The organism is Streptomyces coeruleofuscus (genome assembly GCF_039532725.1).
GTDB lineage: Bacteria > Actinomycetota > Actinomycetes > Streptomycetales > Streptomycetaceae > Streptomyces > Streptomyces coeruleofuscus.
In genome coordinates, this window is record NZ_BAAASE010000004.1 from 167,565 (window position 1) to 900,443 (window position 732,879).

Here is a 732,879-nt window from a genome sequence, read left to right on the forward strand (position 1 = left end):
GGGCGGCCGTCGCCACGGTGTCCAGGAGGCCCGGCAGGGCCGCGTACGCCCGCCGTCTCGTGCCGGCGAGCAGCAGCCGCAGGGTGAAGTCCGCGGCGAGCATCAGCCAGGCCGCGCAGGCCAGGCCGAGGACGATGCGGGAGAGGACGCCGTACCCCGCCAGATCCAGACCGACCGCAAGGGTGCCGGTCGCCAGCACGGCGGCACTCGCGGACGGCGCTCGCTGCGCCCACCAGGCGGTGGAGGGGGAGGGGCCGGGCATGGAGCCGATGCTAGGAGGCGCCGCGTCCGTTCCAGGCGGGGCACGCGCGCGTGCGCTGCCAAAAGCGTGAGTGCCCTCACGCGCGCGTGCCCGCGGTGACGTGCGGGCCCTCAGGCCGGCCGCACCACGCTGTGGATCGACGACTCGCCGTCGTAGTAGATCGATTCCTCGCGCACATAGGTGCCGGGCTTCGGGGCGTGGATCATCATGCCGTTGCCGATGTAGATGCCGACGTGTGAGAGGTCGTCGTAGAAGAAGACCAGGTCACCGGGCTGCGCATTGGTCAGGGAAACGGTCGTGCCGGCGTTGACCTGGTCCCACGTCGTGCGCGGCAGGGTGACACCGGCGGCCTTCCACGCGGCCTGGGTGAGGCCGGAGCAGTCGTAGGAGCCGGGGCCGACGGCGCCCCAGACGTACGGCTTGCCGATCTGGGCGCGGGCGAAGGCGAGGGCCTTCTCGGCCTTGGTGGCGTACGAGGAGTCGGCCGGGGCCGTCGAGGAGGACGAGCCCGTCGAGGAGGACGCTCCCGACGACGAGGACGCTTCGCTCTCCTGCTGCTGGGCGGCCTCCTCCTGCGCCTGCTGCTGTGCGGCCTGCTGCCGGGCCAGCTCGGCGGCCTTGCGGGCGGCCTCCTGCTGCTTCTCCCTCTCGATCGCCGCGAGCCGCGCCTTCTCCTCGGCGGTCAGCTTCGACAGCAGTTCGCGCGCCTCGGCGAGCTTCCGCTGGACGGTCGCCTTGGCCGTCTTCAGGTCGCCCTGCGTCTCGTTGAGCGTCTCGAGGCTCTCGGTGGCCTCCTGACGCTTCTTCATCGTCTCGGACTGCTGGGTGACGTAGTCGTCGACCGCGATCTTCTGACGGCCGGTCATCCGGTCCATCAGCTGGGTCTGGTCGAAGTAGTCCTGCGGGGTGTCCGCGAGCAGGAACGTCGCCGTGTCCGGGGCGGAGGCACCGGTGCGGTACTGGGCGGCGGCGAACGAACCCAGTTTCTCCCGCGCCTCGTTGAGCTTCTGGGTGCGCTGCGCGACGCCGTCGAGGAGGGTGTCGACGCGCTTGCGCTGCTTCGCGGTCTTCTCCTTGGCCGCGTTGTACTTGTCGGTGGCCGACTCGGCCTGGCGGTAGAGGTCGTCGACCTTCTTCTCGACTTCCTCCAGGCTCGGCTTGTCGTCGGCCTCGGGGGCGGCGTTGGCCGACTGGGACAGCAGGGCCACGGACGTGAGGGCCGCCGTTGCGAGGGCGGGGGTCCGTATGCCTGCGACGCGCGTACCCGCGGGACGCGACTTGCGGTGCGACGCCAAGGGAGGCGACTCCTTCCATGCTCCGCCTACCGGGTTAGCTGTCGGGTTCGGGCGGGTACATCGGAAGGGTTGCCCTACGGCCGTCTCCGCGAAGGGCGGAGTGGGGCCGATTCACCCCAGAGTTCTCGGTTGGGTCCCCGGCTCCGGCTGCCGCTGCGGCACACCGGACTCGGCGGAGGCCGCGCGGCCCGGCGACGTTCGCCGGTGGGGGTCGTGCGGCCTGCCCGCACGGTAGCCAACTGGTGTGGCCCTTGTGAAGGTTGATGGGCGATATGCCCGATACATTTTCGTGACCTTAGCCGAGAGTGTCGCCGAGCGTCACCGGTGGAGGGGGGTTGGTCATGAGTTCGTCATAATTGTGACGGCGTAGCGGGCTGTGATCGTGCGTGGATGCAGGGTGACGAGGGGATCCTTTCGGCGATGTTCTCAGGGCGGCGGCGGGCTGTCAGTGGGGCGCCCTAGACTCGGAGAGCGATGAGCAGCCTCTTTGACGACAGCTTCCTGGCGGACCTCCAGGCCCAGCGGGGCCCCGCGGACGAGCCCCCGCCGCCACCCGAGGACGATCACGTACCGGAGCCGGTTCCGGACGATCTGTTCGGCGGGAAGTTCGACGTGCCCCCGGACCGTGACGCCTATTACCGCGACGGCGCCCCGCGCCCGGTGGTGGACACCGCCACCCTCCTGGAGGGGCTGAACGACAACCAGCGCGCCGCCGTCGTCCACTCCGGCTCCCCGCTGCTCATCGTGGCCGGCGCCGGCTCCGGCAAGACCCGCGTGCTGACGCACCGCATCGCCCACCTGCTCGCCGAGCGGGGTGTGCACCCGGGCCAGATCCTCGCGATCACCTTCACCAACAAGGCCGCGGGCGAGATGAAGGAACGCGTCGAGCAGCTCGTCGGCCCGCGGGCGAACGCGATGTGGGTGATGACCTTCCACAGCGCGTGCGTGCGCATCCTGCGGCGCGAGAGCAAGAAGCTCGGCTTCACGTCCTCCTTCTCGATCTACGACGCCGCCGACTCCAAGCGCCTGATGGCCCTGGTCTGCCGCGACCTGGACCTCGACCCCAAGCGCTTCCCGCCGAAGTCCTTCAGCGCCAAGGTCAGCAACCTGAAGAACGAGCTGATCGACGAGGAGGACTTCGCCGCCCAGGCCTCCGACGGCTTCGAGAAGACCCTCGCCCAGGCCTACGCGATGTACCAGTCGCGGCTGCGCGAGGCGAACGCCCTCGACTTCGACGACCTGATCATGACGACGGTCAACCTGCTCCGCGCCTTCCCGGACGTCGCCGAGCACTACCGCCGCCGCTTCCGCCATGTCCTGGTGGACGAGTACCAGGACACCAACCACGCCCAGTACGCCCTCGTCCGGGAGCTCGTCGGCACCTCCGAGCACCCCGTCGACGTACCGCCGGGCCCGGACGACGTCCCGCCCGCCGAGCTGTGCGTGGTGGGTGACGCCGACCAGTCGATCTACGCCTTCCGCGGTGCGACGATCCGCAACATCCTCCAGTTCGAGGAGGACTACCCGGACGCGACGACGATCCTGCTGGAGCAGAACTACCGCTCCACCCAGACGATCCTCAGCGCGGCCAACGCGGTCATCGAGCGCAACGAGTCCCGCCGCCCCAAGAACCTGTGGACCAACGCGGGCACGGGCGCGCAGATCACCGGCTACGTCGCCGACACCGAACACGACGAGGCGCAGTTCGTCGCCGACGAGATAGACCGCCTCACGGACGCCGGCGACGCCAAGGCAGGCGACGTCGCCGTCTTCTACCGCACCAACGCCCAGTCCCGGGTCTTCGAAGAGATCTTCATCCGCGTCGGCCTGCCCTACAAGGTCGTCGGCGGTGTCCGCTTCTACGAGCGCAAGGAAGTCCGGGACGTCCTGGCCTACCTGCGGGTGCTCGCCAACCCGGAGGACTCGGTGCCACTGCGCCGGATCCTCAACGTCCCCAAGCGGGGCATCGGCGACCGCGCCGAGGCGATGATCGACGCCCTGGCCCAGCGCGAGAAGATCAGCTTCCCGCAGGCGCTGAAGCGCGTCGACGAGGCGTACGGCATGGCCGCGCGCTCCACCAACGCCGTCAAGCGGTTCAACACGCTGATGGAGGACCTCCGTACGATCGTCGAGTCCGGCGCCGGACCGGCCACGGTGCTGGAGGCCGTCCTGGAACGCACCGGGTACCTCGCCGAGTTGCAGGCCTCCACCGACCCGCAGGACGAGACCCGGATCGAGAACCTCCAGGAACTCGCCGCCGTCGCCATGGAGTTCGAGCAGGAGCGCGGCGAGGGCGCGGAGACCTCAGGGGCTGCCGCCCCGGGTGGCACACTGTCCGACTTCCTCGAACAGGTCGCGCTGGTCGCCGACTCCGACCAGATCCCCGACGAGGAGGACGGCGACGGCGTCATCACGCTGATGACCCTGCACACCGCCAAGGGCCTGGAGTTCCCGGTCGTCTTCCTGACCGGCATGGAGGACGGCGTCTTCCCGCACATGCGCGCCCTCGGCCAGACCAAGGAGCTGGAGGAGGAGCGGCGCCTGGCGTACGTCGGCATCACGCGCGCGCGGGAACGGCTGTATCTGACGCGGTCCACCCTGCGCAGCGCCTGGGGCCAGCCGTCGTACAACCCGCCCTCCCGGTTCCTGGAGGAGATCCCGCCGGCCCATGTGCAGTGGAAGCGGACGGGAGCGACCGCGCCCGCGTCCTCCGGACCGGTCTCCGGGGTGGCGGCCTCGCTGTCGTCGTCCCGTTCCCGTTCGTCGGCGTCGGGCGCGTCCGGTTTCGCCACGCGCCGCACCTCGGAGAAGCCGGTCGTGGGACTGGCGGTCGGGGACCGGGTCACGCACGACCAGTTCGGGCTCGGGACCGTCGTCGCGGTCAAGGGCACGGGCGCGAACGCCGAGGCCACCATCGACTTCGGGGACACCAAGCCGAAGCGGCTGCTGCTGCGGTACGCGCCGGTGGAGAAGCTGTAGGCCGGAGAGATCGGCCCCTGCCGGGCGACCGGCGGGGGCTGCCGGGACGTTACGTCGGGTCGATGCCGTGGCTGCGCAGCCACGGGAGCGGGTCGATCGCCGAGCCGCCGGCCGGGCGCACCTCGAAGTGCAGATGGGGGCCGGTCGAGTTGCCGGAGTTGCCGGAGCGCGCGATCGGATCGCCGGCCTTCACGGTCGTACCGGAGGGGACCGTGTAGGTGGAGAGGTGGCAGTACCACGTCTCCGTGCCGTCCTTCGCGGTCACGATCATCATGTTGCCGTACGCGCTGTTCCACTGCGTGCGCACGGTGCCGTCGGTCGCGGCCATCACGGTCGTGCCGTACGAGACGGGGAAGTCGATGCCGGAGTGCAGGGACATCCAGTTGATGCCGGACTGGCCGTAGTAGGCGCTGAGTCCGTGCCGGGCGACCGGCAGGGCGAACTTCGGGCGCAGCCGCTCCTTGCGGGCCGCCTCCTCCGCCGCCCGCTTCCGCTCGGCCGCCTGCTGGGCCTTGAGGTCGATGCGCTCCTGCGTGCGGCTGGCCCGGTCGGCGAAGTCGTCGGCGCCGGCGGCGAGGCTCTGAAGCTGCGTGTCCAGCTTGTTGTTGGCGGTGGCCGGTTGCACCGGCTGCGCGTCCGCCGCGGTCGTCTGCGCCTCCACGGCGCCGTCGTCGGTGAGGCTGCCGACGGAGGCGGCGGCGATCCCCGCGACGCCCATCACACACGCCGAGGGCACCGCGAGGGTCATCAGCGCCGAGCGCTTGGGGGGCGTGCGGCGGCGGGAACGGGATCCGGCGCGGGAGGCCGCCCGCGAGGCGGCGCGCGGGCCGGCCTCTTCCTGGTCGTCCAGGAGCGGGGTGACGGTGGGCAGTTCGCCGGTGGCGGCCGACTCGCCGCCGTCCGTAGCGGGGTCGTGGCCGGCGGCCCCGGCGGCTTCGTCGTAGGCGACCTGCTCGAACGTCGCCGTCTCGTGCTGCTCGAAGGTTTCGCCGTGCTGCTCGTACGCGTCGGGCGCCGGTGCGGCGGCGCCGTCGGTGTTCCACTGCGTGGCGTCGTAGGCACCGGTGTCGAAGGCCTGCGTGCCCCATTCCCACTGCTGGGTCTGGTCGGCCGCATTGCCGGACTGGTCGGGCTGGAGCCAGGCGTCGGCGTCCCACTGCCCGGTGGCGTCCGGGGAGGTGGCCTGCTGCGGGATGACCGAGAGCGGCTGCTGCTCGGCCGTCCAAGAAGTCGTGTCGTAGACGCCGGTGTCGTAGGAGGCGTGGTGCTGGGCCGCGTACGCGTCGTAATGCGGGTTCTCGTGCGTGCCGGTGGGCCAGTGGCCGGTGTCGTACGTGCCCGTGCCGTGGCCGCTGCCCGGCATGTCACCGAAGAGGGGATCGGTGGCGAACGTCGCGGTGGTGTGGCCGGTGGCGGCGAAACCGCTGCCGTCGGTACCCGTGGTGTCGAATCCAGTGGCGGCGTGGTCGCCGTACGTGGTGAAGTCGCCGTACTGGGCTTCCTGGGTGCCGTACGACGCGTAGTGCGCCGAGTCGGCGTCGGAAGCCGGAGCCGGGGTCATGGTCCCCGACGGGTGACGGTCGTTCACCAACTTCTCTTTCGCCTCGACAACAGGGGCTGCCAGAGCAGTGCGGCGACTGTACCCGGCGGTACGCGGGCACGACAATCTTCGGCAGGTTTCGCGCGCGCAGGAAACGGGCATTCGGCCGTGTTTTGGCGGACTGCGGGCACGAGCTTGGCCCTGTGTTCGAAGTTTGTTCGAGGCTGATCGGTGCTTCGACGCTGTGTGCCGGCTGTATGACGAGTCTCAGGCCACCGTCAGACCGCCGGTCCGGCCGGCGGACGGTTCACCCGGGCGGGCCGTGTCGAGGACCTGCCGTATTCCGTTGGCGACAGCGGGGTGCACGGGCAGGGCGAGATGGCCGATGCCGGTCACCCGCACGTTCTCGGCCGTCAGATCGGGATGGTCGATACAGGCCGTCTCCAGCGGATCCATCACGTGGTCCAGGTCGCTCCAGAAGCTGACGAAGTGTGTACGGCAGCCCGGGGCAGGCCGAGTGAGCTCCTCGAGCACCGGTGAGCCGGGGCGCATCTGGCGCACGATGGGGTGCGCGTCGGCCAGGGGCACCACTCGGGTGCCCGAGTGCGGCGTGCCGAGTGTCACGAGGGTCCGCACGCGCGTGTCGCCGCCGAGCCGCTGCACGTAGTAACGCGCTATCAGGCCGCCGAGGCTGTGCCCGACGACGTCGACCTGGGGCGCGCCGGTGCGTTCGCAGACCTCCTCTATGTGCCGGCCGAGCAGCTCGGCCGCGACGCGTATGTCGCAGGTCAGCGGCGAGTAGTTGAGGGACTCGATCTGCTGCCTGCCGTGCTGGGCGAGGCTGCGGCGCAGCAGGACGAAGACCGAGCGGTTGTCGATGAAGCCGTGCAGCAGGACGACCGGGGGCTTGGCCTCCGTGGGCAGTTGGGCGGCGCCGGTCGTGGGCAGGGCCGGAGCCGGGGCCCGTCGCTCCTGTGGGATGCCGGAGGGATAGAGGAGGAGATGCCCGGCCAGAATCGCGATCTCCAGGGCCGTGGCCTTCAGGAGTGCCAGGGAGAGTCCCGCCAGCCGGCTCGGCAGCAGACGCTGGCAGAACGGAAGAAAGGGCAGAGCAGCCCTGGTGACCTTCATGGCCGACCTCCTGTCGGCGCGCGGGAGGACAGCCGCCCCCCGTGCGCCCTCGTGGAAAGCAGCGGCGAAGACGGCCGATGACTGCGTGAGCGGCGTGAGCCGCGGGGAAGGAGCGCGGCTTGTGGCGCGTGTGACGCCAGTGGTGCGACGAGGTCCCCTGCCGGTGCGGCGACGAGGCTCCCCGCTGTTGCGCCGTGTCTGCCCTGCGTGCTGTGCGTGCCCTGCGTGTCCCGCGTGCCTTCGCCGAAGTGCCGTACCGCCGCTGTGCGTGGTGGGTGGGGCGGCGGTACGGCGACTCCGTCGCGGCTCCCCTTGCGCTTGTCCCATCGTGTGATTTCCCCCTCGGTCCGCACCGCGAAACTGCCGGTCGCGGGATCGTGGAGATAACGTTCGTTCACTTGCCCGGACATATCGGGGCGGGGTGTCCGTGCTGTACGACGTGCGCGATGTGTGCGGTACTTGTCGGTACGGATGGATGTAGTCGCTTCATGGAGGCAGTGATGGGTGTGGCAGCCGGTCCGATCCGCGTGGTGGTGGCGAAGCCGGGGCTCGACGGCCACGATCGCGGGGCCAAGGTGATCGCACGGGCCCTGCGCGACGCCGGTATGGAGGTCATCTACACCGGGCTCCACCAGACTCCCGAGCAGATCGTCGACACGGCGCTCCAGGAGGACGCCGACGCGATCGGGCTGTCCATCCTGTCCGGCGCGCACAACACGCTCTTCGCTGCGGTGATCGACCTGCTCAAGGAGCGGGACGCGGAGGACATCCTGGTCTTCGGCGGCGGGATCATCCCCGAAGCGGACATTCCCCTGCTGAAGGAGAAGGGCGTCGCGGAGATCTTCACGCCCGGCGCGACGACGGCGTCGATCGTGGACTGGGTCCGGGCGAACGCGCGCCAGCCGGCTGGCGCGTAGGCCTCCGGCGGTGGCGCCGGGGTCCGGGTCGGTGGCGCCGGAGTCCGGGCCGGTGGCGTCGGGGTTCGGGCCGGTGGCCCGGGGTGTCGTCGGTGCGTGATGGCCCTCTGCCGTGACGGCAACGCGCTCGGCCGCTGCGGCTCCTGTCGGCCCCGTGAAGCGGGCCGTGGTCAGGGAGTGTTCAGCTCCTCGGTCATCGCCGCCCGCAGGCGCAACGTCGTGACCAGGCGCTGGAAGGCCTCCGCCCAGTAGCCCCCGGCGCCGGGTGAGGCGTTCTCCGGCTCGTCCGGTACGGCCAGCAGGGCGTCGAGGCGGCCGGCCTCGGACGGATCGAGGCAACGCTCGGCCAAGCCCATGACTCCGCTGAAACTCCATGGATAACTCCCCGCGTCCCGCGCGATGTTGAGCGCGTCCACCACCGCCCGGCCGAGCGGCGGCGCCCACGGCACCGCGCACACCCCGAGCAGCTGAAACGCTTCGGACAGGCCGTGCGTCGCGATGAAGCCGGCCACCCACTCGGCCCGCTCGGCGGCGTCCAGCGTGCCGAGCAGCTTGGCGCGTTCGGCCAGGGACACCGCGCCCGGGCCGCCCGCCTCCGGTGCCGAGGGCTCCCCGAGCAGCGCGCGCGACCACTCGGCGTCCCGCTGACGCACGGCGGCCCGGCACCACGCCGCGTGCAGTTCGCCCTGCCAGTCGTCCGTGACCGGCAGCGCCACGATCTCCCGGGGCGTCCGCCCGCCCAGCCGCCGGGACCAGGTCCCGAGCGGGGCCGCCTCCACCAACTGGCCGAACCACCAGGACCGTTCACCCCGCCCCGCGGGCGCCTTCGCCACGACGCCGTCGCGCTCCATGTCCGCATCGCACTCGTGCGGCGCTTCGACGGCGATCGTCGGCGTGGCCACAGTGGCTCCCGAAGGCTCGGTGCCCCCTGCTGCCTGGGTGGCTTGGGTGGCCTGGGTGTGGTCGATGGCCACGCACGCTTCCGCCCTGACCGCCATCCGCGCGGCGAGCGCCGAACCGGGCAGCGCCGACAGCAGTTCCGCCGCCGTCGCCCGGACGTTGCGGCTGCGGTCGGCCAGGGCCTGCTCCAGGAACGGCTCGTCGTCCGGGCCCAGTCCCGTGCGCAGGGAGTCGAGGAACATCAGCCGGTCCTCGGCCCGTTCCGTCGACCAGGTCGTCGCGAGCAGATCGCGCGCGGCGGCAGGGTCGCGGGAGCGCAGGGCGGACAGCAGGGCGACCCGTTCGGCGAACAGACCCTCCTGCCACAGCTGCCGGACGCCGTCGTCGTCCTCGAGATGCGGCAGGGCCGCACCGCCGCCCGGTGTCGAGCGCAGGGCGAACCGCCAGTCCGGGTTCAGCCGCGCCAGCCACAGGGCCCGCGGCCCCGCGAACTCCAGCGCCGACGGACGCAGGTCGGTACGCCCCCGGGCCGCGTCGAGCAACGCGGGAAGCACCTGCGGAGGCGGTGCAAAACCACGGGCGTTGGCCGCCGTGAGCCACTGGGGCAGCAGCTCCGTCAGGTCGGGCGCGGTGCCCCGGCGGCCGCCGCCGGACGCGCCGGGGCGGTCGGCCAGCAGCAGCGCGAGTCTGCGGCCGGCCGCCGGCGGCAATTGCGGACGCGGGTCCTCCGGGGCGGGCTGCGGACGCTCCGCCGCCCGCGCCGGACGCAGACCGGCCCGTCGGCGTACGGTCTCCACGGCCGCCGCGTCCAGCAGGGCCACCGGTGCCTCCGGGCCCGGCCCGGCGCCCGGCGGGGTGCGCCGGTCCGTGCCCAGCAGAGCCGTGGTGACGAGCCCCTCCCAGGCGCCCGTCGCGGGCGCGTCCACAGGAGCGGAGGTCCTGTTCATGAGCTTCCTTTCCGTGGGGCGCCCGGGGTGGTTGAAGGCTCACCCTTACCGGTTGTCCCGGGATGCCTGAAAAATTCGCGGATTCGAGAGAAGGGTGGGTCGGGTCGGAAAGCCGGGTCGGCGGCGGCGTTGGCGTCGGGGCGTCGGTGACGGGATTGCCGCCGGTGTCGGGATCGGCGTCGGTGTCGGGATTGCCGTCGGTGTCGGGATTGCCGTCGGTGTCGGGATCGGCGTCGGTGTCGGGATTGCCGTCGGTGTCGGGATCGGCGTCGGTGTCGGGATTGCCGCCGGTGTCGGGATCGGCGTCGGTGTCGGGCTCGGCGTCGGCTCAGCACAGGGCTATCGCGTCGCCCGGGCCCTCGGGCCAGGCCGTCAGAGGCGTGAAGCCCTGGTGGCCGCATTCGCCGAAGACCCTGACCGGCGCGCCGCCCGACAGCGCGACGAGCCGCCAAAGACCCGGCCGGGAGCGCGCGGAGGGAGTGAGCGGCAACGCCGCGTCCTCGTCCGCGTCCGCCAACTGCCAGGAGCCGCCGTCCGGGGTGGGGACGACCCGGCCCAGCGTCACCGGGACGGACTCCAGCCAGGGGTCGTCGCGCAGGGCGTCGCCGTAACGGGCGGCCGCCTGGGACGTCGTCACCCCCCGTGGGCGTATCGCCGTCGGCGCGGGTGGTGCGAACTGTTCGCCCAGGGCCACCCGCAGCTGGCCGGCGCCCGGATAGGCGGACACCTCGGCCTCCAGCGCCAGCCCCACCGGCAGCGCCAGCTCCGGGGCGCGGCCGGCGGCGCCGTAGGAGAGGAGCAGAACGGTCCGGTCCGAGTCGGCGCCGTACAGCCAGATCCGGCGGGTCGTCAGGCGCGTGTCCGCCGTGTCGTACTGGGCGAGCACCAGCCAGCGGTCCCGCACCGGCGGGCCGTCCGCCGAGGCCGGCAGGCCGATGCGGGAGCGGACCGTGGCGGCGAGGGCCTCGGGCAGCCGCTCGCGGCGCAGCCAGCCCTGACCGAGAAGATGCAGCAGCGCGCACTCCTCCAGCAGACGCACCGGCCAGCCCGGCCCGGTGGACGGGATCGTCCCCAACTCCCGGACCCGGCCGGCCAGGCCCTGCGCCTGGGCGTCGACCATGCGGGCCGCCGTCTCCTCCCACAGGCCGTAACCCGACTGCTCCGCCGTCGCCAGGCCGGCGCGCAACAGGTCCGCCAGGCGCTGCTCCAGCTCCACCGCACCCGCCGTGACCCGCTCCGCCCGCCGCTCCGCCCGGCGGCGCGCCGCCTCCGGATCAGCGGACCCGGACGGCGAACCGGAGCTGTCCGCGGCCTTCTTCTCCTCCGCGCGGCCACGCCTCCCCGCTATCCACTGCCCGGCCCACTCCGGCGCCTCTCCCGTCGGCACAGCGGCGTCGCCGCCCGCCCAGAGCAGCATCAGCCCGAGCGCGTGCTTGCACGGGAACTTGCGGCTCGGACAACTGCACTTGTACGCGGGCCCGGAGGCGCCCGCGATGTCGACGACCGTCTGATACGGCTTGCTTCCGCTGCCCTTGCACAGGCCCCACACCGTCCCCTCGTCGGAACTGCCCGCCTCGGACCACGGCCCCGCCGCGCCGAGTTTGCTCCCCGCTTTGCGTGATGCCGCGTCAGGCGCCAGTGCCAGCACCTGGTCCGCGGTCCAGCGCACCCCCTGCTGAGTCATGCCATCGAAGGTAGATCCCACCACTGACAATCGGGTCGGTGAGCGCCTCAGGCTGGGCGTTTGCGCAGGTCGGAACGCATTGTCAGTGGTGTGGTGCAACGTGGATGCCAGATCCGAACCGGCCGAGCTGGAGGGGGACTCAGCCATGCCTGTGTCCGTAGAACCGACGTCCGTCGACCCGAGCCAGAACGGGTCCGCGCCCGCGAACGCGAGGGCGGGCGCACCCGCGGACGTAACCGAGGCGGAAGAGCTGCGGCCGCACGCCGAGGACGCCTTCGCCGGTGAACTCGCCGCGCTGGCCGCGCAGGACGACCGTCCGCGTCCGGCCCGCTGGAAGCTGTCGCCCTGGGCGGTGGCGACGTACCTGCTCGGCGGCACGCTGCCGGACGGCACGGTGATCACACCCAAGTACGTCGGCCCGCGCCGCATCGTCGAGGTCGCCGTCACCACACTCGCCACCGACCGCGCCCTGCTCCTGCTCGGTGTGCCCGGGACGGCGAAGACCTGGGTCTCCGAGCATCTGGCCGCAGCGGTCAGCGGCGACTCCACCCTGCTGGTGCAGGGCACGGCCGGCACACCGGAGGAGGCCATCCGGTACGGCTGGAACTACGCGCAGTTGCTCGCCCACGGCCCGAGCCGCGACGCCCTCGTGCCCAGCCCGGTCATGCGGGCCATGGCCGACGGCATGACCGCCCGCGTCGAGGAGCTGACGCGTATCCCGGCCGACGTGCAGGACACGCTCATCACGATCCTGTCGGAGAAGACACTGCCGATACCGGAGCTGGGCCAGGAGGTGCAGGCGGTCCGCGGCTTCAACCTGATCGCCACGGCCAACGACCGCGACCGCGGGGTCAACGACCTGTCCAGCGCCCTGCGCCGCCGGTTCAACACGGTGGTGCTGCCGTTGCCGGAGAGCCCCGAGGCCGAGGTCGACATCGTCTCGCGCCGCGTGGATCAGATCGGCCGCTCCCTCGACCTGCCGGCCGCGCCCGACGGCCTCGACGAGATCCGCCGGGTCGTCACGGTCTTCCGCGAGCTGCGCGACGGTGTCACGACCGACGGCCGGACGAAGCTGAAGTCGCCGAGCGGCACGCTGTCCACGGCCGAGGCGATCTCCGTCGTCACCAACGGACTCGCCCTGGCGGCCCACTTCGGCGACGGCGTGCTGCGGCCGGGCGACGTGGCCGCGGGCATCCTCGGCGCGGTGGTCCGCGACCCGGCGGCCGACCGCGTCATCTGGCAGGAGTACCTGGAGACGGTGGTCCGCGAGCGGGACGGCTGGAAGGACTTCTATCGCGCCTGCCGGGAGGTGAGCGTGTGAGCGACGCGGGGCGGGGGTTGGTTGCGGGGCCGGGACAGGGATGGGAGGGGAACAAGTGACGGGCGTGGAAGAAGCCGTGGGCCGGGCGGCCGGAGCGGGGCCGTTGCTGCTCGGGGTGCGGCATCACGGGCCGGGGTCGGCGCGCGCGGTGCGGGCGGCGCTGGAGGAGGCCCGGCCGCGGGTCGTCCTGATCGAGGGGCCGCCCGAGGCCGATGCCCTGATTCCGCTAGCCGCCGACGAGGAGATGCGGCCGCCGGTCGCCCTGCTCGCCCATGCCGTCGACGAGCCCGGCCGTTCGGCGTTCTGGCCGCTGGCCGAGTTCTCCCCGGAGTGGGTCGCCATCCGCTGGGCCCTGGAACACGACGTCCCGGCTCGCTTCATCGACCTGCCGGCCACGCACACGCTGGCCTGGGGGAGGCAGGAGGACGAGGCCGGAGCGGAGGGGGAATCCCCTCTGGACGCCGAGACGGCGGACAGCGAGGGCGATTCCGGCTCCGACCCCTGCCCCGGCCCCGCCGACCTGCGGATCGATCCGCTCGGGATGCTCGCCGAGACCGCCGGCTACGACGACCCGGAGCGGTGGTGGGAGGACGTCGTGGAGCACCGGGGCGTGGGGAAGGGGGACGCGCTCGCGCCGTTCACCGTGCTCGAGGAGGCGATGGGGGCGCTGCGGGAGACCTACGGCAGCGGGGGACACGACCGGGACCTGGTGCGCGAGGCGTACATGCGGATCCAGGTGCGGGCCGCGCAGCGGGAGTTCGAGGACGGGGTGGCCGTGGTGTGCGGGGCGTGGCATGTGCCCGCCCTGCGGCGGAAGGCCACCGTCGCCGCCGACAAGGCGCTGCTGAAGGGGCTGCCCAAGGTCAAGACGGACATGACGTGGGTGCCGTGGACCCACCGCCGGCTGTCCCGGATCAGCGGGTACGGCGCCGGTATCGACTCGCCGGGCTGGTACGGGCACTTGTTCAGCGCCCCGGACCGGCCGGTCGAGCGGTGGATGACCAAGGTGGCGGGGCTGCTGCGGGCCGAGGACCGGCTCGTCTCCTCCGCGCACGTCATCGAGGCCGTGCGGCTGGCCGAGACGCTCGCCGCGATGCGCGGCCGTCCGCTGCCCGGCCTGAGCGAGACGACCGACGCGGTGCGGGCGGTGATGTGCGAGGGCTCGGACGTGCCGCTGGCGCTGGTGCAGGACCGGCTGATCGTGGGGGACGTGCTGGGGGAGGTGCCTGCGTCGGCGCCGGCTGTTCCGTTGCAGCGGGACCTCGCCCGGCTCCAGCGCCGGCTGCGGCTGAAGCCGGAGGCGCTGGAGCGGGAGTTGGAGCTCGACCTGCGCAAGGAGACCGATGCCGCCCGCAGCAGACTGCTGCACCGGCTGCGGTTGCTCGGCGTCGCGTGGGGCGAGCCGGCCGCCTCGCGCGGCAGCACGGGCACGTTCCGGGAGACGTGGCGGCTGCACTGGGAGCCCGAGCTGTCCGTACGGGTCGCCGAGGCCGGGGTGTGGGGGACGACCGTCCTGTCCGCCGCGACCGCCAAGGCCGAGGCGGACGCCGTGGCCGCGCGGGGGCTCGCCGACGTCACCGCACTCGCCGAGCGCTGCCTGCTGGCCGAACTGCCCGACGCGCTGCCGACGGTGATGCGGATCCTCGCTGACCGGGCGGCCCTCGACAGTGACGTCGGCCAGCTGGCCCAGGCGCTGCCGGCGCTGGTCCGCTCCCTGCGCTACGGCGATGTGCGCGGCACGGACACCGGGGCGCTGGGAGAGGTCGCGGCGGGTCTGGCCGAGCGGATTTTCGTCGGCCTGCCCCCGGCCTGCGCCGCGCTCGACGCGGACGGTGCCGAGGAGATGCGGCGTCATGTCGACGCGGTGCACGGGGCGGTGGGGCTCCTGGGGGACGCGCCCGCAGCAGGACAGGGTCACTTGCGAGCCCGATGGCAGTCGGTGCTGCGTGTGCTGTGCGGGCGGGACACCGTACCCGGGGTGATCAGGGGGCGCGCCGTGCGGCTCCTGCTCGACGACGGGGAGCTGGCGCAGGACGAGGCGGCGCGCCTGATGGGGCTCGTCCTGTCCCCGGGCACGCCACCGGCGGACGCGGCCGCGTGGATCGAGGGCTTCGTCGGAGGCGGCTCCGGGGGCGGAATGCTCCTGGTGCACGACGAGCGGCTGCTCGGGCTGGTCGACGCGTGGCTGACCGGGGTTCCGGCGGAGGCGTTCACGGACGTGCTGCCCCTGCTGCGGCGGACGTTCTCGGCGTACGAGCCCGGGGTGCGGCGGACCCTCGGCGAACTGGTCCGGCGTGGACCGGGGGCCGGGAGCGGTGTGGCAGGAACAGGCTCCGGCATACCCGGCTTCGCGGCGGAGCTCGACATGGTGCGCGCGGACGCCGTGCTGCCGGTCGTGCGGCTGCTGCTCGGGCTGGACGAAGGGGAAGAGCACATCGGCAACGACCTGGTGGGGGTGACGGGATGACGACCGACGGACTGAGGCGATCGACTCCGAGCGCGGACACGGGAGACACCGTGGGGGACGGGTCGTCGGCGGAAGGCCGGCCGACGACGGCCGTGCCGGTGATCCCGCTGTGGGAACGGCCTCGCGAGGGAGGACGGGGATGACGGCCGAGGTGACGGACCCGGCGCGGGAGCGGTTGCGGCGGTGGCGGCTCGTGCTCGGGGGCGACGCGGCGGACGGCACCGGGTGCGAACTGTCCGGGCGGGACGCCGCGATGGACGGAGCGCTCACCGCGCTCTACGGCAAGGGCGAGAAGCCGCAGGGAGGCCGGGACCGTTCGGCGGGGCTCGGGGCGTCGGCGCCGTCCGTGGCGCGCTGGCTCGGCGACATCCGGACGTACTTCCCCTCCTCCGTCGTACAGGTCATGCAGCGCGACGCCATCGACCGGCTCGGTCTCGCCACGCTCCTGCTGGAGCCGGAGATGCTGGAGGCGGTGGAGGCCGACGTGCACCTCGTCGGCACGCTGCTGTCGCTCAACAAGGCCATGCCCGAGACGACGAAGGAGACGGCACGGGCCGTCGTGCGCAAGGTCGTCGAGGACCTGGAGAAGCGGCTCGCCACCCGCACCCGGGCCACCCTCACCGGCGCCCTCGACCGCAGCGCCAGGATCAGCCGGCCCCGCCATCACGACATCGACTGGAACCGCACGATCGCGGCCAACCTCAAGCACTACCTGCCCGAGTACCGAACGATCGTGCCGGAGCGGCTCATCGGGTACGGGCGGGCGTCCCAGTCCACGAAGAAGGAGGTCATCCTCTGTATCGACCAGTCGGGATCCATGGCGGCATCCGTCGTGTACGCATCGGTGTTCGGAGCGGTGCTCGCCTCGATGCGGACGATCTCCACGCGACTCGTCGTCTTCGACACGGCGGTCGTCGACCTCACGGACCAGCTCGACGACCCTGTCGACGTCCTGTTCGGGACGCAGTTGGGCGGTGGCACGGACATCAACCGGGCACTCGCCTACTGCCAGTCGCAGATCACCCGGCCCGCGGAGACGGTGGTCGTGCTGATCAGCGACCTCTACGAGGGAGGCATACGGGACGAGATGCTCAAGCGCGTCGCGGCGATGAAGGCCTCGGGGGTGCAGTTCGTGACGCTGCTGGCGCTCTCGGACGAGGGAGCGCCAGCGTATGACCGGGAGCATGCGGCCGCGCTCGGCGCGCTGGGGGCACCGGCGTTCGCCTGCACGCCCGATCTGTTCCCGGAGGTGATGGCGGCGGCGATCGAGAAGCGTCCGCTGCCGATACCGGATGCGGCGTGACGTGCCGGGGACCGCGGTGGTGAGGGGCGACCGGATGTCGGATGGCGATGTGCCGATGTGTCGTCGTCCGACTCCGGTCGGCCGAACGGATATGACTGGCCATCAGCGGGAAAGGGCTTGCGTAACCTCCGCACTCCCGTGCGAGGATCGGCGCCTGCTCGGCGGTGCGTCGTGCCGCGCCGGGCAGCACCGCGTCGTGCCGACTCGTCGCTCGTGACGCGTGATGCGTTCCGCGCTTGTTCCGTAGCACGGGAGGAAACTCTCCCCCTTGACCTGGTCACCAGTCCTGCCCGGTGCCGCTGCGCGCATGCCGCGCACAGCGGCCGGGTGGTGTGCGCTCCGAGTGGTGCTGCTGGTGGGCGGCATGCTCGTCATCGGGCTGCTGTGCGGGGAACGGGCGTATGCGGCGGACGGCGTGCGGGCGCTGACGGACGGCGCGGCGGGGTGGGTCGCCGGCGAGCAGAGGCCTTTGGCCCGATCTGACGCTCATGTCCTGGCAGGCAGGGGCCGGCCGGACGCCCACGCCCGGGAGCCCCGGCAGCGGCCCACCGCGCACGCCTCGGCCGGGTGGATCGACTCGCGGGACCCTCGCTCCGTGTCCGGAGCGGACGGGGTTCCGCTGGCGGGGGTCGACGCGAGAACCGCGGGAGAGCGGGTCGTACGGGTGGCCGGTGACACCGGCGAGGCGGTGTCCGAGGGGCTGGGAGAGGCGCGGGCGAAGGCGTCGTCCTCGTCGTTGCCGTCGCCCAAGCTGCCGGTGTTGTCCGAGCTGCCCGCACCGCCCGATCCACCAGCGGCCCCGAAGCCGCAGACGCCGCCGAAGCTGCCGGACCTGCCCGTGCTCCCCGAACTGCCAGTGCTCCCGGAACTGCCGGACTTGTCAGACCTGCCAGACCTCCCGAACCTCCCGGGGCCGTCGGAGCTCCTCCCACCCCCGCCCGCACCCCCCACCGGCGAAGTCACGCTCCCGGAAGCGCCCGGGCTTCCCGGCCGCCCCAGCTACCCCGCGCTCCCGGGCCACCCCCTCCTCGCACCAGTCACCGCCGACCCACAGCCGGGCAGAAAGGCGCCGTCCCCGGCCGACAGGCCCGCCTCCGTCGGACGGGCCGCTGGGGCGGAGTTCGCCGCCGCCGGGTCGGACACCGTCGTGCGCGGCGCCGGACACCATGCCGCCGTCTGGACAGGGCACGCCGGCCACACCGGACCCGCGGACCGCACCAGACCCGCACACCACGTCGGACCGTCCGACCACGCCGGACACGGCCCGGGCGGGCACGCACCCGCAGGTCGGCCCGACCACACGCTCGGCAACCGGACCACGGCCGACAACGGCCCGTCGCGCCACGGCGACCCGCACGCCGTCACGGTGAGCCACCGCGCCCCGCTGAGGCTCCTGCCCGGTGTCGCGGCCCGCTCCCGCGCGGCCGACACCCGGGACGGTCACCAGGACATCCCCGTCTTCCCCGGCTAGCACGGGGAGACCGCCGCTCTTCGGTCCCGCTCATCAGGCAGCCCTCGGCATCGTCCCGGGCACGCGAGCGCCAAGGCCGTGCACCAACCCCTGACTCACCGACGAGCACACCCCGCGCCCTCACCTCACCCCACCGACTTCACGAGGCATCGCCTCCAGACGGTCGAAAACCATCGGTCGTCCGAGGCCGAAACCTCGTGGATGGGGTCGGGTGGTCCCCATCGGGGTGGGGACCAACCGCCCCGCGCCCCGGAGCGCCGGGCCCTAGAACAGGGGCTTTGTGGTCCTCCGGGGGTGTCAGTCGGGCCTCACCGGGTCAACCCCAGCCCGGTGAGGCCCCTCACCCCAGGCACGCCGTGCCAGAGAGTGCGGCATCATGTGACAGGTATCACCGCTCAGGTGTGACCCTCGATTTAGAGGCCCCCCGCAAGCAGCGATAACCTGCGAGACGGACATGCCGCGCGCTCGGACACCGTGTGCGCCTCCCTTGTGACAGACGGCGGACGTCACGTTGCCCTCGCGGCACGCCCACGCAGACAACGAACCGCGAGATCACTGATAGGGACGGAAGCGCGTGGACCTGTTCGAGTACCAGGCGAGGGACCTCTTCGCCAAGCACGATGTACCGGTGCTGGCCGGTGAAGTCATCGACACGCCTGAGGCGGCCCGCGCAGCCACCGAGCGCCTCGGTGGCAAGTCCGTCGTCAAGGCCCAGGTGAAGGTCGGCGGCCGTGGCAAGGCCGGCGGCGTGAAGCTCGCCGGCACCCCCGACGAGGCGGTCGAGCACGCGACCAACATCCTCGGCATGGACATCAAGGGCCACACGGTCCACAAGGTGATGATCGCCGAGACGGCCCCGGAGATCGTGGAGGAGTACTACGTCTCCTTCCTCCTGGACCGTGCCAACCGCACCTTCCTCTCCATCGCGTCCGTCGAGGGCGGCATGGAGATCGAGGAGGTGGCGGCCACCCGCCCCGACGCCGTCGCCAAGACGCCGATCGACGCCAACGAGGGTGTCACCGAGGCCAAGGCCCGCGAGATCGTCGCGGCCGCCAAGTTCCCGGCCGAGGTCGCCGACAAGGTCGTGAACGTCCTCGTCAAGCTGTGGGACACCTTCATCAAGGAGGACGCCCTCCTGGTCGAGGTCAACCCGCTGGCCAAGGTCGCCTCCGGTGAGGTCATCGCCCTCGACGGCAAGGTCTCCCTGGACGAGAACGCCGAGTTCCGTCAGCCGGAGCACGAGGCCCTCCAGGACAAGGAGGCGGCCAACCCGCTCGAGGCCGCCGCCAAGGAGAAGAACCTCAACTACGTCAAGCTCGACGGCGAGGTCGGCATCATCGGCAACGGCGCGGGTCTCGTCATGAGCACCCTGGACGTCGTCGCGTACGCCGGTGAGGCGCACGGTGGCGTCAAGCCCGCCAACTTCCTCGACATCGGCGGTGGCGCCTCCGCCGCCGTCATGGCGAACGGCCTGGAGATCATCCTCGGCGACCCGGACGTCAAGTCCGTGTTCGTCAACGTCTTCGGCGGCATCACCGCCTGCGACGAGGTCGCCAACGGCATCGTGCAGGCGCTTCAGCTGCTCAAGGACAAGGGCGAGGAAGTCACCAAGCCCCTCGTCGTCCGCCTCGACGGCAACAACGCCGAGCTGGGTCGCAAGATCCTCTCCGACGCCAACCACCCGCTGGTCCAGCGCGTGGACACCATGGACGGCGCGGCCGACAAGGCCGCCGAGCTCGCGGCTGCGAAGTAAGGGACGAGGGACTAAACAGCCATGGCTATCTTCCTCAACAAGGACTCCAAGGTCATCGTCCAGGGCATGACCGGTGCCACGGGCATGAAGCACACCAAGCTCATGCTGGCCGACGGCACGAACATCGTCGGTGGCGTGAACCCCCGCAAGGCGGGCACCTCGGTCGACATCGACGGCAACGAGATCCCGGTCTTCGGCACGGTCGCCGAGGCGATCGAGAAGACGGGCGCGAACGTATCCGTCCTCTTCGTCCCGCCGGCCTTCGCCAAGGCCGCCGTCGTCGAGGCCATCGACGCCGAGATCCCGCTCGCGGTCGTCATCACCGAGGGCATCGCGGTCCACGACTCAGCCGCGTTCTACGCGTACGCCGTGTCCAAGGGCAACAAGACCCGGATCATCGGCCCGAACTGCCCCGGCCTCATCACGCCGGGCCAGTCGAACGCCGGCATCATCCCGGGCGACATCACCAAGCCGGGCCGCATCGGCCTGGTGTCGAAGTCCGGCACGCTGACGTACCAGATGATGTACGAGCTGCGGGACATCGGCTTCTCCTCCGCCGTCGGCATCGGTGGCGACCCGGTCATCGGGACGACCCACATCGACGCCCTCGCCGCGTTCGAGGCCGACCCCGACACCGACCTGATCGTCATGATCGGTGAGATCGGCGGCGACGCCGAGGAGCGGGCCGCGGCCTTCATCAAGGAGAACGTGAAGAAGCCGGTCGTCGGCTACGTCGCGGGCTTCACCGCGCCCGAGGGCAAGACCATGGGCCACGCCGGCGCCATCGTCTCCGGCTCCTCCGGCACGGCCGCCGCGAAGAAGGAGGCCCTCGAGGCCGCCGGCGTCAAGGTCGGCAAGACGCCGACCGAGACGGCGAAGCTGGCGCGCGCGATCCTCGCCGGCTGAGCAGCCGCGCGGGCTGAGCAAGGGTTCAGCGCCCTGCGGCTCAGTCGTACAGCTCACAGGTGGGCCCGCTCCCTGCACGGGGGCGGGCCCACCGCCGTTGCGCGGAGCGGAAGCGGAAGCTGAAGCTGAAGCGGAAACAAGCGCCCAGGCAGGCGTCGTCACCGTGGCTGCGGCATCAGCCGGACCGGCCCCCGCAGCTCCTCCTCGCGCAGCTTCGCGCGCAGCTCCTGCTCCGACTCCGACAGCGGCCCGGGCGCGATCGGGGGCGGCACGTCCTCGACGGTCTCGCCCTGCGGCACCGGTGGCTCGTAGTGCGTGGGGGCCGTGCGGGCGGTGAGGGCCGTGGCTCCGATCAGGGCGATCGTGAAGGCGATGGCGGCCCGGGTCCAGAAACGGGCGCGGCGTTCCCCGGCGCGGCGCACGACGAGCGGTTTGGCGGCCCGCAGCCGCTCGATGGAGGCCAGTTCGACCAGCCGCCAGTGGAGCACCTCCGGGTCCGCCAGCTCCGGCAGCCGTTCGGCGACCGCCTCCCGCGCGTGCCTCAGCCGGTTCGCGGCCGCCCGGCTGCTCGCCTCCGTCTCCGCGGCCGTCTCCGGCAGGCCGAGACCGACACCGTCGTACAGCAGCAGCGTGCGGCGGTACGAGGGCGGCAGCTTCAGCAGGGTGTCCAGCAGCGCGCGGTCGAACGCGTCGGAGGGCGGTGGCTCGGGGCGCCGGTGGCGGAGGCGGAACCGGTGCCACGGGGAGAGGGCGCAGTCGTACGCCACCGCCCGCACCCAGCCCGCCGGGTCACGGTCGCGGGCCACCTCGGGCCAGCGGTGCCAGGCGATGTGAAAGGCCCGCTCGACCGCCTCCCGCGCCAGCTCGCGGCGGCCGGTCAGCAGATAGGTCTGCCGGACGAGCGCGGGCGCGCAGAACGTGTAGAGCGCGTCGAAGGCCTGAGCGGGGGTCAGGGCGGCGGCCGCGTCATCCGGCCGCCGCGGGGCCGCCGCACGGGCCGGGACGGGACCACGGCCGGTGACGGTGGTGCGGCCGCGACCGGTGACGGTGGTGCGGCCGCGGTCGGCGACGGCGGTGTAGTCGCGGTCGGTGACGGTGGTGTGGCGATGGTCGGTCACGGAGGTGTGGCCGTGATGGGTGGCGATGGCGTGGTTCCGGTCGGTGACACGGCTGTGTTCGGAGGCCGAGGCGCCGCTGCGGTCGGTGACGCGGCTGTGTTCGGAGGCCGAGGCGCCGCTGCGGTCGGTGACGCGGCCGTGCTCGGTGGCCGAGGCGCGGCTGCGGTGGCCGACGGCGGTGTGGTCCTGGTCCGTGACAGCGGTGCGGCCGCCCCGGTTCCTGCCGGAGTCCCGGCTCCGGTCCCCGGCCGAGGTGCGGCTCCGATCGCCCGCGGTGGCGGTCTCGCCCTCCGTATGAGGCGGTGTCACTTCCGCCTCCGCACCCAGTGAGTTCAGCAGCTTCGCGTACTTCTCCCCTTTCCGGCCGCGCGGCGTCGAGCGGCCGGTCTCCCACCCGCGCACCGTCTCGCTGGTGACGCCCACCCGGGAGGCCAGCTGAGCCCGCGTCAGAGAGGCGGCCTCGCGCAGGCGTCGGCGTTCCTTGGGCGGGGGGAGCGGGATGGCAGGGCTCTGTGTCACAGGGCGCCCCTCCGTACGGAAAAGTACATAAACGTATATTGAGCGACACAGCGAGGCTTCGCCTGTTACGACGGGAAAGCGCGTGTCGTTGGCAGCATGGCGGGCGTGATCGAGATGACCGCTCGCCGACGTCAGCCGTCGCCCCTGCTCACCCGGATGCGCGACCGCTCGCCCGGACTGGCCGACGCCCTCGTGGGCGGCGCGGTCGCGGCAGGACTTGGACTCGCGGCGTTCGCCGTGCTGGTGATGATGCTGTGGATCACCTCTCCGTATCCCGACAGCGGGCCCGGCGGCGCGCTGCATGTGGCGGCGGCGCTGTGGCTGCTGGCCCACGGAGCCGAACTGGTCCGCACCGACACGCTCGCCGGCGTCCCGGCTCCCGTGGGTGTCCCGCCGCTGCTGCTGCTCGCGCTGCCGGTGTGGCTGCTGCACCGGGCGGCGCGGGACGCCACGGACGGCGGGACGGTGGACGGGGGCGACGGCTTCGACGACGGAATCGAGAAGGTCGTGGCCATCGCGATGGGGGCCGGGCCACCGCTGGTCTCCGCCCGAACCGCGTGGACGGGTGTCGTCCTCGGCTACCTCGCTGTCGCCGCGCCCGCCGCCCTGTACGCCGCGGGCGGTGTGCTGCGGCCGTCATGGGTGTGGGCCGGGGTGTGCGTGCCGCTGGTCGCCGTCATGGCGGCGGGGGCGGGAGTGTGGTCGGCCTACGGCCGTCCGGGCGGGCCGCTGCGGCGGCTGCTGGGCGTGCTGCCGGTGGGCGTACGGCCCCTGGCCCTCGGGCCGGAGGGGCGCCCGGGTGTCGCCGCACGGGCCGCGGCGGCCGGTGCGGCGGTGCTCCTCGGGGGCGGTGCGCTGCTGGTGGCGGTGTCACTGCTGGGGCACGGCGCTGCGGCCCAGGCGGCGTTGCTGCGGCTGACGGAGGGGTGGTCGGGACGCTTCGCGGTGCTGCTGCTGTGTGCGGCCCTGCTGCCGAACGCGGCGGTGTGGGGTGCCGCCTATGCCCTCGGCCCCGGTTTCGCCCTCGGCGCCGGCCATGTCGTCAGCCCGCTGTCCTCCGCGCCGGCTCCGTTCCTGCCGCCGTTCCCGCTGCTGGCGGCGGTGCCCGAGGCGGGGGAGGGGCGGCTGGTGCACTGGACGGCCGGTGCCGTGCCGGTGGCCGCCGGGGTGGTCGTCGGCTGGGTCGTGGCGCGGGGGGCGGCCTCCGGAGAGCACGGCGGGACGCGGCCGGGCGGCGGGTGCGGTGCCGTCTGGCCACCGGGGCGCACCGCTCGTGCCGCCGCCTTCGCGGCCGTGCTGTGCGCGGCCGCACTCGCGGGTCTCGCCGCGCTGGCGGGCGGGCCGCTCGGAGTCACCGTCCTGGCCCGGTTCGGTCCGGTGTGGTGGCAGGTGGGTGCGGCGGCACTGGCGTGGCTGGTGCTGGTGGCCGTCCCGACGGCGGTGACGGTACGGGCCTGGAGATGCCGTGCGCCCGAGGCGGACGGTCCGAGGATCGGCAAGCGAAGGGAGGAACCGGCGGCGGGCGCCCGAAAGGCCAGGCGACCGTGGAAGAGCACGCGCTCCGCCCGGGCTTGGTTCACACGCACAGGAATCGCCGGGATCGCCCGAGTCGCCGGGGGCGGCGCCTCCCCGCCCGACGGGGACGCGAAGCCGAACCCCTCACCCGCCACAGCGGAGGCCCCCTACGCCCCTTTCGGCCACGACCCCCTGTACGGCCTCCGGGAGCAGCGGGACGACACCGCGTTCGATCCGTACGACTTCCTGCCGACCGACCCGGCCTCCGAGCCCTACGGCGCCTTGCCTCCGCCTGACTCCGCGCCCGAGCCGGAAACCCCGTGAGGCGGCGGGCCGCCCGTCAGTCGTTCGCCCCCAGCAACCCCCGCAGCTCCTTCGGCAGAAGCTCCGTGCAGGACTGCCTGGCCTCGTTCGTGAGGGCGTCGTTCGTGCAGGTGTAGTAGTCGCGGTAGACCAGCTGGGCCGTGAAGGACGCGGCGACCAGGGCGATGGCCAGGGATGCCGTGACCAGGCCGCTCACCGCCGCCGTCGTCTGGGGGCGGCCCGTCTGCTCGGGGGCCGGGCTGTCCGGGTCGGCCCTGCGGGGCTTGGCGCGCAGGGCGCTGATGCCCCAGTAGAGGGAGAGCGCGCCCAGCAGCAGTGCCACGTAGGGCCAGCTGAAGAGGGCGAAGAAGAAGGCCCACATGCCCGAGAGCAGGGCGTAGCGCGCATGGCGCTGGGCGGGGTCAGTCGGGTCCCAGCGCGGGTTCTGGCCGCCCTTGGGGTCGCCCGGTCCCTCGGGGCCGCCGCGGGGGCGGTCGCCGAAGCCGCCGGACGAGCGGCCGGGCTGCCGGTCGCTCCACTTCCTGGCCCACGGCCCGCGCTCCCCCTCCCCGCCGTCCTGGGAGTCGTCGCCCGACGGGCGCCGCGGCTGCCAGGGCCGGTCCGGGGTGCCCTCGGGCGGCGGGGCGAACGGGTTGTCCTCCTGGGACCCGCGCCCCCGCTCGTCGCCGCGGTCGCCGTCCGAAGGCGCGTCGGGTGGTGAGCTGGGGCGCTCCCGCAGCAGCACGCTGCCGCGCTCCCCTCCCTGCGCCGAGAGCTGGGGGAACGTGAGGAGTCGCATGCTGCGGTCCGGCATCAAGTGAGCGTCTTCCCGTGGATGAGTAGGAATGAATCGAAGAGTAGGGACGAGTGGACAGAACTGAACGGTGTCGGACCCGGGCCCGCCACCTCTTGAACGCATCACGTCCGGACGGCGTTCCCGAACCGGCTCCGCCCAGACGCTACCTTCCGGCCGTCCCCCCGTCCCGTGGGGGCCGCCCGGTGTGCCGGTATCGTTGCTGACGGTCGGCCGGTTCGTAGGCTTCCCCGTATCCGGGGGCGCGAAGCATTCGTATGAATGCACAAAATGCCGGGGCCGGCCGCCTGGACAGACGCTCCCCCGAGAAAGGCCCCCACCGTGGCCGCCAAGCCCGTGGCCCAGCGCGCCAAGCGCCTGGTCGTGCTGGTCTCCGGATCCGGCACCAACCTTCAGGCGCTCCTCGACGAGATCGACGCCGCCGGTGCGCGGGCGTACGGGGCCGAGGTCGTGGCCGTCGGCGCCGACCGCGAGGGCATCGAGGGGCTGGCCCGCGCCGAGCGCGCCGGGCTGCCGACCTTCGTGCGCAAGGTCAGGGACTACGGCAGCCGCGAGGAGTGGGACGCCGCTCTCGCCGAGGCCGTCGCCGCCTTCGAGCCCGACCTCGTCGTCTCCGCCGGGTTCATGAAGATCGTCGGCAAGGAGTTCCTGGCGCGGTTCGGCGGGCGGTTCGTCAACACGCACCCCGCCCTGCTGCCGAGTTTCCCGGGGGCCCACGGCGTACGGGACGCGCTCGCGTACGGCGCCAAGGTCACCGGCTGCACCGTCCACTTCGTCGACGACGGCGTCGACACCGGACCGATCATCGCCCAGGGCGTGGTGGAGGTCCGGGACGAGGACGACGAGAGCGCTCTGCACGAGCGCATCAAGGAAGTCGAGCGAAGGCTGCTCGTCGAGGTCGTGGGGCGGCTCGCCCGCAACGGCTATCGCATTGAGGGACGAAAGGTAGTTATCCAGTGACCGCCGAGAGCAACAAGCGGCCCCTTCGCCGGGCGCTCGTCAGCGTCTACGACAAGACCGGGCTGGAGGAGCTCGCCCGCGGCCTGCACGAGGCCGGTGTGGAGCTCGTCTCCACCGGGTCCACGGCCGCCCGCATCTCCGCTGCCGGCGTCCCGGTCACCAAGGTCGAGGAGCTCACCGGCTTCCCCGAGTGCCTGGACGGCCGCGTCAAGACGCTGCACCCCAGGGTCCACGCCGGCATCCTCGCCGACCTGCGCCTGGAGGACCACCAGCGGCAGCTCGCCGAGCTGGGTGTCGAGCCGTTCGACCTCGTCGTCGTCAACCTCTACCCGTTCCGCGAGACCGTCGCCTCCGGGGCCACCCCCGACGAGTGCGTCGAGCAGATCGACATCGGCGGTCCGTCGATGGTCCGGGCGGCCGCCAAGAACCACCCCTCGGTCGCGGTCGTCACCAGCCCGGCCCGCTACGCCGATGTGCTCAAGGCCGTCCAGGGCGGCGGCTTCGACCTCGCCACCCGCAAGCGGCTCGCCGCCGAGGCCTTCCAGCACACGGCCGCGTACGACGTCGCCGTCGCCTCCTGGTTCGCCTCCTCCTACGCGCCCGTCGACGAGTCGCAGTTCCCCGACTTCCTCGGCGCCACCTGGGAGCGCGAGCACACCCTGCGCTACGGCGAGAACCCGCACCAGCCCGCCGCCCTGTACGTCTCCGGCAGCGGCGGCCTCGCCGAGGCCGAGCAGCTGCACGGCAAGGAGATGTCGTACAACAACTACACGGACACGGACGCCGCCCGCCGTGCCGCGTACGACCACGCCGAGCCCTGTGTCGCGATCATCAAGCACGCCAACCCCTGCGGCATCGCGGTGGGCGCGGACGTCGCCGAGGCGCACCGCAAGGCGCACGCCTGTGACCCGCTGTCCGCGTTCGGCGGCGTGATCGCGGTCAACCGGCCGGTCAGCAAGGAGATGGCCGAGCAGGTCGCGGAGATCTTCACCGAGGTCATCGTCGCGCCCGACTACGAGGACGGCGCCCTGGAGGCCCTCACCAAGAAGAAGAACATCCGCGTGCTGCGCTGCCCCGACGGGCCCTCCGCCCCGGTCGAGGTCAAGCCCATCGACGGCGGCGCGCTGCTCCAGGTGACCGACCGGCTCCAGGCCGACGGCGACGACCCGGCCAACTGGACGCTGGCGACCGGCGAGGCACTGGACGCCGACGAGCTCCAGCAGCTCGCCTTCGCCTGGAAGGCCTGCCGCGCGGTGAAGTCCAACGCGATCCTGCTCGCCAAGGACGGTGCCTCGGTCGGCGTCGGCATGGGGCAGGTCAACCGGGTCGACTCCTGCAAGCTGGCGGTGGAGCGGGCCGGGGCCGAGCGGGCCCGGGGCTCGTACGTCGCGTCGGACGCGTTCTTCCCGTTCCCCGACAACATCGACGTCCTGGGCGCCGCCGGCGTCAAGGCCATCGTGCAGCCCGGCGGTTCCGTCCGTGACGAACTGGTCGTCGAGGCCGCGCAGAAGGCCGGCATCACGATGTACTTCACGGGGACGCGGCACTTCTTCCACTGACGGCGGCGGAGCGGGCCGGCGGCACCGCCGGCCCGCTCTCCCGACGGCTCAGCCGTCCACCTCGTACTGCCCGACCTCCAGGAAGTACCGCAGCTCCTCCGGCGTGCCGTCGATGACCTCCTCGGCGGCGGCCCGGAGCGCGTCGCTGATGGTCGGGTCGGCCAGGATGCGCGCGACGGCGACGCGGTCGTCCTCGGCCTGTGCGAGGCGGTAGCCGGTCTCCAGGAACGCGCGCAGGGCTTCCGGGGTGTTCACGTCGAGGGCCTTGCCGGCCTCTCTCTTGACGCCGCGGCCGGAGTCGGGGTCGCTCAGGATGCGGACGATGGCGACGCGGTCGTCCTCGGCCTGTGCGAGGCGGTAGCCGGTCTCCAGGAACGCGCGCAGGGCTTCCGGGGTGTTCACGTCGAGGGCCTTGCCGGCCTCTCTCTTGACGCCGCGGCCGGAGTCGGGGTCGCTCAGGATGCGGACGATGGCGACGCGGTCGTCCTCGGCCTGTGCGAGGCGGTAGCCCGTCTTCAGGAACTCCCGCATGTCCTCCACGGTGCCGTCGAGCGCCTCGTTGGCCTCGCGTACGACTCCGCGGCCGCTGTCCTCGTCCGCCAGGATGCGCAGGATCGCGATCCGGAGGTCCTCCTCCGACATCTCGTCCACCGGCGTGCCGTCCGCCGGGGACGCCGTCGCCACGGCGGCCGACGCGGGAGCCGTCCCGGTGGCGAAGGCCGGGGCGGTGAGCAGCAGGGCGGGGGCCAGGGCGCCGGCGGCGACGATCAGGGCACCACGGGTGAGTCTCATGCGCGAACCATCCTCCAGGTCAAGGGAATCGAGAGCATGTTCGCATATCCGGGGCAGGGGGACGGATGGTTTTCGGAGCCGTCCGGCACCTCGAACTGCCTGCGGCCCGCCGGGTGTTGACCGGCGGGCCGCAGGACGTGGCGCGGGCGGGTGCCTGGTGGGCGGGACGTCAGTCCATGAACTTTGAGCAGGTGTTCGAGGCCAGCTTCTTGTGGGAGGAGATGCGGTTGTCCGCTGTCTCGCCGTTGCTGAACACGTCGTCCGACTTGAGCGAGGAGACGTACTTCTTGTCGGAGGCGATGCAGATGTGCCCGCCCTTGTAGTCCTTCAGCCGGTAGAACGCGACGTACTTGCCGGTCTTGTTCAGGAGTGAGGTCGCCCTGTTGTCGTCGTCGCCCTGGAAGGAGCGGGAGCTGTTCCCCCAGTTCTCGTCCCACTCCTTGGACGAGCCGAGGTAGCTCTCGCAGTAGGACAGGCGGTACGCGTACATGTAGCCCGACTTCGCCTCCTCGTAGTTGTCGTCACAGTTGGCGGTGGGCGCCGCCTGGACGGAGGCGGCGGGGACGAGGGCTCCCAGACCGGCGAGGGTGAGGGTGGCCAGCGTGGCGGTCAGTTTGCGCATGACGGATCACTCCTTGTGGATTGCGGTTGGTGTGCTTGCGTGGTGGCTTGTGGAGGTGCGCCGACGGCACGGGCCTCAGGAAGCGGAGCCCGTGAGGTCCTCGGCGCGGGCGAGGGCGGCGAGGCTCAGCCGCTGATGGGTGGCGATGGTGTCGGCGTAAGGCGCGAGCTTCTTCGCGCGGTACTCGCGTTCCAGGTCACGGGCGGTGGCGGCGAGCCCGGAGGCGTCCTCGCCGGCGCAGACGGCCTCGGCTGTGGCGAGCTCCACCTCGACGGCATGCGCCTTCCCGTCGCCCATTCCCTCCGTCGACCGCGCGAGTTCCAGGCGCAGGTGCTCGGGAGAGCGGTAGTCGTGCCCCTCCTCGCGCATACAGGACGACCATGACGCCAGGGCGTGAACGAAGCGCTTGTCCTTCATGAGGTCCGGAAGGAACAGCGGGGCGAGGTTCTCGGTGATCGTCGAGACGCGGAACCAGGTCTCGTGGTCACCGTAGAGCTCGCCCTGAGCCTCCGCCCGGCACCCGCCGGAGGGGCCCTCCACCGTGCCGCCGCTGGGCAGTTCGACGCTGACGGTGTCGGAGGGCATGCCCTCCAGGGCCCTCGTGTAGCGGACGCGGTCCTCGCGCGGGAACGCGTTGGAGTACGCGAAGTTGGGATTCCCGGCCCTTTCGGCGGCCCTGAGGAGCCGACCGCCGTAGCCGTGCTTCCTCACCCAGGCGAGGTCGTCGAGGACGTAGACGGCGGTCCTGCGCTCGTCGACGCTCGCGATCGGCCCCACCCAGTACGAGAAGCCGCGCGCCGCCATGCACTTCTTCGTCAGCAGCCCCTCGGCCCGCTCGACGACCACCTGCTCGGCGTCGGTCAGGTCGCGGACCTGCCCCGGGCTCCGGCTCCCGGGGTTCCCGGACGGCCCCGTGGTGGCGGAGGCCGTGCAGCCCGCAGCCGTGGCGGTGACGATCACCGCCGCCGCGAACCGCGTGGCGAAGGCTCGCCTCATGGTCGTACTCCCCCGTGTCCCCCCCGCACCTCCCCTGTGGCGGTGCGTGGTCTCCACTGTGCAGGGGGTGGCCGGCGAGCAGTACCTGCAATGTTCCAGGGTCGTGCCGGGAGCCCTCCGGGCGGCTGCGTCAGCAGTTCTTGCTGACGACGTCCCTCCACGTACTCCCCGTCCCGGTGTACTGCTTGCCGTTGAAGTGCACGGGCTTGCGGTCGGCCTCCGTCGGGATGCCGTTCGTCTTGTAGCGCTGCTCGTAGTGCAGGTGGGCCCAGCCGCCGCTGTTGGCGCCGGTGGCGCCGATGTGGCCGATCCTGGTTCCCGCGGTGACGCTGTCGCCCTTCTGGACGTACTTGTCGTGCTTGTCCCTGAGGTGGTAGTACGCCGTGTACCAGCCGCTGCCGTGGTCGATGACGATGACGTTGCCGGCGCCGCGGTCCCAGAAGGTACGGGCCACCTTGCCCTTGTAGCCGGTGAGCACGTTCTTGCCGGACGACCCCGTGTTGCCCTTCACCACGATGTCGAGGGCGGGGTTGTGGCCGCCGTCGTAGGTGTCGAGCCGCCAGTGGGTGTCGCAGGCGAACGGCATCTGGAACCTGGGCTTGGCCGCCGCGACCACGTCACCCTGGGCCGAGGCCGGTGCCGCCGTGGCCCTGCCGCCGGACTCGATGCCGAGCGAGAGCGCGAGCGCGCCGGCCGCGAGCACCACGGCCGCCTTGCGGTGCCGGGCCGCGTGTGTTGTGTGCATCCGTATCTCCCCGTCGTCGTTCTTCTGCCGCTCTTGGCTGCGGACGCGTCAAGCATTCGGTGGCAGCCGGGAAAGCGGTACCTCGAAAGTTGTAGGGCGGTCGGCGCGGCGGCCGTCGGTTCAGCAGGCCGGGACCCACTCGTGAGAGCGGATCACCAGGCCACCGGGGTCGGGAAAGTTGACCTTCTGGAGAGAGCCGACGCAGCCGAACGGCGCCTTTCTGCCGGGCTCGCGGAAGAGCCGGACGTCGTCGTGCGGATCCCCTGTGAAGCCGTTGTTGAAGGCCGACCTCGGTTTCGTGGTCTTCGCCCAGTCGCAGGTGATGATGCCGCCGGTCCAGTCGTCGTCGTACTCGTACCAGGCGCACATCTCGCCCTGTCCGTCCGGCTTGGTGAAGAAGCAGACGTCACCCTGGTCGCAGCGCGCGTACCCCTGCGGTGCGGGTTCGCGCAGGGCGAGGAGGCCGGCGGTGGCCAGCGACACGGCCGTGACCGCGGCGAGCGACCCGAGGACGGCTGGATGCGGGCCGCGCCTCGGCTTCAGCCGGGGCAGCCGCGGGGAACGGGCCGCTCCGGCCGCGGTCTCGACCCGGCGGAGCAGGGACTGAGCCGAGTGCGGGGCCCGGGCGGCGTGCGTGGGGGCGAGGCAGTCGGTGACGATCTGCCTCCAGGCATCCGGCAGTTCGGGCGACAGGCGAAGCTCTTCGCGGCCCTTGGCATAACGCTGGACCGCTTCCCGGCGGGCGGCCGGGTTCGCCCCGGGGAACGGCAGGCCGCCGGTCAGGACCAGGTGGGCGAGGACGCCGAAGGCCCAGATGTCGGCGGTGGGACGGGTCTGGTGGCCGCGTTCGCCGACCTCGGCCCACAGGAGTTCGGGCGGGGTGTAGTCGGAGGTGGTGAACGCGGGGGAGTAGGCGTGGGTGCCGTCGAGTTCGGCGGCCAGGTTGAAGTCGGCGAGCCGGACCGAACCGTCCGCCATGAGCAGCACGTTGGCGGGTTTGAGGTCGCCGTGCACCCAGCCCGCGTGGTGGAGATGGGCCACCCCCTCGCAGATCTGGGCGACCAGGGACGGTCCTCCGGGGACGGCTACGGCACGCTCCGCCGCGGTGTCCCCCCGGCCCCGGCACCGGTACCGGGCCGCGAGCTGGTCGAGCAGCTGATCGAGGGAGCCCTCGGCGCGTTCCAGGACGAGGACGGTGGCGCCGTCCAGTCCGGGGCGGGCGGGATCGTCCACGGTCAGGGTCTCGTACATCCGGATCAGGCGCGGGCGTTGCAGCCTGCGCAGTAACTCCGTCTCCCGCTCGGCGAGTTCGCGCAGGTGACGGAGCCGGCGCGGAGTCTCGGTGCCCGTCGGCAGGAACTTCAGCGCGGCCTCGGCCGGCAGGCCCTCGACGGGCTCGGCGAGGCGGGCGGCGTACACGCTGCCGAAGGCCCCGGAAGCGATGGGCTCGCGTACGTCCCAGGCGCCGACGCGGTAACCCCGCGGGACCTGAACGGCGTGCGGCCATGACTCCCCGCTCACCGGACGGGCTGCGCTTTCCCGCTCAGCAGGGCCAGGTCGGCCTCCCGCACCAGGTCGAAGCGCAGGGCCAGGGACACCAGGCGTTCCTTCTTGCCGTTGAGGCGCGGGCCGCCGCCCGCTGCCGAGTCCGGAGCCGGTTTCAGGCGCAGCTTGACCGCCAGGTAGTCGATGTTCCACGCGACCGACGCACGCGAGACCGACGGCCACAGCGGGCGGAGCCGCTCGACGAGTTCCTCGGCGGTGGGCAGGGGGGCGTGCGGCTCACCCCTCAGGCGGGCGGCGCACAGGGCGACCAGGACCTGGAAGTACCGCTTGCCGCGGTCGAGCGGGAAGGCCGAAGCGGTGGGCGCCCCGCCCCTCGGGCCGGCGCGGTCGAGATAGTCGTGGCGCGGCGCCCACACGTCGAAGCTCAGCAGCTCGCTCCCGGCCGGCAGGACCACGCGCGAGAACTCGAAGGGCACCGGGGCGTCGAGCCGGCCCGGCGGGACCTTGATGTGCTCGCCCGCGCCCTCCGGGTTCTCGACCACGTACGTCTGTGCGCCGCTCAGATTGCTGAGCCTCCAGTAGGCGCCGGCGGCCGTGATCTCGCCGGCCTCCCTGGAGACGCCCTCGTGCGGGATGGACAGGTACGGGCCCCGGGGCCGTACGGCACGGCCGAAGGCCAGGGACTCGCAGGGATCGAGGTGGATGTGATCGTCCGGGCATGTGCTGTGCATGGGCACGACAACAATGCTGTGCATGGCGGCTTCCTCCCCCGAAAGAAACTCCGCCCAGAGTAGGAGGGAGGGGACTGGAAAGCTCAAGGCAAGGCAAAAATCGGCGTGTCGTGAACGATGGGTGCGGTGTCGTGCGGTAATGGCCGCCCGGTCACCTTTTCCCGGGCGGCGCGTACTCCTCCAGGTAGTGGGCGACGCGGTCGGCGTAGCCGCGTACGTCCGGCGGCACCCCGCCCGCCTTGTTCACCGTCCGGTACGACCTGCGGTAGGCGGTGGCGATCAGGACGCGGCGGTCGCCAGGGAGGTCGCCGTGCAGGCGCGGGGCGATCCAGCACAGGTAGCGGCCCATCGCCGGGATGGACTCGGCGGGTGGGAAGGGGGGTTGCGGGACGGTCTCGCCGGGCGTGCCGTCCTCGTTCATCCACCAGCGCAGGACGCGCGGGGTCCAGCGGGCGATCCCGTACTCGTCGTTGGCGGGGTCGGAGAGGTCCGGGTCGAAGCCGCTCTCCACCTTCAGCATGGCGGCGATCAGGACCGGCGTGACGTCCTTCTGGTCGCAGTCGTGTGCCGTCTCCACGATCAGCAGGCGGTAGGCGGGAGGGATGCCCCGGTCGGTGCGGAGCTCCGAGGCGCCGTACGCGGCGGAGACGTTCGCGGTCGATCCGGAGCCGCTGCCGCCCGGGGCGCCGCCGGACCAGACGCTGATGCCGTAGGCCAGGGCGGCGAGAGCGGACGCGGCAGCGGCCAGCGCCGCCGCGAGGGACGCACGGCGGATGCGGCGGCGGGCCGGGTGCAGAAGGGGCAGGCGGAATGGGCGGTGCGCGGTGCCGGCTGCCGCGCGGACGCGGCCCAGCAGTGCCCCGGCGGTGATGCGGTCCTTGTGGGTGCGGGTCAGGCAGGCGGTGATGATCTGCCGCCAGTCGTCGGGCAGTTCGGGCGACAGGCGCAGTGCGTCCGTGCGGCGGGCGTACGCCGCCGCCGCGTCGCGGCGGGCCGCCGGGGTGGCGCCGGGCAACGGGAAGGAGTCGGTGAGGACCAGGTGCGCGAGGACGCCGAAGGCCCATACGTCGGCGGACGGGCGGATGCGGCGGCCGCGTTCGCCGATCTCGGTCCACAGCAGTTCCGGCGGGGTGTAGTCCGGGGTGGAGAAGGCGGGCGTGTAGGCGTGCGTGCCCTCCAGTTCGGCGGCCATGTTGAAGTCGGCGAGCCGGACCGAACCGTCCTCCATCAGCAGCACGTTGGCCGGCTTCAGGTCGCCGTGCACCCAGCCGGCGTCGTGCAGCTGGGCCAGGCCCTCGCAGATCTGCGCGAGCAGGGCGGGGCCGGCGGCGGGCCGGGGTGTGGCGGCGAGCAGGGCGGACAGGGAGCCCTCGGCCCGCTCCAGGACGAGGACGGTGGCGCCGTCCAGCTCCGGGCGGCCCGGGTCGTCGACGGTCAGCGTCTCGTACATCCGCACCAGCCGCGGATACCTCAGCCGCCGGTACAGCTCGACCTCCCGCTCGATCAGCTCGCGCAGATGGGTCAGCCGGCGGGGCGTGGCCGTGCCGGTGGGCAGGAACTTCAGGGCGGCCGTGGGCGGCAGCTCGGTGCTGTCGCCGATGCGCCGGGCCGCGTACACGCTGCCGAAGGCGCCCGTCGCGATGGCCTCGCGCACCTCCCAGACGCCGACCCGGTACCCCTTCGGTACGGGCACGGCGTAGGGCTCGGTCACCGGGTCACCTCACCCGGCGGGGCGGCCGGACCGTCCTCGCGTGCCGGGGCGAAGTGGTGGGCAAGGTCGTCGGGCGCCGACCGGCCGAACGTGAGGCGTTCACCGGGCGCGAGTGGGATCTGGCTGCGGTCTCGCTGGTCCTCCGTGGTCGGCGGAGGTACCACGATGATGCTGTACAAGGTGCTCTCCCCGTGCCTGACGGCTATGCACGTCAGACTAGGGCGACGCACCAGGGCCGTGCCCCCCTCGTACGGGTGAGACACGGCCCTTGGATGTGATTGGCGCGAACTGGTCCGCTCGCCGGGGTCCGTTCAGTAACGGGGGCGGTTGAACCAGGCCTTGCCGTTGGCGTTGCCGACGAACACCGCGACCAGGATGGCCAGGACGGTGTGCACCAGGCCCACGAGGATGAACGGGTAGATGCCGAGGACGGCGGTGATGATGGCGAAGACCAGGATGGTGATACGGGCGCCGTTGCCGCCGTTCTTGAACTTCGTCGCCAGGACGGCCGCGAACACCAGCCAGGCCAGGCCGAACACCACGTAGCCCCAGATCACGCCGGTCGACTGGCCGACCAGGTCCTGGAAGGCGGTGTTGTCCTTGAGGGACTCGTCGTCCTTCGCGGCGTTGAGGGCCACGGCGGCGAAGGCGAAGAACGCCACGCCGAGGACCTGGAGACCGACGATGACCCACATCATCACCTTGGCCGCGTTCACCGAGCCCGGCATCGTCGTCGGCGCGGCGGGACCGCCGTAGGGGGACACCGGAGGGGCCTGCGGGTAGCCGTAACCGGGGGCCTGCCCCTGCTGCTGCGGGTAGCCGTAGCCCGGCTGCTGCGGCTGCTGCGGCTGTCCCTGGGGAGCGCCGTAGGGGTTGTTCGGGTCGCCGTAGCTCATGGGGGCTTTCCTCCGTTGGTCCGAGTGCGGGGACGACGCGTGGCATCCGCGCGGAGGAAAGTTCTTCAGATTGCGACCGTCCCCCCGTTGAGCTGCCCGCGGCACTTGTCAGGTCATCGTTCTTCACCACTGACGGGTTGTCCAGCCGCATTCCCGATGTGTTGTGCAAGTGCAACATCACTGATCATGGGCGGATACGGGAGGACGGGCCCCGCGGTGCCCGTATTGCGGCCGGATTGGAACCGTGGGCGGGTCATCCGCGAGGATGGGGGCATGACCGCCCAGATTCTCGATGGCAAGGCCACCGCAGCCGCGATCAAGTCCGATCTGACCGCCCGCGTGGCGGCGCTGAAGGAGAAGGGCGTCACGCCCGGCCTCGGCACGATCCTGGTCGGGGACGATCCCGGCAGCCAGAAGTACGTCGCCGGCAAGCACCGTGACTGCGCGCAGGTCGGCATCGCCTCCCTCCAGCGCGAGCTGCCGGCCACGGCGACGCAGGAGGAGATCGAGGCGGCCGTCCGCGAGCTGAACGAGGACCCGGCCTGCACGGGTTACATCGTGCAACTGCCGCTGCCCAAGGGCATCGACGAGAACCGCATCCTCGAACTGATGGATCCGGACAAGGACGCGGACGGCCTGCACCCGATGAACCTCGGGCGTCTGGTCCTGAACGAGCCGGCCCCGCTGCCCTGCACCCCCAACGGCGTGCTGACCCTCCTGCGCCGCTACGGCGTGGAGATCAAGGGCGCGGAGGTCGTGGTGGTCGGCCGGGGTGTGACCATCGGCCGGCCGATGCCGCTGCTGCTGACCCGGCGCAGCGAGAACGCGACCGTGACCCAGTGCCACACCGGCACGCGTGACCTGTCGGCGCACCTCAAGCGCGCGGACATCATCGTGGCCGCGGCCGGTTCCGCCCATCTGATCCGCGCCGAGGACGTCAAGCCGGGCGCGGCCGTCCTGGACGTCGGCGTCTCCCGCAGCGCCGAGGGCAAGATCGTGGGCGACGTCCACCCCGACGTGGCCGAGGTCGCCGGCTGGATCTCCCCGAACCCCGGCGGAGTCGGCCCGATGACCCGCGCCCAGCTGCTCGTCAACGTGGTCGAGGCGGCGGAGCGCAGTGTCGGCTGAACGGGACGCGGGGAGCGCGGACAGCGCCCCGGGCGCCGGGAGCACGGAGAGCGCGTCGGCCGTCCGGAGCGCGCGGAGTGGCGCGGGCGCGGAGGGCGCTCCGGCGGGCCGGAGTGCGCAGGACGATCAGGGTGCCCCGGGCGTCGCCCCGAGCGCTGCCGGAGTGTCCGGCGGCCGGAGTGCCCGGAACGGTGCCGGCGCGGAGGGTGCCACGGCCGGCCAGGGCGTGCGGGACGCCCGGAGCGCCCCGGCCGCCGTTCCGAGCGCTGCCGGAGTGTCCGGCGGCCGGAGTGCCCGGAGCGGCGCGGGCGCGGAGGGCACACAGGCCGGCGGGAATGCGCGGGCCGGGCAGAGCGAGGCGGACGCGCCGGGTGCGGGCGACGGTGACGCCGACCCGGGTGCGCGCGACGGTGACGCCGACCCGGGTGCGCGCGACGGTGACGCCGACCCGGGGGTGCGGGTGGAGGGCGACGATCTCACCGTGCGGGATCCCGTCAGCGCGCCCGATGCCGAGGGGCGGCCGCGGCGGGTCACCCGGCGGTTCCCGTTGTTCACCAAGGACACCGCGCGGCCCGAGGGCGGTGGCCGGGCCGCGCCCGGGGACGCGTTCGCGCCGGCGCGGCAGTGGCCAGTCCTCGCCGTGCTGGGGCTGGTCGGGCTCGGGCTGCTGGTGACCGCGTTCGGTCAGTTCCGGCTCGGGACGCTGCTGATCGGCATCGCCCTGCTGGGCGGTGGCGCGATGCGGTGGCTGCTGCCGGACGTCGGTATGCTCGCCGTCCGCTCCCGGTTCACGGACATCGTCACGTACGGCGTCATGGGCTCGGCGATCGTCCTGCTGGCGATGATGGCGCAGCCGAATCCCTGGCTCCAGATCCCGTTCCTGAAGGACACGCTGCACTTCACGGTCACCAGCGAGTGACCGGACGGCGGCCCGTCCTCTCCCCCGAGGAAGGACGGACCGCCGCCACGCCCAACCCTCCTGCACGGCGAAGAGCCTGTTCAACGGCTGTCAGCGCGCTGTGGCACGGAAGTGACGGTTCCGGTACTGGTTCCGGTACTTCCTCCGGCAGATTCGGCACGAACTGGTGCAACCACGGGGTTGGCATGGACAATCGGGACGGTCCAGGGTGTATCGCGCGCGGCTCCCGTGCTTCTGTGCGCCCCCGCTCAGGGAACTGAGATCCTGAGTGGACGCATCCCTGTGGGTAGCCAGAACGGGGACTCGGCCAAGGCCGCCGACGCGCGGGGCGAACAGCGCGGGTAATAACAGCACGTACCGGGGGGAAGAGGGGGGACGCAATGCCTCGTTGGAGGGCCTTGCCGGATGAGCTCGATCCACAGATCAGGGAGTTCACGAGCCAGCTGCGCAGACTCGTGGACCGCAGTGGTCTGAGCATCGCGTCGGTGGCGGACCGCACGGGCTACAGCAAGACGTCGTGGGAGCGTTATCTGAACGGCCGGCTGCTCGCGCCCAAGGGCGCGATCGTGGCGCTGGCCGAGGTCACGGAGACCAATCCGGTGCACCTGACCACCATGTGGGAGCTCGCCGAGCGCGCCTGGAGCCGCTCGGAGATGCGGCACGACATGACGATGGAGGCCATACGGATCTCCCAGGCGCGCGCCGCGCTCGGGGAGTTCGGCGGGCAGGACTTCGGGAGCTCCTCGGCCGGTTCCACGGGCGACGGCAAGTCGGCCCCCGCGGGCGGCGGCCGGCCTTCCCGCAGAAGCGGCAGCGCCACGGTCACGCCGGGGATCGCGGGTCCGGCAGGCGTGGTTCCGACCGTGCCGCCGCAGCCGACGGCCCCCGAGGTGCAGGACTCCACCGGCAGCGGTTCGACCGGGGTCAACTCGTGGGGAGTGGCCGGGTACCAGCGCCCCGCCCAGGGCCGCGGGCGCACCGCCGGCCCGGGAACCGGCTCCACGCCCGCTTCGGGTCCCGGAACCGTCCGGACCCCGGGCGCCGGGGCGGGCTCGTACGGCACCTCGCCGCAGGACGCCGTCCCGGCGGGTGCCGGTGGGGCTGGTGGTGCCGGTGGCACTGGCGGCTCCGGTCGTTCCGGTGGTTCTGCTGGTCCTGGCGGGAAGCGCCGGACCGCGACGTTTCTCGCGGGTGTCGTGGGCGTGCTCGTGGTGATCGCCGGCGCGTTCTACCTCACCGGTGGCGGCGGCGACGACGAGGCCAAGGGCGGCACCAAGTCGCCCAAGCCGACCGCCAGCACGAACCCGGATCTGCCGCCCGGCGTGAAGTGCAGTGGCGACAGCTGCACCGGCAAGGACGCGGAGAGCATGGGATGCAGTGGTGACCTGGTCACCACGGCCCAGACCGCGACCGTCGGCACGACCGTCGTCGAGGTCCGCTACAGCGACACCTGCAAGGCGGCCTGGGGCCGTATCACCCAGGCGGCACAGGGCGACGAGGTCCAGGTCAGCGCGGGCAAGGCGAAGCAGACCGGGAACATCACCGTCGCCGGAGACACCATCGCGTACACCCCCATGGTGTCCGTCGAGAACGCCGCCGACGCCAAGGCCTGCGCCACACTCGCGTCCGGTCGGCAGGGCTGCACGGAGTAGCCGGCAGGGCTGCACGGAGTAGAGGGACGCCTGGTCCCACGGGGACGCGTGACGTCCGGCGGGCGCCCGGGTTGCGGGTGTGGGTCGGGGGCTGGGATCCGGCGGGTGCTGGGCGTGCGGCGGGTGTTTTGGGCCGGCGGGTGCTGGGCGTGCGGCGGGTGTTTTGGGCCGGCGGGTGCTGGGCGTGCGGCGGGTGTTTTGGGCCGGCGGGTGCTGGGCGTGCGGCGGGCATTTTGGACCGGCGGGTGCCGGGCGTGCGATCGGGTTGTCTGCCGTTGGCGGGGGGCGGCCTGGCCTGCGGCCGGGGAGGTCGGATCCGGCGGTGCCGGCATGCGGCGGGGCGCGCGGCTTGCGGAGGACGTCTGGCTTCGGCCGGGGAACTGGGCGCGGGCGTTCGGCGTGCCGTGGGCTGTCTTGCACCGGCCCGGTGCCTGGTGTGCGGGCGGGTCGTCTTGTCCCCGGTGGGGCACGCGGGTTTCGGCTCGGGGCTGGGATTCGGCAGGGCCGCGCATGCGGCCGGCCGCCCCGCGTCCCGGCGGGTGCCTGGGCTTCCGGCTCGGCGAGAGACTGGGATCCGGCGGTGCTGGTTTGTATTGGGACGGGTTGCCGCTGGTGGGGCGCGTGGATTCCGGTTAGGCGCCCCGCGTTCGGACGGTGGCGCGGGGGTCCCGAGGCGGCCGGCGACTTCGGGGCCGCCTCGCCCCGGGGGAATCCAGCGCGCCTCGACGCAGCGCCCGGCCCGGGCTGCCCCGGGTGTCAGGTGCTCACCGCCTGGGACCCGGCAGCGGAACCCGTCGGGGAACGAATTTCGGAAAGGGAGGATTGCCCGGCGCAATCGCGGGCACGCGAACCGTACCCCCACGGGAGTCCGGCTTGGTCGGTTCCCCCCAGGCGGCCGCCTTCGTCCTCCTCTCCCGGACGGGCGGCCGCCTTTTTGTGCGGGTGCGGGGTGAGTTGTGGGGTGGGCCACACCGACCCGGCCGTCCGGGATCCCGGATGCGCGATAGCCTGACCGCTGGATGGATCTCTTGACGCCAAGAGATCGATCAAACGTCCGGGGCAGGGACGCCCCACCGCCAGCTGTCATACGGAGAACGCCATGACCCGCACTCCCGTGAACGTCACCGTCACCGGCGCGGCCGGCCAGATCGGTTACGCCCTGCTCTTCCGCATCGCCTCCGGTCAGCTGCTCGGCGCGGACGTGCCGGTGAAGCTGCGCCTGCTGGAGATCACGCCCGCCCTGAAGGCGGCCGAGGGCACGGCCATGGAGCTGGACGACTGCGCGTTCCCGCTCCTGGCGGGCATCGACATCACGGACGACCCGAACGTCGCCTTCGACGGCACGAACGTGGGCCTGCTCGTCGGCGCCCGCCCCCGCACCAAGGGCATGGAGCGCGGCGACCTGCTGGAGGCCAACGGCGGCATCTTCAAGCCGCAGGGCAAGGCGATCAACGACCACGCCGCGGACGACGTGAGGGTCCTCGTCGTCGGCAACCCGGCCAACACGAACGCGCTCATCGCGCAGGCCGCCGCGCCCGACGTACCGGCCGAGCGGTTCACCGCGATGACCCGTCTGGACCACAACCGCGCCCTGACCCAGCTCGCGAAGAAGACCGGCTCCACGGTCGCCGACATCAAGCGGCTCACCATCTGGGGCAACCACTCCGCCACCCAGTACCCGGACATCTTCCACGCCACGGTCGCCGGCAAGAACGCCGCCGAGGTCGTGAACGACGAGAAGTGGCTGGCCGAGGACTTCATCCCGACCGTCGCCAAGCGCGGCGCCGCCATCATCGAGGCCCGTGGCGCCTCGTCGGCCGCCTCCGCCGCCAACGCCGCCATCGACCACGTCCACACCTGGGTCAACGGCACCGCCGAGGGTGACTGGGTCTCCATGGGCATCCCGTCGGACGGTTCCTACGGCGTCCCGGAGGGCCTGATCTCCTCCTTCCCGGTCACCTGCAAGGACGGCAAGTACGAGATCGTCCAGGGCCTGGAGATCAACGAGTTCTCCCGCGCCCGGATCGACGCCTCCGTCAAGGAGCTCGAGGAGGAGCGCGAGGCGGTCCGCGGCCTCGGCCTCATCTGAGTCGCCCGGCTCTTCCGACCGGAGTCTCTCCGCGTCGCCGCGCAGGCCCCGTACCGGTTCCGTCCGGTACGGGGCCTGCGGGCTTTCCGTGGTCCTCGAGCGTGCGGCGCCCGATCGGCGCCCGTTTCCGCCCTGATTGCCCGCATCTCCAGTGACACAGCGCACTTTCGGCCACCGATCGCGCATGCATCCGGGGGACCAGGGCATGCGCACTCGGTCTCTTAGTGACACATCTGTGACACAGGGGCGCTGATCAGGAACGGAAGGCGAAAGCGATCATGGCGGAAAGCAACGAACTCCAGGCGCGCAGCACCATCCACGCGGGAGGGGAATGGCGTGCGGCCGTCTCCGGCGCCACGCGCGAGATCCTCGACCCCGCGGACGCCCTGCCGTTCGCCGTGGTCGCGGAGGGTGACGAGAAGGACACCGATCTGGCGATCGCCGCCGCCCGGCGCGCCTTCGACGAGGGCGAGTGGCCGCGGACGCCCGCCGCCGAGCGGGCCGCGCTGCTGAGGCGCGTCGCCGACCTGCTCGTGCGGGACCGCGAGGAACTGGGCCGGCTGGAGGCCCGCGACGCGGGCAAGACCGTCGAGGAGGGCCGCGTCGACATCGACTGTGTCGCCGACGCCTTCCGGTACTTCGCCGACCTCGTCGCGGCCGAGAGCCCGGGCCGGGTCGTGGACGCGGGCTCGTCCGACATCCACAGCGTCGTCGTGCACGAGCCCATCGGCGTCTGCTCGATGATCACGCCCTGGAACTACCCGCTGCTCCAGGCCAGTTGGAAGATCGCCCCGGCCCTGGCCGCCGGCAACACCTTCGTCGTCAAGCCGAGCGAGATCACCCCGATGACGACCATCGCGCTGATCGAGCTGCTCGTCGAGGCCGGACTGCCCGCCGGAGTCGCCAACATCGTCACCGGGCCGGGCCATTCGGTCGGCGCGCGCCTCTCCGAGCACCCCGACGTCGACCTCGTCTCCTTCACCGGCGGCCTGATCAGCGGCACCAAGGTGGCCCAGGCCGCCGCGCCCACCGTCAAGAAGGTCGCCCTCGAACTCGGCGGCAAGAACCCCAACGTCGTCTTCGCCGACGCCTGCGCCACCGACGAGGGCTTCGACACCGCCGTCGACCAGGCCCTCAACGCCGCCTTCATCCACAGCGGCCAGGTCTGCTCGGCCGGCGCCCGCCTCATCATCGAGGAGTCCGTGCGGGACCGCTTCGTCACCGAACTCGCCCGCAGGGCCGAGAAGATCCGGCTCGGCCGCGGCACCGAGGACGGCGTCGAGTGCGGCCCGCTGGTCTCCGAGCAGCAGCGCGCCAAGGTCGAGATGTACGTCGAGTCCGCCCTCAAGGAGGGCGCCGTGCTGCGCTCCGGCGGCAAGCGCCCCGAACCCTCCCCGCAGCGCCCGGAGAGCGGCTACTTCTACGAGCCGACCGTCCTCGACCACTGCCACCGCGAGATGCGCGTCGTGCGGGAGGAGGTCTTCGGGCCGGTCCTCACCGTCGAGACCTTCCGCACCGAGGACGAGGCCGTCGCCCTCGCCAACGACACCGAGTACGGGCTCGCGGGCGGCGTCTGGACCACCGACGCGGGCCGCGCCCGGCGCGTGGCCGGCCGGTTGCGGCACGGCACGATCTGGATCAACGACTTCCACCCCTACCTGCCGCAGGCGGAATGGGGCGGTTTCGGCAAGAGCGGAGTAGGCCGCGAGCTCGGCCCGGCCGGTCTCGCCGAGTACCGCGAGACCAAGCACGTCTACCAGAACCTCGCGCCGAAGCCGGTGCGCTGGTTCGCGGGCTGACGCGCCCCCTGACGGCACCCTCCGCACCTCGCTCCCCGGATCCCCCACTTCACGCAGACCTCAGTCCCCTCCTGGAGTACCACGCCCATGCCCGATAACACCCACGAATTCGACTACGTCGTCATAGGCGGCGGGACCGCCGGTTCCGTCATCGCCTCCCGACTGACCGAGAACCCCGACGTCTCCGTCGCCGTCATCGAGGGCGGCCCGAGCGACGTCGGCCGCGACGACGTGCTGACCCTGCGCCGCTGGATGGGCCTGCTGGGCGGCGAGCTCGACTACGACTACCCCACCACCGAGCAGCCGCGCGGGAACTCGCACATCCGGCACAGCCGGGCCCGGGTCCTGGGCGGCTGTTCCTCGCACAACACGCTGATCGCCTTCAAGCCGCTGCCCGCCGACTGGGACGAGTGGGAGACGGCCGGCGCCAAGGGCTGGGGCGCGGTGCAGATGGAGGCGTACTTCGCGCGCCTGCTCAACAACGTCGTCCCGGTCGACGAGAAGGACCGGAACGCCATCGCCCGCGACTTCGTCGACGCCGCCCAGGAGGCGCTGGGCGTGCCGCGCGTCGACGGCTTCAACAAGAAGCCCTTCACCGAGGGCGTCGGCTTCTTCGACCTCGCCTACCACCCCGAGAACAACAAGCGGTCCTCGGCGTCGGTGGCGTACCTGCACCCGGTGATGGACGAGCGCCCCAACCTGACGATCCTGCTGGAGACCTGGGCGTACAAGCTGGAGCTGAACGGCAACCGTGCCGAGGGCGTGCACGTCCGCACCAAGGAGGGCGAGGAGATCCTCGTCAAGGCCCGCAACGAGGTCCTGCTGTGCGCCGGCGCCGTCGACTCGCCCCGGCTGCTGATGCACTCCGGCATCGGCCCGAAGGCGGACCTGGAGAAGCTCGGCATCCCCGTCGCGCACGACCTGCCGGGCGTCGGCGAGAACCTGCTCGACCACCCCGAGTCGGTCATCGTCTGGGAGACCAACGGCCCCATCCCGGAGAACTCCGCGATGGACTCGGACGCGGGCCTGTTCGTGCGCCGCGACCCCGAACTGCCGCACCCGGACCTGATGTTCCACTTCTACCAGATCCCCTTCACGGACAACCCGGAGCGACTGGGCTACCAGCGGCCGGAGTTCGGCGTCTCGATGACCCCGAACATCCCCAAGCCGAAGAGCCGCGGGCGGCTGTACCTGACCAGCGCCGACCCCGAGGCCAAGCCCGCCCTGGACTTCCGCTACTTCACCGACGAGGACGACTACGACGGCAAGACCCTCGTCGACGGCATCAGGATCGCCCGCGAGATAGCCAAGACCGAACCGCTGGCCGGCTGGCTCAAGCGCGAGGTGGCCCCGGGCCCGGACGTCACCGGTGACGAGGAGCTCGGCGAGTACGCCCGCAAGGTCGCGCACACCGTCTACCACCCCGCGGGCACCTGCAAGATGGGCGCCGCCGACGACGGGCTCGCGGTCGTCGACCCCGAGCTGCGCGTCCGCGGCCTGGAGGGCATCCGCATCGCCGATGCCTCCGTGTTCCCCACGATGACCACCGTCAACCCGATGATCGGCGTGCTCATGGTCGGGGAGAAGGCCGCCGAGCTGATCGGTGGTGGTTCCCAGTGACCGCGACCCTCGAACCCCCCACGGAGCAGACCATGGACACCACACCCGTCTTCTCGGTGGAGGGCCTGTGGAAGGTGTTCGGCCCCAAGGCCGAGCGCGTTCCCGCCGACACCGAGCTCACCGCCCTCGACCCCGCCGAGCTGCGCGCCCGCACCGGCTGCACGGCCGCCGTCCGCGACGTCAGCTTCGACGTGCGCAAGGGCGAGGTCTTCGTCGTCATGGGCCTGTCCGGCTCCGGCAAGTCCACGCTGGTGCGCTGTCTGACCCGGCTGATCGAGCCGACCGCCGGCACCATCGCCATCGACGGCGAGGACGTCCGCGCCATGGACCGTTCCCGGCTGCGCGAACTGCGCCGCCACCGCGCCGCCATGGTCTTCCAGCACTTCGGCCTGCTGCCGCACCGCACGGTCCTCGACAACGTCGCCTACGGCCTGGAGATCCAGGGCATGGGCAAGGCCGAGCGGCGCGAGCGGGCCGCCGAGGTCGTCGCCAAGGTCGGCCTGGAAGGCATGGAGCACCGCCGCCCCGGCCAGCTCTCCGGCGGCCAGCGGCAGCGCGTGGGCCTCGCCCGCGCGCTCGCCGTCGACCCCGAAGTCCTGCTGTTCGACGAGCCGTTCAGCGCGCTCGACCCGATGATCCGGCGCGACATGCAGGAGGAGGTCGTCCGGCTGCACCAGGAGGAGGGCCGCACGATGGTCTTCATCACCCACGACCTCCAGGAGGCCCTCAAGCTGGGCGACCGCATCGCCCTCATGCGCGACGGCCGGGTCGTGCAGCTCGGCACGCCCGAGGAGATCGTGGGCTCGCCCGCCGACGACTACGTCCGCGAGTTCGTCCGGGACGTCCCGCGCGAGCAGGTCATGACCGTCCGCACGGCCATGCGCCGCCCCTCGGCGGACCAGGACGGCAGCGGACCGGCGGTCCGGCCCGAGGCGACGGTCTCCGAGGCGATCGAGGCGGTCGCCCGCGCCGGCGCACCGGCCCGTGTCATGGACGAGGGCCGCTGCGTGGGCGTGATCGACTCCGACACCCTGCTCGGCGTCGTCGCCGGCACGGAGCAGCCCGCCCCGCCGGGGACCGAGCAGCCCAAGGAGGCGGTGTGATGGCGACCATCACCGCCTCCCCGCCCCGTATCGGCCTGCCCGCTCTGCTCAGGAGCCGTGCCTTCCAGAAGCTGCTGTTCCTGGCCGTCGCCGCGGCGATCCTCGTGCCGCTGGCGAACGCCCGCTGGGCCAGCGGCACCTGGCCGAGCGCCCTGACCGTCGACTTCTCCGAGCCGCTCGCCAAGGCCAGCGACTGGATCATCGACAACCGCGACAGCCACCCGCTGTTCCTGTACTTCTTCGGCCACGTCAGCAACGTCGTCGTGATCGCCGTACGGGCCGTCTACCTCGCCCTCCTCGCCATCGGCTGGGCGGGCGTCACGGCCCTGGGCGCGCTGGTCGCCTGGCGCGTCGCGGGCGTCCGGCTCGCGCTCGGCACGGCCGTCGCGTTCCTCGCCTGCGGCCTGCTCGGCATGTGGGTGCCGACCATGCAGACGCTCGCCCTGATGGTCGTCGCGGTCGTCGCGTCGGTCGTCGTCGGCATGCTGCTCGGGCTCGCCGCCGGTCTCTCCGACCGGATGGACCGCGTCCTGCGCCCGGTCCTGGACACCATGCAGGTGCTGCCCGCCTTCGCCTACCTGCTGCCGGTCGTGCTGGTCTTCGGCATCGGCGTCCCGGCGGCCGTCCTGGCCACCGTCATCTACGCCGCCCCGCCCATGGCCCGCCTGACCTCGCTCGGTCTGCGCGGCGCCGACAAGGAGGTGCTGGAGGCCGTCGAGTCGCTCGGCTCCACCGCACGGCAGCGGCTGCTGACCGCCCGGCTCCCGCTGGCCCGCAAGGAACTCCTGCTCGGCGTCAACCAGACGATCATGATGGCGCTGTCCATGGCCGTCATCGCGGCCGTCATCGGCGCGGGCGGTCTCGGTGACCGCGTCTACCAGGCACTGGCCTCGGTCGACGTCGGTGCCGCGCTCGCCGCCGGTATCCCGATCGTGCTGCTGGCCGTCGTCCTGGACCGCGTCACCGGCGCGGCGGGGGAGAAGCTCGGCGCCGAACCGGAGCCCCGCAGCGGACTCGGCTGGCTCGTCGCCCTCATCGGCGTGGTCGCCGTGGCGGTCGCCGGGCGTCTCGCGGGCCGGCTCGACTGGCCCGAAGCCTGGATCGTCGGCATCGCCGAGCCCGTCAACCGCGCCGTCGACTGGATGACCGCGCACCTGTACTCCGGCGTCCCCGTCATCGGCGGCACCGCCGACTGGGCCGGCCACTTCACCACCTGGGTCCTCGACCCGGTGCGCGGCGGCCTCCAGTGGCTGCCCTGGTGGTCGGTCCTGCTCATCGTCGCCGCCCTCGCCTGGGTGATCGGCACCTGGCGCACCGCGCTCACCGCCGTCCTCGCCATGGCCGCGATCGGCGTCCTCGGCGTCTGGAAGCCCTCCCTCGACACCCTCTCCCAGGTCCTCGCGGCCGTCGCCGTCACCCTCGTCGTCGGGTTCGCCGTCGGTATCGCCGCGGCCCGCAGCGACCGCCTGGAACGGGCCCTGCGGCCGGTCCTCGACGTCTTCCAGACGATGCCGCAGTTCGTGTACCTGATCCCGGTCGTCGCCCTGTTCGGCGTCGGCCGCGCCCCGGCCGTCGCGGCCGCGATCGTGTACGCGCTCCCGGCCGTCGTCCGCATCACCACCCAGGGCCTGCGCCAGGTCGACCCGGCCGCGCTGGAGGCCTCCGGCTCGCTCGGCGCGACCAGCTGGCAGCAGCTCAAGCAGATCCAGCTCCCGCTGGCCCGCCCGGCCCTGCTGCTCGCCGTCAACCAGGGCCTCGTCCTGGTCCTCGCCGTCGTCGTCATCGGCGGCCTGGTCGGCGGTGGCGCACTCGGCTACGACGTCGTCTTCGGCCTCGCCCAGGGCGACCTGGCGACCGGTCTGGTGGCCGGTGGGGCGATCGTCTGCCTCGGCCTGATGCTCGACCGGGTGACCCAGCCCACCGAACGCCGCGCGAAGAAGGGAGCGTGACATGCGAGTCCGCAAGACGGCCCTCGTCGCCGCCCTGAGCTCCCTGGCGCTGCTCACCGGCTGCGGCGCCGCAGACATGACCAAGCAGGCCTCGCCCTTCGCCAACGCGCAGGGCGCCAAGACCGTGACCCTGTCCGTGCAGTCCTGGGTGGGCGCCCAGGCCAACGTGGCCGTCGCCCAGTACATCCTGGAGCACGAGCTGGGCTACCGCGTCGACACCGTCCAGGTCGACGAAGTGCCCGCCTGGGACGCGCTCAGCCAGGGCCGCGTCGACGCGCTCCTGGAGGACTGGGGCCACCCCGAGCAGGAGCAGCGGTACGTCAAGGACAAGAAGACGATCACCGACGGCGGTGAACTCGGCGTCACCGGTCACATCGGCTGGTTCGTCCCGACGTACCTCGCCAAGCAGCACCCGGACATCACGAACTGGAAGAACCTCAACAAGTACTCCCACCTGTTCCGCACCCCGGAGAGCGGCGACAAGGGCCAGCTGATGGACGGTTCGCCGTCCTACGTCACCAACGACAAGGCGCTGGTGAAGAATCTGAAGCTGGACTACCAGGTGGTGTTCGCGGGCTCCGAGGCTGCGCAGATCACGCAGATGAGGCAGTTCGCCAAGGAGAAAAAGCCCTTCCTCACCTACTGGTACACGCCGCAGTGGCTCTTCAAGAAGGTCCCCATGACCGAGGTGAAGCTGCCGCCGTACAAGGAGGGCTGCGACGCCGACCCGGAGAAGGTCGCCTGCGCCTATCCGCACACACCGCTGAAGAAGTACCTGAACTCGGGCTTCGTGAAGAACGGCGGCAAGGCGGCGGCCTTCCTGAAGAAGTTCGAGTGGACGACCGAGGACCAGAACGAGGTCTCCCTGATGATCGCCGACAAGAAGATGACGCCGGAGGACGCGGCGAAGAAGTGGGCGGACAGCCACAAGTCCACGTGGAAGAAGTGGCTGTCCTGAGCGTCCCTACGGTCGCAGGCCTTCGGCGATCTCCCGCAGGGCCCGGGCGGCCCGCCGCTGGAGACCCGGCCCGAAGGTGATCCGGGTGGCCCCCAGCGCGCCGAGTTCGGCGGGCGTGGGGCCACCCTCGGTCGGGGCACCCACGTTGATCGGCCCCTGGATGCCGGCCCGCAGCAGCGGCAGCACCTCCGGCGGGGCCCCGATCGGGTAGACGCAGTCGGCGCCCGCGGCCACGTACAACGCGGCCCGCTCGATGGCCCGTTCCGGATCGGCGACCCCGCGGGCGAAGGTGTCCACGCGCGCGTTGAGGAAGAGCCGGTCCGCCGCGGCCGACCGTACCTCGGCCAGCCAGTCGGCGTGCGCACGCGGGTCCTTGAGCACCCCGCCCTCGGAGTCCTCCAGGTTGCAGCCCACCGCCCCCGTCTCCAGCAGCCGCTCCACCAGCTCCTTCGGGGCGAGCCCGTACCCGCCCTCCACGTCCGCCGAGACGGGCACGTCGACGGCGCGGACGATCCGGGCGACCGCCGCGAACATCTCGTCGGCCGGGACCTGCCCGTCCTCGTAGCCGAGGGAGGCGGCGACCCCGGCACTGGGCGTGGCGAGCGCCGGGAACCCGGCCTCGGCGAACACCCGGGCGCTGGCCGCGTCCCAGGGGCCGGGCAGCACCAGGGGATCGCCGGGCGCCCGGTGGCGGTGCAGGTCGCGGAACACTTCAGCCTTGCTCATGGTGTGTACCCCCCAGGCGGGATCCGGCGGCTGACCATCACCCGGTTCCAGTTGTTGATGGCGACGACCAGGCCGGTCAGATGGGCGAGTTCGGCCTCGTCGAAGTGTTTCGCGGCCTGCTCGTACACCTCGTCCGGCACAAAACCGGCGGTGAGGACCGTCACGGCCTCGGTCAGCGCCAGCGCGGCCCGCTCCCGCTCGTCGAAGACGTCCCCGGCCTCCTCCCAGGCCGCCAGCAGGTCGAGCTGCTTCTCGCTCACCCCGTACTCGCGGGCGATCGCGAGATGCATGTCGAGGCAGAACGCGCAGTGGTTGAGCTGCGAGGCGCGGATCACGACGAGTTCGGCCAGGGCCGGGTCGCCCAGGCCCTGCTTGGCGGCCTTGCTGAGGGCGGACAAGGCCCGTCCGACCGCCGGGTCGAGCAGGCGCGTCCGGGCCGTCACTTGTACTGGCCCGGCTGGTAGTGCCCCGGCGCCATACGGCACGTCACCCCGAAGCGGTTCCAGGCGTTGATCGTCGTGATCGCGGCGATCAGCTGTGCCAGCTCGGCCTCCTCGAAGTGCTCGGCTGCGTTCTCGTACACCTCGTCCGGCACGAAACCGTCCGTCAGAACCGTCACGGCCTCCGTCAGCTCCAGGGCCGCGATCTCCTTCGCGGTGTAGAAGTGCCGCGACTCGTCCCAGGCGCTGAGCTGGAGGATCCGCTCGACGCTCTCGCCCGTCGCCAGGGCGTCCTTGGTGTGCATGTCGATGCAGAAGGCGCAGTGGTTGATCTGGGAGGCGCGGATCTTCACCAGCTCGTACAGCTTGTGGTCGAGGCCCTGCCGGGCGGCGATCTCCAGCCGGACCATCGCCTTGTAGACCTCGGGCGCGTGCTTGGCCCAGTCCAGGCGGGCGGGCTGCTCGGGGGCGTACCTCACGGTCGTCGTGGTCGTCGTGTCAGGGGTAGGCGTCGTCATGTCCTCGACCCTAGGAAGGAAGCAGCCCAGGGGTATGGTCCATTTCCATGGCGGAACAGTGGGCCACTTTGGGCATCGACCTGCACCTGGAGCCGACCGGCCCGGGTCTGCGCCGGGGGCTGACCGACGCCCTGCGCGAGGCGGTGCGCTCCGGCCGGCTGGCCCCCGGCACCCGGCTGCCCTCCTCCCGCGCGCTCGCCGCCGACCTGGGCATCGCCCGCAACACGGTCGCCGACGCCTATTCCGACCTGGTCGCCGAGGGCTGGCTCACCGCTCGCCAGGGCTCGGGGACCCGGGTCGCCGCCCGGACGGTGGTCCGGCCGGCGGGCACGGCACCCCACGCCCGCGAACGCGGCCGACCCGCCTACGACCTGCGCCCCGGCAGCCCCGACCTGGCCTCCTTCCCGCGCGCGGAGTGGCTCAAGGCCGCCCGCCGCGCCCTGACCGCGGCGCCGCACGACGCCCTCGACTACGGCGACCCCCGCGGTCGCCCCGAGCTGCGCGCCGCGCTCGCCGGCTACCTCTCCCGGGCCCGGGGCGTACGCGCCGAGCCCGGACGGATCGTGGTGTGCGCCGGGTTCGCGCACGGCCTGAAGCTGCTCGGCACGGCCCTGCGGGCGCGCGGGGCACGGACGGTCGCCGTCGAGTCGTACGGGCTCGACGTGCACTGGAGGCTCCTGGCCGCGTCCGGTCTGCACACGGTCCCGCTGCCCTTCGACCGACTGGGCACCGACCCGGGCGCGTTGTCCGCCGCCGACGCGGTCCTCCTCACGCCCGCCCACCAGTTCCCCATGGGCGTCCCCCTGCACCGCGACCGTCGCGCGGCCGTCGTGGACTGGGCGCGCCGCACCGGCGGGCTGGTGCTGGAGGACGACTACGACGGCGAGTTCCGCTACGACCGTCAGCCCGTGGGCGCGCTCCAGGGGCTGGACCCCGACCGGGTGGTCTACCTGGGCACCGCGAGCAAGTCCCTGGCGCCCGGGCTGCGGCTGGCCTGGATGGTGCTGCCGCCGGGCCTCGCGGAGGAGACCGTGGCGGCCAAGGGCGGGGTCGACACCTGCGGGGTGCTGGACCAGCTGACCCTGGCCGAGTTCCTCACGTCCGGGGCCTACGACCGCCACGTCCGCGCGACCCGCCTGCACTACCGGCGCCGCCGGGACGCCCTGGTCGCCGCCGTCGCGGCCCGGACCACCGAAGCCCGGGTCACCGGCATCGCGGCCGGCCTGCACGTCCTGCTGCGGCTGCCGCCCGGCACCGAGCAGTCGGTGCTCCAGGCGGCCCACTGGCAGGGCCTGGCGGTCCACGGGCTCACCCGCTACCGGCACGCCGCCTCGGTCGTCGAGCCGGCCGACGCCCTGGTCGTCGGCTACGGGACACCGCCGGACCACGCCTGGTCGGGGGCGCTGGACGCGCTGTGCGCGGTACTGCCCGGATAATCGCGCGAATTCTCCTTCGGAATGCCGTTCAGCGGATATGGTCACCGCGGCGAGCGGCCCCTGGACCCGGAGCGCTGGCGGCGGGCCGGTAGCCCATGTCGCCCATCTCCCACCAGCCGTCGGTGAGCTGACGGTCGTAGCGCTCCGGCATGCCGAGGTAGGTGAGGATCCGTCCCCGGGTGCGGGCCTCGATCCGGCCGGGGGCGCCGGGCCGGTACCCGCCCGCCCCCGGCGTCGGTGACCCGGACCCGGGTGAAGCCGGGTATCCCGAACCCGAGGGCGGGGGCGACGTCCAGCGGCCGGTCCAGGGTGACGAAGACGGCACCGTGCCGGTCGGCCGCACGCCGGAAGACCGGTCCGGGACAGAAACCGCGGTCCGTGAACAGGGATGCTCGCATGGGGGCGTTCCTCTTTGCGGGGTTCACCAGGCGCCCCGGCGGACCAGATGGCGGCGGAGCTTCCCGGTCGCCGTGCGCGGCAGCGACGGGACGAAGCTGACGCTGCGGGGAACCTCGAACGCGGCGAGGCTCTCCCGCGCCAGGCCGACGAGCTCGTCCGCCAGGCCGTCCCGCACCGGCGACGCGGGGACCACGAAGGCCCGCAGCCGGCTCGCGCCCCGCCCGTCGGGCACGGCCGCGACCACCACCTCCCGCACCGCCGGATGGCCGCGCAGCACGGCCTCCACCTCCAGCGGGGAGACGGTGATGCCGCCGACCATCTCCATGTCGTCGGCCCGGCCCAGATGCCGGTAGGAGCCGTCCGGTTCGCGGCACGCCCGGTCGCGGGTGGCCAGCCAGCCGCCGACCAGGGCCTGGGCGGTCTCCTCGGGCCGGTTCAGATAGCCGGGCGTCACCGTCGGCCCGCGCACCCACATCTCGCCCGCCTCGCCGTCCGGCACCGGGTGGCCGTCGCGGTCCCGCAGCTCCACCTCGAAGCCGGGCACGGGACGGCCGACCGTCCCCGGGTGGTTGTGGGCGAAACCGTTGGCGCAGAACGCGTGACCGGCCTCCGTCGAGCCGATCTGTTCCAGCACGGGCGCGCCGAACAACGCGGTCACCTGCCGGGCGAGCCCCTCCGGCAGCCCCTCGCCGGCCGACACCGCGGCCCGCACCGAGGCGAAGCGGCCCTCGTGCCCGTGGCCCCGCTCGGCCACCAGCGCGGCGTACGCGGACGGCACGGAGTACAGCAGCGTCACCCGGTGCCGGGCGACGAGCTCGTCGATGGTCGCCGAGGTGGGCCGGTCGACCAGCACCGCGGACGAGCCGGAGAAGAGCGGGAAGACGAAGGCGTTGCCGAAGCCGTAGGCGAAGAACAGCTTCGACACCGACAGGGTGACGTCCTCCGGGGTGATCCGCAGCACCCGCCGGCCGACGAGGTCGTGGTACGTCCGCGGATCGCCGTGCGTGTGCACGACCCCCTTGGGGCGGCCCGTGGCGCCGGAGGTGTACTGGACGTAGAGCGGGGTGTGCGCGTCGACCTGGTGGGCGGGCGCGGGCTCGGCGGCGGGGGCGAGCGCCATCAGCTGGTCGGCACCCAGACGGGCCCGTCCGGCGAACCGCCCCTCCAGGCCCGGCCCCGTCACACAGAGCACGGGCCCGGTGTCCTCGGCCAGGAACGCGTGGTCGGCCGCCGGGAGTTCGGGGTTGACCGGAACCGCGACGGCGCCGAGACGGGCGGTGGCGAGGAAGGCCGTCACCCAGGCGGGGCAGTCGGGCAGGGCCAGCAGCACACGGTCCCCGGGGCGTACCCCCTGCCCGGCGAGCACGGTGGCGGCCCGGGCCGCGAGGTCGTGCACCTCGCCGTGGGTCCAGGCCCGGTGCCCCTGGTGGAAGGCGATCCGCCCGCCCCACCCACGCCGCTCGGCGAGCTCCGCGAGCTGGGCCGAGAGGTTCCCGGGCGCCTCGGCCTCGGCGGGGTGCAGCACGGCCTGCGGACTGGTCATCGCCGCGCCTCCCCGGCGGCCCCGGCCCGGTCTCCCGGCGGGGCCTGCCGCCGGATCCGGTCGGCCGTGTGCTGGTGCAGGGCCCGCATCGGGGCCGCGGTCTTCAGCAGCATCTCCTCGTACTCCGCGTCCGGATCGGAGCCGAGGACGATCGCTCCGCCCGCGCCCAGATGCATCTGGCCGTCGGCGAGGACGGCGGTACGGATGACGATGCTGAGATCCGCGCCGCCGCCGCACCCGAAGTAGCCGAGGGCGCCGGAGTACACGCCCCGGGCCTCGGACTCCAGCGAGTCGATGATCTCCAGCGCGCGCAGCTTCGGTGCGCCGGTCATCGAGCCGCCGGGAAAACAGGCCCGGACACAGTCCACCGCGTCCGTGTCCGCCCGCAGCCTGCCCTGAACGGTCGAGACGAGCTGGTGCACGGTGGCGTACGTCTCCGTGGCCATGAGCTTGGAGACCCGCACCGATCCAGTCCGGCAGACCTGCCCCAGGTCGTTGCGGATCAGGTCGACGATCATCAGGTTCTCGGCCCTGGTCTTGGCGTCCGACGCCAGCGCGTCCCGCAGCCGGGCGTCCTCCTCGGGCCCGTCGCCTCTCGGCGCGGTCCCCTTGATGGGCCTGGCCTCGGCGGTGCCGTCCCGCCCGATCCGCAGGAACCGCTCGGGCGAGGACCCGGCCACCTCCAGCGCGCCGAGCCTCAGGAACGCCGCGTACGGCGCCGGGTCGTCGCGGCGCAGCGTCCGGTAGAACTCGAACGCGTCGTGCGGTGCGGGCAGCCGGGCGGCGTTGGTCAGGCAGACCTCGTAACTGGTGCCCGCCCGCAACTCCCGCTTGCACGCCTCGATGTCCGCGAGGTACGTCGCCCGGTCGCGCACCAGCCACGGTTCTGCGGCGCCGGGGTCCGCCGGACCCGCCGGCACGGGCAGGGGCGGCCGCTCCGTCGCCACGCACGTGAGGTCGGCCAGTGCGCTCTCCAGCCAGTCGGCGGCCTCCCGGGCGGCCTGCGGGGTGTCCTCCGCCAGGCAGACGGCGTACGTGAAGCCCTCCTGGTGGTCCACCGCGATCACCCGGTCGGCGAACAGCCAGGCGGCGTCCGGGGCCGGGGAGCGGTGGCGGTTGGGCGACCCGCAGTCCGCCTTCACCTCGTAGCCGAAGTAGCCGACGTAGCCCCCGGTGAAGTCGAACGGCAACCCGGTCGCGTCCACCCGTCGGCTGGTCAACTGCCGCTTGAGGTAGTCGAACACACTGGCCGCGACCTTCCGCGCCGGCCGCCCCGCCCGCTCGATCTCACAGCGCCCGCTGCCGACGTCGTACCGCACGAACTCGGCCAGCGGCCCGCTGTCGTCCCCGAAGAACGAGAACCGCGACCGCCCCGGCTCCACCAGCGAACTGTCCAGCCAGAATGCCCGCGAAGACCCCGCGTACATCCGCGCGAACGCCGCCTCGGCATCCACCGCACCAGCGATCCGCCGACTGTGCAGCCGGTACCCGACGCGCTGGGGGCGACGGGGGCGGGGGATGGTGGCGGCGGGCGGGGCGGCCGGCACAGAGGGAACCAGGGCGTCGTCGGGCACGGCCCGGGACCGGGGATCGGTCGTGACGAGGGCCCCTGCCGGTACCCAGCCCGCCGAATCCGCCGCGGGCCGCCGCGACACCCCCGCCTCGCACTCCGGTACCACCACGCGGCGCCGGGCCGACGACTCGTGCGACGGCACCGCAGTGTTCTTCGTGCGCAGCTTGCCGGCCCGTTTCGCGGTCAGGTTGCGGAAGTTCACGAGCATGCGATGGCCGAACTCCGTGAGGACGGACTCCGGGTGGAACTGCACGCCCCACAGCGGCCGGGTGCGGTGCCGCAGGCCCATCAGGACGCCGTCCTCCGCCCAGGCCGTGGCCTCCAGCATCTCCGGCAGCGGCTCGCGCACGGACAGCGAGTGGTAGCGGACGGCGGTGAAGTGCTGCGGCAGGCCCTGGAACAGGTCGCGTTCGTCATGCCGGATCGTGGACAGGTGCCCGTGCCGCGGCTCCGGAGCGGGCCCCACCACCCCGTGCTCCCCGAGCGCGATGCCCTGATGGCCGAGACACACGCCGAGCACGGGAAGCGGGGAGGTCGCGACCAGCCTGGCCGCGATGCCGAAGTCACGCGCGTCCGCCGGGTGCCCTGGACCCGGGGACACCACCAGGTTGTCGAACTCCCGGAGATCCGGGACCCCGTCGACGGTGGCGTCGTTGCGGACGACCACCGGCTCCTCGCCGTTGACCTCGGCGATCAGCTGGAACAGGTTGTACGTGTACGAGTCGTAATTGTCGATGAGCAGGGTCTTCACCCGCCCACCTCCCTCTGTTCGTTCGCGGGCCTACGTGGCCCGGCGTTTGTGCCGTCCGCGGAGCGCCTGGAGCGACGGGTACAGCCATTTCCTGAAGAAACGCTGGAGTCGCGGCATGAGAATCCAGGTGACCAGGGCCGTCACGCACAGACATAACAACAGCGTGCGGAACAGTGCATTGAGGTCACCGAGATAGGGAAGCACCGTCGGATTGAACAGGAGCACCGGCGGAAAAACCGCGCTCATATTCACGAACCACAGTTTCCATTTCGACGGCGGAGCAGGCGGCGCGGGTGTCAGAGTCTGCGCCTCGAACCAGGCCCGGGCACCCGGCACCCGTCTGCTCTCCGCCTCCTGGGCGAGCCCCTCCAGCCGGGCGTCCCACTGTGCCCGGGAGGGCGATTTCTTCCAGGCCAGGGCCGCACCCTCGCTGGCGAAGCGATAGACGACATGCCACTCCGCCCCTCCGTCGACAAGTACCCCACCCCCCAGAAACCCCGGTTGCCGCGCGGTCGCGCCCAGCATGACCCACCCCCAGGAGTGGAAGTCGGCCGCCCGGCCCGGCATCACGTGATAGGCCACGGTGACCGTGACGGGATTACTGGTCACGCCGTCCCATACGGAAAGCGGTTCACCCGCGTTCAAGATTCAACAAACAATTTTCCGGTCGTCCGGAACGTGAAGCTTTTGCAGATGGGAAACACCCCACCGCCACCACGAACCCGAGGACCGCCGGCCACCCCAGCCCCGGCCGCGTACGGTCCCCGAGCCGTCGCCGTACCGAAGCAGACCGCCGCACCAAGGGCGCAGACCATTCCAAGGATCACAAAAGGACAGTAGGGGCGGGGGCGTGAGCCGGGGGGGTGATGCGCGCCCGCTCCCACCGGTCTCTAGGCTGACCGCTCAGCAGTACATGACAGGCATACGTAGTACACGACGGGGACACGGGGAGACACGCGCATGGCTGAAACACGGCGACGACTGCGTTCGAGCACGGTGGTGCTGGGCGGCATGGGGGTCCTCGCGGCGGCCCTGTCCGCGTGCGGTTCCGACCCGGACCGCCGCTGCGTGGACCGGGACAGCTACGACTACCTCAACGGCTACAAGATCGTCGCCGACAAGAACTGCAAGTCCGGCTCCTCGTCCTCCTCCTACGGCAAGGGCCGCAAGAAGACCGGCAAGACGACCACCACGGACGCCGACTGGTACTACGACGCCGACGTCAGCGGCCGCTACGCCGACAACGGCACCTTCAGCCGCAGCGAGGCCGTCGACCGGGGTGGCTTCGGCTGCTCGGGCTCCGGCAGCGGCGGCGGCTGACCGGGGTCGTACGCACATGGAACGCCACACCATCACCCCGCGCCCCGGCTGGCAGCAGACCGTCGAGGAACAGGGCCTGATCTACCCCCTGACCCGCTACCCCGACGACTCCCTGCGCCCCTACTGGGACGAAAGCGCCTACTACGTCTTCACTCTTCCGGAGGTCGAGGCCCTGGAAGAGGTCGTCGAGGAACTCCACCGCATGTGCCTGGCGGCGGCCGGCCACATCGTCGCCGAGGACCGCTTCGCGGACCTGGGCATCACCGACCCTCGCGTGGCCCGCACGGTCGCCGAGTCCTGGCATCGCCGCGCCGAACTCCCCTCCGTCTACGGCCGTTTCGACCTCCGCTACGACGGCACCGGCCCGGCCAGACTCCTGGAGTACAACGCCGACACCCCCACCTCACTGGTGGAGGCCGCGTCCCCCCAGTGGTTCTGGATGGAGGACCGGTTCCCCGGCGCCGACCAGTGGAACTCCCTCCACGAACGCCTGATCGACGCCTGGCGGAAACAGGCGGCCCTCCTCCCGCCGGGCAGCCCGCTCTACTTCGCGTACTCCTCCGCCGACGAACTCGGCGAGGACATGATGACGGTCGCCTACCTCAAGGAGACAGCCGAGCAGGCGGGCATGGAAACCGACTGGATCGCCATGGAGGAGATCGGCTGGGACCGCCTCTCCGGACGCTTCGTCGACAACCGCCTCCGCTTCATCCGCAGCATCTTCAAGCTCTACCCCTGGGAGTGGCTCACCACCGACCGCTTCGCCGACCACGTCCTGGACACCCTCGACAACGGCGGCGGCACCGGCTCCACCCTCTGGATCGAGCCGGCCTGGAAAATGCTCCTCAGCAACAAGGCGCTCCTGGCCATCCTCTGGGAGCTGTACCCCGGTCACCCCAATCTCCTCCCGGCCTACCTGGACGGCCCCCGCGACCTGTCCCCCGAGGGATGGGTGGCCAAGCCCCTCCTGGGCCGGGAGGGCGCGGGAGTCACGATCCACGAGCCCGGATCCGACCCCGTCCTCCGCGACGAGCCCTGCTGCTACCAGCAACTGGCACCGCTGCCCGACTTCGACGGCAACCGTGTGGTCCTGGGCGCGTGGGTGGTGGAGAACGAGTCAGCGGGCCTGGGCATCCGGGAGAGCTCGGGCCTGATCACGGACGAGTACGCCCGCTTCCTGCCCCACGTGATCCTTTAGCCGGGGGCCGGGGGCCGGGGGCCGGGTGCACGTCCCTCAAGGACGCGGGGCTATGACATATGCGGCTCCGCCGCGTGGGCGCGATCAACCACAAAGCACCCGCACCCGGCAACGAAGAGCAACCCGGCAGACGCCCCTCCGCCCCCTCACCCGGTACTCTGATCCACGGGCCGTGACTGGCGCGCTGGGATGGGACGAACCATCGGGGAGCGGCCCGAGCAGAGAGAGCCGTGCGCCTGGGCCGTACCGTGAACGCTGAACGCAACGTCCGGAGGTCCATTCATGCCAGCCGAGCCCCTCTCCACCGCTTCCACCGCCTACCGCGCCGCCCTCGACGTCATCCGCGCCGTAGAGCCACGCGTAGCCGACGCCATCGGCCAGGAAGTCGCCGACCAGCGCGAGATGCTCAAGCTGATCGCCTCGGAGAACTACGCCTCCCCGGCCACGCTGCTGGCGATGGGCAACTGGTTCAGCGACAAGTACGCCGAGGGCACCATCGGCCGCCGCTTCTACGCCGGCTGCCGCAACGTCGACACCGTCGAGTCCCTCGCCGCCGAGCACGCCAAGGCACTCTTCGGCGCCCGCCACGCCTACGTCCAGCCGCACTCCGGCATCGACGCCAACCTCGTCGCCTTCTGGTCGGTCCTCGCCCAGCGCGTCGAGGTCCCGGCCCTGGAGAAGGCCGGCGCCCGCCAGGTCAACGACCTCTCCGAGGCCGACTGGGCGGAGCTGCGCCGCGCCTTCGGCAACCAGCGCATGCTCGGCATGTCCCTGGACGCCGGCGGCCACCTCACCCACGGCTTCCGCCCGAACATCTCCGGCAAGATGTTCGACCAGCGTTCCTACGGCACGGACCCGGCCACCGGCCTCATCGACTACGAGGCCCTGCGCACCTCCGCCCGCGAGTTCAAGCCGCTGATCATCGTCGCGGGCTACTCGGCCTACCCCCGCCTGGTGAACTTCCGGATCATGCGCGAGATCGCCGACGAGGTCGGTGCCACGCTCATGGTGGACATGGCGCACTTCGCCGGCCTGGTCGCGGGCAAGGTCCTGACCGGCGACTTCGACCCGGTCCCGCACGCCCAGATCGTGACGACGACCACCCACAAGTCGCTGCGCGGCCCCCGCGGCGGCATGGTCCTGTGCGACGACTCGCTCAAGGACCAGGTCGACCGCGGCTGCCCGATGGTCCTCGGCGGCCCGCTCCCGCACGTCATGGCCGCCAAGGCCGTCGCCCTCGCGGAGGCCCGCCAGGAGTCCTTCCGCGACTACGCCCAGCGCATCGTCGACAACTCCCGCGCCCTCGCCGATGGCCTGATGCGACGCGGCGCGACCCTCGTGACCGGCGGCACGGACAACCACCTGAACCTGATCGACGTCGCCTCCTCCTACGGCCTCACAGGCCGCCAGGCCGAGGCCGCCCTGCTCGACTCGGGCATCGTCACCAACCGCAACGCGATCCCCGCCGACCCGAACGGCGCCTGGTACACCTCCGGCATCCGCATCGGTACCCCGGCCCTGACCACCCGCGGCCTCGGCACGGCGGAAATGGACGAGGTCGCGGCCCTGATCGACCGTGTCCTCACCACCACGGAGCCGGGCACCACCAAGTCGGGCGCCCCCTCCAAGGCGGCCCACGTCCTCGACGCGAAGATCGCCGACGAGATCAGCCACAGGGCGACGGACCTGGTGGCGGGCTTCCCGCTCTACCCCGAGATCGACCTGGGCTGAGATCCGCGGGGCTCACCGCGAGCGGGTCCTCGACGCGCTCACCGGTGTCAGGGCTCCCAGATCGATCAGCTCAGCCAGTGGCTCCTCACGTGGCGGCGGTCCGGCTTCGCGCCGGGCCGCCGCGCGGCGTATCGCATGACTGCCGCCGAGCCCCAGGATCAGGCCCCCGGCCGCCCACCAGACGCCGCCCTGCACCGGGCCGGACCCCTCCGCGGCGGACAGGCCACCGGTAGACCCGCCGGGCGCGGGGAGGACTTCGGCGACCCGATTCACCGGCTCACCGAGCAGTCCAGCTCTGTCCATCTGTGTGTAGATCGTGCGCGGCGCCCGATGCCAGCGGATGTTCTCGTCCGCCACGTCCGGCGCGAGATCGGAACGCACCCACGGCGTGCCGTCCTCGGCGAGGAACAGCTGGTCATGCCGCTGCAGGACCATCCCGCCGCCCGCCTGTCCGCCCGTCTGCGGTCGGCTGCCAGTCCCCGCAAGCCCCCACACCACGGTGATCCGCACGGACGGATACCCACCCTTGACCCAGGCGCCCGACACTCGTTCCGTCCCGGTGTACGTCGGTTGCAGCAACTGCCACAGCCGGGCGAATCGGTTCTCGCCGGAGCGCATGGCCGTCGTCCCTCCCTCCCTGTTGACGACCAAGGCGATGTCGGGCGTGTCCCGGCCCGCAGGCTGCGCGGCCGCGCCGGCCACCGGAAATCCGAGCGGGGCGACCACGGCGACCAGCACCACTGCGAGCCGCTCCCTCCAGCGCAGCCGCAGCCGTGCCGGCACACCCTCACCTCCGTGAAACACCGTCCGTCCCCCCTTCGCACCGCACCCGACCCCCTTCGCCGGGCCTCCGGCCTCACGCATCGAGCAGCTCCCGCTTCGGCTCCCCGGCCCGGTCCCGGCGGAGGAACGGTGTCCGTGCGGCGAATGACCGGAACACCAGTGCAAGCACCGCTCCGCCGGTCGCGCCGGGCAGTACCCACCACCAGTCCGTGCCGTCGTCCACCGTCGGCGCCTGCGCCCGAACCGTGGCCGCCGGCTCCGGAGCCGTGGCCCCGGCCTTCTCCGTCGCCCAGGGCGCCGACATGACGTCGGTAAACCCCGTGTCGTCGGATGCCCTGCCCAGCACGCCCAGCTCCTTCAGCAGGGCGCTCAGCTCGTCGGGGCGCTCGGCACGGTGCCAGGAGCCGTTCACCGACCGGGGCAGGTTCGCCGCTGTGTGTATCCACATCTCCCCGCCCTCGTCCGCGGAGAAGATCTGGTCCAGGCGCCACGGCGAGATGTCGTGCACCATCCATGTGACGGTGACGCGCCGGGTCAGGTCGGCCTCCGGAGGCTTGCCGCGGGTGCCCGCCACCGGGTTGCCGAGGAGCCGCTCCAACTGCTTGTACTCCCTGTCGTCGTAGTACAGGGAAGCCGTCTCCGCGCTCGCCGGCGAGACCACCAGGACGCTGGTCGGGCCCCCGGCCGAGGCGGGCGGCGCACCCCACACGAGAAGGATCATCGACGCCGCCAGCGCTCCCGCCCCTGCGATCAGTCCACGAACACTGCCCCTCCATTGACGCATCCGAGCCCCCAGCCAGCCGATCTGCGCGGCTCCGAGAGCCGCCGGTCACTTCTGGTACACCGCTCGGCCCGCCGGGGTTCCCACCCCGCGTGCTATCCCGGGGACTCGCCGCGCGGAGCCGTGGCCGACCTGGCGATCTCCACCGCCCGGGCCTTCGACGCGACGCCCTCCAGCCGCAGCGTGACGACGCCGTCAACGCCCGGGGAGGTCCACAGCAGGGTCGGCCCGGCCGTCCGCTCCTCACGCGTGTAGCGGTCACCGTCGGCCTCGACCAGCCAGAAGTTCAGCAGATGCGGCCGCGGGAACCACAGGGCCGAGTCCGTCGCATCGCCGTTCTCGGGCCCGCCCCGCAGCGTCACCCACGCCGGCTGCTCGCGCACGCTCTTGACGAAGCCGGCGTCCAGGCGCGCCCGGTACTCGTCCAGCCGTATCGTGCGCCCCTGCTCACTCCAGCACAGGCTGATCAGCGACCGTCCATGCGGCTGGCTGCTCACGGTCACCGCGTCCGGCGTCCCGAGACCCTCCGGCACCAGTGGCGCGAACCCCGCCCGCTGCTCGGCCTGCGCGAGGGAGACCGGCTGTCCGCAGCCGGGCACCTCGGCGCTGGGAGCGGGCACCGCGGACGGGTCGTACCTCACCTCGACCCCGCCGAAGTCGAACCAGTCGGCCACCGCGGCCCGCACGGGGGGCGTGAGCGCGAGTACCGTCAGCAGCCCGCACAGCGCCGCGGTCAGTGATCGCCACCGCGCTCGCGCCCAACGCCGGACCGACCGCAGACGCTCCAGGACCCTGGGCGGCTCGGCCACCGGCACCGGCGCCTGCTCGGCCAGTAGCTGCGCCAGCACCCGCTCCGCCATCGACTCCGGACCGGCGCCGCCCGGCGTGTCGAGCGACCTCCCCAGCGCCCGCAGCTCCTCCCGCAGCCGGGCGGCTTCCGCGCGTCGGCGCGGCGCGTTGTCGGCGGCGTCGTACCGCCCGGCGCCGCCGTCGTGCGCACCCCGTCCGTCACTCACGCTCCTCACCCCCCTCCCGAGGCTGGAAGTCCGGCAGCAACCTGGCCAGCTTGCGCAGGGCCCGGTTCAGACGCGACTTCACCGTCCCGCGCGGCCAGCCAAGGGCCTGAGCCGTCTCCGGCTCGTCCATCTCCAGCAGGTACCGGTAGGTGACGACCAGTCGGTGCTCCTCGCTCAGTTTCTCCAGAGCGGCCAGTAACGCCGCGCGGCGCTCCGCCTCCAGTGTCGCCACCGCGGGGTCCGCCGACTCCGGTATGAGCGGCTCGGCCTTCACAAGCGCCGCCTCCCGGTCGGCGAGCGTGCGCTGGCGCGCTGCCCTCCGCACTGTGTTCCTCGTCTCGTTGGCCACGATCGCCAGCAGCCACGGCTTGAACGCCATGCCGTCCCGGAACCTGCCCAGGGCGCAGTACGCCTTGACGAACGCCTGCTGCACCACGTCCTCGGCGTCCGCTCCCGCTCCGAGCGCGGCGGCCGCCCTGAGCGCGATTCCCGTATGGGTCCGCACCAGCACCGCGTACGCCTCCGGCTCGCCGGCGCGTACGCGTGCGATCACCGCGGCCTCATCGACGATGCGGCCCCCCTCCCGCGTTCTCACACTCTTGTTACACCGCCGAACAGGGATCGGTTCCCACCTGTTTCGGACCAGTTCCGGATCGCCCCACGAGACCTGAGAGAATGGTGGACATGGCCTCTGACCGACCTCGCGTGCTCTCCGGGATCCAGCCCACCGCCGGCTCGTTCCACCTCGGCAACTACCTCGGCGCCGTGCGCCAGTGGGTGGCCCTCCAGGAGACCCACGACGCGTTCTACATGGTCGTCGACCTGCACGCGATCACCATCCCGCAGGACCCGAAGGACCTGCGCGCCAACACCCGCCTGGCCGCCGCCCAGCTGCTGGCCGCGGGTCTGGACCCGGACCGCTGCACGCTCTTCGTCCAGAGCCACGTGCCCGAGCACGCGCAGCTCGCCTGGATCATGAACTGCCTCACCGGCTTCGGCGAGGCCGGCCGGATGACCCAGTTCAAGGACAAGGCCGCCAAGCAGGGCGCCGAGCGCGCCTCGGTCGGCCTGTTCACGTACCCGATCCTCCAGGTCGCGGACATCCTGCTCTACCAGGCGCACGAGGTCCCGGTCGGCGAGGACCAGCGCCAGCACGTCGAGCTCACCCGCGACCTCGCCGAGCGGTTCAACGGCCGTTTCGGCCAGACCTTCACCGTCCCGAAGCCGTACATCCTCAGGGAGACGGCGAAGATCTACGACCTCCAGGACCCGTCGATCAAGATGAGCAAGTCGGCGTCCACGCCGAAGGGCCTCATCAACCTCCTCGACGAGCCGAAGGCCACCGCGAAGAAGGTCAAGAGCGCGGTCACCGACACGGACACGGTGATCCGCTACGACGCCGAGGACAAGCCGGGCATCAGCAACCTCCTCACGATCTACTCGACCCTCACCGGCGAGACCATCGGCGAACTGGAGGAGAAGTACACGGGCAAGATGTACGGCGCGCTCAAGACGGACCTCGCCGAGGTCATGATCGAGTTCGTGACGCCGTTCCGCGAGCGCACGCAGCAGTACCTGGACGACCCGGAGACGCTCGACTCGATCCTGGCCAAGGGCGCCGAGAAGGCCCGCGCCGTGGCCGCGGAGACCCTGGCGCAGGCGTACGAGAAGGTCGGCTTCCTGCCCGCCAAGCACTGAACCCGCTCCCGCGCACAGCCGTACCACCGAACAGCGCTGTACATCACTTCGGTTGCGCCTGCCTGTAACCGGGTCGTGGCCGTACAGTCGATAACCGGGTGGTCGTATCAGCGACCCGTGAACTTGACGACAGGAGACGACGTGGGGACCGTAACGATCGGTGTCTCGATCGCGGTCCCGGAGCCTCACGGCAGCCGGCTTCAGCAGCTGCGCGCGGGCTTCGGCGACGCCGCGGCTCACGGCATTCCCACGCACGTCACCCTGCTGCCGCCGACGGAGATCGACGAGTCCGCCCTGCCGGCCGTCGAGGCGCATCTGGCCGAGGTCGCCGCGACCGGCCGGCCGTTCCCGATGCGGCTGTCCGGCACCGGGACGTTCCGGCCCCTGTCGCCGGTGGTGTTCGTCCGGGTCGTCTCGGGTGCGGAGGCCTGCACCCGGCTCCAGGAGCAGGTCCGCGACCCCGCCGGGCCGGTGGTACGCGAACTTCAGTTCCCGTACCACCCGCACGTCACGGTGGCGCACGGCATCGACGAGGCCGCGATGGACCGCGCCTTCGAGGAGCTCGCCGGCTACGAGGCCGAGTGGCCGTGCACCGGCTTCGCCCTCTACGAGCAGGGCGCCGACGGTGTCTGGCGCAAGCTCCGCGAGTTCCCCTTCGGCGGCTCGGTGGTCCCGCCCCAGGCCGGGCATGTGGAGCGCGGCTCGGTCCCCACCTGGTGATCCGCCCGTAGGTCAGATCGGCAGGCGCCGGAACACCCCCCGCGGCAGGTGCCGCAGCGCCGACATCACCACGCGCAGCGTGCCCGGCACCCACACCGTCTCCGAGCGGCGGCGCAGCCCCACCTCGACCGCCGTCGCCACCGCCTCTGGCGTGGTCGCGAGGGGCGCCTCGGGCAGGCCGGCGGTCATCCGCGTCCGGACGAAGCCGGGGCGTACGACCATGACGTGCACGCCCGTGCCGTGCAGCGCGTCGCCCAGGCCCTGCGCGAAGGCGTCGAGGCCCGCCTTGCTGGAGCCGTAGATGAAGTTCGCGCGGCGCGCCCGCTCGCCGGCGACGGAGGACATGACGACCAGCGAGCCGTGCCCCTGGGACTGGAGCGCGCGGGCGCACACCAGGCCCGCCGAGACCGCGCCGGTGTAGTTGGTCTGCGCGACCCGCACCGCCGCCTCCGGCTCCCGCTCGTCGCGGGCCTGGTCGCCGAGGAGGCCGAAGGCGAGCAGCACCATGTCGATGTCGCCCTCGGCGAAGACCTTGCCGAGCACGGCCTCGTGGGAGGTGGGGTCGAGCGCGTCGAAGGCGACGGTGTGCACGTCCGCCCCGAGTCCGCGCAGCTGCCCGGCGGCCTCCTCCAGGGCGGGCGACGGGCGGCCGGCCAGCCAGACCGTACGGGTGCGGCGGGCGATCAGCCGGCGGGCGGTGGCCAGCGCGATCTCGGACGTCCCGCCGAGGACGAGCAGGGACTGGGGGAGACCGAAGGCGTCCTTCATGACAGCTCCTAGAGGTTGCCTGGTGTGCCTGTGCCTGTGCCTGCGCCTAGAGGCCGAGGCGGCGGGACAGGTCGGACGTGAAGACCCCGTGCGGATCCAGTTCCGCGCGCAGGGTCCGGAACTCGTCCAGCCGCGGGTACATGGCCGCGAGCAGTTCCGGGCGCAGCCGGGCGTCCTTGGCGAGGTAGACGCGTCCGCCGGCGGTGGCGACCTCCTCGTCGAGTTCGTCGAGGAACGCGCCGAGGCCGGGCAGGCCCGCCGGGATGTCCAGCGCCAGCGTCCAGCCGGGCACCGGGAAGGACAGCCAGCCCGGGTCGGACGCCCCGAAGCGCTTGAGGACGGCCAGGAAGGACGGGCAGCGGCGTTCGGAGATGCGGCGCACGATGCGGCGCAGGGCGTCCTCCTGGCCGTGGCCGACGACGAACTGGTACTGCACGAAGCCGCCCCGGCCGTAGACGCGGTTCCAGTGGGGCACACCGTCCAGGGGGTGGAAGAAGGCGGAGATGCGCTGGAGTTGGCCGGACCGCGCGCGGGGGGCCTTGCGGTACCAGAGCTCGTTGAAGAGGCCCACGGTCGTGCGCGTGAGCAGGCCCTCGGGGAGGACCGCGGGGGCGGAGGGGAAGCGTGAGGTGCGGAAGGACAGCGGGTCCCGGCGCAGGCGGGCGGGGAGGGCGTCCAGGGGCGCGTGGTCGCCGCGGGTGAGGACCGCGCGGCCGGTGGCGGTGCCCCGGGCCAGCAGGTCGATCCAGGCGACCGAGTAGCGGTAGCGGTGGTCGGTCGCCGCCAGCCGGGCCATCAGATCGTCGAGGTCCGTCGCACGTTCGGTGTCGACCGACATCAGTGAGGTCTCGACCGGCTGGAGCCGGATCGTCGCGGTGAGGACCACACCGGTCAGTCCCATGCCGCCCGCGGTGGCGTCGAACAGGGGCGTGCCGGGGAACACCGTGCGGATCTCGCCGTCGGCGGTGAGCAGTTCGAAGGCCGGCACGTGCCGCGAGAAGGAGCCCGAGACGTGGTGGTTCTTGCCGTGGATGTCGGCGCCGATCGCCCCGCCGACGGTGACGTAGCGGGTGCCTGGGGTGACCGGCACGAACCAGCCGAGCGGCAGGAGCACCTCCATCAGCCGGTGCAGGGAGACGCCCGCGTCGCACAGCACGGTGCCGCCGGCGGCGTCGATCGCGTGCACGCGGTCCAGGCCCGTCATGTCGAGCACGGACCCGCCCGCGTTCTGCGCCGCGTCCCCGTACGCCCGTCCCAGGCCCCGGGGGATCCCGCCGCGGACCCCGCAGTCGCGGACGGCCGCCACGGCCTCCTCGTAGGTCTGCGGGCGGATCACCCGGGCGACGGTGGGAGCGGTGCGCCCCCAGCCGGTGACGGTGGTGTGGTCAAGGCCCAGGACGTCCGGGACGGAATCGGTGTCGGCAGACATGTCCGTGACCGTATCGCCCCTATGTTGGCTATTAGTTCGAGAACATGGCATCCCTCCCCGAAACGGGTGATTAATGGGATGTCGCTCAATATTGCCGGAGTTCAGGCCAGGTGGGCGTGAACAGTGAGTCCACATGGACGACCTCGACGACCTGCACGACATGGATCACCGGATCGTTTCGGCGCTCAGGGCGTGCGGCACCGACCCGCGCGTGGCCGGTGCCGCGCGTGCCCTGTCCTGGGCGGGGGAACACGCCGCGCTGTGGCTGGCGGCCGGGCTCGTCGGAGCCGCCGTCGACGGCAGGAGACGCGGCGCCTGGCTGCGCGGCACGGCGCTCACTGCGGGGGCGCACCTCGTCAGCATGGGGGTGAAGCGGGTCGTGCGCCGCCCGCGCCCCGCGCACGTCGAGCCCCTGGTGCGCACCGCCGGCCGGCACTCCTTCCCCAGCTCGCACGCCACGTCCGCCGCTGCCGCCGCCGTCGCCTTCGGCGCCCTGGGAGCGCGCGCCGTCCCGCCGCTCGCCGCCGCCGTGTGCGTCTCGCGGCTGGTGGCCGGCGTCCACTACCCCTCGGACGTCGCGGCGGGCGCTGCCCTCGGCGCGCTCACGGCCCGGCTCGGCGCCCGCTGGATGAGGGGAGAGGCCCACCATGGCTGAGACGGCCGTCCTGCCGCAGCGCACCCACGAGGACCCGTCCGCGCCACCCCGCAAGGGCGGTCTCCTGGCCGGTCTCCTGCGGACCGCGCGGCCCAGGCAGTGGATGAAGAACATCCTGGTGGCCGCCGCCCCGGCGGCCGCCGGCGAGCTCTTCTCCCGGCACGCCCTGACCCAACTGGCCCTCGTCTTCGTCCTCTTCACCGCCTGCGCCGCCGCCGTCTACCTCGTCAACGACGCCCGCGACGCCGAGGCCGACCGCGCCCACCCCACCAAGCGGCACCGCCCGGTCGCCGCCGGACAGGTCCCCGTGCCCGTCGCCTACGCCGTCGGCGGCTGCCTCGGCCTGCTCGCGCCCGCCGCCGCGGCCTGGCTCTGCTCCCCGGCCGTCGCCGCCCTGCTGACCACCTACCTCGGCATGCAACTGGCCTACTGCGTCAGCCTCAAGCACGTCCTCGTCGTCGACCTCGCCGTCGTCACGACCGGCTTCCTGATGCGGGCGATGATCGGCGGGCTCGCCCTCGGCATCCCGCTGTCGCGCTGGTTCCTGATCACCACCGGCTTCGGCGCGCTGTTCATGGTGTCGGCCAAGCGCTACTCCGAGGCCGTGCAGATGGCCGGAAAAGCGGGCGCCACACGCGCCTTGCTCACCGAGTACACCACCGGCTACCTCCGCTTCGTCTGGCAGCTCGCGGCCGGTGTCGCCGTCCTCGGCTACTGCCTGTGGGCCATGGAGGAGGGCGGCGTCCCGCACACCAGCGTGCTGCCCTGGCGGCAACTGTCCATGGTCGCCTTCGTCCTGGCGATCCTGAGGTACGCGGTCTTCGCCGACCGGGGCACGGCCGGCGAACCCGAGGACGTCGTCCTGCGCGACCGGGCGCTCGCCCTCATCGGCCTGGTGTGGGTGGCGATGTACGGCCTGGCGGTGGCCAATTGGTGACCACGCGCGCGTGGTCGAGCCGGACGATCCCCGGCCGCCGGGAGCTCCTGGGGTTCGCCACCGTCGGTCTCCTCGCCTACGCCGTCGACCTGGCCCTGTTCACCTGCCTGCGCGGCCCCGCCGGACTCGGCCCGCTCACCGCCAAGGCCCTGTCCTTCGTGGCGGCCTGCTCGGTCGCCTACGCGGGCAACGCCCTCGGCACCTACCGGACCTCGCGGGCCCGGGGCCTGCGCCCGTACGCCGCCTTCTTCCTGGTGAACCTCGCCGGGGCCGCCGTCCAACTGCTCTGTCTCGCCGTCAGCCACTACGGCCTCGGGTTCACCTCGCAGCGCGCGGACACCGTCTCCGGCGCGGTCATCGGCATGGCACTGGCAACGATTCTGCGGTTCTGGGGTACCCGTACATGGGTCTTCCGGGCGGAGGGCAGAGTCGGATCATGGACTGGCTGAAAAAGCTCCCGGTCATCGGGCCGTGGATGACACGGTTGATGATCACCCACGCGTGGCGGTCGTACGAGCGGCTGGACCGCGTGAAGTGGACGCGGCTGGCCGCCGCGATGACCTTCACGAGTTTCGTGGCGCTGTTCCCGCTGCTGACGGTGTCCGCCACGATCGCCGCCGGCACGCTCAGCACGGAGCAGCAGGACAAGCTCCAGGACAAGATCGCCGAGCAGGTGCCCGGCATCTCCGACCAGCTGGACATCGCAGGCCTGGTGGACAACGCCGGCACGATCGGCCTCATCGCGGGCGCCCTGCTGCTGTTCACCGGCATCAGCTGGGCCGGTTCCATGCGCGAGTGCCTGCGGGCGGTGTGGGAGCTGGACGACGAGGAGGAGAACCCGGTCCTGCGCTACGCCAAGGACGCGGGCGTCCTGATCGGCCTCGGCGGCGCGCTCCTCGTCACCATCGCCGCCTCCGCCGTAGCCTCGGCGATGGTCGGCTGGATCACCCGGCAGCTGGGCATCGACGAGGGCGGCTGGAGCGGTGTCCTGCTGCACATCGCCGCGTTCCTGATAGCCGTACTCGCCGACTTCCTGCTCCTGCTCTACGTCCTGACGCTGCTGCCCGGCGTCGAGCCCACGCGCCACCGCCTGGTCGTCGCGGCACTGACCGGCGCGGTCGGCTTCGAACTGCTCAAGCTGCTGCTCAGCGGCTACTTGCAGGGCGTGGCCGCGAAGAGCATGTACGGCGCGTTCGGCGTGCCCGTCGCGCTGCTGCTGTGGATCAACTTCACCTCGAAGCTGGTGCTGTTCTGCGCCTCCTGGACGGCGACGCAGAGCAAGGAGAACGAACTGCCGGACGTCACGGGCGAGTCCGGCGGCGCACCAGATCCGGCAGCGGCCACCGGCGGTTGACCAGGAAGGCACCGCCCGCGAGCAGCACCAGCACCCCGCCGGTGATGCCGAGCGCGATGCCGATGCCGCTGGAGCCGTTCGCGGCCGGGGCGCTGGCCACCGGCTTGGCACCGGTCCCGGCCGTGCCGCCCGCGCCGTTCCCGGAGCCGCCGGCCTCACCGGAGGGGTTGGTCCCGGGCTGGGCACCGGCCTGCGCGGCGCTCGTCGGCGGCACCAGCTCGCCGACGGGCTGGACCTTGCCGGCCGCCTTGAAGCCCCAGTCGAACAGCCGGGCGGTCTCCTTGTAGACCTCGTTGTGCTCGGGCTTCTCCGGGTTCATCACCGTGACCAGCAGCACCTTGCCGTTCCGCTCGGCGACGCCCGTGAAGGTGGCGCCCGCGTTGGTGGTGTTGCCGTTCTTGATACCGGCGATGCCCTGGTAGACGGGCAGGTCCGCGTCGCCGCTCAGCAGCCGGTTGGTGTTCTGGATCTCGAAGGACTTGCGGACCGTCTTGCCCTTCTTGTCCTTCTTCGTCTCGCCGGGGAACTTCGCGCTGACCGTCGAGGCGTACTCGCGGAAGTCCTTCTTCTGGAGCCCCGAGCGGGCGATCAGCGTCAGGTCGTACGCGGAGGAGACCTGTCCCTCGGCGTCGTAGCCGTCCGGGCTGACGACGTGCGTGTCGAGGGCCTGGAGCTCCTCGGCGTGCTCGTTCATCTCCTTGACGGTGTTCTCGACGCCCTTGTTCATCGCGGACAGCACGCGCACGGCGTCGTTGCCGGAGCGCAGGAAGACGCCGAGCCACAGGTCGTGGACGGTGTACGTCTCGTCCTCCTTTATCCCGACCATGCTGGAGCCCGGGCCGATGCCCGCCAGGTCGGAGGGGGCGACCTTGTGCTTGGCCGTCCTCGGGTACTTCGGCAGCAGCGTGTCCGCGAACAGCATCTTCAGCGTGCTCGCCGGGGCCAGCCGCCAGTGCGCGTTGTGCGCGGCCAGCACGTCACCGGACTCGGCGTCGGCGACGATCCAGGAGCGGGCGCTGACGTCCTTCGGCAGCACCGGCACGCCGCTCGCGAGGTTCACCTGCGTCCCGGGCTGCCCGAGCCGGGCGCCGCCCACGGTCGACATCGACGCCGGGGGAGTGGCCGACGGGCTGCCCGAGGGGCTCGCCGACGGACTGCCCGAAGGGCTCGGGGCCGCGACGGCCGCGGGTGCGGCCAGGGCGAGGGACGACAGGAGGGCGGAGGTGACCAGCAGGGATCGCCTGGCGGTCTTCTTCGGAGCGGGCACGATCGGAAACGTACATGCCGTACGGGGTGAAGTCCCGCCCGTGCCCCCACCCCGGGAACGGAACCGGACAGCCTCTGGCGATACTGGACTCATGCTGTGCTCATCCGGGGGACAACCCCCGGACCCCCGGCCGACCCCGGGAGCCCGGCGTTGTGATGAAAGGTCTGATTTTGTGAAGCTCAGCCGCCCCGTGTCCTGGTTCCTGCTCGCCTTCGGGGTGTGGAGCTGGGTCATCTGGATCACTTTCGTCAAGAACCTTGTCAAGGACAGCAGCGGGCTCGCCTTCGACGACGGTCATCCCACGGCGTACTTCTGGGTGCACCTGCTGCTCGCAGTCGTCTCCTTCGTATTGGGGACGGCCGTCGGGGCCATCGGGTTGCGTGGTCTGCGCGCACTGCGCCGGACGTCATAACGGCAATCGGGAGACACGACACCGTGGCCATCGCCTTCTTCGTCCTCGTGGCACTGCTCGTCCTGGCCGTCATCGTGACGGCCAACTGGTACGTGTGGCGCCGCCTGTTCCGCGACACGACCCGCGGCCCGGGCCTGGCCCGCCGCGCGGGCGCGGTCCTGATCGCGGGCGGCTGGGTCCTCGCGATCACCGCCCTGGTCGCCGAACGCTCGGGCGCCCCCTTCTGGCTCCAGCAGACCCTCGCCTGGCCGGGCTTCCTGTGGCTGGCCCTGTCGATATACCTGCTGCTGGCGGTGGTGGCGGGGGAGGTCGTACGACCTCTGCTGAGACGGTTCCTGGAACGGCGGGCGAGAGCGGCGGAGCCCGGCCCGGCGACGCAGGCCCCTCTGGCCGAGACGGACCCGGGGACGACGCCCGGCACTCCGGCGACAACCGGCCCGCCCTCCGACGCGGAGCACCTGCCCGGCACACCTGCCGTGCCCGGCGGGGCGGCCGCACCGCAGAAGGGCGACGCCGGCGTGCCCGGCGGGGCGCCTGCTGCGGCGGCGGTGGTGGACGGCCAGGAGGAGGCCGGAGCGTCCGCTTCCGCCACCGCCCCCGACCCGCAGGCCGATCCCGCGTCCGCCACACCCGTCACCCCCGACAGCTCACCACAGCTGCTCAGCACCCCGAGCACCACCGACACCACCGACACCACAGCTCCCGCAGCCACCGGCCCTTCCCGCCGCCTCTTCGTCTCCCGCGTCGTCGCCGGGGCCGCCGCGGCCGCCGCTGTCGGGACCGTCGGCTACGGGACGTACGGCGTGCTGCGTGGACCCGAGGTGAAGCGGGTCACCGTGCCGCTGGCCAAACTGCCGCGCGCGGCGCACGGGTTCCGGATCGCCGTGGTCAGTGATGTGCACCTCGGCCCCGTCCTGGGCCGCGGCTTCGCGCAGAAGGTCGTCGACACCATCAACGCGACCCAGCCCGACCTGATCGCGGTCGTCGGCGACCTGGTCGACGGCAGCGTGAAGGACCTGGGCCCCGCGGCGGCCCCGCTGGCGCAGCTGAGGGCCCGTCACGGGTCCTACTTCGTCACCGGGAACCACGAGTACTTCTCCGGCGCGGAGCAGTGGGTCGAGGAGGTCAGGCGCCTCGGCCTCGACCCCCTGGAGAACGCCCGCAGGGAGCTGCCGCACTTCGACCTGGCCGGAGTCAACGACGTGACCGGCGAGGACGAGGGCCAGGGCCCCGACTTCGCGAAGGCCCTCGGTGACCGCGACACGGCCCGCGCCTGCGTGCTGCTCGCCCACCAGCCCGTGCAGATCCACGACGCCGTCGAGCACGGCGTGGACCTCCAGCTCTCCGGCCACAGCCACGGCGGCCAGCTCTGGCCCGGCAACTTCATCGCCGCCGCCGCCAACCCGACCGTCGCGGGCCTGGAGCGCTACGGCGACACCCAGCTCTACGTCTCACGCGGCGCGGGCGCCTGGGGCCCGCCCACCCGGGTGGGGGCACCGTCGGACATCACGCTGATCGAGCTGGCGTCGAAGCAGGCCTGACCCTGTGAGAACGCTGTGAAAACGGACCGAAACGCCCATCGGTAAGTTCTTTCCCAACTCGGCAGATCTTCCTTCCGCCAGCTCGAACACCTGTGATTGGGTGAGGCCGCCACAAAGGGGTGTGGCACTGGCACAAGGGCCCAAGGGCCTCGGGAGGGCGAGGCCGATGCGATCGGTTCGCTTGCGGATACTCGCGGGACTGCTCGTCCTGGCGGCCGTGGCGGTGGGCGCCTGGCAGCTCGTGCCCTCGAAGCGGGACGGCACGACCGTCACGGTCGGCACGACGGACGCCGTCACGTCCCTCGACCCGGCCGGCGCCTACGACGCCGGTTCCTGGGCGCTGTTCAGCAACGTCTTCCAGTCGCTGCTCACGTTCGCCCCGGGCGGCACCACGCCCGTGCCGGACGCGGCCAGGAGCTGCGCGTTCGCCGACGGCGACCTCACCACGTACCGCTGCGAACTGCGCTCAGGGCTCACCTTCCCGAGCGGCCGGACGATGACCGGCGAGGACGTGAAGTACTCCTTCGACCGGATCATGAAGATCAAGTCCCCGGTCGGCCCGGCGTCCCTGCTCGACACCCTCCGTTCCGTGGACGCCGACGGGCGGACCGTCACCTTCCACCTGTCGTCGCCCGACGCGACGTTCCCGTTCAAGGTGGCCACCGGCGCGGGCTCGATCGTCGACCGCACCGCGTACCCGGCCACCAAGCTGCGCACGGGCGACGGAGCCGACGGCACGGGCCCGTACACCCTCACCTCCTACACGAAGGACGACAAGGCGGTCCTCACGCCCAACAGCCGCTACCGGGGCGCCGTCAAGGGCGGCGCGGACCGGCCCGTCGCGCTGCGCTACTACGCCACCCCCGGCGCCCTGGACACCGCCTGGAAGGACAAACAGGTCGAGGTCGCGACCCGTCAGCTGCCGCCCGGCGTCCTCGCCGGCCTGAACCCGAGCGACCCCACGCAGCGCGTCTTCGAGGCGGACGGCTCAGAGACCCGGAACCTGTACTTCAACACCCGCGCGGGCAAGCCCCTGCACGATGCGAAGGTCCGGCAGGCCATGGCCTGGCTGGTCGACCGCGAGCGGCTGGCCGCCACCGTCTACGACGGCACCGTCGACCCGCTGTACTCGCTGATCCCGGCGGGCATCACCGGGCACACCGCCTCGTTCTTCGACGACTATCCCGGGCCGGACCCGAAGAAGGCGCGGCAGCTGCTCACCCGGGCGGGCGTGACCCTGCCGGTCCGCTTCACCTACGGCTACGCCGAGGGCCGCGGTGCCGGTGCGCAGGAGGCGGCCGAAATCAAGCGGGAGCTGGAGGCGAGCGGCCTGTTCAAGGTCACCCTCCGGGGCTACGGGTGGACCGACTTCCAGAAACGGTGGGCGAGCGGCGAGCTCGACGCGTACGCCGTCGGCTGGGTCGCCGACTTCCCCGACCCCGACACCTTCCAGGCCGCGCTCGTCGGCACCGGCAGCGCCATGAACACCGGCTACAGCAGCAAGACCGTCGACCGGCTCATCAAGGACAGTCAGCGTTACGCCGACCGCGGCGAGGCCGACCGGGACTTCCGCTCGGTGCAGCAGACCGTCGCCCAGGACGTGCCGGTGCTGCCGCTGTGGCAGGCCAAGGAGTACGTCGTGACCACCGAGGACGTCGGCGGCGGCCAGTATCTGTCGGACGGCACGGGCGTGTTCCGCCTCTGGAGCCTCACCGGGATCTGACGCCGTGCCTCAGGAGCCGGTGCGCCGCGGGGCCGCCGGGTCCGGGACGGCCCGCGTCATCCCCGGCAGGAAGTCCGTGAACAGCTCGTGCACCTCGCGCACCAGCGGCCGCAGCACTCGGAAGCGGGCCAGGGCGACGCCCCGCGCGGTGAGCCGTGCGCCGCGCTCGGCGAGCCGGTAGCTGCGCTCCCGTCCCTCGGTCCGGTCGAAGATCCAGTACAGGACGAGCCCCATCTGGGACAGCCACATCAACTCCGGCAGGATGCCCCGCAGTTCCTCGGGCACCTTGGTCTTGGTCGCCCCGGCCAGTACCTCCCGGTGGACGCTGATGGCCTCCTCGCGCGCGTGCTCCGACTCCGGGGAGAAGGGGCTGAGCGGGCTGTCCGGGTCGGCGGCGTTCTTGAAGAACTGCACCGCGAACTCGTGGTAGGGGGCCGCGATGTCCAGCCACGCCCGCAGCACGCCCGCGAGCCGGGCCTCGAGATCGGTCTCCCGGTCCAGGATCTCGCGGACCGCCACCTGGTGCTCGGCGGCGATCCGGTCGTAGAAGCCCTGGATCAGGTGCTCCTTGCCCGCGAAGTAGTAATACGCGTTGCCGACGGAGACCCCGGCCTCCGTGGCGATGGCCCGCATCGTCGTCTTGTCGTAGCCGCGCTCCTGGAACAGCCGCATGGCCGTCTCCAGGATCAGGGCGCGGGTCTGCTCGGACTTGCTGGGGGTGGCGCCGTCGTCGGGGCCGTCGTTCTTCGCGGGCACGGGAAGAGAGCCTAACGTCAGCGCCCCGGCGCCGGGTGAGGGGCGCAGGTGCCGTCGGTGCAGCCCGGCGCGGTGTAGGTCCAGCCGAGGGCCGGATCGTAGGACCACCCGTCCGCCCGCCGGTACACCCGGCCACCCCACCGCGCCCCGCCCTGCTGCCCCCGGTTCCACTGCGCCCCGCGCCACTTGGCGGCGGCCAGCACCGCGCCCCTGGCGAGCCGGGCGCCGGAGGGAGTGCTCAGCCGGTGGGCCAGCGGCCGGTGCTCGCGCAGCGCCCACAGGGTGACGACCCAGGCGGCGGGGCCCCGGTAGACCTGCCCGGCGTCGCCGATGACGGTGATCTCGTCGAGGGTGGCGCCATGGTCGAGGCCGGGAAAGCGCCGCCGGGCCTCCTCGGAGCCGGCCGGGACCAGCTCCAGCGGCACCAGCTGAGGCTGCCGCAGGAGCCAGTCGCGCAGGAACGCGCACAGGGAGCACTCGGCGTCGTACAGGACGGCGAGCCGGTGGACCGGGGCGGGTGTGTTCGTGCCGGTCGCGTTCGTGCCGGTGGCGTTCATGCCGGTCTCCGCTCAGGCCCGCGCCGACGGGGCGACCCAGCCCTGCGGCGGCACCGGCGGCACTTGCTCCCGCTCCATGGCGCCCCGGCGCCGGATCCGGTTGAGCACGTAGACGTTGGCCAGGTGCATCACGCCGAGCACCAGCAGCACCACGCCGAGCTTGGTCGACAGGGCCTCGAAGACGCCGCGCGTGTCGGTGATGGTCTCGTCGCCGCTCAGGTACAGCGCGACGAACCCGAGGTTGACGAGGTAGAAGCCGACCACCAGGAGGTGATTCACGGCCTCGGCGAGCTTCTCGTTGCCGTGCAGCACGTCGGCGAGGAAGATCCTCCCGTTCCGGCTGAGCGTGCGGGCCACCCAGATGGTCAGACCGACGCTGACCAGCAGGTAGATGACGTAGGCGACGACCGTGCGGTCCATTGCCCCACCCTTCTTGAACATGTTCAAAACGCTGTCGGGGATGACCCTAGACCTCTTTTTGAACATGTTCAATACGTGCTCCGGGGTGATTGTCAGTGGTGCCTCGTACTGTCGTCGGCATGGCAATCGTGACGTTCGTCGACGAGACGACAGCGGGGGAGCGGCGGGCGGCCTGGGGGCTGGAGATCGCCGAGGAGCGGCTGACCGCACGGGAGTTGATCCGGCGCCGGGTGTTCCAGGAGGTCGCCGAGTTCAACGCCCGTACGCCGGAGGTGTTCCAGGGGCTCGTCCAGCCCGAGGACGCCGAGCGCGTGCTGAACGGATACGCGCTGCGCACGCCCCGCCGGATCGACCCCGAGGCACAGACGGCCCTGGCCCTGCGGGCGTTCGCGGGGAACGGCTTCCTGGTGCTGGTGGGGGACCGTCAGGTCACCGACCTAGACGAGGAGATCGAGCTGACGCTCGGCACCGAGGTCACGTTCCTGAAGCTCGTGCCCCTGGTCGGTGGCTGATGAGCGCCTTCCGCACGCCCCGGTCGCACACGGACCGGCTGCGCAACAGGATCGCCGACGGCGACATGGTCCGGGTCGCTGAAGAGGCGCTGCGCGTTGTGGACTTCAGCCGCGGCACCTGGGGTGGCCGCTGGGAGCAGGTGCTGAACCAGCTCCGCGACCTGCCGGCCGAGCGCCGCCGTGAGCTGCTGCACGCCCTGGCCGACCGCTTCGGGCAGGCCGGTGACGACACGGAGGACCGCTGCCGCCATCTCGCCCTGTGCGGCCTGGTGTCCGAAGACCTGGACGACGACCCACTGGCCGCCGAGCGGCACCGGGCCCTGGACGACCTGGCCCGGCGGCAGACCTTCTGGTATGCGGCCCGCTTCGACGTCCTGGCCCGGGCCGAACTGGCGGCGGGCCGCCCGCTCCCCCCGCCTGTAGTGGCCGTCGTCCGCCGTGCGTCCCTCGACGCCTACCGAGGGGACGACCTGACGGTGCTGGCCCGGCAGCTCACCGACCCCGTCCTCAACGTCGGCGAGGCATGGGCCGAACAGGCCATGCGCGATGCCACGACTCCCGACTGGCAGGCCCTCCTCAGACACCTGCTGACGGCCACGGCGTCCAAGCCCACGGCCAAGTGGGACAAGGGGGCGCGTGCCCTGCTGGAAACGCTGGGCACGGAGGCCGTCCGCGAGAGGCTCCTGTCCTGGCTCGCTCTCGTCGGCCGCCCCCGCACCCTCCAGCTGGAGCCCCGCGCGTGGGATCCGGACATCAACAGCGCCTACGACCCGTACAACGCGACAGCCCTGCGCGGCCTGGCCTGGCTCCTCTCCCTCCTGCCGCCCCACCCCGGCACGGCCCGGGCCCTCGGCGCGCTGGTGGAGACCTCACTGCGGAAGGTCGCGGGCATCGGCCCCCGCAACCCCAAGGTCGCCAACGCGGGCGTCGTCGCGCTCGCCCGCATCGACTCCGAGGCCGCCCTCGCCGAACTCGCCCGGCTGGCCACGCGGGTGACGTACAAGAACACCGCCAAGCTCCTCGACACGGCCTTGGAGGCCCGGGCCACCGCGCTCGGCCTCAGCCGCGAGGAGATCGAGGAACTGGCGGTCCCGGCCTACGGACTCACGGAGGTCGGCCGCGCGACGCACCGCCTGGGCGAGGCGACGGCCCTGCTGGAGATCCAGGGCACCCGGGCCGTGCTCGTCTGGCGCAACGCGGTCGGCAAACCGGTCAAGAGCGTGCCCGCAGTGGTGAAGCGCGACCACGCCGACGAGCTGAAGGAACTGAAGACCGCGGTCAAGGACATCGACAAGATGCTCTCGGCGCAGAGCGAACGCCTGGACCGCCAGTTCCTGGCCCGCCGCAGCTGGTCGTACGCCGTCTGGCGAGAGCGCTACCTCGACCACCCATTGGTGGGCACACTGGCCCGCCGCCTGCTGTGGACGATCGACGGCAGGACGGCCGGATACGCGGACGGCGAGCTGCGTACCCTGGCCGACGAACCGCTCACGCGGGGGACGCGGGTCGAACTCTGGCACCCGGTCGGCCGCGAACCCGCCGAGATCGTCGCCTGGCGCGACTGGCTGGAGCGGCACGGCATCACGCAGCCGTTCAAACAGGCCCACCGCGAGATCTACCTGCTCACCGACGCCGAGCGCGCCACCCGCACCTACTCCAACCGCTTCGCGGCCCACGTCCTGCGCCAGCATCAGTTCAACTCCCTGGCCGCGATCCGCGGCTGGCGCAACAAGCTCCGCCTGTGCGTCGACGACTCGGCCCCACCCGCCACCCGGGAGCTGCCGCAGTGGGGCCTGCGCGCCGAGTACTGGATCGAGGGCGACGGCGAGGAGTACGGCGTCGACACCACCGACTCCGGCAGCTATCTGCGCCTGCGCACCGACCAGGTCCGCTTCTACCCGATCGACGCCCCGGAGAACTGGGCCCACTGCTACGGCGGCGAGTACGCCATGTGGCTCCGCGACGGCCAGGATCCCGTCGCCCCGGTTCCCCTGGAGGACATCCCGCCCCTGGTCCTCTCCGAAGTCCTGCGCGACGTCGACCTGTTCGTCGGCGTCTCCAGCATCGGGAACGACCCGACCTGGCAGGACGGTGGCCCCGGCGGCCGCTTCCAGGAGTACTGGACGTCGTACGGCTTCGGCGAACTCAACCAGAGCGCCGAGACCCGCAGGCTCCTGCTCGAACACCTGGTCCCCCGCCTGGCGATAGCCGACCGCTGCACCCTGGAGGGCCGCTTCCTCCATGTGAAGGGCGACCGCCACACGTACAAGATCCACCTGGGCTCGGGCAACATCCTCAGAACCCCGAACGACCAGTACCTCTGCATCGTCCCGAAGTCCGACCCGTCGGCCCCGCGGACGGGCTACCTCCCCTACGAGGGCGACCGCATGCTGGCGGTGATCCTCAGCAAGGCGATGCTGCTGGCGGAGGATACGAGGATCACGGACCCTTCGATTCTCAGCCAGTTGTGATGGAGCCCGCGATGGTGCTGCGGCCTCGGCTCATTCGCTCGTTTTCGCCTGGCCGGCCCTGAGGATCTCGGCCGCGTCGAGGGTCACCTTCGCGCCGATGGAGTCGGGGAGAGTGACGAGCTCGCCGGCGGCATGAGGACGGTGGTTCTCGTATCCGCTTCCCACCGGGCCGGTCAGGACGTGGAGGCGCTGGTGCTTGCGGTCGACGACGACGTAGACCGGAACCTTGGCCTCGGCGTAGGCGGCGACCTTGGTCTTGAGGTCGTCCTTCCAGTTCCCGGACGTGACTTCCAGGACGAGACGGAAGCAGGCCGGATCGTAGGCGTTGTTCTCGACGAGGTGGTCGTCGATGTCGGCGTCCACCACCACGAGGTCGGGGATGGCGTAGTCCTCGGCGCCGGTGGGGAGCCAGAGGCCGACGTTCTGGAGGACCTCGGTCTCGCCGCCATGCAGCCCTGCGGCGATGAACGGGATCATGAGGCCCGTGAGGGCACGGGCATGAGGTGCATCCGGGGACGGGGTCACGAGGAGATGGCCTCCGATGATCTCGACGCGGTAGCCCGGATGGCGCTCCATGATCTCGTCGGCGATGGTCGTGAGGGTGACCGGCTCTTCGTCGTGGAAGGGCTGCTCGACGGAAGCTGCGGACATCAGGTGCCTCCTGGGAACTGGTGTCGAGAGCATCATGGTAGGTCGGACGACGCCTGCGCGGCCTTCACGACCCCTTTCGCCCGATGGTGTGGCATATGCCAGAAGGCCCCGTCTCCAGCGGAAACGGGGCCCTCATCAGCAAGCGATCGGCTCAGTAGCGGCGCGTGATCAGCGCCCGCTTCACCTCGGCGATCGCCTTCGTGACCTCGATGCCGCGCGGGCAGGCGTCCGTGCAGTTGAAGGTCGTGCGGCAGCGCCAGACGCCGTCGCGGTCGTTGAGGATCTCCAGGCGCTGCTCGCCCGCCTCGTCACGCGAGTCGAAGATGAAGCGGTGCGCGTTGACGATGGCCGCCGGGCCGAAGTACTGGCCGTCGTTCCAGAAGACCGGGCACGACGTCGTGCAGGCCGCGCAGAGGATGCACTTCGTCGTGTCGTCGAAGCGCTCGCGGTCCTCGGCCGTCTGGAGACGCTCGCGCGTGGGCTCGTTCGTGTCCTTCGTGATGAGGAAGGGCATGACGTCCCGGTACGCCTGGAAGAACGGCTCCATGTCCACGACCAGGTCCTTCAGGACCGTCAGGCCCTTTATGGCCTCGACCGTGATCGGCTTCTCGGGGTTGATGTCCTTGATCAGCGTCTTGCAGGCGAGGCGGTTCTTGCCGTTGATCCGCATCGCGTCCGAGCCGCAGATGCCGTGGGCGCAGGAACGGCGGAACGTGAGGGTGCCGTCGAGTTCCCACTTGATCTTGTGGAGGGCGTCGAGGACGCGCTCCTTCGGGTCGATCTCCAGCTGGAAGTCTTCCCAGCTCGCCTCCGCCGCGACCTCCGGGTTGAACCGGCGGATGCGGAAGGTGACCGTGATGTAGGGGGAGTCGGCGAAGCCGGGCTCGGGCTTTCCGGCCGCGTCCGACTTGTCCAGAACGGGGGTAGCCATCAGTACTTACGCTCCATCGGCTGGTAGCGGGTCTGGACGACCGGCTTGTAGTCGAGACGGACGGTTTCGGAGCCGTCGGCGCCGACCTCGCGGTACGCCATGGTGTGCCGCATGAAGTTGACGTCGTCGCGGTTCGGGTAGTCCTCGCGGTAGTGACCGCCGCGGGACTCCTTGCGGGCGAGCGCGGAGACCGCCATGACCTCGGCGAGGTCGAGCAGGTTGCCCAGCTCGATGGCCTCCAGCAGGTCCGTGTTGAACCGCTTGCCCTTGTCCTGGATCGAGACGTTCAGGTAGCGCTCGCGCAGCTCCGCGATCTTCTCGACCGCCGTCTTGATCGTCTGCTCGGTACGGAACACCATGACGTTGGCGTCCATGGTCTCCTGGAGCTCACGGCGCAGCGTCGTCACGCGCTCGGTGCCGGTGGAGTCGCGCAGCATCTCCACCTGCTTGATCACGAACTCGGCCGGGTTCTCCGGCAGCTCGACGAAGTCCGCCGTCTGGGAGTACTCGGCCGCGGCGATGCCGGCCCGCTTGCCGAAGACGTTGATGTCCAGCAGCGAGTTGGTGCCCAGGCGGTTCGCGCCGTGCACCGACACGCAGGCGACCTCGCCGGCCGCGTACAGGCCCGGGACGACCGTGGTGTTGTCCGCCAGGACCTCACCCTCGACGTTCGTCGGGATGCCGCCCATGGCGTAGTGCGCGGTGGGCTGGATCGGGATCGGGTCCGTGTACGGCTCGATGCCGAGGTACGTACGGGCGAACTCCGTGATGTCGGGCAGCTTGGCGTCCAGCTGCTCCGGCGGGAGGTGGGTGAGGTCCAGGTAGACGTGGTCGCCCTCGGGGCCGCAGCCACGGCCTTCGCGGATCTCCGTGTAGATGGACCTTGACACCACGTCTCGCGACGCCAGGTCCTTCATGACCGGCGCGTACTTCTCCATGAAGCGCTCGCCGTCCTTGTTGCGGAGGATGCCGCCCTCACCACGGGCGCCCTCCGTCAGCAGGATGCCCATGCGCCAGATGCCGGTCGGGTGGAACTGGAAGAACTCCATGTCCTCCAGCGGGATGCCCCGGCGGTAGACCGCCGCCTGGCCGTCACCCGTCAGCGTGTGCGCGTTCGACGTCACCTTGAAGAACTTGCCGCAGCCGCCGGACGCGTAGATCACGGCCTTCGCCTGGAAGACGTGGATCTCGCCGGTGGCGAGCTCGTACGCCACCACACCGGCCGAGCGCTTGACGCCGTCGACCTCGGTGATCAGCTGGTCCAGGACGTAGAACTCGTTGAAGAACTCCACGCCCTCCTTGACGCAGTTCTGGTACAGCGTCTGGAGGATCATGTGGCCGGTGCGGTCGGCCGCGTAGCAGGAGCGGCGGACCGGGGCCTCGCCGTGGTTCCGGCTGTGACCGCCGAAGCGGCGCTGGTCGATCGTGCCGTTCGGCGTGCGGTTGAACGGCAGGCCCATCTTCTCCAGGTCGAGGACGGAGTCGATGGCCTCCTTCGCCAGGATCTCGGCGGCGTCCTGGTCGACCAGGTAGTCACCGCCCTTGACCGTGTCGAAGGTGTGCCACTCCCAGTTGTCCTCCTCCACGTTGGCCAGCGCGGCGGCCATGCCGCCCTGCGCGGCGCCCGTGTGGGAGCGGGTGGGGTAGAGCTTGGTGAGCACGGCGGTGCGGCTGCGCTTCGTCGACTCGATGGCGGCGCGCATACCGGCGCCACCGGCGCCGACGATGACGGTGTCGTACTTGTGGATCTTCATGATTCTCGCAGCCCCGTGCCTAGCGGATGTTCGGGTCGAAGGTGAAGATCACCAGCGTGCCCAGCAGGATGGTGAACACCGTGGCGGTGTAGAGCAGGCCCTTGAGCCACAGCCGGGTGTTCGCGCGCTCCGCGTAGTCGTTGATGACCGTGCGCAGGCCGTTGGCGCCGTGCAGCATCGCGAGCCACAGCATCAGCAGGTCCCAGACCTGCCAGAAGGGGCTCGCCCAGCGGCCCGCCACGAAGGCGAAGCCGATCTTGGAGACACCGCCGTCCAGCACGAGCTGGATCAGCAGGTGGCCGAGGACCAGCACGACCAGCACCACGCCCGACAGGCGCATGAACAGCCAGGCGGCCAGCTCGAAGTTGCCCCGGGTGGTCTTCGGGGTCTTCCTGGTGCGCTTGCGCGGGGCCTCGATGAAGGGGGCGGGGTTGTCGACGGTGTAGACGGCGCCGCCCTCGACGGGGCCGACGCCCGCGGCGGTCTTGTCAGTCGTGGACATTGGCGTCAGCTCCCGAACAGTTCACGAGCGGCGTGGCCGAGGACGGGGTAGATCGCCCCGAGCATCAGCACGAGCCACAGGGCGACGACGGTCCAGAGCATCTGCTTCTGGTAGCGGGCGCCCTTGATCCAGAAGTCGACGGCGATGACGCGCAGGCCGTTGAGCGCGTGGAAGAGGATGGCGGCGACGAGGCCGTACTCCAGCAGCGCGACGATCGGCGTCTTGTACGTGGCCACGACGGTGTCGTAGGCCTCGGGCGACACACGGACGAGTGCGGTGTCCAGCACGTGAACGAACAGGAAGAAGAAGATGAGGACGCCGGTGACTCGATGAGCCACCCAGGACCACATTCCTTCCCGGCCGCGGTACAGCGTTCCAGCCGGCACGGAAGTTTCCTCCGGGAGCGGGGATTGGGGCCGCGCCGGCTTGGTGTGTCGGTCGGGCCCGGCCGGGTACGGTCCACCGGCCCCCAGCATCGTAGCGAGACGCTGCCGCTGGGCTGAGCCGGGGTCTGGCTGTGTGATCAAACTGGCATGCGTACGGGCTAGCCTGCGGCGGCTTCTGGGGTGGGGTGTCCTGTTATCTGCCGGGCGCGGGTTCGCTGTGGCTTGTCGCGCAGTTCCCCGCGCCCCTGAGGGTGCTGACCAAACGGGCCCTTGCGAGGTGCCGGAGTTCTTCCGCCACCACCACGCGTTCCTCCTCTGGATCGTTGGTCAATCGTGACCGGATGCCCTCCAGGATGTGGTCCAGGCATTCACCCTGAGGCACCCCCTCCAGGCAAATGACGAACACATGCCCGAAGCGGGCCTCGTAGGCGGCATGGGCCGCGCTGAGGGCCGTGTGGGCCGCGGTGTAGGTGTCCGGCGGGAGGGTCGGCAGGGACTCGGCCGCCAGGGCCTCGGTCAGGTCGGGCCAGGTCAGGTCGTAGGCCGCCTCATCGGCCGCGGCCAGCAGGGAGTCCAGGTCCGGATAGGGGCGGTGTTCCGCGACGCGCCGGGACCAGCGGGGGCTGCGCAGGCAGGAGAGGAGCGTCTGCTCCAGGGCCTGGGCGGAGGCTGCGTTGAAGTGCTCCACCGGTATGGCGAGTCGGCCGGGGAGGTCTGGGAGACGGTGCGCAGGCAGCGTGGGTCCTCGTGGGCGTCACGTGTGTCGGCAGGGCATGTTGTGAGAGATGTGACGTCACGCTATCGAGTGCGACCGTGACGTGTCCGACGGATGCCCGAATTTCACCCGGGAGAGAGAGATTCGGAACGCGTGGTGGACGCGCGTGGGACGGCGTCGCGTCTTAGGTTGGCGGGGTGAGTCAGCACAGGCGCCGGGTTCCGGCGAAGCAGACGAAGCAAGGGAAACAGCGGCAGGTGCTGGTCGTGGCCATGGCCGTCGCCCTGGTCGTGATCGCGGCCGGGGTGAGCCTGGGGCTCTGGGCGGCCTCGGGCGGCGACGGCGGGGCCACCGGGCCGGAGGCCAGACCCTCCCAGGGCCGGACCGCGGCCGCCCCGCACGGCACCTCGCCGGAGGACAGCCCGAGTCCGAGCCGCTCGTACGCCCTGTCCAAGGCCCCGCGGACGATCCCCGCCGTGCGCGAGCACACCGCGGCGCGTGGCCCGGGCTGGCGTCCCGCGAGCGGGAACCGCGTCGTCGTGGACGACCCGGCACTGGCCGACGAGGGCCGGCTGGTCGCCGGTGAGCTGGGGCTGGCGTACGAGGGTGAGAAGGACGACCGGCGTGCCGGGGACCTGCGGCTGACGCTGAACGAGGACAAGGGCGCGAACCCGGAGTCGTACGTCATGACCGTGCGCGGCGGGCGCGTGGAGATCAGCGGGCCCGCCGACGCGGGCGTCTTCTACGGCACCCGCACCCTCAAGCAGGAGGTGCACGACGGCGGCACGGCGCCCGAGGGCGTGGTGCGGGACGAGCCGGCCAAGGCGCAGCGCGGGTTCATGCTGGACATCGCGCGCAAGAACTTCACGGCCGACTGGATCGAGGACCGGGTCCGCGAGCTGGGCGATCTGAAGTTCAACCAGCTCGGTCTGCACTTCTCCGACGACCAGGGGTTCCGGATCGAGTCCGACTCGCACCCGGAGATCGTGTCCCAGCAGCATCTGACCAAGGCGCAGGTGCGGAAGATCGTCGACCTCGCGGAGAGCCGCCACATCACCGTCGTGCCCGAGATCGACTCCCCGGGGCACCTCGGCGCGGTCATCGACGCCCACCCCGACCTCCAGCTGCGCACCGCGCAGGGGTCGGCGGTGCAGGGGGCCATCGACATCTCCAAGAGCGAGAGCGCCGACATCGTCGACGACCTGCTGAACGAGTACGCGGATCTCTTCCCGGGCGGGCCGTGGCACCTCGGCGGTGACGAGTACCAGGCGCTGGTGCGCTCGGACCCGGAGGCGTCGTTCCCGCAGCTGGCCTCCGCAGCGCGGGAGAGGTACGGCTCCGGCGCGACGGTCGCCGACCTCACCACCGGCTGGCTCAACGACCGGGCCGACACCGTCCGCAAGCACCAGCGCACCCCGCGGGCGTGGAACGACGGTTTCTTCCGCGGCACCTCCGTCAAGGCCGACAAGGACATCCAGGTCGCCTACTGGACGGGCAAGGAGATCGGCGCCCGGCAGCCGGCCGAGTATCTGGGCGAGGGCCGGAAGGTGATCAACTACAACGACGAGTTCCTGTACTACGTGCTGGGCCAGCCCCAGACCTTCGTCTATCCGACGGGGCAGCGGATCTACGAGCAGTGGACGCCGCGGGTGCTGCGCGGCACCACGGCCGTGCCGGAGCGCTACGACGGGCAGATCCTCGGCGGGTCCTTCGCCGTCTGGTGCGACCTCGCCGACTCGCAGACGCAGGACCAGGTCGCGGCCGGGATCCGGATGCCGCTGCGGGCGACCGTCCAGAAGCTGTGGGACCCGGACAAGCCGGAGCTGTCCTGGGCGGAGTTCCGGGCGCTTGCGGACAGGCTCGGCTGACCGCACACGAATTGGCCCGTACGGCTGCGAACTGCCGTACGGGTGTGGTGGTCTTCTGGCGGGAGCCGAATCGAATATGCCGGGGGGAACCGGAGCATGGGGTACTGGGGGTACTTCGTCGTGGGCCGTGGGGAGCGGCCGCTGGCGGAGCTGGACGCGCTCGCGGGGGCGACGGACGGAATGGTGCGGCGCACCTCGGCGCCGGACGGGTGGCAGGTCTGGGAGTACCCGAGCAGCGACGGCGACGTCGGGACCATGAACGCCCTCGCCCGGGAGACCGGGGCGCCCGCGCTGTTCGGGTACGTCATGAACAGCGAGTGCGTGGTGCTGGAGGCCGCGGCGCCGGAGAGCGGGACGTGGACGACCTGCCTCGCCCGGGCCGCCATGGCCGGGTACCTGGGGGCCGGCCGGGAGGGCCTCACGCTGGAGGACTACTTCCTCGAACCCCGCGACGCCGCCGAGCGCGCCGTCCGCTGGGCCTCCGAGGCCGGGCGCGAAGTGAACGTCGACGCACTGGTGGACGTACTCACTTCAGACCCCGATCCCCTGGCCGAAAACCTCTTCTTCAGCTTCCTCGACCGACTGGGTGTCGTGCCCCTGTGACGTTCCGGGGCCGTTGCGCGCAGTAAGGGGAAGTGCGGGTTCCGTGAGGGGTGAGGGCTGGAAGCGGCCTGGTAGGGCCCTGGACAAGGCCCGCGGAGGGAGGCGTGGATGAGCCTGGTGGAGTTGATCGCACAGGCCGACGAACGCGGGCTGGCCGCGAGCGGGCTGGCTTGTTTGGATCGGTGCGTGCCCCTGCTGGGCGGCGACGACGAGATCCTGCGGCCGCTGTGGGCGAGCCTCACCGACGATGCCGGTACCGGTGACTGGGGAGAGGGGCTGGAGCAGGTGCGCGGGAAGCTGGACGCCGCCGGCACCGGGGACGAGGCGGTCGTGCTCGCCCAGCGGATGCTCGAGGCCGCCCCCGCCGAGCGGTCCCACGCCGGGGTACGGGTGTGGGCCGACGCCTGTTCCGTCGCCGCCCTCCAGATCCACCGCCTCCTCGACACCGCCCAGGACGACGCCTCCTCGGTCGACGTGCGCCGCGAGGGCCGTACGGAGGGCATGTCGCCGCTCGTCGCCGCGGAACTGCGTCGCCAGATCACCGTCCTGGAGGTCCTGGCCGGACACGGCCCGGCCGGGCTGCGGCGCGCGCTGGAGGTGTCGATCGAGGGGCGGCGGGTGCTGCGCGCGGTCGTCTCGCGCCGGAGTCGGCAGCGGAGCTGAGGGCCGGGCCGCCGAGGCTCCTGACCGGCCTAAACCCCCGTTCCTGGGAGAGTCCTGTGACCGTCCCCCGGGTGAGGTGGGGCGGTCCTGCGCCGCTTCCGGGAAGTCGCCGGATCCGGGTGACGAATCGCTTCGCCGCAGCGCTTTCCGGAGTGTGACGACTCAAGCGGAAACCAGGCCCTCGGCCGCGTCGAAGCCGCTGCGGTGGGCGGCGGACACGGTGGCGACGATGCGCGAGGGAGCACGGCTGCACCTCGACTACTCGGCACAGAGTCTGTGGAGCATCGACCGGATGATCGAGGGGATACGGCGGGAGGGAGCGCCGTTGGCCGCCGTGCAGGAGGTGCTGCGCGGGTTCGGGGCCTACGCCGGTGAGGTGATGGCGCGTCAGGCCGGGGCCGAGTGGTGGGCGACGGGCGGCGACCACTGGATCCGCACCCCCGACGGCCGCCTCTGGGACCCGATCGACGAGGCCCGCCGCTGCTACGCCGGGCACGGCTCGCTGCGGCTGATGTGCCGGGACGCGACGACTGCCGGGCCCCGGCCCTAGCGTCGGCGATCACCGCGCCCCGGCAACGGCGTCAGCGACTGCCGGGCCCCGGTGCCGGTGTCAGCGATCGCCGCGTCCTGGAGCTGGCGTCAGCGATCGCCGCGTCCCGGTGTCGGCGTCAGCGATCCCCGCGTCCTGGCGCCGGCATCACCGACCGCCCCGCCCCGGCGCTGGCCTCAGCGATCGCCGCGTCCCGGTGCCAGCGTCAGCGATCACCCCGCCCCGGCGCTGGCCTCACTGATCGCCGCGTCCCTGTGCCGGTGTCAGCGATCACCCTGCCCGGGCGCTGGCCTCACTGATCGCCGCGCCCCGGCGCTGGCCTTAGCGATCGCCGCGTCCCAGCACTGGCGTCAGCGCGGGAGCGTCACCGTGGTCTCGACCTCGGGTCCGGGAGCGGTCGGCTCCGGGGCCGGGTCTTCGAGCTTCCTCGCCTTCCCGGCGAGGGTGCGGATCTCGGGCAGGTCGTCGTAGAGGTGCTGGCCGGGGCACTCGGTCGGGTAGCCGTCGCGGTGGCCGGGGATGCGGGGCAGCGTGGCCTTCTGGCCCGCCTTGTACTTGCCGTTGTCGGCACCGGCGGTCAGCACCACCGTCCCGGTCGGGTCGATGCCGTACAGGCCGAGCTTCCAGGCCGCGACCTTGGCGACCGACTCGCGCACCGCGGTGTTCGCGGTCGTCTTGCTGTAGTCGCCGAGCACCGAGACGCTGCTGGTGCCGGTGTTGAAGCCGTAGGTGTGCGCGCCGAGGACGGGTTTGTCGATGCCGCCCGCGCGCCCCTCGAAGACCCTGCCGCACTTGTCGACGACGAAGTGGTAGCCGATGTCGTTCCAGCCGTTGCTGCGCACGTGGTAGAGGAACACGCCGCGCACGACGGACGCCGACTCGGCGCAGGTGTAGTCGTTGGTGCCCGCGGTGTGGTGGACGAACATCGCCCGGGTGCCGGTGGTGTAGGTGGGCGGGTCCTTCACCAGGGACTCGTCGGCGCCCCAGCCGGAGCGCGACGTGACGGCGGGACGTTCGGCGTTGGGCCCACCGGCGGCCGGTTCGGCCGCGGCCGGTTCGTCGATGTCCGGTACGTCGATGTCCGGTACGTCGACGTCCGGTTCGTCGATGTCCGGTTCGACGAGCGCGGCGTGCACGGCGTCCGGCCCGCCGTCCGGGTCGATCAGCTCGACGCGCAGCCCCTCGGGCAGCCGCGCGCCCGACACCCGCACCTGGACGCCGTCCGAGGGCCCGGTCCACAGTGGCTGGGTGCCGCCGCGGACCCCGGCGCGGAGGCGGTCGGGTCCGGCCTCGGGCGTACGGACGTCGGTGTCGAGCGCGCGCCACGTGCTCCATTCGCCGCTCTCGCGGGAGCGGGTGCGCACCAGCGCGGTGCCGTCCAGGGCCACGTCCGGGTCGTCCCAGGTGACACCGATCATGCTGAACGGCTCGGTGGTGCGCGGGGCGAGGGACCGCTCGTGCCCCTCGCCGTCCGGCACCCGGACGGTGTGCACGCCGTCGGAGGAGGAGGCCCGGGCGGGTGGGGTGAGGCCGAGCGCGCCGGCGGCCAGCGCGGTGGCGACGGCGGTGTGCAGCAGGAGGCGTGTCATTCGGGGCTCGATTCCGGTCCTCTTGGGGGCGGCGTGATGTCGTGAACGTCATTCCCGCCCGCCGAGCCGTCCGTTCGCGCGCCCGGAGAAATCCGGCGAACGGAGGACGGGCCGCCGACGACGACAGGGGCCCCGCGCGGTGCGCGGGGCCCCTGTTCTCACCTGGACTGACGACTTGTCACGGCGTCAGCGTCTGGCCCAGGCGGGCGTCCGTCGGGGTGCCCAGCGTGGACTTGCTGAAGATGACGGAGTCGGCGTAGCCGAGGCCGATGCTGTTGCTCGGCAGGTGCAGCAGGATGCCGTCCGTGCTGTCCTCGCCTTCCGCGCCGAACGTCAGGTCCGCTCGGCCGTAGCCGGACAGGTCCGTCAGCGACACCGCCGAGCCGAAGGTGTCCCCGCTCTCGGAGACCCCGGGGACGCCGGAGGTGTCCTGCGAGATGCCGATCGAGCCGGACCCGGTGAGTCCCGAGGACGTGCCCTTCAGCAGGACCGCGTTGCCCGCGTTGACGCGGTTCGCACCGTCGCGCGCCCAGTCTTCGTCCGGGACGCCCACGAGTGCGTCCGCGTAGCCGTCGGCGTTGTAGTCGCCGACCGAGACGGAGCTGCCGAAGGCGTCGCCGGACTCGTTGCCGCCGGGCACGTACGCCGTGTCCTGGTGGACGACCTTCATGCCGGTCGTCGTGAATCCGGTGGAGGTGCCCAGGAGCATGGTGACCTGACCGGCGCTGGATCCGCCCGACTCGGACGCGACCGGCTGGCCGATGACGAGGTCGTCGTAGCCGTTGCCGTCGATGTCACCGGCCGCGAGGGCGCGACCGCCCTTGACGGAGATGACGCCCACCTTGGTCAGGCCGGTCGCCGAGCCCGCGAAGCGGACGACCCGGCCGATGCCGCCGGTGTCGCGGTAGTTGAGGGCGATGTCCGCGTAGCCGTCCCGGTTGAAGTCGCCGGTCGCGGCGTCGAGGTAGGAGACGGCGCCCGTGGCCGTGGTGAGGGTGCCGTACTTGGTGGCACCGCCGGTCAGGCGGGCGTTCCAGTTGCCGCCCTTGCCGGTGCCGGCGGAGAAGACGTCCGCCTTGCCGTCGCCGTTGAAGTCGCCGACGGCGACCGTGGAGCCGAGCTTGGCGCCCGTGGAGGTGATCCCTGACGTGGTGTAGGAGAAGCCGGAGTCGAGGGCGGGGCCGTACAGCACCGTGACCGCGCCGCGGTCGGCGTGACCGCTGGTGTCGTCCTCACCGGGTGCGCCGATCGTGAGGTCGGCGTGGCCGTCGCCGTTGACGTCGCCCCACGCCGTGGACGTGCCGAAGCCGTCACCGGACTCGTGGGAGCCGGGGACGCCGGGGCCGCTCTGGCCGAGCGTCACCTTGGCGGCGGTGACCGGGCCGTCGATCCCGCCCGGGACGACGGTGACGGTGCCGCCGCCGCTGAGGGCCCGGGGCGTGCCCGCGACCAGGTCGGTGACGCCGTCCCGGTTGTGGTCGGAGGTGGCGAGGGCGTGCGAGATGCCCGGGGTCTTGGCGACCTGGGCGATCCGGGAGAGCTGGGAGTAGAGGTTCGCGCCGGGGCAGGCGGTGGCGTTGGTGTCCCGGTGGCCGAAGACCCGGGGCAGGGTGATCGAGGTGTCCTTGGCGACCTTGTTGCCGTCCTGGCCGGCCGGGCTGCCGGAGGTGAGCGTCACCTTGCCCGTCGGGTCGATGCCGTACATCCCGAACTTCCAGGCCACGAGCCGGGAGATGGCGTCGAGCGCGGCGCGGCTCGGCCGGGCCTTCTCGAAGTTGCCGATGTACGAGATGCCGACGGTGTCGGTGTTGAAGCCGACGTCGTGGGCGCCGGTGACCGGCAGGTCCATGCCGCCGCTGCGGCCCTCGAAGATCTGGCCGCACTTGTCGACGAGGAAGTTGTAGCCGAGGTCGTAGTAGCCGCGCGCGAAGTGCTCCTGCTGGATGGAACGCAGCCGGGCGCGGGACTGGGCGCAGGACAGGGTGTTGTCGCTGTCCATGCCGGTGTGGTGGACGACGGCGGCCTTGATCTCGGTGCCGTAGGCCGGAGTGCCGTCGTACTCCGTGGAGGCTCCCCACTCGGCCTGCGTGATGATCGGCGGCTTGACGACCGTCGAGGGGCGGGGCGCGGGGACCGTGGGGGTCGGGGACGCGGAGGCCGTCGGGGAGGGGGAGGCGGGTGCCGACGGGGACGCCGTGTCGCCGGGGGTGCCGGTCGGCGAGGCCGTCTCGGTGGGGTCGGCCGTCTCGGTCGGGGTGGCCGTATCCGTCGGAGTGGCCGTATCCGTCGGGGTTTCGGTGGGGACCGTCGGCTCCGTGGTCGGGGAGGCGGTCTCCTCGGCGTAGGCCGCGGGCCGGATGCCGCCCTCCGGGTCGGTGCCCGGGTCGAGGAGTTTCACGTCCATGCCGGCGGGCTGGCCGCCCGCTTCGGTGCCGTCCGCGTTCACGACGCGCACCTCGACACCGTCGGCGTCGCCGGTCCAGAGGGACTCGGTGCCGCCACGCAGCGCGGCCCGCTCGCCCTCCGCGCCGTCGGCCTGGCCCGGTTCGGACGACAGCTTCTGCCAGCCGGACCAGCGCCTGCTCTCCAGATCCCTGGTCCGCACCTCCGCCGTACCCCGCACCGGGGCGTCGGGGTCGTCCCAGGTCACGAGCACCGCGCTGAACCGGTCGGTGTCCTGCTTGGCCAGGCCCTTGCGTCCGGACCCCTTGTCCTTGAGCTTCACGGTGTGGACGGCCGGCTCGCGGCTCTCGGACGCCCCGCCGGAACCGCCGGGCGGATCGGCCATCGCGTAAGTGACGACCCCTGCGCCGCTCAGGACGACGGCGCCGACGGTCAGCCACACCCGTCTCTTCAGACCGAGCGGTTTGTACGCACGCGTGCTGCGAGGACTCAACTACCCCACCCCTAGAACTGGACACATAGGCACCCGCTGTCACACAGGTGCCACTCACCCAGCGCACACCTGTGGCCAAACATCACCCGGTTGTGCCGCTGTCCCGGTCCGTGGTGCGTGCGGAAATCCCGCCTGCTGTGACATTTCTCCGGAGCCCGGCGCTGATGATCGTGGAGGACGTGGCACGGACGCGTTCCCCGCGGTACGGGCGCACAGGGCAGGGCATGCCGGGCATCCGGGATGTCCGGGCCGGAGCGCACCCGCCGTGAACCCGGTACGGACGAGGACGGTTTTTGGGCCAGCGAGGGGAACCCCGGCGCGAGCAGCCGCGCGACGGGGAACTGGGCGCGGCCGTCGCGCGGGCCCAGGACGGTGACGAGGCGGCCTTCGCGGTCGCCTACCGGATCGTGCAGCCCGGACTGCTCGGCTATCTGCGCGGACTGGTCGGGGAGGACGCGGAGGACGTGGCATCCGACGCCTGGCTGGAGATCGCCCGGGACCTGGGGCGGTTCAAGGGCGACGGTGCCGGTTTCCGCGGCTGGACGGCGACCATCGCCCGGCACCGGGCGCTGGATCATCTGCGCCGCCAACGCGTACGGCCGAGGTCGTCCGCGCTGGAGCAGGACGTCCTGGACCTGCCCGGGCCGCACAGCACGCACGACCAGGCGCTGGAGGCCATGTCCACCGAGCAGGCCCTGCGGCTGGTCAGGGGCCTGCCGCAGGACCAGGCGGAGGCCGTGCTGCTCCGCGTCGTGGTGGGGCTGGACGGGCCGGCCGCCGCCCGCGTCCTCGGCAAGCGGCCGGGTGCCGTGCGGACGGCCGCGTACCGGGGCCTGAAACGCCTCGCCACCCGGCTGGGTGCCGAAGGTGTGACGGATGAGGCTCCCCGGACGCTGGGGGAGTCGAAATGAAGGATGACGGCGGGCCGGGCGGAACCTCCGGGTCCGGTGCCCTGAACAGGGCGGACGAGCGGGACGTATGGATCGGAACCGGAACGCCAGGCCGGTCGGCCGGACCGGTCGGGTCGTACGGGTCATACGGGCCGTACAGGTCATACGGGTCGAACGGACCCGGCGGGTATCGCGGGACGTGTGGATCGAGCAGGGACGGAACAGAACATGGGTGAACATCAGAGCGACGGCGGGTTCCCGGGCCGCCGGCGTGTGCACCCTGGGGGTTCCGCGTACGGCCACCGGGCGGCGCGGGACGCCGACGGCCGGCTGCCCGGCCACCGCGGGACGGCCGGCCTCGACAGCCTCGGCTCCCGTCGCGTCCTGGACGAAGCCGAGCTGGAGGCGCTGCTCGCGGCCGCCCTCATCCGGGACCGGATCGACGGCGAGGCCGAACAGCGGGCCGTGGCCGCGTTCCTGGCCGCCCGGGACGCCGGCGCCCACCGGGCCCGCAGCCGCCGCCGGGACGACTGGCGGCCCAGGGAGCGCCGGCATCCGGGACGTTCGCTGAAGACCACGCTCTCCGTGCTGCTCGCCAGTCTCACGCTGGGCGGGGTCGCGGTCGCGGCGATCGGCTCGGTCGGATCCACGGACGGCGCCGACGACCGCGGTCGCCCGCCCGCCCCCACGCGTGCCCCCGGCACCTCGGCGGGCGAGTCCAACGGCACGGCACCCGGTTCCGCGTCCGCGCGCCCGGACCGCCCCGCCCCCGCCCAGGACACCGAGGCCCGCTGCCGCGCCTACGAGCAGGTCGACGGCCGGGGCAAGGCCATGGACGCGACGGCCTGGAAGCGCCTCGTCGAGGCCGCGGGCGGTGAGAGGAACGTCACGGCGTATTGCGCCGAGCAACTGGCCCGGGCGGAGGCGAAGCCCGGCAGCACCGCGAAACCGGAGAAGAGCGCGGAAGCTCCGGGTTCCACCGGTGCCGGCAGCCGCTCGGGCAACGCGGACACCGGCGCAGGCAACGCGGACAACGGATCGGGTGGCGCCGCGCGGAGCGGCGGGGACGGCGCCGCCGACGGCGCCTCGTCCGACGGCCAGGGCAGGCCCGCCCAGCCCGCCCAGCCCGGCGACCGCCGTCCGTAGCGGAATTCGCCAACAGGAGCGGGAGCGTCACGCGTCGGAACCCGGCCCGCACCGCCCAGACGCCCGGCCGCACCGCCCAGGTGCCCTTGCCCAACCTTGTCAGGCAGCTCGCCGACGGGTGAGGTGGGCGCCATGACCTCCTCGCATCCCGCCGCCCTGCCCCTGCTCATCGGCATCATCACCGCCGCCGTCACCGCCTTCGGTCTCACCGGATACGGCTTCTCGGCGATCGGCAGGGGCGGCCGGGGGGCCGTGGCACGCGGTGGCGCCGCGCTCGCCGGAGCCCTCGCCGCAGTCGCGTACGTCTGGGGCCTGATGTCGCTCTTCCTCGACGAGAGCGGCACCGCCCAGGCCTGCCAGGACGCGAACGCTCCGCTGTACGGGCAGGTCAGCGGCTACAGCGTGTCTTATCTGCCGCCCGCCCTCGACTGCCGCATGTCGTCGGGTGGTTCGTACTCGGCAGCCGTCCCCGGCTTCCTCACGCCCGTGATGACGGCGTGTGCGGTGATCGCGGTGACGCTCGCCCTGATCGCCGTCGCCGAACGCCGCCGAATCCCACCCGTCGAAACGCCGGGCCGCTGATGCCGGTGTGAGACAGCACTCATCGGACTACGCCATGGACCAGTGCGGGAAGTGCCGCTCCGAAGGCGCTCACACGCTGACGGTGGGCGGCCTGAGCGATGCGCGCGGAGACGGCCGAGGCCGCCACCCCCCACAGGAGAGGCCCCGGCCGTCGCGCGGTACGGGCCGCGCGGCGGCCCGTACTACCTACAGCGCCCGCGGTGCGTTTTCTGTCACACCCCACCGTGTCACGGCTTAGTTGCATCCTGGGCGGACATGGACGGGGAGTGGTTTCAGGTCGTAACGTGCCTTTCGCGCCAACGCGGAGGCACGAAGACCACCGCAACCACCTGCGGTCTTGCTACCGCAACGACCTGCGGTCCTGTTACCGCAACCATCAATTGAGGAACCACGACGGCGAGAACCCGGTCCGCGGAAGCGGCGCCGGTTTAGGCGCAGAAGGGCGCGCGGTGCTGGGGGACGACGCGGAGCTGACCGCCGCGGTACGCGCGGCACAGCACGGAGACGAGACCTCGTTCCGGACTGTGTACCGGACCGTGCACCCGCGGCTGCTCGGGTATGTACGGACGCTGGTCGGCGACCCCGACGCCGAGGACGTGACGTCCGAGGCCTGGTTGCAGATCGCCCGGGACCTGGAGCGGTTCACCGGTGACGCGGACCGCTTCCGCGGCTGGGCCGCCCGTATCGCCCGCAACCGCGCGCTGGACCACATACGCATGCGCGGGCGCCGCCCCGCGATCGGCGGCGACGAGACGGAACTGACCGGCCGGGCCGCCGAGTCCGACACCGCCGACGAGGCCATCGAGGCGCTCGCCACCGACGGCACGTTCTCCCTGATATCCCGGCTGCCGCAGGACCAGGCCGAGGCGGTCGTGCTGCGCGTGGTCGTGGGGCTCGACGCGAAGACCGCCGCGGAGACCCTCGGCAAGCGTCCGGGCGCCGTCCGTACTGCGGCCCACCGGGGCCTGAAGCGGCTCGCCGAACTGCTCGGCGAGAATCCGGAGGCCGATCCGGAATCGGCCGGGGTGCTCGACGCTCTGCCGCCGCAGCGAGAACCGCGCGGCGGTGCCATGGCGTCCGCACGTGTGACGCAAAGCGTCGCGCGGACGCAGAAGGATGTGTGATGGCCGACGAGCAGTACTGGTGGCTGGACCGTGAAACGGCGGAGCGTTTGCTGAGCGGAGAGCCACTCGAAGCTGTCGACGGCGCCACGCCGGACGAGGTCGAACGGCTCGCCGCAGCCCTCCGCGCGCTCTCCGCCTCACCCCCGCTGACCAGCGAGGAACTCCCCGGTGAGGCCGCGGCGATGGCCGCCTTTCGCAAGGCCCGCGCGGAACGCGCCGACACCGGAGCTGCCCCCGCGGCCGACGGCGTGCAGGCTCGTACCGAGGTCGCCGACGCCGGGCTGGTCCGGATCGCGACCCCGCGCGGCAGCGGCTCCGGCGACGTCCGGCGGCCGCGCCGGGCCCGCCCGGCGCGCCTCGCCCTGGCCGCCGTGCTGGCCGTCGGCATGGCCGGCGGTGCCGCCGTCGCGGCCGGAACCGGAGCCCTGAAGGCACCGTTCGGCAACGACGACCCCCACCCCGGTTCCTCCGTCTCGGCCGCTGCCACTCCGCCCGAGCGCCCGCTGGTGTCACCCTCGCCGAGCGACGCCGCGCAGGGCGGGTCCACGCCCGAGGAAACCCCGAGCGGCGGCTCGACGGGCGGCGCCGGTGACACCGGACGGGACGCGGCGGGCGACGACCCGGCCCCGAAGCCCGACTCCGGCGACCGGGGAGACCGCCCCGGCGACAGCCGCGGGAAGATCGCTTCCGCCTGCCGCGACCTCCGCGACGGAAAACGGCTGGACGCCGACCGCAGGAGCGTCCTGCGGGACGCGGCGGGCGGCTCCCGGGTCTGGAAGTACTGCAAGGGCGTCCTGTCCGGGTCCGGTGGCCGCTCGGGAGAGCGGCAGGACGAGGACACGGACCGGCGCCACCGCGAGGACCGGTCCGGGAAGCAGGACCGGAAGCGGGACGAGGACGGGAAGAAGGCCGAGCGGAAGGCCGGGCAGCGCGCCGACAGGCGGGACGGCGACGCTGACGCCGCGGACCGCGGCCGGTCCACGCGCTCTCTCGCCCCTCTCCGACCTGCGGTTTCGTACTCCGTGGAAATTTCCTCGCCGAGGGTGTGACGTTTTCGGCCGCCCTGGCGCAGTAATGAGTGAGCCGACTGGTCATCGGCCGTCGCACAGAGCCGGGGTTCCCCCCGTACCTACGGCTCGTGCACCTGAGCGCGGGCGGGACACGTTCCCCCGGTCCCGCCCGCGCCCCAATCCCCCTGCCGCGTCCTCACCAGGACACGACGACCTTGTCGCCGTCGCGGACCTGCGCGTACAGCTCGGCGATCGCCCCCTCGTCCCGTACGTTGACGCAGCCGTGCGAGGCGCCCGCGTAGCCCCGGGCCGCGAAGTCGGGGGAGTAGTGCACGGCCTGGCCGCCGCTGAAGAACATCGCGTAGGGCATGGGCGAGTCGTAGAGCGTCGACACGTGGTCGCGGGACTTCCAGTAGACGGAGAACACGCCCTCCCGCGTCGGTGTGCCTTTCGAGCCGAAGCGGACCGCCATCGTCGACACGGTCCGGCCGTCGATCATCCAGCGCAGCGTCCTGCTCGTCTTGTCGATGCACAGCACCCGCCCGGTCGTACAGCGCGGGTCCGGGGGATCGGCCGGCTGGCCGCCCATCAGGTACAGGTCCCAGGTGCCCGGCTCGCGGGTCATCCCCAGCAGCCGCTGCCAGGTGACGGTGTCGGTCCGCCCGGTGCGCGGCAGCCCCCGCTTGCCCTGGAAGCCGCCGACCGCCCGCTCCGTCGACTCGTCGTACGTCCCGGTCGGGCCGTCGAAGAGCCAGGCGACCTGCCGCAGCCGGGCCTGGAGCTCGCGGACGTCCCGGCCGGTGTCGCCGCGGGACCACAGCACGCGGGACGGGGCGGGGGCGGCGCTCGGCTTGTCGTCGCCGGGCGGGGCGGGAGCGGTGCTCGGCCCGCCGCCGTCGTCGGGGGTACGGTCCGGGGACGGGGTGTCGCCCGGTAACTCGATGTGCACCGGTGAGCGGCGCTTCCCGTCGCCGTCGGGAGCCTGCACGGTACAGCCGGCCAGCACGGCCGCCCCGGCGACTGCCACTGCGATCGCTGCTCTCCCCATGCCCGTGGTACGCACGCGGCCCTCCGTCGTCTCACCGGTGTGCCCGGATGTCACCTGAGATGTTCCCCTGGGGTGACCCTTCGCGAACCAGGGGGCATGGTGGTGAGCGAGGTCCCTTCAGTCCGTCCTGCGGGAGGCATCAGACCATGGCGCGCGAGTCGGAGTCCGGACTGCCCATCGAACCGGTCTACGGGCCGGACGACCTGCGGGGCTGGGACCCGGCACAGAAGCTGGGCGAGCCCGGGGTGTATCCCTTCACCCGCGGCGTGTACCCGAGCATGTACACCGGCCGGCCCTGGACGATGCGCCAGTACGCGGGCTTCGGCACGGCCGCCGAGTCCAACGCCCGCTACCGGCAGCTGATCGCCCACGGCACGACGGGCCTGTCGGTCGCCTTCGACCTGCCCACCCAGATGGGCCACGACTCCGACGCCCCGCTCGCGCACGGCGAGGTCGGCAGGGTGGGCGTCGCCGTCGACTCGATCGACGACATGCGGGTGCTGTTCGGCGGCATCCCGCTGGACCAGGTCTCGACGTCGATGACGATCAACGCCCCCGCGGCCCTGCTGCTGCTCCTCTACCAGCTCGTCGCGGAGGAGCAGGGCGTCGGTGCCGGCCGGCTCACCGGCACGATCCAGAACGACGTCCTGAAGGAGTACATCGCGCGCGGGACGTACATCTTCCCGCCGAAGCCCTCGCTGCGCCTGATCGCCGACATCTTCAAGTACTGCCAGGCCGAGATCCCGAAGTGGAACACGATCTCGATCTCCGGTTACCACATGGCGGAGGCGGGCGCGAGCCCGGTGCAGGAGATCGCCTTCACCCTCGCCGACGCCATCGAGTACGTCCGCACGGCGGTGGCGGCCGGCATGGACGTCGACGACTTCGCGCCCCGCCTGTCCTTCTTCTTCGTCGCCCGTACGACGCTCCTGGAGGAGGTCGCCAAGTTCCGTGCCGCGCGCCGGATCTGGGCGCGGGTGATGAAGGAGGAGTTCGGTGCGGAGAACCCCAAGTCGCTGATGCTGCGCTTCCACACGCAGACGGCGGGCGTCCAGCTGACGGCCCAGCAGCCGGAGGTGAACCTGGTCCGCGTCTCGGTCCAGGCCCTGGCGGCGGTCCTGGGCGGCACCCAGTCCCTGCACACCAACTCCTTCGACGAGGCGATCGCGCTGCCCACGGACAAGTCCGCGCGCCTGGCCCTGCGTACCCAGCAGGTCCTCGCCCACGAGACGGACGTGACGGCGACCGTCGACCCCTTCGCGGGCTCCTACGTCGTCGAGAGGATGACGGACGACGTGGAGGCCGCGGCCGTCGGGCTGATGGCCAAGGTCGAGGAGCTGGGCGGCGCGGTGGAAGCCATCGAGCGCGGCTTCCAGAAGAACGAGATCGAGCGCAGCGCCTACCGCATCGCCCAGCAGACCGACTCCGGCGAACGGGTCGTCGTCGGCGTCAACCGCTTCCAGCTCGACGAGGAGGAGCCGTACGAACCCCTGCGGGTGGATCCGGCGATCGAGGCCCAGCAGGCGGAACGCCTCACCAGGCTGCGCGCCGAGCGCGACCAGCCGGCGGCCGACGCGGCCCTGGCCGCCCTGAAGAAGGCCGCCGAGGGCGAGGACAACGTCCTGTACCCGATGAAGGACGCGCTGAGGGCCCGTGCCACGGTGGGCGAGGTGTGCGACGCCCTGCGGGAGGTGTGGGGGACGTACGTCCCGAGCGACGCGTTCTGATGCTCCCGCCGCCCCCGTGCCTCAGGCCTGCTGCTGAGGCAGGGCATCGACGATGCGGGCCGGTGAGGGCAGGACGGCGGGTTGGTGTCCGGCATCCACGGCGAGCACGCCCTGACGGTAGAACCGCGCGTGTTCCCGGCACAGCCAGTACGTCGGCCCCTCGGGAGTGGTCACCTTGTTCAGCCCGGCCCAGCGCTCCTCGGGGTCGAGCCGCTTGAGCAGGGCGTGCAACTCCCGGTACTCGGCATGATCCGTTGCAACGACCATGGATTGTGACTCCCGGTCGCTCAGCTGCCTGCGGGCCTCCGGGGGAAGTCCGTCCAGGAGCGCCTTCATCAGATCGAGGTCGTCCTTCATCACCTTGCCCAGGTCCTCGGACGCCGCTCCGAGGGCCGCTCCGAGCACGGGCACGACGTACTTGAGCACCTTGAGCGACTGGTGCACGTACGGCAGCACGACCCGCGTGAAGTCTGAGTCAGCGGGCACCTCGTAGGGCTCGGCTCCTTCCAGCAGGTGCCACTCGCCGGGCGCCTCGCAGCACAGATGCAGCTGGAAGACGTCCCCGGGCCGCAACCGGCGCCCGGCCTCGCGGCGCGAAGCGCGGCGTACCCAGACCACGCTGGGGCAGATGGCCTCCTGCTGGCTCTGCCCGCGGCGCAGCAGTTCGAGGAAGCCCCGCTGCTGCTCGGCGACCATGGCGGACACCTCGGCCCGGGTCTGTTCAATCCCGCCGCGGACCTCGGCGTGCTGACGCTGTCCGATGATCTCCAGCTGGTCGAGTTTCGCGAGAACCTGCCGTGTCATCTGTTCGGACCGGTCGGCGGCCGGCCGCTCGATGCCTTGGAGCAGGAAGGACACCTCGACGCTTTCCAGGTGCTCGGGGCACTCGATGGTCTCGAGAGGAGGAATGCGGTCGAGCCGGGCCCGCAACTGCTCGTGACGGAACTCGTGCGGGCATAAAGTCCCGTCCTCGTTCCGGTGAGGGCAGGGCACAAGACGTGTGATGTCGAGGCCGGGGTAGCGCTGGAGCGTCTGCTCGAACCCGTCCTTGAGGACGGCGAAGAAGTCGTGCGGATACGAACCCCGTACACGCAACTCGGCTGTCTTGGCGTGGCGGTCCACTGTCACCAGCGCGGCGTGCACACCGTCCGGATGCTTCAGCAGAGCTCCCGAACGCCAGCGCACAGGGGTGGAGAAGCGATGCTCGCGGGCGATGAACCAGGTGGGGATGCCCGGGGGAACCGTGTGCAGCCGGTATCTGAGGCGCAGTTCACGCTGGCGAAGGCGCTCCGGGGAGTTCCACTCGTCCTGGTAGGGAGGCGGGTTCCACGGCAGCAGTTCCACCACGAGACTCGCGGTCTGGTCCTCGGTCCGGTACGAGAGGTCGAAGTTCTCCATCATGCGGATGAGGTGCCGCCGCATGGAACGCTCGACGTCCCTCCAGAGCGTCGCTCCGAAGGCGTGGTGGAACAGGCCTCCCTCGTTGAGGACCTCCTCGGAATCCAGCACTCGGCTGATGTAGGCCGTCAGCCACTGGGGGCGCAGGACGACGAGATCGCACAACTCCTCGTCCTGCGGGTAGTAGAGGAGGTCGCCGAGGCTGTGCAGCGCCGCGGTGAGCGAGGCCTGGTGCGAGGGCTCGCGCACGCCGGCCGCCGAGAGTAGATCGTTCAGTCCCTCGGGCGTGATGTGCTTCTCCTCGGCCGCCCGTACTGTGTCCGCGGCCCGGAGCCAGGTCCGGGGCCAGGTCACGCCCATCAGGGGCAGCCGGGCGACCTGCTGCCGAATGACCTCAGCGACGTCCGCGACCCCCACCCCGGTCGCGCTGTCCGCGCTGAGACATTCGACGATCAGCCCCGGATAGGTATCCTGCAACTCGTCGAGGGGCAGGTCCGGGGGCCTCGGGCCAAGATGCGTCGCGACGAGCACCACGGGGGCCTGCGGGGCCCGGGCCTTGATCATGTCCAGCCAGTAGTGCAGCTTGCTGCCCTCCCAGCCGATCTGCGCGTCCCAGAGCAACAGGAAGAGGGAACGGTCGGTCAGGAAGAACTGGTGAGTGGCGTGGTAGATCTCCTGGCCGCCGAAGTCCCACGTGCTCAGCTGCATGGTCACGTCTTCCCCGGTTGGGGGATGCGGATGCGGCATGTCCAGCGTGCTGACGGTGAGCCCGTGGGTGCTGTCCTCGTTCGGATTGTGGGTCTCGCCGCGCAGTGCACGCAACAGCGATGTCTTCCCCACTCGGCCCTCGCCGACCACGACGACCTTGGACGACCACTGGCGGACGGGGTCGGCCTTCGTCTCGGCGAGGAACGTGACGACACCCTGAGCACCGGCGGCTACCACCTCGGGGGGCGGGCTGGTCAGGGGATTGCCGTCAAGCCCGAGTTTCGCGAGCTGTCGCAGGCCGCCCATGCTTTCGGGCAGTTGCACGAGGCCGTTCATGGCCAGTTCCAGGCGACGGAGCCGCGTGAGGCGGCCGAACTCCTCGGGGAGGGTCGTCAGCCAGTTGTCGTTCAGCCACACGGTGGTGAGCCCGACGAGATCGGTGAACCCCTCGGGCAGGGCTTCGAGCAGGTTGTGGCCCAGAGCGAGGAAGTTGAGTCCGGTGAGGTTCCGGAACGTGCTGGGCAACGAGGAGAGACGATTGGCGTAAAGCCTCAGCTCGGTCAGCCGGCTCAGATTACCGAGACTGTCCGGCAGAGCGCGCAGAGTGTTGAAGTCCAGGTTGAGCCTGTTCAGTTGGGCCAGGCTGCCGATGGACCCCGGAACAGTCACGAGCCTGCTGTGCTCGGCCGACAGCTCGGTGAGCTCGGTGAGGTCGCCGATCCACTCGGGTAACTCTTCGAGCCGGTTTTCGTCGAGTTTGAGGCTTCTGAGGTGACGCAGTTCGGCCACCGCTTCCGGCACCTCCCTCAGAGCGAGGCCGGAGAGATCGAGGTCCAGCTCCCCTGACAATCGGCACCGCTGAATCAGCTCTTGCGCACGCCTGACGTTGCCGTCGTCGACCGAACTCACCTGTAGCCCCCGCCCTGTTCGTGCCACCGGGACCGCAAGCCCCCCTGCGGCACACTGTAGGGACCAGGCCATTTCAAGGCAGGGTATTCCGGGAACCTGAGGGCATGGCTCCCTCGTGCGACACTCCCTTCCATGTTCGGTGTCATCGATCTGCCCACCTACCTGGCGGGCCTCGTCCTGATCGTTCTGCTGCCCGGTCCCAACTCCCTGTACGTCCTGTCCGTCGCCGCCCGGCTCGGTGTGCGTGCCGGGTACACCGCCGCGGCCGGGGTGTGGTGCGGGGACGCCGTGCTGATGACGCTGTCGGCGGCCGGGGTCGCGTCCCTGTTGCAGGCCAACGCCGTGCTGTTCGGAATCGTGAAGTACGCGGGGGCCGGCTATCTGGCGTGGCTGGCCGTGGGCATGCTGCGGGCCGCGTGGGGCATGTGGCGGACGCGTGCGGAGCGGTCCTCCGGTGCGGAGGCTTCCGCGCCCGCCGGGGAGCGGCCCTTCCGCCGTGCCTTCGTGGTCAGTCTGCTGAACCCCAAGGCGATCCTCTTCTTCGTCGCCTTCTTCGTGCAGTTCGTCGACCCCGGGTACGCCTATCCCGCCCTGTCCTTCGTCGTCCTCGGCGCTCTCGCCCAGTTCGCCAGCGTGCTCTACCTCAGCGCGCTGATATTCGGCGGCACCAGGCTGGCTGCCGCCTTCCGCCGCCGGAGGCGTCTGTCGGCGGGGGTGACCTCGGCGGCGGGCGCGCTGTTCCTCGGGTTCGCCGTGAAGTTGTCCCTCGCGAGTGCGTGACTAGAGCCCGGCGCGCCCCAGGTACTGCCGCAGTCCGTCGCCCGTTTCGCCCGCCCAGCCCACATAGCCGTCCGGCCGCACCAGGAACAGGCCCTTTCCGTACGTCGCCTGCTCCGCCCCGCTGACCCCGTGCACCGGCTCCGGCAGCGCCGGTGCCTCCGTCCCCACCGCCACCAGCGTCCAGTGCGGTCCCCGGAAGGCGTCGAAGAGCCGTACGCCGTCCAGCTCGCCGTCCGGTGCGCGGTCGCCTGCCCGGAGGGCGCCCGGGACGGTACGCGTCTCCCGCGTGAGTGACGAGTCCCGGTATCCGAGCCCCAGTTGGCGGGTCGCCGCGCCGCGCCGCGTCTGACCGCGGTGGACGCTCGTCGACAGGCCGAGCATGTCCGCGGCGATCGGCCGCCGTTCCTCCTCGTAGGTGTCGAGGAGCGACGCCGGCGCACCGCCCGTCAGCACCGCGCCCAGCTTCCAGCCCAGGTTGTAGGCGTCCTGGACGCTGGTGTTGAGGCCCTGGCCGCCGGCCGGGGAGTGCACGTGCGCCGCGTCGCCGGCGAGGAAGACCCGCCCGGAGCGGAAGCGGTCCGCCAGGGCCGCCCGGGGGCGGAAGTCCGAGGCCCACCGCATCTGGGTCACGGCCTCCGGCGCGAGGTGCGAGCGGGCGGCGACGACCTTCCGTACGCCCTCCAGGGAGAGGTCCACGGTCGTCCCCTCCGGGAACCGCGCCACCAGCTGGAAGTCCTCCGTGCCGGCCAGCGGGCAGATCGCGAGGAAGCCGTCGCCGTCGCCGCCCGGCGGGAAGATGTGCCAGTTGTCCCGGTCCAGGCCAGTGATCCGGACGTCCGCCACCAGCGTCGGGTTCGGGTCGACGGTCTCGCCCGTCATACCGATGCCGAGCAGTCGACGCACCGTCGAGCGGCCGCCGTCCGCCGCGACGGCGTACCGGGCGATGACGGGTTCACCGGAGGCGAACTCCGCGCGGACCCCGTCCGCCTCCTGCGTCAGGCCGACGACCTCCCGGCCGAAGGCCACCTTCCCGCCCAGCTCCTCAAGCCGTGCCCGCAGGATCTGCTGCGTGCGCCACTGCGGCACCATCCAGGGCCCGATGTACGGCGAGTCCTCGCTCTCCTCCGCAGGGTCGAACATCCGGTGCTCGCCCGTCCGCCTGCCGTCCTGCCAGATCATCCCCACCGGGTAGGGGCCGCCCGCCGCGCGGATCGCGTCGAGTACGCCCAGGTCATCGAAGACCTCCATCGTGCGCGGCTGGATGCCCTTTCCGCGCGAACCGGGGAACAGTGCCCCGGCCCGCTCGACCACCAGCGCGGCCACCCCACGCCGGGCGAGATCGATGCCGAGCGCCAGACCGCTCGGGCCCGCACCCACCACCAGTACGTCCGTGTCCATGAGATCCTGAGCCACTCTTTCCTTAACGCCGTTAAGTGCTGCCAACCCCGAGGGTTGCCTTAACGGTGTTAAATTGTCAAGCGTGAGTACGGAACGACGCGCGCCCCTGGACCGCCGACGGGTCGCGGACACCGCGCTGCGGCTGCTGAACGAGGTGGGCCTCGACGGCCTGACCCTGCGCGCCATCGCCCGGGAACTGGACGTGAAGGCGCCCGCCCTCTACTGGCACTTCAAGGACAAACAGGCGCTGCTCGACGAGATGGCGACGGAGATGTACCGCCGGATGGTCGCCGGGGCCTCGCTCGACCCGGACGACACCTGGCGGGAACGGCTGCTGAAGGCCAACCGGGGGCTGCGTGCCGCCCTGCTGGACTACCGGGACGGCGCCAAGGTGTTCAGCGGCTCACGCTTCACCGGCATCGAGCACGCCGGGCAGATGGAGGACAACCTGCGCCTGCTGACGGCCGCCGGCTTCACCCTCGCCCAGGCGGTCCGGGCGCTCACCACGGCGTATCTGTACACGCTGGGCTTCGTCACCGAGGAGCAGGGCGTCCAGCCGCTGCCGGGTGAGCGGCGTGAGGGCTACGACGTGAACGAACGCGCCCGCCTGATGGCCGACTTTCCCTTGTCGGCCCAGGCGGGCGCGGAGATCTTCGAGGACTACGACGGGCACTTCGAGGAGGGACTCGCCCTCGTGATCGAGGGGATCGGGGCGCGGTACGGGGTCTCATGACACCCCCGGGTCAGGCCCGCTTCGCGCGTGCCCGCCGTACGGCCCGGGTGACCACGGGCGGCAGCAGGTCCTTGGCGAGCCGGCGGGCCCGGGAGGGGGCGGGCCGGGCCGGGCGCGCCGCGCGGGACTCGGTGACAGGGGCGGCCGGGGGACTGGCCGGCACCGGTGCCACGTAGTGCCGGGAGGGCGGGAAGGCCGGCGGCTTCATGCCCCTGGAGCGGGCGCGGACCAGCCGGTGCCCGGCCGCCTCCTGCACGCTCAGCCCGACGTCCGTGCGCTGCCGCAGCATGTCGAGCAGCTCCTCCTGGACCGGCTCCGGGTCGCCCCAGGTGCCGTACAGCTTCTGCGTGCTGAGGCAGACCGGGTTCAGGCCGCGGTTGAGGACGGCCTCCCAGGCGGCGACCGAGACGCCCGGCGTGTGCTCGGAACGGAAGTCGTCGAGGACCACGATGCCCTCGGGCAGCAGGATGTCGTGGGCGGCGCCGATGTCGCCGTACACGTGCTCGTACAGGTGCGAGGCGTCGACGTGGACGAAGCGGCAGGTGTCCGGGGCCACCTTCTCGGACACCACCGAGCTGGGGGCCGCGATCACCGTCGGCAGGGTGTCGTGGAAGGACAGGTAGTTCCGCTCGAAGGCCTGCTGGGTGAGCGAGGCGTACGACTTCGTGGACTCCGCCTTGTTGGCCTCGTCCGGGGCGTCGCCCTCGAACAGGTCGCAGACGGTGAACTGCTCGCCGTCCTGGAGGTGGTGGCCGAGGAGGATCGCGCTCTTGCCCATGTAGACGCCGAGCTCCAGCAGGTCTCCGCTCATGCCCTGCTTCTGCTGCCGCTCCAGGAACCAGGTGAACAGCATCTGGTCCAGTGGCGGGAACCAGCCCGGGACGTCGGCGAGTTCGCCGGGGTACGTGTCGGTCGCTTGTGCGTTGGTCATGAGACGAGCCTTCTCCCTGAGCGGTGCTGAAACCGACGGTTGGTTGAACGTCCCGTGAACAGCTCAGCGGGCCTTGGCCAGCAGGGCCCTCAGTCGTGGTGTCAGCGGCTTCTCCACATACTGGTTCAGCAACCACGCCAGCCCCAGCATTGAGGCCACTGTCAGGGCGAATGTCGCCGCGGACGGCAGACCCAGGCCGCGGTGCAGGGCGTGGATCACCACCCAGCCGAGGTGCTCGTGGACGAGGTAGAACGGATACGTCAGCGCCCCCGCCACCGTCAGCCAGCGCCAGTTCGCCCAGCGCAGCCAGCCCAGCGCGATCGCCGCGACCGCGACGAAGCCGAAGGTGACGACGAGCACGATGCCTATCGAGGAGCGGTACGAGAAACCGCCCGCGTCGGGGGCGTGCCACAGGCTCTGCACCGCGAAGTGCTGACCGATCAGCCAGCTCACGGCGACGATTCCCCACCCGTAGGCGTCCCGCCGGTCGAGGTGGACGAGGTAGAGGCCGACACCGCCGATGAAGAACGGGGCGTACTCGGGCATCACGACGATGTCGAGCAGCGGCATGTTCGCGTTCTGCGCGATCACCGTCGCCAGCATCCAGCCGGCGCAGAACATGATCACCCGGCGGCGGTTCGCCCCGGGGAGCACGACGCACAGGGCGAACAGCGCGTAGAAGCGGACCTCGGCCCACAGCGTCCAGCACACCCCGAGCACCCGGTCCACGCCCAGCGGCATCTGAAGCATGGTCAGGTTCACCAGCGCGTCGCTCGGCGAGACCGCCTTGTAGGCCACCATGGGCAGCGCGAACACCGCCGTCACGAGCACGACCGCCACCCAGTAGGCGGGCAGCAGCCGGGAGGCGCGGGAGGCGAAGAACGACTTCAGCGGCCGGCCCCAGCCGCTCATGCAGATCACGAACCCGCTGATCACAAAGAAGACCTGGACGCCGAGGCAGCCGTAGGCGAAGTACTCGTGCAGCGTCGGGAACTGCTCCTTGGGTGAGCTGCCCCAGGCCTCGGAGACCTCGCCGTCGCGCCCGCCGTAGTGGTAGGCCGCCACCATCAGCGCGGCCACCAGCCGCAGTCCGTCCAGGGCGCGCAGCCGGCCGCCGGAGTCCTTCCGGCGCGGTGGGACGGTCGTGGCGCCCGGTGGTTCGACCAGCACGGTGACTTCGGGCCGGGGCTTGGGGGTGCTGACGACCGTCTCGGTCACGCTGAAAACCTCTGTAGTAGCTCGTATGTCCTTCACCTGAGCCGCCAGGGGCGGGCAGGGCGCCGATGTCACCCTAGGGCGGAGGTTGACGCTAAAACGTTCGACGGAGTCAGCCTTCGCCTGCCGGTCCCCATGGGTTCATCTGGATGTCGCCGAGCCCGGCCTCAGGGCGGGACCGCCTCAGCGGCGCACCGCCTTGCGCAGCGCCCGCGCCCGCCGGACCACCCGGCGTGCCGTGGAATTGCGGGGCAGGAACGCCAGCCGCTGCGGAATACCGCCGGGCAGCCCGAGCGAGGTGAGACGGCGTTTCTTGAAGTAGCGCCGGGTGCGCGGACCGAGATGGCGGGCGAGGAACCGCTCCGCCCGCGGGCGCAGGTCCGGATAGATCTGCGGCTGCATCGTGAACCCGACGGCGGTCACCAGGTCGGACAGCAGCTCCGCCGGCAGCAGGTCGCCGTCCTTGCCGCCGTCCAGGTCGGGCAGCAGCGCGTCCGCCAGGGTGGTGGGGATCCGGTTGCTGTTCTGGTACGGCGTCAGCCGCTCCAGCAGCAGCTCGGTGCCGATGCGCGCGACCGGCAGTTCGTAGAACACCGAGGCCGTGAACAGCGCCGTGGAGAAGCAGCCGATGACGAGCGCGGGCCGGGTCCGCTCGAACAGCACCTCGGCGAGCACGGGCGTGTCCAGCACGGTGAGGTCCACGCCGAGCTTCTCGGCCTCGGTCTCCAGGGCGCGGCTGTAGCGGGCCGGTGCGGTCGGGTGCGGCTTGAAGACGACCGTGCGGTGACCGCGGGCGACCGCGCCCCGCATCATCCGCACGTGCAGGTCCTCTTCCTCCTCGGGGGAGAGGATGTTCAGCGCCGACAGGTACTGGCCGAGCAGCAGCGCCGCGTCGCCGGGCAGGTCGGGCAGCTCGGGGACGGTCTCGGTGACCTCGCCCAGCACCTTCAGGAACGCGGGCGACGGCACCAGACGCGCCGGCACCTCGAACTCGGTCAGCAGCATCGGCGTCAGCCCCGGCACCAGGTCGAGGTGCAGCAGCCGCCGCACGCGCGTGCCGACCAACGGGTCGAGCTTGTTGCGCGTGGGGCCGTAGCTCATCAGCCCGTCGGCGTAGACGTCGATGGGGGCGTCGGTGAACAACTGCGCCACCGTGAGCGCGGGCGCGACCTGGATGGACTCCAGCACCAGACTCACCCGGTCGTCGCCGAGGCCCCACAGCATCCGCAGATAGCGCTCGAACAGCGGGATGTCGTCGGAGCGCGGCGTCCACGCCCCGGGGTGGAACGGGCGGATGGCGTCGTTCCAGGACAGCACGTCGTCGAAGTGCTCGCGCAGCGGCGCGAAACCCGGCATCTCGTCGAGGGCCGGGGTGGTCTCCGGGTTGGCGGAGTTGTTGAACACCAGCAGCACCCGGCGGTCCGGCTCCTCGAAGAGGTCGGAGTCGATCGCGGCGGCCAGGGTGGCGACGCCGTACAGCGTCGAGGCGCAGAAGATCTGTGTGGTCCCGGGCATCAGGCGGCCGCTCCCGCCGGCGTGACCCTGCGCCGCAGCCGCCGCAGCTTGGACGAGCGGTCCATGTCCATGGCCTCCAGTGCGTCACCGAGCGCGTCCTGCGGCATGCGCTTGATGGCCGCCGCGCTCATCGACCGCAGCTGCCTCGCCACGGCCGGTTCGAACCTGTCTTCGTTGGAAAGGTGGTGCGCGATGATCGCGCAGTACGTCCGTACCGCCTTCGGCAGCAGCCGGTCGGCCTCACGGTCGGCGGCCGTCTCCTCGATCACCTGGTCGAAGGCGCGGATGAAGTCGAGCTGGCGGACATCGCCGATCTGGGTCAGGGACGAGGCCACCCCGCGCCGGTAGAACACGCCCAGCAGGCTCACCACGGCGAACGACTCCGCCTCGCGGTGCAGCTTCCAGATCCACGGCCGGTCCTCGGCCGTGCGCAGCCCGTCGGTGAAGTGGAGCACGCCCCGGTCGAGGAGGCGGCGGTGGTAGGCGCCGGCCCAGGCGTAGGCGTAGTCCACCGAGGTCGAGCGGTGGGAGGGGAGGATCGCCTCGCGCGGGTCGAAGGCCTCCCAGCGGCGGCCGACCGGGACCCGGGAGACGGAACGGGCGCGCGCGGTGGCCTGCACATGGTCGGTGCGGATGAAGTCGCAGCCCAACTCGTCCAGGGCGGACACCAGTTCGGCGAGATAGCCGGGGGCCAGCCAGTCGTCGCCGTCCAGGAACGTCAGGTACTCGCCCTGCGCCGCGTCCAGGCCGGTGTTGCGGGCGGTGGCGAGCCCCCCGTTCTTCTCGTGTCGGATGTAACGCACTTGCGCGACATCCGAAAGGTCCTCGGCCGCCCGTTCGAGAATGGCCGGGGTTTCATCCTTCGAATGGTCGTCGACCAGGATGAACTCGAAATCGCGGTCGGCGTTCAACCGAAGGCTTCTGAGGGTGTCCGGGGCGTATTGCTGCACGTTGTAGAACGGCACGATCACGGAAAGCTTAGGCACCCGCAAAACGTTAGGAGCCCGTCCGGCTCCGCAACTTTCCGGTGCACATACACTGGGTGAACTCAATGTGTCAGAACGGTGCACCCCGTGTACTTCCCGGTTCTCCACGGGCCAGTTCGGCTCCCGGTGGTGCGTTGTTAACTTTTCGTTGAGTCGCGGTTCCGCCATACCTAGGAATTGCTTCCTAGCGTCTTCGACGTGCCAGCAAGTACACCGAAGCGCCCGCGAATCGCCGTCCTCGCGGACTCCGACACCCGCTGGAAATGGGGTGCGCTCACCGCGCACCGCATCGCCCCGGGACAGTCCATGGAAACCGGACCGCGCGAGAGCGCGCAAGTCGGCCCCGCCCTCGACGGATTCCTGCTGCGCGGCCGGGCCACGCCCACGCCGCGCCAGCTGGAGGAAGTGGGCGTGCGCGCCGACTCACTGCGGGAGGTCACCGCCGTCGAGTTCCTGCGCACCATGGCCGAGGAGTCCTACGACGTCCTCGTCCTCGCCCTCGTCGGCGGCGGTGTGCAGGCGATGCTGCACGGCCTGGGGCGCGTCTGGGAGAACCGGACCTCGCGGCCCGTCGTCGTCACCGGCTACGTCGGTGTCGTCTACGAGAAGCTCGCCGACGGCCTGCTGCTGCGGCACGGCGCGGACCTGGTCCTCGCCAACTCCCGCCAGGACGCGGACCGTTTCCGGGCCGTCTACGAAGGGGTGGGCGCCGACGCCTCGTCGGTGACCGAGGTGGCCCTGCCGTTCCTCGGCGGTGCGCCCTACGAAGGGGAACACGACCCCTCTGCGAAGCATGGGCGCAGGCCCTACACGGTCGTCTTCGCCGCCCAGCCCTCCGTGCCGGAGAGCCGCAAGGACCGTACGTACCTGCTGAACCGGCTGGTGCAGCACGCCCGCAGGCACCCCGAGCGCGAGGTGCTGCTGAAGCTGCGGTCCCGGCCGGGCGAACACACCACCCACATCGAGGAGTTGCCGTACCAGAAGCTGGTGCAGCGCCTCGATCCGCCCGCCAACTTCCGCCTGGTCTACGGGAACATGGGCGAGGTCCTCGACCGCACCGACCTGCTCGTGACGGTCAGTTCCACGGCCGCCCTGGAGTCGCTGCACCGCCGCATCCCGACCGTCGTGCTGACCGACCTGGGCGTCCGTGAGGCCCTCGGCAACCACCACTTCGTGGGCTCCGGCTGCCTCGCCTCCTGGGACCAGCTCGACGCCGGGCACCGGCCGGCGCCCGACGAGGAGTGGGTCGCCCGGCAAGGCGTCGTGGCCGACGGCTCCTACGAGTCCGCCTTCGACGCGGCACGCGAACGCATCGCCAAGCTGCTCGACCGGCCCGGTGGCCTGCCGCCGCTGACCCCGTACTACACACCCGTCACCGCGCCCGGCTACCTGCCCGGGATCCTCGCACGCCATCACCTCGGCCCGGACGGCACCCCGCTGCCCGGCGCGCCGGCCGCCGACAGGGAGCCCGGCCCGGTCCGGCAGATCGTGCGCCGGGCGGCGCGCGGCGCCTACCGGCACGGCGTGCAGCGCGTGGCGCCCGTCATCCGGCGGATGGGGGAGCTGTGAGCCGCACCGAGCCCTCCGCCCAAGGAGCCCAAGGAGTACATCCCATGTCCCATCCGGAAGCGGGCCGAGGCGCCTCGGTGCGCCGCGTGCTCGCGGTGATCCCCGCGCGCGGCGGCTCCAAGGGCGTCCCCGCGAAGAACCTCCTCCCCGTCGGCGGTGTCCCGCTGGTGGCGCGGGCGGTGCGCGAGTGCCGCGCCGCCCGGCTCGTCACGGACGTCGTGGTCTCCACCGACGACCAGGCCATCGCGGCCGCCGCCCGCCAGGCCGGCGCCGAGGTCGTCCTGCGGCCCGCCGCCATCGCCGGCGACACGGCCACCTCCGAGGCCGCCGTCCTGCACGCCATGGACGCGCACGAGGCCCTGCACGGAGCGGTCGTGGACGTCGTGCTGCTGGTGCAGTGCACCAGCCCGTTCATCACCCGCGAGGACGTGGACGGCGTCGCCGCCGCCATCGTCGAGAACGGCGCCGACACGGCCCTGACCGTGGCCCCGTTCCACGGCTTCGTCTGGCGCGACGCCGAGGACGAGGTCGCCGCCGGCACCGTCGCGGAGGCCGACGCGGCCACGGGCGGCGGCTACGGCGTCAACCACGACAAGTCCTTCCGCCCCCGCCGTCAGGACCGCCCCCAGGACCTGCTGGAAACCGGCGCCGCCTACGCCATGGAGGCGGCCGGGTTCCGCAAGCACCAGCACCGCTTCTTCGGCCGGACCGAACTGGTCCGCACCGACGCCGCGCGCGTGCTGGAGGTCGACGACCCGCACGACCTGGCCCGCGCCCGGGCCCTCGCGCCGCTCTTCGACGCGGACCGGCCCGGCGCGCTCCCGACCGCCGACGACATCGACGCGGTCGTCCTCGACTTCGACGGCACCCAGACCGACGACCGGGTGCTGGTCGACTCCGAAGGACGGGAGTTCGTCTCCGTGCACCGCGGGGACGGACTCGGCATCGCGGCCCTCCGCAGGAGCGGCCTGAAGATGCTGATCCTGTCCACGGAACAGAACCCTGTGGTCGCCGCCCGGGCCCGGAAGCTCAAGCTCCCGGTGCTGCACGGCATCGACCGCAAGGACCTCGCGCTGAAGCAGTGGTGCGAGGAGCAGGGCATCGCGCCGGAGCGCGTGCTCTACGTCGGCAACGACGTCAATGACCTCCCGTGCTTCGCCCTCGTGGGCTGGCCCGTGGCGGTCGCGAGCGCCCACGACGTCGTGCGCGGCGCCGCACGCGCGGTCACCACCGTCCCCGGTGGCGACGGCGCGATCCGAGAGATCGCCAGCTGGATCCTCGGCCCCTCTCTCGATTCCCTCACCAAGTAAGGACATCTCTGCCATGAGCACCAACTCCCGTATCCGCCGCTTCGGTTCGCGCGAGGTCGGCCCGGGCCGTCCGGTCTACGTCTGCGGTGAGATCGGCATCAACCACAACGGCGAGCTCGAGAACGCCTTCAAGCTGATCGACGCCGCCGCCGAGGCCGGCTGCGACGCCGTCAAGTTCCAGAAGCGCACCCCCGAGATCTGCACCCCGCGCGACCAGTGGGACATCGAGCGTGACACCCCCTGGGGCCGGATGACCTACATCGACTACCGCCACCGCGTGGAGTTCGGCGAGGACGAGTACCGCGCCATCGACGACTACTGCAAGTCGAAGAACATCGACTGGTTCGCCTCCCCGTGGGACACCGAGGCCGTCGCCTTCCTGGAGAAGTTCGACGTCCCCGCCCACAAGGTCGCCTCCGCCTCCCTCACGGACGACGAGCTGCTGCGCGCCCTGCGCGGCACGGGCCGCGCCGTAATCCTCTCCACCGGCATGTCGACCCCGAAGCAGATCCGCCACGCGGTCGAGGTCCTCGGCTCCGACAACATCCTGATGTGCCACGCCACGTCGACCTACCCGGCGAAGGCCGAGGAGCTCAACCTCCGCGTGATCAACACGCTGGAGAAGGAGTTCCCGAACGTCCCGATCGGCTACTCCGGCCACGAGACGGGCCTCCAGACCACGCTGGCCGCGGTCGCCCTGGGCGCCACCTTCGTCGAGCGTCACATCACCCTCGACCGCGCCATGTGGGGCTCGGACCAGGCCGCCTCCGTGGAGCCGCAGGGCCTCACCCGCCTCGTCCGCGACATCCGCACCATCGAGGCCTCCCTCGGCGACGGCGTCAAGAAGGTCTACGAGTCCGAGCTGGCCCCGATGAAGAAGCTGCGCCGCGTCGCCGGTGTGGTCGCCGAGGCGGAGATCGCCGACGCGGCGGGCGAGCCGGTCGGCGTCTGAGCCCACACCCCCCACAACCCCCCTTACGACGGGACGGTCGTACGTCGATGAGCCCCCGCGCCGGGAACGCCGGCCCCCACACTCTCGCGTTCGTCGAGAGTCCGGTACAGCTGCTGAACGTGCTGGAGTGGGCGCACGCGCATGCGCCCGGCGTGGGGCTCACCCTCGTGGTGCTGTCACCCGTCGACCCGATGACGCGCGGCCAGCTGCGGCGGATGTCCGACCTGGCCCGCGACGAGGGCCACGAGGTCCGCTGGGAGGAGGCGCGCGGCGGCCCCTTGGCGCCCTTCCAGACCATCGGCGGCCTGGCCGGCCTGCTCCGCAGGGCGCGCCGGGTGGTGCTGGGGGACCCCTTCTCCCGCTACGTCCAGCTGCTGCTGACGATCACCAGCGTCCGCGACCTGGTCGTCGTCGACGACGGCACCGCGACCATGGAGTTCGTCGGCCAGCTGGCCCGGGGCGAACGGCTGGTGCGCTGGCACCGCAAGGGCGGCCGCCCCGGCCCGCGGGACCTGATCTTCGCGCCGGTGTCGGCCTCGGCCCGCCGCCGACTGACCCCGGGCGGCAACCGCAACGTCGAGATCTTCTCCTCCATGCCGATGGAGGAGACCCCGGCGGGCGTCACCGTCAGCGCCAACGACTTCGCCTGGACCCGGACCCGCTTCGGCCCGCCCCGCATCACCAAGGGCGCCGACATGGTCGGCACGTCCCTGGTGGAGACGGGCGTGGTCGACGACGACCGCTACCTGGAGGCCGTCCGCGCCCTGGCCAGGGCCCACGGCGCCACCCGCTACTTCGCCCACCGCCGCGAGGGCACGGACAAGCTCCGCCGGCTCTCGGCGGAGACGGGCCTGGAGATCGTCCGCCCCGAACTCCCCCTCGAGCTGATCGCCCGCCGCGGCCCCATCGGCCGGACGATCCTCAGCTTCCCCTCCACGGTCGTCCACACCCTCCCCCTCGCCCTCTCCGGTACTGGGGTCCGCGTCGCGGTCTGCGACATCGACCCGACCTGGCTGACCGACCACGCCTCCCCTCGCGCCCAGGGCTTCCTGTCGGGGGTGACGGGGGCGGCGCGGGATGTGCAGCGGTTGTCCACGACGGGGGCGGGAACGGGGGATACGGAAGGTGTGACTGGTTCGACCGGTCCGGGGGGCGCGACCGGCCCGGCGGGTCCCGTCGGTCCCGGGGGACGGACGGGTTCGGCGGCTTCCGAGGGACCGACTGGCCCGGCGGATGCGACTGGCCCGGGGAGTTTCACGGGCACGGGCATGACGGGCCCGGCCGGGACGGCGGACCCGACGGGCATGGCCGGCCCAGCCGGAACAGCGGGTGCGGCGGACATGGTCGGCCCGTCCGGTGCGGCAGGCTCGGCCGGTATGGCCGGCCCGACGGGTGCGGTGGCTGCCGGCTGAGGGCCTCGGGCGCCGGCCGAGTCAGGCGGACGGCCAGGCGGCGAGGCGATTCAAGCAGACCTGGTGGGCCCGGCGGCCGGACAGGTCGGGCGCGACGGGCCGAAGGCCCTGCGGCGGCACGGGCGCCGGCAGGCACGATCGGTGTTCCGACCGCGACGGGTTCGGGCATGCACCGGCGACCTCAGGCGCGCTCCGAGGAGGGCTCGCGTACCGGCAGGGGCGGTCATGCACCGCTGTAGGCGGGCTCACGCACACACCAGGGCGGGCTCGCGCACGGCACGGGCGCGCACTCTAGGGCGGCTCACAAAGCCCCGGCCAGCGCTCACGCTCCGGCGGACGCCGGCTTGCGGGCCAGCAGGAACGCCCGGGGGCGTTGCTCCTCGCCCTCGGCCTCCCGCAGCACACGTGAGTGGAGCTCCAGGCCGGCCCTCGTGAGGTGCGCCGCGACGGTCTCCGGGGTGCGCCAGTGGAAGTCGAGGGAGATCTCCTGCCCGAAGCGCTCGGTGAGGTGCGCCCGGCCGTCCTCCGTACCGGACTGGAACCCGAGCAGCACGGGCGCACCCGGCACCAGGACGCGGTGGAACCCGGCGAAGACCGAGGGCAGATGGTCGTCGGGCACGTGGATGATCGAGTACAGCGCGACGATGCCGCCGAGCGTCTCGTCCGGCAGGTCCAGGGCCGTCATGGAACCGACGTGGAACCGCAGTCCCGGATGCGCCCGGCGGGCCAGGGCCACCATGCGGGGTGAGACGTCCACCCCGAACACCGGCAGGCCCGACTCGTGCAGCCGGGCCGCCACATACCCGGGCCCGCTGCCGATATCGGCGACCGGGGGCTGCACCGGCGCTCCGGGGGCACGTACCAGGTCGACGAAGGCCGTCAGCAGGGCTCGCTCCAGCGGCTTTCCGGCCAGACTGTCCGGGAACCCGGCGGCGTAGTCCTCGGCGATGGCGTCGTACGAGGCCTGGGTGGACTGGACGAAGTCGGGGCTGTCGGCGCGCACGGGGCGCACACTATCGGGACCGTGCGTCCGCCAGACGAACGAGGCCGTGTTCCCCGCGCAGGGCGTGGTATCCGTGGAGGAGGATGGATGGACACCGGCGCCGTGAGTCGGGTGTGGCCGATGTCACACGCCGTGGGTTGTGGTGACCGGCTCGGCCCTGAAGACGGGCGAGTTTACCCATCGCAGTTGATAGCTATGCGTTCGGCGGTCATATTTTCTTCCCCGAACGGGTTGAAATTTTGTTGATCGAGGGTCGGATGGCCGCCCTGGCGCCCTACCCTTCAGAGGGTGAAGCAATTGATGTCATTGGAGTCCGAGGTCGATCTTCCCGCGGGAGCCGTGCTTCCCGGCGCGCTGCCCGACGCTCTGCGCGCCGAGCTCATCGCGTTCCGACGCGACCTGCACATGCACCCGGAGCTGGGCAACCAGGAGTTCCGCACGACAGCCGCGATCAAGGAGCGGCTCGAGCGGGCCGGCCTCAAGCCGCGCGTACTCGCCGTCGGGACAGGACTCGTCTGTGACATCGGCGTAGAGGGCGAACAGTGGGACGGCGGCCCCAGCATGCTCGCCATGCGGGCCGACATCGACGGCCTGCCCATCCCCGACATGAAGAGCGATTGCCCGTACCGCTCGACCGTGCCCGACCGCGCGCACGCCTGCGGTCACGACGTGCACACCACCGTCGTCCTCGGTGCCGGGCTCGTCCTCGCCGAACTGCACAAGCGGGGTCTGCTGCCCCGCCCCGTCCGGCTGATCTTCCAGCCCGCCGAGGAGGTCCTGCCCGGCGGTGCCGCCGACGTCATCAAGTGCGGGGCGCTGGAGGGGGTCGGCGCGATCATCGCCGTGCACTGCGACCCCCGGGTGGACGCGGGGCAGGTCGGGCTCCGGGAGGGGCCGATCACCTCCGCCTGCGACCGGCTGGAGATCGCCCTGAACGGCCCGGGCGGGCACACGGCACGCCCCCACCTCACGACCGACCTGGTCACCGCGGCCGCCCGCGTCGTCACGGACGTGCCGGCCCTGGTCGGCCGGCGCTTCGACAGCCGGAGCGGGCTCGCCATCACCTGGGGCCGCGTCGAGTCCGGGCACGCGCCCAACGTCATCCCGCAGCACGCCGAGCTCTCCGGCACGGTGCGGTGCCTCGACATCGAGGCGTGGCGGCAGGCTCCCGACGTCGTGGTCGCCGCGATCGACGAGATCGCCAACCTGTACCGCGCCAAGTCGGAGATCAACTACGTCCGCGGCGTCCCGCCCGTCGTCAACGAGCCCGGCGTGACCGAGCTGCTGCGCGACGCCATGATCGCCCGACGCGGCGTCGACTCGGTCGTCGGCACGGAGCAGAGCCTCGGCGGCGAGGACTTCTCCTGGTACCTGGAACACGTCCCCGGCGCCATGGCCCGCCTGGGCGTTCGCGCCCCCGGCGAACGCCAGGTGCGCGACCTCCACCAGGGCGACTTCGACGTGGACGAGTCCGCGATCAAGGTAGGCGTGGAACTCTTCACCGCCGCGGCCCTGGTCAACGGGCTCCGCTAGGCCAGGTGCCGTGACCGCCCGGCGGGCGGTCACCTGTGGTTACGGAGGAAGGCGGGGATCTCGCCGCGGGTCGGGTGGTTCGGCAGCGGTGCGGGCTCGTTTTCGAGGAATGCGGTGATGACGGCGGCGGCTCGGTCGTTGTTGTCGTCGAGGCCGTTCCACATGTGGTGTCCGACACCGGGCATGTACTGCGTGCGCTGGACGGCGGGGTTTTCGGCAAGGACGGCTGTGGCCCATTGGCGGACCTGTGAGGAGCATTCGGCGATCATCAGCATCGCGGGGGTCCGGGAGTGCCTCAGCCGCGGGGCGATGGAGGGAGAGTCCTTGATCGTCTGCTGGACGCGGAGGCTGGCGGCGGGGCTGAAGGAGAAGTTCTCCGCCGTGTCCTCGACGGGGATGCGGTGCGCGTCGCGCGCGCAGTAGCTGGATGCGGTGTCGCTGCCGAGATCGGCGGCGGTGAGCGCGTTGTCGCCCTCTGCCTGTCCTATCAGCCCGGTGTCGGGGGTCAGGAGCCCGAGTCGCATGAGGCCCAACGCGACGGCGTACCGGGGAACATGCGTCGACCGCGGTCCGGTCATGGCCGGTGCGAGGCCGCGCGCGGATTCCCGGCCCTTGTGCCCGGCGATGCGCGCGGTGGGGCCGTCCATCGGGCCGGGCTCGGCGATGATCGCCCGGTGAAAGCGCGCCGCGACGCCCGGATCGGCCAGGGCTCGCGTGAGCACGACCCCGCCTGAGGAGAATCCGAGGATGTCGACCCTGCCCTTGCCCAGGCGATCGACGAAGGCGGCGAGATCGCGGACCGACCTGGAGATCGTGTACTGGCCCATGGGGAGCAGATCGCTCCGGCCCCCGCCGGCCTGCTCGTAGGCGTAGACGTCGTAGCCCTGTCGCGCCAGGAGCTGCAGGAACCTGTGGTCAAGCACCGAGATGCCGCGAACCGGTCCGCCATTGAGGTACACGAGCGGAACGGGGCGTCGGGCGCCGGTGTTCGCGGGCGGGTAGTGATACACCGCCACCCGGCTGCCGGTGGCCAGGCTCCAGTGCTGCGTGGCGACGAAAGGCAGGTCGGGCGGGTATTGCCGTCCCGTGGGAACCGTCGGGACGCATACCGACGCCGTCAATGCCGCCGCGACGACCACCGGTAGGAACGGCACGAGCCGAGCCGACCTCGTACGGCGCCGGCCCCGCCACAGTGCGGCGGCAGTCGCGATTCCCAGGGTCGTCAGCCACGCGGGGAGCCCCGAGCCCGCCCCGTCCGTGAGGACGACGAGCGCCAGGAAGAGGGCGACCAGCCCGGCGATGGCGGCCAAGGCCAGCACCAGGCGACCGGCTAATCGGACGGGACGTGTCACGGACATCGGCATGAGGGTCTCCCACCGTTTCAGAACGTTATTTCAGAACGTCGTTTCAGAACGACGTTATCAGAGTGGGTAAGCTGTTCGTCGTGGGTAGGCCGAGAACGAACGACGAGACCGTCAAAGAGCGGCTCGTGGCATGCGCGATCGAGATGCTCGCCACCCGTCCGCGGGAGTCGGTCACGGTCCGCGCCCTGGCCACTGCCGCCGGGACGTCGACGACCGCGGTGTACTCCCTGTTCGGCGGCAAGGACGGGCTGATCGGCGAGGTGCGCAACAGAGCCGTGGCCGGCCTGTTCGAGGAAGTGGCCGCAGTGCCGACCTCCGCGGACCCGCTTGCCGACCTCTGCGCACTGGCCGCCGCGTACCGTCGATGGGGACGCGAGCACAGCCACCTCTACACGGTGCTGTTCGGCGGTGTGCAATCCTTCGACCCGTCCGGCGCGGTCGGCGCCAGTGACCCCGTCCGGCCGCTCCTCGCGGCGATCGATCGCGGCTTGACTGACTCCGTCCTCGCCGGCGAGGCGACGTCCATCGCCCTTTCGATCTGGGTGACACTGCACGGGCTGGTTACGCTCGAACTGGCTGGAGCCTTCGACGCGGCCACGGCCGAGGCCACCTTCGGATCGACGCTCCACGCGGCGCTGCGCGGCTGGACGACCCCCGCGGTGTTCAGTGGGCTCCGGCGCGCCGAGTCCGCTCAGTAGTTCGCCTTCCCGGAGCCTCCGGTTGCGGCCGGAGCGCCCCAGGGGCAGCCTGGTGCGCGTGACGAGCAGGCATGCGCCGTGTGCCCGAGTACACCTTTCGACCCCGTTCGCTCCCGTGGTTCACAAGGGCGTAACCGGCCATCGGCACGAATGGATAACGGCCCCGCAGCGAACCGTTCCCAGGAGTGTCTACGCGCGTTAATGTGCGCCGAACCGAGCACCCGCTGCGGGGCTTTGGAGAATGGGGAACTTCACGATGCGTCGGATTTCCAAACTGACCCGCGTCGCGGTGGGGGTCGCGTCGCTCGGGCTCGTCGCCACGGCGTGTGGCGGCACCAGTGGTGACAGTGGTGACAGCGACAGCAAGGACCGTGGCATCGCCATCGCCTACGACATCGGCGGCAAGGGTGACCAGTCCTTCAACGACGCCGCCTACGCGGGCCTGACGAAGGCCAAGGAAGAGTTCGGCTACCAGACGGCCGACATCGAGCCCACCGAGGGCGAGACGAGCGCCGACAAGGAGCAGCGCCTCGTCTCGCTGGCCCGGCAGGGCTACAACCCGGTCATCGGCGTCGGGTTCGTCTACGGTCCGGCGATGAAGGCCGCGGCCGCCAAGTACCCGGACACCACCTTCGGCATTGTGGACTCCGTGGTCGAGGCCAAGAACGTCGCCTCCCTCGTCTTCGCCGAGGAGCAGGCCTCGTACCTCGCCGGTGTCGCCGCCGCCAAGGCCACGAAGAGCGACATCGTCGGCTTCGTGGGCGGTGTGGACATCCCGCTGATCCACAAGTTCGAGGCCGGCTACAAGCAGGGTGTCGAAGACACCAAGCCCGGGGTGAAGGTCCTGTCTCAGTACCTCACCCAGACGGCCGAGGAGGGCGGTTTCTCCAGCCCCGACAAGGGCAAGGCAGCCGCCGAGGGACAGATCGAGAAGAAGGCCGACGTGCTCTACGCGGCCGCCGGCCTCTCCGGGCAGGGCGTCATCGAGGCCGCCGCCAAGGCGAAGGTCTGGGCGATCGGCGTCGACTCCGACCAGTACAAGCAGGCCGCCCTCGCCCCGTACAAGAACTACATCCTCACCTCCGCCCTCAAGGACGTCGGCGGAGCGGTCTACGCGCTGGCCAAGTCCGTCCAGGACGACAAGCCCCTGAACGGCACCCAGACCTTCGACCTGAAGGTCAACGGCGTGGGCCTGTCCGAGGCGAACCCCGAGTACGCCAAGGTCCCGGGCCTGAAGGCGGCCGTGGACAAGGCCAAGGAAGGCATCAACGACGGTTCCATCAAGGTCAAGACCGAGTAGTACGTCAACGGCGTCAACGGTCTGCGACAGCCGGAGCGGGCGGGCACCCTGGGTGCCCGCCCGCTCCGCCGTTCCCGCGGAAACCAGGAGTCAGGGTGCCGGGAACCGGGAACCGGATCACCCAGCGCCACCCTCCGTTCGCAGTCGGCAACGCCCCGGCCAAGGCCCGGTGATGGCTTGGCCACGGGCGCATAACAAGGTGGACAGAAGGGGTTTTCAGGCAGGTCTACGCGCGTTAATCTGCGGCGAAGCCAGCGCCGAAGCTGAACCGTCCCGGCGCTATGCGGCCCCGGTAGTACGACAGGAGCACCCACACATGCGCCGGATTTCCCGGATCACGGTCGCAGGCGCAGCGACCGCCTCCCTGGCCCTCGCCCTCTCCGCCTGCGGCAGCACCTCGACCTCCGGGTCGTCGGACTCGAAGGGGGACAAGGGTCTCGCCATCGCGTACGACGTCGGTGGCAAGGGTGACCAGTCCTTCAACGACGCCGCGTACGCGGGTCTGGAGCAGGCGCAGAAGGAGTTCGGCTACGAGACGGCCGACGTCGAGCCCACCGAGGGCGAGACGGACGCCGACAAGGAGCAGCGCCTGGTCTCGCTGGCGAAGCAGGGCCACAACCCCGTCATCGGTGTCGGCTACGCGTACGCCGCTGCCGTGAAGGGTGCCGCGGAGAAGTTCCCGAAGACCACCTTCGGCATCGTCGACGACGCCACGATCAACACCAAGAACGTCGCCGACCTCGTCTTCAGCGAGGAGCAGGCCTCGTACCTGGCCGGTGTCGCCGCCGCCAAGAGCACCAAGTCGAACGTCGTCGGCTTCGTCGGCGGTGTGGACATCCCGCTGATCCACAAGTTCCAGGCGGGCTTCGCGCAGGGCGTCAAGGACACGAACCCGAAGGTGAAGGTCCTCTCCCAGTACCTCACCCAGACGGCCGAGGAGGGTGGTTTCTCCAGCCCCGACAAGGGCAAGACGGCCGCCGAGGGCCAGATCGAGAAGAAGGCCGACGTCGTCTACGCGGCCGCCGGCCTGTCCGGTCAGGGTGTGATCGAGGCCGCCGCCGCCAAGAAGGTGTGGGCCATCGGTGTGGACTCCGACCAGTACAAGCAGGCGGCCCTCGCCAAGTACAAGGACTTCATCCTCACCTCGGCGATGAAGGATGTCGCCAAGGCGGTGTACAACCTGGCGAAGTCGGTCGAGGACGGCAAGCCCGAGACCGGTATCGTTCGTGGCGATCTGAAGACCGGCGAGGTGGGCCTGTCGGACTCCAACCCGAAGTTCGCGGACGACGCCGAGCTTCAGGAAGCCATCAAGACGGCCAAGGAGAAGATCATCAGCGGCGAGATCAAGGTCAAGAGCAGCTGACGACCGACTGCCTCGAAGCAGGCGGTAACCCCCGGGGTTACGTCCGCTCGACGGGGTACGGGGAGGCTGGCTCCTCGTACCCCGTTGTCGCGGTGCGTCGGCCCCTTTGTATGCCGTAGGGGCGCTACGCGCGTAGACGACCCCCGTCCCCAGGAGAGTGCGCCATCAACGCGTCCAGCAGCCCTCCGGCCGGAGCGGCGGTCAAGGAATCGGTGACCGCCGTCGAGCTCGCCGGGATCACGAAGCGTTTCCCGGGCGTCGTGGCCAACCACGACATCCACCTCAGCGTCCGCAAGGGCACCGTGCACGCCCTCGTCGGCGAGAACGGGGCCGGCAAGTCGACGCTGATGAAGATCCTCTACGGCATGCAGAAGCCGGACGAGGGCACCATCGCCGTCGAGGGCGAGCAGGTCAGCTTCTCGTCGCCGGCCGACGCCATCGTCCGCGGCATCGGCATGGTCCACCAGCACTTCATGCTCGCCGACAACCTCACGGTCCTCGAGAACGTCGTGCTCGGCAGCGAGAAGCTGTACGGCATCGGCGCCAAGGCCCGCCGCAAGATCAAGGAACTCTCCGAGCGCTACGGCCTCGACGTCAAGCCCGACCTCCTGGTCGAGGAGCTCGGCGTCGCCGCCCGCCAGCGCGTGGAGATCCTCAAGGTCCTCTACCGCGGCGCCCGCACCCTCATCCTGGACGAGCCGACCGCCGTGCTCGTGCCGCAGGAGGTCGACGCCCTCTTCGCCAACCTGCGCGAACTGAGGTCCGAGGGCCTGTCGGTCATCTTCATCTCGCACAAGCTCGGCGAGGTGCTCTCCGTCGCCGACGAGATCACGGTCATCCGCCGCGGCACCACCGTCGGTACGGCCGTCCCCGCCGACACCACCCCGCGCCAGCTCGCGGAGATGATGGTCGGCAGCGAGCTGCCCACGCCCGAGACGGCCGAGTCCACGGTCACCGACCGACCGGTCATCGCCGTCGACGGGCTCCGCCTGGCCGCACCGGGCGGCAAGGCCCTCCTCGACGACATCAGCTTCACCATCCACGCGGGCGAGGTCCTCGGCATCGCCGGTGTCGAGGGCAACGGCCAGACCGAGCTGGTCGACGCGCTCATCGGCCTGCGGTCCGCCGACTCCGGCACCATCCGGCTCGCCGACGAGGAGATCACCGCCTGGCCCACCCGCAGGCGCCGGGAGCAGGGCATCGGCTACATCCCCGAGGACCGCCACCGCCACGGCCTGCTCCTGGAGGCACCCCTCTGGGAGAACCGTATCCTCGGCCACGTCACCGAGAAGCCCCTCGCCAAGGGCGTCTGGCTGGACCCGAAGGCGGCCCAGGAGGACACCCGCCGGATCGTCACGGAGTACGACGTCCGTACCCCCGGCATCGACGTCACCGCCGCCTCCCTGTCCGGCGGCAACCAGCAGAAGCTGATCGTCGGCCGCGAGATGAGCCACAAGCCGCGCTTCCTGATCGCCGCCCACCCCACCCGGGGCGTGGACGTCGGTGCCCAGGCCGCCATCTGGGACCACATCCGCGAGGCCCGCCGCGAGGGCCTGGCCGTCCTGCTGATCTCCGCCGACCTGGACGAGCTCATCGGCCTGTCCGACACCCTGCGCGTGATCTACAACGGCAAGCTGGTCGCGGACGCCGACCCGGCCGCCATCACCCCTGAGGAGCTCGGCTCGGCCATGACCGGTGCCGCCACCGGGCACCTCGAGCACGAAGAGACCCCCGAGACCTCGAAGGCCGACGCCCCCGAGTCTCCGGAAGACGAGGCCCGCTGATGAAGAAGTTCGACAGGGAGCGCGTGCTCCTCGCGGTGGCCGGACCGGTCATCGCGCTCGCCGTGGCCTTCGCCCTGACCTCGATCGTGCTGGTCGCGTCGGGCCAGAACCCGGTCGAGCCGTACGCCTTGATGTTCGAGCAGCTCAGCTTCTCGGACATCCAGGTCCTGATCATCAACCAGGCCTCGATGTACTACATCGCGGCGCTCTCGGTGGCCATCGGCTTCCGGATGAACCTGTTCAACATCGGCGTCGACGGCCAGTACCAGCTCGGCGCGATGCTGGCCGCGATCGTCGGCGCCCACGTCGCGCTGCCGGCCGCCCTCCAGGTTCCGCTGCTGCTCCTGACCGCCGTCCTCACCGGCGCCTTCTGGGCCGGCATCGCCGGTGTCCTCAAGGTCACCCGCGGTGTCAGCGAGGTCGTCGCCACGATCATGCTCAACGCGATCGCCACCTCCGTGATCGCCTACCTGTGGCTGCCGAACGTCTTCGGTGTGAAGGTCGGCAACAACAACACCACCGGCGAGATGCACGAGTCCGGCTGGATCCCCGGCATCCCCATGGGCGCGGCCGGCGAGATCTACGGCCTGGTGCTGCTCGCCGTCCTGCTCGGCATCGGCTACTGGGTCGTCCTCAACCGCACCCGCTTCGGCTTCGACCTGCGCGCCTCCGGCGCTTCGCAGACCGCCGCCGCGGCCAGCGGTGTGGACCCCAAGCGCATGGTGCTCAGCGCCATGCTGATCTCCGGCGGCATCGCGGGCCTGGCCGGTCTGCCGATCCTGCTCGGCGACACCCACACCTACAGCCTGAACTTCCCCACGGGCATCGGCTTCCTCGGCATCGGCATCGCCCTGCTCGGCCGCAACAGCCCCGTGGGCATCGCCTTCGCCGCCCTGCTGTGGGCCTGGCTCGACAAGGCCTCGCCCGAGCTGGACTTCCACGGCTACGACAAGGAGATCGCGGTCATCATGCAGGGCCTGATCGTGCTCTCGGTCGTCGTCTCCTACGAGGCCGTCCGCGAGTGGGGTCTGCGCCGCCAGCAGCGCCGGGTCGGCGCCGAACTGGCCGCCGGTCACGTCCTCGGCAACACCAACACCACGAAGGAGGTGGCTGGCCGATGACCACCGCGACCGACCTCAACCAGCCCACGCTGCAGCCCGCGGCGCCGACCGGCCGCCGCCTGTCGTTGCCCGTCCTGCTGCTGATCATCGCCGGCGGACTGGCGCTCACCTCGATCGTCCGCCTCATCACGGGCGCCGACGGCATCACCAACGTCAGCCAGATGTCCACCGCGCTCCAGCTCGCCGTGCCGATCGGCCTCGCCGGTCTCGGCGGTCTGTGGGCCGAGCGCGCGGGCGTGGTCAACATCGGCCTCGAGGGCATGATGATCCTCGGCACCTGGTTCGGCGCCTGGGCCGGCTTCCAGTGGGGCCCGTGGACCGGTGTCCTGGTGGGCATCGCGGGCGGCGCGATCGGCGGTCTGCTGCACGCCTTCGTGACCGTCACCTTCAACGTCAACCACATCGTCTCCGGTGTGGCCATCAACATCCTCGCCCTCGGCGCCACCCGCTACCTCGCGCCCCTCGCCTTCGAGGGCCACACGGGCGGCTCGGCCAAGCAGTCCCCGGCGGTCGACTCCCTCGGCAGCTTCACGGTGCCGGGCCTGTCCGACGCGCTCAGGGACCTCAACAACCAGGGCTGGTTCTTCATCTCCGACATCGCCGGCCTGCTCGGCGGCCTGGTCACCAACGTCTCCTGGCTGACCCTGATCGCCGTCGCGCTGATCCCCGGCACCTGGTGGGTGCTGTGGCGCACGGCGTTCGGCCTGCGGCTGCGCTCCTGCGGCGAGAACCCGGTCGCCGCCGAGTCCCTCGGCGTCAACGTCTACAAGTACAAGTACATCGCGGTGGTCGTCTCCGGCGGTCTGGCCGGCCTCGGTGGCGTCTTCCTGTCGATCGTCGCGAACCCCTTCTACCTGGAGGGCCAGGTCAGCGGCCGCGGCTTCATCGGCCTCGCGGCGATGATCTTCGGCAACTGGATGCCGGGCGGCCTCGCCCTCGGCGCGGGCCTGTTCGGCTACACCGACAGCCTCAACCTGCGCGGCGGTTCCGCCAACGTCCACGCCCTGCTGCTGCTCGGCGCGCTGCTGCTGGTCATCGGCGCCATCTGGCTCGTGGTCCGCAAGAAGTACGTCCCGGCCGTGGTGACCCTGATCGCCGGCGCCCTGGTGTTCACCTGGTACGCGACCACCGACGAGGTCCCCAACCAGGTCGTCTCCGCCACGCCGTACGTCATCACCCTGGTGGTCCTCGCCCTGTCCGCCCAGCGCCTGCGGATGCCGAGGGCGAACGGCATGCCGTACCGGAAGGGGCAGGGCAAGTGACCGGCGGCGGCCCGGACGTCGACTGGGAGAAGCTGCGCGCGGTGGCCCGGGACGCCATGTCCCGGGCATACGCCCCCTACTCCGGTTACCCGGTCGGCGTGGCCGCCCTGGTCGACGACGGCCGGATCATCTCCGGCTGCAACGTCGAGAACGCCTCGTACGGGCTCGGCCTGTGCGCCGAGTGCGGCCTGGTCTCCGAGCTGCACAACACCGGCGGCGGCCGGCTGACGCACTTCACGTGCGTCGACCGCGACGGCGCCACGCTCGTGCCGTGCGGCCGCTGCCGACAGCTGCTGCACGAGTTCGGCGGCCCGGAGCTGCTGCTGGAGACCCCGGCGGGGATCCTGCCGCTGTCGGAGATGCTGCCCCAGGCCTTCGGCCCGGAGCACCTCACCAAGTAATGCCCGTGCGGCCCCCCTGAGTTGCTCACGCGACCGGCTCAGGGGGGCCGTACGGCTTCTGGAACCCTCGGAAGGAAGCCCAAGCCATGGCCATGGACGCCATCTCCGTCATCCGCACCAAGCGGGACCGCGGCGAACTCAGCGACGAGCAGATCGACTGGGTCATCGACGCGTACACCCGCGGGGAGGTGGCCGACGAGCAGATGTCGGCCCTCGCGATGGCCATCCTGCTCAACGGCATGAACCGCCGGGAGATCGCCCGCTGGACGGCCGCGATGATCGCCTCCGGCGAGCGCATGGACTTCTCGTCCCTGTCCCGCCCGACCGCCGACAAGCACTCCACGGGCGGCGTCGGCGACAAGATAACGCTGCCGCTGGCCCCCCTGGTCGCCGCGTGCGGCGCCGCCGTCCCCCAGCTCTCGGGCCGCGGCCTCGGCCACACCGGCGGCACCCTGGACAAGCTGGAGTCCATCCCCGGCTGGCGTGCGCTGCTGTCCAACGAGGAGATGCTGAACGTCCTCGACACCACCGGCGCGGTGATCTGCGCGGCGGGCGACGGCCTGGCCCCCGCCGACAAGAAGCTCTACGCCCTGCGGGACGTCACCGGCACGGTCGAGGCGATCCCGCTGATCGCCTCCTCGATCATGTCCAAGAAGATCGCGGAGGGCACGGGCTCGCTGGTCCTCGACGTGAAGGTGGGCACGGGCGCCTTCATGAAGACGCTGGAGGACGCCCGCGAACTGGCCTCCACCATGGTCGGCCTGGGCACGGACCACGGCGTGAAGACGGTCGCGCTCCTCACGGACATGTCGACCCCGCTCGGCCTGACGGCCGGAAACGCGCTGGAGGTCCGCGAGTCGGTGGAGGTCCTGGCCGGCGGCGGCCCGGCGGACGTGGTCGAGCTGACGATCGCCCTGGCCCGCGAGATGCTGGACGCCGCCGGAGTGAGGGACGCCGACCCGGCGAAGGCCCTGGCCGACGGCTCCGCGATGGACGTGTGGCGCCGCATGATCACGGCCCAGGGCGGCGACCCGGACGCGGAGCTGCCGGTGGCCCGCGAGCAGCACGTGATCAAGGCCCCGGCCTCGGGCGTCCTCACCCGCCTCGACGCCTACGACATAGGCGTCGCGGCCTGGCGCCTGGGCGCGGGCCGCGCCCGCAAGGAGGACCCGGTCCAGGCCGGCGCGGGCGTCGAGATGCACGCCAAGCCGGGCGACACGGTGAGCGAGGGCCAGCCCCTGCTGACCCTGCACACGGACACGCCGGAACGCTTCGAGTACGCGCTGGACGCGGTCGAGGGCTCGTACGACATCGCCGCGCCGGGGACGGACTTCACGGCGTCGCCGGTGGTGTTGGAACGTATCGCCTGAGCTGGGGTTTTCTCGTTTGGGTGAACGGGACTGGTGGACCCGCACCAGTCCCGTTCGGCATGCTGGGATCGGTGACGCACTGATTGGAGAACCGCCATGAGCGCACTCACCGTCGACCACTCGACGGCCAGCGGCCACGAGTGGGACGACCTCGTTCGGATCTGGCAGGAGACGGACGCACCCGAGGGCTGCAAGGTGGAGATCATCGAGGGGATCGTCACCGTGGCACCACCGCCGTCCAATGCCCACAACGACATCGCTGACCTGGTTCAGCGAGCCCTGTACGAGGTCATTCCCAGGCATTGGGGCATCTACCAGACACTGGGCACGGCGGTCCCGTCTCGTGACGGGCTCTACATCCCTGATCTCGCAATCGCCCCCAGGCAGGTGCTGCGTGACGAGGGCGGTAACTTCATCCCAGCGGCTGCCGCTGAACTCATCGTCGAGATCACGTCCAAGTCAAATGCGGCCCACGACCGGATCAAGAAGGCCGCAGGTTACGCCCAGGCCGGTGTTCCGCTGTATCTGCTCATCGACGGCTGGGCTCCTGGCGGTCCCACGATCACGCTTTACGGCGAACCGCAAAGGGACGTCTACCGGGTTTTGCAGGCAGGCAAGTTCGGAGAACGCATCACACTGCCGGAGCCCTTCGGCCTGGAACTCGACACCAGAGAGTTCCCGGAGAAGTGAGTCACCCGAGAAGCGCCGCCACCACCACCAGAACCGGCACCGCCAACACCGTCGACAACAAGATCGCCTCCCTCGCCAGCACCTCCCCCACCCGATAACTGCTCGCGTACGTGAACAGGTTCTGCGCCGCCGGAAGCGCCGACGTCACCACCACGTCGAGCAGCAAGGCCCCGTGCAGGCCGAAGACGCCCGCTGCGAGGGCCCAGGCGACCAGGGGCTGGATGACCGCCTTGAGGGTCACGGCGAGGAGGACAGGGGCCCGTTCCGCGCCGCGCAGCGGGAGCGTGCTGCCGCGCAGTGAGATGCCGAAGGCCAGCAGCACCGCGGGGACCGACATGTTGCCGATGAGGGTCAGGGGGTCCATCAGGGGACCCGGCACCGTGAGGCCCGACGCCGACGCCGCCACACCGGCCAGGGAGCCCAGGGCTATCGGATTGCGCAGGGGCGTGAGCAGCCGTTGCCACAGGGGCCGCTTCTCGCCGCCGCTCGCCAGGTCCAGGATCGTCAGCGCCACCGGCGTGACGCCCACCAGCTGGAACAGCAGCACCGGCGCGACCAGTGACGCGTCGCCCAGCACGTACACCGCGATCGGGATGCCGAGGTTCCCCGAGTTGACGTAGCTGGAGCACAGCGCGCCGATCGTCGTCCGGCCCACGCCCCAGCCGCGCGCGGCACCCACCGCCACGAAGACACCCGCCACCGCCGCCGTGCTCATCGCCGTGACCAGCAGCCGGTCGGAGAAGATCACCGACAGGTCGGCCCGGGCGAGCGTGGTGAAGAGCAGGGCCGGAGACGCCACGTGGAAGGCCAGCTTCGTCAGGACCTCGCGCCCGCCGCCGCCCAGATATCCCCGGCGGCCGATCAGATAGCCGACCCCGATGACGACCGCGATGACCGCGAAGCCGCTCAGCACTCCCTGCACGGGGTCCCCTCACCGGCGACACGGGCATCGGACAGCGCGGGAGGGGCAGATGCATGGGGCATGCAGCCAACCCTCCGGGGAAGGCCGTACCGAGGTCAATGTGATCCTTACGGCGCCGAGAGGACGGACAGCCGCGATGAGTTACCGCCGCCCGCCCGGTCTACCGATCGTGGACGCCATGACACCCCCCGTGCTCGTGCTCCCCGGCCCTGTCTCCCGGGACGAGGTGAGCGGACTGAGCGACGACGTGAGGGCACTGCTGCAAGCCGGCCGTGCCCGGGTCGTGGTGTGCGACGTCGGAGGCCTCGGGCCGCCGGGGCTCGCCGCCGTGGACCTGCTCGCACGCCTCCAGCTCGCCGCCCGCAGGGCCGGGGGCCGGATCAGACTGCGCGACCCCGATCCGGCCCTACGCGCCCTGCTCGACCTGGTCGGTCTCCGCTTCGAGGTGGAGGGGCAGGTCGAAGAGCGGGAACCAGCGCTGGGTGTCGAGGAAGCAGTGGAACCCGGTGATCCGGCCGTCTGAGATCTCCAGCACCTGGACCGCCCACGGCGAGAAGCCGCCCTTCTCCGGGTCGGGCTTGTACTGGGCGAACCCCGGCAGGCCGTTGACCTGGACCGGCACCAGCCGGGAACCCGCGCAGGGCGCGCCCAGGGTGGTCATGAAGCCGGTGATGTCGCCGACGCCGGTCAGCCACAGGTCGAACGGCGGCATCGTCATCACCGCGTCCTCGTGCAGCAGAGCCGTCAGCGCCGTCATGTCGTAGCCCTCGAAGGCCGCAACGTAGCGGTCCAGCAGCTTCTGCTGGTCCTCGTCCAGCGGGTCGGAGACGGTCGCGTCGGCGCCCGGCTCCTTCCGCTCGGCCAGGGTCGCGCGGGCCCGCTGGAGGGCGCTGTTGACCGACGCCACGGACGTGCCCAGCAGCTCGGCGACCTCGCTGGCCTTCCAGGCCAGCACCTCGCGCAGGATCAGCACGGCCCGCTGCTTGGCCGGCAGCTGCTGAAGAGCGGCCATGAAGGCGAGCCGCACGGACTCCTTGGCGATCGCCGCCTCCGCCGGGTCGTCGGTCGTGGGCAGCACACGGGCGTCCGGCATGGGCTCCAGCCAGGTGTTGTCCGGGCGGGGGGTGAGGGCCGCCTGGGCGAGCGGGGTGGACTCGGTCAGGTCCATGGGCCTGGCGCGCTTGTTGCCCGCGGTCAGCATGTCCAGGCACACGTTGGTCGCGATGCGGTAGAGCCAGGAGCGGAGGCTGGAGCGGCCCTCGAACTTGTCGTAGCTGCGCCAGGCACGGATCATCGTGTCCTGCACCGCGTCCTCGGCCTCGAACGAGGAGCCGAGCATCCGGTAGCAGTACCCCGTCAGCTCCGTCCGGTGTGCTTCCAGCCTGGTGTCCAGATCTGTTGGTGTCGCCGTGCCGTTCGTCATCGTCCACCCACCCCTGTGGAATTTCTGTCACGCGCCATCGCGCCCAGCACTTCGGAAGCTACCGCAGCGCACTGACAACGGCCCCCCGAGCGCACAAACGCGCAGGCAGGAGCAGTGCTTCAGACCAGCTGTTTCACCGACATGAGCAGATGCCGGTGCTCCCCGGCCGTCTCCCCGGCCCCCTCGGCGGCCCCGTCGCCCGGCACCGCGTGCAGCAGTGCGCGCTGCCCCGTCCCCAGCAGTTCCAGCCGTACGCGCGGGCTCTCGAAGGACGTCAGCGCGTCCAGCAGATAGGCCGGGTTGAAGGCCACGGGCACCTCGTCGGCACCGGTCAGCGTGGCCGGCAGCCGCTGGGCCGCCACGTCGTCGCCGTAGCCGGCGCGGAGCATGACGGACCCGTCGGACGAGAAGTCCAGCCGCACCGGACTGTTCGTCTCCGCCACCACCGCGACCCGCCGCACGGCTTCCGCGAGCTCCTCGCACGCCACCTCGGCGACCGCGGCCCCCGCCATGTCGAACAGCGACTTGTACGCCGGCAGCCGCCCGTCCAGGAGCCGCAGCGCCGTCCGCGTCCGTCCGCCCTCGAAGCCGATCAGTCCGCCGCCGGCTGCCGGGTCCCACGCGATCAGCACGTCACCGCAGCGCCCCAGCGACCGCGCGACATCCAGCAAGGGCCGCGCCGGCAGCAGCGCATCCACCACACCGTCGGCCGCCGCCCCCGGCTGCCACTCCAGCCGCCGCACGGCGTACCGGTAGCGGTCCGAAGCGGCCAGTGTCATCCGCCCGTCCTCCAGGCGCAGTTGGACGCCCGTCAACAGCGGCAGCGTGTCGTCGCGACCGGCCGCGACGGCGACCTGGGCGACGGCCGTCGCGAACGCGGCGGCGTCCACCGTGCCGTACGGCGCGGGCGGCGCCGGCAGGGCCGGGTACTCGGCCAGGGGCAGCGTCGACAGCCCGAACCGCGTACCGTCCGCCTCCACCGTGAACCGCGACGCCTCCAGCGCGCAGCTCACCGGCCCCTCCGGCAGCACCCGGCAGACGTCCAGCAGCCGCCGCCCCGGGACGAGCACCCGCCCGGGCACCGCGACCTCCGCGTCGGCCTCCACCCGTACCGCCGCCTCGAAGTCGAACCCCGTCACGGCCAGCCGTCCCGCGTCCGCCTCCAGCAGCAGCCCGCTCAGCACCGGCACCGGCGTCCGGGCGGGCAGCGCCCGTACCGCCCGGCCCACGGCCTCGGCGAACGCCGCACGGTCGATGCGGAACTCCATGGAAAATCCCCCTGGTCGAATCCGGTGGTCAGCAGACGCGGACGTTATCCGCGCCCACTGACAACCGGCTCCGACCAGGGGGAACGACCCGGACGCCGGGCTCAGGCGGCGGTGGCCAGCCGTCGCTGCATCCGTGCCGCCCGCGTCCCGAAGACCGTGATCGTGACGACGCCCAGGACCGCCAGCAGGCCGACCCCGACGGTCCCGGCCCAGCCGCCCGCGTGGAAGGCGATCGCGCCGACCGTGCTGCCCGCGCTGGAGCCGATGTAGTACGCCGACTGGTAGAGCGCCGAGGCCTGTGCGCGGCCGGTCGTGGCCGTCTTGCTCACCGCCGAGGACGCCACCGCGTGGCCCGCGAAGAAGCCCGCCGTGATGAGGACCAGGCCCAGCAGGACCAGCGGGAGGGAGCCGGCCAGGGACAGCAGCAGACCCGCCGCCGTCGTGCCGCCGCCCGCGTACAGCGCGCCCCGGCGGCCCAGCCGGCCCACCAGGCGGCCGGCCGTCGACGCCGACACGGTGCCGACGAGGTACACCAGGAAGACCGAGCCGATGATGCCCTGCGGCAGCGAGAACGGTGCCTCGGTCAGCCGGTAGCCGATGACCGTGTACACGCCGCCGAACACCGTCATGAACAGCGCGCCGATCGCGTACAGCCGGCACAGCAGCGGGTTGGACAGGTGGTCACGGACCGTCCGGGCCAGCACGCGCGGGCGCAGTGAGCCGGCCTTGAAGTTCCTCGGGGCGGGGAGCAGCAGCCGGAAGGCCACCGCACACGCCACCGCGAGCGCGCCGATCACACCGACGGCGACCCGCCAGCCCCACTCCTGGGCGACCCAGCCGGTGATGACCCGGCCGCTCATCCCGCCGACGCTGTTGCCCGCGACGAACAGTCCGATCGCGGTGACCAGCGCCCTGGGGCTGACCTCCTCCGCGAGGTACGCCGTCGCCGACGCGGGCAGCCCGGCCAGGGCCGCGCCCTGGAGCGCCCGCAGCACGACCAGGACACCCAGCGACGGGGCGAAGGGCACCAGCAGTCCGACGGTCACCGCCACGGCCAGCGAGGCCGTCATGACCGTACGCCGTCCGAAGCGCTCCGACAGGGCGCTCATCGGCAGCACGAACAGCGCCAGCCCGCCCGTCGCGGCGGCCACCGTCCAGCTCGCGTCGCTCGCCGCCACCCCGAAGTCGCCGGAGATCAGCGGGAGCAGCGCCTGCGTGGAGTACAGCAGCGCGAAGGTCGCGACACCCGCGAGGAAGAGGGCGAAACTCATCCGGCGGTAGCCGGGCCCGCCCGGGGACATGCGTGAGTCGGCGGCAGGGACAGAGGCATCGGCGCCCACGATGGTGGACGCCCCGGTACTGGCGGGAGACATGCCTCGAAACTACGTACGCGCGCACTGATCCGTCCAATGCATGGAACCGCCATAATCGTTCCCATGGTGCATCAACACAGTTCAACGGCTCGGCTGTCACCGTCCAGTGACACAGAAGACATGGCGGAGATGTCGAAGGTGCTGGCGCCCCGCCTCGCGTACTTCGCCGGCGTCGCCCGCACCGAGCACGTCACCCGCGCCGCCCAGGAGATGAACGTCCCCCAGTCGACCCTCTCCCGCGCCATGGTCCGCCTGGAGCAGGACCTCGGCGTGGACCTCTTCGCCCGCCACGGCCGTACGGTCTCCCTCACTCCGGCCGGACGCACCTTCCTCACTTCCGTCGAACGTGCCCTGGCCGAGGTCGAGCGCGCCGCCGAGGAGGTCCGGGCCGACGCCGACCCCGCCACCGGCAAGGTCGCTTTCGGCTTCCTGCACACCATGGGCGCCGAGACGGTCCCGGGCCTCCTCCAGGCCTTCCGCGCCGACCATCCGCGCGTCCGCTTCAGCCTCGTCCAGAACTACGGCGAGGCCATGCTCGAACGCCTCCGCGCCGGCGATCTGGACCTGTGCCTGACGTCCCCCGTGCCCGACGCCCCCGACCTGGTCGCCCGCCGCCTCGACGAACAGAAACTCCGCCTCGTCGTCCCCGCGGACCACTCCCTGGCGGGTCGCCGCCGCATCCGCCTCGCCGAGGCCGCGGACGAAATGTTCGTCACCCTGGAACCCGGCTACGGCCTCCGCCGCATCACCGACGACCTCTGCCAGGAGGCCGGCTTCAAGCCCCGCGTCGCCTTCGAGGGCGAGGAGGCGGAAACCCTGCGGGGCCTGGTGGCGGCGGGCCTCGGGGTCGCCCTCCTGCCCCCACCGGCCGTCCCGCGCCCGGGGGTGGTGGAGCTGACGGTCACGGCCCCCCGAGCGGCCCGCGAGATCGGCGTGGCCTGGCTGGAAGGCCACCCGGACACACCCCCGGTGGCGGCCTTCAAAAGGTTCCTGCTCTCAAGAAGAGGCAGCTTGTTGCCGACCTGAGGGGCGCGGGGCTGTGTTCAATATGCGGCTCCGCCGCTTGGGCGCGACAAGCCACGGCGGACCCGCACAGGCCAATGGACGACCACCCCCGCGGCGCTACCGCCTCGAAGGACTGAACCCCGCAGCCAACGGCATCCGCAACCCCAACGGCGGCGGCGCGGCAAAAGCGTCCCGCACAGGCCGGGACACGGCCCGCCCGAACAGGGCCCCCATCACGAAGTCCTCGGCCAGCGCGAGCACTTCGTCCCGGTACTGACTCAACCCGTGCCCGTCCGCGTGCACTTCGAACCGGCACACATCCCGATTCGCCTTCTTCGCCCGCGCCGCCAGCCGGAACGACAACTCGGGGTCCGTCCGCCCGTCGTTCGTGCCGTGCACGATCAGCACCTGCCGTCCCACCAGCTGTTTCACCGGTTCGGGTGGCGCGGCCACATCCTCCTCCGGCAGCCAGGGGGCGAGCGCCAGCACGGAGTTGACGGCCTCGTGCCCAGCCGCCCGCAACCCGGCCCGGCCGCCCATCCCGGTGCCGGCGAGGCAGACGGGAACGTCTCCGTAACGCCGTACGACCTCGTCGGCGGCCCAGGCCGCGTCGGCCGCGAGGTTGGCCTCGCTGCCGTTCCAGCCGCGGTAGCGGTAGTGCACGACGTGGGTGACGAGACCCTCGTCCCGGCCCGCGCGGGCCAGGCGGCGCCCGAGGGCGCGTACGGAGGCGGTCGCCACCATGGGGGACGGCCTGCGGCCGGAGACCTCGTCGCCGCCGGGGAGCAGCAGCACCACGCCGCTCACCGCCGACGGCCCCGGACCGAATGTCCTGCCCAGCCGGGCCCTGCGAACCGGCGTCGGTTGGTGTGCCATGACAGAACAGTGTCAGAAGCACGGGTGTACTCGACCCGTCCTCGGGGTCACCGTTACGTATCGACGGAAACGTAAAGGACCGAGGACGCGCGATCTACGCGCGTAGGAGTTAGAGTGCGGAAATGACGAGCCAGACCATCGCGAACACCCCGACACCGGAACAGATCCACCGGGCGCCCAAGGTTCTGCTGCACGACCACCTCGACGGCGGGCTGCGCCCCGCCACGATCGTCGAGCTCGCCCGCGCGACCGGCTACACCCAGCTTCCCGAGACCGACCCGGAGAAGCTCGGCGTCTGGTTCCGCGAGGCAGCCGACTCCGGTTCCCTGGAACGGTACTTGGAGACCTTCTCCCACACCGTCGGCGTCATGCAGACCCGCGACGCCCTGGTGCGGGTCGCCGCCGAGTGCGCCGAGGACCTCGCCGAGGACGGCGTCGTCTACGCCGAGGTGCGCTACGCCCCCGAACAGCACCTCGAAGGCGGTCTGAGCCTCGAAGAGGTCGTCGAGGCCGTCAACGAGGGCTTCCGGGAAGGCGAGCGCCGCGCCCGTGAGAGGGGCCTGCGCATCCGCGTCGGCGCCCTGCTCACCGCCATGCGGCACGCGGCCCGCGCCCTGGAGATCGCCGAACTCGCCAACCGCTACCGCGATCTTGGTGTCGTCGGCTTCGACATCGCCGGTGCCGAGGCCGGCTACCCGCCCACCCGGCACCTGGACGCCTTCGAGTACCTCAAGCGCGAGAACAACCACTTCACCATCCACGCCGGCGAGGCCTTCGGGCTGCCGTCCATCTGGCAGGCCCTCCAGTGGTGCGGCGCCGACCGGCTCGGGCACGGCGTGCGGATCATCGACGACATCCAGGTCCACGAGGACGGCAGTGTCGAACTCGGGCGGCTCGCCTCGTACGTCCGGGACAAGCGCATCCCCCTGGAGCTGTGCCCGAGCTCCAACCTCCAGACCGGGGCGGCGGCCTCGTACGCCGAGCACCCCATCGGACTGCTGCGCCGGCTGCACTTCCGGGCCACGGTGAACACCGACAACCGCCTCATGTCCCACACCAGCATGAGCCGGGAATTCGAGCACCTTGTCGAGGCGTTCGGTTACACGCTCGACGACATGCAGTGGTTCTCAGTCAATGCGATGAAATCAGCGTTCATTCCTTTCGATGAACGGCTGGCCATGATCAATGACGTGATCAAGCCCGGATACGCGGAGCTGAAATCCGAATGGCTGTTCCGGCAGACCGCTTCCACCAGCGGTTCTGCGGCTTCGGAGGGCTGACCAGGGGGTAATCGGCACACAGCGAATGCGGACGGTGTTCACAAGCCGTCCGCATTTCGATGTTTGCGGCGGGTGGTGCCGCCTGATTACGGTCGCCGCACCGCTCACACACCCCGTCATCCCATTGCGAGGACGCATTTTCATGAAGCAGTCTGCTGCCAAGTCCCTCGGTGTCGCCGCTCTCGGTGCCGCCTTCGCCGCCACCGGTGCGGGCGCCGCCAACGCCGCCCCGGCCGTCCCGGACACCGCCCAGGCGCTGGAGACCGTCACCCAGGCGCTCCCGGCGGAGCAGCTCTCCCAGAAGCTGCCGGCGGGCTCGGCCGAGGCGGTGGGCCAGGGGCAGACCTTGGCCGGTACCGGTCTCGCCACCGCCCAGCCGGTAGCCGGGCAGCTGCTCGCCCAGGGCCCGACCGGCCCGGCCGCCGGGCTGCTCGGCGGGCTCCCGGTGAACGGCGTTCCGGTCGCCTGACCCTCCCGCCCGGGCGGAACACACGCCGATGGGGCGCACCCCTGGAACCAGGGTGCGCCCCATCGGCGTTCTCGCGGACGGTCGTTACCAGGCTGCCTGTGCCTTGCTCTGCACCTTGTTCTCCGAGGGCAGCAGGATCCACAGCGCGATGTACAGCAGGAACTGCGGGCCGGGCAGCAGGCACGAGACCAGGAAGATCACCCGCATCGTCGTCGTGGAGGTGCCGAAGCGCCGGGCCAGTGCGGCGCACACTCCGCCGATCATGCGGCCTTGGGTGGGGCGGGCGAGGCGGGACATGTGCGTCTCCTTCAGCGTCGGGGTGTGAGGCCTCTCGTCCGAGTACCCCATCTGCACTCCACGCTACGGAGACGAAGGGGGCAAAGCGTCGCTCCACGGGGCGATCCCGACCCTGGGAATCGTCGGGGTCCGACCCTGAGCCGGCTCCTCCGCGGGGAGGGGCATGAGGGACAGGCCGACGGTGGTGCGGCGGCGCAGCCAGGAGCGGCCGGCCGGGACGAGCACGAGATGCGCGAGGGCCACGCCCGCGGTGTTCAGGAAGAGCGAGTCGACGTCGACGACCTGACCCGGAACGCCGGTCTGGAGCAGTTCGATGCCCAGCGACAGCAGGGCGCCGGCCGTGACCGTGCGCAGCAGGGACGCCAGCGGCGAGACGACCAGTCTCCCGCTCACCATCGGCAGCAGCACGCCCAGCGGGGCGAGCAGGGCCAGCCCCTCACAGATCCGCCGGGTCGCCTCGGGCCAGCCCAGGGCGAGATCGGCGCGGATGCCGTCGAACGGCCGCAGATTGGCGGGCATCACCCAGGGCACGTCCAGCGGCCGCAGCGTGAACCAGGCGACGAACGCGAGGTGTGCGACGAGGAGGACACCTCCCGTCACACGGATGCGGAACTCGGCGCTGCCGCCGATGGAGCCTTGACGCTGCACGCCCCCCTAGACGCGGCCTCCGGCAGGATCGGTTCCGGGATGCCCCCCGATACGCCTGTGAGGCATGCGCCACAGCCCGGCGGAATCCGGCCCGCTCACTCCCGGGGCACGTCCTTGGACGGGGGTTCCTTGCTGCCCGGGCGGGCCCGGACCTCGTCGGTGCACTCCCAGCGGCGCGGGGGCTCGGCGCCGGGGCCGCCCAGGACCACGGAGCCGTCACCCTCGGCGGCCGCCGAGTCGGAGAAGGTGCAGACGATCTGGGCGAGGGCGTACGAGGTGAGGCTGTCCGGCGTCAGGCTCAGCCGCAGCGTGTCCTCCGGGTCGCCGGGCCGTGGCCCGCTCACCTTGATGCCGCCGCGTACGTCCGTGCTGTAGCCGGCCTCCTTCTCGGCGGGCGACGGCGGCGCCGCGAGCTGGTCGAGGAGGCCCTGCGCCACCAGCATGCGCCGCTCGGAGTCGGCCGCGCCGTCCGGGACCCGTACGGTCCGGTCGACGGTCACCAGCGACGACCCGCACAGCAGGAACACCTGCACCGGCAGCCCCCGGGCGGCCTGCGTCGACACGTCCGGCTCGGCGAGCGAACACCGCACCCGCGACGGCGCGGGCCCGAAGTTCGTCGGCACCTCCGTGGCCCGGATCCCGCAGCCGGCGAGCAGCAGGGCGAGCACCGACACGGCACCGATCCGAGCCCTGGACACGAGACGTGTGGTCATCAGGCGTCCCCCTTCTCGCCCTGGCCCTGGCCGCTGTCGTCCCCGTGCTTCGGCTCGCCCTCGGCGGGCTGTTCCCCCGGCGCATAGGTGTGGCGCGGGAGCCGCAGGGTGAACACCGCGCCCGAGTCGGGCGAGTTGGCCGCGGTGATCTCGCCGCCGTGGATGTGGGCGTTCTCCAGGGCGATGGACAGGCCCAGGCCGCTGCCCTCGGAGCGCGGCCGGGAGGCGCTGGCCTTGTAGAAACGGTCGAAGACGTGCGGCAGGACGTCCTCGGGGATGCCGGGCCCGTGGTCCTGCACCTCGATGAGGAGCGAGTCGTCGGCCTCACGAACGGACACCCGCACCGGGGAGCCGCCGTGCTTGAGCGCGTTGCCGATGAGGTTGGCCAGGATGACGTCCAGACGGCGCGGATCCAGCCGGGCGTGGATGCCGCGCTCGGCGTCCAGCTCGACCGCGTCCAGCCAGGCGCGGGCGTCGATGCAGGCGGTGATCTGGTCGGCGATGTCGACGTCGTCCAGGACGAGCCGGGCCGTGCCCGCGTCGAAGCGGGTGACCTCCATCAGGTTCTCGACCAGGTCGTTCAGCCGCCGCGTCTCGCTGACCACCAGCCGCACGGCGGGCTCGATCATCGGGTCCATGCTCCCGGTCTCCGCCTCCAGCTCCTCCTCCAGCACCTCCGTCACGGCGGTGATGGCGGTGAGCGGCGTACGCAGCTCATGGCTCATGTCGGCCACGAACCGCCGGGACGCATCGTCCCGCGCGGCCATGTCGGCGACCCGTTTCTCCAGTGCCTCGGCCGCCTTGTTGAACGTCCGTGACAGATCGGCGAGTTCGTCGGTCCCGGACACCCGGAGCCGGGTGTCCAGCTTGCCCTCCCCGAGCCGCCGCGCGGCCGTCCCGAGCCGCTGCACCGGCTTCAGCACGGTCGTCGCGGCGGCCTGCGCGAGCAGCGCCGAGCCGATCAGCGCGAGCCCCGTGGCGATCCCCAGCGACCAGGCCAGCGAGTTGAGGTCCTTCGCCTCCGGCTCCAGCGACTTCAGCATGTAACCGGTCGGACCGCCGCCGATCACCCGCGTCCCGGCCACGAGGTAGGGCGTGTCGTGGTCGACGACCCGCTGCCAGTACAGGTGGTGCGGGTGCTTGACCTCCCCGTCGACCTTCTGCGTCTTGTTCACCGCCGTGCGCAGCGAGACGGGCACGTCCCGCAGCGAGAAGCCGCTCAGCCCGCCGGAGCTGCCGTAGACGGTCCTGCCGTCGGCGTTGCTCCCGACCAGCAGCACGCTGAAGCGCTGGTCGCTGCCCGCCATCTGGCCCGCGGTGTGCTGGAGCTCGTCCTGCGTCGGACGCTCGGGCAGCGCGCCCGCCCGGTTCTGCATCTCCTGCTCGAAGTCGCGCAGCACGGCGTCCTGGGTGCGGGTGAGCACGGCCTCGCGGTTGAGCCAGTACGCGATGCCGGACGCGGACACGGCGGCCGTCAGTGCCACCAGGCCGAAGACGACGACCAGCCTCAGTCGCAGGCTGGTGAAGCGCAGCCGCGACAGAACTCCCTTGCGCGCCGCGGTCCAGCCGCGGTCCCCCCCTTGGTGGTGCCGCTGTGTCACTGAGGCGGATCCAGCCGGTAGCCGACACCACGCACGGTCCGGATCAGCGTCGGGGACGAGGGCACGTCCTCGACCTTGGCGCGCAGCCGCTGGACACAGGCGTCCACCAGCCGCGAGTCGCCCAGGTAGTCGTGCTCCCACACCAGCCGCAGCAGCTGCTGCCGGGACAGCGCCTGCCCCGGCCGCCGGCTCAGCTCCAGCAGCAGCCGCAGCTCGGTCGGCGTGAGCTGGAGGTCCTCGCCGTTCTTCGTCACGGTCATCGCCGAGCGGTCGATGACCAGGCTGCCGAAGCTCGCCGCGTCGTTCGACTCCCGCTCGCCGCGCCGCAGCACCGCCCGGATCCGGGCGTCCAGCACCCGCCCCTGCACCGGTTTGACGACGTAGTCGTCGGCGCCGGACTCCAGCCCGACGACCACGTCGATGTCGTCGTTGCGCGCGGTCAGCAGGATGATCGGCAACTGGTCCGTGCGCCGGATGCGACGGCACACCTCGAACCCGTCGATGCCGGGCAGCATCACATCCAGCACGATCAGATCCGGCCGCTGCTCGCGCAGCAGCTTCAGACCGTCCTCACCACTGGCAGCGGTCGCCACCCGGTGACCCTGGCGCGTCAGAGAGAGCTCCAGGGCCGTCCGGATGGCGTCGTCGTCCTCGATCAGCAACAGGGAAGGCACGGGCTCATTCTGGCCTATGGAGGGGTCACGGTTCGACCTGTGGGCCGAGATGAGATCCGCGCGTAGCTCCGGCGCCTGTGTACAGGGTGTGTCCGCCATATGGCCGACCCCTGTGACAGGTCTGTGACAGTCGGCGGACACGGCCATGAAAGTGCCGCGGCAAGCTTTTCGGCACAAGGCAGGAAAGCCCGCCCGACCGGCGGGCCGCACACCGGAAGTCCACGACGGGGGGCGCGAGATGAACACGCTGCACGGCACCAGCACCAGCGCAGTGATCACGCGTCTGCACGACGTGGGCCGGGGTTCCGAGAAGTCCGGTGCCGTGAGCGGGCGGGGGTGCGCTCGCGGCACCGGGCGTCAGCACACCGCCTTCATGACGGTGGTTGACGCACACACGGGGGAGAACAAGGGGTCGGGGGCGACTCACGGGGGAGCCGCGTACAGGGAGGACTCGGGGGAGCGCCGCTCGCTGTCGGAGGCGGAGTTCACCGCCTACGTCCAGGAGCGCCGCGCCTCCCTGTACGCCACCGCCTACCACCTCACCGGCGACCGCTTCGAGGCGGAGGACCTGCTCCAGAGCGCGCTGTTCTCGACGTACAGGGCCTGGGACCGGATCAGCGACAAGGCCGCGGTCGGCGGATACCTCCGCCGCACCATGACCAACCTGCACATCAGCGCCTGGCGGCGCCGCAAGCTCAACGAGTACCCGACCGAGGAACTCCCGGAGACGCCCGGCGACACGGACGCGATGCGCGGCACCGAGCTGCGCGCGGTCCTGTGGCAGGCGCTGGCCCGGCTGCCCGAGCTCCAGCGCACCATGCTGGTCCTGCGCTACTACGAGGGCCGCACGGACCCGGAGATCGCGGAGATCCTCGACATCAGTGTCGGCACGGTGAAGTCCAGCATCTGGCGGTCGCTCCGTCGGCTGCGCGAGGACGAGGTCCTCAGCTTCGGCCGTGACGAGGAGGACGCCTTCGGCGAGCTCGTCGCCTGAAGGTTGGGGGGAAGCACCAAAAGGGGCCCCACGGGGGAGTGGAACCGGGACCCACGGGGGAACTGCGGAGGCGCTGGGGGGCGTCTCCTCAGGAGAGTGGGGGGAACACGGGGGAGGACAACGGGGGGAGCACAGGAGCGGGACTGGAGGACCGGGGGGTCCGTCCGGTCCCGCTTTCTTTTGTTTCCTCTGCTCGTCTGTTCGTCCCTCAGGCCGCTGCACGGAGGGACGCGCACCGGCCCGCCGCCGCGGCCGCCAGCCGCCCCATCGCCTCGTCGCGGTCGCAGGCGTACGCGCCCAGCGCGGTCTGGCGGGCGACGATCGAGCGTTCCTCCCGCATCAGACGCCAGCCGCGACGCAGCAGGAACGGCACCGACTTGCGGCCCTCCCTCAGATCCCGCAGGAAGCGGCGGCGGAACGTCTTCACCGGGCCGCGGCTCAGGCAGAGCGCGTCGGCGAGGACGCCGAGCTCCCGGCAGCGCGTGACGATTTCCGCGGCGAAGATGCCCTCCGCGATGAACAGCGGGGTACGCCCGATGTCCACCGTCTCCGTGCCGGTGCGGGCGCTCCGCGCGATGTCGTAGACGGGGACGTCCGTCCGGCCCGTGCGGCACAGCCGGGTGATCGCGGCGACGGCCGTGTCGGCGTCCCACGACTCCGGATGGTCCCAGTCGATGTCCGAACTCCCCGCCACCAGCGGCAGCGTCGGGTCGTCGCCCTCCTTGTAGAAGTCGTCGAGCCGCAGCACCGGGAGGCCGGAGCGGGCCGCGAGGAGGGACTTGCCGGAGCCGGATGGGCCGCAGAGCAGCACGACTCGCGTCGGTATGGGCAGAGGAGAACTCACGGGACACCAGTGTGAGGCATCCACCGGGGGCCGTACGACCCCGCGGGTCGGCTTTGATGCGCGCGTCACACCTCAACTACCCTTGGTGTTTAATCGATTACCCAGTGCATCAGAAGGTGGCAGCGATGGCCCGACACGACTCACCCAAGAAGCCGACCGTCCAGCGTGCCCTGACCCTCCTCGCGACCGCGGGAATGGCGCTGGGAGCGGGTACGGCTACGGCCGCCGCGGGCACCGGCTCGGTCTTGGACGATGCCCGCACCTCTCTCGGCAGGACCGACGCCCGGTCCGGCCTCCAGGCTGCGACCGACACCCTCGGCCACACCACCGGCCCGGTCGCGGGCCTCAAGCCCAACCCTCTCGCCGGCACGGGAGCCGACCCGCTCGACAACGGCGTCGGCACCGAGGTCGCCGACTTCAAGCCGGTGACGTCCAAGGAGCTGACGGGGCCGGTGGCGCAGGCGCAGTCGATCGAGAGCATTCCGGTGGTGGGGCAGGCGGCGGGGTCGCTGTCGAAGTAGCTCACCGGCCCCGCAGCGGGACCTCCCGGACCAGCCAGGACACCGCGAACGCCACGGCGCACAGCGCGGCCGTGCCGAGCGCGACCCCGTGCAGCCCGTCCACCACGCCCGTCCGGACGGCGTGCCGGACGGGTTCCGGAAGGTCCCGCAGCAGCTCGGGTGTGAGCTCGCCGCCGGTCAGCCGCGCGCCGTCGGCGCCGAGCCGGTCCGTGACGGTGGCCGTGAGGCGGCCCGTGTAGACGGAGCCGAGGACCGCGACACCGAGCGACCCGCCGATGGTGCGCAGCAGCGTCTGGGTGCCACTGGCCGCACCCATGTCACGCGGTTCCGCGCTGTTCATCGTGATGAGCATCGTCGGCTGCATCAGACAGCCGATGCCCACGCCGAGCAGCAACGTCAGGCCTGAGGCCACCGGCGCCGACGTCGTGGTGCCGAGGGTCAGCAGAGCCAGCGCCCCGGCCGCGGCCAGCGCGCCGCCCGCGATGGGGTAGAGGCGATAGTGGCCGCCGTCGCCGACCCGGCGGCCGATGACGAGCTGGGCGCCCATCATGCCCAGCATCAACGGGAGCAGCAGCAGCCCGCTCTCGGTGGACGACATGTCCCGGACGAACTGCATGTACTGCGGCAGATAGCTCGCCGCCGCCAGCATGGCCGCGCCGGTGACAAAGCTGAGGACCTGCGCCACGGTGAAGTTGCGGTCGCGGAACAGCCGGGGCGGGATCACCGGTTCCGGGGCGCGCCGCTCGACCCGCACGAAGGTGGCCAGCGCGATCGCGGAGACCACGGCGAGCCCCATGATCTGCGGTGACGACCAGGCGTACGTCGTCCCCGCCCAACTCCCCAGCAGCGTCAGGGCCAGGATCGCGCCGGTCAGCAGCCCGGCGCCGGCGAGGTCGATGCGCGGCTCGGCACGGGTGGCGCGCAGCCGCACCCCGAAGCCGACGAGTGCGAGCGCCACGGCGCCGACCGGAACGTTGACGTAGAACACCCAGCGCCAGTCGAGCTGGTCGGTGAGGAAGCCGCCGACCAGCGGGCCGCCGATCATCGCCGCGGGCAGCAGTACCCCGATCAGCGACTGGGCGCGCCCGGCCTCCGCCGGAGTGAGCAACGTGCCGATGAGCGCGAGCGCACCCACGAACAGTCCGCCCGCGCCGATTCCCTGAAGGGCCCGGAAGGCGATCAACTGGCCCATGTCCTGGGCGACTCCGCACAGCACGGAGCCGATGAGGAACACGGTGATGGAGGTGAGGTAGCCGTACTTGTGGCCGTACAGGTCGCCGAGTTTGCCCCAGATGGGCGTGGTGACGGCGGTGGTGAGCAGGTAGGCCGTGATCACCCAGGACAGGTGGTCCAGGCCGCCCAGGTCTCCGACGATGGTGGGCAGTGCGGTGCCGACGACGGTTCCGTCGAGCGTGGCGAGCACGATGCCGAGCAGCAGGCCGAGGATGACGAGCCGGGAGGGCGGGGGGTCCGGCCGGGCCGGGTCCGCTGTGGTGCCCGCAGGTGAGTCCATGGCCTCCTCGGGGCGGGCCCCGGCCGTCATGCGACGTAGCCGCGGACGGACTTGGCGTCCCGCAGGGCGTGGCCCCACCAGGCGAGCTGGTCGAGCAGGGCCTTCGCGGCCGTGTCGGCGGCGGGGTCGGTGCAGTTGCCGTCCGCGTCGAAGCGGCTCCACGCGTCGTGGAGGCTGACGGTGTTGCGAATGGTCATGGCGTTCAGCTCGGCCATGACGACCCGCAGCTGTTCCACGGCGCGCAGACCGCCGGACAGGCCGCCGTACGAGACGAAGCCGACGGGCTTGCCGTGCCACTCCTCGTTGTGCCAGTCGATCGCGTTCTTCAGGGACGCCGGAAAGCTGTGGTTGTACTCGGGCGTGACGAGGACGAAGGCGTCGGCCTGCGCGAGGCGCGGTGACACGAGGGCCAACCGCTCCTCGGTGCCGGGCGGCGGCTGCTGACCGAACGCCGGGAACACCGTAGGCAGCGGTGTCTCCGCGAGGTCCACGACGTCGGCGCGCAGATCGTCGCGCTGGTCGAGGTGGCCGGTCAGCCACTTCGTCACCACGGGCGCGAAACGTCCTTCCCGGGTCGAGCCGACGAGGACGGTGACGCGGAGGGGTGGGGTGGTGGCGGGCATGAGTGTCCCCTTGGTGGTGTACGACGTATCTGGATGCGTACAACGTACACAGCGATGTGTACGCCGTCTACTGGCGATACGCTGTATACGACGGTCGAGGGAGAGGAGCCGGACCATGGCGGTCGCGAAGCAGGAGGGCGAAGAGAGCGGGACCGAGGCACCTTCTCTCTGGGAGCGCATGGAGCGGCCCGCCCCGGCGCCCCGTACCTCGCTGACCCTGGAGCGGATCGCCGCCGCCGCGGTCGAGATCGCCGACGAGGAGGGTGGCGCGGCCGTCACCATGCGCCGCCTCGCGGCGAAGCTCGGCGTCGCCCCCATGGCGGCCTATCGGCACGTCGACGGCAAGGATGACCTCTGGGCGCTCATGATCGACCGGGTGTCCCGGGAGCTGACCGTGCCGGACGGGACGACGGGCTGGCGGGAGGTGCTGCGCTCCTACGCCCTCCAGACCCGGGACCTGATGCTCGCCCACCCGTGGATGGCGGTCATGCCCACCCCGGTGATCATGCTGACGCCGTCGCGGATGGCCGTGGCCGAACGGGGATTGTCCGTGCTCGCCGCCCACGGTCTGGACGCCGACTCGGGAATGGCCGTCCTGCGGGCCGTCACCTCCTTCGTGCACGGCGCGGCCCAGACCGAGATCGCCCTGCGCGACTACCAGGAACGCCACGGCTGGACCAGCGGCGACGAGACCCGCGAGGCGCTGGCCCCGCAGATGCGCTACCTGATGGGCACGGGCCGCTACCCGGCCTTCGAGCAGTACGCCCTCGGCGCGAGCCGCAAGGACGACCGGGCCTGGGAGTTCGTGTTCGGCCTCGACTGCGTGCTCGACGGCATCGCGCAGCGGCTCGGGATCTGACGGGGGCGTACGCGAAAGAAGCCCCGGCCCTCCTGGACGGAGGAGGGCCGGGGCTTCCGCTGTGGAGGGGTGCCTAGTACGAGGAACCCGACGCGCCCAGTGACCCCGTGGGGTGCCAGACCGTTTTGGTCTCCAGGAACGCCGTCATGCGGTCGATGCCGGGAGTCTCCGCGTAATCCACAGGCTGTGGACGGAGAACACGCTTGAGGTTGTCGGCCGCGGCGATCTCCAGTTCCTTCGCGAGGACCTCGTCGGCGCCCGCGAGGTCGATCGCGTTGACGTCCTGGTGGGCCGCCAGCGAGGGCGCGATCTCCGCCGTGCGGCCCGAGAGGACGTTGACCACGCCGCCGGGGACGTCCGAGGTCGCCAGCACCTCGGCGAGGGACAGCGCGGGGAGCGGGGACTTCTCGCTCGCCACCACGACAGCCGTGTTGCCGGTCGCGATCACCGGGGCGAGCACCGACACCAGGCCCAGGAAGGACGACTCCTGGGGCGCCAGGACCGCGACCACGCCCGTCGGCTCGGGGGAGGACAGGTTGAAGAACGGGCCCGCGACCGGGTTGCCGCCGCCGACCACCTGGGCGATCTTGTCGGTCCAGCCCGCGTACCAGACCCAGCGGTCGATCGTCGCGTCCACGACCGCCGCCGCCTTGGACTTCGACAGCCCCTCGGCGTCGGCCACCTCACGCGTGAACTGGTCGCGGCGGCCCTCCAGCATCTCGGCGACGCGGTAGAGGACCTGGCCGCGGTTGTACGCCGTCGCGCCGGACCAGCCGCCGAACGCCTTGCGGGCTGCCACCACCGCGTCACGGGCGTCCTTGCGGGAGGACAGGGGTGCGTTGGCCAGCCACTTGCCCTTCGAGTCGGTCACTTCGTACACCCGGCCGCTCTCGGAACGCGGGAACTTCCCGCCGACGTACAGCTTGTAGGTCTTCAGAACGGTGAGCCGATCAGACATCGAGGTACGCCTCCAGGCCGTGGCGGCCGCCCTCGCGGCCGAAGCCCGACTCCTTGTAACCGCCGAACGGCGACGTCGGGTCGAACTTGTTGAACGTGTTGGACCAGACGACGCCCGCGCGGAGCTTGTTCGCGACCGCCAGGATGCGGGAGCCCTTCTCCGTCCAGATGCCGGCCGAGAGGCCGTACGGCGTGTTGTTGGCCTTGGCGACCGCCTCGTCCGGGGTGCGGAAGGTCAGCACCGACAGCACCGGGCCGAAGATCTCGTCCCGGGCGACGGTGTGCGCCTGGGTGACGTTCGTGAAGAGCGTCGGGGCGAACCAGTAGCCGCTCTCCGGCAGTTCACAGGCCGGCGACCAGCGCTCGGCGCCCTCCGCCTCGCCCTGCTCGACGAGGGAGGTGATGCGCGTGAGCTGTTCCTCGGAGTTGATCGCGCCGATGTCCGTGTTCTTGTCGAGCGGGTCGCCGAGGCGGAGCGTCGACAGCCGGCGCTTCAGGGACTCCAGCAGCTCGTCCTGGATCGACTCCTGGACCAGCAGGCGGCTGCCCGCGCAGCAGACCTGGCCCTGGTTGAAGAAGATGCCGTTCACGATGCCCTCGACGGCCTGGTCGATCGGGGCGTCGTCGAAGACGATGTTGGCGCCCTTGCCGCCCAGCTCCAGCGTGACCTTCTTGCGGGTGCCGGCGACCGTGCGGGCGATCTCCTTGCCGACGGCCGTGGAGCCGGTGAAGGCGACCTTGTTCACGTCCGGGTGGGCCACCAGCGCCGCGCCCGCGCCGCCGTAGCCGGGGAGGATGTTGACGACGCCCTTCGGCAGGCCCGCCTGGCGGCAGATGTCCGCGAAGAACAGCGCCGAGAGCGGGGTCGTCTCGGCCGGCTTCAGGACGACCGTGTTGCCGGTCGCGAGCGCCGGGGCGATCTTCCACGCCAGCATCAGCAGCGGGAAGTTCCAGGGGATGACCTGGCCCGCCACACCCAGCGGCCGCGGGTTCGCGCCGAAGCCGGCGTGGTCGAGCTTGTCGGCCCAGCCCGCGTAGTAGAAGAAGTGCGCGGCGACGAGCGGGAGGTCGGCGTCCCTCGTCTCCTTGATGGGCTTGCCGTTGTCCAGCGTCTCCAGGACGGCCAGCTCCCGGCTGCGCTCCTGGACGATCCGCGCGATGCGGAACAGGTACTTGGCGCGCTCCGAGCCGGGCAGCGCCGACCACTTCTCGAAGGCCTTGCGAGCGGCCTGGACCGCGCGGTCGACGTCCGCCTCGCCTGCCTGGGCGACCTCCGAGAGGACCTCCTCGGAGCTCGGCGAGACCGTCTTGAAGACCTTGCCGTCGGCCGCCTCCACGAACTCGCCGTCGATGAACAGGCCGTACGAGGGCGCGATGTCGACGATCGAGCGCGACTCGGGCGCCGGGGCGTATTCGAATACCGATGCCATGGTGATCAGTCCACCGTCACGTAGTCGGGGCCGGAGTAGCGGCCGGTGGCCAGCTTCTGGCGCTGCATCAGCAGGTCGTTCAGCAGCGAGGAGGCGCCGAAGCGGAACCAGTGGTTGTCCAGCCAGTCCTCGCCGGCGGTCTCGTTGACCAGCACGAGGAACTTGATGGCGTCCTTGGAGGTGCGGATGCCGCCGGCCGGCTTCACGCCGACCTGGATGCCGGTCTGTGCACGGAAGTCACGTACCGCCTCCAGCATGAGGAGCGTGTTCGCCGGGGTCGCGTTGACGGCGACCTTTCCGGTGGACGTCTTGATGAAGTCCGCGCCCGCCAGCATCCCGAGCCAGCTCGCGCGGCGGATGTTGTCGTACGTCGACAGCTCGCCGGTCTCGAAGATGACCTTCAGGCGCGCGGACGTGCCGCAGGCCTCCTTCACGGCGATGATCTCGTCGTACACCTTCAAGTATCGGCCCGAGAGGAACGCCCCGCGGTCGATGACCATGTCGATCTCGTCGGCGCCCGCGGCGACGGCCTCGCGCACGTCGGCCAGCTTGACGGTGAGCGGGGCGCGGCCGGCCGGGAACGCCGTGGCGACGGAGGCGACCTTCACGCCGGAGCCGGCGACGGCCTCCTTGGCCACGGCCACCATGTCGGGATAGACGCAGACCGCGGCCGTGGTGGGCGTCGTACGGTCGGTCGGGTCGGGCTGGACCGCCTTCGCGCCGAGCGCCCGGACCTTGCCCGGGGTGTCCGCGCCTTCCAGCGTCGTCAGGTCGACCATCGAGATGGCGAGGTCGATGGCGTACGCCTTCGCGGTCGTCTTGATCGAACGGGTGCCGAGGGAGGCCGCACGCCCCTCCAGGCCGACCGCGTCGACGCCGGGGAGCCCGTGGAGGAAGCGGCGCAGCGCGCTGTCGGACGCGGTGACGTCCTTGAGGGGGTGAGCTGCGGTGAGTGCAGAACTGGGCATGGTCACCAGACGAGCATATCTACGCGCGTAGCGGCTGTACAGCCCCCGGGGTTCCTCGGGTGCAGTCGAGGCGGCCGGCACACGGTCCGGCAGAATCGAGGCATGACGAGCCCCGAACCCCAGTCACCAGCGCCGCAGCCTCCGGAGCCCGAGTCCAAGGACCGGGTGTACCGGTCGGTTCCCGCCATCGCCGGTGGCGTGCTGCTGCTCGCCATCGCCGCGTGGCTCGGCATCGACGCGGTGACCTCGGGCGGCGGGCGCACGCCGTGGATGGCGCTCGCCGTGCTGATCCTGGTCGTGCCGCTGGTCGTCGCCTTCACGCTCCGGCCCGCGGTGTACGCGGGCGAGGACCGGCTGCGCATCCGCAACCCGTTCCGCGTCATCGTGCTGCCCTGGGGGCGGATCGCCTCGCTGAAGTCCGCCTACTCGAACGAGGTCCTCACGGAGTCCGGCGCGAAGTACCAGCTGTGGGCCGTGCCCGTCTCGCTGCGCGCCCGCAAGAAGGCCGCCCGGCGTGAGATGCGGGCGACGGCCCAGGCACGGCGGGGGATGGGGCATGACGAGGGCCGCGGCAGTGCGCTCGGGATGGGAGCGGGGTTGGGCGGCGGCCTCGGCGCGGGGCCCGTGTCCGACGGGCCCGTGCGGGCGGAGACCGACCGGATCATGGATGACCTGCGGGAGCTGCACGAGGCACGGCACCGGGCGGAGACGGCGCAGGGTGAGGTGACCGTGCGGTGGGCCTACGAGGTGGTGGGGCCGGCGGTTGCGGGGGCGCTGCTGGTGTTGATTCTGCTGGTGGTGGGCTGACGGAGGTCGGCCCCGTGCCGGGAGGTTCCCAGTTTGTGGAGGGCGGCCCCGGGCCGGAGTGCGCGGCTTTGCCGGGGCCGGCTCGTCGGACTGTTTCAGATGCCTGCCGCCGTGGACAGGTCGCGCTTGATCGACTCCAGTAGGCCCGTCGCCCGTGCGCGGGCCTCGGGGAGGCCGGCGTGGGTCGCGACCGGGACCACGACCTCCAGGTAGCACTTCAGCTTCGGCTCCGTGCCGCTCGGGCGGACGATCACCCGGGCGCCGTCGAGGGTGTAGCGGAGGCCGTCGGTGGGCGGGAGGGTGTCCGTCCCCTGGGTGAGGTCGTCGGTGCGGGTGATCGGCAGGCCGGCAAGTTCGGTCGGGGGCTGTTCACGAAGGCGGCGCATCGCGGCCGTGATGAGGGAGAGGTCCTCCACGCGGACCGAGAGCTGGTCCGTGGCGTGCAGTCCGTGTTCCACGGCCAGGTCGTCGAGGAGGTCCAGGAGCGTGCGGCCTTCCTCCTTGAGCTGCGACGCCAGTTCCGTGATCAGGAGCGCTGCCGTGATGCCGTCCTTGTCGCGTACGCCGTCCGGGTCGACGCAGTAGCCGAGGGCCTCCTCGTAGCCGTAGCGCAGGCCCTCGGCGCGGGCGATCCACTTGAAGCCGGTGAGGGTCTCGACGTGGGGGAGACCGGCCTTCTCGGCGATACGCCCGAGGAGGGAGGACGAGACGATCGACTCCGCGAAGGTGCCGGTCGCTCCGCGGCGGACCAGGTGGGCGGCGAGCAGGGCGCCGACCTCGTCGCCGCGGAGCATGCGCCAGTCGGCGCCGTCCTGGCCGTCCCGCACGGCGACGGCGCAGCGGTCCGCGTCCGGGTCGTTGGCGATGATCAGGTCGGGTGCGGGGGTCGTCGCGCGGGCCGTCGCGAACGCCAGGTCCATCGCGCCGGGCTCCTCCGGATTGGGGAACGCGACGGTCGGGAAGTCCGGGTCGGGTTCGGCCTGCTCCGTGACGAGGGCCGGTTCCGGGAAGCCGGCGCGGACGAAGGCGGCGAGGAGGACGTCCTTGCCGACGCCGTGCATCGCCGTGTACACCGTGCGGGCGGTGCGGGGGGAGTCCTTGGCCAGGACGGCGTCCGTGCGGGCGAGGTAGGCGTCGAGGACGCTGTCGTCGAGGGTGTCCCAGCCTTCGGTGGGGCGGCGGACGGTGGTGAGGGACGGGACGGCGGCGATCTCCGCGGCGATGTCGATGTCCGCCGGCGGGACGATCTGGGAGCCGTCGCCGAGGTACACCTTGTAACCGTTGTCGCGGGGCGGGTTGTGGCTGGCGGTGACCTCTACGCCGGCGACCGCGCCGAGGTGCCTTATCGCGAAGGCGAGGACGGGGGTGGGGAGGGGGCGGGGGAGGACGGCGGCGCGGAGGCCGGCGCCGGTCATGACGGCGGCGGTGTCGCGGGCGAAGTCGTATGACTTGTGGCGGGCGTCGTAGCCGATGACGACGAGGCCGGCACCCCCTTCCCTCTGGTGGGGACCCTGCTTCTTGAGGTACGCGGCGAGACCGGCGGCCGCGCGGATGACGACCGAGCTGTTCATGCGCATGGGGCCGGCGCCGAGTTCGCCTCGGAGGCCGGCCGTGCCGAACTGGAGGGTGCCGCTGAAGCGGGCGGCGAGTTCGGTGTGGTCCTTCGCGTCGATGAGGCGGGCGAGCTCGGTGCGGGTTTCCGGGTCGGGGTCCTCGGTGAGCCACGCCTGGGCCTGTGCGATGAGTTCGTCGTGCACGGTCTGTGTCAGCCTCTCCGGTTGTCATGCGGGTGCGGATGCCTCCGGCGGTCGTGCCGGGTGCCTGCGGCGGCCTGTGCGGCTTCGGTGGGGGGCGCGCGTAGCGCCTACCGGGGTGCGGTGGGTCGGGGCCGCGACGGGGGGTGTCCGTCCTCGGAACGGCGCGATGGGGTCGGATACCGACTAACCGTCCGTTGACGCGCCAACCGCTGCGGGCGGACACCCCCCGACACGTCCCCTTCCGTGCGTACGCGGGTGCGGCTGCGCATCGGCTTGGCTGCGGGCAGTCGTGCCTCCCCCAGTGCCTTGAGGGCCTGGGAGGTGCCACCAGGGCGGCACCCGTCCCAAAGAAGCGGCACCCCGTTCCGCCGGGCTGCGGACCCACCCGGCCCCGGCCCCGGGTTGTCTACAGGCGGTCCAGGACCTGCGCGAGCAGTGAGCCCATCCTCGTGGCGGAGTCGCGGCCGGCCTGGAGGACCTCTTCGTGGTTGAGGGGCTCCCCGGTCATGCCCGCTGCCAGGTTCGTGACGAGGGAGATGCCCAGAACCTCCGCACCCGCCTCACGCGCGGCGATCGCCTCCAGGACCGTCGACATGCCCACCAGGTCCGCCCCGATGACCCGGGCCATGCGGATCTCGGCCGGAGTCTCGTAGTGCGGGCCGGGGAACTGGGCGTAGACGCCCTCCTCCAGGGTGGGGTCGACCTCCTTGCACAGGGCCCGCAGGCGCGGGGAGTAGAGGTCGGTGAGGTCGACGAAGTTGGCGCCGATGATCGGGGACGTCGCCGTGAGGTTGATGTGGTCGCTGATCAGGACCGGCTGGCCGGGGCGCATGCCCTCGCGCAGGCCGCCGCAGCCGTTGGTGAGGACGATCGTCTTGCAGCCGGCCGACACGGCGGTGCGGACGCCGTGGGCGACGGCGGCCACGCCGCGGCCCTCGTAGTAGTGCGTGCGGCCGAGGAAGACGAGGGCGCGCTTGTTGCCGATCCGGTACGAGCGGATCTTGCCTCCGTGGCCCTCGACCGCCGGCGGCGGGAAGCCGGGCAGCTCGGTGACCTGGAGCTCTGCCTCGGGGGCGCCGAGGGCGTCCACGGCCGGGGCCCAGCCGGAGCCCATCACGAGGGCGACGTCGTGGGTCTCGGCGCCCGTGAGTTCGCGCAGGCGGGCCGCGGCGGCGTCGGCGGCGGCGTGGGGGTCGCCCTGGATGTCGTCCGGAAGAAGAGATGCGTTCACGCCGACGAGGGTAGCCGGTGATTGCCTACGCGCGTAGATGGCAGAGCTCACGGGGTGGCGATCGTTGTCTTGTCGTTTCCGACGAGGCGGGGCTCAGCAGGGGCGCTTGCGGAGTTCCATCACGTAGTCGTGCGGGGCGCCGGCCGATTCGGCCGCGTCGGCGATCTCGCCCAGGTGGCGGGCGGAGGGCAGGCCGCCCTCGTAGGCGTTGAGGGCGAAGGCCCACGCCTGCTCGTCACCCTCCAGGGTGTGCACCCGTACGCGTGTGCGGCGATAGATGTCGAGCCCCACGCCCTCCCACCGGTCGAGCGACTCCTCGTCCATGGGGGCGATGTCGTACAGCGCGACGAAGACCTGGGAGAGGGGGTCCTCGACGATCGTCGGCAGGGCGCCCTCCCAGCCCATGTGCTCGCCGCCGAAGGTCAGCCGCCACCCGTTCAGCCAGCCGGTGGCGCGCAGCGGCGAGTGCGGGGCGCGGCGGGACATCAGCCGCGCGTCGAGGTTGCCGGCGTACGCGGCGTAGAGCGACATGGGGAGAGGGTACGGCAGGTGCACCGGAGTCACTCGCGTAACGGAGCCGCATCGGGCGGGTCCCCCGGGGCGGTGTCCCGTCGAGGCGTGCGGGACAATGGAGTACGTGACTCGGATCGTGATCATCGGTGGCGGACCCGGCGGATACGAAGCGGCGCTGGTCGCCGCACAACTCGGTGCGGAGGTGACCGTCGTCGATTGCGACGGTCTGGGCGGGGCGTCGGTGCTCACCGACTGCGTGCCGTCCAAGACCCTCATCGCCACGGCCGAGGTGATGACCACCTTCGACTCCTCGTACGAGGAGCTGGGGATCATCGTCGCGGACGACACCCCGCACATCGAGCAGGCCGCCCGGGTGGTGGGGGTGGACCTGGGCAAGGTCAACCGGCGTGTGAAGCGGCTCGCGCTCGCCCAGTCGCACGACATCACGGCCTCCGTGACGCGTGCCGGTGCGCGTGTCCTGCGCGGGCGCGGGCGGCTGGAGGGCATGCAGGCGCTCGACGGGTCGCGGAAGGTCGTGGTGCGCGCCGCCGACGGGAGCGAAGAGACTCTGACGGCGGATGCCGTGCTCATCGCCACCGGCGGGCATCCCCGCGAGCTGCCCGACGCCCAGCCCGACGGCGAGCGGATCCTGAACTGGACCCAGGTGTACGACCTCGACGAGCTCCCCGAGGAGCTGATCGTGGTCGGGTCGGGTGTGACCGGTGCCGAGTTCGCCGGTGCCTACCAGGCGCTGGGGTCGAAGGTGACGCTCGTGTCGTCGCGGGACCGGGTGCTGCCCGGTGAGGACCCGGACGCGGCCGCCGTGCTGGAGGAGGTCTTCCGGCGGCGCGGGATGAACGTCATGGGGCGTACCCGGGCGCAGTCCGCCAAGCGGGTCGGGGACCGGGTAGAGGTGACCCTCTCCGACGGGCGTGTCATCACCGGGTCGCACTGCCTCATGGCCGTCGGTGCCGTTCCGAACAGCTCGGGCATGGGGCTGGAGGAAGCCGGGGTCAGGCTGCGCGAGTCCGGTCACATCTGGACCGACAAGGTGTCGCGTACGACCGCTCCGGGCGTGTACGCGGCCGGTGACGTGACGGGCGTGTTCGCCCTCGCCTCCGTGGCCGCCATGCAGGGACGTATCGCCATGTACCACTTCCTGGGCGATGCCGTGGCCCCGCTGAACCTGAAGACCGTCTCGTCGAACGTCTTCACCGACCCGGAGATCGCCACCGTCGGCTACAGCCAGGCCGATGTCGACGGCGGGAAGATCGACGCCCGCGTCGTGAAGCTGCCGCTGCTGCGCAACCCGCGCGCGAAGATGCAGGGCATCCGCGACGGCTTCGTCAAGATCTTCTGCCGGCCGGGGACGGGGATCGTGGTCGGCGGCGTGGTCGTGGCGCCGCGTGCCTCGGAACTGATCCACCCCATCTCGATCGCGGTCGACAACAATCTGACAGTCGAACAGATTGCGAACGCCTTCACCGTCTATCCCTCGTTGTCGGGCTCGATCGCCGAGGTGGCACGGCAGTTGCACACCCGTAAGGAGACCGGCGAGAGCTGAGGCCGGATCCGCCTCCTCGCTGGTCACGGGCAGTGTTCGACCATGCGTGCGGCATAGGCGGCCGGACTAGGTCCTATACCACTTCCCGCTGCTCCGTGCGAACATCTTCTGCTATTCAGCGCAAACTGCTGAAAGCAGACGGTCGCTGGCGTTACTGTCAGTTTCGTGTTCGCTGCAGAACGTCGCCAATTGATCCTCGAAATGGTGCGAGCGAACGGGGCCGTGTCGCTCCGTGAGCTCGCCCGCGTCGTCCAGACCTCCGAAGTGACCGTACGGCGGGACGTGCGCGCGCTGGAGGCAGAAGGACTCCTCGACCGCCGGCACGGCGGTGCGGTACTGCCGGGCGGTTTCACGCGGGAGTCCGGCTTTCCGCAGAAGTCTCATCTCGCGACCGCCGAGAAGACCGCCATCGCCGACCTCGCCGCGAGTTTCGTGGAGGAGGGCGAGGCGATCGTGGTCGGGGCGGGTACGACGACCCAGGAGCTGGCACGCCGGCTCGCCCGGGTGCCCGGGCTGACCGTCGTCACCAACTCACTGCTCGTCGCACAGGCGTTGGCCCATGCCAACCGGGTCGAGGTCGTGATGACCGGCGGAACGCTCCGCGGCTCGAACTACGCCCTGGTCGGCAGCGGTGCCGAGCAGTCCCTGCACGGGCTGCGGGTGTCGCGGGCGTTCCTGTCCGGGAGCGGTCTGACCGCGGAGCGCGGGCTGTCCACGTCCAACATGCTGTCGGCATCCGTCGACCGGGCGTTGGTGCAGGCGGCCGCGGAGGTCGTGGTCCTCGCCGACCACACCAAGCTCGGGACGGACACGATGTTCCAGACCGTGCCGACGGATCTCATCACCCGCCTCGTGACGGACGAACCGCCAGGTCACGACGACCGTGCGGCTACGGAGCTCCAGGCGCTCGCCGATCAGGGAGTGCAGATCGCTGTCGCGGGGGCGCCGGGGGGTTCGGCCGGGGCGGGAGGCCCCGGGGGTGATGCCGTCCCGGCGCGTCAGCAGCGTCGGGATGTGCCGTTGCCCGGGCCGCGGAGGCAGGTGCCGGGGGCGGGGAGCGGGTTGCGGTCGGCCTCGATGCTCGGGGAGCAGAGTCCTGGGGCGGAGCGGGGCAGGGTTGCGGATCTGCGGCGGCGTTGAGAGCCGGGTGCCGGTCCAGGTGCTGTCGGTTGCCAGGCACCCGGCGTTTTGCCGGGTGGGTCCGCAACTCGGCGTAGAGGGTGCCGTCAGCGCCTGCTGAGGCCGGGCGTGGCGCGACCCGGCGCTGCGGGGTACCGCTGCGCCCACCTGTGCCGCCCTGGGAGTACCTCCCAGGCCCTTGAGGCACTGGGGGAGGCACGACTGCCCGCAGCTCAGCGGGACCGGCGGCCCGCGGCAGCCAAGCCACGACGCCCCCGCAGTCGCCTACGGCGAGAAGGGGACGTGCCGGGGGGTGTCCGCCCGCAGCGGTTGGCGCGTCAACGGACGGATGGTTGGTGCCGAGCCCATCGCGCCGTTCCGAGGACGGCCCCGGCACGGCCCCGGTCCAGGGCCGCGCCGAAGGCGCCGTCCGTCCCGGTCAGTCCTTGATCTCGCAGATCGCCGCGCCGGACGTGACCGAGGCGCCGATCTCCGCGCTGAGGCCCTTGATCGTGCCGGACTTGTGGGCGTTGAGGGGCTGTTCCATCTTCATGGCCTCCAGGACGACGACCAGGTCGCCCTCCTTGACCTCCTGGCCCTCCTCCACCGCGACCTTGACGATGGTGCCCTGCATCGGGGAGGCGAGGGTGTCACCGGAGGCGACGGGGCCCGACTTCTTCGCCGCGCGGCGCTTGGGCTTGGCCCCGGCCGCGAGGCCCGTGCGGGCCAGGGACATGCCCAGGGACGCCGGGAGGGAGACCTCGAGGCGCTTGCCGCCGACCTCGACGACCACCGTCTCGCGGCCCGCCTCCTCGTCCGCGTCCAAGGCGTCCGCAGCGGCCGCGAAGGGCTTGATCTCGTTGACGAACTCGGTCTCGATCCAGCGGGTGTGGACCGTGAACGGCCCGTCCTGACCGTGCACCTCGGGAGCGAACGCCGGGTCCCGCACCACCGCACGGTGGAACGGGATCGCCGTCGCCATGCCCTCGACCTGGAACTCCTCCAGGGCACGGGCGGCCCGCTCCAGTGCCTCCTTGCGCGTGCGGCCGGTGACGATCAGCTTGGCCAGCAGGGAGTCCCACGCCGGGCCGATGACCGAGCCGGATTCCACACCCGCGTCCAGGCGGACACCCGGGCCGGACGGCGGGGCGAACGTCGTGACCGTGCCGGGAGCCGGCAGGAAGTTGCGGCCCGGGTCCTCGCCGTTGATGCGGAACTCGAAGGAGTGCCCCCGCAGCGCCGGGTCGCCGTAGCCGAGCTCCTCGCCGTCGGCGATGCGGAACATCTCGCGCACGAGGTCGATGCCGGCGACCTCCTCGGTGACCGGGTGCTCCACCTGGAGACGGGTGTTGACCTCCAGGAAGGAGATCGTGCCGTCGTTGCCGACGAGGAACTCGACCGTGCCGGCGCCGACGTAGCCGGCCTCCTTCAGGATCGCCTTGGAGGCCGAGTACAGCTGCTCCACCTGCGCCTCGGACAGGAAGGGCGCGGGCGCCTCCTCGACCAGCTTCTGGTGCCGGCGCTGGAGGGAGCAGTCGCGCGTGGAGACCACGACCACGTTGCCGTGCTGGTCGGCCAGGCACTGGGTCTCCACGTGGCGGGGCTTGTCGAGGTAGCGCTCGACGAAGCACTCGCCCCGGCCGAAGGCCGCCACGGCCTCGCGGACCGCCGAGTCGTACAGCTCCGGGACCTCTTCCAGCGTGCGCGCGACCTTCAGGCCGCGGCCGCCACCACCGAACGCCGCCTTGATGGCGATCGGCAGACCGTGCTCCTCGGCGAAGGTGACGACCTCCTCGGCACCGGACACCGGGTCGGGCGTGCCCGCCACCAGCGGGGCGCCCGCGCGCTGCGCGATGTGCCGGGCGGCGACCTTGTCGCCCAGGTCGCGGATCGCCTGCGGGGGCGGGCCGATCCAGATCAGGCCCGCGTCCAGGACCGCCTGCGCGAAGTCCGCGTTCTCCGAGAGGAAGCCGTAGCCGGGGTGGATCGCGTCCGCGCCCGACTCGCGCGCGGCGTTCAGCACCTTCTCGATGTCGAGATAGCTGGTGCCCGGCGTGTCACCGCCCAGGGCGAACGCCTCATCCGCGGCGCGGACATGCAGAGCGTCCCGGTCCGGGTCGGCGTAGACGGCCACGCTCTTGATGCCGGCATCCCGGCAGGCCCGGGCCACGCGGACAGCGATTTCGCCACGGTTGGCGATGAGCACCTTGCGCACGATGAGGCTCCCTCCTTGAAACAAGCCGAGTTTAGGGACTGCCGACACGACACTTCGACCCGTCCCCAGTGGTGAGCTTGCCCACACGGAGCGTGATGCGAGGCTCGCTCGACCCGCGAAATCCCTTGTCGCACCGCGGTACGCAGTACTCCTCCGGCAAACCCTAGCCCTCCTCTGTGGCCAAGGTCTCTGTCATCACGTGCTGCGGGCCACTCGGTTTCTTTGTGGAGTCCCTACGAATGGCCCAATGATTCTTTGCCCTCCGCAGAACCCTTGTCCCAGGGTTTACCGGTTAGTAGCCTCGCGATGTCTCGAACGTACTAGGGGTAAGTGGGTGGGGCCCGGTGGTGCGCAGGCCGGTGGCGTGGGTCGTGGCAGTGGTGCTGTTCGGAGAGGCGCTCGGCATCGCCGCGCTGAACTGGATCCTCGGCGTCGCCGTCGACCGGCAGGACATGTCCCTGGCCGGACTCGACCCGCACATGATGTCCGTGTCGTCGAAGATCGGCGGGATCGTCTTCGGCCTCTACTTCGCCCTGTGCGGCCTGGTCGCCCTGCTGGTGGCGCTGCGGGACCGGCCCGCGGCGGGGTTCGGGCGGGTGCTGCTGATCAGCGCGGCGGTCGTGCACGGGCTGCTCGGCGCGTTCACCTGGGGACTCGTCGGCCCGCCCGCGTTCCTGTTCATGATGCTGGTGCTCGGCCTGATCGTGCTGCTGCTGATGACCTACGACCGTGCGGCCGAGCCCGCCGACACCGCGCCCCAGGACGGGACGGGCGGCGGCGGGACCCCGGTCACTTCTCCGGCGGCGCCCACAACTCCGTGATGCCGACGCCCAGCCCGGCGAGCAGCCGCCGCACGAGGGGCAGGCTGATGCCGATGACGTTGCCGTGGTCGCCGTCGATGCCGTCGATGAACGGGGCCGAGCGGCCGTCCAGGGTGAACGCACCGGCGACGTAGAGGGGTTCGCCGGAGGCGACGTAGGCGGCGATCTCCTCGTCCGTGGGCTCGCCGAAGTGGACGACGGTGGACGCGGTGGCGGAGGCGTAGCGGCCGGAGAGCGTGTCGTAGACGCAGTGGCCGGTCTGGAGCGTTCCGGCGCGTCCGCGCATCGCCTTCCAGCGGGCGGTGGCCTCCTCGGCGTCCTCGGGCTTGCCGAGGGCCTGGCCGTCCAGGTCGAGCACCGAGTCGCAGCCGATCACGATCGCGCCCTTGGCCTCCGGCCGGGCCGCCACGACGGAGGCCTTCGCCTCGGCCAGGGCGAGCGCCAGCTCGGCGGGGGTGGGAGCGGTGACGGCCTCCTCGTCGACGCCGCTCACGATCACCTCGGGGGCGAGACCGGCCTGGCGGAGCAGCCCGAGCCGGGCGGGGGACTGGGAGGCGAGGACGAGTCGGCGGCGCGGCTGATCTGTCATGCGTTCAGCGTATCGGCGTCACCTGGCGCGACTCACCTCACGCCGATCACGATCATCGCCAGCACCATGGCCAACGCCATGAGAACGCCCAGCCGCCGAAGCATGTCCTGCGTGTCGCGCAGCTCTTTCGGCGGTTCGTTCTCGGGGTCGGACCACAGCATGCCTTCCATGGTCGGACGGGGGGCGGGGGCGGCGCCTGAGTACGAGTACTCAAGTTGTCCGGCCCCCACCCCTGGGGCGTGTCCGCCCTGTGGGTCAGCCCGGCCAGTACGTGCGGCCCCATGCCGCCGGCCCCGGCTGGGGCAGGCGGTGGGCCGCGATGCGGGACGGGTCGGACCAGGAGTCGCGGGTGGCCGGCGCGCCGGGCGGCGTTGCTGCCGCCGCCGCGGCGCGGGCCCTGACCACCGCCAGGGCGGCGGCCAGCTCCTCGGGGGTCGGGTTGCCCCGTACGACCTTGATCGTCATGTGGGCCTCCTGGGCTCGCCGGTCTAGAGGGGGATGTTGCCGTGCTTCTTCGGAGGCAGGGATTCCCGCTTCGTCCGCAGTTGACGCAGACCCCGTACGACGTGCCGGCGGGTCTCGGACGGCATGATCACCGCGTCGATGTAGCCGCGCTCGGCCGCGACGTAGGGGTTGAGGAGGGCGTCCTCGTACTCCTGGATCAGCCGGGCGCGGACCGCCTCCAGGTCCTCGCCGTTCGCCTCTGCCTCCGCGATCGTGCGGCGGTGCAGGATGTTGACCGCGCCCTGGGCGCCCATGACGGCGATCTGGGCGGTGGGCCAGGCGAGGTTGAGGTCGGCACCCAGGTGCTTGGAGCCCATGACGTCGTAGGCGCCGCCGAAGGCCTTGCGGGTGATGATCGTGATGAGCGGGACGGTCGCCTCGGCGTAGGCGTAGATCAGCTTGGCGCCGCGCCGGATGATGCCGTCGTGCTCCTGGCCGACGCCGGGCAGGAAGCCGGGGACGTCGACGAAGGTGAGGACCGGGACGTTGAAGGCGTCGCAGGTCCGCACGAAGCGGGCGGCCTTCTCGCTGGCCTTGATGTCCAGGCACCCGGCGAGCTGCGTCGGCTGGTTGGCGATGATGCCGACCGGCCGGCCCTCGACGCGGCCGAAGCCGGTGACGATGTTCGGCGCGTACAGCGGCTGAGTCTCGAAGAACTCGGCGTCGTCCAGGACGTGCTCGATGACCGCGTGCATGTCGTACGGCTGGTTCGCGCTGTCCGGGACGATCACGTCCAGCTCGCGGTCCTCGTCGGTGACCTCGAGGTCGGCCTCCTCGGGGAAGGCCGGCGGTTCGGAGAGGTTGTTGGACGGCAGGTAGGACAGGAGCTGCTTGATGTACTCGATGGCGTCCTTCTCGTCGCCCGCCATGTGGTGGGCGACGCCGGACGTCGAGTTGTGGGTCCTGGCTCCGCCCAGCTCCTCGAAGCCGACGTCCTCGCCGGTGACGGTCTTGATGACGTCGGGCCCGGTGATGAACATGTGCGAGGTCTGGTCGACCATCACCGTGAAGTCGGTGATGGCGGGGGAGTACACGGCCCCGCCCGCACACGGGCCGACGACCAGGCTGATCTGCGGGATGACACCCGACGCGTGGGTGTTGCGGCGGAAGATCTCGCCGTAGGCACCGAGGGAGGCGACGCCCTCCTGGATCCGGGCGCCGCCGGAGTCGTTGATGCCGATGACCGGGCAGCCGGTCTTCAGGGCGAAGTCCATGACCTTGACGATCTTCTGCCCGTAGACCTCGCCGAGGGCCCCGCCGAAGACGGTGAAGTCCTGGGAGAACACGGCGACGGGGCGGCCGTCGACGGTGCCGTAACCGGTGACCACCCCGTCCCCGTACGGCCGGTTCTTGTCGAGGCCGAAGTTGGTGGAACGGTGCCGGGCGAACTCGTCGAGTTCGACGAAGGAGCCCTCGTCGAGCAGGAGATCGATTCGCTCACGGGCCGTCAGCTTGCCCTTGGCGTGCTGCTTCTCGACGGCGCGTGCGGAGCCGGCGTGCGTCGCTTCTTCGATGCGGCGCTGGAGATCCGCGAGCTTGCCCGCGGTCGTGTGAATGTCGGGCTGCTGCAACTCTTCCGGCTCGGACATCGGGATGTGGCTCCCTGCCTGCTCAAAAGGGGGGACGGTTACTCATCCGTAGACTAGTGGGGTGCCTCCGCATCGGCAGTGCGGCGTTTACCACACCTAGGGTGGCTTGCATGACGCCGCGAGATGCATCAGAGCCGAACGGTAGCCGTTGGTCCGACCTGGACCGTCCGCCCCTCAACATCACCGCCCTGCGCCGGGGCCTGGTGCATGAGGGTGCGCTGTGGTCCGAGGTGGACGTGGTGCAGCGCACCGGCTCCACGAACTCCGACCTGGTGGCCCGGGCGGCCGAGGGCAGGGCCGCCGAGGGCGCCGTGCTCGTCGCCGAGGAGCAGACGGCCGGGCGCGGGCGTCTCGACCGGCAGTGGACGGCGCCTCCCCGCTCCGGTCTGTTCTTCTCCGTGCTGCTCACCCCGAGCGAGGTGCCGGTCGAGCGGTGGGGGTGGCTGCCGCTGCTCACGGGTGTCGCGGTGGCGACGGGGTTGTCGCGGGCGGCGGGTGTCGACACGGCGCTGAAGTGGCCGAACGACCTGCTGGTCACCGTGCGGGGCGAGGAGCGCAAGGCCGGGGGGATCCTGGCGGAGCGGGCGGGCGACGGCGGGGTCGTCATCGGCGTCGGCATCAACGTCACGCTGAAGGAGGACGAGCTGCCCGTGCCCACGGCGGGGTCGCTGGGGCTGGCCGGGGCCGTGAGTACGGATCGGGATCCGTTGCTGCGGGGGGTGCTGCGGTCGCTGGAGGAGTGGTACGGGAAGTGGCGTGCGGCGGGCGGCGACGCGGGTGTCTGCGGGTTGCAGGAGGCGTACGCGGCGGGGTGCGCGACGCTCGGGAGGGAAGTGCGGGCGGAGTTGCCGGGGGATCGGGCCGTGGTGGGGGAAGCGGTTGCGGTGGACGGGGACGGGCGGCTGGTGCTGGCCACGGGGGAGGGGGTGCAGGAGCCTGTCGGCGCGGGGGACATCGTGCACCTGAGGCCTGCTTGACGGTTGCTCGGCGTGGTCGCTGGGGTCGGGGCGCTGCGCAGCAGCCCCGGCCTTCGCCGGGCGGTGGGGCAACGCCGGGTGCCTCGGACACGCCGGGTACCTCACCCCACCCCCCGGCTGAACCAAACGGAGTGAGCTGGCGCACACCTGCCGTAGAGTTGAGGCCGGTCGATACATGACCGTGACAGATCGGAAGGGCAGCACGCGTGACCGTCGACGACTCGGGTTCCGGCGAGGACGCGCAGGGCGCCGACTCCGGCGAGGATCCGCTCGCCCTGCGCCTCGAAGGGCTCATCCTGGGCGCCGAGCGCCGCTACACCCCGTTCCAGGCGGCCCGCAGCGCCGGCGTCTCCATGGAACTGGCCTCCCGCTTCTGGCGGGCGATGGGTTTCGCCGACATCGGGCAGGCCAAGGCGCTCACCGAGGCGGACGTACTGGCGCTGCGGCGCCTCGCCGGTCTCGTCGAGGCGGGGCTGCTGAGCGAGGCGATGGCCGTGCAGGTGGCCCGGTCCACCGGGCAGACCACCGCGCGGCTCGCCGAGTGGCAGATCGACTCCTTCCTGGAGGGACTGACCGAGCCGCCCGAGCCGGGCATGACGCGCACCGAGGTGACGTATCCGATCGTCGAGCTGCTCCTGCCCGAGCTGGAGGAGTTCCTGGTCTACGTCTGGCGGCGGCAGCTCGCCGCCTCGGCCGGACGGGTCGTGCAGGCCGCGGACGACGAGGAGATGGTGGACCGGCGGCTCGCGGTCGGCTTCGCCGATCTGGTCGGGTTCACGCGGCTGACGCGCCGGATGGAGGAGGAGGAGCTCGGCGAGCTGGTCGAGGCCTTCGAGACCACCGCCGCCGATCTGGTCGCCGCGAACGGCGGCCGGCTGATCAAGACCCTCGGCGACGAGGTGCTGTACGCGGCCGACGACTCGGGCACGGCCGCCGAGATCGCCCTGCGCCTGATCGAGACCATGGCGCACGACGAGACGATGCCGGAGCTGCGCGTCGGCATGGCGTTCGGCACGGTGACCACCCGTATGGGTGATGTGTTCGGTACGACCGTGAACCTGGCCTCCCGGCTCACCTCGATAGCTCCGAAGGATGCCGTGCTCGTCGACACCGCCTTCGCCGAGGAGCTTATCCGCACGCAGGACGCCCCGTCCTCGGAGGCGGAGGCGGCCGAGGAGGCCGCGGCGGCGGAGAAGGAGGGCGAGGAGCCGCCGACGTACCGGTTCGCGTTGCAGCCGATGTGGCAGCGGCCGGTGCGTGGGCTGGGCGTCGTGGAGCCGTGGCTGCTCACACGGCGCGACAACGGCTGACGGGGCGACCGGGGCTTTCCGGACGGGATCTCAGCCCGGCGAGTCCACGCACAGGCCGATGACCGGCACGCACAGGCGCGGGTCCTCCGGTTCCTTCGGCTTCTCGGGCTCGGGAGCCGGGGCGGGTGCGGTCCGGTCCGGCGGTGAGGGCGGGGTCTGGGCAGGGCGTGGGGCCTTGCCGTTGCCCGCGGCCGGCGGGGCCGGGGGGTTCGTCGTGTCGGGGACGGCCGTCGGCCGGGGCCCCGCGGCCGTGTGTGCCCCCCGGGTGTCGGTGGACGTGGCCGTGTAGGTGGACGGGGTGCGCGAGGCGGCGGCCGGGCCGCGGGTGCCCGGCGACGCGGGCAGGCCGCCCAGGGCGGTGGGCGACGAAGGGCTCGCCTCCGGGGCGGCGGGGCCGGTGGCGGCGGTGATCGTGGCCTCGTCCGTGCCGGTCGTGACCGGGTCGGGACGGGGCTCGGCCTCGACGCTGCCGACGCTGTCGGTGCCGGGGCCGGAGGTCAGGCGTACGAGGCTCAGGGCGCCGGCTGCCAGGGCGAGGCCGCCGGCGGCGAGCAGGGCCTTGCGGGGGCGGGGTTTGCGGTGCCGGCCTCGGGCGCGCGGTGAGAAGGGGTCGGTTTCCGCCGGGGTCGGTTCGTGGGGGGCGCCTGGCTGATGAGGCATGGCCGGTTCCGGCCGGCGGGGTGCCGGTGCTCCGGTGCCCCGCTGCGGATTCGCCGGCGTCTTCCTCGTCGTCATGGTTCCTCCCCGGTACGCACGCGCCCCCAGTGCGCCGCGGCGGATGCACGCTATGCGCTCCCATGGGCGATCGGGCCGGAGTTGCGGTGATGTCACTCGAACGGGTGGGCGGGGTGGTGGTGCCGGAACCGGACGCGTCCGCCCTTTCGCGGGTGGGGTGGGGCTGCGATGATCGGAGCGGCGATGTTGTTAACCCGCGTTAACCGGAGGGTGTCATGAGTGAGGAACGGTTCGGGGAGTTCGTGCTGGTGCGGCGGCACGAGCAGGGGCATGTCGCGGAGCTCGTCCTCGACCGGCCCAAGGCCATGAACGCGGTGTCGACGGAGATGGCGCGGTCCATCGCCGGGGCGTGTGCGGCGCTGGGGGAGGACCGGGACGTACGGGTGGTCGTACTGACCTCGACGCACGAGCGGGCGTTCTGTGTCGGGGCCGACCTGAAGGAGCGGAACTCGTTCAGCGATGCGGAGCTCGTCCGGCAGCGGCCGGTGGCGCGCGGAGCGTACACCGGAGTGCTGGAGCTGCCGGTGCCGACGGTGGCGGCGGTGCACGGGTTCGCGCTGGGCGGCGGGTTCGAGCTGGCGCTGGCGTGTGACGTGATCGTGGCGGACCGGACGGCGGTGGTGGGGTTGCCGGAGGTGTCGGTGGGGGTGATCCCCGGGGGCGGGGGCACGCAGTTGCTGCCGCGGCGGGTGGGGGCCGCGCGGGCGGCTGAGCTGATCTTCTCGGCGCGGCGGGTGGAGGCCGTCGAGGCGGGGGAGTTGGGGCTCGTCGATCAGGTGGTGGAGGAGGGGCGGGACCGGGAGTCGGCGTTGGCGCTGGCTGCTCGGATCGCCGGGAATTCGCCCGTGGGGTTGCGGGCGGCGAAGCGGGCGTTGCGGTTGGGGCAGGGGCTGGATCTGCGGGCCGGGCTCGAGGTGGAGGACGCGGCCTGGCGGGCTGTGGCGTTCTCGGGGGATCGGGCGGAGGGGGTGGCCGCGTTCAACGAGAAGCGGAAGCCGGAGTGGCCGGGGGAGTGATCCGAGGGTCGCTCGCCCGCTGCCGGGCGGGACCGGCTGTGGACATCCACTCCTCCCCGTTCGCGCCGTCAACAGAACCAATTGGCTGGAAACTGCCTAGCCTGGGGTGATGGGTGAGGACAGACGGCTCGTGGCTGTCGTCGCGTTGGCTCAGGGGATGGCGGCCGCGCACGGGTCGCGTGAGGCGTGGCGTGCGGCGGCCGTCGGGGCGTGCCGGGCGCTGGGCGGGAGCTTTGCCGCGCTGTCGGTGTGGGAGCGGGAGCTCGGGCGGCTGAAGGTCCTCGTGAACGTCGGTGAGCTGGCCGAGGGGGAGGAGGAGTTCCCGGAGGACGAGTCCTATCCGGTGCACCAGTTCGCGGAGATCACGGAGTTCCTGCACGAGCAGTGGGCAGGTGGCGGGGAGCCGGACGCCTGGGTGGAGACCGCCGAGGGGCCCGCCGCCGGGCGGCGTCCCGGGTACTGCCATCAGCGCGTCGCCGCCCTGCGCCGCCGTGGCCGCGGCTGCTGCGTGGTCGCGCCCATCGTGCTGCACGGCCGGGCCTGGGGGGAGCTGTACGTCGCCCGGCCGGTCGGGGAGCCCGTCTTCGAGCGGGCCGACGCCGACTTCGCCACCGTGCTGGCCGCCGTCATCGCCGCCGGCATCGCCCAGACCGAGCGGCTGGAAGAGGCCCGGCGCCTGGCGTTCACCGACGCGCTGACGGGACTGGCCAACCGCCGCGCCGTGGACGTACGCCTGGAGCGGGCGATCGAGCGGCACCGCAGGGACGGAGCCGTCGTCAGCCTCGTCGTCTGCGATCTGAACGGGCTCAAGCGGGTCAACGACACCCACGGGCACGCCGCAGGCGACCGGCTCCTGGAGCGTTTCGGCTCCGTGCTGTCGCTGTGCGGGGCCATGCTGCCCGGGGCCCTGGCGGCACGGCTCGGCGGGGACGAGTTCTGTCTGCTCGCGGTCGGGCCGCCAGCCGACCAGGTGGTGAAGGCGGCCGGTGAACTGTGCCGCCGGGCGGCGGAGTTGGAGCTCGGGGACGGTGTGGCCTGCGGGGTCGCCTCCACCGAGGACCCGATCGGGCCCGTGCCCTCGGCCCGGCGGCTGTTCCGGCTCGCCGACGCCGCCCAGTACCGGGCGAAGGCCGAGCGGGCCACGCGGCCGGTCGTCGCCGGGCGGGCCGGGCCCGACGATCCCGTGATGCGGCTCGCGGACGAGCCGTCCAAGGAGGCCGACGGTGAGCGCCGGCGGTTCCGGGGGCGGCACGCGCCGTAGAGACAGCGGGCCGCGCGTGTGACGTATCGGTAAGGGGTGAACCGGGTCCCCAGTGGTGACATCATCGAATTCACTGCGTACGCTCCTGAATATGGATATGCACACTGTGGTGGTGGGGACTTCCGGGGTGACCGCGTCCGACGTGCTCGCCGTGGCGCGCGGCGGTGCCCGCGTCCAGCTCTCCGAGGAGGCGGTGGCCGCCCTCGCCGCGGCCCGCGAGATCGTGGAGGCGCTGGCGGCCAAGCCCGACCCCGTGTACGGCGTGAGCACCGGCTTCGGCGCCCTGGCGACCCGGCACATCAGCCCGGAGCTGCGCGCACAGCTCCAGCGCAACATCGTCCGCTCGCACGCCGCCGGCATGGGGCCGCGGGTGGAGCGGGACGTCGTACGCGCCCTGATGTTCCTGCGGCTGAAGACCGTCTGCTCCGGGCACACCGGCGTACGGCCCGAGGTCGCGCAGACCATGGCCGACCTCCTCAACGCCGGTATCACCCCGGTCGTGCACGAGTACGGCTCCCTCGGCTGCTCCGGCGACCTGGCGCCGCTGTCCCACTGCGCCCTCGCGCTCATGGGGGAGGGGGACGCCGAGGGCCCCGACGGTGTCGTGCGCCCGGCCGCCGAACTCCTGGCCGCACACGGCATCCAGCCGGTCGAGCTGCGCGAGAAGGAAGGCCTCGCCCTCCTCAACGGCACCGACGGCATGCTCGGCATGCTGGTCATGGCCCTGGCCGACCTGGACAGGCTCTACCGGTCCGCCGACGTCACGGCCGCGCTGTCCCTGGAGGCCCTGCTCGGCACCGACAAGGTCCTCGCCCCCGAGCTGCACGCCATCCGGCCGCACCCGGGGCAGGCCGCCAGTGCCGCCAACATGGCGGCCGTGCTGCAGGGTTCGGGGCTGACCGGCCATCACCAGGACGACGCGCCGCGCGTCCAGGACGCCTACTCGGTGCGCTGTGCCCCGCAGGTCGCCGGGGCCGGGCGGGACACCATGGCGCACGCCCGGCTGGTCGCCGACCGCGAGCTGGCCTCCGCGGTGGACAACCCGGTCGTGCTGCCCGACGGGCGCGTGGAGTCCAACGGCAACTTCCACGGCGCGCCCGTGGCCTACGTCCTGGACTTCCTCGCCGTCGCCGTCGCCGACCTCGGCTCCATCGCCGAGCGGCGCACCGACCGGCTGCTCGACAAGAACCGCAGCCACGGCCTGCCGCCGTTCCTCGCCGACGACGCCGGTGTGGACTCGGGCCTGATGATCGCTCAGTACACCCAGGCCGCGCTGGTGAGCGAGCTGAAGCGGCTCGCCGTACCGGCGTCCGCCGACTCGATCCCGTCCTCCGCCATGCAGGAGGACCACGTCTCGATGGGCTGGTCGGCGGCGCGCAAGCTGCGCACGGCCGTCGACAACCTCACCCGGGTCCTGGCCGTCGAGCTGTACGCCGCCACGCGCGCGATCGAGCTGCGCGAGGGGCTGACCCCGGCGCCCGCGACGCGGGCGGTCATCGACGCCCTGCGGGAAGCGGGAGTTCAGGGTCCGGGACCGGACCGGTTCCTGGCACCCGACCTGGCCGCGGCGGACGCGTTCGTGCGCGACGGGCGGCTGCTGGCCGCGGTGGAGGCGGTCACCGGCCCGCTGCTGTAGACGGCGCTCGGGCAAGGGGAAGGCCGGCCGGGGCCCCGCCGCGCGGCGGGGCCCCGGCCGCATGACGTCAGAAGCCGAGCCGCTCCCGGCGGACCGAGTACGCGACGAAGCCCGCGCCCAGCGTGAGGAAGAGCGTGCCGCCGAGGACGTACGGCGTGCTGTCGAAGCTGCCCGTGTCGGCGAGGCGGGCGCCGGTGCCGGTGACGGAGTCGCCCGCGGTCGTGGCCGCGATCCGCGCCTGCTCCGCGACCTGCGGCGACGGGCTCGCCGCGACCGCGTCTCTCACCGGTGAGTCCGACGTCGCGTTGGCGGACGGGACGAACCACAGGGCGCCCAGCAGGGACGCCGCGGCAGTGGCGGTCAGCAACGGACGGCGAGCGGATGACACGGAATATCGATCCCCTTGTGGCGCTGGCGAATTGGCCGTGTGGGGCGATGTTAGTGAAAGTCGCGGGTCACGGGAAAGTCACGGGAGGACTTCGACGTACGCTCGCGCCATGAGCACTCCAGAGACATCACGTTTTGTCCGGCTTCGGGTGGAGCTCGTTCTCGAGGTCGAGGACGCGGACGGGATCACCAAGGCCGCGCTGCGCCGGATCGCCGGCGACGGCGGGATGCCGGCGGCGGAGCGGGCCCACGCCGAGGGCGCTGTGACGGAAGACACTGCCGAGGCCCTCGCCTACCTCGTGGATCCGTTCGACCTGGTCAGCCAGGTGCCGGGGGTGGAGCTCCAGCAGGCCTCCTGGAGCAGCGAGCGGATCGACTACGACCCCGATTCGCCGGAGTGGGACCTCGACGAGGATGATGTCGACGACGACAGTGACAGCTGAGGCACTTGGGAAAATAGTGACCCCGGGCGGCAACCGTCGTCCGGGGTCTCCGCGTCTCAAGCGGCACACCGGCCTCACCGCACCGTCCGCGCCCGTTCGCCGCGGACGGGCGCGGACGTGGTGATCCCCACACGTGCGCGACATGGGGAACCGGACGAACCGGCCGTAGCGTTGAAAGTTCTCGACGAGGACTCGCGAGTCCTGACGGGGGCACTTGGGACTTTGACGGGGACACTCGGGGTTTTGGGGAAATCGGCAACGATGGAGAAGCGTGTGATGACGGTCAGTAAGCGGCGCAAGGGCCTGACGGTCGCGTCCGCACTGCTCGGCGGAGTGCTGATGCTCTCGGCCTGTTCCGGCGGCGACGACAGCGCCTCCGGGAGCGACGGCGGCGACAGCTCCCAGTCGAAGGTCGACGAGGCCGCGGCCAAGAAGGCGTCCGAGGCCCAGATCAAGATCACGCCCGAGGACGGCTCCGACAACGCCTCCATCAACAACTCCGCCGCCGTCACCGTGAGCAAGGGCACGCTCACGAGCGTCAAGATGACGACGTCCGACGGCGCGGAGGTCAGCGGCCAGATATCCGCCGACAAGACCAGCTGGAAGCCCAGCACGCAGCTGGAGCGCTCCACCACCTACAAGCTGGCGGCGGAGGCGAAGGACTCCGAGGGCCGCGTCGCCCACGAGAACGCCTCGTTCACCACGGTCTCCCCGGCCAACAGCTTCATCGGCAACTTCACTCCGGACGACGGCCAGACCGTGGGCGTCGGCATGCCGGTCTCGATCAACTTCGACAAGGCGATCACCAACAAGGCCGCCGTCCAGAAGGGCGTCAAGGTCAGCACGACCAGCGGCCAGGAGGTCGCCTGTCACTGGTTCAACGCCAACCGCATGGACTGCCGCCCCGAGGACTACTGGAAGGAAGGCTCCACCGTCACGCTGAAGCTCGCGCTCGACGGTGTCCAGGGTGCCGAGGGCGTCTACGGCGTCCAGCAGAAGACGGTCACGTTCAAGGTCGGCCGCAACCAGGTCTCGTACGTCGACGCGAAGACCAAGCAGATGAAGATCACGCAGGACGGCAAGGTCGTCCGGACCATCCCGATCTCCGCCGGCTCGCCGGAGAACAAGACCTACCAGGGCATCATGGTGATGTCCGAGAAGTTCAAGGAGACGCGCATGAACGGCGCGACCGTGGGCTTCACGGACGACGACGGCAAGGGCGAGTACGACATCAAGGACGTGCCGCACGCCATCCGCCTGTCCAGCTCCGGCACCTTCATCCACGGCAACTACTGGGGCGCGAAGTCCATCTTCGGCAACGTGAACACCAGTCACGGCTGCGTCGGCCTCCAGGACGCGAAGGGCGCCGACGACCCGAACACCCCGGGCGCGTGGTTCTACAACAACTCGATGATCGGTGACGTGGTGGTCGTCGAGAACACCGGCGACAAGACCATCGCGCCGGACAACGGGCTCAACGGATGGAACATGAACTGGGCCGACTGGAAGGCCGGTTCGGCGGTCTGACGACTCCGTAGCCTCGCTCAAGAGCCGCCGCTCCGCCCCGATTTCGGGGCGAGCGGCGGCTTCCGTTTTATCCCCGGCTCTGGTGTCAAGGAGAACACGCGTGCGCAATCGCCTTGCCCTGTAACGGAGTTCCGGCAGCCGTGTAACAGCCGGCCCACGGATTTCTTACCTCTCTCTCAACTATTGAGTGCCTGATCACCCGTCGGCATACTGCGTAATCCGGGGGGTGTACGTCCATGCGTACGAGACCACCCCCGGCCGGGTGAACGGGGAATTCGCCCGGTACTTCTGCAAGGGGGAAACTTGCGCAGACAAGTGAAAAGGGCGTGCGCGGCCACGGTCGCCACAGCAGCAGCCGTGGCCCTGGCGGCGGGTATGACCAGCCCGGCGTCGGCGAACGGCGAGCAGACGACCGCAGCCGCGAAGCAGGCGTCGGTCACCGCCAAGCACCGCATCACACTGATCACCGGTGACCGGGTCGTCCTGGACGCCAAGGGCCGTGTCGTCGGCCTGGAGCGGGCCAAGGGACGCGAGGACATTCCCGTCCAGGTCCGCAAGCTCGACGGCCACACGTTCGTGATCCCGGCCGACGCGGTCCGTCTGGTCGCCGCCGGCAAGCTCGACCAGCGGCTCTTCGACGTCACCGAGCTCAACAAGTCCGCGACCCGCAAGGCCCAGAAGAAGGGCCTGAAGGTCATCGTCGGCTACCAGGGCAGCGCCGCGGCCACCAAGGCCGACGTACGCGACGCCGGCCGGCTGAGCCACTCCCTGAAGACCGTGAACGCGGACGCGGTGCAGACACCGCAGGAGGACGCGCCCGAGCTGTGGGACGCGGTCACCAACGGCGACAAGACCGCCTCCGGCATCGCGCACGTCTGGCTCGACGGCGTCCGCAAGGCCAGCCTCGACAAGTCCGTCCCGCAGATCGGCGCCCCCAAGGCCTGGGCCGCCGGCTACGACGGCAAGGGCGTGAAGATCGCCGTCCTCGACACCGGTGTGGACGCCACCCACCCCGACCTCAAGGGCCAGGTGATCGGCGCCAAGAACTTCACCACCTCGCCCGACACGACCGACAAGGTCGGCCACGGCACGCACGTCGCCTCCATCGCGGCCGGTACGGGCGCGAAGTCCGGCGGCAAGTACAAGGGCGTCGCGCCCGGCGCGAAGATCATCAACGGCAAGGTGCTCGACGACGGCGGATTCGGCAGCGACTCCGAGGTCCTCGCCGGCATCGAGTGGGCCGCCGCGGAGGGCGCCGACGTCGTCAACATGAGCCTGGGCGGCGGCGACACGCCCGCGATCGACCCGCTGGAAGCGGCGGTGAACAAGCTGTCCGAGGAGAAGGGCATCCTGTTCGCCATCGCGGCCGGCAACGAGGGCGGCTTCGGCGAGCAGACCATCGGCTCCCCGGGCAGCGCCGCCGCGGCCCTGACCGTCGGCGCCGTCGACGACAAGGACGTGCTGGCCGACTTCTCCAGCCGCGGCCCCGGCATGGACGGCGCCCTCAAGCCCGACGTGACCGCGCCCGGCGTGGACATCACCGCGGCCTCCGCCCCCGGCAACCAGATAGCCGCCGAGGTCGGCGAGAAGCCGGCCGGCTACATGACGATCTCCGGTACGTCGATGGCGACCCCGCACGTCGCGGGCGCCGCGGCGCTGCTGAAGCAGCAGCACCCGGACTGGAAGTACCCCGAGCTGAAGGGCGCCCTCACCGGCTCCACGAAGGGCGGCAAGTACACGCCGTTCCAGCAGGGTTCGGGCCGTATCCAGGTCGACAAGGCCATCAAGCAGTCCGTGATCGCCAACCCGTCCTCGGTGAGCTTCGGCGTCCAGCAGTGGCCGCACACCGACGACAAGCCGGTCACCAAGGAACTGACGTACCGCAACCTCGGTACGAAGGCCGTCACGCTGAAGCTGTCGTCGACCGCCACCAACCCGAAGGGCCAGGCCGCCCCGGCCGGCTTCTTCAAGCTCGGCGCCACCTCGGTGACCGTCCCGGCCGGCGGCAAGGCCTCCGTCCCGTTCACCGTGAACACCAAGCTGGGCGGCACGGTCGACGGCGCCTACTCGTCGTACGTGACGGCGACGGGCGGCGACCAGACCGTCCGCACGGCCGCCGCCGTGCAGCGCGAGGTCGAGTCCTACGACGTCACGCTGAAGTTCCTCGACCGTGACGGCAAGCCCGCCACGAACTACAGCGCCGACCTGGCCGCCGTCTCGGGCCTGGGCGAGGGCAAGTTCTTCTCGCCGTACGACGCGGACGGCACCGTCACCACCCGCGTGCCCAAGGGCGGTTACATCCTCAACACGAACGTCTTCGTGGGCGACGACCCGACGAAGTTCCAGGGCGCCGACTGGCTGGGCATGCCCAAGCTGAACGTCACCAAGAACACGACGGTCACGCTGGACGCCCGCAAGGCCAAGCCGGTCAACATCACCGTGCCGGACAAGGCCGCCAAGTCGGAGTTCGCCATGGCCGACTACACGGTCGAGACGGACGACTCCAGCTACGGCTTCGGCTGGCTCCTCGACTCGTACGCCGACATCCGCACCGCGCACGTCGGCCCGCAGATCACCGACGGTTCGGTGACCCAGCAGTGGGACGGCCACTGGACCAAGGGTGCCAAGGAGCAGTACGACGTCACCGGCGGCGGCAAGGTCAAGCAGCTCGCCACCGGCTACACCAAGCACTACAAGGCGAGCGAGCTCGCCACGGTGAAGACGGGCCTCGGCGCCGCGGCGAAGGGCAAGAAGGGCGCGATCAGCGCCGTGGGCTGGCTGCCGTGGAGCAACGGCGCCTCCTCGATCGGCATCGAGCAGTCCCTGCCCGGCACGCGGACGCTGCACCTGTCCACCGCGGGCGGCGTGGAGTGGCAGCTCGACTTCAACCAGTACGGCGGTGTCGACGAGGAGGGCTTCCCGGTCGACGAGGCCGCCTACTCGCTGGACTCGCAGAAGTACGCCGCCGGCAAGACCTACTCGGAGACCGTCAACACGGCCGTCTTCGGACCGCGCATCGACAGCGACTTCGGCATCTTCCGTGAGGGCAACCAGCTCTTCGGTTCCCTGCCGCTGTTCGCGGACGGCAAGCGCAACGTGGGCTACTCGACCTTCTCCGCGGTCGACACGACGCTGTACCGCAACGGCAAGAAGGTCGGCAGCAACGACGACCCGCTGTTCGGTGAGAAGCAGTTCAAGGTCCCGGCGGGCGACGCCGAGTACAAGCTGACGACGTCGGTCAAGCGCAGCGTCAAGGTCGCGGCGGCGTCCACCCGCATCGACGCGAGCTGGACGTTCCGCTCCAAGAAGACCACCGACCTCAAGCAGCTGCCCGCCTCCACGGCCCGCTTCGGCGCGGCCACGGGCCTGGACAGCAAGGTCCCGGCCGGCAAGACGGTCAGCATCCCGGTCACCGTCGAGGGCGCGGCCAAGGGCAGCAACCTGAAGTCGCTGTCGGTGTACGTGTCGTACGACTACGGCAAGACCTGGAAGAAGCTCACCGTCAAGAAGGGCAAGGTCAGCTTCAAGAACCCGGCGAAGGGGAAGGCCATCTCCTTCCACGCCAAGATCGCCGACAAGAAGGACAACAAGTCGACGGTCTCGATCTACAACGCGTACTACGGCAAGTGAGCGGTAGGACTCGGCTGTAGGACTCGTCAGCCAGCGGCCCGTCGGAAGCCTCGGCTTCCGGCGGGCCCCTCGCGTTCACTGAGCCGGTGTACCGGTCCCCGCCCGGGTCGCGTCCGCGCCCCAGCTCGCCAGCAGCCGCAGCGCCTCCGCCGACGGGGAGCCCGGTTCCGCGTGGTACGTGATCAGGGACTGCTCGGACTCGTCGACCAGGCGGAACGTCTCGAAGGACAGGGTCAGGTCGCCGACGAGCGGGTGCCGCATGCGCTTGACGCCGTAGCTCTTCTCCTTGACGTCGTGCGCGGCCCACAGCCGGCGGAACTCCTCGCTCTTCACGGACAGCTCGCCCACCAGGGCGGACAGCTTCGGGTCGTCCGGATGGCAGCCCGCGTCCATGCGCAGAAAGCCGACGATGTCGGCCGCCTTCTGGTCCCACTCGACGAACAGCTCGCGGTAGTCGGGCCTGAGGAACACCAGCCGCGCCCAGTTCCGCTCCGGCGCCGGCAGCTCCGCCCAGTCGCCGAAGAGGGCCGCGGCCATCCGGTTCCAGGCCAGGATGTCCGAGCGGCGCCCGACGACGTACGCCGGGACGGTGTCGATCGAGTCCAGCAGATGCCGCAGCGCCGGCCGCACCTGCTGGGCCCGCGCCGTCTGCTTCTTCTTGTGCTGCTTCGGCTTGGCCAGGTGCATCAGGTGGGCGTGCTCGGCTCCGGTCAGCCGCAGGGCGCGCGCGATCGCGTCCAGCACCTCCGCCGAGACGTTGCGCCCGTTGCCCTGCTCCAGCCGTGTGTAGTACGCCACGGACACCCCGGCCAGCTGTGCCAGCTCCTCACGGCGCAGCCCCGGAACCCGGCGCCGCCCGAAGTCGGGCAGCCCCACGTCCTCCGGCTTCAGCCGGGCGCGCCGGGTGCGCAGGAACTCACTGAGCTCGGCACGCCGGTCCAGGCCCCCGCCGGTCTGGGGTGCGGGCTCCTGTGCGGGTTCGGGCTGTTCGTCCATGCCCTCCAGTATTCACGGTCGTACGCACACGAGCCTGACCCCGCCAGTGGTACGCACGCTGTGCGTACGCAAAACCGTGGCCTGGGTAGACGCTCGCGGGTCTGGCACGCTCGGGATCGTGCCCGGTCAGAACATCCAGAAGGCAGCCGGGCACGGAACCCCGCTAGGAGAACCCCCGGCATGACCACTGTTGCTGCGTACGCCGCCCCCGCGCCCAAGGCCCCGCTGGAGCGCACCACCATCGAGCGCCGCGAGGTCGGCGAGTACGACGTCCTGATCGACATCGAGTTCGCCGGAATCTGCCACTCCGACATCCACCAGGCCCAGGAGGGCTGGGGTGAGGGCATCTTCCCGATGGTCCCCGGCCACGAGATCGCCGGTGTCGTCTCCGAGGTCGGCCCGGGCGTCACGAAGTTCGCCGTCGGCGACCGCGTGGGCGTCGGCTGCATGGTCGACTCCTGCCGCGAGTGCGAGAACTGCAAGGCCGGACGTGAGCAGTACTGCGTCAAGGGCAACGTCCCGACGTACAACGGCATAGGCAAGGACGGCGAGCCCACCTACGGTGGCTACTCGCAGAAGGTCGTCGTCGACGAGAACTTCGTCGTGGGCATCCCCGACGGCCTCTCCCTCGACGTCGCCGCGCCGCTGCTGTGCGCCGGCATCACCCTCTACTCCCCGCTCAAGCGCTTCGGCGCCGGTCCCGGCAAGAAGGTCGCGATCGTCGGCCTGGGTGGCCTCGGCCACATGGGCGTGAAGATCGCGCACGCGCTGGGCGCCGAGGTGACCGTGCTGTCGCAGTCCCTGCGCAAGCGGGAGGACGGCCTGAAGCTGGGCGCGGACCACTACTACGCCACCAGCGACCCGAAGACCTTCGAGGAGCTGGCCGGCACCTTCGACCTGATCGTCTCCACGGTCTCGGCGCCGCTGGACTTCAACGCCTACCTCTCGCTGCTGAAGACCGAGGGCACGCTGGCCAACGTCGGCGCCCCCGAGGAGCCCATCGCCCTCAACCTCTTCTCGGTGATCGGCGGCGGCAAGACCCTCGCCGGCTCCATGATCGGCGGCATCGCGGAGACCCAGGAGATGCTGGACTTCTGCGCCGAGCACGGCCTCGGTGCCGAGATCGAGCTGATCCGCGGTGACCAGATCAACGAGGCGTACGACCGGGTGGTCGCCAGCGACGTGCGCTACCGGTTCGTGATCGACACCGCGACCATCTGACACCGACGGCTTTCGCCGAGACCGACGGCTTCACACTCGCCCTGAGGGCCACGGCAGCGCGCCGGGGCCCTCAGGGCGTTCGTCATGCACAAGGAGGTGCCCGCGGGGTACCCGTGGGGGAGTGCACCAGGGGTTCGCCAGGTACGTCAGGGGAGGCCCGCCATGACCGTGCAGCTGAACCACACCATCGTCGCCGCGCGCGACAAGCGCGTCTCGGCCCGGTTCCTCGCCGACATCCTGGGGCTGGACGTGAGCCCGCCCTACGGCCCGTTCCTCCCTGTCGAGATCCCCAACGGCGTGACGCTCGACTACATGGACAGCCCCGGCGCCATCACGTCGCAGCACTACGCCTTCCTCGTCTCGGAGGACGAGTTCGACCAGATCTTCGCCCGGATCCGGGAGGCCGGTCTGAGGTACTGGGCGGATCCGTTCCACAGCCGTCCCGGCGAGATCAACCACAACGACGGCGGCCGCGGCACGTACTTCGACGACCCCGACGGCCACCGCTTGGAGATCATCACGCGGCCGTACGGCAGCGGCGGCTGAGCCCTCACACCCCTCCTCGTCACATCGTCGCGCCGCCCCGCGTCATACCGGTGAAGGCGACATCAGAAGGCGAAGAGCTGGGGAGCAGCCATGACATCACCGATCCTGGTCACCGGCGGCACGGGCACTCTGGGCGGCCACGTCCTGCCGCTGCTGCGCGCGTCCGGCCACGACGTGCGGGTCCTCACCCGGCAGGCCCGTCCCGCCACGGACGGCGTCGAGTACGTCACCGGCGACCTGCTGGAGGGCGAGGGCGTCGAGGCCGCCGTCGACGGCGTGGCGACCGTGCTCCACCTGGCGGGCGGCCCCAAGGGCGACGACGAGGCGACCCGCACCCTGGTGCGCGCCGCGTCCCGGGCCGGCGTACGGCATTTTCTCTACATCTCGGTCATCGGCGCGGACCGGGTCCCCCTGGCCTGGATGCGGACGAAGCTGGAGTCGGAGCGGGCCGTCTCCGATTCCGGCATCCCCTGGACGACCCTGCGCGCGGCCCAGTTCCACGACCTGACGCTGACCATGGTCGAGAAGATGGCGAAGCTGCCGGTCTTCCCGGTGCCCGGTGGCCTCCGGCTCCAGCCGGTGGACTCGCGGGAGGTCGCCGCCCGCCTCGCGGAACTGACGCTCGGCGACCCGTCCGGCCTCGTCGCGGACATGACGGGACCGGACGTCCACGACCTCGCCGCCCTGGCCCGCCCCTACCTCCGCCTGCGCGGCCGGCGCCGCCCGATGCTGCCGGTGCGGATCCCCGGGAAGGCGGGGCGGGCGTACCGGGCGGGGGCGAACCTGACGCTGGAGGGGGCGGAGGCGGGGAAGCGGACCTGGGAGGAGTTTCTGCGGGAGAGGCTCGGCTAGTGCCTGTCGGGGCACCGGTCGTCACCCGGCGCGACTCGGCCGGTCCTGGTCTCCGAAGGTCCACACGGCACGGGACCCCGGGCCGACGACGAGGGCCGAGTGACCGATCCGCTCCTCGTGCCGGTACGACACCGGCCTGTTCAGCGACATCTCGACCTGTCGCAGACCCACCTGGTCGAGCGGCACGGCGTCGAACCGCAGCGTGGTGCCGCCGCCCTGCGCGACGGCACCCCCGCCGGGCAGGGGCCGTACGGCGAACCCGCCGGCCTTCAGCAGCGGCACCGTGCCGGCGAGGTCCCGGGCGGTCACCGCGAGCCGGATGCCGGTCACGTCCCGCATCAGGTGGTCGCGGTAGCCGTCGGACAGGTAGCGCTCCCGGCCCACGTCACCGGGGTGCGCGGCGGGCTCGGTGTTGCCGCGCGGGTCGGCGAAGTACTCCGGCCGGTACTCCATGCCCCAGGCGCCGAAGAGGTCGTACTGGTCGGTGGTGAAGACGGCGTCGAACCAGGGCACCGGGACGCCGTCGCCGAAGTCCCGGGTCTGCTGGAACTCGACGGGGTCGCTGATCCCCAGCTCGCGCAGCCGCGTTGTCGCCTTCGCCAGGTCGCCCTCCCGCTCGGTCGAGACGCCCATGCCGGTGGCGCCGAGGGTGCCGTCCTTGCCGGGGAGGTCGCCGGTCCCGAACAGCTCGATGTACGTCTCGCGGCCCATCAGATAGCGGCCGGTCCAGGTCTGCCCGCCGGCACCGGTCGTGGTGCGGACCTGGAAGTTGGCGAAGTCCCTCAGAAAGGCCGAGTGCTCGATGGCGTCCGCGGTCTCCCGGTCGAGCACGCCGTAGGCGTGGTTGTAGAAAAGGAGCTGCCGCCCGCCGTCCTCGGCCCGCGCGGAGCTCACCCCGCCCTGGACCGCCCCCGCGAGGGCCAGGGCGATGACCATGATCATCTGTAAGGCTCGTCTGACCGTCATGCGGAGGAGCGTAGAGCGGGAGGAAGCGCTTCCGCTGGGGATTGAGGCCTTTGTCAGGAGCCCTGTTCGGGAGTTCTCGGCCGGGAGTCCTTGGGCGGTAGTCCTGGTCAGGGGGTCTTGGTCAGTGGCCCTTGGTCGGAGGGCTCCCGTCCGCCCATGTCGAGACGGAACGGGGGGTACCGGTCGGTCATCAGGGCGGCGTACGCGGTCACGCGGGCGCACCAGCGGGCGAGGCCGATCAGGAAGTCGAAGAGGTGCCGCGGATAGCGGGCGGTGAACAGCAGGACGACCACCGCGACCAGCGAGAGGAACGGCATCAGCCCACTGCCCCGCCAGCCGTCGCCGTCGTCCCAGCCCGACCCCCAGCCACCGCCCACGAACATCGCGACGACGATGTACTGCGGGATCGCCAGCAGCCACCACTTCACCAGCACCAGTCCGCGCGAGAGCCGCTCGGGGTAGGCGACGTCGAAGCGGGCCGGATAGTCGGGCACGTCGGCCAGGGTGAACGGCGGGTACCTGTCGGTGCCGAGCGCGGTGTGGGCGTAGTAGGTGACCCGCCAGTTCCACCGCAGTACGCCGACGTTGAAGTCGAACAGGGAGCGGGGGTAGCGGGCGGTGAACAGGATGGCGAAGAACGCGACGACGCTCACGAGCACGAACGCGATCCACAGGAAGAACAGCACGATGTAGTGCGGGACGGCGAGCAGCCACTTCACCAGCCACAGCCATCGGGACAACCGGGCGTCGAGGGACGCCTCCAGACGTACGGGCGACGCGGTGACAGGAATCATGGGGCGGAACTCCCTTCGCTTGCAGGCTCGCAAGCGGGAAGGAGCCCCGCGACCTGGGCGGGGCCGTTCGCGCGTCCGGGGGCGTTCGCGTGTCCGGGACCGTTACGAGAGAACCGGGGCGGTGCTGTCGGGCTCGTCGGCGCCGTCCGGTTCCTGCGGCGGATCGCTGAGCTGCTCCCGCACGTAGTTCCAGACCACCGCGATCAGCGCGGCGATCGGGACGGCCAGCAGACTGCCCACGATGCTGGCCAGGCTGCCGCCCAGCGTCACCGCCAGCAGCACCACGGCCGCGTGCAGGCCGAGTCCCCGGCTCTGGATCATGGGCTGGAACACATTGCCCTCGAGCTGCTGCACCACGACGATGATGGCCAGCACGATCAGCGCGTCCGTCAGGCCGTTGGAGACGAGCGCGATGAGGACGGCGACGAAACCTGCGAACAGGGCGCCGATGATCGGCACGAACGCGGACACGAACGTCAGCACCGCCAGCGGGAGCACCAGCGGTACGCCCAGGATCCACAGGCCCAGGCCGATCAGGACGGCGTCGAGCAGGCCGACGGCCGCCTGGGAGCGTACGAAGGCGCCCAGCGTGTTCCAGCCGCGCTCGAACACGGTCGGGACGTCGGTGGCGAGCCGGCCGGGCAGCTGACGGGAGAGCCACGGCAGGAACCGCGGGCCGTCCTTGAGGAAGAAGAACATCAGGAAGAGGGCGAGAACGGCGGTGACCAAGCCGTTCACCACGGTGCTCACGCCTGTGACGACAGCGCCGACCATGCTGCCGAGGCCCTCCTGGGCGCGGGCGACCGCGGTGTCGAAGGCCTTGTTGATCTGGGCGTCACCGATGTTCAGCGGTGGCCCGGCGGCCCACTCGCGCATCTTCTGGATGCCCTCGACCACGCCGTCGGTCAGCTGACCGGACTGGGACGCCACGGGCACGGCGATCAGCGCCACGACACCCGCGGAGACCAGCAGGAACAGCACGGTCACGACCGACGCGGCGAGCGCGGGCGGCCACCCGCGGCGACGCAGGACACGGGCCGCGGGCCAGGTCAGCGTGGTCAGCAGCAAGCCGACGACGAGCGGCCAGACAACCGACCACATCCGGCCCAGCAGCCACAGAGCCACTGCCAGCATCACGAGCACCAGCAGCAGCTCTGCGGAGACACGGGCCGATATCCGGAGCGCGTCACGGGTCTTCGTCGAACTCAAGGGCGCAGTCACGGAGGCACCCTATTGCCACCGCGTCCCACGGGTTCCAGGGGTGCCGCTGTTCACTCCTGTGGCGCGTGTCCGTGGCCGGCGCTCAGCCGTCGGCCTTGGCCACGCCGATCGGGCAGGACACGCCCGTACCGCCGATGCCGCAGTATCCCGCCGGGTTCTTGTCCAGGTACTGCTGGTGGTAGCCCTCCGCCGGGTAGAACGGGCGGCCCTCCGCCGGGACGATCTCCGTGGTGATGTCGCCGTAGCCGGAGGAGGCGAGGACCTTCTGGTAGGACTCGCGGGAGGACTTGGCGGCGGCCGCCTGCTCGGGGGTGTGGGTGTAGACCGCCGAGCGGTACTGCGTGCCCGCGTCGTTGCCCTGGCGGAAGCCCTGCGTGGGGTCGTGGGACTCCCAGAACGTCTTCAGGAGGCTCTCGTACGAGATCAGCTCCGGGTCGTAGACCACGCGGACGACCTCCGTGTGACCCGTCAGGCCCGAGCAGACCTCCTCGTATGTGGGGTTCTCCGTGTAACCGCCCTGGTAGCCGACCAGGGTCGTCCACACCCCTGCCGGGAGCTGCCAGAACTTGCGCTCGGCGCCCCAGAAGCAGCCCAGGCCGAAGTCGGCGGTCTCCAGACCCTCCGGGTAGGGGCCGAGCAGCGGGTTGCCGAGGACGGTGTGGCGGTCGGGGACCGTGAACGCCGGCTCCGAGCGGCCGGGCAACGCCTGCTCGGGGGTCGGCAGCTGGGGCGTACGGCTGTGCAGGAACATGCGGTCTCCAATCGGCGCGACACCCACGCGGGGCGACGCCATGTCCAACGTGTCGGGGCCGGAGGGAATTCCGGCGGGGGCCCCACGCGGTCGGAGTCGCGTTGCCGGCGCGGCCGGAGTGGGTGTCCTGGTGCGCGCCGAGCCGGGTCTCAGCGCGCCCCGGCCGCGTCTCAGTGGGGCAGGCTCGCCGGGCTGCCGCCGTTCGCCTCGTAGCCTGCCACCGCCAGGGCCCGGTACACCGCGAACTCCGCCGCCGGGTCGGCGGACAGGGTCCAGGGCAGGGCGCCGACGTGGCCGTCGATGTGCACCAGCTGGTTCATGGCCTCCGACCAGCGCTCGCTGCGGACCAGGAAGAAGACCAGCATGTGCCGCACGTGCGCCAGCATCGGGTCGTCGGGGCGGGCCGAGTGCACCGCGTGCAGCGCGCCGTGGACCGCCTTGGAGACGACCTCGGTCTGCCAGAAGCTGCTGACCAGGGTCACCTCGGGGAGGTGCTCGAACACCGCGAAGAGGGGCATCGCCGCCAGGAGGGAGCCCTTGGGCGCGCGGGCCGCCGCGGCCTCCGCGAACTCGTACGCCAGCGCACGGGAGCCGTGCCACTTCTCGCACCAGTAGTGCAGCGCGGCCAGGTGCGCGCCCATGTGGGCCGGGGCCCGGTCCAGGATCCTCAGCCAGACCTGCTCGAACTCCTTCTGGGAGTAGCCCAGCCCGCGGGCCACCGACAGCTCGACGATGTACGGGATCGGGTCCCCGGGGGCCAGCAGCGCCGCCTCGCCGCACGCCGCCTTCGCCTCCTCCATGATGATCCGGAACTCGTCCGTCCCGGGCGTCGCCGTACGCCACGCCTGCTGCACCAGGAACTCGGCGTGCACCGCGGCCCCGCCCGCGTCCTTGGGCGCCTCGGCCCGCCACACCCGCAGCCACTGCCCGCCCGGCGCCTCGCCCACCCCGCCGGGCCGCTGAGAGAGCTCCAGCGAGGCCGCACCCGCGAAGGCCTGCACACGCTGCCAGCGCTGCTCGCCCTCCGCCTCCGTGCCCGCGAGGAGCTGCTGCGCCGCGCGGTAGTCCTGCGTGCGCTGCACCACGTCCAGGACGTCCAGCAGGTCCTGGTCGGGGCCGGGCATACGGATGTCCAGCTCCTCCTCGCGGACGAAGCCGTAGTTCGCCGGGTCCGCGGCGTCCGGGTGGTCGGGCGAGACCAGCCCGATCGCGGCCCCGCGCCTGCGCCGCAGGAAGGGGAGCAGCACGAAGCCCAGCATGACCAGCGCGATCAGGACCCAGAGAATCTCCATGCAACAAGCGAACCAGACCGCGCCGACAATTGGCCAACCTGGTCCCCGAACCTGTGGAAAACCCGGCCGAGCCGCACCCGCCACCCTGTGGAAAACCCGGCTCCGGGGCCCGCCGCCTCGCCGTCCGGCGCTCAACGCGTCGGCGCATTACCCTCGGTGCCCATGAGCGACAGGCATATCAGTCAGCACTTCGAGACGCTCGCGATTCACGCGGGCAACACCGCCGACCCCCTGACCGGCGCGGTCGTCCCGCCGATCTACCAGGTGTCGACCTACAAGCAGGACGGCGTCGGCGGCCTGCGCGGCGGTTACGAGTACAGCCGCAGCGCCAACCCGACCAGGACGGCGCTGGAGGAGAACCTCGCCGCCCTGGAGGGCGGCCGCCGCGGTCTCGCGTTCGCGTCCGGGCTGGCGGCCGAGGACTGCCTGCTGCGCACGCTGCTCAGCCCCGGCGACCACGTGGTCATCCCCAACGACGCCTACGGCGGCACGTTCCGCCTGTTCGCCAAGGTCGTCGCCCGCTGGGGCGTGGAGTGGTCGGTCGCCGACACCAGCGACCCGGCCGCCGTACGGGCCGCCATCACCCCGAAGACCAAGGTCGTCTGGGTGGAGACCCCCTCCAACCCGCTCCTCGGCATCACGGACATCGCCGCCGTCGCTCAGGTCACCCGCGACGCGGGCGCCCGCCTCGTCGTCGACAACACCTTCGCCACGCCCTACCTCCAGCAGCCGCTCTCGCTCGGCGCGGACGTCGTCGTGCACTCGCTGACCAAGTACATGGGCGGCCACTCGGACGTCGTCGGCGGCGCGCTGATCACGGACGACCCGGACCTGGGCGAGGAGCTGGCCTTCCACCAGAACGCGATGGGCGCGGTCGCCGGGCCCTTCGACTCCTGGCTGGTGCTGCGCGGCACCAAGACGCTCGCGGTGCGCATGGACCGGCACAGTGAGAACGCCGCCAAGCTCGCCGACATGCTCACCCGGCACGCGCGCGTGACGAGCGTCCTGTACCCGGGCCTGCCGGAGCACCCCGGTCACGAGGTCGCCGCCAAGCAGATGAAGTCGTTCGGCGGCATGGTCTCCTTCCGCGTGACGGGCGGCGAGGAGGCGGCCGTCGAGGTCTGCAACCGCGCCAAGGTGTTCACGCTGGGCGAGTCCCTGGGCGGCGTCGAGTCGCTGATCGAGCACCCCGGCCGGATGACGCACGCCTCCGTGGCCGGTTCGCTCCTGGAGGTGCCCGGCGACCTGGTGCGGCTGTCCGTCGGCATCGAGAACGCCGACGATCTGCTGGAAGACCTCCAGCAGGCGCTCGGCTAGAGAACCGGCGGGGTCACCAGTTGGTGAGGGGTGGAGTCGTGTCCGACGGCGGCTCCACCCACGGGCGGGCCGTCAGCGCCCACACCGCGAACGCCACGGCCGCCGCGAACATCAGCAGCCACACCAGGCGCCGCGCGACCGTCCTGCGCCGCAGCATCCGGGCGCCCCGGCGCACCGCCTCCGCGTGGATCTCGGGCGGCACGGACCGCGACGGCGCCTGCTCCAGCAGCCGCCGAGCGGCCGCCTCGCGGTTCTTCCCGCTCATACCCGCCTCCGTTCGCCGGGAGGGCGCTCGCCGAGAGGTTTCCGCTCCGCTGGGCTCATGACGGCACCGCCTTGGGAGCCGTCGCCGCCGGTGCCGGTCCCCGCGCACGGTGCAGGAGGGTCGTCGTCGCCCGGTGGCAGATGGCCCGTACCCGCTCCGCGGACAGGCCGAGCAGGGCCGCCGTCTGCCCCTCGGCGACGCCTTCGTAGAGCCTGAGCACCAGGATCAGCCGCTCCTGCGGGGTGAGCGGGGCCAGGGGACTCGCCGGGTGCGGCCGGGAGCGGCCGAGACCGCCGTGGTGGTGCCACGCGCCGCGTGCGAAGCGGGTGGCCAGGTACTGCCGCGTGCGGTCGTACGGATCCTCGCCGCGCAGCCGGTCCCAGCACGCGTACGTGTGCGCCAGCGACAGGGTCAGCAGGCGTCGCGCGCGGGGGTTGTCGTCCGGGGCCTCGGCGGTGAGCAGGGTCGCGGCGTGCAGCAGCCGCCCGGCCGCGCCCGCGACGAACGCCTCGAACTCCCGGTCTCGCCGGGTCGCCTGGGACGCATGCCGTTGTCGCACCGCGCCTCCCGCCCGACGGCGACCCGAAGATGCGGGCCCGGCCGGGTACGGGCGTGACGGCCGCGTACGACGGGGACCCGGTCTCATATCAGGCCAGGGGCTGCCCCGCGGTCAAGAGCCGCGCACCGGCTCGGGTCGGCGGATGCCCCGGCGGCGCGGGCGGCGCCACGGTCAGAGGCCTCCGCCCGGGCCGGGCCGGCCACCACCACACGAGCTCAGCCCGCCCCTCCCTCGTCCACGCGCGCGTGGCGGGCACGCGTCGTACGGGCGCCTCCGGAGAGCGAACGGCGCGTCATGCGTCCCTCATGTCGTGCGCCCCTCATGCCGCACGACTCTTATGACGGCGACTGCGCCTCCGGCCCCGGCAGCCCCGACACCGCCATCCGGGCGGACAGCGCGCTGTTGAAGCGCGTGAGCAGCGAGCAGAACGCCTCGCGCTCCTCCGGCTGCCAGTCCTCGGTCAGCTCGGCCATCAACTGCCGCCGGGACGAGCGCACTTCCTCCAGCCGCGCCTGCCCGCGCGGGGACAGCTGGAGCACCACCGCACGCCCGTCCTCGGGGTGCGACGTGCGCTTGACGAGGCCGGTGTCGACGAGCGGAGCCACCTGCCGGGTGACCGTCGAGGAGTCGATCCCCATGCTCGCGGCGAGCGCCTTGACGCCCATCGGGCCTTCCTTGTCGAGACGGTTGAGCAGCAGGTACGCGGCGCGGTCCATGGAGTTGCGCACCTGCCCGACCCCGCCGAGCCGCGTCTGTTCGGCACGGCGGGCGAACACCGCCACCTCGTGCTGGAGGGTGTCGAGAAGACCGGTGTCACCGACGGTCGTCATGTCCATCGACATTTCAGGTGTTGTGGGCATGGCCGGGGGCTCACTTCGTGGAGGGCTGGCTGATTGGGGGACAGGGTACGCGGCCGGGGCGCGGGCCGTACCGGGGCTGCGCAAAGCGGGTCTCGGAGGTTGGTCACAACGGCCGTTCCCGCTCGTGAACTGCGATGCTGGAGTCATGAGCTACAGCACGGCTGACTCCTTGCTGCCCGTCACCCTCGACGACGTGCGCGGCGCCCAGAAGATGCTCTCGGGCGTGGCACGGGTGACCGCGCTGGAGGGCAGCAGGCACCTGTCCCAGATGGTCGGCGCGCCGGTGCACCTCAAGTGCGAGAACCTCCAGCGGACGGGTTCGTTCAAGCTGCGCGGCGCCTACGTCCGGATCGCGGGCCTGCTGCCCGAGGAGCGCGCCGCCGGTGTCGTCGCCGCGAGCGCCGGCAACCACGCGCAGGGCGTCGCCCTGGCGTCCGCGCTGCTCGGCGTGCGCTCCACGGTGTTCATGCCGAAGGGCGCCCCGCTGCCCAAGGTCAGCGCCACCCGGGACTACGGGGCCGAGGTGCGGCTGCACGGCCAGGTGGTCGACGAGACGCTGGCCGCAGCGCAGGAGTACGCGGCCGAGACGGGCGCGGTGTTCATCCACCCCTTCGACCACCCCGACGTCATCGCGGGCCAGGGCACGGTCGGCCTGGAGATCCTGGAGCAGTGCCCCGAGGCGCGCACGATCGTCGTCGGCATCGGCGGCGGCGGGCTGGCCGCCGGGATCGCGGTGTCGGTGAAGGCCCTGCGGCCCGACCTGAAGATCATCGGCGTCCAGGCGGAGGGTGCGGCGGCCTATCCGCCCTCGCTGGCGGCGGGCCGGCCCGTCTCGGTCGGGAATCCGGCGACGATGGCCGACGGCATCAAGGTCGGGCGGCCCGGCGACGTGCCGTTCGGGATCGTCGGCAAGCTGGTCGACGAGGTGCGGACGGTCAGCGAGGACGAGCTGTCCGCCGCGCTGCTGCTGTGCCTGGAGCGGGCCAAGCTGGTCGTGGAGCCGGCCGGGGCGAGCCCGGTCGCGGCGCTGCTGAGCCGGCCCGGCTCCTTCGAGGGGCCGGTCGTCGCGGTGCTGTCCGGCGGCAACGTCGACCCGGTGCTGATGCAGCGGGTGCTGCGGCACGGCATGGCCGCGCAGGGCCGCTACCTGGCCGTCCGGCTGCGGCTGACGGACCGGCCCGGCGCTCTTGCCACACTTCTGGGCGTGTTGTCAGTGGTCGACGCTAACGTCCTCGATGTGAGCCATGTACGAACCGACCCACGGCTCGGGCTCACGGAGGCGGAGGTCGAGCTGCACCTGGAGACGAAGGGCCCGGCGCACTGCGCCGAGGTGAGCCAGGCGCTGCGCGAGGCGGGTTACACGGTCATGGGCTGACCGCCTCCGGAGCCGGGTTCAAGATCCATTCGTCGTACGGAGCGCAACGCGGAAATCCTCGTTGTGAGACGCGATACATCGCGTTATGGTGTGTTCGTGCGAAGCGTGACTCACCTGTCCGGTGATCCCCGAAGACGTGGAGACTCATATGCCAGGCGCCATCTATGCCGAAGGGCTCGTCAAGACCTTCGGTGACGTAAAGGCCTTGGACGGCGTCGACCTCGACGTGCCCGAGGGCACTGTCCTGGGCCTGCTCGGGCCGAACGGCGCGGGCAAGACGACCACCGTCCGCTGCCTGACCACCCTGCTGCGCCCCGACAGCGGACGGGCGGTCGTCGCGGGCATCGACGTGCTCGAACAGCCCGACGCCGTCCGCCGCTCCATCGGCCTGTCCGGCCAGTTCGCGGCCGTCGACGAGTACCTGACCGGCCGCGAGAACCTCCAGATGGTCGGCCAGCTCTACCAGATGAGGGCCAAGGCGGCGAAGAAGCGCGCGGCCGAGCTGCTGGAGCAGTTCCACCTCACGGACGCGGCCGACCGCCCCACGAAGACCTACTCGGGAGGCATGCGCCGCCGGCTCGACCTCGCGGCGGCCCTCGTCGTCTCGCCGCCCGTGATGTTCATGGACGAGCCGACGACCGGCCTCGACCCCCGCAACCGCCAGCAGCTGTGGGAGGTCATCAAGCAACTGGTCTCCGGCGGCACGACGCTGCTGCTGACCACGCAGTACCTCGAAGAGGCCGACCACCTGGCGCACGACATCGCGGTGGTCGACCACGGCCGGGTCATCGCCAAGGGCACCGCCGACCAGCTCAAGGCCCGCACCGGGGGCGAGCGCGTCGAGGTCGTGGTGCACGAGCGCGAGCACATCCAGGCCGCCGCCGAGGTGCTCGCCGGGTTCGGCAAGGGCGACACCACGGTCGAGGAGCACATGCGCAAGCTCACCGCGCCCGTGACCGGCGGCGCCAAGCTCCTCGCCGAGGTCATCCGCGAACTGGACACCCGGGGCATCGAGATCGACGACATCGGCCTGCGCCGGCCGACCCTCGACGACGTCTTCCTGTCGCTGACGGGACACGTGGCCGAGGCGAAGAACGAGGAGAACGACAAGGAGGCCGCGAAGTGAGCGCCGTCACCGACACCGTGCGGGTCGCGCCGGCCGCGAACCCGGTCAGCCAGTCCATCCGCGACTCGATGGTCGTCGCGAAACGCAACCTGATCCGCATGTCCCGGATCCCGGAGATGATCATCTACGGGCTGATCCAGCCGATCATGTTCGTCGTGCTGTTCACCTACGTCTTCGGCGGTTCCATGCAGATCGGCGGCAGCACCAGCGCCGTCGACTACAAGAACTTCCTGATGGCGGGCATCTTCGCGCAGACCGTCACGTTCGCCACCGCCAGCTCCGGCGCCGGTATCGCCGACGACATGCACAAGGGCCTCATCGACCGCTTCCGCTCCCTGCCCATGGCACGCGGCGCGGTCCTCACCGGGCGCACGCTCGCCGACTCCGTGCAGACGGCCCTCACCCTGGTCGTCCTCGCGGTGGTCGCCCTCCTGGTCGGCTGGCGCGTCGGGTCGGACGGTGACACCAACTTCGGCAAGGTGCTCGGGGCCTTCGGCCTGCTGCTCCTGCTCGGCTACGCGTTCACCTGGATCGGCGCCCTGATCGGCATGTCCGTCCGGACCCCGGAGGCGGCCACGTCCAGCGGGCTGATCTGGCTCTTCCCGGTCACGTTCATCTCGAACGCGTTCGTGGACACCAGCCACATGACCCCGTGGCTGCGCCACATCGCCGAGTGGAACCCCTTCAGCGCCACGGTCCAGGCCTGCCGCGTGCTGTTCGCCAACCCGGGCCAGTCGCAGTCGGACGCCTGGCCCATGCAGCACCCCGTCTGGGCCTCGCTGATCTACTCGATCCTGATCCTGGTCGTCTTCCGGACGCTGGCGGTGCGCAAGTACCGGTCCGCGACGGCATGACGATGCCCCCGGCGCCGCGAGGACGCCGGGGGCAGGTCACGCTGCCGGTCGTGGTGGTTCAGCCCTCGTACGGCTCGGCCTTGAGGATCTTCACCGAGGCCTTCTTGCCGTTCGGGAGCTCGTACTGCGCGTCCTCGCCGACCTTGTGGCCGATCACGCCCGTGCCCAGCGGGGACTGCGGGGAGTACGTCTCGATGTCGGCGCTCGCGTACTCGCGCGAGGCGAGCAGGAACGTCAGCGTGTCGTCCTCGTCACCGTCGAACGCGATCGTGACGACCATGCCGGGCGCCACGGCACCGTCCGCCGCGGGCGCTTCGCCGACCTTGGCGCTCTCGAGGAGCTGGGTGAGCTGGCGCACACGGAGTTCCTGCTTGCCCTGCTCCTCCTTGGCTGCGTGGTACCCGCCGTTCTCACGCAGGTCGCCCTCCTCGCGCGCCGCGGCGATCTTCGCGGAGATCTCCGCCCGCGCGGGACCAGTAAGGTACTCAAGCTCAGCCTTGAGCTTGTTGTACGCCTCCTGGGTCAGCCAGGTGACGTTCTCGCTGGTCTGGGTCACAGGTGCTCCTCGTAGGTACTGGGAATACAAAGCATCGCCCTACCCAGAAGCATGTTCCTTCACGGATGGGCGAAACCACGAGCCTAACAATTCAGGGCCGGAAGGGGGAGGACATAAGCCACCAGATTCACGTCAGCGCAGGTCAGGCGCTACGGATTGCAGGTGACCCCGGCGGGGTCTCAGCCGGTGTGGCAGCCCAGCAGCTCGGCCGTCGTCCCCGGGGAGGTCGTACGGAGCGTGACGACCTTGTCGATGCGGGTGGCGTCCCCGTCGAAGCGGAAATCGGCCCGGCCGACCTCGGCACCGTTCTCGGCCTGCGAGCGCACGGTGCAGTAGCCGTCGGTGCCGGCGTCCTTGCGGACCTCCAGGTGCACCTGCACGGACTCCTTGCCCGGCTCGAAGCTGATCACCTCGGCGCTGATCTCGCTCTGGGCGACGTAGTGGTAGCCGAACCAGCCGACGAGCCCCAGCAGCGCCGCCGCGAGGGCGGCGCCGACGGACTTGAGCGTGCGGTCGGCGTGCTCGTCCGAGGAACGGCCGTAACGGCCCTCGGGCAGTCGCGTGCTCGCCGTACTCATGATCGTCCTCCAGGCAGGGCCGGGACGAACGTCCCGCGAGGGGGCCCGGGACCCGGTCCCGGAATTATTCGCCCCCCGTTTCGGTCACTATAGAAGCCGCTGATTGCGCCGAGGCACACAGGGCGCCGACTTACTGAGGATTGAGTCTTGACTGACCAGTTGCGACTGATGGCCGTTCATGCCCACCCCGACGACGAGTCGAGCAAGGGCGCGGCGACCATGGCCAAGTACGTGTCCGAGGGGGTGGACGTGCTGGTCGTGACCTGCACGGGCGGGGAACGCGGTTCCATCCTCAATCCGAAGCTCCAGGGGGACAAGTACGTCGAGGAGCACATCCACGAGGTACGCAAGAAGGAGATGGACGAGGCCCGGGAGATCCTGGGCGTCAAGCAGGAGTGGCTCGGTTTCGTCGACTCGGGCCTGCCCGAGGGCGACCCGCTGCCGCCGCTGCCGGAGGGCTGCTTCGCCCTGGAGGACGTCGACCACGCCGCCGGTGAGCTGGTGCGCAAGATCCGTGCCTTCCGTCCCCAGGTGATCACCACCTACGACGAGAACGGCGGCTACCCGCACCCCGACCACATCATGACCCACAAGATCTCGATGGTGGCGTTCGAGGGGGCGGCGGACACCGAGAAGTACCCGGAGGCCGAGTACGGCCCCGCGTACCAGCCGCAGAAGCTCTACTACAACCAGGGCTTCAACCGCCCCCGCACCGAGGCGCTGCACCAGGCGATGCTCGACCGGGGCATGGAGTCGCCCTACGGGGACTGGCTCAAGCGCTGGGAGGAGTTCGGCATGAAGGAGCGCACGCTCACCACGCACGTTCCCTGCGGCGACTTCTACGAGATCCGCGACAAGGCGCTGATCGCGCACGCCACGCAGATCGACCCCGACGGCGGCTGGTTCAAGGTCCCGATGGACATCCAGAAGGAGGTCTGGCCGACGGAGGAGTACGAGCTGGCGAAGTCCCTCGTCGATACCTCCCTCCCCGAGGACGACCTCTTCGCGGGCGTCCGCGACAATGCCTGACATGAGCGCAAGCGCAAGCCTGGCAATGACGCACCTCGTCTCCTTCGCCAAGGAGGTCGACGAGGACAAGGTCACCCCCGGCGTCCTCGGCTTCATCGTCTTCGCGGCGATGGCCCTGGCGGTGTGGGCCCTGATGAAGTCGATGAGCCGCCACATGAACAAGGTCGACTTCACCCAGGCCCCGGACCCCGAGGCCGAGCAGGCCGAGCCGGAGACCGCGGACACGGAGACCTCCGGCCAGGGCAAGCAGAAGCAGGGCTGACGCCCCTTCCGGGGCGGCCGTCTCTCCCCGGGGGACACCCGTCGGTGGCCGTTCGCCGCCGACGGGTGCCGCGTGCCGGGCGTCGCGGGGCGGGCGGGACTGTGCGGACACCCTAGGTCCCCGACTCCACGGGCACCCCCATCACCTCCCGCGCATGCCGGTTCGGCACCATGCCCAGGCGCCAGGCCTGCCAGCCGGCCTCCAGGGTCACGCCGCGCTCCAGCAGCAAGGCGTACGCGTCGAGATAGTCGTCCAGCTTCTGGTCGCGCAGCGGGTGGCTCGCGCGGGACAGCCGGGCCAGTTCCTCCTGGGCCACGGCCGTGCCGACCTCCATACCGCCGGGCGCCGCGTACGGCAGGAGCGTGCAGCGCAGGAAACGGGCCCAGTCCTCGCCCCGGCGGTCGCCGTACGACGTGAAGAGGGCCGCCGCCTCGTCGCACAGCGCCAGGGCCTGCTGGGTCCGGGCGTTGCCCGCGTCCACGACCGCCAGCTCCAGGCAGGTCCACGCCTCGCCGTGGGCGACGCCGATGCGCTGGAAGTCGGCGCGGGCGTCCACCAGGAGCTGGCGGGCGAAGCCCGAGTTGCGCAGTGAGCCCGTCTGGGCCGCGCGCTGGTCGCGGGTGACGCGCGCCGAGTGGTGGCGGGCGCACGCCAGGCCGTAGACGTCCCGCATGCGGGAGAACATCGTGCGCGAGCGTTCCAGTTCGCGGACCGCCTGGTCCAGGTTGCCCGTCTCCTCCAGGGCCTGGCCCAGGTAGTAGAGGGTCCACGCCTCGCCCCGCGCGTCCTCGTTGTCGCGGTGCCGGGCGGCCGCCCCGCGCAGTTCCTCCACGGCCGGGGACGCGTCACCGGCGACCAGCAGTGCGCGGGCCAGCTGGGTCAGGGCCCAGGCCTCGCCGCGGGCGTCGCGGGTGCGGCCGTACAGCTCCAGGGCCGCGCGCAGCTCGGACTCGGCGCGCGGGACGTCTCCCATGCGCAGGCCGAGCTGGCCGAGCTGGAAGTGGGCCCACGCCTGGCCGTGCACGGACTCGCCGGCGCGGTGCAGTACCAGCGACTCGGTGAGCAGCTCCAGCGCCTCGGCCAAGCGGGCGCGATCCCGCTCCACGGCCGCCAGGGCGTGCATCGTCCACGCCCGGTCCGTCGCCAGCTCGGGGGAGGACTGGAGGGCCATGGCCTCGCGGAGCTTCGCCGACGCCTCCGTCAGATTGCCCTGGTGGTGCAGGGTGATGCCGAGGGAGCACAGGGCCCGGGCGGCGCCCGCGTCGTGGTGGGCCTCCCGGTACAGGTCGACGACCGAGGCGAGGGTCGTACGGGCCTTGTCCAGTTCGCCGAGCTGCCGTGCCGCGATGCCGGTGCGCCACTGCACCGAGCGGACCAGCAGGCCCTCGTCCACCGCCTGGGCCAGCTCGCTGATCTCGCCCAGGCGGTAGAGGTCGCCGCGCAGCAGGCAGTAGTCGCACAGGGCGCCCAGGAGGTTCAGCACCGCCGCCTGGTTCACGCCCTCGGCGTGCCGCAGTGCCGCGGTGATGAAGCTCGACTCGTCGTCCAGCCAGCGCAGCGCCTCGTCGAGGGAGGTGAACCCGTACGGGCTGAAGCGGTTCGTGCGGGTCGACATGTTGCCGTCGACCATGCGCAGCACCGAGTCGGCCAGCTCGGCGTAGTTCACGATCAGCCGCTCCTGCGCCGCCGTGCGCTCGGCCGGTTCCTCCTCGTCGAGGAGCCGGGCCTGGGCGAAGGCGCGGACCAGGTCGTGCAGCCGGTAGCGGTCGCCCCGGACGTGGTCGATCAGGCCCGCCCGGGTCAGGGCCTGGAGGTGGCGTTTCGCCTCGGCCTCGTCGGTGGCCAGCAGCGCGGCGGCCGCGGCGGCGCCCAGCGAGGCCCGGCCTGCCAGGGCCAGGCGGCGCAGCAGCCGCCGTACGGACTCCGGCTGGTCGGTGTAGCGCAGCCACAGGGCGCGCTCGACCGGCTCGACCGGACCGTAGGCGCCGAGGTCCGTGGCCAGCGCGCGCGGCGAGCGCGGGCCGAGACACGAGCCGGCGATGCGCAGCGCCAGCGGCAGCCCGCCGCACAGCTCCCGGACCCGGTCGGCGGACTCGGCGTCGTAGGGACCGGAACGGTCCTGCGCCGCCGCGCCCAGCAGTTCCTCCGCACCGGCGGCGTCCAGCGGCTCCACTGCGAGCTGGTGCACCCGCGCGGACAGCTCCGCCGGCTCCAGGGGTTTGCGCGCGGTCACCAGCACCAGACTGTCGGACCGCTCCGGGACCAGGGCGCGGACCTGCTCGGCGTCCGAGGCGTCGTCCAGGACGACCGTGACCGGCAGCCCGGTCAGATGCTGGTGGTACAGCTCGCTCAGCCGCTTGACCTGCTGGTCGGGGGAGGAGCGCTCACGGAACAGCAATTGCTCGCGGGGCGCGCCGAGCCGGTTGAGCAGATGCAGCAGGGCGTCGCGGGTGGACAGCGGCGATTCGCCCGGGCCGTCGGAGCGCAGGTCGACGACGCAGGCACCGCGGAAGTAGTCCTTCAGATCGTGCGTGGCCTGCACCGCGAGGGTCGTACGGCCGCTGCCGGGCGTGCCGTGCAGGACGACCACCGTCGGCTGGGTCGCCGTGCTCGCCCGCGCCGCCTGCACCCACTGCCGGATCTGCGCCAGCTCGTGCCGCCGCCCCGCGAACGGCTCCGCCGGTTCGGGAAGCTGCGCGAAGGACTGCTCCAGCACGTTGCGCCCGCGCGCCGCCGCGCTCTTGTCGGCGCCCCGCAGCCGCGGTCCCGTCTTCTTCGGCCCCGTGGAGGCGGCGAGCACCCGCTGCTGGTCCAGGAACGGCCGGATGCCCCGCACCTCCAGCGCCGTCAGCCACTGGAGCCGCAGCTGTTCGGGACCGCCGGGCTGGCTCACTGCCCCGGCCCGGTGGTGGGCCGCCGGCAGATGCGAGCCGACGACCTTCACGACGGTCGCCGCGGCGCCCACCACACCCACGGTCACGCCCGCGCCCAGCGCCGTCCCGGTACCCGTGCCCAGGGCCATGTCGGCGACGACGGCCGCGACCGCCGCGACCCCGGCCACCAGCAGCGGTGTCCCGGCGCCCTCCCGGGCGTAGCGCTGCCCGAAGGTGAGCTGCCCGGCCGCCGCCTCGTCCAGGGCGCGCGTGTACGCCTCGTACTCCTCGGCCGCGCTCTGCGCCATGGCGTCGAGTGCCCCGCGCGCCCGCGCGAGCAGCACCTTCCCGTCGGTGCGCCCGCCCGTCCGGCGTACCTCCTCCTCCACGGCCCGTGCCAACAGCCGCTCGGCATCCGCCCGATGACTGTCCCGCATGTGACGTCCCCCTCCGGCGGCAACGGCGTGCTCGCTTGTCACCTCGGTCGTTCCCTCGGTCGTTTCCTTGGTCAAGTGTGCTGCCGACGGCGCATCGGGGCGAGGGGGCGTGCCCGGCCCGATTGTGTGAAGACACGGGCGGGTTGAGGCGCCGCGCGTCCGTCGAGCGTGCGCCCCGGGCGGCGCCCCGCGCGGCGCCTGACGCGTGCCGGGCGGGGTACTGCGGCAGGATGGACACCATGCCGAACCGACTGGCGCACGAGACGTCCCCCTACCTCCTTCAGCACGCCGACAACCCCGTCGACTGGTGGCCCTGGTCGGCGGAGGCCTTCGAGGAGGCCCGCAAGCGGAACGTGCCCGTGCTGCTCAGCATCGGCTACAGCAGCTGTCACTGGTGTCACGTGATGGCACACGAGTCCTTCGAGGACCAGCAGACCGCCGACTACCTCAACGCGCACTACGTGAGCGTGAAGGTGGACCGCGAAGAGCGCCCGGACGTCGACGCCGTCTACATGGAGGCCGTGCAGGCCGCGACCGGCCACGGCGGCTGGCCCATGACCGTCTTCCTCACCCCGGACGCCGAGCCGTTCTACTTCGGCACGTACTTCCCGCCCGCCCCGCGCCAGGGCATGCCGTCCTTCCGGCAGGTGCTCCAGGGCGTCCACCAGGCGTGGGAGGACCGGCGGGACGAGGTCACCGAGGTCGCCGGGAAGATCGTCCGGGACCTGGCCGGGCGGGAGATCTCCTACGGGGACGACCGGACGCCCGGCGAGCAGGAGCTCGCGCAGGCGCTGCTCGCGCTGACCCGCGAGTACGACCCGCAGCGCGGCGGATTCGGCGGGGCGCCGAAGTTCCCGCCGTCCATGGTGCTGGAGTTCCTGCTGCGCCACCACGCCCGCACCGGTGCCGAGGGCGCCCTCCAGATGGCGCAGGACACCTGCGAGCGCACGGCCCGCGGCGGCATCTACGACCAGCTCGGCGGCGGCTTCGCCCGCTACTCGGTCGACCGCGACTGGATCGTGCCGCACTTCGAGAAGATGCTGTACGACAACGCCCTGCTGTGCCGGGTCTACGCCCACCTCTGGCGTGCCACCGGCTCGGAGCTCGCCCGCCGGGTCGCCCTGGAGACCGCCGACTTCATGGTGCGCGAACTGCGCACGAACGAGGGCGGGTTCGCCTCCGCGCTGGACGCCGACAGCGACGACGGGACCGGCAAGCACGTCGAGGGCGCGTACTACGTGTGGACGCCCGAGCAACTGCGCGAGGTCCTCGGCGAGCAGGACGCCGAGCTCGCCGCCCAGTACTTCGGCGTGACCGAGGAGGGCACCTTCGAACACGGCCAGTCCGTGCTCCAGCTGCCGCAGCAGGACGGCCTGTTCGACGCCGGGAAGATCGCCTCGATCCGCGAGCGGCTGCTGGCGGCGCGAACCGAGCGTCCCGCCCCCGGCCGGGACGACAAGGTCGTCGCCGCGTGGAACGGGCTGGCGATCGCCGCGCTCGCCGAGACCGGCGCCTACTTCGACCGGCCCGACCTCGTCGAGGCCGCCCTCGCCGCCGCCGACCTCCTCGTGCGGCTGCACCTCGACGAGCAGGCCCGCCTCACCCGCACCAGCAAGGACGGCCACGCCGGCGCCAACGCCGGTGTCCTGGAGGACTACGCCGACGTGGCGGAGGGCTTCCTCGCGCTGGCGTCCGTCACCGGGGAGGGCGTCTGGCTGGAGTTCGCCGGATTCCTCCTCGACCACGTCCTGGCCCGCTTCACCGACGAGGAGTCGGGCGCCCTGTTCGACACCGCCGCCGACGCCGAGCGGCTGATCCGGCGCCCGCAGGACCCGACCGACAACGCCGCCCCCTCCGGCTGGACCGCGGCGGCGAACGCCCTGCTGAGCTACGCCGCGCACACCGGGTCCGAGCCCCACCGCACCGCCGCGGAGCGGGCCCTCGGCGTCGTCAAGGCGCTCGGGCCGCGCGTGCCCCGCTTCATCGGCTGGGGGCTCGCCGCCGCCGAGGCGGCGCTGGACGGGCCGCGTGAGGTCGCGATCGTGGGGCCGTCCCTCGATCACGAGGGGACAAGGACCTTGCACCGCACGGCACTTCTGGGCACCGCGCCCGGCGCGGTCGTCGCGGTGGGGGCTCCGGAGAGCGACGAGTTTCCGCTGCTCGCGGACCGTCCGCTGGTCGGCGGTGAACCGACCGCGTACGTCTGCCGTAACTTCACATGTGACGCTCCGACGACCGAAGTTGAGAGGTTGCGTGCGGTTCTGAACGACTGAAGTCGGGAATCAACGGAAACACGCTCTTTATCTGAACTGCCCCCAGACTTCACAGTTCCCCCTTAATCTCTGCACAGTGCCGTGACGGATGAGGTTGTCGTTACGGCGGGGGGTTTCTGGGATCTGGGGGGATCTGTTTGCTGACGTCTGTCTTCATCGCTGCCGTTTCACTGGCCCTGTTCTGGATGGCGGCCTTCACCCTGTGGTGGCAGATGCACGCCTGGCGTACGCCGGAAGTGCTCGCCTCCACGCGGTTCAGCAGTCCGGACGGGGACGAGCACGTCTCGTTCTCGCTGCTGCTGCCCGCCCGGCACGAACAGGCTGTGCTGGACCACACGATCCAGCGGCTGCTGGAGTCCAGCCACACCGACTTCGAGATCATCGTGATCGTCGGGCACGACGACCCGGAGACCACCGCCGTGGCCGAGCAGGCCGCGGCGCGTGATCCACGGGTCCGGGTCGTCGTCGACCGCCACGAGAAGAAGAACAAGCCGAAGGCCATGAACACGGCCCTGCCGCACTGCCGCGGCGACGTCGTCGGCGTCTTCGACGCGGAGGACCAGGTCCACCCCGAGCTCCTCGCGCACGTCGACCACGCCTTCCGCACCACCGGCGCGGACGTCGTCCAGGGCGGGGTGCAGCTGATCAACTTCCACTCCAGCTGGTACAGCCTGCGCAACTGCCTGGAGTACTTCTTCTGGTTCCGCTCGCGGCTCCACCTGCACGCGCAGAAAGGTTTCATCCCGCTCGGCGGCAACACCGTCTTCGTCCGCACCGGCGTCCTCAGGGAAGCCGGCGGCTGGGACCCGGACTGCCTCGCCGAGGACTGCGACCTGGGCGTGAGGCTCTCCAGCGTCGGCAAGAAGGTCGTCGTCGCCTACGACTCCGACATGGTGACCCGGGAGGAGACCCCGGGTTCGCTGATGTCCCTGCTGAAGCAGCGCACCCGCTGGAACCAGGGGTTCCTCCAGGTGTACCGGAAGAAGGACTGGAGGCAACTGCCCACCCTCGGACAGCGGCTGCTCGCCCGCTACACCCTGATGACGCCGTTCATGCAGGCCTTCACCGGCCTGATCATCCCGCTGAACGTGGCGATCGCGCTGTTCCTGGACGTGCCCGTCGCCATCGCCTTCATCACCTTCCTGCCGGCCGTCACCGCCCTGGTCACCTTCGTCTTCGAGATCGTCGGGCTGCACGACTTCGGCAAGCAGTACGGGCTGCGCGTGCGGTTCGCGCACTACCTGAAGCTCGTCGTGGGCGGCCCCTTCTACCAGGTCCTGCTCGCCGGGGCGGCCGTCCGTGCCGTCTGGCGTGAGCAGCGCGGCCGCAACGACTGGGAGCTGACGACCCATGTCGGCGCGCATCTCGGCGAGACGGCCGTGACGCGGCAGGACGTTCCCGTGACCCGAGAGGACGTTCCCGCGTGACCTCCACCCTTCCCGCGGTGACCACAGCGAAGGTCCCCGCGCAGCGCCGGCCGGTGTCCGGCACCGGTGCGTACCAGCGAGCGGAGCCGCTGAAGCGGCTGCGCTCCTCCCGGCCCGACCTGCTCCTGTGCGGTGTTCTCCTCGTGGCGATCCTCGTCGTGCAGGGCTGGAACATCGCCGACTACCCGGCCCTCAGCGACGACGAGGGCACCTACCTCGCCCAGGCCTGGTCGGTGCAGCAGGGCAACGGCCTCGCCCACTACACCTACTGGTACGACCACCCGCCGCTCGGCTGGATCCAGATCGCCGTGCTGACGTGGATCCCGGCGCTGATCAGCCCCGAGTCGATGACGGTGGGCACCATGCGGGCCGCGATGCTCGTGATCAGCGGCATCAGCGCGGTCCTCGTCTACGTACTGGGCCGCCGCCTCGCCCTGCCCCGCTGGGCGGCCGCGCTCGGCATGGTGTTCTTCGGCCTCTCGCCGCTGTCGGCCGTCCTCCAGCGGGAGATCTTCCTCGACAACCTCGCGGTGATGTGGACGCTGCTGGCCTTCGCCCTGGCAGCCTCCCCGAGCCGCCACCTCTGGCACCACTTCGGCGCGGGGATGGCGGCCGCCACGGCCGTCCTCACCAAAGAGACGATGCTCATCGTCCTGCCCGCCCTGTTCCTCACCATGTGGCGGCACAGCCACAAGGACACCCGCAAGTTCGCCCTCACCGGAGCCGTCACGGCCTGCGCCCTGATCGGCTTCTCCTACCCGCTGTTCGCCCTGCTCAAGGGCGAGTTGCTGCCGGGTGCCGGGCACGTCTCCCTCTGGGACGGCGTCAAGTACCAGATGACCAGACCCGGTTCGGGCTTCATCCTGGACCAGGGCTCCGGCTCCTGGGGCGTGCTCCAGTCGTGGCTGTACTACGACAAGATCCTGCCCCTCGGAGGCCTCGCGGGCGCCCTGCTGCTCCTGGTCACCTGGCGCTGGTCGGTCACCGCCCGCGCCCTGGCCGGACCGGCCCTGGCCGTCGCCGTCTTCGCCGCGCTGGCCCTGCGCCCCAACGGCTACCTGCCCGCGATGTACGTCATCCAGGCCCTGCCGTTCCTCGCTCTCGTCCTCGCCGGAGGAACCGCCTCCGTCGCCCACGCGGTGCTGAGCCGCTGGCGCTCCGAAGCGGAGAAACGGTACGTCAGCGTGGGCCGGTACGCGCTCGCGACGGTCCTCGCCCTCGCCGCCGGCGCCTACGTCGTACCGCACTGGTACGACGGCGCCCGCACCGCCGTCACCACCGACGCCAACGCCCCCTACAAGGCCGCGTCCAAGTGGCTGGCCACCGAGGTCGAGAACCCGGAGCGCACCCGTGTGCTGGTCGACGACGCCCTCTGGCTCGACCTCGTGCACCAGGGCTACCGGCCGGGACTCGGCGTCATCTGGTTCTACAAGGCCGACCTCGACCCGGCGGTGACGAAGACGATGCCGCGCGGCTGGAAGGACCTCGACTACGTCGTCGCCTCGCCGACCGTGCGGCGTGACGCGGCCGACCTGCCCAACGTCAAGGCCGCCATGGAGCACTCGGACCCGGTCGCCACCTTCGGCACCGGCGAGGACCGCATCGAGATCCGCCAGATCCAGACGTCCGCCGGAGGCGCGCGATGAGCCAGGAGTCCACCGTCCCGGGAGAGGTCGTCGAGACCGCCGAGATCCCCGAACCGGGCGCCGTCACCATCGTCGTACCGACGTTCAACGAGTCGGCGAACGTACGGCAGCTGCTGCACCAGATCACCGAGGCCGTCCCGGCACGGCTGCCCTGCGAGGTCGTCTTCGTGGACGACTCCACCGACGACACGCCCGAGGTCATCCAGAAGGCGGCGCAGGACTGCCCCTTCCCGGTGACCGTCCTGCACCGGGAGGAACCCGTGGGCGGGCTCGGCGGCGCGGTCGTCGAGGGACTGAAGGCGGCCACGTCCGACTGGATCGTCGTCATGGACGGCGACTGCCAGCACCCGCCGTCCCTCGTGCCCGACCTGGTCGCCACCGGCGAGCGGGCGAACGCCGGGCTCGTCGTCGCCTCCCGGTACATCAAGGGCGGCAGCCGGGCCGGGCTCGCGGGCAGCTACCGCGTGGCCGTCTCGCGCGGGGCGACCTGGCTGACCAAGGCGCTGTTCCCGCGCCGGCTGCGCGGCATCAGCGACCCGATGAGCGGCTTCTTCGCGATCCGCCGCAGCGCGGTCACGGCCGAGGTCCTCCAGCCGCTCGGCTACAAGATCCTCCTCGAACTCGCCGTGCGCAGCCGCCCCCGCACGGTCACCGAGGTGCCCTTCGTCTTCCAGGACCGGTTCGCCGGGGAGTCCAAGTCCACCGCGCAGGAGGGCCTGCGGTTCCTGCGCCACCTGGCCGGGCTGCGCGCCGCCTCGCCGGTCGCGCGCATGGTCGGCTTCGGCCTGATCGGGCTCACCGGCTTCGTACCGAACCTGCTCGGCCTGTGGGCGCTGACCGCCGCCGGCATGCACTACGTGCCGGCGGAGATCCTCGCCAACCAGCTCGGCGTCGCCTGGAACTTCGTGCTCATCGAGCACCTGCTGTTCCGCGAGCGGCGCCGGCACCGCCGCTGGTGGGACCGGGCCGGGCGGTTCGCGCTGCTCGCCAACGCCGATCTGGTGCTGCGCATCCCGCTGATCGCGCTGTTCGTGCACCAGTTCCACCTGGGGGTGCTGTCCGCCACCGCGCTCGCGCTGGTGACGACGTTCGTCCTGCGCTTCGCGGCCACCGAAGCGCTGGTCTATCTGCCGCGCCGGGGCGCTGTGAAGCCCGTGCGCGAGAGCCGCACCGCGAGGAGAGCCGAGTGAACAAGTACCTGGACAAGTACCGGAGTAGAACCGCACTCGCCGGCGTGGGCGCGCTCGCGGCCGGCCTCCTGCTGACCGCGCCCCAGCCCGCCTCCGCCGCCAACCTCATCAGGAACCCGGGCTTCGAGACCGCCGGCACCGGCGACATGCCCTACTGCTGGGAGAAGTCCGGCTGGGGCGACAACGACTTCACCTTCACCACCACGAACGACGCGCACACCGGCGGCAAGGCCATGAAGGTCGAGCTGACCCGCCGCGCCGACGGCGACCGCAAGGCCCTGATCACCGAGTCCGCCGAGTGCGCGCCGGTGGTGACGCCGGGCAAGCAGTACGACCTCGGCCTCTGGTACAAGACGACCACGCCCGACGCGGCGATCACCCTGTTCCGGCACGACGCGACGGCCGGCTGGCAGTACTGGACCGACCTCAAGACGCTGGACCTGGCGGGCGACTGGACCGAGGCCACGGTCCGCACCCCCGAGGTCCCGGCCGGCACCGACCGCATCTCCTGGGGCGTCTCCGTCTACGGCACCGGCTCCGCCACCACCGACGACTACAGGATGGACCAGGTCCCCGACCCGGTCCTGCCGCCGAAGTGCACCGGCACGGCCGAGCAGTGCGCGAACGGCAAGTGGGACGTGCTGCCCACGCGGAACCCGGTGCGCTCCATGCACTCCGTCGTCCTGCACAACGGCAAGGTGCTGCTGATCGCGGGCTCCGGCAACGACGAGTCGATGTTCAAGGCGGGCACGTTCACGTCCGCGGTCTACGACCCGGCGAACGGCTCCTACAAGGTCGTCCCCACGCCGAAGGACATGTTCTGCGCCGGCCACGTGCAGCTCCAGGACGGGCGCGTGCTGGTGATGAGCGGCAACAAGGGCTACCCGTCGGCGGACGGCCGCGTCGGCTACCAGGGCTACAAGGACTCGTACGTCTTCGACCCGGAGACCGAGACCTACACCAAGACCAACGACATGAACGACGGCCACTGGTACCCGTCGGCCACGATCCTCGGCAACGGTGACGTCATCTCCTTCGGCGGCCTGAAGGAGGACTCCACCGGCTCGGTCACCGCCGAGCTGTTCTCCGAGGCCGAGCAGCGGTGGCAGCCGCTGTGGAAGGTCAACCAGACCTGGTCGTACTGGGGTCTGTACCCGTCGATGATCCTCATGCAGGACGGCCGCCTCTTCTACTCGGGCAGCCACGTCTTCGGCAACAACATCCCCGGCACGGGCTCGGCGATCTACGACTACGGCGCCAACACCACCACCCAGGTGCCGGGCCTCCGGAAGAAGGACGAGCGCGACCAGTCGGCCAGCGTGCTGCTGCCCCCGGCGCAGGACCAGAAGGTCCTCACCCTCGGCGGCGGCAACATCGACTCCAACCCGGAGGCGAACCGCCTGACCGACATCATCGACCTCAAGCAGCCGAACCCGTCCTACGTGGCCGGGCCGCCGATCCCGCAGGGCACGGTCGACCTCGGCAACGGGCCCGTCCCGCAGACCGGGAACCAGGGCAAGATGTACGTCTCCGCGGTGCTCCTGCCCGACGGCAAGGTGCTGGAGACGGGCGGCGCGCTGCACAACCGCGCCAACCCGGTCTACGAGACGTCGATCTTCGACCCCGAGTCGGAGACCTTCGACCCGGTGGCCGTCGACCCCGAGGCGCGCGGCTACCACTCCTCGGCGTTCCTGCTGCCGGACGGCCGCGTGATGACCACCGGGGACAACCCGGGCAACGGCTCCTGGAACCACGACGTGTCGGTCTACAGCCCGCCCTATCTGTTCAAGGGACCGCGACCGGCGATCACCTCGGTGATCGACACCGAGTGGAACTACGGCGACACCCAGCGGATCACCGTCGACCGGCCCATCGCCAAGGCCGAGCTGATCCGCCCGGCCGCCGTCACGCACTCCTCCGACCCGAACCAGCGGTTCGTGGACCTGCCCCTGTCCGTCGACGGCAACAACGTCGACCTGAACGTGACGAGCAACCCCAACCTGGCCCCGCCCGGCTGGTACATGCTCTTCGCGGTGGACGCGAACGGGGTGCCGTCGGTGGCGAAGTGGGTGCACCTCCAGGGCCCGCAGGCCCTCAAGGCGACGGACGCCTCAGCGCATGTCCACGACTTCGCGGACTCGCCCGAGGGCAAGGTCGCGGGGCCCGGCGAGAAGCGCACGTCGCAGAAGGTCAGCCCGACGATCTCCGGCTGCGACCGCCACTATGGCTCGGTCAACGTCTGCGTGCCGACCGACTTCCCGGCGGAGGTGAGGAAGACGACGGCCGCCCGCTGCGAGTGGCTCAAGGCGAACGACTACGGCCGACTGAAGGTCAACGGCAAGGACGACCCGCTGCGCCTGGACCGCAACGGGGACGGGATCGCCTGCGGCAAGGGGGACGTGAGGAAGAGCTAGCTCCCGAACTCGGCGAGGGCGCGTTCCACGATGGCTTCGAGCTGCTCGTGGTGCGCGCCCTTCCAGTAGGCCCGGCCGCATTCCGTGCACTGTGCGAACACGTCGTACGTCGCGTGCGTGCCGTGCTTGAGCTGGTCGGCGACTTCGTCCTTGGTCGCCTGGCGGAGCAGCCCGTTGCAGGCCGTGCACCGCGTCCAGGGCCGCAGGCCGGGCTGGAAGCGGTCCAGAACGTCCCGGAGCTGCTCCTCCGGCCGGGTGCTGTAGACGAACGCCCCCGCCCACAGCTCGCGGCGCCGCAGCAACCCCCGGTCGCGGCTGAGCATGACGCGCTGCTCGGCCGCCGAACGCGCCGCCAGCGCGGGGTCGCCGATGTCGGTCGACTCGTAGGCCGTGTCGACACCGAGCAGCCGCAGGCGGCGGGCCAGCGTGCCGAGGTGTACGTCGAGGAGGAAGCGCAGGGGAGCGCCGGGCACCCGCTGGGGGCGGGCGACGGTCCGCACGGTCACCGACTCGCCGGCCGCCGGGACGTGCGAGACGGGCACCTCGCGGCCGTCCACGACCAGGGCGCCCACCTCGGTCAGCGGCACACCCAGCGACTCGACGACATGGCCCAGGCTGGAGACGCCGTCCGTGGTGGCCCGCAGGGTGCCCGCCCGCCGGGCCTGGGGGACGAACACGTGCAGCTCGGGGGCGAACTCGACGTGGATCTCGGGACCGTTCACCCGGTCAGGATGCCACGGGGGCGGGTGCCGGCCTCAGGGTTTTCCGGTCGCCAGGCCGTGTTCCAGGACGTCCAGGGCACGGTCGACGAGTTCCCGGACGTCGTCCCGGTGGCCGGTCTCGGCCCAGTAGTGGGAGACCTCCATCAGCCCGCCCATCACGGACATGGCGAAGACCCGTAGCTCCAGGCTGTCGGGGGCCCGCCCGGAGCGCTCGGCGAGGGCCTCGCGGAGCAGCCGGCCGGTCGCCGCCATGCTCTCCATCATGCGGGCGCGGACGGCGGGGATCTCGACCCCGAGCCGGCTGCGCAGCCGGGCCACCTCCGGGTCCTCGGCGAGGCTCAGGTCGAGGGCCGTGCGCATCACGTGCCGCAGGACGTCGGCCCACGACTCGTCGTCCGGCCGGGCCCGCAGCTCCGCCAGTATCACCGGGTCCCACTCGTCGGTGATGACGATGTCCTCCTTGGTCGGGAAGTACCGGAAGACGGTCGACGGCGACACCTCGGCCCGGTCGGCGATCTGCTCGATCGTCGTGGCGTCGTAACCCTGCTGCTCGATCAGCGCGTACGTCGCGGCGCGGATAGCCTTGCGGGTCTTGATCTTCTTCCGCTCCCGGAGTCCCAGTGGGGGCTGCTCGGCGGGGGTGACACTGGCCATGAATCGACAGTAACTCTCAATCATCATCCACTGTCAATTTCGCCCCGAGTGCAGACGAAAGGCGAGTACAACGCGAACGGCCACGGCTCGAAAGCCGTGGCCGGAAGGTGGAGCGGGTTCTATCCGTGCTGGTACGCCACCAGCGAGATCCCCACGTAGTGCGCGATGAAGGCCGCCAGCGTGAGGGAGTGGAACACCTCGTGGAAGCCGAACCAGCGCGGTGACGGGTTGGGCCGCTTGATCCCGTAGATCACGCCGCCCGCGCTGTAGAGCAGGCCGCCGACGATGACCAGGACGAGGACGGCGACGCCGCCGGTCCTCATGAAGTCCGGCAGGTAGAAGACGGCCGCCCAGCCCATCGCGATGTAGCACGGCGTGTAGAGCCAGCGCGGGGCGCCGACCCAGAAGACGCGGAAGAGGATGCCGGCCGCCGCCGCGGCCCAGATGCCCCACAGCAGCCACTCGCCCTTGGCGCCCGGCAGGAGCAGCATGGCCAGCGGTGTGTAGGTGCCCGCGATGATCAGGAAGATGTTGGCGTGATCCAGGCGGCGCAGCACGCCGTCCATGCGCGGGCTCCAGTCGCCCCGGTGGTACAGCGCGCTCACACCGAACAGCAGGCACGCCGTCAGCGCGAAGATCCCGCAGGCGATGCGCCCTCTGGTCGAGTCGGCGAGGGCGGTCAGAACCAGGCCCGCGACGAGGACGGCCGGGAACATACCGAGGTGAAGCCAGCCGCGCAGCTTGGGCTTGACCGGGTGCGGCAGGGAGAGCGCCGTGGGACCACGGCCGTCGGCCGGCGTGTCCGAAGGCGCGTCGGGGGCGAACGCAGTCATGGCCAAATGTTAGCTACGGAACCGTAAGTGACCTATCGGTCCGGTCGATCGGCCGATGAAGAGTGGCCATCCTCTCACCGGGCCCGAACGATGGTTACGCAAACGGATGGTCAGGTGAACCCAACGTGCATGTAAAGGGACGCGAGAAACCGTGGCGATCCTCACGTTGCTCACCTGTGCGCTCCTCTGGACAGATGGGCGCGAGCGTCGGATGATCAAATGAGTGCAGTCGGCACCGGATGAGCGCCAAGTTTCACCGTGAAGCATCCGGGTCGCAGCCCCCACGGGGCCTCCACATCAAAAAAATCCCTCATTTAGGAGCAATCGTGGCGCGCGACATCGCGGCTCCCACCGTCCCCACCACCCATCAGGGCCTGATCTCGTGGGTGAACGAGATCGCCGAGCTGACGCAGCCGGACAATGTGGTCTGGTGTGACGGATCGGAGGCCGAGTACGAGCGACTGTGCGAGGAGCTCGTCCAGAAGGGCACCTTCCGGAAACTCGACCCGATCAAGCGCCCCCACTCCTACTACGCGGCCTCCGACCCCACCGACGTCGCCCGCGTGGAGGACCGGACGTTCATCTGCTCCGAGAAGGAGGAGGACGCGGGCCCGACCAACCACTGGAAGGCCCCCGCCGAGATGCGGGAGATCTTCCAGGGCTCCGGGGGCCAGGGCGGCCTGTTCCGCGGCTCGATGCGCGGACGGACCATGTACGTCGTGCCCTTCTGCATGGGCCCGCTCGGCTCGCCGCTGTCCGCGCTCGGTGTCGAGATCACCGACTCGGCGTACGTCGCCGTCTCCATGCGCACCATGACCCGCATGGGCCAGGCGGTCCTGGACGAGCTCGGCTCCGACGGCTTCTTCGTCAAGGCCGTGCACACCCTGGGCGCCCCGCTGGAGCCCGGCCAGGAGGACGTCCCCTGGCCCTGCAACACGACCAAGTACATCTCGCACTTCCCCGAGGACCGCGAGATCTGGTCCTACGGCTCCGGCTACGGCGGCAACGCCCTGCTCGGCAAGAAGTGCTACGCCCTGCGCATCGCCTCCGTGATGGCGCGTGACGAGGGCTGGCTGGCCGAGCACATGCTGGTCCTCAAGCTCACCCCGCCGCGCGGCGAGTCCAAGTACGTGGCGGCGGCCTTCCCGAGCGCCTGCGGCAAGACCAACCTCGCCATGCTGGAGCCGACCATCCCCGGCTGGACGGTCGAGACCATCGGCGACGACATCGCCTGGATGCGCTTCGGCGAGGACGGCCGGCTGTACGCCATCAACCCCGAGGCGGGCTTCTTCGGTGTCGCGCCCGGCACCGGCGAGCACACCAACGCCAACGCGATGAAGACGCTGTGGGGCAACGCGGTCTTCACCAACGTGGCGCTGACGGACGACGGCGACGTCTGGTGGGAGGGCATGACCGAGGAGCCGCCCGCCCACCTCACCGACTGGAAGGGCAACGACTGGACGCCCGAGTCTCAGACGCCGGCCGCGCACCCGAACGCCCGCTTCACCGTCCCCGCCGCCCAGTGCCCGATCATCGCGCCGGAGTGGGAGGACCCGAAGGGCGTGCCGATCTCGGCGATCCTCTTCGGCGGCCGCCGCGCCACGGCCGTACCGCTGGTGACGGAGTCCTTCGACTGGAACCACGGCGTCTTCCTCGGCGCCAACGTGGCCTCCGAGAAGACCGCCGCCGCCGAGGGCAAGGTCGGCGAGCTGCGCCGCGACCCGTTCGCGATGCTGCCGTTCTGCGGCTACAACATGGGCGACTATATGGGCCACTGGGTCGACGTCGCCAAGGGCAAGGACCAGTCGAAGCTGCCGAAGATCTACTACGTCAACTGGTTCCGCAAGGACGACGAGGGCAAGTTCGTCTGGCCCGGGTTCGGTGAGAACAGCCGCGTCCTGAAGTGGATCGTGGAGCGTCTGGAGGGCAGGGCGGAGGGAGTCGAGACCCCGATCGGCATCCTGCCGACCAAGGAGGCCCTGGACACCGACGGCCTCGAACTGGCCGGCTCCGACCTGGACTTCCTGCTCACCGTCGACAAGGAGGTCTGGCGCGAGGAGGCCGCCCTGGTCCCCGAGCACCTCAACACCTTCGGCGAGCACACGCCCAAGGAGCTGTGGGACGAGTACCGCGCGCTGGTGCAGCGCCTGGGCTGAGACAGCCCTCCACCGACGCCGCGGCCGGCTCCGATCGTGCCCTGACCAGCAACATCGTCACGGCCGGCCGCGGTGACAGCACCACGGGAGGCAGGGGTCCGCACAACGGCGTGCGGGCCCCTGCCTCAGCCGTTTTCGTCGCGCCCCCTTGCTCACAGGATCTTCACGCCTGTTTCATGCTCTCTCCAGGTGTCTCACCGGTCCCGGTGGGGCCCGCAGACAAGCCTGTGGGGGGCACAGTTGAAGACAGCACACCGTTCCAGACGGCTCGTGGCCACGCTGGCCGCCGCGTTACTCGCGGGGACCGGGCTCACCGTCGCCGCCGCGCCCGCGGCGCACGCGGCGGCCTCCGACGCCGTGGCCAAGCTGCCGATCTCGTCGTACTCGGCACTGGCCGTCGACAACGTCCACCAGCGTGTCTTCGTGGCGGACAGCAACGTCGGCTACTACCTCAACTCCGGCACCATCGCCGTCTACAACTTCGAGGGCGAGCGTCTCACGACCCTCGTCACCAATCAGGCCCACGTCTCCGGCCTCGCGGTCAGCGCCGACGGCAGCAAGCTGTACGCGGGTCTGCGCGACCGCATCGAGGCCTACGACACCGTCACCTACCAGCGCACCACCGTCGCCTCCATCGGCACCGACTACTGCGGCCGCGAGGTCGCGCAGTCCAGCGGCCAGCTCTACTTCACGGTGCCGTACGCGTCCTCGGTCTCCCAGTGCGCCACCTCCGAGACCCATCTCGCGGGGCTCGTGAACGGCGCGTACACGTCCACCGGCTGGAACGACTACGGCGATCTGCTGCTGGAGTCCGGCACCGGGGACCGCATGCTCATGGGCCAGCCGCTCAACACGAAGGCGGCCAACCCCTTCCTCGCCGTGTACGACACCGGCAACGGCGCCCTGGTCCGGGGTGCCGCGCGCCGCTTCGCCGACGACGCGGGCAACGGCGCCCTGAACCTCAAGGACCTGGCGCTGTCCGCCGACGGCAGCAAGGTCGCCGTCGCCGACGCCACCGCGGGCACCCGGCTGCTGAACACCGGAGACCTGTCGGACGCGGCGACCGGCTACCAGCCCCTGCCCGACGGTTCCACCGCCAGCGCGGTCGCCTTCAGCGGCGACGGCAAGTACATCGCGCGCGGATCCGCCGCGACCGGTTCCGTCCCCGACCTGCTGGTGCAGCCGGCCGATCCGGGCGACTCGACCACCCCGCTGGAGTTCGTCTTCGAGGGCAGCCTCGACGGCGACCGGGTCGTGCCCCGCGGCATGGAGTGGTCGGCGGACGGCTCCCGGCTGTTCGCGGTCACCACCAACGCGGCCGGCGGCCAGTACTGGCTGCACATCATCAAGCCGCCCGCCATCCAGTACGACGCCCGCTTCACCGGCGGCCTCGCCCACAGCCCCGGCCAGGCCGTGGCGGGCGAACCGCTGGCCGTGCGCGGCAGGCTGGAGCACGACGGGCCCGCGCCCGCCGAGCCGCTGAAGGTCAGGGCGACCCGCACCGACGCGGCCGGCACCCACGACCTGGGCACCGCCACCGTCAAGGCGGACGGCACCTTCACCGTCCTCGACGAGCCCGACCTGGTCGGTGAGGCCACGTACACGGTGTCGTACCTCGGCGATCTGACCCACCGGCCGGCCACCGACGTCACCCACACCGTGGCGGTCGGCAAGGCGCCCACCTCGATCGCGCTCACCGCGCCCGAGGAGGCGAGCATGTCCGGCGGCATCGAGATCACCGGCACGTTCACCGCCCAGGGCAAGGCACTGCCCGAGCGGGCCGTGCTCAAGGTCGTGCGCGAGGACCGGCTCGGCACGGGCGCGCTGTCGTCGGTGACCGTCGCCGCCGACGGCACGTTCACGATCAACGACGTGCCGCGCACCCGCCGCGAGGTGACCTACACGGTGAGCTGGCCGGGCGACGACCTCCACGAGGGCTCGACGGCCTCGGCGGAGGTGTATGTAAGACGCTAGCCACTGCGACGCCGGGCGGGGGCACGCCCTTCAGGGGCGCGGGGAACTGCGCGACCAGCCACACTCAACCGGCACAGACCCACACCCGAGAACCACAACGGCGATAACCGGCTCAAGCCAACGCAGTGCTGTTGTGGCGCCCGGTCCGCGCGTCGCTGCGGGTGCGCGCGGACCGGGGCCGTCGGGGGAGCCCCCGGTGGGGGCTCAGCGCGACGCGAGTTCGCGCGGCTCGAGAGCCGCGGCGTGCGCGTCCATCCGCTCGGCGGCCAGGATCGCGGCCGCCGTGTCGGCGCGGGAGGCGGCGACGACCAGCGCGCGGCCGGCCAGGGCGTGTGCCCGCCGGTGGAGGGCGGTCCCGCTGCGCTCGCGGCGGGAACCGCTCATCGGCGCGCGAACCGGCGTGCGCCCTCCGCGCAGTCGGCCCACCTGCTCCGCGAGCCGCTCCGCCGCGGTGTCCAGGTCGGCCGAGGCCTTCGTCGCGCGCAGCTCGTCGGTGACGGCGAGCAGGGCGGCGAGATGGCCCGCGAGCTGGATGTCCAGCTCTTCCTCGCGGGAACGGTGGGGGAAGTCGGGGTTGGGGCCGTCCACCGTGCTGTGGACCGACTTGGTGCGGATCGGTTCGTACATGGGAGGGCCTCCTGAGTGCTTTCAGGAAGCCATCCTAGCTTAGATTTCGTCTAAAGTTGAGTTGTTCACAAAACCGGACTGGCTGCACACGTACCGTGAGCGAGGCGCCCCGTCAGGCCTGGCTGTAGCCGTCCAGGAAGTGCCCGATCCGGCCCACCGCGTCCCGCAGGTCCCCGACGGTCGGCAGGGTCACCACCCGGAAGTGGTCCGGCTCCGGCCAGTTGAAGCCGGTGCCCTGGACGACCATGATCTTTTCGCGCCGCAGCAGGTCCAGGACCATCCGCCGGTCGTCCTTGATCTTGAAGACCTTTGGGTCGAGGCGCGGGAAGAGGTACAGCGCCCCCTTCGGTTTCACGCAGGTCACGCCCGGGATCTGGGTCAGCAGCTCGTAGGCGACGTCCCGCTGCTCGCGCAGCCGGCCGCCCGGCAGCACCAGGTCGTTGATCGTCTGGCGTCCGCTGAGTGCCGCGACGACGCCGTGCTGTCCCGGCATGTTCGCGCACAGCCGCATGTTCGCCAGGATCGTCAGGCCCTCGATGTAGGAGTCGGCGTGCGCGCGGGGCCCGGAGATCGACATCCAGCCGACCCGGTAGCCGGCCACCCGGTAGGCCTTCGACATGCCGTTGAAGGTGAGGGTCAGCAGGTCGGGGGCGACGGCGGCGGTCGGGGTGTGCGTGGCGCCGTCGTAGAGGATCTTGTCGTAGATCTCGTCCGAGCAGACCAGCAGGTTGTGGCGGCGCGCGATGTCGGTGAGCCCCTTGACCATCGCCTCGTCGTAGACGGCCCCGGTCGGGTTGTTGGGGTTGATGATCACGAGCGCCTTGGTGCGGTCGGTGACCTTGCGCTCGATGTCGGCCAGGTCCGGCATCCAGTCGGACTGCTCGTCGCACCGGTAGTGCACGGCGGTGCCGCCGGACAGGGAGACGGCCGCGGTCCACAACGGATAGTCCGGGGCCGGCACGAGGACCTCGTCCCCGTCGTCCAGCAGGCCCTGCATCGCCATCACGATCAGCTCGGAGACGCCGTTGCCGATGAAGACGTGCTCGACGTCCGTCTCGATGCCGAGGGTCTGGTTGTGCATCACGACCGCCCGGCGCGCGGCCAGCAGGCCCTTGGCGTCTCCGTATCCATGCGCCGAGGACACGTTCCGGAGGACGTCCTCCAGGATCTCGGGCGGACACTCGAAGCCGAACGCGGCCGGGTTGCCGGTGTTCAGCTTGAGGATGCGGTGACCGGCGGCTTCCAGCCGCATCGCCTCCTCGAGCACCGGGCCCCGGATCTCGTAACAGACGTTGGCGAGCTTGGTCGACTGGATCACCTGCATGCTTGGGAGCTTACGGCCCGGTAATGCGTCTCGGGTCGTGTTTTCCGCCACGTGAGACACGGGGATTTGGGTCGATATCGCCGTCGACTGTCCCGCCAGCACCTCAGGTCCCTAGAATTCGCCGCCATGTCCAAGCCATTCGATTACGCCGACGGAGCGACGGGCGGCGAGCCGCAGGGGCCGCCGAACGTGTACCTGCCGCAGGGGGCCGCCCCTCCGGCGTACGACGCGTACGCGGATCCGGCCGCGGCGCACGGATGGCAGGACGCGTACGGCGCCACGGGCCCGGGCGGCGGTCCGAACGGCATGGACGGCGCGGGCGATGACCCGCATGCCCATAGGCACTCCGACGCCCCGGGCGCTTACCCCGGCCACGCCCCCGGCCGCCCGCACCCCGGCGGCACGGGCGGCGTCGGCGGCGCGGACACCGGTGAGACCCGCGAGCTGCCGGTGGTGCCGTCGGCGTCGGTACCGGCGCCGGGCCGTTCCCGTACCGGACATCGCGCCCGGCGCAAGCCCCGTCCGTGGCAGTCGCGCCGCGTGGCGGTCGCCGCCGGTGCCGTGGGTGCCGTGGCGGCGGCCGTGCTCATAGCCGGGGTCTCCCTCTCGGACTCGCCCTCCGGCGGGACGCAGGACGGCGAGGACGGCCGTACGGGTTCGTCGTCGGGGGAGTCGCCGACCGTGTCGCCCACCGGAACCGGCAGGGAGGAGGCCTCCGGCGCTCCGCTCGACGGCCGAGCGGAAGATCGTGAAGAGCTGTCCGGCGACGCCTCCGCGAGCCCGTCCGCCGAGGGGAGCCGGACGCCCTCCCCCTCCGCCACGGGCGGCGCGCCGCCCCCGGCCGGCGACTCCACGACCAGCGCCCCGGCGGCCCCCGCACCCACGACCACGACGGCGCCCCCCGGCCGGACCGACGAGAAACCCGGACGCGGTCCCGGCGGTACGAAGGGACCCAAGTGACCGGTCCGGAGGGGCCGTTGAGTAGGGTCTGACGGGACGTCGGCATTCCGGTTGTGAAACAGGTTCTTGTGCGGCGCCCCTTGCGACGATCACAATGCGCATGACAACACTGCAGGCGGCCGGAAGATTTCCGGCCGCCTCCGTCGCAAGAGGGGACCCCCCATGAGAAAACCTCTCGCAGCCGCGTTCTGCGCCCTGGCGATAGCCGGGGCGGGCGCGGCTCCCGCGACCGCTGCCGAGGCCGCCCCCACGGGCGTCGGCAAGGTCGCGGACACGGGCTCGGCCACGTCCGCCGTCCCGGACGTGGTCACGTCCGTGGAGCAGGCGCTGTCCGGGCTCAACCCGTCGGCCAAGGCCGTGAACCTCGCCGGCACCGTCGCGCTCAGCAACTGCTCCGGTTCCGTCGTGCGCATGCCGGACTCCGAGGCCGACGACCCGGCGCTGGTGATGACCAACGGCCACTGCCTGGACAGCGGCTTCCCCGCACCCGGCGAGGTCCTCGTCGACAAGGCGTCCAGCCGCACCTTCAGCCTGCTCAACGCCTCCGGCTCGCGCGTCGCCACCCTGCGCGCCGCCAAGCTCGCGTACGGCACGATGACCGACACGGACGTCGCGTTCTACCAGCTCACCACCACCTACGGGCAGATCAAGAGCTCGTACGGCATCAACCCGCTGACGCTGAACGACACGCACCCGGTGGCCGGCACCGCCATCAGCATCCCCTCCGGCTACTGGAAGCGCGTCTACAGCTGCGACATCGACGGGTTCGCGCACACCCTGAAGGAAGGCGACTGGACCTGGAAGGACTCGGTCCGTTACACCTCCGCCTGCAACACCATCGGCGGCACGTCCGGTTCGCCCGTCGTCGACGAGGCCACCGGCAAGGTCGTCGCCGTCAACAACACCGGCAACGAGGACGGCGAGCGCTGCACGGTGAACAACCCCTGTGAGGTCGACAAGAGCGGCAACGTGACCGTCCGCAAGGGCATCAACTACGCCCAGCAGACCTACCAGATCCCGTCCTGCTTCGGCATCGACAACAAGCTCGACCTGAGCGCGAGCGGCTGCACCCTGCCCAAGCCGTAAGGCCGGGGCAGGTCCCTCCGGGGCGGGCGGTCACGCGGGAGTCCTGCGGACCGCCCGGCCCGCCAGGGCGTCCGTGCGACGCCCGTCCTCGATCACGAACCGCCCGTCGACCAGCACGTACGGGATGCCCGTCGGGAGCACGCGCGGCTCGGCGAAGCTCGACCCCGCCGCGACCGTCGCCGGGTCGAAGAGCACCAGGTCGGCGACGTAGCCCTCGCGCACCAGGCCCCGGTCCGGCAGCCGGAGCCGGGCCGCCGGGCGCGAGGTGAGGTGCGCGACGCACTCCTCCAGCGACAGCACCCCCAACTCCCGCACGTAGTGCCCGAGGTAGTGCGGGAACGTGCCGTACGCGCGCGGGTGCGGCTTGGCGCCCTGGAGGATGCCGTCCGAGCCCCCGGTGTGCACGCGGTGGCGCATGATCGCCCGGACGTTCTCCTCGTGGCCGACGTGCTGGAGGATCGTCGGCGCCAGCCGGTCGGCCAGCAGCAGCCCGCGCGCGGTCACCCAGGGGGCCTCGCCCCGCCGGTCGGCCGACTCCTGGACCGTCCGGCCGACGTGATCGGCCAGCGCCGGATCGCCCACGCCCGAGATCTCGATCGTGTCCCACTCGATGGGCACGCCGTGGCAGCCGTCCGAGCCGGTGACCTCCAGGTCGTGGCGGATCCGCTCGGCCGTCCCGTCGTCCGCCAGCCGCTCGACGGCCCGCTCGGGGCCGCCCTCGCTCGCCCAGCTCGGCAGCATGGCCGCCAGCGTCGTACAGCCCGGTGTGTAGGGGTAGGTGTCGAGGCTGATGTCCGCCCCGTCCGCCAGCGCCTCGTCCAGCAGGGCCAGGAGTTCGGGCGCCCGGCCCTTGTTCACGCCGAAGTTCATGGTGGCGTGGGCGAGATGCAGGGAGCAGCCCGCCTCCCGGGTCAGCGCGACCATCTCCCGGTACGCCTCCAGGGCGCCCGCGCCGTAGGAGCGGTGGTGCGGGCAGTAGTAGCCGCCGTACGACGCCACCACCCGGCACAGCTCGGTCAGTTCGGCGTCCTTCGCGTACATGCCGGGCGTGTACGTCAGCCCCGACGACATGCCGACGGCGCCCTGCTCCATGCCCTCGGCGACCAGCTGCCGCATCCGGTCCAGCTCCCGCGGCGTGGCCTCCCGGTCCTCCCAGCCGACGGCGAGCGCGCGGACCGTGCCCTGGGGGACGAGGTAGGCCGCGTTCACGGCGATCCCGCGGTCGAGGCGGTCGAGGTACTCGCCCACCGTCCGCCAGTCGAAGTCGATGTCGTCGCCGGAGCCGTTCCACCCGGCGATCGCCCGGCGCACCTCGCCGAGCGTGCGGTCGTCGACCGGCGCGTACGACAGCCCGTCCTGGCCGATGACCTCCAGCGTGACGCCCTGCGCGGCCTTGGCGCTGTGGTCGGGGTCGCGCAGCAGGGCCAGGTCGCTGTGGGCGTGCATGTCGACGAAGCCGGGCGACAGCACGAGGCCCTCGGCGTCCAGCTCCCGGCGTGCCTTGGGCCGCTGGCAGCCGGCCGCGGCGGCCTCCTTGACGATGGACACGATCCGGCCGCCGTCGACCACGACATCGGCCCGGTAGGAGTCCGCGCCGGAGCCGTCGACGACGTCCGCGTCCCGGATGACGAGCTCTTCCATCGCTTCCCGCCTCCTAGAAGAACGTACGGACGTAGTCGACGACCGTGCCGTCCGCCTCGGCGACCGGGATCAGCGGCCACTTGTCGAACGACGTGCACGGGTGGGACAGCCCCAGGCCGACCCAGTCGCCCACCTCCAGATCCGCCTCCGGCGTGGTGCTCAGCCAGGCGTGCTGGTCGGACAGGGCCGTCACCGACACGCCGGTGGCCGGGCGCTCGGCGCCGTCCCGGCGGATCACCTGGGCGAAGGGCAGGTCGAGGTCGTAGGCCGCGTCCCGCTTGCCCGCGTTGACGAAGGCCTGCTCGGCGGAGGGCCGTGACACCACCTGCGTCCACAGCCGGAACGCCGGCTCCAGGGCGCCCTCCTCGGGCACCCGGTTGAACGGGGTCAGCTTGCGGTAGTGGCCGTCGTCGTGCGAGACGTAGGCGCCCGAGCGCAGCAGCTTCAGGACCGGCAGGGAGAGTCCGGGGATCTCCGCGAAGACGTCGGCGACCGCGTCGAACCAGGCGCTGCCGCCCGCGCTGACGACGATCTCGTCCACGTCCTTGAAACGCCCCGCCTTGTCGAAGCCGGCGGCCAGCGCGACCAGCCGCCGCAGCCAGGCCGTCACCCGCTCCGGGTCGGCCTTCGGCACCTCGCCCTCGTAGCCCGCGACGCCGGCCAGCCGCAGGGTCCGCGTGCCCGCCACCGCGTCCGCGACCGCCGCGCCCTCCGCCTCCGTACGCACACCGGTACGGGCGCCCTCCCCGGCCGCGAGTTCGACGACGACGTCCAGCGGGCGCCGGGCACCCCTCAGCGCGGCGTCCATCAGCTCCACCCCGCGCACCGAGTCGACGTAACAGACGAAGCGGAACCCCGGATCGGCGTCCAGCTCGGCGGAGACCCAGCGCAGGGCCGCCGCGTCGACCAGCTCGTTCGCCAGGAACACGCGCCGGGTCCCGAACGCGCGCGCCACCCGCACCTGATGCGGCACCGCCAGCGTGATGCCCCATGCCCCGTGCGCGATCTGCCGCTGGAACAGCTGCGGTGCCATGGAGGTCTTGCCGTGCGGCGCGAAGGCCAGGCCGTGCCGGTCGGCGTAGGTCTCCATGAGTCTCAGGTTGTGCTCCAGGCGCTCGGCGGACAGCGCGAGCACGGGCGTGGCGAAACCGCCGGTGAACAGGTGCCGGCGCTGGGCGGCCAGCTCGCCCACGGTCAGGCCGTCGGCGTCCGGCGGGAGGCCCTTGAAGCGGTGGTCGACGCGCTCGTCGGCGAGCCGGGCGAGGGACTCGGCGGCGGTATCGGCTGTCATGAAGCCTCCCTGATCAGGGGTGTTGCACTGCCTGCAACATTCATTGCGTATATCGCTCAACGCTGTCTAACATCTCGGCCACCCGGGGTCAACGAAAGCGGCCGCACCAGCCGCCCCCGCCGAGCAACCAGGAGCTACGAGCATCGTGACCCCCACCGGACCCTGCAACGCCCCCGACGTCGTGGACGTCGTCGCGCTCGGCGAGGCCATGGTCACGTTCCTGCCGTCCCGGCCGGGCCGGCTCGCCGACGTCCCCTCCTTCGACCGGGGCATCGGCGGCGCGGAGTCCAACACGGCGTGCGTGCTGGCCGCCGCCGGACACTCCGTGCGGTGGGTCAGCCGGGTGGGGGACGACCCGTTCGGCGACCACCTGGTCGAGGCCATCGGCGGGTACGGGGTCGACGTGGCACACGTCCGGCGCGACCCCGCCCGCCCCACCGGCATCTACTTCCGCACCGCCGGGGACCGGGCCACCGACGCGCACGAGGTGGCGTACTACCGGGCCGGATCCGCGGCCTCGGCCATGTCGGCCGGCAACGTGGACCTGGACGCGGTCCGCGCCGGCCGCATACTGCACCTGTCCGGCATCACGGCCGCGCTGTCCGGGACCTGCCTGGACCTGATGCGCGAGCTGACCGCACGCCGGCCCGGCCGCCCCCTGGTCTCCTTCGACGTCAACCACCGGCCCGGCCTGTGGCGCGACACGGACGCCCCGGAGGTGCTGCGGGACCTCGCGCGGGGCGCGGACCTCGTGTTCGTCGGGCAGGACGAGGCCTGGGGGCTGCGCGGCGCCGAGGCCGTCCGCGCCGCCCTCCCCGAACCCGAGGTGCTGGTCGTGAAGCAGGGCGCCGCGGGAGCCACCGTCTTCGACCGGCGGGACGTCACCTCCGTGCCCGCCCCGCGGGTCGACGTCGTCGCCGCCGTCGGCGCCGGGGACGCCTTCGCCGCCGGGTTCCTCTCCGCCACCCTGCGCGGACTGCCCGTCCGGGACCGGCTGCGGCACGGGCACCTGATGGCCGCCGCCGTCCTCACCGCCCCCGGTGACCTCGCCGCGCCGCCCGCGCGGGAGCACGCCGACCGCCTCGCCGCCCTGGACGACGCAGCATGGGGGAGACTGCGACTCGGCCCGGGCTGGACCGATGACACACAGCGGGCCCCCGAGGAGGTACGTACGCCATGAGCCAGACCGTCGACCGCGCGCTCAGCATCCTGCCGCTGCTCGCCGAAGGCCCCGCCGACCTGGGACAGGTCGCCGACCGCCTCGGCGTGCACAAGTCCACGGCCCTGCGCCTGCTGCGCACCCTGCACGAGCACGGCCTCGTCTACCGCCAGTCCGACCAGCGCTACCGCCTCGGCGCCCGCCTCTTCGCCCTCGCCCAGGAGGCGATGGAGAACCTCGACGTCCGCGAGATCGCCCATCCGCACCTGGTCCGCCTCAACGAGAGCTGCGGACACACCGTGCACCTCGCCGTGTACGAGGAGAACGAGGTCCTCTACATCGACAAGGTCGAGAGCCGCTACCCGGTGCGGATGTACTCCCGGATCGGCAAGCCCGTCGCCATCACCGTCGCCGCGGTCGCGAAGCTGCTGCTGGCCGACCTGCCCGAGCACGAGCGGCGGGCGGTGGCGGAGAAGCTCGAATACCCCGCGTACACGGCCCGTTCGACCTCCAACGCCACCGCGTTCCTGCGCGAGCTGGAGAAGGTGCGCGAACAGGGCTGGGCCACCGACCTCGGTGGCCACGAGGAGTCCATCAACTGCGTCGCGGCGCCCATCCGCGGCGCCGACGGCCGGGTCGTCGCCGCGATGTCGGTCTCCGCGCCGAACGTCGTCGTCACCGCCGACGAACTCCTCACCCTCCTGCCGCTGGTGCGCCGTACGGCGGACGCCATCAGCGGCGAGTACTCCGGCAGAACACCAGTGAAGGGCACCGAATGACGGACAAGACCGCACTCACCCCCAAGACCCACACCACCCCGCCGGCGAAGTTCTCGCACGGTGTGAAGAAGGGCAACATCCTCCAGGTCGCCGGCCAGGTCGGCTTCCTGCCCGCCGAGGAGGGCAAGCCGCCCACACCCGCCGGGCCGACCCTGCGCGAGCAGACCCTCCAGACCCTGGCCAACGTCAAGGCCGTTCTCGAAGAGGGCGGCTCCGGCTGGGACGACGCGATGATGATCCGCGTCTACCTCACCGACGTGGCCCACTTCGCCGAGTTCAACGAGATCTACAACGCGTACTTCGAGGAGCAGGGCCTCACCCGGCCGCCCGCCGCGCGCACGACGGTCTACGTCGGCCTGCCCGCGGGCCTCCTCGTCGAGATCGACGCGCTGGCCGTTCTCGGCTGACCCACCCCCACTCCCGCACGTCCGTGAGGCGCGGCGCCCCCGATGCGCCGCGTCGCGCTCCCCCCTACCCAGAAGCTGTATGCATTTACGCAGAGGACCCCCAAATGTCCCATCCGCTCGCCGCGTCCGCCCCCGCCGAGACCCCACCCCACACCGGAGGCCTGCTCCTCCTGGTCGACGGTACGGCCGGACTCCTGCTCACCGCCGCGCTCGGCATCGGGCTGCTGCTGTTCCTCATCATCAGGATGAGACTCCAGCCGTTCGTCGCGCTGCTCGCGGTCTCCATAGCCGTCGGCCTCGCGGCCGGCCTGTCGGTCACCGAACTCTTCGGCACGGTCCAGAAGTCGGACGCCGTCTCCACGATCGAGTCCGGCATGGGCGGCATCCTCGGCCATGTCGCGATCATCATCGGCCTGGGCACCATGCTCGGCGCGATCCTCGAAGTCAGCGGCGGCGCGGAGGTGCTGGCCGGCCGGCTCCTCGGCATGTTTGGCGAGAAGCGCGCCCCGCTCGCCATGGGCCTGACGGGCCTGATCTTCGGCATCCCCGTCTTCTTCGACGTCGGCATCTTCGTCCTGGCGCCGATCGTCTACGCCGCCGCCAAGCGCTCGGGCAAGTCGATCCTGCTCTACTGTCTGCCCCTGCTCGCGGGCCTCTCCGTCACCCACGCCTTCCTGCCCCCGCACCCGGGCCCGGTCGCCGCGGCCGGTCTCCTGCACGTGGACCTCGGCTGGGTCATCCTCATGGGCGTCGTCTGCGGTCTGCCGGCCGTCGTGGCCGCGTGGGCGTACTCCGCGTGGATCGGCCGCCGCATCTTCGTCGCCGTGCCGCAGGACATGGTCGAGGCGGCGGAGGAAGCGAAGCAGGCCGTGATCGACGAGCAGCGGGCGGCCGGCACCGAGCCGCGCGAGCAGCCGGTCTCCCTCGGCACGGTCCTCGGCATCATCGGCACCCCGCTGGTCCTCATCCTCGCCGCGACCTTCTCCTCGATCGCCCTGGACCCCTCCACGCTCCGCTCGGTGATCGAGTTCTTCGGCAACCCGTTCGTGGCGCTCACCCTCGCCCTGTTCCTCGCGTACTACCTGCTCGGCATCCGGCGCGGCTGGTCCCGCAAGTCCCTGGAGACGGTGTCGACCGCGTCCCTGAAGCCGGTCGGCAACATCCTGCTCGTGGTCGGCGCGGGCGGCATCTTCGGCGCCGTCCTCAAGGCCAGCGGCGTCGCCCAGGCCCTCTCCGACACGTTCAACGACGTGGGCCTGCCGGTGCTCGTCCTCGCCTACCTGATCTCCGTGGTCCTGCGCGTCGCCCAGGGCTCCGCGACGGTGGCCATCGTGACGACGGCGGGCATCGTGGCGCCCCTGCTCTCCGAGGGCGACCACTCCCAGGCCTTCGTCGCCCTGGTCATCATGGCCATCTCCGCCGGCTCCATCTTCGCCTCGCACGTCAACGACGGCGGCTTCTGGATGGTCGCCAAGTACTTCGGCATCAGCGAGCGGGACACGCTCAAGTCGTGGACGGTGCTGGAGAGTGTGCTGTCCGTGGCGGGGTTCGTGGTGGCCGCGGTGCTGAGCCTGTTCGTGTAGGTGTCTGATAACGATGCTGGGGCTGGCTGTGTGCGGAACAGGTTCGTCGACCATACTGCTTCGCTGTGGAGCAGCGCATAGGTTCGAGCAGCCAGCCCCTGGAAGGCGCCGGATTCGACCCGGCCTTCATCCCCGGGCTCACGTCACCCGCGTCCGGACGGACGGAGGACGAGGAGCCGGAGAAGGAGCCCGAGGTCGCCGAGGCCGGGGAGACCGCCCCCGAGCCGGAGGAGACGGCCGAGGCGTCGCCCTCCGAGCCGGAGGAGGACGCCGTACCCGACGGCCCCGTCTTCGAGGCGTCCGATCGCCGCGCGAAGATGGTCGCCGACCACAGAGGCGTACGCCTGTCCCTGGACGACCAGGAATGCGAGTTCCGCTGGGACGAGATCGGCGCGGTCGAGACGGAGACCGCCCGCTTCGGCAAGCGCTACACCGTCACCGTCCACACCCCTGACCGGCGCTGGTACCCGATCGAGATCGAAGCACCGGCCAGGAGCCACTTCGCCGAGTGGGACACGCAGTTGGACGCGGTACTGGACGCCTACTTCGAGGAAGACGCCGAGTAACTACCGGCAGTACTGCGTTTCCTTGCCGATCGACCGGTACATGCAGTCGGCGTTCTCCAGCAACTGCAAGACCGCGTCCCGGTTACGGGAGGTCTCCCGCTCGATCACCTCGTCGGGCGGGTAGAACCCGCCACCGCCGGACCTCGGGTACATCTCGAAGGTGTACCCGAAGATCTTGTGTGCGCCCCAGAGGTAGTCGTCGATCGACCCGTCCGTGATGTACAGGTCGCTGGACTGTTCCGCCGTGTACCCGTTGCTCGCGGCCATCTTCTGCCCGACCGCCTTGAACGCCGCGTGGTCGTCCGCGGTCATCCCGGTGGTCGTGTCGGAGTACGTGTAGCCGAACGGCCACAGCACCAGCTCGCTGTACGTGTGGAAGTCGATGCCGGCCTTGATCTGCTGCACCCCGCCGACGACCCGGCTGCGCACGAAGTCGGCGACGACCTTGACCTCGGGCGCGGACTCGGGCGCGGAGCCCCGGTAGGTGTCGGAGGACGTCGAGCCGGAGGAGCCGCCGCAGCAGCCCCAGCGGTAGTTCCAGTTGCGGTTGAGGTCCGTACCGACGTACGAACTGCCGCTGTTGGGCTGGCGGTTCTTGCGCCACGAGCGGTACGACCCGGTGGCGATGTCGTACTCGCCGCCGTCCGGGTTGACGTCCGGGACGATCCAGATCTCACGGTTGTTCACCAGGCTGGCGACGCGCGAGTCGGAGCCGTAGTCGGAGGTCAGCTCGCGCAGCAGGTAGAGCGCCATCTCGACGGTGAGGTGCTCGCGGGCGTGCTGGTGGTGCGTGAACAGCACCTCCGGCTCGGACTCGTCGGCGCCGACGTTGTCGCTGATCTTGACGGCGACGATGTTCCGGCCCTGGTAGGACTTGCCGATCACGCGCTGGCTCGCGATGGACGGGTTGGCCGAGACGATCGAGTTGATCTCGCTCGTCATCTCCGCGTAGTTGTGGTATTTCGAGTCGCCCGACGGGAAGTCTGAGATCCGTACGTCGTCCTCGCCGGCGGACCGGTCGGGGACCGCGCCGAGCGGGGTGACCTCGTAGCCCAGCGCGCGCAGCTTCTTGATCTGGTCCGCGCGTCCGGAGACGACGACGCCGTGGCCGTGGGCCTCGTCCACGGTCACTCCGGTGCGCTGAAGTGCCGTGCGGTCCCCGGCCGTCGAGTGCATGTGGATCTCGTACTGCCGGACGTCGTCGGCGGAGGGGGCCGCCTTGCGGACGCTGTCGGCGGTGGCGTCGGTCGTCGTCGCGGAGAGGGGCGCCGCGAGGGCGAGTGCGAGGAGGGCGGCGAGGGCGGCGGTGCGTCTGCCGGTGCGGGCACCGGAGCCTCGTATGCGGAGTCGCATGAAATCTCCTTGTGGGAGGTGGGGTTGTTCCGTGCGACGTACGTGGTGCGGGTGGCGCACATCGTTCTGCCAATGGCATGAGCAGGTCAAGACTGAAAGCGGACGCGCAGTGTACGCGTGCGGCCCTGCGGTCGAGCTGTCCCTGCCGAAGTACACCCACGGGTGTGACCCGAGCGTGCATATATGTACGCGAAGGGGGAGAGTGAGGACCCGCGCTAGGGCCTGTCGGCCCTCGGACCACACCCCCAGAGGACTGGCTGATCATGGGCGGATCAGCGCCACGACGGGACCACCAACTGCCGGTCGAGACGACCAGCTTCGTCGACCGGCGTGGCGAACTGACCCAGGGCCGCGAGCTGTTGGCCCGCGCACGGCTGGTGACGCTGACCGGGCCGGGCGGCGTCGGCAAGACCCGGCTCGCCGCGCGCGTCGCGGCCCGGGTGCAGCGGGCCTTCCCGGACGGCGTGCGCTTCGTGCACCTCTCCGGGCTGCACGACCCGGCGCTCGTGCCGCTCGCCGCCGCCGACGCGCTGGGGCTGCACGACCACTCCGCCCAGCCGCCGCTGGACGCCCTCGTCGAGCAGGTGCGGGACCGGCGGCTGCTGCTCGTCGTCGACAACTGCGAGCACCTGGCGGGTGCGTGCGCGCGACTCGCGGCGGCCCTGCTGCACGGCACCGAGGGCGTCCGCGTCCTCGCCACCAGCCGGCACCGGCTCGGGCTCACCGAGGAGCACCTGCTGGAGGTGCGGCCCCTGCCGGTGCCCGACCCGGACGGCGACCTCTCCGCCGCCGAGGGCTACCCGGCCCTCACGCTCTTCGCCGACCGGGCCGCCGCGGTCCTCCCCGGCTTCCGCCTCACCCCGGACAACCGCGCCTCCGTGGCCCGCCTGTGCAGCCGTCTGGACGGCCTGCCCCTCGCCATCGAACTCGCCGCCGTGCGCATGCGCGTCCTCGACGTCGACCAGCTCCTGGACCGCCTCGACGACCGCTACCGCTTCCTCACCACCGGCAGCCCCGCCGCCCTGCCCCGCCACCAGACCCTGCGCGCGGCGGTCGCCTGGAGCCACGACCTGTGCACCGCCCCCGAGCAACTGGTGTGGGCCCGGCTGTCGGTCCTCGCGGGCAGTTTCGACCTGGAGACGGCGGAGACGGTGTGCGCGGACGACACGGGGGAGCCCGGCCCCCGGCGGGGAAGGAGCCCGGCGCAGGCGCAGGCGCTCGCGCCGGGCGGGGCGGGCACGGGTCGTGTCGCGGGCGGGGCACGTCCCGATGTCGCGTCGGGCGGCGCCCGGTTCGACGACGGCCCCGGTGAACGAACCCTGCCCATGCAGGCGCTCGCGGGAACCGTGACGCTGTCCCCGCTCGGCGGCGGTTCCCGGAACATGGCGCTGCCTGTGCCCGCTCCGGCAGTCGGGCCCGTGCCGCTGCCCGCGATGCGCCCCGAGTCCCTGATCACCCCGAGCCCCGGGAGCGGCCCCGGCGGCGCCCTGACGCGGCCCCCGTGCGCGCAGGGCCCGGAAGGCGTGACGCTGCCCCCGCCCCTGCCCGAACCGGCAGGCCCTGCCACGCCCTCGCCGGCCGCGGGCGCCGCAGGCACCTGGCCCGCCCGGCCCGGCCCGGCCCTGCGTGCCGACGACGTGCTCGACGCCGTCGCCGGGCTGGTGGACAAGTCCGTGCTGTGCCGGGAACCGGGGCCCGGTGGGGTGCGGTACCGGATGCTCGACACGCTGCGGCAGTACGGGCTGGAGCAGCTGCGCCGGACCGCCGGGGAGGAGGGCGCTGTCCGGCGGCGGCAGCGGGACTGGACGCTGCGATGGGTCGGGGAGTGCGAGCGCGGCTGGTTCGGGCCCGGGCAGCCGGAGACCGTCGCCCGGCTGCGCGCCGACCGGGACAACCTGCGCGCCGCCCTCGACTTCAGCCTCTCCACCCCGGGCGAGGCGCTCGCCGGGCTGCGGCTCGCCGGAACCCTCTGGTTCTACTGGCACGCCTGCGGCGCCCCGCGCGAGGGCCTGTACTGGCTGGACCGGGCCCTGGCCGCCAACCCCGAGCCGACCCCGGAACGGGCCCGCGGCCTCTGGGTAGCCGGGCTGCTCGCCGCCGCCACCCAGGACTTCCCCCGCGGCCGCCGCGACGCCAGGGACGCCCTCGCCCTCGCACGGGTCCTGGGCGACACCGCCGAGGCCGCCCACGCCGAGTACGTCATCGGCGTCCTGAGGCTGTTCGGCGACGACCTGCCCGGCGCGCTGCGGCACTTCGAGACCACCGTCGCCCGCGGCCCCGTGCCCGGCCAGCACCTCAGTGTCGTAGGCCTCGACCAGGTCGAACTGGCCTGCACGCTGGGCTTCCTGGGCGAGGCCGACCGGGCCGTCGAGGTGTGCGAGCGGGCCCTCGGGCTGTGCGAGCGGCACGGCGAACAGTGGGTACGGTCGTACGTGCTGCGCATACTCGCCCTCGCGCACACCGTGCGCCGCGACTGGGCCCCGGCGGAGCGGCACGCCCGCGAGGCCCTGCGCCTCAAGCTCGCCGTCCACGACGTCATCGGCATCGCCCTCACCCTCGACCTGCTCGCGTCGATCGCCACCGAACGCGGCGCCCACCGGCACGCGGCCGTGCTGCTGGGCGGCGCCGACCGCGTCTGGGCCGACATCGACGCCGCCCGCTGGGGCGCGCGCACCCTCAACTCCGCACGCCGGGACAGTGAGGAGCGGGTCTGCCGGGCCCTGGGACGGGACGCGTTCGAACAGGCCCACCGGCGCGGCGGCAGCCTCGGCCTCGCCGAACTCGTCGGCCACGCCCTCCAGGAACCGGCCCGCCCGCACCCCGGCGAGTCCCCGGCCCCGCACGACGACACAGCGGTCCGGCTCACCCCCCGTGAGACCGAGGTCGCCCGGCTCGTCGCCGAAGGGCTCGCCAACCAGCAGATCGCCGACCGTCTGGTGATCGCCCGCCGCACCGCCGAAGGCCATGTCGAACGCATCCTCAGCAAGCTCGGCTTCAGCAACCGCAGCCAGATCGCCGCCTGGGTGACGGCCCAGCGCTGACCGCCGTACCGCAGACCCCCGCCCGCACCGCAGAACCCCGACCCGCACCACAGACCCCCACCGCACCACATACCCCCGAGGGGAACCCATGACCACCCGACAACCCCCCACGCCCGCCGCGTTCGACCACCGCATGGCCGTCTTCGACACCGACGACGCCTTCGTGGCCGCCGCCCTGCCCTTCCTCGGCGAAGGCCTCGCCGCGCCCGGCGAACCACCCCCCGTGGCCATCGCCGACCCCCGCAACCTGGACCTCCTGCGGGACGCCCTCGGCGGGGACGCCAAGGACGTCACCTGCATCCCGCACACCGACTGGTACACCGGCTCCGCCGCCAACGCCGTCGCCCAGGCGGCCTCCTACCTCACCGCCCACGCCGGCCCCGGCGGCCGGATCCACCTCCTCATGGAACCCGTCTGGAGCGGCCGCGCCGGCCGCTCGACCCGCGAGACCACCGAGTGGATCCGCTACGAGGCCCTCGCCAACCTTCTCTTCGCGCCCATGGCCACGACCGCCCTGTGCGCCTACGACACCCGCACCGCCGGCCCCGCCGTCGTCGCCGCGGCCCGCCGCACCCACCCCGGCACGGACGTCTACCAGGACCCGCTGCGGCTCACGGCCGAACTCGACGCCGTACCGCTGCCGCTGCCCCCGGCGGGCGCGCAGCCCCTGGCGGAGCCGCACGCCGCGGCCGTGCAGGCCTGGGCGGAAGCCCGGGGGCTTCCCGCTGCCGGCGCCGAGTTGTTCGCCACGGCCGTCGCGGAGACGGCGGCGGCCCTGGCGCCCCTCGACGGCACCGCCCTGCTGTGGGGCGAGGCGCCCGCCTGCGTCTGCGAACTGCGCTCGGCGCGCCCCGTCGGCGACCCGCTCGCCGGCTTCGTCCCGCCCCCGCCCAGCGGCGCGGAACCGGGCCCGGGCCTGTGGTACGCGCGCCAGGTCTGCGCGTACGTGGACATCCGCGACGACGCCGGGGGAGCGACGGTCCGCCTCCAGTACGCATAACCCGCCCACCTGCACAAGCAGGTAGGGGATCGGGTAGTCCTCCCCCTGTGCCGGACCGGCCCCCGGGCCACCCTGGAGGCATGCTGCAACTCTCCGGGCCCCACCTCCCGGACCCCGACGCCAGGTACGGCCCGTTCCCGCAACCACCCCTGGGAGCAGGCCACCTGAGCGTCGAGTTCGCCCCCGAGCCCTCCGCCGTCCGCGAGGCACGCGCTCAGGTGCGCAGGCAGTTGGAGGGGTGGGGGCTCGCGGAGCGCGGTGAGGTGGCGGACGTCGCGGAACTGCTCGTCGGCGAGCTGGCCACCAACGCCCTGGTGCACGCCGAGAGCCGCTTCCGGCTCACACTCTTCGCCGCGCACGGCGTCCTGCGCTGCGAGGTGGCCGACGGGGAACGCCGCGTGCCCCGGGTGCTGGAGGCGGGCACCGGAGAGAGCGGCCGTGGGATGTTCCTGGTGGACGCGCTGGCCCAGCGCTGGGGCTGCCACCGGGACGGGCCGGGCAAGACCGTGTGGTTCGAGCTCGGCACGTGCGGATCGGACGGCTGTGGTCGGCGACAGCCGTGACGCTCCGCTGGGTGGGCCCTGGCGGTGCGTCCTGCCCGCCTGGGCCCGTCTTCGGGCTGCGGGTTCGTCGTGGTTGATCGCGCAGTTCCCCGCGCCCCTGAGGTGGGACTACTCCTGCCCTCTTGTCGGGCCGGGCTCTTTGCGGTTTGTTGACCTGCATGGCGGAGACCACGGGAAACACCACGGAGAACGCGGCCCACGAGCCCCCTCCGATGCGCAAGGCGAGTTGGAAGTACATCGGCCCGGGCATCGTCGTCGCGGCGACCGGCGTCGGCGCCGGCGACCTGGTCGCCACGCTGATCGCGGGCAGCAACTTCGGCTACACCCTCCTGTGGGCCGCGATCATCGGCTGTCTGGTGAAGATCTCCCTGGCGGAGGCGGCGGGCCGCTGGCATCTGTCCACGGGCCGCACCCTGTTCGACGGCTGGGCCAGTCTCGGCCGCTGGACCACCTGGTTCTTCGCCGTGTACGTCGTGGTCTGGGGCTTCGTCTACGGCGCGGCGGCGATGTCGTCGAGCGCGCTGCCGCTCCAGGCGCTGTTCCCCGACGTGATGGACCTGAAGTGGTGGGGCATCGCCTGCGGTCTGGTCGGTCTGGTCTTCGTCTGGTTCAACAAGTACGCGGTGTTCGAGAAGGTCATGACGGTCCTGGTGGGCGTCATGTTCGTGGTGACGGTGTACCTGGCGATCCGCGTCACGCCCAACCTCGCCGACGCCTTCGCGGGCCTTCTTCCGGTCCTCCCGGACGAGAAGGACTCGATCCTCAACACCCTGGGCCTGATCGGCGGCGTCGGCGGCACGATCACCCTCGCCGCCTACGGCTACTGGGTCAACGCCAAGGGCTGGACCGACACCGGCTGGATGAAGGTCATGCGCCTGGACAACCGCGTCGCCTACGCCACGACCGGCATCTTCGTGATCGCCATGCTCTTCGTCGGCGCGGAGCTCCTGCACTCGGCGAACGTCGCGATCGCGAGCGGCGACAAGGGCCTGATCCAGCTGGGCGACATCCTGGAGGACGAGTACGGCGCCGCGACGGCGAAGTTCTTCCTGATCGGCTTCTTCGCCACGTCCTTCACCTCCCTGATCGGCGTCTGGCACGGCGTGAGCCTGATGTTCGCCGACTTCGTGGCCCGGCAGTCGGGCAAGGGCCGGGCCAAGGGCGAGGAGGTCGCCTCGGGCGAACGCGAACGCTCCTGGCCCTTCCGCGCCTACCTGCTCTGGCTGACCTTCCCGCCCATGATCCTCCTCTTCGAGGGCCAGCCCTTCCGTCTGATCATCATCTACGGCGTCCTCGGCGCGGCCTTCCTGCCCTTCCTCGCCGGCACGCTCATCTGGCTCCTGAACTCCTCCCGGACACCCAGGGAGTGGCGCAACGGCCCGCTCAGCAACGTGATGCTCGCCGTCGCGGGCCTGCTCTTCCTGGTCCTGTGCGTGAAGCAGATCTGGGACCAGCCGTGGGGGGAGTTCTTCTAGGACGCCGGGGAGGCGGACGGCGGCCGGCTACGGCAGCCCGTGCACGTGCGGGCCCACCGCGTCGGACCACGCGTTGCCGGCCGTCGCGTCCCAGTTGGTCGACCAGGTCATCGCGCCCCGGAGGTCCGGATACGTCCGGGGCGGCTTGAAGGAGCCGCATCCCGAGCCCTTGGTCAGGCAGTCCAGGGCGTTGTTCACCACGGACGGTGGGACGTAGCCGCCGCCCGCCGCGCGGGTGGAGGCCGGCAGGCCCAGGCCGACCTGGGACGGGGCGAGGCCGTTCTCCAGCTGGATGCAGGCCAGGGCGGTCAGGAAGTCGACCGAGCCCTGGCTGTAGACCTTGCCGTCGCAGCCGAGCATGGAACCGCTGTTGTAGTACTGCATGTTGACGACCGTGAGGATGTCCTTCACGTTCAGCGCCGTCCGGAAGTACGCGTTGGACGTGGACTGCATGTCGATCGTCTGGGGCGCCATCGTGAGGACGAGGGACGGTCCGGCCTTCGCCGAGAGCGACCTCAGCGCCTGCGTCATGTATGTCGCGTTCAGGCCGTTCTCCAGGTCGATGTCGACGCCGTCGAAGCCGTACTCCTGCATGACGGCGTGGACGCTGTTCGCGAAGTTCGCCGCCGACGCCGCGTCGTTGACGGTGACCGTGCCGCGTTCACCGCCGACCGAGATGACGACCTTCTTGCCGGCCGCCTGCTTCGCCCTGACGTCCGCCTTGAACTGGTCGACCGTGTAGCCGTTCAGCCCGGCCGAGTCCAGGTTGAAGGTCACCGCCCCCGGCGTGGAGGTCGCGTCCGCGAACGAGACGGCGATGATGTCGTAGTGGGAGGGCACGTCGGAGAGCTTCTGGACCGTCGCGCCGTTGTTGAAGTTCTGCCAGTAGCCCGTCACCGCGTGCTTCGGGAGCGCGGGGCCCGGGCCGTTCGGCTTGTTCGTGGTCCCCGTCACCGCCGCCGACTTCGGCGACTCGCCCGCCGCGTTCACCGCCGTGACCTGGAAGGAGTACGACGTCGAGGCCGCGAGGCCGGTCACCGTCGCCGACGTGCCGGTCACCGCCGTGACCTTCGTGCCGTCGCGGTAGACGGTGTAACCCGTCGCGCCGGAGACCGCGTTCCAGGCGAGGGACACCGACGAGGACGTCGTACCGGAGACGTTCAGGCCGCTCGGCGCGGCCGGGATCGCCGGGCCCGGGTCCGTGCCGCCGCCCCCGTCGGGGCCGAACACCGACACGTCGTCCGCGTAGTACGCCGCCTGCCCGTACCAGCCGTGTGTGTACACCGTCACCGACGTCGTCGACGAACCCGTGGTGAAGGTCGTCGACAGCTGCTTCCAGGAGGTGGAGTCCGGCGTCCAGGTGGACACGTCCGTGGTACCCGTGCCCGAGACGCCGAGGTAGGCGTATCCGCCCCGGACCCAGGCGCCCAGCGTGTACGTCGAGGAGGGCTTCACCCTGACCGTCTGGCTGCACCGCGCGTTGTCCTGCCCCGCCGGGGTCGCCTTCAGCGCCGCCGTGCCGGCGTGCACCGGGGAGGAGACGGTCGTACCGCTGCCCGCCGAGCAGGTCCAGTCGCTCAGGCCCGACTCGAAGCCGGCGTTCCTGGCGTTGTTGACGTCGGCGGCGGACGCCTGGCCGACGGTCGTGACAGTGAGGGCCAGGGCCGCCGTGAGGGCGCCCGACCACAGCCGCAGGGGTCGTCTGTGTCTGGACATGACAAGAAAATGGTCCAGACCAGCATCACTGTCAAGAGGTCCAGACCAACCTGTCGAGCAGCAGCCCCACCGCACATCCCGCCAGCAGCACGCCCGTCGACATCCACAACGCCGGCCCGGCCGGGTCCAGCACACCCGGCCGCAGCGACAGCAGCAGCACCTGCGCCGCCGCCGGAGCCGCGCACGCCGCCGCGAGATGCCGCCCCGGCATCCGGCGCCACGGCTCCGGGTGCACCCGCGCCGCCGCCCAGGTGGCGAGCACGACACACACCAGGTTCGGCAGGTGCACCAGCGCCAGCGCGGCACCGAACGAGCCGACGCCCCGCGGGCCGACGAGGGGGCCGTACACCAGCGTCATCTGGACGTACTCGCTGACGACCAGGACGACGATGCCGACGGCCCAGCAGCGGACGAGCGCCATCAACCGCTCCCGAAGATCTCGAAGTAGAGGAGAACCGCGAAGCCCAGCGCGGCCATGCCGCAGCCCGCGACCAGGGCGAGCGACTGGAGCACCGGGGACCAGCTGCCCCGGCCCGCCACCGTCGCCGTGCCCTGCGGATCGCGCGGGTCGTAGGTGACGGTGACCCGGGTGCCCCGCGTCGTCGACCAGCCCGCCAGGTCCTCGAACTCGACCGGAGTGCCGTCGGCCGTACGGAAGGCGAAGAAGTGCCGCGTGGCGTCCGACCGGTGGTACGGCTCCGTCTCCACCCGGACGCACTCGCCCTCCGCCCGTACCCCGCGCCGCAGCACCCGCGTCACCGTCACCAGCCGCCGCGCGTACTTCCACGCCAGCCCGCCGAACAGCGCCACGAGCAGCGCGAGTACGACGTAACCGGCGCCCGGCACCTCCATGGCTAGTGCACCTCGACCGAGTCGATGATCCGGTCCAGGTCGCCGTCCGGCAGGGACCCCCGCTGGGCGTCGACCCGGACCGCGAAGGCGGAGTCGGTCGAGTCCAGCCCGGCAAGGATCACGCCCTGGACCGGGGTGCCCTTCGGCGGGCCGCCGTCCTCGCCGGTCGCCTCGAAGGTGAAGTCGATCCGCTTCGCCTCGTCCGCGCCGGCCAGCTCCACGTCCTTCTGGCCCTTGACGTCCGCGCCCAGCTGGATGCCCGCCTCGGCGGCGATCGCGGCCTGCTCGGCGGAGTTCGCCTCGGTGAAGCCGAGCTGCACGGTGATGACCGAGACCTTCCTGCCGTCCTCCGTGCGCACCGCCGCCGCCGCGTTGTGCCTGCCGCGTTCGCCGGCGCTCTGCTCCTCGTACCCCTTCGGGTACGAGACGTCGACGCCCTTCGTCTTCAGCGTGCCCCAGCCGTCGGGCACCGAGCCCGCCTCGGAGCTCCCGCAGCCGGTCAGGGCCACGGCGGTCGTCAGCAGGGCGGCGGCCAGAGGGGCACGGCGGGTCTTCATCGGCTTGGGCTCCGTCTCGTCAGTTCGCACAGTAGCTGTAGGGAAGATAGGAGCGACCGCCCCCACGGGGCGCCCCCAGGAAGCGGGCGTCGGTCAGCGTCTCCGACTTCTTCTCCGTGCTGATCGTCATGCCCAGACTGAGCCCGAGATTCAACTCGAAGCCGTACTCGGCCGCGTTCACCTCGCCGGTGTACGTCATCCGGCTCGACCTGCCCTTGTCGAACATCAGCTGCCCGAAGGGGTCGTCGGCGCCCGGCCGGGCCGTCGGCGCGTGGTCGTCGAACATGTACTGGAAGGGCGTGGCGACCTGCTCGTTGTTGCTGTCCAGCCACCGCTCGGCGACCGCCCGGTCCTGGTCGCCGGCCGGGCCGGGGTCGAAGGTGAGGGTGTTGGTGACGATCTCGATGCCGGTCCGGGAGTCCGTGCCCTTGACGCCGGCGTTCCCGCCCCGCTTGTCGCCGTCCTGCTTGCCGTTGTCACCGCCGGCCTTGGCGCCGTCCTTCTGGCCGCCCTCCTCGACGGTCCGGGTCATGTCGACGCGGACCAGCTTGCCGGTCTCCTTGTCGTAGGTGACCGTGATGGTGCCGGTCTGCGTCGTGTTCGCCGCGTACTCGCCGCTGAGCGGGCCCGCCTCGTAGCCCACCTTGGAGCCGTACTCGATGGACGAGGAGTACGTGTACGACTTGGTGTTCTTGTAGGCGTTGTCCGTCCAGGTGACGTCGGGGGAGTACTTGAAGGTGCCGCCGAGCGCGGCGCTCAGCTTCTTCTCGTCGCCCGCCGAGATCTTCAGGCCCGCCGACGCCGAGGCCTCCAGGCCCACCTTGCCGTAGGTGATCTTCCGGTTGTCGCCGAGGTGCTCCTCGATCCGGTTCCGGGTGTCCTCCTCGTCCTTGAGCGGTCCCGTCCCGAAGAGGTAGGCGATGCTGTCGCCCAGGCTCGCCTCCGCGCCGCCGGGCATGGTGCGCCGCATCTCGTACATCTGGAGCTTCTCCACGTCGTCCCGGAACCGCTGGGCCTCCTCGGGGCTCTGGAACACCCAGGTGTCACCGTTGGTGACCTTGATGCCGAGCCCCAGCTCCACCTTGTCGGCGCCGAACCGGCCCACCTTCATGCCCGGTTTGAAGTCCTTCTTCGCGGCGACCGAGGCGGCGTCCGTGAAGGTCAGATAGACCAGCTGGTCCTTGTCGTCGGTCTTGCCGTCGCCGTTGACGTCCGTGTTCGCCTTGATGTGCTGCTCCTGGAAGCCGTACTCCTTGCCGATCTCCCAGAAGAAGACCTTCGCCTTGGAGCCCGCCTTGTCGGTGACGGAGGAGACCTGGCACAGCGCCGGCTCGAAGTCGGCGTCGGTCAGGGGCTTGCCCGGCCCGGGCCCGCCCGAGGCGCAGTCGCCGCCACCGGCCACCTTGCAGATCTGCGCGGCGATCTTGTCGTAGACGAGCTGACCCACGCCGGTGGCCGAGACGGCCAGGACGATCGCGGCGCTGACGACGATCATGCCGAGGTACTCGGTGCCGGTCGCGCCGCGATCGTCGAAGACCGGTCTGTGCCCGTACGTCCGTATGCCACCCCCGCCAGCCATACGGCACCCCTCCTTGCCCGAACCACCTGCCCGTGGACGGTGAGAGTAGGGACGCGTCCCCGCGGGAGGCGTGGGCCTCAGGGCCCAAACGGAGGCCCACCGTCAACACTGGGCCCTCCGGGACGACCGGCCGGGACCACCCAGGACCCCGCCGACGACCGGCAAGATGCTCAACCTGCCCCGTTTTGGCGCATCTTGTGCAACGACAGTTGCTCTCCAGCTACACAAACGCTGTTCTCCGGTCACAGAGCCGTGGATACAGTGCTGAGGTAGTCACGCAGTGAAGTCACCAAGGTGGGCCGCAGTGACAAGGCGGCGCGCCGACGGGCATGGGGAAACGGGGAGCTGCGCGTGCCAACTGCCATTGCCGTGACCAGTGCCGACATGGCGCTGCCGCCACAGGACGAACGCACCCTGCCCGCCGTCGTGCTGCGGGACGTCGACCGGCGCCCCCTGGAGCAGGCGCTCGCCGAGATGCAGACCCTGGTCGAGCACCACGGGCATGTGATCGTGGTCTGCTCACCGGCCGCGCCCACCGCCGTGCAGCGACGGCTGCACACCCTGCGCTCCCTCATGGAGAGCGACCGCATCGCCCTCTTCCGCCCCGAGCTGCCCCCGCTCGGACTCGCCGTCCTGGCGCGTCAGTTACGGCAGCTCGCGTCCTGCGACATCAGCCCCGGCGTGCTCGCCTCGGCCGGCCGGCTGCTCGTCCACTACATCCACGCCGGGGCGCTGCTCAGCTCCGTCGCCCGGCTCGACCGCGTCCCCGTCGGCCTGAAGTCGCACGCCAAGTCCTGGGTACCCGGCAGCCAGTTCGGCGTCCTCGCCCATCCCGAGCCGCAGCTCGTCAGGATCACCCCCGAAGCCGCCCTCCCCGGCCCCGAGTTCGGCACCTGGATGCTGGTCGCCAAGGGGCAGCTCCAGTCCGACTGGGTCACCGGCACCCTCGCCCCGTCCTGGAACGTACAGGGGCTGCGCGAGATCCCGCTCCCGGCCGAATCACCCGGCTGGTGGGGCACCGGCAAGATGATCGAGTTCTGCAGCTACCTGCCCGACCTGTCGGTCCTCTACCAGCTGGTCACCTCCGTACGGCGGGCCCGCTGCCACTGGTGCGGCATCGACGTCATCGGCGACCGCTGCGTGTTCTGCTCGGCCACGCCGCCCGTCCACGACAGCCCGCCCCTCAAGCAGCTGGAGAACCGAACGGCCGCCGGATGAGCCCTGACTGCCCCGACAGCCCTCACCCCGCTCGTCAGCACTGCTCCGTTCCCGCTCGACCGATATCCCCAACGAGGTTGTACGGTTCATGAACTCCCGTCAGCGCCGCGGCGTGATTCTCCTGCTCCTGTCGGTCGTCTGCGCCCTCGGCGCCTTCGCCGGCGTGCTGTCCGTCATCAGTGACGTGAAGTCCAAGGTCGGCCCCGAGGTCACCGCCTACCGGCTCAAATCCGACGTGCCGCCCTACACCACCCTCAGCACGGGCCAGTTCGAGAAGATCAAGATGCCCGAACGGTGGCTGTCGGACAACGCGGTCACCGACCTGCGCGAGATCCAGGGCAAGATCGCCGTCACCACGCTGCAAGCGGGCTCCCTGCTCCAGTCCGACATGATCGTCCGCCAGCCGGCCCTCCAGCCCGGGCAGCAGGAGGTCGCCATCATGATCGACGCGGCGACCGGCGTGGCCGGCAAGATCACGCCCGGCTCCTCGGTCAACGTCTACGCCACCTTCGAGGGCAAGCGCGAGGGCGACCCCGACCAGTCGAAGATCATCGTGACCAACGCCAAGGTCCTCGACGTCGGCGACATCGCCGCGCTGAAACCGGACGAGAACAACCGCACCCAGCAGCCCACCGACGCCGTCCCCATCACCTTCGCGCTGTCCGCCCTGGACGCCCAGCGCCTCACCTACGCCGAGTCGTTCGCCCAGCGGGTCCGGCTCGCCCTGGTCGCGCCCGGCAGCGACACCACGGTCCCCGAGCAGGACCGGACGTACGAACTCGCGAAGGACAAGTGAGAGGCTCGCATGCCCACGAGGATCCTCCCGGCAGTCGGTGACGCGGACGCGGTCCGGTCGATCACGACGCTGCTCAGCCAGCTCCCGGACGCCGAGCCGGTCGCCCCGGTGGTCGACTCCACCCAGCTCATCGACACCCTCGCCCGCCTGGCCGCCGAGTCCGTCGACGAACTGCCCGAGGTCGTGGTCGTGCACGAGCGCATCGGCCCGGTCCCCGCGCTGGAGCTGATCCGCGAAGTCGCCCTGCGCTTCCCGGCCGTCGGCGTCATCCTCGTCACCTCCGACGCGAGCCCCGGCCTCTTCCAGGCCGCCATGGACTACGGCGCCCGCGGCCTCGTCGCCCTGCCGCTCAGCTACGAGGAACTCGCCAGCCGCGTCCAGGCGGTCGCCCAGTGGTCCGTCGGCGTACGACGGCACCTGGGCGCCGGCGGCGACGTGTTCACCGGCGTCGGCGGCACGGTCGTCACGGTCAGCGGGGCCAAGGGCGGCGTGGGCGCGACCCTGACCGCGATCCAACTGGCCCTCGCCGCCCAGGCCTCGGGCCGCAGCACGGCCCTGGTCGACATGGACCTCCAGACCGGCGACATCGCCTCCTACCTGGACGTCCAGTTCCGCCGCTCCGTCGTCGACCTGGCCGCCATCACGGACATCTCCCCACGCGTCCTGGCCGACGCCGTCTTCCGCCACGACACCGGACTGGCCCTGCTCCTCGCTCCCGCCGAGGGCGAACGCGGCGAGGACGTCACCGACCGCGCCGCCCGCCAGATCGTCAGCGCCCTGCGCTCCCGCTACGAGGTCGTCGTCATCGACTGCGGCGCCCAGCTGAGCGGGGCGGGCGCGGCGGCGGTGGAGATGGCGGACAGGGCGCTGCTCATCACCACTCCGGACGTGGTCGCGGTGCGGGGTGCCAAGCGGGCGGTGCGGATGTGGGACCGGTTGCAGATCCGCAAGGCCGAGGAGACGACCGTCGTCGTCAACCGGTACTCCCGCGGTACGGAGATCCAGCCGCCCCTGATCCAGAAGATCACCGGCACGGCGGTCGCCGCCACCGCGGTCCCCGCCAACTTCAAGGAACTCCAGAGCGTCGTGGACGCGGGCCGTGTTCACGAGCTGGAGAGCAAGAGCGCGGTGAAGCAGGCGCTGTGGGGCCTGGCCGGTGAGCTGGGTCTGGTGAAGGTCTCCGACGGGGCTCAGAAGGCGGGGAGGTTCAGGGGTGGGGAGCGGGGGTCGGTGAGCTTTCGGCGGCGCAAGGACGGAGGGGGATGAGGATGCGGGCGCCCTTGGCGCGGGATCGGGACCGGGGGCAGGTCACCATCGAGTTCCTCGGTATGACGCCGACGATCATCGTGACGCTGATCGCGCTGTGGCAGGTCGTCCTCGTCGGTTACACCTTCACGCTCGCGGGGAACGCCGCGGACGAGGCGGTGCGGGAGGCGACGGCGGCTGAACCGGGTGGGGCGCGGGAGGCCGCGTGCGAGGCGGCCGGCCTCAAGCACCTGTCGGAGGCCTGGCGGGCGGGTGCCGAGGTGAACTGCGGCGGCACCGGCTATGTGACGGCCGACGTCAGGCTCGAGGTGCCCATCCTCTTCCCGGGCACGCTGTCCTTCCCCTTCCCGGTCCACGGCCACGCCGGCGCCGTCGAGGAGGCGGACTGAGATGCCGAAGACGCGCAGGGACCGCGGTCAGGTCGCCATCGAGTTCATCGGCTTCCTGCCGATCCTGCTGATCGTCGCCCTGGCGGCCGTGCAACTCGGCCTGATCGCCTACACGGCCCAGCAGGCGGGCACGGCGGCCCGGACGGGAGCGCGCAGCGCGTCGCTGGACGGGCCGCACGAGGCGGACTGCCGGGCGGCGGTGAGCAGCTGGCTGGCCGATCAGACCGACTGCCCGGCTTCCTTCGGCGCGGACGAGGTCACCGTCACGGCCACCGTGCAGATCCCGTCCCTCGTGCCGGGCTGGGAGTTCGACCCGGCCGTCAAGACCGCGACGATGCCGCGCGACCACTGAACGGAGCACCGGACGCATGAGCCTGCGAGCACGCATCAACACCCCCGAGGAGAACGGGAACCGGGGCGAGGACGGCCACATGGTCGCCTCCTACCGGGCCAAGCTCCTGGAGGAGATCGACCTCGCGGAGATGAGTTCGCTGGCCGCCGCCGAGCGCCGGGCGCGGCTGGAGCGGGTGCTCGGGCACATCATCAGCCGCGAGGGCCCGGTCCTGTCGACGGTGGAGCGCTCGCAGCTGATCCGCAGGGTGGTCGACGAGGCTCTGGGCCTGGGCATCCTGGAACCGCTCCTGGAGGACGCGTCCATCACCGAGATCATGGTGAACGGCCCGGACGCGATCTTCGTCGAGCGCGGCGGCCGCGTCGAGCAACTGCCCCTGCGCTTCGCCTCGAACGACCAGCTCATGCAGACGATCGAGCGGATCGTCTCGACGGTCAACCGGCGCGTCGACGAGTCGAACCCGATGGTCGACGCCCGCCTCCCCTCGGGCGAGCGCGTCAACGTCATCATCCCGCCCCTGTCACTGACGGGCGCCACCCTCACGATCCGCCGCTTCCCGCGCTCCTTCACGCTCCAGGAGCTGATCGGCCTCGGCTCGCTCGACGAGCACATGCTGTACCTGCTCGCGGGCCTGGTGCAGGCGAAGTTCAACGTCATCGTGTCGGGCGCGACGGGCACGGGAAAGACGACCCTGCTGAACGCGCTCTCCGGGCTCATCCCCGAGAACGAACGCATCATCACCATCGAGGACTCCGCCGAACTCCAGCTCCAGCAGGCCCACGTCATCCGCCTGGAGTCGCGCCCGGCGAACGTCGAGGGCAAGGGCCAGGTCTCCATCCGCGACCTGGTGCGCAACTCCCTCCGTATGCGCCCCGACCGGATCGTGGTCGGTGAGGTCCGCGGCGGCGAGTCGCTGGACATGCTCCAGGCGATGTCGACGGGCCACGACGGCTCGCTGGCCACGGTCCACGCCAACAGCGCGGAGGACGCGCTGATGCGGTTGCAGACCCTGGCGTCCATGTCGGACGTGGAGATCCCCTTCGTGGCGCTGCACGACCAGATCAACAGCGCGGTGGACGTCATCGTGCAGCTGACCCGGTTCGCGGACGGCGCCCGCCGCATCACCGAGATCGCGCTGCTCGAAAGCCACGGCAGCGAGCCGTACCGGCTGGTCACGGTCGCCCGCTTCAACGCGCAGCCCATGACTCCCGACGGCCGTATCCACGGCGCCTTCGAGTACTTCCCGCTCCCACGCCGTACCGCCGACCGCCTCTACATGGCGAACCAGCCCCTCCCGCAGGCCTTCGGCATCGCCCGGTCCGCGGAGCAGCTAGCCACCCGAGAAGCCAGGTAGGACCGACCGATGGAACTGCAACAGCTCATCACGCTCACCACCGGCGTCACCCTGCTGACCTGCGTCCTCACGGTGGCAGGCCTGCACTCGTACGCCATGGGCAAGGCACAGCGGCAGGCGCTCGTCGACCGTCTGTCCGCCACCGGCCAGATCCCGGTCGGCGGTCGGCACCGGCACTTCCGGGGGATCGACCGCCGCCTGCGGCGCACCGGGCTCGGCAAGAAGCTGGAGCTCCGCCTGGCGGCCACCGGCCTGGACATCACCCCCGGCGAGTTCTTCGTCTACATGCTCGCCACGGTCGCCGGCCTGTGGCTGATCGGCCAGGCGGCACTGGCCCCGTTCTTCGGCCCGCTGGCGGGCCTGCTGGGCATCGGGGTGGCGATCCAGTTCCTCAACTGGCAACGCCAGAAACGCATCGAGAAGTTCATCAACCAGCTCCCCGAAATGGCCCGGATCCTCGCCAACGCGACCCAGGCGGGCCTCGCCCTGCGCACCGCGATCGGCATGGCCGCGGAGGAGATGGAGGCCCCCGCGGGCGAGGAACTCGGCAAGGTCTCCGCCCAGCTGGCCGTCGGCGCGTCGATGGACGACGCGCTGAGCGAACTGGCGGACCGCCTCCCGTCCCGCGAACTGGTCGTCCTGGTCACCACGCTCGTCCTGTCGAACCGGGCGGGCGGCCAGGTGGTGAGCGCGCTGCGGAACCTCACGGACACACTGGAGGAACGCAAGGAGACCCGGCGCGAGGTCCGCACCCAGCTCTCCCAGGTCAACATGACGTCGTACGCGGTCCCGGTCCTCGGTGTCGGCTCGCTCTTCCTCATGAACGGCGTGAAGGACGGCGCCCTGGAGCGCATGACGGGCTCCCCCTTCGGCCAGGCGGCGGTCATCATCGCCTTCTCGCTCTACGCCGTCGGCTTCGTCCTCATCCGCCGCCTGTCCCGCATCGACGTCTGAAGTCCGGAGGCACACCATGGGACTGCTTCTCGCCCTGCTGACGGGCCTCAGTGTCTGGGGCATCTTCGCCGGTGTCCGCATGTACCGCGCCGAGGCCAAACTGCCCGGCGACCTCGCCCTGGCGCTGGAGGTCGGCTCCACCCGCACCGGCGCCGTCGACTCCCTCATCGACCGCCTGGGCATGCGCTACGCCCCTGCCGTGCTGCGCCTGATGGGCCCCAAACAGGTGGCCAAGTACCGCCGCAAGATCGACCTGGCGGGCAACCCCGGCGGCCTGACGATCGACCGTTACGCGGCGCGGCGGGCGGTGTACGGGGCTCTGGGCGGGGTGGGCTTCCTGGTCTTCCTGATGCGGGGCCAGCTCCTGGTCGCACTCCTCCTGCTCGCCTTCGGCGCGTTCTGGACCGAGGTCGGCATCTGGTCGGCGATCCGCATCCGCAAGGACGTCATCGAACGGACCCTGCCGGACTTCCTGGACGTCCTGGCGGTCGTGGTCAGCGCGGGCCTCGGCTTCCGCCAGGCGCTGGACCGGGTCGCGTCCAAGTACGAGGGCCCGTGGGCGGACGAACTCCGCATCACGCTCCGCCAGATGGACCTGGGCATGAGCCGCCGGCAGGCCTTCGCGGAACTGCGCCGCCGGAACGACTCCGAGCAGGTGGCGATGTTCGTGACGGCGTTGCAGCAGGGCGAGGAACTGGGCGCGCCGATCGTCGACACGCTGGTGGCTCTCGCCAAGGACATGCGGCGTACGGATGCGCAGAACGCCCGCCGCAAGGCCGCGCGTGCCGTTCCCAAGGCCACGATGATGATCACGACCTTCATGGTCCCGGCCACGATGCTCCTCCTCGGCGCCGGCCTGATCCTCGGCTCGGGCACGGACTTCGGCTCGGTGACGGGCAAGTAGGCAAGCAGGGAGGGCAGCCAGCATGGCGCTGACAGAGGAACGCAACGGACTGCTACGCCGTCGCCGCCGCGCCGCGAACCCACCGGAGATCACGACACCGCCGGCGGGGACGGTCCTGCCGGCGCATGCGCGCACGGGAGCGCCTGATGTGCCGGTCACGTCGGCTACGCCCGCGCTGCCGCCGGGATGGGAGGCGGTGGGCGGGGGACAGGGGGGCGTGCCCGCGCCGGGGCCGACGCCGGTAGCTGGGAGCAGCGGGCAGGCGGGGCATGCGACAGGCGTGCCGGAACGGAAGACGGACGGCGGCCCGGAGCCGCGCCCGAACGGCCGGCCGGCCGCCGACGGTGCTCAGTCCCGACAGGGACCAACAGCACTCGACTCCGAAGGCCGCACGGTCGGTGCGGGTGGGAACCCCGTGCCGGCCGAAGACGGGGCCACTGCCACACCGGCAAACCCGGCGATCCCCATCCAGATCAACGCCCTCCAGGCCATGTGCCGCCAGGTCTTCGGCTTCCGCCTGGCCATGATCGCCCTGGCCACCCCGACCGCCCTCCTCAACGCCAACGAGGGCCTGCCCACGCGCCTCGTAGGCGCAGCCGTAGTCGTCACCTTCATGACCTCCTACGTCCTCTTCAGGGACTGGGAACGCTTCGGCCCCCTCCTCCTACGCCATCCCACCCTCCTCGCCGCGGACACCCTCTTCGGCGCCCTCCTGCTCATCTCCGCGGGCCCGGACAGCACCCTCGCCTACGTCAGCGTCTGCACCCCCCTCCTGGCCGGCCTCGTCTACGGCTGGCGCGGAGCAGCCGTCTTCGCCAGCCTCCAGGCCCTGCTCCTCCTCCTGATACACGCGGCACAGGAGAACCCCCACCCGGACCTCGCCGAGTCGACCCTCCTGCCCGGCCTCTGCGTCATCGCGGGAGCCGTCGGTTCCAGCCTCCGCAACCTCATGCTCCGCTTCGGCGAGGCCACCCAGGCCCTCACCACCGTCCAGGCCCGCCTCGCCGTGACGGAAGCGGTCAGCGCCGAACGAGCCCGCCTGGCCCGCGAGATGCACGACTCGGTCGCCAAGACCCTGCACGGTGTGGCCCTGGCGGCCGACGGCCTGACAGGCTCGGCAGGCGCCGACCGCATGGACCCGGCCCTGGTCAGACAGCAGGCCGCATTGGTCGCCCGTTCAGCCCGCCGAGCCGCCGCCGAAAGCCGCGAGCTTCTGGCCGACCTGCGCCGCGAATCGGACCCGGCCCAGGCCACGGACGTCCTGGTGGAACTCGCCGCCCGCACCCGCGACTTCGGCACCCGCACCGGCCTCCCCGCCGTCTACCGCCCCACCGGCGACCACTCCGTGCCCCCCGTCCCACCCGCGGTGGCCCGCCAGCTCCTCACCATCGCCGCGGAGGCCATGGAGAACGCCCACCGCCACGCACACCCCACCCGCGTCGACGTCCGCGCGGGCGTCCACGGCGACCTGCTCCGCATCAGCGTGTACGACGACGGACGCGGCCTCCCACCCGGCACCACACTCGAACAACTCCGCCGGGCGGGCCACTTCGGCCTGGTCGGCATGGTCGAACGAGCCGCGTCGGTCGGAGCCCGCATCCGCATCGGCCGCGGCGGCCACCCGAAGGGCACGGAAGTCCGCCTGGAACTCCCCCTGGCAGCCCTGACCACCCCCCATGCCTGACCCCCACAACACGAGAGGAGGCCCCCGGATGCCGGACCACACCCCGCCACCCCAACCGCCACCACCGTCACAGAACCCGTTCGCCGACCTCCCACAGCCCGCACAGCCCAGTAGCCTCCGCGTCGTCGTGGCGGACGACAACCCCGTGGTCCGCGCCGGCCTCACGGCGCTCCTGTCCGGCCGCGCGGACATCACGGTCGTGGCCGAGGCCGCGGACGGCCGCCAGGCCTGCGAGGCCGCCCACCGGCACCGCCCGGACGTCGTCCTCCTCGACGTCCGCATGCCCGGCGTGGACGGCATCTCGGCACTTCCGTACCTGGTGCGGATCGCCCCGGTGGTGATGCTGACGTACAGCAGGGAGTCGGAGATCGTCCAGGAGGCCCTCCGCAGAGGAGCCGGCGGCTACCTGGTCCACGGCGAGTTCACGGCCGACCAGCTGGTCGACGCCGTACGGGACGTCAAGGAGGGCCGGGCCCACTTCACCCCCACGGCGGCGGGCGCCCTGCTGGCCCAACTCCGCCAGGACCAGACACCGGCCGCGTCCCTGCCCGAAGGGCTGGGTCGGTCATCGAGTGCTACTGCATACGGAACTTCCGGGTCCGCAAAATCGCATATTCATCCCCAGCAGGCGCCTCCACCAGGGCATTTGTCGCCACCTTACGCCCCACCCCCGCCCATTTCCTCAGAAAACCTTTCGCAAGTGCAACCGCATGTGGGACAGTCTTCGTCTGGGTGGACGAATGGCCGCCCGGCCGCTCCCGACAGGTCGCGGTTCCAACTGAGCACGAGGGAGGCGGAGATCATGGACCACATCGCGTCCGGCATGACCAACCAGCAGATCGCCGCCACCTGCTTCATCAGCGAGAAGACCGTCAAGAACCACATCAACCGCATCTTCGCCAAGCTCCACAGCACCAGCCGCTCCGAGGCCGCCGCGAAATGGATCGGCACGGCACCGGACTCGCACCGAGGACTGGGGTGACCTTCGGTGACGGAATGGGGGAAGAGCCGGTTGGGCCCGCGCGATTGGGCCCGGAATTGGGCCCTGGGGCCCTCTGGCGGACAGGGTGTCCGGCCATACGTTCCTCGTGCCGAAAGCGGCACAGCCGAAACCGGAGGGGAACACCATGAGCGACCTGATGCTGAAGACCGCCGTCGCGACCAAGGTCCGCGTGAACGGCTGGAAGAACACCACGGTGCAGGCGATGCAGCGCCGCGCCGGCGACAAGGGGCAGACGGCGGTCGAGTACCTGGGCATCATCGCGGTGGTGGTGGCGATCGTGCTGGCGATCACCGGTACGAACATCGGTCAGACGATCCTCGGGAAGATCCAGGCGCAAATCGCCAAGGTCGCTCCTTGATGCGACTTCGCCGCTACGGCGACGTAGGGCAGGCCTTCCCCATCTACATCACGGTGGTGGGGGGCCTGCTCTTTCTCGCGTTCGCCTACTTCGCGGTCGGCCAGGCCGCGGCGAATAGGAACGGCGCCCAGACTGCTGCCGATGCGGCGGCTCTGGCGGCGGCTCAGGACAGGCGGGACCAACTCGCGGGCGCGTGGGTAAAGGACGTACTCGACCCGAAAAAGTGGCCGGACATTTTCGAGGGCAATGCCGAGGGACTCCAGCCGTCGTGCTGGCGCGCGCATGAACTCGCCGCACAGAACGACGCCCAAGTGCTGAGCTGCGCGCCGGAGGGACTCCGAGGCTTCACGGTCGAGGTGGAGACCAATAAGTCCGTCGGTGAGTCCGTCGTTCCTGGTACGGCGGAACGGAAGTCCGATGCGTCCGCCACGGCCGTGATCGAGGCCCTCTGCGACGTCGAGCCCCCAGCCGAGGATGCCGGTCCTGACGTGCTGCCGCAGCTCTCTTGCGAGGACGGGAAGGACTGGAAGCTGGACCCGGACGATCTCGATGTTCTGCCCGAACCCGAGGACCTCTTCGACGTCCACCTGGCCGACCCACAAGCGAACGACGAGTGATGAAGGAAGCAGAGAGATGAGCATTCGGTTCACTGCTAAGGCCCGCAGGGGGATGGTCGCAATGACCGTTGCGGCCGGACTGGCCCTCGGTGTGGCCGGCTGCGGCGGTGGTGGCGGCGACGATGACAAGCCGAGCCCACCGGCGTCCGCCTCCAAGGACAGTGGATCCAAGCCGAGTGCTCAGGAAGGGCAGGCTGAGACGCCGCTGGCGGAACTGAGGGGCACGGATGGACTGCTTCTTCAGATCACATCCGCTGCAAGGGACTCGGGTGGCTTCCTCACCGTGAACGGAATCGTGAAGAACGACGGAGACAAGTCCGTGGTTATTCCCCCTCAGACCAGCGGCGACGAGACGGAGGTCATCAAGCACGGTCCCTCGCTCGGCGGCGCCACCATCGTGGACGCCAAGGGGAAGAAGCGCTACTACACGCTGCGCGACACTGAAGGGCGCCCACTTACGACAACGGGCCTCGGGAATCTCGAAGCGGGGCAGGCCCTCCCCGTCTTCATGCAGTTCCCCGCACCACCGACGGACACGACCGAGGTCAACTTGCAGGTACCGACATTCTCCAGCGGCACCATCAAGATCTCCGGGTGAGGCCGGCCATGACCCCAACGCGCACCCGAACGACAACCCCACGCCTCACCCTGGTCCTCACCGCTGCCACCCTCATGGTCGCCACCAACATCTACGGCGCCGTGTCGGCCCACGCCGACGAAACCCCCGGCGTCCCTCCTGGCACCGAGGCCTCCGCCTCCGCCCCCGTCAAGGTCGACCCCAACGACCCGGACCTCAAACTCCCCGAGGGCGCCACCCTCGCCACCGCCAAAGTCCTCGACATCAAACAGGTCGTAGAAGACCAAAGCGGCGACGAACGCCGAGAAGACACCAACGCCGACGTCAAGTTCGCCCTCCAGGCCGAAGTCCTCTTCGGCAAGGACAGCGCGAAACTCAGTGCCGAGGCAAAGGCCCGTATCTCCACGATCGCCGAGGAGATCAAGGCACAGAACGCGACGAAGATCCGCGTCTTCGGCTTCACGGACAACCTCGGCTCCTCCGCCCACGGCGACGTCCTGTCCAGGAAACGCGCCGACGCCGTACAGAACATCCTGGACCAGGTGCTGAGCGACTCCAGCGTCACGTATGAGGTACGCGGATACGGCGAGCAGTACCCGATCGCCGACAACTCCACGGAAACCGGCCGCAAGAAGAACCGCCGGGTCGAGGTCTCCTTCCCGCGCTCGGAGAGCTGAGCAGAGGACATCAGGGGGCACGATGGGGGAGTGGCGGCTGCGACGCTCACTGCCGCGGCTGGCCAGGCAGGCCGGCCTCGGCGAGGTGCACCGCGTACACCACGAGCGCCGTTCCGTGCCCGTACTGCTGATCGCCAAGCTCGGCCTCGACTGGGCGATGGTGCTGTGCCTCGTCAAGGCCCTGTCGGAACTGGACATGGACCCGGGTGCGAGACCCATCGCGGTGCTGCTCTGGCTGGCGGTCTCCTGGGGCGCTCTGGCGTACTGGCTGCTGGTCCGGGACGGCAGACGGTGGTTCGCGGTATGCGACGGCGGCCTGCTGGCCGGCACGGCAGGGACGGGCACGATCGCCATCGCCTGGGACGCCGTACAAGGGCTCACTTCCGCGCACGGACCCGGAATCCGCCACGGGTCGCTGCGCCTGTCCTGGCTCGACGGCGGCAAACAGCGGTACGTGACGTTTCGGATCATGACGGACCGAGATGCCCTGGCTGAAGCCGTGGAGGACAAGCACCCGGTACCGGTGCCGCCGCACAGGCGGATCCTCGCCGGCCCGGGCATCGTGGCCGTGGCCTCCGTCGTCGCCTGGGCACTCACTCTCTCGCCCCTCGCCGACATCGTCATGGCCAGTCGGCCGTACTACCTACGGGACCTCGCGAGCCTGTGCGCGCAAGCCACGGCGGACTCCGGTGCCGCGTACCCCGAATCAGCCGCCTACAGCCCGAGCGCCCCGCATCCGGCGGTCCTCTTCGCCGAGGAGCACGACCTCGACCCGGTCGTCACTTCGACGGGAACCGGCTCGGGCACCCCGGACCCCGACGACGTCCAACTGGTGGCGTGCAGCCGCCTGGAGCGTCGTACGTACGACACGACCTGCGCGTTCTCGCATGGGTTGAGCGTGAGCTACTACCGGGCCCGCTACCGTGTCGAGGTGTACGAAGCCCGTACGGGGCGCAGGGTGACCGGCCGGACGCTGGATGCCGACAACCACCTCTTCTGCGGGGGTATCCGCGAGCTTGACGGGAAGGGCGGTGGGCATGAGGAAGAAGTCTCCGTGCCTTCCCGGGAGGACTACCAACTCATCCTCGACGAAGTGTCCGTGGGCGCCGGTGAGTGACGACAGCGATGCGACGGAAGACTGCGGGCGGACACCGAACCGGGTCACGCCCGAACACCGCACACGGGGGAACACCATGGCCGCGACGAAGTCACGCGGACTGCGTAGAACCGGAGTCGTACTCGCCGCACTGATCGCCCTGACGGCGGCGGCCGGCTGCGGCAGCGACTCGGACGAGCCGGCGAAGGCGTCGTCCCCACCCGGTGAGCGGCCGTCAAAGACCGACTCCGCGAAGCGACCTGAGCCCGAGCCCAAGCCCTCGGCGTCGGCCGCGGACGGCAATGACATCACCGCCTGCGCGGACGGCAACTGCGAGATCGCGGTATCCGAGCCGGTGAAAATCCCGTTCAAGGGCCCGCGCGGCCAGGCCACCCTGTCCATCACCGAGATCGGCCCGAACAGCATCGCGTACACGGTGAAGTCGGGCAACGGCCAGTCCAAGGGCAGCGCGAGCGGCCCGGGGCAGGGCTGCATCACCGTTCTCCGCAGCAACGGCAGCGGCAACTCGTGCGGCGGCCTCGGGGACGCGGGGCGCCCGAGCCCGCAGCCGGACGCGGTCGTGATCCAGGCGGCGGCCGGGGAGGACGGTACGGCCGTCCTCCAGCTCGTGTCGGGCCGATGACCGGCGGCTTCCGCGCTCATGCTGCGGGACGGCAGGCATGAGCGAGTCCGGCACGGAGCCGGAGGCGGAGGAGATGTGGGATCCGCAGGTCGCGCGATGGCGTGATCCGGAGGGTGACTACGTCCTGCCCCACGCTCTGCGGTCCCTGCCACAGCCCTGGGACGAGTGTGACTGGAGCCGGATCGCGGAACTGCCCCGCACCGACGAGCGACTGGCGGAGGCCCGGCGGGTGGTGACAGTACTCCTGGACGACCCGGAACTGGCTTCGAACGTCCCTCAGCCGCCATCGCCCGGCCTGTTGTGGCACGTGTGGGAAGAGTTTCATCAGGCCGTCGGGAAGCGCATGCCCCGCACGAGCCAGGTGACATGGTGCGGTGTGGCCGAGCTGGTCCGCACGTGGCGAGGCCGACCACAGCTGTTTCCGTTGCAGCGGCACGTCGTGCGGCACGTCGAAGCGGCGATGCTGGCCATGATCCCGTCCCTGCGGGACGACATCGCAGACTCGGTGTTCCGCTGGCTGGCTCTCGATCCCGACCCGGGCCGCTTCGCCGACTGGGCGGTGGACCTGGCCGAGCGCTGCGTGACCGAGGACATCGGTGCCGACTCGGCCATCGAGCTGCTGGGCGCGATGGGCGGTCCAGAGTCCAGTGCGGCACTGGAGCGCCTGTCGGTGAAGCCGGACGGCCCGGCGAGTTGGGAGAACGCGGAAGCGGCACTGAGCATGCTCTTCGAGCGGGGGAGCGAAGGAACGAACTGCTGACATGTCGATAATCAGCGCGCGGAGGGAGTCCCGGCTGTCGGTGAGGTGTGCTCCTCTTGCCCGGCGACGGCGAACGCCCACCGCAGAGGTGTACGCAGCGCTGCGTTACAGGGTTGCCGCCCTGCGCGTAATCGTCTCTGACGGCCACACGCGCCACACGAACCCCCGTCTGGCAGCCGCCTGCGACACTCGCCGCCGCACGGCGGGACGCGCAGGTAGGCCGTCCCGCCACACCGGGCCGCTCGCGCCTACCTGCGTGGCGCAGGCGTGCCTGAGCGCCAGGGACGGCTCTTTGGGCCCCGGTTTGGGGCCACGGGCCCATCCCGCCCCGAAGACCCCTCCCTACTCTCAAGCCGTGTCGTAGCCCGAAGGTACGAGGGGGAGGCGAGGCATGGCCTCGATCGGGGCAGTTCCGGAGCCCGGCGGGGCATGGCCGTCAGGACATGGCGGGCGTCAGAGCATGCCCGGCTCGCTCGCCACGGCACTCGTCCTCGTTCACTCCCTCTTCGCGATCACGGTCGTCGGGGGCCTCGGCCTGCTGCTCACGGCGGCCTCGTACGACGCGGTCGACGGCGGCGTACTCGCCCTGACCGCGTACGGGGCCGCCCCGGGTGTCCTCGGCTGGTGGCTGGCCCGGCGCACGTGGCTGGGCGGGACACGGATCTGGGGCGGTCTGATCGCCGTACAGGCATGGCTGATCACCGGAGCGATCGCCAACATCACCGACGGATCACCGCGCGGCTTCACCCAGCTCTTCGTCCCCGCCTTCGTCCTCTACTTCCTCACCCGCGAGGACACCCGCACCTGGTACCGCCTCCCCGACGGGGCCCGGGCCGAACGCCGCCCCTTCTCCCTGCCCCGGATGATCCGCTGGCGCCGGGACGAGGGTCAGACGGCGGTGGAGTACGCGGGGCTCATCGCGGTCGTGGCCGCGATCATCACCGCCCTCGTCGTCAGCGGCCTGGGCACGCAAATCTACGGCGGTCTTCAGTCGGCGATCTGCAAGGTCACGGGAACGGCCTGTGCGGCCCCGGTTGCGGCACCCGGTGACGGAACGGACGGCAGCACCGGAGAAGGGCCCCAGCCCGACGACACGGGGCGCCGCACGACAACCGCTGAGGACGAGACCCAAGAGGCCGGCAATGGCGAGAAGGAGAACAAGGAAGAGGAAAATGACGACAAGGACGACGACAAGGACGACGACAAGGGCTGCTTCTCCGGCGTAGGCGCCTTCTTCGGCTGCGCGGGCGACCAGGCGAAGCAGGTCGGGGAAGGCCTCGTCGTCGACGGCATCGGCGGCGAACTCAAAGGCATCTGGGACACGGTCACCAACCCGCTCGACACCCTGGACGGCCTGAAGGACTACGGCGGCGTCATCGCCGACCAGTGGTCGGAGGACGCCAAGGACGCCGGCGACAAATGGGCGAAGGGCGACTACTTCGACGCGCTCACCGACTGGGGCGGCGCGACACTGAACTCGGGCGGGAAGATCCTCGACGACACGTTCATCGGGGAGGAAGTCCGCGACCAGTGGAACCAGGGCAACGAGACCCGCGCCGTCACCACGGTCGTATGGAACGTCGGCTCCCTCTTCATCCCCGGTTACGGCGAGGCGAAGCTCGTCGGAAAGCTCGGCAAGCTGGGCAAACTCGGAAAGCTCGGCGACCTGGGCAAGCTCACCGAGAAGGCAGTCGACGCGGCGGATGACGCGAGAAAGGCCGCCAAGGCGGGCGACGCGGAAGCCGCACGCAGGGCGGCGAAGGAGGCCGACGAGGCAGCGGACGAGGCCGAACGCAAGGCCCGCGAGTCGGGCTGCACCCTCGCGGCGCCGCCCCGCAGCAGGCCGTACGGCGGTGGCCCCGGCACAGGCACCACCGTCCTGGCCGCCACCCGAGCCGACTCCCCGTACGTCATCCTCGCCGAGGACGGCTGCGACGAGGAGGCCAAGCAGCAGGCGCAGGAGGCCCGCAAGCAGGCGAACGAGGCGGACAAGGCTGCGGACGGGGTGCAAGCGAAGGCTCGGGAATGGGTCGCCGACGAGAATGTCGACGGGCCCGCCTCGGGCAGGACCCTGAAGTTCCCGCATCCCAGGCACACTGTTTCCGGCGCCAAGCACGGCCAGGTCAAGACGAAGAACAGCGTGATACTGAAGGGACACGAAGCCGACGTCGAGGCGGACATCAAGGCGATCGCCGAGAACAAGGCCCACTTCAACAAGGCGACGAACCGTTACGAAATCAATGGCCGTAGCTACGGGGTGGAGGACTCCGGGCGTGTCTACCCGGACTCAGGGCCGGGCATCGTAGAAATGGACCGCAACGAGTACGCCGCGCTCAAGGAGATCGCCAGGGCGAACGGCGACGTGAACGCCCCCGCCCTGACGAAGAACCCACGCTTCGCCAACAATCCCCAGGCCGTGGCCAAAGCCAAGAAGGTGTACGACGGGACCTACCGATGATTTATGACCTGCTGTTGGCCGGGCCGCCGGTTCCGCCCACGTCGCTCGCCGAGGCCCTGGCGGAAGCCGTCAGGACGGAAGGCGTCGACGTGGACGTGGCCGACCGGGACGGCGACCAGAGCCAACGCGACTGGACCGCACCTGTCCTGTGCGGCTACATCAGGCTGCGCGGTGACCTGTCGTTGGAACTCGACATCTACGTGGAGGACGCCCTGGTCAACGAGGCACCGGCTGAGCCGGAGCTCGCTCGGCGCCTGGCCATGGCGTTGGGCGTTCCCGTTCTCTATCCGGCCGAGGAGGTCCTTCCGTCGGCTTACTGGCTGGCGACCTCGTCAGGAGAGTCCGTCCGCGCCCGGCTGTATGCCTCGGACGACGAACCACCGGTGCACACGATCGATGCAGTCGAGTCCCCGGTTGCCCAACTACCGCACATTCGCGTCAGTGACTTGCCGGAGATCGCCCGCGAACAGCACGGAAAAGGGTGACAGGGAGGGAACGGGTCTCCGCTACGTGATGACCTCGACGAACACACCCTCCCGTACTCCCCACCCCGCCATCACCCCTGCCTCCGCCTCCACCACATGCCGGGCCCGCAGCCGCGGCATCCCCAACCGCCCCGGCCGCATGGTCCGCACGGCGATGACGCGGAGGTCACGATCGAGATAGGCGACATCGATCGGCATGCGCATCCGGAACGTGTGCACGCTGTTGGCGGGGGAGAGCAGAATCGCCCCCTCGACGGAATCCCGTCCCAACAACCCTCTCGTACGGGCCCGATAGGAGGTGGCAATCTCCAACGGCACTCGGACGGCCGGCTCCCCACTCTTCCCGTGCACGACCAACTCCCCGTGCCCGTCCCGCCACTGTCGCCCCATACGGGCCACCTCCGACCGTCCCACCAGCCACCTTGGCCCGGTTGTCGAACCCGAACGTATCCATAGGCGAGTAGGCCCCACATAGGCCCACGGGCCCATGCCCCACGGCCCTTTGCTGGTTCAGCACTGGAACGCCCGCCTCCTGAAGAACCTGTTGGCGCGTTATGCAACCGTTACGGCTGGAACTGGTCGGCGTACCGCCGATTCCTCCCCATACACCCCACCGGTCGTCAACTTTCACCCTGGTGCGGCTCCACACCGCTGTATAGCTTTGGTTCGCTCAAGAGAAGCCTCGCCTCTGACCGGGAGCCGACCGTGAACCGCCGCCCCACCCTCCTCGCAGCGCTCACGCTGACCGCCGCTGCGGCCCTGACGCTGTCCGCGTGCGGGAGCGATGACAGCTCCAAGAGCAAGGACAACGACAAGATCGCCGGGGTCGATGCCGGGGGTGCCAGCACCGCATCGCCCACCGGATCAGCCCCGCAGGCCGCCGGTCGCCCCAAAATCAAGCTGCCGGCCGACCTGACCATGAGCTTCGAAGGCGGCAAGACGGGGGATGCCGTCAAGGACGCCGTACTCGCTGACAACGCCGAGCGTATGCGTGCCGTCAACGCGGCGATTACGGGAACGGACCCCAAGGCGGAGGCGCTGAACTTCTACAACACAGGCAGGGCGTTGGAAGCAGCCGCGGTCTGGGTGGACAAGTTCAAGAAGGCCAACCTTGGCATCACGGGCACCATTCGGTATTTCGACCGGACTGTGACACTCGACGGCAGCAAAGCGGCGTCGGTCGTGTTCTGTGCCGACGAGAGCAAGGGCTACGCCAAGGACCTCAAGACGAACAAGTCCAAGGTCACCACTCCTTCCGATGAGGACTTCATCCTCTACAACACCAGGCTGGAGAAGAACAGCGGCGGGGTCTGGCAGACCACACGCATCGTTTCGACCGCAGGAGCCAAGCAGTGCCTGAAGTGAAGCGGAGAGCGCTCGGAGGCCTCGCCCTGGCCGTGGCTTTTGTGGCTCTGGGTGCACCCAGTGCCTTGGCCAAAGTCACTCCCGACGGAACAACCGAAAGTGATACGAGTACGTCGAAGCCGTCGGGGTCTGTGGAGGGTGACACGCTGGCGTCGTCGGCCGGCGGTGTGATCGTTTTCGACCGTTCGAAGAACGGCTCGGGTGAGTCCGCCGGGGGCATCACGTCCACGAATTCGTGGACCCCGCCCCCCTGCTACTACGCTCCGAAGTACACACCTGAGCAACTCCAGAAGACCCTCGAGCCCATCTGGGAGTCCGAGTCGACGGGCTACCAGTGGGACGGGCAGCAGCGTGACCGCTACGTCAACGGAAATCCGTACAAGGACTTCAACAAGGACAAGTCCGGCGAAGGCTACTGGTGGGATGCCTATGTCCCTGAGAGTCAGGTCGGCGTCCCGGGCTCACTCGACTGCACCAAGCCGATCTTCTGGGTGGACAATGGGGACCCGCCGCCTGCGGACGTCCCCGAAGCCATCACGCCCGAAATACTCGCCCAGCTCGCATACGCCGAGATTCAGGTCCCCTCGACCACGGTCGAACTCGCACCCGAGCAAACCACGAAGGTGAACCTGCCGACCTGGGCCTGGCTGGATGCGGCGAAATTCAAGCCGGTGTCGGTGACGGCCAGCGTCCCGTTGCTCGGCATCCAGGCGACGACCACAGCTGAACCGGTCTCGCTGAAGATCGAGCCGGGCACGGCTGACTCCGTCACCTATCCGGCTACGGGCGAATGCCAGATCAATGCCGATGGCTCGATCGGTGAACCGTACGCGAAGGGCAAGGCTGACGAGACTCCACCGTGCGGCGTGAAGTATTTGCGTTCATCCGGTGACGACTCGTACAAGCTCCGGGCGACGATCACGTGGAAGATTCACTGGACAGGCACCGGTGTGCAGGGTGAACAGCTCCTGCCCGATGGGACGTTCGGCGCCGAACAAGATGTCGTCGTTCAGGAGGTCCAAGCCGTCAACCGTTGACGATCTTGAGATCCCACGGTCGGGCGATCGCTCTCCTCCCGAGGCGATCGCCCGCCTTGCTTTGAAGGCGACCCAGGTAGAGTCGCTGCCTCACGCATGTGGTTCCGAATGGGGAGAGGGCAGCGGTACATGGCTGACCGGCTAGCTGTAGACGGTGGCGAACTCGATCATTTCATGAAGCTTTTGAAGAAATCGAGTGATTCGTTGAAGGGGCTGCGCAAGGCCCTGAGTGACGCCACCGTCACCAGGCTGGGCACGGATGATTTGGATTCGGCGTGCGAGGACTTCCAGGAGGACTGGAAGTACGGCACCGAGGAGATCGGTAAGCAGACTGAGGACCTTGCCAAAATCATCGGGCAGAGCAAGGACAGCTATGAAGAAGTCGACAAGGCGTTGGAAGAGGCATTGAAGAAAGCCAGGAGCGGCAAGTCGGGGGACAAGAAGTGACGGTCACACCTGGCACCGAACACCCGCCCTACGCCAACTCGCCCGCTGCTCGAAATGGTGACCTGCCCCAAGGTCTCAAGTCCTCTCCGTCCATTCCCAATCCCAACTACCCACATCTGGGATTCAACCCGACCCCGGGGGATACCGACGCGGTCCGCGACCTGGGCAAGAAACTCGGCAACTGTGCCAAGGTCCTGGAGGAGACGCACGAGCTCGTCACCAAGCTCATGGACGGCAGCTACTGGAAGGGCGATGCCGCCGTCGCCTTCCGTGAACAGCTTGAGGACGGGCCCCTCCCGCTCAACTTGAAGAACGCCGCGCACTCCATCCGCAAGGCCGCCCGCCAGCTTGACCGCTGGGAGGGCGAACTCGACGACTTCCAGCGCCGGGCCAAGAAGCTGGAGCAGGAGGCCAAGGACGCGCAGGACGCCGTCGACGCGGCGAAGGGGCATGCCGAAAAGGCGAAGAATGACCCCGGCCTCGACGAAAAGGGCAGTCGTCACGACACGGCGCAGAAGAACCTGAACAGTGCGAACACCGCTGCAGAAGAAGCCCAGGCAGAACTCGACAAAATTATCGGCAAGGCGAAGAAGCTCGCTGAGGAACACGAGGAAAAAGCCCGGTACCGCGCCGATAAGGTCCGTGACGCCACGAAGAAACTGGCGCCGCACGAGCCGGGGTGGCTTGAGGAATTCGGCGAGTGGTTTGCCGAAAATTTGCCCGACATCCTTAGCTTCACTGCGGGCGTCATCGGCTTGGTGGCCCTGTTCGTGGCCACGGGTGGCCTGGCCGCAGCTGTCCTGCTGTTGGCGGCAGCCGCTTTGAGCGCCTCTGCGCTCGCCGTACGACTGTCCGACCCAAAAGTGCGCGCATCCCTCACAGACGGCATCACGAAAGGCGAGTTGGACTCCGACTTCTGGGGGAACGTCGTCAGCCTCGGCGGCGACATCCTGGGAGCCGTTCCGGGCGTCAGCGCCGTTGGTATGGGCGTCCGTGGAACGATGCGTGCCCTGCAGGCCGGTGAGGAAGCGGTCAGCCTCGGGAAGGTGCTGACGACGCTGGGCAGCAAGACCATCGGTGAAGCCAAAGCCATCTCCAACCTCGGGAATCCGGCCCTGAACCTGGTGGTGCGCGGGGCTCGTGACTCCGCCCGTGCCGGAGAAGTCGTGGAGATCAGCTCGGCTTCCCTCGGCGTCGTGACCGCCGGGTACGGCCTGGTGTCCAGCGCGGTCGATGAACTGGAGAATGACGGAGCGAAGGACACCGGTACCGGCATTGACGGCGCACGAAGCATCCTGGATGGCGGCGCACTGATCGATCTCGCCCAGCACGTGTTCTGACCCAGAGGATAAGAGAGTTCATATGACCCCCACGGACCATTCTGTTGCTTGGGAGCACCCGCCGACCCGCCGCGCCTGGTCGAAGCAGTTGGCAGCGAACACGCTCGCGCTCCTCGGCTGGATCGCCCTGTGGGCCGCCTTGCTGGTGATCCTGGTGGTGTTCCTCTCTCCCGGGTACACGATCCTCTTCGTGCCGTTCTTGCTGTACAGCTTCTATCGCGCGTTCCTCCAGCTCTTCGTCCTTCCTGCCGTCTTCCGAATGAGACGCGTCCTGCGGGAATACCCCTGGCGGCTGTACGGCGACGCCCCGCACGGGCTTGCCGACCGGCCCGACGTCGTCGGCAGACAGAACGGGTGGTTCGAGTTCCCGAACCCGGCCCGCCCGGAGGAGCTACTGCCCATGGTGTTTCCCCGGCACTGGGGAGTGGGCTGGTGGAACCGCCGGATGGCCCCTCGTGCGAAGCCTGAGCTGAAGGCCCAGATCGGCATGGTGTGGTTCGCGGGAGACCCTCGCTTCATCGGCGTGATCGCCGCGCCGGCCTCCGACGAGTCGACGCCCCGCCGCTTCCGATTCCTGAGCCAGCAGACGGGGTCGGGCGGAGGCCGCCATTCTGTCGCGGACTGGGGAGCCACCGCCGAGGACATCGAACGCGGTCACCGCGCGGGTGTCCGCATGGCCCGCCCCTGACCCTTCACCCGGCCAACCTTCCGGAAATGCCACCACATGACATCTCACGTCGTCATCTCTGAATCCGTGCACGACCCCAGCTGCGGTATCTGGTTCGCTGTGCCCGGCGGCTTCACTGAGTTGCCGCTCAATGTTCTCCTCGCCCCACCCACCTCAGCCGAGGCGGACCGGCTGCGAGAAGCGCTCGCTCCGCTGGTCGAAGCCATACCGGACGGCGTCACCCGTCAGCAGTTCATCGCTCAGTTGGCATCGGGCCAGCAACTCCTGCGTGCACTGCGTGAGGTGGGAACGGTTCATTGTTCGTTGGGCGTGCACCGCGACGACGTGGAGGGCGGAAGGGGAGGGTTCCTCCACTCACTCTTCACGGTGTCCTGGCGAGACATCGCCTGGTCCCCACGGTCGGTGAGCGCGGCACGGGCAGTGGCCACAGCGGAGCAGCACTCCAACATCGAGTACCTGGACCTGCCCAGTGGTCCCGCGTCCATGGGCGAGACGGTGCGCACACCGACTCCCGAATCCGGTCTTTCGACGACCCCATTGCTCCAGATTTACGCCTACCTCCCGCACCCGGACTGCAAGCGCATGGCGGTCCTGATGGTGAGCACTCCGGAGGTGGGGCGACGTGAGCAGTACCGCGAGATCCTCCGGCACATCGCGGAACTCACGAGCTTCGAGTCGCCGTTGGTCGATGCGTAGGCATTGGACCAGGCAGGCGTGAAAACGACATGATCGTGGGGCTGTAGGGAACGTCGGCCTGCTGCCTATGGATGGGGCAGGTGGTGCACCAATCGAGTCGCCGGTGAGGTTGGTGGTCCTCACCCGCCCACCGATGCGGAGGCCGTGCGGAAGGCGCGGCAGCTCATCGATGAGGGCCGGGCCGCACCCTGTCGTCGGGTACCCGCGCACCGCCACCGGGGCCGAGGCCGTCGACCGGGTGCGTGCCGAACTGGCCGCCGAAGGACTTGAACCCGTTCTGGATCGTGGTGTCGCCGGGAACGCCGGTGCCGTTCTGGAAATCTTCTTGGAGCGGGAGACGAACCGGCCCCTGCACGCCGATCCCTTCAGCGGTAACACCGGTTCCGTACGTCTCCTCGAGAAGCACGGCTTCCGTCGTGCCGGCACCGTCCGGTACGGAGACGACCAGCATGTTCTGTTCGTTCTGACGTGACATGAAGAGAAGAGAAGAAAAGGAAACCTTCGAAGACCTCGTCGCCGAAGGCGCCTCCGTCCCCACCGAAGGCTGGGACTTCTCCTGGTTCGAGGGGCGGGCCACCGAGGCGCGGCCCTCCTGGGGGTATGCGACGTCGATGGCCGAGCGGCTGGGGCGGGCGAGTGCCGTGCTCGACATCCAGACCGGCGGCGGGGAGGTACTGGACTTCGCTCTCGCCAAGGCCCCGAAGCGGCCCCCGCTCACCGTCGCCACCGAGGGCTGGCCGCCGAACGCGGCCAAGGCGACCGCCCTGCTCCGTCCGCGCGGGGTCGCGGTCGTCGCCGCGCCCGAGGACGCCCCGCTGCCCTTCGCCGACGGTGCCTTCGACCTGGTCGTGAGCCGGCATCCCGTCCGCCCGCACTGGGCCGAGATCGCCCGCGTCCTCCAGGCCGGAGGGACGTACTTCGCCCAGCACGTGGGGCCGGGCAGCGCCTTCGAGCTCGTCGAGCACTTCCTCGGTCCCCAGCCGGACGAGGTACGCGGCGGTCGCCGTCCCGAGCGGGAGCGGGCCGACGCCGAGGCCGCGGGGCTCGACGTCGTCGAGCTGCGGGCGGAGCGGCTCCGCATGGAGTTCCACGACATCGGCGCGGTCGTGCACTTCCTGCGGAAGGTGGTGTGGATGGTTCCCGGCTTCACCGCCGAGGCGTACGAGCCGCAGCTCCGCGCGTTGCATCGGCGGATCCAGGACGAGGGGCCCTTCGTGGCCCACAGCACCCGGCACCTCTTCGACGCACGCAAACCGGGAACCCACCAGGCCTGATCATGCGCGCGCGACACGCCTCGTCACGCGTGCGGTCCCACCCTCACTTCCCCCACTGCCAACTCCACCCTCGCCTCCAGTACCTCACCCACCCGCTCCACCTGCTCACCCAGCTCCCGTTCCTGCCGAGCCGTCAGCCGGACGAGTGGCTCGACCGTGACCGTCGCACGACGGCCCTGGCGCCGCTGGTGCCAGACGCCCGCGACCACACCGTCGACCAGCAGCACGGGGTAGTTGCCCGCCTGGCCGCCCGCCAGGGCGCGCTCGTAGGCCGCACCGGGGAACAGCCGCTCGCGGGGCTGCGCGGCGATGACGTACGCGTCGAAGTACGGCAGCAGCCGCACGCCTCGCGGGGGGTCGTCCGGGAACTCGGTGTCACCCGCTGCCACCCACGCCCGCGCGCCCTCGAAGTCGACCTCCTCGATGTCGCCCGCGGCGGCCAGTTCCCGGAACACGGTGCCGGCCCAGCCGGTCGGCGCCGCCAGCCACTTCGCGAAGTGCTGCGGGGTCGCCGGACCGTACGCAGCCAGATAACGCCGTACGAACGTCCCCAACGCTCCGTTCGTCTTCAACGCTCCGTCCGTCCCCAACGCTCCGTTCATCCCGTCCGTCCCCCCTCCCGCCACCCCCGCAACCGGCGGCCGCGTGTACGTCGCCTTCCGGCCGCGGTTCGGGCCGAAGCACAGCGTGCCCGCCCAGCCCGCCCGGTGCAGCACCTGCCGCCAGCGCGGCCACATGTCCTGGAAGGCCGGCATCACGCGGTCGCCGGCCCACGGGCCCGTCCGCGCGACGATCTCCTCGGTCAGTTCGTCGAGCGTCAGGGACGTGTCCTCGAGTGCTTCCCCGATCGCCGACACGATCTGGGCGGCCTGTTCCTCGCTGAGCCGTACGTCGGGCGGGAAAGGGCTCGGCCCGCTCGGGACCGCGGTCAGCGCGGCCGACCAGAGCGGGAGTTCCCGCGCCGGGAGGAGATGTACCGTTCCGCGCGGGCCGTACGTCTTGATCAGCGACCGTTCGTCCCAGAGTGCGGCCCGTATGTCCGCCCGTGTCAGCGTGGACGTCCGTACGCCCACCGACACCTCGGCCGCGGACAGCACCTGCGCGTGCGCTCCCATCATCGCGCCGACCACCTCGGCGACCGGCGTCCCGCTCCCGGTCGGTCCCGCAGGCCCCGCCGGAGCCACCGGTCCCGCCGGCCCGGTCAGGAACTGCCGCTCGGCCCGCCGTGCGCTCGCCGCGTCCCACGTGATCATCGAGGTCGTCGTCATGACACGACGCTAGACTCGAAAGAGGACAGAATCTGACCTAAGCAGCTTCCCGGTTCACCTCCTCCGGTTCCCCTCCGGTTCGCCCCTCCCGGCTCACCCCCTCCACTCAGCTCGCTTGCGCATCTCTGTCGCCTTTTTCCACATTGTTACCGCCTGTGACTCGCCTCCATGCCGTGCCCCACGTAAGTTCAGACCGAGGTGATTCGCGCCAGCAAAGCAGGACTGCGCGGGCGGTACCGCGCAGTGGAGGGGGCTGCGCGGTGCCAGGGCCTCGAGGCGGAAGCGGTGCGGGGTCAAGCGGGCGTTCGCGGCCGAGGTCACCCGTAGGTGGGATATGGGGACAAGTCGGCGAGCGGGCCGCAAGCTGCGGCAAATCCGCCGGATCCCGCCACGGGGCGCACGATTTTCCTGCGCGCAGGCGGCGTAGGGGCTGCGTTTCGGCCAGAGATAACCCGTGAACGAGAGGTTCCGCGGACATCGCCGCGTCGCCGGGTGGCTCCGGAGAGTAGTTGTGGCATGCCGATGCACGCAGCATCACTTACGAAGGGTTATGGTGGAAACCCCCCCTCGGGCCGGTCCGTCTCCCCCCCCACGGACCGGCCCGTTTTTTTGTGTGCCGAAGTCGGACCGAAGTACCGGCCGGAATTCTTCGTTCCGCACCCGTGGGCGGCCCACGGCGGCAGCGAGGGTAGGCTTCGCCTCCGGGGACTGCCACACGGACAGGGACCGCCCGCGGCCACGACCGGGCCGCACGCCGCGGCCTGTCCGATCCGTACGGAGGGGCTGACGATCACGTGAACCTGCGCGACAAGCTGCGTGGCCTGCTGGTCAGGCTGTACGCACGCCGGGTGGAAGGCCACCTGGACCACGCTCAGGTGCCCAAGCACATCGGCGTCATCATGGACGGCAACCGGCGCTGGGCGAAGGCCGCCGGTTCCAGCACCGTCCACGGTCACCGGGCCGGTGCCGAGAAGATCGAGGAGTTCCTCGGCTGGTGCAGTGAGACCGACGTCGAGGTCGTCACCCTCTGGCTGCTGTCCACGGACAACTTCGACCGGCCGCAGGAGGAGCTCGTCCCGCTGCTCGGCATCATCGAGGACGTCGTCCGGACCCTGGCCGCCGACGGCCGCTGGCGCGTGCACCACGTCGGCACGCCCGATCTGCTGCCCTCCGGGATGCAGACGGTGCTGAAGGAGGCCGAGGAGACAACAGCGCACGTCGACGGGATAGTGGTCAACGTCGCCATCGGCTACGGCGGCCGCCAGGAGATCGCCGACGCCGTGCGCTCCATGCTGCTCGACGCCCAGGACCGGGGCACCTCGATGGAGGAACTCGCCGAGGCGGTCGACACCGACATGATCGGGCGTCACCTCTACACGAGCGACCAGCCCGACCCCGACCTGGTGATCCGCACGAGCGGCGAGCAGCGGCTGTCCGGATTCATGCTCTGGCAGACCGCGCACTCCGAGTACTACTTCTGTGACGTGTTCTGGCCGGCCTTCCGCAAGGTCGACTTCCTGCGCGCCATGCGCGACTACGCCGCCCGCCACCGGCGCTTCGGCGGCTGATACACCGTCGGCCACAGGTGCTACGGCGGTGATATATCGCCGGCGGCAGGTGCTACGGCGGTGATACATCGCCGGCCGCAGGCGCCACGGCGCTGATACATCGCTGTCCACAGGCGCCACGGCGGCTGATGCATCGCCCGCCACCGGCGCCGCGGCGGCTGAAACGCACTCCGGCGCACTACGCCGGACGTGAGACTTCGCGGGACCCCGCAGGCCGCCCGGCACCGCGGTCACCGCACGTCACAAGCCTTCCCGGTACCCCTCCGAAGGCGCGCGTAACACGGAGTTCACCGGACCGCCGTCATATGCCGTGGCATGGCGACGCTCGTTCGAGGGCATAAGCCAGTCAGGTCGACGCCCGATCCCCGGGTGTCGGATCTCAGCGGACGGCACGGGGCCGTCCGCCCGGGAGGCCCTTTGCACCAGCCCGATCGTGCGGTCACAGCACGGACGAAGAGGCGGGGGGCCGGTTCTCGGCCCGCGCAGGGCGGCCGACGACCGGTCCAGCTCCACTCCGTCGCTCCCCGACCTCATCCGAGGGGGTACGTCCTTCCGTGGTGACCAGCACAAAGCGCCACAAGCCCGACCGGCGCACCTACGTTCTCGACACCAGCGTCCTGCTGGCCGACCCGAACGCCCTGAGCCGCTTCGACGAGCACGAGGTCGTGCTTCCCATCGTCGTGGTGACGGAACTGGAGGCCAAGCGGAACCATCCCGAACTCGGCTACTTCGCCCGGCAGGCCCTGCGCCTGCTCGACGACTACCGGGTGCGGTACGGCCGCCTCGATGCCCCCATCCCGACCGGGGACCTCGGCGGAACCGTCCGTGTCGAGCTCAATCACTCGGACCCCAGCGTGCTGCCCAGCGGCTATCGCCTGGGGGACAACGACTCCCGCATCCTCGCGGTCGCCCGAAACCTTCAGGCCGAGGGGTTCGACGTCACCGTCGTGTCGAAGGACCTCCCGCTCAGGATCAAGGCGTCCTCCGTCGGGCTCCTCGCCGAGGAGTACCGCGCGGAACTCGCCATCACGGACTCCTCCGGCTGGACCGGAATGTCTGAACTGACCCTGCCCGGCGAACAGGTGGACATCCTCTTCGAGGAGGGGCGCGTCTACGTCCCCGAGGCCGCCGACCTGCCGGTGCACACGGGCCTGATGATCCAGTCGGAGCGCGGCAAGGCGCTCGGGCGGGTCACGCCCGACGGCAACATCCGTGTCGTACCCGGGGATCGTGAGGCGTTCGGCATCAAGGGCCGCAGCGCCGAGCAGCGGATCGCGCTGGACCTGCTGCTCGACCCGGACGTCGGGATCGTGTCGATGGGCGGCCGGGCCGGCACCGGCAAGTCGGCGCTGGCGCTGTGCGCGGGGCTGGAGGCGGTGCTCGAGCGCCGTCAGCACCAGAAGGTGATGGTCTTCCGTCCGCTCTACGCGGTGGGCGGGCAGGAGCTCGGCTATCTGCCCGGCTCCGAGGCGGAGAAGATGAGCCCCTGGGCGCAGGCGGTGTTCGACACGCTGTCGGCGGTCACCAGCCGGGAGGTCATCGAGGAGGTCACCGCCCGCGGGATGCTGGAGGTGCTGCCGCTCACCCACATCCGCGGCCGTTCGCTGCACGACGCGTTCGTGATCGTCGACGAGGCGCAGTCGCTGGAGAGGAACGTACTTCTCACCGTTCTGTCCCGGATCGGGGCCAATTCACGGGTGGTTCTCACCCATGACGTGGCCCAGCGGGACAACCTGAGGGTCGGCCGGTACGACGGTGTCGTCGCCGTCGTCGAGAAGCTGAAGGGGCATCCGCTGTTCGCGCATGTGACCCTGACCCGGTCCGAGAGGTCGCAGATCGCCGCTCTTGTGACCGAAATGCTCGAAGACGGGCACATCTGACCGTCCTGCACCAAACGGTGGCGGTTACGCAGTAGTTGGCGCCGTCCGGAAAGGCGAAGAGCCTAGCCGGGCGGCGCCTTCGCGTGTGGGCTTTTCTGTGAATCTCCCGCGCCAAACGGGATGTGAGCTTTCACACGCAACTCGGAATTGCCTTGCCCCGTCGTGTTGCGGCAGAGTCTCACTCCTGTCAGGCCCCGCATACGACACACCTGTACCCCCAGCGGTACGGCACCACTAAAAGCACAGCGTCAACTGCATAGCGATGTCGTATGCCGCCCGAGCACCACGCGGCACTCCCCACGGGGGAGTTGCCCACCGGGCCCGAGCCTCCCGTGACCCCGCAGTTGGGGAGGCCAGTGCCAGGGGCACGATTGCGTCCGCGAGGGTCACCGAAGCGGGCGATGCTGGAAGGAAACCCGTGTGAGCCGGATCTCGGTCCGGGGATTCGCAGTGGCTTCGGCCACCGCGGTCACCGCTGTCGGAAGCGTCGTCGGCGTTGCCTCGGGCAGCACCGCGCAGAACAACGACGCGGAAGCGACGGCAAGCGGCACCACGCTGCTCGCGGACATTCCCGCGGGCCAGCAGGCCCAGGTGCAGACGGCGTCGCTGACGCAGCAGGCCGACGCACAGGCCATCGCCGCCGACGCGAGCGCGAAGAAGGACGCCGAGGAGGCCGCCCGCAAGGCTGCCGCCGAGACGGCCATCGCCAAGAAGAAGGAAGCCGCCGAGAAGGCCGCCGCGGCCGAGAAGGCCGCCAAGGAGCGCGCGGAGGCCAAGGAGGCCGCCAGCCGCTCCAAGGACATCTCCGACTTCCCCGTCGCGACCTCCTACTCCATCGCGCAGATCCAGGCGATGGCGCGGCAGATGGTGCCGTCGGGTCAGTTCCAGTGCTTCAGCAACATCGTGGACCACGAGTCCGACTGGAACTACAAGGCGGTCAACCCCTCCTCCGGGGCCTACGGCATGTTCCAGGCGCTGCCCGGTACCAAGATGTCCTCCGCCGGTGCCGACTGGCGGACCAACCCGGCCACCCAGATCAAGTGGGGCCTGAACTACATGAACGAACGCTACGGCAGCCCGTGTGATGCCTGGTCGTTCTGGCAGGCCAACAACTGGTACTGAGCCCGCGGCCCTGAGCCGCAGCCATCCTCAGCGCAAGCCCCTCACCGTCGTACGGTGAGGGGCTCGTGCCATGTACGGTCTTGACGACGACTCCAGGGGGGAGTGGTGCGGAGAGACGGGGGAAAAGGACGGATCATGTCGCGAGTACCAGGGTGGCTCGGCCGGCTCGGTGCCGGACTGACCGAGATGAGCGAGCGGTGGAACGAACGCCGCGCCGAGGCCGAACGGGAGCGGGACGAACCTGAGTCCCGGACATCCTCCGACGAATACGTGCCGCCGCCCCCCGACTACGCGCCCGACGTACCCGCCCGGCCCGATCCCGCGCTGGCCGTGCCGTGGGGGGTGCGGGTCGCGGCGGAGGCCGGCTGGCGGCTGCTCGTCCTCGCCGGCACGCTGTGGGTGCTGACGCGGATCATCAGCGCCGTCCAGCTCGTGGTGCTGGCGTTCGTGAGCGCACTGCTCATCACCGCGATCCTCCAGCCGACCGTGGCGCGGCTGCGGCGGCTGGGGGTGCCGCGCGGGCCGGCCACGGCGCTGACGGCGATCCTCGGCTTCGTCGTCATGGGGCTCATGGGCTGGTTCGTGACCTGGCAGGTCATGGAGAACATCGACGACCTCTCGGGCCAGATCCAGGACGGCATCGACGAGTTGCGGAACTGGCTGCTCAACAGCCCGTTCCACGTCACGGACAAGCAGATCAACGAAATCGCCAAGAACCTGCGGGAGGCGGTCGGCGCGAACACCGACCAGATCACCTCGGCGGGGCTGGAGGGCGTGACGGTCGTCGTCGAGGCGCTGACGGGGATTCTGCTGGCGGTCTTCTCGACGCTGTTCCTGCTCTACGACGGCAAGCGGATCTGGGAGTGGACGCTGAAGCTGGTGCCGGCGGCGGCGCGGCCCGGGGTGGCCGGGGCCGGGCCGGCGGCGTGGCGGACGCTGACGGCGTATGTGCGGGGCACGGTGATCGTCGCGCTGATCGACGCGATCTTCATCGGGCTGGGCATCTACTTCCTCGATGTGCCGATGGCCGTGCCGCTGGCGGTGTTCATCTTCCTGTTCGCGTTCATCCCGCTGGTGGGTGCGGTGGTGTCCGGGGCGCTGGCGGTCGTCGTCGCGCTGGTCACCCAGGGGGTGTTCACCGCTGTCATGACGCTGGTGGTGGTGCTGGCGGTGCAGCAGATCGAGGGCCACATCCTGCAACCCTTCATCCTCGGGCGGGCGGTGCGGGTGCACCCGCTGGCGGTGGTGCTGTCCGTGGCGTGCGGGGGGATGGTGGCCGGGATCGGGGGTGCGGTGGTGGCCGTACCGCTGGTGGCCGTGACGAACACGGTGGCGGGGTATCTGCGGGCGTATTCGCGGCAGTCGGCGCTGCGGCATTCGGTGCGGCCCCGCGGGGCGACAGCGATGGGGCCGGTGGAGCAGCCCGGCCCTTCCGAGGCGCCGCCGGAGTAGCCCGGCCCGGCGAGAACCCGAAAAGCCGACAGGGCCCCGCCCACCGGTCAGGTGGGCGGGGCCCTGCGATGTGCGGCAGGCGACCGAGGGTTACTCGGACAGCGCCGCCTCGGCGTCCAGCGTCACGCCGACCGCCTGGATCACGGACGCGATCTTGAACGCCTCCTGGACGACCTCGCGGTCGATCCCGGCCTTGCGGAGCACCTGCTCGTGGGAGTCGAGGCACATGCCGCAGCCGTTGATGGCGGAGACCGCGAAGGACCACAGCTCGAAGTCGACCTTGTCGACGCCGGGGTTGCCGATGACGTTCATCCGCAGGCCCGCGCGCAGGTTGCCGTACTCGTGGTCCGAGAGGAGGTGCCGCGTGCGGTAGAAGACGTTGTTCATCGCCATCACCGCGGCGGCGGACTTGGCGGCCGTGTACGCCTCGGGCGACAGGTTCGCCTTCGCCTCCGGCTCCAGCTCGCGCAGCACGATCGGGGAGCGCGAGGCGATCGCGGTCGCGAGGACCGTGCCCCAGAGCTGCTGGGCCGGGAGGTCGGAGTTGCCGATGACCGAGCCCAGGTTGAGCTTCAGGTCCTTGGCGTAGTCCGGTATGCGGGACTTCAGGGAGTCGAGGGACATGCCTCACTCACCAGCCAGCAGCTTGACGGGGTCGAGGGTCTCGTCGCCCTTGGACCAGTTGCAGGGGCACAGCTCGTCCGTCTGGAGTGCGTCCAGGACCCGGAGGACCTCCTTCGGGTTCCGGCCGACCGAACCCGCGGTCACCATCGAGAACTGGATCTCGTTGTTCTGGTCCACGATGAACACCGCGCGCTTGGCGAAGCCGTCCTCGTCCTCGATGCCGAGGTCGCGCATGAGCTCGTGCTTGGGGTCGGCCATCATCGGGAAGGGCAGGTCGCGCAGGTCCTCGTGGTCCTTGCGCCAGGCGTGGTGGACGAACTCGGAGTCGCCGGAGAAGCCGAGGACCTGGGCGTCGCGGTCGGCGAACTCGTCGTTCAGCTTGCCGAAGGCGGCGATCTCGGTCGGGCACACGAAGGTGAAGTCCTTGGGCCACGCGAAGATGACCTTCCACTGACCCTCGTAGGTCTTGTGGTTGATCTGCTGGAACTCCTTGCCCTTCTCCAGCGAGACGCAGGCGGTCAGATCGAACTCGGGGAACTTGTCACCGACAGTGAGCACACGCTCTCCTTGCAGCGAAGAAACACCCGGATTGCGGGTGTTTCCCATGGGTTGGACGTTATTGATGTTGGCACAGGGTCGATTGATTACGGAAATAGCTACACTCGGTCGGGTTGATCGGAGGTAGTTATCAGTGACTGTGGGTAATAAGCGCAGGCAGCCCAGCCTCGCCCAGCTGCGGGCCTTCGCGGCCGTCGCCGAGCACCTGCACTTCCGGGACGCCGCCGGGGCGATCGGCATGAGCCAGCCCGCCCTCTCGGGTGCCGTCTCGGCGCTGGAGGAGACACTCGGAGTGACGCTCCTCGAGCGTACGACGCGCAAGGTGCTGCTCTCGCCCGAGGGCGAGCGGATCGCCGTACGGGCCAAGGCGGTGCTGGCCGAGGTGGGCGCCCTCATGGAGGAGGCCGAGGCGGTCCGGGCCCCGTTCACGGGGGTGCTGCGGCTGGGGGTCATCCCGACCGTGGCGCCGTATCTGCTGCCCACCGTCCTGCGGCTGGTCCACGAACGGTATCCGCACCTCGACCTCCAGGTGCACGAGGAGCAGACCGCCTCTCTCGTCGACGGCCTCGCCAACGGCCGGCTCGACCTGCTGCTGCTCGCCGTGCCGCTGGGCGTGCCGGGGGTGGCCGAACTGCCGCTCTTCGACGAGGACTTCGTGCTCGTCACGCCGCTCGACCACTGGCTCGGCGGACGCGAGGGCATACCGCGCGAGGCGCTGCGGGAGCTGAACCTGCTGCTGCTCGACGAGGGGCACTGCCTGCGCGACCAGGCCCTCGACATCTGCCGGGAGGCCGGCCGCGAGGACGCGCCGGTCACCACGACCGCCGCCGGGCTGTCCACCCTGGTGCAGCTCGTCGCGGGCGGGCTCGGCGTCACGCTGCTGCCGCGCACCGCCCTCAAGGTCGAGATCTCCCGCAGCAGCCAGCTCCTCACCGGGTACTTCACCGACCCGGCCCCCACCCGCAGGGTCGCTCTCGCGATGCGGGCGGGGGCCGCGCGCGGCGCGGAGTACGAGGAACTGGCGGCGGCGCTGCGGCAGGCCCTGCGGCCGTTGCCCGTGCGGGTCCTGGACCGGGACGCCTGACGGCCGGCGCAGAAGAGCCTGGGGCTCCTACTCGGTCCGCAGCCCGTCGGGCCGCATCATCCTCAGCAGCGGTGGCAGGCTCAGCAGCGTCACCACCAGGACGACGCCCGCGCCGATGCCGGTCATCGACAGCACACTCGGCCAGTCGACCCGGACCGCCGTGTCGGTCATCCGCAGCAGGACCGCGCCCAGGGCCATGCCCACCGTCGCGGCGAGCAGGAGGCCCAGTCCGATCGGGATCGCCGTCTGCCACAGCACCGACAGGCTGAGGGTGCGGCGCCGCGTGCCGAAGGCCACCAGGGCCGACAGCAGCCTGCGGCGTTCGCGCAACTGCTCCAGCTGCGAGACCAGCAGGCTCGCGCCGATCAGCGCCAGCACACATGCGGCGCCGACGAACAGGCCGGTGCGGATGGTGGCGTAACGGCTGTTGCGCTCGACGGAGTTCCAGACCATGGGGTCGGCCATGGGGTCGATGCGCGCCGCCGCGTTGCGCACGTACTCGTACGCGTCCGGCTCCGCGGGGGCGAGGCTCAGGTAGAGCTCTCCCTCGGCGGACGACGCGAGCTTCGGGAGCGTCCCGCCCGGCGTGAGCAGGATGCCGCCGCGCTCGGTCCCGGTCGGGTCCTCGCGGGACTGGGCCTGCCGGATGTCCCGCGGCACGCTCCAGGAGAACTGCTCTCCGGGCCGGCCCTCGTTCGCGCTGTCGAACCACAGCTTCTTGCCCGGCTTGGCCAGCCTGGCCGTGTCGGTGTCGTACTTCGCCCCGTGCACGGCGAAGACGTCGCCGTCGCGGCAGGAAGGCAGCGTGGCCACCTCGCGGAGCGCGGCGCAGTCGCCGATGGTGACCTGGAGGAGGGAGTCGGCGTCGGTGCGCTTGTCGGCGAGGTAGGTCTCGGCCAGGGCGGTGACCTTGCGGACGCCACGGGTGTCGCGGAACTTCTCGGCGGTGGAGGCGAGTTCGACGCCGTCCGGCACGTGCACCTGCATCTGGGCCCGCGAGACGTCGTACCGCGACGCGGCGGTGTAGGTGCCCTCCACCCCGGCGAACAGCATCTGGAGCGCGATCGCCCCGGCCACCGCCACCGCGATGCCGTTGACCATGCGAGCCGCCGCGCCACTGCTCAACTGGAGTCGGCGCACGGCCAGTTGCCAGGCGATCCCGCCGGAGCCGAGCCGGGCGACGACCCTCTCCACGATCCAGGGCAGCAGGGCGGTGACGCCGACGAGCAGGAGCATGACGCCGCCGACGACGAGGTACTGATTGAACTCTCCGCCGTCGTCGCCCTGCCCGATCATCGGGAAGAGCATCGCGAGCCCGCCCAGCGGCAGCAGCAGCCGCCACCACAGCCGGCGCCGCGCGGGCCTGGCCGTACGCACCACGCCGAGCGGCTCGATGACCACCCCGCGCAGGGCGAGGAGGGTCACCAGCACCGCGGCCGTCGGGACCGCCAGCGCGACCAGGGCGGCCAGCAGGGGAGAGGGGTCCAGATAGCTCGGGAACACGCTGACGTGGAACACCTCGAAGGAGGCCGCCAGTTGGCGTCCGAGCAGGAAGAAACCGGTGCCGAGGACGAGCCCCAGCAGGGATCCGGCGAGGGCCTCGCCGGCGGCGATCCGCCGGGTCATCCGGCTGTCCGAGCCGACCAGCCGCAGTGCCGCCAGCCTGCGGTCGCGCCGCTCGCCGCCGAACCGCACGGCCGCGGCGATGAACACGGCGACCGGCATCAGCAGCACCACGAAGACGACCAGGACCAGCAGGAGCAGCACCGGGTCCCACGGGTCGGACGGCACCAGGTCCGGATTGCCGAAGCTGTCGATCCGGGCTCCGCTGACGTGGTCGAGGCGGTCCGCGAGCCCCTTGCCGCCCGCGAAGTAGGCGAGTTCCTGGGAGCCGACGAGCCCCTGCTCGCCGATGGTGCCCCTGATCCGGTAGGGCAGTCGCTCCTTCAGCAGTTTCCCGCTGCCGGAGGCGAGCAGCTCCTTCAGCGCCGGGGAGACGGCCATCTCACCCTCGGCCGGGAAGTCCGACAGCCCCGGCGGCAGCGGCGCCCGCGGGCCCTCCGCCTCCAGCATGCGTCCGCGTACGTCCTGGTCGCGGAACGTGGTGTCCGTGTCCAGGACGACCAGGGTGTTGTCGGCCTTGGGTATGTTCTGCTGGCTGAAGGTGTGGTCGCTGCGCGCCGCCTCACGCCGGTCCCGTTCCGCCAGCGCGTTCGGGACGGCGGTGGTGAGCAGCAGCAGCGCCACGCCGAGCCCGACGCCGACGGCCGTCAGCAGTGCCCGGATCCACCCCTCGCGTCCGCCTGCGAAGGCGAACCGGACCCCCATGGAAAGATCGGCGGCCCACTGCCGTGCACTCATACGACGCGCTCCATGTCCCGGGACTTGCCGTCGCGTACGACGATCTCGCGGTCGGAGTACGCGGCCACCCGGGCCTCGTGCGTGACGAGCACCACGGCCGCGTTGGCGGACCGGGCGGCGTCCGTGAGCAGGTCCATCACGCGCTCGCCGTTGAAGGAGTCGAGCGCGCCGGTCGGCTCGTCGGCGAACACCACGCGCGGGTTCGTCACCAGCGCGCGGGCGACGGCGACCCGCTGGCCCTGGCCGCCGGAGACCTCGCCAGGCCGCTTCTTGCGCAGCTCGTCGACCTCCAGCCGCTCCATCCACGCCAGCGCGGTCCGCTCGGCCTCCTTGCGGGACGACCCGTTCAGGCGCAGCGGGAGCGCCACGTTCTCCACGCAGGTGAGTTCGGGCACGAGCTGGCCGAACTGGAACACGAAGCCGAACTCGGAGCGCCTGAGCGCACTGCGCTCGGCGTCGCTCATCGACGTCACCTCACGCCCGTTGTACGTGATCGAGCCCGAGTCGGGCGGCACGATCCCGGCGAGGCAGTGCAGCAGCGTCGACTTGCCCGACCCGGACGGACCCATCACGGCGACGACCTCGCCCGGGTGGATGGAGAACTCGGCACCGTCGAGCGCGGTGGTCGGCCCGTACGCCTTGCGCAGGTCCTGGGCGGTGAGCAGCGAACCAGCGGGAATCGTCACCGGGTCACCGCCTCACGGAGCTTGTCCAGACGGGCGGCGGTCAGTTCCAGCCAGCGCAGGTCCGCCTCCAGGTGGAACAGGGCGTGGTCGCAGATCAGCTGGTCGGCCAGGTCGCCCTTGCGCTTGCGGTCGGTGAGGATCCGCATGCTGCGCAGGTGTTCCGAGCGCTGCGTGTCGAGGATGTCGGCGGCGTCGCGGTGGGTGAGCAGCGCGAGGACGACCTTGGTGTAGAGGGTCGACTGGAGGTACGGCTCCGGCTTCTCCGGCGTCGCGAGCCACCGCGCGACGTCGGTGATGCCGGCCTCGGTGATCGCGTACCGCTTGCGCTCGGGGCCGCCGCCGGCCTCGATGCCGTCGACCTCGACGAGCCCGTTCTTCAGCAGCCGGGACATCGTCGAATAGACCTGGCCGTAGTGCAGGGGCCGGTCGTGACCGAACTTCTCGTCGAAGGCCCGCTTCAGGTCGTAACCGTGGCGCGGGCCGGACTCCAGGAGTCCCAGGAGGGTGTGACCGATGGACATGACCAGGACTGTACACGGGGTGTATACGCGGCATGTATACGCCGAGTGTGCAGTCCATGGCGTGCGGTACGGGGGTGCAGGTCGGGGGCTGTTGTCACGGTTCCGCAACAGGCTATTGCCCGGAGCCGCCGGGGGGTCGTCCACGCCGGGGCAGTGGCCCGGTCTCCCGCGGCAACCGCCCCGCTTCGGCCAGCGCCTTCCGCAACAGGAACTCGATCTGCGCGTTGGCCGACCGCAGTTCGTCCCCGGCCCACCGCGCCAGCGCCTCGTACACCGCCGGGTCCAGCCGCAGCAGCACCTGCTTGCGCTGCTGCTGCGGCCGGCGCCGGGAACCGGGGCCCTCGGACGGCTCCGTCACTGGTACAGCGACCCGGTGTTGAGGACCGGCTGCGCGGCGCGGTCGCCGCACAGCACCACCATCAGGTTGGAGACCATCGCCGCCTTCCGCTCGGAGTCCAGTTCCACGATGTCCCGCTCGGTGATCCGGGCGATCGCGGCCTCGACCATGCCCACGGCCCCGTCCACGATCTGCCGCCGGGCCGCGACGACCGCTCCGGCCTGCTGCCGCTGGAGCATCGCCGAGGCGATCTCGGGGGCGTACGCGAGGTGCGTGAAGCGCGACTCGATGATCTGCACCCCGGCCGCCTCCACGCGCGCGTGGAGTTCGACGGCGAGCTTCTCGGTGATCTCCTCGGCGTTGCCGCGCAGAGAGAGGCCGTCCTCCTCGTGGGCGTCGTAGGGGTACTCGATGGCGATGTGCCGCACGGCCGCCTCGGTCTGCGTGGAGACGAACTCGACGTAGTCGTCCACCTCGAACGTGGCCTGGGCGGTGTCCTCGACCCGCCACACCACGACCGCGGCGAGCTCGATGGGGTTGCCGTAGGCGTCGTTGACCTTCAGGACGGCGGTCTCGTGGTTGCGGACGCGTGTCGAGATCTTGGTGCGCGAGGTGAGGGGGTTCACCCAGCGCAGGCCGTCCTGCCGGATCGTCCCGCGGTAGCGGCCGAAGAGCTGGACGACCCGGGCCTCGCCGGGCGCCACCATGTTCAGCCCGCACATGGCCAGGAAGGCCGCGAGCCCGACCAGGATGCCGCCGATGATCAGCGCGGCCTTGGCCCCGCCCCCGTCGACCGACGTGGCGGCCGCGATCAGCCCGGCGCCGGCCAGCAGACCGAGCAGCCCGAGCAGCAGGGCGAGCCCGCCGCCGATGCTGCCCGCGGTGAACTCCCGCACGCGGGGCGCCGGCATCTCGGGCACGTCGGCGGCGACCTGCGGTTGGTGTGTGGACATGGATGATCCCCCGTTCCTCCCGGGAAGCCACTCCTGCATAGCTTCCATCTATCTAAGTGATATCACTTTTCGCCGTCCTGGCAACCCTTCGCGTGTCTCGAACGTCGGTTCCGTTGGGATGGGTGCTGATTGTCACGCCCGCAAAGGGCCGGATCGGCAGCCCTATCTCTTATCTCCCGGTGTTAGCTTTCTGAGCTGACCTGAGCGGCGAACCTGTGTGACATGTGAGCACACATGAACGAAGCGGAGCGGATCGGACCCATGGGACGAGCGGAAGAAAGACGCGCCAGACAGCGCGGTGGGCGCCGGGCGGCACCCAAGCGCCGCCGTTCGTCGGGCGCGCCCGGGAAGAGCGGCATACGCAGGCTCTTCACCTGGAAGAAGATCCTCGGCACGTTCTTCGGCCTGTGCCTGCTCGGCATGGGCGCCTTCATCGTGCTGTACATGATGATCGGCATTCCGAAGGGGAACGCCGACGCCGAGTGGCAGAGCAACGTCTACAAGTACAGTGACGGCTCGCTGCTGGCCCGCGCGGGTGACCGCAACCGCGAGATCGTGGATTTGGCCGAGGTGCCCAAGCCCGTCCAGAAGACCTTCGTCGCCGCCGAGAACAAGACGTTCTACAAGGACGCCGGCGTGGACCTGAAGGGCACGGCCCGCGGTCTGCTCAACACGGTCACCGGCAAGGGCGCGCAGGGCGGTTCGACGATCACCCAGCAGTACGTCAAGAACTACTACCTGACGCAGGAACAGACCGTCTCCCGCAAGCTGAAGGAACTGGTCATCTCCCTGAAGCTGGACCGGGAGAAGTCCAAGGACTACATCCTCGCCGGCTACATCAACACCAGCTATTACGGCCGTGGCGCCTACGGCATCCAGGCCGCCGCCCAGGCCTACTACCACGTGGACGCCCAGGACCTCACAGTCGAGCAGGGTGCCTACCTCGCCGCGCTCCTCCAGGCGCCGAACCAGTACGACTGGGCGATGCTCTCGTACTTCACGGGGCCCGCGTACTGACTGAAGGTGCCCTCGTCGACCTTGCAGGCCGCCCCGGACAGGTTGGGGCAGAGCTTCAGCTTCATCTTCTTCGCGCTGCTCGTGTTGTTGTCGAACACGACACAGACTCCGTGCTTGCCCACAGTGGACTTGACGTAGCTGAACAGGGTGCCGTAGCGCCTGGAGTCGGGAAGCCGCTCCGCGAACTCCAGTTCGTAGCCGCTGCCGCAGAGGGTTGCCGACGCGGTGACAGCCGCGGGGGCCGCCGCGGCGATGGCGCGCGTCTGCGCGTCCTGGGCGCCGGCGGCCGACAGCTGGACGCTGGTGCCGGCGACTGCCTGCCCCGTCACGGGAGCGTCCTGGGCGATCGCCTGCGGGGCGACCAGTGCGGAGGCGACGAGCGTGGTACCGAGAGCGAGAGCACGCATGAGGTTACGCACTGAAAGCGCTTCCTTTCGGGGTGGGGTCCTGGTCGCAGTGGAGCGTCAGGTCCTACGGATGGTGCGGTCGGCAGGTCGCGCGGCATCCGGGCGAGAGAGCCGCGGAGAGTGGTGACGCGCTGCTGTGAGAAAGGTGGCCCGGCGCACAAAGCGGTCCATACCTGTCGAGCGCGGCGCTCACCATAGGCATGGGGCGGCGGAGCGGAACAGCGGTGATGCGGGATCTGGCTGGAAAGCGCTCCCGCGGGATCGCCCGCCGACAGCGCTGCTCGTCTGTCTGCAACGGGCATGATCTGTGCGCATGTCGTGAACGTCAGGGGTGCCGGTGCAGCGCGGCAGTCGCGGGGCTGGCTCAAAAGTGTCGGCCGGGCTGCCCAAGCCTCCAGTTCTGGACAGTTTTCCGTCCTGAAGCATCCCTCTTCTCACCATTCCGCTTCGCAGCTTCTCACCGGCGTGGAGTGGGTGAGTCGGCTCAACCGCCTGTTCCGGAACCGTGTATGGGGGCGGGTCTCAATCACGCCACGGCACCAACTGACTCAGAGTCAAGCCCTTGCTCCCTCTGCTCATGCTGTGCCTATGGTGATCACCAAATCCGGTGCACTGACCACGCCACCGGAACGGGGGAGGTTCCTGATGGCGCCGTGCCGTCTGTCATGCGCGCATCTTCTGCGCAGTCGTGCTGCCACGCCGCGACTCTGAGCTGTCTCGCCTCCTGGTGAGGCCGTCCCTCGTCAAATCCTCCCGGTCCCGCAGGGGATGGGGGTGTCGTCACGCTCGAGTACTCGGACACGACCTTTGTGAAGGAGAGCCACGCCCATGGCCGATGAGATGGTGCGCAGAGCCCAGCAGTTCATCAACGGCACCTATGACAAGGGTGCGAAGCTGGGCATATCGCGGCTCGTGGAGAACGGCGAGACCAGTTGGACCGTCATGTTCGCCCTCACCCGGGCGCTCCAGTACGAGCTGGGCATCTCCAGCCTGTCGGACAACTTCGGCCCCGGCACGCTCTCCACGCTCCAGTCGAAGTACCCGCGCATCGGCGCTTCGGGTGTCCCGGCGAACATCATCCGGATCGTCCAGGCCGGCCTGTACTGCAAGGGGTACGACGGCGGCGAGATCGACGGCAAGTACAACGACCGTGTCCGCGACTCGGTGATCAAGCTCAAGCAGGACATGGGCGTCGACTTCGCCTACCCCGGCAGTGACGTGGTTCCGAAGGTGTTCAAGGGCCTTCTGAACATGGACCCGTACGTCACCGTCAACAACGGCTCCGCCCAGATCCGCGCCGTGCAGCAGTGGATGAACGGCGCGTTCGTCAACCGCCGGGACTTCTTCATCATCTCGTGCGACGGTCATCACTCCCGTACCGTCGCCCAGGCGATGCTCTACGCGGTCCAGTACACCATCGGAATGGCCGACGGAGTCGCCAACGGCGTGTTCGGCCCCGGCACCCAGGCGGGGCTGAAGGAGCACACCCTGTCGGTGGGATCGTCCGGTACCTGGGTGCAGTTGTTCACGGCCGGCATGCTGCTCAACCAGCGGTCCGTCTCCTTCGGCGGCACCTTCACCGCCGCCCACGCGGAAGCGGTCCGCTCGTTCCAGTCGTTCGTCAAGCTCCCCGTGACGGGGAAGGGCGACTTCTCCACCTGGGCCTCCCTCCTCGTCTCCTACGGTGACCAGAACCGCAAGGGCGCGGCCTGCGACGGCGTCACCAAGATCACCCCGGATCGCGCCAAGGCGCTCAAGGCCGAAGGCATCACTTACGTCGGGCGCTATCTGACCAACCCGATCCCCGGCGGCGGCAAGGTCCCGGAGAAGGAGATCCAGCCCGGCGAGCTCCAGACGATCGCCGAACAGGGACTGCGCTGTTTCCCGATCTACCAGACCTTCGGGCGAGGCGCGGACGACTTCAGCTACCCCCTGGGGCGTGCCGCGGGACAGGCCGCGATCAACGCGGCACTCGACCACGGTTTCAAGCCGGGCACGAGGATCTTCTTCGCCGTCGACTTCGACGCCTACGACTACGAGGTCACCGACAACGTCCTGCCCCACTTCAAAGGCGTCCAGGACGCCATGGCCGACGACGGCAACCGCTACGGCGTCGGCGTCTACGGTCCTCGCAACGTGTGCACGCGCGTCTCGGACGCGGGCCACGCCTCGGCCTCGTTCGTCTCCGACATGTCCTCCGGCTTCTCGGGCAACTTCGGCTACCCGCTGCCCGACAACTGGGCCTACGACCAGATCGTCACCAAGACCGTCGGCTCCGGCAGCGGCGCGATCAACATCGACGTGAACATCGCGTCCGGCCGTGACACCGGTCAGGGATCCTTCAACAAGCCCAGGGGCGTCCTTGCCGACACCAGCCTGGACCCGGATCTCGTGCAGGCCATGATGACGGACGTCGGCAAGTACATGGAGTCGATCGGGTTCCCGAACGACGGCGGCGTGCGGAAGTGGCAGCACTGGAAGTGCTTCACGACGACCGTGATCGACTACGACTCCGACATCACCCTGTACGCCTACCGCTACAAGATGCGAAAGGCCCTCATCCAGACCTCCGCGTACTGGGAGATGCGGCACGTCGACGTGGTCGACGAAAGCGCGGACCTGGCTGTCATCACGGCCTATGAGACGACCGGAACGTTCAAGGACACCTCCACCGGCATCTGCCAGATCTTCGGCATCACGGCAGTACGGGCATGGAACCACGCCGTCGGGAAGGGCTACATCACCGGCAGCGTCATCGACGTCAATGACGACACCCTGTACAACATGTGGCGCAAGTGCCGGGACGACGACCAGTTCGCCCTGTCGATCGTCCCCCTGATCCACCTCTGGAACGCCGACGGAGCGCCGGGCAGCGGGAACGACGAGACCACGCTGCGCCCCATGCGCCTGGATTACACGGAGACCGAGATCTACGAGGTTCTGCGGCGGTACCAGGGCACGAACGACGAGGCGAAGGCGCACGCGAAGAAGCGTCTGGCGCTGTACCAGGTCATGGAGAAGTACAACTCCATCTCCCGGAACCCGTGACAGGCTGCACGCATGTCGGGAGATGAACCATACGCAGGTCACAACCCCGTGGTTGTGCTCCTGCTGTCACTGGCCGGACTCGTCGCCACGCCGGGGCTCGCCGTCTACGCGGTCGTGGCGCTGGTCCGGGCCGGCAGGAAACGGACTCGGGCAGGCCTGCTCAAGCCAGCCGCGATCCTTGCCTGGTTGGCGACGGTCGGCATGTACACCTGGGGCGTCCTGCACCTGCTGTTGCTGGACGAAAGCGGTCAGGCCGCGGCCTGCACGAAGGTGCTGGGAGGCCCCGACAAAAGGTCCGAGGTCGTCGTCGACCGATATGAGACCTCGTTCCTCCCCCTGCACTTCGGGTGCCACGTCGAGGGCGGGAAGACGTACGAAGCCGCCGTTCCGGGCTACGTGAACCCCCTGGCGGGGGTGTCGGCAGTGACCGCTGTCGCTCTCACCGTATGCGCTGCGCGTTCCCACACCCACCACAAGGAGAGAACCGCGTGACTGTGAACATCTCGCGTCGTACGACCCTGCGCCGTGCCGTCTTCCTGGCCGCCGGCACCGCTGTCGCCGCGGGAGCGCTGACTCCTCCCGCCCACGCGGCAACCACGCAACCCGAACCGGACAAGATCCGTGAAGCGATACGGAAGGCGCAGGAACGCAACAAGCGAGTCCTCAGCGGTACCCCGTCGACGAACGGGTGGGAGATGGAGAAGACCGCGGACGACCACGGGCACATCTACACCAGACCCGTCCCCGGCACTCCCGTCGAGGGCGTCCAGGTTCGCATGGGCGATGTCGAAACCGTCCTCGTCCATGTGATCCGCCGCTTCCACTACGAGGTCGACGAACTCCGCCGTGGCGATCTCACCGGCTGGCGTCACCCCTCCGAGGTGCGCAAGGGCCTGGCCGAGTCGAACCAGGCCTCCGGCACGGCGGTGCAGATCCGGTCCGGCTCCTACCCCTCCGGGATCCGGGGCGGGTTCTTCCCGCAGCAGGAATCCGTGATCCGGGACATCCTCGCCGAATGCGACGGAGTGGTCCGGTGGGGCGGTGACGACAAGCGACCGGACGAGGCGCTGTTCTACATCGACACCGCCCCCGGTGACCGCCGGCTGTCGCAGCTCGCGGAGAAGATCCGCCACTGGGACTGGACTCCCGGTGCGGGGGCCGGCTCCGGTGCCGACCCGCTCCAGCCGGCTCGCAGGCGAGCCGCGGAACGCCTGGCCCGACAGCAGTCCTGAGCTGCGGGCGATCCCGCGGGGCTCCGCGGCGTGACGAGTGACGACGACGGGCCGGTCCCCGCGGTGCGGGGACCGGCCCGTCCGTGCGTTCAGCTGCGGTTGAGCTCGAACCAGACGACCTTGCCCGTGCTGAGCCGGGTCGCGCCCCAGCGCCGGGCCAGGCGGTTCACCAGGTACAGCCCGCGTCCGCCCTCGTCCGTGGCGCGCGCCTGCCGCAGGCGCGGCAACTGCGGCACGTCGTCGCCCACCTCGCAGCGCAGGACGTCCGTCCGCAGCAGCCGGAGCGTGACCGGCCGGGAGGCGTACCGCACGGCGTTCGTCACGACCTCGCTGACCAGCAGCTCGACCGAGTCGCTGAGTTCCTCCAGGCCCCAGCGCTGCAGCGCGCGCCGGGCCAGGCGGCGGGCCCGGCCGGGGGCGGCGTCCTCCGGCTCCAGGAACCAGTACGCCACATCGCTGGGCGCGATGCCGTCGAAGCGGGCGGCGAGCAGCGCGATGTCGTCGTCCCGGTCGCCCGGGCCGAGCATGTCGAGCACCTCGTCGCACAGCGCTTCCAGGGGCGGCGGATGGTCCGGGCCGGTGAGCTGCGCGGTCGCGGCGAGCTTCTCCCGCAGCTGCTCGATGCCGGTCCACACGTCCCGCAGCCGGGACTCGACCAGGCCGTCGGTGTACAGCAGCAGGGTCGCGCCGGCGGGCGCGTCCAGCTCCACTGCCTCGAAGTCGACACCGCCGACCCCGATCGGGGCACCGGCCGGCACGCGCAGCACCTCGGCACGGCCGCCCAGGTGGAGCAGGACGGGCGGCGGGTGGCCGGCGTTGGCGATGGTGATGCGGTGCGATACCGGGTCGTACACCGCGTAGAGGCAGGTCGCCATGCGGTCCACGCCGAGGCGCTGGGCCTGTTCGTCGAGGTGGTGCAGGACCTCCTGCGGCGGCAGGTCGAGACCGGCCAGGGTCTGGGCGGTGGTGCGCAGCTGGCCCATGATGGCGGCCGAGGTCATGGAGTGGCCCATGACGTCGCCGACGACCAGGGCGACCCGGCTGCCGGGCAGCGGGATGGCGTCGTACCAGTCGCCGCCGACCCGGGCGGTCTCCGCCGCCGGCAGGTACCGGGAGGCCAGCCGCACACCCGTCGGGCGGGGCAGCGTCTCGGGCAGCATCGTGCGCTGGAGCTCGTCCGCGATGTAGGCCTCGCGGCCGTACAGCACGGCCTTGTCGATGCCCAGGGCGCTGTGCGTGGCGAGCTGGGCGGCCACCAGCAGGTCGTCCGGCTCGAACGCCATGCGCTCGGGGCGGCGCAGGAACAGGGCGGCACCGATCACGCGGCGCCGGCCGCGCAGCGGCGCGAGGATCGCGCGCTGTCCGTCCGGTACGGCGAACTCGCCGCCGTCGCCGAGAAGTTCGGGCAGCGCGGCACGGGCCGCGGGCGCGTCGGTGAACACCGGGCGCACGCCCCGCAGTACCTCGGCGAGCGCGCTGCCCGGCCGCACCTCGCACAGCTCGGCGCCGACCGTGTCCAGCTCGTCCGGCTCGGGCTGCGCGGCCGGCAGGAAGCCGTTCTCCGTGTCGCGCTCCGCCGGTATCCGGTCGGTGCGGCGCAGCCGCAGCACCAGCGGGCCGGTGGGCCGCTCGTCCCCGACGGGCAGCGGGTCGCGCAGATAGACCAGGATCGCGTCGGAGAACGTGGGGACGGTGGCTCGGCACAGCCCCATCACGATCTCGTCGAGATCGATGCCGCGGGCGATCCGCCGGGTGGCGGCACCCACGAAGCGCAGCCGGTCGCCGTCCCGCCGCATCGGCGTGGGCCGGCCGGGCGGCAGGCTCTGGCCGCTGCGGCGCTCCTGCCCGTCCGGGCCGGGCGTCGACCTGTCCTGTTCGTCGGCCGGCTGGACCGGAATGCCGTCGGGGGCGGGCCGAGGCCGAGGAGTGTCGCGCTCGGCGGTCTGCTCGGTACCCGGCTGGGAATGCTCGGAGGCGGGGTCGCTCACGGTGTCCTTGCCCTTGCCGAACGGCGTTGAGGTGCCCGGCTCCGACGTGCCTGGCGTGGTGTGCGCCGTCGTGAGCGGAGCGCTGACGTCGCCGCCGCAGCGGCCCTGTACCGGTAAGGCGCCCGCGCCGGGCGCACGCGCCGGTGTCGAGGTGTGCACGAGCGCCCCGCGGGGGTCCGCGGGGTCGACGCCCGGCTGCGGGCGTTCGAAGGAGGTCGGCTGCTCCGTCACGCGTGTCGAATCCATCCGTCCGGGGCTGCACGCCAGTGGTGCAGGTGGTCCCGCCGAAACTCCGATACCCGGAATACGTGCCCCAGGAACGGAATCCCCGCGTGGTCAGAGGTTGTCGCTGTGCCACCGGCGGACCGTCTGCGGCCCTCAGGGGCCTCCTGGCCTGTGGCGCAGGCCTTGCCGGTGTTGCCCTCGTACCCCTCGCTCACGTCCTGCCGCCCCTCGGTGACGATCGGTCAAGCCCAGCGCGTGCTCCGTCAGTTGCCGCCGCGCACCCTTGCGGAGGACGATCCTACGTTTCTTGCCCGGGGGCGCAGCAAGGGTCTCATGAGGACACATGCGCGGGCGTACGATCCCAGTCCTCCGGCAGTGACGGTACCGTCCAGGACGGATCCGGGCGCCAGTGCTGCCAGCCTTCCGAGAACGGAGGCCCCCAGGCGCGGATCACCTCCACGGCGGCGCGACCGGCCGCCCGTACCTTTTCGGCCTCCTGGTCGTCCATCAGCCCGTCCCGCATGGCCTGGGCGAACTCGTCCTCGTCGCGCCAGTGCCACGTGCGGTCCGGGTGCACGGAGATGTCCAGGAAGTGGTCGACGGAGTCCACACCGCCCTCCCAACGGACCAGCGGCTCCTCCAGGTTCACGTACCAGTTCTTGAACCGCCAGCCCGGCTCCCAGAACAACCACACCGACCAGGGCTCGCCGGGCCGCGCCAGCTTCAGCACGCCCGTGCCGAACCAGCGGCCTCGCTGCACGGTCCGCGGCTTGGTGTAGCGGGACTCCAGCGGTTCCAGGTGCACGGGGGTGCCGTCGGCGAGCACGGGCCGCATACACTCCGTGCCGGGCGCCAGCCATACGGCGAGCAGCTCCGCGTCGTCCCGTACGACGGTGACGGGACGCGCGATGTGGAAACGCGCGCCGCCGTTCTCCCGGTACCGCCACAGGATCTCGCTCCCGGGCTCCCAGAAGCCTGCCGCACCACCCGTTTCCACGCGTCTCACCGCTCCACCGTCTGCCATGCACAGATATTAGGTGCCATAGGCATACGACGCTGCGGCGCGTGTCACGGTTCACGCGCCGGGTGCCTCGCTCGGCGAACTGTCACGGGTGCGTCATCCGCAGGACATCCAGCGCCTCGTCGAGCTGCTCCAGGGTCAGGTCCCCGCGCTCCACGTACCCGCTGTCCAGGACGACCTGACGGATGGTCTTCCGCTCGGCCAGCGCCTTCTTGGCGACCTTGGCGGCCTCCTCGTAGCCGATGTACTTGTTGAGCGGCGTGACGACGGACGGGGAGGACTCGGCGTACTCCCGCGCCCGCTCGCGGTCGGCGGTGATGCCGTCGACGGTCCGGTCCGCGAGCAGCCGCGTGGCGCCTGCGAGCAGCCGCACGGATTCCAGCACGTTCTTCGCGATGACGGGCAGCATGACGTTGAGCTCGAAGTTCCCGGCGGCGCCGGCGGTGGCGACGGTGGCGTCGTTGCCCACGACCTGGGCGGCGACCATCAGCACGGCCTCCGGGATGACCGGATTCACCTTGCCCGGCATGATCGAGGAGCCGGGCTGGAGGTCGGGCAGGGCGATCTCGGCGAGGCCGGTGCGCGGACCGGAGGACATCCAGCGCAGGTCGTTGGCGATCTTCGTCAGCCCGACCGCGATGGTCCGCAGCTGCCCGCTGGTCTCGACGACGCCGTCCCGTGCGCCCTGAGCCTCGAAGTGGTTCCGGGCCTCGGTGAGGGGCAGCCCGGTCGTACGGGCGACCTCCTCGATCACGGCGGCGGAGAAACCGGGCGGGGTGTTGATCCCCGTGCCGACGGCCGTACCCCCCAGGGGCAGTTCGGCGAGCCGGGGAAGGGACGCCTCCAGCCGCTCGATCCCGTACCGCACCTGTGCGGCGTACCCGCCGAACTCCTGCCCCAGCGTCACGGGCGTGGCGTCCATGAGGTGGGTCCGCCCCGACTTCACGACATCCGAGAACTCCTCGGCCTTGCGCTCCAGGGAGCCGGCGAGGTGGTCCAGGGCGGGGATGAGATCACGGGTGACGGCGGCGGTGGCGGCGATGTGGATGGAGGACGGAAACACGTCATTGGACGACTGGGAGGCGTTGACGTGGTCGTTCGGGTGAACACTCCTGCCCAGCCGCTCGGTCGCGAGGGTGGCGATGACCTCGTTGGTGTTCATGTTGGACGACGTCCCGGACCCGGTCTGGAACACGTCGACGGGGAAGTGCGCGTCCCACTTCCCCTCGGCGACCTCGCCGGCGGCCTCCTGGATCGCCCCGGCGACATCCTCGTCGAGCACCCCGAGCCGCGCGTTCACCTTCGCCGCGGCGCCCTTGATACGGGCCAGCGCCTCGATGTGCGCCCGCTCGATCCGCTGCCCGGAAATCGGAAAGTTCTCGACAGCACGCTGCGTCTGAGCCCGCCACTTGGCGTCGGCCGGGACACGTACCTCGCCCATGGAGTCGTGCTCGATGCGGTATTCGTCGCTCATACCGGCTATAGCGATCGAGGGGGCGGTGATGTTCCTGGGTGGGGCGAATGGGGGTTGAAAACACGCGGGGGGGGCCGGGGGACTGGAGGAACGTAGGGGGGCCCGAGGGCTGTCAGGTGGCGGCCTGATGGCTTGTGAGGGGCCGGGGGCCGGGGGTTTGAGGCCCTTATGGGGGCTGGAGGCCGATGAGCGGGCGGGGGGGCGAGGCCCGAGGCCTGTGAGTCGGCGGGGCCTGAGGACTTGTGAGGGGGGTGAGGGCCCAGGGCCGTGAAGGGGGCAGGGATCGGAGGTCCTGAGGGGACGGGGCCGACGGGGCCTGAAGAAGGCGTGGGGGCGGGGAGCTGGAGGCCATGAGGGGCCCGAGGCTGGTGAGGTGACGGCCTGAAGACTCGTGCGAGGGCCGGGGCCCGGTGCCATGAGGGGGCTGTCCGAGGCCCGTGGCTGGGCGGGGTGCCTGCGGCGGCCTGTGAGGGGGAGGGGCCTGACGGAATGTGGGCGGCGGGGGCTGCAAGGCACGTGAGGCGGCGAGGGCTGAAGATGCCTGAGGGAGCCGGGGCCCGGACCATGCGGGTTCGAGTGTCCGAAGCTCATGAGGGCCAGGGGGCCCGAGACCTCTGAGGGCACAGGGGACGCGGTCCCCGCCGGTGGCCGGGCCTCACGCCCGACCGGGTCGGGCAGTGGGTGGGCGATGGCCGAGGCCCCGAAGTCAAAAGAGGGGCGAGTGTCCGAAGCTCATGAGGGACCAGGGGCCGAGACCTCTGAGGGGGCCAGGGGGCGGAGCCCCCCTGGCGGGGTCGAAGGGGCGGAGCCCCTGGGGATGGGACGGGTAGGGGCGGCGGGGGCGAGAACCACCCCCGCCGCACCCCGGCGTACTACGCCAGCCCCGGCCCCCGCACCGGAATGCTCGTGAACGTGGGCGCCGGCGCCGGGTCCTGGAAGAAGTCGTTGCCCTTGTCGTCGACGACGATGAACGCCGGGAAGTCCTCGACCTCGATCTTCCAGACGGCCTCCATGCCGAGCTCCTCGTACTCGACGACCTCGACCTTCTTGATGCAGTCCTGGGCGAGACGGGCCGCCGGCCCGCCGATGGAGCCGAGGTAGAAGCCGCCGTGCGAGGCACACGCGTCCGTGACCTGCTTGCTGCGGTTGCCCTTCGCCAGCATCACCTTGGACCCGCCCGCCGCCTGGAACTGCTCGACGTAGGAGTCCATACGGCCGGCCGTCGTCGGGCCGAAGGAGCCGGACGCGTACCCCTCGGGCGTCTTGGCAGGACCGGCGTAGTACACCGGGTGGTCCTTCAGGTACTGCGGCATCTCCTCACCCGCGTCCAGCCGCTCCTTGATCTTGGCGTGCGCGATGTCACGGGCGACGACGAGCGGGCCGGTGAGGGAGAGCCGGGTCTTCACCGGGTACTTGCTGAGCTCCGCCAGGATCGTCTCCATCGGCTGGTTCAGGTCGATCTTGACGACGTCACCGGCCTCGTCCAGGTGCTCGTCCGTCGTCTCCGGCAGGAACCGCGCCGGGTCCGTCTCCAGCTGCTCGAGGAAGACACCCTCGGCGGTGATCTTCGCGACGGCCTGACGGTCGGCGGAGCAGGACACCGCGATGGCGACCGGGCAGGACGCCCCGTGCCGCGGCAGCCGCACCACGCGCACGTCGTGGCAGAAGTACTTCCCGCCGAACTGCGCCCCGATCCCGATCTTCTGCGTCAGCTCGAAGACCTTCTGCTCCAGCTCATGGTCCCGGAAGCCGTGCCCGAGCGCCGACCCCTCCGCCGGGATCTCGTCCAGGTAGTGCGCGGACGCGTACTTCGCGGTCTTCAGCGCGTACTCGGCGCTCGTACCGCCGACCACGATCGCCAGGTGGTACGGCGGGCAGGCCGCCGTACCCAGCGAACGGATCTTCTCCTCCAGGAACTTCATCATGGAGGACTCGTTCAGGACGGCCTTCGTCTCCTGGTACAGGAACGACTTGTTGGCCGAGCCCCCGCCCTTCGCCATGAACAGGAACTTGTAGGCGCCGCCGTCGGTCGCGTACAGCTCGATCTGCGCGGGAAGGTTGGAGCCGGTGTTCTTCTCCTCCCACATGGTGAGCGGAGCCATCTGCGAGTAGCGCAGGTTGAGGTTCTGGTAGGCGTCGTAGATGCCGCGGGACAGGGCTTCCTCGTCGCGCCCCTCCGTCAGCACGTTCTGACCGCGCTTGCCCATCACGATCGCCGTGCCCGTGTCCTGGCACATCGGCAGCACGCCCGCCGCCGCGATGTTCGCGTTCTTCAGCAGGTCCAGCGCCACGAACTTGTCGTTGCCGGACGCCTCGGGGTCGTCGATGATGCGGCGCAGCTGCGCGAGGTGGGCCGGGCGCAGGTAGTGCTGGATGTCGTGGATGGCTTCCTCGGCGAGCTTGCGCAGCGCCTCCGGCTCCACCTTGAGGAAGGTCCGCCCGTCCGGCCCCTCGACCGTGGAGACACCCTCGGAGGTCACCAGCCGGTACGGCGTGGTGTCCTCTCCCTGGGGGAGCAGATCGGTGTACGCGAACTCAGGCATCTCAGCCCATTCCTCACTCGACGGACGGCGGCCCGCCTCCATTGGCGAGCGCCCACCAGCGTAGAACCTGCCTCCGACAGCGAGCCTGTGAGGTAAGGCTCAGTTCGTCACACTCGGCCGTGACGCTTCGCCGCACTCGGCCGCGACGCAGCCGCCTCGCGGGGGCTGTCGCGATCTATCGTGTTTCGGTAGGCTGCTGCCGTGGACCTTCAGAAGCAGACCGCGCCCGCCGCCTCCGAGCTCCGCGCCTCCGACGCCGAGCGCGACCGCATCGCCGACATCCTGCACGACGCACTCGCCGAGGGCCGTCTCACCGTGGACGAGCACGCGGAGCGCGTCGAGGGGGTGCTGCGCGCCAAGACGGTCGGCGAACTGGACGTCTTCATACGGGATTTGCCCGCCGCTCACCGCCAGGGCCCCGGCCCCTCACCGGCCCCGGCCCCGCACCGCCCCACCGTGGGTGCCATCCCGATCGACCCGGACGACAACGTGGTCGCGATCTTCAGCAGTGCCGTCCGCAAGGGCCGCTGGCGCGCGGGCCGCCGCATCCACGCGTACGCGATCTTCGGCAGTGTCGAGATAGACCTCAGCGAGGCGCTCTTCGACCACCAGCAGGTCATGATCAAGTCGTTCTCGGTCTTCGGCAGCGTCGAGATCCGCGTCCCGGAGAACGTGTCGCTGCGCGGCATGGGCGGCGGCGTGCTCGGCAGCTTCGAGGTGGACACGCTCGACTCGGGCGAACCGGAGGCCCCGATCGTCTACGTCGACGGCTGGGCCGTCATGGGCAGCGTCGAGGCGCGGCCCCGGCGCGGCAAGGTCGTCGCGGACATCCTCGACCGGGTGCAACGCAAGGTCGACAAGGGTTTGCGCAAACACCTGAACCATTGACGGTCGCGAATCCACCGGGATCCGGAGCAAATCGGTCCACCGGTGACGCCGCTCCACGGAACCCGAAAACGGGGGCGAAACCAGCGCTTCGGAACTCAGTGCATAGGCGCGCGTACAGCGGGTAGGCCTTGCTGCATCGTCTCTCGCTCGCGAAGCCGTCGTCAGGAGTAGACCGTGCTGCAACCGCCGCATTCGTCCCTGGTAGCTGCCGTTCCGGCCCCGCGGGTGCCAGCGCGAGACAGGGACCAAGACGCCCCGTGGCACACCGAGGCGGTGTGCCGGCGCGACGAGGCGGGCCTGTTCTTCGCCCCCTCCAAGGAGCCCACGGCCGCCCGGCTCTCCCGGGAGGAGGCGGCGAAGCGGGTCTGCGCCCGCTGCCCGGTGATGGTCGAGTGCCGCGAGCACGCCCTCCTCCAGCCCGAGCCCTACGGCGTCTGGGGCGGCCTCACCGCCGCCGAACGCCGCGTGGTCCTGGCCCGGCGCCGCCGCCGCGACCTGGAACTGAAGAAGGCGGCCCGCCCGGCGAGCACGATAGCCGCGGCAGGCTGACCGGCACGCGCGACGGAAAAGGGCGCCCCCACCGCACCGGGGGCGCCCTTTCGTCACGGGGTGAGCTGCCCGAGCCCCACCCCTCTACGCGCTACTTCCCCTTGTCGAAGTCGATCGCGCTGTAGGCCCGCAGCTTGCTCAGCCGGTGTTCCGAACTGATCCTGCGCACCGTCCCCGACCGCGACCGCATCACGATCGAGTCGGTCGTGGCGGTCTCGGCCCGGTACCGAACCCCCCGCAGCAGCTCCCCGTCGGTGATCCCGGTCGCCACGAAGAACACGTTCTCCCCGGTGACCAGGTCCTCGGTCGTCAGGACCCGGTCGAGATCATGGCCCGCGTCGATCGCCCGCTGCCGCTCCTCGTCGTCCTTGGGCCACAGCTTGCCCTGGATCGTGCCGCCCAGGCACTTCACGGCACACGCCGAGATGATGCCCTCCGGCGTGCCGCCGATGCCGAGCAGCAGGTCGACCCCGGTGCCCTCCCGCAGCGCCAGGATCGAGCCGGCCACATCGCCGTCGGAGATCAGCTTGATCCGCGCACCGCTGTCCCGGATCTCGTTGATGATGCCCTCGTGCCGGGGCCGGTCGAGGATCACCACCGTCACGTCCTCGGGCGCGGACCGCTTGGCCTTGGCGACCCGGCGGATGTTCACCGACACCGGCGCGTTGATGTCGACGAAGTCGGCGGCCTCCGGCCCGGTGACGAGCTTGTCCATGTAGAAGACGGCGGACGGGTCGAACATGGACCCGCGCTCGGCGGCGGCCAGCACCGCGATCGCGTTGGTCATGCCCTTCGCGGTCAGCGTGGTGCCGTCGATCGGGTCGACGGCGATGTCGCACTCGGGTCCCGTCCCGTCGCCCACGCGCTCCCCGTTGAACAGCATGGGGGCTTCGTCCTTCTCGCCCTCGCCGATGACGACGACGCCGTTCATCGAGACGGTGGAGACGAGGGTTCGCATGGCGCGCACCGCGGCACCGTCGGCGCCGTTCTTGTCACCCCGCCCGACCCAGCGGCCCGCGGCCATCGCCGCTGCCTCGGTCACCCGGACGAGCTCCAGGGCGAGGTTGCGGTCGGGGGCCTCGGAGGGCACATCGAGTTCGGACGGCAAGTGATGATGCTCGGTCATCGGAGCGCACCTTTCTGTACGACGACGGCCGGATGAGGGCGCTGTCGCCCGACTCTATCTCCGAGACCGCAAAATGAGCAGGGGCCCCCACGGATGAGCGCACCGGAGACCTGCGACGATAGGGGGCGTGGCAGGCACGAACGGCAAGCAGAAGACGGCGCGGGACATGATCCTCTCCATGGGAGTCATCGTCCTCGTGGCGGGCGTCATATACCTCTTCATCCCGCACGACGACAGCGCGCCCGACACCAAGCGCGTCGACTACCGGGTCGAACTGCTCACGGCACGCCGCGCCGCCTCGTACCCCGTGGCCGCGCCGCAGGGCCTGCCCGACACATGGAAGGCCACCTCCGTCCGCTTCCAGGGCGACGAGTTCGACGCCTGGCACCTCGGCTTCCATGACCCCGAGGGGGAGTACGTGGCCGTCGAGCAGTCCACTCAGCGGCGCCCCGTCTTCCTCGACGAGGCGACCCAGGGCGCGCGGGAGACCGGGAAGACGGAGAAGATCGACGGCCGGACCTGGACCCGCTACGAGGGCGGCCGGTACGACGCGCTGGTCCTCGAAGGCACCAAGGGCTCGACGACGGTCGTGACGGGCACCGCGTCGTTCGCGCAGCTGACGAAGATGGCGGACGCGCTGAAGACGGAGTGAGACTCGGTACGCGACGGAGTGAGACGACGGAGCGGGACTCCGTACGCGCGGAGTGCGCATGGAGAAGGCCCCCGGCGAGCACCGGGGGCCTTTCTCGTGTCCGTCGGTCAGACGGTCGTGACGACCTGGTCGAACTCCAGGCGCGGGGAGCGCGGGTACCAGGCGTCCGGGCCCGGCCGGCCGATGTTGACGACCATCAGCGGGGTGTGGTCGTCGTCCAGGAACTCCTTGCGCACGCCCTCGAAGTCGAAGCCGGTCATCGGGCCGGCGGCGAGACCGGCGGCGCGGACGCCGACGATGAAGTACGCGGCCTGGAGGGCGGCGTTCAGCGTGGCGGCGTTCTCGCGGACCGGGCGCTCGGCGAAGAAGAGGTCCTTCACCTGCGGCATGGCCGGGAAGAGGTGCGGCAGCTCCTCGTGGAACTCGTTGTCCGCGGAGAGGATCGCGACCAGCGGGGCGGCGGCGGTCTTGGGCTGGTTGCCCTCGGCCATGTGCCGCACCAGGCGCTCGCGGGCCTCGGGGGAGCGGACCAGGGTGATGCGCAGCGGGGTCTGGTTGAAGGCGGTCGGGCCGTACTTGACCAGGTCGTAGATCGCCTGCACCTGCTCGTCGGTCACCGGCTCGTCGGTGAAGCTGTTGGCGGTGCGGGCCTCGCGGAACAGCAGGTCCTGCGCGGCGGGGTCAAGGGCGAGAGACATGGATGAACCTTTGAACCTTCTCGAGCGGGTACGTCGGATGTCTCCGACCGTACGACAGTGAAGTTCAACGTTCAACCAAACGTGGGGTGTCGTGTCCCACCTCACAGTGAACTGCCCGCTCGCTACTCCGCGCCCGCTCGCTACTCCGAGTCCGCTTCGTCCGAGGTCTCCTCCGCCAGCGCCGCGTCCAGCCGCGCCCGCGCCCCGTCCAGCCAGCGCCGGCACACCTTGGCCAGCTCCTCGCCGCGCTCCCAGAGCGCGAGGGACTCCTCCAGCGTCGTACCGCCCGCCTCCAGGCGGCGCACGACCTCGATCAGCTCGTCCCGCGCCTGCTCGTACCCGAGCGCCTCGGTCATGCCCGGTGTCTCATCAACCTCGCTGGTCATCCACCCACCCTATGTGTCCACTCGTACGGAGAACTCACCCTCGGAGACCCGCGCGCGCAGGGCCTCACCGGCCTCCACCTCGCCGGGGTCGCGGACGGCGTGCCCGTCCGCCTTCTGGAGCACGGCGTACCCGCGCTTCAGGGTCGCGGCGGGGGAGAGGGCCACCACGCGCGCGTGCGTGTGCGCCAGCTCCGAGTCCGCCCGGTCGAGCTGGTGCCGCAGACAGCGCCGGCCCCGGTCGAGCAGGTCCGCCACATGGTCGGCGCGCTCGTCGATCATCCGGTGCGGATCCTCTATCGACGGGCGCGCCAGGGCGTGGGCCAGCCCGCGCTCCTCCCGCTCCACCAGCGCCGCCACGCACCGCCGCGCCCGGTCCCGCAGCAGCCGCACGCGCTCGTGCTCCTCGCCGACGTCCGGCACGACCTTCTTCGCGGCGTCGGTCGGGGTGGAGGCGCGCAGGTCGGCGACGTGGTCGAGGAGCGGGTTGTCGGGCTCGTGCCCGATCGCGGACACCACGGGCGTACGGCACTCGGCCACCGTCCGGATCAGCTGCTCGTCGGAGAACGGCAACAGGTCCTCCACGCTGCCGCCGCCGCGCGCGACGATGATCACGTCCACGTCCCCGATCGCGTCCAGCTCCTTCACGGCCTGCACGACCTGCGGCACGGCGTGCACGCCCTGCACGGCGACGTTGCGCACCTCGAAGCGCACGGCCGGCCAGCGGTGCCGGGCGTTCTCCAGCACGTCCCGCTCGGCGGCCGAGGCCCGTCCGCACACCAGCCCGACGAGCTGCGGAAGGAAGGGCAGCGGCTTCTTCCGCTCCGGCGCGAACAGGCCCTCGCGCGTGAGGGCCTTCTTCAGCTGCTCCAGGCGCGCGAGCAGCTCACCGACACCGACGGGCCTTATCTCGGCGGCCCGCAGCGACAGCTGCCCCCGCGGGGCGTACCACTCGGGCTTCGCCAGGACGACGACCCGGGCGCCCTCGCTCACCACGTCCGCGACGGCGTCGAACACCTGCCGGTAGCAGGTGACGCTGACGGAGATGTCGTACGAGGGATCCCGCAGCGTCAGGAACACCACACCGGCACCCGGCCGCCGCGACAACTGCGTGATCTGCCCCTCGACCCACACCGCCCCGAGCCGGTCGATCCACCCCCCGATGAGCCGCGACACCTCACCGACGGGGAGCGGGGATTCCGGAGACGTGTTCACAGCCATGCCCGCGAGAGTAGTGGCCACCGCTGACAACCCGGCCCATCCGCCCGGCGACGCGGGTCCCGACGCCTTCGCATCCGTCACTCACACCGCGCCCCGTCAGTCTTCCCGGGGACTCCACACGGACGCGATCTTCGACGCGCCCGACGCGGCCTTACGATGGGACGCATGTCTGCTTCGCCTGGCCGCCGTGTCCTGCTCGCCGCCCCCCGGGGCTACTGCGCGGGTGTGGACCGCGCCGTGATCGCCGTCGAGAAAGCGCTGGAGCAGTACGGCGCTCCGGTCTACGTCCGGCACGAGATCGTCCACAACAAGTACGTCGTGCAGACCCTGGAGAAGAAGGGCGCGATCTTCGTCGAGCAGACGGAGGAGGTGCCCCCGGGGAACATCGTCATGTTCTCGGCGCACGGCGTGGCCCCCGTTGTCCACGAGGAGGCCGAGCGCGGCCGCCTCGCCACCATCGACGCCACCTGCCCGCTGGTCACCAAGGTCCACAAGGAAGCCGTCCGCTTCGCCGGCGAGGACTACGACATCCTCCTGATCGGCCACGAGGGCCACGAGGAGGTCATCGGCACCTCCGGCGAGGCCCCCGACCACATCCAGCTCGTCGACGGGCCGGGCGATGTGCAGAAGGTCGAGGTCCGCGACCCGTCCAAGGTCGTCTGGCTCTCCCAGACCACGCTGTCCGTCGACGAGACCATGGAGACCGTCGACGCCCTGAAGGAGAAGTTCCCGCAGCTCATCTCGCCGCCCAGCGACGACATCTGCTACGCCACGCAGAACCGCCAGCTGGCCGTGAAGCAGATGGGCGCCGAGTCGGAGCTGGTCATCGTGGTCGGCTCGCGCAACTCCTCCAACTCCAAGCGGCTGGTGGAGGTCGCCAAGATCGCGGGAGCGCGCGAGGCGTATCTCGTGGACTTCGCCGACGAGATCGACGAGGCCTGGCTGGAGGGTGTCTCCACGGTCGGCGTCACCTCGGGCGCGTCCGTCCCGGAGGTCCTGGTCGAGCAGGTCCTGGAGTGGCTCTCCCAGCGCGGCTTCGAGGACGTCGAGATCGTCAAGGCGGCCGAGGAGTCCATCACCTTCTCGCTGCCCAAGGAGCTGCGCCGCGACCTGCGCGAGGAGGCGACGGCGCTGGTCGCCGAGCGCCGCGGCGCCGGAGCCGGTGAGGATTCCGGGGAGTGATCGGGGAGTCGCTGGGCGGGGATCGCCGTACGGCCGGTGACTGTCTGTCCCCCGTCGTAACGTAGGGCCATGCAGATCTTCGGTGTGGACATCGGCGGTTCCGGGATCAAGGGCGCCCCGGTGGACCTGGACAAGGGCGACCTGGCGCAGGAGCGCCACAAGGTCCTCACGCCGCAGCCGGCCACGCCCGACGGGGTGGCCGACGGCGTCAAGCAGGTGGTCGACCACTTCGGCTGGACGGGCCCGGTCGGGGTCACGTTCCCGGGCGTGGTCACCGACGGAGCCACGATCCGGACGGCGGCCAACGTCGACGACAGCTGGATCGACACCGACGCGCGCGTGCTGCTCGGCGAGCGGCTGGGCGGCCTGCCGGTGACGGTGGTGAACGACGCGGATGCGGCGGGCGTCGCCGAGATGAACTTCGGCGCCGGCCGCGGCCGCCGCGGCACGGTGATCGTGCTCACGTTCGGCACGGGCATCGGCAGCGCGGTCTTCGTCGACGGCGTCCTGGTCCCCAACACCGAGCTGGGTCACCTGGAGCTCGACGGGCACGACGCGGAGAAGCGGGCCTCCAGCAAGGCACGCGAGGACCACGACATGACGTGGGAGCACTGGGCGGTGCACCGCGTGCGCGGGTACCTCGCCCACGTCGAGATGCTGTTCTCGCCGGAGCTGTTCATCATCGGCGGCGGCGTCAGCCGCAAGTCACACAAGTTCCTGCCCCACATCGAGGGCATCAAGGCGGAGATCGTCCCGGCGCAGTTGCAGAACAACGCGGGGATCGTGGGCGCGGCGATGCGGGCGGCCGGGCACTAGAGCCGGGCGTCACACCGGCGGACGGGCCCGGCCGTCACACCGACGGGACAGCCCCGGCTGTCACACCGGCGGGCGGCCCCCGGCCGCCGCCCGTCGCCGGTGCACCAGCCGGATCCGCCGGACGATCACGATCAGTCCGGCGACGAGCGTGCCGCCGTACAGCCACCCGGCCTGCGTGGCGAGCGCCGTCACCAGCCCCATCAGCTTGCCGCCGGTCCCGTCGCCGTCCGCCACCGGCAGCAGCCCCACGGCGAACGCGATGGGCACGACGACGGGCGCGGTCATCAGATCCCCCCGGCGCACCCAGACGGCGGTCAGCACGCACACCGGCAGGAACAGCACGCCGTACGCCGTCAGCGACGCCCCGAACAGCATCGCGCAGAGCCCGCCGATCAGGAACATCACCAGCGCGCAGAACAACCCGCTGCCCAGTCCGGTCAGCCGCGGGTTCGGCATCCTCCTCGCGGTGGGTGCCGGCGCAGGGGCAGGCCGCCGTACGGCCGCCGGACGGCGCTGGGGCCCGGGCTGCCGGACCGCGCGCACCGCTCCGCCGCCCGCTCCTCGTCCCGCCTGCGGCGGCAGGGACGATCTCGGCCCGTCACGTCGCGGTCCGTACCGGGCAGGTCGCGTCCTGTATCGCTCCACTGCACCAACTTAGGTCGTTCAATATGCCGAATAGCCCTTCAGACACGCCGGGGACCCACGCTTGGCCAAGCGTTCGATACGCCGCCGGCGGGGTTCCGGGTACGCCGTAGACTGGTGGATCGGCCGGTCCCCTGGCCCCCTGGCCCTCCACTCACGGGAAGTCGCAACGTGTCGCTCACGATCGGAATCGTCGGTCTGCCGAATGTCGGCAAGTCGACCCTGTTCAACGCCCTGACCAAGAACGACGTGCTGGCGGCCAACTACCCGTTCGCCACCATCGAGCCGAACGTGGGCGTCGTCGGCGTCCCCGACCCGCGGCTCGGCAAGCTGGCCGAGATCTTCAAGTCGGAGCGGATCCTCCCGGCCACGGTCGACTTCGTCGACATCGCGGGCATCGTGCGCGGCGCGTCCGAGGGCGAGGGCCTGGGCAACAAGTTCCTCGCGAACATCCGCGAGTCCGACGCGATCTGCCAGGTCATCCGCGCCTTCAAGGACGAGAACGTCGTGCACGTCGACGGCAAGGTCTCACCCAAGGACGACATCGAGACGATCAACACCGAGCTGATCCTCGCGGACCTCCAGACCATCGAGAAGGTCCTGCCGCGTCTCCAGAAGGAGTCGCGGATCAAGAAGGACATCCAGGCCAAGGTCAAGGCCGTCGAAGAGGCCAAGGAGATCCTGGAGAAGGGCGACACGCTCTTCGCGCACGGCATCGTCCAGGGCGGCGAGCGCAACGAGCTCCTCCACGACCTGCACCTGCTCACGACCAAGCCCTTCCTCTACGTCTTCAACGTCGACGAGGACGAGCTGGTCGACGAGGACTTCAAGAACGAGCAGCGCGCCCTGGTCGCCCCCGCCGAGGCGATCTTCCTCAACGCCAAGCTGGAGGCGGACCTCGCCGAGCTCGACGACGAGGAGGCCCTCGAACTCCTCCAGTCCGTCGGCCAGGAGGAGCCCGGCCTCGCCACCCTCGCCCACGTCGGTTTCCGCACGCTCGGCCTCCAGACCTATTTGACGGCCGGCCCCAAGGAATCCCGCGCCTGGACCATCAAGAAGGGCGCCACGGCCCCGGAGGCCGCCGGCGTCATCCACACCGACTTCCAGAAGGGCTTCATCAAGGCGGAGGTCATCTCCTTCGACGACCTGGTGGAGACGGGGTCGGTGGCGGAGGCCCGCGCGAAGGGCAAGGCGCGCATGGAGGGCAAGGACTATGTGATGCAGGACGGGGATGTCGTGGAATTCCGCTTCAACGTGTGAGCGGATGACATAACAGCAGGCTCCCGCCGGACCGGCCGTGGGAAAACCCCATCAGTGCCCGTCCCTCCGAAGTCGCACGGTGGAGCGGACCTCCGACAGCCGCCGGAGGTCCGCTCCACCGTTTGCCGGGTCAGGCCTGCGGCACGCGTGAGCCGTTCATCGCCACGGCGGGGCCGCGGGGATTGCCACCGCTGCTCAAGAGGGAGCGTCCCAGGGGCGTCAAGGTGTGCAGGACGAGATTGCGGGTCCTGCGGGTCGCGATCAGGCCCGCCGCCCGCAGGACGGAAGTGTGCTGGCTCACCGCCGCGGCCGACACCCCGACCCGGCCCGCCAGTTCGACGTTCGCGCAGCCTTTGCGCAACTCTTCGAGCAGGGCTGCCCGGGTGCGGCCCATGAGCATGGCGAGCGCGTCTTCCGGCACGGCGTCCTGCGCCGCCGTGTCCGTGTCGGCGGTGAGCGCGCTGCTGGTGCGCGGGTCCGGCCGGACGGGGAACACCAGCGTCGGTGAGTGGCTGGTGGTGCCCGCTGCGGAGAGGTGCAGCAGCGCGCCGGGTGCGGAGAGGAACAGGGACGGGGACACCAGCAGGCCCCGGCCGTCGAGTTCGATCTCTTCCATGTCGTCGTCGGGCCCGTTGTCCTCGATCTCGAGGAAGGGCGCGCGCCAGTGGATCCTCGGGTGCAGGCAGCGAAGAAGCGTCTCCACGCCGGAGGTGCTCATGATCTGCTGATAGGCGTCCGTGTCGTTGTCGAGCCGGGTCTGGATCGCCTTTCGGTACGGAAGAATCGCGATGCGTGCGAATTCCTCGAGCAGCGCGTCGAGTTCGCTACGGCGCAACTCGTTGGCCCGCCCCGTGCGGTCCTGGCGGGGGGCGCTCATGGAAAGCGTGTCGATACGCGGTGGTATCCCGATGAGGTCCCGGGATGTGAGTCCGGCTTCGGAAAAACGTTTGAGCCGCTGCTGCGTCCCGGCATGGCGGCGCACCCTGCTGGTCACCGTATGGTGCCATACTCGAAAGTAGCCTCCTGTGTTCCTGTGCCAGTTCTCCAGAGCGAACGCTGTCTCGTTCTCGTAGTTCACCGGTCTTACCACGCGGACACGCGAGAGGTCCTCGACGGTAAACCGTATCCTGATCATGATGTATGCCCTCCCCCGCAGAGGGGCGGACGGTGCGGTATGCAATCCCGTCCTGCCTCCCTCGGCGTGTGGGCATCATGGTCGAGGGATGTGGCCCGGCGGTATCTGCCGTTTGGTAGATGCTCGGCTCAAAACCCTTGTCTCGGCGCCTTCGTCGATGGAGACCAGCGGGTTGCGCGGGAGTGACGTGCAGCTGACGGAAATCAGTCCGACCGACCGGTCTGCAGTGCGCCGTTCTCCCATATCCAGGCGGCGATCTCGACGCGATTCCGTACCCCCAATTTCCCTTGCATGCTGGCCAGATGAGTCTTCACCGTGGACAGGGAGACCGACAGCTCGTCCGTGATCTCCTGATTGGTGCGGCCGCGCGCGACCAGTCGCGCCACACTGAGTTCGCGCTCTGTCAGCCCGCAGTTGTCGCGCGAGCCGAGCGGAGCGGGGGCGCCGGGCGCCGGATCGCCACCGCTCCGGCCGGTGATGTGCTTGAGCAGACGCGCCGCGATCGTGGGCGAGACCATCGCCTCGCCGCTCGCCACCGCCCGGATCGCCTCGATGAGAAGAGCCGAGCCGCTGTCCTTGAGCAGGAAGCCCTGAGCGCCGCCGCGCAGTGCGCCGAAGACGTACTCGTCCAGATCGAAGGTCGTGAAGATCACGATGCGCAGTGGGTCGGCGACGTCGGGACCGGCGAGCAGCCGGGTGACCTCGAGGCCGTCGAGGCGGGGCATGCGGATGTCCACCAGGCACACGTCGGGACGCAGTCGCCGTGCCATCTCCACGCAGGTGACGCCGTCGGCGGCCTCGCCGAGGACCTCGAGGTCCGGCTGGGTCTCGAGAATGAGCCGGAAGCCGGTGCGGACCATGGCCTGGTCGTCGGCGATCAGTACCTTGATGGTCACGCCGAACCCTTCGACGCGGTGGGGTTCGTGTGCCGCACGGGGAGCACGGACGATACCTCCCAGCCTCCGCCGTCGACCGGACCGCTGCGGAACGTGCCTCCGACCGCCCGCACCCGTTCGTGCAGACCGAGGAGCCCGAATCCGTCGGTGCGGCCGCGCGGCAGGAACCGCAGACTCCTGCGACCGGCTCCCGGCGGGGACGGCTCGTTGCGCACCATGACCTCGAGGCCGTCCGGACCGAGACCGACGCGGACTGTGACGCCGGTGGTGTGCGGAGCGTGCCGGCGGACATTGGTCAGGCCTTCGGTGACGACCCTGTGCGCGGTGGTGGCGACCTCCGGCGGCAGCTCCATCAGGCTCGCGGAATCGGCGAGTTCGAGGTGTACGGGAGGGCCGCCGCGCTGGAAGGACTCGACCAGGGCAGGGATCTGCGTGATGCCGTGGATGGGTGCGGGAAGGCCCGCAGGGGTGGTCTGCTCGCGCAGTACGGTCACCAACTGGCGCATGGAGTCGAGAGTCTGGGAGCCGGCCTGCTCGATGTCGTCGAATATCGACGCGACCTTCTGTGGTGAGAACTCCCATACGGTACGCCCCGCCTGGGCCAGGACGACGATGCCCGTCACGTGGTGGGCGACGAAGTCATGGAGATCCCGGGCGAGTTCGAGGCGCTCGTCGTAGCGGATCCGCTGGACGGCGCGCTGTCGGCGCCCGTCGAGGAGCCGCAGATAGGCGCCCAGGCTGATCGCGGCTGCTGCCATGAAGGCAACCATGACCATGGCGAAGACCGCGCCGTCGCCGCTGCCGGGCACGCGCATCGCCAGCGTGAGCATCGCAGCGGCAAGCAGTCCGCAGGAGCCGAACGAGATGCCGAAGGCCTGGGGACCGCGGGCTGCCGAGGTGAGCAGCACGGTCAGCGCGAGGAGTTCCATCAGTCCGGGGCTGTCGCTGTCCGTGCCGCGCACGAGCAGAACGACGGAGAGCGCCAACGACCAGGCGGCGGCGAGGAAGGGGCGTACCCCGGGCAGCCGCAGCGGACCGTACAGCGCGAGCGCTCCCGGCAGCAGTCCGCCGAGCGGCAGCAGCGCGCCTTTCGTACCGATGCTCATGGCCACGTCGAGGAACCACAGCATGACGAGGACACCCGCCATCGCGGTCCTGGCCAGCGGACGCATCACCCGGTGCAAGGGATCCGTCCCGGTGGCATCGGTGACGTCCGGGGCATAGGTGGCATCGGTGACATCGGGAGCTTTCGGGCTGAAGAAGTGGCGCGAGCCTTGGGTCCGCAAGGGACAGCCTTTCGAGGAAGGGGTCTTGGGCGAGCAGCGCCTGGGCCGGGGAGGACCGGGCGCTGCTCGCGACTGTGGGGCGCAGACTCGTAGGTGCTGTCGCATCGGGGAGGAAGCGCCGGGTGCGGGGGCGCGGACCTTCGCCGCCGTGGAACGGTGGTTCAGCGGCGGGCCCGGCGGACCGCGTCACCGGCGAGCCCGAGGAGGGCGAGCGCGATCGCCACCGCCATGACGAGTGCCGGCGAGGGACCCGTCGACGGGGTGCTGCCGAGGAAGTCCAGTTCGGGAATGCCGTTGAACATCGCGTACCAGAGAAGCGGGTACAGCGCCTGGAACAGCCGGGGGCCGCGGCTGAGCACACCGCACAGCAGGGCGAGGGCCGGCACCAGGAGGACGCCGCCGAAGCCCGCGGCCACCGCGGTCATGTCGCCGGCGAGCGTGAGACGGAGCAGCGGCACCGCCGCCGCCACCACAGCGAGCACGATGCCCGCCAGGAGCCCGGCGAACAGCCTGCGCTTGGCGCCGGGGCAGGCGGCGAGCAGGTCGTCGATGTTTCCGGCGTCGGCATGGTTGCCCATCCGGGACCAGATGAGCACCGGCCACAGCATGGCGAGCGCCAGCATCGGCACGACGACGTTCTCGCGGTCGATGAGTGCGGAGACGACGGCGATGGCCGCCAGGCCCGCCCACCACCACAGGCGAATGCCCTGGAGCAGCACCCGCAGTTCACCGATCGCCACCGAGGCGAACGACCCCCCGTGGCGCACCGGAGTCATCCGGGCCGGGTCGAGCTCGAACGACGCACCGCGGCCGGCCTGCTGGTCGCCGAACTCGCCGGGGCCCGACGCGGTGCCGCCGGTGTCCGCGGCGCTTCCCGTGCCCGCGGCACCAGTGCCCGCGAGGAGAGCCGCCGCCCCGCCGGACGGCGTGGCCGGGTCGAACCGGCGGAACCACAGCGCGGCGACAGCGGCGAGGAGCACCGCGCCGGCGAGCAGCAGGACGGTATTGGCCAGCAGGCCGCCGCCGAGGTCCCCGGGACCGAGCCCGGCCCAGTCGAAGGTCACCAGTTCCTTGTCGGCCGCGGTCAGTCCGACACCGAACCGCACGGCTTCGGCGGCTTCGTCGGATGCCCCGGACGCCTCGATCGCCGTGCGCATCGAGTCGCTGATGCGCCCCATGCTCAGCAGGTCGTAACCACCGGCGGACTGGGCCATCATGATGCCGCCGAGCCACACCGCGAACCACACGAGCGCCCCGGCGCCGCCGCGCAGCCCCGGCACCGTGTCGAAGAGCACCGCGCAGGCCGCGACCAGCGCGAGCAGCGGCAGGGTGATCAGGACGAAGGGGATGAGCAGCCGCACGACATCGATCCGGTACGACTCACCCTTGAGCAACTGCATGCCCACGGCGGTCAGGGCGAGCGCGAGCAGCATCGAGCCGAGCACCAGCAGATTGCTGAAGAACTTGCCGAGCAGATAGGAGATCCGGCTGATGGGCGTCGCGGCCAGGATCTGCCCGACGCCGGTCCGCTCGTCCTTGGGCACGGACCCGCGCGTGATGCTGAACCCTGCGAGCGCCAGCCACACGGCGCCGCCGAGTGCCGTGACCACGCCGACGTACCCACTGGTGTAGAGGCCGCGGTAGTCGCCCATCTGGAAGATCTGGAAGTCGGCGTCTCCGAGGGGAGCGGCGAGCAGGCCGAGGGCCAGGGTGCCGAGCAGGACGACGAGATAGGCGGGACGCCGTCGGCGCTCGCGGAAGTCGGCGAGAGCCACTGCTCCCATGGTCTTGGCCATCAGCGCATCATCGCCTGGGACGAGCCGGCGGAGGTGGGGGCTCCGGCGGGCGCGGACGTCAGCAGGAGGTACGCGTCGTCCAGTTCGGGCTGGACGAGTTCGGCTTGGGGCAGCGGCGGCTGCCCGGTGAGCAGCAGCCGGACCCGTACGCCGTCGGGCGTGCGCGTGGTGCCGCTGATCAGGAACTGCTGGCGCAGGGCGGGAAGACGATCGGAGGGTACGGTCGCTTCCCAGACCGAGCCCTCCGCGAGCCGCAGCAACTCCTCGGGAGCGCCGTGGCGCAGCAGCCGTCCGCCCGCCATGATGGCGATCCGGTCGGCGGCGGAGGCGACGTCGGACACGATGTGGGTGGAGAGGATCACCACGCGGTCGGCGGCGAGACCGGACAGCAGATTGCGGAACCGCATCCGCTCCTCCGGGTCGAGGCCCACGGTCGGCTCGTCGACGATGAGCAGCTTGGGGTCGTTCAGGAGGGCCTGGGCGATGCCGACTCGCTGCCGCATGCCACCCGACATGGAACCGAGCCGCTGCTTGGCGGCATCGGTGAGGTTGACCAGACCGAGCAGCTCCGCGATCCGGGAGCGTGCGGAGCCGCGGGACAGGCCCTTCGCCGAAGCCAGATAGGAGAGGAACTCCTGGGCGGTGAGCTGCGGGTACACGCCGAAGTCCTGCGGCAGGTAGCCGAGGGTGCGGCGCAGCGGCCCGGGGTCCTTGCTGATGTCGGTCCCCTGCCACAGAACCCGGCCCGAGGTGGGTTTGGTCACGGTGGCCAGTACCCGCATCAGCGTGGACTTGCCCGCTCCGTTGGGGCCGAGGAGGCCGAGGACGCCCGGCTTCAGGTCAAGGGTGAAGGAGTCGACGGCCCGCTTGCCGCCGGCGTGGTCCTTGGTCAGCTCGTTGATCTGTAGATCCATGGGTGGTCAGCCTTTCCAGGCCGAAGGCACTGGTGTGGTGGTCACTTGCTTCATTTCCGTCATGCTCCTGGCGGGCGGGCACCTGGCGCCATCTGCCGTTGTGCAGAGGCGGAGGTGGGGGCTCGTCCCTTTGGCCGATCAGCTCTTCTGCTCGACCCGCACCCGGCCCTGGGGGCTCTCCACGCTGATGCGGTGGGCTGCTCGGGGATCGTTCGGGACGTCGACGCGGTACTTTTCCTTCTCCTGGGCCCTGCCCTCGATCGCGTAGCGGGTGCCGTCCTTGGGGAGCGTCAGCGTGATGTCCCCGATGTCGAGGTGGGCCGACACCCGGCGGGGCGCCTTGCGGAACGACAGGAAGTGCGCGGCGTCGTGGCTGCGCACCTCGACGTCCGGGGCGCTCGAATCGGACACGGTGATGCGTCCGGTGCCGGAGGTGAGCCGCAGCGGCCCGGAACCACCGGCCAGCTTGATCTTGCCGCTCTTCGTGCGGACCGTGAGGCCGTTGGAGAGGCCCGCGGCGGTCACGTCGGCGCCTTCGGTGACCACGGTGACCGCGATGCCCGACGGGACCTTCACGGTGTAGTTGCTGCCGCAGTTGAGGACCAGGCCGCTGCACTTGGCGGTGAGCCGCAGGGTGCTGCCGTCCAGCTTCCAGGACGCGTTGCCCTCCTCGGCCGCCATGCCGGTGAGCTTGCGGGAGACGGTGAGGTCCGGTCCGTCGCCGGCCTCGATCCGCACGTTGCTTCCGGAATCCACCGTCAGTCGCTTTCCGGATAATTCGAACGTGCGATTGTCGTTGCGTGGTTCCACATCGAGATCACCCACCGAACCGCAGCTGCTGAGGGTCAACACGGCAACGAGAGCCGCCGCGCCCGTGCTCCAACGAGTTAGTGATTGCATGTACTTGATGGTGGCCAAGCCGGATGGTCATCGGTATCTGCCGAAAGGGAGATTCTCGCGACGCGCGGTTCCTCAGGGAATGCCCAGCCAGCGGAGCTTTGGCCACAACGTGACCCAGCTGGTATGAGGGCCGCGGCAGATCAAAACGTCGCCGTGCTGCCAGGGATTCATGGCGTCGAGAGAGAGCGGCGGCCGGGATTCGCAGCTGTTGAATTCCGGATCGATCTCCCGTCGTGCTGCGCGGGGGATCCCCTTCTGGCCGACCAAAAGGACTACCTCCGTGCCGTCCTCGGGCTGCCCGAATCCGTGGTACGAGTTGTGACCGCTGTAGACGGGCGGCAGGCCGAGCGCCGGGCCGTAGCGGTCGAGCGCGCCGGCCTCGGCGTAATTGCCCGCCACGATGGCCGTCCGTGACCGTTCGCCGGGCGGCAGTGTTCGATAGACGCCGGCCACCTGCTCCGCGTACCGCTGCCAGCCCATCTGCTGGGTCTGCACCTCGCTGAGCCCTGTCGCGGCACCGCCCTGATGCCAGGCCGCCGGAGCGAGGGGCAGGGCCACCAGCCCGGCGAAGACGGCGTTGCCCGCCAGTGCCAGGGCGGCGAAGGCCTTGCGGTGCACGGGTGTCGCCCAGTCGGCGAGGACCGCACCGCCGACGGCGAGGAGGACCTGGAGCAGTCCGGAGGCATAGCGGGGTTGGCCCGCGACCACCAGGAGGACGGCCAGGATCACCACGTACGCGACTCCGATCGACCGGTACCGCCTCCACGCCTGCCGCCGCCACAGCAAGGCCACCAGGCCGGCGATCCACACCGGGGCCAGGAACGGGCCGAGCAGCAGGAGTTGGGCCGGAACCAACTCGATCCGCCCCGTCATGCCGCCGGACTCGGACAGGGCGCGCGCCATGGCGACCTGTGGCCAGCCGTTCGCCGCCTGCCACACCAGGTTCGGTGCCGTGATGAGCAGGGCCACCGCGATGCCGCCCGCGAGCCACTTGCCGCGCAGCACGGAGCGGGGCCCGCAGCACAGCAGCCCGGCCACGAGTCCCAGGGCGAGCAGGGGAGCCAGGCTCTTCGCCAGCATGCCGATGCCGAAGACCGCGCCGATCGGGAGCCACAGACGGCGGTCGCCGGTGTTCAGCATGCGCAGGAGCAGCAGGGCGACGGTCATCCAGACGACGGAGTCGACGGAGCCGGGGGTGAACATGTGCCCGTACGCCAGGGTCCCCGCGGAGACCGCGGTGGCGACGGCGGCCAGGCCCTGGCCCCGGGCGTTGCCGCCGACCTCGCGGGCGATCAGCGCGGAGAGCAGCACGGCACCCCCGGCGAGGAGGGCGGCGAGTGCGCGCAGGGCGAGGGGCGTGTCGCCGAGCAGCTCTGTCTGGAGGCGCGCCAGGAGCGGCACCAGGGGCGGCTGGTCGTCGTACCCCCAGTCGAGCCGCTGCCCGGCGGCGCGGAAGTACAGCTCGTCGCTGTGATAGCCGTACCGGCCCGACAGGGCGAGCAGCAGGAGCGTGACCGTTGCCGCCACCGCCAGGACCGGCTTGTGGTGAAAGCGGGGACGCCCCGTGCGCTGGGCGGACTCGTCGCCGTGCTCGGGGCTCGCCCGGCGATCCGGGGTCCGGCCGTGCTCGGAGTTCTCGAAGTCCGGTGTGGCGCTCGGCCCGCTCCTCGGCCTGAGCCCGGTCCTGCGGTCAGTCATCTGTGTGGACCCCCCAGGGAATCAATGCGAAAGGGCGCCGGCCGCGGGGCGAGGATCCGGGACGTGGGCTGACGGGGGTTCTGCCACGTGTCCGAAGGTCCGCCCTGCGCGGCCGGCGCCTGCTTCGAGGGTCCTGGCCCCCCACCGTCCGGCGCCATCTGCCATGCGGCGGATACACCGGGCCCGGCATCGCCCTTTCGGCCGAGTGGCGCCAAAGCCGGGAGCCGTCAGATGATGACGGATTGCCTTCCGGTCAGCGCCCTGATCCGCCGCGCGTCCCGGCTCAGGTTGAGCCGCTTGAGCCAGCGGTCGCTGCCGTCGTAACGCGAGGCGAAGGCCTCTCTGCCGTGCACCACGCGGTAGTTGTCGAGGAACACGATGTCGCCGGGAGCCAGGGTGACCCGCTCCGCGCTGGTGCTCAGCTGCCGCTGGACGGCCTCGATCGCCTCGGCGGCCTCCCGGTCGCCCGGCACGGGCCGCATGAAGTCGATGTCGAAGCGCAGGTAGGGAGCGTCGGCGGGGCCGAAGAGCACGGCTCCGCGCCGGGCGCTCGACAACGCACCGTCGGCAGCGTCCGGTCCGCCCGCGCCGTCCGGCAGGCTGCTCAGGCTGTGGGAGTCGTCCGGCAGGAACAGGAAGCGCTCCTGGAAGAGCACCTGGCGGATCTCGGCGGGGAGATCGAGTGCCGTGACCGGTACGACGGTTGTGCCCACCCCCGTCGGATTGCGCAGGCAGAAGAGCGAGACGTAGTCGCAGCGGCAGGGATGGAAGACGTCTTCGGTGTGGAAGTTCAGGGCGAGCGTGCTGCTGGCGCTGGTGAGGGACGTCTCCGCCTCGGGCGTGGGGCATACGTCGTGGATCAGCCGGCCGGCCTGCTGGCTGACCCAGCCGAACGGTTCACCGAGGGCGGCCCCGCACAGCAGCAGGACCATCTCCTCGCGCTGGGCCGCTCGCAGTTTGGCCGCGATTTCCCAGCCGATGGGCGTCGGTTCGAGTTCCTCCTGGACCGGAAGGTTGGACAGGACGGTGACCGCCGGACCCTCGGTACGGACCCGCGCCAGGAATTCCCGGACGCGCTCGGGAAGGCGCTGAGCGGTGACGACCGCGGCCGCCGACAATTCTGTCGGATCCTGCATCACCGCGTGTGACTCCAGGAATTCATCAGCGAGCTTCCCGACCTCGCTGCTCTCTTCGTCGTGCAACAGGAGAGTGGACACTGCCTTACCTTTCTCCTACCGCGCCCAGGAATGAACGCTTCAGGAACTCTTGGTCGCGGTGAGTTCGATGGGGCGAATATCGGTCCAGTGGGTCTCCACGTAAGCGAGGCAGGCAGCCCGAGAATCCGGCCCGAAGGCCGTCGACCAGCCCGCCGGTATTTCTGCGAATTCCGGCCAGAGGCTGTGCTGGTTCTGTGCGTTCACCAGTATCAGAAAGGTTCCTGCCGGATTGTCGAACGGGTTGCTCATGAGCCCCTCCGGGTGTGGGGTTTTCTTTCAGTTTCCTTATGCTTGGCAGTCTGCTGCACCCTTGGCAAGTTCTTTAAGTTGCACCTTAAACGAGAAAATAGAAGGCTGTGATTCCGCCCCATTCGACCCGGTCGAGTGGGCCCGAAGTGCCCGCTGACCTGGTGCTATAGGTCAGGGCTTAAGTAGCTGGAATTCTGTCGGAGCCCTGGCTGACACTCAATGTGACCTACCGGAAATCGAGCAGGAGGCATCCGTGTCGATCACTGAAGTGGTAGGAAGCCAGGCGCGGTTGACGGCCGCCGACATCTACAACTCGGCGGTGGCATCGTGGGCCATCGCCGCCGCGTGGGAGGTTGGTGTTCTCGACGAGATACACAAAGCAGGAGCCGTCCAAGCGGACGAGCTCGCGGTAAGGCTGGGCCTGGATCCGGTTGCCGCACGCGGCATGTACCAGGCCCTCGCGGCCGTTGAAGTCATCACCCGCGACGGCGACACCGTCCGCCAGGGCCCGCTCTTCGCCGAGGTGAACCAGTACCGGTCCTACTTCCACTGGCTGAGCCGCGGCTGCTCGGGCCTCTACACCGAAATGCCCACGGTTCTGAAGCGCGCGAACCGGGTGGGCAGCTTCTACCAGCGGGACGCCGCGGCCATCAGCTATGCCTGCCGTGAGCTGAGCACGTTCTCATTCGACCCGGCGTTCTGGACCGCGATGGAGCGCATTCCGTTCAGCTTTTCCGTCGTCGCCGACCTCGGGTGCGGCAGCGGCGAGCGGCTCATCCAGATCGTCCGCAAGTACCCCGGCACCCGGGGGCTCGGCATCGACATCGCGCCGGCAGCCGTCGAGATGACGCTCGCGGAAGCGGAGCGCAACGGCTTCGCCGACCGCATCACCGCCGTACGGGCCGATGCCCGGGGGCTTGAGCCGCACCCCTCGTACGAGGAGGTCGAGGTCCTCACCTGCTTCATGATGGGCCACGACTTCTGGCCCCGCGAGGACGCGATCGAGCGTCTGAGCACCTTGCGCGAACTCTTCCCGCGCGTACGGCGTTTCCTGCTGGGCGACGCCACCAGGACGGTCGGCTACGCCGACCGCGACGTCCCGCTGTTCAACCTCGGCTTCGAGTCCGCCCACGACCTGATGGGCCAGTACATCCCGACCATCGACGAATGGCACGGCGTCTTCGCGGAGACCGGCTGGAAGCTCGTCGGTGAGGAGGCGATCACCTCTCCCGCGGCCTCGGTCGTCTTCGAACTGGAGTGAGTCACACCACCATGACCGCACCCGTGCTCCTCAAGGGGCGGCGCGCCGCGCCGCCGGATCACAGTCAACTCGGGCTGCTGCTCCGCAATCTGGCCGCGCGCCACCACGTACCCGGTGCGCAATTGGCCGTCCTGCACGGAGCGGACGGCCTCACGGAGTTCGCCGTCGAGACGGGCGAAGAGCGATTCGGCGGCGGCAGTCCGGTCACCCCGGGCTCCCGCTTCCCGGTCGGCTCCCTCACCAAGGCGTTCACCGCACTGCTCCTGATGACCTTGGCCGACGACGGGGAGGTGGACCTCGATACCCCGGTGGGCGCCCAGTTCCCGGAGCTGAGCACCCTTCCGGGCGGATACGGCTCCCGGCTGCTGCCGCGCCACCTGCTCTCCCACACGAGCGGGCTGCCCGCCGGCCACCCCGCGGACAGCCCGCCCGGCGACCGCGGCCAGTACCTGCGGGAGGCGTGCGCCGCGCGGCCGGTGTGCGCGCCCGGCGCGGCCTTCTCGTACTCCAACGTCGGCATCGTGGCCGCCGGTCACCTGGCGGAACTCGCACTCGGCATGTCCTGGGAGGAGGCGCTGCGCTCCGTGGTCCTCGGCCCGCTCGGCATCGAGGCGGCCTGGGTGACGCCCGGCGCCGGGCTCCCGGGGCCCGCACACGTGCCGGGGCACACCGCACGGCCCGAGCTCGGGAAGGCGGTGCCCGTCGGGCAGTTGCTGGCCGCGGTGGAGGCTCCGGCAGGGGGGCTCGCCCTGAGCGCACGGGACCTCCTCTCGTTCGGGCGGCTCTTCACGGACCACCCGCTGCGCCGGCGCGGCGGGCTCCTGCCGGGTCCGCGGGTCACGGAAGCGATGCGCCGCTCGCAGCCCCACACGGACGCCTTCGGGCTCGCCGACACCTGGGGTCTCGGCCTGGCCGGCTACCAGGCACCGAACGGGCAGCTCTGGTTCGGCCACGACGGCACGGGCGACGGCACGTCCTGTCATCTCAGGGTCGACCCGCAGGAGGGGACCGTGGTCGCTCTGACCACGAACGCCGGTACGGGACTCGCCCTGTGGGAGGACCTCGTCGCCGGGCTCCACGAACTGGGCATCCCGGTCGCCAGCCACCCGTTCGCAGAGCCACGCGGCAGCGCACCTCCCGCCCCGCCGTCCCTGGTGGCCCGCTGCGCGGGGACCTACGTCAACGGCGCGGTGACCTACGACTTCGTCCAGGACGCCGATGGCCTGCGCCTCGACCAGTCGGGCGGGCCCTACGCCCGGATCGCCCTCCGCACCGACCTGGCGTTCTCGGTCGTGGAGCTGACGACCGAGAAGACGGCGTACGCCGGGCGCTTCATCCAGGACCCCGGCACGGGGCGGATCGACGGCATGCAGATCAGCGGGCGCCTCGCGGCACGTGACCACGCGTAAGCAACCGAAGGGCAGGAGACGCACCATGTCGCACGAGGCGGCTTTCTCGGAGATACGGCCCCAGCGCGCAGTCGGCGCGGCGGACGGGCAACAGGGGAGCGGGGCGCAGGCGGTGCGGCGCGACACCGGCGGGCTCGTCGTCGCTGACACCTTGCCCGGACTGCTGCGCCGCCATGTGCGGCGGGCCCCCGGCATGCCCGGCCTCGTCTTCGGGGGAACGACACTCTCGTACGGCGAACTGGACGCCCGCACCGACCGGTTGGCACACCTGCTCATCGACAACGGGGTGATGCCCGGGAGCGTGGTGGCGCTCTACCTGGAGCGCGGCGCCGACCTGATCCTGGCCGCGCTCGCCGCGTCCAAGGCCGGGGCGGCCTTCCTCGCGGTCGACCCCTCCTACCCCGCCGAGCGCATCCGTTACGTCCTCGACGACGCCGCACCGCACCTCGTCGTGACGACAGCCGCAGTGCCCGGGGAGCTGCTCCCGGCCGGTATCCGCACGCTCGACCTGGACGGCGCCGCCGAGGAGATCGCCGCCCGGCCCGCCACCGACCCCGTCGCGGCCGGGCGGATCCCGGCCGGACGGCCGATGGACCCGGCGTACGTCATCTACACCTCGGGCTCGACCGGCCGCCCCAAGGGCGTCGTCGTCCCGCACAACGGTCTTGCCTGGATGGCCGAACAGCACAGGACCCGCCTTGGCGCAGGCCCCGGCTCGCGCGTGCTGCAGTTCGCCAGCCCCAGCTTCGACGCCTCGGTGTTCGAGCTGACCATGGCCCTGCTCACGGGGGGCGCGCTGGTCCTCGCCACCCCTGACCAACTGGTGCCCGGGGAGGCCTTCGCCGGGCTGCTCGTCGAGCAGCGCATCACGCACGTCACGCTGCCGCCCGCCGTGCTGGCGGTCCTGCCCGACGGAGCCATCCCCGCCGGCGTCACCGTCGTGACGGCAGGCGAAGCCATCTCGGCCGGTGTGGCGGCACGCTGGGCCCCCGACCGGATCATGGTGAACGGGTACGGGCCGACCGAATCCACGGTGTGCGCGACCATGAGCGGACCCCTCGCCGCGGACGGCGTCACCCCCGACATCGGCCGCGCCGTCCTCGGCACCCGCGTGTACGTCCTGGACGACCGGATGCGGCGGGTGCCCGACGGAGTCGCCGGTGAGCTGTACATCGCCGGTGAAGGTCTGGCCCTCGGCTATCTGCACCGGCCCGCTCTCACCGCCGAGCGGTTCGTCGCGGACCCGTTCGGCCCGCCCGGCGGCCGGCTGTACCGCACCGGGGACGTGGTCGAGTGGACCGGAGCCGGGGTCCTGCGCTACCGCGGCCGCTCGGACGACCAGGTCAAGGTGCGCGGCTTCCGGATCGAGCTGGGCGAGGTCGAGGCGGCGGTCCTGACCCACCCGGCCGTGGCCGAGGCCGCCGCCAGCGCACCGTACGACGAGCAGGGGCACAGGCGGCTCGCCGTGCACATCCGGGCGGCCGCCGGGCACCGCGCACCCGGCCGCGCCGACCTCGTCGCCCACCTCGGGCGCACCCTGCCCGAATTCATGCTGCCCTCGGCCGTCGTCCCGCTGGACCGCTTCCCGCTGACCCCCTCCGGGAAGGTGGACCGGGCCCGGCTGCCCGTCCCCGATCTCCGGGCGCCGGACAGGGCCGCCGCGCAGGTGCCCTCGGCCGACGGGGTGGAGAAGGCAGTCGCGGGCATGTGGGAGAGCGTCCTCGGTGCGGCGGGGATCGGGACCCGGGACGACTTCTTCGACCTCGGTGGTGACTCGCTCCTCGCGGTCCGGATCCTGTCCCGGGTCCGCGCGGAGTTCGGGATCGAGCTGCGGCCCCGTGACCTGTTCCACGCCGCCACCGTGCAAGGCCTGGCCGGTCTGATCAAGGGCGCTCAGGACGCGCCGGGCGAGGACCGGACGAAGGCGGCGCAGCACGGTTCGGCGCTGCCTTCGTCCGAGACCGCCCAGGTGCCGCACGGAACGGCGGTCCCGATGTCCTTCGCGCAGGAAGGCCTCTGGTTCCTGCACGACAGCGTCCCCGGCTTCGCGGGCTACGGTGCCGCGGCCGGCATCGAACTGCGGGGAGCTCTCGACGAGTGGGCGTTGCGTTCCGCGCTGGCCGGGCTGACGCGCCGGCACGACAGCCTGCGGACCACCTTCCGGGCATCGGACAGCGGCGGCGTCCAGATCGTGCACCCGCCCACGGAACCCGTCCTTGAAACGTTCGACCTGCGCGCGCTGCCCGCCGACCGGGCCGCGGCCGAGTGCGAGCGCCTGCTCGCGGCGGAGTCCGAACGTCCCTTCGACCTGGTCGAGGGTCCGACCCTGCGCACCCTGTTGCTGCGCCTGCCCGAGCAGCGGCACCTCCTGGTCCTCAACCAGCACCACATGATTACCGACGGCTGGTCGACCCGGTTGCTCGTGACGGAGCTGCTCGACCTCTACGAGCGCGCCGCGGCCCGGGGCACGGAACTCACCCCCGACGCGGCACCGACCGTGACCTCGGACCTGCCCGCGCCACCGCCGTACGTTCAGCACGCCATCGACCAGCGCGCCCGCGCCAGGGCCGGGGCATGGGACGACCACATCGCCCACTGGAGGCGCGTCCTCGCGGACCTGTCACCGCTCGACCTGCCCACCGACCGCCCCCGCTCCGCGTCCCGTGGCGGTGCCGGCGCACTGCACCGCTTCGAACTGCCCGCCGATGTCGTGGCCGGCCTGCGCGAACTCTCCCGCGAGCGGAGGGCGACCGTGTTCATGACCCTGGTCGCCGCCGTGCACGCCGTTCTCGCCCGGCACAGCGGACAGGGCGACTTCGCCCTCGGCACCGCGGCCTCCGGCCGGGGCCACGGCGACTGGGAGCGCACCCCCGGCTTCTTCGTGAACCTGGTGCCGCTGCGCAACCGCCTCGACCCGGACAGGCCGTTCACCGAGTTCCTCGACTCCGTACGGGAGACGACCCTGACCGCGCTCGGCCATGCCGACGTGCCCTTCGACCGCCTGGTCGACGCGCTGGCGCCGGTGCGGGAGCCCGGCCGGATGCCGCTGGTGGAGACTGTCGTCTCCTACCAGGAGCCGCTGCTGCGCCCGCACACGGTCGCGGGACTGGACGTCGCGGAGGCCGAACTGCCGCGCTCCATCGCCCGGTTCGACCTGCTCTTCGAGTTCTGGGACCAGGGCGCGGGCATCGGCGCCGACATCGAGTACAGCACCGAGCTGTTCGAACCCGCCACCGTCGCACGCCTCGCGGACCATCTGACGGAACTGCTCCGGTCGGCCGTGGCCGCGCCCGCGACCCCGGCCGGACTCCTGCCCCTCACCGCGGACGCCGGGCAGGAGGACGGCGCACGCAGGTGGAACGACACCGCCGTCGCCTACCCGCGCGACACGTGTGTCCACGAGCGGTTCGAGGAGGTGGCGGCGGCCCGCCCGGACGCGGTGGCCCTCGTCTTCGAGGACACCACACTGTCGTACGGACAACTCAACGCCCGTGCCAACAGACTGGCCCACCGCCTGGTCGCTGCGGGCATCGGACGCGGTTCGCTCGTACCGGTCTGCGCCGAGCGCGGCCCCGAACTGGTCACCGGCCTCCTCGCCGTCCTCAAGGCGGGCGGCGCCTACGCGCTCCTCGACATGGGGCTGCCCCGGGAGCGCCTGCGTCTCATGCTCGAAGACCTGGCCGCCCCGGTCGCCCTGGTCCAGGAACACGTCACCGGCCTCCTGGAGCGGGCCTGGCCCGACGGCCGCCCGTTCACCGCGATCCCGCTCGGCCATCACGACGGGACGGCCGGACAGCCGGCCGGCAACCTCGCGACGACGGCGACGGGAGTGACCGCGGACGATCCGGCGACGGTGATGTTCACCTCCGGTTCGACCGGCCGCCCCAAGGGTGTGATCGCACCGCACCGCGCGACCGTGCGCACCTTCATCGGGACCGACTTCGCCCAGTTCGGCCCGGACGAGGTGATCCTCCAGTCCGCGCCCATCTCCTGGGACGCGTTCTCCCTGGAACTGTTCGGCGCACTGCTGCACGGCGGTACCAGTGTCCTCCAGCCCGGCCCGACACCGGAACCCGAGCGCATCGCGGAGCTGGTCGAACGGCACGCGGTCAGCAACCTGTGGCTGTCGTCCAGCCTGTTCAACGTCATGGCGGAGGAGTACCCGGAGATCTTCACGGGGCTTCGCCAGGTCATGACCGGAGGCGAGGCGGTCTCCCCCGAGCACGCCGCCCGTGTGCTGCGCCGCTCCCCGGGACTGCGCCTGGTCAACGGTTACGGCCCCGTGGAGAGCATGGTCTTCGCGACCAGCCACCGGATCACCGCCGAGGACCTGGACCGGGCCTCCGTGCCGATCGGGCGGCCCATCGCCAACACGCGGGTGCACCTCCTCGACCAGGCCGGCCGGCTGGTGCCGGACGGCATCCCGGGAGAGCTGTGCATCGCGGGCGACGGACTGGCACTCGGGTACCTGGGGCAGCCCGAGCTGACCGCCGAGCGCTTCGTCCCCGCGCCCTTCGACGCGAACGAGCGCCTGTACCGCACCGGCGACCTGGCCCGTCGGCTCCCCGGGGGTGACCTGGAGTTCCTCGGCCGCGTGGACGATCAGGTCAAGGTCCGGGGATTCCGCATCGAACCGCGGGAGGTCGTGAGCGCGCTGCTGCGCCACCCCGGCCTCGCGGACGCAGCCGTCACCGTGATGGCGGACGGCTCCGGAGCGAACCGCCTGGTGGCGCATGTGGTGCCCAAGGAGCCGGGTGATGGCCCCGACGGCTCCGAACTGCGAGCCATGCTGAGCGAATTGCTGCCCTCCTACATGGTGCCCTCGGCCTTCGTGGCCCTGGACGCGCTGCCCCTGACGGCATCGGGGAAGCTCGACCGGCGAGCCCTGCCCGCCCCGGTGCCGGGTGAGGGGCGGGCTGCCCAGGTGGCTCCGCGCGATGATCGGGAGCGGCTGCTCGCCGCCATCTGGTGCGCGCTCCTCGACATCGAACGCGTCGGCGTGCACGACAACTTCTTCGAGCTCGGCGGTGACTCCATCCTCACCATGCGGGTCGCCGCGCGAGCCCGCGCCGAGGGGTTCGCGCTGCGGTCGGTCGACGTCATGCGTCACCAGACCATCGCGGCCCTCGCCGCCCAGGGCGAGTGGACCGAGAACGCCGGGGACGCCGTGGACCGTGCGGAGCAGTCGGCCGTCGAGGGCGACGTGCCGCTGATGCCCGTGCAGCGCTGGTTCTTCGGCACCGGCAGCGGTGGGCACGATCACTTCGACCAGACCGTGCGGGTCGAACTGGCCGCCGATGCCGACGAAGAGGCGCTCGGCGCCGCGCTGCGCGCCCTGGCCACCCATCACGATGCGCTGCGGCTGCGCTTCACCACGACGGACGGCGCCCCGGTCGCGTACAACGCGATCGAGGAGACAGGCCGGCTCCTGCGCTGCGAGGACCTCTGCGGCCTGGACCCGGACGAGCAGGAGGCCAGGATCACCGCCCTCGCCACCGGCCAGGGACGCTTCGACCTCGCCACCGGGCCGCTGTTCGAGGGGGTGCTCTTCCGCCTCGGGAACGAACGCCGCCCCGAACTCGTCCTCGCCGCCCACCACCTGGTCGTCGACGGCGTGTCCTGGCGGATCCTCCTCGAAGACCTCGCGACCGCCTACCGGCAGGCCGCGGCAGGCGAGCCGGTGAGCCTGGGCCACAAGACGACGTCGTTCCGCGCCTTCGCCCTCGCCCTCGACGAGCGAACGCGCGCAGGGGCGTTCGAGCCCGAGCGCGCGTACTGGGCGGGCGTGCTCGACAGCGGTGTTCCGCGGCTCCGGCGCGACAGATCCGGCCCCAACACGGCCGGTTCGACCCGCACCATCGCCGTACGCCTGGATGCCCCCGAGACCGACGCGCTGCTGCGCCACGTCCCCGCCCTGTACCGCGCGGGCGCCGACGACATCCTGCTCAGTGCGCTCGGCACAGCGCTCGCCGACTGGACGGGACAGGATCGCGTCCTGCTCGACCTGGAGGGCCACGGACGGGACGGGGACGCCGAACTCTCCCGCACCGTAGGCTGGTTCACCACGCTCTACCCCGTCACGCTGAGCCTGCCCCCGGCCGCCGATGGCTGGCCGGCCGTACTGAAGTCCGTGAAGGAGCAGCTGCGTGCCGTACCAGGCGCCGGCCTCGGCCACGGAGCCCTGCGCGGTGTGGCCGACCACCGCGCCGAACGCGACCGGGTGCCCGAGATCAGCTTCAACTACCTGGGACGATTCGAGGAGCTGCCGGTCGAGGGGCCCTTCCACCCGGGAGCCCGGCCCGGTCTGTGGCTGCGCCAGGACCCGGACCGGGAGCGCCCGCACCTCATCGACGTCATCGGCCGTGTCACCGACGGCGCGCTGGAACTGCTCTGGCAGTACTCCGATCAGGTGCACGAGGAGCCGACCGTACGGGGGCTCGCGGACGCGATGGTCACCGCTCTGCGCGCCATCGCCGCGCACCGCGACGAGCCGGGGGCCGGCGGCCGCACCCCGTCGGACTTCCCCCTGGTCCGCCTCGACCAGGACGCCGTGGACCTGATCGCCGGGGACGGCAGCGAGGTCGACGACATCTATCCGCTCACACCCATGCAGGCGGGCATGGTCTTCCACGGCATGGAGAGCGGCCCGGGGACAGGCGGACAGGACGCGTACCTCGCCCAGATCGGCTTCGTCCTCGACGGGGTGGGCCGGCTCGATCTGCTGGCGGCGGCCTGGCAGCGGATCGTGGACCGGACACCGGTGCTCAGGACCACCATCGTGCAGGAAGGCGCCGGTGAACCGGTGCAGCGGGTGCTGCGCGGAGTGCGCGCGCCGCTGAACCTGCTCGACTGGACGAGCTTGCGGGGCGACGAGCGGGAGCACGCACTGCGGCAGCTGTTCACCGAGGACCGCGCGCAGGGGTTCGACCTGGCCAGGGGGCCGCTGTCACGGCTGACCGCGGCCCGGCTGGACGGCGGTGCGCTCCAGCTGATGTGGACGTTCCACCACGCGCTGCTCGACGGCTGGAGTCTCTTCCAGGTGCTGTCGGATCTGTTCGCGGAGTACGGGCGGTTGACCGGCCAGCCGGCCGAAGGCGCGCCCCCCGTCGTACGGCGGCCCTTCCGTGACTACGTCGAGTGGCTGGCCGCCCAGGACGAGGGGGATGCCCGGCGCTACTTCACCGAGGCCCTGGCCGGGCTGACCGCCGCGACCGAGCTGCCCTACGACCGGCCGCTCACGCAGGAGCACCGGCCGAGCTCCTCCGCGCGGCTGCGCACCGAGCTGTCCGCCGAGGTGTCCCAGCGGGTGTACACCCTCGCCAGGGAACAGCGGGTGACGGTGAACACCGTCATCCAGGGCGCGTGGTCGCTGCTGCTCTCCCGCCTGGCCGGCCGCCGCGACGTGTGCTTCGGCTCGACCGTGTCCGGGCGCCCCACGGATCTCGACGGCGTCCACGACATGGTCGGCCTGTTCATCAACACCCTGCCCACCAGGGTGCGCTGGGACGCCGGTACCCGTCTGGGGCCATGGCTGCGCGGAATGCAGCAGTCGCAGTCACAGGCGACCGGGTACGGGCATCTGCCGCTGTCCGTCATCCAGTCGTGCGGCGAGCTGGCGGACGCCGGGCGGCTGTTCGACAGCGTGCTGGTCTTCGAGAACTACCCCATCGACGACGAGGCGCTGGGCGCAGGCGGCCTGACCCTCCGCGACATGACGGCGGACGCCGAGACGACGAACTACCCGCTGGTGGTCGGGGTGTACCCGGACGAGCGGCTCACGTTCTCCTTCGCCTACGATCCGCGGCTCTTCGACGAGTCGACCGTGGCCGGTCTCTCCCGGAGGCTCGGGCTCCTCCTGGAGGGCTTCGCGGCCGGCGGGCCCGGGACCCAGGGCCCCCGGGTCCTGGACCTGCCGCTCATGACCGCCGAGGAGCAGCACGCACTCCTCGTCACGTACAACGAGACCGACCACCCCACGGACGGCGCGACCGTACCGGAACGCATTGCCGCGCAGGCCCTGCGCACGCCCCACGCCAACGCCGTCGAGGACGCGTCGCGCACCCTCACGTACGCCCGACTGGCCGAAGAATCCGATGAGCTGGCAGCGGAGCTGGTGGCATCCGGGATCGGCACCGAAGACGTGGTGGCGGTCGGACTGCACCCGTCCGCGGACCTGGTGGTCGCGCTGCTCGCCGTGTGGAAGGCGGGGGCGGCCTACCTGCCGCTCGACCTGACGCACCCGGCGCGGCGGCTCGGCACGCTGCTCGCCGAGTCGGGGGCGGTACGCGTCCTCGCGGGGGCCGACAGCGAGGAACAGCTACGGGATGTGGTGCCGCAGGGATGCGGGCTGCGCGTCGTGGGAGCCGGCGCGGTCCGGTCCGCCGACGCCCCCGGGGCCGGCCGGCCCCTGCCACCGCTGCCCGCCCGGGACCACGCCGCGTACGTCCTCTACACCTCCGGTTCCACCGGTGTGCCCAAGGGCGTCGTCATCGAGCACGCGTCCCTGGCGCACTACGCGGGACACGCCGCCGATGCCTACCCGGGTCTGCGTGACAGTGCGCTGCTGCACTCGTCCATCGCCTTCGACCTCACGGTCACGGCACTGTGGACGCCCCTGACGCAGGGCGGCAAGGTCCTGGTGGAGGACCTGGAGGAGGAGGCCCTCGGCGAACTCGCGGCTGCGGGCCGGCGATCGGCCTTCCTCAAGGCGACGCCCAGCCATCTCACGCTCCTCGACGGCCTGCCCGACGCGTACACCGCCGACGCCGACCTGGTCGTGGGTGGCGAACAGCTGCCGGGTGAGGCACTCGACCGCTGGCGAACCCTGCACCCCGGCAGCGCGGTGATCAACGAGTACGGTCCGACCGAGGCCACCGTCGGCTGTGTCGTCCACCGCGTCGAGCCGGGCCGGCCACTGCCGCCGGGGCCCGTGCCGATCGGGCGTCCCATCAGGAACACCCAGGTGTACGTCCTCGACGATCTCCTCCAGCCGGTGCCCGCGGGCGTCTCCGGCGAGCTGTACATCGGCGGCAGCGGGCTCGCCCGCGGCTATCGCGGGGACCCGGAGAAAACCGCGGCGCGGTTCGTCGCCAGCCCCTTCGGCGCGCCGGGAAGCAGGCTCTACCGTACCGGTGACCTGGTGCGACGACGCCCCGACGGGATCCTCGAGTACGTCGGACGCACCGACGACCAGGTCAAGGTCCGCGGTTTCCGGGTCGAGCTCGGAGATGTCGAGGCCGCGTTGATGCGGCACCCGGACATCACCGCGGCCGCCGTCGTACTGGTCGACGGGCGCCTGGTCGCGCATGTGGTGACCGGTGCGGAAGCACGCGTGGACGCCACGGGTATCCGTTCCTTCCTGGTCACGCTGCTGCCCCAGCACATGCTGCCCGCGCAGTACGTCTTCACGGAGGCCCTGCCCCTCACCCCCAATGGCAAGGCCGACCGCAACGCGCTGGCGCGGATGGAGCCGGCGCCGACGGGGGCGGCCGGGCAGGACGCCGAGTACGTGGCGCCCCGCACTCCCACGGAACAGGCGCTCGCGGACATCTGGACCGAGGTCCTCGACCTGCCGAGGGCCGGTGTCACCGACGACTTCGTCGGGCTCGGCGGCGACTCGATCCGCAGTCTGGCCGTGATGGCGCGCGTGCGCACGGCGTTCGGTGTGACGCTCTCGCCCCGGGACGTGCTGACGGCGCGGACGATCGCCGACCTGGCCGCCGTAGTGGAGGAGAAGGTCCTGCTCGACCTCCTGGAACAAGCAGAAGCGCGCGAACACGGTGAAAGCGAGGCGCAGGGCGCATGAACAAGGACCACCGGACATCCTTGAGCGACAGGCTGGCCGCCGTCCCGGCCCATCTGCGGGAGGAACTGCTGCGCCGGCTGGCGGGCCGGGGGACCGCCGCACCCGCGCCCGACCGGATCGGCACCCGGGCGCGGCCGCCGCTGCTGCCGCTCTCCTCCGGCCAGCAGAGCATGTGGTTCCTCACCGGCCTGAACCCCGAGGGAAGCGAGTACACCAGTGCGTTCGGGCTGCGCCTGCGGGGTGCGCTCGACACGAAGGCACTCGCGGCCGCCGTCGACCTGCTCGTGGAACGGCACGAAGTGCTGCGTACCACCTACAGGTCCGAGGACGGCCGGGTACGGCAGCTCGTGCATGCCCCGGAAACCGGAGTCCTCACCTTCGCGGTCCCGGCCGAATCCGCCGGATCCGCGGGGTCCGTCGACTCCGGGAACGTCGAGACGGCCGTACGGGAGGAGCTCGCCCGGCCCTTCGACCTCGACGCCGGACCGCTCCTGCGCGCCCGCCTGTTCCGCGCCGCTCCCGAAGAGCACCTCCTTCTGATCACGGCCCACCACAGCGTCATCGACGGCTGGTCCTCCGGCGTGCTCTTCAACGAGCTGGGCACGGCCTACGCCGCCCTCACCAAGGGAGCCACTCCTGAACTCCCTCCCGTCAGTGTGCAGTACGCCGACTACGCGCTGTGGCAGCGTGAGTGGCTCGCGGGCAAGGAGCTGGACGAGGGGCTTTCGTACTGGAAGGAGCGGCTGCAGGGCGCGGTGCCGCTCGACCTGCCCGCGGACCGGCCGCGCCCGGCCGTGCGCGGGTCGGCGGGGGCCGTCTTCAGATACCGGGTGCCCGCGCCGCTGACCGAGCGGCTCAAGGAACTGGCCCATGAGCAGGGGACCACGCTGTTCGTGGTCCTGATGGCGGGATTCCAGCTGCTCGCCGCCCGCAGCTCTGGGCAGCGCGACGTGACCGTGGGCACCGTGACGTCGGGGCGCGGCAGGCCCGAACTCGAGCGTGCCGTCGGCTTCTTCGTGAACACGATCGCACTGCGCACCCGGGTCGACGAGAGCGAGCCGTTCACCGGACTTCTCGCCCAGGTGCGCGAGCACGTCCTGAACGGCTTCGAGCACGACGAGGTGCCGTTCGAGCGCGTGGTGGAGGCATTGGAGGCGACGCGCGATCCCAGCCGCACCCCGGTGTTCCAGACCATGCTGTTCCTCCAGAACGCCATGGGGCAGCTGCCCGAGCTGCCGGGTGTGACGGTCGAGACCATGGAACTCCCGCGCTGGGAGGCGGATTACGACCTGAGCCTCGAATTCCAGGAGGCGGACGGCGGCCTCGACGCCGGTATCCAGTACAGCACCGAACTCTTCGACGAGCCGAGCGTGGCGGCGCTCGCCGAGCAGCTCGTGGAGCTGCTCGACACGGTCTGCGAACGCCCTCAAGAGCCCCTGCGCCGACTGCCGCTGGGGACCCGCGAGGCCCGCGCACGGCTGCGCGGCACCTGGGACGCGACCCGGGCGGCGACGGAAGCCGACCCGGGCACCGTGGTCGAGGCCTTCGAGCGCCAGGCCGCCCGCACCCCCGACGCCATCGCGCTGGTCCACCACGGCGAGGAGCTGACCTTCGCCGGGCTGAGCCGCCGCGCCAACCGCCTGGCCCACCACCTGATCGGTCGCGGAGCAGGGGCCGAGGACACCGTGGTCCTGGCCCTGCCCCGCACGGCGGATTTCGTTGTGGCGTTCTGGGCGGTCCTGAAGGCGGGCTCCGTCGCCGTACCGGTGAACACCGGGGAGCCGGCCGAGCGTGTGGCCGACGCCGTGCGCACGGCCGCCCCGGCGCTGGTCCTCACCAGCCGTGAGCTGCGGGCCGCGATCCCGGCGACCGGAACGAGCTCCGCGGCCACGCCGCCCTGCCTGGTCCTCGACGAGCCCGACACGGTGGCGGCCCTGGCGGGCGAGCCCGACCGCGACCCGGACGGCCCCGTTCGCAAGGCCGCCCCGGGCCCCGCGAACGCGGCGTGCGTCATCCACACCTCCGGCTCCACGGGCCGTCCGCAGGCCGTGGTGGTCGAGCACCGGGCACTGGCGAACCAGCTCGCACGTCACCGGCGGGAGCTGTTCGGGCCCGCCGAGGAGTCCCTGGGCCGCAAGCTGCGCGTCGCCCTGAACGCCGGGTCCGTGTTCGATCCTTCCTGGAACCCGCTGTTCTGGCTCGCGGACGGTCACACCCTCGTCCTCGTGCCCGGCGAAGTCCGGCCGAACGCCGAGGATTTGGTGGCCTGTACCCGGGAGCAGCGGATCGATCTGCTCCAGCTCACCCCCACCCTGATCCGGCCCTCGCTCACGGCGGGCCTGCTCGCCCCGGGCGGGGTGCACCGGCCCTCGGTCCTGGTGCTCGGCGGCGAGGCCGTCGACGAAGAGCTGTGGCGTGAGCTGTCGGCCGCGCCCGGCCTCACGGCGTACAGCTTCTACGGGCCCGCCGAGTGCACCTCCGACACGGTCGTGGCCCGCGTCGACGGCTCCCGGCCGCCGGCGCTCGGACTGCCGACCCGCAACACCCGCGCCTACGTACTCGACGAGCAGTTGCGGCCCGTGCCCGACGGAGTGCGCGGTGAGCTCTACCTGGCGGGGGATCCCGTCGGGCGCGGCTACCCGTACCGCCGCGGGCTCACCGCCGAGCGGTTCGTCGCCGACCCGTTCGGTGCGCCGGGCAGCAGGATGTACCGCACCGGCGATCTCGTACTGCGTGCCAGGGACGGTCGGTTGGAGTTCCTGGGCCGTGCCGACGACGAGGCCGAGATCGACGGCGTCCGGGCCGAACCGGACCGCGCCGAGGCGGCGTTGCGCAGCCATCCCGCGGTGCGCGACTGTGCCGTCGTGGCGCGCGAGGCCCGCTCGGGCGGACACCGCCTGGTGGCCTTCGCGGTGCCCGCGGACGGCGCTGACCTCGACCCCGCGGTGCTGCGTGAGCACGTGCGCGGGCTCCTGCCCGAGCCCATGATCCCGGCGGTCTTCACGGCGGTGGCCGCGCTGCCCCGCACCCCCGGCGGCAAGCTCGACCGGAACGCCCTGCCCGCCACCCCTTACCTCGACGAGCCGGCCGCCGGGCACACGCCCGCCCGGACGCCCGTCGAACAAGCGCTGGCCGACATCTGGTCCGAGCTGCTCGGCGTCGACCAGGTCGGCATGGACGACAACTTCTTCGCGCTCGGCGGCGATTCGATCCTCAGCATCCAGGTCGTCTCACGGGCCCGCGCCGCCGGTCTGCGCCTGAAGTCCAAGGACATCCTCGTCAAGCAGACCATCGCGCGGATCGCCCCGGGCGTCACCGAGACGTCCGGCAGCGCACCGGCCGCAACGGTGTGGCAGGGTGGCCCGGCGCCGCTCGGCCCGATCCAGCAGAGCCTGCTCGGCGACGGTGACGAAGTACCGCGCTACTCCATGTCCCTGCTGGTCGAGCTCGCACCGGGGACGGATCAGGACCTGCTGCCCCGGGCCGTGTCGGCTCTCCTCGAGCAGCACCCGGCGCTGCGCACCAGGTTCCGCCGCGAGGACGGCCGCTGGGTGCAGGAGCAGGTCGCGCGCGAGACAGCGCAGGTGTACACCCACCGGGACCTGTCCGGGCTCCCGGCAGGTGAGCAGGAGGCCGGGGCGTACGAGACCGCGCTGCGGGAAACGGCCGCCGCGGCGCGCGCCGAAGTCGACCCGCTGCACGGCCCGTTGCTGCGTGCCGTACTGCTCACACGCGGCCCGGACGAGGCCCCGCGGCTGCTCCTCACCGCGCACCACCTCGTCGTGGACGGCGTCTCCTGGCGCATCCTGCTCGACGATCTCACCACCGCCTACGAACAGCTCGCCGCCGGACGCCCCGTGGACCTGGGCCCCGCCACCACACCGTTCACCGAGTGGACGGCCCGGCTCGCGGACCATGTGCGCAGCGGCGGACTGGACGCCGAGCTCCCGTACTGGACGCGGATCGCCGAGCGGGAGCCGTACGTCATACCCGTCGACCACGACGGGCAGCAGGCCCTCAACACGGCGGGCACCCTCGGCCGGCTGGACTTCTCCCTGGACCCGCAGGAGACCGCCGCCCTGCTGCGCCAGGCGCCCCGGGCCTATCTGACCCGCGTGGACGACCTGCTCCTGACGGCACTCGGCAGCACCCTGGCCGACTGGACCGGAGACGGCCGGGTCGCGATCGGCATGGAGGGGCACGGCCGTGAGGAGATCCTCGACGGTGTCGACCTGTCCCGTACGGTCGGCTGGTTCACCTCGGTCTATCCCGTCGAGCTCGACCTCACGGCTCGTGCGGGCTGGGGCGAGCGCGTCAAGGCCGTCAAGGAGCAGCTGCGGGCCGTACCCGGCAAGGGACTCGGCTACGGCGCCCTGGCCGCATTCCGCCCGGGCGGCCTCGGGGCGGCACCGCCCGCGCTGCCGGTGACCTTCAACTACCACGGGCAGCTGGACGGCACCTTCGCCGCGGGTTCGCTGCTCCGGGCCCATCTGGGCGACCCCGGCGGACAGTTGGACGCGGATCACCCCCGGGACCACCTGATCGAGGTGGTGGGCGCCGTGGAGGACGGCGCGCTGACCCTTTCCTGGCACTACTCGACGGCCGTGCACGACCAGGACACCGTGCGCCGACTGGGCCGGTCCGTGCTGGCGGGGCTGCGAGAGATCCTCGCGCACTGTGCGGCCCCGGACGCGGGCGGCCGCACCCCCTCCGACTTCCCTCTGGTCGGCCTGGCACAGGACACCCTCGACCGGCTGGTCGGCGACGGGCGCGCCATCGCCGACGTACTGCCTCTGACGCCGCTTCAGAGCGGCATGCTCTTCCACACCCTGGTCGACGCCGACAGCACGGCCTACGTCGATCAACTCGTCCTGCGCCTGGACGGGGTGACGGACCCCGAGGCCCTTGCAGCGGCCTGGCGGGGCGTCTTCGAGCGGACCGACGTCCTGCGTGCCACCGTGCGCTGGGAAGGCCTGCCGGAGCCCGTCCAGCTGCTGCGGACCGACCTCGAGCTGCCCGTCACCCGGCTGGACTGGCTTGCCCTGACGAAGGAACAGCGCGAGGCCGAGCTCGACGAGCTGCTCCGCACGGACCGCGAGGCGGGCATCGATCTGCGCGAGGGCCCTCTGATGCGGATCACGCTCGCGCGCGTCGCCGACGACACCGTGTATCTGCTGTGGACCTTCAGCCATCTGCTGCTCGACGGCTGGAGCACGGCGGCCGTCTTCGGCGACGTACTGGAGAACTACCAGGCCGCGGCCGCCCGACGCACCCCGGCCCTGCCGAGCAGGCCGCCCTTCCGCGACTACCTCGCATGGCTGTCCGGCCAGGACCGCGAGGCCGGCCTCGCGCACTGGCGGAACCTGCTGTCCGGGTTCACAGCCCCCAACTCCCTGCTGGCGGACCACCAGCCCCGTGCGTCCCACAGCTCCCGGGCGACCGCATCACAGCGCCTCGACCTCGACGCGGACGTCGCCCGGCGCCTCGCCGACTGGTGCCGTGGCAGCCGCGTCACCCTCAACACCTTGGTGCAGGGCGCCTGGGCGACCCTGCTCGCACGGCACAGCGGGGACACCGACGTGGTCTTCGGCGCCGTGGTGTCCGGGCGGACCCCGGAACTCCCCGGTGTCGAGGACAGCATCGGCATGTTCGTCAACACGATCCCCGTACGCGTCCGACTGGAGCGGGAAACCGAGGACTTCGGCGCCTGGCTGCGCGCCCTCCAGGCCGCTCAGGCGGAGTCGGCGGCCCACGACTATCTCTCCCTGACCGACATCCGGCGCTGCGCGGACGGCCTCGCGCCTGGTGACCGGCTCTTCGACAGCGTGGTCGTCTTCGAGAACTACCCGATCGCCGAGGGCTCACAGGGCCGCGACGGGATCGCCGTGAGCGTGCTGCGCGCCACCGACGCCGGCACGGTCCCGCTCACCCTCAGCTGCCACTTCGACTCGACACTGCGCTGCGAACTCCTCTACGACCCCGAGATGTTCTCCCCGGACACCGCCGGGCGCGTTCTCGCCCAGCTGCGGGCACTTCTCGGCTCGGTGGCCGAGGACCCCGGGCGGCCGCCCCTCGAACTGCCCTGGATTCCCGCGGACGAACGGCGCCTGCTCGACGAGTGGAACGACACGAGCAGGCCGCGCCGCCCCGAACGCCTGGTGCAGGAGCTCTTCGAGGACCAGGCACGCCGCACCCCGGACCGGGCGGCGGTCCTGGACGCGGAGGGGGACGTCGCGCTGACCTTCCGCGCCCTGGACGAGCGCGCCAATCGCCTCGCCCACCGGCTGCGGTCCGCGGGCGCCGGACGCGGACAGCGCGTCGCCCTGCACCTTCAGCGCTCCACGGACATGGTGACCGCCGTCCTCGCGGTCCTGAAGGCGGGCGCCGCGTACGTGCCGCTCGACCCCGAATACCCGTACGAGCGCCTGGAGATCCTCCTGGCCGACGCGGCACCGGCCGTCGTCCTCACCCAGGAGGCCGTCGCCGGTCTGCTGCCGCCCACGGGGGCCGCGGTGCTCCCTGTCGACGCGGACCACACCCTGTGGACGGAAGGGCCGTGCACCGCGCCCGCGACCGGAGCGGAACCCGACGACCCTGCCTACGTGGTGTACACCTCGGGATCCACGGGTCAGCCCAAGGGCGTGGTCGTCACGCACCGCAACCTCGTGCACATCGCGGGCGCCTGGGACGAGCTGTACGACCTGACCGGCAAGAAGCTGCGATTCGTCTCCGTCACCAGCCTCTCCGTCGACCTGTTCTTCTCGGACGTGCTGCGCTCGGTGTTCTTCGGCGGCTCCGTCCTCGTCGTGCCCACCGACCTGGTCACCGATCCGGCCCGCCTGCTCGCCCTCGTCGAGCGCACCGGCGGCACCGCCATCGAGCTCGTGCCCTCGCTCGCCAAGGCCCTGGTCGAGGAGGTCAGGGAGAGCGGCGGCAAGCTGCCGCGCCTCGACCTGATGTCCGTCGGCTCCGAGGGCTGGCACGTGGACGACTGCCGCGAGCTGCTCGCCCACGTCCATCCCTCGACCATGGTCGTCAACGCGTACGGGGCGACGGAGGCGACCGTCGACTCCACGGTGCTCGTCCTCGACCCCGCGCTCCTGGAGCGGTACGCGGAGTCGGCCACGTACGTGCCGATCGGGCGGCCCATCGCCAACACCACGGTCCACCTCCTCGACGAAGAGGGCTCGTTGGTGCCCGTGGGCGTCCCCGGGCAGGTTCACATCGGGGGCGACGGGGTGAGCGCGGGCTACTGGAACCGGCCCGAGATGACCGCGAAGCACTTCGTGGCGGACCCGTTCACGCCGGGCGGGCGCCTCTACCGGCCCGGTGACCTGGCGCGGTGGCGGCCGGACGGCACCCTGGAGTTCCTCGGCCGGGCCGACCACCAGGTCAAGATCCGGGGGTTCCGCATCGAACCCGGCGAGGTCGAGAGCGCCCTCGCCGCCCTGGACGAGATCTCGGAGGCCGTGGTCGTCGCCCGCAGGGACGACGGCCGGGACCGGCTCGTGGGCTATGTCGTGCCGGCCGCCGGCAACCTGGACCTCACCCAGCTGCGCGCCCGCCTCGGTGCCGTTCTCGCCCCCGCCATGGTCCCCTCCGCGTTCGTCGTCCTCGACCGCATCCCGCTGCTCCCCAGCGGCAAGACCGACCGGCGCTCCCTGCCGTCGCCCGGGCCCGAGCAGGGCACCGCCGCGACGTACGTGGCTCCCGACGGCCCCCTGGAAGCCCTGATCGCGGATGTCTGGGCGCAGATCCTCGGTGTGGAACGGGTGGGCGCGGCCGACGACTTCTTCGAGCTGGGCGGGGACTCACTCCTGACCATCCGGGTCATCTCCCGGCTGCGCGCGGCCGTCGGCACCACGCTGTCCCCGCGCGCGCTGTTCTCGGCACCGACCGTGCGGGCACTGGCCGCCCTGGTCACCGAGCACGCCGCCACCGGGCACTCCGAGGCCGGCGGCGGCGCGGTCGTCCCGGTGCCGAGGGAGGAGGCGGGCCGGGTGACGCCGCTCCCGCTCTCCTTCGGCCAGCAGCGCCTGTGGTTCCTCAACCGGTTCGACCCGGTCGGAGCCGAGTACAACTCCCCGCTCGGACTGCGCATCCCGGGCCCGGTCGACGCCGCGGCCCTCGAACTGGCCCTGGCCGACCTGACCGACCGCCACGAAACGCTGCGGACCACTTTCGAGGACGTCCAGGGCGAAGGGCGTCAGCTCATCCACCCCGTCGGGCGGACCGTGCCGCTGCTGCGTACCGACCTGTCCCACCTGACGGGCGACGAGCGCGAGGCGCGCCTGCGGGAGGTGCTCGCCGCGGACGGCGGCCATGTCTTCGACCTGCGCCGCGGCCCGCTGCTCAGGGCCCGGCTGATCCGCCTTGCCGAGAACGAGCACGTCCTGACTCTCTGCCTGCACCACATCATCACCGACGGCCGGTCGGCGGGCATCCTGGTCCGTGATCTCGACGCCCTCTACCGGGCACGGCTGGAGGGAGTGCCTGCGAGCCTTCCCGAACAGGCCATGGACTTCGCGGACTTCGCGGTCTGGCAGCGCCGCCGCTGGGACACGGAGGGAACCCGACAGCTCGCGTACTGGAAGGAACGCCTCGACGGCCTCGAACCCTTGTCACTGCCGACGGACCGGCCACTGCCCCCGGTGCGGAGCACCACCGGAGCGCAGGTGGAGTTCCAGGTGGCGCCCGACGTCGCACAGCGGCTGAGGAAGCTCGGCGGGGCACGCGGGGCGACGCTGTTCGTGGCCCTGGTCGCCGCGACCAAGCTGCTGCTCTCGCACTACTCGGGGCAGGACGACATCGCCGTCGGCACCGTCTCGGCGGGACGTGACCGGCCCGAGTTCGAAAACGTGGCGGGCTTCTTCGTGGACACCCTGGTCCTGCGCTCCGAGGTGGACTGGGGCAGTGACTTCGACGGCTTCCTCGAGGTGGTGCGGGAGACGGTCAAGGGTGCCTTCGCCCATGCCGACGTGCCCTTCGACCGTCTGGTCGAGGCGCTGCGGCCGGACCGCGACCCGAGCCGCACGCCGCTGTTCAGCGCGATGGTCGTCCTCCAGGACGTGCGGGACGAGCAGCCCTCCTTCGGCACCGCGGAACGCGTCACGGAATTCGGCCTGCCCACCAGCGGAGCCGCCTTCGACCTCACCTTCCAGTTCCAGGAGGCGAACGGCGGCCTCGACGCCGCCTTGCAGTACAGCGTCGGCCTGTTCGACGCCTCGACCGCACAGCGCATGGTGCGGGCCCTGCTCACCCTGCTCGACAGCGTCACCGCGGAGCCGCACCGGCCTCTGCGTGAACTCCCCTACGTTCCCGACGAACCCCCAGCCCCACTCGCGCACCGCGCCTGGCACGACGAACCCGCCGACGACGAGGCGGACCTCCTGCCCCACCAGGTGATCCGCCGTCGAGCGCTGGAGCGGCCCGACGCGGTGGCCGTCGTCGCGCACGACGGTGGCGAGGTCACGTACGCCGAGCTCGAGGCGCGCGCCGACTCGTTGGCCCGGCACCTGGTCGAGCGGGGCGTACGGCCCGACGTTCTGGTCGGAGTGTTCGCGGACCGCAGCGTGGACATGGTCGTCGGTGCCCTGGCCGTCCTCAAGGCGGGTGGCGGCTATGTGCCGCTCGATCCGCAGTACCCGGCCGAGCGCGTCGAAGCCATGATCACCGGCACGGCGGTACCGCTGGTGCTCGTGCAGCCGCATCTCGAAGAGCGACTGCCTGCGGGCGACCACACGGTGATCCGGCTCAGCACCTCGCGAGAGCCTGCCGCGCCCTCCCGGTCGAAGGTGTCACTCCCCGGCGAGGAGGACTGCCCGTACGAGCTGACGGCGGACCACATCGCCTATGTCGTGCACACCTCCGGCTCCACCGGCCGTCCCAAGGCCGTCACCATCACCCATGGTTCGATCGGCCGCGCGGCCCGCGTGCTGCGCCGCGCCTGGGGCATCACCGAGGACAGCCGCATCCTGCAATACGCGCCGGCGAGCTTCGACGGCGGCGTATGCGATCTGTTCTGCACGCTCACCGCCGGGGCGACCATGTGCCTGACGTCCCCGCGCCCCGCGCCGGACCCCGCGGCCGAGGTGATCAGGACGGGAGCGACCGTGGCGGTGCTGCCCCCGGCCCTCCTCGCGGCCATGGACCCCGAGCGGCTGAAGGGCCGCCTGGCCACCATCGCGGCGGCCGGTGACGTCTGCTCGCCCGGACTGGTCCGCGCCTGGGCGCCGGGGCGCGCCTTCTTCAACGTGTACGGCCCGAGCGAATGCACCCTGGTCACGACGCTGTGGAGCCCGGGCACGGCCGAGGACGGTGACATCGGGGCCGCCGGCGTCCCGGTCGGCACCCCCTTCCCGTACGCCGGAACGCGCGTCCTCGACCGCTTCCTGCGCCCCGTGCCCGTCGGCGTTCCCGGTGAGCTGTACATCGACGGCCCCGGCCTCGCACGCGGCTACGCCCGGCAGCCGGGACTCACCGCCGAGCGTTTCGTCGCCGACCCGTACGGCGCCCCCGGCAGCCGCATGTACCGCACGGGTGACCTTGTGCGCCGACGCTCCGACGGCAACCTGGAGTTCATCGGCCGGGTCGACGGCCAGGTCAAGGTGCGCGGCCACCGGGTGGAACCGGGCGAGATCGAGGCGTTGCTGCTGCGGCAGCCGGGCGTCGCGGACGCTGCCGTCACCGTATGGAAGGAGGACGGCGGACGGGAGCTGCTCGCCGCCTATGTCTCGCCCGAACCGGCCGTGCGGACCCAGGACGTGGATTCCGACGCCCTGAGGGCGACCGTCGCCGCGACACTGCCCGGATACATGGTTCCGGCCACCGTCCAGGTCCTGGAGAGGCTGCCGCTCGGCACCAACGGCAAGGTGGACCGCGGTCGACTGCCGCGTCCTGCCGCGGGGAACGGCAGCGCGAACGGATATCTCGCCCCGCGCAACGAGCGCGAGGAGATCCTCGCGAGGGTGTGGGCCGAAACGCTCGGCATCGACAGAGTCGGCGTCGAGGACCGCTTCTTCGACCTCGGTGGCGACTCCATCCTGAGCATCCAGGTGATGGCCCGCGCCCGCAGGGCCGGGCTGCTGCTGAACACCCAGGACATCTTCCTGCACCAGACGGTCGCGGAACTGGCCGCCGTCGCGGAACTCACGGACGGCGCGGCGACGCGCCGCCCGCCGGCCGTCGGCCCCGTCCCCCTGACCCCCGTACAGCGCTGGTTCTTCGCCACCCACGACGTGCCGCACCACTTCAACCAGTCGACCCTCGTCGAACTGCGCGGCAGGGCGGACGAGCCCGCCCTGCGGGCCGCTCTCGCGGCGCTCGTCGAGCACCACGACGCCCTGCGGATGCGCTACACACGAGACGGTGATCGCTGGTCGCAGCAGAACCCGGAGTACCGGCCGGGCACGGACGTGCTGCGTGTGGTGGACGCCTCCGGCACTCCCGACGACGAGCTCGACGCGCTCCTCGAACGTGAGGCCGTCAGGACCCAGTCGGGCTTCGCCCTCGACCAGGGCCCGTTGCTCGCGGCCGTCCTGTTCGACCGGGGTGAGGCGCGCCGCGGCAGGCTCTTCGTCACGGTCCACCACCTGGTCGTGGACACCGTCTCGTGGAACATCCTCCTGGACGACCTGGAGATCGCCTACGGCCAGGCCGCCGAGCGGGCCGAGATCGACCTCGGACCGCGTTCCACCACCTTCCAGGAATGGTCGACGCAGCTCGCGGCCCACGTCCGGGAAGGCGGCTTCGACCATGAACTTCCGTACTGGCAGGGCGTCGACACCGATGTGCCGCTGCCACGGGACTTCGACGGTCCCACCCCCACGGTGGCCGACAGCCGGCAGATCCCTGTCCGGCTGACCGAGGCGGAATCCGCTCTCCTGACCGACCACGCGCCGACCGTCTACCGGACCCGGGTCGAGGAGGTCGCGCTCAGTGCTCTCGCCCGGGTGCTCGCCCGATGGACGGGCCGGGGCGCGGTCGCCGTCGACCTGGAGGGGCATGGCCGCGAACGGCTGCTCGACGGAGTCGATCTGTCGCGCACCGTGGGCTGGTTCACCTCGGTGTATCCGGTACGGCTGAGCGTTCCGGAGGGCGCGGACTGGCGGACGATCACCAGGTCGGTACGGCGACAGCTGCGCGCCGTGCCCAACAAGGGGATGGGCTACGGTCCACTGCGCCACCTGCGGGCGGCCGACGACGGATCGGGCCCCCTCCTCGGCGGCCCCGACCCGGAGGTCGTCTTCAACTTCCTCGGCCGCCACCGCACCGAGAGCCGCTCCGAGGAGCGGCCCGGCCAGGGCCTGTGCCACGCGGTGCACGGGGCCATCGGCCAGGACCTCAGCCCCGACGACCGCGCCGACCACATCCTGGAGATCGTCGGGGGCATTCAGGACGGCCGGCTCGAGTTCACCTGGTACTACTCGGCCGCCGTACACGAGGAGCGAACGATCGCGGCACTCGCGGCGGACTTCGGCCACTGCCTGCGTGAGCTGGCCCGCGAGTGTGCGGAGGCGGTGCGTTGAGAGACGTACAGAAGGAAGGGCCGGAAACCGGCCGCCTTCGCACGGAAGAGAGCCGTCCGCAAGAGGGGGAGCAGCAAGAACACCTCGCCCAGCCGCCGGCCCCGGGCCCGGAGCTGCCCCTGCGGAGCAACCGCTCCTACCACCTGATGTGGTTCGGCACGACCTCCTCCGAGATCGGGCTGAACCTCTCCAACATCGCGTTCCCGCTCCTCGCGCTGTCGGTCACCGGCTCACCGGCGGTGGCCGGCGCGATCGGCGCGGTGAACGCGCTCGCCCAGGTGCTGGTCGGGCTGCCCGCGGGCGCCCTGGTCGACCGCTGGGACCGCAAGAAGATCATGGTGAGCTGTCTGCTCGTCCGCGGTGTGATGCTGGCCGTCATGACGGCCGCCGTCGCCACCGGACGCCCGGCGGTGTGGCTGATGCTCCTGACCGCGGCGGTCGCGGGCGGTGCCTCCAGCCTCTTCGACCCGGCCGAACACGCCTCGCTGCCGCTGATCGTCACCCGCGAGCAGTTGCCGACGGCTCTTTCGGTGAACAACGCCCGCATGCACCTGGGGCAGCTCGTGGGCACCGCGGGCGGCGGCTTCCTCTTCGGGATCGGTCGTGCCGTGCCGTTCCTGGCCGACGCCGTCGCCCACTTCGTCGCGCTCCTGACCCTCTCCTTCGTCAAACTGCCCAAGCGGCCGCGCGGCCGGGAGCCGTTGTCGCTGATCCACCGGGACATCGCCGCCGGGTTCGCCTTCCTGTGGAACCAGCGGTTCCTGCGCAGTTCGACCCTGCTTCTGCTCGGCCTCAACTTCCTCTTCCAGGTGCTGTACCTGGTCGTCATCGTGGCGGCCGAACGGTCCGGCGTCCCGGCCGCCCAGGTCGGTGCGATGGCCGCCATGTTCGGCTGCGGCGGAATTCTCGGGGCGGTCGTGGCACCGAGGATCTACCGGGCGTTCGGACCGCACCAGGCGCTGGCGGGGATCATGTGGCTCTTCGCCGCGATCGTCCCGGTCATGGCCCTCAGTCGGGGCGTCGTGGTCTGGGGCCTGCTGCTCGCCGCGATGGCGTTCATGGCGCCCACCGCGTACACGGTCCTCGGCACCGAGCAGGTCCTGCTGACCCCCGACGACATGCGTGGCCGCCTCAGCTCGGCGACGAACCTGTTCAACGGCGGTGCCCTGGCCGGGGGAACGGCGGTCGGCGGCCTCCTGTCGCAGTGGCTCAGCCACACCCAGGCCCTGGTCTGCTGCGCCGTCGCGGTGACGGCACTCGCCATCACGGCAACCGCGAGCCGCTCCCTGCGGATGGTGCCGGACACCGCCCCGGCCCCGGACACCGCCCCGGCCCCGGACACCGAGCACATGCCCGCACCCGCCCGCGAAACGGAGGATTCCCCGTGACCATCGCGCCCGCTCCGCCGCTCTCCCCGGACCCGGTGGTCCGTACCGCCGAACGGAGCCCGGGAGTCCGGCACTCCTGGCGAGATCTTCCCGCCGCGCACCAGCCCTCGTATCCGGATGCCGAGGCGCTGCACGAGGTGATCGCGGACCTCGCCTCGTATCCGCCGCTCGTCTTCGCGGGCGAGTGCGACCGGTTGCGGGCCCGGCTCGCCGAGGTGGCCAGGGGCGAGGCGTTCCTGTTGCAGGGCGGGGACTGCGCGGAGGCCTTCGACGCGGTGTCGGCGGAGCACATCCGCAACAAGCTCAAGACACTGCTTCAGATGAGCGCGGTCCTCACCTATGCCGCGTCGGTGCCGGTGGTCAAGGTGGGGCGGATCGCGGGGCAGTACGCCAAACCACGCTCACAGCCGACCGAGACCCGGCAGGGCGTGACGCTGCCGGCGTACCTGGGTGACGCGGTCAACGGGTTGGCCTTCACCGAGTCGGCACGGGCCCCGGATCCGGAGCGGCTGAGGCGGATGTATCACGCGTCCGCCGCCACGCTGAATCTGGTGCGGGCCTTCACCACCGGCGGCTATGCGGACCTGCGCCAGGTGCACGCCTGGAACCGGGACTTCGTGCGGTCGTCGCCGTCCGGGCAGCGCTATGAGCGACTGGCCGGCGAGATCGACAAGGCGCTGAGCTTCATGCGGGCGTGCGGCGCCGGCCCGGACGGTGTACGGGCGGTGGAGTTCTACGCCTCGCACGAGGCATTGCTCCTCGACTACGAGGCGGCGCTGACGCGCACGGACTCGCGTACCGGCGAGTCGTACGACACCTCGGGGCACATGGTGTGGATCGGGGAGCGAACCCGCCAGCTGAACGGCGCGCACATCGACTTCGCCTCGAGGATCCGCAATTCGTTGGGAATCAAGCTGGGCCCGGAGACGACTCCGGAGGAGGCCGTCGCCTATGTCGAGCGGCTCGATCCGCAGCGGGAGCCGGGACGGCTGACGTTCATCGTGCGGATGGGCGCGGACAGGATCCGCGACCGGCTGCCGGCCCTGGTCGAGAAGGTCACCGCGTCGGGGGCGCAGGTGGCCTGGGTGACGGACCCGATGCACGGCAACACGTTCGAGGCGGCATCCGGGCACAAGACGCGGCGCTTCGACGACGTGCTCGACGAGGTGAAGGGCTTCTTCGCGGTGCACAAGGCCCTCGGCACCCATCCGGGCGGCATTCACATCGAGCTGACCGGGGACGACGTGACCGAGTGCGTGGGCGGCGGTGACGAGATCCTCGTGGAGGACCTGCACCAACGCTACGAGACCGCCTGCGACCCGAGGCTCAACCGCAGCCAGTCCCTCGACCTCGCCTTCCTCGTCGCCGACTGCGTCTTCCGGGCCACCGCCGGGCAGCCGGTGCGGCAGACGTTGCGGAGCGGGACATGAGCGTACGGGCGATACGTGGTGCGGTGCAGGTGGAGCGGGACGATCCCGGCCTCCTGCGCGACGGTGTGCAACTGCTCATCAAGGAGGTCATGAGCGCCAACGCCCTCGATCCCGACGCCCTGATCAGCATGGTGTTCACGGCCACCCCGGACCTGGTGAGCGCGTTCCCGGCTGCCGGGGCACGTGAACTCGGGCTGGTCGACTTGCCTTTGATGTGCGCGCGGGAGCTGGACGTCAAGGGCGCGCTGCCGCGCACGGTGCGGCTCCTCGCCCATGTCGAGACCGACCGGGGGAAGAGCCAGATCCGCCACGTCTATCTGGGCGGCGCGGCCGAGCTGCGCCCCGACCTCGCCCGCCCCGACCCCACACGCACCGAACACGGCCGAGCCGATGCCGGCTGACCGCCGCTCGAAGCCGGACGGCCATGCGCCGCCGACGGGTCACCGGAACGGCAGCACCGCCGTCACGCGCCAGCCCACGGGATGCCGCGCCTCGGCCATGAAGGTGCCGCCGACCGCCTCGACCCGGCGGCCGAGGTCCGCGATGCCCGTGCCGCCCCCTTCGCGCTCGGTGGCCGCGATGCCGGGGGGCTGGCCGTCGCCGTCGTCGGTGACGGAGATCCGCAGCCCGTCCCCGTCGTCCGTGTGCCTTACGTCCACGATCACCTGGGACGCCGATGCGGCATGCCGCCGTACGTTGGTGAGTCCTTCCATGACCACGCGGTATCCGACCGAGCTGATCTGCGGCGGCAGCCCGTCGAGGACGCCCGGGGCGAGGTCGAGGCGGGCGGGGATCGTCCCCGTACTGCTGAACCGGTCGACGAGAGTGGCCACTTCCTCCACGCGGAGCGAGGGCCGCGGCCCGGAGTGCTCCGCCTGCCCCGCCCCGACCTGTGCGCCCGGATCGCTCGCGCGGCCGGTACCGGCCGTCTTCGTGTCCGGGCTCACCCGCTCGCTTCCGCTGCCACGGTCACCGTCCCGGCCGCCGTCCAGCTCGCTGAAGATCCGGATCGTCCGGTCCATGGACTGCAGCGCCTGCACCCCGGCGGTCTCGATCTGCGGAAGCAGCGCGAGGGCCCGCTCCGGGGATTCCTTCGCGAGCGCTTTGGCGGCTTGGGCGAGCACCATCACGCCGGTCACGTCATGGGCCGCGAAGTCGTGCAGGTCCCTCGCCACGGAGAGCCTCTGGGCCCGGCGCTCGGCCGCCACGGCGATCTGGCGACGGCTGTCGAGGGAGCGCAGATAGCAGGCCGCGCCGATCGAGAGCCCCGCTGCGACGCCCCAGATCACGCAGAGCCCCACGGTCTCGCGCTGCTCGGCCGGGGGGTTGAGGGTCAGCGAGATGCGCAGCGGGATCACGGCGATCGTCAAGAAGAGCCCGAACGCCACGGTCGCCGCATAGCCCTGCTTCGGGTGCCGTACGGAAGGAATGGCGAGCACGAGGAACGCGAGCGTCTCCGCCAGGATCCACTGAGCCGTTTCGTTGTCGGCGGGCCCCTGATAGCGGAGGGTCACCCACAGTGAACCGGCGCACGCGACCGGCACTGTCGTCCACAGCCGCCACGGCCGGGACGCGGGCTGCCACAGCGTGAGTGTCACGGTGGCGAGGAACGCCAGGACGGTGGAGCCGCGGATGAGCGGATGCACCGCACCTGCCTCGGTCGCGGCGAACGATATGGCCCCGACCGAGAGGAGCGCAGCCGCAACGGGCCTGACCAACGTCCGGAAAGGCCGCCCTAAGAAGAAAATCTTCTTCATCACATGATTGGACTTTACAGCGTGCGAGGATCACCGCATGACGACGAACATTGTAATCGCGGACGACCAAAGAAGTGTGAGGGAAGGATTTCGCCATATCCTCGAAATCCAGCCAGACATGAAAGTCGTCGGCGAGGCGGCCGATGGCGAGACGGCCCTCGAACTGGCCCGTGGGTTACGGCCGGACGTTCTGCTCGCGGACATCCAGATGCCCTGCATGGACGGCCTGGAACTCACCCGCAGGCTGGCGGAGGAAGTGCCCACCGTCCGGGTCGTCGTGGTCACCACCTTCGACCTGGACGAGTATGTGCACTCGGCGCTGCGGTCCGGTGCCTATGGCTTCCTCCTCAAGCGGTCCGGGGCGGCCCTGCTGGTGGAGGCGGTACGCGCCGCGGTCGAGGGCGATTCGCTGATCAGCCCGCAGATCACCACCCGGCTCCTGCGCAGCCTGACCGTGCCGCAGCGGGACCTGAGCCGGCAGGTGCAGCTGACGCCGCGCGAGCTGGAGATCGCCCAGTTCGTCGCCGACGGCCTCACCAACGTCGACATCGCGGCCGAGCTGTTCATCTCGCCCGGCACCGTGAAGACCCATCTCGCCAACCTGCAAGGCAAGTTGAAGGTCCGCAACCGGGTGGGGATCGCGGCCTGGGTGTGGGAGGCGGGGCTGCGCAAGAACCAGTAGGACCGACGGGCCCGCAGTGGTCCGAACGGCCGGAGGGGGACCATGACCGCTGAGAGCCGCTGTGACCTGCCCGCGCGGGAGGAGTCCGCTCGGACACGCCTGCTCGCGCTGCTGCGCCGGCACGAGGCGCGGCACCGGCTGATACCGCATCCGCCGGAGGGCCGCACGGGTCTGGTCAGCGCACTGCGGGGACATCCACTGGAGCAGGCCGCCAAGTGCATCGTCGTCCGGGTGAAGATCACCCGTAATTCCTCCCGGTACGTCCTGGCGGTGGTGCCCGGCGACCGGCGGGTCGCCCTGGACGGCATACGGGAGTTGTGGGCGGGCCGTCGTGCCGCCTTCGCGGACCGAGTGACCGCGGAGCGGCTGACCGGTTGCGTCAGCGGCTCCATTGTTCCCTTCACCTTCGATCCGGACCTGGAATTGGTGGTGGACCCCGCACTGCTTGAGCATGAGGAAATCTTCTTCAATGCTGCGGATTTGGCGCTGTCCGTGGCCCTCGATGTTCGAGATTATGTACGGATTGCCCGCCCGCGAGCGGAATCGATCAGTGAAGTCGTCTGAAGGCCGAGACGCGAAAACCCTCTGTCCTCCTGCCATTCGCGACGGCAGGGGGACAGAGGGTTGCGGGTTCCGCTGTCAGCTCAGCGCCCGCCAGTCGTCCCAGTCGGCGGCGGTCATCGACACCAGAACCGTGCGGTCGCCTTCGTAGGGGGCACGACCGTGGCTCGCGAGCACGTTGTCGACCATGAGGAGGTCCCCTTCCTCCCAGTCGGGACTCACGGATGTCCGCTCGAACGCCGCGTGAATCTCCGCGAGTACGTCCTCACCGATGGGGCTGCCGTCGCCGAAGTAGGCGTTCCTCGGCAGATCCCGTTCGTCGAAGAGCGCGAGCAGTGCCTCCGTCGTGGCCTTGGGCAGCGAGCCGACATGGAACAGATGGGCCTGGTTGAACCAGACGGTTGCCCTGGTGACCGGGTGGGTGGTGAGGGCCGGGCGCACCTGACTGGTGCGCAGCATGTCGCCGTCCCATTCCCACTCGATGCCGCTGGAAAGGCAGTACGCCTCGACGTCGGAGCGCTCCTCGGTCTGGAAGGCCTCACGCCACGACAGTCCTACGCCGTCGTGGTACGCCCGCGTGTAGCGGACGCCGAGCTCGGCGAACCGCGCGACGAGCTCGGGGGGCAGCTCGTCGAGCACCGCACGGCTGTCCGCCACCGGGGTCTGGCCGCCCGATGTCGCCGCGCGGGCGGCGAGGAAGAACAGGTGATCCGGCCAGCGGGTCGAGTAGGAGCTCTCGTTGTGCTGGGGGATCCGCTGATCGGCCGGGTAGTCGGTGGAGGTGTAGACCGTGGCCGCGACCTGGGACCGAGGCGTGGAGCGCTCGGTGTACCGCAGAGCGCTGCCGCCCAGTACGGCCGCGACGTCGGAGAGCTGCTCCGTGCCGGCCGGGCCCGCGCCGGATATCCGTAGCGCTCCGTGCCGCAGCACGAGCCGGCGCAGTTCGTCCCGGTGGGCGAGGAGCCACGCGTGCGGGTCGTGGTCCCGGGCCGAGGCGGAGACCATGGGGAGCAGCGTGCCGGAGCGTTCGACGTAGGACACGGGGAGACCCTGCTGGGTGGTCTCCGGGAGTGGTGTGGTGCGCGATTCTGGCATGGTCCGCCCTACCCCGTTCGGAAGTGAGTCAGTTCACCCGGCCATCCTCGCCGCCGTGAGCCTTACTTCTCCAGACGCTTAAGGCGCAGACGAAAACGCTTGGCGATGAACCGCTCCCCATCCTGGAAAACGAGAAGCCGTTACCCAGTCGGCGCATGCCCTGCTTGCTGACGTGCTGGTCATCTGGTTTTTCGAACCGGTCGCGCGGGCCGCGCTGTACCTGGCCGTCGGCGCGACGTACACGACCGGGGCGAAGCTCCCGGTCGACGGCGGCCTCGGCCAGGGCCTGTCCTGCCCCGAGGAGTAGGCGCCGCCGGACGGGTGCGCCGGTCGCCCGGTGCGCGGACGGCGTGCCCCGCGCGAAAGCCGCGGCAGACGGGCGATCGAGGGAGGGCGCCGGCCGTGGCACGCGCAACGGCGGGACGGTCAGGGTGCCTTGGGGGCCTGCACAGCCGCGCGCCTACCCGTTTCCATCGCATCGTCCGTCTGCGTCGAACGGGCAGCGCGGTGGCCGGTTTCGACTGGGGCGCCACCAACTGGCCGCCCCCAGACGCCCATCGGCCGCTCGTCGCGCGCTCCCCGCCGACGTGAGCGGCCCCTGGCAGGACTCCCTCGCGCAGGGCCCTTGTGCAATTCCTGTGGAGGGCTCAATCTTTCGCTGACGCGCGGATGCCGTCCGTTGATTGACATGACCATGACTCTCGGGCGGCCGACGGGCGTGCACCACACCCCACAGCGCACCACCGATTGAGGAGGACCCCTCAGATGGCAGTGATGCGTACTCCCCACGGATCCACCCGGCGAAGACTGGCCGCGCTCGGCGCGACGGCCACCGCGGCGCTCGTCGCGAGCCTCGTCTCCGCCCTCCCCGCCGGCGCGGCCCCGGCCGCGTCCGAAGGGCGCATCCAGTACGAGGGCGCGGCGAACGCCGTCGCCGACAGCTACATCGTCACCCTGAAGACGCGGAAGGCCGGTTCCGCCGAGGGCCGGGCCCTGGCGCACAAGTACGGCGCCGACATCGAGCGGACGTACACCAAGGCCCTGAACGGCTACGAGGTCGAGGCCTCCGAGACCGAGGTGAAACGTCTCGCCGCCGACCCGGCCGTCGCCTCCGTCGTCCAGAACAGGACGTTCCGCATCACCGGGACCCAGCCCAGCCCGCCGTCCTGGGGCCTGGACCGCATCGACCAGAAGAACCTGCCGCTGAACAGCTCGTACACCTACCCGGACAAGGCGGGCGAGGGCGTCACGGCGTACGTCATCGACACCGGCGTCCGCATCACGCACAGCGACTTCGGCGGCCGCGCCTCCTACGGCTACGACGCCGTCGACAACGACAACACCGCCCAGGACGGCCACGGCCACGGCACGCACGTCGCCGGCACGGTCGCCGGCGGTGCCTACGGCGTCGCCAAGAAGGCCAAGGTCGTCGGCGTCCGGGTGCTCAACAACTCCGGCCAGGGCACCACCGCCCAGGTCGTCGCGGGCATCGACTGGGTCGCCCGGAACGCCGTGAAGCCGGCCGTCGCCAACATGTCCCTCGGCGGTCCCGGCGACACCGCCATCGACACGGCCGTACGCAACGCCATCACCTCCGGCGTCACCTTCGTCGTCGCGGCGGGCAACGAGTCCACCAACGCCTCCACCCGGTCCCCGGCCCGCGTCACCGAGGCCGTCACGGTCGGCGCGACGACGTCGAGCGACGCGAAGGCGAGCTACTCCAACTACGGTTCGGTCCTGGACCTGTTCGCGCCCGGCTCGTCCATCACCTCGGCCTGGAGCACGAGCGACTCGGCGACCAACACCATCTCCGGTACGTCGATGGCGAGCCCGCACGTCGCCGGAGCCGCCGCCCTGCACCTGGCCGACAACTCCACGGCCACTCCCGCGCAGGTCTCCGCTGCGCTGACGGCCGCCGCCACGACCGGCGTCGTCACCAGCCCCGGCACCGGCTCGCCCAACCGCCTCCTGTACGTCGGCGGCGGTACGACCACCCCGCCCGGCCCGCGCTTCGAGAACACCGCGGACCAGGCCATCGCCGACAACGCCACCGCCGAGTCCCCGGTGACCGTCTCCGGCGTCTCCGGCAACGCGCCCTCGGCCCTGGCCGTCGAGGTCCACATCGTCCACACCTACATCGGTGACCTCCAGGTCCAGCTGATCGCCCCCGACGGCACGGCGTACACGCTCAAGGCGTACGGCACCGGCGGCAGCGCGGACAACATCGACACCACGTACACCGTGAACGCCTCCTCGGAGGCCGCGAACGGCACGTGGAAGCTGCGCGTGAGCGACAACGCCCGCTTCGACACCGGGCGGATCGACGCCTGGGCGCTCCAGTTCTGACCTCGTTCGTGACCGGCCGTCAGTCTCCTGACGTGTCCGGCAGGTAGGCGTCCTCGTCCTCCGGGAAGGGCTTCGGGTCGGTGACCCGGCCCGCCGCGAGGACGAGGCGCGTCTCGCGGTGCACGGCCAGGAAGCCGAAGGGGCGGCGCAGGACCAGCGCGTGGGGCTCACTACCGGGAAGCGGACGGAAGGGGCAGCCGACCCAGCCCGGACTCCCTGGACTCCAGGCCAGGGAGCACGTCAAGATGCGCCCAGCCGTACGTCGTCGGTTTCGCACGGCCGCTCTCTCCCACCGCCTCAGCCAGGAGCACCGTACCCGTGTCGATACCCCCGCCCCCTGGGAACCAGCAGCCCCAGGATCCGTACGGCCCGCCGCCTGCGAACTGGCACCAGGGAGCCCAGGGGTACGGCCCCTGGGGTCACCACGGCCCCGCCGGCCGCCCGTACGGCGCGCCGGTCTCCGTCAACGCGCTCGCCGTCGCCGCGCTCGCGCTCGGCGTGCTCTGCTTCGTGCCCGCCGTGGGGCTCGTGCTGGGGCTCGTCGCGTTGCGGCAGATCGGGCGGAACGGCCAGAGCGGCCGGGGGATGGCGATCGCCGGGGCCGTGCTGTCGTCCGTCGGGATCGTGCTGTGGACGGTGACGCTGTCCACGGGTGCCGCGTCGGACGCCTGGGAGAAATTCAAGGACGGGGCGCGGGGCAACGAGAGTCTGTCGCTGAGGAAGGGCGACTGCTTCGACGCGCCCGGCGGTCTGGAGGGCGACACCTACGACGTCGACCCGGTGCTTTGCGAAGGCAGGCACGACGGCGAGGTGTTCGCCGTCGTCACGCTGCCGGGCGGCGCGTTCCCGGGCGACGCGGAGGTCACCGACATCGCCGACGAGCGGTGTTACGAGCTCCAGGACAAGTACGCCATGGACTCCTGGGCGATGCCGGCCGACGTCGACGTGTACTACCTCCTGCCGTCGAGGGACAGCTGGCGTTACGGCGACCGCGCGATCAACTGCGTCTTCGGCAACACCGACGCGAAGGCCAAGCTGACCGGCTCCCTGCGCGGCGACCCCACCACCTTCGACAGCGACCAGGTCGTCTTCCTGTCCACGGCCAACGCCGTCGACGCGGCGCTGTACGAGGAGCCGGAGGAGACCCCCGAGGACGACCTGGCCGGCCACCGGGCCTGGGCGGGGCGGATGGACGACGCGCTCGGCGAACAGATCGAGGCACTGCGCGGGCACGTCTGGCAGTCCACCGCCCAGCAGCCCGTCGCCGACCTGGTGAAGGACATGGAGGACGCCCGCGCGCAGTGGTCGAAGGCGAGCACGGCCCGTGACCCGGACACGTACTACACGCACTACGACAAGGCGTACGAGTACGTCGACGGCCCGGCGACCGTCACCGCGCGCAAGGCCCTCGGTCTCGCGACGGCCCCGCCGACCCCGGGCGGGACCGAGGGCGGGGACTCCGAAGCCGAGGTGTGACGGCGGCTATAACGGGGAGAAAGTGCCTGCGTAAAGCCCTCGGGGCCACCATGTCATCACATCGAGTGATTCTCTGGCCTTTGCTTGCACCGCACAACCTACGGTTGCCACGCTGTTGCTGTCTGTACAACCTGATGGGAGCGGCCAGTGACATTCGGTGAGCAACCGGCGTACCTGCGCGTCGCGGGTGATCTCCGCAAGAAGATCGTCGACGGTCAGCTCCCTCCGCACACCCGCCTCCCCTCCCAAGCCAGAATCCGCCAGGAGTACGGCGTCTCGGACACCGTCGCCCTGGAGGCCCGCAAGGTGCTCATGGCGGAGGGCCTGGTCGAGGGCCGCTCCGGCTCGGGGACGTACGTGCGCGAGCGGCCCGTGCCCCGGCGCATCGCCCGCTCCGGATACCGCCCGACCGGCGGGGCCACGCCGTTCCGCCAGGAGCAGGCCGACGGCGAGGGGCGCGGCACCTGGGAGTCCAGCAGCGAGCAGTCCGAGGCCAGTGTCGCGGTCGCCGAACGGCTGGGCATCGAGCCGGGCGAGCGCGTGATGTGCACGCGGTACCTCTACCGCGAGGGCGGCGAGGCGATGATGCTCTCCACGTCCTGGGAGCCGCTCGCCGTCACGGGCCGTACGCCGGTGATGCTGCCGGAGGAGGGCCCGCTCGGCGGCATGGGCGTCGTCGAGCGCATGCGCGCGATCGACGTGATCGTGGACAACGTCACCGAGGAGGTCGGCGCCCGCCCCGGGCTCGCGGAGGAGCTGCTCGTCCTCGGTGGCGTCCCCGGCCATGTGGTCCTGGTCATCCAGCGCACGTTCTACGCCTCCGGCCGCGCGGTCGAGACGGCCGACGTGGTCATCCCGGCTGATCGGTACCGGGTCGCCTACCACCTTCCGGTCAAGTAGCGAACGCTCACATCCGCCCCGTGGCGCGCTCCCCGCGCGCCCCGCTCACACGACCACCGCGGGAGCCGTCCTCGGCCGGGGTGGTTCGCCTCCCTGGGCCGGCCGTCGTTCTCGCAGGTCGGCGTCGGCGCATGCGGTATGCCTCCGACCGAGTGCGCCGACGTGCGCGGACGGCGCGTTCGTTGTCGTGCGCCCCCTGCGTTCTGGCTGGTTGCGTACCTCTTTGTGAAAAGCCGTATTCGCTGCGTGAAGGTTAGGCGTAGGCTCGGGCATATGCGCATTGCGGTTTCCTTATCGGGTGGGGCACGGCACAGGCCGCGAGTGGGAAGTGGAGGGGCGCGATGAACGACAGCACGATCACTCTTCCCTGGCTCGTGATACGCGAGGACGACAACGGCAACCGCTACCGGGTCGGCCGGTACGCGACCCGGGCCGAGGCCCAGAAGATCGCGGACAGTCTCGACGGCCGTGGCCACAAGCAGCTGTACTGGGTCGAGCGGCTCGGTCAGAACGGGCAGGGCGGGGCGCACGACTGACCTCGGGCGGGCCTGCGCCGAAGAGCCGGTGCCCGGCCGCGCTCCCGTAGGCCCTGTCGTCAAATTCCCGCCTGCCCCACGACGCCATGCACCCGCCCTTCGGGCGGACGACGGGGATGTGACGACAGGGCCTAGGCTCCCCGCATGAGTGAGCGGATCGTCGTCGTGGGTGCCGCGCTGGTCGACGACGGGCGGCTGCTGGCCGCCCGGCGCAGCGCGCCCGTCGAGTTGGCCGGGCGCTGGGAGCTGCCCGGCGGCAAGGTCGAGCCGGGGGAGACAGTCGACGCGGCGCTGGTGCGGGAGCTGCGCGAGGAACTCGGCGTCGACGCCGAGGCCGGCGGGCGTGTCCCGGGGGAGTGGCCGCTGAAGTCGCCGTACGTCCTGCACGTGTGGACCGCGCGACTGCGGCCCGGCTCCGCCGCCCCCAAGCCCCTTCAGGACCACGACGAACTGCGCTGGCTCGGCCCCGGCGAGATCTGGGACGTGGACTGGCTCGACCAGGACGTGCCCGCGGTACGGCGGACCCTCGCGCACCTGGGGCCTCTCGGCGGCCCCGGCACCGGAGAAGTGCCCGGCGCCTGAGGCCAACCGGGGGCGGGCGAGGCTCGAAAGTGGCCATACGGGCGCCCCTTACGCCTTTCGTGCCACAGTGCGCTGCCTCGTGCGGTACTCCGCCCCGAATATCGGGTATGTGCCCATTAACCCCATGAAACCGGACATGGGCGGGTTCGCTGCCGGGGAAGTGATCGGCGTGATCGACACCGAAGGTGACCGCGCCGAGTGGACCTTTCCCGCCGAGCCGGGCGCCGTGCGCACCGCCCGGCAGGCCGTCCGCGGCCGGCTCCGCGGCTGGGGCCTCGACAGCCTCGCCGACCTCACGGCGTTGTTGGTCAGCGAGTTGGTCACCAACGCCCTGCGGCACGCCACCGGCCCCATCGGCGTCCGCCTGGTCCGCCCCTCCGAACTGAACGGCGTCCTCCTGGTGGAGGTCTCCGACCCGCTCCCGGACCCGCCCCGCGAGCGCGCCGCCCGGCCCGAGGACGAGAGCGGCCGCGGGCTCCAACTGGTCGCCTCCTCCTGCCGTCGCTGGGGCACCCGGCCCGGCGGCGTGGGCAAGACCGTGTGGTTCGAACTCGCGGTTCCGGAGTGAAAAATCGGTGTACGTCCGCCCCGCCGCTGTCGAGCGAATGGTTCAGGCCAGTGGCGGTTGGCGACGGACGGGATTCGACGCCGTGTCCCCTGGTTAGAAGACTGGAAGTGTTGTCACGGTCCGGACCGAAAACCATCGGGACCGTGCTGTGATCGTGAACACCGTGTTGTGCGGCACCGTAGTGCTGGATACTGCGGGCAGCCGCCCCCGGTGACCGGTGCCGGACGCGGTGAGCTGGAGGGGACGGTTCGCGTGAGCGAGATACCAGCGAAGGCGACGGAGTCCGAGGACCCGTCGGCGGGCGCTAGGGCGATGGCCGCGGACGGCCTGGCCTCCGCGGTGGGAGGTGCGCTCGCGGCTGACGGGGTGCAGCCCGGGGACGCCATGTGGCAGAGCAGTCCCCCGGGATCCATCTACGACTACATCAAGGTCGCGTCCTTCTCCATCGGCCCCGACGGGCTCGTCGACCAGTGGAGTCTGCGCGCCGAGCACCTGTTCGGCATTCCCGCCGAACGCGCCGTGGGCATGGACCCCATCGAGACGTTCATCGACCCCCGCCTGCACGAGCGGGGCTTGCGCAAGATGGCGGAGATCCTCGACGGCCGCGAGTGGACCGGTGTGGTGCCCTTCCGGATGCCGAAGGACGCCGAGGGGGAGTGCGGACGCGAGGGGCTCGCCGAGGTGTACGTCATGCCGACGCGCACCGAGGACGGCGAGAAGGCCGCCGTCTGCATCGTCGTCGACGTGCGCACGCTGCGCAGCATCGAGACCGACCTCGCTGCCTCGCAGGCCATTTTCGGTCAATCCCCGTTCGGTTTCCTGCTGATCGACGCCGACCTGCGGGTCCGCCGCGCCAACCACCGGTTCGCCTCCGTCTTCGGCGGCGAGCCCGACGACCACCGCGGCAAGGGCGTCCACGACTACCTCCAGCGCGGCGAGGCCGAGCGGGTCGCCGCCACGCTGCGCCGCGTGCTGGAAACCGGCAACTCCATCACGGACATGCACGTCACGGGCTTCGTGCCGGGCTCCGACGAGCGCCGCCACTGGTCCGTCAACCTCTATCGGGTGCACAGCGGTTCGGGCAGGCCGATCGGCATCGCCTGGCTCGGCACGGACATCACCTCGCGCCGCGCCGCCGCCCGCGAGGCCGCCGCCGCCCGGCGCAACCTCGCCCTGCTGAACGAGGCCGGCGCCCGCATCGGCAACTCCCTCGACCTGGAGACCACGGCCCGGCAGCTCCTCGACGTCGTCGTGCCCGGCTTCTGCGACCTGGCCACCGTCGACCTCTACCAGGGCCTGCTGGTCGGCGACGAGACCCCGCCCGGGCTCGCCGACGGCAGCGCCGAACTGCGCCGGGTGGCCTTCGCCAGCGCCGTCTCCGACGCTCCCTTCACCGGCACCGGCGTGCCCGTCGCGGTCGGCGCCGTCCACCACTACCCGTTCAACTCGCCCTGCGCGGACGCCCTGCGCACGGCCCGCCCGCAGACCGTCCCCGGCGAGGACGGCGGACTCGTGCAGTCCACGCTCGCCGTGCCGATGGTCGCCCACGACACCGTCGTCGGGCTCGTGCAGTTCGCCCGTACGAAGGGCAGCGAGCCCTTCGGCGACCGTGACCGGGACCTGGCCGTCGAACTCGCCGCCCGCGCCGCCGTCTGCATCGACAACGCCCGCCTCTACCGGCGCGAGCACCAACGCGCGTTGATACTGCAACGGTCCCTGCTCCCGCCCGGCGACCCGGAGGCCTCCGGTCTCGACATCGCCTGCCGCTATCTGCCCGGGAACGCCAACACCGGCCGGCCCAGCGAGGTCGGCGGCGACTGGTTCGACGTCATCGAACTCCCCGGGCACCGCACCGCGCTGGTCGTCGGCGACGTCATGGGCCGCGGCCTGCGCGCCGCCGTCGCCATGGGCGAACTCCGCACGGCGGTACGCACCCTGGCGCAGCTCGACATAGAACCGGCCGAGGTGCTCTCCCAGTTGGACGAGATCGCCCGCGGCCTCGGCGCCCCCGGCGGCGTCCAGCAGGCGACCAGGGCGGCCCGCCGCCCCCGGGAGGCGGATCTGTCGGAGGTGTACCTCGCCACCTGCGTCTACGCCGTCTACGACTCCGTCACCCGGCGCTGCACCTTCGCCAACGCGGGCCATCTGCCGCCCGTCCTGGTCGAACCGGGCGAGCCGGCCCTGATGCTCGACGTGCCGCCGGGCCTGCCGCTCGGCGTCGGCGGCGAGCCCTTCGAGGAGGTCGAGGTCGAACTCCCCGAGGGTGCCCTGCTCGCGCTCTACACGGATGGACTGGTCGAAAGCCGCGACCACCCCCTCGACGAAGGGCTCCAGGCCTTCGTCAGCACCCTGTCCGACCCCACCCAGCCGCTGGAGGACGTCTGCGACCACGTCCTCAACACCCTCGACACCCATCACGGCGAGGACGACATCGCGCTGCTGATGGCACGTGTACAGGGCCTGCCCACCGAGTCCGTCGGTGACTGGACCCTGCCGCGCGAGCCGCGCAGCGTGGGCCGGGCCCGCGAGTACGCGCGTGCCCAGCTGATCAGCTGGGACATGGAACCCCTGGTCGACACCACGGAGCTGCTGGTCAGCGAACTCGTCACCAACGCCCTGCGCTACGGCGAGGGCGAGATCCGCCTGCGGCTCCTCCTCGACCGCACCCTGGTCTGCGAGGTCTGGGACTCCGGCCTGGTCCAGCCCCGCCGCCGCCGCGCCCGCGACACCGACGAGGGCGGCCGGGGCCTCCAGCTGGTCGGCCTCCTCAGCGCGGCATGGGGCTCCCGCCGCACACCCCGGGGCAAGACGGTCTGGTTCGAACTGCCCCTCCCCGGCGGCGAAACGGGCCTGACCGACCCGGCGGAGGCGCTGCTGAGCCTGTTCTGATCGCAACCGAACACCGGTACGGATCGTCCTCCCCGGCAACACCAACCGCATCACCGGGGGGAGACGGCATGGAACGCGTGGAGGGCACGACCCCGAACGAGGCCGCAGCGGCAGTCGCCGACGGGGAGGAACCCCCGCAGGGGCCACCGGCACCTGACGACGATGTCCGCACGGGTGCTGCGGATGGGAACGACCCGGCCGAAGGCGAAGCCGGGGCCGGACGTCCCCGCCGCCGCTGGTTCAGACGCGCGGCCTTAGCCCTGCTCATCGCCCTCCTTCCGCTCCTGACCGCCGAAACAGCCCTCTACGTCAACTACCAGGGCGACCCCGCACAGGGCACTCACACCAGAAACCGCGACGCCCTCTGGCTCGGCCACGCCTGGGTCGACGGCCGCAAGAAGGACGCCGACGTCACCGCCCTGGCCCGCCGCCTGCAAGGCACCGGCATCCGCGACCTGTACGTCCACTCCGGCCCGCTGGAACACGACGGCACGCTGCCCGAGTCGGTGTACCCGAGGGCCCGCTGGTTCATCGACGCCGTCCACGACAAACTCCCCGGGATCCGCGTGCAGGCCTTCCTGGGCGACGTCCTGGCCGCCGAGGGCGCCGACGGCATGGTCCTGGAGAAGCCGGACACCCGCGCCGCGGTCGTCCGCTCCGCCCGCCAGATCCTGGACACCGGCTACGAGGGCATCCACCTCGACCTGGAGCCCATGCCGTCCGGCGACCGCGACTACCTCACCCTCCTCGACGCCCTGCGCCGCGAGACCCGTTCCAGGGACGCCCAACTCTCCGTCGCCGCCCACCAGATCGACCCGCTCCCGGCCCTTCACACCGTGTTCGGTCTCTTCACCGACCACCCCAAGTGGTGGTCCCAGGAGTTCTTCGGCCAGGTGGCCCGCCGCGTCGACCAGATCGCGGTGATGTCGTACGACACCGCCCAGCCGCTGGAGGGCACCTACGGCGGGTACGTCGCCCAGCAGACGTCCCTCGCCCTGGAGGTCACCCCGCCCTCCACCGACCTGCTGATGGGCCTGCCCTTCTACTGGGAGAGCAACTTCGACCACTGGGGCCACGCCGAGACCGTCCCCGCCGCCGTCCGGGGCGTCCGCCTGGGCCTGTCCCGCACGGACGCCGACCGGTCCCGCTTCGGCGTCGCGCTGTACATCGACTTCGCCGCGACCGAGGCGGACTGGCGGGCGTACAAGGAAGACTGGGTGCGGTGACCAGGACCCGAAGACCCCTCACCCGCACCGAACTCGCCCCCCTCGCCCGAGCCGCCCTGGGCCCCGGCCGCACCCTCACCGGTGTGGAACGCCTGCGCGGCGGCACCAAGAAGGGCGTCTACCGCCTGACCCTCGACGACGACTCCACGGCCGTCGCCTACGTGTGGTCGGCCGACGAGGACTACTGGGACCAGCCCGACCCCGACCCCCGGGACGTCTTCTCCCACGGCACCGGCCGAGGGGGTGTCCGCAAAGTCCCGCCTGCCCCGCGACGCCCGGCACGCACTCTCGCCGCACCGGCCGAACACCCACGTACAACCAGTACGCGGGCGTCCGCCCGGCACTCCCCCAGCCTTCGGCCGGGGGTACCCCCAGAGCACGCACCGGACGCCGCAGGGCCCGCCTCCGGGCGGACGACGGGACTTTACGGACACCCCCTCCGCCTGTTCACGGCGGCCCACGACCGCCTGGCCGCCGCCGGCGTCCGCACCCCGCGCCTGATGTACGCGGACGCCACGCACACGCACCTCCCGGCCGACGCGGCCGTCGTGGAGGACATGACCGGCGGCAGCCTGGAGGACGCCCTCGCCCGGGACCCGCGCGAGGCGCCCCGGCTCATGGACCGGATGGCGGACCTGCTCGCCACCCTGCACTCCCACACCGGCCCCCGCTTCGGGAAGGCCGCCGTCGTGGACGACGGCGGTTCCTCCCACGGCGTCTCCTGTGAACAGCGCATCACCGACGGCGCTCTGCGCTGCATCGCGGAGGCGGCCCGGCGCGAACTCCGTGCCGCCGCCGTACGCCGGGAACTGGAGGACACGATCCACGCCCTGACCGCCGCGGTCCGCCCCCGCGACCGGCACACCCTCATCCACGCCGAACTGGGCCCCGACCACGTCCTCCTCACGTCCGACGGACAGCCGGCGCTCATCGACGTCGAGGGCCTGATGTACTTCGACGTGGAGCACGAGCACGTCTTCCTCGAGCTCCGCTTCGGCCCCCACTACGACGCCCTGCGCGCCCCCGGCCTCGACGAGGCACGCATGCGCCTCTACCGCCTGTCGATGCACCTCGGCCTGGTCTCGGGGCCGCTGACGCTCATCGAGGGCGACTTCCCGCACCCGGAGCGGATGCGGGAGATCGCGGAGCACAACCTCCAGCAGGCGCTCAGCCTGCTGAAGAACGCCGTTTGATCTTCGAGCCCAGCCACACCAGCGGGTCGTACTTGCGGTCGATCGCCCGTTCCTTCAGAGGGATCAGCGCGTTGTCCGTGATCTTGATGCCCTCCGGGCAGACCTCCGTACAGCACTTGGTGATGTTGCAGTAGCCCAGGCCGTGTTCGTCCTGGGCGGTGGTCTTGCGGTCCAGGCCGGATTCCGCCGCCGCGTCCAGCGGGTGCATGTCCAGCTCCGCCACCCGCATCAGGAAACGGGGACCCGCGAACGCCTGCTTGTTCTCCTCGTGGTCGCGGACCACATGGCAGGTGTCCTGACACAGGAAGCACTCGATGCACTTGCGGAACTCCTGCGGACGGTCCACGTCCTCCTGCATCATCCGGTACTCGCCGGGACCGAGATCCGCGGGCGGCACGAAGGACGGCACTTCCCTGGCCTTCTGGTAGTTGAAGCCGACGTTCGTGACGAGATCCCGGATCACCGGGAACGCCCGCAGCGGCGTCACCGTGATCGTCTCCTCCCGGTCGAACACCGACATGCGCGTCATGCACAACAGCCGCGGCCGGCCGTTGATCTCCGCGGAGCACGAACCGCACTTGCCCGCCTTGCAGTTCCAGCGCACCGCGAGATCGGGGGCCTGGGTGGCCTGGAGGCGGTGGATGATGTCGAGCACCACCTCGCCGTCGTTGACCTCGACCTTGAAGTCCTCGAGGCCGCCGCCTCCCACGTCACCGCGCCACACCTTGAAGTGGGCCGTGTAGCTGCTCATTCGTACAGCTCCTCTTCGGCGAGGTACTTGACCAGCTCCTCCTTGTCGAACAGGGCGAGCAGGTCGGCACGGACGGGTTCGGTGGTCTCGCGGGTGAGGGCGATCTGGCCGCGGACCGGGTCCGTGGCCGCCAGCCCGCCCGTCGGGTCGGTGAGCGCGCACAGCAGGTTGATCCGGCGCCACTTGCGGTCCATCCCCGGATGGTCCTCGCGGGTGTGCCCGCCGCGCGACTCGGCGCGCTCCAGCGCGGCCCGGGCCACGCACTCGCTGACCAGCAGCATGTTCCTGAGGTCCAGGGCGAGGTGCCAGCCCGGATTGAACTGCCGGTGCCCCTCGACACCGGCCCGGCGTGCCCGGACCCGCAGCTCGGCCAGCTTCTCCAGGGCCTGCTTCATCTCCGGCTCGCGGCGGATGATGCCGACCAGGTCGTTCATCGTCTGCTGGAGTTCCTGGTGCAGGGTGTACGGGTTCTCCGGCGGGCCGCCCTTCGGCTCCTCGATCTCCGACTCGGCGGAGAAGGGCCGCAGGGCTTCGGCGGCGGCGGAGTCGATCTGGACGTCGTCCACGACGGGCCGCGCCCCGGCCAGCTCCGCCGCGTACTCGGCGGCGTGCCAGCCCGCCCGGCGCCCGAACACCAGCAGGTCGGACAGCGAGTTGCCGCCGAGCCGGTTGGAGCCGTGCATGCCGCCGGCCACCTCACCGGCCGCGTACAGCCCGGGCACCCCGCGCGCCGCCGCCGTGTCGGACTCGACCGCCACACCGCCCATCACGTAGTGACAGGTGGGCCCGACCTCCATCGCCTCCGCCGTGATGTCGACGTCCGCCAGCTCCTTGAACTGGTGGTACATCGACGGCAGCCGCCGTTTGATCACCTCGGCGGGCATCCGGGTCGACACGTCGAGGAACACGCCCCCGTGCGGGGAGCCGCGCCCCTCCTTCACCTCGGAGTTGATCGCCCGCGCGACCTCGTCGCGGGGGAGCAGCTCGGGCGGGCGCCGGTTGTGGTCCGGGTCCTCGTACCAGCGGTCGGCCTCGTCCTCGGTCTCGGCGTACTTGTCCTTGAAGACGTCGGGGATGTAGTCGAACATGAACCGCTTGCCGTCGGAGTTGCGCAGCACACCGCCGTCGCCGCGCACCGACTCGGTGACGAGGATGCCCTTCACCGACGGCGGCCAGACCATTCCGGTCGGGTGGAACTGCACGAACTCCATGTTCAGCAGGGGAGCGCCCGCGAGGAGCGCCAGCGCGTGACCGTCGCCCGTGTACTCCCACGAGTTCGACGTCACCTTGAAGGACTTGCCGATGCCGCCCGTCGCGATCACGACAGCCGGCGCCTCCAGGACGAAGAAGCGGCCCGACTCGCGCTCGTAGCCGAAGACCCCGGAGACGCGCCCGTCCCCTTTCAGGACGCGGGTGACCGTGCACTCCTGCAAGACCTTCAGCCGGGACTCGTAGTCGCCGGTCTCCTTGAAGTCCTCCTGCTGGAGCGCGACGATCTTCTGCTGGAGGGTGCGGATCAGCTCCAGGCCCGTGCGGTCGCCGACGTGCGCGAGGCGCGGGTACTCGTGGCCGCCGAAGTTGCGCTGGGAGATCCGGCCGTCCTTGGTGCGGTCGAACAGCGCCCCCCAGGTCTCCAGCTCCCACACCCGCTGCGGGGCCTCCTGCGCGTGCAGCTCGGCCATCCGCCACTGGTTGAGGAACTTGCCGCCGCGCATGGTGTCGCGGAAGTGGACCCGCCAGTTGTCGTTCTCGTTGGCGTTGGCCATCGCCGCCGCGATACCGCCCTCGGCCATCACCGTGTGCGCCTTGCCGAACAGCGACTTGCAGATCACGGCCGTACGGGCGCCCCGCTCGCGTGCCTCGATGGCGGCGCGCAGCCCGGCGCCGCCCGCCCCCACCACGACGACGTCCCACTCCTGCCGGTCGACGACGGACATCAGAACGCACCCCTCATCAGAAGAACCGCGGATCGTCGAAGGCACCGGACGCGACCAGGTAGACGTAGAAGTCGGCGAGCGCCACGCTCACCAGCGACGCCCAGGCGAGCAGCATGTGCCGGGCGTTGAGCTTCCCGACCCACTGCCACATCCGGTAGCGCACGGGATGCTTGGAGAAGTGCTTGAGCTTGCCGCCGACGATGTGCCGGCACGAGTGGCAGGACAGTGTGTACGCCCAGATCAGCACGATGTTGACCAGGAACACGAGCGTGCCGAGGCCCATGTGGCCCCACTCGTAGTTCTCGTCGCGGAAGGCGAGCACGGTGTCGTAGGTGAGGATCCCGGCGACGAGGAGCGCGGCGTAGAAGAAGTACCGGTGGATGTTCTGGAGCACCAGCGGGAAGCGGGTCTCACCCGTGTACTTCTGGTGCGGCTCGGCCACCGCGCAGGCCGGCGGGGACGCCCAGAAGCCCCGGTAGTAGGCCTTGCGGTAGTAGTAGCAGGTCAGACGGAAGCCGAGCGGGAAGATCAGGATGATGATCGCGGGGGAGATCCCCCACCAGCCGCCGAAGATCTCCCAGTTCGGGCCGGCCTTCATCGGCTCGCAGTTCTCCGCCAGGCAGGGGGAGTAGAAGGGCGAGACGTACGGCGCCGCGTAGTAGTCGGCGTTCGCGAAGGCCCGCCAGGTCGAGTAGACGATGAAGGCCAGCAGACCGGCGACCGTGCCGGCCGGGGCCAGCCACCAGCGGTCGGTTCGCAGGTGCGGGGCGTCGATCGCGGCGCGCGTACCCGCCCGTACGCCGCCGCTTCGGGGTTGGGGTTCTGTGGCGGGAGGTTCCGTACCAGTGGCCACTGTGACGACTCCGGTCGGGTTCGGGGGAGGTGCCGGTCGTTCGACGCCCTCCCGGTCAGGGAGCGCGCCGGTCCCGGGCGCCGAGTCCCTCGTCGTCCGAGTCGACCCACAGGGCGGGGTCGTACGGCGCGTCCGAGATGGTGACGAGGTCGGGGCGCTTCGGAGCGGCCGGCGAGGCGGCGGCGTCGCGCAGCAGGGCGACGCTCTCGCGCAGGTGGTTGGCGTCGGCACGGACGCGGCGCATCTCCAGGCCGCCGGTGCCGAGCTGCTTCTCCAGGCGTCCCAGCGAGCGGAACAGCTCGTCGAGACTGCGCTGGACTGACGTCAGTTCGTCGTGAACGGACATGACTTGCCCTCACTTCCACGGGTCCTTCGAGGCCCAAGGCGGCAACGTTCATGCGCCTGCGAGTGTTGCGCGTCACACCTTGTGCTGTGAAGGGATGTGCATCGATTGGCCGAGGCGCGCGGGTGCACCCTGCGGTGCGCTGCGCCGCACGGGTGACTTCCCGCCCGTGACCGCCGTGTCGCCCTGTGTTGCTGAACCCTTTCCTCTTCAGTGGCCGCATACATCAGACAAGCACCAAATACCGCCAAAAGTGATCGTAACGCCCGCGGCTTCCCGGAGGTAGCACAGATGTCCCAGCACGGTGTCGGCCCGCGTGCGGTCACGCGCTCGGTCGCCTTCCTCACCGCGGGCGTGCTCGCGGTTCCCGCGCTCGCCGGATGCGGCTCCGAGGACCCCGCGGGCAAGCCGCTCGCCGCGCCGGACATCCAGCCCGCGGGCCGCGACCGGATCGCCGACGGCGGCACCCTGCGCTGGGCCGTGGACTCCGTGCCCGACACCCTGAACACCTTCCAGTCGGACGCCGACGCCACCACCACCCGCGTCGCCCAGGCCGTCCTGCCGTCGATGTTCCGGATGAACGCCAGTGGCCGTCCCGAGCGCAACCCCGCCTACCTGGAGTCCGCCGAGGTCGTCGAGACCGAGCCCAAGCAGGTCGTCCTGTACAAGCTGAACCAGCAGGCCGTCTGGAGCGACGGCCGGGAGATCGGCGCCGCCGACTTCGCCGCCCAGTGGCGCGCCCTGTCCGGCAAGGACACCGCCTACTGGACCGCTCGCAACGCCGGCTACGACCGCATCCAGAAGATCGAGCGCGGGGACAGCGCCCTGGAGGTCAAGGTCACCTTCAGCCGCCCCTACGCCGACTGGCGCTCGCTGTTCTCGCCGCTGTACCCGAAGGACGTCATGGGCACCCCGGACTCCTTCAACGACGGGGCACGCAAGAAGCTCAAAGTCACCGCCGGTCCCTTCTCGGTGAAGGAGGTCGACGGCGAGGACGACGAGATCACCCTCGCCCGCAACCCGCGCTGGTGGGGCAAGCCGGCCAAGCTCTCCGAGATCGTGCTGCGCACCGTGCCGCGCGACAAGCGGGCCGCCGAGCTGGCCGCCGGCACCCTCGACGTGGCCGAGATCGACCCCTCCGCGGCCCGCCGCATCACCGTCGCCGCCCGGCCCCGCAGCTCCAGCAGCCCGCTGATGGGCCCCGGCGCCGACCGGTCGGCCGCGGACGCCCTGCGCTCGTGGGCCGTCGCCAACGGCACCGACGAGGACGCAGCCGACGAGGAGACCGTCGCCCGCAAGAAGCTGCGCAAGGCGGTCACCAAGTACACCCGGCAGCAGCAGGCCCTGCGCGGCTTCGAGGTGCGCAAGTCCCTGGAACCCGCCTACACCCAGCTCGCCCTGAACGGCGCCGAGGGCCCGCTCGCCGACGAGCGCGTCCGCAGGGCCGTCGCCCGCGCCCTCGACCGCGAGGAACTGGCCGAGGCCGTCCTGAAGCCCCTGGGGCTGCCGGCCGTCCCGGTCGGCAGCCACCTGGCCCTCTCCGGCCAGGCCGCCTACGCCGACAACAGCGGCGCCCTCGGCGGCCAGGACACCAAGGAGGCCCAGGCCCTGCTCGCGGACGCCGGGTGGGTGCGCGGCGGCCCCGTCAAGGAGCAGGAGAAGAAGAAGGGGGAGAAGGCGGCCGGAGCCGAGGGCGAGAAGGCCGGCTCCTCCGAGGACAGGCAGGACGACGACGGCACGTACGTCGTCGGCGAGGACAACAAGGCGCACGGCCGGCAGGACCCCGCCGACCACCTCGCCCAGGACGGCAAGCAGTACAAGCAGCCGGCCCAGGGCGGCGCCCCCGGCGCGTACGCCCCCAAGGGCACCGCCGCCCCGGCGAACCGCGAGGCCGCCCAGCTCGCCAAGAACGGCAAGGCCCTCACGCTCCGCTTCGTCCTCCCCTCAGGGCCCGGCTCCCAGACACTGCGCACGGTCGCCGACCGCATCTCCCGCATGCTGGAGCGCGTCGGCATCGGCACGGACATCTCCAAGGTCTCCGACGAGTCCTACTTCAAGGACCACATCGCGTCCGGCCAGTACGACCTCGCCCTCTACTCCTGGCCCGCCACCGCCTTCCCCGCCACCGACGCCCGTCCCGTCTACGCCAAGCCCGTCCCGGCCGCCGACGGCTCCCTGAACGTCGAGCAGAACTACACCCGCGTCGGCACCGACCAGGTCGACCAGCTCTTCGACGAGGCCGTGTCCACCCTCGACGAGGGCGAGTCCCGCTCCCTCATCCGCAAGGCCGACTCCCGCATCTGGGCCGCGGCCGGCTCCATCCCCCTCTTCCAGCGTCCCCAGCTCATCGCGGCCCGCAAGAACCTCGTGAACACCGGCGCCTTCGGCTTCGGCACCCCGGTCTACGAGGACATGGGCTTCCTGAAGAAGGGCGCGAAGCCGGCGGCGGGACCGTCGGCGAAGGGATCAGCCGCCCGGTAGCTCTGGGAACGCTCAAACGTCTTGCCGTCCCCGCACGGCGTCCGCACCATGAGATCAGCAGTGATCATGGTGCGGACGCCGGGCGTCCGTGCACGGGGGACGGGGGCCGGCGGATGCGCGGCACGGTATGGCGGGTCTGTGCGGCCGGATTGGCCGTCGGGGCGTTGGTGACCGGACTGACGGCATGCACGGGGGAGGCGAAAGGTGACGCAGCGGCACGTGAGACCGGCCGGGCCGTCAGGCAGGCCTGCGCGGAGGGCACCTTCACCTGGTCCCGGGTCACGGAGCGGGACCGGCTGACCGGCGTCTCCGCCCTGGAGCGGCTGGGCAAGGGCGGCGGCAGGCTGCACAACCCGATGCGGCGGGTGTACACCCCCAGACCCTCGGTGCACGCCGACGGACCGGCTCCGTCCGCCGCCGAGATCCTCTTCTCGTTCGGCAAGAAGACGGGCGAGATCGACTCCGACGCGCGCACCCTGGCGGAGGCCGGCGGAGACACCTGGGCGTTCACCGACGTCCGGCTCCCGGCACCGGAACTCGACGACGGCCGCGTCGTCCCCCGCGCGGCGGGTGAGTTCGTCCAGTACGCCGGTGTGAGGGAGGTGTCGGCGGACTTCCGCTACACCTGCCCGGACGGCAGGACGGTCTCCGGCCACGCCCGGAACTGGACGGTCGACATCGGCGGCCTGATGGACTGCGAGGAGAAGGCCGACTCGCCCCTGGCCCGCGAGGCCGCCCGGCACTCCTGCGAACCGGCGGCCCCCGGAAAGCCCGGGCACTGACGTGAAGGACCTCGAAACAGGCTCTGACCTGCGCTGACGTGGGCTGGCTAACCCCAGCGGCAGCAGACCCGTACCATGGGGTGAGGCCGTGGCATGTTGAGCTCGGCAGGGCCCGCGCACCACCGATGCACGCGCAGGGCATTCCTCACACTCCGGGAGTACGCCTTCTTATGGCCACGCGCCACGACATCCGCAACGTCGCCATCGTCGCTCACGTCGACCACGGCAAGACCACCATCGTCGACGGCATGCTGAAGCAGGCCGGCGCCTTCGCCGCGCACCAGCTCGAAGGCGTCGACGACCGCATGATGGATTCGAACGACCTGGAGCGTGAGAAGGGCATCACGATCCTGGCCAAGAACACGGCGGTGAAGTACCACCCGAAGGACGGGGGGGAGGTCATCACCATCAACATCATCGACACCCCCGGCCACGCCGACTTCGGCGGCGAGGTCGAGCGCGGTCTGTCGATGGTCGACGGCGTCGTCCTGCTCGTGGACGCCTCCGAGGGCCCGCTCCCGCAGACCCGCTTCGTGCTGCGCAAGGCGCTCCAGAAGCGGCTGCCCGTCATCCTGTGCATCAACAAGACGGACCGCCCTGACTCCCGGATCGACGAGGTCGTCAACGAGACCTACGACCTCTTCCTCGACCTGGACGCCGACGAGGAGCAGATCGAGTTCCCGATCGTCTACGCCTGCGGCCGCGACGGCATCGCCTCGCTGACCAAGCCGGACGACGGCACGGTCCCGGCCGACTCCACCAGCCTGGAGCCGTTCTTCTCCACGATCCTGGAGCACATCCCGGCCCCGACTTACGACGAGGCCGCCCCGCTCCAGGCGCACGTCACCAACCTGGACGCCGACAACTTCCTCGGCCGTATCGCCCTGCTCCGCGTCGAGCAGGGCGAGCTGCGCAAGGGCCAGACGGTCGCGTGGATCAAGCGCGACGGCTCCGTCAGCAACGTCCGCATCAGTGAGCTGATGATGACCGAGGCGCTGACCCGCAAGCCGGCGGAGCTGGCCGGCCCCGGTGACATCTGCGCCGTCGCCGGTATCCCGGACATCATGATCGGCGAGACCCTGGCCGACCCGGAGAACCCGGTCGCGCTGCCGCTGATCACGGTCGACGAGCCCGCGATCTCCATGGTCATCGGCACCAACACCTCCCCGCTGGTCGGCCGTGGCGCCACCGGCAAGGGCGCCGACAACAAGGCGGCCGTCAAGGACCGCAAGGTCACCGCCCGTCAGGTCAAGGACCGCCTCGACCGCGAGCTGATCGGTAACGTCAGCCTCCGGGTGCTGGACACCGAGCGGCCGGACGCCTGGGAGGTGCAGGGCCGCGGCGAGCTGGCGCTGGCCATCCTCGTCGAGACCATGCGCCGCGAGGGCTTCGAGCTGACCATCGGCAAGCCGCAGGTCGTCACCAAGGAGGTCGACGGCAAGGTCTACGAGCCCGTCGAGCGCATGACGATCGACGTGCCTGAGGAGCACATGGGTGCCGTCACGCAGCTCATGGGCGTCCGCAAGGGCCGTATGGACAACATGTCGAACCACGGCTCCGGCTGGGTCCGCATGGAGTTCGTCGTGCCCTCACGCGGCCTCATCGGCTTCCGGACCGAGTTCCTGACGCAGACCCGCGGCACGGGCATCGGCCACTCCATCCACGAGGGCTTCGAGCCCTGGTTCGGCACCCTCCAGACCCGCAACAACGGCTCCCTGGTCGCCGACCGCGCCGGTGCGGTCACCGCCTTCGCGATGACCAACCTCCAGGAGCGCGGCGTTCTCTTCGTGGAGCCGGGCACCGAGGTGTACGAGGGCATGATCGTCGGCGAGAACTCCCGCGCCGACGACATGGACGTCAACATCACCAAGGAGAAGAAGCTCACCAACATGCGGTCGTCCACGGCCGATGTGACCGAGTCGATCGTCCCGCCGCGCAAGCTGTCGCTGGAGCAGTCCCTGGAGTTCTGCCGCGACGACGAGTGCGTCGAGGTCACCCCGGAGGCCGTGCGCATCCGCAAGGTGAACCTGGACGCCCGCGAGCGCGCCCGCGCCGCGAGCCGCGCCAAGCACGGCTGACGCCTGCCGTACGACGACGCCGGGCACCCCGCCTCGCGGGGTGCCCGGCGTCGTCGTAAAGCGGAGGGAACGAGAAGGAAAGGGTTAGGGAAAACCCTCGATTTGCCGGGGAGAGCCGTCCGGAGCACCTCGTGCGCACTACCCTGCTGCGGAAGTGCCGCGCCCTGCCCGCGCACCGGTCCGTACAACGGCCCTGCGGCAGAGGCTTCTTGAGCGCGTGACAGCCCTCGATGGCACCCTGCACGGCGGCCACGGCAGGCGCAAGCGGTTTATCTCACTCTCGCGTCCGGAATACGGACACCCGCCACCGATAGATGTGTAACAAGTCCGTTTCGCAGGGATCTTTCACCAAACCCTTTGTCCGGATTTTGGAAGATGTATACGCGAGCTGTGATCGAACCGAGACCTCGAGGGTGTGGTTCGGTCCCAGTGTTTGGCCGATAGTTAGGCGCGTAGAGCTCGGATGAACGGGTCACTCGCCGACGGGGCGCCGACCCTCACGAGCGCGGGGGCACCTGACGATTTCCGCTACCGGACGACGGGCGGTGGCGGTGATCTGTCCTGTGCTCCCTTCGCGGTGAACCAATGACTTCATAGGAGGAACCCATGCGCGGTGCCAAGAGCGCCAAGTGGGTCGCGGGGGCGATAGTTGTCGCTCTGGCCGCCACCGCCTGCGGCGGCGACAGTGACGGTGAGGGCAAGAGCAAGGGTTCCGGCCCTGCGGGGTACGTCTCGATCGACGTCGGTGAGCCGCAGAAGCCGCTGATCCCGGCTGACACCAACGAGACCAACGGCTCGTACGTCATCCAGTCCCTCTTCACCCAGCTGCTGGACTTCGACGCCAAGGGTGAGATCGTCTACACGAACGCCGAGTCGGTCACGTCCGACGACTCGAAGACGTGGACGGTCAAGCTCAAGAAGGGCTGGAAGTTCCACAACGGCGAAGAAGTCACCTCCAAGTCGTACATCGACGCTTGGAACTGGTACGCCAACATCAAGAACAACCAGCAGAACTCCTTCTGGTTCCAGGACATCAAGGGCTACGACGACGTCCACCCGGAAAAGGGTGACCCGAAGTCCGACAAGATGTCCGGTCTGAAGGCCGTGGACGACCACACCTTCACGATCGAGCTGAAGTACACGATGCCGTACTTCAACTACAAGCTCGGCTACGCCACGTGGGCCCCGCTGCCCAAGGTCTTCTACGACGACCCGAAGGCCTTCGGCCAGAAGCCGGTCGGCAACGGTCCCTACAAGTTCGAGAAGTGGGACCACAAGAAGCTCATCCAGGTCAAGGCCTGGGACGAGTACCAGGGCCCGAACAAGGCGAAGAACAAGGGCGTCCAGTTCAAGAACTACACGACGGTCGAGGCCGCCTACAAGGACGTCGTCTCCGGCAACCTGGACATGATCCGCCAGGTCGGCCCGACGGACCTGCCGAAGTACAAGCAGGACCTGGGCGACGGTGCCATCGAGCAGCCGTACGCGGCCATCCAGTCGCTGACCCCGGCGTTCTACTCCAAGACCTTCAAGGACATCGACCCGAAGGTCCTCCAGGGTCTGTCGATGGCGATCGACCGTGACACGATCACCAAGACGGTTCTGAACAACACCCGCACGCCGGCCAAGGGCTTCACGCCGCCTGGCGTCAAGGGCTACCAGGACCTGGACACCGACGTGTTCACGTACAACCCGGCGAAGGCCAAGAAGCTCGTCCAGGAGGGCGGCGGGGTTCCGGGCAACAAGTTCACCATCCAGTACAACGCCGACGGTGGACACAAGGAGTGGGTGACCGCGGTCTGCGAGTCCATCCGCAAGGCCACCGGCGTCGACTGCGTCGGCGACCCCAAGCCGGACTTCCCCACGGACCTGGAAGCCCGTGACAACGACCAGGTGAAGGGCATGTACCGCGGTGGCTGGGTCGCCGACTACCCGGTCAACGCCAACTTCATGAAGGAGCTCTTCCACACCACCGCCGAGGCCAACAACGGTCGCTTCTCCAACAAGGAGATCGACGGGCTGATGAACAAGGCGGACAACGCCAAGTCCCTCGACGCGTCGGTGAAGGCCTTCCAGGAGGTCGAGAAGAAGCTGGTCGAGCACATGCCGGCCATCCCGCTCTGGTACTACCGCATCAACGGCGGCCACGGTAAGAACGTCGACAACGTCAGCGTCGACTTCCACGGTGACCTCGAAGTGTGGGGCGTCACCACCAAGTAAGAGGGCCTTCCGGACCTCTTCCCCCTCGGCCGTAAACCCGCCGCCGCTCAGGTGGCGGTGGGAGGTGCATGGGGGTCGTCTCCTCACCAGGAGGCGGCCCCCGCACCTGCGTTAACCCCTCACGGAGGCACCTATGGGGCGCTATGTCGCACGGCGACTGCTCCAGATGATCCCGGTGTTCATCGGGTCAACCTTGATCATCTTCTGTATGATGTACGCCCTGCCCGGCGATCCCGTCCGGGCGATGATGGGGGATCAGGCGTACGACCCGGCGGTGGTCGCGGGCATCAAGAAGGAACTCGGCCTCGATCAGCCGCTCCTACAGCAGTACGTGAACTACATGACCGGGTTGTTCCAGGGCGACTTCGGCACCCAGATCGCAAGTCAGCGGCCCATCGCGGACATCATCCTCGATGCGTTCCCGGTGACGATCAGGCTGACGCTCTTCGCCTTCACCTTCGTCACGCTCGTGGGTATCGGCCTCGGTGTCGTCGCCGGCCTGCGCCCCGACACGCTGCGGGACCGCGGACTGCTGACGCTGACGCTGTTCCTCGTCTCGATGCCGTCCTTCGTGCTGGGCTTCCTGCTGCAGTACCTGCTCGCGTTCAAGTGGCAGGTCACCACGCCCACCGTGACCGACTCGACGGACTTCGGCCAGCTCGTGCTTCCCGCCACCGTGCTGGCGTCGCTCTCACTCGCTTACGTCGCCCGGTTGACCCGTACGTCGATCGCGGAGAACCTGCGTTCCGACTACATTCGCACCGCTGTGGCCAAGGGGCTGCCGCGCCGCCGGATCATCGGTGTCCACCTGATGCGCAACTCGCTGATTCCCGTGGTCACCTTCCTCGGTATCGAGATCGGCCAGTTGATGACCGGAGCCATCGTGACCGAGGGCATCTTCAACGTGCGGGGTATCGGCCTCGAGATCTACGAGGCGCTCACCCGGCGTGAGGGCGCCACGGTCGTGGGCATCGCCTCGCTGATGGTGCTCATCTACCTCGCCGCCAGCCTGATCGTCGACCTGCTCTACGCGGTCCTGGACCCGAGGATCCGGTATGCCTGACAAGACCGTCGAGAAGAAGGTCGAAGCCCTTCCCGGTGACACCGTGAGCACCGCGGGTGTCGTCGTGACCGACGCGGGCCCCGCTCCCGAGAAGGCGCGCAGCCTCTGGTCCGACGCCTGGCACGACCTGCGGCGCAACCCGCTGTTCGTGATCTCGGGCGTGCTGATCGTGTTCCTGCTGGTGATGGCGGTCTGGCCGGGACTGTTCACCAGTGCCTCCCCGCGCGACGCCGATCTGGCCAAGCACTACCTGGGCAAGCCGAACTGGGGGCACCTCTTCGCTCCGGACTGGCTCGGCTACGACGTCCAGGGCCGTTCGATCTACGCCCGTGTCGTCTACGGCACCCGCGCCTCGATCAGCGTCGGTGTGGGCGTCACCGTCGCCGTCACCATCATCGGCACGGTCATCGGCATGATCGCCGGCTACTTCGGCGGCTGGACCGACACGCTGCTCTCGCGGCTGACCGACATCTTCCTCGGCATCCCGTTCCTGCTCGGCGCCCTGGTGGTGCTGAACTCCTTCGACGACCGCACCGTCCCCGTCGTCATCATGGCCCTCGCCTTCCTCGGCTGGACGCAGATCGCCAGGGTCGCCCGCGGTGCCGTGATCACCATCAAGCAGTCGGACTACGTGGTGGCCGCCAAGGCCCTCGGTGCCTCGACGTCCCGGATCCTGATCCGGCACATCCTGCCCAACGCACTCGCGCCCATCATCGTCGTGGCGACCATCGCGCTCGGCGGCTACATCGCCGCCGAAGCCACCCTGTCCTTCCTGGGCGTGGGTCTCGGTGACACGGCCGTGTCCTGGGGCGGCGACGTGGCGCGAGGCCGTGAGCAGCTCCGTATCGCCCCCCACACCCTGATCATCCCCTCGGTGATGGTCTCGATCACGGTGCTCTCGTTCCTGATGTTCGGCGATGCGGTACGCAACGCCCTCGACCCCAAGCTGCGCTGAGGGAGGCGTACGTGACCATCATCGATGAAATGGCCGAAAGTCCCGCACCGGACGGCTCACAGGACACGGGCCGACCGCTGCTCGAAGTCCGCGACCTGCACGTGGAGTTCCGCACCCGCGACGGGGTCGCCAAGGCCGTCAACGGTGTCAACTACTCCGTCGCCGCGGGCGAGACGCTCGCCGTGCTCGGCGAGTCCGGCTCGGGCAAGTCCGTGACCGCGCAGGCGATCATGGGCATCCTCGACATGCCGCCCGGCCGCATCCCCAAGGGGGAGATCCTCTTCCGCGGCCAGGACATGCTGAAGATGTCCGGCGAAGAGCGCCGGAAGATCCGCGGCAGCAAGATCGCGATGATCTTCCAGGACGCGCTGTCCTCGCTGAACCCGGTGCTCTCCGTGGGCTACCAGCTCGGCGAGATGTTCCGCGTGCACCAGGGCATGTCCAAGAAGGACGCCAAGGCCAAGGCGATCGAGCTGATGGACCGGGTGAAGATCCCGGCCGCCGCGGACCGGGTGAACGACTACCCGCACCAGTTCTCGGGCGGTATGCGACAGCGCATCATGATCGCGATGGCGCTCGCCCTGGAGCCGGACCTGATCATCGCCGACGAGCCCACCACGGCCCTCGACGTGACGGTCCAGGCCCAGGTCATGGACCTGCTCGCGGAGTTGCAGCGCGAGTACAACATGGGTCTCATCCTGATCACCCACGACCTCGGCGTGGTCGCCGACGTCGCGGACAAGATCGCCGTGATGTACGCGGGGCGCATCGTCGAGCGCGCCCCGGTCCACGAGTTGTACAAGCGCCCCGCGCACCCGTACACCAAGGGTCTGCTGGACTCGATCCCGCGCCTGGACCAGAAGGGCCAGGATCTGTACGCGATCAAGGGTCTGCCGCCCAACCTGCTGCGCATCCCGACCGGTTGCGCCTTCAACCCGCGCTGCCCCCAGGCCCAGGACGTCTGCCGTACGGACATCCCGGCCCTGCTCCCGGTCGCCGAGCGGGACGGCACCGAGCTGGCCGGCCGCGGCTCGGCCTGCCACTTCTGGAAGGAGACGATCCATGGCTGAGCTCAGCAAGACCGACGAGCAGCAGGACGCCACGCCGAACGTCTCCGACGTCGAGGTCGTCGACGCAAGCTCCGAGTCGGAAGCGGTCGCCGCGATCGAGGCGCCGGTCGAGCGGGGCGAGCCGATCCTGCAAGTGCGCAACCTGGTCAAACACTTCCCGCTCACCCAGGGCATCCTCTTCAAGCGGCAGGTCGGCGCGGTCAAGGCCGTCGACGGCGTCTCCTTCGACCTGTACCAGGGCGAGACGCTGGGCATCGTGGGCGAGTCGGGCTGCGGCAAGTCCACCGTCGCCAAGCTCCTGATGACCCTGGAGCGGGCGACGGCCGGCGAGGTCTTTTACAAGGGCCAGGACATCACCAGGCTGTCCGGGCGGGCGCTGAAGGCGGTCCGCCGCAACATCCAGATGGTGTTCCAGGACCCGTACACCTCGCTCAACCCCCGTATGACGGTGGGCGACATCATCGGGGAGCCCTTCGACATCCACCCCGAGGTGGCCCCGAAGGGCGACCGGCGCCGTAAGGTGCAGGAGCTCCTGGACGTCGTCGGCCTCAACCCGGAGTACATCAACCGCTATCCGCACCAGTTCTCCGGCGGTCAGCGCCAGCGCATCGGCATCGCCCGCGGCCTGGCCCTGAACCCCGAGATCATCATCTGCGACGAGCCGGTGTCGGCCCTGGACGTGTCCGTCCAGGCCCAGGTCATCAACCTGATGGAGCGCTTGCAGGACGAGTTCAACCTCTCCTACGTCTTCATCGCCCACGACCTGTCGATCGTCCGGCACATCTCGGACCGGGTCGGTGTGATGTACCTCGGCAAGATGGCCGAGATCGGCACCGACGAGCAGATCTACGAGCACCCGACGCACCCGTACACCCAGGCGCTGCTGTCGGCGGTCCCGGTCCCCGACCCGGAGGCCCGCGCCCACCGCGAGCGGATCATCCTCACCGGCGACGTCCCGTCCCCGGCCAACCCGCCCTCGGGCTGCCGCTTCCGCACCCGCTGCTGGAAGGCGCAGGACAAGTGCGCCGAGGAGATCCCGCTGCTGGCGGTCCCGGAGCGCTTCAAGGGCGAGGACACCCCGGCGGCCCACGAGTCGGCCTGCCACTTCGCCGAGGAGAAGGACGTCATCCACGCGGCCTGACGGACCGTACGGCATCCCTGCCGGTTCCCGGCCCTTCTTGTCGAAGGCGCCGGGAACCGGTGTTCGAGGATCTACCGGCTCCTGGGCCGTCGCGGCTACGACTCCGGTGGCCGCCGAAGTACGTACAAACCCCCGCGAACCGCGTTAACACGCAGGCAACTTCGCCGACCCGGTCCCGATATACGGACGCGTCAGGCTGAACAGCGTACGGCCGTGCGGGTGCCGTAAACGGGCCGGGGCGCGCCATGTCGCCCCGGCCCGTTGCATGTTCAGGCGCCGGTGATCCCCAGGGACCGCTTCAGGAAGTCGACCTGGAGCAGCAGCAGGTTCTCCGCGACCTGCTCCTGCGGGGTGATGTGGGTGACCCCGGACAGCGGCAGCACCTCGTGCGGGCGGCCGGCGGCCAGGAGGGCCGAGGACAGGCGCAGGGCGTGGGCGACGACCACGTTGTCGTCGGCGAGGCCATGCACGATCATCAGCGGGCGGTGCGGCTCGGCGGGGGAGGACAGGCCGTCCGCGGTGACGAGGGAGCTCTCCGCGTACGTGTCCGGGTGCTCGGCCGGGTTCCCCAGGTAGCGCTCCGTGTAGTGCGTGTCGTACAGGCGCCAGTCCGTCACCGGCGCGCCCGCGATCCCCGCGTGGAAGACGTCCGGCCGGCGCAGCACCGCGAGCCCGGCCAGCCAGCCGCCGAAGGACCAGCCGCGGATCGCCACCCGCGACAGATCCAGCGGAAACCTCTTCGCGAGGTCCTCCAGGGCCTCCACCTGGTCGTCCAGCGACAGCGTGAAGTCGTGGTGGATCCCCTTCTCCCAGGCGGGGGAGCGGCCCGGGGTGCCCCGGCCGTCCGCGACGACCACCGCGAATCCCTGGTCCGCGAACCACTGCGAGGTGAGATGCGGGTTGTGGGCCGCGAAGACCCGCTGCCCGTGCGGACCGCCGTACGGGTCCATGAGCACCGGAAGGGGGGTGTCACCGGCGTAGTCCCGAGGCATAAGCACGGCGCACGGGATGCGGCGTGCGCCCCCCTCGGTGAGCGTCACGCGGGGGGACATACCAGGATCTTCAGCGTAGGAGGGGACAACAGCCGTCGGTTTCCCGTCGCGCAGTACCCGCACCCGCGTACCTGGCCGGTCCAGCGTCGCCGAGACCAGAACCGTCACGTCCCCGGCCCGTGCCGCCGAGTGCACGCCCGGCTCCTGCGACAGTCGCTCCACGCCCAGCTCGTTCACCCGGTACACATGCACCTGGCCCGTCTCCGCCTCGGCGGCCTCCTCGCCCGCCGACGCGGAGACCAGCACGTCGTCGTCGGAGACGTCCAGCACGGCCCGCACGTGCAACTGCGCTCCCGTGAGCGGCCGGTCCCCGACCGCCAGCACCCGGGCACCCCCCTCGTCCGCGATCCGCACGAGCTGCCCGGCCGGACTCCAGCACGGCACCCCGGGGAAAAGATCAAGCCATGTTCGATCTTCATCGGCGTGCACCATCCGGGTCGCGCCCGACTCCGGGTCCACCGCGAGAATCAGCTGGCTGCGCTGGTCGCGCGCCTGTACGAGCAGCAGCGGCGCGCCCGCCGCTGACCAGTGCACACGCGCCAGATACGGGTACCGCGTCCGGTCCCAGGCGACCTCCGTGCGCGCGCCGTCCAGGCCGATCACGAACAGCCGTACGTCCGCGTTGCCGGTGCCCGCCGCCGGATACGCCACCCGCTGCGGCTCGCGTTCCGGACGGGCCGGGTCGGAGATCCACCACCGGTCCACCGGCGTGTCGTCCGCGCGCGCCACGAGCAGCCGGTCCGACTCCGGGGCCCACCAGAAGCCGCGCGACCGCCCCATCTCCTCGGCCGCGATGAACTCGGCCAGTCCATATGAGACATTCTCCGACTCCGGCTCGGCGAGCGCCCGGTCGTCCTCCCCCTCCGCGCCCACGACCCGCAGTGCACCCTGCGCGACGTAGGCGACATACCGCCCGTCGGGCGACGGACGCGGGTCGATCACCGGCCCGGGCGTGGTCAGTCCACGCGCCGTCCCGGCTCGCAGCTCGGCCGTGAAAAGCCGCCCTGACAAGGCGAAAGAGGCCAACTCGACCGCCGTGTCGGTGGCGTACCCGACGATGCCGGCGCCGCCCTCCCGGCTGCGTTCACGCCGAGCGCGTTCCTCGGGCGAGAGGTCCTCCGAGGCGCCGCCCAGCAGGGCGCGCGGGTCGGCGGCCACGCGCTCCCCGCCCTCCTCCGTGTCGAGGACCCACAGCGAATTCGCCCGGTCGGTACCGGAACCGGAGCGCAGGAACACGACACGCGAACCGTCGGGCGCCACGGTGAACGAACGCGGCGCGCCGAGCGTGAAGCGCTGGGTACGGGCGTGCCGTCGGGGGAAGGAGTCAGGCTCGGTCGTCATGCCCTGACCATATTGGCCATGCGCCCCCTTGTGCGGCCGTGCGCCGATCGATGCGCACGGACGGATAGTTATGATCAATGTCGCATAGTGGGTATGAACCTGCTGGCTGCTGTACGGATTTGATGCCCCCATAGTCCGACCCCCCCCGCGCCCTCGTGGATCTTTGGAGGTGAGCCGCCGTGGCACTCTCGATTTCGGCGGTGGTGCTGCTGGCGATCATCGTCTTCCTGCTCATCAAGAAGTCAGGGCTGAAAGCCGGGCATGCGATCGTGTGCATGCTGCTCGGCTTCTACCTCGCCTCCTCGACCGTGGCTCCCACGATCAGCGAGCTGACGACCAACATCGCGGGCATGATCGGCAGCATCAAGTTCTGACCGTCGGACCTCGTAGTCTGGGTCCATGACGGAACTGCCCGACCGGCGTCTGCTGCTGGTGCACGCGCACCCGGACGACGAGTCGATCAACAACGGCGCGACCATGGCCAGGTACGCGGCCGAGGGTGCGCACGTCACCCTGGTCACCTGCACCCTCGGCGAACGCGGCGAGGTCATCCCGCCCGAGCTCGCGCACCTGACCGGCCCCGCCCTGGGCCAGCACCGCCGCCGGGAGCTCACCGCCGCAATGGCGGAGCTCGGCGTCCAGGACTTCCGCCTGCTCGGCGGCGCCGGGCGCTACAGCGACTCCGGGATGATGGGCCTGCCCGACAACGACGACCCCGCCTGCTTCTGGCAGGCCGACGTCGACGAGGCCGCCGCACACCTCGTCGAGGTGATCCGCGAGGTACGCCCCCAGGTCCTCGTCACCTACGACGACAACGGCGGCTACGGCCACCCCGACCACATCCAGGCCCACCGTGTCGCCATGCGGGCCGCCGAGCTGTCCGCCGAGGCCGGCCGGCCGATCCCGAAGGTCTACTGGAACCGGGCCCCCCGGTCCGTTGTGGAGCAGTCCTTCGCCCGGCTCCGGGAGGACCTGCCCGGTCTTCCCTTCGCCAAGGCGGCCGACGTCGGCGACGTACCGGGCGTCGTGGCCGACGAGCGGATCACCACGGCCGTCGACGGCACCGCGCACGCCGCCGCCAAGGCCGCCGCGATGCGCGCCCACGCCACCCAGATCACCGTGTCCGGGCAGTACTTCGTCCTCTCCAACGAACTCGCCCAGCCGATCCTCACGACCGAGTACTACGAGCTGGTGCGGGGCGAGCGGGGCTCCGGCGAGTGGGAGACGGACCTGTTCGCCGGCGTCGAGGAGGTCTCATGAGTGACCGGAGTCCCATGCTCGCCCAGCCGATGCGGCCGCCCTCCGCCGGACGGATCACCGCCTGCGCCGGGTTCTTCCTGCTCGGGGCCGTGGTAGGCGCGGCCGGCGCGCTGGTGCAGCCCGGGTGGTTCCCGGGCGGACTGCTGCTCGCCCTCGCCGGAGAGGCCGGGCTCGTCCTCGGCGCCGCACGCGTCACCCGCGGCCGGGCCGGGGGCGTCGCGGCGGCCGCCGGCTGGATGCTCGCCGTCGTCCTGCTCACCGCCAGCCGCCCGGAGGGCGACTTCCTCTTCGCGGCGGGCGCCGGCTCCTATCTCTTCCTGCTCGGGGGCATCGGAGTGGCTGTGATCTGCGCCACCCTCGCTCCGAGGCGGCAACCGGACGGGGACCCCGTCCGACTTGGGAAGTGACGTACCACTTCGCCAGGACGCGCCCGTGGGGGTCCGGTGTGAGTTTCCCCAGCGGTCCTGAGATACGGGTGAGAAGTGGCCAGTATGGTGGTGCGCGCCGCCGAGCCGCCCGCGTGAGGTTGTGTCGGGCGGCGGAGCCAACCGGGAGAACCTGCCTTGAGTCGTGAAACTGACACTCCGTCCTCCGGGCCCAACGGGCGCGGCGGAGCCGCCTACCCGTCGGGCACGCCGCCGTACGGGACCCCGACGGTCTCCGACAGCGGTACGGAAGCGGGCCGTTCGGCCACGCGGCCGGAGGAACGCAAGACCGAGACCACGCTGACGACCCGGATCCGGATCAACATCCCCGGGTCACGGCCCATTCCGCCCGTGGTGGTGCGCAAGCCCGTCGCGGACGCGGCGGGCTCCGGCGACACCGGTACCGGGTCGGGCGCCGGCGCGGGCAACGACGCGACGGCTCCGGGCGCCGCCACGCCCAGGGGCACCGGCACCGTCGAGCCTCCCGCCGAGCCCGGCCAGTCCGCCCAGTCCGGCGATGACAAGCCGGCCAGCGACTGGTTCGCGCCCCGCAAGTCCGGCTCGGGCAAGCCCGGTCAGGGGAGCGGCTCCACCAACGGGGCCGGTCTGCCGGGCGGTTCGGGTCCGGCGGCGGGCGGGTCCGGCGCGGGTGGTCCGGGCGCCGGTGGTACCGGCTCGGGCGGCCCCGCCGCGGGCGGCTCCGGTGCCGGGCGGCCGGGAGGCGTGGTCGGTTCCATGAGCAGGCCGGGCGGCTCCCGGTCCGGCGGCACGAACGGTGCGGGGCTCCCCGGCGGCGCGACCGGCGGCCCCGTCGCGCCCGGGCACGGCGGCGGCACCGGCTCCTTCGACGTCACCGAGGCCCTGGCGGCGGGCCCGCTCGGCAACGGTTCGCGTCCCGGCCCGGGCACCGACGGCGGCGAAACGCGCCGCGACGACCTGCCGTACTTCTCGGAGAACGACCGCCTCGGCGGCCAGAGCGGCCAGAGCGGACAGAACGGCCAGGGCGGCTACGGCGGGCAGGGCGGCCAGGGCGCGCCCAGCGGCTTCGGCGACGCGGGCGGCCCCGGCACGCAGGGCCCGGCCGGCCCGACGGGCGGTCCGGTCACCGGGGACGCACCGATGATCCCGCCGACGGGCGGCCCCGGCGGACCGGGCGGCTTCAACGAGCAGGGCGGCCCCGGCGGGCCTGGCGCTTTCGACGAGCCGGGTGGCCCTGGCGGCACCGGCGCCTTCAACGAGCCCGGTGGTCCCGGCGGGCCTGGCGGCTTCAGCGAGCCTGGTCGCTCCGGTGGCCCGGGCGCCTTCAGCGAGCCGGGTGGCCCCGGCGGTCCCGGCGGTTTCAACGAGCCCGGCCGCTCCGGTGGCCCCGGCAGCTTCAACGAGCCCGGTCGCCCCGGCACGCCCGGCGGCCCCGGCGCCTTCAACGAACCCGGTCGGCCGGGCGGCCCCGGCGCACCGGCCGGTCCCGGAGCCATAGGCGGCCCCGCTGGCACGGGCGGACCCGGCGGACCCGCCGGTGCGGCCAACCCCGGACGCCCTGGCGGCCCCCGCGGTACGGGCAAGCCCGGCGCCCCTTCGGGTCCCGGTGGCCCCGGCAGCCCCCTCGGCGGCGCCCCCGGCGCTGCCGCTCCCACCGGCCACGGCGCCGCAGGCCCCGGCCCCGGCGGCGGGATGAGCGACGACACCGCCATCCTCACGCCGCAGAAGCCGGCCCCCGAGCCGCCGGACGGCCAGGGCTACGGCCCCCGGCACGACAACGTCTCCGGACACACCGTCACCAGCGGCATCCCGGTCGTACCGCCCGGCGCGGCCTCGCCGTTCGGCCCGGGCGCGCCCGGCGACGGCCCGGCGCCCCACACGGCCCCGAAGCTGCCCGAGCCGGTCTCCCCGCCCCCGGCGAGCTCCTCGAAGGCGCCGAAGAAGAAGGGGCGCAACAAGCTCGTGCTGCTCGCCGCCGCCGTGGTGGTCGCCGCCGGTGGCGTCTACGGCGCCGGCCTGCTGATGAACCGCACCGACGTGCCCAAGGGCACCACCGTGCTCGGCGTCGACATCGGCGGCACGACCCGTGACGGGGCGGTCAAGAAACTCGACGACGCCTTCGACGACCGCGTGGGCAAGCCGCTGAAGCTGTCGGTGGACGGCAAGACCGTCTCCCTCGACCCGGACAACGCGGGCCTCCAGTTCGACATGGACGCCACGGCCGACTCGGCGGCGAAGAGCGACTACAACCCGGTCTCCGTGATCGGCTCGCTGTTCGGCAACCACCGGGTCGTCAAGCCCGTCATGCCCGTCGACGAGGAGAAGCTGCACGCCTCCCTGGAGGACGCGGCCGGCGGCTCCGGCTCGGCGAGCGACGGCACCATCAAGTTCGAGGGCGGCAAGGCCGTCCCCGTGTACGGCAAGGTGGGCAAGGGCATCGACGTCGCCAAATCGACGACGGCGGTGGAGGAGGCCTACCGCTCCCAGGTGGAGACCGGCACGGCCGGCACGGTGAGCCTCCCGACCACCACCCGGCAGCCGACGGTCTCGAACGCCGAGGTCGACCGGATGCTGAAGGAGTTCGCGCAGCCCGCGATGTCCGACCTCGCCACCGTTCGCACGGACGCGGCGCACAGCATCGACTTCGGCCCCGTGTCCCTGCCGAAGATCCTCGGTTTCAAGGCCGTCGACGGCAAGCTGGTGGACACGTACGACCTCAAGGCGCTCCGGGAGGCGTACGGCACCACCTTCCAGGGCGTGCAGATCGAGGGTGCGAGCGGCAAGCGGGACGTCACGCCGCAGGACGTCGTCAGCGCGCTGCGCAAGGCCCTGCGCGGCAAGACGCCGGCGGAGCGCGTCGGAGTCATCGACATCAAGCCGAGCTGACCTCCGGCCGCCCGGCCGCCCGAAGCCCCTGCCCACGCCGGGCAGGGGCTTTCGGCGCTGTCACCCGAGAGGCATGACAACTGTCATGCGGCACTCCGGACGCCCGGCACTGCCCGCACCGGCACCCCCGAGGTCACCATGACCGCATGACAAAGACAGCCCCGGTGGTCGCGTTCGACCAGGTGAGCAAGGCATACGCCGCCGTCCGGGCGGTGGACGGACTGACCTTGGCCCTGTGCCCGGGCCAGACCGTGGCGCTGCTCGGTCCCAACGGCGCCGGCAAATCCACCACCCTCGACCTGCTCCTCGGCCTCAAGAAGCCCGACAGCGGCACGGTCCGTCTCTTCGGCACCAGCCCCCGGGACGCCATCGTCGCCGGGCGTGTGGGCGCCATGTTGCAGAGCGGCGGGCTGATGGACGAGGTCACGGTCGCCGAACTGGTGCGGCTCGCCTGCGACCTGCACCCGAAGCCGTACCGGCCCTCCGAGGTCCTGTCCCGCGCGGGCATCGAGCAGATCGCCGGGCGCAGGGTCGACAAGCTCTCCGGCGGCCAGGCCCAGCGCGTCCGTTTCGCCCTCGCCACCGCCGGCGACAGCGACCTCATCGTCCTGGACGAGCCCACCACCGGCATGGACGTCACCACCCGCCAGGCCTTCTGGGCCACCATGCGCGAGCAGGCCGACCGGGGCCGTACCGTCCTCTTCGCCACCCACTACCTCGAAGAGGCCGACGCCGTCGCCGACAGAGTCCTGGTCCTGCACCGCGGCCGGCTCCTCGCCGACGGCACGGCCGCCGAGATCAAGGCCAAGGCCGGCGCCCGCCGGGTCTCCTTCGACCTGGCGGGCACCGTCGACGAGGCAGCCCTGCGCGGCCTGCCCTTCCTGACCTCCCTGGCGGTGTCCGGCCGGACCGTCCGCATCCAGTCCACCGACGCCGACGCCACCGTCCACGCCCTCTACGGCCTCGGTTTCTACCCCCGCAACCTCGAAGTCGCCGGGCTCGGTCTGGAGCAGGCCTTCGTCGCGATCACGACCGCCGAGGAGGCGAAGGCGAAGTGAACAGCCTGATCAGGCTCGAACTCACCCGAGCCCTGCGCAACCGCAAGTTCCTGTTCTTCTCCGTGATCTACCCGTCGGTCCTGTTCCTGCTCATCGCGGGCAACGCCGACAGCAGCACGAAGATCCCCGGCACCGGCCTGACCCTCCCGACCTACATGATGGTGTCGATGGCCTCCTTCGGCGCCCTCACCGCCGTCCTCATGGGCAACAGCGAACGCATCGCCAAGGAACGCGAGGGCGGCTGGGTACGGCAGCTGCGCCTGACCACGCTGCCGGGCCGCGGCTACGTCCTCGCCAAGACCGCGAGCGCCGCCGTCGTCAGCCTGCCGTCCATCGTCATCGTCTTCGTCGTCGCGGCGGCCGTGAAGAACGTTCGCCTGGACGCCTGGCAGTGGCTCGCCCTCACCGGCGCGATCTGGGCCGGCAGCCTCGTCTTCGCCGCGCTCGGCGTCGCCCTCGGCTACCTGGCCAGCGGCGACGCGGTCCGTCCGATCACGATGATCACCTACTTCGGCCTGTCGATGCTGGGCGGCCTGTGGATGCCGACGACGACGTTCCCGGACTGGCTCCAGGACATCGCGAAGTGGCTCCCCACGCACGCGTACGCTGCCCTGGGGCAGGCCATCGAGCAGAGCCGCGCCCCGCACGTCCAGGACCTCGTCGTCCTCGTGGTGTCCTTCGCCCTGTTCGCGGGCGGCGCGGCCTGGCTGTACCGGAAGGACACCCTGAAGGCGTGAGCGGCGTCGGGTTCGGCATGGGACAGCGCCCCGTGAACCGCAGGCAGCGGGCGGTGAAGGCGCTGTGGACGGGAATCTGGCTGGTGTACTTGAGCGCACCCGTCACCGACCTGCTGCACGGAGGCCACAGCGCGGGCGTGCGCGTCCTCGGCTGGATCGGCCTGGCCGCCTTCGTCACCTGGTACATGCTGCTGGTCTTCCGCACCGGCCGCGGCGAGCGCAACGCCGTGGTGCTCGGCTCGCTCGGCGTGCTCGCCGCCCAGTCCACGCTCCTCGCCCTCACGCTGGGCCGCGAGTGGCTGGTGCTGTTCGTCTATGTGTCGATCGCGTCCGGGGCGGCCCTGCCCCTGCGCATGGCCCGCTGGACGATCCCGGCCGCGTGCGCGCTGCTGACCGCCGTCGCGCTCGCGACGCACGGCGGCAACTCCTTCCTCGCCGGCCTGCTCATCCCGGCCCTGCTCGGCGGCTTCGCCATGACCGGCGTACGCGAACTCGTACGCACCACCATCGCCCTGCGCGAGGCCCGCGCCACCGTCGCCCAGCTCGCCGCCAACGAGGAACGCCTGCGCCTGGCCCGGGACCTGCACGACCTGCTCGGCCACTCGCTCTCCCTGATCACCCTCAAGAGCGAGCTGGCCGGCCGCATGCTGCCCGACCACCCCGACAAGGCGGCCCGGCAGGTCGCCGACATCGAGCGGGTCAGCCGCCAGGCCCTCGTCGACGTACGCGAGGCCGTCACGGGTTACCGCCGCCCCCGACTGAGCGCCGAACTCGCCGGCGCCGGGGTCGCCCTGACCGCGGCCGGCGTCACCGCCGACCTGCCCGCCGAGCCCGACCTCACCGTTGTTCCCGAGGAGAGCGAGACCGCCCTCGCCTGGGCGCTGCGCGAGGCGGTCACCAACGTCGTACGGCACAGCGGCGCCCGCCGCTGCACCGTGGAGCTCCTGCACCGCCAGACCCTCGACGGCCCGGTGCTCGAACTCACCGTCGAGGACGACGGCTCGGGCGCGGGCGACGGCTACGGCAACGGCCTCACGGGCCTCCACGAGCGCCTCACGACGGCGAGCGGCACCCTGGAGGCGGGCCCGGTCGGGCAGGGCTTCCGCCTGGTCGCCCGCGTGCCCTCGGCCGGCCGGGCGGACGTAGGATCCCCGGCATGAGCCGCCCGATCAAGGTCCTGCTCGCCGAGGACCAGTCGATGGTCCGCGAGGCCCTGGCCGCCCTGCTCGGCCTGGAAGCGGACATCGAGGTCGTCGCCCAGGTGGCCCGCGGCGACGAGGTCCTCGACGCGGCCCGCGCACACGCCGTCGACGTGGCCCTCCTGGACATCGAGATGCCCGGCGCGACGGGCATCGAGGCCGCGGCCCGCCTGCACGAGGAACTCCCGGCGGTGAAGCTGGTCGTCCTCACCACCTTCGGCCGCCCCGGCTACCTCCGCAGCGCCATGGAATCCGGCGCCGACGCCTTCCTGGTCAAGGACGCCCCCGCCGCGCGACTCGCCGAGGCGATCCGCAAGGTCCTCACCGGCGAACGCGTCATCGACCCCACCCTCGCGGCGGCGGCCCTGGCGGAAGGCGCCAACCCCCTCACGGACCGCGAACGGGAAGTCCTCCGGGCAGCGGCGGACGGCTCCACCAACGCGGAACTGGCCACGACCCTGCACCTCTCCCAGGGCACGGTCCGCAACTACCTCTCCACCGCGATCCAGAAACTGGCAGTGAGAAACCGAGCGGAAGCGGTCCGGGCAGCCCACGAAAAAGGCTGGTTGTAGACCGACTTTCCTGGGGGCGCGGGGCTGTGTCGACAGCCACGGCGAGAAGGCATCAGTTCAACATCGCCCTGGCCGCGTGAGCCTCCCCCCGTACCCGCTCAGCGGCCCCCTCATCCACCGCCCCCACCACTTCCGCATAGGCCTCCAACTCCACGGCCCCGCCCAGGAAATCTCCCCGCCCCACCAGCAACTGCGCCCGCTCGTACCGCAGCCGGGCCGGATGCGAGGGCAACAGCAACGACAACTCGACCGCCCACAACGCCACATCCGACCGCTCAGGGCGGGCCGCCGCCCACGCCCGCACGTTGTTCAGGATCCGCAGTACCACGTCCAGCGGATCGGCCGGCCGCAGCATCGACGGATCAAGGTGCGTCCCCGTCGCCCCGGCCACCAGCAACTCGGCGTCCGCCCCCGTCAGCACCCGCCCCCCGTCGAACGGATCGGCGAGCACCTGCCCCTCGTCGGGCCCGAAGCCGACCACGAAATGCCCGGGCAGAGCCACTCCGTACACCGGCGCCCCGGCCCGCCGGGCCACCTCCATCCACACCACGGACAGCAGGATCGGCAGTCCGCGCCGCCGCACCAGCACCTCGTGCAGCAGCGACGACTCCAGGCGCTGGTAGTCGGCCGGGGCGCCGTGGAAGCCCATCCGGTCCCCGAGCAGCTCCCGCAGGGCGACCGCCCACGCCTGCGGCCCGCCGGGCCGGTACGGCAGCAGCCCGGCCAGCCGGTCCAGCTCGACCTGCGCGGTGTCCATGCCCGCATCGTCCAGCGCGCCGTCCGCCTCCGCGCCCACCAGCAGGCACAGCGTCGACAGATCGGGCCGCTCGGACCGGGCCTCTTCGGCGAACCGCCGCCGCAGCTCGGCGGAACGCTCGGGGGGCGGGGGATACGGGGGACGCATAGCTGGCTCGTGCCCTCTCACGACGATCGGTTACCGGCCGGAGTCGCGGTCGTCCGGCTCCCGGTAGTGGTGGTAGGCGTGGTGCGCGGCGAAACCCATCCCGGCGTACAACGCCCGCGCTCCCTCATTCTCGGCCTCGACCTGGAGCCACGCGGCCGACGCGCCCTCGTCGAGTGCCCGCCGGGCCAGCGCCGCCATCACGCCCGTGCCCAGCCCCTGCCGCCGCAGATCCGGGTCGACCTCGACGGCGGCGAACCCGGCCCACCGCCCGTCGACGACACACCGCCCGATGGCGGCCGGAGCGGCCCCTTCCGCGGCACCGGGCAAGGTCGCGAACCACACCGAAGGCCCTCCCCCCAGCACCCGCAGCGCGACCTCGCTCAGGCCCTTGCGCTGGTACCGGGCCAGCCACGCCTCGTCGGCCTCCCGGGACAGCGCGACCCCCGACGGCTCGGCGAGGTCGGCGACCGGCGCCAGCGGCCCGACCCACATCCCGGCGGTCACCTCCCGCACCCAGCCCCGCGCCTCCAGCTCCGCGCACAGCAGCTCCTGCGTGCCATCGGCACCGGTCGCGGTCTGGACGTAGGCGGGCAGGCCACGCTCGGCGTACCACCGCCGGACGGCGTCGAGGGCCTCGTCCAGGGGCATGCCCGGGTCACCGAGCGGCAGCACCGAATTGGCCCGCCGCGTGAACCCCGACGCGGCCCGCAGCTCCCAGTCCCCGAGCCGCTCGCTCTCCACGGGCCGCCAGGCCCGCGCGGCGACCCGGGCCAGCTCCTCGTAGGAGGCGGCCGGACCACGGCGACGCGCCGGAGCGGTGGGTACGACCTTGCCCGCGACCAGCGTGGATTCCGCGATGCGGACGCTCTCCCCACCCTTGCGTGTGATCAGCAACACACCTTTGTCCCATGATGTGAGAATCCCGACCGTGTCGGTGAACTTCTCACCCGGAGCCGCATGTTCGATCATGCTCCGTACGGAGACCCGTTTGCCCACGTCAGCAGCGGTGATACGGACCTCGAGTCGCCCGGCGGCAGATATTTCCACTGGTCGGTTCACCCCTCCTGTTCGGATCATGCCCAGGAACGGAGATACTAGGAGTGGGCATCGACGACGCCGCGCTCCCGCGCGCCAGGCGGCGGAGCCTGAGGAGGCCCGCCAGCGCCCTATCGAGGAGGAACGACAGCGTGACCTACGTCATCGCGCAGCCTTGTGTCGACGTCAAGGACAAGGCGTGCATCGAGGAGTGCCCGGTCGACTGCATCTACGAGGGCTCCAGGTCCTTGTACATCCACCCGGACGAATGCGTCGACTGTGGTGCCTGTGAGCCGGTCTGCCCGGTCGAGGCGATCTTCTACGAGGACGACACTCCGGAGGAGTGGAAGGACTACTACAAGGCGAACGTCGAGTTCTTCGACGAGCTCGGCTCGCCCGGCGGCGCCAGCAAGCTGGGGTTGATCGAGCGCGACCACCCCTTCATCGCCGCGCTGCCGCCGCAGGCCTAGTCACCGCGAGCGGCCCGCACATCCGTGCCGCCTCGGTCCCGTACGGCCCGATCACGCCCTGGTCGCCGTACGGGGCCGAGGCGTTTGCCGCGACGGCTCGTCCGCACCAGAAAGTGAGCCAGAAACCGTGTCCGCAGTCTCCGACCGTCTCCCCACTTTCCCCTGGGACAAGCTGACGCCGTTCAAGGCCACGGCCGCCGCCCATCCGGACGGCATCGTGGACCTGTCGGTCGGCACCCCGGTCGACCCGGTCCCCGAGCTGATCCAGAAGGCGCTGGTCGCCGCGGCGGACTCCCCGGGCTACCCGACCGTCTGGGGCACGCCCGAGCTGCGCGACGCGATCACCGGCTGGGTCGAGCGCCGCCTCGGCGCCCAGGACGTCACCCACCGTCACGTCCTGCCGATCGTCGGCTCCAAGGAACTCGTCGCCTGGCTCCCCACCCAGCTGGGCCTCGGCCCCGGCGACCGGGTGGCCCACCCGCGCCTGGCCTACCCGACGTACGAGGTGGGCGCCCGGCTGGCACGCGCCGAGTACGAGGTCTACGACGACCCGACGGAGCTGGACCCCGAGGGCCTGAAGCTCCTCTGGCTGAACTCCCCGTCCAACCCGACGGGCAAGGTCCTGTCGAAGGCGGAGCTCACCCGGATCGTCGCCTGGGCCCGCGAACACGGTGTGCTGCTCTTCTCCGACGAGTGCTACCTGGAGCTGGGCTGGGAGGCCGAGCCGGTCTCGGTGCTGCACCCGGACGTCAACGGCGGCTCGTACGAGGGCATCGTCGCCGTCCACAGCCTCTCCAAGCGCTCGAACCTGGCCGGCTACCGGGCGGCGTTCCTGGCCGGCGACCCCGCGGTCCTGGCTCCTCTCCTGGAGATCCGCAAGCACGGCGGCATGATGACGTCGGCACCGACCCAGGCGGCGGTGATCGCGGCCCTCGGCGACGACGACCACGTCCGCGTCCAACGCGAGCGCTACGCCGCCCGCCGCGCCCTCCTGCGCGAGGCCCTCCTCGCCCACGGCTTCCGCATCGAGCACAGCGAGGCCAGCCTCTACCTGTGGGCCACGAGGGGCGAGTCCTGCTGGGACACGGTGGCCCACCTGGCCGAACGAGGCATTCTCGTGGCCCCGGGCGACTTCTACGGCCCGGCTGGCGCGCAGTTCGTCCGAGTGGCTCTGACGGCGACGGACGAGCGGGTACGGGCGGCGGTGGACCGGCTGAGCCGGTAGCGGGCTGCCGCTGTGGCGGCCAGTCGTTCGGCCGGTGCCGGAACGAACCGAAGGGGTCCAGGGAAGCTCCCTGGACCCCTTCGGCGGTAAAGCCCGGTGTCAGCCGACCGGCAGGCCCTTCGCCGGCAGCGAGCCCGCAGACGGCACCCCACCCTTCGTCAGGGAGTCCGTCGGCAGACCCCCCGACGCCGAACCAGCCGCGTCACCGACGAGCTGCCCGGCGGAGCCTGCCGCGTCACCGGCCGCCTTCTGCGCGAGGGGCGTGGTCTTCTTGACCGTCTTGCCGCCGATCTTGCCCGCAGCCGGCACCGCCTTCTTGACGGTCTTGCCGCCGGTGTCACCCGCGGACTTGGTGACGTCCTGCGCCGCGCCGTCGACGGTGTTGCCGACGTTCGCCCCGTCCAGGGCGGTCAGCCCGCCGAGGTTCGGGTTGGCCGGCAGCTCGGGGGCCGCACTGGCGGAGCCGGCCGCACCGACCCCGGCAGCCGCTCCCGCAGCGACGATCAGCGCGGCACGGGCGATCCGGCGGGTCAGGGGGAGGGACATGGTGCTCCTTCGACGGAGAGAACAGTGTGGTTCGTAAGTGTCCGACCGGGTCCGGGAGTTGATCGACTGGCTGTTGATCGCCCCGCCTCGGACGCAGTGACTACCGCTCGAAGCCCTCGAAGGTTGCGGCGCCGCAACGTAAAGAGTTGGCAATGCGTCGCATAATCGGCTGCGGAAAAACGGGCGAAAAGGCACCCGCCGGAAAGGCCGCCGAATCCATCCAGCCCTTTGCCCCCAAGGCTTTCACGGACCCTGGGTGAGGGGGTGGAAACCTGAACACACCGTCGCAGCAGAGCCGCGCGGGCAACCCTCACGGGTGAGTTCCCGTACTCCTGCCCGATCTATCGCATCGTGACAATACGGACGGCGTCCGCGTCCCGTTCCGCACCCGCCGTGCCCTTCGCCGCGGCGTCCCGCCACTCGCTGGCGGTGTTCCCGGCGACCCACTCCCGTCCCGCGTACGTGACGCGCGCGATGTGCAGCTCGGAGGCATTGGCCACGGCCCAGTGCGCCAGCTGCCAGCCGCGCTGCTCCACACTCCGTCCGTCGGCGGAACTCGTCCCGTCGGTCACCGGCAGCGTCACGGTCCGCCCGCCGGACCCGCCCGCAGCGCTCGGGGTCGGCGTCGGCGTGGCCGCCGGCGAGCGGCCCACCTCCGCACCGGCCGTCTCCAGCACATCGCGCCCGAAGTCCCGCACGAGCGCCGCACGCACTCCGTCCGGGCCCGTCGCCCGGGTCGCGGCCGGGCGGCCCTCGCAGGTCAGCGTGGCCGCGGACTGCCCGGTGAGCGCCGCGGCGAGCAGCGCCGCGTCCGGCTCGTGCTTGGCGTAGGCCTGCGGGAAACCGCTGCGCTGCACGCGCTGCGCGGCGACCGTGAGCGGCAGCCGCGTGTAGCCGGGAACCTTGACCAGGTGGTCGTAGAACTCGCCGGCCGAGTACGTCGGGTCCATGATCTCCTTCGGCGTGCCCCAGCCCTGCGAGGGCCGCTGCTGGAACAGGCCGAGCGAGTCCCGGTCGCCATGGTTGATGTTGCGCAGGGCCGACTCCTGGAGCGCGGTCGCCAGCGCGATGGTCACGGCCCGCTCGGGCAGGCCGCGTCCGTCACCCACGGCGGCGATCGTCGCCGCGTTCACCGCCTGCTCGGGCGTGAACTCGTACGACGCCCCGTCGCCCTTGCCGGAGACGACTTTGCAGCCCGGTTCGCCTGTGCCTCCGGTGACGTACTGCACCACGAGGTAACCGGCGATCGCGAGCAGGATCACGAACGCGGACCCGCATCGGAAGAGGCGGCCGCGACGCTTGGGGGGAGAGGACGGCTCTGGCACGCCGTACAAGGTACTGGAGAGTACGGAGTGCCTCGTGACGGGTGTGGACAGTGTGCACAGGCCTGGCGCGTTAGGGTCGACGGCATGGCCGACACCTCTCTTGACCTCTCGCTGGACGCCGCGGAGCTCACCGCCCGGCTCGTCGACTTCCGTTCCGAGAGCGGCACCGAGAAGCCGCTCGCGGACGCGATCGAGACCGCGCTGCGCGCGCTGCCCCACCTGACGGTCGAGCGGTTCGGCAACAACGTCGTGGCGCGGACGGACCTGGGCCGCCCGGAGCGGGTGATCCTGGCCGGTCACATCGACACCGTCCCGATCGCGGACAACGTCCCCTCCCGGCTCGACGAGGACGGCGTCCTGTGGGGCTGCGGCACGTGCGACATGAAGTCGGGCGTCGCGGTCCAGCTGCGCATCGCGGCCACGGTCCCGGCTCCCAACCGCGACCTGACCTTCGTCTTCTACGACAACGAGGAGGTCGCCGCGGAGCTGAACGGCCTCAAGCACGTCTCCGAGGCGCACCCCGAGTGGCTCCAGGGCGACTTCGCGGTCCTCCTGGAACCGTCGGACGGCCAGGTCGAGGGCGGCTGCCAGGGCACGCTGCGGGTGCTGCTGAAGACCAAGGGCGAGCGGGCCCACTCGGCGCGCGGCTGGATGGGGTCCAACGCGATCCACGCGGCGGCTCCGATCCTCGCCCGCCTGGCCTCCTACGAGCCGCGGTGGCCGGTCATCGACGGCCTGGAGTACCGCGAGGGCCTCAACGCGGTGGGCATCGCCGGGGGAGTGGCCGGCAACGTCATCCCCGACGAGTGCGTCGTCACCGTCAACTTCCGCTACGCGCCCGACCGCACGCCCGAGGAGGCCGTGGCCCACGTCCGGGAGGTCTTCGCGGACTGCGGCGTGGACGAGTTCGAGGTGGTCGACCACAGCTCGGCCGCGATGCCGGGCCTGTCCCACCCGGCGGCGAAGGCGTTCATCGAGGCGGTGGGCGGCACCCCGATGCCGAAGTACGGCTGGACGGACGTGTCCCGCTTCTCGGCCCTGGGCGTCCCCGCGGTCAACTACGGCCCGGGCAACCCCCACTTGGCGCACAAGCGGGACGAGCGCGTGGAGATCGCGAAGGTCCTCGCGGGCGAGGAGCGCCTGCGGACCTGGCTGACGGCCTGACCGGCGGGAACGCCATCGTGTTTACGGCGCTCGATCGCGGACATGCTCACGTCCCTCGTTCGTAACCCGCGTAGATCTACGCTGAGGCGGAACGACCGGCACGACGGAGGGAGCGCACATGGCGACCGGCAACCCCGAGGGGAAGAAGCAGCCGCCGGAGGAACAGCGCCTGGGCCCGGTCCTCCGGCGGCGGGGGCAGGTGCAGGCCAGCACCACCGACCAGCGGCTGCTGGACGAGCGCGCCCCGTCCGACTGGGTGCACACCGACCCCTGGCGCGTGCTGCGCATCCAGTCGGAGTTCATCGAGGGCTTCGGTGCGCTCGCCGAACTCCCGCCCGCCATCAGCGTGTTCGGATCGGCCCGGACTCCGGCGGACTCGCCCGAGTACGAGGCGGGTGTCCGGCTGGGCCGGGGCTTGGTGGACGCGGGCTTCGCGGTCATCACGGGCGGCGGCCCGGGCGCGATGGAGGCGGCCAACAAGGGTGCCCTGGAGGCCAAGGGCATCTCGGTCGGCCTCGGCATCGAGCTGCCGTTCGAGCAGGGCCTGAACCCGTACGTCGACATCGGCCTGAACTTCCGCTACTTCTTCGTCCGGAAGATGATGTTCGTCAAGTACGCCCAGGGCTTCGTCGTGCTGCCCGGCGGCCTCGGCACCCTCGACGAACTCTTCGAGGCCCTCACCCTCGTCCAGACGCAGAAGGTCACCCGCTTCCCGATCGTTCTCTTCGGCAGCGAGTACTGGGGCGGCCTGGTCGACTGGCTCCGCCACACGGTCATCGCCCAGGGCAAGGCCGCGGAGAAGGACCTCCTCCTGTTCCACGTCACGGACGACGTCGACGAGGCGGTGGCACTGGTGTCGAAGGAAGCGGGCAGGTAGAGGCGAGCCGGGCTTCTTGGCCGAGTGATTGGCCGAGTGATTCGGGTGGCGGGTGGGCATAGGTCCGGGGGTCCAGGGGGGAGCCCCCTGGTACCTCAGGCCAGCGGCCTAGGCCAGCCCACGCCGGGCAACCGCAGGCTCCCGCCACCCCGCGATCGCCCCGACCATCTCCAGCACCTGCCGCGTCTCCGCGACCTCATGCACCCGGTACACCTGCGCCCCCAGCCACGCCGACACCGCAGTCGTGGCCAAGGTCCCGACCACCCGCTCCTTCACGGGCCGGTCCAGCGTCTCCCCCACGAAGTCCTTGTTGGACAAAGACACCAGCACCGGCCACCCCGTGGCGACCATCTCCCCCAGCCGCCGGGTCGCCTCCAGACTGTGCCGCGTGTTCTTCCCGAAGTCGTGCCCGGGATCGATCAAGATCGACTCCCTCGGTACGCCCAGCGCCAGCGCCCGCTCGGCCAGCCCGACCGTGACGTCCAGGATGTCGGCCATGACGTCGTCGTACTCCACCCGATGCGGCCGGGTCCGCGGCTCCGCGCCCCCCGCGTGCGTGCACACCAACCCCACGCCGTACCGCGCGGCGACCTCGGCAAGCCCCGGATCCACCCCGCCCCACGCGTCGTTCAGCAGGTCCGCCCCGGCCTCGCACACGGCCGCCCCGACCTCGGCCCGCCACGTGTCGACGCTGATGATCACGTCCGGGAACCGCCGCCGCACCTCAGCGACGAAACCGACCGTCCGCCGGGCCTCCTCCTCGGCCGTGACCTCCTCGCCCGGCCCGGCCTTGACGCCGCCGATGTCGATGATCGCGGCTCCCTCGGCCACCGCCTGCTCCACGCGCGCGAGGGCCGGCTCGTCGCGGAAGGTCGCGCCCCGGTCGTAGAAGGAGTCCGGGGTCCGGTTCACGATCGCCATGATCACCGGCTCGTGCGGCCCGAATTCCCGCCTGCCCAGCCTGAGCATCCGCTGTGACCCTTCCTGGTACGTCCCCGTCTTCCGCCGCCTGCGACCCTAACTGTCACCGTCGCATGGCACGATCGGAGCCTGACACCATCCGTGTCCGAAGACACCGACACATCCGACCGTGGGGGCTCCGCGATGGTTATGTTCCTGTTCCTGGTCGTCGCGCTAGCCGTCGTGGTCGCCGCGGTGACCCTCGCCGTGGTGGGCGGCGGCGAGAACGGCCCGCTGCCCGAGGCCGCCCCCGAGCGGCTGCGGGACCCGCTGCCCCCGGACCGCCCGGTCGACCGTGCCGACGTGGAGAGCCTCCGCTTCCCGCTCGCCGCCCGCGGTTACCGCATGGCGGACGTGGACGACGCCCTCAGCCGCCTCGGCGCCGAGCTCGCCGAGCGGGACGCCCGCATCGCCGACCTGGAGTCGGCCCTGGCGGGCGCCCGGGCGGCCGGCACCCACGGCCCGGTGTCCAGGGAGAACCACACCGCCGCGGAGAACCACGTGTCCATGGACAAGCCCGCCCCGCGCCAGGAGGACCGGCCATGAGTGACGGCGTCGCTCTCGCCGGGCCGGACGGCGCGCTGCGCTGCCCCTGGGCCCTGTCCGCCGCGGAGTACGTGGCGTACCACGACGAGGAGTGGGGCCGCCCGGTCCACGGCGACGACGCGCTCTTCGAACGCCTCAGCCTGGAGGCCTTCCAGTCGGGCCTGTCCTGGATCACGATCCTGCGCCGCCGCCCCGGCTTCCGCGCCGCCTTCGCCGACTTCAAGATCGCCTCGGTGGCCGCCTTCACCGACGAGGACCGCGAGCGCCTCCTGGCCGACGCGGGAATCATCCGCAACCGCGCCAAGATCGACGCGACGCTCGCCAACGCGCGCGCCCTGGCCGAGTGGGCCCCGGGCGAACTGGACGAGCTGATCTGGTCGCACGCCCCCGAGCCGGGCACCCGCCCGGTCCCGAAGGCGCTCTCCGACGTCCCGGCCGTCACACCCGAGTCGACGGCCCTGTCCAAGGCGCTGAAGAAGCGGGGCCTGCGCTTCGTCGGCCCGACGACGGCGTACGCGCTGATGCAGGCCTGCGGACTGGTCGACGACCACCTCCAGGCCTGCGTCGCGCGTCGCAGTTGATGCCGTCGCGGCGGGTCAGCGCCCCAGGTACCGGGGCTTCTCCTTGTTGACGAAGGCCTGCACCGCGATCGCGTGGTCCTCTGAGGAGCCCGCCCGGGTCTGGAGCTCGTCCTCCTTCTCCAGGGTCTCCTCCAGGGAGTGCGTCAGCCCGTAGGCCATCGACTCCTTCAGCGCCGCGTACGCCACCGTCGGCCCCCCGGCCAGCGCCCGTGCCACCTTCTCGGCCTCCGCGCGCAGCTCGCCGGCCGGCACCAGCCGGTTGGCGATGCCGAGCTCGTACGCCTCCTGCGCGCTGATGCTCCTCGGGAAGAGCAGCAGGTCGGCCGCCCGCCCGGGGCCGATCACGCGTGGCAGCGTCCAGGAGACCCCCGAGTCGGCGGTCAGCGCCACCCCGGCGAACGAGGTGTTGAACGCGGCCGTGTCCGCCACGATCCGGTAGTCCGCCGCGAGCGCGAAGCCGAAGCCCGCCCCGGCCGCCACCCCGTTCACGGCGGCGACGACCGGCTTCGCGGCCTCGGTCAGCGTCCGCACGATCGGGTTGTAGTGCTCCCGCACCGTGCTCATGGTCTGCCCGGAACCGGTCTCCCGGTCCTCGGCCAGCAGCCCGATGTGCTCCTTGAGGTCCTGCCCGACGCAGAACGCCCGGTCACCGGCGGCGGTCAGCAGCACCGCCCGTACGGCGGTGTCGTCCGCCGCGGACCGGACCGCCTCCCGCAGGGCGACCTTGGCCGCCACGTTCAGCGCGTTCATCGCCTCCGGGCGGTTCAGCGTGATCGTCGCGAGTCCGTCGCTCACCTCGTAGAGCACGGTGTCGGCCATGGGGTATCCCCTCCGTGTCGCCGCTCGGGGACGTACCGGCCGGTACGTCCCAGGTCTGAGGACAGCATGACGGAGATCGCGGACGGGTGATCGGACCGGACATGTGACCTGCGTCAAAGAATTCTCGTCCGGATCCGTTCGGCGGAAGTGTGTGCGGTGGCGGAGTATCGCAGTCACATCGCCGAATTGAGTGGTTTTGCTCGCGTGCGTTGCCCAAGCGATGCCGACTGATGTTGGTCATCGGGTCCTGAGATGCGGGATAATGGCTTGGAAGCAATGTGTTCGATGCCGGTGTCGCGTGTCCTGCCTCAAGGACCGCACTGTGCCCTTCTTCAGGGGTCCGTCGGCCTTGACGATGAGCTGGGTTTCAGGAAGGGGAACGAGCATGGCGGCCATGAAGCCGCGGACGGGTGACGGCCCGCTCGAGGTGACCAAGGAGGGGCGGGGCATCGTCATGCGAGTTCCGCTCGAAGGCGGCGGTCGGCTCGTCGTCGAGCTGACCCCGGACGAGGCCGACGCCCTGGGCGATGCCCTCAAGAAGGTCGTCGGCTGACGCGCGAGCGACCATACCCTTTCAGCTGCCCCGGCATCACATGAGGTGCCGGGGCGGCTGTTTTCTCACCGATGTCACTCGCCTGCCCCGGGTTCGGCCCGGCTAACGTGCTGCCCGGCTACCGCTTCACCGCGCACAGCAGCCCGTCGCCCACCGGAAGCAGGGACGGCAGCAGTTCCTGGCTCTCGCGCACCGCGCGCAGCAGCTCCCGCAGCCGCAGCACCTCGGTCGGCTGCGGACCGGAGTCCACCGTCCGGCCGTTCGCGAAGGCGCCCTCGAAGACGACCAGTCCGCCGGGGCGCAGCAGCCGCAACGATTCAGCGAGGTAGTCCATGACCTCCAGGCGATCGCCGTCGCAGAAGACGAGGTCGTAGCCGGCGTCCGCGAGGCGCGGCAGCACGTCCAGGGCGCGGCCGGGGATGAAGCGGGCCCGGTTGCTGGCGAAGCCGGAGGCGCGGAAGGCCTGGCGGGCGAACTGCTGGTGCTCCGGCTCGGGATCCACGGTGGTCAGAACACCGTCCGGGCGCATACCGTGCAGGAGGTGGATGCCGGAGACACCGCAGCCGGTCCCGATCTCCGCGACGGCCTTGGCGTCGACGGAGGCGGCCAGCAACCGCAGCGCGGCGCCCGTGCCGGGCGACACCGAGCGCAGACCCGCCTCACGGGCCCGGTCGCGGGCCCAGCGCAGCGCGTCGTCCTCGGCGACATAGGCGTCGGCGAACGCCCAGCTCGTCTGCCGGTTGCCGGTAATGACCCTCTCCTGTCCCCGTGAATGCCTGGGCGTGACTGTATCCGTTGGGCCCGGGAACCCGCAGATGGGACCGGTCGTTTAAGGGGATGAGCGAGTGGCGCGGTTCGTGACGGGGGGCAGGCAGTGGATCGAGGCGCCGAGCAAGTGCCGACGCAGCAGTACGAGGCGTATCAGCCCAGATCAAATTCTCGTAAAACCGCTTATCCGGTCCTAACGGGCGAGGTGGCTATGGTAGGGGCTCCACTGGACACCACCAGAGCTGACAGGGGAGGTGCGGCTGCGCCTGTGGATAGGGGAGGAGTGCTCCGGCGCTTCTTCACATCGGCGGGCAGGCCGACATCCGTGAACGACACTGCTGACCACAGCCACGCCGCTGACTTCGCCCAGACCGCGACCTTCACCACCGACGCGGACGGGCAGGCGTGGACTCCGCCCACGTGGGAGGAGATCGTCAGCACGCACAGCGGCCGGGTCTACCGGCTCGCCTACCGCCTGACCGGCAACCAGCACGATGCCGAGGACCTCACGCAGGAGGTCTTCGTCCGTGTCTTCCGTTCCCTGTCGACGTACACGCCGGGCACCTTCGAGGGCTGGCTGCACCGCATCACCACGAACCTGTTCCTGGACATGGTCCGCCGCAAGCAGCGCATCCGCTTCGACGCGCTCGGCGAGGACGCGGCCGAGCGGCTGCCCAGCAAGGAGCCCTCGCCGCAGCAGGTCTTCAACGACGCGCACTTCGACGCGGACGTCCAGCAGGCCCTCGACACCCTCGCCCCCGAGTTCCGCGCCGCGGTCGTCCTGTGCGACATCGAGGGACTGTCGTACGAGGAGATCGCCGCGACCCTCGGCGTCAAGCTCGGCACGGTCCGGTCGCGCATCCACCGTGGCCGCTCCCAGCTGCGCAAGGCCCTCGCGCACCGCTCCCCGGAGGCGCGTGCCGAGCGCCGCTCCTTCGTGCCCCGTGTTCCCGCACTGGGAGGAGGGGGCGCGAGCGCGTGAGCGGATCACGGCCGAAAGCTTCCGAGGGACACCTCGCAGAGCAGCACCTGGGAGACCGACTCTCCGCCCTGGTCGACGGAGAGCTCGGTCATGACGCGCGTGAGCGCGTACTGGCGCATGTGGCCACCTGCCCGAAGTGCAAGGCGGAGGTGGACGCCCAGCGCCGGCTGAAGAACGTCTTCGCGGAGGCGGCTCCGCCGCCCCCCTCCGAGAGTTTCCTGGCCCGCCTGCAGGGACTACCCGCGGGCGGCGGCCCGGACGGTGATGCCACACCGCCGGGCGGGGCAGGGCTGCCCGGGGGACCGGCCGGACGGTTCGGATCGTCCGGGGTCTTCGGAGCGAAGCGCGGCGGCCGGTTCGAGTTCGGTTACGTCCCGGCCCGGCCGCACGTCCCCGTGCTGCCGTCCTCCGCGGGGAACCAGGGCCTCCCCTCGGGCGACCGAGGCCTGCCGTCCGATGGCCGCGGCCTCCCTGCGGGCGGCCGGGGCTTCCGTATCCACGACGTCGGCCGGCACGAGCCCGAGAGATCCTCCTCGCGGCTGCGGTTCGCCTTCGCGGCCGCCGGAGCCGTCTCCCTGGCCGCGCTCGCGCTCGGCGGCGTCACCGCCGGCACCCCGACCGACACGGAGGCCCGCGGTGGCTCCGGCACGGGGAGCAACGTGACACCGATGCGCACACAGGGCACGGGCGCCGCGGCTCAGCCCGAGTCCCAGCGGCGCCGCGGTACGGGGCCGCTGCTCGGGCAGGTGCACGGCCAGAGCGCGCTCGGCCGCACCCCGGTCGCTCCGACCGAGGTGTCCGCCCCCCTGCTGCCGGGTGTGCCGCATTCCGCCGCGGGGCAGCACGCCGTCCACGCGCTGGCCGCCCCGGTGATGGCCGGTGCCGCCGCCATGTCCCCGCTGATAGGTCCGCTCCAGGGGGCCCCGCCGGCCGCTCTGAGCTCGTGGTCCGCGGTCCCCGAGATCGCGGCGCCCCTGTTCGCCGTGCCCCTCCCGGACACGACCTCGTCCCCCTCCTCTCCCGGCTCCTCCCGAACGGCCCGCTGACCGGCCGCTGCGCGGCGGCGAGCGGACCTGATTGAATCCGGGGATGGCGCCCGCGGCCGAGGCGTGGCCGTGGCGCCGATTCGACGAACTGCGGCTACCGCCGTCGAGCCGTGCCGCGGCTGTGGGGAGAGCATGAACGAGGGGAAGCCCACGAAGGCCAAGTGGTGGAGCCGTCCTCGGCCGCAAGGCCTGTCGGGGGAGCCGGAGAGTGCGGGGCCGGCCCCGGGGGATCTGGCTGACACCGACGGCGACTTCGAGCTGGCGCGGCCCGCTGCGCGGCAGGCCGACGACGGTGGCGACTACGAGCTGAGGCGCCCCGAGCCGGTACCGGCCGACGGCGAGCCCGCCGGGGTGCCCGCGGGGATGCCCGTGGGCGCCGAGGACGGCGTTCCCGCCACGTCCGCCGTGCCGGCCCAGGGCGGACCTGCCGGGAGCGCGGTGGCGGCGGAGAAGGCCGTGGAGGCCGCCTCCGCCGTGCCGGCCGACGGTGCCCCCGAGCCCCTGCACGATCCCGACCCGTACAGCACGCCGCCCTACGGCGAACCCGGCCCCTGGGCGCCCGCGCCGCCGGTGCAGCACCCGGCGGCGACACCGGCGCACGGCGTGACGACGGCGGACCGGCCGGCCATGCCCGGCACGTCCGTGCCGCCGCCGCAGGGGACACCGGCGGCGCCTCCCGGCGTCCCCGGGCCGGCCGCGCCCCTGCCGCCCCCCAGCGCCCCCACGCCGGTGCCCGCCGCAGCCGTCCACGCCGACGCCCGGCCCGCGGCCCCCGCACCCGACCCGTGGCAGCGCTACGACCCCTGGGCAGCCCCCGTGCCCCCGGGCGGCCACGGCCCTCTCCAGCAGAACGGCGCCGGGGTGCCCAGCACGGAGCAGCGGCGCCGGCGGGGCAGGACGGCGCTGATCGGTGCCGCCGTGCTGCTCGCGCTCGTGTCCGGGGGCGTCGGCGGCGTCGCAGGGACGTATCTGGAGAGGAACGGCGGCGTCGGCACGGTCGAGCTGCCGCAGGCCGGGAAGGAGTCCGCCGCGCGGGACGCGGACAGTGTGGCGGGGATCGCCGGGCGGGCCCTGCCCAGCGTGGTCACCCTGCACGTGAGCGGCTCCGGCGAGCAGGGCACGGGCACCGGCTTCGTGCTCGACACCCGAGGGCACATCCTCACCAACAACCACGTCGTGCAGTCCGCCGGATCCACCGGTGAGATCACGGTGACCTTCCACGGCGGGGAGACCGCCGAGGCCGAGCTCGTCGGCCGGGACAGCGGCTACGACCTCGCCGTCGTGAAGGTGAAGGGCGTGCGCGGGCTCACCCCCCTGCCCCTCGGCAACTCGGACAACGTGCAGGTCGGCGACCCGGTCGTGGCCATCGGCGCGCCCTTCGACCTGGCCGGCACCGTCACCTCCGGCATCATCAGCGCCAAGCAGCGGCCCATCACGGCGGGCGGCGAGAAGGGCGACGGCAGCGACGTGTCGTACGTCGACGCCCTCCAGACCGACGCGCCCATCAACCCGGGCAACTCCGGCGGTCCGCTGCTCGACGCCGAGGCCCGGGTCATCGGCATCAACTCCGCCATCCGGTCGGCGGACAGCGGCTCCGAGCTGGACAGCGGCCGGTCCGGCTCGATAGGCCTCGGCTTCGCCATACCCATCAACCAGGGCAAGCGGGTCGCCGAGGAGCTGATCAACACCGGGAAGGCGACCCACCCGGTGATCGGCATCACTCTCGACATGGACTACACGGGCGACGGCGCCCGCGTCGCCGCCGAGGGCAGCGAGGGCGGACCCCCGGTGACCGTGGGCGGTCCGGGCGCCAAGGCCGGCATCAAGGCGGGCGACGTCATCACGGAGGTCGACGGGCAACGCGTCCACTCCGGCGAGGAACTGATCGTCAAGACACGTGCCCACCGCCCCGGCGACCGCCTGGAGCTGACCGTGGAGCGCGCGGGCAAGGAGCGCACGGTCTCGCTCGTCCTAGGATCCTCCGGCGGCAGCTGAGTCGTGATGTCCGGGACGTACAGGGGTGAAAAGGGCAAACGTTCGGGAAAGCGCTCCCACTCCCCGCACTCGGAGCGCTCGGGACAGTACCGGTCGGACAGGATCGCCGGGTACCGTGGATCCGGCCCGGACCACGGCAAGACCCCCATGACCACTGAGGGCCGAGGACCGAGGACATCGCAAGGAGCTTCAGGTGTTCAATGACATAGGACCACTCGAGCTGGTGACGATCATCGTCCTTGCCGTGCTCGTTTTCGGTCCGGACAAGCTCCCCAAGGTCATCCAGGACGTGACGCGCACGATCCGGAAGATCCGTGAGTTCTCGGAGAGCGCCAAGCACGACATCCGGGAGGAACTGGGCCCGGAGTTCAAGGACTTCGAGTTCGAGGACCTCAACCCCAAGACGTTCATCCGCAAGCAGCTGGACAACGAGGACCTGGGGCTCAAGGAGATCCGCAACGGCTTCGACCTGAAGAAGGAGATGGCCGAGGTCACGGACGCCGTCCACGGCCGTGACTCCGACACGTCCTCCTCGTCGTCCTCCGGCTCGTCCGGCGGCCGTATCGACATGACGAAGAAGCCCGAGCTCCCTGACCGGGACGACCGGCCGCCCTTCGACGCGGACGCCACCTGAGCGACACACCGGGGCGTACGCTCCCCGGCGCGTGACGCGTTTCATACTCCGGTCGGGCTGTGTAGGGCCTGAACGAGGCGCCCGTGCGGCCCACGCGCCGGGCGGTTTCCCTGCTGCTCGCGGCGGTGTGGCTATGCTGCCGAGTTGATGGGCGGGCCGTACTGGAGCAGCAACGCCGCCCGAAGGGGGGCGGGCCGTTCCGGCCCGACGAGAGCGAGGAGGCGTCCGGGCATATGGAGACGACGAGTCGGGCAGTCGCACAGGCGCCGGCCGCGGAGGGCGGACAACAGTTCCCCTCCGCCCGGCGTACGGTCGACGGCTACCTGCGCGCGCCCTTCCCGTGGTACGGCCTCGACGAGGCGTTCACGGGGCCGCGCTGGCTGATGCAGGTCGGTACGGCGGCCGACGGAGCCGTGGAGCACGGGTCGATCGGGCACGGTGACGAGCCCTCGGTGCGCAACGAGCATGCCGCCGGTGGTGATCAGGAGGCCAAGGAGAAGTTCGCGGTCGTGGTGACCGTGGCGGCGAGTCCCTCACGGCGCAGTCCGGACGGCACGGGGTTGCTCGAGGCGACATCGGTCTCCTCGGCGGCGTGGCTCGCGGGTGTGGGGCTGCTGTCCTTCACCTGGCCCGGGCAGATGGACCACTCCCTGCGGGACGACTGGCTGGAGCAGCAGACGGAGACGGCGTGGGCGCTGGCGGATGACCTCGACGGCTCCGACTGGTCGACGTTGTCGTTGCCGGTGGACGGTGTGCCGACGGCGTTCCACTACCGGGAGTTGGAGTTCGGGTGGGTGCTGGCCGGGTCGACTTCGGCGGGTGTCCACGTGGGCGCGTACGGGCGTGGCATGAGTGCGTACGGTCTCGGCTTCGCCGTGGTCAAGGACATCGCCGCGTACGCGTGAGTTTTGGGGCGCCGGGTTCGGTTCGGCGCCCCTTCGCCGTAGGGGCACAGCATCCAGGGGCGGCTGCGGGTCGTCTGTGGTTGTTCGCGCAGTTCCCCGCGCCCTGAGGGCGTTGCCCCCAGCGGCGCAGCGATCAGAACTTGTTCCGCGGAGTGATCCCCAGGGACAGGCCCGACAGGCCCCGCTGCCGGCCTCCCAGCTTGCCCGCGATCGCCCGCAGGGCCGAGCCCGCCGGGGAGTCCGGGTCCGTCAGGACCACCGGCTTGCCCTCGTCGCCGCCCTCGCGGAGGCGGACGTCGATGGGGATGTTGCCGAGGACCGGGACGTTCGTGCCGGTCGTGCGGGTCAGGCCGTCGGCGACCGCCTGGCCGCCGCCCGTGCCGAAGACGTCGACCATCTCGCCGCAGTGCGGGCAGGGCAGGCCGGACATGTTCTCGACCACGCCGACGATCTTCTGGTGGGTCTGCACGGCGATGGAACCGGCGCGCTCGGCGACCTCGGCAGCGGCCTGCTGAGGGGTCGTGACGACCAGGATCTCGGCGTTCGGGACCAGCTGGGCCACGGAGATCGCGATGTCGCCCGTGCCGGGCGGCAGGTCCAGCAGGAGGACGTCCAGGTCGCCCCAGTACACGTCCGCCAGGAACTGCTGGAGGGCGCGGTGGAGCATCGGGCCGCGCCAGACGACCGGGGCGTTGCCCGGCGTGAACATGCCGATGGAGATGACCTTCACGCCGTTCGCCGACGGCGGCATGATCATGTTCTCGACCTGGGTGGGCCGGCCGTCGGCGCCCAGCATGCGGGGCACGCTGTGACCGTAGATGTCGGCGTCGACGACACCGACCTTGAGGCCGTCGGCCGCCATCGCCGCCGCCAGGTTCACCGTCACCGAGGACTTGCCCACGCCGCCCTTGCCTGAGGCGACCGCGTAGACGCGGGTCAGGCTCCCCGGCTTGGCGAAGGGGACCTCGCGCTCGGTCTGGCCGCCGCGCAGGGCGGAGGCCAGTTCACGGCGCTGCTCGTCGCTCATCACGTCCAGGGTGACGTCGACGCGGGTCACGCCCTCGACCGCGGAGACCGCGTCGGTCACGCGCTGTGTGATCGTGTCGCGCATCGGGCAGCCCGAGACCGTCAGGTACACGGTGACCGCGACCGCCCCGTCCGCGCCGATCTCCACGGATTTGACCATCCCGAGTTCGGTGATGGGCTTGTGGATCTCGGGGTCGTTCACCGTCGCCAGTGCCTCGCGCACCGCGTCTTCCGTAGCCATAGGGTCGATGGTACGGCGCCGTACCGTTGCGTAGGAAAGGCTGTCAGCGGTCGTCTGCGTCACGTCCCGGTGACCGTTCCGCCGGGAATACGACCGAGCCGTGACGGTGGCCGTTGTGCCGCTCCTCCAGTTCCTTGACCACGTCCTGGAGTTCCGAGCGGATCCAGTCGCGGGTGGCGACCTCGCCCAGGCCGATGCGCAGGGCCGCGACCTCGCGGGTCAGGTACTCGGTGTCCGCGATCGACCGCTCGTTCTGCTTGCGGTCCTGCTCCAGATTGACCCGGTCGCGGTCGTCCTGCCGGTTCTGCGCGAGCAGGATCAGCGGGGCGGCGTAGGAGGCCTGGAGCGACAGCATCAGGGTCAGGAAGATGAACGGGTACTCGTCGAAGCGCAGGTCGCGGGGGGCGAGGGTGTTCCAGGCCACCCACAGGATGATGGCGGCCGTCATCCAGACCAGGAACCGCCCGGTGCCGAGGAAGCGCGCGATGCGTTCCGAGAACCGTCCGAAGGCTTCCGGGTCGTACTCGGGCAGGATCCGGCGCCTGGGCACTCCGGGCTGGTCGAGGCGGGCGGTGCGCGGCCGGCCTGCGGCCGTGGAGCCGGCCGGCGTGCGCTCGCGCAGGGTCTCGCGCTCAGGAACCATCGGTCGCCACCTCCTCCTCGTCCAGGTGGAACTCCGTCTCCCGCCAGTCCTCCGGGAGCATGTGGTCGAGGACGTCGTCCACGGTCACCGCGCCCAGCAGCGAGCCGGCCTCGTCGACCACGGGCGCCGCGACCATGTCGTACGTGGCGAAGAACCCGGCGATCGCGGGCAGGTCCGCGTCGGGGTCGAGCGGTTGCAGGTCGCTGTCCACGATGGAGCTGACCAGGGAGGGCGGTGGCTCGCGCAGCAGGCGCTGGAAGTGGACCGTGCCGAGGTACTTGCCGGTCGGCGTCTCGTCCGGTGGCCGGCAGACGTAGATCTGGGCGGCCAGGGCGGGGGAGAGATCCGGGTTGCGCACGCGGGCGAGGGCGTCGGCGACGGTGGCGTCGGGGCGCAGCACGATCGGCTCGGTGGTCATCAGACCGCCCGCCGTGCGGTCCTCGTACGACATCAGGCGCCGCATGTCGGCCGCGTCGCCGGGCTGCATCAGGCTCAGCAGCCGTTCCTGTTCCTCCGTCGGCAGTTCGCCCAGCAGGTCGGCCGCGTCGTCGGGGTCCATGGCCTCCAGGACGTCGGCGGCGCGCTCCTCCTTCAGCTTGCCGAGGATCTCGATCTGGTCGTCCTCCGGGAGCTCCTCCAGGACGTCGGCCAGCCGGTCGTCGTCGAGGGCGGCGGCGACCTCGGCCCGGCGCTTGGGGGAGAGGTGGTGCAGGACGTTGGCCAGGTCGGCGGGGCGCAGCTGCTCGAACGTGGCGAGCAGGTTCTCGGCGCCCTGCCCCTGCTCCTCCAGCGAGAAGCCGGTGACGGCGGTCCACTCGACGGTCAGCGCCTCGCCCTTGGCGCGCCGGAAGGCACTGCCCTTGCGGCCCTTGCGGACGAAGACCCGGTCGATCTCCCACTCCCGGCGGGCGGGCAGCTGATGCACCGACAGGTCGAGGACGGTGACCTCCTCGCCGGTCTCGGTGAGCGTGACGCGCCGGTCCAGCAGCTCCCCGAAGACCAGCCGCTCGGTGGGCCGCTGCTCGAAGCGCCGGACGTTGAGCACGCCGGTGGTGATGATCTGCCCGGACTGGATGGCGGTGACCCGGGTCATCGGCAGGAAGATGCGGCGGCGGGTGGCGAGTTCGACGACGAGGCCGAGCAGCCTCGGCGGCCGCTGCGCCATGCGCAGCATGACGACCAGATCGCGGACACGCCCCACCTGGTCGCCGGCGGGGTCGAAGACGGCGACACCGGAGAGGTGCGATACGAAGATCCGGGGGGCGCCCGCTGCCATGGCCGCGGCTCCTTTTCGTGCGGGGTGGTTCGTGGTCCCTGTCTGTGTGCCTGTCTTTGTCGCTGTGTCTTCCGAATTGCCCGCTCGGGTGGGCTTCAGGCTAGCCCGTCCCGATCGGGGGCGCGTCGGCGGGCGGTCCGGACGGACTGGCTCCGACCTGCCCGCACGTGCCCGGTACCCTGCGGTACGCCGTTCAGGTCTCCCGTCAGAGAGGCAGCCCCACCTGTGACTCCGATTCGCCAGGGCCGCAACCACAGTGCCGCACTCGCGAGCGCGATGTGCGCACTGGCCGTGACCGGAACGGTGCTCACGGGCTGCGCGGAGGATCCCAACGAGGGCACCAACGGGGTCGGCAGACTGCCCGCCGAGAAGATCCAGGCCAAGACCCGTTCGGTCGCCGAGTCCGCAGGGGCGGTCCGGGTGCACGGGAACGTCGTCAGCGGCGAGCGCACGTACGCGCTCGACATGCGGCTGAAGGACGACGGCGGCGAGGGCTCGGTCACCTCCGAGGGGGCGACCTTCCGGCTGCTGCGCGTCGGCGAGCAGCTCTTCCTCAAGGCCGACGCGGAGTTCTGGAGTCATGGCGCGGGCCAGGGCGGGGACGGCGAGGCGGACGCCGCCGCGGCGTCCAAGCTCGGCGGCAAGTTCGTGAAGGTGCCGCAGGGCGACCCTTCGTACAAGAAGTTCAGCGGTTTCACGGACAAGGGAGTCCTCCTCGACGGTCTGCTCACCCTGCACGGCAAGCTCGCGACGGACGGCCACGACGAGCAGGCGGGCATCCGCACCATCCGCATCTCGGGCGACAAGGGCTCCGGCGGCACCCTGGAGGTGTCCCTGGAGGGCAAGCCGTATCCGCTGCGCCTGGAGCGGGCCGGTGGGGCGGGTACCCTCACGTTCTCCGCCTGGGGGCAGGACTTCTCCCTGAAGGAGCCGGAGAAGAACGAGACGGTGGACTACGGCAGGCAGCTGCCGGCCTCGTAGACCGTCACTTGCGTTTGCGCTTCTTCAGGAGCAGGCGGGGCAGACCCGCCGGGATCGGCCGGCGGGTGATCGCCGGGGTCGGCAGCGGCGGCTCGGACAGGGAGTCGTCGGGCAGCGGCGCCGTCGTCCCGGTCGGCTCCAGGCGCAGCACCCGGCACTCGCGGGCCCAGCGGTCGGTCATGGCCTCGCCGTCGGGCGCGTTCAGCCGCTTGCCCTTGAGCTCGGCGACCGCCACGTCCCACGCCTCGGAGCCCGGTGCCAGCTGGGTGACCCGGGCCGTCCAGGAGACCAGGCGGCCCCCTTTGTCCTTGCTGCGGACCGTCACGCGGGCCTCGGACCCGTCGGCCAGGCCCGGCAGCGGCTGCTCCCCGGGCCCGTCGCCGACCAGGCACGCGGCACCCTCGTGCCACACGTGCCACAGGGCGCGCGCCGGGCCGTCGGGGCCCTGGACCCAGACGAGGCCGGACTTCTTCGTGGCCTCCTCGACGAGGGCCTGGCCGAGCAGCTCGCTTGTCATGGCCCCCAGCCTATCCACGCCGTTCACAGCCAGCCGTTCCGCTTCAGCGTGCGGTGGATGCCCAGACAGATGACCACGGTGATGCCCATGATCACCGGGTAGCCGTACCGCCAGTGCAGCTCCGGCATGTGGTCGAAGTTCATGCCGTACACCCCGCACACCATCGTCGGCACGGCGATGATGGCGGCCCATGAGGTGATCTTGCGCATGTCCTCGTTCTGCGCCACGGACGCCTGCGCGAGGTTGGCCTGGAGGATGGAGTTGAGCAGCTCGTCGAAGCCGAGCACCTGCTCCTGCACGCGGGCCAGGTGGTCGGCGACGTCCCGGAAGTACTTCTGGATGTCCGGGTCGATCAGCCGCATCGGCCGCTCGCTCAGCAGCTGCATGGGCCGCAGCAGCGGCGACACGGCCCGCTTGAACTCCAGCACCTCGCGCTTGAGTTGGTAGATCCGTCCGGCGTCCGAGCCGCGTGGCGAGCCCTTGCGCCCCGGGGAGAACACCTCGGTCTCGACCTCGTCGATGTCGTCCTGCACGGCGTCGGCGACCGCGATGTAACCGTCGACGACGTGGTCGGCGATGGCGTGCAGCACGGCCGAGGGACCCTTGGACAGCAGCTCGGGATCGTCCTGGAGACGGTGCCGCAGGGCCCGCAGGGAGCCCTGACCGCCGTGCCGGACGGTGATGAAGAAGTCCCGTCCGGTGAAGCACATGACCTCACCGGACTCGACGACCTCGCTGTTGGCGTCGAGCTGGTCGTGCTCCACGTAGTGGATGGTCTTGAACACCGTGAAGAGGGAGTCGTCGTAGCGCTCCAGCTTGGGCCGCTGGTGGGCCTGGACGGCGTCCTCCACGGCCAGCGGGTGAAGCCCGAACTCGCCGGCGATGCCGGAGAATTCGGCCTCGGTCGGCTCGTGCAGGCCGATCCACACGAAGCCGCCGTCGCGGCGCGCCAGGCGCACCGCCTCGTGCGGGGTCAGCGGGGCCTCGGTCTCGACGCGGCGGCCGTCCCGGTAGACGGCGCAGTCGACGACGGCGGAGGACGTCGCGGGGCTGCGGGTGGCGTCGTACATCCCACCGTCCTTGCGCAGCGACACGCGGGACGGACGGACGACGGCGCGCAGGTCGCGGATCATCGACATGGCGGGCTCCTTCGCGACAGGCAACGAAAGGCGCAGCACCCGACAGGTGGAACTACCCGGAATGAGGACGTTGGGACCGATGATGTTTGGCACGTCCACAAAGCGGGGAGCACCGCACCGTCGCGGTGGCGAGTCTCGTTACTGATTCAGCTTCTGAGGCAGATCAGGCAAAGCGAAACGAAGCGCTCTTCCGCGGTGAGGCGAGTGCGAGAGGTGGCGACCAGCCAGAGCCAGAACAGCTACGTCAGCGGCGGGAAGAGCGTGGTGCTACTGCACGGTCGACTTCGGTCCATTGCAGTCCCACCTCCTCCGGCCGGTCCCTCGTAAGGGAGTTCCTTCGGCGTCGGGGCTTGATCGCGACGCTTCTGCGTGCTGCCCCGAACCACCGGGCAAGAGTATCAGTCGCCCGACGTGTCAAGGCGCTTGTTTGCCCGCTACTGACGAGTTCTATGCTCGCCGCATGGCACATGTTCTTCCTCTGGTCGAAGCCCGGTTGCGTACCGCACTGGGCGAACCGGACGCGCGCGCGGCGGTCACCTTCCTGGGCACGGACCGCATCGAGGTGCTCCGCTTCCAGGAGGGGGACATCGTCCGCTACGCCACGCTCGGTATGTCCGAGCACCCCATGACGGACCCCACCTCGGTGGTCGCCGACCCGGTCAAGGGCCCCCGCGCCGAGCTGGTCCTGTCGGTGCGTGCCGGGCTGGCCGACACCGACAAGGTGCTCCGCCCGCTCGCCGTACTCGCCGCGTCTCCGCAGGTGGAGGGCCTGGTCGTGGCTCCGGGAGCCTCCCTCGACGTCGGCGGACCGCTGTGGCCCGGTGCCCCCTTCACCTCGGTCCTGGTCGCCGAGCCGGGCGGCCTGGTCGAGGACCTGGAGCTCGACGAGCCCCTCGACCCCGTGCGGTTCCTGCCGCTGCTGCCGATGACGCCGAACGAGGCCGCCTGGAAGCGCGTGCACGGTGCCCAGGCGCTCCAGGAGAGGTGGCTGAACCAGGGGACGGACCTCCGGGATCCGTCCCGGAAGTCCGTCCCGCTGGAGTGAGGAAGCTCACCAACCCTTGGCGGAGAAGCGTCAGTTGGCGAAGACGGCGACACCGTCCTCGGTCGCGTGCTTCGGTTCCAGCTCCTCGGCCTCGTGAGTGAGGGCCTTCCGCCGTACGACGACCACGAGTGCGCCCACGACCGCGGTGACCGCCGCCACGACGAACGGGATGTGGATGTCGGTCCACTCCTCGATCTTCGGCGCGAAGTAGGGAGCGGCCGCCGCCGCGAACCAGCGCACGAAGTTGTAGCCCGCGCTCGCCACCGGCCGGGGCGCGTCGGAGACGCCGAGGGCCAGCTCGGTGTAGACGGTGTTGTTCACGCCGATGAAGGCGCCGGACAGGATCGTGCAGACCACGGCGGTCGTGTGGTCGCCGTAGCCGAGCACGAGGACGTCGGCCGCGAGCAGCACCAGCGAACCGCCGAGCACCTTCAGCGAGCCGAGCCGCTTCTGGAGCCGGGGCGCAACGATCACCGAGAAGACGGCGAGCAGCACACCCCAGGCGAAGAACACCGCCCCCGACCGGTACGGGCTCATGTTCAGCACGAACGGCGTGAAGGCCAGCACGGTGAAGAACGTGTAGTTGTAGAAGAACGCCGAGACCGCCGCCGAGGCGAGGCCGCCGTGGCCCAGTGCCTTGACCGGGTCCAGGAGCGAGGTCTTGCGGGCCGGCTTGGGCTGTTCCTTCAGGAACACCGCGATGCACAGGAAGCCGACCGCCATCAGGAACGCCGTGCCGAAGAACGGGTAGCGCCAGCTGGCGTCCCCGAGCAGTGCGCCCAGCAGCGGACCGCACGCCATGCCGAGGCCGAGGGCCGACTCGTAGAGCAGGATCGCCGCCGCGCTCCCGCCGGCCGCCGCGCCGACGATGACGGCGAGGGCCGTCGAGACGAACAGCGCGTTGCCGAGACCCCAGCCGGCCCGGAACCCGACCAGTTCGCCGACGGATCCGGACGTGCCCGCGAGCCCGGCGAACACCACGACGAACGCGAGGCCGAGCAGCAGTGTCTTCCGGCCGCCGATCCGGCTGGAGACGAAGCCTGTCACCAGCATCGCGACGGCGGTGATGAGGAAGTACGAGGTGAAGAGCAGGGAGACCTGGCTCGTCGTGGCGTGGAGACCCTGGGCGATGGACGGCAGGATCGGGTCGACGAGTCCGATGCCCATGAAGGCGACGACCGACGCCCCGGCGGTCGCCCACACGGACTTGGGCTGCTTCAGGAGGCCGCCCGCTCCGGCGTCGAAGGGGTCCATTGCTTGCTCCCTTTCCCGAACGGAAGTGGTTGGTATATACACACACTATGTTAGCCAAGCTAATTAATGCAAGCTACATCTAGTGTGGGGGTGAAGGGTTCCGTCCGGTTGGGTGATCGTCCTTGACGCGACGGGGCGGGGGTAGGACCGTGGGGCCCTATGAGGGGCGAACCCAGTTGCCCGAAGTGCGGTGGCCGGGTCAGGGCTCCCGGCCTCTTCTCCGACTCCTGGCAGTGCGATGTGCACGGCACCGTCCATCCGGTGCAGCCCGTGATACCGCCCAGCGTCGACGCCCTCAACGTCGTGGTGCACCGCACCCACGTGCCGGTGTGGATGCCCTGGCCGCTGCCGGTCGGCTGGCTGTTCACGGGCGTGGCCTGCGCGGGGGACGACCGCACGGGCGGCCGCGCCACGGCCGTGGCCTGCACGGGGCCCGGCCCGCTCGGCGGGATGGGCGAGCTGATCCTGGTGGCGGAGGAGCTCGGCGTCGGACTCGGCGCGCGGTACGCGGGCATGGACGGTCCGGATCCGGGGCCGTACATCGACGTCGGGAAGCCGGCGCAGGCGAAGGTGCTGGCCGCGGGGCGTCCCACGCCGTTGTGGCATGTGTCCGGGGCGCCGGATGATCGTGCGGTTTTCGCCGGTGAGGCGCTTGGGATGTGGCTGTGGGCCGTCGTGTGGCCGGAGCAGTCCGGGCTGCTGATGTACGACGAGCTGGTGCTGGCGGATCTGCGGGAGGCGGGTGCCGAGGTGGAGTTGGTGCCCTGTGGGGCGCTGTCGCCGCGGTTGCTTCAGCCGTAGGGCTGTGTAGGGGGCGCTTCCTGGGTTCGGGTGTGACAGGGGTTGGTGAAAGTCCGGTTATCCTTGAGCAGCCCTGTTCGTCCCGTTCGTGTCTGGAGTCCGCGTCGTGCGTATCGATCTGCACACCCACTCCACCGCTTCCGACGGTACGGACGCTCCCGCCGATCTGGTGCGGAAGGCCGCCGCGGTCGGGCTGGACGTCGTCGCGCTGACCGATCACGACACCACCCGTGGCCACGCCGAGGCGATCGCCGCGCTGCCCGAGGGGCTCACGCTCGTCACCGGAGCCGAACTCTCCTGCCGGCTCGACGGCATCAGCATGCACATGCTGGCCTACCTCTTCGATGCCGAGGAGCCGGCGCTGCTCGCCGAGCGCGAGCTGGTCCGGGACGACCGGGTGCCCCGGGCGCGGGGCATGGTCGCCAAGCTTCAGGAGCTGGGCGTGCCCGTGACCTGGGAGCAGGTGGCGCGGATCGCCGGTGACGGGTCCGTCGGGCGCCCGCACGTGGCGACCGCGCTCGTCGAGCTGGGTGTCGTGCCGACCGTCAACGACGCCTTCACCCAGGACTGGCTGGCCGACGGCGGCCGGGCCTTCGTGGAGAAGCACGAGACCGACCCGTTCGAGGCGATCCGGCTGATCAAGAGCGCGGGCGGGGTCGCGGTGTTCGCGCATCCCGGAGCGAGCAAGCGGGGGCGTACGGTGCCGGAGGCCGCGATCGCCGAGATGGCCGCGGCCGGGCTCGACGGCGTCGAGGTCGACCACATGGACCATGACGCGGACACGCGTGCGCGGCTGCGGGGGCTGGCGAAGGAGCTGGGGCTCCTGGTGACCGGGTCCAGTGACTATCACGGCAGCCGGAAGACGTGTGTGCTCGGGGAGTACGCGACGGATCCCGAGGTGTACGGGGAGATCACGCGGCGGGCCTTCGGTGCGTTTCCCGTGCCGGGGGCTGGCGGGGTCTGAGGTCTCTGTCCCGTAGGTCCATTTGACGGCACCCGGCGTTGTCGGCTGTGCCCACCCGTTCCTCCCCCAGTGCCTTAAGGGCCTGGGGGTCCCCCAGGGGAACGCCTGCCCACAGCGGTCGCGGACGCCCGCTGCCCGCCCTCAGAACTCCCGCAAGGCCATCACACCCATGTTCGACCTCGCCGTTTTCGGCTCCCTGTTCCTGACCCTCTTCGTCATCATGGATCCCCCCGGGATCACCCCGATCTTCCTGGCGCTCACCGCCGGACGGCCCGGCAAGGTGCAGAAGCGGATGGCCTTCCAGGCCGTCTGTGTCGCCGGCGGTGTGATCACCGTGTTCGGGCTGCTCGGGCATCAGATCCTGAACTACCTGCACGTGTCCGTGCCCACGCTGATGATCGCGGGCGGGCTGCTGCTCCTGCTGATTGCGCTCGATCTGCTGACCGGCAAGACGGACGAGCCCAAGCAGACCAAGGACGTCAACGTCGCCCTCGTGCCGCTGGGCATGCCGCTGCTGGCCGGGCCGGGGGCGATCGTGTCGGTCATCCTCGCCGTGCAGAAGGCCCACACGGTCGCCACGCAGGTGTCCGTGTGGACGGCGATCCTCGCCATCCACGTCGTGCTGTGGCTGGTGATGCGCTACTCGCTGGTGATCATCCGGATCATCAAGGACGGCGGTGTGGTCCTGGTGACCCGGCTCGCGGGCATGATGCTGTCCGCCATCGCCGTGCAGCAGATCATCAACGGGGTCACGCAGGTGATCCAGGGGAGCTGAGGGACCGCCGCGTCACGCAGTGCGGGTGAGTACCGTGCCGATCTCCCTGGCCGGTCCCGCGTGGGCGAGGTACTCCTCGATCTTGTGCGCCCGGTCCCGCCCGTTCTGGACGGCCAGCTGCGTGAGCTTGCCCCACCGCTCGTCCTCCAGGGGACAGCCGACGGCGACCGCGTCGGTGGGGCACCAGACGTTGACCCAGTCACGCACCTTGGGCGGCCGGTGCGGGCCGCGGGCGAGGAGCCGCTCGTTGACGCCGTCCAGCCCGAGCGGGCTGCCCGCGGTGACCAGCAGTACGGGGTCGAGGCCGTCCGGGAGCCGGGTCAGCAGGTCCATGCCGACGACCGTGCCAAGACTGTGCGTGACCAGGACCAGTTCGCCCGTGGCGGGCATCGTCTCCAGGACGCTGTCCAGCACGGCCTGCCGCACCGAGCTGTCGCCGAGGTACAGGTCGACGTCCCGCAGGAACGTGGCGATGGTCCACTCGTCCAGGTCGGATCTGGCGGCGAGCCAGCTCAGCGGCCGGTGCAGTGCGCCGACCAGCCCCGCTCCGAAGCCCTCCGTGGCCGCCGGCCCGTTCTGGGGCATGCCGGCCCGGGCGGCCGCCTCGTACAGCAGATTCTCGTAGGAGCCGGTGGGCGATTCGGCGGCGAAGACCTCGGCGGCAGCGGCGGCGCTCACCTCGTCGAGTCCGACGGGCTGGGCCGTGCTCTCCCGGCCGCTCACGAGGTCGGCCAGTCTCGTGCCGTAGAACGGGAACCACACGTCCTCCGGGTCGACCGTGGGCAGTGCCGCGAGCGTGAGGCCCTGGTTCAGGCCGGACGTCCAGCTCCGCCGGAGGTCCTCGGGCTCCTTGCTCTGCTGGTCCCTGCCGTGCAGGAAGACCAGGTGCTGACGGCCGCCGAAGGCGGTGCCGCGGGCCGGACGTCCCTTCTTGGCACCCCGCGTCCGAGCATCGCTCTCGGTCATGGTCACCGTCACCGGGACGCCGGGGACCGACGGGGTCGTGATGCCGGGTACGGCCGCCGTGATTCTCTCCGGCTGAGGCGCGGGGGCGGCCGCGCTCTGGTCCAGACCGGAGTCCGGGCCCATCTCTGCCAGCAGCGCGCGGCGCCCGGGGTCGAGGTCCAGCCGGGCCAGGTGCTTCAGGATCGAGCTGATGCGGACGCCCTCGTTGGCGACCCAGTCGATGGCGTCGTCGCCGTCGCCCTGGCTCCAGGGCTGGCCGTCCTTCCGCAGGACGCGGCCCTGGTCGTCCTTCTTCGGTACGCCGCTGTGGTGGAGGGCCACGACCTCCCACTGGTCGTTGAAGACGGGGGAGCCGGAGTTTCCGGGGCGCGTGTCGGCCAGGTAGTGGACGAAGTCGTCCAGTCGTACCAGCACCGAGTTGTCGCGCAGAACGATCTCCTTGAGGCGCCCGTCCGGGTGACCGATGATGTTCACCTTCTCGCCCAGCACCAGCTTGCCGAGCTGCACGCTGAGCCGGTTCCAGCCGAAGATCTCGCCCGGCGGACGGCCGTCCTGGGCGGGCGTGACCGCCACCAGGGCGAAGTCCAGCCGTCTGTCCGCGGCGAAGAAGGTCCCCGGGTCGAGTTCCATGCGGACGGCGGTGTCGGGGACGTTGTCGACCGTCACCTGGGCGTGGAACTCCGCGAAGCACTGGCGGGCGAAGCCCTCGTCGGGCAGCACGTGGTGGTTGGTCATCATCAGCCGCGGCGAGACCAGGAAGCCGGTGCCGTGCGGAAGCTCACGGCCGTCGCGGCGCAGGGTGATCCGGGCGACCGTGGCTCCGGCCCTGACCCCGCGCGGCAGGAAGCTCCAGGCCTGGAGTTCGTTCGACAGGTTGATGATGCGTTCGTTGGTGTGGGGCAGGTCCAGGGCCTCGCCGTGGATGTCGGCCACCACCGCCGAGGGCGGAAGACCGCCCCGGTCGAGGATCCGTTCGGCGCGCACGGCGAGCGCGTCCGGGTTGTCCGGGAACCGCACACCGGCCGCCATCCGGCCTTCGACCCGCTCGCGCTCCGCGGTGGAGTCCTCGTACCGCTGCGCGGCCTCGGCCACGGCCTGCTCGTGCAGTTCCTCGTTCGACCGGCCCGTCACGGACATGTGGTCCACCGCCTCGCTCTCGCTGTCGCCGTTCCCCTCAGCCAGTACGCGCCCCACCAGGGAGGTCCGCAACAGCAAAGCCCCCGCACGGCCTATGCCGTGCGGGGGCTCGAAGTGTGGGAGAGCGGCGCGCGTTATGAGGCCGTGGTCCCGGCCGGGCGAATCCAGAGGCGCTGCCCTGTGGCGGCGGCCTGCTGGACGATGCGGTTGACGGAGGCGGCGTCCACGACGGTCGTGTCCACGGGCGTGCCGTCGACGTCGTCGAGGTGCATGATTTCGAAGCGCAAGGGCTTCTCCCTTCGTCTGGTCATCCTCCTGAGGAGAACTACTCGGTGGTCGGCCCACGAGGCAGCGGTGCCCGGTGTTCCATATGAGTCAACAGGACTGCACGGTTGAAACATTCCCTACGCTAAGGAAATTTTTCGAACTGCTAATTACTGAGCCGTAAGACTGTCGTTACGGGACCGATCGGGATCAGTTGTGTTCGCAGCGTGACGGCCAGGACAATGGAAGCGATGAACGACGACCTCGCGGCCCTGAGCGCCCGCATCGACCGCACCAACGAGCTGCTCCAGCGCATGCTCGCCGAGGTGGCGAAGACGCCCTCGACCCATGCGATCTTCGTCGATGCCGGGTACCTCTACGCGGCCGCGGGACGCCTCGTCGCCGGCACGGAGGACCGCCGGGCCTTCGACCTGGACGCCGAGGGCCTGATCGACGCGCTCATCGACACGGCCCGCACGATCTTCGCGGACAGCAGACTGCTGCGGGTCTACTGGTACGACGGCGCCCGCCGCCGCATCCACACGGCCGAGCAGCAGAGCATCGCGGAGCTGCCGGACGTGAAGGTGCGGCTGGGCAACCTGAACTCCAACAACCAGCAGAAGGGCGTCGACTCACTCATCCGCAGCGACCTGGAGTCCCTCGCCCGGCACCGCGCCATCAGCGACGCGGCCCTGCTCGGCGGCGACGAGGACCTGGTGTCGGCGGTGGAGGCGGCCCAGGGGTACGGCGCCCGCGTCCACCTCTGGGGCATCGAGGCGCCGGAGGGGCGCAACCAGGCGGAGCCCCTCCTGTGGGAGGTCGACAGCCAGCGCACCTTCGACCTCGACTTCTTCAAGCCCTACGTCTCCCGCCGCGCTGCCCCCGCCCACGAGACGACCACGGGCCGGCCCACCCGTGAGGACGTGCGGTTCGTCGGCGCGCAGATCGCGGCGAAGTGGCTGGCGGCCCGCGGCCGGGACACGCTGGTCGAGCTGCTGCCCGGCCACCCCTACCTGCCCGGCTCGGTGGACCAGGACCTGCTCGTGGAGGCGGAGGGCCTGTTGCAGTACTCGCTGCGCGGACAGGCGGACCTGCGGCGCGCACTGCGGGACGGCTTCTGGGACCACCTCCAGACGCAGTACTAGGCCGTGCGGGGTCCGGCCGTGTGGGTTCCGTCCCAGAAGTCGGCGAGGGCCTGGGCGGTCGGCAGGGGCTGATCGGCGCCCGGGGAGTGCTCGGCTCCCGCGACGACCGTGCGGTGCGCGTTCAGCCGTACGGCCATGTCGTCGAGGATCGCCACCGGCCAGGTGTCGTCGTGCGCCCCCGACAGGACGTGGAACGGCAGCGGCACGGCGGCGAGTTCGGCGACGCGGTCCGGCTCGGTGCACAACTGACGTCCGGTCGCGAGAAGTTGGGCGGGACTGTGGCCCAGCCAGCGGCGGCGCAGCTGCTCCGGGTCGCCGGGGCCGCGGGCGGGCCCGCCGACCTCCTCGGGCGGTCCCATGGCCTGGATGGCCCCCCACACCTCCTCCATCGACAGCACGGCGAGCGCGTCCCGCAGCAGCTTCACGCGCTGCTGCTGGGAGACGGAGATCTGCGCCGGGCCGGACGACATCAGGGTGAGGGAGAGGAAGGGGGAGTGGTCGAGCAGCACGGCCGCACGGGCGATCTGTCCGCCGAGCGAGTGCCCGACGAGGTGCACGGGCGCGCCGAGCGCCTGGGCCTGCGCGAGCACGTCCCGGGCCAGTTCCCGCTGGGCGTAGGCGGATTCGTCGTCCAGGGGACCGTCCGACTCGTGCTGCCCCCGCCCGTCCACCGCGACGACCCGGTACCCCCGCTCCGCGAGCGGCTCGTGGAGCAGCCGGAAGTCCTCCTTGCTCCCGGTGAAGCCGGGCAGCATCAGGACGACCCCCCTGTCCTCCGCCCCCGCCTTCGGCGACGAGTCGACGACGGCGAACTCCCCGCGGACTGTGCGCAGGGAGTAGGCGCGGGCGCCCGGGGGCGGGGTGAAGGTGGCTTGCCTGGTCACGGGGTGAGGGTAGCGGGTGGGGGCGGGGCGACGGGCAACAAGGACGAGGGGCGGGACACGCTCGGGAATGCCGATGGCCCGGCCCCACCACGCGGGTGGGACCGGGCCATCGGGGAGAGTGTCAGCCCTCCGTGGGCTCCGCGCCGGCCGTGGCCTTGCGGGTGCGGCGGGCCCTGGGCTTCGCCTCGGTCGCGTCGTCCGCGACGTCGGCGGAGGCTGCGGCCGTCGCGGTCTTCCGCGTGCGACGCGGCTTGGCGGCCTCCGGCTCCTGCCCGGCCTGAGCCGGGATGTCGGCGGGCTCGGTGACCTTGCGGGTGCGGCGGCGCGGCTTGGCCTCCGTGCCTTCGGCGGTGTCGGCTGCGGCCTCGGCGGCTGCGGCGGTCTTCCGCGTGCGGCGGGGCTTGGCCTCGGCGGTCTCGGCATCCGCAGCCGCGGCGGCCGTCTTCCGCGTACGGCGCGGCTTCGCCTCGGCCGCCTCGGCCGTGTCGACGCTCGCCTCGGCCTTGGCCGTCGCCTTGCGGGCACGCCGCGGCTTGGCCTCGGCGGCCTCCGGCTCCTGAGCCGTCTGGGCCGGGATCCCGGCGGCGACGGACTCGGCGGACTCGGCGGTGTCGACGGCCTTGCGGGTGCGGCGGCGCGGCTTGGCCTCCGTGCCTTCGGCGGTGTCGGCTGCGGCCTCGGCGGCTGCGGCGGTCTTCCGCGTGCGGCGGGGCTTGACGTCGGCGGTCTCGGCATCCGCGACCGACGCGGCGGTCTTCCGCGTGCGCCGGGGCTTGGCCTCGGCGGTCCCGGCCGCGTCGACGGCGTCCTCCGCCACGGCTGCGGCCGCCTTGCGCGTGCGGCGCGGCTTGGCCTCCGTGCCTTCGGCCGTGTCGGCTGCGGCTTCGGCCGCTGCGGTGGTCTTCCGCGTGCGGCGGGGCTTGGGCTCGGTGGCCTGCGCCTCGCCGGCGGCGTCCTCCGCCGGTGCCGTTGCCTTGCGCGTACGCCGGGGCTTCGCCTCGGCGGTCTCGGCCGTGTCGACGGCGTCCTCCGCTGCGGCGGTCGCCTTGCGCGTGCGGCGCGGCTTGGTCTCCGCGGCCTCGGCCGGAGCGGCGGGGGCCTCGGACGCGGCAGCCGTCTTGCGGGTGCGCCGCGGCTTCGTCTCCGTCGGCTCCGGCGCGGACTCGGTGGTGCCCTCGGCCGTGTCGAGCGCCGACTCGGCCGCGGAGGCAGCCGTGGTCCTGCGGGTGCGGCGGCGCGGCCTGGACGCGGGAGCCTCGGGCTGGTCCGCCACCGGGGCGGCCGTGACCGACGCGGCATCCGCCTCAGCCGGGGCCTCCGCGGCAGCCGACGGCGTCACCGCGGCCTCGGCCTCCACCGCCGGCGTCTCCGACCTGCGTGTACGGCGCCGTCGCGACGGTGCCGCCTCCGTGCTCGTGCCCTCCGCCGTCGCCACGGCGTTCTGCGCGGGCTCGGACGCGGGGGACCCGACCGCCGTGACCGGCGCCGACTCGGAAGAGGCGCCACCGCGGGTGCGGCGACGGCGACGCGGCGTGCGCGGAGCCGTCACGGCCTCCGCCTCGGCGGAGCCGCCCGTGGCCGTGGTGTCAGCAGTGGCGGTGCCGGTGGACTCCGGCGCTCCCTCCAGCGGCGTCCCGCCGCGCGTACGGCGGCGGCGTCGCGGCGTCCGGGCCGAACGCTCGCGGTCGGCCGACGGGGACTCGTCCCGGCCACCACGACCGCGGCCCCCGCGCCCGCGCGGCCCCCGGCCGCCCGTCTCGCCCAGGTCCTCCAGCTCCTCCGCGGCCAGCCCGGCGCGCTTGCGCTCCGAGCGCGGCAGGACGCCCCTCGTGCCCTCGGGGATGCCGAGGTCGGCGTAGAGGTGCGGGGACGTGGAGTACGTCTCCGGCGGGTCGTTGAAGCCCAGGTCCAGCGCCTTGTTGATGAGCTGCCAGCGCGGGATGTCGTCCCAGTCGACGAGCGTGATCGCGATGCCCTTGGCGCCCGCGCGGCCCGTACGGCCGATGCGGTGCAGGTACGTCTTCTCGTCTTCCGGCGACTGGTAGTTGATGACGTGCGTCACACCCTCGACGTCGATGCCGCGGGCGGCGACGTCGGTGCAGACGAGGACGTCCACCTTGCCGTTGCGGAAGGCCCGCAGGGCCTGCTCGCGGGCGCCCTGGCCGAGGTCGCCGTGGACCGCGCCGGACGCGAAGCCGCGCTGCTGGAGCTGGTCGGCGAGGTCCGCCGCGGTGCGCTTCGTACGGCAGAAGACCATGACCAGTCCCCGGCCGTCGGCCTGCAGTATGCGCGCGACCATCTCCGGCTTGTCCATGTTGTGCGCGCGGTAGACGTACTGCTTGGTGTTCGCGACCGTCTTGCCCGCGTCGTCCGGCGCCGTGGCGCTGATGTGCGTGGGCTGCGACATGTAGCGGCGGGCCAGTCCGATGACCGCGCCCGGCATGGTCGCCGAGAACAGCATCGTCTGGCGCCGGACCGGCAGCATGTTGATGATCTTCTCGACGTCCGGCAGGAAGCCCAGGTCGAGCATCTCGTCGGCCTCGTCGAGGACCAGGCACCTGACGTGCTTCAGGTTCAGCTTCTTCTGCCCGGCGAGGTCGAGCAGCCGGCCCGGGGTGCCGACGACCACGTCGACACCCTTCTTCAGGGCGTCGACCTGGGGCTCGTAGGCCCGGCCGCCGTAGATCGCGAGGACGCGCACGTTGCGCACCTTGCCCGCGGTCAGCAGGTCGTTGGTGACCTGCGTGCACAGCTCGCGGGTGGGGACGACGACGAGCGCCTGCGGGGCGTCGGTGAGGTCCTCGGGCTGGGCGCGTCCGGCCTCGACGTCGGCGGGGACGGTGACGCGCTCGAGGAGCGGGAGGCCGAAGCCCAGCGTCTTGCCGGTGCCGGTCTTGGCCTGGCCGATGACGTCCGAGCCCGAAAGGGCCACGGGAAGCGTCATCTCCTGGATGGGGAAGGCGGTGGTGATGCCGACGGCCTCCAGGGCCTCGGCCGTCTCGGGAAGGATTCCGAGCTCTCGGAACGTCGTAGTCAGGGTGCTGCCTCTTCTGTGTGGGCGGCGCGAGGCGAGCGCGGGGTCGTGTCGGACCGTGCCGGGGACGTCGGCTGCCTACGGGCGGCCGTAGAGCACGGGACCGCGCCGACGCTCTAGCGCTCATGCCGCTGAGGGTGTCCCCTCCGGGTCTCGTACGCACAGTGCCGTACGACCGGAGAGGGCTGTCGGGTCGGAGCCGATCGGGCCACCGACCGGGCATCCTCATACGTGCGGCCTGTCGAGGTACGTCGACGTACCAGCAGGCGCATTACCACCATACCCCGGAATCCCGCACATGCGATGGCCGATTCGGTGACGTAGTCGTCGTCACACTGATTGACCAGGGCCTTACGCCTCCCGACAGGCGGGCTATTGTGCGCTTCATGACGAGCTCTGACAAGCCTGAGAACGCCTCGGACACCACCGCCGCCCCGGCCGAACACACCGGAGTCGCCGCCCGGGACTGGGCGACGGCCTCCGCCGACCCGCAGTACCGCGCCGCGGTCGTGGACCTGCTCGGCGCGCTCGCGTACGGGGAGCTGGCGGCGTTCGAGCGGCTCGCGGAGGACGCCAAGCTGGCGCCGACGCTTGGGGACAAGGCGGAGCTGGCGAAGATGGCGTCGGCCGAGTTCCACCACTTCGAGAGGCTGCGCGACCGGCTCGCCGAGATCGGGGAGGAGCCGACGCGGGCGATGGAGCCGTTCGTCGCGGCCTACGACGGCTTCCACAAGCAGACGGCCCCCTCGGACTGGCTGGAGGGCCTCGTCAAGGCCTACGTCGGCGACTCCATCGCCAGCGACTTCTACCGGGAGGTCGCCGCCCGGCTCGACTCCGACTCCCGCGGCCTGGTGCTGGCCGTGCTCGACGACACCGGGCACGGCGGCTTCGCCGTGGAGAAGGTGCGTGCCGCGATCGACGCGGACCCGCGCGTGGGCGGGCGGCTCGCGCTGTGGGCGCGGAGGCTGATGGGCGAGGCCCTGTCGCAGTCCCAGCGGGTGGTCGCCGAGCGGGACGCGCTGTCGACCATGCTCGTGGGCGGTGTCGCGGACGGCTTCGACCTCGCCGAGGTCGGCAAGATGTTCTCCCGGATCACCGAGGCGCACACCAAGCGGATGGCTGCGCTGGGCCTGGCCGCGTAGCGCTCTCGCGCAGCGGCGGCGGGCGCCGGGGGGTTCCGGCTGTGTCCCGCGGCCGCGGTCCGTTGCCGGCGGGGCGCGCAGGTCACCGCGCCCCGGTCGGCCGCGGCTACGCCGTCGCTGATCGTCGGCGCAGGCGCCCCGAGGGGCGCAGCAGCAGCGACAGCGACGCCACCGAGACGATCACCGCGCCGAGCAGCACCAGCAGCCAGTGCCCGGCGTCCAGCGCGCTGTGCATGACGAAGGCCCCGAAGAGGGCGCCGGCCACGCCGGTCGACAGCACCAGGGGCCGGGACGGGAGGCGGTGTGCCAGGCGATGCGTGGCCGCCCATGCCAGGGCCAGGCCCAGGATCGCGGAGCTCAGCGCTTCCAGGAGCATGTCGGGGTCCCTCCCACATGGCCTGCCCGAATCGGTCGTAGCCCGTCATACCCCTGACCTGCGGAATCCAATCCACCTTTGGGGGCGAACCGTGCTCCATCCGTGACGGAAGCCGTGTGCCGCACGGAGTGCCGCGGGGCAGAGGAAACGCGAACGGGGCGGGCCGGCCGACAGCCGCCCCGCCCCGTCCACACATGCGCCTACAGAGCGCCGAAGCCCACCTTGCGCGGGGCCGGCTCACCGATCTCGACGTACGCGAGACGGTCGGCCGGGACCAGGACCTTGCGGCCGTGCTCGTCCACGAGGCTCAGCAGCGGCGACTTCCCGGCCAGCGCCTCGGACACCGCCCGCTCGACCTCCTCGGCACTCTGACCGCTCTCCAGAACGATCTCGCGGGGCGCGTGCTGCACGCCGATCTTGACCTCCACGGCTATGTCCCTCCGACGGTCAGTGATGTGCGCGACCTTCCGCGCCGTACGCAGCACACATTAGCCCGGTGAGGGGACCGGCATGCTCCGCCCGAGAACGCCACGAGCGAACAGCGGGCGGGAACAAGGCGGCCGTCAGTGGTGCTGCTGGTCGGTTCCGTGCAGCGGGAAGCCCGCGATGCCGCGCCACGCCAGCGAGGCGAGCAGCTGTACGGCCTGGTCGCGCGGCACGCTGCGGTCGCTGTGCAGCCAGGACCGGGCCACCACCTGGGCGAGGCCGCCCAGCCCCGAGGCGAGCAGCATCGACTCCGCGCGCGACAGGCCCGTGTCCTCGGCGATGACGTCGCAGATCGCCTCCGCGCACTCGTTCGTGACCTTGTCGACGCGCTCGCGCACGGCGGGCTCGTTGGTCAGGTCCGACTCGAAGACCAGACGGAAGGCGCCGCCGTCGTCCTCGACGTACGCGAAGTAGGCGTCCATCGTCGCCCGGACGCGCTGCTTGTTGTCGGTCGTCGACGCCAGCGCGTTCCGTACGGCCTGGATGAGCGACTCGCAGTGCTGGTCCAGCAGCGCGAGGTAGAGGTCGAGCTTGCCCGGGAAGTGCTGGTAGAGCACCGGCTTGCTGACGCCGGCACGCTCCGCGATGTCGTCCATCGCGGCCGCGTGGTAGCCCTGGGCCACGAAAACCTCCTGGGCGGCACCCAGGAGCTGGTTCCGTCGGGCACGGCGCGGCAGGCGTGTGCCCCGCGGGCGAACCGCCTCTGTCTGCTCGATGGCTGTCACGCCGCCTCCCATGTTCGTCCATGTGCGGATCTGGCCGCGTCGCCATCGTACTTTTCAGTAACCGTGGTGTGCGCGGTGAGAGCGCAGAATTTCACGGACCGGACGGTTACGAAAGCGGTTGAGAAGGTTTCAAACAGGGTTAGAGCGGGCAAAATGCGGCTCCTTTCCTGCTCGGTGATGCTCCCTGTCGCCACCCGGCGGCGTGCGTCACCGGTAGTCGTCCTCGTCGAGAGAGACGATCCGGGCCTGCTCCACCAGGTCTGCCTCATTGGCGCGGTCGGGATCGACGCGGGTCAGCGGGTCGTCGCGGTTCGGCGCGACGTCCGTGTGCTGCTCGGCGGCGTCGACCTCGGGGGCCTCGACGTCGTACTCCGGCGTCTCCGGCGCCTCCTCGGCCTCGAACGTCTCCGGGTCTGTGGGGTCTACAGCCATGGTGGGCTCCCTTCCTACGAACGTCCCTGGGAATGCAGGGGCCACACGCGGGTGCCCTCTCTACGAGCCTAGGAGACACCCGATCCGGACGCTATGCGATCCGCGTCCGGGAGGTGACGCAGTGCGCATCCCGTCGAATGCTTCTCGTGTGCCCTGCTTTTCCCAGGTGCCTCCCCGCGCTCGGCTGTCCTTCCGCTCTCCCGCGCCTTCCCCGTGTCCGCCTCATGTGCCCGCCCCGCATGGCCGATTCCTGTGATGGCGAACACATGAGCCACTACGTGATCGTCTCGTAACATTGCCGCATGTCTTCGACCGAGCTGCCGTTCGTGCCGCCCGCCAATGTGCTGCCGAAGGTGGGGACCGTCAGGGTCGCCGAGGGCGAGCGTCTCAGGTCGGTCGAGCTGCCCGGGATCACGCTGACGGTGCGGTCGAGGCCTCCCGCGCGCGAGGGGCTGGCCCCCGCGCTGTACGTGCACGGACTCGGGGGTTCCTCGCAGAACTGGTCGGCGCTGATGCCCCTGTTGGCCGATGTCGTCGACAGCGAGGCCCTCGACCTGCCGGGCTTCGGCGACTCCCCGCCGCCGGACGACGGCGACTACTCGGTCATGGGGCACGCGCGTGCGGTCATCCGGTACCTCGACGCCACCGGCCGCGGGCCCGTGCACCTGTTCGGCAACTCGCTCGGTGGCGCCATCACCACCCGTGTCGCCGCGGTACGGCCCGATCTGGTCCGTACGCTCACGCTCGTGTCGCCCGCTCTGCCCGAGATCCGAGTGCAGCGCACCGCCGTGCCCACAGCGCTGCTGGCGGTGCCCGGTGTCGCCCCGCTCTTCACCCGGCTGACCCGGGACTGGACCGCGGAGCAGCGCGTCCGTGGCGTGATGGCGCTGTGTTACGGGGATCCGGGGCGGGTGACGCCGGAAGGATTCAGCAACGCCGTGCACGAGATGGAGCGGCGACTGCGGCTACCGTACTTCTGGGACGCGATGGCGCGTTCCGCACGCGGGATCGTCAACGCGTACACGCTGGGTGGCCAGCAGGGACTGTGGCGCCAGGCCGAACGGGTTCTCGCGCCGACCCTCCTCGTCTACGGTGGCCGTGACCAACTGGTCGGCTTCCGGATGGCCCAGAGGGCGGCCCGGGCGTACCGCGACTCGCGGCTGGTGACATTGCCGGACGCGGGGCACGTGGCCATGATGGAGTACCCGGAGACGGTGGCCATGGCATTTCGTGAACTCCTCGAAGACGCGGGGGAGTCGGGAGAGCGGCGAGCGAGGAAGGCTCGCGCGGACGAGGCCGTCGACGAAGCAGGAACCGACGAGAGCATGGGGGGCTGAGGCGCGACGTGGGACGCCACAGCCGCCGTGGGCCGGTCGCCAAGGGCGACACCGCGGACACAACCGCAGTACGGGACGGCCGGGCCGGGACGGGACAGCGACCGGAGCAGGGCCAGGCGCCGGGCACGAGCCGGGAAGGCCGGACGGCCCCGCCCCGCGGCGCCTCGCCGGGCGGCTGGCCGCCGCCGGGTGCGGGCCCTCATCGGACGCCGGGGCCTCGGTCAGCGCCGGTGGACGGGACGCCCGCGCACGGGATGCCGCGTCTTCCGGACGGCTGGCTGCCGGACGGCACGCCCGTGCACGGCGCTCCGCGCCTGCCCGACGGCACCCCGGCGCGGGGGCTGCCCCGCTTTCCCGACGGCACGCCGGCGCGCGGTGTCCCACGCCTGCCCGACGGGACTCCGGCGCAGGGAGTTCCGAGGCTTCCTGACGGGACTCCGGGGCGTGGTGGTCCGCGTCTTCCGGACGGTACCCCCGCGCGCGGCGTCCCCCGGGTTCCTGACGGGACGCCGGCGCACGGCACTCCCGCGCACGGCTTTCCGCAAGCGCGTGGAGGCCATCCCGAGCAACGGGAAGCCGGAGGCGGCTGGGGTGAGTTGAGGGCCGGTGGCGGTGCTCCCATACCGCGGCAGCGGCGGGCTTCCGTGCCCGGGCCGCGGCAGGAGTATCTCAAGGCCTTCGACGAGGAGGACGACGTCTTCGCACCCCGTACGCCCGCCTCCGCACACGCGGCGGACGCCTACGCCTCCGTCACGGACTGGAACGAGGGCGCCCCGGCCGGCATCCGCTCCGACGATGACGACGATGACGACGCGGCGCCCACCGGCACTCCCGCGCCGGTCAAGGGCGCCAAGGGCCGTACGTTCACCGGCATCGCGGCCGCCGCCGTGACCACCGTGCTGGCCGTGATCGTCGCCGGTCAGGTCACCGACGACCCCGGTGGCGCCGATGTGCAGTCGCAGTCCGCCACCGATCAGGCCCGCGACCTCCGGGGCTCCTCGCCCCGCGCGGACGGGCGGGCGCCCGCACCGCACGCCGGCGTGAAGCCGCTGACGTACGACGAGAAGATGGGCAAGACCTATCCGCTCGGGGCCACGTTCAAGGGCTCGGGCAAGTTCGACGCCGTGCCCGGAATCGCCACGGGGCCGGGTACGGGGCAGAAGTTCACCTATCGCGTGGACGTGGAGCAGGGACTCGGGCTCGACGCCGAGCTGTTCGCCGAGGCCGTGCAGAAGACGCTCAACGACCAGCGCAGCTGGGCCCACAACGGCGCGCGCACCTTCGAGCGGATCTACTCCGGCAAGCCCGACTTCGTGATCACGCTCGCCAGCCCCGGCACGACCGCCGACTGGTGCGCCAAGTCCGGTCTGGACACCACCGTGGACAACGTCTCCTGTGACTCGGCCGCCACCGAGCGCGTGATGATCAACGCCTACCGGTGGGCGCAGGGCTCGGAGACGTACGGCGACAAGATCCACGCCTACCGGCAGATGCTGATCAACCACGAGGTCGGCCACCGCCTCGGCTACGGCCACGTGACCTGCGACAAGGACGGCGGGCTCGCCCCGGTCATGCAGCAGCAGACCAAGTTCCTCGACCACGACGGCATCCGCTGCCGGGCCAATCCCTGGCCCTATCCCGGAAGCTGACGGCGTCACAGGGGCGATGCGCGTAACGCGTCGAGTCGGCCGCGTCATGACGATCCGTGCCCGGTTGATCTCCTAGCGCGACGGAACGCGATCCGCACGCGAAAGTTACGACCGTTCACCCCTTTTGGTGGCGCGACGGACAACCGTCCGTCGCGCCACCGCCTTGTCCGCATACGTTCGTCCCGCTGCGAGCCGCCGGGCAACGGCGGCTCCCCATACGGGAGATCGGGGGTGCACTCGTGCGCATCGGACTGCTTACGGAGGGTGGCTATCCGTACGTGAGCGGTGACGCCAGGCTCTGGTGCGACCGGCTCGTGCGCGGGCTCGGACAGCACGAGTTCGACGTCTACGCGCTCAGCCGCAGCCAGCGCCAGGAGGACGAGGGCTGGATCCCGTTGCCGCCGAACGTCTGCAGGGTGCGCACCGCACCGCTGTGGATGACCGAGGACGACGAAGCGGTCCTGGGCCGCCGCGCGCGCCGGCGTTTCGCCGAGTGCTTCGGCGAGCTGGCGGCCGTGCTGAGTGGGGCTACCGGGGGTGCGCCGACCGCCGCCAAGGGGTCTTCCGCGGGTACGTCGACCCCTGAGGCGGACCGTTTCGCCAACGCTCTGTACGGGCTCGCCGAACTCGCCCGCGAGGAGGGCGGCCTGGTGGGAGCTCTCCGCTCCGAGGCCGCCGTACGCATCCTGGAGCGCGCCTGCCGTGCGCCCGGCGCCCATCGCGCGGCGCGCGAGGCACGCGTACCGGATCTGCTCGCCGTGGCCGCACACCTGGAACGCGCCCTGCGCCCCCTCTCCCTCGACTGGTACGAGGACGCCGGACTTGGCGCGGTCGACCTCTGCCACGCCGCGTCCGGTGGCCCGGCCGCCCTGCCCGGCCTGCTGGCCCGCCACTTCACCGGCGTGCCCCTGCTGGTCACCGAGTACGGCGTGCGCCTGCGCACCCACTACCTGACCGCCCCGGACGCCCCGCCCGCCGTACGGTCCCTGCTGGCGGTCTTCCACGGCAGGCTCGCGGCCGAGGCCTACGCACGGGCCGAGATCGTCACGTCCGGCAACACGCACGCCCGCCGCTGGCAGGAGCGCTGCGGCGCCGACCGCGAGAAGCTCCGCACGGTCTACCCCGGCATGGACGCCCGGCCCTTCGCCGAGGTCGGCGAATCCCCCGAGTGCGCCGACCCGGACACGCTCGTCTGGGTCGGACGCGTCGAGCCCGCCAAGGACCTCGTCTCGCTGCTGCACGCCTTCGCGGAGATCCGCAAGCGGCAGCCCAAGACGCGTCTGCGCATCGTCGGAACCCCCACCGGGTCCGAGGGCACGGCCTACCTCGGCCACTGCCGCACCCTGGCCGCCCAGCTCTTCCCCGACGAGGCCGAGGGGCCCCACGCCGACGGCGACAACCCGGTGTCCTTCGAGGAGATCGGCGGGCCCGAACTCCCGGCCCCCGCCGACGCCTACGCCTCGGGCGCCGTGACCGTCCTCTCCAGCGTCGTCGAGGGCTTCCCGGTCAACCTCGCCGAGGCCATGCTCTGCGGACGCGTGACGGTGTCGACGGATGTCGGCGCGGTCGTGGAGGTCATCGGCGGCACCGGGCTCGTCGTACCGCCGCGCAATCCGCGGGCGCTCGCCGAGGCGTGCGTGGCGCTGCTGCGCGATCCCGAGCGCCGTGCGCGTCTGGGTGCCGCCGCCCGCGCCCGCGCCCTCGAACTGTTCACGGTCGAGCAGAACATCGAAGCGTTTCACGGCATCTACCTGGAGATCGTCTCGCGGGCGCCGATCCGCCGCGTGGCCCTCGACGAAGCAGGGGCGCCGCTGCCCTTCGCGGTGCCCGCCGAGGACCACGTCCCGATCCGCTGGGCCGCCCCGTCGCCCAGCCTCGTCACCCGCGACGGCCCCGGCTGGGCGACGGGCAGACCCGTACGCGCGACCACTCCCGTCCCCGCCCCTGAGGGAGCACGATGACCGGCTTGGGCGAACTGGACCGCCCGGAGACCCCGACGAGTCCCAAGGCGTGGGACGCCGGCTCGGAGCGGGCGCCGAGCCCCGCCGCCACGCCCGCGACCACACCTGCGTCCGCACCCGAGGCGGCCGCCGGCCCCAAGCCCTCCGCCCCGCGTCGCGGCGCCGCCGATCCCGTGAAGGCGCTGATGCACCGTCACCGGGAGCTCTGCGAACGCGCGGTGGATCCCCTCGAGATCGCGGCGGGCCTGGAGGCGCACGGCATCACCGACCGCACCGCCGCCCGATTCCGCCACCGGGACGTCTTCTCCCTCGCCGAGGAGATGTACGCCCGGGTCTCCCGCGACGGTGACGCACCTCCGTCCTCCGCGCCCACCGCTCCACGGGCACGCGCCGACTGGGCCCTGCTGACGCTCCTGCCGGGCACGCTGTGCGCCGCCGCCGTGGCCGCCGTACACCTCACCCACGGCCAGGCGCGCCTGGTCGCGGCGGCGTCCGGCACCCTCGCCGTGGCCCTCGCCCTCCGCGCGGCCCTGTGCCGAGGCCCCCTGAGCAGACCCGACCGCTCAGCCCCGGGCAGGGCCACGACCTGGACCGCATGGCTTCTCGCCTACGCCGTCCTGGGCAGCGGCCTGCTCGACAGCGCTGTCGCCGGAGGCCCCGACGGCCTGCCCACCGGCACGGCCGACGGCCCCTGGCCCCTCACGGCCGTCCCCGTCCTGGCCCTCACCCTGGCCTGCGCGCCCGCCGCCTGGACCGCCCACTTCTTCACCGCGCGGGCCCACCGCAAACTCGCGGCCAGCCGCGGCCTGGAGGACTTCGCCGCCGCCGTACGACCGCTCCTGCTCGGCGCGTTCGCCCTGTTCCTGGGTGCCCTGGCGGCCCTGCTCACCCTCTGCGCCGCGGTCCTCGACGAGCCCGCGGCCTACGCGGAGGCCCTCACCCTGGGCGCCCTCCTCTTCCTGGCCCGCCTCCTCACCACCCACGGTTTCGCCTACGCCCCGGCCGTGGTCCTCACCGGCACGGCCACGATCCAGGCGGCCGCCCTCGCAGCGGTCTTCACCTCCCGCCTCCCCGGCTGCGGCTTCCTGGCCGCCCCGGTCGAAGCCCTCGTCACCACCTGGGGTGCCGGCAGCGTCCCCACCCTCGCCTGCGGCGCGGCGGCCCTGGCCCTCCTGGTCCACGCGACCCGCAAGCTGACCAGGGCCTCGGCCCACGCACCACCGGACCCCTCCCGGTGACCGCCGCTGCCACCGGCCCCGTCGCCACCGGCAGCACCCGTCACATCCCTTCCTTCCGCCTCAAGGAGAACCCGCATGACCACCCGCCCAGCAGCCCCTGCCGCCCCGGGAGCCGCGCGATGAGAGTCCTGCTGATCGGAGCCAACGGCTACATCGGGCGCTTCGTCGCCGACCGCCTGCTCGCCGACCCGGCCGTGCAGCTCACCGCCCTCGGCCGCGGTGACGACGCCGACGTCCGCTTCGACCTCGCGTCCGGCAGCCCCGGCGCCCTCACCCGCTTCCTCGACGCGGTCCACCCGGGCGTCGTCGTCAACTGCGCCGGCGCGACCAGGGGCGGTGCCCGCGAGCTCACCCGCCACAACACCGTCGCCGTGGCCACCGTCTGCGAGGCCCTGCGCCGCAGCGGCTGCGGTGCCCGGCTGGTGCAGATCGGGTGCAGCGCCGAGTACGGTCCCAGCCAGCCCGGCTCCTCCACGGCCGAGGACGCCGTCCCCCGGCCCGGCGGCCCGTACGGCGTCAGCAAACTCGCCGCCACCGAACTGGTCCTCGGCTCCGGCCTGGACGCCGTTGTCCTGCGCGTCTTCTCACCCGCCGGACCCGGAACCCCCGCCGGCTCCCCGCTGGGCCGGCTCGCCGAGGCCATGCGCCGCGCCATGCAGTCCGGCGACGGCGAGCTGAAACTCGGCGGCCTCGGCGCGCAGCGCGACTTCGTCGACGTCCGGGACGTGGCCCGTGCCGTCCACGCCGCCTCGCTCTCCGCCGCGCAGGGCGTCATCAACATCGGCTCCGGCCGCGCCGTACGCCTGCGCGACGCCGCCGCTGTCCTCGCCCGCGTGGCCGGATACGGCGGCGCCCTCCACGAACTCGACGGCCCTCCCGGCGCCCTGCGCACGGCCATCGGCCACCCCCGACCCGACCCGGACCACGCGCCCACGGTCGCGTACCCGTACCCGGACGGCTGCGGAAGCTGGCAGCAGGCCGATGTGCGCACCGCCCGCGACCGGCTCGGCTGGCGTCCCCGGATCGGCCTGGAGGAGTCCCTCGCCGACATCTGGATGGAGGCGGCATGCCGCATCTGACCAGGACACGACCACGCACCTCCGGCACGGAACTCCGCCCCGGCGTCGGGGTCCCCGGCTACGCGCACCCCCTTCTCGCCCCCACCGAGTGGGGCGAACTCGCCCGCCCCGGCACCCCGCTGCACTGGGTGGTCCTCAACGTGGCCGACGGCCCCGGCGCCCGCCCCGACCCGCACTGCCTGGAGGCGGCCGGCCGCCTGCGCAACGCGGGCATGCGCGTCCTCGGCCACCTCGACACCCGGTACGGCACCCGGAACTTCGGGGAGCTGGTCTCCGAAGCTCACCGGTTCGTCGACTGGTACCAGGTCGACGGCTTCCTCCTGGACCGCTGCCCGGCGGATCACGGCGGGTTGCCCGAGGTGCGCCGCACGGTCGCCACGCTCCGCGTGATCCGTGACGATGCCCACATCGTCCTCGGCCACGGCATCCACCCGCACCCCGGCTACGCCCAGCTCGCCGATCAGTTGGTCACCTTCTCCGGCCCGTGGAGCGACTACCGCTGGTCGCAGGTGGCCGAGTGGACCGCCGACCATCCGCCCGAGCGCTTCTGCCACTTCGTCCACGGAGTGCCCCGCCCGCATCTGGGGGAGGCACTGCGCATCGCCCGCCGGCAGGGCGCCGCGACGATCTGGTTCACCGACCGCACGGACCAGGGCGGCCGCACCGACCCCTGGGAGGCCATGCCCGGCTACTGGGACGAAATCGTCTCGCTGGTCGGAACAGGTGTCTCGGAATGAAAAAGCGCATGGCACTGTTACGGGGAGAACAACCGTAGTGATTGACCGACCAACGGAGTCCCCGTGTCGCTGCCACCCCTGGTCGAGCCGGCTTCCGAGCTCACCGTAGACGAGGTCCGCAGGTACTCCCGCCACCTGATCATCCCCGACGTCGGGATGGACGGGCAGAAGCGGCTGAAGAACGCCAAGGTGCTGTGTGTGGGCGCCGGCGGCCTGGGCTCGCCGGCGCTGATGTACCTGGCCGCCGCAGGCGTCGGTACCCTCGGCATCGTGGAGTTCGACGAGGTCGACGAGTCGAACCTGCAGCGTCAGATCATCCACAGCCAGGCCGACATCGGCCGCCCCAAGGCGGAGTCCGCCCGCGACAGCGTCAAGGGCATCAACCCGTACGTGAACGTGATCCTTCACGAGGAGCGGCTCGAGGCCGACAACGTGATGGAGATCTTCAGCCAGTACGACCTGATCGTCGACGGCACGGACAACTTCGCGACCCGCTACCTGGTCAACGACGCCTGCGTGCTGCTGAACAAGCCCTACGTATGGGGCTCGATCTACCGCTTCGACGGCCAGGCCTCCGTCTTCTGGTCCGAGCACGGTCCCTGCTACCGCTGCCTGTACCCGGAGCCCCCGCCCCCCGGCATGGTCCCCTCCTGCGCCGAGGGCGGCGTCCTGGGCGTGCTGTGCGCGTCCATCGGCTCCATCCAGGTCAACGAGGCCATCAAGCTGCTCGCCGGCATCGGTGAGCCGCTGGTCGGCCGGCTCATGATCTACGACGCCCTGGAGATGCAGTACCGCCAGGTCAAGGTCCGCAAGGACCCGGACTGCGCGGTCTGCGGCGAGAACCCGACCGTCACCGAGCTCATCGACTACGAGGCCTTCTGCGGCGTCGTCTCCGAGGAGGCCCAGGCGGCGGCCGCCGACTCCACGATCACTCCCAAGCAGCTCAAGGAGTGGATCGACGACGGCGAGGGCATCGACATCATCGACGTCCGCGAGCCGAACGAGTACGAGATCGTCTCCATTCCGGGCGCCCGGCTGATCCCGAAGAACGAGTTCCTCATGGGCACCGCCCTGGAGAGCCTCCCGCAGGACAAGAAGATCGTCCTGCATTGCAAGACGGGTGTCCGCAGTGCGGAAGTCCTCGCGGTCCTGAAGTCCGCGGGCTTCTCGGACGCGGTCCACGTCGGCGGCGGCGTGATCGGCTGGGTCAACCAGATCGAGCCGGACAAGCCGGTGTACTGACCGGACGGGCCGGCCTACCGAGCCGTGTCCGCTCTTCCTTCGCGAGCGGCGGGGGCTTCGCGCACCACGGGTGCCCGGAGCCCCCGCCGTCGTCATGAGCAGACCTTGCCGTCCTTCGGCACCGTCCCGTCCAGCAGGTACGCGTCCACCGTGGAGTCGACACAGTCGCTGCCACTGCCGTACGCGCCATGGCCCTCGCCCCGCCAGGTGAGCATCACTCCGACGCCCTTGCCCAGTTCGTCGGCCATCCGCCGGGCACCCTCGTACGGGGTGGCCGGGTCGCCGGTGTTGCCGACGACCAGGACCGGTGCCGCGCCGGGGGCGCTCACCTCCGGGGTGTCGCGCTGCCCGGGCACCGGCCAGTCGTGGCACCAGCCGGCCGTGTCCCAGCCGAGGAACGTCCCAAAGACGGGGGAGATCTTCTCGAACTCCGGCAGCAGCTTCTTGGTGGTCGCCGCGGTCAGCCGCTGCCGGTCGTCCAGGCACGATATGACCCGTTGGGCGTGGGTCGTCGTGCCGTAACGCCCCGACGGGTCGCGCTCGTTGTAGCCGTCGGCGAGGGCCAGCAGCTCCGAGCCGTCTCCCCGCTCGGCCGCGTCGAGGGCGCTGGTCAGCGTGGGCCAGCTGTCCTTGCTGTACAGGGGCAGGAGGATGCCGGTGGCCGCGAGCGCCTGCGTCAGCTTCCGCCCGGGTGTGCCCGCCGGCAGGGGCCGGGCGTCGACCCGCCGCAGCAGGTTCGCGATCTTCCGCGAGCCCTCCGCCGGGTCCTGGCCCGTGGACTCGAGGTAGCCGTTCAGCGCGCGCTGGAAGCCCCTGGCCTGGTTCTTGGCGTGCCCCACCGCGTCGGCGCCGGGGTCGACGACCGCGTCCAGGGTCATCCGTCCCACCTTCTTCGGGAACAGGTGCGCATACGTGCCGCCCAATTCGGTCCCGTAGGAGATGCCGAAGTAGTGCATCTTCTTGTCGCCGAGGACCTCCCGGATGCGGTCCATGTCGCGGGCCGAGTCGGCGGTCGACACGTGTGCCATCAGCTTCCCGGCGTCCTTCTGGCAGCCCTTGCCGAAGTCGGCGGCGTCCTTGAAGTACGCCTTCTCCTCGGCCGGTGTGTCCGGCGTGACGTCCACCGACTCGGCCGCCTGGATCTCCTTGTCGCCGCGGCAGCGCACGCCCTCGCTGGCACCGACGCCGCGCGGGTCCCAGCTCACCAGGTCGTACCGCTCACGCAGTCGGGAGACGGTCGGGGCGTAGGACGGCATCATGGACACGCCCGAGGCGCCGGGGCCTCCGAAGTTGAACAGGAGCGAGCCGACGCGGTCGTCACCTCGGGCCTTGGCGCGGATCAGCGCCAGCCCGACGGTCTCGCCGTCCGGCTCGGACCAGTCCAGCGGCACCTTCAGCGTCGCGCACTGCCAGTCGCTGCTCGGCGCGGGGCCGTCGGCGGTGGCCTTGCAGCGGTCCCAGGAGAGCCCGCCCTTGCCGTCGTCCGACGAGCCGCCGCTGCACCCCGCGAGAAGCAGTGCCGAGGCGGCCGCCAGAGCGGTCCACCGTGCGAAACGCGTCATGTACCCATCCCCCCTCGCAGGCCGTCCGCACGTGCCGCGGATGGCGGTCAGGCCATGGTAGGCAGATCCCGCGTCGGCCGTTGCAGCCTGTGGATAACCTTCTGACCTGTGCGTTTGTCGAGCCGGGGGTGACCTCAAGTGCAGACGGTCCCCGTCCGCGGCACCTTTCCGTCCAGCAGATAGCCGTTCACCGCGTCCTGCACGCACTTGTTCTTGCTGTCGTACGCGCCGTGTCCCTGCCCCCGGTACGTCAGCTCGATCCCGACGCCGTTGCCCAGCGCCTCCACCATCTTGCGCGCGCCCTCGTACGGGGTGGCCGGGTCGCCGGTGTTGCCGACGACCAGGATCGGCGCCGAATCCGGCGCGCTCACGACCGGGTGGTCGGCGGCGCCCGGCACGGCCCAGTCGGTGCAGGTGATCATGCCCCAGGCCATGTAGTCGCCGAACAGGGAGGAGGCCGCTTGGAATTCGGGCAGTTTCCGCTCCACGAAGGCGGTGTCGTAGCGGGGTTTGTCGTCCGCGCAGTTGATGGCGGCGTTGGCGGCGGCGATGTTGCTGTACTCGCCGTTCTCCTTGCGCCCGTTCATCGAGTCGGACAGCAGCATCAGGATGCTGCCGTCGCCGCCGTAGGCCTCTTGCAGGCCCTGGGTGAGGTACTCCCAGAACTCCTGCGAGTACAGCGCCTGAAGGATGCCGCTGGTCGCCGCGGTCTGGGTCAGCTCGCGCGGGAAGACACCCGGGATCGGAGTGCGGTCGAGGTCCTTCAGCAGTCCGGCGATACGGTCCTTCACGTCCTGCGCGCTGTCGCCGATGGGGCACTCCTCGGCCTTCGACAAGCAGTCCTCCGCGAAGTTGTCCAGCGCGAGCTGGAAGCCCTTGGTCTGCCCGAGCGAGCCCTGTTCGGCGTTCTGCGTGGGATCGACGACGGCGTCGAACACGGCGCGGCCGACCCGCTCGGGGAACAGGTGGGCGTAGACGCCGCCGAGTTCGGTGCCGTAGGAGATGCCGAAGTAGTGCAGTTTCCCGTCGCCCAGGACCTGGCGCATCAGGTCCAGGTCGCGGGCCGCGTCGGTGGTGCGCACGTGCGGCAGGATCTTCTCGGAGTTCTGCTCGCAGTCGTCGTTGAAGCCCTTGGTGTTCTCCAGGAGTTCCGTGCGCTCGGCGGCGTCGTCGGGCGTGGCGTCCTGCTGGAAGTACGCGTCGAGCTGCTGGTCGTTCTGGCAGATCACGGGGGCGCTGCGGCCGACTCCCCGGGGGTCGAAGCTGACCAGGTCGTAGCGGGTGCGCAGAGTCTCGTAGTCCTCCGCGAAGGACGGCAGCGAGGTGACGCCCGAGCCGCCGGGGCCGCCGAAGTTGAAGATCAGCGAGCCGATGCGCGCGCCCCCGTCGCCGCTGCTCCTGGCCCGGATCAGTTCGAGGCCGATCGTGTCGCCCTTGGGGTCGTCCCAGTCGAGCGGGGCCTTCATGGTGGCGCACTGCCACTCGCCGCCGTCCGGCAGCGGTGAGGGCGCGGCGCCTCCTCCCTGGGCATCGGACGGCGTCGGGCAGTCCTCCCAGCTCAGCTCCTGCCGCGTCAGGTCCTCGTCCTGCGTGTCGTCGTCACCGCAGCCGGCCAGCACGGTGGACACCAGCACGGCGGTGACGGTCAGGGCGGCGGCGCGCAGCCCGAGGAGCGTTGGCATGGTTCCATCCTGCGGCGGCGGGGGGCCGTCCGCGCGGGACGCGTGCCGTACGAGGTAAGGGGGGCTGGTGGTGCTGGAGGGCCTGCTTCTGGGCTGGCCCGGTCAGAGGGCTTGCTTGCGCGTGAGGTGGTTGAAGGCCAGCCAGCCCGGCAGCACGGGCAGCCACAGCGTCAGCAGGCGGAACAGCAGGACCGCCGGCGCCGCGACCTCCTTCGGCAGACCGACGGCGATCAGACCGACCGTCAGGGTCGCCTCGACCGCGCCCACACCGCCCGGGGTCGGCGCCGCGGACCCCAGGGCGTTGCCCGCGAGGAAGACCACGGCGACGCTGGCGAGGCTGATCGACGTGGACTCGTCGCCGAACGCGCGGATCGACGCGTCCAGGCACATCACGAAGCAGGCGGTCAGCAGCAGCATGCCGCCGATGCCGGTGACCAGCTTCTGCGGCCGCTGGAGCACGTCCAGCATGCGCGGCACGACACCGGCGAAAAGCGACCTCACGCGCGTGACGACGAACTTCCGCAGGAACGGCACCGAGGTCACCACGAGGACGAGCACCGCCACCGTCAGCAGACCGGCGATGACCGTCCGGGACGGCGACAGCGACGGCGTCTTCTCGGTGCCGGTCAGATAGCCGAAGGACAGCAGCATCAGGATGTGACAACCGAGCCCGAAGAGCTGCGACGCTCCGACGCTCGCCACCGCGAGCCCCGGCCGCACTCCCGCGCGCTGGAGGAAGCGCGTGTTGAGGGCGACACCGCCCACGGCCGCCGGGGCGACGATCTTCACGAACGACCCGGCGACCTGCGCCGCCACGGTCCGCACGAACGGCACCCGCTCGGGCACGAACCCCAGCAGGGCCATCGCCGCCGCGACGTAGCTGCCCATCGAGAACAGCACGGCCGCGGCGACCCAGCCCCACTCGGCGTTCGCGATGAGCGGCCCGAACTCGATGTGCGTGAGCTGCGTCAGCAGGAAGTACGCGCCGATCGCGCCGGCCATGAAACTGATCAGCGTGCGCGGCCGCACCCGCTCCAGCCGGGCCGGCTCGACCGGTGCCTGCGGCCTGATGCGCAGCACCTCGTGCCGGATCTGGGTGAGCAGGTCCTCCTCGCGCGCCTCCTCCAGGGCCTCGTCGATGGCCCGCTTCTCGGCCCGCTGTTCCGCCCGTACGGCTTTCTTGTCGGGTTTCTCCAGGACCGGAACGTCCTCGTCCGAGGTGTCCTCCAGGCGCGCCAGCTTGGCCTGGCGGGATGCCTCCAGGACCGCCTCGCGCTCGCGCTGCGCCCGCTCCCGGGCCAGCCTGCGCAGCGTCGCGCGCGTGGAGCGGCTGAGCGCGATGGGCTGGAGCATCGGCAGACAATCCGCCACCGCGTCGGGGCCGAGCACCTCCACCGCCGAGGCGACCGCCCGCTCCGCGCCCACCCGGAGTCCGAGGGTCACCAGCAGTTGGGACGTGTCCATGCGCAGCAGCAGGTCGCCGGCCGCGATCTCGCCGACGCGCAGGTCGGTGAGGATCACCGTGCCGGAACGATCCACCAGGATCGCGTCACCGACCAGCCTGCGGTGCGCGATGCGCCGGGACTGAAGGGCCTTCACCTGGTGCCATGTGTCGCTCAGCAGGTCGTCGGTGATCTCCTCGTCCGGCAGCGAGTCCAGGGTGCGGCCGCCGCTGTGCTCGTAGACGAGCATCACCGCGTCGGGACCCAGCTCGGAGGTGGCGATCAGCTTGGGCGCGTTGGCGCCGGCCGCGATCGCCGCGTACGCCAGCAGCGCCTCCTGCTCCAGGGCCTGGCGCAGCGACTGGAGGCTGCTGCGGGTGGCGAAGCCGCGCAGGGTCAGGTTGCGCCAGGCGCGGTAGAAGAAGCCCTGGGCCTGCTGCTCCCGGTCGACCACCGTCACGTCCAGCGGCGGGCCGTCCTCGAGCGTGACGAAGTAGCGCCGCCCGCGGTCCCCGGTGTCCGGGTTGTGGTCCGGGATGTCCTCGCGCGACGCGCTGACGGGTCGGAAGCCGACGGTCCGCAGGCCCGCCATCAGGGTCTGCCCGGTGGGCCGGACGTTGGGCGAGCCGACCGCGTAGAGCGTGCCGTAGGCCACGGTCCAGCCGATCAGCACCGTGAGGATGATGGAGAACGGTGTCGTGTACCCGGTGACGAGCATCGAGAAGGCGTCGAGGAGCAGTACGACCCACAGCACCGTGCGCCATCTGGGCCTGCGTGACATGCCGACGGCCGTCATGTACGCGATGACCGGCGCCAGATAGCCGTGCACGGGGTCGGTCAGCGCGTGGATGTCGCCGGGGGAGGGCTGGGTGAGCGCCTCCTGGATCGAGCCGGGGGCGGCGCGGGCGACCCACAGGTCGGTGGCGAGGGTCACACCGTGCGCGAGGACGGCCGCGAGCACGCCGTCGGCGATCCTGAGCCCGTCCCGTTTGATCAGCCGCTCGATGGCGAAGGCGACCGGCACCAGCAGGATCGCGATGCTGGAGGCCAGCCCCGCGATCTTGATGAGCAGGTCGGGTGCCTGGCCCGTGCCCTTGTTGATGTCCTGCTCGAGGCCTGACGTGGTGCCGTGCGCGAACGCGGCGATCCCGATCAGCAGCGCGACGGCGAGCACGCCCACCAGGAGCCGCATCAGATCGGACGGGCGGTGCACGCGCGCGGGGAGCAGCGGTTCGTCGCCCTCCACCTCGTCGATGTGCACGGTGTCCTCGTCCTCGGCTGCCGTCGGGGCCTTCTTCCCGGACTTCCCGGCTGCCGTAGGAGCCTTCTCGGCGGCCGTCCCGGCCTTCTCACCGGCCGGCTCGTGGCCGTCGTCCGGAGTGCCCGGGCGCGACGAAGCGTCGGAGGTGCCCTCCGTGTTCTCGGGGTGCGCACCCTGCTGCTTCATCGTCTCTTCTTGGTCTCGTATCACCGGTCACCGCCCGCACGATGGTGGCATGGCGCACCGACACACGGGGGCATCAGGGTGCACATGCGGGGGCGGACAGTCTGCCCGACGCGCTCCCGCCGGGCGAGGGGAACGCTCCGCACTACACCCGCCCCGTTGTCGGTGGGGTGCGGCAGGATGGGGCGGATGAGCGAGGAGAGCCTTCCGGAGGACGCCGGCGCGCGGGGCGCCCGCGCGGGGTACGACAGCACCCGTGAGGAGCCCGGGGAAGCGCTGCCCGCGTACGCCGAGCGGGTCCTGGACGTCGCGGAACTGATCCCGCCGGGCCGTGTCATGACATACGGGGACGTCGCCGAGTGGCTGGAGGAGGGCGGTCCGCGGCAGGTCGGCCGCGTGATGGCCCTCTACGGCGGGGCCGTTCCGTGGTGGCGCGTCGTCCGCGCGGACGGTGTCCTGCTGCCGGGGCACGAGCAGCGGGCGCTCGGCCACTACCGCGCGGAGGGCACGCCCCTGAAGGAGGCCAGCCGGGCCACCGAGGGCCACCTGCCGCGCCTCGACATGAGACGGGCGCGCTGGGACGGCGGCGAACGCGCGGTGGGTCACACCTGACAGCTTCCGCCATCGGACGCCCTCCCGTGTGACCCGTGATCCGTACGGGGGAACGTGGGCACGCGGTCGGTATGACGTACGTTCGTGAGATGAGGGACATGAGTGCCATGAGCGCCACGAGTGACCGGCGGGAAGAAGAGGAAGCCCTGCTTCCGCCTCATCCGTCGGCGTAGCGTCAGCTGCACGCGTCCCCGTCACCCCGCGGTCACCGCCCGCCACGCGCGGTGGCCCGCCAACCAGCACTTCCACCAGGACCGGCGAACCACGTGAGCTCCTCTTCCTCCATCAGCGGCCTGTCGCACCCCCGCGTGCGCCGGGGGAGCCGTGGCGCTTACCGATTGGTACGTACCCCTCCTGCCCGGGTGGACCCCCCTCTTTTGGACGCCTCACAGCGCTCCGTGGTTGACCACACCACCGGCCCGCTGCTCGTTCTCGCAGGACCGGGCACCGGCAAGACCACCACGCTGGTCGAGTCCGTGGCCGAGCGCATCGCCCGGGGCCACGATCCCGAGCGCGTCCTGGTGCTCACCTTCAGCCGCAGGGCGGCGGTGGAACTGCGCGACCGCATGGCCGTGCGGTGCGGCGCGGCCCGCGCTCCCCAGGCGACCACCTTCCACTCGTTCTGCTACGCCCTGGTCCGCGCCCACCAGGACAGCGACCTGTTCGTGGAGCCGCTGCGGCTGCTCTCCGGCCCCGAGCAGGACGTCTCGGTCCGGGAACTGCTCGCCGGCCAGGTGGACCTGGAGCGGCTGGGCCTCGCGCACGTGCGGTGGCCGGACGAACTCCGCGCCTGCCTGACCACGCGTGGTTTCGCCGACGAGGTCCGCGCGGTCCTCGCCCGCACCCGTGAACTGGGTCTCGGCCCGGACGCGCTGGACGCCTTCGCTCGCCGCACGGGACGCCCCGACTGGCGGGCCGCCGCGGCCTTCCTCGCCGAGTACCTCGACGTGCTCGACCTCCAGGGGGTGATCGACTACGCCGAACTCGTCCACCGTGCGGTGCTCCTCGCCCGCCGGCCCGAGGTCGCCGCGTGGCTCGCCGCCCGGTACGACGCCGTCTACGTCGACGAGTACCAGGACACCGATCCCGCTCAGGTACGACTCCTGCACGCGCTGGCCGGCGGCGGCCGCACCCTCGTCGCCTTCGGGGACCCCGACCAGTCGATCTACGCGTTCCGCGGGGCGGATGTGAACGGCATCCTCGACTTCCCGCACGCCTTCCCGCGCGCGGACGGCCGCCCGGCCCCCGTCGCGGTGCTGCGCACGTCCCGCCGCTCCGGTGCCGCCCTGCTGGCCGCCACCCGGCTGCTGACGCAGCGCATGCCGCTGACCCGCCTGCCCGCCGAGAAGGTGCGCGCCCACCGTGCACTCGCCCCCGTACGGGACGGCGGCCGCGTCGAGGCGTACACGTACCCGACGCCCGGGACGGAGCTGGACAACATCGCCGACATCCTCCGCAGGGCCCACCTCGAAGACGGCGTCCCCTGGAGCGAGATGGCCGTCCTGGTCCGCGCCGGCTCCCGCACCGTCCCGACGGTCCGCCGCGCCCTCACGGCGGCCGGCGTGCCCGTGGACGTCGACGGCGACGACGTGCCCTTGCGCCATGAACCGGCGGTGGCACCGCTGCTGACAGCGCTGCGGGCGGTGGCCACGGCAGAGGCGGGGACTTCTGGGACGGCACATGCCGGGCCTCAGTACTCCGAGAGGGGCACCTGGGGCGCCTCCTTTGAGGACGCCCTTTCGGCGCAGCCGGGCACCTCCTTTGAGGACGCCTCTTCCGCGCAACCGGACGCCTCCGTCGAGGACGCCCCCTCAGCGCGGCCGGACACCTCCTGGCTCGACACCGAGACCGCCCTCACCCTCCTCACCTCCCCGCTCGCGAGCATGGACGCCGCCGACCTGCGCCGCCTCGGCCGGGCCCTGCGCGACGAGGAGCGGGCCGCGGGCAACCCGCTGCCGCCGCCCTCCGACGTGTTGCTCGCCCAGGCACTCGCCGAGCCGGAGCGCCTCGCCGTGCACGACCCCACGTACGCGCGTGGTGCCCAGCGCCTCGGCGCGCTGCTGCGCAAGGCCCGTGAGCGGCTGGCGGGCGGCGGCACGGCCGAGGAGGCGCTGTGGGACCTGTGGGAGGGCACGCCGTGGCCCACGCGGCTGGAGCGGGCGGCCCGCCGGGGCGGCGCGGCCGGGCGCAACGCGGACCGCGATCTGGACGCCGTCTGCGCGCTGTTCGCGACCGCGGCCCGTGCCGAGGAGCGCACCGGCGGCCGGGGCGCCCTCAACTTCCTGGAGGAGATCGAGGCCGAGGACATCGCCGCCGACACCCTCACGCGCCGTGCCGTACGCCCCGACGCCGTCCGCCTGATGACCGCGCACCGCTCCAAGGGCCTGGAATGGCGCCTCGTGGTGGTCGCGGGCGTCCAGGAGGGCCTGTGGCCGGATCTGCGCCGCCGCGGCTCCCTGCTGGAGGCCGACCGCATCGGCCGCGACGGACTCGCCGAACCCCTCACCCCCGGCGCGCTGCTCGCCGAGGAGCGCCGCCTGTTCTACGTGGCCGCCACGCGCGCGCGTGAACGCCTCGTCGTGACCGCCGTCAAGGCCCCGGCGGACGACGGCGACCAGCCCTCCCGCTTCCTGACCGAACTCGGCGTCGAACCCAAGGACGTCACGGGACGCCCGCGCCGCCCGCTCTCCGTGGCGGCACTCGTCGCCGAACTGCGCGCCACCACGGTCGACCCGCGCGTCTCCGACGCCCTCCGGGAGGCCGCCGCCCGCCGCCTCGCCCGGCTCGCCGCCCTCGCCGACGAGGACGGCCGCCCCTTGGTGCCGTCCGCACACCCCTACCGCTGGTGGGGCATGTTCGAGCCGACCGAGTCCAAGGTGCCGCTGCGCGACCGCGACCAGCCCGTCGTGCTCTCCGGCAGCGCCCTCGACCAGCTCGCCAACACCTGCGCCCTGCAATGGTTCCTGGGCCGCGAGGTGAAGGCCGACGCGCCCGCGACCGCCGCCCAGGGCTTCGGCAACGTGGTGCACGTCCTCGCCGACGAGGTCGCCTCCGGGCACACCCCGGCCGACCTCTCCGTGCTCATGGAACGGCTCGACTCCGTGTGGAACGCCCTCGCCTTCGACGCGCCGTGGAAGTCGGACCAGGAGAAGGACAACGCGCGCGTGGCGCTCGAACGGTTCCTGAAGTGGCACGTCATGGACCGCACCGGGCGTACCCCGGTGACCAGCGAGCACGACTTCGACGTCACCCTCGAAGCCGGCGACTACCAGGTGCGCATCCGCGGGCAGATGGACCGCGTGGAGGCCGACGGCGAGGGCCGTGCCTACGTCGTCGACTTCAAGACCGGCAAACAGGCGCCCACCGGCAAGGAGGTGGAGCGCCACCCGCAGCTCGCGGTCTACCAACTGGCGGTCCGCGAGGGCGCCGTCGACGACGTCTTCGACGGTGTGCGACCCGAGCCGGGCGGCGCCGAACTCGTCCATCTGCGCCAGGGCGCCGCCCGGCGAGACGGCGGCGAGACCCTGCCCAAAGTGCAGGCCCAGGAGCCGCTGGAGGGGGAGTGGGTCGGCGACCTGCTGGCCACCGCGGCCGGCAAGGTCCTCGACGAACGGTTCACCCCGACCGCCGGCCAGCACTGCACGCACTGCGCGTTCCGGGCCTCGTGCAGCGCGCGGCAGGAGGGCCGCCATGTCGTCGAGTGACTTATCGCACCACCTGTGCTGACCTGCGCTTCTTCTGCCCCGGAAAGCGATCCGGCCGCCGGTGTCAGTGGCCGCCGCTAGCCTCTCTGACGTGCTCGCCCGTATCGCCGATCCCGAACAGCTCAAAGACCTCCTCGGCATCCCCTTCACCCCTGAGCAGATGGCCTGCATCACGGCGCCGCCCGCCCCGCAGGTGATCGTGGCCGGAGCCGGCTCGGGCAAGACGACGGTGATGGCGGCACGCGTGGTGTGGCTGGTCGGCACCGGCCAGGTCGCACCCGAGCAGGTGCTCGGCCTCACCTTCACCAACAAGGCCGCCGCCGAACTCGCCGAGCGCGTCCGCAAGGCGCTCGTCAAGGCCGGCGTCACCGACCCGGACGCCATCGACCCGGACAACCCGCCGGGCGAGCCGGTGATCTCCACGTACCACGCCTTCGCGGGCCGCCTGCTCACCGACCACGGCCTGCGCATCGGCCTCGAGCCCACGTCCCGGCTGCTCGCCGACGCGACCCGTTTCCAGCTCGCCGCGCGCGTGCTGCGCGAGGCCCCGGGGACCTACCCCGCCCTGACCCGTTCCTTCCCCGACCTGGTCGGCGACCTCCTCGCCCTCGACGCCGAGCTCGCCGAGCACCTCGTACGCCCGGAGGCGCTGCGCGCGTACGACGCCGAGCTGCTGCTGACCCTGCGCGGCGCCAAGCTCACCAACGCCGACCTGCGCAAGGTCCCCGACGCGGCGGCCGCCCGCCGCGAACTGGCCGAGCAGGTCACCCGCTACCGGGCCGCCAAGCGCGAGCGGGACCTGCTCGACTTCGGCGACCAGATCGCCCTCTCGGCCCGGCTCGCGAAGATCCCCGAAGTGGGCCGCGACCTGCGCGACGAGTTCCGCGTGGTCCTGCTCGACGAGTACCAGGACACGTCGGTCGCCCAACGCGTCCTCCTGGCCGGCCTGTTCGGCGAGGGGACCGGCCACCCGGTCACCGCCGTCGGCGACCCCTGCCAGGCGATCTACGGCTGGCGCGGCGCCTCCGTCGCCAACCTCGACGACTTCCCCGAGCACTTCCCCCACGCCGACGGCCGCCCCGCGACCCGGCAGGCGCTCAGCGAGAACCGCCGCAGCGGCGGCCGCCTCCTCGACCTCGCCAACAACCTCGCGGAGCCCCTGCGCGCCCTGCACGCGGGCGTGGAGGCACTCCGCCCGGCCCCCGGGGCCGAACGCGACGGCATGGTGCGCTGCGCCCTGCTGCCCACCCACGCCGAGGAGATCGACTGGGCCGCCGACTCCGTCGCCCACCTCGTACGGACCGGGACGGCACCCGGCGAGATCGCCGTGCTGTGCCGTACGGCGACCGACTTCGCCGAGATCCAGGGCGCCCTGGTCGCCCGGGACATCCCCGTCGAGGTCGTCGGCCTGTCCGGGCTGCTGCACCTGCCCGAGATCGCCGACCTCGTCGCCGTCTGCGAGGTCCTCCAGGACCCTGGCGCCAACGCCTCCCTGGTGCGCCTGCTGACCGGCCCGCGCTGGCGCATCGGCCCGCGCGACCTCGCCCTGCTGGGGCGGCGCGCCCGGCTCCTGGTGTCCCACGCGCGCGTGGAGGGCGACGACGACCCGGACCGCCGGCTCGCCGAGGCCGTCGAGGGAGTCGACCCCTCCGAGGTGATCTCGCTCGCGGACGCCCTCGACACGTTCCTGGAGACGCCGCTGGACGGCCACGGGGACGACGACGGACTGCCCTTCTCGCCCGACGCGCGCGTGCGCTTCGCCCGCCTGGCGACCGAGCTGCGCGAGCTGCGCCGCTCCCTGGCCGACCCGCTGATGGACGTCCTGCACCGCGTCCTCGCCGTCACCGGCCTGGAGGTCGAGCTGTCGGCGTCCCCGCACGCCCTGGCCGCGCGCCGCCGCGAGACCCTCTCCAACTTCCTCGACGTCGCCGCCTCCTTCGCCGCCGGCGACAACGAGGCCACCCTGCTCGCCTTCCTCGGCTTCCTGCGCACCGCCGCCCAGTACGAGAAGGGCCTCGACAACGCCCTCCCCGGCGGCGAGAACACCGTCAAGGTGCTCACCGCCCACAAGTCCAAGGGCCTGGAGTGGGACGTCGTGGTCGTCCCCGGGCTGGTCACCGGCACCTTCCCCAGCAGCCAGGGCCGCGAGAAATGGACCTCCCAGGGCAAGGTCCTGCCGCACCGGCTGCGCGGCGACGCCGCCACCCTGCCCGACGTGGAGTCCTGGGACGCCAGGGGCCTGAAGGCCTTCCACGAGGCCATGAAGGACCACCAGCACACCGAGGAAATCCGCCTCGGCTACGTCACCTTCACCCGCCCCCGCTCCCTGCTCCTGGGCTCCGGCCACTGGTGGGGACCCACCCAGAAGAAGCGCCGCGGACCGTCCGCGTTCCTCCAGGCCCTCCACGACCACTGCGCGGCCGGGTACGGCGAGATCGAGGCCTGGGCGGACGAACCCGCCGAGGACGAGGAGAACCCGGCCCTGCACCAGGCCACCGCCGACCAGGTGTGGCCCCTGCCCCTGGACGAGACGGCCCTGGCCCGGCGCCGCGCGGCCGCCGCGACCGTCCTGGCGCACCTGGAGGACCTCGCCTCCCACGAGGACGGGCACCCGGCGGCCGTGCATGACCCGGACGGGGCCGACGACCCGGAGTGGCCGCCGCCCCCCGAGGACGACGAGCCCCCGTACGACGAACCGGACCCGTTCGACGACGATCCCTTCGACGACGCCCCCTTCGATGACGCCCCCTTCGCAGAAGACCCCGTTGAGAGCGATGCCCTCGCGGAGGACCCGGCCGCCCGGGACGCGCGGCCCGCGGACCGCCCCATGGTTCCCCACCAGGCGGCCCCACCGGAGCCCCCAGCCGCGCGCCCACACCCCACGGCCCCGGACCACCCGCATCTCACCCCCGAGGAAGCCCGCACCGTCGACTCCTGGGACCGCGACCTCGACGCCCTCGCCGGAGAGCTCCTGCGCGCCCGCGACAGCGTCACCGAGGTCCCCCTGCCCGCTTCGCTCACCGCGTCCCAGCTGCTGAGCCTGGCCGCCGACCCGGACGGCCTCGCGCAGGAGCTGGCCCGTCCCATGCCCCGCCCGCCGCAGCCCGCCGCACGCCGCGGCACCCGCTTCCACGCCTGGGTCGAGGCCCGCTTCGAAGCGCTGACGCTGCCGTTCCTGGATCCCGGGGACCTGCCCGGCAGCGACGCCGAGATCGCCGACGAACAGGACCTGGAAGCCCTCAAGGACGCCTTCGAACGCACCGGGTACGCGCACCGCACTCCCTACCGGGTGGAAGCACCCTTCCAGCTCGAGATCGCCGGCCGCGTCGTACGGGGCCGCATCGACGCCGTCTACAAGGAGGTCGACGGTCAGGAGACGACGTACGAGATCGTCGACTGGAAGACGAACCGCACCCGCACCGCCGACCCGCTCCAGCTGGCCGTCTACCGCGTCGCCTGGGCAGAGCAGCAGGGCGTGCCGCTGGAGTCGGTCACGGCCGCGTTCCTGTACGTGCGCAGCGGCGAGGTCGTACGGCCGGACGGCCTGCCGGACCGGGCCGCGCTGGAGCGGCTGCTGCTCGGGGAGCCGTCCGGTGAGGAACCGCACTCCGAGGACGTCGGTGCGGGCCGATAGGCTCGTGACCATGAGCCAGACCCCGGACAGTGTCGTCCGTACGTACATCGAGCAGCACCGCGCCGCCTTCCTCGACGACCTCGCCGAGTGGCTGCGCATCCCGTCGGTGTCGGCCCAGCCGGACCACGCGCTCGACGTACGACGCAGCGCCGACTGGCTCGCCGCCAAGCTGAAGGAGACCGGGTTCCCGACGGCCGAGGTCTGGCAGACCCCTGGCGCGCCCGCCGTCTTCGCCGAGTGGCCGTGTGACGACCCGCAGGCGCCCACGGTGCTGGTGTACGGCCATCACGACGTGCAGCCCGCAGCGCGGGAGGACGGCTGGGACAGCGAGCCCTTCGAGCCGGTCGTCCGCGAGAACCGCCTCTACGCGCGCGGGGCGGCCGACGACAAGGGCCAGGTCTTCTTCCACACCCTCGGCGTCCGCGCCCACCTCGCCGCCACCGGCCGCACCACGCCGGCGGTGCACCTGAAGCTGCTGATCGAGGGCGAGGAGGAATCCGGCTCGCCGCACTTCCGGGCCCTCGTCGAGCAGCACGCCGAGCGGCTCGCCGCCGACACCGTGATCGTCTCCGACACCGGCATGTGGTCCGAGGACACCCCCACGGTGTGCACCGGCATGCGCGGCCTCGCCGAGTGCGAGATTCGGCTGCACGGCCCCGACCAGGACATCCACTCCGGCTCCTTCGGCGGCGCGGTGCCCAACCCGGCGACCGCCGCCGCCCGCCTGGTCGCCGCCCTGCACGACGAGCACGCGCGCGTGGCGATCCCGGGCTTCTACGACGGCGTGGTCGAGCTCACCGACCGCGAGCGGGAACTCTTCGCCGAACTGCCCTTCGACGAGCGGCAGTGGCTGCGCGCGGCCAAGTCGCACGCCACCCAGGGCGAGGCCGGGTACACCACCCTGGAGCGCGTCTGGGCCCGCCCCACCGCGGAGGTCAACGGCATCGGCGGCGGTTACCAGGGCCCCGGCAGCAAGACCATCGTGCCGTCCTCCGCCATGGTGAAGCTGTCCTTCCGGCTCGTTGCGGGCCAGGACCCCGCCCTTGTGGAGAAGGCGGTCCGCGCCTGGGCCGAGCAGCAGGTGCCCGCCGGGATCCGCTGTGAGATCACGTTCAGCGGGGCCACGCGCCCGTGCCTGACCCCGCTGGACCACCCGGCCCTCCAGTCGGTCGCCCGCGCGATGGGCCGGGCCTTCGGGAAGCCGGTCCGCTTCACGCGCGAGGGCGGCTCCGGACCGGCGGCGGACCTCCAGGACGTCCTCGGCGCCCCGGTGCTCTTCCTCGGCATCTCCGTCCCGTCCGACGGCTGGCACGCCCCGAACGAGAAAGTGGAACTCGACCTGCTCCTCAAGGGCGTCGAGACCACCGCGTACCTGTGGGGCGACCTCGCCGAGCACTGGCGCCATGTGCCCTGAGCGTCCCGCGCCGTCCGGAGCGGCAGCGCGCGCGGGGCACACTGGAAGGGCCGCCCCGCACCGCGGAACCCCGCCGGACCCGGTCGCCTCTCGCCCTACGTCCCGCTGATCAGCCCGCCTAACCCGACCGTTCCACCGGGGAGTTGGAAGCACCCGTGACCACCTGGACCGACCAGAACGCCGACCGACCCATCTCGCTCACCGCACCGAGCGGCATCGACCGGGCCGCGCACCACCGGCTCGACGAGGCCTGGCTCGCGGCGGCGTGGAGCCACCCCTCCACGCGCTGCTTCGTGGTCTCCGGCGGCCAGGTCCTCATCGACGAGACGCCGGACGGGCGCACCGAACTCGTCATGACGCCTTCCTTCGAGGCCCCCCTCACCGAGGCTCACCGCTACTTCCTCGGCAACGACGAGGACGGCGTCAGCTACTTCGCCCTCCAGAAGGACTCCCTGCCCGGGCGCATGGACCAGTCCGCGCGGCCGGCGGGGCTGCGTGAGGCGGGCCTGCTGCTGTCGGCCCGGGACGTGGGCCTGATGGTGCACGCGGTCGGCCTGGAGAACTGGCAGCGCACCCACCGTTTCTGCTCGCGCTGCGGCGAGCGCACCGTCATCGCCGCGGCCGGTCACATCCGCCGCTGCCAGGCCTGCGGCGCTGAGCACTACCCGCGTACGGACCCCGCGGTGATCATGGCCGTGACCGACGAGGACGACCGCATCCTGCTCGGCCGCCAGGTGCACTGGCCCGAGGGCCGCTTCTCGACCCTCGCCGGTTTCGTCGAGCCCGGCGAGTCCATCGAGCAGTCGGTGCGCCGCGAGGTCCACGAGGAGGTCGGCATCACCGTCGGCCAGGTCGAGTACGTCGCCAGCCAGCCCTGGCCCTTCCCGTCCAGCCTCATGCTGGGGTTCCTGGCCCGCGCCACCTCGACCGAGATAGACGTCGACGGCGACGAGATCCACGAGGCCCGCTGGTTCTCCCGCGACGAACTGCGCGCCGCCTTCGAGTCGGGCGAGGTGCTCCCGCCGTACGGCATCTCGATCGCGGCCCGCCTGATCGAGCTCTGGTACGGCAAGCCGCTCCCGATGAGAAGCGCCGCCTGACGAAGGCCACCCGCGTGTCCGACCCGTACTGGAACCACAACGTCCATCACCACCCCCAGGTGCTCGACGCAGTCCCGGACGGCTGCGGCAAGGCCCTGGACGCGGGCTGCGGGGACGGCCTGCTCACCCGCAAGCTCGCGGCGCGGGCAGTATCGGTCACGGGCGTGGACCGCTCGCCGGAAATGATCAAGCTCGCACGCGGGCACGCGCGCGTGCCCGGCAACGTCACGTATCTGGAGGCGGACTTCCTCGCCGACGGATCCCTCCCCGAGGGCGCGTACGACTTCGTCAGCGCGGTCGCCGTGGTCCACCACGCGCCGTTCGAGGAGGCGGTCACCCGCCTCGCCCGGCTCACCGCGCCCGGCGGCCGACTGGTGATCGTCGGCATGGCCGCCAACCGGACGGTCCTGGACTGGGTGGTCAGCGCGTGCGGCGTGCCGGCGAGCCAGTGGCACACCCGCCGGCACGGAGGCAAGCGCGGCCCGGCCGGGATGCCCATGGAAGACGTGCACATGTCCTGGGGACAGATCCGGCAGGCGGTCAACCGGCTGCTGCCCGGCTGCGACTTCCGCCGCACGCTGCTGTGGCGTTACGTCGTGGTGTGGGACAGACCAGTAGGCGAATCACGAGAAGGCGGCCCCTGAGACACCTCAGGAACCGCCTTCCCCTCACAACCGCACGGCGACTAGGCGCCGATCTTCTGCTTCACCTGAGCCAGGGACGGGTTGGTGAGGGTGGAGCCGTCCGGGAACAGAACGGTGGGCACCGTCTGGTTTCCGCCATTCGCCTTCTCCACGAACGCGGCGGACTCCGGGTCCTGCTCGATGTTGATCTCGGTGTACGCGATGCCCTCGCGGTCCATCTGGCTCTTCAGCCGACGGCAGTAGCCGCACCACGTGGTGCTGTACATCGTCACAGTGCCCGGCATGTCTCTCGTGCTCCTTCGGTGGCTCGGGGACGGGTGCTCGCAGTGGTGGAACGTACGTGAAAGGGCAACCATTCCCGCGATCCGCGCCCTGCCGGACGTGACACCTGCCGCATTAGTACGACTATCGGTGCGTGCCTGTGGACAACCGGCACGGCCGTCTCGCGGGACCTGGCAGCATGGCTGTGTGACAGCAGCAACGCGCTCCACCCTGTTCCCGCAGGTACCGGACTCCGCCGACGCGGTGCTCGACGGGCTTGACCCCGAGCAGCGCGAGGTGGCCACGGCCCTGCACGGTCCGGTGTGCGTCCTGGCGGGCGCCGGCACGGGCAAGACCCGGGCGATCACCCACCGCATCGCCTACGGAGTGCGCGCCGGCATCCTGCACCCCTCCAGCGTGCTGGCCGTCACGTTCACCAACCGCGCCGCCGGGGAGATGCGGGGCAGGCTGCGCCAGCTCGGTGCCGCCGGTGTCCAGGCGCGCACGTTCCACTCGGCGGCGCTGCGCCAGCTCCACTACTTCTGGCCGAAAGCGATCGGCGGCTCCATGCCCCGGCTCGTCGACCGCAAGGCCCAGCTCGTCGCCGACGCGGCTGCCGCCTGCCGCATCCGGCTCGACCGCGGTGAGCTGCGGGACGTCACCGCCGAGATCGAGTGGTCCAAGGTCACCCAGACCGTCCCCGCCGACTACGCGCCCGCCGCCGCCAAGGCCGGCCGCGAGACCCCCCGCGCCCCCGCCGAGATCGCCCAGCTCTACGCCGCCTACGAGGACGTCAAGCGCGAGCGCGCCGTCATCGACTTCGAGGACGTCCTGCTCTTGACCGTCGCCGTCCTCCAGGACCGGCACGACATCGCCGAGCAGGTCCGCGCCCAGTACCAGCACTTCGTGGTCGACGAGTACCAGGACGTCAGCCCGCTCCAGCAGCGCCTGCTGGACCTGTGGCTGGGCGACCGGGACAGCCTGTGCGTGGTCGGCGACGCCAGCCAGACGATCTACTCCTTCACGGGGGCGACACCGGACCACCTGCTCGACTTCCGCACCCGCCACCCCGGCGCCACCGTCGTCAAGCTGGTCCGCGACTACCGCTCCACTCCCCAGGTCGTCCACCTCGCCAACGGCCTGCTCGCCCAGGCGAAGGGCCGCGCCGCTGACCACCGCCTGGAGCTGGTCTCCCAGCGCGCCCCGGGGCCCGAGCCGGTCTACTCCGAGTACACGGACGAGCCCGCCGAGGCGGAGGGCGCGGCCCGGCGCATTCGCGAGCTCATCGACTCCGGAGTCCCGGCCGCCGAGATCGCCATCCTGTTCCGGACGAACGCGCAGTCCGAGACCTACGAACAGGCCCTCGCCGACGCCGGGGTGCCCTACCAGCTGCGCGGCGCTGAGCGGTTCTTCGACCGTCCGGAGGTGCGCAAGGCGGGTGTCGCCCTGCGCGGCGCGGCCCGCTTCGGCGGCAACGACTCCCTCCTGGACGACGCCGTCGACCTGCCCTCCCAGGTGCGCGCCGTGCTGTCGGGGGAGGGCTGGACGACGCGGCCACCGGCCGGCTCCGGAGCCGTGAGAGAACGCTGGGAGTCCCTGGCCGCCCTGGTGAACCTCGCCCAGGACTTCTCCACCGCCCAGCCCGGCGCCACCCTGGCGGACCTCGTCGCCGAACTCGACGAACGGGCGAACGCCCAGCACGCCCCCACCGTGCAGGGCGTCACCCTCGCCTCCCTGCACTCGGCCAAGGGCCTGGAGTGGGACGTCGTCTTCCTGGTCGGCGTCGCCGAGGGCATGATGCCGATCACGTACGCCAAGACCGACGAACAGACCGAGGAGGAGCGCCGCCTCCTGTACGTCGGCGTCACCCGCGCGCGGGAACGCCTCCACGTCTCCTGGGCTCTCTCCCGTTCCCCCGGCGGCCGTCCCAGCCGCCGTCCCAGCCGCTTCCTCGACGGGCTGCGCCCGGGTTCGACGGCCACCACGGGCCGTACCGCCGCCGGCGGTGCGGGCGGTATCGAGCGCGGAATCCCCGGAACCAGGGGTTCCACCCCGAGACGAGTCCAGCGAACGCCCGCCCGCTGCCGCGTCTGCGGCCGCACGCTGACCGACGCGGGCGAGATGAAGCTGATGCGCTGCGACGACTGCCCCTCCGACATGAACGAGGGCCTCTACGAGCGGCTGCGCGAGTGGCGTGCCGACCAGGCGCGACGCAGTGGTCAGCCCGCCTTCTGCGTCTTCACCGACAGGACCCTGGTGGCCATCGCCGAGACCGCGCCCGACGACGAGCACGAGCTGGCGCGCATCCCGGGCGTGGGGATGCGCAAGCTCAACCGCTACGGAACCGACGTACTGGCCATCTGCGCAGGCCAGTTCGCCGGAGGGGACACAGATCAGGGCTGACACGAACTCGTCGGAAAAATAGTTTGCGCATGCCCCAGCAATCCCCATAGGTTCTTAGGCACGAGAGCAGCGGCCTTCTCGAAGGCCCTGATCCCGTGTTGTACTTGCATACCCGTCGGACTGGTTCACCCAGTCCCCCGAGACGCCGAGAGGAGGCGAGTCCAGTGATCAGCATCAACACCAGCTCCATCAGCATCGTGAAAATGACCGATCGCTCGGCCGTCTCCGCGTGCATGCTCGGCGTTTCGAACCTGGGCACCGGTCTGTCCGGCATTCGTGCCGCCCGTCCGGCGTCCTCCTCCGTTGCTCCCGCGGGCCTTCCCGTCCGTGAGCGCAATGAGCGACCGACCAAGGCACTGGAAGCGGCAGTAGCGGCACAGGCGCAGGCCTATGCCTTTACGGCGACCGGTGCCGGATTCCGGAAGCAGACGACGCAGCACCACCTGATGTGGGCCTTCCGTGGGCCAGAACCCTGGAGTGATCCAGCCTGATTCGATCAGGCCGGCGCCTTCAGGGCCGCGGAACCCCATCCGGGATCCGCGGCCCTTCTGTTTGTCCCCGACCAGGGACGACGGACCGAAGGAGCCCCGGGACAAGAAAAAAAGAACCCGGTACCAGCCGCCCCGGCCAACAGGCCGGAACGACCAGACGAGGAAGACGAACCGTGCAACTCGAAGCGCACGCACCGTCCGTACCGCCTTCGGAAACGATCCCCAAGCCCGGCCCCACGGAGGACTCCGCCTTGACCCCGCTCACCGCGCTCACCGCGCTCGACGACGCCATCGAGAACCTCGGCGTACCCGTCCCGTGCCGTTCGTACGACCCGGAGGTCTTCTTCGCCGAGTCGCCCGCGGACGTCGAGTACGCCAAGTCCCTGTGCCGCACCTGCCCGCTGGTCGAGGCCTGCCTCGCCGGCGCCAAGGAGCGGCGTGAGCCCTGGGGCGTCTGGGGTGGCGAGCTGTTCGTGCAGGGTGTCGTCGTCGCCCGGAAGCGGCCGCGTGGCCGCCCGCGCAAGAACCCGGTCACAGCATGAACACCACAGGAACGATCGACCGCCCCCTCACGCACGACCCCCAGAAGCAGGCCCCGATGAAGCCGTCCACTTACGAGCCCACTGGCTCCGCGACCCAAGACTTCACCACCACCGGCGCGAAGGACTCGCGTCAGAACAGGACCCGAGAGATGCAACTCATCCCAGAAGCCATGGCCCGTGCGCATATGCACGAGCGACTGCAAGAGGCGGATCGGGAACGCCCGGCCGTGCGCCTGGCGTCCGCCCGCCGTATGCAGCGCAGGGCGGAGCGCGCCTCGCGGCGTGCCCGCCGGGCGCTCGCCATGGCGGTCATGCAGTAACCGACCTCACCTGAAGCGGTGGCCTCCCGAGCCCGGGAGGCCGAGCTCTCCCCCGCGGGGCCGGTCCGTGCCGAACGGACCGGCCCCGCGGGGCGTTGTGCCCGGCGGACGGCCGGGCACGGCGATACCGTCTCCGGGTGACGAGTTCTCCTGGAGACGGTGACGACGGCTGCGCCGCGGAGTCCCGGCCGCTCGTGTGCGACCGCTGCGGGACGTCGGCCGGCACCGTGGCCGACGGCCCACCACTCACCTGGACCTGTTCCGTGGAGAACGGTGTCCGCCGCTGCTTCTGCGAGCGCTGCTCCCGGGAGAACCTCAGGTCGATCGAGGGACGCCTGGACTCGGACTGGTGGTGAGGCGCCAGCACCCGGTCACCCGCGGGGCCCGCTGAGGCTCATGCCTCCGCCACCGCCTCCTCGCCGTCCGCCGGGTCCTCCGGGACGAATCCCGGCAGCCACTCCTCCAACTCCTCGCGCAGACGCACCGTCGCTCCCAGCTGGCACAGCACGCCGATGGTGCTCAAGGTCACCCGGTGGATCAGCAGATAGGACGGGGGCAGGTTGAGCTGCTTGGCCAGCTGGTAGGCGGGGGAGCGCGGGTCCGCGATGCGGGCCGCCTGGCTGCGCATCCAGCCGCGGGTGAACGTGAACTCCTCGACCTCGGCCGGTTCGATGATCGGCAGCAGATAGTCCAGCACCGCGTCGGGATCCAGCTCTATGGTCTCCTTCACGAACCCCTCCTCGCACAGGAGCTCGTAGACCGTCTCGGCCTCCCCGTCGAGGGTCATGCGCAGGGACTCGCCGATGGTGGCCGGCAGACCGCCCGGGAGTCGGTCGACCGTGCCGAAGTCCAGGACACCCAGGCGCCAGTCGTCCTCACCCTCCGGGCCGCCGGGCAGCAGCCGGAAGTTGCCCGGGTGCGGATCGGCGTGCAGCAGGCCGGTGCGGGCGGGGCCGGAGAACAGGAAGCGGGCCAGGAGCTGGCCGGCCCGATCGCGCTGCTCCTGGGAGCCGTCCGAGATGATCTCCGACATCGGGATGCCGTCGATCCACTCGGTGATCAGGACCTGGTCGGACTGGTGCACCACCTGCGGCACGAGCACATCCGGATCGTCCGCGAACTCCTCGGCGTGGGCCTGCTGGACCTGAGCCTCCAGGCCGTAGTCCAGCTCCTCGGAGACGCGGTCCTTCAGCTCCATGATCAGCGGCTTGATGTCCATGCCGGGGATCAGCGGGCCGAGCAGGCGGGAGAAGCGGCTCAGCTGGTTCAGATCGGACAGCAGGGCCTCACCGGCGCCCGGGTACTGGACCTTGACCGCCACCTCGCGGCCGTCATGCCACACCCCTCGGTGCACCTGGCCGATCGAGGCGGCCGCGGCGGGCTTGTCCTCGAACTCCAGGAACAACTCGTGCCAGCCCTCGCCGAGACGCTCATCGAGCACCGCGTGCACGGTGCGCGTCGGCATCGGCGGCGCCGCCTCCTGGAGCTTGGTGAGTGCGGCCCGATAGGGGCCGGCCACCTCCTCGGGCAGTGCCGACTCGAAGACGGACAGGGCCTGGCCGAACTTCATCGCGCCGCCCTTGAGCTCGCCGAGCACCTTGAACAGCTGGTCAGCGGTGCGCTGTTGGAGTTCGCGGCCGACGAGCTCCGCGGACTCGCCGACGATCCGCTTGCCGAATCCCCAGGTGGCCCGCCCGGCGATGCCGAGCGGGAGCGCGGCGAGCTTGGCGGTCCGGGTGACCGCCTTCCGGGGAAGATCAGACATGCGCCCTCCAAGTCCCAGCCGGCCGCTTCGCCGATGCCTTACGGCACTGCGCCGACGGCCGTTGCACCGCCATTGTCTCGTGTGACGCCCCATCCTCCGAGGGGTGCTCCCCTTTTCCTCTCTCCGCCGCCCCGCACGGGCATGCCATATGCGCCCAGACCGGCCGCGCATGCCAGTGGAGACCGGGCACGGAGACCTCCCAGCGTGCCCCGGCGCTCGTCGGAACCCGGCCGTCCAGGAAGGCGAGCGCGTGGGCGGCGGCCAGTCCGGCCACGGTAGTGGCCAGCGTCAGGTCACAGGGCCGCACCTGCCGCTGCCGGCCGGAGCGCCACTGGGCGACCAGACGCGGCCAGGTCGGATCCCGGTCGGTGCGGTTCTCGTGCAGACACCCCGCGCAGCCCGTGTCCCCGGGCAGGACGAGCGGGCCGACCACCCCGGTGCCCTCCACGACCCCGGCGTACAGATGGGGCGTCCCGGAGGACATCAGGGGCTCGGCGGCCGACGGGTCGGGCGCGTGCACGGCGACATCGTCGCGCGGAGCGATGATCACCAGCGCGAAGCCCGGATCGCCCTCCTCCTGGGATGCCCCGGCTGCGGGGCGGCGGGGCGGCCGGTCCGGGGCCGCCCGGCGCACGGCCCGGCGGGCCGACTCGTCCCTGCGGTCGCCGACGGCCTCCGCGGGCAGCCCGCCCGGAGCGACGTCCCACGGTTCTACACGGCCGCCGTCGCGCACGTCGACCTCGCCCACGCCTGCCCCCGACAGCAGCGACGCCAGCACGGCACCCACCCGGCCGGCGCCGCGCACCTGCACGCGCTGCGAGCGCCGGGCGGCCAGCTGCCGCATCGCGTCGCCCGGTTCCGAGGTGGTCAGGGACAGGGAAGCAAGGTCGGGGCGCAGCCGGTCGAGCACCTCCTTGTTCTGTCGCAGGGCGTCGGCGCCCGGTCCGCCACCGCGTGCGTCGTCGAGGAGCCCGGCCCGAGCGAGCCGCCCCACGAGCCCGTCGACATGGCCGTCGGGCAGATCCATCCGGCGTCCCTCCTCACGCAGCAGCTCCAGCCCTCGCGTGCCGTTCAGCAGATCGAGGAAACTGCCCGTCGCCACGTCCATCGGGCCGAGCGTCATCGCATGCGCCGGTGTCATCCCGAACTGCACGGTGTTGAGGTCGCGCCAGCCGCGCCGGAGCGCGGGTTTCACCATCGGATGCATGACAGCCCCCCCTGTATGTCATAGATCGTCCGCGTATGCCGGTTGAGTGTGGCGACAGTCCCGAAAAGGGCCGTAAGCCAAAGCCAGCCCGTAAGCCAAAGCCAGCCGTGAGCCAAAGCCAGCCGTACGCCAAAGTCGGCCGTACGCCGGAACCGGCCTTATGTCAAAGTCGGCACCGTACGGCGAACCCGGTCACAGGCCGGCCTGGTCCCGGGCCGGGCCTGTTCGTCGCTTCGCCGCAAGAGCCAGCATGCCCAAACACGTCGTCGGCTGCCGAAAGTTGTCCACAGGCGAGGGCGTTCGTCGTACAAATCCGGCGGCAGGTGGGGTGTACGGGCATCCAACCGTCTCGGAGCCGGGACTTCCCCGGGCACAGCGGGTAACGTCGGGGCGTGCCCGCCGACCCACTGCACCGCGCCGGAAAACCACAGCGCAGCACGACGAGCCAGCCGCCCAGCGGCTCGGGGGCGAGCGCGATCGAGGTTCGAAGGAGCGCCCGCCGCCGCAGAACGGTCTCCGCGTACCGCGAGGGCGATCGCACCATTGTGCTCATCCCCGCCCGGATGTCCGAGGCGGAGGAACAGCGCTGGGTGAACGTCATGCTCGACAAACTGGCCGCCCAGGAGAGCAAGCGGGCCCTCGGCGACGCCGAGCTGTCCGAGCGGGCCCGGCGCCTCTCGGACCAGTACTTCGACGGGCGGGCCCGGCCCGTATCGGTGCGCTGGGTGACCAACCAGAACACGCGCTGGGGATCCTGCACCCCGTCCGAGGGCAGCATCCGCCTGTCGCACCGCCTCCAGGGCATGCCCGAATACGTCGTCGACTACGTCCTCGTCCACGAACTCGCCCATCTGCTCGTACCCGGACACGGCCCCCGCTTCTGGGCGCTGCTGGAGGCCTATCCGCGGACGGAGCGGGCCCGGGGCTACCTCGAAGGCGTGGTCGCGGCCGAGCGGCTGCCCCATGTGCCCGGTGCGCGGAGTGAGCATCCCGCGGGCTGAGCGTGTAGCGGGTTGAGCGTCTGACGGCCTGGCTGAGCGGACGGGACAAGCGGCCACGGTGAGCGACGGGGTAAGTGACCGCTTTCCGTGAGAGAGCAGCAGATACGGCCGGGCACGGGTTCTGTACCGGGTCTGTACCGACTGCGTCCGCTGTCCGAGTTTGCCGTTAGCCTGGCGCGACGCAATCACGTTCTGGATGGGGGACGGTCGTTACGCATGGCCAGGGAATTCCAACGCGGCCACAAGGCCAGGATCAGTGACCTCACCGCGGGCACGGATCTGTACGTAGGCGTGCAGATCTCCGGCCCCGGGCTGAGCTTCGACATCAGCTGCTTCGGCCTCGACGCCGACGAACGGCTCTCTGACGACCGGTACTTCGTCTTCTACAACCAGCCGAAGTCCCCCGAGGAGGCCATCCAGCTCCTGGGCGCCCAGGCGGGCGACACGGAGTCCTTCAGGGTGACGCTCGACCGGATCCCGCCCCAGATCCAGAAGCTGTCCTTCACGGCGACGATCGACGGCGCCGGGCAGATGTCGCAGATCGCCCCCGGCTACATCCGTATCGTCGCCGGCGGCGAGGAAGTGGCCCGCTACCCCTTCAGTGGCGTGGAGTTCTCCACCGAACGGGCCGTGATGCTCGGAGACTTCTACCTGAAGGACGTCTGGCGCTTCGCCGCGGTCGGACAGGGCTTCGACGGTGGTCTCGACGCGCTGCTGCAGAACTTCGGCGGCGAAGTCGCCGAGGAGGAGACGCCCGAGCCGCCCGCGCCCGCCGCGCAGCAGCCGCAGGCCGGCGCCGCCCCGGGCTTCGCACCGCCCGCGTTCGGCGTCCCCGGCACTCCGGAACCCGCCCCGGCTCCCGCACCGGCAGCGTCCCCGGCCCCGGCGCCCGTTCCACAGCCCGTCGCACAGGGCTTCGCACCCCCGCCCGGCGCCACTCCGCCTCCAGCCCCGGCCCCGGCGCCCGCGCCCCCGGTGCACGCCGCCCCGACCATCGTCGCGCCCATGAACACCCCGCCCGGCGGCTCCCCGGTACCGCCTCCGGCCCCGGCGCCCGCGCCGTACGGCCAGCCGGGCCAGCAGCCGCCGCCGTACGGCCAGGCCCCCGGCCAGACGGCCCCGCCGCCCCCCGGCTACGGCCAGCCCCAGGCACCCCAAGCACCCCAGGCACCAGCCCCGCCTCCCGGCTACGGCCAGCCCACACCGCCCCCGGGTTACGGCCAGCAGCCGCCCTTCGGGCAGCAGACCGGGCAAGCCCCTTACGGAGCTCCCCAAGGAGTGCCCCAAGGAGCGCCTCAAGGGGCTCCCCACGGAGCACCGCAGGGCCCGGGTGTCGCCGCCGCGCTCCAGCAGTTCAAGGAGACCCCCACCGGGCAGCGCTGGACGCAGCAGAACAAGAAGCTCGTCCGTGTCGACCTCGGCATCGGCGGGCAGCCGGTGCTGGCCAGGCAGGGCAGCATGGTGCTCTACCAGGGCAAGGTCGACTTCAGCTACAAGGGTGCCGGCTTCGCCGGCCGGATCGTGGGCAACGCGACCGGCCAGGAGATGCAGCTGATGCGCTGTACCGGCCAGGGGCAGGTGTTCCTCGCCGAGGACTCCACGATGCTGCACCCCATCGAGCTCCAGGGCGAGGGCATCTGCGTCTCCGCGGAGAACGTCCTCGCCTTCGACGAGAGCCTCCAGTACGAGGTGCGCCGCATCGAGGGGCACGGCATCCCCGGTGGCGCGCTGTTCACGATGCAGTTCACGGGCACCGGCACGATCGTCGTGAAGACCCACGGCACGCCGGTGGTCCTGCCGGTCACGCCCACCACGTTCGCCGACTGCAACGCCGTGGTCGCCTGGTCGGCCGCCGCTCAGGTCGTCGTCTCCAGCCAGGTGCGGATGCGCCGCAACGCCTACCCGGGTGACACCGGGGAGAGCGTCAACCTCCAGTTCCGGGCAGCGCCCGGGAGCTTCATCGTCGTCCAGCCGTACGAGGTCTGAGGGAGCCCGTCATGACACAGCAGCTCGCGGGCCACGCCCCCGCACCCGTCACCGCCCGCATGGAGAACCACGGCAACCACATGCTGAAGGTCGCCATGCAGACCGGGCACGACCTCCTCGCGCGCGTGGGGTCGATGGTCGCGTACGAAGGGTTCGTCCAGTACGAGCCCAACCCGCCGGCCGTGCGCCAGATCGCGAAGGACTGGATGACCGGCGAGGGCGCGCCCCTGATGAAGTGCTCCGGCGACGGCCTGCTCTACCTCGCCGACTACGGGGCGAACGTCGTCGTCATCAACCTCAACGGCGACGGCATCTCCGTCAACGCCACCAACCTGCTCGCCTTCGACGCCCACCTCACGTGGGGCGTCGAGCGGGTCAAGGGCCTGGCGAAGTTCGCCGGACAGGGCCTGTGGAACACCAAGATCTCCGGGCAGGGCTGGGTCGCGCTGACCTCCCGGGGCAAGCCCATCGTCGTCGACTGCGGAGGCGGCGAGGACGAGACCTACGTCGACCCCGACGCCCTGGTCGCCTGGTCCCCGAACCTCAAGGTGAAGGGCAAGCGCAGCTTCCGGGCGCAGTCGCTGATCGGCCGCGGCAGCGGCGAGGCCTACCAGATGGCCTTCTCCGGTCAGGGCATCGTCGTCGTCCAGCCCAGCGAGGACAGCACCGACCGCCTCCGGGCCCGGGGCTGAGGGGGAGCCAGAGAGCCATGCAGAGCCCGATTTTCGCCTACAACGAGCAGCAGACCCAGGACCGCTGGAGTCTGCAGAACAAGCAGATGCTGCGCGTCGCCCTGGAGGGCCACGACGACATCCTGGCCCGCAAGGGCACCATGGTCGCCTACCAGGGCCTCGTCGAGTTCGACGCCGAGTACCAGAGCAACGACCAGGCACGCTCGCGTGCGCACACCGGTGAGGGACTCGACCTGATGCGCTGCCACGGGCAGGGCACGGTCTACCTCGCCAACCTCAAGCAGCACGTCCACGTCATGGAGGTGGAGCAGGACGGTCTCACCGTCGACAGCAGCTATGTGCTGGCGATGGACTCCTCCCTGCACCACGAGGTCATCGCCGTCGACAGCCTCTACGGCATCTCCGGCTCCGGGAAGTACCAGCTCAACATCACCGGCCGGGGCAAGGTCGCCCTGATGACGTCGGGCATGCCGCTGCTGATGCAGGTGACGCCCGACAAGTACGTCAACTGCGACGCCGACGCGATCGTCGCCTGGTCGACGAGCCTGCGCGTGCAGATGCAGGCCCAGACGCACTCCTCCGGGGTGTGGCGGCGCCGCGGCAGCACCGGTGAGGGCTGGGAGCTGAGCTTCATGGGCACCGGCTTCGCGCTGGTCCAGCCCAGCGAGCTGCTGCCGCCGCAGAACGCCCAGATCGGTTCGGGCCTCGCCGCGCAGTACGGCATGGGCCAGCAGGGAGCGCGCGGGCAGAACCAGGGCAACGTCTGGAACTGACCGGCCACGGACCCGGCAACATGTAAGGGGCGACCGCCTAGGCGGTCGCCCCTTACATGTTGCCTAAGACCAAGAGACACATGCCTCAGGCCGAAGGGACACATGCACTCAGGCCGAGAGATACACGCCTCAGACCGAGAGACACACGCCTCAGGCCGAGAGCCTCGCGCGCGTGGCCTCCAGCAACCGCACGACCGACTCGTCGGCCACCTCCGCGACCTCGTCGTACCCGAACCAGCGCACGTCGAGCGACTCGTCGCTGACCGTGTGCGCGGCGCCCGGCGGCGCCAGGACGGCGTACTGGACGTCGAAGTGGCAGTGGCACGGCGGCGGGATCGGGTGCCGGTCCAGGCGCACCGGGCCGCCCGGCAGCAGCGAGAGCCCCGAGACGCCGGACTCCTCCGTCGCCTCACGCAGGGCCGCTGCCGCCAGGGAGCTGTCGCCCGGCTCGCAGTGGCCGCCCATCTGGAGCCACATCCGCAGCTTCCTGTGCAGGGTCAGCAGGACCCGGCCGGCCTCGGGGTCGATCACCAGGGCGCTCGCCGTGATGTGACCCGCATGGCAGGCCTTCCACAGGCCGTCCGGGTGTTCGGCCAGATGGTCGAGGTAGGCCTGGCGCAGCTCCGTCTGGTCCTCGTACTCCTTGAGCACGAGGACCGCGTCGTCGTACAGGCTCACTCGGCGTCGTCGCCCTTGTTCTCGCCCTCGTCCTTCTTCTTCGGGTCGGGCTTCCTCAGGTCGGGCTTGTCCGCCGCCTCGCCGAGCATCTTGTCCAGCTCGGAGAAGTCGATCTGCTCGCGGTGCACAAAGCCGTCCGGGTCGTCCAGGTCGGTGGCCGTCGGCAGCATGTCCGGGTGGTGCCACAGGGCGTCCCGGCCGTCGACACCGCGCGCGTCGGTGAGCGAGGCCCACAGACGGGAGGCGTCACGCAGGCGGCGCGGGCGCAGCTCCAGGCCGATCAGCGTGGCGAACGTCTGCTCGGCCGGGCCTCCCGAGGCGCGGCGGCGGCGCAGCGTCTCGCGCAGGGCGTCGGCGGACGACAGACGGGGCTTGGCGGCGGCGTGGACCACCGCGTCGACCCAGCCCTCCACGAGCGCCAGCGCCGTCTCCAGACGCGCCAGGGCGGTCTTCTGCTCGGGCGTGTCCTCGGGCTGGAACATGCCCTGCTGGAGGGCCTCCTGGAGCTGCTCCGGGTTCTGCGGGTCGAACTGGCCGACCACGTCCTCCAGCTTGGCCGTGTCGACCTTGATCCCGCGGGCGTAGCCGTCGACCGCGCCGAACAGATGCGAGCGCAGCCACGGCACGTGCGCGAAGAGCCGCTGGTGGGCGGCCTCGCGCAGGGCGAGATACAGCCGCACCTCCTCCTGCGGGACGCTCAGGTCCTTGCCGAACGTCTCGATGTTCACCGGCAGCAGCGCGGCCTTGCCGGCCGGGCCGAGCGGCAGGCCGATGTCGGACGAGCCGACGACCTCGCCGGCGAGCACGCCGACGGCCTGCCCGATCTGCGTGCCGAACATGGCGCCGCCCATCGAGCGCATCATGCCGATCAGCGGGCCGGCCATGGCCTGCATCTCCTCCGGCAGGACATCGCCCATGGCGGTGCCCACGCGCTCGGCGACCGGGTCGACGAGCTCCTTCCAGGCGGGCAGGGTCGCCTCGACCCACTCGGCGCGGCTCCAGGCCACGGCCGAGCCGGCGCCGGACGGCAAGGACGTGGCGTCGTCGAGCCACAGGTCGGCGAGGCGGACTGCCTCCTCGACGGCCTTGCGCTCGGCGGGGCCGACGCTGGTGTCCTTGGTGCCGTCAGGACTGCCCTGGGACACCGTCTGGCGGGCGATCTGCTTGGCCATGTCCCAGTTCACCGGGCCGCCCTCATAGGAGAGCATCTGGCCCAGCTGCTGGAACGCGGCGCCCAGGTCGTTGGGGTTCAGGGAGCCGAACATGGCTGCGAACGGATTGTCCGCACCGGGGCCGCCGGGGCCGCCGCCAAATCCTCCGGCTCCTGGCAGGCCGCCGAAACCGAACGGATTGGCCGGTCCCTGACCACCACCGCTCTCCTGGTCCTTCTTCTTGCCCTCGTCGCCGTCGTCCGGCTCCTCCGGCGGAAGGCCGAATCCGAATGGGGTGTCACTCACGGGATTCCTCGGCTGGTAGGGCCGCCGGTTCTTTCCGGCGGCACGGCTGCCCGACAACACCACCCAGCGTAGACACCTGGGGCGGATCGGGCCTCGGTGCTTCGCCGACTGACAGCCTGCGGCAGGATGGATGCCACCTGGTACGCACGCGTCGCTCGCGCTCGTACTGAAGACAACCGCTGGAGACGCCCGGTGAGTTCCCCAGATCCGCAGGTTCGCGCAGCGCGAAACCAGTCAACCAGTTCCGCGAGCCCCGCGGCACGCGGACCCGTCGTCGCGGTCACCGGTGCCGCGTACGGCGTCGGTGCCCTGCTCACCGAGCGGCTCGCCGCGTCCGACGAGGTCAAGCAGGTCGTGGCCATCGACGAGCGCCGCGGCGAGTGCGCCGCGGCGCAGTGGCACATCCTGGACGTACGGGATCCGGCCATCGCGGACAAGCTGCGGGGCGCCGACGTGGTGGTGCACCTGGCGCTGGACCTCGACCTGGAGACCGACGCCGCCGCCCGGACGGCCTACAACGTACGGGGGACACAGACCGTCCTGACGGCGGCCGCGGCGGCCGGGGTGCACCGGGTCGTGCTGTGCACGTCGGCGATGGTCTACGGGGCGCTGCCGGACAACGAGCTGCCGCTCTCCGAGGACGCGGAGCTGCGGGCCACGGCGGAGGCGACGGGCGTCGGCGACCTGCTGGAGATCGAGCGGCTGGCACGGCGGGCGCCGCGGGCCCACCCGGGGCTCAACGTCACCGTGGTGCGGCCGGCGATCCTGGTGGGTGGCACGGACACCGCGCTGACCAGGTACTTCGAGTCTCCTCGGCTGCTCGTCGTCGCCGGGTCGCGGCCCGCGTGGCAGTTCTGCCACGTCGAGGACCTGTGCGGCGCGCTGGAGTACGCCGTCCTGGAGAAGGTCGACGGGGAACTGACCGTCGGGTGCGACGGGTGGCTGGAGCAGGAGGAGGTCGAGGAGCTCAGCGGCATCCGGCGGATGGAGCTGCCGTCGGCGGTCGCACTGGGTGCGGCGGCGCGACTGCACCGCATCGGGCTCACGCCGTCCCCGGCGGGGGACCTGGCGTACACGATGTACCCCTGGGTGGTCAGCGGCAGCCGGCTGCACGACGCCGGGTGGCGGCCGGGGTACACCAACGAGGAGGTGCTGGCGGAGCTCCTGGAGGAGGTCTCCGGCCGGCACACGGTGGCCGGTCGGCGGCTGGGCCGCAAGGACGCGACGGCGGCGGGCGCCGCGGGAGCGACGGTGGCGCTGCTGGGTGCGGCCGCGGTGGTGCGACGGGCCCGGAAGGCCCGGCGGCGCATCTGACGCGCCAGGCCGGCCCGGCCTCTCCGCTCCCGTCGTAGGAGAGTCCAACGCCCACGCGCGCGTGCCGGTCGATGGCTCTATTCCGCGCTGTCGGTCGCGTGCGGCACGATGGTGGCATGGCAACCACGAGCGATCACCCGGGCGAGCAGGCCGCGCAGGATCCGATCAGGCTGATCGGGATCCGTGACACGGCCCTTTCCGTGGACGAGGTGTTCCGTGCCGTGGGGGACGACGCGGCCGGCGGCACGGCGCTCTTCGTGGGCACCGTACGGAACCACGACGAAGGTGCCGACGTGGCGGAGCTGGGGTATTCCTGCCACCCCAGTGCCGAGGCCGAGATGAGGCGGATCGCCGAGAAGGTCGTCGCCGAGTTCCCGGTGCGGGCGCTGGCGGCCGTGCACCGGGTGGGGGATCTCCGGGTCGGTGACCTCGCCGTGGTCGTCGCCGTCTCGTGTCCGCACAGGGGGGAGGCCTTCGAGGCCTGCCGGAAGCTGATCGACGACCTCAAGCACGAAGTGCCCATCTGGAAGCACCAGAAGTTCTCCGACGGCACCGAGGAATGGGTCGGCGCCTGCTGAATCCGGTACGCAGTCTTCCGGTTGCGTAACCGGACCCCTGGCGTGAGCGTTGTCACTGCGGATGGTTAATCTGCTGATCAGTCAGTTGCGGACGCTCAAGGGGTTGGAGGTCGGCATGGCGGCGCTCGCCTGGTTGCTGATTCCGCTTGTGGCTGCGATCGGCGCGGGCCTCTGGGGCAGTTGGGCAAACCGGACTCGCAAGGTCCGTGGCGACGGCCCGGAGCTCATCGGTTACGCCCGCTTCCGCGAGGCCATGGAGAAGCCTCGGCCGGGTAGCTGATGGCGAGGAAAACGGCAGGTCACAGGCGTTTGAGCCCACAGGGCCGCCCCAGTCGGGCGGCCCTGACGGTGCGCTGACAGGACCGTCCCGTACTGTCGAGTCATGCCACGCCGCACCGCGACGATGCTCGCCTCCACCCTGATGCTGATCGCGCTCCTGTGCGCGGGAGTGTTCATCCCCGTGCCGTATTCGGAGATGTCCCCGGGGCCGACGGTGAACACGCTGGGCGATCACGGCGGCGAGCCGGTGCTCCAGATCTCGGGGCGGAAGACGTATGCGACGAGTGGCCATCTGAACATGACGACGGTCCGGGTCACCAGCGCCGACTACCGGATGAACCTGGTCGAGGCCGTCTACGGCTGGCTCGCGCATGACAACAAGGTCGTGCAGCACGAGACGCTCTACCCGGACGGCAAGACCGAGGAGCAGTCCACGCAGGAGAACGCCGAGGAGTTCAGCCAGTCCCAGGAGAGCGCCAAGGTCGCCGCGCTGAAGGAACTCGACGTTCCGGTGAAGTCGTGGGTCATCGTCTCGACGGTCGTCAAGGGATCCCCGGCCGAGGGCGAGCTGCACGCCGGGGACGTGATCAAGGCCGTCGACGGTACGGCGGTGAAGGAGCCTACCGACGTCGCGAAGCTCGTCACGAAGCACAAGCCGGGCGAGAACGTCCGGTTCACGATCGTTCCCGCCAAGGAGCAGACCGCAGCGGAGAAGGAGAAGCGGACGCCGACGAGGACCGAGGACATCACCATCACCACGACGACCTCGGACGACGCCGGCGAGAAGCGGGCCATCGTGGGGATCTCCGCGGGGACCGACCACACGTTCCCGTTCACCATCGACATCAAGCTGGCCGATGTCGGCGGGCCGAGCGCCGGTCTGATGTTCGCGCTCGGCATCTACGACAAGCTCACGCCGGGCAGCCTGACCGGGGGCAAGTTCGTGGCCGGTACGGGGACGATCGATGACGCGGGCAAGGTCGGTCCGATCGGCGGCATCGAGATGAAGACCGTGGGTGCGCGGGCCAAGGGCGCGCAGTACTTCCTGACGCCCGCGGACAACTGCGAGGCCGCCGCCAAGGACACCCCCGAGGGCCTCACCCTCATCAAGGTGGACACCATCGAGGACGCCCTCGGCGCTCTCAAGGACCTGCGCAGCGGCGACACCGCCGATCTGCCGAAGTGCGGCACGTAGGCCGCCGAGCCGGCACGGGCGACCGGCCCGGGGCGCGCAGCCCCGGCTACTCCTCGAAGGTCGCAGCCAGTGCCTCCGCCAGGCCCGGTACCAGGTCGGAGCCGGTGAGGACCTCCGTCGGGGAGTCCTTCTCGCGCAGGCGCAGGGCCGACTCGCGGGTGCCGTCCCGCAGGACCGCGACCGTCATACGGACCTCCTGGCGGTCCGGGTGGTCCGCCACCCACTTCGACAGCGCGGCCTCGTCCAGGCCCTGCGGAACCTGGGCCTCCGCGGATGGCGGCAGCATCAGGCGTTCCACGGCGAGGGAGCAGCCGGCCACCGAGTCGGGCCAGGCGATGGTGGCGAGGAACTCGTCGAGCGGCTTGCCCGTTGGAACTTCGTCCTGCTCGATCGGGGTGAGGCCGGAGCTCTCCGACTCGTCGCCCAGACCGAGCCGGTCCGCGAGCGAGGGCTGTTCGGCCCGGAGCCGGGCGGTGTCGACGAGTGCGAAAAGGCGGGCCGGCTGGTCCCAGCCGAGGCCGGAGACGTACTCGTCGATCTCGAGTACGGCCCGGGTGAGCGGGTTCGCCGCCATGGGAGTGTTGGACATGGTCACAATCCTGCCTCGTTCCCGACCGGAATCGGGAACCGAGTAAACGGTGAGTAAGTTGCATAGGTGGGGGCCCGCGATCACGGGGGCCGCTGACGGCCCGTGAAGACGCGGGTCTGACGAATCAACAGCGAACTTCGAGGTGCGCACCTTGGCTTTCCAGATGCCGGACCGCGGCGGAGGCCCTTCGGGGCCGCGGATCAGAGTGGGCCGCCCGTCCCGGCGTGTCCGGACCCTGCTCATGACACTGGGCGTCCTGGCCGCCCTCGGCATGGTGTTCACCATGTTCGCGGGCTTTTGGACGGACTGGCTCTGGTACCGGTCGGTGAACTACTCGTCGGTCTTCACCACCACCCTGTGGACCAAGATCGGGCTCTTCTTCGTCTTCGGTCTGCTCATGGCCCTCGCGGTCGGCTTCAACATCTGGTTGGCGCACCGGCTGCGGCCGCCGCTGAGTGCCATGTCCATGGAGCAGCAGAACCTCGACCGTTACCGGATGAGCATCGCGCCCTACAAGAAGTGGCTGCTGCTCGGGATCACGGCCCTGGTGGGCCTGATCGCCGGCGCCTCCGCGTCGGGCCAGTGGCGGACCTGGCTGATGTGGGTCAACGGCGTGGCCTTCGGCCAGAAGGACCCCCAGTTCAAGCTGGACGTCTCCTTCTACGCCTTCGACCTGCCCTGGTACCGGTTCCTGCTCGGCTTCGGCTTCGCCGCCGCGATCCTGTCCGTGATCGCCGCCGCGCTCACGCACTACCTGTACGGCGGGCTGCGCGTCACCAGCCCCGGCGCCCGCGCCACGGCGGCGGCCACCGGGCACCTGTCGGTGCTCATCGGCATCTTCGTGGCCCTCAAGGCGGTCGCGTACTGGCTCGACCGGTACGGCCTCGCGGTCAAGTCCAGCGACTTCAGGGCGACCGACAACTGGACTGGCCTGAGGTACGTCGACGCCAACGCCTACCTGCCGGCCAAGACGATCCTGTTCTGCATCGCCGTCATCTGCGCGCTGCTGTTCTTCGCCACCATCTGGCGGCGTACCTGGCAGCTGCCCGTGATCGGCTTCGGCCTGATGGTGCTGTCCGCGATCCTCATCGGCGGCCTCTACCCGGCGATCGTGCAGAAGTTCCAGGTCCAGCCCAACGAGCAGGCCAAGGAAGCGCCGTACGTCGAGAAGAACCTCGAGGCGACGCGCAAGGCCTACGGCATCGACGGCACCAACGTCACGGACTACTCGGGCACGAGCAAGACCGAGGACAAGACCACGCTCCGCGACGACGTCGGCTCCACGGCGAGCATCCGGATCATGGACCCGAACATCGTCTCGCCGACGTTCCAGCAGCTCCAGCAGATCAGGAACTACTACGCGTTCCCGAACAACCTGGACGTCGACCGCTACGCCAAGGACGGCAAGGAGCAGGACACGGTCATCGGCCTGCGTGAGCTGAACCTGGCGGGCATCCCGAAGAAGAACTGGATCAACAACCACTTCCGTTACACCCACGGGTTCGGAGTGGTCGCCGCCCAGGGCACCAGCGCCGACGCCCAGGGCCGGCCGAACTTCACGGAGTCCGATCTGCCCTCCGAGGGCGACCTCGGCACGTACGAGCAGCGGATCTACTACGGCGAGAAGACCGACACGTACTCGATCGTCGGCGGTCCCCAGAAGGAGATCGACTACTCCGACGACAACGGCGAGAAGACCACCAGCTACAAGGGCGACAGCGGGGTCAACCTCTCCAACCCGGTCAACCGGGCCGCGTACGCGGTGGCGTTCGGCGAGCCGCAGATCCTGTACTCCGGCGCCATCGGCGAGGGCTCGCGGATCCTGTACAACCGCACGCCCAAGGAGCGCGTCGAGGCGGTCGCCCCCTGGCTGACCATCGACGGCGACGCCTACCCGGCGGTGGTGAACGGCCGTATCCAGTGGATCGTCGACGCGTACACGACGACCAACGGATACCCGTACTCCTCACGTACGACCCTCGGTGACACGACGGCGGACTCGCTGACCGCCGCCAACACCAACCGTGCGGTGGTGGCCCAGCAGAACCAGGTCAACTACATCCGCAACTCGGTGAAGGCGACCGTCGACGCGTACACCGGCGAGGTCAAGCTCTTCCAGTGGGACACCAAGGACCCGGTCCTGAAGACCTGGATGAAGGCCTTCCCGGACACGGTGCAGCCCAAGGGTGACATCTCCAAGGACCTGATGGACCACCTGCGCTACCCGCAGGACCTGTTCAAGGTCCAGCGGGAGCTGCTCACGCGCTACCACGTGAGGGACGCGACGACGTTCCTCAGCGGCAGCGAGGTCTGGCAGGTGCCGGACGACCCGACGAACCGGTCGGGCAACGCGGTGCCGCCCTACTACCTGAGCATGAGGATGCCCGACCAGAAGGCCCAGTCGTTCTCGCTGACGACGACCTTCACGCCCAACGGCCGGGACAACCTCAGCGCGTTCATGGCGGTCGACGCCGAGGCGGGCGCCAGTGACTACGGCAAGATCAGAATCCTGAAACTGCCGACGAACACGACGGTCAACGGACCCAAACAGGTCCAGAGCCAGTTCAACTCGCAAGAGGAGATCGCCGAGTCCATCAGGCTCCTGAGAGGAGGCGACTCCGAAGTCGAGTACGGCAACCTGCTGACGGTGCCGCTCGACGGCGGACTGCTCTACGTGGAGCCGGTCTACGTACGCGGTGGTGGACTGAAGTACCCGCTGCTGCGGAAGGTGCTGGTCACCTACGGAGGCCAGACCGCCTTCGAGAACACGCTCGACGAGGCCCTCAACAAGATCTTCGGTACGGAGGGCCAGGCTCCCGAGCCACCGGACGAGGGTGACACCACGACGCCACCGCCGACGTCCGACAACCCGACGGTCCAACAGGCCCTGGAGGACGCGCAGAAGGCGTTCGACGCGGGCCAGGAGGCCCTGAAGGAGAACGACTGGGAGGCGTACGGCCGGGCGCAGAAGGACCTCGAGGACGCTCTGAAGCGGGCCGAGGACGCGCAGGCCCAGGCCGGCCGCGGGGGTGCCGGGGGCGGCGAGAGCAAGCCGAGCGCCAGCCCGAGCCCGAAGCCGAGCGGCAGTCCGAGCCCCAAGCCGAGCAGCTAGGGGCCTGGCCTGGTCAAATGCCCACCTCGCGCCGTGATACGGTTGTGAACACAACGGCGCGGGGTGGAGCAGCTCGGTAGCTCGCTGGGCTCATAACCCAGAGGTCGCAGGTTCAAATCCTGTCCCCGCTACTGAAATCGCGAAGTCCGAGTGACGGAGCGACCACGAAGGCCCGGATTCCACAAAGGAATCCGGGCCTTCGTGATGTGTGAACGCATGTGCTGGCCTGGGCTGCGGCCGCGCCGCCGTGGGGAGTTGGGCGATCTGTGTTTGACTTGTCTCTCTGTGGGCATGTCGACAAAACGCTGTAGTGACCTCACTGGCTGCGGTATACCAGGTGTACCCAGGTTGCAGGTGGTGCGACGATGGACGTTATGGGGGACAAGGCAACTCTGTTCGAGACAGGGCGTTTTGTGCAGCCTTCCAGCCGGGAGGACACCGACACCCCGGACGAGGCCGGGGAGATCGCCGACGAGGCGGCCGAAGAGCTGCGTCAGCGGCTCGCCGCGGAGGCCGGCGACGTCGAGGCGATGAGTGTCCTCGGGGCCATGCTGCTGCGTCGCGGTGATCTCGACGGTGCCGAACCTCATCTGCGTGCCGCCACCGCCGCGGGCGACCGGGCCGCCGCCAACAACCTCGGAGTCCTGCTCCACCAGCGCGGATACGCCGACGAGGCCGCCGGCTGGTGGCGGATCGCCGCCGTCGCCGGATCCGCGGCCGCCGCGCATGCCCTCGGGCGGCACCACCGCGAGCGCGGCGACGAGCCCGCGGCCGAGTACTGGCTGCGCCAGGCCGCGGAACAGGGGCACACCCTGGGCGCGTACGCCCTCGCCGACCTGCTGGAGCACCGCGGCGACGCCGGGGCCGAGAAGTGGATGCGGGTCGCGGCCGAGCGCGGGCACCGGGAGGCGGCGTACCGCCTGGCCCGGGCGCTGGACCGGAAGGCGGCGCGGGAGGCCGACGGTGACAACGGCGTCCAGGTGCTGGACGAGGTCGAGCAGTGGTACCGGCAGGCCGCCGCGCGCGGCCACCGGCGGGCCGCGCTGCACCTCGGGACGATCCTGGAGAAGCGCGGCGAGCTCAAGGAGGCCGGACGCTGGTACCTGACGTCCGCCAAGGACGGCGAGGCGCGGGCCGCCTGCGCGCTCGGGTTCCTGCTGCGCGACGCGGGCGACACCGAGAACGCCGCCGTGTGGTGGCTGCGGGCCGCCCAGGACGGCGACGGCAACGCCGCGAACGCGCTGGGCGCACTGCACGCCGAGCGGGGCGAGACCCAGACCGCCGAGCGCTGGTACCGCGCCGCGATGGACGCGGGCGACGTGAACGGCGCCTACAACCTCGGCCTGCTCTGCGCCGAACAGGGGCGCACCGCGCCGGCCGAGCAGTGGTACCGGCGCGCGGCCTACGCCGGGCACCGGGAGGCCGCGAACGCGCTGGCGATCCTGCTGCTGCGGGCCGGGGACGAGAAGGGCGCGGAGCCGTGGTTCTCCAAGGCCGCGGAGGCCGGGAGCGTCGACGCCGCCTTCAACCTGGGCATCCTGCACGCCGGCCGGGGCGAGGAGCAGGCCGCGCTGCGCTGGTACGAGCGGGCCGCGGCCGCCGGGCACACCGAGGCGGCGCTCCAGGTCGGCATGGCCCGGCTGCGGGACGGCGACGAGCAGGAGGCGGAGCGGCATCTGCGCTGTGCGGCCGGGGGCGGGAGCGCCGAGGCCGCGTACCGGCTGGCGACCGTGCTCGACGCGCGCCGGCCGCCGGAGCCCGCGCACGAGCTCGGGGAGCCGGTGCACCGGCGGAGCGAGTGCGAGGAGTGGTACGAGAGGGCGGCCTCTCAGGGGCACCGGCGGGCGCAGGTGCGGGTGGGCATGCTCGCGGCGGCCCGGGGGGACGTCGCCGAGGCGGCTCGGTGGTACCGGGAGGCGGCCGAGGCCGGGTCCCGCAACGGCGCGTTCAATCTCGGGCTGCTGCTGGCCCGGGAGGGGAGTGAGCCCGAGGCGGCGGTGTGGTGGACGCGGGCGGCTGACGCCGGGCACGGTCGGGCGGCGTTGCGGCTGGCCCTGGTCTACGCGCGTCGGGGTGAGCTGGCGGAGGGGCAGCGGTGGGCCGACCGGGCGGTGGCGTTGGGGCCGGCGTCCGTGGCGGAGCGGGCGGCCCGGCTGCGGGATGCGCTCAGGCAGGAGCTGTCTGCTTGATGCCGGGTTCCGCACCGCGGGCCGCATGGTGCGCGGCGTTGGTGCTGGGGCGCGGTGGGTCCGCAGCTCGGCGGTGCGAGGTGCCGCTCCCGTGGGACGGACACCGCCCCAGCGGCACGACTGCCCGCCGCTCGGCAAGACCGCAGCCCGCAGCTCCGGGTAAGCGATTTGCATCCGTCCTACGCGTTGACGTAACGTTGCATTCACCGACGCGGGGTGGAGCAGCTCGGTAGCTCGCTGGGCTCATAACCCAGAGGTCGCAGGTTCAAATCCTGTCCCCGCTACTGAAGACCGAGGGCCGGAATCCGAAAGGGTTCCGGCCCTCGGTGTGTCTACCGGCGGTGTCCCACCGCCTCCTCGTAGAGGGAGCGGGTCACCGTCTGCGACTCGGGGAGCGCATCGTCTTCCGCCACGCCCTGGGCACGGTAGGCGGACTGGAGGCGGTCCGTCGTGCCGGTGCGGATTTCCCAGTCCATGCGGAGCGACGGCGTCGAGCGCAGGATCGCCTCGTCCGTCTGCAGGAGCTTCGCCAGATATGTGACGAAGCTCTCGTTCTTCTTGTAGTCGGCCGCGAAGTACGTGTTCACCGTGCGGATGTACGCCCGCAGCAGTGCCACTCCCGCGTCCACGTCGTCGTCCAGCAGGCTCGGGCCGTAGAGCATGCCGCCCAGGGGTTCGCCGGGGGGCTGGCCGCCCAGGAAGGCGTAGTCGGGTTCGCCGTCGACCCGGCGCCATACGGGGTCGAGCAGCCACGCCGAGTCGACGCCGCCGTTCTCCAGGGCCGTGAGGACGTCGGCGGAGCCCAGTTGCTGGTAGCGGATCCGGTCGAGGCCGCCGCCGTGCCGCTCCAGGGCCTGTTCCATGGGATAGGCGATCACGGAGCCCTTGCCGATCATCGTGCCGAGTTTCCGGCCGGCCATCCGGACGGCGGCCGCCGTCTCGCCGTCCTTCAGCCGGACCCACAGGCCGCTCTTGGACTTCGGGCCGGGCGAGAAGTTCCCCGCGACCCAGCGGATGGCGAAACCTCCGCGGATGCCGTTCATGACGGCTGCCTCCGGGGCAGCCCAGAGCGCGTCGACCTCCCCTTTCGCCAGCAGCGGGAGTGCCTCGGGCGTCGGCAGCACCTTCAGCGTGACGTCCAGGCCCTCCTTGGCGAACTCGCCCTTGTCGAGGGCGACGCGCAGGGGCGCCACGTATTCGGCACCGAGTGTGCCCGTCGCGATGGTCAGCTCGCGGGGCTCGGGGAGCCGCCGGGCGGGCGGGGAGCCCGGGCGGCAGCGGGCCGGGGTGCGGTCGGGAGCGAGGTCGGCCGGGTCCGTCCAGGAGCCGGCGCCGCACCCCTCGACCGGGCGGACCGTGCGCGTTCCGGCGTCCGCCTTCGGCGTGGCGGTCCCGGAGGACGGCGACGAGCAGGCCGCCGAGGCCAGCAGCGCGGCCCCGAGCAGGGTGAGGCCGTACGTACGTCCCCTGCTGACGGCCCTCGTACGTTTCCTCATGACTGCCCCCGTCCCCGGTCGCGCGGAGCCCACGGGGTGAGCAGCCGGCCGGTGCAGCGGACCAGCTCGGAGAAGAGCACGCCCAGGACGGCGACGCAGACGATGCCGACGAACATCACGTCGTTCTGGAAGAGGGCGCGGGAGTCGAAGATCAGATGGCCGAGGCCGTCGGTCGCGGCGATCTGTTCCGAGGCGACGATCACCAGGACCGCCACGCCCGCCGCGATCCGCGCGCCGACCAGGACGGCGGGAAGCGAGGCCGGGAGCAGGACGTGGCGGAACATCTGCCACGGCGAGGCGCCGAAGACCCGCCCGGCGTCGCGGTGGCCGTCGGGGACCGCCATGACCGCCGACATCGTGGAGATCCAGACGAAGAAGAAGACCGTGGCCGCGACCAGGGCCACCTGCGGGCCCTCGCCCAGGCCGAACATGTTCAGGAAGACGGGGAGCAGGGCCAGCTTCGGTACGACGTACAGGGCGTCCAGGAGCGGTTCCAGGGCGGCCCGCACCAGCGACAGCGAGCCCATCAGCAGGCCCAGGAGATAGCCCGCCGCCGTGCCGACGGCGTAGCCGGCCAGGACACGCCTGAGCGTCGCCCACACGTCCGGCCACAGGTCACCGGCCGCGGCCCGGTCCCAGCCGTCGGCGAGGATCGTGGACGGTGCCGGGTAGACGCGGTCGTCGATCCAGCCCCGTACTGCCGCGAGCTGCCAGAGCAGCACGAGAAGGAGGGGTACGGCCACGGCGAGGGAGAGCTCCAGGACGCGGCGGCGGCGATGGGTGCGTGCGGGGTGCAGTTCGCGGGGGCCCGGGCGGCGGACCAGGACGGAGGCCTTCGCCTCGGGAGCGACCGTGGTCATGCGGGCACCGCCTCCTTGCGCAGCAGGTCCCACAGCTCGCTCTTCAGCGCGGTGAACTCGGCGGTGGCGCGGACGTCGCCGGTGCGGGGGCGCGGGAAGGGCGGGCGGTGTTCGGCGATGATCCGTCCCGGGCGGGCGGACATCACCAGGACGCGGTCGCCGAGGACGATCGCCTCCTCCAGGCTGTGGGTGATGAACAGGGTCGTGGTGCGCAGCGCCTGGGTGATCTCCAGCAGCTCGTCCTGGAGGATCGTGCGGAGCTGGGCGTCCAGGGCGGCGAAGGGCTCGCCCATCAGCAGCAGTTCGGGCTCGACCGCAAGCGCGCGGGCGATGGCGACGCGTTGCCGCATGCCGCCGGAGAGGGCCGCCGGGTAGGCGTGCGCGAAGTCGGCGAGGCCCGTGCGGGCCAGCCAGTCGGCGGCCCGGGCGTTCGCCTCCCGGCGTGGGACGCGCTGGACGTCGAGACCGAAGCGGACGTTGGCCTGGACGGTCTTCCAGTCGTAGATGCCGTAGTCCTGGAAGATCATGGCCGCCGGGCGCGGACTGGACGTGCGGATCTCCAGCGTGCCGGTGCTGGGCCGGAGCAGACCGGCGGCGATGCGCAGCAGGGTGGACTTGCCGCAGCCCGAGGGGCCGACGAGGCAGACGAACTCGCCCGGCGCGACGGTCAGGTCGAGGGGGCCGAGGGCGTCGACGGCGCGAGGGCCCCGGCCGAAGGTGCGCGTCAGGTCATGGGCGGTGACCATATGACGACCCGTCAGATACGGGAAGTGTGCGGGCAGCGCGAAGCCCCGGCACCCATCGGTGCCGGGGCTTCGCGTGCGGCGAAGAACTAGGCGGCCGCGCAGTTCGGGCAGACGCCGCGGTACGTCACCTCGACGTCCGAGACCCTGAAGCCGAAGCGCTCCGAGTCGGGGAGGTCCGCCAGCGGGTTGCCCACCGGGTGCACGTCGCGGATCGCGCCGCACTGGGCGCAGACCAGGTGGTGGTGCGGCTGGTGGGCGTTCGGGTCGTACCGCTTGGCGCGCTGGTCGGTGGAGACCTCGAGCACCTCGCCGAGCGTCACGAGTTCGCCGAGCGTGTTGTACACGGTCGCCCGGGAGATCTCGGGCAGCTTGGCGACGGCCCGGGCGTGGACCTCGTCGGCCGTCAGGTGGACGTGTTCGCCGTCGAGGACCTCGGCCACGACGCGCCGCTGCGCGGTCATACGCCATCCGCGTCCGCGCAGCCGTTCCAGAAGGTCGCTCATGGTCACCAGCCTAACAGTAAAAGGGACCAGGTCGCGAACAGGTGTGAAGTTAGAGTCTTGCTTGCTTTAGACAATGTCTATTGTAGGATCGAGACCGGCTTTGGCCGAGGGACAGGAACGGTCGGGAATGGCGCAGGAGGCAGACGTGACGCAGGGACCGCTTACGACGGAGGCCGGGGCTCCGGTCGCCGACAACCAGAACAGCGAGACCGCGGGCGCGGGCGGCCCGGTGCTCGTCCAGGACCAGCTCCTGCTGGAGAAGCTCGCCCACTTCAACCGCGAGCGCATCCCGGAGCGGGTCGTGCACGCCCGTGGCGCCGGCGCCTACGGCACCTTCACGGTGACCGCGGACGTCACCCCGTACACCCGTGCCGCGTTCCTCTCCGAGATCGGCAAGAGACCGAGGTCTTCCTGCGCTTCTCGACCGTGGCCGGCAACCTGGGGGCGGCGGACGCCGTCCGCGACCCGCGCGGCTTCGCGCTGAAGTTCTACACCGAGGAGGGCAACTACGACCTCGTCGGCAACAACACCCCGGTGTTCTTCATCAAGGACGCCATCAAGTTCCCGGACTTCATCCACACCCAGAAGCGCGACCCGTACACCGGCTCCACGGAGGCGGACAACGTCTGGGACTTCTGGAGCCTGTCGCCCGAGTCCACGCACCAGGTGACCTGGCTGTTCGGCGACCGCGGCATCCCCGCCTCGTACCGCCACATGGACGGCTTCGGCTCGCATACCTTCCAGTGGCAGAACGAGGCCGGCGAGGTCTTCTGGGTCAAGTACCACTTCAAGACCGACCAGGGGATCAGGAACCTCACCCAGGCCGAGGCCGACAGGCTGGCCGGCGAGGACCCGGACAGCCACCAGCGCGATCTGCGCGAGGCCATCGAGCGCGGTGAGTTCCCGTCCTGGACCGTGCAGGTGCAGATCATGCCGGAGGCGGACGCGGCGACGTACCGCTTCAACCCGTTCGACCTGACCAAGGTCTGGCCGCACGCCGACTATCCGCCGGTCGAGATCGGCAAGCTGGAGCTCAACCGCAACCCGGAGAACATCTTCGCCGAGGTCGAGCAGTCGATCTTCAGCCCCGCGCACTTCGTGCCGGGCATCGGTCCGTCCCCGGACAAGATGCTCCAGGGCCGCCTCTTCGCGTACGGCGACGCCCACCGCTACCGCGTCGGCATCAACGCCGACCACCTGCCGGTGAACCGCCCGCACGCCACCGTGGCGCGCACCAACTCCCGTGACGGTCATCTCTACGACGGCCGCCACAAGGGCGCGAAGAACTACGAGCCGAACAGCTTCGGCGGCCCGTTCCAGACGGACCGTCCGCTGTGGTCCGCCACGGCCGTGAGCGGCGTGACGGGCAACCACCCGGCCCCGGTCCACGCCGAGGACGACGACTTCGTGCAGGCGGGCAACCTCTACCGGCTGATGGACGAGGACGGGAAGGAGCGGCTGATCGCCAACCTGGCGGGCTTCATCGCCAAGGTCTCGCGGGACGACATCGTCGAGCGGGCGATCGACAACTTCCGTCGGGCCGACGGAGACTACGGCAAGCGGCTGGAGGCCGCGGTCCAGGCCCTGCGCGGCTGAACTCCAGCACTGGACCGCTTGCGGTAGGGACGGCCCGGGCCCCTTCGGGGAGCCCGGGCCGTTCGCACTGTCAGGCGGGCACCTGCTGACGCGCCGGTGCCCAGCAGCGGATGATGTCGCGGACCGAGACGACGCCGGCGGGCTCGTCGTCCTCGAGGACGATGAGGTGACGGAAGCCGCCGTGCGCCATGGCCGCGGCCGCCTCCTCAAGGGTCCAGACCGGGGTGGCGAACACGACGTCGGTGGTGGTGTGGGCGTGGGCGCGTTCCGTGTCGGGGTCCTGGCCCTGGCCCACGGAGATGAGGATGTCACGTTCGGTGAGGATGCCGATGCCGCCGGCGTCGGGGTCGTGGACGATGGCCGCGCCGACCTTGCGGGCGGCCATCAGCGCGGCGGCCTGGCGGAGGGTGTGGGTCGGGCCGATGGTCAGGACGACAGTGCTCATGGCGTCACGGACGAGCATGGATGGAGCCACCTCCTGGGAGTGTCCCCGCCGTTTGTTCATCTTTTCACAAATTCACAAGCGGGCGGACCCTCAGAGTGACAGGCAAAGGGAGGGGCAACAAGGGGGCGCTCGGTAACAGCGGGCGCGCGCTCAGTAGCGCTGGTATTGAACGGCCGCTCTGGCGGGCTGCGGAGTTGCTCGGTAGCCCGCCGGAGAGCTGGGCTTTTGCCCTCGTCCTCTGTCGTCGTTGGTCGTCATCGGCCGCCGTTGGACGGCCCAGAGACGGCCCGGTGTCACGGGTAGCTCTCGCCGAACTGGCGGCCGTCTACCAAGAACGGTCCTCGGCGCGCGCTCGCCATGCGCAAGTCCTGCTCGACTCCTAGCCTGGAGCCAACGGCCGGCACGACCAGATGGACAAGGCTTACATACGCTTCTGAACTTGTCTTCCCTGGACGAGGGGTTCCAGATGTGACTCAGATAAGCGGGCGCTACGGACGCCATGCTCGCCTCGCGGTTCTCACAATAATCGACGAGGAGTTTGAAGCGGTAAAAAATGATCTGGGCGCCAACTACGAGGTAGATACGACGGGGGCGTGGGCGCCCATTTCGCAAAGCGTCGCGATTGCGCAAGCAGAAAAGAACGTCAAATACGTCACATACCCTTTCGTTGTCGCGCAAGCATCCGAGCGTTCTAATTCTCCCGCAAACGAGCAGATCAGAAGGCTAGTAGAGCGCTTCCGCCCCGAGGTCTTTGTGGTAATCGGCGTTGCTGGCGGGGTCCAGCGTGCTGAACGAATCAGTAACGACGAAATACGGTGGACGGGACCTGTGCCCGGAGATATCGTCGTGGCGAACTATGTCCACTATGCCGATTACACGGCAAGTCTTCCGCAAGGAGAATTTCTGCGCTATTACGCACTGGACCACCCTTCGGCAGTGCTGATTACGGACCACGCAAGAGCTATTAGGCACTACCCGTGGCACGAAACCGTAAAATTGAACCCACCCACTACCTCGGTGACCCCTAGCACTACCTCGGTGACCCCCAGAGTCCACATTGGGGAGATCGTAGCCACTGAGAGCATCAAAGGAAATCCCAGCAGTGACGATCAGGTCAGAATTGTTAAGCTTTTCGACAAGGCGCTCGCGATTGACATGGAATCGGCTGGCGTGGGGCGGTCGATACATGATCTAAGGTGCCACTATCACTACAACCCGATCTGGATTTGCATTCGCGCCATTAGCGACTCTGTTCGTGCAGAAGATCCAGATATGGATCCCGAAATCCGAAAACTGGCCGATCCGGGTCTGCTGGAAAACAATAAGCTTGAGCGGGGTCAATGGAAGGAATACGCAGCAGCGGTCGCCGCTGCGTACGCTCGTAGTCTGATCGCCAGACTTTTGTCATCACCACGCCCTCCGACCCCACGCGATCCAGGAGCGGACCGTTGGTCTTTCCCGCCAGACTAACAACGGAGTTTCGGATGGCACAGCGTAACGGAGCCGTGAGAAAGCTTTCCGTGGAACAGCAGTATCCATTTCAGTACAAGGTACTCCTGTGCTCGTCCTTTGAGGAGGTTCTAGACGGCGAAGGTCAGCCCACACTCACGTCAGCGCTACCAGCCATAGCTCTTGAACGGGGCCGCGTTCTAATACAGGCGCGTGGCGGCGCTGGGAAAACGACCACCTTGCTCGGTATATGCGGATCGGCCCAGGGGCGAGAGCTGCCTGTGTCATACGCAGATGCTCTCAATGTTTCCGCTGGACTAGAGGGGCTGGATACAGTTTCTGTAATCGGAGCGATTCAGCAAGCGGCGGAACCTGCGATCCCTGTTGAGGTTCTGGGCGCGGGACAACCGGGCCTGCTCCTAGTAGATGGCCTCAACGAGGTATCTCCGCCTCAGGCGAATGCATTTCTCGAAGTCGTCGACGTCCTGGCCACCCGCATTCCTAATCTCGGCATTGTGGTAGCCGACCGCCTGAACAGGCGAAAGGTTCGAACGGTCGATTGGCAGCTGGCCACTCTTACTCCGGTTCCCCCCAAGGTCGTGAAAGATGTCCTTAGATCCCACAACGTAGCGCTTCCGGTCGGACTGCTGGGAAACCCCTACTACCTGGAGAAGGTTCGTTCAGGCAGCGCTCAGTCTCAGCGCAGCACTACGCACCGACGGTTTCTAGTCGAGCATGCTCGACTTACTGATATCGAGTTGCAAGAGCTTGCTGATGCGACCTTCCAGGAATATCAGAAAAATACCAGTAGACGTATAGACGTAGAACGGATGAAGCGCGCCGTTGGGGAAGTTGCAATAAATAAGCTGACAGGGGCAGGTATCCTCATCGATACTCAGACTCCTCGGTTTGTGCATCATTTGCTCAGTGACTACCTCGCTGCCACCCATATCGCGGGCCAGCCAGCACTTTGGTCTCTTGATGCGTTCGACGCACTTACCTTGCGAGCTACATCATTTGACGCTCTCGCAATGGTCTTGGAGCAGCAGACACAACGAGCCGACGATCTTCTGCTGTGCGTCTACGACTGGAACCTGTACGGGGCCGCCTACGTTGCCGCGGAGGATCGTATGGGTGCTAGGCGTATCAGTGAAGGTATGGAGACAGCAATCCTGGCAGTTCTCGCAGAAAAGCGATTTGATCGAGTCTTGCCCACTGTGGAGCAGGTGAGCGATGCCCTGCGCGTGCATCCTGGAGAGCTTGCTGACGCGCTACTCATCGCGCCGTCCGTCGACGCAGTCATTTCAATCGTTTCGCGTCAACACTTGGGTAATGAGCTCATAGAGTGGCAGCAGCTATTCTGTCGGAATAGGGCAGCCAAATTCTGGCCCGGCGACATCGAAGGGATGCGCTCCCCTAACCCATTGATTGGTTGGACGATGGCGAACGTCCTGCGGCGATCACCGCAACCTGAGAGCGTGCTGTCTCTGTTGCGTGAACTATTGCATTCCGACCTCTCAACCGTTCGTTGGCGCGCAGCGCACGCTCTCGGAGCCTCTCCTGACGTGATAGTGATCGACGATCTGGTCCGCACGCTGAAGGTTGATACCAACATATGGGTTCAATATGGGGCGCTGCGGAGCTTGTTGGAAATTGCTGCAATTTCGAATACCGCGAATCGGTGGCATGTATTCTTGCGGCTCGCGGAAGCCTCTGGCGTTCTTGGCAGTAGGGAGGAACTGCTGCGCGAAACGGAGCGAACGCTAATTGTGCGTGATCCCCCCACTGACTGGGCAGAGTGTGCAGGGTTGTTGTTGGAACGACTGTGGGCCGATGCCGATAGCGTCGCTGGGCAAGATCGCTGGAGGAATGTAGCTGCACGATTGCGAGGGGTGGCACTCGGATAGCGGGACGAGAGCGTGACAACGAGGCGACACCATGTCCAACGATGCCGATACTTCGTCCGGGACGGCTAGCAGTCATGTCTCACTTGGTATCTGGGGATGGGCTCATTCCCGCAGTTCAGATGGGCAGAGCCGTCGACAGCGTCCCAAATCTGTCCGAGACCAGCGCGCTCACGGGACCGGTTCCGCTCATGACCGGGGGAGGGCATTGGATTCATTCCCGTACTTCGGACCGTGCGGTGAACCGCCGTGAACGGCGACGGACGGGCATGAATGAGACGGAAACTGAGACGAAGGACAGACGCGCTGACCAGGCCATCAGCCCTTCCGTGCCGTCTCGTCGATAGGTGCGGCCGCGTCCAGTGCGGAGAGCACGGCCGCAGGATCGCCGGCGAACGTGATGTGCGGTTCATCCGACTCGGGAGGGACGAAACGGTTGCGGTACCGCTGAAGGTCGCTCTCGGAGAAGTAGATCGCGTTCGGATCATGCGCATGATCCTCATTGCGTTTACTGATCCGTGACCAGAGTTCTTCATGGCTTGCTTCGAGATAGACCAGCATCGGTGCGGCGCCGGCGTCGGTCGCGATGGCTTGCCACCGGGCACGGTCGTCCGGAGTCCAAAAGCCGTGGTCAACCACGACATCGTGCCCCGCGAGGAGTAGCTCGCGCAGCTCAAGCGCGATGTCCTCAAGGACCGGCCGCTCAAGGGTCGGGAAGGTACCGCGTGGGAAGTCGACCCCATACACGCCATGGCGGCGGTACATCTCCTCATCCGGGCACAGGCGTACGAACCCGCGATCAGTGAGTGTGCGGGAAAGCGTGGTCTTGCCGGAGCCGGGAAGGCCGGCCATCAGGACGCAGAACGGTGGGCGTGGGGACATGGGGCTCGTCAGGGTCTCGAAGATCGCGGTCATCTCTTGTTCGGCTTCGGGCGTGATTGTGCCAGCCCTGCGAGCCGCAAGCAGTGTGCCCAAGCGGTCTTCGAGCACACTCGCGAGCGTGTCATCCATGACCGTCACGAGGAAACCTCCGATTCCGTCCGCCACGTGCGACCAGGGCCTCCCAGGTCGACGCCGTACTCCACGATGCTTCCCTCGCTATTGACGAACTTAGCTGTCATCACGACCACTGGTTCGGCCGGCGGGTCACTGGGGTCTAGTTCCAGAAGCTGCGCGTCCTCGGCTGTGAGCAGGCGTGCCGAGGCCGTGTCGATGCGATGGCTGATCGGGTGGCCGGTCGCCTCGGCGATGAGCTGGAGTGAGGTACCCCCGGTCAGGCGCTCGCTCATGGTCAGTTGGGGGATCAGCTTCGCGTACCTAGCAGGGATCCAGGACGTGCTGTGCGCCACGATGCCGTGTCGGTCCCGGTAGACCCGGCGTCGGCGGATCACATCGGAACCAGGCTCGATGTCCAGGGCCTCAGCCACCTCGGCAGGGGCGGGCACGACAGCGGCCTGGTGCGAGTCGGATCGCTCGCCAGACCCCCAGCTCGAGCCGGTGCGGCGGCCCCGGTCCTGACGCTGGGATCCGGAGGACATCGGGGCCGGCAGGTCCATGACCTCGGTCCCGATCCCGTGAATCCCTCTGACCAGGCCATCGTTGCGCAGCTTGCGCAGGGCCTTTTCCGCAGTTGCGGTGCTTACGTTCCACTCCTCCGAGAGCTTCTTGATGCTCGGCAGAAGCGTTCCGGGCTGTAGCTGACCCGAGGCGATCAGCTCCGCGTAGTGGGCGGCGATACGCGCGTACGGCGCCCGATTGTCGGCCTGACCAGCCATTACGTCTGCTCCCTCGTCTGAGTGCCCTTAGGTTCCCTAGCTTACCGCTTGACACCGCAGGGAACCCTAGGGAACCTTAGGGATGTGCCCGCCGGTCGGTTCGGCCGAACAGCGGGTGCGGGACCTTAAGGCGCCCTGGTTCAGGGCGCGTTCAAGGTCAAGGGGCCCGGGACAGAGCGGGCCGAGGGCACCGGATCCCTGGTCAACCGGATGGCTAGGCCGAAAGGCCAACGTCTCCATACGCCTACAAACGGGAGCTCGTGTTCCCGAAGGAGACAGCAAGACCTCGGCCGCACCGCCGCTTTCCTGCGGCGGCCGGTTGCCTCCGCTGCTCGTCCCGTACGAGCAGCGCTGAGGGGAGCCGCGAGGGCTTCACCAGTCGAGAGGACTGTTCATGGACCGCCTGAAGGCACAGGCCGCGAAGAACCGCGAGGCGGCGCAGGTGCTGCGCCGCCGGGGCAAGGACACCGCCGCGAAGGGGATGGAGGACCGGGCCGACGAGTTGGAGTCCGGTCGGGTCACCGACTGCACCGACGCCGTCAGCAGCCTCATCTCCTGGGCCTTTCGCCCCTGACCTCAGACCTGCTTCATCCGTAAACGGCGCGCCCCCGGAGCTGCAACTCCGGGGGCGCTGTCGGGCCGTTCACCTGTGAGAGGACACACGACCCAATGAGCCACATCGTTACTGTTCAGGACGCTGTTACCGCGTTCGCCGACTGGATCGAGCCGACGGACGCCGAGCTGGACGCGATCGAGCAGGAGATGCCCGTCGTCCAGGCGGACATCGAGCTGCTGGACGCGCAGATCATCACCCTGGACCGCATCCCGACCGAGATGGACACCCGGCGCCTTCGCCGGGCCCGCCGCCGGGCGTTGGCCGCCCGCGTCTCCCTGGCCAACCGCACCGCCGGCGCTGCCCTGCCCGGGGGTGCGGCATGAGCACCACCACACGGAGCCTGACGGCCGCGCACGCCGAGGTGAAGGCGGAGATCACGCGGACCGACACCAAGACCGGTCTCCTGCTGGCGTTCGTCGGCGCGGTGCTGGCCGGTGCGTGGACGGTCGCCCGGGACCTGCCGATGAACCTGCCCGCCTACCTCGCGGGCGGAGCCGGTATCACGCTGCTGGTCGTAGCGGCCGGGCTGCTGCTGCGCTCCACCCGGCCGAATCTGCGCGGCCGGCACGGATTCCCGCTGTGGGCCACGCTCACCGCCGAGGAGATCACCGCCGCCGTCGCGACCGACCTGGCCGCCGACATCGCCGGACTGTCCCGGCTGGCGGTCGCCAAGTTCACGGCCCTGCGCCGCGCGGTCGACCTCACCCTGGCCGGCGGGGCGCTGCTCCTCGTCGCGGCGCTGCTGACCCTAGGGGGTGCCCGGTGAACCCCACCAAGTTGACCCGCGTTCAGATCGGAGTGTTGACGGCCGCGTTCGTGCCGATGCTCGCCACGGGCGTGTTCGGCGGGATCGGCACGTACAGCAACATCGGCCACGCCTACGGCAAGGGCACCGCGCTGGGAGCGCTCGCCGCCGGTGAGGGCGCCACCGCGGTGCTCGCCCTGGTCCTGCTGGGGCTGACCATGCTGGGCCAGTCCTCCCCGCGCATCGTGCGGGTCGGGCTGTGGGCGCTGCCGGCCGCCGCCGCCGTCATGGGCGCCATGGCCGCCCCCGACCCGGGCCGCACCGTGATCTACGCCCTGACCCCGATGGGCATGTCCGTCTCGGCTGAGGGCATGGCTTTCCTCGCCCGGCGGATCGTCGTCCACACCGACGGCCGCGACGCGGAGAACGAGCGCCGCACCGCCGACCTGGTGCAGGCGCTCGCCTACCACCGCGCCCGCGCCACCCAGCACCCCAGCGGTCGAGTCAGGACGTGGTCGGAGCGCAAGTCGTGGCGGCTGGCCCGCAAGGTCGGCGTCGGCGACACGGCACTCGGATCGAGGCTGCTCGATGTCCAACGGGATCGGGTCACCGCCGGTGCAGATGCCGCACTCGCCTCGATGTTCGGCTCCGGCGCCACCCCCACGACCGCCCTCGATCCCGCCCAGCCCGCAAATGCGGAGGAATCCACCGAGACCGCCATGAAACGGTCTACGGCTGAGCTGCGGGAATCGACTCCGGATCCGGTGGTGACGCTGACTCGGCTGAGTGTGCCGGATCCGGTCGCGGTCGACCTGGGCAAGTCGATTCCTCCGCTCAAGCCGATGCCCGCGATCCCCGCCCCGATCGAGCCGGCCGCGAAGCCGGTGCGGGCGGTCGCGGCGGAATCGACCCCGCCGAGCCGCCGGGCGACCGGTCGACTCCCCGAGGTGGCCCGACCGCCCCGGCGCCCCAAGCGCACCCCGGATGAGTTGCTCGCCGAAGCCCGCATGGCGACGGCCGATTGGCCGGACGCGAAGGTGACCGCCGAGGGTATCCGCCGCGCGATCCACACCTCGCCCGCCAACGCCCGCATGCTGCGCGACACGATCCTCGCCGGGCGCACGGCGCAGGACGGGGAGGCGGCGTGACGGCCCTGCGGATCGGCTCGCTCTGCACCGGTTACGGCGGTCTGGACATGGCCGTCCAGGCCGTGTTCGGCGGGGAGTTGGCGTGGGTCGCCGATGTCGATACCGGCGCCTCGCGGATCCTCGCCCACCACCACCCGGAGGTTTCCAACCTCGGGGACATCACGGCCCTGGACTGGCGGGATGTCGGCCCGGTCGACGTCCTGACTGGCGGGTATCCCTGCCAGCCCTTCAGTCTTGCCGGACGGCGGAAAGGAACCGCTGATGAGCGGCACATCTGGCCGTACATCGCGCACGCCCTTGGCGTTCTACGACCCCGCTATGCGGTCCTGGAGAACGTCGCAAACCACCTTCGACTTGGGTTTGCCGACGTCCTCGCCGACCTTGCCCGTCTCGGGTTCGATGCGGAGTGGTGCGTTGTACGCGCGGACCAGGTCGGCGCTCCGCACCAGCGACGCCGGCTCTTCGTCCTCGCCGCTGCTGCCGACGCCCCGCACCTCGGACACGAACGGGGTGGGGGCGCATGGGGACGGGGGATTGGATCTGCGGACGGCCGTTGCGCTGTTGCCCACGCCGAACGCGTCTTTTCCGGGGACCACGGCGAACTACCGGCCGGACGGGACGCCGTACGGCGAGGGGTACGGGATGACGCTCCTCGATGCGGCACGCCTGCTGCTGCCGGGCCCCGAGACGCCGACTGGGGGCGTTTCGCCTCCGCCGTCGCGCGGTGGGAAAGGGTCACCGGGCATCGTGCCCCCTGGGCAGTTGACCATCGAGGACGTCTGAGTCCCGCGTTCGTCGAATGGCTCATGGGCCTGGATCCCGGCCACGTCACCGCCGTCCCCGGCTTGTCCCGCAACGCCCAGCTCAAGGCCCTGGGCAATGGCGTGGTCCCGCAACAGGCCGCCCACGCCCTCTCCGTCCTGCACGGTCGCCTCGCCGACCGCCCCGGACGAACCCTCGCGCACGCCGCATGAGCGGCACCAACCACCCATCCGACCGAAGGGTTGACCATGGGCAACTCCGACATCCGCCGCCTCGACCGTGAGATCCAGCGGACCATGAAGAAGCTGGAAGCCGTGCGGCGGGGCGAGTGGTGGCCGCTGACCAGCCGCGAACGCCTGTCGATGACCCGCGCCATGGCCAGCGGCGCCCGCAGCGTCCACAAGGGCCGCAGCACGACCGGCGCCGAGGACCGCATGGACTCCATCGGCTCCGCCGCCGAGATGCGACTGAACGCGGAACTGACCGCCCTGCACGGCGAGCGCCAGCGGCTCATCACCGAGGCCGCCCGCGACAAGGCCGCCAAGAAGTCGCGCGGCTGGTTCTGACCAGCCCACTCCCCGCACGCCGGGGTGGCCGCTCTTTCCACGGACCCGGCCACCCCGGCACTCCCTCACTCCCGCCCCAATGGGGCAGTCAGGAGCAGTCCCAGCATGTCTGAGAACGTCGTTCACCTCCACAAGCCCACCGACCCCCCGACCGACGACGCGACGCCCACGGTGCTCACCGTCGTGCCCGCCGCCCCGCCGGCGCCCCTGTGGGTGCGTTCCGGGCGTGCGGTGAAGTCGGCCGTCACGCACGAGCGCACGCGGTCGACGGGTCGGGCGGTTGCCCGGCACACGTCGTACACGTTCAACGGCGGGCGGATCGTGGCCCGCCGTGCCTGGGACGGCCGTACCGGCGCCCGTTACGAGCGCATGATCCGGGCGGCTGAAGCCGCGGGGAACCTGGAAGCGGCCGAGGAGTGGGAGGAGCGCCTGACGCGCTTCCGTGCGGCTCGCCACCACCGCCGCATGGACCTGCTGCACTCGCCCGTGGAGGCCGCCAAGGGCGTCGCGGTCGGCGCCGGCATGAGCATCGGTCTGCTGGTCGCCCTCGGTGTCGTGATGGCGATCAACTCGGGCGAGGTGCGCGACGTGGTCACGCCGCTGACCGCGACCATCGACTTCATCGCTCTGCTGATCCGGATCGTGCAAGTCGTCTGGGGCCCGGCGCTCACGATCGGCCCACTGTTCGCCCTCCTCGCCCTCTGGTCGGTCGGCCGCAAGCAGCACGCCGCACCCGCATGGGCGCTGCCCGCGAACATCCGCTCCGGCGAGGGTGAGCCGATCACCCCGTCCATCGTGGTCAAGGCCCTGCGCGACCTCGGAGTGCCCGCGCTGCGCAACGCCATCAAGGAGATGGGCGACGCCGGCGCGAGCATGCTCGGCCCGATCACCATCGCCGGATGCGGTGTCGAGGTCGACGTGACCCTTCCCTCCGGGGTGTCGACCAACGAAGTGCAGAACAAGCGCCGGAAGCTGGCCGAGAACCTGACCCGGCACGAGCACGAGGTGTTCATCACGATCCCGCAGGCGGCCCGCACGGTCCGGCTGTGGATCGCCGACTCCGGCGCGCTGGATGAGCCGATCGGCCCGTCGCCGCTAGTCACCGACGACACGATGACCGCCGACTACGCCAAGGGCAAGGCGCCCTGGGGTCAGGACCTGCGCGGGGACGCCGCCGCGCTGAGCCTGTACCAGCGCCACCTCCTGATCACGGGGTTGTCGAACCAGGGCAAGACCGTGGCCCTGCGCTCCCTGGCCCTGTGGCTCTCGCTGGACAAGTCGGTGCAGTTCCTCATGGGCGACCTCAAGGGCGTGGGCGACTGGGCCATGTTCGACGGGCTCGCCACCACCCTGATCCAGGGCCCGACGGATGAGCACGTGATCCAGGTAACCGAGATGGTCGAGAGCGCCGTCGACGAGATGAACCGCCGCATTCAGGCGCCGCCCGGAACGACGTTCCCGCCGCTGATCGTGCTGGTCGACGAGGCGCAGGTGGCGTTCATGTGCCCGGCCAAGGACGAGGACAAGCGGCCCTATGGCGGGTCGAAGGCCAACTCCCGGTACTTCATGGCCGTCCGGAAGATCCACAACCAGGGGCGGGCAGTGAACGTGCTGATGTGGCAGGGCACCCAGGACCCGACCAACGAGAACCTCCCCAAGCTGGTCCGCGAGGGCGCCCACACCCGCGCCTCCCTCGCCCTGGGCACCGAATCCCAGGCCCGCATGGCCCTGGGAGACAAGGCCGTCGACGGGGGCGCCGCTCCGAACCTGCTGCGTCCGGGTCTGGACCGGGGAACCCTGGTCGTCGCCTCCGACGGCATCACCATCCCGGCCGGACAGTCCTCCATCACCGTGCGCACGCACTACATCGACGACGACGCAGCCGAAGCCATCACCGACCGGGCCAAGGCCCTGCGCGACGGCGTCACCACCCTGCACGCCATCGAGCGGGGCGCAGAACACGACTCGCTCGCCGACATCGCCGCCGTCATCGGCGACGCGCCCCGCGTGCGGACCAAGGACGTGCTCGCGCGGCTCGCCACACGGAACGCGGACGCCTACGGCGGCTGGTCGTTCATCGACCTAAAGCGCGTCCTGGACGACGCCGGCGCCGAGCCGTACAAGTCCGACGGCGTGATGGTCGTCGCCCGCGACCGCGTCGCCCGCGCCCTCGCCAACCGCGACGAAGAGGGTTCCGCTTCCGCCGACGGATGACAGGGAGCCGACCCCCAAACGGTCAGGGAGGCAGGGAGAACTCCCTAAGCGCCTCCCTGACCTGCCTCCCTGGCCCTGACCTGCACGAATGATCCATCAGGGAGTCAGGGAGGCGCGCAGGTCAGACCCCCGAAACACCCCTCCACAGCACACCCGCAAGGGGGTGTCTCAACCTCCCTGAACCACTCCGCGAAGGGATTCCGCATGTACCCCGAACACTCCGGCCACGCGCCCGCCGAACGGTGCGTGGAAGTCCACCAGCCCACTCCCATCACCCCCGCCACCGTGACGCCGACGCCGCTCGTTCCCGTCCAGCCGGCCAGCGTCCCGGCGGTGGCGAGCGTGGTCCTGCCCGACGGCCGCGTCGTCACCGGCTACGCCATCGAGCCCGCCAAGCCCGAACCGGTCGCGACCAAGCCGCCAGTCTCCCGCGCGGCGGTGAACGTCGCCCTCGGGGGCGTCGGGTTCCTCGCCGTGTGCGGCGGTCTGCTGCTGCTCACCTCGTTCATCGCCGCCCTTACCGCATTCGTGGGACAGCTCATCATCCTTGCCGCCGTGATCTTCGGCGGATGGATCGCCGTGCAGGTCTTCAGTACGAGCGGCCACCAGGGAGGGACCACGGTGAACATCCGTAAGGCCGTGATCAAGCGCAACCACTTCCACGGCTAACTACGCCAAGGGCGGCCCCTCCCTCTCGCCAAAGAAGCGGGGCCGCCCTTGTCCACCTGCCAACCACTTGACCTGTGGAGGTCTCCCAGCATGACGCAACCGACCCTGACCCGGCGAGGGCGCGGCGGCATGAACGCGCTGTCCGAACCCCTCCGCTCCGCGCTGACGCTGGCCGCTGCCGGTGTGCCAGTGCTACCCCTGCGCGCGGGGAAGGCGCCGTTCGGCAACTGCCCAGCATGCGTGCAGAACGCCTGCGGGGGCCGGCCGAACATGAAGATCCCCGGCCCCTGCCGCTGCCCTGGCGTCTGCCACGCGTGGGCCGCCGCCACCACCGACCCGGCCGTTCTCACCTCCCCGGCATGGACGGCCGCATGGCGGCGGGCCGTCTGCGTCGCCTACCACCCCGGAGCCGCCGGGCTGACCGTGGTGGACCTGGACAACGCGGCGGCCGTCGACTGGGCACGCACCGCCCTGCCCGCCACCCGGACCGTGGCGACGACACGCGGCGAGCACTGGATCTACCGGGGCGCCATGTCGTCGCACAACGCTGTCCGCCCCGGCGTCGACATCAAGTCGACCATGTCCTACGCCCGCTATCTCGGCCCCGGCACCGGCACCACGACCGACCTGCCGGACGCCGTCCGCGTACTGGCCGTGAAGGAGCCTTCCCCGGCCCGGCCGGCGCCGCTCCGGCTCACCGTCCCCGCACCGGCCGGGAAGGCGGAGTGCCCTCATCGCACACCCGCCTACCTGGAACGTGGCATCGCCATGGCCGAGCAGCACATCACCAGGGCCCGCAGCGCGATCCACACCACCGTCTACCGGACCTTCCTCGCCGTGCTGTCCACGCACGGCCGGTGCGGCTGCCTTACCGACGCCCACATCACGCGGCTGTTCAACGCCGCCCAGACCAAGGGCGAATCTCCCCGGCACTGCAACGACGCGTGGACCAACGCCCGCACCAGGTTGGGACTGTGACCATGTCCGACGACGACAAGACCCCGGCCCGCGAGGTCATCACCGACTACGCACAGGCGCACTTCCGGTACTTCCGCACCGCTGATGGGACCGTGTACGCGCAGAAGAACGGCCACCCCGTGGCCCGCCCGATCCGCTCACAGGGCACGACCGGCAGCCACCGCCAGGAACTCATGGTCGGCCTCTTCCGCGACGGGCACGGCGTGTTCAACGGCACCGCCCTCAAGGAGGCATTGGACTTGATCGAGGCACTCGCCCTGACCGAGGACGTGCAGCCGGTCCACATCCGCGTCGCGCCGGGATTCGACGGGGCGACGTGGCTGGACCTGGGCCGCAACGACGGGCAGTCGGTCCGTATCCACCCCACCGGCTGGGACATCGCCATCCCCGACCCGCGCGAGGTGTGCTGGCGGCGCACCCAGCTCACCGGCGAACTGCCTCTGCCCGCCAAGGACACCGACGGCAAGGGAATCGATCTCCTGCTGAGGCTGTGCAACTTCGCCAACGCCGAGACCGAGTGCCTGGCCATCGCATGGCTCATCGGCTGCCTCGGGCCGTCCGTGCCCGTCCCCGCCCCCTTCCTCACCGGCCCCCAGGGCGCCGGCAAGTCCACCGGCGGACGGATGCTCGTGCGGATCATCGAGGGCATGAGCGGCGACCTGCGGCGCGCCCCGAAGGACGAGGAGAACCTGATCGCGGCCGTGGCCGCCGGATGGGTCACGGCCCTGGACAACCTCTCCCACATGACCCCGGATCTGTCCGACGCAATGTGCTGCATCGTCACCGGAGCCGAGAACGTCAAGCGCGCCCTGTACACCGACGGCGACGTGGTCCGCGCCCGCTACCGCCGCCCCATGCTGCTGACCGGCATCGACGTGGGCGTCATCCGGCCCGACCTCGCCGAACGCCTGCTGCCCCTGCGTCTGGAGCGGCCCCGGGTCCGGCGCACGGAGGCGGAGCTGTGGGCGGAGTACGCAGAGGCTCTGCCGGTCATTCTCGGGTCCCTGCTCGACCTCACGGTCAAGGTCCGCGCGGCTGAAGCCGAGACACCGACCGATCTGCGGATGGCGGACTTCGCCCACCTGTGCGCACAGCTCGACGCTGCGACCGGCCTGGGCGCACTCGCCGCCTACCGGCGCAGCCTCGACGACCTCAACGACGACGTGATCGAGGGCGACCTGCTCGCGCAGACCGTCCTCAAGCACGCCGAAACCATCGAACCGGGCGGCGAGCAGCGGATGACCTCCACTGAGTGGCTGCACTGCCTCAGCCGCCTCTACAGCGGCGACGAACTGCGGCCCATGCCGAAAGGGTGGCCGACCACGGGCAAGGTCCTCTCCGACCGGCTCAAGCGCCTCCAGCCGACGCTTGCAGCTCGGGGTGTCCTCATCGATTCGGGCCGCACCAGCGAGGGCCGCTACCTCGAAATGACCCGCCGGGAAGCCCCGCCGCCACACGAAGAGAAGCGGATGTTCTGATCCGTGCCCCCGCACGCTCGTCCGGGCAAGCAAGAAGAGCACCAGCGGCCGGGCGTGCTCTTCTTGCTGTTCGGCGGCGACGCCGCCCCGCGATGGTCGTGCCGCGCAGCGGCTCTTTCCTCACGCTTGAAGCGGCACCGCCCACAACAGACACCACCCCCTCTTTGTCCTAAGAGGAGAGACGCTGCGTCATCTGCGTCATGCAGGCAAGAAAACGGCCCCTGACCTGCGGCTAGAAGGATGACGCAGACGGCGGCGCCTGCGTCATCCTGCGTCATCTGCGTCACCGGATGACGCAGCCCATGACGCGCCAGTGACGCACCACCAAGCCACTGCGTCACGCGAAACCGCAGGTCAGAAGCCCGAATGACGCTGATGACGCAATGACGCAGAAATCCGCACCTCGGACAGACAACGGCCCTGACCTCCCGCTTGGAGTCCCTATGGCAAAAGCGTTAGATCCCGACCCCCGCGCCACTCTCCGAGGCGGATTGCCCGACCGCTACCTCACCCCCGACGACATCGCCGAGATCTTCGAGGTGCCGAAGGAGACCGTCTACCAGTGGCGCAAGAAGCGGATCGGCCCTCCCGGCTTCCGTATCGGTAAGTACATCCGCTACGACCCCGCCGACATCCGCACCTACGTCACCAAGCTCAAGAACACCGACCGAGACGCCGCCTAGCTGCACATCACGCGAACAGCAGGGAGAGCCGCTGCCCAGCGGCTCTCCCTGCTGCCTGTCGAGAGAGGAATGCCGCCGCATGGCAGGCCACATCCAAGACCGCTGGTACAAGACCGAGACCGGCACCGACGGCAAGACCGTCCGTGTCAAGACCGACCGCCACGGCACGGGCATGCGCTACCGCGCCCGGTACGTCGGTCCCGACGGCACCGAGAAGTCGAAGAGCTTCCCCGACGGCCAAAAGCGCATTGCCGAGAAGTGGCTGTCTGGGATCGAGGCGGACATGTCGCGCGGGCAGTACATCGACCCGCGTGCCGGTCGCCTGACCGTGCGGCAGCATGCCGAGCGCTGGTTGGCATCGCTCACGATGGACCCCGGAACGTTCGTGAGCACCGAGCAGCGCATCCGTCTTCACGTCCTGCCCCACCTCGGTAACCGCTCGCTCGATTCGCTGAGGCCGATCCACATCCGGGAGTGGTTGCGGAAGCTCGAAGACGGTGGAGTGGCCGCCGCATACCAGCGGGTCATCTTCGCGAATCTCAACGCCATGTTGGCGGCGGCCGTGGATGACCGCCTGATCCCGCACAACCCGTGCCGTTCGTCCTCGGTGCGGGCGCCCAAGCCGGAACCCCGCCGGATTGTTCCCTGGTCGCGTGAGCGCGTGCTGGCGGTGCGCTCGGCACTGCCTGAGCGGTACCGGGCCATGGTGGACTTGGCCGGCGGGTGCGGCATGCGCCAAGGCGAGGTGCTCGGCCTGGCGGCCGAAGACGTGGACTTCGTCGAGGGCGTGGTTCACGTCGTCCGGCAGGTGAAGCTCATCGCCGGGCGACAGGTGTTCGCACTGCCCAAGGGAGGCAAGACACGCACGGTCCCACTGCCGGCGAGCGTCGCTCGGGCGCTTGAGGCACACATTGCGCAGTACCCGCCGGCTGCTGTGATGCTGCCGTGGAGGTCGGTCGACGGCTCACCGGCCACGGCATCCGTGTTCTTCCGCAACGCCGAGGGGCGCCCGGTGATCCGCACCGTCTTCAACGAGAAGGCATGGCGGCCCGCTCTCGACACGGCGGGTGTCCCTCGTGGTCGGGAGAACGGCATGCACGCGCTGAGGCACTTCTACGCGTCCGTGCTGCTGGACGCGGGGGAGAGCATCAAGGCCCTGTCGGAGTACCTGGGGCACCATGATCCGGGCTTCACACTGCGGACGTACACGCACCTGATGCCGAGCAGCGAGAAGCGGACGCGGGAGGCGGTGAACCGGGCCTTTGAGGGCGGCCCGGAGGCCGATGACGGCCCCACGACGGCCCAGGCGGCTTGATCCTGGGGTAAACCCGCAGGTCAGGCCGCAAACGCCCTCAGTAGCGCTGGTTGAGATACCCCAGCAACTCGTCGTGCAGCAGGCCGTTCGACGCCGCCGCGTTGCCGCTGTGCGGGCCCGGGCGGGAGTCGAGTCCGGTGAAGGTGCCGCCGGCCTCGGTGACGATGATCGCGTTGGCGGCCATGTCCCAGAGCGACAGCTCCGGCTCGGCGCACATGTCGACGGCGCCCTCGGCGACCATCATGTACGGCCAGAAGTCGCCGTACGCGCGTGTGCGCCACACCTCGCGGGTGAGGTCCAGGAAGCCGTCCAGGCGGCCCTGCTCCTCCCAGCCGCTGAGCGAGGAGTACGCGAAGGAGGCGTCGGCGAGTTTTCCGACGCGGGAGACCTGGAGGCGGGTCGCCTTCGTGAGGCTGCGGCCGGAGAACGCGCCGTAGCCCTTCGCGGCCCACCAGCGGCGGCCGAGAGCGGGGGCGGAGACGACGCCGACGACGGGCTGGAAGCCGCCCTCGCCGGCTTCCATCAGGGAGATGAGGGTGGCCCAGACGGGGACGCCGCGTACGTAGTTCTTGGTGCCGTCGATGGGGTCGATGACCCAGCGGCGGGGACCGGTGCCCTCGACGCCGTACTCCTCGCCGAGGATCGCGTCCCTGGGGCGGGCGCGGGCGAGTTGGCCGCGGATGAGCTCTTCGGCGGCCTTGTCCGCTTCGCTCACCGGGGTCATGTCCGGTTTGGTCTCGACCTTGAGGTCGAGTGCCTTGAACCGGTCCGTCGTCGCGGCGTCGGCGGCGTCGGCGAGGACGTGGGCGAGACGCAGGTCGTCGAGGTAGTCGGGCATATAACGAACCTATCTGCCGAGGTGGGGGTGGGGCTACAGGGGGTTTGCGGGCGGGGGTGGGGGTGTTGTGGGGGCTCGGCGGGTGCGGGGTGCCGCGGCGGCGGTGCCGAGGGCGGGTGGCGGGCGACCCCGGCTCAACCGCCGGAGGCGCCCGCGCAGGTCGGCTCAAAGGCGCCCCCCGTGTGCGCCCGCGGGCCCTTGACAGTGGTTGCGTGCGCGTCAAATCTGGGCGCAGAGCCGCTCGCCCCAAGGGGAGGCGTTGATGCCTGCAGCGCGGGAATCTCTACTGGACGCCGCTTACGCGGCGCTGGCGCGCCGGCCGTGGTCCGCCGTGCGGATGGTGGACGTGGCCGCGGCGGCGGGAGTGTCCCGGCAGACCCTGTACAACGAGTTCGGCAGCAAGGACGGGCTCGCCCGGGCGCTCGTGAGGAGAGAGGCCGACGGGTATCTCGCCGGGGTCGACCGTGCGCTCACCGGGCACAGCGACCTGCGCGACCGGCTCACCGCCACCGCCGAGTGGATCACCTCGGCGGCCCGCGAGAACGCCCTCGTCCGCGCCATGCTCACCGGCTGCTGGAGCGAACGGCTGCCGTCCCCGGCCCTGTCGGCCGTGTCCTCCGCCTCCGCCGTACCGGCCCAGCGCCGCGCCGACGGCCCACTGCCCTCACCCGGTGACTTCGTCGCCCTCGTCCGCGACCGCGCCGTCACCGTCCTGGCGGGACCCGGAACCCCCAAGTCCGACACCGCCGACCTGGCTCGCTCCTGTGAACTCGCCGTCCGGCTCGCCCTGTCCTGCGTGGCCGCGCCACCCGGCGAGGGCGGCGTCGCCGACCTGGTCCACAGCATCCTTCAGCGCGAGGCCGGCTGACACGACGTCAGTGCGCCGATCCCGACAACTGAAGCCCGATCACACCGATGATGACGAGGCTGATCGACACGATCTTCAGCGTCGACACCAGGTCGCCGAGGAACACCATGCCGTAGATCGCCGTGCCCGCCGCGCCGATGCCGGTCCACACCGCGTACGCGGGACCCACGTCGAGCTTCTTCAGCGCCAGGGTCAGCAGGCCGAAGCTGCCGAGGGCGAAGACGCAGAACGCGATCGTCGGCCAGAGCCGTGTGAAACCGTGCGACAGCTTCAGACACACGGCGAAGCCGGTCTCCAGCAACCCCGCCACTATGACCAGCAGCCACGCCATGAGTCGTTCCTCCCGTATCCCACGTTCAGCGACCGCTTAGTCAGTTTGAGCAAGTTCGCCAGATTCCTCAGCGTCTGGGCGTTCTTGCATCCGGCTTGGTGCGATTATGCACTTACCGTCCGCACGCCATGACAAACAACGCGGAGGTCAGTCGCCTTCCTTCCGCTCCCGCGTGGCCAGCAGCCGCCGCAGCGAGTACAGCCGCGCCGGATCCGCGTGCCCCTCGGCCACCCACGCGTCCAGCGCGCAGTCCGGCTCGTCGTGGCTGCACGCGCGCGGGCAGCCCTCGGTGCCCGGCTCCAGGTCGGGGAAGGCGTGGATGACCTGGGACGGGTCCACGTGGTGCAGGCCGAAGGACCGCAGGCCCGGCGTGTCGATCACCCAGCCGTCACTTCCCGACAGCGGCAGCGCCAGCGCCGAGGTGGTGGTGTGGCGTCCGCGGCCCGTCACCGCGTTCACATGCCCGGTCGTACGCCGCTGATCTTCCGGCACCAGCGAGTTGACCAGGGTGGTCTTGCCGACCCCGGAGTGGCCGACGAACGCGGTGATCTTGCCGTCGAGCTGCTCGCGCACGCGGGCGAGGGCGGTTCCGTTCTGCAGTTCCTCGCGGCTGGTGACGACGTGGGGGATGTCGAGGTGGCCGTACAGCTCCAGCAGCTTGTCGGGCGGGGCGAGGTCCGACTTGGTCAGGACCAGCAGCGGGTCCAGGCCGCCGGCGTAGGCCGCGACCAGACAGCGGTCGATCAGCCGTGGGCGGGGCTCCGGGTCGGCCAGGGCGGTGACCACGGCCAGCTGGTCGGCGTTGGCGACGACCACGCGCTCAAACGGGTCGTCGTCGTCCGCGGTGCGTCGGAGCACTGACGTGCGCTCCGCGATGCGGACGATCCTCGCGAGCGTGTCCTTCTTGCCCGACAGGTCGCCCACGAGGGCCACCCGGTCTCCGACCACGGCCGCCTTGCGGCCCAGCTCGCGGGCCTTCATCGCCATGACCACACGGTCCTCGACGAGGCAGGTCAGGCGGCCCCGGTCGACGGTGAGGACGAGGCCCTCGGCGGCGTCCTCGTGCTTGGGCCGGATGTTCGTCCGGGGCCGGGTGTTCCGGCGGCCGGGACGGGTGCGGATGTCGTCCTCGTCGGTGTGCTTGCCGTAGCGGCGCATGACCTGATCCCCGTGTCCTACGCCCCGAGCATCCCGGTCCACAGGTCGGGGAAGTCGGGCAGGGTCTTGGCCGTCGTCGCCACGTTCTCGATCTGCACGCCCTCGACCGCGAGGCCGATGATCGCCCCGGCCGTGGCCATGCGGTGGTCGTCGTACGTGTGGAAGATCCCGCCGTGCAGCCGGCGCGGGCGGACGTGCAGACCGTCGGCGGTCTCCGTGACGTCACCGCCGAGTTCGTTGATCTCCTTGGTCAGCGCGGCCAGGCGGTCCGTCTCGTGCAGCCGCAGATGGGCCACGCCGCGCAGGGTCGACGGGGAGTCGGCGAGGGCCGCGACCGCCGCGACGCCGGGCGTCAGCTCGCCGACCTCGCTCAGGTCGACGTCGATGCCGTGGATCGAGCCCGAGCCGGTGAACGCGAGCCCGAACTCGGTCAGTTCGCAGGAGCCGCCCATCTCGGTGAAGATCTCGCGCAGCCGGTCACCGGGCTGGGTGGTGCGGGACGGCCAGTCCGGGATGACGACCCGGCCACCGGTCACCAGCGCGGCCGCCAGGAACGGCTGGGCGTTGGACAGGTCGGGCTCGATCGTCAGATCGCGGCCGAGCAGGGCGCCGGGCGTGACCCGCCAGACGTTGGGCTCGCCGCCCGACTCGGGCGTGTCCACCTGGGCGCCGACCGCGCGCAGCATGTCGACGGTCATGCGGATGTGCGGCATGGAGGGCAGCGTGGCGCCGGTGTGGCGGACCTCGACGCCCTGGTTGAAGCGCGGGCCGGACAGCAGCAGGGCGCTGACGAACTGCGACGAGGAGGACGCGTCGATGGCGACCGTGCCGCCGTCCAGGGCGCCGCTGCCGTGCACGGTCAACGGCAGCGCGCCACGGCCGTCGTCGTCGATCCGGGCACCGAGCTGGCGCAGCGCGTCGATGACTCCGTTCAGGGGACGCTCGTACGAGCGGGGGTCACCGTCGAAGCGGACGGGACCGTCCGCGAGCGCGGCGACCGGCGGCAGGAACCGCATCACCGTGCCGGCGTTGCCGACGTCGACCGTGGCCGGGCCGCGCAGGCCCGTGGGGAGCACACGCCACGCCTCGCCGGTGCCGTCCGGGCCCACGCCCTCCTCGATCTCGATGCCCATGGCGCGCAGCGCGCCGGCCATCAGCAGGGTGTCGCGGGAGCGCAGGGGGCGGCGCAGCCAGCCCGGTTCGGAGGCGAGGGAGGCGAGGACCAGGGCGCGGTTCGTGACCGACTTGGACCCGGGCACGTGGACCGTCGCGTCGACGGCTCCGCTCGCGTGCGGGGCGGGCCAAAGGGCGGTGTCTGCGGTGTTCGGGGCCATGGCTTCACTTTATAAGGAGGCGGTGGCTCGGGTGCGGCGCCGTGGGGGCCGGGCACACCCACGCGGGGGGTGCCGTGTACCGGGACAGCCCCGCGTCACATTTCCAGCAGCCACCTGCCCCCACCGATCAGCGAGCACAGAGACACCGCATGGAAGAGGAACAGCCACAACCCCGCCGGCACGTGCGTCAGCCGCGACAGCTGGTCCGCGTCCGAGTCGCCCGCCCCGCCCCGCGACCGCTTGGCCTGGAGCTCGAACGCCGGACGCACCCCGCCGATCAGCAGGAACCACACCACCACGTACGCGAACGCCGCCTGGACCTGCGGGCCGGCCAGCCAGGACACCAGGACGAACAGGCCGCCGGTGACGATCATGGTGAGGGCGCCATAGGCGTTGCGGATCATCACGAGCATGGCCAGCAGCAGGGCGGTGGCCAGCCACAGCAGGAGCGTGATGCGCCCGGAGCCCAGCAGGGCCGCGCCGCCGAGGCCCAGCAGGGGCGGGGCGGTGTACCCGGAGGCCGCGGTGAGGATCATGCCGATGCCGTACGGCTTGCCGCGGCTGACGGTCAGGCCACTGGTGTCCGAGTGCAGCCGTATGCCGGTGAGGGTGCGGCCGGTGAGCAGGGCCACGAGCCCGTGGCCGCCCTCGTGGGCGATGGTGATGGCGTTGCGGGAGACGCGCCACAGGCCGTGCGGGATCACCACGGCGAGCGCGGCCACCAGGGTCGCGATCACGACCCACAGGTCGGGATCGGGCTGGGTGCCGGAGACCTCGTCCCAGAGGGAGGCGAGGGAGGCGGTTGCGGTGCTGTCCATGTGCGGCGATGGCTCCCTGTGGGCGGATGGAATCTGGCAGTGTGGCACGTATGTGCGGACGGTATCTGAGACGCCGACGTAACAGCGATCGTTCCGGGCGGCAAACATGCAGGTCACAGCATCAGAGCCCCGGAGTGATCCGGGGCTCTTGCCTTTCAGGTACTGAGGGCCGGTCCGCGCCCCGCTCCGCCTACACCGGTTCAGGGAGTCTGACCTGCGTACGGCGTCGCATCAGCACCGGTCCCACCAGCGCGACCAGAGCCAGCGACAGGATCGCTGCCGAGGCCGGTCGCGTGAGGAAGACAGCCGTGTCCCCTTCGCTGAACGCCAGGGCCCTTCGGAACTGGGCCTCCATGAGCGGCCCCAGCACCGCACCGAGGATGAGCGGTGCGATGGGGTAGCCGGTGCGGCGCATGCACAGACCGAGGACCGCCACCCCGATGGCGATCATCATCTCGAAGGTGCTCTGCGAGAGGGAGTAGACGCCGAGGAGGGCGAAGCACAGGATGCCCGCGCTGAGGACCGGTGCCGGGAGGCGCAGGAGCCTGACCCAGATCCGGACCATGGGGAGGTTGAGTACCAGCAGCATGAAGTTGCCGAGGTAGAGGCTGGCGATGAGCGTCCATACGAGCGTGGACTGTTGTTCGAACAGTTGGGGTCCGGGCTGAATGTTGGTCGCGCCCCCCGAGTAGTACTCGGTCGGGTGCGCGCGACCGCCTCGTTCCGCGAGACGTGCGTGGTCGGCCATACGTCCTCCAAAGCGCAGGTCAGCAGGGGTTTGAGGGATGAGTTGCGGACCGTTCGAAGGCGCAACAAGGAGATTGACGCGAGCGCGGTGATCTTGAGGATGGCTGTGCTCCTGATGACCGGGGCCGCGCGACCGGAGCTGATCACCGTCCGGCCCTCGCCCCTGGCCGAACTGTGCGCCGCGTTGCACGCGTTGGACGAACCGGAGCACCACCCGGCGAGCCAGGCGTGGCTTTCGGCGGTGCACCACGACATCACCGACGATCTGCTGGCCCGCGCGACGGTATGGGCTCCCCTGTGGGGCGCGTTCCGGGCGCGTTATCTGCTGCCACTGACCACGGGGCCCGAGCGTTCACTGGACGCCGAGCTCGCCGGGGTGTCGCGACTGTCCGTCGAAGCCTTCACCGCGCTGACGCTGGAGGCGCTGATCAGCAAGAACCGAACCTCCGGCGAACCGCCGCAGGACCCGGCGGGGGCGCTACGGCGGTTGCGGCCGATCTCGTTGCGCCGCTACGACCTCGGGCTTCGGCTCATCGACGACCCGGCCCGGTTCCGGGACGAGTTGCTGGACTTCCTCGCTGCTTTCGCCGCGGCACTCCTCGACGAGGAGTGGCGCCGGGTGCGGGCCGACGTGGACGCCGATGCCCGGGCCCGGCAGCGACAACTGCGCCTGGACGCGTCGCGGCGGCCTTCGACGGCATCGGCACCGCATCGGACGACCCGCCCCGCGTGATCGTCGACAAGCTGTACCACGCGACGGCGCGGCTGGACGAGCGCACGCCCTGCATCCTCCTGCCGAGCGTGCACGGAGATCCACACGTGGTCGTCAAGCACGTCCCCGGCCATCCGGTCGTCGTGCAGTACCCGGCGATGCGGAACACGGCGACGGTCCCCGTGGGGCAGGTCCAACGGCGCATGGCGGTACTTGGCGGACCCGACATGACTGCTGATCTGCCGGAACATCCTGCGCCACCCCGCGGCCACGGCGGAGCTCGCCGCCCGGCTGGGGATGACATCGCCTCAAGTCTCGCGGCACCTGCGGCATTTGCGGGAGGCGGGACTCGTCCTGACACATCGTGAGGGGACGGCTGTGTACTACGGGCTCAACACGGAAGCCATGGGACGGCTCGGACCTGATCTGCTGGTCGGCCTGCACCACTGAGCCGGCCGCGAGGACCTCATCGCGGCATGGTCCGATGCGGGTGAGCCGCTACGCCGCCGACGGCTCGGCCTGAAGCTCGGGCAGCGGAAGCCCCGTTCGCCCGCCCTGACCGGGCGTCACGATCTGTTCGTGCGCGCTGCGCGGCAGGACGGCCCATATGGTTTTGCCTCCGTCGCCGGTTCGCTCGATGACCATGACCCCGCTCAGCTCCTCGAGCAACGCGTGCACGATCCACAGGCCACGGCCGTGGGGCGTGTCGGCGTCGCTCCCCCTGGGTGACGGGCAGGCGGGGTGACTGTCGTGCACACCCAGACGGATCCAGGAGCCGTCGAGCAGTTCGACCACCACGAGGGCTTCGGCCGTGGTCGCGGACGCGTGGAGAACGACATTGGTCAGCAGCTCCGAGACGATCACGCGTACCGCCTGGGCGGCATCGTCGTCGTCCGGTACCCCCCATTCCCGAAGGATGTCGAGAACGGATCTTCGGACCAGAGGCACTTCGCAGGCATGGACGGGGACCTGGAGGGACCGGGTACTGCGGTGCTGAACGTTCATGGTGCTCGGACTCCTTCGCTGGTCCGGGAGGCGGACAGCCCTCGGAGACAGCCACGTTACGAATCCTGCCGACGAAGACGGCGTTGCTTGCCGCAGTACAGGCAAGTCTCGGCTCCTCTTCCCCATGACCCGGCGCCCACCGCGCTCGCTTGGGCGCGGTCAGTGGAACAAGGCGGTCAGGAGGTCGTCGCCGATGCGGCGTACCCGTTCGAGGTTGAGCTGGTAGTAGGCGCGGCGTCCGTCACGTTCGACCGTGACGAGGCCGGCTTCCCGCAACCGCGCCAGGTGGCGCGAGACCTGGGGCAGGGACATGCCGCCGCGGTCGGCCAGTTCGGACGGGGTGAGTGGTTCCCGCGCGATGGCACGCGCGATGCGTTGGCGGCCCGGATCGCACAGCACCTCGAGCCGACGGTGCACGACCGCGTAGCCGGGCTGGTCGTCGCCCTCCACGAGCAGTGGGTACTGGACCACCGCCGCGAAACCCGGCTCGTGCTTCACCAGCAGGTGCGGGTGACCGAAGGCCGACGGCACCACCAGCACCGGTGTGGTGGCGACGTTCACGATTCCGTGGTGGAACTTGTCGAAGACGACGCGTGGCGGTTCGTCGCGGTACGACGCCGAGGGATCCAGACCGGCCAGAGTCCTGCCCGGCCCGTCGTGCTCCATCGACTTGCGCAGCTTCGGCAGCTGAGCGTTGATCGCCCGCTCGGCCCGGGTGAGGTCCGGCTCCAAGGCCAGGGCAATGCCGGTCAGCAGGTCGAGCAGATCCGCGCGCAGAGCATCCGGCCCGTCCAGAAGCCTGCGCGCGAGCTCGGCCCGGGCGGTGGAGCGGCGCTCCGTCGCCGCCAGCAGTCCCGCACGCTGCCCAGCGTCGTGGAGAACCCGATTCAGCGGGCTACCGGAGTTGCCGCCTCGGATCGCGTACCCGGTCAGTTCCGCGAAGAGCGGGAGCGGCAGGCTCTCGATGTCCGCCAGTTCCTCGGCGAGCGTACGGTCTCCTGCCGCACTCAGCGGGAGGAGGTAGCGGGCCCGGTACGAGGCCCACAGAGGCGCCCATTCCCTGACGCGATGCCGCAGCGCCGGAGTAAGGGCGGAGGCGGACGTCGTGCTCTGCCCTGATGCGTCACCGCGGTCCCTGTCCGTCTCCAGACCGCGAGCCCAGCGCATCGCCCAGGGGTGGTGCTCGGCTTCCGTATAGGCGTGCAGTGCGGCGGTCAGCTCCGCGAGCTGCGAGGCGCCCGCCAGGACCCGGGCGGGGCCTGCCCCGGCGAGTGAGAGGACGACGCTCATGGCCACCTCCGACCCGTCGAGCACGTTGGTTACCGCACCCTCGTCAACCATTGTAAGGACGGCCTCCCCCACCGCCTACGGTTCCGGCAACCCCGACAGGACCAGCCCGGAGTCGCCATGCCCCTTCGTGTCCCCGCCGACCTTCGTGCCGCAGTGCACGAGCGCCGGACCGCGCTCGATCAGCTAAGTCGCGATCTCCACGGCACGCCGGAGACCCGGTTCGAGGAGCACTACGCGGTCGAGCAGCTCGCTGCCCGGCTGGCGGTAGCGGGTTTCGAGGTGGACAAGGACGTGGCCGGTCTGCCGACCGCGTTCACCGCGACCCACCGGGGGCCCTCGGACGGCCCCACGATCGCGGTGCTCCTGGAGTACGACGCGCTGCCAGGCATCGGCCACGGTTGCGGCCACAACCTCATCGCGGCCGGCGGGCTGACAGCCGCCGTCGCCGCAGCCGCCGCGCGCCCCGGGCACCGCGGCACTCTCCAAGTGATCGGCACCCCCGGCGAGGAAGGCGGCGGCGGCAAGATCCTGATGCTGGAGCGCGGTGTGTTCCAGGGCGTCGACGCAGCAGTCATGTTCCATCCGGCGGACCGCAGCCTGCGCGCCCGGCACGCTCTCGCCGCCAGCCACCTCCGGATCGGCTTCCACGGGGTCGCCGCGCACGCGGCCAAGGCGCCCTGGGAGGGCCGCTCGGCTGCCGCCGGAGCACAGCTGTTCCTCACGGCGGTCGACTCACTAAGGCAGTTCATGCCCCCGACCGCCCGGGTGCACGGCATCGTCACACGTGGAGGTGGAGCCCCCAACGTCGTGCCCGACTACACGGAGGTGGACATCTTCGTCCGTGAGGCCACCTCCACGGCCCTGGACGTCCTGTTGCCGCGGGTGCTCGCCGCCGCGGACGGGGCCGCGCTGGCCACCGGCACCACCGTCGACCACGCCGAGACCGCGCCCCGGTACACCGAACGCAACAACAACATGGTGATGGCCGATCGGCTCGCCGCCTACACTGTCGGTCTCGGGCTCGAACTCGAACCGCCGTCTGAGCAGCATCCGGCCGGTTCCTCCGACATCGGCAATGTCTCACTGGCGCTGCCGGTGATCCATCCCTATCTCCAGATCTGTCCGCGCGACACCCCCGGGCACTCCGTCCGGATGCGCGAGGCCGCCCGCAGTCAGCGTGCCCACGACGCGGTCGAGACCATGTCCACCGCTCTGGCCGCACTGGTCCTGGACCTGCTCGAGGATCCGCGCCTTCTTCACGAGGTCCGCGCCGAGTTCCAGGCATCCACGTCCGTCACCGCTCATGGTCAGGAACCGCGATGACCTCCTCGCCCCTCGCGTCCGACGCCCTGGTCAACACGTTCTTCAACTGGGACCTGATCGCCCAGACCTTCCCCCGGCTCATCACCGAGGGGCTCCTCAATACCCTGACCATCGCCGCCGGAGCCATCGTCCTGGGCGTCGCCATCGCGCTGCTGGCCGCCATGCTGCTGCTGTCGAAACGCTGGTGGGTGCGCCTGCCCGCACGGCTCTACGTCGACGTCTTCCGGGGCCTGCCCGTGATCATCACGGTGATGCTGGTGGGCGTGGGCCTGCCCGCCGCGGGCATCCGTCCCTTCGGCACCAACCCGTTCGGGTACGCGATCCTCGCGATCGGGATCATCTCCGGTGCCTACACCGCGGAGATCTTCCGCTCCGGTATCCAGAGCGTCGACACCGGCCAGTTGCAGGCCGCCCGCAGCCTCGGCATGGGTTACCTGAAGGCCATGCGCCTGGTCGTCGTGCCCCAGGGCATCCGGCGGGTGCTGCCCGCCATGGCCGGTCAGTTCGTCAAGGACATCAAGGAAAGTTCCCTGGTCTATCTCCTCGGTCTGGCCGTCGGGCAGCGCGAGCTGTACTTCATCGCCCAGGAAGAGGTCGCCCGGACGTACAACTCCTCACCCCTGATCGCGGCCGGCCTCTGCTATCTCGCCCTCACCATCCCCCTGACGTACTTCGTGAACTACCTGGACAGGCGACTGCGCGAGGGCCCGCGCCCCGGGAGCACTCCCGCACCCGCCGAACCCGACCTGCCCAAGACCCCGGTCCAGGCCGCGGGAGGAGAGAGCCGATGAGCCCCACGACCACCGGAGACGGACCGGTGTCCTCCGCAGCCGAGGCACCCGCCACCTCCGCCGCCCTGCGCGTCACCGCCCTCAGCAAGAGCTACGGCCGCACCACCGTCCTGCGGGACATCACCCTGGACATCCAGCGCGGAGAGACCCTGTGCCTGATCGGGCCGTCCGGCTCCGGCAAGTCCACGCTCCTCAAGTGTCTCAATCTGCTGGAGCGGCCCGACGCGGGTGAGATCCGGCTCGGCGAGACCTGCCTGACGGCGCCGGGCGCCGACGTCGACGCCGCCCGTGCCCGCATCGGCATGGTCTTCCAGCACTTCAACCTCTTCCCTCACATGAGTGTCGAGCGCAACGTCGCCCTCGCCCTGACCTCGGTCAAGGGCATGACGCGCGAACAGGCACGCGCCACCGCGCGGCGTCACCTGGACGAGGTGGGTCTCGCGGCTTTCGCCCGGCAACGGCCGAGCCGGCTCTCCGGCGGGCAGCAACAGCGCGTGGCCATCGCCCGGGCCCTCGCCATGGAACCGGAGGTCATGCTCTTCGACGAGGCCACCTCCGCCCTCGACCCCGAACTGGTCAAGGACGTGCTCGCCGTGATGCGCGACCTCGCTCAAGGCGGCATGACCATGGCCGTCGTCACCCACGAAATGGGCTTCGCCCAGGAGGCCGCCGACCGCGTCGCCTTCATGTGCGACGGCCGCATCTCCGAGATCGACACCCCGGACCGGATCTTCGAAGGCGCCCAGCACCCCAGGCTGCGCCAGTTCCTCAACCAGGTCCTGTGAACCCTCCTCAGCAGAAAGCTCTGACCATGCACCTCTCCTGCACTCGCAGACCCCTGCTCGCCGGCACCGCGGCCGCCGCCTTGCTGCTCGCGCTCACCGCCTGCGGCTCGGGCATCGAGGCGGCGAATTCCACGGCCCCCAGGTACAAGCTGGTCCAGCCCGGCGTGATCACCGCCGCCACCCAGGCCGAACAGCCGCCCTTCGCCGTCGTCGACGCCTCCGGCAAGCCGAGCGGCTTCGCCGTCGACCTGATGAACGAGTCCGCGAAGCGCCTCGGCGTGAAGGTCCAGTACAAGACCACCAACCTGCAGGGCATCCTCGCCGGCCTCTCCGCCGGGCAGTACGACATCGGCGTCGCAGGCGTCGGCGCCACCCCCGAACGCAAGAAGCAAGTCGCCTTCACGACGCCCTACTACTGGGGCTTCACCGATGTCGTCACCCTCAAGGGCGGCAAGCAGAACAAGCTGCCCGACTTCGACGGCAAGCGGGTCGGCGCGGTCAGCGGATCCGTACAGGAAACGTTCATCAACCGTGAGATGTCCGGAGCCGATCTGGTCAAGTTCAAGGACCAGACCGCACTCATCGCCCAACTCCTCTCAGGCGGCGTCGAGGCCGTCGTACTCGGCGGCGCCGACGCTGACGAGTACGTCAAGAAGCAACCGATACGCATCGCCGTGGAATTCGACAGCCTTCAGGGCAGCGCATTCCCACTCCCCAAGGACGGTGACCCGGAACTGCTGAAGGACATCGACGCCCAGATCGACGCGATGATCGAGGACGGCACCTACATCAAGCTCTACAAGAAATACTTCCACGACCCCATCGCCCGTGACCTGATCATGGAACGCCCCAAGCTGGCCCAGCAGCTCATTGAGCACCCCGATCTGGCCCCGACCCGCGACTGAGACGACAGCGGGGGTGCCGACCAAGGTCCGCGCCCCCGGTCGCGAGCACGTCTGCCATTCTTGGACGTGTCCCGATGGCGGGGCCGGGGCGGGGTGATCAAGCGTGTGCGCAAGTCGAGGGGTGGTTGCATATGTGCGGACGGTATGCAGCGAGTCGTAGGCCAGAGGATCTCGCAGGAATCTTTGAGATCGAGAAGTGGGAGCCCGAGGAGACCCTGGAGCCCGACTACAACGTGGCGCCCACCAAAGAGGTCTACGCCGTCCTCGACCGCCCTCTGAAAGACGCGGACGACCCGCGCCCGGTTCGGCAGCTGCGCACGCTGAAGTGGGGCCTCGTCCCGTCCTGGTCGAAGACCCCCGAGGGCGGCGCCCGGATGATCAACGCCCGCGCGGAGACCGTCCACGAGAAGCCGTCCTACCGCCGCGCCTTCACCTCCCGGCGCTGCATCCTGCCCGCCGACGGCTACTACGAGTGGGTCACCGGCACGCAGGAGCGCGAGCTGGAGGTCGAGGGCAAGAAGAAGCGGCCCCGCAAGCAGCCCTACTTCGTGACCCCGGCGGACGGGTCGGTCTTCGCGATGGCCGGGCTGTACGAGTTCTGGCGGGACAAGACGCTGCCGGACGACCATCCGCAGGCCTGGTGGGTGACGTGCTCCGTCATCACCACCGAGGCCGAGGAAAGCCCGCTGGCGGTGTCCCCGGCGGACGGTCCGCGGGCCCTGGCCGAGATCCACCCCCGGATGCCGCTGATGCTGACGCCCGACCGCTGGGACGCCTGGCTGGACCCGTCCCGCACGGACGCCGACGACCTGCGCGGGCTGCTCGCCCCGCCGCCCGCTGGGATGATGCGCGCCTATCCCGTCACGACGGCCGTCAGCAACGTCCGCAACAACGGCCCGGAGCTGCTGAAGGAGCTGGAAGGGCCGGAAGAGGGCACACTCTTCTGATGTGACGGATGTGAACGATGTGACCGGTGCGGCAAACACGGCGAGCGAGATCGTCGAGACCGAAGCCGGCCCCGCCCGAATCACCTGGCACACGGCGGAAGAGGCCCGGCTGGTCCTCGCCGTCAGCCACGGCGCCGGCGGCGGCATCGAGGCCCGCGACCTGAGGGCCCTGGCCGCCGTCCTGCCCGCCCACGGCGTCACCGTGGCCCGCGTGGAACAGCCCTGGCGAGTGGCCGGGAAGAAGCTCGCGCCCGCGCCCAAGACCCTGGACCTCGGCTGGCGGGGCGTCTGGCCCGCCCTCGCCGAGCCCGGCCTGCCGGTCGTGTCCGGCGGCCGCAGCGCCGGGGCCCGGGTCTCCTGCCGTACCGCCACCGAGCTCGGCGCCCACGCGGTCCTCGCCCTCAGCTTCCCCCTCCATCCGCCAGGCAAGCCGGAGAAGTCCCGCGCCGCCGAGCTGCTGGGTTCCGGGGTGCCCACCCTGGTCGTGCAGGGAGGGAACGACCCGTTCGGGAAGCCCGGGGAGTTTCCCGAGGGGCCCTACGAGCTCGTCGAGGTGCCGTACGGCGATCACGGCTTCGCCGTCCCCAAGCGCGCGGAGATCACGCAGGAGGAGGCAGTGGCGGTCATCACGGACGCGGTCCTGGAGTGGACCGGGTCACTCGGGTAAAGCTTCGGGAATGCCGGGGCGGTGAGCACTGTTGTGCGGGACGTACGTGCTGGAGACCAGCACCGACGCCGTAGGAGAGGAAGTCCGCCGCATGGGTTCGACCTTCTGCCCGAGTCGCAGCAGCCGCGCCGACCTGGACTGGACGGTGCTGCACGCGGCCAAGACCGCCCCTGTTCGGGCGGCGGGCGGACCGGATCGTCGTCTATCCTCCGATTCGGGTGAGACCGGTCTCGGTCTCACGAGAACACTGGAGGAGGTGGGTCCGGTCACTGGGACCGACGCAGGGACCGAACACGGCCAGGCGGAGCAGCCCGAGGGCCAGGGTGGCACGGGCGCGGAGACGGCCGCGGAGCGCAACGCGCGCTTCGAGCGGGACGCGCTCGAGTTCCTCGACCAGATGTACTCGGCCGCGCTGCGCATGACGCGCAACCCGGCCGACGCGGAAGACCTGGTGCAGGAGACGTATGCCAAGGCGTACGCGTCCTTCCACCAGTTCCGCGAGGGCACCAATCTCAAGGCGTGGCTGTACCGGATCCTCACCAACACCTTCATCAACTCGTACCGCAAGAAGCAGCGCGAACCGCAGCGCAGCGCGGCCGAGGAGATCGAGGACTGGCAGCTCGCCCGCGCCGAGTCGCACATGTCGACGGGCTTGCGCTCCGCGGAGTCGCAGGCGCTCGACCACCTGCCCGACTCGGACGTGAAGCAAGCGCTCCAGGCGATCCCCGAGGAGTTCCGCATCGCCGTGTATCTCGCGGACGTCGAGGGCTTTGCGTACAAGGAGATCGCCGACATCATGGGGACACCCATCGGTACGGTGATGTCCCGGCTGCACCGGGGACGTCGTCAGCTGCGCGGCATGCTGGAGGACTACGCCCGTGACCGCGGGATGGTCCCGGCCGGCGCCGGAGAGTCGAACGAAGCGAAAGGCTCGGGGTCATGAGCTGCGGAGAGCCGCACGAGACGGATTGCAGCGAAATCCTCGATCATCTCTACGAGTTCCTCGACCGTGAGATGCCGGACTCGGACTGCGTGAAGTTCGAGCACCACTTCGAGGAGTGCTCGCCCTGTCTGGAGAAGTACGGGCTCGAGCAGGCCGTGAAGAAGCTGGTCAAGCGTTGCTGCGGGCATGACGACGTGCCGGGCGATCTGCGCGACAAGGTGATGGGGCGGATCGAGCTGATCCGCTCCGGCCAGGCCGTCCCCGAGCAGGACGTCGCGGCCTCGCCTGCCACGCCGCAGGAATCCTGACACTCCTGCGCTTTTCAACTACCCCGCCTGCAAAGGGGTAGTCATCCTCGAACGCATCACTCGAACGTGCTAATCCGCGGGTTATCGGCCCGCGGAGCCCCCCATCGGCGTCCTAGGCTCCGGGCCTGACGGAGACGGCCGGGGGAGGGGCGCATGGAAGCGGTACCGGTGCGGGCACGTGCGTACGTCGCCTGTGTCCTGGTCGCCGCCCTCCTCTGTCTGCTGCCGTTGCCGGGCGTCCGTACGCCCTGGTGGGCCGTGGCCCTGCTCGCCGCGCTGTACGCGGGCTGCGAGCGCGTCGCCCGGTCCCGGTTCGTCGGGATCTCCCATCCGGCCGGGACCTTCTACCCCGTGCTGCTCGCCGGTGCCTTCCTGCTGCCCGCGCCCGCCGCCGCCCTGGTGGCCGTGCCGGGTGCGCTGCTCTCGCACGTCGAGCAGCGGCCCGTGGCACTGCGCCGGGTCTGGCGGGCCGCCCAGCTCGTCCTCGGCGTGTGGGCCGCGGCCCGGGTGCACAGGGCGCTCGGCGGGCGGGACGCGGTCGCCGCGGGCGACGTGCCCTACGCGCTCGGGCCGGCCGGGGCGGCCGTGCTGGCGTTCTGCCTGGTGCTCGCGCTGCTGGACGGCGGGATCCTGGCCGTCGCCGAGCGGGTGCCGGTGCGGCGGGCCTGGCGGGGGCTGGTGTCGCGCTCCCTCGCGCCCATCGCCGTGCACGGGCTGGCCGGGCTGATGATGGCCGTGCTGTGGCGCAGCCCGTACGGTCCGGTGGCCGCGCTGCTCGTGCTGCTGCCGATGTGCGTCTCCTGGTGGGCCTTCGCGCAGTACCACCGGGAACGGGCCGCCCACCAGGCGACCATCCGGGCGCTCGTCCAGGCCGTCGACATCAAGGACGGTTACACGCGCGGCCACAGCGAGCGCGTCGGGCACGCCTCCATGATGATCGCGCGCGAGCTGGGCATGGACGACGAGCGCGTCGAGGTGCTCCGGTTCGCCGGGATCCTGCACGACGTCGGCAAGCTCGGCGTCCCCACCCGGCTGCTCAGGAAGGACGGGCCGCTGACGCCCGAGGAGCGGCGGGTGATCGAGCTGCACCCCGAGTACGGGCACGAGATGGTGCGCGGCATCGGCTTCCTCGGGGAGGCCCGCGCCGCCGTGCTGCACCACCACGAACGACTGGACGGCACCGGGTACCCGTACGGCCTGATGGGCAGTCAGATTCCGGAATCCGCCCGGGTCGTGGCGGTCGCGGACGCCTTCGACGCCATGACCTCCACACGGAGCTACAGCAGGGCCCGGCCCGTCGCGGTCGCCCTGGCGGAGCTGAAGCGGTGCTCCGGCAGCCAGTTCGACCCGGTGATGGTCACGGCTCTCGTGGAGGCCGTCGGCCGGGCCGGGTGGCGCCCCGCCGTGACCGCCGACGACATCGGCCCGCCCCGGGTTCCCCCGCCCGGCGCACCCGCCTCCAGCCGGCCGGGAGCACACCGGTGAGCGCGTACCGCCCGCCGCCGCTCTTCACCCTCGTCCACGGCTGTGCCGCCCTCCTCGCGGCCGGCTCCCTCGCCGTCACCCTCTACGACGGGCTGGAGGAACGCCGGGTCGCCCTCGCCTTCGGCGTCCTCGTCACCGTCGGGGAACTCGCCCGGCGCAACGGGGCGCAGGTCAGGGAGCCGGCGCCGCTCGGGGCCGCCGCGGCCCTGTCGTACGCGCTGCTCGGCGAGGCCGGCGGGAGGGCCACGCACCACGGCCTCGCCCAGGTCGTCGCCGTCGTACTGGCCGCCTCACTGCTCGGCAGCGTGCCGCACGTGGCGCGCGGGCAGGGACCCACGCTCGACCATCTGGCGCGCCGGGTGCTCACCGCCGGGTTCGTCGCCGTGTGCTTCCAGCCCCCCTACAACCGGGGCATGTTCGACGACTGGGGCGGCCCCGCCTACGCGCTGCTGCTGCTCGCGCTGCTGTCCCTGACCGCGCTGTGCGACGCGGTGCTCGCCGCCGCGCTGGCCCACTCCCGCACCGGCTGGCCCTTCGGGCCGGTGCTGCGGGACGAGCTGCGGGCCGTGTTCGGCATCGGCTCCGCCGTCATCGCGACCGGCGCGGTGATGGCCCTGGCGGTCGCCGTCGTGGGGCTGTGGGCGCTGCCCGTCTTCTCCGTGCCGCTGCTGCTGGCGCAGATGTCGTTCCGCCGCTACGCCGCCGTCCGGGCGACCTACCGGCAGACCATCGCCTCCCTGGCACGGGCCACCGAGGTCGCCGGGTACACCCCCTGCGGGCACGCCCGCCGCGTCGCCGCGCTCAGCCAGGCTGTGGGGCGTGACCTGGGCCTCACCGAGCCCGAGCTGGCCGTCCTGGAGTACGCCGCGCTCATGCACGACATCGGACAGCTGAGCCTCGTCGACCCGGTGCCGGCGGGCGCCACCGCGGGCCTGCCCGCCGCGGAACAGCGGCGGATCGCGCTGCTCGGCGGGGCCGTCGTACGGCAGACGGGCGTCGACGAGGCGGTCGCCGTGGTCGTGGAGCGGCAGGCCGACCCCTACGCGGAGCAGCCGCTCGCCGCGCGGATCGTCCGGGCCGTGAACGCGTACGAGGAGAAGTCCCGGGAAGGTGGTCCCGGCGGACCGCTGACGGCGCTGGAGGAACTCCGGCTCGCCACCGCCGGGGAGTACGCCCCGGAGGTGGTGGAATCGCTGGCCCGGGTACTGGCAAGAAGCAGTCTGACCTTGCCCGTGACTGGGTAACCCATGGGTAATGAGCGCCCCGGAGGCCGTACGTGGTTGGATGCGAGAAGAAGGTGTCCGGGGGCTCGAAACACAGCTACGGCCAGCCCACCGCACGGAACTGGCAGGCGGGAATCGTGAGGATCTTCGGCAAGGGACGGAACCGGCCCTCCGCCTCCTGGCGGCAGGCCACAGACCGGGCGTTCACTCTCATCGGCGACGGCCGGTACGAGGACGCCGGCGCGTTGTTGACACGTGCCGCCGACCTGGAGCCCTGGCTGTCCGAGTCCTGGTTCAACCTCGCCCTGCTGCACAAGTTCCGGCACGACTGGGAGCAGGCGCGGGCGGCGGGGCTCAGGGCCGTGGCGCTGCTCGACCGGGACACCGGCGCGCCCGACTGGTGGAACGTCGGCATCGCCGCGACCGCCCTCCAGGACTGGCCGCTGGCCCGGCGCGCCTGGCAGGCCTACGGGCTGCGGGTGCCGGGGCCGCCCAACGACTCCGGCGAGCCCGTCGGCATGGACCTCGGCAGCGCGGCCGTGCGGCTGTCCCCGGAGGGGGAGGCCGAGGTCGTGTGGGGGCGGCGGCTGGATCCCGCGCGGATCGAGGTGCTGTCCATTCCGCTGCCGTCGTCGGGGCGGCGCTGGGGTGAGGTCGTACTGCACGACGGCGTGCCGCACGGGGAGCGGACCACGGCCGCCGGGCACACCTATCCGGTGTTCGACGAGATCGAGCTGTGGGCGCCGTCGCCGGTGCCGACCTGGGTGGTGCTGCTGGAGGCCGCGACCGAGTCGGACCGGGACGCGCTGGAGCAGCTCGCCGCGGACGCCGGGTTCGCCGCGGAGGACTGGTCTTCTTCGGTGCGATTGCTGTGCCGGATGTGCTCCGAGTCACGGATGCCGTCCGACGAGGGGGACGGGGAGCATCTCGATCCGCACGATCACAGTGAGCCGGGGCATCCCGGGCCGCTGGGGCATCGGACGGACGGGCAGCTGTGGGTTCCCGAGCGGGAGTGCGGGTTGGCTGCGCCGGCTTCGCTGGTTCGGGGGTTGCTGGACGGGTGGGTCGCTGACAGTCCGGATTCTCGGGATTGGCGGGATTTGGAAGAGGTCTGCTAGATCCGTTGTCGGGGGCGGCGCCGTCGTGGCCGTTCGCGCAGTTCCCCGGCCCCTGAAGGGACGCCCGCCCCGTACCCTGTATCAGCATCCCAGCTTGGATTTGTTCAGGAAGGCGTACGTAACGTCATGGCTCAGCAGGACACCGATCAGCAGCGCGCGGGCGTGCTCCCCGTCGATGACGAGGGGTACGTGATCGACACGGAGGACTGCGAGGAGCGCGAGGCGGCCTGGCGGGAGCGGGGGACCTCGCGGCCGATCACGGTGGTCGGGAACCCGGTGCTGCACAAGGAGTGCAAGGACGTCACCGACTTCGGCGACGAGCTCCAGCAACTCGTGGCGGACATGTTCGCCTCGCAGCGCACCGCCGAGGGCGTGGGCCTGGCCGCCAACCAGATCGGCGTCGACCTGAAGGTCTTCGTCTACGACTGCCCGGACGACGAGGGCGCCCGGCACACCGGCGTCGTCTGCAACCCCAAGCTCGTCGAACTGCCCGCCGAGAAGCGCCGGCTGGACGACAGCAACGAGGGCTGCCTGTCGGTGCCCACCGCGTACGCCCCGCTCGCCCGGCCCGACTACGCCGAGGTGACCGGGCAGGACGAGCAGGGCAACCCGATCCGGGTGCGCGGCACCGGGTACTTCGCTCGGTGTTTGCAGCACGAGACCGACCACCTGTACGGCTACCTGTACATCGACCGCCTCTCCAAGCGGGAACGCAAGGACGCGCTGCGGCAGATGGCCGAGAACGAGCCCCGGTACCCCGTCGTCGCGAACGACTGAGACCTCACGATCACCAGGCGCACGGCGTCTGTCCGGGATTCCCGTCCCGGACAGACGCCGTTCGTCTGCGCCGTTCGCCTGTCCGTCGCACGTTCGATCGCTTCTGCTCTCCTGGTGATCCGGTACCAGTCACGCAGCGGGAGGTTCCCGGCCCTTGGGGTAGTGAATGAAGCAAATGCGTTCCCAGAACGGTCAGTTGTAGTGCTGAATGGAGGGAGCGGGGTATGCAACGGCGCACGCCCGGCACGGAAGGAGGGGCGCCCGCGCCAACTGGCGGCTGAGAGGGGTTAGTTCGTGCATGCTTTGTCACACGGCACCACATCGACACCGACCACCATCGCGGTTCCACCGTCGCTCTCCCTTCCGGTGATCGAGGCGGCGTTTCCCCGGCAACTCCACCCGTATTGGCCGAAGTGCCAGGAGAAGACCCGGGCCTGGCTGCTCGAAAAGCGGCTCATGCCTGCGGACAAGGTGGAGGAATATGCCGACGGCCTGTGCTACACCGACCTCATGGCCGGGTACTACATCGGCGCCTCCGACGAGGTCATGCAGGCGATCGCGGATTACAGCGCCTGGTTCTTCGTCTGGGACGACCGTCACGACCGCGACATCGTGCACGGCCGTCCGGTCGCCTGGCGGCGGCTGCGGGACCGACTGCACTCGGCCCTCGACTCCCCCGGGGAGCACCTGCACCACGAGGACCCACTGGTCGCCGGGTTCGCGGACAGCGTGCTGCGGCTGTACGCCTTTCTGCCGGGGACGTGGAACCTCCGGTTCGCCCGGCACTTCCACGAGGTGATCGACGCGTACGACCGGGAGTTCCGCAATCGCACCCGCGGAATCGTGCCCACGGTCGAGGAGTACCTCCGGTTGCGCCGGCTCACCTTCGCCCACTGGATCTGGACGGATCTGCTGGAGTCGGCCGCGGGATGCGAATTGCCCGACACCATACGGAAACACCCGGCATATCGGCGGGCCGCGCTGCTGAGCCAGGACTTCGCCGCCTGGTACAACGACCTCTGCTCACTTCCGAAGGAAATAGCGGGCGACGAGGTGCACAATCTTGGAATCAGTCTCATCACCCATGAGCGGATGACGCTGGAACAGGCGGTCACGGAAGTCAGGAGCCGTGTGGAGAACTGCATCACGGAATTCCTCGACGTCGAACAGGAAGCATTACGGTTCGCCGACGGCCTCGCCGACGGCACCGTGCGGGGAAAAGAACTCAGCGCCGCCGTGCGGGCCTGTCTGAGCAATATGCGGAACTGGTTCAGTTCCGTCTACTGGTTCCATCACGAGTCCGGCCGGTACATGGTCGACAGCTGGGACGACCGGTCCACGCCCCCGTACGTCAACAACGAAGCGGCAGGTGAGAAATGACCGTCGAGTCTGTGAAGCCTGAAGCCCCCCTGGTTCCGGAGCTGCGCGAACCGCCCCGGGCCGGCGGCGGTGTCCCCGTCCTGGGGCACGGCTGGAAGCTGGTGCGCGACCCGCTGGCGTTCATGTCCCGGCTGCGCGACCACGGCGACGTGGTCCGGCTGAAACTCGGACCGAAGACGGTGTACGCCGTCACCACCCCGGCGCTCACCGGCGCGCTGGCGCTGAGCAACGACTTCATCATCGCCGGGCCGCTGTGGGAGTCCCTGGAGGGCCTGCTCGGAAAGGAGGGTGTGGCCACGGCGAACGGCCCGCGGCACCGGCGCCAGCGGCGCACCATCCAGCCCGCCTTCCGGCTCGACGCCATCCCGGCCTACGGGCCGATCATGGAGGAGGAGGCGCACGCTCTGACCGAGCGCTGGAAGCCGGGTCAGACCATCGACTGCACGTCCGAGTCCTTCCGGGTGGCCGTGCGCATCGCGGCCCGCTGCCTGCTGCGCGGCGACTACATGGACGAGCGGGCGGAGCGGCTGTGCGTCGCGCTCGCCACCGTCTTCCGCGGGATGTACCGGCGGATGGTGGTGCCGCTCGGACCGCTGTACAAGCTGCCGCTCCCGGCCAACCGGGAATTCAACCGGGCATTGGCCGATTTGCGTCTCCTGGTGGACGAGATCGTCGCCGAGCGCCGCGCATCCGGTCAAAAGCCGGACGATTTGCTGACGGCATTGCTGGAGGCGACGGACGAGAATGGCGACCCCATCGGGGAACAGGAGATCCACGACCAGGTCGTCGCGATCCTCACCCCCGGCAGCGAAACCGTCGCCTCCACGATCATGTGGCTGCTGCATATGCTCGCGGAACACCCTGAACAGGCGGACCGGGTGCGCGACGAAGTAGAAGCCGTCACCGGTGGGAGGCCGGTGGCATTCGCAGACGTCCGGGGGCTCAGGCACACCAACAATGTCGTCGTCGAGTCCATGCGTTTGAGTCCTGCCGTGTGGATTCTGACGCGGCGGGCGGTGCGGGACACGGAACTCGGCGGATACCGGATTCCGGCCGGGGCGGACATCGTCTACAGCCCGTACGCGATCCAGCGCGATGCGAAGTCGTACGACCGGCACCTGGAGTTCGACCCCGACCGCTGGCTTCCGGACCGGGTCAAGGACGTCCCGAAGCACGCCATGAGCCCGTTCAGCGTGGGCAACCGCAAGTGCCCGAGCGACCACTTCTCGATGGCGCAGCTGACGCTGATCACGGCGGCGCTGGCCACCAGGTACCGCTTCGAGCAGGTGGCCGGCTCGAACGACAGCACGCGCGTCGGCATCACGCTGCGGCCGCACGACCTGCGGGTGCGGCCGGTGGTGAGGTGAGGGCCCTTGGCCTCAGGCCGCCTCCGGGCCCCTGAACGTGCGCCGGTAGGCGTTCGGCGTCGTCCCGACCGCCCGGACGAAGTGGTGGCGCAGTGTGGCCGCGTTGCCGAACCCTGTTCGACCGGCGATCGCGTCCATCGTCTCGTCCGTCGCCTCCAGCAGCCGCTGGGCCAGCAGCACGCGCTGGCGCAGGACCCAGCGGTAGGGAGTCGTCCCGGTCTCCTGCTGGAAGCGACGGGCGAAGGTGCGCGGGGACATGTGGGCGCGCGCGGCCAGCTGCTCGACGGTGACCTCCTCGTCGAGGTGCCGCTCCATCCACGCCAGCACCTCGCCGATCGTGTCGGCCTCGGAGCGTGGCAGCGGACGCTCGATGTACTGGGCCTGCCCGCCGTCGCGGTGCGGCGGCACCACCATCCGCCGGGCGATCTTGTTGGCGACCTCGGAGCCCTGCTCCTTGCGCACCAGGTGGAGGCAGGCGTCGATGCCGGCGGCCGTGCCGGCGGAGGTGATCACCGGGTCCTCGTCGACGTAGAGCACGTCCGGCTCCACGACCGCCCGGGGGTACTTTCGGGCCAGGTCCTGCGCGTGCTTCCAGTGCACGGCGCAGCGGCGGCCGTCCAGCAGCCCGGCAGCGGCCAGCACGAAGGCGCCCGAGCAGACGCTGAGCACCCGGGCGCCGCGGGCGACCCCACGCCGCAGGGCGTCCAGGAGCTCTGGCGGGAACTCACGGGACGCGTAGCTGTGCCCGGCCGGCACCGCGATCAGATCGGCCGTCTCCAGCCGCTCCAAGTCGTGCTCCACCTGTAGTGAGACGCCCGAGTTCATGCGCAGTGCCGGGCCCTCGGCCGAGGCCACGGCGAAGTCGTAGACCGGCAGTCCGTCGTCGCTGCGGTCGGTGCCGAAGACCTCGCACACCACACCGAGTTCGAAGGGGTTCACGCCGTCGAGGAGGATGACGGCCACGTTCTGGAGCATGCCTCCAGTGTGCCTCGCGAGTGGCAGTAATTCGAGGGTCTACGACAGTACTGCCACTGACGGTAAGGAGTCATCGGCGCGACAGTGGTGTCCATGGACACGAACCAGACGCAGACACTCATCGCAATGATCTTCGTACTCGGGACGCTGGTCCTCCTGGTCCTCCCGTCAGTGATCGGCATCGTGCGCGACCGGCGCGTCGACCGTCAGATCAGGGAGGCCCAGGAGATCCGCGAAGGCGTGGCGGCTCAGAAGTCCTCGTCCAGGTCGACGGTGCCCTCCACCGCCACCTGGTACGCGGAGGGCCGCCGCTCGAAGAAGTTGGTCAACTCCTGAACCCCCTGGAGCTCCATGAAGGAGAAGGGGTTCTCGGAGCCGTACACCGGAGCGAAGCCCAGGCGGGTGAGCCGCTGGTCGGCGACGCACTCCAGGTACTGCCGCATCGACTCGGTGTTCATGCCCGGGAGGCCGTCCCCGCACAGGTCGCGCGCGAACTGGAGCTCGGCCTCGACGGCCTCGCGGAGCATGTCCGTCACCTGCTGCTGGAGCTGGTCGTCGAACAGCTCCGGCTCCTCCTTGCGGACGGTGTCGACCACGTCGAAGGCGAACGACATGTGCATCGTCTCGTCGCGGAACACCCAGTTGGTGCCGGTGGCCAGACCGTGCAGCAGGCCCCGGCTGCGGAACCAGTACACGTACGCGAAGGCACCGTAGAAGAACAGGCCCTCGATGCACGCGGCGAAGCAGATCAGGTTCAGCAGGAAACGGCGGCGGTCGGCCTGCGTCTCCAGCCGGTCGAGCTGGTCGACCTCTTCTGTTCCATCAAATGCAGCCATCCACTTGAAGCAGAACTCGGCCTTCTCGCGGATGGAGGGGATGTTCTCGACGGCCGCGAAGGCCGCCGCCCGGTCGTCGTGGTCGGGGAGGTAGGTGTCCAGGAGCGTCAGATAGAACTGGACGTGGACGGCCTCCTCGAAGAGCTGGCGGCTCAGGTACAGCCGGGCCTCGGGGGAGTTGATGTGCTTGTACAGCGTCAGCACCAGGTTGTTCGCGACGATCGAGTCGCCCGTGGCGAAGAAGGCGACCAGCCGGCTGATCAGGTGCTGCTCCGCGGGGGAGAGCTTGGCGAGGTCGGCGACGTCCGAGTGGAGGTCGACCTCCTCCACGGTCCAGGTGTTCTTGATGGCGTCCCGGTAGCGCTCGTAGAAGTCCGGGTAGCGCATGGGGCGGAGAGTCAGTTCGAAGCCGGGGTCGAGAAGGTTCTGGGTGGTCATTACTGGCAGGCCTCGCAGGACTCGGGGTTTTCCAGGGAGCAGGCGACCGCTTCGGGGTCCGGGGTGGCCTGCGCGGGGACAGCGGCCTGGGCGGCGCGGGCGATGCGGGTCGCCGGGCGCGAGCGCAGGTAGTACGTCGTCTTCAGCCCGGACTTCCAGGCGTAGGCGTACATCGAGGAGAGCTTGCCGATGGTCGGCGTCTCCAGGAAGAGGTTCAGGGACTGAGACTGGTCCAGGTACGGGGTCCTGGCCGCCGCCATGTCGATCAGGCCGCGCTGCGGGATCTCCCACGCCGTGCGGTAGAGGGCGCGCACGTCCTCGGGGATCCAGGCGAAGTCCTGCACCGAGCCGTTGGCCTCGCGCAGGGCCTCGCGGCTGCGGGCGTCCCACACGCCGAGCCGCTTCAGCTCCTGCACCAGGTAGGAGTTGACCTGGAGGAACTCACCGGACAGCGTCTCGCGCTTGAACAGGTTGGACACCTGCGGCTCGATGCACTCGTACACGCCGGCGATCGAGGCGATCGTGGCCGTCGGCGCGATGGCGAGGAGCAGCGAGTTGCGCAGGCCGGTCGCGGCGATGCGCTCGCGCAGGGCGGCCCAGCGCTCCGGCCAGGTCGGTTCCACGTCGTAGTGGTCGGGGTGGAGCACGCCCTCGGCCGTACGGGTCTTCTCCCAGGCCGGCAACGGGCCGTTGCGTTCGGCGAGTTCGGCAGAGGCCTCGTAGGCGGCGAGCATGATCCGCTCGGCGATGCGGGTGGAGAGTGCCTTGGCCTCGGGCGAGTCGAAGGGCAGGCGCAGCTTGAAGAAGACGTCCTGGAGGCCCATGACTCCGAGGCCGACGGGACGCCACCTGGCGTTGGAACGGCCCGCCTGCTCGGTCGGGTAGAAGTTGATGTCCACGACCCGGTCGAGGAACGTCACGGCGGTGCGGACGGTCTCGTCCAGCCGCTCCCAGTCGATGTCCCCGCCGGCCTGGTCGACGAGCGCGCCGAGGTTGACCGACCCCAGGTTGCAGACCGCCGTCTCCCCGTCGCTGGTGACCTCCAGGATCTCCGTGCAGAGGTTGGAGGAGTGGACGACGTGGCCCGGCTCGGCGGTCTGGTTGGCGGTGCGGTTGGCGGCGTCCTTGAAGGTCATCCAGCCGTTGCCGGTCTGCGCGAGGGTGCGCATCATGCGGCCGTACAGCTCCCGGGCCGGAAGGGTCTTCTTCGCGAGACCCTTCGCCTCGGCCGCCCGGTACGCGGCGTCGAACTCCTCGCCCCACAGGTCGACCAGCTCGGGCACGTCCGAGGGGGAGAACAGCGACCACTGCGCGTCGGCGTTCACGCGCCGCATGAACTCGTCGGGCACCCAGTGCGCGAGGTTCAGGTTGTGCGTACGGCGGGCGTCCTCGCCGGTGTTGTCGCGCAGCTCCAGGAACTCCTCGATGTCGGAGTGCCAGGTCTCCAGGTAGACCGCGGCGGCGCCCTTGCGGCGGCCGCCCTGGTTCACGGCGGCGACCGAGGCGTCGAGGGTCTTCAGGAACGGCACGATGCCGTTGGAGTGGCCGTTGGTGCCGCGGATCAGCGAACCGCGCGCACGGATGCGGGAGTACGCGATGCCGATGCCGCCGGCGTGCTTCGACAGCCGCGCCACCTGGTGGTACCGGTCGTAGATCGAGTCCAGCTCGTCCTTGGGGGAGTCGAGCAGGTAGCAGGACGACATCTGGGGGTGCCGCGTGCCGGAGTTGAAGAGGGTGGGGGAGGAGGGGAGGTAGTCGAGCCGGCTCATCAGCCCATAGAGCGCGGCGACTTCGTCGGCGGAGCGGCGGGTGTCGTCCTCGGCGAGACCGGCGGCGACGCGCAGCATGAAGTGCTGGGGCGTCTCGATCACCTTGCGGGTGATCGGGTGCCGGAGCAGATAGCGGCTGTGCAGCGTGCGCAGGCCGAAGTAGCCGAAGCGGTCGTCGGCGGCCGTGTCGACCAGGGCGTCGAGGCGGGCGGCGTGGACGCGCACGAACTCGGCGGTCCGGTCGGCGATGAGGCCCTCCCGGTGCCCCACCGCGACGGACTCGGTGAAGCAGGTGACGCCCTGTGAGGCGGCCTCGGCGCGGATCCCGATCGTCAGCAGGCGCGCGGCCAGCCGGGAGTAGGCGGGGTCCTCGGAGATGAGGCCGGCGGCCGCCTCCGTCGCCAGCTCGCGCAACTCCGACTCGTCGGCCCGCGCGGACCGGCCGCGCAGCGCGGCGGCGGCGACCCGGCCGGGGTCTGCGTCGGGGAGGTCGGCGGTCAGCTCGGTCAGGGTCCGCAGCAGCGCGGCACCAGGACCGTCTTGCTCTTCTTCGGCGGCTGAGACCGGATCGGCTGGCGCGATGGTCACGTGGGGCTCTCCCTCGCTCGGCACGGGGGCCTCGCAGGGCAGGGGGCAGCACGCGAGCGCACGCGGCGTCGCGTCCACCGGCCCATTCCACGAGGCCCGGACGTCAGGCACACCGGCCGGACGGCCGGGTGCGCTGTCGGCAGGTCCTCGGACTGAAGCCTGTGCGCGAACACGCACAAGTACACCGTTGCGGGACAGTTCCGGATTCGCACCGGATTCCCCTGCGGCGACAGCGAGCATGAGCATACATCTTGTGCCGGGTGGAGAAAGCACCCCTAGATGTAGTGTCGCGATGGTTTCGCAGCGTCAACTCGTAGGTGAGGAGAGTGACCCGGATCGCTGTGTCCACGGTGCGTGCGCACGACAGCGGGCCGTCGTGGTCCTTCTCACGGCGGCCCGCTGCGGGTTGTACGGTGGCTGGTCCTGGTCGCTCAGTGACTGGTCCCTGCCGTGGCAGGCGGAAGCTCCACCTGGACGCCGGGGTCGCCCGCGTCCGCCGTGTAGTCCTCCGGCTTGGTCTCGTCGATGCCCTCGGGGGCCTTCAGCGCCTTGAGGACGAAGGTCAGGACGACGGTGACGACGACGTTCAGGACGAACGCCGTGAGGCCGATGTAGCCGATCTCGCCGATGCCCGGGATCTCCTTCGACGAGCCGCCGAAGTGCTTCTGGGTCGGGGAGGCGACGCCGTACGCCGCGACCGTGCCGTAGACCATGCCGACCGCCCAGCCCGCGAGCAGCGCCCAGCGGTGGAACCAGCGGGTGAACAGGCCGCCGACCAGGGCCGGGAAGGTCTGGAGGATCCAGATGCCGCCGAGGAGCTGGAAGTTGATGGCGACCGTCTTGTCCATGGTGAGGACGAAGGCCAGCGCGCCCACCTTCACCAGCAGGGAGACCAGCTTGGAGACCTTGGTCTCCTGGGCGGGCGTGGCGTCGGGCTTGATGAAGTCCTTGTAGATGTTGCGGGTGAAGAGGTTCGCGGCCGCGATGGACATGATGGCCGCCGGGACCAGGGCGCCGATGCCGATCGCCGCGAAGGCCACGCCCGCGAACCAGTCCGGGAACATGGTCTCGAACAGCTGCGGGATCGCCAGCTGACCGTTCTGCACCTTGATCCCGGCCGCGATCGCCATGAAGCCGAGCAGCGCGAGCAGGCCCAGCATCAGCGAGTACAGCGGCAGGATCGTGGTGTTGCGGCGGATCACCTCACGGCTCTTCGAGGACAGCGTCGCCGTGATCGAGTGCGGATACATGAAGAGCGCGAGCGCGGAGCCCAGCGCCAGCGTGGCGTACGTCCACTGCCCCGCCTCCGGCGGCACCAGCGCACCGCGCGGCGCGCCCGTCGCCGGGTTGGTCTGACCGTACGCCTCGCCGGCCTTGGCGAAGATCTCGTCGAAGCCGCCCAGCTTGATCGGGATGTAGATGATCGCCACCGCGATGACGATGTAGATCAGGGTGTCCTTCACGAACGCGATCAGCGCCGGCGCCCGCAGACCCGAGGAGTACGTGTACGCCGCCAGCACACCGAAGGCGATCAGCAGCGGCAGGTCCTTGATGAACCAGTTGGTGTTCTCGCCGCCGCCGACGCCCATCACGTCCAGCACGGCCTGGATGCCGACCAGTTGGAGCGCGATGTACGGCATCGTCGCGAGGATGCCGGTGAGGGCCACGGCCAGCGAGAGGCCCTTGGAGCCGAATCGGCCGCGCACGAAGTCGGACGTCGTCACGTACCCGTGCTTGTGCGAGACCGACCACAGGCGGGGGAGGAACGTGAAGATCAGCGGGTACACCAGGATGGTGTACGGCACGGCGAAGAAGCCGGCCGCTCCCGCCGCGTAGATCGCCGCGGGGACGGCGACGAAGGTGTACGCCGTGTACAGGTCGCCGCCGAGCAGGAACCAGGTGACCCAGGTGCCGAACGACCGGCCGCCCAGGCCCCATTCGTCGAGGCTGTGCTCGTTCTCGGCCTTGCGCCAGCGCGCGGCGAGGAAGCCCATGACCGTGACGAGCAGGAAGAAGAAGATGAAGACGGCGAGTGCGACGCCGTTCACGCCGTCCTTCACTCCGACGCACCGCCCTTCGCGGCAGAACGGGCGCGCTGGTCACGCTGCCACAACGTGTAGGCGATCATCGTCAGCACGGTGGAGATCAGGACCCATGCCATCTGGTACCAGTAGAAGAACGGGATCCCGATGAAGGCCGGGTCGGTCTTGGCGTACGAGCCGACCCACAACATGGCCACGAAGGGCGCTATCAGGCAGAGAGCGATGACGACGCGCATCGGCGTCACCGTCGCCCCTCTGCCGGCTTCTGGGGCTTGCGACATCAGGCGGCTCCGTCCCCTCAGTGATCACCTGTGCAATGCGCAGGCAATCTAGGTCAGGGTGCGGCGGGAACGGAACCCCTCGTCCGCAATGCGGTACCCAAAAGAAACCGAGCTCAGCAGCGGTCGCACCACCCCGAGCGCCTTACTCCTGAGGCCGCTTCAGACGCGCCACGAACTTGTACCGGTCTCCGCGGTACACCGACCGCACCCACTCCACCGGCTGTCCGTCCCGGTCCAGTGAGTGACGGGAGAGCATCAGCATCGGCAGGCCGACGTCCGTGCCGAGCAGGCCGGCCTCGCGCGGGGTGGCCAGCGAGGTCTCGATGGTCTCCTCGGCCTCCGCGAGATGGACGTCGTAGACCTCCGCGAGCGCGGTGTAGAGGGACGTGTACTTCACCAGGGACCGGCGCAGGGCCGGGAAGCGCTTCGCGCTCAGGTGGGTGGTCTCGATGGCCATCGGCTCGCCGTTTGCCATGCGCAGCCGCTCGATGCGCAGCACCCGCCCGCCGGCCGTGATGTCGAGCAGCCCGGCGAGGCGGTCGTCGGCGGTGATGTAGCCGATGTCCAGGAGCTGCGAGGTGGGTTCGAGGCCCTGGGCGCGCATGTCCTCGGTGTAGGAGGTCAGTTGCAGCGCCTGCGAGACCTTCGGTTTGGCGACGAAAGTGCCCTTGCCCTGGATGCGCTCCAGCCGGCCCTCGACGACCAGCTCCTGGAGCGCCTGGCGCACGGTCGTGCGCGAGGTGTCGAACTCCGCCGCCAGTGTGCGCTCGGGCGGGACCGGCGTGCCGGGCGCCTGGGTCTCGGTCATGTCGAGCAGGTGCTTCTTCAGGCGGTAGTACTTGGGCACGCGTGCGGTACGGACGGGTGCCCCGCTCTCGTTCTCCGCACTGCTGATGTCGGTGCTCATGCTCCGCCTTCCCGGCTCCTCTGCCGACACGATCCCACTTGTATACCGTCGGCGCTGCTTTTGGTCTAGTCCACAACTCCAAGTGGTCTACCTGGAGTATGCCGTGCCCGGCTGGGTTTTCGCCGGGTTCTTACTTAAAGGTTCCTGCATATGTAGGTCGCATAACGGCTGGTCAGAGCTCATTCCGGACCCTTGACAGGCCTACAGGTCTGGTCCAAGCTCCCCCTACTGGTCTACACCATTGGTCCAGGGTCCTGGCCCCACGTTCGGGGAGCAGGGGGGTCGGTGGCATCCCTGAGGAGGGTGGCGTGAAGCGCAAGCTGATATCCGCGATCGGTATCGCGGGCATGGTGGTCTCCATCGCGGCGTGCGGGGGCGAGGGCGGCAGCGGGGGTCCGGACAAGGGCGCGGACGCCAAGGAGCTGACCGTCTGGCTCACCGTCGACGCCCAGAACAACTGGCCGGAGCTGGTGAAGGCGGCCGACGCGGCGGTGAAGAAGAAGCACCCCGGTCTCAAGATCAACCACGAGTACTACGGCTGGCCCGACAAGAACGCCAAGCTCGACGCCGTCCTCGCCACCGACAAGGTCCCCGACGTGGTCGAGATGGGCAACACCGAGATGCTCGGCTACATGGTCAAGGGCGCCTTCGCCCCCCTCGACCCCGCCGAGTTCGACGGCTCGGACGCCTGGCTGGACGGCCTCAAGGCCTCGGTGACCTACGACGGCAAGACCTACGGCGTCCCGTACTACGCCGGCGGCCGGGTCGCCAACTGGCGCAAGGACGTGGCGGCCTCGGTCGGGGTGAAGACGCCCCCGAAGACGTACAAGGAGCTCACCGCCGCCCTGAACAAGATCCAGAAGAAGCAGGGCGACAAGTTCAGCGCCTGGTACCAGCCGACCCGCGACTGGTACGCGGCCATGTCCTTCGTCTACGACGCCGGCGGCGCCATCGCCACCGAGTCGGGCGGCCAGTGGAAGGCCTCCCTCTCCTCGCCCGAGTCCCTAAAGGGCCTGAAGGAGTTCAAGAACGTCGTCGACGACTACATGCACGGCGACAAGACCAAGGACGAGTCCGACCGCTACATCGTCTACGGCCAGGGCAAGTCCGCCATGATCTTCGCCGCCGCGTGGGAGGGCGCGACCGCCGAGGACCCGAAGAACGACAAGTCCGGGAAGCTCAAGGGCAACCTCGAGAACTTCGTGATGCCCGGCCCGTCCGGCAAGAACATGCCCGTCTTCCTGGGCGGCTCCGACCTCGCCGTGCCGGTGAAGTCCGACGCGCAGGCCCTGGCTGCCGAGTGGATCAACGCGTTCACCGGCTCCTCCGGCCAGAAGGGCCTGATGGCCAAGGGCAACCTGCCCAACAACAAGACCGACCTCGCGACGCTCAAGAACGACCCGAAGACGGCCGTCCCCGCCACCGCGGCCGAGTCCAACTGGTTCGTCCCGATGGCCCCCGGCTGGGGCCAGGTCGAGAAGGCGCAGATCCTTCAGACCATGCTCCAGAGCATCGGCACCGGCAAGAAGTCGGTCGAGGCCGCCGCCGAGGAGGCGGACGCCGCGATCGACAAGGTCATCAACACGAAGTGATCTTCGCGCGGGGCTCCTGACCGGGGAGCCCCGCCGTCGTCCAGACCTGAGGGACCGCCGAGGAGCGCGCGATGAGTGCCGCAGACACCACCACCCCCGTCAAGGTGCCGCCACCGCGGCAGGCACCGCCACCTCCCGCCGCCGAGCGGCCACGGCCGAACCGGCCGTCGGGCGGGACCGCGGTCCCCTGGCTGCTGCTCGCGCCGTGCCTGCTGATCCTGGCCCTGGTCATGGGCTATCCGCTGGCCCGTCTGGTCACCCTGTCCTTCCAGAAGTTCGGGCAGTCACAGCTGTGGGGCTTCCAGCCGGCCGAGTCGGTCGGGTTCGACAACTTCGCGAAGGTGCTGGGCGACGGCGAGTTCTGGACCGTCGTGGTCCGCACGGTCGTCTTCGCCGCCGGGGCCGTCGTCCTCACGATGGTGATCGGCATGGCGATCGCCCTGCTGCTCCAGCGGGTCTCCGGCTGGCTGAAGGTGCTCATCAACATCGTGCTGGTGGCCAGCTGGGGCATGCCCGTCATCGTGGCCACCACGGTCTTCAAGTGGCTCTTCGACTCGGACTACGGCGTCTTCAACGCGCTGCTCAGCAAGCTGCCCGGCGTCGAGATGATCGGCCACAACTGGTTCGCCAGCGGCCCCGAGGGCCTGGCCGTGATCATGCTGCTGGTGGTGTGGGGAGCCGTGCCGTTCGTGGTCATCACGCTCAGTGCGGGTCTCACCCAGGTGCCGAAGGAACTGGAGGAGGCGGCCCGCCTGGACGGCGCCGGATCATGGGGCGTCTTCCGCTATGTCACCCTGCCCGTCCTCAAGCCGATCATCGTGATGCTCACGACCCTGTCCGTCATCTGGGACATGGGCGTCTTCCCCCAGGTGTTCGTCATGCGCAACGGCCACCCCGAGCCGGAGTTCCAGGTCCTCAACACCTACTCCTACGACCGGGCGTTCGTCGTCAACGACTACGCCCAGGGCTCGGCCATCGCGCTGATCACCGTCCTGCTGCTGCTCGGCGTGGTCGCCGTCTACATGCGGCAGATGCTGAAGATCGGAGAGGTCGAATGAGCAGCACGCTGACCGTCCGCCGGGCGCCGAAGCTCTGGTGGAACGTCCTCGGCCTCCTGGTCTTCGTCACCGCGGGCTTCCCGCTGTACTGGATGCTCAACACGGCGTTCAAGCCCGCCAAGGACGCCATCGACCCGGACCCGAGCCTGCTGCCGACCGGCATCACCTTCGCCAACTTCGGCAGGGCGCTGGACATCGCCGACTTCTGGGGGCCGGTGGGCCGCAGCATGGTGGTGTCGCTGGCGGTGGTCGTCATCGGCATGGTCGTGGGGCTGCTGGCCGCGCTCGCCATCTCCCGCTTCGCCTTCCGCGGCCGCAAGATCGTGATCGTGGGCATCCTCGCGGTCCAGATGGTCCCGCTGGTCGCCATGATCATCCCGGTGTTCCTGCTGCTCAACGACCTGGGCCAGTACGACCGGCTGACGGGTCTCATCATCACGTACCTGACCTTCGTCCTCCCGTTCACCGTGTGGACGCTGCGGGGCTTCATCGTCAACATCCCGAGGGAACTGGAGGAGGCGGCCATGGTCGACGGCTGCTCCCGCACGGGCGCCTTCCTCCGGGTCGTCTTCCCGCTCCTGGCCCCCGGCATGGTCGCCACCTCGGTCTACGGTTTCATCCAGGCCTGGAACGAGTACCTGTACGCCCTGATGCTGCTCAGCCAGAAGAACCAGACGGCGACCGTCTGGCTCGGCAACTTCACCACGAAGCACGGCACCGAATACGCCCCGATGATGGCCGGCGCCACGATGATGGCCGTGCCGATCGTCGCCCTCTTCCTCCTCGTCCAGCGCAAGATGGCCGCGGGCCTGACCGCGGGCGCCGTGAAGGGATGACCCCGCCCCATGACGACACTCGCCAGCGGTACCGACACGCTCACCCGTGACGCCCTGACGGTCCTCCAGCCCGGCTTCACCGGAACCACCGCCCCCGACTGGCTGCTGCGCCGGCTCGGCGAGGGCCTCGCCTCCGTCGGCCTGTTCGGCCGCAACATCACCTCGTCCGGCCAACTGGCCGCGCTGACCGCGCAACTGCGGGCCGAGCGCGACGACGTTCTGGTCGCGATCGACGAGGAAGGCGGTGACGTGACGCGCCTGGAGGTGCGGACCGGCTCCTCCTTCCCGGGCAACCACGCGCTCGGCGCGGTGGACGACGTGCAACTGACGCGCGAGGTCGCCCACGAACTGGGCCGCCGTCTCGCGGCCTGCGGCGTGAACCTCAACTGGGCCCCGTCCGCCGACGTGAACTCCAACCCGCGCAACCCGGTGATCGGTGTCCGCTCCTTCGGCGCCGACACCGAACTGGCCGCCCGGCACACCGCGGCCTATGTGACGGGCCTCCAGTCCGCCGGAGTCGCCGCCTGCACCAAGCACTTCCCCGGCCACGGAGACACGGCCGTCGACTCCCACCACGCCCTCCCGCGCATCGACGTCCCCGCGGACGTGCTGACCGACCGCGAGCTGACCCCGTTCCGCGCGGCCATCGCCGCCGGCAGCCGGGCCGTGATGAGCGCCCACATCCTCGTCCCGGCCCTGGACCCCGACCGCCCGGCCACCCTCTCCCGCCGCATCCTGACCGGCCTGCTGCGCGGCGAACTCGGCTACGACGGCCTCATCGTCACCGACGGCATGGAGATGCGGGCCATCGCGGGTACCTACGGCATCGAACGCGGCAGCGTCCTCGCCGTCGCCGCCGGCGCCGACGCGATCTGCGTGGGCGGCGGCCTGGCCGACGACGCGACCGTACGGCGCCTGCGGGACGCCCTGGTGGCGGCGGTCCGCGCGGGTGAACTGCCGGAGGAACGCCTGGCCGAGGCCGCGGACCGGGTCCGGGCGCTGGCCCGCTGGGCGAGCGCGGTGGGCCGCGTACCCGAGGAGACCCGTGGCAGCGAGATCGGCCTGCACGCCGCCCGCCGCGCCCTCACGGTCACCGCCGCCCCGGGCCTGGGGAGCCCGGAGACCTTCGAGCCCCTCACCGAACCGCCCTACGTCGCCGCCCTCACCCCCGTCGCCAACATCGCGGTGGGTGACGAGACCCCCTGGGGCGTCGCGGCCGAACTCGTCCACCTCCTGCCGGGCACGGTGACGGGCAGCTTCGCGGCGGCGGAAGGCGAGGAGAGCGATGCCGGTGCCGGTGAGAGTGCCGGACGGGCGGCCCTTCAGGCAGCCGGTCCGCGCCGCATCGTCGCCGTCGTCCGCGACGAACACCGCCACCCCTGGATGGCCTCGGCCCTCGACACCCTGCTGGCCGCCCGCCCCGACACCATCGTGGTCGAGATGGGCGTCCCCCAGGCCGCACCCCGAGGCGCCCTGCACATCGCCACCCACGGTGCGGCCCGCGTCTGCGGCCGGGCGGCGGCCGAGGTGATCGCCGGGTTGTAAAGCTGCTTCAGGATGTAGTACTTCTTATACATGAGCGAGCAGGTGCACAACAGGTTGGCCATGGTGCGCGCCGAACGGAAGGTGTCGCGCCAGAGCCTGGCCGAGGCGGTGGGAGCCCACTACCAGACCATCGGCTACATCGAGCGAGGGCAGTACAACCCGAGCCTCGACCTGGCGTTGAAGATCTCGAAGTTCTTCGATCTGCCGGTCGAGGCCCTGTTCTCACTCGAACCGTTCCGGCCGCTCACGGACGAGGTCTACGGGAGGAACCAGCCATGACGACGACACGCCTGACCCGCTACGACCGGAGCATGCTGCGGCTCATGAACGACCGCCGCGGCCAGGCCTGGTACGCCACGGCGGCACGCCGGCGTCTGGCCGTCGCCGCGCACATCACCCTCACCGTGGCCATCGGCGCACTGATGACCCACTTCTTCCTCGCCGAGGGCGAGCCGCTGTGGCCCGTCGCCGCGATGGCGGTGCTGCTGCTTCCCTGGATGGTCGCGACCGGGATCATCAACGGCGCCACCCGGGGCCTGCTGGAGCTGCGCGAACACGTACTGGACGAGCGGCAGTCGGCCGAACGCCGCCGCGTCCTGGCCCGGGCCCACCGCATGACCACGCTGCTCCTGGCCGCGTCGGCGGTCGCCCTGCTGATCACAGGCGGTGTCGACGGCAACGCCCCGAAGGCCTACGCGGCCCCCCTTCTCATCGCCGTCCTCGTCGTCCACTGGGTCATGCCGCTGTGGGTGGCCGGCCTGCGGGCCGAGGACGAGCCGGCCGACGACGAGGTGCTTGGGGCAGGAGCGCCCGGCCGCTAGGACCTGACCAAACGACAGGCCCTATATTCCCTGCCACTCCGGCTTGTTGGCGTAGGTGTAGCGGAAGTAGTCCGCCAGCTTCAGCTTCGACGCGGCGGCCTCGTCGACCACGACGGTCGCATGCGGGTGGAGCTGGAGCGCGGACGCGGGGCACACCGCGGCGACCGGCCCCTCCACCGTCGCCGCGACCGCGTCCGCCTTGCCCTCCCCGGTGGCGAGCAGCACGAGGTGCCGGGCCTCCAGGATCGTCCCGATACCCTGCGTGATCACGTGGTGCGGCACCTGGTCGATGTCGCCGTCGAAGAAGCGCGCGTTGTCGATCCGGGTCTGCTCGGTCAGCGTCTTGATCCGCGTGCGTGACGCCAGCGACGAACACGGCTCGTTGAACCCTATGTGCCCGTCGGTCCCGATCCCGAGCAGCTGAAGGTCCACACCCCCGGCGTCCACGAGAGCCTGGTCGTACGCCTCGCACGCCCCCTGCACGTCCTCGGCCGTGCCGTCCGGCCCCATGAACTGGTCCATCCCGATCCCGAGCGGCTCCAGCACCTCACGCCGCAGCACCGAGCGGTACGACTCCGGATGGGCGGCAGGCAGCCCCACGTACTCGTCGAGCTGGGCTATCCGCGCCCGCGCGACCTCCACGGCACCGGACCGCACCTTGGCCGCCAGCGCCTCGTACACGGGCAGCGGCGTCGAGCCGGTCGCCACGCCGAGCAGGGCGTCGGGCTTGCGCCGGAGCAACTGAGCCATGGCCTCGGCGATGAGCTCGCCGCCCGCTTTGGCGTCCGGAACGATGACAACTTCCACGCTGGGCCTGCCGATCTGAGAGGGATGCTCAACTGGGACTGGACACGGGAGAGGGGTCGTGTGGTTTAGACCAATCTAACAGAGCGGTGGCGTCGCTCCCAGGGTGAATGCCGCCGGTCCCGCAGGGGCGGCCGGCCAGTGCCGGCCGGGTCTCCGGCAGGTGAGCAGCGCCATTCACTAGTGGTCGCTACAGAAATGACCGTACCGCAGCTCACCGACATTTCTCTAGTGCCCGCTATAAAATGCGCTCCATGGTGAACGACGACGGGACCACCAGGGCCGGACCGCACGGAACCGCGCAGGCCGAGAGGCTCGGGGCCTCGACGGGCAAGGCCAAGGGCCGGCCCCGTGGCCGCCCCCGCTCCTTCGATCGCGAGACCGCCCTGGAGAAGGCGCTCCTGGCCTTCTGGGAGCACGGCTACGAGGCCACGTCCGTCTCCGACCTCACCCGCGTCATGGACATCGGCGCCCCCAGCCTCTACGCGGCCTTCGGGGACAAGCGGTCCCTCTTCGAGGAGGTCGTGCAGGTCTACGGCGCGAGGTACGGCTCGTTCACCGACCGGGCCCTCGCCGAGGAGCCCACCGCCCGGGCCGCCGTCGAGCGCCTGCTGCGCGAGGCCGCCACCGCGTACACGGAACCCGGCCACCCGCACGGCTGTCTCGTCGTCCACGCCGCCGCGAACTGCTCGACGCCCGAGGTCGAACAGTCGCTGCGGGACCGCCGCAACGCCGACATCGCCGCGTTCGAGAGCCGCATCAGAACCGATGTCGCCGCCGGTGCGCTGCCCCGGGGCACCGACTCCGCCGCCCTGGCCCGCCATACCGGAGCGATGATCCAGGGCATGTCGCAACAGGCGCGGGACGGGGCGAGCCGGGAGGAACTGGAGGCGGTCGTGGAAATTGCCATGTCCATCTGGCCCCGCACAGGAACCCACACGGGTTAGGCTGCGTGGAGGACGCCGGTGCGTCCGATCAGTCGGAGAATTAACAACAACGAACAGCCTCCAACGCATGGACACCACGAGTGGTCTAGTCCACAATGCGGGACGAGAGCGCGTGTGATGCGCGCACCAGCCTCCGCCTTCCCCGCACAGGAAGGCGGAAAGAGGAACCGAGGCTCTCTGCCCTGACTGCCCCGGCTCCTCGTCCTTCGGCCGACCGGGACCGCACACCCCGCGGCCGATACTGCTCCGGGCTGCGGTGCCGGGAGGGTTGAGGGTCCCTCTCAGGCGCCGCGGCCCGCGGGTGTTTCGGGAGACCCCCATCTGTGAGGGGCCGTACATTTCAGAGCCGTACAAACCCCCGGGTACGCTCGCTCACGTGCCCTCCATGAACGAACTCGTCCGCCAGCACACCGCCCTCGACGACACCGATCTCGAGTGGCTCCACCTGCTGGTCTCGGAGTGGCAGCTGCTCTCCGACCTCTCCTTCGCCGACCTGGTGCTGTGGGTCCCGACCAGTGACGGCACGCGGTACGTGTCCGTCGCGCAGATGCGGCCCAACACCGGTCCCACGTCCTACCAGGACGACATGGTGGGCCACCTGGTCCCGCGCGGCCGCCGCCCGATGCTCGACGCCGCCCTCGACGAGGGCCGCATCGTGCGCGAGGGCGACCCCGAGTGGCGCGAAGAGGTCCCCGTCCGGGTCGAATCGATCCCCGTACGGCGGGAGGGGCGCGTCCTCGGTGTCATCGCGCGCAACACCAATCTCCTCACCGTGCGCACCCCGAGCCGCCTGGAGCTCACCTACCTCCAGAGCGCCTCCGACCTCGCGCAGATGATCGCGGCCGGCGCCTTCCCGTTCGCGAACCAGCAGCTCGACATGGACGCCTCGCCCCGGGTGGGTGACGGCCTGGTCCGGCTCGACGCCGACGGCATCGTCCAGTACGCCTCCCCGAACGCGCTGTCCGCCTACCACCGTCTCGGCCTCGCCTCCGACCTCGTCGGCCAGCACCTGGGCAAGACCACCGCCGAACTCGCCCCGACCCTGGGCCCGGTGGACGAAGCGCTCGCCAAGGTCGCCAGCGGCTGGGCGCCCCGCGAGTTCGAGATCGAGGCCAGCGAGGGGGTCATCCAGTTCCGCGCGATCCCCCTCAAACCCAAGGGCACTCGCATCGGCTCGCTGGTCCTCCTCCGTGACGTCACCGAACTCCGCCGCCGCGAACGCGAGTTGATCACCAAGGACGCGACGATCCGGGAGATCCACCACCGCGTCAAGAACAACCTCCAGACGGTGGCGGCCCTGCTCCGCCTCCAGGCCCGGCGCATCGAGTCCGACCGCGGCCGCGAGGCCCTGGAGGAGGCGGTGCGACGCGTCGGATCGATTGCGATCGTGCATGAGACGCTCTCCCAGAACCTGGACGAGCGCGTGGAGTTCGACGACATCGCCGACCGCGTCCTGGCGATGGTCGCGGAGATCTCCCCGGGCAAGGTCACGGGCCGGCGCACCGGCCGCTTCGGCATCCTCGACGCCGAGGTCGCCACCCCGCTGTCGATGGTGCTGACCGAGGTCCTGCAGAACGCGCTGGAGCACGGCTTCCGCGAGGGCGACACCGGCACGGTCGAGGTGTCGGCGGTCCGCGGCGGTACGACCAAGGAGGCCCGCCTGCTGGTCACCGTCCAGGACGACGGGGTCGGCCTGCCGGACGGCTTCGATCCGCAGACCGCGGGCAACCTCGGACTCCAGATCGTACGGACCCTGGTGGAGGGCGAGTTGGGGGGAACCTTCGACATGGTTCCGGCCCCGGAACGCGGCACCCGCGTGATCCTGGACATCCCGGTGCCGACGCGGAAGTAGGAAGCGTCCAGCCGGATCCGGCTCTGGAAAGCATTGAGCCCCGGGCCATCAAGTGGCCCGGGGCTAAAGCTCGTTGCTGCTTGACTCAAGCGCATCGGGGGAACTGCGCGCTGCGGCTCGGGGGCGGGAGATGCGTACTCGCTGTACGCGCCGCCAAGCTCAGGCTGTCAGCAGGGGTGGGTTGTCAGGCGGAGGCCTGACGGGCCCGGTTGCGGGCGGCGCGGCGCTTCATGGCACGGCGCTCGTCCTCGCTGAGACCACCCCAGACGCCGGAGTCCTGGCCGGACTCGAGCGCCCACTGCAGACACTGCTCCATCACAGGGCAGCGACGGCAGACGGCCTTGGCTTCCTCGATCTGCAGCAGCGCAGGACCGGTGTTGCCGATGGGGAAGAAGAGCTCGGGGTCTTCCTCGCGGCAAACGGCGTTGTGACGCCAGTCCATGGCTGCTACCTCTCCTTGGTATTACGTGCAGGGCTTGCTTGTGAATGTGAACGCTTTCACGAATCCCTCAACAAGTGAAGGGCCGATCGCCAGGTTCCCTGGCGTGGGTCCTGTGAGTTGAAGAGGGGTTCTGGTGATCAGTGGAGGCCGATGTTGCGGGCCGTCCCGATCGCCACGTAGAGACTCGCAAACCTCAGCGGCGGATACAACCCCTTCTGGAAAGTTTTTTTTGATTCTTCGGTGTCGACTAGGTCACAGCCGTACTTCCATGGGGTGGACCCTGGCCTAAACGTTCGAGTGAAAGGACTTTAGCCAGTTCTGCTCACACAATCACACGCAGTGCACGGCGTACGCCTGTGAACGTCACGCTTGTTCGCAGGCCCAGGTGGTCACCGTCCATCTGGAGGGGGAGCGGAGCCTTCGAATGCAAGGTGAACTCGGTCAAATCGTGCAGAGAGGTGGCGTGCTTGCCACGGGGTCCGCGCTCGGGGGACGAAGTGAGCAACTGGGTGCCATACCGGGCAACGGCCGCGGTGGACAGCCGGCTGAGACCGAAGAGATCGAGGCCGGTATCGAACGAGGCCTTAGGTGCCGCGTAGATCGGGCGATTCCCCAGAAACGTCCACGGGGAGGTGTTCGAGACTATGGACAGCACCAGATCGGTGACCGGATCCTCGCCGTCCCGCTCCAGCGTGATCGTGCCGTGCCGGCGGTTCGGCTCGCCGAGGAGCTGGCGCACGACCTGGCGTACGTAGAGAGCGTGTGTGGATTTCCGGCCGCGCTCGCGGTGCTGCTCGACCCGGCCGACCACACCGGCGTCGAAGCCGAGCCCCGCGTTGAAGGTGAACCAGCGGGGAGGCACCGCCTCGTCCTCCGTGCCCGGTGTGCCGGAGGTCAGGCCCAGGCCGACGGTGCGTTCACTGCCGTCGCGCAGGGCGTCCAGCAGAGCGCCGGTGGCTTCCACCGCGTCGTTGGGCAGACCCAGGGCGCGGGCGAAGACATTGGTGGAGCCGCCCGGGACCACGGCGAGGCCGGGGAGATGTCCCGGGGCGGGGCCTGCGTGCAGGAGGCCGTTGACGACCTCGTTGACCGTGCCGTCGCCGCCGAGGGCCACCACGAGGTCGATGTCGTCGCTCTCCGCCGCGTGCCGGCCCAGGTCGCGCGCGTGGCCGCGGTACTCGGTGGTGACCGCTTCCAGCTTCATCTCACTGGCGAGCGCGTGGATCAGTACGTCGCGTGTGCGCGCACTTGTGGTGGTTGCCGCCGGGTTGACCACGAGAAGTGCACGCATGACTGGCAGCGTACCTACTGGGTGGTACCTGGCCCAGACCGAGGTAGGGATCAGGTAAGAGAGCGGGGGTGAACCTCGCCACGAGGGGCGTGCGGCCGAGGGCTACTCTTCAGGGGTGAGCAGTGAGCAGACCCCCACCACCCCGGACAACACCGGCCCCCGCCCGCGGCGGCTGACGTACGCCGCGCTGCTGGCCGCACTGGAGGGGCTGGCGCTGGTCGTCGGCGGCGTGTGGATGCTCGTCCTCGGACTCACCGGCGAGCCGGACAACCGCCAGCAGGCCGTGACCGGGGGCGTCACGCTCGTCGTGCTCGCGCTGCTGCCGCTGCTCGCCGCGCGCGGGCTGCTCGGCCGCCGCAGCTGGAGCCGCGGCCCGGCCGTCATCACCCAGCTCATGGCACTGCCCGTGGCCTACAACCTGCTCCAGGCCGACAGCATGGCCATTCCGGCCGGGATCGCCCTCGCGGTCGTGGCCGTGGCGGCGCTCGTCCTGCTCGTGAACCCCGAGACGACCCGGGCCCTCGGGATCCGCGGGCCCGGCAACGTACAGAAGTAGCCGTCACTCCTCGACGAGGAGCTTCTCCCGGAGCTGGGCCAGGGTGCGCGCCAGCAGCCGCGAGACGTGCATCTGCGAGATGCCGACCTCCTGCGCGATCTGCGACTGGGTCATGTTGCCGAAGAAGCGCAGCAGCAGGATCCGCTTCTCGCGCGGCGGGAGGTCCTCCAGTAGCGGCTTGAGGGACTCCCGGTACTCCACGCCTTCCAGCGCCTCGTCCTCCGCGCCGAGCGTATCGGCAACCGCCGGGGACTCGTCGTCGGTGTCGGGGACGTCCAGGGACAGGGTGGAGTACGCGTTGGCGGACTCCAGGCCCTCCAGGACCTCCTCCTCCGAGATCGCCAGCTTCTCGGCGAGCTCGTGGACCGTGGGCGAGCGGCCGTGCAGCTGCGAGAGCTCGGCCGTGGCCGTGGTCAGGGAGAGGCGCAGCTCCTGGAGCCGGCGCGGGACGCGCACCGCCCAGCCCTTGTCGCGGAAGTGCCGCTTGATCTCGCCGACGACCGTCGGGGTCGCGTACGTGGAGAACTCCACACCGCGGTCCGGGTCGAAGCGGTCGACCGACTTGATCAACCCGATCGTGGCGACCTGGGTGAGGTCGTCGAGCGGCTCGCCGCGGTTGCGGAAGCGGCGTGCGAGATGCTCCACGAGCGGCAGGTGCATGCGGACCAGCTGATTGCGCAGCTCCGCGTACTCGGGGCTGCCACTGTCCAGCGTGCGCAGTTTGAGGAACATCTCGCGTGCCCCGCTGCGGTCCGGGGAGCCGTGCCCACCTTGTGTGTGGCGTGCGCGCGGCGCTTCGTCCTCGGAGTGTCGCTCGTGCTCGCTCATCGTCCCGCCCGTCGCCCTTCCCCGAGCCCTCGCCTCCTCCGCCACTCCCGACTGCGCGCGGGTGGGGGGACCCCCTTGGGCAGGAGGTGCTGCGATCCCTCCGCCCGGAGGCGCGCTCCGCACGGCACCGTCCTGGGGCCGCTGCCCGCCGCCCGGGAGGACGGCCCCCGCGGAGTCGTCCTCCGGATGCGGGCGGGCCTGCTCGGGGATGCCGTCGATGCCGTCCGCCACGCGCCGGACCACGGTCGGACCGCACGGGTCCGTGGCCGTACCCTCGGCCGGCAGCTCTCGTGTGCCGCGCTCTTCGTCCCGCACCGGCCCGTCCTCTTTCCTCACGCCGGCCCGGGTCCCGCGCCGCGCTGTTTGTAGAGGCTGATCGAAACGGTTTTGTCCTTGTCCACGGCCGAGGAGACCTTGCCCGCGAGAGCGGACAGGACCGTCCAGGCGAAGGTGTCCCGCGAGGGGGCATGACCATCGGTGGTAGGCGCCGAGACGGTGACCTCGAGTGAGTCGTCGACGAGGCGGAAGACACAGCTGAGCACGGAGCCGGGCACGGCCTGCTGAAGCAGGATCGCGCAGGCCTCGTCCACAGCGATGCGCAGGTCCTCGATCTCGTCGAGGGTGAAGTCCAAACGGGCCGCGAGACCGGCCGTGGCCGTACGCAGCACCGACAGGTAGGCACCCGCGGCCGGCAGCCGGACTTCCACGAAGTCCTGCGTCGCGGGCTCGCCTGCGATCTGGGACACCCTCACCTCCATGGTGGTACAAGTGTTTCAGGGCCGAGGGTCGCCCCCCGGGGTAACGCGATACATGGTTCAGCGGTGACGCTACCGCGCTCTCAACGGTCCTGTCCCCGGGACCCCAACCCCTTGCCGTCACTCACAGTAAACCTCCGGATACGCTCCGTGTCTAGAGGTTCTGCGGGCCCAAATGGGAAGAGCGTGCGCCGGGTTGACGTACCCAGACGTCAGACGGTCGAACCGTCCCGCGCCGGGGTCCTGTCGAGTCACACCAGGACATGATCGACGAAGCACCACCGCCAAGTCTCCCCGGGCTCATGGGTCCGCATCACGGGATGCCCGGACTTCTCGTGGTGCACCGCCGCGTGCCGCCCCGGCGAGGAGTCGCAGCAGCCGACGTGGCCGCAGCTCAGACACAGCCGCAGTTGCACCGGATCCATGCCCTCCGCCAGGCACTCCGGACACGTCTCGCTGAGCGGGACGGGTTCGGGATGAGGCAGCGCCTCGGCGTGGGTGCACTGTTTCATGATTGCCAGGTTACGACGGTCGCGCCGAAGACCGCGTGGAAAAAAGAGGGCGGGCGAGAAGATGGACGTGATGCCACTGCTGCTCCTGGTGGCGGGCAGCGCCGCGATCGCCGCGGCGGCCAGGCGCACACCGGTGCCGGCGCCCCTGCTGCTGGTGGCGGTCGGGCTGGCGGTCAGCTCCGTCCCCGGGGTGCCGGACTACACCCTCGACCCGCACATCGTCCTGCCGCTCCTGCTGCCCCCGCTGCTGCACACCGCCGCCACCGACAGCTCGTACCTCGACCTGCGGGCGCAGCTGCGGCCGGTGGCGCTGCTGTCCGTCGGGTACGTGCTGTTCGCGACCTTCGTCGTCGGCTGGGCCCTGTACCTGATCGTGCCGGACCTGCCGCTGACCGCCGCCCTGGTCTTCGGCGCGGTGGTGGCGCCGCCGGACGCGGTCGCGGCGACGGCCGTGGCCCGCCGGGTCGGGCTGCCGTCGCGGATCACCACGATCCTCCAGGGCGAGTCCCTGCTGAACGACGCCACCGCGATCACCGCCTACCGGGTGGCCCTGGCCGCCGCCGTCGGCGAGGGCGCGACCTGGGCCGGGGGCATCGGCGAGTTCCTGCTCGCGGCGGTCGGCGGCGTCGTGGTCGGGCTCGTGCTGATGGCGCCGATCCACTGGCTGCGCACGCACGTGAAGGAGGCGCTGTTCCAGAACACGCTCTCCCTGCTGACCCCGTTCGTCGCGTACGCCGTCGCCGAGCAGGTGCACGCCTCCGGTGTCATCGCCGTCGTGGTCGTCGCCCTCTACCTGGGACACCGCGCGTGGCAGGTCGACTTCGCCACGCGTCTCCAGGAGGAGGCGGTGTGGAAGATGGTCGCCTTCGTCCTGGAGTCGGCGGTGTTCGCGCTGATCGGACTCCAGCTGCCGGTGGTGCTGAGGGGCCTCGGGGAGTACGAGGGGGTCCTGGCCGCCTGGTACGCGGTCGCCGTCTTCCTGGTGGTCGTCGCGGCCCGGTTCGCGTGGGTGTACCCGGCGACCTTCCTGCCGCGGCTGCTGTCGGCCCGGATCCGGGAGCGGGAGGCGAGTCCGACCTGGAAGGGGCCGTTCGTCGTCGCGTGGGCCGGTATGCGGGGCGTGGTCTCGCTCGCCATCGCCTTCTCGATCCCGCTCACCCTGCACGACGGCGAGGAGCCCTTCCCGCACCGCAACCTCATCCTCTTCCTGACCTTCACGACCGTCATCGGGACGCTGGTCGTGCAGGGGCTGACCCTGCCCCCGCTGATCCGTCTGCTGAAGTTCCCCGGGCGGGACACACAGGCCGAGACACTGGCCGAGGCCAACGCCCAGGCGCAGGCCTCCCGGGCCGCCGAGCGGCACCTGGACGAACTCCTCGGCGACGAGCGCAACGCCCTGCCCGCGCCGCTCGCCGACCGGCTCCGCACCGTCCTGGAGCGCCGCCGCAACGCCGTCTGGGAACGGCTCGGGCAGGCCAACCCGGTCACCGGGGAGTCCGTCGACGACACCTACCGGCGGCTGTCGCGGGAGATGATCAGCGCCGAGCGCGAGGTGTTCGTCAAACTCCGGGACGCCCGGTACATCGACGACGAGATGCTGCGGACGCTGCTGCGCAGACTGGACCTGGAGGAGGCGGCGGCCTTCCGGGAGACGGCGTAGAGGCGGGAGGGGCGGACGGCGGGCGCGGTGCCCGGCGTCACCGGAAGGGACGGCCGGTGACCACGGCCGCCACCGTCGAACCGCGCGGGAAGGCCCCTTCGCCGGCCAGGACGACGAGCCCGTACAGCAGCTTGGCGACATACAGGCGTTCGACGGGCAGTCCGTGACGGTGCTCGAAGTCCGCGGCGAAGGAGTCGAGCTCGTCGGGCACGCGCGCGTAGCCGCCGAAGTGGAAACGGTCGTCGAGGCTCCAGGTGCCGCGCGGACCGCCGAAGGCCTGCTCCTGCAAGGCCCTGACGTCGGCGGCCAGGAAGCCGCCCTTGAGGACCGGGACACCCACGGCACGTTGCCCGGGGGCGAGACCGGCGGCCAGCCCCGCCAGTGTGCCGCCGGTGCCGCAGGCCACGGCGACGACATCGGCCCCGCCGTGCAGCTCGGCGCCGAGCGCCCGGCAGCCGCGCACGGCCTCCGCGTTGCTGCCGCCCTCGGGGACGACGTACGCCTCCTCGGCGTCCGCCGCGCGCAGGATCGCGGACAGGGTTCGCGGCTCGGACTTGCGGCGGTACGTCGCCCTGTCGACGAAGTGCAGCCGCATGCCGTCGGCCGTGCAGCGGGTCAGTGAGGGGTTGAGAGGCCGGCCGGCCAGCTCCTCGCCGCGTACGACGCCGACCGTGCGGATGCCGAGCAGCCGGCCGGCCGCGGCCGTGGCCCGCAGGTGGTTGGAGTAGGCGCCGCCGAAGGTGACGACGGTACGGCCGGCCGCCGCCGTGAGGTTCGGCGCCAGCTTGCGCCACTTGTTGCCGATCAGCTCCGGGTGGATCAGGTCGTCCCGTTTCAGCACCAGCCGGACGCCGTGGCGCTCGAACCGGCCGTCCACGACCTCCTCCACCGGCGAGGGCAGCCGGGGGCGCAGTGCGGCGAATCCGGAGGTGTCGGGGCTGGTCACCGGGCCATTGTCACCCGGAGGTGGGGGAGGGGGACTCGGGGCTGACGCCTTCCCGCGAGCCCGGGCCGGTCCGCGGCTTCCCGGACCGGCGGCGCCCTCGCAGGAGGTCGACGAGGGACGGGCCGCCCCGCATGCACCAGAGTGCGATCACCGGGTCGCAGATCGCGCAGCCCAGGGAGGAGGTCTGGGCGAAGGGGATGATCGGGGCGCCCTTGACGTGGTGCACGATGTCCCACGCCGTGTGCAGCAGCCAGCCGACGCCGATCCACGTCCACGACTCCAGGCCGCGGAAGGCGACGTAGGCGAGCAGCGCGGTGAAGGGGAACTCCCAGCCGCCCATGCCGCCGCCGCTGAGGTACGCCGCGCCGGCACCGGCGACCATGACCGCGTTCAGGCGCCGCCGGTGCGGTTCGCGGACCAGGGACATCAACAGGGCGTAGAGGATGCCGATGGCGATCGGCGCGATGTACTGCATGGACGGGCCGTCTCCGGAGTCGCTGGAAGGGACGGGGCACCACGCTAGGTCCGGTCCCGCACGCTCCCCAGCGGCATGACCGACAGGTTCCGACGGGTTCTCGCCAGCAGCCACGGAGCCCTGCCACGCCGCCCGCGAACGCCGGGAAAGCGGGCCCCTGCCCAGTCGTACGAAGATCCATTCCCGCTCGTTCGTGTAATAGCACCGGGACGTTGGTTGAGGAAGGCTTGGTCGTGCACATCGATGCCCGAGGCATATGGGCGTCGGTCACAACCGGGAGGGCAGTTCTCTATGTCGGTAGGCGAAGAGGTCCGCACGGAGCAGACCAAGCCGCAGCAGAGTCTCGGCACGGCGGCCGCGCGGAACCTGGCCACCACGACCAAGTCCGTGCCACAGATGCAGGAGATCAGCTCCCGCTGGCTGCTGCGGATGCTGCCCTGGGTCGATATCCAGGGTGGTACGTACCGGGTGAACCGGCGGCTGACGTTCGCCGTGGGCGACGGCCGGCTGACGTTCGTGAAGACCGGCGACCGCGTCGAGATCATCCCCGCGGAGCTGGGTGAACTGCCGGCGCTGCGGTCGTACGAGGACGAGGAGGTGCTCTTCGAGATCGCCCGGCGCTGCGAGCAGCGGGAGATCGCCGCCGGCGAGGTGATCGCCTCGTTCGGCAGCCCGACCGACGAGGTGTACCTGCTGGCGCACGGCAGGGTGGAGAAGGTCGGCACGGGCCCGTACGGCGACGACGAGTCCCTCGGGGTCCTCGCCGACGGCGCCTACCTCGGCGACGAGGCGCTGCTCAACGAGGACGCCATCTGGGAGTACACGGCCCGGGCGCTCACCGCGTGCACCGTGCTCGTCCTGACCCGCCAGGACGTCGAGCAGATCGCGGAGCGTTCGGACTCGCTGCGTGAGCACCTCCAGCAGCGCCGCTCGATCCCCCAGCAGCGCTCCAACAAGTACGGCGAGAAGGAGATCGACCTCGCCGCCGGCCACTCCGGCGAGCCGGACATCCCGCACACCTTCGTCGACTACGAGGCCAGGCCCCGTGAGTACGAGCTGAGTGTCGCCCAGACCGTCCTGCGCATCCACACGCGCGTGGCCGACCTCTACAACCAGCCCATGAACCAGACCGAGCAGCAGATCCGGCTGACGGTCGAGGCGCTGAAGGAGCGCCAGGAGCACGAGCTCATCAACAACCGCGACTTCGGCCTTCTGCACAACTGCGAGTACGACCAGCGGATCCAGCCGCACGACGGCGTGCCCGGCCCGGACGACCTGGACGAGCTGCTCAGCAGGCGCCGCGGTACCAAACTGCTCCTCGCCCACCCGCGCGCCATCGCCGCGATCGGCCGCGAGCTCAACCAGCGCGGGCTCGTCCCCGAGACCATCGACATGGCCGGCAACCGCATCCCCACCTGGCGGGGAGTGCCGATCTTCCCGTGCAACAAGATCCCGGTGAGCTCGGAGCGGACGACGTCGATCATCGCCATGCGTACCGGCGAGAGCGAGCAGGGCGTCATCGGGCTGCGGGCCTCCGGCATCCCGGACGAGATCGAGCCCAGCCTGTCGGTGCGCTTCATGGGCATCAACGAACAGGCCATCATCAAGTACCTGGTCACGGCCTACTACTCGGCCGCGGTCCTGGTACCGGACGCGCTCGGCGTCCTGGAGAACGTCGAGATCGGCCGCTGGCGGTGACGCTTCCGGTGCGGCGGCCGTGTCCGCGCCCGGCGGCGCGGGTACACCCTCGGGGTACGCGCCCAGCGGCAGCGGAAGCGCCACCGTCCGCTCAGTCTCCGAGGCGGTCCCATGGGTGAGTCCCTCACGGAGTTCAGGACGGAGACGACGCTGCCCGCCCCCGGCGGGCAGCGCGGTACCGAGCCCGGGCGTGCGGCCGGGGCACCGGAAGGGCGGGGGCCCATCGGAACACAGCGGGACGGTCGGCCGGTCCCGGCCGACGGGCACGAGGCGGTCATGCTCCTGGAGCGGGCCCGGGCGGAGGTCGACCCGGTACTGCGGGACGCGCTCGCCTCGCTGCCCGCGCCGATGCGCCGGATCGCGCGCTACCACTTCGGCTGGGAGCAGGCGGACGGCACACCGGCCGAGGGCGGCTCCGGCAAGGCGATCCGGCCCGCGCTCGTCCTCGCCGCGGCGGCCGCCCTCGGCGGGGCCGAGGCACGGGCGGCGGCGGCCCGGGCTGCCGCGGCGGTGGAGCTGGTCCACAACTTCACGCTTCTGCACGACGACGTGATGGACCGGGACGCCACCCGCCGGCACCGGCCCACCGCGTGGACCGTGTTCGGCGACCCCGACGCGATCCTCGCCGGGGACGCCCTCCAGGCGCTGGCCATGCGGCTGCTCGCCGAGGACCCGCATCCGGCGGCCCCGGCCGCCACCGCCCGGCTCGCCGACTGTGTGATCGAACTGTGCGCCGGACAGCACGCGGACACGGCCATGGAGCGGCGCGCTCCCCGCGAGGTCACGCTCGACGAGGTGCTCGCCATGGCGGAGGCCAAGACGGGCGCGCTGCTGGGCAGCGCCTGTGCGATCGGCGGGCTGTACGCGGGTGCCGGGGACGCGGACGTGGCGGCGCTGGACGCGTTCGGCCGGGAGGCCGGGCTCGCCTTCCAGCTCATCGACGATGTGATCGGCATATGGGGCGACCCGCGCCGCACCGGCAAGCCCGTCGGCGCGGATCTGGCCGCTCGCAAGAAGTCCCTGCCGGTCGTGGCGGCCCTCGCCTCCGGCACGCCGGCGGCCGCGGAACTCGCCGAACTGTACGCACGACCCAGCGAGAAGGAGGACCTGGACCACATCGCCCTGACCGTGGAGCGGGCGGGCGGCCGTGACTGGGCGCAGAACCAGGCGGCCGACCGGATGGCAGTGGCGATGCAGCAACTGGCACGCGCGGTGCCGGACCCGGAGGCGGCGGGCGGTCTGCTGGCCCTCGCCGAGTTCGTGACACGGCGCAGCGGTTGACCGCGCAGCAAGTGACCGCGCAGCGGTTGACGGCGGACGGTGCGGCATTCGGCGGCCGGGAGCGGCCGCCGGTGCGGCAACGGGCCGCCGGTGACACCTGACGGACCTTCGGGTCACCGAAGGGCAGGACCCCGGAGCGTCTCGGGGGCGTGCGGCTCCTGACTCCGTACGGCCCCGGGCCTCCGGCCAGGCGGGTCCCGCACTGCCCCACGGTGTGCGGGGCCCGCCTCCTACCGCCGGTCACGACAGGCGCTTTGGGCAACTGTTCGATGGATTCCCGCCAAGCTCACGCACCGCGCGCCGGGACGGCTCCCAACCGCCCTACGATCAACGCCCGTCGGGACGATCGAAGGGGCGGGACATGGGTGTGGCGATCCGGACGGCGGGCGAGGGCGACCGGGAGCTGGTTGTCCGGCTGCTGGACGAGGCGTTCCATGACGACCCGGTGAGCGGCTGGGTCTTCCCCGGGGCGGAGGACCGTCGCGCCAAGCATCCCGGGCTCATGGCCGCCTTCACCGACATCGTGCTCGCGGACGGGCGCATCGACCTCACCGAGGACGGTTCGGCCTGTGCGTTGTGGCTGTCCATGCCGGCCGACGACCATGACGGCGACGCCGAGGACGACGGTCCGGCCCAGGTGCGTCAGGCCGTCGATCCGGACAACGAACGCGTCGAGACGATCGGCCGGCTGACCGCCGCCATCCACCCCTCCGGGCGGGCCCACGAGTACCTGTGGATGATCGCCGTGGCCCCCGGCCGCCAGGGCGAGGGCCTCGGCACGGCGCTCATCGAGTCGGTCCTCGACCGCTGCGACCGAGAGGGGCTGCCCGCCTACCTGGAGGCGAGCAGCGCCCGCAGCCGCAAGCTGTACGAGCGCCTCGGCTTCGAGCCCGCCGGCCCGGTGCTCGACCTCCCGGAGAACGGCCCGGCCATGTGGCCGATGTGGCGCGAGCCCCGCACGCGCAAGGCCTAGGGGGTGTCCGCAAAGTCCCGCCTGCCCCGCGACGCCCGGCACGCTCCCCCACTGCCTTAAGGGCGTGGGAGGTGCCCCCACTCGCCGCACCGGGCGAACACCCGCGTACAACCAGCACGCGGGCGTCCGCCCGGCACTCCCCCAGCCTTCGGCCGGGGGTACCCCCAGAGACGCACCGAACGCCGCAGGGCCCGCCCTCCGGGCGGACGACGGGACTTTACGGACACCCCCTAGGAAGGCGCCCGCGAAGTCCCGCCTGCCCCGCGACGCCCGGCGCGACCTAGACCTCGCCGGCCTGTCCGGCTTGCCCCTCCGGCAACACCGTCGCCACGATCCTCTCCACCAGCCCGTCCGGCACGCTCACCCCGGGCAGTACGCCTTCCAGGACGCCCGGCAGGGTCAGGTGCTCCAGGAGCAGTCCCAGCATGGCCAGGTACAGCACGGCGACGGACTCGTCGCCGCCGGGGAGGCCGGCCGTCCGGTGGAATTCCATGGCCTCCTCCAGGTCGCCGCGCACCGACTTGGTGTAGGAGGCGAGCAGTTCGGGACGCCGGGTGGCCTCCAGGCGCAGCTCCATGAGGGCCAGATAGCCCGTGCGGTCGCGGGTCGCGCGGGCCATCAGGTCGTACATGAAGGCCGTGACCAGTGAACGGTCCCGGGGGCGGGTCATCAGCTCGGCGACCACGTCCGGGTCGGGCGCGAGCCGTGTGTGCAGCCGGGTGTCGATCTGGCGCAGCAGGTCGGCACGGCCGGTGAAGTAGTTGGAGGCCGTGCCCACGGGCACGCCGGCCTCCGCGTCCACCGCGCGGAACGTCAGCCCGCGCGCTCCCTCGCGCGCGAGCACCTCGACGCCGGCGTCGACGAGCGCGGCCCGGCGCTCGGGATTGCTGACCATGCGGAGTCCCTTCTCCCACTTTCGTCGGTTCGTGGATATCGGCTTGCAACCACTACAGCGGGAGTACTACAACTGAAGTCGTTGCACCGGCAGCCTACGAAAAGAGACCGGCTTGCGAAAGCTCACGTACTTCATCGCCTGTTCCATCGACGGCTTCATCGGCGACCCGGGCGGCGACGCGACATCGATGGTCCGTTTCGTCGACGAGGAGTTCCTCGCCTTCCTCAAGGCGGAATACCCGGAGACCGTGCCCACCCAGGGCCGCCGGGCCCTCGGCTTCGACGACCTGCCGAACAAGCGGTTCGACACCATCGTCCAGGGCCGGGCCAGCTACGACCTCGCCCTGAAGGACGGCATCACCAGCCCCTACGCCCACCTGCGCGAATACGTCGCCTCCCGGACGCTGAAGGAGTCGCCCGACCCGAACGTCGGGATCATCGCGGACGACCTGGCCGGAAAGGTCCGCGAACTGAAGGCCGAAGACGGCGAGTTCGGCATCTACCTGTGCGGTGGCGCGCAGATCGCGGGCGAACTGCGCGACGAGATCGACGAACTCGTGATCAAGACCTACCCGCTCGTGTACGGCGCGGGCATGCCGATGTTCGGCTCCGGATTCGAGATCTCGGAGTTCGCCCTGGAGTCGGTGCGCACCTTCGGCAACGACGTGCTCGTGCGCACGTACAACAGGAAGCGCTGAGGCCCCGACCGGCCTACCCTGAGGACATGGGCAGCGAAGAACACGTCTGTCCGACGTGCGGACAGCCAGTGGAAACAGTCGTCCGGCGCCACAAGACGCTGGGCGCGTGGGTCCCGCGCTGGGTGCCGGGCCCCTGCCGCAACCCCGAGTGCGCGGCCTACGACGCGGAGGGTGCCGAGGGCGGTCATGCCGGCGAGGGCACCCGGACCCCCGACCAGCCCCGGTCCGCCGTGGGCACCGCCCCACCCGCGACGAACCCGACCGAAGACGCTCCCGGAGAAACCGTCGCGGAAAATCCCTGAGCTCGTGTCGAGAATCCCGGCCCGGCTCCGACGTCCCCTGTGAGAGCCGCCCACCAGGGCGGTGAGAGCCGAAGGAGCGGACTGATGAAGTACCTGGTCATGGTGCAGGGCACGCAGGCGGACTACGAAGCCATGCGCGGCAAGGCGTCGGCGGACTCCCCCGCCTGGAGCGAGGACGAGATCCAGGCCATGTTCGCCTACATGGGCGCCATCAACGACGACCTCTCGGAGACGGGCGAACTCGTCGACGGGCAGGGCCTGGCCGAGCCGGCGCAGACCCGGCACGTCACCCTCGGTGACGACGGCAAGGCGGTGATCACCGACGGGCCGTACAGCGAGACCAAGGAACTGCTCGCCGGCTACTGGGTCCTGGAGTGCGAGAGCCTGGAGCGGGTCACGGAGATCGCCGAGCGCGTCGCCCGGTGCCCCCAGCCGGCCGGCGCCCCCGACTACCCGGTCGTGATCCGTCCGATCATGGACGGCTCCGGGGACATCTGAGAGCCGGACCACGCCGACGGACGGGCCGGTGAGGAACACACCCGAGATCGAGGACCTGCTGCGCCGGAACGCGCCGCAGGTCCTCGGCGCGCTGGTGAGGCGCTACGGGCACTTCGACGCCGCCGAGGACGCCGTACAGGAGGCGCTGCTCGCGGCGGCCGGGCAGTGGCCCTCGGCGGGGGTGCCCGGCAATCCGCGCGGCTGGCTGATCAGGGTGGCCTCGCGGCGGCTGACCGACGCACTGCGCAGCGAGGAGGCCCGGCGGCAGCGCGAGGAGCGGGCGGCGGCGCTCACGCCCCGCGACGCCTTCACCGCCCCGCCGCCCGGGGAGCGGGCTCCCCGCGAGGACGACGCCCTTTCGCTGCTCTTCCTGTGCTGCCACCCGGACCTGACGCCGCCGGCCCAGATCGCGCTCACGCTGCGCGCCGTCGGCGGTCTCACCACGGCGGAGGTCGCCCGCGCGTATCTGGTGCCGGAGGCGACGATGGCGCAGCGGATCAGCCGGGCCAAGCAGAAGGTGCGGGGTATGCGCTTCGGCCGCCCGGAGCGTTGGGAACAGCGGCTGCCGTCCGTCCTCCAGACCCTCTACCTGATCTTCAACGAGGGCTACACGGCCACCTCCGGCACCGCCCTCCAGCGCCGTGACCTCGCGGGCGAGGCCGTACGCCTGACCCGTACGGTCCACCGGCTGCTCCCCGAGGACTGCGAGGTGGCCGGCCTGCTCGCGCTGATGCTGCTCACCGACGCCCGCCGCGACGCGCGCGGCGGACCGCACGGCGAGTTGATCCCCCTCGACGAGCAGGACCGGGACCGCTGGGACAAGGCCGCGATCGAGGAGGGCGTCGCCCTGGTCACCGGGGCGCTGGCCCGGGGCAGGCCCGGGCCCTACCAACTGCGTGCCGCGATCGCCGCCGTCCACGACGAGTCGCCCTCGCCCGAGGCGACGGACTGGGCCGAGATCCTGGGCCTCTACGACGTCCTCGTGACCCTGGTCCCAGGCCCGGTCGAACGCCTCAACCGCGCGGTGGCCGTCGCCATGGTCCACGGCCCGCACGCGGGCCTGTCCGAACTGGACGCGCTGGCAGGCGACTTGAAGGGCCACCGCCTGGACGCCGTACGAGGCCACCTCCTGGAGCGCGCGGGCGAGCCCGAAGCCGCTCGTACCGCCTACGAGTCGGCGGCCGCCCAGACCCTCAGCCTGCCCGAACAGCGCTATCTCCTGGCGCGGGCGGCGCGGTTGCTCGACTAGCGTGTGAGGCATGGACATGGCGGGGGAGCGGCGGCGCAGGGTGTGGCGCCGGGTGGTGATCGTGTGGGTCCTGGCCGTGGTCGTCGCGGGCGGGCTGACGCTGTGGATGCAGGACTCGACTCGGCCTCGGGGGCCGTACGTCTGGGAGCAGACGAACCCCGAGGCGACACCGGACCTGCCGCCCTGCCCGACGCCCGAGCACGGTGGGGCCGTCCTCTGCGCGTACACCGAGTCGGATTAGACCTGCAGCCCGCCCGTCTCCGGATCCCGGGTCGTCAGGCAGTACGTGCCGCCCGCCGGGTCGCGCATCACCGTCCAGCCCGAGAAGCGGGCCACGAACACCGCCCCGAGCTCCTCGTGCCGCGCCCGGGTCGCCTCGACGTCCGCGCAGGCGAGGTCGAGGTGGGCGGAGGCCGGGCGTTCCTCGCCGAGACGTTGCAGGAGCAGGCGTACCGGCAGGCCGGGCGGCGGCTCGACCACGTGGAACTCCGGAAGGGAGCCGGGACGTGACGTCCAGTCGGCCAGCAGCCCGCTCCAGAAGGCGACTTCGGCGTCGTAGGCGGACGGCGGCACGTCCACGCACACCTGGTCGAGACGGCTGCCCCGCACCACCCCCGGCCGCGACGATTGCCCGCGCCAAGGGTTCGCGCAGAACAACTGCCCGCCGGGCGACCGCAGCACGACGAGCGACCCGAGGTCGGCCACCACGCTCGCGCCGAGCCGCGTCGCCGAGTCGGCGAACTCCCTTACGTCGTCCACACAGAAGTCGGGATGCGCACCGCCGTGCCCCGATCGCACCGCCTGTGCCTTCAGGCAGGCGTCGGCGTCATGCGGGACCAGCGTGGCGAACTCGGCCTGTTCTCCGCGCAGTTCGGAAAGCCGGGTGTCCGTGACCGCCGTCCAGAACGCGCAGGCGGCGTCGAACGACTCGCGCGGGCGGTCGATGAAGGCGTACGTCCAGCGGATCCTCATGGCCGCGATCGTATAAGGACGGCCTCACCGCCACCCGCGTGAACCTTGACCAGCCTTTGCCTCGCCGTTCCCCGCCTATTGGCCCGCACTTGTTTGCATTCAGGAATGGACCACATCACGTTCCTCGTGGCGGTCGTCATCGTGACGGCGCTCGCCTTCGACTTCACCAACGGATTTCACGACACGGCGAACGCGATGGCCACGTCCATCGCCACCGGCGCACTCGCTCCCCGTACGGCGGTCCTGATCAGCGGTGTCCTCAACGTGGTCGGTGCCTTTCTGTCCACCGAGGTCGCCAAGACCATCTCGGGCGGCATCGTGGACGACACCCTCGTCACCCCGGGGATGATCTTCGCGGGTCTGGTCGGGGCGATCCTGTGGAACCTGCTGACCTGGCTGGTCGGCCTGCCGTCGAGTTCCTCGCACGCCCTGTTCGGCGGGCTGATCGGGGCCGTGTGGGTCGGGGCGGGCAGCCATGGCGTCAACTTCGACAAGGTCGTCGAGAAGGTGCTGGTGCCGGCGGTGGTCTCGCCCGTCGTGGCGGGTGTCGCCGCGCTGCTGGCCACCTACCTCGCCTACCGGCTCACCGACCGCGCCCGCAAAGAGTCCGTGACCAAGGGCTTCCGGGTCGGCCAGATCGCCTCGGCCTCGCTGGTCTCCCTCGCCCACGGCACGAACGACGCGCAGAAGACCATGGGCGTCATCACCCTCACCCTGATCTCGGCCGGCGCGCTCGGCCACGACGCCGGACCGCCCCTGTGGGTGATCGCGTCCGCGGGCCTGGCCATCGGCCTCGGGACGTATCTCGGCGGCTGGCGCATCATCCGCACCATGGGCAAGGGCCTCACCGAGATCCAGTCGCCGCAGGGCTTCGCCGCCGAGACCGCCTCCACCACCGTCATCCTGACCTCCGCGCACCTCGGCTTCGCCCTGTCCACCACTCAGGTCGCCTCGGGCAGCATCCTCGGTGCGGGGCTCGGCCGCAGGCTCGCGGAGGTCCGCTGGGGCGTCGCGGGCCGCATGGCGGTCGCGTGGCTGGTCACGCTGCCCGCCGCAGCACTGGTCGGCGGCCTGGCCGCGAGCGTGGTTCAGAGCGGCGACCTCGGTACGGCGGTCGTCGCCCTGGTCGGCGCGGCCCTCGCCGCGGTCATCGTGCTCGTCTCCCGCCGCAACCCGGTCCACGCGCACAACGTCAACGACGCACACGGGGTCACCATCCGCACCGAGCCGCCCGCCAAGGTCGGCACGGCCGCCTGAACGACGGGGAGTCGGCATGCAACTGGACTGGACCGCACTCGGCCAGGTCGCCGTGGTGAGCACAGGCGTCACCGTCGCCGTGGTCGTCGTCTTCGCCCTCGGCGTCCTCGGCCTCGCCCGACTGGAGGGCGCCCGCGACCAGCAGGGCCGCACCTCCGCCGTCGGCCTCACCCAGGCGGCGCTGTGCTTCCTGGCCTGCGCGGCCGTGGTGGCGTACGGGGCCTTCCTGATCGTCCCGCAGTTCCACTGACGGCGGCGACCGCGCCCATGACGAAGGGGCCCGGCCGGTTCTCCCGGCCGGGCCCCTTCGTCTGCCCGTGACTTCAGGCCTTCTTGGTCTCCCAGAAGATCTTGTCGATCTGGGCGATGTAGTCCAGCGCCTTCTGGCCGGTCGCCGGGTCGGTCGAACCCTTGGCGGCCGAAAGGGCCTTGAGGGTGTCGTTGACCAGCTGGTGCAGCTCGGGGTACTTCTCGAAGTGCGGCGGCTTGAAGTAGTCGCTCCACAGCACGGACACGTGGTGCTTCGCGAGCTCCGCGCGCTGCTCCTTGATGGTGGTGGCACGCGCCTGGAAGTGCGGGTCGTCGTTGGCGGCCATCTTCTCCTGGATGGCCTTCACCGACTCCGCCTCGATGCGGGCCTGGGCAGGGTCGTACACACCGCAGGGAAGGTCACAGTGTGCGCTGACCTTGACCTTGGGGGCAAACAGGCGGGAAAGCATGGAGCATTCCTTCCTCGTGATCGTCTTCTCACAGGGGACATTACTCCGTGAGGGACGGCTTTTCGCGGGTGCCCCCTTGGGCTTAGGACAAAAGTCCGGGGTGAGACTGAGACTGGTGGACGAAGAACCGGGAGGTGCCGGGTGATGCCCGAGCTGTCGCAGGAGTCCGAGCGGGGGAGGTCGGCCGCGCCCTTCGGGGTGGCCGAGGTGACCGGTCCGTCCATGGTGCCCACGCTCTACCACGGGGACCGGCTCCTGGTGCACTACGGGACCCGGGTCAAGCCCGGTGACGTCGTCGTGCTGCGGCACCCCTTCCAGCAGGACCTGCTGGTCGTCAAGCGGGTCGCCGAGCGGCGCGAGAACGGCTGGTGGGTGCTCGGGGACAACACCTACGCCGGCGGCGACAGCACCGACTACGGCGTCGTACCGGACGAGCTGGTGCTGGGCCGGGTCCGGTTCCGCTACCGGCCGCTCAAGCCCGGCCGGCGTTCGCCCTGGGCGCTGCTCGGCTGGGCGCTGTCGGCCGCCAGGCCCGTCCTCTCGGGCAGGCCGGGCCGGGCGGCTTCGAGGCGTTTGCGGGCGCGGTAGGCCGCCACGTTGGCGCGGGTCGCGCAGCGGTCGGAGCAGTAGCGCCGGGAGCGGTTGGTGGAGGTGTCCAGGTAGGCGTTGCGGCAGGGCGCGGCCTCGCACAGGCCGAGCCGGTCCACGCCGTACTCGGTCAGGTGGAACGCCAGCCCCATCGCCGCGATCGCCGCATAGCCCGCGGTCGCGTTGGACGGGTGGTCCGCCAGGTGCATGTGCCAGAGGGGACGGCCGTCGTCATCGCGGAAGTCGTGCCCGGAGATCTGCGGGCTCACCGGGAACTCCAGCAGCAGTGAGTTCAGCAGGTCCACGGCGAGCGTCTCGTCGCCCTTGTCGGCCGCCTCGAAGACCGCGCGCAGCCGGGCCCGGACCGAGCGGAAGCGGGTGACGTCCGCGTCGGTGGCGCGGCGGGCCGCCGACTGGTTGATGCCGAACAGCTCGCGGACCGCCTCGACCGACGTCAGGGAGTCCTTGCCCCGGGCCGGCTCCTCGGTGTTGACGAGGCGCACCGCATAGTCCGAGTAATAGGCCAGTTCCACTTGTAGTCCTTACGGAGGGGCTTTATGGTCATGAGCGCGCACTCGTAACAGCTGATGGTGCTTCCAGGGTATTACGAGGGAGGGGCTCGATGACGGACGCGGACACCACCACGACCACCGCCGACTGGCAGGCCTGGCAGAGGAGCTGGGACCGGCAGCAGGAGTGGTACCTGCCCGACCGCGAGGAACGGTTCCGGATCATGCTCGACATGGTCGAGGCCCTCGTGGGCACCGCCCCGCGCGTGCTCGATCTCGCCTGCGGCACGGGGAGCATCACCGCCCGGCTGCTCGCCCGGTTCCCGGAGGCCACCAGCACCGGCGTCGACCTCGACCCGGCGCTCCTGACCATCGCCGAGGGCACCTTCGCGGGCGACGAGCGGGTCAGCCTCGTCACCGCCGACCTCAAGGACCCCGAATGGCCGGCGAAGCTGCCGTACGACTCGTACGACGCCGTCCTGACCGCGACGGCCCTGCACTGGCTGCACCGGGATCCCCTCGCGGACCTCTACGGCCAGGTCGCGGGAGTGGTCCGCGACGGCGGTGTCTTCATGAACGCGGACCACATGATCGACGAGACGACGCCCCGGATCAACGCCGCCGAGCGGGCGCAGCGGCACGCCCGCATGGAACAGGCCGAGCGGGACGGCGTCCTCGACTGGTCGCAGTGGTGGCAGCTCGCCGCCAAGGACCCGGTCCTCGCGGAGCCCACGGCCCGGCGCTACGAGATCTACGGCGAGCACGCGGACGGCGACATGCCGTCGGCGGCGTGGCACGCGCGCGTGCTGCGCGAGAAGGGCTTCGCGGAGGCCAGGCCGGTGTGGTGCTCGCCCTCGGACACCCTGCTGCTCGCCCTGAAGTAGCACGCGGAAGGGGGCGGTACGGAGTTCCCGTACCGCCCCCTCGCCGTGTGCGCGGTCAGAGCACCTTGGACAGGAACGACTTCGTCCGCTCGTGCTGCGGGTTCGTCAGCACCTCACGCGGGTGACCGGATTCGACCACCACACCGCCGTCCATGAAGACCAGGCTGTCGCCCACCTCGCGGGCGAAGCCCATCTCGTGGGTCACGACGATCATCGTCATACCGGACTCGGCGAGGTCGCGCATGACGTCCAGGACGTCACCGACCAGCTCCGGGTCGAGCGCCGACGTCGGCTCGTCGAACAGCATCAGCTTCGGGTCCATGGCGAGGGCCCGGGCGATGGCGACGCGCTGCTGCTGGCCGCCGGAGAGCTGCATGGGGTAGCTGCCCGCCTTGTCGGCCAGACCCACCCGGTCCAGGAGCTCCAGGGCACGCTGCCGGGCCTGGCCCCTGCTCACGCCCTTGACCTGGACCGGCGCCTCCATGACGTTCTCCACGGCCGTCATGTGCGGGAAGAGGTTGAAGCGCTGGAAGACCATGCCGATGTCCCGGCGCTTGCGGGCGACCTCGCTGTCCTTCAGCTCGTAGAGCTTGTCGCCCTTCTGGCGGTAACCGACCAGCTCCCCGTCCACCGACAGGCGGCCGGCGTTGATCTTCTCCAGGTGGTTGATGCACCGGAGGAAGGTCGACTTGCCGGAGCCGGAGGGGCCGATGAGGCAGAACACCTCGCCGGACTTCACCTCCAGGTCGATGCCCTTGAGGACTTCGACGGGGCCGAAGCTCTTGTGGACGCCTTCGGCCTTCACCATGGGGGTCATGCGGTGCCTCCCGTCGGCTTCGAGCGGCTGGACAGGGACAGCACGTTCGCCTTGATCTTCTGGAACGGCGTGGCCGGGAGCGACCGGCTCGAACCACGCGCGTAGTGCCGCTCCAGGTAGTACTGGCCGATGCTGAAGACCGAGGTGAGCAGCAGGTACCAGGCCGCCGCCAGGAACAGCATCTCGGCGGGGGCGCCGGAGGTCTGGCCGATGTCCTGGGCGGCGCGGAGCAGCTCGGGATACTGGACGACCGAGACCAGCGAGGTCGTCTTCAGCATGTTGATGACCTCGTTGCCCGTCGGCGGCACGATCACGCGCATCGCCTGCGGGATGACGATCCGGCGCAGCGTCCTGGCGTGGCTCATGCCGAGCGCGTGCGACGCCTCGGTCTGGCCCTCGTCGACGGAGAGCAGACCGGCCCGGCAGATCTCCGCCATGTAGGCGGCCTCGTTGAGGCCGAGGCCCAGCAGCGCCGTCAGGAACGGGGTCATGAAGTCCGACCACTCGTCCTTGTAGAACGGCCCGAGGTTGATGTACTCGAAGACCAGGCCCAGGTTGAACCAGACGATGAGCTGCACCAGGACCGGGGTGCCGCGGAAGAACCAGATGTAGAACCACGCGATCGACGAGGTCACCGGGTTCTTCGACAGGCGCATCACGGCGAGCATGACGCCGCCGACGATGCCGATCACCATGGACAGCACGGTCAGCAGGAGCGTTTTGCCCACGCCGTCCAGGATGCGGTCGTCGAAGAAGTAGTCCGGGATCGCGCCCCAGTTGATCTTGCCCTGGGAGAACGCGTAGACGACCCCGACCAGCAGGGCGATGGCGACGACGGCGGAGATGTACCGCCCGTAGTGCCGGACCGGGATGGCCTTGATGGCCTCCGGCCCGGCCGGGGGCGTGTCGCCCGTCGTCTTGTCGATGTCAACAGTCACGGGTGTTGCCTTTCAGTGCCGCTGCGTCGCGGTCACTTGCCGCCGTTGATGGTGGCTTCCTTGATGGCGCCGTCCGTGACGCCCCACTTCTTCATGATCTTCTCGTACTCGCCGTTGGCGATGACGGCGTCCAGCGCGGCCTTGAGGGCGTCCCGCAGCTGCGTCTGGTTCTTGGCGACCGCGATGCCGTACGGAGCGGCCTCGACCTGCTCGCCGACCAGCTGGAAGTCCTTGCCGCCACCAGAGGTCTTCACGGCGTACGCGGCGACCGGGAAGTCGGACGAGCCGGCGTCGGCGCCACCCGCGCGCAGACGGGTCTGGGCCTGCTGGTCGTTGTCGAAGGGCTCGATGGCGATCTTCTTGCCGGCCGGGCACTTCTTCGACTCGGCCTTGGCGAGGTCCTCGGAGACCGTGCCGCGCTGCAGGACGATCTTCTTGCCGCACAGGTCGGACCAGGTCTTGATGCCCTGGTCGTCGCCCTTCTTGGTGTAGATCGAGACACCGGCGGTGAAGTAGTCGACGAAGTCGACGCCCTCACCGACCTTCTTGCCGGTGTCGGAGTCGATGCCCTCCTGGCGGTCCTTGGTGTCGGTCATCGCGGACATGGCGATGTCGTACCGCTTGGAGCGCAGACCGGTGATCAGCGTGTCGAAGGTGCCGTTCTCGAACTGGAAGTCGACTCCGAGCTGCTTGCCCATGGCGGCGGCGAGGTCCGGGTCGATACCGACCGTCTTGCCCGCGTTGTCCTTGAACTCGACCGGGGCGTAGGCGATGTCGGAACCGACCTTGATGATGCCCTTGTCCCGGATCGCCTGCGGCAGCTTGTCGGCGAGCGGGGCCGACGCCGTCGCGGTCTGGTTGTCCGAGCCGTTGTCCTTGGTCTGGTCACCGCATCCGGTGAGCATCAGCGCGCCTGCGACCGCGATCGCACCGACCGCTGCTAGCCGGGACTGCGCGGCGGTCGTACGACGGGTGGAGCTTGCGGTCATGGTGGGTTCCTCCGGCGGATGGGTGGAGTTGCCGATGGGGCGGGCGCTGCCGATGGGTTCGGCAGTGCCGTGGACTGCCGACGGTGCCGGCAGTTCCGTGGGTCGACGAGAACACACGTCTTCGAGTGTCGCGACCTCGTGTGATTACGGCATCTTGCCATTCGGACGGCGCCATTCTGGGGGCCAGCCATGTCAAAATCGGATAACGGGCGACCCCCGAACCGCACCACTCCGGTACATCACGACCGGACCTTCTGCGGGAATCGCTCCTTCCGGCCGGAAGATCTTCGGTTTGTCCCGGGAATCCGATACGGGGCCCGAAGGATTCGCCGATAGTTGACCGGTTGTCGGGGGATTGTCCAGGCCTTGTCACGATATTGGACGAAGAGTCGGGCGTCCGTGTGTGACCTTCGCGTTATGGACTCGTCGTCGGCGCCGTCCGTCCGGTAAGAAGGGTCTTTACACCCCTCATCCGGGGCTCAGGGCGCGTGTGCGGCGCGCCCGTCGCGTATGCGCCCGTACGTATCACGTACACAGCATGACCACGGCCGTACGCGGTCCCGCCCACGCCTCACCAGGAGTGGCCACCCTCAAGCCAATGAAGATTTAAGGGGTAAAACGAAGTGGCAGCGGAGATCGTCAATCCTCGCAGCGAGAGCACGGCGGACCATACGGGTCACGAGGGCGGTGCGGAGCCCCTCGACTCCTTCGATCCGGCGTTCGCGCTCCACCGCGGCGGCAAGATGGCCGTGCAGGCCACGGTGCCGGTCCGTGACAAGGACGACCTGTCCCTGGCGTACACGCCCGGGGTCGCGAAGGTGTGCAGCGCGATCGCGGAGCAGCCGGAGCTCGTCCACGATTACACGTGGAAGTCGTCGGTCGTGGCCGTCGTGACGGACGGTACGGCCGTGCTGGGGCTCGGTGACATCGGGCCCGAGGCCTCCCTCCCGGTGATGGAGGGCAAGGCGATTCTTTTCAAGCAGTTCGGCGGCGTGGACGCGGTTCCGATCGCGCTGAACTGCACGGACGTCGACGAGATCGTCGAGACGGTGGTGCGCCTCGCGCCGTCGTTCGGCGGGGTCAACCTGGAGGACATCTCGGCGCCGCGGTGCTTCGAGATCGAGCGGAAGCTCCAGGAGCGGCTCGACATTCCCGTCTTCCACGACGACCAGCACGGTACGGCGGTCGTGACGCTGGCGGCCCTGCGGAACGCCGCGCGGCTGAGCAAGCGGGCGCTGGGAGAGCTGCGGGCCGTCATCTCCGGCGCCGGTGCGGCGGGTGTCGCCATCGCGAAGATGCTGGTCGAGGCCGGGATCGGGGATGTCGCGGTGGCCGACCGCAAGGGTGTCGTGTCGGCGGACCGGGACGATCTGACGCCGGTGAAGCGGGAGCTGGCCGGGTTCACGAACAAGGCGGGCATCAGCGGTTCGCTGGAGGCGGCGCTGGCCGGGGCCGATGTGTTCATCGGGGTGTCCGGTGGGACGGTGCCGGAGGACGCGGTCGCGTCGATGGCCGAGGGGGCGTTCGTCTTCGCCATGGCGAACCCGAATCCTGAGGTGCATCCCGAGGTCGCGCACAAGTACGCGGCCGTGGTGGCTACCGGGCGGTCGGACTTCCCGAACCAGATCAACAACGTGCTGGCCTTCCCGGGGATCTTCGCGGGTGCGCTTCAGGTGCGGGCGTCGCGGATCACGGAGGGGATGAAGCTGGCCGCCGCGGAGGCGCTGGCGGGCGTGGTCGGGGACGACCTCGCGGCCGACTACGTCATCCCGTCGCCGTTCGACGAGCGGGTCGCGCCGGCCGTGACGGCCGCGGTGGCGGCGGCTGCGCGGGCCGAGGGTGTGGCTCGGCGCTGACGTTCGCCTGTGTGGTGAGGTGGCCCTGCCCTGGTGGGTGGGGTCACTTTTTTTGCCTCCGGGTGCGGCTGTCCGGGTGGCGTGCGCGTGCCTGCGGCGGCCTGTGGCTGCTTCGGCGGGGGTGCGCGTAGCGCCTACCGGGGTGCGGTGGGCTGGGGCCGTGTCGGGGGGGCTCGTCCTCGGAACGGCGCGATGGGGTCGGACGCCGGCTGACTGTCCGTTGAGGCGCCAACCGCTGCGGGCGGACACCCCCCGACACGTCCCCTTCCGTGCGTGCGCGGGTGCGGGTCCGCCCTGGCTGCGGGCAGTCGTGCCGCTTGGGGCGACGCCCCTCACCAAGAAGCGGCACCCCGTTCCGCCGGGCTGCGGACCCACCCGGCAGTGGCACCGACGCCGAGCGCGTGGCAAGAGGGTGTGTCTCACACGGGCCGGTGGTTCCCCGGGTGCGTTCGGGAACCTATCGTCAAGGTCATGTTCGCTGTCTACGCCGCCCGAATCGACCGCGACCAGCCACTGACCGGCCTGGAGTTGGGAGAGCGTCCGGCTCCCGAGACCCGCCCCGGCTGGAGCACCGTCACGGTCAAGGCCGCCTCCCTCAACCATCACGACCTGTGGTCCCTGCGCGGCGTCGGCCTCGCAGAGGACAAACTGCCGATGATCCTCGGCTGTGACGCCGCCGGCGTCGACGAGGACGGCAACGAGGTCGTCCTGCACTCCGTGATCGGACAGAGCGGGCACGGGGTCGGCCCGAAGGAACCCCGTTCCATCCTCACCGAGCGCTACCAGGGCACCTTCGCCGAGCAGGTCGCCGTGCCGACCTGGAACCTCCTGCCCAAGCCCAAGGAGCTCTCCTTCGAGGAGGCCGCCTGTCTGCCGACGGCGTGGCTGACCGCGTACCGGATGCTGTTCACCAACGCGGGCGTCCGGCCCGGCGACTCGGTGCTCGTGCAGGGCGCGGGGGGCGGTGTCGCCACGGCCGCCATCGTGCTGGGGAAGGCCGCCGGGCTCCGGGTCTTCGCCACGAGCCGGGACGAGGCCAAGCGGAAGCGGGCAGTGGAGCTGGGGGCCGTGGAGGCCCTGGAGTCGGGGGCGCGGCTGCCGCAGCGGGTCGACGCCGTGATCGAGACCGTCGGGGCCGCCACCTGGTCGCACTCCGTGAAGTCGCTGAAGCCCGGCGGCACACTGGTGATCTCCGGTGCCACCAGTGGTGACCGGCCCTCGCATGCCGAACTGACCCGGATCTTCTTCCTGGAGCTCAAGGTCGTCGGATCCACGATGGGCACCAAGGACGAGCTGGAGGACCTGCTCGCGTTCTGTGCCGCCACCGGTGTGCGGCCGGTCATCGACGAGGTGCTGCCGATGGGCCGCGCGCGGGAGGGCTTCGAACGGCTGGCGTCCGGTGAGCAGTTCGGGAAGGTCGTGCTCACCAACCCGTAGTCACCCCTGCATGTGCTGACGGCCGGTCCGGGTTCGGGCCGGCCGTTTGGTGTGTCAACTGGGGTTGACGAAGGTGGGGTGTCAACGTAGGTTGACGTCATGACCGAAGCAACCGATCTGGCCGAGCGTGCGGGCGACCGTGATCCACGGGTCGGCCTGCGGGCCGTCGCCGCCCTGCGCAGGCTGCTGGAGCAGCTGGAAGCCGTACAGGTGCGCAACGCGCGCAACCAGGGCTGGTCGTGGCAGGAGATCGCCACCGAACTCGGTGTGAGCAGGCAGGCCGTGCACAAGAAGTACGGGAGGCATTGATGTTCGAGCGGTTCACGAAGGACGCCCGGAGCGTGGTCAAGGGCGCGTTCGAGTATGTGGAGGGCGGTGGTGGCGGGCAGGTCGTGGAGCCGGAGCATCTGCTGCTCGCGTTGCTCGACCGGGAGGGCAGCCGTGGCTCGTTCGCGCTCGCCGCTCTCGGGCTCGCTGAGCGGAGGGAGTCCGTGCGGGAGGCGCTGGGCGCGGCCCGGCGGCGGGCCGGACTGTCGCAGGCCGAGGCCGACGCGCTCGCCGGGCTCGGGATCGATGTGGAGGAGATCGTCGCCCGGGTGGAGGAGGTGCACGGCGTCGGTGCCATGGCCGGTGACCGGAAGGACAAGGGGTGGTGGTCGGGGCGGGCCTCCTTCGGGCGCGGCGCCAAGGACGTCCTGGAGCGCTCCTTGCGGGCCGCCCTCGCCCAGCGGGACCGGCACATCGGCGACGAGCACATCCTGCTGGCCCTGACCATGCGCCCAGGCGTGCCGGCCGAGGTCCTCGCCGACCACGGGGTGACGTACGAGTCCCTGGTACGGGTGCTGTACGGGGGCGGCGAGGCCAAGGCCGGGTGACGGGTGCCCGGACGTCTACTTCTTCGGGGTGCGCAGCAGTGCTCCTATGTGGGCCGCCGCCGTCGACAGGTGGCGGCGGGCGTCGCGCAGTTGGTCGGGCGTGACGCCGTGGTCCCGGGCCGCGTCGCGGATGTCGTCCCGGAATCGGTCGAGCAGGCGGTCCAGGTCGCGGGCGGGGTCGCCGGTGGAGTCCGCGGCGTCCTCATGGGCCCAGGTTGGTTCGTAGCCGGCCGGGAAGTCCTCGGGGGTCTGTGAGGGCGTCGGCTGCGAGGCCGGCTTGCCGGTGCCGGTCCAGTCGAAGCCGAAGTCCTTGCCGTAGTCCTTGCCGAACTCGCCGACCTCCTTGGCCAGTTCGCTCAGGCCCTCACGCAGTCCCGTGGGCCAGTCGCCGCGGGCGAAGTGGTCCTGGACCTGCTCCTGAACCCGGCGGGCGATGCGCTGCACCTGCTCCTGGGCCTGGGCGCGGGCCTGTTCCTGGGCCTCCTTGGCCTGGCGGCGGGCGCGCAGGGCGTCCTCACGGGCGCGGCGGCTCTCGTCCTTGGCGCGGCGGGCCTGCTCCTTCCACTCCTGCCTGGCGCGCCGCATCTCCTCCTTGGCGACGCGCCAGGCTTCCTTGTCGCCGTACTGCCCGAAGTCCCCGAAGGGGGCGTCCTCCGCGCCACGGGGCTTGGTGCCGGTCTCCCGGCGGGCCTCGCTCGCCGCGGCGCGCACCTCGCGGCGCAGGTCGCCGGCGGCCCCGCGCACGTCGGCGCGGATCTCCGCAGCCAGTTCCGCTACCGACTCCCGGATCTCCAGCTCCAGGTCGGCCAGTTCGCCGCTGCGGTCGGCCAGTTCGGCGCGGCCCGCGTCCGTGATCGAGTACACCTTGCGGCCGCCCTCCGTGGTGTGGGTGACCAGGCCCTCGGCCTCCAGCTTGGCCAGGCGCGGGTAGACCGTGCCCGCCGACGGTGCGTACAGCCCCTGGAAGCGCTCTTCGAGGAGGCGGATCACCTCGTAGCCGTGACGGGGGGCCTCGTCCAGCAGCTTCAGCAGGTAGAGGCGGAGGCGGCCGTGGGCGAAGACGGGGGGCATGTCAGAGCACCTTCTTGTCGGTCGTGCCGTCGGCCGGGACACCGGCGTCGGCGGCGCCCCGGTCGGAGACGGAATTGTCTCCCGACCGGGCCGGCGGGTCGTCCTGCGGGTCGGCCGGCGAGCTGCCGGTGCCCGGCCGGGTGTCCCACGGTTCGTCGGGCTCGTCCTCCCTGGAGGGGCGGCGCAGCAGGGCGATCGAGCCGGAGACCGTGGTGGCTCGCAGCTTGCCGTTGCCCGCGCCCAGACGGCCCGTGATCTTGTGGGCGCCCCACTGGCCGTGCACCCGCAGATCGCCGAAGGCGTTGGAGATCGCGCCGCTCGCCGTGTTGGCCTCGACCTCCGCGTCCGCCGGGTCCGGCAGCCGGATCGCGATCTCGCCCGAGACGCTGGTCAGGCGTACGTCCGTCGGGCCGCCCGGGTCGAGGTCGACGATCATGGAGCCGCTGACCGAGTCGGCCCGCACGGAGGAGCCGGAACCCTCGACCACCGTGAGGTCGCCCGAGACGGAGTTGAACCGGAGGTCGCCGGTCACGTCCTGGGCCTCCACGCTCCCGGAGACCGTGTCGGCGCGGACCGGGCCGGAAAGCGCCACGAGGGCCGTGTCGCCCGTGACGCCCTTCACCACCGCCGGTCCCTCCATCCCGGAGATCACGGCTGCCGCGCCGACCACCCCCACCTGCACCCGGGTGGAGGCCGGGACGGCCAGGGAGACCACCGCGCTGCGGCGCCAGCCCTTGCGGTCCAGCCACTTGAGGAAGCCCTTCCAGGGCAGGTCCTCGTAGGCCACCGTGAGGGTCCCGTCCTGCTGGGTCACCACCAGGGGCGGACCCTCGATCTCGGAGACCTCCAGGCGGGCGGAACCTTCGTCCGTGCCCACCACGTTCACCGTTCCGTTGACGAGACGCACGTGAAGCTCGGTCACGGGCTCGTCGAAGGTGAGTTTCCTCGGCTCCGTGACAGACCACTCGGACATGGGCAGACCTCCCGACACGACGCGCCATATCGCGTCTTCCGAGAATCACGATATATCGTGGTCCAGGAAAGTCAAGACACCCTTCCGGGGACCTCAGGACGCGCAAAAGTACTCAAAGAGGTCTGATTCGCCCTAGCGTGTGACCATGCCGACGGAAGCCGACCGCACCGGTCCAGCCCCCGGGGCGCTGCTGTTGTGCCGGGCGGTGCCCGGGGCCGTCGCCCCCGTCGCCCACCTGCTGCGGGAACGGATGCAGCTCACCCGGGCGGGCGACGAATGGAGCGTTCTCGTCCCCGAGGGCGGGCCCTGGCGGGACGCGGGCGAGCCCGTCGACCGTGTGGTCACCGGCTGGGCCACGGCCCTCGCCGTCGGCGCGCCCTGGCCCGTTCTCGCCCTGTGGTGGGACGTCGACCACGCGGGCTTCACGCTCGCTTCCGGTTTCCGCCGCCCGGTTGGCTTCGTCTGGCTCGCGAGCGGTGTCCCGGTGGGGGAGGAGGAGGCGATGCGCACCTTCGCCGCGCGCGTGGGCCTCGACCCCGTCCTGGACCTCCAGACCCTCGACCAGCTGACGAAGGCCGACTCCGCGGCCGACGCCCGCACCCGTCTGCGCGGCCTGCTGGCGGTCCTCGCGCGCGTGGGCGTCTCACTGCCCCCGGAACTCGCTCCCGGCGAGCCCGCGGACCGCCTCCGGGAAGCCGCAGCACTCCAGCCGGACAGCCTCCCGGTCGAATGGCCGGGGTGGCGCGAGGCGGTCGCCGAACGCGACACCGTCGACCACAGCCGCCTCGGCCCCTGGATGCCCTGGACCGGCGGCCCCAGTGCCCGCGCCCTGGCCCTCGCCCAGATGGCGGCGGGTGTCCCGCTCATCGCCTGGGGGCTACGGCGCCCCAGCGGCGGCTGGGGGTGGGCCACGGCCGGAGCGCTGCTCCTGGCTCATGGCGCACTGGGCCTGGCGTACGCCGTCACGCACCCGCGCGACTGACCGCCCGGGAGCGTCCTACTCCTCGTCCTCGTCGTCCAGCCGCGCCAGCCACGTGGCCAGCCGCTCCACCGGCACCTCGAAGTCGGGGTTGAGATCGACGAACGTCCGCAACTGCTCGGCCAGCCACTCGAAGGAGACCTCCTCCTCGCCGCGCCGCTTCTCCAGTTCCTCGATGCCACGGTCCGTGAAGTACATGCCGTCAAGTTTATGTGCGCGCAAACGGCCGGGCCGCACCCCCGAAGCGGGGATGCGGCCCGGTCACGTGGAACGCGCGAGGGCGCTTACGCGTCGAACACCTCACGCACCAGCTGCTCCTGCTCGGCCTGGTGCCGCTTCGCGGAACCCACCGCCGGGGACGAGCTGTGCGGGCGCGAGATGCGGCGCAGGCGCTCGCCGTGCGGGACGTCCGCGCCGACCGCGAGGTCCAGGTGGTCGATCAGGTTGAGCGCGATGAACGGCCAGGAACCCTGGTTCGCCGGCTCCTCCTGGGCCCACAGGTACTTCTCGGCGTTCGGGTACTTCTTGATCTCCGCCTGGAGCTCGGCACCCGGCAGCGGGTACAGGCGCTCGATGCGGATGATCGCCGTGTCCGTGACGCCGCGCTTCTGACGCTCGGCCTCCAGGTCGTAGTAGACCTTGCCGGCGCAGAAGACGACCTTCTTGACCGCGGCCGCGTCCACCGACGCGTCGCCGATGACCGGCTGGAACTGGCCGGTCGTGAACTCGTCCGCCTTCGAGGCCGCCGCCTTCAGACGCAGCATCGACTTCGGAGTGAAGACCACCAGCGGCTTGTGGTGCGGGTTGTGCACCTGCCACCGCAGGAGGTGGAAGTAGTTCGACGGCGACGTCGGCATGGCGACCGTCATGTTGTTCTGGGCGCACATCTGGAGGAAGCGCTCCGGGCGGGCGGACGAGTGGTCCGGGCCCTGGCCCTCGTAGCCGTGCGGGAGGAGCAGGACCACACCGGAGGTCTGGGCCCACTTCTGCTCGGCCGACGAGATGAACTCGTCCACGACCGTCTGCGCGCCGTTGACGAAGTCGCCGAACTGCGCCTCCCACATCACGAGCGCCTCGGGGCGGGCCAGCGAGTAGCCGTACTCGAAGCCCATCGCCGCGTACTCGGAGAGGAGGGAGTTGTAGACGTTCAGACGCGCCTGGTCCTCGGAGAGGTACTGCAGCGGCGTGTACTCGTCGCCCGTGCTGCGGTCGATGATGACCGCGTGGCGCTGGCCGAACGTACCGCGCTGCGAGTCCTGGCCGGCCAGGCGGACCGGGACGCCCTCCAGCAGGAGGGAGCCGACCGCGAGGGTCTCGCCCATGCCCCAGTCGATCGTGCCGTCCTCGACCATCGACGCCCGGCGCTGGAGCTGCGGCAGCAGGCGCGGGTGGACGGTGATGTGGTCGGGGATGTTGACCTGGGACTCGGCGATCCGCTTGACGACCTCCGTGGTCACCGCGGTGTTCACGGCGACCGGGAACTCGGCCTGCGGGTCGGTGGGCTCCGCGGCGGCCGGCTGCGAGGTGGCCTCGCGGACCTCCGTGAAGACCTTCTCCAGCTGGCCCTGGTAGTCCTGGAGCGCCTGCTCGGCCTCTTCCAGGGTGATGTCACCGCGGCCGATGAGGGACTCGGTGTAGAGCTTGCGCACCGAGCGCTTCTTGTCGATCAGGTCGTACATCAGCGGCTGGGTGAAGGCCGGGTTGTCCGACTCGTTGTGACCGCGGCGGCGGTAGCAGATGAGGTCGATCACCACGTCCTTGTTGAACGCCTGGCGGAACTCGAAGGCCAGCCGGGCCACCCGGACCACGGCCTCCGGGTCGTCGCCGTTCACGTGGAAGATCGGGGCCTCGATCATGCGGGCCACGTCCGTCGCGTACATGGAGGAACGCGAGGACTCGGGGGCCGCGGTGAAGCCGACCTGGTTGTTGATGACGATGTGGACCGTGCCGCCGGTGCGGTAGCCGCGCAGCTGCGACATGTTCAGGGTCTCGGCCACCACGCCCTGGCCCGCGAAGGCCGCGTCGCCGTGGATCGCCACCGGCAGGACCGTGAAGTCCGTGCCGCCCTTGCCGATGATGTCCTGCTTGGCGCGGGAGACGCCCTCCAGGACCGGGTCCACCGCCTCCAGGTGCGAGGGGTTCGCGACCAGGCTGACCTTGATCTGCTCGCCGTCGAGGCCCGTGAAGGTGCCCTCGGCGCCCAGGTGGTACTTCACGTCGCCGGAGCCGTGCATCGACTTCGGGTCGAGGTTGCCCTCGAACTCGCGGAAGATCTGGGCGTACGACTTGCCGACGATGTTGGCCAGGACGTTCAGACGGCCGCGGTGGGCCATGCCGACGACGACCTCGTCCAGGCGGGACTCCGCAGCGCTGTCGAGGACCGCGTCCAGCAGCGGGATGACGGACTCGCCGCCCTCCAGGGAGAAGCGCTTCTGGCCGACGTACTTCGTCTGGAGGAACGTCTCGAAGGCCTCGGCGGCGTTCAGGCGGCGCAGGATGCGCAGCTGCTCCTCGCGCTCCGGCTTGGTGTGCGGGCGCTCCACACGGTCCTGGATCCACTTGCGCTGCTTCGGGTCCTGGATGTGCATGAACTCGATGCCGGTGGTGCGGCAGTACGAGTCGCGCAGGACGCCGAGGATGTCGCGCAGCTTCATCATCGACTTGCCGGCGAAGCCGCCGACGGCGAACTCGCGCTCCAGGTCCCAGAGCGTGAGGCCGTGCTCGGTGATGTCCAGGTCGGGGTGCTTGCGCTGCTGGTACTCCAGCGGGTCGGTGTCGGCCATGACGTGGCCGCGGACCCGGTAGGAGTGGATCAGCTCGAAGACGCGGGCGGCCTTCGTGACGTCGTCGTCGTGGCTGGCGTCGATGTCCTTGAGCCAGCGGACCGGCTCGTAGGGGATGCGCAGCGCCTCGAAGATCTCGTCGTAGAAGTTGTTCTCGCCGAGCAGGAGGTTCGCGACCTGGCGCAGGAACTCGCCGGAGGCGGCACCCTGGATCACCCGGTGGTCGTAGGTCGACGTGAGCGTCATGACCTTCGAGATGCCGAGCTTGTTCAGGGTGTCCTGGGAGGTGCCCTGGAACTCCGCCGGGTAGTCCATGGAGCCGACGCCCATGATCACGGACTGGCCGGGCATCAGACGCGGCACCGAGTGGACCGTGCCGAGGCCGCCGGGGTTGGTCAGGGAGACCGTGACCCCGGAGAAGTCGTCCATCGTCAGCTTGCCGTCGCGGGCGCGGCGGACGATGTCCTCGTAGGCCTGCCAGAACTCGAAGAAGTTCAGCGTCTCGGCCTTCTTGATCGCCGCGACGACCAGCTGGCGGTCGCCGTTCGGCTTGACCAGGTCGATGGCGAGACCGAGGTTGACGTGCTCCGGCTTGACCAGGGTCGGCTTGCCGTCCACCTTCGCGAACGCGTAGTTCATCGCCGGCATCGCCTTGATGGCCTGGACCATCGCGTAGCCGATGAGGTGCGTGAAGGAGATCTTCCCGCCACGCGCCCGCTTGAGGTGGTTGTTGATGACGATGCGGTTGTCGAACAGCAGCTTCACCGGGACCGCGCGCACGGACGTGGCCGTGGGCAGCTCCAGGGAGGCGTCCATGTTCTTCGCGACCGCGGCGGCGGGGCCGCGCAGCACGACCTGCTCGGGGCCCGCGGGGGCTTCACCGGCGGGTGCGGCCTTGGGCTTCGCGGCGGCCGGCTTGGCGGCCGGGGCGGCCTTCGCCGGAGCGGGAGCCTGAGCCGGGGCCTGCGCGGCGGGCTTCGCCGGAGCGGGAGCCGGCGCGGCGGCCGCGGGCTGCTGGGCCGCCGGGGCGGCGGCCGCGGGCTGGGCGGGGGCGGCCTGGGCCGCCGGCTGAGCGGTGGTGGTCCCCGCGGCCCCCGCGGCCGCGGTACCCGCCGGAGCCGAGGCGGCAGCCGCCCCCGGCTTGTAGTCGGCGAAGAAGTCCCACCAGGCTCGGTCTACCGAATTCGGGTCCTGGAGGTACTGCTGATAGATCTCGTCGACGAGCCACTCATTGGCACCGAACGACGCGGCAGGGTTCTTCCCCGCTTGGTCGGTGTCGGTCGAGATGCTCGAGTTACTGGGGGACTGTGGCGACACGGCGGCAACCGCCCTCTTCCGCTTCACAAGATGATGGACAGCGGGAATCAAGGCTACGCCCCTGGGACCGGGTAGGTCAGGTCGGGCCCGTTCAACGTCGCGCAAGTCACATCTCGGAGCGTGTTTCGGGGCTCGAAATGGCGGGAAACAAACGCGGTTCCGCTTAAAGAGGGAAGGGTCGAGCCGGGCCTCATGCGCCGACGGCGCGGGCCTGTGCCTGATCACACGTGTCTGTCAGCGCGGACGCCCGTGGATCTTGTGGCTCCGCTTCGAACTTTACGTCAACTTGGCAGAGATGGAAGTCCCGGAAGGGTGACAAGAATCCGGCAACCTCGCTTGGATTCAGCCACTCCGATGCGCCCGCCGTGCAGATCCACCGCCCAGCGGGCGATGGCCAGGCCGAGGCCCGTGCCGCCGTCGCTGCCAGGACCCTGCGACCGCTTGGCGTTGCCGCGGTTGAACCGCTCGAAGACGCGGTGCCACTCGGACTTCGGAATGCCGGGGCCCTCGTCCAGGACCTCAAGCTCCAGCGACTCCGGCAGCGAGCCGCGCCGCGCCTTGACCGTCACACGGCCGTGCGGCGGACTGTGCTTGACGGCGTTGTCGATGAGGTTGGCCACCACCTGGTGGATGCGCTCCGGGTCGGCGTGCGCGGTCAACTCCGGCGGGTGGACGTCGAGGTGCAGATGGACGTCCGTACGGGTGTGACTGCCCGAGCCGGTGGCGATGCCCGCGCGCACGGAGGCGACCATGTTGGCCTCCTTCAGCACGCCGGACAGATACGGCCACACCTCGAACCGCCGCTGTTTCAGCGGTACGACGCCGTTGTCCAGACGGGACAGGTCCAGCAGCGTCTCCACCAGCCGGCCGAGCCGCTCGGTCTGCTTCAGGGCCGTGCGCATCGTCTCCGGGTCGGCCTGTGTGACGCCGTCGACGATGTTCTCCAGCACCGCGCGCAGTCCAGCGATGGGGGTGCGCAGCTCGTGCGAGACGTTCGCCACCAGCTCCTTGCGCTGGCGGTCCTGGGCCTCCAGCTCGTCGGCCATGGCGTTGATCGTCACGGCCAGATCGCCCAGTTCGTCACGGCGGTTCTCCCGCACCCGGCGGGTGTAGTCGCCCTGCGAGATGGAACGGGCCACCGCCGTCATCTCGTCCAGCGGCGCGGTGAGCGAATGGGCCACGAACTGCGTAATGAGCAGTGTGGCGATCATCGAGAAGACCGTGATGAAGCGCAGCTCCGTCTTCGTGTGCACCGCGATCACCGACAGGCCTGTCGTGATCAGCACCGAGATGACGACCAGCGCGCCCAGCTTGGTCTTGATCGAGAACGGGCTCACCCCGCCCCAGGGTTCCGGATCCCCGGGGCCTCTCCGTGCTCCCGGCCCGCCGCTCATGGCGTCGGGGTCTCCAGGGCGTAGCCCACGCCGTGCACCGTACGGATCCGCTCGGCGCCGATCTTCCGGCGCAGTGCCTTGATGTGGCTGTCGACAGTCCGGGTGCCGGAGGCGTCCGCCCAGTCCCAGACCTCGGCGAGCAGCTGCTCGCGCGAGAGCACCGCGCGCGGGGTGTTCGCCAGGCACACGAGGAGATCGAACTCGGTGGGCGTGAGGTGAACATCCTCACTCCGCACCCGGACCCGGCGCTGCGCGTGGTCGATCTCCAGCTCGCCGAGGCGCAGGATGCCGCTGCGCGGCGTCGCGGCGGCCAGCGCGGCCCGCTCCACGCGGCGCAGCAGCACGTGCACGCGTGCCGCCAGCTCCCGCATCGAGAACGGCTTCGTCATGTAGTCGTCGGCACCGACGCCGAGCCCGACCAGCATGTCCGTCTCGTCGTCGCGCGCGGTGAGCATCAGCACCGGCACCGGCCGGGCGGCCTGCACGCGCCGGCAGACCTCCAGACCGTCGAAGCCGGGCAGCATGATGTCGAGGATCAGCAGGTCGGGCTGCCATGCCTCGGCCGTGTCGACGGCGGCCGGACCGTCACCGGCTGTTTGCACGAGGAATCCCTCGGCTCGCAGGCGGGTCGCGATGGCGTCCACGATCGTGGCGTCGTCCTCGACGACGAGAACCCGGCGCTGTGCGCCCGGTGTAGCCGTCGCCGAACCGTTGTGGGAGGTGTGTGTCTGCTCCATCGCCCGCCCCTGGGGTGTGCTTTCCGGAATCAGTGGGGTGATTCCTCGGTCTGCGCATGGTTGCGATTGACGCTTGAATGATCGGCGTCAGGGGAGCAGCGTACGGGGAGTCAGCACACCTTTGCTATCCAGGGCTGATGCCGAGGTGCACGACGTCCGGAACGCCCCGGGCAACCGGGATCTCTTCGGTACGCACCTGTTGGAACCCGACATTCCGCAGGGTTTCTTCGAATTCCGGAGAGGGCTGGGCGGACCAGACGGCGAGTACCCCGCCGGGCCTCAACACCCGTGCGCAGCTTGCCAGTCCGGCTTCTCCGTAGAGACTTTCGTTGCCCTCCGTGACGGTCCAGCCGGGTCCGTTGTCGATGTCGAGGCACAGGGCGTCGTACGTGGCGGATGTCTCATTGACGTAGGCCACGAGATCGGCTTCGACGATTTTCGTGCGGGGATCGGCGAGGGCCTCGCCGGAGAACGCGGACAGCGGGCCGCCGAGATGCCACTCGACGACGGCGTGCTCGCGTTCCACGACCGTGATCCCTCCCCAGCGCGGATCCGCCGCCGCGTGGGCGAGGGAGAAACCGACGCCGAGTCCGCCGATCAGCACGTCCGGGCGGTCCCGGCCGGCCAGGGCGTCCAGGGCCGCGTCGACCAGCCGCCGCTCCGAGCGGCCGTCGGAGGTGTCCATCAGGAAACAGCCGTTCGCGATGATCTCCAGCCGGTCGTCGTGCCGTCGCAGTACGACCTCGCCGTGCGGGCCCTCGCGACGGTCCAGCACCTGGGGGATGTCGTTCGAGGTGGGCATCCCAGCATCCTGGCAGGTGGGGGGTGTCCGGCGCCAAGAATTACGGAGCGGTCGGCGGGGGACGCGGTGGGCCGCTGTCAGGTTGCTGTGAATCGGCTCTCGCGTGGCGCCCGTCACAGACAGGGAGCGGAGGTGCGCGAAGTGTGGGGCGTGACGGAAGGAGCGCCCGCAGTGGATCGCACCGCGCCGGCCGACGAGACGGCCACGCCGACGCCGACGGGCGCGCCCGTTCCCGAGATGCCGGGGCTGCTCGACGGGGTGCCGCGGCAGCGGGCCGGCGGCCGAGGGCCATGCGGGACCGTGGACCCGGGCGGACGAGAGCCCACCGCAGTGGAGAAGCCCCGGCCTCGACTCCGGGCACCGCGACCGTGGCGGCTGCTCCCGACTCCCACGGGTACGCCGTTCACCTTCGGGTACGCGATCGTCCTCTGCGTCACCTCGCTGTTCTCCGCGTACGCGGACCCCGCCCTGGTGCACGCCCTGCTCCAGGGTTCCAGTACGGATGTGGCGCACCTGGTGCGGACGCCGGAGCTGGTGCTGGTCGGCAGCGCGCTGTGGCTCGCGGGCGGGGTGGCCTCGCCGTTCGCGATCGGGTTCGTGCTCGTGCTGACCGCGCTGGAGCGGCGGATCGGCGGTCTGCGCACGGCCGGTGTCTTCCTGCTCGGGCACGTCCTCGCCACCCTGGCGACCGAGGTCCCGGTCGGGCTCGCGGTGCTGGCCGGTCAGCTCCCCGGAAGTTCGCTGCACCGCCTCGACTACGGCGTCAGCTTCGGCGTCGCCGCCGGCACCGGCGCCCTGGCCGGACTGCTGCCGCCCTGGCTGCGCGTGCCGCTGCTGGCCGGCTTCGGCGGGATGCTGCTCCAGGACCTGCTGGCCTTCACCGACCCGATGACCGACTGGGGGCACCTGATCGCCCTGGCCATCGGTGTCGCGACCTGGCCGGTGGTCCGGCGGTGGCAGGCGAGGGGCCCCGGTTCCCCCGGACCGGCCCGGGGCTGACGGCGGGGCCGTTCAGGTCCGCGGGCCGTGTTTCGCGCTGGTGAGCACGGCCACCACCTGCCAGCCGAGTGCCTCGTAGAGCCCCCGTCCCGCGGGCGTACCGGCGAGGACACCGGTCCGTGCGCCCTGCCGGACGGCGGTCACCTGCAACGTCCGCATGACGAGGCTGCCGAGTCCCTTGCGGCGATGCTCCGGTGCCGTCTCGATCTGGTCGGCCACGGCGGTGCTGCCGGTCGGGGTGATCTGACCGCGCGCCGCGAGCGAACCGTCCGGGGCGGCCACCATCACGCGCGTCACTCCGCCGCGCGACCAGCTCCGCAGCCGGTAGCCGTCGGGCACGTCCGGAAGGTCCCCCTGGGTCAGCGGGACCGTCATCAGGTAGCCGGGCTCGGGGTCGATCCACCAGGTGTCGTCCAGCCAGCCGGCGACCACGGACGGGTCCCGGAACGCCTTCAGCCACACCCCGGCCCCGGTCACCGCGCCGGCGACCTTGCGGACGGTCGCCTCGTCGAGGTCGTCGCCGGTCGCGCCGAACACGTGCCGAGTGACGTGCCCGTACATCCCCACGTCGATCGTGCAGCCCCACGGCTCGGGCACGGGCGGAGCCGCCCCGCGCGACACGACCCACCCGTCCACCCATGCCTGCACGGTCTCGTCCATGCCGCCCCCTGGTAATAGGCACTCACCGGATTGATCTGTTACTCCGCTGACTCTACGGCCCCGATCGCCCCTGGCGTCACGGTCGATCGCTCACAGCGAACGGCGAGTGGGGAACATCCGGCGGCTCCCGTGCATTGAGTCGGCATAGCTCAACTTGACTGCCGAAGGGGAGATCATGGCTTCGACGTCCACACCGCTCACCCTGCCCGTGCTGCCGCTCGACGACGAGGTCGTCCTGCCCGGGATGGTGGTCCCGCTGGACCTGAGCGACTCCGAGGTCCGTGCCGCGGTGGAGGCCGCCCAGGCCGCTGCTCGGACAACGCCCGGAAAGCCCCGGGTACTCCTGGTGCCGCGCATCGACGGCACGTACGCCGGCACCGGTGTCCTCGGCACCGTCGAGCAGGTGGGCCGGCTGGCCGACGGCGACCCGGGCGCGCTGATCCGCGGCCGGGGCCGGGTGAGGATCGGTGCGGGGACCACGGGTCCCGGCGCGGCCCTCTGGGTCGAGGGCACCCGCGTCGACGAATCCGTCCCGGAGCCGCTGCCCGGGCAGGTCGCCGAACTGGTCAAGGAGTACAAGGCCCTCGCCACCGCCTGGCTGCGCAAGCGCGGGGCCTGGCAGGTCGTCGACCGGGTCCAGGCCATCGACGACGTCTCGGCGCTCGCCGACAACTCCGGCTACTCGCCGTTCCTGACCACCGATCAGAAGGTCGAGCTGCTGGAGACCGCCGACCCGGTGGCCCGGCTGAAGCTCGCCACCCAGCAGCTGCGCGACCACCTCGCCGAGCAGGACGTGGCCGAGTCCATCGCCAAGGACGTCCAGGAAGGCGTCGACAAGCAACAGCGCGAGTTCCTGCTGCGGCGTCAGCTCGAAGCGGTTCGCAAGGAGCTGCGCGAGCTGAACGGCGAACAGGAGGGCGAGGAGTCCGACGACTACCGCGCCCGTGTGGAGGCCGCCGACCTGCCCGAGAAGGTCCGCGAGGCCGCGCTCAAGGAGGTCGACAAGCTGGAGCGGTCCTCCGACCAGTCGCCCGAGGGCTCGTGGATCCGCACCTGGCTCGACACGGTCCTGGAGATGCCGTGGAGCGAGCGAACCGAGGACGCCTACGACATCCAGGGCGCCCAGGCCGTCCTCGACGCCGAGCACTCCGGCCTTCAGGACGTGAAGGAGCGGATCACCGAGTACCTGGCGGTGCGCAAGCGGCGTACCGACCGGGGGCTGGGCGTGGTCGGCGGGCGGCGCGGCGGTGCCGTGCTCGCGCTCGTGGGGCCGCCCGGCGTCGGCAAGACCAGCCTGGGCGAGTCCGTCGCCCACGCGATGGGGCGCAAGTTCGTGCGCGTCGCCCTCGGCGGCGTCCGCGACGAGGCCGAGATCCGCGGTCACCGGCGTACGTACGTCGGTGCCCTGCCCGGCCGGATCGTCCGCGCCATCAAGGAGGCCGGGTCGATGAACCCGGTCGTGCTGCTCGACGAGATCGACAAGGTGGGCTCGGACTTCCGGGGCGACCCGGCCGCGGCCCTGCTCGAAGTGCTCGACCCGGCGCAGAACCACACCTTCCGGGACCACTACCTGGAGGTCGAGCTGGACCTGTCGGACGTGGTCTTCCTCGCGACCGCCAACGTCCTGGAGGCCATCCCGGAGGCCCTGGCCGACCGGATGGAGATCGTCCGCCTGGACGGCTACACCGAGGACGAGAAGGTCGTCATCGCCCGCGACCACCTGCTCCCGCGCCAGCTGGAGCGGGCCGGGCTCGACAAGGACGAGGTGGCCATCGACGAGGGCGCCCTGCGCAAGCTCGCCGGTGAGTACACCCGCGAGGCGGGCGTGCGCACCCTGGAGCGGTCGATCGCACGGCTGCTGCGCAAGGTCGCGGCCCAGCACGAACTGGGTGAGCGGCAGCTGCCGTTCACCGTCCGGGACGAGGACCTGCGCGGCCTGATCGGACGGCCCCACCACGTGCCCGAGTCCGCCCAGGACCCGGCCGAGCGCCGGACGTCCGTGCCGGGCGTGGCGACGGGCCTCGCGGTGACGGGCGCCGGTGGTGACGTGCTGTACGTCGAGGCGTCGCTGGCCGACCCGGAGACGGGCGCGGCGGGGCTGACCCTGACCGGTCAGCTGGGTGACGTGATGAAGGAGTCCGCGCAGATCGCGCTGAGCTTCCTGCGCTCCCGCGGGGCCGAGCTGGAACTGCCGGTGGGCGATCTGAAGGACCGGGGTGTGCACATCCACTTCCCGGCGGGCGCGGTCCCCAAGGACGGCCCCAGCGCCGGCGTCACGATGACCACGGCCCTCGCCTCGCTCCTGTCCGGCCGTCTGGTCCGCACGGACGTGGCGATGACCGGCGAGGTCTCGCTGACCGGCCGGGTCCTGCCGATCGGCGGCGTGAAGCAGAAGCTGCTGGCCGCCCACCGCGCCGGGGTCACCACCGTGATCATCCCCAAGCGCAACGAACCCGACCTGGACGACGTCCCGGCGGAGGTGCTGGACAAGCTCGACGTCCACGCCGTCACCGACGTCCGCCAGGTCCTGGAGCTGGCGCTCGCGCCCGCCACGGCGGATGCGACGCCGGAGGTTCCGGTGGCCGCGTGACGGAGGTCATCGGATGAGGGAAGGCCCGGGTCCCGTGAGGGAGGCCCGGGCCTTCACCCTGTGGCGGCCCTGTGGACGCGCGCCCCGTGACCTGCGGAATACTTGCCGAGCTGCGGCGATGGCCGCGGAGGGCGGAAAATGCAGGTAGCGGGCGACGACCGAGGCAGGGCTCACGTGCACCAGGACGGCAAGGACGACGGACACCGGGACGCCTCTCTGGCCGGAACCGGTGTGGATCAGCCGGCCTTTCTGGCGCTGGAGCGGGAGCTGACCGTGCTGCTGCGGCGGGCCCGGGCCAGCCAGGGCGAGATGGCCCGGGAGGTCCACCCCGAGCTGGAGTCGTCCGCGTACGGCCTGCTCGTACGGCTGGACGAGTGCGGCAAGCAGCGGGCCACCGAGCTCGCCGCCTACATCGGGGTCGGCAAGGCCACCATGTCCCGCCAGCTGCGGGCCCTGGAGGAACTGGGCCTGGTCGCGCGCGAACCCGACCCCGCCGACGGACGCGCCTGGCTCGTCGCCCTCACCCAGGAGGGCCACGACCGGGTCCGCCGGGTGCGCGAGGCCCGCCGCGCCCGCTACGCCGGCCGCCTGGCCGACTGGGACACCCAGGAGGTCACGGAACTGGCACGGCTGCTGCACCAGCTCAACCGCGGCATGGAGAAGTAGCACCCGGTTCCGGGTGTTCAGAACTCGACGTACACGACCGTCGCGTCGTCGTGCGTCTTGCTCCGGCCCAGGAACGCTCTGGCCGAATCCGCCCGTTCCAGCGTCCGTACCCGGTCCACCAGCGACTGCGGTCCCTCCTTGCGCAGGAGGTGGAAGCAGTCCGTCCAGTCGCCTTCCTCGAACCGCTCCACCCAGCGGGTCGCCCCGTCCGTCAGCGCGGCCAGGGCGCGCACCTCGCGGCGGGGCAGGGTTCCGGTCACCGCCCGGCGGGACACCGAGGGGTCGGCGGCCGCCGTGAAGAAGCCGCCCTCCTTGTTGCGGAGCGTGGAGTCCACCAGCGCGTCCGTGGCCAGGGCGGAGCGGGGGAGAAGGGCCAGACGGTCGTCCAGGACGGGCGTCACCACGCCGTCCGGGGACTCCACGAGAAGAGCCGAGTCCGACAGGACCAGGTACTCCACCGTCTCCGGGGACCAGCGGGCCACGACCACCGTGGCCTGAGGTGTGCGGGGGTGAGAAAGGTCACAGGTTGGGGCGTGTGCCTCGGCGGTACGCGCGATGGCACGGGACAAGGCGTCGACCAGAGGAACATCCGGGAGTGAAACGGTCAGTTCGGTCAGTGCTCCACCGAGGCGCGCGGTGAACCAGGGGACGGAATGCAGACATCCCGTCCCGGTCTTCGGCGGTGTGACACCGTCCAGGACGACGACCGAACCGCCCTGTCCGGAGGCCGGTAGTCCGACACTGGCGAAGTCCTCGTTGGGGCGGTCCGCGTCTCCCGGCTCCGAGGCGAGTTCAGTACGCATCCAGCCAGTCTGCACGACCCCTTCACAAGGTCCGCAAAAGGACGGCAATGGTTGCCGGACCGGTGCAGTCTTGCAGGTCAGACGCCCTGTTTGGGATGGAATGCAGCGCTCCGGGAAGGCGTGCTGGCGAATATTGCCACCACCCGCCCGCGGCGTCCAACCGGCCCGCCGCGCAAGGCCGCTGCAAGGGCCAGCGGAACTTGCTCCCCAACTCGCCTCCGGGGTTCACTCCTTCGGGTGGCGGGTCAGGTGATGCGCGTGCGCTGCCCACCGGCGCTGGGAGGGTCGGGAAGTGTACCTGGAGTACGCACCAGTTGACGGAGCGTCATCCGGGCCCATGAGTTCACGAGTCAGGAATGCGAGCACCGGTGCAGATGTCGCGGCCTCGTCGCACAGGCAAGCAGACGGCCCCCGTTCAGGGCGCTGAGTCGACGCCCCCCACCGGCAAGGGCCGCCCCACCCATGTACGCAACCGGCTCATCGTGGCCGTGGCCGTGGTCGCCGCGGCCATCGCCGGCGCGGGCACCCCGTCCGTCCTCGCGGCCTCCGGGCAACTCCACGACTCGCAGGAGCTGGTGACGCTCGCCGGGCAGACCCAGGACGCCCTCGCCCTCGCGCACTCCCTCGCCGACGAGCGTGACGACGTCACCTCCTACATCGCGGCCGGCCGCCCCAAGTCCAAGGCGCCCTCCGAGCAGCGCAGCGCCCGGGTGGACCGGCAGGTCGAGGAGCTGCGGGCCGACACCGACACGCCCGCCTCGCTCCGCTCCGACCTCGACGCCATCGCGGCCGTACGCCGGGCGGCGCTCACCGGCAAGAGCAGCGCTCTCGAAGCGCACCAGGCGTACTCCGTCGCCATCACCGAACTCCACCGGCTCGCTGAGGAGCTGGCCCAGCAGACGCCGCCCCGCGCGGGCTCCGGCGGTCAGGCCATGGCCGAACTGGACTCCGCCGTGCAGCAGGCCGCCGCGGCCCGGGGGCTGCTGCTCGCCGCCCTCAGCGTGCCGCGCGGCACCGAGACGGTCATCGACCCGGTCACCGGCCTGCCGACCGAGACCTCCTCGGACGCCGACACCCGGCAGCGCGACGCCCTGAGCGCCGCCGCCCAGCAGGCCCGGCTGCGCTCCGACGCGGCCCTGGGCGACTTCCGCGACACCGCGCCCAAAGCGGCCCGTACCTCCTTCGACAACACGGTGACCGGCACCGAGGTCAACTCCGCCGAGAAGTACCTCGCCAGGCTCACCGACCAGCCGAGCCTCTCCAACGGCGAACTCTCCACCGACGCCAGGAAGCTGGACGCGGCCCTCTCCGCCCGGATCGACCTGATGCGCGGCGTGGAATCCGCCCTCTACGACCGGCGCACCAAGGACCTGGAGGCGCTGCGCGACGACGACGTCACCGCGCTGGAGATCCGCATCGCCGTCCTCGGCGCCCTGATGCTGCTCGCCGTCGGCGTCGCCACGGGCATGGCCCGCAGCCTCACGCGCCCCCTCGCGGTCCTGCGCCTGGGCTCGAAACGCCTGGCCGATGCGGAGATCCCGACGGCCGAGGAACCCGTCAAGTTCACCGGTCGCAACGACGAGTTCGCCCAGGTCGTCCGCTCCGTCAACGCCCTGCACGCGCACGCCGTCGCCCTCACCGAGCGGATCGCCACGCTCGAGTCCGACCGCAAGCACCTCGTCGGCCAGCGCCAGAAGATGGCCGACGCGCGCGAGGAACTGCGCGGAGAGCTCGCCGAGTCCGCCGCCCAGCTGGAGCGGCTGCGCACGGCCATCGGCGGCACGTTCGTCAACCTCGCGCTGCGCACCCTCGGGCTGGTCGAGCGGCAGCTGGCCGTCATCGAGAACCTGGAGGAGCGCGAGCAGGACCCGGACCGCCTCGCCACGCTGTTCAAGCTCGACCACTTCGCCACGGTCATGCGCCGGCACAGCGAGAACCTCCTCGTCCTCGCCGGTACCGAGCACGTCCAGCACGCGGCCGGGCCCGTGCCGCTCGTGGACGTCGTCCGCGCCGCGGTGAGCGAGATCGAGCGGTACGAGCGGGTCCGGATCGCCGCGCTGCCGCCGCACGCGCACATCGCCGGGTTCGCCGCGGACGACCTGTCCCACCTGCTCGCCGAACTCCTGGAGAACGCCACCTCGTTCTCGCCGCCCGACCTGCCCGTCGAGATCTCCGGCTGGCTGCTGGAGAGCGGCGAGGTCATGCTCTCGGTCCAGGACGAGGGCATCGGCATGACCGAGGACCGGCTGGAGCGCCTGAACGCCCGCCTCGCCGACTTCGACCCGGAGGCGCCGTACGACCAGGAGGGCGAGGACGGTCTCGGCCTCGGCCTGTACGTCGTGGCCCGCCTCGCCCACCGGCACGGTGTGCGCGTGCAGTTGCGCGAGCAGAAGCAGGGCGGTGTCGCCGCGGTCGTCGTCCTGCCCCGCACCCTGCTGGCGGCGGCCCCGGCCGCCGCCGTCCCGGCCTCCGGCCCTCTCTCCGGCACCACCCACACCGTCGCGTTCCCCGGTGCCGACGCCGAGGCCAACTCCAACGTCCTGCACGGCCGGGCGAGCAACGGGGACCCGCTGGTGGCGCTGGCGGAGAAGGCGGTACGGCACGAGGAGCTCGCAGAGCACCCGGAGGCCGGGGAGCACCCGGCACCGGCGGAAACCCCTGCCGAGACCACGATGGAGCTGCTGGTCCCGATACCGCAGGACGAGCCGGCCCCGGCGGAGCACGAGCCCGCGGCCGCCGACGGCGAATCCGTCCCACAGGTGCCGTCCGCGTCCGACGGCGAAACCCGCACGGGGGGTGCGGGTGGGAACGACACCGCCGGTGGGGGAGAAGCCGAGGCGGAACACGAACGCGCACCCGGCGACGGAGAGGACCGCGTCACCGACAAGGGCCTCCCCAAGCGCACTCCCAAGATCACCGCTCCGACCACCGCCCCGCGCCAGCGCAGCGGCTCCGTGGACGCCGAGGCCCTCCGCCGCCGCCTCGGCGGCTTCCGCCAGGGCGCCCAGGCCGGCTACCGCGAGGTGGAGGCGGAGATCGCCGAGAAGACGGCCTCGCACAAGCGGCCGGACACCGGCACAGCAGGACCAGCTGAATCCGAAGAAGCCACGGGGGGCACAGTCGAGGAGGCAAGCAGTTGACCGCTCCCAGTACCTTCGGACTGATCGGACTGAGCAGTGAGGCCCGCAATCTGCACTGGCTGCTGACCAACCTCGTCGAGGAGGTACCCGGCATCCTCTCGGTCGCGGTCGTCTCGTCCGACGGACTGCTCCTGCTGTCCTCCGACGACCACCGCAACCGGCAGGCCCGAGAAGCCCTTCAAGCCCGAGGTGTCCAGCGGACCGGTCCGCGCGGCTCCGCCGCCGACCTGGCCACCATCGTCTCCGGCATCGGCAGCCTCACCATCGGCGCCGCCAGGCTGATGGACTCCGGCGGGGTCCGGCACACGATGGTCGCGATGGACGAGGGCAGCCTGTTCGTGATGTCCATCAGCGACGGCTCGCTGCTCGGCGTCCACGGCTCCGCGGACTGCGACATGAGCGTGGTGGCGTACCACATGGCCCTGTTCGTGGGCCGCGCCGGCCACGTCCTGACGCCCGAACTCCGCAGCGAACTCCGGAAATCCCTGGAGGATTCGCAGACCACGGGGAGTGCCCGATGAGCAGCACGCCGAAGCAGCACCTCCCGGTCCGCGGCGGTGACCGCAAACCTGCCCGGGTCCGCCCCTACTCGCTCACCGGCGGCCGTACCCGCTTCGGCCACGTCCTCCTGGTGGAGACGTTCGTGGCGAGCACGGCCGCGCTGGACGCCCCGGAGGAGCGCAGGGAACTGACGAACGGTTCCCTGTCCACCCGCGTGATGCCGGAGCTGCGGGCCATCGTCGAACTGTGCCGCCGGATGCGTACGGTGGCCGAGATCGCCGCGCTGCTGAAGATGCCGCTCGGCGTGGTCCGCGTGCTCCTCAGCGACCTCGCCGACCAGGGAAAGATCCGTGTGTACGGGACGGGCACCGGCCATGGCACGGGCCGCCCGGACCGAGCTCTGCTGGAAAGGGTGCTGAGTGGACTCCGTCGTCTCTGACGCCGCTCACGGCGTCGCTGGTTCATCCCCGTTCGTCCAGCCCGGCGAGAGCATGCACGCCTGGGAGACGGACCGCACCCGTGCCCCCATCGCCACGAAGATCGTGGTGGCCGGCGGCTTCGGCGTGGGCAAGACCACGCTGGTCACCGCCGTCTCGGAGATCACGCCCCTGCAGACCGAGGCGCTGATGACCGAGGCGAGCGAGGCGACCGACGACCTCACCGCCACGCCGGGCAAGACCACCACCACCGTCGCCATGGACTTCGGGCGCATCACGCTCGACGACGACCTGGTGCTCTACCTGTTCGGCACGCCGGGCCAGCAGCGATTCTGGTTCATGTGGGACGACATCGTGCGCGGCGCGATCGGCGCCGTCGTCATGGCCGACACGCGCCGGCTGAAGGACTGCTTCCCGGTACTGGACTACTTCGAGAGCTCCGGGCTGCCGTACGTGGTCGCGGTCAACCACTTCGACGACAGCGAGCTGTTCGAGCCGGAGGACGTGCGGGAGGCCCTGACCATCCCGAGACACATACCTGTCATGATCATGGACGCGCGTCGCCGGATCTCCGTGATCGAGACCCTCCTGGCCCTGGTGGGCCACGCGCTCGACGAAACCCCCGAGTAGAGGACAACCCCGCATGCGGAAGATACTCGTCGTCGGAGCCGGTCAGTCCGGGCTCCAGATAGCTCTCGGCCTCCAGTCGCAGGGGTACGAGGTCACCCTGATGTCCAACCGGACGGCGGACGAGATCCGCACCGGCCGGGTCATGTCGACGCAGTGCATGTTCCACACGGCACTGCAGCACGAGCGCGATCTCCAGCTGAACTTCTGGGAGTCCCAGGCCCCGAAGATCGAAGGACTCGGCGTCTCGGTCGCCGCCCCCGGCTCCTGGGCCGAGGGTCCCGCGGCGCGTGCGATCGACTGGCTGGGCAGGCTCGACGGGTACGCGCAGTCGATCGACCAGCGCGTGAAGATGGCCGGCTGGATGGAGACGTTCGCACAGCGCGGCGGCCAGCTCGTCATCCACGGCGCCGCCGTCGGCGACCTCGACTACTTCTCCCGCACGTACGACCTGGTGCTCGTCGCGGCCGGCAAGGGCGAGCTGGTGCAGATGTTCGCCCGGGACCCGGAGCGTTCCCCCTACAGCGAGCCGCAGCGCGCCCTGGCCGTGTCGTACGTCCACGGCCTGGGCCCGCGCCCCGAGCACCCCGACACCGAAGGGGTCCGCTGCAACCTCGTGCCGGGCGTCGGCGAACTGTTCGTCATGCCGTGCCTGACCACCTCGGGCCGCGCCGACATCCTGTTCTGGGAGGGCATACCCGGCGGCCCGCTCGACGTCTTCAACGGCGTCAAGGACCCGGCGGAGCACCTCTCCCTGACCCTGGAACTCATGGAGCGGTACGTCCCCTGGGAGTACGCGCGGGCCACCGAGGTCGAGCTGACCGACGCGGGCGGCACGCTGGCCGGCCGCTACGCCCCCACCGTCCGCAACCCCGTCGGCCGCCTCCCCGGCGGCGGGCTCGTGCTGGGTGTGGCGGACGTCGTCGTGGCGAACGACCCGATCACCGGCCAGGGCTCCAACTCCGCGTCGAAGTGCGCGGCCGCCTACCTCTCCTCGATCGTCGAGCGCGGTGACAAGCCGTTCGACGAGGAGTGGATGCGGGCCACCTTCGACCGCTACTGGGCCACCGCGCAGCACGTCACCAAGTGGACCAACGCGATGCTCGCGCCGCCGCCGGAGCACATCCTGAACCTGATCGGCGCCGCCGGTGAGCTCCAGCCGGTCGCCGACCGGTTCGCCAACGGCTTCAACGACCCGGCCGACTTCGAGAACTTCTTCTACGACCCGGAGAAGGCGCAGGCCTACCTGGTCGAGGTGTCCGGCGCGGGCGCCGCGTAGTCCGCCTCGTCGGCGAATTTCTTCTCGTATCCGTCGTATCCCTCGTCCGACCCGTCCGTGGCCCCCTCGGGGATCTCCGGTGGCTCGTAGCGCCGCAGGGGCTCCCCGTCCGGGTCCGGGCGTACGGCGCCCAGGACCGGGTTGGCCGCGATCGGTGACACCTTCACCTTCGCACCCGGCCGGGGCGCCTGTACGACCATGCCGTCGCCGAGGTACAGCGCCACGTGCGTGGCCTTCGGGAAGTACACGACCAGGTCCCCCGGCCGCAGCTCGGTGAGCGGGACCCGCTTCAGCCGCTTCCACTGCTCCTGGCTGGTCCGCGGGACGGGCGTCCCGGCCTCCGCCCAGGCCTGCGAGGTCAGGCCCGAGCAGTCGTACGACTCGGGTCCCTCCGCGCCCCACTCGTACGGCTTGCCGAGCTGCCGCACGGCGTAGCGCACGGCCCGGCCGCCCTCGGCGGACGGTCTGCGGACGCTGCTGCCGCCGGCACCGCTGCTGCCGAGTGCGCCGGACGCCATGAACTTCTTCTGCGCCTCCTCGATCCCGTTCTTCTCGAACGTGGCGAGGGCCGTGAGCTGGTCGCGGCTGAGGGAGGCGAGCAGTTCCTCGACGTCGTCGAGCCGCTCACGGACCTCGTCCCGTTCCTTCTTCCGCCGCTCGATGAGGGCGAGCTGCTGGTCGAGTGCCTCGCGGGCCTTACGGGCCAGCTCCCGGGCCGTCCGCTCGCTGCCGGTCAGCCGTCCGACGGTCTCGGCCCGCTCCCGCGCCAGCCGGCCGATCACATGGCCCTGGTCGATCGCGTGCTGCGGGTCGCGGGCCAGGAGCAGGCGTACGTACGGGGAGATGTCGGTGCTGCTCTGGTACTGCTGCCGGGCCAGGCGGCCCGCCGCGCCCCGGCTGTCGTGCAGGGAGAGCCGGGTGCGGGCGAGAGCGCGGTCGAGGCGGTCGGTCTCGGTGCGCTGCTCCTTCAGCTTCTCCTCGGTGGCGTTGTAGGCCTCGGTGGCCTCTTCGGCCTTCCGGTACAGCTGCTGAAGGTCCGTCAGAAGACCGGCGACCGAGGCGGCGTCCTGGGCGGAGGCGGGCTCCCGGGCCGGGCCGGGCTCCGGGGCCGCCGTGGCGGGGGCGGGGGCGAGGACGGTGGTTGCCGCCGTCGCCGCGACGCAGACCAGCCGCACGAGCCTTCCTGACATGCCATCACCTCCGGTGTGAGGGCGGCCCTTTGGCCACCGGACACTCGTGAGGATCAGGCGTGCGCGCGAGGTGCGCGCGGTGGGTGTGCGCGGTTCGGCGCAACGGGGTCACCCGTCGGCGTCGTCCCGCTTGCCGGGCGGCGTGGCGTCTGGCTTCGACCAGGGCCAGTTGAGCCGGCGGGTCGGCGCGCCCTCGGGGGCGTACTCGTACTTCCAGCGGTGGGACAGCCCGGCCCTGCCCGCTGCCCGGGGCACGCGGCGGTAGACCAGGACGGTGGGCGGGCCGCCGGCGGGGTCCGGGACGGGGATGCGGTACGTCTTGGGCGGGTGGCCGGTGATGCCGAGCAGGACGGGCAGCACCCTGCCGTCCATGGGGCCGCCCTCGAAAGGGGTGTCTTCGCTCTTCACGGGACCAGTGTCAGACATCCTCGGCGAGGGCCCGGACCAGGGCGTCGGCCTGCGGGTCGCGGCGGGCGGTCACCGAGAGCATGGCCACGAACTGCTCGACGAGCCAGTCGCGCAGCTCCTCGGCGGGGGGCTGTTTCTCCTCGTCCAGCCAGATGAGCGACGACGCCTCGACGGCGGTGATCCACATCCGGACGGTCATCCGCAGGCGCGGGCCGGGCGCGGTGACCTCCAGGTGCCGGAAGATGTGCTCGGCGGCGACGCGGCGTACGCCGTCGACGATGGCGGTCGTACGCGAGGTCTCGACGACGCTGCCGCCCTGGAGGAGGGCGCTGAAGCCGGCGTCGTGCTCGTCGACGAAGGCGAGGTAGCGGTCGAGGGCCCGGGACAGGCGGGGGAGCAGGGGGCCTTCGCGGGGTTCGTCGAAGCAGTGCTGGAGCTCGTCGGCGGCGGAGCGGAGGGCGGCCTCGTAGAGCTGCTGTTTCCCGCCCGGGAAGTACCGGTAGACCAGGGGGCGCGAGACCCCGGCCGCCTCCGCCACGTCGTCCAGGGAGACGTCCTCCGGGGCGCGGTGCGCGAAGAGGTTCAGCGCGGAGGTGAGGAGCTGACTGCGGCGTTCCTCGACGCTGAGTCGCCGGTAGGCGGGGGTGGGGGCGGCTGGTGTCATGACTCGCAGAGTAATCGGGGGGTCGGCGGGCTGCGTATGCCTCCGGCGGTGGAGCGGGGGCGTGCGGCGGCCTGTGGCTGCTTCGGTGGGGGCGCGCATGGGTAGGGGCCGCGCCGGGGGGTGTCCGTCCTCGGAACGGCGCGATGGGGTCCGATACCGACTGACTGTCCGTTGACGCGCGAGGCGGCCAGGAAGGCGTCGAGGACCTCCTTCTGCCGGTCGAGGTCCGGCTCGGCCGCCGGGGTGGCGCCGCGCACCCGGCGCGCGCATCCGGCGCCGGGCGCGGCTCGCCAGCTGCCGGGGCGCGGCCGGGCTGCGCTCCGCGATCGGCGCGATGTCGTCGATCGTGCCAACCGCTGCGGGCGGCCCCCCGACACGGCCCCTTCTCGCCGTGCGCGGCTGCGGCCGAGTGAGGGCCGGGCCGTCTGCTACCGGGCGTCGACGTGCTGGAAGTCGACGGCGGTGATCCTTGCGGACTTCGGGGTCAGTTCGGCCAGGCCCTGGCCCTCGAACACGTCGGTGATGAGGGCGCCCCTGGTGGCGCCGAGAGCGGACTGTTCGTCGTTGGGGACGAGATCCGCGACGGAGCGGTAGGACTCCTTCAGCAGGGATTCCTGCTTGTGGGCGGCCGGGAACAGGGCGAGGACGCCACCGTCGGCGGTCCGCAGGGCGTACACGCTCAGGTCGGCCGGGGGCTTGGCGAAGAACCTCTCGGTGGCCTTGCCGCCGGCCGCGCCCTCGGTGCTGCTCCGCTGGTAGGTCTTCCCGGCGTTCTCGACCGGCTCCGTGGAGGCCAGGGCCTTGCCCTTCTTCTTGCCGCCGGTCTCGAGGAAGTCCGCGTAGGCGGCACCGATGTCGGAGGGGGCGAGCTTGCCGACCTTGGTGCCGGGGTCGACGGCCTCGGCGAGGCCGTGACGGTCGAGGGCCGGCTTCGGGGGCTCTTCGCCGTCGGCCCACAGGGACAGCACCATCTTGTACGTGCCGCCCACCTTGTCGAAGACCAGCAGCACGCTGTTCTCGCTGTTCTCGCTGGACTTGGCCCGGACGGCGAACCAGGTGGCCGTGCCCTTCTCGGGGATCACGTACTCGCGGTCCCGGTAGGAGAAGGGCTTGGCGTAGGCCTTCTGCTCCTTTTTCGGCCAGGTCTCGAAGAGGGTGTAGGTGGCCTTGTCCATCGCGTAGACCTGCCCCGCCTCGACCGTCCCCAGGAGCTTCTCGTCCTGCGCCGCGTTGGCCTTGTTGTTGACCTCCTCGTAGTGGTCGGCGATCTTCTTGGCGGCGGCCTTGCTGACCACGCCCTGCGGGGCGTCGTCTCCGGAGGCCTTGCCGGAGTCCGAGCCGTCCTGGCCGCCGCACGCGGTGAGGACAAGAGCGGTTGTGACCCCGACGGCGGCGACCTTGAGACGCGGCAGCCGTACGGGGCGGGTGGTGTGGGGGGACATGCGGTGGTGATCTCCTTCATGGCCACGGAGGGTGACGGGTTCAAGGAGGACAGTAGTCACCCTGCATGGACATGACGTGGCCGGGGTTCGCCCCTAGGCGAGCAACCCCGACGACTTCCACAACCGCCGCCCGGCCCCCCGCAACACCCCGATGTCGTCAAGGAAGTCCGTCAACCGCTTCGACCCGCTCTGCATGACCTCGCGGCGATGGCCACTCGCCCTCACCTGCGCGAGGGCCTCCCGCTTGTCCAGGCCCACGTTCGTGTAGACGTCGGGGTTCACGAACGCCACCGAGAACACCCGGGCGAACTCCCCGGAGGTGATGCGGGTGAACTCCTGGGACCACTTGGGGGCCGTCACCATCTGGCGGCGCAGTTCCTCGCGGGCGTAGCGCACGTGGCGGGCCTCCTCCACGACGTGGATGCGGGTGACGCCGCGGATGAGGGGCTGGACCCGCTCGTCGGGGAACGTCAGGCGCTGCATCCAGTCGAGGACCTCCTCGCCGAGCAGGGTCGCCGTGAAGGAACCGGGGGTGGTCGAGATGGTCTTGAAGAGGCGGCCCAGGTGCTGGTGCACGCGACTGACCGGGTACCAGGGTGTGCCGCCGTGGGATATCAGGCGGGCGAACATCTTGGAGTGCCGGCACTCGTCCTCGATCTCGGTGAGCGCGTAGCGCACGTGGGCGCTCGTCGCCGCCTTGTCGTAGATGTGGCGGACCAGCAGCTGCATCAGGATGATCTCGAACCAGATGCCGAGCGAGGCGAGTGCCGCCGCCTCGTGCTGGGAGAGCAGGATCCGCTGCTCCTCGCTCATCCGCTTCCAGAGCGGCGTGTCGTAGAGCGACACCAGCTCCGGCGGCCAGAACCACTTGCCCTCCTCGAAGGGCGCGTCCCAGTCCAGTTCCTTGTCCGGGTCGAAGGAGTGCTTGGCGGAGGAGTCGAGCAGCCGCTGGGCCACCTGCTCCCGGTCCTTGAGCAGGCCCAGGGCATCGCGCAGGCCGTCGAGCGCGTCGGCTTCCGTCAGGGTCGTCATGGCTGCCCACCTCGTTGTGCACACGTCACTGTCCCCCTTATGAGACTGCCTGTCAGCAAGCCCGTCAATCCCCTGTGCGCGACTTGTTGACCCGGCGTCTACCTCGGGTGAGCCAGTACCGCCTCCATCACGGCCCGTGCGATCGGTGCCGCGTCGCCGCCCCCGCTGATGTCCCGGCGCCGCGCCTCCGCCTCCTCCACCACCACCGCGACCGCCACCCGCGGTGCCAGGTCACGGTCGCCCTGCGCCCAGGAGATGAACCAGGCGTACGGCATGCCGGAGTTGCCGAGGCCGTGCTGGGCGGTGCCGGTCTTGCCGCCCACCTTGGCGCCCCGGATCGCGGCCCGGCGTCCGGTGCCGTTCTCGACCACCTCGCGCATCAGCGCGCGCAGCCGGACCGCGGTCGAGGGGTACATCGCCTGGCGAACCGCGCGCGAGCCGGGGGCCGCGAGGGTGCTGCCGCTCGGCCGGGTGGTGCGCTCCACCAGGTACGGCTCCCGCACCTGACCGCCGTTGGCGACGGCCGCCGCGACCATCGCCATCTGGAGCGGTGTGGCGCGGGTGTTGTACTGGCCGATCGACGACAGGCCGAGCTGGGCGCGGTCTAGGGAGGTGTCGAAGGTGGACCGGGCCACCGGGAAGGGGATCCGCAGCGCCGGGTTGTTGAAGCCGAAGGCTTGGGCCGTGGCCGTCATGTCCGTCCCACCCACCTCCACGCCGAGCTTGGCGAACACCGTGTTGCAGGAGAGGGTGAAGGCCTCACGCAGGGAGGCGTCCCGGCAGCCCCGGGACGCGTTCGTCAGGCGGGTCCGCGTCCCGGGCAGGGTGTACGGGTCGGGGGAGTCCGTCGGCGCGTCGAGGTCCCTGACCACGCCGGCGTCCAGCGCTGCGGCCGCGGTGACGACCTTGAAGGCCGAGCCCGGCGGATACGTCTGCCGTGCCGCCCGGTTGAGCATCGGCCGGTCCTTGTCCGAGGCGAGCCGCGCCCAGGCCCGGGCCGCCGCCGACCCGTTCCCGGACAGCGGCTGCGGGTCGTAGGACGGGCGGGACACCAGGGCCAGGATCCGGCCGGTCGACGGGTCCAGTGCCGCGACCGCGCCCTTGAGCCCGGCGAGTCCCTCGTACGCCGCCCGTTGCGCGGCCGGGTCGAGGGTCGTGACGACGTCCCCGCCGGAGTTCCGTGCCCGCGTGAAGTCGTTCCACAGCGGGAACGGCGCGAGCCTCGGGTCCGTGCCGGACAGGACGCCGTCCTCGGCCTTCTCCAGGAGCGTCGTCCCGTACAGCTGGGAGGCGAAGCCGGTGACCGGGGCGTACAACGGCCCGTCCGTGTAGGTCCGTTCGTAGCGCAGGTGCTCGCGGGTGTCCTTCGAGCCGGTGACGGGCCGGCCGCCGACCAGGATGTCGCCGCGCGGCTCCTCGTAGCGGGCGATGTCGGGGCGGCGGTTGGCGGGGTTGCGGTCGTACTCGGGGGCCTGGACGACCTGGACGCGGGCGGCGTTCAGCAGCAGCGCCACCAGCAGCAGGGCGCAGAAGAGGCCGGCGTGCCGGATGTGCCGCGTCACCGGGTGTCCTGTCCGTCGCCCTGCCGCCTGGCCAGGTCGCTCACCCGGACCAGCAGCGCCACGATCGCCCAGTTGGTCACCACCGACGAGCCGCCCTGCGCCAGGAACGGCATCGCCATGCCGGTCAGCGGGATCAGTCCGGTCACCCCGCCCGCGATCACGAACACCTGGAGCGCCACGAGCGAGGAGAGGCCGACGGCGAGCAGTCGTCCGAAGGGCTCGCGCAGGGCGAGACCGGCCCGGTAGCCGCGCTCCACCAGCAGGCCGTAGAGGAGGAAGATCGCGGACAGTCCCGCCAGGCCGAGTTCCTCGCCCGCCGTGGCCAGGATGAAGTCCGACTTCACAGCGAAGCCGATGAGGACCGAGTGGCCGAGCCCGAGGCCCGTGCCGAGCATGCCGCCCTCCGCGAAGGCGAACAGGGACTGGGCGAGCTGGTTCGGGCCCTCGCCCGCCTCGATCGAGGCGAACGGGTGCAGCCACGTATCGATCCTGCCGTGCACGTGCGGCTCCAGCCGGCCGACGGCGACCGCCCCCAGCGCGGCCAGCAGCAGACCGACGGCGATCCAGCCGGTGCGGCCGGTGGCGACGTAGAGGAGGACGACGAAGAGGCCGAAGAAGAGCAGGGACGTGCCCAGGTCGCGCTCCAGGACCAGGACGCCGACGCTGACCAGCCAGACGGCGACGATCGGGCCGAGAACCCGGCCGGTGGGGAGCTGGAGTTTCCAGACGCGGCGGCCGGTGTAGGCGAGGGCGTTGCGGTTCGCGGCCAGGTACGCGGCGAAGAACACCGCCAGCAGCACCTTCGCGAACTCGCCCGGCTGGATGGAGAACCCGGCGAGACGGATCCAGATGCGGGCGCCGTTCACCGCCGGGAAAAGGATCGGCAGGGTGAGCAGCACGAGGGCGGCGACGACACAGACGTACGTGTAGCGCTGGAGCACCCGGTGGTCGCGCAGCAGCAGGACGACCAGGATGAACAGCGTCACGCCGAGAGTCGACCAGATCAGCTGGGCCGGTGCCGCCCGGTCGCCCGGGGTCTCCAGGTCCAGCCGGTAGATGAGCACCAGGCCGAGCCCGTTGAGCAGCACGCCGATGGGCAGGAGGAGCGGGTCGGCGTGCGACGCCCGCAGGCGTACGGCCAGGTGCGCCAACAGCGCGAGCACGCCGAGCCCGGCGCCGTAACCGGCGGCACCGGGCGGGAGAGTGCCGTGCTGGGCGAGGCCGACGGCGCAGTAGCCGTACACGGACAGCAGCACGGCCAGGACGATGAGGGCGAGTTCGACGCCACGGCGCCGGGGGAGGCGGCGGACGGCGGGCGCGGGCGGGTCCGCCGTCGCCACGGTGATTCCGGCCTTGCTCATGTCGGGAATCTAACCAAATGAGCCGTGTGGTGTGCTTCGGATTGCCCGATTGTCAGCACCGGCGTGGCTTGCGGTCGATGGGGTCGATGAAGCGGGCCGAGCCCCAGGCCCAGGTGCCGTCCGTGAGGAGGTACCAGGTGCGATTGCCCTGCACGCTCTCGCCTTCCCACTTGCAGAAGATGGAGACGACGTCGCCCCGGTGGGCGAACCGGATGATCTGTGAGCCGCGGTTGGGCGCGCTGCGCAGCGCCAGGGTGTTCGCGGTGACGACGCCTCTGGTCGTGCGTGGGTCGTGGTGGTGATCGCCGTTGCCGCCCGTGTTGCCGTTGCCGCCCCCGCCGTTCCAGTCGCCGTTGCCGTTGCCGTTGCCGTTGCCGTTGCCGTTGCCGTTGCCGCCGCCGCCGTTCCAGTCGTGGTTGCCGTTGCCGCCGGAGTTCCAGTCGTCGTTCCCGGCGGTGGAGGTACCGGAGGATGGGTCGCCCCCCGTGCCCCAGTCGTCGTCCGCGACGGCGGGGGTGACGGCTGCCGTGGCCGCGAGGATGCCGGCGGCGGCTGCTATGGAGAGGCGGCTGGTGAGTGAGGAGCGCAGGGACATGGGGGTTACCTCCATGTGGAGCAGAGGGTGTCAAAGCTGACTAACCGCCACATTAGGAGCGCCCGGTGACCCCCGCCCGTCACACTGGGCCATAGGGGGACGCCCTGAAGGGGCGCGGGGAACTGCGCGAAGCTCACGAACAGCCCGCAGACGGACGACCGGCCGCGGCCCGAGTTCTCACCGCTCCTCGGCAGCCAGGGTCAGCGTCGCCACCGCCCCGCCGTCCGGCGCGTTCGCGAATTCCAGCCGCGCACCGAGCACCTCCGCCTGCCCCAGCGCGATGGTCAGCCCGAGCCCATGGCCCCTCGCCCCGCCCTCCGTCCGGAACCGCTGCGGCCCGTGCGCCACCAGATACTCCGGAAAGCCGTCCCCGTGATCCCGGACAGTGACCACCGGCCCGTCCACGGTCAACACGACCGGCCCCCGCCCGTGCTTGTGCGCGTTCGCCACGAGATTCCCCAGCACCCGCTCCAGCCGCCGCCGGTCCGTCTCCACGGCCACGTCCCGTACGACCCTGACCTCCGTGCCGCTCCCCGCGCCCCGCACCGCCCGCTCGGCCAGCGGCCCCAACTGCTCGGTGTCCAGCTCCAGCAGCTCCCGGCCGGTGTCCAGCCGGGAGATCTCCAGCAGGTCCTCCGTGAGGGTGCGCAGCGCCGCCACCCGGTCCCGCACCAGCTCGGTCGGGCGGCCCGGGGGCAGCAGTTCGGCCGCCGCGTGCAGTCCGGTCAGCGGGGTGCGCAGTTCGTGCGCGACATCCGCGGTGAACCGCTGCTCGGCGAGCAGCTTGCCCTGCAGCGACGACGCCATGGAGTCCAGCGCGGCGGCGACCGCGGCCACTTCGTCCTGCGGGCGCGCAGGGTCCTTCGTGCGCGGCTGCGTACGCGGGTCGTTCACGCGCGCGTCCAGGTCGCCCGCGCTGATCCGCCGGGCCACCAGCGCCGTGGTGTGCAGCCGCCGCGTCACCCGCGTCACCGCGAACGCGCCGACCAGCAGCGTCGCCCCGATCGCCAGCCCCGACGACCACAGGATCGCCCGGTCCAGGCCCTGGATGGTGCGGGCCTGCTGCGAGTAGTCGACCGCCACGGCCAGGGCCCGGTCGCCGTCGGCGGGCCCGGCCGCCCACATCGTGGGGCGCCCCTGGAAGTCGGAGACCATCGTGCCGCGGTCCCCGCCGACCGCCAGGTTCCGCAACGGCCGGGGCAGGCCCGGGGGATCCACGCCGGCGCCACGCTTGAGCGAGTCCCCGGCCTCGAACCGCTCCGTCGCCTGCGTCAGCCGCTGCAACGCCTGGTCGCGTGCCTGGCCGACGGTCTGGTTCGTCACCTGCACGTGCACCAGGACGCCGAGCAGAGCGGCCAGCGCGCAGCACATCACGGTGATGAAGGCGGCGGCCTTCGCGGCGAGCGTCCCGGACCACTGGGGGAGCGCGGGTCTCATCCGGTGCTCGCCGAGGGGGAGAGGGAGGGAGAGGCGGAGGGCGGGGCGGAGGGGTACCGGGAGTGCTTCCGCGGGCCGGTGCGCAGCATCTCGTCCTGGGTGAGGAGCATGGCCCGCTGGTCCCGGTCCCAGGTCCACTGGAGGCGGTACTCGTAGCCCGCGACCTCGGAGGGCGAGCGGATGACGAGGGAACGCCCGGCCAGCTCGACGCCGCTCAGCGCGTCCTCCCAGGCCATCACCCGCACGAGCCGGTGCTTCTCGACGGTGTAGACGCGCACCGCGGTGGTCTTGCCGGGCAGCAGCCGGAAGCCCAGCGTCAGGTCGTCGCGCCCGTCGCCGGTCAGGTCCCGGTAGTACGGCCTGAGAACCGGGCACCGGCCGTGCTCCGGACCCTTGCCGCAGGCGGTCATCCTGCTGTTCGTGTCGCGGTACGGCGCCTTGCCGCCGTCGTAATCGCCCGGGCTCGCGTCGATCTCGGCCCGGACGACCCCGACCGGGTCCACCCGGCGGATGTCGTCGCGGGGGACCTTGACGCCCTTGACCACCTCGGTGTTCACCTCACCGATCTCGAAGGCCGGACTGGACGCCGGCGTCAGCTCCGGCCAGAGCCGGGCCGGCCCGACGGCCGTCTGCGTCGCACCGGCACCCTCCAGCCCACCGGCGTCCCCGCAGCCGACGGCGGCCGCCAGCAGGAGAGCGACGGCGGCGGCACGACGGGCGACTTTTCCGGACTGCCGGGGGTGGCTTCCGACGGGGTTTCCGGCGGAGGTGGGTGGGATTGCGAGGGGGGTGGGCGGATTTCCGGCGTGGGTGGGTCGGGTTCGCGGCCGGTCCGGGTGGCTCTCCGGCCGGTCGGGGTGGCGTCCCGGTCGGCCCGGCTGACTTCCCGGTCGGCCCAGTAGGCGCCCCAACCGCCCCAGGCGCCTTCCCCTGCGGTCGGCAACGCTGTCAGGGCGGCCGAGAAAGCCGTCGGGGGAGCCGGAAGGGCGATCCGGGCGGCCGGGGATGCCGTCAGGGCGGCCGGAAAAGCCATTCGGGCGGCCGGAATAGCCATGCGGGCGGGTGGGAAAGTCCTTGGGGCTGCCGGAGATGCCGTCCGGGCGGCCGGGAGGGTGATCCGTACGGCCGGAAAGGCCATCCGAGGGGCCGGGAAAGTCCTTGGGGCTGCCGGAGATGCCGTCCGGGCGGCCGGGAGGGTGATCCGGGCGGCCGGGATGGGCATCCGAGGGGCCGGGAAAGTCCTCGGGGCGGCCGGAGACACCGTCCGGGCGGCCGGAAGGGTGATCCGCGCGGCCAGAAAGGCCATACGAGGGGCCGGGAAAGTCCTCGGGGCGACCAGAAGGGCGATCCGCGCGGCCGGATTGGACGTCCGAGCGGCCGGGAAGCCCCTCGGGATAACCGGCAAGGCTGTCGACGCGGCTTCCGGGGCGGCTGACGGGCACTGCACTCCTGGGTTCGAGGGCGATCACACGGCTCGGACCGACCGTCGGCCCCGTACACCTTATTCGCAGGGAAGTCCTATTTGCGCGCGAGGGAGCCCGTTCGCCGCCCTACTCGGTGAGCTCCTCCAGCAGCCGGGCCGTCACCAGCCCGGCCCGCAGATACTCGACGAACAGCTCGTTGTGCAGCGCCCAGGGCGAACGACGGTCCCGGATCAACCGGATCGCCGCGTCGGCGGAGCTTCCCCGCCGCATCAGCGCGTGCGCAATGACGAGGCCGGAGCGGTTGTACCCGTGGTAACAGCGGACGAGCACCTTGCGGCCCTCGTCCAGCGCCTCGCACGCGGCCTCGGCCAGGCGGATCACACCGGCGAGCTGCGTCCCGTCGAGCGGTCCGTCGGGTATGGGCCAGACGTGGTGCCGGACGTCGGGATCGGGCCCGTGCCCCGGCAGCCGCAGCAGCGTCTGCACGAGGTCGAACTCGTCCCGCACGACGGCGAACTCCGGATGGCCCAAGGCCCCGGTGTACTCGTGGCCGCCCATCCACAACCCGGGGACGACCTCGTTCCAGGGACTCTCCGGAGCGGGCACATCGGGTTTCCTGCGGGTACGCAACGGCGCCTCCCCAGCATCACCGCCCGAAAGCATGCCCAACTCCTCTCAAAGGTAACCGGGTTCTTGCCCCCGCAGCACCCCGCCTGTTCCCATGGACTGGGGTGATGGTGCATGGACGGACTGCGCGTCATACCGACCTGGCGGCACGGTCAGGAACGGCTGTACGTCTGCCTCCCGGACGGCAGGAACATCGCCTGGTACGACCGTGAGGCGGGCCGGGTCAACCTGCTGGGCGAGGACCGTGAGGACGACGTGCTCCGGGCCCTCGGGCCCTTCGTCACCGGCCCGGTGACGGTGGGGCCGCCCCCGGTTCCGACCCCGGCCGAGCTCGCCCGTCTGACCCTGCACCCCGACGACGACCTGGCCCCCAACCGCCCCGGCGAGGCCCTCCTCGTCGCCCTCGACCGCGACCCCGGCCCGGCCCGCCGGCTGCGCCCCGACCCGCGCCGCCGCGCCCTGGAGGCGGAGCAGGCGGTCGGGGACGCCCTGGACCGCCTGGACGGCGCGGGCTGGCACGCCGTGCACTCCGTCCCGCTGCCCGGCGGCAGCCGCATCCACCACCTGCTCATCGGACCCGGCGGACTGTTCGCCCTGCACTCCCTGTACGCGCGCAAGCAGCGGGTGACGGTCGCCGCCCCCCTGGTCACCCTGGGCCGCCGCGAACCGACCGCCCTGCTCCGCCGCGTCCGCGCGGACGCCGACCGCGCCTCCTACGCCCTGACGGCGGAGGTCCGTCCCGTGCTCGTCCTGGTCGGCCCGACGGCCGTGTCGGTCCCGGTCGCGCCCCGCGAGGTCCGCGTCCTCACGGACCTGGAGGTGCAGACCCTGGCCCGCCAGGGCGGCGTCCTGAAGCCGGCGGACGTGGAGGCCCTGCACGCGATGGCACGGGACCGGAACACGTGGACGCGGGTGTGAGGGCGTGCCGTCGAGCCCCTGACACAGGGCGTCCCGTCCGGCCTCCTGCCACCGCCTAGGGCAGCCGGCCCGCGCTGCCCGGCTCGAGGAGCGGGGCCAGCAGATCGCCGTAGTCCTGCACCCGGGGTGCGATGTCGGTCGCGTGGAAGTCCAGGCGCCCGGGGGATCCGCACTCCTCGACCTCCTCCCAGGTCACGGGCGCCGAGACGGTCGGCTCGGGGCGGGCCCGGAGGGTGTAGGGGGTCGCCGTGGTCTTGCGCGCGGCGTTCTGGCTCCAGTCGACGAAGACCTTCCCGGGCCGCAGGTTCCTGGTCATCCGGTGCAGCGCGAGCCGGGGCATGGCCTTCTCCGCTTCGACGGCCAGCTCCTTGGCGTACCCGGACACCCGCTCGGACGACGCCCCGCGCACGGCGGCGAGCAGATGCAGCCCCTTGGACCCGGAGGTCTTGGCGTAGGCCTCGATGCCGTCCGCCGCGAGCCGTTCCCGCAGCCACAGCGCGACCTCGCAGCACTGCACGATGCTCGCGGGCGCTCCCGGGTCCAGGTCGAAGACGATGCGGTCGGCCTCGTCCGGCGAGTCGACGAGCCACTGGTGCGTGTGGAACTCGGCGACGAGGTTGGCCGCCCACATCAGGCTCGGCAGGTCCTGCACCAGGACCATCCGCGAGGGTCCCTCGACCCGCGGCACCTCGGCGGTGGTGACCCAGTCGGGCGTACCCGGCGGGACGTTCTTCGTGAAGAACACCTGTCCGTCCGGCCCGTCCGGATACCGCAGGAAGGACACCGCCCGATCGCGCAGGTGGGGTAGCAGGACCTCGGCGACGGTCGCGTAGTAGTGCAGCACCTCGCCCTTGGTGAAGCCGGTGGCGGGATACAGCACCTTCTCCAGATTGCTGAGCGGGAGCCGTCGCCCCTCCACCACTGTGATAGGCGCCATACGATAAGAATCCCACGCGAATCGTGACAAACACTCCCGAGAGTGACCGGAAGGGTGCTGCACGTGAGATCCATATGGAACGGCGCCATCTCCTTCGGCCTGGTCAGCATTCCGATCAAGCTGGTGAACGCCACCGAGAGCCACTCGATCTCCTTCCGCCAGATCCACACCGAGGACGGCGGCCGCATCCGCTATCGCAAGTTCTGTGAGCTGGAGGACCGGGAGGTCACCCAGGGGGAGATCGGCAAGGGCTACGAGGACGCGGACGGCTCGATCATCCCGATCACCGACGAGGACCTGTCCAGCCTGCCGATCCCGACGGCCAAGACCATCGAGATCGTCGCCTTCGTCCCCGCCGACCGGATCGATCCGCTCCAGATGGACGCCGCGTACTACCTTCAGGCGAGCGGCGCCCCGGCGGCGAAGCCGTACACCCTGCTGCGGGAGGCGCTCAAGCGCAGCAACAAGGTGGCGATCGCCAAGTTCGCCCTGCGCGGCCGGGAACGCCTCGGCATGCTCCGGGTGGTCGGCGACGCCATCGCCATGCACGGCCTGCTGTGGCCGGACGAGGTCCGCGCCCCCGAGGGCGTGGCCCCCGACACGGACGTCACGGTCCGTGACAAGGAGCTGGACCTGGCCGACGCCCTGATGGACACGCTGGGCGAGGTCGACCTGGAGGACCTGCACGACGAGTACCGCGAGGCCGTCGAGGAGGTGATCGCCGCGAAGGCCTCCGGCGAGGCCCTGCCCCAGGCCCCCGAGCCGGCCGCGGGCGGCAAGGTCCTCGACCTCATGGCGGCCTTGGAGAACAGCGTCCGCGCGGCACGCGAGTCCCGGGGCGAGGAGGCCGAGCACGCCGAGGTCAAGTCGCTCCCGCAGCGCACGACGGCCCGCGCGGCGCCCAAGGAGACCGGGGGCAAGAAGTCGGCGTCCACCGCGAAGAAGACGGCGGCCAAGAAGACCACGGCGTCCGCGAAGAAGTCGACCGCGAAGTCCGGACAGGGCACGAAGAAGACCGCGTCGAAGAGCACCGCGTCGAAGAGCACCGCGAAGAAGACGCCCGCGAAGAAGGCGACCCCGCGCAAGCGCTCAGCCTGATCCGCACCCGGCGGCACCCCTCACGGCGCGTACGTGATGTCCGGCCGGGGCGGCGCGGCCATGCCCGCCCCGAGGAAGTAGTCGACGTGGTGGGACTGCACATAGCCCTTGAACGTCATGGCGTTCCGGTAGGCGGGGTTGTGGGCCAGGGTGTACAGCCGGTGGTTCGTCGGCTGGTTCGTCGTGAAGACGATCAGCTCGTCGTAGGACGCGTTGGTGTACACGGCCTCCTCGCGCCAGTCGCCGAAGAGGTCGCCGACGAGAGTGGGTCCGCCCTGGGCGGCCCTGACCGCGCCGTGGTTCCAGGTGCTGACCAGCCGGGGCAGGCTGCCGCTCGGTGTGGGGCGGGCCGGGTCCCACTTCTCGATCTTGCCGTCGTTGAGCAGCTCCATGGTGAGGTCCCCGTCCCACCACAGACCCAGCTGCGGCCAGGGGCGCAGCGAGGCGTCCGGCTCGGTGAGCCGGTTGGCGGCCGCGTTGTAGAGGCCCGAGAAGGACCAGACCTCCATGCCGGGGAAGCGCGGGTCGACGTCACCCGCCATGCCGCGTCCGACGTCGGCGGGACCACCGCCGTGCCGCCAGATCACGTCGCCGTTCGCGGCGTCGTAGTAGTACTCGAGCAGACCGCTCGGGTTGTCCTGCTGCACGCCATAGCCTTCCAGGCCCGGACGGCCCGGGTCCATGTCGGCGATGTGGAAGCGGTCGCCGTGGACGATGCCCTTCGGCCCCATCGAGTAGCGCAGCGAGCCGTTGCCGCCCAGCACGAACCCGATCTCGGCGACCTCGTCCGTCCCGTCGCCGTCGACGTCCACGGCGCGTGTGTTGTGCCCGTCGGGCGCGTCCTGGCCGCCGCGCTGCCACGTCCACTGGCGGTCCAGTGAGTCGCCGTCGAACCTCCAGGCGCCCATCATCAGGTTGAAGGCCCCGTCGTTCCGCCGGTTCTTCATGAAGGCGACCAGGCTCGGCGTGGTGCCGTTGAGGTACGCCACCCCCAGGCGCGCGGCCATCGGGCCGTCCGCCAGGTACGTCGTGGGGACGGCGGACCAGTTGCGGAGTGCTCCGGTCCGGCCGTCGAGCACGGCCATGAACTGCCGCGCGTCGTTCTCGTGCGTCCAGGTCGTCCCGTCGCCGAACCTGACCCCGTCGGCGATCCGCAGGGCGACCTCCGCACGGCCGTCGCTGTCGAAGTCGTAGACCGTGACGCCGTCCCAGTGGCCCAGGTCGATCGCGGACGACCCCGGCTCGATGTTGTCCTGGTTCAGGCTGTTCGGACCCAGGTCGACCTCCCAGAGGAAGTCGCCGTCACCGCTGTACGCCTCCAGCTTCTGCGGGGAGGTCTGCCGGTCGACGACGTAGTCGTACTCGCCGTCGCCGTCGAGGTCGCCGGCCCAGACGAACTTCACCGCACCGCCGGGCCGTAACGGCACGCGCACCACGGGCTCCACGGCATGACCGGCCGACAGCGTGAAGGCGCCGCTGGGCGCCTGCTCCCGACCGCCGACGACCGGGGTCACGCGGTAGCTGTTGGAGCGGGTGAGATCGGCCGTGGAGTCGGTGTAGTTCGTCCCGCCGGTCAGCACGCCCGAGTTGAGTTTCACGTACGCGCCGCCGGCTGTGGACCGGTACACGTTGAACCCGATGCCCTCCGGGTCGAGCCCCAGCAGCCGCCAGGAGACCAGGACCTGGGTGCTGTCGGCGCGCACGGCCACGACGCCGCGGCCGAGGTTCTCCATCACGCGTGCGGCCTTCACCGCCGGGGCGGGGCTCGCGGCGGCGACGGTGAGTGCGGCGCAGACGGCCAGGGCCGTCGCCGTGATCCTCATGCGCATGACAACCCTGTCTCCCTCGTGCCGGTGGTTAAAGCGTTTTCACAGCTGCGATGGAAGCACCGAGCTGAGTACCCGTCAATACTGGCGGAGCGGCACGATGTCCGGCCGGAAACGCTTACAGGGCATGGGCGATCAGTGGTGCTCGGAGACGAGCACGGCGCGAGTGCCGGGCTCCAGCGCCTGGAAGACGTGCGGGACGTCGGCCGGATAGCAGATGTAGTCGCCCGGGTGGAGTTCCACCGGCTCGTCGGCGACGCCCACCACGGCCCGGCCCGAGCTGATCACGACGTGCTCGACGACTCCGGGCGGATGCGGCGCCGAGGAGCGCTGCGGCCCCGGCTCGGCGGCGACGCTGTAGACGTCCCGCCGGGCCCCGGGCGGGGAGGCGGCCAGGAGCGTGGCCCGGTAGTCGCTCTGCTCGGACCCGACGGCCGGCCCTTCCCCGGCCCGGATCACCTGCACCTGCGGCCGCGACACGGCCACCAGCCGCGAGAAGGGGATCTCCAGGGCCACACAGAGCGCCCACAGCGTCTCCAGGCTGGGATTCCCGGTGCCCGACTCCAGCTGGGAGAGCGTGGACTTGGCGAGCCCGGCCCGGCGGGCGACCTCAGTGAGGGACAGCCCCGCCCGGACGCGTTCCGCCCGCAGGGACGCGGCGATCACTTCGATCGGGGGCTTGAGGGCGGGGCCGGCGTCGGACATGGGTTGTTCGCTCCAGGGGTCACTCGTTCGTCTTGACGAACATCGTAAGCCCTGTTCACTATAAAAATCATGCGTTCGCTATGGAGAACACCGAAGGGCCGAATGCCGGATCGCCCGCTGCTCCGCGACATCGTGCTGGTCTGCCTGGCGGTAGGGGTGGTCGGCCTCTCCTACGGCGCCGTCGCGGTCACGTCCGGGTTCGCCTGGTGGTTCCCGGTCCTGATGGGAGTGCTCGTCCTGGCCGCCTCGTCCGAGTTCCTGTTCGTCGGGATCATCGCCGCCGGGGGCAGCCCGATCGCCGCGCTGCTGGCCGGACTGCTCGTCAACGCCCGCCATCTGCCGTTCGGCCTGGCGGTACCCGATGTCCTCGGGCGGGGCCGGCGCAGAGCCCTCGGCGCACATCTCATGAACGACGAGACGGTCGTCTTCGCCCTCGCCCAGGACGAGCCGGAGCGCAAGCGGGCCGCGTACTGGCTCTGCGGCCTGGGCATCCTGATCTGCTGGCCCGTCGGCGCCGCGCTGGGCGCGCTGCTCGGCAGCGTCGTGCGGGACACCGGCGCACTCGGCCTGGACGCCATGTTCCCCGCGGTGATCCTGGCGCTGATCCTGCCCGCGCTGAAGAACAGGCCCCTGCGGCGCACGGCACTGGCGGGCGCGGCCCTGGCCCTGACCGTCACCCCGTTCCTGCCGGCGGGCCTGCCGGTCCTGCTGGCATCGGCCGCCCTGCCCCTGTTCGCCGCCCAGACGAAGAAAGAGGCGATGCGATGAGCGCCGCCGCCATACCGCTGCCGCCGGCGCTGGCGGCGATGCTCGCCCTCGCGGCCGGTACGTTTCTGCTCCGCCTCTCCGGACCGGCCCTGCGCGCGAGAGTCACGCTCCCGGAGCGCGCCGGGAAACTGCTGGAGGTCTCGGCGGTCCTCCTGCTCGCCGCCCTGGCCGCCACCTCCGCCCTCACCGAGGACCGCGCCTTCACCGGCCCCGCCCGGCCGCTCGGGGTCCTGACCGGCGGAGTGCTCGCCTGGCGCAGGGCCCCGTTCCTCGTCGTCGTACTGGCGTCGGCGGGCACGACGGCACTGCTGCGGCTGGCGGGGGTCCCGTGACGCCCCCTTCGGCCGACCGGGCTCCTCAGGCCACGCGCCGTCCCTCCTGCTCGGACTCGCCCTCGCCTTCGTCCTCCTGGTCCGGCAGATGGACGTCGTCGACGGCGATGTTGACCTCGACGACCTCCAGCCCGGTCATCCGCTCCACCGCGTTGATGACATTCGTCCGGATGTCCGCGGCGGTGTCGGCGATGGCGGCCCCGTACTCGACGACGACGTTGAGGTCGACGGCGGCCTGGCGCTCGCCGACCTCCACCTTCACTCCTTGAGTGACCCCGGTGCCCCCACCGGGCACCCGCTGGCGCACGGCCCCGAAGGCCCTGGTCATCCCTCCGCCGAGGTTGTGCACCTCGGGGATCTCCCGGGCCGCCATGCCCGCGATCTTCGCCACGACCGTGTCCGCGATCGCGGTGCTTCCGCGGGCCTCCGGGGGAGCGGTGCCGTCCTGCTTTCCCGTGCCGGTAGCGGTGTCTCTGCGCTGTGTGGTCTCCGTCATGGCCGTCCCCTCGATGATCCGTGCGGGGTGAGCAGCGTTGTTCTTATCCACCTGTATCCACCGTAGAGCAATGGTGCATATGGGGCGAAAGTGCGGAAAGCGCTCGGTCGCCTACTCACCTCAGCAGCGAGTCGACGTGGCGCTGGAGGACGGCCGACGCCGCCTCCGGGGACTGGTGCCCCGCGACGACGTGGACAGTTAGACCGTCGGCCACGGCGAGGAGCGTATGCGCCTCCTGAGTGGCGTCGAGATGCCGCGGGATCTCCTCGGTGTCCTGGCCGTAGCGGATGAGCCACACGACGAGGTCATGGAGCTTGCCGTACGTCTCGTGCAGGACGGCGGCGAGCCTCTCGCTGGCGGGGGCCTGACTGACGAAGGCCAGCCACACATGCGCCTGGACCCTGGACTCCTCGTCCAGCAGGGCGAGTTCGGTCAGGGTGTGCGACAGCAGAGTGGCCGCGGCCTGTGGTGCGGAGGCCGCAGCGATGCGCTGCTCGGCGCGCTCGCTGACGCGCTGTGAGATGTGCTCCAGCGCGAAGAGCAGCATGTCCTCCTTGGTGCGGAAGCACCGCTGCACGGCCCCCATGGACACGTCCGCCTCGGCGGCGACGTCCCGGAGGCTGGCGGCCTCCATCCCGGAACGCGCGATCAGAGCGCACACCGCCTCCGCGATCCGCAGCCGCCGCTCCTCGTAGTCGACCTGCTTGGGCACGCGCCGCTCCTCTCTGGCTCGCCGTTTTCCGATGCGCTTGCATCATATCCGTCGAGCCTGCACGATGTGATGCGACCGCATCGAAAAACTCCTTGAAGGGACCCGCCATGCGGAAGCGACAGCAGCTCAACACCTCGGAAACCAAGCCAGGCCAGGGTCTGCTCTGGCTGTTCGGCGCCATCCTGTCCATCCAGGGCTTCGGCTCCGCCATCACAGAGGCCGGCTGGAACACGAGCTTCGGTGTCGCGGGCCTGTTGCGGGCGGCCGACGTCCCCGAGTGGGGGACTCTGCTCGTCGGCTGCGCGGGTGCGGCGTTGCTGGCGACGGCGGCACGGCGCCGCTACGCGAAGGGCCGTGGGGCTTGAACACCGGGCAGGTGTGCACACTCAGGACATCGGTTCCGGCGTTTCCTCGGTGAGGAGTTGCTGTGCACGGGTGCCGAAGGGGTTGTCGATGACGTAGCCGAAGGGGTTGTCGATGACGTACCGCCAACGACCGTCCGAACCCCGCCGGGCGACGTTGGTGGCAGTGCCCTCGACGTACACAGCCTGTCCCCGGGCCGGTCCCGTCGATGACCCAGTCGACTATCAGCAGCGCCAGGTCCCCGTTGCGGTACACGTGCTGCGGACGAACCGAGATGGGAACTCCCAGCTTCTGCAGGCGTCCGTTGGCGGTGTGCAGGTCCGGGCCGGTCACCGGCGTTCCCGGTTGCGGGACCAGCACAGCCGTGTGCTCGTAGACCTGCGCCAACGCGGCGGCGTCGCCGCTGTCGAACCGCTCGGTGAACACCGCGGGCACCTCTTCGGGCCGATCGGCCAGTTCTCGCATGATCGACGGACGCCCCTCCGTTCCGGGACAACTGCCGACCGCGTTAGGAGGCGGTCTCGTGACTCACCGAACGGTTGGTCACCCGGCAGGGCTCCCCGACGACCCGCGCGCGAACGTCACCGCGCCTGATCCCGAGTGCCCCGTGGAGATCACGCTGGCGGCCCTGCACGGCCGCTGGACCACGCTGGTGGTTCACGAGCTGTTGCGTGGCGACCGCTCCTACAGCGAGCTGCGCGCGGCCCTGCCCATGCTGTCGGACAAGGTGCTGTCCGACCGGCTGGCACAGCTTGGCGACGCCGGAGTCGTCGAGCGCGACCGCCGACCGGGCTGGCCACCGCGAGTGCGCTACGCGCTCACCCCGAGTGGACACCGCCTCGGCCCTGTCCTGCAGGCTCTGTGGGACTGGGGGCGGAGGCCTCACCGCCAGACAGCGGGGCTCAAGGCAGCCGTGCGACAAGCCCTCTTCGCTGATCGCCCGTACCCAGCAGTCTCACCTGCGACGATGCCCCAAGTCCCCGTCCAGAGCCCGTCGGCGGACCCCGACATACAGCCGTCCCGAGCGGCACACGCCCCCACATACACGAAGACCCCACCCTCAGCGTCTCCGCTGATGACGGGGTCTCCGGGCACCTCCTAACTCCCGTCCTCGCTCGCAGTGTTCCAAGGAGTAAAGCTGTTGTGGTCGGCGATTTCATCGTCGGCGGGCCCCTCCTCACCCAGCAAGGAGCTGATAGCCGCGTCTGGCAGGAGGCCCGTGCGCTGGCGCTTCCGCCGGCTGTGGTCGCCTCATCGCTCGCGGCTCGACCATACGACCTCCGGCACTCGGCACTGTCGACATGACTCAACTCCGGGGTGGACCCGACAGAGGTCGCCGAACGAGCGAGCAACAGTGTGGAGGTGCTGCTGAGCCGCTACGCCAAGTGCATCGATGGACGGCAGGAGATCGCCAACCGCAAGATCGAGCAGTTGTTGCGCGAGTACAGTGATCACGCACGAGGTCGTTAGCCCCCCAGTCTGCATAGGCGGGGGGTCTCGCCGTATTCGGCCGTGTGCCGTCGGCCGTTGGTTGCTGGCTGCACCTGCCGCGTCGTATTTCGTCTCGCTGCCGGACGGGTGTCCCAGGAATTCCGTCCGGTTCGTGCTCTACGCCCGGGCCGACGGGCTGGCGACCCTCACGGTATGGGGGTTTTAGAGGAGAAGCCGCGGCGGCTGGGTGGTGGGCAGTCCCGCTGCCCGTACTGCGGGCTGCTGCAGGAACGGGTGGCAACGCTTGACCAGGACTGGGTGCTGTTGGAGCCGGACATGAAACCGTTGGCCCATACGGTGCCGGCGGAGCATCGGTGGATCGAGCTGTCAGACGGGCGGGTGACGGTCTACGGGGTGTGTCCGCCGGATCAGTCCCAGCGGTGCCGTATCGACCACCGCCTCGCCTGCCCGGCACAGCCTCTGCCGGATCTGTGGCCGTGGTTGACGAGCCTGCGAGGGGAGAACGCACGGCGAGCGAAGCGGCAGGACGACCAGGAGCCGCCTCCGCCCCCTGAGGAATGGCCGGACGCCGGCTGATGGGCGCTGCGGCAACCTCGGGGCTGACCAGGGAAGATGTCTCAAGATCCTGTCCACGAATAGTCCACGGACCCCCGACATACGCCCGCTCCGGGCCGCACACGCCTGCACATACGCGAAGACCCCGTCTCAGCGAAAGCGCTGATGGCGGGGTCTTTGGACACCTCAATCCAAGGTGCCCCCCGGCAGGATTCGAACCTGCGCACACGGCTCCGGAGGCCCCGTGCGCTTCGATCGTTCAGGCTGGTCAGTCGCTTGCAGAGGCACACAGGCGCGGCCCTCGTCCACGTATAGTCCGCACCACAAGGGGTGCGCTCCAAAACCTCGTTCTGCGAGGCGACCGCCTGTCAATGTTGTCTTGAGTACTCGGAATATCTCACCCGGCGCCTCAGACGCGGCCTACACCGGATTCAGTGCTGCAGCGAACTAATGCGTGGACATCAAGAGACATGAGCAGTTCAACCGCAGTAATCAATCAGGCGAGTTGTCGGTGGGCAATGAGGGAGCGGCTGAGTTTGCGGAGGTCGCCGTACATGTGTGCGTCTCTCCTAACGGGCGGGGGGGGCGTTTGAAGTCATGGAGCCAAACGAAGGAGTTTCCATCGGCGGGGCACGCCAAGCATGACGCCCTCAGCTCATCGGCGTTGCCAGCAGCTTGCGATAGCCACCACTGCAAAATTCGGCATTTCTGGACAGGGCGCGATAAAGTGCCGCCTTCCAGTGGTTTATACCCTTCCTTTCAGCCCCTCGAGCCAATGCGCTAAGAGTCGATCGCAGCCCTGAATCGCCAAAGGAGTCGTATGTTTCATCATACAGATCAACTTGATCCGTTAGTTCGGCCACTGCCTCCATTTGATAGAAATCAAAAAGGCCAAGTATCTCAAATTGCTTCTCGACCCTCCCGAAGGTGAAGTCATCAATTTCATCGGCGTGATGCAAGGAGTATCTGATCGAGACGGTGTCGTTGACATCTATCTCCGTGAATAGCATTTCTGTGTCCGGGAACTCATCGAAGTATGCGTGAAACATGAGCAACCCGTCTGCCCTGTCGCACTCGTCACCCTTTAGTCGATTACATCTTTCGCAAACAGGGATAAGATTGTCAGCTAGAATTGCATATTCCGGAAAGTGATTCTTTGGGAGGAAGTGATCGAGTGCGCAGACCTGAGCTCTCTCGCACAGCGGACACCGGGAATTGCGGGACAGCGCTGTTAGGAAGATCGAGTTTCTGAGATCCTCCAGGGGGCGCCCCCTGTCCAGAAGTGCATAATTTCCCAGGAGGGCCTTGGTGAGCACCTCGGAACCATTGGCAAGCGATGTAAACTGGCGAATATCCCGCAGCACGTCCTCGTAGTCGCCGTAGGCGTTGATGATTCCCGTGCGAGCGCCCAAGAGCACCCGTCGAGAGGACGGACGCCTCCGGCTCATAGCGAGATCAAGATCAGCCAGATGGTCTCTGTCCGGGCGGGGAAGTCGAATCATCTCCCAAACCGATCACGACGGATGCTCGTGAGGTAAGAAATGGACTGCGCGCTCATCTCGCCGTCGAACAATTCCATGATCTCGTCCAGGGAGAGATTCTCCTGCATAGACCGGAGAGTTGAGTGATAGTCAGTCGCGCTGCTGTCCAAGTTGAATACGTGACGTGTAAGCGATCCTACATTTTCTGCGAAAGTTTCGATCTCCGGAGTGGCAACGAATGTGAGATCTCCAAATCGCTGCAGGACTCTGACGTAGCGTCTGGGGACTTCCTGGAGGAGGACCGGGGAGTGGGTCGCCATTACTGCGTATGAGTCGAACTGATCCAGGGATATGGTGATGCTCTTGAGCAGGGCAGCCAAGAGCGGAGGGTGCAAGTGGGATTCGGGTTCGTCGATGAGAACCAGTGAGCCGGGCTCCAGGTGGGCCACAAGCTGCACGACAATGTTGAGTACGAGTTTGTGCCCGGTGCTGAGGCCCGAAAAGGAATCCTGCCACGAAGCGCTGTCGAAGGCGAAGGTGTCGGACAGCTCGACCCGTTTGAAAGAGGGCTCTCGGCTCAGCGGAGAGAGGGCTGCCGCCAGCCGCTGTTTACGCTCGGGCGTACTGGCTCTGACGAGGGCGGACATGATGTCACCCTGGATCTCCGCGGCGCCCTTGAGTGAGCCGGTGCGGGGCGTGTCCGAACCAGTGCTGCGATCGTATCTCCGAAGGCCGCAGTAGGTATATCCGGAGACCTCGCCGCTGGATTCCAGCCGGTCCTCTTCCTGGCGGTTCTTCCCTGGCAAGTCGAACGTGTCGAAGGCGCTGTAAGAGATGGCTATGACCGAGGAGAATCGTGGTGCACCGGCCCCTTCAGGGAATTCTCCGTATCGCCGGACGAAGGCCTCGTCGGCTCGGTCAGTGAGATCTGCATGCGCAGTGTTGGCCAGGTTAGCAAGGAGCTGCGTTTTTCCGCATCCGTTGTAACCCACGACGACATTGATGCGGCCGGGCAGGGGGTGGCGGTCCGCGAAACAAAAGTGAATGGAGAACGTTTCCCCTCCGACGCTCGTTCTGAACGTGAACGCGAGCGCACTGTCCCGCGGGGCTGTCGCTCCTCCGAGCAGGGCCGTGGCGTCTCTCAGCGCGAGTTCGGCGTTCCCGTAGCGCAGGAGTGAGGCGGCCATCGCCGGCTCGCTGGCGAAGGACTCCCTAAGCGAGGGGTCGATGGCGATGTCGCGGAGCCCGAACAGAACACTGTCGCGCAATTCACGGGGAAGCCCGTGCAGCGCTTCGTAATAGGAAAATGCCTGCCCGAGTGAGCAATAACTATCATCGAGCTGGACGAAACTGCTTGGGATTTCCGTGGCGCCGCTGCGCTGCCCTCTTTTGATGATCTTGACGGATCCCAGGTCGATGGACGCCTCTGTTGGAGATGGATAGAGATAGGCATCGAACATAGTTTCGAATCCGAAATCATCCCAGAGTTCGCGCCGTAGAACGAGTGCCGGAAGATTGGATGGCACGGTGAAGCCTTCGCTGCGAGGCACTACAAGAAAATGCATCAGCGTACTCCAGTCGTGTGTTCTCTGTGCCCAACCATGGATCCACTAGGCATCTTTGAGTGGCACCGGCAGTGCCATCTCCGCAGAACGGAGAAGAGTGAACCGCTAGGTGCGCGCGCGGGGGAGCCGGTGGCAGCGGGCAGGGGCACAGAATGGCGCTGCCCGCTGCCCGCTGCCCGCTGCCCGCTGCCCGCTGCTCAGGCGGTCAGTCGAAGAGACTTTGCAGTCTCGACTCGATCCAGCCCGGCCGCCGGAGCAGCTCGAACGTATCAACCGCGACGACCGCGCGCTGCGGCGGTTCACTGCCCAGGACCGGGCTTTCGAAGGACTCGAACACCTCGAATCCCTCTGCCTCCAGCGAGGCCAGCGCTTGGGCCACACGCTTCGAGCGGGCGGGACCGGTCCAGGACTCGAGAGGGTGGGTGATGAGGACAGCGAGATCCTCGTGCTGGGTGTCTTTCAGGACTGGCAGGCCATGGGAGAAATCGGCCTTCCAGTGCGAGAAGCTTCTGGCGAACTGCGCAGCACGCTGGAACGCATAGGCCTCCTCAGTGGCGAAGTCGGGGTTCTCCCCATCGAGTAGTTCGACCATCTGTATGGCAAGGCGCCAATCGAGCAGCGGGTGGTAGGCGCTGTTGCTGTAGTCCCGCAGGCAGTCGTAGCAGGACGAGTCGCACGGCGTGGCCATCAAGCTGCCGGAGCGGTGGCGGGTGAGATCGGCCGCGACCTCACGTGCGGCGAGCAGGAAATCGGCAGGGCGCTTTCCCAGCCAGGTCGAATATCCGGCACCGTTCTCCAGTGTGTCCGAGAGGAAGACTTGTGCCTGGACACTGCCTTCCACTTCTCCCCGGATAGGGTACAGACCCGCCGAGAGCTCTCGTCCGTCGATGTCCAGTAGCCTGACGGCAGCGAGCTTGAAAAGCGTACCGAGTGAGAGCCAAGCGGCCCGTGCCGCCATTCGTCTCGGGTCGAGAGCCAGATCGGCGGGTTGGTTGCGGAGGCCGACCAGGAGAACGTCGGTCAGTTTCGCCGAGGCCAGTGCCAGCTTCTCCTCGTTGCTGACCGAAGGTTTGGTGGGCAGACCCAGATCTCTCGCCCGGTCGGCATCGGCCAGAAGTTTCGTGTCTAGCAGACCGTCGTGTCCCTTGACCTTGCCGAACTGGTATCCCTCACCAGTTCCCGCGTTGACTACCACGATGCGCCCCTCGCCACTCCTGAATTCAGCGGCCTTGGTGCAGCGTGGGACGAGCGCTGATGTGGTGTCGAGGGTAAGGCGTGCGGAGAACGCGCGTGGTGTGAACTCGAAGGTGCCGTCGTAGTCCTGTGCTCTGTAGCTGGTGCGAAATCCGAGCGGCTGACACGACGGGAGCACCCGGTAGTCGCCGGCTTCTCCTGCGGTAGTCCCACACACCGGACAGGAATGCTCGGATTCGCGGAGATTGACGGAGAGGCACTTGGTGCAGATGCCCACCATGAGACGATCACTGTCCGGAGCCTTGCCCGGCAGCCACTGCCCGCCCGCAGGCTCGTACGTCACGAGGCCGACTGCTGTGTGCAATGCCTTGTCCTTGACCACTTCGCCGCCGGGCGCCCATTCCGAGATGGCGATGTCGATGTCCCGATCGATGACGTCGGTGAGTTCCGGTCCATGGGGCCTCTGATGGTGCAGATTGCGGACCCGGGTGGGGAACCCGAACATGGGGAGCACCCCATGCTCCGCGAGCGACTGACTGAGCGGACCTGCGTCCGGGGCGTTCGTCGCCACCTCCTCGATCGCGGAGTAGAGGCGGGAAGTGGCCCAGGACACCAGAGCATCCGCCGAAGGCGCGCCAGGAGACGCCCCTTGCAGGAGAACTTGGCCCGCGTGTCTTTTAGCGATGTCGTTCCCGGCCAGCCAGGTACGGACGTCATCCCGTACCAGCGGCCATCCGCTGACGGTCCCGAAGGGGCCGTGGACATTGCGTCCCGGATCCCAGCCGGGTGTTCCCTCGACCGACCGGAAGGCGAGAGTCAGCAGGCTTGCGGCGTAGCAGCGGCGCAGGATCTCCAGGCGATCGAGATCCACGTATGGGCTCGGCGAGGGGTCGCCGGTGATGCGATGGGGGTGCTGGAAGTAGTGGTCGTCATGGGTCCTGGTGCCACGGCAGAGAGTCAGGGCGATGGACAGGTGGTCGAGCCGGCGTCCGGCCCGGCCCACACGCTGCTGGTAGTTGAAGCGCTGTGGTGGCATGTTCGCCATGACCACCGCGCGGAGCGCGCCGATGTCGACGCCGGCCTCCATCGTGGTGGTGACACTGAGCAGGTCGACCTCATCGACCAATTCGATGTCCTGCCCGCTCAAAAAGACCGACTGGAAGAGGGCTTGGCGGGCCTGCGCGTCGTCGTTGTCGGTCTGGCCCGTCAGCTCTTCGCAGTGGAGTCTGAAGGGGAGCCCGGCCTCGCGGGCCAGGAAGGTGTAGTAGTCGTCCAGTGCGACGGAACCTGGGTCTAGGGGCTCGGCGACGAGATGTGAGCTGCGGCAGAAGGCACAGACGCCTGCGGAACCGTGCAAATGCCTTCTGGTACAGCGTTCACAGCGCCATTCTGTCCCGCCAGCCGGGACGATCCTGATCTTCTGCCCTTCGATCCGGGGCTCCGTGTCGGTCAGCCCCAGGGCATTCTTCACCTCCTGGACCAGCGCGTCCGGGAACACATCGTGACGCTGTGCTACGGCGTTGATGTATTTCCTCGCCGCCGTGTGCAGATTCGTCGGCGGCTCAGGCCTCTGCTCCTGGAATTGGCGGCGCACACCCAGCAGCCTCAGCGTGGAAAGGCATACCTGGCGGAAGACCTCGGCATCCAGCAATCGGCTTTTGAAGGTGAGGTCCTGCACAGCATGGCCGATGCCGAGCGACTCCAGGTCGCGACCGCCTCCCGCGAAGACCGCCTGCTGGACCTGCGCCTGCACTGTCCGGTGGATTTCGGAGCTGAGGACGCGGAGATCGTTGGTGAGGGAAGCATCGGGCCGCTGGACCGGGACACCATCAGTCCAGTCGTAGAGATCGGTCCAGCTACGTGACTCGGTGCTTTCGCTCAGCGAAAACGAGGGGCCACCGGGATGCACACCGTATGTGACCGCCTGCGCGCTGACTTCGTTGCCGAGTTCGACAAGCGTCGGACCCCTCTGCTGGGCCCGGTAGTCCGCCAGTACGCGTTCGTGCTCGGGAGTAAGGCTGTTATGGGCCAAGGCGACCACCGCTGGGACCAGATCGGGTGAACCAGTCGCAGCGAGCTGGGTCAGCGCGGCCTGGCCTGCCTGGTTCCCCTTGAAGAACTCTGCTGCCAGAGCCACGAGATCCTTCGGATGGTCGAGGGTGGCGATCACGAGCTGTCTGACCAGGTCCTGATAGTGCGATCGCTCCAAGCCCGCCGAGATGCGGGCCGCGTCCTGTCGGCTGTCCGAGAAGACGACGATCTTCGTCTGCAGCTGCCTCTTGAGCGCATCGGTCAGGACCTGGTTGGACTTCTCAAAACCTGTACCCATGGTGCGGATGGGGGACCTGGACCGCGACGGGTCCTCGAACTGGCGGACGTTCTTGAAGATCTCCTTGTCCTCCCCGCAGCAGGGACAAACCGTGGGAAAGGCACGGACCTTCCCGAGGTGCCCCTGCGGTTGGCTCTGTGCCACCAGCAGGTATCCGTTGTTCTCCTCATCCGGGTAGCTGCCAACCTTGCCGCTCACGGGATCCAGCACAGCCGGAACAAAAGTGAACGTATATTCTGGCCGATTCCTCGCCCCTGGTCGGCCACCCTTGTGTTTGTGCGGTGATATGTCGAGATCGGAGCGTTCTCCCGCAGTGGGCAGGAAGACGCTGTACACATCTGCGGTGCGGTCGAAGCGCGCTTTATCCGGGAGCGATTCGAGATCGGTGGCGGTGGAGACCAGGTAGCGTTTGGTCGGGTCGTGACCGATGATCGGAGAATTGAATCCGCCGAGGAAGATCTCTCCGCAGGTGTCGCAGTAAAGCAACTCCAGGACCCGAGCACCGCATTCACAGGCATACCTGGGCCGGCTATAGAGCTTTCCGACCAGCCGATCCGCGGATGACTCCCCGGTGCGCGGCCAGACCTCTGGGCAGTTGCGATCCGCGCACGCCCACATGCCGGTGACGTTTCGGAAGAACAGGTGGAGCCGGAATCGTGAGCCGGCGTCCGCCTCCCCATCGAGGTGCGAGATGAGTGCGTCGGTGGCGGATAGCGCTTCACTGGGGGCGAGATCGGGGAAGAGTCTGGCAGACACGTCGCTGAGCGGCTTCGCCCGGGGAGAGTCGTCCTCGTCGCTCGCTCTGAACGCAGCCTGGAGTGCTGCATGCCGGTCAGGAAGTGGAGGCAGGGTCACCGCTCCTAGACCACCAGTGTTCGCCCAGGGCATGAGATCGGTCCTGCCCTTGGCCCGAACACGTTCGCCGGGCAGCACCGAGAAGCGTTCGGCCGACCGTCCGAAGAAGTCGCTCAGGAACTTCCGGTCAACCGGGTTCTCCGGATCCATGGAGGCGGAAGTGGCGATCACGGACAGCTGGTCGGAGTCGGTGGACAGCCCGAGCCGGTCGATAAGTTTGCGCAGGAGGTACGAGACCTCGGTGCCCTGAGTTCCCCTGTACATGTGGAGCTCGTCCACGACCAGGCTGAAGACGTGGTCCTTGGAACTATTCAGCCAGTTTCGGGTCCGATCGAAGATGGGATCCTCATCCCGGCGCATGAGCATGATGTTTAGCATGCTGTAGTTAGTGATGAGGACGTCCGGCGGAGCGACCTGCATGTCCCAGCGAGAACGCATCTCGGCCCCGAAAGGGCGCTGGAGGAAATAGCGCGCTTCCTCGTCCTCCACGAGGCCTGCCGCGATGCGCTGCTCCAGCTGGCGGCTTCGGTCCTCCATCGCGGCCAGAGTCCTGCGCAATTCCTTCATCTTAGAGGAGTTCGGCTTGGAGGCGAGTTCCAGCGGGCCGGCGACCGGGGTACGGCCGGTGTAGCGTCCAAAGTGGAAGCGGTTGCCGTCACGATGGCCGTCGAACCAGCCGCGTACGTCCGGCGCGTCCAGGCTGCGTCGCAACCTGATCAGCTGGTCCTCCACCAGCGCGTTCATCGGATAGAGGAACATGGCTCGCATGGCCGCGGGTCGGCCGCCGCCGTGACGTTGGGCCTGCCAGTCCCGTGACGAGCGCCACCAGGGCCGCTCGGCATCCTGAGACTCCGCCGCGGCCCACCGGCGCGATTCAGCGGTCAGCCTGGCCAGCACCGGGACGAGGAAGGCCTCCGTCTTCCCGGAGCCGGTCCCGGATGTCACCACGATGTCCCGGCCCTGTTGACTCGCCTTCAATGCTTCCGCCTGGTGGGTGTAGAGCCTGGGGATTCCCCGGAGCAGACCGGATCCCAGAAGTCCGGCGAGTTCCGGTAGACCTATCTCCGCCGTCAGCTCGTCCAGGGTCTGGGCTGACTGCACGTATTGGGGCAACAGCTCCAGGTACGGCTCCTGAAAAAGAACCCCAGGAGTGCGGAGCAGTGCTCTGAGTTCCTCGCCCACCGAGGAGTCGCGAAGGGAGTAGGCGGTGTCGTAGTACCGCTTGAAGTATTCGGCCAGCTGGCCGTGCACGGCCAACGGAGAGATGCCAGACATTATGATCCTCGCGGGTCCGGATTCAGGAGACGAGTTGAAGTGTTTGGTACAGGGATTCGGCCACCTGTCTGGCGAATGGCTCGTCAATATTCACGTATTTGACGTAGCTCTTGTACTCAGGGTTCGGCTGCCGGTCGGGCGCTGCCTGTGAGTTGAGTGCGGTGAGTTGCGGCAGCAGCCCGCTACGCAGCACGGCGGCGCGGGCGTGGAGATGCGGTAGCTGCATGCGTTTCGGGACGTAGAGTTCCTGCCGCTGCGGGTTGTAGCGCAGCACCCAGCGTTTTGCGCGCGCGAGTTCGGCGTACATCACCGTGCGCTTATCGGCGATGAAGCCGCTCATGCCGATCCAGTAGATGTAGCGGTGGGTGTTGTAGCGCTGATATCGGTAGGCGCCGTGGAGAGGTGGCGCGCCGTGGCCTTCGACATCTGTCCAGATGTCACTTCCTCCCTCGGACATCTTCTGCGGCTCGATGCCGCCAGGCCCCCGTTGCACGCCACGCTCGGTAAGCATTTCTTGGAAGCGAGGGAGACGCAGAGCGAGTTGATCCGCGGCACGGTCCTCGAAGGCGATGCCGAGTGCCTCGCAGAGAGCGCGGCAGTCCTCAGGATCCGCCAGTGTCACCATCCGTACAGACGGGCCCTCGGCCTGCCGAAGCGGCGGAAGCGGCACCATGGATTGTGCGAGGGCTGCAATGTCAGCGTCAGGGTCCTCGTGGAGCCGTTCCAGTCGCTGCATGAGCCAAAGCGGCCTTTGTCCCACTAGGAGCGCGTGCCCTCCGGAATTGGGCAAGGTGGTGAGGACCGGTGGTGTCACGCTCCAGATCCGGGCCTCCCAGTCCACTTCAGTGTGACCGAGAACCTGCAGGTTGTACAACGCGATGCGCCAGTCCGGCGCAGAACTTTCCTGCTTGCCCTTCTCCAGCCATGCGTACGTGTCGCGGAAGGCATCGAGGCTCCCAGCGCCGCGTTCGGAGCACCACAGGAGCAGCTCGTCGTGCACGATTCACTTCCCTGACGTGTAGTCGGTCCAGTCTTGAGCGCAGGCCACCGCGGCGGTGGTGATGTCTCCCGAGGTCAGCCTGCGCCAGTCGGCTTGGCTCAGGAATTTCCAGCTCCCTGACGGCGCGCCATAAGTGCCGGTTTGGACGACCGGAGCTCTCCAGACCCTGGCGTTCCGGGAGCTGGTCACCTGAAGCAGCCATAGAGCTTGAAAAGGCAGAGCACTGAGTAGCGGTTCGATGTCGACCGCGTGAGGCACGAGGTCCATGGGGGCCATCCAGGCCGGCGCTTCGGGAACAAGCTGAGCAGCGAGGCGATTCGCCCCTAGCGCGTAGATCGAGCCGCCGAGGCGCAGGAGGCTCGTCGAAGGAAGCGGGGCGCGCTCATAGCTTCCGAAGAACGAGCCGGACAAATGGCCAGGCGGCAGCCAGGGGGCGCGCGCCGACGGACTTGCTGTGTTCTGGATCCTGCTGGGGATGGTGGCCAGCTTGTCGCTCCTTGGAGGGAGCGCTAGCAGAGGCAGGGCAACACTTTCCCGGTAGCGCTCGACCAGGGTGAAGGTGAGCTTGCGATTCCCGACCTCTATCTGGTGCTCGCCGGCGGACTGCACCAGATCCGCTAGCCGGATCGTGATCGTGTCTGTCGCGGCTCCGGAAATTGGGGGCAAGGGCACCCCGTTGATGGTGACAGTGCACGGATGGTCATTGGGAGTGGCCGGCAGAACCAGGTCGGGTGCATACCCGAGGAGGAATGTCTGTCTGCCGCCATCGATGCGGAGGCCGCCGGACAGACGAGCCAACTGCTGGTGCAGAGGGGCCAGCGGGCCGACGACGCCGTGGGCCGCTGCGGATCGGGTCGGTGTGTAGCCGCTGAACAACGTCCAGCCGGGCGGCACCTGAACCCTGCGGGGCTGGCGTAATGCGTCTGATCCACAGGCGAGCATCACCGCCTCAGCCTGTGCTGCGCAGGCATTTTTCACCAGTACCCGATGCGGTACCCCGATTTCCGCTGTAGTGACGGACGTCCACTTCCCGACCAGGTCGTTGGCCTGGAGGACGTAGAGGTCGCGGGCGGGAAGCATCAGCGTGGCTGTGTCGGCGGCCAGTTCGAGCGCCGATCCCGGAGTGAGTTCCTGGTTCGGAGGTGTGAGAGGTAACCATTCCGCGCCGGAGGGAACCCTGATGACGTCGCCGTTCAGACTGAGCGATTCGAGACGGAGGTGGGAGGGAATGCGGGCTGCGATGCCGTACGGGAAGCCGCCGGTATCGGTCGTGAGGGACAAGGGCACGCACGGCAGGCCAGCGGCGTCTCTCGGGAGCCCGTCGTAGTGGGTGAGTTCCTGCTGCAGGATGCTTGCCAGGATCGGTCGCATCTCCGGCGATGCCAGAGCGCGCTTGATTCGCGGGCTGGGCCGATTGAGCCGTACCCACTCCTGGAACCGGGCGAGGAGTTCTGCTTCGGGGACGACATCTCCAGGCTGTGCTCCGATCGCTGACAAGAACAGCCCGACTTGCACGCGGTCGGATCCGACCAGAACGGCTTGGGACAGGGACCAGCCGATGTTGACCTGGGTCGGATGCGGAATGGCGGATGGCAAGCCGCGGCGGCCCCGCTCATGCTCGGTCAGCCACCACTTCAGGCGTTCCCACAGAGTGGGGATGATCACGTCGTAGCCGTCCGGCATCCCGGAGCCTTCGTGCAGGCCGAGCAGCTCGCGGAGCGGGCCGTAGTAGGAGAACCTGCCGACCACGCTGCCCTCGGAGCGGTGCATCCGGGAGGCGGCGAGCACGGTCGCCGCGAGCACAGCGATGAACGGCGGAGTGCCGACGGCCCCGTTCCGTTGCCACTGGCGAGCGCGGGAGGCGATGCCGCCGAAGGGGTCGCGGCCGAAGACTACGCTCCTGATGGCGGCCCGGAAGTCGTCAGCGGCAGCCGGGATAGCTACGGCGACCTTGGTCCGACTGGTCAGCAGGTTGGCCAACAGGGCATCATCCACTGACAGATACACAGGGGTTGCCGCTTCGCGGATGGCGAAGAAGTGTTCGACGAGCGTTCTGTTCCAACCGTCATAGTCCATGGGCAACCCCCTCATTTGCGTAGGAAGAAGTTAGCCCATCGGTGGGTCATTGGTCGCTTTACGCACGTGTGTTGGTATGATCGGCCGCTGGCGTCCGGGTAAGCTGCCGGTCTGCCTTGACAATCGAGGTTTTCTCCGGTGAGCTCCGTACGTCAAGACTCTGAGCAGATTAACTTCGGGGAGTGCCTCCGTTGACCGCCGCACGATCGTCAGCCCGTACCCGGCCCATGGGGAAGGTGCTCTCTCTCTTTACCGGAGCGGGTGGGCTTGACGTGGGCCTGGAACGGGCGGGGCTGGACACCGTCGCGTGCATCGAACTCGACGCCGACGCCAGGTCCGTAATCGCGGCCAATCGGCCGGGATGGGCCCTGCCCGGTGATGGAGATGTCAACACGGCTGCCCAGCAACTCATTCCCCAGGCGCTGGGCATGAAGCCCGGCGAACTCGAACTCATCGCGGGGGGCCCGCCGTGTCAGCCCTTCTCCAAGGCCGCGCAGTGGGCGTCGACGGCCCGCAGTGGTATGCAAGACGACCGGGCCAAATGTGTGCACGGGATGCTCGACCTGGTGGAGAGTTTCCTCCCGAAGGCTTTGCTCATCGAGAACGTCGAGGGATTCCTGCGAGGCAAGGACAGCGCCTCAGAGGTCATCGAGGAGGGACTCGCGGGCATCAATGACCGGCATGGCACTTCCTACCGGATGGTGGCCAAGGTCGTCGACGCGGCCGACTTCGGGGTGCCACAGCACCGGCGCCGGGCCATCGGCATCGCCTACCGGGACGGTGTGGAGGTCCACCTGCCGGAGGCCACCCACGCGGACAACCCGATGCGGGCCTGGGATGTGCTCTGGGACCTCGAAGAGAGCGAGAAGCCTCCCGCCACAGGGCAATGGGCGGCGTTGTTGCCTTCCATCCCGGAAGGGGGCAACTACCTCCACCTCACGGCCCGCGGTGACGGGGAGGAACTCTTCGGCTGGCGAACCCGGTACTGGTCGTTTCTGCTGAAGCTGGCCAAGGACCGGCCGTCCTGGACCTTGCCTGCGTCTCCCGGACCGAGCACCGGGCCGTTCCACTGGGAAAATCGGCCCCTGTCCGTTCGGGAGCAGATGCGCTTGCAGACCTTCCCCGACGAATGGCGCATCGACCACCCGTTCCGCGCCGGCCGACGAATGGTGGGCAACGCGACCCCCCCGCTCCTTGCAGAGGTGTTGGGGCGGACAATCGTGGGAGACCTTGAACTGGGCGAGGCTTCAGCCAGGGCTCGTCTTTTGGGGGGAACGCCTTCATTGTTGCCCGTGCGTCAACCGAGAGTCCCGCGCGCCGTGGCGCCCGTTCCAATACCTGAGGCGTACCAACCGCAGGTGGGTGCCAAGGAACCTCATCCAGGCGAGGGGATTGGACCGTCGCCCCGACGGTTGGCGACGAGGGGATGACCTGCCCATAATCTGTGGCTTGGCGGACCTTCATCGGAGGAGGGTTTGCGCTGCTCGCACCGAGACGGCGTGCGGTGGCGGGTGCCCGTCAGCGGATGACGCGGATCATCACTGTGAGGACCAGAGAAGCCGGTAGCGGTCGGCTCTGCCCTATGTTTTCGTACACCAGTACTTGAAGAGCGCGTGGGCCTTCCCGTTGCCAGCCGCCGGGTTGACCACGAGCGTGATGTACGGCTCGTAGCGTGTGGCGAGGAGGGCGTCGTCGATTGATCTGGCCGAACTAATTTCTTCGTTCACGGCGTGCACGGTACAGCGCGGGCGGCGCAGCGGCTTTGGGGTGGCGCTGCTTTGGCGCGAGTGATCATGGCCCCGTAAGCTTCCGGCGAGTCGGGCAGTCTGTGGACCTGCCCGGTAAAGCACGACGCTTGGGGCCATGATCTTCGAGGCTCGCGCCAAAGTGGCTCCGTAAGGCCGCTGCGCCGCCCGCCCCAGCCACGGCGTATCTCTCTCTGGCATCCGGTAGCTGATTGCTGTGCGCGCGGCACGGGCGCTGGCCGGGCTGGAGCGGGGCGGAGACAGGAGCGCAGGCCTGGCCGGGGGCCGGGCCGCGCGCGGGGAGCGGAGCGAGCGGCCTTGAACCCGTGAAGAAGGTTGTTACTCAGTAGCGGTTGTGATGCGCCACAAGGGAGCGTCGTACTGCTTCGGGCGGCTGTTGATGAGCAGCTGGCGCAGGTCCTCGCGCAAGGAGCCGTTGAGGTTCAGGGCCTCAGTGATGCGGCGGAACGTCGTGTGGGTGACTCCGCGGCTGCGGGCCTCGGCTTCGAACTGGTCGAGCTGGGACAGTGCGGCCTCAGGGTCGAGCTGCGCCGGTGGCTGATCCTTGAGCCACGCGGCCTTGTTGCGCTCGTAGTCGATCTCCGAGTAGCCGCAGATTTCGCGGCTGTGTGCCTCGACCTGGTCCAGAGTGGCTGTCGTCAGGATGGCGCGGGCCAACTGGTTGCGGGTCAGTGCATCGTCCAGGTCGACCTCATGGACCGTCGGTCCTTCGTCGGTGAGGGGGACCGGGAGGCCGGCGTCTCGCATCTCGCAGGTGCCGCGTACTCCTCGGCTCCGCCTGGACGGCCCAGGAGGCGGCGACACGGCACCTCCGGCCTGGGCGTCCGCCGAGCTGCTGACCGACGCCATCCATGCCGCCGTCACCGCCACACGCGTCAACGGACCGCATGTCGACGGCCGTGCCCACACCTTCACCTTCGGCCGTCAGCTCGACGTTCGCACCATCCGCTCCGCGGACTTCGACGGCGGCCAGGAGCTGACCGACCGGGCCGTAGCGGCGTACATCGCCAAGTACGCCACCAAGGGCGCCGAGACAGCGACCGGCGCCCTGGACCGGCCGATCCGATTCCTCGCCGAACTGGCACAGGCCCGGATCACCGACCATGCCCGCCGCATGATCCGGACGGCCTGGGCCCTCGGCGCACGCAAGGACCTCGAACACCTCCGCCTGCGCGCCTGGGCCCACATGCTCGGCTTCCGCGGCCACTTCTCCACCAAGTCCCGCCGTTACTCCACCACCCTCGGCGCCCTCCGCGACGCCCGCGCCGAATGGCGCCGCGCCCAAGCCGCAGCAGCCAACGGCCCCGAGCCCGAGACGACGTACGTCCTCGCCCACTGGGTCTTCGCCGGTACCGGCCTCTCGGACGCCGAAGCCTGGCTGGCCGCATCTCTCGAACCCGCCCCCGGAACGGAAGGAGAACCGACATGGACGCCCGTCGCGACGAGCTGATGACCGTTCGCCAAGTCCTGGATGAGCTGGGCGGTGTCTCCCGTCGGACGTTCTACCGCTGGCGAGAACTGGGGTACGGGCCAGCCGCATTCAAGCTGCCCAACGGAGAGCTGCGGGTTTGGCGGAGTGACTTCAACACATGGCTGCGGCAGTTGGAGGAGGCGGCGTGAAGTCTCTCGATGTGAAGGTCTGGGGAGTCCGTAAGCGGGACACCAAAACGCCCTCGTACGGTGTCCGCTGGTCCGTCGCAGGCGGTGTGTTCTCGGAGTCCTTCCGGACTAAGGCGCTCGCAGACCACTACCGCACGAAGCTCATGCGCGCGATGCGCGAGGGCGAGGAGTTCGACACGGAGTCGGGACTTCCGGCCTCGATGGAAGAGAAGAAGTCGGCCGTGTCGTGGTACGCGTTCGCTCTCAAGTACCTCGCCATGAAATGGCCTCATGCCGCCCCCAACACACGGGACGGCATCAACGAAGCCCTCACGAGCGTGACGCTGGAACTCCTCGACGAGCGCGCCGGACGACCGTCCGACGAGGAAATCCGCAGAGCACTGCGCAACTGGGCCTTCGTGCTGCCGGGGCCCGATGACCGGGAAGTCCCGGACGACGTGCGGAACGGTCTCCACTGGGTGTCCAAGGCGTCCCGGCCGCTCGCCGATCTCGCTGAAGCGGCCACGGCTCGCACGGTCCTCGACTCGCTGAAGCTCAAGCTCGACGGCACGGCGGCAGCGGCGGAGACCGTGCGGCGCAAGCGTCGGACGCTCGTCAATGCCGCGAACTACGCCGTCGACCTGGGGGAGCTGCGTGAGAACCCCATCACGGCTGTCCGCTGGCAGAAGCCGAAGGTGTCCAACCAGGTCGACCCGCGGGTTGTCGCCAACCCGGAGCAGGCACGGAACCTCCTGGCGGCGGTTTCCTACGTGGGCGGGTACCGGCGCGCCTGTGGTCGTCGACTCGTAGGTCTGTTCGCCGCCATGTACTTCGGCGGTCTCCGGCCGGCGGAAGCGGTCGGCCTTGCCGAGACGGATCTGAACCTTCCCGAGCAAGGCTGGGGCTCGGCGCTGCTCCACCGGACCCGTCCGTCCGTCGGCAAGCAGTGGACCGACTCGGGGGAGACCCATGACGACCGCGGGCTGAAGAACCGGCCGACCGAGGACGTGAGGCGGGTGCCGATCCCGCCTCACCTCGTGGCCGTGCTCCGCGAGCACCTGGCCACCTTTGGCAACGGCGGACGACGGGCGGCTGTTCTTCAGTGAGAAGGGCTCGGTCGTCCCGTCCTCGACCTACTACCGCGTGTGGCAGGAAGCTCGGCTCCTCGCGCTTCCGCCGGCCGTCGCTGCCTCGCCGCTCGCGAGTCGGCCGTACGACCTCCGGCACTCGGCGCTGTCGACGTGGCTCAACGCTGGTGTCGACCCGACCGAGGTGGCCGAGCGCGCCGGCAACAGCGTGGAGGTCCTGCTGACCCGCTACGCCAAGTGCCTCGACGGACGGCAAGACGTCGCCAACCGGCGTATTGAGGATCTGTTGCGCGAGTACGAGTGATCGCAGACGACGGTAGCTCCGATGCCCCCGGACTTGTTCCGGGGGCATCGGCATGCCTTGGCCGAGAGGGGCGTTCCTGTCCTCAGGAATTCCGCGCCGGTGGCTCCGGGGTGTATTTCGGGCCGGGCCATGAAGTCAGGCCGGCTTCCATCACTCGTTCAGAGGCGCCTCTTATGCGCATTACGCGCATGATGCCCAGAGTTGACCACGACTAGTTGCGTCTACTTACAGGGGTAAAGGATCATGCCGACGTTTGTTGCGCTGCTGAACTGGACCGACCAGGGAGTCCGCGGCTACAAGGACACCCCGCAACGCGCCGAAGCCTTCACGGCAGCGGCTCAGAAGCTCGGGGTGAAGGTCCTGAACCTCCTCTGGACCGTCGGCCCGTACGACATCGTGGCTGTCGTGGAGGCACCCGACGACGAGACTGCCACCGCAGTGCTCCTACAGGTCGGCGCGTTGGGCAACGTCCGTAGTACGACCCTGCGAGCCTTCGGCCGGGAGGAGATGGACCGCATCATCGCCAAAGCCGCCGGCTGAGGGACTTCCACGTCGAGGTTCTGTTGGTACGAGTGACACGCTCAAGGCGGTACCCCCAAGGCCCTGGACCTGTCCGGGGCCTTCGCCTGTCCTGGGCATGACCTGCGCTTACGTCCCAAGATCCCGTCCACGCCTCGTCCACAGACCCCGACATACGCCCGCTTCGGGCGGCACACGCCTGCACATACGCGAAGACCCCGCACTCAGCGTTTCCGCTGATGACGGGGTCTTTGGGCACCTCATACAGGGTGCCCCCGGCAGGATTCGAACCTGCGCACACGGCTCCGGAGGCCGTTGCTCTATCCCCTGAGCTACGGGGGCGTGTCGGTCGCGTTGCTCGCGGCGACGGGTAGAACACTACCAGCTCCCCCTGGGTGGTCATGAACGGGTTTCCGCTGTCGGGGGCGGGGTTGCGGGTCGCCCGGTCGGGGTGGAAGTGGGGAAAACCCGGACGCGGTGGCCGGGGTCGACCTACTCTCGAGTTGTGCCAGGCGCGTCGGGCCGGGTGCTTGTTGTGGACGACAACAAGGTCATCCGGCAGTTGATCAGGGTCAACCTCGAGCTTGAGGGGCTGGAGGTCGTGACCGCGGCCGATGGTGCCGAGTGTCTTGATGTCGTTCATCAGGTGCGGCCCGATCTTGTGACCCTCGACGTCGCCATGCCCCGGCTGGACGGGATCCGGACCGCCGCTCGCCTGCGTTCCGATCCGCGTACCCGTGACGTGCCCCTCGCCATCATCAGTGCCTGCACCCAGTACGAGGTCGAGGCCGGGCTGGAAGTGGGCGTCGACGCCTTCCTCTCCAAGCCGTTCGAGCCCGCTGAACTCGTCGGGATGGTCCGGCAGTTGATCGAGCGGGAGCGGAGCGGGGGGAGGCCGGGGGGTGGTGGTGGGAGTGCGCCCCCTTACGGGTCCGTCCTCGGCGCGGGGGAGGCCGAGCGGGCCGGGAGTGCCGGCGGTTGATCCGTCCTCTGTGGATGGCTTACCGATCGATCCGTGGTCGAGGGCCCCGTCCACATCCCGGACCCCCTTCAAAACCGGTTCGCATACCCACCCCCTTCCTCCCATACGCTTGTCCCCGTGACCCCCGTCGAGCTCTCGCGCACCGTGCTGCACGCCGTGCGTCGCGCTGTCGACGAGGGTGAGCTCAGCGTGACCGTGCCGGAGCGGGCCGTGGTCACTCCGCCGGGGCCCGGGGGCTGTGGCGACTACGCCACCAACATCGCCCTCCAGCTGGCCGGTGCGGCAGGGCAGCCGCCTCGGCGCGTGGCCGAGATCCTCAGGGCGCGGCTCGCCGGTGAGGCCTTCATCGGCGAGGTCGTCGTCACTGGGCCCGGTTTTCTCAACTTCAGCCTGGAACGCAACGCCTCCCCGCTCCTCGTCGAGGAGATCCTGCGGCGTGGGCGGCGGTACGGCCACGCCGAGGGGTTCAGCGGGACCGTCGTGCGGCTCCGGTGCCCGGCGGAGGTCCGTGCCGTCGTCGTCACGGACGCCCTGGCCCGCGTGCTGCGCAGCCAAGGGGACCTCGTCCGCGTCGAGTGCGAGGGCCGGCCCGCGCCGGAGTGGGAGATCGTCCTCGGTGTGGACAGCAGTCGTTCCGGGAGCCACTCCGGCAGCCATCCCGGAAGCCACTCCGGCAGTCATGCCGGGAGCCATCCCGGAAGCCACTCCGGCAGCCACCCCCAAACCCGCCCCTCCAGGCCCAGCCCCCTCCCCGACCTCAACGTCACCGTCCACCCCGTCCCCGTCCCCGCCCCCGGCGACCCCCTGCCCCTCGGCCGCGACGCCGCCCGCTGGGCCCTGCTGTATCCGGCCGCCCACGACCGGCCCCGGATTCCCGGCGATCACCTGGCTCAGCGGGAGACCAACCCTCTCTTCCGCGTCCGGTACGCCCACGCCCGCACCCGGGCACTCCTGCGGAACGCCGCCGACCTGGGCTTCCACCCCGAGCCCGGTCCCGTGAGCGACGCGGAAGCACTGCTCGCCGCACTCGGCGACCACCCCCGCATCCTCACCACCACCGCCACCCACCGCAGCCCCGACCGCCTGGCCCGGCACCTCGTCGCCGTCGCCGACACCACGCTGCCGCTGCTCCCGGCCGTGCTGCCCCTGGGCGAGGAGAAACCCTCGGCCGCCCACCGTGCCCGGCTCGCTCTCGCCGAAGCCGCCGGGACGGTGCTCGCCGGTGGCCTGTCCCTGCTCGGCATCGACGCACCCGACCATCTCTGAGAGCCAAGAAGAGACACACGAACATGAGCCGTTCCGCACACCCCGCCGGGCCCCGTCACGCCGACGTCCTCCCCGAGGGCCACTACTCGGCCCCGCCCGCCGACCTCAACGCCCTGGACCCGAAGGTCTGGGCGCAGACCGTGACACGTGACGAGCACGGCGTCGCCACCGTCGGAGGGATCTCCGTCACGCGGCTCGCCGAGGAGTTCGGCACCCCGGCCTACATCCTCGACGAGGCCGACTTCCGGTCACGCGCGCGTGCGTGGCGCACCGCGTTCGGGACCGACGCCGACGTCTACTACGCCGGCAAGGCGTTCCTCTCCCGTGCCGTCGTGCGCTGGCTGCACGAGGAAGGGCTGAACGTCGACGTCTGCTCCGGCGGCGAGCTGGCCACCGCCCTGTCCGCCGGCATGCCCGCCGACTGCATCGCCTTCCACGGCAACAACAAGTCCGTCGACGAGATCACCAGGGCCGTCGAGGCCGGTGTGGGCCACATCGTGCTCGACTCCTTCCAGGAGATCGTCCGGGTCGCCCACATCGCGGAGAGCCTCGGGAAGCGGCAGAAGGTCCTGATCCGGATCACCGTCGGCGTCGAGGCCCACACCCACGAGTTCATCGCCACGGCCCACGAGGACCAGAAGTTCGGCATCCCGCTGGCCGGCGGGCAGGCCGCCGAGGCCGTACGCCGTGCCCTCCAGCTCGACGGGCTCGAACTCGTCGGCCTCCACAGCCACATCGGTTCGCAGATCTTCGACATGTCCGGGTTCGAGGTCGCCGCCCACCGTGTGGTCGGGCTGCTGAAGGACATCCGCGACGAGCACGGCGTCGAGCTGCCCGAGATCGACCTCGGCGGCGGGCTCGGGATCGCGTACACGAGTGACGACGACCCGCGCGAGCCGCACGAGATCGCCAAGGCGCTCAGCGAGATCGTCAGCCGTGAGTGCGAGGCCGCCAAGCTGCGCACGCCGCGCATCTCCGTCGAGCCGGGGCGCGCCATCGTCGGCCCGACCGCCTTCACGCTCTACGAGGTCGGCACCACCAAGCCCCTCGACGGCCTGCGGACGTACGTCTCCGTCGACGGCGGCATGTCGGACAACATCCGTACCGCGCTGTACGACGCCGAGTACAGCGTCGCGCTGGTCTCCCGCACCTCCGACGCCGAGCCGATGCTCGCCCGGGTCGTCGGCAAGCACTGCGAGAGCGGGGACATCGTGGTCAAGGACGCGTTCCTGCCGGCCGACGTGGCACCGGGTGACCTCATCGCCGTACCGGCCACGGGTGCCTACTGCAGGTCCATGGCCAGCAACTACAACCACGTGCTGCGGCCGCCGGTCGTGAGCGTGCGCGATGGTGAGGCCCGGGTGATCGTCCGCCGTGAGACGGAGGAGGACCTGCTGCGTCTCGACGTCGGCTGAGCGAGAAGGCGAAGGCCGAGAAGGCGACGGCCGACAAGCCGACGGCCGACAAGCCGAACGCGACGGGGCGGAAGATCTCCTGTCTTCCGCCCCCGTACAAATGAAATAGACATCTCACGATCCGGACCGGGGGCAGAAACTCCCGTCCGGTGAGTGAGACTGGTTGCACCGTAGACGGTAAAGAGGAAACGAGGTCGGATGATGCGTACGCGTCCGCTGAAGGTGGCGCTGCTGGGCTGTGGAGTGGTCGGCTCAGAGGTGGCGCGCATCATGACGACGCACGCCGACGACCTCGCGGCCCGGATCGGGGCTCCCGTGGAGCTGGCGGGCGTGGCCGTGCGGCGGCCCGACAGGGTCAGGGAAGGCATCGACCAGTCCCTCGTCACCACCGACGCCACCGCCCTCGTCAAACGCGGCGACATCGACGTCGTCGTGGAGGTGATCGGCGGGATCGAGCCCGCGCGGACCCTCATCACCACCGCCTTCGAGCACGGCGCCTCCGTCGTCTCCGCCAACAAGGCGCTCCTCGCCCAGGACGGGGCGGCCCTGCACGCCGCCGCCGAGGAGAACGACAAGGACCTCTACTACGAGGCCGCCGTCGCCGGTGCCATCCCGCTGATCCGGCCGCTGCGCGAGTCCCTCGCCGGCGACAAGATCAACCGGGTGATGGGCATCGTCAACGGCACGACGAACTTCATCCTCGACAAGATGGACTCGACCGGCGCCGGCTACCAGGAGGCCCTCGACGAGGCCACCGCCCTGGGCTACGCCGAGGCCGACCCGACCGCCGACGTAGAGGGCTTCGACGCCGCCGCCAAGGCCGCCATCCTCGCCGGTATCGCCTTCCACACGCGCGTGCGCCTCGACGACGTCTACCGCGAGGGCATGACCGAGGTGACGGCGGCCGACTTCGCCTCCGCGAAGGAGATGGGCTGCACGATCAAGCTGCTCGCCATCTGCGAGCGGGCCGCGGACGGGGCGTCCGTCACCGCGCGCGTGCATCCGGCCATGATCCCGCTCAGCCACCCGCTGGCCTCCGTGCGCGGCGCCTACAACGCCGTGTTCGTCGAGTCCGACGCGGCCGGGCAGCTCATGTTCTACGGCCCGGGAGCGGGCGGTTCCCCGACCGCCTCCGCCGTGCTCGGCGACCTCGTGGCCGTCTGCCGCAACCGGCTCAGCGGCGCGACCGGACCGGGCGAGTCCGCCTACGCCGACCTCACCGTGTCCCCGATGGGCGACGTCGTCACGCGCTACCACATCAGCCTCGACGTGGCCGACAAACCGGGTGTTCTCGCCCAGGTCGCGACCGTCTTCGCCGAGCACGGAGTCTCGATCGATACGGTTCGCCAATCGGGGAAGGACGGCGAGGCCTCCCTCGTCGTCGTCACGCACCGCGCGTCCGACGCCGCCCTCACCGGGACCGTCGAGGCGTTGCGCAAGCTCGACACCGTGCGTGGTGTCGCCAGCATCATGCGGGTTGAAGGAGAGTAACCAGCAATGACCCACCAGTGGCGCGGAATCATCGAGGAGTACCGGGACCGTCTGCCGGTATCCGACAGCACGCCGGTCGTGACGCTCCGCGAGGGCGGCACGCCCCTCGTGCCCGCGCAGGTGCTCTCCGAGCGCACGGGCTGCGAGGTCCACCTCAAGGTGGAGGGCGCGAACCCGACCGGGTCCTTCAAGGACCGCGGTATGACCATGGCCATCACCCGGGCCAAGGAGGAGGGCGCGAAGGCCGTCATCTGCGCCTCCACCGGCAACACGTCGGCCTCCGCCGCCGCGTACGCCGTGCGGGCCGGGATGGTCTGTGCCGTGCTCGTGCCGCAGGGCAAGATCGCGCTCGGCAAGATGGGCCAGGCCCTCGTGCACGGTGCCAAGATCCTCCAGGTCGACGGCAACTTCGACGACTGCCTCACGCTCGCGCGCGGCCTGAGCGACAACTACCCCGTGGCGCTGGTCAATTCGGTCAACCCGGTGCGCATCGAGGGGCAGAAGACCGCCGCGTTCGAGATCGTGGACATGCTCGGCGACGCGCCCGACATCCACGTCCTGCCGGTCGGCAACGCGGGCAACATCACGGCCTATTGGAAGGGCTACAAGGAGTACGCCGCCGACGGCGTCGCCTCCCGGACGCCCCGGATGTGGGGTTTCCAGGCCTCGGGCAGCGCCCCGATCGTGCGCGGCGAGATCGTCAAGGACCCGTCGACCATCGCCACCGCCATCCGCATCGGCAACCCGGCCTCGTGGCAGTACGCGCTCGCCGCGCGGGAGGAGTCTGGCGGCTTCATCGACGAGGTGACGGACCGTGAGATCCTGCGCGCCTACCGGCTGTTGGCCTCGCAGGAGGGTGTCTTCGTCGAGCCCGCGTCCGCCGCGTCCGTCGCCGGTCTGCTGAAGGCCGCCGAGCAGGGCAAGGTCGACCCGGGGCAGCGGATCGTGTGCACCGTCACGGGCAACGGGCTGAAGGACCCCGACTGGGCCGTCGCGGGTGCCCCGCAGCCGGTCACCGTACCCGTCGACTCGGCGGCCGCCGCGGAGCGCCTCGGACTGGTCTGACGTGCGCCGACGCTCCGAGCGCCGGTGTAACGCTCGCCACGGTCCGGCGTAAGACGGCGCTTGACCGGGGAGGTTCCCTACGGGGGGTGCACAGGGGGCTTACGACACGCATCGTGCGCCTCCTGTGCGCCCTATGTCGCCACAGAACCTTCCTTCGATAGGCTGTACTGAACCCGCCCGCCGCATATGCCGCGGAGCCGCGCCGTCTCCGCGGCCCCCAGGGTTCTCGTACACCATCGAATGTCCGTCCCACGTCATTCGACAATCACGCAGCTCAAGGAGAGTCATCGAGCGATGGCCGGTCCAGCGTTCCGCGCCGCCGCCGTCCGGGTGCGCGTCCCCGCCACCAGCGCCAACCTCGGCCCGGGCTTCGACGCCCTCGGCCTCGCGCTGGGGTTGTACGACGACGTGGTCGTCCGGGTGGCCGACTCCGGGCTGCACATCGACATCGCGGGGGAGGGCAGCGAGACACTCCCGCGCGACGAGCGGCACCTTCTCGTACGTTCCCTGCGCACCGCCTTCGATCTGCTGGGCGGACAGCCGCGCGGCCTGGAGATCGTCTGCGCCAACCGCATTCCGCACGGCCGGGGCCTGGGCTCCTCCTCGGCCGCCATCTGCGCCGGCATCGTCGCCGCCCGGGCCGTGACCATAGGCGCCGAGGCCAAGCTCGACGACACCGCGCTGCTGGAGCTCGCCACCGAGATCGAGGGCCACCCCGACAACGTCGCCGCCTGTCTGCTGGGCGGCTTCACGCTGTCCTGGATGGAGGGCGGCGCGGCCCGGGCGATCAGGATGGAGCCCGCCGATTCCATCGTTCCGGTGGTTTTCGTACCCGGAAAGCCGGTACTCACCGAAACCGCGCGCGGCCTGCTCCCGCGCTCCGTGCCGCACGTCGACGCCGCCACCAACGCGGGCCGGGCCGCCCTGCTCGTCGAGGCCATGACGCGGCGCCCCGAACTGCTGCTGCCCGCCACCGAGGACCGCCTCCACCAGGAGTACCGCGCCCCGGCCATGCCCGAGAGCGCGGCGCTGGTGGAGCGGCTGCGGGGCGAGGGCGTCCCCGCGGTGATCTCCGGCGCCGGCCCGACGGTCATGGCGCTGGCCGACCCGGGCACCGCCGACAAGGTCGAGGCCCTGGCGGGCGCGGACTGGGCCGCGAACCGGCTGAGCCTCGATCCGCAGGGCGCGGTCGTGCTGCCGCTCGCGACCTCCACGGACATTTAGAAGCGCACGGTTGCCGGATTTCGAGAGGGGGAATGTTTGTTGGATCCGGTAGTGTTAACCTCAAGTCTGCACCCGACCCCACCATGGCGAGGTGCCTCGTGTCCCCGTCCGGGACAGACATTCTTCCGGGAGCCCCCCAAGCCGCACTGTGTTCCGTACGTCGGACCGTACGCCGTACACGGACACTGAGCGGGGCGCAGGGCACGCTCCGGAACCGGTGCGACCACGCCGCGTGACACTGACACTGGGTGCCACGGCATACGGAAGCGCCATCACCAGATTCCTCCGCCGCTGAGGCGGACCACCGCCCCGGCACGGTTCACACCAAACGGACCGAAGCCGGACAGCACAACCGGTCGCCGAGCCAGACAGGCCGACGTCCGCTCCAGGGAAGGACCCTTCGTGAGCGACACCACCGATCTGATGGGCGCACGTGTCGAGGAGACCGCTGCCGCGCCCGCCACGGACGCCTCCGCGCCTGCCACCGGTGCCGGCTCCCGGCGGCGCCGCGGTACCGGCCTCGAGGGCATGGTGCTGGCCGAGCTGCAACAGGTCGCATCCGGCCTCGGTATCAGGGGCACCGCGCGTATGCGCAAGAGCCAGCTGATCGAGGTCATCAAGGAGGCGCAGGCGTCCGGCGGCGCCGCTCCGGCCGCGAAAGCCGAGGCCCCCGCCGAGACCAAGCCGAAGCGCCGCGCCACCTCGCGGACCCGTACGGGGGACAACGCCGACAAGGCGGAGAAGAAGGCGGACGCGAAGCAGGCCTCCGAGGCCCCCGCCCAGAAGGCCGACAAGGCCGAGAAGGCCGTGGCCCAGCAGCAGATCGAGATCCCCGGCCAGCCCGCCAGTGACGACGCGCCCTCCGAGCGCCGCCGTCGCCGGGCCACCGCCGACGCCGGTTCGCCGGCCGCCGCCGCTCCCGAGACGGTCGCCGCCGAGGCGAAGAACGAGTCCAGGGGCGACTCGCAGGCGCAGCAGCAGCAGTCGCAGAACGACGCCAAGTCCGACGGGGGCGAGGGCGGCGAGGGCCGTCGTCGCGACCGCCGTGACCGCGGCCGGGACCGGGACGGCGGCCGTGACGGTGGCCGTGACCGTGACGGTGGCCGTGACCGCGACCGCCGTGGCAACAAGGGCGACGACCAGCAGGGCGGCCAGCGCGGCCAGCAGAACCAGCAGGGCGGCGGCCGTCAGGACCGTGACCGTCAGCAGGACGACGACGACTTCGAGGGCGGCCGGCGTGGCCGTCGCGGGCGCTACCGCGACCGCCGTGGCCGTCGCGGCCGCGACGAGATCGCCTCCGAGCCGCAGATCGCCGAGGACGACGTCCTGATCCCCGTCGCGGGCATCCTGGATATCCTCGACAACTACGCCTTCATCCGCACGTCCGGCTACCTGCCCGGGCCGAACGACGTGTACGTCTCCCTCGCCCAGGTCCGCAAGAACGGCCTGCGCAAGGGCGACCACATCACCGGTGCGGTCCGCCAGCCGAAGGAAGGCGAGCGCCGCGAGAAGTTCAACGCGCTGGTGCGCCTGGACTCCGTCAACGGCATGGCGCCCGAACACGGCCGCGGCCGCCCGGAGTTCAACAAGCTCACGCCGCTGTACCCGCAGGACCGGCTCCGCCTGGAGACCGACCCGGGCGTGCTGACCACCCGCATCATCGACCTCGTGTCGCCGATCGGTAAGGGCCAGCGCGGTCTGATCGTGGCCCCGCCGAAGACCGGCAAGACCATGATCATGCAGGCGATCGCCAACGCGATCACGCACAACAACCCCGAGTGCCACCTGATGGTCGTCCTGGTCGACGAGCGTCCGGAAGAGGTCACCGACATGCAGCGGTCGGTCAAGGGCGAGGTCATCTCCTCGACCTTCGACCGCCCGGCCGAGGACCACACCACGGTCGCGGAGCTCGCCATCGAGCGTGCGAAGCGCCTGGTGGAGCTCGGTCACGACGTGGTCGTCCTGCTGGACTCCATCACGCGTCTGGGCCGTGCGTACAACCTCGCCGCCCCGGCCTCCGGCCGCATCCTGTCCGGTGGTGTCGACTCCACCGCGCTGTACCCGCCGAAGCGCTTCTTCGGTGCCGCGCGGAACATCGAGGACGGCGGTTCGCTGACCATCCTCGCCACCGCGCTGGTGGACACCGGGTCCCGCATGGACGAGGTGATCTTCGAGGAGTTCAAGGGCACGGGCAACGCCGAGCTCAAGCTCGACCGGAAGCTCGCCGACAAGCGCATCTTCCCGGCGGTGGACGTGGACGCGTCCGGCACCCGCAAGGAAGAGATCCTGCTCGCTCCCGACGAGCTCGGCATCGTCTGGAAGCTGCGCCGGGTGCTGCACGCCCTCGACCAGCAGCAGGCGGTCGAGCTGCTCCTCGACAAGATGAAGCAGACGAAGTCGAACGCCGAGTTCCTGATGCAGATCCAGAAGACCACTCCGACGCCGGGCAACGGCGACTGAGTAAGCACTGCGCAAAGGGCCGCTCCCGTGAACGGGGGCGGCCCTTTGTGGTGCTCGTATGCAGGTAGGATCACGCTCTCTTCGAACTTGTGATCCCAAGGGGGGACATACATGGGTACATCCATGCCTGGGGGCGGTCGGCACAGACGCCGAATACGGATCGCCCTTCCCGTCGCCGCGGCCGGTGCGGCCGCCGCCGTGGCCGCCGCGCTGCTGACGACGTCCGCCGGCGCGGCCACCGCCCTGCCGCAGCCGACGCTCGAGCCCGCCATCAGCTCACCGTCGCTCGCCGAGCTGGAGAAGCGCGTCGCGGGCGCCATGGCCGGTGACGACACGGCGGGCAGGACGAGCAAGGCGTCGCTGAGTGCGAGCACGAACACCAGCCCGTCCACCATCGACCCGAAGGTCATCGGTGGCAACGAGACCACCATCACCTCGGCCCCGTGGATGACGCAGCTCCACTACTACGACGACCGGGGCACCTCCAGCACCGGTGACGACATCGGCTTCTTCTGCGGCGGCGCCGTGGTCGCGCCGACGAAGATCCTCACCGCCGCGCACTGCGTCAAGGGCTACGACTGGCACGCCAACGGCGCCGTCGTCACCGGCACCTCCCAGCTGCCCTCGGCCGACGGCACCGACCTGCACGGCGGCACCGTCACCGGCGTCTGGCGGCAGTGGAACCACCCGTCGTACAACGCGACGACGATCGACAACGACATCGCGGTGCTCACCCTGCCCGTCCCGGTCAAGGCCACGCCGATCCGCATGACGACGTCCGGCGACACCACGTCGTACCAGGCCGGCACCAGCGCCAAGGTCTACGGCTGGGGCCGCACGAGCTCCACCAGCGACGCCATCTCCGAGACGCTGAAGACGGCCACGCTGCCCGTCCAGTCCGACACCACCTGCGCCGGGGCGTACGGCAGCGACTTCGTCAAGGGCCACATGGTCTGCGCGGGCAACCCCGCGACCGGAAGCGACGCCGGCACCACCAGCGCCTGCAACGGCGACTCCGGCGGCCCGCTGGTCGTGAACAACCGGATCGTCGGTGTCGTGTCCTGGGGCGTGACGGACTGCGTTGCGAAGGGCGCCTACAGCGTCTTCGCCAAGGTCAGCTCCTACGTCGGCGCGACCTACCCGCGCGTCGACGACACCAACGTCAGCGGCGACCACAAGGCCGACCTGTGGGTGCGCAACGCCTCCACCAAGACCGGCTACTCCAAGGACTCCAAGGGCACGTCGTTCGCCGCCCGCGAGTCCTGGGGCAACTGGAACGGCGTCAACGTCGTCCTCCAGACCGACCTCGACCGGGACGGCTACCAGGACCTCGTCTACCGGCGCAGCAGCGACGGCGACCTCTTCTGGACCCACTACGTGATCTCCAGCGGCACCTGGTCCACCCAGCAGATCGCCGACAACTGGAGCACCCGGACCCGCATCATCACCCCCGGTGACGTCACCGGCGACTACCTGCCCGACCTGCTCTCGGTCGACTCCGCGGGCGTGATGTGGATCTACCCGGGCAAGGGCAACGGCACCTTCGCACCCCGCGTGAAGGTCGGCTCCGGCTGGAACCAGTACAACTCCGTCCGCGGCAAGGGTGACTTCACCGGCGACGGCAAGACCGACCTGATCGCCCGCAGCAAGACGGGCGGCGCGATCTACCTGTACAAGGGCACCGGCAAGGCCGGCACCGGCGCGTTCTCCAGCCGTATTAAGGTGCGCACCTGGAGCAGCACGACGTACAACGCCTTCGACGCGACCGGCGACATCACCGGCGACGGCAAGGCCGACTTCCTGGCCCGTACGCCCGGCGGCACGCTCTACCTCTACAAGGGCACCGGCAAGGCCACCAGCGAGATCTTCGCCACAAGGATCTCTGTCGGTACCGATTTCAAGCAGTACGACATCTTCGGCTGAACCCGCAGGTGAAGCGAGGTACCCCTCGCCGCACCGAATACACACTGTGCCCACCGCCCCACGCGGTGGGCACAGTCCGTTGTGCAACCCTTTCCCGAGTTTCTCCGTCTGACCAGGCGGAGCGACGATGGTGCCAGGAGGACTCCCCGACCGACCACGCCTGGCACTGACCGCAGGGGGTAACCGACCGTAGACGAGCTGAGGAGCACATGTCTGCCGAGAGCACGCCGGGTCCGGGTATACCGGGCGATACCGGCAACACCGGACCGCGCCACCGCGCCAAGGGCCGACGCCGCAAGCCCCCTAAGCGTCACACGGGCCTGCTGGTGACGGCCTGGACCGCCGCGGGCATCGTCGTCCTGGGCGGCGCCGGGGCGGGGTACCTGTACTTCAAGCTCAACGGCAACCTGAAGAGCGTCGACATCGACCAGGCCCTCGGCACCGACCGGCCCAAGAAGGCCGACAACGGCTCGGAGAACATCCTCGTCCTCGGCTCCGACACCCGCGCCGGCGGCAACAAGAAGCTCGGCGGCGGCACCGACGACGGCAGCGCCCGCTCCGACACGGCGATGATCGTGCACGTCTACAAGGGCCACAAGAAGGCCAGCGTGGTCTCCATCCCGCGGGACACCCTCATCGACCGGCCCGAGTGCACGGACACCAAGGGCGACGAGCACCCCGCAGCGAACGGCGTGATGTTCAACTCCGCGTACTCCACCGGCGGGGCCGCCTGCGCCGTGAAGACCGTCGAGTCGGTCACCGACCTGCGCATGGACCACTACCTGGAGGTCGACTTCGCGGGCTTCCAGAAGCTCATCGACGACCTCGGCGGTGTCGACGTCACGACGACCAAGAGCATCGACGACCCCGACAGCCACCTGAAGCTGAAGGCCGGCACCCACAGACTCGACGGCGAGCAGGCCCTCGGCCTGGTCCGCACCCGCCACGGCGTCGGCGACGGCTCCGACCTGGGCCGGATCCAGCTCCAGCAGGCCTTCATCAAGGCCCTGGTCAACCAGATCAAGGACGTCGGCGTCTTCACGAACCCCAAGAAGCTGCTCGACCTCGCGGAGACCGCGACCAAGACGGTGACGACCGACTCCGACCTCGGCTCGGTCAACAAGCTCGCGTCCTTCGCGGGCGGCCTCAAGGGCATCACCCCGTCCAACATGCACATGGTCACGATGCCGGTCGCCTACGACCCGGCCGACCCCAACCGCGTTCTCCTCCAGAAGAAGAAGGCCGACCAGATCTGGAAGGCCCTGGAGAACGACAGGCCGATCCCGAAGAGCGCGACCGAGGGTACGGCGACGGGCGAGGCCAAGGGTGTCGTGAGCAGCCGGTAAAAGGCGCGGGGAACAAATAACGGCAACCCCCGGTTTTGGGGGATGGCACCAGTCCTGGCAGACTGGTACGTCGGCCCCGGTTCACGCTCCCGCATCCCGCGGCAGCGACCCGGCGCCCTCCCGAAACCTAGGAGACACCTTGAAGCGCGACATCCACCCCGCGTACGTCGAGACGCAGGTCAGCTGCACCTGCGGCGCGTCGTTCACCACCCGCAGCACCATCGAGTCCGGCGCGATCCGTGCCGACGTGTGCTCCGAGTGCCACCCGTTCTACACGGGCAAGCAGAAGATCCTCGACACCGGTGGCCGCGTGGCCCGCTTCGAGGCCCGCTTCGGCAAGGCCGCCGGCTCCAAGAAGTAGCGAGCCCCATTTCGCCGGTCCGCGGACGCGCCCCCTCACCGGGCGCTCCGGGACCGGCGTTTTTGGTCGCCCGCCCTTCACCCCCGCCAGTACACAGGAGCCCAAGATGTTCGAGGCCGTCGAGGATCTCGTCGCCGAGCACGCCGACCTGGAGAAGAAGCTCGCCGACCCGTCGGTCCACAACGACCAGGCAAACGCGCGCAAGCTGAACAAGCGTTACGCCGAGCTCACCCCGATCGTCGCCACGTACCGCTCCTGGACGCAGACGGGCGACGACATCGAGACCGCGCGCGAGTTCGCCGCCGACGACCCCGACTTCGTGGCCGAGGTCAAGGAGCTGGAACAGCGCCGCGAGGAGCTGACGGAGAAGCTGCGCCTGCTCCTCGTCCCGCGCGATCCCAGCGACGACAAGGACGTCATCCTCGAGATCAAGGCGGGCGCGGGCGGCGACGAGTCGGCCCTGTTCGCCGGCGACCTGCTGCGCATGTACCTGCGGTACGCCGAGCGGGTGGGCTGGAAGACCGAGATCATCGACGCCACCGAGTCCGAGCTGGGCGGCTACAAGGACGTCCAGGTGGCCGTGAAGACCAAGGGCGGCCAGGGTGCGACGGAGCCCGGACAGGGCGTGTGGGCCCGCATGAAGTACGAGGGCGGCGTGCACCGCGTGCAGCGCGTCCCCGCCACCGAGTCCCAGGGCCGTATCCACACCTCCGCCGCCGGTGTCCTCGTCACCCCCGAGGCCGAGGAGGTCGACGTCGAGATCAACCCCAACGACCTCCGCATCGACGTCTACCGCTCCTCCGGCCCCGGCGGACAGTCCGTCAACACCACCGACTCCGCCGTGCGCATCACGCACGTCCCGACCGGAGTCGTCGCCTCCTGCCAGAACGAGAAGAGCCAGTTGCAGAACAAGGAGCAGGCACTGCGTATTCTGCGCTCCAGGCTGCTCGCCATCGCACAGGAGGAGGCGGAGAGGGAAGCCGCCGACGCCCGTCGCAGCCAGGTCCGCACCGTCGACCGCTCCGAGAAGATCCGCACGTACAACTTCCCGGAGAACCGCATCTCGGACCACCGCGTCGGCTTCAAGGCGTACAACCTGGACCAGGTCCTGGACGGCGACCTCGACGCGGTGATCCAGGCCTGCGTCGACGCGGACTCGGCGGCGAAGCTCGCGGCCGCGTAGGACACACACAGGAGTACCGAGCACCGGAGGACTTGCGTGCAGCAGTCATTTGGGGGGCGACCCCCAAGCCCCCGCAGCGTGCTGCTCGCGGAGGTGGCCCAGGCCACGCAGCGGCTCGCCGACGCCGGCGTGCCCTCGCCGCGCACCGACGCGGAGGAACTCGCCGCGTTCGTGCACGGCGTCAAGCGCGGTGAGTTGCACTCCGTCAAGGACTCCGACTTCGACGCCCGCTACTGGGAGGTCATCGCCCGCCGCGAGGCCCGCGAGCCGCTCCAGCACATCACCGGGCGGGCCTACTTCCGGTACCTGGAACTCCAGGTCGGCCCCGGGGTGTTCGTGCCGCGGCCCGAGACGGAGTCCGTGGTCGGCTGGGCCATAGACGCGGTACGGGCCATGGACGTCGTCGAGCCGTGCATCGTCGATCTGTGCACCGGCTCCGGCGCCATCGCGCTCGCCCTCGCCCAGGAGGTGCCGCGCTCGCGCGTGCACGCCGTGGAGCTGTCCGAGGACGCCCTCAGGTGGACCCGCAAGAACGTGGAGGGGTCCAGGGTCGAACTGCGCCAGGGAGACGCCCTGACGGCCTTCCCGGACCTCGACGGACAGGTCGACCTGGTCATCTCCAACCCGCCGTACATCCCGCTCACCGAGTGGGAGTACGTCGCCCCCGAGGCGCGGGACCACGACCCGGAACTGGCCCTGTTCTCCGGCGAGGACGGCCTCGACCTCATCCGCGGCCTGGAGCGCACCGCGCACCGGCTGCTGCGCCCCGGCGGTGTCGTGGTCGTGGAGCACGCGGACACCCAGGGCGGCCAGGTGCCGTGGATCTTCGCCGAGGACCGGGGCTGGACCGACGCGGCCGACCATCCGGACCTGAACAACCGCCCGCGCTTCGCCACGGCCCGCAAGGCGCTGCCGTGAGCGCCCCGCAGTCTTCGCAGTCTTCATCCCAGCAGCACGTGTACGAGGAGGCCAGCTAAAGATGGCACGGCGATACGACACCAACGACGCGACCGACCGTGTGACCGGTCTGCGTGAGGCAGCGTCCGCCGTCCGCCGTGGCGAGCTCGTGGTGCTGCCGACGGACACGGTGTACGGCATCGGCGCCGACGCGTTCTCCTCGGAGGCGGTCGCCGACCTGCTGGAGGCCAAGGGCCGGGGCCGCAACATGCCCACTCCCGTGCTGATCGGCTCCCCGAACACGCTGCACGGGCTCGTCACGGACTTCTCGGAGCTGGCCTGGGAGCTGGTCGACGCCTTCTGGCCCGGCGCGCTCACGCTCGTCGCCAAGCACCAGCCGTCCCTCCAGTGGGACCTGGGCGACACCCGCGGCACGGTCGCCGTGCGCATGCCGCTGCACCCCGTCGCCATCGAGCTGCTGACGGAGGTGGGCCCGATGGCCGTCTCCTCCGCCAACCTGACCGGCCACCCGGCGCCGGAGGACTGCGACGCCGCGCAGGAGATGCTCGGCGACTCCGTCTCCGTCTACCTGGACGGCGGCCCGACCCCCGGCAACGTCCCGTCGTCGATCGTCGACGTGACCCGTGAGGTGCCGCTGCTGCTGCGCGCCGGAGCGCTCTCCGCGGAAGAGCTGCGAAAGGTCGTACCCGACCTCGAGGTGGCGAATTGACGGCCCCTGGAGCGGGGCGTGGCATAGGCAACGGGGAAAGCGCGGCGGAGATCACGACGACGTTCGTGGGGCTTCCGCGTGACAGCTTCCGCATCCTCCACGTCAGTACCGGCAACGTGTGCCGCTCGCCCATCACCGAGCGGCTGACCCGCCATTTCGTGCGGGAGCGGCTCGGGATCCTGGGCGGCGGGCTGATCGTGGAGAGCGCGGGCACCTGGGGTCACGAGGGCGCCCCCATGGAGGCCAACGCGGAGACCGTGCTGGCCGACTTCGGCGCGGACGCCTCCGGCTTCACCGGGCGCGAACTCCTCGACGAGCACGTGATCCGCGCCGACCTGGTGCTGACCGCCACCCGCGACCACCGGGCGCAGGTCATCTCCATGGGGCACTCTGCGGGCCTGCGGACCTTCACGCTCAAGGAGTTCACCCGCCTGGTGAAGGCCATCGACCCGGCGACCCTGCCGCCCCTGGAGGAGGGCGTGGTCACCCGCGCGCGTGCGCTGGTGCGCGCCGCGGCGGCTCTACGCGGGTGGCTGCTGGCCCCGAACGCTGAGGCGGACGAGGTCTACGACCCGTACGGGGCGCCCCTGACGTTCTTCCGGTCCATCGGGGACGAGATACACCAGGCACTCGATCCGGTCGTCACGGCCCTCACGGGCGTCCCCGCAAAGACGTAACGGCCGAGCGCACCGGGGGCCCCGGGCCTACATTGGACGTACGTCACCGTCGACGCCGCCCGGAGCCCACCATGACGGTCACCCCTGCCATCGAGGCCGACCTCCTGCGCCGCCAGGACCCCGAACTCGCCGACATCCTGCTCGGCGAGCGGGAGCGGCAGGCGACGACGCTCCAGCTGATCGCCGCCGAGAACTTCAGCTCGCCGGCCGTCCTGGCCGCCCTCGGCTCGCCGCTCGCCAACAAGTACGCCGAGGGCTACCCCGGAGCGCGCCACCACGGCGGCTGCGAGATCGTCGACGTCGCCGAACGCGTCGCCGTGGACCGGGCCAGGGCGCTGTTCGGCGCCGAGCACGCCAACGTGCAGTCCCACTCCGGCTCTTCGGCCGTCCTGGCCGCCTACGCCGCCCTGCTGCGCCCCGGCGACACCGTCCTCGCCCTCGGCCTGCCGTACGGCGGCCACCTCACGCACGGCTCGCCCGCCAACTTCTCCGGCCGCTGGTTCGACTTCGTCGGATACGGCGTGGAGGCGGAGTCCGGGCTGATCGACCACGACCAGGTGCGCACCCTGGCCCGCACGCGCCGGCCCAAGGCGATCGTGTGCGGCTCGATCGCCTACCCCCGGCACATCGACTACGCGTTCTTCCGGGAGGTCGCCGACGAGGTGGGCGCGTACCTCGTCGCGGACGCCGCGCATCCCATGGGCCTCGTCGCCGGGGGAGCGGCGCCGAACCCGGTGCCGTACGCGGACATCGTCTGTGCGACGACTCACAAGGTGCTGCGGGGCCCGCGCGGCGGCATGATCCTGTGCCGCGCGGAGCTGGCCGAGCGGGTGGACCGGGCCGTGTTCCCTTTCACACAGGGTGGTGCGCAGATGCACACCATCGCCGCCAAGGCAGTCGCGTTCGGGGAGGCGGCAACACCGGCGTTCGCCGTGTACGCCCATCAGGTGGTCGCCAATGCGAGGGTTCTCGCGGCCCGGCTGGCCGCCGAGGGCCTGGTCGTCACCACGGGCGGCACGGACACCCACCTGATCACCGCCGACCCGGCACCGCTCGGAGTCGACGGCCGCACGGCCCGGGGCCGTCTCGCCGCGGCCGGCCTGGTCATGGACTGCTGCGCGCTGCCGCACGGCGACGCCCGGGGACTCAGACTGGGTACGGCCGCCGTCACCACGCAGGGCATGGGCGAGGCGGAGATGGCGCGGATCGCCAAGCTGCTCGCGGGGGTGCTCAGGGGCGTGACGGAGACCGCGAGGGCCCGTGAAGAAGTGCGGGAGCTGGCCGGTGGATTTCCGCCGTATCCCCGCTGAGACGGGGTAAGCGCACCAGGGTGCACAGCTACTCGTGCAACCATCGTCGCTACCCGGAAGTCCCCACTCATATGCGCGCATCGCTAGGGTGTGGGGCTGTGATGGCCAGCGAGACCTGTGGGGAAGCCCGTGCGTGAATACCTGCTGACGCTCTGCATCACGGCCGCGGTGACGTATCTGCTGACAGGGCCGGTACGGAAATTCGCGATCGTGGCCGGAGCGATGCCGGAGATCCGGGCACGTGACGTGCACCGGGAGCCCACTCCGCGGCTCGGCGGGATCGCGATGTTCTTCGGCCTGTGCGCGGGCCTGCTGGTCGCCGACCACCTGACCAACCTCAGCCAGGTCTTCGAGACGTCGAACGAACCCCGGGCGCTGCTGTCCGGGGCGGCGGTGATCTGGCTGATCGGGGTGCTGGACGACAAGTTCGAGATCGACGCCCTGATCAAGCTGGGCGGCCAGATGATCGCCGCGGGCGTCATGGTGGTGCAGGGCCTGACGATCCTGTGGCTGCCGATCCCGGGCATCGGTTCGGTGGCGCTCACTCAGTGGCAGGGCACCCTGCTGACGGTCGCGCTGGTCGTCATCACCATCAACGCGGTCAACTTCGTCGACGGCCTGGACGGTCTCGCGGCCGGCATGGTCTGCATCGCGGCGACCGCGTTCTTCCTGTACGCCTACCGGATCTGGTACTCGTACGGCATCGAGGCCGCCGCCCCCGCCACGCTCTTCTCGGCGATCCTGATGGGCATGTGCCTGGGCTTCCTGCCGCACAACATGCACCCGGCGCGGATCTTCATGGGTGACTCGGGCTCGATGCTGATCGGCCTGGTCCTGGCCGCCGGCGCGATCTCCATCACGGGGCAGGTCGACCCGGACGCGCTCAACCTGTACGTCGGGTCGGAGAAGGAGGCCGTGCACCAGACGGTCCCGGTCTACATCCCGCTGCTGCTGCCGCTGACGATCATCGCGGTCCCGGCCGCCGACCTGATCCTGGCGATCGTGCGCCGCACCTGGCGCGGCCAGTCGCCGTTCGCGGCCGACCGCGGCCACCTGCACCACCGTCTGCTGGAGATCGGTCACTCGCACAGCCGGGCCGTGCTGATCATGTACTTCTGGTCGGCGCTCATCGCCTTCGGGGCGCTGGCCTACTCGGTCAACTCGGCGTCCATGTGGATCGTGCTCGGCATCGTGTTCCTCAGCGCGATCGGCCTGGCCCTGCTCCTGCTGCCGCGCTTCACGCCGCGCACCCCGCGCTGGATGGAGCACTTCGTGCCGCCGCGCTACCGCCGCCGCGGCCTCCCGGCCCTGGCGCCCGACGCCTCGACACCGGCGTCCGTCACGGACCAGCCGGCCTCGCTCGCGCCCGGGAACCGCGCCCCGGTCGTGTCCGGCGTCTCAGGAGTCAACGGCGCGACCGCCATCGGCGCCCGCTCGCGTCCGGCGGACCGGAGCAAGGCCGGGACAAGGTAAGAATCTGACTAGAGCATTGCCAAGTCGTGGGGTTGTGATGGGGGAGCGAAGCGCCCCAATACCAGACAAGTCGGCGGCGTTCTCGCTCAGACGCGCATGTTCACTCTCATGTGTGACTGTGCGCACACCTTCAGGTAAAGACTGCATCAAATAGTTTGTGATACGGTTCACGAGAACCCCCCGGATAGAGCCGAAGGACCGTAGTGCGACGGTCCATTGGTGTGAGGTCTCCACTCAGCCCGGGACTACGCTCGTCCATGACGACACCCCTGCCCCCTGCGAAAGCGGAGTTGCCGCCATGCCGTCCAATGACGCCCGGAACCTTCTGCAGTGCGCTGTGCCCACAGCCGCTGCCGGTGTGGTCGCGGCCGCCGTCAGTGGCGTGGTGGCCGGAGGCAAGGGGGCCGTCGGCGCCGCTGTCGGCGCACTGCTGGCCATCCTCTTCATGGGGATCGGTCTCTACGTTCTCCAATGGACGGCAAAAACGCTCCCGCAGTTGTTCCAGGCCATGGGGCTGATGCTCTATGTCGCCCAGTTGCTGCTTCTTCTCATCTTCGTCGCCCTCTTCAAGGACACCTCTCTCTTCAACGCGAAGGCGTTCGCCATCGGGCTCGTCGTCGCGACCGTCGTGTGGATGGCTGCGCAGGCTCGTGCGCACATGAAGGCCAAGATCTTCTACATCGACCCAGACTCCGAGAAGAGCGAGAAGCCCGAGAAGACCGGGTCGTCGTCGTGACGAGTAGGGGCGCGATAAAGAGCATTGGGAACTCCTGCTATCGTCCGGTGCCAACTGCGGCATCGCGGGCGCGGGCATCTGAGCTGACGCCTGCTCGAACGCGAGGCTCGATGCCCCCCAGCCGCCCTCACATCCGTAACACCAGTCCGGTGCCGACCCGCGGCTGCGCGCCGCGCCGACACAACGAGGTTGCCGTACCTATGCGTCACACCGAAGGAGCCCGCGGTGAGTGCTGACCAGACCCAGCTCGCCTTCGACTGGAGCTGTCGGATCATGTCCGACGGGTGTGGTTTTCCGGCACCGGGCCTGCACTCGTTCCTCTTCAAGCCGATCGCCACGGTCGGGGGGTACGAGTTCAACAAGGTGATGCTGCTCGCCATCATCACCACCGTCCTCGTCATCGGCTTCTTCTGGGCGGCCTTCGGCAAGGCCAAGGTGGTGCCGGGCAAGCTGCAGATGGTCGGCGAGGCCGGATACGACTTCGTCCGCCGCGGCATCGTCTACGAGACCCTCGGCAAGAAGGAGGGCGAGAAGTACGTCCCCCTGATGGTCTCGCTGTTCTTCTTCATCTGGATCATGAACATCTGGTCCGTGATCCCGCTGGCGCAGTTCCCGGTGTCGTCGGTCATCGCGTACCCGGCGGTTCTGGCCGCGGTCGTCTACGTGACCTGGGTCTCGCTGACCTTCAAGCGGCACGGCTTCGTCGGGTTCTTCAAGAACATCACCGGCTACGACAAGTCGCTCGGCCCGGTGCTGCCGCTCGTGATGGTCATCGAGTTCTTCTCGAACCTGCTCGTCCGGCCGTTCACGCACGCCGTCCGACTGTTCGCGAACATGTTCGCCGGTCACCTGATGCTGGTCATGTTCACCGTCGCTTCCTGGTACCTGCTCAACAGCTGGATGATCCCGGCCGCCGGTATCTCCTTCGTGATGACCATGGCCATGATCGTCTTCGAGCTTTTCGTGCAGGCCGTCCAGGCGTACGTCTTCGTACTCCTCGCCTGCACGTACATCCAGGGCGCTCTGGCCGAGCACCACTGAGCCCCTCCGCCCCCGCAAGTCCCAAGAACGTCCGGTGGCCAACCCCCGCCGGTCCGTGAAAGAGAAGGAAGATTCAGCATGGCTGCCACTGAGACCCTCGCCGCTGTCTCCGGTTCGCTCGGCTCCATCGGCTACGGCCTCTCCGCCATCGGCCCCGGCATCGGCGTCGGCATCATCTTCGGTAACGGCACCCAGGCCCTCGCCCGCCAGCCCGAGGCGGCCGGCCTGATCCGCGCCAACCAGATCCTGGGCTTCGCGTTCTGTGAGGCGCTCGCCCTCATCGGCATCGTTATGCCGTTCGTGTTCGGTCAGTAATTTCCTGCTCACCGACACGTTTCGACGAAAGGCACTGATGTGATCGCCAACCTGGTGCAGCTGGCGGCCGAGGAAGAGCAGAACCCGCTCGTTCCTCCCGGCCCCGAGCTGCTCGTCGGCACCATCGCCTTCGCCATCGTGTTCTTCTTCTTCTGGAAGAAGCTGCTTCCGAACATCAACAAGGTTCTGGAGGAGCGCCGCGCGGCGATCGAAGGCGGTATCGAAGAGGCCGAGACCATGAAGGTCGAGGCCCAGAGCGTCCTTGAGCAGTACAAGGCACAGCTCGCCGAGGCCCGGCACGAGGCCGCGCGCCTGCGCCAGGAGGCGCAGGAGCAGGGTGCCGCCCTCATCGCCGAGATGCGGGCCGAGGGCCAGCGTCAGCGCGAGGAGATCGTCGCCGCCGGTCACGCCCAGATCGAGGCCGACCGCAAGGCCGCGTCGTCCGCGCTGCGTCAGGACGTCGGCAAGCTCGCCACCGACCTGGCCGGCAAGCTCGTCGGCGAGTCCCTCGAGGACCACGCCCGTCAGAGCCGCGTGATCGACCGGTTCCTCGACGACCTCGAGGAGAAGGCCGAGGCCGGCCGATGAACGGAGCGAGCCGCGAGGCCCTGGCAGCCGCACGAGAGCGTCTCGACGCGCTCACGGACTCCACGTCCGTGGACGCCGGCTCGCTCGCCGACGAGCTGGCCGCCGTCACCGCGCTGCTCGACCGCGAGGTGTCGCTGCGTCGGGTCCTGACCGACCCGGCGCAGGCCGGTGAGTCCAAGGCCGAACTGGCCCAGCGCCTGCTCGGCACCCAGGTCAGCGGCCCGGCCGCCGACCTGGTCGCCGGAATGGTGCGCTCCCGCTGGTCGCAGTCGCGCGACCTGGTGGACGCGCTGGAGGAGCTGGCCGACACCGCCGACCTCACCGCCGCGCAGAAGGCGGGCAAGCTCGACGACGTCGAGGACGAGCTGTTCCGCTTCGGGCGGATCGTCTCCGGCAGCACCGAGCTGCGTGCCGCGCTGACCGACCGCAAGGCCACCACCTCGGCCAAGAGCGAGCTGCTGCGCGGTCTGCTCGGCGGCCGGGCGCAGGCGGCCACCGAGCGTCTGGTGACGCGCCTTGTGACCGCGCCGCGGGGACGTAGCCTGGAGTCGGGACTGGAGTCCCTGTCCAAGCTCGCCGCCGAGCGCCGGGACCGCATGGTCGCCGTCGTCACGTCGGCGGTACCGCTGAGCGACGCGCAGAAGCAGCGCCTGGGCGCAGCCCTCGCCAAGCTCTACGGCCGCAAGATGCACCTCAACCTGGACGTGGACCCCGAGGTCCTCGGCGGGATCCGGGTGCAGGTCGGCGACGAGGTCATCAACGGCGCTCTGGTGGACCGCATCGAGGACGCCAGCCGCCGGCTCGCCGGCTGAGCAGCAACTCAATAGGCATTACGTACTTACGACGGCCCTGGTTGGGCCGTGCAGAAGAATCCTGGGGGTCGCCCCCAGACCCCCAAAGTGAAACTTCGGGCCCAACAAGGAGAGCAGGGAACCCAGATGGCGGAGCTCACGATCCGGCCGGAGGAGATCCGGGACGCGCTGGAGAACTTCGTCCAGGCGTACAAGCCGGACGCGGCCTCGCGCGAGGAGGTCGGTACGGTCACCTTCGCCGGCGACGGTATCGCGAAGGTCGAGGGTCTGCCCTCGGTCATGGCCAACGAGCTGCTGAAGTTCGAGGACGGCAGCCTCGGTCTCGCCCTCAACCTCGAGGAGCGCGAGATCGGCTGTGTCGTCCTCGGCGAGTTCAGCGGTATCGAGGAGGGTCAGCCGGTCTCCCGTACCGGTGAGGTTCTCTCCGTCGCGGTGGGCGAGGGCTACCTCGGCCGCGTGGTGGACCCCCTCGGCAACCCGATCGACGGCCTCGGCGAGATCGAGACCGACAGCCGTCGCGCCCTGGAGCTTCAGGCTCCGGGCGTCATGGTCCGTAAGTCGGTGCACGAGCCGATGGAGACGGGCTACAAGGCCGTCGACACCATGACCCCGATCGGCCGTGGCCAGCGTCAGCTGATCATCGGCGACCGCCAGACCGGCAAGACCGCCCTGGCCGTCGACACGATCATCAACCAGCGCGACAACTGGCGCTCGGGCGACCCGAACAAGCAGGTCCGCTGCATCTACGTCGCCATCGGCCAGAAGGGCTCCACCATCGCCGGCGTGCGCGGCGCTCTGGAGGAGGCCGGCGCGCTGGAGTACACGACCATCGTCGCCGCCCCGGCGTCCGACCCGGCCGGCTTCAAGTACCTGGCGCCGTACACCGGTTCGGCCATCGGCCAGCACTGGATGTACCAGGGCAAGCACGTCCTGATCATCTTCGACGACCTGTCGAAGCAGGCCGACGCCTACCGCGCCGTGTCGCTGCTGCTGCGCCGCCCGCCGGGCCGTGAGGCCTACCCGGGTGACGTCTTCTACCTGCACTCCCGTCTGCTGGAGCGCTGCGCGAAGCTCTCCGACGAGATGGGTGCCGGCTCGATGACCGGTCTGCCGATCGTCGAGACCAAGGCCAACGACGTCTCGGCGTTCATCCCGACCAACGTCATCTCCATCACCGACGGCCAGTGCTTCCTGGAGTCGGACCTGTTCAACGCCGGTCAGCGCCCCGCGCTGAACGTCGGTATCTCGGTCTCCCGAGTCGGTGGCTCCGCCCAGCACAAGGCGATCCGCCAGGTCTCCGGCCGTCTGCGTGTGGACCTCGCCCAGTTCCGTGAGCTGGAGGCGTTCGCCGCCTTCGGTTCCGACCTGGACGCCGCGTCCAAGGCGCAGCTGGAGCGTGGTCAGCGCATGGTCGAGCTGCTGAAGCAGCCGCAGTACCAGCCGATGGCCACCGAGGACCAGGTCGTCTCCATCTGGGCCGGCACCACCGGCAAGATGGACGAGGTTCCGGTCGTCGACATCCGCCGCTTCGAGAAGGAGCTGCTGGAGTACCTGCACCGCAAGGAGCAGGGTCTGCTGACCTCCATCCGCGAGGGCGGCAAGATGTCGGACGACACGCTCCAGGCCATGGCCGACGCCATCGCGGAGTTCAAGAAGCAGTTCGAGACCTCCGACGGCAAGCTGCTCGGCGAGGACGCCCCGGCTGCCGGCAAGTGACGTAAGGAAGGGACCTGACTCATGGGAGCCCAGCTCCGGGTCTACAAGCGTCGCATCCGTTCCGTCACCGCGACCAAGAAGATCACGAAGGCGATGGAGATGATCGCCGCCTCGCGCGTCGTCAAGGCGCAGCGCAAGGTGGCGGCGTCCACGCCGTACGCGACCGAGCTCACCCGGGCGGTCGCGGCGGTCGCCACCGGATCGAACACCAAGCACCCGCTGACGACGGAGCCGGAGAACCCGACCCGCGCCGCGGTCCTGCTCCTCACGAGCGACCGCGGCCTGGCCGGCGCCTTCAACTCCAACGCCATCAAGGCCGCGGAGAGGCTCACGGCGAAGCTCGAAGGTGAGGGCAAGGAGGTCGTCAGCTACATCGTCGGCCGCCGTGGTCTCGCCCACTACAACTTCCGCGAGCGCAAGGTCGCGGAGTCGTTCACGGGCTTCACCGACGAACCGTCGTACGCGGACGCCAAGAAGGTCGCGGCCCCGCTGATCGAGGCGATCGAGACGGAGACGGCGGAGGGCGGCGTGGACGAGCTCCACATCGTCTACACCGAGTTCGTGTCGATGATGACGCAGACGGCCATCGAGGCCCGGCTCCTGCCGCTCAGCCTCGACGAGGTCGCCGAGGAGGCCAAGCCCGGCAAGGGCGAAATCCTCCCGCTGTTCGACTTCGAGCCCTCGGCGGAGGACGTCCTGGACGCCCTCCTGCCGCGCTACGTCGAGAGCCGCATCTACAACGCGCTGCTCCAGTCGGCCGCCTCCAAGCACGCCGCCACGCGGCGCGCGATGAAGTCGGCCACCGACAACGCCGGAGAGCTCATCGAGACGCTCACCCGGCTTGCCAACCAGGCCCGCCAGGCCGAAATCACCCAGGAAATCAGCGAGATCGTCGGTGGCGCCAGTGCCCTGGCCGACGCGACCGCGGGGAGTGACCGATAAATGACCACCACTGTTGAGACCGCGACGGCTACGGGCCGCGTCGCCCGGGTCATCGGCCCGGTCGTCGACGTGGAGTTCCCCGTCGACGCGATGCCCGAGATCTACAACGCCCTGCACGTCGAGGTCGCCGACCCGGCGCTCGCGGGCGAGAAGAAGACGCTGACCATGGAGGTCGCCCAGCACCTGGGTGACGGCCTGGTCCGCGCGATCTCCATGCAGCCCACCGACGGCCTGGTCCGCCAGGCCCCGGTGACCGACACCGGTGCGGGCATCACCGTCCCGGTCGGCGACTTCACCAAGGGCAAGGTGTTCAACACCCTCGGTGAGGTGCTGAACAGCGACGAGGTCCACGAGGGCGAGCGCTGGTCCATCCACCGCAAGGCCCCCGCGTTCGACCAGCTCGAGTCGAAGACCGAGATGTTCGAGACGGGCCTGAAGGTCGTCGACCTTCTCACCCCGTACGTCAAGGGCGGCAAGATCGGTCTGTTCGGTGGTGCCGGTGTCGGCAAGACCGTGCTGATCCAGGAAATGATCATGCGTGTCGCCAACCTCCACGAGGGCGTCTCCGTCTTCGCGGGCGTCGGCGAGCGCACCCGTGAGGGCAACGACCTCATCGCGGAGATGGAAGAGTCCGGCGTTCTGGACAAGACCGCCCTGGTCTTCGGCCAGATGGACGAGCCCCCGGGCACCCGTCTGCGCGTGGCCCTGGCCGGCCTGACGATGGCGGAGTACTTCCGTGACGTCCAGAAGCAGGACGTGCTGTTCTTCATCGACAACATCTTCCGCTTCACCCAGGCCGGTTCCGAGGTGTCGACCCTGCTCGGCCGTATGCCCTCCGCGGTGGGCTACCAGCCGAACCTGGCAGACGAGATGGGTGTCCTCCAGGAGCGCATCACCTCGACCCGTGGTCACTCGATCACCTCGATGCAGGCGATCTACGTCCCCGCGGACGACCTGACCGACCCGGCCCCGGCCACCACCTTCGCCCACCTCGACGCGACGACGGTTCTGTCCCGTCCGATCTCCGAGAAGGGCATCTACCCGGCCGTGGACCCGCTGGACTCCACGTCCCGGATCCTCGACCCGCGGTACATCTCGGCGGACCACTACAACGCCGCGATGCGCGTGAAGAACATCCTGCAGAAGTACAAGGACCTTCAGGACATCATCGCGATCCTCGGTATCGACGAGCTCGGCGAGGAGGACAAGCTCGTCGTCCACCGTGCCCGTCGCGTGGAGCGCTTCCTGTCCCAGAACACCCACGCCGCCAAGCAGTTCACCGGCGTGGACGGTTCGGACGTGCCGCTGGACGAGTCGATCGCCGCGTTCAACGCGATCTGCGACGGCGAGTACGACCACTTCCCGGAGCAGGCGTTCTTCATGTGCGGTGGTCTCGAGGACCTGAAGAAGAACGCGAAGGAGCTGGGCGTCTCCTGAGCCTCGCGCTCGATACGTGAGCCTCGTGCTCATGACGGAGGGGGCGGGCGCGTCCCGCCCCCTCCGTCACGCCCCTTAGACTTGTAACCAACACCCGGCACTCCCGCCGGGTGGTGACCCGAGGAGCCACCCTTGGCTGCTGAGCTGCACGTCGCGCTGGTCGCGGCCGACCGTGAGGTCTGGTCCGGCCAGGCCACCCTGGTCGTCGCGCGCACCACGTCCGGCGACATCGGCGTCATGCCCGGTCACCAGCCGCTGCTCGGTGTGCTGGAGTCGGGCCCGGTGACCATCCGTACGAGTGATGGCGGGACGGTCGTCGCCGCGGTCCACGGCGGTTTCATCTCGTTCGCGGACGACAAGCTGTCCCTGCTGGCCGAGGTCGCGGAGCTGTCGGACGAGATCGATGTCCAGCGCGCGGAGCAGGAGCTGGAGCGTGCGAAGGCGGAGGACGACGCGGAGGCCCAGCGCCGCGCGGACGTCCGTCTGCGTGCGGCCACGGCGGCGCGCTGACCCCGCCCGCCGTGTGATGACGTCACTCAGCCGCGGCTGGGTACCGGAGAGATCCGGACCCAGCCGCGGCTGAGGTGGATGTGGGTGTTTTTTACGTTCCGTTACCTAGGAGACGAGGAGGTCGGTGTCGATGGTCCTCGCTCTGACTGTGTGCGGAATTGTCGTGGCTCTCGTCGTGGTGGGACTGTTCGTCTTCGGTCTGCGTCGCCGGCTCATCCAGCGCTCGGGCGGCACCTTCGACGCCAGCCTGCGCTGGGACACCCCGGAGCAGAGCGACGCCAACGGCAAGGGCTGGGCCTACGGGGTGGCCCGGTACAACGGCGACCGCGTCGAGTGGTTCCGTGTCTTCTCGTACTCCCCACGCCCCCGCCGGATCCTGGAGCGGTCCGCGATCGAGGTGGCCGGCCGCCGGGTCCCGGAGGGCGAGGAGGAGCTGGCGCTCCTCTCCGACCACGTGATCCTCACCTGTCTGCACCGGGGGACCCGGCTGGAGCTGGCCATGAGCGAGGACGCGCTGACCGGTTTCCTCGCGTGGCTTGAGGCAGCCCCGCCCGGACAGCGAGTGAATGTGGCGTAGCCACATTCACTCGCTGGGTGGAGGTCCCCCCGGACGAAGCCTGGGGGAGCGTCAATGTGGCTTAGCTGTTCTTAGCCGAGCCCGTTGTTGATGGCCGTCACCAGTTCACCGTTGCCGGTGTCGCCGCTGAACTCCCAGAAGAACGCGCCGCCCAGGCCCTGGTTCCTGGCCCAGGTCATCTTCCCGGCGATCGTCGCGGGAGTGTCGTACGACCACCAGTTGCTGCCGCAGTGCGCGTACGCGGTGCCCGCGATCGTGCCGGTGACCGGGCAGGCGTTCTTGAGGACCTTGTAGTCCTCGATGCCGGCCTCGTACGTGCCGGGAGCCGCGCCGGTCGCCGTGCCGCCGGGGGCGGACTGGGTGACGCCGGTCCAGCCGCGGCCGTAGAAGCCGATGCCGAGCAGGAGCTTGGCGGACGGGACGCCCTTCGCCTTCAGCTTGGCGATGGCGTCGGCCGAGTTGAAGCCCGTCTGCGGGATGCCGGGGTACGAGGTGAGCGGGGAGTGCGGGGCGGTCGGGCCGTCCTTGTCGAAGGCGCCGAAGTAGTCGTACGTCATCACGTTGTACCAGTCGAGGTACTGCGCGGCGCCGCCGTAGTCGGCCGCGTCGATCTTGCCGCCGGAGGAGCCGTCGGCGGTGATGGCCGCGGTGACGAGGTAGTCCGGGCCGAACTCGGCACGCAGTGCCTGGGAGAGGTTCCTGAACGCCGCCGGGCCCGAGGTGTCGCAGGTCAGGCCGCAGGCGTTCGGGTACTCCCAGTCGATGTCGATGCCGTCGAAGACGTCGGCCCAGCGCGGGTCCTCGACGACGGCCTTGCAGGACTTGGCGAAGGCGGCCGCGTTCTGCGCTGCCTGGCCGAAGCCGCCCGAGTAGGTCCAGCCGCCGAACGAGTACAGCACCTTGATGTGCGGGTACTTGGCCTTGAGCTGGCGGAGCTGGTTGAAGTTGCCGCGCAGCGGCTGGTCCCAGGTGTCGGCGGCGCCGCTGACGGACTGGTCGGCGGTGTAGGCCTTGTCGTAGGCGGCGTAGGTGTCGTCGACCGTGCACTGGCCGTTCTTCACGTTGCCGAACGCGTAGTTGATGTGCGTGATCTTCGACGCCGAACCCGAGGTCACCAGGTTCTTGACGTGGTAGTTGCGGCCGTAGACGCCCCACTCGGTGAAGTAGCCGAGCTTGATCTTGTCGCCGGTGGGCGGCTCGGTGGTGCCGCCGGTGGTGCGGACCTTCACCGCGCCGCTGACCGGGCCGGTCTGGTCGGCGGTGTCGCGGGCCTGGACCGAGTAGGAGTAGTCGGTGCCCTTGGTCAGGCCGGTGTCCGTGTACGACGTGGTCGTCACCGTGGCGACCTTGGTGCCGTCGCGCAGGACGTCGTAGTTCTTGACGCCCTTGTCGTCGGTGGCGGCGGACCAGGTCAGCTTCACCGAGGTGTCGGTGATGCCGGAGGCGGTGGGGGTGCCGGGGGCGCTCGGAGCGCTGTCGCCGGGCTCGGTGGTGCCGCCGTCGCAGCTGCCGCCGTTGAGCTCACAGTTGGCGGGGGAGCCGGAGCCGGTGCCGTTGAAGCCGAAGGAGACGGAGGCACCGGGGGCGAGGGTGCCGTTCCAGGACTTGTTCTTCGCGGTCCAGTGGGTGCCGGAGGAGGTGACGTCGGCGTCCCAGGCGGAGGTGACGGACGTGCCGGAGGGGAAGTCCCATTCAACGGTCCAGGAGCTGAGGGTCGTGGTCCCGGTGTTCTTCACCGTCCACTTGCCTTCGAAGCCGGAGCCCCAGTCCTGCGTCTTGGTATAGCTGGCGGTGGCGGATGTCGCGGCCTGGGCCGGGCTCGCGAGGCCGACGAGACCGGCCAGCGGGAGCAACAGGGTCGCGAACCCTGCCGCGGCTCTGTGTCTGAAGCGCATGCTGCGCCTCCTCGATGGAGTTGTGGGGGCGTGACTGAGCCTCACGCCCACTCATGGTGCGGTGAGAATAGGAAGGTCTGGACCACCGGTCAATAGGTCTGGACCACCGCGGCCGTACTGATCTGCGACCGGATCAGATCCCCAACTCCTGTGCCAGGACGGCCGCTTGCACCCGACTGCGCAGCTCCAGCTTCCCCAGCATTCGGCTGACGTGCGTCTTCACGGTCGCCTCGGCCATGTCGAGCCGCTCGGCGATGCCCGCGTTGGACAGGCCCTCGCCCAGGCAGGACAGCACCTCCCGCTCGCGCCGGGTCAGCCGGTCGAGGACAGCCGGATCCGCCGCCGGCTCCCGTGCCGGTTTCGCGGCGAACTCCGCGATCAGCCGCCGGGTGACCGCCGGGGCGATCAGCCCCTCCCCGCCTGCCACCGTCCGGACGGCCTCCAGCAGGTCCTTCGCCTCGGTGTTCTTCAGCAGGAAGCCGGACGCGCCCGCCCGCAGCGCCCCGAAGACGTACTCGTCGAGGTCGAAGGTGGTCAGCACCAGCACGTCGGCGAGCCGTTCGCCGACGACCTGCCGGGTCGCCGACACCCCGTCCAGGCGCGGCATCTGAACGTCCATCAGCACCAGGTCCGGCCGCAGCTCGCGGGCCAGCGCCACCGCCTGTTCGCCGTCCGCCGCCTCGCCGACCACCTCGATGTCGGGCGCGCTGCGCAGGATGAGGACCAGGCCCGCGCGGACGGCGGACTGGTCCTCGGCGACCAGGACGCGGATCATGCGGTGTCTCCTTCGGCGGTGTCGTGCAGGGGGAGGGTGGCGCGTACGGCCCAGACCTTGCCGTCGGGCGAGTCCTCGGGACCGGCTTCGAACGTGCCGTCGAGCAGGGCGGCGCGCTCGCGCATGCCGATGAGCCCGGCGCCCGAGCCGGGGACGCTCGGCTGGTCCCGGTCACCGTACGGGCTGGTCACCGAGACGGTCAGGCCACCGTCTCGGCGGGCGAGGGCGACGGCGACCCGGCCGGGGCCGGCGTGCTTGAGGGCGTTGGTGAGGGACTCCTGCACGATGCGGTAGGCGGCGAGTTCGACGGGCGCGGGAACCGCCCCGTGGGCGGCGTCGAGGGTGATGTCGAGGCCGTTGGCGCGCGCGTTCTCGACCAGGGCACCGAGACCGTCGAGCGTGGGGGCGGCGACCGGCTCGGTGTCGCCGCTGGAGTCCCGGAGGATCCCGATGAGCCGCCGCATCTCCGCGAGCCCCTCCACGCTGTTCTCGCGGATGACGGCCAGCGCCTCCTGGGAGGTCTTCGGGTCCTGGAGGGAGAGCGCGGCGGTGGAGTGGATGGCGATCGCGGAGAGGTGGTTGGCGACCATGTCGTGCAGCTCGCGAGCCATTCTGGCGCGCTCGGCGGTGACGGCCTGGGTGCGGTCCATCTCGGCGAGCAGCGCGGTCTGCTCGGCGCGCAGCCGGGCCGCCTCGGCGGCGTCGCGGTGGTTGCGGACGATCAGGCCGGTGGCGGCGGGCCCGAAGGCCACCACGCCGATGATCACGCCGAGCAGCAGCGCCTCCGGCTCGCGCCACAACGCGAACGGCACCACGGTCCCGGCCAGCGAGAGCAGCCCGGTGATCCGCGGGATGCGGTGGGCCGAGGCGGGCGGGCCGTACAGGACGGCCGCGTACATGAGGTCGGTGTACATCAGGACGGTGACCAGGTTGCCCTGGGTGACGGTGTCCAGGGCGAGCGCGGCCGTGCCGGCCAGCAGGGCCGCGCGCGGGGCGGTCCGGCGCAGCAGCTCGCAGCCGGCCATGACGAGCAGCGGCAGCAGGACCGGCCAGCGGCCCGGCAGCAGCACGTACGCCTCGGTGTGCGGACGGGTGGCCAGACCCACACCCCAGAGCAGCAGCCCACCGAGCAGGCCGCCGAGCGCGACGTAGACGTCGAAGCGGCGTGGGCGGGGGAGTCGTACGGCCATGCCACCATCCAACACGGCTGTCCCGCCGTGTGCGTGGACCCCGCGGAGGGTCCGTCGCTGCATCTTTCGATGTACCGCGGGTTCGTCAGTCGCGACGACGATTCCGCCCGCGCCGACCGGGAGCCTTGAAGGGTGACCGAGAGGAGCGAACCTTGATCGTCGCCTTGATCGCCGCCTGTGAGATCGGCTTCTGGGTGCTGCTGGCGGCCGGGCTGGGTGCCCGCTACCTGCTGCGCATGCCGCGCCTGGGGCTGGGCCTGCTGCTGTGCGAGCCGCTGCTGGAGGTCGTCCTGCTGGTCGCCACCGCGCTTGACCTGAAGAACGGCGCCGAGCCGAACTGGACGCACGGCCTGGCCGCGCTGTACATCGGCTACACCGTGGGGCACGGTCACCGCACCGTGAAGTGGCTCGACGGCCATGCGGCCCACCGCTTCGGCGGCGCCCCGCCGCCACAGCGGCCCCCGCGCTACGGCATGGCCCGGGCCCGTCACGAGGGCAAGGTCTGGATGGGCACGCTGGTGGGCGCGGCCGTCGCGACCGTGCTGCTCCAGATCGCCATCTGGTACGTCGACGACCCGAGCCGCGTCACCTCCCTGGAGAGCTGGCGCTACGCGGCCTGGCGCGCGGCCGGCATCCACGGCCTGGTCGCCCTGAGTTACTGGATCTGGCCGCGGAAGCATCCGGCGGGTGAACCGGCGGTCGCGCAGGAGAAGGAGAGGGTGCGGTGACGAGCAAGGCCCGCGGGAACCTTGTGGAAGGGATCGTCACCTTCCTGATCGGCCTGGGGTTGTGGCTGTTCACCGGCGACGTGGAGGTCCCCGTCGTCACTCTCACCAAGGTCGGTGTCGTGATGATGTGCGTCGGCGGCGTGCTGGCCGCCGCCGGGCTGTGGCAGGGCACGCGGCGCAGGACCTGAGGGTCAGCGCTCCCCGCCCGGCACCCACAGCACGTCCCCGACCTCCTTGTTCGCCGTCCTGGCCAGGATGAACAGGAGGTCGGAGAGGCGGTTGAGGTAGGTCGCCGTCAGGGGGTTCATCACCTCGCCGTGTGCCTCCAGGGCCGCCCACGTCGAGCGTTCCGCCCGGCGGACCACGGTGCAGGCCTGGTGGAGCAGGGCCGCGCCGGGGGTGCCGCCGGGGAGGATGAAGGAGCGGAGCTTCTCCAGGCCCTCCAGGAAGTGGTCGCAGTCCGCCTCCAGCTTGTCGACGTAGGACTGCTCGACCCGCAGGGGCGGGAACTCCGGGTTCTCCACCACCGGCGTCGACAGGTCCGCACCCACGTCGAACAGGTCGTTCTGCACGCGGGTGAGGACCTTGACGACCTCCTCGTCCAGGCCGCCCAGCGCGATCGCCGTGCCGATCACCGCGTTCGCCTCGTTGGCGTCGGCGTACGCGGCGATCCGCAGGTCGGTCTTGGCGACCCGGCTCATGTCGCCGAGGGCGGTCGTGCCCTGGTCGCCGGTCCTGGTGTAGATGCGCGTCAGATTGACCATGTGGCCAGCGTAGTTACCCTCCGGCCGTTCGGAACACGCGTGTGCCCACTGTCACGGACAGGGCCGTGAAGCCGACGGCCACCAGGACGCCGTACAGCATGTGTGCCGTGGCGTAGGAGCCGACGTAGGCGTCCCGGACGGCGTCGACCAGATGGCGGAACGGCATGAGGTGGGAGAGGACGTCCAGCCAGGCCGGTCCCAGGGTCATCGGCAGCATCAGGCCCGACAGGAGCATGGACGGCATGGTCAGCGCGTTGATCGCCGGACCGAAGCTCTGCGGGGTGCTCAGCTTCATGGCCAGCGCGTACGACAGTGAGGCCAGCGAAAGCGAGAGCAGGGCGACGAAGGCGAACCCGATCAGCACGCCGGGCAGCGGGGCCCGCAGGCCCATCGCCACCGCCGCCAGCACCAGCAGCACGGCCTGGAAGACGAACACCGTGGCGTCCCGCAGCACCCGGCCGAGCAGCAGCGCCAGCCGGCTGACGGGAGTGACGCGCATGCGCTCGACCACGCCCTGGCCCTTCTCGAGGATGATCGCGAAGCCCGCGAAGGACGCCCCGAACAGGCCGAGTTGCAGCAGCAGGCCGGGGACGAGCACCTGCCAGGAGCTGCCCCGCTCGCCGAGCGGCAGATCCGTCAGCAGGGGGCCGAAGAAGAGCAGGTACAGCAGCGGCATCAGCACACCGAACAGCAGCGCGAAACGGGAGCGCAGAGACTGGCGGAGATAGCGCCCGTAGACGAGCGCGGTGTCGTGCAACAGCATCGGGAATCCTCTACGTCTTTACGTCTCTGCGACCTATACGGCGACGGGAGTCCGGTCGGCCGGCGCGGCGCTGCGGCCGGTGATGGCGAGGAAGGTGTCCTGGAGCGAGGCGTCGAGGGAGCCGCCGTACCGGAGCTTCAGCGCGCTAGGGGGGCCCTCGGCGACGACCGTCCCGTGGTCGACGACGACCAGCCGGTCGGAGAGGGCGTCGGCCTCGTCGAGGTAGTGCGTGGTCAGGAAGACGGTCGTGCCGTGCTCGTCGCGCAGCCGGCGCACCAGGTCCCACAGGTCGGCGCGGCTGCCCGGGTCGAGCCCGGTCGTCGGCTCGTCGAGGAACAGCACCTTCGGGCGGTGGGTCAGCGCCATCGCGATGTCCAGGCGGCGCCGCTGCCCGCCGGAGAGCGCGACGCACTTGCGGTCGAGCAGCTCGGTGAGGCCCAGGTCGCGGGCCAGCTCCTCGGCGCGCTCGGCGGCCCGCGCCTTGGTCAGCCGGTACAGACGCCCCTGCGTGACGAGCTCCTCCCGCACGCTGATCTGCGGGTCGACCCCGCCGGACTGCGCCACGTAGCCGCAGGCCCGCCGCACCCCGGCCGGGTCGGTCGCCAGGTCGCAGCCCGCCACCGTGGCGGCGCCGCCGGTCGGTTCCAGCAGGGTCGTCAGCATCCGCAGGGTCGTCGTCTTGCCGGCCCCGTTCGGGCCGAGGAAGCCGAGGATCTCGCCCTCGCGGACGGTCAGGTCGATGCCGCGCACGGCCTGGACCGGGCCGCGCTTGGTCTGGAAGGTACGCGCCAGGGCGGACGTACTGATGATTGCCATGCCCCACAGAAAAACAGAGTCTCTTAAATTTTGCAATGACACCAAGTTTTGAGAGTCACCAGGGAAGCTAGGATTCGGGCATGGCAGAGGGGCTCAGGGAGCGGAAGAAGCGCGAGACCAGGCAGCGCATCTCGGACATCGCCACCGGGCTGTTCCTGGAGCACGGGTTCGTGACCGTGACGATCGCGGACGTGGCGGAGGCGGCCGACGTCTCCGTGAACACCGTCTACAACTACTTCCCGGCCAAGGAGGACCTCTTCTTCGACCGCTCCCAGGGGGTCGTCGACCGGCTCTCCCGCTGGGTGCGCGGCCGGGACGCGGGGGAGTCGGCCGCCGGGGCGGTGCTGCGCGAGCTGCGCGCCGAGATCGAGGCCGTCTCGCCCCGGATGGGCCTCGTCGAGGGCTACGACCGCTTCATGCGCTGCATCGAGGAGGCGCCGCCGCTGCGCTCCCGGCTGTGGAGCATCCAGCAGGAGGTCCAGGACAACCTGGAGGCGACCCTCCGCGAGGAGACGGACGCCGGGGACGCCGACCCGCTGCCCAGGCTGATCGCCGGTCAGATCTGCTGGGTCCACGGCACCGTCTTCGTCGCGATCGGCCGCGAGATGACCAAGGGGCGCAACCCGGACGAAGTGTCACGGGAGATGCTCGTCCTCCTCGACGACATCGAGGAGCTGTTGAGCCGGAAGGTGCTCAACTACGCCGTCCGGGGCGCGGGATGACCCCTGCCGGTGTGATGTCCGTCATGTGAGACGTGACGCGCATTACTTACTGGTCACACAGGCCCTCACGAACGCTAGTGTCCGCCGGAGAGGCAGACATAAACAGCGCGTCAGGGGAGTCGCACAGTGGCACGGAAGCTCGCCGTCATCGGAGCCGGCCTCATGGGATCCGGCATCGCCCAGGTCTCCGCACAGGCGGGCTGGGACGTGGTCCTGCGCGACGTCACCGACGAGGCGCTGAGGCGGGGCACCGACGGCATCAAGGCCTCGTACGACAAGTTCGTCGCCAAGGGCAAGCTGGAGGCGCACGACGCCGACGCCGCCCTCGCCCGCATCACCGCGACCACCGACCTGGACGCCGCGGCCGACGCGGACGTCGTCGTCGAGGCCGTGTTCGAGAAGCTCGAGGTCAAGCACGAGATCTTCCGCGCCCTCGACAAGCTCGTGAAGGACGAGGCGATCCTCGCCTCCAACACCTCCGCCATCCCGATCACCAAGATCGCGGCCGCGACGGAGCGCCCCGAGCGGGTCGTCGGCACGCACTTCTTCTCGCCGGTGCCGATGATGCAGCTGTGCGAACTGGTCCGCGGCTACAAGACCAGCGACGAAACCCTCGCCAAGGCCCGTGAGTTCGCCGAGTCGGTCGGCAAGACCTGCATCGTCGTCAACCGCGACGTCGCCGGCTTCGTGACGACCCGTCTCATCTGCGCCCTGGTCGTCGAGGCCGCGAAGCTCCAGGAGTCGGGCGTGGCGAGCGCCGAGGACATCGACCTGGCCTGCAAGCTGGGCTTCGGTCACGCCATGGGCCCGCTGGCGACGGCGGACCTGACGGGCGTCGACATCCTGCTGCACGCCACGAGCAACATCTACACCGAGTCCCAGGACGAGAAGTTCGCGCCGCCCGAGTCGATGCGCCGGATGGTTGACGCCGGTGACATCGGGCGCAAGAGCGGGCAGGGCTTCTACAAGCACTGAAACCGCACATGCCCCGGGAGCATCACACCCCCGGGTGAATTCGGTATCGGTTCGCTTACAAGAAGCAACCTCTGCCCCCCTTACGCAGTCAGAGGTTGCATCACCGGCATCAGAACGCGGAGCACGAGACGCACGCACGGGGAGCGCATATGCACATCAGGGGCGACCACGCCGAGCTGGTCGTCGGGGGCCGCCTCGACGTCCGGAGCGCGGCGGACGCCCGTACGGTCCTGCACTCGGCCGTCGACGACGGAGTCGGCGACCTGGTGCTGGACCTGTCCGAACTGGACTCCTGGGACGCCACCGGACTCGGTGTGATCATGGGGGCTCACCGGCGAGCCGGCCGCTGCGGCCGGCGCCTGGTCCTGCGCGGCGTGCCGCCGCAGATGCAGCGCCTGCTGGTGGCCACCCGACTGCACCGGATCCTGGCGATCGAGGGGGGCATCGGGGTGGAGACATTGCCTCGCGTGTGACGGCCCGTACGGGTGTGAACCGGGAGACCGGGGAGACCCGGACGGACGTTGTCGAATCGTGCGACGCGCACAATCCTCACGAGACCGTGACGTCTCGGACGGCGCGGTACCCCGGACTGTCGTAGATACTGTGCGAAGGTTTAGGGTTCGGCTGCCCGCTGCCTTGAAACCCTATCTGCGGGCCCGGACCAGAAGCGACAGCGCGGTGTGCAGCAAGGCCGGGAGGGGCTTTTCAGAGCACACACACGCTTTTGGGGGGCTTTGACCTATGGACCCGAACACCGGGGAACCCGAGGGGTATGGCCACGACGGCGACGAGCAGTCGCCGCGCCAGCGCCCGCCCAGGGAATCCCTCACACCCGACTTCAGCCAGCACGCGCCCGCGCTCGCCCGCACCGTGCAGCTGGTCTCCGGCGACTTCCTGCTGACCGTCAACCCCGTCGACGGCAGCGAGATAGAAGCCTGCCCGCCCGCCGAACGGCCCGCCCGGCCCGTGAAGCTCACGACGGCGGAGCGTGCCGAGGCCGAGCGCGCGGCCCGGCCCCCCGTCCCGCCCGGCCCCGCACAGCCCAGCCTGCCGCTGCTGGCCCGCCAGGACGAACGCGAGCGACTGGTGCGCCTGCTCGCCCGCGGCCGCTCGGTCCGCCTCACCGGCCCCGCCGGCTGCGGCCGCACCCGCCTCCTCGACCTGGTCTCCGAGGACTGCTCCGACCTCGCCCCCGACGGCGTCGTCCGCCTGAACGGCTTCGGCCGCACCTCCGGCGACCTGCTGTACGACCTCTTCCACGCGGTCTACAACGCCCCGCTGCACCGCCCGGACCGGGACGAACTTCTCACCCATGTTCGTGAGATCGGCGCGGTCGTCGTCATCGACGACCTCGAGTTCGGCGGCGGCGGGCTCGACGAGCTGCTGGAGGCGACCCCCGAGTGCGCCTTCCTGCTCGGTGCCACCCCGGACGTGCCGGCGCCCTCCGCCGACGCCGCCGTCGAGGAGGTCCTCCTCGGCGGCCTGGAGCGCGCCGCCGGGCTCGACCTGCTGGAACACGCCGTCGGCCGGCCCCTCACCGAGGAGGAGTCCAACTGGGCGGGCGACCTCTGGTTCGAGTCCGAGGGTCTGCCGCTGCGCTTCGTCCAGGCCGGTGCCCTGCTGCGGCAGCGCGACCGGCTGCGTGCCGGGACGAGCGCCGTCGACGAGTTCGGCGTTTTCGAGGACGCGCCCCCGGCCGACGCGTACGAGGCCGCCGACGGCGACGACGTACCGCTGCCCTCGCTCGGCGAGGCCGCCGCCCCCGCGCCGCTGCTCGCCTCCCGCCTGAGCGCCTCCGCGCGCGCCACCCTGCGGTTCGCCGTCGCCCTCGGCGGCGAGGTGCCGCACCAGGCGCATCTGCCCGCCCTGGTCGGTGACACCCACGCGGACGCCGCGCTCGGCGAACTGGCCGCCTGCGGCCTGGTGTCCCCGGTCGGCTCCCGCTACCGGCTCGCCGCCGGTGTCCTGACCCAGCTGGAGGCCGCCGGTTACGCCGACGAGGCCGGGGCCGGCGCCCGCAGCGCCGCCCAGCACTACTCCTGGTGGGCCGGGCACCCCTCGGTCACCCCGGAGCGCGTGTGCGCCGAGGCCGACGCGCTCCTGGCCGCCCTGGCCGTGCTCGGGCCGCTCACCAGCCCGCCCGCCGAGGGCGAGGAGAGCCCGGCCGTGCACCTGGCGCGCACCGCCGCACCCGCGTTCGCCGCCGGACTGCACTGGAGCGCCTGGGAACGCGTCCTGCGCACCGGCGCCGAGGCGGCCCGGCTCGCCGCGGACGTCGCCGAAGAGGCGTACTTCCACCACGAGCTCGGCATCCTCGCCCTGTGCGGCGGACAGCTCGACCGGGCCCGCGCCGAACTGGAGGCCTCCATCGGCCTGCGCGGTGCCCTCTCCGACAAGCGCGGCACCGTCGCCGGCCGCCGTGCCCTCGCCCTGGTCGCCGACCGCTCGGGCACTCCGATCGGACTCGGGCCGACCGCGGGGGAGGAGGTCCCCGACGCCCGGTACGAGGAGTCGGCGTCCCCGGCCGGCGGTGTTCCGGCGGCCTTCCCGACCCTCCAGCAGCCCCCCTCGCCGGCCCTGGTCACCCACCACAGCTCGTCCGCGCCCTCCCGCAAGGCCCGGGGCGGCCTCAAGGGCCTGGCCCGGCGCAACCTCGTGGCCTCCGGCGCCGGTGCCCTGCTCGTCGCCGTGCTCGGCACGGTCGTGACGCTCGGCGCCACGTCCGACAACCAGCCGAACCCGCCGTCCGACCAGGTCGGCGTCAACCCCTCGGCCAGCCAGGGCATCAACGACGGCAGCCTCGGCGCGGACCGGCCGGCGAACGACGGCGACGGCGACACGGGTGCGGCGACGAGCCGCCCGACCGACCCGGGCCCGGACGGCACGCCGGGCACCTCGGACGATCCGACGCCGACGGGCGGTCCCAGCGGTTCCCCGGACCCGAGCGACTCCGGATCGACGTCGAAGCCGCCCACGACCTCGAAGCCGCCGACCACGTCCAAGCCGCCGACGACGTCCAAGCCACCCACGACGTCGAAGCCGCCGACCACGTCCCAGCCGCCGACGACGTCCAAGCCACCCACGTCCCAGCCGCCGACCTCACAGCCGCCGACGTCCCAGCCTCCGACCTCGCAGCCGTCCACCTCGGACTCGGCCAGCGGCCCGGCGTCGAGCGCCCCCGCGAGCACTACCGCGAGCGCGCCGGAGAGCAGCCCGGACCCGGTGATCTGACGGCCGGACACACGGCAGGGCCGGGTCCGTTCCTCGGACCCGGCCCTCTCGTCGTGCGCGTGCGGGGTGTCAGAACAGCCGCAGCTTGTCGTCCTCGATGCCCCGCAGCGCGTCGTAGTCGAGGACCTGGCAGCCGATGCCGCGGTCGGTCGCGAGGACGCGGGCCTGAGGCTTGATCTCCTGCGCGGCGAAGATGCCACGGACCGGGGCGAGGTGGGGATCGCGGTTCAGCAGCTCCAGATAGCGCGTCAGCTGCTCCACGCCGTCGATCTCGCCGCGTCGCTTGATCTCCACCGCGACGGTCTTGCCGTCGGCGTCCCGGCACAGGATGTCGACCGGGCCGATGGCCGTCGGGTACTCGCGGCGGATCAGGGTGTAGCCGTCGCCGAGTGTCTCGATGCGGTCGGCGAGCAGCTCCTGGAGGTGCGCTTCCACGCCGTCCTTGATCAGGCCGGGATCGACGCCCAGTTCGTGCGAGGAGTCGTGGAGGACTTCCTCCATCGTGATGATGAGCTTCTCGCCCGCCTTGTTGACGACGGTCCAGACGCCCTCATCCTCGCCGGTGCCCTCCTTCAGAGTGCAGGGCGGCGACATCCAGTTCAGGGGCTTGTAGGCCCGGTCGTCGGCGTGGATCGAGACGCTGCCGTCCGCCTTCACCAGGATCAGGCGCGGGGCCGAGGGAAGGTGGGCGGTGAGCCGCCCGGCGTAGTCCACGGAGCAGCGGGCAATGACGAGACGCATGGTCGGCAACGCTACTCGACAGGCACCTGTCGACGCGATTCGCCCTGGAAAACACGTGTTCGGTATTGGCCGATTGTGTGCAGGGTGTGGTCATTGAGAGTGTCTCATCTGCGCATTCTCCTGGTGCCGTCACCGTCGGTTGCTTACGGTATGAACGGGAGGTCGCGATGTGTGTACGCAGCGTGTCCGGTATCGCGAACTCCCTTATCTGTCCGGCAACCCCTGCCCGCCGGGCGGGGGTGCGAGAGGAGAACTCATGTCGCTCGACGTCTCACCGGCCCTACTCGAACAGGCCGAGCGAGGCGAGGTCGACGAAGCGGAATTCGTCGACTGCGTCCGGACCTCCCTGCCCTACGCGTGGGAGATGATCAGCTCCCTGGTGGCACAGCTGAAGGTGGACGGCGGTGCGTTCGCCGACAACCAGACGCCTCCGCCGGACGAGCAGGCACGCGGTCAGTTGCTGCGTGCGCTTGCGAGTGACGCGATACGCGGCGCGCTGCAACGGCACTTCGGTGTGCGGCTGGCCTTCCAGAACTGCCACCGGGTGGCGGTGTTCCCGCTTGACTCCTCGGTCGACGAGAAGCTGGGCCGCTTCACCTCGGTCCGCAGCCAGGTGCTCAACCAGTCACCCGAGTTCCGGGACTGCTGACGCGGCGCCGCTTGCTTGCCGCTCCGTACGCGGGAGGTGCAGTTCTGTACCGGAGCGGCAAGCCCCAGGAACCCATCGTGCTCTCAGACGAGTTGGGGGAGCACCTCGGCCCCCAGCCGCCGTACGTTCTCCTCCGTCGCCGCCAGGTCCCCGGAGCCCTCGACGAGCAGGGCGAAGCGGGAGATGCCGGTCCGCTCGCTGGTCGCCGCCAGCCGGTCGGCACACAGCCGCGGTGTGCCCACCGGGTGCAGTCCGCAGAGCAGTTCGGTGTACGCCAGCGGGTCGCGCATCCGGCGCGTGCGCCCGTCGACCGTGACATGCGCCTCCAGGCCCTGCTTCAGCCAGCCCGGCATCGCCTTCATCAGCGTCTCCGCCGCGTCGGCCCGCCGGTCCGCGATCTGGCAGACGCCCGCCGACACATGGGACGCGCCCAGGATCTCCTCGGGCGGCCGGCCGCACGCCCGCGCGTGCTGCCGCCACAGGGCGACCATCTCGGCCTTCTCCTCGTCCCCGACGTGCATCCCGAGCAGCATCGAGAGGCCGCGCTCGGCCGCCAGCCGCACACTCGCCGGTGAGGTGCAGGCCACGACGAGCTCGGGCCCCTCGGCCTCGGTCAGGGCCTCCGACGGCCGGGGAACCACCGGGACTTCACGGAAGCGGAAGCGCTCCCCGTCGGCCGCCACGGACGCGTCGCGCAGCCAGCGCACCAGGACGTCCAGGGACTCCGGGAACCCCTTCTCGTACGCCTCCAGGCCCGCACCGAACACCTCCAGGTCGACCCACGGGCCGCCGCGCCCGACGCCGAGTGTGAAACGGCCGCCGCTCGTGTGGTGCAGCAGCGCCGCCTGTTCACCGAGGGCCACGGGGTGCGTGGTGGGCAGGACGCTCACCGCCGTACCGACCCGGATGCGGCGGGTGCGGCCGAGCAGTAGAGCGGCCAGGGTGACGGCCGACGGGCACGTGCCGTACGGCACGAAGTGGTGCTCGGCCAGCCAGACCGTGTCGAGCCCCGCCTCCTCGGCGACCTCGGCCGAGCGGACCGCGCGGTGCAGCGCCTCTCCCTCTCCCTGACCGGGGAACTGGGCCGCCAACACGAAACTTCCAACGCGCATTGCTTTCCTGCTTCCTTGGCTCCGACACGGAGCTCCCCCACAGGGCATAACCGTCTGACACGTGCCGAGGACACGGCCGGTCGGGGTATTTTGCGGATTGTCTGCAGAATGGGGCGTTCCGCGCGGAGCCCGGGGAGAGGCCCGGCGGGGGCGCGCCTTGCCCGGAGAGGGACTTGTGGCGATTGGATGGCGTACGTGTACCCCCGTCCGCGCCGCGTAGGCTGGGCACGCCACGTGTCCTGTATAGCCCCGAGAGGTGTCCCGTGTCCCCGCGTCGCAACCGACCCAAGGGCGCCGCTTCGTCCGGCCGGAGCGCCGAGGACGACAGCCCCGGCCGTTACGGCGGCTGGCAGTCCTCGGAGAACTGGCAGGGCGAGAACTGGAGCGTGCGGCACGTGGCCGGCGCGAGCGCGCAGGGCAAGTCGTACCGATGCCCCGGCTGCGACCAGCTGATCCCGGACGGGGTGCCGCACGTGGTGGCCTGGTCGGAGCACACGGGCGTCGACGACCGCCGGCACTGGCACAAGGCCTGCTGGAACGCGCGGGACCGCCGCACCCCGGGGGTGCGGCGGTCCCGTAACGCGCCGAGGTTCTAGGCCCTTCACGGCCTGCGGCTACACGTCCCGCTTCTCCAGCAGCGCGAAGGCGGCGGCGAACGCGACGGCCGTCGCGCCGAGGAGGATCCACAGCGGGTCCCAGCCGGACGGGCCGGACGAGCTGAGGGAGTTGGAGCCGGGGGTGGCGTAGAAGACGCTCAGCTGGCTCGGGATCGAGTACTCGAACAGCGCGTCCCGGACGCCCCGCAGCGACTCCGAGAACATGAACAGCGCGATCACCAGCGGGGCGAGCACGGCGCCGATCATGATGGTGATGGCGCCCGCCGAGTGCCGGATGATCGAGCCGATGGCGAGCGAGAGCAGGCCCAGCAGCGCGACGTACGCCGAGATGCCGACCGTGCCCCTCAGCCACTCCCCGCCGGACGGGTCCTTGGTGCCCTGCCCCTCCAGCATCGCCACGTGCAGGAAGGCGACGAGGGACGCGGACACCAGCGTCACCGCGAACGCGACCAGGAAGAACACGATGCCCTTGGCCGCCAGCACCCGGCCCCGGCTCGGGCACGCGACCATCGTGGTGCGGACCATGCCCGTGCCGTACTCCGAGGCCGTGGTCAGCACGCCCAGCGTGATGATGCACATGCTGCCGAGCAGCAGCCCGAAGAAGCCCAGGCCGATCGGGCTCTCGCCGGACAGGGCCGGGTCGGAGTTCGCCACCACGACGCCGGTCAGCGTGCCGATGCCGATGACGAGCAGGACGAAGACGCCGAGCGTCCACATCGTGGAGCGCACCGACCTGATCTTCGTCCACTCGGAGGCGATGGCATGCCCGAGGTGCGTCCGCACGACCGGGATCGGCGAGGTGTAGCCGGGGTACGAAGAGCCGGGCGCCGCCTCCCAGGCGGGTGCGGCCGGCGGCATCTGGGGCTGAGGGCTGCTCATCGGGGGTCCTCGGGCTTGGTCAGGTCGGAGGTCGGGGCGGGCGCGGGCGCGGCGGGCGCCTGAGGGGCCGGCGCGGCGGGCGCCGCCGGGGGCTGGGGTGCCTGGGCCGCGGGCGGCGCGGGCGTCTGCGGCGGCCCGCCCGCCGGCTGGGCGTACGGGTTGGGCGTTCCCGCGCCGGAGGCACCGGGGGTGATCGGAGCGGCTACGGGCGCTCCCGGTGCTCCCGGTGCGCCGTACGGGCCCGCCGGTGCCTGGCCCGGCGCGCCCTGCGGCGCCATCGTGAACGGCTGCCCGCCCGGCTGGGGCGGCGGCGGGGCGTACCAGCCGGGCTGGCCCTGTCCGGGCACCGGCATCGGGGGCTGCGCCCCGGGCGGCAGCTGCTGCTGGAGCCCTTCCTTCTGGTCGATGGTCGAGCGGTAGTCGACGGCGCCCTGCGTCATCCGCATGTACGCCTCCTCCAGCGAGGCCTGGTGCGGCGACAGCTCCCACAGCCGGATGTCGTGGTCGTGCGCGATGTCGCTGATGCGGGGGAGCGGCAGCCCGGTCACGCGCAGCCCGCCGTCCTGCTCGGGCAGCACGTGCCCGCCCGACTCGGTGAGCGCGGCCGACAGCTTCTCGCGCTGCTGCGGCTCCGTGTCGGGCGTACGGACCCGCGCGAAGTCGGCCGAGTTCGCGGAGATGAAGGCTGTCACGCTCATGTCGGCGAGCAGCTGCCCGCGCCCGATGACGATGAGGTGGTCGGCGGTGAGCGCCATCTCGCTCATCAGGTGGGAGGAGACGAAGACGGTACGGCCCTCCGCCGCGAGTGCCTTCATCAGGTTGCGCACCCAGAGGATGCCCTCGGGGTCGAGGCCGTTGACCGGCTCGTCGAACAGCAGCACCTGCGGGTCGCCGAGCAACGCGGCGGCGATGCCCAGCCGCTGCCCCATGCCGAGGGAGAAGCCCTTGGACCGCTTCTTGGCCACGTCCTGGAGGCCGACGACCCCGAGCACCTCGTCCACCCGTTTGGCCGGGATGCCGGACAGCTGAGCGAGGCTCAGCAGGTGGTTGCGGGCGGCCCGGCCGCCGTGGACGGCCTTGGCGTCCAGGAGGGCACCGACCTGACGGGGGGCGTTGGGCAGCTTGCGGTACGGGTGGCCGCCGATCGTCACATGCCCGGCCGTCGGGTTGTCCAGGCCGAGGATCATCCGCATCGTCGTCGACTTGCCCGAGCCGTTCGGCCCGAGGAAGCCGGTGACGGCCCCCGGCCGCACCTGGAAGGAAAGGTTGTACACAGCGGTCTTGTCGCCGTAGCGCTTGGTCAGGCCGACTGCTTCGATCATGCTCCGCACCCATCGCAAGGTTCAGGACAGCGGGGCACACGCCCCCGTAAGGGTTAGGAGGATATCGAGGCGCTGACGGTTCCGCCCAAATGAAAGTAAAGGGTGGAGCGCGACGCGCCCCGGCAGCCCCGCCTAGGCGTCCCGTTTCTTCAGCAGCACGTACCCGCCGACCAGCGCCGCCAGCACCCACAGCCCCATGATCCCGAGGCCGCCCCACGGACCGTACGGCGTGTCGTCGCCGATGGGCGTGACCACCTGCATGATCTTGCTGCCGGCCTGGTCGGGCAGGAACCGGCCGATCTTCTTCGTCGCGTCGACATTGCCCAGGATGTTGGAGATCAGGAAGAAGAACGGCATCAGGATGCCCAGCGACAGCATCGGCGAGCGCAGCATCGCGGCGACGCCCATGGAGAACATCGCGATCAGCGCCATGTAGAGGCCGCCGCCGAACACCGCGCGCAGCACCCCCGGGTCGCCGATCTCCGCCCGGTGCTCGCCCAGCATCGCCTGCCCCAGGAAGAAGGCGGCGAAGCTGGTGACGAGGCCGACCAGGAGCGCGAGGGCGCTGGCGACCGCGATCTTGCTGAACAGGAAGGAGCCGCGCTGCGGCACGGCGGCCAGCGAGGTGCGGATCATGCCGGTGCTGTACTCGTTCGACACCACCAGCACACCGAACACGATCATCGCGAGCTGCCCGAGGCTCATCCCCGCGAAGCTGATGAACGTCGGGTCGAACTCCGCCCGCTGCTGCGCGCCCATGGAGTCGAACTCGTTCTTGGACAGGGCCGAGATCAGCATGCCGAGGGCGACCGTCACGACCACCACCAGCGACAGGGTCCACACCGTGGACGCCACCGACCGGATCTTCGTCCACTCCGACCGTACGACCTGCGTCGTCGCCATGCTCAGCCCCTCTTCCAGCCGTCGCCCCACTGCTGCCCCGGTGGCTCGGGGCTCGGCCCGCTGTGGGCGTGGTACTCCACCGACCCCGCGGTCAGCTGCATGAACGCCTCCTCGAGCGACGCCTGTTGCGGGCTCAGCTCGTGCAGTGTGATCCCGTGCTGCGCCGCCAGCTCGCCGACGTGCTCGGCCTTGCCGCCGTCCACCTCCAGCACCCCGTCACCGCTCTCGACGGCCACGACCCCGGCCTGCTGCAGCACGTCGAGCAGCCGCTCCCGCTGCGGGCTGCGGACCCGGACGTACGACCGTGAGTTGCGCGCGATGAAGTCGGCCATGGAGGTGTCCGCGAGCAGCCGCCCCTGCCCGATGACGACGAGGTGGTCGGCCGTCAGCGCCATCTCGCTCATCAGGTGGGAGGAGACGAACACGGTCCGGCCCTGTGCCGCCAGGGACTTCATCAGGGTGCGGATCCAGTGGATGCCCTCGGGGTCGAGGCCGTTGACCGGCTCGTCGAACATCAGGATCCGGGGATCGCCGAGCAGCGCGGCCGCGATGCCGAGCCGCTGCCCCATGCCCATCGAGAAGCCCTTGGTCTTCTTCTTCGCGACCGCCGTCAGCCCGACCGTGTCCAGCACCTCCCGCACCCGGCTGCGCGGAATGCCGTTGCTGTGCGCGAGGCACAGCAGATGGTTGTAGGCGGTGCGGCCGCCGTGCCAGGCCTTGGCCTCCAGCAGGGCGCCGATGTACGTCAGCGGATCCTTGAGCTGCTGGTAGTGCTTGCCGTCGATCCGGACGTCGCCTGCGGTCGGGTGGTCGAGACCCAGGATCATCCGCATGGTCGTGGACTTGCCCGCGCCGTTCGGCCCGAGGAAGCCGGTGACGATGCCCGGTCTGACGGTGAAGGACAGGTTGTTGACCGCCACCTTCTCGCCGTAACGCTTGGTCAGCCCCTCCAGCTCAATCATGCCGCCACGCTAGAACGTGACAAAGCCCTCTGCCACCCGAGCGGCAGAGGGCTTTGCGGAGATTCAGACTCCGTATGCCCGCGTGTTACCGGGACTGCTGCGCCGGGACCCCACGGGAGATCGGCTCGTCCTCGGCCGGCGTGCCGGCGGCGGCCACCGCGGCGCCCGTGAGCGTCGCGAGCATCTCGCGGACGTTCGTCAGCTGCGCGTTGATGCTGTCGCGGCGGTTGGTGAGGGCGGCCAGCTCGCGCTCGGATTCCGAACGGATGCGGTCGGCCTTGGCGTTGGCGTCGGCCACGATGTCCTCGGCTTGGCGCTGGGCCGTCTCCACCGTCTGGCGTGCGCGGCGCTCGGCGTCCGTGCGCAGCTTCTCGGCCTCCAGGCGCAGCTGCTCGGCGCGGTGCTCGATCTCGGCGAGGCGCTTCTCGGCCTTGGCCTGACGGGAGGCCAGATCGCGCTCGGACTGCTCGCGGCGCTTGGCGAGGTTCGTCTCGAAGTCGGCGGCGGCCTGGGCGGCCTTGGCGCGGGTCTCCTCGAAGAGGGCGTCCGCCTCCTCGCGCTTGGACTGCGCGTCCTTCTGCGCCTCGGAGCGCAGCTGGGCGGCGTCACTCTTGGCCTTCTCGACGATCCGCAGGCCCTCGTCCTCGGCCTTCGCCTTGCGCTCCGCCGAGTACGACTCGGCGTCGTTGCGCACCTGCTGGGCCGCCGACTCGGCGAGTTCGCGGTGCTGCTCGGCCGCGCGCCGGGCCTCCTCGCGCAGGTCCTTCGCCTCCTCCTCGGCGAGGCGGAGGATCTTCTCGACACGCGCGCCGAGACCCGCGTACGACGGCTCGGCGTCGCTGATCTGGGCCTGGGCGTTCTGCGTCTCGAGGTGGAGCTCCTCGATGCGCTTCTCCAGAGCGGTGATGCGGGCGAGAGCGCTGTCACGGTCGGAGACGAGCTTGGAGATACGTTCGTCCACCTGAGCGCGGTCGTATCCACGCCGCACAAGCTCGAAGCCGTAGGGGGAAGTGTCGCTCATGGGGTTCCTGTCGAATGAGACCGGTGAGGTGATAGGTGGAATCCTAGGGGCCGAAACGGTGTGTCATCGAGCGGATGCGCGTTTGGTCTGCAAAATGAGACCCCTTTTGAGTGGCTAACCGCAGGACTGCTTGCCAAAGACTTGGTCAAAGGCTCCAGCACACACCGGTTTCGCCCCGGTTCGCTAGCTATCCGAGGACTTGCCACCCGAACGGGGTGCGCCGACTGTTGCGCCTGCCTTGACTCCGTTGTCCTTGGCCGGGGACGGGGCCTCAAAGGATTCCAACGCCTCCAGGACGTCCTGGACACGGGAGATCTCGGCGTTGATGTCCTCGCGGCGGCGGACCAGGACCTCCAGCTCGCGCTTGCCCTCCTCGACCGTGCGCTTGGCCTCGCGGATCGCCTCCGCCTTGAGCTCCTCGGCCTCCCGGACCAGCGTGGACTTCTTCTGCTCGGCCTCCTTGAGCAGCCCCTCCGCCTTCTTCACCGCGGCGATACGCACCTTGCCCGCCTCGGAGTTGGCCTCCGAGACGATCTCCTTGGCCTGCGCCTGAGCCTTCGCGAGCTGCTCCTCCGCGGCCTTGACGAGCGCGTCGCAGCGGTCGCCCGCCGACTTCATCGCCTCCGCCGACTCCCGGCGGGCCCGCTCGTGCAGCTCCTCGATCTCCGCCGTGATGCGGTCGCGCAGCTCCTCGGCCCGCTCCCTGATCTGCGTGGCGTCCCGGCGCGCGCCTACCAGCAGCTCGTCCGCGTCCGTACGGGCCTTCTCCACCAGCGAGTTGCCCTCGACCGTCGCCTCGGACACGAGCCGGTCGGCCTCGTTGCGGGCCGCGCCCACCATCGTGTCGGCCTGCGACTCGGCCTCCGCGGTGGTCTTGTGCGCCTGCTGCTGCGCCTCGGTGAGCAGCTTGTCGGCCTCCGCCGTGGTCTCCGTGATGAGCTTGTCGACCTGCTCGGCCGCCTCGGAACGCCGCTTGTTGGCGTCCTTGCGGGCCTCGTCCAGCGTGCGGTCGGCCTCCTCGCGCGCGGAGTTGACGAGCCGCTCCGCCTCCGCCTCGGCGTCCGCCTTGACGCGCTGGGCCTCGCTGCGGACCCGCTCGGCGTGCTGCTGCGCCGAGCCGACCGTCTCGGCGGCCTCGGCCCGCAGCCGCTCCGCCTCGGCGGTGGCCTCCCCGACCAGCTGGTCGGCCGTGGCGACCGACTCGGCCCGCACCCGCTCGGCCTCCGTGGCCGCCTCGGAACGGAGGCGCTCGGCCTCGGAGACGGCTTCCGTGCGGACCCGCTCGGCCTCGGCGACCGTCTCCATCCGCAGCCGGTCGGTCTCCTGGACCGTCTCGGTCGTGAGCCGCTCCGCCTCGTTGCGCGCCTCGGTGATGAGGGTGTCCGCCTGCGTCGCCGCGTCCGAGCGGATGCGGTTGGCGTCCTCGCGGGCGTCCGCCCGGGTGCGCGAGGCGCTCTGCTCGGCCTCCGCGATGGCGTCCGACGCCTCGGTGCGCACCCGCTGGGCGTGCTCGGCGACGTCCTCGCGGATCCGCTCCGCCTCCGCGATCGCCTCGGACATCGTCCGCTCGGCGAGCGCCTTGGCGGCCTCGGACTCCTCGTGCGCCTCGCGCCGCAGCCGGCCGGCGTCCTCGCTCGCCCGCTCCCGCTCGGCGTAGGCGTCGGAACGGACCCGGTCCGCCTCCTCCTGCGCCTCCCGCCGCGTACGGTCCGCCACGTGCTCTGCGGCGCTGCGCAGCCCGGCGATCTCGTCCTGCGCCTGCTCGTGCAGCCCCGCGACGGAGTCCCGGACCTGCTGCGCGTGCTGCTCGGCCGCCGACACCATCTCCGTGGCGCGCCGGTCGGCCTCCTCGACCAGCCGTACGGCCTCGGTCTGCGCCTCCTCTACGCGCTTGCGCGCGGAAGCCAGCAGCTCCTCGCTCTGCTCGCGGGCCCGCTCGCGCTCCTGGTCGGCCTCCTGCCGGGCGGAGCCGAGGACTTCCTCGGCCTCGCGGCGGCGCCGGTTGGCCTCCTCCTGGGCGGCGGCCAGCGTCTCGGACGCCTCCGTGGCCAGACGCTCGGCGGCGGCCTGCGCCTCCGCGCGCACCCGGTCGGCGCTCTCCTGCGCCTCCGACTTCAGCCGCTCGGCCTCGCTCGCGGCCTCCGACCGCAGACGTACGGCGACGGCCTCGCCCTCGGCACGCGCGGCCGACGCGTCGGACGCGGCCTCGTCGCGCAGCCGTTCGGCCTCGGCCTCGGCCTGCTGCTGGAGCGTACGGATCCGCTCGGCGGCCTCGGCGCGCAGCCGCTCGTTCTCCTCGGCGGCCTCGCGGCGGATCCGCGCGGCCTCCTCCCGGGCGTCGGACAGCGCCTGCTCGGCGGCGGCGAGCCGCTCCTCCGCCTCCGTCTGGAGCCGCGTCAGCTCCTGTGCGGCCTCGGCGCGGCGGGCCTCTATGGCCCGCTCGGTCTCCTCGTGCAGCTCCCGCGCCGCACGCTCGGCGTCCGCCTTGAGGGCCTCGGCCTGCTCGACGACCTCCTCGCGGTGCCGCTCGGCCTCCTGCCGGGTGCGCTGAAGGGTTTCCTCGGCCTGCCGGCGCAGGGTCGTCGCCCGCTCGATGGCCTCGGTACGGACCTTCTCGCTGTCCGTCTGGGCCGTCGTCCGCAGCTCGTCCGCGTCTGCCTTCGCCTTGGCGAGCAGCTCCTCGGCGGACCTCGCCGCCTCCTCGATCTGCGCCACGGCCTCCCTACGGGCCTCGGCGCGGATCTTCTCGCCCTCGTCGACCGCGTCGGCCCGGAGCTGCTCGGCCTCGCCGCGCAGCCGGCGGGCCTCCTCCTGGAGCTCGACCGTCTTGGCGCGGTACTCCTTGGTGTCGTCCTTCGCCGCGCCCTTGAGCTCCTCGGCGATGTCGTGTGCCTCGGCGCGCAACCGGTCCGCCTCGGCCTCGGCCTCCCTGCGGATCCGCTCGGCCTCCTCGGCCGCGGCCCTGGTGGTCTTCTTGGCGTCCTCCGACGCCTTGTTGAGCACGTCCTCGGCGGTCTTGGCCGCCTTGGACAGCTGGGTCGCCGTCTCCTCGGCCGTGAGCGTGCGGGCCTTCTCGGAGGCCTCCGCGACGATCTTCTCCGCCTCGGCGCGGGCGTCCGCGACGAGCTGCTCGGCCTCGGTCTTGGTGTTCTCGGCCTCCTTCGTGGCCTCCTCGACCAGCCGGGCGACCTGCTCCTTGGCGGTGCGCGTGCGCGTCTCGTTGGCGGACTCAGCGCTCGCCAGGGCCTTGGCGGCGGCCTCCTTGGCCTCGGCGACCAGCTTCTCCGACTCGGACTGCGCCTTGCGCAGCGCCTCCTCGGCCTCGGCCATCCGCTGCTCGGCGGCCTTGCTCAGCTCCTGGGCCCGGCGGCGCTCGGACTCCGACTCCGAGGCCGTGGACGTCCGCAGCTGCTCGGCGTGGTCGGTGGCCTCCTGGGCCTGCGTCGAGGCGGCGTTGAGCAGCCGCTCGGCGTCCGTGCGGGCACGCCGCAGGATCTGCTCGGCCTCCGCGCGGGCCTCCTCGGCCGCGCCCGTCAGCCGCTGCCGGGCCTCGGTCGTCAGCCGCTCGGCCTCCGCGCGGGCGGTGGCCAGGGCCTGCTCGGCCTCGGCGCGGGACTCGTCCAGCAGCCGGCGGGCCTGCTGCTCGGTGCGGGCCCGCAGCTGCTCCGCCCACGCCACGTTCTCGTTGACGTGCGACTCGACCGTCTGGCGGCGCTCGGCCAGCTCCTGGTCGAGCTGCTGGCGCCGGGTCACCGCCTCCTGGTGCAGCTCCGCCTGGAGCCGGGCCGCCTGCTCGGCGTGCTCCTGGAGGATCCGCTGGGTCTGGGCCCGGGCCTCGCTCAGCTCCCGCTCGGCATCCGTACGGATCTGGTCGGCCTGCATCTGCGCGTTGCGCAGCAACTGCTCGGCCTGCCAGCCGATGTCGCCGCCGTCGAAGGAGGGCCGGGACATGATGGTGCGCCGCGCCTCGTGCAGCTTGGCGCGCAGCACCTCGACCTGGTAGCCGAGGTCCTCGGCGTGCTGGATCGCCTTTTCCCGCTCGGTCTTCAGCCGCTTCATCTCGGCTTCGAACCGAGAGAGGTGGTCGACGTCAGCCGCCGGCTCTCGCTCCTGGCTCTCGTAGCCCCGCACTGCGCGGTCCCATCCGTCCCCTGGTCGCAACTCTCTCCAAACGAGCTCCGTCCATCCGCCGAACGGGGCCCCCGGGGAATGGTGTCAGATCATCGGCGGAGCAGAGGCTGCTGCCCCGACGCTCGTCCCCCGAAACCCGGACCCCGGTGGTCCTGCCGTCGCACGGCGGGACCGCGGTCACCCTGGCTGAGCGGCGACCGCCCCCAACCCTACCGGCCCCTATGTACGAGGGTCAGTGCTCAGGTGACTCAACGGCCGCCGAAGTGACCAGTTCTGTCAGTACGCCATGGCAGTCCTTGGGGTGCAGGAAGGTGATCCGTGACCCCATGGAGCCGCGTCGCGGCTCTTCGTAGAGCACGCGTACGCCCTTGTCCTTGATGTCCGCGGCCTCGGCGTCCACGTCCGCCGTGCCGAAGGCGATGTGGTGGACGCCCTCCCCGTTCTTCGCCAGCCACTTCGCGACGGTGGAGTCCTCGCGGGTCGGCTCCAGGAGCTGGAGGTACGAGGCGCCGCCGTCGGACGTATCGTTGATCTTGAGCATGGCCTCGCGCACGCCCTGCTCCTCGTTGACCTCGGAGTGGAACACCTCGAAGCCGTAGGTGGCACGGTAGAACTCGACGGTCTTGTCGAGGTCGAAACAGGCGATCCCGATGTGGTCGATTCGCGTCAGCATGGATTCAGTGCAGCGCTCCGGAGGTGGTTACGCAACGTGCGCGCGATCACACCGACAGCCCGATGACGGGGTGGCGTACCGGTCAGTACATTCGAAGTAAACCCTCGTTCACTCCTCGGCTGTGCAGCCGGTAAGGGGATCGCAGCTCATGTCTTCTGCTACGACCAGCTCGGTGATCGTCTCGGGGGCGCGTACGCCCATGGGGCGGTTGCTCGGTTCGCTGAAGTCCTTCTCCGGAGCCGACCTCGGCGGCTTCGCGATCAAGGCCGCCCTCGACCGTGCGGGGATCGGTGGCGACCAGGTGCAGTACGTGATCATGGGTCAGGTGCTCCAGGCCGGGGCGGGGCAGATCCCGGCGCGCCAGGCCGCCGTCAAGGCGGGTATCCCCATGAACGTGCCGGCGCTGACCATCAACAAGGTGTGTCTGTCGGGCCTCGACGCCATCGCGCTCGCCGACCAGCTGATCCGCGCGGGTGAGTTCGACGTGATCGTCGCGGGCGGCCAGGAGTCGATGACCAACGCCCCGCACCTGCTGCCCAAGTCCCGCGAGGGCTACAAGTACGGCGCCATCCAGATGCTCGACGCCATGGCCCACGACGGTCTGACGGACTCCTTCGACGGCGTCGCCATGGGCGAGTCGACCGAGAAGCACAACACCCGCCTCGGCATCGCGCGGCCCGAGCAGGACGAGATCGCCGCCCTGTCGCACCAGCGGGCCGCCGCCGCGCAGAAGAACGGCCTGTTCGAGGCCGAGATCACGCCGGTGGAGATCCCGCAGCGCAAGGGCGACCCGGTGCTGTTCAGCAAGGACGAGGGGATCCGGGGCGACACCACCGCGGAGTCCCTCGGGAAGCTGCGTCCCGCCTTCGCCAAGGACGGCACGATCACGGCCGGCTCGGCGTCGCAGATCTCCGACGGTGCCGCCGCCGTCGTGGTGATGAGCAAGGCCAAGGCGCAGGAGCTCGGCCTGGAGTGGATCGCCGAGATCGGGGCGCACGGGAACGTGGCCGGGCCGGACAACTCGCTCCAGTCCCAGCCGTCCAACGCGATCCTGCACGCGCTCAAGAAGGAGGGTCTTGAGGTTTCGGACCTCGACCTGATCGAGATCAACGAGGCGTTCGCGGCGGTCGCCGTGCAGTCGATGAAGGACCTCGGGGTGTCCACCGAAAAGGTGAATGTCAACGGCGGTGCCATTGCCCTGGGTCACCCGATCGGGATGTCCGGTGCGCGGCTCGTGCTGCACCTCGCGCTGGAGCTGAAGCGGCGCGGCGGTGGCGTGGGCGCGGCCGCGCTGTGCGGTGGCGGTGGTCAGGGTGACGCGCTGATCGTGCGGGTGCCGAAGGCCTGAGCACCGGTTTTCGGATCTCCCTCATCTGAACGGAGCTGTGATGCAGGACGTCTCCACGCTGGTCGCCCAGGCCAGGGAGGGCCGGCCGCGGGCCGTGGCCCGGCTGATCTCCCTGGTGGAGGGGGCGTCCCCGCAGCTCAGGGAGGTCATGGCGGCGCTCGCGCCGCTGGCGGGCAACGCGTACGTGGTCGGGCTGACCGGGTCGCCCGGGGTCGGAAAGTCCACGTCGACGTCGGCGCTGGTGACCGCGTACCGCAAGCAGGACAAGCGGGTCGGCGTGCTGGCCGTCGACCCGTCGTCCCCGTTCTCCGGGGGTGCGCTGCTCGGGGACCGGGTGCGGATGTCGGAGCACGCGTCGGACCCGGGCGTGTACATCCGGTCCATGGCCACGCGCGGGCATCTGGGCGGGCTCGCGTGGGCCGCGCCGCAGGCCATCAGGGTGCTGGACGCGGCGGGGTGTGACGTGATCATCGTCGAGACGGTGGGTGTGGGGCAGTCCGAGGTGGAGATCGCCTCGCAGGCGGACACGTCCGTCGTGCTGCTCGCGCCGGGGATGGGCGACGGGATCCAGGCGGCCAAGGCCGGGATCCTGGAGATCGGTGACGTGTACGTCGTGAACAAGGCCGACCGGGACGGGGCGGACGCGACGGCTCGCGAGCTGAACCACATGCTGGGGCTGGGGGAGGCCCGGCGTCCCGGGGACTGGCGCCCGCCCATCGTGAAGACGGTCGCCGCGCGCGGGGAGGGCATGGACGAGGTCGTCGAGGCCCTGGAGAAGCACCGGGCCTGGATGGAGGAGCGGGGGGTGCTCGCGGAGCGGCGCATGGCCCGTGCGGCACGGGAGGTCGAGACGATCGCGGTGACGGCGCTGCGGGAGCGGATCGGGGACCTGCACGGCGACCGGCGCCTCGGGGCGCTCGCGGAGCGGATCGTGGCGGGGGAGCTGGATCCGTATCGGGCGGCTGACGAACTGGTCGCGGGGTTGACGGAGGGCTGAGCGGGTGCCTCCCGCGGTTGGGCGGGGTGCCTGCGGCGGCCTGTGGCTGCTTCGGTGGGGTGCGCGTAGCGCCTGGGGCGGACACCCCCCGACACGTCCCCTTCCGTGCGTTCGCGGGTGCGGGCGCGTCGTGGCCGCCCTAGCTGCGGGCAATCGTGCCTCCCTCAGTGCCTTAAGGGCCTGGGAGGTGCCCCCAGGCGGCACGGGTGGGCGCAGCGGCACCCCGTTCCGCCGGGTTGCGGACCCACCCGGCCTCAGCACCAGTGCCGAGCACCTCGACGCCCCGGCGTCAGCAGCGACGCCGGGGCGGCAGGAAAGCGGCCGGACCTGATCAGTCCTGGTCGTCGGAGTCGTCGTCCTGGTCGTCCGAGTGGTCCGCCGTGACCTTGCCCGTGCCGAGGTCGATCTTCCAGTCCTGCTCGGCGCCGCCGGACTTGTGCGTCTCGGCCTCCCAGGACTTGTTCTTGCCGTCCTCGTCCAGGTCGACGGACGTCACCGTGCCCTTGCCGGCGGCGGCCTTCGCGGCCTCCTCGGCCGTCACGGAAGAGCCCTTGAGCGCCGCCCGCACCTGAGCCGTGTCGTCCTCGTCGTCGTCGGCGTGCGAGCCGAGGACCTTGCCGTTGGACGGGTCGATACGGACGCTGTGCCAGCCGTTGTCGCCGGAGAGGACGTCGACCTTCCAGATCACCTTGGCGCTGTCGTCCTCGTCGTCCAGCTCCGCGGACACGGCCGTGCCAGGCGTGTGCTTCAGCGCGGAGGCGATGGCCTCGGACGCCGTCACGTGGGCGGAAGCGGCCCGCGCGGCGTCGTCGTCGCGGCCGTTGGCGTCGTCGCGGTCGTCCTGTGCGTCCGCGCCGTCCTGGTCGTCGCGGCCGTCGTCGTCCGACAGCCGGGTGTTCGCCGCCTGCCGCGCCGAGCCCTGGTCGTCTCCCGTGGTCGCGAGAGCCGTGGCCGTACCGCCTCCGATCAGAGCGGCAGCGGTCACAGCGGCGATCACGATGTTGCGCTTCATGCGGATTCCTCCCGAGTCGTTTCGTTTTCGACGTGTTCCAATCTGGCTGACCGACGCTGAGAGGAACCTGAAGACCCCTGAAGGGATCTTCAGCTTGGCTTTGCCACTCTTTACCCATGCGCCTGTTGATCGTGGAGGACGAGAAGCGGCTGGCCCTGTCGCTCGCCAGGGGCCTGACGGCCGAGGGGTATGCCGTGGACGTCGTCCACGACGGACGGGAGGGCCTGCACCAGGCCTCGGAGGGCACGTACGACCTGGTGATCCTCGACATCATGCTGCCCGGCCTCAACGGCTACCGGGTCTGTGCCGCCCTGCGCGCCGCCGGGCACGAGGTGCCGATCCTGATGCTCACCGCCAAGGACGGCGAGTACGACGAGGCCGAGGGGCTCGACACCGGCGCGGACGACTACCTGACCAAGCCCTTCTCGTACGTCGTGCTCGTCGCCCGGGTCAAGGCGCTGCTGCGGCGGCGCGGGGTGGGTGCCGGGGCCTCGCCCGTGCATGTGCACGGAGACCTGAAGGTGGACACCGCGGCTCGGCGGGTGTTCCTGGGGGAGGACGAGGTCGCCCTGACCGCCAAGGAGTTCTCCGTGCTGGAGCACCTCGTGCTGCGGGCCGGGGAGGTCGTGTCCAAGTCCGACATCCTCGAACACGTGTGGGACTTCGCGTACGACGGGGATCCCAACATCGTCGAGGTGTACGTCAGCACCCTGCGGCGGAAGCTGCGGGCGGGGCTGATCCGGACCGTGCGCGGCGCCGGGTACCGGCTGGAGACGTCGCCGTGAGGCGGCTGTTCGGGTCCGTCCGGGCGCGGGCCACACTGGGAGCCACGCTCGTGGTCGCGGTGGCGCTCGTCGCGGCCGGGGCCGCCGTCCTGCTGTCCCTGAAGTCCAACCTGATGGGCGAGGCCGGCACCCGGGCGGAGCGCTCCGCGCGGGCGGTCGCCTCCCAGCTCGCCGCCGGGACGCCGTACGACAAGCTGTCCGGGCTGGACGGCGACGACGGGCCGGTCCAGGTCCTCGCCGGGAAGAAGCGGCTGGTGGCGGCCAGCGAGGACCTGGAGAAGATCAGCGGTACCGACTCCGACCGGGTGAAGCCGCAGGCCCCGGTGGCGCCCGGCGGGGACGACGCCGACGACTCCGACGACCACGAAGAGGACCTCGAACCGGGGGAGATCGCCGGGGAGAGCACCTTCAAGAACGGGTCCGCGACGATCGACGGCGACGCGGAGGACTACCGGTTCGCCGCCATCGAGGTCGAGACCCACGACCGGGGGCGTCTGAAGGTCTACGCCGGTGCACCGCTGGCCGCCGAGCACGGGGCCGTGCAGACCGCGCTGACGGTGATGCTGATCGGTTTCCCGCTGCTGCTCAGCGTCGTCGCGGGGGTGACCTGGCTGGTCACCCGGCGGGCGCTGCGGCCGGTGGAGGGCATCCGGAGCGAGATGGCCGCGATCACCGCCTCCCAGGACCTCGCGCGCCGTGTCCCGGAGCCGCAGACGCACGACGAGGTCGCCCGGCTCGCCCGGACGACGAACGAGACGCTGGCGGCCCTGGAGACCTCCGTGGAGCGGCAGCGGCGCTTCGTCGCCGACGCCTCCCACGAGCTGCGGAGCCCGATCGCCTCGCTGCGCACGCAGCTGGAGGTGGCCGCCGCGCATCCCGAGCTGCTGGACCTCGACGGGGCCGTGGAGGACACCGTACGGCTCCAGCGGCTCGCCGCCGACCTGCTGCTGCTCGCCCGGCTGGACGCGGGGGAGCGGCCGGGCGACGCGAAGGTCGACCTCGCCGGGCTGGCCCGGGAGGCCGCCGAGGGGCGGAAGGGTGTGACGGTGGACGCGGAGCCGGTGAACGTGGCCGGATCGCGCGGGCAGTTGGGCCGTGTCCTGGCCAATCTGCTCGACAACGCCCAGCGGCACGCCCGGTCGGCCGTCACCGTGAGCGTGCGACGGGAGGGTGACCTGGCCCTGGTCGGGGTGGCGGACGACGGGGACGGCGTGCCCGCGTCCGACCGGGAGCGGATCTTCGAGCGGTTCGTACGGCTGGACGCCGCCCGCAGCCGTGACGACGGCGGTGCCGGGCTGGGGCTCGCCATCGCCCGGGACGTCGCCGTACGCCACGGCGGCACGCTCACGGCCGCCCAGGGGCCCGCGGGCGGAGCCCTGTTCGAACTCCGCCTGCCGCTCGCCTAGGGCGTGTCGGTCGGGTCATGCCGCGGACGCGGGGCCTGTCGTCGCGCCGGGGCCGCACGGCCCCGGTACGCCGTCCGGGTCACGGGCGTCCGCGCTGGCCGCGCAGGTGCTCGGCGATGGGCTTGAGGCCCTTGTCGAGCTCCGTCAGGGCCTCGGGCGACAGCAGGTCGATGAAGTGCCTCCGCACGGACGCCACATGGTGGGGCGCGACCTTCTGCATCGTCGCCATGCCGTGCTCGGTGAGGACCGCGTAGAGCCCTCGGCGGTCGGACTCGCAGTTCTCCCGCCGGACCAGGTTCGCGTTCTCCATGCGAGTGATCTGGTGCGAGAGGCGGCTCTTGGACTGGAGGGTGGCGGAGGCGAGGTCGCTCATCCGCATCCGCTGGTCCTCCGACTCGGAGAGATTCACCAGGATCTCGTAGTCGTTCATTGTCAGGCCGAACGGCTGCAGGTCCTTTTCGAGCTGGTACGTCAACAGCCTGTTGACCTCCAGGTGGGTGCGCCAAGCGCACTGCTCCGCATCGGTCAGCCAGCGGGTGGCCGTCTCGGTCTCCATGAATGAAGTCTACCTAAAAGGTTGAAAGGCGAACTAGTGAGGGTTTTCTTGTGACGGAGCGCACCAGCCGAACATCGGTGCGCAGGCGTTCGATGTCACACTCCGCAGACTACCGCTCACAGCCCGAAGCGACGCTGGAGGTCCCCCAGCTGTCCGGGAAGACGCGGTACGCCGGACTGGCCCGCCTGGGGGCTGTGCGCCCCGCCGCCGGGCACTCCGGCCTGGTGCGGAACGGCCCCCGTGGCGTGCTCGGCCATGAGGGTCTCGGAGGACTGGAGCAGGACCGTGCCGGCGCCGACGAACTCGAACTGGTGCTCCTCCCCGGAGGTCCCGCCGAGGCCCGTCAGTGCACGTAGACCGCCCATTACGCCGGTCATGTACCCGTGGTCGTAGTGGTGGCACGGCGAGGGGCAGTCGGCCCATCCGACCAGGGCCTGGGGGTCGACCCGGATGGGGGGTTCCATGAACACCACCGGGCCGTTCGACGCGGCCACGAACTTTCCGGTTCCGATGAGGGTCAGGAAACCCGGCACGATTGATTGCTTCAGCGACAGAGTTGGCTGAAAAGCGAGGAGGTTGCCCGAGCGAATGGTCAGGTTGCCGTTCTCGAGGTCGTACGAGTTCACGTCGAAGGCCCGGTCGGCGAGGAGCATCTTGCCCGAACCCTCCGCCACGACCCAGTCGCTCGCGTGCAGTGGCGAATGGAAGGACGTGCGGACCAGACGGTCCAGCCGGCCGTGCCCGACGCCGTTGAAGTCGATCGAGCCGTAGTAGGCGATCATCTTCCCCTTCTGGAGGAACCACTGGCTCCCCTTGAGTTCCACGCAGAAGGTGTAGGGATTGACGTTGTCGTCGGGCGGCAGTGTCGCCGGGTCGAAGACCGCGGGGCCGGCGCCCGGGGTTCCGTACGTGCTCACAGCTTCTCCTCCGACGCCTGGACGTACACCGCACCGCTGCCGCTGAGCTCCAGCTGGAACGCCTCGCCCGAGCCGCGGCCCACCATGTCCCGCCACCCCAGGGCGGTGGACAGCTTGTTGCGGACGTCACCGTGGTGGGCGACGTAGGCCTGCGGGTCCACGTGCACCGGCCGCTGGGGTGTGACCGGGATCTCGATCACTCCGCCATGGGCCATGACCGCGACGGCCCCGTGCCCCTTGAGCGTGGTCGTGAACAGCCCCTGGCCGCTGACCTGCCCGCGCACCATGCCCATGACGCCGCCCTGCGAGCCCAGGAACATCGTGCCCTGCTGGAGCGTGCCCTCGAAGGCCAGGAGACGGTCCGCCTCGACGTACAGCGTGTCGCCGGCGAGCTGGATCACCTGGACGTGGTGGCCGCCGTGCCCGAAGAGGACGGTGCCGCTGCCCTCGACCGTCATCAGGGGCGTGTCCTCGTCGGCGACCCGGCGGCCGATCATCGACATGAGTCCGCCCTGCCCGCCGGCCGTGCTGGGCGTGAAGGACACCTCGCCCTGGTAGGCGAGCATCGCGCCGCGCTGGCTGAACAGCCGCCGGCCCGGCGCGACGGTCGCCTCGATCATCTTCGCGTTGATCTCCCGGAAGGCCATGTCACACGTCTCCCGCGATCGTGTTCCGCTCGCTCGGCTGCACGTACACCAGCCCGTCTCCCTCGAACCGCATCTGGAAGGCCTCGCCGCCGCCCTCCCCGAGCAGCGTGCGGAACGTCACACCGGACTGGAAGGACTGCCGCAGATTCCCCTGGTGCGCTACGTACGCCCCCGGGTCGACGGTCAGCGGGTACTGCGGGCTGACGCGCAGCACCACCGCCGGGCCGTCCGACATGATCGCCGCCTGGCCGTGGCCCTCGACGGTCGTCGTGAACAGCCCGTTGCCCTGCGAGGCGCCGCGCAGGCCGGTGAACTCCGTCCCCGTGCGCAGCCCGCCGTCGGTCGCGAGCAGGTTGCTCGACTCCACGTAGAGCTTGTCGCCCTGGACGGCGACCAGGTTGATCTCGGAGGCGCGGTCCGCGAACCAGCAGGTCCCCCGCCCTTTCACCTCCATCAAGGTCATCTGCTCACCGGTCAGCCGCCGGGTCACCATGCCTCGTATGCCCTCGCCGCCGCCGCTGAGCTTCTTGAAGGCCATCTCGCCGTCGTACGCCACCATCGAGCCGTTCTTCGCCTTCACGGCGTCCCCGGTCATGTCGACGGCGAGCACCTTGCTGCTCTGAAGTCGGAACATCGCCACGTACGTGAAGGTAGCCGCAGGTCGGGCACCACGGACAGGGCCTGTGGGTGGAGAACGACCCTGACCCCACCCCTAGGGGTGTCCGCCCTCAGCGGTTTGCCACAATGGGCCGGACGCTTGTGCGTGCGTTCACAAACCGTCAGGCCCCACAGACCGTTCAGATCGATCAGACCGCCGCGTCTCTCCCACCGAAGGTGACCCGTGGACCTCAAGACCGCCACCGCCATCCGCCGCCTCCGCCTGGTCTCGGCCCCCGAGGCGATCTCCTTCCTCCTCCTGCTGATCTGCTCGGTGCTGAAGCGGACCACGGACTTCAACGCCGTGCCGGTGATGGGCATGGTGCACGGTGTCCTGTTCATCCTGTACGTGATCTTCTGGGCCGACGCGTGGAACCGGACGAAGTGGCCGGTGAAGACCGCCGCGCTGTACTTCGTGCTGTCGGTGCTCCCGGCCGGCGGGTTCTTCGCCGAGCGCAAGCTGCGGCGTGAGGCCGAGGACGCGGTCATCGCGTCCCGGGCGCGCCAGGAAGGGGCGGTGAAGGCGTGATCGTCGCCTTTTCCGTGACGCCGCTGGGCGTCGGCGAGGACGTGGGGGAGTACGTCGCCGACGCCGTCCGCGTGGTGCGCGAGTCGGGCCTGCCCCACCGGACCGACGCGATGTTCACCTCGATCGAGGGCGAGTGGGACGAGGTCATGGACGTCGTCAAGCGCGCCGTCGCCGCGGTCGAGCAGCGGGCTCCGCGTGTGTCCCTGGTCCTCAAGGCGGACATCCGCCCCGGAGTGACGGACGGGCTCACCTCCAAGGTGGAGACGGTGGAGCGGCATCTCGCCGAGTAGACCGTAAGGACCACAGCCCCGGCTCTTCATGGGCCGGGGCTTCTTCGTGTCCTGGCGAGGCGCAAACGTGCCCTGCGCACCGGGCAGTTCCCTCTGATGACCCGTGCGGCTCGCGGAGTCCGGCGCACCGACCCACGATGAGGGCTCAGGGCCGACCGCCGTCCCGCTGCCGGACACGGCGGCCGCCGTCTGCCCAGCGAAGGAAGGGCCTGCCGGTGAACACTTCGACGTATACGTCCCAGTCGGCGTTCGACGGCTCCAGGCTGCGCGTCATCCTGCTCGTCGATCTCCACGAAGGCGCCCAGCAGCGGTTCCTCGACGCGTACGAGCACATGCGCAGCCGGGTCGCGTCGGTTCCCGGTCACCTCGGTGACCAACTGTGCCAGTCCGTGGAGAACCCGTCCCAGTGGCTCATCACCAGCGAATGGGCGACAGCGCCGCCGTACCTCGCCTGGGTGAACAGCGAAGAGCACCTGGAGACCGTCAGGCCCATGCAGGACTGCGTCCGGGACATCCGGTCGATGCGTTACAGCATCGTCCGTGAGACCGGGCGTGCGCTCCCGCCCACCGCCGGGACCGCTGACGGGGCCCAGGCGCCGGTGCGGATGGGTGACGGAGTGACGCGCCATGCGCTGACGTTCACCGTCAAGCCCGGCTCCGAGTCGAAGGTCGCGGACATCCTCGCCGGATACGCGCCGCCCCAGGCCCGCGCCGACGACTCCACCCGACTGCGCCGCACGACGCTGTTCATGCACGGCAACCGAGTCGTACGCACCGTCGAGGTGGAGGGCGATCTGCAGACGGCGCTGCGCCACGTCTCGCGTCAGCCGGAGGTGCGGGCCGTCGAGGAAGCCCTCAATCCGCACCTGGAACAGAGCAGGGATCTGACCGACCAGGCCTCGGCGCGGGCCTTCTTCATCCGCGCGGCCATGCCGGCCGTACACCATGTGGCGCGTGGCGGACCGGAGCCGGAGGGGCTGCGGCGTCACGCCCTGTACTACCCGGCCCGTGAGGGTTGCGGGATGGTGCTGGCCCGGCTGCTCGCCCAGCAGGACGAGACCGCCGCGGCCGACCCCGCCGGGCCCGTGCACCGCAGCACCGTCTTCCACCGGGACGACCTGGTCGTCCGTCTCATCGACACGCGGGATCCCGAGACCGATCCGGTCAGGGTGCTCGGCCTGCACGGCAAGAGGAAGGCCGCCGTGCTGGCCCGCCTGCTCGACGGCGCCGCACTCGGCGTCGAAGGGCCGCTCTCGGGCGACCGGGACGCCACCCGCCTCCTGGCGCACACCGACATGACGCTGGTCACCGATCGCAGGGCTGCCCAGTCCTGACCTTCCGTGGACACACCCGCCCAAGGACAAACCCCACAGACCGACCTGGAGACGGACCATGTACAAGACGCGCCCGCGCATCGTGGACCTCAGCGAGACCGAGCCCAACCGCAAGCGTGGCGGCGACCTGCGCACCCTGCTCACGCCCCTCACGGTGGGTTCCACGAGCGGGTTCATGGGCCTGGCCATCATGCAGCCGGGGGAACGCATCAGCGAGCACTACCACCCGTACTCGGAGGAGTTCGTCTACGTCGTCCAGGGCGAGCTGGAAGTCGACCTGGACGACGTGACACACCCGATCCGCGCCGACCAGGGCCTCATGGTCCCCATCGGCATGCGGCACCGCTTCCGCAACATCGGTGACGTGGAAGCCCGCATGGTCTTCCATCTGGGGCCGCTTGCTCCCAAGCCGAGCATGGGCCACGTCGACACGGAGGCCGTCCCGGGGAACGCGAGCGGCGAGACGTACCCGGCCGTGCAGGGGGACGGCGCGCAGCCCGAACGCCGCGGGGTGCCCTCGTGACCCGGCGGGTGGCGGTCACCGGCATCGGTGTCGTCGCCCCGGGCGGCATCGGGGTGCAGGCCTTCTGGGACCTCCTCTCGGGCGGCCGTACCGCGACGCGCGGCATCACACTGTTCGATCCCGAGGGACTGCGTTCACGTATCGCGGCCGAGTGCGACTTCGACCCGCTCGCGCACGGGCTCGATCCCGACCTGGTCGAACGCGCCGACCGGTACATACAGTTCGCCCTCGTCGCCGCCGCGGAGGCGGTGGCCGACTGCGGCATCGACTTCGGCGCCGAGGACCCGTGGCGCGTGGCCGTCTCGCTCGGCAGCGCCGTGGGCGGCACGACCCGCCTGGAGCACGACTACGTCCTGGTCAGCGAGCGAGGGCAACGCTGGGACGTCGACCACCGCGCCGCCGGCCCGCACCTGCACCGGGCGTTCTCGCCCAGCACCCTCGCGTCCGACGTCGCCGAGTACTTCGGCGCCCAGGGGCCGGTGCAGACCGTGTCGACCGGCTGCACCTCCGGACTCGACGCGGTGGGCTACGGCTTCCACACGATCGAGGACGGCCGCGCCGACATCTGCATCGCCGGAGCGTCCGACTCCCCGATCTCCCCGATCACCATGGCCTGCTTCGACGCCATCAGGGCGACATCGCCGAACAACGACGACCCCGCGCACGCCTCCCGGCCCTTCGACGCCCACCGCGACGGATTCGTCATGGGAGAGGGCTCCGCCGTGCTCGTCCTGGAGGAGCTCGAACACGCCCGTGCCCGCGGCGCGCACGTCTACTGCGAGATCGGCGGCTACGCCACCTTCGGCAACGCGTACCACATGACCGGGCTGACCAGCGAGGGCCTGGAGATGGCCAGGGCCATCGACACCGCGCTCGGACAGGCCCGTCTGGATCCCTCACTCATCGACTACGTCAACGCGCACGGCTCGGGCACCCGCCAGAACGACCGTCACGAGACCGCCGCGGTCAAGCGGTCCCTGGGCGCCCACGCCTACGACACCCCCATGAGTTCGATCAAGTCCATGGTGGGCCACTCGCTCGGTGCGATCGGCGCGATCGAGGTCGTCGCCTGCGTGCTGGCCCTGGCCCACCAGGTGGTCCCGCCGACGGCGAACTACGAGACCCCGGACCCCGAGTGCGACCTGGACTACGTACCGCGCACCGCACGCCCGCGCAAGCTCGCCAACGTGCTGTCCGTGGGCAGCGGCTTCGGCGGGTTCCAGTCCGCGGTGCTCCTGACGGGGCCGGCCGGGAGGAAACGATGAGTGCTCAGCCGAACCGCCGCACCGCCATCACGGGGATCGGTGTGGTCGCGCCCAACGGTCTGCACACGGAGACCTACTGGAAGTCCGTCAAGGAGGGCCTGTCCGTACTCGACCGGATCACCCGGGAGGGGTGCGGGCACCTTCCGCTCCGCGTCGCCGGCGAGGTCCGGGGCTTCGACGCCTCGGCCCTCATCGAGGAGACCTTCCTCGTCCAGACCGACCGGTTCAGCCACTTCGCGATGGCCGCCGCGAGTGCGGCCCTCAAGGACGCGGGACTGAGCGACGCGGCCACCGACTCCCCGTACTCCGTCGGTGTCGTCACCGCCGCCGGATCCGGTGGCGGTGAATTCGGCCAGCGGGAGCTGCAGAAGCTGTGGGGGCAGGGGTCCCGGTTCGTCGGTCCCTACCAGTCCATCGCCTGGTTCTACGCGGCCAGCACCGGCCAGATATCGATCCGCAGCGGATTCAAGGGCCCCTGCGGCGTGGTGGCGAGCGACGAGGCCGGCGGCCTGGACGCCGTCGCGCACGCCGCCCGGACCGTGGGGCGGGGGACCGACGTGGTCGTGGCCGGGGCGGCCGAAGCACCGCTCGCTCCGTACTCCATGGTCTGCCAGCTCGGGTACCCGGAACTCAGCACGGTCGACGACCCGGCACGGGCCTACCGGCCCTTCACCTCAGCGGCCTGCGGCTTCGTTCCGGCGGAGGGCGGTGCCGTGCTGGTCGTCGAGGACCTGGACCGCGCACGCCGACGTGACGCGGACGTCCGCGCCACCGTGGCGGGCCATGCGGCCACCTTCACCGGAGCCTCGCGCTGGGACCGCTCACGGGAGGGACTCGCCCACGCCATCCGCGGTGCCCTCGACGAGGCCGGCTGCGCACCGGAGGAGATCGACGTGGTCTTCGCCGACGCGATGGGTGTCCCGGAGGCGGACCGCGCCGAGGCCCTCGCCCTCGCCGACGCCCTGGGGCCGCACGGCACCCGCGTGCCCGTCACGGCTCCCAAGACCGGCATCGGACGGTCCTACTGCGGGGCACCCCTGCTGGACGTCGCGGCCGCGGTGATGGCCATGGAAGAAGGGCGGATCCCGCCCACGCCCAACGTCTTCGACATCTGCCACGACATCGACCTGGTGACGTCGACGGCGCGCCCGGCCGAACTGAGCACGGCCCTGGTCCTCAGCCGTGGACTGATGGGCTCCAACGCGGCGCTGGTGCTGCGCCGCGACCCGGGACCGGCCGCCCGGTGAAGCCCACCGCATCCGTACGACAAAGGAGAACGCGCATGAGCAGTGAAGTGACCCTCGAAGAGCTGGCCGCACTGATGAAGAAGGCCGCCGGTGTCACCGTCGACCCGCACGACCTCGAAGCCCGGGTGGACACCCCCTTCGCCGAGTTCGGGCTGGACTCGCTCGGCCTCCTCGGCATCGTGGGCGAGCTGGAGAACCGGCACGCCCGGGCGCTCCCCACCGACGCGGAGAAGTGCAAGACCCCCCGCGACTTCCTCGACCTCGTCAACAGCACGCTCACGGCAGGAGCCTGACATGGCAGGGCACACCGAGAACGAGATCACCATCGCCGCACCCCTCGACCTCGTCTGGGACATGACCAACGACATCGAGAGATGGCCGCAGCTGTTCAGCGAGTACGCGGACGCCGAGGTGCTGACCCGGCAGGGCGACACGGTCACCTTCCGCCTGACCATGCACCCCGACGAGAACGGCAAGGTGTGGAGCTGGGTGTCGGAACGGACCACCGACCGGGACAAGCTCACCGTCACCGCACGCCGGATCGAACCCGGTCCGTTCGAGTACATGAACATCCGGTGGGAGTACGAAGAGACCCCCGACGGCACCCGGATGCGCTGGACCCAGGACTTCGCCATGAGGCCGGACGCGCCGGTCGACGACGCCGGGATGACGGACATCATCAACCGCAACTCGCCCGTCCAGATGGCCCTCATCCGCGACCGCATCGAGCAGGCCGCAGACGAGCGGCGGACCTCCCCCGTCACGCCCGCCTGAACGGCGCCGCCGCGTAAGGAGACTCCATGCACCACGCCCTGATCGTCGCCCGGATGGCCCCGCACTCGGCTCCGGACATCGCCGAGGTCTTCGCGGCCTCCGACCGCGGCGACCTGCCCCGCCTCGTCGGGGTGACCCAGCGTTCCCTCTTCCAGTTCGGCGATGTGTACATGCACTTCATCGAGGCCGAGCAGGACCCGGGCCCCGCCATCGCGCGCGTGGCCGGGCACCCCGAGTTCCGCGACATCAGCAGCAAGCTCGAGGCGTACGTCAGTCCGTACGACCCGCAGACCTGGCGCGGTCCGAAGGACGCGATGGCTCAGTGCTTCTACCACTGGGAGAGAGACACGGCCCCGGTCACCCGGTGAAGCCGACGAACCCGGTGAAGCCGACGAGAGAAGGCCGCCGCCCGCGAGGGCGGCGGCCTTCTCTCGTGCGTGCGGCCAGGCCTAGGAGGAGCGGGCCAGTACCGGCAGCAGACGCAGGGCGTTCTCCCGGTTGATGCCCCTGAGCTGCTCCGGCGAGACGAAGGGATCGGCGTCCAGGGCGGGTACCGCGATGTCGGCGACGACCTGGGCGGGCGTGGGCGGCCAGTCCGTGCCGAAAAGGATCCGGCTGGGGTCCACCGTGGCCAGCAGCGTGGGCGTGGCGGAGGGAGACATGGGGCCGGCGGTGTCGAAGTAGAACCGGTGCAGGTAGTCACGGACCCTGCCCGGCTCGATCCCGGGGGTGAGGTGCCCGCCGAAGAGTTCGAGCCGAGTGGCCATGTACGGCAGGAAGCCTCCTCCGTGGGGAAGGACGAAGCTGAGATTCGGATAGCGGTCCAGGGTGCCGTTCCGGATCAGGTTGATCGCCGCGCGCGTGGTGTCCATGAGGAAGTCGCACACGAAGGGCGGCATCCCCGGCAGTCCGGGACCGCCCTCCTTTCCGGCCGGCACTTCCATGGGGTGCGTGCTGATGACGGCGGACCGGTCGTTCAGTTCCCGCAGGAGGCGGTCGTGGGTGGCGTCACCGAGGTAGACACCGTCCATGCTCGTTCTCGTGCTCACTCCGACGGCCCCGAGTTCGTCGAGTCCGTAACGGAGGCTCCACTGCGAGAGTTCCAGGTCGTCCAGGAACACCGGAGTGAAGAAGGCGAAGCGCGCGGGATGGTCCTCGACGACATCGGCCGCCGCACGCAGGGCGATCCGTGCGCTCTCCTGGCGCTCCGCGCGCTCGCGGAACCGTCCGAGCATCGCGACGGTCATGACGGCGGTGCTGATGCCCGTCTTGTCCATGACTTCCAGAGCCGCGTCCAGGTCCCAGCGTGTCCACCAGGGCAGCCGCTCGCGGTTGACGACCCCGTGTTCGTCCGCCCAGTCCAGCCAGGCCGGCGCGGTGAAATGGTGGTGGACGTCCACTCGGCCCGCGACGGGGCCGTCTTCGAATGTCATCGGCATGTCCTCGGCGTGTCGTTTCGGTGGGTGTTCAGCCGCGGCAGAGCACGGTCTGCAGCACGTCCGTCAGCACACGGCCGGCGGACGGCAGGTGGGTGGGCGCGCGCCAGGCGACGAAGCCGTCCGGGCGTACGAGGACGGCACCGTCCTCGGCGGTGCCGTGCAGTGCCGCCCAGTCGGCATCCGGCTCGGGAACGAGGTCGTGATCCGGGCCGTCGCCCACGAGGTACACCTCGACCGGAACGCCCAGGCTCTCGCCGGCCTCCTTCGCCGCGCGGCGCCACCGTTGGCCTTCGGCCCCGGCGAGCAGGACGAAGGAACGCTCGTACAGATCGAGGGTGGAGATCCTGGCGCCCGCTCTGCGGACCCACATGTGGGGGGCGCGGCTCCCCGGCTCTCCGTCGATCAGGAAGGTCTCCGGGACGACCTGCCGCTCAGGGGAGGCGCCCACCACGGCGTCCGAGGCGTACCGGTAGCAGAGCGCGACCGTCATGAGGTCCGCCGCGTCGTTGTTGCGCCGCGCTGCCGGGCCGAATGCGGGGTGCTGCTCATCGGCGGCCTGCCGGGAGGCCCGGGTGCTCGTGGTGACGGCGACAGGCCGTCGTTCGCACTCGTAGGTGTCGAGCAGCGGCAGGCCGGCCCAGCCGCGGAGTACCGCGGCGAGTTTCCAGGCGAGGTTGTGGGCGTCCTGGATTCCGGTGTTGGAGCCGAACGCCCCGTTGGGCGGCATTTCGTGCGCCGCGTCACCGGCCAGAAAGACCCGGCCCTGCCCGTAGCTGTCCGCGACCCGTTTGGAGGCGTGCCAGGGCGCCTTTCCCGTGACTTCGACATCAATGTCCGGAACACCGACGGCCGCGCGAATATGTGCCGCGCAGCGCTCGTTTCCGAAGTCCTCCAGGGTTTCGCCCCGATCGAAGGACCAAGGGATATGAATGACCCACTGTTCCTCGTTGTCCACGGGCAGCAGGGCGCCTTCCCCCTGTGGATCGGTGGTGTAGCAGACGATGAAGCGCTTCGGCCCGACGTATTCCTTGAGGGCCTTGCTCCGGAACGTGACACTGATGTTGTGGAACAGGGCACCGGGTCCGGACTGGCCGATTCCCAGACGTTTGCGAACGGGGCTTCTCGGGCCATCGGCGGCCACCAGGAAATCGGCTTTCACGGTACGGGTCTCACCGGTGTCCCGGCGCGACACCTGCGCCAGGACTCCCTCCGCGTCCTGCGTGAAGGACAGCAGCTCCGTACCGAAGCGGATGTCTCCGCCCCGGCGGGCGCGGTCCAACAGGACCGGCTCCAGATCGTTCTGGCTGCACAGGCACCAGTCCGAGGAGCTGATCCGGGAGACATCCATGCCTGCGGCGATGTCCTGAACGATCCATCGGCGCTGATTGCCCACGAGGGTGTCCACCTGGAGAACGCCGTCGTTCCCGGCGAGGGCCATGGCGGCCTCCCGCACGCTCTGCTCGAGTCCGGCCGTCCGGAAGATCTCCATGGTGCGCACGTTGTTCCCGCGGCCACGTGGGTGCGTCGATGTCTCGGCATGCCGCTCCACCAGCATGTGCTCGATCCCGAGACGCCCCAGGAACACGGAGGTGGAAAGACCCACCAGGGATCCGCCTACGATGAGAACTGGTACAGATTCCACTCCGCGTCCGCTCACTGGTTTTCCTCGTCATCCGGCGACTGCACAGCCCGGGAACGTGGACTGGCCCGTCCATGATGTTTACCAAGCAGGATCCGCGCGCGCGATCCGGGGCGCCCTGGGGTACGCCGGCCGGGTAACCGGAGCAATTCCGCACACCGCATTGCGGCGCTCGAGCTCATATGGCCCATCAGCGTTTGCGGCACAGTGCCGGCCGGGAAATCGTGTCACCGACCGACGAACTCTCGACCCCCGGGACCAGCCATGACGCAAGCGTTCGCATCCGAGGAAATGTCGTCAGAAGAGGCCGCCGCCGCGGCCTCGGCCTGCAGCCGGGAGTTTCGGGCCAACCCGCATCCCGCCTACGCCACGCTCAGGGCGACAGCACCCGTGTGCCCGCTGAAGCCCCCGCACGGGGTCGACACGTACCTCATCACCCGGTACGACGACGCCCGAGCCGCCTTGGCCGATCCCCGGCTGAGCAAGGACATGTACGGCGCCATCGACGCCTATCACCGGATCTTCGGCGACTCGTCGATCGCCCTGGACGACAACATGCTCTTCTCGGACCCTCCGAAGCACACCAGGCTCCGCAGGATCGTCGGCAACACCTTCACCCCCAAGAGGGTGGAATCGCTGCGCCCGAAGGTCCAGAAGATCACCGACGAACTGCTGGACCGCTGCCCGGCATCGGAGCCCGTGAACCTCCTCACGGAGTTCTGCTTCCCGCTGCCGCTGCACGTGATCTGTGAGCTGCTCGGCGTCCCGGAGAACGAACGCAAGCAAGCCCAGGAATGGTCCGCCACCGTCGCTCAGACCGGCTTCGGGCCGGAGGCGAGAAAGGCGCTGGAACGGGCCGAGGGCAATCTGCGCGACTATCTGGTGGACCTGATCGCGCGGAAGCGGAAGGAGCCGGACGGAGCTCTGCTCAGCGCACTCGTCACGGCGCAGGACGAGGACGGCGCGCTCACCGACCACGAACTCGTCTCCACCGCGTGGGTGCTGCTCTTCGCGGGCCACAAGTCGACCGCCTACCAGATCGGCAACGCCGTCTACCACCTGCTCAGCCGGCCGGAGCAGAAGCGGCTGGCGTTCCGGGACCCGAAGGCGACGGCCGCAGCCGTGGAGGAGATCTTCCGGTTCGAGACCTCCGTGGAGAACTCGACGTTCCGCTACGCGACGGAAGACATCAAGATGCGCGACACACTCATCCCCAAGGGTGCGCTCGTGCAGATCTCTCTCACGGCGGCCAACCGGGACCCCGAGATGTTCCCCGACCCGGACCGCATGGACGTCGAGCGCCCGAACGTCCAGGCGACGCACCTCGCATTCGGCCTCGGTCCGCACTACTGCATCGGCGCGCCTCTGGCACGTCTGGAGATGCAGATCGCCCTCGGAACGCTCTTCGGGCGCCACCCCGGCATGGCCCTGGTCGGGGAGCCGGAGGACGTGCGCTGGCTGACCGTGCCGTTCCCCGCCTTCCGCGGGGTCGCGGAACTCCCCGTCGTTCTCGACCCGTCGTGACGGGGGAGGTCACGGCACCGGCGCGGGTGCGAGTGGTTCGCCTGCTGCGCGTCCGGGAGGGAAGGGAAGCGGATTTTGTGGATGCCTACGAAGGCGTACGCGACGGCGCCGAGCGGTTCCCCGGACATCTGCGCGAACAGCTCTGCCGCTCCGTCGACGATCCCGGTCGATGGCTGCTCACCAGTGAGTGGGAAAGTCTCGACGCCATCAAGCAGTGGCGCACCGACCCTGATCACACCGCTCTGGTCGGGCCGATGAACGCCTGTCTGCACGACGACCGGTGGACCGGGGTCTTCGAGATCGTGCCCGAGGGCGCTGGTGACCGAAGGCCGAGACAGGGCTGACCAGCATGTGACCGGCCGGTAAGGTCGGGTTCGTGCCGAAGCCGCTCAGTCTCTCCTTCGATCCGATCGCGCGCGCCGACGAACGCTGGAAACAGCGCTGGGGAAACGTGCCGTCCATGGCCGCGATCACCTCGATCATGCGCGCCCAGCAGATCCTCCTCGCCGAGGTCGACGCGGTGGTCAAGCCGTACGGGCTGACGTTCGCGCGCTACGAGGCGCTGGTGCTGCTCACCTTCTCCAAGTCGGGCGAGCTGCCGATGTCCAAGATCGGCGAGCGGCTCATGGTGCATCCCACGTCCGTGACGAACACCGTGGACCGGCTCGTGAAGTCGGGCCTCGTCGACAAGCGGCCCAACCCCAACGACGGGCGCGGCACCCTGGCCAGCATCACCGACAAGGGCCGCGAGGTGGTCGAGGCGGCCACCCGCGACCTGATGGCGATGGACTTCGGGCTCGGGGTCTACGACGCGGAGGAGTGCGCCGAGATCTTCGCGATGCTGCGGCCGCTGCGGATCGCCGCGGGGGACTTCGAGGAGGGGTGACCCGGGCCAAGATCCCCCGGAACGGGTCGTTACGCTCGACGGCATGAAAAAGAGCGTGCTGACCCGCTATCGCGTGATGGCCTACGTCACCGGCGTACTGCTGGTCCTGCTGACCTTCGGCATGATCGGCAAGTACGTGCTCGACCTGAACGGCGCGGCCGACTTCACGCGCGTCGTCAGCATCGCGCACGGCTGGCTCTACGTCGTGTACCTGATCTTCGCCTTCGACCTGGGCTCCAAGGCGAAGTGGCCGGTGGGCAAGCAGATCTGGGTGCTGCTCGCGGGGACCATCCCGACGGCCGCGTTCTTCGTGGAGCGCAAGATCAGCCACGAGCTCGAGGCCAGGGTCGCGGAGGACTCGCCCGCGACCGCCAAGGCGTAACCGCACCGCCGTACGGACGAACGTACGGCGGTCTGCCATCGACATTTACTTGGACGTCCTAGTAACTTCGATGGTATGGACGCTGACGCCATAGAGGAAGGCCGCCGCCGCTGGCAGGCCCGGTACGACGCCGCGCGCAAACGCGAGGCCGACTTCACCACGCTCTCCGGCGATCCCGTGGAGCCGGTGTACGGACCCAGGCCCGGCGACAGGTACGAGGGGTTCGAGCGGATCGGCTGGCCCGGGGAGTACCCCTTCACCCGCGGCCTGTACGCCACCGGCTACCGGGGGCGTTCGTGGACCATCCGGCAGTTCGCCGGGTTCGGCAACGCCGAGCAGACCAACGAGCGCTACAAGATGATCCTCCGCAACGGCGGGGGCGGGCTCTCGGTCGCCTTCGACATGCCGACCCTCATGGGCCGCGACTCCGACGACCCGCGCTCGCTGGGCGAGGTCGGGCACTGCGGTGTCGCGATCGACTCGGCGGCCGACATGGAGGTCCTGTTCCAGGACATTCCGCTGGGCGACGTGACCACCTCCATGACCATCAGCGGACCGGCCGTGCCCGTCTTCTGCATGTACCTGGTCGCCGCCGAGCGGCAGGGCGTCGACCCGTCCGTCCTGAACGGCACGCTCCAGACGGACATCTTCAAGGAGTACATCGCCCAGAAGGAGTGGCTCTTCCAGCCGGAGCCGCATCTGCGGCTGATCGGCGACCTGATGGAGCACTGCGCGGCCGGCATCCCCGCGTACAAGCCGCTGTCCGTCTCCGGCTACCACATCCGCGAGGCCGGTTCGACGGCCGCACAGGAGCTGGCGTACACGCTGGCGGACGGCTTCGGATACGTGGAGCTGGGCCTGTCGCGCGGGCTGGACGTCGACGTCTTCGCCCCCGGTCTGTCCTTCTTCTTCGACGCGCACGTCGACTTCTTCGAGGAGATCGCGAAGTTCCGGGCCGCCCGGCGGATCTGGGCCCGCTGGATGCGGGACGTGTACGGGGCGAAGTCGGAGAAGGCCCAGTGGCTGCGCTTCCACACGCAGACGGCGGGTGTCTCCCTCACCGCGCAGCAGCCGTACAACAACGTCGTACGGACGGCCGTGGAGGCGCTGGCGGCCGTGCTCGGCGGGACGAACTCACTGCACACCAACGCCCTCGACGAGACCCTCGCGCTGCCGAGCGAGCAGGCGGCGGAGATCGCCCTGCGCACCCAGCAGGTGCTGATGGAGGAGACCGGCGTCGCCAACGTGGCCGACCCGCTGGGCGGTTCCTGGTACGTCGAGCAGCTGACGGACCGGATCGAGGCCGACGCCGAGAAGATCTTCGAGCAGATAAGGGAGCGGGGGCTGCGGGCACACCCCGACGGGCAGCACCCGATCGGGCCGATCACCTCCGGGATCCTGCGGGGCATCGAGGACGGCTGGTTCACCGGGGAGATCGCGGAGTCGGCGTTCCGGTACCAGCAGGCGCTGGAGAAGGGCGACAAGAAGGTCGTCGGGGTGAACGTCCACACCGGGTCGGTGACCGGGGACCTGGAGATCCTGCGGGTCAGCCACGAGGTGGAGCGGGAGCAGGTCCGGGTGCTCGCGGAGCGGAAGGCCGGGCGGGACGACGCGCGGGTCCGTGCGGCACTCGACGGCATGATCGCCGCGGCGCGGTCGGACGCGAACATGATCGAGCCGATGCTGGAGGCGGTACGCGCCGAGGCGACGCTCGGCGAGATCTGCGGGGTGCTGCGGGACGAGTGGGGGGTGTACACGGAGCCCGCCGGCTTCTGAGGACGTCCTCCGTCTGCCGGCCGGGGGGGGGCAGCGCCTGCCGCCCGAGGGCCGACGAGCGGCGGGCAGGCGCGGCCGGTGAACATGCCCGTTCCGGTGAGGGAGAGCCGCCGGTACCTGCCGAACCCCCGCGCACCGAGGAGCGGGCCGGGCGCGTTCGCCGCGCTGCTCGGCGAACGGGCCCGGCAGGACTCCGACTTCGCCGCCGTGCCGGAGTGCCGGCGGCGGGCGGACGGGGAGGGCGCGTCACGGTCCGGGGACGTGCGGCGCGCGGCGGACGGACCTGGCTCAGCCGGCGGCCGTGTGCGCGGCTTCCGCCGCCAGTCCCCGGAGCAGCACCAGGGTGAAGCCGCGTACCCACGCCTCGTCGACCGGCTTCCCGCTCACCAGTGTGCGGTGGACCACCGCCCCCGCGACCATGTCGAAGACCAGGTCCGCCGTGCGGGACGCTGTGGCGGGGTCCGGTTCGGGCGGGAGTTCGCCTCGTGCCTGGGCTCGGGATCTGCCCTCCAGGACGAGGCGTTTCTGGCGGTCGACCACCGATGCGCGGATGCGTTCGCGCAGTGCGTCGTCGCGGGTGGCCTCCGCCACCACTGCCATCAGGCCGCTCTTGGCCTCCGGGCGGGCCAGGATCGCGGCGAACTGGAGGACGACGCCCTCGATGTCCGCGGCCAGTGAGCCGCTGTCCGGGAGCTCCAGTTCGTCGAAGAGCTCCGCGACCGCGTCGACGACCAGTTCGTTCTTGCCGGCCCAGCGGCGGTAGAGAGTCGTTTTCGCAACCCCGGCGCGTGTCGCGACGTCTCCCAGGGTGAGCTTGGACCAGCCCAGTTCCACGAGAGCCTCGCGGGTCGCGGCCAGGATCGCGGCGTCCGCCGTGGCGCTGCGCGGGCGCCCGGTGCGGCTGGCGGGGCTGCGGCTCTGCATGTCCTGACCATAAACCGGCGGTTCCCGTGCGGCCGTGAGGGAGATCACCGGGGGGTGGTGTCCCGGTGGTCCGCTGTGGCGTTACGCTACGTCTCGTAGCGAAAGCCTGTGAGGGACGTACACGGGCTGCGGCGACACGGCGTGGGGTGGGGACCCGGCGCCAAGGGCACCCGACCGGCCCGGCTTTCGAACCGTTTTCACACGCGCGCGCAGTACGGGGGAGGATAGACGCATGCAGCCACGGAACATGTCCATGAGCGGAGTCGTCGACCTCGCCGCGGTGAAGGCGGCCCAGGAGGCCAAGGCGAAGGCGGAGCAGGCGCGTGCGCAAGCCGCCCGGGAGGGTGGCGCGGGGGCGATCTCCCCGGCCGATCTCGTCATCGACGTCGACGAGGCGGGGTTCGAGAGGGACGTCCTCCAGCGGTCCGCCGAGGTGCCCGTCGTCATCGACTTCTGGGCCGAGTGGTGTCAGCCCTGCAAGCAGCTGAGCCCGGTCCTGGAGCGGCTGGCCGTCGAGTACAACGGCCGCTTCCTGCTCGCCAAGATCGACGTCGACGCCAACCAGATGCTGATGCAGCAGTTCGGCATCCAGGGGATCCCCGCGGTGTTCGCGGTCGTCGCGGGGCAGGCGCTGCCGCTCTTCCAGGGGGCCGCGGGCGAGGCGCAGATCCGGCAGACCCTGGACCAGTTGGTGCAGGTCGCCGAGCAGCGCTTCGGCCTGACCGGCATCGCCGTCGACCCCGAAGCCGAGCCGGGCGGCGGCGCCCAGCCGGCTCCCGAGCGGCCGGCCGGCCCGTACGACGCGCTCCTCGAAGCCGCCGTGCAGGCGCTGGACTCGGGCGACCTGAGCGGTGCCGTCCAGGCCTACAAGAACGTGCTGAGCGAGGACCCGGGCAACGAGGAGGCCAAACTGGGCCTCGCCCAGGCCGAGTTGCTCCAGCGCGTCCAGGGTGTCGACTCGCAGCAGGTGCGCAGGGAAGCGGCCGAGAAGCCGGCCGACGTGCAGGCGCAGATCGCCGCCGCCGACCTGGATCTGGTGGGCGGCCATGTGGAGGATGCCTTCGGCCGGCTCATCGAGACCGTGGCGCGTACGGTGGGTGACGACCGGGACACCGTAAGGATGCGGTTGCTGGAGCTGTTCGAGGTGGTCGGACCCGAGGATCCGCGTGTGATCGCGGCCCGTAGGGCCCTGGCCCGGGCCCTGTTCTGACCAGTCGTTAAACGCGCGGGCCTGTGGTGCCCGCGTGAAAGATTTGCCGAAAGAAGGTCACCGCGGCCGCGCTTTACCAAAACTTGGTAAACGCGGCCGCTGTTACTGCGAGTAAGTCGCAGGCGTTGATCTGTCGGTTTCTGTCCAGCGATCAACAGCTTTGTACCGCCGCTCGGCAACACCCTGTGTCGTCACCCGAGACCGGGCGGTCGTTGTTCGGTTATCCCGCCGTTACTAGCCAGTAACGATCCCCCTTGTGCGGGCGGCGAGAATGCACCACGATCGGCCACGCTCGGTCCATTCCCGTACCCCGGCAGCCGGTTGGGTCGCGGGACATCCTGGGTCCCCACCGAGCAGAGCCGGCGGCAGTGGCGCCGGCTCTTGGACAGGGGGGTCTTCGCCCGCTCGGCGAAGCCTGTCCAGCAGGGTTGTGCGTGATGCGTGTCAGGCGCGACCAGTGGTTGTCGCTCGGGGGTGATCGCCGGTGATTCGGGCGCGAGTTGCGCCGCCGAGTGCAGGCGCTCTCCTTCCCGAGGACGTAGCACTTCTCCCATCCCTGCACGGCTGAGCCGCGATTCGGGGCGAGCCAGGTCAGGAGATGTACGTCCGAGAAGGAGGAAATATGGAGTCCCAGGTGCGTGGCGGGACAAGATGGAAGCGGTTCGCTGTGGTCATGGTGCCCAGCGTCGCCGCTGCGGCATGTGTGGGTGTCGGGCTTGCGCAGGGTGCGCTGGCCGCGTCGTTCAGCGTCTCCGGTCAGCAGTTCAAGGTGAAGGCCTCTCACCTGCACGGTGAGGGTTTCGCTCAGTACGGCGGAATCGACACCGTCTACACGAAGACCGACGGCAAGGAACAGACGCAGGTTCCCGTCGCGATCTCGTCGTTCGACGACGCGACGATCACCAAGATGTGCCAGTCGGTGGCAACACCCATCCCCCTCATAGGCAAGACGGTCTACCTCCGTCTTGAGGCGGGGAACGACCCCGACAAGCCGGTCACGGCCAAGAACCTCTACATCGACGTCGCCCAGCTCGACGCCGATGCGAAGTTCCGCCACATCGACATCGGTGTCGCGGTCAAGGGCAAGACCCGCGGCCCCGACGTGAAGCAGGGCGAGAACGTACTGCCGGGCGGCTTCGCCCAGCAGGCCGAGTCGGCCGACCTCACCAACGTCAAGCAGACGGCATGGGCCACCACGGCCGGCACGTTCACGCTCAACGGCCTGTCGATGAAGCTCGGCACCAGCGACAAGATGGAGTGCTTCTGACGGCCTCCGTGTCACGGGCACCGCGGGGTGGCTGAGCCGCCCCGAAGGGGCGGGGAGCCATGGTTTCCCGCCCCGCGGGCCCGGCCCGGCCGTCCGCCGGGCACCTTCACAGACCCACAACTTCCGGCTACTGAACGCCTACTTCCGAGCCGGTACGTACCTCCACCGGACCGAGGGAGCTGTTTTTCCATGAGTGCCGAGACTCCGGTCCAGAGCGCCGGGACCTTCACCCGGCTGCGTCGGCGATTCCGTGACTGGCGGGGCAGCCGGCCGTTCTGGGCAGGCCTGTTCACCATCCTCGGCGGGGTGCCGATCGCCTACTTCCCCTACGCCACCCTGAAGCTGGGCACCATGTCGCTCACCATGGCGACCACCGCGGGGGCCGGCTCCCTCATCATCGGCGTCCTGCTGATCACGCTGGGTCTGACCATGTGGTTCCAGCAGGCGACGCGGGTCTTCGCCGGTGTCGCGGCGATCATCCTCGCCCTGGTGTCGCTGGTGGTGTCCAACATCGGCGGCTTCCTCATCGGCTTCCTGTTCGCGCTGTTCGGTGGCGCGCTCGCGGTCTCCTGGGCGCCCGGCAACGCGGAAGACGTCGAGGGGGGACGGCACAAGCCCGGTCGCGGACCGGCCGGAGAAGGCGCCGTGGAACCCACGTCCCAGGGCGCCGACAATGAGCCGATCCCGCCGCAGACGCCGCACGAGACCGGCGACGGCGGTCCGGCGGACGGCGTCCGGTCCGAGGCCCGCAACGGGGGGTACCGTGTCGGCTGACGCCCGCGACCAGTTGCCCGAGACCTCGGCTCGGGCGAGAACGGGGCCTCGTCACGCGGCTCCCAAGAAGCCGCTGTTCACCCGGTTCCAGATGCCCGCCGGCAAGGCGATAGCCATGGCGGCGATGCCCACCGCCGTCCTCATGGGCATGGGATTCACCCCGACGCTCGCCCTCGCCGACGACCAGCCGTCGACCTCGAACAGCCTGAAGGCCGACGAGTACAAGGACTGCGTCGCGGCGCTGGAGGGCGACAAGGACAAGGACAAGGACGGCGCCTCACCCTCGCCCTCGGCGAGCGGCGGCGAGGACGACGGCAAGCAGGGCGAGAACACGTCCGAGCCGACTCCCTCGGCGCCCGCGGGCGACTCGGACGCGGACAAGGACCCTGCGGACTCGTCCGGTTCGTCGGATTCAGGTTCCGACGACACGGGCGGCAAGACCGAGCCCACGCCGACCCCTTCGCCCTCCTCGGGTACCTCGGGCGGGGACGACGCGGCATCGCCGAGCCCGTCGCCGTCCCAGAGCGACCGCAACGTGCTGGAGGACATCGGCGACGCGATCGGCGGCATCCTCGACGGCGGCAAGTCCACCGAGAGCCCGAGCCCCACGCCGTCCGCGTCCGCCTCGCCGTCCGGGGACACGGACGAGCCCGAGGACACGGACAAGTCCGCGGACGCCGGCGAGGACGCCCCGTCCGACACCGTCAAGGAGACCACCGACAAGGTCACCGACACGGCGAAGGACACGGCCGGTACGGCGTCGAAGGCGGCCGAGGACACCACCGAGGCCGTCGAGAAGGCAGCTGAGGCGGCCGAGGACGCGGCCGGGAAGGCCACCGCCTCCCCCAGCCCGTCCGCGAGCCCCTCCGTGGACCCCGAGGACTGCCCGGCCGCCACGGACGCCGAGGGCGGCATCGACAACGAGATCCTCGTGCCCGACGACCCCTGGTACCTGGAGGCCAGCTCCCTGACGCTGGACGGTGCCGACTACCAGGGCATCGTGGAGGTGAAAACCGCGAGCGGTGCCACCAAGAAGGTCCTGAAGTACGTCATCAACAAGGGCACCGTCATCGGGGACCTGCACCAGCTCGTCAAGGACAAGCAGTCCGGCAAGACCCACCATGTCCAGGCGGCGAAGGGCTCGGAGTCCACCATCACCGGCGGCAAGACGGTGATGTACACGGAGAAGATCTCGGGCAACCTGCTCGGGCTGGTCCCGGTCACGTTCGACCCGGAGCACCCGCCGCCCCTGAACATCCCGTGGATCTACTTCACCAACGCGAAGGTCACCCAGGCCGGCCAGTTCGGCGGCACGCTGACCGTGCCCGGGCTGCACCAGTACGTCACGGACTGAGACGCGTAACCAACCGAGCGCCCCTCCATGCCCGTTCGGAGCCGCACACACGCTGAGGGCGCCCCCTGTCGCAGGGGGCGCCCTCAGTGGCGTACAGAGGCCTTCTCGGGCCTCCTGGGATCAGCTGTTGGCGCCGCCCAGGTGGTGGACGCGCACCATGTTGGTGGTGCCGGGGACGCCGGGGGGCGAGCCGGCCGTGATGACCACGATGTCGCCCTCGTTGAAGCGGTTCAGCTTCACCATCTCCTGGTCCACCAGGTCGACCATCTCGTCGGTGCTGTTCACGAACGGGACGACGTGCGGCTCCACGCCCCAGCTGAGCGCGAGCTGGTTGCGGGTGGACTCGTCCGTGGTGAAGGCGATGATCGGCTGGACGGCGCGGTAGCGGCACAGCCGGCGGGCGGTGTCGCCGGACTGGGTGAAGGCCACCAGGCCGCGGCCGCCGAGGAAGTCGGCGATCTCGCACGCGGCCCGGGCCACCGAACCGCCCTGCGTACGCGGCTTCTTGCCCGGGACCAGCGGCTGGAGGCCCTTGGACATCAGCTCCTGCTCGGCCGCGGTGACGATCTTCGACATCGTCTTGACGGTCTCGATCGGGTACGCGCCCACCGAGGACTCCGCCGACAGCATGACCGCGTCGGCGCCGTCCAGGATCGCGTTGGCCACGTCGGAGGCCTCGGCGCGGGTCGGACGGGAGTTGGTGATCATCGACTCCATCATCTGGGTCGCCACGATCACCGGCTTGGCGTTGCGCCGGCACAGCTCGATCAGGCGCTTCTGCACCATGGGGACCTTCTCGAGCGGGTACTCGACGGCGAGGTCACCGCGGGCGACCATCACGCCGTCGAACGCCATCACGACGTCCTCCATGTTCTGCACCGCCTGCGGCTTCTCCACCTTGGCGATGACCGGGACGCGGCGGCCCTCCTCGTCCATCACGCGGTGCACGTCCTGGACGTCCTTGGCGTCCCGGACGAAGGACAGCGCGACCAGGTCGCAGCCCATGCGCAGCGCGAAGCGGAGGTCCTCGATGTCCTTCTCGGACAGGGCGGGCACGTTGACGGCCGCGCCGGGCAGGTTGATGCCCTTGTGGTCGGAGATGACGCCGCCCTCGATGACGATCGTCTTCACCCGGTGGCCCTCGACCTCGGTGACCTTCAGCTCGACGTTGCCGTCGTTGATGAGGACCTGGTCGCCCTTGGTCACGTCGCCGGGCAGGCCCTTGTAGGTCGTCCCGCAGATCGTCTTGTCGCCCGGGACGTCCTCGGTGGTGATGGTGAACTCGTCACCGCGGACCAGTTCCACGGGACCCTCGGCGAAGGTCTCCAGACGGATCTTGGGGCCCTGGAGGTCGGCGAGGACCCCGATGGCCCGGCCGGTCTCCTTGGCGGCGGCACGGACCCGGTCGTACCGGCCCTGGTGCTCGGCGTGCGAGCCGTGGCTGAAGTTGAAGCGGGCCACGTTCATGCCGGCCTCGATCAGCGCGACAAGCTGCTCGTGGGAGTCGACCGCGGGGCCGAGAGTACAGACGATTTTCGAACGGCGCATGGGGGCGATCCTATCGGTTTGTTTCGCAACGGAATATTCCGTCTGGCGGAAAATACAAAAGGGCGGGAGGCCGCTCAGGTGTGATTCCCCGAACCAATTACCAGCGCGTAGGTCTGTGTCGCGATCTCCAATTCCTCGTCAGTGGGCACCACCGCCACCGCGACCCGGGCGCCGTCGGGCGAGATCAGCCGCGCCTCGTCGCCGCGTACGGCGTTGCGCTCGCCGTCCACCGCCAGGCCCAGCTCCTCCAGGCCCGCCAGGGCGGCCTCCCGCACGGGCGCCGCGTTCTCGCCGACGCCGGCGGTGAAGGCCACCGCGTCCACCCGCCCGAGTACGGCGTAATAGGCGCCGATGTACTTCTTCAGGCGGTGAATGTAGATGTCGAACGCCAGCTCCGCCTGCTCGTCGCCCTCGTCGACGCGGCGGCGGATCTCCCTCATGTCGTTGTCACCGCACAGTCCGATCAGACCGCTCTTCTTGTTGAGAAGAGTGTCGATCTCGTCGGCGGACATTCCACCAACACGCATCAAATGGAAGATGACGGCCGGGTCCATGTCTCCCGAGCGCGTACCCATCACGAGCCCCTCCAAAGGCGTCAGTCCCATGGAGGTGTCCACGCAACGACCGCCCCGCACGGCCGAGGCGGACGCCCCGTTGCCCAGGTGCAGCACGATGACGTTGACGTCCTCCGGTGCCTTGCCGAGCAGCTCGGCCGTCGCCCGGGAGACGTAGGCGTGGGAGGTGCCGTGGAAGCCGTAGCGCCGGATGCGGTGCTCGTCGGCCGTCTTCACGTCGATCGCGTAGCGGGCGGCCGACTCCGGCATCGTGGTGTGGAAGGCGGTGTCGAAGACCGCGACCTGCGGCAGGTCGGGCCGCAGCGCCCGGGCCGTGCGGATCCCGGTGAGGTTGGCCGGATTGTGCAGCGGGGCCACCGGGATGAGCCGCTCGATCTCGGCGAGCACGGCGTCGTCGATCACGGTCGGCTCGGTGAAGGACTTGCCCCCGTGCACCACCCGGTGCCCGATCGCGGCCAGTTCGGGCGAGTCCAGGCCGAGGCCGTCCTTGGCGAGCTCCTCGGCGACGGCCTTCAGGGCGGCGTCGTGGTCGGCGATCGCCCCGCCGCGCTCCCGGCTCTCGCCACCGGCCGGGGTGTGCTTCAGGCGGGAGGTCTGCTCGCCGATGCGCTCGACCAGACCCACCGCCAGCCGGCTGTCGTCGCGCATGTCGAGCAGCTGGTACTTCACCGACGAGGAGCCGGAGTTGAGGACGAGGACGCGGGTGGGGCTCACTGGGCGGTTGCCTTCTCGCTCGGGGACGGGGCGGGGGACTGGGCCTGGATCGCCGTGATGGCGACCGTGTTGACGATGTCCTGGACGAGGGCGCCCCGGGACAGGTCGTTGACCGGCTTGCGCAGGCCCTGGAGCACCGGGCCGACGGCGATCGCGCCGGCCGAGCGCTGCACGGCCTTGTAGGTGTTGTTGCCGGTGTTCAGGTCGGGGAAGATCAGCACGCTCGCCTGCCCGGCGACCTCGGAGCCGGGCAGCTTGGTCGCCGCGACCGACGGCTCCACGGCGGCGTCGTACTGGATCGGGCCCTCGATCTTCAGGTCGGGCCGGCGCGTGCGGACGATCTCGGTGGCCTGGCGCACCTTGTCGACGTCGGCGCCGGAGCCGGACGTCCCCGTGGAGTACGACAGCATGGCGATCCGCGGCTCCACGCCGAACTGCGCGGCCGTGCTCGCCGACTGGATGGCGATGTCGGAGAGCTGCTGGGCGTTCGGGTCCGGGTTGACCGCGCAGTCGCCGTAGACGAGGACCTTGTCGGCCAGGCACATGAAGAACACCGACGAGACGATGTCGGCGTCCGGCTTGGTCTTGATGATCTCGAAGGCCGGGCGGATGGTCGCGGCCGTGGAGTGCACCGAGCCGGACACCATGCCGTCGGCGAGGCCCTCCTGGACCATCAGCGTGCCGAAGTAGTTCACGTCCGAGACGACGTCGTACGCCAGCTCCACGGTGACGCCCCGGTGGGCGCGCAGGGCCGCGTACTTCTCGGCGAAGGCGTCGCGCAGGTCGGAGGTGGCCGGGTCGATCAGCTGGGACTCGCCGAGGTCGATGCCGAGGTCGGCGGCCTTCTTGCGGATCTGGTCGACCGGGCCGAGCAGGGTCAGCTCGCACACGCCCCGGCGCAGCAGCACCTCGGCGGCGTGCAGCACGCGCTCCTCGGTGCCCTCGGGCAGCACCACGCGGCGCAGGTCGGAGCGGGCCTGCTCCAGCAGCTTGTGCTCGAACATCATCGGCGTGACGCGGTCGCTGCTCGGGGCGGAGACACGGCGCGCGAGGTCGGCGGTGTCGGCGTACCGCTCGAAGAGGCCGAGCGCACGTTCCGCCTTGCGCGGGGTGGCCGCGTTCAGCTTGCCCTCCAGGGAGAACAGCTGCTCGGCGGTGGGGAAGCTGGTGCCGGCCACCGACAGCACCGGGGTGCCGGGCGCGAGCCGGTCGGCGAGCGTGAGGATGTCGGTGCCGGGCACCTCGTCCAGGGTGAGCAGCACGCCCGCTATCGGCGGGGTGCCGGCGCTGTGCGCGGCGAGCGCGCCGACGACCAGGTCGGCCCGGTCGCCCGGGGTGACGACGAGGCAGCCCGGGGTCAGGGCGCCCAGGAAGTTCGGCAGCATCGCGCCGCCGAAGACGAAGCCGAGCACGTCCCGTGCCAGCCCCGAGTCGTCGCCCAGCACCACCTTCGCGCCGAGGGTATGACCGATCTGCGAGACGGTCGGGGCGGACAGCGCGGGCTCGTCGGGCAGGACGTAACAGGGCACGGGGAGCCGGGAGTCGAGCTGGCCGGCGATCTCGTCGCGGTCCTCGCGGGCCACCCGGTTGGTGACCATGGCCAGGACGTCGCAGCCCAGCGTGTCGTAGGCGCGGTAGGCGTTGCGCGTCTCGGCGAGCACCGACTCGACGGTCTGCTTGCGGCCGCCCACGACCGGGATCACGGACGCGCCGAACTCGTTCGCCAGCCGGGCGTTGAGCGACAGCTCGTCCGGGAGCTGGGTGCCGGCGTAGTCGGTGCCGAGGACCAGGACCACGTCGTAGTCGCGGGCGACCAGGTGGAAGCGGTCGACGAGCGTGGACACCAGCTCGTCCGTGCCGGCCTCGGCCTGGAGGGCGGACGCCTCCTGGTAGTCCATGCCGTAGACGGTCGCCGGGTCCTGGGTGAGCCGGTAGCGGGCGCGCAGCAGCTCGAAGAGGCGGTCGGGCCCGTCATGGACGAGGGGGCGGAAGACGCCCACCCGGTCCACCTGCCGGGTGAGGAGCTCCATGACCCCCAGTTCGACGACCTGGCGGCCGTCGCCGCGGTCGATGCCGGTCACGTACACGCTGCGGGTCACGCGCGCTCTCCGTTTCGTCTCGAGTGGGGGTGTGTATCAAGCCAACGGCTATCCAGCCACGGGCACAAAAATCGCCCACCGAGGTGAGCAGAACCCTCTTGACAATACCTCCGCCGATAGATAAGGCGCCCATCAGCCTCGGGGTGCCGCACCGGGCTGTGGAGCGTGAAACAATCGGCAGAGGCTCACCGGTATCAACAGCGAGCAGGAGACACAGCACGATGCGTATCGGAGTTCTCACCGCAGGCGGCGACTGCCCCGGCCTGAACGCCGTGATCCGGTCGGTCGTGCACCGGGCGGTCGACAACTACGGCGACGAGGTCATCGGCTTCGAGGACGGTTACTCGGGGCTGCTGGACGGCCGCTACCGCACTCTCGACCTGAACGCGGTCAGCGGCATCCTGGCCCGCGGCGGCACGATCCTGGGGTCGTCCCGGCTGGAGCGCGACCGTCTCCGCGAGGCCTGCGAGAACGCCTCCGACATGATCCACGAGTTCGGCATCGACGCGCTGATCCCGATCGGCGGCGAGGGCACGCTGACGGCGGCTCGCATGCTGTCCGACGCGGGCCTGCCGGTCGTGGGCGTCCCGAAGACGATCGACAACGACATCTCGTCGACCGACCGCACCTTCGGCTTCGACACGGCGGTCGGGGTCGCCACCGAGGCGATGGACCGTCTGAAGACCACCGCCGAGTCCCACCAGCGGGTGATGGTCGTGGAGGTCATGGGGCGCCACGCGGGCTGGATCGCGCTGGAGTCCGGGATGGCGGCCGGCGCGCACGGGATCTGTCTGCCGGAGCGGCCGTTCGACCCCGCCGATCTCGTGAAGATGGTCGAGGAGCGCTTCGCCCGCGGCAAGAAGTTCGCGGTCGTCTGTGTCGCCGAGGGCGCCCACCCCGCCGACGGCACCATGGACTACGGCAAGGGCGCCATAGACAAGTTCGGCCACGAGCGCTTCCAGGGCATCGGCACGGCACTCGCCCATGAACTGGAGCGACGGCTCGGCAAGGAGGCCAAGCCGGTCATTCTCGGCCACGTCCAGCGCGGCGGCTCACCCACCGCGTACGACCGCGTGCTCGCGACGCGGTTCGGCTGGCACGCGGTGGAGGCCGCGCACCAGGGCGAGTTCGGCAGGATGACCGCGCTGCGCGGGACGGACATCGTGATGGTGCCGCTCGCGGAGGCCGTGACCGAGCTGAAGACCGTGCCCAAGGACCGGATGGACGAGGCCGAGTCGGTCTTCTAGAGCGGCCGGCCTTGGGCGGGTCCTAGGCCGGGCTCTCCTGGATCCTCGTCCAGAAGTGGTCGACGATCCGGTCGAGGAAGTCGCGGGCGGCGTCGCCGGCTTGGCTGGTGCCGCCGCCCCAGCTCAGGGTGGCGGCCATGTGCCCCTGGTAGTCCTGGTGCAGGCCCTGGAGGGCGTTCTCCAGGAACTGCCGGTCCAGGGGCACGACCTTGGCCACCGGGCGTACGTAGGCCTGCCAGCGGGTGGTGACGGCGTTGCGCAGCAGTTCGCCGAGCTTGGCGTCGCGGCCCGTGACGGTGACGAAGTCGGACAGGCGGAGGCCGAGCAGATCGGCCAGGGCGGCGGACTGACGGTCGGTGCCGCGCCAGGTGTCGGTCTCCTCCATCCGCAGGTAGGCGTGGAGTTCGTGCCCCACGGCGCGGGCCACGTCCTCGGGGGCGAAACCTCGGGCGATGCGGTGCTCGCGCAGGGTGCGGGGTCTGCCGATGAGTTCGCCGGGCGAGCACCACAGCACTCCCGCGAGCGCGGTGAGTTCGGAGCCGGAGGGGGCCGCGACCCCGCGTTCCCAGGCCATGACGTGGTCCGGGGTGACGTGGGGGTGCCCGTACGAGACGCGCATGTCGTGGGCGACGTGCTCGGGTGTCATGCCGAGGGCCGCGCGCAGGCGGCGGGCGGCGGGGGCGTTGAAGGGTGGGGGCGTCGGGGTGGCGGGCAGGGGGTGGGCGGTGGGCTGGCTCGGGCGGGCTGAAGGTCGGCGCACGGGCCACAAGCTAGGGGCCCGGGGCTGCGGTGACTACGGTCTGTTCGGCCAGGATCACGGATTGTAGGAAGCTACGGCTACCGGTGGGTTCGACCGGGGCCGAAGATCGTCTGTCGGCCGGGGCGGAGGTGCGGCGAGGATGGCGCCGGGCCTGGTGATCTCGGGCCCGGAAAGGCGGCCACGCAGATGAACGGCAAGCTCAACGGGCATATTCGCGAGCGTCTTCTCGCGACGAACTTCTGGCACCTCGCGACGGTGGGTGCGGACGGAGCGCCCCAGGTGTCGCCCATGTGGGCGGACATCGAAGGGGAGTACGTCATGGTCAACACCTCCGTCGGGCGGGTGAAGGAGGAGAATCTGCGGCGCAATCCGTACGTTTCGCTGTCCCACCACGACCCCACCAACCCGTACGACCGGGCGGAGATCCGGGGGAAGGTCGTCCGGTTCGTGGAGGGCGAGGAGGCGGAGCGGGCGATGGACCGGCTCGCGCGGAAGTACCTCGGGGAGGACCGCTATCCGTGGCTGCTGCCCGGGGAGCGCCGGGTGATGCTGCTGATCGAGCCGACGCGGGTGCGGAGGCTGGAGGGCGTGGAGCCGTTCCGGGCCGGGGTCCTGCCGGACGGGGCGGCCGGCTGACGCGCCGTCGCTGAGTGCGCTGGTCAGTCGTGGTGGGGTGTCCTGTCGCACAGCCACGAAGCGTGAGGCGGCGCGTCACCTCTCGTCGAGGGACGTCTGCCGGGCGAGGGATTCCTTGGCCGCTTCCGGCGGCGGAGCCCGCCCTCCGGGTGGACGGGACCGTGCGGACACCTCCTAGCGCCAGTCGGGTGCGCCCGGCGCCGGTGGCAGGCGGGATTCGATTCTCGCTCGGATGTCCCGCATCACGGAGACGATGCGGGCCTCGTGCTCCGGGGTCAGGCGGGTCGCCGGGACCGAGCAGCTGATGGCGTCGACGGCCGGGGTGCCGTAGCGCAGGGCGAAGCCGAAGCCGGTGATGCCGGGTACCGTCTCCTCGCGGTCGATGGAGTAGCCGCGCTCGCGCACCCGGGCCAGGTCGGCGAGGAGTGCCGTCCGGCCGGTGTGGGTGTTCTCGGTGAGCGCGGGCAACGGCCAGTCGATGAACGGGAGTTCGTCGTCGGCGCGTTCCGCGAGGAGTGCCTTGCCGAGCGCGCCGGCGTGGGCCGGGACGCGGCGGCCGACCCGGCTGATGGTGCGCAGGTACTCGTGGGACTCGCGGGTGGCGAGGTAGACGACGTCCCGGCCGTCGAGCCGGGCCAGGTGGATCGTCTCGCCGAGTGTGTCCGATGCCTCGTCGAGGTACGGGCGGACCGTCCGGACGTGCCGGTCCCCGTCCAGGTAGCTCGTGCCGGTGAGCAGCGCGCGGATCCCGATGCCGTAGAGGGAGCCGGTGGCGTCCGTGCGGACCCAGCCGGCGTCGACGAGGGTCTGGAGCAGCTGGTACATGCTGCTGCGCGGCACGCCCAGGTCCTCCGCGAGCTGGTCGAGGCGTGAGGGCCGCTCCCCCCGCTCGGCGAGCAGTTCCAGCAGTGCGACGGTCCGGGCCGCCGACTTCACGCCGCGGACACCCCTGCTCTCCTGCATGGGCTCATCGTAGGTCCGCGTGAATCCGTGATCGCCCGGCCATTGACCCGGCACGTTCACCCACTTAGCCTCCATCTGCATACGTGGACGCCGTCTGCATATAGGGATGGGACACCGGTTCAAAGGGGAACTGCCTTGCCTCTGCTCGTAGTCGGGATCAGCGTTCTGGTCCTGCTCCTCCTCATGACCAGGCTGAGACTGAACGGCTTCGCGGCCCTGCTGCTCGTGGCGGTCGGGGTCGCACTGGTCCAGGGGATTCCCGTGGCGACCATCCCGGACGTCCTCTCCGAGGGCATCGGGGACCAGAGCGGCGACACCATGCTGACCATCGGGCTCGGCGCCATGGTCGGCCGTGTGATGGGGGACGCGGGCGCCGCACAGCGGATAGCCGGCAAGCTCCTCGACGCCTTCGGACCGCGGTGGGTCCAGGTCGCCATGGTGGTCACGTCCATGCTGATCGGCGTGACCATGTTCTACGAGGTCGCGTTCGTCATCATCGTGCCCATCGCGTTCACCCTGGTCAGGGTCACCGGGGCGAAACTGCTGTGGGTCGGCCTGCCGATGTCCATCGCCCTGTCGACCATGCACAGCTTCCTCCCGCCGCACCCCGGCCCCACCGCCGTCGCCGCGACCTTCCACGCCTCCGTCGGACTGACGCTGTTCTACGGCCTGTTCGTCGCCGTTCCCGCCGGGGCGCTCATCGCCCTGGCCTGGCCGCGTCTTCCGTTCGTCGCGAGGATGACCCCCGCCATCCCCAAGGGCCTGGTCAGCGAGCGTGAGTTCACCGACGAGGAGATGCCGGGCCTCGGCTGGTCGCTGTTCGTGGCGATGTTCCCGGTGGTGCTGATCGTGGCCGCCGCCGTGACCGACATGGCCGCCTCCGGCGAGAGCCCGTTCCTGCACTTCGTCGCCTTCGTCGGCTCGGCGCCGATCGCCCTGCTGCTGACCCTGTGCCTGGCGGTGTGGGTGTTCGGCCCCCGGATCGGGCGCAGCCTGAGCGACGTCGGCGCCTCCTGCGGCTCGGCGGCCCAGGCGATGGCGATGATCCTGCTGGTGATCGGCGCGGGCGGGGCCTTCAAGAACGTCCTCGTCGAAGGCGGGATCTCCGACTACATCAAGGACGTCACCGACGGCTGGTCCATCTCGCCGATCGTCCTCGCCTGGCTCGTCGCCGTCATCCTCCGCATCGCGCTCGGCTCGGCCACGGTCGCCGTCGTCACGGCCTCCGGGGTGGCGCTGCCGCTGCTGGCGGGCAGCGGGGTGCACCCGGAGGTCATGGTGCTGGCCGTCGCCTGCGGCTCCATCGCCTTCTCCCACGTCAACGACCCCGGGTTCTGGCTGTTCAAGGAGTACTTCAACCTCTCCGTCATCGAGGCGATCAAGGTCCGTACGTCCTACACGACGGTGCTCGCCGTGCTCGGCCTGGGCGGCGTCCTGGCGGTCGAGTGGGTCCTCGACGCCCTCAGTCTCTGAACCATTTCGATCCAGCCTTCAGAAGCCTTCAGAAGGGGCACCCGATGAGCATCGGACCGCAGCCGACCGTCACGGCGTTCGCCGTCTACCCCGTCGCCGGGCGGGACAGCATGGAGCTGAACCTCTCCGGCGCGCACGGCCCGTACTTCACCCGCAACGTCGTCGTTCTCACCGATTCCGAGGGGCGGACCGGGCTGGGGGAGGTGCCCGGCGGGGAGAAGATCACGCAGACGCTGCGGGACGCCGAGCCGCTGGTCGTCGGGGCGAAGGTGGGCGACTACAAGCGGGTGCTGCGCGAGATCGGCGACCGGTTCGCCGACCGGGACGCCGGGGGGCGGGGTGCCCAGACCTTCGACCTGCGGACCACCGTCCACACCGTGACCGCGGTCGAGTCGGCGCTGCTCGACCTTCTCGGGCAGCATCTGGACGTACCCGTGGCGGCGCTGCTGGGCGACGGGCAGCAGCGGGACTCCGTGCGGGTGCTGGGATACCTCTTCTACGTCGGTGACCCGGACCGGACGGATCTGGAGTACGTCCGGGAGCCCGGCTCGTCCGTGGAGTGGTACCGGGTGCGGCACGAGGAGGCGTTGTCGCCGGAGGCGATCGTGCGGCAGGCGGAGGCGGCCTACGACCTCTACGGGTTCCGGGACTTCAAGCTCAAGGGCGGCGTGCTGGAGGGGGCCGAGGAGGTCGTGGCCGTGCGTGCGCTCAAGCGGCGCTTTCCGGAGGCCCGGATCACCCTGGACCCGAACGGCGCCTGGTCCCTGCGCGAGGCGGTCGAGCTGTGCCGGCCGCTGGTCGGCACACTCGCGTACGCCGAGGATCCCTGCGGGGCGGAGGGCGGCTACTCCGGGCGGGAGATCCTCGCGGAGTTCCGCCGGGCCACGGGGCTGCCCACGGCGACGAACATGATCGCGACCGACTGGCGTCAGATGGCCCATGCGCTGGCTCTCCAGTCGGTCTCCATTCCGCTGGCAGATCCGCACTTCTGGACCATGCAGGGGTCCGTGCGCGTGGCGCAGTTGTGCAACGCGATGGGGCTGACCTGGGGGTGTCACTCCAACAACCACTTCGACATCTCCCTGGCGATGGTGACGCACTGCGGTGCCGCGGCACCGGGGGAGTACAACGCGCTGGACACGCACTGGATCTGGCAGGAGGGACTGGAGCGGCTGACCGTGGAGCCGCCCCGCATCGTGGGCGGGGAGATCGCCGTGCCGGACGCGCCCGGGCTGGGTGTCGAGCTCGACACGGACCGGCTGCTGGCGGCGCACGAGCTGTACCGGGAGAAGGGGGTCGGGGCTCGGGACGATGCGGTGGGCATGCGGTATCTGGTGCCGGGGTGGGAGTTCGACGCGAAGCGGCCGTGTCTGGTGCGGTGAGCCTCCGGCGGTCGGGCGGGGTGCCTGCGGCGGCCTGTGCGGCTTCGGTGGGGGCTTGTGCCGCGCCTGCGCGCGGGTGGTGGGTCGGGGCCGTGTCGGGGGTGTGTGCGTCCTCGGAACGGCGCGATGGGCTCGGACGCCGACTGGCTGTCCGTTGACGCGCCAACCGCTGCGGGCGGACACCCCCCGGCACGTCCCCTTCTCGCCGTAGGCGGGTGCGGGCGCCGGTTCCGCTGAGCTGCGGGCAGTCGTGCCTCCCCCAGTGCCTTAGGGGCCTGGGAGGTACCCCCAGGGCGGCACGGGTGGGCGCAGCGGCACCTCGTCGCGCCGAGTTGCGCACCCACCCGGCCCCAGCAACAGCCTGGGTCAGCCCTTCACCGCCCCGCCCAGCGCGAAGCCCCCTCCCAGGCGTCGGGCGATCAGGACGTACAGAAGGATCACCGGGGTCGAGTAGACGATCGAGAACGCCGCCAGCTGCCCGTACGCCACCATCCCCCGGTTCCCGAAGAAGTCGTTGATGCTGACGGAGGCCGGCATCTGGTCGGGTGTCAGCAGGAGCATGAAGGGGACGAAGAAGTTGCCCCACATCATGACGAAGGAGAAGACCGTCACGACGGCCACGCCCGGGCCCATCAGGGGCAGCACGATCCGGATCAGGGACTGGAGGGACGAGGCCCCGTCGGTCCAGGCCGCCTCTTCCAGTTCCTTCGGTACGCCGTCCATGAAGTTCTTCGTCAGCCAGATGGCGAACGGCAGTTGGGACGCGGCGAAGAAGAAGATCGTGCCCTGCATGGTGTCGATCAGGTCCACCCGGACGAAGAGCGCGTAGACCGGGACCATGATCGCCGTGATCGGCAGGCTCGTCGCGAAGAGGATCGTCAGCAGGAACGGGCGGTTGAAGCGGGAGTGGAAGCGGGACAGCGGGTAGGCCGCCAGGGCCGCGCAGACCACCGTCAGCAGCGTCGCGCCGCCGCACAGGATCAGGCTGTTCAGCAATGGCGTGAAGGTGATCTCGGGAGTCAGGATCGCGTCGAAGTTGTCCAGGGTGAGGCCGTCGGGCGCCTTGACGCGGAGGTCGGCGTGAGGGTCCAGGGAGGACAGGACCACCCAGGCCAGGGGGAGTACGAAAGCCGCGGCGACCGCCAGGAGGCCCGCGTCCGCCGCCAGGCGGCGGCTCCTGCGGCGGGAGGCCAGTGTGACTGCCATGCGGGTCAGACCTCCGTCCGCAGCAGGCGCAGATAGACGAGGGAGAAGAGGGAGCCGACCAGGAGGAGGAGCAGGGCCACCGCCGTGCCGTAGCCGATCAGGCTGTTCTGGAAGGCCTGTTCGTACATGAAGAGCGGCAGCGTCTGGCTCCTTCCGCCCGGGCCACCCCTGGTCATCACCCAGATCAGCCCGAAGACCGAGAGGGTCTGGAGGGTGTTGAGCATCAGGTTCGTGCCGATGGAGCGGCGGATCATGGGGAGGGTGATGTGCCACATGCGGCGCCAGCCGCCGGCCCCGTCGACCTCGGCGGCCTCGGTGATCTCCTTGGGGATCTCGTTCAGCGCGGCCGAGTAGACCAGCATGGAGAAGGCCGTGCCCCTCCAGACGTTGGCGAAGGACACCGCCAGGATCGGGAGGGTGAACAGCCAGTTCTGGGAGGGCAGGTGGAGCCAGTCCAGGATGGCGTTCAGGGTGCCCTCGCGGCGGAAGAAGGCGTAGAGGAGGAAGCCGGCCACCACCTCCGGCAGCACCCAGGCGGTCACCACGATGCCGCCGGTGAGCGTGCGGACCGGTTTCGACGCGCGCCGCATCAGCGCCGCCAGGGCGAGGCCGAGCGTGTTCTGCCCGATGAGGGACGACAGGACCGTGAACACCAGGGTCAGCCATACGGCGTTCAGGAACGCCTCGTCCCCGAAGGCCCGGGTGAAGTTCTCGAAGCCGACGAACGAGTCCTGGGCCTGGCCGGTGAGCTGGAGGTCCGAGAAGGCGATGTAGACGCAGTAGGCGATCGGGCCGGCGAGGAAGAGGAGCAGGAGGACGACGGCGGGGGTGAGGGGCAGGGCCCGGACCAGCGCGCCCGGGCCCCGCCGGGGGCGGAGGGGAGCCGTGGGGCCGGGCGTCTTTCCGAGGTCGGTGTGCGGTGCTGTGGTGGCCATCCCGGCGTACCGCCGCCTACCGCTCGACGCCCTGGTCGTCCGTGGCGTCCTTCAGGGCGTCCACGTAGCCGCCCGTCGCCTCGTCCACCGACATGTCACCCGTCGTCACGCCCTCCATGGCCTCCTGGATGGCCGTGGAGACCTTGGGGTAGGCCGGGTAGGCGGGGCGGTAGTGGGTGTGCCGCACCAGGTCGGTGAAGAACTCGGTGCCGGGCTGGGCGGTGGCGTATCCGGGGTCCTTCGCCACGTCCTCGCGGACCGCGATGCCGGAGTTGGCGACGTACCACTTCCGCGCGTTGGCCTTGGTCTGCATCGTCTTGACGAACTCGAAGGCCAGGTCGGGGTTGCCGGCCTTGGCAGGGATCGACCAGGTCCAGCCGCCGGACATGCTCACCTTGCCGGGCGCCTGGCCGTGCTGCGTGGGCATGGCGGCGAGGCCGAGCTTCTCCGACCACTCGGGCCACTCGTGGCCGCTGCCGGGCAGCCAGTCCTGCGGCAGCCAGGAGCCGTCGAGGGCGATGCCGAGCCTGCCCTTCGGGAGCCACTCGCCGCGGACCCGGGTCATGACGTTCGGGTCGAGCGCGTCGGAGACGTCCGGGCCCAGCTTCTCCTTGTAGACCGTCTCGACGAAGGCGAGGGCGTCCTCGAAGCCCTGGCCGCCGGCGATCCACTTCTTGCTCGCCTTGTCGTAGAGGGGGTCCGTGCGGCCGTCGTTCGTGCCGTAGAGCAGCATCTCGAAGGTCTGCATGGTGGCGGCCTCGCCGACCGGCTTGCCCGTGTAGACGTTGAGCGGGATGACGCCGGGGACCTTCCGTTTGATGGCGCGGGCCGCGGTCAGGACGTCCTTCCAGGTCTTCGGCTGCCAGTCGGCGGGCAGGCCGGCCTTGGCGAAGACGCCCTTGTCGAACCAGAGGCCGCGGGTGTCGGTGCCGTCGGGGACGCCGTACGTCTTGCCGTCCTCGCCCTTGGCCGCCGCCTTCGCCGTGTCGATGAACCGGTTCCAGTCCGGCCACTTGGCGAGGTAGGGGTCGAGGGGCTTGAGATAGCCGCTGGTGATGTCCGAGTTGATGAGGAAGGTGTCCTCGTAGACCAGGTCGGGGGCGGTCTTGGGGGAGCGGAGCATCTGCTGGAGCTTGGTGTAGTACTCCGAGTCCGGAGCCTTGATCGGGACGAGCTCGACCTTCTTGCCGGGGTGGGCCTTCTCGAACTGCTGCTTGATGTCCGCGAGATAGGTGTCCATCACCTTGATGGAGTTGTCCGTGGACTGTTTGAAGGAGACCTTCACGGTGTCGGGGTCGCTGCCCGAACCGCCACCGCAGGCGGTGAGGGCGGTCGCGGCGAGGGCCAGGGCGAGGAGAGGTGTGAAAGCGGCGGTGGGGCGCACGGCACGAACCTCCTACGGACGCACTTCTTTGTGGCCGGGACGGCTGCGTGGTGAACCTAAGTTGAGTGGTCTAGTCAGGTCAATGCGTGTGCGCCGGTTCGATCGCGGCCAGCCGGCTGACGAGGCGTCACTAGCCCGTGACCCAGCGGTACTGCAACTCCGGTCGTCCCACCGTGCCGTACTGCGGGCGGCGGGCCGCGCGGCCCGCGTCCACCAGGTGTTCCAGGTAACGGCGGGCCGTGATGCGGGAGATGCCCACGGTCTCCGCCACACCGGCGGCCGTGAGGCCCTCCGCGCTGTCGCGCAGGGCCACCGTCACCCGCTCCAGCGTCGGCGCGCTCAGCCCCTTCGGCAGGGCCGCCGGGCCCGGGGCGCGCAGGGCCGCCAGCGCCCGGTCCACCTCGTCCTGGCCGCTCGCCTCGCCGACCGCCGCGTGGAACTCGGCGTACCGCACGAGGCGGTCCCGCAGGGTCGCGAAGGTGAACGGCTTCAGGACGTACTGCACGACTCCGAGCGAGACGCCCTCGCGCACGACCGCCAGATCGCGCGCCGACGTCACCGCGATCACGTCCGCGTGGTGGCCGGCCGCCCGCAGGGACCGCGCCAGTTGCAGTCCGTGCACGTCCGGCAGGTGCAGGTCGAGCAGGAGCAGGTCGACGGGCGTGCGCTCCAGGGCCCGGCGCGCCTCCGCGCCCGTGTGCGCCTTGCCCACGGCGACGAAGCCCGGGACCCGGCCGACGTACATCACGTGCGCGTCCGCGGCGACCGGGTCGTCCTCGACGACCAGGACGCGGATGTCCCTCTCGGGGGTGATGTCGCTCGTCATGCGTAGCCTCCAGCGCCTCTGGACACCGAGGTCCTGGATGTCACGCCCCCGGCCACCGCCCCCGACTCCCGCAGCGGCAGCCGTACCTCGAACTGTGCCCCGCCCCCGTCGGCCTCCGACACCGACAGCGTCCCCTCGTGCCGCTGTACCGCCTGACGCACCAGGGCCAGCCCCAGCCCCCGGCCGCCCGGACCCGCCGGCTTGGTCGAGAAGCCCCGCTGGAAGACGGCCTCGGCGTGCTCCGGATCCACGCCCGGGCCGGTGTCCGAGACCCGCAGCACCAGTTCCGGGGCGTCATCGAGGGCCTCGGGATCCTCCGTGTCCTGGGTGTACGCCGCCACCGTCACCCGCGCCCGCACGCTGCCCTGTGCCGCGTCCACGGCGTTGTCGATCAGGTTGCCCAGGATGGTCACCAGGTCCCGCGACGGGAGCGACTCCGGCAGCAGACCGTCGTCCAGGCTGCTGTCCTCCGACACCATCAGCTCCACGCCCCGCTCGTTCGCCTGGGCCGTCTTGCCCAGCAGCAGCGCCGCCAGCACCGGCTCGCTCACCGCCGCCACGACCTGGTCCGTCAACGCCTGCGCCAGCTCCAGCTCGGCCGTCGCGAACTCCACCGCCTCCTCCGCCCGGCCCAGCTCGATCAGCGAGACGACCGTGTGCAGCCGGTTCGCCGCCTCGTGCGCCTGCGATCGCAGCGCCTGCGTGAACCCCCGCTCGGAGTCCAACTCGCCCATCAGTGACTGGAGTTCGGTGACGTCGCGCAGGGTGACGACCGTACCGCGCCGCTCACCGCCCGACACCGGCGAGGTGTTGATCACCAGTACCCGCGACGCCGTCAGATGCACCTCGTCCACCCGCGGCTCCGAGGCCAGCAGCGCGCCCGTCAGCGGGGCGGGCAGCCCCAGCTCCGCCACCGATCTGCCCACCACGTCCCCGGCCACGCCGAGCAACTCGCGCCCTCCGTCGTTGATCAGCGCCACACGGTACTGCCCGTCCAGCATCAGCAGCCCCTCGCGCACGGCGTGCAGGGCGGCCTGGTGGTAGTCGTGCATCCGGCTGAGCTGGGCCGCGTTCATGCCGTGGGTGTGGCGGCGCAGCCGGGCGTTGATGACGTAGGTGCCGACGGCGCCCAGGACCAGCGCGCCGGCCGCGACGCCGAGCAGGGCCGTGAGCTGGTCCTGCACCCGCTGGGTGATCTCCTCGACCCGGATGCCCGCGCTGACCAGGCCGACGATCTCCTTGCCGTCCTGGATGGGGGTGACCGCGCGGACCGAGGGGCCGAGCGTGCCGGTGTAGGTCTCGTCGAAGGTTTCGCCCTTCAGAGCCTTCGCCGTATGGCCCCGGAAGGGCTGGCCGATCTGGTCCGGGTCGGGATGCGTCCAGCGGATGCCCCGCGGGTCCATGATCGTTATGAAGTCGACCTCGGTGTCCCGCATGACCTTCAGCGCGTACGGCTGGAGCTCGGCGGTCGGGTCGGAGGTGCGGGCCGCCTGAAGCACCGAAGGGGAGTCGGCGACGGATCGCGCCACCGCCCTGGCCTGGCGCGTCGCCGCCTCTTCGGCCTGGCTGCGGTCACTGGCGTAAGTGAACAGCGCGTATCCGGCCACGACGACCGCTATCAGGACGGCCTGCATGGCGAAGAGCTGGCCCGCCAGACTGCGGGGACCGGGGACGGAGAAGCGCATGTCGTCAGTCTGCCTCGTGGCTGATTGTGAACTATATGAACGGAAGGGTGACCGCGCTCACACAGCAGGACATAGTCACGGCATTCCCCATAACGCATCTCCGGGAGCCCCGCTCCCTTTTCCCCGGACGTGAGCCGCACGCCGGTGATGCCGACGACGTCGTCAAGGAGGGCCGCCGTGACCAGCGCAGCCGATACGGCACCTGCCGCACCAAAAGCCAAGCGGGACCGCACGCACTATCTCTACATCGCGGTGATCATCGCGGTCGCCGCCGGTATCGCGGTGGGTCTGGCCGCACCCGACTTCGCTGTCGAGCTGAAGCCGATCGGGACCGGCTTCGTGAACCTGATCAAGATGATGATCTCGCCGATCATCTTCTGCACCATCGTGCTGGGCATCGGCTCGGTACGTAAGGCCACCAAGGTCGGTGCCGTCGGCGGTATCGCCCTCGGCTACTTCATGGTGATGTCGCTGGTCGCGCTGAGCATCGGCCTGGTCGTCGGCAACATCCTGGACCCGGGCTCGAGCCTCGCGATGACCGACGCGGTCAAGGAGGCCGGTCACGCACAGGTCGACCCCGAGGCCACCACGAACACCGCAGACTTCCTGCTGGGCATCATCCCGACCACGATCGTCTCCGCCTTCACCAACGAGTCGGTCCTCCAGACCCTGCTGATCGCCCTGCTCGCCGGCTTCGCGCTCCAGGGCATGGGCTCGGCCGGCGAGCCGATCCTGCGCGGTATCGAGCACATCCAGCGGCTCGTCTTCCGCATCCTCGCCATGGTGATGTGGGCCGCCCCGATCGGTGCCTTCGGTGCCATCGCCGCCGTCACCGGCTCCGCCGGCCTGGACGCGCTCAAGAGCCTCGCCGTGCTGATGCTCGGCTTCTACGTCACCTGCTTCCTCTTCGTCTTCATCGTGCTCGGCATCCTGCTGCGCGTGATCTCCGGCCTGAACATCCTCACGCTGTTCAAGTACCTGGGCCGTGAGTTCCTGCTGATCCTTTCCACCTCCTCCTCCGAGTCCGCGCTGCCGCGGCTCATCGCGAAGATGGAGCACCTGGGCGTCAGCAAGCCGGTGGTCGGCATCACCGTCCCGACCGGCTACTCCTTCAACCTCGACGGCACCATGATCTACATGACCATGGCGTCCCTGTTCATCGCCGACGCGATGGGCACGCCGATGTCGATCGGCGAGCAGATCCCGCTGCTGCTCTTCCTGCTGGTCGCCTCCAAGGGCGCCGCCGGTGTCACCGGCGCGGGCCTCGCGACGCTGGCCGGTGGTCTCCAGTCGCACAAGCCGGCCCTGGTGGACGGTATCGGCCTCATCGTCGGCATCGACCGCTTCATGAGCGAGGCCCGTGCCCTGACCAACTTCGCCGGCAACGCCGTGGCCACCGTGCTGATCGGCACCTGGACGAAGGAGATCGACAAGGACCGCGTGAACCAGGTCCTCGCCGGTCAGCTGCCCTTCGACGAGAAGACGCTGCTGGACGACGGCCACGGCGGTCCGGCCCAGGAGCACGCCGAGGTGCCCGAGCAGGGCGGCGAGAAGGAGCTGGCGAAGGCCTGACGGCCCCGCGCCGCGCCCCGCGAGACTCCGGGCGGCTGAGTGTCCCCCCGTCGCTCAGCCGCCCGGTCCGTACGCAGGGAAGACCATCCGTACGACCATCCGTACGCAGACAAGATCAATCGTTCAGCTTCGCCACCAGCTCGGTGGCCCTAGGGGCGGGCACGCCCGCCGCGGTCAGCACAGTGACCGCGGCGCAGCGGCCCGCCTCTCGCGCTGCCACGAGTCCGTCGTTCACCGCTTCCATCAGCGCGACCAGCATCTGCTCGTGCACGTAGGCCAGGGCCGGTGCGGGCAGCGGTGAGCTGAAGACGCCCTCGTCGAGGCCGCGCCGGAGGACCGCGGTGGCGGCCTCCCGGACCGGGGTGAGCCGCTCCCTGATGCCCTGCATGGTGACCGTGCGCTGGGCGAGCGCGATCAGCAGCCGGTAGCGGTCGGCGAGCTCCCACACCGCCAGCACCGAGCGGGCCACGGACTCCGCCGGGTCCTGCACGCCCTCGCGGCCCGCCGCGTGCGCGGCCGACAGGGCCTGGACCGCCTCGTCGACGAGCGTGCTGATCAGCGCCTCGCGGCTCGGGAAGTGCCCGTACACCGTCCGCCGTACGACGCCCGCGGCGCGTGCGATCTGGTCCATGGACGCGTCGGGGTCGCGCAGCAGCTCGCCGAGGGCGACGTCGAGGATGCGGCGCCGGTTGGCGTCGGCGCGGCTGGTGGTGCCCGTGGTCATGGACGCCATTGTGCCCCTTCCCCCATCGATTTGCACAGCGGTGTGCAACGACGTACATTGCACAGTGTTGTGCAAATGCACACCCCTGTGCAAGTCAGTGAGGAAGGCGACCCCTGCCATGCGACTCGTCATGACCGAACCGGCCGAGAGGATGGACCGCCCCTACGCCCGGCGCTGGTGGGCGCTCCTCGTGCTCTGCCTGAGTCTGCTGATCATCGTGATGGCGAACACCGCCCTCACCGTCGCCGCGCCCGACATGACCGAGGACCTCGGCCTGTCCAGCGCCGACCTCCAGTGGGTCATCGACGGCTACACCGTCCCGTACGCCGCGCTGATGCTGCTGCTCGGCGCGATAGGCGACAAGTACAGCCGCCGGGGCGCGCTCGTCCTCGGGCTGGTCGTGTTCGCCGGCGGTGCCGTCTCCGGCTACCTCGCCGGCAGCGCCGAGTCGGTGATCGCGGCGCGTGCCGTGATGGGCGCCGGCGCCGCGATGATCATGCCTGCCACGCTGTCCCTGCTCGCGGCGACCTTCCCGCGCGCCGAACGCGCCAAGGCCATCACGCTGTGGACCGCCACGGCCGGACTCGCCATCGCCGCCGGTCCGCTGGTCGCCGGGGCGCTGCTGGAGCACCACGGCTGGTCGTCGACGTTCCTCATCAACGTGCCCGTCGCCGCCCTGGCCGTCGTCGGCGCGCTCGTCCTCGTACCGCCGTCCAAGGCCGGCCACCACGGGCGCATCGACTACGGCGGCGGACTGCTGTCGGTGGTGTGGATCGGCGCGCTCGTCTACACGATCATCGAGGGTCCGCACTTCGGCTGGGGCACCAAGGCGGTCACGGCGGCCGTCGTCGCGGGCGTCGCGCTCGTGGCCTTCGTGCTCTGGGAGCTGCGCCACCCGCGTCCCGTCCTCGACGTGCGCCGCTTCACCGACCGCGGCTTCGCGGGCTCCAACCTCGCCGTCGCCCTGTTCTTCCTGGCCGTCTTCGGTGCCTTCTACTACCTGACCCAGCACCTCCAGTTCGTCCTCGGCTACGACGCCCTGGACACGGGCCTGCGCATGCTGCCGCTGGCCGGTGCCGTCTTCGTGGGCTCCGCCCTCACCGGCTACCTCACCCCGCGGGTCGGCATGAAGTGGACCGTCACGGCCGGCATGGTCGGCGGTACGGCGGCCCTCGCGCTGCTCACCCAGGTCGACTCCGGGTCGTCGTACGGCGACTTCGTCGCGCCGCTGATCGTGCTCGGCCTCGCGATCGGGCTGGCACTGTCGCCCTGCACGGACGCGATCATGGGGGCGTTCCCGGAGTCCGAGCTGGGCGTCGGCGGCGCGGTGAACGACACGTCGCTGGAGCTCGGCGGCTCGCTCGGCATCGCCGTCCTCGGCTCGCTGCTGGCGACGTCGTACTCCGGGCACCTCTCGGGCGCGACGGCCGGCAGCCGGCTCCCCGGCTCCTCCCTGGAGACGGCCCAGGACTCCGTCGGGGCCGGGTACGCCGTGGCACAGGGCATCGGGGACCGGGCCCGGCAGCTGGCCGAGCAGGCCGCGCACACGAGCGACCCGCAGCAGGCGGAGCGACTGCGGGCGCAGGCCGAGCAGTTGGCCGGCGGGGCCCGGCAGATGGCCGACGCGGTGGGGTCCTCCTTCGCGGACGCGGTCGCGCACACCAGTTTGGCCGGGGCCGTGATCCTGGGTGTCGGTACGGTGGTCGTGGCCGTGTTGCTGCCGCGTAAGGGGAAGGCCGTGGACGAAGGTGCCGAGGACAGGGAGTCGGAGTCCGTCGGTTAGTCCCGCGCCCCGAGAAGAGGCCTGACGTACGGAGGGACGCATGGGGGAAGCGGGCGAGGTCGAGATCATGAGCTCGGACGAGTACCGGGCCCGGTACGGGGCGGAGCGGGAGGCGTCTCCGTTGTCCATGGAGCAGGTCGGTGAGCTGTTCCAGGAGTTCCTGATGGCGGTGGCCCGGCCCGGGCGGCAGGACCGCGACGGTGCCCGTGATCTGTCCGGACGCCTCCGGGAGCATCTGGGGGCCGGCGCCGGGGAGCGGCCCGTGGTCAAGGTGGCCTATCCCCCCTACGACCTGCCCAACGTGCATCTCGCTCTGGAGCGCTGGTTCGCGGGGGAGGGGCGGTCGTTCGAGCTCATCGGCATGCGCGGGGCACAGCACCACGGTGACCTGACGCTCGGCGACATCCTCGAAGCGGCCGACCGGTACGGCCGGTTCACCGTCGGAGCCGTCGACTACGCCCAGCTGCCGGTCTCGCCCGACGCCGAACTCGCCTGCGTCTCCTGCGGCTTCTACCTCGGGTCCGAGGGCGAGGAGCGGTTCGCCGTGCTGTTGCGGGGGCCGCAGGACGAGTACGGGCGCAACAAGGTGGAGATCGAGGTGCTGGCCGGGGAGAAGGAGTTCGCCGACCGGTTGCTCGCCGAGATCGACGTGCTCGTGCGCGAGCTCAACATCTTCCGGGGGCAGATCCTGTCCTTCGAGGGCTCGGAGTTCGGCACCGGCCTCGGACCGTTCCGCTTCCACCGCAGGCCCGGACTGACCCGGGACGACATCGTGCTGCCCGACGGGCTGCTGGAGCGGGTGGAGCGGCAGGTCGTGGGCGTGGCCCGGCGCCGGGAGCAACTGCGCGCGGCCGGCCAGCACCTGCGCCGGGGACTGCTGCTGTACGGCCCGCCCGGCACCGGCAAGACCCACACCATCCGCTACCTCCTGTCCCACCTGCCCGAGTTCACGGTCGTCGTCCTGTCCGGGACGAGCATCGAGGCCATCGGCCCGGCCTGCGCCCTGGCCCGGATGCTCCAGCCCGCGCTGGTCGTCCTGGAGGACTGCGACCTGATCGCCGAGGCCCGCGACCACGGCGGCGGCGAGCAGCCGCTGCTCTTCCAGGTCCTGAACGAGATGGACGGCCTCGGCGACGACGCTGACGTCGCCTTCCTGCTCACCACCAACCGCGCCGACCTGCTGGAACCGGCCCTCGCCCAGCGCCCCGGCCGCGTCGACCTCGCCGTGGAGATCCCCCTGCCGGACACGGACGGCCGTGCCCGTCTGCTCGGCCTGTACGGCTCCGGCCTCGGCCTGGGCCAGGAGATCACCGACGAGGTGGTGGCCCGCACGGAGGGCACGACCGCGTCCTTCACCAAGGAACTCGTCCGCCGGTCCGTGCTGATCGCCGCCGAGCGCGAGTCGCCCCGCACCGAGGCACGGGACGTTCGCGCCGCCCTCGACGAACTCCTCTCCGACCACGACCGGCTGACCCGGCGGCTGCTGGGGGTGCGGGGCGCCGAGGACGAGGAGGAGGACGCCTCCCTCGAATGACCGGCCTCAGGCCTCGGCGGCCTCGTCCAGGCGTGCCCGTTCCTCCGGGCTGAGCCGCAGGTCGGCCGCGGCCGCCGAGTCTTTGGCCGTCTCCGGCCGGCTCGCCCCCGGGATGGGGACGACGGCGGGGGAGCGAGCCAGCAGCCAGGCCAGACCGACCTGCTGGGGGCTGACCCCGCGGTCCGCCGCGACCTCGTGGAAGGCGGCCAGGCGTGCCCTGCCCTCGGTGCGCGACGGCCCGTCCAGGGAGCTGCGGGCCAGCCCGCCCAGCGGGCTCCACGGCAGGAAGGCCAGCCCCAGTTCCGCGCACAGCCGCAGCTCCGGCTCGCTGTCCCGGACGGCGGGGGAGTACCGGTTCTGCACCGACACCAGCTTCCCGCCGAGGATCTCCCGCGCTCGCCGGATCTGGTCCGCGTCCGTGTTGGACACCCCGGCCAGCCGGATCGTGCCCGCGTCGAGCAGCTCGCGCAGGGCGCCGACCGACTCCTCGAAGGGCACGTCGGGGTCCGGCTTGTGGAGTTGGTAGAGGCCGATGGCCTCCACCCCGAGGCGCTTGCGGGAGGCCTCGGCGACGGCCTTGAGGTGGCGCGGGGAGCCGTTCACCGTCCAGTCGCCGCCGGCCGGGCGGCCACGGCCGCCCTTCGTCGCCACCAGCACGCCGGAGGTGTCACCGCCGTACGTGGCCAGCGCACGGGCCAGCAGACGTTCGTTGTGGCCGGGCTCCGCGCCCGGCAGGTGGTACGAGTCGGCCGTGTCGAGGAGGGTCACGCCCGCGTCGAGCGCGGCGTGCACGGTGGCCAGCGCGCGCTCCTCGTCGGGGCGGCCCTCGATGGACAGCGGCATCGCGCCGAGCCCGATGGCGCTCACCCGCAGTCCGCCAAGTGTTCTGTACCGCATGTCAGTCGCCCTTCCCGAGCGTCTCGGCGACGGCACGCGGCAGCCACTGCCGGGCGTCGGTGAAGGTGAAGCCGAGCCGGGCGGCCCGGGCGTTGTCCATGCCGTAGGAGCGGCGGAAGGAGAACGGGGAGACCTCGCCGACCTCGACGGGCCGGAACACCGTCCGGCCGTCCGGTACGTGCGCGGCCACCGCCTCGCACAACTCCCCGGTGATCAGCGCCCCGTGGGAGGCGGCGTTCACCGGCCCGGTGAAGTCCTCGCCCGCCGCCCAGGCGAGGAACCGGCCGATCTCCTCGACGTGGACGTAGGTGGCGGGCCGGTTCACCACCGGCACGGCGATCGGCTCGCCGGTGCGCATCCGCTCGGCGTAGTGGGCCAGCCGCCCGGTGAAGTCGTCGGCCCCGCCCAGCACATGGGCCACCCGCACCGCCGCGTACGGGAAGGCCGGGCCGCCGGCCGCGAGGACCGCCTCGGCCTGCCGCTTGCCCTCGCCGTAGTTCGCCTCCCGGAACGCCGGGTCGTCCCAGGGCAGCCCGAGGTCGACGGTGACCGTGGCCGGGTCGACGGCCTCCTCGCGCACGAGGGCGGGGGAGTCCTCGTACTCGTACACCTCGACCGTGGAGGTCATCACATAGCGGCGGGTGCGGCCGGAGAAGACACGGTGGGCGAGTGCCGCCTGCCGGGGTGTGTAGCAGACCTGGTCGACGACGACGTCGAAGAGGCGCGCGCCGAGCGCGCCGGTCAGGGACCGCTCGTCGTCCCGGTCGGCGACCACGTGCTCCACTCCGCCGGGCGGCGGGGAGGACCCCCGGTTCAGCACCGTGACGCGGTGCCCGTCGGCGAGCAGCCGTGCGAGCAGACGCTTTCCGACGTACCGGTTCCCGCCGATGACCAGGACTTCCAGGGCCTTTTCCATGACCATAATTCTCCTGGCGCACAGCCACGCCTTGAAGGGGGAACCATGGGAGTTCAGGCCGCGACGCCGAAAGAACCACGGCATCCGCGCACCGCCGCCGACGAAACCTCGGTGGCCTTCGACGCACTGGACCGGCAGATCCTCCAGCTGCTCCAGACCGACGGCCGGATCAAGCTCAGCGAGCTGGGCCGCCGGGTCCGGCTCAGCCCCGCGGCGGTCACCGAACGCGTGCGACGACTGGAGGCGGCGGGAGTGATCAGCGGCTACGGCGCCCACGTCGTGCCGGCCCGGCTCGGCTACGGCATCCAGGCGTTCATCCGGGTGGACCCGCACGGCGGCTACAACCTCAAGCATCCCCGGACCCTGGAGCTGATCGAACGGCCCGAGATCACCGAGGTGCACCACGTGGTCGGGGAGGACTGCTGGATCCTCAAGGCCGCCGTCCGGGACACCGTCCACCTGGAGGAGGTGCTGGAGGCGGTCTCCGCGCTGGGCCGCACCACGACGTCGATCGTGCTGACCTCCCCGGTGGAGCGGAAACCGCTGTTGCCTTGACGTCGGCGTCAAGGACTACGTTCGACGGCATGCGAATCGGCGAGCTGGCCGCACGGGCCGGGACCACGACGCGGACGCTGCGGTACTACGAGTCGCGGGGGCTGCTGCCCGCGCGGCGTGAGGGCAACGGGTACCGGACGTACGACGAGTGCGACCTGAAGCTGCTGGAGCAGATCAGGACGTTGCAGGACTTCGGGTTCGACCTGGAGGAGACGCGTCCCTTCGTGGAGTGTCTGCGGGCCGGGCACCCCGAGGGCGACACATGTCCGGCCTCGCTCGCGGTCTACCGGCGCAAGCTGGACGAACTCGACGCCCTGATCGGTCAGCTGGCGGCCGTGCGGGAGACGGTCGCCCGGCAGCTGGCGCGGGCCGAGCTGGCCGCCGAGGCGGAGGCTCCGGGAGGCCCGGAGCCGCGGTGCGAACTGGGGAGGCACACGTGGTGACCGATGTGACGGACGCGGACTTCGAGGCGGAGGTGATCGGCGCGGACCTGCCGGTGCTGGTGGAGTTCACCGCCGACTGGTGTCCGCCCTGCCGGCAGATGGGGCCGGTGCTCAAGGCCCTCGCCTCCGAGGAGGGCGACCGGCTGAAGGTGGTGCAGCTCGACGTGGACTCCAACCCGGAGACCACGAACGCCTACAAGGTGCTGTCGATGCCGACGTTCATGGTGTTCCGCGGGGGTGAGCCCGTGAAGGCGATGGTGGGCGCGCGGGCCAAGCGGCGGCTGCTGGAGGAACTGGCCGACGTGCTGTAGGCGACGCGCCCGGAAACGAGGAAATCCCCCGAGCAATTGCGCCCGGGGGATTTCCTTGCGTATATTTGTCTGTTCGTGACTTCAAGTCGATTGAAGCCACAGTTAAGTTCAGTGAGCACAGTATATCCGGGCGGGAGCGGAATTGTCAAACACCGAATTTCCGGACGATGAATTGCGGCACGAGCAGGAATTCATCGACGGGTTGTACGCGCGCGTGGACGCGCTGCGCGGGGACACCGAGACCTCCGTCACGGACGCGCTCGCGCAGGGCAACACCCCCATGCAGGCCAGACTCGAGCGGGACATCCTCGTGGCCGAGCGCTCCGGGCTGCTCGCCGCGCTGAACGCGGTGGACGGCTCCCTGTGCTTCGGCCGGATCGACCTCACCTCGGGTGTCACCCACCACATCGGACGCATCGGCCTGCGCAGGGACGACGCCGACCGCACACCGGTCCTCATCGACTGGCGTGCCGACGTCGCCCGCCCCTTCTACCTGGCCACCGGCCACACCCCGATGGGGCTGAGGCGCCGGCGGCACATCGCCACCGACGGCCGCCGGGTCACCCACCTGCACGACGAGATCCTCGACCTCGGCGACGAGACCCGCACCGGCCACGAGGACCCGTCGGGCGACGCCGTGCTGCTCGCCGCGCTCAACTCCGCGCGCACCGGCCGGATGAGCGACATCGTGCAGACCATCCAGGCGGACCAGGACCGCATCATCCGCGCCCCGCACCGCGGCGTGCTCGTGGTGGAGGGCGGCCCGGGCACCGGCAAGACGGCCGTCGCCCTGCACCGCGCCGCGTATCTGCTGTACGACCACCGGGAGCTGCTCGCCAAGCGGGCGGTGCTGATCGTCGGCCCCAACCCGGCGTTCCTCGGCTACATCGGCGAGGTGCTGCCCTCCCTCGGCGAGACCGGCGTGCTCCTCGCGACCGTCGGCGAGCTGTACCCCGGGGTGAAGGCGACCGCCACCGACACGCCGGAGGCCGCCGCCGTGAAGGGCCGCGCGGAGATGGCCGACGTCCTCGCCGAGGTCGTGCGCAGCCGGCAGGCGCTGCCCGACCCGGTGATCACGGTCGAGCACGAGCGCGAGGTGCTCATGCTCGACGACGGCCTCGTCGGCGTCGCCCGCGAGCGCACCCGCGCCGCGAAGCTGCCCCACAACGCGTCCCGCGAGCACTTCGAGGGGCACATCCTCAACACCCTCACCGAGCTGTACGCCGAGCGGATCGGCACCGACCCCTTCGACGGGTCCAGCCTGCTCGACCCCAGCGACATCACCCAGATCCGCGACGACCTCGCCGAGAACCCCGAGGTCTGGACCGCCATCGACCAGCTGTGGCCACTGCTGACCCCGCAGCGGCTCGTCGCCGACTTCCTCGCCGCGCCCGAGGAGTTCCTGCCCGCCGAGGACGCCGCCGCCGTACGCCGCCCGGTGACCCGGCGCTGGACCGTCGCGGACGTGCCACTGCTCGACGAGGCCGCCGAACTCCTCGGCGAGGACGACCGGCTGGCCCGGGAGCGCGCACAGCGCGAGCGGGAGCGGCAGATCGCCTACGCGCAGGGCGTGCTGGACGTGTCGTACGCGTCCCGGACGTACGAGTTCGAGGACAAGGAGGAGGACGACCCCGAGTCCTCCGAGGTGCTGTCGGCGCACGACATCATCGACGCCGAGCGGTTCGCCGAACGGCACGAGGAGGACGACCACCGCAGTGCCGCCGAGCGCGCCGCCGCCGACCGCACCTGGGCGTTCGGGCACATCATCGTGGACGAGGCGCAGGAACTGTCGCCGATGGCGTGGCGGTTGCTGATGCGGCGCAGCCCCACCCGCTCGATGACCCTCGTCGGCGACCCCGCGCAGACGGCGGAGGCCGCCGGTGTCGGCTCCTGGTCGGGCATCCTCGCCCCGTACGTCGAGGACCGCTGGGAGCACACCCGGCTGGGCGTCAACTACCGCACCCCGGCCGAGATCATGGACGTCGCCGCGGCCGTGGTCCGCGCCGAGCAGCCGGACTTCGAACCGCCGAGCTCGGTCCGCTCCACGGGCGTACGCCCCTGGGCACGGGCCACCGACGACCTCCCGGGCGCCGTCGCCAAGGCGGTCGGGGAGCTCACCCCTGACGAGGGACGGCTCGCGGTGATCGCGCCGCGCGACCTCCACCGCGGCCTCGCGGCCCGGCTGGACGGCGTGACGGCGGGCGCCGAACCGGACCTCACCCGCTCGGTCGTCCTCCTCGACCCGCGCCAGGCCAAGGGCCTGGAGTTCGACTCCGTCCTCGTGGTCGAGCCCGGCCGGTACGGCACCAGCGACCTGTACGTGGCCCTGACCCGGGCCACCCAGCGACTGGGGGTGCTGCACACCGGGGAACTGCCCGAGTCCCTGTCGGAGGCGTTCGCGTAGCCCGCCTGGCGGAACGCGCCTACCGGAGGAGCGACTTCGGATCCCGCAGGGCGTGCCACAGTCCGGCCGCGAGGGGGACGACCGTCAGGGCGAAGAAGACCCAGAACAGGAACTCGGCCCCGGGTGCGAGGTCGTAGACGGTGCCGTCCTCCCACGCGCAGTAGGCGCGCGGCGGAAACGGCGTGGAGACGCCCGACACCCTGCCGCTGCCGATGACGCCCTCCCGATACGGCTCCCTGGGGCAGGGAGCCGTATCGGGGAACAGCACGTAGTCGTCCGCGGCCATGATGTACATCCACGTGACGGCGCCGAGCGGAACCGCCCAGAACACCGAGGTCCGCACCCACAGCGGCAGCAGCGGATGCGCCAGCAGCCCGCGCAGCGCGACCCAGCCGACGACGAGCCCGAGGAAGACCGGGAGCAGCCTCAAGAGCTCACCGCCGCCGTCCGGTGAGTGGGGTGGCACGCATGCCGCCACCCCACCAGGCCCGGACCGGACGGGCTGTGACGGAAGCCACACCTCCCGTCACAGCGGTGTCACAGGCCGCCTACGCCGGGCGCAGCCACACCGTCGACAGCGGTGGCAGGGTCAGCCGGATGCTCGCCGGGCGGCCGTGCCACGGCTGGGCCTCCGGCTTGACCGGGTCGGGGTTGGTGACGTCGCTGCCGCCGTAGGCGGCGGCGTCGGTGTTGACGGCCTCGTGCCAGGCGGGGACGTCCTCGGGCACGCCCAGGCGGTAGTCGGGGCGGACGACCGGCGCGAAGTTGGACACCGACAGCAGCGGGTTGCCCTCCGGGTCCAGCCTCAGGAACGCCAGGACGTTGTCGTCGGCGGCGTCCCCGACCACCCATTCGAAACCGGCCGGGTCCGTGTCGAGCCGCCACAGCGCCTCAGTCGCGCGGTAGACGGTGTTGAGGTCGCGGACCAGGTCGCGCACGCCCCGGTGCTCGGCCTCGGCCCCGTAGCCCGGATCGAGGAGCCACCAGTCCGGGCCGTGCGCCTCGGACCACTCGGCGCCCTGGGCGAACTCCTGCCCCATGAACAGCAACTGCTTGCCGGGGTGGGCCCACATGAAGCCCAGGTACGCCCGGTGGTTGGCGCGCTGCTGCCACCAGTCGCCCGGCATCTTCGACACCAGGGAGCGCTTGCCGTGCACGACCTCGTCGTGGGAGATCGGCAGGACGTAGTTCTCGCTGTACGCGTACACCATCGAGAACGTCATCTCGTGGTGGTGGTGCTTGCGGTACACCGGCTCGTGGCTCATGTACTGGAGCGAGTCGTGCATCCAGCCCATGTTCCACTTCAGCCCGAACCCGAGCCCGCCGAAGCCGCTCGGGCCCTTGTGGTGGGTGGCCCGGGTGACGCCGTCCCAGGCGGTCGACTCCTCGGCGATCGTGACCACGCCGGGCACCCTGCGGTAGAGCGTCGCGTTCATCTCCTGGAGGAACGCCACCGCGTCCAGGTTCTCCCGGCCGCCGTGCTCGTTGGGCGTCCACTGGCCCGGCTCGCGCGAGTAGTCGAGGTAGAGCATCGACGCCACCGCGTCCACGCGCAGCCCGTCGATGTGGAACTCCTCGCACCAGTACAGGGCGTTCGCGACGAGGAAGTTGCGCACCTCGTTGCGTCCGTAGTCGAACTCCAGCGTGCCCCAGTCGGGGTGCGCGGCCCGCAGCGGATCCGCGTGCTCGTACAGGGGCCGGCCGTCGAACTCGGCCAGCGCCCAGTCGTCGCGCGGGAAGTGCGCGGGCACCCAGTCCATCAGCACGCCGACACCGGCCCGGTGCAGCGCGTCGACCAGGTACCGGAAGTCGTCGGGCGTGCCCAGCCGGGCCGTCGGCGCGTAGAAGCCGGTGACCTGATAGCCCCAGGAGCCGCCGAACGGATGCTCGGCGACCGGCATCAGCTCCACGTGCGTGAAGCCCAGGTTCTTCACGTACCCCGGGAGCTGTTCGGCCAGTTGACGGTAGGTCAGTCCCGGCCGCCAGGACGGCAGGTGCACCTCGTACACCGAGAACGGTGCCTCGTGCGCCGGGGCTTCCGCGCGCCGGGCCAGCCACTCGGCGTCGCCCCACTCGTACCCCGAGGACGTGATGACCGACGAGGTCGCGGGCGGCACCTCCGTGCGGCGGGCCAGCGGGTCGGCGCGCATCGTCTTCGAGCCGTCGGGGCGGGTGATCTCGAACTTGTACAGCTCGCCCTCGCCGACGTCCGGCAGGAACAGCTCCCACACGCCCGACGAGCCCAGCGACCGCATGACGTGGCCGGTGCCGTCCCAGAAGTTGAAGGTGCCGGCCACGCGCACGCCGAGTGCGTTCGGCGCCCACACCGCGAACCGGGTGCCGGTCACGCCCTGGTGGGTCATCGGGTGCGCGCCCAGCGCCGTCCACAGCTCCTCGTGCCGGCCCTCGCCGATCAGGTGCAGGTCGAGGTCGCCCAGCGTGGGCAGGAAACGGTAGGCGTCCTCGGTGTCCAGGACCGTCCCCTCGTACTCCACGAGCAGCCGGTACTCCGGGACCTCCCGCAGCGGCAGCAGACCGGAGAAGAACCCCGCCCCGTCGTCCTGCAACTCCGCCCGCACCTCGCCCGCGACGACGGTCACCGCCAGGGCGTACGGCCGGAACGCCCGGAACGCGATCCCGCCGGGCACGGGGTGTGCGCCGAGCACGGAGTGCGGGTTGTGATGCGTGCCGTTGAGCAGCCGGTCCCGGTCCGCCGAGCCGACGGCGGGCGAGACGGCGAGTTCCATCTCCGGCGGGACGTTCTGGGCGGAGTCGGCGGTGGCCTTCCCCGCGGTGGCCGTTCCTGCGGTGGCCTTCTTGGCCGTGGCCTTCTTCGCGGGGGCCTTCTTGGCGGGAGGCTCGGCGGCGGTTGCTTTGGTGGCGGTGGCCTTGGTGGCTGCCGCCTTTGCCGTCGTGGCCTTCTTGGCGACCGCCTTCTTGGTCGTGGCCTTCTTGACGACCGCCTTCGTGGCCGTCGCCTTGGTGGCTGTGGCCTTCTTGGCTGCGGCCTTCTTGGCTGCGGCCTTCGTGGCTGTGGCCTTCTTCGCGGTCGTCTTCGTCGCGGCCGTCTTCCCGGCCGTGGCCTTCGTCGCCGCCACCTTCTCGGCTGCCGCCTTCGCCGCGGTGGCCTTCTCAGGAGCCGCCTTCTTCGCGACGGCCTTCTTCTCGGCGGCCTTCTTCGCGGTCGCCTTCGCCGGGGCCGCCTTCTTGGCCGTGGCCTTCGTCGCGGGTGACTGCGTGGCGGCCGTCTTCTTGACGGCGGCCTTCTTCGCGGGGGCCGTCGCCTTCTTGGCCGCCGCCTGTTTCGGCACCGCCGTCTTCTTCGCGGCACTCTTCTTCTGGGCGGCCGTGGGCTGCTCGGGGATCTTGTCCCCGGCCGTCCCCTTGGGACGGGAACCGCTGGACTCAGGGCGGGGGGTCACGGGCGGAGCCTCCAGGACGCAGGTGGGTCAGTCAGGTCAGGTGGCCGGACGAGGCGAGCCGGTCTATGGCGGCAAGGGGCACCGGCAGCCAGTCTGGCCGGTGCCGGGCCTCGTACACCACCTCGTAGATCGCCTTGTCCGTCTCGTAGGCACGCAGCAGCACCGGGTCGGTGCGCGGATCGAGGCCGGAGGCCTCCGCGTACCCGGAGCAGTAGGCGGACCGGCAGGTCTCGGCCCAGTCCGGCTGGGGCGGATCGGCCGAGCGGGCCGCGTAGTCGAAGGAGCGCAGCATGCCGGCGACGTCCCGCACCGGCGGCTGCGGCATGCGCCGCTCGGCCAGCGGCCGGGCCGGCTCGCCCTCGAAGTCGATCAGCTTCCACTCGCCGGCCGGCGAGCGCAGGCACTGCCCGAGGTGCAGATCGCCGTGCACGCGCTGTGCGGTCCAGGTGCGGCCCTCCGCGGCCAGATCGCCCAGCGCCGTGAACGCCGAGCGCAGCCCGTCGGCGTACGGCCGCAGCGCGGGCACCGCCTGGACGGCCGCCTCCAGCCGCTCGATCATGCCGTCCACCATGAGCTGGAGCTGCATGTGACCGAGCGTGACCGTCGGCAGCGCCCGGGCCAGGGCGGTGTGCACCTCGGCGGTGGCCCGCCCCAGCGCGCGCGCCTCGGCGCCGAAGTCCTCGCCCTTGGCCAGCTCGCGCAGCGCCAGCTCCCAGCCGTCGGAGGCGCCCTGCACGAACGGCTGGAGCACGCCCAGCACATACGGCTCGCCGGCCAGGTCGGCCGGGCCTCCCGAGATCACCGGGTCCGCCGTGGGATCGACGTCCGCGACCATCCAGGCCGTCGGCGCGGGCACCCGGGGGCATCCCTCGCGCGCCAGCGCCAGCGGCAGCTCCAGGTCCGGGTTGACCCCGGGGACGATCCGGCGCAACAGCTTCAGGATGAACGTATCTCCGTAGACGATCGACGAGTTGGACTGTTCCGCGGTCACCACGCGCGGCACCAGACCGGACCGGATGTCCTGGGCGAGGTCCCGCTCGAAGCGAAGCCCGCCGATCCGGGCCTGGGTGCGCAGCGCCTCCAGGAGCAGCTCGGCGGGCCTGGCGTCGTGCAGGGCGTCGTAGGCCGTCCGGCCGGCCAGCGGCCCCGTCGACAGGTGTCCGATCAGCGCGGGCGCCAGCCGAGGCGGCAGCGCCTCGCGCACGCCTATCAACAGCTGGTAGCAGTCGCCGGGATGGCCGGGCGCGCCATGGGACGGCACGAGCGGCTGATGGGCGCGGACGAGCAGGTGGTACAGGCCGAGCTTGCCCGTGGCCGGGAGCAGCTCGGTGGCTTCGACCAGCGTGAACCCGGTGACCGGACGCCCCTTGCCCGCGAACCAGCGCTGGCGCGGCAGCCACTCCCGCAGCAGCGGATCGAGGGAGGCAAGGAGGCCGGGCGGGGTGGTGACGGTGCGTGTGACGGCTTCCGACATGGCGTCGCGTCCTTTCACCCATGATTGGTGCGCCTCCGGGGCCTTCAGCAGGTGCCGGCGGCGCCCCTCCGGCTCACGCGGGTGGGCGGGGTGTTACTGATGCGTGCCCCGGGCGGGGCGGGAGAAACGCCCCGCCACGGGGGTTTGCGTCCCGCCCCGCAATTCAGGCCTCGTCAGGCCGTCTCAGGCCTCACAGGGTGTCCCTGCGCAGCCGGAACCAGTAGAAACCGTGACCCGCCAGGGTCAGCAGATACGGCAGCTCGCCGATCGCCGGGAAACGGACCCCGCCGAACAGCTCCACCGGGTGCCGCCCCTCGAAGGCGCTCAGATCGAGCTCCGTGGGCTGCGCGAAACGCGAGAAGTTGTTCACGCACAGCACCAGGTCGTCCTCGTACTCCCGCAGGAACGCCAGGACCGCCGGGTTCGTCGACGGCAGCTCGGTGTACGAGCCGAGGCCGAAGGCCGGGTTCTGCTTGCGGATCTCGATCATGCGGCGGGTCCAGTGCAGCAGCGACGACGGCGAGGCCATGGACGCCTCGACGTTCGTCACCTGGTAGCCGTGGACCGGGTCCATGATCGTGGGCAGGAACAGCCGTCCCGGATCGCAGGAGGAGAACCCCGCGTTGCGGTCCGGTGTCCACTGCATCGGCGTGCGCACCGCGTCCCGGTCGCCGAGCCAGATGTTGTCGCCCATGCCGATCTCGTCGCCGTAGTACAGGATCGGCGAGCCCGGCAGCGACAGCAGCAGGGCCGTGAACAGCTCGATCTGGTTGCGGTCGTTGTCCAGCAGCGGGGCGAGACGGCGCCGGATGCCGATGTTGGCGCGCATCCGTGGGTCCTTGGCGTACTCGGCCCACATGTAGTCGCGCTCTTCGTCGGTGACCATCTCGAGCGTCAGCTCGTCGTGGTTGCGCAGGAAGATGCCCCACTGGCAGCCCGAGGGGATGGCCGGGGTCTTGGCCAGGATCTCGGAGACCGGGTAGCGGGACTCGCGCCGTACGGCCATGAAGATGCGCGGCATGACCGGGAAGTGGAAGGCCATGTGGCACTCGTCGCCGCCGCTCGGATAGTCGCCGAAGTAGTCGACGACGTCCTCGGGCCACTGGTTGGCCTCCGCCAGCAGCACCGTGTCCGGGTACTGCGCGTCGATCTCCTTGCGCACCCGCTTCAGGAAGTCGTGCGTGGCCGGGAGGTTCTCGCAGTTGGTGCCCTCCTCCTGGTACAGGTACGGCACCGCGTCCAGCCGGAAGCCGTCGATGCCCAGGTCCAGCCAGAACTTCAGCGCGGAGATCATCTCCTCCTGCACGGCCGGGTTCTCGTAGTTGAGGTCCGGCTGGTGCGAGAAGAAGCGGTGCCAGTAGTACTGCTTGCGGACCGGGTCGTACGTCCAGTTCGAGGCCTCGGTGTCGACGAAGATGATCCGCGCGTCCTGGAACTGCTTGTCGTCGTCCGCCCACACGTAGTAGTCGCCGTAGGGGCCGTCGGGATCCTTGCGTGACTCCTGGAACCACGGGTGCTGGTCGCTGGTGTGGTTCATGACGAAGTCGATGATCACCCGCATGCCGCGCTGGTGGGCGGCGTCGACGAACTCCACGAAGTCGGCCAGGTCACCGAACTCCGGCAGCACGGCGGTGTAGTCGGAGACGTCGTAGCCGCCGTCCCGGAGCGGGGATTTGAAGAACGGCGGCAGCCACAGGCAGTCGACGCCGAGCCACTGGAGGTAGTCGAGCTTCGCGGTCAGGCCCTTCAGGTCACCGACGCCGTCACCGTTGCTGTCCTGGAACGAGCGGACGAGCACCTCGTAGAAGACGGCGCGCTTGAACCACTCCGGGTCCCGGTCCCTGGCGGGAGTGTCCTCGAAGGTGTCCGGCACGGGTTCGTTGACGATCATGTTGTGGGTGACCCTCCGATCTGCGGGGTGGACGGTCGCAGAACCGAGAAGACATGCGCGGGCCTACGGCCCGGTTCGAGGCGCACGTAGTTGGCCCTGCCCCAGTGATAGGTCTCGCCGGTGAGCTCGTCGCGCACCGGCACCGACTCGTGCCAGTCCAGGCCGAGTTGCGGCATGTCCAACGAGACCGTCGCCTCCTGGGTGTGGTGGGGGTCGAGGTTGGCGACCACCAGAACCGTGTTCGAACCCTTCCGCTTCGAGTAGACGATCACCGCCTCCTGGTCCGCGTGGTGGAAGTGGAGGTCGCGCAGCTGCTGGAGGGCCGGGTTCTCCCGGCGGATGGTGTTGAGCCTGGTGAGCAGCGGGGTGATGGTGCGTCCCTCGCGTTCGGCGGCCTCCCAGTCGCGGTGCCTGAGCTGGTACTTCTCCGAGTCGAGGTATTCCTCACCGCCCTCCCTGAGCGGGGTGTTCTCGCACAGTTCGTAGCCGGAGTAGATGCCCCAGGTGGGAGCGAGGGTCGCGGCGAGGACGGCCCGGACCTCGAAGGCGGGGCGGCCGCCGTGCTGGAGGTAGGCGTGCAGGATGTCGG

The 732,879-nt window shown here is 70.8% G+C and carries 645 protein-coding genes, 3 tRNA genes, 15 pseudogenes and 3 riboswitches (1 of these 666 cut by a window edge); of the genes and pseudogenes, 383 read left to right on the top strand and 280 right to left on the bottom strand.

Translation table 11 applies throughout. The annotated features are described in order from the left end of the window. Together ABFX81_RS16185 and ABFX81_RS16190 are read right to left on the bottom strand one after the other, a co-directional pair. Positions 1-262, bottom strand: partial view of an SLAC1 family transporter gene (locus tag ABFX81_RS16185; protein WP_086843279.1) — the 5' portion only. The gene continues 752 nt to the left of window position 1, outside the view; the window shows 262 of its 1,014 coding nt (coding positions 1-262); it begins with the start codon at positions 260-262; the stop codon falls past the left edge of the window. Between the two features lie 110 nt (positions 263-372). Then, the gene (locus ABFX81_RS16190; RefSeq protein ID WP_086843277.1) at positions 373-1,557 is read right to left on the bottom strand and encodes an NlpC/P60 family protein; all 1,185 of its coding nucleotides are present in this window, start codon (positions 1,555-1,557) and stop codon (positions 373-375) included. 8 nt (positions 1,558-1,565) lie between these two features. Continuing rightward, a riboswitch (cyclic di-AMP (ydaO/yuaA leader) is annotated at positions 1,566-1,742 on the bottom strand. Between the two features lie 289 nt (positions 1,743-2,031). Between ABFX81_RS16190 and pcrA the strand changes: the two genes are divergently transcribed. Further along, on the top strand, positions 2,032-4,536 hold the full coding sequence (gene pcrA / locus ABFX81_RS16195; RefSeq protein ID WP_346138240.1) for a DNA helicase PcrA: 2,505 nt from the start codon (positions 2,032-2,034) through the stop codon (positions 4,534-4,536). Positions 4,537-4,585: 49 nt separating this feature from the next. Here the strand turns inward: pcrA and ABFX81_RS16200 are convergent, their stop codons facing one another. Together ABFX81_RS16200 and ABFX81_RS16205 are read right to left on the bottom strand one after the other, a co-directional pair. Beyond that, positions 4,586-6,124, bottom strand: a complete 1,539-nt coding sequence (locus tag ABFX81_RS16200) for a M23 family metallopeptidase (RefSeq protein ID WP_086853917.1) — start codon at positions 6,122-6,124, stop codon at positions 4,586-4,588. Between the two features lie 219 nt (positions 6,125-6,343). After that, positions 6,344-7,207 (bottom strand): alpha/beta fold hydrolase, encoded by an 864-nt coding sequence (locus ABFX81_RS16205; RefSeq protein WP_086853919.1) that lies wholly within the window; start codon positions 7,205-7,207, stop codon positions 6,344-6,346. Between the two features lie 500 nt (positions 7,208-7,707). Between ABFX81_RS16205 and icmB the strand changes: the two genes are divergently transcribed. Further along, complete coding sequence (gene icmB / locus ABFX81_RS16210) at positions 7,708-8,124, top strand: coenzyme B12-dependent isobutyryl CoA mutase small subunit (protein WP_037673345.1); 417 nt, start codon at positions 7,708-7,710, stop codon at positions 8,122-8,124. A 170-nt stretch (positions 8,125-8,294) separates the two neighbouring features. Here icmB and ABFX81_RS16215 read toward each other — a convergent pair whose 3' ends face one another. Further along, positions 8,295-9,971: a DUF5691 domain-containing protein gene (locus ABFX81_RS16215; protein WP_086853921.1), complete on the bottom strand. Its 1,677-nt coding sequence runs from the start codon at positions 9,969-9,971 to the stop codon at positions 8,295-8,297. 328 nt (positions 9,972-10,299) lie between these two features. Next, a complete protein-coding gene (locus ABFX81_RS16220; RefSeq protein ID WP_346138242.1) occupies positions 10,300-11,655 on the bottom strand; it encodes an SWIM zinc finger family protein in 1,356 nt (451 codons plus the stop codon). 145 nt (positions 11,656-11,800) lie between these two features. On the opposite strand from ABFX81_RS16220, the gene ABFX81_RS16225 reads away from it, so the two are divergent. The 6 genes from ABFX81_RS16225 to sucD all read left to right on the top strand — a co-directional run bounded on the left by ABFX81_RS16225 (position 11,801) and on the right by sucD (position 20,876). Next, positions 11,801-12,976 (top strand): ATP-binding protein, encoded by a 1,176-nt coding sequence (locus ABFX81_RS16225; protein WP_346138243.1) that lies wholly within the window; start codon positions 11,801-11,803, stop codon positions 12,974-12,976. Between the two features lie 40 nt (positions 12,977-13,016). Continuing rightward, positions 13,017-15,443 (top strand): DUF5682 family protein, encoded by a 2,427-nt coding sequence (locus tag ABFX81_RS16230; protein WP_346138244.1) that lies wholly within the window; start codon positions 13,017-13,019, stop codon positions 15,441-15,443. Positions 15,444-15,582: 139 nt separating this feature from the next. After that, positions 15,583-16,746 carry a VWA domain-containing protein gene (locus ABFX81_RS16235; protein WP_086841618.1) on the top strand — a complete coding sequence of 388 codons (1,164 nt, stop codon included), beginning with the start codon at positions 15,583-15,585 and terminating at the stop codon, positions 16,744-16,746. Positions 16,747-17,053: 307 nt separating this feature from the next. Beyond that, the gene (locus ABFX81_RS16240; RefSeq protein WP_346138245.1) at positions 17,054-18,217 is read left to right on the top strand and encodes a hypothetical protein; all 1,164 of its coding nucleotides are present in this window, start codon (positions 17,054-17,056) and stop codon (positions 18,215-18,217) included. Between the two features lie 574 nt (positions 18,218-18,791). Beyond that, a complete protein-coding gene (sucC, locus tag ABFX81_RS16245) occupies positions 18,792-19,970 on the top strand; it encodes an ADP-forming succinate--CoA ligase subunit beta (RefSeq protein ID WP_086845395.1) in 1,179 nt (392 codons plus the stop codon). A 21-nt stretch (positions 19,971-19,991) separates the two neighbouring features. After that, positions 19,992-20,876, top strand: coding sequence for a succinate--CoA ligase subunit alpha (sucD, locus tag ABFX81_RS16250; RefSeq protein ID WP_010036416.1), 885 nt, complete (start codon positions 19,992-19,994; stop codon positions 20,874-20,876). A gap of 158 nt (positions 20,877-21,034) precedes the next feature. On the opposite strand, the gene ABFX81_RS16255 is transcribed toward sucD, so the two are convergent. Further along, positions 21,035-22,513 carry a sigma factor-like helix-turn-helix DNA-binding protein gene (locus ABFX81_RS16255; protein WP_086845393.1) on the bottom strand — a complete coding sequence of 493 codons (1,479 nt, stop codon included), beginning with the start codon at positions 22,511-22,513 and terminating at the stop codon, positions 21,035-21,037. A gap of 96 nt (positions 22,514-22,609) precedes the next feature. Between ABFX81_RS16255 and ABFX81_RS16260 the strand changes: the two genes are divergently transcribed. Continuing rightward, positions 22,610-24,352 carry a cell division protein PerM gene (locus tag ABFX81_RS16260; RefSeq protein WP_086845392.1) on the top strand — a complete coding sequence of 581 codons (1,743 nt, stop codon included), beginning with the start codon at positions 22,610-22,612 and terminating at the stop codon, positions 24,350-24,352. Between the two features lie 16 nt (positions 24,353-24,368). Here the strand turns inward: ABFX81_RS16260 and ABFX81_RS16265 are convergent, their stop codons facing one another. Further along, on the bottom strand, positions 24,369-25,145 hold the full coding sequence (locus ABFX81_RS16265) for a hypothetical protein (protein WP_086845390.1): 777 nt from the start codon (positions 25,143-25,145) through the stop codon (positions 24,369-24,371). 321 nt (positions 25,146-25,466) lie between these two features. Between ABFX81_RS16265 and purN the strand changes: the two genes are divergently transcribed. Together purN and purH are read left to right on the top strand one after the other, a co-directional pair. After that, positions 25,467-26,105 (top strand): phosphoribosylglycinamide formyltransferase, encoded by a 639-nt coding sequence (gene purN / locus ABFX81_RS16270; RefSeq protein ID WP_086845388.1) that lies wholly within the window; start codon positions 25,467-25,469, stop codon positions 26,103-26,105. After that, on the top strand, positions 26,102-27,664 hold the full coding sequence (purH, locus tag ABFX81_RS16275) for a bifunctional phosphoribosylaminoimidazolecarboxamide formyltransferase/IMP cyclohydrolase (protein ID WP_086845386.1): 1,563 nt from the start codon (positions 26,102-26,104) through the stop codon (positions 27,662-27,664). The genes purN and purH overlap by 4 nt, the downstream gene beginning before the upstream one ends. Positions 27,665-27,712: 48 nt before the next feature. Here the strand turns inward: purH and ABFX81_RS16285 are convergent, their stop codons facing one another. The 9 genes and pseudogenes from ABFX81_RS16285 to ABFX81_RS16325 all read right to left on the bottom strand — a co-directional run bounded on the left by ABFX81_RS16285 (position 27,713) and on the right by ABFX81_RS16325 (position 35,663). Then, positions 27,713-28,456, bottom strand: coding sequence for an ALF repeat-containing protein (locus ABFX81_RS16285; RefSeq protein ID WP_428837182.1), 744 nt, complete (start codon positions 28,454-28,456; stop codon positions 27,713-27,715). 169 nt (positions 28,457-28,625) lie between these two features. Next, positions 28,626-29,078 (bottom strand): peptidase inhibitor family I36 protein, encoded by a 453-nt coding sequence (locus tag ABFX81_RS16290; protein WP_086845382.1) that lies wholly within the window; start codon positions 29,076-29,078, stop codon positions 28,626-28,628. A 75-nt stretch (positions 29,079-29,153) separates the two neighbouring features. After that, complete coding sequence (locus tag ABFX81_RS16295; protein ID WP_086845380.1) at positions 29,154-30,074, bottom strand: hypothetical protein; 921 nt, start codon at positions 30,072-30,074, stop codon at positions 29,154-29,156. Between the two features lie 130 nt (positions 30,075-30,204). Further along, positions 30,205-30,819 carry a M23 family metallopeptidase gene (locus ABFX81_RS16300; protein WP_346138246.1) on the bottom strand — a complete coding sequence of 205 codons (615 nt, stop codon included), beginning with the start codon at positions 30,817-30,819 and terminating at the stop codon, positions 30,205-30,207. A gap of 120 nt (positions 30,820-30,939) precedes the next feature. Beyond that, entirely contained in the window at positions 30,940-32,340 is a 1,401-nt protein-coding gene (locus ABFX81_RS16305) for a protein kinase domain-containing protein (protein WP_086845378.1), read from the bottom strand. Beyond that, positions 32,337-33,080: a hypothetical protein gene (locus ABFX81_RS16310; protein WP_086845376.1), complete on the bottom strand. Its 744-nt coding sequence runs from the start codon at positions 33,078-33,080 to the stop codon at positions 32,337-32,339. Before ABFX81_RS16310 ends, ABFX81_RS16305 begins: the two co-directional genes overlap by 4 nt. A 127-nt stretch (positions 33,081-33,207) precedes the next feature. Then, on the bottom strand, positions 33,208-34,767 hold the full coding sequence (locus ABFX81_RS16315; protein ID WP_086845374.1) for a protein kinase domain-containing protein: 1,560 nt from the start codon (positions 34,765-34,767) through the stop codon (positions 33,208-33,210). A gap of 2 nt (positions 34,768-34,769) precedes the next feature. Next, positions 34,770-34,946: pseudogene (locus tag ABFX81_RS42205) on the bottom strand (FHA domain-containing protein); the annotation flags it as partial. Between the two features lie 132 nt (positions 34,947-35,078). Next, positions 35,079-35,663 (bottom strand): hypothetical protein, encoded by a 585-nt coding sequence (locus ABFX81_RS16325; protein ID WP_086845370.1) that lies wholly within the window; start codon positions 35,661-35,663, stop codon positions 35,079-35,081. Between the two features lie 273 nt (positions 35,664-35,936). On the opposite strand from ABFX81_RS16325, the gene ABFX81_RS16330 reads away from it, so the two are divergent. The 9 genes from ABFX81_RS16330 (at position 35,937) to ABFX81_RS16370 (ending at position 48,880) form a co-directional block, all read left to right on the top strand. Beyond that, entirely contained in the window at positions 35,937-36,791 is an 855-nt protein-coding gene (locus ABFX81_RS16330; RefSeq protein WP_086845367.1) for a bifunctional methylenetetrahydrofolate dehydrogenase/methenyltetrahydrofolate cyclohydrolase, read from the top strand. Between the two features lie 454 nt (positions 36,792-37,245). Then, positions 37,246-37,710: a DUF3017 domain-containing protein gene (locus ABFX81_RS16335; protein WP_086845403.1), complete on the top strand. Its 465-nt coding sequence runs from the start codon at positions 37,246-37,248 to the stop codon at positions 37,708-37,710. Between the two features lie 380 nt (positions 37,711-38,090). Then, positions 38,091-39,362 (top strand): DUF2690 domain-containing protein, encoded by a 1,272-nt coding sequence (locus tag ABFX81_RS16340; protein WP_086845365.1) that lies wholly within the window; start codon positions 38,091-38,093, stop codon positions 39,360-39,362. A gap of 1,099 nt (positions 39,363-40,461) precedes the next feature. Further along, the gene (locus ABFX81_RS16345; RefSeq protein WP_086845363.1) at positions 40,462-41,451 is read left to right on the top strand and encodes a malate dehydrogenase; all 990 of its coding nucleotides are present in this window, start codon (positions 40,462-40,464) and stop codon (positions 41,449-41,451) included. 278 nt (positions 41,452-41,729) lie between these two features. Further along, on the top strand, positions 41,730-43,250 hold the full coding sequence (locus tag ABFX81_RS16350) for an aldehyde dehydrogenase family protein (protein WP_086845361.1): 1,521 nt from the start codon (positions 41,730-41,732) through the stop codon (positions 43,248-43,250). Between the two features lie 87 nt (positions 43,251-43,337). Continuing rightward, positions 43,338-44,870: a GMC oxidoreductase gene (locus tag ABFX81_RS16355; RefSeq protein ID WP_086845359.1), complete on the top strand. Its 1,533-nt coding sequence runs from the start codon at positions 43,338-43,340 to the stop codon at positions 44,868-44,870. Positions 44,871-44,902: 32 nt separating this feature from the next. After that, positions 44,903-45,973, top strand: coding sequence for a betaine/proline/choline family ABC transporter ATP-binding protein (locus tag ABFX81_RS16360; protein WP_086845401.1), 1,071 nt, complete (start codon positions 44,903-44,905; stop codon positions 45,971-45,973). Then, positions 45,973-47,922 (top strand): ABC transporter permease subunit, encoded by a 1,950-nt coding sequence (locus tag ABFX81_RS16365; RefSeq protein WP_086845357.1) that lies wholly within the window; start codon positions 45,973-45,975, stop codon positions 47,920-47,922. Before ABFX81_RS16360 ends, ABFX81_RS16365 begins: the two co-directional genes overlap by 1 nt. 1 nt (position 47,923) lies before the next feature. Beyond that, on the top strand, positions 47,924-48,880 hold the full coding sequence (locus ABFX81_RS16370) for a glycine betaine ABC transporter substrate-binding protein (RefSeq protein WP_086845355.1): 957 nt from the start codon (positions 47,924-47,926) through the stop codon (positions 48,878-48,880). Positions 48,881-48,886: 6 nt separating this feature from the next. On the opposite strand, the gene ABFX81_RS16375 is transcribed toward ABFX81_RS16370, so the two are convergent. From ABFX81_RS16375 to ABFX81_RS16385, 3 genes are read right to left on the bottom strand one after another with little or no spacing between them, the layout of a single operon-like run. Further along, complete coding sequence (locus ABFX81_RS16375) at positions 48,887-49,606, bottom strand: isocitrate lyase/phosphoenolpyruvate mutase family protein (RefSeq protein ID WP_086845353.1); 720 nt, start codon at positions 49,604-49,606, stop codon at positions 48,887-48,889. Next, positions 49,603-50,049, bottom strand: coding sequence for a carboxymuconolactone decarboxylase family protein (locus ABFX81_RS16380; RefSeq protein ID WP_086845351.1), 447 nt, complete (start codon positions 50,047-50,049; stop codon positions 49,603-49,605). The genes ABFX81_RS16375 and ABFX81_RS16380 overlap by 4 nt, the downstream gene beginning before the upstream one ends. Further along, positions 50,046-50,564 (bottom strand): carboxymuconolactone decarboxylase family protein, encoded by a 519-nt coding sequence (locus ABFX81_RS16385; protein ID WP_086845349.1) that lies wholly within the window; start codon positions 50,562-50,564, stop codon positions 50,046-50,048. The genes ABFX81_RS16380 and ABFX81_RS16385 overlap by 4 nt, the downstream gene beginning before the upstream one ends. Before the next feature lie 47 nt (positions 50,565-50,611). On the opposite strand from ABFX81_RS16385, the gene pdxR reads away from it, so the two are divergent. Then, positions 50,612-52,000 (top strand): MocR-like pyridoxine biosynthesis transcription factor PdxR, encoded by a 1,389-nt coding sequence (gene pdxR, locus ABFX81_RS16390; RefSeq protein ID WP_086845347.1) that lies wholly within the window; start codon positions 50,612-50,614, stop codon positions 51,998-52,000. A 28-nt stretch (positions 52,001-52,028) separates the two neighbouring features. On the opposite strand, the gene ABFX81_RS42210 is transcribed toward pdxR, so the two are convergent. From ABFX81_RS42210 to ABFX81_RS16410, 4 genes are all read right to left on the bottom strand, one after another. Continuing rightward, positions 52,029-52,325 carry a hypothetical protein gene (locus ABFX81_RS42210; protein WP_428837183.1) on the bottom strand — a complete coding sequence of 99 codons (297 nt, stop codon included), beginning with the start codon at positions 52,323-52,325 and terminating at the stop codon, positions 52,029-52,031. Positions 52,326-52,421: 96 nt separating this feature from the next. After that, complete coding sequence (locus ABFX81_RS16400; protein WP_086845344.1) at positions 52,422-53,942, bottom strand: AMP-binding protein; 1,521 nt, start codon at positions 53,940-53,942, stop codon at positions 52,422-52,424. Next, a complete protein-coding gene (gene pabB / locus ABFX81_RS16405) occupies positions 53,939-56,266 on the bottom strand; it encodes an aminodeoxychorismate synthase component I (protein WP_346138248.1) in 2,328 nt (775 codons plus the stop codon). Before pabB ends, ABFX81_RS16400 begins: the two co-directional genes overlap by 4 nt. A 30-nt stretch (positions 56,267-56,296) precedes the next feature. Continuing rightward, positions 56,297-56,875, bottom strand: a complete 579-nt coding sequence (locus ABFX81_RS16410; protein WP_346138371.1) for an antibiotic biosynthesis monooxygenase — start codon at positions 56,873-56,875, stop codon at positions 56,297-56,299. Positions 56,876-57,226: 351 nt separating this feature from the next. On the opposite strand from ABFX81_RS16410, the gene ABFX81_RS16415 reads away from it, so the two are divergent. The 3 genes from ABFX81_RS16415 to ABFX81_RS16425 all read left to right on the top strand — a co-directional run bounded on the left by ABFX81_RS16415 (position 57,227) and on the right by ABFX81_RS16425 (position 60,515). Further along, positions 57,227-57,586 (top strand): hypothetical protein, encoded by a 360-nt coding sequence (locus ABFX81_RS16415; RefSeq protein ID WP_086850412.1) that lies wholly within the window; start codon positions 57,227-57,229, stop codon positions 57,584-57,586. Positions 57,587-57,602: 16 nt separating this feature from the next. Continuing rightward, entirely contained in the window at positions 57,603-58,784 is a 1,182-nt protein-coding gene (locus tag ABFX81_RS16420) for a glutathionylspermidine synthase family protein (protein WP_086850413.1), read from the top strand. A gap of 162 nt (positions 58,785-58,946) precedes the next feature. Further along, positions 58,947-59,033: riboswitch (ZMP/ZTP riboswitch) on the top strand. A 33-nt stretch (positions 59,034-59,066) separates the two neighbouring features. Continuing rightward, positions 59,067-60,515: a glycine hydroxymethyltransferase gene (locus ABFX81_RS16425; RefSeq protein ID WP_086850414.1), complete on the top strand. Its 1,449-nt coding sequence runs from the start codon at positions 59,067-59,069 to the stop codon at positions 60,513-60,515. A 12-nt stretch (positions 60,516-60,527) separates the two neighbouring features. Here ABFX81_RS16425 and ABFX81_RS16430 read toward each other — a convergent pair whose 3' ends face one another. From ABFX81_RS16430 to ABFX81_RS16445, 4 genes are all read right to left on the bottom strand, one after another. Beyond that, a complete protein-coding gene (locus ABFX81_RS16430; protein ID WP_346138249.1) occupies positions 60,528-61,298 on the bottom strand; it encodes a hypothetical protein in 771 nt (256 codons plus the stop codon). A 73-nt stretch (positions 61,299-61,371) separates the two neighbouring features. Next, positions 61,372-62,019, bottom strand: coding sequence for a hypothetical protein (locus ABFX81_RS16435; protein WP_346138251.1), 648 nt, complete (start codon positions 62,017-62,019; stop codon positions 61,372-61,374). Between the two features lie 155 nt (positions 62,020-62,174). Then, positions 62,175-63,095, bottom strand: coding sequence for a hypothetical protein (locus tag ABFX81_RS16440; protein ID WP_428837184.1), 921 nt, complete (start codon positions 63,093-63,095; stop codon positions 62,175-62,177). Next, positions 63,088-63,648 (bottom strand): sigma-70 family RNA polymerase sigma factor, encoded by a 561-nt coding sequence (locus ABFX81_RS16445; RefSeq protein WP_086850420.1) that lies wholly within the window; start codon positions 63,646-63,648, stop codon positions 63,088-63,090. Before ABFX81_RS16445 ends, ABFX81_RS16440 begins: the two co-directional genes overlap by 8 nt. A 131-nt stretch (positions 63,649-63,779) precedes the next feature. On the opposite strand from ABFX81_RS16445, the gene trpS reads away from it, so the two are divergent. Together trpS and ABFX81_RS16455 are read left to right on the top strand one after the other, a co-directional pair. Then, positions 63,780-64,793, top strand: a complete 1,014-nt coding sequence (gene trpS, locus ABFX81_RS16450; RefSeq protein ID WP_086850419.1) for a tryptophan--tRNA ligase — start codon at positions 63,780-63,782, stop codon at positions 64,791-64,793. A gap of 141 nt (positions 64,794-64,934) precedes the next feature. Further along, positions 64,935-65,513, top strand: a complete 579-nt coding sequence (locus ABFX81_RS16455) for a 2'-5' RNA ligase family protein (RefSeq protein WP_086850416.1) — start codon at positions 64,935-64,937, stop codon at positions 65,511-65,513. A 12-nt stretch (positions 65,514-65,525) separates the two neighbouring features. Here ABFX81_RS16455 and dprE2 read toward each other — a convergent pair whose 3' ends face one another. Together dprE2 and dprE1 are read right to left on the bottom strand one after the other, a co-directional pair. Further along, positions 65,526-66,281 (bottom strand): decaprenylphospho-beta-D-erythro-pentofuranosid-2-ulose 2-reductase, encoded by a 756-nt coding sequence (dprE2, locus tag ABFX81_RS16460; protein ID WP_086850417.1) that lies wholly within the window; start codon positions 66,279-66,281, stop codon positions 65,526-65,528. Between the two features lie 46 nt (positions 66,282-66,327). Then, positions 66,328-67,710: a decaprenylphosphoryl-beta-D-ribose oxidase gene (gene dprE1, locus ABFX81_RS16465; RefSeq protein WP_346138252.1), complete on the bottom strand. Its 1,383-nt coding sequence runs from the start codon at positions 67,708-67,710 to the stop codon at positions 66,328-66,330. Between the two features lie 133 nt (positions 67,711-67,843). Between dprE1 and ABFX81_RS16470 the strand changes: the two genes are divergently transcribed. From ABFX81_RS16470 to ABFX81_RS16485, 4 genes are read left to right on the top strand one after another with little or no spacing between them, the layout of a single operon-like run. Next, the gene (locus tag ABFX81_RS16470; protein ID WP_086838589.1) at positions 67,844-68,365 is read left to right on the top strand and encodes a phosphatase PAP2 family protein; all 522 of its coding nucleotides are present in this window, start codon (positions 67,844-67,846) and stop codon (positions 68,363-68,365) included. Then, positions 68,358-69,302: a decaprenyl-phosphate phosphoribosyltransferase gene (locus ABFX81_RS16475; RefSeq protein ID WP_086838587.1), complete on the top strand. Its 945-nt coding sequence runs from the start codon at positions 68,358-68,360 to the stop codon at positions 69,300-69,302. The genes ABFX81_RS16470 and ABFX81_RS16475 overlap by 8 nt, the downstream gene beginning before the upstream one ends. Next, positions 69,299-69,751: a GtrA family protein gene (locus tag ABFX81_RS16480; protein WP_346138253.1), complete on the top strand. Its 453-nt coding sequence runs from the start codon at positions 69,299-69,301 to the stop codon at positions 69,749-69,751. Before ABFX81_RS16475 ends, ABFX81_RS16480 begins: the two co-directional genes overlap by 4 nt. Further along, positions 69,739-70,656 (top strand): YihY/virulence factor BrkB family protein, encoded by a 918-nt coding sequence (locus ABFX81_RS16485; RefSeq protein WP_346138254.1) that lies wholly within the window; start codon positions 69,739-69,741, stop codon positions 70,654-70,656. Before ABFX81_RS16480 ends, ABFX81_RS16485 begins: the two co-directional genes overlap by 13 nt. Here the strand turns inward: ABFX81_RS16485 and ABFX81_RS16490 are convergent. Continuing rightward, on the bottom strand, positions 70,604-71,923 hold the full coding sequence (locus ABFX81_RS16490) for a D-alanyl-D-alanine carboxypeptidase family protein (protein ID WP_086838583.1): 1,320 nt from the start codon (positions 71,921-71,923) through the stop codon (positions 70,604-70,606). The genes ABFX81_RS16485 and ABFX81_RS16490 overlap by 53 nt on opposite strands. Before the next feature lie 172 nt (positions 71,924-72,095). Between ABFX81_RS16490 and ABFX81_RS16495 the strand changes: the two genes are divergently transcribed. From ABFX81_RS16495 to ABFX81_RS16505, 3 genes are all read left to right on the top strand, one after another. Further along, complete coding sequence (locus ABFX81_RS16495) at positions 72,096-72,335, top strand: SCO4848 family membrane protein (RefSeq protein WP_086838581.1); 240 nt, start codon at positions 72,096-72,098, stop codon at positions 72,333-72,335. 23 nt (positions 72,336-72,358) lie between these two features. Then, a complete protein-coding gene (locus tag ABFX81_RS16500; RefSeq protein ID WP_086838578.1) occupies positions 72,359-73,876 on the top strand; it encodes a metallophosphoesterase in 1,518 nt (505 codons plus the stop codon). Positions 73,877-74,042: 166 nt separating this feature from the next. Further along, entirely contained in the window at positions 74,043-75,599 is a 1,557-nt protein-coding gene (locus ABFX81_RS16505) for an ABC transporter substrate-binding protein (protein ID WP_086838576.1), read from the top strand. 9 nt (positions 75,600-75,608) lie between these two features. On the opposite strand, the gene ABFX81_RS16510 is transcribed toward ABFX81_RS16505, so the two are convergent. From ABFX81_RS16510 to ABFX81_RS16520, 3 genes are read right to left on the bottom strand one after another with little or no spacing between them, the layout of a single operon-like run. Next, positions 75,609-76,355 (bottom strand): TetR/AcrR family transcriptional regulator, encoded by a 747-nt coding sequence (locus ABFX81_RS16510; RefSeq protein WP_346138255.1) that lies wholly within the window; start codon positions 76,353-76,355, stop codon positions 75,609-75,611. Between the two features lie 17 nt (positions 76,356-76,372). After that, positions 76,373-76,912, bottom strand: a complete 540-nt coding sequence (locus tag ABFX81_RS16515) for a thiol-disulfide oxidoreductase DCC family protein (RefSeq protein ID WP_346138256.1) — start codon at positions 76,910-76,912, stop codon at positions 76,373-76,375. 12 nt (positions 76,913-76,924) lie between these two features. Continuing rightward, entirely contained in the window at positions 76,925-77,332 is a 408-nt protein-coding gene (locus tag ABFX81_RS16520) for a hypothetical protein (protein WP_086850372.1), read from the bottom strand. A 119-nt stretch (positions 77,333-77,451) separates the two neighbouring features. On the opposite strand from ABFX81_RS16520, the gene ABFX81_RS16525 reads away from it, so the two are divergent. Continuing rightward, complete coding sequence (locus tag ABFX81_RS16525) at positions 77,452-77,844, top strand: hypothetical protein (RefSeq protein WP_086850371.1); 393 nt, start codon at positions 77,452-77,454, stop codon at positions 77,842-77,844. Beyond that, entirely contained in the window at positions 77,844-80,315 is a 2,472-nt protein-coding gene (locus ABFX81_RS16530) for a DUF4132 domain-containing protein (RefSeq protein ID WP_086850370.1), read from the top strand. Before ABFX81_RS16525 ends, ABFX81_RS16530 begins: the two co-directional genes overlap by 1 nt. A gap of 30 nt (positions 80,316-80,345) precedes the next feature. Here ABFX81_RS16530 and ABFX81_RS16535 read toward each other — a convergent pair whose 3' ends face one another. The 6 genes from ABFX81_RS16535 to ABFX81_RS16560 all read right to left on the bottom strand — a co-directional run bounded on the left by ABFX81_RS16535 (position 80,346) and on the right by ABFX81_RS16560 (position 85,227). Continuing rightward, on the bottom strand, positions 80,346-80,966 hold the full coding sequence (locus ABFX81_RS16535; protein WP_086850369.1) for a Uma2 family endonuclease: 621 nt from the start codon (positions 80,964-80,966) through the stop codon (positions 80,346-80,348). A 151-nt stretch (positions 80,967-81,117) separates the two neighbouring features. Continuing rightward, entirely contained in the window at positions 81,118-81,897 is a 780-nt protein-coding gene (locus ABFX81_RS16540) for a succinate dehydrogenase iron-sulfur subunit (protein WP_086604082.1), read from the bottom strand. Then, positions 81,897-83,651, bottom strand: a complete 1,755-nt coding sequence (gene sdhA, locus ABFX81_RS16545; protein WP_086850368.1) for a succinate dehydrogenase flavoprotein subunit — start codon at positions 83,649-83,651, stop codon at positions 81,897-81,899. Before sdhA ends, ABFX81_RS16540 begins: the two co-directional genes overlap by 1 nt. Before the next feature lie 19 nt (positions 83,652-83,670). Then, entirely contained in the window at positions 83,671-84,153 is a 483-nt protein-coding gene (locus ABFX81_RS16550) for a succinate dehydrogenase/fumarate reductase transmembrane subunit (protein ID WP_086850367.1), read from the bottom strand. Positions 84,154-84,158: 5 nt separating this feature from the next. Then, entirely contained in the window at positions 84,159-84,539 is a 381-nt protein-coding gene (gene sdhC / locus ABFX81_RS16555; protein ID WP_086850366.1) for a succinate dehydrogenase, cytochrome b556 subunit, read from the bottom strand. 193 nt (positions 84,540-84,732) lie between these two features. Further along, positions 84,733-85,227, bottom strand: a complete 495-nt coding sequence (locus ABFX81_RS16560) for a 2-oxo-4-hydroxy-4-carboxy-5-ureidoimidazoline decarboxylase (RefSeq protein WP_086850365.1) — start codon at positions 85,225-85,227, stop codon at positions 84,733-84,735. Between the two features lie 299 nt (positions 85,228-85,526). Here ABFX81_RS16560 and ABFX81_RS16565 point away from each other — a divergent pair, with 299 nt between their 5' ends. The 4 genes from ABFX81_RS16565 (at position 85,527) to ABFX81_RS16580 (ending at position 88,938) form a co-directional block, all read left to right on the top strand. After that, a complete protein-coding gene (locus tag ABFX81_RS16565) occupies positions 85,527-87,122 on the top strand; it encodes a family 20 glycosylhydrolase (RefSeq protein WP_086850373.1) in 1,596 nt (531 codons plus the stop codon). A gap of 96 nt (positions 87,123-87,218) precedes the next feature. Continuing rightward, on the top strand, positions 87,219-87,725 hold the full coding sequence (locus ABFX81_RS16570) for a hypothetical protein (RefSeq protein ID WP_086850364.1): 507 nt from the start codon (positions 87,219-87,221) through the stop codon (positions 87,723-87,725). Positions 87,726-87,833: 108 nt separating this feature from the next. After that, positions 87,834-88,388: a hypothetical protein gene (locus ABFX81_RS16575; RefSeq protein WP_086850363.1), complete on the top strand. Its 555-nt coding sequence runs from the start codon at positions 87,834-87,836 to the stop codon at positions 88,386-88,388. Between the two features lie 154 nt (positions 88,389-88,542). Beyond that, complete coding sequence (locus ABFX81_RS16580) at positions 88,543-88,938, top strand: hypothetical protein (RefSeq protein ID WP_086850361.1); 396 nt, start codon at positions 88,543-88,545, stop codon at positions 88,936-88,938. Positions 88,939-89,288: 350 nt separating this feature from the next. On the opposite strand, the gene ABFX81_RS16585 is transcribed toward ABFX81_RS16580, so the two are convergent. Continuing rightward, positions 89,289-90,527 carry an N-acetylmuramoyl-L-alanine amidase gene (locus ABFX81_RS16585; protein WP_086850360.1) on the bottom strand — a complete coding sequence of 413 codons (1,239 nt, stop codon included), beginning with the start codon at positions 90,525-90,527 and terminating at the stop codon, positions 89,289-89,291. Between the two features lie 178 nt (positions 90,528-90,705). Then, a complete protein-coding gene (locus ABFX81_RS16590) occupies positions 90,706-93,315 on the bottom strand; it encodes an N-acetylmuramoyl-L-alanine amidase (protein ID WP_346138372.1) in 2,610 nt (869 codons plus the stop codon). Between the two features lie 401 nt (positions 93,316-93,716). Between ABFX81_RS16590 and ABFX81_RS16595 the strand changes: the two genes are divergently transcribed. From ABFX81_RS16595 to ABFX81_RS16615, 5 genes are all read left to right on the top strand, one after another. Further along, positions 93,717-94,334 (top strand): RNA polymerase sigma factor, encoded by a 618-nt coding sequence (locus tag ABFX81_RS16595; protein WP_150482658.1) that lies wholly within the window; start codon positions 93,717-93,719, stop codon positions 94,332-94,334. A 207-nt stretch (positions 94,335-94,541) separates the two neighbouring features. Next, a complete protein-coding gene (locus ABFX81_RS16600; protein ID WP_346138257.1) occupies positions 94,542-95,459 on the top strand; it encodes a hypothetical protein in 918 nt (305 codons plus the stop codon). 132 nt (positions 95,460-95,591) lie between these two features. Beyond that, positions 95,592-96,041 carry a hypothetical protein gene (locus ABFX81_RS16605; RefSeq protein ID WP_086855498.1) on the top strand — a complete coding sequence of 150 codons (450 nt, stop codon included), beginning with the start codon at positions 95,592-95,594 and terminating at the stop codon, positions 96,039-96,041. A 449-nt stretch (positions 96,042-96,490) separates the two neighbouring features. Beyond that, positions 96,491-97,165, top strand: coding sequence for a sigma-70 family RNA polymerase sigma factor (locus ABFX81_RS16610; RefSeq protein WP_086855499.1), 675 nt, complete (start codon positions 96,491-96,493; stop codon positions 97,163-97,165). Continuing rightward, positions 97,165-98,214 carry a hypothetical protein gene (locus ABFX81_RS16615; protein WP_086855500.1) on the top strand — a complete coding sequence of 350 codons (1,050 nt, stop codon included), beginning with the start codon at positions 97,165-97,167 and terminating at the stop codon, positions 98,212-98,214. The genes ABFX81_RS16610 and ABFX81_RS16615 overlap by 1 nt, the downstream gene beginning before the upstream one ends. A gap of 157 nt (positions 98,215-98,371) precedes the next feature. On the opposite strand, the gene ABFX81_RS16620 is transcribed toward ABFX81_RS16615, so the two are convergent. Continuing rightward, positions 98,372-99,223 (bottom strand): L,D-transpeptidase family protein, encoded by an 852-nt coding sequence (locus ABFX81_RS16620; RefSeq protein ID WP_346138374.1) that lies wholly within the window; start codon positions 99,221-99,223, stop codon positions 98,372-98,374. A 146-nt stretch (positions 99,224-99,369) separates the two neighbouring features. Here ABFX81_RS16620 and ABFX81_RS16625 point away from each other — a divergent pair, with 146 nt between their 5' ends. After that, positions 99,370-100,950, top strand: a complete 1,581-nt coding sequence (locus tag ABFX81_RS16625) for an acyl-CoA mutase large subunit family protein (protein WP_346138258.1) — start codon at positions 99,370-99,372, stop codon at positions 100,948-100,950. A 21-nt stretch (positions 100,951-100,971) separates the two neighbouring features. On the opposite strand, the gene ABFX81_RS16630 is transcribed toward ABFX81_RS16625, so the two are convergent. Next, the gene (locus ABFX81_RS16630; RefSeq protein WP_346138259.1) at positions 100,972-103,845 is read right to left on the bottom strand and encodes a COR domain-containing protein; all 2,874 of its coding nucleotides are present in this window, start codon (positions 103,843-103,845) and stop codon (positions 100,972-100,974) included. Between the two features lie 252 nt (positions 103,846-104,097). Here ABFX81_RS16630 and leuE point away from each other — a divergent pair, with 252 nt between their 5' ends. Continuing rightward, positions 104,098-104,745, top strand: coding sequence for a leucine efflux protein LeuE (gene leuE / locus ABFX81_RS16635; protein ID WP_086854980.1), 648 nt, complete (start codon positions 104,098-104,100; stop codon positions 104,743-104,745). Here leuE and ABFX81_RS16640 read toward each other — a convergent pair whose 3' ends face one another. Then, positions 104,746-106,143 (bottom strand): FAD-dependent monooxygenase, encoded by a 1,398-nt coding sequence (locus tag ABFX81_RS16640; protein ID WP_086854981.1) that lies wholly within the window; start codon positions 106,141-106,143, stop codon positions 104,746-104,748. Positions 106,144-106,225: 82 nt separating this feature from the next. Here ABFX81_RS16640 and ABFX81_RS16645 point away from each other — a divergent pair, with 82 nt between their 5' ends. Next, positions 106,226-106,876 (top strand): TetR/AcrR family transcriptional regulator C-terminal domain-containing protein, encoded by a 651-nt coding sequence (locus ABFX81_RS16645; RefSeq protein ID WP_086854982.1) that lies wholly within the window; start codon positions 106,226-106,228, stop codon positions 106,874-106,876. A gap of 10 nt (positions 106,877-106,886) precedes the next feature. Here the strand turns inward: ABFX81_RS16645 and ABFX81_RS16650 are convergent, their stop codons facing one another. From ABFX81_RS16650 to ABFX81_RS16665, 4 genes are all read right to left on the bottom strand, one after another. After that, positions 106,887-107,807 (bottom strand): class I SAM-dependent methyltransferase, encoded by a 921-nt coding sequence (locus ABFX81_RS16650; RefSeq protein WP_346138260.1) that lies wholly within the window; start codon positions 107,805-107,807, stop codon positions 106,887-106,889. A gap of 63 nt (positions 107,808-107,870) precedes the next feature. Beyond that, the gene (locus tag ABFX81_RS16655; protein ID WP_428837185.1) at positions 107,871-109,025 is read right to left on the bottom strand and encodes an acyltransferase family protein; all 1,155 of its coding nucleotides are present in this window, start codon (positions 109,023-109,025) and stop codon (positions 107,871-107,873) included. Positions 109,026-109,205: 180 nt separating this feature from the next. Next, positions 109,206-110,537, bottom strand: coding sequence for a polysialyltransferase family glycosyltransferase (locus tag ABFX81_RS16660; protein WP_086848710.1), 1,332 nt, complete (start codon positions 110,535-110,537; stop codon positions 109,206-109,208). Further along, positions 110,537-111,523, bottom strand: a complete 987-nt coding sequence (locus tag ABFX81_RS16665; RefSeq protein ID WP_059419255.1) for a glycosyltransferase family 2 protein — start codon at positions 111,521-111,523, stop codon at positions 110,537-110,539. The genes ABFX81_RS16660 and ABFX81_RS16665 overlap by 1 nt, the downstream gene beginning before the upstream one ends. A 198-nt stretch (positions 111,524-111,721) precedes the next feature. Between ABFX81_RS16665 and ABFX81_RS16670 the strand changes: the two genes are divergently transcribed. From ABFX81_RS16670 to ABFX81_RS16685, 4 genes and pseudogenes are all read left to right on the top strand, one after another. Continuing rightward, complete coding sequence (locus ABFX81_RS16670; RefSeq protein ID WP_086848712.1) at positions 111,722-113,092, top strand: DUF6716 putative glycosyltransferase; 1,371 nt, start codon at positions 111,722-111,724, stop codon at positions 113,090-113,092. Between the two features lie 44 nt (positions 113,093-113,136). After that, complete coding sequence (locus ABFX81_RS16675; RefSeq protein WP_086848714.1) at positions 113,137-114,402, top strand: cytidylyltransferase domain-containing protein; 1,266 nt, start codon at positions 113,137-113,139, stop codon at positions 114,400-114,402. Positions 114,403-114,415: 13 nt separating this feature from the next. Continuing rightward, positions 114,416-115,354 carry an N-acetylneuraminate synthase family protein gene (locus tag ABFX81_RS16680; protein ID WP_086848716.1) on the top strand — a complete coding sequence of 313 codons (939 nt, stop codon included), beginning with the start codon at positions 114,416-114,418 and terminating at the stop codon, positions 115,352-115,354. A gap of 47 nt (positions 115,355-115,401) precedes the next feature. Next, positions 115,402-116,460 (top strand): annotated as a pseudogene (locus ABFX81_RS16685) (ferritin family protein); the annotation flags it as partial. 628 nt (positions 116,461-117,088) lie between these two features. Here the strand turns inward: ABFX81_RS16685 and ABFX81_RS16690 are convergent. Next, on the bottom strand, positions 117,089-117,769 hold the full coding sequence (locus ABFX81_RS16690) for a methyltransferase domain-containing protein (protein WP_086854189.1): 681 nt from the start codon (positions 117,767-117,769) through the stop codon (positions 117,089-117,091). Between the two features lie 300 nt (positions 117,770-118,069). Here ABFX81_RS16690 and ABFX81_RS16695 point away from each other — a divergent pair, with 300 nt between their 5' ends. Next, positions 118,070-119,302 (top strand): amidohydrolase, encoded by a 1,233-nt coding sequence (locus tag ABFX81_RS16695; RefSeq protein WP_086854188.1) that lies wholly within the window; start codon positions 118,070-118,072, stop codon positions 119,300-119,302. A gap of 29 nt (positions 119,303-119,331) precedes the next feature. Here the strand turns inward: ABFX81_RS16695 and ABFX81_RS16700 are convergent, their stop codons facing one another. After that, on the bottom strand, positions 119,332-120,666 hold the full coding sequence (locus tag ABFX81_RS16700; RefSeq protein WP_086854187.1) for an alpha/beta fold hydrolase: 1,335 nt from the start codon (positions 120,664-120,666) through the stop codon (positions 119,332-119,334). A gap of 80 nt (positions 120,667-120,746) precedes the next feature. Between ABFX81_RS16700 and ABFX81_RS16705 the strand changes: the two genes are divergently transcribed. The 9 genes from ABFX81_RS16705 (at position 120,747) to ABFX81_RS16745 (ending at position 130,655) form a co-directional block, all read left to right on the top strand. After that, entirely contained in the window at positions 120,747-121,364 is a 618-nt protein-coding gene (locus ABFX81_RS16705; RefSeq protein WP_086854192.1) for a WHG domain-containing protein, read from the top strand. Between the two features lie 256 nt (positions 121,365-121,620). Continuing rightward, positions 121,621-122,664: a BMP family ABC transporter substrate-binding protein gene (locus tag ABFX81_RS16710; RefSeq protein ID WP_086854191.1), complete on the top strand. Its 1,044-nt coding sequence runs from the start codon at positions 121,621-121,623 to the stop codon at positions 122,662-122,664. Positions 122,665-122,980: 316 nt separating this feature from the next. Further along, a complete protein-coding gene (locus ABFX81_RS16715; protein WP_086854186.1) occupies positions 122,981-124,027 on the top strand; it encodes a BMP family ABC transporter substrate-binding protein in 1,047 nt (348 codons plus the stop codon). Positions 124,028-124,239: 212 nt separating this feature from the next. Then, positions 124,240-125,811, top strand: a complete 1,572-nt coding sequence (locus ABFX81_RS16720) for an ATP-binding cassette domain-containing protein (RefSeq protein WP_086854185.1) — start codon at positions 124,240-124,242, stop codon at positions 125,809-125,811. Continuing rightward, positions 125,811-126,932 (top strand): ABC transporter permease subunit, encoded by a 1,122-nt coding sequence (locus ABFX81_RS16725; RefSeq protein WP_086854184.1) that lies wholly within the window; start codon positions 125,811-125,813, stop codon positions 126,930-126,932. Before ABFX81_RS16720 ends, ABFX81_RS16725 begins: the two co-directional genes overlap by 1 nt. Continuing rightward, entirely contained in the window at positions 126,929-128,194 is a 1,266-nt protein-coding gene (locus ABFX81_RS16730) for an ABC transporter permease subunit (RefSeq protein ID WP_086854183.1), read from the top strand. The genes ABFX81_RS16725 and ABFX81_RS16730 overlap by 4 nt, the downstream gene beginning before the upstream one ends. Beyond that, positions 128,191-128,595 carry a cytidine deaminase gene (locus tag ABFX81_RS16735; RefSeq protein WP_086854182.1) on the top strand — a complete coding sequence of 135 codons (405 nt, stop codon included), beginning with the start codon at positions 128,191-128,193 and terminating at the stop codon, positions 128,593-128,595. The genes ABFX81_RS16730 and ABFX81_RS16735 overlap by 4 nt, the downstream gene beginning before the upstream one ends. Positions 128,596-128,687: 92 nt before the next feature. Next, on the top strand, positions 128,688-129,965 hold the full coding sequence (locus ABFX81_RS16740; protein WP_346138375.1) for a thymidine phosphorylase: 1,278 nt from the start codon (positions 128,688-128,690) through the stop codon (positions 129,963-129,965). A gap of 96 nt (positions 129,966-130,061) precedes the next feature. Next, on the top strand, positions 130,062-130,655 hold the full coding sequence (locus tag ABFX81_RS16745; RefSeq protein ID WP_086854180.1) for a Uma2 family endonuclease: 594 nt from the start codon (positions 130,062-130,064) through the stop codon (positions 130,653-130,655). A 1-nt stretch (position 130,656) separates the two neighbouring features. Here the strand turns inward: ABFX81_RS16745 and ABFX81_RS16750 are convergent, their stop codons facing one another. Then, positions 130,657-131,577: an AEC family transporter gene (locus ABFX81_RS16750; protein ID WP_086854179.1), complete on the bottom strand. Its 921-nt coding sequence runs from the start codon at positions 131,575-131,577 to the stop codon at positions 130,657-130,659. Between the two features lie 136 nt (positions 131,578-131,713). On the opposite strand from ABFX81_RS16750, the gene ABFX81_RS16755 reads away from it, so the two are divergent. After that, on the top strand, positions 131,714-132,100 hold the full coding sequence (locus ABFX81_RS16755) for an STAS domain-containing protein (RefSeq protein ID WP_381041967.1): 387 nt from the start codon (positions 131,714-131,716) through the stop codon (positions 132,098-132,100). Here ABFX81_RS16755 and ABFX81_RS16760 read toward each other — a convergent pair. From ABFX81_RS16760 to ABFX81_RS16770, 3 genes are all read right to left on the bottom strand, one after another. Further along, a complete protein-coding gene (locus tag ABFX81_RS16760; protein WP_086854178.1) occupies positions 131,984-133,000 on the bottom strand; it encodes an RNA polymerase subunit sigma-70 in 1,017 nt (338 codons plus the stop codon). The two genes, ABFX81_RS16755 and ABFX81_RS16760, sit on opposite strands and share 117 nt — an antisense overlap. 119 nt (positions 133,001-133,119) lie before the next feature. After that, the gene (dnaN, locus tag ABFX81_RS16765) at positions 133,120-134,268 is read right to left on the bottom strand and encodes a DNA polymerase III subunit beta (RefSeq protein WP_086854177.1); all 1,149 of its coding nucleotides are present in this window, start codon (positions 134,266-134,268) and stop codon (positions 133,120-133,122) included. 101 nt (positions 134,269-134,369) lie between these two features. After that, positions 134,370-135,641 carry an MFS transporter gene (locus tag ABFX81_RS16770; protein ID WP_086854176.1) on the bottom strand — a complete coding sequence of 424 codons (1,272 nt, stop codon included), beginning with the start codon at positions 135,639-135,641 and terminating at the stop codon, positions 134,370-134,372. Between the two features lie 63 nt (positions 135,642-135,704). Between ABFX81_RS16770 and ABFX81_RS16775 the strand changes: the two genes are divergently transcribed. Next, on the top strand, positions 135,705-136,667 hold the full coding sequence (locus tag ABFX81_RS16775) for a LysR substrate-binding domain-containing protein (RefSeq protein WP_086854175.1): 963 nt from the start codon (positions 135,705-135,707) through the stop codon (positions 136,665-136,667). 96 nt (positions 136,668-136,763) lie between these two features. Here ABFX81_RS16775 and ABFX81_RS16780 read toward each other — a convergent pair whose 3' ends face one another. After that, entirely contained in the window at positions 136,764-137,522 is a 759-nt protein-coding gene (locus ABFX81_RS16780) for an alpha/beta hydrolase (protein WP_086854174.1), read from the bottom strand. Between the two features lie 122 nt (positions 137,523-137,644). On the opposite strand from ABFX81_RS16780, the gene ABFX81_RS16785 reads away from it, so the two are divergent. Both ABFX81_RS16785 and ABFX81_RS16790 read left to right on the top strand, forming a co-directional pair. Further along, a complete protein-coding gene (locus ABFX81_RS16785) occupies positions 137,645-138,802 on the top strand; it encodes an adenosine deaminase (RefSeq protein WP_086854173.1) in 1,158 nt (385 codons plus the stop codon). Between the two features lie 142 nt (positions 138,803-138,944). After that, positions 138,945-139,271: an ATP-binding protein gene (locus ABFX81_RS16790; protein WP_086854172.1), complete on the top strand. Its 327-nt coding sequence runs from the start codon at positions 138,945-138,947 to the stop codon at positions 139,269-139,271. An 84-nt stretch (positions 139,272-139,355) separates the two neighbouring features. Here ABFX81_RS16790 and ABFX81_RS16795 read toward each other — a convergent pair whose 3' ends face one another. From ABFX81_RS16795 to afsQ1, 5 genes are all read right to left on the bottom strand, one after another. After that, complete coding sequence (locus tag ABFX81_RS16795; protein WP_086854171.1) at positions 139,356-139,568, bottom strand: PspC domain-containing protein; 213 nt, start codon at positions 139,566-139,568, stop codon at positions 139,356-139,358. Between the two features lie 63 nt (positions 139,569-139,631). Further along, positions 139,632-140,216 carry a VanZ family protein gene (locus ABFX81_RS16800; protein WP_086854170.1) on the bottom strand — a complete coding sequence of 195 codons (585 nt, stop codon included), beginning with the start codon at positions 140,214-140,216 and terminating at the stop codon, positions 139,632-139,634. Positions 140,217-140,311: 95 nt separating this feature from the next. After that, positions 140,312-140,929 carry a hypothetical protein gene (locus ABFX81_RS16805; protein WP_086854169.1) on the bottom strand — a complete coding sequence of 206 codons (618 nt, stop codon included), beginning with the start codon at positions 140,927-140,929 and terminating at the stop codon, positions 140,312-140,314. After that, positions 140,929-142,530 (bottom strand): ATP-binding protein, encoded by a 1,602-nt coding sequence (locus ABFX81_RS16810; RefSeq protein ID WP_346138262.1) that lies wholly within the window; start codon positions 142,528-142,530, stop codon positions 140,929-140,931. The genes ABFX81_RS16805 and ABFX81_RS16810 overlap by 1 nt, the downstream gene beginning before the upstream one ends. Next, on the bottom strand, positions 142,527-143,204 hold the full coding sequence (gene afsQ1, locus ABFX81_RS16815) for a two-component system response regulator AfsQ1 (protein WP_150482700.1): 678 nt from the start codon (positions 143,202-143,204) through the stop codon (positions 142,527-142,529). The genes ABFX81_RS16810 and afsQ1 overlap by 4 nt, the downstream gene beginning before the upstream one ends. A gap of 238 nt (positions 143,205-143,442) precedes the next feature. Here afsQ1 and ABFX81_RS16820 point away from each other — a divergent pair, with 238 nt between their 5' ends. Next, positions 143,443-144,198, top strand: coding sequence for a SigE family RNA polymerase sigma factor (locus tag ABFX81_RS16820; protein ID WP_346138263.1), 756 nt, complete (start codon positions 143,443-143,445; stop codon positions 144,196-144,198). Positions 144,199-144,406: 208 nt separating this feature from the next. Here ABFX81_RS16820 and ABFX81_RS16825 read toward each other — a convergent pair whose 3' ends face one another. Then, positions 144,407-145,111, bottom strand: coding sequence for a uridine kinase family protein (locus ABFX81_RS16825; protein ID WP_346138264.1), 705 nt, complete (start codon positions 145,109-145,111; stop codon positions 144,407-144,409). Positions 145,112-145,167: 56 nt separating this feature from the next. On the opposite strand from ABFX81_RS16825, the gene ABFX81_RS16830 reads away from it, so the two are divergent. After that, the gene (locus ABFX81_RS16830) at positions 145,168-145,563 is read left to right on the top strand and encodes a hypothetical protein (RefSeq protein WP_346138265.1); all 396 of its coding nucleotides are present in this window, start codon (positions 145,168-145,170) and stop codon (positions 145,561-145,563) included. A 1-nt stretch (position 145,564) separates the two neighbouring features. On the opposite strand, the gene ABFX81_RS16835 is transcribed toward ABFX81_RS16830, so the two are convergent. Both ABFX81_RS16835 and ABFX81_RS16840 read right to left on the bottom strand, forming a co-directional pair. After that, positions 145,565-147,076, bottom strand: coding sequence for an MDR family MFS transporter (locus tag ABFX81_RS16835; protein WP_346138266.1), 1,512 nt, complete (start codon positions 147,074-147,076; stop codon positions 145,565-145,567). Between the two features lie 26 nt (positions 147,077-147,102). Further along, a complete protein-coding gene (locus tag ABFX81_RS16840) occupies positions 147,103-147,699 on the bottom strand; it encodes an NAD(P)H-dependent oxidoreductase (RefSeq protein WP_086850985.1) in 597 nt (198 codons plus the stop codon). A gap of 115 nt (positions 147,700-147,814) precedes the next feature. Between ABFX81_RS16840 and ABFX81_RS16845 the strand changes: the two genes are divergently transcribed. Further along, a complete protein-coding gene (locus tag ABFX81_RS16845) occupies positions 147,815-148,558 on the top strand; it encodes a TetR/AcrR family transcriptional regulator C-terminal domain-containing protein (RefSeq protein WP_086850983.1) in 744 nt (247 codons plus the stop codon). A gap of 73 nt (positions 148,559-148,631) precedes the next feature. On the opposite strand, the gene ABFX81_RS16850 is transcribed toward ABFX81_RS16845, so the two are convergent. Genes ABFX81_RS16850 through deoC form a run of 3 tightly spaced genes read right to left on the bottom strand, consistent with a single transcriptional unit; the run spans position 148,632 to position 151,913 of the window. Continuing rightward, on the bottom strand, positions 148,632-149,516 hold the full coding sequence (locus tag ABFX81_RS16850) for an aldehyde dehydrogenase family protein (protein ID WP_086850980.1): 885 nt from the start codon (positions 149,514-149,516) through the stop codon (positions 148,632-148,634). Continuing rightward, complete coding sequence (locus tag ABFX81_RS16855) at positions 149,509-150,945, bottom strand: aldehyde dehydrogenase family protein (RefSeq protein ID WP_086850978.1); 1,437 nt, start codon at positions 150,943-150,945, stop codon at positions 149,509-149,511. The genes ABFX81_RS16850 and ABFX81_RS16855 overlap by 8 nt, the downstream gene beginning before the upstream one ends. Before the next feature lie 5 nt (positions 150,946-150,950). Further along, positions 150,951-151,913 carry a deoxyribose-phosphate aldolase gene (gene deoC, locus ABFX81_RS16860; protein ID WP_086850991.1) on the bottom strand — a complete coding sequence of 321 codons (963 nt, stop codon included), beginning with the start codon at positions 151,911-151,913 and terminating at the stop codon, positions 150,951-150,953. A 102-nt stretch (positions 151,914-152,015) separates the two neighbouring features. On the opposite strand from deoC, the gene ABFX81_RS16865 reads away from it, so the two are divergent. Continuing rightward, the gene (locus tag ABFX81_RS16865; protein WP_086850976.1) at positions 152,016-152,720 is read left to right on the top strand and encodes a PH domain-containing protein; all 705 of its coding nucleotides are present in this window, start codon (positions 152,016-152,018) and stop codon (positions 152,718-152,720) included. A 95-nt stretch (positions 152,721-152,815) separates the two neighbouring features. Here ABFX81_RS16865 and ABFX81_RS16870 read toward each other — a convergent pair whose 3' ends face one another. The 3 genes from ABFX81_RS16870 to ABFX81_RS16880 all read right to left on the bottom strand — a co-directional run bounded on the left by ABFX81_RS16870 (position 152,816) and on the right by ABFX81_RS16880 (position 156,239). Continuing rightward, positions 152,816-154,477, bottom strand: a complete 1,662-nt coding sequence (locus tag ABFX81_RS16870; protein ID WP_346138267.1) for a phospho-sugar mutase — start codon at positions 154,475-154,477, stop codon at positions 152,816-152,818. Between the two features lie 406 nt (positions 154,478-154,883). After that, complete coding sequence (locus ABFX81_RS16875) at positions 154,884-155,708, bottom strand: purine-nucleoside phosphorylase (RefSeq protein ID WP_086855183.1); 825 nt, start codon at positions 155,706-155,708, stop codon at positions 154,884-154,886. A gap of 93 nt (positions 155,709-155,801) precedes the next feature. Next, on the bottom strand, positions 155,802-156,239 hold the full coding sequence (locus tag ABFX81_RS16880) for a gamma-glutamylcyclotransferase (protein WP_086855182.1): 438 nt from the start codon (positions 156,237-156,239) through the stop codon (positions 155,802-155,804). Positions 156,240-156,336: 97 nt separating this feature from the next. Between ABFX81_RS16880 and ABFX81_RS16885 the strand changes: the two genes are divergently transcribed. Together ABFX81_RS16885 and ABFX81_RS16890 are read left to right on the top strand one after the other, a co-directional pair. After that, on the top strand, positions 156,337-157,785 hold the full coding sequence (locus tag ABFX81_RS16885; protein WP_086855181.1) for an NAD(P)H-quinone dehydrogenase: 1,449 nt from the start codon (positions 156,337-156,339) through the stop codon (positions 157,783-157,785). 165 nt (positions 157,786-157,950) lie between these two features. Beyond that, positions 157,951-158,925 (top strand): DeoR/GlpR family DNA-binding transcription regulator, encoded by a 975-nt coding sequence (locus tag ABFX81_RS16890; RefSeq protein WP_150482714.1) that lies wholly within the window; start codon positions 157,951-157,953, stop codon positions 158,923-158,925. A gap of 418 nt (positions 158,926-159,343) precedes the next feature. Here ABFX81_RS16890 and ABFX81_RS16895 read toward each other — a convergent pair whose 3' ends face one another. Beyond that, positions 159,344-161,119, bottom strand: a complete 1,776-nt coding sequence (locus ABFX81_RS16895; protein WP_086853527.1) for an ATP-binding protein — start codon at positions 161,117-161,119, stop codon at positions 159,344-159,346. A 344-nt stretch (positions 161,120-161,463) separates the two neighbouring features. Between ABFX81_RS16895 and ABFX81_RS16900 the strand changes: the two genes are divergently transcribed. Beyond that, positions 161,464-161,940, top strand: a complete 477-nt coding sequence (locus tag ABFX81_RS16900) for a hypothetical protein (protein WP_086853525.1) — start codon at positions 161,464-161,466, stop codon at positions 161,938-161,940. Here the strand turns inward: ABFX81_RS16900 and ABFX81_RS16905 are convergent. The 4 genes from ABFX81_RS16905 to ABFX81_RS16920 form a co-directional block, all read right to left on the bottom strand. Beyond that, on the bottom strand, positions 161,909-162,529 hold the full coding sequence (locus ABFX81_RS16905; protein ID WP_086853523.1) for a Maf family nucleotide pyrophosphatase: 621 nt from the start codon (positions 162,527-162,529) through the stop codon (positions 161,909-161,911). The two genes, ABFX81_RS16900 and ABFX81_RS16905, sit on opposite strands and share 32 nt — an antisense overlap. Positions 162,530-162,561: 32 nt before the next feature. Then, positions 162,562-162,690, bottom strand: coding sequence for a morphogenic membrane protein MmpB (gene mmpB, locus ABFX81_RS16910; protein WP_010045609.1), 129 nt, complete (start codon positions 162,688-162,690; stop codon positions 162,562-162,564). Between the two features lie 94 nt (positions 162,691-162,784). Further along, positions 162,785-162,994, bottom strand: coding sequence for an acyl-CoA carboxylase epsilon subunit (locus tag ABFX81_RS16915; RefSeq protein ID WP_031132777.1), 210 nt, complete (start codon positions 162,992-162,994; stop codon positions 162,785-162,787). 23 nt (positions 162,995-163,017) lie between these two features. Next, positions 163,018-164,622 (bottom strand): carboxyl transferase domain-containing protein, encoded by a 1,605-nt coding sequence (locus tag ABFX81_RS16920; RefSeq protein ID WP_086853521.1) that lies wholly within the window; start codon positions 164,620-164,622, stop codon positions 163,018-163,020. A gap of 110 nt (positions 164,623-164,732) precedes the next feature. Between ABFX81_RS16920 and ABFX81_RS16925 the strand changes: the two genes are divergently transcribed. Continuing rightward, on the top strand, positions 164,733-165,599 hold the full coding sequence (locus ABFX81_RS16925; RefSeq protein ID WP_346138268.1) for a biotin--[acetyl-CoA-carboxylase] ligase: 867 nt from the start codon (positions 164,733-164,735) through the stop codon (positions 165,597-165,599). 206 nt (positions 165,600-165,805) lie between these two features. Next, positions 165,806-166,909: an adenylate/guanylate cyclase domain-containing protein gene (locus ABFX81_RS16930; protein WP_346138269.1), complete on the top strand. Its 1,104-nt coding sequence runs from the start codon at positions 165,806-165,808 to the stop codon at positions 166,907-166,909. Between the two features lie 30 nt (positions 166,910-166,939). On the opposite strand, the gene ABFX81_RS16935 is transcribed toward ABFX81_RS16930, so the two are convergent. Next, entirely contained in the window at positions 166,940-167,569 is a 630-nt protein-coding gene (locus ABFX81_RS16935) for a hypothetical protein (RefSeq protein ID WP_346138270.1), read from the bottom strand. Positions 167,570-167,859: 290 nt separating this feature from the next. Here ABFX81_RS16935 and ABFX81_RS16940 point away from each other — a divergent pair, with 290 nt between their 5' ends. From ABFX81_RS16940 to hutH, 3 genes are all read left to right on the top strand, one after another. Then, a complete protein-coding gene (locus ABFX81_RS16940) occupies positions 167,860-168,660 on the top strand; it encodes an enoyl-CoA hydratase/isomerase family protein (RefSeq protein WP_346138271.1) in 801 nt (266 codons plus the stop codon). Between the two features lie 109 nt (positions 168,661-168,769). Continuing rightward, a complete protein-coding gene (locus ABFX81_RS16945) occupies positions 168,770-169,921 on the top strand; it encodes a GGDEF domain-containing protein (protein WP_346138272.1) in 1,152 nt (383 codons plus the stop codon). Positions 169,922-170,018: 97 nt separating this feature from the next. Further along, on the top strand, positions 170,019-171,557 hold the full coding sequence (gene hutH, locus ABFX81_RS16950; protein ID WP_086850993.1) for a histidine ammonia-lyase: 1,539 nt from the start codon (positions 170,019-170,021) through the stop codon (positions 171,555-171,557). Positions 171,558-171,624: 67 nt separating this feature from the next. Here hutH and ABFX81_RS16955 read toward each other — a convergent pair whose 3' ends face one another. Next, complete coding sequence (locus ABFX81_RS16955) at positions 171,625-171,924, bottom strand: LPXTG cell wall anchor domain-containing protein (RefSeq protein ID WP_086850995.1); 300 nt, start codon at positions 171,922-171,924, stop codon at positions 171,625-171,627. A gap of 130 nt (positions 171,925-172,054) precedes the next feature. Between ABFX81_RS16955 and ABFX81_RS16960 the strand changes: the two genes are divergently transcribed. The 3 genes from ABFX81_RS16960 to ABFX81_RS16970 all read left to right on the top strand — a co-directional run bounded on the left by ABFX81_RS16960 (position 172,055) and on the right by ABFX81_RS16970 (position 177,544). Beyond that, complete coding sequence (locus ABFX81_RS16960; protein ID WP_193502220.1) at positions 172,055-172,387, top strand: hypothetical protein; 333 nt, start codon at positions 172,055-172,057, stop codon at positions 172,385-172,387. A gap of 261 nt (positions 172,388-172,648) precedes the next feature. Beyond that, complete coding sequence (locus ABFX81_RS16965) at positions 172,649-173,914, top strand: L,D-transpeptidase (RefSeq protein WP_381036620.1); 1,266 nt, start codon at positions 172,649-172,651, stop codon at positions 173,912-173,914. 315 nt (positions 173,915-174,229) lie between these two features. After that, complete coding sequence (locus ABFX81_RS16970) at positions 174,230-177,544, top strand: S8 family serine peptidase (protein ID WP_086850999.1); 3,315 nt, start codon at positions 174,230-174,232, stop codon at positions 177,542-177,544. A 75-nt stretch (positions 177,545-177,619) separates the two neighbouring features. On the opposite strand, the gene ABFX81_RS16975 is transcribed toward ABFX81_RS16970, so the two are convergent. Next, a complete protein-coding gene (locus tag ABFX81_RS16975; RefSeq protein ID WP_086851001.1) occupies positions 177,620-178,540 on the bottom strand; it encodes an MmyB family transcriptional regulator in 921 nt (306 codons plus the stop codon). 180 nt (positions 178,541-178,720) lie between these two features. Between ABFX81_RS16975 and ABFX81_RS16980 the strand changes: the two genes are divergently transcribed. The 3 genes from ABFX81_RS16980 to ABFX81_RS16990 all read left to right on the top strand — a co-directional run bounded on the left by ABFX81_RS16980 (position 178,721) and on the right by ABFX81_RS16990 (position 181,159). Beyond that, positions 178,721-179,761: an alcohol dehydrogenase catalytic domain-containing protein gene (locus ABFX81_RS16980; protein WP_086851003.1), complete on the top strand. Its 1,041-nt coding sequence runs from the start codon at positions 178,721-178,723 to the stop codon at positions 179,759-179,761. A 162-nt stretch (positions 179,762-179,923) separates the two neighbouring features. Beyond that, a complete protein-coding gene (locus ABFX81_RS16985; RefSeq protein ID WP_086851005.1) occupies positions 179,924-180,307 on the top strand; it encodes a VOC family protein in 384 nt (127 codons plus the stop codon). A gap of 90 nt (positions 180,308-180,397) precedes the next feature. Continuing rightward, on the top strand, positions 180,398-181,159 hold the full coding sequence (locus ABFX81_RS16990; protein ID WP_346138273.1) for an SDR family oxidoreductase: 762 nt from the start codon (positions 180,398-180,400) through the stop codon (positions 181,157-181,159). Between the two features lie 21 nt (positions 181,160-181,180). On the opposite strand, the gene ABFX81_RS16995 is transcribed toward ABFX81_RS16990, so the two are convergent. The 5 genes from ABFX81_RS16995 to ABFX81_RS17015 form a co-directional block, all read right to left on the bottom strand. Continuing rightward, the gene (locus ABFX81_RS16995; RefSeq protein WP_346138376.1) at positions 181,181-182,101 is read right to left on the bottom strand and encodes a DUF5829 family protein; all 921 of its coding nucleotides are present in this window, start codon (positions 182,099-182,101) and stop codon (positions 181,181-181,183) included. A 131-nt stretch (positions 182,102-182,232) separates the two neighbouring features. Continuing rightward, entirely contained in the window at positions 182,233-182,919 is a 687-nt protein-coding gene (locus tag ABFX81_RS17000) for a DUF4389 domain-containing protein (RefSeq protein WP_346138274.1), read from the bottom strand. Positions 182,920-183,021: 102 nt separating this feature from the next. Beyond that, a complete protein-coding gene (locus ABFX81_RS17005) occupies positions 183,022-184,140 on the bottom strand; it encodes an AI-2E family transporter (protein WP_086854168.1) in 1,119 nt (372 codons plus the stop codon). An 82-nt stretch (positions 184,141-184,222) separates the two neighbouring features. Beyond that, positions 184,223-184,891 carry a peptide-methionine (S)-S-oxide reductase MsrA gene (gene msrA, locus ABFX81_RS17010; RefSeq protein ID WP_346138275.1) on the bottom strand — a complete coding sequence of 223 codons (669 nt, stop codon included), beginning with the start codon at positions 184,889-184,891 and terminating at the stop codon, positions 184,223-184,225. 170 nt (positions 184,892-185,061) lie between these two features. Then, entirely contained in the window at positions 185,062-186,183 is a 1,122-nt protein-coding gene (locus tag ABFX81_RS17015) for a hypothetical protein (protein ID WP_346138276.1), read from the bottom strand. Between the two features lie 162 nt (positions 186,184-186,345). On the opposite strand from ABFX81_RS17015, the gene ABFX81_RS17020 reads away from it, so the two are divergent. Continuing rightward, a complete protein-coding gene (locus ABFX81_RS17020) occupies positions 186,346-187,500 on the top strand; it encodes a cystathionine gamma-synthase (protein WP_086842362.1) in 1,155 nt (384 codons plus the stop codon). A gap of 13 nt (positions 187,501-187,513) precedes the next feature. Here ABFX81_RS17020 and ABFX81_RS17025 read toward each other — a convergent pair whose 3' ends face one another. The 3 genes from ABFX81_RS17025 to ABFX81_RS17035 form a co-directional block, all read right to left on the bottom strand. Further along, positions 187,514-187,765 carry a hypothetical protein gene (locus ABFX81_RS17025; protein ID WP_086842364.1) on the bottom strand — a complete coding sequence of 84 codons (252 nt, stop codon included), beginning with the start codon at positions 187,763-187,765 and terminating at the stop codon, positions 187,514-187,516. Positions 187,766-187,820: 55 nt separating this feature from the next. Continuing rightward, positions 187,821-188,324, bottom strand: coding sequence for a sigma factor-like helix-turn-helix DNA-binding protein (locus ABFX81_RS17030; protein WP_086842366.1), 504 nt, complete (start codon positions 188,322-188,324; stop codon positions 187,821-187,823). A 335-nt stretch (positions 188,325-188,659) separates the two neighbouring features. Next, positions 188,660-189,166: a MarR family transcriptional regulator gene (locus ABFX81_RS17035; RefSeq protein WP_086842368.1), complete on the bottom strand. Its 507-nt coding sequence runs from the start codon at positions 189,164-189,166 to the stop codon at positions 188,660-188,662. A 163-nt stretch (positions 189,167-189,329) separates the two neighbouring features. On the opposite strand from ABFX81_RS17035, the gene ilvA reads away from it, so the two are divergent. The 3 genes from ilvA (at position 189,330) to ABFX81_RS17050 (ending at position 192,539) form a co-directional block, all read left to right on the top strand. Then, positions 189,330-190,559 (top strand): threonine ammonia-lyase, encoded by a 1,230-nt coding sequence (gene ilvA, locus ABFX81_RS17040; RefSeq protein WP_086842370.1) that lies wholly within the window; start codon positions 189,330-189,332, stop codon positions 190,557-190,559. A 148-nt stretch (positions 190,560-190,707) separates the two neighbouring features. Beyond that, entirely contained in the window at positions 190,708-191,685 is a 978-nt protein-coding gene (locus ABFX81_RS17045) for an ATP-binding cassette domain-containing protein (protein ID WP_086842372.1), read from the top strand. Beyond that, complete coding sequence (locus ABFX81_RS17050; protein ID WP_086842374.1) at positions 191,682-192,539, top strand: ABC transporter permease; 858 nt, start codon at positions 191,682-191,684, stop codon at positions 192,537-192,539. The genes ABFX81_RS17045 and ABFX81_RS17050 overlap by 4 nt, the downstream gene beginning before the upstream one ends. A gap of 58 nt (positions 192,540-192,597) precedes the next feature. Here ABFX81_RS17050 and greA read toward each other — a convergent pair whose 3' ends face one another. Both greA and ABFX81_RS17060 read right to left on the bottom strand, forming a co-directional pair. Beyond that, complete coding sequence (greA, locus tag ABFX81_RS17055) at positions 192,598-193,095, bottom strand: transcription elongation factor GreA (protein WP_086842376.1); 498 nt, start codon at positions 193,093-193,095, stop codon at positions 192,598-192,600. A 179-nt stretch (positions 193,096-193,274) separates the two neighbouring features. Continuing rightward, positions 193,275-193,673, bottom strand: a complete 399-nt coding sequence (locus tag ABFX81_RS17060) for a DUF4307 domain-containing protein (protein ID WP_086842378.1) — start codon at positions 193,671-193,673, stop codon at positions 193,275-193,277. A gap of 147 nt (positions 193,674-193,820) precedes the next feature. Between ABFX81_RS17060 and mca the strand changes: the two genes are divergently transcribed. Together mca and ABFX81_RS17070 are read left to right on the top strand one after the other, a co-directional pair. After that, positions 193,821-194,702, top strand: coding sequence for a mycothiol conjugate amidase Mca (mca, locus tag ABFX81_RS17065; protein ID WP_086842380.1), 882 nt, complete (start codon positions 193,821-193,823; stop codon positions 194,700-194,702). After that, positions 194,695-194,964, top strand: a complete 270-nt coding sequence (locus ABFX81_RS17070; protein WP_086842382.1) for a hypothetical protein — start codon at positions 194,695-194,697, stop codon at positions 194,962-194,964. The genes mca and ABFX81_RS17070 overlap by 8 nt, the downstream gene beginning before the upstream one ends. A 112-nt stretch (positions 194,965-195,076) precedes the next feature. Here the strand turns inward: ABFX81_RS17070 and ABFX81_RS17075 are convergent, their stop codons facing one another. Further along, entirely contained in the window at positions 195,077-198,274 is a 3,198-nt protein-coding gene (locus ABFX81_RS17075; RefSeq protein WP_086842384.1) for a tetratricopeptide repeat protein, read from the bottom strand. A gap of 239 nt (positions 198,275-198,513) precedes the next feature. Between ABFX81_RS17075 and ABFX81_RS17080 the strand changes: the two genes are divergently transcribed. The 5 genes from ABFX81_RS17080 to ABFX81_RS17100 all read left to right on the top strand — a co-directional run bounded on the left by ABFX81_RS17080 (position 198,514) and on the right by ABFX81_RS17100 (position 207,224). Continuing rightward, positions 198,514-200,547 carry a DUF255 domain-containing protein gene (locus ABFX81_RS17080; protein WP_086842386.1) on the top strand — a complete coding sequence of 678 codons (2,034 nt, stop codon included), beginning with the start codon at positions 198,514-198,516 and terminating at the stop codon, positions 200,545-200,547. Positions 200,548-200,684: 137 nt separating this feature from the next. Continuing rightward, entirely contained in the window at positions 200,685-201,974 is a 1,290-nt protein-coding gene (locus ABFX81_RS17085) for a glycosyltransferase (RefSeq protein ID WP_086842388.1), read from the top strand. After that, positions 201,971-203,620, top strand: coding sequence for a phospholipid carrier-dependent glycosyltransferase (locus ABFX81_RS17090; RefSeq protein ID WP_086842390.1), 1,650 nt, complete (start codon positions 201,971-201,973; stop codon positions 203,618-203,620). Before ABFX81_RS17085 ends, ABFX81_RS17090 begins: the two co-directional genes overlap by 4 nt. After that, the gene (locus ABFX81_RS17095) at positions 203,617-204,810 is read left to right on the top strand and encodes a glycosyltransferase (protein WP_086842392.1); all 1,194 of its coding nucleotides are present in this window, start codon (positions 203,617-203,619) and stop codon (positions 204,808-204,810) included. Before ABFX81_RS17090 ends, ABFX81_RS17095 begins: the two co-directional genes overlap by 4 nt. Further along, positions 204,807-207,224, top strand: a complete 2,418-nt coding sequence (locus ABFX81_RS17100) for a galactose oxidase family protein (RefSeq protein WP_428837186.1) — start codon at positions 204,807-204,809, stop codon at positions 207,222-207,224. The genes ABFX81_RS17095 and ABFX81_RS17100 overlap by 4 nt, the downstream gene beginning before the upstream one ends. Here ABFX81_RS17100 and ABFX81_RS17105 read toward each other — a convergent pair. The 3 genes from ABFX81_RS17105 to trhA all read right to left on the bottom strand — a co-directional run bounded on the left by ABFX81_RS17105 (position 207,221) and on the right by trhA (position 209,433). Beyond that, the gene (locus ABFX81_RS17105) at positions 207,221-207,946 is read right to left on the bottom strand and encodes a Mut7-C RNAse domain-containing protein (protein ID WP_086842394.1); all 726 of its coding nucleotides are present in this window, start codon (positions 207,944-207,946) and stop codon (positions 207,221-207,223) included. The two genes, ABFX81_RS17100 and ABFX81_RS17105, sit on opposite strands and share 4 nt — an antisense overlap. Before the next feature lie 33 nt (positions 207,947-207,979). Beyond that, complete coding sequence (locus ABFX81_RS17110) at positions 207,980-208,600, bottom strand: acyl-CoA-like ligand-binding transcription factor (protein ID WP_086842395.1); 621 nt, start codon at positions 208,598-208,600, stop codon at positions 207,980-207,982. Positions 208,601-208,719: 119 nt separating this feature from the next. Further along, on the bottom strand, positions 208,720-209,433 hold the full coding sequence (trhA, locus tag ABFX81_RS17115) for a PAQR family membrane homeostasis protein TrhA (RefSeq protein ID WP_086842397.1): 714 nt from the start codon (positions 209,431-209,433) through the stop codon (positions 208,720-208,722). A gap of 326 nt (positions 209,434-209,759) precedes the next feature. On the opposite strand from trhA, the gene ABFX81_RS17120 reads away from it, so the two are divergent. Next, the gene (locus ABFX81_RS17120) at positions 209,760-211,589 is read left to right on the top strand and encodes a phosphoenolpyruvate carboxykinase (GTP) (protein ID WP_346138278.1); all 1,830 of its coding nucleotides are present in this window, start codon (positions 209,760-209,762) and stop codon (positions 211,587-211,589) included. 270 nt (positions 211,590-211,859) lie between these two features. Then, complete coding sequence (locus ABFX81_RS17125; protein WP_346138279.1) at positions 211,860-213,563, top strand: WD40 repeat domain-containing protein; 1,704 nt, start codon at positions 211,860-211,862, stop codon at positions 213,561-213,563. 204 nt (positions 213,564-213,767) lie between these two features. Here the strand turns inward: ABFX81_RS17125 and ABFX81_RS17130 are convergent, their stop codons facing one another. Next, positions 213,768-214,190, bottom strand: coding sequence for an SCO4983 family protein (locus ABFX81_RS17130; protein WP_086842401.1), 423 nt, complete (start codon positions 214,188-214,190; stop codon positions 213,768-213,770). A 112-nt stretch (positions 214,191-214,302) separates the two neighbouring features. After that, positions 214,303-215,514 (bottom strand): aminotransferase class I/II-fold pyridoxal phosphate-dependent enzyme, encoded by a 1,212-nt coding sequence (locus ABFX81_RS17135; RefSeq protein WP_086842403.1) that lies wholly within the window; start codon positions 215,512-215,514, stop codon positions 214,303-214,305. 126 nt (positions 215,515-215,640) lie between these two features. Here ABFX81_RS17135 and ABFX81_RS17140 point away from each other — a divergent pair, with 126 nt between their 5' ends. Beyond that, positions 215,641-216,474 carry a hypothetical protein gene (locus ABFX81_RS17140; RefSeq protein WP_346138281.1) on the top strand — a complete coding sequence of 278 codons (834 nt, stop codon included), beginning with the start codon at positions 215,641-215,643 and terminating at the stop codon, positions 216,472-216,474. A 162-nt stretch (positions 216,475-216,636) separates the two neighbouring features. Further along, positions 216,637-217,560: a trypsin-like peptidase domain-containing protein gene (locus ABFX81_RS17145; RefSeq protein ID WP_086847523.1), complete on the top strand. Its 924-nt coding sequence runs from the start codon at positions 216,637-216,639 to the stop codon at positions 217,558-217,560. A gap of 30 nt (positions 217,561-217,590) precedes the next feature. Here ABFX81_RS17145 and ABFX81_RS17150 read toward each other — a convergent pair whose 3' ends face one another. Together ABFX81_RS17150 and ABFX81_RS17155 are read right to left on the bottom strand one after the other, a co-directional pair. Continuing rightward, positions 217,591-219,201, bottom strand: a complete 1,611-nt coding sequence (locus ABFX81_RS17150; protein WP_086847521.1) for an amidohydrolase family protein — start codon at positions 219,199-219,201, stop codon at positions 217,591-217,593. Between the two features lie 13 nt (positions 219,202-219,214). Then, on the bottom strand, positions 219,215-220,492 hold the full coding sequence (locus ABFX81_RS17155) for an alanine racemase (protein WP_086847519.1): 1,278 nt from the start codon (positions 220,490-220,492) through the stop codon (positions 219,215-219,217). Between the two features lie 145 nt (positions 220,493-220,637). Between ABFX81_RS17155 and ABFX81_RS17160 the strand changes: the two genes are divergently transcribed. The 5 genes from ABFX81_RS17160 to ABFX81_RS17180 all read left to right on the top strand — a co-directional run bounded on the left by ABFX81_RS17160 (position 220,638) and on the right by ABFX81_RS17180 (position 224,986). Further along, positions 220,638-221,672: a PfkB family carbohydrate kinase gene (locus ABFX81_RS17160; RefSeq protein WP_086847517.1), complete on the top strand. Its 1,035-nt coding sequence runs from the start codon at positions 220,638-220,640 to the stop codon at positions 221,670-221,672. Then, positions 221,669-222,430 (top strand): IclR family transcriptional regulator domain-containing protein, encoded by a 762-nt coding sequence (locus ABFX81_RS17165; RefSeq protein WP_086847515.1) that lies wholly within the window; start codon positions 221,669-221,671, stop codon positions 222,428-222,430. The genes ABFX81_RS17160 and ABFX81_RS17165 overlap by 4 nt, the downstream gene beginning before the upstream one ends. Then, positions 222,427-222,837 (top strand): Rid family hydrolase, encoded by a 411-nt coding sequence (locus tag ABFX81_RS17170; RefSeq protein ID WP_086847514.1) that lies wholly within the window; start codon positions 222,427-222,429, stop codon positions 222,835-222,837. The genes ABFX81_RS17165 and ABFX81_RS17170 overlap by 4 nt, the downstream gene beginning before the upstream one ends. 104 nt (positions 222,838-222,941) lie before the next feature. Further along, positions 222,942-224,420 (top strand): GntT/GntP/DsdX family permease, encoded by a 1,479-nt coding sequence (locus tag ABFX81_RS17175; protein ID WP_086847512.1) that lies wholly within the window; start codon positions 222,942-222,944, stop codon positions 224,418-224,420. Positions 224,421-224,485: 65 nt separating this feature from the next. Then, positions 224,486-224,986 carry a hypothetical protein gene (locus ABFX81_RS17180; RefSeq protein WP_086847511.1) on the top strand — a complete coding sequence of 167 codons (501 nt, stop codon included), beginning with the start codon at positions 224,486-224,488 and terminating at the stop codon, positions 224,984-224,986. Here the strand turns inward: ABFX81_RS17180 and ABFX81_RS17185 are convergent, their stop codons facing one another. Continuing rightward, entirely contained in the window at positions 224,987-226,339 is a 1,353-nt protein-coding gene (locus ABFX81_RS17185) for a M14 family zinc carboxypeptidase (RefSeq protein ID WP_086847509.1), read from the bottom strand. It abuts the gene before it with no gap. A 263-nt stretch (positions 226,340-226,602) separates the two neighbouring features. Between ABFX81_RS17185 and ABFX81_RS17190 the strand changes: the two genes are divergently transcribed. The 4 genes from ABFX81_RS17190 to ABFX81_RS17205 all read left to right on the top strand — a co-directional run bounded on the left by ABFX81_RS17190 (position 226,603) and on the right by ABFX81_RS17205 (position 232,418). After that, on the top strand, positions 226,603-229,380 hold the full coding sequence (locus ABFX81_RS17190) for an ATP-binding protein (protein ID WP_346138282.1): 2,778 nt from the start codon (positions 226,603-226,605) through the stop codon (positions 229,378-229,380). An 88-nt stretch (positions 229,381-229,468) separates the two neighbouring features. Then, positions 229,469-230,380 carry an anti-sigma factor RsbA family regulatory protein gene (locus ABFX81_RS17195; RefSeq protein ID WP_346138283.1) on the top strand — a complete coding sequence of 304 codons (912 nt, stop codon included), beginning with the start codon at positions 229,469-229,471 and terminating at the stop codon, positions 230,378-230,380. Between the two features lie 80 nt (positions 230,381-230,460). Then, on the top strand, positions 230,461-230,943 hold the full coding sequence (locus tag ABFX81_RS17200) for an ATP-binding protein (RefSeq protein ID WP_346138284.1): 483 nt from the start codon (positions 230,461-230,463) through the stop codon (positions 230,941-230,943). Between the two features lie 158 nt (positions 230,944-231,101). Next, entirely contained in the window at positions 231,102-232,418 is a 1,317-nt protein-coding gene (locus ABFX81_RS17205; RefSeq protein WP_086848460.1) for an Nramp family divalent metal transporter, read from the top strand. A 27-nt stretch (positions 232,419-232,445) separates the two neighbouring features. Here ABFX81_RS17205 and ABFX81_RS17210 read toward each other — a convergent pair whose 3' ends face one another. The 5 genes from ABFX81_RS17210 to ABFX81_RS17230 are packed head-to-tail and all read right to left on the bottom strand — an operon-like array spanning position 232,446 to position 237,122. Further along, a complete protein-coding gene (locus ABFX81_RS17210) occupies positions 232,446-234,134 on the bottom strand; it encodes a glycosyl hydrolase family 18 protein (protein WP_086848462.1) in 1,689 nt (562 codons plus the stop codon). Positions 234,135-234,165: 31 nt separating this feature from the next. After that, complete coding sequence (locus ABFX81_RS17215) at positions 234,166-234,555, bottom strand: hypothetical protein (RefSeq protein WP_086848464.1); 390 nt, start codon at positions 234,553-234,555, stop codon at positions 234,166-234,168. After that, positions 234,555-234,986, bottom strand: coding sequence for a DUF3592 domain-containing protein (locus tag ABFX81_RS17220; RefSeq protein WP_086848466.1), 432 nt, complete (start codon positions 234,984-234,986; stop codon positions 234,555-234,557). The genes ABFX81_RS17215 and ABFX81_RS17220 overlap by 1 nt, the downstream gene beginning before the upstream one ends. Before the next feature lie 2 nt (positions 234,987-234,988). Beyond that, on the bottom strand, positions 234,989-235,543 hold the full coding sequence (locus tag ABFX81_RS17225; protein WP_086848468.1) for a hypothetical protein: 555 nt from the start codon (positions 235,541-235,543) through the stop codon (positions 234,989-234,991). Between the two features lie 19 nt (positions 235,544-235,562). Continuing rightward, positions 235,563-237,122, bottom strand: coding sequence for a hypothetical protein (locus ABFX81_RS17230; RefSeq protein ID WP_086848470.1), 1,560 nt, complete (start codon positions 237,120-237,122; stop codon positions 235,563-235,565). A 384-nt stretch (positions 237,123-237,506) separates the two neighbouring features. Here ABFX81_RS17230 and ABFX81_RS17235 point away from each other — a divergent pair, with 384 nt between their 5' ends. The 19 genes from ABFX81_RS17235 (at position 237,507) to ABFX81_RS17325 (ending at position 254,713) form a co-directional block, all read left to right on the top strand. Then, entirely contained in the window at positions 237,507-238,340 is an 834-nt protein-coding gene (locus tag ABFX81_RS17235; RefSeq protein ID WP_086848478.1) for a hypothetical protein, read from the top strand. Between the two features lie 88 nt (positions 238,341-238,428). Continuing rightward, positions 238,429-239,136 carry a Flp pilus assembly protein CpaB gene (gene cpaB / locus ABFX81_RS17240; RefSeq protein ID WP_086848472.1) on the top strand — a complete coding sequence of 236 codons (708 nt, stop codon included), beginning with the start codon at positions 238,429-238,431 and terminating at the stop codon, positions 239,134-239,136. Positions 239,137-239,145: 9 nt separating this feature from the next. Beyond that, positions 239,146-240,402 (top strand): CpaE/TadZ family protein, encoded by a 1,257-nt coding sequence (locus ABFX81_RS17245; protein WP_346138285.1) that lies wholly within the window; start codon positions 239,146-239,148, stop codon positions 240,400-240,402. A 2-nt stretch (positions 240,403-240,404) separates the two neighbouring features. Beyond that, positions 240,405-240,791 carry a TadE family protein gene (locus ABFX81_RS17250; protein ID WP_086855571.1) on the top strand — a complete coding sequence of 129 codons (387 nt, stop codon included), beginning with the start codon at positions 240,405-240,407 and terminating at the stop codon, positions 240,789-240,791. 1 nt (position 240,792) lies between these two features. Beyond that, positions 240,793-241,143, top strand: a complete 351-nt coding sequence (locus ABFX81_RS17255) for a TadE/TadG family type IV pilus assembly protein (protein WP_346138286.1) — start codon at positions 240,793-240,795, stop codon at positions 241,141-241,143. Between the two features lie 16 nt (positions 241,144-241,159). Continuing rightward, entirely contained in the window at positions 241,160-242,497 is a 1,338-nt protein-coding gene (locus ABFX81_RS17260; RefSeq protein WP_346138287.1) for a TadA family conjugal transfer-associated ATPase, read from the top strand. Positions 242,498-242,506: 9 nt separating this feature from the next. Then, on the top strand, positions 242,507-243,451 hold the full coding sequence (locus ABFX81_RS17265; protein ID WP_346138288.1) for a type II secretion system F family protein: 945 nt from the start codon (positions 242,507-242,509) through the stop codon (positions 243,449-243,451). 16 nt (positions 243,452-243,467) lie between these two features. Further along, positions 243,468-244,355, top strand: coding sequence for a DUF5936 domain-containing protein (locus ABFX81_RS17270; protein WP_346138289.1), 888 nt, complete (start codon positions 243,468-243,470; stop codon positions 244,353-244,355). 22 nt (positions 244,356-244,377) lie between these two features. Further along, a complete protein-coding gene (locus ABFX81_RS17275; protein WP_346138290.1) occupies positions 244,378-246,039 on the top strand; it encodes a sensor histidine kinase in 1,662 nt (553 codons plus the stop codon). 28 nt (positions 246,040-246,067) lie between these two features. Next, on the top strand, positions 246,068-247,021 hold the full coding sequence (locus ABFX81_RS17280; RefSeq protein WP_346138291.1) for a response regulator transcription factor: 954 nt from the start codon (positions 246,068-246,070) through the stop codon (positions 247,019-247,021). A gap of 145 nt (positions 247,022-247,166) precedes the next feature. Then, positions 247,167-247,400, top strand: coding sequence for a hypothetical protein (locus ABFX81_RS17285; RefSeq protein WP_086840899.1), 234 nt, complete (start codon positions 247,167-247,169; stop codon positions 247,398-247,400). Continuing rightward, positions 247,400-248,017, top strand: a complete 618-nt coding sequence (locus ABFX81_RS17290) for a pilus assembly protein TadG-related protein (RefSeq protein ID WP_086840897.1) — start codon at positions 247,400-247,402, stop codon at positions 248,015-248,017. The genes ABFX81_RS17285 and ABFX81_RS17290 overlap by 1 nt, the downstream gene beginning before the upstream one ends. A gap of 16 nt (positions 248,018-248,033) precedes the next feature. Next, the gene (locus tag ABFX81_RS17295; protein ID WP_086840895.1) at positions 248,034-248,615 is read left to right on the top strand and encodes a hypothetical protein; all 582 of its coding nucleotides are present in this window, start codon (positions 248,034-248,036) and stop codon (positions 248,613-248,615) included. Between the two features lie 8 nt (positions 248,616-248,623). Continuing rightward, complete coding sequence (locus ABFX81_RS17300; RefSeq protein ID WP_086840894.1) at positions 248,624-249,271, top strand: OmpA family protein; 648 nt, start codon at positions 248,624-248,626, stop codon at positions 249,269-249,271. Between the two features lie 22 nt (positions 249,272-249,293). Beyond that, positions 249,294-250,388: a hypothetical protein gene (locus tag ABFX81_RS17305; protein ID WP_086840891.1), complete on the top strand. Its 1,095-nt coding sequence runs from the start codon at positions 249,294-249,296 to the stop codon at positions 250,386-250,388. 76 nt (positions 250,389-250,464) lie between these two features. After that, positions 250,465-251,010, top strand: coding sequence for a hypothetical protein (locus tag ABFX81_RS17310; RefSeq protein WP_086840889.1), 546 nt, complete (start codon positions 250,465-250,467; stop codon positions 251,008-251,010). A 37-nt stretch (positions 251,011-251,047) separates the two neighbouring features. Then, the gene (locus tag ABFX81_RS17315) at positions 251,048-251,770 is read left to right on the top strand and encodes a hypothetical protein (RefSeq protein ID WP_086840887.1); all 723 of its coding nucleotides are present in this window, start codon (positions 251,048-251,050) and stop codon (positions 251,768-251,770) included. Positions 251,771-252,230: 460 nt separating this feature from the next. After that, a complete protein-coding gene (locus tag ABFX81_RS17320) occupies positions 252,231-254,228 on the top strand; it encodes a hypothetical protein (RefSeq protein WP_346138292.1) in 1,998 nt (665 codons plus the stop codon). Next, positions 254,225-254,713 (top strand): hypothetical protein, encoded by a 489-nt coding sequence (locus tag ABFX81_RS17325; RefSeq protein ID WP_086840885.1) that lies wholly within the window; start codon positions 254,225-254,227, stop codon positions 254,711-254,713. Before ABFX81_RS17320 ends, ABFX81_RS17325 begins: the two co-directional genes overlap by 4 nt. A 21-nt stretch (positions 254,714-254,734) precedes the next feature. On the opposite strand, the gene ABFX81_RS17330 is transcribed toward ABFX81_RS17325, so the two are convergent. Further along, the gene (locus ABFX81_RS17330; RefSeq protein WP_346138293.1) at positions 254,735-255,103 is read right to left on the bottom strand and encodes a DUF192 domain-containing protein; all 369 of its coding nucleotides are present in this window, start codon (positions 255,101-255,103) and stop codon (positions 254,735-254,737) included. 315 nt (positions 255,104-255,418) lie between these two features. On the opposite strand from ABFX81_RS17330, the gene ABFX81_RS17335 reads away from it, so the two are divergent. The 8 genes and pseudogenes from ABFX81_RS17335 (at position 255,419) to ABFX81_RS17370 (ending at position 261,560) form a co-directional block, all read left to right on the top strand. Next, on the top strand, positions 255,419-256,078 hold the full coding sequence (locus ABFX81_RS17335) for a hypothetical protein (RefSeq protein WP_086854437.1): 660 nt from the start codon (positions 255,419-255,421) through the stop codon (positions 256,076-256,078). Next, on the top strand, positions 256,066-257,115 hold the full coding sequence (locus tag ABFX81_RS17340) for a hypothetical protein (protein WP_428837187.1): 1,050 nt from the start codon (positions 256,066-256,068) through the stop codon (positions 257,113-257,115). The genes ABFX81_RS17335 and ABFX81_RS17340 overlap by 13 nt, the downstream gene beginning before the upstream one ends. 129 nt (positions 257,116-257,244) lie before the next feature. After that, positions 257,245-257,562 (top strand): hypothetical protein, encoded by a 318-nt coding sequence (locus ABFX81_RS17345; RefSeq protein WP_086854444.1) that lies wholly within the window; start codon positions 257,245-257,247, stop codon positions 257,560-257,562. Beyond that, entirely contained in the window at positions 257,559-258,902 is a 1,344-nt protein-coding gene (locus ABFX81_RS17350; RefSeq protein ID WP_086854439.1) for a hypothetical protein, read from the top strand. The genes ABFX81_RS17345 and ABFX81_RS17350 overlap by 4 nt, the downstream gene beginning before the upstream one ends. Before the next feature lie 22 nt (positions 258,903-258,924). Next, positions 258,925-259,590, top strand: a complete 666-nt coding sequence (locus ABFX81_RS17355) for a hypothetical protein (RefSeq protein ID WP_086854440.1) — start codon at positions 258,925-258,927, stop codon at positions 259,588-259,590. A 36-nt stretch (positions 259,591-259,626) separates the two neighbouring features. Then, entirely contained in the window at positions 259,627-260,286 is a 660-nt protein-coding gene (locus ABFX81_RS17360; protein WP_086854441.1) for a hypothetical protein, read from the top strand. A 283-nt stretch (positions 260,287-260,569) separates the two neighbouring features. Then, positions 260,570-260,758, top strand: a pseudogene (locus ABFX81_RS17365) (GNAT family N-acetyltransferase); the annotation flags it as partial. Position 260,759: 1 nt separating this feature from the next. Beyond that, complete coding sequence (locus tag ABFX81_RS17370; protein WP_086854442.1) at positions 260,760-261,560, top strand: methyltransferase domain-containing protein; 801 nt, start codon at positions 260,760-260,762, stop codon at positions 261,558-261,560. Positions 261,561-261,583: 23 nt separating this feature from the next. Here ABFX81_RS17370 and ABFX81_RS17375 read toward each other — a convergent pair whose 3' ends face one another. After that, complete coding sequence (locus tag ABFX81_RS17375) at positions 261,584-262,828, bottom strand: winged helix DNA-binding domain-containing protein (RefSeq protein WP_346138294.1); 1,245 nt, start codon at positions 262,826-262,828, stop codon at positions 261,584-261,586. A gap of 794 nt (positions 262,829-263,622) precedes the next feature. On the opposite strand from ABFX81_RS17375, the gene ABFX81_RS17380 reads away from it, so the two are divergent. The 4 genes from ABFX81_RS17380 (at position 263,623) to ABFX81_RS17395 (ending at position 268,850) form a co-directional block, all read left to right on the top strand. Then, positions 263,623-264,396, top strand: a complete 774-nt coding sequence (locus ABFX81_RS17380; RefSeq protein WP_086852455.1) for an isoprenyl transferase — start codon at positions 263,623-263,625, stop codon at positions 264,394-264,396. A gap of 554 nt (positions 264,397-264,950) precedes the next feature. After that, positions 264,951-266,276: an RNA 5'-3' helicase PhoH2 gene (gene phoH2 / locus ABFX81_RS17385; RefSeq protein WP_086852459.1), complete on the top strand. Its 1,326-nt coding sequence runs from the start codon at positions 264,951-264,953 to the stop codon at positions 266,274-266,276. Between the two features lie 420 nt (positions 266,277-266,696). Next, on the top strand, positions 266,697-267,398 hold the full coding sequence (locus ABFX81_RS17390; protein WP_086852461.1) for an aggregation-promoting factor C-terminal-like domain-containing protein: 702 nt from the start codon (positions 266,697-266,699) through the stop codon (positions 267,396-267,398). 135 nt (positions 267,399-267,533) lie between these two features. After that, a complete protein-coding gene (locus ABFX81_RS17395; protein ID WP_086852463.1) occupies positions 267,534-268,850 on the top strand; it encodes an AI-2E family transporter in 1,317 nt (438 codons plus the stop codon). A 90-nt stretch (positions 268,851-268,940) separates the two neighbouring features. On the opposite strand, the gene ABFX81_RS17400 is transcribed toward ABFX81_RS17395, so the two are convergent. Beyond that, on the bottom strand, positions 268,941-269,474 hold the full coding sequence (locus tag ABFX81_RS17400; protein WP_086852465.1) for an alkylhydroperoxidase, AhpD family: 534 nt from the start codon (positions 269,472-269,474) through the stop codon (positions 268,941-268,943). Positions 269,475-269,477: 3 nt separating this feature from the next. Then, positions 269,478-270,032: a peroxiredoxin gene (locus ABFX81_RS17405; RefSeq protein ID WP_086852467.1), complete on the bottom strand. Its 555-nt coding sequence runs from the start codon at positions 270,030-270,032 to the stop codon at positions 269,478-269,480. A 133-nt stretch (positions 270,033-270,165) separates the two neighbouring features. Here ABFX81_RS17405 and ABFX81_RS17410 point away from each other — a divergent pair, with 133 nt between their 5' ends. After that, on the top strand, positions 270,166-271,116 hold the full coding sequence (locus ABFX81_RS17410) for a LysR substrate-binding domain-containing protein (protein WP_346138295.1): 951 nt from the start codon (positions 270,166-270,168) through the stop codon (positions 271,114-271,116). Positions 271,117-271,143: 27 nt separating this feature from the next. On the opposite strand, the gene ABFX81_RS17415 is transcribed toward ABFX81_RS17410, so the two are convergent. The 5 genes from ABFX81_RS17415 to ABFX81_RS17435 all read right to left on the bottom strand — a co-directional run bounded on the left by ABFX81_RS17415 (position 271,144) and on the right by ABFX81_RS17435 (position 275,974). Then, positions 271,144-273,477 (bottom strand): FtsX-like permease family protein, encoded by a 2,334-nt coding sequence (locus ABFX81_RS17415; protein WP_086852471.1) that lies wholly within the window; start codon positions 273,475-273,477, stop codon positions 271,144-271,146. Beyond that, positions 273,474-274,163 (bottom strand): ABC transporter ATP-binding protein, encoded by a 690-nt coding sequence (locus ABFX81_RS17420; protein WP_086852473.1) that lies wholly within the window; start codon positions 274,161-274,163, stop codon positions 273,474-273,476. The genes ABFX81_RS17415 and ABFX81_RS17420 overlap by 4 nt, the downstream gene beginning before the upstream one ends. Then, entirely contained in the window at positions 274,160-274,684 is a 525-nt protein-coding gene (locus ABFX81_RS17425; RefSeq protein ID WP_030842669.1) for a PadR family transcriptional regulator, read from the bottom strand. The genes ABFX81_RS17420 and ABFX81_RS17425 overlap by 4 nt, the downstream gene beginning before the upstream one ends. Positions 274,685-274,796: 112 nt before the next feature. Beyond that, positions 274,797-275,042 carry a type II toxin-antitoxin system antitoxin gene (locus tag ABFX81_RS17430; protein WP_086852475.1) on the bottom strand — a complete coding sequence of 82 codons (246 nt, stop codon included), beginning with the start codon at positions 275,040-275,042 and terminating at the stop codon, positions 274,797-274,799. Beyond that, complete coding sequence (locus ABFX81_RS17435; protein ID WP_086852477.1) at positions 275,039-275,974, bottom strand: SPFH domain-containing protein; 936 nt, start codon at positions 275,972-275,974, stop codon at positions 275,039-275,041. The genes ABFX81_RS17430 and ABFX81_RS17435 overlap by 4 nt, the downstream gene beginning before the upstream one ends. Positions 275,975-276,235: 261 nt before the next feature. Between ABFX81_RS17435 and ABFX81_RS17440 the strand changes: the two are divergent. After that, positions 276,236-276,967, top strand: a pseudogene (locus ABFX81_RS17440) (transglycosylase domain-containing protein); the annotation flags it as partial. Here the strand turns inward: ABFX81_RS17440 and ABFX81_RS17445 are convergent. Next, positions 276,913-277,398, bottom strand: coding sequence for a hypothetical protein (locus ABFX81_RS17445; protein WP_086852479.1), 486 nt, complete (start codon positions 277,396-277,398; stop codon positions 276,913-276,915). The pseudogene ABFX81_RS17440 and the gene ABFX81_RS17445 sit on opposite strands and share 55 nt — an antisense overlap. 828 nt (positions 277,399-278,226) lie before the next feature. Here ABFX81_RS17445 and ABFX81_RS17450 point away from each other — a divergent pair. From ABFX81_RS17450 to ABFX81_RS17460, 3 genes are read left to right on the top strand one after another with little or no spacing between them, the layout of a single operon-like run. Then, positions 278,227-280,446, top strand: coding sequence for a glycoside hydrolase domain-containing protein (locus tag ABFX81_RS17450; RefSeq protein WP_086852482.1), 2,220 nt, complete (start codon positions 278,227-278,229; stop codon positions 280,444-280,446). Positions 280,447-280,494: 48 nt separating this feature from the next. Then, positions 280,495-280,938, top strand: coding sequence for a hypothetical protein (locus tag ABFX81_RS17455; protein WP_346138296.1), 444 nt, complete (start codon positions 280,495-280,497; stop codon positions 280,936-280,938). Next, positions 280,935-281,678, top strand: a complete 744-nt coding sequence (locus tag ABFX81_RS17460) for a hypothetical protein (RefSeq protein WP_086852486.1) — start codon at positions 280,935-280,937, stop codon at positions 281,676-281,678. Before ABFX81_RS17455 ends, ABFX81_RS17460 begins: the two co-directional genes overlap by 4 nt. 89 nt (positions 281,679-281,767) lie before the next feature. Here ABFX81_RS17460 and ABFX81_RS17465 read toward each other — a convergent pair whose 3' ends face one another. The 4 genes from ABFX81_RS17465 to ABFX81_RS17480 form a co-directional block, all read right to left on the bottom strand. Further along, positions 281,768-283,912, bottom strand: a complete 2,145-nt coding sequence (locus ABFX81_RS17465; protein WP_086852488.1) for a SpoIIE family protein phosphatase — start codon at positions 283,910-283,912, stop codon at positions 281,768-281,770. 310 nt (positions 283,913-284,222) lie between these two features. Next, the gene (gene fomD / locus ABFX81_RS17470; protein ID WP_086852490.1) at positions 284,223-284,915 is read right to left on the bottom strand and encodes a cytidylyl-2-hydroxypropylphosphonate hydrolase; all 693 of its coding nucleotides are present in this window, start codon (positions 284,913-284,915) and stop codon (positions 284,223-284,225) included. Between the two features lie 82 nt (positions 284,916-284,997). Next, positions 284,998-286,386, bottom strand: a complete 1,389-nt coding sequence (locus ABFX81_RS17475; protein ID WP_086852492.1) for an aspartate ammonia-lyase — start codon at positions 286,384-286,386, stop codon at positions 284,998-285,000. A gap of 872 nt (positions 286,387-287,258) precedes the next feature. Then, positions 287,259-288,929 carry a fumarate hydratase gene (locus tag ABFX81_RS17480; protein ID WP_346138297.1) on the bottom strand — a complete coding sequence of 557 codons (1,671 nt, stop codon included), beginning with the start codon at positions 288,927-288,929 and terminating at the stop codon, positions 287,259-287,261. A gap of 201 nt (positions 288,930-289,130) precedes the next feature. Here ABFX81_RS17480 and ABFX81_RS17485 point away from each other — a divergent pair, with 201 nt between their 5' ends. Both ABFX81_RS17485 and ABFX81_RS17490 read left to right on the top strand, forming a co-directional pair. Next, complete coding sequence (locus tag ABFX81_RS17485; protein WP_346138298.1) at positions 289,131-289,817, top strand: DUF1707 SHOCT-like domain-containing protein; 687 nt, start codon at positions 289,131-289,133, stop codon at positions 289,815-289,817. A gap of 174 nt (positions 289,818-289,991) precedes the next feature. Beyond that, on the top strand, positions 289,992-290,366 hold the full coding sequence (locus ABFX81_RS17490; RefSeq protein WP_086844991.1) for a WhiB family transcriptional regulator: 375 nt from the start codon (positions 289,992-289,994) through the stop codon (positions 290,364-290,366). Between the two features lie 91 nt (positions 290,367-290,457). On the opposite strand, the gene glpX is transcribed toward ABFX81_RS17490, so the two are convergent. After that, a complete protein-coding gene (gene glpX / locus ABFX81_RS17495; RefSeq protein WP_086844989.1) occupies positions 290,458-291,492 on the bottom strand; it encodes a class II fructose-bisphosphatase in 1,035 nt (344 codons plus the stop codon). Positions 291,493-291,619: 127 nt separating this feature from the next. Between glpX and ABFX81_RS17500 the strand changes: the two genes are divergently transcribed. Next, positions 291,620-292,144: a DUF4245 family protein gene (locus ABFX81_RS17500; RefSeq protein ID WP_086844987.1), complete on the top strand. Its 525-nt coding sequence runs from the start codon at positions 291,620-291,622 to the stop codon at positions 292,142-292,144. 107 nt (positions 292,145-292,251) lie between these two features. On the opposite strand, the gene ABFX81_RS17505 is transcribed toward ABFX81_RS17500, so the two are convergent. From ABFX81_RS17505 to xseA, 3 genes are all read right to left on the bottom strand, one after another. Further along, positions 292,252-292,842, bottom strand: a complete 591-nt coding sequence (locus ABFX81_RS17505) for a malonic semialdehyde reductase (RefSeq protein WP_086844985.1) — start codon at positions 292,840-292,842, stop codon at positions 292,252-292,254. A gap of 140 nt (positions 292,843-292,982) precedes the next feature. After that, positions 292,983-293,228: an exodeoxyribonuclease VII small subunit gene (locus tag ABFX81_RS17510; protein WP_086844983.1), complete on the bottom strand. Its 246-nt coding sequence runs from the start codon at positions 293,226-293,228 to the stop codon at positions 292,983-292,985. A 9-nt stretch (positions 293,229-293,237) separates the two neighbouring features. Then, positions 293,238-294,446 (bottom strand): exodeoxyribonuclease VII large subunit, encoded by a 1,209-nt coding sequence (xseA, locus tag ABFX81_RS17515; RefSeq protein ID WP_086844981.1) that lies wholly within the window; start codon positions 294,444-294,446, stop codon positions 293,238-293,240. A gap of 156 nt (positions 294,447-294,602) precedes the next feature. Here xseA and ABFX81_RS17520 point away from each other — a divergent pair, with 156 nt between their 5' ends. Further along, on the top strand, positions 294,603-295,628 hold the full coding sequence (locus ABFX81_RS17520) for a 4-hydroxy-3-methylbut-2-enyl diphosphate reductase (protein ID WP_086844979.1): 1,026 nt from the start codon (positions 294,603-294,605) through the stop codon (positions 295,626-295,628). A gap of 69 nt (positions 295,629-295,697) precedes the next feature. Next, positions 295,698-296,444, top strand: a complete 747-nt coding sequence (ppgK, locus tag ABFX81_RS17525; protein WP_086844977.1) for a polyphosphate--glucose phosphotransferase — start codon at positions 295,698-295,700, stop codon at positions 296,442-296,444. Between the two features lie 60 nt (positions 296,445-296,504). Here ppgK and ABFX81_RS17530 read toward each other — a convergent pair whose 3' ends face one another. Then, positions 296,505-297,089 carry a DUF6542 domain-containing protein gene (locus ABFX81_RS17530; RefSeq protein WP_086844975.1) on the bottom strand — a complete coding sequence of 195 codons (585 nt, stop codon included), beginning with the start codon at positions 297,087-297,089 and terminating at the stop codon, positions 296,505-296,507. Positions 297,090-297,257: 168 nt separating this feature from the next. On the opposite strand from ABFX81_RS17530, the gene ychF reads away from it, so the two are divergent. Further along, positions 297,258-298,346 carry a redox-regulated ATPase YchF gene (gene ychF / locus ABFX81_RS17535; RefSeq protein ID WP_086844973.1) on the top strand — a complete coding sequence of 363 codons (1,089 nt, stop codon included), beginning with the start codon at positions 297,258-297,260 and terminating at the stop codon, positions 298,344-298,346. Positions 298,347-298,476: 130 nt separating this feature from the next. Here ychF and ABFX81_RS17540 read toward each other — a convergent pair whose 3' ends face one another. From ABFX81_RS17540 to ABFX81_RS17580, 9 genes are all read right to left on the bottom strand, one after another. Beyond that, on the bottom strand, positions 298,477-299,481 hold the full coding sequence (locus ABFX81_RS17540) for an ArsR/SmtB family transcription factor (RefSeq protein ID WP_346138300.1): 1,005 nt from the start codon (positions 299,479-299,481) through the stop codon (positions 298,477-298,479). Between the two features lie 203 nt (positions 299,482-299,684). Continuing rightward, positions 299,685-300,341, bottom strand: a complete 657-nt coding sequence (locus tag ABFX81_RS17545) for a response regulator (RefSeq protein ID WP_428837194.1) — start codon at positions 300,339-300,341, stop codon at positions 299,685-299,687. A gap of 32 nt (positions 300,342-300,373) precedes the next feature. Next, a complete protein-coding gene (locus tag ABFX81_RS17550) occupies positions 300,374-301,549 on the bottom strand; it encodes a sensor histidine kinase (protein ID WP_346138378.1) in 1,176 nt (391 codons plus the stop codon). Between the two features lie 275 nt (positions 301,550-301,824). Further along, complete coding sequence (locus ABFX81_RS17555; RefSeq protein WP_086844967.1) at positions 301,825-303,459, bottom strand: ABC transporter permease subunit; 1,635 nt, start codon at positions 303,457-303,459, stop codon at positions 301,825-301,827. Next, entirely contained in the window at positions 303,459-304,373 is a 915-nt protein-coding gene (locus ABFX81_RS17560; RefSeq protein WP_086844965.1) for an ATP-binding cassette domain-containing protein, read from the bottom strand. Before ABFX81_RS17560 ends, ABFX81_RS17555 begins: the two co-directional genes overlap by 1 nt. A gap of 138 nt (positions 304,374-304,511) precedes the next feature. After that, positions 304,512-305,129: a DUF4097 family beta strand repeat-containing protein gene (locus ABFX81_RS17565; protein ID WP_086844963.1), complete on the bottom strand. Its 618-nt coding sequence runs from the start codon at positions 305,127-305,129 to the stop codon at positions 304,512-304,514. 216 nt (positions 305,130-305,345) lie between these two features. Further along, positions 305,346-306,971 (bottom strand): glycosyltransferase family 39 protein, encoded by a 1,626-nt coding sequence (locus ABFX81_RS17570; RefSeq protein ID WP_086844961.1) that lies wholly within the window; start codon positions 306,969-306,971, stop codon positions 305,346-305,348. A gap of 227 nt (positions 306,972-307,198) precedes the next feature. Continuing rightward, positions 307,199-308,188, bottom strand: a complete 990-nt coding sequence (locus ABFX81_RS17575; RefSeq protein WP_346138302.1) for a TauD/TfdA family dioxygenase — start codon at positions 308,186-308,188, stop codon at positions 307,199-307,201. A 39-nt stretch (positions 308,189-308,227) separates the two neighbouring features. After that, on the bottom strand, positions 308,228-308,437 hold the full coding sequence (locus ABFX81_RS17580; protein ID WP_086844959.1) for an MbtH family NRPS accessory protein: 210 nt from the start codon (positions 308,435-308,437) through the stop codon (positions 308,228-308,230). 253 nt (positions 308,438-308,690) lie between these two features. Between ABFX81_RS17580 and ABFX81_RS17585 the strand changes: the two genes are divergently transcribed. Genes ABFX81_RS17585 through aroH form a run of 7 tightly spaced genes read left to right on the top strand, consistent with a single transcriptional unit; the run spans position 308,691 to position 336,658 of the window. Next, positions 308,691-309,698, top strand: coding sequence for an SAM-dependent methyltransferase (locus tag ABFX81_RS17585; RefSeq protein ID WP_346138303.1), 1,008 nt, complete (start codon positions 308,691-308,693; stop codon positions 309,696-309,698). An 11-nt stretch (positions 309,699-309,709) separates the two neighbouring features. Further along, positions 309,710-311,107, top strand: a complete 1,398-nt coding sequence (locus ABFX81_RS17590; RefSeq protein WP_346138304.1) for a serine hydrolase domain-containing protein — start codon at positions 309,710-309,712, stop codon at positions 311,105-311,107. A gap of 25 nt (positions 311,108-311,132) precedes the next feature. After that, positions 311,133-320,912, top strand: a complete 9,780-nt coding sequence (locus ABFX81_RS17595) for a non-ribosomal peptide synthetase (protein ID WP_086848867.1) — start codon at positions 311,133-311,135, stop codon at positions 320,910-320,912. Between the two features lie 20 nt (positions 320,913-320,932). Then, positions 320,933-333,439, top strand: coding sequence for an amino acid adenylation domain-containing protein (locus ABFX81_RS17600; protein WP_346138305.1), 12,507 nt, complete (start codon positions 320,933-320,935; stop codon positions 333,437-333,439). After that, positions 333,436-334,827 carry an MFS transporter gene (locus ABFX81_RS17605; RefSeq protein ID WP_346138306.1) on the top strand — a complete coding sequence of 464 codons (1,392 nt, stop codon included), beginning with the start codon at positions 333,436-333,438 and terminating at the stop codon, positions 334,825-334,827. Before ABFX81_RS17600 ends, ABFX81_RS17605 begins: the two co-directional genes overlap by 4 nt. A 35-nt stretch (positions 334,828-334,862) precedes the next feature. Further along, entirely contained in the window at positions 334,863-336,257 is a 1,395-nt protein-coding gene (locus ABFX81_RS17610; protein WP_086848909.1) for a class II 3-deoxy-7-phosphoheptulonate synthase, read from the top strand. Further along, positions 336,254-336,658, top strand: coding sequence for a chorismate mutase (gene aroH / locus ABFX81_RS17615; protein ID WP_086848872.1), 405 nt, complete (start codon positions 336,254-336,256; stop codon positions 336,656-336,658). Before ABFX81_RS17610 ends, aroH begins: the two co-directional genes overlap by 4 nt. Positions 336,659-336,697: 39 nt before the next feature. Here the strand turns inward: aroH and ABFX81_RS17620 are convergent, their stop codons facing one another. Then, a complete protein-coding gene (locus tag ABFX81_RS17620) occupies positions 336,698-337,903 on the bottom strand; it encodes a sensor histidine kinase (protein WP_346138307.1) in 1,206 nt (401 codons plus the stop codon). Positions 337,904-338,051: 148 nt separating this feature from the next. Between ABFX81_RS17620 and ABFX81_RS17625 the strand changes: the two genes are divergently transcribed. Both ABFX81_RS17625 and ABFX81_RS17630 read left to right on the top strand, forming a co-directional pair. Beyond that, a complete protein-coding gene (locus ABFX81_RS17625; RefSeq protein ID WP_086848875.1) occupies positions 338,052-338,696 on the top strand; it encodes a response regulator in 645 nt (214 codons plus the stop codon). A 42-nt stretch (positions 338,697-338,738) separates the two neighbouring features. Then, complete coding sequence (locus tag ABFX81_RS17630; RefSeq protein ID WP_086848877.1) at positions 338,739-339,260, top strand: YbaK/EbsC family protein; 522 nt, start codon at positions 338,739-338,741, stop codon at positions 339,258-339,260. Positions 339,261-339,335: 75 nt separating this feature from the next. On the opposite strand, the gene ABFX81_RS17635 is transcribed toward ABFX81_RS17630, so the two are convergent. Beyond that, positions 339,336-340,352: a TauD/TfdA family dioxygenase gene (locus ABFX81_RS17635; RefSeq protein WP_086848880.1), complete on the bottom strand. Its 1,017-nt coding sequence runs from the start codon at positions 340,350-340,352 to the stop codon at positions 339,336-339,338. 172 nt (positions 340,353-340,524) lie between these two features. Between ABFX81_RS17635 and ABFX81_RS17640 the strand changes: the two genes are divergently transcribed. After that, positions 340,525-340,659: a hypothetical protein gene (locus ABFX81_RS17640; RefSeq protein ID WP_428837188.1), complete on the top strand. Its 135-nt coding sequence runs from the start codon at positions 340,525-340,527 to the stop codon at positions 340,657-340,659. A gap of 458 nt (positions 340,660-341,117) precedes the next feature. Then, a complete protein-coding gene (locus tag ABFX81_RS17645) occupies positions 341,118-342,698 on the top strand; it encodes a S8 family serine peptidase (RefSeq protein ID WP_086848882.1) in 1,581 nt (526 codons plus the stop codon). 19 nt (positions 342,699-342,717) lie between these two features. Here ABFX81_RS17645 and ABFX81_RS42215 read toward each other — a convergent pair whose 3' ends face one another. Beyond that, positions 342,718-342,942, bottom strand: coding sequence for a hypothetical protein (locus tag ABFX81_RS42215; protein WP_086848884.1), 225 nt, complete (start codon positions 342,940-342,942; stop codon positions 342,718-342,720). 74 nt (positions 342,943-343,016) lie between these two features. On the opposite strand from ABFX81_RS42215, the gene ABFX81_RS17655 reads away from it, so the two are divergent. The 8 genes from ABFX81_RS17655 to ABFX81_RS17690 all read left to right on the top strand — a co-directional run bounded on the left by ABFX81_RS17655 (position 343,017) and on the right by ABFX81_RS17690 (position 352,068). Beyond that, positions 343,017-344,174 carry a septum formation family protein gene (locus tag ABFX81_RS17655; RefSeq protein ID WP_086848885.1) on the top strand — a complete coding sequence of 386 codons (1,158 nt, stop codon included), beginning with the start codon at positions 343,017-343,019 and terminating at the stop codon, positions 344,172-344,174. 147 nt (positions 344,175-344,321) lie between these two features. Next, positions 344,322-345,074: a GntR family transcriptional regulator gene (locus ABFX81_RS17660; RefSeq protein ID WP_086599965.1), complete on the top strand. Its 753-nt coding sequence runs from the start codon at positions 344,322-344,324 to the stop codon at positions 345,072-345,074. Positions 345,075-345,415: 341 nt separating this feature from the next. Then, positions 345,416-345,610, top strand: coding sequence for an SPOR domain-containing protein (locus ABFX81_RS17665; protein WP_059417982.1), 195 nt, complete (start codon positions 345,416-345,418; stop codon positions 345,608-345,610). A 144-nt stretch (positions 345,611-345,754) separates the two neighbouring features. Continuing rightward, a complete protein-coding gene (locus ABFX81_RS17670; RefSeq protein ID WP_086848887.1) occupies positions 345,755-346,192 on the top strand; it encodes an NUDIX domain-containing protein in 438 nt (145 codons plus the stop codon). Positions 346,193-346,328: 136 nt separating this feature from the next. Continuing rightward, complete coding sequence (locus ABFX81_RS17675) at positions 346,329-346,760, top strand: ATP-binding protein (RefSeq protein WP_086848889.1); 432 nt, start codon at positions 346,329-346,331, stop codon at positions 346,758-346,760. Between the two features lie 252 nt (positions 346,761-347,012). Next, entirely contained in the window at positions 347,013-349,649 is a 2,637-nt protein-coding gene (locus tag ABFX81_RS17680) for a SpoIIE family protein phosphatase (RefSeq protein ID WP_086848891.1), read from the top strand. Positions 349,650-349,717: 68 nt separating this feature from the next. Then, positions 349,718-350,875, top strand: coding sequence for a glycoside hydrolase family 18 protein (locus tag ABFX81_RS17685; RefSeq protein WP_086848893.1), 1,158 nt, complete (start codon positions 349,718-349,720; stop codon positions 350,873-350,875). Continuing rightward, a complete protein-coding gene (locus ABFX81_RS17690) occupies positions 350,872-352,068 on the top strand; it encodes a phosphotransferase (RefSeq protein WP_346138308.1) in 1,197 nt (398 codons plus the stop codon). Before ABFX81_RS17685 ends, ABFX81_RS17690 begins: the two co-directional genes overlap by 4 nt. Here the strand turns inward: ABFX81_RS17690 and ABFX81_RS17695 are convergent. From ABFX81_RS17695 to ABFX81_RS17710, 4 genes are read right to left on the bottom strand one after another with little or no spacing between them, the layout of a single operon-like run. Further along, on the bottom strand, positions 352,043-352,819 hold the full coding sequence (locus ABFX81_RS17695; RefSeq protein WP_086848895.1) for a succinate dehydrogenase/fumarate reductase iron-sulfur subunit: 777 nt from the start codon (positions 352,817-352,819) through the stop codon (positions 352,043-352,045). The genes ABFX81_RS17690 and ABFX81_RS17695 overlap by 26 nt on opposite strands. Further along, complete coding sequence (locus ABFX81_RS17700) at positions 352,816-354,756, bottom strand: fumarate reductase/succinate dehydrogenase flavoprotein subunit (protein WP_086848897.1); 1,941 nt, start codon at positions 354,754-354,756, stop codon at positions 352,816-352,818. Before ABFX81_RS17700 ends, ABFX81_RS17695 begins: the two co-directional genes overlap by 4 nt. Positions 354,757-354,772: 16 nt before the next feature. Continuing rightward, positions 354,773-355,609 carry a hypothetical protein gene (locus ABFX81_RS17705; RefSeq protein WP_086848899.1) on the bottom strand — a complete coding sequence of 279 codons (837 nt, stop codon included), beginning with the start codon at positions 355,607-355,609 and terminating at the stop codon, positions 354,773-354,775. Between the two features lie 55 nt (positions 355,610-355,664). Next, on the bottom strand, positions 355,665-355,955 hold the full coding sequence (locus tag ABFX81_RS17710; protein WP_086848901.1) for a hypothetical protein: 291 nt from the start codon (positions 355,953-355,955) through the stop codon (positions 355,665-355,667). A 288-nt stretch (positions 355,956-356,243) separates the two neighbouring features. On the opposite strand from ABFX81_RS17710, the gene ABFX81_RS17715 reads away from it, so the two are divergent. The 8 genes from ABFX81_RS17715 (at position 356,244) to ABFX81_RS17750 (ending at position 367,742) form a co-directional block, all read left to right on the top strand. Then, complete coding sequence (locus ABFX81_RS17715) at positions 356,244-358,433, top strand: ABC transporter substrate-binding protein (protein WP_086848903.1); 2,190 nt, start codon at positions 356,244-356,246, stop codon at positions 358,431-358,433. A gap of 113 nt (positions 358,434-358,546) precedes the next feature. Continuing rightward, positions 358,547-359,215: a hypothetical protein gene (locus tag ABFX81_RS17720; RefSeq protein ID WP_086848905.1), complete on the top strand. Its 669-nt coding sequence runs from the start codon at positions 358,547-358,549 to the stop codon at positions 359,213-359,215. Between the two features lie 170 nt (positions 359,216-359,385). After that, the gene (typA, locus tag ABFX81_RS17725) at positions 359,386-361,293 is read left to right on the top strand and encodes a translational GTPase TypA (protein ID WP_086848907.1); all 1,908 of its coding nucleotides are present in this window, start codon (positions 359,386-359,388) and stop codon (positions 361,291-361,293) included. A 606-nt stretch (positions 361,294-361,899) separates the two neighbouring features. Next, a complete protein-coding gene (locus ABFX81_RS17730) occupies positions 361,900-363,513 on the top strand; it encodes an ABC transporter substrate-binding protein (RefSeq protein WP_086853707.1) in 1,614 nt (537 codons plus the stop codon). 133 nt (positions 363,514-363,646) lie between these two features. Continuing rightward, the gene (locus ABFX81_RS17735; RefSeq protein WP_086853708.1) at positions 363,647-364,576 is read left to right on the top strand and encodes an ABC transporter permease subunit; all 930 of its coding nucleotides are present in this window, start codon (positions 363,647-363,649) and stop codon (positions 364,574-364,576) included. Next, a complete protein-coding gene (locus ABFX81_RS17740) occupies positions 364,569-365,531 on the top strand; it encodes an ABC transporter permease subunit (RefSeq protein WP_086853710.1) in 963 nt (320 codons plus the stop codon). Before ABFX81_RS17735 ends, ABFX81_RS17740 begins: the two co-directional genes overlap by 8 nt. A gap of 29 nt (positions 365,532-365,560) precedes the next feature. After that, complete coding sequence (locus tag ABFX81_RS17745) at positions 365,561-366,601, top strand: oligopeptide/dipeptide ABC transporter ATP-binding protein (RefSeq protein WP_086853725.1); 1,041 nt, start codon at positions 365,561-365,563, stop codon at positions 366,599-366,601. Next, on the top strand, positions 366,594-367,742 hold the full coding sequence (locus ABFX81_RS17750) for a dipeptide ABC transporter ATP-binding protein (protein WP_086853711.1): 1,149 nt from the start codon (positions 366,594-366,596) through the stop codon (positions 367,740-367,742). The genes ABFX81_RS17745 and ABFX81_RS17750 overlap by 8 nt, the downstream gene beginning before the upstream one ends. 269 nt (positions 367,743-368,011) lie before the next feature. Here ABFX81_RS17750 and ABFX81_RS17755 read toward each other — a convergent pair whose 3' ends face one another. Beyond that, on the bottom strand, positions 368,012-370,135 hold the full coding sequence (locus ABFX81_RS17755) for a prolyl oligopeptidase family serine peptidase (protein WP_086853713.1): 2,124 nt from the start codon (positions 370,133-370,135) through the stop codon (positions 368,012-368,014). Positions 370,136-370,314: 179 nt separating this feature from the next. Here ABFX81_RS17755 and ABFX81_RS17760 point away from each other — a divergent pair, with 179 nt between their 5' ends. The 8 genes from ABFX81_RS17760 to ABFX81_RS17795 all read left to right on the top strand — a co-directional run bounded on the left by ABFX81_RS17760 (position 370,315) and on the right by ABFX81_RS17795 (position 378,251). Beyond that, positions 370,315-370,509, top strand: a complete 195-nt coding sequence (locus ABFX81_RS17760) for a hypothetical protein (protein WP_003992731.1) — start codon at positions 370,315-370,317, stop codon at positions 370,507-370,509. Positions 370,510-370,534: 25 nt separating this feature from the next. Then, on the top strand, positions 370,535-371,395 hold the full coding sequence (gene mshB, locus ABFX81_RS17765; RefSeq protein ID WP_086853715.1) for an N-acetyl-1-D-myo-inositol-2-amino-2-deoxy-alpha-D-glucopyranoside deacetylase: 861 nt from the start codon (positions 370,535-370,537) through the stop codon (positions 371,393-371,395). Then, positions 371,392-371,802 (top strand): DUF6113 family protein, encoded by a 411-nt coding sequence (locus ABFX81_RS17770; RefSeq protein ID WP_086853717.1) that lies wholly within the window; start codon positions 371,392-371,394, stop codon positions 371,800-371,802. The genes mshB and ABFX81_RS17770 overlap by 4 nt, the downstream gene beginning before the upstream one ends. A gap of 156 nt (positions 371,803-371,958) precedes the next feature. Next, complete coding sequence (locus ABFX81_RS17775; protein ID WP_346138309.1) at positions 371,959-374,685, top strand: peptidoglycan binding domain-containing protein; 2,727 nt, start codon at positions 371,959-371,961, stop codon at positions 374,683-374,685. Positions 374,686-374,831: 146 nt separating this feature from the next. Further along, positions 374,832-375,743 (top strand): ATP-binding cassette domain-containing protein, encoded by a 912-nt coding sequence (locus ABFX81_RS17780; RefSeq protein ID WP_086853719.1) that lies wholly within the window; start codon positions 374,832-374,834, stop codon positions 375,741-375,743. Continuing rightward, positions 375,740-376,480 (top strand): ABC transporter permease, encoded by a 741-nt coding sequence (locus ABFX81_RS17785; RefSeq protein ID WP_086853721.1) that lies wholly within the window; start codon positions 375,740-375,742, stop codon positions 376,478-376,480. Before ABFX81_RS17780 ends, ABFX81_RS17785 begins: the two co-directional genes overlap by 4 nt. Continuing rightward, on the top strand, positions 376,477-377,640 hold the full coding sequence (locus ABFX81_RS17790) for a histidine kinase (protein ID WP_086853723.1): 1,164 nt from the start codon (positions 376,477-376,479) through the stop codon (positions 377,638-377,640). Before ABFX81_RS17785 ends, ABFX81_RS17790 begins: the two co-directional genes overlap by 4 nt. Further along, a complete protein-coding gene (locus tag ABFX81_RS17795) occupies positions 377,637-378,251 on the top strand; it encodes a response regulator transcription factor (protein ID WP_317924946.1) in 615 nt (204 codons plus the stop codon). Before ABFX81_RS17790 ends, ABFX81_RS17795 begins: the two co-directional genes overlap by 4 nt. 52 nt (positions 378,252-378,303) lie before the next feature. Here the strand turns inward: ABFX81_RS17795 and ABFX81_RS17800 are convergent, their stop codons facing one another. Together ABFX81_RS17800 and ABFX81_RS17805 are read right to left on the bottom strand one after the other, a co-directional pair. After that, positions 378,304-379,155 carry a transglutaminase family protein gene (locus tag ABFX81_RS17800; RefSeq protein ID WP_346138310.1) on the bottom strand — a complete coding sequence of 284 codons (852 nt, stop codon included), beginning with the start codon at positions 379,153-379,155 and terminating at the stop codon, positions 378,304-378,306. A gap of 30 nt (positions 379,156-379,185) precedes the next feature. Beyond that, positions 379,186-380,202, bottom strand: coding sequence for a GNAT family N-acetyltransferase (locus ABFX81_RS17805; protein ID WP_086840088.1), 1,017 nt, complete (start codon positions 380,200-380,202; stop codon positions 379,186-379,188). A gap of 140 nt (positions 380,203-380,342) precedes the next feature. Here ABFX81_RS17805 and fdxA point away from each other — a divergent pair, with 140 nt between their 5' ends. Both fdxA and ABFX81_RS17815 read left to right on the top strand, forming a co-directional pair. Beyond that, entirely contained in the window at positions 380,343-380,660 is a 318-nt protein-coding gene (fdxA, locus tag ABFX81_RS17810; protein WP_010047804.1) for a ferredoxin, read from the top strand. A gap of 127 nt (positions 380,661-380,787) precedes the next feature. Next, positions 380,788-381,885, top strand: a complete 1,098-nt coding sequence (locus ABFX81_RS17815) for a bifunctional succinyldiaminopimelate transaminase/glutamate-prephenate aminotransferase (RefSeq protein ID WP_086840086.1) — start codon at positions 380,788-380,790, stop codon at positions 381,883-381,885. 99 nt (positions 381,886-381,984) lie between these two features. On the opposite strand, the gene ABFX81_RS17820 is transcribed toward ABFX81_RS17815, so the two are convergent. Together ABFX81_RS17820 and ABFX81_RS17825 are read right to left on the bottom strand one after the other, a co-directional pair. Further along, positions 381,985-382,431, bottom strand: coding sequence for an ATP-binding protein (locus tag ABFX81_RS17820; protein ID WP_086840083.1), 447 nt, complete (start codon positions 382,429-382,431; stop codon positions 381,985-381,987). Positions 382,432-382,772: 341 nt separating this feature from the next. Beyond that, positions 382,773-383,756: a VldE C-terminal domain-containing protein gene (locus ABFX81_RS17825; RefSeq protein WP_086840081.1), complete on the bottom strand. Its 984-nt coding sequence runs from the start codon at positions 383,754-383,756 to the stop codon at positions 382,773-382,775. 84 nt (positions 383,757-383,840) lie between these two features. Here ABFX81_RS17825 and dapE point away from each other — a divergent pair, with 84 nt between their 5' ends. Next, a complete protein-coding gene (dapE, locus tag ABFX81_RS17830; protein ID WP_086840079.1) occupies positions 383,841-384,920 on the top strand; it encodes a succinyl-diaminopimelate desuccinylase in 1,080 nt (359 codons plus the stop codon). A 118-nt stretch (positions 384,921-385,038) separates the two neighbouring features. After that, on the top strand, positions 385,039-385,797 hold the full coding sequence (locus ABFX81_RS17835; protein ID WP_086840076.1) for an LOG family protein: 759 nt from the start codon (positions 385,039-385,041) through the stop codon (positions 385,795-385,797). A 108-nt stretch (positions 385,798-385,905) separates the two neighbouring features. Here ABFX81_RS17835 and folP read toward each other — a convergent pair whose 3' ends face one another. Beyond that, a complete protein-coding gene (folP, locus tag ABFX81_RS17840) occupies positions 385,906-386,766 on the bottom strand; it encodes a dihydropteroate synthase (RefSeq protein ID WP_086840074.1) in 861 nt (286 codons plus the stop codon). A 135-nt stretch (positions 386,767-386,901) separates the two neighbouring features. Here folP and ABFX81_RS17845 point away from each other — a divergent pair, with 135 nt between their 5' ends. Then, positions 386,902-387,303, top strand: a complete 402-nt coding sequence (locus ABFX81_RS17845; RefSeq protein WP_086840090.1) for a DivIVA domain-containing protein — start codon at positions 386,902-386,904, stop codon at positions 387,301-387,303. Continuing rightward, on the top strand, positions 387,300-387,884 hold the full coding sequence (locus ABFX81_RS17850; protein ID WP_086840072.1) for a DNA-3-methyladenine glycosylase I: 585 nt from the start codon (positions 387,300-387,302) through the stop codon (positions 387,882-387,884). The genes ABFX81_RS17845 and ABFX81_RS17850 overlap by 4 nt, the downstream gene beginning before the upstream one ends. Before the next feature lie 15 nt (positions 387,885-387,899). Here the strand turns inward: ABFX81_RS17850 and chcB are convergent, their stop codons facing one another. Then, a complete protein-coding gene (chcB, locus tag ABFX81_RS17855; protein ID WP_086840070.1) occupies positions 387,900-388,703 on the bottom strand; it encodes a 2-cyclohexenylcarbonyl CoA isomerase in 804 nt (267 codons plus the stop codon). A 385-nt stretch (positions 388,704-389,088) separates the two neighbouring features. On the opposite strand from chcB, the gene ABFX81_RS17860 reads away from it, so the two are divergent. Continuing rightward, entirely contained in the window at positions 389,089-389,256 is a 168-nt protein-coding gene (locus ABFX81_RS17860; RefSeq protein WP_003966491.1) for a DUF3117 domain-containing protein, read from the top strand. 118 nt (positions 389,257-389,374) lie between these two features. On the opposite strand, the gene ABFX81_RS17865 is transcribed toward ABFX81_RS17860, so the two are convergent. Beyond that, a complete protein-coding gene (locus ABFX81_RS17865; RefSeq protein ID WP_346138380.1) occupies positions 389,375-390,073 on the bottom strand; it encodes an O-methyltransferase in 699 nt (232 codons plus the stop codon). Between the two features lie 162 nt (positions 390,074-390,235). Here ABFX81_RS17865 and sigE point away from each other — a divergent pair, with 162 nt between their 5' ends. The 5 genes from sigE (at position 390,236) to ABFX81_RS17890 (ending at position 395,586) form a co-directional block, all read left to right on the top strand. Continuing rightward, a complete protein-coding gene (sigE, locus tag ABFX81_RS17870) occupies positions 390,236-391,006 on the top strand; it encodes an RNA polymerase sigma factor SigE (RefSeq protein ID WP_229875547.1) in 771 nt (256 codons plus the stop codon). 68 nt (positions 391,007-391,074) lie between these two features. After that, entirely contained in the window at positions 391,075-392,052 is a 978-nt protein-coding gene (locus ABFX81_RS17875; RefSeq protein WP_346138381.1) for an anti-sigma factor family protein, read from the top strand. Between the two features lie 132 nt (positions 392,053-392,184). Next, a complete protein-coding gene (locus ABFX81_RS17880) occupies positions 392,185-394,047 on the top strand; it encodes a trypsin-like peptidase domain-containing protein (RefSeq protein WP_346138312.1) in 1,863 nt (620 codons plus the stop codon). Between the two features lie 193 nt (positions 394,048-394,240). Beyond that, positions 394,241-394,681, top strand: a complete 441-nt coding sequence (locus tag ABFX81_RS17885; RefSeq protein WP_086847243.1) for a sec-independent translocase — start codon at positions 394,241-394,243, stop codon at positions 394,679-394,681. Between the two features lie 233 nt (positions 394,682-394,914). Beyond that, on the top strand, positions 394,915-395,586 hold the full coding sequence (locus ABFX81_RS17890; RefSeq protein ID WP_346138313.1) for a hypothetical protein: 672 nt from the start codon (positions 394,915-394,917) through the stop codon (positions 395,584-395,586). Positions 395,587-395,719: 133 nt separating this feature from the next. Here ABFX81_RS17890 and ABFX81_RS17895 read toward each other — a convergent pair whose 3' ends face one another. Genes ABFX81_RS17895 through ABFX81_RS17905 form a run of 3 tightly spaced genes read right to left on the bottom strand, consistent with a single transcriptional unit; the run spans position 395,720 to position 398,772 of the window. Beyond that, positions 395,720-396,853, bottom strand: a complete 1,134-nt coding sequence (locus ABFX81_RS17895; protein WP_086847245.1) for a P-loop NTPase — start codon at positions 396,851-396,853, stop codon at positions 395,720-395,722. A 43-nt stretch (positions 396,854-396,896) separates the two neighbouring features. Beyond that, entirely contained in the window at positions 396,897-397,496 is a 600-nt protein-coding gene (locus ABFX81_RS17900) for a DUF1003 domain-containing protein (RefSeq protein ID WP_086847247.1), read from the bottom strand. Further along, entirely contained in the window at positions 397,486-398,772 is a 1,287-nt protein-coding gene (locus tag ABFX81_RS17905; RefSeq protein WP_086847249.1) for a magnesium transporter MgtE N-terminal domain-containing protein, read from the bottom strand. Before ABFX81_RS17905 ends, ABFX81_RS17900 begins: the two co-directional genes overlap by 11 nt. A 225-nt stretch (positions 398,773-398,997) precedes the next feature. Here ABFX81_RS17905 and ABFX81_RS17910 point away from each other — a divergent pair, with 225 nt between their 5' ends. Next, on the top strand, positions 398,998-399,753 hold the full coding sequence (locus ABFX81_RS17910) for a hypothetical protein (protein ID WP_086847251.1): 756 nt from the start codon (positions 398,998-399,000) through the stop codon (positions 399,751-399,753). 4 nt (positions 399,754-399,757) lie between these two features. Here ABFX81_RS17910 and ABFX81_RS17915 read toward each other — a convergent pair whose 3' ends face one another. Next, complete coding sequence (locus tag ABFX81_RS17915; RefSeq protein WP_086847253.1) at positions 399,758-400,270, bottom strand: hypothetical protein; 513 nt, start codon at positions 400,268-400,270, stop codon at positions 399,758-399,760. Between the two features lie 23 nt (positions 400,271-400,293). Beyond that, positions 400,294-401,409 (bottom strand): CorA family divalent cation transporter, encoded by a 1,116-nt coding sequence (locus ABFX81_RS17920; protein WP_086847255.1) that lies wholly within the window; start codon positions 401,407-401,409, stop codon positions 400,294-400,296. A gap of 460 nt (positions 401,410-401,869) precedes the next feature. Between ABFX81_RS17920 and ABFX81_RS17925 the strand changes: the two genes are divergently transcribed. Next, complete coding sequence (locus tag ABFX81_RS17925) at positions 401,870-402,454, top strand: suppressor of fused domain protein (RefSeq protein ID WP_086847257.1); 585 nt, start codon at positions 401,870-401,872, stop codon at positions 402,452-402,454. A 30-nt stretch (positions 402,455-402,484) separates the two neighbouring features. Here the strand turns inward: ABFX81_RS17925 and ABFX81_RS17930 are convergent, their stop codons facing one another. Then, positions 402,485-403,708, bottom strand: coding sequence for an MFS transporter (locus ABFX81_RS17930; protein WP_086847259.1), 1,224 nt, complete (start codon positions 403,706-403,708; stop codon positions 402,485-402,487). Between the two features lie 159 nt (positions 403,709-403,867). On the opposite strand from ABFX81_RS17930, the gene ABFX81_RS17935 reads away from it, so the two are divergent. The 3 genes from ABFX81_RS17935 (at position 403,868) to ABFX81_RS17945 (ending at position 406,248) form a co-directional block, all read left to right on the top strand. Further along, on the top strand, positions 403,868-404,509 hold the full coding sequence (locus ABFX81_RS17935) for a DUF6758 family protein (protein WP_086847261.1): 642 nt from the start codon (positions 403,868-403,870) through the stop codon (positions 404,507-404,509). Positions 404,510-404,615: 106 nt separating this feature from the next. Beyond that, the gene (locus ABFX81_RS17940) at positions 404,616-405,473 is read left to right on the top strand and encodes a PHP domain-containing protein (RefSeq protein WP_086847263.1); all 858 of its coding nucleotides are present in this window, start codon (positions 404,616-404,618) and stop codon (positions 405,471-405,473) included. 169 nt (positions 405,474-405,642) lie between these two features. Continuing rightward, positions 405,643-406,248, top strand: coding sequence for a MarC family protein (locus ABFX81_RS17945; RefSeq protein ID WP_086847265.1), 606 nt, complete (start codon positions 405,643-405,645; stop codon positions 406,246-406,248). Between the two features lie 12 nt (positions 406,249-406,260). On the opposite strand, the gene ABFX81_RS17950 is transcribed toward ABFX81_RS17945, so the two are convergent. Continuing rightward, the gene (locus ABFX81_RS17950) at positions 406,261-408,408 is read right to left on the bottom strand and encodes a trypsin-like serine peptidase (protein ID WP_346138315.1); all 2,148 of its coding nucleotides are present in this window, start codon (positions 408,406-408,408) and stop codon (positions 406,261-406,263) included. 77 nt (positions 408,409-408,485) lie between these two features. Next, a complete protein-coding gene (locus ABFX81_RS17955; RefSeq protein WP_167337993.1) occupies positions 408,486-408,662 on the bottom strand; it encodes a hypothetical protein in 177 nt (58 codons plus the stop codon). 204 nt (positions 408,663-408,866) lie between these two features. Between ABFX81_RS17955 and ABFX81_RS17960 the strand changes: the two genes are divergently transcribed. Next, complete coding sequence (locus tag ABFX81_RS17960) at positions 408,867-409,760, top strand: NYN domain-containing protein (protein ID WP_346138316.1); 894 nt, start codon at positions 408,867-408,869, stop codon at positions 409,758-409,760. Here the strand turns inward: ABFX81_RS17960 and ABFX81_RS17965 are convergent. Continuing rightward, positions 409,757-410,644, bottom strand: a complete 888-nt coding sequence (locus ABFX81_RS17965) for an alpha/beta fold hydrolase (RefSeq protein ID WP_086847269.1) — start codon at positions 410,642-410,644, stop codon at positions 409,757-409,759. The two genes, ABFX81_RS17960 and ABFX81_RS17965, sit on opposite strands and share 4 nt — an antisense overlap. Positions 410,645-410,765: 121 nt before the next feature. Continuing rightward, entirely contained in the window at positions 410,766-413,588 is a 2,823-nt protein-coding gene (locus tag ABFX81_RS17970) for a DEAD/DEAH box helicase (protein WP_346138318.1), read from the bottom strand. A gap of 476 nt (positions 413,589-414,064) precedes the next feature. Here ABFX81_RS17970 and ABFX81_RS17975 point away from each other — a divergent pair, with 476 nt between their 5' ends. Continuing rightward, positions 414,065-414,820, top strand: a complete 756-nt coding sequence (locus ABFX81_RS17975) for a ferritin-like fold-containing protein (protein WP_346138319.1) — start codon at positions 414,065-414,067, stop codon at positions 414,818-414,820. A 106-nt stretch (positions 414,821-414,926) separates the two neighbouring features. On the opposite strand, the gene ABFX81_RS17980 is transcribed toward ABFX81_RS17975, so the two are convergent. The 4 genes from ABFX81_RS17980 to ABFX81_RS17995 form a co-directional block, all read right to left on the bottom strand. After that, positions 414,927-415,196, bottom strand: a complete 270-nt coding sequence (locus ABFX81_RS17980; RefSeq protein WP_086844346.1) for a hypothetical protein — start codon at positions 415,194-415,196, stop codon at positions 414,927-414,929. A gap of 200 nt (positions 415,197-415,396) precedes the next feature. Continuing rightward, positions 415,397-415,624, bottom strand: coding sequence for a DUF3107 domain-containing protein (locus tag ABFX81_RS17985; RefSeq protein WP_086844348.1), 228 nt, complete (start codon positions 415,622-415,624; stop codon positions 415,397-415,399). Positions 415,625-415,759: 135 nt separating this feature from the next. Further along, positions 415,760-416,407: a TetR/AcrR family transcriptional regulator gene (locus ABFX81_RS17990; RefSeq protein WP_020269805.1), complete on the bottom strand. Its 648-nt coding sequence runs from the start codon at positions 416,405-416,407 to the stop codon at positions 415,760-415,762. A 207-nt stretch (positions 416,408-416,614) separates the two neighbouring features. Next, positions 416,615-416,839 (bottom strand): hypothetical protein, encoded by a 225-nt coding sequence (locus tag ABFX81_RS17995; protein WP_086844350.1) that lies wholly within the window; start codon positions 416,837-416,839, stop codon positions 416,615-416,617. Positions 416,840-417,141: 302 nt separating this feature from the next. Here ABFX81_RS17995 and ABFX81_RS18000 point away from each other — a divergent pair, with 302 nt between their 5' ends. From ABFX81_RS18000 to moeZ, 7 genes are all read left to right on the top strand, one after another. Further along, positions 417,142-418,176, top strand: a complete 1,035-nt coding sequence (locus ABFX81_RS18000) for an alpha/beta fold hydrolase (protein WP_086844352.1) — start codon at positions 417,142-417,144, stop codon at positions 418,174-418,176. Positions 418,177-418,184: 8 nt separating this feature from the next. Beyond that, on the top strand, positions 418,185-419,825 hold the full coding sequence (locus ABFX81_RS18005; RefSeq protein WP_086844354.1) for a DUF3152 domain-containing protein: 1,641 nt from the start codon (positions 418,185-418,187) through the stop codon (positions 419,823-419,825). 239 nt (positions 419,826-420,064) lie between these two features. Continuing rightward, on the top strand, positions 420,065-421,786 hold the full coding sequence (locus ABFX81_RS18010) for a DUF3492 domain-containing protein (RefSeq protein ID WP_086844356.1): 1,722 nt from the start codon (positions 420,065-420,067) through the stop codon (positions 421,784-421,786). Beyond that, positions 421,783-423,024: a hypothetical protein gene (locus ABFX81_RS18015; RefSeq protein ID WP_086844358.1), complete on the top strand. Its 1,242-nt coding sequence runs from the start codon at positions 421,783-421,785 to the stop codon at positions 423,022-423,024. The genes ABFX81_RS18010 and ABFX81_RS18015 overlap by 4 nt, the downstream gene beginning before the upstream one ends. A 119-nt stretch (positions 423,025-423,143) precedes the next feature. Further along, positions 423,144-424,103: an NAD-dependent epimerase/dehydratase family protein gene (locus ABFX81_RS18020; protein WP_086844359.1), complete on the top strand. Its 960-nt coding sequence runs from the start codon at positions 423,144-423,146 to the stop codon at positions 424,101-424,103. After that, a complete protein-coding gene (locus ABFX81_RS18025; protein ID WP_086844361.1) occupies positions 424,091-424,840 on the top strand; it encodes a spherulation-specific family 4 protein in 750 nt (249 codons plus the stop codon). Before ABFX81_RS18020 ends, ABFX81_RS18025 begins: the two co-directional genes overlap by 13 nt. A 63-nt stretch (positions 424,841-424,903) precedes the next feature. Next, positions 424,904-426,082 (top strand): adenylyltransferase/sulfurtransferase MoeZ, encoded by a 1,179-nt coding sequence (gene moeZ / locus ABFX81_RS18030; protein WP_086844363.1) that lies wholly within the window; start codon positions 424,904-424,906, stop codon positions 426,080-426,082. A gap of 92 nt (positions 426,083-426,174) precedes the next feature. On the opposite strand, the gene ABFX81_RS18035 is transcribed toward moeZ, so the two are convergent. From ABFX81_RS18035 to ABFX81_RS18045, 3 genes are all read right to left on the bottom strand, one after another. Beyond that, positions 426,175-427,644 carry an alpha/beta fold hydrolase gene (locus ABFX81_RS18035; protein WP_086844364.1) on the bottom strand — a complete coding sequence of 490 codons (1,470 nt, stop codon included), beginning with the start codon at positions 427,642-427,644 and terminating at the stop codon, positions 426,175-426,177. Between the two features lie 134 nt (positions 427,645-427,778). Further along, a complete protein-coding gene (locus ABFX81_RS18040; RefSeq protein ID WP_086844366.1) occupies positions 427,779-429,326 on the bottom strand; it encodes an alpha/beta fold hydrolase in 1,548 nt (515 codons plus the stop codon). Between the two features lie 102 nt (positions 429,327-429,428). Continuing rightward, positions 429,429-432,215, bottom strand: a complete 2,787-nt coding sequence (locus ABFX81_RS18045) for a lysylphosphatidylglycerol synthase domain-containing protein (protein WP_086844368.1) — start codon at positions 432,213-432,215, stop codon at positions 429,429-429,431. A gap of 186 nt (positions 432,216-432,401) precedes the next feature. Between ABFX81_RS18045 and ABFX81_RS18050 the strand changes: the two genes are divergently transcribed. The 6 genes from ABFX81_RS18050 to ABFX81_RS18075 all read left to right on the top strand — a co-directional run bounded on the left by ABFX81_RS18050 (position 432,402) and on the right by ABFX81_RS18075 (position 443,320). Beyond that, positions 432,402-432,824, top strand: coding sequence for an MGMT family protein (locus tag ABFX81_RS18050; protein WP_086844371.1), 423 nt, complete (start codon positions 432,402-432,404; stop codon positions 432,822-432,824). Positions 432,825-433,090: 266 nt separating this feature from the next. After that, a complete protein-coding gene (locus tag ABFX81_RS18055) occupies positions 433,091-436,528 on the top strand; it encodes a UvrD-helicase domain-containing protein (RefSeq protein ID WP_086844373.1) in 3,438 nt (1,145 codons plus the stop codon). Between the two features lie 91 nt (positions 436,529-436,619). Then, the gene (locus tag ABFX81_RS18060; protein ID WP_346138320.1) at positions 436,620-440,162 is read left to right on the top strand and encodes an ATP-dependent helicase; all 3,543 of its coding nucleotides are present in this window, start codon (positions 436,620-436,622) and stop codon (positions 440,160-440,162) included. Between the two features lie 10 nt (positions 440,163-440,172). Further along, positions 440,173-441,576, top strand: coding sequence for a dipeptidase (locus tag ABFX81_RS18065; protein ID WP_086843977.1), 1,404 nt, complete (start codon positions 440,173-440,175; stop codon positions 441,574-441,576). Positions 441,577-441,731: 155 nt separating this feature from the next. Continuing rightward, entirely contained in the window at positions 441,732-442,676 is a 945-nt protein-coding gene (gene nudC / locus ABFX81_RS18070; protein ID WP_086843974.1) for an NAD(+) diphosphatase, read from the top strand. Positions 442,677-442,690: 14 nt separating this feature from the next. After that, entirely contained in the window at positions 442,691-443,320 is a 630-nt protein-coding gene (locus ABFX81_RS18075) for a methyltransferase domain-containing protein (RefSeq protein ID WP_086843972.1), read from the top strand. A gap of 41 nt (positions 443,321-443,361) precedes the next feature. Here ABFX81_RS18075 and ABFX81_RS18080 read toward each other — a convergent pair whose 3' ends face one another. Continuing rightward, entirely contained in the window at positions 443,362-443,604 is a 243-nt protein-coding gene (locus ABFX81_RS18080; RefSeq protein WP_004983675.1) for a mycoredoxin, read from the bottom strand. Positions 443,605-443,788: 184 nt separating this feature from the next. Here ABFX81_RS18080 and ABFX81_RS18085 point away from each other — a divergent pair, with 184 nt between their 5' ends. From ABFX81_RS18085 to ABFX81_RS18105, 5 genes are all read left to right on the top strand, one after another. Then, positions 443,789-445,984, top strand: coding sequence for an ATP-dependent DNA helicase UvrD2 (locus ABFX81_RS18085; protein ID WP_346138321.1), 2,196 nt, complete (start codon positions 443,789-443,791; stop codon positions 445,982-445,984). Positions 445,985-446,148: 164 nt separating this feature from the next. After that, a complete protein-coding gene (locus ABFX81_RS18090; protein WP_346138322.1) occupies positions 446,149-446,475 on the top strand; it encodes a hypothetical protein in 327 nt (108 codons plus the stop codon). A 173-nt stretch (positions 446,476-446,648) separates the two neighbouring features. Beyond that, positions 446,649-447,017 (top strand): WhiB family transcriptional regulator, encoded by a 369-nt coding sequence (locus ABFX81_RS18095; protein ID WP_059417291.1) that lies wholly within the window; start codon positions 446,649-446,651, stop codon positions 447,015-447,017. After that, the gene (locus tag ABFX81_RS18100; protein WP_086843968.1) at positions 447,014-447,337 is read left to right on the top strand and encodes a hypothetical protein; all 324 of its coding nucleotides are present in this window, start codon (positions 447,014-447,016) and stop codon (positions 447,335-447,337) included. The genes ABFX81_RS18095 and ABFX81_RS18100 overlap by 4 nt, the downstream gene beginning before the upstream one ends. A 137-nt stretch (positions 447,338-447,474) precedes the next feature. Next, a complete protein-coding gene (locus tag ABFX81_RS18105) occupies positions 447,475-447,693 on the top strand; it encodes a hypothetical protein (RefSeq protein WP_086843966.1) in 219 nt (72 codons plus the stop codon). Positions 447,694-447,731: 38 nt separating this feature from the next. Here the strand turns inward: ABFX81_RS18105 and ABFX81_RS18110 are convergent, their stop codons facing one another. Further along, positions 447,732-449,102, bottom strand: coding sequence for an AarF/UbiB family protein (locus tag ABFX81_RS18110; RefSeq protein WP_086843965.1), 1,371 nt, complete (start codon positions 449,100-449,102; stop codon positions 447,732-447,734). Next, positions 449,095-450,309, bottom strand: coding sequence for a ThiF family adenylyltransferase (locus ABFX81_RS18115; RefSeq protein ID WP_086843963.1), 1,215 nt, complete (start codon positions 450,307-450,309; stop codon positions 449,095-449,097). The genes ABFX81_RS18110 and ABFX81_RS18115 overlap by 8 nt, the downstream gene beginning before the upstream one ends. 392 nt (positions 450,310-450,701) lie before the next feature. Here ABFX81_RS18115 and ABFX81_RS18120 point away from each other — a divergent pair, with 392 nt between their 5' ends. From ABFX81_RS18120 to ABFX81_RS18135, 4 genes are all read left to right on the top strand, one after another. Continuing rightward, positions 450,702-451,310: a SprT-like domain-containing protein gene (locus ABFX81_RS18120; protein ID WP_086843961.1), complete on the top strand. Its 609-nt coding sequence runs from the start codon at positions 450,702-450,704 to the stop codon at positions 451,308-451,310. 216 nt (positions 451,311-451,526) lie between these two features. Next, complete coding sequence (locus ABFX81_RS18125) at positions 451,527-453,296, top strand: TerD family protein (protein ID WP_346138323.1); 1,770 nt, start codon at positions 451,527-451,529, stop codon at positions 453,294-453,296. 11 nt (positions 453,297-453,307) lie between these two features. Then, positions 453,308-453,988 carry an AIM24 family protein gene (locus tag ABFX81_RS18130; protein ID WP_086854690.1) on the top strand — a complete coding sequence of 227 codons (681 nt, stop codon included), beginning with the start codon at positions 453,308-453,310 and terminating at the stop codon, positions 453,986-453,988. Positions 453,989-454,005: 17 nt separating this feature from the next. Next, a complete protein-coding gene (locus ABFX81_RS18135; protein WP_086854689.1) occupies positions 454,006-454,761 on the top strand; it encodes an AIM24 family protein in 756 nt (251 codons plus the stop codon). Between the two features lie 150 nt (positions 454,762-454,911). Here the strand turns inward: ABFX81_RS18135 and ABFX81_RS18140 are convergent, their stop codons facing one another. Further along, complete coding sequence (locus ABFX81_RS18140; RefSeq protein WP_086854688.1) at positions 454,912-455,439, bottom strand: NUDIX domain-containing protein; 528 nt, start codon at positions 455,437-455,439, stop codon at positions 454,912-454,914. Continuing rightward, positions 455,436-456,896 (bottom strand): zinc-dependent metalloprotease, encoded by a 1,461-nt coding sequence (locus tag ABFX81_RS18145; RefSeq protein ID WP_086854687.1) that lies wholly within the window; start codon positions 456,894-456,896, stop codon positions 455,436-455,438. The genes ABFX81_RS18140 and ABFX81_RS18145 overlap by 4 nt, the downstream gene beginning before the upstream one ends. A 192-nt stretch (positions 456,897-457,088) precedes the next feature. Here ABFX81_RS18145 and ABFX81_RS18150 point away from each other — a divergent pair, with 192 nt between their 5' ends. The 4 genes from ABFX81_RS18150 (at position 457,089) to ABFX81_RS18165 (ending at position 460,262) form a co-directional block, all read left to right on the top strand. Continuing rightward, positions 457,089-458,210, top strand: coding sequence for an NAD-dependent epimerase/dehydratase family protein (locus ABFX81_RS18150; RefSeq protein WP_086854686.1), 1,122 nt, complete (start codon positions 457,089-457,091; stop codon positions 458,208-458,210). A 116-nt stretch (positions 458,211-458,326) separates the two neighbouring features. Further along, complete coding sequence (locus tag ABFX81_RS18155; protein ID WP_086854685.1) at positions 458,327-458,788, top strand: molybdenum cofactor biosynthesis protein MoaE; 462 nt, start codon at positions 458,327-458,329, stop codon at positions 458,786-458,788. Between the two features lie 61 nt (positions 458,789-458,849). Beyond that, on the top strand, positions 458,850-459,068 hold the full coding sequence (locus ABFX81_RS18160) for a hypothetical protein (RefSeq protein WP_010047638.1): 219 nt from the start codon (positions 458,850-458,852) through the stop codon (positions 459,066-459,068). A gap of 102 nt (positions 459,069-459,170) precedes the next feature. After that, positions 459,171-460,262 (top strand): PDZ domain-containing protein, encoded by a 1,092-nt coding sequence (locus tag ABFX81_RS18165; RefSeq protein WP_086854684.1) that lies wholly within the window; start codon positions 459,171-459,173, stop codon positions 460,260-460,262. Positions 460,263-460,308: 46 nt separating this feature from the next. On the opposite strand, the gene ABFX81_RS18170 is transcribed toward ABFX81_RS18165, so the two are convergent. After that, a complete protein-coding gene (locus ABFX81_RS18170) occupies positions 460,309-460,851 on the bottom strand; it encodes a PPA1309 family protein (protein WP_086854683.1) in 543 nt (180 codons plus the stop codon). A gap of 163 nt (positions 460,852-461,014) precedes the next feature. Between ABFX81_RS18170 and ABFX81_RS18175 the strand changes: the two genes are divergently transcribed. From ABFX81_RS18175 to ABFX81_RS18190, 4 genes are all read left to right on the top strand, one after another. After that, positions 461,015-463,963: a UPF0182 family membrane protein gene (locus ABFX81_RS18175; protein WP_346138382.1), complete on the top strand. Its 2,949-nt coding sequence runs from the start codon at positions 461,015-461,017 to the stop codon at positions 463,961-463,963. Positions 463,964-464,020: 57 nt separating this feature from the next. Further along, positions 464,021-464,094: transfer RNA gene (locus ABFX81_RS18180), tRNA-Met, on the top strand. A gap of 234 nt (positions 464,095-464,328) precedes the next feature. Beyond that, complete coding sequence (locus ABFX81_RS18185) at positions 464,329-466,152, top strand: tetratricopeptide repeat protein (protein WP_346138324.1); 1,824 nt, start codon at positions 464,329-464,331, stop codon at positions 466,150-466,152. Positions 466,153-466,362: 210 nt separating this feature from the next. Then, positions 466,363-466,436: transfer RNA gene (locus ABFX81_RS18190), tRNA-Met, on the top strand. A gap of 48 nt (positions 466,437-466,484) precedes the next feature. On the opposite strand, the gene ABFX81_RS18195 is transcribed toward ABFX81_RS18190, so the two are convergent. From ABFX81_RS18195 to ABFX81_RS18210, 4 genes are all read right to left on the bottom strand, one after another. Then, on the bottom strand, positions 466,485-467,648 hold the full coding sequence (locus ABFX81_RS18195; protein WP_346138325.1) for an ABC transporter substrate-binding protein: 1,164 nt from the start codon (positions 467,646-467,648) through the stop codon (positions 466,485-466,487). Continuing rightward, positions 467,645-468,508, bottom strand: a complete 864-nt coding sequence (locus ABFX81_RS18200; protein WP_086853358.1) for an ABC transporter permease subunit — start codon at positions 468,506-468,508, stop codon at positions 467,645-467,647. The genes ABFX81_RS18195 and ABFX81_RS18200 overlap by 4 nt, the downstream gene beginning before the upstream one ends. Continuing rightward, positions 468,505-469,254: an ATP-binding cassette domain-containing protein gene (locus ABFX81_RS18205; RefSeq protein WP_086853360.1), complete on the bottom strand. Its 750-nt coding sequence runs from the start codon at positions 469,252-469,254 to the stop codon at positions 468,505-468,507. The genes ABFX81_RS18200 and ABFX81_RS18205 overlap by 4 nt, the downstream gene beginning before the upstream one ends. 86 nt (positions 469,255-469,340) lie before the next feature. Next, complete coding sequence (locus ABFX81_RS18210) at positions 469,341-469,757, bottom strand: transcriptional repressor (protein WP_086853362.1); 417 nt, start codon at positions 469,755-469,757, stop codon at positions 469,341-469,343. Positions 469,758-469,902: 145 nt separating this feature from the next. On the opposite strand from ABFX81_RS18210, the pseudogene ABFX81_RS18215 reads away from it, so the two are divergent. Further along, positions 469,903-471,353: pseudogene (locus ABFX81_RS18215) on the top strand (catalase). Between the two features lie 70 nt (positions 471,354-471,423). On the opposite strand, the gene ABFX81_RS18220 reads toward ABFX81_RS18215, so the two are convergent. Continuing rightward, positions 471,424-471,816 (bottom strand): CBS domain-containing protein, encoded by a 393-nt coding sequence (locus ABFX81_RS18220; RefSeq protein ID WP_086853364.1) that lies wholly within the window; start codon positions 471,814-471,816, stop codon positions 471,424-471,426. A gap of 450 nt (positions 471,817-472,266) precedes the next feature. Here ABFX81_RS18220 and ABFX81_RS18225 point away from each other — a divergent pair, with 450 nt between their 5' ends. Together ABFX81_RS18225 and ABFX81_RS18230 are read left to right on the top strand one after the other, a co-directional pair. Continuing rightward, the gene (locus ABFX81_RS18225) at positions 472,267-473,268 is read left to right on the top strand and encodes a phosphorylase family protein (protein WP_346138326.1); all 1,002 of its coding nucleotides are present in this window, start codon (positions 472,267-472,269) and stop codon (positions 473,266-473,268) included. A 35-nt stretch (positions 473,269-473,303) separates the two neighbouring features. Next, positions 473,304-475,154, top strand: coding sequence for a HEAT repeat domain-containing protein (locus tag ABFX81_RS18230; protein WP_346138327.1), 1,851 nt, complete (start codon positions 473,304-473,306; stop codon positions 475,152-475,154). 315 nt (positions 475,155-475,469) lie between these two features. Here ABFX81_RS18230 and ABFX81_RS18235 read toward each other — a convergent pair whose 3' ends face one another. Together ABFX81_RS18235 and ABFX81_RS18240 are read right to left on the bottom strand one after the other, a co-directional pair. Continuing rightward, positions 475,470-476,171, bottom strand: a complete 702-nt coding sequence (locus ABFX81_RS18235; RefSeq protein WP_428837189.1) for a P-loop nucleotide/nucleoside kinase family protein — start codon at positions 476,169-476,171, stop codon at positions 475,470-475,472. After that, entirely contained in the window at positions 476,168-476,926 is a 759-nt protein-coding gene (locus ABFX81_RS18240) for a GntR family transcriptional regulator (protein ID WP_086853373.1), read from the bottom strand. The genes ABFX81_RS18235 and ABFX81_RS18240 overlap by 4 nt, the downstream gene beginning before the upstream one ends. A 394-nt stretch (positions 476,927-477,320) precedes the next feature. Here ABFX81_RS18240 and ABFX81_RS18245 point away from each other — a divergent pair, with 394 nt between their 5' ends. The 13 genes and pseudogenes from ABFX81_RS18245 (at position 477,321) to ABFX81_RS18305 (ending at position 488,100) form a co-directional block, all read left to right on the top strand. After that, a complete protein-coding gene (locus ABFX81_RS18245) occupies positions 477,321-477,500 on the top strand; it encodes a hypothetical protein (protein WP_086853375.1) in 180 nt (59 codons plus the stop codon). Positions 477,501-477,595: 95 nt separating this feature from the next. Beyond that, positions 477,596-477,865, top strand: a complete 270-nt coding sequence (locus tag ABFX81_RS18250; RefSeq protein ID WP_086853377.1) for a DUF6284 family protein — start codon at positions 477,596-477,598, stop codon at positions 477,863-477,865. Next, the gene (locus ABFX81_RS18255; RefSeq protein WP_086853379.1) at positions 477,862-478,308 is read left to right on the top strand and encodes a Pycsar system effector family protein; all 447 of its coding nucleotides are present in this window, start codon (positions 477,862-477,864) and stop codon (positions 478,306-478,308) included. Before ABFX81_RS18250 ends, ABFX81_RS18255 begins: the two co-directional genes overlap by 4 nt. Before the next feature lie 56 nt (positions 478,309-478,364). Further along, positions 478,365-479,435, top strand: coding sequence for a conjugal transfer protein (locus ABFX81_RS18260; protein WP_428837195.1), 1,071 nt, complete (start codon positions 478,365-478,367; stop codon positions 479,433-479,435). A 47-nt stretch (positions 479,436-479,482) separates the two neighbouring features. After that, positions 479,483-479,860, top strand: a pseudogene (locus ABFX81_RS18265) (DNA cytosine methyltransferase); the annotation flags it as partial. A 381-nt stretch (positions 479,861-480,241) separates the two neighbouring features. After that, positions 480,242-480,409: a hypothetical protein gene (locus ABFX81_RS18270; RefSeq protein ID WP_346138388.1), complete on the top strand. Its 168-nt coding sequence runs from the start codon at positions 480,242-480,244 to the stop codon at positions 480,407-480,409. 36 nt (positions 480,410-480,445) lie between these two features. After that, positions 480,446-480,763: a hypothetical protein gene (locus ABFX81_RS18275; RefSeq protein ID WP_086853384.1), complete on the top strand. Its 318-nt coding sequence runs from the start codon at positions 480,446-480,448 to the stop codon at positions 480,761-480,763. Between the two features lie 105 nt (positions 480,764-480,868). Continuing rightward, complete coding sequence (locus ABFX81_RS18280) at positions 480,869-482,977, top strand: FtsK/SpoIIIE domain-containing protein (RefSeq protein ID WP_086853386.1); 2,109 nt, start codon at positions 480,869-480,871, stop codon at positions 482,975-482,977. A gap of 204 nt (positions 482,978-483,181) precedes the next feature. Further along, complete coding sequence (locus tag ABFX81_RS18285) at positions 483,182-483,646, top strand: hypothetical protein (protein WP_086853389.1); 465 nt, start codon at positions 483,182-483,184, stop codon at positions 483,644-483,646. Between the two features lie 90 nt (positions 483,647-483,736). After that, positions 483,737-484,624, top strand: coding sequence for a bifunctional DNA primase/polymerase (locus tag ABFX81_RS18290; RefSeq protein ID WP_428837190.1), 888 nt, complete (start codon positions 483,737-483,739; stop codon positions 484,622-484,624). Positions 484,625-484,626: 2 nt separating this feature from the next. Then, positions 484,627-486,102 carry an ATP-binding protein gene (locus tag ABFX81_RS18295; RefSeq protein ID WP_086853393.1) on the top strand — a complete coding sequence of 492 codons (1,476 nt, stop codon included), beginning with the start codon at positions 484,627-484,629 and terminating at the stop codon, positions 486,100-486,102. A gap of 443 nt (positions 486,103-486,545) precedes the next feature. Beyond that, positions 486,546-486,785: a helix-turn-helix domain-containing protein gene (locus ABFX81_RS18300; protein ID WP_086853395.1), complete on the top strand. Its 240-nt coding sequence runs from the start codon at positions 486,546-486,548 to the stop codon at positions 486,783-486,785. A 79-nt stretch (positions 486,786-486,864) separates the two neighbouring features. Beyond that, positions 486,865-488,100 carry a tyrosine-type recombinase/integrase gene (locus ABFX81_RS18305; RefSeq protein ID WP_086853397.1) on the top strand — a complete coding sequence of 412 codons (1,236 nt, stop codon included), beginning with the start codon at positions 486,865-486,867 and terminating at the stop codon, positions 488,098-488,100. A gap of 37 nt (positions 488,101-488,137) precedes the next feature. Here the strand turns inward: ABFX81_RS18305 and hisN are convergent, their stop codons facing one another. Continuing rightward, positions 488,138-488,938: a histidinol-phosphatase gene (gene hisN, locus ABFX81_RS18310; protein ID WP_059421254.1), complete on the bottom strand. Its 801-nt coding sequence runs from the start codon at positions 488,936-488,938 to the stop codon at positions 488,138-488,140. A 262-nt stretch (positions 488,939-489,200) separates the two neighbouring features. Here hisN and ABFX81_RS18315 point away from each other — a divergent pair, with 262 nt between their 5' ends. Then, the gene (locus ABFX81_RS18315) at positions 489,201-489,806 is read left to right on the top strand and encodes a TetR family transcriptional regulator (protein ID WP_086846659.1); all 606 of its coding nucleotides are present in this window, start codon (positions 489,201-489,203) and stop codon (positions 489,804-489,806) included. 7 nt (positions 489,807-489,813) lie between these two features. Here ABFX81_RS18315 and ABFX81_RS18320 read toward each other — a convergent pair whose 3' ends face one another. From ABFX81_RS18320 to ABFX81_RS18340, 5 genes are all read right to left on the bottom strand, one after another. Further along, a complete protein-coding gene (locus ABFX81_RS18320; RefSeq protein ID WP_086600180.1) occupies positions 489,814-490,137 on the bottom strand; it encodes a DMT family transporter in 324 nt (107 codons plus the stop codon). 147 nt (positions 490,138-490,284) lie between these two features. After that, entirely contained in the window at positions 490,285-491,295 is a 1,011-nt protein-coding gene (gene rsgA / locus ABFX81_RS18325) for a ribosome small subunit-dependent GTPase A (RefSeq protein ID WP_086846657.1), read from the bottom strand. Positions 491,296-491,312: 17 nt separating this feature from the next. Further along, positions 491,313-492,629 (bottom strand): 3-phosphoshikimate 1-carboxyvinyltransferase, encoded by a 1,317-nt coding sequence (gene aroA, locus ABFX81_RS18330; RefSeq protein WP_086846655.1) that lies wholly within the window; start codon positions 492,627-492,629, stop codon positions 491,313-491,315. Between the two features lie 95 nt (positions 492,630-492,724). Then, a complete protein-coding gene (locus ABFX81_RS18335; protein WP_059416546.1) occupies positions 492,725-493,447 on the bottom strand; it encodes a M50 family metallopeptidase in 723 nt (240 codons plus the stop codon). A 190-nt stretch (positions 493,448-493,637) separates the two neighbouring features. Continuing rightward, positions 493,638-494,195 carry a tripartite tricarboxylate transporter permease gene (locus ABFX81_RS18340; RefSeq protein WP_086846653.1) on the bottom strand — a complete coding sequence of 186 codons (558 nt, stop codon included), beginning with the start codon at positions 494,193-494,195 and terminating at the stop codon, positions 493,638-493,640. Positions 494,196-494,294: 99 nt separating this feature from the next. Here ABFX81_RS18340 and ABFX81_RS18345 point away from each other — a divergent pair, with 99 nt between their 5' ends. The 3 genes and pseudogenes from ABFX81_RS18345 to ABFX81_RS18355 all read left to right on the top strand — a co-directional run bounded on the left by ABFX81_RS18345 (position 494,295) and on the right by ABFX81_RS18355 (position 495,356). After that, positions 494,295-494,927: a DUF5937 family protein gene (locus ABFX81_RS18345; RefSeq protein ID WP_086846651.1), complete on the top strand. Its 633-nt coding sequence runs from the start codon at positions 494,295-494,297 to the stop codon at positions 494,925-494,927. Continuing rightward, positions 494,924-495,007: pseudogene (locus ABFX81_RS18350) on the top strand (hypothetical protein); the annotation flags it as partial. The gene ABFX81_RS18345 and the pseudogene ABFX81_RS18350, both read left to right, overlap by 4 nt. Positions 495,008-495,155: 148 nt before the next feature. Further along, on the top strand, positions 495,156-495,356 hold the full coding sequence (locus tag ABFX81_RS18355; protein ID WP_346138383.1) for a metalloregulator ArsR/SmtB family transcription factor: 201 nt from the start codon (positions 495,156-495,158) through the stop codon (positions 495,354-495,356). Between the two features lie 48 nt (positions 495,357-495,404). Here ABFX81_RS18355 and ABFX81_RS18360 read toward each other — a convergent pair whose 3' ends face one another. Both ABFX81_RS18360 and ABFX81_RS18365 read right to left on the bottom strand, forming a co-directional pair. Further along, the gene (locus ABFX81_RS18360) at positions 495,405-495,911 is read right to left on the bottom strand and encodes an ATP-binding protein (RefSeq protein ID WP_346138329.1); all 507 of its coding nucleotides are present in this window, start codon (positions 495,909-495,911) and stop codon (positions 495,405-495,407) included. A 159-nt stretch (positions 495,912-496,070) separates the two neighbouring features. Then, positions 496,071-497,201 (bottom strand): DUF5937 family protein, encoded by a 1,131-nt coding sequence (locus ABFX81_RS18365; protein WP_086846663.1) that lies wholly within the window; start codon positions 497,199-497,201, stop codon positions 496,071-496,073. Between the two features lie 117 nt (positions 497,202-497,318). Here ABFX81_RS18365 and ABFX81_RS18370 point away from each other — a divergent pair, with 117 nt between their 5' ends. The 14 genes from ABFX81_RS18370 to ABFX81_RS18435 all read left to right on the top strand — a co-directional run bounded on the left by ABFX81_RS18370 (position 497,319) and on the right by ABFX81_RS18435 (position 511,220). Then, positions 497,319-498,524: an amidohydrolase gene (locus tag ABFX81_RS18370; protein WP_086846645.1), complete on the top strand. Its 1,206-nt coding sequence runs from the start codon at positions 497,319-497,321 to the stop codon at positions 498,522-498,524. Continuing rightward, complete coding sequence (locus ABFX81_RS18375) at positions 498,521-499,315, top strand: ABC transporter permease subunit (RefSeq protein ID WP_086846643.1); 795 nt, start codon at positions 498,521-498,523, stop codon at positions 499,313-499,315. The genes ABFX81_RS18370 and ABFX81_RS18375 overlap by 4 nt, the downstream gene beginning before the upstream one ends. Beyond that, positions 499,312-500,100, top strand: a complete 789-nt coding sequence (locus tag ABFX81_RS18380) for an ATP-binding cassette domain-containing protein (RefSeq protein WP_086846641.1) — start codon at positions 499,312-499,314, stop codon at positions 500,098-500,100. The genes ABFX81_RS18375 and ABFX81_RS18380 overlap by 4 nt, the downstream gene beginning before the upstream one ends. Positions 500,101-500,126: 26 nt before the next feature. Next, complete coding sequence (locus ABFX81_RS18385) at positions 500,127-501,005, top strand: transporter substrate-binding domain-containing protein (RefSeq protein WP_086846639.1); 879 nt, start codon at positions 500,127-500,129, stop codon at positions 501,003-501,005. Positions 501,006-501,136: 131 nt separating this feature from the next. Beyond that, the gene (locus ABFX81_RS18390) at positions 501,137-501,952 is read left to right on the top strand and encodes an SOS response-associated peptidase family protein (RefSeq protein WP_086846637.1); all 816 of its coding nucleotides are present in this window, start codon (positions 501,137-501,139) and stop codon (positions 501,950-501,952) included. Positions 501,953-501,962: 10 nt separating this feature from the next. Continuing rightward, on the top strand, positions 501,963-502,619 hold the full coding sequence (locus ABFX81_RS18395; protein WP_428837196.1) for an alpha/beta hydrolase family protein: 657 nt from the start codon (positions 501,963-501,965) through the stop codon (positions 502,617-502,619). Positions 502,620-502,875: 256 nt separating this feature from the next. After that, positions 502,876-503,562 (top strand): RNA polymerase sigma factor SigR, encoded by a 687-nt coding sequence (gene sigR, locus ABFX81_RS18400; protein WP_086846661.1) that lies wholly within the window; start codon positions 502,876-502,878, stop codon positions 503,560-503,562. Then, the gene (gene rsrA, locus ABFX81_RS18405; protein ID WP_086846632.1) at positions 503,559-503,870 is read left to right on the top strand and encodes a mycothiol system anti-sigma-R factor; all 312 of its coding nucleotides are present in this window, start codon (positions 503,559-503,561) and stop codon (positions 503,868-503,870) included. The genes sigR and rsrA overlap by 4 nt, the downstream gene beginning before the upstream one ends. Before the next feature lie 153 nt (positions 503,871-504,023). Further along, positions 504,024-505,355: an HD-GYP domain-containing protein gene (locus ABFX81_RS18410; RefSeq protein ID WP_346138330.1), complete on the top strand. Its 1,332-nt coding sequence runs from the start codon at positions 504,024-504,026 to the stop codon at positions 505,353-505,355. Beyond that, complete coding sequence (locus ABFX81_RS18415; protein ID WP_346138331.1) at positions 505,352-506,599, top strand: HD-GYP domain-containing protein; 1,248 nt, start codon at positions 505,352-505,354, stop codon at positions 506,597-506,599. Before ABFX81_RS18410 ends, ABFX81_RS18415 begins: the two co-directional genes overlap by 4 nt. A gap of 116 nt (positions 506,600-506,715) precedes the next feature. Continuing rightward, positions 506,716-507,696: a tetratricopeptide repeat protein gene (locus ABFX81_RS18420; protein WP_086849727.1), complete on the top strand. Its 981-nt coding sequence runs from the start codon at positions 506,716-506,718 to the stop codon at positions 507,694-507,696. A gap of 126 nt (positions 507,697-507,822) precedes the next feature. Next, entirely contained in the window at positions 507,823-508,473 is a 651-nt protein-coding gene (def, locus tag ABFX81_RS18425; RefSeq protein WP_086849715.1) for a peptide deformylase, read from the top strand. A gap of 294 nt (positions 508,474-508,767) precedes the next feature. After that, on the top strand, positions 508,768-509,853 hold the full coding sequence (gene cyc1 / locus ABFX81_RS18430; RefSeq protein WP_086849717.1) for an epi-isozizaene synthase: 1,086 nt from the start codon (positions 508,768-508,770) through the stop codon (positions 509,851-509,853). Further along, positions 509,850-511,220: a bifunctional albaflavenone monooxygenase/terpene synthase gene (locus ABFX81_RS18435; RefSeq protein WP_086849719.1), complete on the top strand. Its 1,371-nt coding sequence runs from the start codon at positions 509,850-509,852 to the stop codon at positions 511,218-511,220. Before cyc1 ends, ABFX81_RS18435 begins: the two co-directional genes overlap by 4 nt. A gap of 12 nt (positions 511,221-511,232) precedes the next feature. Here ABFX81_RS18435 and ABFX81_RS18440 read toward each other — a convergent pair whose 3' ends face one another. Beyond that, on the bottom strand, positions 511,233-512,195 hold the full coding sequence (locus tag ABFX81_RS18440) for a helix-turn-helix domain-containing protein (protein WP_086849721.1): 963 nt from the start codon (positions 512,193-512,195) through the stop codon (positions 511,233-511,235). A 93-nt stretch (positions 512,196-512,288) separates the two neighbouring features. Between ABFX81_RS18440 and ABFX81_RS18445 the strand changes: the two genes are divergently transcribed. After that, a complete protein-coding gene (locus ABFX81_RS18445) occupies positions 512,289-512,531 on the top strand; it encodes a hypothetical protein (protein ID WP_086849729.1) in 243 nt (80 codons plus the stop codon). Here the strand turns inward: ABFX81_RS18445 and ABFX81_RS18450 are convergent. The 5 genes from ABFX81_RS18450 to ABFX81_RS18470 all read right to left on the bottom strand — a co-directional run bounded on the left by ABFX81_RS18450 (position 512,444) and on the right by ABFX81_RS18470 (position 519,056). Continuing rightward, positions 512,444-513,469, bottom strand: a complete 1,026-nt coding sequence (locus ABFX81_RS18450; RefSeq protein WP_086849723.1) for a ribonucleotide-diphosphate reductase subunit beta — start codon at positions 513,467-513,469, stop codon at positions 512,444-512,446. The two genes, ABFX81_RS18445 and ABFX81_RS18450, sit on opposite strands and share 88 nt — an antisense overlap. Then, the gene (locus ABFX81_RS18455) at positions 513,469-515,826 is read right to left on the bottom strand and encodes a ribonucleoside-diphosphate reductase subunit alpha (RefSeq protein WP_346138333.1); all 2,358 of its coding nucleotides are present in this window, start codon (positions 515,824-515,826) and stop codon (positions 513,469-513,471) included. Before ABFX81_RS18455 ends, ABFX81_RS18450 begins: the two co-directional genes overlap by 1 nt. A 121-nt stretch (positions 515,827-515,947) precedes the next feature. Further along, positions 515,948-516,072: riboswitch (cobalamin riboswitch) on the bottom strand. Between the two features lie 185 nt (positions 516,073-516,257). After that, positions 516,258-517,886 (bottom strand): monocarboxylate uptake permease MctP, encoded by a 1,629-nt coding sequence (gene mctP, locus ABFX81_RS18460; protein WP_086848586.1) that lies wholly within the window; start codon positions 517,884-517,886, stop codon positions 516,258-516,260. Next, positions 517,883-518,149, bottom strand: a complete 267-nt coding sequence (locus ABFX81_RS18465; RefSeq protein WP_086848588.1) for a DUF3311 domain-containing protein — start codon at positions 518,147-518,149, stop codon at positions 517,883-517,885. Before ABFX81_RS18465 ends, mctP begins: the two co-directional genes overlap by 4 nt. Positions 518,150-518,291: 142 nt before the next feature. Further along, positions 518,292-519,056, bottom strand: a complete 765-nt coding sequence (locus ABFX81_RS18470; RefSeq protein WP_346138334.1) for a GntR family transcriptional regulator — start codon at positions 519,054-519,056, stop codon at positions 518,292-518,294. Positions 519,057-519,364: 308 nt separating this feature from the next. On the opposite strand from ABFX81_RS18470, the gene ABFX81_RS18475 reads away from it, so the two are divergent. The 6 genes from ABFX81_RS18475 to ABFX81_RS18500 all read left to right on the top strand — a co-directional run bounded on the left by ABFX81_RS18475 (position 519,365) and on the right by ABFX81_RS18500 (position 524,908). Beyond that, the gene (locus ABFX81_RS18475; RefSeq protein WP_086848592.1) at positions 519,365-520,648 is read left to right on the top strand and encodes an extracellular solute-binding protein; all 1,284 of its coding nucleotides are present in this window, start codon (positions 519,365-519,367) and stop codon (positions 520,646-520,648) included. A 71-nt stretch (positions 520,649-520,719) separates the two neighbouring features. Beyond that, complete coding sequence (locus ABFX81_RS18480) at positions 520,720-521,706, top strand: ABC transporter permease subunit (RefSeq protein WP_086848595.1); 987 nt, start codon at positions 520,720-520,722, stop codon at positions 521,704-521,706. Further along, complete coding sequence (locus ABFX81_RS18485; RefSeq protein ID WP_086848597.1) at positions 521,703-522,542, top strand: ABC transporter permease subunit; 840 nt, start codon at positions 521,703-521,705, stop codon at positions 522,540-522,542. The genes ABFX81_RS18480 and ABFX81_RS18485 overlap by 4 nt, the downstream gene beginning before the upstream one ends. 9 nt (positions 522,543-522,551) lie before the next feature. Next, entirely contained in the window at positions 522,552-524,087 is a 1,536-nt protein-coding gene (locus tag ABFX81_RS18490; RefSeq protein ID WP_086848599.1) for a glycoside hydrolase family 3 N-terminal domain-containing protein, read from the top strand. Between the two features lie 30 nt (positions 524,088-524,117). After that, positions 524,118-524,366: a helix-turn-helix transcriptional regulator gene (locus ABFX81_RS18495; protein ID WP_086600158.1), complete on the top strand. Its 249-nt coding sequence runs from the start codon at positions 524,118-524,120 to the stop codon at positions 524,364-524,366. Then, positions 524,363-524,908 carry a hypothetical protein gene (locus ABFX81_RS18500; RefSeq protein WP_086848601.1) on the top strand — a complete coding sequence of 182 codons (546 nt, stop codon included), beginning with the start codon at positions 524,363-524,365 and terminating at the stop codon, positions 524,906-524,908. The genes ABFX81_RS18495 and ABFX81_RS18500 overlap by 4 nt, the downstream gene beginning before the upstream one ends. A gap of 21 nt (positions 524,909-524,929) precedes the next feature. Here ABFX81_RS18500 and nagB read toward each other — a convergent pair whose 3' ends face one another. Continuing rightward, the gene (nagB, locus tag ABFX81_RS18505) at positions 524,930-525,715 is read right to left on the bottom strand and encodes a glucosamine-6-phosphate deaminase (protein WP_086848603.1); all 786 of its coding nucleotides are present in this window, start codon (positions 525,713-525,715) and stop codon (positions 524,930-524,932) included. A 251-nt stretch (positions 525,716-525,966) separates the two neighbouring features. Between nagB and ABFX81_RS18510 the strand changes: the two genes are divergently transcribed. Next, positions 525,967-526,659, top strand: coding sequence for a TetR family transcriptional regulator (locus tag ABFX81_RS18510; RefSeq protein WP_086848605.1), 693 nt, complete (start codon positions 525,967-525,969; stop codon positions 526,657-526,659). A gap of 385 nt (positions 526,660-527,044) precedes the next feature. After that, positions 527,045-528,511, top strand: a complete 1,467-nt coding sequence (locus tag ABFX81_RS18515; RefSeq protein WP_086848607.1) for a histidine kinase N-terminal domain-containing protein — start codon at positions 527,045-527,047, stop codon at positions 528,509-528,511. Positions 528,512-528,695: 184 nt separating this feature from the next. Here the strand turns inward: ABFX81_RS18515 and ABFX81_RS18520 are convergent, their stop codons facing one another. Both ABFX81_RS18520 and ABFX81_RS18525 read right to left on the bottom strand, forming a co-directional pair. Next, positions 528,696-528,953 carry a WhiB family transcriptional regulator gene (locus ABFX81_RS18520; RefSeq protein ID WP_016639615.1) on the bottom strand — a complete coding sequence of 86 codons (258 nt, stop codon included), beginning with the start codon at positions 528,951-528,953 and terminating at the stop codon, positions 528,696-528,698. A gap of 322 nt (positions 528,954-529,275) precedes the next feature. After that, entirely contained in the window at positions 529,276-530,244 is a 969-nt protein-coding gene (locus ABFX81_RS18525) for a diacylglycerol/lipid kinase family protein (protein WP_086848609.1), read from the bottom strand. A 115-nt stretch (positions 530,245-530,359) separates the two neighbouring features. Here ABFX81_RS18525 and ABFX81_RS18530 point away from each other — a divergent pair, with 115 nt between their 5' ends. Next, positions 530,360-530,800 (top strand): hypothetical protein, encoded by a 441-nt coding sequence (locus ABFX81_RS18530; RefSeq protein WP_086848611.1) that lies wholly within the window; start codon positions 530,360-530,362, stop codon positions 530,798-530,800. Positions 530,801-530,803: 3 nt separating this feature from the next. On the opposite strand, the gene ABFX81_RS18535 is transcribed toward ABFX81_RS18530, so the two are convergent. The 3 genes from ABFX81_RS18535 to ABFX81_RS18545 form a co-directional block, all read right to left on the bottom strand. Beyond that, the gene (locus tag ABFX81_RS18535) at positions 530,804-531,943 is read right to left on the bottom strand and encodes an RNA polymerase sigma factor SigF (RefSeq protein WP_346138336.1); all 1,140 of its coding nucleotides are present in this window, start codon (positions 531,941-531,943) and stop codon (positions 530,804-530,806) included. 17 nt (positions 531,944-531,960) lie between these two features. Continuing rightward, a complete protein-coding gene (locus tag ABFX81_RS18540) occupies positions 531,961-532,374 on the bottom strand; it encodes an ATP-binding protein (protein WP_003992877.1) in 414 nt (137 codons plus the stop codon). Between the two features lie 260 nt (positions 532,375-532,634). Then, positions 532,635-532,895 carry a UBP-type zinc finger domain-containing protein gene (locus ABFX81_RS18545; protein ID WP_086848615.1) on the bottom strand — a complete coding sequence of 87 codons (261 nt, stop codon included), beginning with the start codon at positions 532,893-532,895 and terminating at the stop codon, positions 532,635-532,637. Between the two features lie 61 nt (positions 532,896-532,956). Between ABFX81_RS18545 and ABFX81_RS18550 the strand changes: the two genes are divergently transcribed. After that, on the top strand, positions 532,957-534,555 hold the full coding sequence (locus ABFX81_RS18550; RefSeq protein WP_086848618.1) for a Na+/H+ antiporter: 1,599 nt from the start codon (positions 532,957-532,959) through the stop codon (positions 534,553-534,555). 37 nt (positions 534,556-534,592) lie between these two features. Here the strand turns inward: ABFX81_RS18550 and ABFX81_RS18555 are convergent, their stop codons facing one another. Next, positions 534,593-535,501: a pyridoxal-phosphate dependent enzyme gene (locus tag ABFX81_RS18555; RefSeq protein ID WP_086848621.1), complete on the bottom strand. Its 909-nt coding sequence runs from the start codon at positions 535,499-535,501 to the stop codon at positions 534,593-534,595. Between the two features lie 10 nt (positions 535,502-535,511). Beyond that, positions 535,512-535,976: a DUF6010 family protein gene (locus ABFX81_RS18560; RefSeq protein WP_086848635.1), complete on the bottom strand. Its 465-nt coding sequence runs from the start codon at positions 535,974-535,976 to the stop codon at positions 535,512-535,514. A gap of 291 nt (positions 535,977-536,267) precedes the next feature. Here ABFX81_RS18560 and ABFX81_RS18565 point away from each other — a divergent pair, with 291 nt between their 5' ends. The 3 genes from ABFX81_RS18565 to ABFX81_RS18575 all read left to right on the top strand — a co-directional run bounded on the left by ABFX81_RS18565 (position 536,268) and on the right by ABFX81_RS18575 (position 539,928). Further along, positions 536,268-537,674 carry a family 2B encapsulin nanocompartment shell protein gene (locus tag ABFX81_RS18565; protein WP_086848637.1) on the top strand — a complete coding sequence of 469 codons (1,407 nt, stop codon included), beginning with the start codon at positions 536,268-536,270 and terminating at the stop codon, positions 537,672-537,674. 111 nt (positions 537,675-537,785) lie between these two features. After that, positions 537,786-538,955 (top strand): family 2 encapsulin nanocompartment cargo protein polyprenyl transferase, encoded by a 1,170-nt coding sequence (locus ABFX81_RS18570; protein ID WP_346138337.1) that lies wholly within the window; start codon positions 537,786-537,788, stop codon positions 538,953-538,955. A 361-nt stretch (positions 538,956-539,316) separates the two neighbouring features. After that, positions 539,317-539,928, top strand: a complete 612-nt coding sequence (locus ABFX81_RS18575) for a GNAT family N-acetyltransferase (protein ID WP_086848639.1) — start codon at positions 539,317-539,319, stop codon at positions 539,926-539,928. A gap of 280 nt (positions 539,929-540,208) precedes the next feature. On the opposite strand, the gene ABFX81_RS18580 is transcribed toward ABFX81_RS18575, so the two are convergent. After that, the gene (locus ABFX81_RS18580; protein ID WP_346138338.1) at positions 540,209-540,823 is read right to left on the bottom strand and encodes a TetR/AcrR family transcriptional regulator; all 615 of its coding nucleotides are present in this window, start codon (positions 540,821-540,823) and stop codon (positions 540,209-540,211) included. Between the two features lie 112 nt (positions 540,824-540,935). Between ABFX81_RS18580 and ABFX81_RS18585 the strand changes: the two genes are divergently transcribed. The 5 genes from ABFX81_RS18585 (at position 540,936) to ABFX81_RS18605 (ending at position 543,810) form a co-directional block, all read left to right on the top strand. Continuing rightward, a complete protein-coding gene (locus ABFX81_RS18585) occupies positions 540,936-541,520 on the top strand; it encodes a dihydrofolate reductase family protein (protein WP_346138339.1) in 585 nt (194 codons plus the stop codon). A 26-nt stretch (positions 541,521-541,546) separates the two neighbouring features. Next, positions 541,547-541,822, top strand: a complete 276-nt coding sequence (locus ABFX81_RS18590; protein WP_086846665.1) for a hypothetical protein — start codon at positions 541,547-541,549, stop codon at positions 541,820-541,822. Between the two features lie 84 nt (positions 541,823-541,906). Next, positions 541,907-542,320, top strand: coding sequence for a YciI family protein (locus ABFX81_RS18595; RefSeq protein WP_086846667.1), 414 nt, complete (start codon positions 541,907-541,909; stop codon positions 542,318-542,320). 28 nt (positions 542,321-542,348) lie between these two features. After that, positions 542,349-543,569, top strand: a complete 1,221-nt coding sequence (locus ABFX81_RS18600) for a sigma-70 family RNA polymerase sigma factor (protein WP_086846669.1) — start codon at positions 542,349-542,351, stop codon at positions 543,567-543,569. A gap of 10 nt (positions 543,570-543,579) precedes the next feature. Next, positions 543,580-543,810, top strand: a complete 231-nt coding sequence (locus ABFX81_RS18605) for a hypothetical protein (RefSeq protein ID WP_346138340.1) — start codon at positions 543,580-543,582, stop codon at positions 543,808-543,810. Here ABFX81_RS18605 and ABFX81_RS18610 read toward each other — a convergent pair. Then, on the bottom strand, positions 543,807-544,541 hold the full coding sequence (locus ABFX81_RS18610; protein ID WP_086846671.1) for a VOC family protein: 735 nt from the start codon (positions 544,539-544,541) through the stop codon (positions 543,807-543,809). The two genes, ABFX81_RS18605 and ABFX81_RS18610, sit on opposite strands and share 4 nt — an antisense overlap. 105 nt (positions 544,542-544,646) lie before the next feature. Here ABFX81_RS18610 and ABFX81_RS18615 point away from each other — a divergent pair, with 105 nt between their 5' ends. Both ABFX81_RS18615 and ABFX81_RS18620 read left to right on the top strand, forming a co-directional pair. Then, positions 544,647-545,798, top strand: a complete 1,152-nt coding sequence (locus tag ABFX81_RS18615; protein ID WP_086846673.1) for an inorganic phosphate transporter — start codon at positions 544,647-544,649, stop codon at positions 545,796-545,798. Between the two features lie 16 nt (positions 545,799-545,814). Next, positions 545,815-546,048: a hypothetical protein gene (locus ABFX81_RS18620; protein WP_086846675.1), complete on the top strand. Its 234-nt coding sequence runs from the start codon at positions 545,815-545,817 to the stop codon at positions 546,046-546,048. Positions 546,049-546,121: 73 nt separating this feature from the next. Here ABFX81_RS18620 and sodN read toward each other — a convergent pair whose 3' ends face one another. Then, a complete protein-coding gene (gene sodN, locus ABFX81_RS18625) occupies positions 546,122-546,517 on the bottom strand; it encodes a superoxide dismutase, Ni (RefSeq protein WP_086846677.1) in 396 nt (131 codons plus the stop codon). Between the two features lie 222 nt (positions 546,518-546,739). Between sodN and sodX the strand changes: the two are divergent. Then, positions 546,740-546,913: pseudogene (sodX, locus tag ABFX81_RS18630) on the top strand (nickel-type superoxide dismutase maturation protease); the annotation flags it as partial. Between the two features lie 65 nt (positions 546,914-546,978). On the opposite strand, the gene ABFX81_RS18635 reads toward sodX, so the two are convergent. Beyond that, positions 546,979-547,638, bottom strand: coding sequence for an ABATE domain-containing protein (locus ABFX81_RS18635; protein WP_086846682.1), 660 nt, complete (start codon positions 547,636-547,638; stop codon positions 546,979-546,981). A gap of 89 nt (positions 547,639-547,727) precedes the next feature. Between ABFX81_RS18635 and ABFX81_RS18640 the strand changes: the two genes are divergently transcribed. Continuing rightward, entirely contained in the window at positions 547,728-548,498 is a 771-nt protein-coding gene (locus ABFX81_RS18640; protein ID WP_086846684.1) for a methyltransferase domain-containing protein, read from the top strand. A 55-nt stretch (positions 548,499-548,553) separates the two neighbouring features. Here the strand turns inward: ABFX81_RS18640 and ABFX81_RS18645 are convergent, their stop codons facing one another. The 3 genes from ABFX81_RS18645 to ABFX81_RS18655 are packed head-to-tail and all read right to left on the bottom strand — an operon-like array spanning position 548,554 to position 551,242. Then, entirely contained in the window at positions 548,554-549,315 is a 762-nt protein-coding gene (locus ABFX81_RS18645; RefSeq protein ID WP_086846686.1) for an ATP-binding cassette domain-containing protein, read from the bottom strand. Next, positions 549,312-550,253, bottom strand: coding sequence for an ABC transporter permease subunit (locus ABFX81_RS18650; RefSeq protein WP_086846688.1), 942 nt, complete (start codon positions 550,251-550,253; stop codon positions 549,312-549,314). The genes ABFX81_RS18645 and ABFX81_RS18650 overlap by 4 nt, the downstream gene beginning before the upstream one ends. A 32-nt stretch (positions 550,254-550,285) precedes the next feature. Next, the gene (locus tag ABFX81_RS18655; protein WP_086846690.1) at positions 550,286-551,242 is read right to left on the bottom strand and encodes a transporter substrate-binding domain-containing protein; all 957 of its coding nucleotides are present in this window, start codon (positions 551,240-551,242) and stop codon (positions 550,286-550,288) included. Between the two features lie 623 nt (positions 551,243-551,865). Between ABFX81_RS18655 and ABFX81_RS18660 the strand changes: the two genes are divergently transcribed. The 4 genes from ABFX81_RS18660 to ABFX81_RS18675 all read left to right on the top strand — a co-directional run bounded on the left by ABFX81_RS18660 (position 551,866) and on the right by ABFX81_RS18675 (position 555,410). Further along, positions 551,866-553,098, top strand: a complete 1,233-nt coding sequence (locus ABFX81_RS18660; RefSeq protein ID WP_086846692.1) for a malic enzyme-like NAD(P)-binding protein — start codon at positions 551,866-551,868, stop codon at positions 553,096-553,098. 471 nt (positions 553,099-553,569) lie between these two features. After that, positions 553,570-554,535 (top strand): zinc-binding dehydrogenase, encoded by a 966-nt coding sequence (locus ABFX81_RS18665; protein WP_086841044.1) that lies wholly within the window; start codon positions 553,570-553,572, stop codon positions 554,533-554,535. A 99-nt stretch (positions 554,536-554,634) separates the two neighbouring features. Next, positions 554,635-554,844 (top strand): HTH domain-containing protein, encoded by a 210-nt coding sequence (locus ABFX81_RS18670; RefSeq protein ID WP_003992902.1) that lies wholly within the window; start codon positions 554,635-554,637, stop codon positions 554,842-554,844. Beyond that, positions 554,844-555,410, top strand: coding sequence for a Clp protease N-terminal domain-containing protein (locus tag ABFX81_RS18675; RefSeq protein WP_086841046.1), 567 nt, complete (start codon positions 554,844-554,846; stop codon positions 555,408-555,410). The genes ABFX81_RS18670 and ABFX81_RS18675 overlap by 1 nt, the downstream gene beginning before the upstream one ends. A gap of 15 nt (positions 555,411-555,425) precedes the next feature. On the opposite strand, the gene ABFX81_RS18680 is transcribed toward ABFX81_RS18675, so the two are convergent. Together ABFX81_RS18680 and ABFX81_RS18685 are read right to left on the bottom strand one after the other, a co-directional pair. Further along, positions 555,426-556,481 carry a helix-turn-helix transcriptional regulator gene (locus ABFX81_RS18680; RefSeq protein WP_086841048.1) on the bottom strand — a complete coding sequence of 352 codons (1,056 nt, stop codon included), beginning with the start codon at positions 556,479-556,481 and terminating at the stop codon, positions 555,426-555,428. 1 nt (position 556,482) lies between these two features. Continuing rightward, a complete protein-coding gene (locus tag ABFX81_RS18685) occupies positions 556,483-557,454 on the bottom strand; it encodes a DUF4097 family beta strand repeat-containing protein (protein ID WP_086841050.1) in 972 nt (323 codons plus the stop codon). A 145-nt stretch (positions 557,455-557,599) separates the two neighbouring features. On the opposite strand from ABFX81_RS18685, the gene ABFX81_RS18690 reads away from it, so the two are divergent. Continuing rightward, positions 557,600-558,436, top strand: coding sequence for a hypothetical protein (locus tag ABFX81_RS18690; RefSeq protein WP_086841068.1), 837 nt, complete (start codon positions 557,600-557,602; stop codon positions 558,434-558,436). 15 nt (positions 558,437-558,451) lie between these two features. On the opposite strand, the gene ABFX81_RS18695 is transcribed toward ABFX81_RS18690, so the two are convergent. The 5 genes from ABFX81_RS18695 to ABFX81_RS18715 all read right to left on the bottom strand — a co-directional run bounded on the left by ABFX81_RS18695 (position 558,452) and on the right by ABFX81_RS18715 (position 565,466). Further along, the gene (locus ABFX81_RS18695) at positions 558,452-558,631 is read right to left on the bottom strand and encodes a DUF6104 family protein (RefSeq protein ID WP_086841052.1); all 180 of its coding nucleotides are present in this window, start codon (positions 558,629-558,631) and stop codon (positions 558,452-558,454) included. 86 nt (positions 558,632-558,717) lie between these two features. Next, positions 558,718-562,533 carry a multifunctional oxoglutarate decarboxylase/oxoglutarate dehydrogenase thiamine pyrophosphate-binding subunit/dihydrolipoyllysine-residue succinyltransferase subunit gene (locus ABFX81_RS18700; protein ID WP_086841054.1) on the bottom strand — a complete coding sequence of 1,272 codons (3,816 nt, stop codon included), beginning with the start codon at positions 562,531-562,533 and terminating at the stop codon, positions 558,718-558,720. Between the two features lie 281 nt (positions 562,534-562,814). After that, the gene (locus ABFX81_RS18705; RefSeq protein WP_086841056.1) at positions 562,815-563,927 is read right to left on the bottom strand and encodes an ATP-binding protein; all 1,113 of its coding nucleotides are present in this window, start codon (positions 563,925-563,927) and stop codon (positions 562,815-562,817) included. Next, the gene (locus ABFX81_RS18710) at positions 563,924-564,664 is read right to left on the bottom strand and encodes a response regulator transcription factor (RefSeq protein WP_010040369.1); all 741 of its coding nucleotides are present in this window, start codon (positions 564,662-564,664) and stop codon (positions 563,924-563,926) included. The genes ABFX81_RS18705 and ABFX81_RS18710 overlap by 4 nt, the downstream gene beginning before the upstream one ends. A 124-nt stretch (positions 564,665-564,788) precedes the next feature. Beyond that, positions 564,789-565,466, bottom strand: coding sequence for a spermidine synthase family protein (locus ABFX81_RS18715; protein WP_086841058.1), 678 nt, complete (start codon positions 565,464-565,466; stop codon positions 564,789-564,791). Positions 565,467-565,637: 171 nt separating this feature from the next. On the opposite strand from ABFX81_RS18715, the gene ABFX81_RS18720 reads away from it, so the two are divergent. Beyond that, on the top strand, positions 565,638-566,465 hold the full coding sequence (locus tag ABFX81_RS18720) for a rhomboid-like protein (protein ID WP_086841060.1): 828 nt from the start codon (positions 565,638-565,640) through the stop codon (positions 566,463-566,465). A 12-nt stretch (positions 566,466-566,477) separates the two neighbouring features. On the opposite strand, the gene ABFX81_RS18725 is transcribed toward ABFX81_RS18720, so the two are convergent. Next, positions 566,478-567,125 (bottom strand): GNAT family N-acetyltransferase, encoded by a 648-nt coding sequence (locus ABFX81_RS18725; protein ID WP_086841062.1) that lies wholly within the window; start codon positions 567,123-567,125, stop codon positions 566,478-566,480. 175 nt (positions 567,126-567,300) lie between these two features. On the opposite strand from ABFX81_RS18725, the gene lon reads away from it, so the two are divergent. Further along, complete coding sequence (lon, locus tag ABFX81_RS18730; RefSeq protein WP_086841064.1) at positions 567,301-569,715, top strand: endopeptidase La; 2,415 nt, start codon at positions 567,301-567,303, stop codon at positions 569,713-569,715. A gap of 174 nt (positions 569,716-569,889) precedes the next feature. Then, entirely contained in the window at positions 569,890-570,381 is a 492-nt protein-coding gene (locus ABFX81_RS18735; RefSeq protein ID WP_086841065.1) for a MarR family transcriptional regulator, read from the top strand. 17 nt (positions 570,382-570,398) lie between these two features. Here the strand turns inward: ABFX81_RS18735 and ABFX81_RS18740 are convergent, their stop codons facing one another. Then, complete coding sequence (locus ABFX81_RS18740; protein ID WP_086841066.1) at positions 570,399-571,184, bottom strand: protein phosphatase 2C domain-containing protein; 786 nt, start codon at positions 571,182-571,184, stop codon at positions 570,399-570,401. A 368-nt stretch (positions 571,185-571,552) separates the two neighbouring features. Here ABFX81_RS18740 and ABFX81_RS18745 point away from each other — a divergent pair, with 368 nt between their 5' ends. Genes ABFX81_RS18745 through ABFX81_RS18765 form a run of 5 tightly spaced genes read left to right on the top strand, consistent with a single transcriptional unit; the run spans position 571,553 to position 577,168 of the window. Continuing rightward, the gene (locus tag ABFX81_RS18745; RefSeq protein WP_346138341.1) at positions 571,553-574,324 is read left to right on the top strand and encodes a sensor histidine kinase; all 2,772 of its coding nucleotides are present in this window, start codon (positions 571,553-571,555) and stop codon (positions 574,322-574,324) included. Further along, positions 574,321-574,845 (top strand): roadblock/LC7 domain-containing protein, encoded by a 525-nt coding sequence (locus ABFX81_RS18750; protein ID WP_086850884.1) that lies wholly within the window; start codon positions 574,321-574,323, stop codon positions 574,843-574,845. Before ABFX81_RS18745 ends, ABFX81_RS18750 begins: the two co-directional genes overlap by 4 nt. Next, entirely contained in the window at positions 574,842-575,264 is a 423-nt protein-coding gene (locus ABFX81_RS18755; protein WP_059419369.1) for a DUF742 domain-containing protein, read from the top strand. The genes ABFX81_RS18750 and ABFX81_RS18755 overlap by 4 nt, the downstream gene beginning before the upstream one ends. After that, positions 575,245-575,892, top strand: a complete 648-nt coding sequence (locus ABFX81_RS18760; RefSeq protein WP_086850882.1) for an ATP/GTP-binding protein — start codon at positions 575,245-575,247, stop codon at positions 575,890-575,892. Before ABFX81_RS18755 ends, ABFX81_RS18760 begins: the two co-directional genes overlap by 20 nt. Before the next feature lie 13 nt (positions 575,893-575,905). Beyond that, positions 575,906-577,168 carry a styrene monooxygenase/indole monooxygenase family protein gene (locus ABFX81_RS18765; RefSeq protein ID WP_086850880.1) on the top strand — a complete coding sequence of 421 codons (1,263 nt, stop codon included), beginning with the start codon at positions 575,906-575,908 and terminating at the stop codon, positions 577,166-577,168. Here ABFX81_RS18765 and ABFX81_RS18770 read toward each other — a convergent pair. From ABFX81_RS18770 to ABFX81_RS18825, 12 genes and pseudogenes are all read right to left on the bottom strand, one after another. Continuing rightward, positions 577,132-578,358: a C40 family peptidase gene (locus tag ABFX81_RS18770; protein WP_346138342.1), complete on the bottom strand. Its 1,227-nt coding sequence runs from the start codon at positions 578,356-578,358 to the stop codon at positions 577,132-577,134. The genes ABFX81_RS18765 and ABFX81_RS18770 overlap by 37 nt on opposite strands. A gap of 108 nt (positions 578,359-578,466) precedes the next feature. After that, positions 578,467-578,766, bottom strand: coding sequence for a hypothetical protein (locus tag ABFX81_RS18775; RefSeq protein WP_086855708.1), 300 nt, complete (start codon positions 578,764-578,766; stop codon positions 578,467-578,469). Between the two features lie 10 nt (positions 578,767-578,776). Continuing rightward, on the bottom strand, positions 578,777-579,430 hold the full coding sequence (locus ABFX81_RS18780; RefSeq protein ID WP_086855707.1) for a TetR family transcriptional regulator: 654 nt from the start codon (positions 579,428-579,430) through the stop codon (positions 578,777-578,779). Positions 579,431-579,606: 176 nt separating this feature from the next. After that, positions 579,607-579,772, bottom strand: a pseudogene (locus ABFX81_RS18785) (RNA polymerase subunit sigma-70); the annotation flags it as partial. 86 nt (positions 579,773-579,858) lie between these two features. Further along, a complete protein-coding gene (locus tag ABFX81_RS18790) occupies positions 579,859-580,872 on the bottom strand; it encodes a DUF8094 domain-containing protein (protein WP_086846449.1) in 1,014 nt (337 codons plus the stop codon). Positions 580,873-580,965: 93 nt separating this feature from the next. Then, a complete protein-coding gene (locus tag ABFX81_RS18795; RefSeq protein ID WP_086846447.1) occupies positions 580,966-581,904 on the bottom strand; it encodes an AurF N-oxygenase family protein in 939 nt (312 codons plus the stop codon). A 98-nt stretch (positions 581,905-582,002) separates the two neighbouring features. Then, positions 582,003-583,466, bottom strand: coding sequence for a penicillin-binding transpeptidase domain-containing protein (locus ABFX81_RS18800; RefSeq protein ID WP_346138343.1), 1,464 nt, complete (start codon positions 583,464-583,466; stop codon positions 582,003-582,005). Further along, a complete protein-coding gene (locus ABFX81_RS18805) occupies positions 583,463-584,827 on the bottom strand; it encodes an FtsW/RodA/SpoVE family cell cycle protein (RefSeq protein WP_086854327.1) in 1,365 nt (454 codons plus the stop codon). Before ABFX81_RS18805 ends, ABFX81_RS18800 begins: the two co-directional genes overlap by 4 nt. A gap of 52 nt (positions 584,828-584,879) precedes the next feature. Next, a complete protein-coding gene (locus tag ABFX81_RS18810; RefSeq protein WP_086854328.1) occupies positions 584,880-585,422 on the bottom strand; it encodes an SH3 domain-containing protein in 543 nt (180 codons plus the stop codon). A 177-nt stretch (positions 585,423-585,599) separates the two neighbouring features. Then, positions 585,600-586,859: an ATP-binding protein gene (locus ABFX81_RS18815; RefSeq protein ID WP_346138344.1), complete on the bottom strand. Its 1,260-nt coding sequence runs from the start codon at positions 586,857-586,859 to the stop codon at positions 585,600-585,602. Continuing rightward, positions 586,856-587,638 (bottom strand): hypothetical protein, encoded by a 783-nt coding sequence (locus tag ABFX81_RS18820; protein WP_428837197.1) that lies wholly within the window; start codon positions 587,636-587,638, stop codon positions 586,856-586,858. The genes ABFX81_RS18815 and ABFX81_RS18820 overlap by 4 nt, the downstream gene beginning before the upstream one ends. A gap of 771 nt (positions 587,639-588,409) precedes the next feature. Continuing rightward, on the bottom strand, positions 588,410-588,913 hold the full coding sequence (locus ABFX81_RS18825) for a dual specificity protein phosphatase family protein (protein ID WP_086855591.1): 504 nt from the start codon (positions 588,911-588,913) through the stop codon (positions 588,410-588,412). Positions 588,914-589,024: 111 nt separating this feature from the next. Here ABFX81_RS18825 and ABFX81_RS18830 point away from each other — a divergent pair, with 111 nt between their 5' ends. Beyond that, positions 589,025-589,828, top strand: coding sequence for a nuclease-related domain-containing protein (locus ABFX81_RS18830; RefSeq protein WP_346138345.1), 804 nt, complete (start codon positions 589,025-589,027; stop codon positions 589,826-589,828). Positions 589,829-589,883: 55 nt separating this feature from the next. Here the strand turns inward: ABFX81_RS18830 and ligD are convergent, their stop codons facing one another. Further along, complete coding sequence (gene ligD / locus ABFX81_RS18835) at positions 589,884-590,765, bottom strand: non-homologous end-joining DNA ligase (protein WP_086852230.1); 882 nt, start codon at positions 590,763-590,765, stop codon at positions 589,884-589,886. Between the two features lie 63 nt (positions 590,766-590,828). Here ligD and ku point away from each other — a divergent pair, with 63 nt between their 5' ends. Continuing rightward, entirely contained in the window at positions 590,829-591,863 is a 1,035-nt protein-coding gene (ku, locus tag ABFX81_RS18840; RefSeq protein ID WP_487222175.1) for a non-homologous end joining protein Ku, read from the top strand. 20 nt (positions 591,864-591,883) lie between these two features. On the opposite strand, the gene ABFX81_RS18845 is transcribed toward ku, so the two are convergent. Together ABFX81_RS18845 and ABFX81_RS18850 are read right to left on the bottom strand one after the other, a co-directional pair. Next, positions 591,884-593,692, bottom strand: a complete 1,809-nt coding sequence (locus ABFX81_RS18845) for a rhamnogalacturonan lyase family protein (RefSeq protein WP_346138346.1) — start codon at positions 593,690-593,692, stop codon at positions 591,884-591,886. Between the two features lie 132 nt (positions 593,693-593,824). Next, a complete protein-coding gene (locus ABFX81_RS18850; protein WP_086852226.1) occupies positions 593,825-594,394 on the bottom strand; it encodes a helix-turn-helix domain-containing protein in 570 nt (189 codons plus the stop codon). 102 nt (positions 594,395-594,496) lie between these two features. Here ABFX81_RS18850 and ABFX81_RS18855 point away from each other — a divergent pair, with 102 nt between their 5' ends. Both ABFX81_RS18855 and ABFX81_RS18860 read left to right on the top strand, forming a co-directional pair. Then, positions 594,497-595,162, top strand: a complete 666-nt coding sequence (locus ABFX81_RS18855) for an AzlC family ABC transporter permease (RefSeq protein ID WP_428837191.1) — start codon at positions 594,497-594,499, stop codon at positions 595,160-595,162. Then, positions 595,159-595,494: an AzlD domain-containing protein gene (locus ABFX81_RS18860; RefSeq protein ID WP_086852223.1), complete on the top strand. Its 336-nt coding sequence runs from the start codon at positions 595,159-595,161 to the stop codon at positions 595,492-595,494. The genes ABFX81_RS18855 and ABFX81_RS18860 overlap by 4 nt, the downstream gene beginning before the upstream one ends. A 25-nt stretch (positions 595,495-595,519) precedes the next feature. On the opposite strand, the gene ABFX81_RS18865 is transcribed toward ABFX81_RS18860, so the two are convergent. Together ABFX81_RS18865 and ABFX81_RS18870 are read right to left on the bottom strand one after the other, a co-directional pair. After that, on the bottom strand, positions 595,520-595,990 hold the full coding sequence (locus ABFX81_RS18865; protein WP_086852221.1) for an Asp23/Gls24 family envelope stress response protein: 471 nt from the start codon (positions 595,988-595,990) through the stop codon (positions 595,520-595,522). A 115-nt stretch (positions 595,991-596,105) separates the two neighbouring features. Next, the gene (locus tag ABFX81_RS18870) at positions 596,106-596,702 is read right to left on the bottom strand and encodes a TetR family transcriptional regulator C-terminal domain-containing protein (RefSeq protein WP_086852219.1); all 597 of its coding nucleotides are present in this window, start codon (positions 596,700-596,702) and stop codon (positions 596,106-596,108) included. A gap of 107 nt (positions 596,703-596,809) precedes the next feature. Here ABFX81_RS18870 and ABFX81_RS18875 point away from each other — a divergent pair, with 107 nt between their 5' ends. Then, positions 596,810-597,067 (top strand): hypothetical protein, encoded by a 258-nt coding sequence (locus ABFX81_RS18875; protein WP_086852218.1) that lies wholly within the window; start codon positions 596,810-596,812, stop codon positions 597,065-597,067. 21 nt (positions 597,068-597,088) lie between these two features. Here the strand turns inward: ABFX81_RS18875 and ABFX81_RS18880 are convergent, their stop codons facing one another. Continuing rightward, complete coding sequence (locus ABFX81_RS18880) at positions 597,089-597,247, bottom strand: Cif family virulence factor (protein ID WP_346138347.1); 159 nt, start codon at positions 597,245-597,247, stop codon at positions 597,089-597,091. Positions 597,248-597,528: 281 nt separating this feature from the next. Between ABFX81_RS18880 and ABFX81_RS18885 the strand changes: the two genes are divergently transcribed. The 3 genes and pseudogenes from ABFX81_RS18885 to ABFX81_RS18895 all read left to right on the top strand — a co-directional run bounded on the left by ABFX81_RS18885 (position 597,529) and on the right by ABFX81_RS18895 (position 599,093). Then, entirely contained in the window at positions 597,529-598,167 is a 639-nt protein-coding gene (locus ABFX81_RS18885; protein ID WP_086852216.1) for a winged helix-turn-helix transcriptional regulator, read from the top strand. A gap of 98 nt (positions 598,168-598,265) precedes the next feature. After that, positions 598,266-598,535 (top strand): annotated as a pseudogene (locus tag ABFX81_RS18890) (site-specific integrase); the annotation flags it as partial. Positions 598,536-598,709: 174 nt separating this feature from the next. Further along, positions 598,710-599,093: a DUF6083 domain-containing protein gene (locus tag ABFX81_RS18895; RefSeq protein WP_346138348.1), complete on the top strand. Its 384-nt coding sequence runs from the start codon at positions 598,710-598,712 to the stop codon at positions 599,091-599,093. A 629-nt stretch (positions 599,094-599,722) separates the two neighbouring features. Here ABFX81_RS18895 and ABFX81_RS18900 read toward each other — a convergent pair. The 5 genes from ABFX81_RS18900 to ABFX81_RS18920 form a co-directional block, all read right to left on the bottom strand. Continuing rightward, entirely contained in the window at positions 599,723-600,490 is a 768-nt protein-coding gene (locus tag ABFX81_RS18900; RefSeq protein ID WP_346138349.1) for an HNH endonuclease, read from the bottom strand. An 80-nt stretch (positions 600,491-600,570) separates the two neighbouring features. Continuing rightward, entirely contained in the window at positions 600,571-602,118 is a 1,548-nt protein-coding gene (locus ABFX81_RS18905) for an AAA family ATPase (RefSeq protein ID WP_086852212.1), read from the bottom strand. A gap of 205 nt (positions 602,119-602,323) precedes the next feature. Further along, a complete protein-coding gene (locus tag ABFX81_RS18910) occupies positions 602,324-607,771 on the bottom strand; it encodes a DEAD/DEAH box helicase (RefSeq protein ID WP_086852210.1) in 5,448 nt (1,815 codons plus the stop codon). A 22-nt stretch (positions 607,772-607,793) separates the two neighbouring features. After that, positions 607,794-608,771 (bottom strand): hypothetical protein, encoded by a 978-nt coding sequence (locus ABFX81_RS18915; RefSeq protein ID WP_086852208.1) that lies wholly within the window; start codon positions 608,769-608,771, stop codon positions 607,794-607,796. 3 nt (positions 608,772-608,774) lie between these two features. After that, the gene (locus ABFX81_RS18920; protein ID WP_086852206.1) at positions 608,775-610,847 is read right to left on the bottom strand and encodes a hypothetical protein; all 2,073 of its coding nucleotides are present in this window, start codon (positions 610,845-610,847) and stop codon (positions 608,775-608,777) included. 227 nt (positions 610,848-611,074) lie between these two features. On the opposite strand from ABFX81_RS18920, the gene ABFX81_RS18925 reads away from it, so the two are divergent. Further along, on the top strand, positions 611,075-612,277 hold the full coding sequence (locus tag ABFX81_RS18925; RefSeq protein WP_086852204.1) for a DNA cytosine methyltransferase: 1,203 nt from the start codon (positions 611,075-611,077) through the stop codon (positions 612,275-612,277). Positions 612,278-612,365: 88 nt separating this feature from the next. Here ABFX81_RS18925 and ABFX81_RS18930 read toward each other — a convergent pair. Together ABFX81_RS18930 and ABFX81_RS18935 are read right to left on the bottom strand one after the other, a co-directional pair. Then, a pseudogene (locus ABFX81_RS18930) lies at positions 612,366-612,553 on the bottom strand (GNAT family N-acetyltransferase); the annotation flags it as partial. A 378-nt stretch (positions 612,554-612,931) separates the two neighbouring features. Continuing rightward, positions 612,932-613,387, bottom strand: a pseudogene (locus ABFX81_RS18935) (DUF1152 domain-containing protein); the annotation flags it as partial. Between ABFX81_RS18935 and ABFX81_RS18940 the strand changes: the two are divergent. From ABFX81_RS18940 to ABFX81_RS18955, 4 genes and pseudogenes are all read left to right on the top strand, one after another. Continuing rightward, positions 613,386-614,063 (top strand): annotated as a pseudogene (locus tag ABFX81_RS18940) (replication initiator); the annotation flags it as partial. The pseudogenes ABFX81_RS18935 and ABFX81_RS18940 overlap by 2 nt on opposite strands. After that, positions 614,039-614,233 (top strand): helix-turn-helix transcriptional regulator, encoded by a 195-nt coding sequence (locus tag ABFX81_RS18945; RefSeq protein ID WP_030246378.1) that lies wholly within the window; start codon positions 614,039-614,041, stop codon positions 614,231-614,233. The pseudogene ABFX81_RS18940 and the gene ABFX81_RS18945, both read left to right, overlap by 25 nt. Next, a pseudogene (locus tag ABFX81_RS18950) lies at positions 614,230-615,604 on the top strand (tyrosine-type recombinase/integrase). The gene ABFX81_RS18945 and the pseudogene ABFX81_RS18950 overlap by 4 nt, the downstream one beginning before the upstream one ends. Before the next feature lie 243 nt (positions 615,605-615,847). Continuing rightward, positions 615,848-616,144: a GYD domain-containing protein gene (locus ABFX81_RS18955; protein ID WP_086852202.1), complete on the top strand. Its 297-nt coding sequence runs from the start codon at positions 615,848-615,850 to the stop codon at positions 616,142-616,144. Positions 616,145-616,393: 249 nt separating this feature from the next. On the opposite strand, the gene ABFX81_RS18960 is transcribed toward ABFX81_RS18955, so the two are convergent. Then, positions 616,394-616,465 (bottom strand) — tRNA-Arg (locus tag ABFX81_RS18960). A gap of 109 nt (positions 616,466-616,574) precedes the next feature. Between ABFX81_RS18960 and ABFX81_RS18965 the strand changes: the two genes are divergently transcribed. The 26 genes from ABFX81_RS18965 (at position 616,575) to ABFX81_RS19090 (ending at position 644,600) form a co-directional block, all read left to right on the top strand. Next, positions 616,575-617,105 (top strand): response regulator, encoded by a 531-nt coding sequence (locus tag ABFX81_RS18965; RefSeq protein ID WP_346138350.1) that lies wholly within the window; start codon positions 616,575-616,577, stop codon positions 617,103-617,105. Positions 617,106-617,222: 117 nt separating this feature from the next. Continuing rightward, a complete protein-coding gene (gene nrtL / locus ABFX81_RS18970) occupies positions 617,223-618,371 on the top strand; it encodes an ArgS-related anticodon-binding protein NrtL (RefSeq protein ID WP_346138351.1) in 1,149 nt (382 codons plus the stop codon). A 23-nt stretch (positions 618,372-618,394) separates the two neighbouring features. Further along, a complete protein-coding gene (gene lysA / locus ABFX81_RS18975) occupies positions 618,395-619,786 on the top strand; it encodes a diaminopimelate decarboxylase (protein WP_086852647.1) in 1,392 nt (463 codons plus the stop codon). 198 nt (positions 619,787-619,984) lie between these two features. Beyond that, positions 619,985-621,277, top strand: coding sequence for a homoserine dehydrogenase (locus ABFX81_RS18980; protein ID WP_346138352.1), 1,293 nt, complete (start codon positions 619,985-619,987; stop codon positions 621,275-621,277). Between the two features lie 6 nt (positions 621,278-621,283). Next, positions 621,284-622,342, top strand: a complete 1,059-nt coding sequence (thrC, locus tag ABFX81_RS18985; RefSeq protein WP_086852646.1) for a threonine synthase — start codon at positions 621,284-621,286, stop codon at positions 622,340-622,342. A 294-nt stretch (positions 622,343-622,636) separates the two neighbouring features. Continuing rightward, positions 622,637-623,566, top strand: a complete 930-nt coding sequence (thrB, locus tag ABFX81_RS18990) for a homoserine kinase (protein WP_086852644.1) — start codon at positions 622,637-622,639, stop codon at positions 623,564-623,566. Between the two features lie 402 nt (positions 623,567-623,968). Beyond that, positions 623,969-626,026, top strand: a complete 2,058-nt coding sequence (rho, locus tag ABFX81_RS18995; RefSeq protein ID WP_086852642.1) for a transcription termination factor Rho — start codon at positions 623,969-623,971, stop codon at positions 626,024-626,026. 111 nt (positions 626,027-626,137) lie between these two features. Continuing rightward, positions 626,138-627,949: a trypsin-like serine protease gene (locus ABFX81_RS19000; protein ID WP_346138354.1), complete on the top strand. Its 1,812-nt coding sequence runs from the start codon at positions 626,138-626,140 to the stop codon at positions 627,947-627,949. A 209-nt stretch (positions 627,950-628,158) separates the two neighbouring features. Further along, the gene (locus tag ABFX81_RS19005; protein WP_086852640.1) at positions 628,159-629,295 is read left to right on the top strand and encodes an LCP family glycopolymer transferase; all 1,137 of its coding nucleotides are present in this window, start codon (positions 628,159-628,161) and stop codon (positions 629,293-629,295) included. Positions 629,296-629,434: 139 nt separating this feature from the next. Next, the gene (gene rpmE / locus ABFX81_RS19010; RefSeq protein WP_010040182.1) at positions 629,435-629,656 is read left to right on the top strand and encodes a 50S ribosomal protein L31; all 222 of its coding nucleotides are present in this window, start codon (positions 629,435-629,437) and stop codon (positions 629,654-629,656) included. Positions 629,657-629,762: 106 nt separating this feature from the next. After that, positions 629,763-630,839: a peptide chain release factor 1 gene (gene prfA / locus ABFX81_RS19015; protein ID WP_086852638.1), complete on the top strand. Its 1,077-nt coding sequence runs from the start codon at positions 629,763-629,765 to the stop codon at positions 630,837-630,839. Between the two features lie 78 nt (positions 630,840-630,917). Then, positions 630,918-631,757, top strand: coding sequence for a peptide chain release factor N(5)-glutamine methyltransferase (gene prmC / locus ABFX81_RS19020; RefSeq protein WP_086852636.1), 840 nt, complete (start codon positions 630,918-630,920; stop codon positions 631,755-631,757). Positions 631,758-631,818: 61 nt separating this feature from the next. Next, positions 631,819-632,466, top strand: coding sequence for an L-threonylcarbamoyladenylate synthase (locus ABFX81_RS19025; protein WP_020272587.1), 648 nt, complete (start codon positions 631,819-631,821; stop codon positions 632,464-632,466). Then, positions 632,463-633,143, top strand: a complete 681-nt coding sequence (locus ABFX81_RS19030; RefSeq protein ID WP_059417218.1) for an arsenate reductase/protein-tyrosine-phosphatase family protein — start codon at positions 632,463-632,465, stop codon at positions 633,141-633,143. The genes ABFX81_RS19025 and ABFX81_RS19030 overlap by 4 nt, the downstream gene beginning before the upstream one ends. 71 nt (positions 633,144-633,214) lie before the next feature. Beyond that, positions 633,215-634,453 carry a serine hydroxymethyltransferase gene (locus tag ABFX81_RS19035; protein WP_086852635.1) on the top strand — a complete coding sequence of 413 codons (1,239 nt, stop codon included), beginning with the start codon at positions 633,215-633,217 and terminating at the stop codon, positions 634,451-634,453. Between the two features lie 129 nt (positions 634,454-634,582). Beyond that, a complete protein-coding gene (locus ABFX81_RS19040) occupies positions 634,583-635,926 on the top strand; it encodes an MraY family glycosyltransferase (RefSeq protein ID WP_086852633.1) in 1,344 nt (447 codons plus the stop codon). 298 nt (positions 635,927-636,224) lie between these two features. Further along, positions 636,225-636,662 (top strand): Cg1360 family ATP-synthase-associated protein, encoded by a 438-nt coding sequence (locus ABFX81_RS19045; protein WP_086852631.1) that lies wholly within the window; start codon positions 636,225-636,227, stop codon positions 636,660-636,662. 225 nt (positions 636,663-636,887) lie between these two features. Then, positions 636,888-637,703, top strand: a complete 816-nt coding sequence (atpB, locus tag ABFX81_RS19050; protein WP_487222176.1) for a F0F1 ATP synthase subunit A — start codon at positions 636,888-636,890, stop codon at positions 637,701-637,703. Between the two features lie 78 nt (positions 637,704-637,781). Continuing rightward, entirely contained in the window at positions 637,782-638,018 is a 237-nt protein-coding gene (locus tag ABFX81_RS19055; RefSeq protein ID WP_010040161.1) for an ATP synthase subunit c family protein, read from the top strand. Between the two features lie 39 nt (positions 638,019-638,057). Further along, positions 638,058-638,606, top strand: coding sequence for a F0F1 ATP synthase subunit B (locus ABFX81_RS19060; RefSeq protein WP_086852629.1), 549 nt, complete (start codon positions 638,058-638,060; stop codon positions 638,604-638,606). Then, on the top strand, positions 638,603-639,418 hold the full coding sequence (locus tag ABFX81_RS19065; RefSeq protein ID WP_086852627.1) for a F0F1 ATP synthase subunit delta: 816 nt from the start codon (positions 638,603-638,605) through the stop codon (positions 639,416-639,418). Before ABFX81_RS19060 ends, ABFX81_RS19065 begins: the two co-directional genes overlap by 4 nt. Before the next feature lie 126 nt (positions 639,419-639,544). Then, positions 639,545-641,134 (top strand): F0F1 ATP synthase subunit alpha, encoded by a 1,590-nt coding sequence (gene atpA, locus ABFX81_RS19070; protein ID WP_086852625.1) that lies wholly within the window; start codon positions 639,545-639,547, stop codon positions 641,132-641,134. A 21-nt stretch (positions 641,135-641,155) separates the two neighbouring features. Further along, a complete protein-coding gene (locus ABFX81_RS19075; RefSeq protein WP_086852623.1) occupies positions 641,156-642,076 on the top strand; it encodes a F0F1 ATP synthase subunit gamma in 921 nt (306 codons plus the stop codon). Continuing rightward, positions 642,077-643,513, top strand: a complete 1,437-nt coding sequence (gene atpD, locus ABFX81_RS19080) for a F0F1 ATP synthase subunit beta (protein WP_086852620.1) — start codon at positions 642,077-642,079, stop codon at positions 643,511-643,513. It begins immediately after the preceding gene. A 132-nt stretch (positions 643,514-643,645) separates the two neighbouring features. Then, positions 643,646-644,023, top strand: a complete 378-nt coding sequence (locus ABFX81_RS19085; protein ID WP_053670581.1) for a F0F1 ATP synthase subunit epsilon — start codon at positions 643,646-643,648, stop codon at positions 644,021-644,023. 130 nt (positions 644,024-644,153) lie between these two features. Then, complete coding sequence (locus ABFX81_RS19090; protein ID WP_086852617.1) at positions 644,154-644,600, top strand: DUF2550 family protein; 447 nt, start codon at positions 644,154-644,156, stop codon at positions 644,598-644,600. 71 nt (positions 644,601-644,671) lie between these two features. Here ABFX81_RS19090 and ABFX81_RS19095 read toward each other — a convergent pair whose 3' ends face one another. From ABFX81_RS19095 to ABFX81_RS19105, 3 genes are all read right to left on the bottom strand, one after another. Next, positions 644,672-646,495 carry a glycosyl hydrolase family 18 protein gene (locus ABFX81_RS19095; RefSeq protein ID WP_086852615.1) on the bottom strand — a complete coding sequence of 608 codons (1,824 nt, stop codon included), beginning with the start codon at positions 646,493-646,495 and terminating at the stop codon, positions 644,672-644,674. Positions 646,496-646,628: 133 nt separating this feature from the next. After that, positions 646,629-647,270, bottom strand: a complete 642-nt coding sequence (locus ABFX81_RS19100) for a response regulator (protein ID WP_086852613.1) — start codon at positions 647,268-647,270, stop codon at positions 646,629-646,631. After that, entirely contained in the window at positions 647,267-648,460 is a 1,194-nt protein-coding gene (locus ABFX81_RS19105; protein WP_086852611.1) for a histidine kinase, read from the bottom strand. The genes ABFX81_RS19100 and ABFX81_RS19105 overlap by 4 nt, the downstream gene beginning before the upstream one ends. A gap of 152 nt (positions 648,461-648,612) precedes the next feature. Between ABFX81_RS19105 and ABFX81_RS19110 the strand changes: the two genes are divergently transcribed. Both ABFX81_RS19110 and ABFX81_RS19115 read left to right on the top strand, forming a co-directional pair. Next, on the top strand, positions 648,613-649,188 hold the full coding sequence (locus ABFX81_RS19110; protein ID WP_086852609.1) for a hypothetical protein: 576 nt from the start codon (positions 648,613-648,615) through the stop codon (positions 649,186-649,188). Further along, positions 649,185-649,376, top strand: a complete 192-nt coding sequence (locus ABFX81_RS19115) for a DUF5708 family protein (RefSeq protein ID WP_086852607.1) — start codon at positions 649,185-649,187, stop codon at positions 649,374-649,376. Before ABFX81_RS19110 ends, ABFX81_RS19115 begins: the two co-directional genes overlap by 4 nt. Before the next feature lie 3 nt (positions 649,377-649,379). Here the strand turns inward: ABFX81_RS19115 and ABFX81_RS19120 are convergent, their stop codons facing one another. The 3 genes from ABFX81_RS19120 to ABFX81_RS19130 are packed head-to-tail and all read right to left on the bottom strand — an operon-like array spanning position 649,380 to position 651,531. Then, positions 649,380-649,952: a cob(I)yrinic acid a,c-diamide adenosyltransferase gene (locus ABFX81_RS19120; protein ID WP_059417203.1), complete on the bottom strand. Its 573-nt coding sequence runs from the start codon at positions 649,950-649,952 to the stop codon at positions 649,380-649,382. A gap of 13 nt (positions 649,953-649,965) precedes the next feature. Further along, positions 649,966-650,715, bottom strand: coding sequence for an ABC transporter permease (locus ABFX81_RS19125; protein ID WP_086852606.1), 750 nt, complete (start codon positions 650,713-650,715; stop codon positions 649,966-649,968). Between the two features lie 33 nt (positions 650,716-650,748). Beyond that, positions 650,749-651,531: an ATP-binding cassette domain-containing protein gene (locus ABFX81_RS19130; RefSeq protein ID WP_086852604.1), complete on the bottom strand. Its 783-nt coding sequence runs from the start codon at positions 651,529-651,531 to the stop codon at positions 650,749-650,751. An 80-nt stretch (positions 651,532-651,611) separates the two neighbouring features. Between ABFX81_RS19130 and ABFX81_RS19135 the strand changes: the two genes are divergently transcribed. The 4 genes from ABFX81_RS19135 to ABFX81_RS19150 all read left to right on the top strand — a co-directional run bounded on the left by ABFX81_RS19135 (position 651,612) and on the right by ABFX81_RS19150 (position 656,459). Beyond that, positions 651,612-652,253, top strand: a complete 642-nt coding sequence (locus ABFX81_RS19135; protein ID WP_086852602.1) for a TetR family transcriptional regulator — start codon at positions 651,612-651,614, stop codon at positions 652,251-652,253. A gap of 126 nt (positions 652,254-652,379) precedes the next feature. Then, entirely contained in the window at positions 652,380-653,228 is an 849-nt protein-coding gene (locus ABFX81_RS19140) for a 3-hydroxybutyryl-CoA dehydrogenase (RefSeq protein WP_086852600.1), read from the top strand. Between the two features lie 149 nt (positions 653,229-653,377). Beyond that, entirely contained in the window at positions 653,378-653,701 is a 324-nt protein-coding gene (locus tag ABFX81_RS19145) for an STAS domain-containing protein (protein WP_003993003.1), read from the top strand. A 268-nt stretch (positions 653,702-653,969) separates the two neighbouring features. Further along, entirely contained in the window at positions 653,970-656,459 is a 2,490-nt protein-coding gene (locus tag ABFX81_RS19150) for an ATP-binding protein (RefSeq protein WP_346138356.1), read from the top strand. Between the two features lie 69 nt (positions 656,460-656,528). Here the strand turns inward: ABFX81_RS19150 and nucS are convergent, their stop codons facing one another. Further along, the gene (gene nucS / locus ABFX81_RS19155) at positions 656,529-657,200 is read right to left on the bottom strand and encodes an endonuclease NucS (RefSeq protein ID WP_010040116.1); all 672 of its coding nucleotides are present in this window, start codon (positions 657,198-657,200) and stop codon (positions 656,529-656,531) included. 256 nt (positions 657,201-657,456) lie between these two features. Here nucS and ABFX81_RS19160 point away from each other — a divergent pair, with 256 nt between their 5' ends. Then, entirely contained in the window at positions 657,457-657,849 is a 393-nt protein-coding gene (locus tag ABFX81_RS19160) for an SCO5389 family protein (protein WP_030246492.1), read from the top strand. 83 nt (positions 657,850-657,932) lie between these two features. Here ABFX81_RS19160 and ABFX81_RS19165 read toward each other — a convergent pair whose 3' ends face one another. After that, complete coding sequence (locus ABFX81_RS19165) at positions 657,933-658,961, bottom strand: LLM class flavin-dependent oxidoreductase (protein WP_086852237.1); 1,029 nt, start codon at positions 658,959-658,961, stop codon at positions 657,933-657,935. Between the two features lie 263 nt (positions 658,962-659,224). Between ABFX81_RS19165 and ABFX81_RS19170 the strand changes: the two genes are divergently transcribed. After that, on the top strand, positions 659,225-659,557 hold the full coding sequence (locus tag ABFX81_RS19170) for an ATP/GTP-binding protein (protein ID WP_086852239.1): 333 nt from the start codon (positions 659,225-659,227) through the stop codon (positions 659,555-659,557). Between the two features lie 18 nt (positions 659,558-659,575). Here the strand turns inward: ABFX81_RS19170 and ABFX81_RS19175 are convergent, their stop codons facing one another. The 7 genes from ABFX81_RS19175 to mce form a co-directional block, all read right to left on the bottom strand. After that, positions 659,576-660,457 (bottom strand): ABC transporter permease subunit, encoded by an 882-nt coding sequence (locus ABFX81_RS19175; protein ID WP_086852241.1) that lies wholly within the window; start codon positions 660,455-660,457, stop codon positions 659,576-659,578. After that, complete coding sequence (locus tag ABFX81_RS19180) at positions 660,454-661,779, bottom strand: ABC transporter ATP-binding protein (protein ID WP_346138358.1); 1,326 nt, start codon at positions 661,777-661,779, stop codon at positions 660,454-660,456. Before ABFX81_RS19180 ends, ABFX81_RS19175 begins: the two co-directional genes overlap by 4 nt. A gap of 132 nt (positions 661,780-661,911) precedes the next feature. Next, entirely contained in the window at positions 661,912-662,682 is a 771-nt protein-coding gene (locus tag ABFX81_RS19185) for an ABC transporter permease (protein WP_086844631.1), read from the bottom strand. Between the two features lie 2 nt (positions 662,683-662,684). After that, positions 662,685-663,644, bottom strand: a complete 960-nt coding sequence (locus tag ABFX81_RS19190; RefSeq protein ID WP_086844634.1) for an ATP-binding cassette domain-containing protein — start codon at positions 663,642-663,644, stop codon at positions 662,685-662,687. An 85-nt stretch (positions 663,645-663,729) separates the two neighbouring features. Continuing rightward, positions 663,730-664,665, bottom strand: coding sequence for a coiled-coil domain-containing protein (locus ABFX81_RS19195; RefSeq protein ID WP_059417189.1), 936 nt, complete (start codon positions 664,663-664,665; stop codon positions 663,730-663,732). 183 nt (positions 664,666-664,848) lie between these two features. Beyond that, the gene (scy, locus tag ABFX81_RS19200) at positions 664,849-668,796 is read right to left on the bottom strand and encodes a polarized growth protein Scy (RefSeq protein ID WP_086844636.1); all 3,948 of its coding nucleotides are present in this window, start codon (positions 668,794-668,796) and stop codon (positions 664,849-664,851) included. Between the two features lie 232 nt (positions 668,797-669,028). Further along, a complete protein-coding gene (gene mce / locus ABFX81_RS19205) occupies positions 669,029-669,469 on the bottom strand; it encodes a methylmalonyl-CoA epimerase (protein ID WP_059417187.1) in 441 nt (146 codons plus the stop codon). A gap of 148 nt (positions 669,470-669,617) precedes the next feature. Here mce and ABFX81_RS19210 point away from each other — a divergent pair, with 148 nt between their 5' ends. After that, entirely contained in the window at positions 669,618-670,817 is a 1,200-nt protein-coding gene (locus ABFX81_RS19210) for an acetyl-CoA C-acyltransferase (protein ID WP_086844638.1), read from the top strand. A 40-nt stretch (positions 670,818-670,857) separates the two neighbouring features. Beyond that, complete coding sequence (gene meaB / locus ABFX81_RS19215) at positions 670,858-671,814, top strand: methylmalonyl Co-A mutase-associated GTPase MeaB (RefSeq protein WP_086844639.1); 957 nt, start codon at positions 670,858-670,860, stop codon at positions 671,812-671,814. A gap of 331 nt (positions 671,815-672,145) precedes the next feature. Here the strand turns inward: meaB and ABFX81_RS19220 are convergent, their stop codons facing one another. Next, positions 672,146-672,826 carry a PepSY domain-containing protein gene (locus tag ABFX81_RS19220; protein WP_086844641.1) on the bottom strand — a complete coding sequence of 227 codons (681 nt, stop codon included), beginning with the start codon at positions 672,824-672,826 and terminating at the stop codon, positions 672,146-672,148. A gap of 116 nt (positions 672,827-672,942) precedes the next feature. Here ABFX81_RS19220 and ABFX81_RS19225 point away from each other — a divergent pair, with 116 nt between their 5' ends. Next, entirely contained in the window at positions 672,943-673,611 is a 669-nt protein-coding gene (locus ABFX81_RS19225) for a response regulator (protein WP_086844643.1), read from the top strand. Further along, on the top strand, positions 673,608-675,017 hold the full coding sequence (locus tag ABFX81_RS19230; RefSeq protein WP_086844645.1) for an ATP-binding protein: 1,410 nt from the start codon (positions 673,608-673,610) through the stop codon (positions 675,015-675,017). Before ABFX81_RS19225 ends, ABFX81_RS19230 begins: the two co-directional genes overlap by 4 nt. 79 nt (positions 675,018-675,096) lie before the next feature. Here ABFX81_RS19230 and ABFX81_RS19235 read toward each other — a convergent pair whose 3' ends face one another. The 4 genes from ABFX81_RS19235 to ABFX81_RS19250 all read right to left on the bottom strand — a co-directional run bounded on the left by ABFX81_RS19235 (position 675,097) and on the right by ABFX81_RS19250 (position 677,771). Further along, on the bottom strand, positions 675,097-675,573 hold the full coding sequence (locus ABFX81_RS19235) for a MarR family winged helix-turn-helix transcriptional regulator (protein WP_086844647.1): 477 nt from the start codon (positions 675,571-675,573) through the stop codon (positions 675,097-675,099). Positions 675,574-675,689: 116 nt separating this feature from the next. Then, entirely contained in the window at positions 675,690-676,490 is an 801-nt protein-coding gene (locus ABFX81_RS19240; protein ID WP_086844649.1) for an AIM24 family protein, read from the bottom strand. Beyond that, entirely contained in the window at positions 676,487-677,137 is a 651-nt protein-coding gene (locus tag ABFX81_RS19245; protein WP_086844651.1) for an AIM24 family protein, read from the bottom strand. The genes ABFX81_RS19240 and ABFX81_RS19245 overlap by 4 nt, the downstream gene beginning before the upstream one ends. Position 677,138: 1 nt before the next feature. After that, positions 677,139-677,771, bottom strand: a complete 633-nt coding sequence (locus ABFX81_RS19250) for an AIM24 family protein (RefSeq protein WP_086844653.1) — start codon at positions 677,769-677,771, stop codon at positions 677,139-677,141. Positions 677,772-677,978: 207 nt separating this feature from the next. Here ABFX81_RS19250 and ABFX81_RS19255 point away from each other — a divergent pair, with 207 nt between their 5' ends. The 9 genes from ABFX81_RS19255 to ABFX81_RS19295 all read left to right on the top strand — a co-directional run bounded on the left by ABFX81_RS19255 (position 677,979) and on the right by ABFX81_RS19295 (position 684,124). Continuing rightward, positions 677,979-678,323, top strand: coding sequence for a DUF3817 domain-containing protein (locus ABFX81_RS19255; RefSeq protein WP_086844655.1), 345 nt, complete (start codon positions 677,979-677,981; stop codon positions 678,321-678,323). Then, positions 678,320-678,613, top strand: a complete 294-nt coding sequence (locus ABFX81_RS19260) for an MTH1187 family thiamine-binding protein (protein ID WP_086844657.1) — start codon at positions 678,320-678,322, stop codon at positions 678,611-678,613. The genes ABFX81_RS19255 and ABFX81_RS19260 overlap by 4 nt, the downstream gene beginning before the upstream one ends. A 215-nt stretch (positions 678,614-678,828) precedes the next feature. Then, positions 678,829-679,947 carry a SchA/CurD-like domain-containing protein gene (locus ABFX81_RS19265; protein ID WP_086844659.1) on the top strand — a complete coding sequence of 373 codons (1,119 nt, stop codon included), beginning with the start codon at positions 678,829-678,831 and terminating at the stop codon, positions 679,945-679,947. Positions 679,948-680,005: 58 nt separating this feature from the next. Continuing rightward, positions 680,006-680,470, top strand: coding sequence for a cupin domain-containing protein (locus ABFX81_RS19270; RefSeq protein WP_086844661.1), 465 nt, complete (start codon positions 680,006-680,008; stop codon positions 680,468-680,470). Continuing rightward, positions 680,467-681,735 (top strand): beta-ketoacyl-ACP synthase II, encoded by a 1,269-nt coding sequence (locus tag ABFX81_RS19275; protein ID WP_086844663.1) that lies wholly within the window; start codon positions 680,467-680,469, stop codon positions 681,733-681,735. Before ABFX81_RS19270 ends, ABFX81_RS19275 begins: the two co-directional genes overlap by 4 nt. Next, positions 681,732-682,982 (top strand): beta-ketoacyl synthase N-terminal-like domain-containing protein, encoded by a 1,251-nt coding sequence (locus tag ABFX81_RS19280; RefSeq protein ID WP_086844665.1) that lies wholly within the window; start codon positions 681,732-681,734, stop codon positions 682,980-682,982. The genes ABFX81_RS19275 and ABFX81_RS19280 overlap by 4 nt, the downstream gene beginning before the upstream one ends. 35 nt (positions 682,983-683,017) lie before the next feature. Then, on the top strand, positions 683,018-683,275 hold the full coding sequence (locus ABFX81_RS19285; RefSeq protein ID WP_020276097.1) for an acyl carrier protein: 258 nt from the start codon (positions 683,018-683,020) through the stop codon (positions 683,273-683,275). A 1-nt stretch (position 683,276) separates the two neighbouring features. Next, positions 683,277-683,756 (top strand): SRPBCC family protein, encoded by a 480-nt coding sequence (locus tag ABFX81_RS19290; protein ID WP_086844667.1) that lies wholly within the window; start codon positions 683,277-683,279, stop codon positions 683,754-683,756. A gap of 26 nt (positions 683,757-683,782) precedes the next feature. Then, entirely contained in the window at positions 683,783-684,124 is a 342-nt protein-coding gene (locus tag ABFX81_RS19295; protein ID WP_086844669.1) for a TcmI family type II polyketide cyclase, read from the top strand. A gap of 81 nt (positions 684,125-684,205) precedes the next feature. On the opposite strand, the gene ABFX81_RS19300 is transcribed toward ABFX81_RS19295, so the two are convergent. Together ABFX81_RS19300 and ABFX81_RS19305 are read right to left on the bottom strand one after the other, a co-directional pair. Beyond that, on the bottom strand, positions 684,206-685,189 hold the full coding sequence (locus ABFX81_RS19300; RefSeq protein WP_086844671.1) for an amidohydrolase family protein: 984 nt from the start codon (positions 685,187-685,189) through the stop codon (positions 684,206-684,208). Between the two features lie 34 nt (positions 685,190-685,223). Then, on the bottom strand, positions 685,224-686,852 hold the full coding sequence (locus tag ABFX81_RS19305) for an FAD-dependent monooxygenase (protein ID WP_086844673.1): 1,629 nt from the start codon (positions 686,850-686,852) through the stop codon (positions 685,224-685,226). Between the two features lie 246 nt (positions 686,853-687,098). Between ABFX81_RS19305 and ABFX81_RS19310 the strand changes: the two genes are divergently transcribed. The 5 genes from ABFX81_RS19310 to icmA all read left to right on the top strand — a co-directional run bounded on the left by ABFX81_RS19310 (position 687,099) and on the right by icmA (position 691,402). Continuing rightward, positions 687,099-688,358: a cytochrome P450 gene (locus ABFX81_RS19310; protein WP_086844675.1), complete on the top strand. Its 1,260-nt coding sequence runs from the start codon at positions 687,099-687,101 to the stop codon at positions 688,356-688,358. Then, positions 688,355-688,702 carry an antibiotic biosynthesis monooxygenase family protein gene (locus ABFX81_RS19315; protein WP_346138359.1) on the top strand — a complete coding sequence of 116 codons (348 nt, stop codon included), beginning with the start codon at positions 688,355-688,357 and terminating at the stop codon, positions 688,700-688,702. Before ABFX81_RS19310 ends, ABFX81_RS19315 begins: the two co-directional genes overlap by 4 nt. 32 nt (positions 688,703-688,734) lie before the next feature. Next, positions 688,735-689,244: a MarR family winged helix-turn-helix transcriptional regulator gene (locus tag ABFX81_RS19320; protein WP_086844677.1), complete on the top strand. Its 510-nt coding sequence runs from the start codon at positions 688,735-688,737 to the stop codon at positions 689,242-689,244. A 43-nt stretch (positions 689,245-689,287) separates the two neighbouring features. Next, positions 689,288-689,626: a DUF3817 domain-containing protein gene (locus ABFX81_RS19325; protein WP_020276088.1), complete on the top strand. Its 339-nt coding sequence runs from the start codon at positions 689,288-689,290 to the stop codon at positions 689,624-689,626. Between the two features lie 75 nt (positions 689,627-689,701). Then, positions 689,702-691,402 carry a coenzyme B12-dependent isobutyryl-CoA mutase large subunit gene (gene icmA, locus ABFX81_RS19330; protein ID WP_086844679.1) on the top strand — a complete coding sequence of 567 codons (1,701 nt, stop codon included), beginning with the start codon at positions 689,702-689,704 and terminating at the stop codon, positions 691,400-691,402. Positions 691,403-691,690: 288 nt separating this feature from the next. On the opposite strand, the gene ABFX81_RS19335 is transcribed toward icmA, so the two are convergent. Continuing rightward, entirely contained in the window at positions 691,691-692,326 is a 636-nt protein-coding gene (locus ABFX81_RS19335) for a TetR/AcrR family transcriptional regulator C-terminal ligand-binding domain-containing protein (protein ID WP_086844682.1), read from the bottom strand. A 232-nt stretch (positions 692,327-692,558) separates the two neighbouring features. On the opposite strand from ABFX81_RS19335, the gene ABFX81_RS19340 reads away from it, so the two are divergent. The 4 genes from ABFX81_RS19340 (at position 692,559) to ABFX81_RS19355 (ending at position 696,931) form a co-directional block, all read left to right on the top strand. Next, entirely contained in the window at positions 692,559-693,536 is a 978-nt protein-coding gene (locus ABFX81_RS19340; protein WP_086844684.1) for a tetratricopeptide repeat protein, read from the top strand. A gap of 622 nt (positions 693,537-694,158) precedes the next feature. After that, entirely contained in the window at positions 694,159-694,803 is a 645-nt protein-coding gene (locus ABFX81_RS19345) for a DUF6230 family protein (protein ID WP_086844686.1), read from the top strand. A gap of 189 nt (positions 694,804-694,992) precedes the next feature. Further along, on the top strand, positions 694,993-695,577 hold the full coding sequence (locus tag ABFX81_RS19350) for a DUF6114 domain-containing protein (RefSeq protein WP_086844688.1): 585 nt from the start codon (positions 694,993-694,995) through the stop codon (positions 695,575-695,577). Then, positions 695,567-696,931 (top strand): hypothetical protein, encoded by a 1,365-nt coding sequence (locus ABFX81_RS19355; RefSeq protein WP_428837192.1) that lies wholly within the window; start codon positions 695,567-695,569, stop codon positions 696,929-696,931. Before ABFX81_RS19350 ends, ABFX81_RS19355 begins: the two co-directional genes overlap by 11 nt. Positions 696,932-697,051: 120 nt before the next feature. Here the strand turns inward: ABFX81_RS19355 and pyk are convergent, their stop codons facing one another. From pyk to pta, 3 genes are all read right to left on the bottom strand, one after another. Further along, positions 697,052-698,479: a pyruvate kinase gene (gene pyk / locus ABFX81_RS19360; protein ID WP_086844690.1), complete on the bottom strand. Its 1,428-nt coding sequence runs from the start codon at positions 698,477-698,479 to the stop codon at positions 697,052-697,054. Positions 698,480-698,553: 74 nt separating this feature from the next. Continuing rightward, entirely contained in the window at positions 698,554-699,768 is a 1,215-nt protein-coding gene (locus ABFX81_RS19365) for an acetate/propionate family kinase (RefSeq protein WP_086844692.1), read from the bottom strand. Continuing rightward, entirely contained in the window at positions 699,765-701,867 is a 2,103-nt protein-coding gene (gene pta / locus ABFX81_RS19370) for a phosphate acetyltransferase (RefSeq protein WP_086844694.1), read from the bottom strand. Before pta ends, ABFX81_RS19365 begins: the two co-directional genes overlap by 4 nt. 221 nt (positions 701,868-702,088) lie before the next feature. Here pta and ABFX81_RS19375 point away from each other — a divergent pair, with 221 nt between their 5' ends. Next, positions 702,089-703,114, top strand: coding sequence for an ATP-dependent 6-phosphofructokinase (locus tag ABFX81_RS19375; protein ID WP_086844696.1), 1,026 nt, complete (start codon positions 702,089-702,091; stop codon positions 703,112-703,114). A gap of 22 nt (positions 703,115-703,136) precedes the next feature. Here ABFX81_RS19375 and ABFX81_RS19380 read toward each other — a convergent pair whose 3' ends face one another. Continuing rightward, positions 703,137-703,883, bottom strand: coding sequence for a helix-turn-helix domain-containing protein (locus tag ABFX81_RS19380; protein ID WP_428837193.1), 747 nt, complete (start codon positions 703,881-703,883; stop codon positions 703,137-703,139). Between the two features lie 177 nt (positions 703,884-704,060). On the opposite strand from ABFX81_RS19380, the gene ABFX81_RS19385 reads away from it, so the two are divergent. Then, the gene (locus ABFX81_RS19385; RefSeq protein ID WP_086852570.1) at positions 704,061-704,510 is read left to right on the top strand and encodes a TIGR03618 family F420-dependent PPOX class oxidoreductase; all 450 of its coding nucleotides are present in this window, start codon (positions 704,061-704,063) and stop codon (positions 704,508-704,510) included. A gap of 174 nt (positions 704,511-704,684) precedes the next feature. Here ABFX81_RS19385 and ABFX81_RS19390 read toward each other — a convergent pair whose 3' ends face one another. After that, positions 704,685-705,473 carry an IclR family transcriptional regulator domain-containing protein gene (locus ABFX81_RS19390; protein WP_086852576.1) on the bottom strand — a complete coding sequence of 263 codons (789 nt, stop codon included), beginning with the start codon at positions 705,471-705,473 and terminating at the stop codon, positions 704,685-704,687. 135 nt (positions 705,474-705,608) lie between these two features. Between ABFX81_RS19390 and ABFX81_RS19395 the strand changes: the two genes are divergently transcribed. Further along, entirely contained in the window at positions 705,609-706,946 is a 1,338-nt protein-coding gene (locus tag ABFX81_RS19395) for a gluconate:H+ symporter (RefSeq protein WP_086852572.1), read from the top strand. 44 nt (positions 706,947-706,990) lie between these two features. Further along, positions 706,991-708,328 carry an enolase C-terminal domain-like protein gene (locus ABFX81_RS19400; RefSeq protein ID WP_086852574.1) on the top strand — a complete coding sequence of 446 codons (1,338 nt, stop codon included), beginning with the start codon at positions 706,991-706,993 and terminating at the stop codon, positions 708,326-708,328. 366 nt (positions 708,329-708,694) lie between these two features. Here ABFX81_RS19400 and ABFX81_RS19405 read toward each other — a convergent pair whose 3' ends face one another. The 5 genes from ABFX81_RS19405 to ABFX81_RS19425 all read right to left on the bottom strand — a co-directional run bounded on the left by ABFX81_RS19405 (position 708,695) and on the right by ABFX81_RS19425 (position 714,364). Further along, positions 708,695-709,534: an ABC transporter permease subunit gene (locus ABFX81_RS19405; RefSeq protein ID WP_086855161.1), complete on the bottom strand. Its 840-nt coding sequence runs from the start codon at positions 709,532-709,534 to the stop codon at positions 708,695-708,697. A gap of 5 nt (positions 709,535-709,539) precedes the next feature. Next, the gene (locus tag ABFX81_RS19410) at positions 709,540-710,469 is read right to left on the bottom strand and encodes an ABC transporter permease subunit (protein WP_086855160.1); all 930 of its coding nucleotides are present in this window, start codon (positions 710,467-710,469) and stop codon (positions 709,540-709,542) included. Positions 710,470-710,485: 16 nt separating this feature from the next. Next, on the bottom strand, positions 710,486-711,853 hold the full coding sequence (locus tag ABFX81_RS19415) for an extracellular solute-binding protein (RefSeq protein WP_086855159.1): 1,368 nt from the start codon (positions 711,851-711,853) through the stop codon (positions 710,486-710,488). A 130-nt stretch (positions 711,854-711,983) separates the two neighbouring features. Beyond that, complete coding sequence (locus ABFX81_RS19420) at positions 711,984-712,679, bottom strand: response regulator (protein WP_346138362.1); 696 nt, start codon at positions 712,677-712,679, stop codon at positions 711,984-711,986. Further along, complete coding sequence (locus ABFX81_RS19425; protein WP_346138363.1) at positions 712,676-714,364, bottom strand: ATP-binding protein; 1,689 nt, start codon at positions 714,362-714,364, stop codon at positions 712,676-712,678. Before ABFX81_RS19425 ends, ABFX81_RS19420 begins: the two co-directional genes overlap by 4 nt. Positions 714,365-714,541: 177 nt before the next feature. On the opposite strand from ABFX81_RS19425, the gene ABFX81_RS19430 reads away from it, so the two are divergent. Continuing rightward, positions 714,542-715,936, top strand: a complete 1,395-nt coding sequence (locus ABFX81_RS19430) for a cation:dicarboxylate symporter family transporter (RefSeq protein ID WP_086842783.1) — start codon at positions 714,542-714,544, stop codon at positions 715,934-715,936. 115 nt (positions 715,937-716,051) lie between these two features. On the opposite strand, the gene ABFX81_RS19435 is transcribed toward ABFX81_RS19430, so the two are convergent. After that, positions 716,052-716,669 (bottom strand): TetR family transcriptional regulator, encoded by a 618-nt coding sequence (locus ABFX81_RS19435; protein ID WP_086842785.1) that lies wholly within the window; start codon positions 716,667-716,669, stop codon positions 716,052-716,054. A 109-nt stretch (positions 716,670-716,778) separates the two neighbouring features. On the opposite strand from ABFX81_RS19435, the gene ABFX81_RS19440 reads away from it, so the two are divergent. Together ABFX81_RS19440 and ABFX81_RS19445 are read left to right on the top strand one after the other, a co-directional pair. After that, the gene (locus ABFX81_RS19440; RefSeq protein WP_086842787.1) at positions 716,779-718,443 is read left to right on the top strand and encodes a DHA2 family efflux MFS transporter permease subunit; all 1,665 of its coding nucleotides are present in this window, start codon (positions 716,779-716,781) and stop codon (positions 718,441-718,443) included. Positions 718,444-718,483: 40 nt separating this feature from the next. Then, positions 718,484-719,977: an AAA family ATPase gene (locus ABFX81_RS19445; RefSeq protein ID WP_086842789.1), complete on the top strand. Its 1,494-nt coding sequence runs from the start codon at positions 718,484-718,486 to the stop codon at positions 719,975-719,977. A 6-nt stretch (positions 719,978-719,983) separates the two neighbouring features. On the opposite strand, the gene ABFX81_RS19450 is transcribed toward ABFX81_RS19445, so the two are convergent. Continuing rightward, positions 719,984-720,874 (bottom strand): aldo/keto reductase, encoded by an 891-nt coding sequence (locus ABFX81_RS19450; RefSeq protein ID WP_086842792.1) that lies wholly within the window; start codon positions 720,872-720,874, stop codon positions 719,984-719,986. Between the two features lies 1 nt (position 720,875). Then, on the bottom strand, positions 720,876-721,790 hold the full coding sequence (locus ABFX81_RS19455) for an NAD-dependent epimerase/dehydratase family protein (RefSeq protein ID WP_086842806.1): 915 nt from the start codon (positions 721,788-721,790) through the stop codon (positions 720,876-720,878). Positions 721,791-721,835: 45 nt separating this feature from the next. Between ABFX81_RS19455 and ABFX81_RS19460 the strand changes: the two genes are divergently transcribed. The 4 genes from ABFX81_RS19460 (at position 721,836) to ABFX81_RS19475 (ending at position 725,503) form a co-directional block, all read left to right on the top strand. Next, positions 721,836-722,345 carry an Lrp/AsnC family transcriptional regulator gene (locus ABFX81_RS19460; RefSeq protein WP_236711598.1) on the top strand — a complete coding sequence of 170 codons (510 nt, stop codon included), beginning with the start codon at positions 721,836-721,838 and terminating at the stop codon, positions 722,343-722,345. A 29-nt stretch (positions 722,346-722,374) separates the two neighbouring features. Further along, positions 722,375-722,788 carry a MerR family transcriptional regulator gene (locus tag ABFX81_RS19465; RefSeq protein ID WP_086842794.1) on the top strand — a complete coding sequence of 138 codons (414 nt, stop codon included), beginning with the start codon at positions 722,375-722,377 and terminating at the stop codon, positions 722,786-722,788. After that, positions 722,785-723,099: a thioredoxin domain-containing protein gene (locus tag ABFX81_RS19470; RefSeq protein WP_086842808.1), complete on the top strand. Its 315-nt coding sequence runs from the start codon at positions 722,785-722,787 to the stop codon at positions 723,097-723,099. The genes ABFX81_RS19465 and ABFX81_RS19470 overlap by 4 nt, the downstream gene beginning before the upstream one ends. A 172-nt stretch (positions 723,100-723,271) precedes the next feature. Beyond that, positions 723,272-725,503, top strand: coding sequence for a HelD family protein (locus ABFX81_RS19475; protein WP_346138386.1), 2,232 nt, complete (start codon positions 723,272-723,274; stop codon positions 725,501-725,503). 19 nt (positions 725,504-725,522) lie between these two features. On the opposite strand, the gene ABFX81_RS19480 is transcribed toward ABFX81_RS19475, so the two are convergent. From ABFX81_RS19480 to ABFX81_RS19500, 5 genes and pseudogenes are all read right to left on the bottom strand, one after another. Further along, positions 725,523-725,969 (bottom strand): hypothetical protein, encoded by a 447-nt coding sequence (locus ABFX81_RS19480; protein WP_346138364.1) that lies wholly within the window; start codon positions 725,967-725,969, stop codon positions 725,523-725,525. 82 nt (positions 725,970-726,051) lie between these two features. Continuing rightward, positions 726,052-728,925 (bottom strand): 1,4-alpha-glucan branching enzyme, encoded by a 2,874-nt coding sequence (gene glgB, locus ABFX81_RS19485; RefSeq protein ID WP_086842800.1) that lies wholly within the window; start codon positions 728,923-728,925, stop codon positions 726,052-726,054. 31 nt (positions 728,926-728,956) lie between these two features. Next, complete coding sequence (locus ABFX81_RS19490) at positions 728,957-730,399, bottom strand: maltokinase N-terminal cap-like domain-containing protein (RefSeq protein WP_086842802.1); 1,443 nt, start codon at positions 730,397-730,399, stop codon at positions 728,957-728,959. A gap of 190 nt (positions 730,400-730,589) precedes the next feature. Next, on the bottom strand, positions 730,590-732,290 hold the full coding sequence (gene treS / locus ABFX81_RS19495) for a maltose alpha-D-glucosyltransferase (RefSeq protein WP_086842804.1): 1,701 nt from the start codon (positions 732,288-732,290) through the stop codon (positions 730,590-730,592). After that, positions 732,287-732,879 (bottom strand): annotated as a pseudogene (locus ABFX81_RS19500) (alpha-1,4-glucan--maltose-1-phosphate maltosyltransferase); the annotation flags it as partial. The pseudogene ABFX81_RS19500 and the gene treS, both read right to left, overlap by 4 nt.

Excerpts from the sequence above, each read along its gene's own strand:
- ABFX81_RS17715 (WP_086848903.1), top strand. The coding sequence starts at position 356,244 with ATGTCCCAGCACGGTGTCGGCCCGCGTGCGGTCACGCGCTCGGTCGCC.
- aroA (WP_086846655.1), bottom strand. The coding sequence starts at position 492,629 with ATGGCCCCGAACACCGCAGACACCGCCCTTTGGCCCGCCCCGCACGCG.
- ABFX81_RS16470 (WP_086838589.1), top strand. The coding sequence starts at position 67,844 with ATGGACGACCTCGACGACCTGCACGACATGGATCACCGGATCGTTTCG.
- ABFX81_RS17345 (WP_086854444.1), top strand. The coding sequence starts at position 257,245 with ATGGCTGACCGGCTAGCTGTAGACGGTGGCGAACTCGATCATTTCATG.
- ABFX81_RS18280 (WP_086853386.1), top strand. The coding sequence starts at position 480,869 with ATGTCTGAGAACGTCGTTCACCTCCACAAGCCCACCGACCCCCCGACC.
- ABFX81_RS18050 (WP_086844371.1), top strand. The coding sequence starts at position 432,402 with ATGAGCGAGGAGAGCCTTCCGGAGGACGCCGGCGCGCGGGGCGCCCGC.
- ABFX81_RS19095 (WP_086852615.1), bottom strand. The coding sequence starts at position 646,495 with ATGCGCTTCAGACACAGAGCCGCGGCAGGGTTCGCGACCCTGTTGCTC.
- ABFX81_RS17355 (WP_086854440.1), top strand. The coding sequence starts at position 258,925 with ATGACCCCCACGGACCATTCTGTTGCTTGGGAGCACCCGCCGACCCGC.
- dprE1 (WP_346138252.1), bottom strand. The coding sequence starts at position 67,710 with ATGTCTGCCGACACCGATTCCGTCCCGGACGTCCTGGGCCTTGACCAC.
- ABFX81_RS17270 (WP_346138289.1), top strand. The coding sequence starts at position 243,468 with ATGGGACTGCTTCTCGCCCTGCTGACGGGCCTCAGTGTCTGGGGCATC.
- ABFX81_RS18705 (WP_086841056.1), bottom strand. The coding sequence starts at position 563,927 with ATGAGCGGCGGGCCGGGAGCACGGAGAGGCCCCGGGGATCCGGAACCC.
- ABFX81_RS17320 (WP_346138292.1), top strand. The coding sequence starts at position 252,231 with ATGCCCGGCTCGCTCGCCACGGCACTCGTCCTCGTTCACTCCCTCTTC.
- dnaN (WP_086854177.1), bottom strand. The coding sequence starts at position 134,268 with ATGGAGTTCCGCATCGACCGTGCGGCGTTCGCCGAGGCCGTGGGCCGG.
- aroH (WP_086848872.1), top strand. The coding sequence starts at position 336,254 with ATGAGCGTACGGGCGATACGTGGTGCGGTGCAGGTGGAGCGGGACGAT.
- ABFX81_RS18790 (WP_086846449.1), bottom strand. The coding sequence starts at position 580,872 with ATGTCCCCCCACACCACCCGCCCCGTACGGCTGCCGCGTCTCAAGGTC.
- ABFX81_RS16770 (WP_086854176.1), bottom strand. The coding sequence starts at position 135,641 with ATGTCTCCCGCCAGTACCGGGGCGTCCACCATCGTGGGCGCCGATGCC.
- mce (WP_059417187.1), bottom strand. The coding sequence starts at position 669,469 with ATGCTGACGCGAATCGACCACATCGGGATCGCCTGTTTCGACCTCGAC.
- ABFX81_RS18300 (WP_086853395.1), top strand. The coding sequence starts at position 486,546 with ATGGCAAAAGCGTTAGATCCCGACCCCCGCGCCACTCTCCGAGGCGGA.
- pyk (WP_086844690.1), bottom strand. The coding sequence starts at position 698,479 with ATGCGCCGTTCGAAAATCGTCTGTACTCTCGGCCCCGCGGTCGACTCC.
- ABFX81_RS18525 (WP_086848609.1), bottom strand. The coding sequence starts at position 530,244 with ATGCGTGCACTTCTCGTGGTCAACCCGGCGGCAACCACCACAAGTGCG.
- ABFX81_RS17770 (WP_086853717.1), top strand. The coding sequence starts at position 371,392 with ATGAGTGACCGGAGTCCCATGCTCGCCCAGCCGATGCGGCCGCCCTCC.
- ABFX81_RS18155 (WP_086854685.1), top strand. The coding sequence starts at position 458,327 with ATGGCAACCACGAGCGATCACCCGGGCGAGCAGGCCGCGCAGGATCCG.
- ABFX81_RS18260 (WP_428837195.1), top strand. The coding sequence starts at position 478,365 with ATGCTCGCCACGGGCGTGTTCGGCGGGATCGGCACGTACAGCAACATC.
- ABFX81_RS19250 (WP_086844653.1), bottom strand. The coding sequence starts at position 677,771 with ATGTTCCGACTTCAGAGCAGCAAGGTGCTCGCCGTCGACATGACCGGG.
- ABFX81_RS18715 (WP_086841058.1), bottom strand. The coding sequence starts at position 565,466 with ATGCCCACCTCGAACGACATCCCCCAGGTGCTGGACCGTCGCGAGGGC.
- ABFX81_RS17290 (WP_086840897.1), top strand. The coding sequence starts at position 247,400 with ATGCGACTTCGCCGCTACGGCGACGTAGGGCAGGCCTTCCCCATCTAC.
- cpaB (WP_086848472.1), top strand. The coding sequence starts at position 238,429 with ATGAACTCCCGTCAGCGCCGCGGCGTGATTCTCCTGCTCCTGTCGGTC.
- ABFX81_RS18830 (WP_346138345.1), top strand. The coding sequence starts at position 589,025 with ATGGACGGACTGCGCGTCATACCGACCTGGCGGCACGGTCAGGAACGG.
- ABFX81_RS18205 (WP_086853360.1), bottom strand. The coding sequence starts at position 469,254 with ATGGTCACCGCCCATGACCTGACGCGCACCTTCGGCCGGGGCCCTCGC.
- ABFX81_RS18510 (WP_086848605.1), top strand. The coding sequence starts at position 525,967 with ATGGTGAACGACGACGGGACCACCAGGGCCGGACCGCACGGAACCGCG.
- ABFX81_RS16530 (WP_086850370.1), top strand. The coding sequence starts at position 77,844 with ATGAGCGCCTTCCGCACGCCCCGGTCGCACACGGACCGGCTGCGCAAC.
- ABFX81_RS18495 (WP_086600158.1), top strand. The coding sequence starts at position 524,118 with ATGAGCGAGCAGGTGCACAACAGGTTGGCCATGGTGCGCGCCGAACGG.
- ABFX81_RS18270 (WP_346138388.1), top strand. The coding sequence starts at position 480,242 with ATGGGCCTGGATCCCGGCCACGTCACCGCCGTCCCCGGCTTGTCCCGC.
- ABFX81_RS18620 (WP_086846675.1), top strand. The coding sequence starts at position 545,815 with ATGCAACTGGACTGGACCGCACTCGGCCAGGTCGCCGTGGTGAGCACA.
- ABFX81_RS18795 (WP_086846447.1), bottom strand. The coding sequence starts at position 581,904 with ATGACGACCCTGACGGAAGCCGACGCGCTCGACGGCCTGCGCGATGCC.
- ABFX81_RS18175 (WP_346138382.1), top strand. The coding sequence starts at position 461,015 with ATGCCGGACCGCGGCGGAGGCCCTTCGGGGCCGCGGATCAGAGTGGGC.
- ABFX81_RS17140 (WP_346138281.1), top strand. The coding sequence starts at position 215,641 with ATGTCCAAGCCATTCGATTACGCCGACGGAGCGACGGGCGGCGAGCCG.
- ABFX81_RS19145 (WP_003993003.1), top strand. The coding sequence starts at position 653,378 with ATGCACATCAGGGGCGACCACGCCGAGCTGGTCGTCGGGGGCCGCCTC.
- ABFX81_RS18845 (WP_346138346.1), bottom strand. The coding sequence starts at position 593,692 with ATGCGCATGAGGATCACGGCGACGGCCCTGGCCGTCTGCGCCGCACTC.
- ABFX81_RS17685 (WP_086848893.1), top strand. The coding sequence starts at position 349,718 with ATGGAACGCGTGGAGGGCACGACCCCGAACGAGGCCGCAGCGGCAGTC.
- ABFX81_RS18315 (WP_086846659.1), top strand. The coding sequence starts at position 489,201 with ATGCCTGCAGCGCGGGAATCTCTACTGGACGCCGCTTACGCGGCGCTG.
- ABFX81_RS16975 (WP_086851001.1), bottom strand. The coding sequence starts at position 178,540 with ATGGACGAACAGCCCGAACCCGCACAGGAGCCCGCACCCCAGACCGGC.
- ABFX81_RS18770 (WP_346138342.1), bottom strand. The coding sequence starts at position 578,358 with ATGTCAGGAAGGCTCGTGCGGCTGGTCTGCGTCGCGGCGACGGCGGCA.
- ABFX81_RS17505 (WP_086844985.1), bottom strand. The coding sequence starts at position 292,842 with ATGTCTCTCGCCCTTGACCCCGCCGCGCAGGACCTGCTGTTCCGCGAG.
- ABFX81_RS17305 (WP_086840891.1), top strand. The coding sequence starts at position 249,294 with ATGGGGGAGTGGCGGCTGCGACGCTCACTGCCGCGGCTGGCCAGGCAG.
- ABFX81_RS16760 (WP_086854178.1), bottom strand. The coding sequence starts at position 133,000 with ATGACGAACGGCACGGCGACACCAACAGATCTGGACACCAGGCTGGAA.
- ABFX81_RS17025 (WP_086842364.1), bottom strand. The coding sequence starts at position 187,765 with ATGAGCGGGAAGAACCGCGAGGCGGCCGCTCGGCGGCTGCTGGAGCAG.
- ABFX81_RS16350 (WP_086845361.1), top strand. The coding sequence starts at position 41,730 with ATGGCGGAAAGCAACGAACTCCAGGCGCGCAGCACCATCCACGCGGGA.
- pcrA (WP_346138240.1), top strand. The coding sequence starts at position 2,032 with ATGAGCAGCCTCTTTGACGACAGCTTCCTGGCGGACCTCCAGGCCCAG.
- ABFX81_RS16575 (WP_086850363.1), top strand. The coding sequence starts at position 87,834 with ATGAGCCTGGTGGAGTTGATCGCACAGGCCGACGAACGCGGGCTGGCC.
- ABFX81_RS17245 (WP_346138285.1), top strand. The coding sequence starts at position 239,146 with ATGCCCACGAGGATCCTCCCGGCAGTCGGTGACGCGGACGCGGTCCGG.
- ABFX81_RS19385 (WP_086852570.1), top strand. The coding sequence starts at position 704,061 with ATGAACGGCAAGCTCAACGGGCATATTCGCGAGCGTCTTCTCGCGACG.
- ABFX81_RS17400 (WP_086852465.1), bottom strand. The coding sequence starts at position 269,474 with ATGTCCCTCGACTCCCTGAAGTCCCGCATACCGGACTACGCCAAGGAC.
- ABFX81_RS16740 (WP_346138375.1), top strand. The coding sequence starts at position 128,688 with ATGGACGCCATCTCCGTCATCCGCACCAAGCGGGACCGCGGCGAACTC.
- ABFX81_RS19350 (WP_086844688.1), top strand. The coding sequence starts at position 694,993 with ATGAGTGCCGAGACTCCGGTCCAGAGCGCCGGGACCTTCACCCGGCTG.
- ABFX81_RS17450 (WP_086852482.1), top strand. The coding sequence starts at position 278,227 with ATGGCCGATGAGATGGTGCGCAGAGCCCAGCAGTTCATCAACGGCACC.
- ABFX81_RS18860 (WP_086852223.1), top strand. The coding sequence starts at position 595,159 with ATGAGCGCCGCCGCCATACCGCTGCCGCCGGCGCTGGCGGCGATGCTC.
- ABFX81_RS19270 (WP_086844661.1), top strand. The coding sequence starts at position 680,006 with ATGTACAAGACGCGCCCGCGCATCGTGGACCTCAGCGAGACCGAGCCC.
- lon (WP_086841064.1), top strand. The coding sequence starts at position 567,301 with ATGGCTTCGACGTCCACACCGCTCACCCTGCCCGTGCTGCCGCTCGAC.
- ABFX81_RS16650 (WP_346138260.1), bottom strand. The coding sequence starts at position 107,807 with ATGACCAACGCACAAGCGACCGACACGTACCCCGGCGAACTCGCCGAC.
- ABFX81_RS17755 (WP_086853713.1), bottom strand. The coding sequence starts at position 370,135 with ATGACGACCGAGCCTGACTCCTTCCCCCGACGGCACGCCCGTACCCAG.
- ABFX81_RS17150 (WP_086847521.1), bottom strand. The coding sequence starts at position 219,201 with ATGGAAGAGCTCGTCATCCGGGACGCGGACGTCGTCGACGGCTCCGGC.
- ABFX81_RS18670 (WP_003992902.1), top strand. The coding sequence starts at position 554,635 with ATGACCGAAGCAACCGATCTGGCCGAGCGTGCGGGCGACCGTGATCCA.
- ABFX81_RS18340 (WP_086846653.1), bottom strand. The coding sequence starts at position 494,195 with ATGGCCGACCACGCACGTCTCGCGGAACGAGGCGGTCGCGCGCACCCG.
- ABFX81_RS16535 (WP_086850369.1), bottom strand. The coding sequence starts at position 80,966 with ATGTCCGCAGCTTCCGTCGAGCAGCCCTTCCACGACGAAGAGCCGGTC.
- ABFX81_RS17930 (WP_086847259.1), bottom strand. The coding sequence starts at position 403,708 with ATGGACCCCTTCGACGCCGGAGCGGGCGGCCTCCTGAAGCAGCCCAAG.
- ABFX81_RS18520 (WP_016639615.1), bottom strand. The coding sequence starts at position 528,953 with ATGGACTGGCGTCACAACGCCGTTTGCCGCGAGGAAGACCCCGAGCTC.
- ABFX81_RS18550 (WP_086848618.1), top strand. The coding sequence starts at position 532,957 with ATGGACGTGATGCCACTGCTGCTCCTGGTGGCGGGCAGCGCCGCGATC.
- ABFX81_RS16570 (WP_086850364.1), top strand. The coding sequence starts at position 87,219 with ATGGGGTACTGGGGGTACTTCGTCGTGGGCCGTGGGGAGCGGCCGCTG.
- ABFX81_RS17435 (WP_086852477.1), bottom strand. The coding sequence starts at position 275,974 with ATGTCCACACACCAACCGCAGGTCGCCGCCGACGTGCCCGAGATGCCG.
- ABFX81_RS18210 (WP_086853362.1), bottom strand. The coding sequence starts at position 469,757 with ATGAGCGACCTTCTGGAACGGCTGCGCGGACGCGGATGGCGTATGACC.
- xseA (WP_086844981.1), bottom strand. The coding sequence starts at position 294,446 with ATGGCTGTGAACACGTCTCCGGAATCCCCGCTCCCCGTCGGTGAGGTG.
- ABFX81_RS19210 (WP_086844638.1), top strand. The coding sequence starts at position 669,618 with ATGTCTTCTGCTACGACCAGCTCGGTGATCGTCTCGGGGGCGCGTACG.
- nucS (WP_010040116.1), bottom strand. The coding sequence starts at position 657,200 with ATGCGTCTCGTCATTGCCCGCTGCTCCGTGGACTACGCCGGGCGGCTC.
- ABFX81_RS16385 (WP_086845349.1), bottom strand. The coding sequence starts at position 50,564 with ATGACGACGCCTACCCCTGACACGACGACCACGACGACCGTGAGGTAC.
- ABFX81_RS17670 (WP_086848887.1), top strand. The coding sequence starts at position 345,755 with ATGAGTGAGCGGATCGTCGTCGTGGGTGCCGCGCTGGTCGACGACGGG.
- ABFX81_RS18910 (WP_086852210.1), bottom strand. The coding sequence starts at position 607,771 with ATGTCTGGCATCTCTCCGTTGGCCGTGCACGGCCAGCTGGCCGAATAC.
- ABFX81_RS17165 (WP_086847515.1), top strand. The coding sequence starts at position 221,669 with ATGAGCCAGACCGTCGACCGCGCGCTCAGCATCCTGCCGCTGCTCGCC.
- ABFX81_RS18780 (WP_086855707.1), bottom strand. The coding sequence starts at position 579,430 with ATGACACCAGCCGCCCCCACCCCCGCCTACCGGCGACTCAGCGTCGAG.
- ABFX81_RS18450 (WP_086849723.1), bottom strand. The coding sequence starts at position 513,469 with ATGACCACCCAGAACCTTCTCGACCCCGGCTTCGAACTGACTCTCCGC.
- ABFX81_RS17590 (WP_346138304.1), top strand. The coding sequence starts at position 309,710 with ATGACCGCACCCGTGCTCCTCAAGGGGCGGCGCGCCGCGCCGCCGGAT.
- ABFX81_RS18565 (WP_086848637.1), top strand. The coding sequence starts at position 536,268 with ATGTCGGTAGGCGAAGAGGTCCGCACGGAGCAGACCAAGCCGCAGCAG.
- chcB (WP_086840070.1), bottom strand. The coding sequence starts at position 388,703 with ATGGCCGACACCGTGCTCTACGAGGTGAGCGACGGACTCGCGACGATC.
- ABFX81_RS16240 (WP_346138245.1), top strand. The coding sequence starts at position 17,054 with ATGCCGCGCACAGCGGCCGGGTGGTGTGCGCTCCGAGTGGTGCTGCTG.
- mmpB (WP_010045609.1), bottom strand. The coding sequence starts at position 162,690 with ATGCTGTGGTCCGACCCCGAGAACGAACCGCCGAAAGAGCTGCGCGAC.
- ABFX81_RS17000 (WP_346138274.1), bottom strand. The coding sequence starts at position 182,919 with ATGATTCCTGTCACCGCGTCGCCCGTACGTCTGGAGGCGTCCCTCGAC.
- ABFX81_RS17860 (WP_003966491.1), top strand. The coding sequence starts at position 389,089 with ATGGCGGCCATGAAGCCGCGGACGGGTGACGGCCCGCTCGAGGTGACC.
- ABFX81_RS19345 (WP_086844686.1), top strand. The coding sequence starts at position 694,159 with ATGGAGTCCCAGGTGCGTGGCGGGACAAGATGGAAGCGGTTCGCTGTG.
- atpA (WP_086852625.1), top strand. The coding sequence starts at position 639,545 with ATGGCGGAGCTCACGATCCGGCCGGAGGAGATCCGGGACGCGCTGGAG.
- ABFX81_RS17095 (WP_086842392.1), top strand. The coding sequence starts at position 203,617 with ATGAGCCAGGAGTCCACCGTCCCGGGAGAGGTCGTCGAGACCGCCGAG.
- ABFX81_RS18675 (WP_086841046.1), top strand. The coding sequence starts at position 554,844 with ATGTTCGAGCGGTTCACGAAGGACGCCCGGAGCGTGGTCAAGGGCGCG.
- ABFX81_RS16565 (WP_086850373.1), top strand. The coding sequence starts at position 85,527 with ATGGCCGTCGCCCTGGTCGTGATCGCGGCCGGGGTGAGCCTGGGGCTC.
- ABFX81_RS16475 (WP_086838587.1), top strand. The coding sequence starts at position 68,358 with ATGGCTGAGACGGCCGTCCTGCCGCAGCGCACCCACGAGGACCCGTCC.
- ABFX81_RS19410 (WP_086855160.1), bottom strand. The coding sequence starts at position 710,469 with ATGGCCACCACAGCACCGCACACCGACCTCGGAAAGACGCCCGGCCCC.
- ABFX81_RS16725 (WP_086854184.1), top strand. The coding sequence starts at position 125,811 with ATGAAGAAGTTCGACAGGGAGCGCGTGCTCCTCGCGGTGGCCGGACCG.
- ABFX81_RS18305 (WP_086853397.1), top strand. The coding sequence starts at position 486,865 with ATGGCAGGCCACATCCAAGACCGCTGGTACAAGACCGAGACCGGCACC.
- ABFX81_RS16790 (WP_086854172.1), top strand. The coding sequence starts at position 138,945 with ATGAAGCAGTCTGCTGCCAAGTCCCTCGGTGTCGCCGCTCTCGGTGCC.
- ABFX81_RS18200 (WP_086853358.1), bottom strand. The coding sequence starts at position 468,508 with ATGACCACGGTCGCTCCCGAGGCGAAGGCCTCCGTCCTGGTCCGCCGC.
- ABFX81_RS18545 (WP_086848615.1), bottom strand. The coding sequence starts at position 532,895 with ATGAAACAGTGCACCCACGCCGAGGCGCTGCCTCATCCCGAACCCGTC.
- ABFX81_RS17325 (WP_086840885.1), top strand. The coding sequence starts at position 254,225 with ATGATTTATGACCTGCTGTTGGCCGGGCCGCCGGTTCCGCCCACGTCG.
- ABFX81_RS19300 (WP_086844671.1), bottom strand. The coding sequence starts at position 685,189 with ATGACATTCGAAGACGGCCCCGTCGCGGGCCGAGTGGACGTCCACCAC.
- ABFX81_RS17360 (WP_086854441.1), top strand. The coding sequence starts at position 259,627 with ATGACATCTCACGTCGTCATCTCTGAATCCGTGCACGACCCCAGCTGC.
- ABFX81_RS16505 (WP_086838576.1), top strand. The coding sequence starts at position 74,043 with ATGCGATCGGTTCGCTTGCGGATACTCGCGGGACTGCTCGTCCTGGCG.
- ABFX81_RS17295 (WP_086840895.1), top strand. The coding sequence starts at position 248,034 with ATGAGCATTCGGTTCACTGCTAAGGCCCGCAGGGGGATGGTCGCAATG.
- ABFX81_RS17260 (WP_346138287.1), top strand. The coding sequence starts at position 241,160 with ATGAGCCTGCGAGCACGCATCAACACCCCCGAGGAGAACGGGAACCGG.
- icmA (WP_086844679.1), top strand. The coding sequence starts at position 689,702 with ATGGACGCTGACGCCATAGAGGAAGGCCGCCGCCGCTGGCAGGCCCGG.
- ABFX81_RS19000 (WP_346138354.1), top strand. The coding sequence starts at position 626,138 with ATGGGTACATCCATGCCTGGGGGCGGTCGGCACAGACGCCGAATACGG.
- ABFX81_RS16940 (WP_346138271.1), top strand. The coding sequence starts at position 167,860 with ATGAGTGAGGAACGGTTCGGGGAGTTCGTGCTGGTGCGGCGGCACGAG.
- ABFX81_RS18665 (WP_086841044.1), top strand. The coding sequence starts at position 553,570 with ATGTTCGCTGTCTACGCCGCCCGAATCGACCGCGACCAGCCACTGACC.
- ABFX81_RS17135 (WP_086842403.1), bottom strand. The coding sequence starts at position 215,514 with ATGCAGGTGATCCAGTCGACCAAGCTCGCCAACGTCTGTTACGAGATC.
- ABFX81_RS17665 (WP_059417982.1), top strand. The coding sequence starts at position 345,416 with ATGAACGACAGCACGATCACTCTTCCCTGGCTCGTGATACGCGAGGAC.
- ABFX81_RS16615 (WP_086855500.1), top strand. The coding sequence starts at position 97,165 with ATGGCCGACGAGCAGTACTGGTGGCTGGACCGTGAAACGGCGGAGCGT.
- ABFX81_RS18695 (WP_086841052.1), bottom strand. The coding sequence starts at position 558,631 with ATGTACTTCACGGACCGTGGCATCGAGGAACTGGAGAAGCGGCGCGGC.
- ABFX81_RS18440 (WP_086849721.1), bottom strand. The coding sequence starts at position 512,195 with ATGCTCCAGAACGTGGCCGTCATCCTCCTCGACGGCGTGAACCCCTTC.
- hutH (WP_086850993.1), top strand. The coding sequence starts at position 170,019 with ATGCACACTGTGGTGGTGGGGACTTCCGGGGTGACCGCGTCCGACGTG.
- ABFX81_RS18655 (WP_086846690.1), bottom strand. The coding sequence starts at position 551,242 with ATGACCGCAAGCTCCACCCGTCGTACGACCGCCGCGCAGTCCCGGCTA.
- ABFX81_RS17415 (WP_086852471.1), bottom strand. The coding sequence starts at position 273,477 with ATGAGTGCACGGCAGTGGGCCGCCGATCTTTCCATGGGGGTCCGGTTC.
- treS (WP_086842804.1), bottom strand. The coding sequence starts at position 732,290 with ATGATCGTCAACGAACCCGTGCCGGACACCTTCGAGGACACTCCCGCC.
- ABFX81_RS18515 (WP_086848607.1), top strand. The coding sequence starts at position 527,045 with ATGAACGAACTCGTCCGCCAGCACACCGCCCTCGACGACACCGATCTC.
- ABFX81_RS19175 (WP_086852241.1), bottom strand. The coding sequence starts at position 660,457 with ATGAGCAGCCCTCAGCCCCAGATGCCGCCGGCCGCACCCGCCTGGGAG.
- ABFX81_RS18850 (WP_086852226.1), bottom strand. The coding sequence starts at position 594,394 with ATGTCCGACGCCGGCCCCGCCCTCAAGCCCCCGATCGAAGTGATCGCC.
- rsgA (WP_086846657.1), bottom strand. The coding sequence starts at position 491,295 with ATGCGCCGCTACGGCAAGCACACCGACGAGGACGACATCCGCACCCGT.
- ABFX81_RS16515 (WP_346138256.1), bottom strand. The coding sequence starts at position 76,912 with ATGAACGCCACCGGCACGAACGCGACCGGCACGAACACACCCGCCCCG.
- ABFX81_RS19125 (WP_086852606.1), bottom strand. The coding sequence starts at position 650,715 with ATGCTGTTGCACGACACCGCGCTCGTCTACGGGCGCTATCTCCGCCAG.
- ABFX81_RS18765 (WP_086850880.1), top strand. The coding sequence starts at position 575,906 with ATGCGGAAGATACTCGTCGTCGGAGCCGGTCAGTCCGGGCTCCAGATA.
- ABFX81_RS17835 (WP_086840076.1), top strand. The coding sequence starts at position 385,039 with ATGGCGACCGGCAACCCCGAGGGGAAGAAGCAGCCGCCGGAGGAACAG.
- ABFX81_RS17580 (WP_086844959.1), bottom strand. The coding sequence starts at position 308,437 with ATGAGCAACCCGTTCGACAATCCGGCAGGAACCTTTCTGATACTGGTG.
- ABFX81_RS18875 (WP_086852218.1), top strand. The coding sequence starts at position 596,810 with ATGCGGAAGCGACAGCAGCTCAACACCTCGGAAACCAAGCCAGGCCAG.
- ABFX81_RS16805 (WP_086854169.1), bottom strand. The coding sequence starts at position 140,929 with ATGACCACACGTCTCGTGTCCAGGGCTCGGATCGGTGCCGTGTCGGTG.
- ABFX81_RS17035 (WP_086842368.1), bottom strand. The coding sequence starts at position 189,166 with ATGTCGATGGACATGACGACCGTCGGTGACACCGGTCTTCTCGACACC.
- ABFX81_RS18255 (WP_086853379.1), top strand. The coding sequence starts at position 477,862 with ATGAGCACCACCACACGGAGCCTGACGGCCGCGCACGCCGAGGTGAAG.
- ABFX81_RS18025 (WP_086844361.1), top strand. The coding sequence starts at position 424,091 with ATGCCGCATCTGACCAGGACACGACCACGCACCTCCGGCACGGAACTC.
- ABFX81_RS17275 (WP_346138290.1), top strand. The coding sequence starts at position 244,378 with ATGGCGCTGACAGAGGAACGCAACGGACTGCTACGCCGTCGCCGCCGC.
- ABFX81_RS19445 (WP_086842789.1), top strand. The coding sequence starts at position 718,484 with ATGGGGGAAGCGGGCGAGGTCGAGATCATGAGCTCGGACGAGTACCGG.
- ABFX81_RS19390 (WP_086852576.1), bottom strand. The coding sequence starts at position 705,473 with ATGCAGGAGAGCAGGGGTGTCCGCGGCGTGAAGTCGGCGGCCCGGACC.
- ABFX81_RS17210 (WP_086848462.1), bottom strand. The coding sequence starts at position 234,134 with ATGTCCAGACACAGACGACCCCTGCGGCTGTGGTCGGGCGCCCTCACG.
- ABFX81_RS18435 (WP_086849719.1), top strand. The coding sequence starts at position 509,850 with ATGACCGTCGAGTCTGTGAAGCCTGAAGCCCCCCTGGTTCCGGAGCTG.
- ABFX81_RS17970 (WP_346138318.1), bottom strand. The coding sequence starts at position 413,588 with ATGACGCTTCCCGTGGCCCTTTCGGGCTCGGACGTCATCGGCCAGGCC.
- ABFX81_RS16205 (WP_086853919.1), bottom strand. The coding sequence starts at position 7,207 with ATGAAGGTCACCAGGGCTGCTCTGCCCTTTCTTCCGTTCTGCCAGCGT.
- ABFX81_RS16290 (WP_086845382.1), bottom strand. The coding sequence starts at position 29,078 with ATGCGCAAACTGACCGCCACGCTGGCCACCCTCACCCTCGCCGGTCTG.
- ABFX81_RS18640 (WP_086846684.1), top strand. The coding sequence starts at position 547,728 with ATGACGGACGCGGACACCACCACGACCACCGCCGACTGGCAGGCCTGG.
- ABFX81_RS19195 (WP_059417189.1), bottom strand. The coding sequence starts at position 664,665 with ATGAGCGACACTTCCCCCTACGGCTTCGAGCTTGTGCGGCGTGGATAC.
- sigE (WP_229875547.1), top strand. The coding sequence starts at position 390,236 with ATGGTAGGGGCTCCACTGGACACCACCAGAGCTGACAGGGGAGGTGCG.
- ABFX81_RS17555 (WP_086844967.1), bottom strand. The coding sequence starts at position 303,459 with ATGGCCAAGACCATGGGAGCAGTGGCTCTCGCCGACTTCCGCGAGCGC.
- ABFX81_RS18895 (WP_346138348.1), top strand. The coding sequence starts at position 598,710 with ATGGGGGTTTTAGAGGAGAAGCCGCGGCGGCTGGGTGGTGGGCAGTCC.
- ABFX81_RS17905 (WP_086847249.1), bottom strand. The coding sequence starts at position 398,772 with ATGGCAGCGGGCGCCCCCCGGATCTTCGTATCGCACCTCTCCGGTGTC.
- ABFX81_RS16325 (WP_086845370.1), bottom strand. The coding sequence starts at position 35,663 with ATGAGCTACGGCGACCCGAACAACCCCTACGGCGCTCCCCAGGGACAG.
- ABFX81_RS16310 (WP_086845376.1), bottom strand. The coding sequence starts at position 33,080 with ATGCACAGCATTGTTGTCGTGCCCATGCACAGCACATGCCCGGACGAT.
- ABFX81_RS16780 (WP_086854174.1), bottom strand. The coding sequence starts at position 137,522 with ATGGCACACCAACCGACGCCGGTTCGCAGGGCCCGGCTGGGCAGGACA.
- ABFX81_RS18380 (WP_086846641.1), top strand. The coding sequence starts at position 499,312 with ATGAGCCCCACGACCACCGGAGACGGACCGGTGTCCTCCGCAGCCGAG.
- deoC (WP_086850991.1), bottom strand. The coding sequence starts at position 151,913 with ATGCCCAGTTCTGCACTCACCGCAGCTCACCCCCTCAAGGACGTCACC.
- ABFX81_RS16795 (WP_086854171.1), bottom strand. The coding sequence starts at position 139,568 with ATGTCCCGCCTCGCCCGCCCCACCCAAGGCCGCATGATCGGCGGAGTG.
- sodN (WP_086846677.1), bottom strand. The coding sequence starts at position 546,517 with ATGCTTTCCCGCCTGTTTGCCCCCAAGGTCAAGGTCAGCGCACACTGT.
- ABFX81_RS16625 (WP_346138258.1), top strand. The coding sequence starts at position 99,370 with ATGGCGCGCGAGTCGGAGTCCGGACTGCCCATCGAACCGGTCTACGGG.
- ABFX81_RS18170 (WP_086854683.1), bottom strand. The coding sequence starts at position 460,851 with ATGTCCAACACTCCCATGGCGGCGAACCCGCTCACCCGGGCCGTACTC.
- ABFX81_RS17520 (WP_086844979.1), top strand. The coding sequence starts at position 294,603 with ATGGGACGCATGTCTGCTTCGCCTGGCCGCCGTGTCCTGCTCGCCGCC.
- ABFX81_RS19035 (WP_086852635.1), top strand. The coding sequence starts at position 633,215 with ATGACGGTCACCCCTGCCATCGAGGCCGACCTCCTGCGCCGCCAGGAC.
- ABFX81_RS16265 (WP_086845390.1), bottom strand. The coding sequence starts at position 25,145 with ATGCCGGACCGCAGCATGCGACTCCTCACGTTCCCCCAGCTCTCGGCG.
- ABFX81_RS19075 (WP_086852623.1), top strand. The coding sequence starts at position 641,156 with ATGGGAGCCCAGCTCCGGGTCTACAAGCGTCGCATCCGTTCCGTCACC.
- ABFX81_RS17720 (WP_086848905.1), top strand. The coding sequence starts at position 358,547 with ATGCGCGGCACGGTATGGCGGGTCTGTGCGGCCGGATTGGCCGTCGGG.
- ABFX81_RS18865 (WP_086852221.1), bottom strand. The coding sequence starts at position 595,990 with ATGACGGAGACCACACAGCGCAGAGACACCGCTACCGGCACGGGAAAG.
- ABFX81_RS16755 (WP_381041967.1), top strand. The coding sequence starts at position 131,714 with ATGAGTTACCGCCGCCCGCCCGGTCTACCGATCGTGGACGCCATGACA.
- ABFX81_RS18130 (WP_086854690.1), top strand. The coding sequence starts at position 453,308 with ATGACACAGCAGCTCGCGGGCCACGCCCCCGCACCCGTCACCGCCCGC.
- ABFX81_RS18615 (WP_086846673.1), top strand. The coding sequence starts at position 544,647 with ATGGACCACATCACGTTCCTCGTGGCGGTCGTCATCGTGACGGCGCTC.
- ABFX81_RS16235 (WP_086841618.1), top strand. The coding sequence starts at position 15,583 with ATGACGGCCGAGGTGACGGACCCGGCGCGGGAGCGGTTGCGGCGGTGG.
- ABFX81_RS16850 (WP_086850980.1), bottom strand. The coding sequence starts at position 149,516 with ATGTCTGATCGGCTCACCGTTCTGAAGACCTACAAGCTGTACGTCGGC.
- ABFX81_RS17235 (WP_086848478.1), top strand. The coding sequence starts at position 237,507 with ATGGCGCTGCCGCCACAGGACGAACGCACCCTGCCCGCCGTCGTGCTG.
- ABFX81_RS19425 (WP_346138363.1), bottom strand. The coding sequence starts at position 714,364 with ATGCGCTTCTCCGTCCCCGGTCCCCGCAGTCTGGCGGGCCAGCTCTTC.
- ABFX81_RS18390 (WP_086846637.1), top strand. The coding sequence starts at position 501,137 with ATGTGCGGACGGTATGCAGCGAGTCGTAGGCCAGAGGATCTCGCAGGA.
- ABFX81_RS16985 (WP_086851005.1), top strand. The coding sequence starts at position 179,924 with ATGACCGTGCAGCTGAACCACACCATCGTCGCCGCGCGCGACAAGCGC.
- ABFX81_RS17250 (WP_086855571.1), top strand. The coding sequence starts at position 240,405 with ATGCGGGCGCCCTTGGCGCGGGATCGGGACCGGGGGCAGGTCACCATC.
- ABFX81_RS17280 (WP_346138291.1), top strand. The coding sequence starts at position 246,068 with ATGCCGGACCACACCCCGCCACCCCAACCGCCACCACCGTCACAGAAC.
- ABFX81_RS19245 (WP_086844651.1), bottom strand. The coding sequence starts at position 677,137 with ATGGCCTTCCGGGAGATCAACGCGAAGATGATCGAGGCGACCGTCGCG.
- leuE (WP_086854980.1), top strand. The coding sequence starts at position 104,098 with ATGTTCGGTGTCATCGATCTGCCCACCTACCTGGCGGGCCTCGTCCTG.
- ABFX81_RS16660 (WP_086848710.1), bottom strand. The coding sequence starts at position 110,537 with ATGCCCGGGACCACACAGATCTTCTGCGCCTCGACGCTGTACGGCGTC.
- ABFX81_RS19150 (WP_346138356.1), top strand. The coding sequence starts at position 653,970 with ATGGACCCGAACACCGGGGAACCCGAGGGGTATGGCCACGACGGCGAC.
- ABFX81_RS18980 (WP_346138352.1), top strand. The coding sequence starts at position 619,985 with ATGATGCGTACGCGTCCGCTGAAGGTGGCGCTGCTGGGCTGTGGAGTG.
- ABFX81_RS18490 (WP_086848599.1), top strand. The coding sequence starts at position 522,552 with ATGACGACACTCGCCAGCGGTACCGACACGCTCACCCGTGACGCCCTG.
- ABFX81_RS19290 (WP_086844667.1), top strand. The coding sequence starts at position 683,277 with ATGGCAGGGCACACCGAGAACGAGATCACCATCGCCGCACCCCTCGAC.
- ABFX81_RS18065 (WP_086843977.1), top strand. The coding sequence starts at position 440,173 with ATGAGCCAGACCCCGGACAGTGTCGTCCGTACGTACATCGAGCAGCAC.
- ABFX81_RS18885 (WP_086852216.1), top strand. The coding sequence starts at position 597,529 with ATGATCGACGGACGCCCCTCCGTTCCGGGACAACTGCCGACCGCGTTA.
- ABFX81_RS18805 (WP_086854327.1), bottom strand. The coding sequence starts at position 584,827 with ATGAGCAAGGCCGGAATCACCGTGGCGACGGCGGACCCGCCCGCGCCC.
- ABFX81_RS16355 (WP_086845359.1), top strand. The coding sequence starts at position 43,338 with ATGCCCGATAACACCCACGAATTCGACTACGTCGTCATAGGCGGCGGG.
- ABFX81_RS16730 (WP_086854183.1), top strand. The coding sequence starts at position 126,929 with ATGACCACCGCGACCGACCTCAACCAGCCCACGCTGCAGCCCGCGGCG.
- ABFX81_RS17730 (WP_086853707.1), top strand. The coding sequence starts at position 361,900 with ATGCGCGGTGCCAAGAGCGCCAAGTGGGTCGCGGGGGCGATAGTTGTC.
- ABFX81_RS19130 (WP_086852604.1), bottom strand. The coding sequence starts at position 651,531 with ATGGCAATCATCAGTACGTCCGCCCTGGCGCGTACCTTCCAGACCAAG.
- ABFX81_RS16370 (WP_086845355.1), top strand. The coding sequence starts at position 47,924 with ATGCGAGTCCGCAAGACGGCCCTCGTCGCCGCCCTGAGCTCCCTGGCG.
- ABFX81_RS18125 (WP_346138323.1), top strand. The coding sequence starts at position 451,527 with ATGGCCAGGGAATTCCAACGCGGCCACAAGGCCAGGATCAGTGACCTC.
- ABFX81_RS17995 (WP_086844350.1), bottom strand. The coding sequence starts at position 416,839 with ATGGCTGTAGACCCCACAGACCCGGAGACGTTCGAGGCCGAGGAGGCG.
- ABFX81_RS18610 (WP_086846671.1), bottom strand. The coding sequence starts at position 544,541 with ATGAGGATCCGCTGGACGTACGCCTTCATCGACCGCCCGCGCGAGTCG.
- ABFX81_RS17080 (WP_086842386.1), top strand. The coding sequence starts at position 198,514 with ATGCCGAACCGACTGGCGCACGAGACGTCCCCCTACCTCCTTCAGCAC.
- ABFX81_RS17700 (WP_086848897.1), bottom strand. The coding sequence starts at position 354,756 with ATGTCCGTCGTCGACCGGCAGGAGTGGGACGTCGTCGTGGTGGGGGCG.
- ABFX81_RS18445 (WP_086849729.1), top strand. The coding sequence starts at position 512,289 with ATGGACACGAACCAGACGCAGACACTCATCGCAATGATCTTCGTACTC.
- ABFX81_RS17800 (WP_346138310.1), bottom strand. The coding sequence starts at position 379,155 with ATGCGTCCCCCGTATCCCCCGCCCCCCGAGCGTTCCGCCGAGCTGCGG.
- ABFX81_RS16820 (WP_346138263.1), top strand. The coding sequence starts at position 143,443 with ATGAACACGCTGCACGGCACCAGCACCAGCGCAGTGATCACGCGTCTG.
- ABFX81_RS16400 (WP_086845344.1), bottom strand. The coding sequence starts at position 53,942 with ATGACCAGTCCGCAGGCCGTGCTGCACCCCGCCGAGGCCGAGGCGCCC.
- ABFX81_RS16425 (WP_086850414.1), top strand. The coding sequence starts at position 59,067 with ATGCCAGCCGAGCCCCTCTCCACCGCTTCCACCGCCTACCGCGCCGCC.
- ABFX81_RS19235 (WP_086844647.1), bottom strand. The coding sequence starts at position 675,573 with ATGGAGACCGAGACGGCCACCCGCTGGCTGACCGATGCGGAGCAGTGC.
- prfA (WP_086852638.1), top strand. The coding sequence starts at position 629,763 with ATGTTCGAGGCCGTCGAGGATCTCGTCGCCGAGCACGCCGACCTGGAG.
- ABFX81_RS17510 (WP_086844983.1), bottom strand. The coding sequence starts at position 293,228 with ATGACCAGCGAGGTTGATGAGACACCGGGCATGACCGAGGCGCTCGGG.
- ABFX81_RS16835 (WP_346138266.1), bottom strand. The coding sequence starts at position 147,076 with ATGGACTCACCTGCGGGCACCACAGCGGACCCGGCCCGGCCGGACCCC.
- ABFX81_RS16715 (WP_086854186.1), top strand. The coding sequence starts at position 122,981 with ATGCGCCGGATTTCCCGGATCACGGTCGCAGGCGCAGCGACCGCCTCC.
- ABFX81_RS18245 (WP_086853375.1), top strand. The coding sequence starts at position 477,321 with ATGGACCGCCTGAAGGCACAGGCCGCGAAGAACCGCGAGGCGGCGCAG.
- trpS (WP_086850419.1), top strand. The coding sequence starts at position 63,780 with ATGGCCTCTGACCGACCTCGCGTGCTCTCCGGGATCCAGCCCACCGCC.
- ABFX81_RS18955 (WP_086852202.1), top strand. The coding sequence starts at position 615,848 with ATGCCGACGTTTGTTGCGCTGCTGAACTGGACCGACCAGGGAGTCCGC.
- folP (WP_086840074.1), bottom strand. The coding sequence starts at position 386,766 with ATGCTCAGGCTGGGCAGGCGGGAATTCGGGCCGCACGAGCCGGTGATC.
- ABFX81_RS17695 (WP_086848895.1), bottom strand. The coding sequence starts at position 352,819 with ATGAGCAGCTACACGGCCCACTTCAAGGTGTGGCGCGGTGACGTGGGA.
- ABFX81_RS19160 (WP_030246492.1), top strand. The coding sequence starts at position 657,457 with ATGTCGCTCGACGTCTCACCGGCCCTACTCGAACAGGCCGAGCGAGGC.
- ABFX81_RS18360 (WP_346138329.1), bottom strand. The coding sequence starts at position 495,911 with ATGAACGTTCAGCACCGCAGTACCCGGTCCCTCCAGGTCCCCGTCCAT.
- ABFX81_RS16260 (WP_086845392.1), top strand. The coding sequence starts at position 22,610 with ATGGCGGGCGTGATCGAGATGACCGCTCGCCGACGTCAGCCGTCGCCC.
- ABFX81_RS19440 (WP_086842787.1), top strand. The coding sequence starts at position 716,779 with ATGCGACTCGTCATGACCGAACCGGCCGAGAGGATGGACCGCCCCTAC.
- ABFX81_RS17880 (WP_346138312.1), top strand. The coding sequence starts at position 392,185 with ATGAACGAGGGGAAGCCCACGAAGGCCAAGTGGTGGAGCCGTCCTCGG.
- ABFX81_RS19120 (WP_059417203.1), bottom strand. The coding sequence starts at position 649,952 with ATGGTCAATCTGACGCGCATCTACACCAGGACCGGCGACCAGGGCACG.
- typA (WP_086848907.1), top strand. The coding sequence starts at position 359,386 with ATGGCCACGCGCCACGACATCCGCAACGTCGCCATCGTCGCTCACGTC.
- ABFX81_RS19490 (WP_086842802.1), bottom strand. The coding sequence starts at position 730,399 with ATGTCGGAAGCCGTCACACGCACCGTCACCACCCCGCCCGGCCTCCTT.
- dapE (WP_086840079.1), top strand. The coding sequence starts at position 383,841 with ATGGCCGACACCTCTCTTGACCTCTCGCTGGACGCCGCGGAGCTCACC.
- ABFX81_RS18320 (WP_086600180.1), bottom strand. The coding sequence starts at position 490,137 with ATGGCGTGGCTGCTGGTCATAGTGGCGGGGTTGCTGGAGACCGGCTTC.
- ABFX81_RS17465 (WP_086852488.1), bottom strand. The coding sequence starts at position 283,912 with ATGGATTCGACACGCGTGACGGAGCAGCCGACCTCCTTCGAACGCCCG.
- ABFX81_RS16360 (WP_086845401.1), top strand. The coding sequence starts at position 44,903 with ATGGACACCACACCCGTCTTCTCGGTGGAGGGCCTGTGGAAGGTGTTC.
- ABFX81_RS17060 (WP_086842378.1), bottom strand. The coding sequence starts at position 193,673 with ATGAGTACGGCGAGCACGCGACTGCCCGAGGGCCGTTACGGCCGTTCC.
- ABFX81_RS18040 (WP_086844366.1), bottom strand. The coding sequence starts at position 429,326 with ATGCCAACGCTCCTCGGGCTGCGCGCCGCCGCCCTGACCGTCACCGCC.
- ABFX81_RS17395 (WP_086852463.1), top strand. The coding sequence starts at position 267,534 with ATGTCGCGAGTACCAGGGTGGCTCGGCCGGCTCGGTGCCGGACTGACC.
- ABFX81_RS16945 (WP_346138272.1), top strand. The coding sequence starts at position 168,770 with ATGGGTGAGGACAGACGGCTCGTGGCTGTCGTCGCGTTGGCTCAGGGG.
- ABFX81_RS16520 (WP_086850372.1), bottom strand. The coding sequence starts at position 77,332 with ATGGACCGCACGGTCGTCGCCTACGTCATCTACCTGCTGGTCAGCGTC.
- ABFX81_RS19100 (WP_086852613.1), bottom strand. The coding sequence starts at position 647,270 with ATGATCCGCGTCCTGGTCGCCGAGGACCAGTCCGCCGTCCGCGCGGGC.
- ABFX81_RS19285 (WP_020276097.1), top strand. The coding sequence starts at position 683,018 with ATGAGCAGTGAAGTGACCCTCGAAGAGCTGGCCGCACTGATGAAGAAG.
- ABFX81_RS19220 (WP_086844641.1), bottom strand. The coding sequence starts at position 672,826 with ATGAAGCGCAACATCGTGATCGCCGCTGTGACCGCTGCCGCTCTGATC.
- trhA (WP_086842397.1), bottom strand. The coding sequence starts at position 209,433 with ATGACTGCGTTCGCCCCCGACGCGCCTTCGGACACGCCGGCCGACGGC.
- ABFX81_RS19105 (WP_086852611.1), bottom strand. The coding sequence starts at position 648,460 with ATGGCCGTACGACTCCCCCGCCCACGCCGCTTCGACGTCTACGTCGCG.
- ABFX81_RS16415 (WP_086850412.1), top strand. The coding sequence starts at position 57,227 with ATGGCTGAAACACGGCGACGACTGCGTTCGAGCACGGTGGTGCTGGGC.
- ABFX81_RS16995 (WP_346138376.1), bottom strand. The coding sequence starts at position 182,101 with ATGATCATGGTCATCGCCCTGGCCCTCGCGGGGGCGGTCCAGGGCGGG.
- ABFX81_RS16675 (WP_086848714.1), top strand. The coding sequence starts at position 113,137 with ATGTCCCATCCGGAAGCGGGCCGAGGCGCCTCGGTGCGCCGCGTGCTC.
- ABFX81_RS18015 (WP_086844358.1), top strand. The coding sequence starts at position 421,783 with ATGACCGGCTTGGGCGAACTGGACCGCCCGGAGACCCCGACGAGTCCC.
- ABFX81_RS19310 (WP_086844675.1), top strand. The coding sequence starts at position 687,099 with ATGACGCAAGCGTTCGCATCCGAGGAAATGTCGTCAGAAGAGGCCGCC.
- ABFX81_RS17560 (WP_086844965.1), bottom strand. The coding sequence starts at position 304,373 with ATGGATCTACAGATCAACGAGCTGACCAAGGACCACGCCGGCGGCAAG.
- ABFX81_RS19455 (WP_086842806.1), bottom strand. The coding sequence starts at position 721,790 with ATGGAAAAGGCCCTGGAAGTCCTGGTCATCGGCGGGAACCGGTACGTC.
- ABFX81_RS16855 (WP_086850978.1), bottom strand. The coding sequence starts at position 150,945 with ATGGCATCGGTATTCGAATACGCCCCGGCGCCCGAGTCGCGCTCGATC.
- ABFX81_RS18335 (WP_059416546.1), bottom strand. The coding sequence starts at position 493,447 with ATGGACAGCACCGCAACCGCCTCCCTCGCCTCCCTCTGGGACGAGGTC.
- ABFX81_RS17645 (WP_086848882.1), top strand. The coding sequence starts at position 341,118 with ATGGCAGTGATGCGTACTCCCCACGGATCCACCCGGCGAAGACTGGCC.
- ABFX81_RS17895 (WP_086847245.1), bottom strand. The coding sequence starts at position 396,853 with ATGGCTACGGAAGACGCGGTGCGCGAGGCACTGGCGACGGTGAACGAC.
- ABFX81_RS16485 (WP_346138254.1), top strand. The coding sequence starts at position 69,739 with ATGGACTGGCTGAAAAAGCTCCCGGTCATCGGGCCGTGGATGACACGG.
- ABFX81_RS17540 (WP_346138300.1), bottom strand. The coding sequence starts at position 299,481 with ATGATCAGGATACGGTTTACCGTCGAGGACCTCTCGCGTGTCCGCGTG.
- ABFX81_RS17925 (WP_086847257.1), top strand. The coding sequence starts at position 401,870 with ATGGCACATGTTCTTCCTCTGGTCGAAGCCCGGTTGCGTACCGCACTG.
- ABFX81_RS16220 (WP_346138242.1), bottom strand. The coding sequence starts at position 11,655 with ATGACTCAGCAGGGGGTGCGCTGGACCGCGGACCAGGTGCTGGCACTG.
- ABFX81_RS17110 (WP_086842395.1), bottom strand. The coding sequence starts at position 208,600 with ATGGCCAGTGTCACCCCCGCCGAGCAGCCCCCACTGGGACTCCGGGAG.
- ligD (WP_086852230.1), bottom strand. The coding sequence starts at position 590,765 with ATGGCGCCTATCACAGTGGTGGAGGGGCGACGGCTCCCGCTCAGCAAT.
- meaB (WP_086844639.1), top strand. The coding sequence starts at position 670,858 with ATGCAGGACGTCTCCACGCTGGTCGCCCAGGCCAGGGAGGGCCGGCCG.
- ABFX81_RS17375 (WP_346138294.1), bottom strand. The coding sequence starts at position 262,828 with ATGACGACGACCTCGATGATCACGTGGGACGCGGCGAGCGCACGGCGG.
- rsrA (WP_086846632.1), top strand. The coding sequence starts at position 503,559 with ATGAGCTGCGGAGAGCCGCACGAGACGGATTGCAGCGAAATCCTCGAT.
- ABFX81_RS16420 (WP_086850413.1), top strand. The coding sequence starts at position 57,603 with ATGGAACGCCACACCATCACCCCGCGCCCCGGCTGGCAGCAGACCGTC.
- ABFX81_RS16525 (WP_086850371.1), top strand. The coding sequence starts at position 77,452 with ATGGCAATCGTGACGTTCGTCGACGAGACGACAGCGGGGGAGCGGCGG.
- sdhA (WP_086850368.1), bottom strand. The coding sequence starts at position 83,651 with ATGAAGATCCACAAGTACGACACCGTCATCGTCGGCGCCGGTGGCGCC.
- ABFX81_RS18685 (WP_086841050.1), bottom strand. The coding sequence starts at position 557,454 with ATGTCCGAGTGGTCTGTCACGGAGCCGAGGAAACTCACCTTCGACGAG.
- ABFX81_RS16330 (WP_086845367.1), top strand. The coding sequence starts at position 35,937 with ATGACCGCCCAGATTCTCGATGGCAAGGCCACCGCAGCCGCGATCAAG.
- ABFX81_RS17370 (WP_086854442.1), top strand. The coding sequence starts at position 260,760 with ATGAAGAGAAGAGAAGAAAAGGAAACCTTCGAAGACCTCGTCGCCGAA.
- ABFX81_RS18725 (WP_086841062.1), bottom strand. The coding sequence starts at position 567,125 with ATGGACGAGACCGTGCAGGCATGGGTGGACGGGTGGGTCGTGTCGCGC.
- ABFX81_RS18115 (WP_086843963.1), bottom strand. The coding sequence starts at position 450,309 with ATGCATCCGATGGTGAAACCCGCGCTCCGGCGCGGCTGGCGCGACCTC.
- ABFX81_RS16785 (WP_086854173.1), top strand. The coding sequence starts at position 137,645 with ATGACGAGCCAGACCATCGCGAACACCCCGACACCGGAACAGATCCAC.
- ABFX81_RS18645 (WP_086846686.1), bottom strand. The coding sequence starts at position 549,315 with ATGACCCCCATGGTGAAGGCCGAAGGCGTCCACAAGAGCTTCGGCCCC.
- ABFX81_RS16745 (WP_086854180.1), top strand. The coding sequence starts at position 130,062 with ATGAGCGCACTCACCGTCGACCACTCGACGGCCAGCGGCCACGAGTGG.
- ABFX81_RS18810 (WP_086854328.1), bottom strand. The coding sequence starts at position 585,422 with ATGTCCCTGCGCTCCTCACTCACCAGCCGCCTCTCCATAGCAGCCGCC.
- ABFX81_RS17285 (WP_086840899.1), top strand. The coding sequence starts at position 247,167 with ATGAGCGACCTGATGCTGAAGACCGCCGTCGCGACCAAGGTCCGCGTG.
- ABFX81_RS16700 (WP_086854187.1), bottom strand. The coding sequence starts at position 120,666 with ATGCCGATGTCCGTGACACGTCCCGTCCGATTAGCCGGTCGCCTGGTG.
- hisN (WP_059421254.1), bottom strand. The coding sequence starts at position 488,938 with ATGCCCGACTACCTCGACGACCTGCGTCTCGCCCACGTCCTCGCCGAC.
- ABFX81_RS17225 (WP_086848468.1), bottom strand. The coding sequence starts at position 235,543 with ATGAAGACCCGCCGTGCCCCTCTGGCCGCCGCCCTGCTGACGACCGCC.
- ABFX81_RS17195 (WP_346138283.1), top strand. The coding sequence starts at position 229,469 with ATGACCACCCGACAACCCCCCACGCCCGCCGCGTTCGACCACCGCATG.
- ABFX81_RS18925 (WP_086852204.1), top strand. The coding sequence starts at position 611,075 with ATGGGGAAGGTGCTCTCTCTCTTTACCGGAGCGGGTGGGCTTGACGTG.
- ABFX81_RS18275 (WP_086853384.1), top strand. The coding sequence starts at position 480,446 with ATGGGCAACTCCGACATCCGCCGCCTCGACCGTGAGATCCAGCGGACC.
- ABFX81_RS17955 (WP_167337993.1), bottom strand. The coding sequence starts at position 408,662 with ATGACCAGACGAAGGGAGAAGCCCTTGCGCTTCGAAATCATGCACCTC.
- ABFX81_RS17145 (WP_086847523.1), top strand. The coding sequence starts at position 216,637 with ATGAGAAAACCTCTCGCAGCCGCGTTCTGCGCCCTGGCGATAGCCGGG.
- ABFX81_RS17300 (WP_086840894.1), top strand. The coding sequence starts at position 248,624 with ATGACCCCAACGCGCACCCGAACGACAACCCCACGCCTCACCCTGGTC.
- ilvA (WP_086842370.1), top strand. The coding sequence starts at position 189,330 with ATGAGCTACAGCACGGCTGACTCCTTGCTGCCCGTCACCCTCGACGAC.
- ABFX81_RS18500 (WP_086848601.1), top strand. The coding sequence starts at position 524,363 with ATGACGACGACACGCCTGACCCGCTACGACCGGAGCATGCTGCGGCTC.
- ABFX81_RS18595 (WP_086846667.1), top strand. The coding sequence starts at position 541,907 with ATGAAGTACCTGGTCATGGTGCAGGGCACGCAGGCGGACTACGAAGCC.
- ABFX81_RS18755 (WP_059419369.1), top strand. The coding sequence starts at position 574,842 with ATGAGCAGCACGCCGAAGCAGCACCTCCCGGTCCGCGGCGGTGACCGC.
- ABFX81_RS17315 (WP_086840887.1), top strand. The coding sequence starts at position 251,048 with ATGAGCGAGTCCGGCACGGAGCCGGAGGCGGAGGAGATGTGGGATCCG.
- ABFX81_RS18165 (WP_086854684.1), top strand. The coding sequence starts at position 459,171 with ATGCCACGCCGCACCGCGACGATGCTCGCCTCCACCCTGATGCTGATC.
- ABFX81_RS18465 (WP_086848588.1), bottom strand. The coding sequence starts at position 518,149 with ATGTCGCAAGCCCCAGAAGCCGGCAGAGGGGCGACGGTGACGCCGATG.
- ABFX81_RS18110 (WP_086843965.1), bottom strand. The coding sequence starts at position 449,102 with ATGTCTGATCTTCCCCGGAAGGCGGTCACCCGGACCGCCAAGCTCGCC.
- ppgK (WP_086844977.1), top strand. The coding sequence starts at position 295,698 with ATGCAGATCTTCGGTGTGGACATCGGCGGTTCCGGGATCAAGGGCGCC.
- ABFX81_RS18385 (WP_086846639.1), top strand. The coding sequence starts at position 500,127 with ATGCACCTCTCCTGCACTCGCAGACCCCTGCTCGCCGGCACCGCGGCC.
- ABFX81_RS17255 (WP_346138286.1), top strand. The coding sequence starts at position 240,793 with ATGCCGAAGACGCGCAGGGACCGCGGTCAGGTCGCCATCGAGTTCATC.
- ABFX81_RS17740 (WP_086853710.1), top strand. The coding sequence starts at position 364,569 with ATGCCTGACAAGACCGTCGAGAAGAAGGTCGAAGCCCTTCCCGGTGAC.
- ABFX81_RS16960 (WP_193502220.1), top strand. The coding sequence starts at position 172,055 with ATGAGCACTCCAGAGACATCACGTTTTGTCCGGCTTCGGGTGGAGCTC.
- ABFX81_RS17020 (WP_086842362.1), top strand. The coding sequence starts at position 186,346 with ATGAGCGACAGGCATATCAGTCAGCACTTCGAGACGCTCGCGATTCAC.
- ABFX81_RS18000 (WP_086844352.1), top strand. The coding sequence starts at position 417,142 with ATGTCTTCGACCGAGCTGCCGTTCGTGCCGCCCGCCAATGTGCTGCCG.
- ABFX81_RS17330 (WP_346138293.1), bottom strand. The coding sequence starts at position 255,103 with ATGGGGCGACAGTGGCGGGACGGGCACGGGGAGTTGGTCGTGCACGGG.
- ABFX81_RS19460 (WP_236711598.1), top strand. The coding sequence starts at position 721,836 with ATGGGAGTTCAGGCCGCGACGCCGAAAGAACCACGGCATCCGCGCACC.
- ABFX81_RS16215 (WP_086853921.1), bottom strand. The coding sequence starts at position 9,971 with ATGAACAGGACCTCCGCTCCTGTGGACGCGCCCGCGACGGGCGCCTGG.
- ABFX81_RS17015 (WP_346138276.1), bottom strand. The coding sequence starts at position 186,183 with ATGGAGATTCTCTGGGTCCTGATCGCGCTGGTCATGCTGGGCTTCGTG.
- ABFX81_RS18185 (WP_346138324.1), top strand. The coding sequence starts at position 464,329 with ATGGACGTTATGGGGGACAAGGCAACTCTGTTCGAGACAGGGCGTTTT.
- glpX (WP_086844989.1), bottom strand. The coding sequence starts at position 291,492 with ATGACCGAGCATCATCACTTGCCGTCCGAACTCGATGTGCCCTCCGAG.
- ABFX81_RS17900 (WP_086847247.1), bottom strand. The coding sequence starts at position 397,496 with ATGGTTCCTGAGCGCGAGACCCTGCGCGAGCGCACGCCGGCCGGCTCC.
- ABFX81_RS19090 (WP_086852617.1), top strand. The coding sequence starts at position 644,154 with ATGGTCCTCGCTCTGACTGTGTGCGGAATTGTCGTGGCTCTCGTCGTG.
- fomD (WP_086852490.1), bottom strand. The coding sequence starts at position 284,915 with ATGGCAGACGGTGGAGCGGTGAGACGCGTGGAAACGGGTGGTGCGGCA.
- ABFX81_RS17935 (WP_086847261.1), top strand. The coding sequence starts at position 403,868 with ATGAGGGGCGAACCCAGTTGCCCGAAGTGCGGTGGCCGGGTCAGGGCT.
- ABFX81_RS18485 (WP_086848597.1), top strand. The coding sequence starts at position 521,703 with ATGAGCAGCACGCTGACCGTCCGCCGGGCGCCGAAGCTCTGGTGGAAC.
- ABFX81_RS17480 (WP_346138297.1), bottom strand. The coding sequence starts at position 288,929 with ATGCCTGAGTTCGCGTACACCGATCTGCTCCCCCAGGGAGAGGACACC.
- ABFX81_RS16915 (WP_031132777.1), bottom strand. The coding sequence starts at position 162,994 with ATGACGATCAAGGTCGTACGGGGCAACCCGACCCCCGAGGAGCTGGCC.
- ABFX81_RS17920 (WP_086847255.1), bottom strand. The coding sequence starts at position 401,409 with ATGTCGATGATCCGCGACCTGCGCGCCGTCGTCCGTCCGTCCCGCGTG.
- ABFX81_RS17845 (WP_086840090.1), top strand. The coding sequence starts at position 386,902 with ATGGTTATGTTCCTGTTCCTGGTCGTCGCGCTAGCCGTCGTGGTCGCC.
- ABFX81_RS18285 (WP_086853389.1), top strand. The coding sequence starts at position 483,182 with ATGTACCCCGAACACTCCGGCCACGCGCCCGCCGAACGGTGCGTGGAA.
- ABFX81_RS19465 (WP_086842794.1), top strand. The coding sequence starts at position 722,375 with ATGCGAATCGGCGAGCTGGCCGCACGGGCCGGGACCACGACGCGGACG.
- ABFX81_RS18240 (WP_086853373.1), bottom strand. The coding sequence starts at position 476,926 with ATGGCTGGTCAGGCCGACAATCGGGCGCCGTACGCGCGTATCGCCGCC.
- ABFX81_RS16980 (WP_086851003.1), top strand. The coding sequence starts at position 178,721 with ATGACCACTGTTGCTGCGTACGCCGCCCCCGCGCCCAAGGCCCCGCTG.
- ABFX81_RS17625 (WP_086848875.1), top strand. The coding sequence starts at position 338,052 with ATGACGACGAACATTGTAATCGCGGACGACCAAAGAAGTGTGAGGGAA.
- ABFX81_RS17310 (WP_086840889.1), top strand. The coding sequence starts at position 250,465 with ATGGCCGCGACGAAGTCACGCGGACTGCGTAGAACCGGAGTCGTACTC.
- ABFX81_RS17630 (WP_086848877.1), top strand. The coding sequence starts at position 338,739 with ATGACCGCTGAGAGCCGCTGTGACCTGCCCGCGCGGGAGGAGTCCGCT.
- ABFX81_RS16695 (WP_086854188.1), top strand. The coding sequence starts at position 118,070 with ATGTCATTGGAGTCCGAGGTCGATCTTCCCGCGGGAGCCGTGCTTCCC.
- ABFX81_RS16830 (WP_346138265.1), top strand. The coding sequence starts at position 145,168 with ATGGCCCGACACGACTCACCCAAGAAGCCGACCGTCCAGCGTGCCCTG.
- ABFX81_RS19295 (WP_086844669.1), top strand. The coding sequence starts at position 683,783 with ATGCACCACGCCCTGATCGTCGCCCGGATGGCCCCGCACTCGGCTCCG.
- ABFX81_RS19185 (WP_086844631.1), bottom strand. The coding sequence starts at position 662,682 with ATGGCGACGACGCAGGTCGTACGGTCGGAGTGGACGAAGATCCGGTCG.
- def (WP_086849715.1), top strand. The coding sequence starts at position 507,823 with ATGGCTCAGCAGGACACCGATCAGCAGCGCGCGGGCGTGCTCCCCGTC.
- ABFX81_RS17850 (WP_086840072.1), top strand. The coding sequence starts at position 387,300 with ATGAGTGACGGCGTCGCTCTCGCCGGGCCGGACGGCGCGCTGCGCTGC.
- ABFX81_RS18740 (WP_086841066.1), bottom strand. The coding sequence starts at position 571,184 with ATGCGTACTGAACTCGCCTCGGAGCCGGGAGACGCGGACCGCCCCAAC.
- ABFX81_RS17545 (WP_428837194.1), bottom strand. The coding sequence starts at position 300,341 with ATGGTCCGCACCGGCTTCCGGCTCATTCTCGAGACCCAGCCGGACCTC.
- ABFX81_RS18035 (WP_086844364.1), bottom strand. The coding sequence starts at position 427,644 with ATGACGCGTTTCGCACGGTGGACCGCTCTGGCGGCCGCCTCGGCACTG.
- ABFX81_RS18375 (WP_086846643.1), top strand. The coding sequence starts at position 498,521 with ATGACCTCCTCGCCCCTCGCGTCCGACGCCCTGGTCAACACGTTCTTC.
- ABFX81_RS19325 (WP_020276088.1), top strand. The coding sequence starts at position 689,288 with ATGAAAAAGAGCGTGCTGACCCGCTATCGCGTGATGGCCTACGTCACC.
- ABFX81_RS16225 (WP_346138243.1), top strand. The coding sequence starts at position 11,801 with ATGCCTGTGTCCGTAGAACCGACGTCCGTCGACCCGAGCCAGAACGGG.
- ABFX81_RS16965 (WP_381036620.1), top strand. The coding sequence starts at position 172,649 with ATGGAGAAGCGTGTGATGACGGTCAGTAAGCGGCGCAAGGGCCTGACG.
- ABFX81_RS17075 (WP_086842384.1), bottom strand. The coding sequence starts at position 198,274 with ATGCGGGACAGTCATCGGGCGGATGCCGAGCGGCTGTTGGCACGGGCC.
- ABFX81_RS18100 (WP_086843968.1), top strand. The coding sequence starts at position 447,014 with ATGAACACCACAGGAACGATCGACCGCCCCCTCACGCACGACCCCCAG.
- ABFX81_RS18080 (WP_004983675.1), bottom strand. The coding sequence starts at position 443,604 with ATGCCGGGCACTGTGACGATGTACAGCACCACGTGGTGCGGCTACTGC.
- ABFX81_RS17890 (WP_346138313.1), top strand. The coding sequence starts at position 394,915 with ATGGAGACGACGAGTCGGGCAGTCGCACAGGCGCCGGCCGCGGAGGGC.
- ABFX81_RS18160 (WP_010047638.1), top strand. The coding sequence starts at position 458,850 with ATGGTTAATCTGCTGATCAGTCAGTTGCGGACGCTCAAGGGGTTGGAG.
- ABFX81_RS19280 (WP_086844665.1), top strand. The coding sequence starts at position 681,732 with ATGAGTGCTCAGCCGAACCGCCGCACCGCCATCACGGGGATCGGTGTG.
- ABFX81_RS19405 (WP_086855161.1), bottom strand. The coding sequence starts at position 709,534 with ATGGCAGTCACACTGGCCTCCCGCCGCAGGAGCCGCCGCCTGGCGGCG.
- thrB (WP_086852644.1), top strand. The coding sequence starts at position 622,637 with ATGGCCGGTCCAGCGTTCCGCGCCGCCGCCGTCCGGGTGCGCGTCCCC.
- thrC (WP_086852646.1), top strand. The coding sequence starts at position 621,284 with ATGACCCACCAGTGGCGCGGAATCATCGAGGAGTACCGGGACCGTCTG.
- ABFX81_RS16605 (WP_086855498.1), top strand. The coding sequence starts at position 95,592 with ATGACCTCCTCGCATCCCGCCGCCCTGCCCCTGCTCATCGGCATCATC.
- ABFX81_RS18580 (WP_346138338.1), bottom strand. The coding sequence starts at position 540,823 with ATGGTCAGCAATCCCGAGCGCCGGGCCGCGCTCGTCGACGCCGGCGTC.
- ABFX81_RS17745 (WP_086853725.1), top strand. The coding sequence starts at position 365,561 with ATGGCCGAAAGTCCCGCACCGGACGGCTCACAGGACACGGGCCGACCG.
- ABFX81_RS19400 (WP_086852574.1), top strand. The coding sequence starts at position 706,991 with ATGAGCATCGGACCGCAGCCGACCGTCACGGCGTTCGCCGTCTACCCC.
- ABFX81_RS17190 (WP_346138282.1), top strand. The coding sequence starts at position 226,603 with ATGGGCGGATCAGCGCCACGACGGGACCACCAACTGCCGGTCGAGACG.
- ABFX81_RS17750 (WP_086853711.1), top strand. The coding sequence starts at position 366,594 with ATGGCTGAGCTCAGCAAGACCGACGAGCAGCAGGACGCCACGCCGAAC.
- dprE2 (WP_086850417.1), bottom strand. The coding sequence starts at position 66,281 with ATGAAGGACGCCTTCGGTCTCCCCCAGTCCCTGCTCGTCCTCGGCGGG.
- ABFX81_RS18815 (WP_346138344.1), bottom strand. The coding sequence starts at position 586,859 with ATGAGACCCGCGCTCCCCCAGTGGTCCGGGACGCTCGCCGCGAAGGCC.
- ABFX81_RS18365 (WP_086846663.1), bottom strand. The coding sequence starts at position 497,201 with ATGAGCGTCGTCCTCTCACTCGCCGGGGCAGGCCCCGCCCGGGTCCTG.
- ABFX81_RS18575 (WP_086848639.1), top strand. The coding sequence starts at position 539,317 with ATGGGTGTGGCGATCCGGACGGCGGGCGAGGGCGACCGGGAGCTGGTT.
- ABFX81_RS17045 (WP_086842372.1), top strand. The coding sequence starts at position 190,708 with ATGCCAGGCGCCATCTATGCCGAAGGGCTCGTCAAGACCTTCGGTGAC.
- ABFX81_RS18690 (WP_086841068.1), top strand. The coding sequence starts at position 557,600 with ATGCCGACGGAAGCCGACCGCACCGGTCCAGCCCCCGGGGCGCTGCTG.
- ABFX81_RS16920 (WP_086853521.1), bottom strand. The coding sequence starts at position 164,622 with ATGTCCGAGCCGGAAGAGTTGCAGCAGCCCGACATTCACACGACCGCG.
- lysA (WP_086852647.1), top strand. The coding sequence starts at position 618,395 with ATGAGCCGTTCCGCACACCCCGCCGGGCCCCGTCACGCCGACGTCCTC.
- ABFX81_RS18370 (WP_086846645.1), top strand. The coding sequence starts at position 497,319 with ATGCCCCTTCGTGTCCCCGCCGACCTTCGTGCCGCAGTGCACGAGCGC.
- ABFX81_RS18195 (WP_346138325.1), bottom strand. The coding sequence starts at position 467,648 with ATGAGGAAACGTACGAGGGCCGTCAGCAGGGGACGTACGTACGGCCTC.
- ABFX81_RS18135 (WP_086854689.1), top strand. The coding sequence starts at position 454,006 with ATGCAGAGCCCGATTTTCGCCTACAACGAGCAGCAGACCCAGGACCGC.
- ABFX81_RS16365 (WP_086845357.1), top strand. The coding sequence starts at position 45,973 with ATGGCGACCATCACCGCCTCCCCGCCCCGTATCGGCCTGCCCGCTCTG.
- ABFX81_RS18345 (WP_086846651.1), top strand. The coding sequence starts at position 494,295 with ATGGCTGTGCTCCTGATGACCGGGGCCGCGCGACCGGAGCTGATCACC.
- ABFX81_RS18290 (WP_428837190.1), top strand. The coding sequence starts at position 483,737 with ATGACGCAACCGACCCTGACCCGGCGAGGGCGCGGCGGCATGAACGCG.
- ABFX81_RS17155 (WP_086847519.1), bottom strand. The coding sequence starts at position 220,492 with ATGACAGCCGATACCGCCGCCGAGTCCCTCGCCCGGCTCGCCGACGAG.
- ABFX81_RS16285 (WP_428837182.1), bottom strand. The coding sequence starts at position 28,456 with ATGAGACTCACCCGTGGTGCCCTGATCGTCGCCGCCGGCGCCCTGGCC.
- ABFX81_RS17130 (WP_086842401.1), bottom strand. The coding sequence starts at position 214,190 with ATGTACGAACCGATCCGCACCAAGTCGGTCCACAGCACGGTGGACGGC.
- ABFX81_RS16295 (WP_086845380.1), bottom strand. The coding sequence starts at position 30,074 with ATGAGGCGAGCCTTCGCCACGCGGTTCGCGGCGGCGGTGATCGTCACC.
- ABFX81_RS19055 (WP_010040161.1), top strand. The coding sequence starts at position 637,782 with ATGGCTGCCACTGAGACCCTCGCCGCTGTCTCCGGTTCGCTCGGCTCC.
- ABFX81_RS17220 (WP_086848466.1), bottom strand. The coding sequence starts at position 234,986 with ATGGAGGTGCCGGGCGCCGGTTACGTCGTACTCGCGCTGCTCGTGGCG.
- sucD (WP_010036416.1), top strand. The coding sequence starts at position 19,992 with ATGGCTATCTTCCTCAACAAGGACTCCAAGGTCATCGTCCAGGGCATG.
- icmB (WP_037673345.1), top strand. The coding sequence starts at position 7,708 with ATGGGTGTGGCAGCCGGTCCGATCCGCGTGGTGGTGGCGAAGCCGGGG.
- ABFX81_RS18020 (WP_086844359.1), top strand. The coding sequence starts at position 423,144 with ATGAGAGTCCTGCTGATCGGAGCCAACGGCTACATCGGGCGCTTCGTC.
- ABFX81_RS16845 (WP_086850983.1), top strand. The coding sequence starts at position 147,815 with ATGGCGGTCGCGAAGCAGGAGGGCGAAGAGAGCGGGACCGAGGCACCT.
- ABFX81_RS18250 (WP_086853377.1), top strand. The coding sequence starts at position 477,596 with ATGAGCCACATCGTTACTGTTCAGGACGCTGTTACCGCGTTCGCCGAC.
- atpD (WP_086852620.1), top strand. The coding sequence starts at position 642,077 with ATGACCACCACTGTTGAGACCGCGACGGCTACGGGCCGCGTCGCCCGG.
- ABFX81_RS17675 (WP_086848889.1), top strand. The coding sequence starts at position 346,329 with ATGGGCGGGTTCGCTGCCGGGGAAGTGATCGGCGTGATCGACACCGAA.
- ABFX81_RS18590 (WP_086846665.1), top strand. The coding sequence starts at position 541,547 with ATGGGCAGCGAAGAACACGTCTGTCCGACGTGCGGACAGCCAGTGGAA.
- ABFX81_RS16680 (WP_086848716.1), top strand. The coding sequence starts at position 114,416 with ATGAGCACCAACTCCCGTATCCGCCGCTTCGGTTCGCGCGAGGTCGGC.
- ABFX81_RS17735 (WP_086853708.1), top strand. The coding sequence starts at position 363,647 with ATGGGGCGCTATGTCGCACGGCGACTGCTCCAGATGATCCCGGTGTTC.
- ABFX81_RS16620 (WP_346138374.1), bottom strand. The coding sequence starts at position 99,223 with ATGGGGAGAGCAGCGATCGCAGTGGCAGTCGCCGGGGCGGCCGTGCTG.
- ABFX81_RS16585 (WP_086850360.1), bottom strand. The coding sequence starts at position 90,527 with ATGACACGCCTCCTGCTGCACACCGCCGTCGCCACCGCGCTGGCCGCC.
- ABFX81_RS18295 (WP_086853393.1), top strand. The coding sequence starts at position 484,627 with ATGTCCGACGACGACAAGACCCCGGCCCGCGAGGTCATCACCGACTAC.
- ABFX81_RS17635 (WP_086848880.1), bottom strand. The coding sequence starts at position 340,352 with ATGCCAGAATCGCGCACCACACCACTCCCGGAGACCACCCAGCAGGGT.
- ABFX81_RS16300 (WP_346138246.1), bottom strand. The coding sequence starts at position 30,819 with ATGCACACAACACACGCGGCCCGGCACCGCAAGGCGGCCGTGGTGCTC.
- ABFX81_RS18945 (WP_030246378.1), top strand. The coding sequence starts at position 614,039 with ATGGACGCCCGTCGCGACGAGCTGATGACCGTTCGCCAAGTCCTGGAT.
- ABFX81_RS19225 (WP_086844643.1), top strand. The coding sequence starts at position 672,943 with ATGCGCCTGTTGATCGTGGAGGACGAGAAGCGGCTGGCCCTGTCGCTC.
- ABFX81_RS17795 (WP_317924946.1), top strand. The coding sequence starts at position 377,637 with ATGAGCCGCCCGATCAAGGTCCTGCTCGCCGAGGACCAGTCGATGGTC.
- pdxR (WP_086845347.1), top strand. The coding sequence starts at position 50,612 with ATGGCGGAACAGTGGGCCACTTTGGGCATCGACCTGCACCTGGAGCCG.
- ABFX81_RS18410 (WP_346138330.1), top strand. The coding sequence starts at position 504,024 with ATGGAAGCGGTACCGGTGCGGGCACGTGCGTACGTCGCCTGTGTCCTG.
- ABFX81_RS17945 (WP_086847265.1), top strand. The coding sequence starts at position 405,643 with ATGTTCGACCTCGCCGTTTTCGGCTCCCTGTTCCTGACCCTCTTCGTC.
- ABFX81_RS17185 (WP_086847509.1), bottom strand. The coding sequence starts at position 226,339 with ATGCGACTCCGCATACGAGGCTCCGGTGCCCGCACCGGCAGACGCACC.
- ABFX81_RS16990 (WP_346138273.1), top strand. The coding sequence starts at position 180,398 with ATGACATCACCGATCCTGGTCACCGGCGGCACGGGCACTCTGGGCGGC.
- ABFX81_RS19045 (WP_086852631.1), top strand. The coding sequence starts at position 636,225 with ATGCCGTCCAATGACGCCCGGAACCTTCTGCAGTGCGCTGTGCCCACA.
- ABFX81_RS16640 (WP_086854981.1), bottom strand. The coding sequence starts at position 106,143 with ATGGACACGGACGTACTGGTGGTGGGTGCGGGCCCGAGCGGTCTGGCG.
- ABFX81_RS19450 (WP_086842792.1), bottom strand. The coding sequence starts at position 720,874 with ATGCGGTACAGAACACTTGGCGGACTGCGGGTGAGCGCCATCGGGCTC.
- ABFX81_RS16905 (WP_086853523.1), bottom strand. The coding sequence starts at position 162,529 with ATGACAGATCAGCCGCGCCGCCGACTCGTCCTCGCCTCCCAGTCCCCC.
- ABFX81_RS18920 (WP_086852206.1), bottom strand. The coding sequence starts at position 610,847 with ATGGACTATGACGGTTGGAACAGAACGCTCGTCGAACACTTCTTCGCC.
- ABFX81_RS19375 (WP_086844696.1), top strand. The coding sequence starts at position 702,089 with ATGCGTATCGGAGTTCTCACCGCAGGCGGCGACTGCCCCGGCCTGAAC.
- ABFX81_RS17425 (WP_030842669.1), bottom strand. The coding sequence starts at position 274,684 with ATGTCCATCGGTCACACCCTCCTGGGACTCCTGGAGTCCGGCCCGCGC.
- ABFX81_RS17710 (WP_086848901.1), bottom strand. The coding sequence starts at position 355,955 with ATGTCCGTTCACGACGAACTGACGTCAGTCCAGCGCAGTCTCGACGAG.
- ABFX81_RS16880 (WP_086855182.1), bottom strand. The coding sequence starts at position 156,239 with ATGTCGCTCTACGCCGCGTACGCCGGCAACCTCGACGCGCGGCTGATG.
- ABFX81_RS16230 (WP_346138244.1), top strand. The coding sequence starts at position 13,017 with ATGGGAGGGGAACAAGTGACGGGCGTGGAAGAAGCCGTGGGCCGGGCG.
- ABFX81_RS17915 (WP_086847253.1), bottom strand. The coding sequence starts at position 400,270 with ATGACAAGCGAGCTGCTCGGCCAGGCCCTCGTCGAGGAGGCCACGAAG.
- ABFX81_RS16885 (WP_086855181.1), top strand. The coding sequence starts at position 156,337 with ATGGAGTACGTGACTCGGATCGTGATCATCGGTGGCGGACCCGGCGGA.
- ABFX81_RS18045 (WP_086844368.1), bottom strand. The coding sequence starts at position 432,215 with ATGAAGCAGCAGGGTGCGCACCCCGAGAACACGGAGGGCACCTCCGAC.
- ABFX81_RS19180 (WP_346138358.1), bottom strand. The coding sequence starts at position 661,779 with ATGATCGAAGCAGTCGGCCTGACCAAGCGCTACGGCGACAAGACCGCT.
- ABFX81_RS18605 (WP_346138340.1), top strand. The coding sequence starts at position 543,580 with ATGGACATGGCGGGGGAGCGGCGGCGCAGGGTGTGGCGCCGGGTGGTG.
- ABFX81_RS16550 (WP_086850367.1), bottom strand. The coding sequence starts at position 84,153 with ATGTCCACGACTGACAAGACCGCCGCGGGCGTCGGCCCCGTCGAGGGC.
- ABFX81_RS17265 (WP_346138288.1), top strand. The coding sequence starts at position 242,507 with ATGGAACTGCAACAGCTCATCACGCTCACCACCGGCGTCACCCTGCTG.
- ABFX81_RS19340 (WP_086844684.1), top strand. The coding sequence starts at position 692,559 with ATGCAGCCACGGAACATGTCCATGAGCGGAGTCGTCGACCTCGCCGCG.
- ABFX81_RS16435 (WP_346138251.1), bottom strand. The coding sequence starts at position 62,019 with ATGATCCTTCTCGTGTGGGGTGCGCCGCCCGCCTCGGCCGGGGGCCCG.
- ABFX81_RS17780 (WP_086853719.1), top strand. The coding sequence starts at position 374,832 with ATGACAAAGACAGCCCCGGTGGTCGCGTTCGACCAGGTGAGCAAGGCA.
- ABFX81_RS17475 (WP_086852492.1), bottom strand. The coding sequence starts at position 286,386 with ATGAGCGACGAATACCGCATCGAGCACGACTCCATGGGCGAGGTACGT.
- ABFX81_RS16925 (WP_346138268.1), top strand. The coding sequence starts at position 164,733 with ATGACGCCGCGAGATGCATCAGAGCCGAACGGTAGCCGTTGGTCCGAC.
- ABFX81_RS17975 (WP_346138319.1), top strand. The coding sequence starts at position 414,065 with ATGACGAGCTCTGACAAGCCTGAGAACGCCTCGGACACCACCGCCGCC.
- ABFX81_RS16345 (WP_086845363.1), top strand. The coding sequence starts at position 40,462 with ATGACCCGCACTCCCGTGAACGTCACCGTCACCGGCGCGGCCGGCCAG.
- ABFX81_RS18905 (WP_086852212.1), bottom strand. The coding sequence starts at position 602,118 with ATGCATTTTCTTGTAGTGCCTCGCAGCGAAGGCTTCACCGTGCCATCC.
- ABFX81_RS18710 (WP_010040369.1), bottom strand. The coding sequence starts at position 564,664 with ATGGAGCAGACACACACCTCCCACAACGGTTCGGCGACGGCTACACCG.
- ABFX81_RS16600 (WP_346138257.1), top strand. The coding sequence starts at position 94,542 with ATGGGTGAACATCAGAGCGACGGCGGGTTCCCGGGCCGCCGGCGTGTG.
- ABFX81_RS19335 (WP_086844682.1), bottom strand. The coding sequence starts at position 692,326 with ATGCAGAGCCGCAGCCCCGCCAGCCGCACCGGGCGCCCGCGCAGCGCC.
- ABFX81_RS19165 (WP_086852237.1), bottom strand. The coding sequence starts at position 658,961 with ATGCGCGTTGGAAGTTTCGTGTTGGCGGCCCAGTTCCCCGGTCAGGGA.
- ABFX81_RS16710 (WP_086854191.1), top strand. The coding sequence starts at position 121,621 with ATGCGTCGGATTTCCAAACTGACCCGCGTCGCGGTGGGGGTCGCGTCG.
- ABFX81_RS16540 (WP_086604082.1), bottom strand. The coding sequence starts at position 81,897 with ATGGCTACCCCCGTTCTGGACAAGTCGGACGCGGCCGGAAAGCCCGAG.
- ABFX81_RS18560 (WP_086848635.1), bottom strand. The coding sequence starts at position 535,976 with ATGCAGTACATCGCGCCGATCGCCATCGGCATCCTCTACGCCCTGTTG.
- ABFX81_RS19135 (WP_086852602.1), top strand. The coding sequence starts at position 651,612 with ATGGCAGAGGGGCTCAGGGAGCGGAAGAAGCGCGAGACCAGGCAGCGC.
- ABFX81_RS18470 (WP_346138334.1), bottom strand. The coding sequence starts at position 519,056 with ATGAGCACCGACATCAGCAGTGCGGAGAACGAGAGCGGGGCACCCGTC.
- ABFX81_RS16775 (WP_086854175.1), top strand. The coding sequence starts at position 135,705 with ATGGTGCATCAACACAGTTCAACGGCTCGGCTGTCACCGTCCAGTGAC.
- ABFX81_RS18680 (WP_086841048.1), bottom strand. The coding sequence starts at position 556,481 with ATGCCCCCCGTCTTCGCCCACGGCCGCCTCCGCCTCTACCTGCTGAAG.
- ABFX81_RS19005 (WP_086852640.1), top strand. The coding sequence starts at position 628,159 with ATGTCTGCCGAGAGCACGCCGGGTCCGGGTATACCGGGCGATACCGGC.
- ABFX81_RS16590 (WP_346138372.1), bottom strand. The coding sequence starts at position 93,315 with ATGGCCGATCCGCCCGGCGGTTCCGGCGGGGCGTCCGAGAGCCGCGAG.
- ABFX81_RS17820 (WP_086840083.1), bottom strand. The coding sequence starts at position 382,431 with ATGTCCCTCCCCCTGACCCGCCGGATCGCCCGTGCCGCGCTGATCGTC.
- mshB (WP_086853715.1), top strand. The coding sequence starts at position 370,535 with ATGACGGAACTGCCCGACCGGCGTCTGCTGCTGGTGCACGCGCACCCG.
- ABFX81_RS16865 (WP_086850976.1), top strand. The coding sequence starts at position 152,016 with ATGACGAGCCCCGAACCCCAGTCACCAGCGCCGCAGCCTCCGGAGCCC.
- ABFX81_RS17070 (WP_086842382.1), top strand. The coding sequence starts at position 194,695 with ATGCCTGACATGAGCGCAAGCGCAAGCCTGGCAATGACGCACCTCGTC.
- ABFX81_RS17570 (WP_086844961.1), bottom strand. The coding sequence starts at position 306,971 with ATGACTGACCGCAGGACCGGGCTCAGGCCGAGGAGCGGGCCGAGCGCC.
- ABFX81_RS19435 (WP_086842785.1), bottom strand. The coding sequence starts at position 716,669 with ATGGCGTCCATGACCACGGGCACCACCAGCCGCGCCGACGCCAACCGG.
- ABFX81_RS17445 (WP_086852479.1), bottom strand. The coding sequence starts at position 277,398 with ATGCGTGCTCTCGCTCTCGGTACCACGCTCGTCGCCTCCGCACTGGTC.
- ABFX81_RS17175 (WP_086847512.1), top strand. The coding sequence starts at position 222,942 with ATGTCCCATCCGCTCGCCGCGTCCGCCCCCGCCGAGACCCCACCCCAC.
- ABFX81_RS19065 (WP_086852627.1), top strand. The coding sequence starts at position 638,603 with ATGAACGGAGCGAGCCGCGAGGCCCTGGCAGCCGCACGAGAGCGTCTC.
- ABFX81_RS17550 (WP_346138378.1), bottom strand. The coding sequence starts at position 301,549 with ATGCGTCCGCTGGCCAGGACCGCGATGGCGGGTGTCCTCGTCATGCTG.
- ABFX81_RS17230 (WP_086848470.1), bottom strand. The coding sequence starts at position 237,122 with ATGGCTGGCGGGGGTGGCATACGGACGTACGGGCACAGACCGGTCTTC.
- ABFX81_RS18480 (WP_086848595.1), top strand. The coding sequence starts at position 520,720 with ATGAGTGCCGCAGACACCACCACCCCCGTCAAGGTGCCGCCACCGCGG.
- ABFX81_RS17595 (WP_086848867.1), top strand. The coding sequence starts at position 311,133 with ATGTCGCACGAGGCGGCTTTCTCGGAGATACGGCCCCAGCGCGCAGTC.
- ABFX81_RS16340 (WP_086845365.1), top strand. The coding sequence starts at position 38,091 with ATGCCTCGTTGGAGGGCCTTGCCGGATGAGCTCGATCCACAGATCAGG.
- msrA (WP_346138275.1), bottom strand. The coding sequence starts at position 184,891 with ATGTTCCTGCACAGCCGTACGCCCCAGCTGCCGACCCCCGAGCAGGCG.
- ABFX81_RS17205 (WP_086848460.1), top strand. The coding sequence starts at position 231,102 with ATGGCGGAGACCACGGGAAACACCACGGAGAACGCGGCCCACGAGCCC.
- ABFX81_RS19190 (WP_086844634.1), bottom strand. The coding sequence starts at position 663,644 with ATGATTGAGCTGGAGGGGCTGACCAAGCGTTACGGCGAGAAGGTGGCG.
- ABFX81_RS17980 (WP_086844346.1), bottom strand. The coding sequence starts at position 415,196 with ATGCTCCTGGAAGCGCTGAGCTCCGCGATCCTGGGCCTGGCCCTGGCA.
- ABFX81_RS16375 (WP_086845353.1), bottom strand. The coding sequence starts at position 49,606 with ATGAGCAAGGCTGAAGTGTTCCGCGACCTGCACCGCCACCGGGCGCCC.
- ABFX81_RS17170 (WP_086847514.1), top strand. The coding sequence starts at position 222,427 with ATGACGGACAAGACCGCACTCACCCCCAAGACCCACACCACCCCGCCG.
- ABFX81_RS18570 (WP_346138337.1), top strand. The coding sequence starts at position 537,786 with ATGGGTGAGTCCCTCACGGAGTTCAGGACGGAGACGACGCTGCCCGCC.
- ABFX81_RS18855 (WP_428837191.1), top strand. The coding sequence starts at position 594,497 with ATGCCGGATCGCCCGCTGCTCCGCGACATCGTGCTGGTCTGCCTGGCG.
- ABFX81_RS19025 (WP_020272587.1), top strand. The coding sequence starts at position 631,819 with ATGGCACGGCGATACGACACCAACGACGCGACCGACCGTGTGACCGGT.
- ABFX81_RS18220 (WP_086853364.1), bottom strand. The coding sequence starts at position 471,816 with ATGCTCGTCCGTGACGCCATGAGCACTGTCGTCCTGACCATCGGCCCG.
- ABFX81_RS17215 (WP_086848464.1), bottom strand. The coding sequence starts at position 234,555 with ATGGCGCTCGTCCGCTGCTGGGCCGTCGGCATCGTCGTCCTGGTCGTC.
- ABFX81_RS17960 (WP_346138316.1), top strand. The coding sequence starts at position 408,867 with ATGAACGACGACCTCGCGGCCCTGAGCGCCCGCATCGACCGCACCAAC.
- ABFX81_RS17200 (WP_346138284.1), top strand. The coding sequence starts at position 230,461 with ATGCTGCAACTCTCCGGGCCCCACCTCCCGGACCCCGACGCCAGGTAC.
- ABFX81_RS19420 (WP_346138362.1), bottom strand. The coding sequence starts at position 712,679 with ATGACGAGCGACATCACCCCCGAGAGGGACATCCGCGTCCTGGTCGTC.
- ABFX81_RS16935 (WP_346138270.1), bottom strand. The coding sequence starts at position 167,569 with ATGCCTCATCAGCCAGGCGCCCCCCACGAACCGACCCCGGCGGAAACC.
- ABFX81_RS16840 (WP_086850985.1), bottom strand. The coding sequence starts at position 147,699 with ATGCCCGCCACCACCCCACCCCTCCGCGTCACCGTCCTCGTCGGCTCG.